This window comes from Mycobacterium sp. AMU20-3851 (assembly GCF_043974665.1).
Lineage (GTDB): Bacteria > Actinomycetota > Actinomycetes > Mycobacteriales > Mycobacteriaceae > Mycobacterium.
This window is the reverse complement of record NZ_CP146371.1, coordinates 5,232,573-6,056,820: the sequence shown is the minus strand read 5'-3', so window position 1 is coordinate 6,056,820 and position 824,248 is coordinate 5,232,573. Positions and strand designations below refer to the sequence as shown.

The 824,248-nt window shown below is 67.7% G+C and carries 794 protein-coding genes, 1 tRNA gene, 12 pseudogenes and 1 riboswitch (1 of these 808 running past the window's edge); of the genes and pseudogenes, 449 read left to right on the top strand and 358 right to left on the bottom strand.

Annotated elements, in window-relative coordinates; all coding sequences use genetic code 11:
* Positions 1 to 590: 590 nt before the first annotated feature.
* The 9 genes from rpmH (at position 591) to V4U86_RS29070 (ending at position 6,871) form a co-directional block, all read left to right on the top strand.
* Positions 591 to 734 (top strand): 50S ribosomal protein L34, encoded by a 144-nt coding sequence (rpmH, locus tag V4U86_RS29110; protein ID WP_087028634.1) that lies wholly within the window; start codon positions 591 to 593, stop codon positions 732 to 734.
* A 22-nt stretch (positions 735 to 756) separates the two neighbouring features.
* The gene (rnpA, locus tag V4U86_RS29105; protein ID WP_395309281.1) at positions 757 to 1,134 is read left to right on the top strand and encodes a ribonuclease P protein component; all 378 of its coding nucleotides are present in this window, start codon (positions 757 to 759) and stop codon (positions 1,132 to 1,134) included.
* A gap of 50 nt (positions 1,135 to 1,184) precedes the next feature.
* Positions 1,185 to 1,415 (top strand): membrane protein insertion efficiency factor YidD, encoded by a 231-nt coding sequence (yidD, locus tag V4U86_RS29100; RefSeq protein WP_395312257.1) that lies wholly within the window; start codon positions 1,185 to 1,187, stop codon positions 1,413 to 1,415.
* A 43-nt stretch (positions 1,416 to 1,458) separates the two neighbouring features.
* On the top strand, positions 1,459 to 2,469 hold the full coding sequence (gene yidC, locus V4U86_RS29095; protein ID WP_395312256.1) for a membrane protein insertase YidC: 1,011 nt from the start codon (positions 1,459 to 1,461) through the stop codon (positions 2,467 to 2,469).
* A gap of 74 nt (positions 2,470 to 2,543) precedes the next feature.
* Positions 2,544 to 3,083 (top strand): protein jag, encoded by a 540-nt coding sequence (locus V4U86_RS29090; protein ID WP_395309280.1) that lies wholly within the window; start codon positions 2,544 to 2,546, stop codon positions 3,081 to 3,083.
* 66 nt (positions 3,084 to 3,149) lie between these two features.
* A complete protein-coding gene (gene rsmG, locus V4U86_RS29085; protein WP_395309279.1) occupies positions 3,150 to 3,833 on the top strand; it encodes a 16S rRNA (guanine(527)-N(7))-methyltransferase RsmG in 684 nt (227 codons plus the stop codon).
* On the top strand, positions 3,830 to 4,858 hold the full coding sequence (locus tag V4U86_RS29080) for a ParA family protein (RefSeq protein WP_395309278.1): 1,029 nt from the start codon (positions 3,830 to 3,832) through the stop codon (positions 4,856 to 4,858). Before rsmG ends, V4U86_RS29080 begins: the two co-directional genes overlap by 4 nt.
* Positions 4,855 to 5,868: a ParB/RepB/Spo0J family partition protein gene (locus tag V4U86_RS29075; protein ID WP_395309277.1), complete on the top strand. Its 1,014-nt coding sequence runs from the start codon at positions 4,855 to 4,857 to the stop codon at positions 5,866 to 5,868. Before V4U86_RS29080 ends, V4U86_RS29075 begins: the two co-directional genes overlap by 4 nt.
* A gap of 256 nt (positions 5,869 to 6,124) precedes the next feature.
* On the top strand, positions 6,125 to 6,871 hold the full coding sequence (locus V4U86_RS29070) for an acetyltransferase (RefSeq protein ID WP_395309276.1): 747 nt from the start codon (positions 6,125 to 6,127) through the stop codon (positions 6,869 to 6,871).
* Positions 6,872 to 6,875: 4 nt separating this feature from the next.
* Here the strand turns inward: V4U86_RS29070 and V4U86_RS29065 are convergent, their stop codons facing one another.
* The 8 genes from V4U86_RS29065 to V4U86_RS29030 form a co-directional block, all read right to left on the bottom strand.
* A complete protein-coding gene (locus tag V4U86_RS29065) occupies positions 6,876 to 8,060 on the bottom strand; it encodes an N-acetylmuramoyl-L-alanine amidase (RefSeq protein ID WP_395309275.1) in 1,185 nt (394 codons plus the stop codon).
* Positions 8,061 to 8,164: 104 nt separating this feature from the next.
* Entirely contained in the window at positions 8,165 to 8,497 is a 333-nt protein-coding gene (gene trxA / locus V4U86_RS29060; RefSeq protein ID WP_395309274.1) for a thioredoxin, read from the bottom strand.
* A 39-nt stretch (positions 8,498 to 8,536) separates the two neighbouring features.
* Positions 8,537 to 9,499, bottom strand: a complete 963-nt coding sequence (gene trxB, locus V4U86_RS29055; RefSeq protein WP_395309273.1) for a thioredoxin-disulfide reductase — start codon at positions 9,497 to 9,499, stop codon at positions 8,537 to 8,539.
* A gap of 108 nt (positions 9,500 to 9,607) precedes the next feature.
* The gene (locus V4U86_RS29050) at positions 9,608 to 10,207 is read right to left on the bottom strand and encodes a hypothetical protein (RefSeq protein ID WP_395309272.1); all 600 of its coding nucleotides are present in this window, start codon (positions 10,205 to 10,207) and stop codon (positions 9,608 to 9,610) included.
* A gap of 4 nt (positions 10,208 to 10,211) precedes the next feature.
* Complete coding sequence (gene sigM / locus V4U86_RS29045) at positions 10,212 to 10,805, bottom strand: RNA polymerase sigma factor SigM (protein WP_395309271.1); 594 nt, start codon at positions 10,803 to 10,805, stop codon at positions 10,212 to 10,214.
* A gap of 96 nt (positions 10,806 to 10,901) precedes the next feature.
* On the bottom strand, positions 10,902 to 14,489 hold the full coding sequence (gene murJ, locus V4U86_RS29040) for a murein biosynthesis integral membrane protein MurJ (protein ID WP_395309270.1): 3,588 nt from the start codon (positions 14,487 to 14,489) through the stop codon (positions 10,902 to 10,904).
* A complete protein-coding gene (locus V4U86_RS29035) occupies positions 14,486 to 16,858 on the bottom strand; it encodes a DUF6049 family protein (RefSeq protein ID WP_395309269.1) in 2,373 nt (790 codons plus the stop codon). The genes murJ and V4U86_RS29035 overlap by 4 nt, the downstream gene beginning before the upstream one ends.
* Positions 16,855 to 17,676 (bottom strand): NUDIX hydrolase, encoded by an 822-nt coding sequence (locus tag V4U86_RS29030; RefSeq protein ID WP_395309268.1) that lies wholly within the window; start codon positions 17,674 to 17,676, stop codon positions 16,855 to 16,857. Before V4U86_RS29030 ends, V4U86_RS29035 begins: the two co-directional genes overlap by 4 nt.
* Before the next feature lie 99 nt (positions 17,677 to 17,775).
* On the opposite strand from V4U86_RS29030, the gene V4U86_RS29025 reads away from it, so the two are divergent.
* Complete coding sequence (locus tag V4U86_RS29025) at positions 17,776 to 19,224, top strand: CCA tRNA nucleotidyltransferase (protein WP_395309267.1); 1,449 nt, start codon at positions 17,776 to 17,778, stop codon at positions 19,222 to 19,224.
* A gap of 15 nt (positions 19,225 to 19,239) precedes the next feature.
* Complete coding sequence (locus V4U86_RS29020; protein ID WP_395309266.1) at positions 19,240 to 19,752, top strand: pullulanase; 513 nt, start codon at positions 19,240 to 19,242, stop codon at positions 19,750 to 19,752.
* Here V4U86_RS29020 and V4U86_RS29015 read toward each other — a convergent pair.
* The 3 genes from V4U86_RS29015 to V4U86_RS29005 all read right to left on the bottom strand — a co-directional run bounded on the left by V4U86_RS29015 (position 19,749) and on the right by V4U86_RS29005 (position 25,212).
* Complete coding sequence (locus tag V4U86_RS29015; protein ID WP_395309265.1) at positions 19,749 to 23,054, bottom strand: AAA family ATPase; 3,306 nt, start codon at positions 23,052 to 23,054, stop codon at positions 19,749 to 19,751. The genes V4U86_RS29020 and V4U86_RS29015 overlap by 4 nt on opposite strands.
* 85 nt (positions 23,055 to 23,139) lie before the next feature.
* Positions 23,140 to 23,916: a TIGR03084 family metal-binding protein gene (locus V4U86_RS29010; RefSeq protein ID WP_395309264.1), complete on the bottom strand. Its 777-nt coding sequence runs from the start codon at positions 23,914 to 23,916 to the stop codon at positions 23,140 to 23,142.
* A gap of 9 nt (positions 23,917 to 23,925) precedes the next feature.
* Positions 23,926 to 25,212, bottom strand: coding sequence for an MFS transporter (locus V4U86_RS29005; RefSeq protein ID WP_395309263.1), 1,287 nt, complete (start codon positions 25,210 to 25,212; stop codon positions 23,926 to 23,928).
* Positions 25,213 to 25,330: 118 nt separating this feature from the next.
* On the opposite strand from V4U86_RS29005, the gene V4U86_RS29000 reads away from it, so the two are divergent.
* On the top strand, positions 25,331 to 25,936 hold the full coding sequence (locus V4U86_RS29000) for a YqgE/AlgH family protein (RefSeq protein ID WP_395309262.1): 606 nt from the start codon (positions 25,331 to 25,333) through the stop codon (positions 25,934 to 25,936).
* A 1-nt stretch (position 25,937) separates the two neighbouring features.
* Here the strand turns inward: V4U86_RS29000 and V4U86_RS28995 are convergent, their stop codons facing one another.
* Together V4U86_RS28995 and V4U86_RS28990 are read right to left on the bottom strand one after the other, a co-directional pair.
* Positions 25,938 to 26,327: a hypothetical protein gene (locus V4U86_RS28995; protein WP_395309261.1), complete on the bottom strand. Its 390-nt coding sequence runs from the start codon at positions 26,325 to 26,327 to the stop codon at positions 25,938 to 25,940.
* A 34-nt stretch (positions 26,328 to 26,361) separates the two neighbouring features.
* Positions 26,362 to 27,354, bottom strand: coding sequence for an LpqN/LpqT family lipoprotein (locus V4U86_RS28990; protein WP_395309260.1), 993 nt, complete (start codon positions 27,352 to 27,354; stop codon positions 26,362 to 26,364).
* Positions 27,355 to 27,530: 176 nt separating this feature from the next.
* Here V4U86_RS28990 and V4U86_RS28985 point away from each other — a divergent pair, with 176 nt between their 5' ends.
* The gene (locus tag V4U86_RS28985) at positions 27,531 to 30,458 is read left to right on the top strand and encodes a leucine--tRNA ligase (RefSeq protein ID WP_395309259.1); all 2,928 of its coding nucleotides are present in this window, start codon (positions 27,531 to 27,533) and stop codon (positions 30,456 to 30,458) included.
* On the opposite strand, the gene V4U86_RS28980 is transcribed toward V4U86_RS28985, so the two are convergent.
* Entirely contained in the window at positions 30,455 to 31,123 is a 669-nt protein-coding gene (locus tag V4U86_RS28980; RefSeq protein WP_395309258.1) for an SDR family oxidoreductase, read from the bottom strand. The genes V4U86_RS28985 and V4U86_RS28980 overlap by 4 nt on opposite strands.
* A 54-nt stretch (positions 31,124 to 31,177) precedes the next feature.
* Here V4U86_RS28980 and ggh point away from each other — a divergent pair, with 54 nt between their 5' ends.
* Entirely contained in the window at positions 31,178 to 32,518 is a 1,341-nt protein-coding gene (gene ggh, locus V4U86_RS28975) for a glucosylglycerate hydrolase (protein ID WP_395309257.1), read from the top strand.
* A 1-nt stretch (position 32,519) separates the two neighbouring features.
* Here ggh and V4U86_RS28970 read toward each other — a convergent pair whose 3' ends face one another.
* From V4U86_RS28970 to V4U86_RS28920, 11 genes are all read right to left on the bottom strand, one after another.
* Positions 32,520 to 32,987, bottom strand: a complete 468-nt coding sequence (locus V4U86_RS28970; RefSeq protein WP_395309256.1) for a MarR family winged helix-turn-helix transcriptional regulator — start codon at positions 32,985 to 32,987, stop codon at positions 32,520 to 32,522.
* Between the two features lie 51 nt (positions 32,988 to 33,038).
* The gene (locus V4U86_RS28965) at positions 33,039 to 33,782 is read right to left on the bottom strand and encodes an amino acid ABC transporter ATP-binding protein (RefSeq protein ID WP_395309255.1); all 744 of its coding nucleotides are present in this window, start codon (positions 33,780 to 33,782) and stop codon (positions 33,039 to 33,041) included.
* Complete coding sequence (locus V4U86_RS28960; protein ID WP_395309254.1) at positions 33,782 to 35,545, bottom strand: ABC transporter substrate-binding protein/permease; 1,764 nt, start codon at positions 35,543 to 35,545, stop codon at positions 33,782 to 33,784. Before V4U86_RS28960 ends, V4U86_RS28965 begins: the two co-directional genes overlap by 1 nt.
* A 40-nt stretch (positions 35,546 to 35,585) precedes the next feature.
* Complete coding sequence (locus V4U86_RS28955) at positions 35,586 to 36,242, bottom strand: GntR family transcriptional regulator (protein ID WP_395309253.1); 657 nt, start codon at positions 36,240 to 36,242, stop codon at positions 35,586 to 35,588.
* 52 nt (positions 36,243 to 36,294) lie between these two features.
* Positions 36,295 to 37,098, bottom strand: coding sequence for an LLM class F420-dependent oxidoreductase (locus V4U86_RS28950; RefSeq protein WP_395309252.1), 804 nt, complete (start codon positions 37,096 to 37,098; stop codon positions 36,295 to 36,297).
* 20 nt (positions 37,099 to 37,118) lie between these two features.
* Positions 37,119 to 39,119 (bottom strand): PhoX family protein, encoded by a 2,001-nt coding sequence (locus V4U86_RS28945; protein WP_395309251.1) that lies wholly within the window; start codon positions 39,117 to 39,119, stop codon positions 37,119 to 37,121.
* A 91-nt stretch (positions 39,120 to 39,210) separates the two neighbouring features.
* Positions 39,211 to 40,134, bottom strand: coding sequence for an alpha/beta fold hydrolase (locus V4U86_RS28940; protein WP_395309250.1), 924 nt, complete (start codon positions 40,132 to 40,134; stop codon positions 39,211 to 39,213).
* A gap of 87 nt (positions 40,135 to 40,221) precedes the next feature.
* Entirely contained in the window at positions 40,222 to 41,316 is a 1,095-nt protein-coding gene (locus tag V4U86_RS28935; RefSeq protein WP_395309249.1) for an inositol-3-phosphate synthase, read from the bottom strand.
* Between the two features lie 39 nt (positions 41,317 to 41,355).
* Entirely contained in the window at positions 41,356 to 41,904 is a 549-nt protein-coding gene (locus V4U86_RS28930) for a PadR family transcriptional regulator (protein ID WP_395309248.1), read from the bottom strand.
* 94 nt (positions 41,905 to 41,998) lie between these two features.
* Positions 41,999 to 42,865 carry a DUF1707 SHOCT-like domain-containing protein gene (locus V4U86_RS28925; RefSeq protein ID WP_395309247.1) on the bottom strand — a complete coding sequence of 289 codons (867 nt, stop codon included), beginning with the start codon at positions 42,863 to 42,865 and terminating at the stop codon, positions 41,999 to 42,001.
* Positions 42,866 to 42,905: 40 nt separating this feature from the next.
* A complete protein-coding gene (locus V4U86_RS28920) occupies positions 42,906 to 43,787 on the bottom strand; it encodes a DUF1707 SHOCT-like domain-containing protein (protein ID WP_395309246.1) in 882 nt (293 codons plus the stop codon).
* 81 nt (positions 43,788 to 43,868) lie between these two features.
* Between V4U86_RS28920 and V4U86_RS28915 the strand changes: the two genes are divergently transcribed.
* The 3 genes from V4U86_RS28915 (at position 43,869) to V4U86_RS28905 (ending at position 48,431) form a co-directional block, all read left to right on the top strand.
* Positions 43,869 to 44,300: a DUF5318 family protein gene (locus V4U86_RS28915; RefSeq protein WP_395309245.1), complete on the top strand. Its 432-nt coding sequence runs from the start codon at positions 43,869 to 43,871 to the stop codon at positions 44,298 to 44,300.
* Complete coding sequence (locus tag V4U86_RS28910) at positions 44,293 to 46,776, top strand: transglycosylase domain-containing protein (RefSeq protein ID WP_395309244.1); 2,484 nt, start codon at positions 44,293 to 44,295, stop codon at positions 46,774 to 46,776. The genes V4U86_RS28915 and V4U86_RS28910 overlap by 8 nt, the downstream gene beginning before the upstream one ends.
* A 107-nt stretch (positions 46,777 to 46,883) precedes the next feature.
* Complete coding sequence (locus V4U86_RS28905) at positions 46,884 to 48,431, top strand: glycosyltransferase family 87 protein (RefSeq protein ID WP_395312255.1); 1,548 nt, start codon at positions 46,884 to 46,886, stop codon at positions 48,429 to 48,431.
* A 30-nt stretch (positions 48,432 to 48,461) separates the two neighbouring features.
* On the opposite strand, the gene V4U86_RS28900 is transcribed toward V4U86_RS28905, so the two are convergent.
* On the bottom strand, positions 48,462 to 49,508 hold the full coding sequence (locus tag V4U86_RS28900; protein WP_395309243.1) for a LacI family DNA-binding transcriptional regulator: 1,047 nt from the start codon (positions 49,506 to 49,508) through the stop codon (positions 48,462 to 48,464).
* A gap of 100 nt (positions 49,509 to 49,608) precedes the next feature.
* The gene (locus V4U86_RS28895) at positions 49,609 to 50,958 is read right to left on the bottom strand and encodes an MFS transporter (protein ID WP_395309242.1); all 1,350 of its coding nucleotides are present in this window, start codon (positions 50,956 to 50,958) and stop codon (positions 49,609 to 49,611) included.
* A 295-nt stretch (positions 50,959 to 51,253) separates the two neighbouring features.
* Here V4U86_RS28895 and V4U86_RS28890 point away from each other — a divergent pair, with 295 nt between their 5' ends.
* The 15 genes from V4U86_RS28890 to dnaB all read left to right on the top strand — a co-directional run bounded on the left by V4U86_RS28890 (position 51,254) and on the right by dnaB (position 66,569).
* The gene (locus tag V4U86_RS28890; protein WP_395309241.1) at positions 51,254 to 52,471 is read left to right on the top strand and encodes a CaiB/BaiF CoA transferase family protein; all 1,218 of its coding nucleotides are present in this window, start codon (positions 51,254 to 51,256) and stop codon (positions 52,469 to 52,471) included.
* A gap of 49 nt (positions 52,472 to 52,520) precedes the next feature.
* Entirely contained in the window at positions 52,521 to 53,876 is a 1,356-nt protein-coding gene (locus V4U86_RS28885) for an MFS transporter (RefSeq protein ID WP_395309240.1), read from the top strand.
* A 78-nt stretch (positions 53,877 to 53,954) separates the two neighbouring features.
* The gene (locus V4U86_RS28880; protein WP_395309239.1) at positions 53,955 to 55,172 is read left to right on the top strand and encodes a CaiB/BaiF CoA transferase family protein; all 1,218 of its coding nucleotides are present in this window, start codon (positions 53,955 to 53,957) and stop codon (positions 55,170 to 55,172) included.
* Positions 55,169 to 55,627: a MaoC family dehydratase gene (locus tag V4U86_RS28875; RefSeq protein WP_395309238.1), complete on the top strand. Its 459-nt coding sequence runs from the start codon at positions 55,169 to 55,171 to the stop codon at positions 55,625 to 55,627. The genes V4U86_RS28880 and V4U86_RS28875 overlap by 4 nt, the downstream gene beginning before the upstream one ends.
* 4 nt (positions 55,628 to 55,631) lie before the next feature.
* A complete protein-coding gene (locus tag V4U86_RS28870) occupies positions 55,632 to 57,011 on the top strand; it encodes an aldehyde dehydrogenase (NADP(+)) (RefSeq protein WP_395309237.1) in 1,380 nt (459 codons plus the stop codon).
* Positions 57,008 to 58,141 carry a hypothetical protein gene (locus tag V4U86_RS28865; RefSeq protein WP_395309236.1) on the top strand — a complete coding sequence of 378 codons (1,134 nt, stop codon included), beginning with the start codon at positions 57,008 to 57,010 and terminating at the stop codon, positions 58,139 to 58,141. Before V4U86_RS28870 ends, V4U86_RS28865 begins: the two co-directional genes overlap by 4 nt.
* Entirely contained in the window at positions 58,138 to 58,923 is a 786-nt protein-coding gene (locus V4U86_RS28860; RefSeq protein WP_395309235.1) for an enoyl-CoA hydratase/isomerase family protein, read from the top strand. The genes V4U86_RS28865 and V4U86_RS28860 overlap by 4 nt, the downstream gene beginning before the upstream one ends.
* A gap of 22 nt (positions 58,924 to 58,945) precedes the next feature.
* Positions 58,946 to 60,139, top strand: coding sequence for a fumarylacetoacetate hydrolase family protein (locus tag V4U86_RS28855; RefSeq protein ID WP_395309234.1), 1,194 nt, complete (start codon positions 58,946 to 58,948; stop codon positions 60,137 to 60,139).
* Positions 60,136 to 60,900: a glucose 1-dehydrogenase gene (locus V4U86_RS28850; protein ID WP_395309233.1), complete on the top strand. Its 765-nt coding sequence runs from the start codon at positions 60,136 to 60,138 to the stop codon at positions 60,898 to 60,900. The genes V4U86_RS28855 and V4U86_RS28850 overlap by 4 nt, the downstream gene beginning before the upstream one ends.
* Positions 60,900 to 61,886: a zinc-dependent alcohol dehydrogenase gene (locus V4U86_RS28845; protein ID WP_395309232.1), complete on the top strand. Its 987-nt coding sequence runs from the start codon at positions 60,900 to 60,902 to the stop codon at positions 61,884 to 61,886. The genes V4U86_RS28850 and V4U86_RS28845 overlap by 1 nt, the downstream gene beginning before the upstream one ends.
* 133 nt (positions 61,887 to 62,019) lie before the next feature.
* Positions 62,020 to 62,310, top strand: coding sequence for a 30S ribosomal protein S6 (rpsF, locus tag V4U86_RS28840; protein ID WP_073858449.1), 291 nt, complete (start codon positions 62,020 to 62,022; stop codon positions 62,308 to 62,310).
* A 110-nt stretch (positions 62,311 to 62,420) separates the two neighbouring features.
* Positions 62,421 to 62,933 (top strand): single-stranded DNA-binding protein, encoded by a 513-nt coding sequence (locus V4U86_RS28835; protein ID WP_087028715.1) that lies wholly within the window; start codon positions 62,421 to 62,423, stop codon positions 62,931 to 62,933.
* A gap of 35 nt (positions 62,934 to 62,968) precedes the next feature.
* Entirely contained in the window at positions 62,969 to 63,229 is a 261-nt protein-coding gene (gene rpsR / locus V4U86_RS28830) for a 30S ribosomal protein S18 (RefSeq protein ID WP_395309231.1), read from the top strand.
* A gap of 14 nt (positions 63,230 to 63,243) precedes the next feature.
* Positions 63,244 to 63,699: a 50S ribosomal protein L9 gene (rplI, locus tag V4U86_RS28825; protein WP_395309230.1), complete on the top strand. Its 456-nt coding sequence runs from the start codon at positions 63,244 to 63,246 to the stop codon at positions 63,697 to 63,699.
* Positions 63,700 to 64,172: 473 nt separating this feature from the next.
* Positions 64,173 to 66,569, top strand: coding sequence for a replicative DNA helicase (gene dnaB / locus V4U86_RS28820; RefSeq protein WP_395309229.1), 2,397 nt, complete (start codon positions 64,173 to 64,175; stop codon positions 66,567 to 66,569).
* A gap of 226 nt (positions 66,570 to 66,795) precedes the next feature.
* On the opposite strand, the gene V4U86_RS28815 is transcribed toward dnaB, so the two are convergent.
* On the bottom strand, positions 66,796 to 67,167 hold the full coding sequence (locus V4U86_RS28815) for a hypothetical protein (RefSeq protein WP_395309228.1): 372 nt from the start codon (positions 67,165 to 67,167) through the stop codon (positions 66,796 to 66,798).
* 141 nt (positions 67,168 to 67,308) lie between these two features.
* Here V4U86_RS28815 and V4U86_RS28810 point away from each other — a divergent pair, with 141 nt between their 5' ends.
* Complete coding sequence (locus V4U86_RS28810) at positions 67,309 to 67,749, top strand: pyridoxamine 5'-phosphate oxidase family protein (protein ID WP_395309227.1); 441 nt, start codon at positions 67,309 to 67,311, stop codon at positions 67,747 to 67,749.
* Between the two features lie 255 nt (positions 67,750 to 68,004).
* Here V4U86_RS28810 and V4U86_RS28805 read toward each other — a convergent pair whose 3' ends face one another.
* Together V4U86_RS28805 and V4U86_RS28800 are read right to left on the bottom strand one after the other, a co-directional pair.
* Complete coding sequence (locus V4U86_RS28805; protein ID WP_395309226.1) at positions 68,005 to 68,136, bottom strand: hypothetical protein; 132 nt, start codon at positions 68,134 to 68,136, stop codon at positions 68,005 to 68,007.
* A gap of 228 nt (positions 68,137 to 68,364) precedes the next feature.
* Entirely contained in the window at positions 68,365 to 69,189 is an 825-nt protein-coding gene (locus tag V4U86_RS28800; protein WP_395309225.1) for an SAM-dependent methyltransferase, read from the bottom strand.
* A gap of 323 nt (positions 69,190 to 69,512) precedes the next feature.
* On the opposite strand from V4U86_RS28800, the gene V4U86_RS28795 reads away from it, so the two are divergent.
* The 11 genes from V4U86_RS28795 (at position 69,513) to V4U86_RS28745 (ending at position 78,894) form a co-directional block, all read left to right on the top strand.
* Complete coding sequence (locus V4U86_RS28795; RefSeq protein WP_395309224.1) at positions 69,513 to 70,262, top strand: FadR/GntR family transcriptional regulator; 750 nt, start codon at positions 69,513 to 69,515, stop codon at positions 70,260 to 70,262.
* Between the two features lie 57 nt (positions 70,263 to 70,319).
* Positions 70,320 to 71,015 (top strand): isochorismatase family protein, encoded by a 696-nt coding sequence (locus tag V4U86_RS28790; RefSeq protein WP_395309223.1) that lies wholly within the window; start codon positions 70,320 to 70,322, stop codon positions 71,013 to 71,015.
* Entirely contained in the window at positions 71,012 to 71,806 is a 795-nt protein-coding gene (locus tag V4U86_RS28785; protein ID WP_395309222.1) for a maleate cis-trans isomerase family protein, read from the top strand. The genes V4U86_RS28790 and V4U86_RS28785 overlap by 4 nt, the downstream gene beginning before the upstream one ends.
* An 86-nt stretch (positions 71,807 to 71,892) precedes the next feature.
* Complete coding sequence (locus V4U86_RS28780; protein ID WP_395309221.1) at positions 71,893 to 72,672, top strand: alpha/beta fold hydrolase; 780 nt, start codon at positions 71,893 to 71,895, stop codon at positions 72,670 to 72,672.
* Positions 72,665 to 73,693, top strand: coding sequence for a hypothetical protein (locus tag V4U86_RS28775; RefSeq protein WP_395309220.1), 1,029 nt, complete (start codon positions 72,665 to 72,667; stop codon positions 73,691 to 73,693). The genes V4U86_RS28780 and V4U86_RS28775 overlap by 8 nt, the downstream gene beginning before the upstream one ends.
* Before the next feature lie 42 nt (positions 73,694 to 73,735).
* A complete protein-coding gene (locus V4U86_RS28770) occupies positions 73,736 to 74,977 on the top strand; it encodes an FAD-dependent monooxygenase (protein WP_395309219.1) in 1,242 nt (413 codons plus the stop codon).
* 35 nt (positions 74,978 to 75,012) lie between these two features.
* A complete protein-coding gene (locus tag V4U86_RS28765; protein WP_395309218.1) occupies positions 75,013 to 76,035 on the top strand; it encodes an ABC transporter substrate-binding protein in 1,023 nt (340 codons plus the stop codon).
* 37 nt (positions 76,036 to 76,072) lie between these two features.
* Positions 76,073 to 76,864, top strand: a complete 792-nt coding sequence (locus V4U86_RS28760; RefSeq protein WP_395309217.1) for an ABC transporter permease — start codon at positions 76,073 to 76,075, stop codon at positions 76,862 to 76,864.
* Positions 76,861 to 77,682: an ABC transporter ATP-binding protein gene (locus tag V4U86_RS28755; protein WP_395312254.1), complete on the top strand. Its 822-nt coding sequence runs from the start codon at positions 76,861 to 76,863 to the stop codon at positions 77,680 to 77,682. Before V4U86_RS28760 ends, V4U86_RS28755 begins: the two co-directional genes overlap by 4 nt.
* Positions 77,679 to 78,491, top strand: coding sequence for an ABC transporter permease (locus tag V4U86_RS28750; protein WP_395309216.1), 813 nt, complete (start codon positions 77,679 to 77,681; stop codon positions 78,489 to 78,491). Before V4U86_RS28755 ends, V4U86_RS28750 begins: the two co-directional genes overlap by 4 nt.
* A gap of 154 nt (positions 78,492 to 78,645) precedes the next feature.
* Positions 78,646 to 78,894, top strand: coding sequence for a cold shock domain-containing protein (locus V4U86_RS28745; protein ID WP_395309215.1), 249 nt, complete (start codon positions 78,646 to 78,648; stop codon positions 78,892 to 78,894).
* Positions 78,895 to 79,017: 123 nt separating this feature from the next.
* Here the strand turns inward: V4U86_RS28745 and V4U86_RS28740 are convergent, their stop codons facing one another.
* The 3 genes from V4U86_RS28740 to V4U86_RS28730 all read right to left on the bottom strand — a co-directional run bounded on the left by V4U86_RS28740 (position 79,018) and on the right by V4U86_RS28730 (position 80,931).
* Positions 79,018 to 79,476: an NUDIX domain-containing protein gene (locus V4U86_RS28740; protein WP_395309214.1), complete on the bottom strand. Its 459-nt coding sequence runs from the start codon at positions 79,474 to 79,476 to the stop codon at positions 79,018 to 79,020.
* Positions 79,477 to 79,537: 61 nt separating this feature from the next.
* Positions 79,538 to 80,164: an HAD family hydrolase gene (locus V4U86_RS28735; RefSeq protein ID WP_395309213.1), complete on the bottom strand. Its 627-nt coding sequence runs from the start codon at positions 80,162 to 80,164 to the stop codon at positions 79,538 to 79,540.
* 5 nt (positions 80,165 to 80,169) lie between these two features.
* Positions 80,170 to 80,931 carry a class I SAM-dependent methyltransferase gene (locus V4U86_RS28730; RefSeq protein ID WP_395309212.1) on the bottom strand — a complete coding sequence of 254 codons (762 nt, stop codon included), beginning with the start codon at positions 80,929 to 80,931 and terminating at the stop codon, positions 80,170 to 80,172.
* 174 nt (positions 80,932 to 81,105) lie between these two features.
* Positions 81,106 to 81,185, top strand: a riboswitch (ZMP/ZTP riboswitch).
* A 22-nt stretch (positions 81,186 to 81,207) separates the two neighbouring features.
* On the opposite strand from V4U86_RS28730, the gene V4U86_RS28725 reads away from it, so the two are divergent.
* The 3 genes from V4U86_RS28725 to V4U86_RS28715 all read left to right on the top strand — a co-directional run bounded on the left by V4U86_RS28725 (position 81,208) and on the right by V4U86_RS28715 (position 82,391).
* Positions 81,208 to 81,528 carry a tetrahydrofolate dehydrogenase/cyclohydrolase catalytic domain-containing protein gene (locus V4U86_RS28725; protein ID WP_395309211.1) on the top strand — a complete coding sequence of 107 codons (321 nt, stop codon included), beginning with the start codon at positions 81,208 to 81,210 and terminating at the stop codon, positions 81,526 to 81,528.
* Positions 81,509 to 82,045, top strand: a complete 537-nt coding sequence (locus tag V4U86_RS28720) for a bifunctional 5,10-methylenetetrahydrofolate dehydrogenase/5,10-methenyltetrahydrofolate cyclohydrolase (protein WP_395309210.1) — start codon at positions 81,509 to 81,511, stop codon at positions 82,043 to 82,045. Before V4U86_RS28725 ends, V4U86_RS28720 begins: the two co-directional genes overlap by 20 nt.
* Positions 82,046 to 82,148: 103 nt before the next feature.
* Positions 82,149 to 82,391 carry a LysR substrate-binding domain-containing protein gene (locus V4U86_RS28715; protein WP_395309209.1) on the top strand — a complete coding sequence of 81 codons (243 nt, stop codon included), beginning with the start codon at positions 82,149 to 82,151 and terminating at the stop codon, positions 82,389 to 82,391.
* A gap of 195 nt (positions 82,392 to 82,586) precedes the next feature.
* Here the strand turns inward: V4U86_RS28715 and V4U86_RS28710 are convergent, their stop codons facing one another.
* Positions 82,587 to 83,426 (bottom strand): SDR family NAD(P)-dependent oxidoreductase, encoded by an 840-nt coding sequence (locus V4U86_RS28710; RefSeq protein WP_395309208.1) that lies wholly within the window; start codon positions 83,424 to 83,426, stop codon positions 82,587 to 82,589.
* A complete protein-coding gene (locus tag V4U86_RS28705; protein ID WP_395309207.1) occupies positions 83,423 to 83,716 on the bottom strand; it encodes a nuclear transport factor 2 family protein in 294 nt (97 codons plus the stop codon). The genes V4U86_RS28710 and V4U86_RS28705 overlap by 4 nt, the downstream gene beginning before the upstream one ends.
* A 189-nt stretch (positions 83,717 to 83,905) precedes the next feature.
* Here V4U86_RS28705 and V4U86_RS28700 point away from each other — a divergent pair, with 189 nt between their 5' ends.
* A complete protein-coding gene (locus V4U86_RS28700) occupies positions 83,906 to 84,733 on the top strand; it encodes a MerR family transcriptional regulator (RefSeq protein WP_395309206.1) in 828 nt (275 codons plus the stop codon).
* Positions 84,734 to 84,985: 252 nt separating this feature from the next.
* Here V4U86_RS28700 and V4U86_RS28695 read toward each other — a convergent pair whose 3' ends face one another.
* Positions 84,986 to 85,669 (bottom strand): GAP family protein, encoded by a 684-nt coding sequence (locus V4U86_RS28695; protein WP_395309205.1) that lies wholly within the window; start codon positions 85,667 to 85,669, stop codon positions 84,986 to 84,988.
* A gap of 118 nt (positions 85,670 to 85,787) precedes the next feature.
* On the opposite strand from V4U86_RS28695, the gene V4U86_RS28690 reads away from it, so the two are divergent.
* Positions 85,788 to 86,819 carry a maleylpyruvate isomerase family mycothiol-dependent enzyme gene (locus tag V4U86_RS28690; protein ID WP_395309204.1) on the top strand — a complete coding sequence of 344 codons (1,032 nt, stop codon included), beginning with the start codon at positions 85,788 to 85,790 and terminating at the stop codon, positions 86,817 to 86,819.
* Between the two features lie 33 nt (positions 86,820 to 86,852).
* Here V4U86_RS28690 and V4U86_RS28685 read toward each other — a convergent pair whose 3' ends face one another.
* The 3 genes from V4U86_RS28685 to V4U86_RS28675 are packed head-to-tail and all read right to left on the bottom strand — an operon-like array spanning position 86,853 to position 90,534.
* Positions 86,853 to 88,550, bottom strand: a complete 1,698-nt coding sequence (locus tag V4U86_RS28685; protein ID WP_395309203.1) for a nitric oxide reductase activation protein NorD — start codon at positions 88,548 to 88,550, stop codon at positions 86,853 to 86,855.
* Complete coding sequence (locus V4U86_RS28680; RefSeq protein ID WP_395309202.1) at positions 88,547 to 89,368, bottom strand: CbbQ/NirQ/NorQ/GpvN family protein; 822 nt, start codon at positions 89,366 to 89,368, stop codon at positions 88,547 to 88,549. The genes V4U86_RS28685 and V4U86_RS28680 overlap by 4 nt, the downstream gene beginning before the upstream one ends.
* Entirely contained in the window at positions 89,365 to 90,534 is a 1,170-nt protein-coding gene (locus V4U86_RS28675; RefSeq protein ID WP_395309201.1) for a spirocyclase AveC family protein, read from the bottom strand. The genes V4U86_RS28680 and V4U86_RS28675 overlap by 4 nt, the downstream gene beginning before the upstream one ends.
* 119 nt (positions 90,535 to 90,653) lie before the next feature.
* On the opposite strand from V4U86_RS28675, the gene V4U86_RS28670 reads away from it, so the two are divergent.
* Both V4U86_RS28670 and V4U86_RS28665 read left to right on the top strand, forming a co-directional pair.
* Positions 90,654 to 91,259: a TetR/AcrR family transcriptional regulator gene (locus V4U86_RS28670; protein WP_395309200.1), complete on the top strand. Its 606-nt coding sequence runs from the start codon at positions 90,654 to 90,656 to the stop codon at positions 91,257 to 91,259.
* A gap of 40 nt (positions 91,260 to 91,299) precedes the next feature.
* Positions 91,300 to 91,644: a YybH family protein gene (locus tag V4U86_RS28665; protein ID WP_395309199.1), complete on the top strand. Its 345-nt coding sequence runs from the start codon at positions 91,300 to 91,302 to the stop codon at positions 91,642 to 91,644.
* Here V4U86_RS28665 and V4U86_RS28660 read toward each other — a convergent pair.
* Positions 91,635 to 92,306 carry a nitroreductase gene (locus V4U86_RS28660; RefSeq protein ID WP_395309198.1) on the bottom strand — a complete coding sequence of 224 codons (672 nt, stop codon included), beginning with the start codon at positions 92,304 to 92,306 and terminating at the stop codon, positions 91,635 to 91,637. The genes V4U86_RS28665 and V4U86_RS28660 overlap by 10 nt on opposite strands.
* Positions 92,307 to 92,418: 112 nt before the next feature.
* Here V4U86_RS28660 and V4U86_RS28655 point away from each other — a divergent pair, with 112 nt between their 5' ends.
* Positions 92,419 to 92,985, top strand: a complete 567-nt coding sequence (locus V4U86_RS28655; RefSeq protein ID WP_395309197.1) for a TetR family transcriptional regulator — start codon at positions 92,419 to 92,421, stop codon at positions 92,983 to 92,985.
* Positions 92,986 to 93,011: 26 nt separating this feature from the next.
* Here the strand turns inward: V4U86_RS28655 and V4U86_RS28650 are convergent, their stop codons facing one another.
* A complete protein-coding gene (locus V4U86_RS28650) occupies positions 93,012 to 93,380 on the bottom strand; it encodes a GNAT family N-acetyltransferase (RefSeq protein WP_395312253.1) in 369 nt (122 codons plus the stop codon).
* 27 nt (positions 93,381 to 93,407) lie between these two features.
* Here V4U86_RS28650 and V4U86_RS28645 point away from each other — a divergent pair.
* Positions 93,408 to 93,620: pseudogene (locus V4U86_RS28645) on the top strand (histidine phosphatase family protein); the annotation flags it as partial.
* 63 nt (positions 93,621 to 93,683) lie between these two features.
* Here the strand turns inward: V4U86_RS28645 and V4U86_RS28640 are convergent.
* Together V4U86_RS28640 and V4U86_RS28635 are read right to left on the bottom strand one after the other, a co-directional pair.
* Complete coding sequence (locus V4U86_RS28640; RefSeq protein ID WP_395309196.1) at positions 93,684 to 94,361, bottom strand: maleylpyruvate isomerase N-terminal domain-containing protein; 678 nt, start codon at positions 94,359 to 94,361, stop codon at positions 93,684 to 93,686.
* Positions 94,354 to 95,742: an NAD(P)/FAD-dependent oxidoreductase gene (locus V4U86_RS28635; protein ID WP_395309195.1), complete on the bottom strand. Its 1,389-nt coding sequence runs from the start codon at positions 95,740 to 95,742 to the stop codon at positions 94,354 to 94,356. Before V4U86_RS28635 ends, V4U86_RS28640 begins: the two co-directional genes overlap by 8 nt.
* A gap of 115 nt (positions 95,743 to 95,857) precedes the next feature.
* Here V4U86_RS28635 and V4U86_RS28630 point away from each other — a divergent pair, with 115 nt between their 5' ends.
* The 6 genes from V4U86_RS28630 to V4U86_RS28605 all read left to right on the top strand — a co-directional run bounded on the left by V4U86_RS28630 (position 95,858) and on the right by V4U86_RS28605 (position 99,870).
* Positions 95,858 to 96,622: an SDR family oxidoreductase gene (locus tag V4U86_RS28630; RefSeq protein WP_395309194.1), complete on the top strand. Its 765-nt coding sequence runs from the start codon at positions 95,858 to 95,860 to the stop codon at positions 96,620 to 96,622.
* A gap of 102 nt (positions 96,623 to 96,724) precedes the next feature.
* Positions 96,725 to 97,354, top strand: a complete 630-nt coding sequence (locus V4U86_RS28625) for a TetR/AcrR family transcriptional regulator (RefSeq protein WP_395309193.1) — start codon at positions 96,725 to 96,727, stop codon at positions 97,352 to 97,354.
* Positions 97,351 to 98,625, top strand: a complete 1,275-nt coding sequence (locus V4U86_RS28620; RefSeq protein WP_395309192.1) for a glycosyltransferase — start codon at positions 97,351 to 97,353, stop codon at positions 98,623 to 98,625. The genes V4U86_RS28625 and V4U86_RS28620 overlap by 4 nt, the downstream gene beginning before the upstream one ends.
* Positions 98,626 to 98,642: 17 nt before the next feature.
* The gene (locus tag V4U86_RS28615; RefSeq protein WP_395312252.1) at positions 98,643 to 98,873 is read left to right on the top strand and encodes a F0F1 ATP synthase subunit C; all 231 of its coding nucleotides are present in this window, start codon (positions 98,643 to 98,645) and stop codon (positions 98,871 to 98,873) included.
* Between the two features lie 222 nt (positions 98,874 to 99,095).
* A complete protein-coding gene (locus tag V4U86_RS28610) occupies positions 99,096 to 99,308 on the top strand; it encodes a helix-turn-helix domain-containing protein (protein ID WP_193489532.1) in 213 nt (70 codons plus the stop codon).
* Positions 99,309 to 99,312: 4 nt separating this feature from the next.
* Positions 99,313 to 99,870 carry a Clp protease N-terminal domain-containing protein gene (locus V4U86_RS28605; RefSeq protein WP_395309191.1) on the top strand — a complete coding sequence of 186 codons (558 nt, stop codon included), beginning with the start codon at positions 99,313 to 99,315 and terminating at the stop codon, positions 99,868 to 99,870.
* Positions 99,871 to 99,927: 57 nt separating this feature from the next.
* Here the strand turns inward: V4U86_RS28605 and V4U86_RS28600 are convergent, their stop codons facing one another.
* The 4 genes from V4U86_RS28600 to V4U86_RS28585 all read right to left on the bottom strand — a co-directional run bounded on the left by V4U86_RS28600 (position 99,928) and on the right by V4U86_RS28585 (position 102,996).
* A complete protein-coding gene (locus tag V4U86_RS28600; protein WP_395309190.1) occupies positions 99,928 to 100,731 on the bottom strand; it encodes an ATP-binding protein in 804 nt (267 codons plus the stop codon).
* Entirely contained in the window at positions 100,728 to 101,357 is a 630-nt protein-coding gene (locus V4U86_RS28595) for a TetR/AcrR family transcriptional regulator (protein ID WP_395309189.1), read from the bottom strand. Before V4U86_RS28595 ends, V4U86_RS28600 begins: the two co-directional genes overlap by 4 nt.
* Positions 101,358 to 101,539: 182 nt before the next feature.
* On the bottom strand, positions 101,540 to 102,286 hold the full coding sequence (locus tag V4U86_RS28590; protein ID WP_395309188.1) for an SDR family NAD(P)-dependent oxidoreductase: 747 nt from the start codon (positions 102,284 to 102,286) through the stop codon (positions 101,540 to 101,542).
* A 128-nt stretch (positions 102,287 to 102,414) separates the two neighbouring features.
* Positions 102,415 to 102,996 (bottom strand): TetR/AcrR family transcriptional regulator, encoded by a 582-nt coding sequence (locus V4U86_RS28585; protein WP_395309187.1) that lies wholly within the window; start codon positions 102,994 to 102,996, stop codon positions 102,415 to 102,417.
* Positions 102,997 to 103,067: 71 nt separating this feature from the next.
* Here V4U86_RS28585 and V4U86_RS28580 point away from each other — a divergent pair, with 71 nt between their 5' ends.
* Together V4U86_RS28580 and V4U86_RS28575 are read left to right on the top strand one after the other, a co-directional pair.
* Complete coding sequence (locus V4U86_RS28580; protein WP_395312251.1) at positions 103,068 to 103,280, top strand: SDR family oxidoreductase; 213 nt, start codon at positions 103,068 to 103,070, stop codon at positions 103,278 to 103,280.
* A 37-nt stretch (positions 103,281 to 103,317) separates the two neighbouring features.
* Entirely contained in the window at positions 103,318 to 104,208 is an 891-nt protein-coding gene (locus tag V4U86_RS28575) for an SDR family NAD(P)-dependent oxidoreductase (RefSeq protein ID WP_395309186.1), read from the top strand.
* Between the two features lie 37 nt (positions 104,209 to 104,245).
* Here the strand turns inward: V4U86_RS28575 and V4U86_RS28570 are convergent, their stop codons facing one another.
* The gene (locus tag V4U86_RS28570; RefSeq protein WP_395309185.1) at positions 104,246 to 105,376 is read right to left on the bottom strand and encodes a TIGR03364 family FAD-dependent oxidoreductase; all 1,131 of its coding nucleotides are present in this window, start codon (positions 105,374 to 105,376) and stop codon (positions 104,246 to 104,248) included.
* A 56-nt stretch (positions 105,377 to 105,432) separates the two neighbouring features.
* Entirely contained in the window at positions 105,433 to 106,179 is a 747-nt protein-coding gene (locus V4U86_RS28565) for a GntR family transcriptional regulator (protein ID WP_395309184.1), read from the bottom strand.
* Between the two features lie 301 nt (positions 106,180 to 106,480).
* On the opposite strand from V4U86_RS28565, the gene V4U86_RS28560 reads away from it, so the two are divergent.
* Entirely contained in the window at positions 106,481 to 106,732 is a 252-nt protein-coding gene (locus V4U86_RS28560; protein WP_395309183.1) for a hypothetical protein, read from the top strand.
* Positions 106,733 to 106,806: 74 nt separating this feature from the next.
* On the opposite strand, the gene V4U86_RS28555 is transcribed toward V4U86_RS28560, so the two are convergent.
* Positions 106,807 to 107,706 (bottom strand): serine hydrolase, encoded by a 900-nt coding sequence (locus tag V4U86_RS28555; protein WP_395309182.1) that lies wholly within the window; start codon positions 107,704 to 107,706, stop codon positions 106,807 to 106,809.
* Positions 107,707 to 107,944: 238 nt separating this feature from the next.
* On the opposite strand from V4U86_RS28555, the gene V4U86_RS28550 reads away from it, so the two are divergent.
* Positions 107,945 to 109,051 carry a coiled-coil domain-containing protein gene (locus tag V4U86_RS28550; protein WP_395312250.1) on the top strand — a complete coding sequence of 369 codons (1,107 nt, stop codon included), beginning with the start codon at positions 107,945 to 107,947 and terminating at the stop codon, positions 109,049 to 109,051.
* A 123-nt stretch (positions 109,052 to 109,174) separates the two neighbouring features.
* Here V4U86_RS28550 and V4U86_RS28545 read toward each other — a convergent pair whose 3' ends face one another.
* From V4U86_RS28545 to V4U86_RS28520, 6 genes are all read right to left on the bottom strand, one after another.
* On the bottom strand, positions 109,175 to 109,966 hold the full coding sequence (locus V4U86_RS28545) for a DUF1906 domain-containing protein (RefSeq protein WP_395309181.1): 792 nt from the start codon (positions 109,964 to 109,966) through the stop codon (positions 109,175 to 109,177).
* A gap of 75 nt (positions 109,967 to 110,041) precedes the next feature.
* Complete coding sequence (locus V4U86_RS28540) at positions 110,042 to 110,866, bottom strand: formate/nitrite transporter family protein (RefSeq protein ID WP_395309180.1); 825 nt, start codon at positions 110,864 to 110,866, stop codon at positions 110,042 to 110,044.
* A 131-nt stretch (positions 110,867 to 110,997) separates the two neighbouring features.
* Positions 110,998 to 111,810: a DUF5995 family protein gene (locus tag V4U86_RS28535; protein WP_395309179.1), complete on the bottom strand. Its 813-nt coding sequence runs from the start codon at positions 111,808 to 111,810 to the stop codon at positions 110,998 to 111,000.
* A gap of 102 nt (positions 111,811 to 111,912) precedes the next feature.
* The gene (locus V4U86_RS28530) at positions 111,913 to 114,051 is read right to left on the bottom strand and encodes a DNA gyrase subunit A (protein WP_395309178.1); all 2,139 of its coding nucleotides are present in this window, start codon (positions 114,049 to 114,051) and stop codon (positions 111,913 to 111,915) included.
* Between the two features lie 20 nt (positions 114,052 to 114,071).
* A complete protein-coding gene (locus V4U86_RS28525) occupies positions 114,072 to 116,105 on the bottom strand; it encodes a toprim domain-containing protein (RefSeq protein ID WP_395309177.1) in 2,034 nt (677 codons plus the stop codon).
* Positions 116,106 to 116,212: 107 nt separating this feature from the next.
* Positions 116,213 to 117,283, bottom strand: coding sequence for a YihY/virulence factor BrkB family protein (locus tag V4U86_RS28520; protein WP_395312249.1), 1,071 nt, complete (start codon positions 117,281 to 117,283; stop codon positions 116,213 to 116,215).
* A 305-nt stretch (positions 117,284 to 117,588) separates the two neighbouring features.
* Between V4U86_RS28520 and V4U86_RS28515 the strand changes: the two genes are divergently transcribed.
* Both V4U86_RS28515 and V4U86_RS28510 read left to right on the top strand, forming a co-directional pair.
* A complete protein-coding gene (locus tag V4U86_RS28515; protein WP_395309176.1) occupies positions 117,589 to 119,436 on the top strand; it encodes an Ig-like domain-containing protein in 1,848 nt (615 codons plus the stop codon).
* Positions 119,437 to 119,475: 39 nt separating this feature from the next.
* On the top strand, positions 119,476 to 120,306 hold the full coding sequence (locus V4U86_RS28510) for an LLM class F420-dependent oxidoreductase (RefSeq protein WP_395309175.1): 831 nt from the start codon (positions 119,476 to 119,478) through the stop codon (positions 120,304 to 120,306).
* Here the strand turns inward: V4U86_RS28510 and V4U86_RS28505 are convergent, their stop codons facing one another.
* From V4U86_RS28505 to V4U86_RS28490, 4 genes are all read right to left on the bottom strand, one after another.
* On the bottom strand, positions 120,307 to 120,948 hold the full coding sequence (locus tag V4U86_RS28505) for a trimeric intracellular cation channel family protein (protein ID WP_395309174.1): 642 nt from the start codon (positions 120,946 to 120,948) through the stop codon (positions 120,307 to 120,309).
* Between the two features lie 12 nt (positions 120,949 to 120,960).
* Positions 120,961 to 121,512 (bottom strand): hypothetical protein, encoded by a 552-nt coding sequence (locus V4U86_RS28500; RefSeq protein WP_395309173.1) that lies wholly within the window; start codon positions 121,510 to 121,512, stop codon positions 120,961 to 120,963.
* Between the two features lie 258 nt (positions 121,513 to 121,770).
* The gene (locus V4U86_RS28495) at positions 121,771 to 121,905 is read right to left on the bottom strand and encodes a hypothetical protein (RefSeq protein WP_395309172.1); all 135 of its coding nucleotides are present in this window, start codon (positions 121,903 to 121,905) and stop codon (positions 121,771 to 121,773) included.
* Between the two features lie 86 nt (positions 121,906 to 121,991).
* Positions 121,992 to 123,446: a serine hydrolase domain-containing protein gene (locus tag V4U86_RS28490; RefSeq protein WP_395309171.1), complete on the bottom strand. Its 1,455-nt coding sequence runs from the start codon at positions 123,444 to 123,446 to the stop codon at positions 121,992 to 121,994.
* 88 nt (positions 123,447 to 123,534) lie between these two features.
* On the opposite strand from V4U86_RS28490, the gene V4U86_RS28485 reads away from it, so the two are divergent.
* Positions 123,535 to 126,957 (top strand): protein kinase domain-containing protein, encoded by a 3,423-nt coding sequence (locus V4U86_RS28485; protein WP_395309170.1) that lies wholly within the window; start codon positions 123,535 to 123,537, stop codon positions 126,955 to 126,957.
* Here the strand turns inward: V4U86_RS28485 and surE are convergent.
* On the bottom strand, positions 126,954 to 127,745 hold the full coding sequence (gene surE / locus V4U86_RS28480) for a 5'/3'-nucleotidase SurE (RefSeq protein ID WP_395309169.1): 792 nt from the start codon (positions 127,743 to 127,745) through the stop codon (positions 126,954 to 126,956). The two genes, V4U86_RS28485 and surE, sit on opposite strands and share 4 nt — an antisense overlap.
* 13 nt (positions 127,746 to 127,758) lie before the next feature.
* Complete coding sequence (locus V4U86_RS28475; RefSeq protein WP_395309168.1) at positions 127,759 to 128,748, bottom strand: 1-phosphofructokinase family hexose kinase; 990 nt, start codon at positions 128,746 to 128,748, stop codon at positions 127,759 to 127,761.
* 66 nt (positions 128,749 to 128,814) lie between these two features.
* Here V4U86_RS28475 and V4U86_RS28470 point away from each other — a divergent pair, with 66 nt between their 5' ends.
* Complete coding sequence (locus V4U86_RS28470) at positions 128,815 to 130,251, top strand: short-chain fatty acid transporter (RefSeq protein WP_395309167.1); 1,437 nt, start codon at positions 128,815 to 128,817, stop codon at positions 130,249 to 130,251.
* 90 nt (positions 130,252 to 130,341) lie between these two features.
* Here the strand turns inward: V4U86_RS28470 and V4U86_RS28465 are convergent.
* Together V4U86_RS28465 and V4U86_RS28460 are read right to left on the bottom strand one after the other, a co-directional pair.
* Positions 130,342 to 130,492, bottom strand: a pseudogene (locus V4U86_RS28465) (integrase catalytic domain-containing protein); the annotation flags it as partial.
* A gap of 115 nt (positions 130,493 to 130,607) precedes the next feature.
* Complete coding sequence (locus tag V4U86_RS28460; protein WP_425590831.1) at positions 130,608 to 131,891, bottom strand: integrase core domain-containing protein; 1,284 nt, start codon at positions 131,889 to 131,891, stop codon at positions 130,608 to 130,610.
* A gap of 135 nt (positions 131,892 to 132,026) precedes the next feature.
* On the opposite strand from V4U86_RS28460, the gene V4U86_RS28455 reads away from it, so the two are divergent.
* The 3 genes from V4U86_RS28455 (at position 132,027) to V4U86_RS28445 (ending at position 134,745) form a co-directional block, all read left to right on the top strand.
* Positions 132,027 to 133,244, top strand: coding sequence for a DUF222 domain-containing protein (locus V4U86_RS28455; protein ID WP_395309166.1), 1,218 nt, complete (start codon positions 132,027 to 132,029; stop codon positions 133,242 to 133,244).
* A 36-nt stretch (positions 133,245 to 133,280) separates the two neighbouring features.
* On the top strand, positions 133,281 to 134,363 hold the full coding sequence (locus V4U86_RS28450) for an IS110 family transposase (protein ID WP_395309165.1): 1,083 nt from the start codon (positions 133,281 to 133,283) through the stop codon (positions 134,361 to 134,363).
* Positions 134,364 to 134,439: 76 nt separating this feature from the next.
* Complete coding sequence (locus V4U86_RS28445) at positions 134,440 to 134,745, top strand: hypothetical protein (protein ID WP_395309164.1); 306 nt, start codon at positions 134,440 to 134,442, stop codon at positions 134,743 to 134,745.
* Here the strand turns inward: V4U86_RS28445 and V4U86_RS28440 are convergent, their stop codons facing one another.
* Genes V4U86_RS28440 through V4U86_RS28430 form a run of 3 tightly spaced genes read right to left on the bottom strand, consistent with a single transcriptional unit; the run spans position 134,746 to position 137,297 of the window.
* The gene (locus V4U86_RS28440; protein ID WP_395309163.1) at positions 134,746 to 135,438 is read right to left on the bottom strand and encodes a DNA alkylation repair protein; all 693 of its coding nucleotides are present in this window, start codon (positions 135,436 to 135,438) and stop codon (positions 134,746 to 134,748) included.
* Between the two features lie 10 nt (positions 135,439 to 135,448).
* Complete coding sequence (locus V4U86_RS28435; protein WP_395309162.1) at positions 135,449 to 136,066, bottom strand: IMPACT family protein; 618 nt, start codon at positions 136,064 to 136,066, stop codon at positions 135,449 to 135,451.
* Positions 136,067 to 136,121: 55 nt separating this feature from the next.
* Positions 136,122 to 137,297 (bottom strand): ATP-grasp fold amidoligase family protein, encoded by a 1,176-nt coding sequence (locus V4U86_RS28430; RefSeq protein WP_395309161.1) that lies wholly within the window; start codon positions 137,295 to 137,297, stop codon positions 136,122 to 136,124.
* A 98-nt stretch (positions 137,298 to 137,395) separates the two neighbouring features.
* On the opposite strand from V4U86_RS28430, the gene V4U86_RS28425 reads away from it, so the two are divergent.
* The 3 genes from V4U86_RS28425 to V4U86_RS28415 all read left to right on the top strand — a co-directional run bounded on the left by V4U86_RS28425 (position 137,396) and on the right by V4U86_RS28415 (position 139,238).
* A complete protein-coding gene (locus V4U86_RS28425; protein WP_395309160.1) occupies positions 137,396 to 138,523 on the top strand; it encodes a glutamate--cysteine ligase 2 in 1,128 nt (375 codons plus the stop codon).
* Positions 138,520 to 138,954: a thiol-disulfide oxidoreductase DCC family protein gene (locus V4U86_RS28420; RefSeq protein WP_395309159.1), complete on the top strand. Its 435-nt coding sequence runs from the start codon at positions 138,520 to 138,522 to the stop codon at positions 138,952 to 138,954. Before V4U86_RS28425 ends, V4U86_RS28420 begins: the two co-directional genes overlap by 4 nt.
* 68 nt (positions 138,955 to 139,022) lie before the next feature.
* Positions 139,023 to 139,238 (top strand): hypothetical protein, encoded by a 216-nt coding sequence (locus tag V4U86_RS28415; RefSeq protein WP_395309158.1) that lies wholly within the window; start codon positions 139,023 to 139,025, stop codon positions 139,236 to 139,238.
* Positions 139,239 to 139,320: 82 nt separating this feature from the next.
* Here V4U86_RS28415 and V4U86_RS28410 read toward each other — a convergent pair whose 3' ends face one another.
* Together V4U86_RS28410 and V4U86_RS28405 are read right to left on the bottom strand one after the other, a co-directional pair.
* On the bottom strand, positions 139,321 to 139,581 hold the full coding sequence (locus V4U86_RS28410) for a hypothetical protein (protein ID WP_395309157.1): 261 nt from the start codon (positions 139,579 to 139,581) through the stop codon (positions 139,321 to 139,323).
* Between the two features lie 53 nt (positions 139,582 to 139,634).
* Entirely contained in the window at positions 139,635 to 140,012 is a 378-nt protein-coding gene (locus V4U86_RS28405; protein WP_395309156.1) for a heme-binding protein, read from the bottom strand.
* A 534-nt stretch (positions 140,013 to 140,546) separates the two neighbouring features.
* On the opposite strand from V4U86_RS28405, the gene V4U86_RS28400 reads away from it, so the two are divergent.
* Positions 140,547 to 143,324, top strand: coding sequence for a hypothetical protein (locus tag V4U86_RS28400; protein WP_395309155.1), 2,778 nt, complete (start codon positions 140,547 to 140,549; stop codon positions 143,322 to 143,324).
* Between the two features lie 9 nt (positions 143,325 to 143,333).
* On the opposite strand, the gene V4U86_RS28395 is transcribed toward V4U86_RS28400, so the two are convergent.
* Positions 143,334 to 144,362 (bottom strand): fused (3R)-hydroxyacyl-ACP dehydratase subunits HadA/HadB, encoded by a 1,029-nt coding sequence (locus V4U86_RS28395; RefSeq protein ID WP_395309154.1) that lies wholly within the window; start codon positions 144,360 to 144,362, stop codon positions 143,334 to 143,336.
* A gap of 116 nt (positions 144,363 to 144,478) precedes the next feature.
* Complete coding sequence (locus V4U86_RS28390) at positions 144,479 to 145,303, bottom strand: alpha/beta fold hydrolase (RefSeq protein ID WP_395309153.1); 825 nt, start codon at positions 145,301 to 145,303, stop codon at positions 144,479 to 144,481.
* 75 nt (positions 145,304 to 145,378) lie between these two features.
* Between V4U86_RS28390 and V4U86_RS28385 the strand changes: the two genes are divergently transcribed.
* The 3 genes from V4U86_RS28385 (at position 145,379) to V4U86_RS28375 (ending at position 147,935) form a co-directional block, all read left to right on the top strand.
* Entirely contained in the window at positions 145,379 to 145,954 is a 576-nt protein-coding gene (locus V4U86_RS28385; protein WP_395309152.1) for a TetR/AcrR family transcriptional regulator, read from the top strand.
* A gap of 71 nt (positions 145,955 to 146,025) precedes the next feature.
* On the top strand, positions 146,026 to 147,294 hold the full coding sequence (locus tag V4U86_RS28380; RefSeq protein WP_395309151.1) for a sensor histidine kinase: 1,269 nt from the start codon (positions 146,026 to 146,028) through the stop codon (positions 147,292 to 147,294).
* Positions 147,291 to 147,935 (top strand): response regulator, encoded by a 645-nt coding sequence (locus tag V4U86_RS28375; RefSeq protein ID WP_395309150.1) that lies wholly within the window; start codon positions 147,291 to 147,293, stop codon positions 147,933 to 147,935. Before V4U86_RS28380 ends, V4U86_RS28375 begins: the two co-directional genes overlap by 4 nt.
* Positions 147,936 to 147,943: 8 nt before the next feature.
* Here V4U86_RS28375 and V4U86_RS28370 read toward each other — a convergent pair whose 3' ends face one another.
* Positions 147,944 to 148,540 (bottom strand): TetR/AcrR family transcriptional regulator, encoded by a 597-nt coding sequence (locus V4U86_RS28370; protein ID WP_395309149.1) that lies wholly within the window; start codon positions 148,538 to 148,540, stop codon positions 147,944 to 147,946.
* A gap of 116 nt (positions 148,541 to 148,656) precedes the next feature.
* Here V4U86_RS28370 and V4U86_RS28365 point away from each other — a divergent pair, with 116 nt between their 5' ends.
* Together V4U86_RS28365 and V4U86_RS28360 are read left to right on the top strand one after the other, a co-directional pair.
* Positions 148,657 to 150,096, top strand: a complete 1,440-nt coding sequence (locus V4U86_RS28365) for an MFS transporter (RefSeq protein ID WP_395309148.1) — start codon at positions 148,657 to 148,659, stop codon at positions 150,094 to 150,096.
* 34 nt (positions 150,097 to 150,130) lie between these two features.
* Positions 150,131 to 150,334 (top strand): zinc-ribbon domain-containing protein, encoded by a 204-nt coding sequence (locus tag V4U86_RS28360; protein WP_395309147.1) that lies wholly within the window; start codon positions 150,131 to 150,133, stop codon positions 150,332 to 150,334.
* Between the two features lie 20 nt (positions 150,335 to 150,354).
* Here V4U86_RS28360 and V4U86_RS28355 read toward each other — a convergent pair whose 3' ends face one another.
* Positions 150,355 to 152,562: a molybdopterin-containing oxidoreductase family protein gene (locus tag V4U86_RS28355; RefSeq protein ID WP_395309146.1), complete on the bottom strand. Its 2,208-nt coding sequence runs from the start codon at positions 152,560 to 152,562 to the stop codon at positions 150,355 to 150,357.
* A gap of 66 nt (positions 152,563 to 152,628) precedes the next feature.
* On the opposite strand from V4U86_RS28355, the gene V4U86_RS28350 reads away from it, so the two are divergent.
* The 5 genes from V4U86_RS28350 to V4U86_RS28330 are packed head-to-tail and all read left to right on the top strand — an operon-like array spanning position 152,629 to position 157,624.
* The gene (locus tag V4U86_RS28350; protein WP_395309145.1) at positions 152,629 to 153,303 is read left to right on the top strand and encodes a TetR/AcrR family transcriptional regulator C-terminal domain-containing protein; all 675 of its coding nucleotides are present in this window, start codon (positions 152,629 to 152,631) and stop codon (positions 153,301 to 153,303) included.
* Entirely contained in the window at positions 153,300 to 154,427 is a 1,128-nt protein-coding gene (locus V4U86_RS28345) for an LLM class flavin-dependent oxidoreductase (protein ID WP_395309144.1), read from the top strand. Before V4U86_RS28350 ends, V4U86_RS28345 begins: the two co-directional genes overlap by 4 nt.
* Positions 154,420 to 155,586, top strand: a complete 1,167-nt coding sequence (locus V4U86_RS28340) for a sulfotransferase family protein (RefSeq protein ID WP_395309143.1) — start codon at positions 154,420 to 154,422, stop codon at positions 155,584 to 155,586. The genes V4U86_RS28345 and V4U86_RS28340 overlap by 8 nt, the downstream gene beginning before the upstream one ends.
* Before the next feature lie 15 nt (positions 155,587 to 155,601).
* Positions 155,602 to 156,387 carry a sugar phosphate isomerase/epimerase family protein gene (locus V4U86_RS28335; protein WP_395309142.1) on the top strand — a complete coding sequence of 262 codons (786 nt, stop codon included), beginning with the start codon at positions 155,602 to 155,604 and terminating at the stop codon, positions 156,385 to 156,387.
* Position 156,388: 1 nt separating this feature from the next.
* Positions 156,389 to 157,624, top strand: a complete 1,236-nt coding sequence (locus V4U86_RS28330) for a DUF1214 domain-containing protein (RefSeq protein ID WP_395309141.1) — start codon at positions 156,389 to 156,391, stop codon at positions 157,622 to 157,624.
* Between the two features lie 19 nt (positions 157,625 to 157,643).
* On the opposite strand, the gene V4U86_RS28325 is transcribed toward V4U86_RS28330, so the two are convergent.
* The gene (locus tag V4U86_RS28325; RefSeq protein WP_395309140.1) at positions 157,644 to 158,678 is read right to left on the bottom strand and encodes an NAD(P)H-dependent amine dehydrogenase family protein; all 1,035 of its coding nucleotides are present in this window, start codon (positions 158,676 to 158,678) and stop codon (positions 157,644 to 157,646) included.
* Between the two features lie 96 nt (positions 158,679 to 158,774).
* On the opposite strand from V4U86_RS28325, the gene V4U86_RS28320 reads away from it, so the two are divergent.
* Positions 158,775 to 159,446 (top strand): TetR/AcrR family transcriptional regulator, encoded by a 672-nt coding sequence (locus V4U86_RS28320; RefSeq protein ID WP_395309139.1) that lies wholly within the window; start codon positions 158,775 to 158,777, stop codon positions 159,444 to 159,446.
* Positions 159,447 to 159,672: 226 nt separating this feature from the next.
* Positions 159,673 to 160,635, top strand: coding sequence for a glycoside hydrolase family 6 protein (locus V4U86_RS28315; RefSeq protein WP_395312248.1), 963 nt, complete (start codon positions 159,673 to 159,675; stop codon positions 160,633 to 160,635).
* A gap of 21 nt (positions 160,636 to 160,656) precedes the next feature.
* On the opposite strand, the gene V4U86_RS28310 is transcribed toward V4U86_RS28315, so the two are convergent.
* Positions 160,657 to 161,283, bottom strand: coding sequence for a TetR/AcrR family transcriptional regulator (locus V4U86_RS28310; RefSeq protein WP_395309138.1), 627 nt, complete (start codon positions 161,281 to 161,283; stop codon positions 160,657 to 160,659).
* 92 nt (positions 161,284 to 161,375) lie between these two features.
* Here V4U86_RS28310 and V4U86_RS28305 point away from each other — a divergent pair, with 92 nt between their 5' ends.
* Positions 161,376 to 162,824 (top strand): phospholipase D-like domain-containing protein, encoded by a 1,449-nt coding sequence (locus V4U86_RS28305; protein WP_395309137.1) that lies wholly within the window; start codon positions 161,376 to 161,378, stop codon positions 162,822 to 162,824.
* A 30-nt stretch (positions 162,825 to 162,854) separates the two neighbouring features.
* Entirely contained in the window at positions 162,855 to 164,492 is a 1,638-nt protein-coding gene (abc-f, locus tag V4U86_RS28300; protein WP_395309136.1) for a ribosomal protection-like ABC-F family protein, read from the top strand.
* Here the strand turns inward: abc-f and V4U86_RS28295 are convergent.
* The gene (locus V4U86_RS28295) at positions 164,477 to 164,920 is read right to left on the bottom strand and encodes a pyridoxamine 5'-phosphate oxidase family protein (protein WP_395309135.1); all 444 of its coding nucleotides are present in this window, start codon (positions 164,918 to 164,920) and stop codon (positions 164,477 to 164,479) included. The genes abc-f and V4U86_RS28295 overlap by 16 nt on opposite strands.
* An 81-nt stretch (positions 164,921 to 165,001) precedes the next feature.
* On the opposite strand from V4U86_RS28295, the gene V4U86_RS28290 reads away from it, so the two are divergent.
* From V4U86_RS28290 to V4U86_RS28275, 4 genes are all read left to right on the top strand, one after another.
* Positions 165,002 to 165,934 carry an AraC family transcriptional regulator gene (locus V4U86_RS28290; protein ID WP_395309134.1) on the top strand — a complete coding sequence of 311 codons (933 nt, stop codon included), beginning with the start codon at positions 165,002 to 165,004 and terminating at the stop codon, positions 165,932 to 165,934.
* A 132-nt stretch (positions 165,935 to 166,066) separates the two neighbouring features.
* Entirely contained in the window at positions 166,067 to 166,867 is an 801-nt protein-coding gene (locus V4U86_RS28285; RefSeq protein ID WP_395309133.1) for a cutinase family protein, read from the top strand.
* Positions 166,868 to 166,898: 31 nt separating this feature from the next.
* Positions 166,899 to 168,122 carry a DUF7373 family lipoprotein gene (locus V4U86_RS28280; protein ID WP_395309132.1) on the top strand — a complete coding sequence of 408 codons (1,224 nt, stop codon included), beginning with the start codon at positions 166,899 to 166,901 and terminating at the stop codon, positions 168,120 to 168,122.
* Positions 168,123 to 168,234: 112 nt separating this feature from the next.
* Positions 168,235 to 168,453 (top strand): hypothetical protein, encoded by a 219-nt coding sequence (locus tag V4U86_RS28275; RefSeq protein ID WP_395309131.1) that lies wholly within the window; start codon positions 168,235 to 168,237, stop codon positions 168,451 to 168,453.
* Here the strand turns inward: V4U86_RS28275 and V4U86_RS28270 are convergent.
* Genes V4U86_RS28270 through V4U86_RS28260 form a run of 3 tightly spaced genes read right to left on the bottom strand, consistent with a single transcriptional unit; the run spans position 168,438 to position 171,378 of the window.
* Entirely contained in the window at positions 168,438 to 169,892 is a 1,455-nt protein-coding gene (locus V4U86_RS28270) for a cytochrome P450 (protein ID WP_395309130.1), read from the bottom strand. The genes V4U86_RS28275 and V4U86_RS28270 overlap by 16 nt on opposite strands.
* Entirely contained in the window at positions 169,889 to 170,698 is an 810-nt protein-coding gene (locus tag V4U86_RS28265; protein WP_395309129.1) for an SDR family oxidoreductase, read from the bottom strand. Before V4U86_RS28265 ends, V4U86_RS28270 begins: the two co-directional genes overlap by 4 nt.
* A complete protein-coding gene (locus V4U86_RS28260) occupies positions 170,695 to 171,378 on the bottom strand; it encodes a hypothetical protein (RefSeq protein ID WP_395309128.1) in 684 nt (227 codons plus the stop codon). The genes V4U86_RS28265 and V4U86_RS28260 overlap by 4 nt, the downstream gene beginning before the upstream one ends.
* A gap of 127 nt (positions 171,379 to 171,505) precedes the next feature.
* Here V4U86_RS28260 and V4U86_RS28255 point away from each other — a divergent pair, with 127 nt between their 5' ends.
* Positions 171,506 to 172,168, top strand: coding sequence for a TetR/AcrR family transcriptional regulator (locus V4U86_RS28255; RefSeq protein WP_395309127.1), 663 nt, complete (start codon positions 171,506 to 171,508; stop codon positions 172,166 to 172,168).
* A gap of 347 nt (positions 172,169 to 172,515) precedes the next feature.
* Positions 172,516 to 172,716: a hypothetical protein gene (locus V4U86_RS28250; protein ID WP_395309126.1), complete on the top strand. Its 201-nt coding sequence runs from the start codon at positions 172,516 to 172,518 to the stop codon at positions 172,714 to 172,716.
* 6 nt (positions 172,717 to 172,722) lie between these two features.
* Here V4U86_RS28250 and V4U86_RS28245 read toward each other — a convergent pair whose 3' ends face one another.
* From V4U86_RS28245 to V4U86_RS28235, 3 genes are all read right to left on the bottom strand, one after another.
* Positions 172,723 to 173,064: an STAS domain-containing protein gene (locus V4U86_RS28245; protein ID WP_395309125.1), complete on the bottom strand. Its 342-nt coding sequence runs from the start codon at positions 173,062 to 173,064 to the stop codon at positions 172,723 to 172,725.
* Between the two features lie 173 nt (positions 173,065 to 173,237).
* Positions 173,238 to 174,209 (bottom strand): helix-turn-helix transcriptional regulator, encoded by a 972-nt coding sequence (locus tag V4U86_RS28240; RefSeq protein ID WP_395309124.1) that lies wholly within the window; start codon positions 174,207 to 174,209, stop codon positions 173,238 to 173,240.
* Positions 174,210 to 174,307: 98 nt separating this feature from the next.
* Complete coding sequence (locus tag V4U86_RS28235; protein WP_395309123.1) at positions 174,308 to 175,006, bottom strand: GAF and ANTAR domain-containing protein; 699 nt, start codon at positions 175,004 to 175,006, stop codon at positions 174,308 to 174,310.
* A gap of 97 nt (positions 175,007 to 175,103) precedes the next feature.
* Here V4U86_RS28235 and V4U86_RS28230 point away from each other — a divergent pair, with 97 nt between their 5' ends.
* Positions 175,104 to 175,586 carry an SRPBCC family protein gene (locus tag V4U86_RS28230; protein ID WP_395309122.1) on the top strand — a complete coding sequence of 161 codons (483 nt, stop codon included), beginning with the start codon at positions 175,104 to 175,106 and terminating at the stop codon, positions 175,584 to 175,586.
* On the opposite strand, the gene V4U86_RS28225 is transcribed toward V4U86_RS28230, so the two are convergent.
* Positions 175,580 to 176,935, bottom strand: a complete 1,356-nt coding sequence (locus V4U86_RS28225; protein WP_395309121.1) for an APC family permease — start codon at positions 176,933 to 176,935, stop codon at positions 175,580 to 175,582. The genes V4U86_RS28230 and V4U86_RS28225 overlap by 7 nt on opposite strands.
* Positions 176,936 to 177,141: 206 nt before the next feature.
* Between V4U86_RS28225 and V4U86_RS28220 the strand changes: the two genes are divergently transcribed.
* Complete coding sequence (locus V4U86_RS28220; protein WP_395309120.1) at positions 177,142 to 177,699, top strand: CsbD family protein; 558 nt, start codon at positions 177,142 to 177,144, stop codon at positions 177,697 to 177,699.
* Between the two features lie 25 nt (positions 177,700 to 177,724).
* A complete protein-coding gene (locus tag V4U86_RS28215) occupies positions 177,725 to 178,402 on the top strand; it encodes an IF2 family translation initiation factor (RefSeq protein ID WP_395309119.1) in 678 nt (225 codons plus the stop codon).
* 4 nt (positions 178,403 to 178,406) lie between these two features.
* Here the strand turns inward: V4U86_RS28215 and V4U86_RS28210 are convergent, their stop codons facing one another.
* The 3 genes from V4U86_RS28210 to V4U86_RS28200 form a co-directional block, all read right to left on the bottom strand.
* Positions 178,407 to 178,871, bottom strand: a complete 465-nt coding sequence (locus V4U86_RS28210) for a hypothetical protein (RefSeq protein ID WP_395309118.1) — start codon at positions 178,869 to 178,871, stop codon at positions 178,407 to 178,409.
* 133 nt (positions 178,872 to 179,004) lie between these two features.
* Positions 179,005 to 180,255 (bottom strand): MFS transporter, encoded by a 1,251-nt coding sequence (locus V4U86_RS28205; RefSeq protein WP_395309117.1) that lies wholly within the window; start codon positions 180,253 to 180,255, stop codon positions 179,005 to 179,007.
* Positions 180,252 to 180,665, bottom strand: coding sequence for a MarR family winged helix-turn-helix transcriptional regulator (locus V4U86_RS28200; protein ID WP_395312247.1), 414 nt, complete (start codon positions 180,663 to 180,665; stop codon positions 180,252 to 180,254). Before V4U86_RS28200 ends, V4U86_RS28205 begins: the two co-directional genes overlap by 4 nt.
* A 177-nt stretch (positions 180,666 to 180,842) precedes the next feature.
* Here V4U86_RS28200 and V4U86_RS28195 point away from each other — a divergent pair, with 177 nt between their 5' ends.
* The 10 genes from V4U86_RS28195 (at position 180,843) to V4U86_RS28150 (ending at position 189,082) form a co-directional block, all read left to right on the top strand.
* The gene (locus V4U86_RS28195; protein ID WP_395309116.1) at positions 180,843 to 181,844 is read left to right on the top strand and encodes an AAA family ATPase; all 1,002 of its coding nucleotides are present in this window, start codon (positions 180,843 to 180,845) and stop codon (positions 181,842 to 181,844) included.
* 7 nt (positions 181,845 to 181,851) lie between these two features.
* Entirely contained in the window at positions 181,852 to 182,721 is an 870-nt protein-coding gene (locus V4U86_RS28190) for a DUF58 domain-containing protein (protein ID WP_395309115.1), read from the top strand.
* Positions 182,711 to 183,193 (top strand): hypothetical protein, encoded by a 483-nt coding sequence (locus tag V4U86_RS28185; RefSeq protein WP_395309114.1) that lies wholly within the window; start codon positions 182,711 to 182,713, stop codon positions 183,191 to 183,193. The genes V4U86_RS28190 and V4U86_RS28185 overlap by 11 nt, the downstream gene beginning before the upstream one ends.
* Entirely contained in the window at positions 183,184 to 184,890 is a 1,707-nt protein-coding gene (locus V4U86_RS28180) for a hypothetical protein (protein WP_395309113.1), read from the top strand. Before V4U86_RS28185 ends, V4U86_RS28180 begins: the two co-directional genes overlap by 10 nt.
* Entirely contained in the window at positions 184,887 to 185,546 is a 660-nt protein-coding gene (locus V4U86_RS28175; RefSeq protein ID WP_395309112.1) for a hypothetical protein, read from the top strand. The genes V4U86_RS28180 and V4U86_RS28175 overlap by 4 nt, the downstream gene beginning before the upstream one ends.
* A 57-nt stretch (positions 185,547 to 185,603) precedes the next feature.
* On the top strand, positions 185,604 to 186,449 hold the full coding sequence (locus V4U86_RS28170; RefSeq protein WP_395309111.1) for an SDR family oxidoreductase: 846 nt from the start codon (positions 185,604 to 185,606) through the stop codon (positions 186,447 to 186,449).
* Positions 186,450 to 186,499: 50 nt separating this feature from the next.
* Positions 186,500 to 186,997, top strand: coding sequence for a flavin reductase family protein (locus V4U86_RS28165; protein ID WP_395309110.1), 498 nt, complete (start codon positions 186,500 to 186,502; stop codon positions 186,995 to 186,997).
* 4 nt (positions 186,998 to 187,001) lie between these two features.
* The gene (locus tag V4U86_RS28160; RefSeq protein ID WP_395309109.1) at positions 187,002 to 187,715 is read left to right on the top strand and encodes a pyrimidine reductase family protein; all 714 of its coding nucleotides are present in this window, start codon (positions 187,002 to 187,004) and stop codon (positions 187,713 to 187,715) included.
* A 16-nt stretch (positions 187,716 to 187,731) separates the two neighbouring features.
* Positions 187,732 to 188,748 carry a DNA topoisomerase IB gene (locus V4U86_RS28155; protein WP_395309108.1) on the top strand — a complete coding sequence of 339 codons (1,017 nt, stop codon included), beginning with the start codon at positions 187,732 to 187,734 and terminating at the stop codon, positions 188,746 to 188,748.
* Between the two features lie 76 nt (positions 188,749 to 188,824).
* The gene (locus V4U86_RS28150; protein WP_073859154.1) at positions 188,825 to 189,082 is read left to right on the top strand and encodes a DUF7218 family protein; all 258 of its coding nucleotides are present in this window, start codon (positions 188,825 to 188,827) and stop codon (positions 189,080 to 189,082) included.
* Between the two features lie 58 nt (positions 189,083 to 189,140).
* Here the strand turns inward: V4U86_RS28150 and V4U86_RS28145 are convergent, their stop codons facing one another.
* Positions 189,141 to 189,686: a hypothetical protein gene (locus V4U86_RS28145; RefSeq protein ID WP_395309107.1), complete on the bottom strand. Its 546-nt coding sequence runs from the start codon at positions 189,684 to 189,686 to the stop codon at positions 189,141 to 189,143.
* 22 nt (positions 189,687 to 189,708) lie between these two features.
* Between V4U86_RS28145 and V4U86_RS28140 the strand changes: the two genes are divergently transcribed.
* Positions 189,709 to 190,473, top strand: a complete 765-nt coding sequence (locus tag V4U86_RS28140; RefSeq protein ID WP_395309106.1) for an endonuclease/exonuclease/phosphatase family protein — start codon at positions 189,709 to 189,711, stop codon at positions 190,471 to 190,473.
* Here the strand turns inward: V4U86_RS28140 and V4U86_RS28135 are convergent.
* Both V4U86_RS28135 and V4U86_RS28130 read right to left on the bottom strand, forming a co-directional pair.
* Complete coding sequence (locus V4U86_RS28135; protein WP_395309105.1) at positions 190,437 to 192,656, bottom strand: MMPL family transporter; 2,220 nt, start codon at positions 192,654 to 192,656, stop codon at positions 190,437 to 190,439. The genes V4U86_RS28140 and V4U86_RS28135 overlap by 37 nt on opposite strands.
* Before the next feature lie 81 nt (positions 192,657 to 192,737).
* On the bottom strand, positions 192,738 to 193,703 hold the full coding sequence (locus V4U86_RS28130; RefSeq protein WP_395309104.1) for a GGDEF domain-containing protein: 966 nt from the start codon (positions 193,701 to 193,703) through the stop codon (positions 192,738 to 192,740).
* A 125-nt stretch (positions 193,704 to 193,828) separates the two neighbouring features.
* Between V4U86_RS28130 and V4U86_RS28125 the strand changes: the two genes are divergently transcribed.
* A complete protein-coding gene (locus V4U86_RS28125) occupies positions 193,829 to 194,503 on the top strand; it encodes an SIMPL domain-containing protein (RefSeq protein ID WP_395309103.1) in 675 nt (224 codons plus the stop codon).
* Here the strand turns inward: V4U86_RS28125 and V4U86_RS28120 are convergent.
* The gene (locus tag V4U86_RS28120; protein ID WP_395309102.1) at positions 194,500 to 195,684 is read right to left on the bottom strand and encodes an alpha/beta hydrolase family protein; all 1,185 of its coding nucleotides are present in this window, start codon (positions 195,682 to 195,684) and stop codon (positions 194,500 to 194,502) included. The genes V4U86_RS28125 and V4U86_RS28120 overlap by 4 nt on opposite strands.
* A 173-nt stretch (positions 195,685 to 195,857) precedes the next feature.
* Between V4U86_RS28120 and V4U86_RS28115 the strand changes: the two genes are divergently transcribed.
* Together V4U86_RS28115 and katG are read left to right on the top strand one after the other, a co-directional pair.
* Positions 195,858 to 196,283, top strand: a complete 426-nt coding sequence (locus V4U86_RS28115) for a Fur family transcriptional regulator (RefSeq protein ID WP_395312246.1) — start codon at positions 195,858 to 195,860, stop codon at positions 196,281 to 196,283.
* A gap of 37 nt (positions 196,284 to 196,320) precedes the next feature.
* Positions 196,321 to 198,537 (top strand): catalase/peroxidase HPI, encoded by a 2,217-nt coding sequence (gene katG, locus V4U86_RS28110; protein ID WP_395309101.1) that lies wholly within the window; start codon positions 196,321 to 196,323, stop codon positions 198,535 to 198,537.
* Between the two features lie 63 nt (positions 198,538 to 198,600).
* Here katG and V4U86_RS28105 read toward each other — a convergent pair whose 3' ends face one another.
* The gene (locus V4U86_RS28105) at positions 198,601 to 199,533 is read right to left on the bottom strand and encodes a DUF808 domain-containing protein (protein WP_395309100.1); all 933 of its coding nucleotides are present in this window, start codon (positions 199,531 to 199,533) and stop codon (positions 198,601 to 198,603) included.
* An 80-nt stretch (positions 199,534 to 199,613) separates the two neighbouring features.
* On the opposite strand from V4U86_RS28105, the gene V4U86_RS28100 reads away from it, so the two are divergent.
* From V4U86_RS28100 to V4U86_RS28090, 3 genes are all read left to right on the top strand, one after another.
* On the top strand, positions 199,614 to 200,222 hold the full coding sequence (locus V4U86_RS28100; RefSeq protein ID WP_395309099.1) for a TetR/AcrR family transcriptional regulator: 609 nt from the start codon (positions 199,614 to 199,616) through the stop codon (positions 200,220 to 200,222).
* Positions 200,219 to 200,887, top strand: coding sequence for an enoyl-CoA hydratase-related protein (locus V4U86_RS28095; RefSeq protein ID WP_395309098.1), 669 nt, complete (start codon positions 200,219 to 200,221; stop codon positions 200,885 to 200,887). Before V4U86_RS28100 ends, V4U86_RS28095 begins: the two co-directional genes overlap by 4 nt.
* Before the next feature lie 119 nt (positions 200,888 to 201,006).
* Positions 201,007 to 201,510 carry a pyridoxamine 5'-phosphate oxidase family protein gene (locus V4U86_RS28090; protein WP_395309097.1) on the top strand — a complete coding sequence of 168 codons (504 nt, stop codon included), beginning with the start codon at positions 201,007 to 201,009 and terminating at the stop codon, positions 201,508 to 201,510.
* On the opposite strand, the gene V4U86_RS28085 is transcribed toward V4U86_RS28090, so the two are convergent.
* From V4U86_RS28085 to V4U86_RS28075, 3 genes are read right to left on the bottom strand one after another with little or no spacing between them, the layout of a single operon-like run.
* The gene (locus V4U86_RS28085) at positions 201,504 to 202,298 is read right to left on the bottom strand and encodes a thioesterase family protein (RefSeq protein ID WP_395309096.1); all 795 of its coding nucleotides are present in this window, start codon (positions 202,296 to 202,298) and stop codon (positions 201,504 to 201,506) included. The two genes, V4U86_RS28090 and V4U86_RS28085, sit on opposite strands and share 7 nt — an antisense overlap.
* Positions 202,295 to 202,588: a GNAT family N-acetyltransferase gene (locus V4U86_RS28080; protein ID WP_395309095.1), complete on the bottom strand. Its 294-nt coding sequence runs from the start codon at positions 202,586 to 202,588 to the stop codon at positions 202,295 to 202,297. The genes V4U86_RS28085 and V4U86_RS28080 overlap by 4 nt, the downstream gene beginning before the upstream one ends.
* Positions 202,578 to 203,534, bottom strand: coding sequence for a pirin family protein (locus V4U86_RS28075; RefSeq protein ID WP_395309094.1), 957 nt, complete (start codon positions 203,532 to 203,534; stop codon positions 202,578 to 202,580). The genes V4U86_RS28080 and V4U86_RS28075 overlap by 11 nt, the downstream gene beginning before the upstream one ends.
* A 245-nt stretch (positions 203,535 to 203,779) precedes the next feature.
* Here V4U86_RS28075 and V4U86_RS28070 point away from each other — a divergent pair, with 245 nt between their 5' ends.
* Positions 203,780 to 204,262 carry a hypothetical protein gene (locus V4U86_RS28070; protein WP_395309093.1) on the top strand — a complete coding sequence of 161 codons (483 nt, stop codon included), beginning with the start codon at positions 203,780 to 203,782 and terminating at the stop codon, positions 204,260 to 204,262.
* Positions 204,263 to 204,341: 79 nt separating this feature from the next.
* On the opposite strand, the gene V4U86_RS28065 is transcribed toward V4U86_RS28070, so the two are convergent.
* A complete protein-coding gene (locus V4U86_RS28065; RefSeq protein WP_395309092.1) occupies positions 204,342 to 204,632 on the bottom strand; it encodes a WhiB family transcriptional regulator in 291 nt (96 codons plus the stop codon).
* A 337-nt stretch (positions 204,633 to 204,969) separates the two neighbouring features.
* Between V4U86_RS28065 and V4U86_RS28060 the strand changes: the two genes are divergently transcribed.
* Positions 204,970 to 205,659, top strand: a complete 690-nt coding sequence (locus V4U86_RS28060; RefSeq protein WP_395312245.1) for a transcriptional regulator — start codon at positions 204,970 to 204,972, stop codon at positions 205,657 to 205,659.
* 7 nt (positions 205,660 to 205,666) lie between these two features.
* Here V4U86_RS28060 and V4U86_RS28055 read toward each other — a convergent pair whose 3' ends face one another.
* Positions 205,667 to 206,851: a MinD/ParA family ATP-binding protein gene (locus V4U86_RS28055; RefSeq protein ID WP_395309091.1), complete on the bottom strand. Its 1,185-nt coding sequence runs from the start codon at positions 206,849 to 206,851 to the stop codon at positions 205,667 to 205,669.
* A gap of 310 nt (positions 206,852 to 207,161) precedes the next feature.
* Here V4U86_RS28055 and V4U86_RS28050 point away from each other — a divergent pair, with 310 nt between their 5' ends.
* The 12 genes from V4U86_RS28050 (at position 207,162) to eccD (V4U86_RS27995) (ending at position 221,416) form a co-directional block, all read left to right on the top strand.
* A complete protein-coding gene (locus tag V4U86_RS28050) occupies positions 207,162 to 208,016 on the top strand; it encodes an ESX secretion-associated protein EspG (RefSeq protein WP_395309090.1) in 855 nt (284 codons plus the stop codon).
* A gap of 8 nt (positions 208,017 to 208,024) precedes the next feature.
* Complete coding sequence (locus V4U86_RS28045; RefSeq protein ID WP_395309089.1) at positions 208,025 to 208,513, top strand: hypothetical protein; 489 nt, start codon at positions 208,025 to 208,027, stop codon at positions 208,511 to 208,513.
* Complete coding sequence (gene eccA / locus V4U86_RS28040; protein ID WP_395309088.1) at positions 208,506 to 210,227, top strand: type VII secretion AAA-ATPase EccA; 1,722 nt, start codon at positions 208,506 to 208,508, stop codon at positions 210,225 to 210,227. Before V4U86_RS28045 ends, eccA (V4U86_RS28040) begins: the two co-directional genes overlap by 8 nt.
* A 2-nt stretch (positions 210,228 to 210,229) precedes the next feature.
* Positions 210,230 to 211,780, top strand: coding sequence for a type VII secretion protein EccB (gene eccB / locus V4U86_RS28035; protein ID WP_395309087.1), 1,551 nt, complete (start codon positions 210,230 to 210,232; stop codon positions 211,778 to 211,780).
* Positions 211,777 to 214,014, top strand: coding sequence for a type VII secretion protein EccCa (eccCa, locus tag V4U86_RS28030; protein WP_395309086.1), 2,238 nt, complete (start codon positions 211,777 to 211,779; stop codon positions 214,012 to 214,014). The genes eccB (V4U86_RS28035) and eccCa (V4U86_RS28030) overlap by 4 nt, the downstream gene beginning before the upstream one ends.
* Positions 214,011 to 215,789, top strand: coding sequence for a type VII secretion protein EccCb (eccCb, locus tag V4U86_RS28025; RefSeq protein ID WP_395309085.1), 1,779 nt, complete (start codon positions 214,011 to 214,013; stop codon positions 215,787 to 215,789). The genes eccCa (V4U86_RS28030) and eccCb overlap by 4 nt, the downstream gene beginning before the upstream one ends.
* Positions 215,790 to 215,937: 148 nt before the next feature.
* Positions 215,938 to 216,234 carry a PE domain-containing protein gene (locus V4U86_RS28020; RefSeq protein ID WP_395309084.1) on the top strand — a complete coding sequence of 99 codons (297 nt, stop codon included), beginning with the start codon at positions 215,938 to 215,940 and terminating at the stop codon, positions 216,232 to 216,234.
* Between the two features lie 55 nt (positions 216,235 to 216,289).
* Positions 216,290 to 217,630: a PPE family protein gene (locus V4U86_RS28015; protein WP_395309083.1), complete on the top strand. Its 1,341-nt coding sequence runs from the start codon at positions 216,290 to 216,292 to the stop codon at positions 217,628 to 217,630.
* Positions 217,631 to 217,721: 91 nt separating this feature from the next.
* Positions 217,722 to 218,024, top strand: coding sequence for a WXG100 family type VII secretion target (locus tag V4U86_RS28010; protein ID WP_395309082.1), 303 nt, complete (start codon positions 217,722 to 217,724; stop codon positions 218,022 to 218,024).
* 29 nt (positions 218,025 to 218,053) lie between these two features.
* Positions 218,054 to 218,341, top strand: coding sequence for a WXG100 family type VII secretion target (locus V4U86_RS28005; protein WP_395309081.1), 288 nt, complete (start codon positions 218,054 to 218,056; stop codon positions 218,339 to 218,341).
* Positions 218,342 to 218,429: 88 nt separating this feature from the next.
* Positions 218,430 to 219,881, top strand: a complete 1,452-nt coding sequence (locus V4U86_RS28000; RefSeq protein WP_395309080.1) for a MinD/ParA family ATP-binding protein — start codon at positions 218,430 to 218,432, stop codon at positions 219,879 to 219,881.
* Positions 219,878 to 221,416 (top strand): type VII secretion integral membrane protein EccD, encoded by a 1,539-nt coding sequence (gene eccD, locus V4U86_RS27995; protein WP_395309079.1) that lies wholly within the window; start codon positions 219,878 to 219,880, stop codon positions 221,414 to 221,416. Before V4U86_RS28000 ends, eccD (V4U86_RS27995) begins: the two co-directional genes overlap by 4 nt.
* On the opposite strand, the gene V4U86_RS27990 is transcribed toward eccD (V4U86_RS27995), so the two are convergent.
* From V4U86_RS27990 to mycP (V4U86_RS27975), 4 genes are read right to left on the bottom strand one after another with little or no spacing between them, the layout of a single operon-like run.
* Entirely contained in the window at positions 221,413 to 221,727 is a 315-nt protein-coding gene (locus V4U86_RS27990; protein WP_395312244.1) for a YbaB/EbfC family nucleoid-associated protein, read from the bottom strand. The two genes, eccD (V4U86_RS27995) and V4U86_RS27990, sit on opposite strands and share 4 nt — an antisense overlap.
* A gap of 26 nt (positions 221,728 to 221,753) precedes the next feature.
* Entirely contained in the window at positions 221,754 to 223,325 is a 1,572-nt protein-coding gene (locus V4U86_RS27985; protein ID WP_395309078.1) for a PPE domain-containing protein, read from the bottom strand.
* Positions 223,322 to 224,725 carry a type VII secretion protein EccE gene (gene eccE, locus V4U86_RS27980; protein ID WP_395309077.1) on the bottom strand — a complete coding sequence of 468 codons (1,404 nt, stop codon included), beginning with the start codon at positions 224,723 to 224,725 and terminating at the stop codon, positions 223,322 to 223,324. The genes V4U86_RS27985 and eccE (V4U86_RS27980) overlap by 4 nt, the downstream gene beginning before the upstream one ends.
* Complete coding sequence (gene mycP, locus V4U86_RS27975; protein WP_395309076.1) at positions 224,722 to 226,068, bottom strand: type VII secretion-associated serine protease mycosin; 1,347 nt, start codon at positions 226,066 to 226,068, stop codon at positions 224,722 to 224,724. Before mycP (V4U86_RS27975) ends, eccE (V4U86_RS27980) begins: the two co-directional genes overlap by 4 nt.
* Positions 226,069 to 226,426: 358 nt before the next feature.
* Between mycP (V4U86_RS27975) and V4U86_RS27970 the strand changes: the two genes are divergently transcribed.
* On the top strand, positions 226,427 to 227,926 hold the full coding sequence (locus V4U86_RS27970) for a hypothetical protein (RefSeq protein ID WP_395309075.1): 1,500 nt from the start codon (positions 226,427 to 226,429) through the stop codon (positions 227,924 to 227,926).
* A 70-nt stretch (positions 227,927 to 227,996) separates the two neighbouring features.
* Here the strand turns inward: V4U86_RS27970 and V4U86_RS27965 are convergent, their stop codons facing one another.
* Genes V4U86_RS27965 through V4U86_RS27950 form a run of 4 tightly spaced genes read right to left on the bottom strand, consistent with a single transcriptional unit; the run spans position 227,997 to position 232,049 of the window.
* Entirely contained in the window at positions 227,997 to 228,254 is a 258-nt protein-coding gene (locus tag V4U86_RS27965; protein ID WP_073859410.1) for an HPr family phosphocarrier protein, read from the bottom strand.
* 32 nt (positions 228,255 to 228,286) lie between these two features.
* Positions 228,287 to 230,281: a PTS fructose transporter subunit IIABC gene (locus tag V4U86_RS27960; protein ID WP_395309074.1), complete on the bottom strand. Its 1,995-nt coding sequence runs from the start codon at positions 230,279 to 230,281 to the stop codon at positions 228,287 to 228,289.
* 14 nt (positions 230,282 to 230,295) lie between these two features.
* Positions 230,296 to 231,273 (bottom strand): 1-phosphofructokinase, encoded by a 978-nt coding sequence (gene pfkB / locus V4U86_RS27955; protein WP_395309073.1) that lies wholly within the window; start codon positions 231,271 to 231,273, stop codon positions 230,296 to 230,298.
* The gene (locus V4U86_RS27950) at positions 231,270 to 232,049 is read right to left on the bottom strand and encodes a DeoR/GlpR family DNA-binding transcription regulator (RefSeq protein ID WP_395312243.1); all 780 of its coding nucleotides are present in this window, start codon (positions 232,047 to 232,049) and stop codon (positions 231,270 to 231,272) included. Before V4U86_RS27950 ends, pfkB begins: the two co-directional genes overlap by 4 nt.
* A gap of 100 nt (positions 232,050 to 232,149) precedes the next feature.
* Here V4U86_RS27950 and V4U86_RS27945 point away from each other — a divergent pair, with 100 nt between their 5' ends.
* The gene (locus V4U86_RS27945) at positions 232,150 to 233,829 is read left to right on the top strand and encodes a phosphoenolpyruvate--protein phosphotransferase (protein ID WP_395309072.1); all 1,680 of its coding nucleotides are present in this window, start codon (positions 232,150 to 232,152) and stop codon (positions 233,827 to 233,829) included.
* A 12-nt stretch (positions 233,830 to 233,841) separates the two neighbouring features.
* Here the strand turns inward: V4U86_RS27945 and V4U86_RS27940 are convergent, their stop codons facing one another.
* Positions 233,842 to 233,997, bottom strand: a complete 156-nt coding sequence (locus V4U86_RS27940) for a hypothetical protein (protein WP_097933685.1) — start codon at positions 233,995 to 233,997, stop codon at positions 233,842 to 233,844.
* A gap of 143 nt (positions 233,998 to 234,140) precedes the next feature.
* On the opposite strand from V4U86_RS27940, the gene V4U86_RS27935 reads away from it, so the two are divergent.
* The 11 genes and pseudogenes from V4U86_RS27935 to V4U86_RS27885 all read left to right on the top strand — a co-directional run.
* Entirely contained in the window at positions 234,141 to 235,112 is a 972-nt protein-coding gene (locus tag V4U86_RS27935; protein ID WP_395309071.1) for a pirin family protein, read from the top strand.
* Positions 235,113 to 235,207: 95 nt separating this feature from the next.
* Entirely contained in the window at positions 235,208 to 235,843 is a 636-nt protein-coding gene (locus V4U86_RS27930; protein ID WP_395309070.1) for a TetR/AcrR family transcriptional regulator, read from the top strand.
* Positions 235,844 to 235,905: 62 nt separating this feature from the next.
* On the top strand, positions 235,906 to 236,847 hold the full coding sequence (locus tag V4U86_RS27925) for a class I SAM-dependent methyltransferase (RefSeq protein WP_395309069.1): 942 nt from the start codon (positions 235,906 to 235,908) through the stop codon (positions 236,845 to 236,847).
* Positions 236,848 to 236,934: 87 nt separating this feature from the next.
* Positions 236,935 to 238,338: an aldehyde dehydrogenase family protein gene (locus V4U86_RS27920; RefSeq protein ID WP_395309068.1), complete on the top strand. Its 1,404-nt coding sequence runs from the start codon at positions 236,935 to 236,937 to the stop codon at positions 238,336 to 238,338.
* 30 nt (positions 238,339 to 238,368) lie between these two features.
* Positions 238,369 to 239,232 carry an SDR family oxidoreductase gene (locus tag V4U86_RS27915; RefSeq protein WP_395309067.1) on the top strand — a complete coding sequence of 288 codons (864 nt, stop codon included), beginning with the start codon at positions 238,369 to 238,371 and terminating at the stop codon, positions 239,230 to 239,232.
* 6 nt (positions 239,233 to 239,238) lie between these two features.
* Positions 239,239 to 240,204: an NADPH:quinone oxidoreductase family protein gene (locus tag V4U86_RS27910; RefSeq protein WP_395309066.1), complete on the top strand. Its 966-nt coding sequence runs from the start codon at positions 239,239 to 239,241 to the stop codon at positions 240,202 to 240,204.
* Positions 240,205 to 240,231: 27 nt separating this feature from the next.
* Positions 240,232 to 240,942, top strand: a complete 711-nt coding sequence (locus tag V4U86_RS27905) for a methyltransferase domain-containing protein (protein ID WP_395309065.1) — start codon at positions 240,232 to 240,234, stop codon at positions 240,940 to 240,942.
* Positions 240,939 to 241,424: a DUF456 domain-containing protein gene (locus tag V4U86_RS27900; protein WP_395309064.1), complete on the top strand. Its 486-nt coding sequence runs from the start codon at positions 240,939 to 240,941 to the stop codon at positions 241,422 to 241,424. Before V4U86_RS27905 ends, V4U86_RS27900 begins: the two co-directional genes overlap by 4 nt.
* A complete protein-coding gene (locus tag V4U86_RS27895) occupies positions 241,421 to 241,549 on the top strand; it encodes a hypothetical protein (RefSeq protein WP_395309063.1) in 129 nt (42 codons plus the stop codon). Before V4U86_RS27900 ends, V4U86_RS27895 begins: the two co-directional genes overlap by 4 nt.
* 141 nt (positions 241,550 to 241,690) lie before the next feature.
* Positions 241,691 to 242,167, top strand: a complete 477-nt coding sequence (locus V4U86_RS27890; protein WP_395309062.1) for a hypothetical protein — start codon at positions 241,691 to 241,693, stop codon at positions 242,165 to 242,167.
* Positions 242,164 to 246,351 (top strand): annotated as a pseudogene (locus tag V4U86_RS27885) (HAD-IC family P-type ATPase); the annotation flags it as partial. The gene V4U86_RS27890 and the pseudogene V4U86_RS27885, both read left to right, overlap by 4 nt.
* Positions 246,352 to 246,383: 32 nt before the next feature.
* Here V4U86_RS27885 and V4U86_RS27880 read toward each other — a convergent pair.
* Complete coding sequence (locus tag V4U86_RS27880) at positions 246,384 to 246,689, bottom strand: Rv1535 domain-containing protein (protein ID WP_425590839.1); 306 nt, start codon at positions 246,687 to 246,689, stop codon at positions 246,384 to 246,386.
* Here V4U86_RS27880 and V4U86_RS27875 point away from each other — a divergent pair.
* On the top strand, positions 246,576 to 246,848 hold the full coding sequence (locus V4U86_RS27875) for a hypothetical protein (RefSeq protein WP_395309061.1): 273 nt from the start codon (positions 246,576 to 246,578) through the stop codon (positions 246,846 to 246,848). The two genes, V4U86_RS27880 and V4U86_RS27875, sit on opposite strands and share 114 nt — an antisense overlap.
* Positions 246,849 to 246,866: 18 nt before the next feature.
* On the opposite strand, the gene V4U86_RS27870 is transcribed toward V4U86_RS27875, so the two are convergent.
* From V4U86_RS27870 to V4U86_RS27855, 4 genes are read right to left on the bottom strand one after another with little or no spacing between them, the layout of a single operon-like run.
* On the bottom strand, positions 246,867 to 247,649 hold the full coding sequence (locus V4U86_RS27870) for a tyrosine-protein phosphatase (protein WP_395312242.1): 783 nt from the start codon (positions 247,647 to 247,649) through the stop codon (positions 246,867 to 246,869).
* A gap of 5 nt (positions 247,650 to 247,654) precedes the next feature.
* A complete protein-coding gene (locus tag V4U86_RS27865) occupies positions 247,655 to 248,872 on the bottom strand; it encodes an acyl-CoA dehydrogenase family protein (RefSeq protein WP_395312241.1) in 1,218 nt (405 codons plus the stop codon).
* Positions 248,853 to 250,124 carry an MFS transporter gene (locus V4U86_RS27860; RefSeq protein WP_395309060.1) on the bottom strand — a complete coding sequence of 424 codons (1,272 nt, stop codon included), beginning with the start codon at positions 250,122 to 250,124 and terminating at the stop codon, positions 248,853 to 248,855. Before V4U86_RS27860 ends, V4U86_RS27865 begins: the two co-directional genes overlap by 20 nt.
* A 46-nt stretch (positions 250,125 to 250,170) precedes the next feature.
* Positions 250,171 to 251,052 (bottom strand): LysR family transcriptional regulator, encoded by an 882-nt coding sequence (locus V4U86_RS27855; protein WP_395309059.1) that lies wholly within the window; start codon positions 251,050 to 251,052, stop codon positions 250,171 to 250,173.
* Between the two features lie 71 nt (positions 251,053 to 251,123).
* On the opposite strand from V4U86_RS27855, the gene V4U86_RS27850 reads away from it, so the two are divergent.
* From V4U86_RS27850 to V4U86_RS27840, 3 genes are read left to right on the top strand one after another with little or no spacing between them, the layout of a single operon-like run.
* Positions 251,124 to 251,771: a response regulator gene (locus V4U86_RS27850; RefSeq protein ID WP_395309058.1), complete on the top strand. Its 648-nt coding sequence runs from the start codon at positions 251,124 to 251,126 to the stop codon at positions 251,769 to 251,771.
* Between the two features lies 1 nt (position 251,772).
* The gene (locus V4U86_RS27845) at positions 251,773 to 252,981 is read left to right on the top strand and encodes a sensor histidine kinase (RefSeq protein WP_395309057.1); all 1,209 of its coding nucleotides are present in this window, start codon (positions 251,773 to 251,775) and stop codon (positions 252,979 to 252,981) included.
* A gap of 10 nt (positions 252,982 to 252,991) precedes the next feature.
* Complete coding sequence (locus tag V4U86_RS27840) at positions 252,992 to 253,897, top strand: alpha/beta fold hydrolase (RefSeq protein WP_395309056.1); 906 nt, start codon at positions 252,992 to 252,994, stop codon at positions 253,895 to 253,897.
* On the opposite strand, the gene V4U86_RS27835 is transcribed toward V4U86_RS27840, so the two are convergent.
* The gene (locus tag V4U86_RS27835; protein ID WP_395309055.1) at positions 253,887 to 255,026 is read right to left on the bottom strand and encodes an acyl-CoA dehydrogenase family protein; all 1,140 of its coding nucleotides are present in this window, start codon (positions 255,024 to 255,026) and stop codon (positions 253,887 to 253,889) included. The genes V4U86_RS27840 and V4U86_RS27835 overlap by 11 nt on opposite strands.
* A gap of 83 nt (positions 255,027 to 255,109) precedes the next feature.
* On the opposite strand from V4U86_RS27835, the gene V4U86_RS27830 reads away from it, so the two are divergent.
* Complete coding sequence (locus V4U86_RS27830; RefSeq protein WP_395309054.1) at positions 255,110 to 255,694, top strand: TetR/AcrR family transcriptional regulator; 585 nt, start codon at positions 255,110 to 255,112, stop codon at positions 255,692 to 255,694.
* Positions 255,695 to 255,700: 6 nt separating this feature from the next.
* Here the strand turns inward: V4U86_RS27830 and pntB are convergent, their stop codons facing one another.
* The 3 genes from pntB to V4U86_RS27815 form a co-directional block, all read right to left on the bottom strand.
* On the bottom strand, positions 255,701 to 257,122 hold the full coding sequence (pntB, locus tag V4U86_RS27825; RefSeq protein WP_395309053.1) for a Re/Si-specific NAD(P)(+) transhydrogenase subunit beta: 1,422 nt from the start codon (positions 257,120 to 257,122) through the stop codon (positions 255,701 to 255,703).
* A 57-nt stretch (positions 257,123 to 257,179) separates the two neighbouring features.
* Positions 257,180 to 258,721, bottom strand: coding sequence for a Re/Si-specific NAD(P)(+) transhydrogenase subunit alpha (locus tag V4U86_RS27820; RefSeq protein ID WP_395309052.1), 1,542 nt, complete (start codon positions 258,719 to 258,721; stop codon positions 257,180 to 257,182).
* Between the two features lie 124 nt (positions 258,722 to 258,845).
* A complete protein-coding gene (locus V4U86_RS27815) occupies positions 258,846 to 259,865 on the bottom strand; it encodes a magnesium transporter CorA family protein (RefSeq protein WP_395309051.1) in 1,020 nt (339 codons plus the stop codon).
* A gap of 110 nt (positions 259,866 to 259,975) precedes the next feature.
* Between V4U86_RS27815 and V4U86_RS27810 the strand changes: the two genes are divergently transcribed.
* The 5 genes from V4U86_RS27810 (at position 259,976) to V4U86_RS27790 (ending at position 263,677) form a co-directional block, all read left to right on the top strand.
* Positions 259,976 to 260,410, top strand: a complete 435-nt coding sequence (locus V4U86_RS27810) for a hypothetical protein (protein ID WP_395309050.1) — start codon at positions 259,976 to 259,978, stop codon at positions 260,408 to 260,410.
* A gap of 91 nt (positions 260,411 to 260,501) precedes the next feature.
* Entirely contained in the window at positions 260,502 to 260,855 is a 354-nt protein-coding gene (locus V4U86_RS27805) for a hypothetical protein (RefSeq protein WP_395309049.1), read from the top strand.
* 151 nt (positions 260,856 to 261,006) lie between these two features.
* Positions 261,007 to 261,870 (top strand): ABC transporter permease, encoded by an 864-nt coding sequence (locus tag V4U86_RS27800; protein ID WP_395309048.1) that lies wholly within the window; start codon positions 261,007 to 261,009, stop codon positions 261,868 to 261,870.
* Positions 261,871 to 262,908 carry a glycine betaine ABC transporter substrate-binding protein gene (locus V4U86_RS27795; protein WP_395309047.1) on the top strand — a complete coding sequence of 346 codons (1,038 nt, stop codon included), beginning with the start codon at positions 261,871 to 261,873 and terminating at the stop codon, positions 262,906 to 262,908.
* Positions 262,889 to 263,677: an ABC transporter ATP-binding protein gene (locus V4U86_RS27790; RefSeq protein WP_395309046.1), complete on the top strand. Its 789-nt coding sequence runs from the start codon at positions 262,889 to 262,891 to the stop codon at positions 263,675 to 263,677. The genes V4U86_RS27795 and V4U86_RS27790 overlap by 20 nt, the downstream gene beginning before the upstream one ends.
* A 141-nt stretch (positions 263,678 to 263,818) precedes the next feature.
* On the opposite strand, the gene V4U86_RS27785 is transcribed toward V4U86_RS27790, so the two are convergent.
* A complete protein-coding gene (locus V4U86_RS27785) occupies positions 263,819 to 263,929 on the bottom strand; it encodes a hypothetical protein (protein ID WP_019514171.1) in 111 nt (36 codons plus the stop codon).
* 143 nt (positions 263,930 to 264,072) lie between these two features.
* Here V4U86_RS27785 and V4U86_RS27780 point away from each other — a divergent pair, with 143 nt between their 5' ends.
* From V4U86_RS27780 to V4U86_RS27765, 4 genes and pseudogenes are all read left to right on the top strand, one after another.
* On the top strand, positions 264,073 to 264,738 hold the full coding sequence (locus V4U86_RS27780; protein WP_395309045.1) for a TetR/AcrR family transcriptional regulator: 666 nt from the start codon (positions 264,073 to 264,075) through the stop codon (positions 264,736 to 264,738).
* Positions 264,735 to 265,511, top strand: a complete 777-nt coding sequence (locus V4U86_RS27775; protein ID WP_395309044.1) for an SDR family oxidoreductase — start codon at positions 264,735 to 264,737, stop codon at positions 265,509 to 265,511. The genes V4U86_RS27780 and V4U86_RS27775 overlap by 4 nt, the downstream gene beginning before the upstream one ends.
* 49 nt (positions 265,512 to 265,560) lie before the next feature.
* Positions 265,561 to 266,700 carry a ferredoxin reductase gene (locus V4U86_RS27770; RefSeq protein WP_395309043.1) on the top strand — a complete coding sequence of 380 codons (1,140 nt, stop codon included), beginning with the start codon at positions 265,561 to 265,563 and terminating at the stop codon, positions 266,698 to 266,700.
* Between the two features lie 11 nt (positions 266,701 to 266,711).
* Positions 266,712 to 267,948: pseudogene (locus tag V4U86_RS27765) on the top strand (fatty acid desaturase family protein).
* Positions 267,949 to 267,956: 8 nt separating this feature from the next.
* On the opposite strand, the gene V4U86_RS27760 reads toward V4U86_RS27765, so the two are convergent.
* The gene (locus V4U86_RS27760; protein ID WP_395309042.1) at positions 267,957 to 268,337 is read right to left on the bottom strand and encodes a DoxX family protein; all 381 of its coding nucleotides are present in this window, start codon (positions 268,335 to 268,337) and stop codon (positions 267,957 to 267,959) included.
* A gap of 83 nt (positions 268,338 to 268,420) precedes the next feature.
* On the opposite strand from V4U86_RS27760, the gene V4U86_RS27755 reads away from it, so the two are divergent.
* Both V4U86_RS27755 and V4U86_RS27750 read left to right on the top strand, forming a co-directional pair.
* Positions 268,421 to 269,290 carry a sigma-70 family RNA polymerase sigma factor gene (locus V4U86_RS27755; RefSeq protein ID WP_395309041.1) on the top strand — a complete coding sequence of 290 codons (870 nt, stop codon included), beginning with the start codon at positions 268,421 to 268,423 and terminating at the stop codon, positions 269,288 to 269,290.
* Positions 269,291 to 269,300: 10 nt separating this feature from the next.
* Positions 269,301 to 271,013, top strand: coding sequence for an acyl-CoA dehydrogenase (locus V4U86_RS27750; RefSeq protein WP_395309040.1), 1,713 nt, complete (start codon positions 269,301 to 269,303; stop codon positions 271,011 to 271,013).
* A gap of 67 nt (positions 271,014 to 271,080) precedes the next feature.
* Here V4U86_RS27750 and V4U86_RS27745 read toward each other — a convergent pair whose 3' ends face one another.
* Positions 271,081 to 272,163, bottom strand: coding sequence for an alcohol dehydrogenase catalytic domain-containing protein (locus V4U86_RS27745; RefSeq protein WP_395309039.1), 1,083 nt, complete (start codon positions 272,161 to 272,163; stop codon positions 271,081 to 271,083).
* Between the two features lie 26 nt (positions 272,164 to 272,189).
* On the opposite strand from V4U86_RS27745, the gene V4U86_RS27740 reads away from it, so the two are divergent.
* The 5 genes from V4U86_RS27740 to V4U86_RS27720 all read left to right on the top strand — a co-directional run bounded on the left by V4U86_RS27740 (position 272,190) and on the right by V4U86_RS27720 (position 275,730).
* Positions 272,190 to 272,621, top strand: a complete 432-nt coding sequence (locus V4U86_RS27740) for an acyl-CoA thioesterase (RefSeq protein WP_395309038.1) — start codon at positions 272,190 to 272,192, stop codon at positions 272,619 to 272,621.
* A gap of 64 nt (positions 272,622 to 272,685) precedes the next feature.
* The gene (locus V4U86_RS27735; protein ID WP_395309037.1) at positions 272,686 to 273,834 is read left to right on the top strand and encodes a zinc-dependent alcohol dehydrogenase; all 1,149 of its coding nucleotides are present in this window, start codon (positions 272,686 to 272,688) and stop codon (positions 273,832 to 273,834) included.
* Positions 273,835 to 273,847: 13 nt separating this feature from the next.
* Entirely contained in the window at positions 273,848 to 274,414 is a 567-nt protein-coding gene (locus V4U86_RS27730) for a hypothetical protein (protein WP_395309036.1), read from the top strand.
* Complete coding sequence (locus V4U86_RS27725; RefSeq protein WP_395309035.1) at positions 274,405 to 275,211, top strand: MBL fold metallo-hydrolase; 807 nt, start codon at positions 274,405 to 274,407, stop codon at positions 275,209 to 275,211. Before V4U86_RS27730 ends, V4U86_RS27725 begins: the two co-directional genes overlap by 10 nt.
* An 81-nt stretch (positions 275,212 to 275,292) precedes the next feature.
* Positions 275,293 to 275,730: an SRPBCC family protein gene (locus V4U86_RS27720; protein WP_395309034.1), complete on the top strand. Its 438-nt coding sequence runs from the start codon at positions 275,293 to 275,295 to the stop codon at positions 275,728 to 275,730.
* A gap of 24 nt (positions 275,731 to 275,754) precedes the next feature.
* Here the strand turns inward: V4U86_RS27720 and V4U86_RS27715 are convergent, their stop codons facing one another.
* Positions 275,755 to 276,423: a GntR family transcriptional regulator gene (locus V4U86_RS27715; RefSeq protein WP_395309033.1), complete on the bottom strand. Its 669-nt coding sequence runs from the start codon at positions 276,421 to 276,423 to the stop codon at positions 275,755 to 275,757.
* Between the two features lie 126 nt (positions 276,424 to 276,549).
* Here V4U86_RS27715 and fadD5 point away from each other — a divergent pair, with 126 nt between their 5' ends.
* The 14 genes from fadD5 to V4U86_RS27645 all read left to right on the top strand — a co-directional run bounded on the left by fadD5 (position 276,550) and on the right by V4U86_RS27645 (position 291,779).
* Positions 276,550 to 278,142, top strand: a complete 1,593-nt coding sequence (fadD5, locus tag V4U86_RS27710) for a fatty-acid--CoA ligase FadD5 (protein ID WP_395309032.1) — start codon at positions 276,550 to 276,552, stop codon at positions 278,140 to 278,142.
* Positions 278,143 to 278,489: 347 nt separating this feature from the next.
* Complete coding sequence (locus V4U86_RS27705) at positions 278,490 to 279,227, top strand: MlaE family ABC transporter permease (RefSeq protein ID WP_395312240.1); 738 nt, start codon at positions 278,490 to 278,492, stop codon at positions 279,225 to 279,227.
* 43 nt (positions 279,228 to 279,270) lie between these two features.
* Positions 279,271 to 280,140, top strand: a complete 870-nt coding sequence (locus V4U86_RS27700; protein ID WP_395309031.1) for an MlaE family ABC transporter permease — start codon at positions 279,271 to 279,273, stop codon at positions 280,138 to 280,140.
* A 4-nt stretch (positions 280,141 to 280,144) separates the two neighbouring features.
* Positions 280,145 to 281,365: an MCE family protein gene (locus V4U86_RS27695; RefSeq protein ID WP_395309030.1), complete on the top strand. Its 1,221-nt coding sequence runs from the start codon at positions 280,145 to 280,147 to the stop codon at positions 281,363 to 281,365.
* Positions 281,366 to 281,372: 7 nt separating this feature from the next.
* Positions 281,373 to 282,404, top strand: a complete 1,032-nt coding sequence (locus tag V4U86_RS27690; RefSeq protein WP_395309029.1) for an MCE family protein — start codon at positions 281,373 to 281,375, stop codon at positions 282,402 to 282,404.
* Positions 282,401 to 283,990, top strand: a complete 1,590-nt coding sequence (locus V4U86_RS27685) for a virulence factor Mce family protein (RefSeq protein WP_395309028.1) — start codon at positions 282,401 to 282,403, stop codon at positions 283,988 to 283,990. Before V4U86_RS27690 ends, V4U86_RS27685 begins: the two co-directional genes overlap by 4 nt.
* Positions 283,991 to 284,000: 10 nt before the next feature.
* Positions 284,001 to 285,656, top strand: a complete 1,656-nt coding sequence (locus V4U86_RS27680; protein ID WP_395309027.1) for a virulence factor Mce family protein — start codon at positions 284,001 to 284,003, stop codon at positions 285,654 to 285,656.
* The gene (locus V4U86_RS27675) at positions 285,656 to 286,804 is read left to right on the top strand and encodes a virulence factor Mce family protein (protein WP_395309026.1); all 1,149 of its coding nucleotides are present in this window, start codon (positions 285,656 to 285,658) and stop codon (positions 286,802 to 286,804) included. The genes V4U86_RS27680 and V4U86_RS27675 overlap by 1 nt, the downstream gene beginning before the upstream one ends.
* Positions 286,805 to 286,810: 6 nt before the next feature.
* A complete protein-coding gene (locus V4U86_RS27670) occupies positions 286,811 to 288,361 on the top strand; it encodes an MCE family protein (protein WP_395312239.1) in 1,551 nt (516 codons plus the stop codon).
* Positions 288,331 to 288,942 carry a hypothetical protein gene (locus tag V4U86_RS27665; protein ID WP_395309025.1) on the top strand — a complete coding sequence of 204 codons (612 nt, stop codon included), beginning with the start codon at positions 288,331 to 288,333 and terminating at the stop codon, positions 288,940 to 288,942. Before V4U86_RS27670 ends, V4U86_RS27665 begins: the two co-directional genes overlap by 31 nt.
* The gene (locus V4U86_RS27660) at positions 288,939 to 289,934 is read left to right on the top strand and encodes an RDD family protein (RefSeq protein WP_395309024.1); all 996 of its coding nucleotides are present in this window, start codon (positions 288,939 to 288,941) and stop codon (positions 289,932 to 289,934) included. Before V4U86_RS27665 ends, V4U86_RS27660 begins: the two co-directional genes overlap by 4 nt.
* Positions 289,931 to 290,482 carry a mammalian cell entry protein gene (locus V4U86_RS27655; protein ID WP_395309023.1) on the top strand — a complete coding sequence of 184 codons (552 nt, stop codon included), beginning with the start codon at positions 289,931 to 289,933 and terminating at the stop codon, positions 290,480 to 290,482. The genes V4U86_RS27660 and V4U86_RS27655 overlap by 4 nt, the downstream gene beginning before the upstream one ends.
* Positions 290,416 to 291,081: a mammalian cell entry protein gene (locus tag V4U86_RS27650; protein WP_425590830.1), complete on the top strand. Its 666-nt coding sequence runs from the start codon at positions 290,416 to 290,418 to the stop codon at positions 291,079 to 291,081. Before V4U86_RS27655 ends, V4U86_RS27650 begins: the two co-directional genes overlap by 67 nt.
* 17 nt (positions 291,082 to 291,098) lie before the next feature.
* On the top strand, positions 291,099 to 291,779 hold the full coding sequence (locus tag V4U86_RS27645) for a YoaK family protein (protein WP_395309021.1): 681 nt from the start codon (positions 291,099 to 291,101) through the stop codon (positions 291,777 to 291,779).
* Positions 291,780 to 291,811: 32 nt separating this feature from the next.
* On the opposite strand, the gene V4U86_RS27640 is transcribed toward V4U86_RS27645, so the two are convergent.
* The gene (locus V4U86_RS27640; protein WP_395309020.1) at positions 291,812 to 292,345 is read right to left on the bottom strand and encodes a GNAT family N-acetyltransferase; all 534 of its coding nucleotides are present in this window, start codon (positions 292,343 to 292,345) and stop codon (positions 291,812 to 291,814) included.
* Positions 292,346 to 292,739: 394 nt separating this feature from the next.
* Between V4U86_RS27640 and V4U86_RS27635 the strand changes: the two genes are divergently transcribed.
* Positions 292,740 to 295,115, top strand: coding sequence for a hypothetical protein (locus V4U86_RS27635; protein WP_395309019.1), 2,376 nt, complete (start codon positions 292,740 to 292,742; stop codon positions 295,113 to 295,115).
* A 141-nt stretch (positions 295,116 to 295,256) separates the two neighbouring features.
* Positions 295,257 to 296,573: pseudogene (locus V4U86_RS27630) on the top strand (DUF222 domain-containing protein).
* Here V4U86_RS27630 and V4U86_RS27625 read toward each other — a convergent pair.
* Positions 296,566 to 297,648, bottom strand: coding sequence for a phosphodiester glycosidase family protein (locus tag V4U86_RS27625; RefSeq protein ID WP_395309018.1), 1,083 nt, complete (start codon positions 297,646 to 297,648; stop codon positions 296,566 to 296,568). The pseudogene V4U86_RS27630 and the gene V4U86_RS27625 overlap by 8 nt on opposite strands.
* A 176-nt stretch (positions 297,649 to 297,824) precedes the next feature.
* On the opposite strand from V4U86_RS27625, the gene V4U86_RS27620 reads away from it, so the two are divergent.
* Entirely contained in the window at positions 297,825 to 298,106 is a 282-nt protein-coding gene (locus V4U86_RS27620; protein WP_395309017.1) for a GlsB/YeaQ/YmgE family stress response membrane protein, read from the top strand.
* A gap of 5 nt (positions 298,107 to 298,111) precedes the next feature.
* Here the strand turns inward: V4U86_RS27620 and V4U86_RS27615 are convergent, their stop codons facing one another.
* Together V4U86_RS27615 and V4U86_RS27610 are read right to left on the bottom strand one after the other, a co-directional pair.
* Positions 298,112 to 299,398 (bottom strand): PQQ-dependent sugar dehydrogenase, encoded by a 1,287-nt coding sequence (locus V4U86_RS27615; protein ID WP_395309016.1) that lies wholly within the window; start codon positions 299,396 to 299,398, stop codon positions 298,112 to 298,114.
* On the bottom strand, positions 299,379 to 300,140 hold the full coding sequence (locus V4U86_RS27610; protein ID WP_395309015.1) for a pirin family protein: 762 nt from the start codon (positions 300,138 to 300,140) through the stop codon (positions 299,379 to 299,381). Before V4U86_RS27610 ends, V4U86_RS27615 begins: the two co-directional genes overlap by 20 nt.
* A 67-nt stretch (positions 300,141 to 300,207) precedes the next feature.
* Between V4U86_RS27610 and V4U86_RS27605 the strand changes: the two genes are divergently transcribed.
* The gene (locus V4U86_RS27605; protein WP_395309014.1) at positions 300,208 to 300,654 is read left to right on the top strand and encodes a MarR family winged helix-turn-helix transcriptional regulator; all 447 of its coding nucleotides are present in this window, start codon (positions 300,208 to 300,210) and stop codon (positions 300,652 to 300,654) included.
* A 4-nt stretch (positions 300,655 to 300,658) separates the two neighbouring features.
* Here the strand turns inward: V4U86_RS27605 and V4U86_RS27600 are convergent, their stop codons facing one another.
* Entirely contained in the window at positions 300,659 to 301,312 is a 654-nt protein-coding gene (locus V4U86_RS27600) for a TetR/AcrR family transcriptional regulator (protein ID WP_395309013.1), read from the bottom strand.
* 134 nt (positions 301,313 to 301,446) lie between these two features.
* Between V4U86_RS27600 and V4U86_RS27595 the strand changes: the two genes are divergently transcribed.
* The 7 genes from V4U86_RS27595 to V4U86_RS27565 all read left to right on the top strand — a co-directional run bounded on the left by V4U86_RS27595 (position 301,447) and on the right by V4U86_RS27565 (position 309,722).
* On the top strand, positions 301,447 to 301,872 hold the full coding sequence (locus tag V4U86_RS27595) for an MmpS family transport accessory protein (RefSeq protein ID WP_395309012.1): 426 nt from the start codon (positions 301,447 to 301,449) through the stop codon (positions 301,870 to 301,872).
* Entirely contained in the window at positions 301,869 to 304,766 is a 2,898-nt protein-coding gene (locus tag V4U86_RS27590) for an RND family transporter (RefSeq protein WP_395309011.1), read from the top strand. The genes V4U86_RS27595 and V4U86_RS27590 overlap by 4 nt, the downstream gene beginning before the upstream one ends.
* A complete protein-coding gene (locus V4U86_RS27585; RefSeq protein ID WP_395309010.1) occupies positions 304,763 to 305,104 on the top strand; it encodes a DUF732 domain-containing protein in 342 nt (113 codons plus the stop codon). Before V4U86_RS27590 ends, V4U86_RS27585 begins: the two co-directional genes overlap by 4 nt.
* Complete coding sequence (locus V4U86_RS27580; protein ID WP_395309009.1) at positions 305,101 to 305,577, top strand: DUF5078 domain-containing protein; 477 nt, start codon at positions 305,101 to 305,103, stop codon at positions 305,575 to 305,577. The genes V4U86_RS27585 and V4U86_RS27580 overlap by 4 nt, the downstream gene beginning before the upstream one ends.
* A gap of 19 nt (positions 305,578 to 305,596) precedes the next feature.
* Positions 305,597 to 305,878 (top strand): hypothetical protein, encoded by a 282-nt coding sequence (locus V4U86_RS27575; protein ID WP_395309008.1) that lies wholly within the window; start codon positions 305,597 to 305,599, stop codon positions 305,876 to 305,878.
* Positions 305,879 to 305,932: 54 nt separating this feature from the next.
* Positions 305,933 to 306,709, top strand: a complete 777-nt coding sequence (locus tag V4U86_RS27570) for an SDR family NAD(P)-dependent oxidoreductase (protein WP_395309007.1) — start codon at positions 305,933 to 305,935, stop codon at positions 306,707 to 306,709.
* Between the two features lie 367 nt (positions 306,710 to 307,076).
* Entirely contained in the window at positions 307,077 to 309,722 is a 2,646-nt protein-coding gene (locus tag V4U86_RS27565) for a hypothetical protein (RefSeq protein WP_395309006.1), read from the top strand.
* 59 nt (positions 309,723 to 309,781) lie between these two features.
* On the opposite strand, the gene V4U86_RS27560 is transcribed toward V4U86_RS27565, so the two are convergent.
* Complete coding sequence (locus tag V4U86_RS27560; protein ID WP_395309005.1) at positions 309,782 to 310,906, bottom strand: NDMA-dependent alcohol dehydrogenase; 1,125 nt, start codon at positions 310,904 to 310,906, stop codon at positions 309,782 to 309,784.
* A gap of 162 nt (positions 310,907 to 311,068) precedes the next feature.
* Here V4U86_RS27560 and V4U86_RS27555 point away from each other — a divergent pair, with 162 nt between their 5' ends.
* Positions 311,069 to 311,572: a VOC family protein gene (locus V4U86_RS27555; protein ID WP_395309004.1), complete on the top strand. Its 504-nt coding sequence runs from the start codon at positions 311,069 to 311,071 to the stop codon at positions 311,570 to 311,572.
* On the opposite strand, the gene V4U86_RS27550 is transcribed toward V4U86_RS27555, so the two are convergent.
* Positions 311,555 to 312,547 (bottom strand): sigma-70 family RNA polymerase sigma factor, encoded by a 993-nt coding sequence (locus V4U86_RS27550; RefSeq protein ID WP_395309003.1) that lies wholly within the window; start codon positions 312,545 to 312,547, stop codon positions 311,555 to 311,557. The two genes, V4U86_RS27555 and V4U86_RS27550, sit on opposite strands and share 18 nt — an antisense overlap.
* 66 nt (positions 312,548 to 312,613) lie before the next feature.
* Here V4U86_RS27550 and V4U86_RS27545 point away from each other — a divergent pair, with 66 nt between their 5' ends.
* From V4U86_RS27545 to V4U86_RS27505, 9 genes are all read left to right on the top strand, one after another.
* Entirely contained in the window at positions 312,614 to 313,489 is an 876-nt protein-coding gene (locus tag V4U86_RS27545; protein ID WP_395309002.1) for an alpha/beta hydrolase, read from the top strand.
* Entirely contained in the window at positions 313,486 to 314,535 is a 1,050-nt protein-coding gene (locus tag V4U86_RS27540; RefSeq protein ID WP_395309001.1) for a hypothetical protein, read from the top strand. The genes V4U86_RS27545 and V4U86_RS27540 overlap by 4 nt, the downstream gene beginning before the upstream one ends.
* 99 nt (positions 314,536 to 314,634) lie before the next feature.
* Positions 314,635 to 315,384: a DUF2786 domain-containing protein gene (locus V4U86_RS27535; protein ID WP_395309000.1), complete on the top strand. Its 750-nt coding sequence runs from the start codon at positions 314,635 to 314,637 to the stop codon at positions 315,382 to 315,384.
* Positions 315,384 to 315,872, top strand: coding sequence for a TIGR04338 family metallohydrolase (locus tag V4U86_RS27530; protein WP_395308999.1), 489 nt, complete (start codon positions 315,384 to 315,386; stop codon positions 315,870 to 315,872). The genes V4U86_RS27535 and V4U86_RS27530 overlap by 1 nt, the downstream gene beginning before the upstream one ends.
* Positions 315,869 to 316,516 carry an O-methyltransferase gene (locus tag V4U86_RS27525; protein WP_395308998.1) on the top strand — a complete coding sequence of 216 codons (648 nt, stop codon included), beginning with the start codon at positions 315,869 to 315,871 and terminating at the stop codon, positions 316,514 to 316,516. The genes V4U86_RS27530 and V4U86_RS27525 overlap by 4 nt, the downstream gene beginning before the upstream one ends.
* A 41-nt stretch (positions 316,517 to 316,557) precedes the next feature.
* Positions 316,558 to 316,953: an SRPBCC family protein gene (locus V4U86_RS27520; RefSeq protein WP_395308997.1), complete on the top strand. Its 396-nt coding sequence runs from the start codon at positions 316,558 to 316,560 to the stop codon at positions 316,951 to 316,953.
* Positions 316,919 to 318,487: a glycosyltransferase family 39 protein gene (locus V4U86_RS27515; protein ID WP_395308996.1), complete on the top strand. Its 1,569-nt coding sequence runs from the start codon at positions 316,919 to 316,921 to the stop codon at positions 318,485 to 318,487. Before V4U86_RS27520 ends, V4U86_RS27515 begins: the two co-directional genes overlap by 35 nt.
* Positions 318,487 to 320,652, top strand: coding sequence for an MMPL family transporter (locus V4U86_RS27510; RefSeq protein ID WP_395312238.1), 2,166 nt, complete (start codon positions 318,487 to 318,489; stop codon positions 320,650 to 320,652). Before V4U86_RS27515 ends, V4U86_RS27510 begins: the two co-directional genes overlap by 1 nt.
* A gap of 65 nt (positions 320,653 to 320,717) precedes the next feature.
* Positions 320,718 to 321,986, top strand: a complete 1,269-nt coding sequence (locus tag V4U86_RS27505) for a glycosyltransferase (RefSeq protein ID WP_395308995.1) — start codon at positions 320,718 to 320,720, stop codon at positions 321,984 to 321,986.
* 9 nt (positions 321,987 to 321,995) lie between these two features.
* Here the strand turns inward: V4U86_RS27505 and V4U86_RS27500 are convergent, their stop codons facing one another.
* The 3 genes from V4U86_RS27500 to ilvD are packed head-to-tail and all read right to left on the bottom strand — an operon-like array spanning position 321,996 to position 325,160.
* The gene (locus tag V4U86_RS27500; protein ID WP_395308994.1) at positions 321,996 to 322,817 is read right to left on the bottom strand and encodes a nitroreductase family protein; all 822 of its coding nucleotides are present in this window, start codon (positions 322,815 to 322,817) and stop codon (positions 321,996 to 321,998) included.
* 41 nt (positions 322,818 to 322,858) lie between these two features.
* A complete protein-coding gene (locus V4U86_RS27495) occupies positions 322,859 to 323,434 on the bottom strand; it encodes a TIGR00645 family protein (protein ID WP_395308993.1) in 576 nt (191 codons plus the stop codon).
* Between the two features lie 10 nt (positions 323,435 to 323,444).
* Complete coding sequence (gene ilvD, locus V4U86_RS27490; RefSeq protein WP_395308992.1) at positions 323,445 to 325,160, bottom strand: dihydroxy-acid dehydratase; 1,716 nt, start codon at positions 325,158 to 325,160, stop codon at positions 323,445 to 323,447.
* A gap of 79 nt (positions 325,161 to 325,239) precedes the next feature.
* Between ilvD and V4U86_RS27485 the strand changes: the two genes are divergently transcribed.
* From V4U86_RS27485 to V4U86_RS27475, 3 genes are all read left to right on the top strand, one after another.
* Positions 325,240 to 325,836: a DUF305 domain-containing protein gene (locus tag V4U86_RS27485; RefSeq protein WP_395308991.1), complete on the top strand. Its 597-nt coding sequence runs from the start codon at positions 325,240 to 325,242 to the stop codon at positions 325,834 to 325,836.
* Positions 325,833 to 326,138 carry a metal-sensitive transcriptional regulator gene (locus tag V4U86_RS27480; protein WP_395308990.1) on the top strand — a complete coding sequence of 102 codons (306 nt, stop codon included), beginning with the start codon at positions 325,833 to 325,835 and terminating at the stop codon, positions 326,136 to 326,138. The genes V4U86_RS27485 and V4U86_RS27480 overlap by 4 nt, the downstream gene beginning before the upstream one ends.
* 162 nt (positions 326,139 to 326,300) lie before the next feature.
* The gene (locus tag V4U86_RS27475; protein ID WP_395308989.1) at positions 326,301 to 327,260 is read left to right on the top strand and encodes a L,D-transpeptidase; all 960 of its coding nucleotides are present in this window, start codon (positions 326,301 to 326,303) and stop codon (positions 327,258 to 327,260) included.
* A 66-nt stretch (positions 327,261 to 327,326) separates the two neighbouring features.
* On the opposite strand, the gene V4U86_RS27470 is transcribed toward V4U86_RS27475, so the two are convergent.
* Positions 327,327 to 329,324, bottom strand: a complete 1,998-nt coding sequence (locus V4U86_RS27470; RefSeq protein ID WP_395312237.1) for a M13 family metallopeptidase — start codon at positions 329,322 to 329,324, stop codon at positions 327,327 to 327,329.
* A gap of 68 nt (positions 329,325 to 329,392) precedes the next feature.
* Between V4U86_RS27470 and V4U86_RS27465 the strand changes: the two genes are divergently transcribed.
* Together V4U86_RS27465 and V4U86_RS27460 are read left to right on the top strand one after the other, a co-directional pair.
* Positions 329,393 to 329,959, top strand: coding sequence for a hypothetical protein (locus tag V4U86_RS27465; protein WP_395308988.1), 567 nt, complete (start codon positions 329,393 to 329,395; stop codon positions 329,957 to 329,959).
* The gene (locus V4U86_RS27460) at positions 329,956 to 330,645 is read left to right on the top strand and encodes a hypothetical protein (protein WP_395308987.1); all 690 of its coding nucleotides are present in this window, start codon (positions 329,956 to 329,958) and stop codon (positions 330,643 to 330,645) included. The genes V4U86_RS27465 and V4U86_RS27460 overlap by 4 nt, the downstream gene beginning before the upstream one ends.
* A 19-nt stretch (positions 330,646 to 330,664) precedes the next feature.
* On the opposite strand, the gene V4U86_RS27455 is transcribed toward V4U86_RS27460, so the two are convergent.
* Both V4U86_RS27455 and V4U86_RS27450 read right to left on the bottom strand, forming a co-directional pair.
* Positions 330,665 to 331,141, bottom strand: a complete 477-nt coding sequence (locus tag V4U86_RS27455) for an XRE family transcriptional regulator (protein ID WP_395308986.1) — start codon at positions 331,139 to 331,141, stop codon at positions 330,665 to 330,667.
* On the bottom strand, positions 331,138 to 333,984 hold the full coding sequence (locus tag V4U86_RS27450; RefSeq protein ID WP_395308985.1) for an MMPL family transporter: 2,847 nt from the start codon (positions 333,982 to 333,984) through the stop codon (positions 331,138 to 331,140). The genes V4U86_RS27455 and V4U86_RS27450 overlap by 4 nt, the downstream gene beginning before the upstream one ends.
* A gap of 298 nt (positions 333,985 to 334,282) precedes the next feature.
* Here V4U86_RS27450 and V4U86_RS27445 point away from each other — a divergent pair, with 298 nt between their 5' ends.
* The 3 genes from V4U86_RS27445 (at position 334,283) to V4U86_RS27435 (ending at position 337,051) form a co-directional block, all read left to right on the top strand.
* A complete protein-coding gene (locus V4U86_RS27445; protein WP_395308984.1) occupies positions 334,283 to 334,828 on the top strand; it encodes a hemophore in 546 nt (181 codons plus the stop codon).
* Positions 334,829 to 334,945: 117 nt separating this feature from the next.
* Entirely contained in the window at positions 334,946 to 335,614 is a 669-nt protein-coding gene (locus V4U86_RS27440) for a response regulator transcription factor (RefSeq protein WP_395312236.1), read from the top strand.
* Positions 335,615 to 335,623: 9 nt separating this feature from the next.
* On the top strand, positions 335,624 to 337,051 hold the full coding sequence (locus tag V4U86_RS27435) for a sensor histidine kinase (RefSeq protein WP_395312235.1): 1,428 nt from the start codon (positions 335,624 to 335,626) through the stop codon (positions 337,049 to 337,051).
* Here the strand turns inward: V4U86_RS27435 and V4U86_RS27430 are convergent.
* The 3 genes from V4U86_RS27430 to V4U86_RS27420 are packed head-to-tail and all read right to left on the bottom strand — an operon-like array spanning position 336,990 to position 339,668.
* Complete coding sequence (locus V4U86_RS27430) at positions 336,990 to 337,361, bottom strand: DUF3054 domain-containing protein (protein WP_395308983.1); 372 nt, start codon at positions 337,359 to 337,361, stop codon at positions 336,990 to 336,992. The two genes, V4U86_RS27435 and V4U86_RS27430, sit on opposite strands and share 62 nt — an antisense overlap.
* The gene (locus V4U86_RS27425; protein ID WP_395308982.1) at positions 337,348 to 338,595 is read right to left on the bottom strand and encodes a M23 family metallopeptidase; all 1,248 of its coding nucleotides are present in this window, start codon (positions 338,593 to 338,595) and stop codon (positions 337,348 to 337,350) included. Before V4U86_RS27425 ends, V4U86_RS27430 begins: the two co-directional genes overlap by 14 nt.
* Positions 338,592 to 339,668 (bottom strand): lysylphosphatidylglycerol synthase transmembrane domain-containing protein, encoded by a 1,077-nt coding sequence (locus V4U86_RS27420; RefSeq protein ID WP_395308981.1) that lies wholly within the window; start codon positions 339,666 to 339,668, stop codon positions 338,592 to 338,594. The genes V4U86_RS27425 and V4U86_RS27420 overlap by 4 nt, the downstream gene beginning before the upstream one ends.
* Positions 339,669 to 339,746: 78 nt before the next feature.
* Here V4U86_RS27420 and V4U86_RS27415 point away from each other — a divergent pair, with 78 nt between their 5' ends.
* Positions 339,747 to 340,892, top strand: a complete 1,146-nt coding sequence (locus tag V4U86_RS27415; protein ID WP_395308980.1) for an AI-2E family transporter — start codon at positions 339,747 to 339,749, stop codon at positions 340,890 to 340,892.
* Here the strand turns inward: V4U86_RS27415 and V4U86_RS27410 are convergent.
* The 3 genes from V4U86_RS27410 to trmB form a co-directional block, all read right to left on the bottom strand.
* Positions 340,852 to 343,734 (bottom strand): MMPL family transporter, encoded by a 2,883-nt coding sequence (locus V4U86_RS27410; RefSeq protein ID WP_395308979.1) that lies wholly within the window; start codon positions 343,732 to 343,734, stop codon positions 340,852 to 340,854. The genes V4U86_RS27415 and V4U86_RS27410 overlap by 41 nt on opposite strands.
* A 63-nt stretch (positions 343,735 to 343,797) precedes the next feature.
* Entirely contained in the window at positions 343,798 to 344,496 is a 699-nt protein-coding gene (locus V4U86_RS27405; protein ID WP_395308978.1) for an NYN domain-containing protein, read from the bottom strand.
* Entirely contained in the window at positions 344,493 to 345,275 is a 783-nt protein-coding gene (trmB, locus tag V4U86_RS27400) for a tRNA (guanosine(46)-N7)-methyltransferase TrmB (RefSeq protein ID WP_395308977.1), read from the bottom strand. Before trmB ends, V4U86_RS27405 begins: the two co-directional genes overlap by 4 nt.
* Before the next feature lie 155 nt (positions 345,276 to 345,430).
* Here trmB and V4U86_RS27395 point away from each other — a divergent pair, with 155 nt between their 5' ends.
* From V4U86_RS27395 to V4U86_RS27385, 3 genes are all read left to right on the top strand, one after another.
* Positions 345,431 to 346,384, top strand: a complete 954-nt coding sequence (locus V4U86_RS27395; RefSeq protein ID WP_395308976.1) for a hypothetical protein — start codon at positions 345,431 to 345,433, stop codon at positions 346,382 to 346,384.
* Entirely contained in the window at positions 346,381 to 347,865 is a 1,485-nt protein-coding gene (locus tag V4U86_RS27390) for a hypothetical protein (protein WP_395308975.1), read from the top strand. Before V4U86_RS27395 ends, V4U86_RS27390 begins: the two co-directional genes overlap by 4 nt.
* 153 nt (positions 347,866 to 348,018) lie before the next feature.
* Positions 348,019 to 349,845, top strand: a complete 1,827-nt coding sequence (locus tag V4U86_RS27385; protein WP_395308974.1) for a phosphoenolpyruvate carboxykinase (GTP) — start codon at positions 348,019 to 348,021, stop codon at positions 349,843 to 349,845.
* A gap of 138 nt (positions 349,846 to 349,983) precedes the next feature.
* Here V4U86_RS27385 and V4U86_RS27380 read toward each other — a convergent pair whose 3' ends face one another.
* From V4U86_RS27380 to V4U86_RS27370, 3 genes are all read right to left on the bottom strand, one after another.
* Complete coding sequence (locus tag V4U86_RS27380; RefSeq protein WP_395308973.1) at positions 349,984 to 350,415, bottom strand: SRPBCC family protein; 432 nt, start codon at positions 350,413 to 350,415, stop codon at positions 349,984 to 349,986.
* Complete coding sequence (locus tag V4U86_RS27375; protein WP_395308972.1) at positions 350,412 to 351,734, bottom strand: mechanosensitive ion channel family protein; 1,323 nt, start codon at positions 351,732 to 351,734, stop codon at positions 350,412 to 350,414. Before V4U86_RS27375 ends, V4U86_RS27380 begins: the two co-directional genes overlap by 4 nt.
* A gap of 114 nt (positions 351,735 to 351,848) precedes the next feature.
* Positions 351,849 to 352,610 (bottom strand): hypothetical protein, encoded by a 762-nt coding sequence (locus tag V4U86_RS27370; protein WP_395308971.1) that lies wholly within the window; start codon positions 352,608 to 352,610, stop codon positions 351,849 to 351,851.
* 284 nt (positions 352,611 to 352,894) lie between these two features.
* Here V4U86_RS27370 and fadD4 point away from each other — a divergent pair, with 284 nt between their 5' ends.
* Together fadD4 and V4U86_RS27360 are read left to right on the top strand one after the other, a co-directional pair.
* Entirely contained in the window at positions 352,895 to 354,448 is a 1,554-nt protein-coding gene (gene fadD4, locus V4U86_RS27365; protein WP_395308970.1) for a fatty-acid--CoA ligase FadD4, read from the top strand.
* Positions 354,445 to 355,347: an enoyl-CoA hydratase/isomerase family protein gene (locus tag V4U86_RS27360; protein WP_395308969.1), complete on the top strand. Its 903-nt coding sequence runs from the start codon at positions 354,445 to 354,447 to the stop codon at positions 355,345 to 355,347. Before fadD4 ends, V4U86_RS27360 begins: the two co-directional genes overlap by 4 nt.
* Here V4U86_RS27360 and V4U86_RS27355 read toward each other — a convergent pair.
* On the bottom strand, positions 355,325 to 356,035 hold the full coding sequence (locus tag V4U86_RS27355) for an SDR family oxidoreductase (protein WP_395308968.1): 711 nt from the start codon (positions 356,033 to 356,035) through the stop codon (positions 355,325 to 355,327). The two genes, V4U86_RS27360 and V4U86_RS27355, sit on opposite strands and share 23 nt — an antisense overlap.
* Positions 356,036 to 356,120: 85 nt before the next feature.
* Here V4U86_RS27355 and V4U86_RS27350 point away from each other — a divergent pair, with 85 nt between their 5' ends.
* From V4U86_RS27350 to V4U86_RS27320, 7 genes are all read left to right on the top strand, one after another.
* The gene (locus V4U86_RS27350; protein ID WP_395308967.1) at positions 356,121 to 356,942 is read left to right on the top strand and encodes a helix-turn-helix transcriptional regulator; all 822 of its coding nucleotides are present in this window, start codon (positions 356,121 to 356,123) and stop codon (positions 356,940 to 356,942) included.
* Between the two features lie 92 nt (positions 356,943 to 357,034).
* A complete protein-coding gene (locus tag V4U86_RS27345) occupies positions 357,035 to 358,636 on the top strand; it encodes an FMN-binding glutamate synthase family protein (protein ID WP_395308966.1) in 1,602 nt (533 codons plus the stop codon).
* A gap of 64 nt (positions 358,637 to 358,700) precedes the next feature.
* Entirely contained in the window at positions 358,701 to 359,933 is a 1,233-nt protein-coding gene (locus V4U86_RS27340; RefSeq protein WP_395308965.1) for an MFS transporter, read from the top strand.
* Positions 359,896 to 360,231 (top strand): ArsR/SmtB family transcription factor, encoded by a 336-nt coding sequence (locus V4U86_RS27335; protein WP_395308964.1) that lies wholly within the window; start codon positions 359,896 to 359,898, stop codon positions 360,229 to 360,231. Before V4U86_RS27340 ends, V4U86_RS27335 begins: the two co-directional genes overlap by 38 nt.
* A gap of 86 nt (positions 360,232 to 360,317) precedes the next feature.
* Entirely contained in the window at positions 360,318 to 361,238 is a 921-nt protein-coding gene (locus V4U86_RS27330; RefSeq protein WP_395312234.1) for an acyl dehydratase, read from the top strand.
* 19 nt (positions 361,239 to 361,257) lie between these two features.
* Positions 361,258 to 362,376 (top strand): CoA transferase, encoded by a 1,119-nt coding sequence (locus tag V4U86_RS27325; RefSeq protein ID WP_395308963.1) that lies wholly within the window; start codon positions 361,258 to 361,260, stop codon positions 362,374 to 362,376.
* The gene (locus tag V4U86_RS27320; RefSeq protein ID WP_395308962.1) at positions 362,370 to 363,677 is read left to right on the top strand and encodes an amidohydrolase family protein; all 1,308 of its coding nucleotides are present in this window, start codon (positions 362,370 to 362,372) and stop codon (positions 363,675 to 363,677) included. The genes V4U86_RS27325 and V4U86_RS27320 overlap by 7 nt, the downstream gene beginning before the upstream one ends.
* Here V4U86_RS27320 and V4U86_RS27315 read toward each other — a convergent pair.
* Positions 363,674 to 363,811, bottom strand: coding sequence for a hypothetical protein (locus tag V4U86_RS27315; RefSeq protein ID WP_395308961.1), 138 nt, complete (start codon positions 363,809 to 363,811; stop codon positions 363,674 to 363,676). The two genes, V4U86_RS27320 and V4U86_RS27315, sit on opposite strands and share 4 nt — an antisense overlap.
* An 89-nt stretch (positions 363,812 to 363,900) precedes the next feature.
* Here V4U86_RS27315 and V4U86_RS27310 point away from each other — a divergent pair.
* Positions 363,901 to 364,599 (top strand): annotated as a pseudogene (locus V4U86_RS27310) (aminotransferase class I/II-fold pyridoxal phosphate-dependent enzyme); the annotation flags it as partial.
* 136 nt (positions 364,600 to 364,735) lie between these two features.
* On the opposite strand, the gene V4U86_RS27305 reads toward V4U86_RS27310, so the two are convergent.
* From V4U86_RS27305 to V4U86_RS27275, 7 genes are all read right to left on the bottom strand, one after another.
* Positions 364,736 to 365,281 carry a hypothetical protein gene (locus V4U86_RS27305; protein WP_395308960.1) on the bottom strand — a complete coding sequence of 182 codons (546 nt, stop codon included), beginning with the start codon at positions 365,279 to 365,281 and terminating at the stop codon, positions 364,736 to 364,738.
* A 56-nt stretch (positions 365,282 to 365,337) separates the two neighbouring features.
* Entirely contained in the window at positions 365,338 to 365,973 is a 636-nt protein-coding gene (locus V4U86_RS27300) for a class I SAM-dependent methyltransferase (RefSeq protein ID WP_395308959.1), read from the bottom strand.
* Between the two features lie 20 nt (positions 365,974 to 365,993).
* Positions 365,994 to 366,605, bottom strand: coding sequence for a methyltransferase family protein (locus V4U86_RS27295; RefSeq protein WP_395308958.1), 612 nt, complete (start codon positions 366,603 to 366,605; stop codon positions 365,994 to 365,996).
* Between the two features lie 83 nt (positions 366,606 to 366,688).
* A complete protein-coding gene (locus V4U86_RS27290) occupies positions 366,689 to 367,351 on the bottom strand; it encodes a DsbA family protein (RefSeq protein WP_395308957.1) in 663 nt (220 codons plus the stop codon).
* Complete coding sequence (locus V4U86_RS27285) at positions 367,352 to 367,996, bottom strand: class I SAM-dependent methyltransferase (RefSeq protein ID WP_395308956.1); 645 nt, start codon at positions 367,994 to 367,996, stop codon at positions 367,352 to 367,354.
* Positions 367,993 to 368,697 carry an adenylate/guanylate cyclase domain-containing protein gene (locus tag V4U86_RS27280; RefSeq protein ID WP_395308955.1) on the bottom strand — a complete coding sequence of 235 codons (705 nt, stop codon included), beginning with the start codon at positions 368,695 to 368,697 and terminating at the stop codon, positions 367,993 to 367,995. Before V4U86_RS27280 ends, V4U86_RS27285 begins: the two co-directional genes overlap by 4 nt.
* Positions 368,672 to 369,310, bottom strand: a complete 639-nt coding sequence (locus V4U86_RS27275; protein ID WP_395308954.1) for a methyltransferase family protein — start codon at positions 369,308 to 369,310, stop codon at positions 368,672 to 368,674. Before V4U86_RS27275 ends, V4U86_RS27280 begins: the two co-directional genes overlap by 26 nt.
* Positions 369,311 to 369,414: 104 nt before the next feature.
* Here V4U86_RS27275 and V4U86_RS27270 point away from each other — a divergent pair, with 104 nt between their 5' ends.
* Together V4U86_RS27270 and V4U86_RS27265 are read left to right on the top strand one after the other, a co-directional pair.
* Positions 369,415 to 369,786 carry an ArsR/SmtB family transcription factor gene (locus tag V4U86_RS27270; protein ID WP_425590838.1) on the top strand — a complete coding sequence of 124 codons (372 nt, stop codon included), beginning with the start codon at positions 369,415 to 369,417 and terminating at the stop codon, positions 369,784 to 369,786.
* Positions 369,783 to 371,759 carry a heavy metal translocating P-type ATPase gene (locus V4U86_RS27265; protein ID WP_395308952.1) on the top strand — a complete coding sequence of 659 codons (1,977 nt, stop codon included), beginning with the start codon at positions 369,783 to 369,785 and terminating at the stop codon, positions 371,757 to 371,759. Before V4U86_RS27270 ends, V4U86_RS27265 begins: the two co-directional genes overlap by 4 nt.
* A 71-nt stretch (positions 371,760 to 371,830) precedes the next feature.
* Here V4U86_RS27265 and V4U86_RS27260 read toward each other — a convergent pair whose 3' ends face one another.
* The 7 genes and pseudogenes from V4U86_RS27260 to V4U86_RS27230 form a co-directional block, all read right to left on the bottom strand.
* Positions 371,831 to 372,094, bottom strand: coding sequence for an alkylmercury lyase (locus V4U86_RS27260; RefSeq protein ID WP_395308951.1), 264 nt, complete (start codon positions 372,092 to 372,094; stop codon positions 371,831 to 371,833).
* Between the two features lie 4 nt (positions 372,095 to 372,098).
* A complete protein-coding gene (locus V4U86_RS27255; protein ID WP_395308950.1) occupies positions 372,099 to 372,566 on the bottom strand; it encodes a low molecular weight phosphatase family protein in 468 nt (155 codons plus the stop codon).
* 30 nt (positions 372,567 to 372,596) lie between these two features.
* Positions 372,597 to 373,265, bottom strand: a complete 669-nt coding sequence (locus tag V4U86_RS27250) for an arsenate reductase ArsC (RefSeq protein WP_395308949.1) — start codon at positions 373,263 to 373,265, stop codon at positions 372,597 to 372,599.
* Positions 373,266 to 373,305: 40 nt separating this feature from the next.
* Positions 373,306 to 374,382 (bottom strand): annotated as a pseudogene (gene arsB, locus V4U86_RS27245) (ACR3 family arsenite efflux transporter); the annotation flags it as partial.
* Positions 374,379 to 374,753, bottom strand: coding sequence for an ArsR/SmtB family transcription factor (locus V4U86_RS27240; RefSeq protein ID WP_395308948.1), 375 nt, complete (start codon positions 374,751 to 374,753; stop codon positions 374,379 to 374,381). The gene V4U86_RS27240 and the pseudogene arsB, both read right to left, overlap by 4 nt.
* 42 nt (positions 374,754 to 374,795) lie before the next feature.
* Positions 374,796 to 375,308: a DinB family protein gene (locus V4U86_RS27235; RefSeq protein ID WP_395308947.1), complete on the bottom strand. Its 513-nt coding sequence runs from the start codon at positions 375,306 to 375,308 to the stop codon at positions 374,796 to 374,798.
* 58 nt (positions 375,309 to 375,366) lie between these two features.
* Positions 375,367 to 375,843, bottom strand: coding sequence for an ArsI/CadI family heavy metal resistance metalloenzyme (locus tag V4U86_RS27230; RefSeq protein WP_395308946.1), 477 nt, complete (start codon positions 375,841 to 375,843; stop codon positions 375,367 to 375,369).
* 100 nt (positions 375,844 to 375,943) lie between these two features.
* On the opposite strand from V4U86_RS27230, the gene V4U86_RS27225 reads away from it, so the two are divergent.
* A complete protein-coding gene (locus V4U86_RS27225) occupies positions 375,944 to 376,303 on the top strand; it encodes an Rv2640c family ArsR-like transcriptional regulator (RefSeq protein ID WP_395308945.1) in 360 nt (119 codons plus the stop codon).
* A 79-nt stretch (positions 376,304 to 376,382) separates the two neighbouring features.
* On the opposite strand, the gene V4U86_RS27220 is transcribed toward V4U86_RS27225, so the two are convergent.
* The 5 genes from V4U86_RS27220 to V4U86_RS27200 all read right to left on the bottom strand — a co-directional run bounded on the left by V4U86_RS27220 (position 376,383) and on the right by V4U86_RS27200 (position 382,258).
* Positions 376,383 to 376,796 (bottom strand): DUF6262 family protein, encoded by a 414-nt coding sequence (locus V4U86_RS27220; protein ID WP_395308944.1) that lies wholly within the window; start codon positions 376,794 to 376,796, stop codon positions 376,383 to 376,385.
* Complete coding sequence (locus V4U86_RS27215; RefSeq protein WP_395308943.1) at positions 376,793 to 379,033, bottom strand: tyrosine-type recombinase/integrase; 2,241 nt, start codon at positions 379,031 to 379,033, stop codon at positions 376,793 to 376,795. The genes V4U86_RS27220 and V4U86_RS27215 overlap by 4 nt, the downstream gene beginning before the upstream one ends.
* Positions 379,020 to 380,225, bottom strand: a complete 1,206-nt coding sequence (locus V4U86_RS27210) for a tyrosine-type recombinase/integrase (protein ID WP_395312233.1) — start codon at positions 380,223 to 380,225, stop codon at positions 379,020 to 379,022. The genes V4U86_RS27215 and V4U86_RS27210 overlap by 14 nt, the downstream gene beginning before the upstream one ends.
* A gap of 22 nt (positions 380,226 to 380,247) precedes the next feature.
* Positions 380,248 to 381,246, bottom strand: coding sequence for an ImmA/IrrE family metallo-endopeptidase (locus V4U86_RS27205; RefSeq protein ID WP_395308942.1), 999 nt, complete (start codon positions 381,244 to 381,246; stop codon positions 380,248 to 380,250).
* A gap of 322 nt (positions 381,247 to 381,568) precedes the next feature.
* The gene (locus V4U86_RS27200) at positions 381,569 to 382,258 is read right to left on the bottom strand and encodes a hypothetical protein (protein ID WP_395308941.1); all 690 of its coding nucleotides are present in this window, start codon (positions 382,256 to 382,258) and stop codon (positions 381,569 to 381,571) included.
* A gap of 166 nt (positions 382,259 to 382,424) precedes the next feature.
* On the opposite strand from V4U86_RS27200, the pseudogene V4U86_RS27195 reads away from it, so the two are divergent.
* Together V4U86_RS27195 and V4U86_RS27190 are read left to right on the top strand one after the other, a co-directional pair.
* Positions 382,425 to 383,192: pseudogene (locus V4U86_RS27195) on the top strand (ornithine decarboxylase); the annotation flags it as partial.
* Positions 383,193 to 383,472: 280 nt separating this feature from the next.
* Positions 383,473 to 383,859 (top strand): heme-binding protein, encoded by a 387-nt coding sequence (locus V4U86_RS27190; protein ID WP_395308940.1) that lies wholly within the window; start codon positions 383,473 to 383,475, stop codon positions 383,857 to 383,859.
* Between the two features lie 11 nt (positions 383,860 to 383,870).
* Here the strand turns inward: V4U86_RS27190 and V4U86_RS27185 are convergent, their stop codons facing one another.
* Both V4U86_RS27185 and V4U86_RS27180 read right to left on the bottom strand, forming a co-directional pair.
* Positions 383,871 to 384,812: an alpha/beta hydrolase gene (locus V4U86_RS27185; protein WP_395308939.1), complete on the bottom strand. Its 942-nt coding sequence runs from the start codon at positions 384,810 to 384,812 to the stop codon at positions 383,871 to 383,873.
* Positions 384,813 to 384,849: 37 nt separating this feature from the next.
* On the bottom strand, positions 384,850 to 387,018 hold the full coding sequence (locus tag V4U86_RS27180; protein WP_395308938.1) for an acyl-CoA dehydrogenase: 2,169 nt from the start codon (positions 387,016 to 387,018) through the stop codon (positions 384,850 to 384,852).
* A 125-nt stretch (positions 387,019 to 387,143) separates the two neighbouring features.
* Between V4U86_RS27180 and V4U86_RS27175 the strand changes: the two genes are divergently transcribed.
* From V4U86_RS27175 to V4U86_RS27165, 3 genes are all read left to right on the top strand, one after another.
* Positions 387,144 to 388,367, top strand: coding sequence for an alpha/beta hydrolase fold domain-containing protein (locus tag V4U86_RS27175; RefSeq protein WP_395308937.1), 1,224 nt, complete (start codon positions 387,144 to 387,146; stop codon positions 388,365 to 388,367).
* A gap of 88 nt (positions 388,368 to 388,455) precedes the next feature.
* Positions 388,456 to 389,811, top strand: a complete 1,356-nt coding sequence (locus tag V4U86_RS27170; RefSeq protein WP_395312232.1) for a WS/DGAT/MGAT family O-acyltransferase — start codon at positions 388,456 to 388,458, stop codon at positions 389,809 to 389,811.
* 43 nt (positions 389,812 to 389,854) lie between these two features.
* Positions 389,855 to 390,625: a hypothetical protein gene (locus V4U86_RS27165; RefSeq protein ID WP_395308936.1), complete on the top strand. Its 771-nt coding sequence runs from the start codon at positions 389,855 to 389,857 to the stop codon at positions 390,623 to 390,625.
* Positions 390,626 to 390,628: 3 nt separating this feature from the next.
* Here V4U86_RS27165 and V4U86_RS27160 read toward each other — a convergent pair whose 3' ends face one another.
* From V4U86_RS27160 to V4U86_RS27150, 3 genes are read right to left on the bottom strand one after another with little or no spacing between them, the layout of a single operon-like run.
* Positions 390,629 to 391,825: an alpha/beta hydrolase gene (locus tag V4U86_RS27160; protein ID WP_395308935.1), complete on the bottom strand. Its 1,197-nt coding sequence runs from the start codon at positions 391,823 to 391,825 to the stop codon at positions 390,629 to 390,631.
* A 13-nt stretch (positions 391,826 to 391,838) separates the two neighbouring features.
* Complete coding sequence (gene fadD12, locus V4U86_RS27155; RefSeq protein ID WP_395308934.1) at positions 391,839 to 393,482, bottom strand: acyl-CoA ligase FadD12; 1,644 nt, start codon at positions 393,480 to 393,482, stop codon at positions 391,839 to 391,841.
* On the bottom strand, positions 393,482 to 394,291 hold the full coding sequence (locus V4U86_RS27150; RefSeq protein WP_395308933.1) for a 1-acyl-sn-glycerol-3-phosphate acyltransferase: 810 nt from the start codon (positions 394,289 to 394,291) through the stop codon (positions 393,482 to 393,484). Before V4U86_RS27150 ends, fadD12 begins: the two co-directional genes overlap by 1 nt.
* Before the next feature lie 135 nt (positions 394,292 to 394,426).
* On the opposite strand from V4U86_RS27150, the gene V4U86_RS27145 reads away from it, so the two are divergent.
* The gene (locus V4U86_RS27145; protein ID WP_395308932.1) at positions 394,427 to 395,299 is read left to right on the top strand and encodes an arylamine N-acetyltransferase family protein; all 873 of its coding nucleotides are present in this window, start codon (positions 394,427 to 394,429) and stop codon (positions 395,297 to 395,299) included.
* On the opposite strand, the gene V4U86_RS27140 is transcribed toward V4U86_RS27145, so the two are convergent.
* Both V4U86_RS27140 and V4U86_RS27135 read right to left on the bottom strand, forming a co-directional pair.
* Positions 395,286 to 396,266, bottom strand: coding sequence for an acyl-CoA dehydrogenase family protein (locus V4U86_RS27140; protein ID WP_395308931.1), 981 nt, complete (start codon positions 396,264 to 396,266; stop codon positions 395,286 to 395,288). The two genes, V4U86_RS27145 and V4U86_RS27140, sit on opposite strands and share 14 nt — an antisense overlap.
* Positions 396,267 to 396,297: 31 nt before the next feature.
* The gene (locus V4U86_RS27135; RefSeq protein ID WP_395308930.1) at positions 396,298 to 397,452 is read right to left on the bottom strand and encodes an acyl-CoA dehydrogenase family protein; all 1,155 of its coding nucleotides are present in this window, start codon (positions 397,450 to 397,452) and stop codon (positions 396,298 to 396,300) included.
* Between the two features lie 69 nt (positions 397,453 to 397,521).
* On the opposite strand from V4U86_RS27135, the gene V4U86_RS27130 reads away from it, so the two are divergent.
* From V4U86_RS27130 to V4U86_RS27105, 6 genes are all read left to right on the top strand, one after another.
* Complete coding sequence (locus V4U86_RS27130) at positions 397,522 to 398,436, top strand: helix-turn-helix domain-containing protein (RefSeq protein ID WP_395308929.1); 915 nt, start codon at positions 397,522 to 397,524, stop codon at positions 398,434 to 398,436.
* 1 nt (position 398,437) lies between these two features.
* Positions 398,438 to 398,965, top strand: a complete 528-nt coding sequence (locus tag V4U86_RS27125; protein ID WP_395308928.1) for a dihydrofolate reductase family protein — start codon at positions 398,438 to 398,440, stop codon at positions 398,963 to 398,965.
* Positions 398,966 to 399,211: 246 nt separating this feature from the next.
* Positions 399,212 to 401,044 (top strand): acyl-CoA dehydrogenase, encoded by a 1,833-nt coding sequence (locus V4U86_RS27120; protein WP_395308927.1) that lies wholly within the window; start codon positions 399,212 to 399,214, stop codon positions 401,042 to 401,044.
* Positions 401,045 to 401,135: 91 nt separating this feature from the next.
* Positions 401,136 to 401,450 (top strand): hypothetical protein, encoded by a 315-nt coding sequence (locus V4U86_RS27115; protein WP_395308926.1) that lies wholly within the window; start codon positions 401,136 to 401,138, stop codon positions 401,448 to 401,450.
* Positions 401,451 to 401,485: 35 nt separating this feature from the next.
* A complete protein-coding gene (locus V4U86_RS27110) occupies positions 401,486 to 402,970 on the top strand; it encodes a sensor histidine kinase (protein WP_395308925.1) in 1,485 nt (494 codons plus the stop codon).
* Complete coding sequence (locus V4U86_RS27105; RefSeq protein ID WP_395308924.1) at positions 402,955 to 403,620, top strand: response regulator transcription factor; 666 nt, start codon at positions 402,955 to 402,957, stop codon at positions 403,618 to 403,620. The genes V4U86_RS27110 and V4U86_RS27105 overlap by 16 nt, the downstream gene beginning before the upstream one ends.
* A gap of 72 nt (positions 403,621 to 403,692) precedes the next feature.
* Here V4U86_RS27105 and V4U86_RS27100 read toward each other — a convergent pair whose 3' ends face one another.
* The 6 genes from V4U86_RS27100 to V4U86_RS27075 all read right to left on the bottom strand — a co-directional run bounded on the left by V4U86_RS27100 (position 403,693) and on the right by V4U86_RS27075 (position 408,701).
* Entirely contained in the window at positions 403,693 to 403,884 is a 192-nt protein-coding gene (locus V4U86_RS27100; RefSeq protein ID WP_395308923.1) for a hypothetical protein, read from the bottom strand.
* 191 nt (positions 403,885 to 404,075) lie between these two features.
* Positions 404,076 to 405,548, bottom strand: coding sequence for an aldehyde dehydrogenase (locus V4U86_RS27095; RefSeq protein WP_395308922.1), 1,473 nt, complete (start codon positions 405,546 to 405,548; stop codon positions 404,076 to 404,078).
* A 55-nt stretch (positions 405,549 to 405,603) separates the two neighbouring features.
* Positions 405,604 to 406,368, bottom strand: a complete 765-nt coding sequence (locus tag V4U86_RS27090; RefSeq protein WP_395308921.1) for a class I SAM-dependent methyltransferase — start codon at positions 406,366 to 406,368, stop codon at positions 405,604 to 405,606.
* A gap of 23 nt (positions 406,369 to 406,391) precedes the next feature.
* Positions 406,392 to 407,150, bottom strand: coding sequence for a nuclear transport factor 2 family protein (locus tag V4U86_RS27085; protein ID WP_395308920.1), 759 nt, complete (start codon positions 407,148 to 407,150; stop codon positions 406,392 to 406,394).
* A complete protein-coding gene (locus V4U86_RS27080) occupies positions 407,140 to 407,721 on the bottom strand; it encodes a GXWXG domain-containing protein (RefSeq protein WP_395308919.1) in 582 nt (193 codons plus the stop codon). Before V4U86_RS27080 ends, V4U86_RS27085 begins: the two co-directional genes overlap by 11 nt.
* Positions 407,718 to 408,701, bottom strand: a complete 984-nt coding sequence (locus V4U86_RS27075; protein WP_395308918.1) for an oxygenase MpaB family protein — start codon at positions 408,699 to 408,701, stop codon at positions 407,718 to 407,720. Before V4U86_RS27075 ends, V4U86_RS27080 begins: the two co-directional genes overlap by 4 nt.
* 124 nt (positions 408,702 to 408,825) lie before the next feature.
* On the opposite strand from V4U86_RS27075, the gene V4U86_RS27070 reads away from it, so the two are divergent.
* On the top strand, positions 408,826 to 409,440 hold the full coding sequence (locus V4U86_RS27070; protein WP_395308917.1) for a TetR/AcrR family transcriptional regulator: 615 nt from the start codon (positions 408,826 to 408,828) through the stop codon (positions 409,438 to 409,440).
* A 12-nt stretch (positions 409,441 to 409,452) separates the two neighbouring features.
* A complete protein-coding gene (locus V4U86_RS27065; protein ID WP_395308916.1) occupies positions 409,453 to 410,625 on the top strand; it encodes a glycosyltransferase family 4 protein in 1,173 nt (390 codons plus the stop codon).
* Here V4U86_RS27065 and V4U86_RS27060 read toward each other — a convergent pair.
* Positions 410,609 to 412,186 (bottom strand): hypothetical protein, encoded by a 1,578-nt coding sequence (locus tag V4U86_RS27060; RefSeq protein ID WP_395312231.1) that lies wholly within the window; start codon positions 412,184 to 412,186, stop codon positions 410,609 to 410,611. The genes V4U86_RS27065 and V4U86_RS27060 overlap by 17 nt on opposite strands.
* Positions 412,187 to 412,209: 23 nt before the next feature.
* Positions 412,210 to 413,424 carry a DUF3068 domain-containing protein gene (locus V4U86_RS27055; protein WP_395308915.1) on the bottom strand — a complete coding sequence of 405 codons (1,215 nt, stop codon included), beginning with the start codon at positions 413,422 to 413,424 and terminating at the stop codon, positions 412,210 to 412,212.
* A gap of 88 nt (positions 413,425 to 413,512) precedes the next feature.
* On the opposite strand from V4U86_RS27055, the gene V4U86_RS27050 reads away from it, so the two are divergent.
* Positions 413,513 to 414,679 (top strand): acyltransferase family protein, encoded by a 1,167-nt coding sequence (locus V4U86_RS27050; RefSeq protein WP_395308914.1) that lies wholly within the window; start codon positions 413,513 to 413,515, stop codon positions 414,677 to 414,679.
* Here the strand turns inward: V4U86_RS27050 and V4U86_RS27045 are convergent.
* On the bottom strand, positions 414,673 to 415,650 hold the full coding sequence (locus V4U86_RS27045; protein ID WP_395308913.1) for a phosphotriesterase-related protein: 978 nt from the start codon (positions 415,648 to 415,650) through the stop codon (positions 414,673 to 414,675). The genes V4U86_RS27050 and V4U86_RS27045 overlap by 7 nt on opposite strands.
* Before the next feature lie 87 nt (positions 415,651 to 415,737).
* Here V4U86_RS27045 and V4U86_RS27040 point away from each other — a divergent pair, with 87 nt between their 5' ends.
* Positions 415,738 to 416,634 carry a metal-dependent hydrolase gene (locus V4U86_RS27040; protein WP_395308912.1) on the top strand — a complete coding sequence of 299 codons (897 nt, stop codon included), beginning with the start codon at positions 415,738 to 415,740 and terminating at the stop codon, positions 416,632 to 416,634.
* 59 nt (positions 416,635 to 416,693) lie between these two features.
* Entirely contained in the window at positions 416,694 to 417,698 is a 1,005-nt protein-coding gene (locus V4U86_RS27035; protein ID WP_425590837.1) for a PDR/VanB family oxidoreductase, read from the top strand.
* A 1-nt stretch (position 417,699) separates the two neighbouring features.
* Here V4U86_RS27035 and V4U86_RS27030 read toward each other — a convergent pair whose 3' ends face one another.
* Together V4U86_RS27030 and V4U86_RS27025 are read right to left on the bottom strand one after the other, a co-directional pair.
* The gene (locus tag V4U86_RS27030) at positions 417,700 to 418,095 is read right to left on the bottom strand and encodes a PPOX class F420-dependent oxidoreductase (RefSeq protein ID WP_395308910.1); all 396 of its coding nucleotides are present in this window, start codon (positions 418,093 to 418,095) and stop codon (positions 417,700 to 417,702) included.
* Complete coding sequence (locus V4U86_RS27025) at positions 418,092 to 418,556, bottom strand: MarR family winged helix-turn-helix transcriptional regulator (RefSeq protein WP_395308909.1); 465 nt, start codon at positions 418,554 to 418,556, stop codon at positions 418,092 to 418,094. Before V4U86_RS27025 ends, V4U86_RS27030 begins: the two co-directional genes overlap by 4 nt.
* 175 nt (positions 418,557 to 418,731) lie before the next feature.
* On the opposite strand from V4U86_RS27025, the gene V4U86_RS27020 reads away from it, so the two are divergent.
* On the top strand, positions 418,732 to 419,352 hold the full coding sequence (locus V4U86_RS27020) for a class I SAM-dependent methyltransferase (RefSeq protein ID WP_395308908.1): 621 nt from the start codon (positions 418,732 to 418,734) through the stop codon (positions 419,350 to 419,352).
* Positions 419,353 to 419,360: 8 nt separating this feature from the next.
* On the opposite strand, the gene V4U86_RS27015 is transcribed toward V4U86_RS27020, so the two are convergent.
* On the bottom strand, positions 419,361 to 423,515 hold the full coding sequence (locus V4U86_RS27015) for an alpha-(1->3)-arabinofuranosyltransferase domain-containing protein (RefSeq protein WP_395312230.1): 4,155 nt from the start codon (positions 423,513 to 423,515) through the stop codon (positions 419,361 to 419,363).
* Positions 423,516 to 423,540: 25 nt separating this feature from the next.
* Positions 423,541 to 423,714 (bottom strand): DUF2613 domain-containing protein, encoded by a 174-nt coding sequence (locus V4U86_RS27010; RefSeq protein ID WP_067990124.1) that lies wholly within the window; start codon positions 423,712 to 423,714, stop codon positions 423,541 to 423,543.
* Between the two features lie 172 nt (positions 423,715 to 423,886).
* Here V4U86_RS27010 and V4U86_RS27005 point away from each other — a divergent pair, with 172 nt between their 5' ends.
* Positions 423,887 to 425,047 (top strand): glycoside hydrolase family 3 N-terminal domain-containing protein, encoded by a 1,161-nt coding sequence (locus V4U86_RS27005; RefSeq protein WP_395308907.1) that lies wholly within the window; start codon positions 423,887 to 423,889, stop codon positions 425,045 to 425,047.
* Between the two features lie 18 nt (positions 425,048 to 425,065).
* The gene (locus V4U86_RS27000) at positions 425,066 to 425,668 is read left to right on the top strand and encodes a TetR/AcrR family transcriptional regulator (protein ID WP_395308906.1); all 603 of its coding nucleotides are present in this window, start codon (positions 425,066 to 425,068) and stop codon (positions 425,666 to 425,668) included.
* A gap of 1 nt (position 425,669) precedes the next feature.
* Here the strand turns inward: V4U86_RS27000 and V4U86_RS26995 are convergent, their stop codons facing one another.
* Genes V4U86_RS26995 through V4U86_RS26985 form a run of 3 tightly spaced genes read right to left on the bottom strand, consistent with a single transcriptional unit; the run spans position 425,670 to position 428,962 of the window.
* Positions 425,670 to 426,758, bottom strand: a complete 1,089-nt coding sequence (locus tag V4U86_RS26995) for a methyltransferase (RefSeq protein WP_395308905.1) — start codon at positions 426,756 to 426,758, stop codon at positions 425,670 to 425,672.
* A 9-nt stretch (positions 426,759 to 426,767) separates the two neighbouring features.
* Positions 426,768 to 427,610: a MaoC/PaaZ C-terminal domain-containing protein gene (locus V4U86_RS26990; protein ID WP_395308904.1), complete on the bottom strand. Its 843-nt coding sequence runs from the start codon at positions 427,608 to 427,610 to the stop codon at positions 426,768 to 426,770.
* Positions 427,610 to 428,962, bottom strand: a complete 1,353-nt coding sequence (locus V4U86_RS26985; RefSeq protein WP_395308903.1) for a 3-oxoacyl-ACP reductase — start codon at positions 428,960 to 428,962, stop codon at positions 427,610 to 427,612. The genes V4U86_RS26990 and V4U86_RS26985 overlap by 1 nt, the downstream gene beginning before the upstream one ends.
* A 46-nt stretch (positions 428,963 to 429,008) precedes the next feature.
* Between V4U86_RS26985 and V4U86_RS26980 the strand changes: the two genes are divergently transcribed.
* Positions 429,009 to 430,304: an acetyl-CoA C-acetyltransferase gene (locus V4U86_RS26980; RefSeq protein ID WP_395308902.1), complete on the top strand. Its 1,296-nt coding sequence runs from the start codon at positions 429,009 to 429,011 to the stop codon at positions 430,302 to 430,304.
* A 201-nt stretch (positions 430,305 to 430,505) separates the two neighbouring features.
* Here V4U86_RS26980 and V4U86_RS26975 read toward each other — a convergent pair whose 3' ends face one another.
* Positions 430,506 to 431,627, bottom strand: coding sequence for a TDT family transporter (locus V4U86_RS26975; RefSeq protein ID WP_395308901.1), 1,122 nt, complete (start codon positions 431,625 to 431,627; stop codon positions 430,506 to 430,508).
* Positions 431,628 to 431,642: 15 nt separating this feature from the next.
* Here V4U86_RS26975 and V4U86_RS26970 point away from each other — a divergent pair, with 15 nt between their 5' ends.
* Positions 431,643 to 432,593, top strand: coding sequence for a TIGR03564 family F420-dependent LLM class oxidoreductase (locus V4U86_RS26970; RefSeq protein ID WP_395308900.1), 951 nt, complete (start codon positions 431,643 to 431,645; stop codon positions 432,591 to 432,593).
* A 205-nt stretch (positions 432,594 to 432,798) separates the two neighbouring features.
* Complete coding sequence (locus V4U86_RS26965) at positions 432,799 to 433,173, top strand: helix-turn-helix domain-containing protein (RefSeq protein ID WP_395308899.1); 375 nt, start codon at positions 432,799 to 432,801, stop codon at positions 433,171 to 433,173.
* Here the strand turns inward: V4U86_RS26965 and V4U86_RS26960 are convergent.
* The 3 genes from V4U86_RS26960 to V4U86_RS26950 form a co-directional block, all read right to left on the bottom strand.
* Positions 433,170 to 433,760, bottom strand: a complete 591-nt coding sequence (locus V4U86_RS26960) for a ClpP family protease (protein ID WP_395308898.1) — start codon at positions 433,758 to 433,760, stop codon at positions 433,170 to 433,172. The genes V4U86_RS26965 and V4U86_RS26960 overlap by 4 nt on opposite strands.
* 3 nt (positions 433,761 to 433,763) lie before the next feature.
* Complete coding sequence (locus tag V4U86_RS26955) at positions 433,764 to 434,369, bottom strand: ClpP family protease (RefSeq protein ID WP_395308897.1); 606 nt, start codon at positions 434,367 to 434,369, stop codon at positions 433,764 to 433,766.
* Positions 434,370 to 434,559: 190 nt separating this feature from the next.
* A complete protein-coding gene (locus V4U86_RS26950; protein ID WP_395308896.1) occupies positions 434,560 to 436,395 on the bottom strand; it encodes an acyl-CoA dehydrogenase in 1,836 nt (611 codons plus the stop codon).
* Positions 436,396 to 436,647: 252 nt separating this feature from the next.
* Between V4U86_RS26950 and V4U86_RS26945 the strand changes: the two genes are divergently transcribed.
* Positions 436,648 to 437,745 (top strand): NAD(P)H-dependent amine dehydrogenase family protein, encoded by a 1,098-nt coding sequence (locus tag V4U86_RS26945; RefSeq protein ID WP_395308895.1) that lies wholly within the window; start codon positions 436,648 to 436,650, stop codon positions 437,743 to 437,745.
* 7 nt (positions 437,746 to 437,752) lie between these two features.
* Here the strand turns inward: V4U86_RS26945 and V4U86_RS26940 are convergent, their stop codons facing one another.
* Positions 437,753 to 448,726: an SDR family NAD(P)-dependent oxidoreductase gene (locus V4U86_RS26940; RefSeq protein ID WP_395308894.1), complete on the bottom strand. Its 10,974-nt coding sequence runs from the start codon at positions 448,724 to 448,726 to the stop codon at positions 437,753 to 437,755.
* 376 nt (positions 448,727 to 449,102) lie between these two features.
* On the opposite strand from V4U86_RS26940, the gene V4U86_RS26935 reads away from it, so the two are divergent.
* Genes V4U86_RS26935 through pe form a run of 3 tightly spaced genes read left to right on the top strand, consistent with a single transcriptional unit; the run spans position 449,103 to position 454,649 of the window.
* Positions 449,103 to 450,509 carry a condensation domain-containing protein gene (locus tag V4U86_RS26935; RefSeq protein WP_395312229.1) on the top strand — a complete coding sequence of 469 codons (1,407 nt, stop codon included), beginning with the start codon at positions 449,103 to 449,105 and terminating at the stop codon, positions 450,507 to 450,509.
* A gap of 40 nt (positions 450,510 to 450,549) precedes the next feature.
* Complete coding sequence (locus V4U86_RS26930; protein ID WP_395308893.1) at positions 450,550 to 453,525, top strand: RND family transporter; 2,976 nt, start codon at positions 450,550 to 450,552, stop codon at positions 453,523 to 453,525.
* On the top strand, positions 453,522 to 454,649 hold the full coding sequence (gene pe / locus V4U86_RS26925; protein WP_395308892.1) for an acyltransferase PE: 1,128 nt from the start codon (positions 453,522 to 453,524) through the stop codon (positions 454,647 to 454,649). Before V4U86_RS26930 ends, pe begins: the two co-directional genes overlap by 4 nt.
* Positions 454,650 to 454,653: 4 nt before the next feature.
* On the opposite strand, the gene V4U86_RS26920 is transcribed toward pe, so the two are convergent.
* Together V4U86_RS26920 and V4U86_RS26915 are read right to left on the bottom strand one after the other, a co-directional pair.
* On the bottom strand, positions 454,654 to 455,289 hold the full coding sequence (locus tag V4U86_RS26920) for a GAP family protein (protein ID WP_395308891.1): 636 nt from the start codon (positions 455,287 to 455,289) through the stop codon (positions 454,654 to 454,656).
* Between the two features lie 11 nt (positions 455,290 to 455,300).
* Complete coding sequence (locus V4U86_RS26915; protein WP_395308890.1) at positions 455,301 to 457,013, bottom strand: AMP-binding protein; 1,713 nt, start codon at positions 457,011 to 457,013, stop codon at positions 455,301 to 455,303.
* A 40-nt stretch (positions 457,014 to 457,053) separates the two neighbouring features.
* Here V4U86_RS26915 and V4U86_RS26910 point away from each other — a divergent pair, with 40 nt between their 5' ends.
* The gene (locus V4U86_RS26910; protein ID WP_395312228.1) at positions 457,054 to 458,070 is read left to right on the top strand and encodes an isopenicillin N synthase family dioxygenase; all 1,017 of its coding nucleotides are present in this window, start codon (positions 457,054 to 457,056) and stop codon (positions 458,068 to 458,070) included.
* Between the two features lie 35 nt (positions 458,071 to 458,105).
* Positions 458,106 to 458,588 (top strand): flavin reductase family protein, encoded by a 483-nt coding sequence (locus V4U86_RS26905; protein WP_395308889.1) that lies wholly within the window; start codon positions 458,106 to 458,108, stop codon positions 458,586 to 458,588.
* A 12-nt stretch (positions 458,589 to 458,600) separates the two neighbouring features.
* Here V4U86_RS26905 and V4U86_RS26900 read toward each other — a convergent pair whose 3' ends face one another.
* The 5 genes from V4U86_RS26900 to V4U86_RS26880 form a co-directional block, all read right to left on the bottom strand.
* Positions 458,601 to 458,762, bottom strand: a complete 162-nt coding sequence (locus V4U86_RS26900) for a hypothetical protein (RefSeq protein WP_395308888.1) — start codon at positions 458,760 to 458,762, stop codon at positions 458,601 to 458,603.
* Between the two features lie 197 nt (positions 458,763 to 458,959).
* A complete protein-coding gene (locus tag V4U86_RS26895; RefSeq protein ID WP_395308887.1) occupies positions 458,960 to 459,709 on the bottom strand; it encodes a succinate dehydrogenase/fumarate reductase iron-sulfur subunit in 750 nt (249 codons plus the stop codon).
* Between the two features lie 3 nt (positions 459,710 to 459,712).
* Positions 459,713 to 461,629, bottom strand: a complete 1,917-nt coding sequence (locus V4U86_RS26890; RefSeq protein ID WP_395308886.1) for a fumarate reductase/succinate dehydrogenase flavoprotein subunit — start codon at positions 461,627 to 461,629, stop codon at positions 459,713 to 459,715.
* A gap of 44 nt (positions 461,630 to 461,673) precedes the next feature.
* Positions 461,674 to 462,495: a hypothetical protein gene (locus tag V4U86_RS26885; protein WP_395308885.1), complete on the bottom strand. Its 822-nt coding sequence runs from the start codon at positions 462,493 to 462,495 to the stop codon at positions 461,674 to 461,676.
* A gap of 79 nt (positions 462,496 to 462,574) precedes the next feature.
* A complete protein-coding gene (locus tag V4U86_RS26880) occupies positions 462,575 to 462,868 on the bottom strand; it encodes a hypothetical protein (protein WP_395308884.1) in 294 nt (97 codons plus the stop codon).
* 116 nt (positions 462,869 to 462,984) lie between these two features.
* On the opposite strand from V4U86_RS26880, the gene V4U86_RS26875 reads away from it, so the two are divergent.
* From V4U86_RS26875 to nirD, 3 genes are all read left to right on the top strand, one after another.
* Positions 462,985 to 463,743, top strand: coding sequence for an isocitrate lyase/PEP mutase family protein (locus V4U86_RS26875; RefSeq protein WP_395308883.1), 759 nt, complete (start codon positions 462,985 to 462,987; stop codon positions 463,741 to 463,743).
* Between the two features lie 176 nt (positions 463,744 to 463,919).
* On the top strand, positions 463,920 to 466,484 hold the full coding sequence (gene nirB / locus V4U86_RS26870) for a nitrite reductase large subunit NirB (protein ID WP_395308882.1): 2,565 nt from the start codon (positions 463,920 to 463,922) through the stop codon (positions 466,482 to 466,484).
* Positions 466,481 to 466,852 carry a nitrite reductase small subunit NirD gene (gene nirD / locus V4U86_RS26865; RefSeq protein WP_395308881.1) on the top strand — a complete coding sequence of 124 codons (372 nt, stop codon included), beginning with the start codon at positions 466,481 to 466,483 and terminating at the stop codon, positions 466,850 to 466,852. Before nirB ends, nirD begins: the two co-directional genes overlap by 4 nt.
* Here the strand turns inward: nirD and V4U86_RS26860 are convergent.
* The 14 genes from V4U86_RS26860 to V4U86_RS26795 all read right to left on the bottom strand — a co-directional run bounded on the left by V4U86_RS26860 (position 466,818) and on the right by V4U86_RS26795 (position 479,212).
* Complete coding sequence (locus V4U86_RS26860; RefSeq protein ID WP_395308880.1) at positions 466,818 to 467,081, bottom strand: Fur family transcriptional regulator; 264 nt, start codon at positions 467,079 to 467,081, stop codon at positions 466,818 to 466,820. The two genes, nirD and V4U86_RS26860, sit on opposite strands and share 35 nt — an antisense overlap.
* A 60-nt stretch (positions 467,082 to 467,141) precedes the next feature.
* Positions 467,142 to 467,852 carry a sirohydrochlorin chelatase gene (locus tag V4U86_RS26855; RefSeq protein ID WP_395308879.1) on the bottom strand — a complete coding sequence of 237 codons (711 nt, stop codon included), beginning with the start codon at positions 467,850 to 467,852 and terminating at the stop codon, positions 467,142 to 467,144.
* A complete protein-coding gene (locus V4U86_RS26850; RefSeq protein WP_395308878.1) occupies positions 467,849 to 468,997 on the bottom strand; it encodes a uroporphyrinogen-III synthase in 1,149 nt (382 codons plus the stop codon). The genes V4U86_RS26855 and V4U86_RS26850 overlap by 4 nt, the downstream gene beginning before the upstream one ends.
* Before the next feature lie 201 nt (positions 468,998 to 469,198).
* Positions 469,199 to 469,780 (bottom strand): GNAT family N-acetyltransferase, encoded by a 582-nt coding sequence (locus tag V4U86_RS26845; protein ID WP_395308877.1) that lies wholly within the window; start codon positions 469,778 to 469,780, stop codon positions 469,199 to 469,201.
* 34 nt (positions 469,781 to 469,814) lie between these two features.
* Positions 469,815 to 470,693, bottom strand: a complete 879-nt coding sequence (locus V4U86_RS26840) for a 5-oxoprolinase/urea amidolyase family protein (RefSeq protein WP_395308876.1) — start codon at positions 470,691 to 470,693, stop codon at positions 469,815 to 469,817.
* A 61-nt stretch (positions 470,694 to 470,754) separates the two neighbouring features.
* Positions 470,755 to 471,414, bottom strand: a complete 660-nt coding sequence (locus V4U86_RS26835) for a 5-oxoprolinase subunit B family protein (RefSeq protein WP_395308875.1) — start codon at positions 471,412 to 471,414, stop codon at positions 470,755 to 470,757.
* A 74-nt stretch (positions 471,415 to 471,488) separates the two neighbouring features.
* Positions 471,489 to 472,211, bottom strand: a complete 723-nt coding sequence (locus V4U86_RS26830) for a queuosine precursor transporter (protein WP_395308874.1) — start codon at positions 472,209 to 472,211, stop codon at positions 471,489 to 471,491.
* Between the two features lie 23 nt (positions 472,212 to 472,234).
* Entirely contained in the window at positions 472,235 to 473,179 is a 945-nt protein-coding gene (locus tag V4U86_RS26825) for an ABC transporter substrate-binding protein (RefSeq protein WP_395308873.1), read from the bottom strand.
* A 16-nt stretch (positions 473,180 to 473,195) separates the two neighbouring features.
* The gene (locus V4U86_RS26820) at positions 473,196 to 474,314 is read right to left on the bottom strand and encodes a YeiH family protein (RefSeq protein ID WP_395308872.1); all 1,119 of its coding nucleotides are present in this window, start codon (positions 474,312 to 474,314) and stop codon (positions 473,196 to 473,198) included.
* Between the two features lie 166 nt (positions 474,315 to 474,480).
* Positions 474,481 to 475,236 (bottom strand): ABC transporter ATP-binding protein, encoded by a 756-nt coding sequence (locus V4U86_RS26815; protein ID WP_395308871.1) that lies wholly within the window; start codon positions 475,234 to 475,236, stop codon positions 474,481 to 474,483.
* The gene (locus V4U86_RS26810; RefSeq protein WP_395308870.1) at positions 475,212 to 476,087 is read right to left on the bottom strand and encodes an ABC transporter permease; all 876 of its coding nucleotides are present in this window, start codon (positions 476,085 to 476,087) and stop codon (positions 475,212 to 475,214) included. The genes V4U86_RS26815 and V4U86_RS26810 overlap by 25 nt, the downstream gene beginning before the upstream one ends.
* A 20-nt stretch (positions 476,088 to 476,107) precedes the next feature.
* A complete protein-coding gene (locus V4U86_RS26805; protein WP_395308869.1) occupies positions 476,108 to 477,163 on the bottom strand; it encodes an ABC transporter substrate-binding protein in 1,056 nt (351 codons plus the stop codon).
* 11 nt (positions 477,164 to 477,174) lie between these two features.
* Positions 477,175 to 478,524, bottom strand: coding sequence for an LLM class flavin-dependent oxidoreductase (locus V4U86_RS26800; RefSeq protein WP_395308868.1), 1,350 nt, complete (start codon positions 478,522 to 478,524; stop codon positions 477,175 to 477,177).
* A gap of 91 nt (positions 478,525 to 478,615) precedes the next feature.
* Positions 478,616 to 479,212 (bottom strand): TetR/AcrR family transcriptional regulator C-terminal domain-containing protein, encoded by a 597-nt coding sequence (locus V4U86_RS26795; protein WP_395308867.1) that lies wholly within the window; start codon positions 479,210 to 479,212, stop codon positions 478,616 to 478,618.
* Positions 479,213 to 479,292: 80 nt separating this feature from the next.
* On the opposite strand from V4U86_RS26795, the gene V4U86_RS26790 reads away from it, so the two are divergent.
* Together V4U86_RS26790 and V4U86_RS26785 are read left to right on the top strand one after the other, a co-directional pair.
* A complete protein-coding gene (locus V4U86_RS26790; RefSeq protein WP_395308866.1) occupies positions 479,293 to 480,273 on the top strand; it encodes a nitrilase-related carbon-nitrogen hydrolase in 981 nt (326 codons plus the stop codon).
* A complete protein-coding gene (locus V4U86_RS26785; protein WP_395308865.1) occupies positions 480,270 to 481,271 on the top strand; it encodes an agmatine deiminase family protein in 1,002 nt (333 codons plus the stop codon). The genes V4U86_RS26790 and V4U86_RS26785 overlap by 4 nt, the downstream gene beginning before the upstream one ends.
* 65 nt (positions 481,272 to 481,336) lie before the next feature.
* Here V4U86_RS26785 and V4U86_RS26780 read toward each other — a convergent pair whose 3' ends face one another.
* Positions 481,337 to 481,741, bottom strand: coding sequence for an organic hydroperoxide resistance protein (locus V4U86_RS26780; protein ID WP_395308864.1), 405 nt, complete (start codon positions 481,739 to 481,741; stop codon positions 481,337 to 481,339).
* A gap of 111 nt (positions 481,742 to 481,852) precedes the next feature.
* Here V4U86_RS26780 and V4U86_RS26775 point away from each other — a divergent pair, with 111 nt between their 5' ends.
* Both V4U86_RS26775 and V4U86_RS26770 read left to right on the top strand, forming a co-directional pair.
* A complete protein-coding gene (locus V4U86_RS26775) occupies positions 481,853 to 482,305 on the top strand; it encodes a MarR family winged helix-turn-helix transcriptional regulator (protein WP_395308863.1) in 453 nt (150 codons plus the stop codon).
* 21 nt (positions 482,306 to 482,326) lie between these two features.
* Complete coding sequence (locus V4U86_RS26770; RefSeq protein ID WP_395308862.1) at positions 482,327 to 483,904, top strand: FAD-dependent monooxygenase; 1,578 nt, start codon at positions 482,327 to 482,329, stop codon at positions 483,902 to 483,904.
* On the opposite strand, the gene V4U86_RS26765 is transcribed toward V4U86_RS26770, so the two are convergent.
* Positions 483,901 to 484,926: an alcohol dehydrogenase catalytic domain-containing protein gene (locus V4U86_RS26765; RefSeq protein ID WP_395308861.1), complete on the bottom strand. Its 1,026-nt coding sequence runs from the start codon at positions 484,924 to 484,926 to the stop codon at positions 483,901 to 483,903. The two genes, V4U86_RS26770 and V4U86_RS26765, sit on opposite strands and share 4 nt — an antisense overlap.
* A 2-nt stretch (positions 484,927 to 484,928) precedes the next feature.
* On the bottom strand, positions 484,929 to 486,833 hold the full coding sequence (locus V4U86_RS26760; protein ID WP_395308860.1) for a flavin-containing monooxygenase: 1,905 nt from the start codon (positions 486,831 to 486,833) through the stop codon (positions 484,929 to 484,931).
* Between the two features lie 662 nt (positions 486,834 to 487,495).
* Between V4U86_RS26760 and V4U86_RS26755 the strand changes: the two genes are divergently transcribed.
* Positions 487,496 to 487,984: a MarR family winged helix-turn-helix transcriptional regulator gene (locus V4U86_RS26755; protein WP_395308859.1), complete on the top strand. Its 489-nt coding sequence runs from the start codon at positions 487,496 to 487,498 to the stop codon at positions 487,982 to 487,984.
* An 8-nt stretch (positions 487,985 to 487,992) separates the two neighbouring features.
* Here the strand turns inward: V4U86_RS26755 and V4U86_RS26750 are convergent, their stop codons facing one another.
* Both V4U86_RS26750 and V4U86_RS26745 read right to left on the bottom strand, forming a co-directional pair.
* Positions 487,993 to 488,739: an SDR family oxidoreductase gene (locus tag V4U86_RS26750; RefSeq protein WP_395308858.1), complete on the bottom strand. Its 747-nt coding sequence runs from the start codon at positions 488,737 to 488,739 to the stop codon at positions 487,993 to 487,995.
* 498 nt (positions 488,740 to 489,237) lie between these two features.
* Positions 489,238 to 489,825, bottom strand: a complete 588-nt coding sequence (locus V4U86_RS26745) for a TetR/AcrR family transcriptional regulator (RefSeq protein WP_395308857.1) — start codon at positions 489,823 to 489,825, stop codon at positions 489,238 to 489,240.
* A gap of 84 nt (positions 489,826 to 489,909) precedes the next feature.
* Here V4U86_RS26745 and V4U86_RS26740 point away from each other — a divergent pair, with 84 nt between their 5' ends.
* Positions 489,910 to 490,530 (top strand): NAD(P)H-dependent oxidoreductase, encoded by a 621-nt coding sequence (locus tag V4U86_RS26740; RefSeq protein ID WP_395308856.1) that lies wholly within the window; start codon positions 489,910 to 489,912, stop codon positions 490,528 to 490,530.
* Between the two features lie 23 nt (positions 490,531 to 490,553).
* Here the strand turns inward: V4U86_RS26740 and V4U86_RS26735 are convergent.
* Positions 490,554 to 490,762: pseudogene (locus V4U86_RS26735) on the bottom strand (alpha/beta fold hydrolase); the annotation flags it as partial.
* A gap of 258 nt (positions 490,763 to 491,020) precedes the next feature.
* Here V4U86_RS26735 and V4U86_RS26730 point away from each other — a divergent pair.
* The 3 genes from V4U86_RS26730 to V4U86_RS26720 all read left to right on the top strand — a co-directional run bounded on the left by V4U86_RS26730 (position 491,021) and on the right by V4U86_RS26720 (position 494,081).
* Positions 491,021 to 491,263 (top strand): F0F1 ATP synthase subunit C, encoded by a 243-nt coding sequence (locus V4U86_RS26730; protein ID WP_395308855.1) that lies wholly within the window; start codon positions 491,021 to 491,023, stop codon positions 491,261 to 491,263.
* 181 nt (positions 491,264 to 491,444) lie between these two features.
* A complete protein-coding gene (locus V4U86_RS26725) occupies positions 491,445 to 492,692 on the top strand; it encodes a zinc-dependent alcohol dehydrogenase (RefSeq protein WP_395308854.1) in 1,248 nt (415 codons plus the stop codon).
* A gap of 705 nt (positions 492,693 to 493,397) precedes the next feature.
* On the top strand, positions 493,398 to 494,081 hold the full coding sequence (locus V4U86_RS26720) for a DUF305 domain-containing protein (protein ID WP_395308853.1): 684 nt from the start codon (positions 493,398 to 493,400) through the stop codon (positions 494,079 to 494,081).
* 18 nt (positions 494,082 to 494,099) lie between these two features.
* Here the strand turns inward: V4U86_RS26720 and V4U86_RS26715 are convergent, their stop codons facing one another.
* Together V4U86_RS26715 and V4U86_RS26710 are read right to left on the bottom strand one after the other, a co-directional pair.
* Positions 494,100 to 495,263, bottom strand: a complete 1,164-nt coding sequence (locus V4U86_RS26715; RefSeq protein ID WP_395308852.1) for a sensor histidine kinase — start codon at positions 495,261 to 495,263, stop codon at positions 494,100 to 494,102.
* Positions 495,260 to 496,012 (bottom strand): response regulator, encoded by a 753-nt coding sequence (locus tag V4U86_RS26710; RefSeq protein WP_395308851.1) that lies wholly within the window; start codon positions 496,010 to 496,012, stop codon positions 495,260 to 495,262. Before V4U86_RS26710 ends, V4U86_RS26715 begins: the two co-directional genes overlap by 4 nt.
* 484 nt (positions 496,013 to 496,496) lie before the next feature.
* Between V4U86_RS26710 and V4U86_RS26705 the strand changes: the two genes are divergently transcribed.
* From V4U86_RS26705 to V4U86_RS26690, 4 genes are all read left to right on the top strand, one after another.
* On the top strand, positions 496,497 to 496,871 hold the full coding sequence (locus tag V4U86_RS26705; protein ID WP_395308850.1) for a hypothetical protein: 375 nt from the start codon (positions 496,497 to 496,499) through the stop codon (positions 496,869 to 496,871).
* A 135-nt stretch (positions 496,872 to 497,006) separates the two neighbouring features.
* Positions 497,007 to 498,221: an IS110 family transposase gene (locus V4U86_RS26700; protein ID WP_395307615.1), complete on the top strand. Its 1,215-nt coding sequence runs from the start codon at positions 497,007 to 497,009 to the stop codon at positions 498,219 to 498,221.
* A 449-nt stretch (positions 498,222 to 498,670) separates the two neighbouring features.
* The gene (locus V4U86_RS26695; RefSeq protein ID WP_395308849.1) at positions 498,671 to 499,783 is read left to right on the top strand and encodes a PLP-dependent cysteine synthase family protein; all 1,113 of its coding nucleotides are present in this window, start codon (positions 498,671 to 498,673) and stop codon (positions 499,781 to 499,783) included.
* Positions 499,783 to 501,042, top strand: coding sequence for an MFS transporter (locus V4U86_RS26690; protein ID WP_395308848.1), 1,260 nt, complete (start codon positions 499,783 to 499,785; stop codon positions 501,040 to 501,042). The genes V4U86_RS26695 and V4U86_RS26690 overlap by 1 nt, the downstream gene beginning before the upstream one ends.
* Before the next feature lie 19 nt (positions 501,043 to 501,061).
* Here the strand turns inward: V4U86_RS26690 and ripB are convergent, their stop codons facing one another.
* From ripB to V4U86_RS26675, 3 genes are all read right to left on the bottom strand, one after another.
* Entirely contained in the window at positions 501,062 to 501,751 is a 690-nt protein-coding gene (gene ripB, locus V4U86_RS26685; protein WP_395312227.1) for an NlpC/P60 family peptidoglycan endopeptidase RipB, read from the bottom strand.
* A 416-nt stretch (positions 501,752 to 502,167) separates the two neighbouring features.
* Positions 502,168 to 503,355, bottom strand: coding sequence for a L,D-transpeptidase (locus V4U86_RS26680; RefSeq protein WP_395308847.1), 1,188 nt, complete (start codon positions 503,353 to 503,355; stop codon positions 502,168 to 502,170).
* A 459-nt stretch (positions 503,356 to 503,814) separates the two neighbouring features.
* Complete coding sequence (locus tag V4U86_RS26675; RefSeq protein WP_395308846.1) at positions 503,815 to 504,630, bottom strand: alpha/beta fold hydrolase; 816 nt, start codon at positions 504,628 to 504,630, stop codon at positions 503,815 to 503,817.
* A 231-nt stretch (positions 504,631 to 504,861) separates the two neighbouring features.
* Here V4U86_RS26675 and V4U86_RS26670 point away from each other — a divergent pair, with 231 nt between their 5' ends.
* Genes V4U86_RS26670 through V4U86_RS26660 form a run of 3 tightly spaced genes read left to right on the top strand, consistent with a single transcriptional unit; the run spans position 504,862 to position 508,369 of the window.
* Positions 504,862 to 505,074, top strand: coding sequence for a heavy-metal-associated domain-containing protein (locus tag V4U86_RS26670; RefSeq protein WP_395308845.1), 213 nt, complete (start codon positions 504,862 to 504,864; stop codon positions 505,072 to 505,074).
* Positions 505,071 to 506,042, top strand: a complete 972-nt coding sequence (locus V4U86_RS26665) for a heavy-metal-associated domain-containing protein (RefSeq protein ID WP_395308844.1) — start codon at positions 505,071 to 505,073, stop codon at positions 506,040 to 506,042. Before V4U86_RS26670 ends, V4U86_RS26665 begins: the two co-directional genes overlap by 4 nt.
* A gap of 32 nt (positions 506,043 to 506,074) precedes the next feature.
* The gene (locus V4U86_RS26660) at positions 506,075 to 508,369 is read left to right on the top strand and encodes a heavy metal translocating P-type ATPase (protein ID WP_395308843.1); all 2,295 of its coding nucleotides are present in this window, start codon (positions 506,075 to 506,077) and stop codon (positions 508,367 to 508,369) included.
* A 6-nt stretch (positions 508,370 to 508,375) separates the two neighbouring features.
* On the opposite strand, the gene V4U86_RS26655 is transcribed toward V4U86_RS26660, so the two are convergent.
* Complete coding sequence (locus V4U86_RS26655) at positions 508,376 to 508,510, bottom strand: hypothetical protein (RefSeq protein ID WP_395308842.1); 135 nt, start codon at positions 508,508 to 508,510, stop codon at positions 508,376 to 508,378.
* Between the two features lie 3 nt (positions 508,511 to 508,513).
* Here V4U86_RS26655 and V4U86_RS26650 point away from each other — a divergent pair, with 3 nt between their 5' ends.
* Positions 508,514 to 508,843, top strand: a complete 330-nt coding sequence (locus tag V4U86_RS26650; protein WP_395308841.1) for a metal-sensitive transcriptional regulator — start codon at positions 508,514 to 508,516, stop codon at positions 508,841 to 508,843.
* Positions 508,844 to 508,895: 52 nt separating this feature from the next.
* Positions 508,896 to 511,013, top strand: a complete 2,118-nt coding sequence (locus tag V4U86_RS26645) for a heavy metal translocating P-type ATPase (protein ID WP_395308840.1) — start codon at positions 508,896 to 508,898, stop codon at positions 511,011 to 511,013.
* 73 nt (positions 511,014 to 511,086) lie between these two features.
* Here V4U86_RS26645 and V4U86_RS26640 read toward each other — a convergent pair whose 3' ends face one another.
* From V4U86_RS26640 to V4U86_RS26625, 4 genes are all read right to left on the bottom strand, one after another.
* A complete protein-coding gene (locus tag V4U86_RS26640) occupies positions 511,087 to 511,845 on the bottom strand; it encodes a hypothetical protein (protein WP_395308839.1) in 759 nt (252 codons plus the stop codon).
* A 311-nt stretch (positions 511,846 to 512,156) separates the two neighbouring features.
* Positions 512,157 to 512,990: a hypothetical protein gene (locus V4U86_RS26635; protein ID WP_395308838.1), complete on the bottom strand. Its 834-nt coding sequence runs from the start codon at positions 512,988 to 512,990 to the stop codon at positions 512,157 to 512,159.
* Between the two features lie 161 nt (positions 512,991 to 513,151).
* Positions 513,152 to 516,022, bottom strand: coding sequence for an RND family transporter (locus tag V4U86_RS26630; protein WP_395308837.1), 2,871 nt, complete (start codon positions 516,020 to 516,022; stop codon positions 513,152 to 513,154).
* Positions 516,023 to 516,030: 8 nt separating this feature from the next.
* On the bottom strand, positions 516,031 to 516,456 hold the full coding sequence (locus V4U86_RS26625) for an MmpS family transport accessory protein (protein ID WP_395312226.1): 426 nt from the start codon (positions 516,454 to 516,456) through the stop codon (positions 516,031 to 516,033).
* Between the two features lie 584 nt (positions 516,457 to 517,040).
* Here V4U86_RS26625 and V4U86_RS26620 point away from each other — a divergent pair.
* From V4U86_RS26620 to V4U86_RS26595, 6 genes and pseudogenes are all read left to right on the top strand, one after another.
* Entirely contained in the window at positions 517,041 to 517,973 is a 933-nt protein-coding gene (locus tag V4U86_RS26620) for a DMT family transporter (protein WP_395308836.1), read from the top strand.
* A gap of 502 nt (positions 517,974 to 518,475) precedes the next feature.
* A complete protein-coding gene (locus tag V4U86_RS26615) occupies positions 518,476 to 519,918 on the top strand; it encodes an MFS transporter (RefSeq protein ID WP_395308835.1) in 1,443 nt (480 codons plus the stop codon).
* Positions 519,919 to 519,960: 42 nt separating this feature from the next.
* Positions 519,961 to 520,467 (top strand): universal stress protein, encoded by a 507-nt coding sequence (locus V4U86_RS26610; protein ID WP_395308834.1) that lies wholly within the window; start codon positions 519,961 to 519,963, stop codon positions 520,465 to 520,467.
* Between the two features lie 96 nt (positions 520,468 to 520,563).
* A pseudogene (locus V4U86_RS26605) lies at positions 520,564 to 520,641 on the top strand (hypothetical protein); the annotation flags it as partial.
* 92 nt (positions 520,642 to 520,733) lie between these two features.
* The gene (locus V4U86_RS26600; RefSeq protein ID WP_395308833.1) at positions 520,734 to 521,057 is read left to right on the top strand and encodes a DUF732 domain-containing protein; all 324 of its coding nucleotides are present in this window, start codon (positions 520,734 to 520,736) and stop codon (positions 521,055 to 521,057) included.
* Between the two features lie 11 nt (positions 521,058 to 521,068).
* Entirely contained in the window at positions 521,069 to 521,503 is a 435-nt protein-coding gene (locus V4U86_RS26595; RefSeq protein WP_395308832.1) for a DUF5078 domain-containing protein, read from the top strand.
* A 171-nt stretch (positions 521,504 to 521,674) separates the two neighbouring features.
* Here V4U86_RS26595 and V4U86_RS26590 read toward each other — a convergent pair whose 3' ends face one another.
* Positions 521,675 to 521,965 carry a metal-sensitive transcriptional regulator gene (locus V4U86_RS26590; RefSeq protein WP_395308831.1) on the bottom strand — a complete coding sequence of 97 codons (291 nt, stop codon included), beginning with the start codon at positions 521,963 to 521,965 and terminating at the stop codon, positions 521,675 to 521,677.
* 859 nt (positions 521,966 to 522,824) lie between these two features.
* A pseudogene (locus V4U86_RS26585) lies at positions 522,825 to 523,276 on the bottom strand (heavy metal translocating P-type ATPase); the annotation flags it as partial.
* Here V4U86_RS26585 and V4U86_RS26580 point away from each other — a divergent pair.
* Entirely contained in the window at positions 523,193 to 523,540 is a 348-nt protein-coding gene (locus tag V4U86_RS26580) for a hypothetical protein (RefSeq protein ID WP_395312282.1), read from the top strand. The pseudogene V4U86_RS26585 and the gene V4U86_RS26580 sit on opposite strands and share 84 nt — an antisense overlap.
* A gap of 531 nt (positions 523,541 to 524,071) precedes the next feature.
* On the opposite strand, the gene V4U86_RS26575 is transcribed toward V4U86_RS26580, so the two are convergent.
* Genes V4U86_RS26575 through V4U86_RS26565 form a run of 3 tightly spaced genes read right to left on the bottom strand, consistent with a single transcriptional unit; the run spans position 524,072 to position 526,417 of the window.
* Positions 524,072 to 524,953, bottom strand: coding sequence for a TIGR03854 family LLM class F420-dependent oxidoreductase (locus V4U86_RS26575; RefSeq protein WP_395308830.1), 882 nt, complete (start codon positions 524,951 to 524,953; stop codon positions 524,072 to 524,074).
* Complete coding sequence (locus tag V4U86_RS26570; protein WP_395308829.1) at positions 524,950 to 525,354, bottom strand: hypothetical protein; 405 nt, start codon at positions 525,352 to 525,354, stop codon at positions 524,950 to 524,952. The genes V4U86_RS26575 and V4U86_RS26570 overlap by 4 nt, the downstream gene beginning before the upstream one ends.
* Positions 525,344 to 526,417, bottom strand: a complete 1,074-nt coding sequence (locus V4U86_RS26565; RefSeq protein WP_395308828.1) for a GGDEF domain-containing protein — start codon at positions 526,415 to 526,417, stop codon at positions 525,344 to 525,346. Before V4U86_RS26565 ends, V4U86_RS26570 begins: the two co-directional genes overlap by 11 nt.
* Positions 526,418 to 526,965: 548 nt before the next feature.
* Between V4U86_RS26565 and V4U86_RS26560 the strand changes: the two genes are divergently transcribed.
* From V4U86_RS26560 to V4U86_RS26505, 12 genes are all read left to right on the top strand, one after another.
* Complete coding sequence (locus tag V4U86_RS26560; protein WP_395312225.1) at positions 526,966 to 527,919, top strand: sugar kinase; 954 nt, start codon at positions 526,966 to 526,968, stop codon at positions 527,917 to 527,919.
* Positions 527,916 to 528,524: a bifunctional 4-hydroxy-2-oxoglutarate aldolase/2-dehydro-3-deoxy-phosphogluconate aldolase gene (locus V4U86_RS26555; RefSeq protein ID WP_395308827.1), complete on the top strand. Its 609-nt coding sequence runs from the start codon at positions 527,916 to 527,918 to the stop codon at positions 528,522 to 528,524. The genes V4U86_RS26560 and V4U86_RS26555 overlap by 4 nt, the downstream gene beginning before the upstream one ends.
* Positions 528,521 to 529,477, top strand: a complete 957-nt coding sequence (locus tag V4U86_RS26550; RefSeq protein ID WP_395308826.1) for a C-terminal binding protein — start codon at positions 528,521 to 528,523, stop codon at positions 529,475 to 529,477. Before V4U86_RS26555 ends, V4U86_RS26550 begins: the two co-directional genes overlap by 4 nt.
* Positions 529,477 to 529,854 (top strand): cupin domain-containing protein, encoded by a 378-nt coding sequence (locus tag V4U86_RS26545; protein ID WP_395308825.1) that lies wholly within the window; start codon positions 529,477 to 529,479, stop codon positions 529,852 to 529,854. The genes V4U86_RS26550 and V4U86_RS26545 overlap by 1 nt, the downstream gene beginning before the upstream one ends.
* Before the next feature lie 74 nt (positions 529,855 to 529,928).
* Positions 529,929 to 531,659 (top strand): ABC transporter permease subunit, encoded by a 1,731-nt coding sequence (locus tag V4U86_RS26540; protein ID WP_395308824.1) that lies wholly within the window; start codon positions 529,929 to 529,931, stop codon positions 531,657 to 531,659.
* Entirely contained in the window at positions 531,660 to 532,778 is a 1,119-nt protein-coding gene (locus V4U86_RS26535) for an ABC transporter ATP-binding protein (protein WP_395308823.1), read from the top strand.
* Positions 532,778 to 533,860 carry an extracellular solute-binding protein gene (locus V4U86_RS26530; protein WP_395308822.1) on the top strand — a complete coding sequence of 361 codons (1,083 nt, stop codon included), beginning with the start codon at positions 532,778 to 532,780 and terminating at the stop codon, positions 533,858 to 533,860. Before V4U86_RS26535 ends, V4U86_RS26530 begins: the two co-directional genes overlap by 1 nt.
* A 36-nt stretch (positions 533,861 to 533,896) precedes the next feature.
* Entirely contained in the window at positions 533,897 to 534,856 is a 960-nt protein-coding gene (locus V4U86_RS26525; RefSeq protein WP_395308821.1) for a 2-hydroxyacid dehydrogenase, read from the top strand.
* A 17-nt stretch (positions 534,857 to 534,873) separates the two neighbouring features.
* The gene (gene kduI / locus V4U86_RS26520) at positions 534,874 to 535,701 is read left to right on the top strand and encodes a 5-dehydro-4-deoxy-D-glucuronate isomerase (protein WP_395308820.1); all 828 of its coding nucleotides are present in this window, start codon (positions 534,874 to 534,876) and stop codon (positions 535,699 to 535,701) included.
* 67 nt (positions 535,702 to 535,768) lie between these two features.
* Positions 535,769 to 536,575, top strand: coding sequence for an IclR family transcriptional regulator (locus V4U86_RS26515; protein ID WP_395308819.1), 807 nt, complete (start codon positions 535,769 to 535,771; stop codon positions 536,573 to 536,575).
* Positions 536,568 to 537,323 (top strand): SDR family NAD(P)-dependent oxidoreductase, encoded by a 756-nt coding sequence (locus V4U86_RS26510; protein ID WP_395308818.1) that lies wholly within the window; start codon positions 536,568 to 536,570, stop codon positions 537,321 to 537,323. Before V4U86_RS26515 ends, V4U86_RS26510 begins: the two co-directional genes overlap by 8 nt.
* A gap of 236 nt (positions 537,324 to 537,559) precedes the next feature.
* Positions 537,560 to 538,453: a phosphatase PAP2 family protein gene (locus V4U86_RS26505; protein ID WP_395308817.1), complete on the top strand. Its 894-nt coding sequence runs from the start codon at positions 537,560 to 537,562 to the stop codon at positions 538,451 to 538,453.
* A gap of 139 nt (positions 538,454 to 538,592) precedes the next feature.
* On the opposite strand, the gene V4U86_RS26500 is transcribed toward V4U86_RS26505, so the two are convergent.
* The 4 genes from V4U86_RS26500 to V4U86_RS26485 are packed head-to-tail and all read right to left on the bottom strand — an operon-like array spanning position 538,593 to position 541,429.
* Positions 538,593 to 539,096 (bottom strand): nitroreductase family deazaflavin-dependent oxidoreductase, encoded by a 504-nt coding sequence (locus V4U86_RS26500; protein ID WP_395308816.1) that lies wholly within the window; start codon positions 539,094 to 539,096, stop codon positions 538,593 to 538,595.
* Positions 539,093 to 539,992: a class I SAM-dependent methyltransferase gene (locus V4U86_RS26495; protein WP_395308815.1), complete on the bottom strand. Its 900-nt coding sequence runs from the start codon at positions 539,990 to 539,992 to the stop codon at positions 539,093 to 539,095. The genes V4U86_RS26500 and V4U86_RS26495 overlap by 4 nt, the downstream gene beginning before the upstream one ends.
* Positions 539,989 to 540,831, bottom strand: a complete 843-nt coding sequence (locus V4U86_RS26490) for a phytanoyl-CoA dioxygenase family protein (protein WP_395308814.1) — start codon at positions 540,829 to 540,831, stop codon at positions 539,989 to 539,991. The genes V4U86_RS26495 and V4U86_RS26490 overlap by 4 nt, the downstream gene beginning before the upstream one ends.
* 4 nt (positions 540,832 to 540,835) lie before the next feature.
* Complete coding sequence (locus tag V4U86_RS26485; protein ID WP_395308813.1) at positions 540,836 to 541,429, bottom strand: TetR/AcrR family transcriptional regulator; 594 nt, start codon at positions 541,427 to 541,429, stop codon at positions 540,836 to 540,838.
* Positions 541,430 to 541,772: 343 nt separating this feature from the next.
* Between V4U86_RS26485 and V4U86_RS26480 the strand changes: the two genes are divergently transcribed.
* The 4 genes from V4U86_RS26480 to V4U86_RS26465 all read left to right on the top strand — a co-directional run bounded on the left by V4U86_RS26480 (position 541,773) and on the right by V4U86_RS26465 (position 543,625).
* Positions 541,773 to 542,174 carry a hypothetical protein gene (locus V4U86_RS26480; protein ID WP_395308812.1) on the top strand — a complete coding sequence of 134 codons (402 nt, stop codon included), beginning with the start codon at positions 541,773 to 541,775 and terminating at the stop codon, positions 542,172 to 542,174.
* A gap of 85 nt (positions 542,175 to 542,259) precedes the next feature.
* A complete protein-coding gene (locus tag V4U86_RS26475) occupies positions 542,260 to 542,430 on the top strand; it encodes a hypothetical protein (RefSeq protein ID WP_395308811.1) in 171 nt (56 codons plus the stop codon).
* Positions 542,430 to 542,936, top strand: a complete 507-nt coding sequence (locus V4U86_RS26470; RefSeq protein ID WP_395308810.1) for a MarR family transcriptional regulator — start codon at positions 542,430 to 542,432, stop codon at positions 542,934 to 542,936. Before V4U86_RS26475 ends, V4U86_RS26470 begins: the two co-directional genes overlap by 1 nt.
* Positions 542,933 to 543,625 carry an NAD(P)-dependent oxidoreductase gene (locus V4U86_RS26465; protein ID WP_395308809.1) on the top strand — a complete coding sequence of 231 codons (693 nt, stop codon included), beginning with the start codon at positions 542,933 to 542,935 and terminating at the stop codon, positions 543,623 to 543,625. Before V4U86_RS26470 ends, V4U86_RS26465 begins: the two co-directional genes overlap by 4 nt.
* Before the next feature lie 49 nt (positions 543,626 to 543,674).
* Here V4U86_RS26465 and V4U86_RS26460 read toward each other — a convergent pair whose 3' ends face one another.
* From V4U86_RS26460 to V4U86_RS26450, 3 genes are all read right to left on the bottom strand, one after another.
* A complete protein-coding gene (locus V4U86_RS26460) occupies positions 543,675 to 544,247 on the bottom strand; it encodes a class I SAM-dependent methyltransferase (RefSeq protein WP_395308808.1) in 573 nt (190 codons plus the stop codon).
* Positions 544,248 to 544,270: 23 nt separating this feature from the next.
* Positions 544,271 to 545,038, bottom strand: a complete 768-nt coding sequence (locus V4U86_RS26455; RefSeq protein ID WP_395308807.1) for an AraC family transcriptional regulator — start codon at positions 545,036 to 545,038, stop codon at positions 544,271 to 544,273.
* A 161-nt stretch (positions 545,039 to 545,199) separates the two neighbouring features.
* Positions 545,200 to 545,751, bottom strand: coding sequence for a YaeQ family protein (locus V4U86_RS26450; RefSeq protein ID WP_395308806.1), 552 nt, complete (start codon positions 545,749 to 545,751; stop codon positions 545,200 to 545,202).
* Positions 545,752 to 546,164: 413 nt separating this feature from the next.
* Between V4U86_RS26450 and V4U86_RS26445 the strand changes: the two genes are divergently transcribed.
* The 6 genes from V4U86_RS26445 to V4U86_RS26420 all read left to right on the top strand — a co-directional run bounded on the left by V4U86_RS26445 (position 546,165) and on the right by V4U86_RS26420 (position 551,760).
* A complete protein-coding gene (locus V4U86_RS26445) occupies positions 546,165 to 546,920 on the top strand; it encodes an SDR family NAD(P)-dependent oxidoreductase (RefSeq protein ID WP_395308805.1) in 756 nt (251 codons plus the stop codon).
* Positions 546,921 to 547,107: 187 nt separating this feature from the next.
* Positions 547,108 to 548,319 (top strand): amino acid ABC transporter substrate-binding protein, encoded by a 1,212-nt coding sequence (locus V4U86_RS26440; RefSeq protein WP_395308804.1) that lies wholly within the window; start codon positions 547,108 to 547,110, stop codon positions 548,317 to 548,319.
* Between the two features lie 2 nt (positions 548,320 to 548,321).
* On the top strand, positions 548,322 to 549,206 hold the full coding sequence (locus V4U86_RS26435; protein WP_395308803.1) for a branched-chain amino acid ABC transporter permease: 885 nt from the start codon (positions 548,322 to 548,324) through the stop codon (positions 549,204 to 549,206).
* Positions 549,207 to 549,210: 4 nt separating this feature from the next.
* The gene (locus V4U86_RS26430) at positions 549,211 to 550,278 is read left to right on the top strand and encodes a branched-chain amino acid ABC transporter permease (RefSeq protein WP_395308802.1); all 1,068 of its coding nucleotides are present in this window, start codon (positions 549,211 to 549,213) and stop codon (positions 550,276 to 550,278) included.
* A complete protein-coding gene (locus tag V4U86_RS26425; RefSeq protein WP_395308801.1) occupies positions 550,275 to 551,033 on the top strand; it encodes an ABC transporter ATP-binding protein in 759 nt (252 codons plus the stop codon). Before V4U86_RS26430 ends, V4U86_RS26425 begins: the two co-directional genes overlap by 4 nt.
* A complete protein-coding gene (locus tag V4U86_RS26420; RefSeq protein ID WP_395308800.1) occupies positions 551,023 to 551,760 on the top strand; it encodes an ABC transporter ATP-binding protein in 738 nt (245 codons plus the stop codon). The genes V4U86_RS26425 and V4U86_RS26420 overlap by 11 nt, the downstream gene beginning before the upstream one ends.
* Here V4U86_RS26420 and V4U86_RS26415 read toward each other — a convergent pair.
* Positions 551,730 to 552,926: an MFS transporter gene (locus V4U86_RS26415; RefSeq protein WP_395308799.1), complete on the bottom strand. Its 1,197-nt coding sequence runs from the start codon at positions 552,924 to 552,926 to the stop codon at positions 551,730 to 551,732. The genes V4U86_RS26420 and V4U86_RS26415 overlap by 31 nt on opposite strands.
* 152 nt (positions 552,927 to 553,078) lie before the next feature.
* Between V4U86_RS26415 and V4U86_RS26410 the strand changes: the two genes are divergently transcribed.
* Entirely contained in the window at positions 553,079 to 553,864 is a 786-nt protein-coding gene (locus tag V4U86_RS26410; RefSeq protein WP_395308798.1) for an SDR family oxidoreductase, read from the top strand.
* Here V4U86_RS26410 and V4U86_RS26405 read toward each other — a convergent pair.
* Positions 553,851 to 554,918, bottom strand: a complete 1,068-nt coding sequence (locus V4U86_RS26405) for a LacI family DNA-binding transcriptional regulator (RefSeq protein WP_395308797.1) — start codon at positions 554,916 to 554,918, stop codon at positions 553,851 to 553,853. The two genes, V4U86_RS26410 and V4U86_RS26405, sit on opposite strands and share 14 nt — an antisense overlap.
* A 111-nt stretch (positions 554,919 to 555,029) precedes the next feature.
* On the opposite strand from V4U86_RS26405, the gene V4U86_RS26400 reads away from it, so the two are divergent.
* The 6 genes from V4U86_RS26400 to V4U86_RS26375 are packed head-to-tail and all read left to right on the top strand — an operon-like array spanning position 555,030 to position 560,411.
* Positions 555,030 to 555,917 (top strand): dihydrodipicolinate synthase family protein, encoded by an 888-nt coding sequence (locus tag V4U86_RS26400; RefSeq protein ID WP_395308796.1) that lies wholly within the window; start codon positions 555,030 to 555,032, stop codon positions 555,915 to 555,917.
* Entirely contained in the window at positions 555,914 to 556,843 is a 930-nt protein-coding gene (locus V4U86_RS26395) for a dipicolinate synthase subunit DpsA (protein WP_395308795.1), read from the top strand. Before V4U86_RS26400 ends, V4U86_RS26395 begins: the two co-directional genes overlap by 4 nt.
* Positions 556,844 to 556,867: 24 nt before the next feature.
* Positions 556,868 to 557,671, top strand: coding sequence for a hypothetical protein (locus tag V4U86_RS26390; RefSeq protein WP_395308794.1), 804 nt, complete (start codon positions 556,868 to 556,870; stop codon positions 557,669 to 557,671).
* 27 nt (positions 557,672 to 557,698) lie between these two features.
* Complete coding sequence (locus tag V4U86_RS26385; RefSeq protein WP_395308793.1) at positions 557,699 to 557,998, top strand: hypothetical protein; 300 nt, start codon at positions 557,699 to 557,701, stop codon at positions 557,996 to 557,998.
* A complete protein-coding gene (locus V4U86_RS26380) occupies positions 557,995 to 559,632 on the top strand; it encodes an N-acyl-D-amino-acid deacylase family protein (RefSeq protein WP_395308792.1) in 1,638 nt (545 codons plus the stop codon). The genes V4U86_RS26385 and V4U86_RS26380 overlap by 4 nt, the downstream gene beginning before the upstream one ends.
* Positions 559,623 to 560,411, top strand: a complete 789-nt coding sequence (locus V4U86_RS26375; RefSeq protein ID WP_395308791.1) for an SDR family oxidoreductase — start codon at positions 559,623 to 559,625, stop codon at positions 560,409 to 560,411. The genes V4U86_RS26380 and V4U86_RS26375 overlap by 10 nt, the downstream gene beginning before the upstream one ends.
* A gap of 142 nt (positions 560,412 to 560,553) precedes the next feature.
* On the opposite strand, the gene V4U86_RS26370 is transcribed toward V4U86_RS26375, so the two are convergent.
* Together V4U86_RS26370 and arr are read right to left on the bottom strand one after the other, a co-directional pair.
* On the bottom strand, positions 560,554 to 561,261 hold the full coding sequence (locus V4U86_RS26370) for a 3-keto-5-aminohexanoate cleavage protein (protein ID WP_395308790.1): 708 nt from the start codon (positions 561,259 to 561,261) through the stop codon (positions 560,554 to 560,556).
* A 14-nt stretch (positions 561,262 to 561,275) separates the two neighbouring features.
* Entirely contained in the window at positions 561,276 to 561,713 is a 438-nt protein-coding gene (arr, locus tag V4U86_RS26365) for an NAD(+)--rifampin ADP-ribosyltransferase (protein ID WP_395308789.1), read from the bottom strand.
* A gap of 273 nt (positions 561,714 to 561,986) precedes the next feature.
* Between arr and V4U86_RS26360 the strand changes: the two genes are divergently transcribed.
* Together V4U86_RS26360 and treS are read left to right on the top strand one after the other, a co-directional pair.
* A complete protein-coding gene (locus tag V4U86_RS26360; protein ID WP_395308788.1) occupies positions 561,987 to 563,444 on the top strand; it encodes a DHA2 family efflux MFS transporter permease subunit in 1,458 nt (485 codons plus the stop codon).
* A 143-nt stretch (positions 563,445 to 563,587) separates the two neighbouring features.
* Positions 563,588 to 565,849 carry a maltose alpha-D-glucosyltransferase gene (treS, locus tag V4U86_RS26355; protein WP_395308787.1) on the top strand — a complete coding sequence of 754 codons (2,262 nt, stop codon included), beginning with the start codon at positions 563,588 to 563,590 and terminating at the stop codon, positions 565,847 to 565,849.
* Here the strand turns inward: treS and V4U86_RS26350 are convergent.
* Positions 565,834 to 566,310, bottom strand: coding sequence for a hypothetical protein (locus tag V4U86_RS26350; RefSeq protein ID WP_395308786.1), 477 nt, complete (start codon positions 566,308 to 566,310; stop codon positions 565,834 to 565,836). The two genes, treS and V4U86_RS26350, sit on opposite strands and share 16 nt — an antisense overlap.
* A gap of 74 nt (positions 566,311 to 566,384) precedes the next feature.
* Between V4U86_RS26350 and V4U86_RS26345 the strand changes: the two genes are divergently transcribed.
* The gene (locus V4U86_RS26345; protein WP_395308785.1) at positions 566,385 to 567,338 is read left to right on the top strand and encodes a TIGR03557 family F420-dependent LLM class oxidoreductase; all 954 of its coding nucleotides are present in this window, start codon (positions 566,385 to 566,387) and stop codon (positions 567,336 to 567,338) included.
* Positions 567,339 to 567,368: 30 nt separating this feature from the next.
* Positions 567,369 to 567,791: a PPOX class F420-dependent oxidoreductase gene (locus V4U86_RS26340; protein WP_395308784.1), complete on the top strand. Its 423-nt coding sequence runs from the start codon at positions 567,369 to 567,371 to the stop codon at positions 567,789 to 567,791.
* 7 nt (positions 567,792 to 567,798) lie between these two features.
* Here the strand turns inward: V4U86_RS26340 and V4U86_RS26335 are convergent, their stop codons facing one another.
* The 9 genes from V4U86_RS26335 to gabT form a co-directional block, all read right to left on the bottom strand.
* Positions 567,799 to 568,809 (bottom strand): GGDEF domain-containing protein, encoded by a 1,011-nt coding sequence (locus tag V4U86_RS26335; protein WP_395308783.1) that lies wholly within the window; start codon positions 568,807 to 568,809, stop codon positions 567,799 to 567,801.
* Positions 568,810 to 569,018: 209 nt separating this feature from the next.
* Positions 569,019 to 569,693, bottom strand: coding sequence for an esterase (locus V4U86_RS26330; protein ID WP_395308782.1), 675 nt, complete (start codon positions 569,691 to 569,693; stop codon positions 569,019 to 569,021).
* 7 nt (positions 569,694 to 569,700) lie between these two features.
* On the bottom strand, positions 569,701 to 569,946 hold the full coding sequence (locus V4U86_RS26325) for a hypothetical protein (RefSeq protein WP_395308781.1): 246 nt from the start codon (positions 569,944 to 569,946) through the stop codon (positions 569,701 to 569,703).
* Between the two features lie 46 nt (positions 569,947 to 569,992).
* Complete coding sequence (locus V4U86_RS26320; RefSeq protein ID WP_395308780.1) at positions 569,993 to 571,153, bottom strand: SpoIIE family protein phosphatase; 1,161 nt, start codon at positions 571,151 to 571,153, stop codon at positions 569,993 to 569,995.
* Complete coding sequence (locus V4U86_RS26315) at positions 571,150 to 571,950, bottom strand: alpha/beta fold hydrolase (RefSeq protein ID WP_395308779.1); 801 nt, start codon at positions 571,948 to 571,950, stop codon at positions 571,150 to 571,152. The genes V4U86_RS26320 and V4U86_RS26315 overlap by 4 nt, the downstream gene beginning before the upstream one ends.
* A 36-nt stretch (positions 571,951 to 571,986) precedes the next feature.
* Positions 571,987 to 574,149, bottom strand: coding sequence for a glycogen debranching protein GlgX (gene glgX, locus V4U86_RS26310; protein ID WP_395308778.1), 2,163 nt, complete (start codon positions 574,147 to 574,149; stop codon positions 571,987 to 571,989).
* Positions 574,150 to 574,215: 66 nt separating this feature from the next.
* Positions 574,216 to 575,133 carry an alpha/beta fold hydrolase gene (locus tag V4U86_RS26305; protein ID WP_395312224.1) on the bottom strand — a complete coding sequence of 306 codons (918 nt, stop codon included), beginning with the start codon at positions 575,131 to 575,133 and terminating at the stop codon, positions 574,216 to 574,218.
* A gap of 156 nt (positions 575,134 to 575,289) precedes the next feature.
* Positions 575,290 to 576,741 (bottom strand): NAD-dependent succinate-semialdehyde dehydrogenase, encoded by a 1,452-nt coding sequence (locus V4U86_RS26300; RefSeq protein ID WP_395308777.1) that lies wholly within the window; start codon positions 576,739 to 576,741, stop codon positions 575,290 to 575,292.
* A 28-nt stretch (positions 576,742 to 576,769) separates the two neighbouring features.
* Positions 576,770 to 578,113 (bottom strand): 4-aminobutyrate--2-oxoglutarate transaminase, encoded by a 1,344-nt coding sequence (gabT, locus tag V4U86_RS26295; protein WP_395308776.1) that lies wholly within the window; start codon positions 578,111 to 578,113, stop codon positions 576,770 to 576,772.
* Positions 578,114 to 578,223: 110 nt separating this feature from the next.
* Between gabT and V4U86_RS26290 the strand changes: the two genes are divergently transcribed.
* Entirely contained in the window at positions 578,224 to 579,690 is a 1,467-nt protein-coding gene (locus V4U86_RS26290) for a PucR family transcriptional regulator (protein ID WP_395308775.1), read from the top strand.
* A gap of 5 nt (positions 579,691 to 579,695) precedes the next feature.
* Here the strand turns inward: V4U86_RS26290 and V4U86_RS26285 are convergent, their stop codons facing one another.
* Both V4U86_RS26285 and V4U86_RS26280 read right to left on the bottom strand, forming a co-directional pair.
* Entirely contained in the window at positions 579,696 to 581,915 is a 2,220-nt protein-coding gene (locus V4U86_RS26285) for a molybdopterin-dependent oxidoreductase (RefSeq protein WP_395308774.1), read from the bottom strand.
* Positions 581,916 to 582,004: 89 nt separating this feature from the next.
* A complete protein-coding gene (locus tag V4U86_RS26280; protein ID WP_395308773.1) occupies positions 582,005 to 582,889 on the bottom strand; it encodes a helix-turn-helix domain-containing protein in 885 nt (294 codons plus the stop codon).
* A 57-nt stretch (positions 582,890 to 582,946) separates the two neighbouring features.
* Between V4U86_RS26280 and V4U86_RS26275 the strand changes: the two genes are divergently transcribed.
* Positions 582,947 to 583,306: a VOC family protein gene (locus V4U86_RS26275; protein ID WP_395308772.1), complete on the top strand. Its 360-nt coding sequence runs from the start codon at positions 582,947 to 582,949 to the stop codon at positions 583,304 to 583,306.
* Here V4U86_RS26275 and V4U86_RS26270 read toward each other — a convergent pair.
* The 4 genes from V4U86_RS26270 to V4U86_RS26255 all read right to left on the bottom strand — a co-directional run bounded on the left by V4U86_RS26270 (position 583,290) and on the right by V4U86_RS26255 (position 586,692).
* Positions 583,290 to 584,033 carry an alpha/beta hydrolase gene (locus V4U86_RS26270; RefSeq protein ID WP_395308771.1) on the bottom strand — a complete coding sequence of 248 codons (744 nt, stop codon included), beginning with the start codon at positions 584,031 to 584,033 and terminating at the stop codon, positions 583,290 to 583,292. The genes V4U86_RS26275 and V4U86_RS26270 overlap by 17 nt on opposite strands.
* Before the next feature lie 54 nt (positions 584,034 to 584,087).
* Positions 584,088 to 584,687 (bottom strand): L-lysine exporter, encoded by a 600-nt coding sequence (gene lysE / locus V4U86_RS26265; protein ID WP_395308770.1) that lies wholly within the window; start codon positions 584,685 to 584,687, stop codon positions 584,088 to 584,090.
* Positions 584,688 to 584,757: 70 nt separating this feature from the next.
* Positions 584,758 to 585,873, bottom strand: a complete 1,116-nt coding sequence (locus V4U86_RS26260) for a diguanylate cyclase domain-containing protein (RefSeq protein ID WP_395308769.1) — start codon at positions 585,871 to 585,873, stop codon at positions 584,758 to 584,760.
* Between the two features lie 186 nt (positions 585,874 to 586,059).
* Positions 586,060 to 586,692, bottom strand: coding sequence for a TetR family transcriptional regulator (locus tag V4U86_RS26255; RefSeq protein ID WP_395308768.1), 633 nt, complete (start codon positions 586,690 to 586,692; stop codon positions 586,060 to 586,062).
* Positions 586,693 to 586,771: 79 nt separating this feature from the next.
* Between V4U86_RS26255 and V4U86_RS26250 the strand changes: the two genes are divergently transcribed.
* From V4U86_RS26250 to V4U86_RS26230, 5 genes are all read left to right on the top strand, one after another.
* Positions 586,772 to 587,602, top strand: a complete 831-nt coding sequence (locus V4U86_RS26250; protein WP_395308767.1) for a mycofactocin-coupled SDR family oxidoreductase — start codon at positions 586,772 to 586,774, stop codon at positions 587,600 to 587,602.
* The gene (locus tag V4U86_RS26245) at positions 587,599 to 588,402 is read left to right on the top strand and encodes a mycofactocin-coupled SDR family oxidoreductase (protein WP_395308766.1); all 804 of its coding nucleotides are present in this window, start codon (positions 587,599 to 587,601) and stop codon (positions 588,400 to 588,402) included. Before V4U86_RS26250 ends, V4U86_RS26245 begins: the two co-directional genes overlap by 4 nt.
* Before the next feature lie 79 nt (positions 588,403 to 588,481).
* On the top strand, positions 588,482 to 589,237 hold the full coding sequence (locus V4U86_RS26240; RefSeq protein ID WP_395312223.1) for a carboxymuconolactone decarboxylase family protein: 756 nt from the start codon (positions 588,482 to 588,484) through the stop codon (positions 589,235 to 589,237).
* Entirely contained in the window at positions 589,234 to 590,697 is a 1,464-nt protein-coding gene (locus V4U86_RS26235) for an aldehyde dehydrogenase family protein (protein ID WP_395308765.1), read from the top strand. Before V4U86_RS26240 ends, V4U86_RS26235 begins: the two co-directional genes overlap by 4 nt.
* Before the next feature lie 269 nt (positions 590,698 to 590,966).
* Entirely contained in the window at positions 590,967 to 591,644 is a 678-nt protein-coding gene (locus tag V4U86_RS26230; protein WP_395308764.1) for an alpha/beta hydrolase, read from the top strand.
* Here the strand turns inward: V4U86_RS26230 and V4U86_RS26225 are convergent.
* The 3 genes from V4U86_RS26225 to V4U86_RS26215 all read right to left on the bottom strand — a co-directional run bounded on the left by V4U86_RS26225 (position 591,629) and on the right by V4U86_RS26215 (position 594,628).
* Complete coding sequence (locus V4U86_RS26225) at positions 591,629 to 593,083, bottom strand: aldehyde dehydrogenase family protein (RefSeq protein ID WP_395308763.1); 1,455 nt, start codon at positions 593,081 to 593,083, stop codon at positions 591,629 to 591,631. The two genes, V4U86_RS26230 and V4U86_RS26225, sit on opposite strands and share 16 nt — an antisense overlap.
* A gap of 43 nt (positions 593,084 to 593,126) precedes the next feature.
* Positions 593,127 to 593,966 carry a mycofactocin-coupled SDR family oxidoreductase gene (locus V4U86_RS26220; protein WP_395312222.1) on the bottom strand — a complete coding sequence of 280 codons (840 nt, stop codon included), beginning with the start codon at positions 593,964 to 593,966 and terminating at the stop codon, positions 593,127 to 593,129.
* Between the two features lie 83 nt (positions 593,967 to 594,049).
* Positions 594,050 to 594,628 carry a TetR/AcrR family transcriptional regulator gene (locus tag V4U86_RS26215; RefSeq protein WP_395308762.1) on the bottom strand — a complete coding sequence of 193 codons (579 nt, stop codon included), beginning with the start codon at positions 594,626 to 594,628 and terminating at the stop codon, positions 594,050 to 594,052.
* 139 nt (positions 594,629 to 594,767) lie between these two features.
* Between V4U86_RS26215 and V4U86_RS26210 the strand changes: the two genes are divergently transcribed.
* The 3 genes from V4U86_RS26210 to V4U86_RS26200 are packed head-to-tail and all read left to right on the top strand — an operon-like array spanning position 594,768 to position 596,751.
* Complete coding sequence (locus tag V4U86_RS26210; protein ID WP_395312221.1) at positions 594,768 to 594,977, top strand: ferredoxin; 210 nt, start codon at positions 594,768 to 594,770, stop codon at positions 594,975 to 594,977.
* Entirely contained in the window at positions 594,974 to 596,257 is a 1,284-nt protein-coding gene (locus V4U86_RS26205; protein WP_395308761.1) for a cytochrome P450, read from the top strand. The genes V4U86_RS26210 and V4U86_RS26205 overlap by 4 nt, the downstream gene beginning before the upstream one ends.
* Positions 596,254 to 596,751, top strand: coding sequence for a hypothetical protein (locus V4U86_RS26200; RefSeq protein WP_395308760.1), 498 nt, complete (start codon positions 596,254 to 596,256; stop codon positions 596,749 to 596,751). Before V4U86_RS26205 ends, V4U86_RS26200 begins: the two co-directional genes overlap by 4 nt.
* Positions 596,752 to 596,854: 103 nt before the next feature.
* On the opposite strand, the gene V4U86_RS26195 is transcribed toward V4U86_RS26200, so the two are convergent.
* From V4U86_RS26195 to V4U86_RS26175, 5 genes are read right to left on the bottom strand one after another with little or no spacing between them, the layout of a single operon-like run.
* Positions 596,855 to 597,439: a TetR family transcriptional regulator gene (locus V4U86_RS26195; RefSeq protein WP_395308759.1), complete on the bottom strand. Its 585-nt coding sequence runs from the start codon at positions 597,437 to 597,439 to the stop codon at positions 596,855 to 596,857.
* Positions 597,440 to 597,481: 42 nt separating this feature from the next.
* Entirely contained in the window at positions 597,482 to 598,141 is a 660-nt protein-coding gene (locus V4U86_RS26190) for a GntR family transcriptional regulator (RefSeq protein ID WP_395308758.1), read from the bottom strand.
* 39 nt (positions 598,142 to 598,180) lie between these two features.
* Positions 598,181 to 599,131 carry a transketolase family protein gene (locus V4U86_RS26185; protein ID WP_395312220.1) on the bottom strand — a complete coding sequence of 317 codons (951 nt, stop codon included), beginning with the start codon at positions 599,129 to 599,131 and terminating at the stop codon, positions 598,181 to 598,183.
* A 29-nt stretch (positions 599,132 to 599,160) separates the two neighbouring features.
* A complete protein-coding gene (locus tag V4U86_RS26180; protein WP_395308757.1) occupies positions 599,161 to 599,997 on the bottom strand; it encodes a transketolase in 837 nt (278 codons plus the stop codon).
* Complete coding sequence (locus V4U86_RS26175) at positions 599,997 to 601,331, bottom strand: MFS transporter (protein WP_395308756.1); 1,335 nt, start codon at positions 601,329 to 601,331, stop codon at positions 599,997 to 599,999. The genes V4U86_RS26180 and V4U86_RS26175 overlap by 1 nt, the downstream gene beginning before the upstream one ends.
* A gap of 202 nt (positions 601,332 to 601,533) precedes the next feature.
* On the opposite strand from V4U86_RS26175, the gene V4U86_RS26170 reads away from it, so the two are divergent.
* The 6 genes from V4U86_RS26170 to V4U86_RS26145 all read left to right on the top strand — a co-directional run bounded on the left by V4U86_RS26170 (position 601,534) and on the right by V4U86_RS26145 (position 606,612).
* Entirely contained in the window at positions 601,534 to 602,379 is an 846-nt protein-coding gene (locus V4U86_RS26170; RefSeq protein ID WP_395308755.1) for a sugar phosphate isomerase/epimerase family protein, read from the top strand.
* Between the two features lie 11 nt (positions 602,380 to 602,390).
* The gene (locus V4U86_RS26165; RefSeq protein WP_395308754.1) at positions 602,391 to 603,161 is read left to right on the top strand and encodes an SDR family NAD(P)-dependent oxidoreductase; all 771 of its coding nucleotides are present in this window, start codon (positions 602,391 to 602,393) and stop codon (positions 603,159 to 603,161) included.
* 13 nt (positions 603,162 to 603,174) lie between these two features.
* Positions 603,175 to 604,893 (top strand): dihydroxyacetone kinase family protein, encoded by a 1,719-nt coding sequence (locus V4U86_RS26160; protein ID WP_395308753.1) that lies wholly within the window; start codon positions 603,175 to 603,177, stop codon positions 604,891 to 604,893.
* Positions 604,890 to 605,351, top strand: a complete 462-nt coding sequence (locus V4U86_RS26155; RefSeq protein ID WP_395308752.1) for a ribose-5-phosphate isomerase — start codon at positions 604,890 to 604,892, stop codon at positions 605,349 to 605,351. Before V4U86_RS26160 ends, V4U86_RS26155 begins: the two co-directional genes overlap by 4 nt.
* 65 nt (positions 605,352 to 605,416) lie before the next feature.
* Positions 605,417 to 605,995, top strand: a complete 579-nt coding sequence (locus V4U86_RS26150; protein ID WP_395308751.1) for a TenA family transcriptional regulator — start codon at positions 605,417 to 605,419, stop codon at positions 605,993 to 605,995.
* Positions 605,992 to 606,612: a TenA family protein gene (locus tag V4U86_RS26145; protein WP_395308750.1), complete on the top strand. Its 621-nt coding sequence runs from the start codon at positions 605,992 to 605,994 to the stop codon at positions 606,610 to 606,612. Before V4U86_RS26150 ends, V4U86_RS26145 begins: the two co-directional genes overlap by 4 nt.
* Here the strand turns inward: V4U86_RS26145 and V4U86_RS26140 are convergent.
* The 5 genes from V4U86_RS26140 to V4U86_RS26120 are packed head-to-tail and all read right to left on the bottom strand — an operon-like array spanning position 606,609 to position 609,679.
* Positions 606,609 to 607,169 (bottom strand): DJ-1/PfpI/YhbO family deglycase/protease, encoded by a 561-nt coding sequence (locus tag V4U86_RS26140; protein WP_395308749.1) that lies wholly within the window; start codon positions 607,167 to 607,169, stop codon positions 606,609 to 606,611. The genes V4U86_RS26145 and V4U86_RS26140 overlap by 4 nt on opposite strands.
* Positions 607,170 to 607,213: 44 nt before the next feature.
* Positions 607,214 to 607,507: a cytochrome C oxidase subunit IV family protein gene (locus V4U86_RS26135; protein ID WP_395308748.1), complete on the bottom strand. Its 294-nt coding sequence runs from the start codon at positions 607,505 to 607,507 to the stop codon at positions 607,214 to 607,216.
* A 1-nt stretch (position 607,508) separates the two neighbouring features.
* Positions 607,509 to 608,129 carry a cytochrome c oxidase subunit 3 family protein gene (locus V4U86_RS26130; protein WP_395308747.1) on the bottom strand — a complete coding sequence of 207 codons (621 nt, stop codon included), beginning with the start codon at positions 608,127 to 608,129 and terminating at the stop codon, positions 607,509 to 607,511.
* A gap of 6 nt (positions 608,130 to 608,135) precedes the next feature.
* Entirely contained in the window at positions 608,136 to 608,891 is a 756-nt protein-coding gene (locus V4U86_RS26125; protein ID WP_395308746.1) for a hypothetical protein, read from the bottom strand.
* Positions 608,888 to 609,679, bottom strand: a complete 792-nt coding sequence (locus V4U86_RS26120; RefSeq protein ID WP_395308745.1) for a hypothetical protein — start codon at positions 609,677 to 609,679, stop codon at positions 608,888 to 608,890. Before V4U86_RS26120 ends, V4U86_RS26125 begins: the two co-directional genes overlap by 4 nt.
* A 235-nt stretch (positions 609,680 to 609,914) precedes the next feature.
* On the opposite strand from V4U86_RS26120, the gene V4U86_RS26115 reads away from it, so the two are divergent.
* The 12 genes from V4U86_RS26115 to V4U86_RS26060 all read left to right on the top strand — a co-directional run bounded on the left by V4U86_RS26115 (position 609,915) and on the right by V4U86_RS26060 (position 619,817).
* Positions 609,915 to 610,550, top strand: coding sequence for a TetR/AcrR family transcriptional regulator (locus V4U86_RS26115; RefSeq protein WP_395308744.1), 636 nt, complete (start codon positions 609,915 to 609,917; stop codon positions 610,548 to 610,550).
* 87 nt (positions 610,551 to 610,637) lie between these two features.
* Positions 610,638 to 611,240: a TetR family transcriptional regulator gene (locus tag V4U86_RS26110; protein WP_395308743.1), complete on the top strand. Its 603-nt coding sequence runs from the start codon at positions 610,638 to 610,640 to the stop codon at positions 611,238 to 611,240.
* A 41-nt stretch (positions 611,241 to 611,281) separates the two neighbouring features.
* Positions 611,282 to 611,983, top strand: coding sequence for a hypothetical protein (locus tag V4U86_RS26105; RefSeq protein WP_395308742.1), 702 nt, complete (start codon positions 611,282 to 611,284; stop codon positions 611,981 to 611,983).
* 174 nt (positions 611,984 to 612,157) lie between these two features.
* Positions 612,158 to 612,760 carry a TetR/AcrR family transcriptional regulator gene (locus V4U86_RS26100; RefSeq protein WP_395308741.1) on the top strand — a complete coding sequence of 201 codons (603 nt, stop codon included), beginning with the start codon at positions 612,158 to 612,160 and terminating at the stop codon, positions 612,758 to 612,760.
* 142 nt (positions 612,761 to 612,902) lie between these two features.
* On the top strand, positions 612,903 to 614,435 hold the full coding sequence (locus V4U86_RS26095; protein ID WP_395308740.1) for a nitric oxide reductase activation protein NorD: 1,533 nt from the start codon (positions 612,903 to 612,905) through the stop codon (positions 614,433 to 614,435).
* Positions 614,436 to 614,459: 24 nt separating this feature from the next.
* Complete coding sequence (locus V4U86_RS26090) at positions 614,460 to 615,251, top strand: CbbQ/NirQ/NorQ/GpvN family protein (RefSeq protein WP_395308739.1); 792 nt, start codon at positions 614,460 to 614,462, stop codon at positions 615,249 to 615,251.
* Between the two features lie 14 nt (positions 615,252 to 615,265).
* Positions 615,266 to 615,397: a hypothetical protein gene (locus V4U86_RS26085; protein WP_318268802.1), complete on the top strand. Its 132-nt coding sequence runs from the start codon at positions 615,266 to 615,268 to the stop codon at positions 615,395 to 615,397.
* Positions 615,394 to 616,110: a hypothetical protein gene (locus V4U86_RS26080; protein WP_395308738.1), complete on the top strand. Its 717-nt coding sequence runs from the start codon at positions 615,394 to 615,396 to the stop codon at positions 616,108 to 616,110. The genes V4U86_RS26085 and V4U86_RS26080 overlap by 4 nt, the downstream gene beginning before the upstream one ends.
* A gap of 87 nt (positions 616,111 to 616,197) precedes the next feature.
* On the top strand, positions 616,198 to 616,539 hold the full coding sequence (locus V4U86_RS26075) for a hypothetical protein (RefSeq protein WP_395312219.1): 342 nt from the start codon (positions 616,198 to 616,200) through the stop codon (positions 616,537 to 616,539).
* A gap of 1 nt (position 616,540) precedes the next feature.
* Positions 616,541 to 617,614: an NAD(P)H-dependent amine dehydrogenase family protein gene (locus V4U86_RS26070; RefSeq protein WP_395308737.1), complete on the top strand. Its 1,074-nt coding sequence runs from the start codon at positions 616,541 to 616,543 to the stop codon at positions 617,612 to 617,614.
* A gap of 8 nt (positions 617,615 to 617,622) precedes the next feature.
* Positions 617,623 to 618,660, top strand: coding sequence for an NAD(P)H-dependent amine dehydrogenase family protein (locus V4U86_RS26065; RefSeq protein WP_395312218.1), 1,038 nt, complete (start codon positions 617,623 to 617,625; stop codon positions 618,658 to 618,660).
* Between the two features lie 44 nt (positions 618,661 to 618,704).
* Positions 618,705 to 619,817 carry a cytochrome P450 gene (locus V4U86_RS26060; RefSeq protein ID WP_395312217.1) on the top strand — a complete coding sequence of 371 codons (1,113 nt, stop codon included), beginning with the start codon at positions 618,705 to 618,707 and terminating at the stop codon, positions 619,815 to 619,817.
* 63 nt (positions 619,818 to 619,880) lie between these two features.
* Here the strand turns inward: V4U86_RS26060 and V4U86_RS26055 are convergent, their stop codons facing one another.
* From V4U86_RS26055 to V4U86_RS26015, 9 genes are all read right to left on the bottom strand, one after another.
* Entirely contained in the window at positions 619,881 to 620,633 is a 753-nt protein-coding gene (locus V4U86_RS26055; RefSeq protein ID WP_395308736.1) for an SDR family NAD(P)-dependent oxidoreductase, read from the bottom strand.
* Between the two features lie 8 nt (positions 620,634 to 620,641).
* The gene (locus tag V4U86_RS26050) at positions 620,642 to 621,655 is read right to left on the bottom strand and encodes an acetamidase/formamidase family protein (RefSeq protein WP_395308735.1); all 1,014 of its coding nucleotides are present in this window, start codon (positions 621,653 to 621,655) and stop codon (positions 620,642 to 620,644) included.
* Between the two features lie 4 nt (positions 621,656 to 621,659).
* The gene (locus V4U86_RS26045; protein WP_395308734.1) at positions 621,660 to 622,928 is read right to left on the bottom strand and encodes an alpha-hydroxy acid oxidase; all 1,269 of its coding nucleotides are present in this window, start codon (positions 622,926 to 622,928) and stop codon (positions 621,660 to 621,662) included.
* Positions 622,925 to 624,349, bottom strand: coding sequence for a rhamnulokinase (locus V4U86_RS26040; protein ID WP_395312216.1), 1,425 nt, complete (start codon positions 624,347 to 624,349; stop codon positions 622,925 to 622,927). Before V4U86_RS26040 ends, V4U86_RS26045 begins: the two co-directional genes overlap by 4 nt.
* A gap of 53 nt (positions 624,350 to 624,402) precedes the next feature.
* Positions 624,403 to 626,442, bottom strand: coding sequence for a bifunctional aldolase/short-chain dehydrogenase (locus tag V4U86_RS26035; RefSeq protein ID WP_395308733.1), 2,040 nt, complete (start codon positions 626,440 to 626,442; stop codon positions 624,403 to 624,405).
* 5 nt (positions 626,443 to 626,447) lie between these two features.
* Positions 626,448 to 627,596: an L-rhamnose isomerase gene (rhaI, locus tag V4U86_RS26030; RefSeq protein ID WP_395308732.1), complete on the bottom strand. Its 1,149-nt coding sequence runs from the start codon at positions 627,594 to 627,596 to the stop codon at positions 626,448 to 626,450.
* Positions 627,597 to 627,603: 7 nt separating this feature from the next.
* Complete coding sequence (locus V4U86_RS26025; protein WP_395308731.1) at positions 627,604 to 628,920, bottom strand: MFS transporter; 1,317 nt, start codon at positions 628,918 to 628,920, stop codon at positions 627,604 to 627,606.
* Positions 628,921 to 628,945: 25 nt separating this feature from the next.
* Entirely contained in the window at positions 628,946 to 629,242 is a 297-nt protein-coding gene (locus V4U86_RS26020) for an L-rhamnose mutarotase (RefSeq protein WP_395308730.1), read from the bottom strand.
* A gap of 132 nt (positions 629,243 to 629,374) precedes the next feature.
* Positions 629,375 to 630,376 carry a LacI family DNA-binding transcriptional regulator gene (locus V4U86_RS26015; protein WP_395308729.1) on the bottom strand — a complete coding sequence of 334 codons (1,002 nt, stop codon included), beginning with the start codon at positions 630,374 to 630,376 and terminating at the stop codon, positions 629,375 to 629,377.
* A 205-nt stretch (positions 630,377 to 630,581) separates the two neighbouring features.
* Here V4U86_RS26015 and V4U86_RS26010 point away from each other — a divergent pair, with 205 nt between their 5' ends.
* Positions 630,582 to 630,821, top strand: a complete 240-nt coding sequence (locus V4U86_RS26010) for a CDGP domain-containing protein (RefSeq protein ID WP_395308728.1) — start codon at positions 630,582 to 630,584, stop codon at positions 630,819 to 630,821.
* On the opposite strand, the gene V4U86_RS26005 is transcribed toward V4U86_RS26010, so the two are convergent.
* The gene (locus V4U86_RS26005; protein WP_395308727.1) at positions 630,796 to 631,428 is read right to left on the bottom strand and encodes a TetR/AcrR family transcriptional regulator; all 633 of its coding nucleotides are present in this window, start codon (positions 631,426 to 631,428) and stop codon (positions 630,796 to 630,798) included. The genes V4U86_RS26010 and V4U86_RS26005 overlap by 26 nt on opposite strands.
* Before the next feature lie 69 nt (positions 631,429 to 631,497).
* On the opposite strand from V4U86_RS26005, the gene V4U86_RS26000 reads away from it, so the two are divergent.
* Positions 631,498 to 632,676, top strand: coding sequence for an aromatic ring-hydroxylating oxygenase subunit alpha (locus V4U86_RS26000; RefSeq protein ID WP_395308726.1), 1,179 nt, complete (start codon positions 631,498 to 631,500; stop codon positions 632,674 to 632,676).
* Here the strand turns inward: V4U86_RS26000 and V4U86_RS25995 are convergent.
* On the bottom strand, positions 632,636 to 633,556 hold the full coding sequence (locus tag V4U86_RS25995) for a LysR substrate-binding domain-containing protein (RefSeq protein ID WP_395308725.1): 921 nt from the start codon (positions 633,554 to 633,556) through the stop codon (positions 632,636 to 632,638). The two genes, V4U86_RS26000 and V4U86_RS25995, sit on opposite strands and share 41 nt — an antisense overlap.
* 76 nt (positions 633,557 to 633,632) lie before the next feature.
* Between V4U86_RS25995 and V4U86_RS25990 the strand changes: the two genes are divergently transcribed.
* Positions 633,633 to 634,658, top strand: coding sequence for an alpha/beta hydrolase (locus tag V4U86_RS25990; RefSeq protein WP_395308724.1), 1,026 nt, complete (start codon positions 633,633 to 633,635; stop codon positions 634,656 to 634,658).
* A gap of 3 nt (positions 634,659 to 634,661) precedes the next feature.
* On the opposite strand, the gene V4U86_RS25985 is transcribed toward V4U86_RS25990, so the two are convergent.
* On the bottom strand, positions 634,662 to 635,084 hold the full coding sequence (locus tag V4U86_RS25985) for a nitroreductase family deazaflavin-dependent oxidoreductase (protein WP_395308723.1): 423 nt from the start codon (positions 635,082 to 635,084) through the stop codon (positions 634,662 to 634,664).
* Positions 635,085 to 635,137: 53 nt separating this feature from the next.
* On the opposite strand from V4U86_RS25985, the gene V4U86_RS25980 reads away from it, so the two are divergent.
* Positions 635,138 to 635,980 carry a sulfurtransferase gene (locus tag V4U86_RS25980; protein WP_395308722.1) on the top strand — a complete coding sequence of 281 codons (843 nt, stop codon included), beginning with the start codon at positions 635,138 to 635,140 and terminating at the stop codon, positions 635,978 to 635,980.
* Between the two features lie 31 nt (positions 635,981 to 636,011).
* Here the strand turns inward: V4U86_RS25980 and V4U86_RS25975 are convergent, their stop codons facing one another.
* Positions 636,012 to 636,923: an alpha/beta hydrolase fold domain-containing protein gene (locus V4U86_RS25975; protein WP_395308721.1), complete on the bottom strand. Its 912-nt coding sequence runs from the start codon at positions 636,921 to 636,923 to the stop codon at positions 636,012 to 636,014.
* 183 nt (positions 636,924 to 637,106) lie between these two features.
* Between V4U86_RS25975 and V4U86_RS25970 the strand changes: the two genes are divergently transcribed.
* The gene (locus V4U86_RS25970) at positions 637,107 to 638,645 is read left to right on the top strand and encodes an APC family permease (protein WP_395308720.1); all 1,539 of its coding nucleotides are present in this window, start codon (positions 637,107 to 637,109) and stop codon (positions 638,643 to 638,645) included.
* The gene (locus V4U86_RS25965; protein ID WP_395308719.1) at positions 638,642 to 638,989 is read left to right on the top strand and encodes an SDR family oxidoreductase; all 348 of its coding nucleotides are present in this window, start codon (positions 638,642 to 638,644) and stop codon (positions 638,987 to 638,989) included. Before V4U86_RS25970 ends, V4U86_RS25965 begins: the two co-directional genes overlap by 4 nt.
* A gap of 13 nt (positions 638,990 to 639,002) precedes the next feature.
* Here the strand turns inward: V4U86_RS25965 and V4U86_RS25960 are convergent, their stop codons facing one another.
* Complete coding sequence (locus V4U86_RS25960) at positions 639,003 to 639,740, bottom strand: FadR/GntR family transcriptional regulator (protein WP_395308718.1); 738 nt, start codon at positions 639,738 to 639,740, stop codon at positions 639,003 to 639,005.
* Positions 639,741 to 639,938: 198 nt separating this feature from the next.
* Between V4U86_RS25960 and V4U86_RS25955 the strand changes: the two genes are divergently transcribed.
* The 11 genes from V4U86_RS25955 (at position 639,939) to V4U86_RS25905 (ending at position 650,783) form a co-directional block, all read left to right on the top strand.
* Positions 639,939 to 640,670, top strand: coding sequence for an SDR family NAD(P)-dependent oxidoreductase (locus V4U86_RS25955; RefSeq protein WP_395308717.1), 732 nt, complete (start codon positions 639,939 to 639,941; stop codon positions 640,668 to 640,670).
* Positions 640,667 to 641,944 carry a DUF1116 domain-containing protein gene (locus V4U86_RS25950; protein WP_395308716.1) on the top strand — a complete coding sequence of 426 codons (1,278 nt, stop codon included), beginning with the start codon at positions 640,667 to 640,669 and terminating at the stop codon, positions 641,942 to 641,944. Before V4U86_RS25955 ends, V4U86_RS25950 begins: the two co-directional genes overlap by 4 nt.
* The gene (locus V4U86_RS25945) at positions 641,941 to 642,717 is read left to right on the top strand and encodes an SDR family NAD(P)-dependent oxidoreductase (protein ID WP_395308715.1); all 777 of its coding nucleotides are present in this window, start codon (positions 641,941 to 641,943) and stop codon (positions 642,715 to 642,717) included. The genes V4U86_RS25950 and V4U86_RS25945 overlap by 4 nt, the downstream gene beginning before the upstream one ends.
* Positions 642,714 to 643,781, top strand: coding sequence for a hypothetical protein (locus V4U86_RS25940; protein WP_395308714.1), 1,068 nt, complete (start codon positions 642,714 to 642,716; stop codon positions 643,779 to 643,781). The genes V4U86_RS25945 and V4U86_RS25940 overlap by 4 nt, the downstream gene beginning before the upstream one ends.
* On the top strand, positions 643,774 to 645,042 hold the full coding sequence (locus V4U86_RS25935; protein ID WP_395308713.1) for a glutamine synthetase family protein: 1,269 nt from the start codon (positions 643,774 to 643,776) through the stop codon (positions 645,040 to 645,042). Before V4U86_RS25940 ends, V4U86_RS25935 begins: the two co-directional genes overlap by 8 nt.
* On the top strand, positions 645,039 to 646,430 hold the full coding sequence (locus V4U86_RS25930) for a glutamine synthetase family protein (RefSeq protein ID WP_395308712.1): 1,392 nt from the start codon (positions 645,039 to 645,041) through the stop codon (positions 646,428 to 646,430). The genes V4U86_RS25935 and V4U86_RS25930 overlap by 4 nt, the downstream gene beginning before the upstream one ends.
* Positions 646,431 to 646,475: 45 nt before the next feature.
* Positions 646,476 to 647,432: an alpha/beta hydrolase gene (locus V4U86_RS25925; protein ID WP_395308711.1), complete on the top strand. Its 957-nt coding sequence runs from the start codon at positions 646,476 to 646,478 to the stop codon at positions 647,430 to 647,432.
* The gene (locus tag V4U86_RS25920) at positions 647,429 to 648,157 is read left to right on the top strand and encodes an SDR family NAD(P)-dependent oxidoreductase (RefSeq protein ID WP_395308710.1); all 729 of its coding nucleotides are present in this window, start codon (positions 647,429 to 647,431) and stop codon (positions 648,155 to 648,157) included. The genes V4U86_RS25925 and V4U86_RS25920 overlap by 4 nt, the downstream gene beginning before the upstream one ends.
* A 125-nt stretch (positions 648,158 to 648,282) precedes the next feature.
* Complete coding sequence (locus V4U86_RS25915) at positions 648,283 to 649,752, top strand: flavin-containing monooxygenase (protein ID WP_395308709.1); 1,470 nt, start codon at positions 648,283 to 648,285, stop codon at positions 649,750 to 649,752.
* Between the two features lie 7 nt (positions 649,753 to 649,759).
* Positions 649,760 to 650,041: a WhiB family transcriptional regulator gene (locus tag V4U86_RS25910; RefSeq protein WP_395308708.1), complete on the top strand. Its 282-nt coding sequence runs from the start codon at positions 649,760 to 649,762 to the stop codon at positions 650,039 to 650,041.
* Between the two features lie 13 nt (positions 650,042 to 650,054).
* Positions 650,055 to 650,783, top strand: a complete 729-nt coding sequence (locus V4U86_RS25905; RefSeq protein WP_395308707.1) for a gamma-glutamyl-gamma-aminobutyrate hydrolase family protein — start codon at positions 650,055 to 650,057, stop codon at positions 650,781 to 650,783.
* Here V4U86_RS25905 and V4U86_RS25900 read toward each other — a convergent pair.
* Positions 650,777 to 651,550, bottom strand: a complete 774-nt coding sequence (locus V4U86_RS25900; RefSeq protein WP_395308706.1) for a thioesterase family protein — start codon at positions 651,548 to 651,550, stop codon at positions 650,777 to 650,779. The genes V4U86_RS25905 and V4U86_RS25900 overlap by 7 nt on opposite strands.
* 206 nt (positions 651,551 to 651,756) lie before the next feature.
* Here V4U86_RS25900 and V4U86_RS25895 point away from each other — a divergent pair, with 206 nt between their 5' ends.
* Genes V4U86_RS25895 through V4U86_RS25870 form a run of 6 tightly spaced genes read left to right on the top strand, consistent with a single transcriptional unit; the run spans position 651,757 to position 659,437 of the window.
* Complete coding sequence (locus V4U86_RS25895) at positions 651,757 to 653,421, top strand: ABC transporter substrate-binding protein (RefSeq protein WP_395308705.1); 1,665 nt, start codon at positions 651,757 to 651,759, stop codon at positions 653,419 to 653,421.
* Positions 653,418 to 654,386, top strand: coding sequence for an ABC transporter permease (locus V4U86_RS25890; protein WP_395308704.1), 969 nt, complete (start codon positions 653,418 to 653,420; stop codon positions 654,384 to 654,386). Before V4U86_RS25895 ends, V4U86_RS25890 begins: the two co-directional genes overlap by 4 nt.
* Positions 654,383 to 655,222, top strand: coding sequence for an ABC transporter permease (locus V4U86_RS25885; RefSeq protein WP_395308703.1), 840 nt, complete (start codon positions 654,383 to 654,385; stop codon positions 655,220 to 655,222). Before V4U86_RS25890 ends, V4U86_RS25885 begins: the two co-directional genes overlap by 4 nt.
* Positions 655,219 to 656,856 (top strand): dipeptide ABC transporter ATP-binding protein, encoded by a 1,638-nt coding sequence (locus V4U86_RS25880; protein ID WP_395308702.1) that lies wholly within the window; start codon positions 655,219 to 655,221, stop codon positions 656,854 to 656,856. Before V4U86_RS25885 ends, V4U86_RS25880 begins: the two co-directional genes overlap by 4 nt.
* Complete coding sequence (locus tag V4U86_RS25875; protein ID WP_395308701.1) at positions 656,853 to 658,223, top strand: LLM class flavin-dependent oxidoreductase; 1,371 nt, start codon at positions 656,853 to 656,855, stop codon at positions 658,221 to 658,223. Before V4U86_RS25880 ends, V4U86_RS25875 begins: the two co-directional genes overlap by 4 nt.
* Entirely contained in the window at positions 658,220 to 659,437 is a 1,218-nt protein-coding gene (locus V4U86_RS25870; RefSeq protein ID WP_395308700.1) for an acyl-CoA dehydrogenase family protein, read from the top strand. Before V4U86_RS25875 ends, V4U86_RS25870 begins: the two co-directional genes overlap by 4 nt.
* Before the next feature lie 52 nt (positions 659,438 to 659,489).
* Here the strand turns inward: V4U86_RS25870 and V4U86_RS25865 are convergent, their stop codons facing one another.
* Complete coding sequence (locus V4U86_RS25865) at positions 659,490 to 660,851, bottom strand: LLM class flavin-dependent oxidoreductase (protein WP_395308699.1); 1,362 nt, start codon at positions 660,849 to 660,851, stop codon at positions 659,490 to 659,492.
* Positions 660,852 to 660,979: 128 nt separating this feature from the next.
* Here V4U86_RS25865 and V4U86_RS25860 point away from each other — a divergent pair, with 128 nt between their 5' ends.
* Genes V4U86_RS25860 through V4U86_RS25845 form a run of 4 tightly spaced genes read left to right on the top strand, consistent with a single transcriptional unit; the run spans position 660,980 to position 665,457 of the window.
* Positions 660,980 to 662,332: a sugar ABC transporter substrate-binding protein gene (locus tag V4U86_RS25860; protein ID WP_395308698.1), complete on the top strand. Its 1,353-nt coding sequence runs from the start codon at positions 660,980 to 660,982 to the stop codon at positions 662,330 to 662,332.
* Between the two features lies 1 nt (position 662,333).
* Positions 662,334 to 663,917 carry a sugar ABC transporter ATP-binding protein gene (locus V4U86_RS25855; RefSeq protein WP_395308697.1) on the top strand — a complete coding sequence of 528 codons (1,584 nt, stop codon included), beginning with the start codon at positions 662,334 to 662,336 and terminating at the stop codon, positions 663,915 to 663,917.
* Between the two features lie 4 nt (positions 663,918 to 663,921).
* Positions 663,922 to 664,944 (top strand): ABC transporter permease, encoded by a 1,023-nt coding sequence (locus V4U86_RS25850; RefSeq protein WP_395308696.1) that lies wholly within the window; start codon positions 663,922 to 663,924, stop codon positions 664,942 to 664,944.
* Positions 664,945 to 664,998: 54 nt separating this feature from the next.
* Positions 664,999 to 665,457: a PPOX class F420-dependent oxidoreductase gene (locus V4U86_RS25845; RefSeq protein ID WP_395308695.1), complete on the top strand. Its 459-nt coding sequence runs from the start codon at positions 664,999 to 665,001 to the stop codon at positions 665,455 to 665,457.
* Here the strand turns inward: V4U86_RS25845 and V4U86_RS25840 are convergent.
* Complete coding sequence (locus V4U86_RS25840; RefSeq protein WP_395308694.1) at positions 665,454 to 666,287, bottom strand: acyl-CoA thioesterase domain-containing protein; 834 nt, start codon at positions 666,285 to 666,287, stop codon at positions 665,454 to 665,456. The two genes, V4U86_RS25845 and V4U86_RS25840, sit on opposite strands and share 4 nt — an antisense overlap.
* 80 nt (positions 666,288 to 666,367) lie before the next feature.
* Here V4U86_RS25840 and V4U86_RS25835 point away from each other — a divergent pair, with 80 nt between their 5' ends.
* Both V4U86_RS25835 and V4U86_RS25830 read left to right on the top strand, forming a co-directional pair.
* Positions 666,368 to 667,228, top strand: coding sequence for a LysR family transcriptional regulator ArgP (locus V4U86_RS25835; protein ID WP_395308693.1), 861 nt, complete (start codon positions 666,368 to 666,370; stop codon positions 667,226 to 667,228).
* A gap of 96 nt (positions 667,229 to 667,324) precedes the next feature.
* A complete protein-coding gene (locus V4U86_RS25830) occupies positions 667,325 to 668,407 on the top strand; it encodes an IS110 family transposase (protein WP_395308692.1) in 1,083 nt (360 codons plus the stop codon).
* A 299-nt stretch (positions 668,408 to 668,706) separates the two neighbouring features.
* On the opposite strand, the gene V4U86_RS25825 is transcribed toward V4U86_RS25830, so the two are convergent.
* Positions 668,707 to 669,627 carry an acyl-ACP desaturase gene (locus V4U86_RS25825; protein WP_395308691.1) on the bottom strand — a complete coding sequence of 307 codons (921 nt, stop codon included), beginning with the start codon at positions 669,625 to 669,627 and terminating at the stop codon, positions 668,707 to 668,709.
* Between the two features lie 82 nt (positions 669,628 to 669,709).
* Positions 669,710 to 670,666 (bottom strand): ferritin-like domain-containing protein, encoded by a 957-nt coding sequence (locus V4U86_RS25820; protein WP_395308690.1) that lies wholly within the window; start codon positions 670,664 to 670,666, stop codon positions 669,710 to 669,712.
* A 214-nt stretch (positions 670,667 to 670,880) separates the two neighbouring features.
* On the opposite strand from V4U86_RS25820, the gene V4U86_RS25815 reads away from it, so the two are divergent.
* On the top strand, positions 670,881 to 671,468 hold the full coding sequence (locus V4U86_RS25815; protein ID WP_395308689.1) for a TetR/AcrR family transcriptional regulator: 588 nt from the start codon (positions 670,881 to 670,883) through the stop codon (positions 671,466 to 671,468).
* Here the strand turns inward: V4U86_RS25815 and V4U86_RS25810 are convergent.
* Together V4U86_RS25810 and V4U86_RS25805 are read right to left on the bottom strand one after the other, a co-directional pair.
* On the bottom strand, positions 671,458 to 672,441 hold the full coding sequence (locus V4U86_RS25810) for an Acg family FMN-binding oxidoreductase (RefSeq protein WP_395308688.1): 984 nt from the start codon (positions 672,439 to 672,441) through the stop codon (positions 671,458 to 671,460). The genes V4U86_RS25815 and V4U86_RS25810 overlap by 11 nt on opposite strands.
* 48 nt (positions 672,442 to 672,489) lie before the next feature.
* On the bottom strand, positions 672,490 to 673,068 hold the full coding sequence (locus V4U86_RS25805; RefSeq protein WP_395312215.1) for a TetR/AcrR family transcriptional regulator: 579 nt from the start codon (positions 673,066 to 673,068) through the stop codon (positions 672,490 to 672,492).
* 129 nt (positions 673,069 to 673,197) lie between these two features.
* Between V4U86_RS25805 and V4U86_RS25800 the strand changes: the two genes are divergently transcribed.
* From V4U86_RS25800 to V4U86_RS25780, 5 genes are all read left to right on the top strand, one after another.
* A complete protein-coding gene (locus V4U86_RS25800; RefSeq protein ID WP_395308687.1) occupies positions 673,198 to 674,226 on the top strand; it encodes a Rieske 2Fe-2S domain-containing protein in 1,029 nt (342 codons plus the stop codon).
* Positions 674,223 to 675,302: an NAD(P)H-dependent amine dehydrogenase family protein gene (locus V4U86_RS25795; RefSeq protein WP_395308686.1), complete on the top strand. Its 1,080-nt coding sequence runs from the start codon at positions 674,223 to 674,225 to the stop codon at positions 675,300 to 675,302. The genes V4U86_RS25800 and V4U86_RS25795 overlap by 4 nt, the downstream gene beginning before the upstream one ends.
* A 53-nt stretch (positions 675,303 to 675,355) precedes the next feature.
* Positions 675,356 to 675,616, top strand: coding sequence for a TetR/AcrR family transcriptional regulator (locus V4U86_RS25790; protein ID WP_395308685.1), 261 nt, complete (start codon positions 675,356 to 675,358; stop codon positions 675,614 to 675,616).
* Between the two features lie 66 nt (positions 675,617 to 675,682).
* Positions 675,683 to 675,970, top strand: a complete 288-nt coding sequence (locus tag V4U86_RS25785) for a hypothetical protein (protein WP_395312214.1) — start codon at positions 675,683 to 675,685, stop codon at positions 675,968 to 675,970.
* A 10-nt stretch (positions 675,971 to 675,980) separates the two neighbouring features.
* Entirely contained in the window at positions 675,981 to 676,775 is a 795-nt protein-coding gene (locus V4U86_RS25780) for an acyl-CoA thioesterase (RefSeq protein WP_395308684.1), read from the top strand.
* On the opposite strand, the gene V4U86_RS25775 is transcribed toward V4U86_RS25780, so the two are convergent.
* A complete protein-coding gene (locus V4U86_RS25775; RefSeq protein WP_395308683.1) occupies positions 676,760 to 677,524 on the bottom strand; it encodes an SDR family oxidoreductase in 765 nt (254 codons plus the stop codon). The genes V4U86_RS25780 and V4U86_RS25775 overlap by 16 nt on opposite strands.
* 150 nt (positions 677,525 to 677,674) lie before the next feature.
* Here V4U86_RS25775 and V4U86_RS25770 point away from each other — a divergent pair, with 150 nt between their 5' ends.
* The 3 genes from V4U86_RS25770 to V4U86_RS25760 are packed head-to-tail and all read left to right on the top strand — an operon-like array spanning position 677,675 to position 679,430.
* The gene (locus V4U86_RS25770; protein WP_395308682.1) at positions 677,675 to 678,277 is read left to right on the top strand and encodes a sigma-70 family RNA polymerase sigma factor; all 603 of its coding nucleotides are present in this window, start codon (positions 677,675 to 677,677) and stop codon (positions 678,275 to 678,277) included.
* 14 nt (positions 678,278 to 678,291) lie between these two features.
* The gene (locus V4U86_RS25765; protein ID WP_395308681.1) at positions 678,292 to 679,020 is read left to right on the top strand and encodes an SDR family NAD(P)-dependent oxidoreductase; all 729 of its coding nucleotides are present in this window, start codon (positions 678,292 to 678,294) and stop codon (positions 679,018 to 679,020) included.
* Between the two features lie 14 nt (positions 679,021 to 679,034).
* Positions 679,035 to 679,430 carry a cupin domain-containing protein gene (locus tag V4U86_RS25760; protein ID WP_395308680.1) on the top strand — a complete coding sequence of 132 codons (396 nt, stop codon included), beginning with the start codon at positions 679,035 to 679,037 and terminating at the stop codon, positions 679,428 to 679,430.
* 145 nt (positions 679,431 to 679,575) lie between these two features.
* Here the strand turns inward: V4U86_RS25760 and V4U86_RS25755 are convergent, their stop codons facing one another.
* Both V4U86_RS25755 and V4U86_RS25750 read right to left on the bottom strand, forming a co-directional pair.
* Entirely contained in the window at positions 679,576 to 679,998 is a 423-nt protein-coding gene (locus V4U86_RS25755; protein WP_395308679.1) for an STAS domain-containing protein, read from the bottom strand.
* A 234-nt stretch (positions 679,999 to 680,232) separates the two neighbouring features.
* Positions 680,233 to 681,486, bottom strand: a complete 1,254-nt coding sequence (locus V4U86_RS25750) for a DNA polymerase domain-containing protein (RefSeq protein ID WP_395308678.1) — start codon at positions 681,484 to 681,486, stop codon at positions 680,233 to 680,235.
* A 55-nt stretch (positions 681,487 to 681,541) separates the two neighbouring features.
* Between V4U86_RS25750 and fadD2 the strand changes: the two genes are divergently transcribed.
* Both fadD2 and V4U86_RS25740 read left to right on the top strand, forming a co-directional pair.
* Entirely contained in the window at positions 681,542 to 683,221 is a 1,680-nt protein-coding gene (gene fadD2, locus V4U86_RS25745) for a long-chain-fatty-acid--CoA ligase FadD2 (RefSeq protein WP_395308677.1), read from the top strand.
* Positions 683,222 to 683,267: 46 nt separating this feature from the next.
* Positions 683,268 to 684,047, top strand: a complete 780-nt coding sequence (locus tag V4U86_RS25740; RefSeq protein ID WP_395308676.1) for an SDR family NAD(P)-dependent oxidoreductase — start codon at positions 683,268 to 683,270, stop codon at positions 684,045 to 684,047.
* On the opposite strand, the gene V4U86_RS25735 is transcribed toward V4U86_RS25740, so the two are convergent.
* Both V4U86_RS25735 and V4U86_RS25730 read right to left on the bottom strand, forming a co-directional pair.
* The gene (locus V4U86_RS25735) at positions 684,023 to 685,216 is read right to left on the bottom strand and encodes an MFS transporter (protein WP_395308675.1); all 1,194 of its coding nucleotides are present in this window, start codon (positions 685,214 to 685,216) and stop codon (positions 684,023 to 684,025) included. The genes V4U86_RS25740 and V4U86_RS25735 overlap by 25 nt on opposite strands.
* The gene (locus tag V4U86_RS25730; RefSeq protein ID WP_395308674.1) at positions 685,213 to 685,923 is read right to left on the bottom strand and encodes an SDR family oxidoreductase; all 711 of its coding nucleotides are present in this window, start codon (positions 685,921 to 685,923) and stop codon (positions 685,213 to 685,215) included. Before V4U86_RS25730 ends, V4U86_RS25735 begins: the two co-directional genes overlap by 4 nt.
* Before the next feature lie 137 nt (positions 685,924 to 686,060).
* On the opposite strand from V4U86_RS25730, the gene V4U86_RS25725 reads away from it, so the two are divergent.
* The gene (locus V4U86_RS25725) at positions 686,061 to 686,684 is read left to right on the top strand and encodes a TetR/AcrR family transcriptional regulator (protein WP_395308673.1); all 624 of its coding nucleotides are present in this window, start codon (positions 686,061 to 686,063) and stop codon (positions 686,682 to 686,684) included.
* 72 nt (positions 686,685 to 686,756) lie between these two features.
* Here the strand turns inward: V4U86_RS25725 and V4U86_RS25720 are convergent, their stop codons facing one another.
* The gene (locus tag V4U86_RS25720; RefSeq protein ID WP_395308672.1) at positions 686,757 to 688,955 is read right to left on the bottom strand and encodes an acyl-CoA dehydrogenase; all 2,199 of its coding nucleotides are present in this window, start codon (positions 688,953 to 688,955) and stop codon (positions 686,757 to 686,759) included.
* A gap of 207 nt (positions 688,956 to 689,162) precedes the next feature.
* Here V4U86_RS25720 and V4U86_RS25715 point away from each other — a divergent pair, with 207 nt between their 5' ends.
* Positions 689,163 to 689,285: a hypothetical protein gene (locus tag V4U86_RS25715; RefSeq protein WP_395308671.1), complete on the top strand. Its 123-nt coding sequence runs from the start codon at positions 689,163 to 689,165 to the stop codon at positions 689,283 to 689,285.
* A 157-nt stretch (positions 689,286 to 689,442) separates the two neighbouring features.
* Here the strand turns inward: V4U86_RS25715 and V4U86_RS25710 are convergent, their stop codons facing one another.
* From V4U86_RS25710 to V4U86_RS25700, 3 genes are read right to left on the bottom strand one after another with little or no spacing between them, the layout of a single operon-like run.
* Positions 689,443 to 690,387 (bottom strand): 2-hydroxyacid dehydrogenase, encoded by a 945-nt coding sequence (locus V4U86_RS25710; RefSeq protein ID WP_395312213.1) that lies wholly within the window; start codon positions 690,385 to 690,387, stop codon positions 689,443 to 689,445.
* An 8-nt stretch (positions 690,388 to 690,395) separates the two neighbouring features.
* A complete protein-coding gene (locus tag V4U86_RS25705; protein WP_395308670.1) occupies positions 690,396 to 691,529 on the bottom strand; it encodes an alpha/beta hydrolase in 1,134 nt (377 codons plus the stop codon).
* On the bottom strand, positions 691,526 to 692,170 hold the full coding sequence (locus V4U86_RS25700) for a TetR/AcrR family transcriptional regulator (RefSeq protein ID WP_395308669.1): 645 nt from the start codon (positions 692,168 to 692,170) through the stop codon (positions 691,526 to 691,528). The genes V4U86_RS25705 and V4U86_RS25700 overlap by 4 nt, the downstream gene beginning before the upstream one ends.
* 63 nt (positions 692,171 to 692,233) lie before the next feature.
* Here V4U86_RS25700 and V4U86_RS25695 point away from each other — a divergent pair, with 63 nt between their 5' ends.
* Positions 692,234 to 692,809: a VOC family protein gene (locus V4U86_RS25695; protein ID WP_395308668.1), complete on the top strand. Its 576-nt coding sequence runs from the start codon at positions 692,234 to 692,236 to the stop codon at positions 692,807 to 692,809.
* A gap of 190 nt (positions 692,810 to 692,999) precedes the next feature.
* Positions 693,000 to 693,971, top strand: coding sequence for an IS481 family transposase (locus V4U86_RS25690; protein WP_395308667.1), 972 nt, complete (start codon positions 693,000 to 693,002; stop codon positions 693,969 to 693,971).
* Between the two features lie 24 nt (positions 693,972 to 693,995).
* Here the strand turns inward: V4U86_RS25690 and V4U86_RS25685 are convergent, their stop codons facing one another.
* Complete coding sequence (locus V4U86_RS25685) at positions 693,996 to 694,604, bottom strand: TetR/AcrR family transcriptional regulator (protein WP_395308666.1); 609 nt, start codon at positions 694,602 to 694,604, stop codon at positions 693,996 to 693,998.
* An 81-nt stretch (positions 694,605 to 694,685) separates the two neighbouring features.
* Here V4U86_RS25685 and V4U86_RS25680 point away from each other — a divergent pair, with 81 nt between their 5' ends.
* From V4U86_RS25680 to eccE (V4U86_RS25625), 12 genes and pseudogenes are all read left to right on the top strand, one after another.
* Entirely contained in the window at positions 694,686 to 695,564 is an 879-nt protein-coding gene (locus tag V4U86_RS25680; RefSeq protein WP_395308665.1) for an oxygenase MpaB family protein, read from the top strand.
* Positions 695,565 to 695,861: 297 nt separating this feature from the next.
* Positions 695,862 to 697,712, top strand: coding sequence for a type VII secretion AAA-ATPase EccA (eccA, locus tag V4U86_RS25675; protein ID WP_395308664.1), 1,851 nt, complete (start codon positions 695,862 to 695,864; stop codon positions 697,710 to 697,712).
* Positions 697,709 to 699,256: a type VII secretion protein EccB gene (gene eccB / locus V4U86_RS25670; protein WP_395308663.1), complete on the top strand. Its 1,548-nt coding sequence runs from the start codon at positions 697,709 to 697,711 to the stop codon at positions 699,254 to 699,256. The genes eccA (V4U86_RS25675) and eccB (V4U86_RS25670) overlap by 4 nt, the downstream gene beginning before the upstream one ends.
* A pseudogene (eccCa, locus tag V4U86_RS25665) lies at positions 699,256 to 703,211 on the top strand (type VII secretion protein EccCa); the annotation flags it as partial. The gene eccB (V4U86_RS25670) and the pseudogene eccCa (V4U86_RS25665), both read left to right, overlap by 1 nt.
* Entirely contained in the window at positions 703,212 to 703,523 is a 312-nt protein-coding gene (locus tag V4U86_RS25660) for a PE family protein (protein ID WP_395312212.1), read from the top strand. It begins immediately after the preceding pseudogene.
* A gap of 1 nt (position 703,524) precedes the next feature.
* On the top strand, positions 703,525 to 705,099 hold the full coding sequence (locus V4U86_RS25655; RefSeq protein ID WP_395308662.1) for a PPE family protein: 1,575 nt from the start codon (positions 703,525 to 703,527) through the stop codon (positions 705,097 to 705,099).
* 61 nt (positions 705,100 to 705,160) lie between these two features.
* Positions 705,161 to 705,454 (top strand): type VII secretion protein EsxS, encoded by a 294-nt coding sequence (locus tag V4U86_RS25650; RefSeq protein WP_395308661.1) that lies wholly within the window; start codon positions 705,161 to 705,163, stop codon positions 705,452 to 705,454.
* A gap of 29 nt (positions 705,455 to 705,483) precedes the next feature.
* Entirely contained in the window at positions 705,484 to 705,771 is a 288-nt protein-coding gene (locus tag V4U86_RS25645) for a WXG100 family type VII secretion target (protein WP_057170423.1), read from the top strand.
* The gene (locus tag V4U86_RS25640) at positions 705,772 to 706,629 is read left to right on the top strand and encodes an ESX secretion-associated protein EspG (protein ID WP_395308660.1); all 858 of its coding nucleotides are present in this window, start codon (positions 705,772 to 705,774) and stop codon (positions 706,627 to 706,629) included.
* A complete protein-coding gene (gene eccD, locus V4U86_RS25635; protein ID WP_395308659.1) occupies positions 706,611 to 708,020 on the top strand; it encodes a type VII secretion integral membrane protein EccD in 1,410 nt (469 codons plus the stop codon). The genes V4U86_RS25640 and eccD (V4U86_RS25635) overlap by 19 nt, the downstream gene beginning before the upstream one ends.
* Complete coding sequence (gene mycP, locus V4U86_RS25630; RefSeq protein WP_395308658.1) at positions 708,017 to 709,411, top strand: type VII secretion-associated serine protease mycosin; 1,395 nt, start codon at positions 708,017 to 708,019, stop codon at positions 709,409 to 709,411. The genes eccD (V4U86_RS25635) and mycP (V4U86_RS25630) overlap by 4 nt, the downstream gene beginning before the upstream one ends.
* Positions 709,408 to 710,307 carry a type VII secretion protein EccE gene (gene eccE, locus V4U86_RS25625; protein WP_395308657.1) on the top strand — a complete coding sequence of 300 codons (900 nt, stop codon included), beginning with the start codon at positions 709,408 to 709,410 and terminating at the stop codon, positions 710,305 to 710,307. The genes mycP (V4U86_RS25630) and eccE (V4U86_RS25625) overlap by 4 nt, the downstream gene beginning before the upstream one ends.
* Here the strand turns inward: eccE (V4U86_RS25625) and V4U86_RS25620 are convergent.
* Both V4U86_RS25620 and V4U86_RS25615 read right to left on the bottom strand, forming a co-directional pair.
* A complete protein-coding gene (locus tag V4U86_RS25620; protein ID WP_395308656.1) occupies positions 710,297 to 711,490 on the bottom strand; it encodes an alpha/beta hydrolase family protein in 1,194 nt (397 codons plus the stop codon). The two genes, eccE (V4U86_RS25625) and V4U86_RS25620, sit on opposite strands and share 11 nt — an antisense overlap.
* A gap of 14 nt (positions 711,491 to 711,504) precedes the next feature.
* A complete protein-coding gene (locus V4U86_RS25615) occupies positions 711,505 to 712,413 on the bottom strand; it encodes an amidohydrolase family protein (protein WP_395312211.1) in 909 nt (302 codons plus the stop codon).
* Between the two features lie 33 nt (positions 712,414 to 712,446).
* Here V4U86_RS25615 and V4U86_RS25610 point away from each other — a divergent pair, with 33 nt between their 5' ends.
* A complete protein-coding gene (locus V4U86_RS25610) occupies positions 712,447 to 713,211 on the top strand; it encodes a trans-aconitate 2-methyltransferase (protein ID WP_395308655.1) in 765 nt (254 codons plus the stop codon).
* Positions 713,212 to 713,257: 46 nt separating this feature from the next.
* Here V4U86_RS25610 and cysC read toward each other — a convergent pair whose 3' ends face one another.
* From cysC to V4U86_RS25580, 6 genes are all read right to left on the bottom strand, one after another.
* Positions 713,258 to 715,126, bottom strand: a complete 1,869-nt coding sequence (gene cysC, locus V4U86_RS25605) for an adenylyl-sulfate kinase (protein ID WP_395308654.1) — start codon at positions 715,124 to 715,126, stop codon at positions 713,258 to 713,260.
* A gap of 75 nt (positions 715,127 to 715,201) precedes the next feature.
* The gene (gene cysD, locus V4U86_RS25600) at positions 715,202 to 716,143 is read right to left on the bottom strand and encodes a sulfate adenylyltransferase subunit CysD (protein WP_395308653.1); all 942 of its coding nucleotides are present in this window, start codon (positions 716,141 to 716,143) and stop codon (positions 715,202 to 715,204) included.
* Positions 716,140 to 716,940 (bottom strand): trehalose 2-sulfotransferase, encoded by an 801-nt coding sequence (gene stf0 / locus V4U86_RS25595; protein WP_395308652.1) that lies wholly within the window; start codon positions 716,938 to 716,940, stop codon positions 716,140 to 716,142. Before stf0 ends, cysD begins: the two co-directional genes overlap by 4 nt.
* A gap of 66 nt (positions 716,941 to 717,006) precedes the next feature.
* A complete protein-coding gene (locus V4U86_RS25590) occupies positions 717,007 to 718,386 on the bottom strand; it encodes a sulfatase family protein (protein ID WP_395308651.1) in 1,380 nt (459 codons plus the stop codon).
* 87 nt (positions 718,387 to 718,473) lie between these two features.
* A complete protein-coding gene (locus tag V4U86_RS25585) occupies positions 718,474 to 719,190 on the bottom strand; it encodes an NUDIX hydrolase (RefSeq protein WP_395308650.1) in 717 nt (238 codons plus the stop codon).
* Complete coding sequence (locus V4U86_RS25580) at positions 719,187 to 719,669, bottom strand: hypothetical protein (RefSeq protein ID WP_395308649.1); 483 nt, start codon at positions 719,667 to 719,669, stop codon at positions 719,187 to 719,189. The genes V4U86_RS25585 and V4U86_RS25580 overlap by 4 nt, the downstream gene beginning before the upstream one ends.
* 90 nt (positions 719,670 to 719,759) lie before the next feature.
* On the opposite strand from V4U86_RS25580, the gene V4U86_RS25575 reads away from it, so the two are divergent.
* Positions 719,760 to 720,440 carry a phosphatase PAP2 family protein gene (locus V4U86_RS25575; protein WP_395308648.1) on the top strand — a complete coding sequence of 227 codons (681 nt, stop codon included), beginning with the start codon at positions 719,760 to 719,762 and terminating at the stop codon, positions 720,438 to 720,440.
* Here the strand turns inward: V4U86_RS25575 and V4U86_RS25570 are convergent.
* Complete coding sequence (locus tag V4U86_RS25570; RefSeq protein WP_395308647.1) at positions 720,394 to 721,836, bottom strand: bifunctional phosphatase PAP2/diacylglycerol kinase family protein; 1,443 nt, start codon at positions 721,834 to 721,836, stop codon at positions 720,394 to 720,396. The genes V4U86_RS25575 and V4U86_RS25570 overlap by 47 nt on opposite strands.
* 78 nt (positions 721,837 to 721,914) lie before the next feature.
* Here V4U86_RS25570 and V4U86_RS25565 point away from each other — a divergent pair, with 78 nt between their 5' ends.
* Positions 721,915 to 722,568, top strand: a complete 654-nt coding sequence (locus V4U86_RS25565; RefSeq protein ID WP_395308646.1) for a L,D-transpeptidase family protein — start codon at positions 721,915 to 721,917, stop codon at positions 722,566 to 722,568.
* On the opposite strand, the gene V4U86_RS25560 is transcribed toward V4U86_RS25565, so the two are convergent.
* On the bottom strand, positions 722,569 to 723,054 hold the full coding sequence (locus V4U86_RS25560) for a nuclear transport factor 2 family protein (RefSeq protein WP_395308645.1): 486 nt from the start codon (positions 723,052 to 723,054) through the stop codon (positions 722,569 to 722,571).
* A 92-nt stretch (positions 723,055 to 723,146) separates the two neighbouring features.
* Here V4U86_RS25560 and V4U86_RS25555 point away from each other — a divergent pair, with 92 nt between their 5' ends.
* Positions 723,147 to 725,018: an Hsp70 family protein gene (locus V4U86_RS25555; protein WP_395308644.1), complete on the top strand. Its 1,872-nt coding sequence runs from the start codon at positions 723,147 to 723,149 to the stop codon at positions 725,016 to 725,018.
* Positions 725,019 to 725,186: 168 nt separating this feature from the next.
* Positions 725,187 to 725,879 (top strand): hypothetical protein, encoded by a 693-nt coding sequence (locus V4U86_RS25550; protein ID WP_395308643.1) that lies wholly within the window; start codon positions 725,187 to 725,189, stop codon positions 725,877 to 725,879.
* A gap of 3 nt (positions 725,880 to 725,882) precedes the next feature.
* On the opposite strand, the gene V4U86_RS25545 is transcribed toward V4U86_RS25550, so the two are convergent.
* A complete protein-coding gene (locus V4U86_RS25545) occupies positions 725,883 to 727,043 on the bottom strand; it encodes a hypothetical protein (protein WP_395308642.1) in 1,161 nt (386 codons plus the stop codon).
* Between the two features lie 199 nt (positions 727,044 to 727,242).
* On the opposite strand from V4U86_RS25545, the gene V4U86_RS25540 reads away from it, so the two are divergent.
* Positions 727,243 to 728,091, top strand: coding sequence for a glycoside hydrolase family 16 protein (locus tag V4U86_RS25540; RefSeq protein ID WP_395308641.1), 849 nt, complete (start codon positions 727,243 to 727,245; stop codon positions 728,089 to 728,091).
* Here V4U86_RS25540 and V4U86_RS25535 read toward each other — a convergent pair.
* Both V4U86_RS25535 and V4U86_RS25530 read right to left on the bottom strand, forming a co-directional pair.
* Entirely contained in the window at positions 728,049 to 730,001 is a 1,953-nt protein-coding gene (locus tag V4U86_RS25535) for a cellulase family glycosylhydrolase (protein ID WP_395308640.1), read from the bottom strand. The genes V4U86_RS25540 and V4U86_RS25535 overlap by 43 nt on opposite strands.
* A gap of 292 nt (positions 730,002 to 730,293) precedes the next feature.
* Positions 730,294 to 732,111, bottom strand: coding sequence for a cellulase family glycosylhydrolase (locus V4U86_RS25530; RefSeq protein ID WP_395308639.1), 1,818 nt, complete (start codon positions 732,109 to 732,111; stop codon positions 730,294 to 730,296).
* Positions 732,112 to 732,794: 683 nt separating this feature from the next.
* Between V4U86_RS25530 and V4U86_RS25525 the strand changes: the two genes are divergently transcribed.
* Both V4U86_RS25525 and V4U86_RS25520 read left to right on the top strand, forming a co-directional pair.
* A complete protein-coding gene (locus V4U86_RS25525) occupies positions 732,795 to 733,493 on the top strand; it encodes a HemK2/MTQ2 family protein methyltransferase (RefSeq protein WP_395308638.1) in 699 nt (232 codons plus the stop codon).
* Positions 733,490 to 733,723, top strand: a complete 234-nt coding sequence (locus V4U86_RS25520; RefSeq protein ID WP_395308637.1) for a CDGSH iron-sulfur domain-containing protein — start codon at positions 733,490 to 733,492, stop codon at positions 733,721 to 733,723. Before V4U86_RS25525 ends, V4U86_RS25520 begins: the two co-directional genes overlap by 4 nt.
* 3 nt (positions 733,724 to 733,726) lie before the next feature.
* Here V4U86_RS25520 and V4U86_RS25515 read toward each other — a convergent pair whose 3' ends face one another.
* From V4U86_RS25515 to V4U86_RS25485, 7 genes are all read right to left on the bottom strand, one after another.
* Complete coding sequence (locus V4U86_RS25515) at positions 733,727 to 734,410, bottom strand: ANTAR domain-containing protein (RefSeq protein WP_395308636.1); 684 nt, start codon at positions 734,408 to 734,410, stop codon at positions 733,727 to 733,729.
* A 61-nt stretch (positions 734,411 to 734,471) separates the two neighbouring features.
* Positions 734,472 to 734,858: an STAS domain-containing protein gene (locus V4U86_RS25510; protein ID WP_395312210.1), complete on the bottom strand. Its 387-nt coding sequence runs from the start codon at positions 734,856 to 734,858 to the stop codon at positions 734,472 to 734,474.
* Positions 734,859 to 735,003: 145 nt separating this feature from the next.
* Positions 735,004 to 736,023, bottom strand: a complete 1,020-nt coding sequence (locus V4U86_RS25505; RefSeq protein ID WP_395308635.1) for an iron-containing redox enzyme family protein — start codon at positions 736,021 to 736,023, stop codon at positions 735,004 to 735,006.
* A gap of 30 nt (positions 736,024 to 736,053) precedes the next feature.
* Positions 736,054 to 737,145, bottom strand: coding sequence for a M42 family metallopeptidase (locus V4U86_RS25500; protein WP_395308634.1), 1,092 nt, complete (start codon positions 737,143 to 737,145; stop codon positions 736,054 to 736,056).
* Entirely contained in the window at positions 737,130 to 737,423 is a 294-nt protein-coding gene (locus V4U86_RS25495) for a DUF4235 domain-containing protein (RefSeq protein WP_395308633.1), read from the bottom strand. Before V4U86_RS25495 ends, V4U86_RS25500 begins: the two co-directional genes overlap by 16 nt.
* A 10-nt stretch (positions 737,424 to 737,433) precedes the next feature.
* Positions 737,434 to 737,724 (bottom strand): DUF3618 domain-containing protein, encoded by a 291-nt coding sequence (locus V4U86_RS25490; RefSeq protein ID WP_395308632.1) that lies wholly within the window; start codon positions 737,722 to 737,724, stop codon positions 737,434 to 737,436.
* Entirely contained in the window at positions 737,711 to 738,124 is a 414-nt protein-coding gene (locus V4U86_RS25485; RefSeq protein ID WP_395308631.1) for a phage holin family protein, read from the bottom strand. Before V4U86_RS25485 ends, V4U86_RS25490 begins: the two co-directional genes overlap by 14 nt.
* A gap of 225 nt (positions 738,125 to 738,349) precedes the next feature.
* Here V4U86_RS25485 and V4U86_RS25480 point away from each other — a divergent pair, with 225 nt between their 5' ends.
* The 5 genes from V4U86_RS25480 to V4U86_RS25460 are packed head-to-tail and all read left to right on the top strand — an operon-like array spanning position 738,350 to position 743,030.
* Complete coding sequence (locus V4U86_RS25480; RefSeq protein WP_395308630.1) at positions 738,350 to 739,414, top strand: glycosyltransferase family 1 protein; 1,065 nt, start codon at positions 738,350 to 738,352, stop codon at positions 739,412 to 739,414.
* The gene (locus tag V4U86_RS25475) at positions 739,411 to 740,649 is read left to right on the top strand and encodes a glycosyltransferase (protein WP_395308629.1); all 1,239 of its coding nucleotides are present in this window, start codon (positions 739,411 to 739,413) and stop codon (positions 740,647 to 740,649) included. Before V4U86_RS25480 ends, V4U86_RS25475 begins: the two co-directional genes overlap by 4 nt.
* Complete coding sequence (locus V4U86_RS25470; RefSeq protein WP_395308628.1) at positions 740,549 to 741,502, top strand: glycosyltransferase; 954 nt, start codon at positions 740,549 to 740,551, stop codon at positions 741,500 to 741,502. The genes V4U86_RS25475 and V4U86_RS25470 overlap by 101 nt, the downstream gene beginning before the upstream one ends.
* On the top strand, positions 741,499 to 742,368 hold the full coding sequence (locus V4U86_RS25465) for a glycosyltransferase family 2 protein (protein ID WP_395308627.1): 870 nt from the start codon (positions 741,499 to 741,501) through the stop codon (positions 742,366 to 742,368). The genes V4U86_RS25470 and V4U86_RS25465 overlap by 4 nt, the downstream gene beginning before the upstream one ends.
* Positions 742,365 to 743,030 carry a phosphodiesterase gene (locus V4U86_RS25460; protein ID WP_395308626.1) on the top strand — a complete coding sequence of 222 codons (666 nt, stop codon included), beginning with the start codon at positions 742,365 to 742,367 and terminating at the stop codon, positions 743,028 to 743,030. Before V4U86_RS25465 ends, V4U86_RS25460 begins: the two co-directional genes overlap by 4 nt.
* 3 nt (positions 743,031 to 743,033) lie before the next feature.
* Here the strand turns inward: V4U86_RS25460 and V4U86_RS25455 are convergent, their stop codons facing one another.
* On the bottom strand, positions 743,034 to 743,588 hold the full coding sequence (locus V4U86_RS25455) for a TetR/AcrR family transcriptional regulator (RefSeq protein WP_395308625.1): 555 nt from the start codon (positions 743,586 to 743,588) through the stop codon (positions 743,034 to 743,036).
* A 95-nt stretch (positions 743,589 to 743,683) separates the two neighbouring features.
* Here V4U86_RS25455 and V4U86_RS25450 point away from each other — a divergent pair, with 95 nt between their 5' ends.
* Positions 743,684 to 745,213 carry a carotenoid oxygenase family protein gene (locus V4U86_RS25450; protein ID WP_395308624.1) on the top strand — a complete coding sequence of 510 codons (1,530 nt, stop codon included), beginning with the start codon at positions 743,684 to 743,686 and terminating at the stop codon, positions 745,211 to 745,213.
* A gap of 13 nt (positions 745,214 to 745,226) precedes the next feature.
* Here V4U86_RS25450 and V4U86_RS25445 read toward each other — a convergent pair whose 3' ends face one another.
* A complete protein-coding gene (locus V4U86_RS25445) occupies positions 745,227 to 745,838 on the bottom strand; it encodes a TetR/AcrR family transcriptional regulator (RefSeq protein ID WP_395308623.1) in 612 nt (203 codons plus the stop codon).
* Between the two features lie 123 nt (positions 745,839 to 745,961).
* On the opposite strand from V4U86_RS25445, the gene V4U86_RS25440 reads away from it, so the two are divergent.
* The 5 genes from V4U86_RS25440 (at position 745,962) to V4U86_RS25420 (ending at position 752,420) form a co-directional block, all read left to right on the top strand.
* Complete coding sequence (locus tag V4U86_RS25440; protein ID WP_395308622.1) at positions 745,962 to 747,017, top strand: P1 family peptidase; 1,056 nt, start codon at positions 745,962 to 745,964, stop codon at positions 747,015 to 747,017.
* Positions 747,014 to 748,426 carry an APC family permease gene (locus V4U86_RS25435; protein ID WP_395308621.1) on the top strand — a complete coding sequence of 471 codons (1,413 nt, stop codon included), beginning with the start codon at positions 747,014 to 747,016 and terminating at the stop codon, positions 748,424 to 748,426. Before V4U86_RS25440 ends, V4U86_RS25435 begins: the two co-directional genes overlap by 4 nt.
* 81 nt (positions 748,427 to 748,507) lie before the next feature.
* Entirely contained in the window at positions 748,508 to 749,899 is a 1,392-nt protein-coding gene (gene zwf / locus V4U86_RS25430) for a glucose-6-phosphate dehydrogenase (RefSeq protein ID WP_395308620.1), read from the top strand.
* Entirely contained in the window at positions 749,892 to 751,712 is a 1,821-nt protein-coding gene (locus tag V4U86_RS25425; RefSeq protein WP_395308619.1) for a glycoside hydrolase family 15 protein, read from the top strand. The genes zwf and V4U86_RS25425 overlap by 8 nt, the downstream gene beginning before the upstream one ends.
* 33 nt (positions 751,713 to 751,745) lie before the next feature.
* Positions 751,746 to 752,420: a hypothetical protein gene (locus V4U86_RS25420; protein ID WP_395308618.1), complete on the top strand. Its 675-nt coding sequence runs from the start codon at positions 751,746 to 751,748 to the stop codon at positions 752,418 to 752,420.
* A gap of 5 nt (positions 752,421 to 752,425) precedes the next feature.
* On the opposite strand, the gene V4U86_RS25415 is transcribed toward V4U86_RS25420, so the two are convergent.
* Positions 752,426 to 753,523: a ferritin-like domain-containing protein gene (locus V4U86_RS25415; protein ID WP_395308617.1), complete on the bottom strand. Its 1,098-nt coding sequence runs from the start codon at positions 753,521 to 753,523 to the stop codon at positions 752,426 to 752,428.
* A 137-nt stretch (positions 753,524 to 753,660) separates the two neighbouring features.
* Here V4U86_RS25415 and V4U86_RS25410 point away from each other — a divergent pair, with 137 nt between their 5' ends.
* Genes V4U86_RS25410 through V4U86_RS25395 form a run of 4 tightly spaced genes read left to right on the top strand, consistent with a single transcriptional unit; the run spans position 753,661 to position 756,182 of the window.
* Positions 753,661 to 753,990 carry an ArsR/SmtB family transcription factor gene (locus V4U86_RS25410; RefSeq protein WP_395308616.1) on the top strand — a complete coding sequence of 110 codons (330 nt, stop codon included), beginning with the start codon at positions 753,661 to 753,663 and terminating at the stop codon, positions 753,988 to 753,990.
* Positions 753,990 to 754,625 (top strand): cation transporter, encoded by a 636-nt coding sequence (locus V4U86_RS25405; RefSeq protein ID WP_395308615.1) that lies wholly within the window; start codon positions 753,990 to 753,992, stop codon positions 754,623 to 754,625. The genes V4U86_RS25410 and V4U86_RS25405 overlap by 1 nt, the downstream gene beginning before the upstream one ends.
* Before the next feature lies 1 nt (position 754,626).
* Positions 754,627 to 754,953, top strand: a complete 327-nt coding sequence (locus V4U86_RS25400) for a DUF3703 domain-containing protein (RefSeq protein WP_395308614.1) — start codon at positions 754,627 to 754,629, stop codon at positions 754,951 to 754,953.
* Positions 754,954 to 755,009: 56 nt separating this feature from the next.
* On the top strand, positions 755,010 to 756,182 hold the full coding sequence (locus tag V4U86_RS25395) for a Fic family protein (RefSeq protein ID WP_395308613.1): 1,173 nt from the start codon (positions 755,010 to 755,012) through the stop codon (positions 756,180 to 756,182).
* Positions 756,183 to 756,221: 39 nt separating this feature from the next.
* Here V4U86_RS25395 and V4U86_RS25390 read toward each other — a convergent pair.
* Positions 756,222 to 756,295 (bottom strand) — tRNA-Gly (locus tag V4U86_RS25390).
* A 63-nt stretch (positions 756,296 to 756,358) separates the two neighbouring features.
* Between V4U86_RS25390 and V4U86_RS25385 the strand changes: the two genes are divergently transcribed.
* From V4U86_RS25385 to rfbA, 7 genes are all read left to right on the top strand, one after another.
* Complete coding sequence (locus V4U86_RS25385) at positions 756,359 to 756,796, top strand: cupin domain-containing protein (RefSeq protein ID WP_395308612.1); 438 nt, start codon at positions 756,359 to 756,361, stop codon at positions 756,794 to 756,796.
* Positions 756,797 to 756,823: 27 nt separating this feature from the next.
* A complete protein-coding gene (gene dcd, locus V4U86_RS25380) occupies positions 756,824 to 757,393 on the top strand; it encodes a dCTP deaminase (protein ID WP_395308611.1) in 570 nt (189 codons plus the stop codon).
* 149 nt (positions 757,394 to 757,542) lie between these two features.
* Positions 757,543 to 759,192 (top strand): DUF7159 family protein, encoded by a 1,650-nt coding sequence (locus V4U86_RS25375; RefSeq protein ID WP_395308610.1) that lies wholly within the window; start codon positions 757,543 to 757,545, stop codon positions 759,190 to 759,192.
* Positions 759,193 to 759,244: 52 nt separating this feature from the next.
* A complete protein-coding gene (locus tag V4U86_RS25370; protein ID WP_395308609.1) occupies positions 759,245 to 760,570 on the top strand; it encodes a cytochrome P450 in 1,326 nt (441 codons plus the stop codon).
* 2 nt (positions 760,571 to 760,572) lie between these two features.
* Positions 760,573 to 761,310: a maleylpyruvate isomerase family mycothiol-dependent enzyme gene (locus V4U86_RS25365; protein WP_395308608.1), complete on the top strand. Its 738-nt coding sequence runs from the start codon at positions 760,573 to 760,575 to the stop codon at positions 761,308 to 761,310.
* Between the two features lie 18 nt (positions 761,311 to 761,328).
* The gene (locus V4U86_RS25360; RefSeq protein WP_395308607.1) at positions 761,329 to 761,700 is read left to right on the top strand and encodes a nuclear transport factor 2 family protein; all 372 of its coding nucleotides are present in this window, start codon (positions 761,329 to 761,331) and stop codon (positions 761,698 to 761,700) included.
* Positions 761,701 to 762,564 (top strand): glucose-1-phosphate thymidylyltransferase RfbA, encoded by an 864-nt coding sequence (gene rfbA, locus V4U86_RS25355; protein ID WP_395308606.1) that lies wholly within the window; start codon positions 761,701 to 761,703, stop codon positions 762,562 to 762,564. It begins immediately after the preceding gene.
* A 3-nt stretch (positions 762,565 to 762,567) separates the two neighbouring features.
* On the opposite strand, the gene V4U86_RS25350 is transcribed toward rfbA, so the two are convergent.
* From V4U86_RS25350 to V4U86_RS25330, 5 genes are read right to left on the bottom strand one after another with little or no spacing between them, the layout of a single operon-like run.
* Positions 762,568 to 764,670 carry a xanthine dehydrogenase family protein molybdopterin-binding subunit gene (locus V4U86_RS25350; protein ID WP_395308605.1) on the bottom strand — a complete coding sequence of 701 codons (2,103 nt, stop codon included), beginning with the start codon at positions 764,668 to 764,670 and terminating at the stop codon, positions 762,568 to 762,570.
* Positions 764,670 to 765,659, bottom strand: coding sequence for an FAD binding domain-containing protein (locus V4U86_RS25345; RefSeq protein WP_395308604.1), 990 nt, complete (start codon positions 765,657 to 765,659; stop codon positions 764,670 to 764,672). The genes V4U86_RS25350 and V4U86_RS25345 overlap by 1 nt, the downstream gene beginning before the upstream one ends.
* Positions 765,656 to 766,177 (bottom strand): 2Fe-2S iron-sulfur cluster-binding protein, encoded by a 522-nt coding sequence (locus V4U86_RS25340; RefSeq protein ID WP_395308603.1) that lies wholly within the window; start codon positions 766,175 to 766,177, stop codon positions 765,656 to 765,658. Before V4U86_RS25340 ends, V4U86_RS25345 begins: the two co-directional genes overlap by 4 nt.
* Before the next feature lie 39 nt (positions 766,178 to 766,216).
* Complete coding sequence (locus V4U86_RS25335; protein ID WP_395308602.1) at positions 766,217 to 767,443, bottom strand: YibE/F family protein; 1,227 nt, start codon at positions 767,441 to 767,443, stop codon at positions 766,217 to 766,219.
* Positions 767,444 to 767,464: 21 nt separating this feature from the next.
* Positions 767,465 to 768,763: a pyridoxal phosphate-dependent aminotransferase gene (locus tag V4U86_RS25330; RefSeq protein WP_395308601.1), complete on the bottom strand. Its 1,299-nt coding sequence runs from the start codon at positions 768,761 to 768,763 to the stop codon at positions 767,465 to 767,467.
* Between the two features lie 122 nt (positions 768,764 to 768,885).
* Between V4U86_RS25330 and V4U86_RS25325 the strand changes: the two genes are divergently transcribed.
* On the top strand, positions 768,886 to 769,284 hold the full coding sequence (locus tag V4U86_RS25325) for a hypothetical protein (RefSeq protein ID WP_395308600.1): 399 nt from the start codon (positions 768,886 to 768,888) through the stop codon (positions 769,282 to 769,284).
* A 64-nt stretch (positions 769,285 to 769,348) separates the two neighbouring features.
* On the opposite strand, the gene V4U86_RS25320 is transcribed toward V4U86_RS25325, so the two are convergent.
* The 3 genes from V4U86_RS25320 to V4U86_RS25310 all read right to left on the bottom strand — a co-directional run bounded on the left by V4U86_RS25320 (position 769,349) and on the right by V4U86_RS25310 (position 776,833).
* Complete coding sequence (locus V4U86_RS25320) at positions 769,349 to 772,360, bottom strand: (Fe-S)-binding protein (protein WP_395312209.1); 3,012 nt, start codon at positions 772,358 to 772,360, stop codon at positions 769,349 to 769,351.
* Between the two features lie 194 nt (positions 772,361 to 772,554).
* Positions 772,555 to 775,026, bottom strand: a complete 2,472-nt coding sequence (iniR, locus tag V4U86_RS25315) for an isoniazid response ATPase/transcriptional regulator IniR (RefSeq protein WP_395308599.1) — start codon at positions 775,024 to 775,026, stop codon at positions 772,555 to 772,557.
* Positions 775,027 to 775,033: 7 nt separating this feature from the next.
* Positions 775,034 to 776,833 (bottom strand): Hsp70 family protein, encoded by a 1,800-nt coding sequence (locus V4U86_RS25310; protein WP_395308598.1) that lies wholly within the window; start codon positions 776,831 to 776,833, stop codon positions 775,034 to 775,036.
* A 270-nt stretch (positions 776,834 to 777,103) separates the two neighbouring features.
* Here V4U86_RS25310 and V4U86_RS25305 point away from each other — a divergent pair, with 270 nt between their 5' ends.
* From V4U86_RS25305 to V4U86_RS25290, 4 genes are all read left to right on the top strand, one after another.
* Positions 777,104 to 777,610, top strand: a complete 507-nt coding sequence (locus V4U86_RS25305) for an Rv0340 family IniB-related protein (RefSeq protein WP_395308597.1) — start codon at positions 777,104 to 777,106, stop codon at positions 777,608 to 777,610.
* 244 nt (positions 777,611 to 777,854) lie between these two features.
* Positions 777,855 to 778,772, top strand: a complete 918-nt coding sequence (locus V4U86_RS25300; RefSeq protein WP_395308596.1) for an IniB N-terminal domain-containing protein — start codon at positions 777,855 to 777,857, stop codon at positions 778,770 to 778,772.
* A 78-nt stretch (positions 778,773 to 778,850) separates the two neighbouring features.
* Positions 778,851 to 780,695: an isoniazid-induced dynamin-like GTPase IniA gene (gene iniA / locus V4U86_RS25295; protein WP_395308595.1), complete on the top strand. Its 1,845-nt coding sequence runs from the start codon at positions 778,851 to 778,853 to the stop codon at positions 780,693 to 780,695.
* Between the two features lie 32 nt (positions 780,696 to 780,727).
* Positions 780,728 to 782,233: a dynamin family protein gene (locus V4U86_RS25290; protein WP_395308594.1), complete on the top strand. Its 1,506-nt coding sequence runs from the start codon at positions 780,728 to 780,730 to the stop codon at positions 782,231 to 782,233.
* A gap of 3 nt (positions 782,234 to 782,236) precedes the next feature.
* Here V4U86_RS25290 and V4U86_RS25285 read toward each other — a convergent pair whose 3' ends face one another.
* The 7 genes from V4U86_RS25285 to V4U86_RS25255 all read right to left on the bottom strand — a co-directional run bounded on the left by V4U86_RS25285 (position 782,237) and on the right by V4U86_RS25255 (position 789,149).
* Positions 782,237 to 782,647: a hypothetical protein gene (locus V4U86_RS25285; RefSeq protein ID WP_395308593.1), complete on the bottom strand. Its 411-nt coding sequence runs from the start codon at positions 782,645 to 782,647 to the stop codon at positions 782,237 to 782,239.
* Complete coding sequence (locus V4U86_RS25280; protein ID WP_395308592.1) at positions 782,622 to 783,611, bottom strand: LLM class F420-dependent oxidoreductase; 990 nt, start codon at positions 783,609 to 783,611, stop codon at positions 782,622 to 782,624. The genes V4U86_RS25285 and V4U86_RS25280 overlap by 26 nt, the downstream gene beginning before the upstream one ends.
* A gap of 46 nt (positions 783,612 to 783,657) precedes the next feature.
* Positions 783,658 to 784,281, bottom strand: coding sequence for a TIGR03085 family metal-binding protein (locus V4U86_RS25275; RefSeq protein WP_395308591.1), 624 nt, complete (start codon positions 784,279 to 784,281; stop codon positions 783,658 to 783,660).
* The gene (locus V4U86_RS25270) at positions 784,281 to 784,835 is read right to left on the bottom strand and encodes a hypothetical protein (RefSeq protein ID WP_395308590.1); all 555 of its coding nucleotides are present in this window, start codon (positions 784,833 to 784,835) and stop codon (positions 784,281 to 784,283) included. The genes V4U86_RS25275 and V4U86_RS25270 overlap by 1 nt, the downstream gene beginning before the upstream one ends.
* A 57-nt stretch (positions 784,836 to 784,892) precedes the next feature.
* Positions 784,893 to 786,209 carry a DUF445 domain-containing protein gene (locus tag V4U86_RS25265; protein ID WP_395308589.1) on the bottom strand — a complete coding sequence of 439 codons (1,317 nt, stop codon included), beginning with the start codon at positions 786,207 to 786,209 and terminating at the stop codon, positions 784,893 to 784,895.
* A 31-nt stretch (positions 786,210 to 786,240) separates the two neighbouring features.
* Positions 786,241 to 787,194 carry an Abi-alpha family protein gene (locus tag V4U86_RS25260; protein ID WP_395308588.1) on the bottom strand — a complete coding sequence of 318 codons (954 nt, stop codon included), beginning with the start codon at positions 787,192 to 787,194 and terminating at the stop codon, positions 786,241 to 786,243.
* 251 nt (positions 787,195 to 787,445) lie between these two features.
* Positions 787,446 to 789,149, bottom strand: coding sequence for a hypothetical protein (locus V4U86_RS25255; protein ID WP_395308587.1), 1,704 nt, complete (start codon positions 789,147 to 789,149; stop codon positions 787,446 to 787,448).
* Positions 789,150 to 789,355: 206 nt separating this feature from the next.
* Here V4U86_RS25255 and dnaK point away from each other — a divergent pair, with 206 nt between their 5' ends.
* The 4 genes from dnaK to V4U86_RS25235 all read left to right on the top strand — a co-directional run bounded on the left by dnaK (position 789,356) and on the right by V4U86_RS25235 (position 793,407).
* On the top strand, positions 789,356 to 791,215 hold the full coding sequence (gene dnaK / locus V4U86_RS25250; RefSeq protein ID WP_395308586.1) for a molecular chaperone DnaK: 1,860 nt from the start codon (positions 789,356 to 789,358) through the stop codon (positions 791,213 to 791,215).
* Positions 791,212 to 791,820 (top strand): nucleotide exchange factor GrpE, encoded by a 609-nt coding sequence (gene grpE, locus V4U86_RS25245; RefSeq protein ID WP_395308585.1) that lies wholly within the window; start codon positions 791,212 to 791,214, stop codon positions 791,818 to 791,820. The genes dnaK and grpE overlap by 4 nt, the downstream gene beginning before the upstream one ends.
* 23 nt (positions 791,821 to 791,843) lie before the next feature.
* Entirely contained in the window at positions 791,844 to 793,022 is a 1,179-nt protein-coding gene (gene dnaJ, locus V4U86_RS25240) for a molecular chaperone DnaJ (protein WP_395308584.1), read from the top strand.
* A gap of 91 nt (positions 793,023 to 793,113) precedes the next feature.
* Entirely contained in the window at positions 793,114 to 793,407 is a 294-nt protein-coding gene (locus tag V4U86_RS25235; protein WP_395312208.1) for a heat shock protein transcriptional repressor HspR, read from the top strand.
* Positions 793,408 to 793,476: 69 nt separating this feature from the next.
* On the opposite strand, the gene V4U86_RS25230 is transcribed toward V4U86_RS25235, so the two are convergent.
* From V4U86_RS25230 to V4U86_RS25215, 4 genes are all read right to left on the bottom strand, one after another.
* On the bottom strand, positions 793,477 to 793,635 hold the full coding sequence (locus V4U86_RS25230) for a hypothetical protein (protein WP_395308583.1): 159 nt from the start codon (positions 793,633 to 793,635) through the stop codon (positions 793,477 to 793,479).
* Between the two features lie 95 nt (positions 793,636 to 793,730).
* Complete coding sequence (locus V4U86_RS25225) at positions 793,731 to 794,621, bottom strand: aldose 1-epimerase (RefSeq protein WP_395308582.1); 891 nt, start codon at positions 794,619 to 794,621, stop codon at positions 793,731 to 793,733.
* Positions 794,622 to 794,633: 12 nt separating this feature from the next.
* Positions 794,634 to 795,785 (bottom strand): FAD-binding oxidoreductase, encoded by a 1,152-nt coding sequence (locus V4U86_RS25220; RefSeq protein WP_395308581.1) that lies wholly within the window; start codon positions 795,783 to 795,785, stop codon positions 794,634 to 794,636.
* Between the two features lie 11 nt (positions 795,786 to 795,796).
* Complete coding sequence (locus V4U86_RS25215; protein ID WP_395308580.1) at positions 795,797 to 796,783, bottom strand: ABC transporter permease; 987 nt, start codon at positions 796,781 to 796,783, stop codon at positions 795,797 to 795,799.
* 148 nt (positions 796,784 to 796,931) lie between these two features.
* Here V4U86_RS25215 and V4U86_RS25210 point away from each other — a divergent pair, with 148 nt between their 5' ends.
* The gene (locus V4U86_RS25210; protein WP_395308579.1) at positions 796,932 to 797,510 is read left to right on the top strand and encodes a TetR family transcriptional regulator; all 579 of its coding nucleotides are present in this window, start codon (positions 796,932 to 796,934) and stop codon (positions 797,508 to 797,510) included.
* Here the strand turns inward: V4U86_RS25210 and V4U86_RS25205 are convergent.
* Genes V4U86_RS25205 through V4U86_RS25195 form a run of 3 tightly spaced genes read right to left on the bottom strand, consistent with a single transcriptional unit; the run spans position 797,470 to position 799,886 of the window.
* Positions 797,470 to 798,591, bottom strand: a complete 1,122-nt coding sequence (locus V4U86_RS25205) for a GGDEF domain-containing protein (protein WP_395308578.1) — start codon at positions 798,589 to 798,591, stop codon at positions 797,470 to 797,472. The genes V4U86_RS25210 and V4U86_RS25205 overlap by 41 nt on opposite strands.
* A gap of 57 nt (positions 798,592 to 798,648) precedes the next feature.
* Complete coding sequence (locus V4U86_RS25200) at positions 798,649 to 799,320, bottom strand: GAP family protein (RefSeq protein ID WP_395308577.1); 672 nt, start codon at positions 799,318 to 799,320, stop codon at positions 798,649 to 798,651.
* Positions 799,317 to 799,886, bottom strand: coding sequence for a hypothetical protein (locus tag V4U86_RS25195; protein ID WP_395308576.1), 570 nt, complete (start codon positions 799,884 to 799,886; stop codon positions 799,317 to 799,319). Before V4U86_RS25195 ends, V4U86_RS25200 begins: the two co-directional genes overlap by 4 nt.
* Before the next feature lie 267 nt (positions 799,887 to 800,153).
* Between V4U86_RS25195 and V4U86_RS25190 the strand changes: the two genes are divergently transcribed.
* The gene (locus V4U86_RS25190; RefSeq protein ID WP_395308575.1) at positions 800,154 to 801,065 is read left to right on the top strand and encodes a glycosyltransferase family 2 protein; all 912 of its coding nucleotides are present in this window, start codon (positions 800,154 to 800,156) and stop codon (positions 801,063 to 801,065) included.
* A gap of 4 nt (positions 801,066 to 801,069) precedes the next feature.
* Here V4U86_RS25190 and V4U86_RS25185 read toward each other — a convergent pair whose 3' ends face one another.
* Entirely contained in the window at positions 801,070 to 801,711 is a 642-nt protein-coding gene (locus V4U86_RS25185) for a hypothetical protein (RefSeq protein WP_395308574.1), read from the bottom strand.
* 172 nt (positions 801,712 to 801,883) lie between these two features.
* On the opposite strand from V4U86_RS25185, the gene clpB reads away from it, so the two are divergent.
* From clpB to nhaA, 7 genes are all read left to right on the top strand, one after another.
* Positions 801,884 to 804,430 carry an ATP-dependent chaperone ClpB gene (clpB, locus tag V4U86_RS25180; protein WP_395308573.1) on the top strand — a complete coding sequence of 849 codons (2,547 nt, stop codon included), beginning with the start codon at positions 801,884 to 801,886 and terminating at the stop codon, positions 804,428 to 804,430.
* 124 nt (positions 804,431 to 804,554) lie between these two features.
* Positions 804,555 to 805,370: a trehalose monomycolate transport factor TtfA gene (gene ttfA, locus V4U86_RS25175; protein WP_395308572.1), complete on the top strand. Its 816-nt coding sequence runs from the start codon at positions 804,555 to 804,557 to the stop codon at positions 805,368 to 805,370.
* On the top strand, positions 805,367 to 806,149 hold the full coding sequence (locus V4U86_RS25170; protein WP_395308571.1) for an SDR family NAD(P)-dependent oxidoreductase: 783 nt from the start codon (positions 805,367 to 805,369) through the stop codon (positions 806,147 to 806,149). The genes ttfA and V4U86_RS25170 overlap by 4 nt, the downstream gene beginning before the upstream one ends.
* Positions 806,150 to 807,052, top strand: a complete 903-nt coding sequence (locus V4U86_RS25165) for a hypothetical protein (RefSeq protein WP_395308570.1) — start codon at positions 806,150 to 806,152, stop codon at positions 807,050 to 807,052.
* Positions 807,045 to 807,695: a TrmH family RNA methyltransferase gene (locus V4U86_RS25160; protein WP_395308569.1), complete on the top strand. Its 651-nt coding sequence runs from the start codon at positions 807,045 to 807,047 to the stop codon at positions 807,693 to 807,695. The genes V4U86_RS25165 and V4U86_RS25160 overlap by 8 nt, the downstream gene beginning before the upstream one ends.
* A gap of 26 nt (positions 807,696 to 807,721) precedes the next feature.
* Complete coding sequence (locus tag V4U86_RS25155; protein ID WP_395308568.1) at positions 807,722 to 808,855, top strand: glycoside hydrolase family 76 protein; 1,134 nt, start codon at positions 807,722 to 807,724, stop codon at positions 808,853 to 808,855.
* Positions 808,852 to 810,639 (top strand): Na+/H+ antiporter NhaA, encoded by a 1,788-nt coding sequence (nhaA, locus tag V4U86_RS25150; protein ID WP_395308567.1) that lies wholly within the window; start codon positions 808,852 to 808,854, stop codon positions 810,637 to 810,639. The genes V4U86_RS25155 and nhaA overlap by 4 nt, the downstream gene beginning before the upstream one ends.
* Here nhaA and V4U86_RS25145 read toward each other — a convergent pair.
* Complete coding sequence (locus V4U86_RS25145) at positions 810,636 to 811,331, bottom strand: DedA family protein (RefSeq protein ID WP_395308566.1); 696 nt, start codon at positions 811,329 to 811,331, stop codon at positions 810,636 to 810,638. The genes nhaA and V4U86_RS25145 overlap by 4 nt on opposite strands.
* 25 nt (positions 811,332 to 811,356) lie before the next feature.
* A complete protein-coding gene (locus V4U86_RS25140; RefSeq protein WP_395308565.1) occupies positions 811,357 to 811,857 on the bottom strand; it encodes a lipoprotein LpqH in 501 nt (166 codons plus the stop codon).
* Positions 811,858 to 811,957: 100 nt separating this feature from the next.
* On the opposite strand from V4U86_RS25140, the gene fbaA reads away from it, so the two are divergent.
* On the top strand, positions 811,958 to 812,998 hold the full coding sequence (gene fbaA / locus V4U86_RS25135) for a class II fructose-bisphosphate aldolase (RefSeq protein ID WP_395308564.1): 1,041 nt from the start codon (positions 811,958 to 811,960) through the stop codon (positions 812,996 to 812,998).
* Here fbaA and V4U86_RS25130 read toward each other — a convergent pair whose 3' ends face one another.
* Together V4U86_RS25130 and V4U86_RS25125 are read right to left on the bottom strand one after the other, a co-directional pair.
* Entirely contained in the window at positions 812,999 to 814,477 is a 1,479-nt protein-coding gene (locus V4U86_RS25130; RefSeq protein WP_395312207.1) for a PPE domain-containing protein, read from the bottom strand.
* A 111-nt stretch (positions 814,478 to 814,588) separates the two neighbouring features.
* The gene (locus V4U86_RS25125) at positions 814,589 to 815,278 is read right to left on the bottom strand and encodes a DUF4878 domain-containing protein (protein ID WP_395308563.1); all 690 of its coding nucleotides are present in this window, start codon (positions 815,276 to 815,278) and stop codon (positions 814,589 to 814,591) included.
* Between the two features lie 81 nt (positions 815,279 to 815,359).
* Here V4U86_RS25125 and V4U86_RS25120 point away from each other — a divergent pair, with 81 nt between their 5' ends.
* Positions 815,360 to 815,776 (top strand): DUF3151 domain-containing protein, encoded by a 417-nt coding sequence (locus V4U86_RS25120; protein WP_395308562.1) that lies wholly within the window; start codon positions 815,360 to 815,362, stop codon positions 815,774 to 815,776.
* Here the strand turns inward: V4U86_RS25120 and V4U86_RS25115 are convergent.
* The 3 genes from V4U86_RS25115 to V4U86_RS25105 form a co-directional block, all read right to left on the bottom strand.
* On the bottom strand, positions 815,773 to 816,681 hold the full coding sequence (locus V4U86_RS25115; protein ID WP_395308561.1) for a cation diffusion facilitator family transporter: 909 nt from the start codon (positions 816,679 to 816,681) through the stop codon (positions 815,773 to 815,775). The two genes, V4U86_RS25120 and V4U86_RS25115, sit on opposite strands and share 4 nt — an antisense overlap.
* Before the next feature lie 40 nt (positions 816,682 to 816,721).
* On the bottom strand, positions 816,722 to 817,501 hold the full coding sequence (locus V4U86_RS25110) for a site-2 protease family protein (RefSeq protein ID WP_395308560.1): 780 nt from the start codon (positions 817,499 to 817,501) through the stop codon (positions 816,722 to 816,724).
* A gap of 115 nt (positions 817,502 to 817,616) precedes the next feature.
* Positions 817,617 to 818,171, bottom strand: a complete 555-nt coding sequence (locus V4U86_RS25105; protein WP_395312206.1) for a peptidase M50 — start codon at positions 818,169 to 818,171, stop codon at positions 817,617 to 817,619.
* 192 nt (positions 818,172 to 818,363) lie between these two features.
* Between V4U86_RS25105 and V4U86_RS25100 the strand changes: the two genes are divergently transcribed.
* The 3 genes from V4U86_RS25100 to V4U86_RS25090 are packed head-to-tail and all read left to right on the top strand — an operon-like array spanning position 818,364 to position 820,962.
* Positions 818,364 to 819,653 (top strand): adenylosuccinate synthase, encoded by a 1,290-nt coding sequence (locus V4U86_RS25100; protein ID WP_395308559.1) that lies wholly within the window; start codon positions 818,364 to 818,366, stop codon positions 819,651 to 819,653.
* The gene (locus V4U86_RS25095) at positions 819,650 to 820,294 is read left to right on the top strand and encodes a PaaI family thioesterase (RefSeq protein ID WP_395308558.1); all 645 of its coding nucleotides are present in this window, start codon (positions 819,650 to 819,652) and stop codon (positions 820,292 to 820,294) included. The genes V4U86_RS25100 and V4U86_RS25095 overlap by 4 nt, the downstream gene beginning before the upstream one ends.
* Positions 820,295 to 820,296: 2 nt before the next feature.
* Entirely contained in the window at positions 820,297 to 820,962 is a 666-nt protein-coding gene (locus V4U86_RS25090; protein WP_395308557.1) for a hypothetical protein, read from the top strand.
* On the opposite strand, the gene V4U86_RS25085 is transcribed toward V4U86_RS25090, so the two are convergent.
* Complete coding sequence (locus V4U86_RS25085; RefSeq protein WP_395308556.1) at positions 820,959 to 822,704, bottom strand: HNH endonuclease signature motif containing protein; 1,746 nt, start codon at positions 822,702 to 822,704, stop codon at positions 820,959 to 820,961. The two genes, V4U86_RS25090 and V4U86_RS25085, sit on opposite strands and share 4 nt — an antisense overlap.
* Positions 822,705 to 822,792: 88 nt before the next feature.
* Positions 822,793 to 824,248, bottom strand: partial view of a phospholipase D family protein gene (locus tag V4U86_RS25080; protein ID WP_395308555.1) — the 3' portion only. It continues 113 nt past the right edge of the window; the window shows 1,456 of its 1,569 coding nt (coding positions 114–1,569); the start codon falls outside the window, past its right edge; its stop codon occupies positions 822,793 to 822,795.

Below are 824,248 nucleotides of genomic sequence, written 5' to 3'. Positions count from 1 at the left end.
CGACGCCTACCCCCTTGCTGTTCCTCGGGAAATTTCCCGGGGGCGACGATAACAAACCATCCACATAGTTATCCACAGACTGTGGACAGTGCTGGGTACTACTCGTCGCGTTGTCTATCGGCGTGGATGCCGTGTCCGAGCTCTACGCAGTCCGGGACGGTCTGCGGGCTCGCGGCCGGTGTGGTCCTCGCTGAAGTTCCGGCGCCGCTCCGCGTGGAACGGCATTGCCAGAAGCTAACAGTTTTCTCTCGGAGTGCCAACCGTTCTGCAACATTGCCGACAGCTTCTTCACAGCAAGGGCAGAGTTCGTAACTGGTGTGGTTTTTGTTGCCGGATGAGACTGGGCTGAGCTGCAGGATGAGCAGTCCGGGCCAGGTTTGACCCAGGCAAATCTCGTCAGTACCCTCGAGCAGTCGCCCGCACGTGGCGATACGGCTGCGGCTCGGGGTCTTGGGGATCAATCCTCCGGAACTCACAGACGCTGCGCCGGCAAGATGGATGAGCTTACCAACGGTGGCAGCGTCCTCGGCCGCCATGACTGTCATGGCGACTGAGGTTGTCAACACCAGATCGAACGAGGAGAGACAGCCGTGGCCAAGGGCAAGCGGACTTTTCAGCCGAACAACCGCCGCCGGGCCCGTGTGCACGGTTTCCGGTTGCGGATGCGTACGCGCGCAGGTCGCGCCATCGTGTCGGCCCGCCGCAGCAAGGGCCGCCGCTCACTCACTGCGTGATCTGACGCAGGGTTCTCCGGCAGTGCTTCCGGCCCGGTACCGGATGACACGCTCCAGTGATTTCGGTGTCACGGTTCGCCAAGGCATACGGGCTTCCCAGCCCGACATCGTCGTGCACGCGTTGCACGACGATTTTGTCGATGATTGCGCAGACGGCCCCAAGATAGGGCTGGTGGTGTCCAAGTCGGTGGGTAATGCGGTGCAACGGCATCGGGTGTCCCGCCGGCTTCGGCATGTCGCGTATCAGCTCGTCACCGACGGCGTTCCGGTGCTCGGCCCGCAGGACCGGGTGGTCATCCGCGCATTGCCCGGAAGCCGGGACGCCGCGTCGAGCCGGCTGGAATCCGAGTTACGTTCCGCGCTGAAGAAGGCGCGTCATCAACGGCAGGCCCGACCGTGACGAGGTGGGCAGCCAACAGCGTGATCTTCGTGATTCAGCTGTACCGGACCATGATTTCACCGTTGCGGCTGCCGTCGTGCCGGTTCACCCCCACCTGCAGTCAGTACGCCGTCGACGCGTTGACCGAGTTCGGTCTGATCCGGGGCGGCTGGTTGGCCGTGGTCCGGTTGGCCAAATGTGCTCCGTGGCACCGTGGCGGGTGGGACCCCATTCCCGAGCGCGGTGACAAGGCCGGCGAGAAGACTTCGGTAGAAGTCGTCAGGAGCGATTCTGTTGTTTAACTGGTTCAGCCTCGACATCATCTATTACCCGGTGTCGGCGATCATGTGGGTCTGGTACAAGGCGTTCGCCTTCCTCCTCGGCCCGACGAACTTCTTCGCCTGGGCACTGTCGGTGGTGTTCCTGGTGTTCACCCTGCGCGCGATCCTCTACAAGCCGTTCGTCAAGCAGATCCGGACGACGCGGCAGATGCAGGAACTGCAGCCCCAGATCAAGGCCCTGCAGAAGAAGTACGGCAAGGACCGCCAGCGGATGGCGCTGGAGATGCAGAAGCTGCAGAAGGAACACGGCTTCAATCCGATCCTGGGCTGTCTGCCGATGCTCGCGCAGGTGCCGGTGTTCCTCGGGTTGTTCCACGTGTTGCGGTCCTTCAACCGCACCGGCCACAACTTCGGTGAGCTCGGGCTGGACATCGAGCTGAACAAGCAGCTGTCCAACTACGTGTTCAGCGCCACCGATGTGCAGAACTTCCTGCAGGCGAACCTGTTCGGCGCTCCCCTGGGCGCCACCATGATCCAGTCCGAGAGCAGCTGGGCGGCGTTCATCGGATTCGACGTCAGCCGCGTTGCGATCATCGGTGTCGGTGTGCCGCTGATGATCCTGGCCGGTGTCGCGACCTACTTCAACAGCCGCGCCTCGATTGCCCGCCAGAGCCCGGAGGCGGCGTCGAACCCGCAGACCGCGATGATGAACAAGCTCGCGCTGTACGTCTTCCCGCTCGGCGTCGTCGTCGGTGGGCCGTTCCTGCCGCTGGCCATCATCCTGTACTGGGTGTCGAACAACGTCTGGACGTTCGGACAGCAACACTACGTGTTCGGCAAGATCGAGCAGGAAGAAGAAGCCAAGAAGGCCGAGGCGCTGGAGCGCCGGTCGGCCAATGCTCCCGCTCCCGGCCAGAAGCCGAACAAGGCCCGCAAGGTCGTCAAGGATTCCTCGGCCACCGAGATCGTGGAGTCGAGTGCCGAGGAGTCGGCCAAGAAGCCGGGCCCGCAGAACGCTGCGCCCAAGTCGAAGAACACCAACGCAGGCGCCCGGCCCAAGAAGCCCAAGCGCTAGAAGCCAAAGCCGAGAGCCGATCGACCCCGGAAACGACCGGGAGGCGGACGTGGCGAAGTAAGGAGAAGACGGATATGACCGACGCCGAAACCACCGAGCGGACCGACGCCGCGGCCGAGGACGCCGAGACCACCGCCGGAGTGGACGACCTGGAGGAGCGACTGGTAGCCGAAGGCGAGATCGCCGGCGACTACCTCGAGGAGCTGCTGGACCTGTTGGACTTCGACGGCGACATCGACCTCGACGTCGAGGGCGACCGCGCCGTGGTGAGCATCGACGGGGGCAGCGACCTGAACAAGCTCGTGGGCCGAAAGGGTGAGGTGCTCGACGCCCTGCAGGAGCTGACCCGCCTCGCGGTGCACCAGAAGACCGGTGAGCGCAGCCGGCTGATGCTGGACATCGCCCGGTGGCGTCGTCGTCGTCGCGAGGAGCTCGCGGCCCTGGGCGACAAGATCGCCCGTCGGGTGGTGGAGTCCGGGCAGCGCGAGGAACTGTCACCGATGACCCCGTTCGAGCGCAAGATCGTGCATGACGCGGTCGCCGCGGTGGACGGGGTCCGCAGCGAGAGCGAGGGCGCCGAGCCGTCGCGTCGCGTCGTCGTCCTGCCCGCGTGAGCGCGTTAGTTACACGCATGTAGTTCAAGCAACAAGACAGGGCCGTCGGCCTGGTGCAACCGGAGGATGTTTCACGTGAAACATGGCGAACTGAGTCCGGCGCCCCAGCCGGCGGCCCTTTGCTTTGGCGATCGTTTGGACGTGGCGCAGCGCTACGGCGAGATCCTGGCGGGCGCCGGCATCGAACGCGGCCTGCTCGGACCGTCCGAGGTCGACCGGCTGTGGGACCGGCACCTGCTCAATAGCGCGGCGATGGCCGAGCTCTTCGAGCCGGGGGAGCGGGTGGCCGACATCGGCAGCGGGGCCGGACTGCCCGGCATACCGCTGGCGATCGCGCGCCCCGATCTTCACGTCACCCTCATCGAGCCGCTGCTGCGGCGCAGCGACTTTCTCAAGGAAGCGATCGGCGAACTGGGTCTGGACGTCACGGTGATCCGGGGCCGCGCCGAGGACAAGGCAGTGCGGGACGAGGCCGGCGCGATGGACGCAGTGGTCTCGCGAGCGGTTGCGTCATTGGACAAGCTGGCCCGGTGGAGTCTCCCGCTGCTGCGGGTCGGTGGCCGAATGCTGGCGTTGAAGGGGGAGCGGGCAGTGGAGGAAGTGCAGGAGCACCAGCGGACGCTGGCTTCGCTTGGTGCCACGGACGTGAGAGTGGTGAGATGTGGCGTGGAGTTTTTGAACCCGCCCGGCACCGTGGTGGTTGCGCGACGCGGAGCGACAGCAGTGCGGCCGGGTAGGAGGAAGCGATGAGGTTCGGACGGGAGCGGAACGCAGTGGGGAACGGCGGCAAGCCGGCGCCCGCGAAGGCGGCCGCGGTCGCCGCGCCCGAGAATGTTTCACGTGAAACCAACGGGCAACGGGAAACGTGGACGACGGCCGCGGGCACCTGGCAGGGTGATCCGGTGGCCGACACGCCTATCGCCGCTGAAGCCGAACGAGCGACCCGGCTGCTGCACAACCGTCAGGGCGGTCTGCCGCGCCCGGATCGTCAGCGCGTATTCACCATCGCCAATCAGAAGGGTGGGGTCGGTAAGACGACCACCGCGGTGAACGTCGCGGCGGCCCTCGCGCGTCAGGGACTGCAGGTTCTCGTCATCGATCTCGACCCGCAGGGCAATGCCAGCACCGCGCTCGGGATCGAACACCGGCAGGGGACGCCATCGTCCTACGAAGTACTCATCGGTGAAATCCCGCTCGAGGCGGCGCTGCAGCGCAGCCCGCACAACGAGCGGCTGTTCTGTGTGCCGGCCACCATCGACCTCGCCGGTGCCGAGATCGAACTCGTCAGCATGGTCGCCCGCGAGGGTCGACTGCGGGGAGCGCTGGCCGGGCTGAAGCAGCACAGCTTCGACTACGTCTTCATCGACTGCCCGCCCTCCCTCGGTCTGCTCACCATCAACGCTCTGGTGGCCGCCCCGGAGGTGCTGATCCCGATCCAGTGCGAGTACTACGCACTGGAGGGCGTCGGTCAGCTGCTGCGCAACATCGAGATGGTTAAGGCGCATCTGAATCCGGAACTGGACGTCACCACCGTCGTGCTCACCATGTACGACGGCCGGACCCGGCTGGCCGATCAGGTGGCCGAGGACGTGCGTGCCCACTTCGGTGACAAGGTGCTGCGGACGGTGATCCCGCGCAGCGTCAAGGTGTCCGAGGCTCCGGGGTACGGGATGACGATCCTGGATTACGACCCGGGTTCACGTGGAGCAATGAGCTATCTCGACGCGAGTCGGGAGATCGCACAGCGTGGTACGACGAAGGGGGCAGCACGATGAACCAGGCAAAGAAGCGCAGCGGTCTGGGACGCGGCCTGGCATCACTAATCCCCACCGGTCCGGCCGACGGGGAGGCGCTCGGCGGGCCGCGGATCGGCGACGCGGCGGCCGACATCCTGATGGGCGGCGCACCGTCACCGGCGCCGGCTCCCGCGCAGAACGCCGCCGCGGAGAGCGCCGCGGTATCGGAGTTCGGCGCGGTCTACCGGGAGATCGACCCCAAGCAGATCGATCCCAACCCGCGCCAGCCGCGGCAGGTCTTCGACGAGGAAGCGCTGTCGGAACTGGTGCACTCGATCAAGGAGTTCGGCGTCATGCAGCCGATCGTGGTGCGTGCGCTTCCCGCGGAGGACGGACCGACGCGCTACCAGTTGGTGATGGGGGAGCGGCGCTGGCGGGCCTCGCAGGAGGCCGGGCTCAGCGCGATCCCGGCCATCGTCCGGCAGACCACCGACGACAGCATGCTGCGCGACGCGCTGCTGGAGAACATCCATCGGGCCCAGCTAAACCCGTTGGAAGAGGCGTCGGCGTACCAGCAGCTGCTCGAGGAGTTCGGCGTCACCCACGACGAACTGGCCTCGCGGATCGGCCGGTCCCGCCCGCTCATCTCCAACATGATCCGTCTGCTCAAGTTGCCGATCCCGGTACAGCGGCGGGTGGCGGCCGGGGTGCTGTCCGCCGGTCATGCCCGTGCGTTGCTGTCCCTGGAAGGGGGACCGGAGAAGCAGGAGGAGCTGGCGGCCCGGATCGTCGCGGAGGGACTGTCGGTGCGGGCCACCGAGGAGGCCGTGACCCTGGCCAACCGCGCCGGGCCGTCCGAGCCGCCCGCGCCGCGCCGCAAGCCCATCCAGATGCCGGGCCTGCAGGACGTCGCCGAACAGTTGTCGACGGCCTTCGACACCCGGGTGACGGTGAGCCTGGGCAAGCGCAAGGGCAAGATCGTGGTGGAGTTCGGCTCGGTCGACGATCTGCAGCGGATCGTCGAACTGATGAACTCGACGAAGCAGTAACCGAGGAAAAGTGGCCGAATACGCGCGGGACTTCCGGGACCGGAGACACCGGCGAATTACGTCACTGTGACACTGAAATCGGCCAGCGTCGCTCAGGCACCGGTCCGGAAAGGAGAAGCTATGCGTGACAACATCTTTGGCTTCCGACGCCGGGTCGGCTGTCTTTGCCGGGCTCGGTGGGCTGAGCAGACGGGCTTCTCCTATTCTGGAGTGGCATCCGTGCGCGCCGGAACCATGTGAAGGTTGGGGTATCGAAGTGTCAGCACGTATCAGCCCGCTGCGGCTCGAGTCGTTCGAGCAGCTGCCCAAGCATGCGAGGCGGTGCGTGTTCTGGGAGGTCGACCCGTCCACCTTGCGCGGCGATGATCATCTAGCCGACCCGGAGTTCGAGAAGGAAGCGTGGCTCTCGATGGTCATGCTGGAGTGGGGCTCGTGTGGTCAGGTCGCCGTGGACTGTGCGGCCGAACCGGGGGAGCAGGATCCCGATCGGGCGGAGGTGTTCAGCGATGCCCCGTGCCTGGGTTACGTGTTCTACGCACCGCCGGGCGCCGTCCCCCGGGCGAAGAAGTTTCCGACCGGTCCGGTCAGCGCGGACGCCGTGCTGCTCACCTCGCTCGGACTCGATTCCGCCGACGACGGTGACCATCTGTCCCGCGGGCTGATCACCGCGGTGGTCGGCGATCTGGTGCGCCGCGGTGTGCGTGCGCTCGAGGCGTTCGGCCGCACCCCGCAGGTGGAGGAACTCGGCGAGTCCGGTGTGCCGTCCGATCTGCAGGCCGTGATCGAGGTGCTCGGGGACTGCTCGGCCGGCCAGTGCATCGTGGCGGCCGATCTGCTCATCGACATGGGCTTCGAAGTCGTTGCGCCACACCCGTATTTCCCGCGGCTGCGGCTCGAGCTCGAGCAGGGCCTGGGCTGGAAGGCCGATGTGGAAGCCGCACTGGAGCGGCTGCTGGAGAGCGCCCGACTGCAGGCGCCGGTCGGCGCCGTGCCGTGCGGGTGAGTGGTTAGCGGCCGGCCTGTTCGACCGATAGTTCGTGCGCCAGGAGTTCGGCGAAGGTGAAGGTGCCGGTGGGGCGGTCGTTCTTACCGAGCAGGTAGAGCCGCTTCACCGCGGCCAGCATGCCCTCGGCGATCACATCCCGGGCCTGACTGGAGGCCAGCAGCGCGCGGTCCTGCGAGTTGGTGACGTATCCCAGATCCACCTGGACCGTGGGCATCCGGGTCAGACGCAACAGATCCCATGTCCGGCCGTGCACCCGGCAATCGCTCATGCCGGTGCGCGCCACCAACTCTCGCTGAATGAAGTCGGCGAGGTTGCGCCCGATCGTGGACACCGAGCCGTGGGAGTTACCGAAGTGGAACGAGGCGACACCGTTCGCGGACGGGCTGCTGTGGCTGGTACACCGCAAACTGATCATCAGGTCGGCCCCGACGGTGTTTGCGGTTGCCGCGCGCTCGGCGTCCGACGGGCTACGCCCGACCGAACGGGACAGGAAGGTATCCATACCGATCGCCGTCATGCGGCCTTCGAGACGACTTGCCAAGTCCCACAGGATGTCTGCCTCGCTGAGCGGGCCCTCGGGGCCACTGATGATGGCACCTCGGTCATCGCCGCCCCGGCCCGGATCGATGATGACCCGCTTCCCGGACAGCCGCGGGCCGGAGCGCCGCACCAGCTCTTCCTCGCGGATGGCATGCGGTGAGCCCCCGGTGACCCGGGAACCCAGGAAATACAGGGAGCGCAGCGTTTCCGGACCGCAGATGCCATCCGGGAACAGGCCGTACTCGCGCTGGAAGAACATCAGCCCGTTGTGGGTCTGCAAGCCGAAGTGCCCGTCCACCAGGCCGGTGTAGAACCCGAGGTCCTGGAGGCGGGCCTGCAATGTGGCGACGTCGTCGCCGTACATCGGGGCACCGAACTGATGAGAGAGCGTGCGGGCGCCGAGTTGATAGGAGGCCTCCCGCAGTGCGCGGGAGGTTGCCTCACCCACCATGCCGTCCACCAGCAGGCCGCGCTGCTGCTGGAACGCGCGGACCGCATGGTCGAGCTCGGCATCGAACACGTCTACGGCGACATGCTTGCCGGTGGACAGGTCGGCGTCCGGGCTGTTGACCAGCCCGAGGGCCGCCAGAGCCGCCCTGATCTCGACGACCGCACTTCCCCGGTCGCCGCGACGCAGTATCGACATACCTGGCCTTTCAGACGCGCTGCACTGTCGGCAGGAGCCAACGTTCGCAGTTTGGACTGCAGGTATTGTCTCAGACACCCGGGAAAATCAGGCAAACCTGGGGGTCAGGCGTGGTCGCCGATCTCCCTGAGCAGTGCCGCCTTGCCCTTGGCGCCGACGATGCGCTTCACCGGCTGGCCGTCCTTGAACAAGATCAAGGTCGGGATCGATACGACCTGAAAGTCACGCGCGGTGGCCGGGTTGGCGTCCACGTCGAGTTTGACGACCTTCAACTCGCCGGCCTTCTCGGCGGCGATCTCCTCCAGCACCGGGGCGATCATCTTGCAGGGGCCGCACCAGGTGGCCCAGAAGTCGACCAGCACCGGGGTGGAACTGGTCAGCACGTCCTGGGAAAACGAATCGTCGGTGACGACGGTGGTCGCGGAATTCTCGCTCATCAATTCTCCTGGTCTAGTGGTCAATTGGGGGAGGGGTGTCTAATCCTCTGTGGGAGCAGGGAATTCGGTGAGCCAACGCTCGGTGTCGATGGCCGCCGAACAGCCCGACCCGGCGGCCGTGATGGCCTGCCGGTAGGTGTGGTCCACCAGATCGCCTGCGGCGAAGACACCTTCGACGGAAGTGGCGGTACTGCGACCGATCACCTTCACGTATCCGTCATCATCGACGTCGACCTGACCGCGCACAAGATCCGACCGCGGGATGTGGCCGATCGCCACGAACACGCCCGTCACCGCGAGCTTGGACTCTTCGCCGGTCACGGTGTCGCGCAAGCGAATTCCGGTCACCTTCGGGTCACCCTCGATCTCGGTGATCGCGCTGTTGGTGAGGAAGGTGATCTTCTCGTTGGCCTGCGCGCGATCCAGCATGATCTTGGACGCGCGGAACTCTTCGCGCCGGTGGATCAGCGTGACGGACCGGGCGAACTTGGTCAGGAAGATGGCCTCCTCCATCGCCGAGTCGCCGCCACCGACCACCGCGATGTCCTGGTCGCGGAAGAAGAAGCCGTCACAGGTGGCACAGGTGCTCACGCCGAGCCCGATGCGTTCCATCTCGCCGGGAACCCCGAGCTGGCGGGCGGCGGCACCCATCGCGAGGATGACCGACCGGGCGCGGTGCGTTTCGTCACCGACGGTGACGGTCTTGATCGGGCCGGTCAGGTCGACGGCGTCGACATCTTCCATCCGCAGGTCGGCGCCGAAGCGCAGCGCCTGCTCGCGCATCTCCTCCATCAGATTGGGTCCCATGATGCCTTCGCGGAACCCGGGATAGTTCTCCACCTCGGTGGTGGTCATCAACGCACCACCGAACTGGATGCCCTCGAACACCAGCGGCTTCAACTGGGCGCGGGCCGTGTACACCGCGGCGGTGTACCCGGCGGGGCCGGAGCCGATGATGATCACGTCGTGAACGGGGGACGTGGCCTCCGAAGTGGTGGACATCCTGGATATCCCAGCCTTTCTGCCGCATACGCGGCCAGTTGTTCAAACATCAGGGTAGGCGGGGGTGTTCCCGCCCGTCCCAGTCGGGGCAGTCGGCCGGGGCGGGAGTCACGGACGGGCGACCCGGGTGCGGGCCAGCTCCCCGGCGCCGGCGGCCGGACACTGCGGTGCGACCACCAATGCGATAACGGATGAGGGTTCCGGGGCGGGCAGCACCAGCAGCACACCCGTGGACACCGGCCGGGCACCCAGGATCGGGGTGTCGGCGGGGAGTCCGACGGCCTGCAGGCAACCCTGCGGATCGGCCAGCCCGCCCAGGGAAGCCGGCTGGTCCAGCAATTCCAGGACCCCGACGTCGCCCAGCGGCACGGTGGCCGGGGCGCGCTGGACGGTGATGTGCCGGGCGGTGGGCCCCGGATCCCGGCTGACCGGCCGGTCGGCATCCGCACCGATCATGGCGAACAGGCCGAGCCCGACGGCGAGCACCGCCGCGATGATCCCGGCCACCAGCACCGGCCGGGACTGGGATACCCGGTGCGCCGGCGGCGGCGCTCTGCGTAGCGCGGACCGGATGGCGGCCGTCACATCGGCAGGTGCAGGCTCGGCAGAGGCATCGTCGGCGCCGAGCGCGGCCAGATCGCGGCGCACCCGGTCGTGGGCGGCGCGCAGGTCGGCTGCGGCGGGATCCCCCGATTCGGGCTGCACCATCTCATCATCGCGCGGCGGATCCCGTTTCGGCGGTAACCGCGGGGGTGCCCAGATATCCGAGCGTGCCCGCCAGCTTCGTCCGGGCCCGCGCGCAGCGGCTCTTCACGGTGCCTTCCGGCACGCCCAGCAGTCGCGCCGTCTCTGCGATCGAGAAGCCCTGCATGTCGACGGCGACCACGGCCGCGCGTTGGTCGACGGGCAGCCGCATCAGCGCGCGTTCCACCACGATGGCGGTCACCACCCGGGAGGCCGGATCGGCGATGCAGCCGGCCACGGTGCCGTCCAGCGGTGTGGTCGGGTGTGCCTTGTGACGGCGCAGCCGGTCCAGACAGGCGTTCACCACGATCCGGTGCAGCCAGCTGCGCACCGAGCAGTCGTGCCGGAACCGCGCGGCATTGCAGTGCGCGGACAGCATGGCGTCCTGCAGGGCATCGCGGGCGTCGTCGGGGCAGCGGCTGGTGATCCGGGCCAGCCGGTAGAGCTGCGGCTGGTGCCGGTTGAACAGCTCCTCGAAGGCCAGCCGGTCACCCGCCACATGGGCGGCCAGCAACTGTGCGTCGGTGCGATCGTGCCCAGAGCATCCCCCGAAACTCCCCACAGCCGAACACTAAGGGTGCGCGCAGCCCTCATTGGGCACCAACTTGGCGATGCCCGCTGACCTGTGGTTACCCGTCGTCAGGGCTGGGGATAACCCTCAGGACGCCGCGTTGAGGGTGATCTCACCGATGTCGGTGCGGCTCTTCCCGTCCACCGTGCCGAGCGTGGAGATCCACACCAGCACATACGGCGTGGCCTTCGGATCCTCGATCTCGATGGTGTTGGAACCCTTCTTCACCGGTGTCGGCTCGGTCAGCGCGGTGGTGTCCTCCAGCGAGGCCGGGCTGGCCGAATCCGAGCCGCGGATCTGTACGGCGGTGCCCACGCTGGACACGTCCAGCGTGACCGACCCGATCGCGGTGGACCGGGGTAGCTGCAGCATCAGACCGACACCGTTCTTGAACCCGGGGAACGGGGAGGGATCGGAGTAGGTGTCGCTGGGCCACACGGTGGACGGGTTGCCGTCGATGGCCAGTCCCGCCTCGGCGGGCGCATCGGCCTCTCCTTCGGGGGAGAACACCGTGGCGCGCACCGGCTTGACGACGGTCCCGCCCTCCGCCTGCTCGGAGGTGCTGGTCGGACTGTTCAGCCCGAGCTCGTCGCGGCCCAGCCCGTCACCGACATTGCCGAAGATGCGGCTGAGGATGGTGGCCAGCAGCACCAGGGCCAGGACCACGACGACGCCGCCGGCCGCCAGGCCGATGATGATGCCCTTGCGGCGCCGCGCCGCGGCCTCCGCATCCAGGTCGCCGGTACCGAAGCGGGCAGCGGGTTCCGCGGTCTCGTCGACCGGCGCGATGTACTCGGTGCGGTCCGCCACGGCGGTGGCCTGCTGTAGCAGGTTGAGCAGGGTCGGTGCGGTCCGGATACCGCCCTCTTCCTGCACCGCCCGGGCGGCCGCCGCGGAGATCTGGAACGGGATGTCCCCGTCCACGGACTGTGGCTCCACCGGTTGGCCCGCGGCGTCGAGGTCGGCGGGGGCCAGACCGCTGTGCAGGCCGGACTCGGGCAGCGGCCACCGGTTGATCAGCAGGGCGTACAGCGAGGCGCCGATACCGCGGATGTCGTCCTCGGGGGTGGCGTCGGGCAGGGTGGCCGGGAAGGCGAGCACGACGTCGCCCTCGATGCTCACCCGCACCCGGCTCGGATCGTCGATCGACAGCGCGACACCGGCGCGGTGCGCGGCCTCGGCGGCCGCCGCCAGCGACTGGATCGCGCGGGCCCCACCGATCGGCGACGGCGAGGTCTCGGCGACCTCGGCCAGCGAGCCGCCACGGATCCACTCGGAGACCACCAGCCCACCGGAACCGGTGCGGGCAACATCGAGCACCCGGGCGATGCCCGGGGTCTCCACCTTGGACAGCCGCATGGTGCGGGTCAGGATTTCCTGCAGTTCCTTGTCCGGCAGGACTGCGTCGGGGTCGACGAAGGTCAGGGCCACCTGGCGGTCCAGGGCGGTGTCCAGGGCGTGCCAGAACTGCAGGTGCGGGGGCCCGCCGTGGAACACCAGCAGCCGGTAGCGGCCACCGGCGATGGTGGCGCCCGGGATGAGATGCACATCCTCGTCGGCGGTGGCGGTCTCGAGCGCGGGTTCCCGAGGGGGGTCGAAGGCCAGGGGTGCCCGGGTCGGGTCGTCGCCGTAGTCGGCCGGAGGCCGCTGTCCGGGTCCGTCGGCCGGAGGCCGGTCGGCCGGCGGCGGTGCGCTGAAACCTCCGGTGTCGGGCTGGAAGTCGCCAGCGGCCGGTCCCTGGTCGGAGCGCCCGCCTGCCCGGGGTGCCGATCCGGTCACGGGGTCATCGCTCACCGCTGGTGGTCCTTTCGGCATCTGCTGCTGTGCAATTCCCGCGTGCGGTCCGTACCGGCGCGCAGCCGGGGGGCGTGCAGGCCGCATGGGATGCGAATTGCTGTGATCAGAGTACGTGACCGGGGATTGCGCTCGTGGCCGGTCAGGCGCGGAAACGGCCGGGGTCCGGCCGGGCAGCCGGCGCTGCACGGCGGCCACCGCGGCGACCGCATCGGGTACCTTGGCCGCCCACAGCACCGCGCCGAGGATCGGCAGCATGATGACGCCGAGTACGAACAGCCGCAGCAGCGATCCGAGGCCGCCACCGTGCTCGGTCAGCGCCTCCAGCCCGAGCAGCTGATCGACCACGTGCGCGGCCAGCCCGGCGATCATCGACGCCGCGATGGTGACCAGGATGGTGCGCAGCACGTCCAGGTTGAGCATCTTGCCGCCGGGCGGGTTGAGGTTGGCGCGCAGCACCAGGTACCCGACGGTGGCGCCGGCCAGGAACCCGAGCCCGTTGGCCAGGCCCAGGTACCCGGCGACCATGCCGGGGTCGGAGACCAGATGCGGCACCGCCACCGAGGCCGAGATCTTCACCGCGGTGATCACCAGGATCAGCACGATCGGGGTCCACGGCTGCTGCCGCGCGTAGAACACCCGCAGCTGCAGCAGCACCAGCGCATACGGGATCAGGGTGAAGGCGGACAGGGTGATCGCCATGCCGAGATATCCGGCGTCGGTCTGGCCGAAGTTGCCGTAGGCGAACAGCGCGCTGCCGATGGCGGGGCCGCCCACCGTCATCATCGCCACGATCGGGATGAGCGTGATCATGGTCAGTCGGGTGGCGAGGTTCAGGTCGGCCAGCACGGCCGGGCCGTCGTCGGCGGCGGCGTTGCGGGACAGCCGTGGCATCACCACGGTCAGCACCGTCACCCCGATGATGCCGAACGGCAGCTGCAGGATCAGCCAGGTGTAGTTGTAGATGGCCGGGCCCGAAGCCGCTGCGCCGCTGGCGATCTGGTTGCCGACGATCAGGCCGATCTGGCTGATGAGTACGTAGAGCACCATCGCCAGCGCCATCATGCCGAATTGTTTGAGCCGGTCGTCGATACCCCACAGCGGGCGCAGGCTGATGCGTTCGGCGCGCAGCGCCAGGATGAGCACCGCGGCCTGGGCGACCACGCCGAGGGTGGTGCCGATGCCCAGCACCAGCAGTTTGGCGTTGCCCATCTCGACCGGGTCGACGGACAGTTCGCCGGGTACCAGCAGGTACACCGCCAAGGTCAGGATCGCCACGACGTTGTTCAGCACCGGCGCCCAGGCCGGCGGCCCGAATACGTTGCGGGTGTTCAGGATCGCCATGTACACCGAGGTGAGCCCGTAGAAGATCACCTGCGGGAGCAGCAGATAGGCGAACGCGGTGGTCAGTGGGCGGTTGACCAGCGGGTCGCTGCCGAGCATCAGATCCACCAGCAGGGGAGCGGCGGCCACCGACAGGATCGTGGCCACGATCAGCAGTGCGGTGGCGAGCGTGACCAGGCGCCGCATGAACGCGGTGCCGCCGTCGGGGTCGTCACGTTCGGCGCGGGCCAGCACCGGCACGAAGATCGCGGTGAAGGTCGCCTCCAGCACCAGCGCGGCGATCAGGTTGGGCAGCTGGTTGGCCACGGTGAACGAGCTGAGCAGCGGGCCGCCCAGGATCAGCGCGAGCAGCACCATGCGGGCGAACCCGGTGAGCCGGCTGACCAGGGTGGCCACCGCCATGCCCCATGACCGCGACACGACCGCCGAATCGGACAGTTCCTGGCGCGGCTGACCGGGCCGGGGGGCGGTCGGTGCGGCGCCACCTGCCCGGCGGCGGGTGGTGTGCCCGCGGGGCACCCGTTGCGGGTTGGTCATCGAGGCTCGTCTGTTCGTGGTGGTCGGTCGTTGCCGTGGGCCAGCGCGGTGTCCAGTGGATCGGGGCGCCGGGGGGTCGGCGGGATCAGGTCGGCCCGGTCGGGTTGACCGCGGAAACGGTGCCACAGCCGTCGTCCGACCAGTAGCGCCAGGATCACACCACCGGTCAGTGTGATGAAGAACAGCACCTTGCCGTAGGCGTTGGAATGCACCGACAGGCGGACCGGATCGCCCAGCGGCAATCCCTCGGCGGTGCTCAGGTTCACGTCGATGGCGAACCGCTGGGTGAAGTGCACCTCGATCGGTACCCGCAGCGGCAGGAAACCCGGCGGCAGTTCGATCTCGCCCGGGTCGGTCACCGCCACGCCGGGCGGTGCGGTGATCTGCAGCCGGACCCGGATCGGCACGGGCAGATCGTTGCGCAGCGCCAGCGGCAGCGGGCTGCGTTCGGTGGCCAGCGTGTAGGAGTCGCCCGGGTTGACCACGGTGACTGCCGCGAACAGATCGGCAACGGTGCGGCTGACGGTCGAAAGTCGTTGCTGGGCAGCCTGGTTACGGCTGTTCGCGGCGATCGACTGGCTGAGCGCGCGCAGCATGTCCTCGCGCAGCGGGGCGGTGTACTGGGTACCGGTCAGGCCGGTCCGCTGATCGGCGGTCAGCGCCGAGGTCAGCCCCCAGAGTCGGCCGGTGACCGCCGAGATTCCCGAGGTGACCCCGTTGTCGATGAAGGCGTCCGGGTCCAGGGTGGGCTCGGGGACCGGATTGGGCTCCGGTGGTGCGGCCCGCGGCGTCTCGAGGATCACGGCCGGCAGCGGCCGGGGCTCGGCCAGACCCGCGCGGATGGCGCTCGCCACCGAGGTCAGCAGGCTCTGCGCCTCGCCGGGGTTCAGATCCCAGGTCAGCGGTGGCAGCACGATCTGGGTGCGGGGTTCGGAGTCGGGGGACAAGCCGCGCCACAGCAGCGCGCCGAGCGCGTTCTGCAGCCGGGCTGTCCGGGAGTCGTGCTGCAGCGGGATGCGCAGATCCTCGTCGAGGTGGGTCGGGGTGATCGGCGCGCCCCCGGCCCCGGCCAGCGCGGCACCCAGAGCGGGGTCGAACGGGGCGGTGACGACGTCGGAGGAGTTGCGCTGCGGGGTGAGGTCCGCCCCGCCGGGGTCCTGTGCCGAGAGCGCGGCGGCGGCGACGGCCACCGTGGGCCCCCGGGCGCCGAGTAGCGACACCGCCGGCGCGGTCAGCGGTGCGTCCCCGATCAGGGTGGCGCCGCGTACCGAACGGGTCCCGAGGATCTGGTCCACGATGTCGGCGGCGCCGGTGGTGGCCACCGCGCTCAGGGCGGTGTCGCCGACCCGCTTGAGCGCGTCCAGGTCGGCCTGGGAGTACACCGTGGACGTCACGCACAGCCGCTGCGCGAGTCCCCGGAGCCGGTTCAGCCAGGTGACCGCCGCCTCCTGACCGATGCCGGGGTGAGTGGGTGCGGCCAGCCCGCCGTCGGGGTCGTCGGTGACGACATAGCCGCCGGTCATGGCGTTGACGGTGATGAGCAGGTCCGGGTCGACCGCCAGGCACAGTGCGCCGCCGACGGCGCCGTCGGCGTCCACCTCGGCGCTGGTGGCGAAGTCCGCGGCCGACAACAGGGTGTCCAGCCGTCCGCCGGGCGCCAGCGAGGTGGCCAGTTCGTCGTCGAGCAGCCGGACCGGGGTGGTCCCGCCCGGGATGCCGGCGGCCAGCCGCGGGCGGTCGGCCAGCGGCCACAACACCGTCATCGCCACCGGCCGGGAGGTGTCCGGGGCGACCACTGCGGACAGGCCCTCGGAGTCACCGGTGGCCGGGTCGGGGGGGACACCGAGCACGGGGAGCAGCAGCCGGGCGTCGTCGAGGCGGGCCGGGTCACCGTAATCAGGGGTGCCGTTGACGTTCACCAGCAGCGGATAGACGCCGGGCTGGTCGATCCGCAGGGACGGTTCTCCGGTGCCGCGCACCGGGTAGGCCAGGGTGAACGGCACCTCCTGGCCGCGCTGTAGCTCGGCGGACAGCGTGATGAACGGCGCGACCGCGGTGTACTGGTCGAGGTTGCCGGACAGGTTGGTCCGCAGCCCCGCCGATCCGGTGACGGCGGGCGCGGACTCCAGCCGGACCACCACGTCGCGGACCGGACGGTCACCGACATTGCGCACGGTGCCCGCGACGGTGACCACCGCGCCGCTGGTCGTCGTGACGATGTCGGGGGTGACGCGGTCGATCCGCAGGGTCAGGAACGCGGCGGAATCCGGTTCGGCGGCCGCGGCGCCGGGCAGTACGGCGGGGGTCGCGAGGAGGAGCAGCAGTACAGCGGCGGTGAGGACGCGAACCAGCACCCGGGCCCGGTTCACGGGCCCTGTCCGCAACCGTTCGCCCGCCGGGGTGGCGAATCCTCGGGGCGGCGGTTGCGGGTGTGCGAATGGGTCTGGGGACGCCGGCGCGGCGCGCTGTGCGGCAGCGGCGGCAGCGCACCGGGGCCGTCGGTGTGCAGTTTGTCGATGAGCTCGCCGGCCACCACGGCCAGCCGGCGTTCGTCGGCGTAGGCCAGCCGGGCGGGTAGATCGCGCAGCGGCACCCAGGCCACCTCGGTGACCTCCATGTCCTCATCGGAGAGATCACCGCCCAGGAAGCGCATCAGGTAATGGTGCACGGTCTTGTGCACCCGGCGGCCCTCGGTGACGAACCAGTAGTCGATGCTGCCGAGTGCGGCGAGCACACTGCCCTGCACACCGGTCTCCTCGGCGACCTCGCGGACGGCGGTCTGTTCGGCGGTCTCGCCGACCTCGATATGCCCCTTCGGCAGCGACCACAGCATCCGTCCGCGCCGGTCGATCCGACCGATCAGCGCCGCCACCTGGGTGTCCTTCGGGCCGTCGAGGCCGTCGATGACCAGGCCGCCGGCCGAGGTCTCGTGCACGGTGCGCAGCCGGTCCGGGGCGCGCCGCGTGACCGGGCGCGGCTTGCGGTTCTGCCCGGGCTTGGCCGGCTGGGCGGTGTTGCTCGGGGACGGGCCGGAGTTCGTTGCCTTGCCGGGCTGGCCGACGGGTTGGGTGCCCGACTCGGCGGTGCTGCCGGTGCGTTCGGTGTCGGCCTCGGGCGGACCGGCAGCCCGGCGACCGCGGCGACGCCCCCGGCGCCGTCGAGGCTTGGCGTGCTCACCGTCCGACACCCAAGCGATAGTAGTTGCCGCGGCTTTACCTGCTCGCCACACGCGCCGGTCGTAGCCGGGCTGTCGCCGGGTCGTTATCGACCATTAGGCTCACCGAACGTGCCGAACGACCCGACTCCAGATGCCGCCGAGGCCGAACTGCTGGCGGGAGCCTGGGTTGCGCTGAACAGCTACGGCGAGGTCCTCCGTGACATCGGGGCGGTGTTCGCCGCGGCCGGTCACGAGTTGTACCTGGTCGGCGGCAGCGTCCGCGATGCGCTGTTGGGCCGGCTGTACTCGGACCTCGACTTCACCACCGACGCGCGCCCCGAGCAGATGCAGAAACTGCTGCGCGGCTGGGCCGACGCGCTGTGGGACACCGGCATCGACTTCGGGACCATCGGTGTCGGCAAGGCCGGGCACCGGTTCGAGATCACCACCTTCCGTGCCGACAGCTACGACCAGGTGTCGCGCAATCCCCAGGTGCAGTTCGGCGACCGGCTCTCCGACGATCTGGTGCGCCGCGACTTCACCGTCAACGCCATGGCGGTCCGCATCACCGAGGCGGGCCCGGCCGAGTTCCTGGATCCGCTGGGCGGGCTGACCGCACTGCGGGAGCGGGTGCTCGACACTCCGTCCGCGCCGCAGGTCTCCTTCGGTGACGACCCGTTGCGGATGCTGCGGGCCGCGCGCTTCGTGTCCCAGCTGGGGTTCTCGGTGGCGCCGCGGGTGCTGGAGGCGCTGCTGGAGATGGCCCCGCAGTTGGAGCGGATCACCGCCGAGCGGGTGTCCGCGGAGCTGGACAAGCTGCTGCTCGGTGCCGACCCGGTGGCCGGGATCGACCTGATGGTGCAGACCGGTCTGGGTGCGGTGGTGCTCCCCGAGATCGGGGAGATGCGGATGGCCATCGACGAGCACCACCAGCACAAGGACGTGTACTGGCATTCGCTGACGGTGCTCAAACAGGCGATCGATCTGGAGGACGGCCCGGATCTGGTGCTGCGGTGGGCGGCGTTGCTGCACGACATCGGCAAGCCGGGCACCCGCCGCCACGAGCCGGACGGCGGGGTGAGTTTCCACCACCACGAGGTGGTCGGCGCGAAGATGGTCCGCAAGCGGATGCGGGCGCTCAAGTACTCCAAGCAGATGGTCGACGACGTGTCCCAGCTGGTGTACCTGCATCTGCGGTTCCACGGCTACGGCGACGGCCGGTGGACCGACTCGGCGGTGCGCCGCTACGTCACCGACGCCGGGCCGCTGCTCGAGCGGCTGCACAAGCTGGTGCGCGCCGACTGCACCACCCGCAACAAGCGCCGCGCGGCCCGGCTGCAGGCCAACTACGACGAGCTCGAGGCGCGGATCGCCGAACTGGCCGCCAAGGAGGATCTGCAGCGGGTGCGTCCGGACCTGGACGGCAACGCCATCATGGAGATCCTCGGGATCCCGCCGGGCCCGCTGGTGGGCAAGGCCTGGAACCACCTCAAGGAGCTGCGGCTGGACCGCGGCCCGCTCGAGCACGACGAAGCCATCGCCGAACTGCACAAGTGGTGGAACGCGCAGCAGTCCTGATGCGTCTGAACAGGCATGGACTATTGCCTGGGGGACGGGGCCGGGGATGCGGCGATCTGGTCGGCCGAGCCGACGCTGGATATCGACGGCGACGGGGTGCTCGACGCTTTTCCGCTGGACCTCGATGGCGACGGGCGTGCCGATGACGCGCTGGCCGATCTGGACGGGCCGCCGTCGGACGGGATGGCCGATCACGCCCTGCACGACCGGGACGGCCCGGCGCCGGCCTACTTCACCGATGACGGGTCGGGCACCTGGGCGGTGGCCGTCGACCGGACCGGGCAGTTGCGCTGGTTCGGGCTGGACGGGGTGGAGGTCGGTTCGGCGTTCGGCGCCATGGTCGACTTCGACGGCGACGGCCACGCCGACGACCACCTGCTCGACGCGGACGGCGACGGGCTCGCCGATCGGGTACTGGCCGGGGACGGGGACACCGCCTACGCCGACCGCGACGGCGACGGCCACTGGGATGTGAAGCTGACCGACACCGACGGGGACGGGCGCGCGGACTCGGCGGGTGAGCTCTAGGCGAGCGCGTCGATCAGGGTGCGGGCGTCACGCAGATCGGCGGTGCCGAAACCCTCGGTGAACTGTTCGTACACCGGCAGCAGCACGGTCCGGGCCTGGACATCACGGCCGGCCCGGCAGAACATCCGGGCCAGACTCGTCGCCGCCCGCAATTCCCACGACCTGGCGTGGGCGTCCCGCGCGATGTCCAGGGCCTGTTCGAAACAGCGTTGCGCGGCAACGCAATCGGATCCGAGTAGGAGTTCACCCCGGATCCGGCGCACCTCGGCCGCGTACAGCTTTTCGTCGGTGCTCTGCTCCCAGCGTTGCGCCTCGTCGAGGGCTCGCAAACCGTCCCCGACCTGCCCGGCGACACCGTAGGCCTGGGCCAGCAGGGCCAGAAACCACGGCCACACCGCTCCGATGCCCGCCGCCTCCCGGCGCGCGATGGACTCACGGATGTCCGCGATCCCGGCGGCGACGTCGCCCTGCTGCACCCGCGCCCACCCCCGCGGCAGCAGGCACCACAACCCGACCGCGTGCAACCCGTTGGCCTCCGATATCGCGATGGCACCCTCGGCCCGTTCCCGGGCCAGGGCGGGCTCCCGGCGCAGTTGGGACAGTTGCGCCGCGAACAGCAGGGCGATCCCCACCGCGTACGGATGGTCCTGGTCGGCGGTCTGCGCCAGCGTGCGCAGCATGGCCGCCTCGGCCTGGTCCGGGTAGCCGAGTACCCAGTCGCTGAGCGCGTCGAGGTACCCGCACACCGTGCCCGGATCCTGCCCGTAATCGGTGATGAAGGCGGCGCGCCGGTCCGGACGGTAGTAGCCCAGCCCGGCCCGGCTGTGCGTGCGCACATCGGTGAAATCGCCTTGCCACCAAGCGGTGTAGGCCAGTATCCAGTGCCCCACCGCCAGCAGCGTCGGATCCCGCAGCGGGCGGGCCAACTCGAGGAACTCCTCGGACAGCCGCCGGGCATGATGCATGTTGCCGCGCACGATCTGTGCGTAGGCGAAGCCGGCCAGCGCCGGGAACAATTCCGGCGTGCTGCCGACCTGGCGGGCGAGTTCACGCGCCCGGGCGTAGATGTGCTCGGGGGAGTGCGGCCCGTCGATGAACCCGATGGCATGTCCCAGCATCAGTTGCAGGGCGAGTTCCTGCCTGCATCGTTCGGTGCTCGGCGCCAGGGTGCGCAGCAGTTCCAGGCCGCGGTTGGCGTGGTTGGCCGCCTCCACATGGGCGTAGCGCTGCAGCGCACGTCGGCCGGCAGCCTCCCAGTACGGGATCGCCTGCGCCGTCAGCCCGGCCTCGGTGTAGTGGTGGGCCAGCAATTCCGGTTGGGCGCAGGCGGTTTCGGGGAAAGCCTGTTCGATGCACTGTGCGATCCGCTGATGGTGCTGTTGGCGGGTGCTCTTGAGCAGGGACTGATAGGCGGCGTCCTGGATCAGTGCGTGCTTGAAGCGGTAGGAGGACTGCGGCGGATTGCCCTGCTGGGTCAGGAATTCCGCGTCCACCAGTTGGGCGAGTCCGTCGCGCAACCGGGCATCGCTCCAGGGCGCGACGGCCCGCAGCACGGCGTAGGAGAAATCGCGGCCCAGCACGGCGCCGAGCTGAGCGAGGCCCTTGACCGTGGACAGCCGGTCCAGCCGGGCCATCAACGAGTCGTGCAGGGTGTTCGGGATCGCCAGTGGCGGTAGGGGACCGGCCAGTTCGTAGTGGTCGGTGCGCTCGGTGAGCAGCCCGGAGTCGAGCACGGTCTTGGTGATCTCCTCGATGAACAGTGGTATCCCGTCGGTCTTGGCGACCACCTGCTCGAGCACCTCCTCGGGCAGCCGCTTGCTGCCGGCGATGTTCAGGGTCAGTTCGGTGGCTTCGGTGGGGATCAGCCGGGTCGGCGTCAGCAGAGGAACCACGTCATCGGGCCAGGGGGAGTCGAATTCCGGCCGGCCCGTCAACAGGATGAGCATCCGGGTGCCGGACAGCTTGCCGATGAGTTGGGTGAGTAGTTCCAGGGTGCTGGCGTCGGCCCAGTGCAAATCCTCGACCACCAGCAGAACCGGTTGGTGCGCGGCGCGGTTGACGAGGATGGCGGTGAGCGCATCGATGGCGCCCTGCCGCAACTGTTCGGGACTGTGGTCGGTGACGGTGCCGGTCGGCAGGGCAGCCATCGCGCACATGGCCGGCATCGCCTGCTCGAGCACCAACCCGTTCTGGACCAGGAAACCCTCCAGATTGCGCAGGGATTCGGCAGTGCTGGCGGTGCCGTCCGGCCGCAGGACGAGCCGGTCGAGCAGGTCGGCGAACGGGTACAGCGCGGTGTCGCGGTGATAGGGCGAGGCCTGGCAGGGCACCAACCAGCCGAGGTCGGCGCCGGCACGCTCGGTCAGCGCGTAGACCAGCCGGGTCTTGCCGATACCGGCCTCCCCGTTCACCAGAACCACGCGTCCCTGCCCGTCCACCGCGTCGCCCCACAGTCCTTCCAGCGCGTGCAGTTCCGCGGTGCGGCCCACCAGCGGTCCGGTCCCGGTGGTACCGATCGCCTCCAGCCGGGTCCGGGTGGTGTCCTCGGCGAGCACCCGGTGCACCTGCACAGGTTCGGCCACCCCTTTCAGGGGAGGTGCCCCGAGCGGCACGGTGTGGAAGAAGCCGTGCAGCAGTTGATGGGTCAGCTCCCCGATGACCAGCGTGTTGGGTGCGGCGACGGTCTGCAGCCGGGCCGCGATGTTGGGAGTGTCGCCGAGGGCCATCTGCTCGTGCCGGTTCTCCCCGACGACCTCGCCGACTACCACCATGCCGGTGTGGCAACCCAGCCGGACGGACAGCATCAACCCGTACTGCTGCTGCAGCGCCACGTTGAGACCGCCGATCGCCTCGATGATGCCCAGCCCGGCGCGCACCGCCCGGGCTGCGTCATCCTCGTGCGCCTGCGGGTAGCCGAAGAAGACCAGCAGCCCGTCGCCGAGGTACTGGGCGGTGTATCCGCCGAACCGGCCGATCACCTTGTCGCAGGCCAGGAAGTACGCGCGCATCACCTCCCGCAGGTCTTCGGGATCGACCGCGCCGAACAGCGGAGTGGAGTCCACCAGGTCGCAGAACAGCACCGTGAGCTGTCGCCGTTCGGCGTCCGGTCCGGGGGCCCCGGTCCAGGTGAGGCCCGCGCCGTCGATGGTGATGGTGTCGGGGTGGGCGTAGCGCAGTTCGGCGCGCAGGGCGTCGAGCTTCTCGCCGTCGAGCCCGAACTGTTCCTGTAGTGCCGGGAACGAGACCCGGCTCCGGGTCCGAACTAGGTCGATGACCGCATCGACGACGGCATAGAAGTCCATGACAGGTGGCTCGATCGGTGGGGCTCGTTTTCATGGTGCGCCCGATCGGTGCCGCACGGAAGGGTTCGGGTGAATCTGGTCGCGATCAGCCGCGACCGGCGCCTGGCGGCCCCGCAAAGGCCTGCGCGATGGTCAGCCATTTCTCGGCGTCGGGGCCGACGGCCACCACGTCGAGCTCCTGGGGCGCGCGCCGCTGGGTGACCAGCATGCAGAAGTCCTCGGCCGGGCCGGTCACCGTCTGAGCGGCGTCCTCGGGTCCCCATGTCCACCAATCACCTTCTGGCCCTTGCAGTTTCACGTGAAACGGCGTAGTAGGCGGGGTCAGGCCGTGGGTGTGGAAGGCGAAATCGCGGGTGCGCACCCCGATGTGGGCGACCGAGCGCAACCGTGCCGAGGGTGGGCGATGGACCCCGAGCGCATCGGCGACGTCCAGGCCGTGTGCCCAGGTTTCCATCAGCCGCGCGGTGGCCATCGACGGCGCGCTCATCGGCGGTCCGAACCAGGTCAGCTTGCGACCGTCGGGGACTTCCAGCAGGGCGGCGTGCAATGCTGCCCGGTCGGCGCGCCACCCGTCGAGCAGTTCGGCCGGCGGGGTGGCGGCCAGCCGCTCGGCGGCGGCGTCGACGAAACCGAGCGGATTCTCGGCGGCCTGGCCGAGCACCTCGGCGAAGGCCTGTTCGTCGGTGATCGTCTGCAGCGACACCCGGTCGGTCCACCACAGGTGCGCGATCTGATGGGCGATGGTCCAGCCCGGCGCGGGAGTCGGGGTCTGCCAGCCGGCCGCGGGCAGATCGGTCACGAGCGCGTCCAGCACGTCACTCTCGGCGCGCAGGTCGGCCACCATCGGTTCGGCAGCGGGCATGGCGCAACCCTAATCCGCCGGGATCCGCCGGCCCAGCCCGGCATGCACCGCCAGCCCCAGCAGGTAGATCACGGAACCGGACAGCACCAGCGGCACGGAGAGCCCGTCGCCCGGGATCACCGCCGCCGCCGCGGCGATCGCGGCGACGAACGTCACCCAGAACAACGAGTCCTGAACGGTGAACACATGCCCGCGCAGCGCGTCGTCCACGTCGATCTGCATGGCGCTGTCCGCGCACAGTTTCACCACCTGGCCGGCCGCGCCGAGGAGGAAACCGCAGCCGATCATCACCGGCAGGTGCAGTCCCGCGGCGAACAGCTGCACCACCACCGCCAGCGCCAGCGCACCGTTGGCGGACCGGTACCGGCCCCAACGCCGGACCGCGGCCGGGGTGAACACGGTGGCCAGGAACGACCCGGTGCCGGTGGCGGTGACGAACAGGGCGGCAGTGCCCAGCCCCAGTCCGGCGACGTCGTGATCACCGCTGTGCCGGACGATCACCAGCACCAGGAGGGTGTTGATCCCGAACACCATGCGGTGGGCGGCCAGCCCGCCGAGAGTGGCGGCCACCTTCGGGACCGCGACCACGGTCCGGATGCCGTGCACCCAGCCGGTGGACACCGCGTAGAGCACCGAACCGTGCACCGCGCGGGCGCTGTCGTCCGGACCGAGCACGTGCGGCGAGAACCGCACCGAGAGCACCAGCGCCAGCAGGACCGGCAGGACGCTGAGGAAGATCACCACCGCCCCGCCGGCATCGTCGGCGCCGAACAGCGCCCGCGCCACCAACATGCAGACGGCTCCGAGGGACACCGCAATCGATCCGGTGGCGGTGGCCACCGAGTTCATGGTCAGCACCGTCTCGCGCGGCACCACGTGCGGCAGCGCCGCAGACAGGCCAGAGGACACGAACCGGGTGAAGCCGTTGACGATCAGGGCGCCCAGCAGGACCACCAGATCGTCGGCGCCGACCACCAGGGCGGCGCCGACCGCGAGCATCAGCAGCAGCCGGCCGGTGTTGGCACCGATCAGCACCAGGCGCCGGTCCCAGCGGTCCAACAGCGCCCCGGCGAACGGAGCGAGCACCGAATAGGGCACGAACAACACGGCGAACGCCAGCGCTATGGCCCACGGATCGGCCTCGCGTTCGGGGTTGAACAGCAGGGCGCCGGCCAGTCCGGCCTGGAACAGTCCGTCACCGAACTGGCTGACCGCCCGTAGTTCCAGCAGCCGCCGGAACTCGGGTAGATCACGCACGCTCTGCCAGGTTCCCGGCGGATTGCGGGCGTCTGTCATCAGTTCAGATCCTGTCCGGGCCGGGACTGCGGTCGGCACCCGAATCCACAGTACAAATATCTCGTCGGACCGCTTGTTGTTCGCTGCTGCGAGGGGGTGCTGGTGACATGATGGACCAGTGGGACAGCACGAGGAACCGGAGGATCACCTCACTCCGACGGCACCGCATGTGCGCGCCGGATCCCTGCTGCTGGCCGATACCGATCTGTACGAACCGACCTTCCGCCGCACCGTCATCTACATCATCGAGCACAACGAGGGCGGCACCCTCGGGGTGGTGCTGAACCGGCCCAGTGAAACCGCGGTGTACAACGTTTTGCCGCAGTGGGCCAAGCTTGCGATGAAGCCGAAGACGATGTTCGTCGGCGGGCCGGTGAAGCGGGACTCCGCGCTGTGCCTGGCCACCGTCCGGGTGGGTGTGGACATCACCGGCGTGCCCGGGATCCGGCATGTGCAGGGCCGGGTGGTCATGGTGGACCTGGATTCCGATCCCGATGTGCTGGCCCCCGCGCTGGACGGGGTGCGGATCTTCGCCGGGTACTCGGGGTGGACCACCGGTCAGCTCGACGGCGAGATCGAGCGTGACGACTGGATCGTGCTGTCGGCGTTGCCCTCGGATGTCCTCGTCGAACCGAGGGTGGATCTGTGGGCGCGGGTGCTGCGACGTCAGCCGCTACCGCTGTCGATGCTGGCAACCCACCCGATCGACCTCAGCCGCAACTGACTCAACCGCAGATCGAGCGGCCCGACGAGTCGGCAGAGGCCAGCGTGCACGAACCGCACGAGCCGGCGCAGCCGCCGCCCGCTTCCCGGTTCGCCTCCTGCTCGGCTTCCTTCATCGCCACCAGCTTCGCGCTCTGCCAGCAGCCGGCCCCGACGGTTCCGATCGCGCCGAGCACGCAGACCACCAGCACCAGCAGACCCATCTCGGCCGGCGCGGCCAGGCCCACGACACCGCCGGCGGCCAGCATGGCGGCCGCGGCGAACTGGGTGGGGGCCACGGCCCGCAGCACCTGCCGGACCGGGTCGGCGGCGTAGGGACGATTCAGCGACCAGGCGGCGGCACCGGCAGTGGCCGCTGCCACGCAGAGGCAGAGCACCGCGGCGATGAGCATGGACCCAGGATAAGGGGCGGCCCTGGCGGCGCGCTCAGGGGAGGCCGCTCACCGGTGAGAAGATCGGGCCCGCCCCGGAGCTTCCACCGAGACCGACCGGGACCGCGGTCGCATTCAGCGGGGCGGCGGGCGGGATCCGGCCGGCCGGCGCGGGGGCGGCGGCCGGGGCCGGAGCAGGGGCGGACACCCGGAAACCGTTGACGATCGCGTCGACGGCGTCCGCCGCGGCCACCGACTGCGACTCGGCCGTCGTCACCGAAAGCGACACCAGGTAGCGGTCGGTACCGGAAGTGGCGATGATGTGCCGCCGCGATGTGTTCAACGTCATGTTGTTCTCACGGAAGGTGCCCTCGATGAGCGAGGTGGGCACCCCGTTGACCTCGGCGATCGACCCGCCGGTCGCCCGCCACGCGGTCAGCTGCTGACTGTCGGTGAATCCGTGCCGGATGGCCTCGCGGGGATCGAAGTCACCGACGAGCTTGTAGACCACCACCTGCGCGTTGGAGGTGTACAGCCCGTCACCGCCGACCCGGTCGGCGATCACCGCGAAGGCGTCGGTCACGTTCGGGTCCGGCACCTGGGTCCATCCGGTCGGCCGGGGCAGCACGATGTTCAGTGCGGAGAAGTTGGTGGGTACCTGCGGCTCCATCGCCACCTTGCGGCTCTCCAGGTAATCCCGGATGGTGCCCGCCGGGTTCGGTGACAACGGCACCGATACCGGGCGGGGCGCGGCCGCGGGGGCCGTCGCGGTGCTGGTGGTGGTCCCGAGTCCGGTGGCCGCCCCGGGTGTGACGGCGGCCGGCACCGCGGCCGGGCCGACCGGCTGGGACGGACCGGGCACCGCGGGTGCGAGTGCGGGAGCGGCCTGCGGGGCGACGGTGACGGTCTGGGTGACGGTGACAGGAGTGGGCACGGACGGCTGCGGAGCAAGCGGTTCGGCGGCGGCGGTGCCGGACATGGCCACCACGCCGGCGAATCCGGCGGCGGTCCCCGCGATCGCGATCCGCCAGCTGTGCCTGTGATTCATCTGACGCCGGTCCTTCCGAGTTGCACGTGCCTGGGTCAGGGGCCGACTGTATCCACGCGCCGGGCCTGCTCACCAGGGCTGGAATAGAGCTGCAACCGGGTGGTGAGCGCCCCGCAACGCAACCGATACCAACCCGTGGCCGAAGGGCGCGCGAGCGGCGCTTATACCCTGTTCGGGTGACAGACTCCCCGGCTGACCCAGCCGCCACCGACGCCGACGCCCCCAGCCACCGCTACAACGCGCAGTTGGCCGGTGAGATCGAGCAGACCTGGCAGCAACGCTGGCATGGGCTCGGGACGTTCCACGTGCCCAACCCGGTCGGGTCGCTGGCGCCCGCCGACGGCGCCCCGGTACCGGCGGACAAGATGTTCGTCCAGGACATGTTCCCGTACCCGTCCGGGGACGGCCTGCACGTCGGTCACCCACTCGGCTACATCGCCACCGACGTGTACGCCCGCTACTTCCGGATGACCGGCCGCAACGTGCTGCACGCGCTCGGTTTCGACGCGTTCGGGCTGCCCGCCGAGCAGTATGCGGTGCAGACCGGGACCCACCCGCGCACCCGCACCGAAGCCAACATCGTCAACTTCCGCCGTCAGCTCGGCCGGCTGGGCCTGGGCCACGATTCGCGGCGCAGCTTCTCCACCACCGACGTCGACTTCTACAAGTGGACGCAGTGGATCTTCCTGCAGATCTACAACGCCTGGTTCGACCCCGAGCTCAACCGCGCACGGCCGGTCGCCGAGCTGGTCGCCGAGTTCGAGTCCGGTGCGCGGGCGCTGCCCGACGGTCGCAGCTGGGCCGAACTCGACGCCGCCGGCCGGGCTGATGTCGTGGACTCCCACCGCCTGGTCTACCGCGCCGACTCGGTGGTCAACTGGTGTCCCGGCCTGGGCACCGTGCTGGCCAACGAGGAGGTCACCTCCGACGGCCGCAGTGACCGCGGCAACTATCCGGTCTTCCGGAAACGCTTGCGGCAGTGGATGATGCGCATCACCGCGTACTCCGACCGGTTGCTCGACGACCTGGACGTGCTGGACTGGCCGGACAAGGTCAAGGCCATGCAGCGCAACTGGATCGGCCGTTCGACCGGTGCCGAAGTCCGTTTCGCCACCGAGGCAGGCGACATCGAGGTGTTCACCACCCGGCCCGACACCCTGTTCGGTGCCACCTACATGGTGCTCGCACCCGAGCACGAGCTGGTCGACGCGCTGGTCACCGTTGGGGGCGAGCGAAGCGACGGGGGAACGATCGGGTGGCCCGAGGGCACCGATGACCGCTGGACCTACGGCGGCGCCACCCCGGCCGAAGCGGTGGCGACCTACCGGTCCGACATCGCGGCGAAGTCGGATCTGGAACGCCAGGAGAACAAGTCCAAGACCGGCGTCTTCACCGGCGCGTACGCCGTCAATCCGGTGAACGGGCAACGGATTCCGGTGTTCATCGCCGACTACGTGCTGGCCGGCTACGGCACCGGCGCCATCATGGCGGTGCCCAGCGGGGATCAGCGGGACTGGGAGTTCGCCACCGCGTTCGGGTTGCCCATTGTGCAGGTTGTCGTTCCTGGGGCAGGAGCGCAGCGATCCGGGGATCAGCCGGGCGGTGACATCACCGAGGGCGCCTACAGCGGTGACGGCACCCTGGTGAACTCCGATTACCTCGACGGCCTGGACGTGGCTGCGGCCAAGGAGGCGATCATCGCCCGGCTGGAGGCCGAGGGCACCGGCAAGGCGCGCGTCGAGTTCAAGTTGCGGGACTGGCTGTTCGCCCGGCAGCGGTACTGGGGTGAGCCGTTCCCGATCGTCTACGACGCCGAGGGCCGTGCCCATCCGCTGCCGGAATCGGCTCTGCCGGTGGAACTTCCGGACATCCCGGACTACGCGCCGGTGATGTTCGACCCGGACGACGCGGACAGCGAGCCGTCCCCGCCGCTGGGCAAGGCCACCGACTGGGTGCACGTCGAACTCGATCTCGGCGACGGCCTGCAGAGCTACAGCCGCGACACCAACGTGATGCCGCAGTGGGCGGGAAGCTCGTGGTACGAACTGCGTTACGCCGACCCGCACAACCAGGACGCGTTCTGCGACAAGGAGAACGAGGCGTACTGGATGGGTCCGCGGCCCGACATCCACGGCCCGCAGGACCCGGGCGGGGTGGACCTGTACGTCGGCGGTGTCGAGCATGCCGTGCTGCACCTGCTGTACTCGCGGTTCTGGCACAAGGTGCTCTTCGACCTGGGCCACGTCAGCTCGTCGGAGCCCTACCGGCGGCTGGTCAACCAGGGCTACATCCAGGCCTTCGCCTACACCGACGCGCGGGGCTCCTATGTGCCCGCCGCCGAGGTCATCGAACGGGACGGGAAGTTCTTCTACCCAGCGCCCGAGGGTGAGATCGAGGTCAACCAGGAGTTCGGCAAGATCGGCAAGAGCCTGAAGAACTCCGTCTCACCCGACGAGATCTGCGACGAGTACGGCGCGGACACCCTGCGCGTGTACGAGATGTCGATGGGCCCGCTGGAGGCATCGCGGCCCTGGGCCACCAAGGACGTGGTCGGCGCGCACCGGTTCCTGCAGCGGGTCTGGCGGGCGGTCATCGACGAGACCACCGGCGAGCAGCGGGTCAGTGACGATGCGGCGGTCTCCGACGAGACCCTGCGCGCGCTGAACAAGACCATCGCCGGCGTCGCCGAAGACTATGCGGCACTGCGCAACAACACCGCGGCCGCCAAGCTCATCGAGTACACCAACCACCTCACCAAGGAGGGCGTGACGGCGCGGACGGCGATCGAGCCGCTGGTGTTGATGGTCGCCCCGCTCGCACCGCACCTGGCCGAGGAGCTGTGGCGCCGGCTGGGGCACGAGACCTCGCTGGCGCACGGACCGTTCCCGGTGGCCGACGAGCGCTACCTCGTCGACGACACCGTGGAGCTGCCGGTACAGGTCAACGGCAAGGTGCGCGGCAAGATCACCGTCGCCGCGGATGCTGACAAGGCGGCGTTGGAGGCCGCGGCGCTGGCCGACGACAAGGTACAGGCGTTCCTGGACGGAGCCACCCCGAAGAAAGTCATCGTGGTGCCCGGCCGGCTGGTGAACCTCGTCGTCTAGACCCGCGGGCGGATGACCACCTCGTGCACGTGGCCGTCGGGCGGGGTGAGCACCGCCTGCGCGACGGCCGTGCCCACGGTCTCGGGCCGCAGGAACTTCGCCGGGTCGTAGTCCTTTTCCTCGTACGCCACCAGATCGCGTTGCATCTCGGTGTCCACCCGGCCCGGGAAGACCGTCGTCACCCGCAGCGACGGTTCGTCGGTGCGCAGCGAGTCGGCGAACGCCCGCAGCGCGAACTTGCTCGCCGAATATGACGCCATGCCGGCTGAGACCTTCTGGCCGGCACCGGAATTGATGAACACCACCTGCCCGCGTGCGGCGCGCAGTGCGGGCAGCAGGGCCAGCGTCAACGCGACGGCGCCGGTGACATTGATCTCGAAGCTCGCCCGCCACTGCTCGGCGCTGGATTCGCCGACCGTCCCGGGGTAGAGCACCCCGGCGTTGTGCACCAGCACGTCGAGTTCGGCGAGCGGCTCGGCGGCCGCTTCGATGGACTCCTGGTCGGCCAGATCCAGTGGCCAGGTCGGCGCCCCGAGGCGCGCGGCGAGCGCGTCCAGATGCGCCGACGGGCGGCCCGCCAGGAGCAGCGTGTGGGTGGGCGCGAGAGCGGCGGCGACGGCCGATCCGATCCCGCCGCCGGCACCGGTTATCAGGGCTGTGGGCACGCCAAAACCCTACCGACCCTGCACGCCGGGCCCCGGCATCGCATTATTGATGCGATGCCACCGGACCCAAGCTTCGCTCCCACCCAGCTCGCAGCGCGCGCGGCGTACCTGCTGCGCGGTAACGACCTGGGCGTGATGACCACCGCCGCGCCCCTGTTGTACCCGCACATGTGGAGCTGGGACGCGGCGTTCGTGGCCATCGGCCTGGCCCCGCTCAGCGTGGAACGCGCCGTCGTCGAACTCGACACCCTGTTGTCGGCCCAGTGGGGCAACGGGATGATTCCGCACATCGTGTTCGCCAACGGGGTGGACGGATACTTCCCGGGCCCGGCGCGCTGGGCCACCTCGGCGCTGGCCGAGCATGCGCCGCGGACCCGGCACACCTCGGGCATCACCCAGCCGCCGGTGCACGCCATCGCCGTGCAGCGCATCCTGGACCGGGCGAAGACCCGCGGCCGCTCCACCCGCGCGGTCGCCGAGGCCTTCCTGGACCGCCGCTGGGACGATCTGGTGCGGTGGCACCGCTGGCTGGCCGAGTGCCGCGACCTGCGCGGGCGCGGCCGTGTCACGCTGTACCACGGCTGGGAGTCCGGGATGGACAACTCGCCGCGCTGGGACAGCGCCTACGCGAACGTGGTCCCCGGCAACGTCCCGGAGTATCAGCGCGAGGACAACAAGATCAACACCGATGCCACTCAGCGGCCCTCGGATCTGGAGTACGACCGTTACCTGTGGCTGCTGGAGGAGATGAAGACCGCCCGCTACGACGACGAACTGCTCGCCAAGAGCATGAGTTTCGCGGTGGAGGACGTGTTCGTCTCGGCGATCTTCTCGGTGGCCTGCACCGTGCTGGCCGAGATCGGCGAGGACTACAAGCGCTCACCGGCCGATGTCCGCGACCTGTACGGGTGGGCCGATCGGTTCCGGGCCGGTGTCATCGACGCCACCGATGAACGGACCGGAGCAGCAAGGGATTTCGATGTCCGCGCGGACCGCTGGGTGCCGACCGAGACGGTTGCGCAGTTCGCCCCGCTGTTGTGCGGCGGCCTGTCCCACGACAAGGAACGGGCGCTGCTCAAGCTGCTGGAGGGCCCGCGCTTCTGCAGTCACCCCGATCTGCGCTACGCGTTGATCCCGACCACGTCGCCGGTGTCGCGCGACTTCCGCCCCCGCGAGTACTGGCGCGGGCCGGTCTGGCCGGTGACGACGTGGCTGTTCTCCTGGTGCTTCGCCCGGCGCGGCTGGTCCGAGCGGTCGCTGGCGTTGCGTCAGGAGGGATTGCGCCAGGCCAGCGACGGCACCTTCGCCGAGTACTACGAGCCGTTCACCGGGGAACCGCTGGGCAGCATGCAGCAGTCGTGGACCGCCGCGGCGGTGCTGGACTGGTTGGGCTGAATCAGGACTGGGCTTGATCGGCCAGGCGATCCAGGGAACCCAGGGCCGACGCCAGGGTGGCCTGGTCCTCGGCGCTGAGACCGGCCAGCATGTTGGCCAGGAAGGCACGCCGGGTCTCCAGCGCCTCGCGGTGCTGCACCAGACCGCGCGGGGTCACCTCGACCAGCACGGCACGCAGGTCCGACGGGTCGCGGGAGCGCTTGACCAGACCGAGTTTCTCCAGGCGCCGGATGGCCACGGTGGTGGTGGGTGTGCGGACCCGCTCGTGGGCGGCCAGGTCGGTCATCCGGATCGGACCACATTCCAGCAGGGTCAGCAGGATCGAGAGCTGAGCCAGCGTGAGGTCCCCGGCGCCGGTGTTGCTGGCGCCGCGGTTGGTGTCACCACGTCGAAGTACCGAAAACAGTTTGGAGAGCACACGTTGCAGCTCTCCCGCCAGTTCGCCGGCCTGCGGATCGGTCTCGACCATAATTCGCCAGTCTAACCTGTCGGGTCCGGTCAGGCAGGAACCCGCGCAAGATCAGATCACCTGGTCCAGGAACCGCTGCAGCCGCTCGGTCTCGGCACTGGAGAAGATCTGCTCCGGCGGGCCGGACTCGACGACCTTGCCGTGGTCCATGAAGACGACGGCGTCGGCGGCGGACTGGGCGAACCCCATCTCGTGGGTCACCACCACCATCGTCATCCCGGTCGACCCGAGGTCGGCGATCAGTTCCAGGATGCCCTTGACCAGCTCGGGATCCAGCGCCGAGGTGGCCTCGTCGAAGAACATCACCTGCGGCGCCATGGCCAGTGCCCGGGCGATCGCCACCCGCTGCTGCTGCCCGCCGGACAACGTGGCCGGCCGGACATCGGCCTTGTGCCGCAGCCCGACCCGGTCCAGTTGCGCGAGGCCGAGTTCGCGTGCGGCCTCGGCGGACATCCCCTTGAGCTTGCGGGGTGCGAGTGTCACGTTGTCCAGCACAGTGCGGTGCGGGAACAGGTTGAACTGCTGGAACACCATCCCGATGCGTTGCCGGAGCTGATCGGGGTTGTCCCCGAGTACCGATCGGCCGTCCAGCAGGATGTCGCCCTTGTCGGGTTCGTAGAGCCGGTTCAGGGTGCGCAGCAGGGTGGACTTGCCCGATCCGGACGGGCCGATGACCGCGGTGGTGGTGCCGGCGGGAACGTCGAGGTCGACGCCGCGCAACACCGCGTTGCCGCCGAAGGAGAGATGAATGTCCTTGGCACCCAGCGAAACTGCCGCCAACTCCGGGGTCGCCATCAGATCATCTCCTCTTGGATGGGGGCGGGCTGTTTACCGGTGCGCAGCCGGGCGTCGATGACGTTGACCAGGTGGGTGAGCGGAATGGTCAGGATCAGGTAGAACAGCCCGGCGGCGACCAGCGGGGACAGGTTTCCGGTCTGGGCGTTCAGGTCGCGCCCGACCTGGAAGAGTTCACGCTGGTTGGCGACCAGGCCGAGGAAATAGACCAGCGAGGACGCTTTCAGCAGCGAGATGAACTGGTTGACCAGCGCGGGCAGCACCCGGCGGATGCCCTGCGGGATGATCACCAGCTGCATCGAGGACGAGTAGCTGAAGCCCAGCGCGCGGGAGGCCTCCATCTGCCCGGTCTCCACACTCTGGATGCCGGACCGGAAGATCTCCCCGACGTAGGCCGCCGACATCAGGCCCAGGGCGGCGATGCCGAGCGGGTACGGATTGTTGCCGGTGATGCCGCCCACGATCGGACCGATACCCAACCCGATCAGCAGGATGATCACCACCTCCGGCAGACCGCGGAACACGTCGGTGTAGACCCGCGCGGGCCAGCGCAGCAGCCGGGACCGGGAGATCCCGGCGACCGCCAGTACCAGGCCCAGCACCACGCCGATGACCGCGGCACCGGCGGTGAGGATCAGCGTGTTGGGCAGGCCGGTCTTGAACAGGTCCGGAATGGCCTGGCGGTACAGGTCCCAGTCCAGGAAGGAATCGGCGAGTTGGCCGAGTACCGATTTCGGTGCGGCCGGCGCGCCCGGTGCGGTGGCCTGCGGCCGCTCCGCGGCGATCGCCGCGAAATCCGGAAGTTCCGGTGTGGGTGCGGCTTTGGAACCGGGCTTCCAGCCCGGGGGCAGCGCGCGGGGCACCCAGTCGGTGTAGAGCTTGGACCAGGTGCCGTCGGCGATCACCGCGTCCAGCCCGGAGTTGAGCGCGTCGATCAGCGGCTGGTTCTCCTTGGCGACGGCGTACGCCACGAAATTGTCCAAGCTGAACGTGTTTTCGATGATCTCGGCCGGGTCACCCGGCTGCACCGTGCCGACGGCCTGTTGTGAGGGGGCCACCCAGGCGTCGATCTGGCGGGTCTTGAGGCTGCCGTACACGGTGTTGTAATCCGGGAATTTCACCGGATCCAGGCCGAGGGTGTCGACGACATAGGCCTCCTGGACGGTGCCCTGGACGACACCGATCCGCTGGCCCGCAGCCAGTTCGGAGAAGCTGGTGATCGGCGAGCCGGTCGGCACCACCAGCGAGAAGTAGCCGAAGTCGTAGCCGTTGGTGAAGCCGACGGTCTGGCGCCGGGCATCGGTGGTGGTGATCGAGGACGATCCGACGTCGAAACGGCCGGAGGCGACCTGGGCCAGCAGCCCGGAGAAGTCCGTGCCGACGAAGTTGATCCGCAGGCCCAGTTTGTCGGCGATGGCCCGCAGCACCTCGTTGTCGAAGCCGGTGAACTGGCTCGCGGCGTTGATGCAGATGCTCGGCGGGGCGTCGGACAGCGTGCCGACGGTGAGCACGCCCGGGGTGGCCAGCCGCAACGCGGCGGTGTCGATGCTGTCCAGGGGTCTCACGTCGGGGGTGGTGTATTTGTCGGCTCCGGGGCCCTGAGCGGCGGCGGCCAGGTTGGTGGGCAGCGCGCTGGCACTGTCGATACCGGGCGGGGCGCACTGATCCGCGGCGGCCGGTGCGGCCAGCCCGATCGAGCAGGCCAGGAGGGCGAGCAGTACCGCCAGCAGCGGGTGCACGGTCCGGCGAAGCAACGGGGTCATGACAGAAAAGCTAGTCGCTGTGGTGGTGCGGTCGGAGCCTTCAACTCATTTCGAGTACTCCACGGCGCACCAGTTCGGTCAGCATGACGGTGCCCAGCACCTCCGAGGCGGCGACGCAGGCCGCGCGCGCCGCACCGGGGTCCCGGTCGGTGATGGCCGCGGTCTGTGCCCGGTAATGGTCGAGCAGCTCGTCCGGTGCGTCCAGGTGGGCGGCCCAGAAGGCGGGCGGGATGAACGTGTGCGCCGCGGCGATGGCGGCCTGCAGCCGCGGGCCGGTGTGTGCTGCGGTGACGGTCTGCCGATACTGCTGCGCGGTTTCGTGGAAGGCCCGGGGATCACGGCTGTTATGCAGGTTGGTGGTCAATGCCCGCAGTGTGGTGTGCAGCTCGGGCCGGCCATCGGTCGCGGCGCGGGCCGCGGCGATGCCGTTGAGAACGCCGTAGAGCTCGTGGTGTTCGCGCAGCACCTCGGCGTCGAAGCGCTGGACGAAGGCACCGCGGTGATACCGGGTCGCGACGATACCGTCGTGTTCCAGTTGCACCACGGCTTCCTGGATGGGAACCCTGCTGATTCCCAGATCCGTGGCGATCTCGTTGCGGTCCAATCGATCCCCCGAGCGCAGCTTCCCGCTCAGGATGGCGTTCACCACATAGCTGACTACCAGGTCCTTTTCTTTGACCCCGTACTTCTTGGGCATAGCGGGTGCAGTGTCTCACGCAGAAACGCTGCGTGGGCCGCTCCCTTCACGCTCAGCCGGCGGCCCGGTCGTCGCGCCATTTCACCAGCGCCTCGGCGATACTCAGGTCGTAGTCGGGACCGTTGACGCCGACCGTAAGCAGCGTCACACCGAGGTCGACGAGTGTCTGCGCGCCGGCCAGCGCGGCCTCGACGCTCTTCTCCGGGACACCCGAGGAGCGTTCGATGGCCGCGGGATCGCGGCCGACGTCGGCGCAGTGCCGGTCGAGCACCGCGGCCTTGTCCGGGTAGGTCTCGCCGTCGGTGAAACCGTGCCAGATGTGGGCGTGCTCGGCGACCAGCCGCAGCGTCTTACGCTCGCCCTGCCCGCCGATGAGGATCGGGATCTCGCGTAACGGAGCGGGATTGAGCTTTCCCAGCCGCGCGCTGATGCGTGGCAGTGCCGCCGCGAGGTCGTCGAGCCGGCTGCCGGCCGTGCCGAAGTCGTAGCCGTACTCGTCGTAATCCTTTTGCTTCCAACCGGATCCGATACCCAGGATGAGCCGTCCGTCGGAGATGTTGTCCACGGTTCGGGCCATGTCGGCGAGCAGTTCGGGGTTGCGGTAGGAGTTGCAGCTGACCAGGGCGCCGATCTCCAGCCGTGAGGTCTGCTCGGCCCAGGCGGCCAGCATCGTCCAGCACTCGTAGTGCGCGCCGTCCGGGTCGCCGTACAGCGGGAAGAAGTGGTCCCAGTTGAAGGCGACGTCGACGCCGACGTCCTCGGCCCGGCGCACCGCATCGCGGATGTGACCGTAGGTGGGGGAGTGCTGGGGCTGCAGTTGGACGGCGATGCGGATGGGGCGCGCGGAGGTTGTCATGGTTCCACTACTACCCCGATTCACACGCCGATGTTGCCGCTGTCGCGCCAGACCGCCACCACCGCGGGCCGGGCCGGGGCGCTGCCCCCGTCCGGCCAGTGGGAAAGCGGGTCGTCCAGGCTGTTCTCGTCGCCCTCGCCCGGGTGCTGAACGCTGACGGTGATCAGGTCGTCGGTGATCACCGGCCCGCAGGTCTCGGCGCCGATCGGCACGGTGAGGAACTGTTTGGTCTCACCGCGGTTGGGCCCGTCCAGGGCCACCGCGAACAGTCCGTCGTTGCCCTCCAACGCGTTTCCGTCGGTGGAGATCCACAGATTGCCGTGGCTGTCGAAGGCCAGGTTGTCCGGGCACGAGATCGGGCTGACCTTGGACTTGTCGAAGCCGCCGTAGTAGGTGTCGGCCGCGGCCGGGTCCCCGCACACCAGCAACAGGTCCCAGGTGAACGCGGTGCCCGCGTGGTCATCGGTGATCTCCAGGACCTGTCCGTTCTTGTTCTCGCTGCGCGGGTTGGCCCCGTCAGGTCCGGGCTTGCCCTCGGTACCGCGCTTGTCGTTGTTGGTCAGCGCGACGTAGACCTTGCCGGTCTTCGGGTTCGCCTCGAAATCCTCGGGTCGGTCCATCTTGGTGGCACCGGCCCGGTCGGCGGCCAGCCGGGTGAACACGGCGACGTCCTGCGCGCTCATGCCCTCGACCCGCGACTCGGCCGCGCCGCCGGGCCCGGAGTGCAGCAGTGGGATCCAGGTTCCGCTGCCGTCGTCGGAGAGTCGCGCCACGTACAGCGTGCCCTCGGACAGCAGCGTCATGTTGTGCGCCGTGTCGCCCGGTTGGATCTTCTTGTCCGAGACGAACTTGTACATGTAGTCGAAGCGCTCGTCGTCGCCGGTGTAGACCACGACGGTGCCGTCGTCGGTGACGTGGACGTTGGCGCCCTCGTGCTTGAACCGGCCCAGGGCGGAGTGCTTCACCGGTACCGAGGCCGGATTCCACGGGTCGAGCTCGATGACATAGCCGAACCGGTTCACCTCATTGGGGGTGGCACCGAGGTCGAAGCGCGGGTCGAAGGACTCCCATTTGTGCTCGGAGGCTTCGGCCACCAGGCCGTAGCGTTTGGCCGCGTCCGGGTGGGACAGCTCGATGCCCTCTGCCGCGCCGAAGTAGGAGTGGAAGTTCTCCTCACCGGAAAGAACGGTGCCCCAGGGTGTTACACCGCCTGCGCAGTTGGCGAAGGTGCCCAGCACGGCCCGCCCGGTGGGGTCGGCGGCGGTCTTGACGGTGTCCGCACCGGCGGCCGGGCCGTCCAGGACGAACGGGGTGTCGGCGGTGATGCGACGGTTGTAGCGCCCGGGCACGGGCCGCAGGCCGCCCTGTGGGCTGCGTTCCACCTCGACGACCGACAGCCCCAGTGCGGCGATCTCCACGTCGAACTGCTCCCGGGTGGGGGCGTCGGGGTCGTAGCCGGGAAACATGAACTGCGGGCTGTTGTATTCGTGGTTGACCACGAGCAGGAAGCGGCCCGGCGCGCCGGTGACGGGCAGCAGCGCGGCGAAATCGTTGTTGAACCCGAACTGCTGCCGCTGGGCGGCGCCGGTCTGTCTGGCGACGTCGAACACCGGTGCGCCGGGGAGTACCGGGTCACCCCAGCCGATCACCACGCGCTGCTGGTAGCCGTCCGGGATGACCACCGCGTCCTCGGTGTTGACGGCGACGCTGTCGAAGCGCATCCCGGCCGGGGTTTCGGCAGCGGCGGCGGGCGAGACGGAAGTCTCGGTGGGGGAGGGCTTTTCGTCGGTTCCGCAGGCGGCCAACGCCGAACCCGCACCGACTGCGAGCACGGCGACCCCGCCCATGCGCAACGCCGACCGACGGGACATCGACGCGACGATGTCACCGAAGTACTCGTTGTCGCTGGAGTTCGGCGCCGGCTTGGCGCAGGCGTCGCCACAGCGGTTGCGGCAGGTGATGTGTTGCCGCGATGACCGGCCCCGATGGGCGACAAACAGATTCAACGGTGCGAGCGTCATGCGGCGAAAGCTACGGGGGCTGGACGAGCAGCAGGCAAGCAGCAGGTGAACGGCAGTCGACGACCGAGATTTCCCCTGACTGTCGGGGTGCTCAGCGCGAGACGATGCCGGCCAGGATCTCGACGAGCTTGCCGGGTTGATCGCCCTGCACCGAATGCCCTGCGCCCTCGACGATGTGGGTGGTGCGGAACCCGGGGGCCCCTTCGGCGAAGGCCGCGGCGTCCTCGTCGTTGACGAAGTAGGAGTTCGCACCGCGGACCAGGGTGGTCGGCATCGTTATCTGGGCGACGTCGTCCCAGAGGCCCAGGAAGGACTCCGGCATGCCGGCGCTCTTATCGGTGACGCCCTTGCGCATCGAGTCGTAGCGCCAGGTCCAGGTGCCGTCCTCCAGCCTCTTGGCATTGTGGAACACCCCGCGCCGCAACGAGTTACGGTCCCGGTGCGGGGCGGCGGCCACCGTCACCTCGAGCATGGCCGCAAACGTCGGGAAGGTGCGCTCACCCTGCACCAGGGCGACCGCACCCAGCTGCGCCTTCGACATCTGCTCGTGCCGTTCCGGCGCCGACGGGGTGACGTCGACCAGTACGAGTTCGGGGACCAGTGCCGGTTCGGTTGCGGCCACCCGCAGCGCGGTGAGGCCGCCGAGTGACATGCCGACCACCAGCCGGGCGTTGGGGGCGAGCTCGCGCAGTACCGGTTTGACGGTTTCGGCGTGGAGCTTCGGGCCGTAGTCGCCGTCCTCGCGCCACGCCGAGCGGCCGTGCCCGGGCAGGTCGATGGCCAGCGCCGGCAGGCCCAGCCCGAGGATGACGGTGTCCCAGGTGTGCGCGTTCTGCCCGCCGCCGTGCAGGAACACCACCTCGGGATCGGCATCGCCCCACTTGATGGCGCTGATCGGGCCGAGGTCCAGGCGCCGCGCGGTCGGCAACGGCCCGGTCAGCCCGAGCTGTTCGGCGTTCTCCTGGAGCAACGCGAATTCGTCGAGGTCGAGCAGTTCATCGTCTGAAAAGGCCACGGTGTGGACCCTACAACGCAGCTGACTCTGCGCTCAGGGTCCGAAAGTGCGAGATACGCACGCCCTGAGCGCAGAGTCAGCGGAAATCTAGCCCTGGATGAACGCTTCCAGCTGGGTGCGCGCGACGTCGTCGGCGAGCTGCTCCGGCGGGCTCTTCATCAGGTAGGCCGAGGCCGGCAGGATCGGGCCGCCCAGGCCGCGGTCCTTGGCGATCTTGGCGGCGCGCACGGCGTCGATGATGATGCCTGCCGAGTTGGGGGAGTCCCACACCTCGAGCTTGTACTCCAGGTTCAGCGGCACGTCACCGAAGGCGCGGCCCTCCAGGCGGACGTAGGCCCACTTGCGGTCGTCCAGCCAGGCCACGTAGTCCGACGGGCCGATGTGCACGTTCTTGTCGTAGACCTTGTCGGCCAGCGAGCCGGTCAGGTTGCTGGTGACGGCCTGGGTCTTGGAGACCTTCTTGGACTCCAGGCGCTCGCGCTCCAGCATGTTCTTGAAGTCCATGTTGCCGCCGACGTTGAGCTGGTAGGTGCGGTCCAGCGTGACACCGCGGTCCTCGAACAGCTTGGCCATCACGCGGTGGGTGATGGTGGCGCCCACCTGGCTCTTGATGTCGTCGCCGACGATCGGCACACCGGCGTCGGTGAACTTCTTGGCCCACACCGGGTCCGAGGCGATGAACACCGGCAGCGCGTTGACGAACGCGACCTTGGCGTCGATGGCGCACTGGGCGTAGAACTTGTCGGCCTCGTCCGAACCGACGGGCAGGTAGGACACCAGCACGTCGACCTCGGCGTCCTTGAGGGCCTTGACCACGTCCACCGGGTCGGCGTCGGAGACCTCGATGGTCTCCGAGTAGTACTTGCCGATGCCGTCCAGGGTCGGGCCGCGCTGCACGATGACGTCCGTCGGCGGCACGTCGGCAATCTTGATGGTGTTGTTCTCGGAGGCGCCGATCGCCTCGGACAGGTCGAAGCCGACCTTCTTGGCGTCCACGTCGAACGCGGCGACGAACTTGACGTCGCGGACGTGGTACGGGCCGAACTTCACGTGCATCAGGCCGGGGACGCTGGCGTTCTCGTCCGCGTCGCGGTAGTACTGCACACCCTGGACCAAGGAGGATGCGCAGTTGCCGACTCCGACAATCGCGACCCTGACCTCGGTGGACTCAGGCTTGGACATGGTCATTCTCCTTCGGATCCTCGATGGTCGGTGTGGTGTTCACGGCTGTGCTTCCGGGTTGCCCTGCGCGACGCGTTCGGCCGCGATCAGTTCGTTGAGCCATTTGACTTCGCGCTCGCTGGACTCCAAGCCGAGCTGATGGAGCTGCTTGGTGTAGCGGTCCAGAGACGTGCTGGCCCGCGCGATCGCTTCCCGCAGGCCCTCGCGGCGTTCCTCCACCTGGCGGCGACGGCCTTCCAGGATGCGCATCCTGGCCTCGGCGGGTGTGCGGTTGAAGAACGCCAGATGCACGCCGAAGCCGTCGTCGGTGTAGTTCTGCGGTCCGGTGTCGGCCACCAGTTCGGCGAACCGGGCCTTGCCCGCATCGCTGAGTTGGTAGACGCGCCGGGCGCGGCGCATCTTGGGGGTTCCGTCCGGCGCGGCGTCCTCCACGATGAGGCCGTCGGCTTGCATGCGGCGCAGCGCCGGATAGAGGGAGCCGTAGGAGAAGGCGCGAAAAGCACCCAGCAGGCCGGTCAGCCGCTTACGAAGTTCGTAGCCGTGCATCGGCGACTCCAGCAGAAGTCCCAGAATGGCAAGTTCCAGCATCGAGTCACCTCCCCCACCCCGTTGTCGGCCGCTACGACGGGCCGACACCTCGCGCAACTGTATCGCGCCGATATATATCCCGCTACATCGGGCGTCAGCTCGGGTAGTTGATCCGCTTCACCGACGCATCGCCGTTGAACTCGATGTACCCGCTGTTGCCGAACTCGGGCGTGACGTAGACGCTGATCTCGATGCTCTCCGGCGGCGCCGTGACGTCGGAGTTCGGTCCCACACTCACGTGGATCTGCTTCACCTCGGCCGGGTCGATGCCGAGCGTCTCGGGCGCCCCGCGGATGAGGCCGACGAAGGTGGGCACATCGAAGGCGGCCAGGTCGACGACCCGGGCGTCACTGCCGACACTGGTCTCCGACGGGTCGTCCCAGCCACCGCGGTAGCTGTACCGCAACACCCGGCGGGGCTCGCTCGGGTCGGGGCGTTCCAGGGACGCGTAGTCGTCGAAGATCGTCAGGTCGTAGCCCGAGGTGTCACCGAACTTCTCCTTCATCTGCTGGAACAGCCCGGTCAGCCCGCCGAGCGACTGCAGCTGCCGCGGCGGCGTCAGCACCGTCGCCGGGATGCCGTCCGCCTTGGCGCCCGGATCGGTCTGGAAGCTCAGCGGCGAGGAGGTGTTGCCGTACAGGCCCCAGCCGATGGCGATGCCGAGCAGGACCAGGACCACCGCCGTGGCGATGCGCAGCCCCCAGCCCGCGCCGGGGCCGAGCTGTATCGGGCCGCGCTCGGGTGCCAGGTTCGGCAGCTTGACCGGCGCACTGGCGGTCTGCAGATCCGACACCAGCGCCTGTAGGTCACCGAGGGTCGCCGCACTGGTCGCCGCGGCCACCCGCTGCCGGTGTTCCTCCATGGACAGCTGACCCTCGCTCAGCGCGCTGTCCAGGACCTTGCACGTGTCATCGCGGTCGGCATCCCGTGCCCGGGTGCCCGCTGTCTGCCGTGTCGCCACGCCGCTGATCGTAAAACCAACCGTTCGCAGGCGCGGGGCGTCAGCTCGGCTGCTCGACCCGCAATATCTGACCGGCCGGGTCCAGATGGATGTAACCGTCGGTGCCCGACCGCGTGGAAACCCGCAGCAGGATCTCCAGACCGCCGGGTCCGGGTGGGCCGGCGATGTGGTCGACGTCGAAGTAGGTGTCCTCGACATCCCCGGGGGCGATCTGCAGGGTGGCCGGCGCCGCGGCCCAGGCGGCCACCGCGGCCGGCACGTCGAAGGCGGCGAGGTCGGCGAGCTCATCGGAATCCGAGCGCGGCCGGCTCGACGGGTTTCCCCAGCCGCCGCGGTAGGTGTAGACCAGCTTGGCGCCGTCGTCCGCCGGGTCGGGCAGCGCCAGGAACGCCTGTTCGGGGGTGAGCGCCAGCTCGTAGCCCATGGTGCTGCCGAAGCGTTTGCGGATCTCGTCGATGATGGCCGTCATTCCGGCCACGGTGTTCAACTCGCGGGGCAGCTTGAGCACCGCGGGCGGCACATCGTCGACGGGCACCACGGGCCCCTTGGTGATGGCCGGCGGGGCCACCGGGGCGGCGGGGACCGCGGCCGCCGGGGACTCGGGGTCACCGTCGGCACCGTCGGACAGCGCCCAGCCGATCAGGGCCAGCACCACGACGGCACCGCCTGCGGCCGCGAGGATTGGCCCCCGACGGGACCGCGCTGCCGGCGGTTCCTGCGGCGGCAGCGGGTCGGGTATCTGCAGGTCGTCGAGGAGTTCGCGCAGCTGGTCGAGCGTGGTGGCCGTGATCGCGGCGTCGATCCGGCGCTGATGCTCGGCCATCGTCAGCTGGCCTTCGCTGTGCGCGGTGTCCAGCGCCTTGCAGGCGGCATCGCGGTCGGAGTCTCGTGCCCGTGTTCGCGCTGTCTGCCGTGCTGCCACGACGAATGATGGTAGAAGTTCTGCGGTCAACGCGCTGCCGTCGCGCCTCGGTAGCTGGGGCACCGACGTACTCTGGTGATCGTGCGATTGCAGCGACAGGTGGTGGACTACGCCTTGCGGCGTCGGTCCCTGCTGGCCGAGGTGTACTCCGGCAGGACCGGGGTCTCCGAGGTGTGCGATGCGAACCCCTATCTGTTGCGCGCCGCGAAGTACCACGGGAAGACCAGTTCGGTGATGTGCCCGATCTGCCGTAAGGAACAGCTGACACTGGTGTCCTGGGTCTTCGGGGAGCACCTCGGTCCGGTGTCGGGTTCGGCACGCACAGCCGAGGAGCTGGTGCTGCTCGCGACCCGATACGACGAATTCGCCGTCCATGTGGTGGAGGTATGCCGCACTTGCAGTTGGAATCATCTGGTCAAGTCGTACGTGCTCGGCACGCCGCGCCCGAAGGGGACGCAGCGCGCGAAGGGCACTCGATCGGCGCGCTCCGACGCGCGTACGGCCAGTGAATAGCGAAGGGCGCCAAAGCAGGTCAGCGGGCAATGCCGGTAACGAGCGGGCCGCTGGTGCTGCGCCGTCCCGGCGGCCGGGTCCGGGCGGAGTGCCCGACGACCGCAAGACCGCACTGATCCCGCCGGTGCGCGGTGATGTGGCGCCGCATCTGCGTGACCCGATCGACGTGGTCAAGGCCGCCCTCGACGGCGGGCCGCCGCGCAAGCCACCGCCACCGCCGCCGCCTCCGGGGCGTCCGGGTGGTCCGGGTGGTGCGCCGCCGCCGAGCGGTCGGCCGCCGGCGGCGAAGAAGTTCGAGTGGAAGTGGGTGCGCCGCGCCCTGTACGCCGCGCTGGTGCTGTTCGTCGCACTGCCGATGATCACCTTCGGCATGGCGTACATGATCGTCGACGTCCCCAAACCCGGCGACATCCGCACCGCGCAGGTGTCGACCATCCTGGCCAGCGACGGCAGCGAACTCGCGAAAATCATTCCGCCCGAGGGCAACCGGGTCGACGTGAAGATCGACCAGATCCCGGTGCACGTGCGCGACGCGGTGATGGCCGCCGAGGACCGGGACTTCTACGACAATCCGGGCTTCTCGTTCACCGGGTTCGCGCGGGCGTTCCTGAACAACCTGTTCGGTGGCGGCAGCGGACTGCAGGGCGGGTCGACCATCACCCAGCAGTACGTCAAGAACGCCCTGGTCGGCGACGAACGCTCCGGTGTCGGCGGGTTGGTGCGAAAAGCCAAGGAACTCGTCATCTCCACCAAGATGTCGGGGGAGTGGTCCAAGGACCAGGTGCTGGAGTCCTACCTCAACATCATCTACTTCGGCCGCGGGGCCTACGGCATCTCGGCGGCCTCCCGCGCCTACTTCGACAAGCCCGTCGAACAACTCAACGTCGCCGAGGGGGCGCTGCTCGCAGCACTCATCCAGCGGCCGTCCACCCTGGACCCGGCCGTGGACCCGGAGGGCGCGGCCGACCGGTGGAACTGGGTGCTCGACGGGATGGTCGAGATCGGCGCGCTGCCGCCGGCCGACCGGGCCGCACAGGTGTTCCCGCCGACGGTGGCGCCGGACTTCGCCAGCACCGCGAACCAGACGACCGGGCCCAACGGCCTGATCGAACGTCAGGTCACCCGGGAACTGCTGGAGCTCTTCGACATCACCGAGCAGACGCTCAACACCGAGGGCCTGCAGATCACCACGACGATCGACCCGCAGGCACAGCAGGCCGCCGAGGAGGCGGTCGCCGAGACGCTGGACGGCCAGGACCCCGACATGCGCTCGGCGGTGGTGTCGATCGACCCGAAGACCGGCGGGGTGAAGGCCTACTACGGGGGCTCGGATGCCAACGGGTTCGACTTCGCGCAGGCCGGCCTGCCGACCGGCTCCTCCTTCAAGGTGTTCGCGTTGGTCGCGGCCCTGCAGCAGGGCATCGGGTTGGGCTACAACATCGACAGCTCCCCGCTGGAACTCAACGGCATCAAGATCGGCAACGTCGAGGGAAACAGCTGCGGCACCTGCAACATCGCCGAGGCACTCAAGCGGTCGCTGAACACCAGCTACTACCGGCTGATGCTCAAGCTGGAGAACGGTCCGCAGGACGTCGCCGACGCCGCCCACCAGGCCGGTATCGCCGAGAGCTTCCCCGGCGTCGAGCACACCCTGAGCGAGGACGGTGAGGGCGGCCCGCCCAACAACGGCATCGTGCTCGGGCAGTACCAGAGCCGGGTGCTGGACATGGCGTCCGCGTACGCGACGCTGGCCAACTCGGGTGTCTATCACCGGCCGCACTTCGTGCAGAAGGTCGTCGACTCGGAGGGCAACGTGCTCTTCGACGCCGCCGACGGGGGCGACGAGGGTGAGCAACGCATCGAGGCCGACGTCGCCGACAACGTGACCGCCGCGATGCAGCCGATCGCCGGTTACTCCAACGGTCACGCGCTGGCCGGCGGGCGCCCGTCCGCGGCCAAGACCGGTACCAACCAGCTCGGTGACACCGGCGCCAACCGGGACGCCTGGATGGTGGGCTACACCCCGTCGCTGTCGACCGCGGTCTGGGTGGGCACCACCGGCGGCGACAAGCCGCTGGTCAACCAGTGGGGCGGTCCGGTGTACGGGTCGGGGCTCCCGTCGGACATCTGGAAGGCCACCATGGACGGTGCCCTCGACGGCACCGACAACGAGACGTTCCCCAAGCCCAAGGAGATCGGCGGCTACGCGGGTCCCCCGGCGGCCCCGGCCCCGCGGCCGGCGGCCCCGGAGACCCAGGTCCCGCCGCCACCGTCGGAGACGGTCATCCAGCCGACCCTGGAGATCGCGCCCGGCATCACGATCCCGTGGGGCCCGCCGACGACGGTCCCGGTCGGCCCGCCGCCGGGTGACCCGAATGTGCCGCCGCCCGCACCGGGTGCGCCGCTTCCGCCACCGCCGCCGGGTGCGCCGCCTGTGGGTGTGCCGCCCCCGGGTGTGCCGATCCCGGCGCCGTGACAGCGGGGGGCCAGGAGGGGGCCGCGGTCGTCTCGCCGGTACCGCTCGCGGGGACTGTATCGCCGGCACCGCCGGCCGAGGACCGGCGCAGCGATGACGGCCGCGACATGCCCAGCCGCAACGACGCCCTCGGCGCCGCGCTCGCGCAGACCGTCGGCGGTCCGGTCGGTCGGCATGCGCTGATCGGGCGGTCCCGGTTCTGGACCCCGCTGCGGGTGATGTTGTTGATCGGCGTCGTCTTCCTGGCGCTGGGCTACTCCACCAAGGCGGCCTGCCTGCAATCCACCGATACCGGCACCGCGGCGCAGCGCGTCGCCAACTGGGAGAATCAGCGGGCCTACTACTCGCTGTGCTACTCCGACACCGTCCCGCTCTACACCGCGGAACTGCTGAACCAGGGCAAGTTCCCGTACAAGTCGAGCTGGATCGAGAAGGACGGCGAGGGCAAGCCGCATGTGGTGTGGGACGGCAGCGAACCCGTCCGCTACATGGAGTATCCGGTGCTCACCGGCATCTACCAGTACCTGTCGATGTCGCTGGCCAAGACGTATTCGGCGCTGACGACGGTGGCCTCGGTGCCGCTGGTGGCCGAGGTGGTGATGTTCTTCAACATCTCGGCGTTCGGGTTGGCGCTGGCCTGGCTGGTCACGGTGTGGGCCACCGCGCTGCTGGCCGGCCGACGGATCTGGGACGCCGCGCTGGTGGCCGCCTCGCCCCTGTTGATCTTCCAGATCTTCACCAACTTCGACGCGCTGGCCGTCGCCTGCGCGACCGGCGCCATGTTGGCCTGGGCACGACGCAAACCGGTGCTCACCGGTGTGCTGATCGGCGTCGGGGTGGCGTTGAAGCTCTATCCGTTGCTGCTGCTGGGCCCGCTGCTGGTGCTGGCGCTGCGCACCGGCCGGATGCGTGAGTTCGCCCGTACCGCGGTGGCCGCGGTAGCGGCCTGGCTGGTGGTGAATCTGCCGATCCTGGTGCTGTTTCCGCGCGGCTGGTCGGAGTTCTTCCGGCTCAACGCCCGGCGCGGGGACGATATGGACTCCATCTACAACGTGGTGAAGTCCTTCACCGGATGGCGGGGCTTCGATCCCGGGCTGGGGTTCTGGGAGCCGCCGACGGTCACCAACGCGGTGACCGCGGTGCTGTTCGCGCTGTGCTGTGCCGGGATCGGCTATCTGGCGCTCACCGCGGCGCAACGCCCGCGGCTCGCGCAGCTGGCGTTCCTGGTGGTGGCGGCGTTCCTGCTGACCAACAAGGTGTGGAGCCCCCAGTTCTCGCTGTGGTTGATACCGCTGGCCGTGCTGGCGCTGCCGCACCGGCGAATCCTGTTGGCGTGGATGACGACCGACGCGCTGGTCTGGGTGCCGCGGATGCTCTATCTGTACGGCGAACAGAACCGCGGCCTGCCCGAGCAGTGGTTCACCGCCACCGTGCTGCTGCGCGATATCGCGGTGGTGGCGCTGATCGTGCTGGTGATCCGGCAGATCCGGCGACCCGAGCTGGACCTGGTCCGGCACCGCGGCGCGGTTGACGATCCGGCCGGCGGCGTGTTCGACCGGGCGCCCGACAATCCGCCGGGCTGGCTGCCGGCGTGGCTACGCCCGGCCGTTGACACCGCGCCCGTGATGCGGCCCGCTCGCACCTTCGCCCCCTGAGCGCAGCGTCGACGGTGCCGAACCGTTTTGCTAGGCGGTTCCGCGGGAGACGATTCGGTAACCGACATCGACGGCGGGTGTGGGCACGTCGTCGCCGTGGATACGGGCCAGCAGGAGGTCGGCCGCCCGCGCGCCGATATCGTCGACGTCCACGCTCACCGTGGTCAGTGCCGGAATCAAATGGCGAGCCATCTCGAAATCACCGAAACCGGTGATGGCCAATCGATCTGGGACAGACACCCCGCGGCGCTGGGCCTCCAGTACGGCCGATGCCGCGAAGACGTCGGAGGGAAAGACGAGTGCCGTCGTTTCCGGGTGGCGTTCCAGCACGGTGTCCAGCAATTCCACCCCGGTGTCCATGGAGACATCGCGGCCGGGCAGGTCGACGATGCGCAACGGTTCGTCGGGGAGCAGGGCGCGCATCCCGGCGCTGAAACCTTCCAACCGCCTGATCGCCCGGGAGTCGCCGCGACGGATCACGCCGGCGAACGTCAATGTGCGGTGGCCCTTGTCGACCAGGTACCGGACCATGTCGATCATGGCGTCGCGGTTGGAGAACCCGACCAGGGTGTCGAGTGGTTCGGTGTTCCAGTCCCAGGTCTCGACCACTGGTGCGCCGTAGGCACGCAGCAATCGGGTGGTCTGCTCGGTGTGCAGGGTGCCGACGATGAAGAAACCGTCCGGACGCCGGGAGATGGCGCCGCGGATCAGCTCTTCTTCCCGGTCCTCTTGATAGTCGGTGTAGCCGACCGTCAGCTGGTAGCCGGCCGGTCCGAGCCTGGCGGCCGCCGCACGCAGGGTGTCGGAGAAGATCGACGAGGAGATGACCGGGACGATTGCGGCGATGGAGCGGCTCCGGTTGGACGCGAGGTGGCTGGCCGCGAGATTGGGGACGTAGCCGGTTTCCTCGATCGCCCGCTGGACCCGTTGCCGGGTTTCCTGCGATACCCGGTCCGGATTGCTCAGCGCCCGCGACACCGTCTGGGCCGATACGCCGGCCGCCTGCCCGACATCCAACATCGTGACCGAACGGGTCGACGAGGCGCCGCGCGTCCGACGTTGGGTCGGTTCAGCCACTCGGCCCCCTTCGATCGAACGGTCGGCATTCCGATGACGCCGGACCGATCGTATCGGCGGGGGCCGCGGCCGAGGTCATCGACCGGTAGCGGCTACCGCGTCATTGGGCCCGGGCTCCCGCGTCCTCGACGACGACGGATCCGTCGGCCGCCGGCACCGGATCTGCTTCGTAGCCACTGATGTCGAAGTTCGTCTCGGGCGCCCGCCACATCGAGAAGGCCGACACCCCGGCCAGAATGGCGACCAGGCCGGCCACCAACCACGGGCTGCCCCCGCTCGCGGCCACCAGTGCGGTGGCGATCAGCGGCAGCGGCCCACCGACGAGCGCGGAGGTCGACTCGCGGGCGGCGGCGATGCCCGAGAACCGTACGGCGGCGGGGAAGTACTCGGCATAGAAGGAAGCCTGGACTCCGAAGATCGCCCGGTCGGCAATATGGGCGACGATCACCGCCAGGTACAGCAGTCCGATGTTTCCGACGTGGATGATCATGAAGAACGGGACGACGAACGCGATGAGGAACGACGCCCCGCCGATCACCACCGGCCGGCGCCCGACGCGGTCGGAGAGACGGCCCCACAACACGGTGGCGATGGATCCGATGAGGCCACTGAGCATGATGCCCACCAGTGATGCGACCGTCGGGTAGCCGAGGGTGTTGATCGCATAGGACAACGCGAACGTCTGGAAGATGTAGGTCAGCGAACCACCGAAGTTGACGCCGGCGGCGATCAGCACCATCTTCGGGTGTTTGGTGAGCAACAGCCGCATCGGTGATTCGTCGCGGTTGCGTACCTTCTTCTCGATGCGCTTGTAGTCTTCGGTCTCGTCCATCCGCACCCGGATGAAGAGTGCGATGAACAGCCCGACCGCACTGAACAGGAACGGGATCCGCCAACCCCATGATTGGAAGTCGGCTTCCGGCAGGAGTGCGAACAACGCGAACATCCCGGTGGCCAGCATCATGGCGACGTCGACGCCGGCGGCCGGGATCGAGGTGAAGAAGCCTCTGCGGGTGCGTCCGCTCTCGCCCGCGACGACGACCGCACCACCGTATTCGGCGCCGGCGCCGAATCCCTGCACCATGCGCAGCAGTATCAGCAGGGCGGGAGCCCAGTATCCGATGGCGTCGAAATTCGGCAGCAGTCCGATCAGGATTGTGCTGACGCCCATGATCGTGACCGTAAGCAGCAGAACGGGTTTGCGGCCTATCCGGTCGCCGAGATTGCCCAGGACCAGACCGCCGAGTGGCCGCACGACGAAGCCGATCGCGTATGTCGCAAAGGCGATCATGGTGCCGACGGTCGGGCTGACGTCTCCGAAGAACTGCTTGTTGAAGATCAGCACGGCGGCCGACGAGTACAGGAAGAAGTCGTACCACTCGATCACGGTTCCGGCGGCACTCGCCGACACCGGGACCCACCGCTTTCTCGCGGTCTGGCGTTGATTCATGGCCCTACTTTCTCAAGCGACAGGAAGTTAGCGCTAACGCACGGCGCGACGGTTCGGGACGATAGTGGGCTGGCTCACATCGGTCAAGGCCTCCTGCCCGCACGTCGGATCTGCGCAGTTCACCGGGAGTAACCCTTGCGGCGCAGGCGCCCTGGCGCGGCGGTGCCCGTGCCGGCCGGGCGCCGGCATCGGCAGGACGGTTGCGTTGCGGCTGATGTTAGCGCTACCGTCTCGGGCATCCACGTAACCGCGGTCACATACGGCAGGCTGCGACGCGCCCGAGGAAGGTAGGTCCGTGAAAGTCCTGAAAGGCGTCCGCGTGATCGACATGTCCATCGCGATGGCAGGCCCGTTCGCGGCGCAGAAGCTCGGGGACCTCGGAGCCGAGGTGATCAAGGTCGAACCGGTGGCCGGGGAGTGGCATCGGCACAAGGCCGGCGGCGGAGCGCGCGGCAACGTCGTCAACGCCTCGTTCCTGTCCTTGAACCGCAACAAGCGATCGCTGTCGGTCGACCTCAAGAGCGACGAGGGCCGATCCGTGGTTCATCGACTGGTCGCCACCGCCGACATCTTCCTGCAGAACTACCGACCGGGGGTGGCCGACCGTCTCGGTATGGACTACGAGACGCTGCGCGCGATCAAACCCGACCTGATCTATGTCTCCATGTCCGGGTACGGCGAAACCGGACCGTACGCGACCAGGCCGGGCCAGGATCTGTTGTTGCAGGCGATGAGCGGCGCGCTTGCCAGCGGCCAACGTGCCGGCGAGTCGCCGCGGCCGGCGCCGTTCTACCTGGCCGACGCGTTCAGCGCGTACTCCGCGGTCGAAGGAACCCTGGCGGCCTATCTGCTGCGACTGCGCACCGGCGACGGACAGCACGTGCAGGTCAACATGCTGGATGCCCTCATCGCGGCCCAGATGCAGGAGCTGACGATCGCCACCGTCGGCAATGTGCCGCAGACACCCAGTGACCAGATCCACGCACACGCCTACATCCGGGCGCCATACGGTGTGTTCCCCACTTCCGACGGCCACATCGCTGTGTCGTACTCGGAGATGCCGGTTCTCGCCGAGGTGTTCGGCGACGAGCGCTTCCTGGCCTTCGACGCCGAGCGCGACGGCTTCACCTGCCGCGATGACATCTCGGCACTGGTGGCTGAACATCTGCTGACCGATACCGCGGCACACTGGCTTGCGGTGCTGTCCGCCGCCGGAGTATGGGTTGGGCCGGTGTACGACTACCCGCAGATGCGCGCCGACCCGCAGGTCCGCCATAACCGGTCCTTCGTCGAATACACCCACCCGACCGAGGGCGACGTCGCAACACCCGGGTTCGCCTTTCGGCTGTCCGGGCAGCCGCAGCAGGTCTATCGCCCGGCGCCCCTCAACGGGCAGCACACCGACGAGATCCTGCGCGAACTCGGACTGTCGGCCGAGGAGATCGAGCACCTCGAATCGGCCGGGCTGGTCCATCGCGATCAGACTCTGACAACTGAAACATCCAGTCGCTGAACAGTTCACCTCTCGGCGTACCGCACCAATCCGAACCGAAAGAGCCAGCATGACCACAGCGCCAACCCCCAACCGGCGGCAGGCCCGCCGGGCCTCCGCCGCGGCAGCCGTCGGCAGCCTCGTCGAGTGGTACGACTTCGCGCTGTACGGCGCCGCGGCCGCCCTCGTGTTCAAGACGTACTTCTTCGTCGGTACCGATCCCACCACTGCGCTGCTGGCCTCGTTCGCCACCTTCGCCGTCGGCTACTTCGCGCGACCGTTCGGGGGTGTGGTCTTCGGGCATCTCGGCGACAAGATCGGCCGCAAGCCGGTCATGGTCGTCACGCTCGGCATCATGGGCGTGTCGACGGCGCTGATCGGCCTGCTGCCGGGCTACGACAGCATCGGCATCGCCGCGCCGATCCTGTTGGTGGTGCTGCGGATCGCCCAGGGCCTGGGCGCGGGCGCCGAGTACGCGGGAGCGATCATCCTGTCCGCGGAGTCCGCTCCCCGGGGCCACCGCGGTTTCTACGCGTCCTGGTCGGGGGCCGGCGTGTGGATCGGATCGGCGTTGGGCCTCGGATCCTTCCAGGTGGCGCTCTGGCTCAGTGGCGACAAGTTCCTCGAGTGGGGATGGCGCATCCCGTTCCTGCTCAGTCTGGTCATGCTGGCGATCAGCATGTACATCCGGCGACGGGTCAGCGAGACGCAGAGTTTCGAGCAGGTCAAGAACGAGGACGAGACGGCCAAGATCCCGCTGCTTGAGCTCTTCAGGTCTGACAAGGGCCGGCTGGCCGTCGCGCTGGGCTCGAATTTCATGCTGTCCGGCTTCTCCTATATCCCCCAGGTGTGGGCGCTCAGCTACCTCACCAACGACATCGGTATCGCGGCCATGGCGGCGCTGGGAATCAACGTCGTGGTGCTGACGATGGGAGCGGTGTTCATGCCGTTCTTCGGGCGACTGGGTGACCGGATCGGCCGCCGCAAGCTCTTCATGTTCGGTGCCGGATTCGGCGTCGTGTGGGCGTTCCCGATGTTCATGCTGATCGACACCGGTGTCACCGGGATCACGGTGGCGGCGCTGGTCATCTGCTTCGTGGGTGCGGTCGCCACCTGCTACGCCGCGCAGGCCGCGTTCCTGGCCGAGCTGTTCCCGCCGGCAATGCGCTACTCGGGCGTGGCCTTCGCCCGCGAGGTCAGCGGCGCGCTGCTGGGCGGCACGGCACCGTTGATCGCGACGGCCATGTTCTCGGCCACCAGGCACTGGTGGCCGGTGGCCACCTGGATGGTGGTGATGGCCGTGGTGGCCTTCGTTTCGGTGTACCTGTCCAAGCGCTATCGCAGTGATGGCGATCAGGACAGCGACGACAGGTTCAACCACGTGGCGGCCGGCGATGCCGAGCGGAGGCACGCGCAGGCGCTCTGAACATATGATGGTCCGAAGTGTTAGCGCTAATATGCGCCGGCGGCCGGTGACGGCTGCCGCCACGAGCAAGGAGCTGTAATGAAGGCCCTCGAAGGAATTCGGGTCATCGACGTGTCGATCGCGATGGCGGGTCCGTTCGCCACGCAGAAACTCGCTGATCTGGGTGCCGACGTCATCAAGATCGAACCGATCGACGGCGAGTGGCAGCGCCACGTGTCCGCCGGTGGAGCCAGGGGCAACCAGATCAACGCGTCGTTCCTGTCGCTCAACCGCAACAAGCGATCCGTTTCGTTGAACCTCAAACACGCGGCGGGCCGGGAAGCCTTGCGGCGCTTGGTCGCAACCGCCGATGTCTTCCTGCAGAACTACCGGCCCGGGGTGGCGGTGCGGCTCGGCGTGGATTACGACTCGCTCCGGGCCATCAAGCCGGACCTGGTCTATGTCAGCATGTCCGGCTACGGCGAGAGCGGACCGTATGTCAACCGGCCCGGACAGGACATCCTGCTGCAGGCCATGAGCGGCGGCCTGGCCAGCGCCGGGCGCAAGGGTGAGCCGCCGCGGCCGGCCCCCTTCTTCATGGTCGACGCGTTCACCGCCAGCTCGGCGTTCGAAGGTGCGCTCGCCGCATTGTTCCACCGCCAGCGCACCGGCGAGGGGCAACTGGTCGAAGTCAACATGCTCGACACCATCGTCGCCGCGCAGATGCAGGAATTGAGCGTATCGACGGTCGGTCAGGTCGCCCAGACCCCGACCGAAGAGATCCACGCACACACCTACATCCGGGCTCCGTACGGCATCTACCCCACCTCGGATGACTACATCGCGCTGTCCTTCGCCGAAATGCCGGCCCTTGCCGAGGCTTTCGCCGACCCGCGATTCACTGCCTTCGATGCGGAACGCGACGGCTTCACCCACCGCGACGAGATCTCGGCCCTGGTCACCGAGAACCTCGCGCGCCACACGACCGCACACTGGCTGGCGGTGCTCGGCGAGAAGGGAATCTGGGTGGGACCGGTCCACGACTACGCCACCCTGCCCGCGGACCCGCAGGTCGTGCACAACGGCTCGTTCGTCACCTACGAACATCCCACCGAGGGCGCCGTCACCACTCCCGGTTTTCCCTTCAGGCTCAGCGGAAGCCGGCAGGACGTCTACCGGCCCACCCCGGTCAACGGCCAGCACACTGCCGAGGTGCTTGCCGAGATCGGCCTGACCGACGCCGAACTCGATGAGCTGGAACGCGACGGCGCCATCCACCGGGACACCTCGCTGCTGACCACCGATCACGCCGAATGAGCGCCAGGCCGCTGATCGACCGCTGGTTCGATGAATACCGGGTGGGCCAGATCGAGGACGGCGGCACGGCGACCATCACCGCGCAGGATATCGCCGACTTCGCCAGGATCTCGCTCGACGACCACCCGGCGCATGTCGACCCGGCGTTCGCCACGGAGCGATTCGGCGGTGTGCTCGCCCACGGTGTCCTCACGTTTGCTGTGGTGGTGGGACTGACCGTCGAACACAACCGGCGGGCCGTCGCCTACGGCTATGACCGGATCCGTTTTCCCGCACCCGTTCTGGCCGGGGACGTCATCCGGGCGACCGCGGAAGTGGTCGACGTCGCCGCCCACCCCCGCAACACCGCAATCGGGCTGGTGACCAAGGCCTACACCGGGGTCAACCAGCACGGCAACACGGTACTGGTCTGTCGGCACATCCTTGCCGTCGACCGACGACCCGAACAGGAGTGATCACATGACCGGTCTCGACACCATCCTGACCGCCGCCGATGCCGCGCGCAGGCCCGCGGCCAACGCCACGTCGGCCGCGCGCGCGCAATGGCTGCGCGCCATCGCCGACGGTCTGGAGGCCGACGGTGACCGCCTGATCGGCATCGCGGGCCGCGAGACGAACCTTCCGGAGACCCGGCTGCGCGGTGAGCTGACCCGCACGGTGTTTCAGGCGCGGCTGTTCGCCGATCGCGTTGCGGCCGGTGATCTGCTCGACAGCCGTATCGACCCGGCCGACCCCGACTGGCCGATGGGCCCGCGCCCGGACATCCGACGCAGCCACGTGCCGATCGGACCGGTGCTGGTGTATGCGGCGAGCAACTTTCCGTTTGCGTTCAGTGTCGCCGGCGGCGACACCGTCAGTGCGCTGGCCGTGGGATGCCCGGTCGTGGTCAAGACCCATGAGGGCCACGCCGAGTTATCGCTTGCCACAGCAGAAGTCGTGCAAAACGCACTGTCGTCGGTGGGCGCCCCGCACGGACTGTTCGCCGTCATCAGCAGCCGCCAGGACGGGGTGGCCGCCATTCAGGATCCCCGGATCAAGGCGGCCGGGTTCACCGGCAGCCTCGCCGGCGGCCGCGCCCTGTTCGATCTGGCCACCTCGCGGCCCGATCCCATCCCGTTCTACGGCGAGCTGGGCAGCACCAACCCGGTGATGGTGACCACGGCGGGTTGGCAGCAACGCGGCGCCGAGATCGCGGCCGGCTTCACCAACTCGTTCACCCTCGGCGCGGGTCAGTTCTGCACGCAACCGGGCGTCGTCCTGGTACCGGATCTCGACGGTTTCGTCGACAGCTGCGAGCTGCCGACGGTGCACCCGATGCTCAACGGGCGAATCCGTGAGGGATTCGAGGATGCGGTCGCCGGACTGTCCGGGCATCCCGATGTGCGGGTCCTCGCGCGTGTCCCCGGCTCCGATGCCGCGCCGGGCCCGACGCTGCTCGGCACCACCGCGGACGCGGTGCTGGCCGACCCGGCGATCGTCACGACCGAAATGTTCGGCCCGGCTTCGGTCCTGGTGTCCTACACCGATATCGGACAGGCACTCGCCGTCGTGGCGTCCGTCGGCGGAGCGCTGACCGCGACCATCCAGGGCACCACCGAGCTGGATCCCGACGCTCAGCCTCTGCTCGAGGTGATGGCGGGTATCGCCGGGCGCGTCATCTACAACGAGTGGCCGACCGGGGTCACGGTCAGCGACGCGCAGCAGCACGGCGGACCCTGGCCGGCGACCACCGCATCGATCTCGACGTCGGTCGGTACGGCCGCCGCGCAGCGCTTCGCCAGGCCGGTCGCCTACCAGAACGTCCCTGCCGCAGGGCTTCCCGAGGAGCTGCGGGAATGAGCCGTCGATACCGCGGACTGACGTGGGACCATCCGCGCGGTGCCGATGCCCTGCGTGCCGCGGTCACCGAGCCGACCGCGCCGGCCTGCTCCATCGCCTGGGATGTCCAACCGTTGGAGGGGTTCGAGTCGGCACCCATCGCCGAGAATGCCGCCGTTTACGACCTGCTGGTGCTGGATCACCCGCACAAGGGGGAGGCGCTGCGCCACGGGTCGCTCCGGGCGCTCGAGGAGGTGTTCGACGCCGCCGAACTGGACGGGTGGCGGCGGGCGACCGTCGGCAGATCCTTCGAATCTTATGAGGCCGAGGGGAAGTCGTGGGCGTTGCCGTTGGACGCCGCCACCCAGGTGTCGGCGCTGGCCGAGCCGGGGCTGCCGGTCCCTGACACCTGGGAAGAGGCGGTCGCGCTGGCGCGCGAGGTGCCCGCGGTCCTGCCCACCACCGGTCCGCACCTGTTCCTGACACTGTGCTCCATCGCTGTCGGGCAGGGCGAGGAACCGGGCGGCGGTGCGCAGCACTTCATCTCGCCCGACACGATTGCCGAGGCACTGGCCACCATCGCCGTCTTCGTCGACGTGCAGGCCGACCACCCCGCCATCCACAACCCGATCACCGTGCTGGATCAGATGTCGCGCCCCGGCGGTCCGGTGTACTGCCCGCACGTCTACGGCTACGTCAACTACAGCCAGGATGCGGTGGCCCGGCCGGTGCGCTTCCACGATGCTCCGCGCGGACGGTCCGGCCGGCGAGGGTCCGTACTGGGCGGCACCGGCATTGCGATCAGCTCCCGGTGTGAACCCGATGATGCGCTGCGTGAACACATTCGGTGGCTGATGTCGGAATCCGTCCAGCGGTCCTTCATACCGCGTCACGCCGGTCAGCCGTCTGCCGCGGCGGCATGGGAGGACCCGGACGTCAACGCCGGCGCTGGTCGGTTCTATGTCGGCACGCGTGCCACGATGGACGACGCCTGGATCCGCCCGTGCCACGACGGTGCGGTGGCCTTCCAGCAGCAGGCCGCACAACGGGTCCGAGCGGCGGTCTTCGGAGGTACGAACCCGGCGACCCTCGCCGACGAGCTGACCGATTTACACCACCGCAGCCGGCAGATCGAGGAGCAGAACGCATGACCAACGTCCCGTCCTCGGCGCAGATCGAGACCGGTCTGCACGGGCACGTCCTGACCGTCACCATCAACCGCCCGGACAAGCTGAACGCGATGACTCCCGCGATGGCGGCGACCCTGGGCGAGGTGATCGAGTGGGTGAACCGGTCCGACGAGGTGCGTGCGCTGGTTCTCACCGGGGCGGGCGACCGAGCCTTCAGTGCCGGCTCCGACATCACGGCGTTGGATGCCTATGCCAGCCCGTGGGACTTCCGGAACCGGACCGACTACTGCGATGCGCTGCGCCGCTGTCTGAAACCCACCATCGCAGCCATCAACGGCTACGCCCTCGGGGGCGGCTTGGAGACGGCGCTCAGCTGTGACATCCGGTTCGCGTCCAACACCGCCAAACTCGGTGCTCCGGAGGTGAAACTCGGCTGGATCGGTGGCGGCGGCATGTCCGCGTTGCTGTCCAAGGCGGCGGGTGCCAGCAATGCCGCGCTGATGCTGATGACCGGAGATCCGATCGATGCCCGGCGGGCACAGGACTGGCATCTGGTGACCGAGGTACTGGAACCGGACCTCCTGGTGGCCCACGCACAACAGGTCGCCGAAACCATCGCCAGCCGGGCACCCATCGCCGTCGAGACCGCCAAGATCAACCTGCGGGCCGCACCGGGGATGGCCGAAGACCAGGCGCTGGCCTACGAGCGTGACCTCCAAACCATCTGTTTCGCAACCGAAGACGCCCGCGAAGGCCGACTGGCCTTCACCGAGCGGCGCACCCCGGTCTTTCATCGGCGTTGACGCGTCCAGAGCAAGGAGAACAGTGAGCACCGCACTTCCCAGCCCCGTGACGGTATGGCCGCCCACCGCGCAGACCACCCTTCCGAAATCGGCTGATGCCACCCTGGTCGGTCGCGTGTACGGCCCGCAGGGGCCCTCGGTGGTCACGGTCCGCGGTGGCGAACTGATCGACATCTCAACGGTTTTCCCCACCATGCGTGATCTGGGGGAGCACCCGGAACCGGCGGCAGCGGTGCGGGCCGCGGATGGCCCCGTGCTGGCGACCGTGGATGAGACGCTGGCCGGCACACCGGTGGAACGCCGCACCGAGGGGGCACCCCGGCTGCTCAGTCCGATCGACCTGCAGGCCGTCAAGGCCGCCGGCGTGACGTTCACGGTGTCCATGGTCGAGCGGGTCATCGAGGAGCGCTGCGGTGGTGATCCCGGCCGGGCCGACCAGATGCGTGCTGAGCTGGCCGATCTGGTCGGCACCGATTTCGCCGACCTGCGGCCCGGATCGCCCGCCACCGCCCGGCTCAAGGACGCTCTGATGGCCGAGGGGGCGTGGAGCCAGTATCTGGAGGTGGGCCTCGGTCCGGATGCCGAGATCTTCACCAAGACCTCGCCGATGGCCACCGTTGGGACCGCCGTGGACGTAGGTCTTCATCCGCGATCGAGTTGGAACAATCCCGAACCCGAAGTGGTGCTGCTCGTTTCGTCCGCCGGTCGGATCATCGGTGCCACGCTCGGCAACGATGTCAACCTGCGGGACTTCGAGGGGCGGTCGGCGCTGCTGCTGACCAAGGCCAAGGACAACAATGCGTCGGCGGCGCTCGGTCCGTTCATCCGGCTGTTCGACGATGGCTTCGGGCTGGCCGACGTCCGCAGCACCGAGGTGCAGCTGCGGGTCGAGGGCACCGACGGTTTCGTTCTGGACGGCAGTTCCTCCATGCGGTTCATCAGCCGTGATCCCGAAGACCTTGTGGCCCAACTGATGGGCGCCCATCACCAGTACCCGGACGGCAGTGTGCTGTTTCTCGGCACCATGTTCGCCCCGGTTCAGGACCGGGGCGAACCGGGACTGGGGTTCACACACCACATCGACGATCTGGTGGCGATCAGCGCCCCCGAGCTCGGTGCCCTGGTCAATCGGGTGCGCACCAGCGACAACTGCGAACCATGGACGTTCGGTACCGCCGATCTGATGCGCAATCTGGCGGGCCGGGGCCTGCTGTGAACCTGTTCGACCTGACCGGTCGGACCGCGCTGATCACCGGTGCCGGTAGCGGCATCGGTTTCGCCATCGCTGAGGCATTGGCCGGTGCGGGGGCCCGCGTCGTCGTCAACGGTCGCGACGGCGCGAAGGTGGATGCCGCGGTGGCCGAGTTGCACGCCGCTGGGAGGCAGGCACGTCCTGCCGTATTCGATGTCACTGTCGCACAACAGGTCCGGGACGCGCTCGATGTGCTGGACGAGGCCGGCTGGAACATCGATGTCCTGGTCAACAATGCCGGCGTGCAACGGCGGGGCCCGCTGGTGGACCTCGCGGAGCAGGATTGGGACGAGGTCATCCGCACTGACCTGACGTCGGTGTTCATCGTGTCCCGCGAGGTGGTTCGCCGCCTGCTGGCCCGCGGGGCCGGTGGCAAGATCATCAACGTCGCGTCGCTGGCCGCGCAGATCACCCGCCCCGATGTCGGTCCGTACAGCGCGGCCAAGGGCGGGGTGCGGATGCTCACCCGGGCGATGACCGCCGAATGGGCGCCGCACGGGATCTGCGTCAACGCTCTGGCGCCGGGGCACGTCAAGACCGAGCTCACCACCGCACTGGCCGCCGATCCCGAGTTCGATGCCTGGGTGCAACGTCGGACACCGATGCGACGCTGGAGCACTCCGCGTGATCTGCACGGACCTGTGGTGTTTCTGGCCTCGGCGGCATCTGACTACGTGACGGGGCAGATCTTGTTCGTCGACGGCGGTACCACGGCGGTGATGTGATGCGCGCGGTCATCTACGCCGGACCCGGCTCCGTTGCGGTCGTGGACCGCGCGGTGCCCGAGATCGGGTCGGGCGAGGTCCTGGTCCGCAATGAGCGCGTCGGCCTGTGCGGGTCGGACCTGACGATCATCGCCGGCCGGCACCCGCGCGCGTCGGTGGGACAGATCATCGGCCATGAGTCGGTGGCGACGGTGGTGGCCACCGGTGGCGGTGTCACCGGCCTCGCGGTGGGCGACCGGGTGATCCCGGAGCCGCTGTTACCGTGCGGCGGTTGTGTGACCTGCCTGCGTGGAGCCGCCCACGTCTGCGAGGACCTGCGACTCTACGGTGTCGAGGAGCCGGGCGCGCTGGCCGAATTCACCGCGTACAAAGCCGAGAAGCTGCACCCGGTGCGCGGCGACGTCGAGCTCGACGTCGCCGCACTGGTCGAACCGTTGGCCGTCGCCGTGCACGCGATGGGCCGCGTCACCGTCACCGCGGCGGACTCCGTCGCGGTCGTCGGCGGAGGCCCCATCGGCGCGTTGTGCGCGATGCTCGCGAGATCGGTGGCCGGCGAGGTGGTGGTGGCCGAACCCAACGGACACCGTCGCACCATGCTGGACCGGCTGGGCCTGACCACGGTTGCCGCGTTGGCCGACGTCGAGGGCGCGGTCTTCGACGTCGTGTTCGAATGCGCGGGTGTGGCACCGGCCGCCCAGGCAGCGCTGGCGCACACGCGGGTGCGGGGCACCGTGGTGCTGGTCGCACTGCACAAGCGCGAACCGGTCGGGCTGGATCTGCAAGATCTGTCCCGGTCGGAGAAGACGGTGACCGGCACCCGGGTCTACTCCACACTCGATGTCGCACACGCGATCCGGATCGTCGAGAGCCAGACGGTGGATCTGTCGCGGTTCCCGGTCGCCGTGCACCGGCTCGACCGCATCGAGGAGGCGCTGCGGGAGGCGGCGGACGGTCGCCGAGCGTTGAAGACACTCGTGCTGCCCTGAACTGCGGCGGGTGGGGTCCCGATTTCGTTTCACCAGGGGATTTCCTGTACCTTGGAGCGGTTGCCGACGCAGGCGACCCTCCTGCCACGGACACGCCGTGGCCGCAACGACCATAGGAGGTGATGGGTTCCTTATGCGTCCATACGAAGTCATGGTCATCCTTGACCCCACACTCGACGAGCGCACCGTAGCTCCCTCGCTGGAGACGTTCCTCAACGTCATCCGCAAGGACGGTGGCACTGTCGACAAAGTTGATATCTGGGGCCGCCGCCGGCTGGCCTACGAGATTGCCAAGCACGCCGAGGGCATCTACGCCGTCGTCGACGTGAAGGCTGAGCCCGCGACGGTCTCCGAACTGGACCGCCAGCTCAACCTGAACGAGTCCGTGCTGCGCACCAAGGTGATGCGGACCGACAAGCACTAGTCCGTTCAAGTCGCGCGACAACACGTGTACGTCGGTGCAGTTCCGTAGGCTCGCCTGCGACTGCCCTTGTACGCATACGCCGCTGAAGACCAGATGCCCAGGAGGACCTCGTGGCTGGTGACACCGTCATCACTGTTATCGGAAACCTGACTGCTGACCCCGAACTGCGGTTCACGCCGTCGGGTGCAGCCGTTGCGAACTTCACCGTGGCTTCCACGCCGCGGACGTTCGACCGTCAGACCAATGAGTGGAAGGACGGCGAAGCGCTGTTCCTCCGCTGCAACATCTGGCGGGAGGCAGCCGAGAACGTGGCCGAGAGCCTCACCCGCGGTTCGCGGGTGATCGTGTCCGGTCGGCTCAAGCAGCGGTCCTTCGAAACCCGTGAGGGTGAGAAGCGCACCGTTGTCGAACTCGAGGTCGATGAGATCGGCCCCTCGCTGCGCTACGCCACGGCCAAGGTCAACAAGGCCAGCCGTGGCGGCGGTGGCGGCGGCGGGTTCGGCGGCGGAAACAGCGGTGGTGCCCCGCGCGGCGGCGGATCCGAGCAGCCCAAGGACGACCCGTGGGGCAGCGCCCCGGCGGCCGGTTCCTACAGCGGCAGCGACGACGAACCGCCCTTCTGACAGAAATCAGCGTTTTTCAAGAAAGAGATTGACCCATGGCCAAGACCAACAAGCGGCGGCCTGCACCGGAAAAGCCGGTCAAGACCCGCAAGTGCGTGTTCTGCTCGAAGAAGGGCAAGAACCAGATCATCGATTACAAGGACACCGCGCTGCTGCGCACCTACATCAGCGAGCGCGGCAAGATCCGTGCCCGTCGGGTGACCGGCAACTGTGTCCAGCACCAGCGCGACGTCGCCGTCGCCGTCAAGAACGCCCGTGAGGTGGCTCTGCTGCCCTTCGGCTCGTCGACGCGGTAGGGGAGAGACACACCATGAAGCTGATTCTCACCGCTGAGGTGGAACACCTGGGTATCGCCGGGGACTCGGTCGAGGTCAAGGACGGCTACGGCCGTAACTACCTGCTGCCCCGCGGTCTGGCCATCGTGGCCAGCCGCGGCGCCGAGCGCCAGGCCTCCGAGATCCGTCGCGCCCGCGAGATCAAGGAAGTTCGCGGCGTCGAGCACGCCAACGAGCTCAAGACCGCGCTGGAGGGTCTCGGCGCGGTGACCGTGGCGGTCAAGGCCGCCGCCGACAGCGGCAAGCTGTTCGGTTCGGTCACCCCGTCCGCGGTGGTCGCGGCCATCAAGAAGGCCGGCGGACCGAACCTGGACAAGCGCACCGTCGAGCTGCCCAAGGCCCACATCAAGGCCACCGGCACCTACCAGATCAGCGTGAAGCTGCACCCCGGCGTCTCCGCCGCCGTGTCGCTGAACGTCACCGCGGAGTAAGAACCCCGCCGGTCTCAGAACGCCCGGATGGTAAGCGCACCGCTTACCATCCGGGCGTTTTCTGTGCAGCGAACATTTTGGCGTATTCTGCCCACAGCAACGTCAACCGGTTGTTAACCTGTCCGGCTTCCAGACGCAACTCAACACGCCCGGACTGTCAACCCGGCCCGACACGCCGTAGGACTTGATGTCCACAGGTCTTCCCCATCACAAATGCCGGCTGACCTGGACACCATCGTTGAAATCCGAAGTTTGTCCACAAGTTCTCCCCAACCCGTCAACACCGCTGACCGAAGCTGTCCACACGCCATCCACAGGTCTATCAACAGGGCCCGGTTGCAAGCCGTGTAGCAAAGCCTTACGTTAACCGTCGCAGTCGCCGCCGCGCCCGCTTGTCAGAGGTGCGGCGTAGCTTGACGACGGCTATTCTCGAATATGTGTTCGACTGAGTTTTGGGGGAGGTGGGACGCTTCGTGGCTGTCGTAGACGACTTCAGTCATGCCGGTGACCCGGGGCTGCAGGAACCGCCACGTGAGGACATCGGCAGGCAGCCTCCCCAGGACATGGCGGCCGAACAGGCCGTGCTCGGCGGCATGCTGCTGTCCAAGGACGCCATCGCCGACGTGCTGGAGAAGATGAAGCCCAGCGACTTCTACCGCCCCGCGCACCAGGACGTCGCCGAGGTCATCCTCGATCTCTACGACCGCGGCGAGCCCGCCGATGCGGTCACCGTCGCCTCCGATCTCGACCGGCGCGGGCTGCTGCGTCGGGTCGGTGGGGCGCCGTATCTGCACACCCTGATCTCCACCGTGCCCACCGCCGCCAATGCCGGCTACTACGCCACCATCGTGGCGGAGAAGGCACTGCTGCGCCGCCTGGTGGAGGCCGGCACCCGGGTGGTCCAGTACGGCTATGCCGGCGCCGACGGCGCCGATGTCGCCGAGATCGTGGACCGCGCGCAGGCCGAAATTTACGACGTGACCGAAAGCCGCAACCAGTCCGAGGACTTCGTCGCGCTCGAGGACCTGCTGCAGCCCACGATGGACGAGATCGACGCCATCGCGTCCTCGGGTGGCATCTCCCAGGGCGTGCCGACCGGGTTCGTCGACCTCGACGAGATCACCAACGGTCTGCACGGCGGGCAGATGATCATCATCGCGGCGCGGCCGGGTGTGGGTAAGGCCCTGGCCCTGGATACGCCGCTGCCGACGCCGACCGGTTGGACCACCATGGGTGATGTCGCGGTCGGTGACGAACTAATCGGTGATGACGGCCTGCCGACGCGGGTGGTGGCCGCGACCGAGGTGATGTCGGACCGCCCGTGTTACGAGGTCGAGTTCTCCGACGGCACCGTGATCGTCGCCGACGAGCAGCACCAGTGGCTCACCGAGACCCGGGCCTCCCGCACATCGGCACAGGCGGCGGCCGCCGGATACAACGGCTACAAGAACCAGCGGACGTTCGCAGAGATCCGGACGACCGGCGAAATCGCCGGGTCGCTTCGCTGCCAAACCGCGGATCGGCGACTGAACCATTCGGTGGTCAACGCCGAACCATTGGCGGGGACGGAAGCCGACCTGCTGGTGCCGCCCTACACGTTGGGCGCCTGGCTCGGTGACGGCACCAGTGCCGCGGCGCAGATCACCTCCGCTGACCCGGAAATCATCATGCGCATCGAGGCGGAGGGCATCGTCGCGCATCGCACGCTGCAAGCCCGGCTGCGCACGATTGGGGTATTGGGCAACAAGCACATTCCGGTCCAGTACCTGCGCGCCTCGGAGCCGCAGCGACGTGCTTTGCTCGCCGGTCTGCTCGACACCGACGGCACCGTGACCAACGGTGGCTCGGTGCAGTTCAGCGTCACCGACCGCCGGCTGGTCACCGACGTCGAAGAACTGATCGTGAGCCTGGGCTACTGCTGCCAAATGTCCACCAAGCGGGTCTCGGGCCGTACGGAGGCTTCCTCGACCGCCTACACGCTGACGTTCTCCACCGACGACATCGTCTTCGGACTGGAGCGGAAGGCGTTGCTGCACAAGGAGCGCCGTGCCAACAGGGGTTCGGCTCGCCGTGGCTCGCGGTTCATCGTCGATGTCCGGCCGGTGGCCTCCGTGCCTGTTCGGTGCGTCGAGGTGGACAACGACAGCCACATGTATCTGGCGAGCCGCGCCATGGTGCCGACGCACAACTCCACGCTGGGACTGGATTTCATGCGGTCCTGCTCCATAAAACACCGTCTGGCCAGCGTCATCTTCTCGCTGGAAATGAGCAAGTCCGAGATCGTCATGCGTCTGCTCTCGGCCGAGGCCAACATCAAACTCGGCGACATGCGCGCCGGCCGGATGAACGACGACGACTGGACGCGGTTGGCGCGGCGGATGAGCGAGATCAGCGAGGCACCGCTGTACATCGACGACTCCCCGAACCTGACGATGATGGAGATCCGGGCCAAGGCGCGGCGGTTGAAGAAGAAGGCCGATCTGCAACTGATCGTCGTTGACTACCTACAGCTGATGAGCTCGGGTAAGAAATACGATTCACGCCAGCAGGAAGTCTCGGACTTCTCCCGAAGCCTCAAGCTGATGGCCAAGGAACTGCACGTGCCGGTGATCGCGATCAGTCAGCTCAACCGTGGTCCCGAGCAGCGCACTGACAAACGCCCGCAGGTCTCCGATCTTCGTGAGTCGGGCTCGCTCGAGCAGGACGCCGATATGGTCATGCTCCTGCACCGGCCGGACGCGTTCGACCGGGAGGACCCGCGCGGCGGCGAGGCCGACATCATCCTGGGTAAGCACCGCAACGGCCCGACGGCGAATATCACTGTGGCACACCAGCTGCACTTGTCGCGGTTCACGAATATGGCGCGTTAGCGACTCGGGGCGTCCACGCAACACACATGTGTCATCACCACCCACCACCACACTGGCGGGCTGCAGCAGCGGCGGGCAGCAGGTGCTTGCCGATTTAGGCGTACGGGCACGCCGATGCAAGGCCCGGAACACCCATTCGGCTCCGAATGCAAACCCCTCAGTGGAGACTGCGAGGCGTCTCAACGGCTCGACCTCGTGCGCGCGATCCTTCCGTAGCGGAACTCAACTACGAGTGGCCCAAACTCGGCCGGTAGTCAGCTACCTCGGACTCAGCAGCAAGAAGCGCACCCAATTCGCCTTCCTGCTGGGCAACAAACACACCGATCACTTGGCGGCATACCTCGGGCACGCCGACCCCACGCATATCGGCAATACGTTTCAACCCGATCAGCATTGACGTAGACACGTGAAACTGCACGGCGAATTGACCGCACGAACCATCCTCGGGTGCCAACCCCGGACCTACCACGACGGGATCATTCGCCCCGAATTCGTCCACCTCGGTACGGCGCGGCCTCTCAACGATCCCACCACCGCGATCGCCGCCAACAGCGCGGTCGGCGGAGTCCCGGAACTCTTCATGGCTGAACAAACCCATTCGGCCAACGTTAGACCTCGAAGAACTCCGAAGCCGCAAGTGAGCGGCGCCGCTTGCTGTGGCTGGCCGACAATGAGGGGTTTGCCGTGGAGCTTTTCGCCACATTGCGGGCGAGAGCAGCCTCACGAGTAACCTCGCCACATGCCGCGCAAACTGACTGACGACGAAATCACGGCGCTCCTTGACAGCCGTCCGGGCTGGGCGATCCTGACCACCATCGACAAGGACGGGTTCCCACACACCGTGCCGCTGGGATACTTCCGGCTGGGCGGTGACGTCGTCATGGGTGTGCGAGATGGCACGCGCAAAGTGGCCAACATAGAGCGCAACCCGGCCGTGAGCGTCATGCTCGAAGACGGCTCCACCATGGCGGATATCCGCGGCGTGATGTTCCAAGGTCATGCGCGCATCGTTCGGGAAGCCGCTGAAACGCTGGAGCTCGCACGGCACGGTGCCCGGTCGCGCGGCGTGCGGGAGTCCGAGTGGCCCACCGAGCCGAGACCGGGTGCCACCTACATCTATGTGACCCCCGTGCGGACCCTGTCTTGGGACTACGGCGACTCGGCATCGGACGGCGAATAGCCTCGGGAGAACTCGACGTCCGCGGGCATCATTCACCTCAGGGCAGTCCCGCCGCATCAGCTGTCCCGCACTCACCATGACCTGCGCCGAGAGCCGTCGGTAGTGACGATCGACAGCACCGTGGCGAACGTGGCGTTGGCGCAGATCGGTGCCGACCTGGGTGCCGGCTTCGGCGAGCTTTGGCACCCGAAAACGCGAGCGCGACAATGACTTGTGCGTCCAACGGGCCGGTCGGTCTTCGAGGGCCGGCCGGTCTCACGCCATCAGTTCGGCGGCAGCGCCGCAGGTGAACCAGAGGAAGTCGATCACCGCAGCGTCCCGGTCTTTCGCCCGGCGTGCGAACTCGTACGGCAGCAAATACTGTCTCAGCCCGGCGTCGTCGTGCACACCTGCGGAAGTCCCTGCGGCATCGGCGAACCCGGCAGGTTCCTGGCTTCCCGAGTTTCATGTCGACATCCCGTTGTAGGTGTCTACACGTTGTCCGCTTGGATATGAAAGTGGGACTTTGTGACGCGGGTTCTTCCCGCGCAGGACCCTCGCACCCATCGATGAAGACATTGGGTGAGAGTTGTGGGACAGATGAGCGTTTGTCGGGCGGATTTGTAGAAGCTTTGGTCAGCGAACGGCAATCACGTTGACAGAGCCAGCACCTCCCGCGTGTGGTCGACCATAGCGGGTCGCGATGTCTGCGACATCGTGAAACTCCACGGTCCAGCCTGTCCTCTGCAGATCTGCGATGCCAGGTGCACCGAGGCCGCTTTGCTGCTGGCGTAGCGTGTCGCCGCGGTAGAGCCGCTCAGCCCCTGCCACAGTGCCGATCAGCTCTTTCATCGCGTCAGTCGTCACGGCGGGAACGCTATACCGACTGCCGGTAGCAGAAAGTTCGGTGACCCGGCTCGCGATGCGAAGCGCGTCGTTGCGCGGAAGGCTCACGCCGACGTGATCGATCCAGCAGGTCGGCAAATTTGCATCAAAACCGGCGTCTCGCAGTTGTGGCGCCCAGATTGATCTCAGATCGGTTGCAACGATGCGACGTTGGCACTGTGGCTGAACATCCTCGCCGGACATCACGCGCTCCTTGAAGTCGAAGAGCGCGGGCAGATCAACTTCAAAGACAGTGACAGCTCGCGGCCAAGACAGGCGGAACGCGTGCGTATCCAGACCAGCTCCGAGCAGCACCACCTGGACGCATCCGGCGGCGACGGCGTCGAGCAGGACATCGTCGACTAATCGGACACCGATCGTGCGGCTTTCATACATCCGGTCGGCCAGAGTGCTCACCTGCGTCCAATCGGTCGGCGACACGAATGCGCGAGCATCGTCAACGAATCGCTGTGCCCACGGATCGCGGTAAAGCGCGTCCGGGCGGCAACTTTCGGTCGATCGGATCATCGCCACGCCTATGGCGGTCAGGGCCGGGCCGGGCAGAACGCTGTCCATAGAAGCCATATTCCCCCTATTCCATTACTTGACGGCCGGTAAGTAATCGTTCGGTTCAGACGGTATGGGACCGCGTCGGCAATGAGTTGGCTGCGGGACGCTGAGTGCTTAGAAGAATCGGCTTGGCCGCTGGCGGCGGAGACGCCGGCGTCGCGGGCAGGATTACTCAGGTGATGAAGCGTGCGTCTTCGGAGGCCAGGAAGGTCACTGCCGCTAGCGTCCAACACTCCCCCTTGCGGTCCGGTGGTAGGACCTTTATTGTTGCGTCGTAGATCACAACGAACGCGGTAAGTTCCCGCGGTCACACTCCTTAGCGAACAAAGATGATCGAGGAATCCTTGATGGCCAAAGCGTCCGATCCGACCCGTCCCGAGTTCACAGCGGTGAAGCTGGGGCGGGTATCGCGTCAGGTGGTCGAGCAGTTCCAGGCGCAGATGCGGTCACGCAAGCTCCAACCCGGCGACAGGCTGCCACCCGAGCGTGAACTGGCCGAGCAGTTCGGAGTCGGGCGCAACTCGATCCGGGAGGCTCTTCGGGAGCTCGACTTGCTGGGGGTTGTCGAAAGTCGCCACGGGGAAGGGACGTTCGTCGCAGACCCGTCGGCGGAGACGCTGCTGGCGCCGTTTCGCGCCGTGATCGAACTGTCGAGCACCGCGGCTGAATCGGTCATGGAGTTCCGTCGCGTGTTCGAACCGGGGGTGGCAGCGCTGGCGGCGCAGAACGCCACCGACGAGGGTCGTGATCTGTTGCATGCAGCACTGGTCGCGTTCGAAGGCCGGGTGGACCGGCAAGTGCCCGACGTCGAAATCGAGTCGGCTGACACCGATTTTCATTTGACGCTCGGGCACGCCACACGCAATCCGACGGTGATCGGGGTACACACCGCTCTGTACACACTCCTGCGCGATTTTCGGAGCAAGTTGGATCGGTCGAGTTACGCACCGTCTGACCGCGCGGTCGCCGGCCATCGCTTGATCTACGAAGCAATCACCGCCAGAGATCCGGAGGCCGCATCTACCGCGATGCGTGATCACCTCGATGACGTGTCCAGCGCCCTGGGAAAGTGCTGCTGAACGGAGATTCATCCGCCAGCCGATAGCAACCTCCATTTGACCAAGGAAGGACTCATGATGCCAATAAAGGTAGAACCACCGGACCAATCCGTGCGCGATCTGGCCCTCGACCCGGTATCCACCCGTTACCAGCAGGCGGGCTTCGGCGGCTCCTTCGAGCGTGGCACGGCGCCGGCCGTGGTGGTGGTCGATTTCAGCATCGGATTCACCGACCCGACGACCGCAACGGGTGCCGACCTGACCGAACAGATCCGTGCCACCAACAGTGTCATCGCGGCCGCCCGCGCGATCCAGGCGCCGGTTTTGTTCACCACCATCGCCTACGACTCACCGCGTCAGGCCGCGACATGGCTACAGAAGTCCCGCGGGATGGCCGCGTTGAGGACCGGATCCCCACTCGTGGAAATCGATCCACGCTGTGACCGCAGCAGCGACGACACCGTGATCGTCAAGCACCACGCGTCCGCATTTTTCGGTACCGGTCTGGTGTCGCACCTGATCGCGGCGAAGGTCGACACCGTCGTCGTGTGCGGGGCGACCACGAGCGGGTGTGTCCGCGCGACCGCCGTCGACGCGGTCTCGTACGGCTTTCCGGTACTCGTCCCGCGTGACTGCGTCGGTGATCGGGCGCCCGGGCCGCACGACGCCGCGCTGTTCGATCTGCAGTCGAAGTACGCCGACGTGATCACCTCCACCGACGTGACCGGCTTCTTCGACCACCTTTCCGCTACCAGCCAGAGGAGTAATGCATGACTGCCGAATCCCACCTCGCCACACCGGTTTTCGCGACAACCGCACCGCGTCGAATCGGTCTGGTGGTGCCCAGTTCGAACACCACCATGGAGACCGAAATCCCCCAACTGCTGGCAGGAATCAGCGAGCCACACACCTATCACTCGAGCCGGGCTCGCCTGCACACGGTCGATGCCGAGTCACTTGCGGCGATGGTCGCCGACGGCGATCGCTGCGCGGCCGAACTGGCCGACGCACGGGTGGACGTCATCGCGTACGCCTGTCTGGTTGCGGTGATGGCCGCAGGCCCGGGCGCTCATGAGCGCATCGAAGAACAGCTGACCGCGGTGGTGCGGGCCCAAGGATGCGCGGCACCGGTCGTCAGCAGCGCAGGCGCCCTCATCCGCACCCTGGCCGATCTGCAGCTGAAGAAGGTCGCCGTGGTCGCGCCGTACATGCCCGCACTGACCGAGACCGTGATCGCGTATCTGCGCGGATACGGCGTCGATGTCGTCGATTGGGTGACGCTCGGTGTCGCTGACAACTGTGACGTCGGTCGGCTCGATCCCGACTCGCTGCTCGAGCACGCACAACGCCTCGACCTGTCGGAAGCCGAAGGAGTCGTGTTGTCCGCGTGTGTGCAGATGCCGTCGCTGCCCGCTGTCGAGCTGGTCGAGAATCGCCTCGGTATGCCGGTCCTCACCGCGGCAACCGCGACCACCCGGGAAATCCTGCGCGCGCTCGACCTGCCCGCCGTGGCCGCCGGAGGCGGACGTGCCCTCCGAAGCGAGCCGGTTGGGCCGGTGCGATGACAGCGCGCAACGGGTCGGTTCGCGAGGAGGTGCTCGCACAGTGCGTGAGCAGGATGATCGACGCGAATGGCTTACGGCATAGGGTCTTGACCTTCGGTACCGCCGAAGGATCGGATCTCTTCTTCGTGCCCGGGATCACCAGTCCCGCTGAGACGGTGCAGTTCATCGCGGCCGCATTGCCCGAGTACCGAGTCCACGTACCCGACCTGCGTGGACGGGGGCAGACGGACCGGGCGGCGTCGGGCCACTACCGCCTCGGCGACTACCGCGACGACCTCGCGGCGCTCATCGACGCCCTGGACCTGCAGAGCGCGACTGTCGTCGGCCACTCTCTCGGAGCGCGGATCGCCGCGGCGTGGGCCGCGGAGCAGGAGCCCGTCGAGTCCCGAGTGGTGTTGGTCGACCCGCCGACATCCGGCCCGGGTCGCGCGCCGTACCCGATGAGCGCCGAGTCTTTCGCACGACAGATCGAGCAGGCGCGAGCCGGGACCACGCCGGATCAGGTGCGCGCCTTCTTCCCGGCCTGGCCCGAGCGTGAGTTGCGTCTGCGCGTCGAGGTGCTCGCCGACTGCGATCCACTCGCTGTCGCCGAAACGCACTACGGCTTCGAGCACGACGACTTCTTCGCGATCTGGCAGCGCCTGCGCGGGAACGTGGCCTTGATCTACGGCCGACAGAGTCCCGTCGTGCCCGAAAGCGCAGTCGCCGAGTTGGGCGACACCAACCCCGAGATCCCGATGTACGCGGTTGCCGGCGCCGGCCACATGGTGCCGTGGGACAGCCTCGCCGGATTCATCGACACGCTGCGGGATGCGCTGCAAACCATGTCCTTGACTCGACCAACACAGGAGAGCCGTCATGTTTGACCTACAGTCCGTCGATCTTCTTCATGCTTTCAAGAAGCAGTTCGAACTGAGCAAGGTCCGCCAGGACGAACACGTGGTCGTGCTTGCCGAGCCGGGCAGCCGTCCCGACTATGTCGCAGCAGCATTCGGCGCCGCGCGCGAGTGCGGTGCCCATGTCATCGTCGCGACAGTCCCCTCTGGCAGCCCTTCCCCCACGCCGTCGACACATACCGGCGCTGGACCCGGATTGCTGTCCGTCCTTCGTGACACCACCGCACAACAGCTGCTCAAGGATGCCGACTTCGTGGTCGATCTGACCCGCGAGGGGTTCATCCATGCCCCGCTGCAGCAGTCGATTCTCGACAACGGCACCCGGATCCTGTTCGTGTGTGACCCACCGGAAGTGCTCACCCGCAACATGCCGAGCCCCGACGACAAGGCCGACGTGGTTGCGGCGGCAGAACTGGTGCGCTCGGCGTCGACGATGACGGTCACCTCGGCCCGGGGTACGAACCTGACAGTGGGATTGGACAACTGTCATCCGGGTTTCCAGACCGGATTCTCCGACGACCCGGGGCGCTGGGATCACTGGCCGTCAAAGATGTGCCTGTTCTGGCCGCAGTCGTCGGACGGTGTGATCGTGCTGGCTCCCGGCGACATCCTGCTTCCGTTCAAGGAATTCGTGCGATCGGAGGTCGTACTCGAGGTGTCCGACGGACACATCGAAAAGATCAGCGGCGGTGCGGACGCCGAACTGTTGGAGATGTACATGTCCGACTCGGATGACAAGTGGGCCCGCTACACCTCGCACATGGGCTGGGGGCTGATGCGCACCGGAGACTGGTTCGCCACCGAAATGTACGGCAAACACGAGCTGATGGGCATGGACGCAAGGGCTTTCGCTGGGAACTTCCTGTGGTCTACAGGACCGCACCCGTTTCTCGGTCGAGACTCCTACGCCCACCTCGACATCGCGATGCGCGGCTGCAGTATTTCGCTCGACCGCACACCGGTCGTCGTCGACGGCGTGCTCGTCGACTGACCTGTGCCTGCCACCAACCAAAGGATTGAGGAGACAACGGATATGAAGGTCGTCATCGTCGGCGCCGGAATCGGTGGACTGACTGCCGCTGCGACCCTTCGAGCACGCGGTATCGACGTCACTGTGCTCGAACAGGCCGATCATCTGGGCGAAATCGGTGCGGGACTGCAAATCGGCCCCAACGCATCGCGCATCCTGTACCGGCTTGGCCTCGAAAGCCGGCTGTCGACTGCGGCCTTGTTCGTCGAAGAGTCGGTGCGGCGCCGGTGGAGCACCGGGGAGATCTTGACGAAAACGACGCTCGGCTCGAGTGCCAAGGCGCGTTTCGGCACCCCTTATCTGCATCTGCATCGAGCCGACCTGCACCGCATCCTGCTGGAAGCGGCAACCGACACCGAACGCTTCGGCAGGCCGGCGCGGATCGAGGCCGCCAGCCGCGTCGCCTCGGTCGAGAACCTCGACGGGCCGAACCCGGTTGTCGTCACCGAGGATGGTCGACGCTTCGACGCGGACGTGGTCCTGGGCGCCGACGGAATCAACTCGCAGGTCCGCAAGGTAATCGGGGGACCGACCGAGATCGAGTTCAGCGGCGACATGGCGTACCGCACCCTGATCCCTGCCGAGTCGGTGCGCCGCGACAACGCAACGCGGTGGCTGTTCGACTGGCCGGCGGCCAACTTCTGGCTCGGTGAAGACCGTCACGTCGTGGCGTACCCGGTGCGTGACATGCAATTCGTGAATATCGTTGCGGTCGTCCCGATTACGGACATCGTGCGCGAACGTTTGCGTGCGGAAGTGCCTGCCGAGGAGATGCGGACCCAGTACCGCGGCTGGGACGAGCGGCTCACCCACCTGCTGTCCTACTCCGACGAGCGGGTGATGGCATGGGCACTGAATTACCAGCGGCCGTTCCAGCAGTGGAACAGGGCCCACGTCGCACTGTTGGGCGACGCCTGCCATTCGATGCTGCCGTACTTCTCGCAGGGCGCCTCGCAGGCAATCGAGGACGGGGCTGTGCTCGCCGAACAACTCGCCAAGGCCGACGGCGGGACTCTCACGGTGTCCGAGGCCTTAACCGGATATACCGACCGTCGCGCAGAGCACGCAGCGGTCGTACAGAACGGTGCGTTGGGCAACCGCGCGCTGTTCCACCTGCCCGACGGGCCGCTACAGCGCGAGCGCGACGCGAAATTCCGTGAACACCATCAGGAGTCAGATGTGTCGTTCGACTGGATCTATGCGGGCACCCCCCTCGAGGACGACCCCTCCATGGCGACGGCGTAGCCGCCGTCACCACACGACAAATCGAAGGAACTCCAATGACACGGATCAACAGAACGCTGACGGCATCGCTGGCCGCGGGGGCTGTGCTGGCCTTGACACTCTCGGGCTGTTCGTCGGGCCCCAGCCCGGTGGCGGGAGACAGTGGCCTGCCGGTGGTCCGCTTCTCCGCTCTCCCTGACCCCGCGCCGCTTCCGGTGCTGGTGATGCAGGAGCACGGGATCGACGAGAAGCATGGATTCGACGCCGAGTTCCTCGAGGTCGATCCCGATGTGGCGACGACGACGTTCCTGATGGGTGAGAGCGAGATCGCGGTCGACCAGGACGCGGTCGGATCGACGATCGCCAACAATGAAGGGCACGACGTCGTGTCGTTCTACCCGGCGCTGGCCAACACGGCAGCCATCGTGGCCAGCCCGGGCAGCGGTATCAACACACCGGCCGATCTCGTCGGCAAGCGGGTGGGACACTTCGGGATGGACTCTGGTACCACCCAGGCGATCAGTGTGTCGCTCCGCGAAGGGTTCGGAATCGACATCAACGACTTCGAGTTGGTGCAGTCCTCTCCTTCCTCGCTTCCGCAGCTGTTGGCGGCCGGCGAGGTCGATGCGATCTTCGACTACGAGCCGTACGGCGCGAAGGCCATCCAACTCACCGGCGGCAAATACGTCTTTCAGGTGACCCCCTACTGGAAGCAGTCCAGTGGCTGGTCACCCGCGCTGGCGATGCTCACCGCGCATCGTGAATGGATCACAGAAAACCCCGATCTCGCCAAGAACGTGCTCGCGGCGTGGCAGGAGGCCGAGCAGCTGGTGGCCGACTCTGGGTACCAGATGTTCCTGGAGGAACCCTATGCAGGCTTCCTCGACCGGGAAAGTACCGAGGAATTGCAGGCACTCGCCGATTACTGCGCGCAGTTGCCGTGCTACACCGGTGAATGGAACCAGGGCGATGTCGACCAACAGATGCGCTACCTCGATCTGCTGGTCCAGCAGGGGATGCTCGACCGGTTGCCGGAGAACCCGCCGGTCGCGACGCTCGACAGCGTGATCGAGGGCTGACGATGTCGACGGCCCGGACACATCCGAGGAGGCACACATGACAACGTCGATGGTCTCGATGCCCCCGGCGCGCAACGGGAGTCGGAACCGAGCACAGGCTGCCCTGTCGATCGCCGGGCTGGCGTCGTTGGTTGCGGTGTGGTGGGTGGCCGGCGACTCGTCGCGATTCCTACCCGGAATCGGCGACGTCGTCCGTCCCTTGCCGCAGTTCCTTGCCGATCCGCTGGTGTGGCAGGAAGTGGCCATCACCTTCGGTCGGGTGGTGGGGTCGCTCGCCATCGGGTTCGCACTGGGCGCCGTGTGCGCAGTGGCGATGGTGCGAATGCCGTTCTGGGGCAAGGTTGCTGGAGCCTACGTCGCAATCGCGACAGCTGTGCCCAGCACCATTCTGGCGTTGCTCGCGCTGTTCATCTTCCGTAAGTCCGACGCCGGTGTCGTGTTCGTCGTCGCCGCAACGACGTTCCCGTTCGTCGCAGTGTTGCTGCGGGAGGGGCTGCAGGCCACCAGCGCTTCACTCGACGAAATGCGCGCCGTGTATCACATCAGGGGGTTCGACGCTTTCCGCCACGTCTTTGTGCCGCAGATGGCGCCCTTCGCGTTGACGGCGTTGCGCAACGAGTACTCCCATGCCTGGAAGGTGGTTGTTCTTGCCGAGTTGTTCATCATCAACAGCGGGATGGGATGGCAGTTTTCCCAGGCGTTCGACCGTTTCCAACTGATCACCGTCGTGCACTGGTTGCTGTTGTTCGTGTCCATCCTGCTGGCCACCGAGTATCTGATCATCCGCCCGATCGAGAAGCGGGCATTCCGTTGGAAGGAACAGTCGTGACCGCACAACTCGATACAACTGTGTACAGCGCAGATCCGTTGATCAACGTGGAAGGGGTTTCGATCGGCTATCCGGGTCGGGTGGCTGTCGAGCGAATTGACCTCGCTGTGCGTCCGAACGAATTCGTCTCCATCATCGGCCCCAGCGGCTGCGGCAAGTCCACACTGCTGCACGTGCTGTCCGGTATTAATGAACCGATCGCTGGGTCGATCGCCATCCGCGGCTTCGACGCGACCGGTTCGGTCGGGTCGAAACTCAAGGTGGGATACGTGTTCCAGGACCACCGGTTGCTCCCCTGGCGTTCGGTGGCGGAGAACCTCAACATCGCGATGAAGAACGCCGGCGTCCCGAAAGCCGACTGGGCCGAGTCCCGGCGCCGTTATCTGTCGCTGCTCCACGTTGCCGACTATGAATCCTCGATGCCGATGAACCTGTCTGGTGGTCAGCGCCAGCGCGTGTCGATCGCCCGCGCGCTGTGTGTGCAACCCGACGTGGTGCTGATGGACGAACCGTTCAGCGGTCTCGACGAAGTGACAGCCCGCACGATCCGACGTCAGCTCGACTGCACGCGGACAGCGGAGCACCCGGCGACGGTGTTCGTGACGCACTCGATTCGTGAGGCGCTATACCTGTCGGACCGGATGCTCATCCTCAGTCGAGGTCCCGCGCGGGTGATCAAGGAGGTCACCGTCGACCTGCCGCGGCCGCGGTTGTACGACGATCCGCGGATTCTCGAGATGGAACAGCGCGTGGTCTCCGAGGTTCTCGAGCAGTGGGAGATCGATCCGGTGGCACCGAACGGGGCCCAACGGTCATGACCACGACACTCGCGCGCACTCAGGTCGGGATCGATACCGCGTCGTCATCGTCGGACAGCCGCCGCTCGGGCCTGGGCCGAATCTGGCGCAATGCTGCCGCGTGGTTCGTCGCGGCAGCGGTCGGGTTGGCGGCCTGGGAGCTGATCAGCCTCTATTCCGGCCAGTGGGTGCCGTCGCTGGCCGAGGTCGGCGAGAGTCTGATCACCGTTGTCACCAGTGGTTCGACGATCACCGACGGGTTGATCACGCTGCGGCGGGTCGCGATCGTCACCGTGGCATCGGCGTTGGCAGGCGTCCTCATCGGGTTGGCCGCGGGGTTCTGGTGGCCGGTACGGGCGTTCCTTCGTCCGGTGTTGGTGATCGGGCTCGCCGTGCCGGACCTGGTGTACATCATCATGGCGATCCTGATCCTCGGCGCCACCGAGATGTCGGGTCTGGTCGCGGTGACCATCGCGATCGTGCCGTTGGTCGCGAACGTGGTAATTGCGGCCGTGCTCGACCGGGACAGCGGTCTCGACGAGATGGCTCGCACCTACCGGTTCACCAAGATGGACTACGCCCACCATGTGCTCTTCGAACAGCTCAAGCCCGCACTCGCGGCGGCGCTGAAGACGGGGTTCGCGTTCTCCTGGAAGCTGGTGGTACTGATGGAGACTCTCACCATGCCGAACGGGATCGGCGCTCGCATCTACGAAGGATTCCGGTTCCTGCGCCCGGAAGACATGATCGCCTACGCCATCGTGTTCATCGTCGTGATGAAGCTGATCGAGCCGGTGATCGTCAAACCGTTCGCTTCCCGCTCGGGCTAGGGGCAGTATGAAAGTCGAGCACGCCGACAGGCCAACCGGCACAACAGCGCTGAGCCTCTCGCACGAACGGGATGTCCAGGCTGTCATCGACGCACCGGTAGCTACACCCTGGGCTAGCGGGACGATAACGCGCCCAATGACCTACAGTCGGGTCATGGCGACCACCGGCACTGTGCGCTTTTGGCACGCCGATCTTGGTTGGGGTGTTCTCGATGCGACTGAGACACCCGGCGGTTGTTTCGCTCACTACACCCAAATTCAGGCCGATGCTGATATGGCTGCTCGCGGATTCCGCACTCTCAGCGACGGCCAGCCAGTGGAGTTCACATGGGAGCAGTACCCGCAGGACGGATATGAGTTCCGTGTCATCGCAGTGTGGCCTGCCACTGCCGTTCAGGGTTAATTGCTGCGTATCGTCCCGATCGTTGCGTTACCCAGATATGTGTGTCGTTGTCGATGGCGGCAGCGGCATGTACTCGACGAGTCCACCAGGAGCTCACTCCCGTACGGGGCGCCAACGGTGTGATCACCGCCGCGACGTCGTGGTGAAGGTCGGGTGGACGAGACCAAGCCCGGCGTCCTGGTTATCGGCGAGGGGATGCTGCAACGGGAGCGACTCGAACCGGCAGTGGAAGATCATTTCCGAGTCAAAACCGTCACCGTGGACTCGGTGCGTCCACGCATCTGGAGTGTCAGGCGGGGCATCCACCACGAAATACCTGGTGGTGCGGAGACCGCCGCTAATGGGGTGGGGTGCGTTCTCGGTATGGAGCTGGCCACGGATGGTCAGGCCGACCAAACCGGTTTCCTCGCCGACTTCTCGCAGGACCGCATCTGGGAGGCATTCGTCCGGTCGGACGCCACCAGCGGGAATTTGGAGTCCGGCATCGGGGTGGGCTGACTGCTCGAAGACCAGAAGTTGCCACGAGCCTCGTTCCCGGAGGACGTAGGCGGCGACCCGTATCCGGCTCACACCAGCCAACATCCACCCCCACGGGCATTGCACGTCAGTACCTTCCAGCGCACAGCCGGGGTGGATCCGGAGTTCATCGGGTGCCGGGCAGTGCTGCGGCGAGTTCGATCAACGAATTCAGCTGTAGATCAGCATGTGTCGCTTCAGGTAGAGCCGAGTGGAGGTAACCCCATGGTCCGCGACGGATCAATGCGGTCCGCAGACCGGAATGGTGGGCGGGCAGTATGTCGTTGTCGACGCGATCGCCGACGTAGAGGATCTGGTGGGCAGCGACGTCGGCGGCGCTGATGACTCGTTCGAAGAACTCGGGGGAGGGCTTGACGACGTTCCAGTCGGCCGAGGACGCAATGAAGTCCGCCGAAACGCCAAGAGCTCTAAGCTGGGAGGCGGTGCCCCGCGGCTGGTTACCGGCAATGCCGACCTTCAATCCCGCATGTTTGACTCGGCGCAGGCAATCCAGCGCATCAGGATAGAAGTCTTCGGGACAGATGGGCGAAGAGGTTGTCGGGGGATCGAGGCCGAGGATGGTCCACGCGGCGCGGTGATCGTGTCCGCGTTCGATGAGCGCGCCGATCAGACCCATCAGCGTGAACGGGGTGACACCGGCACTGCGCGCATGTGCTGTCCACATACGTGTTTCGTCGACAAGTGTCTCGCCCACATCGAAGACGACCGCCCGCACTCCGTCGAGACTTTCCACTTTGCTCACAATGTGCCGACGTTTGGTCGTTGGCCCAGGGCCGCGGTCACGGGTGGCTTCCCGCGAGGATCGGGCACTGCTCGGATGGCGAGGAAGCCGGTGGGTTCTCGGCACAGGCGGTCGTACTTTTGCTGATCGATCACGGCCGCCGGTGGTGTGGGCCGTGGCTCCACAAGCCTTTCGATGAGGAAACCAGCACGGTGAAGGTCCTCGCATGTCTTCTCAAGTGGCTCCAGCCAGTACCTCAATCGCCATCCGCGGCTCCACGTCTCTTCGATCACTCGCGGAGTGAAATAGTTCCCGCCGTGTCGCAGCCAGTCGCCGGTGGGGTGCAGCCGCGACAAGACGAGTGCACCACCGGGGCGAAGGACGCGGTGAAACTCGCTCAGTGCCGCGATCTTGTTGTCGACGTACTCCAATGCCAAAGCGAACAAGACAATGTCGACGGAGTGATCAGCGAGCCAATCCAGCTGGTGGCTGAGATCGTGGGTGCGGAAGGTGGCTGAGGGCGCACGCTGTTGAGCCAACTCGATCATGCGGGGGCTTTGGTCAAACCCGGTGACTCGCGCGCCCCGTGCGATCAGTTCCGCGGCGTAGAGGCCCGGTCCGCACGCGGCATCGAGGACGCTGGCGCCGGCAACGTCACCGAGAAGGTCAAGGCACGCGGGACGGTCGTAGTGCGCGTTGAACAGGCCCTCCTGGGCATGCTCTAGAAACTCATCGGCGAAGACGTCGTACTGAGGGTGTTCTCCCACCGCATCGGTCATCACACCATTATCGACCGCATCAGGATTGACTGGAGCATCGATAGTGAGGGCCTCAACACCGGTCCGGATCGGGAGAAACGGTCATCGGGTCTACGAGCAGATCCAGCTGCTGCGCCTGCAGCAGATCTTGCTGCTCCGTGACCTGGACGTGGACCTCACGACATCGACGGTAGAGTAAGCGGCAGCGACTGGCGTAGGTGGGACACCACCGGGAAGCAACAGTTGTGGAAGCATCGACCGCCTGGGTGCTCCTCTCGACTCGTGAGGAGCATCGCTATGCCCGCAGTCATCATCGACGGCACCCGCGTCGCCAATGATCTTCTTGCCCAGACACGGCAGCCTGCAGTGCAGGTCGAGTCGGCGATCGGTCGCAGGCCCTGTTTGGCCACCGTCCTTGTCGGCGAGGACCCGGCCTCCCACACCTACGTTCGGATGAAGGCCAATCGCTGCCGAGCCACGGGCCTGGACTCACGCAGCCATCGCCTGCCCGCGACGACAACAACTAGCGAGGCTGTCGCGCTGGTGCACGGCCTTTCCCAGGACCCCGGTGTGGACGGCGTTCTCGTGCAGCATCCAAATGCCCGCCCACATCGATGAACGCGCGGTGTTCGAGGCAATAAGTCCGGACAAGGACGTCGACGGCGTGACCTGTGCCTCGTTTGCCTCGATGGCGCTGGGCAGCAATGGATTCGGATCATGCACCCCGGCGGCCATCATGCTGCTGTTGGATGCCTACGACATCGACATCGCTGGTCGGCACGCCGTCGTGGTGGGACGCAGCCCCATCCTGGGCAGACCAGTGGGCATGCTGCTGCTCGCCCGCGACGCGACCCTCACCTACTGCCATTCCCGCACCACCGACCTCGCGTCCAGGGTCGCCGACGCGGACATCGTCGTCGCCGCGGTCGGGAAACCCGAACTGATCAAAGGCGACTGGATCAAGCCCGGTGCGACTGTCATCGACGCCGGCTACAACCCCGGCGACGTGGGCGACGTCAACTACGCGGCGGCCTCGCAGCGCGCCGGGTTCATCACACCGGTCCCGGGAGGGGTCGGTCCGACGACGATCGCGGTGTTGCTTCATCAGACAGTCAGGGCCACCGAAACGCACTGACCGGCGCTGAACTGGGAGGGTCCGCCTTCAGCCACTGACACCGATTTCGAAGTTCGAAGCTCAGCGCTCCATTTCGGGTGTCAATCCTCGAATAGTTCAACGCGTGAACGACTTTCGAGTCGTCGAGGAGCTTGTTATGGCCGGGGTGGGAATTGCCTTGTTGCCTCGCTACGTCCTTACCGCTCGGGAACTAGTGCGCAAGCCTCTCGATGGCGTTCGCATCGCGCGCCGGATCGAAGCGGTCACCCGCGCCGGCGCCAAAGCGCGGCCGGCGGTCAACACAGTGATCGACATCCTGGCGGCATTGGCACGCGAAGCCGTCGAACAGAACACACGACCAGCATGACCGTGCTTATCTATCACTCGATCGGCTGAAGCCAGGGTTTTGTCACGGACTAAGCATGCGACACCTCTATCGATGCGCTGATCGCGGCTGAGTGATCATGTGTTGATCCAGTGGGGGCCCAGCCGAGAGCCACTGGCGTCTGCACCAGCGGTGGACCGCCACGTGGCGCGGGGTATGTCCCGCTCGGGCCGCCGGTCAGGTGGGGAAATCGGCGTTGCGAGAGAGTGTTTCGTTGGCCCGGATGTCGGCCAGATTCTTCTCCAGCGTATCGATCACGGCGTCGTATCTGCTGTTGCCCAGGACCAGCCGACGGGGCGGTGGGTCCTGAGCCATCGCTGCGATTACCGCAAGGGCACCGCGGCGCGGATCGCCGGGTTGCATACCGTCCATCCCGACGAAGATGGCACGGACCTCTTCGAGCATGTCGTGGTAGTCCGGAATTCGCTCCTCGACGGCTTCGTTGGCGAATCCGGCATAGGCGTTGGTGCGAAACGCTCCCGGTTCGACGGCCAACACCGAGATGCCATGAGCTGCAACCTCGTCGCGCAGCGCGTCGGTAATGGCTTCGATGGCGAACTTCGTCGCGCTGTAGTACCCGAAGCCGGGCGCTGCTACGAGCCCGGCCACCGAGGACACGTTGACGATCCAGCCGCTTCCGCGGGCGCGCATCCCCGGCAGCACCGCACGCGTCACGGACAGCACTGCGAAGAAGTTCAGCTCGAACATCGCCCGCAATGCGGATTCGTCCATCGCCTCGATCGATCCGTACCAGCCGCGGCCGGCGTTGTTGACCAGCACGTCGATACCGCCGAAGTGCTGCTCGGCGGCACGCACCGCACGCTGCACCTGCGCCGCATCGGTGAGTTCCAGTGGCACGACGAGAACGCGGTCGCCGTACTGCTCGGCCCACGCCGCCAGCTCCTGCGGGCGCCGGGACGTGAGTACCACGCGGTCGCCGGTCGCAAGTGCAGCCTCGGCGAACGCCATTCCGAAGTTGCCGGGGGTGCCTCCGGTGATGAACCAACGCCGCGTCATGGCTCGATCACCACCCGGTTGATCACAGCACCGTCGAGGGTGAAGCGGTAGTGCAGGTTGGCGACCCCGCCCGGGAAGTTGCCCTTCAGGTGCTGGCCGACGTCGACGCCTGCGTCGGTCGTCGTCGCGCCGGTGAACTCGGTGGTGTAGGTGTACTCGGCGGCCGCGGTGGCCACCCAGGCACCGATCTCGTCATGGCCCTGGTAGTCGTGGCCTTCGTCGGTCACCACGGCGTCGGTGCTGAGTGTGGCCAGCGCTCGATCCACCTCACGGGCATCGAGCGCAGTCATGAACGTTCTTACGGTCTCTGGGAGTGCATCCCAGCCTGTGGAGTTGGTCATGACCCCACGATGAAAGTTGCCGTAAGGGGAAGGTCAACCCCAACCGACGCGCGTCGTGATGTTGACCCTGCCCCAGGGGGAGGCTTGAGGATGGACGCGACCCATCACGTGGGCGGTGCGAACGCAGAGGAGGACGCCATGGGCGCACAGGTCTCGATCGGAGACTTCGCAGTGATGACCAGTCTGAGTAGGAAGGCGCTACGCCACTACCACGACATCGGCATTCTCGAACCCGCCCACATCGACCCCTACACCGGCTACCGCTTCTACGACACCGGCCAGGTCGATCACGCCCACATCATCCGCCGGTTCCGATCGCTCGGCATGTCCATTCCCGACATCAAGGCGCTACTGAGCACCGAAGACGCCGGGGCCCGCACCGACATCATCACCACTCACCTCGAACAGATGGAGGCTCAGCTGCAGCAGACCCGTGACACCGTGGGTGCCCTACGCGAACTGCTCTCCCCGGTACGCACTCCCACCGAGGTCACCTCGCGCCACGAACCGGCCCTCGCCGTGTGGTCCGTCAGCGACACCATCGACACGTCTGGGATCGACGACTGGTTCACGGCGTCGCTGCGGACACTGCACCGGGCCGTTGCCATGGCAGCAGGTGAGCCGACCGCGGTGGTGCCGGGCGGCCTCTACGACCGCGCGCTGTTTCTCGAACAGCGAGGCCATGCAACCATGTTCGTCGAGGCACCACCATCCGCAGATCCACCCGAGGGTATTCACGCCGAGGTCTTACCCAGGGCTGAATTCGCGGTGCTCACCCACCCGGGCGGTCACAACGGCATCGACCGCAGTTACGCCGCCCTGGGTATCTACGTCAACGAGCATCTGATCAGTAGTCCGGGGCCCATCCGCGAGCACTATCTCGGCGGCACTCCCACAGATCCGTTCGTATTCACCGCTACCGAGATCTGCTGGCCGATCTTCAGCACCACCGTGCCGACGCGATGAACGACACGCCCGAGCGCTCCGGCACATCCGGTAGTGACTTTTTCGAGGGCCACGGTGCTCTGTTGAGGGAAGTTCGAGTCACCAGCCGATGATGGTGCCGTCTCGTCCGAAGGCTTCGGTACCCAGGAGCCGTCTGTGTGTGCGCCCGCTTAGGACTCACCGATGGATACTCCCAGGCCGGCACGGCGCGGGGGTTCGAGATAGCCGTCGCGGTTGACGTGAGCGACCATCCACCCGTCTGCGCACGAGTCGTCACAGCCATGTTGTCCGGTGAAAGAGCGCGTGAGCGATGAGTGCCACGCCGGCGATGAGGAAGAGTGTGCGCACACCAATGGGCCCGTATCGGGTGAGAGTTCGCACCAGCCATCGCTGTGCTCGGTCCGCCCGTCTGCTGCGGCTGGTTGATAGGGCGAGGACCAGTGCGCAGGGCAGCAGGGCGATCGCGCAGTAGGCGAGGACGATGACGGGCCACGCTGTGGGTAGGGGTTGGTGTGCGGCGATCATCGCGAGGCCGGCCAAGTAGGGAATGGCGGTTGGCGCTTGACCTAAACCGACTGCGATTCCGACGAATCCGAGTAGCCATGGGCGTTGGCGCAGGGTGGCCATCGCCCAGCCGGGGGCCGGAGTCTGTGCGGTAAGTGGGAAGAACGCCAGCAGGATCAGGGTGAGGCCTACGGCTAGCTGGCCCCAGTATCTGACTCCCGGGGTGAGCTCGAAGTTGGTGAGACCGGTGAGGAAGTTGATGCCGAGTACCGCGCACAGACCGAAGATGGACGTCACGAGGAGTACACCGCCGATGAAGCTCAGTCCCGCGGGCAGGGCGGACTGACGATTGAGGCGGCTGCCGTAGACCACGGCCGAGACAACGCCGATATTGAGCACGCTCAGGGAGTCAAGGAACGCAAGACCTGTCAGCGCCAGCAGGAGGCCCGCCATCAAGGCTGTCCAGGCCTACCGCCACTTCGCGGGCATGGATGCGCCGGGGAGGGGTCGAAAGCGGCCATGGCTTCGACCATACGCAGACAAAACAAAATCTTAAATAAATGCTAAGAGCGTGTCGTGGCTCGTCCTCCGAGTGCCGGACCACCGTACTGCTGCTCCGGGGAGGGGGACCTCTGGTGTTCGCTCCGTGGTGGCCGTTGCCTGCCCGGGTTCTAGCCCCACTTTCTGTTCTCGGGGCGGTGTACGCGGCATTCGTGTACGCCATCGGCTACAGGTCGTTGCTTCCAGACTGGTAGTGCAGGACTGGCGGCGACTAGGCCTGGCCCGCGACTCGGTCACCAGACGACCCGGCCAAGGGGGATACCCTGCCCGAGTGGGGACACGTCGACCAGACCGCGAGCGTGTGTTCGTCGCCGTTGCGGACGGGCGACGAGCGATCGCCGCATTGATCGAAGGTTTGGACGCCGATCAGCTGGCCACGCCTAGCTTGTGCTCCGGCTGGGACGTCAAAACCGTCGCGGCGCATCTGGTCAGCGACTTCGAAGATGGCTTCTGGGGCTTCGTCGCGAGTGGGATCCGTCATCGCAGCATGGACCGAGGGATCGACGCATTGGCGAGTCATCGTGCTGACGCGCCTGCTACCGAAATCGCTGACGCTCTTCGCCAGGGGGCGGATCATCGCCTCAGTCCACCGGTCACCGGACCGTTGGCCGGACTCACCGATGTGTTGGTGCATGCGGCTGACATACGAATTCCGTTGGGTATTCCGCACACGGCGGACCCGGAGCACGTGGCTTGGGTGCTTGATTTCCTCACCAGCCGAAGGCAACTGGATTTCTTCCCACGCGCGCGCCTGCGCGGGATTTCTCTGATCGATGAGGTGACCGGCCGAACATGGGGGGAAGGTGCACCTCTGGTGGGTCCGGGGGAATCGCTGATGCTGGCGGCATGTGGTCGCGCCGTAGCGTTCGAGCAACTGTCCGGGCGGCCGTGTCGGTGCTTCGAGGACGGCTCCAGTGATTTGGGTTCCCTGTACCGATCAGTGACCCGTCAGGACGATCACACAATCGCAGTGTGCGGAGTACGAGGAAGAAGGCCGACGGGGATACCCCGGCGCCCGGGGGTTGGGACCCCGGCCGTGTAACAGCCGGTGCCAGCTTGCTGCAGTGAAACTCCATCAACGATGCGATGCTCGTTGCCGGGGTGCCGCGAGTTCACGCAGCGACGACAAGAACAGTTCGTCCATGCGGGGGCTCAGTTCGGCCAGGGTGGCAGCGCTGGCATGGCTCGCCGATCCGAACACCCGCTCGAGTGCGTCCGCTTCGGTGGCGGCGCCGATCGACAGGCACAGACACCCGACGCCGTCTGCACGCAACTCGTCGAGCGCCTTGCGGGAATCCGCTTCGGCGTACCGGGCTTCGTAGCCGTCGTCGTAGGGAAAGCCGTCGGACAGCACGAGCAACAACCGGTGCGGGGTGCCGGCCTGCATCTTGAGGATCTCACCTGCGCCGCGGATGCCGGCTCCCAGCCGGGTATAGCCTGACGGCTGCAACTGGTCGAGGCGCGCCGCAGCGCCTGCGCCGAATCGCTGCCCGAAGGTCTTGATCACCGGTAGGTGCACCGCGCGTCTACCGTGCGAGCGGAATCCGTATACCGCGACGCGGTCGCCCAGTTCGTCAAGTGTCATGGCCAGCGTCGCTGCGGCACGGCGTTGGTGTTCGTGGACGGCCAACCCGTGGCTGTCGGCGTCGGTGGCCGATCCGGAGGCGTCGACGAGGATGAGCACACCGAGGTTACGGTCGAGCTTGCGGCGTGCGGTGTACACATGCTCTGGGGGTGAGTGCCCGGAGCGCAGGTCGACGAACAGGTTGATCAGCGCGTCGCTGTCCACATCGTCGCCGTCGGCTCGGGCGCGCAACACTTTCGGCCCCAGCCCGACTCGGGCCAACCTGCGCCGCAGCACCGCGTCATGCGGGGCACGGGAGATGCCCGTCCCCGCCGTGGCCGTGACCGGAAAGTCGATGACGCGGCACCAGTCCTGCCGGTACCGTTGTCCGAACACATCCCACTCGGGATAGAGGGCACCACCGACTCCCACTGCGGCACCGGGGGTTTCGGCGCTGGTGAACCGGATCGGGGTCGGTGTGGGGCGGGCGTTCAATGTGGCTCGCGTGGTTCGCTGGATCGAACCGACCTGCAACTCGCCGCCGGCCCCGTCGCTTTCAGCGGAGCGAGACCTGCCGAACAATGTGCGCAGGAAGTTCGCGGGTGATTGTGAGCCGATCGGAACCTCGAACAGCTTCAGGATCCAGCTCTTCTCGGCCGGTCCTTCATCGTCGTCCTCGCCGTCCATCTCGGACAGGTCGGTGTCCGCGACGTTAATGCGGAGATCGGCATCTGTCGCTCTCGATCCGGTTTCTCGCTGGGCGCGAACCAGTTTCGATGGTTTGATCGTTCCGTACCAGGCCGGCGGGGGCGGGAGCTGCGTTCTGCCCGCAGCGAGCGTCAGCGATTCCTCGGAGCTTTCGGTCCGTGCTGAGTGAGCGGGTGTGACGGCCGCCGCCAACGCAATGCGTGGCGCGAGCTCGGCCAGGACACGGTTACCTTCCAGTGCCAAGTAGCGGCGCGCGAGCGCAGGTCGCGCCCGCAACCGCGTGAGGTAACGACCGTCGAGGCTGCCGGCGCCGAGAAGCGCGCTCTGGATCAGCACTTCGCGACGCTGCCCCGCCGGATCGGCATCTGCCGAGATGTAGACGACCTGCCCGTCGGTGTAGGCGGACTCACCCTCGGGAGCCACCGCGACGTCGACAGGTCGCCCGGCGAGGAACTGCGCCAGGAACCGGAAACGCTGCGGGGCAGCGGGTTCGGTGCTCACTGCCGGGGCAGGACGGCATCGACGAGTTCGCCGAGTCCTCGGACCACGTCGGGATCGTCGGAGAGCACCTCCACGACGGCCGACTGCACCGCGGCGCGCAGGCTGAGTCCCTCGGCGACGAGACCGCCGGCGAGAATGAGCATGCGGGTCGAGGCGACCTCAGTGAGCGCCGAGCCGTCCAGATTCCGGATGGCATTTCCGAGCACGACCAACGCCCCTGCAGTGGCTTCGTCGATGCCTGCCTCGCGGGCCACCACCTCGGACTCGATATCGGCAGTCGGAAAATCCAGGCTGATCGCCACGAAGCGTTGACGGGTGGAATCCTTCAGGCTCTTCAGGATGCTCTGGTAACCGGGGTTGTAGGAGATCACGAGTTGAAACCCAGGCGCTGCCGACAAGGTCGTACCCAGCCGGTCGATAGGCAGTTCGCGCCGGTGATCGGCGAGCGGATGGATGACGACCGTGGTGTCCTGGCGCGCCTCCACGATCTCGTCGAGGTAGCAGATCGCGCCCTCGCGCACGGCCCTGGTCAACGGGCCGTCCACCCACACCGTCTCCCCACCCTTGAGTAGGAAACGCCCGACCAGATCGGCCGAGGTCATGTCCTCGTGACCGGCCACGGTGATGAGCTCACGACCGAGTTCGTGCGCCATCGCCTCGATGAAACGCGTCTTCCCGCATCCGGTAGGTCCCTTCAACAGGACCGGCGATCCCCGGCGGGCCGCTGCCCGGAAGACCTCGACCTCCCCTCCGACGGCACGGTAGAACGGTGGCGCTGAACCCGGTTCGGGGACCGGGCGAAACTCGCTGACCGTCATCCTTGCTGCCCCTGCTGGATCGGGACCACCGTCGGAATCGTCACCCCTTCGGGCAGGACGAGTTCACCGTCGTGGTTGATGTATCCCGAGTGCTTGGTCGGCAGCGGCAGATCCGGATTCGGGCACGGCCGGTCGGTTCCCTCACCACAGATCCCCGGGTTGAAGTACGAGCGCTTCTGCACGTCCTCCGGCCACGGATCGCCGTGCATACCGAGCCAGGTCGCGGGCACGTTGTAGAAGAGGAAGAAGCATGCGCTGACGCCACCGAAGATGGCCAGGAAGCGGATGAACTGCTGTTTGACGAATCCGCCACGGATGCTGTCGATTCCGCGTTCCACCACGGTGCGGCCCCGGTCATCGGTGAAGAAGCGCAGGCAGCACAGTGCGGCCTGCACGCCGCCCCACATGAAGCCCTCGTAGATCGGCCACTGGTAGTAGGTGCCGGCGTTGAACGACAGCGACTGGATGGCGCCGGGGTAGGAGTAGAAGCCGATCGGCAGCATGATCAGCGCTTCCATCACGAAGTCGAAGACGATGGCGATCGCGTAGGTGACCAGGATCAGACGCAGATTGCTGATCCCGGGCCACCGGTTCTTGATCTTGCGCATGATCCAGCATCCGACGATGGTCAGCAGCAGCACGCCGTACATGTAGCCGGGGATGTTGGTCAGTATCGGCTCGGGCACCGTGTGCCCGGGTTCCTCATGGGCGACCCAGCCGGGAATGTGCGGGGCCCACGAGCCCAGGTTGAACAGCCATGCGTTGTACGTGCACCACGTGCTGTAGTAGTTGAGCATCGGGTCCTGGAACATCATCAGGCCCATCGACACCAAGAGCATGCCGTCCAGCGTGATGCGCCTCTCCCGCACCCAGGGCCGAATCAGGAAGAACCACAGGGCGAATGGGAGGCCGATCCACAGCACGATGGCATTGATCATCAGCGGGATCTGCATGTACATCGGCGGCTCGCTGGGACCGCCGGAAACCGGCTCGATGTAGGGGCCGGTGACCCACATGACGAATACGTAGATCGTGTAGGCCAGGAAGATGGCGCCGACGGTCGCCCAGACTTTGAAGGCGACCGAGGACGACGGTTGCTGCCTCCCCAGCTCGGCAGTCATACCGATCGACTCGGTGACGGCGGGCTTCTTGGACAGATCACTCATCGGTAACCCCTTGGCGATCGCAGTATTTGACAGCTCGTTGGTTCGGCATCGGGAGCGAATATACTCCTCAGTATCTGAGAGTCCAATAGGACATCTAGATTCTATGGCAGAATGTTGCCATGGTGGAGCGGTGGACGCGAGAACGCAGGCTGGAGCACACGCGCTCGGTCCTGCTGGACGCCGCCGAGGAGGTGTTCGCTGAAAAAGGCTTCACATCAGCGACTCTCGACGATATCGCCGGGGCAGCCGGGTATACGAAAGGCGCGATCTACAAGCACTTCGCGGCCAAGGAGGATCTCTTCTTCGCGGTCAGTAACCGCTACTGGCGTCGGTACTTCGACAACTTCGCTGAAGTGATGTCGGCGTCGACCGTCGTCGGCGAGCGTGAACTCGACGAAATCGCCCAACGCTGGCGCCAGCTCAGTCGCGACCGCGGCGCCGAACATGCAGCCCTGGGGATAGAGTTCTCGCTCTACTTGCTGCGGAATCCGGATGCGCGAGAACGGATCGCAGCCAAGAGATCCGAAGTCGTGGAAGAACTCGCGAACTTCATCGTCGACGGGATCGAACGTCTGGGCGCGACACTGCTCATCCCGCCGTTGACGTTCGCCCAGACGCTGGTCGCCACCAGCGATTCCGTCGTGTTGGGCAGCGAGCTCGACAACGTCGACCTGTACCGTCCGATCATCGAGATGTACACGTCGGTCATCAAGCTGCCGGGCTGACCAGGATCGCCCGCGACTCGTTGCCCAACGCGGACAGCGTATGGGCGTCGAAGAAATCGTGCGCGCGGAGATCGCCGGATGGGGTCGCAATGACGCCGACGAGGTAATGCGTCATTTCGGCGAGGACGCCACGTTCGATATCGGACCCGACTACCCCAGTGTGGTGGGGCACGAAGCGATTCGCGAAATGATGACCGCGTTCTCCGAGCGCGGCACGTGTGTCGCTCTGGAGATCGACCACCTCGCGGTGGACGGCCACGTTGTATTGACGGGCTCGGTTTGGGTGCGCACATGCGAGTGGACCCGAAATTTCCTCGGTCCGTCTCGAAGCGCGCAAGGCCAGAGCCCAGGTCTTCGTGGAGGCGCCGGGCTCCGTCAGCGGTGAAACCGTGTCGTCTCGGCCAACTCGGCCCGGGGCGTCCGCACGGTATTGACCGGAGCATCCTCGTCGGCGTACCCGAACGAGATGCCCATCAGCAGCTTGCGGTCAGTCACACCAAGGACCTCGCGCACGGTGTCGGCGTAGAAGGAAAGCAGTGCCTGCGGGCAAGACGCGATGCCGTACGCGGTGAGCGCGAGTAACAGGGTCTGTGCGTAGATGCCCATGTCCGCCGCGACCCGCGCCTCCGTGTTGGCCGGTGCGAACAGCATCGCGACGTGCGGGGCACCGTAGAAGCGCAAGCTCTCGACGTTGTAGCCCTCCAGCAGATCCGTCTCGCCACGCGGAATGCCCAGCGCCCGATAGAGTCGGGCGCCGAACTCGGACCGTCGGGTCTGCTGGACTCCCTGGAACAACCCCTCCCGGTACGGGAAGTCCACCGACTGGTGACCGGCATGGTGCGCTTCCACCAGCGCGTCCGCCAATCGGTCGCGGGTCGCGCCGCTGACCACCTCGACGTGCCACGGCTGGGTGTTCGAGTTCGAAGGCGCAGCGCCTGCCAGCGAGAAAACTGCGCGCAGAGTAGCTTCGGGCACCTCATCGGAACGGAAGGCGCGGGTGGCGCGCCTGGAGCGGATGAGTCGTTCACCCGGTTCGATCAAGTCCACCGCCCGAACGCAGCTGGTCATACGTGAGCCTCCTCCAAGTACACGGTTCCGTTTACCGTCTGTAGAGTAGCGGCTGCGCCGGCCGATGTAAACGGCAACGTATACTGCGTTCATGGGGAACACCGCCGGCCGGGGAGCCCGCGAACGCATCGTCGCCGCAGCTGCAGAGCTGTTCGACAGGCAGGGCATCACCGCGACCACGATGGAGCAGATCGCGGCGACGGCGCCGGTCTCCAAGCGCACGCTGTACGTGTACTTTCCAGCCAAGGGCGATCTGGTCGTCACCTATCTTCAGTACGTCTACGAGTCGGGAACGACCGTGGAAAGTGCGCTCTACAACTCCGAGGTCCCCGCGCGTGAACGCATCTTGGCGATGTTCACCGTGCCCGCACCGGCCGACCGTCCGGTCCGAGGCTGCCCCTTCACCGCCGCAGCCACCGAGTTCCCCGACCCGGACAGCCCGGCGCATGCCTACACCCGAGAACGCAAGCACGCCTTCACACTTCGTATCGCCGATCTGTTGGAAGAGATGGGCGCCGACGATCCAGCCGGCCTGGCCGAACAGCTCGCGATCCTCACCGACGGCGTCGCCAGCCGAGCGATGGTGTTCAACGACACCGGCCGCGCCGCCGTCGGCCGTGCGGCGGCAGAAGCACTGCTCGCCGCCGCAGGTGTCTAACCCGGTGTCACCCGCAGGGCGGGGTTTCAGTCACCGTGGTCGTCGCTGATGGCGGCGAAGAGCAGGGAGTCTCGCCATGCCCCTTTCGTGAATAGGTGGCTGCGCATGCGGCCTTCGAAGAGGAGACCAGCTTTCCGCAGCACCTTGGACGAAGCGTGGTTGTCCGGGTGGCAGGTTGCGGCGATTCTGCGTAGCTGTAGCCGACTGAATCCGAACCCGAGCAGTAAGCGAGCAGCTTCGGTGGCGTACCCCTGCGACCAAAAGTCTTGGTGGATCACGTAACCGATCTCGCCCCGGCGGTGTTCGAGGCTAGTCACCGACAAGGATGCAGCACCGATTAACAGCTGCGACCCCGTATCGACGACCGCAAGGTCGAAGCTCTTGCGGGAAGGCATCCGCGCGCGCCCGATCGCCTCACGAAGGAAGGCGCAGCCGAACACCAGGTGATCGTGACGCACGGGTTTGCACTGACCTTCGTTGTCACCGCTTGGATACGCATGCCTCCGGAGTCCGTGGGCTACGCGAACTTCCGATCAATCCCCGGCAGCATCACGACCCTGCAGCAAGACGACTACTTCCACAATCGCCAGGTGACCGCACTCGCTGACACTCGACACCTCGAACCCACCGTATGAGCGCTCCGGTGGATCCTGGCATCGACGCCTCGCGGCTGTCCTCGTTGCTGAAATGACCGCAGATCATCGGGAGCGTGGCGGCTGATCGTCGTCGCGGGGGCCGAAGATTCCGAAGCTGTCGATGACCGGTGGAGGTGGCGCGGCACTCCATTGCCAGGCGGCTATTTGTCTGCGGGAGCGGCGGCTGAACATTGCGCGCAGCATCTCGTAGCCGTCGGCGTGGAGCGTCATGGCCGGGCTGTCTGACCCGCAGTGCCATTCGTCGCCGTGTTCGTCGCGGATCTTGATCGAAGCGATCGGCGTAAGTCGGCGAATCAGTAGTCGCATCATGGTGTCCAGGAACGGATCCTGCCAGTGAGTTCGATCGACGATGGGCAGTCCGAGTGCTTCGTGGAGGTCGGCTTCATGGCAGATCAGGTCAGCTGCGAGGTTCGGACCGGTGAATTGCACACCGCTGAGTTGCGATTCGACGATCGGTCCGACCTGGTGCCACTCAACCAGGAGGTCGCATATGGGGGTGTGGCGCCGTTCGGCGACATGGCGTGCGGTCCAGTGGTCGCTGCCGGCGTCGTCGGTGCGTCCGGCCGCAGCGTCGGCGGCACCTCCGACGAGGTGAGCAACCAACTGGTGCACAGTCCAGCCGGGTGTCGCCGGGACCGTGCTACGCAGCTGGTCAGTACCGAGTGTGCTTGCGAGGGTCGCGACACGGTGGCGAGCGTGGCGGTAGGAGGTATCAAGCATCGGCTGTGGTCCTGTGGGTCGGCTGGCGGTCGCTGAGAGGCAGGGTGCGGCGGGCGTGGTGGGCAGCGACACGGGCCATGACGCGGGGTTGCAGTAGTCGTTGTGGCGGGTCGATCATGTTGACGATCCGCACGAGGCATTCGGTGACCACGATGTCGTCAGCGGCAGCTTCCAACACCTTGTGCTGGGTCCAGGTGAGCAACCGGTGTCGAGCACGGTCGGCGACGCTGCGGTGCCGGTGTGGATCCGGCGGCCGGTTGGTGGCCCACACAGGGGCGATGATGTCGGCCAACGTTTGGTAGAAGAGTTTCGGGTCAGCGGATCCGTGCCGGCGGAGGTGTTCGCGCAGCGCGAGGGCGTGCCGGGCGGCCATGGTGATTCCCTGCCCGTGGATGGGGTCCAGACAGCACAATGCGTCCCCCACGACGAGCAGGCCAACAGGAAGCCGGTCGGATTGGTCGTAGCGGTGCCAGGTTCCACCGGGGTAGCGGTATACCGCGACGTCGGTCAGGGCTCGGGCTCGGCGCAGCGCCGGGATGATGTGTGCTGGAACAAAGGTCTCGGCGCGGGTCAGCATGTCCGACAAACATTCCGGTGGTCGCTGGTGGTCGTCGGCGCGGGTGGCGATGGTGAGGGTCCAGGTGTCTTGCTCGCCGGCGATGAGCCCGCCGCGCCCGGCGCCGCCGGGCGGAATGACCAGGACCAACCGTTCTGGGAAACTGTCCTGCTCGCCGATCGTGATGTGTTGGCTGTAGTACACGCCGCAGGCGGCGAAGGCGCGTTGCGGTGGCCGCGGGAAGCCGAGCTGTTCGAGCAGCAGGGGTGTCCGGGTGGCGCGCCCGGTGGCATCGACAACCAGTCCGGCATCGAGAGTTCGTGTGGCGCCCGTTTGCCGGTCGGTGACGGTGACCCCGGTGATGCGGTCAGGGCTTCCGGCTACCAAGGCGATGACATCTTGCCCGTCGGCAATGGCCACATTCGGTAAGTCTTCGACGCGGCGACGCAGTGCGTATTCCAACTGGGGGCGCGTGACCAGGTAATTGGCCAGTGCGGCGGGATCAGCGACCGGGTCGGTGCGATTGAACCCATACGGACCGTTCTGGATGTGCATCCGCGCACCGAGGCGTGCGTCGTCGAGGACGTGGGCGCCGGCGTTGACCATATCGCCGATCAGGCCGGGCACCAGTCCTTCGATCGTCTGCCAGCCCTTGGAGAGCACGCTGTGTAGGTGTCGACCCTGCGGGATGCCGCGACGCTGAGAGGGAGTGTCGGGCAGTCTGTCTCGTTCCACGATCGTGACCCGGTCGCCCGCGTCGGCGAGCACGGCCGCAGCGAGCAGGCCGGCAATCCCGGCCCCGAGAACAACAGCATGTTCGGTCATGTCGTGCACGCCCCCTTGCGTTGTTGAGCAGTGCACCGACGCTAACACCAAATTAAGAAAACTAAGAGTAGATTAAGCTAACTCTAAGATTGCGCTCCGGCGAAAGGGGGCGGGCATGGCGGATTGCCCAACGGAAGTTGATACGGAGCGTCGGTGCAGAACGCCGGTTGCGTTGGTTACGGGGGCCTCTCGGGGGATCGGGGCCGAAGTGGCACGACAGCTTGGCGCGCAGGGCCTGCATGTGGTCGTCAACTACCGCGAGAAGTCCAAGCGGGCCCTCGCCGTGGTCGATCAGATCCGGGCGGCCGGGGGGCAAGCGTCAGTTGCCTGTGCCGACGTCTGCGACGAAGGAAAAGTGAAGGCCCTGTTGGCGGACGTGGCAGGGCGGTTCGGTGGGCTGGATGTGCTGGTTCTCAACGCCTCGGGAGGCTTGGAGCGTGACGCTGACCCTGGGTATGCGATGCGCTTGAACCGTGACGCGCAGCTGCGCCTGGCGACACAGGCTGCGCCGTTGATGCCGCCAGGGTCACGGATCGTGTTCGTCACCAGCCACCAAGCGCACTTCTACCCCGCCAAGGCGGTGCCCGACGGATACGAGCCCATCGCTGCGAGCAAGCGGGCCGGCGAGGATGGCCTGCTGACCGCCAAACCCGTTCTGGCAGAGCGGGGGATCGAACTCAGGGTGGTATCCGGAGACATGATCGACGGCACCATCATCGTGCGGCTGCTACACCGGAAGGATCCCGACGCCGTCGATGCCCGCCGCGACCGTGCCCCGCTGCCGACTGTCGAGGAGTTCGCCACAGCCATCGCGACGGCGGCACTCCGGCCCGATGTTCACGAGACGACGTATGTCGGCGGAGCGGACTATCTCGCATGATGGCTGCGGAGCGTAGAGCGGTCGCACGGCTCGACTGAGGCGATCGGATTCACGGGCCGAGGCCGGTTGCGCAAATCTGACCGATCGGTCTATGGTTAGACCATGCGGTCTAACGGCGGACTCACCTTCACCGAGCGTGCGCGTCGCGAACAGTTCATCGAAGCCGCGCTCGCGATCATTGCGGCTGACGGATACCCGCAAGCCTCTGTGGCCAAAATCGCCGAACACGTCGGTGTCGCCAAAAGCGTTGTGCTGTATCACTTCAAGACCAAGAACGACATCATCGTGGCCGCAGTGGCCGCGGTGTTGGGCCGAGCCGGCACCCTGATCGGCCCGGCTGTTGTCGCAGAAAGCACCGCCAGGGGCAAGCTGGCCGCGTACATACGTGCAAACGCCCGGTTCATCGCAGACAGTCGGATCGCAGCGGTCGCCATGCTCGAAATCACGACGAGCTTTCGCAGCGACACCGGCCTGCGTTTCGAGCAGGCCGTCGCTGGAGCGGTAGGCAGTGCTGCGCCCACCGGCGAGCTCGAACTGCTGGATCCGTCGGGGTTCATCACGGCCGGTATCGAAAGCGGTGAATTCCGTTCTATATCTGCTGTATTCGCCAAGAATGCGCTGCGCGCCGCATTGGACGGGGCTGTGTGGGAAATCGCCCGCGACTCCGAATACGATGTCGTCGGCTATGGCGAGGAACTCGTCGTCATGTTCGACAGGGCCCTGCGCTCATGACCAGAATCGTGGTCCAGGCGTTCGGCACCCATGGAGATGTAGCCCCGTTCACAGGACTGGGAACCCGGTTGCGCGAACGTCTCGGAGTGGACGTCGCGATTGCCGCTCAACTGCCGTACCGTGAGCTGATCACCCGCGCCGGCTTGGAATTTCGTCCGCTCCCCAAAGACACGGAGCGAGATACTCGCGACTCGGGCTACGGGCAGGCACTGATCGACGGGGATCGAATGATCCCGTCCAAAGCGATGATGTCGGCGATGCGTGAGGATCTGGCCGGCGTGGGTGAAGCCATGGCACAAACATCAGGAGATGCCGATCTTCTCGTTCTCGGCGGACCTGTCGGCTCGTTGCTCGGCTACCACGTGGCAGAAGGACTGGGCATCCCGAGCGTGGGGGCGCTGCTGCAACCGGCCAGTCCGACAGCTGACTTTGCGCCGCCGCCGCTGACCACGAGGTCCTTCGGTCGACTAGGGAACCGGCTGGTGTGGCGAGCGGCCGACATTGGCGAGCGGGTGTACGCCCCGCTGATAGACAACCTTCGCTCCAACCTTGGACTGCCCTCGTGTTCGCGCCGCGACTACCAAGCCGCGAGGGCTGCGCGCTGGCCAATTCTGTATGGCTTCAGCCCGCATGTCGTACCTCGGCCCAAGGATTGGCGCCCCGGCCTTGATGTCACCGGATACTGGTGGCCTGCAACTGATCCGGATTGGCGGCCACCATCACACCTCACGCAGTTCCTCGACGCCGGCCCGCCGCCCGTCTTCGTCGGCTTCGGGAGTACCGCCACCGCTCACAGTGGCGAACTGTCCGAGATTGTCGCGCGGGCGTTGCGTATCGCGGGAGTCCGGGGCGTCATCCAGTCAGGGTGGGCAGGCCTGCACGCCGACGGAGATGATATTTGCACCGTCGACGCCGTGCCGCATGCCTGGCTGTTCCCACGGATGGCTGCTGTCGTGCACCACGGTGGCGCTGGTACCAGCGCCGCCGCACTGCGCACCGGTAGGCCCTCGGTCCCGGTCGCCGGCATCATGGATCAGCCGTTCTGGTCGAGCCGGTTGCATATGCTCGGCGCTGCCACTGCACCATTGCGTCGTATCGGACTTACAGCAGAAGGGCTGGCCGAGTCCATTTCCGCGGCTTCCGCAGGTACTTCGTATCGCACAGCGGCTCAGCATTATTCAACGCTCATCGCAGAGGAAGACGGAGCCGACCAGGCAGTCCGCATCATCGCAGAACAACTGGATACGCCGCTGATCACAGGAGGAGCCTGATGGCCGCTGACGAACTCATGGGCAACGCACTCCTGGCCGGCGCGATCGTGCTGGCCGGAGGAGCCATCGGAGCCGGCGTCGGTGACGGCATGGCGGGCGCCCAACTCATCGCCGGCGTCGCCCGCCAACCCGAAGCGCTGCCCCGGCTCTACACCCCGTTCTTCATCACCGTCAGCCTCGTCGAAGCCACATTCTTCATCAACGTCGCCTTCATGGCACTGTTCGTCTTCGCCACACCAGGCTTGTAACGCGGCCGTCGGTCAGGACGGAGCTGGGCCCTTCTCCGGCCGGTGCGATCCTTGTCTTGATTGCGACGGATGTAGCGCTGCTTCGATGGCGGTGACCGCGGTGTCAACGATTTCTCAAAATTGACCCCCATCGGGTCTCGTGAAATTGACCCACCTTCGGGATGAACATTGCCTCTGTCAATCTTGATTGACAAACGGATTCCGTCAATCTACCTTGACAGTGTGACTGATCTCGATGCGTTCGATGACGCGGCGTCCAGTGAGGACCCGGAGGTGGGTTTGCGTACGGTGCTTGCGCTGCAACGGCTGCAGGAGCGGCTGGAAGCGATCCACGTTCGCAGTGCGCGTGCGCAGGGTTGGAGTTGGCAGGCGATCGCCGACGCTCTCGGGGTTAGTCGCCAGGCAGTCCATCAGAAGTACAACCGGAGGAGATGACACGATGTTTGAACGTTTTGGCCGGCATGCCCGTGTGGCTGTGGTTTTGGCCCAGGAAGAAGCAAAAGACCTCAGTGCCAAACTGATTGGGCCTGAACACTTGGTGGCCGGGATTGTGCAGAGCGCCAGCAGAGAGCTTTTGGATGAGCTTGCTGGGGTGGGGATGACCGTCGATTCGGTGCGCGAGCAACTGGGCGCCAACGCAAGCGGAGCATCATTCGAGTCAGACGCCGACGCATTGAAGTCGATCGGAATCGATTTGCACCGTGTGCGAGAGCGCATCAATCATGCGTTCGGTGAGGGAACGTTCGACGACGCGGTGAGCGACTCAGGTAGCAGATCTCGGCGCGGGAATCTTGCTTTCAGCAAGCCCGCCAAAGAAGCGCTCAAACTCGCACTCCGGGAAGCGGTCGCCCATCATGACTCCACCATTGATTCCGAACACCTGTTGTTAGGGGTTCTGCGGGGTGGCGATCCGTTGGCGTCTGCACTGATCACCTCCCATGTCAGTGAAGATGTGTTGCGCAGCAACATCATTTCCTTGCTCGACCGTGCCGCCTAGGCAGGCCGACCCGGTAGGCCAATCTGGCCAGGCCGTCAGCCAACCACGAGCAAGGTTCTAGCTGTTGTTCGTTCGGTTCTTGCCGAGGAGTTCGCGGCGGGTGCGGGTCCGGTAAGAGTCCCCGGTGAGGGTCAAGACTTCGGCGTGGTGGACCAGGCGGTCGATCATGGCTGCGGCCACGACGTCATCGGAGAAGGTCTCGCCCCAGCGCCCGAACGGCAAGTTTGAGGTCACCATGATCGAGCCAATCTCATACCTGGAGGCGATCAGCTGGAAGAACAGGTTCGCTGCGTCCTGGTCGAATGGGATGTAACCGACCTCATCGATGATGATCAGTTTATAGCGGCGGATCTTTTTGAGCTCGGCCTCCAGCCGGTTGCCGTGATGGGCGGCCCCGAGGCGGGCGATCCAGTTGCTTGCGGTGTCGAACAACACCGAGTAGCCGGCATGTGCGGCTTTGACTCCGAGCCCAATCGCCAAGTGTGTTTTGCCGATACCAGGAGCACCGCGATCATCCCTCCAAGACAGGCCGGCCAGTTCGGCCAGCGGGGGCAACAGCAGGATGTCGGCGCGCACGTCACCGAGGGCGTCGAGCAGCAGTTGCCCGGTGTCACGTTGCCCGCGCGAGGTGAACATCGCGGCGACAGTGTCCGTCGAGGAGGCGTCCGCGTGGTCGACGCCCGGAGTGAAATCAGCAGGCAGCTCCCGGAACTCGCAGCCGGCATCGGCAATTAGTTCGGCGAACGGGGTGTAGGCCGCTATGACGACTCGATGTCCGTTCTTTCTCAGTGCGCCGCCCAGGCCGGCCAGCGGAGCGACGTCGCCACGGCTGCCGACAGCTGCGATCGCCACGATGCTCATCGCGGCGTGCTCACGATGCGGCCGAAGATATCGATCAAGTCCTCGGCGTACCCGCCGGCGTCGTAGCCCGGTACGTGCAACACCATTTCCACGACGCCGTTGACTGCGCCGCGCAGCGCCACTGCGGTGGACCGCAGCGGAAACTCCGTGAACTCGCCGTCACGGCGGCCGGCGGCAAGGATGGGAACGGGGTCGAGCGCGGTGAGTTGTTCGGCGATGTCGGGTCCCAGGCCGAGCTCTTCGAAACGTCGTCCGTCGGCAGGCACGTAGAACGTGCTCAGTGAGGCCAGCGCCTTCAACGCCACCCGGTTGTTCCCGAAATACGCGATGCTCGAACGGATGTAGGCATCCAGCTTGCCCGCTGCGGTGTCTTCGGCTGCGATTGCCGGCGCCACCTGGGCGATCATCGACCGGTACATGTGCTCGACGATCGCCTCGACGAGGTTGTCCTTGGTGCCGAAGTGGTAGAGCACCGCGCTCATCGCGATGCCCACCCGCTCAGCGATTCGGCGGATGGAGGCCTGGGCGAAGCCGACCTCGGCGATCACATCTATTGCAGCGGCCACGATCTGGGCTTTGCGTGCTGACCGGGTGAAGGAATCCGGACGCACCTGGGTTGGTGGCATGACCCGACGGTAAGCCGATCTCGCGACGTTTAGAAGAGGTGATCTGAGAATAGATCAGGTGATCTAGAGCTGGGGCGCGCCGTTGTCGTCACCGTCATAGGTTTCAGCTATGGCATGGATGAGCGAAACACTGCAGGTGTACCGAAGCACGAGTCCTGCGGTGGGACGCGGCGTGATCTGCTTCAGATGGCGGTACGGCCGCCGTCAGCCGGCAGAATGGCGCCGTGGATGAAGGCGGCCTGATCGCTGGCGAGAAACGCGATGGTTTCGGCGATCTCATCCGGTGTGGCGATGCGTCGCGCAGGTGCCTGCCGCCCCAATTTGTGGAGCCCGTCCTCACCGAAGACCGCGACGGTGTTTTCGGTCAGCGTCGGGCCCGGAGCGACGGCGTTGACCCGTACCCCGCGGGGGCCGTACTCGGCGGCCCAGCACTTGGTCAAGTGGTTGAGCGCGGCCTTGCTCGATGCGTACACCGCTGAACCTGCGGTACCGAACGATGCCACCATGGTGGTGATGTTCACGATGACGCCCCGCCCCTGCGAAACCATGGACGGGGCGAGCGCACCGACAAGGTAGAACGGTGCTTTGACGTTCAGCGCGTAACAGGCATCGAAGTCCGTCTCTGCCACGGCCGGAGTGGCTCCGAAGGGCGCGATGGCAGCATTGTTGATCAAGACGTCTACGCGCCCGGTGACGTCGAGCGCTGCGGCTGCCAAGGCTTGGCAATGCTCGGCATCGGTCAACTCGGCAGGGAGAAAGTCGGCGGTGCCTCCGGCGCTACGGATCTCGTCGACGACGCGATTTCCCCGTTCCTTGTCGCGTCCGCTGACGAGCACATGAGCTCCGCGTTGGGCCAACAGCTTTGCCGTGGCCGCACCGATTCCTCTGGTAGCTCCGGTAACCAACGCGACATCACCTGTGAAAGACATGCGTAGAGCATAGGAGAGCCACAGCAGGCGCGGGCGCCTTGTCGAGCCCGGGTAGCCAACGCAGGACGCGGCCGGCCGGACACGTAGTCCGCGCCACGTGTTCTCCCGTTGTGAAACACGGCGGTGCGTCAGCTCAGCGGCGTCTCCACGATCGTGTCCAGCACCGCCTCCAGTAGTTTCGCGAGTTGGTCGGGGGCGTTCTTGAGGTTCATCGCGCGGGCACCGACGACGCGGCGCATGAGCAGCACTCCGCTGATGAGCGAGAGCGCCACGTCGCTGCGAAGCCGGGCACCCGGTTCGGGCAACTGAGAGGTGAGTCGCTTGCCGACGTGGCGCTCGATCGCATCCCGGACGAGTTCGGTGGCACGCGGGTTGGATGCCGACCGAATCAGGATGAGGAAGGGCATCAGTTCGTCGGCATCGGGCGCCGACCGCGACACCAGGCTCGACGCCGCGTCACGAGTGAGCGACTGCGGACTCTCGCTGATGAACACCGCTGGAGCGAACGACGTTTCGACCGCCTCGGCGAACAGTTGTTCCTTCGAGCCGAAGTAGCGGTTCACCAGCATGGCGGTGACGCCGGCGTCCCCGGCGATCTCCCGCACACCCACCCCGTCGTAACCCGCACGCGCGAAGTTGCGGATCGCAGAGGCGAGGATCGCCTCGCGGGTCGCTGCGGCATTACGCGGTCGTGACGTACCAGTAGACACGGGACTCCAAGCTAGGGAATAGATCGCTCCAAGTCTACGTATGTATAACCGTTAGTAGTCTACAGCCGTAGATAAGGGGTAGTGGATGGACATGCTCCTGGGGCACGGACTGGCCGGACATCGAACACGCGGCGTCCGCTGCGTGGTTTCCCAACGACATCGGCCGATTCGGACGACCCGACGAGATCGCGGCCGCTGTCACGTTTCTCTGCAGCCGTCACGCCGACTACATCAGCGGCGCCGACCTCCGCGTCGACGGCGGCGTCGTACGCACCGTCTCCTGACCCGCGATCCAAGAACCCATCAGTGAAAGGTAGTGCCATGAACACACATTCACGCGTGATCCTGATATCCGGGGCTTCACGGGGCCTCGGGCGCGCCATCACAGAAGCGGCCCTCGACGCCGGGCACCGCGTCGTCGCGGGCGTGCGGACGACCTCTGCGCTCGACGATCTGCTGGCAGGGCATCCCGGCCGCCTCGCCGTCGTGCCACTCGACGTCACCGACGACAGTCAGGTGCGCGCCGCGATCGGCACCGCCGTCGACCGGTTCGGCGGGCTTGACGTCCTGGTCAACAATGCGGGCTACGCCAATATGAGTGCTATCGAAGACGTCGACTTCGACGATTTCCGCGCCCAAGTCGACACCAACTTCTTCGGCGTCGTGCGCCTCACCCGCGCTGCGTTGCCGATCATGCGTAAACAGCGTTACGGCAACATCATTCAGGTCTCCTCGGTTGGCGGACGCATCGTACGGCCGGGCCTGGCCGCATACCAATCGTCGAAGTGGGCCGTCACTGGATTCTCCGAGGTGTTGGCTCGTGAAGTCTCTCCCTTGGGGATCAAGGTCACCGTGCTGGAGCCCGGCGGAATGCGTACGGACTGGGCCGGTTCCTCCATGCGGATCGATCCCGTCAGGGATGACTACGCCGCCACCGTCGGCGCAGCCGCCTCCTTGAGCAGCCCCGACACCCTCGCCGCCAGCGATCCGGTCAAGGTTGCCGCGCTGCTACTGCAGATCATCGACATGGAGGAACCACCCCTGCGGCTGCTCGTCGGTCCCGACGCCTACCGCTACGCCACCGCCGCCGGACGCCAACTGCTGGCCGCCGACCAGAAATGGGAAGCGCTGAGCGTCTCCACCGCAGCCGACGACGCGACCCACGATCAACTGGACCCGCTGGCGGCACTGAGCCCAACCGAGCAGGGGTGACCCGATCGCGGTCGCGCTATCCGCCGACACCGGCGAATCAGGGCGATGCCGGCGCCAAGGCACGCTCGAGGACGGACGCGGCGAGGCCCATGCTGGTGGTCATCCCGATCCCGGTCGTGACGGTGACGATCTGAACACCGGGATATGGCTGGTGGATCAGGAATTCGTGGTCCGGCGCCGAACTGTAGACACCCTGCCAGCGCTCGAGCACACGCAGGTGCGGCACGCCGAACAGTTTCTCCGCTTCATCGATCAGCAGCTCGAAACCGAACTCGCTCTGGAACGGTGAGGCGGTACGGCTGCGCACGTGTGTGTCGCCGACCAACAGTGTCCCGTCGGGCATCGGTGTGTACATCTGGTGCAGGTCCACGCCGACGTGCGTGGGGAATTCGGTCGCGAGCCGCTCCCGGAGCGCGGCCGATGTCGGGCACTCGAGAAACCCTGTATACCGCACCAGGGACCATCCGGTGAACAGCGGCGCGGTCAGTGGTTTCCCGAACTGGGGATCGACGCGCAGCATGTGAAGACGGCAGCGCCGCAACCGGTACTCATCGGCGAGTTCGGGGAAGAGCAGATCTATGTCGTGATTGAGCGCGAAGATGACGAGCGGAGCTTCGAAGACTCCGCGGGACGTTCGCAGCGTTCCGGTGCTGGCGCCGACAGCAGCGGTGTCCCAATAGAAATCGACGCCCTGCGAGGTCAAGAACCGGACGATCGCGGGCGCGGCAGCGCGGGGGTCCAGCTGGATGTCCAGTGGAAACCACGCGCCGCCGAGCACCGACGAGTCGGCGACCGGCGTGCGCTCATGAACGTCGTCGCGATCGAGCAACCGCACGGACTCCTCGCCCCGCAATTCGGCGAATTCGCGGAGCACCTGCATCTCGTCCTCGGCCCGCGCCACCGCCACGGTGCCCGACTCACGCGACCAGAACTGTGCCGCCCGGGACAGGTCGAGCCAGTGCGCCCGGCCGGCTCGCGCGTACTCGTGTGCGATGCCGGACTGTGCGGTGATGCAGCAGTGCCCGAAGTTCTGGACCGAGGCGCCGAAGACCCCTTCTGCCTTGTCGACGACGGCGACGGACAGTCCGCGCCGGCAGGCGTGATAGGCGTGTGCCAGGCCGACGATGCCGGCTCCCGCGATGACCAGATCGTAAGCGTGTTTCCGCACCCGGCCACAATGGCCGCAACCGGACCTACTTGTCAATACAAGCGGTCAACATATAACTATATGGTCGGCGGGGCGTTGAATACCCGTGGGTCGTCGGTCATGGAGTTCATGATGCTGAAGGTCACGACGTCGGGGCGGTAGCGGTCATCGGAGTACTCGAACGGACTCCCGGAAGCGTCGTAACTGGTGCGTCGCTCCCGCAGTAACGGTGACCCGCCGGGTATCGCAAGGGCGTCGGCATCGACCGCGTCGGCGGCAACCGCGTCGAGAACGTGTTTCATGGCGGCGAACTCCGTACCCCTGGCCGTCAGAAAGTCGGTGATCGAACCGGAATCCGGGTCGAAGTCGAACAGGTGCTTGCCGACATCGTTGTTGAATCTGCTGCGCTCCAACATAGTTGCCTGCCCATCCAGATAGCGGACGCGCACGACCTCCACGACGAACGACTGATCGGACAGTTCCAACGCCGCCGCAATTTCGGGGGAGGCTCGTCGGCGGGAAACCTCGAGGGTCTTGCTCCCGGCGGACCGGCCGGACTGCCGTGCCCACTGCGAGAACGGTGTGAAGGACGCCAAGGTCTGGGTGGTATCGGGCTGCCGAACCACCGCCGGTTTGCCCTGCGACCCGGTGATCAGCCCTTCCGCCCGAAGTTTGGCCAGGGCCTGCCGGACCGGACCGCGGCTCACACTCCACTGCTGACACAGTTGCGCCTCGGACGGCAGCGCCTCACCGGGCTTGCGCTTGCCGGCGAGAATCTCCTCGCGCAGCTGCGCGGCAACCACCTGGTGTCGCGGCGGCAGCATGTGTGTTCTCCTGTGTATACAACGACGGTAACTTGTATCGATTATGCGGCACCCGCGCGACAGTTCGGCGTTGCCCTAGCTGAACCTTGGAAAAGGGGCTGCCGTCCGCGCCGCTCGACTCGAACAATCCGCGTCGAGCAGACGCGCAGGTCAGCCCGGCCAACGCCAGTGATAAAGCAGATGCGGCACTCCAGTAGCTGCGCTAGGCTCACTTGGCGAGGCCGCCGTTCCAACGTGACTGCTGCACAAGCCTTCCGTAGACCCCGCGCGCCGACATTGGGTAACGAGCAAAGGACCGGACATGGCATCACACAGCTTGGTTCGTAAGCGGATTCCGGCCGCAATCGGCGGCGCAGCGATCATCGCGATGATCGGCTTCACCGCGGCGTGCGCGAGTGACAGCGACGAGCCGGAAGAGTCGCCAACCACCACCACGACGACGACGGAGCCCACGTTGACTCCGACCGAGAAGTCGATCAACCCCACCGGCGGGAACGTTTTCACCCCGCCGGTCACCGCACCGCAGCAGACCGTCCAGGGTCCGAACGACTGATCGTCTCAAGGACCGGGTGTATCGCGGTCCGCGAAACTCCCTGCCGCGCTGGGTAACCGGGCGGTGGCCGCCGTTCAGATCCTGCCGTCCGGGAACATCGTCTTGACGGCCTGGGTGATGTTCGCGCGGGCGGCCGCGGCGCTGGTGGGGTCGAGAGAAGTGATCGCCATCGCGTAGCGACGGTCGGACCCGATCACGCCGGTGGACACGTGCAACTGGTTGGGGCCACTCCAGCAGCAGAACCAACCCTGCTTGACGGCAACCGTCTCGCCGTAGAGACCCTCGGGGATTCCGAACCGCTGCGGGTAACCGTCGGTTCCCGTCGGTGTGGACCGCGCCAGGTTGCCGAGGATGAAATCAGCCTGCTCGCGAGGCAGTCCGCCGCTGCCGTCCAGCAGCATGCCGTAGTACCGAACCAGATCGTCGGCGGTGCTCTGGGTGACGTCCCAGTGCTGGTTGTAGGGCGCCGTCGTACCGGTCAGACCGTAGCGAGCCTTGATGCGCGCGATGACGGCGTTCTGGCCGCTGCGATCCCAGAACATCTGGGCCGCGCTGTCGTCGGACGACCGCAGCATGAGGTCCAGCGCCTGCCGGTCGGCGACCGACAACTCCGTCCTGCCCTCCGACTCCTGCAGCAACACGTCATCGGCAATGAACAGCTTCACCACAGACGCGATTGGGAACGGTGTGTTGACACCGTTCGACACGGTCTGGCCGGTGCGGCGGTCCAGCACGGCCACCTCGATCTCGGCCCCGGTCTCGGCGGCGTCGGCGGTGGCTTGGCGAATCCGCGCGTCCAGCCCCGCCAGCGGCGCAGCCGACCCGGCGGGCGAGCCGGCCTCCGTGGGTCGCGGGGTGTTCTCGACGGTCGGCGGGGCACCCGAGACCTGTGCCATACAGCCCGTCGCGAGCAACGCTGCCCAGACCAACGCGGTACCCGTCATCACCCGGGTCGGTCGTCGCCGCCGATGCATACGTCTCCTTCGCGCCGTCCGGACCGAGTCGGCGGGACCCTCGCGGCCCGCACCGGTGACTCTGAGCCTAGTTGCGCGGCCGAAACGCTTCTAGCTGCACATTTACCTGAGAATCCAGCAAACTTTGGCGCTCTTTCCGGACCGGGTGGACATCGCCGGTATCTGTTCGTAGCCTGTCCGAGACACAGAAATTGCGGGCCAGGATCGGTCCTTGAAGTGAAGGATCGTGACAATCCGTATGACCCGGGTGCGCCACTCCTTGCGGCGAACGGTGTCCGGTTCGGCAGCCGCGCTCCTGGTCCTGGCCACCTCGATGGGTGCCGTGAACGCCGACCCGGCCGCCGACGCGCTGGCCAAACTCAACGAGTTGTCCCGGCAGGCGGTCGAGAGCCGCGAGGCCGTCACCGTAGCCCAGCGTGACGCCGATGCCCGGCTGGCCGAACAGACCGCCGCCCTGGACCGGCACCGCGCCGACCTGGACGCCCTCGCCGTGGCGAACTCCGAACTCAAGCCCTACCAGGACGGGGTCGACCGGGTGGCCTCGATGACCTACATGAGCGGGCGCACCGGTCAGCTCGCGGCGGTGCTGACCGCGGACTCCCCGCAACAGCTGATCGACGGACTGGCGCTCCAGCGAACGGTCACCGAACGCGCGGCCAGCCACTTGGCCGGCCTGCGCACGGCCCGGGAGCGTGCCGCCACCGCCGCCGCCGCCTCGGACAGATCGGCTGCCGAGGCCCGCACCAAGGCCGAGCAGGCGGCCGCGGTACGCGCCGAGCTGCAGGCCAAGTGGAAGGACCTGCTGCGCCAGATCGCTGCCGCGGAGGCGCAGTATGCCGCGTTGACGCCGCAGCAGCAGGCGGTGGTCGACGCCGCGCCCCCGCCACCGCCGAACGCCCCCGCCCCGCAGGACCCGGCGATCGTCGCGATGCCCGGCCAGCAGCCCCCGGTCGCCCCGGCCCCGTCGCTCGCCGCCGCGGTCATGGACATTCCCGAGGCGCTGCCCGTCGGTGTTGCCAACGAGGCCGGGCTGCAGCCCAAAGCGGTGTTGGCCGCCCGGGCCGTCAGCCAGCGGTTCCCGCAGATCGGTGAGATCGGCGGGGTACGTCCGGACTCCAAGCCCTGGCATCCGAGCGGCCTGGCGATCGACATCATGATCCCGAACCACGGCAGCCCTGAGGGCATCGCCCTCGGCGACCAGATCCGGGACTTCGCGCTGGCCAACGCGGGCCGTTTCGGGTTGCAGGACGTGATCTGGCGGGGCACCTACTACACGCCGGCCGGTCCGCAGGCCTCCGGTTACGGGCACTACGATCACGTGCACATCACCGTCACGCGCGGCTGACCTATTCCGGCGCGAGTACGCCGGTGTGGCCGGCAAGATCTTCGACGGTGCCCGGGAGTGCTGGCCGATCTCGGCTTTCAGCCTGTGGCGCAACCGGTTCCGGTGGCGCCCTGGTCGAGCTGGTTACGGATGCAGGTTCCACTGGCCCACATCCTGGGCCAGCACGTCGTTGACATCGACGCGGATGCCGCCGACCACCGGTCCAGGATTCGACGCGGTGTCGATGATGCGTTGGTAGAGCGTCGCGCCGGGGAAGATCTGCCCGCCCGACCAGGACCGGGTCTGCCAGGCCCACACCTTGCCGGGCGTGCCCGACCGGCCGATGACACCGGCGGCGGTCGCCCACTGGCAGGCTTTGATACCCCCGTAGATTCCGGTGCGCTGGACGCCGATCACCGAGTTGATGCCGCGAAACCACGGCAGCACCACGTTGTCCCACTGGTTTCGATCGATGTCGTCGTCGACGCTGAAGTAAATGGGTGCGCTCTGGCCGCCCCCGGCGGCGGTGTGTAGCTGCCATCCGGTGCGTGCGTCGCTGACACCGCCCGGATAGCCGCGGGTGAAGTCCGACGGTGCCGTCCCGCCCGGCTTGCCGTACTGGTAGTTGCTGACGATCACCAGACCGGCGGCGGCCAGCGACTGCGCATATGGCAGCGTGATCGGCTTGGCTCCGAACGAGGAGCCGGGCCGTGAGGTGGACACGTAGTTGATCACCCCGGCGTGCCCAGCCGCCCGGATGTCCTGGGCCGGGATCTGTTTCATGGCGTAGTCGATCAGGGTGGAGGATGCAGCCGACGCCGGCGGAGCAGCTACGGCCGCACCGAGTCCGGCCAACGCCGACGCTGCGGCGGCGTAGCGCAGCGCGTCACGCCTGGAAATCCGACGTGCTGAGAGCAGGTCAGGGATGCTGGGCATATCGCGCACCGCGCGATGTTAACAAAGTGACGGTTGTTATTGATGGTGCCGTGCGGGAGCCTGGCCGACTCGTTTCTAGGGCTCGTCGGCGTCGGCCTTGGTGCGTTCTTCCTCGATACGGTCCTTGCTGCGCAACAGTCGCAGCAGTGTCACCAAGCCCAGTCCGCCGACGACGTTGCCGACGACGACGTAGCCGAACCAGCCGAGCCAGTCGAGGTACCCGAATGGGGCGTCACCGGTGGCGATCGCGCCGAAGATCAACAGCGAGTCCAGGATTGAGTGGAACATCTGCAGGCCGGCGAGCAGGAACGCGCCGGCGACGGCGGCCGCGATCTTGCCGACCATCGAATCGGTGCCGTGCTGCATACGGGTCATCAATGTGATGGCCATCCCGCCGAGCAGGGATAAGGCCACCGTCTCAATGGATATCGGGGCCGTGACGTAATGGCCGGCCGACTCCACCGCCTGCTCATGCAGTTTGGGGAATGCCAGCGTGATCAACCACATCAAGACCCACCCGCCGGCGAGGTTGGCGGCCAACGTGCCACTCCAGAGTTTGAGCAGCTGCCGAACACTCGCCCGCTTGGCGGCCACGGTGGTGATGGGGACGAGGAAACCCTCGGTGAACAGCTCACTGCGGCCGAGCAAGAGAGCTAGGAAACCGATCGAAAACGCCAGACCGGCCAGCAGCGGATCACCGGTGGCGTGCAGCACCGCCAGGTAAGCCAGCACCCCCATCGCCACCTCGGTGCCTCCGAAGAAGCCGGTCACCAGCACCTCGCGCCAACTGCGGTGCAGACGCTGAGTGCCCTCGTCGATCATCCTGTTGAAGGCGTCTTCCAGCTCGTCCTCGATCGGGCTGTCGGAACTGCCCAGATCGCGTTGCCTCGTCTGACTCATGGGAGTTCCTTTGCCTCGCCCGCCGAATAGGGCGACGGGATACCCGGCATACGGGTGTTCGAAGCGCGCTGCCCGGGCCGGGCCGTTTCCCCGTCGTGAGGGCGGGTACCCGACTGAGGTTGTCGCCGACCTCACAACGCCGTCTTGATCGGCGCTGCGGTGGAGGCGATCTCGTCGAGGACACGTAGATTCCGGACGATGTCGCGGCTCTCGCGGTCCCCGACACGATCGAGCAGGGTGCCGATCAGCAACGGCGGTCGGTAGACGGCGTCGGACTGCCCGGCGATCTGATGGTCGCGGACCCAGATCGTGGCTGGGCGGACGAATCCGGGCTCGGCGGCCAACACCGTGCCGAACCGCCACGCGCTGTCGCGCAGTTGTCGGATGGTTTCGTTGATGACCAGAATCTGGTTCTGCTTGAGGACGGCATAGACGTCGGCAAGTGCCGGTGAGAGCTCGTTGATGTCTTCGACGATCGCCTCGACCTGGCTGGCAAGCACCGCGTTGATGGTGTTGAAATCCGCACGGATGTCGCCCAGCCGGGGAGCCATGTCGCGGGCGATGATGCCCAGGTCGAGCAGGATATGCGCCATGATGCCGCCGAGCATGTGCTGCAGGATGACCGGTCCACCGTTGTTCGCGGCATCGAAGGTGACCTGCCAGGACCGCGTCGGGCGCTTGAAGCGTCCGGGGTGGAGATGACCGTTCACCGCGTCGAAGTAGCGCTGAGCGAAGGCGACGTCGAACCGCTCCATCGTCGGTCCATCGTGAAACGCGCCGTCGTCGATCGCGGTGGCAACCGCAATGGTGATCCGCTTGTACAGCGCGGCGAAGTAGCCGAACCTGCTGGACTCGACGACCGACCAGTCGATGATCGACGAGATCGCGTCGATGACTTCGTCGATCGTCGTCAGCCGCGGGATCGGCGGGGGAACTGTGGCCATGGCTGCTCCTGAGGTGAACCGGCGTCCGCTCGAATATCGCTGAGGCCGGCGGCAGTCACCTGCGTAGTGCACCACTCGAATATCGGCGGTGCACCGCCCCGCCTACTCGGCCGGCGTCACATCCACGCCGGACCCCTTGATCGAGGCCTTCGCCCGGTTCTCGGCGCGCACCGCCTTCTTGCCGCGCACGTATCCCGTCGCCGAGATCGTCGCCGCCAGCAGGACATCCTCGCCCTTGACGAACGGGTGGAACCCGACACCGGCACCGCCGCGGCCCTTGACCGGGATGTCGGCGACGTCGGTGACCTTCCAGCTCTTCTCCGACAGCGACAGGATCGCCTCGCCGTTGGCGCATGAAACCGGCAGTGCGGCAATCACTTCGTCCCCGTCGCCGCTGAGCTTCACCCCGGCCACCCCGTTGCCCGCCACGCCCTGCGGGTTCACCGCGGCCGGATCGATCCGCAGGATCTTCCCGCGCCGGGTGACCAGCGCCAGGTGATAACCGTCGGGCAGCATCCCCGAACGCAGCAGCCCGGTGATGTCCGGGGCCACCGGAATGTCGCGGATCTTGTAGGGCAGGCCACCGCCGGTGGTGAACTTGATCCGGCCGTCGGTCCACACCGCCCAGCCCAGACCCGAGCTGAGCAGCTCGCCGTGGCTGTCGGAGAACACGCCCCGGTCGTCGAGGCGCCAGGCCGCGTTGACCTTCCGCTCGCGTGGCCCGTCCTCGCCGGCGCCGGCGGTCACCGGGGTCGCCTCGAAATCCAGCACGGTGCGGCGGTCGTACTCGGCTCCCTTGAACAACTTCGCGGTCTCGACGAGCTCCTTGTCGATCACCACCCGGCGCGCGTCCGGATTGGTCACCAGCTCGGTCAGCTCGGCGTACTCGGCGTCCAACTTCTCGGCCTCGGCCTGCAACTCGATCACGTCGAGACGGGTCAACCGGCGCAGCTGAAGGCTCAACACGTAGTCGGCCTGCTCGGCGTCGATCTTGAACCGCTCCTGCAGGCCCTGGCGGGCGTCGTCGACGGTGTCGGACGCTCGAATGATCGCGACAGCAGTATCAATGTCGAGGTGGATCAGCATCAGGCCCGACACCAGGTGTCGGCGGGCGGCAACCTTCTCCAGCCGGTACTCGCTGCGGCGCAACACCACCGAGTCCCGCAGATGCAGGAACGCGGCGATCAGTTCGCGGACCGACCACCAGCGCGGCACCCGGTTCTCATCGAGGGCGACCAGGCTGGCGGCGAAGGTCGACTCCAGCGGGGTCAACGCCAGCAACTGGTCGCGGATCTGCTCGGCGCTGTGACCACGCTTGGCGGTCACCACGATCCGCAGCCCGTTACGGCGGTCGGTCAGGTCGGACATATCGGCCACACCGGACATCTCACCGGACTCCACCAGGGCCCGGATCCGTTCCTGCACAGTGTTACTCGCCACCCCCGGCGGCAGCTCGGTGATAACACAGTTCTTGCCGTCCACCGAGATCGTGCCGCGCACGGTGAACTGGCCGCGGCCCGTGGTGATGTACTCGCGCAGGCCGTTCTCGCCGATGACCCGGGCGCCGCAGCCCCAGTCCGGACCCGGGATGAGCTTGACCAGCCGGTCGTCGGTCATGTTCGGCGTTTTCAGCAGTGCCCGGCAGGCAGCCATGATCTCGCGCGGATTATGGGCCGGCACCTTGGTGGCCCAGCCCTCGGCGATACCGACCGCACCGTTGCACAGCAGCACCGGCCACTGGGCCGGCAGCCAGGTCGGCTCGATCCACTCGCCGTCGAACGTCGGCACCATCGGCACCGCGTGACTGTCGAGCTCGGCGGTCAGCGCCGCGCCAGGGGGAGACAACCGCATCTCGGTGTACCGGTCGGCGGCCGGGATGTCGCCCTGAATGCGCGGGAAAGCGCCCTGTCCGTCGATGACTTTCACGCGCTGGAACTCGGCGGCCATCAGTGCTGCCGCGCCGTACATCGACGCGCCGCCGTGCGGGTGCAGGTTGCCGGTGACTGCCGAGCACACCTTCGAGGACTTCTGCGGTTTGTTGCCGGGCAACAGTTTCGAGTCGTGCATCTGGTAGAGCAGCCGGCGCTGACCAGGCTTGAGCCCGTCATAGGCCGACGGGATGGCGCGGTCGCTGACGCTGTACAGCGCGAAGGTCAGCTGGTACTGGTTCCAGTAGTCGTCGGCGCTCTGGTCGAGCACCAGATCCGGGTTCTGCTCGGGAACGTCCAGGGTGGCGGTCACAGTCTTCTACCTACGATCTCTCAGGTCAGATCCAGTGCGGAGGTGTCGATGCGGGAGGCCACGTCGGCCATCCACGTGCGTCGTCCCTCGGGCGGCCCACCGAACAGCGTGTGATGCAGCTTCTTCTCGCCGTCGTCCGGATGAACCCGAATCACGGTGCGCCGCTCCGGATCCAGCACGGTGGTCCAGAAGTCGTCGGCATCCATCTCGCCGAGGCCCTTGTTGCGCTGCACCTCCACCCGCTTCTTGGAGCTCTCCTTCAGTCGGGCCACCGCAGCGTCACGCTCGGACTCGTCCTGGCAGTAGATCCGCTCGTCGCCGTTCTTGACCACGAACAACGGAGGCAACGTCACGTACACCATCCCGGCCTCGACCAGCGGGCGGTAGAAGTCCAGGAACATCGAGATCAGGCTGGAGTTGATGTTGCCGCCGTCCGGGTCGGCGTCGGAGGCGAACAGGATCCGGTCGTAGCGACACAGTTCCGGGTCGCAGTTGTCGCGCACCCCACAGCCCAGGATGCGTTCGATGGAGTCGAACTCGTCCTTGCCCCGCGCCTTGCTCAGCGCGTAGCCGTAGACGTTGGGCGGCTTCCCCTTCAGCGGGAAGGCGGCCTGGAAGGTCGCGTCGCGGGCGGCCTTGATGGTGCCCAGCGCCGAGTCGCCCTCGCACAGGAACAGTTCGGCGCCCGAGCCGCGTCCGGACTCCCGGCTCGGCAGCAGCTTGGGCGGCAGCGAAAGGTTGGTGCCCAGGCCCTTGGCCTTGGACGCGGCCCGGGACCGGGCCTTGGCGCCCTCGGCGCTGCGCCGGGCCCGGGCGGACTCCAGCGCCAGCTTCGTCCACAGCGTGACGGTGTCGTTGTTGGCCGGGTTGGCCGCCCAGATGGTGACGCTGCGTGCCACGTCCGGGGCCATCGCCACATTCAGCGATCGGGACGACACCGCGGTCTTGGCCTGGGAGTCCCACGCCACATCGGGGGCGCGGGTGTCCACCGCCAGCGCGGTCACCGCGACGAAGTCCTGCGGCTCGGGCCCGTCCTCACCCTTGGCCAGGCCCAGGTCCCGGATCCGGGACGCCCGGTCGGCCAGCGCCTCGGACAGGCCTTTCATGGCGGCGGTCAGATGCGACCCGCCGCCGGGGGTGCGCACCGTGTTGCAGAACGCCGCGACCGTCGCCGGTTCGGCCGGCCCTGCCGTCAGGGACCAGCGGAAAGGTGTCGGTCCGCGGCCGGTGGTGTACTCGCCGCGGCCCTCGACCACGGCGCGGACCCCGGGGGCCGGGGTGCCGGCGGCGGTGCACATGAGATCGAGCAGGGTGTCGCTGCCCCACGGGCCGCTGAACGGCTCGAGCAGGGCCGGCGGGATCTCCTCGCCAGGCCAACCCTCGTCGACCACGACCAGGTGCACACCGGGGGACATCCGGGCCGCGGCGTGCGCACGCAGCAGCACCTCGCCGACGTCCACGCTGGAATCGGGCACCACGCTCGGATCGAACAGGATCCGCACGGTGGTGCCGTGCACGTTGGGCTTGCGGTTGCCGACACCACGGAGTGTCTGGGTGTCGGCCCGGGTGAACGGGGCGTCCGGGTCGAACTCGTCACCTTCGAACACACCGGGATAGCCGGCGCCGAAGCTCTGCAGGTAGGTCTTGCCGGCCCGTTTCACCGTGACGTCGGTGCGTGCGGAAATGAACACCGCTGCCGCAGCACCGATTCCGTTCAGGCCGGCGCCGGTACTGGCCGCATCGGTGTGTGCGGAGAACTTGCCGCCGGCCCGCGCGGTGCCCAGCGTCTTGACGATGCCGTTCTTGCCGGTGGTCGGGTCGGTGTCGACGGGCAGCCCGCGCCCGTCGTCGGCCACGCTCACCGACCCGTCGGTGTGCAGGGTGATCGTCACGCATGACCCGCCGTGGCTGGGGACGGCGACCTCTTCGATGGCGTTGTCGACGATCTCCCGCAGGGCGGTGTTGAGCACATCGAGCCCGAGGTTCACCGCCGGCCGCAGGCGGGTGTGCTGGACATCGTCGAGCTCGGTGATGTCGGCGGCGGTGTAGCTCACTGCTGGTTTCTCTCCGTCGGGGCCAAGGGGGTGCCGGAGGAATGGTAGTCGGCCCGGACGACATCCCTGTGCATCCATGCGGGGGGATTCAGGGGAAACGTCTCAGGTCAGCCGGTGCTGTGCTGGTCATCACTGTGGCGTCCCAGGGACTCACGCAGCGCTCGCCCCTGCCGGACGTCGGCTTCCTCCTTGGCCCGGTTCTTCTCCGAGACGCGGTCGTCCCGGGCCGGCAACTGGAGGTCGCGCTCGGCGGCGATACCCGCCTGAAGCTGGCGGCCACGCTCCAGTTCGGCGTCCAGCTCGGCGCCGAAGAGCAGAGCCAGGTTGGTGATCCACAACCACAGCAAGAACACGATCACCCCGGCCAGCGCGCCGTAGGTCTTGTTGTAGCTGCCGAAGTTGGCGACGTAGAAACCGAACCCGACGGATGCGGCGACCCACAGCAGGATGGCCACCGCCGCCCCGACGCTGATCCAGCGGAACTTGGGCTGCTCGACGTTCGGCGCTGCGTAGTACAGCACGGCGACGGCGCCGGTGACGAGGATGAGGATCACCGGGAAGCGCGCGATGTTCCAGACCGTCTGCGCCGCGGGCCCGAGCCCGATGACGTCACCGATCGCCGCCGCTATCGGGCCGCTGACTGCCAGCATGAATGCGACCGCCGCTGCGGAGACCAACCCGACGAAGGTCAGCAGTAGCTGGATGGGTCGCAGCTTCCAGACCGGCCGGCCTTCGTCGACCTCGTAGACCCGGTTCATCGCACGCCCGAACGCGCCGATGTATCCCGATGCCGACCACAGCGCGCCGGCGATGCCGATGATCAACGCGAACCCTGCCGACGGTGCCTCCACGAGTTGCTGGATCGGCGCCCGTAGCGTGTCGACGGCGGAGGACGGGCCGAGATCGTCGACGATCTGCAGGACCGCGTCGGTGGTTCGTTCGCCCTGACCGAAGACGCCGAGCAGCGACACCATCACGACCAACGCCGGGAACAGGGACAGCACGGCGTAGTAGGTCAGGGCGGCGGCGAGGTCGGTGCACTGATCGGAAGTGAACTCGCGAGCCGTCTTGCGCAGGACGTAGAACACCGACGGCTTGGTCAGGTCGGCGGGCGAATCCGGCTTGGACGGATCGTCGGGATCGGGCGCGTCCGTGGGGTCCGGCGCCGCGATCGCGATCTGCTCGTCGCCGCGGTCCGGACTGCGCTCCTCGACATGCGGTGCCGGCACCCGCCTGCCGATCAGGACACCGGCCACAAGTCCGCCGGTCGCGGCCATCACCGTTTTCATCCCGAGGACATGCCCACGGGCGCGGATGGTGAAACTGCGCGCGCGTCGGCATGTTTTTCGGAAACTGGCTCAACGCCGGGTCCACTGCGTTGTACATTTCCGTTCAAATTTCAAAAATTGACGAAGAGGACAATATGGCCCGTCGTAGTCGCGCTCGCCGTTCCGAGGACTTTGCCGTACGACGTTGGCTGCAGATGGGCGCCGCCTCCGCGGGCATGGGCGCCGCGCTGTGGGGCATGTCGCTGGTGGGTCCGCAGGCGGCGGTTGCCGCCGCCGATGACGGCAGCTCGTCCTCCTCGGCGAGTGCATCCTCGGACAGCGGATCATCGAAGAGCGAAGCGGGACAGGATAAATCGTCCGACGCCCAGGGCGAGGACTCCGACTCCAAGGACACGCTCGGCGACTCGGACACCGATTCCGGCGACGACACTGACTCAGACGGCACGGACTCAGACGACACGTTCGGTGACACGGACTCCGGTTCCGATGACGCCGATCTGGACGACACCGATCTGGACGACACCGACGCCGTAGATCTCGATCTGGACGACACCGAGGCCGGCGCCACCGATCTCGACGACACCGGGACCCGCGACACCACGATCGAGAACACCACGACCGACGACGAGGTGACTCCGGCGCCCCGGCCATCGGCCGCACCCAGGTCGCATCTCGTTCCCGGCACGACCGGCGGCCAAACGCAGCCATCCATCTCTGCCGCCGCAGTACCGGCCGTGGGTGACCCATGGGCCATCAAGCAGGTCGCGAAGGCGGGAAATCCCTGGCAGGCCAACACCTCCGCGATCATCGCGGCGACGACGTCGAACATCCGGCTCGTGATTCTGTCCTTGCCGTTGCCGCAGCCACTGGAGGACGCATTCATCGGCACGATGTGGACGATGCGGCGGACGTTCTTCAACCTGGCGCCCACGATGAACGAGACCTACTCGGTGAGCAGTGGCCTGGGCACCATCGTCGGTCAAGCCAGGGCAACGGATCCCGAAGGGGACAAGATCGTCTACCGGGTGGTGAAGGGGCCGCGGTTCGGCACGCTGGAACTCAATGTCGACGGAACCTACACCTACACGCCCGCAGCGGAATTCGATGGCGTGGACACCTTCGTCATCGGGGCCGTCGACCGGGGCCTGCACGTCAACCTCATCCAGCCGTTCCGCGCTTCCGGCGCTGCGGCGAGCATGTTGGTCAACCAGAACGCGATCGACTTCGAGTTCACCTACAACGATCCCGACGGCTACTTCACCGATGAGGCCAGGGAACAGCTGTACCAGTCGGCCAGGCGGCTGGCGGTCTACTTCCTTGTGAATCAGAAGACCGTCCTGACCTACACCGTCAACAGCGAGTTCACGCCGGACGGCTACCTGGCCGCCGCCGGCAGCGATCTGGCCGGTGAGGACGCGGGGTTCTGGCAGACCGTGGTCCAACAGAAGCTGATCGACGGCGTAGACGCCAACGGTGACGAGACAGACGGTGAGATCGACTGGAACTGGGCCTGGGACTGGGGCTTCTACCCCTCGGTCGGAAGCGACGACTACGACTTCACCTCGACGGTCATGCACGAACTCCTGCACTCCTTCGGGTGGACCTCGGGTTTCCGAAACCCAGGTAACACCGAGCAGACGGCCTGGTCCATCTACGCCAGTTTCGTCACCACCAGGCAGGAAGACTCACCGATCGACGACGAGACCTACCATTGGGACCCCACCTACGACCGATACCTGACCGGGTTCGACGGCGGCATGTTCTTCAGCGGCGCCAACGCCATGGCCGCCTATGGTGGTCGGCCGGTCCCGCTGTACACACCGGCAGTCTGGGAGGGCGGCAGCTCGATCTCACACCTGGACGACAATGTGTTCTCCGGGCCGAATCACGTGATGATGGATCATGCGGCCGCCGGCATGGGGCCCGACAACATCGCCCTGAGCCCGGTGGAGCTCGGGATCCTGATGGATCTGGGATACACCGTGGTTCCTGCGCCGTGGTTCGCCTACCCGCCGGTGGGAGCGCGCACGTCGGTGTTGTGACCGTATCTCCCGCGCTCGGTCGGCGTTACGGTTGACGGTATGAAGTTCGGAATATCCACCTTCGTGACCGACGACAGTATCGACCCGGTATCGCTGGGCCGCGCGATCGAGGAACGCGGCTTCCATTCCCTGGTGGTGGCCGAACACTCGCACATCCCGGTCAGCCGGGAGTCGGCCTTCCCCTCGGGTGGTGACCTTCCTGCGAAGTACTACAAGACCCTCGACCCGTTCGTGACGCTCGCCGCCGCGGCCGCAGTCACGTCGACGATCGAATTGTTCACCGGTGTCGCATTGTTGATCCAACGCGATCCGATCCACACCGCCAAGGAAACCGCGAGTATCGACCTGATCTCCGGGGGCCGATTCGTCTTCGGGGTGGGCGCCGGCTGGAACCTGGAGGAGATGCGGGCCCACGGCACCGACCCGAAGACCCGTGGCGCACGACTGGACGAGAGCATCGAGGCCGTCAAGGCGCTGTGGACCTCTGAACCTGCCGAATACCACGGTCGTCATGTCGATTTCGAGCTGACGTACAGCCGACCCAAGCCGGTGCAGAAACCCCACCCACCGATTTTCATCGGCGGCAACTCGGATGCCACCGTGAGGCGGGTCATCCGGCACGAGGCGGGATGGATCTCCAATCCGCTCTCCCCGAAGGACCTGTCCGCGCGCATCACACAGATGCGCGAGGGCGCCGGCCGGGATATCCCGCTGGCGATGTTCGGCACCCCCATCGACCGGGAATACTGGAGCGCCGCCGAGGAATTGGGATTCGGCCAACTGGGACTGTTGCTGCCGTCTGTCCCGCGAGACGAAGCACTGAAACTACTCGACGAGTACGCCTCCCTTGTCGAGCAGTACCGGGCATAGTCACCCCGGCATATCCCCGGAGTGCCCGGGTGGGCGCGGGGCGTTGATGTTGTAGCGGACCCCGAGCATCCGGATGACGAAGCACGCCGCAACGGCCCCCAGCGCGGCGGGCAACCCGTAGGTGCCGGTACCGATGGTTGCCACCGTGATGGCGGCGGCCACCAGCGCCGGGATGGCGTAGAGCTCGCTGCGCAACACGGTCGGAACCTGCCCGACCAGCGCATCGCGGATGGTGCCGCCGCCCACCGCGGTGATGACCCCGAGCACCACGGCCGGACCGGCCCCGAGCCCGGCCGCCACCGCCTTACTGGCCCCGATGACCGCGAACACGCTCAACCCGATCGCATCGAGTGTCGTCAGGGACATCTCGAATCGGGCCAGCGGGCGGTTGAGCACGAACGCGATGAGCGCACCGACCATCGCCAGGGTGAAGTAGGGCCAGTACAGAAAGGTCGCCGGCGGCAGCGCGCCGATGAGGATGTCGCGGATCACCCCGCCGCCGAGCGCCGTCATCATGCCGAGTGTGACCACGCCGACCACGTCGAGATGGGTGGCACGCAGCGCCGTCAGGGCGCCGTTGAGCCCGAACACGAACGTGCCGGTCAGATCCAGCGCGAACAACAGCGGGGGTTGGGTGTCCACCTGTTCTGCCTATCACGGACCACAGGGCGACACCCGTACCTGTGGCGCAGATCCGTCTGCCGGGTGCCCGCGGTGCCAATCGACGGCGCGTTCCGCCGTGCAGGCCACCTCGTCGGCATGGTCGATCAGGGCGTAACGGGTGACCAGGTTCTGCAGACCGTTGATCGCGCATTCGTAGCCGACGCGGTGCAGCAACTGCCGGATCCAGCTGATCACTCGGATCCGCTGGCCGAAGGACAGGTGTCGGGCATCGCACACGACGAGCAGCCGCCGCGGACCCGTCCTGAGCGCGACGGCGACCGCCGACTCGCAGACAGCGTTCTGGTACAACCGCGTTCGCCGCTTGGATGTAGCCAGACGATGGCCGGAGAACAGAGAATCGCCACGGGTCTCGTCGAGGATCAGGATGATCGAGTCGGCGGCATCGTCGGCCTGTTCGACCGCGGTGTCCCCGTGCAGGGCCATCACACCGTGGCGTTCGAATGCGGTGACGAAGGCGTCGACCAGTTCGGTATGCCGGCCAAGGATGATCACCGGTGGATGGTCGGGCGCTCGCATGCTCACGAGAACCTCCTGCTCTGGGTTGCCGCAGACCGTGGCCGACGTACGAGAATTCCGACGCCGAAAAAGCGAATACGTCGAACGGTCCGAAAAGAAATCGGGATCAATTGCGGTCGATTATTTCGACGCGCCATCAATGCGACTACCGCGAAAAACAGAAATTGTGGTGCGGGAGTGGCGAGCAGAGCGGGCGGCGACCGCACGCCGACGTGCGTCAGCGCGGTCGCCCCTCGACCCCTCGAAAAGGTCCTTACCAGGACATCAGGCGCGCTCGGGCCGCTTGCGCCGGGTCTGGGTGAGTGCCACTTCGGCGGCTTTCGCGCGCTTGAGGGCGCGCCGTTCCTTGATGTCCATCGAGGGTTTCTTGGCGACGCGATTCGGGGATTTATCAGCCATTTCCTGCGCCTTTCTTGAGTGCTTCGTCCCCGACCATACCCAAGAAAAAATAAAAAGCCAGTCCGCCGAAATTTGCCGCGTAGCAGCTAGTTTCGGTAGAGCCCGAGCGCCCGGGTGGCCTCGGTGGCCACCGTGCCGCTGAGTCCGATGATCGGTGGGCCGCCGCGCTGGTGGATCACGTTCGCGAGCACCACCACGTACGTGTCCGATCCGGGATCGATCCACAGCGTCACCCCGGTGAAGCCGGTGTGGCCGAAACTGCCGATCGGGAACAGCATTCCGCGGGGCCGGGAATGCGGTGTGTCGATATCCCAGCCGAAACCGCGCAGATCCTGACCGGCGACGGCCGGATAGGCCGGCGCCGAACCAGCCTGACGGGCAGCGTCGTTCGCCGCGGCCAGCTGATGAGGGGTGTGCCCGGGTTGTTGCGGAGACGTCATCAACGCCAGGGTGGATTGCTCCAGCGGAAAGGCACTCGAACGGCCGGCCAGCCGGTCCAGCAACGCCTGGGCGAACCGGCCGACGTCATCGACCGTCGAGAACACCCCGGCGCTGCCGCTCACCCCGCCCATCCGCCGCGCGGTCGGGTCATGCACGGTGCCCCGCAACGGAAATCCGTGATCGGGATTGAGGCCCGGGGTGTCCTCGTCGAGCGCGGTGGGCGCCACCCGCGCCAACAAGCCGGTGTTCCAGGTGCCCGGCGGGCACCGTCCCGCCCAGGGGGGATAACCGTCGAGCGCGACGGCGGTGCCCCGAACCCGGTGCGGGCCACACGCCTTGCCGACCGGCAGGTAGTGCGTGTCGGCCATGCCGAGCGGCCCGAAGACGTGCTCCTGTACATAGCTGTCCAGCGGTTGACCGGTGATCTTCTCGATGATCGCGCCGACCAGGATGAAGTTGATGTCGGAGTAGTGGAACATCGTCCCGGGTTCGAATACCACCCAGGCCGCGAGGGCGCGGCGGACACCTTCATCCTTGGCGGGCCGATCCAGTCCCCACGGCCCGTCGAGGCTCAGATCGCCTGCGATACCCGAAAAGTGGGTGAGCAGCATGCGCAGCGTCACCCGCTCGCGTCGTGGATCGTGCGCGGGGTTGAACTCGGGCAGATAGTCCTGCACCGGTTCGTCAATGCGGACGAGACCGCGTTCGTACAGCTGGAACAGGGCGGTCGAGGTCGCGATGCTCTTGGTCAACGACGCCAGGTCGAACAGGGTGTCTTCGGTCATCGGTTCGGCGGGTGCGGGCGACCCGTTCAACCCGGGTTCGCCGTCGAGCTTGCGCGACCCGAAGGCCTGCCGGTAGACGATGTTGCCGTCGTGGCCGATCTGGACCACGGCGCCGGGCAGTCGGTGCGCCGTGATCGCGTCGCGCACCGATCGGGACACCGCCGCGAAATCCGTCCCCGGCGTGACCGCCGAGGTGCTGGGGTTCTGCGGTATGGCGGCCGGCGGTGTAACCGCCGCCGGATGACCGCAGGACGAGAGCGCCGCGACCGAGAGCAATCCCGCGGCACAGGCCCGGATGACTTGGCGCCTCGACACCTCCTCGACGGTAGTGCCGGGAGTACCGTGAAGATAGCGGCGACGTGCGCTTCCGATGCGGTGGTGGGGTTGGCGATGGGTGATATCGATGGGTGATATCGAAGTCACGCAGCAGCGGTCCTCGACCGGAATCGTGGCCGAACTGGAGGCCGAGGGCTTCGAGGTTGCCGAACCGGTGGGCCGCGGCGGATTCGGTGTGGTCTACCGCTGCCGGCAGCCGTCGATGGACCGCGTGGTCGCGATCAAGGTGCTCAACTCCGATCCCGACGACATGGACATCGAGCAGTTCAATCGGGAGCAGCGCGCGATGGGACGGGTGTCCGGGCACCCCAATATCGTGCCGGTGCTGCACGGAGGGCTCACCTTCGCCGGCCGGCCCTACATCGTGATGCCCTACTACCGCCGCGACAACCTGGGCGCCTGGGTCAAGGGCCACGGTCCGATGGCGCTGGAGGAGGTCCTGCCCATCGGGGTGCGGCTGGCGGGGGCGTTGGAGACCGCGCACCGCGCCGGTGTGCTGCACAGGGACGTGAAGCCGCCCAACGTGTTGCTCACCGACTACGGAGAACCCCAGCTCAGCGACTTCGGGATCGCCCGGATCGCCGGCGCTCGCGATCTCGCGAAGGACGTGGTCGCCGGGTCGCCGTCCTACACCGCGCCGGAGTTGTACGACGGCGGCGCGCCGTCGGTCGCCGCCGATGTCTACGGTCTGGCGGCGACCCTGTTCGCCCTGCTCCACGGCCGCCCGCCGTTCGTCTTCGAACCGACCGAGAACGTCGTGGCGTTCGTCCGCCGCGTGCAGCAGGGGCCGATCCCGGACCTGCGCCCCGCCGGTGTCCCCGAGGCGGTGGCCTCGGCGCTGGAGGCCGGACTGCAGATCGATCCCGCCCGCCGGCCGGCCTCGGCCGTTGATTTCGGGGAATCATTGCGCGCCGCGGGCGCCGAGATCGGACTCGTCATCGCCGAGGTCCCGCTCGAGCTGCCGCCCGTCGCCGACGCCGCGGGGCTACCGGTGGGTGTCGAACCGCCGATGCGGGTAACCGGCGGGTCCTCGGGCGGCCGCCGCCGGTATCCACCCAGCGCCCCGACGCGGTTCCGGCCGCCGCCCTGCAACCGGCCGACCGTCGCGCGTACCCGCATCCTGGACCGGCTGCGCTCGACCGACCGGTCCAAACTGGTCCTCATCCACGCCCCGGCCGGGTACGGCAAGAGCACCCTGGCCGCGCAGTGGGCCGACCAACTGATCCGCGAGGGGCTCAGCGGCGCCTGGCTGGCCATCGATGCCGACGACAACAACGTGGGTTGGTTTCTGGCCCACCTGATCGAGGCGATCCGCACGACGATGCCCGACCTGGCCGACATCCTGCAACAGGAACTCGACGGGCACCTGGACAACGCGCCGACCTATGTGCTGAACACGCTGATCACCCGGCTGCACGAGGACAAGCGCACTCTGGTGCTGATTCTGGATGACTGGCACCGCGCGGAAAGCCAGGAGACCACCGATGCGCTCTGCTATCTGGTCGAAAACAGTTGCCACCACCTGCATTTGATCGTCGCCAGCCGGACCCGTCCGGTGCTGCCGCTCGGCACCCTGCGCGTCCAGGGTGAACTGGTCGAGATCGACGCATCGCAATTGCGTTTCGACACAGCCGAATCCGCGTCGATGCTGGTCGATCAGTGCGGTATCACGCTCAGTGCCGACCACATCGCCGCGATCGAGGAGCATACCGACGGGTGGGCGGCCGCCCTGCAATTGGCTTCCCTGAGCCTGCGTGAACAAGCGGAGCCGGCCGCGGTCATCGGGCAACTGACCGGACGGGATACCGCGCTCGGGGAGTACCTGGCCTCCAACGTCCTGGACAACCTGGCACCTGACGTGCTCGACTTCCTGCTGGCCACCAGCATTCCCAAGCAGATCTGCAGTGGGCTGGCCACCGCGCTGACCGGCCACCGGCGCAGCCGCGCCATGCTCGAAGAGATCGAGCGACGGGATCTGTTCCTACGCAGGACCGATGCTCAGGGGTCGTGGTTCGAGTACCACCACCTGTTCGCCGAGTACCTGCTGCACCGACTGGAACGCGACGCCGAGGACCGGATCCCGCAGCTGCACCGCACTGCGGCGCGGTGGTTCACCGACAACCAGATGCTCAGTCAGGCCGTCGATCATCTGCTGCTGGCCGGTGACCCGGCCGTGGCCGTCGACACCGTGGAGCAGGTGGCCACCGACCTGATGGAGCAGTCCCGGATGCGGACGCTGATCGGGCTCGCCGACAAGCTACCCGCCGCCGAACGGGATGCGCGGCCCAGGCTGCAGGTCGACCTGGCCTGGGCGAACGTGGTGTTGCACCGTCTGCCCGCGGCGCTGGATGCGCTGCGCCTCGCCGAACTCGGCTTGGACGGTCTCGCGACGGACGAGGCGGCCGACCTGCGCGCCGAGATCGACCTGATTCGTTCGGTGATGGCCGCGTTTCAGGACCGGATCGATCCCGAGACGATCGATGCCGCAGTCCGGGCCTGCGTGGCCAGGTCCGACCGGCTGAGCCCGTTCATCCTGTGCCGTACCGCGGATCTGGCATCGCACCGGGCGGTGCGCACCTTCGCGTTCGATGAAGCGTTGCGCTGGCAGCGCTGGGGACGAGACTTCCACTCCCGGGTATCGGGGGCCTTGAGCGCCAGCTACGGGTACTGTTTCGCCGCCATCGCGGCCAACGAGCAACTCGACATCGCGGGAGCCGAAGCGCACCTTCGACATGCGCGGCGGATAGCTCTGTCGGAGTCCGGCGGGCCCAGCTATGTCGCCAAGCTGGCGGGTTCATTGCTCGGTGAGTTGCTCTATGAGCACGGAGAATTCGAGGAGGCACAGACGCTGCTCGACCAGGCCTGCGAGTTGGGTGCCGAGGGCGGACTCGTCGACTTCATGCTGGCCTGCCATGGCACCGGCGCCCGGCTGGCGGCCGCCCGCGGTGACCTTCCCGGTGCTCAGCGCCGGCTGACCGATGGCCTCGAGGTGGCCCGGATGCTGAACCTGTCGCGGCTGCAGGCGGGATTGTTGTACGAGAGCGCGCGGATCGCCACCCTGTCCGGTGAGCCGGTAACCGATGCCGTCGCCTGCCGGATCGCGGCCGGTGCAACAGATGACATGAGTAGCGACACTGCTGAATTCATGGAGGACGCCCAGATCCGTCTGCTGCGGGCAGGCGGCTCGGCGACGGCGTTGACCGAGGCGTGTGAGCGGGCGCGGGCGCGTCGGCGCCGGGTGGATCGGGCCAACCGACCGCGGGCGTATCTGCGTGCGACCGTACAGCTCGCGGGCTGCCTCGCCGGCGCCGGGCGAGGTGACGACGCCGCCGATGTGCTGCAGCCTGCGTTGAAAACCTGTGCCGCCCTGGGGCTCAGCCGCCTGCTGCTCGATGAGGACCCGCTACTGGTGCAGATTGCGCACCGGGCGATCCCACCGGATTCCACGGCAGCGGTGCATGTCCGGGACTTCGTGTCGAGCCTGTCCTAGGGGCGCGAGCCCGCACGGTCACCATCGTCCAACCACTGACGCACCAGATCGCCTTCGTCCGCGTCCACCGACCGCAGCGCCGTGAGTGTCGGATGCCCGGCGGCCAGCAGGGTGCTGTCGGTGCCTTCCTCCGGCTCGTTGGACATCTCGACCTCGGCCAGCCGCAGACCACCGTCACGGATCTCCTCGACCCGGGTCTGTACCGCCCCGCCGCGAGCGAGCCGCGCGTGGCGGATCGGGCCCAGCTCGTCGGCCGGCCGGTCCGGCACGTTCAGGGACAGCGCCGTGTCCTGCGGTGCCGCGAAGACCAGTTCCAGCACCGGGCGCAGCAGCCCGGCGGCGGTGGCCCAGTGCCGCTCGCCGGTGGGGTGCAGCGCCACATCCAGCGATACCGCCACCGCCCGGGTGCCGTTGATCTTCGCGGTGAGGGCAGCCCCCACGGTGCCCGAATGCAGCACGGCGCGACCGATGTTCGCGCCGTGGTTGATCCCGGACAGCACCAGCTCCGGTACCGGATCGAACCAGCCGTTGAGCGCGGCGGCGACGATGTGTCCGGGCTGGGCGTGCACCGCCCAAGCCTGCACCCCGTCGAGTTGCGGCAGGGCCCGGCGTTCGACCACCGTGTGGCCGTCCCGGCGTATCGCACTCAAGGCGGCGCTGGCGCCACTGGACTGTTCGGCGGGGGCGGCCACGATCACGTCCAATCCGGCCGCCACCGCCGCCGCGGCCAGCGCGTGCAGGCCCGGCGAATCGATGCCGTCGTCGTTGGTCACCAGAGCGCGTCGCACGTCGTGCCTCCCGTCATTTCCACGGCCGAAGCTCTACTCGTTCGGCGAGTGTGTCGACGGCCCGCGCACCGCCGGTTCCCAATCCGTGCCGCACCACGTTGAGCGCCCCGCAGGCGGCACCGACCTGCAAGGCCTCGCGAATCGGGCGGCCGCCGGCCAGCGCGGCGACCATGCCCGCGGTCATCGAGTCACCCGCACCCGCAGAGTCGGCCGGCTCCAACTTCGGCATCACGATCTCGACGACGTCCTCGCCCCGCTTGGTGTCCTCGAGCAGCGCCAGGGCCGGTGCGGATCCTGAACGTGACACCACCACGGTGCCTGCGCCCTCTTTGCGCAGTATCCGCATGGCATCCACGAGATCTTCGGCGTCCTCGGACTTCGCCCGGCCGTCATCGAGAAGTTCCTCGTGGCTGACCTTGATCAGCGCGGGGTTGCCGGCGAGCACCGCCTCGAGTCGCTCGCCCGACAGATCGGCCGCCACCTGGCAGCCATTGGCGCCGAGGTCGGTGGCCAGCCGTCGGTACAGGTCGGGGGGCAGCACGTCGTCCTCCTGCGGCCCGGACAGCAGCACCCAGCCGTGGTTCAGGCCTTCGGTCAGGGTGAGTTCGTAGAGGGAGTCGATCTCATGCCGGTCCAACGGGCTGCCCGGGCTCTCGGCGATGATCTCCCGGCTCCCGCCCCGGCGGTCGTGCACGTAGGCGCCGTTGCGTGAGCTGACCGGCACGAGCCGCGCGGTGACGTCCGGAATGGGCAGCAGGTGGCTCAGGACTTCACCGGTCTCACCACCGGTGGCGGCGCACAGCACCACCGGCACACCGAGTGAGGACACCATGCGTGACTGCCACACGCCCTGGCCGCCGGCGTGCACGTGGATGTCGGCGGAACCGGAACGGTTTTCCACCGTCACGGTCAGGATGGGCAGCGGGGCGAAGATGACGACGGCGTCCGGCTGTTCGTTGTCCGTCTGGTCGCGGGCGGTTTCCTGGTCTGGCGTCTGCGTCATGGGGGAGGGGGTACCCACTCTCACCCGGTTGATCAGTCCGATGTCCACGGAGAAGGGGTAGCCACAATGACCACTGCCACCAGAGGTGCCGACTCGGAGAAGGGGCTGGCGCGGGTAGCCCAGTCGCTGGCCGGGTGGACGGAGAAGTGGTTCCCGGACGCCTACGTGGTGGCGTTGGCGGGCGTTGTGCTGGTCTCTGTCGCCGCGTTCGTCAACGGGTCCTCTCCGCAGACCGTCGTGGATGCCTTCGGCGGCGGTTTCTGGGATCTGACCGCGTTCACCCTGCAGATGGCGATGGTGGTGCTGACCGGATACGTGGTGGCCACCTCCCCGCCGGTGGCCAAGCTGATCGACCGGCTCGCAACGATGCCCGGTTCGGCGCGCACCGCGGTGAGTCTGGTGGCGTTTCTGTCCATGTCGGTCTCCTTCCTCAACTGGGGACTGAGTCTGGTCTTCAGCGGCCTGCTGGCCCGGGCGATCGCGCGCCGCACCGATCTGCGGGTGGACTACCGCGCCCTCGGTGCCGCGGCCTTCATGGGGGTGGGTGCGGTGTGGGCGCTGGGGCTGTCCTCCTCGGCGGCCCAGCTGCAGGCCACGCCCGCGTCGCTGCCCGAGGAACTGCTGCAGATCACCGGCGTGCTCGATTTCGGGACCACGATCTTCACCTGGCAGTCGCTGCTCATGTGCGCCATCCTCATCGTGCTGACAGTGGTGATCGCGCACTTCTCCGCACCGAGAGGTGCCGCGATCAGGACCGCGGAGGATATGGACGTCGACCTCGACGACCGGACCGAGCCGGCGCCTCCGCGGTCACGACCGGGGGAGTGGCTCGAATACAGCCGGGTGCTACCGGTGTTGGCAGGCGTGCTGACCCTGGGATGGCTGATCTCCCAGTTGCTCACCAAACCGGTCCTGACGGTGGTGAGCAGTCTGAACGGCTACCTGCTGGTGTTCCTCATCCTCGGCCTGGTGCTGCACGGGACACCGCGGCAGTTTCTACAGGCCGTCGCCAACGCGGTGCCCGCGGTTGGGGGCATCCTGGTGCAGTTTCCGCTGTACGCCGCCATGGCCGCGATCATCACCCGGGCCGAAGGCAGAGGTGGACTGACGGTTTCGGATCGGCTGGCCGAATTGTTCACCGATGTCGGCGCCGGATGGTTCGCGGTGGTGATCGGCCTGTACACGGTCGTGCTCGGCATCTTCATCCCGTCGGGCGGTGGAAAGTGGTTGGTGGAGGCGCCCTACGTGATGCAGGCGGCCACCGACGTGCAGATGAATCTGGGCTGGACGGTGCAGATCTACAACGTGGCCGAGGCGGTGCCCAATCTGGTCAACCCGTTCTTCATGCTGCCGCTGTTGGCGGTGCTGGGTCTGCGGGCACGCGATCTGGTCGGATTCACCTTCTTGCAGTTCATCTTCCACCTGCCGGTGGTGCTGCTGTTGGTGTGGCTGCTCGGTACGACCTTCGATTTCGTGCCGCCCGTGATGCCTGCCGCCCCGTAGGGGGCGGACGCGCGAAGTGTCTTGACCCGGACAAAAGCTTGAGTCGGCCTGTTGCCTCATGTCAAGATGCGCGCGTAGGGGTCTTCGTTATTTCAGCGCCTTGCGGGCATGGTTGCGATGCCACCCCGTCGTGGCGCACAGCTCGTCCAGAATCCGGCCCTTCTCACCCTTGCGCGCCAGGATGTACCGGACTGCGGAGCGTCTCCGCCACGGCTTTGCGCCCGGTCAACGTCAACCCCATCAATCGGGCTTACGCGCGCATTTTCAATGAGGCAACGAATCACCCGTTCGCGCGCATTTCTGATGAGTCAACGCGGTCAGTGTGATGTATCAGGACATCGGTGACAGTTGATGTATCAGGACATCGGTGACGGTTGTCGGGTTTTGGGGCGTGGGCCGCGTGGTTGTCCGTTGCCGACATACTTCACACCCGGTGCGGGTTTGGTGTGTTCGATAAGGATTTCGCCGTCCAGATCGGCCACGATGATCTTGTCGTCGACGCTGACAACCAGGACTTGCTGGAAGGCGCGTTGTGCGTCGACTCGGTATGTGACTGAGTCCAATCCGATGCTGCCCACCGAGCTCACCGTGCGGATGACTGTGTCCGAGGGTAGATCCACGGGCGACTTCGCTCGGGGGAATTGGTATCGACTCGGGACAGGCCGTGCATAGGTCGGCCGGTCGATTGCGGGGCGGGGTGGATCTGCCGTGGGGGTCGCTTCCCATGCCGTCAGTGGTGTGACGCGCCCAGGTAGACCTTGGTGAGGGCGCTCGGTGTTGTAGATGTGGTCGAACGCATCGACCTGGGCTTGGAGCTCGGCCAGTGTCTCGGCCAGTGGCTGTTTGTCGAGATAGCGGAACAGGGTCTGGTGGAAGCGTTCGTTTTTGCCCTGCGTGGTCGGCTTGTAGGGCTTTCCGGTGATCGCCTCGACCCCGAGTGCACTCACGTGACCGACAAGTTGGCCCACATATCCGCGCCGTGAGGGGTTGAGGGCGAGTCCATTGTCCGAGAGCAGTCGTTGGGGTACGCCGTGGGCGGCTACGGCCTTGTCGAAGACCGTGATCGCCGCCTCGGCTGTCTCGCTCCAGGCCACGTGGGAAGCGACCGCGTAGCGGGAGTGGTCGTCGATGAGTTGGAAGATCACACATGTGCGTCCACCGGCCAGGACGTACCCGGTGGCGTCAAGTTGCCAGCACGCGTTCGGGGCTGGGTAGACAAACCGCCGCCACGCCGAGCGGGGCTTCTTCTTCGGCTCCATACGAGCCACACCGGCCTCCCGGAATATGCGTGCCAGCGCCGCCGTGGACGGAACCTCATCGAGGCCCATCGCGCGCATCTTCTCGTGCACGCTGATCGGCCCGTGATCCAGACCGGAAACCTCCAGCGCGGACCGCACAGCCACGGCCTGTGCTTTGATCTCATCGCTCAGCGTCGAAGGGCTCGACTTCGGTCGGCGTGTCCGGGGTTCGAGCACCGCAGCCGGACCGTCTTCCTTGGTTCGTTTACGTAACTCGTAGAACGACTTTCGTGATATGCCATGCTCGACACAGAACGTCGAGACCGCGCCGCGAGGCGCGTCGTCGGGCCACTGGGAGATCGCCAAGCGGACACGAGGATCGATGGGTTCATTGACAGCCACCGCCTAAGCCTCGAGGAAGAAGTGTCACCACCAAGAACCCTCAAAGTGTCACCGATGTCCTGATGCAGAACTGTCACCGATGTCCTGAGACATAACAAGTCAACGCGGTCAGTGTAGAGGCGTATACTAGAACACATGTTCGAAAGTCGAGGTGCGCTCACCCACCTCGATGCCGCGCGTGCGGAGCTGACTGCCGAGCGTAAAGCGCTGGCGCACAAGCTGGTGGCCGCGGGGAAGTTCGCGCTGGCCCGGATGGCGGAGATGGGCCACAGCTATGAGGACTGCATCGTCGATGACTGGGAACTGGCGGCCGCCGAACTCGGCGTCGAACTGGGGATCAGTCGCGGTCGCGCGTGCACGCAGATCACCCACGGCCGGGACCTGATCCAGCGGCTACCCGAGTTCGCGAAGGTCTTCCTCACCGGCGCGGTGGACTTCCGGGTGTTCTTGAGTATCTTCCACCGCACCGCGTTGGTCACCGATCCCGACATCATGGCCGTCATCGACGCCCAGGTGGCCGCTGCGGCGCCATCATGGAACGCGCTCTCGGACAACCGGATCACCGAGTTGGTGGACTGGATGATCCTGGACGTCGATCCCGACGCGGTGCGCCGGGCCAGGGACGCGCGACGCAACCGCTACATCTCGGTCGAGCCCGTCGGGGAGGGGATGGTCGAGATCCACGGTCGTGTCGATGCCGCCGTGGGCGCGGTATTCGATCAGCGTCTGGATGCGTTGGCGCGCACCGTGTGCCCGGATGATCCGCGGACCTTCGGTGAGCGGCGTGCCGATGCCGCTGAACCGCTGTCGGCGGGGGCGACGCGGATGGCGTGTCTGTGTGGCAAGGACACCTGTACGGCCGCGGGTGCCGAGGTTCCGTCGGGATCGTTGGTCATCCACGTGCTGGCCGGACAGTCCACCGTCACCGGGGCGTCGGACCGCCCGGCGCTGCTCCCCGGCTACGGCGCCATCCCGGCCGAGCAGATCCGGGAAAGGCTTGCGTACGCGCACGTGCGGCCGTTGCCCGAATTGGCCGGCCTGGGTACGGAGAACGGCTATCAGCCGTCGAGGAAGTTGGCGGATTTCGTGCGCTGCCGCGACCTGACCTGCCGGTGGCCGGGCTGCCAGGTGCCCGCTGAGCGTTGCGATGTCGACAGAGAGGATAAAGGTGTCACTCGCGGTGACGGTCTGGCTCGGATATCGATTGACGCCGACAGGCTGTCCTTGTGTGGATCTGTCGGCCGGCGCCGCGGGTGGCGTCGTAAGCGTCACCGACGCGACGGCGGTGACCTAATAGGAGCTTGCGGCAACAAGCCACCCATCTCTGTCCTGTCCAACCGTCAACGCCGGTGACGTCACCATCCACCTGCAGAGGACGGTTGAACCAGCATGACAACTCAACAGCGATTCCGCCACGTCGTCATCGGAGTCGATACTCACAAGGCCACCCATCACGTGGCCGTCGTCGACGCCGGCACCGCCAAACTGCTTGGCGATCATGAGTTTCCTGCTACCGCAGCTGGCTACCGCAAGCTCCTAGCCTGGGTCCTCACCCTGGGCCAGTTGGTCAAAGCCGGTATCGAAGGAACCGGTTCCTACGGTGCGGGATTGAACCGATACCTCACGGCCCACGGTGTTGTCACAGTCGAAGTATCCCGCCCGAACCGTCAGGACCGTCGAGCGCGAGGTAAGTCAGATCCAATCGATGCCATCAACGCAGCCCGAGCCGTGGTCGCTGAAACTGCGACTGGCACACCAAAAGATCGTGACGGTTTCGTCGAAACCGTGCGAATGATCCGCGCCACCCGACGCAGTGCCGTCAAAGCACGCAAGGCAGCCCTACACCAGATCCACGGACTGCTGTGGTGCGCTCCTGAGGACCTGCGTAGCAAGCTGTCCCAGTACGACCGGGCAGCGCTCGTCGCCCGCTGCGCACGACTACGGCTCTCCTCGGCAGCGCCCGCCGATGACGCCGCCGCCGCAGCGCGCCGCATGCTGCGTCGCCTGGCCCGCCGAGTCCAATTCCTCGACGAGGAGATCGCTGAAGCCAATGTCGAACTGCAGGCGATCCTCCAGCAAATGACACCACACCTGTTGGCCGTGACTGGCGTCGGGACCGAGGCGGCGGGCCAGATCCTCACCACGGCCGGCGAGAACATCGACCGGCTCAAATCTGAGGCGTCCCTGGCGCGGATCTGCGGGGTCGCCCCAATCCCGGCCAGCAGCGGCGCCACGACACGGCACCGATTACATCGCGGTGGTGACCGTGATGCCAACAGTGCGATCCATCTGATCGTGATCAATCGCCTGCGCTGGCACGAGCCCACCAAAGCCTATGTTGCCCGCCGCACAGCCGAAGGAAAGACCAAAAAAGACATCATCCGCTGCCTTAAGCGTGCCGTTGTTCGCGAACTCTACCGTGCACTTCAGGCCGATTTATACCGTCCAAAACTGGTACTTGACGCTGCATAGGAGCATCCACACGACCCCGTGGCCGTACGGGCCCACCCACCCGAGCAACACCAAGTTGTATTGCCGAATCCACCATGTGATCAAGACTTTTCACTGCGGGCCAGGCGGCTGGACCGACCGGCAGTATCCCGACGGCACGATCACCATCACTGCCCCCAACGGGCGCACCTACACCACCGCACCCGGCGGAAAACTGTTCTTCCCCCAGTTGTCCACACCGACTGCGACTTTGGTGCTTCCACCGGATCCGCCGCCGAGCCAGCACCGTGACCTGGCCGCCCCCAGACGCGCCCGCACCCGTGCGCGGCAGCGGGCCTACCGGATCGCGCACGAACGCGCCCGCAACCGCGCGCACTACGAGGCCAACCCGCCACCCTTCTGATCACAGGTGCTTGCACGCCTCCCGCTTCGACAGCCCGCTCAGCCGGTCCTCGCGGGCGGCCACGAACGCGCGCACCCAATCCGGTTCGGTCCTGGCGTACTGTCGCAACGCCCAGCCGATGGCCTTGCGGATGAAGAAGTCGGGGTCGTCCGCGTTCGCATCGATCACCGCGGTGAGAAGGTCCAGATCGGTGTTCTGCCGGGCCGCAAGCTGGGCGATGATCGCGGTGCGGCGCAGCCACAGATCCGGGTCGGTCGCCCACCCGACGATCGTCGGGCGAACCCGGTCGGGATCCGAGCACAGGATCGGTCCGATCAAGTTCGCGGCGATCTCGTCGACAATGTCCCACCAGGCGCCGGCCACGATCAGGGCGCGGTACAGCGGCACCCGGTCCGGGGTCTGGTAGGACCGGTAGCGTCGGTGTCGGGCGAGTTCCAGTGCGGCATAGCGCTCTTCGCGCCGGTCCGCGGTAGTGAACATCTGCTCGACGGTGGCCTCGACGGCGCGCTCGGAGTGCAGCGGGTGCTCGTCGAAGATGATGCGGCAGATGCTGCGCACCTCGGGGCGGCGGACACCGTGGAAGCGCATCTCCGACTTCATGTACCGCTGCATGGCGACCGCCCGGTCCGGGTCCCCAGCGGCGGACAGTTCGCGGCGGACCCGGGCGATCAGTTCCTCGTCGGCTGTGTGCACGGTCCCACCGTCAACGCCAGAAGTAGCCCACGGAGACCAGTTCGGCCCCGCCCGAGGTGATCTCGGCGACCGCGGTCTGGAGACCATCCGGGTCGGTGGATGCCACGGTGATCACCGCGTGCTCGCCGTAGCCGACCTCGACCACCTCGACGCCCCGACGACGCAGTTCGGCCTCCACCCAGCCGGCCGTGGCGCGCTCCACCTGGAGTCGGAAGAGCTGCGCGCGCACCCGGGGCCGCAGGTCGGCGGTCTCCACAGCCGCGATGACGGTGCCCGAATAGGCGCGGACCAGACCGCCTGCCCCGAGGTTGACCCCGCCGTAGTAGCGCGACACCACCGCCGCCACGTTCACCAGGCCGCGCCCGTGCAGTGCTGCCAGCATCGGCGATCCGGCGGTGCCGCCCGGTTCGCCGTCGTCGGAGAACCGCTCGATTCGGCTCTCCTCGTCGTCGCCGACGATGTAGGCATAGCAGTGGTGCCCGGCGCCACGCTCGACCTCACGAACCTCGGCGAGGAAAGCAGCGAACGCCTCGTCGGACTCCACCCGACGCAGGCGACCGATGAAGCGGGACTTCTTGATGATCTCCTCAGCGTAGGGCCGTGCGTCGGCGTCCAGTGAGAAGAGCACCCGCAGAACTATAGGCTGCGTGACGCGTTGTCGCCCTGGCCGTTCGAGCCGTCCGCTAGGTCTCGTCCGCGAGCTGGTGGCGGTCCTGGTGCGCGCCTGGTGCCTCAGGATCGTCGTCCTGGTGGTCGAGTTGCTCCTGCTCGCGGCGTTGCTCGTCGGTGGCCTCGGTGGCGTCCTCAGGTATGGGCGTTTCACGGCGGTGTTTCTCCACCACGTCCGGGGCGACCTCCCGGGTGGCCATCCCGCCCGTTCGGCCCTGGTCGGTGGGTCCGGGTGGGTTTGTCTTGTCAGTCATGAACACGGGATGCCCCGGCAACGGGCGTTCCAAGCCTGGTTCCCGGTATCGGCGCGGAACGGTCCAGTGACTGCCGAACTCGTCATTGAAGTACTCGGGATCGAACGGGCTGTCCCCGCCGGCGGGAAAACTGGTCAGCTCGCCGAACACGATGCGACCGTCCACGCAGTACAAATCGACGCGGACGAAGTCGGTGCCGGCGCCCAGCTGTTCCGCCACCGCGATCATCTCGTCCAATCGCGAGGGAGGCTCGGGTTGCGGGTCGGCCCATGGCGGCCCCCCGGACAGCGGCAGATGTTCCCAGTCCGGCCGGAAGAAGTCCTGGGTGCGCCGGCCGAACCGGCCGATATCGACCTGCACATAGGCGCATTTGCCATGGAAGACGAAGAACTTGTAGTCATCGGGAATCTCACCCGCGGCGTCGGTGAGTAGTTCTTCGACCAGCACCCGGGGCGGTATCTGCCCGTATGCCCACTCCCGGTTGGGGCCCTGACCGTAGAGTTGCGCCACCCAACCCTTGGCGATCCGCACGATGTCCCCGCGGCCCGCGTGCTCGGGGCGGACGAACCGGTAGGACCAGTCACCCCGGTCGCCGGGCAGCCGCGCCTCGGCGGGCGCGTGGTCGGAGACCACGATGACCGCGCCGCTGCCGTGGGTCGGTTTCACAACGAACGTATCGGGCAGGACTGCGTGGTAGAGGTCGGCGGGCTCGTCGACGATGGCGTAGACGGCCGGAAGATACTGCCGGCCAACGACTGTCGCCACATGGTCACGCACCGCGGCCTTGTCGGCGAATGTCACGATGAGCTCGCGGCGGTCGCGCAGCATCTTGTAGCGCACCTTGTCGCGGAACGTGTGGGGATTGCGGGTGCGCCACAGGCGTACCGCACGCACCAGCCGACTCCGTTCGCGCCAGCTGACCTGCGCGGATCCCATCTGGTCAGGCTACGGTGTGGGATGGCGCTCACGTTTCCTTACCGCGATAACCGGGCACATCAGGTGTCCGACCCGTTGACGCACAGTGCGAGGAGAGCATGGCCGGCCATCCCACCTTCGGTGTCGAGGAGGAGTTCCTCCTCGTCGACCCGGACTGCGGCGAACCCGTACCGCTCAACACCCGGGTGGCCGTGCTGGCCGAGGACGACGGGGTCGATCTGCAGCTGGAACTGACCAGTTGCCAGGTCGAGACCGCCACCGAAGTGTCGGACAACACCGCGGATCTGCGTGCCCAGCTCACCCGCCTGCGCAGGATCGCCGGCGACGCCGCTAACAAGGCCGGTGCCCGCCTGCTCGCCGCCGGCCTGCCGCCGACGGTGCCGCACGAGTTCCCGATCACCGAATCCGAGCGCTACGGCCGGATCGCGGACAGATTCGGGATGGTCGCCCACGAACAGGGGATCTGCGGTTGCCACGTCCACGTGGCGGTACCGGACCGGGACGCCGCGATCCAGGTCAGCAACCGGCTCCGGCCATGGCTGCCGCTGCTGCTGGGGATGACGGCCAATTCGGCGATCTACCGCAACGACGACAGCGGCTACGCGAGTTTTCGGCAGGTGCTGTGGTCGCGCTGGCCCAGCGCAGGTCCACCCCCGCACTTCGATTCCGCCGAGGACTATGACGCTGCGGTGCAGAGGATGCAGGACATCGGCGCGATGCTCGACGACGGCATGGTCTACTGGGATATCCGGCCGTCGGCGAACTTCCCGACGGTCGAGGTGCGGGTGGCGGACGTCCCTGCCACCGTCGCGGACACCGTGTTGCACGCCACGCTGACTCGCGCCGCGGTCATGACGGCCCTCGACGAGGAGCGGCGCGGCGTCCCGCTCCCCGATGTGCGAGCACACGAACTGGCGGGTGCGTACTGGAGTTCGGCCCGGTACGGACTCGACGGACCGGCGGTCGATCCGTTCTCCGACGGCGGCAAGGGCACTGGACCGGCAGCCGATCTGCTGCGGGCCCTTGTCGACCGGATCGCTCCGGCGCTGCGAACGGTCGGGGATTTCGAGTTCGTCGAGGACGAGCTGGCCCGCTTGTTCGAACGAGGTAACGGAGCCCAGCGTCAGCGCGCCGCCTGGCTGCGTCGTGGCGAGGCGGCCGATGTCATCGACGCGGTAGCCGAGGCGACCGTGGAAGACTGTGATCAACGACGGGAGGGAATGTGAACGGGACTCCGGCCGAGCCGATTCTGCTGTACGACGGGGTGTGCGGGGTCTGCAACGGCGCCGTGCGCAGCATTCTGCGCTTCGACCGTCGCGGGACGCTGCGATTCGCCGCCTTGGACAGTGCTGTCGCGCGGGACATCATCGGGCGCCATCCGCATCTGGAAGGGTTGGATTCGGTTGTGTTCGTTCGCAATCCGGATCAGCAGAACGAAACCGTGAGCACCAAATCGGCCGCGCTGCTGGAGGTGGCAGACTATCTGGGCGGGTACTGGAGACTCGCCCGGGCCGCACGCGTCATACCCGCCATCGTCCGGGACCGGCTCTACGCCGCATTCGCCGCGGTCCGCTACCGGGTCGGCGGCAAGTACGACACCTGCCCGATCCCCGCGCCGGAGGTGCGCAGCCGCTTCCTGGACGCGACCTACGGCTGAGCCGGAAACAAACGCGCGGTCGCCTCTGTTACTCCCGGCAGGACTACGAACGGGAAGAGGCGAGATCGATGAAGAAGATCGGTTTGGTGGGCGGGATCGTCGGAGCACTGTCGGCAGCCGTGATCGGCTTCGCGGGTCCGGCACAGGCCGCGGTGGGCACGCACGACGTCATCGCGCTGAGCCCCGGATCCGGTGTCTACGACAACGACAGCAACTACCCGTGGCGGGATCAGCTGTTCCCCAGGGTGAAGGTGCCGCAGGTGGACACCTCGGTACGCAACTGAGCGCGACGCCCGGACACACGACAGCGGTCGCAGCGGAACCTCTCGGTTCTGCTGCGACCGCTGTCGTGTGAGGTGCTACCGGCTACAGGACGCCGATGCCGTAACCGCCTCCGTAGCCCCAGGGCCACATGCCCCACTGGGTCTCACCGAGCTGACCCGGGGAGCTGGTGATCTGGGCATTGCCCGGGCTCTGGCACACGGTGCTGGTGCCGGAGACGATGTTGCCGGCGTTCGTGCACTCGGTCTGGACAGGATTGGCCGAAGCCAGCGGTGCGGCGACGATCGCCCCGGCGGCACCCGCGGCGGCGAGCAGTGCGGCGGCGGTCCAACGTGACTTGATCACAGGGATCCCTTTCATCGAATGGGTGAAGCGTGTTTGTTGATTACCGCTGGGTCTCAGAGGATGTCGACGTCGCCGTCGCTGTCGACGTCGCCGCAGCGAATCCGGATGTCCTGCAGCGGCTTCCGGATATTCTTCAGTTCGGCGCCGATCTGCGGGTTCGCGGTGAAGTACTCGTCGACCTTGGCCTCGATCTCGTTGTGCGGCAGACCGTGCAGGCTGGTGAAGAAGTTGTTGGCCTCGGGGTGGGTGAACAGGTAGGCCGAGGTGGCGGCGGAAACACCGGAGGCCACTCCGGCCAGGTCGGCGGCGGTGCAGTTCGGCGGCGGGACGGGCTCGGCGAACGCGCTGGGGATGGCGGCGAACAGCGTCGCGCCGGTGAATGCGCCGGCTCCAAGGATTCCGGCGACCGTGCGGCGGACATTGAGCGACATTGATCGGCTCCTTCGTATCAGTCATCGGGATGGTTGCCCGAATTCCAGGTCACCGGGAGTGGTGTTCCTGACCTGCTGAGCTAACCAGATTTGACGTGCAGTTTCTCGGCTTGGGTCCAGACTGCTGAGAACCTCCTTCGGAAAGGCTGGATGCGCTCCGGCCGGCCGGCCCGGCCCGTGGTGGATGTGCCCCATGAGGATCGTGTGGTTTCGGCACACCCGGCGACATCGTCACATTGACGCATGTGTATATTTGCCGCGAGCCTGCCAGGGCCCTTTTACGAGGAGATCAGCCCAGAATGCAGTTAGCTTGATGCTTTCGCAGTTAAGTAAATCTGCAATTCCGCTACGGCCGGAGCGTAATTACCTCTACAGTCTCGGCGTGGCCGAGCAGCGGAATACCACTGAGGACGGCGGGGAGACCGTCCGCGGCCGGATGAACCATCCCGGGGGCACCGACAGATTCATGGAGTCATCACTATGTGTGCAGCCCCCGCCCGGCACCGTGCCCACGGCCCCAGCGAGCAATTCTGGATGGCCACCGAACTTCTGACAGCGGGTGCGACCGGCGGAGCGGCGCGCCATGCCCGTGCATCGTCATCGACTATCGCCCAGCACATCGGCCGGGTAGGAGCGCTGGCGGTCTCGCTGGGTGTCGGCTTCGCGATCGCCGATTCCGCACAGCCGGCCTACGCCGACACCGGTGCGAGCTCCAGCAACGAGTCGGCGTCCGCGTCGGACGCGGGCTCGTCATCTGCCGGCTCCGGCCCGGCCGATCGCAAGCGGGGGCCGAGGACCGCGACCAAGCCGACCGCCGACGCCGACGCGACCGGCGACGACTCCGACAGCGCCGCCGGCCTGACTCCACCGGACGAGCCCACGACCGAACCGGACGAGACACAGCCGGACGCGACCGAACCGGACGAGACGGAGCCGGCCGGGACCGAGCCCGACGAAACCGCGTCGGAGACCGGGGATACGCCGACCGAGGCCGTCACCGACGACGTCGCCACCGACGCCGTCAAGGGCAGCAGGAAAGGGCGTACGTACGCCCCGACCGTCGAACCGATGCAGGTGCACAAGAGTGTCACCGCCGTCGTGCAGGCGGTACCGGACCCCGAGGTCGAATCCGCCCCACAGGTGGAGACCGACACGCAGGACGCCTCCGCCGCGGCGCCGGTGACCACCGAAGTTGCTCCCGCACCGGCAATTCAGGACACCCAGGCCACCGTCGAGGCCGTCACGCCCAAGATGACCGCGGCCAGCTCCACGCTCGGTACCCGAACCGCGACGACGAACCCGCTGGACCTACTGGTCAACACCATGATGGCGTGGGTCGCCCGCCAGATCAGCCACACGTTCGTCAACAGGACGCCGATCGCGGGTCCGATCGTCTACGAGCAGAATCTGCTCGGCCAGGTGTATATCGACCTGAACGCCACCGACCCCAACGGCGACGTGCTGGCCTACGACATCATCCAGCCCGAACACGGTTGGGTGTACCGGGATCTGATCAGCGGAAAGTTCGTCTACACGCCATGGGCACTGGTCAGCGGTCAGCCTCTGGTGGACAGCTTCAAGGTCGTCATCCGCGACGACTCCGAACATCTGCCCGGCGTGCTCGGCCAGATCCAGGCCGTGGTGGAAAAGGTCACCCGCTTCCTCGGCATCGCCCAGGCGGACAACCTCACCGTCACCATCCCGGTCACCGTCGACCCGGTCGTCCAGGCGCCGCCGCTGGTGACGCCCATCGTGGGCGGCGGCTATCAACTGGGTAAGGATCCCGCTCCCATCGTTTCCACCGTCGACATCGTCGACGGCGACACCCTGGGACTCAAGCGGGTGGTCATCAAGATCGCGACGCTGGCCCAGGCCGGAGATACGTTGTCCTACAACGCTCCCTCTGACAGCCCCATCATCGGCTCGTGGGATGCGGAAACGCTGACGCTGACGTTGACGGGCAACGGAACCCTGGCCGAGTACGAGCAGGCGATCAAGGCGGTGAACTTCGCTGCCACCCAGGGGGCCGGTCTGGTGCGCGGCATCACCATCTCGGCCACCGACCAGGACGATGTGGACAACATCGCGCCGGGCTTCGTCACCGTCGCGGTGTGGCCGGCCACGAAGCTGCCACCCCTGGTCACCCCGATCGCCGGGGGCGGGTTCACGCTCGGCGGCAACCCGGCGCGGATCGTGTCGGCGATCGACATCGTCGACGGGGACTCGGGCCGACTGTCGAAGGTGACGCTGCGCATCGAGACGCTGGCGCAGTCCGGGGACGCCCTGAATTATTCTGCACCGCAGGGAAATCCGGTGATCGGCAGCTGGGATGCGACCACCCGCACGCTCACCTTGTCCGGGGACGCGACACTGGCGCAGTACGAAGAGGCCATCAAGGCGGTGACCTTCTCGGCCACCCAGAGCGCCGGGGTGGTGCGGGGCATCGCCATCTCGGCCACCGACGAGGACGGCGTGGGCAACGTCGCCCCCGGGTTCGTGACGGTCGGTGTCTGGGCCGCTCCCACCCTGCCGCCGCTGGTGACCCCGATCGCCGGGGGCGGGTTCACGCTGGGTGGCAACCCGGCCAAGATCGTCTCGGCGATCGACATCGTCGATGTGGATTCGGGCCGGCTGTCCAAGGTGACGGTGAAGATCTCCACGATGGCACAGGCCGGAGACGTGCTGAATTACGTTGCTCCGGAAGGTAATCCGGTCATCGGCGTGTGGAACGCGGCCGAACGGACGCTGACCCTGTCGGGTCCGGGCACCCTGGCACAGTACGAGGAGGCCCTCAGGGCGGTGACCTTCTCGGCGACCCAGGGTGCGGCACTGGTGCGCGGACTGTCCATCTCGGCCATCGACGAGCACGGGGTCTCGAACATCGCGCCCGGGTTCGTCACCGTGGCGGTGTCCTCGCCCACGCGCTACCTGCCGCTCGTGACGCCCATCGGTGGGCGGTCGTACACGATCGGGGAGTCGCCGACGAAGCCGGTGGCCGGGGTCGACATCGTCGACGCCGACTCCAGCCATCTGCAACAGGTCACCATGCGCGTGACGACCTTCGGCAAGTCCGGGGACACCCTGACCTTCGCCGGCCTGACCGACAATCCGATCACCGCGACCTACGACGCCGAGACCCGGACCCTGACGCTGTCCGGGATCGCGACCAAGCAGCAGTACGAGGAGGCGTTGAAGGCCGTCACGTTCACCGCCACCCAGGGCGGCTGGACCACTCGGACGATCACGATCGTCGCCACCGACACCGACGGGGTGAACAGCTCGACAGCGTCGTTGACCCTCTCGGTGTGGTGAGCGGCGTGCTCAGCTGAACCGGACGTTCAGGGTCGCCAGCCCGAAGATCTTGCGGCCCCCGGACTTCGCACCGACAAGCACGACGCCGCTGCGGCCGTCCGGGTCGAGGGACTTGATCTTGCCGGAGTACTCGATCTCGGTGCCGGTGACCGGCACGATCGCGGGCTGCGACAGCCGCACCGCGTAGCGGGTCACCGAGCCCGGGTCACCGGTCCAGGAGGAGCCGTAGCTGGCGCCCAGACCCATGGTGAGCATGCCGTGGGCCAGCACATCCTCCTGGCCCGCGAGCTTGGCGACGTTCTCGTCCCAGTGCAGCGGGTTGGCGTCACCGGCCACCCCGGCGTAGTTGACCAGGTCGCCGCGGGACAGCCGGGCCTGATGGACGGGCAGGGTGTCCCCCGCCTTGAGGTCGTCGAACGACGGGGAGGCCGGCGTCCGGGTCAGGCCGGCCTGGGCGATGCGCTGCTCGCCTGCCGGGCGCACGGCCTTCTCATAGGCAATCCCGGAGAAGTCGGCGCCGAGCATGTTGATGCCGTGCATCATCACGTTCGCCACGGCCGGCCGGATGGCGGCGTCGACCTCCTCGGCACCGACCCCCACGACGGTGGTGTGCAGGGTGTGCACGACCTCGCCGGCGGTGTCGGTGAAGGTGTTCGTCACGGTGATCAGGTCGCGGCCGGCGATCCGACGCACCGAGGTCAACTCGACGTCGATGGTCAGCTCATCGCCCTCCACGATGGGGCGGTGCTGTTCGAAGACCTCCTCGGTCTGCAGATACATGTCGTAGCCGACCACGACCTGTTCGAACATCTTCTGGTTGCAGGCCATGGCCGGAGCCGAGGTGAAGGTCAGCGGGGCCACCAGGCCGGAGTATCCGAGTTTCTGCGCCGCGGCGACATCCCAGTGTGCGGGGTGGTAGTCCTGCACGGCACGAGCGAACTCGCGCACCTTCTCGCGCCCGACCAGGTAGGTGTCGTCCATCTGGTAGTAGTGGCCGACGCGGTCTTCGAGTGGCGTCGTTTCTGCTGCTGCGGTCATGGCTGTGCCCAACTCTTCTGTCTGCTTGTTCGCTGAGGCGGATACAGCAGGTTAACGCGCAGGGCCTGGCAGCAAAAAACCGCTGTGCCCGGGGAGGTCGGACAGCCGGCGCGGAACTACCCCACGAAGTTGCGCAACGCCACCGCCATCGCCGCGGGTTGATCCTCGGGAATCAGGGTCCAGGAATCCTCGACGATCACCTTCGTCGCGTTGGGATACAGCTGCGCCAATCGGTCGGCATGCGCCAGCGGCATCATCCGATCTTCGCGGGCCCAGAGGATCAGGACCGGGCGGGTGAATGTCCGCATCTGCTCGGACAATTCGAGCAGCCGCTGCCGCGGCGGGGCGCCGGTGGCGAATTTGACCAGATCTCGGCGTACCGCCGGGTTCTCGACGGCGGGCGCGAACCAGTCGTCGAACAGCGCATCCGGTATCCCGTACTTGGTGAGTGCACCGTATGCCCGGTCGCTGTGCCGAAAGAACCTGGTGCCCAGAAACTTCGAGAGCACCCAGCCACCGCCGGGCAGCCGGCACAGCAGGGCGGCCGGGCGGGCGGGCGCCGGCGGATAGTTGTCGAATGCCGTGCATGACGCCAGCACCAGGCGGCCGAGGCGCTTGTCTCGGCCGTCAGAGATCAGGAATTGTCCGCCGCCCCAGTCGTTGAGCACCAGGGTGACATCCTCCAGCTCCAGCGCATCCAGGAAGTCGGCCAGGACGGCGGCCACGCCCTGCTCGGTGAGATCCGCGTCCGGGTGCATCGGCTCCCGGTGGGCGCCCATCGGCAGTGTCGGTGTGATGCAGCGGTATTCGGGCAGGTGCGGGATCACCTTGCGCCATTGCCGGCCGTCCATGAGCAGGCCGTGACCGAACACCAGGACGGGACCGTCACCCCCGGTGTCCGCGTAGGCGATGGGACCGGACGAAAGATCGACGGTGGGCATCCACGCTCCTAGATAGATCATTCTATTCGGGCCCACGGTATGCTGCGGGCACCCACTGCGCAAGGAGGAGTTCTCATGGCCGAGCCCGGTACCCGCGACCGGATCCTGGAGGCGACGGCCGAGCTGTACCGGCGCCAGGGCATGTCAGCCACCGGCCTCAAGCAGATCTCCGGCGCGGCCAAAGCGCCGTTCGGGTCCATCTACCACCACTTTCCCGGAGGAAAGGAGGCGATCACCGCCGAGGTCATCCGCTGCGAGGGCGTTCGCTACGGGGCGTTCGTCGGGGCGCAACTGGCGCACACCGATCCGGCCACCGGGATCCCCGCCCTGTTCGTGAGCGCCGGGGAACTGATGGCCTCTCAGGACTACGGCGAGGCCTGTTCCATCGAGACCATCGCGCTGGAGGTGGCCAGTACCAACGAGGTGCTCCGGCAGGAGTCGGCGACGGTGTTCGAAGGCTGGTTGTCCGGGCTGGCCGCATGGTTCGCCCAACTCGACGTCACCGAGGAACAGAGCCGCCGGATGGCCCTGATCACCCTGACCGCCCTGGAGGGCGCCTTCGTGCTGTGCCGGACGCTCCGGTCGGTCGAACCGGTCGTCGCCGCGGGGCATGGTGTGCAGGCGGCCGTGTCGGCGATACTCGCGGAGTAGGGCCAGCCCTACCCTGAAGACGCGGGCGTACGGGATGGGGGTGGAGGGCAGCGGTGCCTAGCGTCGAACGCGTGACCACGATCCAACGCCCGGGAGTCATCCGCCAGCTCGGTGTGGACACCGGGTATGTGCTGCTCGGATTCCCGCTCGCCCTGCTGAGTTTCACCGCCATCGTCACCGGGGTGGCGGTGGGGCTGGGCGCGCTCGTCATCCTCGTGGGGTTGCCGATCCTGGTCGCAACGGTCCTCGTCGCGCGGGTTTTCGCCGATATCGAACGACTGCGGTTCCCGGCGGTGCTGCACCGGCCGCGCACCCGGCCGGCATACCGCACGGCGGCCCCGGGAGCGTCGGCGTTCAAGCGGATGGTCATGCCGCTGGCCGACGGGCAGTCCTGGCTGGACCTGGTTCACGGCGTGCTGCGGTTTCCGATCTCGGTGGCCACCTTCTGCGTATTGATCACCTGGTGGACCACGGCTGTGGCCGGCACGCTGACCGTCGCCTGGGACTGGGCCATCCCGCGCGGTCCGGACAACACCTCGCTGGCCCAGCTGATCGGGCTCGGAGACAGCGCGCTGGCCCGCATCGGATTTCAGACCGCTGTCGGCCTGGGCTGTCTGTGCACGTTGCCCTTGGTGGTGCGGGGATGCGCGTTGTTGGAGGCGGCCTTCGCGCGGGTGCTGCTGACCGGCGTGGCCGAGATGCGCCAGACCATCACCGTGCTGTCGGAGCAGAAAACGGCCGCGGCCTCCGCGGAGGCCCACGCCCTGCGCCGCCTCGAACGCGATATCCACGACGGCCCGCAGCAGCGTCTGATCCGGCTGGCCATGGATCTGGGCCGCGCCCGGCAGAGCAGTGCGCCCGGTCCGGTGCGCGACACACTCGACGAGGCGATCGCCCAGACCCAGGAGACCCTGGACGAGTTGCGCGCGCTCTCCCGCGGCATCGCGCCGCCGGTGCTCACCGACCGAGGCCTGCCGAGTGCGCTTGCCGCACTGGCGATTCGGTGCACGGTGCCGGTCGAACTCGTGGTGGATCCGGAGTTGGGCACACCGGTGGGCCGACTGGATCCCACCGTGGAGACCACGGTGTACTTCGTGGTTGCCGAGGCATTGACCAACGTCGCGAAGCACAGCGGTGCGACGAATTGCTGGGTGACGGTCGCGTCGGGGCCGATGCGCGTCGCCGCGGACATCGTGGACGACGGCGACGGCGGCGCCCACGTGGCCAAGGGACACGGACTGTCCGGTCTCGTCGACCGGGTGCGCGGCGGTGGCGGCACCCTGTCGGTAACCAGTCCGAACGGTGGACCGACGACGATAAGGGTGGAACTGCCGGCATGAAAATGATCGTGGCCGACGACTCGGTCCTGCTGCGAGAGGGCCTGATTCGGCTGCTCACCGAGAACGGCCATGAGGTGCTCGCCGCTGTCGGTGACGGCCCGTCGCTGGTGGCGGCGGTCGAGGCACACCGGCCGGATGTGTCGGTGGTCGACGTGCGGATGCCGCCCTCGCACACCGACGAGGGGTTGCGTGCGGCGGTCCAGGCCCGCCATCTGGTACCGGGTTCGCCGATTCTGGTGCTGTCGCAGTATGTCGAGGTCTCCTACGCCGACGACCTGCTGGCCGACGGCGCCGGCGCGATCGGCTACCTGCTCAAAGACCGCGTCGCCGCCGTCGCCGATTTCCTCGACGGGGTGCACCGGGTCGCATCCGGAGGCACCGTGCTCGACCCGGATGTGGTCGCCCAGTTGCTGGTGCGCCGGCGACGGGACGATCCTCTGCGCCAACTCACGCTGCGGGAACAGGAAGTGCTGGCATTGATGGCCGAGGGCCGGTCCAACACCAATATCGCCCGTGCCCTGGTCATCACCGATGGTGCGGTGGAAAAGCACATCGGCAGCATCTTCACCAAGCTCGGGCTGCCACCCGACAGTGAACAGCACCGCCGGGTGCTGGCGGTGCTGGCCTATCTGCGTGCCTGACGTATCGGTCAATCCCGTTGTGGAATAGCGGAATTGGCCGCCACGAGGTGCGCGAAGACATGGTCCAGTGAGCCGGCGATGGTCGGTTCGGCACCGTCGGCCCAGCGCCGCCAGGCGAGATCGAGGGCGGCCAGCGCGGCCACGGTGATCGTGCGGGCCGCGTCTGGGTCCGCGATCCGCTGCGCCAGAACCGGAGTCAGCGCATCCTCGTGGGCGAAACGCCGCTGGGCCATCCGGGTGCGCAGTGAGACGTTGGCATTGATCATCCGGACGCGGGAGCGCTCCCGTTCTGAGTGTTCGTTGAGGTGGGTCAGAGCGCTCTGGAAGGCGCGGAGCAGTAGTTGCCAGGCATTCTCATCCTCGACCGGGGGCAGTCTCTGCAGGTGCGCCGCGTAGTCGATGGACGAGGCCTCGATGGCGGCGAGCACGGCGTCTTCCTTGGAGCCGAAGTAGCGGAAGAACGTCGCCCGGGAGATGCCGACCTCGCCGGCGGCCTCCTCGACCGTCACCGCGTCGAAGCCCCGTTCGGCGAACAGGATGCTCATCGCCTGGGCGATCTCGGTGCGCAGTGCCAGTCGCGCGCGCTCACGTACGCCTGCGGTCATCGGCCCAGGATAGCCGATTCTGATGCTCGATGTCAGAATCGATACGGCGAATGCAAGTTGATACTCAGTCTCAATCGCCGGTACGGTGGCGAGGTACGCAGGCGAAAGGTGGACGGATGACGGTGGAGACTCGGACGGTCGAGCCGCTGCCCGGTACCCCGACATCTCCGGTACGGGCTGCCCGGGTGGTCGCGCCGCTGGCGTTCGCCGGGATGACCGCGGCCTTCACCCAGACCATCCTCATCCCGATTCAGGGTGAGCTCCCGCAGCTGCTCAACGCCTCCAACGGCGACACCGCCTGGGTCATCACCATCACCCTGCTGGTCGCGGCGATCTGCACACCGATCTCCGGCAAGTTGGGCGATATGTACGGCAAGCGCCGGATCGCCCTCACCCTGCTCGGCGTGCTGATCCTCGGGTCGGTGGTCGCGGCACTGTCGCCGACGGTGGTTCCGCTGATCGTCGGACGCGGACTTCAGGGCATGGGGATGGGCGTCATCCCGCTGGGTATCGCGATCCTGCGGGACGCGTTGCCCGCCGACAAGCTCGGGTCGGCCATCGCACTGGTCAGCGCCACCCTGGGCGTCGGGGGCGCGCTGGGGCTTCCGATAAGCGCCTTCGTCACAGAGCATTTCGACTGGCACGTGCTGTTCTGGTTCGCGGCCGCGCTCGCCGCCACCGCGTTCGTCCTGATCGTGACATTGGTGCCGGAGAGCACTTTGCGCGTCGGCGGGCGGGTGGACGGCATCGGCATCGTCGGCCTCGCGATCGGTCTGACCGGGGTGCTGCTGGCGATCTCGCGCGGCAACGACTGGGGCTGGACTTCGCCGCGCACGGTGGGGTCGTTGGTGGGCGGGCTGGCAGTCCTGCTGGTGTGGGGCTGGCTGGAACTGCGCATCCGGGAGCCGCTGGTGGACCTGCGGGTCAGCGCCCGGCGGCCGGTGCTGCTGACCAACCTCGCGTCGATCGCCATGGGCTTCGCCCTGTTCTCCTCCCAGATCGCCTTCCCGCAACTGCTCGAACTGCCCACGGAGGCGGGAGGATTGGGGATGCCGCTGCTGCAGGCGAGCATGCATCTCATGCCCGCGGGACTGGCGATGCTGGCCATGTCGCCGGTGGCGGGCCGGCTCTCGCGGCGGTGGGGACCGAAACCGCTGCTGGTGGCCGGCGCGATGATCATGGCGGCCGGCTACGCCATCGCTGTGCTGATGGATCTGCACGCCGGGCACATCCTGGTCATCAACCTGCTGATCGGCATCGGGATCGGGCTGGGCTACGCCGCCATGCCGACCCTGATCATGCGCGCGGTGCCGGCCTCGGAGACCGGGGCCGCCAATGGGCTCAATACGTTGATGCGGTCGCTGGGGACGGCCACCGCGGCCGCGGTCATCGCCGCGGTGCTCGCCAGGTACTCGACCGATCTGGGCGGCGCCGCCGTGCCGAGTGCCGATGGTTTCCAGGCGGCGTTCCTGTTCGGGCTCGCAGCCGCGGCGCTGTGCACCGCCATCGCGATCTTCATTCCGCGTTCGGCGCCGGCATCGGAGCACCAGGACTGAGTGGTCGCCCGGCCACCGCATCTACCCTGGTGTGATGTTCTTCCTGTTCGGCTTCGGTACCAAGCAGAAACCGCTCGGCGCCGGCCAGGTGCGGACCTGTCCGCGCTGCCACAACACCACCCAGTGGATGCGGTTGCGGCAGTTCAATCAGCTCAGCGTGTTCTTCATCCCGGTCGCGCGCTGGAAACGCCGGCAGTTCGAGGCGTGCGGTATCTGCGGCGCGTCGATCGCCGCCTGAACCTTTCCGGAACAATCCCGCTAATCCGGGGGCCCGGCGGTCACCCGTACCGGGATGTTGCCCTGCCGCGGTAGCCCCGTGATCGGTTCGTAGTCGGTATCGGTCGGCACGAGGCGTCCGACGTTACTTCCCCGCGCCAGGACTTCGCCGTCCTCGCTCGGCAGCCCGCCGAACGCATGGTGCATCGCGATCACGTCGGGGCGCAGCGTCTCGTCGGCCTCGGCCACGCTCGGGATGCTGTCGTGCGGTGAGGTGACAGTGACCAGGTCTCCGGAGCGCAGGCCGAGCGCGTCCATGGCGTCGGGATGCATGTATGCCGGGTTGTAGGGCTTGCCCCGGTTCAGCGCGGCGAGATTGGTGCCCGAGGAGTTCATGAAATTGCCGTGCCGCCGCGGAATCAGTCGAAACGGAAACGCTGCGTCGGTCTGCCCGGCGGTGACACCCTGGGTCAGCACCTCGGCCAACTCACCGAGCAGGACCGCGTTGCCGACATCGAGACGTGCATCGCAGTCGGCGTCGCGTTCGGCGACCACGTCGCCGACGTCGAAGATCTGCCCGTGGGGGTGGGCGGCGACTTGGTCGAGGGGGATACGCGACGTCGAGCACATCTGCGCGAACAGCTCTTCGGTGGTCAGTGAAGTGTCGCCGTTCATGTTGATCACCACCGGCGGAGATTCCATGAAGCGGCCGCCGCCGAAGAAGTTCACGAACCAGAGGTCGAGTTCCATGCGTTTGGCGAGCCCGAGGAAGAACTGCCATTCCTCGGTCAGATCCGAGCCCGCCGGCGGCTCGCTGATCCGTGGCACGTACTGCCCGTACGCCGCCGGAATGCCGGTACCGCTCGTGTAGTACTTGATGAGCTCGCTGCCCATCGTCATCGCGGGGGTCTCCATCTGCATTCTCGGCGCAATCACGTAATCGGCCAGCCGCGAGGTCAGCGACATCTCGGTGTCGAGAGTGACCAGTAGGTCGAGATTCTCCAGGGCGCGCAGCGTCTTTCGTTGGTCCGGCCAGGCCGCCATCGGGTTTCCGCCGATGCAGATCAACGCCTTCACCTGTCCCGGACCCTCCAGCAGGATCTCGTCGGCCAGAGCCGCGGTCGGCATCCCGGCCACGGTGTCGGTGAGCCCGCGCACCCGCAGCCGCTCGCCGTAGCCCCACCCCTCGTAGGGCGGATGGGCCTGTGCTTTCGCGGTGAACGCCGGCATCAGCGTGTTCGGCCGCACCACCCGCTGCCCGGCCCGTTGCCAACGGCCGCAGATGGTGGTCAGACACAGGCACAGGTATTCCAGCAGGCTGCCGTGACCCGCGAAATTCGCGCCGGTGCCGGCGTTGACCATCCCGCGTCGGGTCCCATGTGTCGCGAACAGCCGTGCGGCGGCGATCAACTCAGCGACCGGCACGTCGGCGCGGGCGGCCACGTACTCCGGAGTGAAATCCTGCACCGCTGCGGCCAACTCGTCGAATCCGGTGACGTTGCGAGCCATGAACTCGGAATCGCAGAGCCCCTCGGAGATGACGAAGTTGATGATGCCGGCGAGGATGGCCACATCCTCACCGGGACGCGGTTGCAGGTGAATCGCGGCCCGGGCAGCGGTTTGGGAGCGGCGCGGATCGATGACGATCAGCTTCATACCCCGCCCCAGCGCGTTGCGTAACCCCTGGCCCGGGTTCTGCCCCGGGATGCCAATGGCCTTGGACACCAGCGGATTCGTGCCGATCAGCATCCAGCTGTCGGCCTCGTGGAAGTCGACGTCTCCGCCCAGCCAGTGGCCATGCGCGGCAAGCGCGATCTGCTTGCCGGGTTGGTCGATGGTGTTGGCGGTGAAGAACATGGGGGATCCGATGCCCCGGATGAAAGCACTGGCCATCAACGCCGACGCCGGATAGGGCAGTCCGTTGGTGCCAAGGTACACCGCCACCGAGCGGGGCCCGTGTGCGGCGATCAGCTGCTGCAGGCGCCCGGCGATCTCGTCCATTGCGACCTCGGCCCCGATCGGGGTGTAGCTGCCGCCGGGTTGTCGTTTCTGGCTGTGTAGCAGCCGGTCAGGACTGTTGTGGATGTCGGGCAGCGCGCGGCCCTTGGCGCAGGTATAGCCCTTGAACATGGGGTTGTCGGGGTCCCCGGTCACCTTGGTCAGCTTCCCGTCGGTGACGGTGGCCAGCACCCCACAATGCGCTGAGCAGATCCGGCAGATACCCGGACGCGTCGTCGTCTGCGTTGACACGGAAATATTCATACTCCCGACCGGGAAAAAATACTAGACTCGCCGTATGCGGACGGAGTCGGACAGATGAGCGGGCCGCCGGGCGACGCGGTTAGCACTCGCCGGCGCGGACGGCCGCGGCAGATCAGCCGAGAGCGGATCGTCTCTGCGGCACGCGATCTCCCGCCCGATGCGCTGACCATGCAGGCGGTGGCCGGGGCCCTCGGGGTGGATCCGAAGGCGTTGAACTATCACGTCGGTGGGCGTGAGGGACTGCGTGAACTCGTCGCGCTGGACGTCTTCGAGTCCGAACTCCGACGGGTCGAACTGCCCGCCGACGGTGACTGGCGGGTGGTCGCCCGTTCCTACGCGGCGGCGATCCGGGACGCCTACCTGAAGGTCGGGGTACTGGCCACGTCGTTCCATCTGCCCGCAGCCAGTGGACTCGGCGCACTGGCCCCGGTGGAGTGCCTGCTGCAGGCATTGGTCGATGCCGGATTCGACGCCGTGCAGGCCGGCCGGGCGCTCACCCAGATCAGTGAGACGGCATACGCGGCCGGCCGGACCGCCGTGTTGGCGGCCCAGAACCGCGTTCATCCGAACGTCCCCGAGGTCGCCGATGCACTGGAGCATGCTGCGGCGCAGGACTTCTCGATCCTGCGTCAAGTCGTCGCCGCGACCGGCACCGATCAGGACGGCACCGATCAGTTCGAATTCAGCCTGGCCGTCGTCATCGCCGGATTGGAGCGGATGCTCGCGTGAACGTCGCACCCGCCGCCTTCCTACGAACCACGCTGCCACTCGGTCTGGACATACTGAAGCAGTACGACTCGGGTCGCTACCACTCCATCTGGTTGCCCGACCACATGGTCAGCTTCTGGCCCGACTCGATCTGGACACCGGAGTTCACCGATCTCGCGACCGTCTCCCCGTCACCGCACCGCCACCTCGACGGGATGGCGGTCGCGGCCGCAGCCGCCGTACTGACCCGCACCACCCCGATCGCCACGACGGTGGTCGACACCGTGCGCCGGCACCCGGCGATGCTGGCGCAATCGGCACTCACCCTTGATCACCTGTCCCAGGGGCGGTTCGTGCTGGGGTTGGGTTCGGGGGAGCTGGAGAACACGGTGCCCTACGGATTCGACTTCGAGGCGCCGGTGGCCCGGTTCGAGGAGGCACTGCGGGTCATCCGGATGCTGTGGGAGAGCGACGGACCCGTCGACTTCGAGGGCCGGTTCCACAAGCTTGCCCATGCCAGGCTGGATACCGAGCCCTACGACGGGCGGTACCCGCCGATCTGGATCGGCGCGGCCGGGCCTCGGATGCTGCGTATCACCGGCCGCCACGCCGACGGGTGGTGGCCCAACGGCGCCTACACCCCGGAGGATTACCACCAGAAGCTCAGCGTCGTGCGTGAGGCCGCCGAGCGCGCGGACCGTGACCCCGACGCCATCACCCCCGCAGTCACCCAGATATGCCTGATCGGCGACGACGACGAGATCGCCGAGATGCTGCAGGCACCGTTGGTGAAGGCGATCATCCTGCTCGTCACCGCGGAGGACCTGCGCCAATTCGGGTATGAGCATCCGATGGGACCGCGGTGGCGCGGCGTGCAGGACTTCGACCCGGTCCGGCTGTCCCGGGAGAAGATCATCGAGTTCTGCGAACAGGTCGACACCCGGTCGATCACCGACGTCTTCCCGTGCGGGACACCGAAACAGGTGGCGGAGAGAGTGAAAGGGTTCTGCGATGCCGGCATGCGGGTGTTCAAACTGATGGAGTACGGCAGCATGGCCGGCCTGCGATTCAGTGCCGGTTCCGCGGACAAGGTGCGCGAGACCGAGGACGAGATCCTGCGGCTGGTCGGCGCAAGCCATGGCTGAACTGGACGCTGCGACCCTGCTGGCCGACGCGCAAGCCCGCACCGGGCTCTCCGACTGGGGTGACGATACGCTGCCCGCGCGATTCGCCACCGCGGTCGAGCATCTCGACGCCGCAGGTATGGACGCCGACGGCCGCCGCGCTGCCGCCGAGGTGTGTACCGGCCTGCTCACCGCGCGGCTGGAGTTCTTCGAGGATCGCCGTCGTTACCCGGTGGCCGATGAGGCCGTGGTGGCACCGCTGTTCGTGACCGGCGAACCACGCACCGGCACCACGCTGATGCACGCGCTGATGGCCGTCGACCCGGACGCGCGGGCGCTCCGGTTCTGGGAGGTCATGTACCCGTCGGGACCGCCGGGACTTGCCGGCTCAGACGACCCGCGTCCCCCGCGCGCAGACGCGGACTGGCGCGAGATCAACGAGAAGCTGCCCAAATGGCTGCACTCGCATCCCTACAACGACATGCTCGGTGACGGCCTGCCCGAGGACGAGCGCACGTGGGCCTTCGACTTCCGGGTGATGACACCGACGGCGTGGTGGCGGGTCCCGGTGCCCAGCGTGGTGCAGGGCCTGCCCACCGATGCGGCCGCGCAGTACCGGATCCACCGGATGATGTTGCAGCAGTGCCAGTTTGCCCGGCCGCAGAAGTACTGGGTACTCAAGGGATTCCACGGCTTCCGGTTGCGCGAGTTCTTCGACGTCTATCCCGACGCGACACTGGTCTGGTTGCACCGCGACCCGGTACAGGTGGCGGCATCGCGGACGATGATGATGGCCGACATCACCGAGGGTATCACCGGCCCGGTCGACCTGGCGGCCACCGCCCGGCTACACCTGGACCTGACGCGGGCGAGCATCGCCAACACGATGTGCAATCCGCTCACCGACGATCCGCGCATTCTGCACATCCGCTACCTCGATTTCGTCGCCGACCCGATCGGCACCATCCGGCGGTACTACCGCTTCAGCGGCCGGGCATTGACCCCCGCGGCCGAGCAGGCGATGCGGAACTACCTGGCGCACAACAAGGGTGACCGGCACGGGAAGTTCCGCTACTCGACCACCCTGCTAACCGACATCGGGGAGGACCTCGACGCGCTGCACGAGGAGTTCCGGCCGTTCCGTGAACGTTTCGGTGTCGAGATCGAGAACCGGGGCTGAGCGTTGCATCCCCGGGTGAGCCTGCACCAGGTGGCCTTCCTGAACCAGCGCACGGCCGCATTTCTGGCGCACTGCCGCGAGATCGGGGTGCAGCAGGCGACACTGGTCAGCCCCGCTCTGACGGGAGCCGGCGGCATCGACGAGGCGAGGAGCGCCGGCGTGCGCATCGCCAGCATCAACCATCCCTTCGCCGTGCACCCGGACCTCGAACGCGACGGCGCGCGGGCCACCGAGGCCCTCTGCGAGGTCATCGATATGGCCGCGTCCCTCGGATGCCCGCAGATCTATCTCCTGACGGGCGCGCGGGGTGCGTTGACCTGGGAGCGGGCGGCAGCTCGATTCAGCGAACTCCTGGCACCGTGCCGAGTCCGGGCCGAGGCCGCGGGCGTGCGCCTCCTCGTCGAGAACGCATCGAGTTTCAATGCCGACATCCACATCGCGCACACTCTCCCGGACACCATCACCCTGGCCACCGCGGCCGGCATCGGGGTGTGTGTCGACGTGCACGCCTGCTGGGCCGAGGCGGGACTGAGCGACTTGATCCGCCGGGCCCTGCCGATGACCGGTCTGATGCAGGTCAGCGACTATGTCCTCGGTGATCGTTGCGCACCGTGCCGGGCTGTACCGGGTGACGGTGTGATCCCGCTGCAACGCATCATCGGTGACGCCCTGGAGGCGGGCTACGCCGGAGTCTTCGACATCGAACTCGTCGGACCACGGATCGACGAGGAGGGTCCGCGCGCGGCCACCGCTCGTGCGGCCCAACGCATATCGGACATGCTGACCGAGTGGGGAGTCTGAGGTGGCTTTCGGCGATGCACCCGAAGATGCGGCGCTGCGCGACGCATGGCGGCAGTTCTGTGACAGGCTCAAAGACGCCGGGGAACTGGTGTTCAAGGACGCCAACCCCAGCACGCCCGTACAGCGTGCCGACGCGATGCGCTTCCTGACCCAGAATCTCGGGCAGGCATTCGATCTCGGCTTGGAGACCCGGGATGCTGCCTACCCGCAGATTCACCCGTTGTGCACGCCCACCAGGAAACTCGGCGGCGACGTCGCCGACTTCACCTACCGGCAGGCATGGATCGACGGCAGACACGAGTACAAGATCACCGGTAGACGCGGGACAGCGCGGTGGCTCAATGTGACGGTCCAAGGGCCCCGCCCGGAGACCATCCCGGGAACGGACTGGCCGTCGCTGCACGAACCGTTCGGTGATATTCCGGAGACGAACATCTTCGGTCATGAGTTGGCCACCGATGCGGCAGGCAATTTCGAGCTGTACATCGGTGGCCCCGAACGTGCGCAGAACTGGCTACCCACCACACCCGGCAGCCGGAAGCTGTTCATCCGCGAAGCATTCGACGCGTGGTTCGAGTCGCCGACCGAGCTGACCATCGAACGCATCGGGATGCGGACGCCGCGACCACAACCCGACCCGGAGACGATGATCGAGGCGATGGGGTGGGCCGGTGATTTCCTGACCGGCGCGATGCGGGACTGGCCGGAGCACTCGTGGAAGTACTCCGCGGGAGTGTGTGATCCGCGATACCCGAATCAGTTCCCCCCGGACAAGATCGCCGACACCGACGACGATGTGAAACGGGGCCGGTTGGCCGCCCACATGGTGTGGCGGTTGGCGCCCGACGAGGCACTGATCGTGGAGATGGACCACCATGACGGCTTCTGGATCTTCGGTATGGGCGGCGCGTTCGTGGGGAGTATGGACTTTCTCTACCGGGCGGTGAGCTACACCCCGGCCCGCACCGTCGTCGACGAGGACGGTGTCGTGCGATTCGTCATCGCCCACCAGGACCCGGGTATCCACAACTGGCTGGACACCCAGGGTTTCTCGGCGGGCAACCTCACCTACCGCAACCTGTTGAGTAGGAACGCCACAACGTTGCGCACCCGCCTGGTGCGGCACTCGGAGATCCTCGATGTCCTACCGCCGACGACCGTGCGGGTGGACCCTGCCGAACGCGCGCGTCAGCTGCTCGACCGTTACCGAAGCGTCAAGCTGCGCTACGGAATCTGAGCCGCAGAGGTGGCATGCGTCAGCTGTCGCGCCAGGCCCGCGCCGGGGCGCAGGTCAGTCCGACGTCCTTGAGCGTGAGGATGCCCGCGGGTGCGGCCACGATGTCGTGCACGGCGTTCACCGCGGGCATCGCGGTCATGGTGTCCCATTCGTGATTGCCCCAGGATTCCGGCGGTACGAAGCGGATTCGGGTGCGCACCTCGGGTTCGCCGTGAATGGTGATGTTGTAGTGGTCCTCATCGAGGTCCCAGTCCGCGTTGAGCTTCTTGGTCAGGTGCCAGACGACGGCGGTACGCAGGATGGTGTCCTCGCCGATCTTGGCGCTCCAGCCGCCGCGCAGCGCAGCGATGGTGTCCTTCTCGATGCACATCCAGCCGAGGTCGACGGTCTCGGATGCGGTGGCGAACTCGATGTCGAAATCGATGCTGTCGAATGCCTCGAAACCCAGTGCGACGCCCATTCGTTCGACCGAATCCCGAAAGCTGATCATGCCCAGCTTGGCGATCTCGATGACGTCCGGGGATGCCTCCCGTTTGGAAATGCCGAGCATCTCCCAGGTTTCGACGGATTCGTACACGGAGACGTCGGCCGCCTCGACGATCGAGATGGACCGCACGTCCCGGCAGACCGCGGTCAGCGCGGTGGTGATGGAGTTGGCCCAGCCGGGATGGATACCGGTGATGTAGAGCGAGCTGTTTCCGCGGGCGCAGGCCTGCTCCAAGGCGTCGCGGGTCTGCCCCTGGACGCCACCGACGTTGAGAAAGAGGTTGGTGCTCAAGACGTTGAGCCCGCTTTCCAGCAGCCTCACCACGTGATCCACATCTGCCATGAACGGCGTGTAGATCACCGCGTCGGCGCCCAGCGCGAGCAGCTTGTCGATGTCGGTGCTCGCCGTCACTCCGGTGTCCGGCCGTCCGCACAGTTGCCCGGCGTCGAGACCGGCCTTCTCCGCGGAGTACGCGTAGACCCCGGCCAGTTCGAGGCGGGGATCGTCGAGAATGCCGCGCAGGCTTAGCTTTCCGACCTTGCCGGTTGTCCACTGAATGACACGCATTGCCCAGGGCTCCTTCTGCCGCCTATTTATCCACGCCCGTGGAAAAATAGCAGAATGTGACGTGCGTCGCAATGGCCGAGCCGCTATCTTCATGAGGTGGCGACGGGGAACGAGGGCGAGCGGCCCCGACGCGGTCGTCCACCCCGGATCGATCGCGCCCGGATCGTCGCCGCGGCCCGGGCCATCGCGCCGGGGGACCTGACCATGCAGGCCGTGGCCGATGCGCTCGGAGTGGACCGCACCTCGCTGAACTATTACGTCGGAGATCGCGAAGGCCTGCTGGAGTTGGTGGTCGCCGACCTCTTCGATGCCGAACTGCGGGACTTCGCGTTGCCGGAGGACGCGCACTGGGCCGACATACTGCGCGCCTACGGCAAGGCGCTGCACCGGGGCGTTGTGCACCTGCGGGCCACCACCGCGGTCGTGCAGCTGCGCGGGACCAACAGCCTCGCACTGGCCGAGCGGGTCCTGGCCGCACTGGCGGCCGCGGGCTTCAGCGCCGAGGACGGCGGCCACGTCCTGTCGATGGTGTCGGGGGTGGCCTATACCGCCGCCCGCGACCTGCTCGGCGATGACCACTCCCGCAGCCATCACACCTCCGAGGTGACGCGGGTACTGGGCCAGGTGCCGGTCGGGCAGTTCCCCCTCCTCGGCGAGGTGATCGCCCGTCGGGCCGTCGCCGGGACGGCCGATGACTTCGAGTTCAGCCTCGACGTCGTCATCGACGGGCTGCAATTGCGGCTGCGCAGACAGCTCGGGACCGTCTGAAGCAGGGCAACGTCTCCATCGTTGCTGAGCCGATCGCTTCCCGCACACCCGCCCAAGAAGCCCGGCGGACGGGCGCGTGGCTCCGATTTGCCGAGCATATTTTCCGGCGGTGACCTGGGAATCCGCGATTGGCGCCGATCGCGAAGCCGCACTAACTTTCTCTGGTGTGAAGTCCTCAGCTGCTGGCACCGCCGTCCGGTGGCTGGCCCCCCTTGTCGCGGCCACCATGACCGCCACCGCCGTCGCCGCCACCGCCGGATTCGCCGCGACCGCGCCGGCGGCGCCGCAGGTCCGCCTCGTCAGCGAGGCCAACCCGCTGGCGGGCAAGCCGTTCTACGTCGACCCCATCTCGAAGGCGATGCGGGCCGCGCAGAGCGCCAACCCACCGAGCCCGCAACTGGACTACGTCGCGAACACGCCGCAGGCCTACTGGCTCGACCAGGCCTTCCCGGCGGGCACGGTCAACGGCACCGTGAGCAAGCTCGTCGGCGCCGCACAGGGCGCGGGCGCCACGCCCGTCCTGGTCATCTACGCGCTGCCGCACCGCGACTGCTACAGCTACGCCGCCGGCGGCTTCGGATCGGGCGACGCCTACCGGCAGTGGATCGACTCCATCGCCGCCGGCCTGGGTGGCGCCCCGGCCGCGATCATCCTCGAACCCGACGCCCTGGCGATGGCCGACTGCCTGAGCGCCGACCAGCGCCAGGAACGCTTCGATCTGATCCGCTACGCGGTGGACACCCTGACCCGCGACCCGGCCGCCGCGGTCTACATCGATGCCGGGCATTCCCGCTGGGTCCCCGCCGACAAGATGGCCGCCATGCTCAACGACGTCGGCGTCGCCAAGGCGCGTGGCTTCAGCCTCAACACCACGAACTACTACACCACCGAAGAGCAGGCCGGCTACGGCGAAGCCATCTCGGGCATGACCGGCGGCGCGCACTACGTCATCGACACCTCGCGCAACGGTCTCGGCCCGGAACACGACGGCGAACTCAACTGGTGCAACCCCAAGGGCCGCGCGCTGGGCATCCCGCCCACCACCGCCACCGCCAGCCCGCACGCAGATGCCTACCTGTGGGTGAAGCGGGTGGGCGAGTCCGACGGCTCGTGCGGCCGGGGGGAGCCGGGCGCCGGCACCTTCGTCAATCAGTACGCCATCGACCTGGCCCGCAACGCCGGGAAGTAGGCCGGGAAGTAGGCAGAGCCTTCAGCGCGCGACGGGCCCGCCGAACCGCCCGTTGGTCGCATCCCGGACCGCTCGGTCGATCAGCCCGAGCGCTTCCTGCTGGCTCACGGCCTCCTTCTCCAGGATGACCCGGCGGCCCACATCCTCGTCGACGACGCGGAACGCGCCGGTGACCGCGGCGGCGCAGAGCCGGACGGTGAGATCGTCCTCGGGCAGACCCAACCGCTTCGCGACCACGGGTATCAACCCGCGTTCCATCTCGTCGTGCACCATCAGGTACGCCGCCCGCAGCGCGGGCTCGTCGGCCGACATCGTCGCGATCCGCAGCGCGCTGACCTCGTCGGCGATCTCCTGCTCGTCGAGGGGGTGCGCGGCCATGTCCGCAGCCAGGTGATCGGCCAGTGACAACTCGGCCGGCCAGCGGTCGGTCACCGCGAGGAACCGCTGCACCGACAGCGACAGCACCGGTTCCACACAGCTTTCCTTGCTGCGGAAGTAGCGCCAGATCGTGCGGGTGGAAAGGCCTGCGGCAGCCGCGATGTCGTCGCCGCTGGTGGCGGAGACCCCGTGCGCACAGAACAGCGCGCAGGCATGCCGGGAGACGGCGAGGCGGGCCTGCTCCTGCTTCGGTCTGTGCGTGCCGCGCATATCCTGGGTGACGATGATGAAGATCTCCTGACACTTAGTGACACCACAGTGTGTCGCCGAGTGGCAGTCGGCGCAAGCTTCGGGGGGAGCGCATGGCGGCATCCGAGGATCCGATCCTCGTCCCAGGTCAGACCTGTCGGGAGCTGGCCCACGCCGACCGGTTCGCCTGCATCGTCGACGGGGCGGATTACCTACGGCACGTCAAGGCCGCGATGCTGCGGGCCCGGCGCCGCATCATCCTGGTCGGCTGGGACTTCGACGCCGGCACCACCTTCGAGCCCGGAGAGCCCACCATGCCCGGCCCGAATCAGTTGGGGGCCTTCCTGTACTGGCTGCTGTGGAAGCGGTCCGGCCTGCAGATCCACGTCCTGAAATCCAACCTGCGACTGCTGTCGATGTTCGACGACGTGTGGTACGGCATCACACCGGTCTCCGTCCTGAATCGCTTCAGCGGCCGCCGGATTCGCTTCGCGGTGGACGGTGCGCACCCCACCGGTGCGGTGCACCACCAGAAGATCGTCAGCATCGATGACGCCGTCGCATTCTGTGGCGGTATCGATCTGACCCTCGGCCGGTGGGACACCTCCGAGCATCGCGACGATCATCCGCTGCGACCGAACGTGACGCCCCGCCACGAAGTCGCCGCCGCGGTGGACGGTGCCGCCGCCCGCGCCCTGGGCAGGGTGGCGCGGGAGAGGTGGGAGGGCGCCACCGGGCAGTCGCTGCCCGAAGTCGATGTGGCGCATGTGGCCTGGCCGCGGGGCCTGGAACCCGGCCTGCGCGATGTCGAGGTGGGTATCGTCCGCACCATCCCGGCCCTGCCGGACAACGAGGAAGCCCGCGAGGTCGAGGCGCTCGACCTGGCCGCGATCGCTGCCGCCAGACAGGTCACCTATCTGGAGAACCAATATCTGGCCTCGCGCACGCTGGCCGAGGCCTTGATCGACCGGCTGCGCGAACCCGACGGACCGCAGATCGTCATCATCCTGCCCCGCCGCTCGGAAAGCCGTCTGGAACAGCAATCCATGGACAGCGCGCGCAGCCTGCTCATCGCCGAACTCTGGGCCGCCGACGAACACCGGCATCTCGGCATCTACTGGCCGGTGACCGCGAACGGGACGCCGATCTATGTGCACTCGAAAGTCATCGTCGTCGACGACCGGCTACTGCGGATCGGCTCCTCCAACCTGAACAACCGGTCCCTGGGATTCGACAGCGAATGTGACATCGCGCTCGAAACCACCGAAACAGGGGGAACTGTAGGGAGATTCATTGCCGATTTCCGACAGCTTCTGGTCAGCGAACATCTCGGAGTGCCCACCGAGGCGTTCCGGGCCGCCGTCGCGGACCACGGATCATTCCTGCGCGCACTGGAGGCATTGCGCGGGCATGGCCGCACGGTCGAACCGATGACCGCCGAGGTGGTCGCCGACGAAGCCGGACCGCTGGCCGAGAACGAACTCATGGACCCCGACCATGTGCCGAGCTCGCTGAGCGGCAGCGTGCGCAGGCTGCTCAACGAGTTGGCGGGCTGGCAATAGGCGCCGCCGCGGTGATGCGACGATAGGCCCATGACCGCAACGCTCGTCGCCAAGGATGTGGCCGGCGGATACGCCCACCGCATCCTGTTCGAGAACGTCGACCTGACCGTGGCGCCGGGTGATGTGATCGGCGTCGTCGGCGTCAATGGCGCCGGCAAGAGCACCCTGCTGCGGATCCTGGCCGGTGAGCTCGCGCCCCTCGGCGGCACGATCAGCATCGCGCCGCCCGACGCGTTCGTCGGATGGCTGCCCCAGGAACACGAGCGGGTGCCGGGCGAGACCATCTCGGGCTACATCGCCCGCCGCACCGGCTGCGCGGCCGCGACCCGGGAGATGGAAGCGACGGCCGCCGCGCTGGACGACTCGGGGGCGAGCGCGGATGCCTACTCTGCCGCGCTGGAGCACTGGTTGGCCACCGGCGCAGCGGATCTCGACGAACGGTTACCCGCCGTGCTCGCCGACGTCGGGCTGAACGGCATCGCGACCGACCAGACGCCGATGACCGCACTCTCGGGTGGGCAGGCCGCCAAGGTGGGGCTGGCGGCCCTGCTGTTGTCCCGATTCGACATAGTCCTGCTCGACGAGCCGACCAACGACCTCGATCTGGAGGGCCTGGACCGGTTGGAACGATTCGTCGGTGACCTGCGCGGCGGCGTGGTGTTGGTGAGCCACGACCGGGAGTTCCTCGCGCGCAGCGTGACTCGGGTGCTCGAACTCGACCTCGCACAGAACACCACGACCGTCTTCGGGGGCGGCTACGAAAGCTATCTCCAGGAGCGCGAGGTCCATCGGCGTCACCGCCGCGAGCAGTACGAGGAGTTCGCGGAGAAGAAGGCCGACCTGGTCGCCCGTGCCCGGACCCAACGGGAATGGTCCAGTCAGGGTGTGCGCAACGCCATGCGAAAGTCGCCCGACAACGACAAGGTCCGCCGCCGCGCGCAGAGCGAGTCCAGTGAGAAACAGGCCCAGAAGGTCCGGCAGATGGAGAGCCGGATAGCCCGCCTCGACGAGGTCGAGGAACCGCGCAAGGAGTGGACGCTGCAGTTCAGCATCGGCGCCGCGCCGCGGTCGAGTTCGGTGGTCGCCACCCTCGACAATATCGTTGTACGACAAGGGGATTTCGTGCTCGGACCGCTGTCTCTGCAGGTAGCTGCCGGCGAGCGGATCGGTATCACCGGGCCGAACGGGGCGGGGAAGTCCACCCTGCTGGCCACGCTGCTGGGACGCCGTGTTCCCGATTCGGGCCGGGCCGGTCTGGGAGCCAGCGTCGCCATCGGTGAAATCGACCAGGCCCGAGCGGAATTCGCCGGACCGGGGCGCCTGGTCGATCGGTTCGAGCGGTTCGTGCCGGACTGGCCGACCGCCGAGGTGCGGACGTTGCTGGCGAAGTTCGGGCTGACCGCCGATCACGTGGAACGCGCGGTCGAGGAACTGTCGCCGGGGGAACGGACCCGCGCCGGGCTGGCCCTGCTGCAGGCCCGCGGCGTCAACGTGCTCGTCCTCGACGAGCCGACCAACCACCTGGATCTGCCCGCCATCGAACAGCTCGAGCAGGCTCTGGAGAGTTACGACGGCGCGCTGCTGCTCGTCACGCACGACCGCCGGATGCTGCAGAACGTGCGGTTGGACCGGACCTGGCGGGTCGAGAAGGGTCAGGTCATCGAGTAGCGCGCCACCTTCTCCGGGTGGATGACCACCCGCAGCAGATCCGCGCCCAGCATGGCCTCCAACTCGGCGGCCCGGGTCGCATCGCGCAGATCCCAGTAGCGCGCCGCCAACCGGGCCGTGAGGTCATGTGCTCCGGCGGATTCGATGGTGGTCCGGCCCGCCACCGACAGCCAGCGCTCACGCTCGCCCACCGGGGTGGTGACCACCAGCGAGGCCCGGGGATCGGTGTGCAGGCGCCGGACCTTCGCCGCGCCGGGTTCGGTGATCAACTCGACAGCCTGCTCGGCGCTCACCTCGAACCACACCGGACGGGGCTGCGGTGGAACCGCACCCGCGGCGACGGTGAAGAAGCCGTGCAGCGGCCGGCCGAGGAACTCGACGTCCTCGGGTGTCAGAATGCCGGGAACGAGGGTGGTGTCGTGGCTCATGGACTCCAGTGAACCGGGCGGCGGCGGACGATTCCATGGGCAGAAAGCCGGTATGCCTGTGAATTCGTCTAATCTCGTGGGATGGATGTGTTCGGTGACCTGTGCCGCGGTGTCCGCGCCCACGGCTCGCTGTTCGGCAGCACGCAGTTGAAAGCGCCGTGGGCGCTGCGTTTCGTCGACGGCGCCCCGCTGACGCTGTGCGCGGTGATCGGCGGTCAGGGCTGGCTGGTGCCGCAGCACGCAGAACCCATCCGGATGCGCGACCGCGACACCGTCGTGGTGAAGGGGCCGGCACCGTTCACCTTCGTCGACGATGTCGACACGGCCGCGCAGCCGGTGGACTGCGGGGAGTTCTGCGCGGTGCCCGAACTCGGCGGCACCCGGCACCGGCTCGGGTGGAGTGACCGCGCCGACCCGGTCTCCGGGGGCGCGACGCTGGTCGTGGGCGCCTATCCGGTGCGCGGTGAGATCAGCCGCCGACTGCTGGATGCGCTGCCGACCGTGCTGCATCTGCCCGGGGCGGATGCCGGCGACCCGGTGCTCGACCAACTGGCCGCCGAGGCGGCGCTGGACGTCCCGGGGCAACAGGTCGTCCTCGATCGGCTTCTGGACTGGATGTTGGTGTGCACGTTGCGTACCTGGTTCGACCGGCCCGACGGGCAGCCACCGGCGTGGTGGACCGCGCAACGGGACCCGGTGGTGGGCGACGCGCTGCGGCTGGTGCACGCCGATCCGGCGGCGCCGTGGACGGTGTCCTCGCTGGCCGCCGCGACCGGCGTATCCCGCTCCACGTTGGCGAAGCGGTTCAGCGAACTGGTGGGGGAGCCACCGCTGACCTATCTCACGGGATGGCGGATGACGCTGGCGATGGATCTGCTGATCGAACAGCAGGAAGCCACGGTCCGGGAGGTCGCGCGGGCGGTGGGCTACGCCGATCCGTTCACCTTCAGTGCGGCGTTCAAACGGCACCGGGGCGTCAATCCCAGCGAGTTCCGGCGTATCAACACGGCGTAGAGAATGTGCCCGCCGCGATCCTGCGCGATATCCGGCTCGCGTGACGGTTCTCACCCGGCCGTAACGGCGGCCCGCCCCGGCAACGATGTGCAACGTAGCGATGTACCGCGTGGTGCCGTGGGAGGGGCTCAGATGATCATTCGCCTGGGAATGGCGGTCGCGGTGGCCGCCACGACGCTGGCCGGACTGTCCGCCGGCACCGCCGCCGCCGCGCCGGCCTGCGCGGACTTCCACTGGATCGGCGCCGCCGGTTCGGGGCAGCGTGACGGTGCCGCGCTGGCCGCCAACGGTGGCATGGGCGACGTCGTCTACCAGTCCTATCAGCAGTTGGCCACCGAACTGGCGGCCGGCGGACAGACGATGACGGCCGAGGCCGTGCAGTACCCGGCTGCACCCGTCCCGCTCGGCGGCGGTCTCGGCGGCTGGATGGACTTCATGGACAGCGTCGAGGACGGTACCGACGCCACCGCCGAACAACTCGAGGCCTTCACCGAGCGCTGCCCGCAGACCAAGGTGGTGCTCGCCGGGTACTCCCAGGGCGCGATGGTGATCCACCGCAATCTGCACGACCTGGCCGACGCCCCGCAGGTGGTGGCCGCGCTGCTGGTCGCCGACGGGGACCGGCTGCCCACCGACACCACCGTCAACATGGGATCGACTGCGGTGGTGCCCGGTGTGGGGAAGGGAGTGGCGCAGGAGCACTCCTTCCTGGCCTCGACCGACACCTCACCGCTGCCACCGCAGATCGGCGCCCGCACGGTCAGCGTCTGTGATGTCGGCGACCCGGTCTGCGACTACGACGGCGAAGCCGAGGAGATCCCGGCCTCGGCCATCGCCATCCACACGGCCTACGCGCCGGCCACCAGCGGCGCGCACGCCTGGGGTGCCCCGCTGTATGACCTGGTGATCAATTCGGCCCATACCCCGCTCTGATCTGCGGCGACCCAGATAGGGTCTATGCAGCATGGACACCTCGGAAGCGTTGCGCCGCTTCAGCAAATTCGGTATCGCCGGAGTGGTTGCCGCAGTCCTCGTGGCATGTGGCGGGACCGATGATTCGGCAACCACCGCAACAAACCCGGCGATGGCCACCACCACCGAACCGCCCATCGTGAGTCCCGCTGCACTCGATGCCGGCAAGTATCCGACCGCGCCGCGGCCGCCCCTGGGCAACGCCGGTGACCCGCACATCGGCGCGATCGCCGACGCCCAGCGCATGGCCGACCATGTGGCGGGCCCCTGGGAAGCCGATGCCGACCTGATCAGCCCGTACCTGTCCACCTACTACCTGCTCGACACGGCCGTCGCGCTGACCCAGTTCGCACCGGACGGCGTGGCCCAGCAAGCGGGCGGGCACGGATTCGTCAACGGATTCGCCTCGGCCCGGCAGAACACCGACAAGGCGGTGATGATCAACGCGGTGTTCCGGTTCCCCGATCCTGCCGCAGCGACCGCCGCGGCCACGGACATGAACACCGCTGCGGCGGCACAGGCCATCCGCGGCGCGACGCCCGCACCCGCCACGATTCCGGGCCACCCCGAAGCGGCCGCGTCGACATACCCGTTCACCCCAGCGGAATCCGACCGGGAATGGGCGGTGGTCCGATCGTTCACCCCGCACGGCCCGTTCGTGTTCATGCAACTCGTCCAGTCCGTCGACGGTGTCGACGCGGCGACCGCGCTGATCCAGAAGGTGATCGACGTGCAGGGTCCGCGCATCGACGACTTCGGCCCGGCCCCGGCCGACGCCCTCGCCGACGTGCCGCTGGATCCGACCGGTCTGCTGGCCAAGACCCTGCCCGCGGCCAACAGCACCGCCAAGACCAAGAACGCCGTCTACACCAGGCGCGGTGCCATGCATTTCCAGAGCAACCCGATCGGGTCCAAGACGTTGTTCACCGATACCGGGGTGTCGGCGGTGGCGATGGGGCTGACGAATGTGTACGAGGCGAAAAGCCCCGGGCTGGCATCGATGGTGGTCGGGTCGTTCGATAAGGAGGTCGCCGGCCAAGGCGCCACGGCGGCCGAGTCGGTACCGGGGCTGCCCGACAGTCGGTGCACGGCGCGCGGCAAGGGCTTCTATTGTGTCGCTGCGGCCGGCCGCTACGCCGTCGAGGTGAACGCCGAGACACTGCCCGACGCCCACCAGCAGATGGCGGCGCAGTACATCCTGCTGACCGCGAACTGATCCTCCGATCGGGGGAAGCCGGTTCCCCCGGTAGCCGGGCCGAATGCCCGACAGACGCCGGGCGGCGGGCGGGAGATCCTTGAATCACTCTTCCGAACAAAGGATTTCACCCATGAACATCATCACGCGCCGCGTCGCCACCGGAATCATCGCCTTGGCTGCCCCGGCCATCATCGCCGTCGGTGCCGCCACCACGTCCCAGGCCTCCACGGCCGCAGTCAATCCCGGGCCGTCGACCAGCCAGGTCGTCGACGCCAAGTACAACCAGGCTGCAAAGGCCGGGGCCACCACGGTGCGCCACCGCCACCACGGCTACTACCACCGCCGCTGAGCGCCCAGCCGGTGCATGGCCACCGGCAGCCCGTCGGTCGGGGTTGGGCCGGTGCCCCATCCCATCCGCGGACGGTAACCCTTGGGTACCGTCCATTCGAAGGTCCGAAGTAGTTGGTGCATGACGGCTTTGACGTTCATATCGGCGAACTGCTGGCCGAGGCATTTGTGCACGCCCCCGCCGAACGGCGCGAACGCGTACCGGCTGACCGCGCCGAAATCAGCGCCTGCGGTGAACCGGTCGGGGTTGAACCGGTCGGGTTCGGGCCACCAGTTCGCCAGCCGCATGGAGGCGTACACGTTGATCGCCACCTGCGCCTTGCGGGGAATGTAGCGTCCGGCGACCTGGGTGTCCTTGATCGCCTGCCGGAACAACGTGCCGGCCGGGGCGTACATGCGCAGGGTTTCCTTGAACGCGCAGTCCAGCAGGGGGTAGTCCCGGTCGATGTCGTCCAGTCCCAGTTCGTCATTGGGTTTGGCGTGGGCTTCGTCCCGGAGCGCCTGCTGCCAATCGCGGTTGCGGCCGAGTTCGTAGGTCAGCATGGAGATCGCGATGGCGCTGGTGTCGTGCGCAGCCATCAGCAGGAAGATCATGTGGTTGACGATGTCCTCGTCGGAGAACCGGTCCCCGTCGCTGCTTCTGCTGCGGCACAACATCGAGAACAGATCGGTGCCCGCACCCGAGCGGCGCGCCGGGATCTGCGTGGCGAAATAGCGTTCCAGGCGTTCGCGTGCACGCAGTCCGCGGGCCCAGGCACCGCCGGGGACGTCGGCCCGGATGACGGCCTGCCCGCCGTACACCGTGTGGTGGAAGTCCTCGGACAATCGGTCGGACTCGGCGCCCAGCCGTGTGCCGACGAACACTTCGGCGGCCTGATCGAGCAACAGCTTCTTGACGCCGTCATAGAACGGGAAGCGACGCGTGGCGGGCCAGCCGCCCACGGTCCGGGCGATTCCCGGACGCATCAGATCCAGATAGCCTTCCAGCGCCGGCCGGGTGAACGCCTGCTGCATGATGCGCCGGTGATCCCGGTGTTCCTCGAAGTCCAGCAGCATGATCCCGCGGTGGAAGAACGGTCCGATCACCGGCGCCCAACCCCGGGTGCTGGAGAACGCCTTGTCCTTGTTGATCCACACCGTTTCCAGCGCCTCGGGCCCCATCAACTGCACGACGCGGAACCCGATTCCACCGGCCCAGGACACCGGGCCGTAACGGTCATAACGCCGCCGGGCGAAGTCCAACGGGTCGACGATGGTGTCCAGGATGTGCCCGAGGACCGGGAATCCGTAGTTACCCATCACGGGTTCGAGTCCGGATCCCGTCGGCGGCGCCGCCAGCGGTTCGTCCGGGCTGGGGTAGCGCGATGCCGCGGCGGCCGCGACGGCCTGCAGTTGCAGCTTCGCCGAGGCGATCGTCTCTGCCGGGAGCGCGACGGTCATTGCCCGATCCGGTCCAGATAGCGTCTCCGGGCGTCCTCGTCGTAATGTCCTGGTGGCCGGCGGAACGTCGCGATCCGTTTCAGCACCTGCAGAACAGGTTCCGGTGCCGCTTCTTCGATCGTGCCCATCGGTGCCAGCCAGCGGGGCACGGTGATCTCACGACGGGGACTGCGCGCGCTGTCGGCGATCGCCTCGGCGATATCGGCCGGTTGGCGGGTGGGCAGCAGTTCCAGCCCGACTCCGGCGGTCAGCTCGGTGTGTACGGCCGTGGGCATCACGGTGCTCAGTGTGACTGACGTGGAGGCGATTTCGGCGCGAATCGAACGAGACAGGGCGGCCACCGCGTATTTCGTGGCGCAGTAGACCGAGATGCCCGGGGTGGTCACCTTGGCGGCCATGGAGGCGACGTTCACGATGTGGCCGTGGTCGCGCTCCAACATGCCGGGCAGAAAGACGTGCAGGCCGTTGATCACGCCGATGAGGTTGACGGCGACCTCGCGGTGGTAGAGCTCCAGACGTTGCTCGGCGAACGGTCCCATGTACTGGATCCCGGCGTTGTTGACCAGCATGGCCGGCGGACCGTCCGCGGACGCGGCGTCGTGGAAGGCGGTCATGCCGGCCGGGTCGGTCACGTCGAGGTACGTTGCGCGCGCGCCGATCTCGGCAGCGGTCCGCTCGGCTTCGTCGGCGTCGAGATCACCGATCCACACGGTGGCACCGCGGCGCACCAGTTCGGCGGCGGTGGCCCTGCCGATTCCGCGGGCGCCGCCGGTGATGCAACACACCGCACCGTCGAGGCCGATCACGGCCGGCCGGTCTTCTCGTCGCTGAACTCCCGCAGCCCGAAGTAGGCGATCAACCGGATCTCGCCGCTGGGCATCGTCAACAGAGCCCGGCCCAGGTACAGGCCGGGCAGCAGCTCGACGATTTCGTCGCGGGTCCGCTTGATGGGGAAGGTTCGCACGCTGGGGTTGCGGTACTCCGGGACCGCGTAGTCCAACGCTCGCACCTTGATGAAGGGCGCGACCGCCGCGGTGTCGATGCAGTGCCGGAAGTCGAACCCGCAGACCTCCGCTCCGCTGCGCCGAAGGCCGGTGTAAAGCGGGGCAACGGCGCGCAACGAGACGATCGCCAGCCGGCTCAGCCGGTTGAAGCCGGTGCCAGATGCCTGGTCGAAGGTCTTCCCGCGCCAGGTGGGGTCGATCTTCATCAGCGGATTGGCCAGCGTGGCCTCCGGGATGCCGAACAGCTTGCCGATGATCAGGCCCTCCATGGCGCCGTCCGGTCCGTCGGGTGCGCTTCCGGCGGCGAACAGTTCGGCCAGCTGCTCGAGCCGGCCCGCATCGCCGAGTTCGCGCAGGTAGTCCCAGCCCAACCGGCGGGCCAGTCCGGGGCTGGTGCTCGACAGACCGCGCAACTCATCGAGCACCGAAGCTCCGGCGGTGACGTCGGCGGGCGGTGCCGCCGAAACGGGGGATGTGGTCATCTGCGGCCTCCTCCAATGTGGCACGATTTCGTACCACTAGCTATCTGGTACGGAACCGTGCCAGAGTTTGGTGGTGGTGTCAACGGGTCCGTCGTGGCGGAATGCGCGGGAGTGCGACGATCGTGTCGTGCCCGAGACTCCGCAGCGCAGCTACGGCGGCCAGAGTGCCGACGCGCGACGCCTGCAACGACGCGCCCGCCTGCTCGACGCCGCGCTGGATGCGATGGATGACAACCGGTGGCGCACCATCACCGTCGACAAGCTCTGTGCCGCAGCGGGTCTGAACAAACGGTACTTCTACGAGAGCTTCTCCGGCCTGGACGAGGTGGCCACCTCGGCCGTCGACGAGATCGCCGACGAGGTGCGCGCGAGCACCTTGGCCGCGGTGGCCGCCACGCTCGCCGAACCTCTGGACAAACAAGCCTTCGCGGCGGTCGATGCGCTGGTGCGCACCCTGACCCGGGATCCGAGGCGGGCCCGGGTGCTTCTCGGGTCGGTCGCGAGTTCAGCCGCCGTGCAACAACATCGGGACAGTGTGCTGCGCGGCCTGACGGGCGTCCTGGTCGGGCACGCGCGCACCGTGCACGATGTGGAGCTGGAGAAGGACCCGCTGGCCCTGGTGGCGCCGGCCTTCATCATCGGCGGCACCGCAGACGCGATCCTCGCGTTCGTCAACGGAGCAACCGACGTGAGCGTCGGGGACCTGGTCGCCAGCCTGGCCACGCTGTGGCTGGTCACCGGAAATGGCGCGGCCGAGATCGCCCGGGCGCGGATAGGCGGGAGCGGCTGATTACGTCTGTGCCGGCCCGGGTACAGGTGTCCCGAACCGATGTCGTCAACCGTGAGGAGATAAACGATGACAAATCCGGAACCGAAGCCGAGCGAGGTCCAGGCCGACGAGGAAGAGGCGCTGGCGCCGGCGACTCCGGGGGCCGAGGCGCTGCCCACCGATGAGTCCGAGGACCCCGATTCCTAGGGTGGGCACCACACCGGATTCCTCCGATCGGGGGACAGTCGATTCCCCCCGGCTGGGGTCCGGTCAGCCGACAGACCGCGACTCCTGACTGCGGCATTGTTGAGTCATCGCCGGAACACCGGCACCGAACTCAAAGGCCCAGCAGCACAGGAGATCACGACATGAAGAGCATCGCCCACCAGTTCGTTGCCGGATTCGCCATGCTCGCTGCCGCGGCGGTCCTCGCCATCGGGGCGATGACCACCAACCAGGCAATGGCGGCCACCGCGATCACCCCGGACTCCAACACCGTCCAGACCATCCCCGCCTACCACCACGCGTCCCCGGCGGGGGCCGGTGTCCTCGCGGCCGGGATCCGGTGATCGACCTCAGAGCGCGTGCTGGTCGGCCCGTTCGCAGACCTGCAACGCCCGCCCGGCCTGGGTCCCGGGCAGGAGGGTGAACTCGGTATCGGCCAGGACACAGCGAGATTCGAGGGTTTTGAGCGCCCAGTAGCCGTCCGTGGCGAAAAAGCTGACCGCGGTCAGGTCGAGAATCATCCGCCGGCAGAGCAACAGCTTGCCCAGCGTGTAGTCCAGCAGCACCCGGGTATTCGCAGCGTCGATATCGCCGGCCACCGTGATGACGGCCAGATCGATATCGCGCCACTCTGTGGCCATCTCCAATGGCGTCGGCCGCGAGTGTGTGCCGCTGGCAATTGTGTCCGTCATGGCAGCTTCTCCGCTCCACTTTGACTTCTGTGGTGTAGATGATGTCGCGAATGTGCGACTTATAGGGCTGCTGCTGAACCTGCCGCAATGATACCCGCGGTTCGTAACGAATGGGGTGTCATGAATCCACAAAGCGAAGACCTGGTATCCGCTGGACGCGATGGCGGGGTTGCTCAGCGCCGCAGCGTCTCGTGCGGACTTTCCCCGAACGCGCGCCGGTAGATGACCGCGAACCGGCCGGTGTGGGCGAAACCCCACCGCGCGGCGGTCGCGGCCACCGTGGTGACGCTGCGGTCGCTGGCGATGAGCTCCTCACGGGCCCGCGCGAGCCGGATATCGCGCAGGTAGGCGGTCGGCGTGGTGTCCAGGTGCCGCCGGAACATGTACTGCACGGTGCGCGGCGACAGGTAGAGCGCGGCCGCCACATCGCTGACTCCGATGTCGTGGGCGGCGTTGTCCTGGATGAACTCGATGGCCTGGCGCAACAGCACCGGAAATGCGTCGGCGTCAGCGGGGACGTCCTCCGGTGGCAGATCGTTCGGGAAGGCGGTGAGCAGCGCACTCGCCAGGAGCCGCCCGGCCGACGCCAGCAGGATCCGGTTGTCGGTGTCCTCCTGGTCGGTGAGCAGCCGGCTCAGGAAGCGTTCGGTGGTGGCGAGAGTGCGCGCTGCACCGGCACTCACCGGGACCAGGCCGGTGAACCGCGGCACCGCGGCCGCGGCCGTGTCGATCGCTGCCACCTCGGTCAACAGCGGACGGGCGACGACCACGGAGCGCAGTTGGGCATCCCGCAGGCGGACCCGAACCCCGCCCACACCGCTGGACGCCAGCAGCCACTGCCCGGGCCCCGCGGACCCGGTCAATCTCCCGTGCTCGGCCTCGACGTGTCCGTTGAGTACGAACAGTGCCACCACGGAGGGAACCCGGTCGGCCCGCAGCAGTGCCTCACCGGTGTGCCGGATGTCTTCGATGGCGTAGCCGCCGACATCGATTCGCGAGTGCGCGAGCGAACACCCCCCGGTACCGGGGCGGGAAATCGCGAAACGCGCGGAATAGGTCTGATCGAGGTGCTTCTGAATCAGGTCGGGGTCGCTGGACTCAATGCCAAAGCGGTCCGGGAAAACGTCCAAACGGTCGGATTTCATCTGGGCTCCACAAAACAGCGCCGGATGGGCATCGACCTGAACCCACGTTCCCCTGATACTAACCTGGGTTGCTTCCAGTGTGCGCTGCGGACACGTGGTCAGCGATCCCCGGCGCTCGCGACGACCTTGTCTGCCAGGGCAGCCAGCGGGGTGTTGGATTCCTGAGAGAGCTTCTTGAGCAGATCGAATGCGGCGGCGGCGTCGATGCCGAACCGCTCCATCAAGATGCCCTTGGCCTGGCCGATGACATCGCGGGAAGCGAGCGCGCTGCGGAATTGATCGTCGCGCAACAACAGGTTCCAGGCGATGGCGATGTGCGCTGCCAGGGTGAGGCCGAGTTCGAGGGATTCGTCATCGAAGGTGCCGGGGAGACCGCCGTAGAAGTTCAAGGCGCCCATGGACTCTCGGTGTCTGAACAACTGGAAGGACTGGGCAGATCGCACCGGGGTGCTCTGGAGCGTCTCCCGACAGAACAGCGGCCACCGGACCTCGGCGGCTACGTCGTTCACCCGGACGGTGTGCTGTTCCCAGGCCGACGTCAGGCACGGTCCCTCCTTGGTCCGGTCCTGGATGTCGTCGACCGTTTCGGCGACCGGATCCGAGGACGCCACCGAACGCACCTTGCCGTCGCGATCGACGAGGGTGATTCCGGCGGCAATGGTTCCCGGCACCGCCCCGGCCGCCATCACCGTGAGCTCGCGCAACGCGCTTTCGGTGTCCGCAGGCTGGGACCGCTCCAGATCGCGGAGCAACTCCGCGAATCGCAGAGTGATGTCGTTGTGCGGGTTCCCTGTCATTGCCGATGGTCACCTCGCCTGAGTTGAATGCTGTCCCGGTGCTCGTGCACGAGGTTGATGCTGATTGGCCGCCGCCGGTGGTGGGTATCACTGGCGCATGGCGCACCCCGACGAGGCCGACAGTGCTTTAACCGTAACCCGGGAGACGTCCGCATCGTGCAAGCAAGTGTGGGCCGTGATCGCCGACGGTTGGACCTACTCGCAATGGGTGGTCGGTAACAGCCGGATGCGGGCGGTGGACCCGAACTGGCCGGCGCCCGGGAGCACCATCCACCACTCGATCGGTGTCTGGCCCCTGCTGCTCGACGATCACACGGTCGTCGAGGACTGCCAGCCCGAACGGCAGTTGGTCCTGCTGGCCAAGGGAAGACCGTTCGGCAAGGCGCGGATCACCCTGCGGCTCGAGGACACCGCCGACGGTGGCTGTCGCATCGATATGGCGGAGGTGCCGGTCGGCTTCCCGATGGGCTGGATTCCGGAACGATTGGCACTGGCTGCGGCGGTACCGCGGAACCGGGAGTGTACGAAACGGCTCGCGGCGATCGCCGAACGGCGCCCGCCGTCCGCGGTCGATCAGTAGCGCCCCTCAGTGGTCGCGCGGGCGGACCGTCTGCTCGCCGCCCGCGCCCCCGCGAACAGCGCGGCCCCCACGGCCAGCAGGATCGCGGCGAACAACCACACCTTGGCCGTCTGCTGGGTGAGCAGCAGTAGACACGACCCGACTCCCAGCACGGGCACCGCCGTCCACACCCGGAAGTGCGGGTGCGCGACGGTATCGCGGCGAAGCGCGAGCACCGCGACATTCGTCGAGATGAACACCACCAGTAGCAACAGCACCACAGTTTCGGCCAGGGTGGCCAGATCCCCGATCAAGGTCAGCAGCATGGCCGCGACGGTGGTCGCCGCGATGGCGACCCACGGCGTCCGGCGGCGCGGCAGCACCCGGGAGAACACCCCGGGCAGCAGCCCCTGCTCGGCCATCCCGAAGGTCAGCCGGCTCGACATGATCATCGTCAGCAGCGCGCCGTTGGCGACCGCGATGAGCGCGATCGCACTGAAAACCCACTCGGGCACACCGATTCCGGCGGCGGACACGACGTCCAGCAACGGGCCGCTGGACCCCGCGAGATCACCCGGCGCCAGCACTGCGGCACTGGCGATCCCGACCAGCACGTAGACCAGCCCGGCACAGATGAGCGCGCCGAACAGTGCCTTGGGGTACACCTTGCTGGGATCGCGGATCTCCTCGACGACGTTCGCCGAGGTCTCGAAGCCCACGAACGAGTAATAGGCGATGATCGCGCCGCCGAGGATGGCCAGCGCCGGAGCCGAATCCGCCGGGAATTCCACGATCCGCCCGACGTCGCCTCGACCTGCCCCCACCGCGACCGCCCCGGCGATGATCACCAGCAGCAGGCCGCTCAGCTCGATGACCGTCATCACCACGTTCGACTTCATCGATTCGCTGATTCCACGCGCGTTGAGCAGGGCGATCAACCCGAGGAAGACGATGGCCGCCGGCACTGCCGGCACGTCGACGAAGGTGGCCAGATAGTCACCGGAGAACGCCAGCGACAGGCCTGCAGCGCTGGTGATACCGGCGGCGAGCATGCAGAATCCGACCAGGAACGACAGCAGCGGGCGCCCGAAGGCCCGTTCGGCAAAAACGGCGGCCCCACCGGCCCGGGGGTACTTGGTCACCAGTTCGGCGTAGGACCCGGCCGTGAGCAGCGCCAGCAGCAACGCCGCCAGCAGTGGGGCCCACAGCGCGCCCCCCACCTGGTCGGCCAGTACGCCCATCAGCGCGTAGATCCCCGCGCCCAGAACGTCGCCGAGGATGAACAGGAACAACAACGGGCCGGTGATCCGGCGTTTGAGCTTGTCCCGGCCGGCGGCATCCTGCGGTTCGGCCCGCACCTCAGAGGTCATCGCCTGGTAGTACCCCGCGGCCACCGATTGCACGCCAGGTTTGAGATCGGAGGAATCGGAGCATCCTGCGGGAGCGGTAATCAGTGACCGACGCGCAATGCACTGTGCGCACACGTATGTAGCGGGCCGAGACCAGTGCCCCCTGCACCAGATATCTGCAGATAGCCCGATCGGGTGACGTGGAGTCATGCGCCGAGAGGAGAACCATGAGTGAGCACCATCAGGCCGACGAGGCCCGCAAGGGCCTGATCGATTCGGTCAAGGGCAAGGCGAAGGAGATTGCCGGTGCGGTGACCGGCAATGATTCGCTGGCCGCCGAAGGCCAGCTGGAACAGACCCAGGCCAAACACCGCAGGGAGGCCAACGCCGTGGATGCGGTGGCCGATGCAGAAGCGGCCGCGGCCCACGACGAGGCGGCAGACGTCCGCTCTCATGCTGCCGCACAACGGAATTCGGTGCGTGAGACCACTGCGGCCGTCGAGCAGTCGGTACAGACCCAGCAGGTCGCGCAGGAACAGTCAGCCGCGCGGCATGCCCGTAACGAGGCCGTGCAGGAGCAGGTGCAGGCCGATCTCGACGCGCAACGCCGCGTGGAGGAGGCCAGACGTGACGAACGCTCGGCGGTCCGCGCTGCAGACGCCGAGGTCGTCGAAGCCCTCGACGAACACCATGAGCAGGTCGGCCAGGCTGCCGAAGAACAGTCCGAGGCCGAGCGCCTCAGGCAACGAGCCGACCGGCTGACCGACCGATCCGACCTGCCCTGACACAGTCCGACTTAGGAGTCGCCAGATGAACATCATCGAAATCCCGCGCACCGTGCTGCGTGCCCAATATCGGATCGCCCGGCTTCCGCTCGATCTTTTCGAGCAGCGGGTGATGTCGCGGATGGATACCGAGGCCCCGGCCCGGCTGCTCTTCGAGCGGTCCCTGGGAGCACTCGACGCTGCCGCCGGCAACATGCTGGGGGATCCGCAGCTGCGCCGCAACGGCGTAGCGCTCGCCCAGCGCAGCGCCGACCGCGGCCGCGCCGCGCAACTCGACGCCCAGGCAGCGGCCCAGCAGGAGCAGGCCGACGCCCAGCTGCGAGCGGTGAGCCAGGAGGCCGCAGTTGACCGCAGCGCGGCCCGCGCGGAGAAAGACGGCGCGGTCGAGGACGCCCGGGAACAGGCACAACAGCGGCGCGTCGACGCGGCACAGACCGCGCAGAAACGCACGGCGGCCGCGAAACGGAACGCCGAGGAGACGGCGGCGAAACTGAAGGACTCCCGGCAGGCCACCGAGGCGGCCGAACTCGAGCGGATCAACACCGCCGAGAAGAACCGGGAGGCCGCCGCGCAGTCCAAGCTCGCCGCCTCTCGGGACAAGCAGAAGACAGCCCGAGAACAGCGGGTGCAGGCCGACCGTATCGAGGATCTGCAGCACGCCGAGAAGCACAAGCGGCAGAGCGAACGCGCTCGCGACAGCTAGCTCATCAGGAGACGGGGTGGGGTACCACCACCGTCGGTGCCGCTGCCGTGGCGGCCGGGACGGCGGGGCGACGGCCCTGGCGTTCGGCGCGCAGCACCCGCCGGTTCAGGCGCCGGTCGTCGCGGGCGGTGACGGTGCGGCTGAGCCGGGCGAGCTGGTCGAGTTGCTGCCAGCTGAGTCCGTCGAGGTCGCCGTCGAAGTCATGGGTGGCGATGACCACGCCGCCGCGCAGCAGGGGCACCGTCTTGGCATCGAAAGTCGTTGTCGCCAACAGTAGATCGGTGGCGTTTCGGTTGACGCGGCGCTGGCACCGACGGGTACTGGGGCTGAACCAGAAGTCGAACTGCCGGTCGGCGCTGGTGAGCGATTGCAGACCCTGATCGCGTACCAACCGGGTGATGTCGGCGGTGCTATAGGCGCGGGTCTCGTATGCGGCGCCGTCGGCGCTGAGGTAAAGGACGGTGTTCATGAAGATGATCCATTCGGCTCTCTTGTCGTTTTTGCGGTGAGCACGGAACGCGTCCGTGCTGTGACCAGAGTTACCCGAGTGACAATCGAGGCAAACCTCGATAACGATTCGATCTCCGGATTGCGTCCGCGCCTCAGCGCGCGGGCAGGTCACCGGTGAGCTTGGAAGGCCGGCACAGCACCGCCACCCCGAGGGTGAGGGCCGCCGCCAGCGCGAACGCCACCTGCACATTCACCAGGTCGGCGGTCCCGCCGAGCAGTGCTGCGGCTATCGGGCGAGATCCGAGAAACCCGACCAGCCACAACGCCATGATCCGGCCCCGCAGCTCCTGCGGGGCACGCTCCTGTACGACCGTGCTCAGTCCGGTCAGCGCCCACCCGAAACCCAACCCGGCCAGCGCGAAGCCCGCGATCGCCACGGCGGGAACCACGCTGCCGGCCAGCACCGCACAGCCCAGCCCCAGCCCGGTCAGGCCGATCGAGGACACCAACGCGGAGGCCACCCGGCCGCCCAGTAGCGCCAACGCGGCCATGCCGATCCCGGCGCCGATGCCGAAGATCGCCGACAGGGTCCCGACCATCCGGGTACCGCCGCCCAGCGCGTCGGCCAGCGACGGCGCCAGGGTGATCGACGGATCGGCCGCCACACCCACCGTCGTCACCGCCACCAGAGCCAACAGCAGCGGTCGGTCCCGCCATACGTAACGCAGTGCGGTACGGACCCGGAAGTCGGTGCCGGAGGCCCGTGCCGGCGGTGCAGGCAGGCGCACGATCACCAACAGCACGGCGAACACCACGTGCATCGCGGCGCTGAATGCGAAACCGGTGGCCGCACCGAAATGTGCGGCCAGATAGGCGCCGGCGGCCGGGCCCAGCACCCGGCCGATGGTCATCGGAATGCTGTTGAGCGCCATGGCGGTGGACAATTCGCCGTCACGGATGAGATCGGGCACGATCGACTGCATCGCCGGTCCGCCGACCACAAAGCCGAAGCCCACCAGGGTGGAGCCGATCAGGACCGGCGCAGCGGCCGAGAAACCTTGCAGCCCAGGCTCGATGAGCATCCATACCGCGACCGACCCGGAACCGGCGATGCACAACACCCGGCCCAGCAGAATCTGGCGGGCCGGGTTCCCGGTGTCGGCCCACTTGCCGCTGATCGGACTCAGGATGAGCTGCGGCCCGAACTGCACGACGCCGACCAACCCGACCATCAACGCTGACCCGGTCGCCTCGTACATCACCACCGCGGCGATGATGCTGTGCGTCCACACCGCCACGACCGAGAACATCTTGCCCCAGAACAGGGCGCCGAAGACGGGGTCGAACATCAACCCCAGGGCGCCCCGGGGCCGGGTGAGGGCAGCGGTGGTCTGTGCACTCACCGGCCGGCCGCCACTTCGAACCGATCGGTCAGCCGCTCCAGCAGGCCGACCAGGACGTCGACATCGGCGGTCGGCCAGTCGGCGATGGTCTCGGCCACCAGTTCGCGGCGGCGTTCGGTCACCGTCGCCAGCGCGTGGACCCCGAGTTCGGTCAGCATCAGCACGCTGCGGCGCTGATCGTCGGCGGCAGCAGATTTCACCAGCAGTCCCGCGGCGACCAGTCCGGACACCGTGCGGCTGGCGGTGGAGTGCTCGACCGCCAGATGGTCGGCGACGTCGCGGATCGAGGCCCCGTCACCGACCTGCTGACGGCGTTCGACCGCGCGCAGGGCCCGCAGGGTGGCCACCGAGGTGACCGGGTCCGCGCCGTCGAGCAGCCGCCGCCGCCAGGTCGGACGCTGACGGGCCATGTGCAGCCGGGTCAGCAGGTCGTCCAGATGGTCGTAACGCGTTTGCGCGGCATCGGGGTCGGCGGGCGGGAACACTAAATATGTTTAGCACATACATATTTCTGCGGTCCTCGGCAGGTTACGCCTCAGCAAATCTGGGTACCCGGGGTCGGCAGTGACCCAGAGCCGGAAGGACCCATGACCACACCTCGTCTACAGCCCGATCCGGCCGCCGGCCCGGAGGCCGGAGATGTCGTCTCGGCGGTGGCCAGAGCCTTCTCGGCGAAGGTCGTGGGACAGGCCGATCTACGCGAATCGATGCTGCTCGTGCTGCTCTCCGGGGGGCACCTGCTGATCGAGAGCGTCCCCGGCCTGGCGAAGACCACCGCCGCCCGGGTGGTCGCCGAGGCGATCGACGGATCGTTCCGGCGCATCCAGTGCACCCCTGACCTGCTGCCCAGCGATATCATCGGCACCCAGATCTACGAGGCTGCCAGCAACACTTTCGTGACGCAGCTGGGACCTGTGCATGCCAACATCGTGCTGCTCGACGAGATCAACCGGTCGAGCGCCAAGACCCAGAGTGCGATGTTGGAGGCGATGGAGGAACGCCAGACCACCATCGCCGGCGTCGAACATCCGATCCCCGAGCCGTTCCTGGTCATCGCCACCCAGAACCCCGTGGATCAGGAGGGCACCTACCCACTCTCCGAAGCCCAGACCGACAGATTCATGCTCAAGGAATTGGTGCAGTACCCGTCGGTGGACGAGGAGGTCGAGATCATCGGCCGGATGGATGCCGGCCTGTACGACCGCGGGCATCACGGCGCCCCGGTCGTCAGCCTCGCCGATGTCCGCCGGGCGCAGGCGGCGGCGCAGTCGGTACACCTGGACCGGGCATTGGTGCAGTACGCCAGCCGCCTGGTCGGGGTGACCCGCGACCCGGAGCGGTACCTGTCCCCGAATCTCGCCCGGTTGATCGAATACGGCGCCAGCCCGCGGGCGACCATTGCGTTGTGCCGGACCGCCCGGGCGATGGCCGTGCTGCGCGGCCGCAGCCACGTCCTGCCCGACGACATCGCCCGGCTCGCGCACCGGGTCCTCCGTCACCGCCTGATCCTCGGCTTCGAGGCCGCCAGCGCACGTGTCACCCCTGACGTGGTGATCGACGCTGTGCTGCAGGCAGTTCCGGTGCCGTGAGCACATCATGGGTAAGTACCTCGATGCCGCCAAGGCATATTTCGTCCGCGATGGCGGAGGACTGTTGGCCGGCGGCCGGTATGCGCTGGTGCACACCCGCAGCCTGGAATTCGACGAGCTCCGGCCATACGTCCCCGGCGACGATGTCCGCGACATCGACTGGAAGGCCACCGCCCGCACCGGCCACACCCTGATCAAACAGTTCGTCTCCGAGAAACACCACAAGATCCTGATCGTGGCCGACACCGGTCGCAACGCATCGGCTCTGGCACCCTCGGGAGAACGAAAATGCGAAGTGGCATCGCACATCATCGGGGCGATCGGGCTGATCTCGCTACCCCGCTCCGACGAGATCGGCATGGTCGCCGGGGACCGGCGCGGCTGTGTCGACATCCGGCTGCGCCGCGGCGAGACCCATATCGAGCGGATACTGCATCGCCATCTCCAGATGGTCGATGCCGGACCCGGCGCCAGCGACATCGTCACCCAGCTGGAGTGGGTGGCACGCCACCACCGGCATCCGCTGTTGATCGTGGTCGTCTCCGATGAACCGGACGTCGACGACCGGCTGCGGGACGTGCTGCGTCCGTTGACCGCGCGCCACGACCTGCTCTGGGCGATGGTCGCCGATATGCCCGCGGTGAGCGCCGAGGACACCGCCCGGGGCTACGACGTCGCCGACGGCCGGCCGATACTCGCGGCGGGCGTGTTGGGTGAACGGGTGATCGCCGCGTACCGGGATTCGGAACAGCGCCGTCGCGAGCAACTCTCGGAACTCCTCACCAATCAACGGATTCCGCACACCTATATCGCGTCCAGCCACGGCATCATGCCAGCGCTGGTCGCCATGACGGGGGTGTACACGCGTGCCGGATGATCTCGTCGGCGAACTCGTCGGACCGACGCCGTACTCGAGTTCCTGGTTGTGGGTGGCGGGGCTGCTCATCGGGTTGACGGTGCTGTGGTATCTGGCCGTCTTGCGCTGGACCGCGCCCGGCCGGGAACGGGATCAACCGTCGATGATCGAGGCTGCGCGGCTGGCCCTGCTGCGGCGGCGCACCATGCGGACCCTCGACGGAATCGAAAGCCGTTTGGGCACCGGCGATCTGACCCCGGCGGCCGCGGGTGCGGCGGTGAGTTCGGAGCTGCGTCGGTTCTTGCGGGATGCCACCGGGCTGCGTGCCGAATACGTCCAGGTCCCCGATCTCACCTCGGTGTCCGGTGGCAGGCTGGCGCCGGCGGCAGCGATCCTGGCTGACCTGGAAGACGTCCAGTTCAATGCGGAGACGGCGGTCGACCTCGGGGCCGTGGGCACCGCGGCGCGGGAACTGGTGCGGCAGTGGACCTGACCTGGTGGGCCGTGGCGATCGTCGGTTGCCTCGCACTGGCGGGCTGCATCGCCGCGGCGATGCTGCAGCCCCGGCGAGACCGGCCGGAAACATTGCGTCCGTTGGCAAACACCGGCCGGCTCACCCGGCTGCCCGAGTACGCCCGCGCTGCGCGCCGGCACATGCGGTCCGCGGTCCTGGTGGTCGCCCTGCTGACCGCGGCCTTCGGTGCGGCGACCATGGCGGCGGCGCGCCCGACGGGTCTGCTCGCGCCCGGGCGGGATACCGCGGCCAACCAGCCCGAGGACATCATGATCTGCCTGGGCGGTCCGGCCACCGACCCGGCGGTCGGCGAGACGCTGCGTTACTTCGCCGCCGCGGTCGGCGAATTCGGGACCGAACGGATCGGACTCACCTCGGCGAACCGCCGACTGGTCCCGCTCACCCGCGACTATCAGTACGCGGCAGCACGCTTCGCCGGTGCGGCCGCGCCCCTGGTGTCTCCGGTGTCGTATACCGACTACGCGGCCAACATCGAGGATCTGCTGACCCTGTGCCTGACCGGGTTTCCTGAAGCCGACCCCGACTCCGACAGCGTGCCGCGCCGGTCGCTGATCTATGTCGGCCCCCCGACGCTGGGCGGAGAGGCAGGTCCGACGCTGTTCACCGCGCAGCAGGTGCGCGACAGGGCCACCGATTCCGGCGTCCAGATCAATGTCGTCACCGACGACGCCGGCACCGATAGCGAAGGTCTGCCGGCCGAACTCGCCCGGACCACGGGCGGCCGGATCCATTCCGGGGGTGGCGATGTCGCCGCCCAACTCGGCGATATCCGCAGCCACCCGCCCGCCGCCGACCCGGACCGGAACGCCCGGGTCGGATCGACCGAGACGCCGGAGGTGTTGCTGGTGGCGGCCGCACTGCTGACGGTCCTGGCGGCATTCCTGTCGCGGGAGTCCGGGCGCAGGTACCTGCCGTGGGTCGCTGCTGCGCTGTTGCTGGTGGCCGTGCTCCGCCCGACGATCGGTGACACCGGCCCCGGGCCGACCGTCATCGCCGGGGAGCGGGACCCGAGCGTCTTCCTGCTCGTGGACAGATCGGTTGCGGCCACCGCACAGGCCGATATCGCGGCTGTCATCGACCGTTACCCGGGCGCCCGGTTCGCCCTGATCGCCTTCGACGAGCGCGCATCGTTGGACTGGCCGCTGTCCGCCGACGCGTGGACCCTGCAACCGATCGTCGCGGCGCTGGCACCGCCGGCCGATGAGACGACTGCCAATGCAGGCGCGGCGAACACCGTGCTGCGGTATCAGTTGATCGGCGCCGTCCAACAGTTCCCGAAGGCACAGAACCTGGTGTACTACTTCGGTTCCGGTGCGCCGAATTCCACGGTGCCGCAACGGGAGTTCCAGGTTCCCGATGCTGCGGTCGACGGCGGGGCCGTGGTGGGATACGGCGACGCCGGCTCGGCACGGTTGCGTTCGGTGGCAGAACAGATCGGCGTCGACTACCTGCAACGGGAGGGGACTCCGTCGCCGGGGGAGGAGACCCCGGCCGACGCCGCGCAACCGTCCACCGAAATCGTGTCGGCCCCCGGCGGACTCGACCTGTACTGGGTGCTGTCCGGGTTGGCGGCGGTGCTCATCCTGGTGGAGTTGTATCGCGCGCTGAACCGGTTACGGCGCACCCACCTCGACCGGATCGAGGTGGGCCGATGACGCAGACTCGGCGCCGGCTGCTGGGGTATTCCGCGCCGGTGGTGGTGATCGTCCTGCTGTTCGCGGTCAAACTGATATCCGCGGTGCTCGCAGGCAACGCGGCGGTGTCCCACTTCGCCGAGGCCGACGGCGCGGCACTCGACCGCGATGCCGGAGTCATGGGACTGGTCAACGTCATCGAACCGGCCAAGGCGCATTTTGTGGCCGGCGCGGCCGCAGCACTGCAGGGCAGGTTGACCGACGCCGACCGGGAATTCTCCCTGGCGCTGGATCGCACCGAGCAGGATGCGTCCTGCCCGGTACGCGTGAATCTGGCACTGGTGCGGGAGTCGCTGGGCGACAAGGCCGCCGCGACGTTCGAAGCGCAGACCGCCGTCGATCACTACCTGGCCGCCAAACGGGCGCTCGAACAGGCCCCGGCCGACTGCCTGGCCGCCCACCCCGACGTGCCGGCGCGGCTGGACGCCAAGATCGCGGCGGTGGCGACACCCCCGCCACCGCCGGCACCGCAGGCCCCGCCACCGCCGCCGACGGTGGTACCGGCAGCGCCGGGCCCGGGCGGCGCACCGCAGACCGACCGGCTCGACCGACTGGATCCGGGGCAGGGCGATCCGATGGAGCGACTGCGACAGATCCTGCAGGACGCGGCGCGCTGACGCGCCGAGCGCATCCCGCACCGGGATTGCTAGCTGGTCTTAGTATATCGTCGAGGGATGAGTGCAGTGACGGTGATCACAGGCGGCGCCGGTGGTATGGGGGTCGCGACAGCCAAGATCGTCGGACAGGGCAACCCGGTGCTGCTGTGCGACGTCCGCCAGGACCGGCTGGACGCGGCGGCTGCCGCCCTGGGCGCTCTCGGGATCGAGGCCACGGCGGTCAACTGTGATGTCACCGACCGGCAGGCGGTCGACGAGATGTTCGCGACCGCAGCCGGTCTGGGTCCGGTCGCGGCGGTCGTGCACGCCGCCGGGGTCAGTCCCGCCATGGGTGACGCCGAGTACGTCCTGCGCACCAACGCCATCGGCACGCTCAACGTCAACGAGGCCTTCTTCGCGGGGGCCGCCGAGGGCGCGGCCATCGTCAACGTCGCCTCGATGGCGGCGCACCTGATGCCCGAAGAGCTGATCCCGGTCGCGGCGTTCCCGTCGGCGCTGACCGATCAGCAGGCCTTTCTTGCCGGTCTGCTCGCCGCGTGCGACATCGCCGGCGCCGATGCGCGTTCCGGCATCGCCTACGCGGTGAGCAAGAACTTCGTGAAGTGGTACAGCAGTGCACAGGCCGAGCGGTTCAACGGTCGTGGGCTGCGCATCGTCTCGGTGTCGCCGGGGTCGGTGGACACCGAGATGGGCCGGCTCGAAGAGGCCGCCGGAGCGGGTGCGCTCGTGGTCGATGCCGCCGTACCCCGCTGGGGCAAGCCCGAAGAGATGGCCGAGCTGTTCGCCTACTGCGTCAGCGACAGGGCCGGCTACCTCACCGGCACCGACATCCTCAACGACGGCGGCGTGGTGGCCTCATTGCGGGAGCGGGCCAGGGCAGCGGCAGCGGCCGAAACCTCCTGAGCGCTGCGGCCCGGCGGTTGGGAACCGGGGGCAGTGGGCATATAGACCGCATGTCCGCACCGGGAACCGAAGCGTTCGAGAATCTCGTTGCCACACTCGACTATCCGATGTTCGTGGTCACCGCAGGGTCTGCGGAGCAGCCCGCGGGCTGTCTGGTCGGGTTCGCCAGCCAGACGAGCATCAACCCGCCGCGTTTCCTCGTCGGAATGTCCAAACGCAACCACACCTTCCAGATAGCCATGGAGGCCACCCACCTGGCCGTGCACCTGATCGATCGCGAGAACCTGGACCTGGCCGAACTGTTCGGCAGCAAGACCGGCGACACCTACGACAAATTCGCCGACTGCGCGTGGCATGCCGGGCCGCACGGTCTACCGATCCTCGACGATGCCGCGGCGTGGTTCGTCGGGCGGGTACTGGACCGGGTGGAGTTGGGGGACCACGTCGGGCACTTCCTGGAACCGGTCGACGGCAAGGCACCCGAGCGTGACCGGCCCTGGGTGTCCTTCAACGACGTCCGTGACATCGAGCCCGGCAAGCAGGCGTGACCTGATGCCTCCGGCCCTCGCGACCGTGGACACCGTGACCGATCTGGCGGCCTTCTATGCGGAACCGCCGGAAGGTGTCCGGGCGAACATGATCTTCAGCGCCGACGGTGCGGCGGCATTCGCCGGCCGCGCCGGTCCGCTGTCGAACGCGGTCGACCAACAGCTACTCCGAATCCTTCGCGGGTTCGCCGACGTCGTGCTGGTCGGCGCGGGCACCGCCCGCGCCGAGAACTACGGGCCGGTACGGCTTTCCGAGGAGCGGCGGGCGCAACGGTGTGCCGAGGGACGGTCGGACACACCCCCGATCGCGGTGGTGACCCGGTCCGGCAACCTTCCGTCCAGATTGGCCGACAATCCCGACCAGCCGCCGATCCTGGTGACGTGCGGGCACCCCCGATCGGTCGAGGACCACCGTGCCGATCCGGACCGCCGCGTGTTCCACGCCGGTGCGGACAGCGTCGATGTCGGCGCCGCGGTACGGATGCTCTCCGCGGCCGGGATGCCGCGCATCCTGTGCGAGGGTGGACCCACGCTCCTCGATGAGCTGGTGGAAAAGGATGTCCTCGATGAGCTCTGCGTCACGTTGGCCCCGAAACTTGCTGCCAGCCAACCTGTTCGTGACTCGGTCCTGGCCTCGGCGATGCCGGCGCCGCGCGATATGCGCCTGCAACACGCCGTAACGCACGGGGACTATCTGTTTCTGAAATACCGTCGCTGACGGACAGGAGGCCGATATGCGCTTGCGGCGAAGCGATCTCAGCAAACCTGGTATCACGCGTAGACGTGCCGGCAAGGGCTTCAGCTACATCGGTGTGGACGGGCAACGCCTCGACGACGCCGACGATCTCGCCCGGATAAAGGATCTCGTCATACCGCCGGCCTGGCGCAAGGTGTGGATCAGCCCTCATCCCAACGGGCACATCCAGGCTGTCGGTACCGACGACGCGGGACGGCGGCAGTATCTGTACCACCAGGCGTGGCAGGACGAGCGAGCCGAGGAGAAGTTCGACCGGGTCCTCGAACTGTCCACCCGGCTGCCCGCCTGGCGGGAACAGATAGCGAGCGACCTTGCCGGACGGGGGCTGACCCGGGACCGGGTGCTGGCCCTGGCCTTGCAGCTACTGGACCGCGGGTACTTCCGCGCCGGTGGCGAACAGTACGCCGAGGAGCACGAATCGTATGGGCTGGCCACCTTGCAGTGTGAGCACGTCACGCTGCGGGCCGGCATCGTCGCGTTCGACTACCCGGCCAAGAGCGGAGTTCGTCGCACCCTGGAGATCGAGGACCCCGAGGTGGTGCGCGCGGTCCGCGCGCTGCTGCGGCGCTCCGATCGCACCGAACGACTGCTGGTCTGCCGCAACGGGTCCGGATGGTCCGACGTTCACGCGAACGACCTGAACATCCGTTTCAAGGAACTCGTCGGCGACGAGTACAGCGTGAAGGATCTGCGCACCTGGCACGGCACCGTGCTGGCGGCCACGGCGCTGGCCGAAGCGGATCCGCCGGACTCCGAACGGGTTGCCAAACGCGCGGTGTCGGCGGTCATGAAACAGGTATCGGAGGACCTGGGCAATACCCCGGCGGTGGCGCGCAGTGCCTACGTGGACCCGCGCGTGGTCACCGGATACCGGCGGGGTATGACGATAGCCGCGGCCGCGCAGCGGGCCGCCCGGCAGAAGGACGCCGCCGACGCCGCCTGCACGCTGGAGAAGGCCACCCGCAGCCTGGTCCGCAGGGTCGCCAGGAGTTGAGCCCGGGCGAACGTAGTTTCGGGTCTCCTCGGGAGGGGAATCCCTGCCCAATCCCGAGTACACAGAGGTGGTGACGATGCCGAACTCGTCGATCAAGAACGAAAAGATGTACGAAGACCTGCGTGAACAGGGCAACTCCAAGGAGAAGGCCGCCCGCATCTCCAATGCCGCCGCAGCCCGCGGCAAGTCCGCGGTGGGGCGCAAGGGCGGGAAGTCGGGTTCCTACGAGGACTGGACGGTCGCGGATCTCAAGAAGCGCGCCAAGGAACTCGGCATGGAAGGCTACTCCGGACTGACCAAGGACAAGCTCGTCGACAAATTGCGTAACCACTGACCGCGACCGTGAGTGGGTGGCGCCGGTCGCCGATCCGCACCGGTTGACCAGTGCCTGATCACGCGGTGATCCCCAACCGGTCGGCGAGCGTCAGGAAGGCCGCCGCGAAGTCGCTGTCGGCGGTGTCCCGGCGCACCGCGTCCCAATCGACGCGCTCGCGGACCGCGCGGACCCCGGGCAGCAGCGCCGCGAAATCGCAGTAGTGCTCGTTGAGTGCCCGCAGCTTCTGGGTGATCACGAAGGTCACCGGCAGTACCGGCATGCGGATGGCGATGACATCGTGTTCCTCGGCGCAGTCGAGCGTCTCGGTCGTCACCGGCACGCCGTTGATCCGGTGCAGGATGTCGACCAACACGTCGCCGCTGTGCGCCTTGAACAACCAGTCTTCCGGTGGCCTCTCGATCCGGAATCCGGCCTTGGCGAGTGTCCTCGCCGCCTCCTCCGTATCCGTCTCGGCGACCACGAAGTCCACGTCATGGACCGGCTCGGGGCCACCGGACACCCAGAGCGCGTAGCTGCCCGCCAACGCGAACCTGGGCCCGTGCTCCTTGAGTGCCGACGCGGCGGTGCGCAACGCCTCGCGTAATTCCTCATGTGTCGACATCCAACCTGGGTACCCACCCGGCATGCGGATTGCGACCTTCAACATCCTGCACGGCCGGACCATTGGTGACGGGGTCCACCCGGCGCGCCTGATCGAATGCGTACGCCGGCTGGACCCGGACATTCTGGCCCTGCAGGAAGTCGACCTCGAACAGCAGCGATCGGGGCGCACTGACCTCACCGCGGTGGCCGCCGAGGCGATGGGTGCGGTGAGCCACCGCTTCGTCGCGGCGATCGCGGGCACGCCCGGCGCGACGTGGATGGCCGCCACGGGGGAGGAACAACCGGGCACCGCCGGCTACGGCATCGCCCTGTTGTCCCGGTATCCGGCGACCAGTTGGCAGGTGGTCCGGCTACCGCGGATCCCGATGCGTTTCCCGATGTACCTGCCCGGTCCGAACCGGGTCAAGATCGTCGACGAGGAACCCCGGGCCGCGGTGATCGCCCAACTGGACACCCCTCTGGGCCCGATGTCCGTTGCCAACACCCATCTCTCGTTCGTCCCGGGCTGGAACCGCCGACAGTTGAGCCGACTCGTCCGTGATCTCAAGGGCCTACCCGGACCGCACATCCTGGCCGGCGATCTCAACCTCACCCCGGACGCGGCGACCCGATGGTCGGGACTGCGGCCGCTGGCGAACGCGCTCACCTTCCCCGCCGACGCACCGACCCGTCAGTTGGACCACATCCTCACCGACGACCCCGCGCTGTGCACCCGTAACTGCACCGCACCGGTCGTCGGGATCTCCGATCACCGGCCGTTGGCCGTGGACGTCGAACTGGGCTGACCCGGGTGCCCCGCGGTGGCCGGTTCCAGCGCGGTGCCCTCGATATCCAGGTCGGGTACGTAGCGGTCGAACCACCTCGAGCGAACCCACATCTTGTCGCCGAGGATGCTCATCACCGCGGGGATCAGGGTCAGCCGGACCACGAAAGCGTCCAGGAAAACACCGACGGCGAGGCTCAGGCCGATGGCCTTGATGATCGGATCGGCTCCGGCCAGGAAGGCGATGAACACGGAGAACATGATCGCCGCGGCCGCCGTCACCACCCGGGCCGACAGGCCCACGCCGTTGCGCACGGCGTCGCGCGCATCGGTGGTCTCGCCGAGTTGTTCCTTGATCCGCGACACCACGAACACCTCGTAGTCGCTGGACAGCCCGAAGATGATGGCCAGCACGATGATCGGCAGGAAGCTGATGGTCTCACCGGGAGTGATGCCCAGAAGTCCTGCGCCCCAGCCCCACTGGAACACCGCGACCTGCACGCCGAGGGCGGCGAATACCGAGAGCAGGAATCCGACGATCGAGGTCAGCGGCACCAGTGCCGCCCGGAAGGCAATGGTCAGCAGGATGAAGGCCAACCCCACGACGACCACCACGAACACCGGCAGGGCGGCGGCGAGTTTGTCGGAGGTGTCGATGTTCGAGGCGGTGGTACCGCCGACGAGGATCTTTGCCCCCGTGTCACTTTCGATGTTCTCGCGGTCTGCGCGAATTTGACGGACCAGATCGGCGGTAGCCAGGTCGTTGGGCCCGCTCTCCGGGATGACCTGGATGACCGCGGTGCGGTCGTCGCCGCCGGCGGGCGCGGCCAGCACCACACCCGGTTGTCGGTCGAGAGCGGCGGCGATCACCCCGGCGGCATTCGGGTCCACCGCCTCGGAGGTATCGGCGACCACCAGCAGCGGGCCGTTGAATCCGGGTCCGAGATGTTCGGCGGTCAGATCGTAGGCCTGGCGTGAGGTATTGGAGGTCGGCTGCGACGCCCCGCTGGGCAGACCGAGATGCATTCCGGTGGCGGGCAATCCGATCAGCACCAGCGCACCGATCCCGCCGAGTAACAGCGGGGTGCGGAAGCGGACCACGAAGCGGGCCCACGCCGCACCCATGGTGCGTTGCGGCGTGTACGCGGCGACCTGGGCGACCTGTTTGGCCCGCCCGGGCTGCAGCGGTGTCTCGATGAATGCGGCGACCTTGCCGCCGGCGAACCCGCACAGTGCGGGCAGCAGGGTCAGGGAGATGAGCATCGCGATGAACACCGCTACCGCGGCCGCCACACCCATATAGGTGAGGAAGGGGATGCCGACGACAGCCAGCCCGCAGAGCGCGATGATCACCGTGAGCGCCGCGAACACCACCGACCCTCCGGCGGTGCCGACGGCCAGCGCGGCGGCTTCGTCGCGGGGGATCAGCAACAGCAGGTTGTTTCGGTAGCGGTGCAGGATGAACAGGGCGTAGTCGATACCGCAGGACAGGCCCAGCATGAGGGCCAGGGACTGGGTGGCCGACGGGATCTCGACGAAGGCCGCGACGACGAAGATGCCGAAAAGGCCGATGCCGACCCCGATTCCCGCCGTGACGATCGGCAGTCCGGCCGCGACGACGGCGCCGAAGGTGATCAGCAGAATGGCGAAGGCGGCCACCACGCCGATGATTTCGGCCACCATCGGCGGCTTCACCTGGTAGCCGGGGTAGACGCTGCCGGAGTACTCGACCTGCAGCCCCGCGTCCCGGGCCGGCGCCATCGCGGCCTCCAACTCATGTAACGCGGCATCGCTCACCTCGCCGAGGGGGGCCTTCCACTGCACGGTGCCCAACCCGACCCGTCCATCGGGGGAGATCTGGCGGGTCTGGCCGGGTCCGGCGGCCGCGGCGATGTCTCCGATGGCGGACAGGTTCGCGACGGCGCGGTCGATGGCGGGCGCGAACGCGGGATCGGTGACCCGCAGGTTGTCCGGTGCGGCGATGGTCAGCTGGGTCTGCGCGCCGGCGAACGCGGGCAGGTTCTGCCGCAACTGCTCGACGGCACGCTGCGACTCGGTGCCGGGAATCGTGAAGTTGTCGCTGGGTTCGCCGCGGAACCCGATGAAGGCGGCCGCCATCGCCAGCAGCAGGGCCAGCCAGACTCCCAGCACCACCCATCGGCGGTGAAAACTGAATCGGCCGAGCGCGTCCAGGTAGCGGGACACCACAACCCCCGGGTTCGAAGACGGGACGACAAGACAGGGCAACGGGCCTATGTATGCCCGCTGCGGGCCGGGGTCACACGCTCAGCGCGAGGGGGCCTGCGGATCGCCCCCGGGCGAGGTGATGTTCTTACGCAGATTCTTCTGCCGGTACAGGTCGCGGTCCGCTTCGGTGAGCAGCCGGGGGAACGAGCCGGCAGCGGTTCCGGACCCCACCGCGACGCCGGTGCTGACCTGCACGGGCCCGCTCCCGCTGAGGGTATCGGCCACCGCCCGGGCCGCGCTCTCGGTGCGCCCGGTCAAGACGGCCACGAACTCGTCACCGCCGAGCCGGCCGATGACCGCCGACGGTGGCAGTTGGCGGGTCCAGCGGCGGGTCAGCTGGATCAGGACGCTGTCTCCCGCCGCGTGTCCGTCGCGGTCGTTCACGGACTTGAAATCGTCGACGTCCAGCACGATCACCGCGAGCGACTCGCCACGCCGCCGAGCGCGCGGCAGCAACTCGTCGAGTTCGCGGTTCAGCCCGGCACGGTTCCACACCGTCGTCAGCGGATCACGCAGGGCGGCCTCGATCAGGGCGGAGAGCAACAGCCCCATCACTTCCGCGCTGCCCAGGACGCAGACCGGGAACAGGACGTACCAGAGCGCCGGCGCGGGCGCCGGCGCGACCCACAGGCACAGGGCGAGGGCCCCGGCCAGCAACACGGCGAGCAGGCGCGCGGTGGCGGGCCGGTGCCAGCCCCTGATGAACACCGCCATCATGATGACCGGGATCAAGGCCCACACCTGCGCGGCGAGTTCCCGGTGACCCAGTACGGGGGCCAGCGGAACCAGGCATGCGCAGGCCAACGCCACCGTGTAGCGCCAGCCGCACAACGGGCGGGGCAGAGCTGCCAGAAGTCCGACCGCGCTCAGGGCCACGGCCACCCATTCGCCCCACACATCGGATCGCCCGGACGCGGCGGCGATCGCCACGGCGTACAGCACCAGCACGGTGATCAGATAGATGACCAGCATGCGCCGGCGCAGCAGCGTGTTCAGAACCGGCACGCCCACCTCACCCTCGCCGCCCACTGGCAAACTGATCTCTATTCCTACCGAAACCGCTCGGCGATGGCCAGCTGGTTTCTCGGCCGAAACCCAGCAACATCTCGGCGCGCGGTTAGGCTGATTTGATGCCGACCGAGATCACGGTGCGGGGCGCGTTCTCCGCCTTTCATCCGCCCGAGCGCGGGACCGTGCGCGCCGGCATCGCCTACGAGGGACCGGACATGGGCTCGGTCTACGACCGGGTGGCCCATGATTTCGGCGCGGTGAAGGCCTCGGTCACCCGCCTGCAGAGCGGTGATCCGGCACCGGTGACGTGGTGGTCGGCCGAGCAGTTGCGCACCTGGTCGCGACGGCCCTGGCACAAGGACGGTAAGCAGCTACCGCTGGTGCACCACGCGAGCGTGAATGTCGAGGTGAAGTTCCGTGATTTCGGTGTGCTGTCGCAGTGGGTCGGCGAGCACATCGCCAACACCGGGGGATTCCATGTGGCAGCGGTCAACTGGACGCTCACCGCGGTCCGGCGGGAGACCCTGACCGCGGATGCGCGGACCCGCGCGGTGCGTGACGCGGTGGCCCGTGCGCAGCAGTACGCCGACGCGCTGGACCTCGGCACGGTGCGGCCGGTGGCCATCGCCGACGCCGGGATGCTCGGCGCGGCACTGCAACCCGAAGGCGGTGGCGGCGCCACGTTCCTGCGTGCGGCGGCCGCCGCGGGTGGGGGCGGTGACGTCGAGCTGCTCCCGGAGGACATCGAGGTCACGGCGACCGTCGACGCTCGCTTCCTGGTCGGCGAACCTTAGCCGAAGGCGTTGCGCAGGAACGGCGTCGAATCGACCAGCGAGGCCAGCACCGTACCGCTGTGGTCCTCCTCGGGGTAGATCCGTAGCTCGACGTTCTGGTTGTTGGCGACCAGTTGCTCGTAGAACGTCAGCGTCGATGCCGGCGGCACGTCCCGGTCCAGCAGACCCACGCCGAGGAAGATCGGCCGGTCGTATCCGGACACCGGGGTCCCCATGAACTCGTCGAGCGCCTCGGCGATCCCCGGAATGGAGTTCAGCGGCGCATCGAACATGGCGGCCGGGCTCAGGTGGGCCAGCTCGTCGGTGAGCGGGTGCACGCACACTGTTTCGGCGCGGGCCGCGGCGTTCAGGCCGGCGGGGGAGAGCACCCGGTCGATGTCGAGATCGGGCCGGGCCTCCCGCAGCGCCGCCAGGATGTAGGCGGTGTAGGCGTTGGCGACCGGACCCAACTCGGGGAGCTGCAGGTTCGGGCCGGCCTGCGCGACGAACTTCTGAATGTTCGCCGGGGTGCCGGTGGCGACCACACCGCGGTAGTCCAGTCCGCTGCCCTGGCTGAATTCGGTTGCCCAGCGCGCACTGGCCACTGCCGCGCCACCGCCCTGGGACTGTCCGACGATCCCCCACTTCGGAGACAGCGCGAGGTCCATCTGATGCGCGGCGATCACCGAGTCGATGACGCCGTGCGCGGTGCTGACGCTGTTGAGATAGCTCATCAGGCCGGGGGTGCCGAGTCCGGCGTAGTCACTGGCGACGATCAGGTAACCCTGGTCCAGCCAGTGCGTGAGGTATTCGTTGTCGCGGGGGGTGCGCGGCAACGCCGACGGCGTGCAGTCGTCACCCAGACCGACGGTGCCGTGGGCCCAGGCGAGCACCGGGTAGCCGCCGGCCGGTGCGGGAGCGTGCGGGACGAACACCGCCGCGGTGCTCACCGCGGGCGCGTCGTGCTGGTCGGTGGTCGAATACAGGATGCGGTAGGCCGCACCGGCACCGGCGACGGACAGTTCCGGTGCCAGCGGCACGGTGTCGATCAACGTGCCGGCCGCGGGGATCGGTCCGCTGTAGAACCGGGCGTCCAGACCGGACCAGTTCGGCGCGGCGGCGTGCGCGATGGCGGGGACGGTGAGTGCCATCGCCAGGACGACCAACAGGGTGGCGCGCAGCGCGCGTCGGAGACCGAACATGCCCGCAACCTTAAGCCCGCCGGGTACCGGCGGCACCGCTCGCCTTCGAGATCCGTTCCGGGGAGGCCGGTTACGATTCGTTCCACGCTCCGGACACGCCCCGCTGCTTATCTTGACTAATTCCAGAAAGCGGGCATACTGGCTGCGTGACCACGACAGCGGACTTTCAGCAGATGCTGCGGGAAGCCTCGCTACGCGTGACGCGACCCCGGCTGGCGGTGCTCGGCGCGGTCGCCGCGCACCCGCATGCCGATACCGATGCGGTGATCCGCGCGGTGCGCACCGAACTGCCCGACGTGTCGCATCAGACCGTCTACGACTCGCTCAATGCGTTGACGGCGGCCGGCCTGGTGCGTCGCATCCAACCGTCCGGTTCGGTGGCCCGCTACGAGTCGCGGGTCGGGGACAACCACCACCACGTCGTGTGCCGGGCGTGTGGGGTGATCGCCGATGTCGATTGCGCGGTCGGGGCGGCGCCCTGCCTGACCGCCTCCGACGATCTCGGCTTCACGATCGACGAAGCCGAGGTCATCTACTGGGGCCTGTGCCCCGATTGTGCTACCGCACAAGAATTTCAGCCGCAAACCGGTTCGAAGTAAGAAAACCAGTCCGTCAGCCCCGGAGAGGATCCATAAATTGACTGACGATCGTCCCATCGAAGAGACCCCGCCGATCGGTGAAGCACAGACCGATCAGACCGAGGGTGGTTGCCCGGCCGGTTTCGGCAAGGTCAAGCCTCCCGTCGCCGGTGGTGGCAACCGCGATTGGTGGCCCGACCAGCTGAACCTGAAGATCCTGCAGAAGAACCCCGAGGTCATCAACCCAAACCCGGGCTTCGACTACCGCGAGGCCGTGAAGTCGCTCGATGTCGCCGCGCTGCGCGCCGACATCGTCGAGGTCATGCGGACCTCGCAGGACTGGTGGCCGGCGGACTTCGGGCACTACGGCCCGTTCTTCATCCGGATGAGCTGGCACGCCGCGGGCACCTACCGCGTGCAGGACGGCCGTGGTGGCGCGGGCACCGGCATGCAGCGCTTCGCCCCGTTGAACAGCTGGCCCGACAACGTCAACCTGGACAAGGCCCGCCGCCTGCTGTGGCCGGTCAAGCAGAAGTACGGCCAGAACCTGTCCTGGGCCGACCTGCTGGTCTACGCCGGCAACGTTGCCCTGGAGGATATGGGATTCCGCACCGCCGGTTTCGCGTTCGGCCGCGAGGATCGCTGGGAGCCGGAGGAGGACGTCTACTGGGGCCCCGAGCAGGAATGGCTCGACGACAAGCGCTACACCGGTGAGCGCGATCTGGAGAACCCGCTGGCCGCGGTCCAGATGGGCCTGATCTACGTCAACCCCGAAGGCCCCAACGGCAATCCGGATCCGCTGGCCTCGGCCGCCGACATCCGCGACACCTTCGGCCGGATGGCGATGAACGACATCGAGACCGCGGCCCTGATCGTCGGTGGCCACACCTTCGGTAAGACCCACGGCAACGGCGACGCCGAACTCGTCGGCCCCGAGCCCGAGGCGGCGGACCTGACGCTGCAGGGTCTGGGCTGGCACAACCCGCAGGGCACCGGCCACGGCAACGACACGGTGTCCTCGGGCCTGGAGGTCACCTGGACGCACACGCCCACCAAGTGGGACAACAGCTTCCTGGAGATCCTGTACGGCAACGACTGGGAGCTGTTCAAGAGCCCGGCCGGCGCCAACCAGTGGCGGCCCAAGGACAACGGCTGGGCCAACTCGGTGCCCGAGGCGCACGGCGCCGGCAAGACCCACCCGTCGATGCTGACCTCCGACCTGGCGCTGCGTTTCGACCCGATCTACGGCGAGATCACCAAGCGCTGGCTGGATCACCCCGAGGAGCTGGCCGAGGAGTTCGCCAAGGCCTGGTTCAAGCTGCTGCACCGCGACATGGGCCCGGTCGAGCGATACCTCGGGCCCGAGGTGCCCAGCCAGACCTGGCTGTGGCAGGACATCGTCCCGGCGGGCAAGACCCTGTCCGACGACGAGGTCGCCAAGCTCAAGGCAGCCATCGCCGACTCGGGTCTGACTGTCTCGCAGCTGGTTTCGACCGCATGGAAGGCCATCTCGACCTTCCGCGACAGCGACAAGCGCGGCGGCGCCAACGGCGGGCACCTGCGCCTGCAGCCGCAGCTGGGCTGGGAGGTCAACGAACCCGACGAGCTGGCTCAGGTCATCGCCAAGCTGGAGGAGATCCAGGCGGCGTCGGGCACCGGCGTGTCCTTCGCCGACCTGGTGGTGCTGGCCGGCAACGTCGGCATCGAGACCGCCGCCAAGGCCGCGGGCCACGATGTCACCGTGCCGTTCACCTCGGGTCGTGGCGACGCCACCCAGGAGCAGACCGACGTGGAGTCGTTCTCCTACCTGGAGCCCAAGATCGACGGGTTCCGCAACTTCCTGGGCAAGGGCCTGCGCCTGCCCGCGGAGTTCTACCTGGTCGACCGCGCCAACCTGCTGAACATCTCCGGCCCGGAGCTCACCGCTCTGGTCGGCGGTCTGCGGGTGCTCGACACCAACTACGGCGGCACCAAGCACGGTGTGTTCACCGACCGTCCCGGCGCGTTGACGAACGACTTCTTCGTCAACCTGCTGGACATGGCCACCGAGTGGAAGCCGGCACCGGCCGACGACGGCACCTACGTCGGCGTCGACCGGGCCTCCGGTGCGCAGAAGTACACCGGTACCCGTAACGATCTGGCGTTCGGCTCCAACTCGCAGCTGCGGGCCTGGGCCGAGGTCTATGCCGAGAACGGTGCGGAGGCGAAGTTCGTCAACGACTTCGTCGCCGCCTGGGCCAAGCTCGCCAACGCCGACCGGTTCGATCTGGACTAATCTGCAGCCCTCATTCCAGGCCGGTCCCCTCGGGGGCCGGCCTGGATGTGGTTCGGGGGTCGGTCAGTGCTTCTTGCCGAACGGCAGCAGGTGCACGATCACCGCGACCACGGCACCGACGGCCAGTCCGAGAACCGCCGAGATGCCGGTGTTGACGACCCAGCCGATACCGCCCTCGGCGAAGCCCACGGCGTGCGCCACCCAGTGCTCGGCGTCGTGCACCAGGTCATACGGCGGCCGCAGGCCGGCCTCGTAGCTCTGCGCGAGCAGGATGTGCCCACCCACCCAGAGCATCGCCACGGTGCCGATGATCGACAGTGCGGAGAGCACCTTGGGCATCGCGGACACCAGTCCGCGGCCGAATTTCTGCGCGAAGGCCGACGACCGCTGCGCCAGTGCCAGGCCGGCGTCGTCCATCTTCACGATCAGCGCCACCACGCCGTACACCGCAGCGGTGATGACGATGGCGACGACGATCAGGCTGGCCAGTCGCATCCAGAAGGTCTGGTCGGCGACCTCGTTGAGCGCGATCACCATGATCTCGGCGGACAGGATGAAGTCGGTGCGGATGGCGCTGGAGGTCATGGTCTTTTCGACGTCCCCGCCCGCGACCGCGGCCGGCGCGGCGTGCCCGTCTTCGCCGGAGATCCAGCCCCATACCTTCTCTGCGCCCTCGAAGCAGAGGAACGTCGCGCCCGCCATCAGCAGGTAGGGCAGTGCCCACGGCGCGAAGATGCTCAGCAGCAGCGCCGCGGGCAGGATGAACACCAGCTTGTTGCGCAGCGAACCGATCGCGATGCGTTTGATCATCGGCAGCTCGCGCGAGGCACTGATGCCCTGCACGTACTGCGGCGTCACCGCGGTGTCGTCGATGACGACGCCCGCGGCCTTCACGGTGGCCTTGCCCGCCGCGGCGCCGACGTCGTCGATCGAGGCCGCCGCCAGGCGGGCCAGCATGGCGACGTCGTCGAGGAGTCCGAACAGCCCTGCGCTCATGTACCGCAGGTTAGCCGGTGCCGCACGGCGATGCGTACCAGCTCTTTGTAACAGAGCGATTGCTCTGTTACGGTCGTGCGGTGCCCCGCCCTCGTGTGTACGACCTGGACGCCGTGCTTGACGCGGTGGAAGGCCTGGTGGCTGCCCAGGGCCACGCGGCAGTGACCGTGCGGGCCGTTGCCTCGGCCGCCGGACTGTCCAACGGCGCGCTCTACCACAACTTCTCGTCACGCTCGGAGCTGATGGGCCGCGCCTGGATGCGAGCCGGCACCCGATTCCTGGCCCTGCAGCGCGAGGCTGTCGGCTCCGCGTCCGGTGTCGAGAAGGTGGTGGCCGCGGCTGAGGCCCCGGCCGAGTTCGCCGCGCGACACCCGGGATCGGCACGGCTGGTTCTCACGGTGCGGCGCGAGGAGATCCTCGGACACGAGCTGTCGGAGCAGCTCACCGCTGAGCTGTTCGGTCTCGACGCCCTACTGGTGCAGGTGATGATCGAGCTCGCCGAGCAGCTGTGGGGGCGCCGCGACGCCGCCGCGGTGGACACCATCACCATCTGCATCGTCGATCTGCCCACCGCGATCCTGCTCAGCCGCAACCGGCTGCACGACCCGTCCGCCCGTGCCCAGCTGCGCGCCGCCGTGCGCGCGGTGCTCGACCACGGACCTCCCCCGCGAAAGGAAAAGCACCGATGACCCCGACCCTGGACCAGGTGGACGGCATTGCCGGTCTCACCCTCGGCGATGATGAGAACCGCTTCACCCCCGACTTCCTGGAGACCGTGCACGCACTGCTCGACCAGGTTCTGGCCGACGGGGCAACAGGTCTGGTCACCACCGCGACCGGCAAGTTCTACACCAACGGCCTGGACCTGGACTGGCTGGCCGCCAACGGTGAGCGGACCCAGTGGTACGTCGGGCAGGTGCAGACGCTACTGGCACGCGTGCTCACCCTGCCGATCCTGACCGTTGCCGCCATCGTCGGGCACGCCTTCGGGGCCGGGGCGATGCTCGCCACCGCCCACGACTTCCGGGTCATGCGCACCGACCGCGGATACTTCTGTTTCCCCGAAGCCGACATCCGGATCCCGTTCACGCCCGGCATGGCTGCGCTGATCCAAGCCAAGCTGACACCGCAGGCGGCCGTCGCGTCGATGACCACTGCGCGCCGGTTCGGCGGGCCGGAGGCCCAGACGTACGGGATCGTGGACGCCGTCGCTGAAGACGGAGGGGTCACCACCGCCGCGCTGGGCTTGTTGCGGCCCTTGGCCGGAAAGGACCCGGGCACCCTCGGGGCGATCAAGACGACGATGTTCGGTCCGGCCGCCGAGACACTCGCGGCCGCCGCAGCACCCCGTTGAGCACCAGCTCGGACACCGACATCCTGTCCCTGCCCACCTTGCTGGACGGAGCCGTCGGGCGACGGCTCAACGGCATCCCGGTGACGGTCACTGCGGCGACAGCCTGATAAAGATTGATGATGGGAACCAACCAGCGCGCCAAGATCGTGATGTCCGATGACGAGATCGCCGAGTTCATCGAGCGCAGCCGCACCGCCACCATGGCGACGGTGCTGCCCGACGGCCGGCCCCATCTGGTGGCCATGTGGTACGCGCTGATCGACGGTGAGATCTGGTTCGAGACCAAGGCGAAATCGCAGAAGGCGGTCAACCTGCGCCGCGATCCCACCATCACCGTGATGATCGAGGACGGCCTCACCTACGACACGCTGCGCGGGGTGTCCATCGACGGCACCGCGGAGATCATCGACGACCCGGAGACCAACCTGCGGGTCGGCATCAGCGTCTGGGAGCGCTACACCGGCCCCTACACCGACGAGATGAAGCCGTTCGTCGAGCAGATGATGAACAATCGGGTGTGTGTCCGGGTGATCCCGGGCCGCACCCGCAGCTGGGACCACCGCAAGCTGGGCATGCCCGAGATGCCGGTCGGCGGCAACACCGCGCAGTACCTCGGTCAGTGATCCCGGGGCGCGAATCCCGGGCTCAGTAGCGCGGTGGCCATCCCGCTGCCGATCGGGCCGGACCGGTCGAACAGTGTCGCGCTTCCGGTGGCCACCCCGGCGTCGCTGTAATGGGTGAGCGCGGACAGGCCGATGTCGGTGCTCACCGGTAGCCGGCTCAGCGTCAGCGTGTAGTCGGCATTGATGTAGGCCAGGCCCTCGGGTCCGAAATTGGTCAGTGAGCTCACCACGTCGCCGGCCATGGCGGCCCGGGTGAACGGCGTCATCGGTTCGCCGCCGACCAGCGGGGTGACGTTGTGCACCCAGATGTGCTTGGGCCCGGTGTACCGCCAGGCGCTCAGATCGATGCTGCTGCCCGCGCCGTGGGCGACCAACTCCATCGGCGTACCGCCGCCGACGTGGTCTTCCCCGGGCGGGTCCGGGATGGGCATCGGTGAGGTCCAGATGTCGGTGGGTCCGGCCGGGCCGCGGCGCAGCAGCACCACGCTGGCGCGGGCGACCAGCGCCCCGTCCTGGATGGCATGGGCGTCAACGACTTTGATGCGACGTCCGGCGCGCACCGTTTCGGTACGCACGGCCAGCGGAGCCAGTGCCGCCGGGCGGAACAGGTCGACCGTCAGCCTGGCGGGCTGGAATGCGGGGTCACCGTGCTCGCGGTCGAGGACGAATCCCAGCAATCCGCCCAGCACGTTTCCGCTGATGGTCGCGCCCCACGGACCCTGGGCGATATCGGTGGGGACGAAGGTGTCACCGTCGGCGAAGAAGTAGGCCGTCGGTGTCGTGCTCACCCTTGGTACTCGGGGTGTTTGGCGATGTACTGGGTGACCATCGAGCAGTGCGAGGCGATCCGCAGGCCCGATTCGCGGGCCGCCGCGAGCGCGTCGGCCACCAGGATGGTGGCCAGGCCACGCCCGCCGAACGCGGGGTCGACCTCGGTGTGGGTGAAGGTGCGCACGCCGTCTTGGTCATAGAAGTCGATCAGGCCCACCTGCCTGCCTTCGACCGAGATGGTGAACTGGTCCTCGCCGGCACGCACGATCGCCTGCGCGCCGGTCTTGTCGGTGTGCTTATCGGCCACGAGGTTTGAGCCTAGCGTTGGGTAACGCCGGTGCGGGCAGTCGGGGGACCGCGCCCCGATACCCGGTGACGGCGCCGAATCTGTCGTCCCCGGCCTGCCACAGACCGCGGTATTCGGCGATCTCGTCGTGGGTGCGGCCGACGAAGTTCCACCACATCAGCAGCGCCTCGGCGAACGGCGGCCCGCCCAGCAGGATCATCCGGGCCGGCGCGGCACCGCGGTTGACGATCTCGAGGCGGTCGAAGCCGGGGGACTGATACGCCAGATCGCCGCGGTTCAGAGCGGTGCCACCGAACTCGACGTTGCCGTCGTCGAGAAGTAGCCCGTGTTCGAAGGTGGGGTCCACATCCAGGGAGACGACGGCGTGCGGCGCCACATCGAGCTGGGCACCCAGCAGCGGGGTGAAAGTGTGCACCGGGGACCGGCTGCCGGCCAGCTCGCCGAGGAACACCCGCAGGGTGGCGCCGCCGACGTCGGCGATCCCCGGCGCGTAGTGCGCGAAATCGCGGGCGGTGTGACGGTCGGTGTCCGGCAGGGCGACCCAGAGTTGCACACCGTGCAGCGTGGCCGCGGCCGGCGTGGACACCTCGGAGTGGCAGATGCCGGCGCCGGCGGTCATCAGGTTGAGCTCGCCGGGGCGCACCATCGCGTGCACGCCGTTGCTGTCGCGGTGTTCGATCTCGCCCTCGAAAAGCCAACTGACGGTTTGCAATCCGGTGTGCGGGTGCGGCGGCACATCCATCCCGCCGCCGGCGCGGACGTCCCGGGGTCCGTAGTGGTCGGCGAAGCACCACGCGCCGATCATCGACCGTTGTTTGGCGGGCAGGGTCCGGCGTACCGGCATCGCCCTCGGGCCGCCGAGCGGAACTTCGCGGGCGGGCAGTACACCGGTGAAACGCGATGCCCGACAATCGACTTCGTCGGGGGCGGGATCGACGTTGCTCACCCTGACGATAGTAGACCGGGGGACGGTGCCGGCATGACGCCTCTGGCGCAAGTGGTCGCTCGCAGCGACGGTTCTCTGAGTGGTCCCCGGGGCATGACCGGCACCGTCGGACTTCTCAACGGACAACCGGCCGGAACTATTCCGAGGGGTGCGTAGTGAGCAGCACCACCCTCGGCGACCGTCAAAATTGACGTTACGGGAAGGTACGATTCGATGGACTAACAGCTTCTGGAGGGTTGACGACGATGGCGCGTCGGGGCGCGAGTGTGCTGGTTGCGGGGCTGATCGCCGCATCGGCCGGGCTGACGGTGGCCGGCGCCGGGACTGCCGCCGCGGCTCCCGAGGGGGCCGCGGTCATGCCCATGACCAGCATCGTGCGGGCCTGTGATTACAGCGTCTCCGAGCGCACCTGGCGGACCGGTTACGCCCGCGCGGTGGCCTACGTGCATCCGGCCACGGCGGATTCGGTCACCATCGACGTGCAACTGCTGACCGCGGTGCCGAACACCGATTACTACGTGAAGGTGTTCACCATGCCGCGCGGATCCGCGGACTGCGGCGTCGCTCCGATCGGTGTGCGTACCGACGCCGCGGGCGCGATGTCGGTGACGGTGACGACCCCGATCGATTCGTCCACCACCGGAGTGTGGGTCTCGGTCGAACGTCCCGACCCGTACTCGCAGCTGCCCGCCGAGGTCTACACCTCGGATTTCATCGCGAAGGTCTGAGCTGGTCCGGTCTGTCTGACGGTGGGGTGCCGCCCTCGCTGCCGGCCCCTCGAAAAACGGCAGCGAGGGCGACCCGTACTTAGGCGGACTCCAAGAAGAGCCGCCGCATGCGCACCGGATAGCCGTTGCGTTCGGCCAGCGAGCGCAGCTGCCGAAGCGCGAAGGTGCGTCCCCGGCCGGACTCCGGCACCGATATCCCGGCCCAGACTCCTTCCGCGCGGGGCAGCTCGCAGGCCTCCCGTGCGCAGGGCCAGCGCCGCGGGCATGCCCGGCAGATCGCCTTGGCCTGCTCGTCGGCGGTGTTGGTCCACAGATCCGGATCGCGGGTGCATTCGCCGATCGGCAGGCCATCCATCCCCAGTGCGTTCATGGTGTGTCTCCCCGTGTGCGGCGGCGGGACTGCCGCGTTGCAGACGAATGTAGAACACAAACCGTAGCGATGCAACAGTTTGATCGGCGACCTTCCGTAGCGCACCATCGCGAGACTCGCCGTGGCTTACCCGCATAATCATGATCGACGAGGTCGTCTGTGTGTCGGAGCCCGCGAGTGCGCAGCTTTTACGGCATCGCATTGATACGGTTTTGGACGGTGATCCACGGGGTGTACGTCTGCCCCAAGCCATAGCAGTGCTCCAGGTTTGGCTAGGATCTTCAGCGTCTGAGTCTCGGTTCAGGAGGTGCCGCGCGTGGTCGAAGCCGACGCCGGCATGGTGCGGGCCGGGGCCGCCGCGGCGGCCCGTCGCCGCGAACTCAACATCAGCCAGCGCAGCCTGGCCTCCGACGGGGTGATCAATGCCGGTGCGCTGATCGCCTTCGAGAAGGGCCGCAGCTGGCCGCGCCAGGCCACCCGGGCCAAATTGGAGGAAGTCCTCCAGTGGCCGGCGGGCACCATCGAGCGGGTCCGGCGCGGGGAAACGGTCCGGGGCGCCCCGGCGGCGGGTGCCCCCGCGGTCCAGCCCGCCGCCGACGTCGGGCTCATCGCCCAGGCGGTGACCACCGCCGCCAACACGATCGGCGCCACGGTCGAGGCCCTGCCCGCGCCGGTCGACCCCGGTTTCACCGGGCGGGCAACCGCGATCCTGGCCGATCTGCGCCAGCTCGAGGCGGTCGCCTCCCGGGCCGCACGCATCCAGGTGACCCCGGAGCTGATCCGGGCCCTGAGCACGGTGCGCCGCCGGATCGACGAGCTGACCATGCGCGCGGCGACCGCACCCACCGCCACCCTGGGGCAGCGGCTCTACGCCGCGCGCCGGCGCGCGAACCTGACGGTGGGTGAAACCGCCCAGGCCGCGGGTCTCGTCGAGGACGTCATCGTCGCCGCGGAGTCCGAACACCCACTGTCGGATGCCGACGTGGCCGATGTCGAACAGGTCATCGATCAGATCGACTGGCGCTGAACCAGATTCAGAACCGTTCCCGGTGCCGGTCGGCATTGGTCGGGAAGTGGGCGGCCAGCGCGGCGGCAATCTCCAGGAACTTGCGCCGGGTCTGCGTGGACATCACGGTGGTCCCGGCAATCACCCCGCCGGGGCGCAGCTGACCGTCGAACGGCACCTCGACGACCGTCTGTCCCTGACCGGCGAACTGTTGGGCCAGGATGCCGCGGGTGCGCTTGTCGGCGTGTCCGTCGGAGTCGTTGAGTACCACCACGGTGCGTCGCAGCAGGCCGGTGAGCCCGCGGTTGGCCAGCCAGTCCATCGTCTGCCCGGCCGCGGCGGCGCCATCCACCCACGGCGAGGAGACCACGATCAGAGCGTCGAGGTCCCGGAGTACTTCCTGGGTCACCGGGCTGTCCATGGTGGAACTGCAGTCGACGATGGAGATGCTGAAGTAGCGGTCCAGCCTCGAGGTGGCCTCCCGGTAGATGGCCGGGTCGAGTACCCGGCGCCGTGCCGGGGTGCCCTCGCCGGCCAGCACGAAGAGCCCGGCAGCGTTGTTGCCGACCCGGCCGCGGATATCGGCGAACGTCTCCAGGTGCTGATCGGTGGCCAATTCCCAGTACGAGCCGACGGCCCGCGGGTCCACTCGGCTGCCGAGCTTGCCGAAGGCAGTGTCCGCGTCGATGGCCACCACCCGATCCTCCTGTCGCAACTCCGCGAAAACCGAACCGACACAGGCGGATACCGTTGTCTTGCCGACGCCCCCCTTGCCGAGGACGCCGATCTTGTAGTGGCCGCGCAGCACCCCGCGTATCCGCGCCTGCAACTCGGCCTGGCGTAGCTCATCGGGCGAAGGCCCTGGATTGATCAGACCGAACGACGCCCGGAACAGCAGCCGCCGCCAGCCGCGGGCGGGCGGCACCGGTCGCTCGGGCAGCAGATCGCGCACCGGTATCCGATCGGCGTAGGACCCCGGCGGCATCGGGTGGTGCCCGCCGCCGGGATGGGGTGGCGGGCCCGGGGGCCGGGCGCCCTGGGGCGGAGGCCCCGGAACGTGCGGACGTGCCGCGGGTGGACCCGGTGGCGGCCAGCCCGGTGGCTGCGAGGCGATGGGCCCGGTATCGGCGCCCCCTTCGGGGTGCTCGTGGTCGGTCCCGGCCGGCCCGGTCCAGCCCATTTCCCGGCGCAATGCGTCGTCGCGATCGCTCACCGCGGGCCTCCTGCTGTGCTGTCGGGTCGGCGTACTACGGCCTGCACCAGTATCAACCACGGCTATCCGGTGCCGGGCGCTACCGCGCCGCAACCGCGGCGGCAAAGCCGGAAGCCGGCCCGACCCGGGCGCAAATTCGTGCATCCGGGGGTGCCGTGGCGCTGCTAATGTCGTCGGCAGGGGTAAGAAACCGGAGCCGGCAGCCGACTCGCCATGGCGAGCCGGCAACGTGGTGTTAGGGGGCGAAGTGGTTGTACTCGGAGTTTCGGCCCGGTCGGCCATGTCCGGCGGCACGTGGGCGGCATAGCCGATGACCAGTTCGTTCGCCGGGCACGGTGAGCCCACGCATTTCGACGACGTCGTCGCGGTCGAGGTGACCATCGACGGCATGTTGGTGATCGCCGACCGGTTGCAGCTCGAGGAGTTCCCGCCCGCGCTCGGCATCCGGCCGAACATTCCGCAGCCGGAATTGCGGGACAAGGTCTGGGACATGGTGGCCCGCGATCTCACCGAACAGGGTGTGCTGGATGCTTTCGGCAAACCGCATCCCGAGGTCGCCGCGATGTCCGATACGCTCTCGCGCTCGGACCGGATGCTCGAGGGCCGGTGGTGGCGCCGCGACGCCGGCGGCAAGATGGTCCGCTTCGTGGTGTGCCGCAAGGGTGACCGGCACGTCATCGCCGCGCGCGACGGTGACCTGTTGGTGTTGCAGCGGGTGGCGCCGCAGGTCGGCCTGGCCGGCATGGTGACCGCGGTGCTCGGGGTGGCCGAACCGGCCGACGTGGAGCCGATGACCGGGGTGTCGGCCCGCCTCGCCGAGTCGAGGACGCCGAATCAGTTGGCGCAGTTCGGGATCGCGCCGGCGTCGGCGCGGATCTACGCCGAGGCGACCGCCAACCCGAGCAGCTGGGTCGAGATCACGGCCACCGAACGGCATTCCGGGGGTACCTTCACCCAGGCCGACGTCGCGGCCGGGGTGCTGGACTCGCAACAGGGCCGCATCGTGTCCATTCCGCGGAAGGTGAACGGCGAGTTGTTCGGCAGCTTCCTGGCCGGCACCCAGGACAACCTGCAGCGGGCCCTGGACGAGCTGATGACCTTCCTGCCCTCGGGGGCGTGGTTCGAGGCCAAGACCGATACCGACTTCTACTACGACGGCGATTGAGGGATTGGATGGGCAACCCGCCGTACGACGACCAGGACACCGGGCTGGGCGCACTGGACCTGCCGGTGCCCGAGGCCGGCGACCACGGGTTGGCGGCCTTCGACGACTATCTGCCGAGCCTTCCCGAGGACGACGGCGCAGCCGGTACGGCGGCCGAAGCCGGCGATGCTCTGTTCTCCGTCACCAATCCGCCTGGAACGGTGACGGTTTCGGCGTACTTCGACGGGCGGGTGCAGCGCATCGAGCTGTCGCCGGAAGCGGCGGCCACACCGGAAGACGAGTTGGCCGCCGAGATCGTGGTGATCGCCGGTCTGGCAACGCAGCGCGCCAAGGCCGCCCAGTTCTCGTACATGCTCGAAGGGATGCAGGGGAACGGGCACGACACCGTCGATACCCGGGACTTCCTGCACCGCACCGTCGGGCTGCCTTCCCCGGAGGAGGCCGACGCCGCGCAGGCGGCGGTCTTCGCGACTCGATATGCGGGTGAACATGACTGAACATCTCTCCAGCCTCTTCGGCACCGCGGTGGGCATGTTGCCGACCGCTCCGGCCCGGTCCCTGGAGCTCTTCACCGAGATCACCTCGGCCGACGAGACCGCCTGTGACGCCTGGGTCGGCAGGCTGCGCTGCGGGGACACCGACCGTGCCACCCTGTTCCGGGCCTGGTACTCGCGCAACAACTTCGGTCAGTTGGCCGGCAGCGCCGAGATCTCGATGAACAGCGTCAACGCCCGGATTCCGATCGGCGGCATGTACGGCGACATCACCTACCCGGTGAATTCGCCGTTGGCGATCACCATGGCGTTCGCGGTGCGGGAGGCCGCCGAAGGCAACTTCGCCGACGCGATGGAGGCCCTCGATGACGCGCCGGCGATGGGGGCCGAGTACCTGGTGTCCTGGATCCGGGCGGTGATCTACGGTGCGGCAGAACGCTGGACCGATGTGATCGACGAGGTCCGCACGGCGTCCGGGTGGCCGGATAAGTTCCTCGGCGCCGCTGCCGGTGTCGCACACGGTGTCGCGGTGACCAACCTCGGCCTGTTCACCGAGGCCGAACGCCGGCTCACCGAGTCCAATGCCGCACCGGCCGGGGAGGCCTGCGCCCCGGCCATCGCCTGGTACCTGGCGATGGCGCGCCGCAGCCAGGGCAACGAGGAGGCCGCCGTCGCGCTGCTGGAGTGGCTGCAGGCCACCCACCCGTCACCGAAAGTGTCCGCCGCGCTGAAGGATCCGTCCTACCGGTTGATCACCACCACGGCCGAGAAGATCGCCGCCCGGACCGACCCCTGGGACCCGGGCAGTGTGCAGGCCGACAACTCCGGCCGGGAGAAGCTGCTCGCCGATGCGCAGGCCGAACTGGACCGCCAGATCGGGTTGAGCCGGGTCAAGGAACAGATCGAGAAGTACCGTGCCGCAACGCAGATGGCCAAGGTACGTGCCGCCCGCGGTATGAAGGTCGGCCAGCAGTCCAAGCACATGATCTTCACCGGCCCGCCCGGGACCGGTAAGACCACCATCGCCCGGGTGGTGGCCAACATCCTGGCCGGGCTGGGCGTGATCGCCGAACCGAAACTGGTGGAGACCTCCCGCAAGGACTTCGTGGCCGAGTACGAGGGCCAGTCGGCGGTCAAGACCTCGCGCACCATCGACCGCGCGGTCGGCGGGGTGCTGTTCATCGACGAGGCCTACACCCTGGTCCAGGAGCGCGACGGGCGGGCGGACCCGTTCGGCACCGAGGCGCTGGACACGCTGCTGGCCCGGATGGAGAACGACCGTGACCGCCTGGTGGTCATCATCGCCGGCTACAGCGCCGACATCGACCGGCTGCTGGAAACCAATGACGGTCTGCGGTCCCGTTTCTCGACCCGGGTCGAGTTCGATTCGTACTCCGCCGAGGACATCGTCGACATCTCGAAGGTCATCGCCGAGGCCAACGACTCGCAGCTGAGCGAGGAAGCCGCGAAGCGGGTGCTCGACGCCGCGACCCTGCTGCAGGATCGGACGCTGAACGGCAAGCCGGCGTTGGACATCGCCGGTAACGGCCGGTACGCCCGGCAACTCGTCGAAGCCGGAGAGCAGAGCCGGGACATGCGGTTGGCCCGCTCGCTGGACATCGAGAGCCTCGATGTGGCACAACTCAGCGAGATCAGTGCCGAGGACATGACCTCCGCCATCGCTGCGGTGCACGCCCGGCTGAACATCGGCGACTGAGGATGGCAGGTTTCCGGCTCACCACCAAGGTTCAGGTCAGCGGCTGGCGATTCCTGCTCCGCCGTGTCGAGCACGCGATCGTGCGGCGCGACACCCGGATGTTCGACGACCCGCTGCAGTTCTACAGCCGGGCAGTGATGGCCGGTGTCGTCATCGCCGTGGTGGTCTGCATCGGTGCGGTGTTGCTCGCCTACTTCAAGCCCCTGGGCAAGCGGGGTTCGGACACCCTGCTGGTGGACCGCTCGACCAACCAGCTGTACGTGCTGGTGCCCGGATCCGACGATCTGCGACCGGTGTACAACCTGACCTCGGCGCGGCTGGTGCTGGGTAATCCCGCCAACCCGTCGGCGGTGAAATCTGAAGAGCTGAACCGGATGCCGAAGGGCCAGCCGATCGGTATCCCGGGTGCGCCGTACGCCACCCCACTCGGCGCCCCGACCTCGAGCTGGTCGCTGTGCGACACCGTCGTCAAACCGGACAGCGTGACCCCCGAGGTGCAGACCTCGGCCCTGGTGATGCCGCTGGCGATGGACGCCTCGGTCGGACCGATCAAACCGAACCAGGGCGTGCTGGTCACCTATCAGGACCGGACCTGGCTGGTGACCCAGGACGGCCGGCATTCCATCGACCTGGCCAACCGGGCCGTCACCTCCGCGGTGGGAATCCCGGTCAAGGCCAAGGCGACCCCGATTTCGACCGCGCTGTTCAACGCGCTGCCGAATGTCGGGCCCTGGCAACTGCCCGCGGTGCCGTCCGCTGGTGCGCCGAACACCGTCGGACTGCCGCCGAATCTGGTGATCGGGTCGGTCTTCAAGACCATCACCGACAACACCGAGCAGCGCTACGTGGTGCTGCCCGACGGGGTGGCCAAGGTCAACGGCACCACCGCGGCCGCACTGCGGGCCACCAACTCGTTCGGTCTGATCACCTCACCCTCGGTGGAGGCCAGTGACGTGGCGGCCATCCCGGAGCAGGTGTTCGTGTCCCCGCTGCCCGATGAAGCGATGGACATCCGGCTGCCGCAGGACGCTCCCACGCTGTGCTGGTCCTGGCAGCGCGAACCGGGCGACCAGGCGCCCCGGCAGACCGTCATCAGCGGCAGGCATCTTCCGGTACCGGCTTCCCGGATGAACGGCGGCATCGATCAGATCGCCGGTGATGCAACGGTGTTCATCGACGGTGGCCAGTTCGTCCGGCTGCAGTCACCGGATCCCCGATACGGGGAGAGCCTCTACTACATCGACCCGCAGGGCGTACGGTACGGACTGCCCAACGAGGACACCGCCGCCGCGCTGGGTCTGAGCGGGCCGTCGACCGCACCCTGGCAGGTGGTGAGCCTGTTGATCGACGGACCGGTGCTGACCAAGCAGGCCGCGCTGCTCGAGCACGACACACTGCCGCCGGACCCCAACCCCCGCAAGGTCGATGGCGACCCGAACCAGGCGACGCCTGTGGGGGCGGTCAATCCGCCCCCCGCGCCAGGTGCGCCGGCAGCCGGATTGCCCGCGCCGGCACCGGGCTCCCCCCTCCCTCCCGAAGGAGCAGGCGGATGACGACCAAGAAGTTCACCCCGATCATCAAGCGCGGGCCCCGGCTCACGCCGGGCGAAATCAACATCACCCCGCCGGATGACCTGGGCATCGACATCCCCCCGTCCGGTATCCAGAAGGCGTTGCCCTGGGTGATGGGCGGCGGCATGCTCGGGATGATCGCGATCATGATCTTCACCGGGATCCGGCAGTTGTCGCCCTACATGCTGATGATGCCGCTGATGATGATCATGGCGACCGTCGGTTTCATGGCGGGCGGAGGTCCGGGCGGCAAGAAGGTGCCCGAGATCAATGCCGACCGCAAGGAATACCTGCGTTACCTGGCCGGTCTGCGCACCCGGGTGACGACCTCGGCCGCCGCCCAGGTGACCTTCTTCAACTACCACGCGCCCCATCCCGAAGATCTGCTGTCCATCGTCGGCACCCACCGGCAGTGGTCGCGGCAGGCCAACGCGGACTTCTACGCGGCCACTCGAATCGGGGTCGGCGCCGAGCCCGCGGTGGACCGGTTGCTCAAACCGTCGGTCGGCGGTGAGCTCGCCGGCCCGCAGGGCGCGCCGCAGCCGCACCTGGAGCCGGTCAGTCACATGTGGCTGATCAAATTCCTGCGCACCCACGGACTGATCCATGACTGTCCGAAACTGGTGCAGCTGAGGACTTTTCCCACCATCGCCGTCGGTGGTGACCGGGAACGGGCGGCCCGGCTGCTGACCGCGATGATCTGTCATCTGGCGGTGTTCCATCCGCCGGACCTGATGCAGATCCGGGTGCTGACCGACAATCCGGAAGATCCGGAGTGGACCTGGCTGAAGTGGCTGCCGCATGTGCAGCATCAGACCGACACCGATGCGGCCGGCCCGACCCGGTTGGTCTTCACCCGCCCCGACGCCCTGGCCGACCTCACCGCACGCGGACCGCACACCGCCGACGCGGCACCCAGCGGGCCCTATGTCGTCGTCATCGATCTGACCGGAGGCAAGGCCGGCTTCCCGGTCGACGGCCGGGCCGGGGTCACCGTCATCACCCTGGGTAACCACCGCGGTTCGGCCTACCGGATCCGGCTGGACGCCGACGGTTCCGCCGATGACCGGTTGCCCAACCAGACCTTCCGGTTGGTGGCCAACTCCGCCGACCAGATGACATCCGCCCAGGCCGGCCGATTGGCGCGCAAGCTGGCCGGCTGGTCGATCACCGGCACGATCATCGACCGCAACACCCGGGTGCAGAAGAAGGTCGCCACCGAATGGCATCAGCTGGTGGGTGCCCAGTCCGTCGAGGAGGTGACGCCCGCGCGCTGGCGGATGTTCACCGACACCGACCGGGACCGGTTGAAGATCCCGTTCGGCCACGAGCTCAAGACCGGCGACATCATGTACCTCGACATCAAGGAGGGCGCGGAGTTCGGTGCCGGTCCGCACGGCATGCTGATCGGGACCACCGGCTCGGGAAAGTCCGAATTCCTTCGCACGCTGATCCTCTCGTTGGCGGCGACCCACCATCCCGATCAGGTGAACCTGTTGCTGACCGACTTCAAGGGCGGGTCGACCTTCCTGGGCATGGAGAAGCTGCCGCACACCGCGGCGGTGGTGACCAACATGGAGGAAGAGGCCGAGCTGGTCAGCCGCATGGGCGAGGTGCTCTCCGGTGAACTCGACCGCCGCCAGTCCATCCTGCGCCAGGCCGGTATCCAGGTCGGTGCGGCCGGTGCGCTCTCCGGCGTGGCCGAGTACGAGAAGCACCGCGAGCGGGGCGCCGACCTGGCGCCGCTGCCGACGTTGTTCGTCGTCGTCGACGAGTTCGCCGAACTTCTGCAGAACCACCCGGATTTCATCGCGCTGTTCGACCGGATCTGCCGGGTCGGCCGCTCATTGCGGGTGCATCTGCTGCTGGCGACGCAGTCGCTGAACACCGGCGGCGTCCGCATCGACAAGCTCGAGCCGAACCTCACCTACCGGATCGCGTTGCGCACCACGAGTTCTGCCGAGTCCAAGGCGGTGATCGGCACCCCGGAAGCGCAGTACATCACCAACAAGGAAAGTGGTGTCGGCTTCCTGCGGGTCGGTATGGAGGATCCGGTGAAGTTCCGCAGTGTCTACACCGGTACCAACTACGTACCGGCGTCGGCGATCACCGCCGACGGCGAGGTGGCACCCCGCCAGCATCCCCCCAGCGAGGTGCGGATCCAGCCGTTCACCGCCGCGCCGATGATGGATGCGAGGGGGGTGACGTCGCGATGACCACCGCAGAGGAACCGCGGGTGCTGCGCGAGGTGGTGCTCGGTCAGCTGGCCACCGGGGAGGCCCGCGCCTACAAGATGTGGTTACCGCCGTTGACCGACCCCACCCCGGTCAACGAACTCGTGGAACGCGATCAGCGCCAACCGCTGCGCTTCGGTCTCGGCATCATGGACGAACCGCGCCGCCATCGCCAAGAGGTGTGGGGCATCGATGTTTCCGGCGCCGCGGGCAACATCGCGGTCGGCGGTGCGCCGCAGACCGGAAAGTCGACCTTCCTGCAGACGCTGGTGCTCTCGGCAGCCGCCACCCACACCCCGCGCCAGGTGCAGTTCTATTGCATCGATCTCGGTGGCGGCGGCCTGATGTATCTGGAGGACCTGCCGCACGTCGGTGGGGTGGCCACCCGCTCCGAGCCGGACCGGGTGAACCGCGCCGTCGCGGAGATGAAAGCCGTACTGCGGCAGCGGGAAGCGATGTTCAAGCAGTACCGGGTGGGGTCGATCGCCACGTACCGGCAGATGCGGGAGGACCCGCAGCATCCGGCCTCGGGCGACCCGTTCGGGGATGTCTTCCTGGTGATCGACGGTTGGCCGGCGTTCGTGGCGGAATTCCCCGATCTGGAACCGGTGGTGCAGGATCTGGCCGGGCAGGGGCTGGCGTTCGGCGTGCACACCATCATCTCCACACCGCGCTGGACCGAGCTGAAGTCCCGGGTCCGTGACTATCTCGGCACCAAGGTCGAATTCCGCCTCGGCGATGTCAACGAGACCCAGGTCGACCGGATGACCCGGGATATCCCGGCCAATCGGCCCGGCCGCGCCATCTCGATGGAGAAGCACCACCTGATGATGGGCGTCCCGCGCCTGGACGGGGTGCACAGCGCCGCCGACATCGTCCCCGCGATCACCGCGGCCGTCGACCACATCTCCGCACTGCACACCGACGAGGCGCCGCGGGTCCGGGTCTTGCCGGAGCGGATCCATCTACGCGAGTTGGACCCGGCCCCGCCCGGGCCGGACTCGGATTACCGCACCAGATGGACCATTCCGCTGGGCATCCGCGAATCCGACCTGTCGGTCGCGTTCAACAACATGGCGATCACCCCGCATCTGCTGATCTTCGGTGCGCCCAAGTCGGGTAAGACGACGATCGCGCATGCCGTCGCACAGGCGATCTGCGCCCGCAACAGCCCGCAGCAGGTGCGGTTCATGTTGGCCGACTACCGGTCGGGACTGCTGGATGCGGTGCCGCAGAGTCACCTCCTCGATGCCGGCGCCGTCAACCGCAACAGCACCACGCTGGAGGAATCCATCAAGGCGCTGGCGGTCAACCTCAAGAAACGTCTGCCGCCGCCCGATCTGACCACCGCGCAACTGCGTTCACGGTCCTGGTGGACGGGCCCGGACGTGGTGCTGCTGGTGGACGATTGGCACATGATCGTCGCGGCCGGCGGCATGATGCCGCCGATGGCCCCGCTGGCCCCGTTGTTACCGGCGTCGGCCGATATCGGGCTGCACATCGTGGTGACCTGTCAGATGAGTCAGGCGCATCGGGCCACCATGGACAAGTTCGTCGGCGCCGCGTACGGCGCCGGATCCCCCACCCTGTTCCTGTCGGGGGAGAAGACGGAGTTCCCGACGAGCGAGTTCAAACTCAAGCGCAGGCCCCCTGGCCAGGCACTTCTGGTGTCACCGGACGGCAAGGAGGTCGTGCAGGCGGCCTATATCGATCCCCCCGCAGAAGAAGTGCTCGTAGCACACCCAAACCGCGGTTAGTATGGATTCGAGGCGCTTCAGCAAAATTTACGGTTGGGCGCCAGCAACGGGTCGGGGGGAACGATTCTGATGCGACGCAGCAACGGCTACGTCCCCCCTTGTAGGAGCAATTTCCAGCGGTTTTGGAATCTGTGAGGAGGAACGGCACATGCAACCCATGCAGCACAACCCCGCGGTGCTAGGCATCGGCGGCCAGGTGGTCGCAAACGGTTCACGCGGACTGGCGACCGGGACGGCCGCCACCACCGAGGCGGCAGCACTGCTTCCGGCCGGGGCGGAAGAGGTATCCGCGCAGGCTGTGCTGGCTTTCGCCAGTGAGAGCGTGCAGATGGCCGCACTCAACGCGTACGCGCAGCAGGAACTGGCGCGCGCCGGCGCGGCCTATCTGGAGGCGACCGGCATCTACACCACGGTGGACGGCGAAGCCGCCGCGACTCTGTCCTAGCCGATCCGGCTCCGAACTCCCGACGAGGCCGAGCGCAGATCATGGTCAGCAAACTATGACAACGGTACCCGCAATTGTGCCGATGCTGTATGCATCGTTGCCGCCGGAGGTCAACACCGGCCGCCTGATGGCGGGTGCCGGTGCTGCGCCGATGTATCAGGCCGCGGCTGCGTGGGAGATGTTGGCCATCGCGATGGAAACCCAGGCCGAGGAGTTGTCGGCCAGTCTGGCGTCGTTGGCCGGAGCCTGGCAGGGCGGCGCGAGCGAGCGCGCCGTGCAAGCCACCATGCCGATGGTCGTGTGGCTGCGGACCAGCGCGCTGCAGGCGCAGAAGCGGGCCATGCAGGCCATTGCGCAGGCAAACTCGTATCTGCTGGCGATGGCAGTCACGCCGCCGCTGGTCGAGATCGAACTGAACCACGTCACGCACGCGGTGCTGGAGGCGACGAACTTCCTCGGCGTGAACGCGATCCCGATCGGCATCAACGAGTTCGACTACTTCGTGCGGATGTGGACGCAGGCCGCCGTCGCGATGCACGGCTATCAGGCGGAGACGGCGGCGAACACGGTGTTCGAGCCGATCTCGCCGCTGAAGCCCATCGTGATGCCCGGCGTCGGCGAGGCCGCACTGGGATCGGCCTCCGGCCGGCTCGCCGCAACGCTGCCGGGATCGGTCATGCGGGAGACGGCGTTCGCGCATGTGTCCGCGCAGGCCACCGTCGAGTCGGCGGCCCTGCATGCCGGACGCGCTGCCGCGCAGGCGAATCAGGCAGCTGTTGCTGCCCAGAGCCAGACCCGCAAAGCGGAGAACACCGCGCAGCAGGCCCAAGGGGAGCCCGAGCAGTTGATGAGCTCCGTGCAACAGGGCGCGCAGATGGGTATGCAGCTCGGATCCCAGTTGGGTTCCATGGCGATGCAGGCGCCGCAGCAGATGATGCAGACCGTCGCCCAGCCGATGCAACAGCTGGTAGCACCCCTGCAGCAGGTCAGCTCGATGTTCGGGCAGATGGGCTCCGGTGGATTGAACAACGGCGCTCAGTTCGGGTTGATGGGTGCGAGCCCGTTCTCGAATCACCCGCTGGCCGGCGGAGCGGGTCCGGCCGCCGGAGCCGGTCTGGTTCGCGCGGCCTCACTGCCCGGCGCCGGTGGCACCATGGCGAGTACGCCGTTGATGAACAGCCTTGTCGCACAACCGTCGACCACGGCCGCCGCACCGGTCGGCGCTGCCGCGGGCGGCGGTGGCGGCGGGCTGGCCCCAGTGGGCGGAGCCGGCGGCGGACCCATGGGCGCGATGGGGAACGCGGGCAAGAGCGGGGGAAAGAGACAGAGCCTCGCGGCGCCGTCCCAGCTGGCCCACGATCTGGGCGAGGATGAAGACGACGATGACGGCTGGTGAACCGTCAACTCACACAAGACTTCCCGGCCGAGGGGGCTGGAAGACTCGCCATCCGTGGTGAGGACACAGGAAAACAGAAAGAGTACCGAGCATGGCACAGATGAATACAGATGCCGCTGTCCTCGCCAAGGAGGCAGCGAACTTCGAGAGTATCTCCGGGGAATTGAAGACGGTCATCGCCCAGGTCGAGGCGACCGGTGGCGCACTGTCGGCGCAGATGGTGGGCCAGGCCGGCACCGCCGCGCAGGCCGCGCTCATGCGCTTTCACGAGGCCGCCGCGCGACAGGTCCAGGAGCTTAACGACATCTCCTCGAACATCCAGACTTCCGGCATGCAGTACACGACCGCCGACGACGACCAGGCTGCGAACCTGTCCTCGGCGATGAACCTCTGACCTCGACAACTTCCAGAAGGAGCTGACATATGACCAATCAGGTTTGGGAATTCGGTGGAATCGAAGGCGCCTCGGGCGAGATCAACGGCGCCGTGGGAGTGACCCAGGGGTTGCTCGACGAGGGCAAGGCATCGCTGGCCTCACTGGCCTCGGTGTGGGGAGGCTCCGGCTCGGAGGCCTACCAGGCGGTTCAGATGCGCTGGGACAGCACCTCGGCCGAACTCAACGCTGCGCTGCAGAACCTCGCGCAGACCATCAGCGAAGCGGGTTCGTCCATGTTGCAGACCGAACAGGGCGTCACCGGGATGTTCGCTTAGTACCACGCGACGTTGGGTGGGCGGACTAGCCTTTGGCATGTCCGCCCACCCGTGCGTTTCAGGTTCCGTACCACTGTGAGAGGTTGCCATGTCGGCCGACTATGACCGGCTCTTCCATTCCTCCGGCGCTGCCGACGCGGCCGACGAGGATGCCGCCGCGCACCGCGACGGCGGATCGTCGCCCACCGGGGCCGGCCCGATGCCGATCAGCGCATCCGGTGCGGGCGCACCGGGTTACGCCGGTGAGCACGCTGCCCCGCCCATGCCGATCGCGCCCGCTCAGACCTCCGCGGCCCCGCCTCCGACGCAGACGTCCGCGGCCCCGCCGGAACGCGCCACCGAGGTGACCACGCAGATTCCGGCGACGCCGGCGGCCACCGGGCCGCAGCGTGTGCAGAACGGGATGCTGCGTACACCACAGGGAAGCCCCGCGGCCGGTGCGCGTTTCGAACAGCAGTACGCCGCGCCGCCGCCGCAGCCGCGCTCGGCCCCTGCCCCGGCGCCGAGCCAGCACTTCAGCGCTGAGGCACCGGAATCCAGCTGGTCCCCGGCACAGCCGCCGTCCGCGACCGGGCAGCCGGCACCGACGTCGGCGGCCACCATGGGCAACCACCGCGCGATCGATGCGTTGTCGCATGTCGGCGTGCGCACCGCGGTGAAGATGCCCTCGCAACGAGGTTGGCGGCACTGGCTCTACCTGCTGACCCGGATCAACATGGGTCCCTCGCCCGACGAGCTGTACGAGATGGACCTGCAGGCACGCGTCCGCCGAAATGCCAGGGACTCCTACCAGATCGGCGTGTTCGGCCTGAAGGGCGGAGTCGGCAAGACCGCCGTCACGGTGGCGTTGGGGTCGGCGCTGAGCCGGGTCCGGGGTGACCGCATCCTGGCCATCGACGCGGACCCCGACGGCGGCAACCTCGCCGATCGGGCGGGTAGGCAGTCGGCCGCCACCATCTCGGATCTGTTGTCGGACAACGAATTGTCCCGATACAACGATATCCGCGCGTACACCAGCATGAACGCGGCGAACCTGGAGGTGCTGTCCTCCGAGGAGTACAGCGCGGCCCGCCGGGAGTTCAACGACGAGGACTGGAAGGCCGCGATCGGGGTGGTGTCCCGGTACTACAACCTGGTGCTCGCCGACTGCGGTGCGGGGTTGTTCACCACCTCCTCGCGCGGGGTGCTGTCCACCGTTTCGGGGATGGTCATCGTGGCCAGCGCCTCTATCGACGGGGCCCGTCAGGCGGCCGTGACCATGGACTGGTTGCGCCAGAACGGATACCAGGACCTGCTCGGCAGGTCGTGTGTGGTGATCAACCACGTCACCCCCGGAAAGACGAACATCGACGTCGAGGACCTGGTCCAGCAGTTCGAACGGCACGTGGCCCCCGGCCGGGTCGTGGTGTTGCCCTGGGACAAGCACATCGCCGCCGGCACCGAGATCCAGTTGGAACTGCTCGGCCAGACGTTCCAACGCCGCATCCTGGAGCTGGCCGCGGCACTGTCCGACGACTTCGACAGGCTCGAACGGCGTTGACCGCCACCGCAGCCCCGTCCGGGGCCTCCGCGCCGTCGGCCGTCACTCCGGGCCGGCCCGCGACTACCAGGGTCACCATCCTGACCGGCCGGCGGATGACGGACCTGGTGTTGCCGGCGTCGGCACCGATCGAGGCCTATATCGACGAGACGGTGTCGGTGTTGTCCGAATTGCTCGACGACGCCCCGGCCGATGTGTTGGCGGGCTTCGACTTCAAGGCACAGGGTGTCTGGGCGTTCGCCCGGCCCGGTGCGCCGCCGCTGAAGGCGAGCGAATCGCTGGACGATTCCGGGGTGGTCGACGGCTCCCTGTTGACGCTGGTCTCGGTGAGCCGGACCGAACGGTACCGACCGCTCGTCGAGGACGTCATCGACGCCATCGCGGTGCTGGACGAGTCCCCGGAATTCGACCGAGGCTCGCTGAACCGGTTCGTGGGCTTGGCGATTCCGACGGTGTCGACCATCGGCACGCTGACCGCGCTGGCGGCCTGGGCGCAATCCGGCCAGTCCTGGTGGTGGGCGGTCGCGCTGGCGGTGCTGGGTCTCGGTCTGCTGGCCGGCGGCATGGTGTCGCAGAACCGGTATCAGAACATCGACCTGGCCGAGAGTCTGATGCTGGCCGCGCTGCCACCGCTGGCTGCGGCGGCGGCGCTGGCGGTGCCGCTGCCCCGGGAGGCGGACGGACTGGGCGCCCCGCAGCTGGCCGCCGCGGCCGGGTTGACACTGCTCTTCACGCTGGCCACCCGCGGTGGGCCGCGCAGACGGGCCGATGTCGCCTCCTTCGTCGCGGTCTTGACGGTGGCGATCACCGCTGCTGCCGTCACCTTCGGTTACGGCGGCCAGGAGTGGGTGCCCGCCGGCGCCATCGCGTTCGGACTGATCGTCGTCACCAACGCCGCGAAGCTGACGGTCGCGGTGGCCCGTATCGCACTGCCGCCGATCCCGGCGCCGGGGGAAGCGGTCACCAACGACGAACTGCTGGAACCGGTTTCGCGGCCCGACATCGCCGATGAGGAATCGCCGACCTGGCAGGCCATCATCGCCTCGGTACCGGACTCGGCGGCGCGGCTCACCGAACGCAGCCAGCTGTCCAAGCAACTGCTGATCGGGTTCCTGTCGGCCGGGTCGGTGGTCCTGGCCACCGGTGCGATCTCGGTTGTGGTGCAGGGGCACTTCTTCGTGCACAGCATGATCGTGGCCGGGCTGGTCACCCTGATCTGCGGATTCCGGTCCCGGCTGTACGCCGAGCGGTGGTGCGCGTGGGCGCTGATGGCCGTGACCGTGGCCGTCCCGACCGGGGTGGCGATCCGGCTGTGCCAGTGGTACCCGGACCGCGCTTGGCTCGTGCTGGCGATCTATCTGCTCGTGGCGGTGGTCGCGTTGATCACCGTCGCTGCCACCGATGACGTCAACCGGCTGTCACCCGTCACCAAGCGGATCTTCGAGTTGTTGGACGGGGCCTCGATCGCCGCCGTCATCCCGCTGTTGCTGTGGATCGCCGGCGTCTACGACCTGTTGCGCAATCTGCGTTTCTAGGGTGTCCCGGTGATCTCGGCGACCGCCTCGTTGAGGCGGTCCTGGTCGGCAGCGATGGATTCCGCCGCTTCGGAGGTGGCGTTGAGCAGCGCCTCGTTCAGGCGGCGCTCGACGGTGTCCGCGCCCAGGCGTAGCAGACCGTCGGTGATGAACACGTCGACAAGATGGTGATGGCCGTTGAGGGTGACCTCGACGGTCTCGGATTCGTCTGTCGCGGTGAAGGACTCACTGGCCATCTTGTGTAGCTGCTGATCCATCAGTTCCTGCAGGCGGCCCGCCTGGCGCAGCACCGCTGCCACCTCGGGGTGCATCCCGGCATCGTCGGCGGGATCGGTGCTCACTTGGCGTCCTTGTCCTGCACGTCCCTGCGCCGTCGGTTCCCGATCACGGGCTCAGTGTAGGGCCGGTCCTCCACGTACAGTTCCTCATCGGGCGCGAATCGCGGGTCGCGGCGCTTCTCCTTGCCCTGCTGACCGCCGCCGTGGCCCATGCCGCCCATCCCGCCGCCCATACCGCCCATGCCGGCGCCCATAGCCGAGGACGGAATGGCGCCGGACCCGCCACCGCGCGCAGCCGCCGGTCCCGGTGCCACGGTCTCGGGTCCGACGTTGGGCTGCAACGGCATCGACGGGACGCCGCCACCGCCGGAGCCACCGCCGGAGCCACCACCGGCACCCGCCGGGGAGACACCCGGATCGTCGAGGCCCAGATCCGGCAGGTCGGACCCGGGTCCGCCGCGACCGGGTAAGCCGCCCCCGGGTAGGCCTCCAGCGGGCAGGCCGCCGCCGGCGGGTGCGCCCGCCGAGGGTGCCCCGCCGCCGGCCGGGGAACCGCCACCCGACGGTGACCCGCCGCCGGGGGGTGTGCCGCTGCCGGGCGGGGTGCCCGGGGGCTGTCCGGGGGCGGTCGAGGTCATCGGCTGCGTCGAGGGTTGTTGTGCGGCCGGGGTTCCCGACCCGCCGCCCGATCCACCGCCGGTTCCACCGGTGCCGGTGTCGCCACCGGTCGGTTTCTCCTGCATCTTCTTGAACCTGCCACTGCGGTCGAGCTTCTTGCCGGGCGAACTCAACGCCGTGCGGATCGGAGGTGTGGGCGGCTTCACCGGTGTGATCGCGGATCCGGCGGCGTACTCGCTGAGTACCTGTTCGGAGCGGGCCTGCAGTTGCTGATACTGGGCCATCAGCACCGACATCTGCGCGGCGTCGGTGGTGTGGCGCAATGGCACCGTGACGGCCTGGACCTCGGCCTCGGTGGGGTGCGCGGCGACGGCGCTGCGGTGCACGCCGGCCAGATGCCTGGCATGTTCGGCCAGCGTCCGCGCGGCGTCCGCCATCTCCTGCAGCCACGCTTTGTGACGGCCCAGTGCAGTACCGGCAACCTCGGCGGCGGTACCCTCCCAGTCCGTGGCATCGAGGTCGAAAACCTCCGCGCGCGCGTCCAATTGGGCAGCGTAGGCGGTCCACTCCGCGGCGAAGCCGTCCAGGGTGGTGGCTTGGTCGGGCTGGGCGATCTGCTTGGCGGCGACCTCGACGTCCAGGTATCCCGGCGGTGCCGGGCAGCCCGCAATGGGCATCTGCGGCATGGGAATCGCTGCTTCGGGCTGCGGAATCTCGGCCTGCGCGATCTCGGCCACGGTGCCGTCCAGTGCCGCCGCCCCGGCCGCGTCGGTGGCCTCGTAGGTGGCGGCGGCACCCTGCAGCGCCAGGGACAGCAGCTTGGCTTCTTCCTGTCCGGCCTGGATGAAGGACTTCATACCGTCCCCCTCGGCGATGACCTGCCGGACGGCGACCCCGGCAAGGTCCAGGCCGCAGGGCGGATTCGGTTGCGCCGGTGCGGCGGGCAACGGTATGTCGAGCTGGGCGGCCTTCCTGCGCAGGTCCGCGGGTTCGACCTCCAACGGCGCCGTCATGACACCCCCTCCAAAACCATCTGGTAGCGGCTCTCCTCGCGCGGATTGATCAACCGGATCGGTAGCTGACTGTGCCGCGGTGTCTCGATGCAGTTGCTGCGCAACACAACCCGGCCGATACCGGGATGCGGGCCGAGATAGGTCGTCGCATTGGGCCAGGACACCTTGGACACCTGCCCGATCCGGCCGTTGACGAAACCGGCGAACTCGGCGAACTGCGGGCCGAGGGTGACGATGCCGCCTGCCGCAGCGGATCGGATGACGAACTGGGTGAACAGCCGGGCGTCGCCCAGATTGATGCTGACGTCGACATCATCGAATGGCATGTACACCGGGTACCGGTCGGCGGTCTCCCCGATGAGCACACCGGCCGAGCCGATCGGCAACTCGTAATGCCGGTCGGTGACCGGACTCTCACCCAGTAGGGCTGCCCGCTGGCCACCGAACAGGCACGAAAAGCCGCGTGGTGTCGAGGGATTGGCGAGTGTTGTGAGCAGCACCGTGGTGGTGGGCGGCTGGCCGGGCCGGATCCGCACCCGGGTGATGGTGTGATCGGCGCGCGCCGACCACCACATGTCGGGACCGCCGGGCGCCACGTAGGCGGCGGTGAAGGTGCTGCGGCCCTTGATCGAGGACCAGGATTCACGTTCGAAACTGATCTCGGTGGCGCGGTCGAAATCGTCGAAGCTGCGGCTGCAGCGGGCGTCGATCCCGTTGCTGGCCAGCTGATCCGCGATGCGGGTGGCCGAGGACACCAGATACCGGGCCAGGCCGGAGACCCCGGCGTCGCGGCGCTGCGCGGGCCTGCGGGTCGCCTCGGGGTCGGCGCGCAGCACGATCCAGGTGCGGCGGTTGGCCGGTGCCGGGTAGGGCCCGACCACCTGTTCGTAGAGTGCGACCAGCCCGGCCGGCGCCGTCTTCCCGACGCGGTATCCGGCCGACACCACATCGGCCTCGAGTTCCGGGCAGTGCGCGCAGAGCAGCTGTTCCACCACGCGGGTGTCGACCACGTCATCGGTGAACGCCTCGCCGTCGACCAGCACGGTCGGGGTGAACGGACGGGGGATCAGCTCGATGATCGCGACCAGATGGTCGCCCTGCCAGCGCACCGCGACGTGATCGCCGGGCAGCACGGTCGACCCCACGGCGGGCTCGGAGGGTGCGGGTGGCGGCGTGGTGTGCCGTCGGCGCCAGGAGAACAGGGCCGCGATCCATCCGGTCGCCCGGCGGCCACGGACGGTGAGCGTGGTGGCGGTGGCGATCAGTACGGCCAGGGTGATTCCGAGCCAGAGCAGGTCGAGTGCGGAGAAGATCGCGACGGAGGCCGGGATGAGGATCGCCGCCCACAACAGGTGGCCGGTGCTGAAGCGGAAACCGAACTGGCCGAGGAACTCTCTCATCGGCGTCTCATGGCTCGTCGGGCCAGCGCGCCGATCCCGAGGATCAGTGCCAGGCCGGCGCCGGTCAACACGACCAGGGTGATCGGGCCGCGGTCGGGAGGTTCGATCACCACCGGGGGTGGCAGTTGCTTGACCCGGTAGGGCGCCACCTTCGGGCCGGCCGGGACATCCCAGGTCAGCGCGGCCACCGGGTCGATGACGCCGGCGCCGACGTAGTTGTCCACCCCGCCACCCGGGTGGCGGGCGGTGGAGGTGATCCGGTTGCTGATCTGGGCGGCGGTCAGGTCCGGAAAGCGTTGGATGAGCAACGCGGCCAGGCCCGAGACATAGGCCGCGGCAAAGGAAGTCCCGGCGATCGGGATGGGACCGTCGGCACCGTTGAGGGCATTCACCGGATTGCCGTCGTAGCCGAGCGCGGTGATGTTCTCCGCGGGCGCGGCGGCATCGACCCAGGGCCCGGACATCGAGAACGGGCTGGGCTGGCCGGTCTGCCCGATACCCCCGACGGTCAGCACCAGCGGTGAGTACCAGGCGGGCGACACGATGGTCTGCACCTGCTTCCAACCGCGTGGATCGTTGGGCGAATCGGCTTCCGGAGGCGGATTCTGGGCGCAGTCCTGGCCGGTATTGCCTGCGGCCACAACAACAATCGCGCCCTTGATGTTGACCGCGAAGTTGATCGCCGCCCCGACCGTGGCCTCGTCGATGGGCCGGGTCGACTTGTAGCAGGCGGCCTCACTGATGTTGATGACCTGGGCACCCAGATTGGCCGCGTGCACGATGGAACGCGCCAGGCTGCGTAGCGATCCGGCGGTCTGGGTGGTGTTCGGATCGTTGGGGTCGCTGCGTGAACCCACCGGCTGGAAGTTGTCCGAGGTCTGCCGCAGCGACAGTATCCGGGCCTGCGGGGCAACCCCGACGAACCCGTCGGTGGGTGCGGGCCGGCCCGCGATGATGGCCGCGGTCAACGTGCCGTGCGAGTCGCAGTCCGACATCCCGTTGCCGGCCTTGTCCACGAAATCGCCCCCGGGTTCCGCGGGCACCCGGGGCGAACCGTTCACCCCGGTGTCGATGACCGCGACGGTCACCCCGGCCCCGGTAGCGAACTTCTGGGCGTCGGCGATGCGCAGGTAATCGTTCGCCCACGGCCGGTCGGTGAAGTTCGAGTCCGGGAAGGTGATGGGGGACGAGCACTGGCGCCGTTGCTCGGTGGGCTGGTCGGGCCCGGTCTCGTCGGGGGGAACGGCGGCCGCGTCGATGACGGGTGGCTCGATAGCGACCGCCGGCGGCGCCGTCAGCAGGACCAGCGTCATGGCGGCGAGCAGCGCACCGATGCGTCGCACAGTTGTTCTCCCCCTTGCAATCTCCGGTCGCGGGTCGTGCCGACACGACCCACGGCAGAGAGAAAGCCACCGGCCGGCGGCGTATCCAACGCCGTCGGCCGAGCTGTCACCTTTGCCAGAGCAAGTTTACGGGTGTACCGACCCGCCACGTTCCGCTTTCTCGTCCGGCCAGGTTCGGGGCCGCGCCGGGCGAACCCGCTGGTGACCGGGCCTCCGGGACTGTTGCCGAACGCAAAATTAAGGGCTCCTAATTTAGGTAAGGCAGTCCTATTGCTAATTAACTAAGGCTAAGTTAATGTTCTCGCGCCCCCGGCAAATTTTAACTGCCGCGTCAGTAAGTCATCATCCAGGAGAGAACGTGTACGTAACAGCCCCCGCCGGCGCGCCCTGCGCCGCAGCCTCGGCGGCCTCCCGCCCCAATCGATTCATGATTGCCGGGGTGGCGGCGGCCGGTGCCGCGGCCATGGCGATCAACCCGGTCGCGCCGATGGTCCCGGCCCTGCCGGACGTGAAGCAGCATGCCGTCCAGCTCGCCGCGAACCCGATCGCCGACCTGGGCGGCTTGGTCAAGAACTCCCTGACCAACTCCTTCACCCTCGGTAACCAGGTGCTGACCAGCACCATCCCCGCCGTGGCGCAGGCGATCACCAACCCCGAGCTGTACGCCGACTTCATCAAGTTCCTGGGCTCCAACGTGCTGAACCCGCTGCCCGCGTTGCAGCAGATCATCGGCCTGAACTCGCTGTACGGCAGCACCATCGGTGCGGGGTTGAAGAACGGCGCCGAGGCACTCCAGCTGCGCCTGGAGCAGCTGCCGACCATCCTGACCAACACCTTCCAGTTCCTGCAGAAGGGTCAGTTCGTCGAGGCGTTCAGCGAGATGAACGTCTGGTTCCTGGTGAGCATCGAGCGCGCCCTGGTGCCGCTGCTGCCGGCGCTCGGCATCCCCGGTGACATCCTGGCGGCGCTGCCCGGCGGGGAGCGCCTCTCGGCGGTGTTCGACACCATCCTCAAGCGCGGCATCTTCACCGAGTTCACCCGGTCGATCATGGGCCCCCCGATCACCGCGATGCTGCAGTTCTCGCTGATCCTGGACACCGTGCGGCACGCCGTCGTCACCGGCGACGCCCAGACCGCCATCAGCGAACTGGTCGCCCTGCCGATCAAGGTCGTCAACGCCTTCGTCAACGGGTTCACCCCGCCGTTCACCACCCGCAGCCCGTGGACCGGCATCCTGGGCCCGAAGGGCACGCTGACCTACTTCCTGCATGACCTGCCCAAGGCGCTCTTCGACGCCATCAACAACCCGGTCTACCCGACGCCGCCGGTCACCACCCCGGCACTGGCGCAGGTGACGTCCATCTCCACGGGGGGTGCCACCGTGGCCGTCGAGATCGCCGACGAGGCACCGGCCGAGGCGGCTCCGGTTGCCGAGGAAGCGCCGGTTGCCGAGGCGCCGGTCGAGGCCCCGGAGGAGACCCCGGCGGCCGTCACCGACGAGGTTGACGAGACCGAGGTTGACGAGACCGAGGTCGCCGACGAGGACGAAGTCGCCGACGAGACCGAGGTCGACGAAACCGAGGTCGCCGACGAGGACGAGGCGGACCTGTCCGAGGACGCCACCGAGGACGTGGCGAGCGACACCGACACCGACCGTGATTCGCTGACCGACAACGACTCCGCGGACAACGACTCGTCGGATGACGATTCCGCCGCCGGTGCGGGCAGCGGCTCGTCGGGCAGCGGCTCGTCGGGCAGCGGTTCGTCGTCGGGTAGCGGCTCGACCGGCGGCGACTCGTCGACCGGTGGGTCCTCCGACAGCGGCTCCTCCGACAGCGGCTCGGGCAGCGACGCCTAGTCACACCCCGTGATCCTGAGATGGCCCCCTCGGAAACGAGGGGGCCATCTTCGGTCTGCGGCCGATGGGTTCAGGCGTCGAGATCCTGGGTGACCAGGTCGGCGATGGTGGCCAGCGCCGCCTCGTCCTCGGAGGCCACCGTGACCTGCGCGCCGTGCCCGGCGCCCAGCGTCATGATCATCAGGGCGGAGCCGGCGTCCACGGGTTCACCGCCGTCGACGGACAGGGTCACCTCCGCGCCGGCGTTGACGACGGCCTCGGCGATGATCGCGGCCGGCCGGGCGTGCAGGCCGATGGACGATCCGACGGTGACGGTCTTCTCGGGCATTGGGTAACTCCTTCTCGGTTGGGTGGTGCGGTTCAGGCGGAAACAGCTTGGCGGGGCGAGACGAACTGCTTGGCGGCGACGACGGCGAGGGCCGAGACGACCGTCCCCGCCACCAGGGCGACCAGGAACCACAGCAGGTTGCCGATCGCGAAGAACACGAAGATGCCACCGTGCGGGGCCCGCAGCGTCACACCGAAGGCCATGCACAGCGCGCCGGTGATGGCGCCGCCGAACATCATCGACGGGATGACCCGCAGCGGGTCGGCCGCCGCGAACGGGATGGCGCCCTCGGTGATGAAGGAGGCGCCGAGAAGCCATGCGGCGCGCCCGTTCTCCTTCTCCGGCTCGCTGAACAGTCCCGGCCGGATGGTCGTCGCGAGTGCCATCGCCAGCGGCGGGACCATACCCGCCGCCATCACCGCGGCCATGATCTGGAACGACCCGGTGGTGGCCGCGGCCAGGCCGGCGGTGGCGAAGGCGTAGGCCGCCTTGTTCACCGGGCCGCCCAGGTCGAAGCACATCATCAGGCCGAGGATCACCCCGAGCAGCACCGCCGAGGTGCCGGTCAATCCGTTGAGCCAGTTGGTCAGGCCGGTGTTGATCAGGGCCAGCGGGCGCCCGATCAGCAGGAACATGATCAGCCCGACGACCAGTGAGGCGACCAGCGGGATGATCACGACCGGCATCAGGCCACGCAACCATTGCGGCACTTTGAGGTTGCTGATCCACAGCGCGGTGAAGCCGGCGATCACACCGCCGACGATGCCGCCGATGAACCCGCCGCCGACGAACACGGCCAGCGCTCCGGCGGTGAAACCGGGTGCGATGCCCGGCCGGTCGGCGATCGCGAACGAGATGAAGCCGGCCAAGGCGGGCACCAGGAAGTTGAAGGCCAGATTACCGAGGGTGAACAGGATGGCGCCCAGGTAGATCCGCAATCCGCCGTCGGGCAGATTGCTCAGGGAGTTGTTCAGGGCGATGTCGTTGGCGTTGTCGGAGATGTCGTACCCACCGAACAGGAAGCCCAGCGCGATGAGCAGGCCGCCGGCGGCCACGAACGGGATCATGTAGCTCACGCCGGTGAGCAGGATCTGCCGGGTGCGGGTACCCCAGCCGACGTTCGAGGAGCCTTCGCTCTCCTCCGCCGCACCGGCGCTGCCCTCGACCCGGGGGGCCTTCGGATTGTCCGCGGCGGCAACCGCTTCGGCGATCATGGCGTCTGGTTCATTGATCGCGCGCTTCACGCCGGAGGCGATCACCGGCTTACCTGCGAAGCGGCCGCGGTCCTTGACGCCCACGTCGGTGGCGAAGATGACGGCGTCGGCCCCGGCGATGGTGGAGGCGGGCAGCGGGGTACTGCCCGAGGATCCCTGGGTTTCCACCACCAGATCGACGTCGGCGCGTTCGGCGGCCAGCTTCAACGCGTCGGCGGCCATATAGGTGTGCGCGATCCCGGTGGGGCAGGCGGTGATCGCCGCGATCCTCCGGCGTGCGGGCGGCTGCGCGGGTTGAGCGGCCGGTGCCACACCGGCCGGTGCGGCACCGGCCGGGGCCGCACTGACCGGGGCCGGATTGACCACGCCCTCGACCAGCGCCACCAGTTCGCCGGCCGTGGTGGTGGTCCTCAGCGACTCGACGAAGTCCTTGCGCACCAGGGCGCGGGCCAGGCTGGACAGCAGCTTCATGTGTTCCTGACCACCGGAGTCCGGTGCAGCGATCAGGAATACGAGGTCGGCAGGTCCGTCCGGAGCGCCGAAGTCGACCTTCGGGGACAGCCGGGCGAACCCGATCGTCGGGGTGTCCACGTAGGGCGAGCGGCAGTGCGGGATCGCGATGCCGCCCGGAAGTCCGGTGGCGGACTGGGCTTCGCGGGCCATCGCCGCGCCGATCAGTCCGTCGGCGTCGGTGGTGCGACCGGCGCCGGCCAGCAGACCGGCGATGCGCGAGATGACGGCCTGCTTGTCGGCACCGGCATCGGCGTCGAGCAGGACCAGGTCGGTGCTGATCACCGAGGGTGTACTGGGCATGGTGGCCTCTTCGTTCAGGAGTCGGTCCGGGCCGGCGAAATGGCTTTCACCGGTACCGCATTGAGGTCAATCAGGTCGGGGGAGGGCAGGGCGGATCCGGGCAGCGCGGCCGCCGCACTGCCGTAGGCGACGGCCATCCGCAATCGATCCGGGGCGTCCGCACCGGACAGGGCGGCCCGGACATATCCGGCCAGCGCGGAATCGCCTGCGCCGACGGTGCTGCGCGGGGTGATCGGGGGGGAGCCGGCCAGCCAGCAGCCGGACGGGTCGACAAGTACCGCTCCGGCCGCCCCGAGGGTGACCAGAATGGTGCGGGCGCCACGGTCCACCAGCCGGCGTGCCGCGTCGATCACCGGGCTCGGATCTCCCGCGGCAGCGGCGTCTTCGAGTTCCTGAGCGGACGCCCCGGTCAGGCCGGCCAGTTCCTCGGCATTGGGTTTGATGAGGTCTGGGGCGGCCCGGCCGAAGTCGGCGGCCAGCGCGGCCAGCGGGGCATCCGAGGTGTCCACCGCGACCAGGCAGTTCTGGTCCGCGAGCTGGGCGACCACCTGGGCGTACCAGTCCGCCGGGACACCGGGCGGCAGCGAACCCGACATCACGATCCAGTCGGCCCGATGCGCGGCTTCCACGACACTACGGGTCAGAGCGGACAGTGATTCTGCGGTCAATGCCGTGCCGGGCTCGTTGAGTTTCGTTGTGGTGCCGTCACTTTCGGTGATCGCGATGTTGGTGCGGACCGCGCCGTGCACGGGCACCGCGGCGAACGGGACGCCGGTGGCACGCAGTGCGGCGAGCATCGGATCGTCGTCGGCGGCGGGCAGCACCGCGAGTGCGTCCAGGCCGGCGAGGCCGAGGGCCCGCGCGACGTTCACCCCCTTGCCGCCGGGCTCGTCGGTCACCGAGCTGACCCGGTGCACCGCACCGCGGGTGAGGGTTCCGGGCAGCGTGACGGTGCGGTCGATGCTGGGATTGGGGGTGACCGTGACGATCATGCGGTTGCTCCTGCACAGGTGACTTCGACGCCCAGCCCGATGAGCTCGTCGCGGGCCGAATCGTCGATCTCGGTATCGGTGATGAGCGCGTCGACGCTGGAGATCGGCGCAAAGCTGTGCAGGTCCTCGCGGCCGACCTTCGATGAGTCCGCCACCACGACAACGTAATTCGCGCACCGCACCATGGACCGTTTGATGGCCGCCTCCTCGCCGTCCGGAGTCGAGAGGCCGTGCCGGCCGGTGATGCCGTTGGTGCCGATGAACGCGATGTCGACCCGCAGCCGGCCCAGGGTCGCCAGAGCCTGCTCGCCGACGGCGGCCTGGGTGAGGCCGCGGACCCGTCCGCCCAGCAGTTGCAGCGTGACCGAGGGTACCGCCGAGAGCCGGGCCGCGATGGGCACCGAATTCGTCACCACCACGAGGTCGCGATCGGTCGGCAGCAGCGCCGCCACCCGGCTGGTGGTGGTGCCGGCGTCCAGCAACACGCTGGCCCCGCCCGCAGGGAACAGATCGGTGGCGGCCGCGGCGATGGCGTCCTTGTGCGCCGCCCGGGTGATGTCGCGCTCGTCCACATCCTGCTCGACAAGGTGCAACGCGCGGGCCGGTACCGCGCCCCCGTGGACCCGGCGCACCAGCCCGGCCTTGTGCAGCACGGCGAGATCCCGGCGCACCGTCTCGGTGGTGACGTCGTAGGCCTGCGCCAGTTCGGCGACCGAGGCGCGGCCCTGCTGCATCACCAGGGCGGCGATGGCGTGCTGACGTTCCTCGGCGTACATCGGGCTCCGTTCGGGCGAATCCACCAGTTCAAATGTTGATATGTGTGGTTTTACGCTTGTTTCTGTTGACTTGTCAATGCTTTTCTGTAATCTGGGTCACATGAGCACTTCGTCGACGACGACACAGGTTCTGAGCGGGGTCCCGGTGGTGGCCGGTGTCGCCTACGCCCCGGTGATCCGGCCCGGAGCCCGGCCCCCGGCGCCGGCGGCCGACGGGCAGGAGATCGCCGAGGGCGATCGTCCCGCCGAGGTCGCCCGGATGAAGGGTGCCGCCGCCGCGGTGGCCGACCGGTTGCGCGAGCGCGCGGCGCACGCCACCGGCGTGGCGTCCGAGGTGCTGGCCACCACCGCGGCCCTGGCGCAGGACCGCGCCTGGCTCGGTGATGCCGAAAAGCGGATCACTGCAGGCAATTCCGCCGAGCAGGCGGTCGGCGGGGCGATAGCCAAGATCGCCGACGCGCTGGCCCGGGCGGGAGACCTGATGGCTGAGCGCGTCACCGATCTGCGCGATGTGCGCGACCGGGTGCTCGCACAGCTGGCCGGACTGCCCGAACCGGGGGTGCCGGTGCCCGATGCGCCGTCGGTGTTGTGCGCCGAGGATCTGGCACCCGCCGACACCGCCGGTCTGGATCCCGCGCTGGTGGTGGCGCTGGCCACCACGCTGGGCGGCCCCACCAGCCACACCGCGATCATCGCCCGCCAGCTCGGCATCCCGTGTGTGGTGGCGGTGGACGGCTTGGATGCGGTGCCCGCCGGGGTGCCGGTGATGGTCGACGGGGTGCGCGGCACCGTGACGGTGGCGCCGGACGCCACCGCGGCGGCGCGGGCGGTGGAGGAGTCGCGCCGCGAAGCCGAACGGGTCGCGCAGTGGACCGGACCCGGCCGCACCGCCGACGGGCATCCGGTGGCGGTGCTGGCCAACGTCCAGGACGGCGCCGCGGCGCGGGCCGCGCGGCAGACCCCGGCCGAGGGCGTCGGTCTGTTCCGCACCGAACTGTGCTTCCTGAACCGCGATACCGAGCCGTCGGTCGACGAGCAGGCCCGGATCTACGGTGAGGTGCTGACGGCGTTCCAGGGCAGCAAGGTCGTGATCCGCACGCTGGACGCGGGTTCGGACAAACCGCTCAAGTTCGCCGGCCACCCGGACGAGGCCAACCCCGCGCTGGGTGTACGCGGGGTGCGCATCTCCTTCGGCAACCCGGGGCTGCTGACCCGCCAACTGGAATCGATCGCCGCGGCCGCACAGGCAACCGGTGCCGATCCGTGGGTGATGGCGCCGATGATCGCGACCGCCGATGAGGCGAAGACCTTTGCCGCGCAGGCGCGTTCCTACGGCCTGACGCCGGGCGTGATGATCGAGGTGCCCGCTGCGGCACTGCTGGCCCGGCACATCCTGGAGCATGTCGACTTCCTGTCGATCGGAACCAACGACCTGGCCCAGTACACGATGGCGGCGGACCGGATGTCCTCGGAACTGGCCACGCTCACCGACCCGTGGCAGCCCGGGGTGCTCACTTTGGTCGAGATGACGGCCCGGGCCGGGGCGGCCGCCGGAAAACCGGTGGGCGTCTGCGGGGAAGCGGCTGCCGATCCGCTGTTGGCCTGCGTGCTCGTCGGGATGGGGGTGACCTCGTTGTCCGCGGCCGCGACTGCCGTCCCCGGTGTCGGTGCCGCGCTGGCCGCGGTCACCTTGGAACGCTGCCGTGCCGCGGCGCAGGCGGCGGTCCAGACGGCGAGTGCCGCGGACGCACGGTCCGCGGCACTCGCAGCGTTGGGGTAGGCGTTCCTCCCGCTAGAACCAGACTTTTCGACCACCCACCGGGCGGCCGACGGCACCGAGGATCCACAGCACGACGCCGACCACGATGAGGATCGCGCCGATCGTGTAGAGGATCGACAAGCTCGTGAAATATCCGATCAACAGGAGAATGATGCCGAGCACGATCATGGCTGTCCGTCCTTTGTTCAGGGCTGAAAAAACGTTGACCTGGGGAGAATTGCCAGTGCGGTCTGTTCTCAAACAAGATCAGGAATAACTGGACCGTAGTCCGGTTATATGGGTATCAGTTCCATCGTCCTGAGGAGGTACCGATGCCCGCCATCACCGCCGACACCCTGACCCTGCCCCGGATCACCGCCGCCACAACGGCCGAGACCGCGCGCCCGGTCCGATCCATCACCACCGGCCCCAGCGGTTATGAAGGGGAAGGTTTCCCGGTCGTGCGCGCCTTCGCCGGTGTCGCGGCCGCCGATCTCGATCCGTTCGTGCACATGGACCAGATGGGTGAGATCGAATACCAGCCGGGGGAGCCGCGCGGTACCGACTGGCATCCGCACCGCGGTTTCGAAACCGTCACCTACATGATCGACGGGCGCTTCGCACACCAGGATTCGCACGGAGGCGGCGGCCTGATCACCGACGGCGCCACCCAGTGGATGACCGCGGGATCGGGCATCCTGCACATCGAGACGCCCCCCGCCGAGCTGGTGGAGAGCGGAGGCTTGTTCCACGGTGTCCAGCTGTGGGTCAACCTGCCCCGCAAGGACAAATTCGCCTCCCCGCGTTACCAATCCATCGACGGGCCCGCGGTGACCCTGCTGTCGTCGGAGGACGGTGGTGCGCTGGTGCGTGTCATCGCCGGTGACATCGACGGGCATGACGGCCCCGGCCGGACCCACACCCCGATCACGCTCGCGCACGCCACCGTGGCGCCGGGCGCGCGGTTGGACCTGCCGTGGGACCGGACCTACAACGCCTTGGTGTACGTGCTGTCCGGGCGTGGCACCGTCGGACCTGTCGGACATCCGATCCAGCAGGGGCAGCTGGCGGTGCTGGGCCCCGGTGACCGCATCGCGCTGGCCGCCACGTCCAAGCAGGACGGCAACCGACCCGATCTGGAAGTGTTGCTGCTGGGTGGGCGCCCGATCCGGGAGCCGGTGGTCCAGTACGGGCCGTTCGTGATGAACTCCAAAGCCGAGGTTCTGCAGGCATTGGAGGACTTCAACGCTGGGCGATTCGGCTCGCTGCCACCCGACGCGCTGACACCGTACCGGGTGCGCTGAACCCACCCGGCGGTGTTTGCTGAAATGCGATTTCGATGCGCCTTCGCAACTTTGGCGCACTAGTCGGGTGGGTGATCTGTGGCACAATTTTTGTTGTGCCGCATATAGCCAGCAGAGGGCCGGGACGCCCGCCAGCCGCCAAGGCAGCGGAGACCCGCGAGCGGATTCTGCGGGCTGCGCGAGAGGTGTTCAGCGAACTGGGTTATGACGCAGCGACTTTCCAGGCGATCGCGGTGCGCTCCGATCTGACCAGGCCGGCGATCAATCATTACTTCCAGAGCAAGCGCCTGCTCTACCGCGAAGTTGTCGAACACACCAACGGGGTGTTGGTCCGCGCCGGCGAGGAAGAGGCCAGGGCGGAGCCGACGCTGTTGAAGCGGTTGTCGGCGTTCTTCTCCATTGCCGTGCAGGTCGACACCAAGGATCGATCGGTGGCCGCCTTTCTGGTGACCTCGGTTCTGGAGGCCCAACGTCATCCCGAACTCAAGGAGGACGAGTACGACCCGCTGGCGAACTCCCGCGCGTTCGTGCACTGGGCGGTCACCGATGCGATCGAGCGCGGCGAGCTGACCGTCGACACGGACGTGTCGATGGTGGTGGAGATGCTGGTGGCGGTCATGTGGGGGATGGGCTTCTACGCCGGCTACGTGGGCAGCCACGACGAGTTGGTGTCGGTGGTGGCTCAGCTGGAATTGCTGATGTCCAACAAGCTCTGGGAGCTCAGCGGATAGCCGGGCGGGCATAGCGCTGTGACGCCGGATAGCTGACCTAACTGATCGGTAGCATCGCCGGTATGAGTTCACTGCGCACCCACGACGACAGCTGGGACATCGCCTCCAGCGTCGGAACCACCGCCGTGATGGTCGCCGCCGCGCGCGCTGCGGAGACGGCGAGCGACGATCCGCTGATCAACGATCCCTACGCACGCATCCTGGTCGAGGGTGCGGGCGGCGGGCCGTGGGGCCTGATGATGGACGAGGACTGGGTGGCCCGCGCGGCCGACATCGATCCCGACGGTGCCGCGATGTTCGCCCACATGGGCAACTACCAAGCCGTCCGGAGCCGCTTCTTCGACGACTTCTTCATCGCGGCCGGCGCGGCGGGAATCCGCCAGGTGGTCATCCTGGCCTCCGGGCTGGACTCACGGGCCTACCGGCTGGACTGGCCGGCGGGTACCACCGTCTTCGAGATCGACCAGCCCAAGGTGCTGGAGTACAAGACGTCGGTGCTGTCCGGTCACGGCGTGCAACCCACCACGAGCCGCCACGAAGTGGCCGTCGACCTCCGCCACGATTGGCCCCGGGCGCTGCGCTCGGCCGGATTCGACGCCGCTGCCCCCACCGCCTGGCTGGCCGAGGGCCTGCTGATGTACCTCCCCGCCGACGCGCAGGACCGGTTGTTCGCCCAGATCACCGAGCTGTCGGCCACCGGCAGCCGGATCGCGGTGGAGACCGCCCCGATGCAGGCGGAGGAACGGCGCCGGCAGATGAAGGAGCGCTTCGAACTCATCAAGGCGAAGTTCGGCATCGAGGACAGCCTGGACGTCGGCGAGCTCATGTACAACGACCCGGACCGGGCCGATGTCGCGGTCTGGCTCGCGGAGAACGGGTGGGACAGCTCGGCGGTCGCCGCGGCGGCGGAGATGCGCAGGCTGGACCGCTGGGCGCTGCCGGACGGTCCGGACACCCCCGATGACAATGCGTTTTCCCAGTTTGTGACCGCAGTACGGAACTGACGGTTCCCGTCGCGCCGAATTCAGGTCTTCTGGACCGACCGACCGGATGGTTAGGATCAGGTTTCCTCGGTCTGGAAGGACGCGACGATGACCACGCATGCAGATGCACCCACGTCACCAGCCGTGACGGATATCCCGGCGGTGGTCGCCGGACTCCGCGCGGCCTACGCCACCGGTCGCACCCGTGACCTGGAATGGCGCAGGCAGCAGCTCCGCGGTCTGGAGAAGCTGGTGGTCGACAACGAGACCGCCATCGCCGAAGCGCTGGCCACCGATCTGGGTCGCCAGCCGTTCGAAGCGTGGCTGGCCGATGTCGCCAGCACCGCCGCCGAGGCCGCCGACGCCGCCAAGAACGTCGGGAAGTGGGCCAAGCGCCGGTATCGGCGCCTCGAGCTTTCCCAGCTGCCGGCCCGCGGGTGGGTCGAGTACGAGCCCTTCGGCACGGTGCTGGTCATCGGTGCCTGGAACTTCCCGTTCGCGCTGACCCTGGGCCCCGCCGTCGGGGCACTCGCGGCCGGCAACACCGTCGCACTCAAACCGTCGGAACTCGCGCCCGCCTGCTCGGCGCTGATGGCCGAACTGGTGCCCAGGTACCTGGACCCCGAGGCCGTGGTCGTCATCGAGGGTGACGGTTCGGTCAGCCAGGAACTCATCGAGCAGGGCTTCGACAAGATCTGCTTCACCGGAGGTACCGAGATCGGGCGCAAGGTGTACCAGAGCGCCGCCGCCCACCTCACCCCGGTCACCCTGGAACTCGGTGGCAAGAGTCCGGTCATCGTGGCCGCCGACGCCGACCTGGGTGTCGCCGCCGAACGCATCGCATGGACCAAGCTGATCAACTCCGGCCAGATCTGCATCGCGCCGGACTATGTGCTCGTCGACGCCTCGGTGCGCGACGAACTGGTCGCCTTGGTCAAGGCCGCGATCCGGCGCTTCGAGGCGCAGGCCACCGGCGGCAAGCGGATCGTCAACCGGCGGCACTTCGACCGGCTCACCGCAGCCATCGCGGCCACCGAGGGCGACGTCACCATCGGGGGTGGCTCGGAAGCGGCGAAGCTGGAGATCGAGCCGACCGTCGTGGTGGATCCCTCGGTGCGTGAACCACTGATGACCGACGAGATCTTCGGCCCGGTGCTGCCCATTGTCACTGTCCAAAACCTGGATGAGGCAATCGCTTTCGTCAACGCCCGGGCCAAGCCGCTGGCGGCCTACCTGTTCACCCGGAGCAAGGAGACCCGGGAACGGGTGATCCGCGACGTGTCCGCCGGGGGCATGGTGGTCAACCATCTGATCTTCCATTTCGCCACCACCAAGCTGCCGTTCGGCGGCGTCGGCCCGTCCGGGATCGGCGCGTACCACGGCCGGTACGGGTTCGAGGAGTTCAGCCACCGTAAGTCCGTGCTGAGCAAGACGACCCGACCCGACTTGGGCAAGCTGATCTACCCGCCGTATACAGAGAAGGCGTGGAAACTGGCCCGTCGGCTCTTCTAGCCGCGGATTGACCAACAGGAGAGGAACGCAATGCCCGGAGTGCAGGATCGCGTCGTCGTCGTCACCGGAGCCGGTGGTGGATTGGGGCGTGAATACGCCCTGACCTTGGCCCGTGAGGGTGCCAGCGTCGTCGTCAACGACCTCGGTGGTGCGCGGGACGGGTCCGGCGCCGGACACAACATGGCCGATCAGGTGGTCGAGGAGATCAAGGCCGCCGGTGGCCGGGCGGTCGCCAACTACGACAGCGTTGCCGAGCCCGAGGGCGCCGAGAACATCATCAAGACCGCGATCGACGAGTTCGGCAAGGTCGACGGTGTGGTGAGCAACGCCGGCATCCTGCGTGACGGCACCTTCCACAAGATGACCTACGAGGCGTGGGATGCGGTGCTCAAGGTGCACCTCTACGGCGGCTACAACGTCATCCGGGCCGCGTGGCCGCACTTCCGTGAGCAGAGCTTCGGCCGGGTCGTCGTCGCCACCTCCACCAGCGGTCTGTTCGGCAACTTCGGCCAGGCCAACTACGGCGCGGCCAAGCTCGGTCTGGTCGGCCTGATCAACACGCTGGCCCAGGAAGGCGCGAAGTACAACATCAAGACCAATGCGGTTGCGCCGATCGCCGCCACCCGCATGACGCAGGACATCCTGCCGCCCGAGGTCTTCGAGAAGCTGACCCCGGAATACGTTGCGCCCGTGGTCGCCTACCTGATGACCGAAGAACTCCCCGACACGGACTCGGTGTTCATCGTCGGCGGCGGCAAGGTGCAGCGCACCGCGCTGTTCCAGAACGATGGCATCACCTTCACCGAGGTGCCCTCGGTGGACGAGATCGCGGCCAAGTGGGGCGAGATCACCGATCTGTCGGCGGCCAAGCAGGCCAGCTTCAAGCTCGGTTAGGAATCTGTGAAAGCCCTTGTAGCGCAGGAACTCACCGGTCCTGCCGGGCTGGTCTACACCGACGTCGACGATGTGGTCTCCGCTGATGCGGTCGTCGTCGACGTCGGTGCGGCCGGCGTCTGCTTCCCTGACCTGCTGCTGACCCGCGGCGAATACCAGCTGCGGCTGGAGCCGCCCTTCATCCCGGGTATGGAGGTCGCCGGAACGGTGCGCTCTGCACCGGCCGGATCCGGTTTCACCGTCGGCCAACGGGTTTCGGGGCTCTCCATGATCGGTGGCTACGCCGAGCAGGCGGCGGTGGTGCCGGCCAACGTGGTGCCCACCCCGGACGGGGTCGACGACGCTTCGGCAGTCGCCCTGCTGGGCAACTACTACACCATGTACTTCGCGCTGCAGCGCCGTGCGGCACTGCGGTCCGGAGAGACCGTACTGGTGCTCGGCTCCGCCGGCGGTATCGGCGTCGCGAGCATCCAGATCGCCAAGGCACTCGGTGCCCGGGTGGTGGCGTTGGTGCACCGCGCCGATGCGCAGGATTTCGTGGCCGGCGTCGGCGCGGATGTGGTGCTGCCGCTCGCGGAAGGCTGGAAGCAGGCCGTGCTGGACGCCACCGGCGGCCGCGGTGTGGACGTGGTGGTGGACCCGATCGGCGGTGACGCCTTCGACGACGCCATCCGGGTGCTGGCACCGGAAGGCCGGCTACTGGTGATCGGATTCGCTGCCGGCCAAGGCATCCCGACAGTCAAGGTGAACCGGCTGCTGCTGCGCAACGTCAGCGTGGTCGGTGTCGGCTGGGGGGAGTTCGTCCGGCACACGCCCGCCGCGCAGGCCGAGGTCGGCGCCGGGCTCGGCGCACTGGTCGCGGCCGGGTTGCGCCCGCCCGCCCCGGTGACCTACCGACTGGCCGACGGTGCCGAAGGTCTGCAGGCGCTCGCCGACGGGAAGGTGCGCGGCAAGCTGGTCCTGGTGCCCTAACGGCGGTTCGGTGGGTAGCGTGGATGCGTGGACGACGCACTGCGCAAGGCGATGGACCTGCTGGTCGATCCGCCTGCCCACCCCGACGTCAGCCGGGGCTACCTCGATCTGCTGCCGACCGGCACCGAGGCGCCCAGGAACTTGGGCGCCATCCAGAAGGCGTGGGCGTCCCCGGTCGGCTCGATGCTCTACGACCGCGCCCAACTGCTCAACCGCCGCCTGCTGGCCGCGGCACGGCCGCCCATCGACTGGCTGGCCATCCCGCCCGGCGGCACCGCGCTGGACATCGGCAGCGGCCCCGGCAACATCACCGCGGAACTGGCCCGCGCCGCGGGTCAGGACGGGTTGGCGTTGGGTGTCGACATCTCCGAACCGATGCTGGAACGGGCGGTCAAGGCCGAGGCCGGTCCGCACGTGGGTTTCGTCCGGGCCGATGCCCAGCGGTTGCCGTTCCGGGACGACAGTTTCGACGCGGTGATCTCGTCGGCCGTCGTGCAGTTGATCCCCGATCACGTCGCGGCGTTGTCGGAGATGGTGCGGGTGCTGCGGCCCGGGCGCCGGATCGCGATCATGGTGCCCACCGTCGGGTCTGCCGCCCCGATGCGCGTGCTGGCCCGCGGAGGTGCCCGGTTCTTCACCGAGGACGAGCTCGGCGATGCCTTCGAGGCGCTGGGGCTGGTGCGGGTGCGCACCAGGACCCTGGGCTTCATCCAGTGGGTGCGTGGGCAGAAAGCGTGAGCACCCTCGGCGTCGTCTGTGTCGCGTTGGCGATCGCCGTCGGGTTGGCCGGCATCATCGTGCCCGTCCTGCCCGGCGGCCTGCTGGTCATCGGCGCCATCACGGTGTGGGCGGTGGTCGAGGGCGGTACCGCCGCCTGGGTGACGCTCGGTATCGCGTGGGCGTTCTTCCTGAGCGCCGAAGTGATCAAGTACCTCTGGCCGGTGCGCCGGATGCGCGCCGCCGACGTGAGCACCTGGAGCCTGGTCGCCGGCGGCGTGCTCGGCGTCATCGGGTTCTTCGTGGTGCCGGTGCTCGGCTTGTTGCTCGGCTTCGTGCTCGGGGTGTACCTGGCTGAACTCGGCAAGCGTCGGGATCAGCGTCGGGCGTGGGCGTCCACCGTGCACGCGCTCAAAGGCGTTGCGCTCTCGGTCGGGGTGGAACTGACCGGGGCGCTGCTGGCGACCCTCACCTGGGTGACCGCGCTGGTGATCACCTGGTGACCGAGTCGGGATCGCTGGGACGCCGGATGCGCGGCGAAGCGGGGGTGACCCCGCAGTCGGGCCGGGAGAAGACGCCGGCAGCCGCCAAGGTGATGAAATCATCTCGGGTGCAGCGGTTTCCGTAGGCACGGTTGGTATCCACCGTGCGCGGAGGGCGGTCCGCCGTCAAGGGTATTCGCACAGGTTCCTGTCAGTTTGTGCATACCGGTGTGCGGCGCGGCCGGAGGGAGTAGTGATGGGAGAGGTGAGCGTGAGGAGTGCGAATCATGAACATCGTCTCAGGCACTGTAGGGGCCATCGGCCGCACCGCTGACGCCGCAGCGGCCACGGCAGGAGCCATCGGGGGTGCCGCCGTCAACGGCGTGATCGGTGGGATCAAGGGCACCGGTTCCGGAATTCGTTCGGGGATGAGCCAGGGCAGCAGATCCTCGGCCGCTGCCGCCCTCACCTTCGCGGCCGTGGGCGCGGCGGGGCTCATCGAGTGGCCGGTGCTCCTGACCGTCGGCGGGGCAACACTGTTGGTGCACGAGATAAATCAGCGCACCCGGGATGGTCAGACTGCGGAATCGGACGACCACGCCCCGGTGCGCACCGCGGCGCCGGTCAAGCGCACCACCGCGAGATCCGCGCCCAAGACGCCGGCCGCGAGAACCGCCCGCAAGGCATCCACCTCGAGAGCCGCGCCCAAGGCAGCCACCCGCCGGAGCGCGCCCCGACGTACAGGATCGTCCGCCGGTAAGTGATCGGCGTCATCGGGCGGGCGATCCGCGGTGCAGTGGACCTGGCCGCGGCGCCGCTGGGTGAGCTGGTCGGTGCGACACCGGCACGGCGGTGCTGGCAGGGGGGAGACCGTAGCTGGATCGAGGTCCGCGGTCTGGACACCGAGCAGCATCAGTTCATCGCCGCCGCCCTGAGACGCGATATCGGCGGTCGGGCCGGCGTCCGCTCGGTGCAGGTCAACTATCCGCTGTCCCGCGTCATCGTGGAGGTCGGCGACGATCTGCAATCCCCTCGGTTGGCGGCGCTGTGTGAGCAGGTGGCGCAGATCGAAGACCGGTATCGGAACACCCGGTCGGCCGCCCGGCCGGTGGATCTGCCCGGCGACGGAATCGTCCTGGCCGAGAAGGCCATTGCCGCCGCGGCGAGCGGGATCGGCGCCTGTGCGGCGGTCGCCGGTCGGGCGCTGCGCTGGCCACGGATGCCCGCCGGACTGACGGCCGTCGTGGCCGTCGTCGACTACCAGCCCCGAGTCCGCGCCATGCTGGAAGCGGGCCTGGGGCAGCAGGCCGCGGACACCGTGGCAGCCGTCGGCGCCGCCACCGTGTACACCCTGACCCAGTCACCCGCGGCACTGGCGGTCGAGTTCGTCCGGCACCTGGCGCAGATGGGCGAGGCCATGGCCGCATCGACAGCGTGGCAGGCGCAGGAACCCACCCTCGCCCGTCACGCCGAATGCGTGGAGGCGATACCGGCGACACCCCGCCCGAGACCGGTGCCCGACGGCGCGCTGGAACGGTATGCCCGCCGCTGCGGAGAGGCGCAGGGCGCGGCGGCCGCCGTGGCGGGCCTGCTGACCCGTGATCCCGGCGCCGCCACCACCGCCCTCGGCGTCGCCGTTCCCAAGGCGGGGCGATGCGCCCGCGAGGCGTTCGTGAGTACCTTCGGCCGTGGACTGGCCGATCGCTGCGGGGCGTTGCCGTTGCGATCCGGTGCACTGCGCCTGCTCGACCGGATCGACACCGTCGTGGTCGACCCGCGGGTGTTGGCCACCGACGAACTGCGGATCGGCCGGTTCCGGCACGTCGCCGACCGGGACCGCGCGGCGGTATGGCAGTGGGCGCAGGCGCGACTCCAGACGGGCGAACTGACAGCCGGATGGCATCGCGTCGCAAAGGATTTCGCGCGAGACGAGACCAATGGCCGGGTCGGCGGGCAGGTATTGGTGTGCTCGCGCCACGACCCGTTGGCATCGGGCGTGCTCGGTGAGATCCGGCGGTCCGGTGCCTCGGTGGTGTCGGTCGATCTCGACGAACTCGACGACCTGCGGTCTTCCTTCGACGATCTGCACAGTGCCGACGGCGGTCTCGACGCGGCGCTGGCCCGGGCGGTCGACGATCTGCAGCGCGACGGCCACACGGTGGCGGTCGTGTCCGCCGACTCTGCGCGCGCCCTTCTGGCCGCCGATCTCGCACTCGGAGTGTGCCATCCGGACAGTCGACCCCCGTGGTACGCCGATGTTTTGGTGAACGACCTGCTTGCCGTGTGGCGGATCATGCACGCGCTGCCCGCGGCGCGGCGGGCGACCGAGCGCGGAGTCGAACTGTCATTGGGGGGATCGGCGCTCGGGATGCTGCTGATGGTCCCGGGCGTCCGGGGCCAGGGTCCGGGCCCCGTCACCGCCGGCGCGGCGGCCGGACTCGTCACCGGCTTCTGGCTGGCCCGCAGGGTTCTCCTGGACCGGCCACCCCGACCGGCGACGGTCGAGGACTGGCATGCGATGACACCCGAACAGGTCCGCCGTCTGCTACCTGAATCTACTGTCCCGCACGCTGATTCAGCGGAACCGGAGAAATCCGCGGGTCGGTTGGGTGCCTCGATGCGCAGCCGGACGGCCGAGATGGTCTCCGCGCTGGCCGGTGAGCTGTCCGACCCGCTGACGCCGGTGCTCGCCGTGGGATCGGTGGCCAGTGCCATGCTGGGATCACCGGTGGACGCCATCCTGGTCGGCTCGGTGCTGGCCGGCAACGCGGTACTCGCGGCCACCCAGCAGGTGCGGGCCGAGCGGCTGCTGCGCCGGTTACTGGCGGTACAGGACCCGCCCGCCCGCCGGCTCGACGGCGGCCGGGCGGCGACCGTCGCGGCGGCAGCGCTGCGGCCCGGTGACCTGATCGAGGTGCGGGCGGGGGAGGTGGTACCCGCCGACGCGCGGATCGTCGAGGCAACCGACGTGGAGGCCGACGAGGCCGTCCTCACCGGGGAACCGCTGCCGGTGGCCAAACAGGTGGGCGCCACACCCGGCGCCGTGCTCGCCGACCGGCTCTGCATGCTCTACGCCACCACGACGGTGGTCACCGGCAGCGCGGTCGCGGTGGTCACCGAGGTGGGTTCGGCGACCCAGGCCCGCCGGGCGGTGGATCTCGGACACGGAGCCGGGCCGACGGTCGGTCTGCAGACCCAGCTGCGGGATCTGACCGATCGGGTGCTGCCCTACAGCCTCGCCGGGGGTGCCCTGGTCAGCGGACTGGGACTGGTGCACGGACTGCCGATGCGCAGTGCGGTCGCCAGCGGGGTCGCGGTGGCGGTGGCCGCGGTACCGGAGGGTCTGCCATTGGTGGCCACGCTGGCCCAACAGGCGTCGGCGCGCCGTCTCACCCGCACCGGTGTGCTGGTGCGCAGCCCACGGTCGGTCGAGGTGCTGGGCCGCGTCGGGGTGGTGTGTTTCGACAAGACCGGCACGCTCAGCGAGAACCGGTTGCGGGTGACGCAGGTACGCCCGGCCGGCAGCGCGGTGTCGCGTCAACACGTCCTGGACTCGGCCGCCGGCGCCACCCAACCCCGAAACGGTGCCCACCATGAACACGCCACCGACTCCGCCATCGCCGAGGCGGGCAACCCGGCGAGCCGGCCGTCCTCGGGCAGCGCGTACCTGCCGTTCCGCAGCGGCCGGAAGTTCTCGGCCGCGGTATCGGAGGACGGTCTGCTGGTCAAGGGAGCGCCGGAGGTCGTGCTGGCCGCGTGCAGCGGTCTCGATGCGACCACCGGCCGGGAGGTCGAAACGATGGCGCGTGGTGGGCTGCGGGTGATCGCGGTGGCCCGGCGGGACCTCTCCACCGCACGGGTCGCACGGGCCCGCGCCGATTCCGGCGCGTTCGCCGAAATGTGTGGGAGCCGACTGAAACTGATCGGCCTGCTGGGTCTGTCCGACACGCCCCGGCCGGAGGCGTCACAGGTCCTGAAATCCCTGCAGCACAACGCTATCGGCGTGCGGATCATCACCGGTGACCACCCCGTGACCGCGATGGCGACCGCAGCCGAACTGGGCATGCCGGTGACGGCCGGCCAGGTCATCAGCGGTGAGCAGTGGGAGGCGATGCCACGCCGGGCACAGGAGCGCGCCGTCCAGGATCGGCTGGTGTTCGCCCGGATGTCGCCGGAGCAGAAGGTGCAGATCGTCCAGACTCTGCGGCGCACCGGGCAGGTGTGTGCCATGGTCGGCGACGGTGCCAACGATGCGGCGGCGATCCGCGCAGCCGACATCGGTATCGGGGTCGCGGCCCGCGGCAGCGATCCAGCGCGCAGCTCGGCCGATGTGCTGTTGCTCGACGGGCGGATCGGATCGCTGAACGACGCCTTCGACGAGGGACGTCAGTTGTGGCGGCGGGTGCACGCCGCGGTGTCGGTGCTGCTCGGCGGCAACGCCGGGGAGGTGGTGTTCTCGGTCATCGGCAGTGCGCTGACCGGACGGTCGCCGCTGAACACCCGCCAGCTGCTGCTGGTGAACATGATGACCGACGCACTACCGGCGGCGGCGCTGGCGGTCAGCCCCGCCCGCTCGACCGACGGCACGACCTCCGGCCCAAGCCGTGGGGAACTGTGGCGCACCGTGGCCATCCGGGGCACCGCAACCGCGGGCGCGGCGACCGGCGCATGGCTGTCGGCGGGATTCGTGTTGGCCCCGCGGCGCGCCTCCACGGTGGCACTCGTCGCGCTGGTGTCGACCCAACTTGCCCAGACCCTGATCGATTCGCGCAGCCCGCTGGTGGTGGCCACTGCGCTGGGCTCGCTGGTGTCGTTGGGCGCACTGATCAGCACGCCCGGGGTCAGCCAGCTGTTGGGGTGCACACCGCTGGACCCGATCGGGTGGGCGACGGCCCTGGCGGCGGCGGGGGTGGCCACGGGTGCTGCCGCGGTCGCACCGAAGCTGCTCACCGCGCTCGCCCCGGGGCAACCGCCGTCGGCTCAGTCGTCGATGTCGATGACCCCGCAACGCCACAACACCGCGTACACCTCGCGTAACGGAACGGTCAGGACGCGGGTCAGGGCATCTGCCAACGGTAGGGCCGGCACGCCCGAGCCGGAATCACTCACGCCCGCCACCGTCGGCAATCGAGGCGTCCAGAAGCCGAAACCGACATGACGGAGAGGTGACGAATGGCCGAAGTTTCGCAGCGGACCAAGGGGCACCGCGACGCGGTGCACACGGTGAGCCGCGCACGGGGTTTCACCATGACGCTGCCGTGCGTGGGCCGGGTCAGGGTGCCGCATCCCGAGCAGCTGGCGTTCTACGGCGCGCTCGGTGTGCTGGCCGTGGTGGAGATCATCGACTGGCCGGTCGCGCTGCTGGTCGGTGTAGGGCACATGCTGGTCCAGGACGACCACAACCGGATCGTCCAGGAGATCGGCGAGGCGCTCGAAGAGGCCTGAGCGGCGGGTCGGCCCGCGCTACCCGACCAGGGTGGCGCGCAGCCTCCCGATCTGCTCTCCGGTGACGCCGGCGGCCTCCAGGAATCCGTTCACCGAGCCGTAGGTCTGGCTCAGCTTGTGGTGCGCGGCTTCGAGGTATTCCGAACGGACACCGAGCACGGCGTCGGTGAGCCGGGCCTCGGCGAAGGTGAGCACCTCGGGGGCCTCGCCGGCCCGCGCCTTCACCGACTCCATGATGGAGTCCCGCAGCGGGTCGATCGCGTCATTGCTGCGCAGGAAGTCGGTCAGGATCGCCTCGCGCGGGACGCCGACGGCCTCCAGCACGGTGGCCACCGTGAACCCGGTGCGGTCCTTACCGGCGAAGCAGTGCGCGATCACCGGCCTGCCCTCGGCCAGCAGGGAGATCACCTGGCGCACCGCCACCTGCGCACCGGTCAGCGTCGGGAACTCCTCGTACACCTCGGTCATGTACCGCTTGGCCGACTCGGCAACATCCTCGCCGTCCGGCGACTCCGACATCACCCGATGGAAGGTCGCCTCGTGCGGGGCGTCCTGCGCGGAGTCGTCCTCGAAATGGAATGGCAAGTGGTGCAACGCAACCCCCGCGGGCACCTGTCCGGGACCGCGGCGCTCGAGTTCGCGCCGCGACCGCAGGTCCGCCACATCGTTGATGCCGAGCGACAGCAGCGCCGCCCGGCCGTCATCGGTGAGCCGGCTCAGCTCGCTGGACCGGAACAGCAGCCCCGGCCGGATGCCGGCGGACTCGGCAACATCTCTAAAGTTCCACGCTCCCGCCAGCATCTCGGTCACAGTCCGGTGACCGCCGCGGCGAGGGGGCTCTTCTCTTTGCCGAGTTCGGCGCGGGCGATGGTGCGCATGTGCACCTCGTCGGGCCCGTCGAACAGGCGCATGGCGCGGTGCCAGGCGTAGAGCCGGGCCAGTGGGAAGTCATCGCTGACCCCGGCGCCGCCGTGCACCTGGATGGCGCGGTCGAGCACGTTGCACGCGATCTGCGGGGCCACCGACTTGATCTGGCTGACGAGCACGTGGGCGGCCTTGTTGCCCTGCTGATCGATGGTCCAGGCCGCCTTCTCGCACAGCAGCCGGGCCTGATCGATCTCATTGCGAGACTTGGCGATCGACTCACGCACCACACCCTGTTCGGCGAGCGGCTTGCCGAACGCGATGCGGGTCTGCACCCGGTCGATCATCAGCGCCAGGGCACGCTCAGCGGCGCCGAGGGCACGCATGCAGTGGTGGATGCGGCCCGGGCCGAGCCGGGCCTGGGCGATGGCGAAACCGCTGCCCTCCTCGTGCAGCAGGTTCTCCACCGGCACCCGGACATTGTCGAAGTTGATCTCGCAGTGCCCGTGCTGGTCCTGCCAGCCGAACACCGGCAGCGAGCGCTGGATGTCGACACCGGGGGTGTCGGCCGGGACCAGGATCATGGACTGCTGCTGATGGCTGGCCGCGTCCGGGTTGGTGCGCCCCATCACGATCAGGATCTTGCAGCGCGGGTCGGCCGCCCCGGTGATCCACCACTTGCGACCGTTGATCACGTAGTCCGAGCCGTCGCGCAGCATGGTGGTCTCGATGTTGCGGGCGTCGCTGGAGGCCACCGCGGGCTCGGTCATGGCGAACGCCGAGCGGATCTCACCGGCCAGCAGGGGCTCCAGCCACTGCTTGCGCTGGGCCTCGTCGGCGAACAGGTGCAGGGTCTCCATGTTCCCGGTGTCGGGGGCCGCGCAGTTGAACACTTCGGGGGCGATCTCCATGCTCCAGCCGGTCACCTCCGCCAGCGGCGAGTAGTCCAGGTTGGTCAGACCCGACTCCGAGGGCAGGAACAGGTTCCACAGCCCGGCGGCCTTGGCCTTGACCTTGAGCTCCTCGACCACCGGCGGCACGGTGTGGTCCTTCGGGCCCTTCTCCTCGCGGTAGGCGTGGTAGGAGGCCTCGGCCGGGAACACGTTCTCGACCATGAAGTCGGTGAGCCGCTTGTGGTAGTCAGCCGCCTTGGCGGACATCGCGAAGTCCATGACCGTCACGATAGGCCACCTGGTTAGACAACTGGCAGCTGGGCGCGTGTCGCAGGACCAGCAGGGCCAGCACGCCCGCCAACAGGGCCAGCCCGATGACGATCCCGGCGACGCCGGTCCAGCCCGCGGCGTCGAACGCCAGCCCACCCAGCCAGCCCACGACGCTCGATCCGGCGTAGTAGGACAGGTTGTACAGCGAGGAAGCCTGGGTCTTGCCGGCCCCGGATGCGTAGGCGACCCATCCGGAGGCGATGGCGTGCGCGCCGAAGAATCCGGCGGTCGCGATCACCAGCCCGGCCAGGATCGCGACGATGTGGGTGCTCAGGGTCAGCGCGGTGCCCGCGACCATGGTGACGATGGACCCGATCAGCACCGTGCGGCGGCCGAACCGCCCGGCCTCGGCCCCGGCCCGCGCGGAGGCCCAGGTGCCCGCGAGATAGGCCAGGAACACCAGGCTGACCAGCGTGTGCGGCAGCCCGAACGGTTCGGCGGTGAGCCGGAATCCCAGGAAGTTGTAGATGGCGACGAAGCCACCCATCAGCAGGAAGCCCTGCGCGTACAGGACGAGCTGGCGCGGTGAGCGCAGGTTAGCGCGCAGTCGCCGGATCAGGTCACCCCCGCTGCTCGGCCGGAAACGGCGGGCCGGGGGCGCCAACCGCACGAAGGCCACCGCGGACAGCGCGCACAACCCGGCCACGGTCAGCACGCCGACCCGCCATCCGGTGTGCTCCGCGAGCGGGCCGGTGATCAGCCGGCCGGCCAGCCCACCGATGGTGGTGCCCGCCACGTAGCTGCCCGCGGCTCGTGCGGCGTGCCCGGATTCGATCTCCTCGGTGAGATAGGCAATGGCGATGGCCGGCACGCCGCCGAGCATCAGGCCTTCGACGAAACGCCCGGACAGCAGCATCCCCGCGGTCGGCGCCAACGGCACCAGCAATCCCAGAATCGTTGCCGCCGTGATGGACAACGTCATCGCCTGGACCCGGCCGATACGGTCGGCCAGTGCCGCCCAGGGGATCACGCCGACGGCCAGGCCCACGGTGGCGGCCGACACCGTCAGCGCCGCGTCGGCGGCGCCGGTACCCAGATCGCGGGCGATCAGCGGCAGCACCGCCTGGGGTGAGTACAACTGGGCGAAGGTCGCGACCCCACCGAAGAACAGGGCGGCGAGCAGGCGGCGGTACTCCGAGGATCCGCGTGAATGGCCTTGCCAGTCAACGGGGCTCAGAGTGGTCGTCACGAAGACGACGGTAGGTGCCCAAGTTCGATGTGTCTAATGCATGAAGTTAGGTGGATTCATGACGATCACGCATGATGAATTCCGCCAGCCGACGGGTCGCCGGCGACAGTTCGCGGTCGGCGTTCCAGGTCAGCCCGATCTGCCGCTTGGCGGTCGTCTCGGTGAGCGGGATGTAGGCGACACCGGGATCGGCGTGATCGGGCCGGGGCACCGGGACAACCGCCACCCCGAGGCCGGCGCCGACCAGACCCTCGACGGTGGGAAGTTCCATCGCCTCGAACACCACTTGCGGCGCGATGCCGGCCTGCTGGCACAACTCGTCGGTGAGCCTGCGCAGACCGAAGCCGGGCGCCAGCTCCACGAAGGGCTCGTCGGCGGCGTCGGCCAGGCGTAACCGGGTCCGGGTCGCGAACCGGTGATCGCGCGGGACCGCCAAACACAGTCGTTCGACATCGAGGACCCGCCACGGGTAGCCGGGCGGGCGGGGCGAGGTGATGGCCAGATCGGACTGGCCCCCGGCCAGCCGCGCCACGATCTCGTGCGCCGCACCTTGGAACAGGTCGAACTGCACCCGGGGCGCCTCGGCGCGGAACCGGCGCAGCACGTCGGGCACCAGACCGCTGCCCTGGGAGTGCAGGAAAGCCAGCCGCACCGTCCCGGTCTCCGGATCGTGCAGGGCGGCGATGCGCTCGGTGGCCGACTGCATTTCGTCGATGCTGCGCCGCGCATGCTCGAGCAGGATCCGGCCGTAGTCGTTGAGTGCCAGCCTGCGGTTGAGCCGGTCGAACAGCGGAGCCCCGACCGCTGCCTCCAGTCGGGCCAATGACCGCGACAGCGTGGGCTGGCTGATGCCCAGTTCGGCAGCCGCGTCCGTGACGTGCTCGGTTTCGGCGAGCGTCACGAACCACTGCAGTTCTTCGATGTTCATCGGTGCGAATTTTCCCGCAGCGCCGCCCCAAATCGGCTTTCGGACCCGCGTGTCGTGACAAGCTGCACGGCATGCAGGATTCGGCGCAGAAGGTGAGTGTGGTGGTCGGCGACGACCACCCGATGTTCCGCGACGGTGTGGTGCGCGCGCTGGCGGCCAGCGGCTCCATCGAGGTGGTCGGCGAGGCCGAGGACGGCGTGGCCGCACTGGAACTGATCCGTACCCACCAGCCGGCGGTGGCGCTCCTGGATTACCGGATGCCGGGGATGGACGGCTCCGAGGTGGCCGCCGCCGTCGCACGCGGCGACCTGCCCACCCGGGTGCTGCTCATCTCCGCCCACGACGAGTCCGCGATCGTCTACAAGGCGCTGCAGGACGGTGCCGCCGGGTTCCTGTCCAAGGAGTCGACCCGCGGGGAGCTGGTCAACGCGGTGCTGGACTGCGCCCGTGGCCGGGATGTGATCACCCCGGCACTGGCCGCGTCGCTGGCCGGAGAGATCCGTCGCCGCAACGAGCCGGACACCCCGGCGCTGTCCGGCCGGGAACGCGAGGTGCTGGCCATGATCGCGCGGGGTCTGACCATCCCGGCGATGGCCAAGGAGCTCTACCTCGCCCCGTCGACGGTCAAGACGCACGTGCAGCGGCTCTACGAGAAGCTCGGTGTCGGCGACCGCGGGGCCGCGGTCGCCGAGGCGATGCGCCGCAAGCTGCTCGACTGACGTGACGCGCCTCGTCGAGTTCTTCGCCGCCCAACCGGTACGGGTGTCGGCGGTGTTGCGGTTGCCGCTGATCGCGTTGATCGCCGTGCTGGTGTGGATCTGGGATGTCGACCACTGGCTGCCCGGCCTGTACGCGGCGGTGTTGGGTGGATACGCCGTCATCGCGGTGGCATGGCTGTTGGCGGCGCTGCGGGGCCCGCTACCGCAGTGGGCGGACTGGGCCTCCACCGGCGTCGACGTACTGCTGATCGTCGTGCTCTGTCTGGTGTCCGGGGGTGCCACCGCGGCACTGCTGCCGGTGTTCTTCCTGCTGCCCATCTCGGTGGCGTTCCAGGACAAGCCCTGGCTGACGGCGATCATCGGAACCGTCACCGCGGGTGCGTATCTGACGGTGTGGATCGTGTACTCCAAGCGCGACGACCGGATCGGCCTGCCCGATATGGTCTACACCCACTTCGGGTTCCTGCTGTGGCTGGCGGTCGCCACCACGGCCCTGTGCCTGGTGCTGTCGATGCGCGCGGCGCGGGTGAAGGCGCTGCTGGGAATACGCAATCAGCTGGTCTCCGAGGCCATGCATGCCGACGAGCAACACAGCCGTGAGGTCGCGGAGAATCTGCACGACGGCCCGCTGCAGAACCTGCTGGCGGCCCGGATGGAACTCGACGAGATCCGGGAGCGGATCTCCGATCCGGGTCTGGACGCGGTGCGTGCGGCATTGCAGGACACCGCCAAGCAACTACGGACGACCGTCACCGAACTGCACCCGCAGGTACTCGCGCAACTCGGCCTGACCGAGGGAGTGCGGGAGCTGTTGCGCCAGTTCGAGTCCCGCACCCGGTGCCAGGTCGATGCCGAGCTGGACGAGGTGGGCAAACCGCAGTCCCAAGCGCTGCTCTACCGGGCCGCCCGCGAGTTGCTGGCCAACATCGGCAAGCACGCCGGGGCGCACGCGGTGACGGTGCGGCTGTACCGGGCCGGGGACCGGGTGGTGCTCACCGTCGCCGACGACGGTGCCGGTTTCGACCCGGATCTGGTGGCGGAACGGCTCGCCGCCGGGCACATCGGGCTGGGCTCTCTCCAGGTTCGGGTCGACTCGATGGGCGGATCGATGGCCGTCGACTCGGCGCCGGGGCGGGGGACGACGGTGACGGTGACCTCGCCACCCGAGCCGCCGATAAATGCGTCGCCCGCACCGCTTTCCGGCGGGTAACCTCACGCCGGTGAAGTCCCGTGTCGCCCTCGTGCTGCTCGTTGCGGTCGTGTGCGCGGTCTTGGTGAACGCCTGGGTCGTCACCGGTACGGCGCGCGCCGCGCAGCCGTTCGGCGGGGGCCGCGTCCTCGAGCTGGACGGGCCGGACCTCAACGTCCGGGAGTACGGTCCGCCGGGAGAGCGCGCCGTCGTTCTGCTGCACGGGTATTCGTCATCGATCGAGTGGTGGGAAAAGGTGGCGCCGCTGCTGGCCGACGGGCAGCGGGTGATCACCGTCGACCTCGTCGGCCACGGCGGATCCGAGGCGCCGCGGGAGACCGAACCCTACCGGGCCGAGGGGCAGGCCGAGGCGGTGCGCAGGGCGCTGGACGCGCTCGGGGTACGTCGCGCCGTGCTGGTGGGTCATTCGATGGGCGGTGCGGTCGCCGCGGCTCTCGCCGACCAGTACCCGGACGTGGTGGAGCGCGTGGTGGTCTCCGATACCCCGGGGGCCGCCGACCTGGTCGCCATGCCGTTGCTGGGAAAAATGGTGTGCTGGCCCGTGATCGGGCCCGCGCTGGATCGGTTCCGCCCCGTCGATGCGATCACCGGGAGTTCCCTGCAGACCGGGTTCGACGCCGGGTACCCGGTGCCCGACTTCGCGCACCGTTCACTGGAGCGGCTCACCTACGCCGGCGTATGCGACTCCAAGGAGTCCTCGCGGCCCGCGGTCGCCGACACCCTCGCCGCGCTGGGCAAGCCGGTGCTGGTGGTCTGGGGTGAGACCGATGTGCTGACCCCGACCGCGCCCAACGTCACCCGCTACACCGCGGCCGGGATGTCGCCGCGCATCATCGCCGGGGCGGGGCACAGCCCGATGGTCGAGAAGCCGGCCGAATTCGTCTCGGCCATCGCCGATTTCGTGGCTAGGCGCTGAGGCTGCGCGCCATCACCATGCGCTGGATCTGGTTGGTGCCCTCGAAGATCTGGGTGATCTTGGCTTCCCGCATGTACCGCTCGGCGCGGAAGTCGCGGGTGTAGCCGACCCCGCCGAGCACCTGGACGGCGTCGGTGGTGACCTTCATCGCGGCGTCGGTGGCGACCAGCTTGGCGATGCTGGCCTGCGAGCCGTACGGCAGGCCCAGATCGCGGCGCCGTGCGGCATCCAGATAGGTGGCCCGTGCGCTGGCCACCGCGGCCGACATGTCGGCCAGCATGAAACCGAGCCCCTGGTGATCGATGATCTTGCGGCCGAACGTGGTTCGTTCGTTGGCGTAGCGCACCGCGTCGTCGAGAGCGGCCTGGGCGATACCGACGGCCACCGCGGCGATGCCGAGGCGTCCGGAATCCAGGGCGGAGAAGGCAATCGGTAGGCCCTGGCCCTCGATGCCGATCAGCCGGTCGGCGTCGAGGCGGGCGTCGTCGTAGAACGCCGCGGTGGTGGGCACCGCGTGCAGGCCCATCTTCTCCTCGGGCGCACCGAAGGTCAGCCCGTCCAGATCGCCGGGCACCAGGAAGCAGCTGATGCCCTTGCTGCCCGACCCGGTCCGCGCGAACAGCGTGTAGAAGTCCGCGATCCCGCCGTGGGTGATCCAGGACTTCGACCCGTTGATCACGTACTGATCGCCGTCGCGTACCGCAGCGCAGCGCAGCGCAGCCGCGTCCGAACCGGCCTGCGGTTCGCTCAGGCTATAGGCGCCGATCTGGTCGCCGGAGAGCATTCCGGGCAGCCAACGCTGCTTCTGCTCCTCGGTGCCGAAGGCCAGCAGCGGATGGGAGGACAGGCTGTGCACGCTGACCGCGACCGCGACCGCCGCCCAGCGCGCCGCGATCTCCTCGAGTACCTGCAGGTACACCTCGTAGGGTTGGCCGCCCCCGCCCCACTCCTCGGACTGCGGAAGGCTCAGCAGCCCGGCCGCGCCCAGTTGGGCGAAGACACCCTCGGGATAGGTCTCGGCCTTCTCGTGCTTGTCCACGATCGGGTCGAGCACCTTGTCGGCGATATCGCGGGTCAGCTCGATGAGCTCGTGGGCTTCCGGGGTGGGGAGCAGGCGGTCGACGGGCACGGGCACCTCGCAAAAACAGTACTGGGGACAGGACTAGAGTATCACTTGCAGTACTGAAAGGGGTAAGCCAGTACTATCGAGCGATGTCCGACCTGGCCGAAACCGGATTCGCGACGCGCCGCCGCACAGCGCTGTTCGACTCGCTGCTGGCGCTTTTCCTGGCCGAAGGCTTCAGCCACCTCACCCTCGACGAGATCGCGGCCCGGCTGCGCTGCTCGAAATCCACCCTGTACACGCTGGCCACCAGCAAGGACGAGCTGGTCCGGCGGGTGACGGTGTACTTCTTCAAACGGGCCACCACCGGGGTGGAGGCGAGCCTGGCGCAGGCGGGCGGCGCCCGCGAGCGCGTCGCGGCCTACCTGACCGGGGTCGGCGAGGAACTGGCCGTCGCCTCGGACGCGTTCATGGCCGATATGAACGCCTTCGCGCCGGCGCGGGAGGTGTACGAGGCCAACACCCGGGCGGCCGCGCAGCGGGTCCGGGAGTTGATCGAGGACGGCGTCGGCGTGGGGGAGTACCGCGCGGTGCACACCTCGTTCGCGGCCGATCTGATCGCCACGATGATGGTGCGCATCCAGCAGCGCAGCGTGCGGGAGGCCACCGGGCTGAGCGACGCCGAGGCCTACGCGGAGTTGGCCACGCTGCTCACCGAGGGGCTGCGGGCCTGAGCCCTACTACAGCGCGGCGTTGATGGCGTCGACGCGGTCTTTGGCGTCGCCGAAGAGCATCTGGGTGTTGTCTCGGAAGAACAGTGGGTTTTGCACGCCGGCGTAGCCGGAGGCCATGGAGCGTTTGAAGACGATGACGTTTTCGGCGTTCCACACGGTGAGCACGGGCATGCCGGCGATGGGTGATCCGGGGTCTTCGGAGGCGGCCGGGTTGACGGTGTCGTTGGCGCCGATGACCAGGACCACCGAGGTGTCGGGGAAGTCGTCGTTGATCTCGTCCATTTCCAGCACGATGTCGTAGGGGACCTTGGCCTCGGCCAGCAGCACGTTCATGTGCCCGGGCAGCCGGCCGGCGACGGGGTGGATGCCGAAGCGCACGGTGACGCCGCGGTCGCGCAGCTTGCGGGTCAGGTCGGCCACCCCGTACTGGGCCTGGGCCACGGCCATGCCATAGCCGGGGGTGATGATCACCGAGCTGGCGCCGGCCAGCATTTCGGCGGCGGCTTCGGCGGTGATCTCGCGGTGCTCGCCGTAGTCCTTGTCCTGCGCGGGGCCGGCCTCGATCCCGAAACCGCCGGCGATCACCGAGATGAAGGAGCGGTTCATCGCCTTGCACATGATGTAGGACAGGTAGGCACCCGAGGAGCCGACCAGCGCACCGGTGATGATCAGCAGATCGTTGCCCAGCAGGAAGCCCGACGCGGCGGCGGCCCAACCGGAGTAGCTATTGAGCATGGACACCACCACCGGCATGTCGCCGCCGCCGATGGAGGCGACCAGGTGCCAGCCCAGCAGCAGGGCCAGCGCGGTGACCACGATGAGCAGCCACAGCGCCGGTGAGATGACGAACCACACGGTGAGCGCGAAGAACACCACCAGGGCGCCGATGTTGAGGATGTTCTTGCCCGGCAGCATCAGCGGGGCGGACTTCATCCGGGCCGAGAGTTTGAGGTTGGCCACGATGGACCCGGTGAAGGTGACCGCGCCGATGAACACGCCGATGAACACCTCGGCCGAATGGATACCGAGCATGCCCGCCGCGGCCATCGCGGTGGTGTCCGGGCCGTCGGGATGGGCCTCGATGTGCAGGTAGCCGTTCCAGCCGACGAGCACGGCGGCCAGACCGACGAAGCTGTGCAGCAGCGCGATCAGTTCGGGCATCCCGGTCATCTCGACGACCTTGGCCCGCCACAGGCCGATCGCCGCGCCGACGATCATGGCGCCGATCAGCAGGCCCAGCCCGAGCGGTTCGATGCCGCGCCCGAGAGCGAGCACGATGGTGGCGATCAGGGCGATGGCCATGCCGGCGATGCCGAAGGTGTTGCCGGCCCTCGATGTCTCGTGCTTGGACAGCCCGGCCAGCGCCAGGATGAACAGCAGTGCCGCGACCACATACGCCGCGGTGGCAGCGGTTTCTAGAGAAAGCATGCAGGAATCCGTTTCCAGGAAAAGGGAGTGTGGGGCAGCCTCAGCTGCGGGAGAACATCAGCTTCTGGAGAACATGGCGAGCATGCGGCGGGTCACCGCGAAGCCACCGAAGACGTTGATGCTGGCCAGCAGGATCGCCACGCAGGCCAGGGCGGTGATCGCCGGGTCACCGGTGCCGATTTGCAGCAGTGCGCCGACGACGATGATCCCGGAGATCGCGTTGGTCACCGACATCAGCGGGGTGTGCAACGCGTGGTGGACGTTGCCGATCACGTAGTAGCCGATCACGATCGCCAGCGCGAACACCACCAGGTGCACCTGCAGGGCGGCCGGGGACAGCGCGATCAGAGCGAACAGCGCGGCCGCCGCGGCGAACGTGATCCCGAGGCGACGCTGCGTCGTCATCGGCTTCTTGGGTTCCTTGACCACCGGGGCGGGTGCGGCGGCCCCGGCGGCCGCCGCGGCGGCCGCCGGGGCGGCCGAGACCTGCACCGGCGGCGGGGGCCAGGTGCTCTGCCCGTCGCGGACCACGGTGATCGAGCGCTGCACCACGTCGTCCCAGTCCAGGGTGAGCACGCCGTCCTTGTTCGGGGTGAGCAGCTTGAGCAGGTTGACCAGGTTGGTGCCGTAGAGCTGGGAGGCCTGGGCGGGCAGCCGGCCGGCCAGATCGGTGTAGCCGATGATCCTCACCCCGTTGTCGGTGACGATGGCCTGATCCTTGACGGTGCCCTCGACGTTGCCGCCGTTGGCCGCGGCCATATCCACGATCACCGACCCGGGTTTCATCGAGGCCACCATCTCGGCGGTGATGATGCGCGGCGCGGGCCGGCCCGGGATCAGCGCGGTGGTGATGATGATGTCGACCTCGGAGGCCAACTCGGCATACAGCGCGGCCTCGCGGGCCTTGTAGTCCTCGCCCATCTCCTTGGCGTACCCGGTGGCCGAGACCTCCCCGGCGTCGGGATCGACGGAGACGTACTCCCCGCCCAGGGAGGCGACCTGATCGGCCACCTCCGGGCGCGGATCGGTGGCCCGCACGATGGCACCCAGGCTGCCCGCGGCACCGATGGCGGCGAGCCCGGCCACCCCGGCACCCACGACGAGCACCTTGGCCGGGGGTACCTTGCCCGCCGCGGTGACCTGACCGGTGAAGAACCGTCCGAAGGCATGCGCGGCCTCCACCACGGCACGGTAGCCGGCGATGTTGGCCATCGAGGACAACACGTCCAGGGACTGGGCCCGTGAGATCCGCGGCACCGCATCCATGGCCAGCACCGTGATCGGCCTGCTCGAGAGCTTCTCGACCAACTCCGGCTTCAGCGCGGGCGAGATCAGTCCCACCACCGTCGCGCCGTCGCGGACCGCGGCGATCTCGGTATCGTCGGGCGCGTTGACCTTCAACACCACATCCGCATTCCACGGCGAACCGATGGTCGCACCGGCCTCCACGTAGGCGGCATCAGAGAAGCTGGATGCCGCGCCCGCTGCACTCTCGACGACTACTGTGTAGCCGAGCTTGATAATCTGCCCGACGGTCTGCGGTGTCGCCGCGACGCGAGTCTCCCCAGCCAGGGACTCGCGCGGTATCCCGATGATCACGTTGTTCCGATCCGATCTGTGTGGCCCAGGACGGGGTCAAAAGAGTCAGTGTAGGAAACAGTGCGGGGCGGTAGGCGACCCCGTCCACCTTCGCTGATCTTGACCGGTGCAGTTCTCCCCGCGATCACAACCAGTCGCGCCGTTTGAACATCACGTACAGCACCACGACCAGCACGACGATCACTGCCGAACTGGTCAGGAAACCTGCGACGGTATCGATTCCGGGGTAGAGCACATTCTGGCCGTAGAAGCCGGTGATGGCGGTGGGGACCGCGATGATGGCCGCCCAGCCGGTGAGCTTCTTCATCACGGTGTTCAGCCGGGCGTCCTGCAGCGAGAGGTTGGTCTCGAAGACCGTGGTGACCATGTCGCGCAACGATTCGGTCCACTCCGAGGCGCGCAGCACGTGGTCGTACAGATCGGCGTAGAGCGGGTCGAGTTCGGGGGAGGTCCTGGCGTCGAGTCTGCGGTGCTGGATGGTGCTCACCACCTCGCGCACCGGCAGCACCACGCGGCGCAGGTCCACCAGATCCTTGCGGACCCGGAAGGTACGCCGCTGCAGGCCATGTGGCGGCCCGGCCCGGGTGCCGGAGTCGGAGAACAGTTCGTCCTCCAGTTCTTCGATGGCATCGTCGAGCACCTGGACGGCGTCGAAGTGACCGTCCACCACCACATCGAGCAGTCCGTGCACCAACGCGCCCACCCCGTGCGACTGTCCGCCGAGTTCGTCGAACCGGCGGGAGACCTCGCCGATGTCGAACTCGCCTGGGCCGCTGTTGAGGCCGGGCAGCCGCACGGTGATCAGTGCGTGCGGCAGCACGAAGGCGGAGATGCGGTGTTTGACCAACATCGACTCGCTGTCCCGGGTCGGCTCGTGAGTGCCCAGCGCGTACACCGTGAAGAACGTATGCGATTGGTAGACGGCAGCTTTGGTGCGTTCCTTCGGGGCGACGGCGTCCTCGACCGCCCAGACGTTCAGGCCGATCTCGGCCGCCAACAGGCTCAGGGCGTCATGGTCGGGGTCGTAGATGTCCGCCCAAACCAACTGGTCCTCGGATGCCAGGCAATCCGAGATGGCATCGAGGCTGAACTCGTCGTCGTGGGGCTCGCCGCTGCGCCACAGCCGGCCCGTCACCTTCGTCACCCCGGTCATCTTTCCCTGCGGCGGCGACGTTTCGTGGGACCGGCGGGCGGGAATGCCCCAATTTGCATGCGCGTCGATTACGGGGCGCCGCAGCTGTCGAAGGAGCCAACATGTCCGACATCGAAACAGTGGTGGTCATCGGCGCGGCCATCCTGGCCATCGTGGTGGTCATCAGTCTGTTCATCGCGGCCAGCCGCAAGCGCACCCAGGGCAAGCGCGAGCAGGCCCGGAAAATGCGCGGCGAACTCAAGGCCGAGCAGGAACAGGTCGCCAAGCGCCAGGCGCTGGCCGAGGAGACCGACGCCCGCGCCCGCGCGGCCGCGGCCGAGGCCGAGGCGAAGGCCGCCGAGGCGCGTCGGCTGAGTGAGCGGGCCGCCGCACATCAGGAAACCCTGGAGTCCCACCGCGACGAACTCGACGAACGGCGCAAGCACATCGACCACATCGATCCCGACGTGAGGTCCGATCGGGGCCGGGCCGGTGAGGACGAACCCGACCGACAGGTGATCGACACGCCGCCCCGGCGCGTCGAGCACCCGCGCTGACCGGTCCCGAGGATCTCGTTTGCGCAGCGAACGTGCATCGACATGGGGCGAGGAGATCGCATCGCCGGCCGGGGACCCCACGATGTACTCCATGGAATTGGTGGTCGAACGCGGGCAGGCCCGGTGCCCCCGCTGTGTCGCGGTGGCGGACTACGCCTTCGTCGAGCTGGGGCCGGAACTGCTTCGCTACGAGGTGAGTTGCCACGGCTGCGGAGAACAGTACCGAGAGAAACTCGGGCCGGTGCCGCAACCGGCGGGTGTGCTCGCCACCGTCGACGTATGGCCCCCGGTCCCGCCGCCACCGCCCGTGCCGGTGCGTGAGCGTCTGCAGATCTGGGTGGAATCCGCTCGGGGCGCGACGATTACGGCGTGGGAACGCAGGAGCGCGTGGGCGTCGGCCCTGCTCGAACGCATCCCCCGCGACGCCGGATCGAAAGTCGGATAAAAATCAGAGCGATTCCAGCCCTTCGCAGCCACCTCCCGCCCGGGTAGTAATACGCGGGTGAACACCGCGTTGTCCGTCGACTCTTGCTGTTGCTGAGGCCATAAGCCTCAGTCCCTCAGTAGTTCTCACAGCAAGAGAAAGTCGGTCCGCAGTGTCTGTCTTCGTCGATATCGTGCCGGACGAGCCCACGGCCGTCGCGGCCCCGGCGAGCCGATCCGTTGCCCGCTGGCGTGGGCTGCTCACCAAGGCGGGCCTGCCGCTGCTCTCGGTGCTGGTGTTCTTCGCGGTCTGGCAACTCGTTGCCACCCTGGGCATCTGGAACCAGACCTTCGTGCCGTATCCCAGCACCGTGTGGCGCGCCTTCATCGATGTCTCCACCACTCATGACGGTGTCCGCGGCTACGCCGGATTCGTGCTCTACGAACACCTCTACATGACGTTGCGGCGGGTGCTGGCCGGCGTCGTCATCGGTGTCGTCGCGGGCGTGCTGCTCGGGCTGTTGATGGGGTCGGTGGGCTGGCTGCGCAGTGTGCTGGAACCGTGGCTGACCTTTCTGCGGGCGCTGCCGCCGCTGGCCTATTTCTTCCTGCTGGTGATCTGGCTCGGCATCGACGAGGCACCCAAGATCACCCTGCTGGCGCTGGCCGCCCTGCCGCCCGCGGCGGTCGCCACCACCGCCGCGGTCGTCGCCGCGCCGGTCGGCCTCCAGGAAGCGGCCCGCGCGCTGGGGGCCACCCGGACCCAGGTGATCCGCGATGTCGTGGTGCCCTCGGCGCTGCCGGAGACGTTCACCGGTATCCGGCTCGCCGTCGGCATGGCGTACTCGTCGGTGGTGGCCGCCGAGCTGTTCAACGGTATCCCCGGCATCGGCGGATTGGTCAAGGACGCAAGCAATTACAACAACACCCCGGTGGTGCTGGTCGGGATCTTCGCCATCGGGATCTCGGGTCTGGTCATCGACGGATTCCTGCGGGCGCTGGAACGGCGCGCCGTCCCCTGGAGAGGAAAGATCTAGATGAAGTTCAAATCCCTTGTGGCCGTGGCTGCCGGCGTTCTCGCGCTGGCCGGCTGCGCGGTGGGCGGCGATGGCGGCGCCGGAAACGACCCGGAGAAGCCCACCCTGCGGATCGGTTATCAGACCTTTCCGAGCGGCGATCTGATCGTCAAGAACAACAAGTGGCTCGAAGAGGCGCTGCCCGAATTCAACATCAAGTGGATCAAGTTCGACTCGGGCGCCGACGTCAACACCGCCTTCATCGCCAAGGAACTCGACTTCGGCGCACTGGGTTCGAGCCCGGTGGCCCGCGGGCTGTCCGCCCCGCTCAACATCCCGTACAAGGTGGCGTTCGTGCTCGACGTGGCCGGCGACAACGAGGCCCTGGTCGTGCGGAACGAGGCCGGCGTCAACACCATCGCCGATCTGCGCGGCAAGCGGATCGCCACCCCGTTCGCCTCCACCGCGCACTACAGCCTGCTGGCCGCGCTGGCCCAGAACGGTCTCTCGCCCAGCGACGTCCAGTTGATCGACCTGCAGCCGCAGGCCATCCTGGCGGCCTGGGATCGTGGCGACATCGACGCCGCCTACAGCTGGCTGCCCACCCTGGATCAGCTGCGCAAGACCGGCAAGGACCTCATCACCAGCCGCCAACTGGCCTCCGACGGCAAGCCCACGCTCGACCTCGCGGTGGTCGCCGACGGGTTCGCCGAGGCGAACCCCGAGGTGATCGACACCTGGCGCGAGCAGCAGGCCCGCGCGCTGGACACCATCGCCGACGATCCGGCCGCCGCGGCCAAGGCGATCGCCGCCGAGATCGGGCTGCCCGAATCCGATGTCGCCGGCCAACTCAAGCAGGGCGTGTATCTGACCCCGGCCCAGGTGGCTTCGCCCGAGTGGCTGGGATCCGAAGGCGCCCCGGGCAATATCGCGGCGAACCTGCAGAGCGCCTCGCAGTTCCTGGCCGACCAGAAGCAGATCCCGGCCGCCGCGGATCTCAAGACCTTCCAGGATGCGATCTACACGTCGGGACTGCCCGGTGCCATCACCGGAAGCTGACCGCCGGGGTGGCCTGCGGATCGCCAACGTGGCGCACCGCTACGGCAGCGGCGCCGACGCGGTGACCGCGCTGGGGCCGGTCGACCTCGACGTGGAGCCGGGCGCGTTCCTGGTCCTCGTCGGGGCGTCCGGCTGCGGGAAATCCACGCTGCTGCGGCTGATCGCCGGGTTCGAATCACCCAGCGAGGGTCAGGTGCACGTCGGCGGTGCGGCACCGACACCCGGCGTCACCTCCGGGGTGGTGTTCCAGCAGCCGCGGCTGTTCCCATGGCGCAGCGTCGGCGGCAACATCGACCTGGCGCTCAAGTACGCCAAGGTGCCGCGCGACCGGCGTGCGGAACGGCGGGATCAGCTGCTGGAGCGGGTCGGGTTGGAAGGCACCGCGAGCCGCAAGATCTGGGAGATCAGCGGCGGGCAGCAGCAGCGCGTCGCGATCGCCCGCGCGCTGGCCGCCGAGACCCCGCTGTTCCTGCTCGACGAACCCTTCGCCGCACTGGACGCGTTGACCCGGGAACGGCTGCAGGACGACGTCCGCCAGGTGAGTGCGGAGTCGGGGCGCACCACGGTGTTCGTCACGCACAGCGCGGAGGAGGCAGCGTTCCTCGGCTCGCGGATCGTGGTGCTGACCCGACGGCCGGGCCAGGTGGCGCTGGATCTGCCGTCGGAGCTGCCGCGCACCGGGGTGGACGCCGACGAGTTGCGGCGCTCGCCGGAGTTCCTGAAGCTGCGCAACGAGGTCGGTGAGGCGGTCAAGGCGGCTGCCGCCTGAGTTTCGGCACGCCGGTTTCTACGTCAGGGTGGTCCTCAGCGCGAGAGCGCAGCCCACACGTAGAAATCGGCGCGCACCCCGAAAGACGCAAAAAAGCACCCGCCACGCTCAGGCGTGCGGGTGCTTTCGTGTCGGCCGGATCTAGACCGGCGGGTAAGCCGGCGGCGGGTAGACGCCGCGCAGGCCCCAGGCCAACCAGCTGAAGAAGAACTCGCCCTCATCACTGATGTCGTAATCGGGATTCGGATCCATGAGTACCTCCCAGGCACGGCCACTTTGTGGGGAGTTTAGCCCGACCGGCACACACCGGGACACCGGATCTGCCTTATTGCTTAAACTGGCCAACCAGTTGATTGGTTTCCCGGGCTCGCCCGGTCAGTAGATAGTGAGTAGCGATGTCCACCGAGTCCGCACCCAACGGATCGACCCGGCGCGACGAACTGCTGGCGGTCGCCGCCAAGTTGTTCGCCGCCCGCGGTTACCACGGCACCCGGATGGATGACGTGGCCGACGCGGTGGGCCTCAACAAGGCCACCGTCTACCACTACTACGCCAGTAAATCGTTGATCCTCTGGGATATCTACAAGCGCACCGCCGACTTCACCGTCGACGCCCTGCACGATGATCCCACCGCCACCGCGCGGGAAACGATCTACCACTTCACCCGCCGCCTGCTCACCGGCATCGCGACCGACCTGGAGGCCGCGGCCGTCTACTTCCAGGAGGGCCCCTACATCTCGGAATGGTTCACCGAGGAGCAGGTCGCCTACATCCGCAAGGCCGAGTCCACCGTCTACGAGCACGTCCGCGACGTCATCGACCGCGGCATCGCCAGCGGCGAGTTCTACGACTGCGATTCCCACGTCCTGGCGCTGGGCTACATCGGCATGACGCTGGGTGCCTACCGGTGGCTGCGTCCGCACGGCCGCCGCACCGCCCAGGAGATCGCGGTGGAATTCAGTACCGCGTTGCTGCGCGGGCTGATCCGCGATGAGACGGTCCGCAACGAGCAGCCGCTGGGCGCGGCCCAGAACAGCGGAGAGGGCGCCGCGCCGAAATGACCGATCTCTTCCGGCTCGATGGCAAGGTCGCGGTGGTCACCGGAGGTGGCCGCGGGATCGGGGTGATGATCGCCCGCGGGCTGCTGCAGGCCGGTGCGGCCAAGGTGTACCTGTCCGCGCGCAAGGAGGCCGAACTGGCGGCCGCGGTCGAGGAGCTGTCCCCGTTCGGTGCGGTCGACGCCATCCCCGCCGATCTGGGCACCGAGGCGGGCGTGCAGACGCTCACCGAGGAGCTGACCGCCCGCGAGGACAAGATCCACGCCCTGTTCAACAACGCCGGCGCGAACTGGGGCGAACCGTACGAGACGTTCCCCGCCGCCGCGTTCGACCGGGTCTTCGACGTCAACGTCAAGGGCGTCTTCCTGCTGACCCGGGCGTTGACGCCGCTGCTGACCGCCGGCGCCACCGAGGACGACCCGGCCCGGGTGATCAACACCGGCAGCGTGGACGGATTCCACATCCCCGAGGTCGGCCGCAACAACTTCTCCTACACCGCCAGCAAGGCCGCCGTGCACGTGCTCACCCAGCAGCTGGCCGGTGAGCTGGCGCCCCGGATCCTGGTGAATGCCATTGCACCCGGCCTGTTCCCGTCGAAGATGACCAAGGTGCTGCTGACCGCCGGCGAGGAGGCGGTGGGTGCCGCCCTGCCGCTCAAGCGGGTCGGCAAACCCGACGACATGGCCGGCATCGCGGTCTTTCTGGCCAGCCGCGCCGGCAGCTACGTGACCGGGGCCGTCATCCCCGTGGACGGCGGGGTCAGCGTCATCCGCTGATTCGAGATTCGGATGTGTGAACGCCGCGACACCCGGGTAGCCGGTGTACATGTGTTCACTCAGCCTTCGCGGTCTTGCCCGGTGGAGTGCGGCACCCGCCCATGACGTCCCCACCGCCAGCACACCGAAGATCAACCTGATCCGCGGTCTCGCCGCCCGCGCGACGACCCCGCTGCTGCCCGATGACTACCTCAAGATGGTCCACCCACTGTGGACGGCCCGGGAACTGCGCGGCGAGGTCGTCGACGTGCGACGTGAGACCGAGGACTCGGCCACCGTCACGATCAAACCCGGCTGGGGATTCCGGGCGGATTACCGACCGGGCCAGTACGTGGGGATCGGGCTGCGCGTCGACGGCCGCTGGCACTGGCGGTCATACTCGCTGACCTCGGTGCCCGTCCGGGACAACAAGCTCATCTCCATCACCGTCAAGGCCACCCCGGAGGGCTTCCTGTCGACACACCTGGTCGACGGGGTGGCACCCGGGACGATCGTCCGATTGGCCGCCCCCAAGGGGGATTTCGCGCTGCCCGATCCGCCGCCGGACAAGATGCTGTTCATCACCGCGGGCAGCGGCATCACGCCCGTGATGGCGATGCTGCGGTCACTGGCGGTGCGCGGCCAGACCGGCCGCGACATCGTGCACGTGCACTCCGCGCCATCCGATGAGGACGTCATCTTCCGCGCCGAACTTCAGCAACTTCACGATCGCGCCGAGGGGTACCGGCTGCACCTGCAGCTGACCGACCGGATGGGGCACTTCGACGTCGGCCGGCTCGACGAGATCGTCGGGGACTGGCAGCAGCGCCCCACCTGGGCGTGCGGACCCCCGCCGATGCTCGACGCGATCGAACGGGCCTGGTCCGAAGCGGGGGTCCCCGCCGATCAACTGCACATGGAGCGTTTCGTCATCGCCCGCACGGACAAGGGCGGGCAGGGCGGCACCGTCACCTTCGCCATCTCGGACAAGACCGTCGAGGTGGACGGTGCGACCTCGCTCCTGGAGGCCGGCGAGCAGGTAGGTATCCAGATGCCGTTCGGATGCCGGATGGGCATCTGCCAAACCTGTGTGCTGCCACTGGAAGACGGCCACGTCCGGGACTTCCGCTCCGGAACCGAGCACGGCGCGGGCGACAGGATCCAGACCTGTATCTCGGCGGCAGCCGGAAACTGCACCATCAACGTCTAGGAGAATTCCGCATGGCGATCACCGATTAAGGCGTACGCACACCTGACGGACGCCGACGTCACGGAACTGGAACGTGAGTTGGACGCCATCCGGGCCGATATCGAGGAGTCCCGGGGTGAACGCGACGCCCGCTACATCCGCCGGGCCATCCGACTACAACGGGCGCTCGCCGTGGGCGGGCGCATCGCGCTGTTCGCGAGCCGCAACAGATACGCCTGGGTGGCCGGCACCGGCATGCTCGCCACCGCCAAGATCATCGAGAACATGGAATTGGGGCACAACATCACCCACGGCCAGTGGGACTGGATGAACGACCCCGAGATCCACTCCACCGAGTGGGAGTGGGACACCACCTCGCCGACCGTGCACTGGAAAAAGTCCCACAACTACATCCACCACAAGTACACCAACGTCGTCGGCCTCGACGACGACATCGGCTACGGCATCATGCGGCTGACCCGTGATCAGCGCTGGGAACGCTGGATGATCGGCAACCCGCTGTACAACATCCTGCTGGGCACGCTGTTCGAGTGGGGTGTCGCGCTGCACGGAGTCGAGACGACCAAGTGGCGCAAGGGTGAGAAGTCGATGGCCGAGGTGCGTAAGGACCTCAAGATCATCGGCCGGAAGGTGGGCAAGCAGGTAGGCAAGGATTACGTGGTCTTCCCCGCGCTGACCGGGCGGAACTGGAAGCACACGCTGGCCGCCAACGCGGTGGCGAACCTGATCCGCAACTACTGGGCCTACATGGTCATCTTCTGCGGCCACTTTCCGGACGGCGCAGAGAAATTCACCAAGGAGGAGTTCGAGCAGGAATCCCACGCCGAGTGGTATCTACGCCAGATGCTGGGCTCGGCCAACTTCCACGCCGGTCCGGTGATGGCGTTCATGAGCGGCAACCTCTGCTACCAGATCGAGCACCACCTGTTCCCGGATCTACCCAGCAACCGCTACGCCGAGATCGCGCAGCGGGTGCGCGCGCTCTGCGACAAGTACGACCTGCCGTACACCACGGGTTCGCTTGTGCGCCAATACAGTCAGTCGTTCTGGACGATCGCCAAGCTGGCCCTGCCGAACAGGTTTCTGAAGGCGACCGCCGACGATGCTCCCGAGACGAATTCCGAACTGAAGTTCCGGATCCGCGGTGGCGTCCGGGACACCTTCGGCATCGATCCGCGCACCGGGAGGCGACGCGGGCTGCGCACCGCGCTGCGCGAATTGGAAAGCGACACGGTCGCCGTCGGGTGACTCGGCCGCTAACCGATCAGCAGGGCGAACCAGCCCCAGGCCAGGAACGCGAACACCGCCAGGAACACGGTATCGCCGAACATCGGCAGCCACTCGCTGCGCCGGAACCGGGTGGTGGCCGCCCCCGCCATGAACAACGCGAGCCCGCAGGCTGCCAGCGGGGTGAGGACCGGTGCGACGCCGACGGCCACCGGCAACACCAGCCCGGCCGCCCCGGCCAGTTTGAGCACACCGATCGTCCTGAGGTGCCCGTCGCCGAAGTCGTCGACCCACTGCTGGTTGGTCGCCAACGCCCGGTAGCGCTGCCGCGACATCAGCAGCAGGGCGGCCCCGCCGGCGGTGTAGGCCACCGCGACGACGATGGTGATGGTCCACAACGTGGCAGACATGATCGATTTCCCTCCGTGGTCGTTACCCGAGCCCGGTCCGGCTCGTCATCCTTATGACGGATGAGGGCGACGAGAGGTAACACATGACGGACGCAGCGCTGGCACAGCTCTTCGAGGAGCAGCGGCACCGGTTGCTCGCGGTGGCGCACCGCGTCCTGGGCTCCCGGACCGACGCCGAGGACGCGGTCCAGGAGGCGTGGCTGCGGCTGTCCCGTCAGGATCCGGACACCATCGACAATCTGGCCGGCTGGCTGACCACCGTGATCGGGCGCATCTGCATCGACATGCTGCGGGCGCGGACCGGTCGTTCCGAGGTGCCGGTCGCGGAACTGGTCGTCACCGAGGACGTCGACACCCCGGAGGACGCCGCGATGCTCGCCGACAGCGTCGGGCTGGCGATGCTGGTGGTGCTCGGGTCGCTGCGCCCGGACGAGCGCCTCGCGTTCGTGCTGCACGACATGTTCGCGGTCCCGTTCGCCGACATCGGGTCGATCCTCGGGAAATCGGTGGACGCGACCAAGATGCTGGCCAGCCGAGCACGCCACAAGGTGCAGGACGTCCCGACCCCGGTCGCCGACCGGCGGCACCGCAACGAGCGGCGCGCCGTGGTGGACGCGTTCCTGGCCGCGGCCCGGGACGGCGACTTCGACGCGCTGCTGCGGGTGCTCGATCCCGAGGTGCACTGGCAGCGGCACACCGCCACCGGGGTCACCGTCGGCACCGGCGCCGAGGGTGTGGTGGACGCGGTGCGGCGCGGGCTGGGCGGGCGGGTGACGGCCCGGCGGGTCTCGGTCAACGGGGAGCCCGGGGTGCTGGCCTGGGGCCCGACCGGGCGGCCGCTGGGTGTGATGGCCTGCACCGTCGAGGGCGGGCGCCTGGTCGGGATCGTGTCGATCATCGACCCGGCCCGGCTGGCCCGGATGAGCCTGCCGGCGCCCGATCCGGAGGGCTAGCCTGGCGGGCATGAAGTCGACCATCCTCTCCCGCCGCGACCTGGACTTCCTGCTCTACGAATGGCTGCGGGTGGAGGAACTCACCGAACGGGAGCGGTTCGCCGAGCACTCCCGGGAGACCTTCGACGGGGTGCTCGACCTGTGCGAACAGGTGGCGGAACGCTATTTCGCCCCGCACAACAAACTCAGCGATGCCAACGAGCCGCAGTTCGACGGCAAGACCGTCACCGTCATACCCGAGGTGAAAGAGGCCATCGACGCGTTCGCCAAGGCCGATCTGCTGGGCATGAGCTTCGACGCCGAACTCGGCGGCGCGCAGCTGCCGGTCACCGTCGCGCAGGCCGGCTTCGCGTGGATCTCGGCGGCGAACACCAGCAGCTCCGGGTATCTGATGCTGACCATAGCCAATGCCAACCTGATCGCCAGGTTCGGCACCGCCGAGCAGATCGAGCGCTTCGTCAAGCCGATGCTGGCCGGCCGGTTCACCGGCACGATGGCGCTGTCGGAGACCCAGGCGGGCTCCTCGCTGGCCGACATCACCACCCGCGCCGAACCCCAGGACGACGGCAGTTACCGGCTGTTCGGCTCCAAGATGTGGATTTCCGGTGCCGAGCACGAACTCTCGGAGAACATCGTCAACCTGGTGCTGGCCAAGATCCCGGGCGGGCCGGCCGGCACCAAGGGCATCTCGCTGTTCATCGTGCCGAAATACCTTGTCGAACCGGATGGTTCGGTCGGCAGCCGCAATGACGTGGCCATCTCGGGGCTCAACCACAAGATGGGTCAACGCGGGATCACCAACACCGTGCTCAACTTCGACGGGGCGGTCGGCTATCTGGTCGGCGAAGCGCACCGCGGCCTGGCCTATATGTTCCACATGATGAACGAGGCCCGCCTCGGGGTGGGGATGGGCGCGGTGGCACTCGGCTACACCGGCTACCTGAAATCCCTCCAGTACGCCCGGGAGCGTCCGCAGGGCCGGTTGGTGAAGGATCCGAGCGCCCCGCAGGTCCCGATCATCGAGCACGCCGACGTGAAACGAATGCTGTTGGCGCAGAAGTCCTATGTCGAGGGAGCCCTCGGGCTGGCGCTGTACTGCGCGAAGCTGGCCGACGAGGAGAACACCGCGCTGCTGGACATCCTCACCCCGATCGCCAAGAGTTGGCCCTCGCAGTGGTGCCTGGAGGCCAACAGTCTGGCCATCCAGGTGCACGGCGGGTACGGCTACACCCGCGAGTACGACGTCGAGCAGCACTACCGGGACAACCGGCTCAACCCGATCCACGAGGGAACCCACGGCATCCAGAGCCTGGACCTGTTGGGCCGCAAGGTGACCCAGAACGGCGGCGCCAGCCTGGCCGCTTTATCGGAGCGGATTTCCGCGACGGTGGCCGCCGCCGGGGACGACCCGCTGGGCGCGCAACTGGACGCGTCCTCGCAGCGGCTGGTGGCCGTCACCGCCGGCATGTTCGCCTCCGGTGACCTCGAGGCCGCGATGGCCAACAGCGCGATCTATCTGGAGGCGTTCGGGCACATCGTGATCGCCTGGATATGGCTGGAGCAGTACCTGGCCTGCGCCGGCAAGGACGGCGACTTCTATGCCGGTAAGCGCCAGGCTGCAAAGTTCTTCTACCGCTACGAACTGCCCAGGACCGCACCGCAATTGGACCTGCTGGAGAGTCTGGACCGCACCACGCTGGAGATGCGCGACGCCTGGTTCTGATCCCCGCCCACACGGACAAACGGGCGCCGAAGTGCGAGAGGCTCACACCTTTTCGTCGATCTCGGCGCTAAAAGTTGATGATCTGGCGCACCGCATGCCCGTCGGCGAGTTCGTCCATACCGGCGTTGATCTCGTCGAGCGCGATGGTGGAGGACACCAGCTTCTCCACCGGCAACCGTCCGGCCCGCCACAGCTCGACGAAGCGCGGGATGTCCCGGGCCGGCACCGCGGAGCCCAGATAGCTGCCGATCAGCGTGCGGCCCTCGGCTACCAAACTCAACGGAGACAACGATATCCGCGCATCAGGGGCCGGCAGGCCGACGGTGATCGTCCGCCCACCCGGCGCGGTCAGCCCGATCGCCGTCTCCAGTGCGCCGGCATGCCCGACGGCCTCGATCACCACCTGCGCCTTGAAGTCGGCCTGCTCCGGTGTGAACGTCTCGTGTGCGCCGAGTTCTGCCGCCAGCGCCAGTTTGTCGGGCAGACGGTCCACGGCGATCACCCGGACGTCGTCGTGGGCGAGCGCGGTCAGCATGGCGGCCATCCCGACACCACCCATCCCGACGATCGCCACGGTCTGCCCGGGCACCGGCCGACCGGCATTGAGCACCGCCCCGCCGCCGGTCAGCACCGCACACCCCAGCAGCGACGCCACCACAGCGGGGACGTCCGAATCCACCGGCACCACCGACCGCCGGTCCACCACCGCGTGGGTGGCGAACCCGGACACCCCCAGGTGGTGCAGCACCCCGCCACCCAGCCGGATCGCGCCGGTGAGCAGCGTGCCGGCACCGTTGGCGGCGCTACCCGGAATGCAGGGTGCGAGGCCGTCGGTGGCGCAGGCCGAGCATTCCCCGCAGCGCGGCAGGAACGTCATCACCACCCGTTGCCCGGGTTTCAGATCCGAGCTGCCGCCGACCTTCTCGACCACCCCGGCGGCCTCGTGCCCGAGCAGCATCGGGATCGGTCGCACCCGGTTGCCGTCGACCACGGACAGGTCCGAGTGGCACAACCCGGCCGCCTCGATGCGCACCAGCAGTTCACCCTCGCCCGGATCGTCGAGTTCCAGCTCCGTCACCGACAGCGGCCGCGACGCGGCATAGGGGCGGGACGCGCCGATCGTCTCCAGCACCGCACCACGAATCCTCATGGTTCCAGCCTGACATGCTGACCGGCATGGAGTATTCGAACGCGGACTTCGAGGTGCACTGGCCGGTGCAGACGCGGTGGACCGACAACGACATGTTCGGCCACCTCAACAACGCGATTTACTACCAGCTGTTCGACACCGCCATCAACGCCTGGATCGGCTCCGGGGCGGGCGTGGATCCGATGTCCGCGCCCTGGTTGGGCGTGGTGGCCGAGTCGAGTTGCCGCTACTTCGCCGAGCTGAAGTTCCCGTCGGATCTGGTGGTGGGCCTCGCTGTCACCCGGCTGGGCACCAGCAGCGTCACCTACCGCACCGGGCTGTGGGCCGACGGTGGTCCGGTCGCCGCGGTCGGGTCCTGGGTGCACGTCTACGTCGACCGCCGGACCCGCCGGCCGGTCCCCATCCCCGACGCGATCCGAACGCTGCTGGGGGCGGCTGTCCGCGCCGCGAAGCCCTGACCGGCGGGTGTTTCCCGTCCCGCCCAGTGGGTAGCCGCCGAGGTACATCCACGGAGGAGGCGCCATGCGCGCAATGGTCTACCGAGGCCCGTACAAGGTGCGGGTCGAAGAGAAGGACATGCCCACGATCGAGCATCCCAACGATGCGATCGTGCGGGTCGCGATGGCCGCGATCTGCGGCTCCGATCTGCACCTGTACCACGGGATGATGCCCGACACCCGGGTCGGCATGACGTTCGGTCACGAGTTCATCGGCGTCGTCGAGCAGGTCGGGCCGTCGGTGCAGAACCTCAAACCCGGCGACCGGGTGATGGTGCCGTTCAACGTCTATTGCGGGTCGTGCTACTTCTGCGCCCGCGGCCTGTACTCCAACTGCCACAATGTGAATCCCAATGCCACCGCCGTCGGCGGCATCTACGGCTACTCGCACACCTGTGGCGGGTACGACGGCGGGCAGGCCGAGTTCGTCCGGGTCCCGTTCGCCGACGTCGGCCCGGCCCTGATCCCGGACTGGATGGACGACGAGGACGCGCTGCTGTGCACCGACGCGCTGGCCACCGGATACTTCGGCGCGCAGCTCGCCGACATCGCCGAAGGTGACACCGTCGCGGTGTTCGGTGCCGGGCCTGTCGGCCTCTACGCGGCGAAGTCGGCCTGGTTGATGGGTGCGGGACGCGTCATCGTGATCGACCATCTGGAGAACAGACTGGAGAAGGCCCGCATCTTCGCGCACGCCGAGACCCGCAACTTCGCCGAGTACGACGACATCGTGGTGGAGATGAAGAAAGCCACCGGCTGGCTGGGCGCGGACTCGGTGATCGACTGCGTCGGTGCCGAAGCCGACGGCAACTTCCTGCAGCACGTCACCGCCACCAAGTTCAAACTGCAGGGCGGATCCCCGGTGGCGCTGAACTGGGCGATCGATTCGGTGCGCAAGGGCGGAACGGTGTCGGTGATGGGTGCCTACGGGCCGATGTTCAGCGCGGTGAAGTTCGGCGACGCCATGAACAAGGGGCTGACGTTGCGGATGAACCAATGCCCGGTGAAACGGCAGTGGCCGCGGTTGTTCTCACACATCCAGAACGGCTATCTCAAACCCAATGAGATTGTCACGCACCGGATTCCCCTGGAACACATTGCGGAGGGCTACCACATCTTCTCGGCCAAACTCGACGACTGCATCAAGCCGGTCATTCTCCCGCAAGCCAGCTGACAGGAGCACTGCGATGGTCTACACAGCCGAACACCCACCGGTACCGGACAGCGAGGACCTGCGGGCCCGGATCCCGGGGTGGGGTGTCGACCTCGACCCCGCCGACCGGCCCGCGGTACCGCGGATGCGATTCGACCCGTCCGCCTCCGGGGCGCACTGGGACCTGCCCGAGCAGCAGCCCGAGCGGGTGCCCCGCGAACGTTCCATCGAACATGCGCGCCTGACCCCGGTTTTCGGAACGTCCGCGCCGCTGCGTGGGGCTTCTGGCCTGGTGCGCAGATTCGCCTACCGATACAGCGAAGGCCGCGCCGCGCACTGGTTGCTGCTGATCGGGGCCGACCGCATCGACGCCGCGGAAAGCCATCTGGCATCGCTGTTCACGCTGCGCCCGGACAACCCGATCAGCGAGACCGGGATCAAGAGCGAGTTCACCCACAACGGCTGGAAGGCCCGGGCCGGCACCACCCGGGTCGACAACGCCCACACCTGGATCGATCCGCTGCTGATCGCCGGGCCATGGGTGCTCGCCGGTGTGCTCGGGGTGCGGACCGTGCGCCGAGTGGCATCCCGGTGGACCTGACCGTCACGTTCATCGGCAATGCCACCACGCTGATCGCGTGCGGTGACATCACCGTCCTGACCGACCCCAATTTCCTGCACCGGGGACAGCACGCCTACCTGGGATACGGGCTGGTGTCCAAACGGCGCCGTCCACCCGCGCTGCGGATCGACGAACTACCACCGCTGGACGGCATCGTGCTCTCGCACATGCACGGCGACCACTGGGATCGGGTCGCGCAACGCGGTCTCGACCACGCCCTGCCCGTGGTGACCACCCCGCACGCCGCCAAGCGTCTGGTCCGGCGCGGTTTCGACGCCGCCCTCGGACTCTCGACGTGGGACTTCCGGGAGGTCACCAAGGGGTCCACCCGGTTGCGGGTCACCGCGCTGCCCGGGCGGCACGCGCCCACCTGGACGCAGCGCCTGCTGCCGCCGGTGATGGGATCCATGCTGGAGTTCGGCCCGGTGGGTGAGGAGTTTGATCGTCGGCTGTACATCTCCGGGGACACCTTGTTCATCGAGGACCTCAAGGAGATCCCGGTCCGATTCACAGCCATCGAGGCGGGCATCGTCCACCTCGGCGGCACCCGGCTGCCCGCCGGCGACCGCCTGCCGTTCGGGCTCACCGTCACCATGGACGGCGTCCAGGGCACGGCCGCCGTCGAGGCGCTCGGCCTTCCCAAGGTGATTCCCGTGCACTTCGACGACTACGGCGTGTTCGCGTCCCCGCTGCGCGAGTTCCGCGAGGAGATGGGGCGTCGCCGGTTGGGCGACCGCATCATCGAGGTCGAGCGCGGCGGGTCCGTGCAGATCTGAGCGCAGCCGGGTGTGAAAGTGCGAAGTCGCGTGCCCTCACCGCGGAATCGGCCTCGGTACGCGCGGCGATATGCTCGCCCGATGCCGATCGTGAGCAAGACCGTCGAGGTCGCCGCACCTGCCGCCGCCATCATGGCCATCGTCGCCGACTTCGAGGCGTACCCGCAATGGAACGAAGAGGTCACCGGCGCCTGGGTGCTGGCCCGCTACGACGACGGCCGGCCCAGTCAGCTGCGCCTCGACACGAAGGTGCAGGGCATGGAGGGCACCTACATCCAGGCCGTCTACTACCCCGGGGAAAATCAGATCCAGACCGTGATGCAGCAGGGCAACCTGTTCTCCAAGCAGGAGCAGCTGTTCGCCGTGGTCGACATGGGGCCGGTGAGTCTGCTCACGGTGGACATGGATGTCGAGGTGTCGATGGCCGGGGTGCCGTCGATGATGGTGAAGAAGGTCGCGGGTGACGCCCTGGAGCACCTGGCGGGCAACTTGAAGAAGCGGGCCGAAGAACTGGCCTGACGCCGAGATCGACGTTGGGCGGAGTCAGGTCCACAGCCCGAGCTCGTCGAGCAGGCTGGTCAGCCGGCGCGCGCCGTCGTCGAACTGGCTGCGGGTCAGCCGCACCACCTCGGTGACGTCGCGGCGGCGCATGGCGGCCACCAGTTGTCGGTGGTTGGCCACCGCCTCGACACCCCACTGCGGGTCGGAGGCGTAGATGTGCGGGGGCAGATAGCGGGCCGCGTTGAGCAGGAACCAGGCCAGCTTCATCCGATTCGTCGAGCGGTTGAACGCACGGTGGAAGTTGAACTCCGCCAATGCGATGGTTTCGACGTCCCCGCCCTGCACGGCCGTGTCCAGCGCATCGGTCAGCCGGTCCAGTTCGTCGATGTCGGCCGCGTCGGCGCGCACCGCCGCGGTCGAGGCGAGTTCGGCGGCGATCGCCCCCTGCAGCCAGAAGATGTCGGCGATGTCGTCGCGGGTGAACGGCGCCACCACGTGCCCGCGGTTCGGCTCCAACTGCACCAGGCCCTCACCGCGCAGGGTGCGCAGCGCCTCGCGCACGGGGGTGATGCTCACGCCCAGCCGGGCCGCGGTCTCGTCGAGGCGCACGAAGGTGCCCGGACGTAGCGTCCCGGACATGATCGCGACCCGCAGATGGCCGGCGACCTCGTCGGAGAGCTGTTCGCGGCGGCGCTTCACTGGTGCTTCCACGTCTGTCGGCGCCGTCCTTTCGAGCGGGGTGCGGGGGTCGGACGGCTTGTTCTTCCGGCCGGTGTCGTCATAGTGTGACCGGGCCGACACAATGTTTGATCAAATATCAACATTGCGCAAGCCTCGTTGCGCACCCTCGACGAAAGAGCCTCCGCGTTGACCGCTCAGAGCACCGAACAGCCCTACCTGGCCCGGCAACAGAACTGGTCCAATCAACTTTCCCGGCACGCGCTGATGCAGCCCGAGAAGACCGCGCTGCGGTTCCTCGGTCAGACCACCACCTGGGCCGAACTCGATCAGCGGGTCACCAAGTTGGCCGGCGCGCTGCAGCGCCGCGGGGTGGGCCCCGGTGACCGGGTGCTGATCCTGATGCTCAACCGCACCGAGTTCATCGAATCGTTCCTGGCCGCCAACCGGCTCGGCGCGATCGCGGTGCCGGTGAACTTCCGGATGACCCCGCCCGAGATCGCCTTCCTGGTCAGTGACTGCGAGGCCGCGGTCGTCGTCACCGAAGCGGTGCTGGCACCGGTGGCGACCGCGGTGCGGGAGCTGGACGCCACCCTGTCGACGGTGATCGTCGCGGGCGGTTCGACCGAGGAGGGCGTGCTCGGCTACGACGATCTGCTGGCCGAGGACGGCCCGACGCCCGCCCCGGTCGACATCCCCAACGACTCACCGGCGCTGATCATGTACACCTCGGGGACCACCGGACGACCCAAGGGCGCGGTGCTCACCCACACCAACATCAGCGGGCAGGCGACCACGTTCCTGTTCACCAACGGCGCCGACCTCAACCACGACGTCGGTTTCATCGGTGTCCCGCTGTTCCACATCGCCGGCATCGGCAACATGATCCCGGGTCTGCTGCTGGGCCGCCCGACGGTGCTCTACCCGCTCGGTGCCTTCGATCCGGGGGCACTGCTCGACGTGCTGGAGGCCGAGCAGGTGACCGGGATCTTCCTGGTGCCCGCGCAGTGGCAGGCGGTCTGCGCCGCCCAGCGCGCCCAACCGCGCAACCTCCGGCTGCGGGTGCTGTCCTGGGGTGCGGCGCCGGCCTCGGACACGTTGCTGAAGGAGATGGCCGACACCTTCCCGGGAGCCAACATCCTGGCCGCGTTCGGGCAGACAGAGATGTCGCCGGTCACGTGTATGTTGTTGGGGGAAGACGCAATTCGCAAGCTCGGCTCGGTCGGGAAGGTGATCCCGACGGTCTCGGCCCGGATCGTCGACGAGGACATGAACGACGTCGGAATCGGTGAGGTGGGTGAGATCGTCTACCGCGCACCGACGCTCATGGCCGGCTACTGGAACAACCCGAAGGCCACCGCGGAATCCTTCGCCGGCGGCTGGTTCCACTCTGGCGATCTGGTGCGCCAGGACGAAGAGGGCTACATCTGGGTCGTCGACCGCAAGAAGGACATGATCATCTCCGGCGGGGAGAACATCTACTGCGCCGAGGTGGAGAACGTCCTGGCCGCTCACCCGGCCATCGCGGAGGTCGCGGTCATCGGGCGCCCGCACGAGAAGTGGGGCGAGGTACCGGTCGCGGTCGTCGCACTCTCCGAACCGGGCCTCACCCTGGAGGCGCTCGACGAGTTCCTCACCGAGCGGTTGGCCCGGTACAAGCACCCCAAGGCCTTGGAGGTCGTGGACGCGCTGCCGCGCAATCCCGCCGGTAAGGTGCTCAAGACCGACCTGCGGGCCACCTACGGGTCGTGACGCACCGGCTGATTGACGCTGGCGAAAGTTCTACTGCGGCAATGGTTTCTGAAGGTGGCCTCGGAGTGGTAACCGGACGGGATTTCTTTGCTAACAGTTGCGGGGTCAATAAAGCAGTTGCGCGACACCGCCGGTACCGGATCGGGTACAGTCCTGTGGTCCGCCTTACTACCGGCCAGTAGGTAGGTGGGCATCACACCGACGGATACGGGGCTCGGAATAAGTGGAGGAGGGGGCGTGCGACAGGTGATGCCGCCACGCGACGAGCTCAGTTCGGCGGTGCGCCGGTGACGGCGGGCAACGGCCTGGTCGACTACCTCAAAGACCAGCTGGACAAACCGCTGACCATGGTCGGCGGTTTCTTCAAAATGTCTGTGCTGACCGGAAAGGCGCTGCTCACCAGGCCCTTCCAGTGGAAGGAATTCGTCCTTCAGAGCTGGTTCCTGATCCGGGTGGCGTTCCTGCCCACGCTCGCGGTGTCGATCCCGCTGACGGTGCTCATCATCTTCACCCTCAACATCCTGCTGGCCGAGTTCGGTGCGGCCGACGTCTCGGGCGCGGGTGCCGCGCTGGGCGCGGTCACCCAGTTGGGCCCGCTGGTCACCGTGCTCGTGGTGGCCGGCGCCGGGTCGACCGCCATCTGCGCCGACCTCGGTGCCCGCACCGTGCGCGAGGAGATCGACGCGATGGAGGTGCTCGGCATCGATCCCATCGAACGGCTGGTCGCGCCCCGGGTCGTCGCCGCCACCTTCGTGGCCTTCCTGCTCAACGGCGCGGTGATCACCATCGGTCTGGTGGGCGGGTACTTCTTCGGTGTCTACATCCAGAACGTCAACGCCGGCGCCTACGTGTCCACGCTGACGCTGCTCACCGGATTCCCCGAGGTGATGATCTCGGTCATCAAGGCGACCCTGTTCGGGCTCATCGCCGGGCTGGTCGGCTGCTATCGCGGCCTGACCGTGGCGGGCGGGTCGAAGGGCGTGGGCACCGCGGTGAACGAGACGCTGGTGCTCTGCGTGGTCGCGCTTTTCGCGGTCAACGTGGTGCTGACCACCATCGGCGTGCGGTTCGGGACGGGGGGCTAGGCCGTATGAGCACCCCGAGCAAGAAGCCGAAGGCGGATTGCGCATGAGCACAGCTGCCGTCCTGCGGACCCGCTTCCCGCGCGCGTTCGACCGCACCCGCGGTTTTGCCGGTGCGCCCGGGCGATTCCTGGACAGCATCGGGCATGTCGCATGGTTCGTCGTGCAGGCCGTCGGCCACCTGCCGCACGCGTTCAAGAATTACCGCCGCGAGGCGCTTCGCCTGGTCGCCGAGATCGGGATGGGCACCGGCGCAATGGCGGTCATCGGCGGCACCGTCGCGATCATCGGCTTCGTCACGCTGTCCGCGGGCTCGCTGATCGCCATCCAGGGTTTCGCCTCACTGGGCAACATCGGCGTCGAGGCCTTCACCGGCTTCTTCGCCGCGCTGGCCAACATCCGGGTGGTCGCCCCGGTCGTCACCGGCCAGGCCATGGCCGCGACCGTCGGCGCCGGCGCTACCGCCGAACTCGGTGCGATGCGGATCAGCGAGGAGATCGACGCCCTGGAAGTGATGGGCATCAAGTCGATTTCGTACCTGGTGTCGACCCGGTTGATGGCCGGCGCCATCGTCATCGTGCCGCTCTACGCGATGGCGATCCTGCTGTCCTTCCTGTCCGCCCAGCTGGTCACCACGGTGTTCTACGCGCAGTCGGTGGGCACCTACGAGCACTACTTCCACACCTTCCTCCGCGTCGACGACGTCATGTGGTCGTTCTTGGAGGTGATCATCATGTCGATCATCGTGATGCTGAACCACTGCTACTTCGGCTACTTCGCCAGCGGCGGCGCGGTGGGCGTGGGTGAGGCGGTCGGGCGTTCGATGCGCACCTCGCTGATCGCCATCGTGGTGGTCGTCCTGCTGGCTTCGTTGGCGCTCTACGGCACCGACCCGAACTTCAACCTGACGGTGTGATGTCATGACGAACACCGCTGCGCCGCTGAACAAGCCGAAGACCCCGCCGTACAAGGTGGCCGGCCTGGTGCTGCTACTGATCAGCGCACTGGTGCTGACGCTGACCTGGCTGCAGTTCCGCGGGATCTTCGAGGACCGGGTGCAGCTGACCGTGCTCGCCGAGCGGGCCGGCCTGGCCATGGATCCGGGTTCCAAGGTCACCTTCAACGGGGTGCCGATCGGGCGTCTGGCCGAGGCCGGGGTGGTCACCGTCGGCGACGTGCCCAAGGCCAAGCTGACCCTGGACGTGGACCCCAAATACCTTGACCTGATTCCGTCCAACGTGGAAGCCGAACTGCGCGCCACCACGGTGTTCGGCAACAAGTACATCTCGTTCCTGTCGCCGGAGAACCCGGCGCCCACCCGGCTCGAAAGCGGTGCCACGATCCAGGCATCGGGGACGACCACCGAGTTCAACACCCTGTTCGAGACCATCATGGGCATCGCCGAACAGGTCGACCCGGTCAAGCTCAACCAGACCCTCACCGCCGCCGCTCAGGCGCTCGACGGCCTGGGCGACAAGTTCGGCCAGTCGCTGGTGGACGGCAACGACATTCTCGGCGAACTGAATCCGCGGATGCCGCAGATCCGTCGCGATGTCACCGGTCTGGCCGACCTGGCCGATGTCTACTCCGACGCCTCCCCGGACCTGTGGGACGGGCTGGCCAACGCGGTCACCACCGCCCAGGCACTCAACGACGAGCGGGGCAACATCGATGCCGCGCTGATGTCGGCCGTCGGCTTCGGCAACACCGGCGCCGACATCTTCGAGCGCGGCGGCCCGTACCTGGTCCGCGGCGCCCAGGACCTGCTGCCCACCAGCAAGTTGCTGGACTACTACAGCCCGGAGTTGCTGTGCACCATCCGTAATTACCACGACGCCGCACCGAAACTCGCCGGTGCCCTGGGCGGTAACGGGTACTCGCTGGTGACCCGTTCCTCGGTGCTCGGCGCCGGCAATGCGTACGTGTTCCCGGACAACCTGCCCCGCGTCAACGCCAAGGGCGGCCCGGGCGGGCGGCCCGGCTGCTGGCAGCCGATCACCCGCGACCTGTGGCCGATGCCCTACCTGGTGATGGACACCGGTGCCAGCCTGGCCCCGTACAACCACTTCGAGCTCGGACAGCCGATCATGAACGAGTACGTCTGGGGACGCCAGGTGGGGGAGCACACGATCAACCCATGAGTACAAAATGAGCATCAGAGGAACACTTTTCAAGCTGGCCGCGATCTCCGCGGTGCTGCTCACCTTCACCGCGGTCATCTTCGTGGTGTTCGCGCAGCTACGGTTCGACCGGACCACCGGGTACTCGGCCATCTTCGAGAACGCCAGCGGTCTGCGGGCCGGTCAGTTCGTGCGGGCCTACGGCGTGGAGGTCGGCAAGGTCGAGGACGTCGTGCTCATCGACGGTGGCGAGCAGGTGCGCGTCGACTTCGCGGTGGAACGCAACCTGCAACTGTTCAGCGAAACCACCGCCGCCATCCGGTATCTGGACCTGATCGGCAACCGCTACGTGGAGTTGCGCCGCGGCGACAGCGACACCGTGCTGCCCGGCGGCAGCACCATCCCGGTGGAACGCACCGAACCGGCCCTGGACCTCGACGCGCTCGTCGGTGGGTTCCGGCCGCTGTTCAAATCCCTTGACGCGGACAAGGTCAACAACATCGCCACCTCGATCATCACCATCTTCCAGGGGCAGGGCGGCACCATCAGCGACATCCTGGACCAGACGGCCGAACTCACCAACGCGCTGGCCGACCGCGACCAGGCCATCGGCGAGGTCATCACCAACCTCAATACCGTGCTGGACACCACCGTCAAACATCAGAAGCAGCTCGACGACACCCTGAAGAACTTCGAGACCCTGATCACCGGTCTGAAGAACCGCGCCGACCCGATCGGATCCTCGGTCGCCGACATCAGCAACGCCGCGGGATCGTTGTCGGACCTGCTGGCCGACAATCGGCCGCTGCTGCGGGACACCGTCGGCTACCTGGAGACCATCCAGGAGCCGCTGATCGATCAGCTCGACGAGGTGAGCAAGATCGTCACCCAGATCCCGGCCGCGCTGAAGGTGATCGGGCGCGCCGGCGGTATCTACGGTGACTTCTTCAACTTCTATGCCTGCGATCTTTCGCTGCGGCTCAACGGGGCTCAGCCGGGTGGCCCGGTCCGCACCGTCAAGGTGACCACCCAGCCGACGGGCAGGTGCACGCCGCAATGAGGACAATCCAGGGATCGGACCGTATCCGCAAGGGCGTGATGGGCGTCGTCACGGTGCTGCTCGTCATCGGGGTGGGCTCGTCCATCACCAGCGTGCCGATGCTGTTCGCGGTACCCACCTACTACGCCCAGTTCAACGACACCGGCGGCCTGAACGTCGGCGACAAGGTGCGAATAGCGGGCGTGGACGTCGGCACCGTGCAGAGCATGGAGATCACCGGCGACAAGGTGGAGATCGGTTACACCCTCGGTGGTATGCAGATCGGCACCGAGAGCCGGGCAGCGATCCGCACCGATACCGTGTTGGGCCGCAAGAACATCGAGGTCGAGCCCCGCGGTGACCGGGTCCTGGAACCGCGTGGGTACCTGCCGGTCGAGCAGACCCAGACGCCGTACCAGATCTACGACGCGTTCCTCGACGTGACCCGGGCCTCGTCGGGCTGGGACACGCAGGCGGTCAAACAGTCGCTGAACGTGCTGTCCGAGACCGTCGATCAGACCGCGCCGCACCTGAAGTCGGCACTGGAAGGCGTGCAGAAGTTCTCCGATACCCTGGGCAAGCGCGATGACGACCTCAAGCAGCTGCTCGCCAATGCCAACAAGATCGCCTCCGTCCTGGGCGACCGCAGCGGTCAGGTGAACGCCTTGCTGGTGAATGCGCAGACGCTGCTGGCCGCGGTCAACGAGCGCAGCCGTGCCGTCAGCCTGCTGCTGGAACGGGTCTCGGCTGTCTCGACGCAGGTGTCGGGCCTCATCGATGACAACCCGAACCTCAACCACGTGCTGACCCAGCTCAACACCGTCAGCGACACGCTGGTGGAGCGCAAACAGGATCTGGCCGACACCCTCAGCGTCGCAGGGAAATTCATCACCTCACTGGCCGAGGCACTGGCCTCCGGCCCGTACTTCAAGGTCATGCTGGTCAACCTGCTGCCTCCGACGCTGCTGCAGCCGTTCGTGGATGCGGCGTTCAAGAAGCGCGGTATCGATCCAGAACAGTTCTGGCGCAACGCCGGTCTGCCCGCCTTCCAGTTCCCGGACCCGAACGGCACCCGGTTCGAGAACGGCGCGCCGCCGCCGGCTCCGCGCGTGCTGGAAGGCACCCCGGAGTTCCCCGGCCCCGCGGTGCCGCCCGGATCGCCGTGCTCCTACACCCCGCCGGCCGACGGCCTGCCCCGGCCCGGCAACCCGTTGCCGTGTGCGGGCCTGAGCGTCGGCCCGTTCGGCGACAACCCGTACGGCCCGAACTATCACGGCCCGGTCGGAGTGCAGACCTCCGATCCGAACGCGCACGGGCTCGGGCCCACCCCCGGTATCCCCAGCGCGGCCGTCCCCGGCCAGCTGCCCCCCAGCGTGCCCGGCACCCCGGTGCCGATCGCGCCCGGCCCGCCCGGTGCGCGCACGGTCCCGGTCGGGCCGCCCGGGGTGCCCGCTCCGCCGGGTCCGATCCCCGGAGTCGCGCCGCCCGCGCCGATCCTGCCCGGACCGCCGCCTCCGCCCGGACCCGGTCAGCAGCTGTCCCCGGCCGGGACCCCGCCGCTGCCCGGTAACCCGCCGTTCCTGACGCCCGGATCGCAAGAGGGGTAGGGGCGAACACATGTCGACGATCTTCAACATCCGCAACATCAAGTTGCCGCACCTGTCCAAGACGGCGGTCATCCTCGGTGCCATCGTGCTGGTGGTCGCGGTGGGAGCCGCGGCGGTCGGCTGGAATGTCTACCGCAAGCTGACCACCACCTCGGTCACCGCGTACTTCCCCGAGACCCTGGCGCTGTACCCCGGCGACAAGGTGCTCATCATGGGCGTCAAGGTCGGTTCGATCGATTCGATCGAACCCGAGGGCGACCGGATGCGTGTGGTGATGCATTGGGACAGCAAGTACAAGGTGCCCGAGAACGCCAGCGCCTCGATCCTGAACCCGTCGCTGGTGGCCTCCCGCGTCATCCAGCTGTCCCCGCCCTACACCGGTGGCCCGGCCATGCAGGACGGCGCCGTGATCGGGATGGACCGCACCCAGGTGCCGGTCGAGTACGACCAACTGCGCGATCAGGTGACCCGCCTGCTGGCCGACCTGGGCCCGACCCCGGAACAGCCCAAGGGCCCGTTCGGCGACATCGTGGAATCCTTCGCCGACGGCTTCGAGGGCAAGGGTGAGCAGTTCAACAAGACGCTGCAAGGACTTTCGGATGCGGTGACCGCGCTCAACGAGGGCCGCGGAGATCTCGTCGGGACCGTCAAGAGCCTGGCCGTCTTCGTCAACGCGCTGCACAAGAGCGATCAACAGTTCGTGGCGCTGAACAACGATCTGGCGCAGTTCACCAACTCGTTCACCAACACCGACAGGGAGGTCGCGACCGCGCTCGACGACCTGAACAAGGTGCTGGCCACCACCCGGAAGTTCCTGGACGAGAACGGGACCCCGCTCACCAACGACGTCAACAATCTGGCCGAGGTGACCAACGCGATCCTGCAGCCCGAACCCCGCAACGGGTTGGAGACCGCGCTGCACTCCTACCCGAACCTGGTGTCCAACGTGGTCAACGTGGTGGCTCCCAACCAGGGCGGCATCGTCGGCCTGCCGGTGCTGCCCGGCGTCACGAACTTCTCCAACCCGCTGAACTTCATCTGCAGCTCCATCCAGGCCGGCAGCCGGCTGGGCTACCAGGAATCCGCCGAACTGTGCGCGCAGTACCTGGCGCCGATCTTCGACGCGATGAAGTTCAACTTCATCCCGTTCGGCATGAACCTGGCCGCCGGTGCGATGACGCTGCCCAAGCAGATCGCCTACTCCGAGGATCGGTTGCGTCCGCCCCCGGGCTACAAGGACACCACCGTCCCGGGCATCTTCTCCCGCGACACCCTGTTCTCGCACGGCAACCACGAGCCGGGCTGGATCGTCGCGCCGGGCATGCAGGGTGTCGAGGTGCAGCCGTTCACCGCGAACATGCTGACCCCCGATTCGTTGGCGGCCTTGCTCGGTGGACCCGACATCGTGCCGCCCCCGGCGCCGCCGGCGTTCGGTGTGCCCCCGGGTGGGAACCTGCCCGGACCGCCCAACGCCTACAACGAGAGCAGTCCGCTGCCGCCGCCGTGGTACCCGCAGCCCGGCCCGCCGCCGGGACCGGCGCCCGGTGTGATCCCCGGGAACCCGCCACCGGCGGCTCCGGTCAGCGGTCCCGCAGCGCCCGCGGCACCCGCAGCACCCGCGGCACCCGCGGGGCCCCCGCTGCCCGCCGAGGCAGGGGGTGCCTGATGGCTCGCAATTGGAAACGACTGGGTCTGCGCACCGTCGCTCTCGGTGCAGCAGCGTTGATGCTCAGCTCCTGCGGGCAGTGGCGCGGCATCGCCAACGTGCCGCTGCCCGGCGGCCCCGGCACCCAGGACGGGCATTCGACGATCTACATCCAGATGCCGGAAACGTTGGCCCTCAACGCCAACAGCCGGGTGCGGGTCGCCGACGTGTTCGTCGGCCGGGTGCGCAAGATCGAACTGAAGAACTGGGTGCCACTGCTGACGGTGGACCTGGAACCGGGCGTGGAACTGCCGAAGAACGCGCTCGCGCGGATCGGGCAGACCTCGCTGCTCGGCTCCCAGCACGTCGAACTCGATGAGCCCGAGGATCCCTCACCGGAGCCACTGCGCAACGGGGACACCATCCCGTTGCAGAACTCGTCGGCGTTCCCGACCATCGAACGGACGCTGGCCAGCATCTCGGGCATCCTCACCGGCGGCGGCATCCCGAACATCGAGGTGATCCAGAACGAGGTCAACGCGATCCTGACCGGGCGGTCCGGTGAGATCCGGGAGTTCCTCAACCGGCTGGACACCTTCACCGATGAGATGAACAAGCAGCGTGAGGACCTCACCCGCGCCATCGACTCGACCAATCGGCTGCTGACCATCGTCGGTCAGCGCACCGAGACGCTGGACCGGGTGCTGACCGAGTTCCCGCCGCTGATCCAGCATTTCGCGGAGACCCGGGACCTGTTCGCCGATGCGGTGACCTCGCTGGGCCGACTCAGCGCGACGGCCGACGAGACCCTGAGCAACACCAACGCCAACCTGCACACCAACCTGGCCAACCTGCAGCGTCCGCTGCGGGAGCTGGCCAAGGCCTCGCCGTATCTGGTGGGCGCGCTGAAGCTGCTACTGACGGTGCCGTTCAACATCGAGAACATCCCGAAGGCGATCCGCGGTGATTACATCAACGTGTCCGTCACCATCGACCTCACGCTGAGTGCCATCGACAACGGGTTCCTCTCGGGGACCGGGCTTTCCGGTATGCTGCGCGCCCTCGAGCAGGCCTGGGGCCGCGATCCGGCGACGATGATCCCGGATGTGCGGTTCACCCCCAACCCGAACAACGTGCCCGGCGGCCCGTTGATCGAAAGGTCGGAGTGACACATGCTGCTGACCCGGATGATCAAGACCCAGTTGCTGATCTTCGTTGTGCTGACCGTGGTCGCACTGGTCGTGCTGTCCATCGGATATCTGCGGTTGCCGACCTACGCCGGCATCGGCATGTACCGGCTCTACGCCGAACTGCCCAACTCGGCCGGGCTGTACAAGACCGCCAACGTCACCTTCCGCGGCACCACCGTGGGCAAGGTCATCGAGGTGGAGCCCACCGAGACCGGCGCCCGGGTGACGATGGACATCGACGACGACACCAAGGTGCCCGTCGACACCATCGCCAACGTGCACTCGGTGTCCGCGGTCGGCGAGCAGTTCCTCGACCTGGTATCGCCCGACGACGTCCAGCAGTTCTTCACCGATGGTGACACCATCACCGAGGGCCGGGTGCCCGCCGAGGTGGGGCCCGCGCTGGATTCGGCGCAACGCGGTCTGGCCGCGCTGCCGAAGGAGAAGATCGGCGTGCTGCTCGACGAGACGGCCAAGGCCGTCGGCGGGCTGGGCCCCTCCCTGCAGCGCCTCGTCGATGCCACCCAGAACCTGGCCGGCGACTTCCGGCAGAACCTTCCCAGCGTGACCGACCTCGTCGAGAACTCGGCACCGATCATCGAATCGCAGGTGCAGTCCGGGGATGCGATCGGGCGGTGGGCGGCCAACCTGAACACCATCACCGCGCAGACCGCGGAGAAGGACGCGGCGCTGCGCAGCGGGCTGCAGCAGGCGGCGCCGACGGCCGACCAACTCAACGCGGTGTTCGGCGATGTGCGGGAATCGTTGCCCCAGACCCTGGCCAACCTCGAAGTCGTCATCGACATGCTCAAGCGCTACAACAAGAACGTCGAGCAGGTGCTGGTGGTACTGCCGCAGGGTGCGGCCATCGCGCAGACGGCGACGATCTTCGCGCCGGACGGTCTGCTGCACTTCGGCCTCGGCATCAACAGTCCGCCGCCGTGCCTGACGGGCTTCCTGCCGGCCTCGCAGTGGCGGTCGCCGGCGGACACCAAGACCGAACCGCTGCCCGAGGGGCTGTACTGCAAGATCCCCAAGGATGCGCCGAACGCGGTGCGCGGCGCGCGCAACTATCCGTGCGTGGATGTGCCGGGTAAGCGGGCGGCCAGCCCGCGGGAGTGCCGCAGCGATGAGCCCTACATCCCGCTGGGCACCAACCCCTGGTACGGCGACCCCAACCAGATCGTCGACTGCCCGGCCGCCGGCGCGCGCTGCACCCAACCGGTGAACCCCGGCCAGGTGATCCCGGCACCGTCGATCAACAATGGGATCAACCCGTTGCCGGCCAGCCAGCTGCCGCCCCCGCAGGCGACGCTGCCGACCAGCGATCCGCTCACCCCGCCCGGCCAGGGCACGGTCACCTGCAGTGGACAGCAACCCAACCCCTGCATCTACACTCCGGCAACAGGTCCGTCGGCGGTCTACAGCCCGTCCAGCGGAGAGGTGGTCGGACCCGACGGGGTCAAGTACTCGGTCAACAACTCGAATAACCCAGGAGAGAACGGATGGAAGGAGATGCTGGCACCAGCCGGCTGAACCCCACCGACCCAGACGACGACGCCAGCGACACCCCGGCCGCCGAGGAGGCGGTTCCCGCTGCACCCGAGGAAACCAACCACGGCCGGCTCGGCCGCGGCTGGCTGACCGGCATCTGCGCCGCACTTTTCGCACTCGCGGCGGGCCTCACCGTGACCGGCTACCTGCTGGTGCAGTCCAATGACCGCAGTGCGCAGATCGCCCGCGACGACGCCGTCGCGTTGCAGGCGGCCAAGGACTGTGTGACGGCCACCCAGGCCCCCGACACCGCCTCGATGGGGGCGGCGCAGGCCAAGATCGTGGACTGCGCGACCGGTGATTTCGGCGCGCAGGCGGTGTTCTACGGCTCGATGATGGTCGAGGCCTACCAGGCGGCCAAGGCCACCGTCGAGGTCGCCGATCTGCGGGCCGCCGTTGAACGCCACCACGACGACGGTTCGGTCGACGTGCTGGTGGCGGTGCGCACCAAGGTGACCAATTCCGAGACGGCCAACCAGGAGCAGGGCTACCGGCTGCGGGTCACCATGCAGCGCGCCGACGGCACCTACAAGATCGCCAACCTGGTCCAGGTCACCACGTGACGGACGTCCTCGCCGAGAGCAGCACCGACGCCGAGCAGACCCAACCGCACGACGAGGCGGCTCTGGCCTCCTGGGGTGCGCGGGCCGGCGCGCTGGGCATCGACGTGCTGTTCGGTCTCGCGCTGATCGGGACCCTGGCGTTGCTGGGGTGGTCCGCACCGCTGTTCGGCTGGCTGTGGTGGGTTTACATCGGCCTGGCGGTCCTGACCGGTCTGGCGGTGATGGCCAACCGCTGGGTCCTGCCGGCCCGGACGGGGTGGACGGTGGGCCGCGCGGTGACCGGAATCCGGGTGCTGCGCGCCGACGGCACACCCGCCGGCGCCGGTCGGTTGCTGGCCCGTGACCTCGCCCACCTGCTCGACACCGCCGCGGTTTTCCTCGGCTGGCTGTGGCCGTTGTGGGACCGGCGACATCGCACCTTCGCAGACCTGTTGTTGCGCACCGAAGTTCGCCGGGTCGGTGAACCCGAACGGGACCTGCGTCGTCCGGTGGCGATCGGGTTGGCGACCGCCGCGCTGGTCTGCGCCGCAGCGACCGCGGCCGGGTATCTGGTGGTGTACCGCCACGAACAGGCTCTGGACGCGGCGCGCACCGAGATCAGCGCACAGGGCGCGCGCATCGTCGAACAGATCCTGAGCTATGCGCCGCAGACCGCCGAGCAGGACTTTGCCCGGGCGCAGTCGCTGGCCGCCGACGATTACCGGCCGCAACTCGTCGAACAGCAGGAGGCGTTGCGGAAGGCGCCGCTGGTGGCCAACGAGTACTGGACGGTCAACAGCGCGGTGCTGGAGCAGCCGGAGTTGACGCCGGACACCGCATCGATGCTGCTGGCGATGCAGGGCCAGCGCGGTAACGACCCGAACACCATGCGGTTCATCACCGCTACCGTCCGGGTGGACTTCGTCAAGACCGGTGACCGCTGGCAGGTACGGAATCTGAGCGTGCTGACCCGGCCGTACACCAGCACGGCGCAAGCCGGAGGTGGCCGATGAGCCCGCGCCGCATCGTCGATCCCGATGCCCCGGACTTCTTCGTCGCCCCGGTCGACCGGCCGGCCAGGTGGGGGCTGCCGGTGGTCGCCGGGCTGGCCGCGCTGCTGGTCGCGGTGGCGCTGGGGTGGGCGTCGTTCATGACGGTGGCGCACGAGTCGAACCGGCAGACACAGATCCGGGATGCCGATGCGCTGGGCTATGTCCGCGCGTTCATGACCGCCTACACCACACTGGACCCGTTCAACGCCAACGACTACGCCGACCGGATCCGGGCCCAGGGCACCGGAGAGTTCGTGCAGACGTTCACCGAGAAGCAGAATGAGATCGTGCTGCAGGTGGCCCGCGCCGAGCCCACCACCGGGGAGGTTCTGGAGGCGGGCGTGCAGCGGTGGAACGACAACGGCAGTGCCGATGTCCTGGTCGCCACCAAGATGACCAGTACCACCCCGGACGGCAAGCAGACCATCGAGACCGGAAGTCGTTGGCTGGCAACAGCGATCAAGGAGGGACAGCAGTGGAAGATCAGCCGGCTGATTCAGGTGATCTGACCTCCCAGGCCGACACCGACACCGACACCGGGGCCGCGACCGAAACCGAGGCCGCCACGTCCGAGGTCCTGGTGCCGCACCGCCCTCCGGGTCGGGGGGTGAAGGTGGCTGCCGCCGCCGGGGCCGCGGCGTTCGTCGCCGCCGCCGCGTTCGCCGGGGCCAGTGCAGCGCCCTATCTGACTGATCGGGCGCTGGTGCAGGTCAAGCTCGACATCGCCGGCACCGCCGCCGACGCCATCAGCACACTGTGGACGTACACACCCGAGGACATGGAGACCCTGCCGGACCGGGCCGCCAGGTTCCTCGGCGGCGATTTCGAGGTCGAGTACCGCAAGTACATCGATGCCATCGCCGCACCCAACAAGCAGGCCCAGGTGTCCAACAACACGCAGGTGCTCGGAACCGCGGTGGAATCCCTCGATGACGGCAATGCCTCGGCGATCGTGTACACCAACTCGGTTGCGACCAGCCCGGTGACCAAGAACATCCCGTCGCTGCGCTACCTGTCCTACCGTCTGATCATGGAGAAGCACGGAACCGACTGGCTCATCACGAAGATGAACGCCATCACCTCGCTGGATCTGACACCCCGGCTCTAGTGCCGCGGATTGCCGGTATGGAATCACCTGTCTCGCACCGGCTCACCGTCACGGCGCTGCTGCTGCTCACGTTCGCCACCGGCCTCGTGGACGCGGTCAGCGTGCTGGTGCTGGGACATGTGTTCGTGGCGAACATGACCGGCAACGTCATCTTCCTGGGTTTCTGGTTCGTACCCCATTCCGGCGTCGACCTGTGGGCCGCGGTGGTGGCCTTCCTGAGCTTCGTCACCGGCGCCGTCATCGGGGGCCGTCTGGTCCGGCACCGGGGCCCGTCGGTACGGCGTTGGTTGCCGACCGCACTGGCGGTGGAAGTGGTGTTGCTGGTGACGCTCGCCATCTTGGCCGGCGCCGGTGTGCTGCATTATGACGACGACACCAAACTCATCCTGATCGCCGGGCTGGCAGTTGCTTTCGGCATCCAGAACGCGAGTGCCCGCCAGTTCGGCATCCAGGAACTCAGCACCACGGTGCTCACCCAGACCATCGTGGGCATCGGGTTCGACAGCCGGTTGGCCGGTGGCACCGGCCGGCGCGAGAAGCTGCGCTACACAGTGGTGCTCACCATGTGCGCGGGTGCGGTCCTCGGCGCGACCCTCACCCTGAAGGTGGTGGCACCGGTGATCGGGTTGGCCGCCGTGATCGTCACCGCGGCGGCGCTGATCTTCGTGTTCGGCCCGGAGGCGCCGGACGATCGGTAATGCGGCCGATGTGCCCTAGCCGTCCCGAGCCTTCAGAATCGGTCGAAGGGCGCCGCGTACCGAAAGCTGCCGCTCTGACCGGTGTACCGGGTCAGGGTCCGGATCTGGAAGTAATCGCCCCAGGAGGCGTCCGAACCTGCGATGCCGACAGTCCGTGCCGGTACAAAACCGAAGCGACCGTAGTAGGAGGGCTCACCGAGCAGTCCCACCAGGGACTCCCCGAGCGCATCTGCCGCACCCAGGGCGGCATGCATCAGGGCCGCGCCGACTCCTGACTTCTGCCGCTCGGGCGACACGCTGAGCGGGCCCAGGCCGATTGCCGGCTGGTCGTCGACAAAGGCGCGGCTGGCGACGACGTGACCGACGACGGTCCGGTCCTCGACCGCGACGAGGGACAACTCCGGTATCCAGCCGGCATCTTCACGCAGCCAGGACACCAGGGTCACCTCGCCCGGTGCTCCGCCCGGCTCGACCGGAGGTGCGCTGCGCTCGGCGCCGCGGAAGGCTGCGCCGACAACTGAACTGATGGATTCGATATCGGCGGGTGTTTCACGGCGAATGAGCACCGTCGAACCATCCTGCACCGCGCGGAGACGGTCAAATGGTTTTCCGCGCGGCGGTTGGAACGAAGCAGCGGGCGAGGCGCAGTAGTCCGGCTGTGCGCGACCGTGCCGATTTCGCAAAGGCCCGCCATGTCGCGGGGGACGGCATCGGTCGTGGTCGGGCGTGGTGCCGCCGGCCCAACAGTGCATCCGCCGCTACATTCGGGCCGCGACGGTGTGACGCTGTGGCGAATGTGTGGCCCATGGCGTCACGAAAAGCCTTGCGGCAAAGCAGATCGACGCCGGAGGTAATTACCGGTACAAACGCCCCGGTCCGGACGATCTTGATGTTAAGTTTTCGCTGAGAGTTCACTGGCAATCGGGGAGGCGCGGGGATATGGCCGGGAAACACCGGAACGTGGCGGAGCGGACCAGGCGGGTTGCGGTGGTCACGGCGGCGACCGCGACGGCGACGGCGCTGACCGTGGGCGCCGCAGCACCGACCCCGACGCCCCGCCCGGAAGAGCACTACCTGAGGCTGGTGGAGCAGCCGGTCGATCTGAGCGCCTCGGTCAGCCCGTTCGGTCCGCCCGGAACCTACTCCGACATCACCGGCGGCGCGGGTAAGACCGCGTACAACTCGGTGCAGGACTTCATCGAGTCCTACGAGCGTGCGTTGGTGCGCAACTTCAACATCGCCGGCGGGCTGGGTCTGAACCTGCAGGATCTGCTGACCGCGATTCCGGCCGGCCTGCTCGACGAGGTGCTGGGCGCCATCCCGATCGACCTCAGCCCGCTGCTGCAGGAGGTGCTGCCGAACCTTCTGGTCGGGCCGTTGGTCGACCTGTTATCGCTGCTCGGCATCACCGACGGGGCCGGCAACGTGACGCTGTCGGGCCTGCTCGGCATCGTCGGCCTGGATCTGTCCGATCCGCTGAACCTGTCCGGGTTGGACATCCCCGGGATCAAATTCGTCACTGCCGGTGAACCTTTCGCACTGCTGAAGATGATCGCGGGCCTGGATTTGGGGTGGACTCCGGGCACGGCGAATGCGGTGGCCGAGGCCATCAACAGCACCCCGTATCTGTCGGTCGGTGTGGAAGGACTGCTCGACGGGATCCTGGACCTCGCCGACGCTGCGGTCGACGACATCCCCGCGGTCGGGCCGCTGCTCGCCGTGGTCACCAATTTGATCGACGTCCTCACCCCGGATCTGGGGCTCGACGTGATAGATGTGCGGGTCCCGATCACCATCGGCTTCGGTTTCGGTGCGATGGCGACCGGCTCGGCCTACCACCAGGTGCTCGCCGACCTTGCCAACCAGCCGAGGGTGGGCGCCGGTGGTGGACCACTGGGTAGCCTGACGATCCTGCCGCTGATCCTGGCCAACAATGTCGGCCGCGCGAACGGTGGCATGCTGGCCCGCTTCTACCCGCTGTTCGAGCGCCTCGGCATCGACATCATCAGCCCCGACGTCGTCACCTCCAACCGTGGTGTCGGAATCCCGGTGCTGGGCACCGGAATCGAGCTCGGCGCGGGCAACCTGGTGCCGATCAAGGTGGACGCCACCGTCCAGTATCAGCCGTACTCCGATTTCGCGGCGTGGCCGAACCCCTTCACGTTGTTCAACAATCTGCTGGCCGGGACCATCGGTGCGTCCTACATTTTGCGCGGGGTGGAACTGGACAGCGCACTGGACCAGATCCTCGGCGAGGTCGGCGAGACGGTGGCCGACGCGCTGAACCTCGGCAATCCGTTGGCGCTCAACGTCTATCTCACGCTGGCCACCAAGACGTTGCCCCTGCTCGAGCCGCTGTACCTGGCCGGTGACGTGCTGAACATGGTGAGCTTCGGGACGCTGGGCACCATCCCGATCCGGCTGGCCAACGCATTGGCACCGGCGCTGACCAGTCTGGTGAACCTGGGTTACACGGACGTGGTGCGTAATCCGGACGGCACCTATACCCGCACGCTGGACGACGCCGACACCGCCACCCCGTTCCTGTCGTTCCCGAAGGTCAACTGGGGCCGCGCGATGAACGACGTGATGACCTCTCTGGTCAACGGTTTCCACAAGGAGTTCTTCAGCGGCAATCCCACCGCCGCCCCGCCGAATGTTCTGGAGAACCTCGGCAAGCTGCTCAAGACCCTCACCCGCGGACTGAACCTGGGCGGCCTGACGGCGGGGCTGCAGGACGGGATCGACGATCTGGTCGGTGGACTCACCGGCCAGGCGAGCAGGCAGGCCGCCAATACGTCGCGCACGCTGGCTGCGGCGGCCGGGGAACTGCCGGACTCCGAACCCAAACTGGTCACCCTTTCGGTGCAGCCCGACGGTGACGTATCGGCCGGCAAGCACGCCGCTGCGCCGGACGCGGAGATTCCGGCCGATTCGGGCACTGCGCCCAAACATGCTGCCCCGGAGTCGGACTCCGCGGAGTCCGAGCAGCCGGCGGTGGAGTCCGAGGCGACTCCTGATGACGAGACGGCGGCCGAGGAAATCGCTGCCGAACCTGGTGCCGACACCGATCAGGTGACCGGGAAGCCGACCGCAAAGAAGAATCCGCTGCGCAACCTCGTGCGGGATATCACCAAGGCATTCGCGCCGAAGAAGAAGCAGCAGTCCGCCGATGGCAGCGTGGATGACACGGACACGTCCGACACCGACAAGTCCGAGACCAAGTCGGACACCAAGAAGCCCGTGACCAAGAAGTCGGAGACCAAAAAGTCGGACACCGAGAAGTCCGAGACCAAGAAGGCCGACGCCGACCAGCCCGATAAGGCAGCCGCATAAGTCCGCGGCCTGTCCGATCTGGGTGCGATCCGGCACGGGGAGCTGTGGATGAATCGGCGATTGTGGATAACTCTGTCCTGACGTAATCGAGACCCGCACGGTGTGCCCTCACGTGTCGGACCCGGTTGCAAGACTTCTGGTATGCCGCCGCCGACAACACCTTTCGCCGAGCACTACGTGACACCGCGGCTGGATGTGTTGTTCGACGAGATCGCCGAGCTGACCGGGCAGCGCAACGCCATCGATGGCCGGCTGGTGGAGATCATCGCCGAGATCGACGGCAGGAACACCGCGGACGGCACTTCGTTGTGGGGTGCCACCGGGTGCCGGTCGATCGAGTCATTGGTGGCCTGGAAAACCGGCGTCACCCCACGGCGAGCCGAAACCATGGTCGCCGTCGCACACCGCATGGACGAACTACCACGCTGCACACGAGGACTACGCGAAGGTCGGGTCTCCCTTGATCAGATCGGGGTGATCGCCGAGCGCGGCGGCCAGGGCTGCGATGAGCACTACGCGAATCTGGTGCAGTAAGCCACGGTGACTCAACTGCGGACCGCGGTCAAACAGGAACCCCGGCCCCAACCCGAGCACCAGCCCGAACAACGGCGCGAGATCACCTCCTACACCAGGGGTGAGTTCACCACCTACAAGATCCGGCTGTCCAAGCTGGAGGCCGCGAAATTCGATGCCGCGGTCGCCTCGCACCGGGACGCGTTGGTCGCGGACTGGAGACGCGATCACGACGCCGACCATGTCACGCGCGACGGTGTCGACGATGACGACGGCCCGGACACCCCGCCCGAGCAGGCGCCGCCATTCCCCAACACTGTCGATGCGTTCATGAGTTTGGTCGAGGCCGGCTGGGACACCGACGTGGCCGCGCGCCCGCACGGGGCACACACCACCGTGGTGGCCCATCTCGACCTGGACCGCCACGCCCACACACCCATCGCCGCCCTGCATCTGGGGCCCGCCCTCACCGACGCCGAGCGCCGGTTCCTGCTCTGCGATGCCACCTGCGAGGTGTGGTTCGAACGCCACGGCACCCCGATCGGGTCCGGGCGCACCACCCGCACCATCAGCCGCCGCCTGCGGCGCGCTCTGGAGCACCGCGACACGACCTGTGTGGTGCCCGGTTGCGGGGCCACCCGCGGCCTGCATGCCCATCATCTGGTGCACTGGGAGGACGGCGGGCGCACCGACCTGTCGAACCTGGTGTTGCTCTGCCCGTTCCATCATCGACTGCACCACCAGGGTGGGATCACCCTCACCGGGCCGGCCGACCGACTCACAATCACCGACGAAGAAGGCCGACCGCTGACCGGAGCGGCACTGGCCCGCCCGCCGACCACAGCCCCACCGGACGTACCACCGTGCAAAGGACCGACCGGGGAACGCGCCCAATGGTGGTGGTACACCCCGTACGAACCGAAGGCGCCACCCGCGGTCAATTGAAGGCAAGCCAGCTGGGTAGCGCCCGTTCGCGGGAATCGCACAGCACTTGGTAGGTGTCGCACGATCCTTTGGGCACGCCCGCTCCCGCCCACATGCCGCCGGTGTCGCGCCGCAGCACGATCGCCGAGGAGCCGCCGCCGTCGAGCAGGATGGCGGTATCACTGCCCAAGCCACGGAACAGATCCTGGATCTGGTCGGGGGTGTAACTGCCGCCCTGGAACACGTACATCTCGTCGCGATCGCGGGCGTAGGCCAGCGCGGTCCGGGCGGCCGACGGGCCGGGGTCGTTCATCTGACCTGTCTTGCCGGGGGCGAGCAGCCCCAAGCCGCTGACCGCGACGAACCGGGTGCCCTTGTTGATGAGGTCGCTGATCACCGGCCCGGCAGCGTCGAAGTCGTCGCCGGAACGGGGCATCACCATGAACGGAGCACCGGCGACCGGGAGGATCATCGTCGCCAGCGGCGTCCACACCTCGTCGCCACCGGACAGGCCCTGCTTGCCGGCGTAGGCGACGGTGCCGGTGAGCGGCACGTTCGCCCGTCCCAGCCCGCGCGTGTTGTCCACGTAGGCGCCCAGCGGTGAGCTGCAACCGGTGGTCTTCCAGGACCCGCGTTGCTGTCCGCGGATGTCGAAGAAGTTGGCATTGACCGCGATGGTGGGCTGCCCGAGCGCCTGCCAGGCCGCGATCGGAGTGTAGATCTCCGATGCCTGCACCAGGCCGTCGCCGGTGCGGGCGCCCGGCGTGCGCTCGCACCGGGCCTGATAGCCGTTGTGGGTGTCTACCAGGAGTCGGGGGGCCAACCGCGACGAGGCGGCCTTGATGATCATCAGGTGACCGCCGCCGCCGCTCTCGTACCAGTTGCCCGCGGCATTGAGCAAAGGGGCGGGGTGGCCGCCGCCGAAGTTGTACACCAGGTAGGAACCGCGGGTGTTGGCGATGGCGGTGGCCAGCAGGGTGCGGCCGTCGGCAGCGCCCGCGATCGGTGTGCCGGTGGTCGTGGCCAGCGCCGCGGTCACCGCGAGCGTCACGAGACCGGCGGCCAGGCGCCGGAAACGGGCGGCAACGATCGGCACGGTTTTCCCTCCAGGATCGGCGGGCCACAGGCGTGACCGAACGCTCAGATTAATCACAGCAGCAACACTGTCAACTTGCGTCACAACTGAATCACGGTTGTGCGTCGAGTTATGTGCTTGAACCTCACCGGAATTGGGTATGCAGGCGAAACCTGTCACTTAGTTGAGGAGCAGCAATGATCGGGACAATTATCAGCGCGCTTGTCGTGGGCCTCATCGTCGGCGCGTTGGCGCGGTTGATCATGCCTGGCAAACAGAACATCGGTGTTCTGATGACCATCGCGCTCGGTGCGGTCGGTTCGTTGGTGGGCAGCTGGGTGACGTACGAACTCGGCTACTCCAACAGCAACGGCGGTTTTGCCATCATCCCGTTCCTCGTCGGCGTGGTGGTGGCCATCGTGCTCATCGCCCTCTACCTGGCGATGTCGGGCCGTCGAGGCACACCCGTCCACCACTGAGCGGGTCAGTCCGGCGGCGCGAGCCGGTACACCGCATCGGCGTAATCGTCGGTGATGTACACCGCGCCGTCGGGACCGCTGACTGCGGCCACCGGCCTGCCCCAGCGGTTTCCGTCCGGGGTCTGAAAACCCCCGACCAGGGTCTGCTGGTCCCCGAGAGTGCCGTCGCGCCAGTCGAAGAACGACACCTCGGGGGCCTGCGGATTCTGTCGGTTCCAGGACCCGTGCACTCCCATCAGTGCGCCGCTGTCATACGGTGCGGGCAGTTGCCCGACGGTGAAGCTCATGCCCAGCGGTGCGGAGTGCGCCGCGAGGCTCTGTTCTATGCGCGGTAGCGCCGCGCAGTCCATCGCCTGCCCGTCGGGGTTGGTCTGCACGTCGCGGATCAGCTCCAGATCTGCCGGTCCGCCATCGGGATTGCAGTAGGGCCACCCCAGTTCGCGCCCCTCGGTCAGCCGGGCCACCGACTCGGGCGGGTGGTCGTCGACATAGTCGGGACGCACCTGCCCGGTGTCCGGGTCGGCGACGTTGTCGCGATTGTTCACCGCCGTCCACACCGAACCGTCCGGCGCGACGGCCAGCCCGGTTCCGTTGCGTACCCCCGTCGCGAAGGCTTTCATGGCACCCCCGGCCGCGGGGACCCGCATGACGGTGGCCCGCGGCGGGTCGGCGTCGCGGTCCTCGGCCGAGATGTTGCCGGTCGATCCGATGGAGAAGTAGACCGCGCCGTCCGGGCCGACCGTCACACTCTTCAGCGCGTGGGAGTACGCGCCGCGCAGGTCGGGACTGCGGGCGTCGGGTAACCCGTCAGCGATGGTGCGGCGGTCGCCGACGGCGCCGTCGCGGTAGGTGTACGCGTCGACCCGATCACTCTCGGCCACGAAGAGCTCATCGCCGGAGAAGCTCAACCCGTGCGGCTGGGTGAGTCCGTCCAGCAGCACAGATGAGCGGCCGCCCTGCATCGACAGGACGTGTCCGGTACTGGGAATCGATACGAGCAGCTGCCCGTCCGGGGCCCACACCGCCAGCCGCGGTTTCGAAGTCCTGGCCCACACCGCCAACGTCCAACCGCGCGGTATGAGTGCGCGCCGGGGCCGGTCGAACGGGGCCTGGTCCATACCGTCGGGCACCCCGACCACGACCTCGGCCAGGGCCGTCGACGCCGGGACAGGCGTGCTGGACTCCCGGGTCGGGGCAGGACCGGGCGCCGGAGGCTCGGTCGAACAGGCCGCCAACAAGGCGGCACCGGCCAGGCCGCCGATCACCCGGAGGCTATCCGCCCAGGCCGGCATGCATCTCCCACAACAGGATCTCCGCCGGTTCGGTGGCGGTGACCCGCTGCCCGCCGGTGGCCGTCAGCCGGGCAGCATCGCCCTGTCGCAGTTCGCCGGCGCCCTCGAGGTTCACCGCACCGCGGGGCACGAACAGATGGAGGTAGGGCGCCTGCGGCAGCTGCACCGACTCGCCCGGCTGTAGACGGGCACCGTGCAATGCGGCGTACCGATTGCCGATGGCGATCGCCGAGGTGTCGCGGTGCTCGGGCATCCCGGAAGCGATGGTGACCAGCCCACCGCGGAGCAACTCGTCGTCGATCTCGAGCTGCTGGTAGCCCGGGTCGCGCCCGGACTCGTCGGGGACCACCCACATCTGGACGAAATGCACGGGCTCGCTGTGGCTTTCGGAGCCGGTCAGAGTCCAGGAGTCATTCTTCTCCGAATGCAGGATGCCGCGCCCGGCCGACATGCGTTGGGCCAGGCCGGGATAGATGACGCCGTTGTTCCCGGTGGAGTCCTGGTGCACCAGCGACCCCTGCAGAACCCAGGTCACGATCTCCATGTCGCGGTGCGGGTGGGTGTCGAATCCGGTGCCGGGGGCGACCCGGTCGTCGTTGTTCACCAGCAGCAGGCCGTGGTGGGTGTTGGCCGGATCGTAATGGTCGCCGAACGAGAACGAGTGCTTGGAGTCGAGCCAGGAGATCCTGGTTGCCGCGCGGTCGGCCGCGGGCCGGATGTCCACGGATGCTGTTCGGGTCATCGTGCTCCTCGATTTCAGGGCCCAGCCTAGGTGGGGCCGATGGACAGCACAACTTAAATGATGTGTCATGTATTCCGTGTGGCTGAATGCGCAGGAGCAGGCGGTGTGGCGCGGGTACCTGACGATGACGGGACGGCTGCAGACGGCCATGAATCGGCAGCTGCAGCGGGACCATGGACTGTCGCTGGCCGACTACGACGTGCTGGTGGCGCTCGATGAGTCGCCGGGCTGCCGGGTGAACGATCTCGGCCGGCATCTCGGCTGGGAGCAGAGTCGGGTCTCGCACCAGTTGCGCCGCATGCGCGACCGGGAGCTGGTGGAGCGTCGCGATGCCGACGACGACCGGCGGGCGGCCATCGTCGAGTTGACCGCGTCCGGGCGTAGTGCACTGGCGGCCGCCGCTCCCGCGCACGCCGAACTGGTGCGGACGGTGGTGTTCGACGGAATGACCCCGGCGGAATCCCGCGCGATAGGGCAGTGGGTGACCCGGGTGGCGGCCCGGCTCGCGCAGTAGTTCCTCAGCCGGCCGGATCCCAGCCGTGCATGGCGGCCTGCATCCCGTCGGGCTTCAGCGCATCGACGCCCAACGGCTGCTGGTCCGGACGTCTACGCATGCCCTCCAGGAGGAGCGCGACGTAGCGGCGCCACAACTGCGGGTCGACGTGCCCGGCCCATTCGCTGACCGTGCCGGCCAGTAGGCCGATGATCGGGGTGTCGGTCTGCTCGATGTCCTCCCGGAGATAGCCGTCCCGGCGGGCCCGGTCGACCAGCTTCGTCAACAGCGGGACCAGTTGTTCGCGTGCCCGCTCGACCCGTTTGCCGCCGTAGGCCTTGCTGTAGACCATCTCGCGCAGTCCCCGGTCGGTGGCCGTCAGTTCGCATTGACGTTCGATGAACCAGACGAATCCGTCCCATGAATTCTCTTGTTGCAGAGCGGTTTCGGCCAGGCAGACCACCTCGTCGATTCCTTCTTCGAAGATGGCCTCGACCAGTTCGTCCTTGCTGGCGAAGCGTCGGTAGACCGTCCCGACGCCGACACCCGCGTGGTGGGCCACATCGTTGAGGGTGGCCTCCATGCCCTTGACGGCGAACAACTCGCGTGCGGCGGTGAGCACGCGCTGCCGGTTGCGCGCAGCGTCCTTGCGCAGGCCGCGGCAGGGTTTGTCAATCACGGAAGCCAGTTTAGTGATGTGCCTTACCTATCCGGACTAACCGGATTGACTCTATCCACTTGTAGGTTTAAATTCCTGTACAGATCGCCTGCCGAGAGGTGGCTCGCGGTGTTCCCCTACCGAAAGGCCCCCCGGTGCTCGCTGTCGTCAAACGGGTCTGGCTGCCCGTCCTGATCGTCGCTGCGATCGCGATCGGCGTGCTGACCGTGTCCCAGCTGCGTGCGGTCTTCGGATCGGACGGAGCCATCGTGACGCCGGTGGACGCGGATACCGCGGACAACTTCAACCCCAAGGTCGTCACCTATGAGGTTTTCGGTACCGGCTCGTCGGCGACCATCAACTACGCCGACCTCGACGGTAAGCCGCAGCGCACCGGCGAAGTGAGTCTGCCCTGGTCGCTGACCCTGGAGACGACGCTGCCGTCGGTGATGCCGAACATCATGGCCCAGGGCGACGGTCAATCCATCAGCTGCCGCGTCACCGTCGATGGCGAGGTCAAAGACGAAAGGACGGCCGAGGGTATGAACGCCGCCACCTACTGCCTGGTGAAGGCAGCATGAGCGTCTCCGTGGAAGACGCGCCCACCGGCCCTCTGCAGCCCGCCCGACACACCAAACGGCCGGCGTTGCCGCGCTTCATCCGGGCCTTCGCGGTGCCGATCGTGCTCATCTGGATCGCCATCGTCGCGATCCTGAACACCGTCGTGCCGCAGCTCGAAGAGGTCGGCAAGATGCGGGCCGTCTCGATGAGTCCGAACGACGCGCCCGCGTTGATCGCGACCAAGCACGTCGGCGAGAAGTTTCAGGAGTACGACACCAGCAGTTCGGTGATGATCGTGCTCGAAGGCGATGAGCAGCTCGGCGCCGACGCGCACACCTTCTACGACGAGATCGTGCGAAAGCTCAACGCCGACACCGCACATGTGCAGCACGTGCAGGACTTCTGGGGTGACACCCTGACCGCCGCCGGCGCCCAGAGCATCGACGGCAAGGCCGCCTATGTGCAGGTGTACATCGCCGGCGATCAGGGCGAGGCACTGGCCAACGAATCGGTGCAGACGGTGCGCGACATCGTCGAAAGCACGCAGGCGCCCCCCGGCGTCGCGGCCTACGTCACCGGTCCCGCGGCACTGACCACCGATCAGAACATCGTCGGCGACGCCAGCATGAAAACCATTGAGGGCGTGACGATCGGCATCATCATCGTGATGCTGCTGATCATCTACCGGTCGTTCGTCACGACAGTGGTGATCATGGCGATGGTCTTCGTCGGCCTGCTGTCGGCCCGGGGAATCGTGTCGTTCCTCGGCTTCTACGAGGTGTTCGGACTGACGACCTTCGCGACCAGCATGGTGGTGACGCTGGCCATCGCGGCCGCCACCGACTACGCGATATTCCTGATCGGCCGATATCAGGAGGCGCGACGGACCGGTCTGGACCGGGAAGACGCCTACTACGACATGTTCCACGGCACCGCGCATGTGGTGCTCGCCTCGGGTATGACGATCGCCGGAGCGACGTTGTGCCTGCACTTCACCCGGCTGCCGTATTTCCAGAGCATGGGCTTCCCGCTCGCGGTCGGCATGACGATCGTGGTGGCCGCCGCCCTGACGATGGGTCCGGCGCTGATCTCGATCGTGACCCGGTTCGGAAAGACGTTGGAGCCCAAGGGCAGCGGACGGGCCCGCGGCTGGCGCCGGCTCGGTGCGGCGACCGTTCGCTGGCCCGGCGCGATCCTGGTCGGAGCGATGGTGCTGTGCCTGGTGGGCCTGCTGACCCTGCCCGGCTATCACACCAACTACAACGACCGCATCTATCTGCCCAGCGAGGTGCCCGCCAACGTCGGTTACGCCGCGGCGGACCGGCACTTCTCGGACGCCAAGATGAACCCCGACCTGGTGATGGTCGAGGCCGATCACGATCTGCGCAACCCGGCGGACTTCCTGGTGATCGACAAGATCGCCAAGGCGCTGGTCAAGGTGAACGGGATCGCCTCGGTCACCACGATCACGCGCCCCGACGGAAAGCCGATCAAGCACTCCACACTGGCCTACACGGTGGGCCAGAGCGGTTCCGGCCAGATCATGAACAACGACTTCCAGCAGACGGTGTTGGACAACACGCTGCAGCAGGCCAACGACCTGCAGGTGAGCATCGACTCGATGGAAACCATGCACAGCGTCACGTTGCAACTCGCCGAGGTGACCCGGCGGATGGCGGACAAGATGTCCGACACCTCGGACAATCTCAACGACGTGCGTGATCACCTGGCGGACTTCGACGATCAGTTCCGGCCGCTGCGCAACTACTTCTACTGGGAACCGCACTGCTTCAACATCCCGATGTGCTGGTCGATGCGCTCGGTGTTCGACAGCCTCGACGGCATCAGCACCATGAGTGACGATTTCACCGAGCTGGTCCCCGATCTGCAGCAGATGGCTGTGCTCACACCGCAGATGGCTGCGGTGTTGCCGGCGCAGATCCAGACGCTGAAGAACCAGAAGCAGATGTTGCTGAACCAGTATCAGGCGCAGAAGATGCAGCAGGACCAGAACATGGCGAACCTGGAGGACAACACCGCGATGGGGGAGGCCTTCGACGCCGCCCGCAACGACGACACGTTCTACCTGCCGCCGGAGGCCTTCGAGACCGCCGACTTCCAGCGCGGTATGAAGCTGATGATGTCGCCGGACGGAAAAGCGGTGCGGTTCACGGTCTTCCACCAGGGCGACCCGCTGACTGAGGACGGTACCAAGCGCATCGATCCGATGCGCGTCGCCGTGGCCGACGCGATCAAGGGGACCCCGCTGGAGGGCTCGACGATCTTCGTCGGTGGTAGTGCCGCGATGTACAAGGACATGCAGCAGGGCGCGGACTACGACCTCCTGATCGCCGCGGTCGCTTCGCTGATCCTGATCTTCCTGATCATGGTGATCCTGACCCGGGCCATCGCGGCGGCCGCCGTCATCGTCGGCACCGTCGTGCTCAGTCTGGGATCCGCATTCGGTCTCTCGGTGCTGGTGTGGCAGCACATCATCGGCATCCCGCTGGGCTGGATGGTGCTGCCGATGTCGGTGATCGTGTTGCTCGCCGTCGGCGCGGATTACAACCTGCTGTTGGTGTCGCGGATGAAGGAAGAGGTGCACGCCGGCATCAACACCGGGATCATCCGGTCCATGGCCGGAACCGGATCGGTGGTCACCGCAGCAGGATTCGTGTTCGCGTTCACCATGATCGGCATGCTCGTCAGCGACATGATCGTGATCGGCCAGGTGGGCTCCACCATCGGCTTGGGTCTGCTGTTCGACACCCTGATCGTGCGCTCGCTGATGACGCCGTCGATCGCAGCCATGATGGGCCGCTGGTTCTGGTGGCCGCTCCATGTGCGTCCGCGACCGGTGCCCAGGCCGTGGCCGAAACCGCTGCAGCGCAGTCCGGAAGAGGTGCTGTCATGAGACGACTCGTGATCGCCGCAGCAGCGGCGACGGCGATGCTGCTGCCGATCGGGACCGCCACCGCGGTCGCCGACCGGGACACCGACTTCGCGCGTGAACTGCACGGGTTCGGGATCTACGGGCAGCGGGATTTCAACGCCTGGCTGGTCAAGATCACCTGTAAGCGGCTGACCACCGGAGTCGATGCGGACGCGGCGGCCTCCGCGGTGTTCCTGTCGCGCAACCTGGCCCGCACGACGAGCACCGAGCAGGTCTGGCAGTTCCTGGGCGCCGGCATTCCCCGCTACTGTCCCGAACACATCGGGGCGCTCACCGCCATGTCGGGAGATGTGAAATGAACGGGTACACCTTCCGGTGGATGATGCGTGCCCTGCTGCTGGTCACCTCCGCGGCCGCTGCCGCGGGCCTGCTCGCATCGCCGCAGGCCTTTGCCGACGCCACCGACGAGTACCCGATCCCCAGCAAGCAGATCCAAACCCAGTGCGACGCCGAGCAATACCTCGCCGCCGTCCGCGACACCAGCCCGATCTACTTCGAGCGCTACATGCTCGACAAGAGCAACCGCCCGCTCGACGTGCAGCGGGCCGCGCAGGACCGCATCCACTGGTTCTACTCGCTGGATGCGGCGGGCCGGCGCCAGTACTCCGAGGACACCGCCACCAACATCTACTACGAGCAGATGGCCACCCGGTGGGGCAACTGGGCGAAGATCTTCTTCAACAACAAGGGTGTGGTGGCCAAGGCGACCGCCGTCTGCATGGGATACCCGCGCGGTGACCTGTCGGTGTGGGACTGGCCCGTCGCCCGCTGAACTACCTAGGCTGGCAGCTATGGGCCAGCCCTACCCCGACGATGTCCCCGAGGAGTACGACGAGCACTGGGACTACGGCGAGTACGAGGATCCGGACGATGAGATCGTGCCGCGTCCGAGCAATCGGGGCGCCGTGGGGATCTTCCTGCTGGGCTGGCTGTTCCTGCCGTCCGCGGCGGTCGTGCTGAGCCGGCTGCAGAGCCCGTGGTTCGAGGTCGCCAGCGTGGTGACGTTGACGTTCATCGCGATCTTCGTGGTGGCCGTGGTGCGCGTGGTCAGGAACTTCTGGTCCACCCGGTGACGAGGCGCCAACCCACCGGTCGGGTGGCGGCCGGAAAGGGCTTAGTCTGTCGACGTGGATATCAATGGAGCTAGCGCAATCGTCACCGGTGGCGCGTCGGGAATCGGCGCCGCCTCCGCACGTCTTCTGGCGGACCGGGGTGCCCGGGTCGTCGTCGCCGACCTCAACGCCGAACGCGGTGAGGCCCTCGCCAAGGAGATCGGCGGCGTCTTCGTCACCGTCGACGTCACCAACACCGACCAGATCCTGGACGCCGTCAACACCGCCGCCGATCTGGGCCCACTGCGGGCGCTGGTCAACTCGGCCGGTATCGGCTGGGCCCAGCGGACCATCGGCAAGGACGGCGAGTTCGACTCGGCGCACAACCTGGACGCCTACAAGAAGGTGCTCGCCATCAACCTGGTCGGCACCTTCGACTGCATCCGGCTGGCGGCGACCGCGATGAGCCGCAACGAGTTCACCGAGACCGGTGAACGCGGTGCGATCGTCAACCTGACCAGCGTCGCGGCCTTCGACGGCCAGATCGGCCAGGCCGCCTACTCGTCGTCCAAGGGCGGCGTCGTGGGCCTGACCCTGCCGGTCGCCCGCGATCTGTCGGCCGCGGGCATCCGCGTCAACACCGTGGCGCCCGGCCTGATCGACACCCCGATCTACGGGGAAGGCGAGGCCTCCGAGGCCTTCAAGGCCAAGCTGGGCGAGTCGGTGCTGTTTCCGCACCGTCTGGGCAAGCCGGAGGAACTGGCCTCGATGGTCATCGAGCTGCTCACCAACTCCTACATGAACGCCGAGGTCGTCCGCGTCGACGGTGGCATCCGGATGCCACCCAAGTAGCCCGTACGCACCAACCCGCGAAGCCCCCTCCGCCCGCTCCCGGGCGAGGGGGCTTCGTGCTGTCCGCCACCCGTCAGGTCCGAACTGGCGAGCTCCGTGAGGTTGTGACGAGTTAGCGATCGAATTTGCCCTATGTGCAAATTGCGGATCCGCGTCGGTGGGCTCAGGTCGCCGAGGTGCGGTATGTCCGCTCAGCGAAGCCATCGGCTTCTGGGCACGTTTCTCCTGTTGATTTGCTCGAAGAACGCTGCAAGTCGGCTGTATAGTCACCGCCACTGCCAATAGTTCGGACGATGAGGTCGGAGATCACGTGGTGAGCAAGCATCGCAGGAAAGATAGCCAGACGGTACGCAAATCGTTGCTGGGCTTGACGACGGCAACGATCACCACCGCGGCGCTGACGATATCGGCGCCGGTCCCGACGCCACCGGCGTTGCTCGCCCAGGAGCAGCAGCTCAGCCAGCGCGCCGTCGACCTCACCGCCGCGAGCACGCCGTATCGGCAGGCGCAGAACGTGGTCAACACCTTGCTGCCCGCGCTGGTCAACACATTCGGTGCACAGCCGACCGTCACCCTGGACACGCTGCTGGCCAAGGTGCCGGCCAGCATGCTGACCGATCTGCTCAACGCCAACGGCAACACCATCAACGTGGCCACCCTGCTGGGCACCCTCGGGTTGAACACTGCCGGTTCGGATCTGAACACCGCGGTCACCGAGGCGATCAGCGCCGCGTTGACCGACTTCCTGGCGTCCGCGACCACGGGTGAGAATGCCGTCGCCCTGGAGGCGGAGTTGCGGGCGGCGATCGCCGGGGCGGTCGACGCCCAACTCCGCGCGGTGAGTGTCTCGGTGAAGCCGGTCAGCTTCCTGCCCGCTGTCACCATCCGACTGGTCGACGTCGTCGGCTCGGCCGGGGTCACCAACATCGCCAACGGGGTCGCCGGCTCCGTGGCGGGCAGCATCGTGAACAACCTGACCGACATCCTGCCGACCGCCGACGAGCTGACCGCCGAGATCACCGGGGTGCTGCCCGATCTGCTGACCACGTTGTTCAGCGCCGCCGACCTGGCCGATGCCCAGGGCAACTTCCAGCTCGGCAACCTGTTGGAGCTGGTGGGCCTGAATCTGAGCACCCTGGCCGACAGCGGTGCGCTGACCATGACGACGGCCGGTCCGCTGTTCACCATGGCGCGGCTGCTCGCCGGGGTCGACCTGGGCTGGGTCCCGGGCACCCAGTCCGCGATCGCCGAGTCGGTCAACAGCACGGGTTATCTGGATCTGGGCACCTCAACGTTGAAGGCCAATCTCGCTGCGGCGCTGGCCGATGCGTTGGCCGACGGATCGCTGGCCGCCGATCTGGGTACCGTCCTGACGCCTGCCCTGAACAACGTCGTCGCGCAGATCGTCGCCAACGCGACCGATACGGTCGAGGCCGACCTGACCGACAGCATCCGCAGCGCGCTCAGCGGCTTGAACTTCCGGGTGCTGGGTGTGAACGTCCCGGCCGGGAATCTGCTCTTCGGCGTGGTGCAACCGCTCCTCGCCGATCTCGCCGACGACCTGAGCGGTCAGTTGCAGGGCAACGTCTCCGAGCTGGTGGACGGTCTGGTGGAAAGCGGCACCGGCAGCATCGGCGATGCCCTCAACGAGGCCGTCAACGGTGCCATCGACGCCATCCCGGACCAGGAGATCGCCTCGGTGCGCATCCCGATCGTCATCGGCACCGGCATGGGTGCGTTCTCGGCGGGCGCGGCGTACCGGGATGTGCTGGCGCAGCTGTCATCTCAGCCCGGCGGCGTGGACTACGTCGGGGGTAACCCGTTGCTGGGCAGCCTGACGATCCTGCCCGCGATCCTGCTCAACAATGCGGGACGCGCCAACGGCGGCATCATGGCCCGGTTCGCCAGCCTGTTCGCGATGCTGGGAATCGACGCCGTGACACCGGATGTCGCCATCACCAGCAGTGGTGGCACGCCGATCGGCGATACCGGGCTGTCCCTGGGTGGGGCGAATCTGGTGCCGGTCAAGATCGATGCCACTGTCGAATATCAGCTGATGTCCGACTTCGCCGCTTGGGCGAACCCGGCCACGTTGGTGAACAACCTGGTGGCCGGTCTGCTCCCGACCTACATGCTGCGGGGCCTGGATGTCACCGGTGCGGCCGGGCAGCTGACCTCCGAGCTGGAAGAACTGATCGGCAGCCTCGCCGACCAGAATGCGGCGGACACCAACATCTACCTGACCGTCCGGGCCAATTCCCTGCCGATGCTCGAGCCGCTGTACCTGGTGGGCGACGTCCTACGGCTGGCCGGCCTGGCGCCGGTGGCGAATGTGGTGAACGGACTGGCCAATGCGCTGTCCCCGGCCCTGACCAGCCTGGTGAATCTCGGCTACTCCGATGCGTTCTTCAATCCCGAAACCGGCGCATACGAGCGCACGCTCGATTCCGCGGCGACCCGGGTGCAGTTCGGAACCATGCCGAATGTGGACTGGGGCCAGGTGTTGCCGAATGTGCTGCGCCAGTTGGCCGGTGGATTCCAGAAGGCGATGACGACCGACAACAACACCGCGCCGAATGCGCTTTCGTCGGTGGGCGACCTGCTCAACGGCAATATCGGCGACGTGCTGTCCGGGTTGACCGGTGCCGCCGACGAGGTCCTGGCCGACGTGCAGGTCACCGCGGACGAAACGGCAAACGCGGCCGGTGATACGGGAGCTGCCGACCCGTCGGCGAACCGTGTCGTGGCCGAGGAGCCCATCGAGCAGCCCGCGGAAGCGGTGGTCGAGGAACCGGTCGAGGCTGTCGAGCCCGAGGTCAAGCGGTTGCCGAAGACGCCGAAACGAGTCCGGGAGGCCGCGAAGTCGGCCGCCGAACTCCGGGCCGCCAAGGCGCCCGCCGACAAGGCGCCGAAGACGGCCGCCAATGATTCGGGGGACAGCGGCTCGGGCACCCAGTCCGATGCGGGCGGCAGCGCCGGCAGCGCCGGCAGCGCCGGCCAGAACGCGGCCTGACTCCGAAGCAGAATCGCCCAATTCCATGCGGAATTGGGCGATTCTTCTGTGTGGAGTTCCTACCAGTCGGCCTCGTCGTACCGGATGACGCCACGGATGTTGTTGCCGTCCAGCATGTCCTGGTAACCGGAGTTGATGTCCTCCAGGCGGTAGCTGCGGGTGATCATGTCGTCGATGTTCAGCAGGCCGGACTTGTAGAGCGCGGCCAGTCGCGGCGTCTCCACATGCGAGCTGCCGCCGCCGAAGATGTTGCCCTTCAACGTCTTCTGCAGCATGGTGAACAGGAACAGATTCAGCTTGACGTCGGCGTCCATCATCGAGCCCATACCGGTCACCACGCAGGTGCCGGTCTTGGCGGTGAGGATCATCGCCTCTTCGATGTACTCGCCCTTCATCTCGCCGACGGCGATGATCACCTTGTCCGCCATCAGTCCGTGCGTCACATCGATGACCGGCGCGATGGCCTCGGCCATGGACGGGTAGACGTGCGTGGCACCGAACTTGATCGCCTGATCGCGCTTCCACTCGTTCGGGTCGATCGCGATGACCTGTTTGGCCCCGGAAATGACCGCACCCTGCAGCGCGCTCATCCCGATCCCGCCGACGCCCACGATGATGACCGTCTCGCCGGGCTTGACCTCGGCCACGTTGGTGGCCGAACCGAAACCGGTGGGAACCGCGCAACCCATGATGGCCGCGGTCTCGAACGGGATGTCCTCGTCGATCTTGACGACCGAGTCCTTGTGCACCGTCATGTAGGGGGCGAAGGTGCCGAGCAGGTTCATCGGCGACACCTCGTGGCTGCCGGCATGGATGCGGCTGGTGCCGTCGGCGATGGCCTTACCACCGAGCAGGACCGCGCCACGGTCGCACAGCGAGCGGAAACCCTTCAGGCATGGCGGACACTCACCGCAGGCCGGGATGAAGGCCAGGATGACGTGATCGCCCTCGGCCAGGCCGGTGACGTTCTTGCCGACCTTCGTGATGACCCCGGCGCCCTCGTGGCCGCCCAGGGCGGGCAGTCCGATCGGGGTCGCGCCGGTGGTGATGTGGTAGTCGGAGTGGCACATACCGGCGGCGTGCATCCGGATCTGCACCTCGTCGGCCACCGGGTCGCCCAGGTCGATCTCGTCGACCTTGAACGGTGAGTTGAGTTCCCAGAGCAGGGCACCTTTGGTCTTCATGGAAGCCGATAATAGAACACGTTTCAAATCGTTGGATATCCAGCGTGTGAACTGCATGTTTATCGGCTTCATTTCGTCGTCCGGAGGTTCTTCGCGATGAGTCCGGGCCGTGGCGCGGGTCTATTTCTCAGCACGCCGAAGAACCGACCCGAAAGGTGGCCCATGATGGCCCAGATCAACGCCCGCATCGTGCCCAACCTGTGGTTCGACCGAGAAGCGGAGCAAGCCGCCGAGCACTACATCGCCGCTTTCGGGGGCAATGGCAGGATCCTCGGCACCACCCCCGCGTACCCCGGTTCGCCGTCCCCGCAGGACGTACCGGTGGTCGTCGAGTTCGAGCTCGACGGGCAGCCGTTCGTCGGTATCAACGGTGGCCCGCATTTCCACTTCACCGAGGCGGTCTCCCTGGAGGTCCGGGTCGATGGCCAGGAACAGCTGGATCAACTGTGGGCCGCACTCGTCGAGGGTGGGGAGGAACAACCCTGCGGATGGCTCAAGGACAAGTACGGACTGTCCTGGCAGCTCACCCCGACGGCGTACTACGACCTACTGGCCGACGGCGACGAAGAGGCCAACGCCCGGCTGATGAGCGCGGTGATGGCCACCTTCGGCAAGTTCGACATCGCCGCGCTGGAGCGCGCCCATCGGTCAGAGCCGGTCGGGTAACCCGAACTTCTCGAACAACCGGGGATCCATGAACGCCACCACATGGGTGATGCCGGCCCCGGTCACGTCCATGACGTGCAACTGGAACGCTTCATGCACCCCGTTCTCCGGGTTGCGGAGGTACATCGCCGCCGCGGACTGCCCGTTCGCGCTGGTCGACAGCAATCGCATATCGCCGGGCCGTTCGGCCGGGCATTTGTCGCGGGACAAGGCGCCGATGGCTGCCGGCCCGACATACCAACTGTCGAAAGGGGGCATCTCCCAGATGGCGTCGTCGGTGAACAGTTTCTCCAACGCGTCGATGTCGTAGGCCTCGAACGCCGAGATGTAGCGGGCCAGCAGCTCCTGCGCCTCCGGGGACTCCGGGGTGGTCAGCGGCTGATCCGCGCTGGGGCCGACCGCGTCGAGTTGTGCCCGGGCGCGCTGCAGCAGGCTGTTGACCGCCGCCGTCGACGAGCCGACCGCGGCGGCCACCTCCGCGGCCCGCCACTGCAGCACGTCCCGCAACACCAGCACCGCGCGTTGCCGTGGCGAGAGATATTGCAGCGCCGCGACGAACGCCAGCCGCACCGACTCGCGGGTCCCCACCACGGCCTGTGGATCCGAGGGGTCCTCGGCGTCTGGCAGCGGCTCCAGCCACGGGATCTCGTGACGCTCGTGAATCTCGGTGTAGGGGTCCGAACTCTGGGTGCCGAGCCCCGACGGTAGCGGGCGCCGCTGCTTGCCTTCCAGCGCGGTCAGGCAGGTGTTGGTGGCGATCCGGTACAGCCAGGTGCGTACCGAGGATTTGCCCTCGAACCGGTCGTAGGACTTCCAGGCGCGTAGGAACGTTTCCTGGACCAGGTCCTCGGCGTCGTGCACCGAACCCGTCATCCGGTAGCAGTGCGCCTGTAACTCCCGCCGGTACCGCTGGGCATCGGCGAGGAAGGCGTCTTTGGAGTCGAACCGGCCATCTGTTTCTGTGAGGACGCTCACGTTGGGCAGCTTACTCACCGCCCCCGACAAGTGGGGTCCGTCAGACGCAGCCGATAGGCTCTCCCGGTGGCGATTACCCGCAGTGAGCGCAGTTTCGACGGTGTCGGCGGTGTCCCGATCTTCTATGACGTGTGGACGCCCTCGGCGGGCGGGGGCGAAGCGACTGGGGGGTCGGCACCGGCGGAGATCGCCGGTGTCGTGCTGATCTGCCACGGCTATGCCGAACATGCCCGCCGCTACGATCACGTCGCCCAGCGGTTCGGCGAGGCCGGTCTCATCACCTATGCGCTGGATCTGCGCGGCCACGGACGCTCCGGGGGTAAGCGGGTCTATCTGCGCGACATCTCCGAATACACCCAGGATTTCCATCACCTGGTCGGATTGGCCACCGCCGCGCACCCGGAACTGAAGCGGGTCGTGCTCGGCCACAGCATGGGCGGCGGGGTGGTGTTCGCCTACGGCGTCGAGCATCCCGACGACTATGCGGCCATGGTGCTGTCCGGCCCCGCGGTGTACGCCCAGGACGCGGTGTCGCCGGTGCTGACCGTGGTGGCCAAGGTGGTCGGCAGCCTGGCGCCCGGCCTGCCGGTGCAGGACCTGCCCGCCTCCGCCGTCTCCCGGGACCCGCAGGTGGTGGCCGCCTACGAGGCCGACCCGCTGGTGCACCACGGCAAGCTGCCCGCCGGGGTGGCCAAGGCGCTGATCGGGATCGGCGAGACCATGCCGCAGCGGGCCTCGGCGCTGACCGCGCCGCTGCTGGTCGTGCACGGTGAACAGGACAAACTGATCCCGGTCGCGGGCAGCCGGCGGCTGGTCGAGTGCGCGGGGTCCGCCGATGTCGCGCTCAAGGTGTACCCGCAGCTCTATCACGAGGTGTTCAACGAACCCGAACGCGCCGTGGTGCTCGACGATGTGACCTCATGGATCGAGACGCACCTGTGAAACGCATTGTCCGCCAACTGGGTTCATTGATGATGGTCACCATGCTGGTGGTCGGGTGCTCGTCCGGGGAAGACCGGGCCGGGCAACAGCAGGGCTGGGTCGAGGAGGAGGTCTCCTTCACCGACTCAGCCGGTCTCACCCTGCACGGCACCTACCGCCATCAAGGCGATGACGCCGGGCCTGCGGCCCTGCTGATCTCGGAGAGCGGGCAGACCGACCGCAACGGTGACAATGCGGTCGCCGGACCGGTCGGCAACATGCGCCAACTCGCGGAGTACCTGTCCGACAAGGGGATCGCCTCGCTGCGCTACGACAAGGTGGGCACCGGCAAGACCGGGCTCGGGCCGCACGCCCAGAATCCGGCCGCCGTGGGCAGTGCCGCCTACACCGCCGGGGCCCGCGCCGCGGTGCGTTACCTGGCCGGCCGGCCGGGGACCGACGACTCGCGGATCTCCGTCTACGCGCTCGGCGAGGGCACCATCCACGCCATGACGCTGGCCGACGACATCGAGCCAGACGCCCCGAGAATCCATTCGCTCGGTCTGTTCCAGCCGCTGCCCGGCCGCTACCTGGACATCATCACCGTGCGGGTGCGGGTGGACGTGGAGGCGGCCGTCGAGGCCGGGGCCAAGACCCCGGAGCAGGGCAAGACCGTCCAGGACGCCTGGGCGGCCGCGGTCGAGGAGGCCCGCACCCGCGGCACCGCCCCGCGGGAGCTGCCCGACGGTCTCGGCGCGATCCTGAACGCGGGCAATGTGAAAGCGGTCGTCGAAGCCGACGCCATCGACCCGATCGCGCTCGCGGCGAAGGTGCCCACCGGCACTCCGGTCCTGGTGACCTGCTCGGACTCCGACGGCCAGGCCAACTGCGCGGCGGTGCGTCCGCTGACCGCCGCGCTCAAGCACACCGCGCTGACGGTGCTGGACCTCAAGGGCGTCAATCACGTTCTGCGTGACGACCCCACCGACAACGTGGCCAACTACGCGAAACCCGGTCCGTTGTCCGCCCAGCTGACCGCCGCCCTGGACACGTTCGTCACCAAGTGAAGTCGTCGGTCTGGGGATGAAACCGGATATGTGCACAACCGCCGTCACCGGGGAGTCGCTGCGCGGGATCCTGTCGGCGCGACTTCTTAGCGTGGGGTCATGAGCAACGACAAGATGCTGGGCCGGATCGCGGCGCTGCTGCGCCAGGCCGAAGGCACCGACAACACGCACGAGGCCGAGGCGTTCATGGCCGCGGCGCAACGACTGGCCACCGCGACGTCGATCGATCTGGCGGTGGCCCGCGCGCACTCCGCGCAGCGCACCGCCGCGCAGGTCCCGGTGCAGCGCACCATCACCATCGGTGAGCCCGGCACCCGGGGGTTGCGTACCTATGTGCAGTTGTTCGTGGTGATCGCCATGGCCAACGACGTGAAATGCGATGTGGCGTCCAACTCGACCTTCGTCTACGCCTACGGATTCGCCGAGGACATCGACGCCAGCCACGCGCTTTACGCTGGTCTGCTGGTGCAGATGGTGCGGGCGTCGGATGCCTACATCGGCTCGGGCGCACATCGCCCCACCCCGACGATCACCGCCCGGCTGAACTTCCACCTGGCTTTCGGCGCCCGGGTCGGCCAGCGCCTCACCGAAGCCCGGGACGAGGCACGCCGGACGGCCACCGAGGACACCGAGCGGGCCCCGGGCACCGCACTTGCGTTGCGTAACAAGGACCTGGAGCTGAAGTCGTTCTACCGGCAGGCCTCCGCGGCGCGCGGTACCTGGCGTGCGACCAGTGCGTCGGCGGGCTATTCCTCGGCGGCGCGGCGAGCGGGGGACCGGGCGGGCCGCAGTGCCCGGCTGGGCCCGAGCCAGGAGCTGTCCGGGCCCCGGGCACGATTGGAACGCTAGTGCGCGATACCCAGCGCGCAAAGGTGTACGCCGCAGAGGAATTCGTGCGCACCCTGTTCGACCGGGCCGCCCAGCACGGCACCGGGGCCATGGACTTCTTCGGTACCGCCCTGACCCTGCCGCCGGAGGCCCGGTTCGGTTCGGTGGAGTCGGTCCGCCGTTACGTCGAGGATGTCCTGGCGATGCCGGCGGTCCGCGACCGGTGGCCCGGGGCGCGGGTTCCCGCGGTGCGGCCCCGGCGCGGGTTGACCGCGGCGCATTACGAACCCGGTGACCCGGCCACCATCGCGGTGCCGGACCGGCACACCACCTGGGCACTGCGGGAACTCGTCGTCCTGCACGAGATCGCCCACCACCTCAGCGCCGGCGGCGCACCGCACGGTCCGCAGTTCGTCGCGACCATGACCGAACTGGCAGGCTGGGTGATGGGACCCGAGGTCGGGCACGTCCTACGGGTGATCTATTCGAAAGAAGGGGTGGCCGGATGACCGAGCCTGCAGCGGTGGACAGACTGTTCGACGAGTTGCTGCACACCGAGGATGACGCGCTGCGTGCGGCGCGCGAATCGACCGGACCGGCCGGGATGCCTCCCATCGAGGTGTCCGCGCAGCACGGTCATCTGCTCGGCCTGCTCGCCCGCATCTCCGGTTCCCGGCGGGTGCTCGAAATCGGCACGCTGGCAGGCTATTCCACCATCTGCCTGGCCCGTGCCGTCGGCCCGGACGGGCAGGTGGTCACATTAGAGTACGAGCCCCGTCATGCCGAGGTGGCCCGGGCGAATCTGGCGCGGGCCGGTGTCGGGGACCGGGTCGAGGTGATCGTGGGTGCCGCGCTGGACACCCTGGCGGCGCTGGACGGCCCGTTCGACATGTTCTTCATCGACGCCGACAAAGAGAACAACCCGTCCTACGTCGAGGCCGCGGTCGGGCTGGCCGCCCCGGGGGCCCTCATCGTCGTCGACAACATCACCCGCAACGGCCGGGTGCTCGATCCCGCCCCCGACGATCTGCAGGCCGCGGCGGTGCGCGACACCCTGGCGATGATGGGTGAGCATCCCCGCCTGGACACCGCGGCCATCCAGACCGTCGGCGCCAAGGGCTGGGACGGTTTCGCGGTCGCGGTGGTGACCTGACGGCGGGGTTCGGATGATCCCGGCGCGGGTACCCGGCGCCGATGTGGAAGGTGCACCGCGACGTCGGCGCCGCCCCGGACGTGGTGTGGCAGATCCTGGCTGATCTGGACGCTTGGCCGCGGTGGGGCCCGACCGTGTCGCGAGCCGAACTGGACGGCAGCGCGCTGCTGCTGGGGGCGACCGGCCGGGTGTTGACGCCGGTCGGGATCCCGCTGCCGTTCGTGATCACCGAGTTCGAGCCCGGCCGGAGCTGGGGCTGGGATGTCGCCGGGGTACCCGCCACCCGGCACGGGGTGCAGCCGCACGGGAACGGCAGTCGGGTGTGGATGAGCGCCCCACTGTGGGCTCCGGCGTATCTGCCGGTTCTCGCGGTGGCGTTGCGGCGCATCGAATCGATGGCCCGTGCCGCCGCGAATGCCGGACCTGGCCGCCGCTGACCGACCCCCGGCGCGCCCGGGGGCGGCGCAGGTGGGCGGCCGCGCCGACGCATTGCTGCTCGGCCTGTTCGCCTTCCTCGTCAGCGGCGCCGGCGCCGGTCGCCCGTCGCTCTGGATGGACGAGGCCGCCACGGTCTCGGCAACCGATCGTCCGCTCCCGGAGTTGTGGGCGCTGTTGCACAGCGTCGATGCCGTGCACGGCCTGTATTACCTGCTGTTGCACGGCTGGTCGGCGCTGACGCCGCCCGGCGAGCTGTGGCTGCGGCTGCCCAGCGCGCTGCTGGTGGGAGTGGCGGCGGCCGGCGTGGTGGTGTTGGGTCGGCAGTTGTCGACGCGGTCGGTGAGTCTTGCTTCGGCGGCGGTGTTCGCGTTGTTGCCGCGCACCACCTGGGCCGGTATCGAGGCGCGGCCGTACGCGCTGACCATGGCATGTGCGGTGTGGTTGACCGTGCTGCTGGTCATCGCCATCCGGCGCGGGTCCGTCGGGCTCTGGGCCGCATACGGGTCGGCGCTCGCCATCGCGGTGGCCGTGAACGTGATGGTGCTGCTGATCGTGCTGCCGCACGCGGTCCTGGTGATCCTCGCAACCCCGGGGCGCCGGGCCCGCGTCGCGTGGACCGCCGCCGTCGCGCTGGCGGCGCCGGCCATGGTGGCGGTGGTGTTGATCCTCGCCGGCCAGCAGGGGCAGGTCAGCTGGATCTGGCCGGTGGGCCCGGCGACCGCCGGGCAGATCTTCGCCGAGCAGTACTTCCCGTCGGTGTACTCGGACAGCCTGCGGGTCGTCGGACCCGGCCAACGGCAGTTCACCGCCGAGCAGCTGGCGGTGGCCGTCCGGGCCTGGCTGCGCGTCGTGCCGCTGATCAGCCTGGTCGTCGTCCTGGCAGTGGTAGCCGGGCGGAAGTGGCGCCGCGGGACCGCGGTGATCCCTTCCGGCGCAAGGTCGTTGGTTGCCGTGTCGGTGACCTGGATCGTCGCGCCGACCGCGCTGTTGGTCGGGTTCTCGGCCCTCGTCCGGCCGCTCTACCAACCGCACTATCTTGCCTTCAGCACGCCCGCGGTAGCACTGCTGATCGGTCTCGGCGTCGTCGTGGTCGGGCAGAACGGCCGCCGGATCGGCGTCATCCTGGCACTGCTGGCCGTGGCGGCGGCACCCAACTATCTCGCCCAGCGGGGCCCGTACGCCAAGTACGGCTCCGATTACAGCCAGATCGCCGGCGTGCTGGCCGCGCACTCTGCCCCGGGCGAGTGCCTGTCCGTTGTCGGCGGGGACAGCGGGTCGCCGGCCGACGGCGTCGAGGGCGCCCGGTTGATCCACCGTGACGGGCTGGTCGATATCGGAACGGATGAATCTGCCCGGCAACGGAATTCGCTGTTCGGTTCGCGGCTTCCGGTGGACCGGCGGCCGCTCGCGGACTGTGCGGTCGTGTGGGTCGTCACCGCCGCCGAGGCCCGCCCGGGGACGCCCGGATTTCGGGTGCAGCAGCAGTGGCACTTCAACCAGACCGTGGTGAGCAAGCAGGTCCGCACCCGATGATGCTGGACAGGATCGCGACGTGGGCGCTGCGGGCACCCAGGCGAGTCGCCGCCCTCGTGGCGTTCGCGGCGGTCACCTCGGCGATCCTCGGCGTCCCCGTGGCCTCGCATCTGACCGCCGGGGGGTTCCAGGATCCGGCAGCCGAATCGGCGCGGGCCAACCGGACCCTGACCGAGGTGTTCGGCAAGAGCGAGGTCCAGCTGGTGCTGGTGGTCGGCCGCGCCGACGGCCGGCCAGCCGAGGCCGTGGAGGCCGCCGGACGCCAGATGGTGGGCCTGCTCGAACGCAGCCCCAACGTCATCGGCGTGCTCTCGCCGTGGACCTCACCACCGCAGATCGCCCGTGCACTGGACGGGGCGGACGGCTCCGGTCTGGTCATCGCCGACCTGCGTGGCGGGGAGAGCCGAGCGCCCGGATACGGCGCGGACCTCGTCGCGGCCATCGGCGCCGAGATTCTCCCGCAGTTCCCCGGGGTGCAAGTGCAGGCGGGCGGATCGGCGATGGTGTTCGCCCAGATCACCGACCAGACGTTGCGGGACGTGCTGATCATGGAGTCGATCGCCGTGCCGCTGAGCCTGCTGGTCCTGGTGTGGGTGTTCGGTGGGCTGCTCGCCGCCACCCTGCCGTTGATCGTCGCGGCGGCCGCGATCGCCGGGACACTGGCGGTACTGCGGGGCATCACGTTGTGGACCGACGTGTCGATATTCGCGTTGAGTCTCGCGACGGCACTGGGTTTCGCGCTCGCCGTCGACTACACCCTGCTGATCCTGAGCCGGTACCGCGATGAACGCGCCGACGGTGCCGACCGCGATCGGGCCGTCCGCGCCACGATGCGCACGGCCGGTCGCACCATCGTGTTCTCGGCATTCATCGTCACCCTGTCGATGGCCACCCTGGTGCTGTTTCCGATCCCGTTCCTGCGGTCCTTCGCCTATGCCGGGGTGGCGACGGTGTCCTTGTGCGCGCTTGCCGCGCTGGTCCTCACGCCGACCGGCATCGTGGTGTTCGGCGAGCGCCTGACCATCCGGCCCGGTCGGCATCAACCCGGAGTGCGACAGGGATTCTGGTATCGCAGTACCGCGTTCGTCATCCGCCACGCGCTGGTCCTCGGGGTGGGCGGATTCCTGCTACTGGCGCTGGTGGGCGCACCGTTCCTGGACGCCCGGTGGGGCAACCCCGACGACCGGGCGCTGCCCCGCTCCGCGTCGGCCCACCAGGTCGGTGACGTGCTGCGCGCGCAATTCCCGGGCCGCTCCGGGACCGAGAGCATCGTCGTGGTGCCCGACGCGCAGGGCCTGAGCCCGGCAGACTGGGACGGGTACTCCGCGGCGGCATCTCGGATCGAAAGTGTGCTGGCGGTATCCGGTCCGACCGGGACATTCGTCGCGGGTCGCATGACCGGACCCCCGGCCGGTGGCACCGAGATGCGTTCCGGCAGCGCCTACCTGACGGTCACCGGTGCGGCCGCCCTGTTCACCGAGGCGTCCGAGACGCAGCTGCACAGTCTGCGGGCACTGCCCGGTCCGGGCGGGCGCGCTGTGGAGATCACCGGCGCCGCCGCGGTGAACAGCGACGGTGTGCAGGCGATCGCCGCGCGGTTGCCGGTGGTGCTCGGGCTCATGGCGGCGGTGATCTTCGTGGTGCTCTTCGCCCTGACCGCCAGCGTCGTGCTGCCGCTGAAGGCGCTGGTGCTCAACACGTTGTCGCTGTCCGCCGCGTTCGGTGCACTGGTGTGGATCTTCCAGGACGGCCACCTCGGGGCGTTCGGGACCACACCGACCGGCACCCTGGTGGCCACCATCCCGGTGTTGTTGTTCTGCATCGCCTTCGGGCTGTCGATGGACTACGAGGTGTTCCTGTTGGCCCGTATCCGGGAGTTCTGGCTGGAGCAACCCGACCAGGACCGCAGCATCACCCTGGGGCTCGCGCACACCGGGCGGGTGGTCACCGCCGCGGCACTGATCATGTCCATCTCGTTCGCCGGACTGATCGCCGCGCAGGTGTCCTTCATGCGGATGTTCGGCGTCGGGCTCGTCCTGGCGGTGCTGGTCGACGCCACCCTGGTGCGGATGGTGATGCTGCCGGCATTCATGCACCTGCTGGGGCGATGGAACTGGTGGGCGCCGCAGTTCCTGCGGCGCCCGAGGAAACCTGTGCGTTCCTGAACCCATCCGGCGCGCCACGGGGTCCGAATCCCTGACAGATCGACGACACAGGAGGAGGCTCTGCCGTGGCGCTCATCCTGGCCTACACATCGCCCGCGCTGGGGCACCTGTACCCCTTCTGCGCGCTGCTGCAGGAACTGGCCGCCCGCGGACATCAGATCCGTGTCCGCACCCTGGCCGACGGGGTGCAACTGTGCCGGGACCTCGGGTTCGAGGCAGGTGCCGTGGACGCCCGCATCGAGTCGCTGCACAACGAGAACAGCGCCGGCGGCGTGCTCCGGGCGGCCGGTGGCACCGTCCGGGCCCTGACCGCATGCGCGGCGGTCGAGGTCGGCGATATCGAGCAGGCGGTACGCGAGGTTGCCCCCGACCTGGTCATCGTGGATTCCAACTGTTGGGGGGCGATCTCCTTCGCCGAGGCGAACGACCTTGCCTTCGTGGTGTTCTCGGCCTTCACCCCGTACCTGCGGTCACCGGGATCACCGCCGTTCGGGCCCGGTGCCCGGCCGTGGCCCGGGCCGCTGGGACGCATCCGGGACTGGGGCGTCGGGCTGGTCACCAGCGCGGTCTTCGACCGCCCGTTCCGGCGCGGTATGCACCCGGTGCGGGCCGGCCTGGGACTGCCCGATGTACGGTCGGCCAACGAGCTGCTGCGGCGGGCACCGGCCGTGCTGGTCGCCACCGGCAAACCGTTCGAATACCCGCACACCGACTGGGGTCCGTCGGTCGCGATGATCGGCCCGGCCTCGTTCGACCCGCCGCCGGCCCGGACTCCGGGGTGGTTGCACGACGTCGAGGACCCGATCGTGCTGGTCACCACCTCCTCGGTGCCGCAGGCCGATGACCGGCTGATCCGTACCGCGGTCGAAGCGCTGGAGGGCCAGGCACTGCACCTGGTGGCGACCTCGCCGGCCCGGACCATGACGACCGCCGACGACCGCCCCGGGGTGACGCTGTCGGAGTTCGTACCGCATTCGCTGGTGCTGGAACGCGCGGTGTGCGTCATCACCCATGGCGGGATGGGGGTCACCCAGAAGGCCCTGGACCGCGGCATCCCGGTCTGCGCCGTGCCGTTCGGCCGCGATCAGTTCGAGGTGGCGCGGCGGGTGGAGGTGGCCCGCTGCGGGGTCCGGCTACCCGCCAAACGGCTCACCCCGGCGACCTTGCGGGCCGCGGTCGCCGATGCCATGTCGATGGCCGACGGAGCCGCCGCCGTCGCCCGCGGGTTCGCCGCGACCGGCGGTGTGCGGCGCGGCGCGAATATCGTGGAAAGCTTTCTACCGGAAGGCGATTCCGTGACAGGTGCGGCTGTCGAGCGGATCAGCCGAGATTGAACGTCCTCGCTATGCGAGATTGAATGTGGTCGTCTCCGCGACCGACCGGCGCTGCGCAGGCGGCAGCGGGGCGCCGACCGCGGACGGACCGATCCGCACCAGCACCTGCGGATAGGCCTCCCCGTCGAACACCTCACACGCCAGCGCCAACCGGTTGCGGGCGTCGCGCAGCGGTGCGGTCAGCGGGCAGGTGGCGAGTCCCAGTGCGGCCGCCGACAGGGTCAGCCCACTGAGCGCCTCGCCGGCCCGGAGCCTGGACAACTCGGTGTCGGTATCGGTGGCCAGCACGAGCATGACTGCGTCGTCCCCCGGATGCCCGGCCGAGTCGGCCCCGTAACCGAGCCCGAACTCGGTGTCCCCGGCCCGCTCCCACCGGCCGGCCGGCACCACCGCGAGTTGCACGCCGAGACGCTGTGCCCGGATCACGAACAGTTCGATGGTGCCCGCCGGCAGCGCGCCCCGGTACGGCCGCCGGTCGGCCCGGCGTCGGGTGATCGCGCCGGCCAATTCCATACTGCCCGCTCCGGGCGGGTGCTGCTCCAGCTCGAACGCCGCCAGCACACCGTCATCCGGGAAGCGGACGATGCGGCTGCCCCACCCCGCGGCGGCGAATGCGACTGCGCAGTGGTGCAATACCGCCCCGCAGCTGAGCAGCACGTCGCGCCGGTCGGCGTCGGTGTCGCCGAGGCTGCGGGTCCAGTCGGCGGACAGTTGCACACCGCTGTCGTCGACCACCCACCGCCACGGCTGGGCGTTGCCCGCCGACGGCGCACGCGCCGCGAGGTCCAGCACGCTCTCCAGCTCCGCGGCGTCGGGGAACGTGGTGGGCATATCTCGCACCTCCTGTGCTGCCGGTGACCGTCTCTGCGGATCTAGTGTGCGTCAGCGCGATTGATCGCGGCCACCTTCGCCGAGATCCAGTCCACATAGGCCAGACCGATGGCCGATGCGATGAACGCCATGTGGATGATGGTCTGCCACTTCAGCGTTTCGGGCTCGAGATTGTCGGCATTGATGAACGATTTGAGCAGGTGGATCGACGAGATGCCGATGATCGACATCGCCAGCTTGACCTTCAGGACGTTCGGGTTGACGTGGCTGAGCCATTCCGGTTTGTCCGGGTGGCTGTCCATCCGGATCCGCGACACGAAGGTCTCATAACCGCCGATGATCACCATGATCAGCAGGTTCGCGATCATCACCACGTCGACGAGGCCCAGCACGATGAGCATCACCGCGGCCTCGTTCAGATGGTTGAAATCCTTGGCGAGATGGATCAGTTCCTTCCAGAACACGATCACGTACACCACCTGGGCCACGATGAGCCCGAGGTACAGCGGTGCCTGCAGCCAGCGGCTGACGAAGATCGCCGAGCCGATGACGCTGGTGAAGGACTGGAACGGCGGCCGCGCGGCCGGGGCTGCGGCGGTGTTTTCGGTTGTGGTCATCCGCTGCGTCTCAGCTGCACACCGCGCCGACGGCAGCCGAGCCCACGAGCTTGGTGTACTTGGCCAGCACGCCGGTCTTGTAGACCGGGGGCAGCGGTTCGAAACCGGCTTTGCGGGACTCGAATTCGGCCTCGTCCACCAACAGGTCCAGTGTTCCGTTGGCGACATCGAGGCGGATCCGGTCACCGTCGCGGACGAACGCGATCGGGCCGCCGTCCACCGCCTCGGGGGCGATGTGCCCGACACACAGACCGGTGGTGCCGCCGGAGAACCGGCCGTCGGTCATCAGCAGTACGTCCTTGCCCAGGCCGGCGCCCTTGATGGCGCCGGTGATCGCCAGCATCTCCCGCATGCCCGGGCCGCCCTTGGGGCCCTCGTAGCGGATGACGACGACGTCGCCGTGGGTGATGGTGCCGTCCTCCAGGGCATCCAGCGCCGCCCGTTCGCGCTCGAAAACCCTTGCGGTGCCCTCGAACACATCCGAATCGAAGCCGGCAGACTTGACCACCGCGCCCTCCGGGGCGAGCGATCCGTGCAGAATGGTGATCCCGCCGGTCGGGTGGATCGGGTTGTTCATCGCTCGCAGCACCTTGCCGTCCGGGTCCGGCGGCTCGATGTGGGCCAGGTTCTCGGCCATCGTCTTGCCGGTGACGGTCAGGCAATCGCCGTGCAGCAGACCGGCATCCAGCAGCGCACGCATCACCACCGGGACGCCGCCGATCTCATCGACATGCTTCATCACGTAGGCGCCGAACGGCTTCACATCGGCGAGGTGGGGCACCTTGTTGCCGACCCGGGTGAAGTCGGCCAGCGTCAGCTCCACACCGGCTTCCCAGGCGATGGCCAGCAGGTGCAGCACCGCGTTGGTGGAGCCACCGAACGCCATCACCACCGCGATGGCGTTCTCGAAGGCCTCCTTGGTCAGGATGTCGCGCGCGGTGATCCCGCGGCGCAGCATCTCCACCACGGCCTCACCGGAGCGGCGGGCGTACTCGTCGCGGCGCTTGTCGATCGCCACCGGGGATGCGCTGCCCGGCAACGACATGCCCAGGGCCTCGGCGGCCGAGGCCATGGTGTTGGCGGTGTACATGCCGCCGCAGGCACCCTCGCCCGGGCAGATGGCGCGTTCGATGATGTCGACGTCCTCGCGCGACATCAGCCCGCGGGCGCATGCGCCGACCGCCTCGAAGGCGTCGATGATGGTGACTTCCTTCTCGGACCCGTCGGTCAGCTTGGCCACACCCGGCATGATCGAGCCGTTGTAGAGAAAGACGCTCGCCAGGTTGAGCCGGGCGGCGGCCATCAGCATGCCTGGGATCGACTTGTCGCAGCCGGCGAGCAGCACCGACCCGTCGAGGCGTTCGGCCTGCATCACAGTCTCGACGCTGTCGGCGATCACCTCGCGCGACACCAGCGAGAAGTGCATGCCCTCGTGGCCCATCGAGATGCCGTCGGACACCGAGATGGTGCCGAACTCCAGTGGGTAGCCCCCGGCCTCGTGCACACCGCTCTTGACGGCCTGGGCGAGGCGCTGCAGCGACATGTTGCACGGCGTGATCTCGTTCCACGACGAGCCGACCCCGATCTGCGGTTTCGCCCAGTCGTCGTCGCCCATGCCGACCGCGCGCAACATGCCGCGCGCTGCGGTCTTCTCCAGGCCGTCGGTGACGTCGCGGCTGCGGGGTTTGATGTCCACCCCGGGGCGAGTTTCAGATGGTGAGGGCATGGAAGAAGTATGCCTGTGGCCCGGTGGCCGACCCAAACCTTTCCTGGATACCCCCTTGGGGTACCGGTAGCCTGGGGGCATGACCCGGACCCGATTGATGGCCCTGCTGGCCGTTGTGGCGGTCGCCGCCCTGATCTCGGGTTGCGTCGGGCAGGACGCGCCCCCCTCGGCGGCCGGGGAATCCGGCGCATCCGCCGAGGCCGGTCTGACACCGGGAGTCAACGCCACCGACCGTGCCTTCGCCTACGGCTTGCTGGCCCAGCGTCCGCAGGTCGACCACCTGGTGGAACTGGCCCGCACCAATTCCGGTAACCCGGCGGTGATCGCGGCGGCCGAGGCGCTGGCCCGCAGCGAGCGCCAGCAGAGCGACACCGTGAACGCGCTGCTGGTGCAGTGGAGCGACGGGGAGGAGGGCGGTCAGGGGCCGCCCCCGGAGGGCCCCAACCTGTTCGACCGCGGCGCCGTCGAACGCCTCGGGTCGCTGACCGGCCCGGAGTTCGACACACTGTGGCTGCAGGCCATGCTCAACCACCACCAGGCGGTCATGATCATGGCGTCCTCCGAGATCAAGGACGGCGAGGACATCAACGCCAAAACCCTGGCCCAGGCGGTCCTGTCGACCCGTCAGGCCGAGGTCGAACAGATGCAGCACTTGTTGGGAGGCGGACAGCGATGAGTGACGAGACGGTTGCGGCCGAACACGGCTATTCGCCGCAGAAAGAGAATTACGCCAAACGCCTGCGCCGCATCGAGGGGCAGGTCCGCGGGATCGCCAAGATGATCGACGACGACAAGTACTGCATCGACATCCTCACCCAGATCAGCGCGGTGAACAGTGCCCTGCAGTCCGTCGCGCTCGGCCTGCTCGACGAGCATCTGGGGCACTGCGTCACCCAGGCGGTCGCCGAGGGTGGCAGCCAGGCGGACGCCAAACTCGCCGAGGCGTCGGCCGCCATCGCCCGGCTGGTGCGGTCCTGAGAGCCGTCACAGGTGTAACGATCACCACCGTCGCCACGATCAAACACCCAGGTCAGTGACACAGGTCGGGTGGTGATGAGGGGTCCGTCCGACCTCGTCGCGGGTTAGCTGGTGACAGCCCTGTGACACACTGGTCAGCAGATATGCCAGTGGAGGTGACATATGTCGCAGCGGACGAGGAACAGACTCGCCAGCGCGATCTTGGCGGCCGGATTGGTCGTTGGATTCGGATTCGGCAGCCCGGCTGCCCAGGCAGAACCGCCGGCGCCGCAGCCGGCACCGGCGAACCCGCTCGGGTCGTCCTCGGAGACCGAACGTGATCCGTTCGCCCCGGTCGGTGGTCCGGGAGCACAGCCGCTGCCGATCCCCGCAGGCACCCCGGCCGGGCAGAACCCGAACCCGTTCCGTGGATTGCCGCCGTTCGTTCCGCCCACGTTCAACCCGGTGAACGGCTCGATCGCGGGCGCCGCCAAACCGATCTACATCAACTTCGCCCGTCCCATCGCCAACCGGCAGATGGCGCAGGACGCGGTGCACATCACCTCGAACCCGCCGGTGCCCGGCCGGTTCTACTGGGTGACCGACACCCAGCTGCGCTGGCGGCCCCAGGACTTCTGGCCGGCCGGCACCGTGGTGAGCATCGATGCCGCCGGTACCAAGTCGAGCTTCACCGTCCCCGAACAGTTGGTCGCGACGATCGACGACGCCACCAAGACCATGACTGTGGTGCGGGACGGCGAGGTCGAGAAGGAATTCCCGGTGTCGATGGGCAAGGCCGGCAACGACACCAAGAACGGCACCTACTACGTGCTGGAGAAGTTCGCCGACATGGTGATGGACTCCTCGACCTACGGGGTCCCGGTGGACTCCGAGGACGGGTACAAGACGCCGGTCAAGGATGCCGTGCGCATCGACAACAGCGGCATCTTCGTGCACGGTGCGCCCTGGTCGGTCGGCGCGCAGGGCAATTCGAACGTCAGCCACGGTTGCATCAACCTCGCACCCGAAGACGCCAAGTGGTTCTACGACAACTTCGGCAGCGGCGACGCGGTCGTCATCAAGAACACCGACGGCGGCTGGTACGACCAGCCCGACGGTGCGTCGGACTGGCAGATGTTCTGACCTGACCGACTGGAACGCGAAAATCCCCCGAAGCCATCAGGTTTCGGGGGATTTTCGGTTCAGCGATCAGTTCCAGATGCGGACCCGGTGCTCGGGCTTCAGATACAGTTCATCGTCGGCGTCGACCTCGAACGCCTCGTAGAACGCGTCCAGGTTGCGGATGACGCCGTTGCAGCGGAACTCCGGCGGTGAGTGCGGGTCGGTGGCGAGCCGCCGGATCGCCTCGGCGTCACGGGATTTGGTGCGCCACACCTGAGCCCACCCGTACAACACCCGCTGCACCCCGGTCAGCCCGTCGATGACCGGCGCTTCTTCGCCGTCGAGGGACAGTTCGTAGGCCAGCAGGGCGATGGACAGCCCGCCGAGGTCGCCGATGTTCTCCCCGACGGTGAACGCGCCGTTCACGTGGTGGGAGGGGTCCAGATTGCGCGGCGTGAAGGACTCGTACTGCTCGATCAACGCGGCGGTGCGATGGCCGAACTCGGTGCGGTCGGCGTCGGTCCACCAGTTCACCAGGTTTCCGTCGCCGTCGTACTTGGCGCCCTGATCGTCGAAGCCGTGCCCGATCTCGTGCCCGATCACCGCGCCGATGCCCCCGTAGTTGGCGGCGTCGTCGGCGCCGGCGTCGAAGAACGGCGGCTGCAGAATCGCTGCCGGGAAGACGATCTCGTTCATGCCCGGGTTGTAGTAGGCGTTGACCGTCTGCGGGGTCATGAACCACTCGTCGTGATCCACCGGACCGCCCAGCTTGGCCAGATCGCGGTCGTACTCCAGCGCGTACCCGCGCTGGTAGTTGCCGTACAGGTCGGCGCGGTCGATGGTCAGCGCCGAGTAGTCGCGCCAGCGGGCCGGATATCCGATCTTCGGGGTGAACTTGTCCAGCTTCTCCAGCGCGCGCTCACGGGTCTGCGGGGTCATCCACGGCAGGTTGGTGATGCTGACGCGGTAGGCCTCGCGCAGATTGGCCACCAGTTCGTCCATCCGGGACTTGGCTTCCGGCGGGAAATGCCGCTCCACATAGAGCTTTCCGACCGCATCGCCCATCAGGCTCTCGACCAGTCCGACGCCGCGCTTCCAGCGGTCGCGGATCGCCTCGGTGCCACTGAGCGTCTTTCCGTAGAACGCGAAGTTCTCGGCGACCAGGTCATCGGTGAGCAGCGAGGCGCGGGAACTGATGACGCGCCAGCTCAGCCACTGCTTCCAGTCCTCCAACGACTCGGACGCCCACAGGGCGGCGAACGCGGTCAGATAGTCGGGCTGGCGCACCACGACCTCGGCCGGTGCGGCCCCGAGTGCGCCCACCCAACCGGACCAGTCGAATCCCGGTGCCTCGGAGGCCAATTCTGTGAAGGCGCGCAGGTTATAGGTGAGGTCGGCGTCGCGGCGCTTGACCACATCCCAGTGCGCGGCCGCCAGCTTGGTCTCCAACGCCACGATGCGCTCGGCGGTCTGGGCATGCGGGCCCTCGCCGTGAATGCCCCCGTCGCTTCGCTCGCCCCCGTACACGAGCGTCAGCATCCGGGTGATGTGGCCCGGGTAGGCGGCCAGGATCTCGGCGTGGGAATCCTCGCGGTAGTAGGACTCATCGGGCAGGCCGAGCCCGGACTGCGACATGTGCAGCAGGTAGCGGGTGGAGTCCTTGGAGTCGGTGTCGACGTACACGCCGGTGCCACCGCCGATCCCGGTGCGCTGCAGCCGGCCCAGGACGACGGCCAGCGCCTCGCGGTCGGGGGCGTCGGCGATGGTGGCCAATTCGGCCAGCAGCGGCGCCACTCCCACACGGGCGACGGTGTCGGTGTCCATGAAGCTGGCGTACAGGTCGCCTATGCGGCGCTGATCGGTGCCGACCGGCGCCTCGGCCGCGGCGGCCTCGGTGATGATGTCGCGGACCTGCTCCTCGGCGCGGTCGGCCAGGGTGCGGAACGCGCCGTCGGTGGCCCGGTCGGCCGGGATCTGGTATTCGTCCAGCCAGCGGCCGTTCACGTGTCCGAACAAATCGTCCTGGGGACGCACCGCGGAGTCGACGTAGCTCAGATCGATGCCGGATCGGATGTCTTCGGTCAAAGAGATATCTGACGTCACTCTCACATCCTGCCAGAGGATCGGGGTGCGGCACCGGTAGCCTCACGGCCATGCCTGATGAGCAAACCCGGGGGCTGTCGGTCTACGGCGTCGCCGCGATGGTGTTCGGCGTGATCGGGGTGGCCGCCGCGGTACTGGCGACGCTGGTCTGGTCCGGGCACCGCAGTGAGGTGGCGGAGCGGACACACCAGACCGAGGTGCTGCAGGCAGCGGCGGACTGGACGGGTCTGCTGATCAATCTGACCTCCGACACCGCGGCGCAGAACCTGCAGCAACTGCGCGACGGCACCGTCGGTCAGCTCAACGTGGAGTTCGACAACACGGTCGAGCCGTTCACCGATCTGGTGGCCAAACTGGATTCCAAGACCGTCGGCCAGGTCGAATCGGTATCCATCGAGACGCTGCAGCACCGGCCAGGTGACCCGCCGGGAAGCCCGGAGCCCGAGCAGCCCGAGCTGTCGACGGTCGCCTCCCGGACCGACACCGTGCTGGTGGTCGCCACCTCGGTGAGCCAGAACGCCGGCGCCGAGCCGACCACGGTGCGCTGGAACCTGCGCCTGGACGTCTCGGATGTGGACGGCAAACTGCTGATCTCGCAGCTGGAGGCGATCCGATGAGGAATCGGTTGCGCGTTCTCGGGGTGGACATCCTGGCGCCGCTGGCGGCGATCGCGGGTCTGCTGCTGATCGGCGCGGTGCTGGACTGGCCGCGCTGGTGGGTGGCGGTGTGCACGGCGCTGTGCCTGCTGATCGTGCAGGGCGTGGTGGTCAACGCGGCGCTGTTCCGCCGTGACGGGGTGACCGTCGGGACCGACGACGACGGCCCGCTGCTGCGCTTCGGGGTGGTGGCGGTGGCGGCGGTGGCACTGGTGGGTGCGGTGTTCGTCGGCTACACCCGGTGGACCATCCCGGACCGGGATCTGAACACCGACAGCGCCGAGGTGGTCGGGATCGCCAGCAGTGTTTCCGAGGCGTCGGCGACGTTCTCGCCGAGCAGCCCCGACGCGGCGATCGACCGGGCCACAGCCTTGATGTCCCCGCGCCGCGCCGAGGCCTACCGTAATGAATTCGCCGCGGTGGCAAAGGATTTGACCAGCAGAAAGATCTCCGGTCAGGCGCAGACGCTGTCGGCCGGGGTGGAGGCCATCGGTCCGTCGGTGGCCAGCGTCGCGGTGGTGATGCGCGGCACCCAGCACGCGCCGGGCAAGCCGGCCGATGTGGCGGTGCTGGCGTTGCGGGTGACGCTGGAGAAAGAGGACGGCCGGTGGCTGGTGACCGACGTGACACCGATCAACGCGCGCTGACGGTGCTCGGCGAGAGCGGCTAACCCGAGTTGGCGGCGCGCTGGGCGCGGATGCGAGCGAACCGGTCCGACAGCCGCCGCATCCGGATCATCATCGAGGCCGACGGGGTCGCGACTCCATCGGTGAACTCCACGAAGTCGTCCAGGTTCACCCCGATCCGCGACGCGAACTCCGGGGCGCCGAGCCCCGAGCGTTCCAGCAGCTGCCGCACGTGGCGGGCCACCTCGGCTCGCTCATTGGCCTCCAGATGCTGTCGGGCCTTCTCCAGGACCTCGGTCAACGCCGCCGACACCCCGTAGGGCTGCTCGGTGGCGAGCACCTCCTCGACCTGGCGGGCGGTCCGGCCGAACGGATCGCGCTTGATCGCGGCGACGATGCGCTGCCACACCTCGAGATCGTCGTTGTCCAGCGCGGCGCGGATCGCCGACGTGGGCCAGAACTCGACCGGACGGTCATCGGCGCCACCCTGGACTCCCGGCTTGGCCGACAACGTCACCTCGTCTCCTCCAGCATCGCTACGGCAACCGACAGGCACCGCTGACGGACGGTGGCCCAGTCGGCGTCGGTCTGATCCGGCTCGTCCGGTTCATCCGACGGACGGGGGTCGGCCAGTCGCCGAACCAGTTGGGTGGCCACCCAGTGCGCCCGCGGGCCATGTCCACAGTAGTACCGGTCCATTTTGGTCAGGACTTCAGCGGCGGTGTGGGTTTCCATGGAATCCACCAGCCGGGCGAACTCGGTGTAGTCGCGCGTGCTGTTGCGGCACATCAGCAGATAGCTCTTCAGCCGCAGCGTTTCGGCACCGGTCGGGACGAGCAGTCGGTCCCCGGTCGGCAACTGGACGGTGGTGGCTTCCATGGGGCCGCGGCGTTGCACCGGCAGGCGTTCGGAATCGGAGGCGGTGGCCAGGGCATCGAGCGCGACGTCGAGCCGGCCGCGCCACATGGTGATCGGGTGCACCGGCCTGGCCATGGTCGGGATCCGCCCGCTGAACCGGCGCCCGCCCACCACCTCGGGGTCGGGGGCGCATCCGCTGAACGCCAGCGGATCGGGTACCACCACGGTTTGCGGGGCAAGGCTTTTCAGCTTCGCAGCGCTCTTGACCACCGTCCGCAGGTCCCCGCTGGGTGCGGCGGCCGCCGTCTCGGGGACCATCACCAGGTCGGTGATGTCGACCTTGGGCAGCGGCTTCTCGAAGTCCACCGACGGCAGGATCCGGTCCAGCCACCGCGGCAGCCACCAGTTCCACTCGTCGAACATCGCCATCAGCGCGGGCACCAGGATCAGCCGCACGATGGTCGCGTCGACGGCGATGGCCGTCGCGCAGGCCACCCCGATCTGGGCGACCAGCGGCATGCCCGCGAACGCGAACCCGATGAACACCGCGATCATGATCAGTGCCGCGCTGGTGATGGTGCGGGCGCTGGTGGACACCCCGTAGGTGACGGCGTCCCGGGTGTTGTTGGTGATCAGATACCGTTCCCGGATCCTGGTCAGCAGGAAGATCTCGTAGTCCATCGACAGGCCGAACGTCATCGCCAGCACCAGCGGGGGCACCGTGCTGTCCAGCGACTCCAGCGGCGCGAAGCCCAGATCCTCCAGCCAGCCCCACTGGAACACCACCACCAGGCTGCCGTAGGCGGCCGCCACCGACAGCACCGTCATCAGCACACCCTTGAGGGCGAGGAACACCGAGCGGATGGCGATCAGCAGCATCACGAACGCGATGACCGAGACGAAGACGAACACCAGCGGCTGGACCTGGGAGACCTGATCGTCGAAATCCTTGATCAGCGCGGTCGGGCCGCCGACGTCGATGCGGACGTCGCTGTCCACCCCGGGTAGCTCGGCGCGCAGCCAGTCGACGGTCTCGCGGGCCCGGAAATCCTCGGGGTCCACCGAGAGGACCGCCGACATCAGCGCGCTGTCGTCGTCCTTGCCGAGGGCCGGCGGGGACACCGTCGCGACATTGGGCGCCTGCGACATCCGCATCGAGATGCTGTCCAGCGTGGCGCGAGACGCCGGTCCGTCGGCGTCGCCGTCGGGGAAGGTCACCAGCACCCGGACCGGCCCGAGCACGCCCGGCCCGAGCGCCTCGGCGGCCGCGTTGACCCCGCCCCGGATCTCGTGGGTGGGATCGAACTGGCGCAGCATGCTGTTGCCGAGCGTCATCGCGAACGCCGGCGCGGCCATGGTGAGCAGGAAGACCGCGGCCAGTGACGCCGACAGCCACGGTCGCCGCATGACGCTGCCGATCCACCGGGTCCAGAACCGGGACTGGGTGGTGTCGGGCCGGCGCGACCAGTGCAGCAACCGGGAACGCTTGGCCGCCGACCGGCCGAAGGTGGCCAGCACCGCCGGGGTCAGCGTGGTCGAGGTCAGCACCGCGACGGCCACTGCCAGGATGGCGCCGGTGGCCATGGACTGCAGCACCGGGGTGTTGATGAGGTAGATGCCGGTCACCGAGGCGATCACGGTCAGACCGGACAGCACCACCGCCAGGCCGGAGGTCGCCATCGCCGCGTCGACCGCCTGCGCGGTGTCGCGGCCGGCCCGCAGTTCTTCGCGGTATCGCATCAGGATGAACAGGGAGTAGTCGACGGCCAGCGCGATCCCGAACATCGACACCGTGGAGGTGGCGAACACGCTCATCGTGGTGACCGAGGACAACAGGAAGACCACGCCCATGGTCACCGCCACGGTGCACACCCCGAGCAGCAGGGGCATCGCCGCCGCGGCCAGCGAACCGAACACCGCGAGCAGGATGATCAGCACAACCGGCAGGTTCCACTTCTCGGCCTGCGCGACGTCGTGTTTGGTGGCGTACTGCGCGGCGGCGCCGAGCGCGCCCTGACCGATGACGTGCAGGCGGACCTTGCCGTCCTCGGTGGCGCCGGCGGTGTCCCCCTCGATGCCGACCTTCTCGCGAAGCTGATTGGCGATGTCGACGGCCCCGCTGTTGTTGAAGTCCATCTGCAGCTGGACCACATAGGGGCGGTCCGGCGCGGGCGGCGGCTGCTGCGGATTGGGGATCTCTTTGATGCTGGGCACCTCGGAGGCGATGCGCTGCAACTGCGCCACGGCGGCGTTCATGTCCTCGAACGACGCGTCCGCGCGGGGCACCGCCACCAGAGCCAGCGGCGAGGCGCCCTGTTCGGGGAACTGTTCCTCGAGCTGCTGCTGAACGTGCAGCGATTGCGACCCTTCGACCTCGAACCCACCACCGGTGAGCTGGTCGGAGTGGTTCATCGCCAGGTAAACGGAGGGCACCAGCAGCAGAACCCAGACCACAAACACCGCCCAGCGATATCTGCGCAGGCTGCTGCTCAAGCGCATCATGAACTGCTGGATGGCGCCCCTCGCATTTCTCCCCGCTTGGCCGGTAAGCGAGAGCGTACCGCAGCAGCCTGTGAGCTGTCGGGGCGTCGATTTCACTTGTGACCAGCCCGAAATGTTCGGCCGGGCCGAGGTCCCCCCGGCCCACACCCGGGACCACCTGCAAGTTTGCTGTGAAGGTGGCCGTGCGGTGCGGCAGATGGCATGATGGCGCAGGTTCAGTACTGGGTCGGGGATTCGAGCACTGACGATCGCGACTGTTCGCGAGCCGGTTGAACGTGCATTGCCCGAAGGAGCGCCCATGACCGTCATCACTGCCAGCGTGCGTCGCGGACTACTCGCCGCGTTCGCTGGAACCGCCGTCGGCGGGACCGCGCTGTTCGGTGTCGCCGCAGCACATGCCCCTGCCGCCGACGCCGCGCCGGACCCCTGCGCCGCCAGCCAGATCGCCAAGACGGTCGGCGCGGTGTCCACCTCGATCGGCACCTACCTGGACGCGCACCCGGAGACCAACCAGGCGCTGACCGCGATCGCCGCCCAGCCGGCCGGACCGCAGTCCTTGGTCGCGACGAAGACCTACCTGGACGCCAACCCTGAGGCGGCCGGCGACCTGCAGCGGCTGCAGGCACCGCTGGTCCGGTTGTCCACCCAGTGCAAGCTGCCGGTGAGCCTGCCGCAGCTGCTCGGCGTCATGCAGGGTGTCCAGTCGCCGGGCGGGCTGGACGCGCTGGTGACCGCGGGCGCGGAGGGCGCCGCCGAGGCGGTGTCCTCGGCCGGGACGCCGAAGCCCGCCGCCACCGCCGGCACCGGACCGCTGCCGGGCCCCGCCGCCACCACCACCGGATGACGGTGCGGGGCGTCACCGAGGGCATAACTGAGCGGATGGTCCCGAAACGGCCATAATCCAGGGGTGCGCACCACAATCGAGCATTCCTCGTCGGAGAGCACCGGCCGGACGGTCCTGATGGTCGACGACGACCCGGACGTGCGGACCTCTGTGGCGCGCGGGTTGCGGCATTCCGGCTTCGACGTCCGGGTGGCCTCCAACGGCAAGGAGGCGCTGCGGCTGCTCTCCAACGAGGCGCACGACGCCCTGGTGCTCGACGTACAGATGCCCGAACTCGACGGGGTCGCCGTGGTGACCGCGCTGCGGGCACTCGGCAACGACATCCCGATCTGCGTGCTCTCGGCCCGCGACACCGTCAACGACCGGATCGCCGGCCTGGAGGCCGGCGCCGACGACTACCTGACCAAACCGTTCGACCTCGGTGAGCTCGTCGCCCGGCTGCACGCCCTGTTACGCCGGTCCAGCCACTCCGAACAGGCCTCCGACGTCATGATCGTGGGCCCGCTGACCATCGACACCGCGCGTCGGCTGGTCTACGTCGACGGTGAACGCGCCGAGCTGACCAAGCGGGAGTTCGACCTGCTGGCGGTGCTGGCCGAGAACGCCGGTGTGGTGCTGACCCGGCAGCGTCTGCTCGAGCTCGTGTGGGGCTACGACTTCGACGTGGACACCAACGTCGCCGACGTCTTCATCTCCTACCTGCGGCGCAAGCTGGAGCGCCAGGACCGGCCGCGGGTCATCCACACCGTCCGCGGTATCGGGTACGTGCTGCGGGAGGAGGCGTAACCCGTGCGGTTGTCCCTTCCGCTGCTCGGCAGGTCCGCATCCCTGCGGACCCGGGTGGCCGTCGCCTCGGCGATCGCCGCATCCGCGGTGGTCGCCGCGTTCACCGTGCTGACCACGGTGGTGCTGGTGAACAACGATGCGGCCCAACTCGATCGGCGCCTGGACGCGATCGTCGAAGCGAGCATGTTTCCCGAGCAGCTCTCCGATCCCCGCCGCGGTGTGCTGACCACCGGACGGTCCCGGTCCACCGGCCAGGTGATGTTCCAGCGCGGCTTCCAGCTGCCCGCGCTGCCGCCGGGTACCGAGACCGTCGAGGTCAACGGTGTGGAGTACCGGGTCCGCACCATCCCGATGGATCAGCAGGGCGGCGGGGTGCTGCTGTCGATCGGTATCCGGGCGGACAGCATCCTGTTGAGCCAGGCCAGGATTCCGATCTATCTGGCGGTCGGGGTGCTGACGGTGCTGGTGGCCGGCGGGCTGGGCTGGCTGCTGGCCGGCCCGGCGGTGCGCCCGCTGCGCCGGCTGACCGAGCAGACCAAACTGCTGGGCAAGGGCGCCAGAACCGGGGCGCAGGTGCCCGCGGTGACCGGCGCCCGGGAAGCCGAGGAACTGTCCGACGCGATGGCCGGGATGCTCAGCCGGCTGGTCACCGCGCAGCAGGCGACCACCCGGTCCCTGCAGGCCGCACAGGATTTCGCCGCCAACGCCGCGCACGAACTGCGCACGCCGCTGACCGCCATGCGCGCCGACCTGGACACCCTGCGCATCCACGATCTGCCGACCGAGGAACGCGATGAGGTGGTGGCCGACCTGCTGCGCGCCCAGCGCCGGGTGGAGGCCATCATCACCGCGCTGGGCCAACTGGCCTCCGGTCAGCTCGCCCAGGCCGAGGACCGCGAACTGATCGACATCACCGATCTACTGGATCGGGTGGCCCGGGAGAACGCACGCACCGACCCGCCGGTCGATATCGCCGTGGAGGTAGATGACGACCTCGGCATGGTGTGGGGGTGGCCCGGCGGGCTGCGGCTGGCGGTGGACAACCTGGTGCGCAACGCCGTCGCGCACGGCGGGGCCGGGCGGATCGTGCTCTCGGGCACCCGAAACCCGGACGGCCGCCTGCTCATCGTGGTCGACGACGACGGGTGCGGGCTACCCGCCGAGGAGCGCACGGTGGTGCTCGGCCGGTTCGCCCGTGGCAGCACGGCCGCACCGGGCGGTTCCGGCCTGGGGCTGGCGCTGGTCACCCAGCAGGCGGCTCTGCACGGCGGACGGCTGCAACTGTCGGACAGTCCGCTGGGCGGGCTGCGCGCCACCCTGACCATCTCCGATCGTGCCCCGGATCAGGCCGAGCCGGGCCGGGAACCGGACGACGTCAGCGTCGCGCCAGAACCTTCGCGATGGCGCGCCAGCCGAGCAGCAAGACGGCGGTCGTGATCGAGGCCACCACGATGAAGCTTCCGGCAGTGCCCGCAGAAGTGGCCTTGCGCAACAACATTCCGACGACCACGGTGACCACCCAGATGATCACGCCGGTCGGGTAGAGGCTGGCGGGTCGCTGCCAGGCGCGCGCCGCCAGCCAGCCGGCCAGCGTCCCGGTCAGGAACGGCCAGGCGGTTTCGGCGATACCGGCCACGGTGAGACCCTCGGCGTGACTGCGCCGGCCGATGGTGCAGAACACGATCACGCAGACCAGGTCGGTGGCCAGGGCGGTCACCGTGCTGCGCGTCGGGTTAGTTTGCGGCATTACTCATCACATCCATCACCAGGGGGCTCAGATCGGTCTCGGTACGCGGGTTGCTCCCCGGTGCCATCTGCACCGTACCGCCGGTCAGCAGTGCGGTCAGATCCGCCGACGAGGACAGTCGTCCGTCGACCGTGAACGAGTCGAACAGGAACGGCAGACCGTCGGCGGCCAGCGGGTCGGGCGTGTTCATCACGTGGAAGTGCAGGTGCGGCGCATCGGTGTTCCCGGTATTGCCGAGGTGTCCGAGCACCTGGCCGGTGCTCAGGTGATCGCCCGGCTTCACCTGCACCGAACCGGTTTTCAGGTGGGCGTAGAACGCGTAGTTGCCGTCACCGATGTCCTGCACGACGTGATTGCCGCCGTACTCCGGCAGGGTCAGGCCGGTGACGTCGGCGGTCGGGATCTGTTCGGGCAGGCCGTCCAGCACCGACACCACCGGCCCGTCGGCCACCGCCAGGATGTCCGCACCGTAGAACGGGTAACTCGCCAGCTCGGTGGCCGGACCCTTGTAGAGCGCGCCGTCGGCGTCGAGTTGCAGGTAGTCGATGGCGAAGCGTTCCGCGGCCCACAGGTCGCCGCTGATCGGGTTGAGTGCCATCCGGTGCGAGGTCATCTCGTCGCAGCAACTGTTGGCGGCCAACCAGTTCGGTCCGCGCAGTGGGGGAGAGATGACGACCGGCGCGCGTGTGGACACGACCACCGGGGCGACCTCCTCGGCCATCTCGGCGGGCAGCAGCGGAGGCATCGGCCGGCTCAGCTTGACCGCGATGGTGTGCGAAAGTTGCTGCGGCACATCCTGCTCGTCCAGTGCGACGTCGATCCAGACGACCCCGCTCTGGGCCGGCCCGAATACGTCGGCCGGTTCGCTCGTGGCCCCCAGCAGCCGGGTGCGGTTACGCAGTTCTTCGCCGTTCAGCGTCAACAACTTTCGCTCGCCGGCGTTGACCGTGAGCGAATCCAGATCGATGTCCTGGCCAGTGGCGTTGGTCAGGTACAGCTCGTAGGCCAGGTGGGTTCTGCCGTCGGTGGCCGGCACCGGGACCGGCTGGGAAAGTGCCTTCGCCAGAATCGGTGTGGGCTCGATGGGCAGGGCGTCGGGCGTCGGTGCGGGTGCCGCCGTTGCCGACGGGCTGGAATCTGTTGCCGGCGAAGCCGGCTCGGTACCGTTCGAACATCCGGTCAGCACAGCCCACGCGCCGAGCAGGGTGGCGGCACGACGAATCGTGGATCTCACTGCGGCTCCTCGGGCTCGGGTTCGGTGGCGTCGGGGTCGACGTCCATCTCGGTGCGGAACATGAAGAAGAACACCACCCAGCCGATCGCCGAGATGAAGATCCAGCTGACCATCCGGTAGATGAGCATGGCCGAGATCGCCGAGGCGAGCGTCATCCCGCTGGAGACCAGGCCGGGTACCAGCACCGCCTCGACCACCAGCAGACCGCCCGGCATCAGCGGGATGGACCCGACCGCGCGGGCGGCGGCGTAGGCCACCGTCAGCGCGGCCAGCGACGGGTGACCGCCCGCGGCGTACGCGGCGAACGCCAGGCAGGCGACGTCGGCGATCCAGTTGAACAACGACCAGCTGAATGCGTTGCCCAGTGCCCGGCGGCTCAGTTTCACCGATTCCAGCTGGCGCAGCATCTCCCGCCACTTGTCCAGCCAGGTGTCGGCGGGTTTGTTGCGCAGCGAGTTGAACCAGGACAGCAGCCGGACGCCGATACCGTCGATCTGCTGGGGGTTGGAGGCCACCGACTGGGCCAGCACCAGCAGCAGGAAGAACCCCCCGAGGGTGAAGATCAGAGACAGCGGATTCTTACTGGCGCCCAGCAGGAATGCTCCGCCCAACCCCAGCAGCGCCAGCCCGACGACCTGCAGCACGCCCGACATCACCAGCTGCCAGGACGCCACCACCGGGGAGGCGCCCCAGATGCGCTGTTGGCGGTAGACGAACGTGGCCGATAGCACCGGGCCGCCCGGCAGGGTGGTGGACAGCGCGTTGCCGGCATAGAACGCGGCCTCAGACCGCCATTGCCGCACGGTGACCCCGGCCGAGCGCAGCAGGGTGCGCTGGATCTGGGCGAAGCTGTGCATCGAGGCCATCGCCGCTGCCACGGCGGCCAGCACCCACCACCAGTTCGCCGACAGCAGGCTCTTCCACGCCTTGGCCAGTTGGTCCCAGACCAGCGCGAGTTCGACGGTCAGCACCACCACCGCGACCGCGATGACCGCCCACCGGACCCACCAGTACTTGCCACGAGGGCGTGCATCCTGGCCAGGGGCGTCGCTCATCGGCGCGTCGTGCGACACGCTGTAAGAGTAACGGCGTGCACTTCGGGTATCGGTCGGTTCCCACGGCGCGCCGCATCCCGGTCGTACGGTAGGCCCATGTCGATAGATTCTGCCGCCGACCAGTCGGTGCATCCGCTCGTCCGCAAGGGCGCGGCCTGGGCTTGGCGGCTGCTGATCCTGGGCATCGCGGTGGTGTTCCTGCTGTGGGTGATCAGCCACATCCTGCTGATCGTGGTCCCGGTGGCGCTGGCGGCCATGTTCTCGGCGCTGTTGCTGCCCGCCGTGGACGCGCTGGCCGCCCGCCGGGTGCCGCGCGGCGGCGCGGTGGCGATCGTGTTGCTCGGCGCCATCGCCGGGGTGGGCGGCATCCTGAGCTTCGTCGTCAGCCAATTCATCACGGGTGCACCAGCTCTCGTGGAACAGGTCACCGCGAGCGTGGACGGCGTGCGGAACTGGTTGATCTCCGGCCCGCTACACCTCAGCAAGGAGCAGATCGACCACGCCGGTGACGCCCTGATCCAGACGCTGCAGGAGAACCAGGCCAAGGTCACCAGCGGCGCGCTGTCCACCGCCGCCACCGTCACCGAGATCCTCACCGGCGCACTGCTGGTGCTGTTCACCCTGATCTTCCTGCTGCAGGGCGGGCGGGCCATCTTCGCCTACGTCACGAGGATCTTCCCGTCCTCGGTGCGTGAACGGGTGCGCGACGCCGGGCGGGCCGGTTTCAATTCGCTGACCGGTTACGTGCGGGCCACCTGCCTGGTGGCCCTGGTCGACGCGGTCGGTATCGGCACCGGCCTGGCCATCATGGGTGTGCCGCTGGCGCTGCCGTTGGCCTCCCTGGTGTTCCTGGGCGCCTTCGTCCCGCTGATCGGTGCCGTGCTCACCGGCGGGGTGGCCGTCATCGTGGCGCTGATCGCCAAGGGCTGGGTCTACGCGCTGATCACCCTCGGCCTGATCCTGGCCGTGCAGCAGTTGGAATCCCATGTGCTGCAACCGGTCGTGATGGGCCGGGCAGTGGCCGTGCACCCGTTGGCGGTGGTGCTGGCCATCGCCGGTGGCGGTGTGCTCGCGGGCATCGTCGGCGCACTGCTCGCGGTGCCCGTCCTCGCCGTGCTCAACAGCGCGGTGCGGGTCCTGCTGGCACCCGACCCGCAAGCGGAGCAGGAACAGGTGGCCGCAGAACTGGAACCCGAAGGCCTTACAGACGACCCTCCCGGCGCAGCAGATCCGCCGCGCTGACACCGCCGCCGCGTCGGGTCGGCGCATCGCCGGTGTCGCGGGTATCGATCTTCTCGGTCGACTCCGGGTCACCCGAAGCCCGCTGCGCCGGAATGGCGGTCGTGGGTTCGCTGCCCGGATCCCCGATGGCCCGGGTGGGTTCGGCCGACGGCCGCACCGGCGGAGCCGGATTGCCGGTCGGGATCGCGGTGGTCGGGGTGTTTCCGCGCAGCTCACCCAGCCACGACTCGATCTCGCGGCGTTCCCGGCCGGGGGCCGGGTCGACCCGCGGGGTGCGCTCGGTCGGTGCGGCGTTTACCGCGTTGATGGCCGTCGTCTTCGCCGAATCCGGTTGGGCGGCAAAGCGTGTGGTGGGTTCCTCCGGCGCCGGTCCGGGCGGCGGCGTGGGGATGCGGGTGGTCCCGGCGGCCGACGGACCCGACGGGCGGACCGGCGGCAGCGGGCCGCGCGCACCCGGGACCGGGTGGCCCGGATCATGCTGGGCGGGCGGGTGGGCGGGGCCACCGGCGCCGACCAGGGCAGCCTGATCGGCCACCTCGTGCTCGGGCTCACGCTGCACCGGCCGCTTGCGCTCGTCGGGCAGCTCGGTCTCACCGAGACCGATTTTCTCCTGGACCCGCTTCATCCACTGCGGTGCCCACCAACAATCGTCGCCGAGCAGCTTCATGATGGCCGGCACCAGGAACATCCGGATCACGGTCGCATCCAGCAGCAGCGCGATCAGCAGGCCGAAGGCCAGGTACTTCATCATCACCAGATCCGAGAACGCGAACGCGCCGACCACCACGGCCAGCACCAGGGCGGCACCGGTGATCAGGCGACCGGTGGTCGCGGTACCGATGCGGATCGCCTCCGCGGTGGACATGCCGCGCTCCCTGGCCTCGACCATGCGCGACACCAGGAACACCTCGTAGTCGGTGGACAGCCCCCAGATCACCGCGATGATCAGGCCGATCATCGGTGCCATCAGCGGCTGCGGCGTGTAGTTCAGCAGCCCGGAGCCGTGGCCGTCCTCGACGAACATCCAGGTCAGGATGCCCATCGTGGATCCCAGCGTCAGCGCGCTCATCAGTGCGGCCTTGATGGGCAACACGATCGAGCCGAACGCCAGGAACATCAGGATCGTCGTGGTGATCACCAGGAGCACCACCAGCATCGGCAGATTGTCGAACAGGCTCTGGATGCTGTCCTGGGCCAGCGCCTGTGTGCCGCCGACGTACACCGTGGTGCCATGCGGTGGTGACAGGGCCCGTAGCTCCTCGATCCGGGCCGGTGCGTCAGCGCTGTTGACCAGGCCGTTCTGCAGCACCCGGACAGACGGATCCTTGGATCCGCCCTCTTGCACCGCGCGTTCCTGCCACATGGTCGAGGGATCGTCGGTACCGATGAAGCCGGGCACCGTCTGGGCCTTGGAGCGCAGTTCGGCCAGTTGCTGATCGGTGATCGGCTCGTCGTTGTCGCTGCGGATCACCAGGGTGAGCGGTTCGGTACGGAAGCTGGGGAACTGCTTGTCGAACTGCTCCTGGGCCATCCGCACGGGATTGTCCGGCGGCAGATACTTCTCGCTGTATCCGCCCAGCGCGAGCTGGCCCAACGGGATGACCAGCAGGACCATGATGATCAGGATCGGGGCGGCGAATGCGATCGGCCGCTTCATCACGACGTTGACGAGCTTGCCCCAGAAACCCTTCTCGACTTCTTCGCGCGTCTTGGTCTTCTGGGTCTTCTCGGCGAACCAGTCGATGATCCTGCGGGAGAACGGCCAGTTGGCCAGGAACGGGATCTTGAGCAGGGTGCGGACACCGAGCGCGTCCACTCTGGGCCCGAGAATGCCGAGCGTGGCCGGAAGCACGGTGATCGACAGGAATGCGGCCAACAGCACCGACGCGATGATCGCGTAGGTGATCGACTTGAGGAAGCCCAGCGGGATGAGCAGCAGCGGGAGGGAGGACGCCACGATGATGACCGCGGAGAACGCCACCGTCCGGCCCGAGGTCATCACCGATCGCCGCACGGACGCCTCGACGTCGTAGCCCTCGGCCAGCTCCTCGCGGAACCGGCTCACGATGAACAGGCCGTAGTCGATTGCGATGCCGAAACCCATCATCGTCACCACGGGTTGGGCGAAGAAATGCACATCCATGAACTCGGCGGTGAACCGCAGGATGCCCAGCGCCCCGGCGATCGTGAGACCACCGATGATGGCGGGCAGGGCTGCGGCTACGGCGCCGCCGAACACGAAGAACAGCACGACCGCGACCAGCGGCACGATCGCCAGCTCGGCACGTTTCTGGTCGGTGGCAATTGTTCCGGTGAGTTCGCTGGCGATCGGGTTGAGGCCGGCGAGCTGGATGTTGCCGTCGTTGATGGCGCGCATGGCCGGTTCGACGGTCTGGTAGTTCTTCAAGATGGAGTCGTCATCCTCGCCCTTGAGCGGGATGCTGACGAAGGTGGTCCGCAGATCGTCGGTCTTCATCGCGGCGACCGCAGGTGCATCGGGGGCCTTGAGCCAGCCGACCCAGCCGACCACCTGATCCGGATGGTCCTCGACCAGAGCGTCGAGTTCGCCGCTGACCTTCTTCTGCCAGGCCTTGTCGGTGATCTTCTCGTCATCCGGTGGCGTCAGGATCGCCACCACATGGCTGCCGCGGTCGCGCCCGTACACTTCGTCGCCGAGCAACGAGGCTTGGACGGACTGGCTGCCCTCATCGAAAAAACCGCTCTGGGTGACGTGGGAACCCAAACTGGCCCCGTATACGCCGCCACCAAGGCACAGTGCGACCATGACCCCGATCACTATGTATCGGAATTGGTACACCGTTCGACCCCACCAGGCGAACACGTCAGCTCCTTATTTGCTCTTGATGATCTGATCCACGCTGCGCGGGCATGGTCACTTCAGTTGTCAGACGCGCGAGGTCAGCAGCGCGGACAACGGCCGGAACGGCTGCAGCCAAGCGCCCTGCTCGGGCAGCGAATCAAGGCCGATTCGCGGTAGCGGCTCCCGGAAGACACCAGGGATGTCCTCCAGGTCGACGAACTCCAAGCTATCCGACGCTAACGCCCAACTGGCATGTTCGCGAAATCCGAGCACCTGCACCGGAACGCCCTCGTGGGCGATCTCTTCCAGCGGTGCCCGGAATGCCTGACCGTCCGCGGACGCCACCACCACACCGGCCAGGCCCTCACTGCGGCGCAGCGCGATGTGCTCCAGCATGTCGCTGTCGACGTCGCTGTCCTCGTCCACCTTCGGCTTGGCGAAGACCGCGAAACCCACGTTACGCAACGCCTCCACCCAGGGGCGGACGACATCGGCGCTACCTGGGGCGATGTTGGTGAAGACGGTGGCCTCGGGCTCCAGCGAGATCACCGCCGACGGCGATGAGTCCCGCCGCCTGGACAGTTCGGCGGTCCGGTTCAGCAGCCAGCGGCCCAGCGCGTCGAACCGGGGCCGGTGCGCGGCGGTGGGCCGGCCGCCCAGGATCGATCCCAACCCCATGTCGAGGTTGGGTGCGTCCCAGACCAGCAGTACGCGTTGGGTGCTCGGCGGTACGGGCGCCGGATCCTCGACGTCCAACGCGTCGGGTTCGGTGTCGACACTCATATGCGCTCCCAGAGGAGTTCGGTGACGATGGGACCGGCCAGCGCCTTGCGTTCGTACTTGGTCTCGGGCCGGGCCACCGATATCGGGAGGTGTCGGCCGGCGTCGACGCGGCGCAACCGCGGTTCGGCGTCGCCGACCTCGGCGATGTGCTCGGCGTACCCCATGTGGTCGGTCGCCGCGTGCAGGATGCCGCCGGGCTTGAGCCGATCGGCTATCAGGGCCATCGTCTCGGTCTGGAACAGCCGCCGCTTGTGGTGGCGCGCCTTGGGCCACGGGTCCGGGAAGAACACCCGCACCCCGGTCAGCGATGCGTCGGGCAGCGAATGTTCCAGGACGTCGACACCGTCGCCGCGGACCAGTCGGATGTTCGGGATGCCGTCGCGGTCGATGACGCCGAGCAACTGGCTCAGCCCCTTCTTGTAGACCTCGACGGCGATCACATCGAGATCGGGCTCGGACTGCGCCATCGCCGAGGTGGAGACCCCGGTGCCGCAGCCGATCTCCAGGATCAGCGGGGCCTGGCGGCCGAACCACTGTGCGGTGTCCAGCACGACCGGCCGGCCCTCGGCGTCGCGGGCCTCGGTGCCGATCTGCGGCCAGAGTCGCTCCCAGGTCTGCTGTTGGCCGCCGGACAGGGTGGACCGTCGAGACCGGAAGCTGGTGATTCGTCGCGCATGGTGGGTCGGCGGCGCCTCCGCGTCGGTTGCCGCGCCCTGATCCGGGGCGCCGGCCTCCCCGGCCTCCTCGCGCTGGGCATACATCGGTCCATCGTCGCTCATCTAGTCAGATGTACCCGCATCCCAGCCCAGATTGATACCCAACAGTTGTACAGCGCGGCGCTATGTCCCAAAACACTGTGCGGGCGGGGGTCCCGGCGATGTCACGATTTGAGGTGAGCATGCGGGAACGGTGCAACGGGTGTGAAGGGGGCGGTATGGGTGTGGACGACTTCGTCACCGCGTTGTCCGAGTACGCCGAGCGTGCCCCGCAGCCCGCGCTGATCCCGATCATCGAGGGGCTCCGGCGCCCGGTCACCGTCGGGGTCGTGGGCCGCCCGGGCGTGGGCCGGCGCACCGTGACGGCCGCGCTGCGGGCCGCCGGTGTGCCGGTGGTCGCGGCCCGGCCCGACGTGGATGCGCTCGTCATCGCCGAAACCGCCAAGCCCGAGGACTGCCGAACGGCCGCCCGGACATCGCGGCCGTTGCTGACCGTCCTGAACAAGGCCGATCTGCTCGGTGCGGCGGCGGCCGACCGGGTGACCCGGATACGCCGGCTGACCGGGGCACCGACCGTGCCGATGTCGGCGCTGCACGCCGTGGCCACCCTGGACGCGGCGCAGGTCGCCGCGCTGCGGGTGCTGGCCGCCGACCCGGCCGACCTGAGCAGCACCGATGCCTTCTGTGCCGGACCGCATGGGCTCGACGCGGGCACCCGGGCCGGGCTGCTGGCCGCGCTGGACCTGTCCGGGATCGCGGTGCTCACCTCGGCGATCCGGTCGGGTGCCGACGGCCCGTCCCTGACCACCCGGCTGCGCCGGCTCAGCAATGTCGAGGAGGTGTGCGCCGGCCTGCACATGGTGGCGGCCGGCCACCGCTACCGGCGGCTGCGGCTCGCGTTGGCCCGGGCGGGTGCGCTGGCCGCCCGGACCGGGGATCAGCGACTGGCCGCGCTGCTGGCCGCTGATACCGCGGTGTTCGCCGCGATGGGCGCGGCCACCGAGGTGCTGGAGGCGGACGGTTTGATGGTGCGGTCGGGGGATCCGCTGCAGCAGGCCGTGCAGTGGCACCGCTACAGCCGCGGGCCGGTCGGCGCGCTGCACCGCCGGTGCGGGGCGGACGTCGCGCGGGGCGCGCTGCGGTCCCTCTCCGGCGGCGGGGACCGACCGTGAACGCCGACCTGGTGCCGCCGCTGCTCGACCTCGCGGACACCGAGGCGCTGGATGCGCAGCTGTCCTCGATGGCGGCCGGCCTGGCGCCCCCGCCTCCCGGGCCGGGGGAAGCCGTGCTGGTCGTCGGGCCCTGGCTGGCGGGGGTGTCCACCCTGGCCGCGGCGCTGCGGGAGCGGATGCCGGAACGACGGTTTGTGGAGGTCGGCGAACTCGCCCCCGGGACCGCGCCGACAGGCGTGATCTTCGCGGTGTCGGCGGTGGCCCCGCTGGCCGAATCGGATTGTGCCCTGCTGGATGACGCGGTGCGGGGCACCGATCTGGTGATCGGGGCGCTCACCAAGATCGACGTGCATCGCGACTGGCGGGCGGTGCTGGCCGCCGACGCCGAACTGGTCGGGATGCGCACCGCGCGGTTGCGGGATATGCCGTGGGTGGGGGTGGCCGCCGGCCCGGCCGGAGCCGAGGCGCAGCTCGACGATCTGGTGGAAGTGCTGCGACGACGGTTGGATGCGGACCCGCTGGAGCGCCGGAATCGGTTGCGGGCCTGGGAAACCCATCTGTGTGAGGAGATCGGCGCGGCCGAGGCGACGGCAGATCACGCCTCGACGGCACTGCATCGTCGGCGCGATGACCTGCTCCGTGCGGCGCGGTTGTCGCGTTCCGGGCGCAGCATGGCACTGCGCAGCCGGATCCAGCAGGCACGGGTGCAGCTCGGGCACTTCGCCCGCAACCGGTGCGCCTCGGTGCGCACCGAATTATCCGAGGACGTCGCCGAATGGGGTGGCCTGTTGCCGTGGGACCGCGGCCGGCGGCGGGCCGAGGCGTTCCGGGCCTATGCGCACGACCGCGCTGCCGAGATCGTCGGGGAGATCGACTCGGGGATCAGCGAGCAGCTCCGAGATATCGCCACCGAGTCGGGATTGGCCGCACCAGCGGTGCCGCCGGCCGCGCTGCCGCCGGAACTGGGCGCACCGGTGTTGACCGCGCGGCGCCTCGAGACGCAGCTGATGCTGCTGCTGGGTGCGGGCTTCGGGCTCGGGGTCGCGCTGGCCGCCGGCCGACTGTTGGCGGGACTGGCACCGGGGTCCGCGGCGGTCGGAGCGATCGGCGGCGCGCTTCTCGGGGCGTTGCTCACCGTGTGGGTGGTGGGGATCCGGGATCTGCTGCAGGACCGGGTGCTGCTGGACCGCTGGGTCGGCCGCGTCACCGCCACGCTGCGCGAGCACGCCGAGGCGCTGGTCGCGACCCGGGTGCTGGCCGCCGAGGTGGATCTCACCGGTCAGGCCGCCGTCGTCGATGAGCGGCTGGCGGAGCGGACGGCGCGTCAGGTGGATGCGATCGACGCGGAACTGCGCGACCGTGCGCTCGCGGCGGCACGGACACAGAGATCCGTCGAGGCGCGACTGGCGGAGCTGCGGACGGCGTTGGATGCCGTCCGCACCACGCTCAATAATCAGACGAATCCGGTTACCACTCAGTAGGACTTTTCTGAACGGGTTTCTGAATCGTTCCTGTGAGTGATCGGACATTATCCCGATTCCCCAACCCAATGTGACCCGCGTTAACCTCTTATTAGGGACGATCGTGACCTGTCGGTTATCGGCATGTTCACGGAAACTACGCAGGAGACTTTGATGACCTCAGCGACCATTCCCGGTCTGGACACCGCACCGACGACGCATCAGGGGCTGCTGGCCTGGGTCCGCGAGGTCGCGGAGCTGACCCAACCCGATCGCGTCGCGTGGGCCGACGGCTCACAGGAGGAGTACGAGCGCCTCGCCGCCCAGCTGGTCGAGGCCGGCACCTTCCAGAAGCTCAACGACGAGAAGCAGCCGAATTCCTACCTGGCGCTCTCCGACCCGTCCGATGTGGCACGCGTGGAATCCCGCACCTACATCTGCTCCGAGCGTGAGGTCGACGCCGGACCGACCAACAACTGGATGGACCCGGCCGAGATGCGGCCGCTGATGACCGATCTGTACCGCGGCTCGATGCGCGGCCGCACCCTCTGGGTGGTGCCGTTCTGCATGGGTCCGCTGGACGCCGAGGATCCGAAGCTGGGCGTGGAGCTCACCGATTCGGAGTACGTGGTCGTCTCGATGCGCACCATGACCCGGATGGGCCAGGCGGCACTCGACAAGATCGGCGAGGACGGCTTCTTCGTCAAGGCGCTGCACTCGCTGGGGGCCCCGCTGGCGGACGGCCAGGCGGACGTGCCGTGGCCGTGCAACGACACCAAGTACATCACCCACTTCCCCGAGACCCGTGAGATCTGGAGCTACGGCTCCGGTTACGGCGGCAACGCCCTGTTGGGCAAGAAGTGCTACTCGCTGCGCATCGCCTCGGCGATGGCCCACGACGAGGGCTGGCTGGCCGAGCACATGCTGATCGTCAAGCTGATCTCCCCGGAGAACAAGGCCTACTTCATCGCCGCGGCGTTCCCGTCGGCCTGCGGTAAGACCAACCTCGCGATGCTGCAGCCCACCATCCCCGGCTGGCGCGCCGAGACCGTCGGCGACGACATCGCGTGGATGCGGTTCGGCAAGGACGGCCAGCTCTACGCGGTGAACCCGGAATTCGGTTTCTTCGGCGTCGCGCCGGGCACCAACTGGGACTCCAACCCCAACGCTATGAAGACCATCGCCGGTGGCAACACCGTGTTCACCAATGTCGCCAAGACCGACGACGGTGACGTGTGGTGGGAAGGCCTGGAGGGCGATCCGCAGCACCTGCTGGACTGGAAGGGCCGTGACTGGACCCCGGAGTCGAGCGAGAAGGCCGCACACCCGAATTCGCGTTACTGCACCCCGATCTCGCAGTGCCCGACGCTGGCGCCGGAGTGGGACGACCCGCAGGGTGTGCCGATCTCGGCGATCCTGTTCGGCGGTCGCCGCAAGACCACCGTCCCGCTGATCACCGAGGCCCGTGACTGGCAGCACGGCGTGTTCATCGGCGCCACCCTGGGCTCCGAGCAGACCGCCGCCGCCGAGGGGAAGGTCGGCACCGTGCGCCGCGACCCGATGGCCATGCTGCCCTTCCTCGGCTACAACGTCGGCGACTACTTCCAGCACTGGATCAACATCGGCAAGCAGGCCGACGAGTCCAAGCTGCCGAAGGTGTTCTTCGTGAACTGGTTCCGCCGCGGCGACGACGGCCGGTTCCTGTGGCCCGGATTCGGCGAGAACAGCCGCGTGCTGAAGTGGGCCATCGAGCGCATCGAGCACAAGGCCGACGGCCGCAGCACCCCGATCGGTATCGTCCCGACCGCCGCCGATCTGGACCTGCAGGGCCTGGAGGTGGATCCGGCCGACGTCGACGAGGCGCTGGCCGTGAACGCCGATGAGTGGCGTGCCGAGCTCCCGCTGATCGAGGAGTGGTTCGAGTTCGTCGGCGAGAAGCTGCCGACCGGCATCAAGGACGAGTTCGATGCCCTGAAGACGCGCCTGGCCGAAGAGTCCTGACCTTCCGCGAACAGACGCCAATGGCCGCTATTTCCTTCGAAGTAGCGGCCATTCGCGACTGCCCGGCATCCGGTATACCGACGCCGAATTGCAGACGGTGCGGCGGCACTGCCTGGGTGGGGTCGGGTTGGCGTGAACTCAGATCTTGGCGAGCTCGCGCTCCAGGCCTTCCACACCCTTGTCCATCAGGTTGGTGACCGGGATGCGCAGCAGCGGTTCGCCCAGTCGCAGCCAACCCTGGAACGCGAACTCGATGCGGTAGGTGACCCGTGAACCACCGTCGTGCGGGCGGACCGTGATGGTGTCGTGCGCGATCAGCGAATCATTCTGTCCGCGAAGCTGAATGGATCGTCCGGGCGTCACGCCGATCACCTCGTACTCCAGGTCGCTGGTGCGCCCGGCGAATCGTGAGGTGTTCGCGTAACGGGTGCCGACGCCGCCGTCCCCGGCGATGCGCGTGGTGCGGACCGTGCCGGGCTCCCACTGTTCGGTGGTGGTGAAGTCGGCGAGATAGGCGAATACGTCGGCCGGCGTCGCCGACGTGACGACCTCGCGCTCCATCTCGATCATCTGCTCTCCTCCTTGATGAGCTGACGGGTCTCCTCGCCGGGACCGTCGAAGGCCTTGGCCCGTTGTTCGCCCGCTTCGGTGCCGGAGAACAGGCCGGGTTCGTCGGCTGCCGGACGGGCGTGGGATGAATCGTGTGCGGCGGGCGGCCCGCTCGGGGCGGGGCCGGGTTCGAATCGCCACCGGGGCAGTGCGCCGCTCTGGCTTCGCTGCAGCCAGACGACCATCCCCTCCCGGACGGCGCACTGCAGATCCCACAGCGCTCCGGCGTTGGGTGCGCTCACGGTGATCCGGACGCGGACGGTGCCGTTGGTGGCCTCGACCACCTGTAGGACGCCAGATCGCCCGTCCCAGAGGTCATTGTGCGTGAGCAGGCGGTCGAGTTCGGTGCGCATGGCATCCAGGGGCACCGAAAAGTCGACGTCGAGCAGCACGGTGCCCAGCAGCTCGGTCGCGCTGCGGGTCCAGTTCTGGAACGGCGTGGTGGTGAAGTACGTGCACGGTAGGACCAGTCGGCGTTCGTCCCAGACCTGCACCACCACGTAGGTCAGGGTGATTTCCTCGATGCGGCCCCATTCTTCCTCCAGGACAACGACATCCCCGACCCGGATCGCATCGGTGAACGCGATCTGCAGACCGGCGAACACCGAGCCCAGGGACGTCTGGGCGGCGAGGCCGGCGACCACGGAAAGCACGCCCGCCGAGGCGAACATCGTCTTACCCACATCGGCGAAGGAGGGGAAGGTCATCAGCGCCGCAGCCAGTCCCATCAGCACCACCACCGCCAACGCCAGTCGGCGCAGCACCGTCAGCTGGGTGAGAACCTTGCGGCGTTGCAGGTCGGCGTCGGTGAGGCCGGTGTTACCGCCGCCGAAGCGGGCGACCATCCGTCGTTCGACGACGATCACCAGTCTGGCGATCAACCAGGTGGCGGCGACGATGGCGAGGATGCGGAGGCTGTGGTCCACCCACGGGCGCCAGGATGCCTGCGGGCTGGAGTTTCGTTGCAGCGCGACGGACGCGGCGATGACCATCAGGCCGGCACGCACCGGGCGCCGGGTCAGCAGCGCGATGTCGCAGATCCAGTCGCTTCGTCGGCCGGCGCGTTGCAGGGCCCAGGAGACGGCGAGGCCGACGAGGTAGGCGATGGTGACGGCACCGGCCACCCAGGCGAGCGTGACGGCGAGATCGGTCAGGAGCGGAGCGACCGGGGGGTCGGAGTCGGCGGGCAGGAGCGGAGCGACCGGGGGGTCGGAGTCGGCGGGCAGGAGCGAAGCGACCAGGGGTCCAGTCGCGAGCTCGAGTTCGAGCTCCACAGGCATAAGTGCTTCCGGGTCGGGATCAGATTGGGTGCTTCATCGCACGCCGGTTTGGCTACCCCGCGAATCTGCCCATCAATCCCGTCTCGGGGAAAAGTTCGTCACACCCCCGGCTCGCTACCTGCCGGGCAGCGCCCTGATTGCCTTGGCCAACTGCAGAAACCGGCTGCCCGCGTGTACGTCCTTGTAATGCAAAACCACGGTGACGCGCCTGGTCCCCGGGGCGCACGGCAAAGTGGCGTGATAGGAGCGGTACCCCCAGAACAGGTAGGCGTTTCCGGGCGTCATCGCCACCACCTCGGTGTCCACGCCCCAGCGTGCTCGCCGCTGGAACCGGCGGCGGTAGGTGTCGCTCTGCCGGATGAACTTCTCCACCACGTTGGTCAGCACCGACGAGCGGTAGGGCCGGTGATTCGGAAAGAGCACCAGTTCCCCGGACTCCCCGGCAGCGGCCTCAGGCACCTCGACCGGTAGCACGATGGTCAGCACGCTGGCGTCATAGTGCAGCCACAGCGGGCGCCGGTGCGGATCGGGGCCGTTGACGACGCGAAGCGCGCACTCGAACTGTCGGTCGGCCGGATCGGCATGCGGATACGCCAGCCGGGCGATCGATTCGGCCAGGTTCGCAACGGCAGGGTCGGTGGTGAGCTCCCGCACGAAGCCCAGCCGGGCGGCATCGGCGCCTTCGATCATGGTGTCGTGCCGGTCGGTCGGCAGGGCGGCGGCGTAGCTACGTACCCGGTCGATCCACGCCCCGGGCACCGCATCGGGAAGGCACGCCGACCCCGCGACGTCGATCTCGGCGACCAGACCGCGCGCCGATCCGCCGAACCCCACGGTCGGGCGAGCGCTGGTGCGGAGTGCCGCGTCGATGTCCATGCATATTCCTGGTCGCGGTGATGGTCGGTGGGTTGCATGCCAGTTAACACCATGATTCGCCACAAATGCTAGAGCTATCGATCACTGAGTGATGAAAGCGACACTGAACAGCAAATTCAACATCCAGTATCGAATACAGCTATTGAAATAACGATTGCTAAATTTGCGCTGACACGGGAAGCTCCCAGCTGGGTCGGGGGTGTTGGCGCGCGATCAGTTGACGGATGTCAAGTTTTTCGTGGCTTGGCTGCCGGGGCGACAGGTCGGCATCGTAAAGTCGCTTCATGCAGATCCGTGAAACGGCCATTGCCACTCCTGACAAGCCCGCCGTCGTCGTCCACCCCAGCGGCGCGGTGGTGACCTTCGGTGAGATGGAGGCGCGGGCCAACCAGCTGGCGCACTACTTCCGCAACAACGGCTTGGTCGAGGGCGACGTGGTCGCGATCCTGATCGAGAACAACGAGCACTTCCACACCGTGTCCTACGCGGCGCGGCGGTCCGGCCTGTACTACGTGCCGATCAACACCCACCTCACCGCGGCCGAGGCCGCCTACATCATCGACAACAGCGAGGCCAAGGCCATCGTCGGCACCGAGGCGCTCAAGGACATCTGCGCCGGGCTGGCCGAGCACCTGCCCAACGGCCTGCCGCAGATTCTGCTGAACATCACCGGCGGGCAGGAGCGCAGCGACTCGGGGGGTGACGCTGACCTCGACGGGTGGGCCAAGTACCCGGAGGCCGTCGCCGACCTGCCGACCACCCCGATCGCCGATGAACTCGACGGCGATCTGCTGCAGTACTCCTCGGGCACCACCGGTCGTCCCAAGGGCATCAAGCGCGAACTGCCGCACCTGCCGCCCTCGGAGGTGCCCGGCATGATGGCCATGCTCGTCGAGTACTGGATGGGCCCGGACGCCGTCTACCTCAGCCCCGCTCCGCTGTACCACACCGCGCCCTCGGTGTGGTCGATGCAGGCGTTGGCCGGCGGGCTCACCGTCGTGGTGCTGGAGAAGTTCGATCCCGAGATCGCCCTGGAAGCCATCCAGAAGTACCGGGTCACCCACGGTCAGTTCGTCCCGGTGATGTTCACCCGGATGCTGAAACTCCCCGAGGCCGCACGTACCTCGTACGACGTATCCAGCCTCAAGCGGGTCATGCACGCGGCCGCCCCGTGCCCGGTCGAGGTCAAGAAGCAGATGATCGACTGGTGGGGCCCGATCGTCGACGAGTACTACGCATCCTCGGAGGCCATCGGCGCAACGTTGATCAGCGCCGAGGAGTGGCTGACCCACCCGGGCTCGGTGGGCAAGGCGATGACCGGTGTGGTGCACATCCTGGACGAGGACGGCAACGAGCTGCCGCCCAACCAGGCCGGTGAGGTGTACTTCGAGGGCGGCCAGGACTTCGAGTACCTCAACGACGACGAGAAGACCGCGAAGTCCCGAAATACCAAGGGCTGGAAGACCGTCGGTGACATCGGCTATCTGGATGAGGAAGGCTACCTGTACCTGACCGACCGTCGGCACCACATGATCATCTCCGGCGGGGTCAACATCTATCCGCAGGAGGCCGAGAACATTCTGGTCACCCATCCGAAGGTGATGGACGCCGCGGTATTCGGCATCCCCGACGAGGAGATGGGGCAGAAGGTCAAGGGCGTGGTGCAGACGGTGGATCCGGCCGACGGCACCCCGGAATTCGCCGAGGAACTGCTGGCCTGGTTGCGCGACAAGCTGTCGCACTACAAGTGCCCGCGCTCGATCTCCTTCGAGGCGCAGCTGCCCCGCACCGACACCGGCAAGCTCTTCAAGCAGGAGCTGATCAAGAAGTACTCGTGACACTCCTCGACCTGCCCGGCGGGATCGTCGTCGGCATTGGAACCCCGGTCGAGCGTGCGACATTCACGCTGACCGAATCCGCATGCGATGACCGCCGGGCGGTCACCGTCACCTCGGTCGAGGACACCCTGGCACAGCTGGAACAACGCTGCGCGACATGGCCGCAGTCCGCCGCGGTGTGCGATGACGTGCTGCGCGCATTCGAACCTGCCGCACCGACATTCAGCGGGGTGATCACCGAATCGCTGGCCTATTCGACGCTGCAGGCCGGCCCCGAGTTCGCCCGGTGGCTGGCCGACCGCGGTGCGGCGACCGTGCCCCAGCTGCCGGATCCGGTGCGGGTACACCGCGACGGGAACACCCTGCACGTGCGCTTCAACCGGACACAGCGGCACAATGCGTTCTCCACGGATGCCCGGGCGGCACTGCTGGAGGCCCTCGAGATCGCCAGGCTGGACCCGTCGGTGGACGAGGTGGTACTCGGCGGCAACGGCCGATCCTTCTGCAGCGGAGGGGATCTCGCCGAATTCGGCTCGTTCGCCGACCCGTCCAGTGCGCACCTGGCGCGTACCCGGCACAGCCCGGCCCTGGTACTCGACGAGTTGTCCGCCCGGCTGGGCCGGCGTTGCCGGGCTCACGTGCACGGTCAGGTGCTGGGCAGCGGCCTGGAGATGGCCGCCTACTGCGGCTGGGTGAGTTGTGATCCGGCGGCGGTATTGGGGCTGCCCGAACTCACGCTCGGGCTGATTCCCGGCGCCGGGGGCACGGTGAGCATCACCCGACGGATCGGCCGTTGGCGCACCGCGTATCTCGTGCTGTCCGGCCAGGCCATCGACGCGGAGACGGCGCTGTCCTGGGGGCTGGTGGACGAGATCGTCAGCGCTGGCGTGCCGGCCTGACGATCACCTCGTTGACATCGACCTCGGGTGATTCGTCCAGGGCGTAGCCGATTGCCCGGGCGATGGCGTCCGGCGGAATCGAGTCGGCGCGGTAGGTGCGCATCGCCTCGGCGGCGCCCGGGTCGGTGATCGATTCGGCCAGTTCGGATTCCACGACTCCGGGCGAGATGGTGGTCACCCGGATCCCGGGGTCCAGCTCCTGGCGCAGGCCCTCGGTGACCGCCCAGGCGGCGTACTTGGTGGCGCAGTACACCGCCCCGGTCGGTACCACCTGGTGGGCGCCGATCGAGGCGACGGTGACGAAATGTCCGGTGCCCTGGCGCTGGAAATGCGGCAGGGCCGCCGCGATACCGTGCAACAACCCGCGGACATTGACGTCGATCATGGCGTCCCATTCGTCGACCAGCAGCGCATCCAATCGGGACAGTGGCATGACCCCGGCGTTGTTGACGAGGGCATCGATGCGGCCGTGCGTGGATACCGCCCAGTCCACGAACGAGGCGAAGTCGGCACGGTCGGTCACGTCCAGTCTGCGCACGTCGATGTCGTCAGCGGCCAGTGCGGCGAGCCGGTCTTCGCGCCGGGCGCCGGCGACCACCCGGTGGCCGTGCGCGGCCAGTCGGGTGGCGACGGCCGCGCCGATCCCACTGGTGGCGCCGGTGACGAGGACGATCTTCTGTTCGGTCATGGCATCAGCGTGCGGGCCGTCCGGACCGGCTGCCAGGGTGCGCTACACCCAGGCAGCCGGCCACCGCTGCACCTACTGTGGGCCTATGGCCGGGGAGCTGGGGGAGTATCTGCGCAGCAGGCGTGCCCTGGTCAGCCCCGGGGATGCCGGTCTGACCAGCATCGGGCAGCGCCGGGTGCCCGGGCTGCGGCGGGAGGAAGTGGCGCAGCTGGCAGGGGTCAGCGTGGATTACTACATCCGGCTGGAACAGGGCCGGGAGCGCTCCCCGTCGGCGCAGGTGTGCGATGCGCTCGCGGCCGCCCTCGGTCTCGATGACGAGGGTCGTGAGCACCTGTTCCGGATGGCGGGGCTGGCGTCGCGCCCCCGCCGGGCCGCGGTCGCCGACCGGGTGGATCCCGCACTGCTGCAGCTCTTGGCCGCCTGGCCGGACAACCCGGCGCTGGTCTACAACCGGGCCTACGACGTGCTGGCCGCCAACCCCATCGCCGAGGCGATGTTCGGTGACTTCGGCGCCCGCGGAAACCTGTTGGCGCTGGTGTTCACCGAGCCGCGGGCCCGGCAGTTCTATGTCGGCTGGCCGGCCGTCGCGGCCAACGCGGTGGCCGGCTTGCGCCGCAACCACGGCGAAGCGCCCCGTGATCCGCGGGTCACCGCGATCCTCACCGAACTGCTGAACACCAGCGAGGAGTTCGCCGAGCTGTGGGCGCGCCACGATGTCCGAGGAAAGGCTCTGGCGGTCAAGAGCTTCCGGCACCCTGATGTCGGCGATCTGACGCTGAGCATGCAGACCTTCGCGGTGCGGTCCGCGCCCGGCCAGGAGCTCGTGGTGTACCAGGCGCAGCCGGGATCACCGAGCGCGGATGCGGTGCGGCTGCTGGGCAGCCTGGCCGCCACCGCCCAGCGCTGATCCGCGAAAACCATTGGTATGCCTAGCCTCACAGTGGATATGGCACGGAGAATCCCCGATTCCGGCGTGCCCATTGTGGCAGGCTGGGTTGCATGAAGAAGCGGATGCTCGCCGCACTGGCTCCCGCAGCTGCTGTCGCCGGGGTCGCGGTATCGGACCTGCTGCAGAAGGAACACGCCCTGCGCCGCAACTTCCCGGTCATCGCGCGCATGCGGTACCTGCTGGAGTCGATCGGTCCGGAGTTGCGCCAGTACATCATCACGAGCAATGACGCCGAGCGGCCGTTCAGCCGTGATCAGCGGCGCTGGGTGTACACCTCGGCGAAGAAGGAGAACAACTACTTCGCGTTCGGCACGGACAACGACACGGAGAACGCGACGTACCCGATCATCAAGCAGGCGACGTTCTCCGACGTCGTGCCGGCCTCACCGATCCACCTCCGTGACATCGAGGTTCCGGGCGCGAAGGTGCTCGGCGGCCCCCGCGGGCGCCGCCACGCGTTCCGGCCGGCCTCGGTGGTCAACGTCTCGGCGATGTCGTTCGGTTCGCTGAGCCCCCAGGCTGTGGAGGCGATGAACAAAGGGGCCAAGATCGCCGGCTTCTGGCACAACACCGGCGAGGGCGGCCTGTCCGATCATCACCGTCAGGGCGGTGATCTGGTGTTCCAGATCGGCACCGGCTACTTCGGCTGCCGCGATGAGCACGGCAACTTCGATCTCGACCGGCTGGTCGACGTCGTCGGCTCCGCGCCGGTCCGGGCCATCGAGATCAAGCTGAGCCAGGGCGCGAAACCCGGCCTGGGCGGGCATCTTCCGGGCGCCAAGGTGAATGCGGAGATCGCCCGGATCCGGGGCGTCGAGCAGGGTAAGGACGTCGCGAGCCCGTCGCGGCACACCGCCTTCCGCAATGTCGACGAGATGCTCGACGTCGTGGAGCGTATCGCCGATGCGACCGGGCTGCCGGTCGGGATCAAATCGGCGGTGGGGGAGATGGGGTTCTGGGAGACGCTGGCGACCGGGATGGCCGACGGGCAGCGGGGGGTGGACTTCGTGACGATCGATGGCGGTGAGGGCGGCACGGGCGCGGCGCCGTTGGTGTTCGCCGACCACGTGTCCTTCCCGTTCCGGACCGGGTTCGCCAGGGTGTACGGGTTGTTCGCGCAGCAGGGCCTGTGTGACCGGATCACCTGGATCGGGTCGGGCAAGCTCGGGTTGCCCGCCAACGCGATCGTGGCTTTCGCGCTGGGCGTCGACCTCATCAACGTCGCCCGGGAACCGATGCTGGCCATCGGCTGCATCCAGGCGCAGAAGTGCCACACCGACCGTTGCCCGACCGGGGTGGCCACCCAGAATCCCTGGCTGGCGCGTGGCCTGGATCCGGAGCAGAAGTCCCATCGGCTGGCCAATTACGTCCTCACCTTGCGGCGCGATCTGTTGAAGGTGTCGGAGGCGGCCGGTGTGCGTCACCCGGCGATGCTGGGACCGGACCACGTGGAGATCCTCGACGGGGACCGTGGGCACCAACCACTGGGCGACGTGTACGGCTATCGGGCCGGCTGGGGCATCCCCGGTCCGGACATCGTCGCCGAGATCGACGAGTACATGCGTCGCTACGACGACCTGCCCGGCACTCACGAGGTCGTCGAACACCAACCGCTGGAGAACACGGCGGAACCGAACGAGGCGACGGAGTAGTCGGCGCCCGTACCGGTAACCCTGTGATAGGTGCGCACTTGCGCACATATGACACACTTAGCGGGTGGCTGTATTCCTCCGGTTGTTCGCCGCGCAGGTCGTGGCGCTGGTCGGCACGGGTCTGCTGACGGTTGCGCTCGGCCTGCTCGCCTATGACCTGGCCGGGGACTCCGCCGGCGCCGTGCTGGGGACCGTGCTGGCGATCAAGATGCTGGCCTACGTCTTCGTCGCCCCGCTGATGAGCGCTGCCACGGATCGCCTGCCGCGCAAGACCGTTCTGATCGGGGCCGACCTGACGCGCGCCGGGGTGGCGGTCCTGCTGCCGTTCGTCGGTGAGATCTGGCAGGTGCTGGTGCTGGTGTTCGTCCTGCAGGCGGCGTCGGCAACCTTCACCCCGGCCTTCCAGTCGGTGATCCCGGCCGTGTTGCGCGATGAACAGGCCTACACCCGCGGGCTGGCGCTGTCCCGGCTTGCCTACGACCTCGAAGCGATGGTCAGCCCGGTGCTGGCGGCCGCGCTGCTGACGGTCGTGTCCTACAACAGCCTGTTCGTCGGGACCGTCGCCGGATTCGTGGCCTCGGCGCTGTTGGTTCGCGGGGCACAGATACCCGGCATCGGCGCGGATCGCTCGCCCTGGCGCCGACGGTTGTGGTCGGGAATGCGGGTGATGTTGACCGACAACGACTTACGAGCCCTGCTCGCGATGAACCTGGCGGTCGCCGCGGCCACCGCGCTGGTGATGGTGAACACCGTCGTCTACGTCCGGGGCATGCTGGGCGGTGGCGACGCCGCGGTCGCGGTGGCGCTGTCCTGCTACGGCGCCGGGTCGATGGCGGCGGCCCTGATGGTGCCGGGTCTGCTCGGGCGCCTCGCCGACCGTGTCGTCATGCTGGCCGGGACGTGCGCCGCGGCCGCCGGTCTCCTCGTCGTCACCGCCGTCTTCCCGCTGAGCTGGACCACGTTGGTGGGGACCTGGGTCCTGCTGGGCGCAGCCACCTCGATGGTCAACACCCCGGCCGGGCGGCTGCTGCGTCGCGCCAGTACCGACACCAACCGGACCGCGGTGTTCACCGCCCAGTTCTCGCTCTCGCACGCCGGGTTCCTGCTGACCTATCCGATCGCCGGTTGGGTCGGCGCGACCGTCAACCAGGGCCTTGCCGCAGCGATTCTCGCTATCCTCTCCTCATCCGCGGCGATCGCTGCGGCATGGATCATGGTGCGGGGGACCGGTGGCAAGGCAAGACAACCAACCCCCACCGGTGCCGAGCCTCGTCCACGACAGCTCACCCGACCGTGACCGGCTCGATGCCGCCAGCGAAACCTTCCGGATGCTGGCCGACCCGATCCGGCTGCACCTGCTCTGGCTCCTGACCCAGGGCGAGGCCGACGTCAGCACGCTCGCCGAAGCGACCGGCGGCTCCCGAACCTCGGTCAGCCAGCACCTCGCGAAACTGCGGTTCGCACGGCTGGTGGACACCCGCAAGGACGGACGCCGTGTCGTCTACCGGCTGCGTGACGGCCATCTGGGCCGACTGGTGCAGGAGGGGCTCAACCACGCCGATCACCGGGTGACCGGCGAGCCGCCGCACGCCTGAAACTAAAGTCGGGCGATGTGACCAGACCCGGCGGCCCGTTCTTCGACGACCTGCAGGTGGGCGACGTGTTCGACACCGCTCCCGCGATGACCCTGACCTCCGGCGCCGCCGCGGTGCACCAGGGCATCATCGGCGACCGGCTGCGGCTGTCGCTGGACACCGGCCTGTCGCGGGCCGTCACCGGCACCGACGGTCCACTCGCGCACCCCGCCCTGGTGTGCGATGTGGCGATCGGCCAGTCCACTCTGGTCACCCAGCGGGTCAAGGCCAATCTGTTCTATCGGGGACTGAGCTTTCACCGCTTCCCGGTCATCGGGGACACCCTGTCCACCCGTACCGAGGTGGTCGGACTGCGACAGAACTCGGCCAAACCCGGCCGGGCCGGCACCGGGCTGGCGGCCCTGCGGATGACCACCGTCGATCAGGCCGGCCGGGCGGTGCTGGACTTCTACCGGTGCGCGATGCTGCCGCTGTCCGGTGAGCAGGTGCAGACCGGGCACGCCGACGATCTGGCCGCGATCGGCGCCGACCAGCAGACCCCCGCGGACCCCACCGCCGGCTGGGACGCGGCGGCGTACACCGGTGCGCGATTCGACCCGGCGCTGGTCGGGACCGTGCTGCCCAGCACCGCCGACGTGGTGTCCGGTGCCCCCGAGTTGGCCCGGCTGTCGCTGAACATCGCCGCCACCCACCACGACCGGCGGGTGGGCGGGCAACGGCTGGTCTACGGCGGGCACACCATCGGCTTGGCACTGGCGCAGGCCAGCCGGCTGCTGCCGAATCTGGCCACGGTGCTGGGCTGGGAATCCTGCGATCACACCGGGCCGGTGTACGAGGGCGACACGCTGTACAGCGAACTGCACATCGAGGCCGCCGACCCTACCGCCGCCGGTACCCGGCTACGCATGCGGTCGCTGGTGTACGCCGCGCAGCGACCGGGGGATCAGGCCCACGCGGATCCGGACCGCCCGGTGCTGGATTGGCGCTTCACCGCACTGCATTTCTGATCCCGGGCAAGATGGCCCTGTGAGCAGCTCGGCGAGCGCGGTCGGTGTCCCCGACGCGGTGAGCGTGCGCGCCCAGGCGGTGGCCGATGGGTTCACCGCGCGCACTGGGGTGCCGGTGGACGCGCCCACCCTGCTCACCGGGCGGTCTGCGCTGCTGGGCCTGCGCCCCCGCGGCCGCATCTCCGCCGGCGGAGCGACCCGGTTGATGCGGGCCGCCGACACCTGGTGCGCGGTCACCCTCTCGCGGCCCGACGACATCGCCGCGGTGCCGGCGCTGATCGAGGCCGACGCGATCACCGACGACCCGTGGCCGCACCTGCAGCGCTGGGTCGGTACGCGCCCGGCTGCCGCGGTGGTGGAAAGAGCCGGCCTGCTGGGCATCCCGGCCGCAACCCTGGCCGAGGCTGCCGCCGGCCCGCCGGTGAGCCGGGCGCTGGGACCGCGCGCGCAGCGCACCGACCGGTTGCTGGTGGCCGATATGTCCTCCATGTGGGCCGGTCCGCTGTGCGGGCAACTGCTGTGCCGGGCGGGCGCTACGGTGATCAAGGTGGAGAGCAGTCGGCGCCCGGACGGCACCCGCGCCGGGTCGCCGGCCTTCTACGACTGGATGAATCGCGGAAAACTGTCGTATACCGTGGAATTCGATGATCACCAGGCGATGCTGCGATTGCTGTCGGCGGCCGACGTGGTGATCGAGGGTTCCCGACCGGCCGCGTTGACCCGCCGCGGTCTCGGCCCCTCCGATGTTCCGCCGCGCGCGGGCCGGGTCTGGGTGCGCATCACCGGCCACGGAGCGCACGGTGACGCGGGGACCCGGGTGGCCTTCGGCGATGATGCCGCGGTGGCCGGCGGCCTGGTCGAATATCACTGCGACGGACCGGTTTTCGTCGGCGACGCGATCGCCGACCCGCTGACCGGGTTGCACGCCGCGGCGGCGGTGTCCGATGCGCTGGCACGCGGCGGTGGCGAGCTCATCGAGCTGTCGATGGCGTCCACCGCCGCCGGCTACGCGGGGTTTGTCGGTGGCGCGGTACGGGAACCCACCGTGCCGGAACAGGGCCCGCCGGCATCGCCACTGGGCGCCGACGCCCACACGGTAGAGGCATTGCTCGACGAAAGGCACACGGTTTCATGTTGATCCGACGAGCGACGCTGCTCGACGGCCGGTCGGTGGATATCCGGACCGGCGCCCAGATCACCGAGGTGGCTCCGGGGCTGGTACCGCTGCCCGAGGAGCCGGTGCTGGATGCTGCGGGCGGCACCGTCATCCCGGGTCTGCACGACCACCATGTGCACGTGCATTCCGCCGCGGCGGCCGCGGACTCGCTGCGGGTCGGTGTCGCGGAGGTCAGCGACCGGGAAGATCTCGCGCGGGCGCTGGCCGCGGCCGAGGTGGGCGCCGACGGCTGGATCCGCGCGGTGGGCTATCACGAGGCGGTGGCCGGGCCGCTGGACCGGCACCGGCTGGACACGCTGGCCCCGCCGGTGCCGGTGCGGATCCAGCATCGCAGCGGGATCCTGTGGACCCTGAACTCGGCGGGCCTGGCCGCGGTCGGGCTGGCCGACCACCCGGACGGCCGGCTGCGCAGTGCCGACCGGACCTGGTCGGATGCGCTGCAGCGCCGTGATACCGCGCTGGACGAGCTCAGCAACCGGCTGTCCGCGCACGGTGTCACCGGATTGACCGATGCCACACCGGATCTCGATATCGCCGACATGGTGAAGCTGGAAGAGGCGCACCGGCACGGCGGTCTGCAGCAGCGCCTGCACCACCTGGCGCCCGGCAAGCGCATCCTGCACGACGAGCACCTCGATCTCGACGAACTCATCGACTGGACGGTTCGGCGCCACCGCGACAACGCCCCGGTGGCGGTGCACTGCGTGACCGCGGCTCAGCTAGTGATCACCATCGCCGCACTGCGCGCCGCGGGCACCCACCCCGCCGATCGGATCGAGCACGCGGCAGTGGTGCCCGAGGACTGCATCGCCGAAATCGCGGCCCTCGGCGTCACGGTCGTCACCCAGCCGAACTTCGTCGCCGAGCGGGGCGACCAGTACCTGACCGACGTCCCGGCCGACGAACACCCCCAGTTGTGGCGATTGGCAACGCTGCTCGACGCCGGCATACCGGTGGCGCTATCGACGGACATGCCGTTCGGCGAAGGCGATCCGTGGGCAGCGATGCGCGCGGCGGTCCATCGCCGCACCCCCAGCGGAGCCGTACTGGGGGCGGACGAGCGGGTGGATGCGCGCACCGCACTCGAGCTGTTCCTGGGCACGCCGGACGCGCCCACGGTGCCGCGCACCGTGGCCGAAGGTCAGCCCGGTGACCTGTGCGTGCTCGACGTGACGCCGGAAGAGTTGCTGCGCGACCTGGACGGCAGAGCCGTCGTGGCCACCGTCATCGACGGACAGTTGGTGTACAGCCGGAGCGCTTAATCCGGAGGTTCGCTCCCGGGCTCCGGCTTGTGCACGTCCGGTGTCTTCTCGTCGATATCTTCATCGGCGACCTTGCGATGGGAGTCATCGCCCGAATCGTCGTCGTCGACATACACGCCCTTACCGCGGGGCATCGGCTCCCCTTTCTGAAGTTGTGACCGACTATCGCGGCGTCTACCCGCGGGGCGGTTCTGCGAAACAGAACGCGGGTACCCGCGAGTGCATGGATCAGCACGCCACACCCTTGCTCGACGCGCTCACCGACTACCACGAATCCGATCGGTACGGGTTTTCTCCGCCTGGTCACCGGCAGGGCCGGGGCGCCGACGAGCGGACGGTACGGGTGCTCGGCCGCGAGTGCTTCCGCAGCGATGTCCTGGCCTCGGGAGGATTGGACGACCGGCGGACCCGCAACCACTATCTGCAGCACGCCGAGGAGCTGATGGCCGACGCCGTCGGTGCGGACTCGGTGTGGTTCTCCACCTGCGGCAGTTCGTTGTCGGTCAAGGCGGCCATGATGGCAGTCGCAGGTGGCCGGGACAGCCTGATCGTCGGGCGGGACAGCCACAAGTCGATCGTTGCCGGTCTGATCTTCGCCGGGGTGCAGCCCCGGTGGGTCACTCCGCGCTGGGACACCGAGCGCCACCTGTCGCATCCGCCGTCCCCGCAGCAGATCAGCGACGCCTGGGATCGCCACCCCGACGCGGCCGGGGCCTTGATCGTCAGCCCCAGCCCGTACGGGACCTGCGCGGATCTGGAGGGCATCGCCGAGGTCTGCCATGCCCGCGGTAAACCGCTGATCGTCGACGAGGCCTGGGGCGCGCATCTGCCGTTCCACGAGGATCTGCCCACCTGGGCGATGGATGCCGGGGCGGACATCTGCGTGGTCAGCGTGCACAAGATGGGCGCCGGATTCGAGCAGTTATCTGGGGTCGGATTCTGATGTTTACTGTTGTTTCCGCTGAGCAGAGCTGACCTGGCTTGGCCTGATCGGTAACAGGTTGAGCTGGCGGTGTTTCCGATTAGGGGTTGATTGGCGTCTGCATGGTCGATGCGGTTTAGGAGGCCATCATTCCGCCGCCGCCCATCATGGGGCCCATCATGGCGGGCATGCCGTCGGTGACGAAGCCGGTGACTTCGCGCGCGTGGGCGCGGATGGCGTTGGTGAGGTTGGGATCGGAGGAGGTCTCCGTGGCAACAACACCGTTGGGGGTCAATGTGATTCGGCGCTGGTAGTCGGGTGCTCGGCGGAACAGGGTGGGCAGGCTTTGGCTCATGCAGGTCACTTCGGCGCGTTGGTCGAGGTGTTGATACATCGAGGACACGTGGGCGTGCAGTTGCGCGACGAGGTCGGCGGCGTCGGATTCAGTGGTGGTGCGGACGCCTCCGGGGATGTTTTCGACGGTGCGCCGCAGTTCGACGTGACGGGCGAACATAGTCATGTATCGGCTCATATCGGTATCCGAGACGCCCATCATGCCGGGTCCGTTGGCTTTCCCGGTGGGCATGCGAATGCTGTTGGTGCGAAACAGGTATCCCAGTGCGGCGATAGCCCCGGCCCCGCCGAGGAGGGCGAGTGCGGTGCGTCTGGTGAGTTCGGTCATGGGTGGCTGCTTTTCGTGATGGTGTCCTGCTCGGACCTCTCTTGGCTGCCGGGCAGTCAGGTGGTGGCGGTTTTGTGGGCGACGACGCGTTCGACGAGGCCGAGTGTGAACCGCTCACGATGATCGATGGCGAGGTCGGTCGCGGCCCGCAGGTGCTCTAGGGGGCGGCGTAGGAAGTGTTCGCCGCCAAGGGGAACGGTGAACAGTTCCAGGAAGCGCTGCACGGCCCGCACTGGGGCCGTGCTGCTGCGGATGTGGTCGACGAGGATGAGTTTTCCGCCGGCGCGCAGGACTCGGGTCATTTCGGCGAGGGCTTGGGTGTAGTCGGGGATGGCGCAGAGCCCGAAGGTGCAGACCACGCTGTCGAAGCTGGCGTCGTCGAACGGCAGGTGGTGTGCGTCGGCTTGTTGCAGGGTGGCGGGGTGGCCGAGATCGGCGGCGCGTGCGCGGGCGAGGTCGAGCATCTGCTGGCTCCAATCGATCCCGGTCAGCGTGACGTCCTTGGAGTAGAAGGCAAGGTTGAGTCCTGTGCCGATCGCGACCTCCAGCACGTCGCCGGTAGCTTGGCTGCAGACCCATTGGCGGGAATCTCCGAACAGGTGACGATCGAAGAACCCGATCTCACGGTCATAGGTGGCCGATTTCTTGTCCCAGTATCGGTTCCAGCGGGCGGTGCGATCATCGGGGGCCATGGTTCACCTCGCGTCGGCTGTCAGACGGTCAGGCTGCGTCCGATGTGGGGAACAAACCGGCCGACAGCCCCACAGTAGTCCCGGTAGGCCCGGCCGTGAACAGCATTGAGGTAGGGCTCCTCGACCACGCGGACCTGCAGTTCGATCGTCACCAGCAGCACAAGGAACGCGGCCAGGGCGAGCGGGTTGGGGGTCATCAGGGTGATGCCGGCGGCGAAGATCAGCATGGCGGTGAAGATGGGGTTGCGCACCAGCGCGAACACGCCGCGGCGGACCAATGTGGTGGTCTCACTGGGGTCGACGCCGATGCGCCAGGACTCGCCCATGTCTCGTTGGGCATAGAGGGTCGCCGCGATCCCCGCCACCGCCAGCACGGTTCCGATCGCCTGAATCCACGGCACCTGCAGCAGCGCGATGGGGGTGAGGATGCCGAGCAGTTGCAGCAGCGGCGCGGCCGCTCCGGCGAGGATGGCGGCGACGAATCCGGCGCCGGCCAACCATTCCAGCGAGCCGGGCCGGCCGTGGATGCCGCGGAATCCGGTCGAGCCAGTGTGGCGATACTGGGTCCAGCTGCGCCAGCCGAACCCCAAGATCGCAAAGACCAGGTAGAGGATGAGTGCGGTGACGGGCATCGGGGTGAACCTCCTGGCCGGGACTGAAAGTGGGTGCCAATGTCGAGATGGGCGGTAGAGCCGTTTGACGTGGCCGGCCGCGCCTAGTTCTCGGCGAGCGCTTGATCAAAGGCTCGGGCGAGGTCTTCGTAGCTGTGTGGCTGGATGCGGGTGTCGTTGAGGAAGAACGTCGGGGTGCCCTGCACACCCAAGGCGCGGCCGTCGGCCATGTCGAGTTGGACGCGTTCGAGGGTGGCGGGATCGGCGTAAGCGGCGTCGAACGCGGCCATGTCCAGGCCGAGTTCTGTTGCGAATCCGCGGAATACGTCATCGGCTGGGGTTTGTTTTTCACCCCACTGGGCTTGGGTGTCATACATTTTGCGATACATCCCCTCCAATTGACCTTGCTGGGCGGCAGCTTCCACCGCCCGGGCAGCCCGCTCGGCGTTGACGTGGGCTTGCAGTGGGAAGTAGCGGATCACGAAATTCACCCGGTCTCCGTATTCGGCCCGCGCCTTTTCGATCTCCGGGTAAACCGCGCGGCAACCCTCGCATTCGAAGTCGAGAAACTCCACGAACGTCACCGTGCTGTCAGGCACCGAATTCAGCCGGTGACTGTTCTCCCGCACTACCTGCCCGATCTCGCTGGTATCGGACTGCGCTGGAGTGGTCGAGTCGCGGTCGCGCACCGATAGGTAGACCAGGACACCGATCGCCATGGCGGCGATGACGAAGGCGGTGAGCAGGATGCGGCTGGTGCGCGCCATTCAGGAACCTCTTTCGTGGGCGTGGACGATTTGGAACGGGGCGGCCCAGCTACGGGCGGGCAGATGGGTGGTGACGGTGAGGCCGTGCGCGGTGAACGCGTCGCCCAGCCCGGTGCCCAGGACGTCGCGGGCGTGGGGTCGTTCAGTGAGCCGCATGTAGATGTCGAAGATGGTGCGGGCGGTGGGTGGTGGGTCGAGGTCGATGGCGATGACCTGGCCGCCGGGACGTAGGACGCGGATGGTTTCGTCGATGGCGCGGTGGCGGATGTCGGTGGGCAGTTCGTGCCAGCCGAACACGCTCATCACCACGTCGAAGGTGTCGTCGTCGAACGGCAATGTCGCGACGTCACCTTCATGCAGCGCCACGTTACCGATCCCGGCGCGGTGTAGTCGAAAACGGCCGACGGCCAACATCTCCGGGGAGATGTCGAGCGAATCCACCCGTGTGCTCGGCGATTTATGGGCGAGCAGTCGGGCGGCGTAGCCGGTGCCGCCACACAGTTCGAGCACCCTGTGCGGATTCTGGTCGGCAACCAGCTGGGCCAGCCGGTCATGCGGCCGGCCGGGGATGAACCGGTTACCGGCTTCGAACAGCGGTCCGGCCAGGGCGAACTTGAGCCGGTTGCGCCTGGATGAGCCGGTCATGACCCGGGCTCCCCGCTCGCGGCCAGAGCCGATGGCGGTGTGTAACGGGTTGGGGAAGTAGTGAATAGGTGAGCGCAGTCGGTCGAGCAGAACCACCAGTCCCGGTCCTGATAGCGGCTCCGGGCCCGGGCGCTGGCCGGGTTGATCCGCATCCCACAGACCGGATCACGGGGGTAGCGGGCCGCCGCCAGCGCGACTCTGTGCAGTGGGATCGGGGTGGTGATGTTGCGAAGCACTGGTGCGCCCATGGGCGTGGTGGGCAGACCTTGCCGGGCGGCGGCGGCCACGACCGGGTCGGTGAGCACGGCGTGGCCGGCGCGCGCGAGCGCGGTGATACGGGCGGCGATGTTGACGGTATGGCCGAACACGTCCCCACCGCGGGCGATGACGGGGCCGTGATGGACCCCGGCGCGCAGCGCCAGAAACCCGTCCTCGCTGGCGATCCGCTCTGCCAGCTCGCTGAGGGTGGCCAGCATCTGGGTTGGGGTGTCGGCGGTCAGCATGACCGCATCTCCGATCGTCTTCACCAGCGTCACGCCCGGCTGTAGGGCAGCGTGGGCGAGGTCGGCCAGCCGTGCCGCGAGCAGGGCGGCCTCGTGGTCGCCGCAGATTTCGGTGAGCACGCTGTAGCCGGCCAGGTCGACAAACGCGACCGTCGCCTCGACGGTATCGAAGTCAGTTGTGGTGTTGGGCAGCATCATTGGTCTCATCTCGGGTGCGGCCCAGCCCAGGGCAGAAGCGCCCCACTCGGGCGGTGTAGTCGCGGTAGGCGTGGCCGTGGACGCGGCGCAGGTAGGGCTCCTCCACTCTGCGCACCTGCACCTGAATGCCGGCGATCGCGATCAGCAGGCCGGAGATCGCCACCGGGTTGGGCACCATCAGCACCAGGCCGGTCAGGGTGAGCAGCAGCGTGGTGAAGATCGGGTTGCGCACGATCGCGAACGGGCCGGTGGTGACCAGCTCGGTGCGTTCGGTCTCATCGACCCCGATCCGCCACGAGGCCCCCAGCCCCAGCTGGGCCTGCAGGGTCAGCCCGATGCCCACCACCGCGACCGTGATCCCAGCAGCATGAACCAGCAGATGGTCGGCGAAACGCAATGGGGCGAGCCCGGCCAGGGCCGCCGCCGGGGCGCCGACGCCGACTAGCAGATAGCCCACATCCGCGATGGCCAGGGCCCACCATTCCAGGCTCCCGTCGGGGCGCCAGCGGCGCCGGTTGCCGCTGTCACCGGTGCGGGCGAGTTGCAGGCGGCGCCGCCACGCCCCGATCACCAGCATCAACACCGCGAATAGGCCGAGTGCCGCGTAGGTCATCACCGCACGCCCCCTTTCGACGGGATTAGCAACTCATCGATTGTTGTCGATGTCGCCCGAGTTGACCGATCAATAGTGTTGGACGCTATCATCGTCTTGTGGCGATGAAAAGTGGTTCGGTCGATCCCGTGGTGTGCGGGAATGTGGATGCGGCGACGGCGTTGTTTCACAGCCTGTCGGATGCGACGCGGTTGGCGATCCTGCGCCGGTTGGCTGGTGGTGAGGCCCGGGTAGTGGATCTGACCGGCGAGTTGGGGTTGGCGCAGTCGACGGTGTCGGCGCATTTGGCCTGCCTGCGGGATTGCGGGCTGGTGGATTTCCGGCCGCAGGGCCGCGCCTCGGTGTATCGGCTGGCCCGCCCGGAGCTGTTGGAGATGTTGCGGGCTGCCGAGGCGGTGCTGGAGGCCACCGGCAACGCGGTGGCGTTGTGCCCCAACTACGGCCACCCCGATGAGCGGAAGAAGGTTGCGCGATGAGTGAGGCGTGCGGCTGCGGCAGCGACGAGCGCGGCGACGACGAGCACGAGCCCGAACGGCTCTGGGAGGTCACCGAGTTGCGCGCGGCTGCGGTGGCGGGGGTGGTGCTCTTGGCCGGGTATGTGGTCGGCTGGGCCGGCGGGCCCCGGCCGGTCGAAATCGGCCTGTATGCACTGGCGTTGGCGATCGGGGCCTACACGTTTGTGCCCTCGACGTTGCGCCGGCTGGCCCAAGGCAAGATCGGGGTCGGCACGCTGATGACGATCGCCGCGGTCGGCGCGGTGATCCTCGGCGAGGTCGGCGAGGCCGCCATGCTGGCGTTCCTGTTCTCCATCAGCGAGGGCCTCGAAGAATACTCCCTGGCCCGGACGCGTCGCGGTCTGCGGGCGTTGTTGTCGCTGGTGCCCGATGAGGCCACCGTGCTCCGCGACGGGAGTGAAATCACCATCGCCCCAGCGGAGTTGCGGGTGGGTGACCGGATGCTGGTCAAGCCCGGTGAACGCGTCGCGACCGACGGCACCATCACCTCGGGGCGCACCGCGCTGGATGTTTCGGCGATCACCGGTGAATCCGTGCCGGTAGAGGCCGGGCCTGGTGATGAGGTGTTCGCCGGGTCGATCAACGGCACCGGGGTGCTCGAGGTCGAGGTTACGTCGACTGCTGCGGATAACTCGCTGGCCCGCATTGTGGCGATCGTGGAGGCCGAGCAGTCCCGCAAGGGCGAAGCCCAGCGCCTGGCCGACCGTATCGCCAAACCCCTGGTCCCGGGGATCATGATCGCCGCGGTCCTCATCGCGGCCATCGGCAGCGTGTTGGGTGATCCGTTGGTGTGGATCGAACGGGCCCTGGTGGTGTTGGTGGCGGCCTCCCCGTGTGCGCTGGCGATTTCGGTGCCGGTCACGGTGGTCGCCGCGATCGGCGCCGCCTCCAAGCTCGGCGTCCTGGTCAAGGGCGGGGCCGCGCTGGAAGCCCTGGGCGCGGTCCGCACGATCGCCCTGGATAAGACCGGCACCTTGACCGCCAACAACCCCTCCGTGATCGACGTCGCTACCACCAACGGCAACAGCCGCGACCACGTGTTAGATGTTGCGGCGGCGTTGGAGGCCCGCAGCGAACACCCGCTGGCGGCAGCGATTCTCGCCGCCGCTGGGAACCCAGTGCGCCCGGCTGAGGACGTGGAGGCGGTCACCGGGGCCGGGCTGACCGGCCACCGCGACGGCCGCGGATTCCGGTTGGGGCGGCCGGGCTGGCTGGATCCCGGACCGTTGGCCGACCAGGTCGCGGCGATGCAGGCCGCCGGTGCCACCGCGGTGCTGGTCGAAGACAACGGTCAGGTCATTGGGGCGGTCGCGGTGCGTGACGAACTTCGGCCGGAAGCCGCCCAGGTCGTCGAGGCGTTACGCCGTGGGGGTTATCAGGTGGCGATGCTGACCGGTGACAACCAAGCGACCGCGACCGCCCTGGCCAAGCAGGTCGGGATCGATACGGTGCATGCTGATCTGCGGCCCGAAGACAAGGCCGCGCTGATTGGTCAACTGCGCCAACACTCCTCGACGGCCATGGTCGGTGACGGGGTCAACGACGCCCCCGCCCTGGCGACGGCCGATCTCGGTATCGCGATGGGCGCGATGGGCACTGACGTGGCCATCGAAACTGCCGACGTTGCCCTGATGGGGGAAGACCTGCGCCACCTCACCCAAGCCTTCGCCCACGCGCGGCGCGCCCGGCGCATCATGCTGCAAAACGTCGGCCTCTCACTGGGATTGATCACGGCACTCATTCCGCTCGCCCTCACCGGGGTGCTGGGGTTGGCCGCCGTGGTGGCCGTGCACGAACTCGCCGAAATCGTCGTCATCGCCAACGGGGTCCGCGCCGGACGCACCAAACCCCTCGGTGGCGCCATCATCGAAACCGGAACCGACTCCGGCCGGCTGGCCCACACCGGCAACCAGAAATCCACGGCAGCCAGTTGAACTCGGGCGCAACAGGATTACGTCACAGGCAGGAGGCGTCGGCCGAGCAACAGGGTAAGAACTCGGGTCGATCAGGTCAACGGTGTCGCACTTATAAGCGCCGCGAGCACGCGATCCCTGGTCGGAAGGTCCAGTCGGCACGCATCAGCTGCCAGCTCGGTGTCCGGCTTCATGACATCCACACCATCAACGAGCACGGTCGGCGATGGATATCCACCGACCCTTTCCACCACCACATCATCAGCGATACCCACCTCAGACAGACACTCGGCGAGCAAGCGCCGAGCCGCCGCCGCAGTCGGACACTCCGGGCTCGTGAGCAGTTCCACACGCATACAGCTAGCTTCGCTCAATACCCCGCGCGTTGGATCGGGATGACTGGTCGGTGGGTGTTGCGATCGCGGTGGAAAGGTCGGCGGCCAGAACCTGGACACGCGACGTGATGTCGTCGCGGATGATTCGCATGCGGTCGATGCCGTCGATGCCGCGCAGGGACGGTTCGTGGGTGTCCCACCGCTGGATGGTGGTGCCGGGGTGGTCCTGGAGGTGGGCTTGGGTGCCGACGATGACGACCAGGTCGGCCTCGTCGAGCATCTGCGCGGTGAGTTGGGTGGGCTGATGGTCGCTGATGTCGACGCCGACTTCTGCCAGGGCTTGCACGGAGAGGTCGTTGACGGCGGTCTTGGCGTGGGTGCCGGCGGAGCTGACGTGGACATTCGGGCCGGCCAGTTGGCGCATCAGCCCGGCGGCCATCACCGATTTTCCGGCATTGCTCACGCAGACGAACAACACTGATGTGTCGGCCATATTCGGGTGTGTTCCCTTGAGGTTTCGCGGCTACCGGGTGATGGGCACGTTCAGGTCGGCCAACAAACGGCGGACGCGTTCTTCGATGTCGTCGCGGATCGGTCGGACGGCGTCGAGGCCCTGGCCGGCCGGGTCAGGCAGTTCCCAGTTCTCGTAGCGTTTTCCGGGGAAGATCGGACAGGCGTCGCCGCAGCCCATGGTGATGACGACGTCGGCGGCAGCCACGATTTCGTCGGTCCAGGGTTTGGGGTATTCGCCGGTGATGTCGATGCCGACTTCGTGCATGGCTTCGATGGCGGCGGGGTTGATCTCGTTGCCGGGTTCAGAGCCCCCGGACCAGGCGATCGCGTTGTCGCCGGCCAGGTGGGTGAAGAAGCCGAGGGCCATTTGGGAGCGGCCGGCGTTGTGGGTGCAGAGGAACAGCACGGTGGGTTTGCCGTCGCTGATCTTGCCTTCCACCCTCGCCAGGGCGTGGAGGCGTTGACGGGCGAAGCGTTCGGCCAACAGGGGCAGGAAGTTGGGAACGGTGGCGCGGCCGGCGAATTGGTCGTAGGAGGAGTGCAGGAACCGTTCGATGGTTTCGGTGCCGAACGTGCCGTCGAACTCGCCGTGCAGCCGGGTCGCCGCGGTTTTCAGGGCGAGCTGTTGGTCGATGGACAGGTCGTGGCGCAAGGGGTGGGTGACGGGGCTGTCAGTCATGGGAGTGTTCCGTTCTCGTCGTCGAGCCGTCGGTGGGTAGGTGTTGGGAGGTGTGGTGGTGAAACCGCTTGCGTAGCGCCAGGGAGACATAGACCAGCCCGACCAGGACCGGGACTTCGATCAATGGGCCGACGACGCCGGCCAGGGCTTGGCCGGAGGTGGCGCCGTAGGTGGCGATCGCCACGGCGATGGCGAGTTCGAAGTTGTTGCCTGCTGCGGTGAACGCCAGGGTGGTGGTGCGTTCGTAGCCGAGATCCAGCAGTGTGCCGAGGAGGTAGCCTCCGCCCCACATGATGGCGAAGTAGGCCAGCAACGGCAGTGCGATCCGGGCCACGTCGAACGGGTTGCCGGTGATCTGTTCTCCTTGCAGCGCAAAGAGAATCACGATGGTGAACAGCAGACCGTAGAGTGCCCACGGCCCGATCCGGGGCAGGAATTTCGACTCATACCAGTCGCGGCCTTTGGTCTTCTCGCCGAGGCGGCGCGACAGGTATCCGGCCAGCAGTGGGATGCCGAGGAAGATGAGTACGGATTTGGCGATCTGCCAGGGCGAGGTGTCGATGGTGGTTTGTTCGAGGCCGAGCCAGCCGGGCAACACGGAGAGGTAGAACCAGCCCAGCACGGCGAACATGATCACCTGGAAGATCGAGTTCAGCGCCACCAGTACCGCGGCGGCCTCACGGTCCCCGCAGGCCAGGTCGTTCCAGATGATCACCATGGCGATGCAGCGCGCCAGGCCGACGATGATCAGCCCGGTGCGGTATTCGGGCAGGTCGGGCAGCAGCAGCCAGGCCAGGGCGAACATCAGTGCCGGGCCGAGTACCCAGTTCAGGACCAGTGAGGAGAGGAGGAGTTTGCGGTCGCCGGTGACGGTGTCGAGGCGGTCGTAGCGGACCTTGGCCAGCACCGGGTACATCATGATCAACAAACCGAGGGCGATAGGCAGTGAAATGCCGTCGATCTGAACGCTTTCCAGCGCGGTGTTCAGGCCTGGGATCCAGCGGCCCAGCAGCAACCCGGCGACCATGGCCGCGCCGATCCACAAGGGCAGGAACCGGTCGAGGGTGGAAAGCTTGCCGACAACCGCCGGGGCCGCGGGGGTGGTGGTGTCGGTCATGCCGATACCCCGGCGGCTGCGTCAGCGCCGAACAGGACGGTGAGGCTGGCCAGCGCGTCGGGCACCACGGCGTAATACACCCACGAGGCCCGCCGCTGCGAGGTCAGTAGCCCGGCGTCGCGCAGCACCTTGAGGTGGTGGCTGATGGTCGGCTGGGACACCTCGATGTCGGCGGAGATGTCGCAGACGCAGGCCTCACCGCCCGCGTGGCTGGCGATCGCCGAAAACAACTGCAACCGCACCGGATCGGCCAGGGCTTTGAGCTTGACCGCCATGTCCGCGGCGGCGACCGCCGACAGTGGTTCGTGTAGCAGTGCCCCGGGCGGGCAACACGCATCCTGGTCGGTCAACATCTCCGATGGCTTCGACATACGTCGATATTGACAGGTATCTAATTAGTTGGCAAATGAACGTCAGGTGAAGGTGAGTTGGGCGGCGTGGAAGTCGAAGTGGCGCCCGGGGTAGCGGTAGACGTCTTCCAGCGTCATGTAGTCGGAGAAGAACGGATCCCACCCCGGCGGGAAATGCATGCCGCGCCGCGGATCCTCCTCGGTTTCTCGGGCGAGCCGGAGTTGCAGCGAGTCGATGACCCGGTCGAGTTTGGCGCCCATCCTGCGCCGGTTGTAGACCAAGGCGGCGGCGCACGATCCGTAGTAGTTGATGTGATGAAACGGCGTGGTCGCCGCGTTGAGCAACCGGGCGTGTGCCGCGCTGACGCGGTCAGGTAGTCGGCCCATCACCCGCACCAGGGGCAGCAGCCGCTGTACGACCATGTAGCCGAACACCATGTGGAACAGCAATTGTTCGTTGGTCCACCGGGTTCCGCGTGTCGGCGCGGCCCAGTCGTCGGGGCCGGCGGCCGCCAGCAGCTGGTGGAAGGTGACGCGCGCACGCTCCAGATCGGCAGCGATGGCGTCGCGGTCCATGCCCCGATCATGCGCCTACCGCGGCCATGTGACCACGGCCGCGGCAGGTTGCGATCGGCTAGCAGCAGGACGCTGCGGCTTTGTCCGCCTCCGTGGGGGCTCCGCCGCAGCACACCCCACTCTCGGCGTCGGCGGAATCGTTGAGATGCTGCGGGCTGGTGCCGAAGGTGTCGGAGTCGGCCAGCACCGTGTAGACCTCCCACTTCTCCCCGGCCGGGCCGGTCACCCAGACTTTGTCCTGGGTCGCGAAGCAACATGTGGTGCCGATCTCCTCATCGGTGAACAGCCCCTCGCCGGTCAGGCGAGCGATCTCGGCGTGCACCTTGTCGCTGGATTCGACCTCGACGCCGAGGTGGTTGATGGTGCCGCCCTTACCGGGGTTTTCCAGCAGCACCAGCTTCAGCGGCGGCTCGGCGACGGCGAAGTTGGCGTAGCCGGGCTTGACCTTGGCGGGGTCAACGCCGAACAGTTTGGTGTAGAACGTGATCGCCTCGTCGAGATCGTCGACGTTGAGGGCGAGTTGAACACGGGACATGATGGGCCTCCATCTGGGATGAGACATATATCGAACTGACGCGTCGACCTCAGGATGCCACCTTTTCGATATATGTCAAGAGTTGTGGCAGGATGGGGTCATGCCCAAAGCGCTGCCCGTGATCGACATGTCCGCGCCGGTGTGCTGCGCCCCGGTCGCCGCCGGGCCGATCAGCGATGCCGATGCCCTGCAGGTGGCGATGCGACTCAAAGCGCTCGCCGATCCGATGCGGGTCAAGATCATGTCGCTGCTGTTCAGCTCACGCCCCGGCGAGGAGACCAGCGGGGACCTCGCAGCGGTGCTCGACCTGGCCGAGTCCACCGTCAGCCATCACCTCGGCCAACTGCGCAAGGCCGGGCTGGTGATCTCCGAGCGGCGCGGGATGAACGTCTTCCACCGCGTCAAACCCGAGGCCCTGCAAGCACTTTGTGTCGTCCTCGACCCCGACTGCTGCACCTAGCCCACAGGTGAGCTGGACACCGTCGCCGTGGGTGCGGGTCAGCTGGATGCTCCGGAATGACCGTCCCACGGTGAGATGATCAGGTGATCTGTTCGTGGAGGGTGTCGAGTTGGCCGTAGAGCAGCTCGATCGTTGATTGTTGTTCTGCCACGGTGGCTTTGAGGGCGGCGATCTCTTTGTCTTTGGCGGCGAGTCGGTGGCGCAACGCAGCGTCGATGCTGGTTTCGCGGCCGGTCGATGCGGGTTCTCGGTCGGTAGGGCGGTCGCGGTACTGCTCGATGACGGTCACCAGGTCGTCGTGTTTGTAGATGGTCTTGCGGGACACCTTGGCGCGGCGGGACACGGTGGAGAAGTTGATGTCGGCGTGGGTCTTGCGCAGGTAGGCGATCGCCTTTTCGATGTCGCGGCGTTTTTCATCGCTGCGACCCTGGCGGTATTTGTCCAGCGCATCGAGCGCCTTCTGGGTGGGGGGTGGCGGCTTCGGGCGGCTCATCGCGGTGTGTCCGGGTCGGCTTTACGTAGCACGGATTCGTGGCTTCCGCGGGCGGCGGTCTGCATCGTTGGTGCCCGGTGGGCGGTGCCGGCACCCGCGACGCTGTTTGCGCCGTCCTCGGTCACGTCGTCTCGGTGGAGCCGGTCAAGGATGGCGTCCAGGGAGGCGATTTCGCAGCGACGCTGGTGGATCCACACGTTGTCATCGGTGAGCTCGCGCCCGGTGCGTGCCCGGTACTGCTCGCGGCGGACGTCGATCAGCTTCAGGGTCTTGGCGCGTTGGTCGACCAGTTCGTCGAGGTAGGTGGCGTCGGTGGCGAAATGCCCACATGACAAGCAGGCGTTGCCCTTGTCGCAGGTGGCCACCGGTGGCAGCAGGCATACCCCGTTGGGCAGCACCCGGTCGGTGCGCGCCGAGAGCTGGGTCATGTCGTAGATGTCGGACGGGCTGATGGTGATGTCGGTGCCGTGAGCGCCGATCTTCTTGTGCCGCAGAAACTCTGCTTCTGCTGTTGCTTGCAGAGTGGCGGCATAGCGCAGGGTCATCGCCGGCGAGGCGTGTCCGAGGTAGCGCTGCACCACATGGATGGGCACGCCGTCGTTGAGCAGCTCGGTGGCCCGGGTGTGGCGCAGCCGGTGGGTCTGGGAGAACCGCAGCGGGTGGCCGGTGGTGTCGGTGAGGCCGTGGATGGTGTCGAGCCGATTGAGGATCCGGCTGTAGGAGTCATAGCTGCGTGGTCGCTGGCCCTGGTGCTGGTAGCGCACCCCGAGGAACAGGTATTTCGGATCCAGCTGCGGGTAGCGCCGCCGGATCCAGTCTTGCTGTTCGCTGATCACGTTGACCACCGCCTGCTCGACCAGGATGGTGGGCACCACCCCGTCGACTTTGGTCTGCTGGTAGCGCAGTTTGGCCACGAACCCGTCGGGATCGTCGGCGGCTCCAGCTGGGCGGTCCTGGCCCGGGATCGGGTGCAGCGGGTCGAAATCGAGCATCAGGATCTCCGAGGCCCGGCGCCCGGTCAACGCTTGCAGCAGCCAGATGCGGGCGGCTTGCGGATCGCCGAGACCGGACACCACCGAGATCGTGGAATCGGGGTGAGTGATGACCACCGGTTTGCCCGCATCGGCGGCCAGCACGTCGAGATAGCACAGCATCCGCTGCAGCTCGGCGGTCGACAACCAGGTCAGCTCCCGGCCGCCGCTGGGGCGTCGGCTGCGAAACGCCGCACCCCACAGCCGGGTATGAGTGTCGGTCAACCGGATCCAGCGGGGATCTCCGGTCGCCGCCGCGGCTTCCTCGGCGTGATCGACCATGAACGTGTAGAACATCTGAATCTTGGACTGGACGACCGCGATCGTCGCCGCCGACAGCGGACGCTCCGGTTTGGCCCGCGCGGCAGGTGATTTGAGGTATTCGGTGAACCCGGTGAACAACAGCCGCAGCGCTGCCCGGTCGGTGCTGATCACCGGATCATCGATCCCACGTTCGGCCAAAAACGGACCCAAGTGGCGGGTGATGCTGCGGGTGCGCGCGATCACCGACGACCAGCGCAGCAGTTCAGCCGTCAAACAGGTGCGCAGCCAGAACCGCACCCCTTCACGCAGCCAGGCCGGTTCGATCCCGCCGAGGCGGGCAACCTGGTCGTGGCAGGGTTCGTGCTCACGCTGCGGGATGCGGGGATCAGCGTCCAGATCCCAGATGTCATGAGCCCACCATGGCCTATCGGTGCAGCGGACCGACACGTACAGGTGCAGGTGCTCGATGAAACTGGCCACGTTGCGCCGAAACCCGGCCGAGGGCAGCCGGCCGGTGCGCCGCTCGAACTCCCGTACCCCGTGCCGCATGATCGTTTCGGCGCTCAGATCAGCGATACTGACCGGGTGACGCCGGTGCTGGCGGTGGTAGTCGGCGGCGGCGATGCTCAGTGCACCGCTGGTCCATTTCAGCAGCGACGGTTCGATCTTGCGACGTTCTTCGTGTCCGCACAGCCACACCCACCACGCGAGCTTGTCGCAGAGCCGTTGCGGCACACCCCGCGGGGTGAAGTCGTGACCGTCCGGGATGGGTCGGTAGCGCGGGTTGTGCTGAAAGACCGTGGCGGCCGGGCCGGTATCCAGGTGATAGACCAGGGTGCGCCACTGCGCCGGCACCTGCCGCCACTGCTGTGCCCACCGATCCTCGCCGCCACCGCGCTCGGGTGCCCTCTGTGCCGAGGCACGATTGTCATTGCCCGTCACGGTTCACCTTCCACCCGGCGACGTAGTTTTTCCATTCGGCCAGCGTGCGCATCTCGGCGTCGGCGGTCACCCAGCCGTAGGTCGACAACGTGGTCTGTACGTCGGCGTGCCCGAGTCGGCGCATCACCACATGCACGTCCACCCCGGCCAGTAGCAACGCGGTGGCGTGGGTGTGGCGCAGCCAGTGCGGCGTCCACTGCTCGGGCAGCACATCGGCGCGGCGGGTGGTGATCAGATCGACCTTGTCGTAGATGGTTTCCGGTCGCAGCGGGGCGTAGCGGACGCCGCGCACCAGGTTGACGAACACGAAACACGACGCCAGGTCGCCGACCGCGATATCCGCGCCGGCGGCCACCAACTGCCACACGTACTCGGTGTAGAGGGCGACCAGATCGTCGCCGATGTAGATCCGGCGCGGGCCCGATTTCGCGCGCACCCCGTGCGGATGATCGTCACGACCCGCCACCAGTATCGATGGGGTGCCGCCACCGGCGATATCAAAGTCGTGGTGGCGCAACGACAACGCCTCACCGAGCCGCATCCCGGTTTCGGCTAACACGGCGAAGAACAACCGGTCCCGCAGCCCGGCGCCGCCGCCCGACCACTCACCCGAGACGGTTTGGACACTGCAGGCATCCAAGATGGCGTTGACCTGCGCGGGCAGCAGCACCGGTGTTTCGGCGCGCTGCAGGCCGCGGATCCGGTGAATCGGCCCGTCCTGCTCGCGTTTCGGGCCGACCCCGGCCAGAAACGGTGCATAGCGGCCCCGCCGAGATGTACGAGCATGGCTGGCGTACAACCGGCGGTAGGGCCGCACCAGGTCATGGGCATTGGCGAAATACCGGTACATCGACAACACCGCCGCACTGCGCGGCAACAGCGACGACTCAGCCAGCTTCTGCTCCGAGTCACCGATACGGGCCACCCCGGGCAGATCCCCGGTGCGCAGATAAGCCAGGAACTGACCGAACAGACTGGTGGGGAAGTCATCCCACGCGGTACCGGTACCTTCCAGCACCGTCCACCACGCCGCCAGCCCATAGGCATAGGCGCGCAGCGTGTTCGGTGAGCCCCCTTGGTTGCGCAGAAACGTCAGGTACTCGCGCGCCGGCGCCACGGGCAACTTGTCCGCACCGACCACCGTGTAGGTGGGTGGTCGGTCCTCGAAGCGCACCCGCTGCACCTGTGCCACCGTCAGCCGCACCCCACCACATTCACGATGGCCTGCCCTTGCGGAAATCGTCCAACCGGATCACCCGGGAGTCACCATCGGCCGGTGGGGCCGCGGTGCGGCCATGGCCGACACTGGCCGCGACCGGCTTATGCTCGGCCGCCGGGGACGGTCGCTGGGTGGCCAAAAACCAATCCAGTACATCAGCGGGATAGATCATCGAATCCCGGGCGCTCAGCATCCGCACCGACGCGCCGCCGTAGCAGCGCTCCACCCACTTGCGCAGCAGCCGGGGCCGCTCCGGGGCGCGGTCGGCCCACCCCGGTTCCGTCATGCCCCACGTGTGCCCGGTGGCAGGGTTGATCCGCGAATGCAGCTGGGTGGTCAGCATTTTCGCCCGATCGGCTGCGATCAGCCCCGAATCCCGCAGATGCATGATCAGCGACCCCAACGACAGGCCCCACTTATCTTTGAGCGGACGCAGGTTCAACAGCGACAGCACCCGCGGCAACTCACCCGCGATGACCGCTGCCGGGGCCAACAACTCGGTAGCGAACCGGTTGGCCTCCTGCTCATCGGCGGCGCTGACCGAGCAATAGGCGTGACTGTGCAGCACCAAATGGCCGAGCTCGTGGGCGACCGTGAACCGGGTCCGCTCCCACGAGTCGCTATCCCGCAGTACCAGCAGCGGCCGGTCCCGCAACCGGCCCACCCAACTCGAATACCCCAAATGCCGCTCATCGCGCGAGCGCCCACCGGTAGCGGCGAACTCGCTTTCCCAGTCACCGGCGACCCGGCGCCGGACAATCACCGGGGCGCCCAGCCGCTCGGCCTCATACATCAAATCATCAAGCGGCTCATCGGGTTCCAGTCCCATCGCCTCACGCAGACGTGCCGCGACCACCGTTATCGAGCTGTGTGCCAGCTCGTCGGGGCTGACCGTCGGAACCTTCACCGGCGGCAGCTTCGATCGTTGATCCAGATCGCCGAGGAAATCGCCAGCCAACGACGCGAACGTCGCCAAGAACTCCTGCTCACCCACCGTCATCGACTTCGGCGCCCGAAACAGGAGCTCATTCGCGGTGATCCGTGTCTGCGGCTCCGAGCTGAAAAACGCTGCAGGAAACCGGAACAACCCCGCTAGCAACGCAACATCGTCGTCGTCGAGCCGCACCGTCGGCGACTTCTCAATCTGGGACTGTCGTGACGTACTCCAGCCTGTGGCTTCCACCACCGACCGTGCCGTCATCCGCCTCAACAACCGGGCCTGCCGGACCCGTGCACCAAAAACCTCAATCATCGTGCGCTCAATTCAACGTCACCGGGTTGGGAAACCCACATGCACCCAACACTGTGCACGATGGCTACGACGATTTCGGCGGACCGTCCTCCTCGTCCTGCTCGCCCGCAGCGTCCTCGTCGACCTCGGCGAAGTCGTCGTCGCGTCGCCGCGCCCCCGGCCCTCCAGGGCCGCCACCCGGGTCGGCCGTCGTGACGCGCGCCTCCATGATCGGCGGCGGCAACGGTGTCCGGCCGTACAGAATCTTCACACTCTTGGTGAGGATGCCTGCCGCAAATGCGGCCCCGCCGAAGCCCACGCTGCCCGGCCACCACAACACATAGAGCCGGTATCCCTGCGGCTCGGCGATCCCGTCCTCGCCGCCGATCGGGTGACCAAGCTCGTCCTCGATGCTGAACTGCTCGCCGCCGGGCACATACGGCACGGTCCCCAGCAGGCTGCCATCCCACTTGCGGGGATGCTTGCGCACACCGATCTGAGTGCCGTTCCCGTCGAGAAGACGAATTCCGAATCCGTTGCCCGACACAGCCTTCAACGTCGAGTTCGGCGTCTGCCGACGCAACCTCGAGAACAGCACCGTCTCCAACACCGCGCATGACGTGGTGATCGGCCGCACGTTGGCACCCTGATCGACGAAACGGTCCGGCACCTCCCCATAGCGAGCGATGAGATCGCCATGCACCTCGCCAAACACCCGAGCGTGCTGACTGACGTAGTCCTCCACCAACTGCTGAGGATCGTCGTGTAGTTCCATGGGGTAAACATTTACCCCGGTATCCCACAGTCAACGTCGCGCCACGCCGCTCACAGTCGGCAAAATTTTGGCTGCTCATACCTAAGAGGTTACATGTATACGAAGATAAAACTGCACTTCAACACACCTTTATGGCGCGCTTTGAGAATTTAACTCCTGATAAGGGCAGGGATCGGTCTTTCACCTGCAGGGCGATCTCGTCGACCGTGATCGCCTGTCGCAGTGTGCAGACCTGCTCATGACGACCAGCCCGAACACCATGGTCTACGCCGCGATCGACGGTTGGCGCGCCAACATGGTTGCCCACGGGCACGAGTTGCTCGGCGCCGCACTGTCATTGGCCGACAGGCTGCGCGCCGACATCGAGCAGATCCCGGACGTGCACGTGATGCGGGACGAATTGACCGGGGAATCGGCGTCACACGACCTCGATACCCTGCAGGTGCTCATCGACGTCTCCGGTACCGGCACCTCCGGATATCAGGCCGCCGACTGGCTGCGTCAGCACACACATACCGACGTCGGCCTCACCGATCACCGCCGGATCCTGGCCACCCTCTCGTTCGCCGACGGCCCGGACACTGCGGACCGCTTGCTCGATGCGTTGACGCGCTGGCGCCGTGCCGCCGAACGTTTCGAATCTCCGCCCGAGATCCGGCTGCCCGGACCGTCGGACATCGAACTGGAATCGGTGATGACGCCGCGGGACGCCTTCTGCGGGCCGGTGGAGGCCGTGCCGGTGGAACAGGCCGCCGGACGGATCGCCGCGGAGCAGGTCACGCCCTACCCGCCGGGCATACCGGCGGTGGTCCCCGGGGAACGGCTCACCGAGGAGGTGCTGGCCTATCTGCGCGACGGTGTACGGGCGGGTATGCAGCTACCCGACCCCGCCCAACCCGAGCTCAAGGACATCCGGGTGGTCCGGGACGCATAACAATCCGGTCACAGTGCAGATCACGATCACTTAAGGATTTGCCGGGCGGCTTAAGAAACCGGCCGTAATCTTCTGAAAGATCGGCGCGCAGGCCGCCGAATGCGACCCAACTCACGCGCGCAGCGTGTAACGCCGCCGAACGTGCCGCGATGTTTGGTGGTCGGCGGTCCGGGGCACGAACGAGGCACGCGTACCGTGAATTTCGGGTCTGGGAAGCAATCCGGTGATGTCTAGGACAAGGCTCACAGAAAGTACGAAATCGAAGGACACCACTCTCATCATGAAAACCAGCATCAAGAACATGCGTCGGGCTTCGGCAGGTGTGCTGCTCGGTGCGGCTTCGGCCGCGCTGATCGCGGCGCCGAGTGCGTCGGCGACCCCGAACTGCAATCCTGACGCCGTCGCCGGCACCGTCAGCTCGGTGACCGGCGCGGCCAGCGCCTACCTCAACGCCCACCCGGGCGCGAACCAGGTGGTGCAGGCCGCCCGCACCCAGCCGCGTGCCGAGGCGGCGGCCAACATCCGGACGTACTTCACCGCGAACTCGCAGGAGTACTACGAGCTGCGCGGCATCCTGGCGCCGATCGGGGAAACCCAGCAGCAGTGCAACGTGTCGCTGCTGTCACCCGAACTGGCTTCGGCCTACTCGGAGTTCATGGCCGGCTAGCAGCATCGGCGTTACCCGTCGTCCGCGAGCGTATCGCCCGCGGACGACGGGACCGGGACCGCGTCGAAGACGCGCCGCAACATTTCGCACTGACTCTCGAAAAACGACCGCGCCACAGCAGATTTGGGCAGCACGCCGTCGAAGCCGTGGAACGCGCCGTCGACCACTTCCACATCGCAGGGCACTCCGGCCGCGCGCAGCCGCTCGGCGTAGGCGATGTCCTCGTCGTGGAAGAGGTCCAGGGTGCCCACTCCGATCCAGGTGGCGGGCAGCCCGGACAGATCCCGCTGCCGGGCCGGTACCGCCACGTCGGGGTCCGCATCACCCAGGTACGCCGACCAGCCGAAGGCGTTGCTGTCCTGCGTCCACAATCGGTGCCCGGGCTCATCGAAATGCGGGCCGACGGTGCGGTCGTCGAGCATCGGATAGACCAGCAGCTGCGCGGTGACCGGAATCTCGGCGCGGTCGCGGGCCAACAACGCGAGCGCGGCCGCGAGCCCACCACCGGCGCTGGCACCGCCGATCGCCAACCGGGCCGGATCGACCGCCGGCAGGCCGGCCAGCCAGCTCAGCGCCGCGTAGCAATCCTCGAGTCCGGCCGGGTACGGGTGCTGGGGCGCGAGCCGATAATCCACCGAAGCGACCGTCACCCCCAGCCGCGACGCGAACCGGCGGCACAACGCATCGTCCTGGGCGGCGCTGCCGATGACGTATCCGCCGCCGTGGATCCACAGCAGCCCCGGTGCGGGCATGGCCGCACCGATGGGCCGGTACAGGCGTACGCGTGGGCCCGAGGTCAGGGTGAGGACCTCGACGCCGGGCGGGGTGCGTCGGTCCATCAGAGCGGTCATCCGCTGCAACCAAACAAGATTCATCGGGGTGACGATCTTGCGGGGGAGGAGGCGGGCGACGCGGGATAGTTCACGATGGAACACGGTGGCGTTGTTCGGCACGACTGCAGTATCACTTACCCGGCGTCGCCGCAGGACGCTATTTGAGCAGCGGATCGCGCGGCAGCCCCAGGATTCGCTCGGCGATGGTGTTGCGGGTGATCTCCGAGGTGCCCCCGGCGATCGTCATGGCGCGGTTGCCCAGATAGGCCCGGGCCAGCCCGTCGTTGCGGCCGGTGACCGCCGCCGCGCCGGCCAGGGCCATCCCGAGCTCGGTGAGCCGCTGGGACTGTTCGGCCAGCAGCAGCTTGGTCACGTTTCCCTCCGGCCCCGGTTCGGCGCCGGCGATGGCGCGGCTGACCCGGCGCAGGTTGAGCATCGGCAGGGTGAGGCTCTCGGCGATCACCCGGCCCGCCTGGCGTACATATCCGGCGGCCGTCGCCGGCGGAGCCTGATCCAGCAGGACAACCAGATCGTCGGTGGTGAACCCGGTGGGTGCCGAGGACCCGCCGCCGATCGAGATGCGTTCATTGCCGAGGGTGGCCCGCGCCACCAGCCAGCCCTTGTTCACCTCACCGACCACGTCGGTGTCGGGGACGAACACATCGTCGAAGAACACCTCGTTGAAGTGCGCGTCTCCGGTGATGCCGCGCAGGGGATTGACCTGCACGCCTTCGGCATTCATATCGATGGCCATCATCGTGACACCGGCGTGTTTGGGCGCGTCGGGATCGGTGCGCACGGTGGCCAACCCCCATTGGCAGTGCTGGGCCAGGCTGGTCCACACCTTCTGGCCCGTCACCCGCCAGCCACCCTCGACCCGCTTGGCCGAGGTCCGCACCGCGGCGGCATCGGAGCCCGCCTCGGGTTCGGAGAACAGTTGGCACCACATCGAACGACCGCGCAGCACCGGCTCCACCCAACGTTCACGCTGCTCATCGGTGCCGGCCTGGGCGATGGTCAGGGTCACCCACCCGGTGATCCCCATGTCCGGGATCGCCACATCCTCGAACTCCTCCTCGATGACCAACTGCTCGAGCACCCCGGCGGCGCGGCCCCAGGGTCGGGGCCAATGCGCCACCATGTACCCCGAGTCGACCAGGAAGTCGCGGCGTTGATCTTCGGGCAGCGAGCGCACTTTCGCGGCGGCCTCGGCGGCGGACGCACGGAACTGCTCGGCCTCCGGGGGCACACTGAACGCCACGCTCTGGGTGTGACCGCCGCGCTGCGCGTCGACCAGTTCGGTCAGCGGGTCCTGACCGTCGGCCAGCAGCGCGGACAGGCTGCGGGCCCGGCGCAGATACAGGTGGGCGTCATGCTCCCAGGTGAATCCGATGCCGCCGTGCAACTGGATGTTGTTCTCGGCGTTGACGTTCTGTGCATGGATCGCGTGTGCGGCGGCCACCGTTGCGGGCAGCCAGGCGGCGTCCAGATCATCGGCGGCCGCGGCCGTCCAGGTCGCGGCGGTGGCCTGCTCCGCGGCGACGAGCATATTGGCGGCGTGGTGCTTGACGGCCTGGAAGGTACCGATGGTGCGCCCGAACTGCCGGCGCACCTTGGCGTAGTCGACCGCCATGTCCAGGCAGGCCCAGGAGACGCCGACGGCCTCTGCGGCGGCCAGGATGCGGAACACGGTGCGGGCGCGTTTGGCGGCACCGCGTAGCACCCGGTCGGCGGGGATCGCCGCACCGCGCATGGCTACCGCCCCGACGGTCCGGGTGGTGTCCAGCGACGGTAGGGCGGTGACGGTGACGCCGTCGGCCTCCGCGTCGACGACGATGAGATCCTCCCCGGCGGCGAGTACCAGCACATCGGCGTCGGGAGCGCCGAGCACGGCCGGCCACTGCGCGGTGGCGGTCAGGTCGGACTCCATGTTGACCAGCACGTTGAGGCCCAGTGCCGCGGTGGTGGTGCCGTCTGCCAGGCCCGGGAGTAATTGGGCCCGAACCGAATCCGGCGCACACCGGTCGATCGCCGCTGTGGCGGCCACCGTCGGCAGGAACGGTCCGGGGGTGAGCTCACGCCCGGTGGACTCGATGATGATCGCCAGCTCGGCCAGCCCGAAGCCCGATCCGCCGAACTCCTCCGGGACGGCCAAACCGTGCCAGCCGAGTTCGGCTCCGGCAGCCCAGATTTCGCGGGAGTGGCTACCGGGTTGCTCGAGCGTGGCGCGCGCCGCGCCCCGACTGTCCGACCGTTGTAGCCGGCCGAGGGCCGAGGCGGCGAGATCCTGGTGTTCTTCGGTGATGGCCAGCGCTGATGTGCTCATGGTTTGTCTGAAATTACCGGTCCCGCGCTGGCTGCCATGAGTGATGCAGGTCACAATTGGGCGACGGTAGACAGTTCCTTGGGAATGTCTGCTTAGGAATGGTGCTGCGCGGGTACGCTCGCGCCATGACGGCACGACCGGACACCCGGTACCCCGGACCGACGCTGATGAGTCGCGCACGCTGGTTGCTGGAGGCAAATCACGCCGACCGGATGCTGGCACTCTCGGTCGCCTCGGCCTCCCTGCCGGTCATCGGCAAGCAACTCGAACCTCTCGGTGGGCTGGCCGCGATGGGAGTCTGGGGTTTTCGGCAGTTTCCCGAACTGTTCGCATCGACCGCGAAGTCCTGGTTCGCGCCCGGCAACGGTGCCCTCCGCAAGGCAGAACGGGCACAGACCACGGATGTAGCAAAGGACGGGCTGCGTGGCGTGGTGCCGGCGGCCGATCTCGCCGGGGACTGGCCGGCACCGGAACAGATGCCCCCGTTGTGGAACACCATGGAGTACCGCCGCAACGTGCACCGGACGTCGGTGCGCTACGGCGACCACCCGATGCAGTTGCTGGACGTGTGGCGGCCCGCCGAACTGCCCCGGGAACCCGCCCCGGTACTGCTGTTCGTGCCCGGCGGTGCATGGGTGCACGGCAGCCGGATCCTGCAGGGCTACGCAATGCTGTCGCATCTGGCCGAGCAGGGCTGGGTATGTCTGTCGATCGATTACCGTGTCGCGCCGCATCACCGGTGGCCGCGACACATGACGGATGTGAAGGCGGCGATCGCCTGGGCGCGGGCCAATGTGGACAAATTCGGTGGCGACCGCAATTTCGTGGCCATCGCCGGCTGCTCGGCGGGTGGGCACCTGGCGGCGCTGGCCGGGCTGACCCCGAACGACCCCGAGCTGCAGGGCGATCTGCCCGAGGACGCGGACACCTCGGTGGACGCGGTGGTCGGCATCTACGGCCGCTATGACTGGGAAGACCGTTCCACCGTGGAGCGGGACCGGTTCGTCGATTTCCTGGAGCGCGTGGTCGTGGGCCGCAAGATCGACCGGCACCCGGAGGTCTTCCGGGCCGCCTCCCCGATCGCCCGGGTACACCGCGACGCGCCGCCGTTCCTGGTCATCCACGGCAGCGGCGACACCGTCATCCCGGTCGCACAGGCCCGCAGTTTCGTCGAGCGCCTGGAATCCGGCTCGGCCGGCCCGGTCGGCTACATCGAGTTCCCCGGCGCGGGGCACGGCTTCGACATGACCGACGGTGCGCGCACCGGTGCGATGGCGAAGGCAATAGGATTGTTCCTCAACCAGATCCATCGAAACTCCTCGATGGGCAAAGCCAAAGCGGTTATATAGACTCCTCCAACCACGGGAGGATTGGCCGGTGAAGAGGCTCAGCGGTTGGGATGCGTTTCTGCTGTACACGGAAGCGCCCAACGTGCACATGCACACCTTGAAGATTGCGGTCATCGATCTGCACGGTCTCGGTGACCGCACCTTCGGCATCGAGGATTTCCGAAAAGTCCTGCACGGCAGGCTCTACAAACTCGATCCGTTCCGCTACCAACTTGTGGACATCCCGTTCAAGTTCCACCACCCGATGTGGCGGGAGAACTGCGATGTCGACCTGGAGTACCACATCCGGCCCTGGCGGGTCGCCGCGCCGGGCGGTCGTCGGGAACTCGACGAGGCCGTCGGCGAGATAGCCGGCACCCCGCTGGACCGCAGTCGCCCACTGTGGGAGATGTACCTCGTCGAGGGTCTGGCCGACGACAAGATCGCCGTTGTCGGCAAGATCCACCACGCCCTGGCCGACGGGGTCGCCTCGGCGAATCTGCTGGCGCGCGGAATGGACCTGCAGGACGGCCCGCAGCGCGACCGGGATTCCTATGCCACCGATCCCGCGCCTTCGCCCCCGGAGTTGGTGCGCACGGCGTTCTGGGACCACCTGCGCCAGATCGGCCGGTTTCCCGGACTGGTGAAGTACACCGCCGACGGCATGGGCCGGGTGCGCCGCAGCAGCCGCAAGTTCGGTCCCGAACTGACCCGGCCGTTCACCCCGCCGCCGAGCTTCATGAACCACGTGCTCACCCCGGAACGCCGGTTTGCGACCGCCTCACTCGCGCTGGCCGATGTGAAGGCAACCGGGAAACAGTTGGGCGCCACCATCAATGACATGGTGCTGGCCATGTCCTCGGGTGCGCTGCGCAAGCTGCAGCTGAACTACGAGGGGAAGGCCGATCATCCGCTGTTGGCCTCGGTGCCGATGAGCTTCGACTTCTCCCCGGACCGAATCTCGGGTAACCGGTTCACCGGTGTGCTGATGGCGCTGCCGGTCGACGTGGACGATCCGCTGGAACGGGTGAAGCGGGCCAGCGCCGCGGCCTCGCTGGCCAAGGAGAGCAATCAGCTGATCGGCCCGGAACTCGTGGCCCGGTGGGCGTCCTACGTACCGCCGGCGGCCGTCGAAGCGTTGTTCCGCCGGCTGTCGGACAAGGACGGCCAGAACAAGGTGCTCAACCTGAACATCTCGAATGTGCCCGGCCCGCGGGAACAGGGCAGAGTCGGCGGCGCCACGGTCACCGAGATCTATTCGGTCGGGCCGCTGACGGCGGCGAGCGGGCTGAACATCACGGTCTGGAGCTACGTGGACCAGCTCAACATCTCGGTGCTCTCGGATACCGCGACGGTTGAGGACCCGCATGAGGTCACCGACGCGATGGTCGAGGAGCTGCGTGAGATCCGCCGCGCAGCAGGCATTTCGGAGGACCTCACGGTTCTGGAAACCGCGCGGGCGTGACGGGGTCCCTCCTGGTGGGCCGGTATGCGTCAGAATGTCGTCCATGAGACTTCTGGGCGTGGTGGCGGCGGCCGTCGTGGTGGCCGGCTGCTCGTACGGCCCGGCTCCGCACAAACCGTCCTCCTCGGGTGCGGCGGCGACGGCCACCAGCGTGGCCGAGCAGAGCCCAGATTCCGATTCGGCGGTGTCCATTTTTCCGAGCACCGGGCTGCTGGGGGCGCCGTTGACCGCCAAGGGGGCCACCATCACGCCGCGCGCCGAGAACATGGCCGTGATGAGGCAGAGCAACGGTGACGGTCTGGAACTGGGCATCGAGGTGTCCTTCACCGGTGTGACGACGATGATCGACGCAACCGGCCCGACAGGCGGCTTCCGGCTGCTCATCAGCGGTGGGGAGCAGATTCCCACATCGCGGCCCACCGTGATCAAGTCGCCGCCGCTGACCCCGCGGGTGCGTACCGATACGAGCGGCTGGGTGTTCTTCAATATCCAGCCGGGCATGCTGCCGACGCAGTTGCAGCTCACCGCCGCTCCCGCGGGATACGGTCTGGAACCGGCCCCGATCGCGATCTGGATCATGCCGGCCAAGCTGCCCGCGGCCTCCACACCGGCACCGCCGCCACCACCGCCACCGCCGCCGGGAGCCGCACCGGCTCCGGCCGCTCCGGCCGCCCCCGGCAACAGCGGCGGGGACAGCGCTCCGCGCGGACCTCGGCTGCCGAAACTCCCGCCGCCGCCCAAGCTGCCGCCGCCCCCGAAGCTGCCGCAGCCCAAGCTGCCGCCGGTCGTCTGTCAGCACACCTCGTTCTGCTGACGGTCAGGAGCCGTTCGACGGGCCCCCGTCACGCGCCCAGTTGAGGAACCGCTCGACCGCGGCCGCGGTGTTGTGCCCGTGCGCGGACCCGAAGAAATCGAATGCATGCTGGGCGTGTGGGATCTCGGCGTAGATGACCGGCGCCTTGGACACCTCGGCCAGGGCTTTCACGAACTCGCGGCCCTCACGCACCGGGATCACCGAATCGTCGGCACCGTGCAGGATGAAGAACGGTGGCGCGTCGGCGTGCACCAGGGTGAGCGGGGATGCGTCCAGGTACACCTGGCGGTGGGTGGCGAAGGGCAGTTTGACGATGAAACGCTCCAACACCTTGATGAACTCCGACCGGCCGTCGCCGGTATCGGTGTACCAGTCGTAGCGGCCGTAGATCGGGACCGCCGCGGCCACCGAGGTGTCGGCGTCCTCGAACCCGGGCTGCCACTTCGGGTCGTTGGGGGTCAGCGCGGCAAGCGCCGTCAGATGCCCACCGGCCGAACCCCCGGTGATGTAGACGGATCCGGGATCCCCGCCGTAGTCGGCGATGTTGGCCTTCACCCAGGCGATCGCCTGCTTGACGTCGATGATGTGGTCGGGCCAGGTGTACTTGGGGCTGATGCGGTACCCGATCGACACGCAGATCCAGCCGCGCTCGGCGAGCCTGGACAGCAGCGGATAGGCCTGCGGACGGCGCATCCCGATCATCCACGCTCCGCCGGGAATCTGCAGCAGCACCGGGGCTTTCCCGTCGCGGGGCAGGTCCGGGCGCATCCAGATGTCGGCCTCGTTGGGTCCGTGTGGCCCGTACCGCACGGACTCGTGCACGTAGCGCCGCCGGGTCCACGACGTGCCGAACACCCCGCGGGGGCGACGCTCGGGTTCCTTGGCGTCCAGATAGTCCGCACCCAGCGCTTCCCGCAGCGGATCCTCGAAGTAGCGCTTCGATTCCGCTTCACGGCGCTGCAGCAGTCCCAGCAGGCCCCAGGTGAACACCTTGAGCACCAGCGAGATTCGTCCGCCGCGGGTGCGGTAGTGCCCGAGCATCGCCCGGCGTGCCACATCGAGCACCGACCCGGTGAACAGCAGCGGAGCGTTCTCCGATGTGGGCCAGCCGAATGCGAACGTCGGCAGCGTGCTGTAACCCTTACGGCCCAGTGGGCGCACCGCGTTGGCGGCGTTGACCAGTTCGGCCGTCGCCCCCAACAGTGGCCGGGGTTTAGCTCTGAGTGCGGTCCTGAAGGTCACGGCGCAGGATCTTTCCGGTGCTGTTGCGCGGCAACTCATCCAGGATGGTGATCTCGCGCGGCACCTTGTAGTTGGCCAGATTGTCTCGGACATGTTGCTTGAGATCGTCTACGGTGACCGGATTTCCCCCGTCGCGGAGTACCACGAAGGCCGCCAGGCGCTGACCGTACTGCTCGTCGTCCACCCCGATCACCGCGGCCTCGGCGACCTCGTCGTGGTTCACCAACGTCTTCTCCACCTCGATCGGGTAGACGTTCTCGCCCCCGGAGACGATCATCTCGTCGTCACGGCCGACCACGAACAACCGGCCGTCCGCGTCGAGGTAACCGACGTCCCCGGAGTTCATGAACCCGTCATGGAAATCCTTGGTCTTACCCGAGGTGTATCCGTCGAACTGGGTGGAGTTGCGCACATAGATGGTGCCTGTCTCGCCGGTGGGCAGCTCGACCAGATCGGCGTCCAGGATCCGGATCTCGGTACCCTCGGCCGGTTTCCCGGCCGTCTCGGGCGCGGCGCGAAGGTCGGCGGGCGTCGCGGTCGCGATCATGCCGGCCTCGGTGGCGTTGTAGTTGTTGTAGATGACGTCCCCGAACTGGTCCATGAACTTGATGACCACGTCGGGCCGCATCCGCGAACCGGATGCCGCGGCGAACCGCAGGGTGCGTGCGCTGTAGCGGTTGCGGACCTCGTCGGGCAGTTCGACGATACGGTCGAACATCACCGGTACCACACACAATCCGGTGGCCCGGTGGGTGTCGATCAGCGCCAGCGTGGCCTCTGGATCGAACTTGCGGCGGGTGATGATGGTGCACGCCATCGAGGCGGCGAAGGCCAACTGGGAGAACCCCCAGGCGTGGAACATCGGTGCGGCGATCACCACCGGTTCCTCGGCATGCCACGGCGTACGGTCCAGGATCGATTTGAGGATCTGCGGACCACCGCCAGAGTGCCGGGCGCCCTTGGGGGTTCCGGTGGTGCCCGAGGTCAGCAGGATGACCTTGGACTTTTCCTTGGCCCGGATCGGTTGCTGCCCCGCGTACTCCGAGATCAGCTGCGCCACAGTGTGTCCGGCCGGTGGCGTATCTGTCCAGGCGACGATGCGCGTGGCATTGGGTGCGTCGGCCAGCGCGCGGTCCACGGTGTCGGTGAACTCCTCGTCGTAGACCAGGGCGCCGGGACGCCCGGCGGATTCGCGTTCCCACACCTCGGCCAGCGCCGGGCCGGCGAAGGCGGTGTTGAGCAGCAGCACGTCGGCACCGATCCGGTTGGCCGCGATCAGCGTCTCGACGAACCCACGGTGGTTGCGGGCCATGATGCCGATCACCGGCGGCGTCGTCCCGGCCCCGCCGGTCAGGTTCTGCAGGCCGGCCGCCAAAGCGTCTGCGCGCTGGTCGATCTCGCGCCAGGTGAGCGCCCCGAGCTCGTCGACCAGTCCGACCCGGTCCCCGCAGCGCTGTGCGGCGCTGGCGAAACCGGACGTGATGCCCATGTTCTCGCGCGCCATGGCGGCACCGATGCGAAGGTACTTGTCCGGCCGCAGCGGTGCGATCACGCCGGCCCGGGCCATCGTGGTGACCAGGCCCACCGTGTCGGTGAGCCTGTCGAACGCGCCCATCAGCCGATCACCGGCAGCCGGCGCTCAGCGGCCAGCCCGTCCAGCGCCCGCTGCATCACGTGGCGGACGTGCGCGTCGACCTCGTCGATATCGGGGTCGGCGCCGAACTGGGCCTCGATGTCCACCGGGGGCAGCACCTGCATCACGATCTTGGCCGGCAACGGCACGTTCAGCGGCACCACCGCGGACAGGCCGAACGGGAAGCCGAATGACAGCGGAACGATCTTGGCCCGGGCCAGCCGGGTGAGCGGGCCGAGTCGCTTGGCCAGCCAGGTGCCGCGGGACAGGAACAGCTGGGTTTCCTGGCCGCCGATGCCGACCATCGGCACGATCGGCACGCCGGCGTTGATGGCGGCCCGGACATAGCCCTGCCGGCCGTCGAAGTCGATCTTGTTGGCCTCGCTGGTCGGCCGGTAGACGTCGTAGTCGCCGCCGGGGAACACGACCACCACACCGCCGGAGCGCAGCGCCTCGTCGGCATTCTCGTGGCTGGCCAGGATGAACCCGGTCTTCTTGAAGAAGTCCCCGGTGGGCCCGACCATCAGCATGGCGTGGCTGAGCGTGTACACCGGGCGCCCGTAGCCGAACCGTTCGTAGAAGTCGGCGGCGAAGATCGGCACGTCCATCGGGAACAGCCCGCCGGAGTGGTTGCACACCACCAGCGCGCCGCCGTGCGGGAAGTTCTCCAGGCCGCGCACCTCGGAACGGTGGTAGGTCTTGAGGAACGGCCGCAGCCAGCCCATCACCTTCTCGGTCAATCCGGGGTCGAACTTGGTGATCTCGGTGGGATCGATATCCGTCGAGCTCATGGGACCCTCCGCGGGAAGCCGGATCTGAAAGTGGACAGAAAAACTAGAACGTGTTCTAGTTTTGCACGGAACCCGGCTGCGGTCAAAGAGCGGCGGCCGACGAAACTTGACCTGAACTGCGGTTGAGGCTCTTGGATGGGGTCTGTGAAGCCCGACACCGCCGCGTACCTCGCCCGGACCGGTTATCCAAAGTCCCAGCCGGTGAAACCGACCCTGGCCACGTTGCACGCCCTGCATGCCGCGCACAACAGATCCATCCCGTTCGAGAACCTTGACCCGGTGCTGGGTACGCCGGTGGCCGACCTCGGTGTGCGGGCCCTGACGGACAAGCTGGTCACCCGCGGCCGCGGCGGGTACTGCTACGAGCACAACGGACTCTTCGGCTACCTGCTGGAGGACCTGGGGTACCGGGTGGACCGGCTCGCCGGGCGGGTGATCTGGATGAGCGGACTCGCGGGGCGACTGCCCTCGCAATGGGATGCGCCGATCCCGGCCAAGACGCACAACGTCCTGGCCGTCACCGTTCCCGGGGAGCAGGACCGGTTCCTCGTCGACGTCGGCTTCGGCGGCCAGACGCTGTCCTCGCCGATCCGGCTGCAGGCGGGGCCGGTGCAGCAGACCCGCCACGAGCCCTACCGACTCGTCGACGCCGGCCCCGGCGCGCTGCGGCTGGAGGCCGAGATCCGGGGGGCCTGGCAGCCGTTGTATGTCTTCGGCACCGAACCGCAGCGGCGCACCGATCTGGAGGTGGGCAGCTGGTACGTCTCGACCCACCCGCGGTCGATCTTCGTGGTCGGTCTGTCGGCCGCGCTGGTCACCGATGACGCCCGCTGGAACCTGCGTGGTCGCGACCTCGCCGTGCACACCCGCGACGGCACCGAGCGGATCCGGTTGGCGTCGGCGGCCGAGGTGCTCGAACAGCTCACCGACCGGTTCGGGATCGACCTGACCGGGCTGGGCGACGTGGAGGCCGCCGTCAGCCGGGTGCTCGACATCACGGGTAGCTGATCAGCACGTCCCACGGATCGGACGCGGCCAGTGCGAGCCGGCCCAACCGGCGGGCGTAGGACGCGGTGCTGCCGAACTCGTCGGCCCAGCTGCGCGCCCGCATGGTCGCCGACCACAGCTGATGCTCGATGGTGACCCCGATGGCCCCGTGCAGCTGGTGGGCGATGGTGGTCACCGGTGTCACGGCACGTCCGACGGCCACCTTCGCGATCGTCACCGCGTAATCGGCCCGGGGGTCGGCAAACCCATGATCGGCCACCGCTGCGGTAGCCAGATCTGTTGCTGCTCTTGCCTGTTCGATCTCGCCGGCCATGGCGGCCAGGGAATGCTGGACGGCCTGGAACTTGCTCAACGGCCGGCCGAACTGCACCCGCTCCGAGGTGTGGGCGACGGTCAGCTCCAGCGCGGAGTCGAAGGCGCCGACGATCTGCACACACCGCGCCCACGCGCCGCGGCGGGTCAGCTCGTCACCGATCGCGCCGTCCAGGCGGGTCAGCCCGGGGGTGTCATAGGCCAGCGTGCCGCGTGGTTCACCGGCGAGGTTGTGCCCCGGGGTCACCTCGGGGTCGTCGAGAAAACCGACGTGGAGCCCGTCGGCGTCGCGGGCGGCCAGCAGCACCGCGGCGTCGGCGGGCCACGGCACGTCCCGGGCGACGCCGTCGGCGCCGAGCGCGACCGTCAGCGGGCCGGCCGGGACGTCGAGCCCGGCGTGGCCGGCGAGCCAGCCGGCCAGCAGATCCGTCTCGGCGATGGGCACCGCGCCGGCGTGGCGGGCCAGCCCGGCCAGCACCACCGCGGCCTCGGCCGGCCCCGCCTCCTGCTCGGTGGTGAGCCGGGTCAGCCCGGACTCGTCGAGATTGCGCCACAGGTCGGCGTCGAACACCTCCGGCAGCCGGCGCTTACCGAACTGCGCGTCGTAGGACCGGCGGCCGATGTCGTCGACCAGTTGCTTGAGCTCGTCCAACATCAGTGCCCTCTGTTCTTCGCGCAGGCGCTCATCACCGCACTCCCAGCCCGCGGGCGATCACGCCGCGCAGCACCTCGTTGGTCCCGCCGCGCAGGGTGAACATCGGCGAATGCTGGCGGGCGGTGGCCAGCACCGCACGCAGCCGGGACGCGTCCTGCTCGGAGTGCACGTAGTCCAACAGTTCGGCGCACAACTCCACCGACTGCTGCTCGAAGCGGGTGCCCAGATCCTTCACCAGCGCTGCCCGCGTCGCCGCGTCCTGCCCGTCGGACAAGGCGCGTGCCACCGACACCGACAGCTGCCGCAGCGCCATCGCACGACCCATCAGGTCGCCGACCTCCGCGGCGGTACGGTCGTCGACGTCGTGGCCGCCGAGTGCCTTGATCACCCCGACGATCAGCGTCGCGGTGGACAGGATGCGTTCGGGACCGCTGCGTTCGAAACCCAGCTCGGCGGTCACCTGATGCCAGCCGTCGCCGACCTCGCCGAGCACGTCGGCGTCACCGACCGCGACGTCGTCGAAGGTCACCTCGTTGAAGTGGTGATGGCCGTCCAGCGTGACGATGGGACTGATCGTGACGCCGGCAGAGTCCAGCGCGACGATGAACTGGCTGAACCCGGCGTGCCGATGCTCGGGGTCCAGCGCGCTGGTACGGGCCAGCACGATCGCGAAGTGCGCCCGATGGCCGCCGCTGGTCCACACCTTGGTGCCGGTGATCCGCCAGCCGTCATCGGTGCGGGTGGCGCGGGTGGCGGTGGCGGCCAGATCGGATCCGGCGCCGTGCTCGCTCATGCCGATCGCGGAGTAGAGCCGACCCGCGGCGATACCGGGCAGCAACCTGGCGCGCTGCTCCTCGCTGCCGTAGCTGAGCAGGGACGGGGCGACCTGCCGGTCGGCGAACCAGTGTGCGGCGACCGGGGCGCCCGCCCCGAGCAGTTCCTCGGTGACCACGTAGCGGTGCAGGAAACCCAGCCCGTGCCCGCCGTACTCGGTCGGGATCGTCAGCCCGACGAACCCGGCGTCGGCGAGCCGCTCACTGAAGGCGGCGTCCCAGCTGGTCAGCCACGAGTCGATGGCCGGCTGCCAGCCGAACCGGTCCCGGTCGTCGGCCACGAACTGCCGGACCCGGATCCGTAGATCGGCCAGCTCACCGTCATTGGCGCAGAGCGCATCGAATTCACTCACCGAGTGCGGAGTCTATGGCAGCAGGAAAAGTCATGTCCCCGGCCCGGGCCCACCGCGATACTCGACACCGTGAGTGCCCAACCGAATGCGCCGCGCCGGGACCGGCTGCGTGAGCTGCTCGACGCGGTCGTCGACGATGCGAACACCGATGTGCCCGGCATGGCGCGCAGCAGTTTCGCGTCGGCGTTTCACTTCTCCCGGGAGGTCAGCCGGCTCACCGGCGAACCACCGGCCGCGCTGCGGCGCCGCGTCATGCTGGAACGCGCGGCGTGGCGGCTGCAGCGCGGCGAGGGGGTTGCCGCGGTGGCGCTGGAGGAGGGCTGGTCCGCGCCCGAGGTGTTCTCCCGGGCCTTCCGCCGGGCGTTCGGGGTGCCGCCCTCGCAGGCCGGTGATGTCGGGTTCCGGCTGCCGGCACCCAACGGGGTGCATTTCCATCCGCCGGAGTCGCTGTGGCTGGACAGCCCCGGCGATACGAACCGCCCCGATGTCTGTCTGTTGATGACCGCCCACGATGTCGCCGATACCGCCTACCTCATCGGCGTGGCCTCGGGGTTGTCGGAAACCCAATGGGCCGAATCGATTTCACCTGGACAGGTGGTCCTGGACTGGGACGGTGAGGAGACCAGTGTCGGTGCGGTGCTCGGCGCGCTGGTGTGGACCAAACAGGTGTGGCTGGCCAGCATCGAGGGCGCCGACCAGCCGGTGCGGCCCGAACGGCGATCGGCCCGGCAGCTGGCCGCCGACCACGAGGACGTGTCGGCGCGGTGGACGGCGATGGTGGCCGACTACGGGGAGCAGGGCCGGCTGGCCGACACCGTCATCGACGCGCTGTGTGATCCGCCGGAGTCCTTCCAGCTCTACGGGATCATCGCGCACGTGCTCACCTATTCGGCGCACCGACGGGAATTGGTGCGCGCCATGCTTTCCCGGCACGGAGTCGAGGTCCGCCGGGGCGACCCACTGGAATGGATGCGAGGTAACTGAGATGGCAACCGTCTATTTCACGGCCTCCAGCCTGGACGGATTCGTCGTCGACGAGGCCGACAGTCTGGACTGGCTGCTCACCCGTGACTTCGACCCGAACGGGCCGTTCGGGTACGAGGCCTTCAACGGTGCGGTCGGTGCGCTGGTGATGGGTTCGACCACCTACGAGTGGATCGTGAAAAACCAACCGGGTGAATGGATGTACACCCAACCGTGCTGGGTACTGACCAGCAGGGCGGGCCTGGTGCGCGACGGTCACCCGGTGCACACCTTCAACGGTGCGGTCACGACGCTGCACACCGAACTGCTGGCCGCCGCCGGGGACAAGGACGTCTGGGTCGTCGGCGGCGGTCAGACCGCCGCCCAGTTTGTGATGGCAGGACTGGTCGACGAGATGGTGGTCAGCTATGCCCCGTGCACGCTCGGCGCCGGCGCTCGTCTGTTGCCGGTCCGGTCGGAGTGGGAGTTGATCGAGATGGACCGAAACGGCGAATTCGTGTGCGCGCGCTGGCGCAAGGGTGCTGCTTAGGCCGCCCGGGAAGGCCACCACTGCCGGCCGAGGAGGTCGCGCCGCAGGGCGGGGCGCCGGCGATCACCCAGCTGCCGGGTGAAGCGCCGGCCAGCGATATTGAGCTCGATGAGCACCATCGGGGCGCCTCCTGATCTGTGCGTTCCAGTTCACGGACAGCAACGCAGAGTGACCGACGCAATATTCCCGGTCACAACCAACCGGTTCGTCGGGACCGGGGCCACCCGCACCGTTATTCTCACCGGCATGGGTCACTACATTTCCAACGTTCGTGACGTCGAGTTCAACCTCTTCGAGGCACTGCACCTGGACAAGGTGCTGGCGACCGGGGAGTTCGGCGATCTGGACGGCGAATCGGTCCGCGACATGCTCGCCGAGGCTGCCCGGCTGGCCGAGGGTCCGATGGCCGAGGCGTTCGCCGAATCGGACCGCAACCCACCGACTTTCGACCCTGCGACGCACACCGTCAGCTACCCGGAACCGTTCAAGGCCGCACTGCAGGCCTGGCAGGACGGTGAATGGTTCCGGATCGGTCTGGACGAAGCGGTCGGCGGTGTCCCCGCCCCGGCCATGCTCACCTGGGCTGTCAGCGAGTTCGCGCTGGGCGCCCAGCCGGCCGCCTACATCTGCCACTCCGGGCCGATGCTGTCCAACATCATCTACGACATCGGCAACGAACAGCAGAAGCACTGGGCGTCGCTGATGGCGGAGCGGAACTGGGGCGGCACCATGGTGCTGACCGAACCCGACGCCGGATCGGACGTGGGCGCAGGCCGTACCAAGGCGGTTCAGCAGCCCGACGGCACCTGGCATCTGGATGGCGTCAAACGCTTCATCACCAACGGTGACACCGGGGACGTCTACGAGAACATCGTGCACGCGGTGCTGGCCCGTCCGGAGGGCGCCGGTCCCGGTACCAAAGGGCTGTCGCTGTTCTTCGTGCCGAAGTTCCACTTCGATCCCGAGACCGGTGAGATCGGGGAGCGCAACGGCGTGTTCGTCACCAACCTGGAACACAAGATGGGCCTCAAGGCGTCGGCGACCTGTGAGCTGACCTTCGGCCAGCACGGGACGCCGGCGGTCGGCTGGCTCGTCGGCGACGAGCACAACGGCATCGCGCAGATGTTCAAGGTCATCGAGTACGCACGAATGATGGTGGGCACCAAGGCGATCGCCACCCTGTCCACCGGTTACCTGAACGCCCTCGAATACGCCAAGACCCGGATTCAGGGCGCGGACCTGACCCAGATGACCGACAAGACCGCGCCGCGGGTGACGATCCTGCACCATCCGGACGTGCGCCGGTCCCTGCTCGCGCAGAAGGCCTACAGCGAGGGGCTGCGGGCGCTGTACCTCTACACGGCGGCCCATCAGGACCCCGGCGTGGCCGCCGTCGTGTCGGGCGCGGATGCGTCGATGGCCGAGCGGGTCAACGACCTGCTGCTGCCGATCGTGAAGGGCTTCGGTTCCGAGCGCGCCTACCAGTACCTCACGGACTCGCTGCAGACCTTCGGGGGATCGGGTTACCTGCAGGACTACCCGATCGAGCAGTACATCCGCGACGCCAAGATCGACTCACTGTACGAGGGCACCACCGCCATCCAGGCGCAGGACTTCTTCTTCCGCAAGATCGCCCGCGACCAGGGGGCGGCCCTGACCCATCTGCTCGGGCAGGTACAGGCGTTCCTGGACCGTGACTCCGCCCGCCCCGAGATCGCCGACGGCAGAACAGCTTTGGCCGCCGCGGTCGCCGATGCGCAGGGCATGGTCGGGGCGATGACCGGTTACCTGATCGGTTCGCAACAGGAACCCCGCGAGCTGTACCGGGTGGGCCTGGGCTCGGTGCGGTTCCTGCTGGCCATCGGTGACCTGCTGATCGGCTGGCTGCTGCTGGAACACGCCGAGATCGCACTGGACGCTCTGGACGGGGCTTCGGGCAAGGACCGCGCGTTCTATCAGGGCAAGGTGGGGGCCGCGGATTTCTTCGCCCGGCACATTCTGCCGCGGCTGTCCTCCGACCGCGCGGTCATCGAGTCGCTTCAACTGGGGTCGATGGAGCTGCCCGAAGAGGCGTTCTAGCCCTCCCTTCCCGCCCCGGCGCAGTGGTAGATGAGAGCGTTCTCATCTACGTCTCACCTTCAGGACACCGCCGACGGCCAGGGTGGACGTCATGAAGGCGACGATTCTCATTCCGATGGCGGTGCTTGCCGCCGCGGGCGCCGCCACCGCCGTGGGTGTGTCGATGACGTCGAGCGCCGACGACGCACCGGCGTCCCCGATCGTCGTGCACGCACCGCAGCGGGTACCAGGCCCGGCCGGATCCGACCTGCCCGCAGCGCCGCATCCCGCCACGCCGCCGCCACCCCTGGTCAGCGCCGAACCGAAGCTGCCACCTCCACCGATCGACGTACCCGCGCCGCCACCGGCCATCACCAGCGATGACGACGACTGGGATGACGATGACGACGGGGGTTGGGACGACTGAACGAATCGGATCGGCCACCGGGCACGATGGTCACCATGCCCTTGCACGCGCCGACCCGCTCGACGCGGCGACGACTGCTGCCTTCGACCGCACGGACCCGGATCATCGGTTGGGTGCTGCTGCTGGTCCTGGCGGCGCTGGGCATCGTGACGTTCGTGACCTGGCGGCTGCTGGTCTCCGGGATCAACAACCGCATGGATGAGGCACTGCGGTTCGAGGTGCAGGAATTCGCCGAGCTCAGCGCGCCCGGCATCAATCCGCGCACCGGTGAACCCTTCGCGGGCGTCGACGATGTGATCCGCGAGGCCATCGCCTACAACATCGCCCGCCCCAACGAGAAGTTCCTCGGCTACGTCGACGGCGAGTACCGCACCCAGAGCCGGCAGGAGCCCGGTACACCAGAGATCCTGGCCGGGGACGCCGCCTTCACCGCGCTGGTCGCCGACCTGACGGTGTCCACCGAGGGCCGCTACGAGCATGCCGAGGCCGGCGAGGTGCGTTACCTGGCCATCCCGGTCACCCTCGACGGCAACCCGGGCCGCGGCGTCATCGTGGCCGCCTATCTCGGCGACGCCGAACGTGCCAGTGCCGACGACGCGGCCCGGCTGATGCTGGTGGTCGGCGCGATCACCGTGCTGGGCGCGGCTGGAGCCGCCTGGCTGGTGGCGGGGCGCATCCTGGCGCCGCTGCGCGATATCGTCGACACCGCCCGAAACATCACCGAAACCGATCTGTCCCAACGCATCCCGTCCACCGGCGAAGGTGACGAACTCGACGCGCTGGTCGGCACCGTCAACGGCATGCTCGACCGGGTGGAGACCGGGGTGTCGGCTCAGCGCCGGTTCATCGATGATATCGGCCACGAACTGCGCACCCCCATCACCATCGTCCGCGGGCACCTCGAAGTCGTCGATGCCACCGACCGCGAGGACGTGGTGTCCACCGTCGCCCTGGTGGACGACGAACTGGACCGGATGAACCGCATGGTGTCGGATCTGATGCTGCTGGCCCGCGCCGAGCAACCGGCCTTCCTGCACCCCACTGCTGTCGATATCGGGGCGCTGACCGCCGATGTCTTCGGCAAGATCGGCCGGCTCGGCCCACGCGACTTCGTCCTGGACGCCTCCGCGCAGGTGGTCGCCGTGGTGGACCCGCAGCGCATCACCCAGGCGCTTGTCGCGTTGGCGGACAACGCCTGTCGGTATACGCGGCCCGGTGACCGGATCAGCGTCGGATCTCAGCTGTCCGGTGGGTGGTTGCGCTTCTGGGTGGCCGATACCGGTCCCGGGGTGAGCGACGCCGACCGGGCGCGAATCTTCGAACGTTTCGGCCGCGGCAGCGCCGGCGGAAAGCGTTCCGACGGTGCGGGTCTCGGCCTGTCCATCGTGCGCGCCATCGCCCACGCGCACGGCGGTGAGGTGCTGTTGGAGAGCACGCCGGGTCGTGGTGCCACCTTCACCGTCATCGTTCCCGCACATGCCGTATCACCGGAAGGAGAGGGTCCATGGCCCGCGTCCTGATCGCCGAGGACGAGCCGCGTATCTCGTCGTTCGTGGAAAAGGGCCTGTCGGCCAACGGTTTCACGGTCACGGTGGTGGCTGACGGACTGTCCGCCTACGACTACGCCGTCACCGGGAGCTTCGATCTGATGGTCCTGGACATCGGCCTGCCGGAAATGGACGGTTTCGCGGTGTTGCGCAAGCTGCGCCAACAGCGCTGCACTCTCCCGGTGATCGTGCTGACCGCACGGGACAGTGTGCAGGACACCGTGGCCGGATTGGAGGGTGGCGCCGACGATTACATGCCCAAACCGTTCCGGTTCGAGGAACTGCTGGCCCGGGTCCGGTTGCGGCTGAGCTCGAGCAGGGCCACCGAACTGACGGTGCTGACCTACGGCGGCCTGCAACTGGACCTGCGGACACGCCGTGCGAACGTGGGTGGGCGGACGGTCGATCTGTCCGCGCGCGAATTCGCCCTGGCCGAGACCTTTTTGCGCCACCCGGGTCAGGTGCTCTCCCGTGAGCAGTTGCTCAGCCATGTGTGGGGCTATGACTTCGACCCCAACTCCAACGTGGTCGATGTCTACGTGCGCTATCTGCGGCGCAAACTCGGCGCCGAACGGTTCGTCACCCTGCGCGGGATGGGATACCGGCTGGAGAACCTCCCCTGATGCCGAAACGAACAGACGGGCGGGGAATCCCCAGGAGCCACCCGCCCGTTCGTCATTCTCGGCGCACAGGGACTAGTCGTCCCAGCGGTCGTCCCAGTCGTCGTCGTACCAGTCATCCCAGTCGTCATCGGCCAGGATGGTCGTCCCGGTCGCCGGGGTCGGGGCGACGGGTGCCTGGCGATCGTCGGCGAAGGCGGTGCCGGCGCCCAGGAAGCCCAGCCCGGTCAGGGCCAGGGCGACGGCGAGGATCTTGGCGTTCTGCATCGGGTTGCTCCTTGCTAGGTGTTTCTCTGACACCACAAGGTTCGCCACTGAGCATGAGGACAAAAGGAGCCCCGGATGAGCGGACTCTCATCTCCCTTTCCCCGGCGAGAAATCCCCGCAGCGGGAGACGCCCCCAGCGAATGGCCCTCAGATCCCGAGATCTGAGGGCCATTCACATCTGCTGCGCAGGACTACTCCGGGGTGTAGCCGAACGGCAGCAGCACGCTCTTGGACTCGCAGTACCCGGCGATCCCCTCCGGTCCGCACTCGCGGCCGATGCCGGAGTTCTTGTAGCCACCGAACGGGGCGCCGGCATCGAAGGCGTACATGTTGATGCCGTAGGTGCCGGTGCGGATCTGCTTGGCGATCTCCAGCGCCTTGGCGTTGTCGGTGGTGTACACCGAACCGGCCAGGCCGTAGACCGAGTCGTTGGCGATGCGCACCGCGTCGGCCTCGTCCTCGTAGGGGATCACCACCAGGACGGGTCCGAAGATCTCCTCCTGGGCGATGGTCATCGAGTTGTCCACGTCGGCGAACACGGTGGGCTGCACGAACCAGCCGCCGTCCAGGCCCTCGGGCCGTCCGCCGCCGGTGACCAGCCGCGCCCCCTCGTCGAGGCCCTTCTTGATATAGCCCTCGACGCGCTCGCGCTGCTTCTCGCTGATCAGCGGGCCGATCATGGCGGCCGCGTCATCGGGCAGTCCCGGGGCCATGCCCGAGGCGGCGGCCGCAATCTTCTCCACGACCTCGTCGTAACGCGACCGCGGGGCCAGGATGCGGGTCTGGCCGACACAGGCCTGACCGGAGTTCATCAGGCCGGAGAAGATCAGCATCGGCAGGGTGGCGTCCAGGTCGGCGTCCTCCAGGATGATCGCCGCGGACTTACCGCCCAGCTCCAGCGTGCACGGCTTGAGCTTCTCGGCGGCGATCTTGCCGATCTCCTTGCCCACGGCGCTGGACCCGGTGAAGGTGAACTTGTCGATCTCCGGGTTGTCGGTCAACGCACGCCCGGTCTCGGGGCCGCCGGGCACCACCGAGAGCACGCCCTCGGGCAGCCCGGCCTCGGCGAACACCTCGGCCATCAGGTTGGTGGTCAACGGGGTCTCGGCGGCGGGCTTGAGCACCAGGGTGCAGCCGGCCAGCAGGGCCGGGCCCAGCTTGTTGGCGGCCAGGAAGAACGGCACGTTCCAGGCGACGACGGCGCCGACGACGCCGATCGGCTCCTTGAGCACCAGGGTCTGGCCGTACGCGCCGTCGCGGATGTCCTGCCAAGCGAACTTGTCGGCCGCCGAGGCGTAGAACTGCAGCGTCGACATGGCCGCGCCGTACTGCATCATGTCGACGATGGTCTGCGGCTGGCCGGTCTCCAGCTTCAGCAGCGCCTTGAACTCGTCGGCACGCGCCTCGATCAGCTCGATCGCCTTGGCGATGACGGCCTCGCGCTCCTTGGGCGTCAGCCGCGGCCAGGGGCCCTCGTCGAAGGCCTTGCGGGCGGCGGCGAAGGCGGCGTCGACGTCGGCCTTGGTGGCCAGCGGAACCTGGCCGACCTTCTCGCCGGTGGCGGGGGAGTACACGTCGATGGTCTCGGAGGTCGCGGGCTCGACCCAGCGGCCGCCGATGAACAGCTTGTCCCACGTGGTCTGCAATGCCGTGCTCTGTGTCATAGCGGTCACACTACCGAGTTCTGGGTCAAACGAGAACACGTTGCAATTGACCGTCTCAAGTTGGTTGCAGCACCAGCACCAGATTGCTCACGCCGAACTCCCGCAACCCTGCCACCTCGGTCATCCACCATGCCCAACGCGGGTGGTAGCGGGGAAATGCGGCGACCAGCGAGCCGGTGCTGTTCGCCCAGCGCAGACCGTCGGCGGCCGACACCGCGAACAACGACGAACCGTAGTCGTTCTTGGGCCGGTGACCGTGTTTGCGGGCATACCGGTCCGCGGCCCGGGCGCCGCCCAGATAGTGCGTCAGCCCCATCTCGTGCCCGCCGAACGGGCCCAGCCACACGGTGTAGGACAGCACCACCAGCCCGCCGGGCCGGGTGACCCGCAGCATCTCGTTGCCGAGGCGCCAGGGGTGGCGCACGTGCTCGGCGACGTTGGAGGACAGGCAGATGTCCACGCTGTCGTCGGCGAAGGGCAGGGCGGTGCCCGAGGCGCGGACGAAGGTGCCCGCGCCGGGGTCGGCTGCGGGCCCCGCGTGCATCTCGGTGGGATCGGGCTCGACCCCGATGTAGGACATCCCGGCCGCGCTGAACGCCGCCGCGAAATAGCCCGGTCCGCCCCCGACATCGAGCACGACGCGGCCGGCGGGCGTGCCGGCGTTCAGGCCCGTCCACAGGTCGGCAACCATGTCCACGGTGTCGGTGGCCAGCGCGCCGTAGAACCGGGCCGGGTCGCTCTGTTCGAACCGGAAGGCGCTGAGCAGGCGTAACGACCGTCGCAGGGTGGCCCGGCGGGCGAACTGACTGGTGGGCCGCACCGGGCCAGCCTACGAGCCGCCGGTCAGCGCAGGCTGAGCAGGGAGGTCACCCGGCGCTGTACATCGGCGGCCATGGCGGGGATCTTGGTGGCGCCGAACATGCCCCGTAGCGCCCAGCTGTCGCCCCTGGGCAGGATGCCGGTGCGCTGCAGTCCGTCGAGGAGGTCATAGAGGGTCTCGCCTTCCTGCATCAGACCCTCGGCGTTGAAGTGGTACCGGTCGACGGCCGGGCACTGCAGGAAGGCGCCGTTGCCGTAGACGACCGGCGCAGAGTCGTCGTAGGGGTGCAGCCGCAACGGCCCGGTCCAGTGCCCACTGCCGATGTAGCGGATGACGGTGCGCACGGTGCCCTCCGGGGTGACGTCGATGTACACCTGATCGGGCAGCGGATCGTAGCGCCAGTCCGGGATGGCGTCGAAGAAGGAGAAGTTGTATTTGACGAACTCCTCGATGCCGACGATGGTGTGCCCGAAGGTCGTGACATCGGTGTAGCGCACATCGGGGGCGTAGAGCTCGTCGTTGATGCTCATATCGCGGACCAGGAAGCTCCACCAGTACTTCTTGGCCCAGGTCATGATCCAGGACAGATCCATGTCGAAGGCCTTGCTGTAATGGTCGAGCTTGCGGTCGAAGTCGACGAACCACTGCTTGGTCGTCGCCTGCAGTTCGTGCTCCTGGTAGACCCGGATCGGCTCGGCCCGATTGGATTTCAGGTAGGTGGGCACGTGTCCCTGCAGGCGCGGACGGTCCAGCGCAGTCTGGAACTCTTGCTCATCGAACATTGTTGTCTCCTCGGTTGTCTCGTTGCAGGACGAAAAAACAGGGCCGCGGCATGCCGGGGTACTCCATCGAGCCGAGGACGATGTCCTGGCCGACGAGCCGGAAGTGGTCGACGACCGGGCGGTCGTTGTACGACATCGCGGCGGTGGTGACCCCGCGGTGGGTGCGCATCTGGAGATGGGCGCCGTGTCCGCGGGCCGTCACCGCCGGGCGCAGCAGCGACATCACCCCGGGCATGAGCGATTTCACGAAGCCCGGGGTGGGGATGGGGTGCGAGATCAGCACCATCGGCACCCGCGCGGGGTTCAACGGGAACGGGTTGCCGGCTGCGTCGGCGACCACCAGCGGGTGCACCCGGTCGGGGCCGTCGAACTGCTTGCCGTACCAGGCGACGTTGGCCAGGGCGCCGTCGAGCGGATGGCCGGTGTAGACCTCGCGGCCCACCCAGCGGCCGCGCAGGACGGCCTGTCGGCACGGCGGCAGTTCGTCGAACAGGTCCTGGGCTTCGGCCGGGCTCAATCGCAGCGGCTCCCGGCTCGGGGCGTCGACGGTGATGAGATCGATTGTGCTCAAGATGGATTCCCCTGCGCCGACATGTGTCGGCGGGCTTTCGACAACACCGCGGCATCGGCGGCGCCGAGGTATCCGGTGACCGCGGCCCGTTGCACCGCACCGATCCGCAGCAGCGCGAACAGCGGCAGTGCGGCGAGGTAGACGCCGTCCAGCAGCGGGTCGGCGATCGACGGCAGGCCGTGTAACCGCCGGGACGGCTTGGGTAGCGCGGCATAGGCGACGGCGGCCGAGCCGACCAGCACCGTGTCGGTGATGGTGGCGCGGATGTCGTCCAGACCGTCCGGGCGCAGCAGGGCCAGCGCGGTCCGCAGCTGTGCACGGCTGAAGCCCGGCCGCCAGGTGAACTTCGCCGATACCGACTTGTAGTACGTCGCAACCGCTTCCGCGGACCTGGGGATCTTCTCGGCGGGCACCCCCATAAACACCGCCAGCTGGGCCATCTCGGCGAAGTAGCGGTCCCGGTCGGTGTCGGGCAGCCGGGAGGGCAGCGCACCGTCGACGAAGTCGAACCGCTCGTAGGCGATCAGCGCGGCATGACTGATGGTCACCGCGGCGAACAGCATGGTGTCGGCGTCCACGGCGGCGTACGGGGTGACGCCGTCGGCTCCCGTCCCGGACAACGGGCGGTGGTAGTTGAACAGCCGCCGCGCACAGGAGTCGGCATCCTCCCTGCTGCCGAACACGATCGGCAGCGGCACCGCCAGGGTGCGGCGCAGCCGGTCGTGGAAGGAGCCGCCCTTACGGGCCTGCGGGTCGCGCCCGCGCTGGCGTTTCCGGTTCGTCGGGAACAGCGGGTCGTGGTCGTAGAGCACGTTCTGGAAATCGATGTGCGGTGCCTCCAGGAGGTTGGTGATCTGGGCGATCATCAGCGCCGCGGCCGGTGAGGTGAGCACCCGCCAGGTCACCGAGTCGGGTCCGTAGTAGCCGGACCCGTCCGGATCGTCGGCGTCCGCAGTGTGCGTCGCTGCCTGCTGCTTCATGGATAACGGCCGCTTCCTGTCGAGGGGTAAAGGGCTCTTCAAGGGCTCAAGCAACTGGAATCATATGATTCCAGTTGGTGCGCGGCAAGGGTATCCCGCAGATCCTCGTGAGAGGATCGGCGCCGTGGCACCGACGAAGGTCTGGCGCGGCCAGACGCTGCGGGACCGCACCGCAGACCGGCGGACGACCCTGCTCGACGTCGGGCGCAAACTGCTCGGATCCGGGGGATCGGCGGCGGTCACCATGCGCGCGGTATGCCGCGACGCCCAGCTCAGCCCCCGCTACTTCTACGAGAGCTTCGACAGTCGTGAGGACCTGCTCGTCGCGGTGTACAACCAGGTCGAGGAACGGCTGCTGGCGCACCTCGTGAGCCGGCGCACCGATCACCCGGTCACCCTGCGCGAGGTGCTGGAGAGCTGTGCGGACTTCTTCGAGGAGGATCCGCAGCGGGCCCGGATCCTGCTGCGCGAACCGCTGGCCGACGACACCCTGCGCAAGCACAGCGCCAGCCGCACCCCCGCGTTCGTGACCGCACTGATCCCGGTGCTGGGCCCCCAGCTGGGCGACCTGCTCTCCGGGGATGTGGCCCGGATCCAGATTCTGTCCACCGCGCTGGGCGGTGCCCTGGTGGCGCTCTACCTCGACTGGGCCGACGGCCGGTTGAACGTGAGCCGGGACACCCTCGCCGATGCGGCGGTCGACATCGTGATGGCGATGACCGGTTTCCGCGCGAGTTAGGCTGGCCGGGTTATGTCTCAAGCTCCCGGTGCCCGGCCCGTCCGGCGCGTGCTGCTGCTGGGCTGGCGCGACACCGGGCACCCCCAGGGCGGGGGCAGTGAGGCCTACCTGCAGCGCATCGGTGCCCAACTGGCGGCATCCGGAGTCGCGGTCACGCTGCGCACCGCCCGCTACCCGGGCGCCGGGCGCCACGACACCCTCGACGGCGTGACGGTCAGCCGCGGCGGCGGTCCCTATTCGGTCTACGTGCGGGCCGGTCTGGCCATGGTGGCCGCACGAATGGGCCTGGGCCCGCTGCGGCACGCCCGGCCCGACGTGATCATCGACACCCAGAACGGCATACCGTTCCTGGCCCGGCTGGCCTACGGGCGGCGCTCGGTACTGCTGGTGCACCACTGCCACCGCGAGCAGTGGCCGGTGGCCGGTCGGCGTACCGGCCGCTTCGGCTGGTTCGTCGAGTCTCGGCTCTCCCCGGCACTGCACCGCCGCAACCAGTACGTGACGGTGTCACTGCCGTCGGCGCGCGAGCTCACCGACCTCGGCGTCGACAGTGCGCGAATCGCGGTGGTGCGCAACGGATTGGACGAGGCCCCGTCGGCGACGTTGACCGCCGGGCGGTCCGCCACCCCACGGGTGTCGGTGCTCTCACGTCTGGTGCCGCACAAGCAGATCGAGGATGCGCTCGACGCCGTCGCGGCCCTGCGGCCGCAGATCCCGGGCCTGCACCTGGACATCGTGGGCGGCGGGTGGTGGGAGCAGCCGCTGGTGCAGCATGCCGCGGCGCTGGGCATCACCGATGCCGTCACCTTCCACGGCCATATCGACGACGAAGCCAAACATCATGTCGTGCAGCAGAGTTGGGTTCACGTGCTGCCCTCGCGCAAGGAGGGTTGGGGGCTGGCCGTCATCGAGGCGGCGCAACACGGGGTGCCGACCATCGGCTACCGTAGCTCCGGTGGTCTGACGGACTCCATCGTGGACGGCGTCACCGGACTGCTGGTCGACGGCCCTGACAGCCTCGTGGACGGGCTGCGCCGACTGCTCACCGACCCGGTGCTGCGCGAGGAACTGGGCGCCAAGGCGCGGATCCGCAGCGCGGAGTTCTCCTGGACGCTGTCCGCCGACGCGATGCGCACCGTGCTCGAATCGGTGCACGCGGGACAGTTCGTCAGCGGCGTCGTCTGAACCGGCCGACCGCCGTGGCGATCCCGGCTCCGGCCATCGTCAGCAGCCACACCAGATGCGCGCCGATCAGCAGCGGTCGTTTCGCGGCCGGCGGGGCCGATCCGCCGACGTCGTACAGCGCGATATCCTCATCCCGGTAGGTCAGTGGCAGATCCATTGCGGCCGAGCCGGATTGAACTACCACCCAGCCGATGCCGGCCCCGGCCAGCTCGTCGCGGGACGCACCGTCGAGCAGCAGCCGGGTTGCCGCACGGCCCCGCGCACCCTCCCCGGGCACCGTCTGCCCGCCGATCACCAGGTCGCCGCTGCCCAGCACCTCGGCCGACACCCAGCGCGGCAGCGGATCCAGCACCGGGGCCGGCCCGGCCCAGGAGAACTGCCGCATGCTGTCCGGCGGTAGCACCGCCACCGGTCGCGGGTCGGCGTTGATGATCGCCGCAACGGTCGCCCAGCCCGCGGGGTACTGCACCGCGCGCACCTTTCCGGCGACCCCGAAGGCCAGATCGGGCAGCACGGCGATCAGCGCCACGCAGCACACCACCGTCACCGAGCGCCCGAACCTCGCCACCCCGGCGGCGGCCAGCACATAGCCGGGCAGGGCCAGCGCCACCCACTTCTGCCCGTCCCGCAGCAGCCCCAGACCCGGCACCGTGCGGGTCAACCACTCGAGTGCGGCCAGACCCGGTCCGGTGGCCAGCGCCGCGGGCACCAGCACCGCGACCGCCGCGAGCACCAGCAGCGGACGTGCCTCGCGCCGGCGCAGCACCACCGGCAGCCCGGCGGCGACCACCGCCAACAGCACCCCGGTGGCGACCAGGGCGACCAACGTGGTGCGGGAATCGGGCACCGCCTGGGCGTTCCAGATGCCGCCCAGCCCGGCGAGGCTGCCCAGGGTGCCCAACCCGGGCTCGGCCCGGGCCGCGAACGCCGTCACCCCGGCACCGGCGGTCGAAGACAGGGAGTCGGCCACCGCCGCAGCCACCAGCCAGGGCAGCGCCGATGCGACGGCCGCCCCCGCCGTGACCCCGGCGTCGCGCCACGTCCGGCAGCAGACCAGCGCGACGATCGCGGCCAGCACCAGCCCGGTGGGCGTCAGACCGGCCAGCGCCACCCAGAACACCAGTTGCCAGTGCCGGTGGGCCAGCATCGCGGTGGCCACCCAGGGCAGGCAGCCGTAACCGACCAGCAGACTCCAATGTCCCTGCAGCAGACGCTCGGCCACATATGGATTCCAGATGGCCAGGGTGACGGCGACAAACTGGCCGCCCAGACCGGTGCCGGGCAGCACCTGGGCGACCAGCCGGGCGGCACCCCAGCCGGCCAGCCACAGCCCCAGGATCAGCAGCAGCTTCACCAGCACGCCGCCGTCGAGCACCTGGGAGGCCACCGCGATGGCGAAATCCTGGGGCAGCGCGCGCGGCGCCGCCTGGGTCAGGCCCAGCGCCGCATCGGAGAGATAGGACCGCGGTGTGGACACCGCGTCACGCAGCAGCAGATAGCCCGGCGCCAGCAGCGGCGCCGTCACCACCAGCGCCAGCACCAGCGCGTACAGCGCGGGCAGGTGCCGGCGGGTCGGTCGAGCGATCAGACCGGTCGGTCCGGCGGCAGGTCGGTGGGCCGCCGGGTCGGGATCTTCTCGGTCTGGGCTTCGGCGGCCGGCATCGGCCCGGAATCGGCGTCATCGCGGCGGCCGAAGAAGCCACGGTCGGACCCGTCCAGCCCGGGATCGATCAGCGCCGACTCGGCCCGCATGGCGAACGAGCCCAGCAGCACACCACCCACCAGCGTCACCAGGCCGAGCGCGGCGAACGTGATCGGCAGGATCCGGCTCCACAGCGCCAGATGGTCGGCCTCGTCACGCGCGGCGGCAACCTGCGACTCGACGGTCTTCTCGGTGGAGGTCACCGTGAAATCGGCGAAGGTCACCTCGGGCTTGAGCTCGTCGCGCGAGTAGTAGTGGAAACCATGCTCCTTGGCCTGCACGATGGTGCCGGTCACCGGATCCACCCAGAAGGTGCGCTGCGCCGCGTAGTAGCGCGTCATCGTGATCGGCTCGTACGGGTCTTCGGCTTCCACGCCCCACAGCGACGCCCGCGCGGTGACCTGGCTGTCCTCGTCGTTGTCGTAGAGCGACGCGTACCGCACCGGCTCGACCAGCTTGCCGTCGGCGTCGTAGCCGATGTTCTGGGTGAAGCGGTAGGTGGTCAGGCCGTTGACGTCTTCCTCACCGTCGTAGTTGGCGTCGAACGCCTTCTGCGCGATCGGATCGAAGTACGGGTAGGTCTTCTTCTCGGTGTCGAACGGGAACCGGTAGGACAGCCCCTCGTGGGGGAGCGCCACGTTGGTGGGCGGTGCGTCGTCCTCGATGGTGCGCGGCTTCTGCACGGCGCCGCCGGGATTGGTGTCGCTGGACACCGCCATGGCGGTGGCGCGGTCGAGCGTCACGGTGTCGACCATCGCCAGCAGCAGACCCTCGTCCTGCTGCTTGTCGGTGCGTCGCAACGAGCTGCCGACCTGCAGGGTGACGACGTCGGCGTTGGAGGGAGCCTCCACGCTGAGCTGTTGCTGCAGTGCCACCGGGACGTTCTCGTCGATGACGAAGCGCTCGGGGGACGACAGCGACGCAGGGTCGAGCGCGGTGCCGGTGCCCTCGCTCATCAGGTCGGCATCCATGTCGAGCGGAATCTTGGCGATCTTGCCGTGCGTGTAGGTGGACAGCAGCAATGCTGCGATCAGCAGGGCAGCGCCCAGCCCGAGAAGTCCACATGCGGCAATTCGCAGGGCCACTGCGCGGTTCAACCCGGCTCCCTTCGGTCGGAGTCGACCCTAACAGTCCACGATAAGGCCGACGACCATGGCGACGACAGTTACCGGCAGACTGGTCGCCATGACGGCACCCGAGGACCGGAGGAACTCCGGCGCATCCCGGGACTTCCTGCCCGCGGTCGAGGGCATGCGCGCCTGCGCCGCGATCGGGGTGGTGATCACCCACGTGGCGTTCCAGACCGGCAACACCGGTGGGGTTTCGGGCCGGTTGCTGGGCCGATTCGACCTGGCCGTGGCGTTGTTCTTCGCGTTGTCGGGATTCCTGCTCTGGCGCGGGCACGCCGCCGCCGAGCGCGGTATGCGCCACCGCCCCCGGACCGGGCACTACCTGCGGTCACGGCTGGTCCGCATCATGCCGGGCTATCTGGTGGCGGTCGTCGTGATTCTCACGTTGATGCCGGATACCGGCGCGAATCTCACGGTCTGGCTGGCCAACCTGACGCTCACCCAGATCTACGTCCCGTTGACGCTGACCTCCGGGCTCACCCAGATGTGGAGCCTGTCGGTGGAGGTCTGCTTCTATCTGGCACTGCCCTTGCTGGCCCTGCTGGCCCGGCGGTTGCCGGTGCGGGCACGCATCCCGGCCATCGCGGGGCTGGCGGCCGCGAGCCTGGCCTGGGGGCTGATCCCGTTCGACCCGCCCTACGGGGTGAACCCGCTGAACTGGCCGCCGGCCTTCTTCTCCTGGTTCGCGGCCGGCATGGTGCTGGCCGAGTTGTCGGTCAGCCCGGTGGGCTGGGCGCACCGACTGGCCCGCCGGCGGGTGTTGATGGCCGTCATCGCGTTGGCGGCCTTCCTGGTGGCGGCCTCACCGCTGGCCGGTCCCGAGGGCCTGACCCCGGGCACCGTCGGACAGTTCGTGCTGAAGACCTCGATGGGCGCGGTCGTCGCCGGTGCCCTGCTCGCGCCGCTGGTGCTCGACGCACCGGACACCGCGCACCGGCTGCTGGGCAGCCCGGTGATGGTGACGTTGGGCCGGTGGTCCTACGGACTGTTCATCTGGCACCTCGCCGCGCTGGCGATGGTGTTCCCGCTGATCGGGGAGTTCCCGTTCAGCGGGCACATGCCGCTGGTGCTGGCGCTCACCCTGGTGTTCGGCTTCGCCATTGCCGCGGTGAGCTATGCGCTGGTCGAGTCGCCCTGCCGGGAGGCGCTGCGGCGCTGGGAGACCCGCCACCACCGGGCCACCGCGCGGGACAGCGCGGTGCGCGACGCGGTCGCTCAGTGACCGCCGACGTCGGAGAAGATCCGGCGCGGGTTGTCCACCAGCATGGTCCGCAGCTGCTCGTCGGTGACCCCGCGCTGTCTGAGCGCCGGGATGACGTCGTTGTGGATGTGCAGGTAGTGCCAGTTCGGCAGGGCCGTAGCCACCACTTCCTCGGGTAGCGCGTCGAAGTAGCAGGACGCGTCGTGGGAGAGCACCATCTTCTCGGCGTGCCCGCGCTCGCACATCCGCGCGACGGTGTCCACGCGTTGTTCGAACGGCAGGATCGAATCCAGCCCGAACCGGTCCATGCCCAGGTAGGAGCCGGCGGCGATGAGTTCCTCCAGATAGTCCAGATCGGTGCTGTCCCCGGAGTGCCCGATCACCACGCGCTGCAGATCGACGCCCTCCTCGGCGAAGATGCGCTGCTGTTCCAGGCCGCGCCGGGTACCCGCGTGGGTGTGGGTGGAGATGGGGACACCGGTCTCGCGGTGCGCGCCGGCGACCGCGCGCAGCACCCGTTCGACGCCGGGGGTGACGCCGGGTTCGTCGGTGGCGCACTTGAGGATTGCCGCCTTGATCCCGGTCCCGGCGATGCCCTCGGTGATGTCGCGGACGAACATCTCGGTCATGATCTCGGGCCCGTCGAGCAGGGTGCCCGGCCCCTGGAAGTGAAACCGCATCGGCACGTCGTTGTAGGTGTACAGCCCGGTGGCCACCACGATGTTGATCTCGGTGGCGGCCGCGATCGCCGCGATCCGCGGGATGTACCGGCCCAGACCGATGACGGTCAGGTCGACGACGGTGTCGACCCCGCGGGATTTCAGCTCGTCGAGCCGGGTGATCGCGTCGGCGATCCGCCGGTCCTCGTCGCCCCAGGCGTCCGGATAGTTCTCGGCGATCTCGGTGCTCATGATGAACACGTGCTCGTGCATGAGCGTGACACCGAGATCCGCGGTGGATACCGGGCCGCGGGCGGTTTCGACGTCCGACATCCCGCCGATGCTAGGAGCCCGGCGCCGGTGTGCGGGCCGGTTCCGGTGTATCGACTTTTACCCGGTACCAGGGGTACCGTTTCGCGGATGGAGCTGTTGGACACGGATACCCCGGACGGGACGGCGATCGCGCTGCACGCGCGCGCCGTGCAGTTCGACCTGACCGATGTGCCTGCGCACTACGTGTACGGCCACCCGGTCGCCACCCACCTCTACAACGCGCTGTCGCTGCTGCTGCCTGCCGGTGAGGAATGGTTCATCACCGTGTTGAAGGAGGCGCTGCCCCACATCGACGACGGCAAGCTGCGCGAAGACGTCATCGGCTTCATGGGGCAGGAGGCCCAGCACGCCAACGCGCACACCGGCCTCAACGAATATCTGACCCGGCATGGGATCGACCCGGCGCCGATGATCGCCCGCGCCGACTACGTCTTCGGCAACCTGCTCGGCCCGCGCCCGGTCAGCGGCGAACGGGCGCACAACTACCTCGTCGAGCGGCTCGCGGTGATCGCGGCGCTGGAGCACATCTTCGCGTTCCTGGGCGACTGGGTGCTCAACGCCAAGGGGCTCAACGAGACCACCGCGCATACCACCGTCGTCGACCTGCTGCGCTGGCACGGCGCCGAAGAGGTGGAGCACCGGATGGTGTCGCATGACCTGCTGCACCACTTCGACGGCAGCTACCTGCGCCGGGCCCGGGCGCAGGTGGTGGTGGGGCCGGTGCTGCTGTATCTGATCTGGCAGGGGATCCGGTTCCTGCTCCGTGTCGACCCGAACGTGAACTGGTCGCCGCGCAGGCGTAAACGCGTGTGGCGCAGCCTGTTCCGTTCGGCACACGCGGGTCTGACGCCGTCCTTCACGCTGATCGTGTGGCGGGTGCTGCAGTATTTCCGCCCCCGCTACACACCGGGGGATGTGGGTGACACCGCGCAGGCGGTGGCCTACCTGGCCTCCTCGCCGGCGACCAGGCCGACCCGGCCGTGAAGCGGGTCCCGCCGGTCGGCGCACCGATCGACGACCGTGCCATCAATCTGGTGGCCACCATGCTGGACCGGTTCTGGCTGCGCCCGGTCAGCCGGTCCGGGTACGACGGGCGGCGTGCCGTCCGGGCCGCCGACGACGCGATGACCCTCGTACTGGCCGAGCGCCGCGTGGTCGCCCGCGACAATGACGTGGTGGCACTGACGTTCCGCGCCGCCGATGGTGTGGAACTGCCGCCCTGGCAGCCCGGCGGTCACCTCGATCTGCACCTGCCCTCCGGGCGGCGGCGACAGTACTCGCTGTGCGGCGACCCGCAGGACCGCTCGCGGTACCGGATCGCGGTCCGCCGCATCCCCACCGGCGGCGGGGGCTCGGTGGAGATGCACGCGCTGTCGGAGGGCGATACCGTCACCGTCCGCGGGCCGCGCAACGGATTCCCGTTCATTCCCTACCCGCGGGCTCTCTACATCGCCGGCGGTATCGGCATCACCCCGATCCTGCCGATGGTGCTCGCCGCTCAACGGCTGGGCACCGATTGGCATTTCGTGTACTGCGGCCGCAGCGCCGACACCATCCCGTTCCTCGACGAGATCACGTCCTGGGACCCGTCCCGGGTGACGATCCGCCTCGACGACGAGCAGGGGGTGCCCGGCGTCGAGGACCTGCTGGGGCACGCACCCGCACAGGGGGCGGTCTACGTGTGCGGACCGCCGCCGATGATCGAGACGGTGCGACGGAACTTCGCCCGATCCGGAGCTTCGGCACTGCATTTCGAACGCTTCAGCGCACCACCGGTGCGGGACGGGAAGCCGTTCGAGATCGAACTGGCCCGCAGCGGCGAGGTCCTCGACGTCGCCGCCGACGAAACGGTGCTCGACGCCCTGGTGCGGCACCGGCCCGACACCGCATACTCCTGCCGGCAGGGATTCTGTGGCACCTGCCGGGTCCGGGTGCTCGCGGGCACGCCCGAGCACCGCGACAACCGGCTCACCGACACCGAACGTGGCACGTCCATGCTGACGTGCGTATCCCGTTCGCTCACTGCGCGTCTCGTGCTCGACGTCTAGGTCAGTCGACGGACCGCGCAGTTGTTTCCGCCGCATCCAATCCCCATGACACGATGCGCCGGGGTGTGATGCGGATGACGTCTCCGCTCAATCCACCGTCGGTGGTGCCTGCGCCAGGATGAACGGTTGCCGTGCCGCGGATCTCGACTCCGCGGGCCCGGGGCGGCCGGATCGAAGCGACCTCATCGACGATGAAGGCGACCTTCGGGTTCTCGAGTACGTTGCGCCATTTCTGGGTGCCGGCGAGTGCGTGACCCACGATCTCTATGCCGGTGCGGTCGGCGGTGAGGTGTACTCCCACCGGGCGGATCTGTGGTTGCCCGTGGCGGTCGATGGTACCGAGCCTGCCGATCTGTTGTTGGCGAAGGAAGGACAACTCGGCGTCGGTGAAGGTCACGAGGTTGCCCCCGTCGTTCGGAGGTGTTGGTCGAGCCTGGAGAAAACCCGTTCTATATAAGGCATTTCGTCATCGTGAATACAGCTGAAGAACAGGTCGCGCACCGGCTCGGCGTGGATCGGTGCGGCACTTCTGAGAATGTCGGCTCCGGTCGCGGTGAGCACTGCCCGGTATCCGCGGCCGTCCTCCGGGACTGGCTCGCGCAGCACCAGGCCACGCTTGGACATGGAAGTGATCTGGTAGCTGATACGGCTGCGCGAGAACACCAACCGGTCGGCGAGGTCGCTCATCCTCAGCCGTTGCTGTGGGGCGTGTGACAGCAGCATCAGTACGTGATAGTCGATCAGCGACAGGCCGGTCCTGTCCCTGAGGTTCTCGTCCAATCGAGTCTCCAGGAGCAGGCTGGCTTCGATGTAGGGTCGCCACACCTGTTCCTGGGCGGCACTCAGCCTGGCCTTCATCACCTCTCCAGTCTCTGGTCAGGATGTTGATCATTCTCGGAGTTGCCGAGAAAAACCGATGTTTCGCTAAGAGATTCATATAGTTCAAATTTGTACTATAGCGTAGTGGCGCGAGGTATGGGCGTCGACGATCGCGCCACCGGCCGGCGCCTCGCCGGGGAAAGGAAATGAGTTCATGACACAGCGAATCAACTGGGACGAGGCCTATCGCGCCGACGCACCTCCGGCCTGGAGCATCGGGGAACCGCAACCGGAATACGCGGCACTGCTGCGGGTGGAAGGCGCCGTGCATGGCGAGGTTCTCGACGCAGGTTGCGGACATGCAGAGTTGGCGATGGCCGTCGCGGCGCTCGGTCACCCGGTCGTCGGAATCGACCTGAGTCCCGCCGCGATCGAGACGGCGACCCGTACCGCCGCGGAGCGCGGCCTGGTGAACGCGACCTTCGTGGCCGCCGACATCTCCTCGTTCGCCGGGTACGACGGACGATTCGGCACCGTCTTCGACAGCGGCCTACTGCACGCTCTACCCGATGAGCTGTGCGACGGCTACCTGCGCTCGGTACGGCGTGCCGCAGCCCCGGGCGCGACCTTCTACATCCTCGCGTTCGGGGCGGGTGCCTTCGAGGACCATGAAGGCCCGGCGCCCACCCAGTTCACCGCGGAACAGCTGCGCGCCGAGATCTGCCGGCACTGGACGGTCGACGAGATCCGTCCGGCGCAGTTGCACGCCGAGATACCGGGAGTCGGGCGCGTCCAGATGCCCGGTCACCTGGCCATCGCGCGCAAACCGGCCTGACCAGTCGGCTATTCGGCAGATCTGGGCGGGCGTCGCAGCCCCACCGTCGAGGCCGCCAGCATGGCGACCGAGAGCAGGGCGAGCAACTGCACTCCGGCCGAATGGCCGACGTACCCGTCCACCGAACGCCACGGCCCGCGGGACAACACCGCACCGGCCGCGATCAGGCCGCCCGCCGTCACCACGACCGTCATCCGCTCCGCGCGGTCGCCCAGCAGATACCGGACCCCGATCGCCGCGGCCACCGCCGCCGCCCCGACCGGGCCGCTGATCAGCGCACCCGCGATCAGCGCGGCTGCCGCAGTCAACCACGGCGGGGGCGCCCAGGTCGGTACCGGTATGCCCTCGGCCCTGCGCCGGATCGGCAGCAGCGCCAGCATCGCCAGCAACGGCAACAGGGCAAGGCCACCGAACAGGCCGATCCGGTAGGTGCTGTTCGACGGGAATGTGAGGGTGAGGGGGCCGCCGGTGCCCGCCGGCACCACCCAGCCCTGCTGCCAGCCGTTGACGGTGATCGCCTGCAGCGCAGTGCCGTCCGCGGTGTGCGCCACCCAGCCCGGGTTCACGCTCTCCGGGACCACCAGAACCCGGTCGAGGTCGGCGGCGGTCACGTCGACCTCGCGGTGATCTGCTGCCCACCGTCCGGTGTTCGCGGGCACCATCGGCGCCGGGTGCAGCTCGTCCGCGCGCGGGCCGGCCAGCTGGACGCCGTCGACGACGAACGCCTCACCCGGACTGACCAGCAGTTCCTGCTGGCCCTGCGGAAGTGTGAGCGGTTCGCCGCCACAGGGTTTCGCGGCGATGGGTTCGTTGTTCAGTAGCGCGCCGACGGTGGTGGACACCGACGTCTGGATGAACCGGCCGGCGACACCGATGATCGGGCCGCGGCCGCACGGCAGCGTGATCGAGCGGTCCCGGTCGGCCGGGTCGGCGGGCGCGATCGCCGTCCCCGCCGCGTCGAGGGCGGTCACCTCCGCCAGGCCGGTGGGCTTGAGCTGATCGAATCCCAGTGCGGTGCGGTCGATCACATCGGTCCAGTCCAGGATCGACAGCTCGATGCTGTCGGTCACGGTGGGCATCAACTCGAGGGTGTGCGGCCCGTCGCCGTCGAGCCGGAACACCTGCGGCCCAGCGCCGAGGTTGACCGCGACCATCTCGGGATGGGCGGGCAGTGGCGAAGCGCTCGGCGTCAGTCGAAGCGCCGCCACCTCGGTGGCCTCCGGCAGCCGCACGGTCAGCGTCGGCGGCTTCTTCAACTGCACATTGTTCTGCGGCGCCGTCCACGAGGTGCGGACATCGCCGTCGGTGGCGGCGTACGCCGAGCCGAGCACGTCGATCAGATCCGAATCGCCCACGGCGCGAGTGGTTCCGGGGGTGGCGATCAGATCCGCCAGCCGCGGGCCCTGGCGGGCCCGGACCCACACCGTCGGCGTCACCTCCATGGCCTCGGGCACCGTCAGGGTGCGGCTCATGTTGACCTGCTCCTCCGGGGACAGGGCCAGCGTGGCCGCGCACCGGACCCCGTCGGGCGCCTCGGCACAGCCCGGCCTGCCCAGCAGGTCGGATCCCAGATCCCACTGCGCCACCGCCGAACCGGCGGCCGGGCCGGGCACGTCGACGGTGCGGCGCAGCGCCACCGGGTGGGCGAAGCCCGACGCGTCGTACTGGGTCACGCTCAGATCCGTGATACCGAACTGCACGCCCGGGGAACCGTCGTCGGTGCCGACCGCGGTGATCCGCATCCATGGTGTCTCACCGAACGGCAGCGCCGCGGTCAACGGTTTACCGGGCTCCTCGAAACGCAGGGTGGTGGTGCCGTTCACGGTCGAGACCTCGATGCGGCGCACCTGGGCTCCGACGGCGGTGGCGCTCGGGGTGATGGTGACCGCGGCATTGGTCACCGGGTGGTCGAAGTCGACCTGCATCCATTGGCCCACCGCGGTCTGCAGGGAGTTGGATACCCAGCTGGTCGAGGAGTCGGCGTCGATCGCGGCGGCCGGTCCCGATGACGGCGAGACATTGGGCAACGCAGTCGAATCCGCGGCCGAACTGGACACGCTGATGCGTCCGCCGGTCCACCGCGCGTACAGCGGGTCGGTGCCGGCCGGGTAGTCCATCACCCGGTTGAAGGTGTGCCGCAGTTCGTCTGGGGTGCGGATCGCCGAGGAGTGGTTGTCGACGCGCCCGTAGTCGGTTTCCCGGGCCAGCGGAGTGTCGGTGACGGTGACCAGCGGTGCCGGCACGCCCGCACGCTGGGCGTCGGCGGTCAGCAGCATCGGTCCGAGCGGCTGCCGGTCGTCGAGTCGCCGGCGTTCATCGAGGCGCAGCAGGGCTTCCGGTCCGCCGTCCACCCTGGCCATGGCGTCCAGTTCGGTCAGATACGGTGCCGGACGCGCATTCTCGACCCGGTAGATCTCGACGGCCGGGTAGCGGGGCCGCAGGCCGCTGTCGGTGACGAACCCCTCCAGCGTTCCCGGGCCGACCGGGTCACCGAACTGGGCGACCTTGGTCAGCCCGGGTGACCCGTCGACCACCCGGTGCACCAGGATCGGGCGGGCCGACCGGGAGGTGTCGGGGTCCAGGTCGTTGCGCACCACCACGTACGAAATACCTTGCTGGGCAAGGGTGTCGGCCAGGCCCGCGGAGGGCTGGCCGGCGGCGAACAAGCGCTGCACGGCATCGAGCGCGCGGATTGTCTCCGGTGGGGTCAGCGGGATCGAGTCGCGTACCCCCCACGGGCTGCCGCCCAGCACCTGCAGGGGTTCGTCGTGACTGTTGCCCCACACCTGCGTCGCGAACGGCGCACCCGGCGCGACCAGCACCCGGCCCCGCTCGGTGTTGTGCTCGTCGAGCCACGCCGCGGCGTCGTGCCAGTGTCCGGGGATCGCCTCGAAGCTGCCCGGCGGGGTCAGCCGGCCCGTCCAGGCCAGTGAGGTCGCGGCGGCCAGGGCGGTGAGCACCACGACCCCGACGGCCACCCGTTTGTCGCGTTCGGGGTTGGCGAAGGCGCGCACCCAGGTCGGCCGCGGCACGGCGCCGGGCAGCGGGATGCGGCCCAGCAGATGGGCCAGACCGAGTGCCAACGGGAGCCGCAACAGCGGCTCCAGCTTGTGCACGTTGCGCAGCGGGGTGCCGTCTGCGTCCAGGAACAGCTGCACCTGCGCGGCGATGGGGGAGCCCAGCCCGCCGGAGTACCCGACCGCCAGCGCGGTGATGCCGACGAACAGGATCAGGATGAGCCGGCCCCGCGCGGGCATGGTCCGCATCGCCAGACCCGCCAGCCCGGCGGCCGCGACCAGGGTGGTGGCCAGTACTGCCACCGAACTGGTGACCAACGACGATCCCGCGGTGGCGGTGGGCGCGACGTACGGCGTCCAACTGCCGCCGCCACGCAGCACCTCGGTCAGCGACAGCCAGCGGGTGGTGACGCCGGAGGATTCGATGAAGTCCAGAAACGGCGGGCTGATCCGGCCCAGCATGACCAGCGCCACCGACCACCAGGTGACCGCGAGGGCGGTGCACAGCGCCCACCACCCGGTGAACCGCCACCACTGCCGGTTCGGGCGGTGCGCGGCCCACCAGATGATGGCGGCCAGACACCCGGTCAGGGTCGCCACCGCGTTGACCGCGCCCATCAGGGCGACGGCGACGGCCGAGCGGGCGGCCAGCAGCCGGATCCGGTCGTCCCCGCGCATCGCGCAGATGACCGGCAACAACACCCAGGGCGCCAGCATCATCGGCAGGGTCTCCGACGAGATGGCGCCCAGCGTGGTCAGCACCCGTGGGGACAGCGCGAAGGCGGCCGCCGCGATGACCCGCGAGGTGGTGCTGCCGATGCCGAGCGCCTCGGCGACCCGCAGTAATCCCCAGAACCCGACGGTGAGCAGCAGCGCCCACCACAGCCGCTGGGTTACCCAGTCCGGGAGCCCGAGTACGTCCCCGGCCAGGAAGAACGCACCGTGCGGGAACAGGTAGCCGTACGCCTGGTTCTGTGCCTGCCCGAAGGGCAGATCGCTGTTCCACAGGTCGGCGGCGCGCGCCAGGAAGCGCAGCGGGTTGGCGGTGAGATCGAGTTTGGTGTCAGGGGCGATCCGGCCGGGATCCTGGCAGAACGCCAGGATCAGGAAAGCGGAACCGACCAGCCACAGCCAACGCCGTGACAGAACTTCGGCGAACGGCGCGCCCGGGTCAGGCCCGGTCGCCGTATTCAACGCGGTTGAGCACCGAGGACGCGGGGTCTCCCGACTGCACCGGTGGCTTGGTGTCTTGCTGGACCATCAGCGTCACGCCGAAGATCGCCGCCGCACCCAACAGCAGGCCGACCACGATGCTTGCCGCAGCGGGCACGACGAACCGTTCCATGCCCGCCAACCTAGCACGACAGAATGTGGCCATGACGTCGCAGGACCGTCGGTTCGGGCCGGTACAGCGGTGCTCGCGGGAGACCGGAGCCAGGTGACCGAGCCCGCGTGACTGCGGCCGAGGACGACTATTGGCGGCCCCGGATCGGGCCACCCGGTTAGGGTGGGGACCCATGTCGATGTCACGCGCACTCGGTGCCCTGACCGCGCTGTCCGGTCTGCTGCTGGCCTGCTCGCCGGCCCAGACCGAGGAGGCGGCCGCCCCGCCGGCCCCGGCGAGCAGCCAGGCACCCGTCCCGAGCAACGCAGCGCTGGACCTTCCGCTGCCCGCCGCCCCGGCGCCCGGCGGCTGTGACATCGCCTCGATGTCGACCCGGGACAAGCTCGCCCAGTTGCTGATGGTCGGTGTGACCGGCGCGGCCGACGCCCGCGCGGCGGTGACCGAGCACAAGGTCGGCGGGATCATGATCGGCAGCTGGACCGATTTGTCGATGCTCGGTGCACCGCTGGCCGGAATCGCCGCCGACGCGGGCCCGCTGTCACTGGCGGTCAGCGTCGACGAGGAGGGCGGCAGGGTGTCCCGGCTGGCCGGTGTGATCGGCAGCCAGCCCTCGGCGCGCCAGCTGGCCGAGACCAAGACCGCCGACGAGGTCTACGGGATAGCACTGGAGCGCGGCCGGGCCATGCGTGGCCTGGGCATCACCGTGGACTTCGCCCCGGTGGTCGACCTGACGCAGCAGAGCGCCGCGATCGGGGACCGTTCCTTCGGTGACGACCCGGCGACGGTGACCGAGTACGCCGGCGCCTACGCCCGCGGTCTGCGGGACGCCGGGGTGCTGCCGGTGCTCAAGCACTTCCCCGGCCACGGCCGCGCCGCCGGTGATTCGCACACCGGTGCGGTGTCGACGCCGCCGCTGGCCGAGCTGCAGAACGACGATCTGGTCCCGTACCGCACGCTGACCACCCAGCAGCCGGTGGCGGTGATGGTGGGCCACATGCAGGTCCCGGGATTGACCGGCGGTGAGCAGGCCAGCCTGAGCCCCGCCGCATACAACCTGCTGCGCGGTGAGTTCGGCTTCGGTGGCCTGGTGTTCACCGACGACCTGTCCAGCATGGCGGCGATCAACCAGCAGTACGGGGTGGCCGCGGCGGTGCTGAAGTCGTTGCAGGCGGGCGCCGACGTCGCATTGTGGATCACCACCGCCGAGGTTCCTGCGGTGCTGGACCGCCTGGAGCAGGCGGTGGCCGCCGGCGAACTGCCCCTGGCCAAGGTGGACGACTCGGTGCGTCGGGTGGCGGCGTCCAAGGGGCCTAACCCCAGCTGCGGCGGCTGATCGCCGTACGCTGGTCCGATGGCCGGAGGAACGAAGCGGTTGCCGCGCGCGGTGCGCGAGCAGCAGATGCTCGACGCCGCCGTGCAGATGTTCTCCATCAACGGCTACCACGAGACCTCGATGGATGCGATCGCCGCGGAAGCGCAGATCTCCAAGCCGATGCTCTATCTGTACTACGGCTCCAAGGAGGAGCTGTTCGGGGCGTGCCTGGACCGCGAGCTGAATCGCTTCGTCGAAGAGGTGCGCGGCGAGATCGACTTCACGCTGAGCCCAAAAGAGATGCTGACCAACGCCGTTGGGGCGTTCCTGGGCTACATCGACAGTCACCGGGCGTCGTGGATCGTGCTGTACTCCCAGGCCACCAGTTCGCAGGCGTTCGCGCACACCGTCCGTGAGGGCCGGGAACGGATCATCGATCTGGTGGGCCGGTTGCTGCAGTCGGGTACGCGGCACCCGGAGCCGGACGCCGATTTCAACATGATGGCGGTCGCCCTGGTGGGTGCCGGCGAGGCCATCGCGGACCGGGTGAGCACCGGGGACGCCGACGTGCAGGACGCCACCGACCTGATGATCAACCTGTTCTGGCGCGGCCTGAAGGGCAAACCCAGCGACAAGGGTTGACTCAGACCGCCTGTCCTTCGATGACGCACAGTGGGCCCGCCGTCTGCACCACCCGGGTGAAGCGGAACCCGCTCTGGCCGAACAGCGCCCGGAACTCACGTTCGGTGCGTTCCTGCCCGCCCGCAGAGACCAGCATCTCCAGATCGATCACCTTGGATACCGCTTCCCGGTGGTGGTCGGGGATGACCGTCTCCAGCAGCAGCACAGTGGCGCCCGGGCGGGCCGCCGCGCGGACCGTGCGCAGGATGCGCACCGCGTCCTCGTCGGCCCAGTCGTGGATGACGTTCTTCAACACGTAGGCGTCACCCTCGGGTGGGACCGCTTCGAAGAAGGAGCCGCCGCGCACCTGCACGCGGTCGGCAACACCGAAGCGGCTCAACAAGTCTGGGGCATCCTGTACCACTTCGGGCAAGTCGTACAGGATGCCTTGCGCGGCCGGGGCGGCGGCCAGGATCGCCGACAGCAGCCGGCCGTGCCCGCCCCCGACGTCGACGATGGTGGAGAACCGGGTGAAGTCGTAGGCGGCGAGCACCGGGCCGAGGGCGAGTTCGGACATACTGGTCATCGCGTCGTTGAAGATCGCGGCCAATTCCGGTTCGGTGCCCAGGTATTCGAATGCCGGCATCCCGCGCAGCTGCGCCAGCATGGGCCGGCCGGTCCGCACCGCCTCGGCCAAATGGCTCCAGTGTTCGCGGTGCTGCGGCGCTCCGACGAACCGGGCCATCCCGGCGATCGACACCGGGGCGTCCGAGCGCAACGGTTCGGACACCGCGTTCAGCGCGTAGCGGGAGCCCCGCTTGGCCGTGAACACCCCCTGGCTGACCAGCGCCCGCATCAACCGGTCCAGAGCGTCGGGGTGGGCGTCGACGCGGCGGGCCAGCTCGAGGATCGGCAGCGGGCCGCCGGACAGCGCGTCGGCGATCTTCAACTCCGCGGCCACCGCGATGCCCTGGGACACCCACGCACCGAGGATCAGTTCGAGCAGCACGGCCGGGCCCGGGGCGCTGCGCCGTCGCAAACGCAGCAGCCCGTCACGGATGCGTTCGACGGCGCGGACGACCCGGGGCGGAGGTGGGCGGCTGGGAGCCACCGGCACAGTCTAGAGCCGGTTCACCGTCGCCGAAAGGTGCGGATATCCCTTGGTCAGATGTCGCAGCGCCAGTTCCCAACCGTTGTCGACCGCGTCCACGTACAGGCCCGCGCGGGCCGGCAGCAGCACCGGCTTACCGAAGCGCACCGAATACTTGACCGCATCCGGCAGCTGGCCCTCGATGTTGGCCAGCACGGCTGCGGCGCTGAACATTCCGTGTGCGATGACGGTGGGGAAGCCGAACAGCTTGGCGCCCAGGGTGTTCGTGTGGATCGGGTTGTGGTCCCCACCGATGGAGGCGTAGGACCGGATCTGGCCGGCCGAGATGCTCAGCACCGCGTTGGGCGGTGGAAGCTTGGGCTGCTTGGGCGGTTCCGGCCGCGGCTCGTCGGACAGGCTGGTGCGCTGCTGATGCAGGAACGTGGTGACCTGATGCCAGGCCAGGTCGTAACCGATCTTGATGTCGGTGACCAGATCCACCAGCAGACCCTTGCGGTGCTCACGCAGGTTCTCCGCGTGCACCGACACGTCGAGCACATCGCTGACAGTGATCGGCCGGTACTGGGTGATGTGATTCTCGGTGTGCACCGAACCCATTGCCGCGAAGGGGAAGTCGAACGAGGTGGCCAGCGACATCATGGTCGGGAAGGTCAACGCGAACGGGTAGGTCAGCGGCACGGTGTCGTCGAACCGCAGCCCGGTCACACCCGCGTAGGCCGCCACGTTGGCCGGGTCGATGCGGAGTTCGGGCACGTGCACCGTGCGGTCGGGTAGACCGCCCGCACGCGGGATGAACGGCAAGGCACCGGCGACCGCCCGCGCCATGTTCAGCAGGCCGTTGGGCTGAGACATCAGGCCCCCAGCAGGGCCTGGCCGCAGACCCGGATCGTGTTGCCCGTCACGGCATTCGAGGCCGGGCTGGCGAAGTAGGCGATGGTCTCGGCGACGTCGACCGGTTGCCCGCCCTGGAACAGCGAGTTGAGCCGACGGCCCACCTCGCGGGTGGCCAGCGGGATCGCCTCGGTCATCTTGGTCTCGATGAAACCGGGGGCGACGGCGTTGATGGTGATGTTCTTCTCGGCCAGCGACGGCGACAGCGCCTCGACGATGCCGATCATGCCGGCCTTGGTGGCCGCGTAGTTGGTCTGGCCGCGGTTGCCGGCGATGCCGGCCATCGAGGACAAACCGATCACCCGGCCGCCCTCGCCGAGCGCCCCCGCCGCCACCAGACCCTCGGTAAGAGTCAGTGGCGCAACGAGATTGACGGCCACCACGGCGTCCCAGCGGGACTCGTCCATGTTGGCCAGCAACTTGTCGCGGGTGATGCCGGCGTTGTTGACCAGGACGTCGAGCCGGCCCCCGTGGTGTTCGGTCAGGTGCGCCACGATCGTCTCCACCGCGTCGGCGGCCGTGACGTCCAGTGCCAGGGCCGTGCCACCGACCTTGTCGGCGGTCTGGATGAGTGCCTCTTCGGCGGCGGGCACGTCGACGGCCACCACGGCCGCACCGTCGCGGGCGAAGACCTCCGCGATGGTGGCGCCGATGCCGCGGGCCGCGCCGGTCACCACGGCGACCTTGCCGGCCAGGGGCTTGTCCCAGTCGGCGGGCGCCTGCGCGTCGGCAGCACCCACCCGATACACCTGACCGTCGACGAACGCCGACTTGCCGGACAGGATGAAGCGCAGCGTCGACTCCAGCCCGGACACCCCGGCGGCGGCGTCGGGGGACAGGTACACCAGCGACACCGTGGCACCCCGGCGCAGTTCCTTGCCGAGCGAACGGGTGAAGCCCTCCAGCGCGCGCTGCACGATGTGCTCGTGCGCGCTGCCGGTGTCGGACGGGGTGGTGCCGATCACCACGACCCGGCCCGAGGGCGCGAGGTTGCGCAGCACCGGGGTGAAGAACTCGTAGAGCCCCTTGAGCCCGGCCGGTTCGGTGATGTCGGTGGCGTCGAACACCAATCCGCCAAAGGAGTCGGCCCACCGTCCGCCGATGTTGGCCGAGACGACGTCGTAGTCGTCGGCCAGGGCGGCGCGCAGCGGTTCGACGACCCGTCCGGTGCCGCCGACCAGCAAGGACCCGGCCAAGGCCGGCCCGCCGGGCCGGTAGCGGCGGAGTTCTTCGGGTTGCGGGATGCCGAGTTGTTTGGCCAGGAATGATCCGGGCCCGGAATTGACCACTTGGGAGAACAGGTCGGAAGCCATGGGTACTAACTTACTCCAGAGTAAGGTCTGCGGGTAACCTAGGGGCATGGCCAATACGAATGCTCGCGTCGCCGTGCTCGGCGGAAACCGGATCCCGTTCGTTCGCTCCGACGGCGCCTACGCGAATGCCTCCAACCAAGACATGTTCACCGCGGTCCTCGACGGGCTCGCCGACCGCTTCGGGCTGCGCGGCGAGAAACTCGACGCCGTCATCGGCGGTGCGGTGCTCAAGCACAGCCGCGATTTCAACCTGATGCGGGAAAGCGTGCTGGGCAGCTCGCTGTCTCCCTACACCCCGGCCTTCGACCTGCAGCAGGCCTGCGGCACCGGCCTGCAGGCAGCCATCGCCGCCGCCGACGGCATCGCCCGCGGCCGCTACCGGGTGGCCGCCGCCGGCGGGGTGGACACCACCTCCGACGCGCCCATCGCGTTCGGTGACGACCTGCGCGGCGTGCTGCTGAGCCTGCGCCGCTCCAAGTCCAACCTGGACCGGCTCAAGCTGGTCGGCAAGCTGCCCGCCGCCCTCGGCGTCGAGATCCCGACCAACGGCGAACCCCGCACCGGGCTGTCCATGGGCGAGCACGCCGCCATCACCGCCAAGCAGATGGGCATCAAGCGTGTCGACCAGGACGAACTGGCCGCCGCCAGCCACCGCAACATGGCTGCCGCCTACGACCGCGGTTTCTTCGACGATCTGGTCACCCCGTTCCTCGGCGTCTACCGGGACAACAACCTGCGGCCCGATTCCTCCGCCGAGAAGCTCGCCAAGCTCAAGCCGGTGTTCGGGGTGCGCAACGGGGACGCGACGATGACCGCGGGCAACTCCACGCCGTTGACCGACGGCGCCTCGGTGGCGCTGCTGGCATCCGAGGAGTGGGCCGCCGAGCACGACATCCCGGTGCTGGCCTACTTCGTGGACGGTGAGACCGCCGCCGTCGATTACGTCAACGGTCCCGACGGGCTGCTGATGGCCCCGACGTACGCGGTGCCCCGACTGCTCGCCCGCAACGGCCTGACCCTGCAGGGCTTCGACTTCTACGAGATCCACGAGGCCTTCGCCTCGGTGGTGCTCGCGACGCTGGCGGCCTGGGAATCCGAGGACTACTGCAAGGAGCGCCTCGGGCTGGACCAGCCGCTGGGCGCCATCGACCGCAGCAAGCTCAACGTCAACGGTTCCTCGCTGGCGGCCGGGCACCCGTTCGCCGCCACCGGCGGGCGGATCGTGGCGCAGCTGGCGAAGCAACTCGCCGAGAAGAAGAAGCAGACCGGGCAACCGGTGCGCGGGCTGATCTCCGTCTGCGCCGCCGGCGGGCAGGGCGTCACGGCCATCCTCGAGGCCTGATCCTGCCCAACCGAACAATGCGGCGGTAAAAGACGAGATGACCTGGCCATTTCGTCAATCTCGGCGCGGCGTACGGCTCGGTGAAAAACTTTCCGAAGAAAATTTTCGGATCCGTGTAACGCCCCGCAGAGCACCGCCGATACATGGGATAGCTCCGTGTTGCCGTCTGACCCCCCGACCCGACGGCAACACGGGGCTCTTTCAGTTCCGGGGCCGGTGCTGGTCCTTGGACGCCGTGATCGGCGATGAACCGGCCGGGGCGAACAGACTGCCCGCCACACTGCCGCGGGCGGTGCGCACCGCGACCAGCGCCCAGGTGCACAGCAGTCCGCAGTAGGCGGCGATCGCGGCGACCTCGAACGCCGGCAGCCCGGTGTGCAGCGCCAGCTGGGTGGTGCCGGTGACGAAGGTGCCGACCGGGAAGGTCAGGCTCCACCAGGTCAACGCGAACGGCATGCCGCGGCGCAGGGTGCGGATGGTCAGGGCTGAGGCCAGCATGATCCACAGCACGCTGAACCCCCAGACCGGTACCCCGAACAGCACCGCGAAGATGTCCATCCCGGCGGCCAGTTCCGCGGGAACGGCCAGGTGCGCCTCGTTGGCCAGCAGCCCGGCCACCGTCACCGACTGGCCCAGCGGACCGAGCACGATCCACAGCGTGGGGACCCGCGCCGTCCCGGAGGTGCCGTACAGCGCCAGCCGGCTCCAGATCATCGTGATGATGATCAAGGCGGCGATCAGCGACAGCCCGAACATGGCCAGACAGAGGTAGAACATCGTGGCCCGGCCGGTGCCCGGTGCCATGTGCGGAATGAGCATCGCGCCGGATGCGGCGGACACCATGGGCGGGACGACGGGCATCAACCAGCCACCGAACGCCGCATCGGGTCCCACGTTGAGTTGGGTGAACATCAGGTACGGGATGGACACCGCGGTGTAGAGCCCGCCGATGGTGCCCGCGGACCACAACACCCAGTTGATGTCCACGGCCAGGCTCTCGCCGATCAGGTCCTTGCCGACGAGCATGGTGCCCGATCCGACGGTGATCAGCGCCATCGGCGCGGCCCCGTAGAAGTGCGCCATCTGCGGGTTGCGGACGTGCCCGCGGGCCACCGTCGGATGCCGGAACCACTGCGCGCTGACCGCCACGATCAGCGCCACCAACAGCGCCGCGGCGACCACCCAGACGATCTCGGTGAACACCCGCAGACCGGGCGGCTGCAGCGGCAGGGTGGCCCCGGCGACCGCGATGATCCCGGTGCCCATCACCGAGGAGAACCAGTTCGGGCCGAAGTTTCCCAGTCGTGTTCCGGTTTCGGTCATGCTCGTCCGGGCATCATGATTGGCATGCAGATCAGCATCCTGGGTTCGGTGGCCGCTTCGGCGACGGACCCCCTCATCGACCGTGTCGTGTCGGACTTCGCGCAGTACCGCGACGAAGGCTTCCGGCGAATCTGGATGACCCAGATGCCCTATGAGCCGGATCTGCTGACCGTGTTGGCGGTGGCGATGCGGGAGGTCGACACCATCGAGGTGGGCACCGGCGTGGTGCCGATCCAGAATCAGCATCCGATGCAGTTGGCGCAGCGTGCGTTGACGCTGAACCTCATCGCCGACGGCCGGTTCACCCTCGGGGTGGGGATGACGCATGCCGCGGTCACCGAGGGCATGTGGGGCATCCCCTGGGATCGCCCGGTGCGCCGGCTCAACGAGTACCTGGACGGGCTGCTGCCGCTGCTGGCCGGGCAGCCGGCCGACGCGCCGGGCGAGATCTACACCACGCGGGGCGCCCTGCAGATCCCGGGCGCCGCGGCACCCGATGTCTACATCGCTGCCCTCGGCCCGCAACTGCTGAAGATCGCCGGCCGGCGCACCGCGGGCACCGTCACCTGGATGACCGGGCCCAAGACGCTCGCCGAGCACGTCGCGCCGACCCTGCGGGCGGCAGCGGGCGGGCGGTCCGTGCGGGTGGTGGCGGCGCTGCCGGTCAGCGTGACCGACGACGTCGACGGGGCGCGTGCCCAGGCCGCCGAACAGTTCGCGATGTACGGGCAGCTGCCGTCCTACCGGGCGATGCTCGACCGGGAGGGCTACGCCGGTCCCGCCGAGGCCGCGCTGATCGGCGACGAGCAGACCGTGATCGCCCGTCTGGACGAGCTGCGTGCCGCCGGGGTGCACGAGTACGTGGGCGTCGTGTTCGACCGATCGCCCGAGGTCAGAGCCCGAACCAGGGCGCTGCTGCGGGCCCAGGACCGGGACTTGGAAAGTGTGGAAAAACCTCTGGTGTGATCATGATCACAGGCGTACAGTCGACCGCACGACGGGTTCGGGAGTGACAGATCCAAAGAGCCGGAACGAGGTGAAAATCCGGCCGCGCGAGATACCGAAAGGTATATGAGGACGCCCTCGAGGTTGAAAAACCGCAGTCCTCCCGAACCCGCCCACATGTCTGTCTCCCGGGTCACTTCGCCTCGACCCCCCGAAACTTCTGCCGATGGTGAACATCGCTGTGCCGCCCGGCCGCGCGGGACATGATGCCCAGATGGGCGACATCATCCGCATCCACCCGGAACGTCAGCCGCCGCATGAGCCGCTGGAACCGCTGTGGCGTGAGGCGCTGGGGCGACGGCTACGCGAGACCCGGCGGCGCCGCGGCGCCCGACTGGTCGACGTCGCGGCGCGGGCCGGGCTGTCACCGCAGTACCTCTCCGAGATCGAGCGGGGCCGCAAGGAACCGTCCAGCGAGATGATCGCGGCGGTGTGCGGTGCGTTGAACATCGAGCTCGGACGACTGCTCGGCGGCATCTCGGCCGACCTGACCCGCCCGGCTGCGCCGAACACCGGCGGCACAGTCCTGATGGCGGCTTAGCCCCGCTGATCCAGCACCCGATCGGCCAGCCCATAAGCGACCGCGCCGGCCGCGTCGAACACCCGGTCCCGATCGGTGTCGTGGCGTAACTGCGCGACGTCGCGCCCGGTGTGCCGGGCCAGGATGGCCTCCAGCTGCCCACGCGTCCGGACGACCTCGTCGGCCTGCAGGATCAGATCGGGGATGGTGCCGCGGCCCTGCGCGGCGGGCTGGTGCAGCACCACCCGCGAATGCGGCAGCACCGCACGCCGGCCCGGCTCACCGGCCGCCAGCAGCACCGCCCCGGTCGCCACGGCCTGCCCGATACAGGTGGTGGCCACCGGGGCCTTGATGAAGCGCATGGTGTCGTAGACCGCGAGCATCGCCGACAGGTCCCCGCCCTCGGAGTTGATGTACAGCGCGATCTCCTGCTCGGGGTTGTCGGCCTCCAGGTGCAACAGCTGCGCGATCAGCGCATTGGCCACACCGGGATCGATCGCGGTGCCCAGGTAGACGATGCGTTCGGTGAGCAGGTGCGAGTAGACGTCCATGATCCGTTCGCCCGTCGAGGTGCGGGCGATGACATTGGGGATGGTGTAGGTGCTCATGTGCTAGACACCAATCCCGAAGCGCTGCTTGCGGTTCGGCGCGATCTGGCCGAAGTCATCGACGATGTGGTCGATGAAGCCGTATTCGTGGGCCTGCGCCGCGGTGAACCAGCGGTCGTGCAGCGAGTCGGCGAAGATGCGCTCGACGTCCTGGCCGGTGTCGGCGGCGATGATCCCCAGCACGGTGTCGCGGGTGTGCCGCAGATCCTCGGCCTGCACCTCGACCTCGACCGCCGAACCGGCGATGCCCGCAGATCCCTGGTGCATCAGGATGCGCGCGTGCGGCAGCGCGAAACGCTTCCCCGGGGTCCCCGAGGAGAGCAGGAACTGTCCTGCGCTGCAAGCCAATCCGAGCGCCAGGGTGCAGACGTCGGCCGGGATCAGGCGCATCACGTCGCGGATGGCCAGCATCGCGGGTACCGATCCGCCGGGGGAGTGGATCCACAACGCGATGTCGTCGTGCGCGTCGGCGGCCAGCGTGAGCAGCTGGGTCATCAGGACGGCCCCGTTGTCGTCGTCGAGGGCGCCGTCGAGCACGAGCACCCGGTTGTGGAACAGGTCCTCGCGCAATCGGCGGTCGAACAGTGGTGGTTTCTCGGTGGTGGTCACGTCTCGACTCTGCGTGCCGAGATCGGGGCACGCCAGCCGGTGCTGCTGTCAGCAGAACGCGAAACACGCGTACCCGCGCCGGTTCGGGCCTCGAAAGCAACACAACCGCGGGTCTCGCCGAGAGAACCCGCAACGCAAGGAACCCCCGGGATCGCCGGGGGTTCCTTGGTCTAGCGGGACTGCGCGCCGATCAGAAGGCGGCTTCGTCGAGCTCCATCACTTCGTTGTCGATGTTGTCGAGCACCACGCGGGTGCTGGTCAGCAGCGGCAGGAAGTTCTTGGCGAAGAACGACGCGGCGCCGATCTTGCCCTCGTAGAACGACTTGTCCGCACCGGTGGCGCCGGCGTCGAGCTTCTCGATCGCCACGGCGGCCTGCTGGGCCAGCAGCCAGCCGATGACCAGGTCGCCGACGCTCATCAGGAAGCGCACCGAGCCGAGGCCGACCTTGTAGATGTCGGACGGCTCCTCCTGCGAGGCCATCAGGTAGCCGGTCAGGGTGGCGGCCATGGCCTGCACATCCTCCAGCGCGGTCGCCAGCAGCGCACGCTCGGCCTTGAGCCGGCCGTTGCCGGTCTCGTTCTTCACGAAGCTGTCGATCTGCGCGGTCACGTAGGCCAGTGCCTGGCCCTTGTCGCGAATGATCTTGCGGAAGAAGAAGTCCTGTGCCTGGATGGCGGTGGTGCCCTCGTACAGCGAGTCGATCTTGGCGTCGCGGATGTACTGCTCGACCGGGTAGTCCTGCAGGAAGCCGGAGCCGCCGAAGGTCTGCAGGCTCTCGGTCAGCTTGGCGTAGGCGGTCTCCGAGCCGAAGCCCTTGACCACCGGCAGCAGCAGATCGTTGACCCGTACGGCCAGTTCGGCGTCCACGTCGTGCAGCGCCTTGGCGACCTCGGCGTCCTGGAAGGTGGCGGTGTACATGTACAGCGCGCGCATGCCCTCGGCGTAGGACTTCTGGGTCATCAGCGAACGACGCACGTCGGGGTGATGGGTGATGGTCACCCGCGGCGCGGTCTTGTCGGTCATCTGGGTCAGGTCGGCGCCCTGCACCCGGTCCTTGGCGTACTCCAGGGCGTTCAGGTAGCCGGTGGACAGGGTGGCGATGGCCTTGGTGCCCACCATCATCCGAGCCTGCTCGATGACGTCGAACATCTGCGCGATGCCGTTGTGCACCTCGCCGACGAGCCAGCCCTTGGCCGGGACGCCGTGCTGACCGAAGGACAGCTCACAGGTCGCGGAGACCTTGAGGCCCATCTTGTGCTCGACGTTGGTGACGAACACGCCGTTGCGCTCGCCGAGCTCACCGGTCTCGAAGTCGAACAGGAACTTCGGCACGAAGAACAGCGACAGACCCTTGGTGCCCGGGCCGGCGCCCTCGGGGCGGGCCAGCACCAGGTGCGCGATGTTCGGGAACAGATCGTCGGCCTCGGCGGAGGTGATGAACCGCTTCACACCGTCGATGTGCCAGGAGCCGTCCTCCTGCTTGATGGCCTTGGTACGGCCGGCGCCTACGTCCGAACCCGCGTCGGGCTCGGTGAGCACCATGGTGGCGCCCCAGTTGTTCTCCGAGGCGATGGCCGCCCACTTGCGCTGCTCCGGGGTGCCGTTGTCGGCGAAGATCTGCGCGAAACCGGCACCGCCGCTGTACATCCAGACCGCCGGGTTGGCGCCGAGGATGTGCTCGTTGAGCGCCCACAGCAGGGCCTTGGGGGCGGGCATGCCGCCGAGATCCTCGTCCAGGGTGACCTTGTTCCAGCCGCCCTCGATGCAGGCACGCACCGAGGCCTTGAACGACTCGGGCAGCGAGATGGTGTGCGTGGCCGGGTCGAAGACCGGCGGGTTGCGGTCACCGTCGGCGAACGACGCGGCGAGCGGGCCCTCGGCCAACCGCGCCATCTCGTTGATCATCTCGCGGGCGGTGTCGGCATCCAGGTCGGCGAACGTCCCGGCGCCGAGCGCCTTGTCGAGACCGAGCACATCGAACAAGGCGAATACCTGGTCACGGACGTTGCTCTTGTAGTGACTCACAGTGTCTCCTCAATGAGAATTGGGTCTGCGCGGTTGGGTACCTGTGACTGGACTGCACTAAGTTACCCACCAGTAACTGCACTCAACTATACCGGCGAGTAACCTCCGCGCAAAGCGTCCTGGCGCAAATTCTGCACACTCACCCAACCCGGTGGTTGATTGGGCAGTCCTGGGGGCAGGGAAATCCAGCCTGAACTGGCATTTCTTCGAAAATGTGATGCTGGCCACGCCCGCGATGGCACCCTCGGCAGGATGAACCGGATCAAGCGTGTGGCGGTATGGGGAACAGGCAACATGGGCGCGACCGCGATCCGCTCCGCGGTCGCGTTTCCGGGCCTGAGCCTGGGCGGGGTGATCACCTCGTCGGCCGAGAAGGCCGGCCGCGACGCCGCCACCTTCGCCGGTCTGGCCGCCGACACCGGCGTACGGGCCGTCACCGATCCGGCCGAGGTGGATGCCGTCCTCAAGGACAGCGACGCGGTGGCCTACATGGCCTCCGGCGACATCCGGCCCGAGGAGGCCATCGCCGACATCGAACGCGCCCTGCGGGCCGGCGCGCACGTGGTCACCCCGTCGCTGTACTCGCTCTACGACCCGCGTTCGGCACCCCCGGACTGGGTCGACCGGCTCACCGCGGCCTGCGTGGCCGGTGACGCCTCACTCCTGGTCAGCGGCGTCGACCCGGGCTGGGGCAACGATGCGCTGGCGGTCACCGCGGCCAGCCTGTGCACCCGCATCAACACCATCACCTGCCAGGAGATCTTCGACTACTCCACCTACAACCAACCGTTCGCGGTCAAGGTGTCCTGCGGGTTCGGGGCCGCCATGGAAGAGACCCCGATGATGCTGCTGCCGGGCATCCCGACGATGGTCTGGGGCGGCAACGTCCGGCTCATCGGCCGCGGCCTGGGCATCGAGATCGACGAGATCACCGAAGAGGTCGAGCGGCTCGCGCTCGAACAGACCGTCGACACCGTGATGGGGCCCTTCCAGAAGGGCACCCAGGGGGCGTTCTATCTGAAGGTCATCGGCTGGTCGGGCGGTCGGCAACGGGTCATCATCGAACACATCACCCGCATCCACCCCAGCTGCGCGCCGGACTGGCCCCAACCCGACCAGGGCGTCGGCGACCACCGGGTGATCGTCGACGGCGACCCTCAACTGACCATCACCACCCGCGCCGACGTGCCCGGCGGTACCCGCGCGGACGGCGGCAACACCACGGCCGCCAACCGTCTGCTCGGCGCCGTCGAATGGCTGGCCGCCCAGCCCGCCGGGATCTACGACGGGCTGGACGTACCGCTGCGCTCGACGCTGGCACCCGAGGCGCAGGCAGCGCGCTGGGCCTGACCGGCCGCTAGCTCGTCGCGGTCTCCGTCTCGGACGCCGGTTCGGCCTCGGCCGGCGCGGCCTCCGCGTCGGGCAGCTGCGACACCAGATGCTCGGCGAGCTCGCCGATCGTCGGATAGTCGAACACCGCCGTCGGGCTGATGTCGAACTTGCCGCCGAACTGGCCGAAGAGTCGGTTGCGCAACTCGACGGCCATCAGGGAGTCGGTACCCAGGTCCAGGAACCTGCTCGACGCCGCCGGCGGCTGCGCGAGCCGCAGGAAGCCCTGCACCTCGCGCTGCAGGAACTCGGTGATGAATCCCGCGCGGGCCGCCACCGGCAGCTCCTGAAGCTGGCGCAGCAACTCGCTGTCGCCGGTGACCGCACCGTCGGCGCTGGGCAGCACCTGATCCAGCAGCGGCGGACGGATCCCGCCCAGCATCTTCGCGGTCCGCTGCCAGTTCGCCTTGAGCACCGTCGCCTGCGCCGTCCCGTGCCGCATCGCCTCACCCAGCGCGGCCAGCGCCGCCGAAGGCTCCAGCGGCATCATGCCCTGCGCGCTGAGGTTGGCCAGCGCGGCCTGCGAGGTCGCCATACCGCCGCTGCCCCAGGGGCCGAAGTTGACCGCGGTCGCCGGCAACCCCTGTGCCCGGCGCTGTGCGACCAGGCCGTCGAGCAGCGCATTGGCGGTGGCGTAGTTCGCCTGCGCCGGTGAACCCAGCACCGCCGACGCCGACGAGTACACGATGAAGAACTCCAGATCATCGCCCTTGGTCAGCTCGTGCAGATGGTGCGCACCATAGGCCTTGGGGCCCAACGTCCCCCGGAAACGCTCCAGGCTCTGTTGCGGCACCAGGGCGTCATCGAGCACACCGGCCAGGTGCGCGACGCCGGCCAGCGGGGGCAGCTCCGACCGGATCTTGTCCAGCAGCGCGGCCACCTCGGACTCGACGCCGATGTCGGCGGACAGGACGTGGATCCGGCAGTGGTACCGCTCGGTGATCGCGTCGATGGCCTGCTGGGCCTCGGCGTCGGGGGCGCGACGGCTGGTCAGCACGATGTCCCCAGCACCGAGTTGGGCCAGGTATGCCGCCGTGTGCAGGCCGAGTGCGCCCAGTCCACCGGTCACCAGGTAACTCCGGTCGCCATGCGGCTGAAGCGGTTTCGGCATCTGCACCACGATCTTGCCGATGTGGCGGGCCTGCTGCATGCGGCGGAACGCCGTCCTGGCCTCGGTCAGCGGGTAGACCTCCGCGGGCACCGGAGTCCACACGCCCGTGGCCAGACCCTCGGACACCTCGGCCATCAGACGCTGGATGTGGTCGGGATCGCTCATCATCGTGACGTCCAGCGCGACGATCTCGTAGGCGATGTCGGGACGCACCGCCGACATCTGCGCGGGCGTCCAGATATCGCGCTTGGCGATCTCGGCGAACCGGCCGCCCTGGGCGGTGGCCCGCACCGTTGCTTCGATGAAGCCCTCGTTGGTCAGGCTGTTGAGCACCACATCGACACCCTCGCCGTCCGTGTCGGCGAGAATCTGGTCCGCGAAATCCGTTGTGCGCGAGTCATACACGTGCTCCACACCCATCGCGCGCAGGGTCGCGCGCTTGTAGGTGCTGGCGGTGGCGAAGACCGTCGCCCCGTGCTGGCGCGCCATCTGCACCGCCGCCAGCCCCACGCCGCCGCTGGCCGCGTGGATGAGCACCCGGTCGCCCGGACGCAACTGCGCCCAGTCGAACGCCAACCGCACGGTCAGCGCGGCAGCGGGAATCGTGGCGGCATCGACCGCGCTGATCCCCTCCGGCACCGTCGCCAACAACTGCGCGGGCACGTTCAGCCGGCTCGCGAAGGCGCCCTGCATGGAACCGAACACCCGCTGGCCGACCTCGAATCCGGTGACGTCGGAACCCACCTCGGTGACCACACCGCACAGGTCGCCGCCGATCGGGCCCGGATCGCCGGGGTAGAGGCCGAGCACGTTGAGCACGTCCCGGAAGTTGAGGCCGGCGGCCTCGATCCGGACCTGCACCTCATGCGGTTTCGGTGCGCTGACCTCGATCTCGGACAGCCGCAGATTGTCGATCGCACCCCGCTCGGTCGGTGCCAGCGCGAAATCATCCGAGCGCGGCATCGGCAGATGCCCGCTGCGCGCCCAATGCAGCAGCCGCGATACCAGGAACCGGCCCTGGCGCACCGCCATCTCGGGTTCGGTGACCGGCGAGCCGAGTGCCTCGGCCAGCCAGCCCAGCGACTCGTCGGTCCCGTCCCCGTCGACCAGGCGGACCCGCAGGGTCGGCTGCTCGGCGATCAGGGTGCGGCCGAAGCCCCACAGCGCGGCCTGCACCGGATCGACCGGTTCGCCGGGTTCGGTGGCCACCGCGTTCTCGGTGACGATCCACAATCCACCGGCCAGCGTGCTCTTCTGCTCGGCCAGCGCGGTCTGGGTGGCGGCCAGCAGCGCGGCGACCTCGGTCTCCAGGCGCTGGGCGAGGTCCGTGGTCGGCACGTCCAGACCGGTCCGTCCGCTACTGCGCCAGACGATCCCGGCCACCGGCGCGCCGCGCTCGGCGGCCGCGGCGAACGTCTGCTGCCAGGCGGTCGGGTCGGTCGCCTGCTCGACGACGACGGCTCCGGGCTTCGATGACGCCAACGCGTCGTGCCCGGCGATCAGCCAGGTGCCGTTGGCGAGCGCCTCGTCCTGGGCCTCGTCGCCGGTTCCCGGCGCCGCGCACTCCTGCCAGCCCACCGTGTACAGCAGGCGGGTCGAATCGCCTCCGAGGCCACGCAGCAGCGCCTCACGCGGTGCGCGCTTGACGGTGAACTCGCGGATGCCACCCAGCCGATGCCCGTCGCGGTCCACGAAATCGATGTCGAAGACCAGGGTTTCGCTGTTGAGCGGGCCCTCGTGCCAGCGCGCCCGGCAGTAGAACCGGCGCGGCATGTTCGCCTGCACCTGGACCTGCCCGTAGCGCAGCGGCAGGAACAGGTCGGTCAGGCCCTGCTCGGCCGCCAGCACCGCCGGGAACGCCGGGAAGGCGACACCCGTGCAGAGGTCGAGCAGCACCGGATGGATCGGCTCGCTGCCCAGGTGCTCGGCGAGGTCCTCACCGACCGAGACATCGCCGATGGCCTCACCCTCACCGACCCACAACGACTTCAGCGAGGTGGACCAGGTGGGGCCCCACGCCAGTTCCATGTCGTTGAAGATCTCGAACAGTTCCTGGGGCCGGGTCCGGTTCATGGCCTCGACGGCCTCATCGGGCGCGACCTCGGACAGCGCCTCGACCCCGTCCGCGCCCGCACCCAGGCTGCCGTCCGCGTTCAGCGACCACTCGGCGTCACGCACCCCGTAGGGCCGGCTGTGCACCTGGAACTTCCACCCGTCGTCGGTCGGGTGCAGGGTGAGCTGAACCTCACGGGAAGCCTTGTCGGGCAGGACGATCGGCTCGTAGAAGTAGACGTCCTTGACGTGCGCCGGAGCGCCCGCGGCAGCCAGTGCCATCGCCGCGTAGGTCGCACCGGGCACCACGACGGTGCCGTAGATGACGTGATGTGCCAGCCACGGCTGCGTCTTGACCGAGAACACATTGCTGTACACGGTGTCCCCGGAGGCCAGATCCTTGGCGCTGCCCAGGATCCCGGACGTCGACACCGTCCCGGAGCCCATTCCCACCACGGCGGCCTTGGGCCAGTAGCGGCGGCGCTGGAACGGGTAGGTGGGCAGCTCAAGCCGGTTCGCCGCCTGGTGTGTCGCGGCGAAGTCGGGCCGGTGCCCGCTGATGTAGGCGGTGGCCAGCGCCTCGGTGATCTGGCGCTGGGCATTGGCGCCCTTGCGCAGGGACACGATCGTCCGGGGCGCCGCCGCGGAGTCGGGCCAGCTCTGCAGTGCCGCGGCGGTGAGGATCGGCTGCGGACCGATCTCCATCAGCACCGAGCAGCCCAGGGCCGCGACCGTGCGCACGCTCTCGGTGAACTGCACCGGCTGGCGGGAATGCCGCCGCCAGTACTGGGCGTCGATCGGGGTCTCGGCCGTCAGCACCGTGCCGGTCCGGTTGCAGACCAGCGGCAGGGTGGGCGTGGCGTACTCGAATTGCCCAGCGAACGACTCGAATTCGTCGAGCACCGGATCCAGCAGCTCGGAGTGGAAGGCGTGGCTGGTCTCCAGCCAGGTGCAACGCGCACCCTCACCGGTGCAGGCGGCGACGATCTGCTCGAGGTCCTCACCCGGCCCGGACAGCACCGTGTTGCGGCCGTTGTAGGCGCCGACCGAGACCCGTCCGAACGCCTCCGCGGCATGCTCCACGTACTCGGGATCGGCGAACACGGCGACCATCCGGCCGCCGGCGGGCAGGCTGCCGAACAGCCGCCCACGTTCGGCGATCAACCGGGCCCCATCCTCCAGGCTGAGGACACCGGCCACGCAGGCCGCGGCGTACTGGCCGACGCTGTGGCCGAGCACGACGTCGGGTTCGATGCCCCACGACTGCCACAACCGCGCCAGTCCCATTTCCACGGCGAAGATGGCCGGCTGGGCAAACGAGGTGTGCTTCAACGTTTCCGCGGCCTCCCGGCCGGTGTCGAAGATCGCATCCAGCAGCGGCCGGGACAGCATGCCGTCCACCGCCTGCGCGCACTTGCGGACCGTCTCGGCGAACACCGGTTCCGACTCGTACAGTTCGCGCGCCATACCGGGGTACTGGCTGCCCTGCCCGGGGAAGAACCACGCGGTGGTGGGCGGGTCGGTGCACTCACCGCGCACCACGCCCGGCCGCAGCCGGTTGGCCACCAGATCATCGAGCAGCATCTTGGCTTCGGGGACCGTATTGGCGACCACCGCGGCCCGGTGCTCGAAGTGCGACCGTCCGGCGCCCGCCGTGTAGGCCACATCGGCGATCGAGGCGTCGGGATGGGTTTCCAGCCAGGTCGCGTACCGCTGCGCCAACGCCAGCAGACCCTGCGACGAGCGTGCCGACAGCGGCAGCACGCTCAGCGGTTCCTTGGCGGCCGCCGTACCGTCGGCGTCGTCGGCCACATCGTCTGGCGTCGCCGAAAGGGGTTGCGGCGCTTCCTCGATCAGGACATGGGCATTGGTGCCGGTGAACCCGAACGCGCTGATGCCGGCGCGGCGCGGCTTGCCGTTGGTGAGCCACGGCGTCGGTTTGTCCACCACCTGCACGGGCAGGTCGGCCCACGGGATATGCGGGGAGGGATTCTGGAAGTGCAGGGTCTGCGGCAGCAACTCGTTCTGCAGCGACAGCACCACCTTGACCAGACCGGCGACACCGGCCGCCGATTCCAGGTGCCCGACATTGGTCTTGGCGGTACCGATCAGCAGGGGCCGGCCCGGGTCCCGGCCGGCGCCGTACACCGCCGCGGCGGCCTGCACTTCGATTGGGTCACCGAGCGGGGTACCGGTGCCGTGTGCTTCCAGGTAGTCGACGTCCCCACCGGAGAGCCCGGCACGATTCAACGCCGAACTGATGAGACGTTGCTGGGCACCACCATTGGGCACGGTCAGACCACTGGACGCACCGTCCTGGTTGACCGCGCTGGCGCGGATGACCGCGGAGATCCGGTCACCGTCACGCTGCGCGTCGGACAGCCGCTTGAGCACCAGCACGCCGCAGCCCTCGCTGCGCACGTAACCGTCGGCGGCCGCGTCGAAGGTCTTGCATCGGCCGTCCGGGGACAGCATCCGGGCCCGCGACGCCGCGACGACGGATGCGGGACTCAGCAGGACGTTCACCCCACCGGCCAGCGCCATGTCGCAGTCACCGGAGTGCAGCGCCTGCACCGCCTGATGGACGGCCACCAGCGAGGAACTGCAGGCCGTGTCCACCGCCATCGCCGGGCCCTCCAGGCCGAGCGTGAACGACACCCGGCCGGCGATGGCATTGAGCGCGTTGCCGGTGATGAAATGCGCTTCCAGGTTCTCCACCGAGTCGCCGGACAGCAGATGCGAGTACTCGTTGGCGCCCACACCGACGAACACGCCGGTGCGGCTGCCGCGCAGGGTTGCCGGCCCGTACCCGGCGCGCTCCAGGCCCTCCCAGGCCAGCTCGAGCATCAGCCGCTGCTGCGGATCGATCCAGACCGCCTCGCGGGGCGAGATGCCGAAGAACTCCGGATCGAAACTGTCGACGCTGTCCAGGTAGCCACCGCTGCGGGTGTAGATCTTGCCCGGCGTCTGCTGATCGGGGTCGTAGTACTCGTCGACGTCGAAGCGGTCCTCGGGGATCTCGCGGATGGCGTCCACCCCGCCGGCCAGCAGGTCCCAGTAGGAGTCCGGATCGGGTGCCCCCGGGAAACGGCACGCGACGGAGATGATGGCGATCGGTTCGTCGACTGCCGAGGTGGCCAGCGACACCGGTTGCGGGGCAGCCTTGGCCGCACGTTCGTTGAGCTTCAGTACGTCACCGAGCAGGTAATCGGCCATGTCGGTGAGCCGGGGATGATCCATGGCCAGGGTGGCCGGCAGCTCGGCGCCGACCGAGCCTTCCAGCCTGCGCCGGAGCTCCACGGCCATCAGCGAATCCAGTCCGAGGTCGAAAAGCCCGGTTTCCTCCCGGATTTCGGCGGCGTCGATCTGGGTCACCTCGGCGACCGCGTCGCGCAGTTCCTCCAGCACCAGCTTCTTGCGCTGCTGGACCGGAGCTGCGGTGAGCCGCTCGACGAGCGGGGTGGCTCCGGCGGCCGCCGCCACCGTGGACGACGATTCGGGAACCTCGCCGGCGACTTCGGTCAGCAGTGCGCGTTTCCCGGTCTGCAGGTAGATCGGCAGGAAGCGCGCCCAATCCATGCGTGCGACCACGCCGTGCGAACCGGCGCCGACCATCAGGTCGGCCATGCCGGCCAGGGCGTCGGCCGGCGAGAGGGTGTGCACGCCACGCCGATCCAGCTGGGCGCGGGCCTGTTCGTCGGCCATGCCCGCCGCCCACGGCCCGAAGTTGACGCTGACAGCCGGCACATCCTGCTCCCGCAGCCGCCAGGTCAGTCCGTCCAGGAAGGCGTTGGCGGCACTGTAGGCGCTCTGGCCGTAGCTGCCCCACACCGCCGAGATCGAGGATGTGCAAACGAAGAAGTCCAGCTTGATATCCGCCACGGCCTCGCTCAGATACCAGGCGCCCCAGACCTTTCCGGAGAACACCCGGTCCAGTTCGGCGGGGTCCAGATCGCTCAGCGGTGCGGTGCTGTTCTCGCCGGCCGCGTGCACGATGCCCGCCAGCGGCGGGAGTTCGGCCGCGATGGTGTCGATAAGGTGGGCCACGTCGTGCGGATTGGCGACGTCGGCAGTGATCACCCGGACCGCGCAACCGTGTTGTGCGGTCAACGCGTCGATGCGTTCCTGGGCGGCCGCCCCGGGGGCACGCCTACTGGTCAGCACCAGGTTGCGCGCCCCGTGCCCGGCCAGGTATCCGGCGATCTCCAGGCCCAGCGACCCGAGGCCGCCGGTCACCAGATAGCTGGCGTCGGCACGTAATTGGAGCGCGGTCGGGTTGGGCTGGCCGGTGCGCCGGACCAGCCGCGGCACGTGGACGGACTGTCCGCGCAGGGCGAGCTGGTCATCGCCGGCCGGCGCGGTGCCGATGTAGGAGACCAGACGTGCCCAATCGACCTCGGCGCCACTGACATCGGCGAGCCCACCCCACACCTGCGGGTACTCCAGCGCGACGGCGCGGCAGAACCCCCACAGGCTGGTCTGCTCGGGTGACACCGAGTCGGTGTCGAGGATCCGCTGTGCATCGTGGGTGAGCACCCAGATCGGGGCGCGCAGGTCGGCGGCCGCCGCCGCGCGGAACAGCCGCTGGGTGCCGCCCAGCACGCGATGCTGCATCCGCAGCAGGGACCGCATCGACGGCGCCGCGGTGCTCTCCAGAGCCGCGGCATGCAGGATGCGCAACGTGGGTTCACCGTCGACCGCGGCCCGCAGCTCGGCGACCAGCAGTGCCTCGTCGGCATCGGAGGACGGCACGCCGAGCACCCGGTAGCGGTGTCCGTGGGTGCTCAGCGCGTCCAGCAGCGGTCCGACGATCGCGGTGTCATCGCCGATGACCAGCCACGCCGAGCCTTCCCCGGCCGGCGGCGGGGAGGCGGGAGCCGAGACCGGCCACCGGATTTCGTACCGGGAATCCGCGATGGACAGCGCGTCGCGCTGGCGGTTGTGTTGCGCGGCAAGCTTGCTCAGCACATCTGCGGCGGTCTGGGTGCCGCCCGAATCGTCGAGCAGGGCGGCCAGTTCCTCGATGCGGCCGTCTTCGAGCAGACGGACCGCCTCGGTGCGGACGGCCGAACCGGACGCGGTGGACGCGGTCTGGGCGGTCTTGTCCCGGAACCAGTACTGCCGGTGCTCGAACGGGTAGGTGGGCAGGTCGACCTTGCCGGCCGCTCCCGGCACGAGCGCGTCGAAGTCGGGCAGATGACCGGCCACGTAGGTGTGCGCCACGGCCTCGGCGATCTGCCGGTGGTCGGCGCCGTTGCGGCGCATCGACGCGACCGCCCGGGGCGGGTTCGCCGGGTCGGGCCAGGCCCGCATCGCGGCGGCGGTCAGCACCGGTTGCGGCCCGACCTCCACCAGCACCGCGCAGCCGAGTTCGGCCAGCGTCGCGACACTCTTGGCGAACTCGACGGGCTGGCGGGCATGGCGGCGCCAGTACGCTCCGTCCAGCTTGGCCGTGCGGCCGAGTGCCGACCCCGTCCGGTTGCACACCAGGATCCGTTGCGGTGCAGCGAATTCGAACTGGTTCGCGTATGCCTCGAAGGCGTCCAGGGCCGGGTCGAGCAGCGCCGAGTGGAAGGCGTGGCTGGTGTCCAGCCAGTCGCAGCGCACCCCGTCGGCGGTCAGTCCGGCCACCGCGCGCTCCAGATCGGTGCCGGGGCCGGACAGCACGGTGTTGGCGCCGTTGTAGGCGGCCACCGACAGGCTCGGGTACTCGTCGGTGAGCCGTTCGACGCGGTCGGCGTCGGCGAAGACGGCCGCCATCCGGCCGCCGGCGGGCAGTTCGCCGAACAGTCGGCCGCGCTCGGCGAGCAACCGCACACCGTCTTCGAGGCTGAACACACCCGCCACGCAGGCCGCGGAGAACTGGCCGACACTGTGCCCGAGCACCACGTCGGGCTCATAGCCCCAGGACTCCCACAGCCGGGCCAGGCCCATCTCGACGGCGAAGATCGCCGGCTGGGCGTTCTGGGTCAGCCGCAACCGATCGTTGCCGTCGGCGTCGAAGATGATCTCCAGCAACGACTTTCCGTCGCCTCCGAGCGCCGCGGCGCACCGGTCCAGGGTCTCGGCGAACACCGGCTCGGTCTCGTAGAGCTCACCGGCCATACCGGCGTACTGGCTGCCCTGGCCGGGGAACAGCCAGGCGGTCTTCGGGGCGTCGGCACAGTGACCGCGGACCAGCCCGGGCGCGGGGCGGTCATCGGCCAGCGCGCCGAGCAGTTCGCGTGCGGAGTCCAGCGAGTTCACCACCAGTGCGGCACGGTGCTCATGATGGGCCCGGCCGGCGCCGGCGGTCCGGCCCACTGCGGCCAGATCGGCATCGGGATGCTCGGTGAGCCAGGTGCGGTAGAGCTCCGCGGTCTGCACCAGCGCGGCCGGGGTGCGCGCCGACAGCGGGAGCACGGTGAACCGACGGGAGTCGGGGGACTCGGCGGGCACCGCCGGGGTGGGCACCGGCGGTTCTTCGAGGATGACGTGGGCGTTGGTGCCGGAGAACCCGAACGAGCTCACCCCGGCGATCCGGGGGCGGCCGTTGCGCTGCCAGGCGGTCGCCTCGTCCACCACCCGCACCGGGATGCGCTCCCAGGGGATGTGCGGTGAGGGGTTGCGGAAGTTCAGGTGTTTGGGCAGTTCCTGGTTCTCCAGGGCCAGCACGACCTTGAGCACACCGGCGACGCCCGCGGCGGCCTCCAGGTGACCGATGTTGGTCTTGGCCGAGCCGATCAGCAGCGGTCGGTCGGCGTCGCGTCCCTTACCCAGTGCGGCGGCCGCGGCCTGGACCTCGATCGGATCGCCCAGCGAGGTTCCGGTGCCGTGCGCCTCCAGGTAGTCGACCTCGTTCGGGGCCAGACCGGCGCGCTCCAGCGCCTCGGCGATGACCCGCTGCTGAGCGACGCCGTTGGGCACCGTCAGGCCGCCGGAAGCACCGTCCTGGTTGACCGCGCTGCCGCGGATGACCGCGCGGATCCGGTCGCCGTCGCGCAGCGCATCCTCGAGGCGTTTGATGACGATGACACCGCAGCCCTCACCGCGCACATAGCCGTCGGCGGCAGCGTCGAAGGTCTTGCACTTGCCGTCGGGCGCGAGCATCCGGGACTGCGAGAAGGTGATCATGGTGGCCGGGCTGAGCAGCGCATTCGCGCCGCCGGCCAGAGCGAGGTCGCACTCGTCGAGCTGCAGCGCCTGGCAGGCCTGGTGGATGGCCACCAGCGAGGAGCTGCAGGCGGTGTCGACGGTGACGGCCGGGCCGTGTAAGCCCAGCCGGTAGCTGATCCGGCCCGCGCCCGCGGCGCCGGATGTGCCGATGGCCAGGTAGGCCTCGATCTCCGGGTAGGTCAGTTCCGAGGACGCCATGCCCAGGTAGTCGTGGGTGGACAGGCCGACGAACACGCCGGTGCGGGAGTTCGCCAAAGCTGTTGGGGCGGTACCGGAATGCTCCACGGCTCGCCACGAGGTCTCCAGCAACAGCCGGTGCTGGGGATCCATCAGCCTGGCCTCGCGCGCGGACACCCCGAAGAAGGGTGCGTCGAACCCGGTGACGTCGTCGACGAAGCCGGCCCGGCGGGTGACGACCTTGCCGGCCGCGGCGGCGTCGGAGTCGAAGAACTCGGCGGCGTCCCACCGGTCGGCCGGAATCTCGCTGACGGCGTCGCGCCCGTCACGCAGCACATCCCAGTACTGGTCGGCATCGGCGGCGCCGGGAAGGCGTGCGGCGTAGCCGATGATCGCGAAGCGAGGTGTCTGCTCCGCGGACGGGACAGCATTGTCGGTAATTGCCATGGTTGTGCTCTCCGCGTCGTGAGTGTCTGTGCCCGGCGAGAGACCGCGTCAGGCCAGGGGGTATGCAAGCGGCTTGTCTTGCGAACGGCTCGAACTTCGACCCGACAGCGGCGCGCTGGATCTCCCGACAGCCACGGCCGGCTCGTTTTCCCGCTCGTCAGTATTGCATGTGGGTTGCTGACCTAGGCGGTTTCGGGTGAGCCCGCAGACGGCCGCGGAATCGGGCGTCCCGGCGGTCCGCGGTGCTGCGGAGCGCCTGCTCGGGCGGTGCCCACCGGGGTGTGGCAGCGATCACGGTGCTCAGCCGCTATCGTGAAGTCGCCGTCGGGGCATGCCGCACCGCCGCCGCCGTCGCTTTCGACCCCGGAGGGAAATTTTGCACATCGGGAAGATCACCATCGGCACAATCGAGGATTGGTCGCCGAAACCGGGTGTGGTCACCTCCTGGCACCCGACAAAAACCGCGCGGGAGAAAGCACTGGAAGCGCCGGTGAGTACGGTCCCGGTCAGCTATATGCAGTCCCAGCACATCCGTGGCGTCTACAACCAGGCCGCCGCCGGGCTCGACTACTCCCGGCAGATCATCGCCACCTGCGAAGTTCCTGGTGTATGCGATATCGACGCGATGAACCAGGCGCTCAACGCCTACCTGCGCAGGCACGACACCTACCGGAGTTGGTTCGAATACGAGGGCTCCGGCGATATCGTCCGGCGCGCCATTGTCGACCCCGACGATATCGAATTCGAGGCGGTCAATCACGGGCAGATGGCGCCCGAAGATGCGCGTAAACACATTGTCGACATTCCCTCCCCATTGGAATGGGGTTGCTTTTCTTTCGGAATTGTCCAGAGCGAAGAGTATTTCGAATTCTATGCCAGCATCGACCACGTCCACGGGGATGCGGCGCTGATCGGGATCACGATGCTCGAGGCCCAGGGCATGTACACGTCGCTGTCCGAAACGGGGCAACCGATGGCACTTCCGGAGGCCGGACGTTTCGATGATTTCTGCATCCAGGAACGCGCGGCCACCTCGGATCTCACCGTGGATTCGCCCGATGTCCAAGCCTGGATCGAGTTTGCTGAAAACAACAACGGGAGTCTTCCGGAATTCCCGTTGCCGCTCGGGGATCCGAATATCCCGACCGTTGCCGACATGGTCGGGGACCTGCTGCTGGATGCCGAGCAGACCGAGCGGTTCGAGGCGGCCTGCGTGGCGGCCGGTGCCCGCTTCGTCGGCGGACTGTTTGCCTGCACGGCCATGGTCGAACACGAGCTGACCGGCGCCCCAACGTATTACGGACTCACCCCGCGCGACACTCGCAGGACGTCGGACAACTTCATGACGCAGGGCTGGTTCACTGGCCTGGTGCCGATCACCGTTCCGATCGCCGCGACCACGTTCGCCGAGGCGGCCTGGTCGGCGCAGAGTTCGTTCGACTCCGGGCTCGCGATGGCCCGCGTTCCGTATCACCGTGTCCTGGAATTGGCGCCATGGCTGGACACACCGCGCCCGAACTTTCCGGTGTCGAACTTCTTTCACGGGGGCGCGGCGCCGCTCAATGCGGTCCTTGCGGCCGCCGATATGGGCTATACGAACAGCATCGGTATCTACTCCGATGGCCGTTTCTCGTATCAGCTCACCATCTACATATTCCGGTACGAGGCCGGCACCACAATGTCGGTCGTATACCCGGACAACCCGGTGGCGCAAAAGTCGGTCGCCCGGTACATCGAGGCGATGAAGTCCGTATGCGAGCGGGTCGCCGGCGGCACTTGGTGACGCCCACAAATGCGCGTGGGGCGTCGCAGTTGGAGGAATTGTGCAGCGACTAGCTGACTTTGTCGTGCGGTGGCCGTTGGCCGTCATCGGGATCTGGCTGGCGCTGGCGGTGGCGCTGCCGCTGACCGCGCCCAGCCTGAACGACATGGCCCAGAAGAACCCGTTGGCCATGCTACCCGGGGAGGCTCCGTCCAGCGTGGCGGCCCGGCAGATGGAGGAGGCCTTCCAGGAACCCGGCACCGACGACCTGCTGCTGGTCGTGCTGACCGACGAGGACGGCCTGGGCCCCGAACACGAGGCCACCTACGCCAAATTGGTGGACGCCCTGCGCGACGACCAGCAGAACGTCGTGATGATCCAGGAGTTCATCGGCACCCCGGCGCTGCGCTCGACGCTGACCAGCAAGGACGAGAAATCCTGGGTGCTGCCGGTCGGTCTGGCGGGCGCGCTCGGTACGCCACAGTCGTATTCGTCCTTCAAGGCGGTCTCGGAGACCATCGCGCAGACCACCGCGGGCGGCCCACTGGAGGTCCAGCTGGCCGGGCCGGCCGCCACCGTCGCCGACCTCACCGTCGCCGGTGAGAACGACCGGCTGCCCATCGAGATCGCCATCGCGGTGATGGTGCTGTTGGTGCTGCTCATCGTCTACCGCAACCCGGTCACGATGATGGTGCCGCTGGTGGGCATCGGGATGTCGCTGGTGATCGCCCAGGCGGTGGTGGCCGGACTGTCGGACCTGACCGGCATGGGGGTCTCCAACCAGGCGATGATCCTGCTGAGCGCCATCATCTTCGGCGCCGGGACCGACTACGCGGTGTTCCTGATCAGCCGCTACCACGATTTCGTCCGCAAGGGCTCGGACTCCGACCAGGCCGTCCGTCAGGCGCTGGCCTCCGTCGGCAAGGTGATCACCGCCTCGGCGGCCACGGTCGGTGTGACCTTCCTGGCCATCAGCTTCGCCAAGATGGGCGTCTTCTCCACGGTCGGCACCTCCGCCGCGGTCGGTGTCGGCGTGGCGTTCCTGGCTGCGATCACGTTGCTGCCCGCCATCCTCACCCTCATCGGGCCGCGCGGGTGGATCAAACCCCGCAAGGAACGCACCTCACGGATGTGGCGCAAATCGGGTGCCCGCATCGTGCGCCGCCCGTGGACCCATCTGGTCGCCAGCCTCATCGTGCTGCTGTTGCTCGCCGGTCTGTCCGGGTTCGCGACGTTCAACTACGACGACCGCAAGGCGGTCGACGCCGCGGCGCCCAGCTCACTGGGGTACGCGGCGATGGAACGACATTTCGACGTCAACCAGCTCATCCCGAGCTACGTCCTGATCCGGTCCCCGAAGGATCTGCGCAATCCGGAGGCGCTCGCCGACCTGGAGAAGCTGGCCGAACGGATCACCCAGCTCCCCGATATCGAGATGGTCAGCGGGATCACCCGCCCGTTGGGCGTGGTGCCGCCGGAGTTCCGGGCCACCTATCAGGCCGGCATCGTCGGGTCCCGGCTCGCCGACGGGGCGGCCATGATCAGTGACGGCACCGCCGACCTGAACCGGCTGGCCGAGGGCGCGGACACGCTGGCCGCCAGCCTGGGCGACGTCCGCGGGCAGGTCGGCACGATCGCCGGCAGTCTGCAGCAGATGGTCGATGCGTTCGCCGCGCTGCGCGGCCAGTACGGCGGCGACAAGCTGGTCCGCAATGTCGAGATCGCGGCCAAATTGGTCGCCAGCGTCAACAAGCTCGGCAACGAGATGGGCGTGAACCTGATGGCGACCCGGGACCAGTTCGCCTGGGTCGGGCCGATCCTGGCCGCCCTGCACGGCAACGTGGTCTGCGACCTCGACCCGTCGTGCAGCCAGACCCGCATCCACCTGTCCCGGCTGGCGGCCGCCCGCAACGACGGCACGCTCGCCGAGATCGAGGATCTGTCGGGGCAGTTGGAGTCGTTGCAGGACCGGCAGTCGCTCAATGCCGCGCTCAACCAGGTCGGCACCGCCTTCACCCGGCTGACCGAGGCGATGCAGTCCATGGGACTGGACAGCCCCGATGGCGCGCAGGCGACCCTGGCGCAGCTGCGGCAGGGCTCCGACCGGTCGGCCAAGGGCAGTCGGCAGGTGGCCGACGGGGTGGACCAGATCGTCGAGCAGGTCAAGGTGATGCGCACCGGCCTGGACCAGGCGGCCGCCTTCCTGCTGTCGATGAAGGAGAACGCCGCGGCTCCGGCCATGGCGGGCTTCAACATTCCGCCCGAGATCCTGCTGATGGAGGACTTCAAGGCGGCGACCAAGGCCTACGTCTCACCCGACGGGCACTCGGCGCGCTACCTGGTCTTCACCAAACTCGATCCGTTCAGCCCGGAGGCGATGGATCAGGTCACCGCCATCGAGGATGCCGCGCGCAGCGCCTTGCCGAACACCGCGCTCGCGGACGCCTCGGTGTCGATGGGCGGCTATCCGGTGGCGCTCGCCGACACCCGCGACTACTACGAGAACGACATCCGGTTCATCGTCATCGTGACCGTGATCGTGGTGTTGCTGATCCTGATGGCGCTGCTGCGGGCGGTCATCGCGCCGTTGTATCTGGTTGGCTCCGTGGTGGTTTCCTACTTCGCCGCGCTCGGCATCGGGGTGCTGGTGTTCCAGGTCCTCCTGGATCAACAGCTGCACTGGTCGGTGCCGCCGCTGGCCTTCGTGGTGCTGGTCGCCGTCGGCGCGGACTACAACCTGCTGCTGGTCTCGCGGATGCGCGACGAGGCTCCGCTGGGCCGGATCGGCATCATCCGCACCCTGAGTTCGACCGGCGGCGTGATCACCGCGGCCGGCCTGATCTTCGCCGCGTCGATGTGGGGTCTGCTGTTCGCCAGCATCGGTACTGTGGTGCAGGGCGGGTTCGTCATCGGCATCGGAATCCTGCTGGACACCTTCCTGGTCCGGACCGTCACCGTGCCCGCCATGGCCACGTTGGTCGGCAAGGCGAACTGGTGGCCATCACGACTGACACGGCGGGAGAGCAGCAGGGCATGAAGAAGCTACTCGCGGCGACCACCGCCTTCCTGAGCATCGGTGTCGTCGGCCCGCTGGGCGTGGGCATCGCCACCGCCGACGAGCCGCCGCCGACCCCGGCGGACTTCGACCGGCCGGGACCCGCCCGCGCCATCGAGGGCCGGGGCTACGCACTCGGCGGCGCGCACGTGATGGGCATCCCGTACGACGAATACATCATGCGCACCGGGGCCGAGTGGTTCCCGGACCTGAATCGGCAGATCGTCGACTACCCCGCGGGCCAGGTCCAGGGCCACACCCTGGAGCGGCTCTTCCCGGGTATCGGCCGTCTCGACGACAACTTCCCGGGTCTGGGCATCGACGGTCCCAGCTACGGCGAGTCGATCGACGTCGGCGGGCCGAACCTGTTGGCCGCGATCCGCGAGGGTGGCCCGGGCATGGCGATCGGCCTGTCCGAGGGCGCGTCGGTGCTCGACGATGTGCGGGCCCGGCTGGCCAACGACCCGACCGCCCCGCCGCCCGATCAGCTGGCCTTCGCCACCTACGGAAACCCGGTGGGCAAGCACGCATTCGGCGAGAGCTTCCTGAGCCAGAACTTCCCCGTCGGCAGCGTCGTACCCTCACTGGATTACCGGATGCCGGCCCCGGTGGAGAGTCAGTACGACTCGCATCTGTTCGTCTCGGCCTACGACAGCATCGCCGACTGGCCGCAGCGCCCGGACAACTGGATCTCGGTCGCCAACGCCATCGTCGGGTTGGCCACCGGGCACACCGCGGTCGCGTTCACCAACCCGAAAATGGTGCCGCCGCAGAACATCCGGACGACGGTCAACTCCCGGGGCGCCCGGACGACGACCTACATGATTCCCGAGGAGCACCTGCCGCTGGTGCTGCCGTTCAAGTACCTCGGGGTCGACAAGGGCACGCTGATGCAGCTGGATGCGATCCTCAAGCCCTATGTGGACGCGGGTTACACCCGCAACGACGATCCCGCGACGGCGCCCATCACGGTGGACCCGGTCAACGGGTACGACCCCGCCGAGGTCACCGCACCGGCCACCCAGGCCGCGTTCGGCGGCGGCGCGGATCCGGTGTCGCAGTTGATGGCAGGTCTGCAGTACGTGCTCAACAACCCGCCGAAGTAGCTCCTCACCAGCCGGCCAGGCCCACCCCGAGCAGGACGACGCCCACCACCGCGACCATGGTCGCCACCCCGCGCCGGCCCTGTGCCTGCAGCCAGTCGTTGAGTGCGGCGAGCCGGGCGCGGGTGCGCTCCGGTGCAACAAGGTAAGCCAGCAGCGGGATCTCGACGAGGGCGAAGGCCACCACGTTGAAGGTCAGCAGGGCGGCCAGGCGGGTCGTGGAGCTGACGTCGGCGGTGCCGATGACGGCCAGTGCCGCCAGGTAGTCCACCGAGGGCAGTGCGATACCCAGTCCGGCCGCCGATGCGACCCACAGCGACTGGCCCGCCAGCAGACGGGTCAGCCACGGCGGCCGGGCGCGCGGGCGCGCGGTGGTGAGTGCCAGCACGGCCGCGGCCAGCAAGGCCAGCACGCCGATGGCGACCTGCACCCGGGGCAGGGTGAAGTGCGCCGACTCCGGCAGCCGCGACTCCAGCAGGAACAACACCACCATGCCGACCGTCAGGCCCATCAGGAAGCCGCCGCACAGGAAGGCGGTGAGCTGCAGCAGCGGGCGGGGCCGGTTGAGCATCAGCACCGACATCCCGATGCGGAACGGCTCCAGGCTGACCGCGACGGCCATGACCAGCAGGGTGATCCACATGGCGGCGCCGGTCAGGCGTCCAGCCGCACGAACTGTCCTTGCCGGTGTTGCTCGACGCACGCCGAGCGACGGATCTTGCCGCTGGTGGTGGTCGGGATGGTCCCGGGAGCCACCAGCACGATATCGGCGACCTGTAGGCCGTGTGCACGTGAAACGGCGGCGGTCACATCGCTTTTCACGCTCGACAACTCATGGTCGTCATCGCGTTTCTTGAATTCGATGATGGTGACCAACTTTTCGCTGTTCTCGTCTTCCACCGCGATGGCCGCCACCCGTCCGCGGGTGATCTCGCGGACGGTCGCTTCGATGTCCTCGGAATAGTGGTTGCGCCCCCGCACGATCAGCATGTCCTTGATGCGCCCGACGATGAACATCTCTCCGTCGGAGATGAATCCGCGGTCCCCGGTGCGCAGCCAGCCGTCCTTCGGGAGGTCCGCGGGTCCATCGAGAAGTGTTGCCCCGAAACCGGTCCCGGTCTGATCTGGTTTACGCCAGTACCCGGCGGACACGTTCTCACCGTGCGTCCAGATCTCGCCGACGGTGCCCTCCGGGCAGGGCCGGCGGGTGTCGGCGTCGACGATGAGCACCAAGGGTGAGGGTGCCACGCCGTAGCGCAGCAGCGGTGTCCCGCCGGGTCTGCGGATCGCCCGGCCCTCGGCGAGTTCGTCGCCTCCGAAGTCGACGGCCTCGGGGACCCGTCCCCGGCTGCCGCTGGCCACGAAGACCGTCGCCTCGGCCAGGCCGTAGGACGGCATCAGGGCTTCGGGCCGGAAACCGAACGCACCGAAGCGTTCGTTGAAGCGCTCCACGGTGGCCGGGTCGACACGTTCCGCCCCGCAGATCAGACTGATGACCCCACTCAGGTCGAGGTCCGCGATCTCGGTGTCGTCGGTGCGCCGGGCGGCGAGGTCCAACGCGAAGTTGGGTCCTCCGGTCACCACGGTGCGGTGCCGGGCCATCGCCTGCAGCCACCGCGCCGGGCGGGTGAGGAAGGCGATGGGGCTCATCAGGTCGCCGGGCACCCCGCCCAGGATGGGCGCCGCAACCCCGAGCATCAGACCCATGTCGTGATAGAAGGGCAGCCAGGAGACCAACGCGCTGCCCGGTGGGAACGTGCCGCCGAACTGGGGCAGATAGTCCGGCATCAATTGCTCGAAGTTGGCGTACAGGTTGCGGTGGCTGATCATCACCCCGGCCGGTGCCCGGGTCGACCCCGAGGTGTACTGCAGGTAAGCGATGTCGGGGCCGTCGGGCACATCGGCGTGCTCGGGTTCGGGGGAGTCCAGATCGAGGGTGTCCACGGCGATCACAGCGATGACGGCCGCGCCGTCGTCCACGTACTGCGCGGCCACGTCGAACAGCGCGGCGGTGGTCAGGACCACCGCGGGCTCGGTGTCGGTGACAACCGCGCTGGTGCGTTCGTCGTGCGCGCCGGGTACCGGCGCCGACAGCGGGACCGCGATGTACCCGGCCTGCATCGCGCCCAGGAACGCCACGATGTAGGGCAGGCCCTGCGGCGCGATGATCAGCGCCCGGTCCCCGGGGGACCCGTGCTGGCTGAGTTCCTCGGCCAGGTTGAGGGTGCGCCGGTAGAGCTGCGCGTAGGTGAGCGTCTCCGCGACACCGTCGGGGTCGCGGTCGTAATCGGTGAACGTGAAGGCTGTGTCGTCGGGCGAAACACCAGCGCGTTCCCGCAGCACGGTCAGGATGGACGCGTTGGGCATGGGGGTCAGGCTACTCATTGCGTTCAGCTTGAGCGTGACCATGGCCACCGCGACGGTTCGGGGGCAGGATCGGGGCGTGGTTTCTGTGCAAACGGCGTTGCCCGTCGTCGATCTCCGTGATGAGCCGGCCGCGTTGCGGCAGCGGCTCGGCAGGGTCGCGCACGAGGTGGGGTTCTTCTATCTGACCGGCCACGATGTGCCCGAGGAGCTGGTCTCCCGGGTGCTGGCGGCATCGCGCCGCTTCTTCGCGTTGCCGCAGGCCGACAAGGATGCGATCGCGATGGTCAACAGTCCGCATTTCCGGGGCTATACCCGGTTGGGTGGGGAACTGACCGGGGGAGCGGTGGACTGGCGCGAGCAGATCGACATCGGGCCCGAACGGGTCCCGCTGGCCGACCCGGCCGAGGAGTATCTGCGCCTGCAGGGCCCCAATCAATGGCCGGTCGGGCTGCCGGAGTTCCCGGAGGTCCTGGCCGAATGGGACCGCGAACTGGCACGGGTCGGGCGGACGTTGTTGGCCCACTGGGCCGCGGCCCTGGGCAACCCGCCCGAGGTGTTCGACGCCTCGTTCGCGGACACCCCGGCCACCCTGATCAAGGTGATCCGCTACCCGGGCGGGGTGGCGTCGGAACAGGGGGTGGGGGCCCACCGCGATGCCGGGGTGTTGACTCTGCTGCTGGCCGAACCGGGCAGCAGGGGGCTGCAGGTGCGGGGCCCGGATTCGACGTACATCGATGTCGACCCGCTGCCCGGGGCGCTGATCGTGAACATCGGCGAGATGCTGGAGATCGCCAGCGGCGGGTATCTGCGGGCCACCGAACACCGGGTGCAGATCCAGGACCGGGAGCGGCTGTCGGTGGCGTGCTTCTTCAACCCGCGGCTGGACGTGCAGGTGCCGGTGCTGCAACTGCCCGCCGACCTGCAGGCCCGGGCCCGCGGGGTCACCGATGACCCGTCCAACGACCGGATCTATGCGGTGTACGGCCGCAATGCCTGGAAGAGCCGCGTGCGTGCACACCCCGACGTGGCCACCGCGCACCTCTACGGGCGGGCGTAGCTGGGCGGGCATGAGTGTGTGAAGATGGAGATGTTATGAGCGACACAGATCTGAGCCCAGCCTCGCTGCGCGAGGCGTTCGGCCATTTCCCGACCGGAGTCATCGCCATCGCCGCCGAGGTCGACGGTGTGCGGGTCGGCCTGGCGGCCAGCACCTTCGTGCCGGTGTCGCTGGACCCGCCGCTGGTGTCGTTCTGCGTGCAGAACTCATCGGAGACGTGGCCCAAGCTCAAGGGCCTGCCGTCGCTGGGCATCAGTGTGCTCGGCGAGTCACATGATGCGGCCGCCAAGACCTTGGCAGCCAAGACCGGCGATCGGTTCGCCGGGCTGGAGACCCAGTCGCGCGACAGCGGCGCGGTGTTCGTTGACGGCACCAGCGTCTGGCTCGAGACCACCATCGCCCAGGAGGTCCTGGCCGGCGATCACACCATCGTGGTGCTGGAGATCAGCGACGTCGTCGTGCACGATGTGCCGCCGATCGTGTTCCACCGCAGCACGTTCCGCAAGCTCGGCAACTGAGCCTGCGTAACGTCAGGGCCGCGACGCCAGCTGCTCGCGATATCCGCTGATCCGCTGTTCCAGCTCGGCGGCGTCCTCAGGTCTGCCTTCCTTGCGGGCCAGCTCCGCGCGGGCCGTGAGCTCGCGGATCGCCGTGCGAATATCGTTGACGCTGATCGTTTCTCGCTGTGACATAGCAGTGCCCCTCCAATGTCGATTGGCCACTGAGTCCGAGCGTACGCGCGAAAAAACAAAAGGCCACCCGCCAATGTGAAACGGCTGCGGAGATATCCAGGATTCTCCGCAGCCGTTTCACATTCGAGGTGGATTAGCTGCGCTGTCTGCTCTTCGCGCGGGCGCTCATCGCAGCTGTCTGCTCTTCGCGCAGGCGCTCATCGCCGGAAAAGCTTGTTACCCAACCAAACAATCGGGTCGTACTTGCGGTCCGCGACCCGCTCCTTCATCGGGATCAGCGCATTGTCGGTGATCTTGATGTGTTCGGGGCAGACCTCGGTGCAGCACTTGGTGATGTTGCACAGGCCCAGCCCGTGCTCCTCCTGGGCGAGATCCTTGCGGTCCACGGTGTCCAGCGGATGCATGTCCAGTTCGGCGATGCGCATGTGGAACCGCGGGCCGGCGAAGTTCTGCTTGTTCTCCTCGTGGTCACGCACCACGTGGCAGACGTTCTGGCACAGGAAGCACTCGATGCACTTGCGGAACTCCTGGCTGCGGTTCACGTCCTCCTGCTGCATCCGGTACTCACCGGGCTGCAGATCCTTCGGCGGGGTGAACGACGGGATTTGGCGAGCCTTCTCGTAGTTGAAGGACACATCGGTCACCAGGTCCCGCATCACCGGGAAGGTGCGCAGCGGAGTGATGGTCACGGTCTCGTTCTCGTCGAACGTCGACATCCGGGTCATGCACATCAGCCGCGGCCGACCGTTGATCTCCGCCGAACAGGATCCGCACTTGCCGGCCTTGCAGTTCCACCGCACCGCCAGGTCGCCGGCCTGGGTGGCCTGCAGCCGGTGCACGATGTCGAGCACCACCTCACCGTCGTTGACCTCGACGGTGTAGTCCTGCAGGTCGCCGCCGCTCTCATCGCCGCGCCAGACCCGCAGCTTCGCGTTATAGGCAGCCATGTCTCAGCCCTTCCGCTCGGGGTGCTCGGTCAGTTGGTCGTCGGTGTAGTACTTCTCCAGTTCGGAGAGCTCGAAGGTGGCCAGCAGGTCGGGCCGCATCACCGGCTGCTGCTCGGCCTCGACGGTGATGTCCGGAACGACGGCATCACCCGCCGTGCCTTCTGCGGCGCGGCAGACCAACAGCTTGTTGCGCCACTGGTTGTCCATCTGCGGGAAGTCGTCGCGGGTGTGCCCGCCGCGGCTCTCGGTGCGCTGCAGCGCCGCCTTGGCGACGCACTCGCTGACCAGCAGCATGTTGCGCATGTCGATCGCCAGGTGCCATCCCGGGTTGAATATGCGGCCGCCCTCGACGAACACGTTGGCGTAGCGCCTCTTGAGCTCGTCGATCTTGACCAGAACCTCTTGCAGCTCAGCCTCTTTGCGGATGATGCCGGCCAGGTCGTTCATCGACTGCTGCAGCTCGGCGTGCAGCGTGTACGGGTTCTCCGGGTTGGCCTTCGGGGCGAACGGATCCAGCGCCAACTCAGTGGCCGCCTGCAGCGCCTGCTCGCTGACGGCGGGCCGGGCCGGCAGGGCCCGCACGTAATCGGCCGCGCCCAGTCCGGCCCGGCGGCCGAACACCAGTAGGTCGCTCAGCGAGTTACCGCCGAGGCGGTTGGAGCCGTGCATCCCGCCGGAGCACTCGCCGGCGGCGAACAGGCCGGGGGTGGCCGCGCCGCCGGTGTCCGGGTCGACCTCGATCCCGCCCATCACGTAATGGCAGGTCGGTCCGACCTCCATCTCGTCCTTGGTGATATCCACCTCGGCCAGCTCGATGAACTGGTGATACATCGAGGGCAGCCGGCGTTTGATCTCCTCGGCGGGCATCCGGGAGGCGATGTCGAGGTAGACACCGCCGTGCGGCGAACCGCGGCCGGCCTTGACCTCCTCGTTGATGGCGCGCGCCACCTCGTCGCGGGGCAGCAGGTCCGGGGTGCGCCGCGCGGAGTCGTTGTCCTTGAGCCACTGGTCGGCTTCTTCTTCGGTTTCGGCGTACTGCCCCTTGAACACGTCGGGGATGTAGTCGAACATGAACCGCTTGCCCTCGGAGTTCTTCAGCACCCCGCCGTCACCGCGTACGCCCTCGGTGACCAGGATGCCCTTCACCGACAGCGGCCAGACCATGCCGGTCGGGTGGAACTGGATGAACTCCATGTTGATCAGACCCGAACCCGCGCGCAGCGCCAGCGCGTGCCCGTCGCCGGTGTACTCCCACGAGTTCGACGACACCTTGAACGACTTGCCGATGCCGCCGGTGGCCAGCACCACCGCGGGCGCCTCGAACAGGATGAACTCGCCGGTCTCGCGCCAGTACCCGAAGGCGCCGGCGACCTTACCGTTGTCCAGGATCAGTTCCGTGATCGAGCATTCGTGGAAGACCTTGATGCGGGCCTCGTAGTCCCCGAGTTCGCGCTTGTCCTCCTGCTGCAGCGAGACGATCTTCTGCTGCAGGGTGCGGATGATCTCCAGGCCGGTGCGGTCACCGACGTGCGCCAGCCGCGGATAGGTGTGCCCACCGAAGTTGCGCTGACTGATCCGGCCGTCCTTGGTGCGGTCGAACAGCGCCCCATAGGTTTCCAGCTCCCAGACCCGGTCCGGGGCCTCCTGGGCGTGCAGTTCGGCCATCCGCCAGTTGTTGAGGAACTTGCCGCCGCGCATGGTGTCACCGAAGTGCACCTGCCAGGAGTCCTTGGTGTTGACGTTGCGCATCGCCGCGGCGCAGCCGCCCTCGGCCATCACGGTGTGGGCCTTGCCGAACAGCGATTTGGTCACCACCGCAACCCGGAGGCCGCGTTCCCGGGCCTCGATCACGGCGCGTAGCCCCGCCCCGCCCGCGCCGATCACGACGACGTCGTAGGTGTGCCGTTCCAGGTCACCCATTCCAGAATCCTCACTAGTGTTGTATTTCGGTACGAATTGCCTTGTCAGCCAATGAATCGCAGGTCACTGATGGTTCCGCTGGCGACCAGCATGATGTAGAAATCGGTAAACATCAGGGTGCCCAGGGTGATCCACGCGTACAGCTTGTGCCGGGTGTTCAGCTTGCTGATCTGGGTCCACATCCAGTACCGGATCGGGTGCTTGGAGAAGTGCTTGAGGCGTCCGCCGGCGACGTGCCTGCAGGAGTGGCACGAGACCGTGTAGGTCCACAGCAGGATGACGTTGATGACCAGGATGATGTTGCCCAGACCCAGACCGAATCCGCCGCCGGGTTTGGCGAAGGCGATGACCGCGTCGTAGGTGTTGATCACCGAGATGATGACCGCGATGTAGAAGAAGTACCGGTGGGTGTTCTGGACGATCAGCGGGAACCGGGTCTCGCCGGTGTATCTGGCGTGCGGTTCGGCGACTGCGCAGGCCGTCGGGGACTGCCACACCGAGCGGTAGTAGGCGCCCCGGTAGTAGTAGCAGGTCAGCCGGAACAACAGCAGGAACGGCAGTGACACCGCCGCATAGGGCAGCCACCAGACATCGGGCAGGAACTGGCCGAAGTGGCTGGCTTCGGGCACGCACCCGGTACTGATGCAGGGTGAGTAGAACGGCGTGAGGTAGCCGTACTCCGCGACGTAGTAGTTGTTCTGCAGGAACGCCCGCACCGTCGCGTAGATGACGAACGCGGCGAAGCCGAGATCGGTGATCAGCGGCGATTTCCACCACGCGTCGGTGCGTAGTGTGCGCTGCTTGATTCGCGCTCTGGTGGGTGAGAAGACGCCGGTGCCTTGAGGATTCGAGGTCGGTGCGCTCACTGAGTTCCCTCTTCTTCTGTTGTAGGTGACGATGCGCCGCAGAGTTGTTGCTTCCTCGCGCGAGCGCTCGTCAGAGGTCTTACCGGCTGCCGCCGAGGCCCTCGTCGTCGACGCCCTGCCAGAAGTCACTGGCGTAATCGGTGTCGGGGATGGTGACCTTCTCAGCGGCTCGGGGGTGTGCGGGCGTCCCGCGCATCTCCAGTTCCGCGGCATCGATGTCCAGCCGGTCTATATCGTTGAGCATGCGTTCGGCGTCGTTGACGATGCGGCGCATCGCGGGGGCGTCGCCATAACGGGCGCGCAGCGATGTGACGCAACGGCGAAGGTTGCCGATCAGTTCGTGCAGTTCGGCAAGCTCGGTCGTGGTGGACATCGGGCGACCTCCTTGGGCTGAAGGGTGTCAGGAATCACAGTACGCATTCGATGTTAGCCACAACACGTTGTTGAGAGTGAGACAGATCACGTCTTCGTTTCCGGAAAGGTACATAGATGTCCCAGCAAGATCTCCAGCCCAAGGCCGCCGCCCTGTTGGCATTGCATCAGCCCGGCAACCCCGCCATCCTGCCCACGGTGTGGGACGCCTGGTCGGCGAAAACCGCGGTGGAGGCGGGATTCACGGCGCTGACCGTGGGTAGTCACCCGGTCGCGGACTCGGTGGGCAAGCCCGACGGCGAGGGGATGAGCTTCGACGATCTGGTCACCCGGGTCGCCCAGATCACCTCCGCTGTCGACGCGCCGGTCTCGGTCGACATCGAGTCCGGCTACGGCGAGTCGGCCTCCCGGCTGATCGAGGGTCTGCTGTCGGCCGGAGCGGTCGGACTCAACATCGAGGACACCGTGCACTCCGAGGGCGGGCGTATCCGCACCGACGAAGAGCACGCCGCGCTGGTGGGTGAGCTCCGTAAGGCCGCCGATGCGGCCGGCGTGCACGTGGTGATCAATGCGCGCACCGACCTGTTCCTGCGCCAGGTCGGCGAGGAGTCCGATCGTTTCGAGCGGGCGGTGGCGCGCCTGAAGCTGGCCGCCGAGGCCGGCGCGGACAGCCTGTACCCGGTGGGACGCCACGACGACGACACCTACCGCCGGCTGGCCCAGGAGCTGCCGCTGCCGATCAACGCGATCGCGCTGCCCGGCCAGGACGACCCGGCGCGGTTCGGTCCGCTCGGTGTCGGCCGGATCAGCTTCGGCCCGTTGCTGCAGGGCGCGCTGACCGAGCGGATCAACGAGCTCCTGGCCCGCTGGACCTGACCTCTTTCCGCCCAAAGGAACAAACGGGCGGAAAAGTCCCAGGAAGCACCCGCCAAAACGGCGATCTCGGCGCAGGCCCGGCTCTCACAAAGCTCCCGGCGCACATGTGAGGACACCGTGACGGCCGATTCACACGAGGGCACATTGCGGCAATATCGGCTCCCTACCGTCGCGGTATGCAATCAGCCAAGCATGTGGTCGTGGTCGGACACGGCATGGTCGGACACCGGTTCGTGGAGGCCCTGCGGGCCCGCGACACCGAGGGCAGCTGGCGGGTCACGGTGCTCTCCGAGGAGGCCGACGCCGCCTATGACCGGGTCGGGCTGACCGGCTACACCGAGCACTGGGACCGCGCCCAGCTGGCGCTGCCGGGCAACGACTACGCCGACGACGACGGGGTCGTCCTGCATCTCGGGTCGGCGGCGTCCACCATCGACCGGGAGGCCAGGACGGTCACGCTGGCCGACGGACGGTCACTGGACTACGACGCGCTGGTGCTGGCCACCGGTTCGTACGCGTTCGTCCCACCGGTCCCCGGCCGCGACCTCCCGCAGTGTCACGTCTACCGCACCCTCGACGACCTGGACGCCATCCGGGCCGGCGCCTTGGCCGCGCTCACCACCAAGACCCCGGTCGGCGTGGTGATCGGCGGCGGTCTGCTCGGGCTGGAAGCGGCAAACGCGTTGCGGGGCTTCGGTTTGAACACCCACGTCCTGGAGATGTCCCCGCACCTGATGGCGGCCCAGCTCGACGAGGCCGGCGGCGCCGTGCTGACCCGGATGATCCGGGGCCTGGGTATCGAGGTGCACACCGGGGTCAGCACCGAGAGCATCCACCCCGCCCAGAAGAACCAGCCGCTGCGCAAATCGCAGTCCTCCGACGCGGTGCGGGTGTCGCTCAACGACGGCAGCAGCATCGAGGCGGGTGTCGTCATCTTCGCCGCCGGTGTGCGCCCGCGCGACGAACTGGCCCGCCAGGCCGGCCTGGAACTTGCCCAGCGCGGTGGCGTCATGACCGACCTGTCCTGTGTGACAAGCGATCCCCACATCTACGCGGTCGGCGAGGTGGCCGCCATCGAGGGCCGCTGCTACGGCCTGGTGGGCCCGGGCTACACCAGTGCCGAGGTGGTGGCTGACCGGTTGCTCGGCGGGGAGGCCGAGTTCGGTGAGGCCGACATGTCGACCAAGCTGAAGCTGATGGGTGTCGACGTCGCCAGTTTCGGTGACGCCAAGGGCCATACGCCCAACAGCCTGGACGTCGTCGTCAACGATCCGGTCAAGCAGACCTACGCCAAGCTGGTCCTCTCCGACGACGCCAAGACGCTGCTCGGCGGCATCCTGGTCGGCGATGCCTCGGCGTACGGGGTGCTGCGCCCGATGGTGGCCAGCGAGCTGCCCGGTGACCCGCTGTCGCTGATCGCCCCGGCGGGCAGCGGTGACGGCGCAAGCGCCCTGGGCATCGGTGCGCTACCGGACATCGCGCAGATCTGCTCGTGCAACAACGTCACCAAGGGCGATCTGAAGGAAGCGATCTGCGGCGGCTGCACCGATGTGGCGGGCCTGAAGAAGTGCACGCTGGCCGGCACCTCGTGCGGATCCTGCGTGCCGCTGCTCAAACAACTGCTCGAAGCCGAGGGGGTCGAGCAGTCCAAGTCGCTGTGCGAGCACTTCAGCCAGTCCCGCGCCGAACTGTTCGAGATCATCAGTGCCACCGAGATCCGTACCTTTTCCGGCTTGGCCGAGAAGTTCGGCACCGGAAAGGGTTGCGACATCTGCAAACCCACCGTCGCCTCGATCCTGGCCTCGACCAGCTCGGACCATGTGCTGGGCGGCGAGCAGGCCTCGCTGCAGGACTCCAACGACCACTTCCTGGCCAACATCCAGAAGAACGGCAGCTACTCGGTGGTGCCGCGGGTGCCCGGAGGCGACATCACCCCCGAGCAGCTCATCCTGATCGGGGAGATCGCCCGCGACTTCGATCTCTACACCAAGATCACCGGTGGCCAGCGCATCGACATGTTCGGTGCCCGGGTGGATCAGCTGCCCGAGATCTGGCGTCGGCTGGTCGAGGGAGGTATGGAATCAGGTCAGGCCTACGGTAAGTCGCTGCGCACGGTGAAGAGTTGTGTCGGCAGCGACTGGTGCCGTTACGGGCAACAGGATTCCGTGCAGATGGCCATCAGGCTGGAGTTGCGCTACCGCGGCCTGCGGGCGCCGCACAAGATCAAGATGGGGGTGTCGGGGTGCGCCCGTGAATGTGCCGAGGCCCGCGGCAAGGACGTCGGTGTGATCGCCACCGAGACCGGCTGGAATCTGTACGTGTGCGGCAACGGTGGCATGACGCCCAAACACGCGCAGCTGCTGGCCGGCGATCTCGACGACGAGACGTTGATCCGGTACATCGACCGGTTCCTGATGTTCTACATCCGCACCGCCGACCGGCTGCAGCGCACCGCCCCGTGGCTGGACGCCCTCGATGGTGGCCTGGATCATCTGCGCGATGTCGTGTGTGGTGACTCACTCGGCCTGGCAAGCGAATTCGAGGCCGCCGTGGAGCGGCACGTGGATGGCTACGCCTGCGAATGGAAGGGTGTGCTCGACGATCCGGAGAAGCTGTCACGCTTCGTCTCCTTCGTCAACGCGCCCGAGGTCGCGGACCCGACCATCGAGTTCACCGAGTCGTTCGGCCGCAAGGTGCCGATCGGCATGCCGAAGATGCGTCCCGTACAGGAGGCCTCATGACCCTGCTCGATGACCGCAAAGAGATGGATGCGCAAGGTGATTCGGAGTGGACTCCGGCCTGCGCCTACGAGCAACTGCTGCCCTGCCGCGGTGTCGCGGTGCTGATGCCCGGCGGCGATCAGGTCGCGTTGTTCCGGCTCGACGACGGTGCGCTGCACGCGGTCGGCAACATCGATCCGTTCTCCGGGGCGGCGGTGATGTCCCGCGGCATCGTCGGGGATCGGGCCGGTAGGGCCTGCGTTCAGTCGCCGATCAAGAAGCAGGCCTTCGCGCTGGATGACGGTGTGTGCCTGGACGATCCGTCCGTCACGGTGCCGGTGTACCGCACCCGGATCACGCCGGACGGTTACGTGCAGATCGCTGGGTAGCCTCGGTCGGTCCCCAGTAGGCGCCCCGGCCGCTACCCGGCCGGCGTTCCACGTCGCCGCGCCGCTGCAGCACCGTGAGGTTGCGGTAGACGGCCTCGATGACGGCCGGCGAGGCATGCTGTGTGTGCAGGTGATCGCGCAGCTCGGATGTCGTCATCGGCTGATCGGCGTCCTGCAGTGCGGCGAGTAACTGCGCGCGCAGCTGCTCACTCCCCCCCAACGAAGACATTTGCCCGATCCTAGTCCAGGGCAACGGCCTCTGAAGAATCGCCAGCTCACGCCGCTCGGGTCAAGCGGCGCTGGGCATCTGCACGGCAGCCGCCCGCCGGAACCGGCCGGCGATCAGCCGGATCATGCCAGGGTGGATGCCCAGCGGCGCACTGACGACGTCCGCCCCGGAGGCCCGCAGCCGGTCCTGGAAGAGTCCGTCGGCGAGCAGATAGGATGCCACCGCGACCCCCTTCTCGCCCCGACGCTCACGGGCCGCCTCGACGGCATCGGCGACCGTCGGCGCACCGGTGGCCGCATAGCCGAGTTCGACACGGTCGCCGGTCAGCGCGGACAGCATGGCCGCGGTCTGCCGCAGATCGGACTGGGCCCCGGCATCCGAGGTGCCCGCAGCCGCGAGAATCACCGAATCACCTGGACGCCAACCGGATTCGAAAAGTCGGTCGGCGAGTACGCGGACCGTGCCGGGGCACGGGCCCAGCGGCCGGGTGACGGTGACCGCCGGATGGGTGCTGGCCGCGACATGGGCCGGCACGTCGACACGGACGTGGTAACCGGCGGCCAGGAAGGCCGGCACCAGCACGGCCGGTCGGTGCTGGGGGAGGCCGTCGAGCACCTCGGTGGGGGTCGGGCCGAGCACGTCGACGAACGCGACGTGCACCTCGCGCCCGAGCGTCTGCCCGACCCGGCGGGCCAGATCCTGCACCATGGACACGCCGCCGGGTTTCCGCGTGCCGTGGGCCACCAGCACCGCGGAGGTATGCCTGTTCATGCGGCTCCGATCGGATACTCGTCGACGGCCAGGCGGTATCCGCGCTTCACCACCGTCGACACGATGTTCTTGTCGCCCAACGCTGTTCGTAACCGCAGCACCGCGGTCTCCACCGCGTGGGTGTCGGTGCCGCTGCCCGGCAGCGCGCTGAGCAGATCGAACCGGGACACCACCGCACCCGGGCGGTGGGCCAGCGCCCGGATGGTGGCCATCCCGGCCGGCGGCAGTTCCTTGACCACGTCGTCGACAAGCACACAGGTGCCGCGGATCTCCAGCAGGTGCCCGGCCACCCGCATGCGGCGGGACTGCAGCAGCGGCAGCTCGTCGGTGATGTGCCGGGCCAGCGCACCGAGGCGCATCCGTTCGGGAGCCGATGTCGGCACCCCGAGCCGCACCAGCGGGCGGGCGGTCACCGGGCCGACGCACATGGCGTGCACGTTGGTGCGAAGCGCGTTGAGCACCGCGGCCTCCACCCCGAGATCGCCGGCCCGCATCAACAGGGCGGCCACCGCCGGGGCGGAGGTGAAGCTGACCGCGTCGAACCGCTGCTCGGCGATGCCGAGGACCAGCTGGTCGAACGGGCCGTTGCGGGGAGCAGGGTTCCACCGATACACCCGGATCGGCACCACGTCGGCCCCCGCGGCCCGAAGCTCGTCCAGGAACTCGGGGAACGGGTCCCAGTCGTCGTTGCTGCCGTGCAACTGGACGGCGATCCGGGACCCGACGATGCCGCCCTCCAACAGGTAGTGCAACAGTTCGCGGGAGGACTCGGATTCGGGTGACCATTCCTCGGGCAGGCCGGCGGCGCGCAGCGCGCCGGTGGCCTTCGGGCCACGCGACACGATGCGGGCGTTGCCCAGCGCGGTGGTCAGTTCGTGGGCCAGTCCCCAGCCGTCGGCGGCGGCGATCCAGCCGCGCAGCCCGATGCCGGTGGTGGCGATGACGATGTCGGGCGGGGTGGCGATCAGCGCCTCGGTGTTGTGTCGCAGCTCGGCGTCGTCCGGCAGCGGCACCATGCTGATGGCGGCCGCGCTGGTCACATCGGCGCCGCGGCGGGTCAACAGGGCGCTCAGCTCTTCGGCGCGCCGGGCCGAGGTCACGGCGACCCGGAACCCAGTGAGCGGAGCCCAGTCAGGTCCAGTCATGACACCTGTGTATTCAGTCCGTGTTTCTCCGGTGTTACCCGGCGGTTGCGCAGGAGTGTCGCCCCGGGTCGGGGCACGAAGAGCGCTGCGGGCATGGGTCCAGAGATTAGGAGCGTTTTGTTGCGCCATCGCTGCTCGCGATAACCCGGCAGTGAACTTCCGCTCACCGCCGCCGGCGGCGGGTTGTGAGGCCGGCCGGCTCTACCAGACGTCACCGTCGCGCCAGTCGCAGATGAGATCGGCCGACGTGTCCAGCTCGACGCTGACCGGTAGGACGTACACCCCGCCGTCGTCCTCCGGGGTGCGGGTGACACCCGACGGCGCCAGCACCGAGGTCGGTCCCGTCCACTGCTGCCAGCCGCGCGGCAGGTACAGCGCCAGCCCGGCCTCCGAGGCTCCCAGCGCGCCCAGCTGATAGGCGCCGCGCAGTACCTGTTCCAAAGCGTCCATGACGGCGGTGGCCAAGCCCTGACCACGCCAGTCCTCGCGCACCGCGACCGCTTCGATGTAGCCGCAGCGCAGGGCGGTCCCGCGGTAGAGCAGCCGGCGCTGTACCACCGCGCCGTGCGCGATGATGGCGCCGCGGTGCCCGATCAGTGCGTGCATGCCGCCCAGCGCGTGCTCCCAGTCGGCGTCGGTGAATGCGTCGTCGGCGGTGCCGAACGCCTCGACCACCATCCGGTGCGCATCGGCGCGGGTCTCGGCATCCAGGTCGGCGGTGTGGATCAGGCGAGCGGTGTGAACCTCGCGCACCGCGCCGTGCCCCTGCAAGTGACTGCGCACAAGTGCGTTTCTACCACCAATCCGCGCTGCTGGATCAGAACGGACGGCGCGGCCGCGACCAGTGCAGCCGCACCGTCTGGCCGGGCCGGGTCTGGCCCAGCTTGTCGATGTCCTCGTCGGCCACGACGCCGATCACCGGATAGCCACCGGTCACCGGGTGATCGGGGCCCAGGATCACCGGAAACCCGTTGGGCGGGATCTGGATCGCCCCGCGGGTGGCGCCCTCGCTGGGCAGCTGGCGGTCTGGCCAGCGGTAGTCCAGCGGCATGCCGACCAGCCGCATCCCGACCCGGTCGCTGCGGTTGGTCACCAGCCAGTTGGTGCGCACCAGGATGTCGGGGTCGACGAACCAGTCGTCCCGGGGGCCGGGCACCACCTTCAGTTCGAGGATGTCGGGTTCGATGGTGCCCACCGGGGCCTGATCGAGTTCGGGGAACTCCGCGGTGTGCTCACCCACCGGCAGCACGTCGCCGGCCTGCAGCGGTGCCGGCCCGATGCTCGACATCACGTCGTAGCTGCGCGATCCCAGCACCGGCTCCACGTCGATGCCGCCGCGCACCGCGAGGTAACTGCGCAAGCCGGAGTGCGGTGCCCCCAGCGAGATCACCTCACCGTCGTGGGCGTAGTGAATGCTGTTGGTGCCGAAAGGAATCCCGTTGACGGCCGGGTCGGTGTCGGCGCCGGTCACCGCGATGGTGATGTCCCCGCCGCGGACCCGCGCGGAGAACCCGCCGAAGGTGACCTCGACGGTGGCATGCTCGCCCGGGTTGGCGACCAGCCGGTTGGCCAGGGTGTGCGCCCGGCGGTCGGCCGCGCCGGACCGGCTCACCCCCATGTGGGCCAAGCCGGGCCGGCCCAGGTCTTCGACGAGGGCCAGCGGCCCGGTCCGCAGGACTTCCAGCGTGACGCTCATGCGATTACCTCGCAGGCTCGGGTCTCGCATGCCGATTGTCGATTTGCTCCGCAAGCGTTGCTCATGAGACCTCCCGGAATGCGACGGTCATGCCCGGCATCAGCAGGGCGGGGTGCTCACGTGTCACGTCGAACAGCAAGGCGTCGGTGCGGCCGATCAGCTGCCAGCCGCCGGGGGACACCCGCGGATAGATGCCGCTGAACTCACCGGCCAGACCCACCGAACCGGCCGGCACTCGGGTGCGGGGTTCATCCCGGCGGGGCACCTGCAGGCGCGGGTCGCCGCCCACCAGGTAGGCGAATCCCGGCGCGAATCCACCGAATCCGACGCGCCACAAACTGCCGGTGTGGGCGGCCACGACCTCGGCGGGGCTGAGCCCGGTCAGATCGGCCACCGCCTGCAGATCCTCACCGTCGTAGGTGACATCGATGACCACATCGGGGTGCTCGGCGGTGACGGTTTCCCGAGCGGTGTACTCGGGACGCAGTTTTCCGAGCCGTTGCCGGGTCGGGGCCTGATAGCGCGGGCCGGCCAGCTTGATCAACACGGTGCGCGATGCCGGCACGATGTCCAGGACGCCCGGGAGCCCGGCCTGTTTCAGCGTCTCGGTCCACGCCAATACGTCCGCGGTGCTGTCGAACTCGACCAGCAACGCCTGATCGCCATAGTCACGAACGGTGCCCAGTGCGCCGGGCGCCTTGATTTCCGTTGTCACGCTCATCTACCGAAGCTACCGCCGGGTAGCTTGTTTTTCGAGGGCTCTGCGGACTTTGCCAGACAGCCCTTAACAGGGCCTCATGCGCGATCCGCCTTCGGCTCCTCGCTGACCGCTGAAAGTGCGGGCTGATAGGTCGGTTCGCGCCGCTTGATCACCGCGATCACCCGGTAGGTCACCGGCAGCATGACGACCTCGATGACCGTCTTGTAGAGCCAGCCCAGCGCGGCGTAGACGACGAAATCCCGGAAGCTGGTGATGCCGATGGCGTTGGCGGCGATGGCGCAGAACACCAGGGTGTCGCCGAGTTGGCCGCCGAAGGTGGAGCCGATCAGCCGGGCCCACAGGTGCTTCTCCTTGGTGCGCTCCTTGATCTTCACCACCAGCCAGGCGTTGATCGTCTGACCGACCAGGAATCCGGCCAGGCCCGCCACGATCAGCTGCGTGTAGGCGTGCACGACGTTCTCGAAGTGGGGTTGGTTGACGTAGAAGTCGGCGGCCGGCAGATAGATGGTCACCCAGAACGCCAGGGCGGCCAGGGCATTCATCGCGAAGCCGACCAGGATGGCCCGGCGCGCCGCCTTGAATCCGTACACCTCGGAAAGCACGTCGCCGATCACGTAGGTCAGCGGGAACACGATGAAACCACCGTCGGTGATGATCGGGCCGAAGGCCACGCCCTTGGTGGCGGTGACGTTGGAGATGATCACCAGGGCGGTGAAGACCGCGACCAGCACCGGATAGTAGGCCGAACCGGCCTTGGCGTAGGTGGGGCGCTGCTGCTGCTCGACCGTGCTGTTCACCCGGACATTCTCGCAGGCCGCGATCAGCCCAGTGCGGTGCGCAGCATCGGCGGCAGCGCATCGGCCACCGCCGGCAGCGACAGCGGCGAGCTGAAGATGATCGCCGCGCCGAGGTCACGGCCGGTAAACACGTTGCGCGGGCCCAGCTCGGCAACGATCGGGTCGGCGGACAGTGTCGCGATCTCGGCGTCGTCGGCGGTCCAGATCAGCACGTCGGCCGCGCCGAGCACCTCGGCCATCCGGTCGCGTGGCACGGTGGGGTCGACGTCCGGCACCTCGAAGCCCAGTTGGGTGAGGAACTCGGTGCGCCAGCCCGGCGGCGTGACGAGCGCGTCCCCACCGTCCAGGCTGCCCTGCAAGAGCAGTGCGCGTTTGCCCTTGAACACGGCGTTCTCGGTGCCCAGGGCGGTGAACCGGTTGTCGATGTCGGTGATGAGCTGCTGCATCTGGTCCTGCTTGAACACCGCCGCCCCGATGGCCTCGGCCTGGTCCTTCCACGGTTCGAAGAACGCGTCCGGGCCGGACTGCGCGACGGTCGGGGCGACGTTCGCCAACCGGGTGTAGGTGTCGCGGTCCAGCCCGGCGTTGGTGGCGATGATCAGGTCCGGGTTCAGCGCGGTGATGGCCTCGAAGTTCAGGCCGTTGTCCAGATTGAGGACGGCCGGTTGCGCACCGCCCAGGGCTGGGGCCGCCCACGGCCACACGCCGAACGGCTGGCCGCCGAACCATTCGGTCACCCCGATCGGGATCACCCCGACCGCCAGCAGACAGTCCTGGCCGGTCAGGCCGGCGCTGACCACCCGGGTGGGCGGGGCGGGCACCTTGGTCTCACCGAAGGCGTGTTCGACGGTCACCGAGCCGTCCTCGGCGACGGCTCCCGGTGGCGTGGAGCGGCAGCCCGCCGCGGCCGCCGCCGAACCGGCGGCGAGCGCCAGCAGGAAACCTCGCCGGGACCAGGTTGACGGCACGCCGTGAGCGTAGCTGCTAACCGACGGTGAAGTTCCCGAAGAGCAAGGTCGCCAGGCCGAGGGCGGCCACGATGTTCACCACGGTCGCCGAGGCGAACAGCGCGATCGGGCGCCACCCCGCCTCCCGCAGACCACGCAGCGAGAACTCCAGTCCGATGGCGACGAAGGCGAAGATCAGGAACCAGGTGCGCAGATCGTTGACGGTCGAGATGTCGGCCTTGTCCCCGCCCCACAACAGGTACAGCGTGCCGATGACGGACGCTGCGATGAAGCCGAGCACGAACTTGGGGAACCGGTCCCAGAACTCGCGCAGCGACGGCCGTGCTTGCGACCCCGACTTTCGTTCGACCTTCAGCGCGAAGTACGCGGTCAGTGCGATCGCGACGATGCCGATCAGCGCGTTCTGGGTGGTCTTGACGATGGTCGCGATCTGCAGCGCGTCCTCGCCGGCGATCGCCCCGGCCGCCGCCACCGCCGCGGTGGTGTCGATGTTGCCGCCGATCCAGGCCCCGGCGACCGCATCGGAAAGCCCGAAAACCGATGCCAGCCAAGGTAACAGGAAGATCGACGGGAGTGCGAAGATGATCACCAGGGATGCCGCGTAGGCCAGCTGTTCGCGTTTGGCCTGAACCGCACCCGCGGCCGCGATCGCCGCGCTGACCCCGCATATCGACACCGCCGAGGCCAGCAGTGCCCGCAGCTTGTCGTCCAGGCCGAGCCGGCCGCCCAGCCACCAGGTGAACCCGAACACGATGGTGATCAGCAGCAGGGCCTGGATGATGGCCGGTCCGGCGGCGGTGACCAGGAGTTTGAGGTTGATCGACGCGCCGAGCAGCACCAGTCCGGTCTTGATGAAGAACTCGGTGCGGAAGCCGCTGGCGAGCGCGTCGCGCAGGGCGAGTTTGGACAGCACCACATTGCCGAGCAGCCCCAATGCGATCGCGTAGACCGGGAACTCGATCGACTTGGCCACTTTGGCCAGCGGGGTCCCGGCCGCCCAGCCGGGCACCTGCTGTTCAAGGAAGCGGGTGGCCGCACCGAGGGCGATCACCACGAGCACCCCGGCGACGGCGTAACCGAGGCCCCGACGTTCCGCGGTGTCCTTCCCGGCGGTGACGTCCTCGGTCTCGGTCACGGGATCACGCTGCCGGGGATGGCGCCGAGCAGGACCAGGGCGAGCAGCGTCAGTCCGACGATGACGGCCAGCCAGTCCTCGTTCAGTTTCGCGGGTTGGGACATGGCCCGGACTTTAGGGCGCCGGGTGTCGGTGCTCACCGGTTGTACTCAGCGGGAATCGAACATCAGCCGAGCACGCCCAGCGCGGCGAGCAGCGCCTCGCGGTGCGCGATGAACTGCGGGTTGCGGTAGGTGCGCTCGGCACCGTCGGTGAATTCGAGTTGCCGGTCGGCCACGAATCGGCCGTTGTCGAGCACCAGTACCCGGTCGGCCAGCGCCACCGCCTCGTCGACGTCGTGGGTGACCAGCAGGACCCCGGGCCGGTACTTGGTGCACAGATCCTGCAGCAGACCGTGCATGCGGATCCGGGTCAGCGCGTCGAGCGCGCCGAACGGTTCGTCGGCCAGCAGCAGGGACGGGTTGCGGACCAGCGAGCGGGCCAGGGCGACGCGCTGCTGCTCGCCGCCGGACAGTTCGTAGGGCCAGGCCTGCTCCCGCCCGGGCAGCCCGACGTCGGCGAGCACAGCCGAACCGCGTTGTGCGCTACCACCTCCGGTCAAACCGAGGGTGACGTTGTCGAGAACCCGGGACCAGGGCAGCAGCCGGGAATCCTGGAACACCACCGAGACGTCACGGGTGACGAACAGATCCCCGGCGCCGTCGACTCCGTGATCGAGCCCGGCCAGCGCGCGCAGCAGGGTGCTCTTACCGGATCCGCTGCGGCCCAGCAGTGCGACGAACTCACCCTGGTGGATGGTCAGGTTGACCGCGTCGAGGATCACCTTGTCGCCGAAGGAGCGGGTGACATCGCGCACCACGGCGACGGGATCGCCGTAACGCGAGACGGTTTCGGCGCTCAGTTGCCCAGTGCGCGTCGCCACGACAGCGCCCTCCTCTCGACGGCGCGGACGATGTAGTCACCGGTCAGGCCGAACACCGCGTACACCACCAGGCCGACCACCACGATCTCCAACTGCCCGTACAACCGGGCCTGGGTCATCAGGAAGCCGATGCCCTGGGTCGCGTTGACCTGTTCGACGACCACCAGCGCGGTCCAGGAGATGGTGACGGCCAACCGCAGACCGGTGAAAAAGCCCGGCAGCGCACCGGGAATCGCGACCTTGCGGATGAACTGGGCGCGGGACAGCCCCACGGTCTCGGCCAGTTCGACGTGGCGCAGATCGACGCCCTTGAGCTGTGCGGTGGTGTTGATGTACACCGGGATCAGCACGCTGGTGGCAATGATGATGATCTTCATGGTGTCGCCGATGCCGAACCAGATGATCGCCAGCGGGATGATCGCCAGCGTCGGGACCGCCCGCTTGACCTGGATGGGGCCGTCGACGATCGCCTCCCCGATCCGGCTCAGCCCCGAGATCAGCGCCAGCGCCAGGCCGAGCGCCACCCCGATCACCAGCGAGATCGAGGCGAGCTTGAGGGAGGCAAGAATATTGGTGGGCAACCGGCCGTCGGCCCACAGTTCCCCGGCGGTGCGGGCGATCTCGAAGGGGTGCGGCAGCGTACCCGGGTCGAGAATGCCCAACTCCGAGGTGATGAACCAGATGGCCAGCAGCAGCAGCGGTCCGATGGCCAGCGCGGCCGGGATGGCCCGGCCCGGCCCGAGGCGCCGGCGGCGGGCAGATCCCGAGCGGTGCTCCAGGTTCGGGTAGCTCTCGGCGGACGGGCGCCCGGTCGGCGCGAGATCGGCGGGTGCGGTCTGAATGTCGGTCACTGGTATCCCCCCGGACCCGGTTACTGCTCGGCCGGGGCGGGTAGTTGGGCGCCCGCGGTCAGATCCGCGAACCGGAAGTCGTATTCGTCGCGGGCCTTCAGCGGTGCGCCGGGAAAGGCGCCGGCGCTCTGCAGCAGGTCGATGGTCTCCTGCTGGATGTCGATCACCTCATCGCTGAATCCCGGAGCCTTGCTGAACCCGTCGGCCTCGGCGATCACCGCGGCGTCCTCCGGGGACACGTTCTGATCCTTGATCAGGTACTCCGAGATCCAGACGTCCTTGTTCTCGTTGAGCCACTGCTCGGCGCGGTACCAGCGGATGACGAACTCGCGGATCGCGGCGGCCTGCGCCGGATCCTGCAGCGCCACGTTGCTGGCGTACACGTAGTACAGGCCCGGGTAGGTGCCGGGCGCATTGGGGATCTCCTTGCTGCCCTTGCCTTCCGTCGAGGTCAGGTAGCGGAACCGGTCGGGCTGTTTGAGCACCGCGGCGTCGATCTGGTTGGCGCGCAGGCCGTCGGCGAATTCCGCCAGGCCCAGGTTCACCGGCTCGACGTCCTTGATGGTCAGCCCGGCCGCCTTGAGATTGCGCAGTACCAGCGCCTGCTGCGCGGTGCCCTCGTTGATGGCGATCTTCTTGCCGGCCAGGTCTTGCAGGGTCTCGATTCCCGATCCGGGGGCGGTGGCCAGTGTCATCGCGGCTCCGTCGTGCTGGACGACGCCGACGATCGGCACCCCGGCCTCGGAGTACTGGGCCAGGATGGGTGGCACGTCCCCGACCCGGCCGAGTTGGGCGTTGCCGGAGCGGATCGCCTCCAGCCGCAGCGGGCCGCTGCTGAAGTTCGCGTAGGTCACGTCGGCGCTGAGCAGGTCCTGCTCCCCGGACAGTTCGAACAGGGTCTTGAGCCGGTTCGCGTCGTCGGCGACGACGAGTTTGGTGCCCGCGGGCACCTCGACAGGCAGTGCGGCGTCCGCGGCGAGGGTGGCGCCGGGGACCGTGGGTTCGGTTGAACTGCAGGCGGTCAGCGAGGCGGCGGTGAGTGCGACGGCCGCCGCGAGGCGGAACAGGTTGGGCATGGGGTCTCCTATCAGCTTGCGGCCGCCGACGGGGCGGTGGTGAATCGGCTGGCCGGGCGGGTCAGGCCCAGGTGGTGGCGCAGGGTGGATCCGGTGTAGTCGGCGCGGAACAGGCCGCGCCGTTGCAACTCGGGTACGACGTGGTCGACGAACGCCGACAGGGAGGACGGCAGCGCCGGGGGGATGAGGTTGAAGCCGTCGGCCGCGCCGGTGCTGAACCATTCCTCGATGGTGTCGGCGACCTGCTCCGGGGTTCCGGCGAAGACCCGGTGCCCGCGGCCACCGCTGAGCCGCAGCAGCAGCTCGCGGACGGTCAGTCTGTCGTTCTGCACCATGCGTCTCACCAGCGCATACCGGCTCTTGATGAAATGTGTTCCGGTGTCCTGACTGTCGGTGAATTCCAGTTGCCGGTCGAGATCGTCGCGGGTGACCGGGAAGCCGACGATGCTGCTGAGTTGCTCGAGCCCGTAGTCGGGGACGGTGAGGTCTTCGAGCCGGCGTTTGAGGGCGTGCGACTCGGCTTCGGTGCCGCCGATGATCGTCGACAGCCCGGGCAGGATGTGTACCTCGTCGGGGTTTCGGCCGTGCCGGCGGATCCGGGCCTTCACGTCGGTGTAGAAGTCGCGGCCCTCCTCCAGGGTGGGCTGGGCGGTGAAGATGGCCTCGGCGTACCGGGTGGCGAAGTCCTTCCCGGGTTCCGAGGACCCGGCCTGGAAGAGCACCGGGCGGCCCTGCGGGGAGCGCGGCACCTCCAGTGGCCCGGCCACCGAGAAGTGCTCACCGGCGTGGTCGATGCGGTGGATCTTGTCCGGATCCACGAACCGTGGGGCGTCCTTGTCTCCGACGATGGCGTCGTCTTCCCAGCTGTCCCAGAGTTTCTGGGTGACCTGGAGGAATTCGTCGGCGCGGCGGTACCGGTGGTCGGGGTCGGGGTGGTTGGGGTAGCCGAAGTTGGCGGCCGCGTCCGCGTTGGCGGTGGTGACGATGTTCCAGCCGGCCCGGCCCTTGCTGACGTGGTCGAGGGTGGCGAAGCGGCGGGCCAGGCTGTACGGGTCGTTGTAGGTCGTCGACGCGGTCGCCACCAGGCCGATCTGGCTGGTCGCCCCGGACAGTGCGGTCACCAGGGTGAACGGGTCCAGTGCATCGAACGGCCGGAACTCGGTCTTGCCCTTCAGCACGGGGTGGTCGGCGAAGAAGATCGCGTCCAGCTTGCCGCGTTCGGCGATGCGGGCGAGTTCGACGTAGTGGTCGATGTCGGTGATTCCGGCGATCCGGGTCTCGGGGAGTCGCCAGGCGGCTTCGTGCTGGCCGATGTTGCGTAGGAATGCGTTCAGATGCAGTTGTCGTGGCGACGTTGCCATGGTGATGCGTCCTAGCCTCGGGTGCGCGTGCAGTCGTCTTCCATTCGACGTGGCTCGCTGCGCTGCGAGAACAGTTAGGATCAGCGAAATTTCAGAGGGCGCTCAGGCCGCGCAGGAGGACGGCGAGGCCGAACTCGAACGCGTCCTCGGCGCGGTCGGGCTTCGTGGCGCCGGTGGCCAGGGCGGCCGCCAGTTCCGGGCCGACCTCGGGGCTGGTGCCCCACGGTGCCGCCGGCGCGGCCGCATCGAGCGCCGAGCCGAGCACGAAGCTGTCGATCAAGGTGATGATGCGCAGGGTGTCGTCGGCGTGGAAGCCGGCCCCGGTCAGGGTCAGCGCGAGCGTGTTGTACATGGTGATGGCCTGCTCGCTGGCGACGGGGTAGGCGGTCAGCAGCGGGATCAGCCGCGGGTAGCGGGCGTAGCTTCGGCGGTAGGAACGCATGATGGCGGCGACGACGTCGATCCAGGGTCCGGTGGGTTCGGGGAGTTCGACCCCGCTCATCGCCCTCTCGCGCAGCAGTTCGATGATCTGCTCCCGGCCGGACACATGGTTGTACAGCGAGGACGGGCTGACCTTCAGCTTGCGGGCCAGCTCCGGGATGGTGAATCCGCCGCCTGCGTCGACCAGATCCATTGCAGCCGAGGCGATCCGATCGCTGGACAGGATCGCGACTTTTGGACGCCCCATGTTGGTCACTCCTGCCCTCTTTACAACGGCCTGTACGCACCCCACAATAAACGAATCTAATTCGTTTTAGGAGTTCCGACATGCAGACGCTGACCGCCCCGGCTGCCGAACCGCTGTCGCGCACCCACCCGTCGCAGCGGCCGCCGTTGCGGGTGGGCCTGGTGCAGCACCGGTGGCGTCCCGACACCGCCGAACTGACCCGGGTGCTGCGTGAGGGCATCGACCGCGCGGCCGGGGAGGGCGCCACCGCGGTGTTCCTGCCGGAGATCACGCTGCTGCGCTACCCGGCGGATGTACCCGCCGGGGTCAACCCGGGTGCGCACGCCGAAGACCTCACCGGCGGACCGACCTTCACGCTGGCGGCCGAGGCCGCCCGGGCCAACGGCATCTTCGTACACGCCTCGCTGTACGAGAAGGCCCCGGCCTCAGACGGTTTGGGCTACAACACCGCGATCCTGGTGTCACCGGCGGGGGAGTTGGTGGGGCGCACCCGCAAGACTCACATCCCTATTTCGGCGGGTTACTACGAGGACACCTACTTTCGTCCGGGCCCGGCGGAGAACGCCTACCCGGTGTACGCCCCGGACGGGCTGGGTGCCCGGATCGGGCTGCCGACGTGCTGGGACGAATGGTTTCCGGAGGTGGCCCGCAACTACTCGCTGGGCGGCGCCGAGATCGTCGTCTACCCGACGGCGATCGGCTCGGAACCGGTGTTCCCGGCCTTCGACACCCGGCCGCTCTGGCAGCACGTGATCGTCGCCAATGGCATCAGCAGCGGCCTGTTCATGGTGGTACCGAACCGCACCGGGGACGAGGGGGCACTGTCGTTCTACGGTTCCTCGTTCATCTCCGACCCATACGGGCGGGTGCTGGTGCAGGCACCCCGCGATGAGGAGGCGGTGCTGGTCGCCGATCTGGATCTGGATCAACGCCGAGACTGGTTGGAGCTCTTCCCGTTTCTGTTGACTCGCCGGCCGGACAGCTACGGGGCCCTGACCGATCCGGTCGATAGCTCGCGCCCGTACGGTGTCGGCCATGCATCGACCGCGGTCGTGAAATGACCTACCTGATGCCCGCCGAGGGAGCCCCGCAGGACCGGGTGTGGATGGCGTTCCCGTCCGCGGGCTATTCACTCGGCGACACCGCGGCCGAGCATCACGAGGCGCGTTCCGCCTGGGCTGCGGTGGCACACGCGATCGCGGAGTTCGAACCGGTCACCCTGCTGGTCGATCCGGGGGAGGTCGGTGCGGCCAAACGGTATGTCTCCCAGGACATCGAGCTGGTCGAGGTGCCGCTCAACGACGCCTGGATGCGCGATATCGGCCCCACCTTCGTGCACGCCGACGACGGATCGGTGGCGGCGGTGGACTGGGTGTTCAACGGCTGGGGTGCCCAGGACTGGGCGCGCTGGGACCACGATGCGAAGGTCGGCGCGCTGGTCGCCGAGATGGCCGGGGTGCCGGTGGTGTCCTCGGTACTGGTCAACGAGGGTGGCGGAATTCAGGTCGACGGGCGCGGCACCGTGCTGGTGACCGAGACGGTACAGCTGGACCCGGGCCGCAATCCCGGGCTCGGCAAGGCCGAGGTGGAGGCGGAGTTGCACCGCACCATCGGAGCGACCGACGTGGTGTGGCTGCCGCGCGGGCTCACCCGCGACTCGCAGCGCTTCGGCACCCGTGGGCACGTCGACATCGTCGCCGCCTTCACCGCCCCGGGTCGGTTGCTGCTGCACACTCAGACGGCTGAGGATCACTCGGATGCACTGGTATGCAAGGAAATCCGGGAGTGTCTCGCTGACCGGTTCGAGATCGTGGAGATGCCGGCACCGGATACCCTCACCGACGACGAGGGCTACGTCGACTACAGCTACATCAACCACCTGGTGGTCGACGGCGGCGTCATCGCCTGCAGCTTCGACGACCCGCGGGACGCCGACGCCGCGGCGATCCTGGCCGAACAGTACCCGGGCCGCACCGTGGTGTCGGTGGACGCCCGGGCACTGTTCGCCCGTGGCGGGGGCATTCACTGCATCACGCAGCAGCAGCCCGCCGCGCGGTGAGCGCCGAATGGCCAGTTATCGCACGTGTTCTCGCGTGGAGGGTGCGATAACTGGCCACTGGACCGCTACACCAGATTGATGGTCACCGGGATGTTGCCGCGGGTGGCCTTCGAGTAGGGGCAGACCTCATGCGCCCCGTCGACGATCGCCCGTGCGGTCTCGCGGTCGACACCCGGGATGCTCACGTTCAGCCGGGCCTCCAGGGAGAAACCGCCGTCGGCGTTGACCAGGTCGACCTCGGCGTCGACGGCGGTCTCGGCGGGCAGCTTGACCTTGTGCTGGCCCGCGACCAGACCCATCGCGCTCAGGTAGCAGGCCGACCAGCCGGCGGCGAACAGCTGCTCGGGGTTGGTGCCGTCGCCGGCGACTCCGGGCGGGGTCAGCTGGATGTCCAGCTTGCCGTCCGAGCTGTAGGACTCGCCCTGCCGGCCGCCGGTGGTGTGGGTCTGGGCGGTGTACTGAACGGTCATCGTCTGCTCCTTTGAGGTCGGATCGGCCCGGTCATCGGGCGCGACTGGCTGGTAGAACTCCGCCCGCGCAAGAACCATTCCCGATTTAATCGCGCGCGCTACAATTTCTTCATGAAGCCCAGCCCGCCCCCGCTGTCCGACTTCCTGTGCTTCGCGGTGTACTCGGCCAACCTCGCCTACGGCAAGGCCTACAAGACGATCCTGGACAAGCTCGGCATCACCTACACCCAGTACCTGGTGATCGTGGCGCTCTGGGAGGAGGACGACCAGACAGTCAGCGGGCTCGGCGAGAAACTCTTCCTGGAATCGAACACGCTGACGCCCATCCTCAAACGCCTGGAGGCGATGGGCTACCTGACCCGCCGGCGGTCCACCGAGGACGAGCGTCAGGTCGTGGTCAGCCTGACAGAGGCCGGTCGGACCCTGCGCGAACAGGGTGTGGAGATGGACCTGGTGGCCGCTACCGGGCTGTCGGCCGAGGAGTTCGCGGTCTTGCAGCGCGGCCTGGTGAAGCTGCGCGGCAACCTGCGCGCCCACGTGCAGGAAAGCGCACAACAGGGCTGAGGCGTCACCCATAATCGCGAGGTGACCGACATTGACGTACTGATCGCGGGCGCCGGCCCCATCGGCCTGACCGCCGCCATCGAACTCGTGCGCCGCGGCATTGCGGTCCGGATCGTCGACCCACTGCGCGAGCCACCTCAGTACGCCAAAGCCGTTGGTGTGCAACCCCGCACGCTCGAAGTCTTCGAGCGGATGGGCATCCTGCGGCAGATCCTCGATGCGTCGGTGCCGTTTCGGGGCCAACTCGTCTACGTCAACGGGGAGCTCACGAACCAGCTGGAGCTGTCGTTGCCCGACGATGTGCCCTTCGGCTTCATCGGACTGCCGCAGTACGCCACCGAACGGATCCTGCGCGAGAAGTTGGCCGCCCACAATGTGCCGATTGAGCGCGGGCTGGGGCTCGACAGCTTCGACCAGGACGCCGACGGTGTGACCGCGACGCTGACGGACGAGCAGGGCGCCGAGCAGACGGTACGTGCCCAGTACCTGCTCGGTGCCGACGGTGCGCACTCGATCGTCCGCAAGACGCTCGGGCTGACCTTCGAGGGTGCGGCGTTCGCCGAACAGTACATGCTCGGCGATGTCGAGGTGGACTGGTCGCTGCCGCCCGACTACAACGTCCGGGTGATGCACCAGACCGACGGCACGATCGACGACCTGCTGGTGTGCATTCCGCTGCCGGGGCGGGGGCGCTACCGGATGTCGATGCTGGTGCCCGACGAGCTGAGTGCGGACTCCGATAGCGCTGTGCAACACGGGTTTTCTGAGGGCCGGAAGCCCGAGTTGCGCCACATCCAGGCGGTCCTGGACCGGCTGTCCCCGGAACCGACTGTCGCGCGCAACCTGCGCTGGTCCTCGGTGTTCCGGATCAGCCACCGCATCGTCGACGCCTACGGCCGGGGCCGGGTGTTCGTGGCCGGCGATGCGGCGCACATCCATCCGCCGACCGGCGCGCAAGGCATGAACACCGGAATCCAGGATGCCTACAACCTGGCCTGGAAGCTGGCGCTGGCGGTGACCGGAGACGGTGCCGACGGACTGCTGGACAGCTACGACGCGGAGCGCCGTCCGGTCGGCGAGGAGGTGGTCGGCCGGACCGTGCGCAGCGCCCGCCACGGCATCGGCGCCGACTCCGACGATCCGGCCTTCGTGATCCGTCGCGAGGCGCAACTGTTGATCGACTATGCGGGCAGCCCGATTGTCGCCGAGGGCGCCGGCGGCCGCGCCCCGGATGCCCGCGGGTTGGTGCGGCCTGCGGTCGCCGATCCGGTGCGGCTGTACACCTTGCTGGCCGGAACCCGGCACACCCTGCTGTTGTATGCCGATGCCGCAACGGGTTTCGAATCGCTAGAAGCCGTGGCGGAGGCCGCGGTGGATGCCGCCCACGGCCTGCTGGATGTCTACGTCGTCGCCCATCCCGACGCCGAGGTGGATACCACCGTGCTGCCCCTGGTCCGCGACACCGGCGGGGACTTCGTCAAGGCCTACCGCGTCGACGGCACAGCGGCATTCGTGGTCCGGCCCGACGGGCAACTCGGCTATGCGGGGCCTGCGGAGTCGGCGGCACTGGTGGAGCACCTGAAGCGGACGTTTCGCTAGGGTGTCAGCATCACCTTCAGGTGATCTCCCGCCCGTGACATCGCAGCGTCATATCCTGCGGCGGCGTCGTCCAATGGCAGTGTGGTGGTGAAGATTCCGTCCGCGTCGAGCCGCCCGGACTGCAGCAGCGGTACCAGTTCCGGCCAGGTCTGCTGCACCGGGGCGGTGGTCATTCGGATGGTCAGGCTGCGGATCAGGCAGGCCAGCGCGGGCAACGGGTAGGGCTGTAGGTCGTGGACCCCCACGATGGAGACCGTCCCGCCGGTACGCACGGCGTCCAGGGCGTCGTTGATCGAGGTGTCGGTGCCGACTGCGTCGATGACCGCATCGACACCGAGGCCTCCGGTGGCCTCGCGGATCGCCGATCCGCCCGGTGGCACCACCGGGTGGGCGCCGTCGTGGCGCGCGCGCTCCCGTCGTGAGGCAACGGGATCGATCGCGTAAACCGTTGCCGCACCGAGGGTCAATGCACTGCGCAGGGCGCACATGCCGACCGCGCCGAGGCCGATCACCGCGACCGATCCGCCGAGCGGGATGTCGGCGCGTTTGGCCGCGGCCCACCCGGTGGCCAGATTGTCGGTCAGCAGCAGTGCCTGCTCGGTATTGATGCCGTCGGGCATCCGTAACAACTGGAAGTCCGCGGCGGGCACCGCCAGCAGTTCCGACTGCGCCCCGCCCAGCGCACCGGAGCCGAAGATCTGCGGGCCGTGCACGCAGCGGATGGGATCGTGCGTGGCGCATCCTGCGCAGTGACCGCAGCCCGCGACCGAGGAAACCAGAATCCGGTCACCCACCGCGAAACCGCGTACTTCCGAACCGGTTTCGACCACGGTACCCACTGCCTCGTGGCCCAGGGCGACCGGTTCGAAGATCGGGTAGTGGCCTTCGAGGAAGTGCAGGTCGGATCCGCAGATGGCGGTGGCCTCGACCCTGATGATGGCGCCGTCGGCGCCGGGTAGCTGCGGGTCCGGGCACACCTGCACGTCGACGGCCCCGGTGGCGTCGACCACCACTGAACGCATGCTCATTCCTCTCGGAAGTCCGACCAGACGGGTTCGCGGACGGCGGCGTGGTAGGCGCTCAACCGCCACGGGCTGACGGTGTGGATCTCCCCGTCGGCGTTCTTGAAGTACGAGTGTTTGATCGACGGGTGGGCCCAGACGGTCTTGCGGATCCCTTCCTGGGATCGACGGTGCCATTCGGCGGTCGGTTCCGGCAGCGGTTCGATGCTGCGCAGTTTCCCGGTGATCAACCGTTCCAGGCACTGGTCGATGTAGCGCATCTGCAGTTCGGAGTTCAGGATCAGGCTGCCGCCGTGGGCGAGGTGCGCGCCCGGGCCGTAGGTCATGAACAGGTTGGGGAAGCCCGGGACGGTGATGCTGCGGTAGGCATAGGGCCGGCTGCCCCACACCTGGTGCAGGTCGAGTCCGTCGCGGCCGGTGATGCGCATGGGGAACAGCACCTCGGTGGCCCGGAACCCGGTGGCATACACGATGATATCGACGTCGTGGGCGGTGCCGTCGGTGGTGACGACGCCGGTCGGGGTGATCTGGTCTATGGGGGTGCGCACCAGGTCGACGTTGTCGCGTTTGAGGGTGCCCAGCCAGCTGCCGTTGTCTTGCAGGGTGCGTTTGCCGGTGGCCGGATAGTCGGGGAGCACCTTGGCCAGCAGCTCGGGGTCGTCGCCGACCTGGGTGGTGATCCAGTCGGTGAACATGATGCGCGCGATCGCGTTGATCTCGGACACCGCGTTGGCCTGGTCGGCGTAATCGGGGTCGACCAGTGCTGCGTCCAGGCCCTTGTCGGCGCCGGGCCACATCAGCAGGAAGCGGTACCAACGCCCGTAGTAGGGGAGATGCTCCATGGCCCAGCGGACGCCGTCGGCGACCGGCTCGTGGTACATGGGATTGGGGAACATCCACTGTGCGGTGCGCTGGAACACCGTGAGGCTGTGCACCTTGTCGGCGATGGCCGGTGCGATCTGAAAGCCGCTTGCGCCGGCACCGATCAGGGCGAGCCGCTGGCCGGTGAGGTCGACGTCGTGGTCCCAGGCCGCGGAGTGAAAGGCCGGGCCGGTGAAGGTGTCCGCGCCGGGAAACTCGGGGAGGTGGGGGCGGTTGAGCTGGCCGACGGCGGTGATGACGGCGTGCGCGGTCAGGATGTCGGTTCCGGTGTCGACCCGCCAGACCGACTCGTCTTGATCCCAGGCCAGCGAGCGGACCTCGGTGCCGAACCGGATGTGCGGGCCGAGATCGTGGCGGTCGACCACATCGGCGAAGTACCTGCGCAGTTCGGGCTGCTCGGCGAAGAAGTGATCCCAGTGGTTGCTGGGTTCGAAGCTGTAGCAGTAGAAGTGGTTGGCGATGTCCACCCGGGCCCCGGGATAGCTGTTCTCCCACCAGGTTCCGCCGGGTCCGGCATTCTTCTCCAGGATGGTGAAACCGATGCCGGCCTGTTTGAGCCGGATGCCGGCCAGCACCCCGGATTCACCGCAGCCGATCACGATGACGTGGAAGTCCCCGGCGTCGGGGATGGCGCGGGGCCGGCGCGGGTCGATGCCGCCCAGGTCGAGTTCCTCCAGTACCAGCGGCAGGTTGTCGTCACCGACGTGTTCGCAGGCCGCCCAGTCGAGCATTTCCCGGACCAGGTCGTGGGACAGCGGTTCGGGAACGGGGCACCCGGCGTCGCGGTAGGCGGTGATCACCGGCAGCGCCTCGGCGCGGGCCCGGGCCTTGTCCTCCTCGGACATGAAGCCCTGGACCTCGTTGAGGAACATCCCGGCCTGCTTGAAGTCCCGGATGAAGCGCGGATCGCCAGTGATGTGGACCAGCGACAGCAGCAGGGTGGGGATGCTGACCTGCTCCAGGGCGGCAGCGATGTCGGCATCGGCGGTGTCGAACGGCCGTCCGGCGTGGAAGCTCCGCGTCACGGATAGTTACGCTACTGGGCGTAGCGTTAAGGGGCAAGGGGGTGTTTCGTCTGCTGTCGATGGCCATCCTGCGTGCCGGATGGCCATTTGAAATGGCCGAATGTGGCGGAGCCGCCAGTCGGATGACCGACCTGCTAGCCAGTCTGTGTATGTGCGCGGGATGGACCGCCCTCAAACACCCGACACAGAATCTGCAGGATCCGCATAGCAGCGGCGGCGACGCGGCGTTGTGTCCAACCTGTCAACCTGTCACCCCAGCGGGCCAAACTGGATCTCGTGCTAGCCATCTACCTGGACCAGAACAAGTGGAGTGGTCGGCTCGAGAGTCGCTTCAGCGCGTGCACGTGACTGACGTCGCCGCGACGTGAGAGTGTTCATGCGGCCACTCGAATCCCGGTAATTCGGAGCGAATTTCAAACAAACTCGTCTTGGGCGGGCGCACCGGGTCGCCAATCCGGCACGTTGTCGATCGTGGTTTGACTGGCCGGTGTGGGCATGGATGCGTCGAATTCGATCGGGGTCAACCGCTCGCACCTACGACGGACTCACCGGGCTGGCCGGCTTCGAGCCCGTCCGGTGGTCGTCGACACGGATAGTCACTGAAACCGCATATCGGGATTGAGTTTTGCTTAGATAGGCGACATGCATGTCCACGATGCGCGATGACCGATTCCGGCGAGTACCCGCTCACGCCGAGGCAGCAGCGGGCCTGGCTGAATTTCATGCGGGTCTATCACCGGCTCGAATATGAGGTGAACCGTCAGCTGCGCACCGAGTGCGGTCTTTCACTCTACGACTACACGGTGCTCAGTACGCTCTCCCGCGCACCGGATCGCCGCCTGCAGCTGACCGCGCTGGCGACGGTGATCGGGTGGGAACGCAGCCGGGTTTCTCACCACCTGATGCGGATGGCACGCCGCGGCCTGGTCGAGCGCACAACCTGCGACACCGACGGCCGTGGCACCGTCGTCGTCCTGACCGACGAGGGCTGGGACCGGCTCGCCGGCGCCGCCCCGGTGCATGCAGAGTGGGTGCACCGGGCGTTCTTCGCCGATCTGGATCCCGAGCATGAGGATGCCCTCGCTGACATCCTCGCCGTTGTACACGAGAGTCTGTTGCGCGAGGGCACCTTGCCGCGTCCCGACCTCTGATAGACCAGCTAAACCTGGTTCATGCCCCCGTCGACGAAGATCTCCGCACCTGTCATGAAGCTGCTCGCTTCGGAGCCGAGGAACACCACCACGGCGGCCAGTTCGGCTGGATCACCGAGCCGCTTCATCGGGTTCGTCGCCAGGCCGTCGAAGAACACCTGCCGCTGGTCTTTGTCAGGCACCAGTTCGGTGAGTCCCTCGGTCAGGATGGGACCGGGTATGACCGTGTTGACCCGGAAGCCACGGTCGCCCAACTCGGTGGCCCAGGTACGGCCGAAGGACCGGATAGCAGCCTTCGCTGCGGCGTAGGCACCGAATGCCGGGGTACCCCTGGTGGCCGCGGTGGACCCGGACAGAACGATCGAGGCACCGGGATTGAGTAGCGGCAGCGTCTTCTGCACGGTGAACACCGTGCCGCCCACGTTGCGGTTGAACGTGTCGATGAGGTGTTCGGGTGTCTCGTCCTGCAGCGTGGCGAACTCGCCGCTGCCGGCGTTGGTGAAAACGATGTCAAGGCCGGCACCGGCGTCGCGGATCACCCCGACAAGTCGGTCCAGATCCTCGGTGCTGGTGACATCGCTGGCAACACCGATGACACCGGAGCCCAGCGACGCTGCGGCGGCGTCGACGCGCTGTTGGGTACGCCCGGTTATGAACACCTTGGCGCCCTCGTCGGCGAAGGCGCGCGCCGTCGCATAGCCGATGCCGGATGTGCCGCCGGTGATCAGTGCTGTTTTTCCTTCGAGCTGAGCCATCTCGTCCTCCTGTTGTCGAAAACGCTTGTTGCGTTTCACCTCCGACAACTAGGTGACATGACACGTTATTCCGTGACATGTCACCTACTGTGGTCGTCAACTCCCACCCTGTACCCATTGCCGCACCCCTACGGCTACCAGCGTGCGCTTGTCCGCTGGTGCCGTGGGACTAGCCGACCTATGGAAAACCGATCACCTTGTCGCCGGTGGCGACTAACCAAAAGCAGCCGGGGTTCCGCTGGTTACCGGCGCCGGCTTCTCCCCGACGCCGACGATATCCAGATCGCCTGGGTGGTGCCTGAGAGCCATCCCGGGGGTCTGGCGTCCTGCAGCCATCCGGATCACGCACCGAACCGTGGCCCCATACGAGGGCACCCAGTCCGGCAGAGGACGTGCTTCGATGGGCGAGCCGGGGCGCCGAGGCAGCTGCGCCGGAGCACAGGCCTGCAACGCGGTTCCGCGATGAGGTACCCAGCCGGGCGCGTGCCGACCGGGGGGTCAGGCGGCCTGCTCGACGAGCGCGGCGATGACGGTTGCCAGCGCCGCGTTTGCCGAGTCGGCGGAGACCTCACCGGCGATGACGGCACGCGCCAGTGCATCGGCAGCCCCCAACATCGCGTGAATTGCCGCGTCGGGAATCTCGCCGCTTCGAGCGAATGGCAGCAGCGCCGAGCGACACTTTCCACCGAACGACTGGTCAGCCTCGCGGCGTATGCGGTCCAGTTCGGGCGAACCCGCAAGGGCGGCAACGAGTCCGGGCAGTTCGGTGCCCTCACTTCGCGCACACCCGATATAGGCGTCGGCAATGGTCTGAGCGACCGCGACAAGATCACCGGGTGCGGCGGACAGCGCCGCATCCAGTGCCGCGTGCTGGCGATCATCGAACGCACGGTAGAGCTCGGCCAGTACCGCGGCACGCGTGCCGAAGTGGTTGTAGACCAGCGGCTTGGCCACCCCGGCGCGTTCTGCGATCCGCGCCAGCGTCAGCGCGTCGCTGCCATCCGCCCGGATGAGCTCCTGGGCGACATCGAGGAGCTGGGCATGCCGCCGGTCTTTCGACATGCGCTTTTTGACCGCATCCGCCATGGGTGGCCCGCACTCCTCTCCCGTGCTAAGTTACGAATAGTAAGTTACTGATCGTAAGTTCTACAGACATTACCGGGAGACATCATGCATTCGCTCGTTCTCTTCGCGCATCCACAACCCGAGTCGCTGACCGCTGCTGCGGCACGCGCACTGGCCGCCGAGCTCAGCACGGGTGATGGTGACACCGCTGAGGTGGCCGATATTGCCGGCGAGGGTTTCGATCCGCGCTTCACCGCCACCGATCTGGCGGCGATGAGGGGGCAGAACCCGGTTGCCGCCGACGTGCGCCGCGAACAGGAGCGGGTGGAGCGCGCAGACGCGGTTGTGCTTGTCTACCCGGTTTATTGGTGGGGCATGCCTGGATTGCTCAAGGGCTGGATCGACCGGGTGGTCAGTTACGGATGGGCCTACGGCGATGACGAGGTGCACGCGGATGCGCTCGCGCGACGGGACATCCACCTGCTGGCACTGGCCGGTGTCGACTCCGGGACCTATGACCGTCACGGTTATACCGAGTCGATGCGCACCGGCATCGAACACGGGATCTTCGAATACTGCGGCACCACGGTCGCATCGTCACACGTCATCTACAACACCGAGGGCAGTGCACCGATCTCGTTGGCGGACAACATTGCCGCGGTCGCCAAGGATGTGATGACGGCGCATGAACAGCGTTTGTGCAAGACTGGAGTGGGTTCGTCCTGACGCCGGCAGGCGCTCAGTGCGCCTCAGACGTGCCCGCGGTGAGGAACGTCCGGCGCTGTCGTCGAGACGAAGCCGTCGATAAGGTCGACGACCTCGGTGGGCGCTTCGACCTGAGCGAAATGCCCGACACCGGGCAGGATTTCGAGGCGGCAGTCCGGCCGGACTTCCAGTGCGGAGTAGGCGTGGTCGACCGGGATGATGTTGTCGTCCTCCCCCAGATCGCCAGTACCGGCTGCGGACTTGACCGCCGCGACCACGTAGTTCGGCACCGAATACCGAGGCGCCTGCGGCGCAGTCAAGAAACTCGTACTGGGTAACCGTGCTGTCGTCGAGGGCGAACATGTGGCGGTAGTCATCGAGACCGCGAGCAGTAACCGCGATGCCGGGTGGCTGTTGATCCTCGAATCTGCTCATTAGTAAGACCCTTTACTACGGACGGACGTAGTACTACAGTCGATAGTAGTTAGGCAACTCAATGTGGAGGTGCGAAATGACTGACGAACTCATGGGGAGCGCTCTTCTAGCGGGCGCAATCACTTTGGCTGGCGGCGCCATCGGCGCTGGGGTCGGAGACGGCCTTGCCGGATCGAAATTCATCGAGGGAGTAGCTCGACAGCCGGAGGCCCAGAGCCGCCTGTTCACCCCATTCTTGATCACAGTCGGACTTGTCGAAGCAACGTTCTTCATCAACGTCGCCTTCATGGCACTGTTTGTTTTCGCCACACCCCAGTAGTAGCGCATGGGCGGCGCTGCGTGGTTGCCTGACTCAGGGCGACATTCCTGTAATCACGCACGTCCGCGCGACTCGCGCGTCCGGGTAGACCCGCATCTGTCGGCGGTGAGGCCGAACCGACCCTCTGGCTCGACAAAGGCTGCCGGTTTACCGACGAAACGCCGACGAATGAGGAGAGTCCATGATCGACGAACCATCGACGGTGGATGGTCAGCGCGGCGGCAGAGTTCGAGCGCGTAGCGCCATCGGACACTATGCGCGCTTGCTGACGCCCGATGCCGTGGCTGCTGCGCGGCTACCGCTGGAGCGTGATCTACCGCTACGCGTGGCGAATGCGGCGCAACGTGCAGCGCGGAGGCACCGTTCGGAGCGTATGCGCAGTCTCCTCGCCTCACCGGGCGGGGGTTTGAGCTGGCGGTCGGCGCCAAAACCAGGATCGCCCGGCCCGTGGGGCGCTGTGGCGCGGCCGCTGGCCGTGGCCACCTGCGACGTCGATCGCGCCATGATGTTGGGCCGCACCGTCTTTCCTCTACCGCTGCATCTGGGACACGAATGCGCGGCCGAAGTGGTGGAGGTTGGGACGGAGGTGGCCACCGTGCGTCCGGGGGACCGGGTCGTGGTCCCGTTCCAGATCAACTGCGGGCACTGCCTGCCATGTCGGCGAGGCCACACCGGAAGCTGTCTGTCGGTGCCTCCGACGTCGATGTACGGGTTTGGTCTTGCGGGTGGTTGTTGGGGCGGGGCGATCGCCGACTTCATGGCGGTTCCGTTCGCCGACGCGATGCTGGTGAAAATCCCCGACGCAGTGACGCCGGCCGCGGCTGCGGGTGCCGCCGACAACATCAGCGACTGCTACCGGCAGGTGGCGCCGCACCTGCCCGCCCTGCTCGCCGACGACCCCGATGCCGAGGTGCTCATCGTCGGGCGGATCGAGCGTCGGCACCCATTCACCTCAAGTGCGGTGCTGTTCACGGCGTTGATTGCCCGGGCTTTGGGGGCGCGGCGGGTCAGCGTGGTCGACACGTGGCCTGCGCTTCGCGAGCGGGCCGAGACACTGGGATTCCAGTTCTGGGACCCCCGACAGCCGAAGCTGTGGCCGGTTGCTGCTCTCACTGTGGATGCGACCGGAAGCAGAGATGGGCTGCGGAACGTGTTGCAGCACACCGCGCCTGATGGGATCTGCTCAAGTGTGTGGTCGCTGCACCGCCGGGTCGCGGTGCCGTTGGCAGCCTGCTATGTCCGAAACGTCACGCTGCACATAGGCCGTGCCCACGTTCGCGCCGTCCTCCCAGAGGTCCTTGACCTGATGACTTGCGGGCAGTTCGTACCCGAGCAAGTGACGACCAACGTGGCTTCCATCGATGACGCTCCCGAGGCGCTTCGCGACCATTGTTTCGGCGACGCTCTCAAAACCGTCCTGATCGCGTAACAGTGCGATGCGTGACGGTTGTGATCGCCGTGCCGAACCTGCGTCACTCGTCTCGGCTCGGCCGAACTCAACGTCCTCGCCGAGCCCGCGATCGAACAGTCAAAGGGTGCTACGCGTCATCTACCGCATCGATGACGCCGTAGCTTGGCGCGAGATCCTGCCCCTACGGAGCGTCTTCGACGAACTCCTCATGACAGTGAACACACCCGAGTCTCCGAACCCGAAGACGCCTGACAACGCCTCCGGTGAAGTCCGGCCAGCCGACGATAGCGGCCACGCGGGACACGTTGCGCAATCCTGCACCCCACCGCACCGTTCCAACTTCCGCCACTTGATGCGAAACCGCTCAGCCATCTCCGGAACAATCTTGAAAAAACGCGGTTTAGGAGCTGCGCCGTTCTCCATCCAGTTTGACGATCGACACCGCCGCCGCTGTCTAGTAGTAGTCGCCACTGCCAATGCACCGAGACGGTCAGTGGGAGAAGTCGATTGCGAAAGTCAATGGCGGTGTCTCAAGCCGCATTGCAAAGCAATGTGTTGAGGAGGCTGTGTGGGGCCGCCCTTAGCCTCTGGGTGTCTTCATGAAATCTTCACGAAAACCGGAGGAGACGCATACTCGCGGGTCTGACGCTGGAGTAGTGGGCGCCCACCAGTGGCGTCCTGGTGTTGTGTGTAGTCGAATTAGTCTAGGAAGGGTGTGCGCTGATGCAGCACAATCGATTTGGATACGGGTTGGTGGCGTTGGCGACGTCCACCCTGGTGCTAAGTGCTTGTTCGGGTGGATCAACGACCAGCGAATCGAGCACCGCTGCCGCCTCGTCGTCGGCATCCAGTTCGGTAACCACCTCAGCCGACGCCGGTACGCACAACGACGCGGACGTGGCCTTTGCGCAGGGAATGATTCCCCACCACGAGCAGGCAGTGGAGATGAGCGACATGCTTTTGAGCAAGCAAGGCGTGGATCCCGCGGTGGTGTCGCTGGCCAATGAGATCAAGGCTGCACAGGCACCTGAGATCGAGAAGATGCAGGGCTGGTTGCAGCAGTGGGGCGCGTCGTCTACGCCGAGCACGAGTAACTCCGATATGCCGGGGCACAACATGCCCGGCCACGATATGTCCGGTGGGGGGATGGGTGACATGCCGGATATGGGCGGCAGTGGTCACGGCATGATGTCGGAAGAAGATATGGCTGCGCTGCAGAATGCTCAGGGTGCCGAAGCCGGCAGTTTGTTCCTGGAGCAGATGATCGAGCACCATGAGGGCGCGGTCACGATGGCCCAGCAGGAGATCGATAACGGGCAGTTCCCGGCGGCGGTCGACATGGCCCGCAGCATTGTGACGTCTCAGCAGGCCGAAATCGACGAGATGCGTGCTCTGTTGGACAAGTAGACGGTCCAGTCCGTTTCACTAGCGGTCGGCGTCCTGCCCGACAGGCACATCGCTACGCGATGCGACGGGTAGTTCGACGGTAAAGGTCGCGCCATGTCCTGGCCCGGCGCTGGACACCGCGATCGTGCCTGAGTGTGCTTCGACGAGGGCCTTGGCGATGGCCAGGCCGAGGCCGGCGCCGCCATGTCCGCGGTCGCGGGCGGCGTCGGCACGATAGAACCGGTCAAAGATTCGCGGCAGATGTTCTTCGGCGATCCCTTCGCCGTCGTCGGCCACGGTGAGAATGACATGCTCACCGTGATGGGCGCACGTGAGTTCGACGGTCCCTCCGGCGGGGGTGTGCAGCAGGGCGTTGTCGATGAGATTTCCGAGGACTTGGGCCAGGCGTTGCTCATCACCCCACAGTGCCGGCAACGCGTGGGGTTGGTTGAGCCGGATGGCGACACCTTTGTTGTCGTAGCGTTCCTGGGCTGCGGCGATGCAGCGACGTGCGACATTTCCGACATCGATCATGTTAGGCGACAGCGTGAATGAGCTCTCCTCGGCTTTGGCCAGCGCGGCGACGTCTTCGGAGAAGCGCACGAGCCGCCGGGTTTGATCGCGCAGCATGGCCGCGGTGGCCGGGGTCAGGGTGCGCACGCCGTCTTCGAGGGCTTCGATGTAGGCCTCCAGGACGGCTACGGGGGTGCGGATTTCGTGGGCGAGGTCGCCGAAGAGGCGCTGACGCGTCGAGTCGACTGTCTGCAGTCGCGATGCCATTTGGTTGAAGGCCACGGCGAGCGCGTCGAAGTCCTCGCCAAGATTTGGTGGTGACACTCTGGTGTCGTAGTGCCCTTTGGCGACGGCTTTGGCGGCCAGGGCGACCTCGGTGACCGATCGTTGTAGGCGCCGGCTGACGTAGAAGCTGACGGCGAGGGCAACGAGCGCCGAGACCGCTACCGCGACCCCGATCGATATGACGGTCGCGTACCCGTAAGCCTCTTCGGCGTGGACTTCCTCCATGGAATTCGGTGGCACGCCGGCTTGGTGAAGGTGTTCGCGAAACAGGGGTGGTCCGACGATGGTGGCGACGGCGGTGGTGGTCAGCGCTCCGGTGATGACCACGATTGCCTGGGCTGCCAGCAGCCGCAGGCCGATGCCCGGGCGGCGGGATCGCGCCGGCACCGGTGAGGGTGTGCTCATTGCCCGGTGCCCATGCGGTAACCCACGCCGCGCACGGTGGCGATGTAGCGCGGTTGGGCCGCGTCGTCGCCGAGTTTGCGTCGCAGGTGTCCGATGTGGACGTCGACAAGGTGTTCGTTGCCGACCCACGGGCCGTCGCGCACTATTTCGAGGAGTTGGCGGCGGCTGAGCACCACACCGGGCCGACCGGATAGGGCCTCCAGGATGTCGAACTCGGTGCGGGTGAGCAGTATCGGGTCGTCGTCGAGGCGCACTTCGCGGGCGTCGACATTGATGCTCAGGGCCCCGAACTGTCTGGGCGGTGTGGGCTGATGCCCGGTGCCGGTCGCGGCAGGTGCGGTGTGCAGGATGCGGGGGCGGCGCAGCATGGCCCGGATCCGGGCGACGAGCTCGCGTGGGCTGAACGGTTTGGTGATGTAGTCGTCGGCGCCGACGGTAAGACCGAGGACGGTGTCGATTTCGGCGTCGCGGGCGGTCAGCATTACGACGTAGGCATCCGAGAAGGTCCGCAGCTGTCGGCAGACCTCCAGGCCGTCGATGCCTGGTAAGCCGAGGTCAAGGATGACGACGTCGGGATCGAGCTCGCGCGCGACGGTGATGGCGTCGATACCGTTGTCGGCGACGATGGCTTCGAACTGTTCACGTTCCAGGTAGCTGGCGACGACTTCGGCCAGCGGCACCTCGTCGTCGACGACGAGTGCCCGATAGCCCTTGGCCGGCGCCGAAGACGGTGCTGCGGGGTGCTCCATGCGTTTTATGGTGCCTGCTCGCGAACGGTTCGCGCTGATCCGAAGCGCCCATGAGGCCGATCTTGAGCGGATCTTCACACAACACTTACCGAACCCCGAGGGTGTTCTCGCCAAGCTGGTACGGGCGGCGTGTCAGGTTGCGATGCGCAGCGCGGCATTTTCAGCAAACGATCCGCCAGGGCGGGCCGCCTAGAGGTCCCAGGGTTATCTCCGGACTGAAACCGTAAATAACCCGACATTTCATGGCGCGAAGCCTGTCTGGGGCATGGCCCGGCCGACGGCGAGAGTGTCTGGTTGTGTGGTGATTTCAATGACGGGAGGGGTACCCGGAGTGGGCGGTGTTGGCGACTCGGCGCAACATCGCGGGCAGGTTACAACCCAGTGTCGACTACGGAGCCGCGTCACCTTTGATGGCTGCGCTGTTACGGTTGGCAACATCGTGGATATTTCCAGCGCGACTTCGGCGCGGCGACGACGAGCAGTCGTGGCCGCAGCGATCGCGTTCTGGATCGCAATCGTCGGGGCCGAATCCGCGCTGGTGGGCATGCAGTCTGCGCCGGACCCACACGGACCGCACGCGCTGATCGCCCACGGTGCTGATGCATCGGTGCTGGTCGCCGTTGAGCATCCGCATGTGTCCCGCGGCGGGGCCCCACTCGCTCCGGACACCTTCGCCGAAGCAGTGCTGCCGCGCGCAACGATGACGCTGCTGGTGCTCGCCCTGGTGGCGTTTCTCGTCGGTGTCCCGTTGTTGTGGCGGCACCGGGTGACAGCGGCGCCTCGGGGCCCTCCGCGGGCGAGATCGCACACCTTGTCGGGGCGAGACGTCCTCGCTCAGTTCTGCATCGCGCGCCGCTGATCGGTTGATATGAATTGAGTTAGTCCTTCACAAACGCCTCCGGAGGTGCCAGGAAGGGATTGTCAAAGATTCCTTTCGAGGGGCCTGAGCGTTGGCGCGCTCTGGTTCCTCCTGACACGCCCCGGAGGTGTTGTTGTGTCTGTCCAAAGTGCTCCAGCCACGATGTCCACAATCGTTGTTGCTATCGATGTCGGCAAGACCTCGTTGATGGTTTCGGCCACCGACGAGGGCCGTCATCAGTTGATGGGTCCGGTTGAATTCGCGATGACTCGCTCAGGTCTGGTGGCAGTGACCGACCGCGTGCTGGCGCTGGCGCCGTCGCGCCCACAGGTCACGGTAGGTGTGGAGGCTGCGGGCCACTACCACCGGCCGGTGGCTGATTATCGGTGGCCACCGGCGTGGAAAGTTATGGAGCTCAACCCCGCCCATGTGGCCGAGCAGCGCCGTGTGATGGGCCGGCGTCGACTCAAGACCGACAAGATCGACGTGGAGGCGATCACCGAGTTGGTGCTGGCCGGTCGCGGCCAGGTGATCGGCGAGCGCGAGATGCTCATCGGCGAGATGGCGGCGTGGGCGCAGCACCGGTCACGGCGGGTCGCTACCCGCTCGGCCACCAAAAATCAGCTACTCAGTCAGCTTGATCGGGCGTTTCCTGGGCTGACGTTGGCATTGCCGGATGTGCTGGGCACCAAGATCGGACGACTGGTCGTCGCTGAGTTCACCGATCCAGCCCGGTTGACGGCGTTGGGTGTGAATCGGTTAATCCGCTTCGCTGCGGTCCGCGATGTCCAGTTACGCCGTCCTGTCGCCGAGCGTCTGGTCACTGCAGCCAAGGATGCGTTGCCCACTCGCGACGCAGCGGTGGCTCGGCGCGTGCTGGCCACTGACGTGGCTTTGTTGGCCGACTTGGATGCCCGGATCAACGATGCCGAGACTGAACTGGCACGGCTTTTGCCGCTGAGCCCATTCAGCACGCTGACCTCAGTGCCGGGCTGGGGAGTGGTCCGCGCCTCCAATTACGCAGCAGCCCTCGGTAATCCGGCCCGATGGCCGGGGTCCAAGCAGGTCTATCGCGCGTCGGGACTATCTCCGATGCAGTACGAGTCCGCGAACAAGCGACGAGACGGTTCAATCAGCCGCGAAGGCAGCGTGGCGCTGCGTCGAGCATTGATCGATCTCGGCATGGGATTGTGGCTCACCGAACCCGCGGCCAAGTCCTACGCCGACGGGCTTAAGAACCGCGGCAAGCGCGGTGGCGTCATCGCCTGCGCGCTGGCACATCGCGCCAACCGCATCGCTCACGCCCTGGTCCGCGACCACGCTGTCTACGACCCCACCCGCTGGATCTGACAATCCACGCTCCTGCTGAGAAAGGAACGTTGTCCTGCACCCTTCACAATCCTCGTCGGTAGTGCCACGCTGAACAGGCGGGACGAAGGGCCGGATCAGATGCCGCATCGGTTATGGCGGGCCCCCTTAAGGGTTACGCCGCCGCTAACTTGGCACCCGGCCCTTCGCCTCCACGGAGAGCCCGAACGACGCCAGATGACCCGCTCAGAGGTCGTATAAGTCAACGTGGGCGCCAGGACCCGACCTACTCCAGACACCGTCGACATCACAGCAGCCACTTCAACGCATCCCGAACTGGATGCCGCTCCATCATGCCCATCCAAAGCCTTGACACGACCTACAGCCAGTTAGCGCCAGGTGTTGTCCTCGTGTTTTGGGGGCCACCGGTGTCTGCTGTCCGTCATCAGCTGCCGCGCTCGGTCGCGGCGTCACAGAAGCGACATTCCTCGATGAACCATGTTCTGTCCATCCACTCTGCCCGCACGGCCCCGTTACCCGAGAAGCCCGACCTGGGCCGATATGAGCGGCCCGCCACCATGGTCGGCCAGACTCCTGTTCTGCGCATCACCGAACCCTTCACGACTGCCGAGCAGGGTTTCTGGGCGAAACTCGAAGGCTTTAACCCGGGTGGGATGAAAGACCGTCCCGCGTTGCACATGGTCGCGCGCGCCCGCTCCGACGGCTCTTTGGCCCCCGGCGCCCGGATCGTCGAATCCACCAGCGGCACCCTCGGGTTGGGTCTGGCGCTGGCCGGCACGGTTTACGGTCACGCGGTCACGCTGGTCACCGACCCCGGGCTGGAGCCGATCATCCAGAACATGCTCACCGCGTACGGCGCCCAGGTCGAGTTGGTCACCGAGCCCCACCCCGAGGGCGGATGGCAACAGGCCCGCAAGGATCGCGTGGCGCAGATTGTGGCCTCTGATCCTGGCGCCTGGCATCCCGACCAGTACAACAATCCGCACAACGTCGAGGCCTACCGCGGGTTGGCGCTCGAGCTGCACCAGCAGCTGGGACCGGTGGACGTGCTGGTGTGCTCGGTGGGAACCGGCGGGCATTCGGCGGGCGTGGCACGCGTGCTGCGCGAGTTCAATCCGCGGATGGTGTTGATCGGCGTCGACACCGTGGGCTCGACCATTTTCGGCCAAACGGCCAGCACCCGGCTGATGCGCGGCCTGGGATCGAGCATCTATCCCGGCAACGTCGATTACGCCGCCTTCAACGAAGTGCACTGGGTCGCCCCGCAGGAAGCCGTATGGGCGTGCCGCACGCTGGCCGCCACACACTACGCCAGCGGCGGCTGGAGTGTGGGCGCGGTCGCGCTGGTCGCCGGCTGGGCCGCCCGTACCGGAGCCGCCGGCGCGACAGTCGCCGCGGTCTTCCCCGACGGCCCCCAGCGATACTTCGACACCGTGTACAACGACCAGTACTGCCAAGCACACGGTCTGCTCGGTGCCGTTCCGCCGCCGCAGCCGGCTACCATCGACGATCCGCTGTCGCAGGTGGTGACGTCGTGGACCCGGTGTGCGCATGTCATCGATCCCATGAAGGTGAGTCACTGATGGGCTTGGTCGCGCAGTTCCGTAGTTTCGGCTGGCCGAGCCGACTGCTCATGGTCAACCAATTCGGGATCAACCTGGGCTTCTACATGCTGATGCCCTATCTGGCCGGGTACCTGGCGGGCCCATTGGGTCTGGCAGCGTGGGCGGTCGGATTGGTGCTGGGGGTGCGCAACTTCTCCCAGCAGGGCATGTTCCTCATCGGCGGCACACTGGCTGATCGACTGGGATATAAGCCGCTCATCGTCGGTGGCTGCGTGTTGCGCACAGTGGGTTTTGGAATGCTCGTCGTCGCCGAATCACTGCCGATGATGTTGATCGCTTCGGCGGCAACAGGTTTCGCCGGCGCACTGTTCAATCCCGCAGTGCGCGCTTATGTGGCCGCTGATGCCGGAGAGCGGCGGGTCGAGGCGTTCGCACTGTTCAACGTCTTCTACCAGGGCGGAATTCTGGCGGGCCCGTTATTTGGTCTGGCGCTGATGTTCGTGGACTTCCGGATGACCGCCGCCGCGGCAGCGATCGTGTTCGCGGGCCTGACCGTGGCCCAGCTGTTCGCGTTGCCGCAACGGATCGCCCCCGCGCCACTCGAAAAGACCTCGGTGTTTCAGGACTGGCGTGTGGTGGCGTCCAACCGGTCCTTCCTGCTGTTCGCCGTGGCCATGATCGGCTCCTATGTGCTGTCGTTCCAGGTCTATCTCGCTCTGCCGCTGCACGCCCGAGATCTCGTGCCCGGCCACGATTCGGTGGTCACCGCCATGATCTTCGTGGTGTCCGCAGTTGTTGCGATCGGCGGGCAGATGCGCATCACCCGCTGGTTTTCCCGTCGGTGGGGTTCGGGGCGGTCCCTGACAATCGGCATGCTGATCGTGGCGGCCGCGTTTTTGCCGTTGGTGGTGCTGCCCGAGGCCGGGCGGGCCGGCCCGGTGGCGGCGGTGGCGGCGCTGCTGGTGGCGACCGGTGTGCTGGCGGTGGGGTCGGCTGCGGTGTTTCCATTCGAAATGGACACGGTGGTGTCGCTGGCCGACGGGCGCCTCGTCGGGACGCATTACGGTTTCTACAACACGATCGTCGGGGTGGGCATCCTGGCCGGCAATCTCACCACCGGATGGCTGCTACAGACAATGAATGCTTTGGGTCGACCCGAACTGGTGTGGCTGCTGCTCAGTGTGATCGGCGCGCTTTGCGCGTACGGACTGTTCCGGCTGGATCGCCGTGGCTGCCTCGATCCCGCGCCGGCTGTCGGCAGGGCGGGTACTCAATGAGGTCGGCGTCGAGCGCAGGTCAGCTCTCGATGACGCGTACGACGTAGGGGGTCATGCCGGAGGTTCGGACCGGGGAGACCTTGATGGGCACATCGGTCTGCTGCGCTTCGAGCATCCGGCCCCCGCCGAGGTAGATCGCTTCGTGTTGGCTGCCCCCGGGTCCCCAGAACAGCAGGTCGCCCCGTTTGGCTTCCGACGGGGCGACTTTGCGTCCCGCGTCGTACTGATCACCGGAGTAGCGGGGCAGTACGATCCCCACGCCGGCGAACGCGTAGCGGATCAGCCCGGAGCAGTCAAAGCCCACCGTTCCTGCGCCCTGGTTGATGCCGCGGCTGGGGCCCTCCAGCGTGCCGCCGCCCCAGGAGTACGGCACGCCGAGTTGGGTGCCGGCCCGGCGGATGACGTGCTCGATGGCCTGGGCGCCGTAGAGCCTGTTGCCGCGGATGCTGGTGGCTGGACTTGCTGTCGGGGCGAGGATGCCCAAGCTGCTGAGGAAGCGACGCCCCATGGTCAATGCGGTCTGGGTGGCGGCTGCGCTGGCCTGCAGCGTCGCATTGGCGATGGCAATCGGGTCGCCGGGGGCGCCCGCGCTGGCGACCTGTGGCAGGCTCGGATCCCAGTGTCCGCCAGCATGTTCGGCGGTTGCGGTGGGTGCGGATAGAAGGAGCAGGGACGCCGCAGCCGCGCAGATGGCCACGGCGTAACGCAGGCTGGCACGGGGCGCGCGAAACCGCTGGCGCTGCTGGGCGGTGCCCACCCCGTTCACGCCTGCACATCGATCCTCGTGGGTCACATCGTCTCCTTCGCGCCGCTGCGGATGATGTGCCCTCAGATCATGTCCGACTGCTCGGGATAATCAGTGTGACAACAACATACGTACTTGATACGTAGATACGGTAACTCACATTCGTCACATGAGAAACATCTGTCACTGAATTACCAGGATGGAATTTGTTGTGGCAGGGCCGATGTCAGAATGTGGACACGCATCGTGTCAGCCCTGCGGCAATCGCATATCACGACGTGCGCGTGCGGTGACCGCCCCACACGCAGTGTTGGTGTGCGAGGCCCGATGCGCGATGTTGCGGTCAGGCGGTTAGCGATGGGGGGAGTGGTGATGATCTCTCAGACGTCGGCGTTACCTTTTTCCCATGTGTCCCAGTCGATGTTCCAGTCGCCGAGTCCATCGGTGCCCGACAATATCGGTCCGCTGGTGTTGATGACTTCAACGATGTCGCCTCGACGGGTGTTGTCGTAGAACCAGCGGGCGTTGGCCGGATTGACATTCAGGCATCCGTGGCTGACGTTGGTGTTGCCCTGGCTACCCACCGACCACGGCGCGGAGTGCACATAGATACCGCTGTAGGACATTTGCGTCGCCCATTCGACTTCGGTGCGGTAGCCATCGGGGGAGTTGACCGGGACGCCGTAGGTGGACGAGTCCATGACCAGGAATGAGTAGCGGTCACCGATGATGTAGGTGCCGTTGTCGGTGGGTGTGGACGCCTTGCCCATCGACATCGGCATGGTTTTGATGATCTCGCCGTTGCGGCGCACGGTCAGGGTCTTGGTCGCATCGTCGGCGGTGGCGATGACTTCATCACCAATCCTGAATCGCGTGCTCGCATCGTCCTGGCCGAACAGTCCGTCACCGAAGTCGACGCCATAGGTGTTCACGTTCACTTCGACCGTCGTGCCCGGACGCCAGTATTGTGCTGGGCGCCAACGGACTTCGCGGTTGTTGAGCCAGTAGAACGCGCCCTCGACCGGTGGGGTAGCGGTGACGGTGATGGCGCTCTGGGCTGCCGCGCGGTTGACGATGTCTTCGTCGAAGCGGATGGCGACGGGCTGGCCCACGCCCACGGTGTCGCCGTTGTTGGGCAGCACATAGGGCATGGTGAGGTTGTCGGGCGAATGCGTATGGAACGTGGCGGTGGTCGTCGTCGCGCCGGTCAGGCCCAGCGCCTCGGCGCGCAGCGTGTACTGCTTGTTGTAGCCCAGCGCCTCGGCGGTGGACCAGGTCACGCCATCGCGGCTGAGTCGTCCATCGACACGTTGACCCGCCTCGTTGGTGAGCGCCACCTCGCCGAGCACACCGTTGCCGGCCTCGACCGTGACCGGTGATCCGACGCTCACGCCGGTCGCGCCGTCAGTCACTGACGCCCGAAGGTCCGGGACGAGCAGATCGGCGTAGGGGCTGGCTTTCGCGATCGCCGCCGCGGGGCGCGGTGCGGGTTGCGGCGCGGATGTGCATGCGGTGAATGCCAGCGCCGACACGGCAGCCACAGCGACCGCGCGCCACCACGTCGTCACGGTGTGCTGGGGAGGAATCGGTCGGGCAGTGACGGCATGTGCGCTCTTTCGATGATGTTCTCGTGCAACGCCAATAGGTGTGCAGTGTGCGTAGCTCAGCCCTGAACGTGTCTGCCAGTGTGAGCGCTGGGCATAAGCCTTTGCTAGCCCTTCTATGAAGATTTCATGAAGCGCCCGACGTCATTGCCTCCCAGGGATAGCCGGGCACGTGTCGGGTGGTGTGCTGGCGGGGTAGGGGCTATACCCTGCGGGGGTAACTGATGGGAGGACCCACCGATGAAAGCGACGACCCGACACCGCGCGCGCCGCATTGCTGTCAGTCCAGTCCTGCGCTCGATCCTGACATGCGTAGCCGTGTGCGCGGCACGCTCACTTACAGGCAGCGCGCCGCCGGCGAAGGCACGAAACGCGAAGTCCTGCTGCGGATAACCGAAGCATCACCCTGCGGCACGCGGGTGGTTAGCGGCCCGCACGGCCGTGCCGATCGGCGCCGGGCAACGCCGTCAAAAACTGTTCAATCGCCGGCGCGAACGCTTCGGCCAGGTCCTGCGCGGTGAGCAGCGACTCTGACATGGTGACCTCAGCGAGGACGCCGTAGGGGAGCGCGTCGGCAACGGCGCGGGCCGTATCGAGCGGGTGGCGGGCATCATCACCGGCGATGATCAGTGTCGGAGTCGAGATGTCGGCCAGTTCGCAGGCGTCGCGGAAGGCACGATCGTGACCGATCGCCGCGGCCGCAGCTGCGCTCTGCGGATCGGCACGCGGTATGGCTTCGGTGACGAGATGGGCGATCAAGGGTTGCAGGTGCGGAATGAACAGGTCCCACCCGGCCTGCAATCCGTGTGTCCGAACGCATGCGGCGAAACGGTCCATCAGTGCGGTCTCTGCTGCTTTGGCGCCGTCGTCCTCGATGGCTTCGGCGCTGATGATCACCGCCGAGCGGACCTTGGCCGGATGGGCCAGGCTGGTGCGCAATGCGATCGTGCCGCCCAGGCCCGCGCCGATCAGGTGCGCCGACGTCGCATCCAGGGCGGCCATGACGGCGATGACGTCGGCCACATAGCGGTCCCAGCGGTGCAATGCAGGATCGCGGCAGATCGATGCGCCGTAGCCACGAATGTCGGGTAACGCCACGAGATAGCGACCGGCGAGCCGTTGCGCCAGCGGGCGCATGCTGTGGTGATCGGGACCGCCGCCGTGCAGCAGGATGACCAGCTCGCCCTCACCACCCACAGCGACCCGGAGGGGCCACGCGTCAACGGTGACCTCGATCATCGTCGTCACCATCGGGTGCCCCACCGCGCAGTGCGGACGGAATCGGACCGGCGCCCCGCGGGGCGGAATGTGCCGCGTCGGCGATCAGCGGCTCGCGTTTCGCCCCGCGGCGGCTGAGGATCAGGCTGACCGCCGCTGAACTGCATGCTTGCAGGATACCCCCTCGGGGTATACATTCGATATGTGCATACCCGGTAGGGGTATTGACCACCGAGGAGGAGTGGAGCGCGTATGAGCACGACGACCTACACCGTAACGGGCATGTCCTGCGGGCATTGCGAAGCATCTGTACGTGAGGAGGTCGGCGGCCTGGCCGGTGTGTCCGATGTCGAGGTCAGCGCCAAGACCGGCGCCCTGACCGTGACCTCGGACGGATCTGTCGACGATGCGCAGGTGCAGGCCGCCGTCGCCGAGGCCGGTTATACGGCGGTGCGGGTCCGGTGAACGCCGCGGGCCGACTGGCCGCCTTCGGGGTGGGACTGGCCGTAGCGTTCGGTGCTGCCTACACCACCGCGGCGGCACTCGCTCCCGCTCCCGCTCCCCAACAGGACACCGACGCACCGCCAAACCCCCTCGGGTCCAACGACATCACGCAATACGCACCGGCAGCACCGATGGCAGGTGCTCCCGCAGGCCTGTCACTGGCCGACGACGGATACGAGTTGTCCCCGGTACGCGCGCCCGCGCGCACCGACGCCACCGGCCTTCTCAGCTTCTCCATCCTGAACCCGGCGGGACAGCCGCTACGGGACTACGACACCGTGCACGACAAACAGTTACACCTCATCGTCGTGCGAACCGATGGAAACCATTTCGCCCACGTGCACCCGAGCCTTGACCCGCGCAGCGGCGTGTGGTCGATCCCGTGGACCTGGAACGCCGCCGGCACCTACCGGGTCTTCACCGACTTCACCCCCGCAGGCGGCAAGCAAACCACGCTCACCCGCGCTGTCGAGGTGGCCGGCACGTTCACCCCGTCACCCGCGCGTGCCCCCCGCACCGTTGATCAGGTAGACGGATACACCGTGCAGCTGCAGGGAACCCTGGCCGCTGGGACGTCAACACAGCTCACCGCACGCATCACCCGCGACGGCCAACCCGTGACCACGCTGGAGCCCTACCTGGGGGCCTTCGGGCACCTCGTCGCGTTGCGCGACGGCGACCTGGCCTACCTACACGTGCACCCCGAAGGTGCCGAGCCGACACCGGGGGATAGCGGCGGGCCGACGGTGCCGTTCGCCGCCACAGCACCGACCGCCGGGCGCTACCTGCTCTACCTCGACTTCCAGGTGCGAGACACCGTGCACACGGCGACGTTCGTCGTCGACGCCGCCCGCAGCGGGCCCGTCAACAGCACCACTGCACCCTCACCGGCACCGGGTCCGGGCCACGCCGGCCACACCGGGCACTGACCGCGCCGCCGACCACCGAAAAAGGAGCACCCATGACGACGTCGACACCGGTGTCCTCGGCACACGTCGAGTTGCAGATCGGCGGGATGACGTGCGCCTCCTGCGCCAACCGAATCGAGCGCAAGCTCAACAAGATCGACGGTGTCAGCGCCTCGGTCAACTACGCGACCGAGAAGGCCACGGTCGCCGTCCCCGAGGGCTATGACCCGGCCGAGCTGATCACCGCCGTGGAGGCGACCGGTTATTCGGCCACCCTGGCCGCCGGCGCAGCCCCCGCCGGGGACACCTCGGCTGACACCGACGCCGAGGACCCCGAACTGGTCGCGCTGCGTCAGCGTCTCATTGCCTCCGGCGCACTGTCGGTCCCGGTGATTGCGATAGCCATGATCCCGGCACTGCAGTTCACCTACTGGCAGTGGGCGTCGCTGACGCTGGCCGCCCCCGTCGTCATCTGGGCGGCCTGGCCCTTTCACCGGGCCGCCTGGGCCAACCTGCGCCACGGCAGCGCCACGATGGACACCCTCATCTCGATGGGCACTCTCGCGGCGTTCTTGTGGTCGTTGTATGCGCTCTTCCTGGGCACCGCCGGCGAAGCCGGAATGACGCATCCGTTCACGCTGACATTGGCCCCCTCGCACGGCGCAGCCAACATCTACCTCGAAGTAGCCGCCGGCGTCACGACGTTCATCCTGGCCGGCCGCTACTTCGAGAAACGGTCCAAACGCCAGGCCGGCGCCGCGCTGCGGGCCCTGCTGGAGTTGGGCGCCAAAGACGTCTCGGTGCTGCGCGAGGGCACCGAATCCAAGATCCCCGTCGAAGCGCTCACCGTCGGCGACGAGTTCGTCGTGCGCCCCGGGGAGAAAATCGCCACCGACGGCGTGGTGGTGTCAGGAACCTCGGCCGTCGATGCGTCCATGCTGACCGGCGAATCCGTTCCGGTGGAAGTCAGCCCCGGGGACAACGTCGTGGGCGCCACCGTCAACGCCGGCGGCCGCCTTGTCGTGCGCGCCAGCAGAATCGGCACCGACACCCAACTCGCCCAGATGGCCACACTGGTCGAAAACGCCCAAACCGGCAAAGCCGAGGTGCAGCGCCTGGCCGACCGCATCTCCGGGGTGTTCGTCCCGATCGTCATCGCCGTCGCCGTCATCACCCTCGGAGCGTGGCTGGGCGCCGGATACCCCGTCGCCTCAGCGTTCACCGCAGCGGTCGCCGTCCTGGTCATCGCCTGCCCTTGCGCCCTCGGACTGGCCACGCCCACCGCACTGCTGGTCGGGACCGGCCGCGGCGCGCAGATGGGCATCCTGATCAAAGGACCCGAGGTGCTCGAATCCACCCGCACCGTGGACACCGTGGTGCTGGACAAAACCGGCACCGTCACCACCGGCACCATGGCCCTCGTGGATGCGGTCCCGGCACCGGGAACATCGCGCACCGACCTGCTCCGGTTAGCCGGCGCCCTCGAAGACGCCTCCGAACACCCCATCGCCCGCGCGATCGCCACCGCCGCCCGAGACGAGACCGGCGCGCTGCCCACCGTCGAGGATTTCGTCAACGTGCAAGGCAAAGGGGTGCAAGGCATTGTCGAGGGGCATGCGGTCGTCGTTGGACGCGAGAGCTTGCTGGCCGACTGGGCACAACACCTCGACGAGGAACTGGCGCAGGGCAAACGCCGCGCCGAAGCCGACGGCAAGACCGTGGTCACGGTCGGCTGGGACGGACACGCCCGCGGCATCCTGATCGTCGCTGACACCGTCAAATCCAGCAGCGCACAAGCGATTACACAACTCAAACAACTCGGGTTGACCCCGGTGCTGCTGACCGGGGACAACGAGGCCGTCGCCCGCCGCATCGCCGCCGAGGTCGGTATCGACACCGTGATGGCCGAGGTCATGCCCGAAGGCAAGGTGGAGGTCATCACCGCTCTGCAGGCCGAAGGCAAGACCGTCGCGATGGTCGGTGACGGCGTCAACGACGCCGCAGCACTGGCTCACGCCGACCTGGGCCTGGCGATGGGCACCGGCACCGACGTGGCGATCGAAGCGTCCGATATCACATTGGTCCGCGGCGATCTGCGCAGCGCCGTCGACGCGATCCGACTGTCCCGCAAGACATTGTCAACCATCAAGACCAACCTGTTCTGGGCGTTCGCCTACAACGTGGCCGCCATCCCCGTCGCCGCCCTGGGCATGCTCAACCCCATGCTCGCCGGCGCAGCAATGGCGTTTTCCAGCGTGTTCGTCGTCGGCAACAGCCTGCGGCTGCGCGGCTTCACCAGCACCAGCACCAGCACCGACAGCACCAGGGAGGACGCCCGCCATGGCTGATCAAAATCAACCGGGCAGCTGCTGCTGCACCGCCAGTAGGTCGCAGCCGATACCGACGCCCCGCATCCCGGCGGCACCCAACCTGCTCGACATCAACTGGCGCAACCCGACTCCACCCACCGCGAACGTGGAAGCGAGCAACTGGTGACCACGACAGACGAGACCGGCCACTGCACGACGGCAGATGCCGGCCGCCACGGCTACATCACCGACAAAGACCGATACCTGGCACGGCTGAAACGCATCGAAGGCCAAGCCCGCGGAATAAGCCGCATGATCGAGCAGGACCGCTACTGCATCGACATCCTGACCCAGGTCGACGCCCTGACCAAAGCCCTGCAAGGGGTGGCGCTCGGACTGCTCGACGACCACCTACGCCACTGCGTCGCCAACGCGGCCGCCGCCGGGGGCCCGGGCGCCGACGCCAAACTTACCGAAGCATCCCAAGCGATCGCCCGACTGGTGCGCTCCTAAGCGCTGCCGGCCGCCGCCGGCGCCCGGGTGATCGACGAGCTCAAGGACAGAGATGACACACCACCCCGACCCCGCAGAAACGGTCCCCACACACGCCAACCATGTAGGCCATCACTACCGCGAGACGCATCCCGGCACCGCGACCGAACACCAGCACGACGGGCACGAAAGCCACAGCGGGCACGGCGGACATGGCGATCACGTCGCCGCGTTCCGGAAACAGTTCTGGATCAACCTGGTCATCGCTGTCCCGGTCGTGGCGTTCTCATCGATGTTCGCGATGCTCGTCGGTTACGACATCCCCTCCTTTGCCGGCGCCCAGTGGGTGGCCCCTGTGCTCGGCACGCTCATGTACTTCGTCGGCGGACGCCCCTTCCTCACCGGCGCGGTCAGCGAAATCCGTTCCCGCCAACCGGGAATGATGCTGCTGATCGGGCTCGCCATCACCGTCGCGTTCCTCGCCTCGTGGGGTGCCACCCTGGGCGTGCTGCACCACGAACTCGAATTTTGGTGGGAACTGGCCCTGCTCATCGTCATCATGCTGCTGGGGCACTGGGTGGAGATGCGCTCACTGGCCCAAACCACATCGGCATTGGACTCGCTGGCCGCCCTGCTGCCCGACGAAGCAGAAAAAGTCGACGGCGAGCACACCGTGACCGTGTCACCGGCCGACCTCCGCGTCGGCGACGTGGTGGTAATCCGCCCCGGCGGAAGCGTTCCCGCCGACGGAACCATCGTCGATGGGCGTGCAGACATGGACGAGTCGATGGTCACCGGGGAATCCCGCCCGGTCACCCGCGGCGCCGGAGACACTGTCACCGCCGGGACGGTCGCCACCGACTCCGGCCTGCGAGTGCAGATCACCGCGACCGGCGACGACACCGCCCTGGCCGGCATCCAACGCCTGGTCACCGAGGCGCAGAACTCCTCGTCACGAGCCCAACGCCTGGCAGACCGTGCCGCGGGATGGTTGTTCTGGTTCGCGGTCTCCACCGCCGTGATCACCGCGTCGATCTGGGCGCTCGCCGGAGATCCCGATGCCGCGGTGGTCCGCGCGATCACCGTGCTGGTCATCGCGTGCCCGCACGCGTTGGGCCTTGCGATTCCGCTGGTGGTGTCCATCGCCACCGAGCGGGCGGCCCGCGGGGGAGTGCTGATCAAGGACCGCCTCGCGTTGGAAGGTATGCGCACCGTGGACGCGGTGCTGTTCGACAAGACCGGCACCCTCACCAAAGGTGAACCCACCCTCACCGCGGTGCAGACCGTCGGCGGCGACGAGAGCACCGTCCTGGCGCTGGCGGCCGCAGCCGAGGCAGACAGCGAGCACCCCTTGGCGAGAGCCATCGTCACCGCCGCCACCGAGCGCGGCCTCGATATCCCCCAAGCCAGTGGTTTCACATCGTCGCCAGCAGTCGGGGTGACCGCGACCGTCGACGGTCACCAGATAAGGGTGGGCGGTCCTCGACTCCTTGCGGAACTTGGTGAACCCGAGATCGAGGTCGCCGCACAGTGGCGCGAGAACGGCGCCATCATCTTGCACGTGGCCCGTGATGGCACCGTCATCGGCGGTCTGAGCCTGGCCGACGAGGTACGCCGCGAATCCCGCGATGCCGTCGACGCGCTGCACAAGCTCGGCGTCGAGGTCGTCATGATCACCGGTGATGCCGAAGCTGTGGCCCATACCGTCGGGCAGGAACTCGGCATCGACCGCGTCTTCGCCGGCGTACGACCAGAAGACAAAGCATCGAAAGCCGCTGCGCTGCAACATGAAGGCAAGAAAGTCGCCATGGTCGGCGACGGCGTCAACGACGCGCCCGCCCTCGCACAAGCCGACGTCGGCATCGCCATCGGTGCCGGCACCGATGTCGCAATCGCGTCAGCGGGAGTCATCCTGGCCAGCTCAGACCCGCGTTCGGTGCTGTCGGTGATCGAGTTGTCCCGTGCCAGCTACCGCAAGATGCAACAGAACCTGTGGTGGGGCGCCGGGTACAACCTTATCTCGGTGCCGTTGGCTGCCGGGATCCTGGCCCCGGTCGGCTTCGTGCTGCCGATGTCGATCGGCGCCGTCCTGATGTCGCTGTCGACCATTGTCGTCGCACTCAACGCACAACTGTTGCGACGCCTGGATCTTCGACCCGAAGCCAGCACCGACGCAGTCCTGCACAGCTGACCGCAACGGACTGCATCCATTGCGACAGAAGTTGTTCCCCGCAGGTCCAAAGCGGTGGCTGCTACTGGGGTTCTTAGTGTTCGTGGCTGCTGTGATCGTGCAGCGACTGCGCCGGGGCAACGGGGGCCTGCGCCGGCGGAGCGGGGTCGGCGGACGGGGCTTGCGGCGGCGCGACAGGTGTGACGTTCAGCGGAACAGCCGGGGCCGGTGCCTGCCCGTGGTGGTTGTCACCGTGGTGATCCCCTGCGTGTTCGACCTCGCTTCCGTGATGACCGGTGTCCGCCTGAACCGGACCGTGATGGTCGGTGCCTGCGTCGGCCGGGCCATGATGGTGGCCATGGCGCTGACCGGAAACGACGCCCACCGTCGATGCCAGCGTGACGACACCGACTGCACCGAATAACACTGCAGCACTGGCCAGCGCCGAAACCGGTTCGCCCTGCAATCCGCGATACCAGATCCAGCCAGCACCCATCACTACGTAGATCTGAAGCATTAACGCCGCAAGGTCAGCGCCCTGCACCACCTCCGGTTGGCCGGCATGCGGACCGAACGGGGCGCCCGCAGTCCGAGACAGTACCCATAACGCAATGGCACCCCCGTTGAGCAGGATGCCCGCGGCCAGAATCGGTGTCGTCGTCCTGACGAGCACCGCCCGCACCCACATCAGCTGCAGCAGCGCAAGAACGGCGAAGAACACCCCGGACAGCGGCCACTCGCGCCAGTGCGCCGGTACTACGGCAAAATGGACGACCGCAGCTCCCAATGACGCCAGCGCCGCACAACGAGCAGCCAATCTGCTGTCGGTCCTGGGCGCCGCCTTGATAGCCACTGAGCGATGATGACAGCACCAACACGGCAACTCGACCACCCGACATCACATCTCAACCCGACCGAGATTCTTCTGTCACGAAGCACATGTTGGACAAGCTCGTTGCGGATCATCGCAACTGCCTTGCTTATGAACAGACTGCCGTATCGGCATTTCGGCAATCATGTTTCGCTTCGAGCCGCACGAGCATGGCAAACCGGTACAGGCACAGGTCATCTCGCTAATGTCGAGCTCGATGCTGGGTGTACCTGAACGTCTGCGGCTGAGCGGGCGATGAGGGCATGTGATCAACCCTTCCATCGTGTTGTCGGTCAATGTCCGGCGCCGGGGTGTACGGTCTCGGGCGCGCCGGCGGGGGCACTGCCGGCAGCCGCGCCCGGTGCCGCGGTGACTGTGAACTCCGCGGTGTGGACCTGTCCATCCACCTTGAAGTCCAGGTAGAGCAGGTACGTGCCGTCCGTGGGCGCGGCTGCCATGAACTCGATGTCGGGACCGGGCTCGGTGATTCCGTCGCCCGGCTCACCCATCGGGTGCACATGCAGGTACCCGAGGTCACCCGCCCGTAGCGCCACCAGGTGCCCGTAGGCCCCGAGATAGGGCTCCAGCCTCTGCACCGACCGCCCCGCGCGGCTGACGGTGAACGTCAGAGTCGAACTTGTGCCGACGCCAAGTGATCCGTGCAGGGCTACGGTGAAATCGGCGACCGTGGCGACGGCGGAAACCGGCGGCAACGGCCGCGGTGCGAAGTCGCCAGCGACCGACGTGGTCGAGGTCAGTGTCACGTTGCTCCCGAGTTCGCTCGGAACGATGTCGGCGTAAAGCCGGTAGGAGCCTGCCGCATTCCATCGCCACGGCAATGACCATGAGCCGTCACCGTCGTAGGTGGGGTGCACGTGCCGGAACTCGGCACCGTCGCTACGTACGACGATCAGGTGCAAGTCCTTCTCGTGCGCGGTGTCGTACTCGGTGAGCGCAGCTCCGCCCGGGCCGGTCAAACGAAACGACAGCTTGCCCTCCTGTCCGGTGGCGCCGGGTGCTGTGACGTCGCGGATCTGATAGCCGCTGCGTTCGATCGACAGGCCGGGCATCACGACCGAGGACGGCGATCCGGCGTTGTCGGTGTGGTGTTGTGCTCGCTGATTCATCTACGCTGCCTCCGTTTGCTTCGTCCACGACGCGGACGGGTCCGTGGGGATTACCCGGTGTCTTGGCGCACCGGTTGATGTCCGCGCCCCGGTCGTGCACCACGACCGGGGCGCCCAAGACATGCCTTGGCCGTCAAGGCCTGCCGGTTACTGGACCGCGCTCAGCGGGCCGGAACCGGGATCTCGCTGGTGTCCTCGCCGGCGGAATCGTCGGGTGTGGCGGCGCGCCGATTGACCACCGAGGTGGGGAGCACCTTGATCGGCCACCAGAACCAGCGACCCAGCAGCGCTGCAACCGTCGGGGTCATGAACGCGCGGATCACGAAGGTGTCGAACAACAGGCCCAGACAGATCGCGGATCCGACCTGACCGATGGCGATCAGGTCATTGGTGACCATCGAGCCCATGGTTATTGCGAACACAAGGCCCGCCTGGGTGGCCACGCTCCCGGAACCAGCGACGCCCCGGATGATCGACGTATTCAGACCGGCATGCAGCTCTTCCTTGAACCGGGACACCAGCAGCAGGTTGTAGTCCGATCCGACCGCCAACAAGATGATGACCGTGATCGGCAACACGAACCAGTGCAGTTGCTGGCCGAGAATGTGCTGCCATAAGAGCACCGAAAGCCCGAACGACGAACCCAACGAGATCGCGATCGTTCCGACGATCACCGTGGCCGCGACGATGCTTCTCGTCATGACCAGCATGATGATCAAGATGAGACTGAGCGCCGCGATCACGACGATCATCAGATCGTATTTCGTAAATTCCTCGATGTCGTGATACGTCGCGGCGGTACCGCCGAGATACAGTTCGGATCCTTCCAGCGGCGTGCTCTTGATGGCTTCCTTCGCCGCAGTCAGCTCCGCCGACGTGGTGGCGATCGCCTCAGGTCCCGCCGGATCACCCTCGTGCGTGATGATCATCTGCGCGGATCTGCCGTCCGGTGATACCAGCAGCTTGAGGCCCTTCTGGAAGTCCGCGTTGTCGAAGGCCTCCGGCGGCAGGTAGAAGTAGTCGTCGTTTTTCGCCGCGTCGAAGGCCTGACCCATTGCAGTCGCAGTGTCGGTCATGCGACTGATCTGCTCAATCAGCCCGTTGAAGCTGCTGTGCATGGTCAGCATGGTGGCTTGGATGTTCTTGGAAATTGCGATCATTGGCGGTAACTGCGCAACGAGCTGCGGCGTCAGTTCATCCATTTTCTCCAGATTGACCAGCATCGAATCCATGTTTTCGCTGAGCTTGTCGATTCCGTCAAGGCCGTCGAACAATGACCGCGTGGAGAAACAGATGGGGATGTTGGCGCAGTGCGGTTCCCAGTACAGGTAATTCCGCATGGGCCGCCAAAAATCGTCGAAATTAGCGATGTGGTCGCGCATCTCGTCGGAGGTCGCCTTCAAGTCCTTCGCGTCGCCGACCATGTCGTGGGTGATGTCGGCCTGTTGCTGCATGAGGCTTTGCATGCGTTCCATAATGGCGATCATTGCACCGAGTTCGTCGGTCATCCCGAGCATGTCGCTCATGCGGTCCTTCATATACTGCAGGTTCTCGGTCATCGACACCGACTGCATACTCACCTGGAACGGGATCGAACTGTGATCGATCGGCGCCCCCAAGGGCCGGGTGATGCTCTGTACCTTGTTGATTCCCTCGACGCGGAGGACATTGCGGGCAATCCTGTCCAGGATCAGCATGTTGGCGGGAGTGCGCAGATCCTGATCGGCGACGATCAGCAGGATGTCCGGGTCCATTTTGGCCTTCGAGAAATGCCTATCCGAGGCCTGATATCCCTGAATGGAAGGCATCCTGTCTGGGACGTAGTACCGGTCGTTGTAGTTCACCGTGTACGACGGCAGCACCGCTAGACCGATCAGCGAGACGATCATCGTCACGACCAGAATCGGTCCAGGCCAGCGCACGAGGGCGGTGCCTATCCGGCGCCATCCTCGGGTCGTGATCTTGCGCTTTGATTCGAGCAACCCGAAGCGGGTGCCCACCAGCAGGACTGCCGGAGTGAGCGTAAGCGCCGCGGCGACAATGACAAGCATGGCCACGGCGTTGGGAATGCCCACCGCTGCGAAGTAGGGCAGCCGGGTGAACGTCAGGCACAGCGTCGCACCCGCAATCGCCAATCCTGACCCGAGCACGACATGTGAAACGCTGTGATAGGTCGTGTAATACGCTGCTATACGATCCTGGCCGGCTGCCCGCGCCTCGTGGTATCGGCCGAGGAAGAATATTGCGTAGTCGGTAGCTGCCGCAATTCCCAGCATCGTGAGCAGGTTCACGGCCAGGTTCGACAATTCCATGACCTGGTAATGCCCGAGGATGGCAACCACTCCGCGCGCGGCACTGAGCTCGACAAACACCGTGATCGTGACGATCAACATTGTCGCCAAGGACCGATAGATGACCAACAGGATGAGAGCGATGATCGCGAAGGTGATCAACGTCATCATCAGCTGGCTATCGTCAGCGGCGGCATTCAAGTCCATCGTGAGCGCGGCCGGACCGGTGACGTAGACCTTCAGCCCGGGCGGCGGGTTGCTTTGATCGACGATATCGCGCACCGACTCTACCGACTTCTTCGCCGGTGTAGTGCCTTGGTCTCCAACGATATTCAGCAACACGTAGGCGGCCTTGCCATCCACGCTCTGCGACCCGCCCGCGGTGACGCGGTCGCCCCAGAAGTCCTGAACGTGGTCGACATGCTCATGGTCATCCTTGAACTGGGCAACCAGGCCGCGGTAGTAGTCGCGCGCCTCGTCCCCGAGCTCGGTATCGCTTTCCAGCAGAACCATGACCATGCCGTCGTAGCCGAACTGATCGAACTCTTCGCCCAGCTTCTTGAGCGCCTTGAAGGACGGCGCATCCTCGGACGCCAGCGAGACCAAGTTCGCTTGCCCCACCTTTTCAAGCGACGGCACAACGACACTCACCGCCACCATCACCACCAACCAAGCCACAATCATCAGACCCGGTGCCCGGCGGATGGCCGACGCGAAACGGGACGGCTTGGCAGCGGTCATAAGTGTTCTCATGCGGACTTCACCAAGCAGAACACCTGGGCGTTATGAGCCGTCACCGACTGTTCGTCGCGCACCTCACCGTTGACGGTGATCCGGCAACCAAGCGTGCCACTGTCTGCCTGTGCGACCACATTGGCGAAGACCGACATCAATCTCGTCGAGATCGTGTACGACCACGGCAATGTCGTGAAGTTCGCGTACTGGGGCTGAGCATGTTCGTCGAGGAAGTTCGCCTGGCCCGTCGTTCCCGCGGGGCCAAACACCTCATAAATCACGTCTTTGGGAATGACGGGTTCGGATCCATCCCTGATGGCGTTAGGAATGTCCGTCGAGGAACCGGCCACCCCGTGCAGCCGAATCACCGCAAACACTGCGACCGCGACCACCATCACCACCACTATCGGTATCCACATCCGCTGCACGACCCTGAACATCTCTCGTCCTTTCAAAGCGTCAGCCATACCGGCGTGAACATTTGCAGAATCGGCGCTGTCCGCCTCCGTCGAGCTGTCGAACACCTGCCGGGAGCGTACACCATATACCCCTAGGGAGTATGTGGGATGGAGTGAATGGCTGCGGTGTGACGCATGTGGGACGTCATCTCTTCGTGGTTGTTACGGCGGCCTCGTTTTGATGACGTTGCTAACTGTCAACTGAAATAGGTTGTGCAACAGGGTATATAAGCCAACGCCGTTGGCGAATCGTGGCGCCTCGGGCCCGGTCAGGCACATCCTGGACTGTTATCGATAGACGGTGTGTCCCGACGGAGAGAGATCGGGTACCCTACCCGGGTATGGTGACGACGTCGGGCCGCCTCGGTATCGTTGGGGGCACAGCGGAACAGATGCAAAAGCTTCACTACCACCACCACGCGCCGCACGGCCACGTCCACTGCAAAGCCGACGACTTGCTGGGCGCGCACCGACGGCCAAACCCGTGGTCTGCATCGGACGGTCGAGGAAGAGCTGACATGTCGACAACACGCCAGGACACTTCGTTTCGCGGCCCAGGAGGCCGCGTGATCGCCGGCAAGCCCCATCCGGGAGTGTTGCTCAGCGCCCTGCTGTTGCTTGGCGCCTTGTGGGGCAGCGCGTTTCCACTGATCAAGCTCGCGGCACCAGCGTTCGGCCCCGTCGGAACCACCCACATCCGGCTAGCGGTGGCCGCGGTTGTGCTCGCGCTGCTCACCGTAGCCCGCCGAGACCTCTGGCGCGGGGTGCACCAGCGCTTCGGGGCGTATGTTCTGCTCGCGGCGCTCAACGTCGCCGTCCCATTGACCCTGGTGGCTACTGCCATCGTTGGGCTCAGCGCCTCGATGGCAGCGATCCTGAACGCCACCACTCCAATGTTCACCATTCTGATCGCGGCGGGGTGGCTCGGTCAGCGCATCACCTGGCGGCGGATACTCGGTGTCGCCGCCGGTGTCTTCGGCGTGGTCATCCTGCTCGGCGGTGTCCCGCTGACGGCAGACATCGGCACCGCCATGGCCGCCGGGGCATCCCTAATCGCAGCACTGTCCTACGCGCTGGGCGGCACCTACGCCCGGCGGACCTTCCCAAGCACTGCACCGACGACCCTGGCGCTGGGCCAGCAAGTGGCCGCCACGCTCCTGCTGATTCCGGTGACCGTCGCCGCCACTATGGCGGTACCCCCGTCAGGGCCGGTGACCGCCGCTGCGATCACAGCGGTCGCGGTGCTCGGGCTGGGCGCCACCGCAGGCGGCTACCTCCTCTACTTCTGGATCATCCGTCACGCGGGTCCCGTCGCCGCGTCCACGGTGACATTCCTTGTCCCGATCGCCGGCGTCGGGCTCGCTGTGGGCTGGCTCGGCGAACCGCTCACTGCAGCGGTGGTGTTGGGGCTACTGGTGATCAGCACCGGCGTCGGCCTCCTCACCTTCGGCAAGTCACGCGCCTCCCGGACGCCCGTGATCCGCCGGCGGCGCCGGTGACCGGGATGGCCAAGCGTCCTACCACCTCTAAGAATCGGAATAGCGTTCGTAAATAACCTGATTGATGACCATTTCGGTGGTATACGCGCGAGATCTTCACCGTCACAGATCCGCGACCCCCAAGTGGTCGCGGGGCCTGCCCCGTGCGGTACAAACCAACCGTGCCGGCAGCCTGTCACTGACCGGGTGGATGCTCCCTCGCCAGCATGCTGGTGCTGGGCAGGATCGCGAGAAGCATCTTCAGATTAGGCGAAACAATAACGCACAGAGCATCGCTCGGTCCTCAGTGCGCAGATCGACCATGCCATCGGGCACCCGCCGGCTGCAGTCGCTTGACTTGCAGAAGTAGGGCTGCGGGGCAGTGATACTTGCTGAAGTACCATACCCTGGTAGGGTATGGCTCGTCGCGTTGCGGAAGATGGTCGACGCGAACACACCCTGTTCAAACTTGCGGTATGTGGCCATCCGGTTGCCACACCCTTAACTGGTACGAGGTAACGAAATGTCTGTCGAATCACCTCCCTCCTCCCGGCGTTGGTGGGCGCTCGCTTTGATCGCCACAGCTCAGTTCATAGTCATCATGGACACCTCAATCATCGGTGTCGCGTTGCCTCGTATGCAGGAAGATCTCGGCTTCTCACAGGAGAATCTGTCCTGGGTGTTCAACGCCTACGTGGTTGCTTTCGGCGGGCTGCTCTTGCTCGGCGGTCGCCTGTCCGATCTCTTCGGGGCTCGCCGGATGTTCAGCGTCGGATGGGGCATCCTGCTGGTCGGGTCTGCCGTGGCCGGCCTCGCTGGCACTGTGGGCATCGAACTCGCGGGCCGCGCCGTGCAGGGCGCCGGCGCGGCTCTCATCGCGCCGTCGGCCCTGACTCTGTTGATGATGTTCTTCGGTTCTGATCCGCGTGAGCTGACCAAGGCCCTGGCTCTTTATGGTGCTGCGGCCCCGGCCGGCGGGACGGCCGGTGTGTTTCTCGGCGGCGTGATCACCGAGTACGTGTCGTGGCCCTGGGTCTTCTACATCAATATTCCGGTCGCGGTACTCGCGCTGGTCGCCGCGCCAGTCCTGATGCCGACTGGCGGCGCCAGGGTGAGGGGCGCCGTCGACGTAGCAGGCGCGCTTACGGTGACCGGAGGTCTCGGCGCGGCGGTGTACGCCATCGTCCGGGCTCCGGAGGCCGGATGGGGCTCTGCTGAGACGTGGGGCGTGCTCGTGGTCTCGGTCGTCCTGCTTGGAATCTTCCTCAGAGTGCAGGCTTCCCGTCGTGAACCGTTGATGCGCTTGAGCATCTTCCGCACGCCGAATCTGGGTGCGGCCAACATCGCACAGTTGCTGCTTGGCGGTGCGTGGATCCCGATGTGGTTCTTCCTCAATCTGTACCTGCAGCAGGTTCTCGGTTACAGCGCCTTCCCCTCGGGCGCAGCCCTGCTGCCGATGACGCTCCTCATCATGGTCGGAATGATCGTCCTCGCGCCGCGAGCGATCAACCGCTTCGGACCAAAGGCCATGATCGTCACCGGTCTGGTGATACTCGCCATCGGTATGGGTTGGCTGTCCCTCATTCGGCCCGATGGCAACTTCTGGGTTGACGTCCTGCCCGCATCGCTCGTGGCGGCACTCGGTATGTCACTCGCCTTCATCCCCTCGCTCGGAACCGCCATCTCATTCGCCCGACCCGAAGAAGGTGGCCTCGCGTCGGGGATCGTCAACACGAGCTACCAGGTCGGTTCCGCACTCGGCCTGGCGGCAATGACTGCCGTTGCCGCTTCCTACGGCACGGCCCAACTCGGTGACCCGTCTGCGCTCACCGACGGCTTCTCGGCAGCCTTCCTCGGGTCCGCTCTGATCGCCCTGGCGGGTGCAGTGATAGCTGCGCTGACCCTCCGCATGCCGCACACCGACGGTCCCGTTCAAAGCAGCAGCTCCGCTGCAGAGCGCGCCTGAACGCAGGCTAGATCAACCCACACCTAGAAAGAGAGGATCACCATGACCACAACGTCTGTTCTCATCGCCTACGACGGCTCTCCCGACGCTTGCACAGCAATTGAGGAAGTCGCCAAACTTCTCCCGGGCGCCCAGGCCGTCGTCCTGTACGCCCGTCAGCCGATGGAAGGCCTCGCAGCTCACCTCGAGGGGCATCCCGCCTTGGACGACCTTCGTGGCATCGAAGAAGCCAGCCTCGATTCCTCCGAACGGATCGCGTTCGAAGGCGCCAAGCGTGCACGCGCCGCCGGTTTGAACGCCGAGCCGCGGGTGCTGTCGAGGATGACGACCGCATCGGAGTCGATCGTGCAGGTCGCCGATGAGATCGACGCGGCCCTCATTGTGCTCGGCTCCCGAGGCCGCCGTGGGCTGTGGTCGGCCGTGCTCGGCAGCACGTCTGTCAACGTGCTCCACCATGCCCGCCGACCAACCCTTGTCGTACCGTCCGAGGCAGTCATCTCTGCCCGTCAGCGGCCAAGCACGCCGGAACCCGACGCCCACCACGCGTGAGCGTCCGACAGAAGCTTCGGTGGTCATCACGGTGTCCGCCAAGTTCGGTAAACTCCTGGACGAAAAGCGAAGTCCTACAGCGTCAGCAGACCGCGCTCGATTGGTCTGGGGCCGCTCTTCGATACGTTGGTGATCCGGGCGCTGATGACGCCGTCGATAGCGTTCTGGTGGCCACAGCGAGGGTGTGCCAACACCTGGGCCCAATCCCGAGGCCGAAGCACGAGCCGGACGCGACCGGAAACTCTTCGCGGGAAACGAGTTGAAACATGTTCAAGCCACTGTTGGCGATCTTGACCGCCGGCGTCACGTCCGCACTCGTGCTGGCGGCGCCGGCGCAGGCCGACCCGGACACCGCGTTCGCCAAGGAACTGCAGAGCTACGGCATCTACGGGCAGAAGGACTACAACGCCTGGATCGGCAAGATCGCCTGCAAACGCCTGCACCGCGGCGTGGACGCCACCGCCCGCGACTCGGCCAAATTCGTCGCCGACCAACTGCAACGCGGCAGCAGCACCGAACAAGCCTGGCAATTCCTGGCCGCCGCGATGAACTACTACTGCCCCGACAAGCGCGTCCTGCTCACCCAGTAAGGGAGACACCGATGTTCACCAAGCTCTCACTGGCCACCCTGGCCGCCGCCGCCCTGACCCTGGCCCCCACCGCAGCCGCCGACGCCACCGACAACTACCCCATCCCCAACAAGATCCTGCACACCCCGTGCACCGCCGAGCAGATCCTGGCCGCCACCCGCGACACCAACCCGGTCTACTACGAGCGCTACATGATCGACTACAACAACAAATCCCCGGAAGTACACCGCGCCGTGCAGGACCGCATCCACTGGTTCTTCTCCATGGACTACGCCGGACGCCGCCAATACTCCGAGGACACCGCCACCAACGCCTTCTACGAACAACTGTCCTGGAACTGGCCCAACTGGGCCAAGATCTTCTTCAACAACAAAGGCGTGGTCGCCGCCTCCACCGACGTCTGCATGAACTACCCACCCGACGACATGTCGGTCTGGGTCTGGTGACGCTCTAGATTGACGCGGTGCGTAGGAAATCGGCGCGCAGCTATCGCCGTTCTGACACTCATCGACGCCCTCTTATCGATCCAATGATCAACGTGGTCCCATGATCTTCCGGCTAGACGACGCCGAAATGGCCTGTGGCGCAACTACTGTGATGGTGCAGTCTCCGTACGATCAGGAACGTACGAGTCGTGCGATGGCAGCGGAGGCCTCAGCCAGCTTCGCGTTGGCCTCGTCGCCGCCATCGGCGACCGCCCGGGTCACGCAGTGGTCGAGGTGCTCATCGAGCAAACCCAGCGCCACGGTGCGCAAGGCACTGTTGACCGCGCTGATCTGGGTTAAGACATCGATGCAGTACTTGTCGTCGTCGATCATCTTGGCGATGCCGCGAACCTGGCCTTCGATACGGCGCAGTCGCTTAGCGTAGTTGTCTTTCTGCGACGCATATCCGTGTGTGGTCGTCATCTAGCCTCCTGGCGGGTTCTGCACCGGCCAGACTTGATCGTATTAGCCATCCCCATCACGCCCCAGTGGAGGTCGGTCATCGACTGAACTCCACCGATGCCTGACAAGGAAGACCGCGGGGGAACTCTTAAGACGGGCAGGTGTTATGAAGCGATGGTACCCCACAGGGGTATGACACTGGACCCGGGGACCTCCTGAGTATTCGCCGAGTGCGAGCTAAGTCGTGCGCTCGGCGGTTCCGTTGGGTCCGTTGTTCACTACGCCGGTATCGGCCCATCCGACAGCGCACCGGAATGCTGGAAGCCGACCACAATGATCACCGGTCGCCGTGGCAGCCGGCGGCCGTGCCAACCTACCGTGTCGTGACCGATAAGCTCAGTGTGACAACAAAATATCTCACGCGAGACACATTTGCTCAGCAGTCGGCGTCGACGTAGATGGTGTTGGTAAGTGCGCGATCGAACGGGCGATCACGGTCGTTGAGGCGGAGCCCCGTCATCTTGGTACCCGGACGAACTGCGCGGACAGAGCACTGGGCCGAGGGTGCGGCACCCGTCTTGCCTAAGATGACCTGAAACCCTTGTGCCTTCAACCTTATGATGGCCGTATCAACCGACTTTGGTTGACCAAGCCGGACTCCTTTTACTGGCGTGGCCTGGTCAAGGTTGGTTGCACCTCCCTGCTCGGTTGACGGGGGAGCCGGATCGGCCGCGCTCGCCACAGCTGGACTGGCCAAGTTCAGCGCGCCGGCTATGGCTAATCCGGATACGATTGCCGAGGCAGTTCTTTTCAATGGGGTCTCCATTCGCGTTGGGGTTGTCAGGGCGGGGTCCCGCTTCCATCCGGTCCCCACCGCCTTCTATGTGATGTCCGACTCGGGCGGTAGGACGGAGTCGGTGCTGACTTCGGGTCGAAGATCCAGGCGCCGCAACAGTTGTGCGTTGAGTGCGACGACAATGGTCGACAGCGACATCGGGACGGCGTTGATCGACATCGGCAGCACGAAGCCGACCGAGGCCAGGATCCCGGCCGCCAGAGGTACCGACTCGAGGTGGTACCCGGCGCCCACCACAGGTTCTATTGCATCTTGCGGTAGCCGGCACGGGACAAGTCGATCACCGATAGCACAGAACGCGGGTCTGAGCTGGCCAAGACGCCGTCGCCGACCATGGCGACCTTCTTGCTGGCATGTTGCAGCGCAGTGACTTTCGATGCTTGGTCTCCTGCATGGACGCCAGCGAAGAAGCGGTCGATGCCGCCGACGGTGCGGGAGACGGCATCGGCGTCTCAGGTGATCATGACGACCTCGATGGCGCCATCGGCGCGCCATTGCGCGGCGGCATCGATCTCGGTGTCGGTCGTCGTGCCCATCTGCGCTCCACTCCTCCTCGATCAATACCCCCTGGGGGTATAAGAGAATGTATACCCCATGGGGGTATCATGCAAGCATGTGGTTCACCGGCGATGCTGGGCAGCAACGGTGCGATCACCGCGTTCGATGACCATCGAGTGTCCGAGGACTTGGTCGCTGGCATCCTGCGCAAACTGCCCTCTGTCACAGAGTTTGAGCTGTGACAGGCACTTGGGAGCGTCGTCGGCCCGGTATTACCTTCCCCTCGTTGACGACCTCGGTAAGTGGTGGTGTGCTGATCAATCCAACTTGATCAGCGCTGCTGATCGGTGAGTATGCTTCGTGCCGAGATGATTCGAATAAACTGGTGGCCCAAAATCAGCGGTGAGTTGTTCACCATCCGGCAGGTCGCCAACTCTGCCGCGGCGCTGGGGTGGAGAATAGTTGCGTCGCAGACCACAACATGACAGCTAAGCAATAACTCTGGGGCGACCGGCGCTGTCCAAGTTCTGAACGAGCCCTCGCTCAAAGTTCTTATACAACTTTACCGTTCCAATTTTTGACACCGAGATGACAAAACCTGCTGTGCAATCTCCGTGGCGGATGCTGCAAACGGCCAGCTGGTGAGCGTCGCGTGTGCCATCGAGTTTGGCAATCGACACTTGTAGTCACCACACCACCCGTGGGCTCGATACCCGTCGAGAACTCGACCCCGGACAGCGGGGAGCTCGACCGCAACGCGTGCCGCGCATGGGTCAGTTCTCGCGGGGCAGCAGTTCGGTGACGAAGCTGTCGAGGAAGTCGTCGATCGAGATGTCACCAGCAGGCCGGATGACGAACTTCGACAATCCGGCAGCGACGTATTCGTCGATTTGGCGGTGCAGCTGAGTCCAACTCGACGCCACGAGCTCGTGGGGGTCCAGATCGGGTCGGCGTTTGCGGATCGCGGCGACGACCGCTTGGGGGAGCTCGCCGTCACCCACTGCGAGGCTGATGCCGTAGTGGTCGTCGGGTACCTCGCGGCCGGCAGCGTCCGCCGCCTCCGCGATGGTAAGCCGTGCGGCGCGCGCCTCATCTGGAGTGACGAAACTGCCCAGCCAGCCGTCCGCGTACGTGCCGATCCGACGGAACCCGGCCGGTGACTGGCCGCCGAGCCAGATGTCGACGCGGGCGGCAGATTTTGGCAAGACGTCGATGTCGCGGGCGTGGAAGTAGTCGCCGTCGAACGTTTCACCGGTGTTGTCGAGCGCGGTTCTCAACAGCCGCAACGACTCGTCGAACACGGCCCCGCGTTCCCCCTTGGGCACCACGAAGGCATCCCGCTCCGCGGGAATTGCCGGCTGGAGTCCGAACACGGGTAGCACCCTCTTGGGTGCCAGGGCGGCCAGCGATGCGAGTTGCTTGGCGACCAACACGGGATGCCTGCCCGGCAGCACTGCGACCGACGTGCCGACCTTCAAACGGGCGGTGCGCGCCAGCGCGTACGTCATACCGACGAACGGATCGATCGCCTGCGAGTACACCAACTCGGACAGCCACAGCGAATCGACCCCGCTGGTCTCCAGTCGGTCGACGATGTCGGCGAATTGTGCGGGCGCCACCTCGGCGCCGAGGCCGACTCCGAACCGGATCTTCACGCGGACTCCTTCGAGGCAACAGCGGGTGTGTGCACGGAAAACAACTCGACCATGGTTCCAACACCTTTCCCGCCGCAGATCGTCCCTTCATGATGTACGTCTGCCGAGCGTCCGGAGTCGGCGACTTCCGCTCCGATGAGCGCGCGTCCGCTGACACTCATGAGCGACGGGTCGGTGAAGAGACTCCAGATCACGTGACCGGTCAATTCTGGGGTCTCGGCAGTATCGAAACCGTGGCAATGCCACACTCGTTGAAGTCGGCGGCCATGTTGTCGACAGCGGCTTTGGGGGATGCCGTAGGCGTCGTGCACTCCGCCCGAAGACGAGGTGAAGACGACGACCACGCCGCTGCGGCACGCGGCGGCCATGCCGGCGATCGAACAGGATTGCTCACGCCTCATCAGCATGCGATTGTCGGTCGTGGCAAGTCGTATTGCCGCCGGCACGTTTGGCGCGGAACATCGCCCGATCGGCATGGGTGATCGCCTCGTCGAGGACCCGCGTGGGATCGTCGGCCGGGTCAGCGAGACGAGCGCGCTCGCGGGTGTGTACGCCCAGACTGGCGGTGACTGTTGGCACGTCATCGGCTTCGCTGAGTGCACGTCTGATCGCTTCTGCGATTTGGCTGTCTTGGCCTGGGGTGGTGATGTCGACGACAACGAATTCCTCGCCACCCATGCGGGCCACCAGTGCGTTACTGCTGACAGCAGTTCTGATCCGTTGAGCGCTGCGAATGAGGATGCTGTCTCCTTCGGCGTGGCCGAATGTGTCGTTGATGGCTTTGAACTGGTCGAGGTCGGCGACGATGACGGTTACAAGGTGACCGGACGTTTCGTTGCGGTGCAGTAGCCCTCGGAAGTGCAGATACAGCCCTCGGCGGTTCAGTAGACCCGTCATGGGATCGGTGGTCGACTTGTTGGCGTCGTTGCGGAGCAATTGGATGCCGACCAGTAGCACCACTGTCACCGCCGCAACGGGAATCGCCGCCCCGATGATGATGCCCGCGGAGGTCCGGTCGGCGATCCTGCCCTCATCGATGTTGAGAACGATGAAGACGATGAGGGCGATCAGGACGACTGCGTTGTGTGCGGCAAGGGCCTTTGGTCCGTCAAGGAACACCAGGTACGCCGATACCAAGGCAAAGCAGTGGTAGGCGAACAGGCCGACGAGCCAATTTGAACTCATCAGCGCGATCGCGGCGATCCCGAGGTCGGCCGACACGATGAAGGCACGTGATTGCCAATGCGTCGGCCATGGACGGGCCCACCACATCACTGCCCAGAACAGACCGACCCCGGCGAACAGGAACACGATCGTCATCGAGGTGGGAGAAGCCGAGGCCGCGGGCAGCAGCACGATCATGGCGAAGACGGAGACGCATCCGAGGATGCCGCTGATGGTGAGTTGTATGGCCCTGGCGAGACCGCGGTCGGCAAAGTAGCGAACGTATCCGGCATAGTCCACCGGTTCACGCCACCACTGGCCGACAACCTGCGTGCAGGCGCGGTTCCCACGCGTCTGTGCTCGGACTCGCACCCGACAACCTCCCCGTGGCACCCGTTGCGCAGCTATCTCGTCGATCCTGCGCGCAGTGACAACACGAGCCGATGGTTCCTGCTGTTGGAGGCGCAGCATCACCTTTTCCAGCAAAAACTATCTCATGCGTCAGTAGATCCGCAGCCATCGACCCAGCTGGAGGTGAGGCGCGCGAGTACGGCAGGACGCGTTCAGTGTGACGATCGTGCCGTCAGCCGGTATCCCTCGATCGGTTGCAGTTCGTGGCCGGCGGGAAGGCCGCCTTGCAGTAGGCGAAGAACGACTCGGCGGCGTCATCGCAGACGATAGTTCAATTGCAGTGCAGTCGATTTCGAGTCTATGGCTGAAGCCTCCGCTGTGGGTGGCTGGTGGGGCTCGTAGTGGTCATCGACCGATAGAAGGGCCTGCGGGCAGTCCCTACCGTTGACGACATTCGACAATTATGGAACGGTGTACCAAATTATGAAAGGCTGGTGATGGTCCCAACACCCAACCCCTTGGTCGCCACCTTCGGCGAACCGCTGTTGCGACTCGGCGTGGGCGCAGGCAACCGACTCGACCGAGCCGGCCACCTCGACCTGGCGGTCGGTGGCGCAGAACTCAACGTGGCGATCGCGCTGGCTGCACTGGGCCGACGGTCGCGGTACATCAGCGCGGTCCCCGACACCACCCTCGGCGAGCGGGTGGTCACCGAACTGCGTTCGCGCGGCGTTCTGGTCGACCATGTAGGGCGGGTGCCGGATGCCCGTCTCGGGCTGTACTTCGTCGAACATGCGGGACCGCCGCGGGCACATCAGGTGACCTATGACCGCGCCGGCAGCGCATTCACCGAATCAACCTTCACCGCAGCGGTATTGGATGATGTCGACACTTTGGTCATCAGTGGCATCACGGCGGCCCTGGGACAGGGGCCGGCCGACGAACTGCGGCGTCTGGTGAACGGCGGGCTGGAGCGCGGAATACGGATCGTCCTGGACGTGAACCACCGGGAACTGCTGTGGCCGCCCGAGGTCGCCGCACCGGCGCTGGCGCCACTCCTGCGATCCGCCGATGTCGTCATCTGTGCACGCCGCGACGCCGCCCGCCTGTTCGACGCGCACAGCGCCGAGGCGTTGCGCGATGACCACGCACCGCAGGCCGAGCTGGTCGTGATGACCGACGGTTCCAACGGCGCGTCCGCCGCGAGCGCCGATACCCAGTGTTCGGTCGAGGCTCCGGCGACCATCGTCATCGACCGCTTCGGCGCCGGCGACGCCTTCACCGCGGGACTGGTCTGGAGTCTGACCGCCGGACATGCGGCGCCGGATGCGCTCGCCGCCGGAACTGCGCTGGCGGCCATGGCGTGCACGGTCACCGGCGACATCGCCGCCTTCTCCGAACGTGAATTGCGTTCGGTGCTGGCCGATCCCGCCGCGGCGATGGTCCGATGACCCCGGCTGTGCTCGACCGTCTCCGCGCCGAGCGTGCCCTGGTGCTGGTGCGGTCCGAGGGTATCGCCGACGCAGTGTTGGACGCTTTCGCCGACGGCGGCCTGCGGGTGATCGAGGTCAGCCTGGTCGCCAGGGATGCCGCCGTCACGATCGCCCGGTTCCGGGATCGTCATCCGCACCTGCTGGTCGGCGCGGGCACCGTCCGGACCGCTGCGCAGGCCACGGCCGCCGTCGACGCCGGCGCCGAATACCTCATCTCGCCGTCCGCCGCGCCCGAGGTCGCCGAGTGGTCCCGTGCCCACGGCGTCCTGCACATCCCTGCGGTGCTGACGCCCACCGAGGTCGATGAGGCGTTGCAGCGCGGCGCGCCACTGCTGAAGCTGTTTCCGGCGGCCCGATTCGGTCCCGGGTATGTGCGCGACCTGTTGGCGCCGTTTCCGGAGGCCGAATTCCTCGCCACCGGCGGCATTTCGATCGACACCGTGCCCGAATACCTGAAGGCCGGGGTGCGCATTGTCGGCATGGGCGGCGCGATCGCGGCATCGACCGATCCCGACGAAGTCCGTGTACTGACCGAATCTCTTGTGAAGGCGGCCTATTCATGACCATCTCGCTGGCGGTGCTCGACACCGCCTACGGCGACATCGACGTCGAAGCCGGCGCAGCCGCGGGGGCGGGCGTCGACGTGTTCGACGCCCGCGTCGACGTTGACCGGGCCCGCGACGCCGACGGCGTGCTCGTCCAGTTCGCCGCCATCGGCGCCGACGAGATGGACGCTCACCCGAACTGGCGGGTCATCGGACGTTACGGGGTGGGTTACGACACCATCGACATAGATGCGGCCACCGCGCGTGGCATCCCCGTGGTCAACGTCCCGGACTACTGCGACGAGGAGGTGTCCACGCACGCGGCTGCACTGGCGCTGGCGTCTGTGCGCCGCATACATCCGGCGAATCAGCTTGTGCAATCGGATGGTTGGAGCCGATGGCGCGAGTTGACGCCCATTCCCGCGCTGTCCGAGTGCACCCTCGGTGTGCTCGGCCTGGGTCAGATCGGGCGGGCGACGGCGCATCGGCTGGCGCCGTTCTTCGGCCGGATCATCGCCTATGACCCCTACGTCGAGGACTTCGGTTCGATCACCGGCCTTCCGCTGGCCGATGTGCTCGCGGAGTCCGACGTGGTCAGCCTGCACCTGCCGCTCAGCGCGGCCACCCACCACCTGATCGACGCCGAAGCGCTGGCCCTGATGAAGCCCACCGCTCACCTGGTGAACGTCTCGCGCGGCGGGCTGGTGGACACCCACGCCCTGGCCGACGCCCTGATGACCGGGCGGCTCGCCGGTGCCGCACTCGATGTCCTGGAGACCGAACCGCCGGCGGTCGACGACCCGGCCCTGATCGCCCCGAACCTGTTGGTCACCAACCACATCGCGTGGTACTCGGAACGCTCCGAGCCGCGTTTGCGCGGCATGTTGGCTGCTCGCTGCGCGGCGGTCCTCACCGGAGCAGGGGCGCCGTCCATCGTCAATCGCACCGCTCTCACCCGAAAGGCCCCATGATGGAACCCGGTTCGCTCCTGTTCTCCGCCCTCGACCCGGAATCGGTGCCGTTGGGTCCTTCCGACCCCCCGGCGCGGGTGCTCGAAGGCGATCCACGCTGCGCGGAACACGTCATCGCCGTCACCCCCGGAGTCGAGGTCGGGGTGTGGGAGGTGACCCCGGGAAGGTTCCTGTCGACCAAGACCGGCATCGGCGAGGTGATGCATTTCCTGACCGGCTCGGGCATCCTGACGCACTCCGACGGCAGCACCACCGAGATCGCCCCGGGCGTCACGGTGTCGCTGCGGCCGGGCTGGAGCGGGGAGTGGAACGTGACCGCGACGGTGCGCAAGATCTACACGATCTACACCGAATCATCAACGCAGGCAATGAATTAACCGGAGTCATCGAAACGACACATATCGGAAACACAATCTTGGTACGTTGTTCCAAAATCTGAGGAGGTGAGGAAATGGCTGTCAACGCCATCATGCCGGACACACGCCGATCGGCGCTCGGTACCCGCGGTCTGCGGATCGGCCTGCTCGCGCCGGTGGTCGTCATCTACGCGATCTTCTTCCTCTGGCCGATCCTGACTGTGTTCCTGCGCAGCATCAGCGAAAATGGTCGCTTCGACGCCTCCGCGCCCAGATGGAGCTTCGGGGCCTACCTTCAACTCTTCCAGGACGACTTCCTGCTGCTCGTGGAGTGGCGCACCGTGCTGCTCGCGGTCAACTCGACGCTGATCACGATCCTGCTGGCCTTTCCGACGGCCTACTTCATCTCCCGGCTGAAGCGCCGCACCGCGATGCTGGTGCTGCTACTCGTCCTCGTGCCGTTCTGGATCTCGATCGTGGTGCGACTGTTCTCGGTCACCGCCATCCTGAGCCCGAACGGCCCGCTGAACCAGCTGTCCATCGCGCTCGGATTCGGCCCGCTGACCCTGCTGTACACGCCGGTCGGCACCTTGATCGGCACGGTGATGTACCTGCTGCCCTACATGATCCTGGTGCTCTACGCGGGAATGGTGGCGGTCGACAACAACCTGTTGCTGGCCGCCCGCACCATGGGCGCATCGGCGTCCCGCAGCTTCTTCACCGTGTACCTCCCGCTCATCCGTTCCTCGCTGATCAGCGGTGGACTGCTGATCTTCATCCTGGCGCTGGGCTTCTTCCTGGTGCCGGCCATCCTCGGCGGACCGACCGAGCAGACCATCTCGGTCTACATCCAGCAGCAGATCGATGTGTTCCGGTGGGCGATCGCCAGCGCGATGGGCATCCTGCTGCTGATCGCCACGGTCATCTGCTACATCGCGGTCGTCCGGCTCACCGGCGAGTTCAAGGTGGGCGTCGGATCGGTTCAGGTCAAGGGCGTCAGCGCCGAACAACCGTTCCGCTGGTCGGTCCCGATGGCCATCTCGGCGGCGCTGTCGGCACTCACCATTGCGGTGCTGGTCATCCCCGTGCTGTTCGTTTTCCCGCTGTCGGTCGGCGAGACCGGGACCGTCGTCTTCCCGCCGCGCGGCTTCACCCTGCAGTGGTACGCGCAGGTCTTCACCTCCCAGACCTGGCTCGGGCCGATCGGGCAGAGCCTGATCGTCGGTGCCGGCGCCGGAATCATCTCGGTGGCAATCGGGCTGGTCCTCGCCCACGTGATGCGCTCGATGACGTCAACTGTCGGCAAGGCTGTGATCTCCGGGTTGGCCTTCGCACCCATCATCACGCCGGCCATCCTGCTCGCGATCGGGATGTACGACGTGCAACTGCAACTGGGGATCACCGGCACCGTGTGGGGGCTGATCCTGGCGCACACCGTCATCGCCGCACCGCTGTCGTTCGCGCTGATCGCCGCCGCCATGAACGGATCCGACTCTGGCCTCGAACAGGCGGCCTGGACCCTCGGCGCATCGCGGACCCGAGCGTTCTGGACCATCGTCGTGCAGGGGATTCTGCCCAGTGTCGCAGGCGCATTCGTCATCGCGTTCGTGACCTCGTGGGATGAGGTGGTGCTCGCGCTGTTCCTGCAGACCGGCCCCACCAAGACCCTGCCGGTCACGATCTACAAATACCTGGAGAGCGGCATCGTCCCCACCGTGCCCGCGGTCGCATCACTGTTGGTCGTCGCCGTCGTCATCATCCTCGCCATCCGCGGGGTCATCACCGTGGCACGGAACCGACGTGCCCCGAGGATTCAGGAGTCATAGATGGGTACAACTGAGTCCGCCGGTGTGTCCCGCGGCGAAGTCACCGCCACCGCGGTGGGATTGGACTACCACGGCAAGCCCGCGCTCGATGATACCGACCTGCATGTGCGCGCCGGCGAGTTCTTCACGCTGTTGGGGCCCAGCGGATCTGGAAAGACCACCCTGCTGCGCATCATCGCCGGACTGCTCGACGCCACCCGCGGACGGGTCGACATCGACGGCACCGATGTGACCCGGGTGCCCACCCAGCGTCGCGATATCGGGTTCGTGTTCCAGAACTACGCGCTGTTCCCGCATCTGACCGTCGCGCAGAACATCGAATACGGACTGAAGGTGCGGCGCATGGACGCCGCGGCGCGCAGCCGCCGAGTCAAGGAGATGCTGGAACTCGTCGCGCTGGAGCGCCTCGGTGACCGGCCACCCAGCCAGCTCAGCGGTGGTCAGCAGCAGCGGGTCGCGCTCGCCCGGGCGCTCGCGCAGGGTCCCCGGGTGCTGCTGCTCGACGAGCCGCTCGGGGCGCTCGACCGGGCCCTTCGCCAAGATCTGGGCGCCGAAGTCCGCCGCATTCAGCAGCAGTCGAACACCACCGCCATCTACGTCACGCACGACCAGGACGAAGCCTTCATCCTCTCCGACCGGATGGGCGTTATGCGCGACGGCCGGATCTGCCAGATCGGGCGACCGGAAGACATCTACCGGGCGCCGCAGGACCTCTTCGTGGCACGGTTCCTCGGCCAGGCCAACCTGCTCGACGTGGACATCCTCCAACGGTCCGCGGACACCTTCCACGTGGCCCGGGGCGAGCACCGGATACATGCCAAGGCAACGGATCTGGTCACCGGTGCGGCCGCCACCTGCGTGGTGCGGCCCGAACAGATCTCGCTGTGTGACACCGCTCCGGCCGAGGGTTATGACCTCATCGGCCGCGGGGAGGTCACGGTATCCCGATTCCTCGGGCAACGTCACAGCGTGCACATCAGCATCGACGGCATGGAGATCACCGCCGATCTCGATCCGTACGGCCCCGTACCCCGCACCGGTGAGACCGTCGGCGCCTGCGTCCGGACCGGCCATGCAGCACTCATCCCCCGCACACACACCACGGAAGCAGGAAAGTGATGACAACCAAAGGAAATCGGGCTCGCAAGATCGGGGCGGCGCTGGCCGTCACCGCGCTGGCTGTGACGGCATGCGGATCCGGCGGCTCGGAGGACTCGGCAGCCGGCGGCGGGGACATCCTGTTCTATGACACCAGTGGCGGTGACGTCTGGACCCAGCTGGACGCGACGCTGTTCGCCGACTACACCGCCGCCAGCGGAGTCACTGTCACCGACGACTACAACGAGGCGGCGACCAAGTTCTTCGGCGCCGCCGAGGTTGGCCAGGTGCCGTGGAGCCTGGTGTTCTTCCCGACCGTCAACGACGCCCGAAATGCCGCCGAGGCAGGTTATCTCGCCGAGATCGATACCGCGACCGTGCCGGTGGACAAGCTCACCGAGGGCAGTTACGACGCCCATGGCATCCAGGTCGGCACCTTCGGCATGGTGCTGGCCTGGGACGGTGACGCCTACCCAGCGGCGCCCACCTCGATGAGCGACCTCTGGGACACGGCCAAGTTCCCGGGCAAGCGTTGTTTCTTCAACAACCCGCAGTACGGGTGGACACTGGAGGCCGCGCTCCTGGCTGACGGTGTGGCACCGACTGAGCTGTACCCCCTCGATGTCGATCGTGCCCTGACCAAACTCGACGAGATCAAGTCGGACATCGCTTGGTGGACAAGCGGTGCGCAGTCCATCGAATCCTTCGAGAACGGGTCGTGCGATATCGGCATCCTGTGGGCCAACCGTGCCACCGTCGCCAAGATGGACAACGGATTCCCGATGGAGATCAGCTGGAACGGCGCCGGGTTCTCCAACAGTGTCTGGGCCATCCCCGCCGACGCGCCCAACAAGGCTGCCGCCCAGGAGCTATTGGCCAACGTCATCGACAACACCGCCGGCCAGGTTGCGTTCGCATCCAAGATCCCGACCCCGATTCCCGCTTCGGTGAAGGATGTCAAACCCGAGGACTTCCCCGCCGAGGTTCGGCCATTCCTGCCCATCGGTGACAACGTCGTCGATGCCATTCCGCAGAACACCGACTACTACGCGACCAACCTCGACGCGGTGGTGGACCAGTTCAACCGCTGGGTCGGCCAGTAGATAACGCTTCGATCCTCGAACACGTTGGGAACAAACATGAAAATCGTCTGCATCGACGGTGAATCGCAGTACCGTGATCTCGTCGAGCGTGATGTCGTGACTCCGCTGCGCGCGGCGGGACACCAGTTCGACTGGTTCGAAGAGTCGTTCGCCGACACCGATGCGACGATCGCCCGGGCCGCCGGATACGACGGGCTGTACGTGATCGGCGACCAGGGGCCGGTCCCGGCGGGCCTGCTGCGGGCCAACCCCTCGCTCAAACTGGTCAGTTTCGTCGGGACCGGCGCCCGCCGGTTCGTCGCGATGGACGAGGCCGCCGAGTGCGGTGTCACCGTGACCAATGTCCCGGACTTCGCCAGCCAGAGCGTCGCCGAGCATGCGTTGGGATTGGTGTTTGCCGCCGCCCGCCGGATCGTAGAGGGGGACAAGATCGTCCGTGACGGTCGGTGGGAGAAGAACCAAGGACTCAAGCTGGCGGGCCGCCGGCTCGGCGTCGTCGGCGCCGGTGCGATCGGCAGCCGGATGATCGCGCTGGGGAACGGGATCGGGATGGAGGTCGTGTACTGGTCACGCACGGCCGACACCGCCCGCGATGAACGTCTGGGCGCCCGGCGTGTCGAACTCGACGAACTGTTCGCGACCTCGGATGTGGTGTCGCTGCACCTGACGCACAGCGCCGATACCGACGGGCTGATCTCCCGCCCGCTCTTGGAGCGACTGCGGCCGAATGCAATCCTGGTGAACACCGCCCGTGCGGAGATCGTCGACAATGTCGCACTGAACGAACTCCTTTCCCGGCAGGCCATTTTCGGGGCAGGTATCGATGTATTCACCGAGGAACCACCCCTGCCGGAGTCACTGCCGCCGGCCGGGGCCAACGCCGTGCTATCAGCACACGTCGGCTTCCACACCGATGAGGCCGACGATGTGTTCCGCCTTGCCGGCGAGAACATCCTGGCCTTCGCGGCCGGCACCCCCACCAACGTCATCGTCTGACAGACAGAGAGAATTTCGTGAAGATCCAGTACGCCACCCACCCCGACGACGTCGCCGCACTCAGCGGTCAGCAGCTGCGCGACCGGTTCCTCAACAACGACCTGTTCGCGGCCGGGGAGGTCCGGCTGACCTACACCCATCACGACCGGATGGTGTTGGGCGGCGTGGTGCCCCCCGTGGGCGAATGGCTGGCGTTACCGACGCCCGCCGCGCTGCGCGCCGAACAGTTCTGTGACCGAAGGGAACTCGCAGTCGTCGCCGTTGCCGGCAAGTCCCGGGTGCGCGCCGACGGCCGGGAGTGGGACCTGGACAAGGGGGACGTTCTGTATCTGGGTCGGGGCGCAGCCGACATCGCGTTCTCCGGAACGGAGGCCGACAGTGCGCTCTTCCTGGCTTCGGCGCTGGCACATGTGCGGCACCCGCATGCACTGGTCACCCTCGCCGATGCCGACGCGACGTCGGCCGGGGAGTTGGAGACCGCTAACCGGCGCACCATCTACAAGCACCTGCAGCCGGGCGGGGTGCCGACCGCCCAACTGGTGCTGGGCATCACCGCGCTGGAACCGGGCAGCGTCTGGAACACCATGCCGCCGCATCTGCATGACCGGCGCACCGAGGCCTACCTGTACTTCGATCTTCCTGAGGCAGACCGTATCCAGCACTTCATGGGTAAGCCCGACGAACTGCGGCCACTCACCGCAAGCAACCTGGACCTGGTCGTCTCACCCAGCTGGTCCGTGCATTTCGGCGCAGGCACCTCGAACTACACGTTCGTCTGGGTTATGGCCGGCGAGAATCAGCCTTTCACCGATATGGACCATGTCTCGATATGCGATCTGTGCTGATCGCATCGATACTGATGCACCGGCACGGCCGGCCAGGTGAACCGTCTGAGGTGAGGGGAGCGGTCAGATGACAAGCAGGGACGCGGAACCCATCGCGGGGACGCAGAGCCTCGACCGGGCGCTGCAGGTGCTCCTGCAGGTCGCCGAGGCGCCGCCGCCCGGGCTGACGTTGGCGGCCTGCAGCAGCATCCTCGGCTACGCCAAGCCGACCACCCAACGGATGCTACGCACGTTGGTCGCGCGGAACTTCCTGGCATACAACGACGAACTGGGCGTGTATACCCTCGGTGTCGCGAACGTCGTACTCGGTTCGGAGTATCTGAGCCGGTTGGACCTTCGTCGGGTGGCTCTGCCCCAGATGCGGGCGCTGGTCGCTGAGACCGGCGAGACGGCGCACTTGGGGGTCGTCACCGGTCACGACGTGGTGTACATCGAGGTTGTCGACTCACCACAACCGGTGCGCATCTTCAGTCGGGTCGGCACGGCGGTGCCCGCCTACGCCACGGCGATCGGCAAGGCGATTCTGGCCTGGATGGAGCCCGACGTGCTGGCCGATCATCTGCCCGACGTTTTCGTGCCCCGCACCGCGAACACCGTGATCGACCGTGCTGCGGTGGACATCGAGATATCACGGTCGAGAGACCGCGGCTATGCAGTCGACGATGAGGAAAATCGGATCGGGATCCGTGGGTTTGCGGCGCCGATCTTCGACCACACCGGTGCGGTCACCGCGGCGGTCAGCATCGCTGGTCCGGCTGACCGGGTGGACACCGACACCGACGACCGATTGGGCAGCGCAGTTGTCGTCGCGGCTGCAGCCATCTCGCATCAGCTCGGTCACCGCAGCTCGGCCCGGACCGACGGCGATGGCTGACACTGAACCGTTCTCCGGCCGCACCGCGGTGGTCACCGGTGCCAGCCGGGGCATCGGCCTGGCCATCGCGGTCCGGCTCGCCCGCGGCGGTGCGGACATCATCGGAATCGCGCGCACGGCATCCTCGTTGGCCGACTGCGCGGCTGCGGTGCGGGCTGCCGGTCAGGCGTTCACACCCGTTGCCGCCGAGTTGGGCTCGCGCCCCGAGGTCTATGCAGCCATCGAGTCGGTCCGGAATCACCGGATCAACATCCTCGTACACGCCGCCGGCATCAATCGGCGCGCCCCGGCCGAACTGCACGGTGACGACCTGTGGGACGAAGTCCTCGCGGTGAACCTCACTGCGCCGTTCATCCTGACCCGGGAGCTCGGCCGTGACATGGTGGCGCGGGGTTCGGGCAATGTCGTCTTCATCGCCTCACTGTTGAGTTTCCAGGGCGGGGTGACCGTGCCCGGGTACGCCGCCAGCAAGGGCGGTGTCGCGCAGCTGACCAAGGCCTTCGCCAACGAGTGGGCCGGCCGCGGCGTGAACGTCAACGCGATCGCGCCCGGATACGTCCGCACCGACATGAACGAGGCGCTGGTGGCCGATGCGACACGCAACGCGCAGATATCGGAGCGGATTCCGGCCGGCCGGTGGGCCGAACCGGACGACATCGCAGGTGCGGTCGCATTCCTGGCCACAGCGGACGCCCGGTACCTGCACGGCGCCGTGGTTCCGGTCGATGGCGGCTGGCTGGCGCGCTAGCTTGATGCGTCGGGGCACAACGCAACTCGTCGGCAGAGCGATCGCTGATGCCAACGGTAATCGCACCGGAAAGGTAGCCGGCCGTCCAGCGGCGGGCGACGCGGCTGTCGCGCAGGGTGACCCACAGGCAGTCTGTTGCGGCGCCGGACCGGGCTTGCCACAGTGATTGTATGGACAATACGAACGCGCCTCCGACGGTGTTCGTGAGCCGAGCCAGGTCGGCAGACCGTGCGTGCGTGCGGCGGTGGTGGCTGCTGGTCGGCGTGGGGTTCTTGGTGCTGGTTGCGTCCTACGTGGGCCTGGTGCTGACGCCGGGAGGCCAGGCGTTGGAGAACGCCGCGCTCCGCGGTGCCGACCAGGTGGGTATGCAGCGGCGTGCGGAGTCCGATGCGGCACTGGCGGTGATCACGGTGACCACACTGACCATCGCGTGCGCACTCATCGCAGTTGTCGGGCTGCTGCGCCGCTCGGTCCCGCTTGCCGCCGCGGCGCTCGGCACCGTGGTCATCGGGCTGCTGGTCGTCGAGACGCTCAAGCGTGTGGTGCTGCCGCGCCCGGCCCTCGTTGAGACCGTCGGCGGGTACACCGAGAACAGTTTTCCCAGTGGGCACACGGCGATTGCCCTCGGCGTGCTCGCGGCCGCGCTGATGCTTGCCACCTGGCGGACCCGTGGCGTGGTGATGTTTGTCGTCGCGAGCTGGGCCGTGGCAATTGCGGGGTACACGATCACCTCGAAGTGGCACCGCCTGAGCGATACTCTCGGGTCAGCGGGCATTGTGCTCGTCGTGGCATCCCTGGCCGCGTTGTGGCTGCATCGGCAGGGGCTCATCCGCCACGTCGGTGCGGGTGGCCACCGTGCGCGCCTCATCTTGGTCGTTGCCCCGCTCGTTGTCCTACTGGTGCTGGCCATGGGTCTTGGCGGTTCCCTGCTGGTGCTCACCCGGGATCTGTTCGACCGCGACCCCATCACGGACGACAACGTCTTCCTCGCCTTCCAGCTGCTGGCCGCGGCCGGGTCGGTCGCGACCGCGCTGGCGCTGTGGTGGAGCTGGCACCGGCTCGAGGTCGTGACCCCTGGGCGGGGACGGCTTGCCCGTGTGACGGACCGCGGCACAGGAGCAGCCGCTTGAACCTGGGCGTCGCCAGTCAACTCGGGCGCGAGCCGATCACCGATGCCGCCGGCGCGTGGACTCGGCGACGGCGCCGGTGAAAGTCGTGGCTGCCGGGGGAGCCCTCGGAGCCTATGGCGTCGAGGAATGTGCGAGGGGGTCAGCTCTGTTCATGTCGCGGCTGCTCGACGGACGCGGGGGTCAACAGGAAGAGCCGAAACTGTCTATTGGCGGCGAGACGTTGGGCGATAGCGTAGTTCGGCCAATGCGCCAGGATGGTGTTCCATGCCGCGTCGCGGCGGTTACCGGTGAGCTGCTGCACATCGACCGTGAACTGTTCACGGCGGCGCCGCACCGTGGCCCGTTGTGCAGACTGTAAATTCGCCGTCCACGAGGGGTGGGCGGGGCGCCCCCAATTCGAGCCGACTAACAGCATGCTGTCCCCATCCGGGACGTATTGCACTGAGGCCGTGCGAGAGAGACCGCTCTTTCGGCCTGGGACGGTGATCTGCGCGCAGGGCAGTCCGGCCAGATCGAGCACACCGAACTGGCCCCGAGTGATCCACCGCAGCATGGGTTCGAGTCGCTCGATGAGCGGTCGTTGCGCGAGGATGAGCCATCGGTAAGCCCAGGGACGGCGAGCAATTCGCTGCAGTGGATTCACTGTTGTCCGCCGTCCTTCTTGATGGTGGCACTGCCCGCCGGCAGCTGGGCGGGACTCGTCTCGTGCTGCGTTGCTCGACCGTCCGCAGTCACTGCAGCGCTGCCTGGAACCCTCGGTGATAGGTCGGCGATCACCAACCGGTAGCCCAGATCGAGTTCAGCCAGGTGCTGGATGTCTTGGTGGCGTCGTGACCAGGCGCCACTGTCGATGTCCAGACGCAACCGGTCAAGGCCGGCCTCGACTTCCTCGTGGGGTGTCAGTGCGAGCATGGACATGCCGGCCCGCACGGTCGGGTCAAGGTAAGCGTGGGGCCTGCGCCAGTACGCGCCGCCGAATCCGTCGACGCAATCGTGGGGCACCGCGACGGGCTCGACCCTATGCCGAGGCAGGAGTGCCCTCAGCTCGTCAATGGGCACACTGAGCCTCCTGTCGGTCTCGGCGGCGGCCGGTAGATATTCCTGAAGTAGCCAGAACTGGCGGAACAGGTTGTGGTCCCAGGTCAGAACGACAATGCGGCGGCGTGCAATGCGCGCCAGCTCGCTGAGACCGCGGGGCCAGTCGGTCCAGTGGTGCACGGTGAGGACGGCTAGGGCTGCATCGACGGATTTGGTCGCGACCGGTAGTTGTTCGGCACGCGCCTGTATCGCTGGCGCGACGGGGGCGGGCCCGGGTCCGCCGCAGGGGATGTCGGGTGCGCGTCGTTGAGCAATCATTACCCTGCTGGGTTCGACCGCCAAGACGGTTTGGGTAGGTTCATAGGAACCGGTGCCGGCGCCCACGTTGACCACCGACGCCATGCCTGCCAGGGCGATATTGATCCGATCGGCGATGCGCGGATCAGGTTGTCGGGTCTGCAGATAGGTGAGCCCGGTGTGGTCGTAACGCTGGGCATTCACAGCACGGGGAGAACGCGTTTGGGATGCATGCCATCGACCATGCCGAGGAAGGGAGGGTGGATGCTGTAGCCCAGCATCCGGCGGATGTTCTCCGACAGGGTGGCCGCCGTTGTTGGTGGGGTCGACAGGGCGAATGCCTCCTGCGGGCGAAGCCACGGCTGGCAATACTGTGCCGTGAGTGCGAGCCGAGCGCGGTCTGTGCTGTTGGCCCCTCCACCGTGCCACAAGGTGCCGAGAAAGACCACCACTGATCCGGCCGGCATCTCGATGGACACCAGTTCATCTGCCGCTGTTGGTCTTCGGTCATCATTCCAGTGGTGGCTTCCCGGTATGAGAACGGTGGCTCCGTTGTCGTTGGTGAATTCCGAGATCGCCCATATGGCTGCGACGCTGAGCGCAGGCCGTGGTCGACGCAGCGGGTACATGCCGTCGTCGAAATGCAGGAGTTGAGAGGTCTGGCCCGGACCGATACTGATCGCCTGTAGTTGAGATAGCAGATAATTGGGCATCAGCAACTGGTCCAGCAGTGCCAGGACGCGCGGATGCTCCACGACCTCGTCGCAGATCCGGGTCTTGGTCAACAGACTGTAGATCCGGCGAGTCCGGGTCCCTTCGAACGTATTACGCCCAGTGGGCCCCAGCAACGCCGTCAGCTCTGCGGCAATAGCCGCACAAGCCTTTTGCGCGAGCACATCCTCCATGACCAGGTAGCCGTCGCGATCCAGCTGCTGGATCGCGATGCGAATCCAGTCCTGCACTGCAGTGACGCTCGCGGCTGCGGAGGTGAAGGTTCCGGTGCGGTCTACATGCAGGTCTTCGAGACGGTTCACCGCACCCATGCCGTCAGCTTTCGTCGAGGCCGACCGCGCCGGCAACGAAGGCCCAGATCTGATCGATCACCTCGGTTGCGGGCGGGCGTGGGTCACGGGTCAGGCACACCGCGATGACGGCATTGGTGCCGCCGATCGTTGCCGCAGCGAGGTATTCGGGATCGCGGCGTGCATCGATCTCGCCTTTACGCTGAGCTTGGGCCATGTTCTTCGCCCCGATTGCACTCATTTCCTGCAACCACCGCCCTCGTGCGGTGGCGAGCTCACCCTCGCCGAGGCCGGCGAGCATGACCGGCGCCACGGGGTCGGCGTAAAGGAACTCCACCCAGTCGGCGATGCGCCGGTGTTCGCGTTCAGCCCAGGTCGCTCCGGGGTAGGAACGCAGCGCGATCGTACGGCAGAAGCGCTGGTAGAACGCATCGACAACTGCTACCAGCAGGCCAGTCCGATTGCCGAAGTAGCGGTAGGGCAGGCCATCGCTGACCCCCGCACGCCGTGCCACCGCTGCTACCTCGAATGATCCGGTACCAGCCAACTCCTCGGTGGCCGCGGCGACGAGCTGTTCGCGGGAGCGTTGCCCGCGCGTCGACTTCACCACGGCAGTCATGCCCTCATGCTAAGTTGAGTTCAACTCAAAAATCAAGGTCTTGGACCCTCGCAATTGGGCGGCAGTGGTGTCCAGGCGTAGTGGTGCGACCGACGATGTGCTTGGCTTCGCCGACGCCTTTGGGCGCACATCGTTTACTGGCTTCTATTGAGCCGCTTGAACTTCCCACACCTCCTATGCCCGTTGGGTTCAGGGCCGATCGGCCATGCGATGGTCGAGGTTCGGGGTAATCGCTGTTGCCACGTGCGCGCGTCTGCCCTACTCTCCAGATAGAACGTTCTTTCTAGCGCGGCCGGCTATGGCCGCTGTCGTTTCAAGTCTGCGTAGCTACCAGGGGGGGCAAGTGAAAATCGGGGAGGCGCAGAGACTTCTGAGGTTCTCGGCAGCGGCATTCTTGCTCGGTTGGGGGCTGCATGTGGTGGATCACCTGCGGCGGGGGATGTCCGCATCGCCGGCATTCGTGATGGTGGGTGGATTCGTGCAGGGAGTCGTCGTGATTGTCGCGGTCACCATGGCATTTCGCGGACATCCACGCTCGGATATGGCCGCTGTGTTCACCGGCGTCGGCAGCGCTGTGCTCTTCAGCTACGCACACCTGTTGCCGAGTTTCTGGCCGGCATTTCAAGACAGCTTTGTCTCCGGCCCTCGCATCAACGTGAGTTGGTTCTCGTGGGTGACGGCGCTATCTGAGATCGGTACAGGGCTTCTGTTCGCGTACGCCGGGTTGCGGGCGAGGCGGAGCTGACAACCTGGCTGGACGCATCTGATGCCGGTGAGCGTGCATCGGGCGGCGCAGATCGCGGGCCGTCAACAACGGGACGGGGGACGGCGTGAGTGTGGTGTCGGTGGCCGGATGGGCCGGATTTGGTATCACCCTGGTGGCGGCGCGGCAGCTGCTTCGGCCCAGCTTCTATCGGTACGTGCGGCGGTTGTTGGACGGACATCGGCTCACCTCCTTGCCCATCTTTGTCCGCCCGGTCGAGATCATCGGGGTGCGCTGATGGTCAAGCGACGGAATTCAGGCCCGGAGGGCGCCGATGGCGCCCGGTTGCGTACCGCCGTGCAGGACCTGCGAATCGCATTGGCGCTCGGCACGCGGCGAGTGGCCGCAATGGCCGGACTGAAAGATTCCGATTTGGAAGTGCTTGACCTGCTCACCCGGAACGGACCTCAATCACCGTCCACGTTGGCCCGCCGCCTGTCGATGCAGCCGGCAACCATCACCGGTGTTCTGCGCCGCCTGGAAGATGCAGGCTGGGTTATTCGCCGTCACCACGATCACGATCGCCGCAGCGTCGAAATCGAATCGGTCGGCTTTGATCGGCTCGACGCGCTCTACCGCGACGCCAGCGACAGGCCGGACGCACTACAGGCATCGATGCGGCCCTCGCAGGTCGAAACCGTACTGACCTATTTGAACGAAGCAACCGCTGCTATCACAATGGCCACCGGGGAACTGCAGGATCCCGGTGCGACACAGGCAGCATCGGATCAACCGCAATCATGATCATCGCGGTACTCGGCGCGAGCGGCCCCACCGGCCGGTTGCTCATCGACCGCCTCCTCGCCGACGGGCACGATGCCACCGCACTGGTACGCCGACCGGATCGCTTTCCGACGGCCGGGCAACGGCTGCGTGTGGTCAGTGGTGACGCAACCTCACTGCCGGACGTATCGGCGGCTATCGCCGGCGCTGACGCTGTGGTGTCGGTGCTGGGAACCACTTTCAGCCGCAAACCGATTGACCTGTATTCCGCATCGGCACAGGCGATCTGCGCAGCAATGACCGAAAAGTGCATGAGCTGGTTGATCGTCACCAGTTCGGCAGCACTCAGCGACTGGACTGATCCCGGGTGGAGTTGGGCGGAGAGAACACTCGCTCGGCCAATCCTGGACCGGATAGGCCGCACCCTCTACGCCGACATGGCGCGGATGGAATCCATCGTCAGGGCTACCACACTGGACTGGACGATCATGCGTCCCCTTGGCCTGGCCAACCTCACGCCGCCGACCACCTACCAGATCGCCGAAGATCACGTCGCCGGACGTCAAACCGCACGAGGCGATCTCGCGTCCGCCATCGTTGACCAGCTGGCCAGCAACGAATTCAGCCGAAAGACCGCCGCGGTGGCTACCGTCGATAAGCACCAAGGTCTTGTGCGCACGATCTGGCGCGAAGGTATCGTGCGCGGGTGATCACGATGGTGTCGACGGGGAGATCGTTTCCTCGTAGGGGCAGCACTCTTCAGCGCGTCACGACGAAACGCATTATGTGCCCGCGGTAGAGCGCGCCTGCCTCGGCGGTCAGATCCGCTGTTCGACACGTGGTTACGAGTTCGTCCGGAGTCAGCAGCCGAAATGGTGATCGGTCCAAGTGGTGCAACCACGTCGCCAATCGTGTGCGCGCCAAGTCGTAGCCGACGAACACCCCGCCGGGCCGCAGCACGCGGGCGACCTCCCCGATCGCAATCTCCCAATCGACGATGTGATGCAGCATCAGGCAACACACCACGGAGTCGAAGGTCTCGTCAGCGAAGGGCAGCGCCGTGGCGTCGGCCGGGACCGCTCGCGCGGAAGGGTGCGGTGCCAGGCGGCGCGCGGATGCGGCCACCATCACCGGGTCGAGGTCACTGGCCGTCACCGCCGCGTTCGGCAGGCACCGTTGCAGAGCGGCGGCCACCCCGCCGGCACCGGATCCGATCTCAAGGACATCGCAACCCAACCGGTCGGGCTGCAGGAGCTTCACGGTGGCATCGGTGCTACGGCGCCACAGCGCTGCGCAACAGAACGCTCGCTCGATACGCGACATTGCCGGCATGAGCCCAGTGTCTCCTTATTGAGTCACTCGGGATTGAACAGATCCGTCCGGCCCGCAGCCAAAGCGCGTGCCACCTGGCCGGGTGCCAGCCCCGCGAGTTCCATGCACACACGGTGTGCATGGGCACCGTCAGCGAAGCCGGCAAGGTGAGCTGAATCGGTGACCGACGCACCACGGTCGAGGTAGTAGAGGGCGGTCAGCAATCTCAACCAACGGCTGGTCGCTGCGAATGACGCGCCTGTGTGTCGACGGAACAGACGGCCGAGATAGTCGGGCGACACTGCCACCGCGCGGGCGACGGCGGCGAGGCCCGCCCTGCCCGGAATGCTCGCCGACAACACGTGCAGGGCGTTCTGCACGGCAGGGTGGACCGGCCCACCCACGGTTGCATTGTCACCGCCGGCGCGCAGCACCTCACATACCGCGGCATCCCCTGCGCTCCGCACGTCATCCACCAGGCGTACCCGGGACGTGATGCTCTCCGCGACAGCGCGTTCTGCCGCCCACACGCCGGAGCCACGGCTCACAGAGTTGAGTGCCGCCCCGGCGCGGGCCAACGGGCTCAGGTACACCGACAGCACCGTTCGGGCCCCGCCCGATCGCAGAGTGTGGCGGGTGCCGCTTGCAATCACCACGACCTGACTCGTCACTGCGCGGCCGTCGCCAGTTACCACCGTCAGTTCGCCATCGAGTCCGACGGTCACCTGCACCACTGGGTGCTGATGAAACTTGAAGCCGGTCATCGGCGCGTCATCGAAAGTGCCGATCAGTGCGAGCCGTCCCGGTCCCACGACCAACCTGCTTTGCACGCTTCACGGTATCTCCGCAAGGTCGAACAAAGCTAGCCCCATTGCGGAGATTTAAATGCCTATGGAGAACCCCGAAGGGAGCCGTCAATCTGCATCAGTTGCCAAGTGCGACAGCAATGTGCAGCCATATCGAGCTCAGACGATCACTTCAAAGGCTCGGGCGTGAAGGTGACGTCGACCGGACCCACTGTCATCGTCACCTGACCTTCCATCACCATCACCTGCGCCGACACCCGCCGGTCGACGGACTGGGCCAGCTGCTGCACCGGTGCATGCGGTATCTGCAGCACCGACAGGTTCGACAGTCCCGCCACCTTGGGGCCGACGGTGCGCCACCAGGTGGCCACGCCGGCCGCGAACGGGAACAGCAGCACCTGCTCGGCCTGGCCGGCAGCCTTGCCCAGCACGCGTTCATCGGGCTGACCGACGTTGATCCACTCCAGGATCCGTCCCGTGTAGTCAGCGAGCCGCAGGTCCGGTACACCAGGGGTGGACAGGCCCGCTCCGAACGACAACTCACCGTCGACGTCGCTGAGCCGGTGTGCGCGCAGCCCAAAAGCCAACAATCGCACCACCATCCGCTCATCGGTCTCACTGGGATGACGGGCGACGGTCAGCGAGTGGTCGGCGTAGTAACCGTGATCGACGTTGGAGACGCCAAGCTCGACTTTGAACACTGTTGCAGAAAGGGCCACGTCCTAGTGTCCACCCTGGAGGCGTTCCCCGAGCAGGCGGGCCGCTTCAAGTGAGCCGGGCGCCGTGCTCGTCGCAGGATCGAGTAGCCATCGATAGACGACCACAGCGACGACCGCAGCATGTCGGCGGTGCTAAACGGGCTGTTGCGAAGTCCATCTCGATGCTGTTGCTGAGATCCTTGTCCTCGGGCGTTGGGAGCTACGTTCCAGTGTCGAGATCGCCGGCGCGGCGAATCAGCGTCCCTGGCCGCACCAGAGCCCGCATCGATTCATGTTCCCACGTCGCCAGCGGCCGGGCACCCGAACCGTTGCGAGTTTGTGTTGGCCCCCGGAAAAGAGGCAGAAGAGCCCACGGACGGCCGCCCTGTCGCTACCGGGCCGGCGCGGCGTTGCCGTGGCTAGGCTGCTCGGGCATGGACGAACTCAACTCAGCACCCTCTCATCGGCTGGCCGGACGCGTCGCCGTCGTCACCGGATCCGCGGGGGGACTCGGTGAGGCCATCGCGGCCCGGCTGGCCGCCGACGGCGCCGCCGTCGCGGGTCTGGACATCGCGGCGCCGCGGGGGCCGGAGACCGAGGGGGTCACGTTCGTCCAATGCGATGTGTCCGAACCGAAGTCGGTGGCGGCGGCGATCGACGACGTCGTCGCGCGGTTCGGCGGGATCGACGTGGTCGTCAACAATGCCGGACTGCTGTCGGGCCGGGCGAGTCTGCTCGAGATGACTCCCGAAGACATGCACCGCTACTACAGCGTCAACGCGGTGGGTGCACTGCTCGTCGTGCAGTCGAGCTTTCCGTTCCTGCGTGACAGTCCGCATCGCGGCCGCGTCATCAACGTCGCCTCGCGGACGTTCTTCACCGGCGGCGCGGGTCAGATCGGATACGTCGCGAGCAAGGGCGCACTGATCGGAATGACACGTGTCATGGCCCGCGAGTTCGGCGAACATCGGATCTGTGTGAACGCGGTGATGCCCGCCCAGGTCGCGACCCCGGGCACGCTTGCCCACTCTGGGGATGACGTTTTCCGAAAAACCATGTCGGCACAGGTGATTCAGGAGTTCGTCACCCCGGAGGATTTCTCTGGGCTGGTCAGCTTCCTGGCCTCACCCGACGCGCGGATGATCACCGGCCAGTGCCTCGTCTGCGACGGTGGAGGACTCTTCCACTAGCGCACGACAGGGCGCGCCGTGCCTTGGCGACGGCTGCGCGGAAGCGTGTTCGGAACAGATACTAAAGCGCTTTTATCAACCTTGGGTTAAATCGGCTGATTCTCTTGCGAACCGCCGTTGTTCAGTGCAGGGTGTGTTGATGAAGCGCTTTAGTAGAGCGTTCAGGGCAGCTGTGAGGAGTGCGCATATGTGGGTACGGAGAAGCCTGGCGGTGGCGGCGACGGCGGCGCTGGCGTTGGGAGTGGCCGGATGTAGCGGAGGCGCCGGCGGCGACGGCGATGACGACACGATCCTGATCGGCATCTCGATTCCACTGACCGGTGACTTCGCCGAGCCCGGTAAGGGTGTGGAGCGTGGCTACCAACTCTGGGCCGAGACGATCAACGCCAACGGCGGTCTGCTGGGTCGTCAGGTCAAACTGAAGATCCTGGACGACAAGTCGCAGGCCGAGGCCGTGGTCTCCGACTACGAAGCGCTGATCGCCCAGGACGGTGCGGACCTCATCTTCGGTCCGTATTCCAGCCGGCTGGTGGTCCCCGCGGCGCGGGTGGCCCAGGAGTACGGCATGTTGTTCGTCGAACCGGCCGGCAATGCCGCCGAGGTCTTCGAGCAGGGCTTCGACCATCTTTTCTACTCGGGACCGTCGGTCGCCGACCACAGCTTGGACCACCTGGTGGACCACGTCCTGCAGATGCCCGAAGACCAGCGCCCCGCGACGGTGGCCATCGTCGCCATGGACGACCCGTTCCCGAAGGCCACTGCGCACGGCGTCCGGGATCGGTTGTCGGAGGGGGGAATCAGGGTCGTCGTCGACGAGCTCTACCCACCGAACCAGACGGACTTCTCGACGCTGGCCGCAAAGATCGCACCCACCAATGCCGACATGGTGATCGGAGGGGCGGCCTACCAGGACGCGGTGAACCTCATCATCGCGATGCAGCAGCTCAACTATCAGCCCAAGATCGCCGGTTTCACCACCGCACCGACCCACCCCGAGTTCGCCAGTGCACTGGGGCCGCGCACGGCAGGCATCCTCGCCCCCACGTCGTATTCGCCGCGATCGGTCACCCCGACCAACCCCGAGTTCGTCGCCGCCTATGAGGCGAAGTACAACCATGCACCCAACGAGGACGAGGCCGCAGCCTACGCGACGGGTCAGGTCGTCGCCGCCGCCGTGGAGAACGTCGGCTGCGCGGAGCAGGGCGAGTGCCAGCAACAGCTGATCGACTACCTGCGCACCGCCGAGGTGCCCACCGTCGTGGGGCCGCTGTCCTGGGACGAGGACGGCCGGCCGAAGGGCGCCAGCATGGTGCTGCAGTGGCAGGACGGCGAGTCCAAGATCGTCCTGCCCGAGGACGTCGCCGAGGCTGAGATCATCGTTCCCAAGCCGAGCTGGTGATCGTGGAATTCGCAGTCGTCTTCCAGACCCTCATCCTCGGGGTGCTCCTGGGCGGGCAGTACGCACTGCTCGCCTCGGGGCTCACCCTGTACTTCGGCGTGATGCGCGTGGTGATGCTCGCGCACGCAGCGTTCCTGGTGCTCGCCGCGTACCTCGCCTGGTTCTTCGCCACCGCCACGGGGCTCGACCCGATGCTGTCGCTGGCGCTGACGGTGCCGCTGTTCTTCGGGCTCGGCGTCGTCATCCAGCGCACCTTGCTGACCCGGCTGCGCCCGGCCACCCTGACCATGATGTCCTGCCTGCTGACGCTCGCCTTCGCACTGATCATCGAGGGCCTGCTGGGCTTCGTCTTCACGGGTGTGCAGCGCCGCATCAACCTCGGCTACGGCTCGGCGCAGATCGGCTTCTTCGGAGCGTCCATCCCGGTGGTCAAGCTGGTGTCGTTCGGGTTGGCCGCGGCCGGCCTCGCCGCGCTGTACTTCGTGCTGATGAAGAGCGATTTCGGTCGCTCACTGCGGGCCACCATCCAACATCCCGATGCGGCCCGCCTGGTCGGTATCAACACCGACCGGGTGGCCAGTTATGGATTCGGGCTCGGCCTGGCCACCGCCGCGGTCGGCGGCACCGCATTGTCGTTGGACGCCACCATCTTTCCGTCACTGCACTGGTACTGGATCGGCCCGCTGATGGCGATCATCGTCGTCGGTGGTCTGGGATCGGTGCCCGGCGCGGCAATCGCCGCCATGGTGCTGGGCATTGCCACCAGCGTCCTGCAGATCCCGATGGGCGCCACCTGGGCCCAGACCGTCTTCTACGTCGCGCTATTCGCCACCTTGCTGTTCCGGCCGCAGGGCTTCTTTGGAGGTCGTCTTGCACAACGCTTCTGACAACATGCAGCGGGCAACGAAGCTCGCTCCGGCGATCAAGATCCTCGGCGTCTTCGCGCTGATCGCCGTGGGACTGAGCATTCCGTCCACCCTGGGCAACCCGTACCTGCTGGCGGCGGCGGTGGTGATCCTCAACTACGCCGTCTGCGCCACCGGGTGGAACTTCATGGGCGGATTCACCGGATACATATCCTTCGGTCACGCAGCGTACTTCGGCCTCGGCGCGTACAGCACGGGGTTGTTGATCAACCGGTTCGGGCTGCCCAGTTTCCTGGCGGTTGCGGCGGCTGTGGTGATCGTCTGCCTGATTGCGGTGCCGGTGGGTTTCGCCGCACTCCGGTTGCGTGGTGCCTCCTTCGTGATCGCCACCATCGCGTTCGTGCTGATCGTGTTGCTGGTGGCGCAGAGCTGGAGCTCGCTGACCGGTGGCTCGTCCGGCATGGAGGTACCCCGCCCCTTCCCGGGACTGCTGCGCCCCGAGCATCATCTGCGCTTCTACTACCTCTACCTGGGATTGCTTGCCGTGGCGCTGCTGTTGTGGTGGTTGATCGACCGTTCCCAGTTCGGGATGCGGCTCAAGGCCATTCGTGAGGACGAGGACAAGGCGCGGGCACTCGGTGTGCCCACCACCGAATACAAGCTGGTGGCCTTCGTCCTGTCGGCGGCGTTGACCGCCGCGGCCGGCGGGTTCTACGCCCTCTGGTTCGGCGATCTGGATCCGGTGTTCCAGTTCTCCATCCTGCTCGGCGCCTACATGGTGCTGATGGCACTGGTCGGCGGTATCCGCAGTCTGTTCGGTCCGCTGTTGGGTGCAGTCCTGGTCGGTTTCGCGCTGGAGTACTTCAAGCTGAACTACGGCGACACCCAGATCCACCTCACCGCGACGGGTGTGTTGCTCGTACTCGTGGTGTTGTTCATGCCCGACGGCATCATTCCCGGCGTACGGGAGCTGGTGAACCGCTACCTGCGCCGGGGGGAGACCTCCATCCGCGAACAGACGGCCGAGGAGTTGGCCGAACAGCGGCAGCGCGCACGCGAACTCACGCCGACGGGGAACGGGGGCGGGCAGTGACGAAACCCGAGACGATCACGACCGAACTCACGAACCTCGCCACCACGGAGCTGACCAAGCGATTCGGTGGTGTGACTGCGGTCGACGGCGCCACTGTGGAGTTCCGGCATGGTCTTGTCAACGCGTTGATCGGACCGAACGGTTCGGGCAAGACGACGTTCTTCAACTGTGTCACGGGCATGATCGCCCCGGACAGCGGGACGGTGACCTACCGCGGCAAGGACATCACCGGCCGCTCGGCCAACAAGATCGCCGGAGCCGGCATCGGCCGCAGCTTCCAGCTGTGCCGGACCTTCCCGCAGATGACGGTGCTGGAGAACATGCTCGTCGGCGTCAGCGGTCCGCTGCCGTCGATGATCCGCAGCTGGCGAAGCAAGGATGCGGTGGAGCGGGCCCGCGCCCTGCTGCACAGAGTCGGCATCGATCATCTGGAACATGCGGAGGCACGCAACATCTCGTACGGGCAGCAGAAGCTGCTGGAGTTGGCCGGTGTGCTGATGAGTGACCCGGAGACCATCATGCTCGACGAGCCGGCCGGCGGTGTGAACCCCGCGCTGATCGAGCGGATCATGACGCTGATCGTCGAGCTCAACAACGAGGGCAAGACCTTCCTGATCGTCGAGCACAACATGGATCTGGTGATGAGCCTCAGCCACCACGTGGTCGTTTTCGACCGCGGGCGGCCGATAGCCACCGGTTCCCCCAAAGTGGTCCAATCCGACCCCCGAGTCCTGGAGGCCTACCTTGGCATCTGAACACCTGCTCGAACTCGATGACATCCAGGCCGGATACGGACGCGCCGCGATGGTGCTGCGTGGGCTGACCGTGAAGGTGCCGCCGGGAAAGATCGTCTGTCTGGTCGGGCCCAACGGCGCCGGCAAGTCGACGGTGCTCAAGGTCGCCAGCGGTCTGCTCAAGCCACGCTCGGGTGCCATCCGGGTCGACGGGCACGACGTCACCGGCCAGGGGCCGCAGGCCATGCTGCGTTCGGGGTTGTCCCATGTCCTGCAGGGGCACAGCGTGTTCCGGGAGATGACGGTCGAGGAGAACGTCAGGCTCGGCGCGTTCACCGTGAAGGATCCCGCAGTAATCGCCGAACGCATCAAGCATGTCCAGAACCTGTTCCCGATAGTGGGGGAGCGCTGGACCCAGCTGGCGGGTCTGCTCTCCGGCGGCCAGCAGAAGCAGGTCGAGTTCGCCCGCTCACTCATGGTCACCCCCAAGGTGGTGCTGCTGGACGAACCCTCGATGGGACTGGACCCGAAGACCACGACGACCGTCTTCGAGCAGGTCGTCCGCATGCGGGACGCCGGCACCGCGGTACTGCTGGTCGAGCAGAACGCGCGCCGCGCCCTGCAGACCGCGGATCTCGGCTGTGTACTCGATCTGGGCCGCGTCCACATCAGCGGTCCGGCAGCCGAATTGCTGGCCGACCCCAAGCTTGCCGATCTCTATCTCGGCGGGGCTGCGGCACGGACCTGATCCCGATGGGCACTTCCACGAGCTCCGGGACGACCCTGCTCGGGCAGTCGCAGGCTGATCAGCAACGCCAGTACCGGCAGTGCGGCGAGCGTGAGCAACGCGTACCGGGGTCCGTGTCCTTCGGCGATGAGTCCGAGCAGCGGGGCGAAGGCGCCGCCGGCCGAGACCGACAGGCCGATGGTGACCCCGGACGCGGTTCCGATGTGGTGCGGCAGATACTCGTGCCCGAGCGTGGTCTGCACCGAGAACGGCAGGAACACACCGAAACCCGCGATCACCACGCCGACCGTCGCGATCGCGACGGTCGGTGCCAGCGCCAGGATCACCAGGCCGGGCAGGGTGAGTGCAAATCCGATGCGGATGCAGGTCACCCGGCGCCACCGGTCGGCGATCACACCGCCGGCCAGCGTGGCGACCACACCGACGGTGAGGAAGACTCCGAGCAGCGTCGCGCCGAGACCCTGGCTGTGCCCCAGTTCCCGGACGACCAGCAGGACGACGAATGTCGAGATGCCGAAGTATGCGCCGGAGCGCAGGATCGCGATCACCGCCAGCCAGCTGAAACTGGGCCAGTCATTGCGCCGTTCGGTGGACTGACGGGCAGCGCCGCGTCCGGTCGCCGGGGTGCCGGCCAGCCACCGGCGCGCCGCGAACACGGCGATCCCGCCGAGAACGCCGGGCACGGCCAGCAGCGGTGTAGCGTGCGGCCCGAACGCCAGCAGGATCGGTGCGGCGATCGCCGGCGCCACCGCCAGACCGATGTTCCCGCCCGCGATGAACCAGCTCATCGACCGGGCCGTGCCTCCGCCGATGTCGCGGGCCAGACTGGCTGCCACCGGATGGTAGGCCGCCACCCCGAGCCCGGATGCTCCCGCGGCTCCCAGTGCCGCCCCGAACGAATCGGTCAGTCCGAGGACCCCGATCCCGGCGCCCGCGAGCAGCATGCTGGCCGGCAGCAGCCAGAACGTCCGGTACCGGTCGGCGAGCAGACCGAACAGCGGCTGCGCGACGGCCGAGCCCATCGTGGCGGCCAGCACCACCAGGGTTGCCTGCATGGCGCTGAAGCCGGCCTGGAATACCAACACGGGAACCAGGACGGCGACGCTGCCCTGATAGAAGTCCGTGGCCCCGTGCGTGGCCGCGAGGGTGAGCAGCCGGCCGTTCACGGGCGGGCCGGATCAGGTGGTGCTGTCAGGTCGGCCGACATGGCGCCCTCCCGTACTCGTGTTGACGATCCGTGGTCGGACCTGACTATACTAAAGCGCTTAAGTTACTGGCGCGCTACGAGTTTTCGATCACACATGGAGGCGGACGCACTATGGATCTAGGTATCTCGGGACGGACCGCACTGGTCTTCGGTGCCGGTGGCGGGCTCGGCGGGGCCATCGCCACGGCGCTCGCGGGCGAAGGAGTGCGGGTCGGTCTGGCCGATATCAACGGCGACGCGTTGGCCGGTATCGACGGCCGACTGCGCGGTGCCGGTGCCCAGACGGTGGCGGTCGAATGGGATCTGGCGGATACCGACGGCGCCGCCGACAGGTTGGCGGCGGTGGAAGCTGCGCTCGGTCCGGTCGACATCCTGGTCAACAACACCGGCGGTCCGCCGCCGTCGTCGGTGGCGGGTCAGTCGGCGGACGTGTGGCAGTCCTACTTCCGCTCCATGGTGCTGGCCGTCATCGGCGTCACCGACCTTGTGCTGCCCGGGATGGTCGAACGCGGGTGGGGGAGGGTGATCACCTCGACATCGTCGGGAGTCATCGCGCCGATCCCGAATCTCGGATTGTCCAATACCCTGCGGTCGGCGTTGGTGGGATGGTCGAAGACGCTCGCCGGGGAGGTCGGGCGTTCCGGAGTGACCAGCAATATCGTGCTGCCGGGCCGCATCGCGACGGATCGCATCCGCTTTCTCGACGAGAAGCGTTCCGAGCGTGAGGGTTTGCCGTACGAAGAGGTCGTCCGCCAGAGCACCGACTCGATACCTGTCGGGCGCTACGGTGAGCCGCGCGAGTATGGCGAAGTGGTCGCCTTCCTGGCGTCCGGTTGCGCGTCCTACCTGACTGGATCGGTGATTCGAGTGGACGGTGGCTATATCAACGCCGTATAGCGCGGCCGGGGGCCGCGGGCTGGCTGGTCCGTTCGCGGGCCGGCCCGCTGGAACCACGCACGACGAGCTCCACCGGAACCTGGATCTTGCGGGGCCGGCTGGTGGCCTGTTTCAGGGCCAATGTGACTGCCGACGTGCCCATCTGGTGCAGAGGGAGTCGTACCGTGGTCAGGCCGGGCCCGAGGTCGGCCGCCACCCGGACATCATCGAACCCGGTCACAGTGACGTCGCCGGGAACGTCCAGACCGCGCTTGCGAGCGCTGGCCAGGACCCCGGCCGCCATCGAGTCGTTCAGTGCGACAAGGGCAGTGATCTCGGGGTGGGCGGTCAGCAGCCGGTCGGCGCCGGCCTCGCCACCGGCATGGCTGAACGGGGTGTGCTCGATGTGCAGTTCGACCCCTTCGGAGCCGAGTGCCTCGGTGACCCCGCGCAGCCGGTCCGCCGCAGACGCCAGATCATCGGGGCCGGCCACGATCCCGATGCGGGTATGTCCCAGTTCGCGAAGGTGATTACCGATGAGTGTGCCGCCCGTGGCGTTGTCCGGAAGCACTGCGTCCAAGGGGGTGCGGTGCCGCCCGATCATGGCGACGCGGCCGCCGGTGGACTGGAAGCGCTCGAGTTCGTCGTAGGTGGCACGCGCCTCCGGTGTGCCGGTGTGTCCGGAGCCGGCCATGATCAGTCCGCGCACCCGGCTGGCAACCAGGGACCGTACCTGTGTGATCTCCTGCTGGGTATCCCGGGAACTCTGGCAGATCTGCACGATCAGACCGAGATCGGCCGCGGAACTGACGACAGCCGAGGCCAGTTCGGCGAAGTACGGGTCAGCGATGTCGTGCACCACGAGGCCCAGCGTCGAGCTGGCGCCGCTGGCCAGCGACCGCGCCTGCATATTGGGCACATAGCCGATCTCGGCCGCGATCGCGCGTACCCGCTCGGCGACCGCCTCACTGACTCCCGGGCGACCGGACATCGCGAAGGAAGCCGTGGTCAGCGATACTCCGGCCTTCCCCGCGACATCGATCAACCGTGCCGGTGTCTGACGGCGCTGCGGCATGTGTACTCTCCCCCACCTTCTCGAAGGACTTGTCAGTCCGACCCGACAGACCTTATGCTGCTAAAGCGCTTTAGCAAAAGCGCTAAAGTTCGGAATACTGAGAGGTAGTCGATGCGGCTCACGAACTTCTATGCGATCGCCCCCACAGTTTTCGACGATCAGGGCGCCGTGGACACCGACGCGGTAGTTCGTAACGTGGCCAAGATCGCCGCTCACGGCATCGACGGCGTGCTGCTGACCGGCTCCTATGGTGAATTTCAGGTGCTCAACGCCGACGAGCGTGTTCGGCTGGCTCACGAGGTGGTGCGGGCCGACAGCGGCACGGTGGTGATGGCCGGCGCGGCCGCGCTCAACGGTGATGACGCGATCATGCTGGGGGAGCGCCTCTTCGATGCGGGCGCCCGCCAGGTCATGGTGTCGGCTCCGTTCGCCGCCGAGCTGACCGATGGCGACCTGCTGGCGCACTTCCAACGGGTGGGTGCCGCTCTGCAACACGACCTGGTGGTCTATAACAACCCGGTCTTCGGTGTCGATCTGGCCCCGCCGCTGCTGCAGGAGGTGACGGCACTGCCGGCCTATACCGCGATCAAGCAGGGCACCAAATCGCTGGCCGCGATGGTCGACACCGTGGTGCGGGTGCAGGCCGGCGGGCAGGCGCAGGTGCTGGCCGCCGCGGATCTGGCCTGCGCGGCGTCTGTCGGCGCGGGTGTCGCGGGAATCACCTCGACCAATGTCTGGGTGTTTCCGGAGGCGTTCCGTGCGCTGGCGGACCCCGCTGTGGCGCCGTCGGCGAAGACCCGGATCATGGCCGCGCTGCAGCCCTATGTCGCCCTGGTGCGCACGCTGGGCCAGCCTCGGGTGGTCAAGGCGGCCATGGTGCTGCGCGGATACGCGGGCAGCGCGGCCGTGCGGGCCCCCTATGTGCCCCTCGACCGAACCGAGGTCAAGGCGCTGGCATCGGCACTGGCCGAATCCGACGAACTGCTTTCTGCGGCATGAGCACGCAAGTGGCGGTTGCCGTACTGGGCGGTGACGAACGTGAGCATCACATCGCGACTACCCTCGCCGAAACCGGGCTCGACGTACGGACATTCGGCGGAGCAGTGCTCGACCCGCATGCCGGCTACCGGCGCGCCCGCACGGCACGTGATGCGGTCAACGGCGCCGACTGGGTGTTGTGCCCGTACCCGGGGCTCACCATCAGCGATGAAGTGTATTCTCCGGCAAGCGATATCCCGATCCGGCTCGATCGCGATCTGCTGGCGGCATCGGCGGCACAACGAGGCGGACTGGTGCTGGGCCGGGCCAGTGAGCAGGTGCGCGCACTGTGCGGAGATCTCGGAATCGCCATTCATGAGACCAAGGCGGATTCGGGACTGGTCGTCAAGACCGCCACGGCGGTCTCCGAGGCGTTGGTCGCGGTCCTGGTGGAGAGCACCCACCGCTTGCTGCGCGAGCATCTGTTCGTCGTCCTGGGATTCGGCTCCACCGGTCTGGCGATCACCCAACTACTGTTGGCCATGCGGTGTGAGGTCGTGGTCGCCGCGCGGTCCCGGCGGGATCGGGAGCGTGCCCGCCAGCTTGGCGCGCGGCCGGTCGCCTATATCGACCGCGTCGAGGTGATGGAGACCGCCGACATCGTCGTCAACACCGTGCCGGCCCCGGACGCGGTGCCGGTGTCGGTGGGGGCCAGTCGTATCACCGCGCGGATCTTCGATATCGCCTCGCCCCCAGGTGGGATGGATCACCAGGCCCTCGTCGGTGCGGGTCTCGACGTGAACTGGGTCCGGGGGCTGGGTGGCCTGCGGGCCCCCGTGTCCATGGCGGAGGCGCAGCTGGAGTTCTTCCAAGAGCTCATCGCCGACGGAGTCGAGAGCAGACCGCAAGTGCCAGAACGGCAACCAAACGCGACGTCGATGTCGTGACCCCGTCACCGAGAGGAGTAGTTGATGTCAACCAGTGAAGAACCGGGTGTCGAAATCGCTTTCGTCAGTTCGCATGCCCCGCAGATCTTCCTCGAGCGCCAGGATTCGCCCGAGGTGCTTGCCGAGACGCAGGCCGGTATGCGCCGGATGGGACAGCGGATCCAGGAAGCTCAACTCGATGTGTTGGTGGTGATCGCGCTCGACCACATCCACAATCACTTCTTCAACCTGGTCCCGGCGATGACGATCTACACCGGCTCTCCGGTGGTCGCGGCACTCAACCAGGAGACCGTGGAACTGCCGGGCCGGCCCGATCTGGCCAACTCGCTGCTCGACCACCTGTTGACCAACGATTTCGACCCGGCCTGGAGTCAGAAAGAGGTGCTGGACCATTCCTTCATGGTGCCGCTGCACTTCGCGATGCAGGGCGGACTGGACGTACCTATTCTGCCGATCATCCTGAACACCTATGTGCCGCCGCAGCCCGAGATTTCGCGGTGCTTCAAACTCGGCCGAGAGATCGCACGGTGGGCCGACAACGCCGGACTGCGGGTCGGCACCCTGGGCACTGGCGGAATGTCGCACTATCCCGGCACCTCTCGCTACCACGACCCGGACCTGGCGTACGACCAGGAAATCCTCGGCTGGCTGCGCAACGGTGAGATCGACAAGCTGGCGTCGATGAGCGCCAAGGCGCTGGACACCCATGGCATGACGGAGTTGCGCAACTGGGCCGCTGCGATCGGAGCCCGCGGTACGGCCCCGAAGGCACAGCACATCACCTACGTCCCCAACGATCACTGCGGCTACGCGGTTATCGAGTTCTGAAAACTACTGCAGAGGAAGGGAAAACCTATGTCAGACGGTCTGTACTATCCTCGGCCGCGGCACCAGGACTACGAGCTGGCGCGGTTGATTCACGATATTCAGGAAAGCGATGAGCTCTTCAACGAGTTCATGTCCGCCCCTGAGGATTTCGTGGAAGGCTATCAGCTCGATGACGAAGCCAAGAAGCTGATGACGACCTTCGACTACGACGGCCTGGTCGACCGCGGCATTCACCCGATGCTATCGGTGCAGTTCATGCGCAACGTCCAGTGGAACCTGAAGATGACCGTCGCGAAGAACGAGCCGGCCGAGAAAGAGTCGGTGTGACCCGTCCGTTCGACGGTGTTCTGACCGGTGGTGTGGTGATCGACGGCACCGGAGGCCCGGCAGTGGCCGCCGATATCCGGTTGGACGGCGGCCGCATCACCCAAGTCGCTCCGTCCGGATCGTTGGGCGGTGGTGGCGAGTCCATCGATGTGTCGGGCCGGGCGGTCCTACCGGGGTTCGTCGACATCCACACGCATGCAGACTTCTCATTGCCGACCCACCCGTCGGCATCGTCGATGGTCCGTCAAGGGGTCACCACCCTGGTCGTCGGCAACTGCGGGTTCTCTCCGTTTCCGGTGGGGCCCGGGGAGCATGCCGACCAGCTACGGCAAGCCACCGCCATCTTTGGCCGGGACCTGAACTGGCAGTGGAACGATCTGCCCGGCTACGCCGAACATCTGGCCGAGATCGGAATCGCGGTCAATGTGGCGCCGCTGGTCGGGCACGGTGCACTGCGCATCGCCGTGATGGGGTACGAGCGTCGCGACGCAACCCATCGTGAGCTCGCCGACATGTGTTCGCTGACTGAAGAGTCCATGGCGGCAGGGGCTTTCGGCATGTCCTCCGGCCTGATCTATCCGCCCGGAACCTTCGCCGGCCGCGATGAACTGGTCGCACTGTGCCGGGTGGTCGCCGCCCACGGCGGGATCTACAGCACCCACATGCGCAACGAGGGCGAACAGCTGCTGGTCGCGCTGGACGAGGCGCTGGACATCGCCCAGAGATCCGGTGCGCGACTACAGCTGAGCCACCACAAGGTGCTCGGCAGGCGCAACTGGGGACTCACCGCCATATCGCTGCAGCGGATCGACGAGGCCATCGCCGCGGGTGCCGACATTGCCTTGGACCAGTACCCATACCCGGCCTCATCGACGACGATGCTGGCGCTGGTGCCGGGCTGGGCGGCCGAGGGAGGGGCCGGTGCCTTGGCGGCTCGCTTACGAGATCCGGTCACCAGGGCTGAGATCCGCACCGAGGTTCTTGACGGCCCGACCGACGGACGGCCGAAACGTGACTTCGAACCGGACACCGTGATGATCTCGTCGGTGGGCCTGGAGGAGCACGCGCCGTTCGTCGGCCGTCGCCTCGACGAGATCGCAGCCGCCGTGGGCGGTGAGCCCGTCGACGTCATGCTCGATCTACTGGGGCGTGACGGCGCGGTCGAGGTCGTCATCTTCGCGATCGGAGACGAAGATATCGAACGGGTGATGGCACACCCGCGGGTCGCGGTGGCAAGCGACGGGTGGACGATGCACCCCGACGAGGGTGGGACGCCGCATCCCCGCAGCTACGGCACATTCGCCCGGGTGCTGCAGCGCTATGTCCGGGAGCAGCACCTGCTGTCGCTTCCCGAAGCGGTCCGGCGCATGACATCGCTGCCTGCCGACCGGCTCGGATTGCCCGACCGCGGCCGGATCGCTCCCGGCATGGTCGCCGATCTGGTGGTGCTGGACCCGCAACGGGTTCGCGAGCAGGCGACCTTTGTCGACCCACATCAGTTCGCCACCGGCATCGACGACGTCTTCGTCGCCGGCGTGCCGGTCGTGCGCGCCGGAACCGAGACCGAGGCCCGGCCGGGCAAGGTGCTGCGGCACACCCGCACCGAACGAGAGAGGCTCACACCATGGACCTAGGACTCGCCGGCCGCACCGTGCTGGTACTGGGCACCGGTGGCGGCATCGGCCGCGGAATCGCGGAGGCCTTCGTCGCCGAGGGTGCGCAGGTCGCCTGTGCGGACCGCGATCTCGATGCCGCGCAGGCCACCGTGGCAGCACTGGGGGACACCACCGGGTCGGTGCGGGCCTTCGGCGCCGAACTGGGCAACCGGGATGCCGAACGGGACCTGGTCGACCAGGTGCGAGAACACCTCGGGCCGGTCGATGTGCTGGTCAACAACACCGGTGGACCGCCGAGCACGGCCGCCACGGGTGTGTCGATGGACGTCTGGCGCAGCTACTTCGAGTCGATGGTGGCCTCGGTCATCCATCTGGCCGATCTGGTGCTGCCGGGGATGCGTGAACGGGGTTGGGGGCGGGTGGTGACCAGTACCTCCTCAGGCGTGGTGGTGCCCATCCCGATGCTCGGCATCTCCAACACGCTGCGCTCGGCGCTGCTGGGGTGGTCGAAGACCGTCGCGCGTGAGGTGGGTCCCGACGGTGTCACCGCGAACGTGGTCGTGCCCGGCCGCATCGCGAGTCCGGCCGCGATCGGGCGGGATGTGTTGCGCGCCGAGCAGCAGAACCGGACTCTCGAGGAAGTGCAGCACGAGTACCTGGTCCGGATTCCGGTCCGCCGCTACGGCACCCCTCGCGAGTACGGCGACGCCATCGCGTTCCTGGCCAGCGATCGTGCCGGCTACATCACCGGATCCGTGCTTCGGATCGATGGTGGCATGATCGAGAGCATTCACTGACCGACCCCGACCTCTTGGGGCCGGCCGACTATCCACGATGTGCAGAGCGGGTTGTTCGTCATCGCGAAAAGCGTTGGTGCCCTGCACTTGTAGCCCGGACGAGAATGGGCTGAGCCATCGCCATCCAGATCGAGAACGAACGTCAGCCCCTGCCCATCAACTCCACCGCGGCCCGCACCAGCTCCGCGTTCGAATGAGCCGCCCGCCCGTCGGGCAACGCGAACGTGTCCTCCAACCCGATCCGGGAATCGAACCCCGCCTCCACGGCCAGTCGGAACAGCGTCCACGCATTCGCACCCTCCCCGTGGCAGAGCACGGGCAGCGGCAGCGCCGACACAATCGCGGCGATCGCCTTCGCCTCGGCCACGGCCTCCCGGAGCTCCGGGCGGGTGCCCTCGATCAGGATCCGGGTGCACTCACCCGCGCGCGGATACCGGCGAAAGGCCTCGGCTGCCTCGACAAACCACAGTCCGGCTTCCACCCCGACCTCCATGTCGAGCAGCAGATCCGCGAGTTCCTCGGCGCCCTCCTCATGCCAGTTCACCGAGGCGTAGTCGGGACGGCTCGCCCATCCGCGCACCTGCTGCAGGCGATCCGCAGGGTTGCGCACCGCCCAGGCTCCGGTGGTGACCCCGACGGGCAGGCCGGGGTGCCTGCCGTGCAACGCCCGCACCACCGGGTCCACGTGCTCGGGCCGCAGACTGTCCGTTCCGTCGGGTGCCTTGGGGTGGACATGCACCTCGTGCGCGCCGGCTGCCACCGCGGCCGTCACGCTGTCCACGATGTCCTCGACGGTGATCGGCACGCGCGCGGGCCCGTGCGGTCCGTTGGGGCAGACCTGAAGCATCATGGCGTCTCCCTCAGTCAGTCGTAGATGACGTCGAGCCCCTTGCGGCGCAGTTCCGCCAGGCCGGCCCGGAATTGCTCCAGATACTCGGGGGAGTGGCCCGTCCAGTCGGTGATCTCCCCGATGATGCGGATGGGCTCGGCACTGCGGTACGAGTGCGTCGGATTCCCCGGAAACTTCTTGTCGGTCACGTTCGGGTCGTCTTCGACCGCGCCCTGCGGATCCACGATGTACACCCGACCGCGGCCCTGGCCCAGGGCCAGCTCGGCGGCGAGCACCGCGACGTCCAACACCTTGGTCACGTAGACGTAGTTGGACATGTGCTCCGGGTCATAATTCGACGGCCGGCCCGGCACCAGCACATCGCCCACCGCCAGGTCGGCCTTCGTCCCGTGCAGGTACGCCCCCGACTCGTGTACGAAAAAACGTTCCGGCGTATCGACCATGTCTGCCATCAGCACCCCCATGCGTAGTCCGTGATCCGGCGACGGTACATGCCTGCCGGGGGCTTGCGGCAAGCCCACACCCAGGCCATATAGTGAGAGTGGGAGCCGAACGTGGCCCCGGCCACATCGCCACCCACCCCGTCGCGAGCCCACTGAAACCGCCTGCACCACCGGCGAATTGAGACTTCCGGCACGCGCGCGCGAAATTGATTCGCCGACCCGCCGCGCCGCGTCTACTCTGGAACGCCGCACCGATCCGGTGCCGCAATTCAGGGAGTGTGCATGAGTACCGGGCCGGTAACCCGATCAACAGAGGCGGAACCACTGGACGGAAAGACGCCCAAGGCGGCACCGACCGCCGGCGTCATCATCGCGCTGCTGGTCTTCTCCGCGTTCGTCATGATCCTCAACGAGACGATCATGAGCGTCGCGCTGCCGGTGCTGATCACCGACCTGGACATCACCGCGCGGACCGCGCAGTGGCTCACCAGTGGCTTCCTGCTGACCATGGCCGTGGTGATCCCGATGTCCGGCTCGCTGCTGCAGCGGTTCTCGGTGCGTGCCGTGTTCATGGGGTCGATGTCGATGTTCTGCGCGGGCACGCTGGTCTCGGCGCTCGCCCCGGGGTTCGCCGTCCTGCTCACGGGACGGATCGTGCAGGCGTGCGGCACCGCCGTCATGGTGCCGCTGTTGATGACGACGGTGATGAAACTGATCCCCGCCGAACGGCGCGGCCAGACGATGGGCACGATCTCGATCGTCATCGCCGTGGCACCCGCCGTCGGGCCGACCCTGTCCGGATTCATCCTCGGTTCGCTGAACTGGCGGTGGATGTTCTGGATCGTGCTACCCATCGCGCTGCTCGGACTGGCCGCCGGATGGGTGTGGCTGCGCGTCGCCGAGGAGCGGGAGCGACCGGCACCGATCGACCCCGTCTCGGTGCCGCTGTCGGCGATCGCGTTCGCAGGACTGGTGTTCGGGCTCTCGGAGTTGGCCGGGCACAGCGGCCAGGGCGTCCCGGCATGGATTCCGCTGGCCGCCGGCACGGTCGCGTTGATCCTGTTCGGTGCGCGGCAGCTGCAGTTGCAGCGGGTCGAGCGGGCCTTCCTCGATCTGCGTCCGTTCACCTACCGACGGTTCTCGGTGTCGGTGGCGTTGGTGGTCATCGGCTTCATGGGACTGTTCGGCGCGATCATCATGGTGCCGCTCTACGTGCAGGACGTACTGGGCCGCAGTGCCCTGGTCGCCGGTCTGACCAGCCTGCCGGGTGGCCTGCTGATGGGTCTGGCCGGTCCTCCGGTCGGGCGGGTGTACGACCGGCACGGTGCCCGGGTCCTGGTTGTACCGGGGTCGATCATGCTGTTCGCGGCGCTGTGCGGGTTCGCGCTGCTCTCGGCGAGCACACAGGTCTGGCAGCTCATCGCGGTGCAGACGGTCATGATGCTCGGCCTGGCAATGATGTTCACGCCCTTGATGACCGACGCGCTCGGTGCGCTGCCGGACCGGCTGTACTCGCACGGCAGCGCCATCATGACCACCCTGCAGCAGGTGGCCGGCGCAGCTGGCACCGCCCTGTTCATAACCGTCATGACCAAGGCGTCGACGTCGGGCGGCACCCCGGACATGGCCGGGGTGCACGCTGCCTTCGTGGTGGCCGCGGCGATCGGGGCGGTCGCCGTGATCACGGCGTTCTTCACCGCGTCGCAGCCCAGCCCGGCAGGCGGCACACCGGTGCACTAGCGGTGACTCCCGTAGGCTGAATTCACCGTGCCAATCGAGAGAACGGGCGCCGATCGCTGAGGGCCCCGACGTTTCCGAGGCGGCGATAGCGGCAATACCACCGGCGGCGGGGCGTCGGCTGCGCGAGGTCAGGGAGGAGTCAGATGTCGTCACACGCGGCTGAGTCGCCAGAACCCGGCGCCGAAGACCAGGTCAACGAGCCTGCCGAGATCACCTTCGATGAGCATCTGCACCCCGCCCGCCCGAAGTCTCTGCGGTTCCGGCCCCGGGTGCGAACACCGTTCGTGCGGCGATCGCTGGCCCAGGACGGACCGCCCACCGGCGCCAACCCCGCGTATGTGTCCTGGCTGCTGTCGCAGTCGATGCTGGCGGATGCCAACGAGATCGCCCAACAATTCTCCGGTCAGGGCTCGATGTGGCAGAACCCGTTCGCCCGGCCCAACGCCCGCGCCGCCGTGGACACCGCTTCGGTGTGGTTCACCGCCTACCCGCTGTCGTTGATCACCCGCCCCGAGGAGTCCTTCCTCAGGGCGATGGCCGACGAAGACCTGTGGAAAGCGTTCTCGGAGATCGGTATTCAGGCGGTGCACACCGGCCCGGTGAAACGAGCGGGCGGCATCTCGGGCTGGCAGCTGACCCCCAGCGTCGACGGGCACTTCGACCGGATCAGCACCCAGATCGACCCGGCCTTCGGGTCCGAGGACGAGTTCCGCCAGATGTGCGGCACCGCCAACTGGTACGGCGGCACCATCATCGACGACATCGTGCCCGGCCACACCGGCAAGGGCGCCGATTTCCGGCTGGCCGAGATGAAGTACGCGGACTACCCCGGCATCTACCACATGGTGGAGATCGATCCGCGTGACTGGGAGCACCTGCCGGCCGTCCCGGACGGCGCGGATTCGGTGAACATCGATGCGGCGACCGAGGATTGGTTGGCCAAGGCCGGCTACATCATCGGCCGCCTACAGCGCGTCATCTTCTACGCCGAGGGCATCAAGGAGACCAACTGGAGCGTCACCCGCCCCATCGTCGGGGTGGACGGCGTCGAACGGCGCTGGGTGTACCTGCACTACTTCAAGGACGGGCAACCGTCGATCAACTGGCTCGACCCCAGCTTCGCCGGCATGCGCCTGGTCATCGGCGACGCCCTGCACTCCCTGTCGGATCTGGGCACCGGCGGTCTGCGGTTGGACGCCAACGGTTTCCTCGGCGCCGAGAAGTCCACCGAGGACGAGGTCGGCTGGTCCGAGGGGCACCCGTTGTCCGAGGCGGCCAACCAGTTCATCGGCAGCATGGTGCGCAAACTGGGTGGCTTCACCTTCCAGGAACTGAATCTGACCATCGACGACATCCGGGACAACAGCGTCGCGGGCCCCGACCTGTCCTACGACTTCATCAACCGGCCCGCCTACCACCATGCGCTGGCCACCGAGGACACCGAGTTCCTGCGGCTCACCCTGCGTACCACGCTGGAGACCGATGTCGACCCGGCCTCGCTGGTGCACGCCCTGCAGAACCACGACGAGCTGACCTATGAACTGGTGCACTGGTCGGCCGGGCACCGCGACGACCTCTACACCTACAAGGGCCACGAGGTCACCGGCGAGGAACTCGGGCACAGCGTGCGCACCGACCTGATCGAAGCGCTGACCGGTCCCGACGCGCCCTACAACCGGGTGTTCACCACTAACGGGATTGCCTGCACCAGTGCGACGGTGATAGCGGCGACGCTCGGCATCACCGACCTGGACCAGATCGGTGACCCGGTGTCGCTGGACCAGATCCGCCGCGCGCACCTGCTGATGGCCATGTTCAACGCATTGCAGCCCGGGGTGTTCGCGCTGTCGGGCTGGGACCTGTGCGGCATGCTCACCCTGCCTGCGGAGGACGTCCGCGAACTACTCCGCGGCGGGGACACCCGGTGGATCCACCGCGCCGCCCATGACCTGATGGGCGTGAACCCCACCGCCACCCATTCGAGTGCCGGAATGCCGCGGGGCAGAAGCCTTTACGGGTCGATACCGGAGCAGATGGCCGACGAGACCAGCTTCCTGCGCCAACTCCAGGCCATTCTCGCGGTGCGCACCCACTTCGGCATCGCGACCAGCACCCAGGTGGACATTCCGGAGGTGTCGCACCGGGCCATGCTGGTCATGGTCCATCAACTGGCCGATCCGCACCAGCTGCAGCTGACGGTGCTCAACTTCGCCAATACCGAGATCGCCGGCACCGTGCGTTCGGAGTTCCTGCCGCCCGATGCCGTCGTGTCGGACATGTTCAGCGGCAAGGTCATCGCCCATGTGGATGATCTGCACAGCTTCCCCGCTGAGTTGCCCGCCCACCACGGGATGTCACTGCTGGTGCAGCGGCCCTCCGCAGATCCGGATCAGGGCAGCGCGTAATCCATCGGGGGACCGTTGAGTGCGGCCACATCGCGATGCGCGATGGTCATGGCGACATGCTGTCCGCCGCGCAGCACGGCGATGATGTCCACCTCGTCGTTCACCGCGAAAGTCTCTGCAGTAGAGCCGATCCGGCTGCCCGCGGCGGTGATTCCGTGAGTCTGTGCATCCACGGCATAGGTGTGCAGTGCGCCGTCGGGTGTCTGCGCGGTCAGCGAATCCGGCGACACCGCGACCAGGCGACCCTGCTGGGGCAGCGGTTGCACGGCCACCGGCGAGGGTTCCGTCGGCGGCGCGCCGGCGGGCTCATCGGCCAGGTGGACGATGAACGCCGAAACGATGGCGGCGAATGCCACGGCGAAGGAAATGGTGAGGCTGATCGCGGTGCTGTGCGCGGTCCTGCGTGCGTGCCTTCCGGATCCGGTGCCCATGTCGGTGACCTCTCGTTCGTTGCCGGTCAATTACCCGACCCCCGGATCGAAGAAACCAGCGCCGATGCATGTCTGAATCCGCGAGTTCTGGGTAGACCCCCGCCATGGCAAAGATCGGATACTTCCTGTCCTCGGAGCAGTTCACCCCTAAAGAGCTCATCGACCAGGCGAAACGCGCCGAGGATGCGGGTTTCGACGCGCTGTGGATCTCGGATCACTTTCATCCGTGGAACGACGCGCAGGGCCAGAGTTCGTTCGTTTGGGGGGTGATCGGAGCGCTGTCGGAGGCCACCTCGCTACCGGTGTCGACCGCCGTGACCTGTCCGACCATGCGGATCCACCCGGCGATCATCGCCCAGGCCGCTGCGACGGCCGCGGTACAACTCGACGGCAGGTTCGTCCTCGGCGTGGGCAGCGGGGAGGCTCTCAACGAGCACATCCTGGGCGACCCGTGGCCTTCGGTCGGAGTTCGACTGGAAATGCTCGAAGAGGCCATCGATGTCATCAGGCTGCTGCTGCGCGGCGACGAGGTCAGTCACCACGGTGAGCACTACGAGGTGCAGGAGGCGCGTATCTACACCCTCCCCGACCAGCCACTGCCGATCTACGTGTCCGGTTTCGGGCCGCAGGCAGCCGAACTGGCCGGCCGCATCGGCGACGGCTACGTGCTGGTCACACCGGAAACCGAGCTGGTGCAGAAGTTCCGGTCCAACGGAGGAGGGGATAAGCCGGTGCAGGCCGGGACCAAGGTGTGCTGGGATGCCGACGCCGACACAGCCGTCGACACCGCACACCGCATTTGGGGGAACCAGGGGCTGCCCGGTCAGTCCGCCCAGATCCTGCCGCGGCCCAAGGATTTCGAGGCGCTGCAGGCGCTGGTCCCCAAGCAGGACATCGCCGACTCGGTGGCGTGCGGATCTGATCCGGACCGGCACGCGGCCCAGGTCCGCCAGTACCTCGATGCCGGTGTCGACGAGGTGTATGTCAGCCAGATCGGCCCGGATATGGACGGCTTCTTCGCCGGGTGGCGCCGCGATGTGTTGCCGCAATTGCGTTAGCGCACAACGACTGCGTCCTACGCTGGCACCATGAGCGAACTCACCGAAGAGGTCATCGCATTCCTGTCCGAGGGCACCCGCACCGGAAAGCTGGCGGTGGTCGCCTCCGATGGGCGGCCGCTGGTCACCCCGGTGTGGTTCATCGTGGACGGCCAGGATCTGGTGTTCAACACCGATAAGCGGTCCGCGAAAGGACGCGCCCTGACCCGGGATCCACGCGTGGCGATCTGCGTGGACGACCAGCGTCCGCCCTACTCGTTCGTCCAGGTGCAGGGCACCGTGACCACGAGCGAGGACCCCGGCGAACTGCTACGCACGGCGACCCTGATCGGGGGACGGTACATGGGCGCCGACCGCGCCGAGGAGTTCGGCCGGCGCAACGGGGTGCCCGGGGAACTGGTCGTGCGGGTCCGGCCCACCAAGGTCATCGCGGCCTTCGAGGTGGCGGACTGATCCGTCGCTACGCCTGCCGCACAGTGTTCCCGCCGCTGCGTTTGGCCGAGTACATCGCGGTATCGGCGGCGGCGAACAAGTGCGCCACCATGACGTCGCCGTCCAGCCTGTCCGATGACGCGAGCTCGACGTGGGAAACCCCGATGCTGGCCGTCACACCGTCGGGCATGTCCGCGATTGCCCGGCACAGGGTCTGCGCCAGGGGCAGTGCGGGATCCGGTGTGGTCAGCGCGACGAGGAACTCCTCGCCGCCGGCACGGCAGAGCGCCGCCGGGGCCGGGCAGTGCTCACGCAGCAGGTCGGCGACGGCCCGGATGACGCGGTCGCCCTCGGCATGACCGTAGGTGTCGTTGATGCGCTTGAAGTCGTCGATGTCCGCCAGGATCACCGTCAGCTGGGCCGCGCTGCGGCTCGGTTCGGTCAGCATCCGCTGCAGAGCGTGGGAGAAGCTGCGGCGGTTCAACAATCCGGTCAGACCGTCCCGCTCGGCGCGGGTCGCGTACATGCCCATGGCCTGTGACATGCCGCGTATCGCGACCGGCACGGACAGATTCAGGAACCAGATGATCCAGAAGCCGGCGAATGCGGTTGCCACGTCGGTTTCGTCGGCCAGACCGGCGGTGGCGAAGCCGGCGGTCGTCACCGCCAGAACGAGATTGAACAGGAGAACCCGCGGGTTGTGGAAGAAGGCGAAGTACCCGCCGGTGACGGACAGGGCGGCGCAGGCGAGTGCCGCGACGCCAGCCGACGGCTGGACCATCCCCCATCCGGCGACGAACGCGGCGCCGGTCAGTCCCATGCACTGCGACTGCCAACGGGTGGGCCAGCGGGTCAGCCAGAACACGGTCATCCACAGCGTGAATACGGCCGCCGTCACGCTGACCACGATCGCCTCGGAGGACAGATTTCGCTGCGTCGCCAAATAGGACAGCGGGACCAGACCCGAGGAGGAGGAGACCAGTGCCATGATCTGCTGCGCGGGCCGCAGCAAGCTTCGCTGCTGCAGGAAGGTGGTCATCGATTCGAATTGGTCGGGGGCGTTCAGCCAGGTAGTGGCCTTTTTAAGTCCTTTGATCGGAGCCCCCCGGCAAACATCGAATCAGTTCAGCAATCTAGTGGCCCTTACCTTACAAGTGTATTGCGGGGTGCGACAGCGCGATTTCGCGTCCGGACCCCCTCGGGCCCGCCCACCAGGGGATAAGACGGTGCCGAGAAGCTGCCCCAGCGCTACACGTTCCGAGCCACCGCGGCGATGTGGGTCGCGACAGCCCGGGCAACGACAGCTGTCGCCGGATCGTCGTCCGGAAGGTAACGGTCGGCGGCCGGGTCGTACCGGGCGCCGGCAATAGATCCGTGGTCGGCGGCCAGTTCGACGATGTCGACCGGCCACCCCTCGGCCCGTAGGGCCGCGGCGAACTCGGTGGCGGCTGAGGCGGGCACCACCTCGTCGGCATCGCCGATCAACAGGGTGAACGGCGTGCGCGGCGCCGAGTAGGACACGCCGTCGACGACCGGGCCGCCCGATATCGGGTCGGTCGCCATGAATGCCCCGCCCAGACAGATGGCGTGCGCCACAGGCACATCCAGCTCCTGCGCCCGCAACGTCAGGCCCGCGGCGGCCACCCCGCCAAGTGACCACCCGACGACCACGAGATCGGCACCCGCGGTTTTGTCCTGCGCGAACCGTACCGAGCTCAGCAGGTCGGAACGGCCTCCGTCGGGGGCGTGCGAATCCCAGTCGGCGGCGATGACGCCGATCCCGTGCTCGGCGATCGCCTCGGCGAGCACCCGCACCGCGGCCCGGGAGTCCGTCTGCGTGCCGTGCCACAGCAGCACGCTCGGCCGGGACGGCTCACCGAACAGATCGGCGTGCCGCCCCGGCGCGTACTCGACGGTGTGCACCGGTCGCTCAGGGCTCAGCGTGCGGAGTCGGGCTCTGCACGGACTCCCACTTGGATTCCAGGGCCCGCTGCACCTGCTGGCCCACTGCCATGTCGAGCTGGAAGGTTTCTCCGTCCTCGCCCTCGAAGGTCACCAGGAAACCGTCGTCGGACGCTTCCTTGTGGACCACCTTGTAACCGAGGTCGCCGGTACCACGGTCGAGGGCGACGATGTCGCCGGGCGTCACTGCGTCGATGGGACTGGTGTTAGACATCTGCAGTCGGTAGCCAGATCCGCCGGCCGGTAAACCTGGGAGCCGGTTACCGGTTCGCCGGCACGCCGAATGCGAGCACCGCGGCGTCGTCCTCCACCCCGGTCCCCAATTCCTCCAGCAGGTCGCGGATGGCCGCCACGATCTCGGGGGCCGACGCGGTGGCGTGCCGGCGGGCGAACCGCAGCAGCGCGCCGGCATCGTCGTACCGGTCGGGGCCCGCGCCGACCCGGGCCTCGGTCAGGCCGTCGGTGTAGAGCACCAGGGTGTCGCCGGGAGCGAGGTGGATGGTGCTGCTGAAGAAGTGCGGCCGCTCGATCATGCCGACGGCCTGCCCACCCATGGTGTCGGCGAAGTACCCGTTCCCGTCGGCGGCGAGCAGAATCGGGGGTAGATGGCCGGCGCTGGCGAAGTTGACGTCGAACCCGGTTCCGCGGCGGGTCAGGTTCCCGTAGATGACGGTGCACAGCCGGTGCGGCCCCATGTTGAGCTGTTGGTGCAGCACGGTATTGAGGTTGTGCAACACCTGCACCGGGTCGTCGTCGGACACCGCCGCCGAGCGCAGGACATAGCGGGTCAGACCCGTCACCACCGCGGCGTCCACACCCTTGCCGGCGACGTCGCCGAGGAAAAAGCCCCAGGTGGTCGCCGACAGCGGGAACAGATCGTAGAAGTCTCCGCCGACATCGTCGGCAGATGCGGCGTGATAGTGATCCGCGGCGTCCAGGCCCGGTGGCGGCGACAACAGCGGTGGTCGTAGCGACTGACGCAGCGTATCGGCGAGCGCACGGGCCCGCTCGCGTTCCTGCTCAGCGCGCCGCCGCTCTCCGAGTAGTTCCCGTTCGTAGGCGCGCCGGTGGGCGGCATCCACCACGGTGACCCGCCAGAGTTCTCCGCAGTCCTCCGATTCCGGTCGGATGTTGGCGGTCAGGAACATCGGAAGCAGCGAACCATCGGCGGCACGCATATCGACGGTGACACCGCCCAGTGACCCCGTCATCCGCAGCAACGGTGCGAAGTGGGTTTCGTAATGGATGCTGCCTCCCACCGACAGCAACTCCGGGAGTAACTTGCCATGCAATGCTCCCGGCGGGTAACCCAGCCATCGGACCATCGTGGAGTTGGCGCGCAGGATCCGGCCTTCGCCGGAGAGAAGCAGATGACCGGACGGCGAATTGTTCCAGAAATCCTGGTAATCCGGCTCGTTCATGGCGACAGTGCGAACTCCGCGATCGCCGCGGCGGTGGCATCGGGAGCACTCACCTGCGGGCAGTGACCGATCGCGTCCAGGGTGATCAACCGGCTGTCGGGGATGTGGCGCTGAACGTAGGAGCCGACGGTCCGCGGTGCGATCACGTCGACGGCGCAATCGAGAACAAGGGTAGGCACCCGGACCTTGTCGAGGTCAGAGCGGTTGTCGGACAGGAACGTCGCCCGGGCGAACACCTTGGCGCAGGCCGGGTCCGTGCGGCAGAACGTCGCTTCCAGTTCGGCATGCAGGTCGGGGCGGTCCGGATTGCCCATGATGACCGGCGCCATCACATGGGACCAACCGAGATAGTTCGAATCGATCGATTCCAGCAGTTCTTCGATATCGGTCGCGGAGAAGCCGCCGCGGTACCCGTCGTCGTCGATGTAGCGGGGTGAGGGCGCCACCATGACGAGTTTGGCGAATCTGTGGGGTTCGGATATCGCGGCCAGCGCGCCGATCATGGCCGCGACCGAATGGCCGACATAGACCACCTCACGGAGGTCGAGTTCGCGCACGATCTCCAGGACATCGGTGGTGTATCCGGACAGCGTCGAGTACTTTTCGGCGTCCCACGCAGCAGGATCCGACGCGCCGGACCCGACATGGTCCATCAGCACGATGCGGAACCGCGCTTCCAGTCGCTCGACGACGGGTCGCCACAGATTCTGGTCACAACCGAAGCCGTGGACCAGCAGCAACACCGGAGCTCCCGGCGTGCCCACCACGTGAATGTTGTTCCTGGACCTGACCCCCATGCTTGCAGCATAGAACCCGACGATCAGACCTCGCGGTCAGTCCCGCGCCTGCTGAAACACCGCGACCGAGCGTGCAGCGACAGGGCGTTCGGTGCCGGCCGCGACGACATCGCCGTCGCCGTCCGGCTCGGCGGCGGTGTCGACGACGGTCCGCCACCGCGCCCCGAATTCCTCGGGGGGCAGCGTGAATTCGATGGGCTCGTGGTGGGCGTTGAAGCACACCACGAACGAGTCGTCGGTGACCCGCTGTCCCCGCGGGTCCAGGTCCGGGATGCCGTGGCCGTTCAGGTAGACCGCCACGGACTTGCCGAAACCGGTGTCCCAGTCCTCGTCGTTCATCTCCGAACCGTCCGGGCGGAACCAGGAGATGTCGGGCACCCCGGCGGACCCGCGCTGGCGCACCGGCCTGCCGTTGAAGAATCGTCGACGCCGGAACACCGGATGCTCGGCTCGTAGTGCGGACAGCCGGGAGGTGAAGTCCAGCAGCTCCCTGTCGGCGTTCGACCAGTTCACCCAGGTGATCTCGTTGTCCTGGCAGTAGCCATTGTTGTTGCCGCCCTGGGTGCGTCCCAGTTCGTCGCCGTGGCAGATCATCGGCACACCCTGGGACAGCAACAGCGTGGTCAGGAAGTTGCGTTCCTGCCTGGCCCGCAACTCCTGGATCTCCGGGTCGTCGGTGGGCCCTTCGACCCCGCAGTTCCAGGACCGGTTGTGGCTTTCCCCGTCGTTGTTGTCCTCGCCGTTGGCCTCATTGTGTTTCTCGTTGTAGGACACCAGATCCCGCAGGGTGAAGCCGTCGTGGGCGATGACGAAGTTGATGGATGCCACCGGTCGGCGGGCGGTGTGCTCGTACAGGTCGGCCGAGCCGGTGAGCCGGGACGCGAACTCGCCGAGGCTGGCGTCCTCACCGCGCCAGAAGTCGCGGACCGTGTCGCGGTACTTGCCGTTCCACTCCGTCCACTGCGGTGGAAAGTTGCCGACCTGGTACCCGCCGGGACCGACGTCCCACGGCTCGGCGATCAGCTTGACCTGGCTGACGGTCGGATCCTGTTGGACCAGTTCGAAGAAGGTCGACAGCTTGTCGACGTCATAGAATTCGCGCGCCAGGGTGGACGCCAGATCGAAGCGGAAGCCGTCCACGTGCATCTCGGTGACCCAGTACCGCAGCGAGTCCATGATCAGCTGCAGCGAATGCGGGTGCCCGACATTGAGGCTGTTGCCGGTTCCGGTGTAGTCCATGTAGTACCGCTTGTCGTCCTCGACCAGGCGGTAGTAGGCGGCGTTGTCGATCCCGCGCATCGACACAGTGGGGCCCAGGTGGTTCCCCTCGGCCGTGTGGTTGTAGACGACGTCGAGGATCACCTCGATGCCGGCCTCGTGCAGCGTGCGCACCATGGCCTTGAACTCCTGCACCTGCCCGCCCGGTGTGGCACTGCTGGAGTACTTGGAGTCGGGGGCGAAGAAGCCAATGGTGTTGTACCCCCAGTAGTTCGACAGACCCTTGTCGATCAGGGTGGAATCGTTGGCGAAATGGTGCACCGGCATCAGTTCGATGGCGGTGACCCCCAGTGCCTTGAGGTGATCGATGATCGCCGGGTGCGCGATGGCCGCGTAGGTGCCGCGGATCGCGTCCGGGATGTCGGGGTGCGTCTGGGTCAGGCCCTTGACGTGGGCCTCGTAGATGAAGCTGTCGGCGTATTCGCGCTGCGGCGGGCGGTCCACGCCCCAGTCGAAGTAGGGGTTGACGACCACCGACTTGGGCATGCTCGCCGCGGAATCGTCGTCATTGCGGCTGTCCGGGTCGCCGAAGTCGTAGCCGAACAGCGACTGGTCCCACTGGAAGGTGCCGTCGATGGCCTTCGCATACGGGTCCAGCAGCAGTTTGTTCGGATTGCACCGGTGACCTGCGTCGGGTTCGTAGGGCCCGTGTACGCGGTAGCCGTAGCGCTGGCCGGGCTCGATGGAGGGCAGGAACCCGTGCCAGATGAATCCGTCGACCTCGGGAAGCCGGTATCGCGTCTCGTTGCCGTCGTCGTCGAACAGGCACAGTTCGACGCGTTCGGCGACCTCGCTGAACAGGGCGAAATTGGTGCCGGATCCGTCGTAGGTGGCGCCCAACGGATAGGCCTTCCCGGGCCACACCTCCTGCTCGGGGACAGCGGACACCACAGTGGTCGGCGAGTTCGCAGAGTCAGGCATGGCGCCGGGATACCCCGCACCGGCGATCCTTAGTCTGCGAGATCGGTCACGTCCCGCCGAGCGTGGTCAGGTGATCGACCAGAACTCCAGCAGGGTGCGGATCGTGGCGACCAACGGCAACGGCTGGTCCAGCATGGGGTGATGCCCGGCCTCGGCGAGTTCGACGAACGGACCGCGCAGCTGCAGGATCGAACGGATCTGCTCGGCCATCTCCGGGGGCAGCACACCGTGCTCGCAGTGCAGAAAGCCGACCCGGCAGGGGATCCGCTCGAAGGTGTTCTCCAGCAGTTCCAACTCGGCCGGGGTCTGTTCGAGAAGTTCGCCGCCGAAGATCTCGGGGTCGAACTTCCACACCCAGCCCTTGTCGGAGTGCCGCACCGATTCGCGGGCGATGTGTCGGTCGATGAACGGCAGCGTGACGTCCTGCTTGGGGACCGCGCGGAAACGGGCCAGGATCTCGTCCTCGGTCCGGTACCCGGGGCTGTCGTGTCGGCGGCTGCGCAACCGCCCCTCTTCCGGGGCGCGTTCGCGCAGCGGCGAGTCGATCACCAGGATGCTGTCGATCTGCTCGCCGTACCGCATCGCGGCGGCGGACGTCACCCAGCCGCCCATGCTGTGCCCGACGATGGTCGGCCGGGCCGGCGACCCGCCGGCCTCGGATGCGGCGAGCACCTCACGCGCCCAGGTGTCGAGGGTGTAACTCGCCCGGGTGCCGCTGTCGCCGTGCCCGCTGAGGTCCGGTGCGACCACCCGGTGGGTGCCGCTGAAGAACGGGGCGATGTGGTCCCACCAGCCGGAATGGGCGCCGCCGCCGTGCACCAGGACCAATGGCGGATTCGCCGGGTCGCCCCACAGCCGGATGTGGACCGGGCAGTCCTCCACGTCGATGGTGGCGTGCTCGGGTGGCTGACTCAGCGCATCGGTGAACCAGGTGGGCACCTCGACCGAAGGGGGCGTATCCGGGGTGTGCGGACGTCGGAACATGGGGGCCACCCGGTTAGTTTCGCAGCTCGGGCGAAGCCGGGCGTCGATCGCGTGGTGCAACCGCCGGTACCGCCCACGGTGATCTCTGGCCTCGGGGGGCGGGAACTGTCTGGTCGGTCCGCCGCAGCGGACCGGCCGGCACCTGAACTGACAGGGTCAGTCGCCGACGCTGAAGTACTGCGTCTCCTGGAACTCGTGCAGACCCACCCGGGCACCTTCGCGGCCCAGACCGCTCTGTTTGGTCCCGCCGAACGGTGCCGACGGATCCGACACGATGCCCCGATTGATGCCGACCATCCCGGCGTCGGTGCGTCCGGCGATGCGCAGGGCGTCCTGCAGCCGGCCGGCGTAAACGTAGGCAGCCAAGCCGTATTCGGTGCCGTTGATCCACTCGATGAGCTGATCCTCGTGCTCCCAGACGACCACCGGTGCGACGGGGCCGAAAATCTCGGTGCGCAGGATCTCGGCGTCGGCCGGTACCCCGGTCAGCAGCGTGGGCTCGACGAAGTACCCGGTCGAGGGGGCCTGTGCCTGCGCCGCGATGCCGGCGCCGCCGGCCACGGTGCTCTCGATCAGGGTGCGCAGGGTATCGGCCGCGCGGGCACTGATCACCGGGCCGACCTGGGAGCGCGGGTCGGCGGCTGGGCCGACCCGCAATTCGGCGACGGCGGCGGCGAACCGGTCGACGAACCGCTCGGCGACGTCGGCGTGCACATAGAACCGGTTGGCCGCGGTGCAGGCCTGACCGCCGTTGCGGATCTTCGCCACCATCGCGCCGTCGACCGCTGCGTCGACGTCGGCGTCGGCGGTCACCACGAACGGCGCATTGCCACCGAGTTCCATGCTGGCGTTGACGATGCGGGCCGATGCCTGTTCCAGCAGGGTGCGCCCGACGCGGGTGGACCCGGTAAAGGACACCTTCCTGACCCGGTCATCGGCGAGCCAGGCCGAGGCGACCTCGGCAGCTTTGGTGCTGGTAACCAGGTTGACCACCCCATCCGGCACGCCGGACTGCGCGAGGATCTCGACGACGGCGAGCGCGGTCAGCGGGGTCAGCTCGGCCGGTTTGAGCACCACGGCGCAGCCCGCGGCGAGCGCCGGTGCGATCTTGCGGGTGGCCATGGCGGCCGGGAAGTTCCACGGGGTGATCAGCGCGGCGACCCCGACCGGCCGATGCGTGACGATGGTGTGCGCCAGCCCCGACGGGCTGAGCCCGTACTCCCCGTCGGTGCGGACCGCTTCCTCGCCGAACCAGCGGAAGAACTCGGCGGCGTAGAGCACCTCCGCACGGGCGTCGGCCTGGGACTTGCCGTTCTCGGCGCAGATCAACGCGGTGAGCCGGTCGGCGTCGGCGACCATCAGTTCGTATGCGCGCCGGAGGATGTCGGCACGATACCGCGGTGTCGCGCCCGCCCACGCGGGGAACGCACCCGCGGCGGCATCCACGGCGGCGACCGCTTCGGCGGCGCCGCCGTCGGCCAGCTCGGCCAGCGGTTGCCCGGTGGCGGGATCGTCGACGGTGAAGGTGGACGGTGCGGCCTTGGCCCGGCCGCCGATGACGATGCTCTCGGTGGTGCGCAGACCGGCGATGACGTCGTGAACGCTCATGGTGCTCCTGGGGTCGGATGTGACGGGTTCAGTTGTCCCGCAGCGCTTGTTCGAGAATGTCCAGTCCTTCGTGCAGCAGGTGGTCGGGCATGGACAGCGGCGGTAGGAAACGCAGCACGTTCCCGTAGGTTCCACAGGTCAGCACGATCAGCCCCTGGGCGTGGGCGTCGGCGGCGATGCGTTGGGTAAGTGCGGAATCCGGTGTGGTGGAGCCGGGTTCGACCAGCTCGACGGCGATCATCGCGCCGCGTCCACGCACCTCGCCGATCCGGGGGTCGGTCGTGCTGAGGGCGCGCAGCCGGTCCAGCATGACCTCGCCGATCTGGCGGGCCCGCTCGACCAGGTTCTCCGACTCGATGGTGTCGAGGACGGCCAGCGCGGCCGCGCAGGCGAGCGGGTTCCCGCCATACGTGCCCCCGAGTCCGCCGGCCCGCGGAGCATCCATGATGGCCGCGCGCCCGGTCACCGCCGACAACGGCAGACCCCCGGCGATGCCCTTGGCCGTGAGGATCAGGTCCGGCACCACACCCTCGTGGTCGCAGGCGAACATGTCGCCGGTACGGGCGAAACCCGACTGGATCTCGTCGGCGATGAACACCACGCCGTTGGCGCGGCACCAATCTGCCAGGGCGGGAAGGAAACCCGGCGCCGGCACGATGAACCCGCCCTCGCCCTGGATCGGCTCGATCACCACCGCGGCGAGGTTCTCCGCGCCGACCTGCTTCTCGATCACACTGATGGCATGCCGGGCGGCGGTGGGCCCGTCGAGGTCGCCGTCGCGGAACGGGTAGGACATCGGCGCCCGGTATACCTCGGAGGCGAACGGACCGAAACCGGACTTGTAGGGCACGGACTTGGCGGTGAGCGCCATGGTCAGGTTCGTCCGCCCGTGGTAGGCGTGGTCGAAGGCCACCACGGCCTGGCGGCCGGTGTGGGCCCTGGCGATCTTGACGGCGTTCTCCACGGCTTCGGCGCCGGAGTTGAACAGGGCGCTGCGTTTCTCGTGATCGCCGGGGGTGATCCGGTTCAGTGCCGATGCCACCCGCACGTAGTTTTCGTAGGGGGTCACCATGAAACAGGTGTGGGTGAACGCCCGCACCTGCTCGGTCACCGCATCCACGACCGCCGGCGCGCTGTTGCCGACCGTGGTGACGGCGATACCCGAACCGAAGTCGATCAACGAATTGCCGTCGATGTCGACGACCACACCACCGCCGGCGGCCACCACATAGACCGGCAACGTGGTGCCGACACCACTGGCGACTGCGGCGAGCTTCTCCGCATGCAGCGCAGCAGATTTCGGCCCGGGAATGGCGGTAGCCAGCACCCGGTGCTGAGCGATCTGCGGTGCGGCATGGTCGATCGTGGTCACAACTACTCCTGTCCGGGTGGTTCGTTTGCGCAACCGTAGGTCGCGCGGGTGCCGACCGGACCGGACAGACTGCCCACCATGAAGTCGGCAGGGTGTGCAAACATGTCAGCGTGGTCGACGTCGGGACATTGCTGGAAGCGCGTGAACTCGCGCTTCGGCCGATCGTGCTGGCCCGGCCGGACCAGGACATCCGCTGGGTGGCGACCAGCGAGTTGCCCGATCCGACGCCGTTCTTCCAGGGTGGCGAGCTGCTGCTCACCACCGGCATGCAGACCGCGTCCGAAACCGGTTGGCAGGACTATGTGCGGGCCCTGGTCCGGTCCGGCACCGTCGGTGTGGGATTCGGTACCGGAATCAACCATGCCCAGGTGCCGCGACGACTCATCTCCGCGTGTCGCAGAGCCGGATTGAACCTGATTGAGGTGCCACGTGCCACGCCGTTCGTCGCGATCAGCCACCGGGTTTCCCGGCTGCTGATGGAGGAGGAGCAGGCGGCGGCCGGAGAGGCTCTGGAGTTCCAGCGCCGGCTCACCGCCGCCGCGGCCAAACCCGATGGCGTACGGGCGGTACTGACGGCGCTGGCACACGCGCTGCGCGGAGCCGCCGCACTGTTCACCGGCGACGGACAGCTCCTGGCCGGCCCGGCCGGCACCCGCCGCGGCGAGCTGAATCTCGACCGTATCGCCGGTGAGATCTCGCTGCTGCGGCGGCAGAAGACCCCGGCCTCGGCGGTATTCGCCGACCCGGCCGGGCTCACCGTGGTGCAGGCGGTGGGCACCGCGAACAGTAGGGGGCCCTTCCTCGCGGTCCTCGGCGCGCCCCGGCTGACGCTGAGCCAGCGCAGCGCGGTGACCACCGGCGTCGCACTGCTGGGCCTGATCGTCGAGCAGGAACATCGGGCCGAGCAGACCCGGCGCACCGTGCGGGGCCGGGCGGTCGAGCTGCTGGTGGCCGGCGATCTCGTCACCGCCGAGATCGTGCTCAGCATCGATGGGACCGCGCCGGCGATCCCGGTCCGGCTACGGATGGTCCACGCCTCGGGCACCCCGGAGGCACTGTTGGACGCCGTCACCGCAGCGGAGAGCCGATCCGGGATATGCGCCGTGCGTGAGGACTTCCTGTGGGTGGTGATCGGCGACAGCCGGGCCGGCGGGCTGGCTGGGGCGCTTGCAGATCTCGGGCTGCGGGTGGGCGTGGGGAGCGCAGTGGCCGCCTCCAATGCCGCCGAGAGTCACCGCACCGCGGAGATCGCACTCGCCCAGACGAGTGCGGCGGCGGCACTGGTTGGCTGGGACGATCTGGTGCGACGCGGTCCGTTGGGGCTCATCGATCCGCGGGGTGCGGCGCAGTTCGCGACGGCCCTGCTCGGCGATCTGACCCCGGAGCAGCTCACCACACTGCGCAGCTTCCTGGCCCACCACGGTTCGCAGCTGAAGGTGAGTGAAGCGCTGGGGATCCACCGCAATACGGTGCGCAAGCGGTTGACGGCCATCGAGGCGAAACTGGATGGCTCCCTGGATGATCCGCAGGTGCGCGTGAACACGTGGATCGCGCTGCAGACGTTGCCCGCGACCTGAGATGGTCAGGTCGTCGCGAGGTCGGCCGCAGCCGCGTCCGCGGTGTGGACGGGAACGACCGCCTCCAGCCGGACCGCCACCCCGTTGAGAACCGACATCCCGGCGAGCGCCTCGAGGTCCTCGGGTCGGCTGGAGGTCAGCTCGTTGACGTTGACGCCGGGGTTGGCGTTGGCCAGCCGCCAGCCACCCCCGCGGTGACCCCAGCCCTGCGGGATGGCGATGGTGCCGGGGCCGACCTCGTCGGTGACGGTCACCTCCAACTCGATCGCTCCGGTCGCCGACACCACCCGCGCGACGGAACCGTCGGTGACACCGGCGGCCTCGGCGTCGGCAGGATTGATACGGGCCCGTTGCCGGCGGTTGCCCTTCATCAGGGTGGGGCTGTTGTGCATCCAACTGTTCTGCGACCGCAGTTCTCGAATGCCGATGGCCGACAACGGGAACTGTGCACTCGTGCCCGGTGCGGACCCGAGCCGGCCGACCTCGGCGCGGATCTCGGCCGGGTCCAGACACACCTTTCCGTTCCGGTGCGCCACCACGTCGGCGAGCACGCCGTGCGGCGCGTGCTCGGCCAGCACGATGCCGTGCGGATGTGCACGGAGTTTGCGCGGATTCAACCCGCCCCGGCGCAGCCCAAAGCGGTCCCCGTAGGGGCCGACCCGCAGCAGCATGGTCATCATCTTCTGCGGCGTCATCCGCAGGCCGAGGCGCTCCAGTCCGCGCAACACCGGATTGAGCCACTGCATGGGCCCGGTGGCCAGCAGCGACAGTCCCATGCGAGTGGCCAACTCCTGGAAGACCTCCCATTCCGGGCGGGCCTGCCCGTAGGGTGCGACCACCGGCTCGGCGGCCTGTAGGAACACCGTCGGACAGCAGGCCGCGTAGGCCATCGGCATGTCGTCGCGTTCCAGGAAGGTGGTGCCCGGGAGGATGTAGTCCGCGTGCCGGTTGGTCTCGTTGACGTAGAGGTCCAGGGACACCAGCAGATCCAGTTGTGGCAACGCTGCCTCCAAGGCGGCGCTGTTGGGTACCGACAGCACCGGGTTGCCGGCGAAGACGAACAGGGCCCGCAACTGGCCCTCGCCGGCCGTGGTGATCTCGTCGGCGATCAGCGCGGCCGGGAACGTTCCGAAAACATCCGGGAAGCCGCCGATTCGGGACTTCTTGTCGTTGTAGCTGAACGCGCCCGAGCGCTCACCGAAGTCCTCGACCGGGATCACCTGATGAGACATCAGGGCCCCGCCGGGCCGGTCCAGGTTGCCGGTCACCAGGTTCAACGCGTCGATGAGGAAGCTGACCAACGTGCCGTGGTGACCCAGGCAGGCGCCGGTACGCCCGTACGCCACCGCCGTCGGTGCCGTGGCGAACGCGTGTGCCAGTGTGCGCAGGGTCTGTGCGGCGACGCCGGTGCGTTCCGCGGTGTCCTCGGGCGGGAACGCCGAGCACAGATCGCGCAGGGTGTCGATGCCGGTGGCCTGGGCAGTGATCGTCGCGCGGTCCTCGAGTCCGTCGGCGAAGACGACGTGCAGCAGCGAAAGCAGCAGCCAGGCATCCGAATCCGGGCGCACCGGCAGGTGTTCGTAGGCGGCGGCCGTTTCGGTGCGGCGCGGGTCGACCACCACGATCCGCCCACCTCGTTTGACGATGCCGGCCAGATCGTCGCGTACCCGCGGTACCCGCAGGGCGCTGCCATGGGAGACCAGCGGATTCGCGCCGAGCATGAACAGGAAGTCGGTGCGCGGAAGGTCGGGGAACGGGATCTGGGTGGCCGCGCCATAGAGCAGTCTGCTGGCCACGTACCGGCTGTTGATGTCCTGCGACCCGGCCGAGTAGAGGTGCCCGGCACCGATCCGCTTCATGAACAGTCCGGACCACAGGCTGGCGGCGTACCCGAAAGCCGACGGGTTGCCGTAGTACTCGCCGACGGCTCCGCCGCCGTGGGTGTGCAGTACGGCCTGCAGCCGACGCGCGATGTCCTCGAGGGCCTCGTCCCAGCCCACCTCGGTGAAGCTGCCGTCGGGCTGTCGGCGCAACGGCGTGAGCACCCGGTCGGGGTCGTTCTGCACATCGGTGAACGCGATGCCCTTGGGGCAGGCGCGGCCCTGCGACAGCGGATGGTCCTTGTCGGGGCGCAGCGACTGCAACCGGCCGTCTTCGACGGTGGCGATCAACCCGCACAGCGGTTCGCAGATCCGGCAGTACGTGACCTTCTGCTCGGCGCTCACGGGGCCTCCTCGTTGACGGTGATGTGGGTCACCGTAAGTCGGCCCACGAGTCATGGGCAAGCGTTTGCACAGTGCAAAACGCGCAGGTGTCAGCGGCTGCGGAGGCGTTCGGCGATGGCGTCGGCGGCAGCACCGACCCGTGCCCCGAGCACGCCGAGATCGTGGCCGCTCATGGGCTGCGCCATCGTGAGCACCGACAGCGCGGCGCCCGGGGTGCCGCTCGGGTCGAAGCACACCCCGCTGATCGACAAGGGCGCGTATACCGCCGTCGGGTCGATCTCGCCCAGCATCAGCTCCGGTGTCATCACCGGGCGCTGCCCACCGATCATCCGTTCGGCCCGCCGCGACCCGTGCACCTCGCCGATCGCGAAATCGGTCATCGCCCGCATCTCCGATTGCGACGCCGGCGACAACTCCACCGAGAAGCGGCGCTCCCGGATCAGCCGCAGGATCTCCCAGGTGCGCACCGCGTCGGCGGGGCCGGCATCGACGCGGCGCAGCCAGGTGTCCACGAGGTATGGACCGGCCCACGCCGCCAGCACCGCGCCGAGAGGCGGGCCGAACTCGATGTGGTCACCGGGTTGCAGCGGAAGGTGCCCGTGGTCGTTGCCGTCCGGGTAAGCGATGTCGGCGATCACCAGATCCTCCGACGACGGCAGGAACAGGCAGACCGGCGCCCCGGTATCGGTACTGAGCCGGGCCATCTCGGGGCGTGCGTATCCGGCGATCTGCAGGGAGGCCTGCGCAGAGGTGCCGACGGCGATCAGTCGCGGCCCGAGTCGGTAGGTCCTGCGGGCGCGATCCTTGACCAACCAGCCGACCTTCGTCAGTTCGGTCAGCATCGGGTAGCAGGTCGCGGCGTCCAGATTGACGAGGCGGGCCAACTCGGTGAGCTGGTACTCCCGCTGCGGGTCCGCGGCCAGGTACTCGATCATCTCGACGAGACGTTCGGTTTGCGGGGATCTGCGGGCCATGGCGCCCTGATCTTCGCAGCAGGCCCTACCGTTGTCGATGAGCCGACGGGGGGGAGTGTGACAATCCGGTTTGGTGCGGTGGCGGTGGACTGCCCGGACCCGGGATCGCTCGGTGATTTCTATCGGGATGTGCTCGGTGCGGACGTGGTGTCGTCGAGGCCGGATCTGGTGGTCCTCAGCGGCCCCGGTGTCTTGTTGACGTTCGAACGGGTCGAGGATTACCGCCCGCCGACCTGGCCGGGCGGGCCGATCCCGAAACACCTGCACCTGGATTTCTCGGTCGATGATCTCGATGCCGAGGAGGCCAGGATCGTGGCGTTGGGTGCGACCAGGGCGGCTGTGCAACCCGATCCGGACAGATGGCGGGTGCTCATCGACCCAGTCGGGCACCCGTTCTGCATCACGGTGATGTTCTGACCCGGTCCAGCCAGGCCACCGTCGGCGGACCGACCTGCGGCAGTGCGGATTCGGCGACGATCCAGTGCGGCAGCCCGGGGTAGACGTGGTGTTCGGCCGGGTTGCGGGCCGCGAGCCGCCGGGACATCCAGGGTGCGACGTTACGGTCGGCACCCGCGCTCGCGCACAGCACCGGGCAGGTCACTGCCGAGGGATCGATGTGCATGATCGGCAGCCCCAGGGACATGGTCCTGAACACCCGACCCGAATCGCGGACCAGGCGGGGAATCAACGACTCTCGTTCCTCTCGCGGCAATGTGTTGAGCGGCACCGCGCGCATGGTGGCGGCCGACGGGCGGAAGGGCCGTCCGGCCAGGATCGCCGGCAGCACCGGGAACAGGTGGGGCACGGCGCGCAGCTGCGGCCACAGCACTCCCGGTGGAACAGATGCGAGCAGCACCAGGGCGACGCATTCGCGTGCTGCTGCCACCTTCTGAGCGATGAAACCGCCGAAACTGTGCCCGATCGCGATGGCCGGTTCGCCGATCCGGTCGTACGCGTGCAGGGCGACGTCGACGCAGTCGGCGACGCTCAGCCGGGCCAGCACCTGATCATCGGACGGATCCCGCCCGGGCAAGGCGGGAACGTGGCACACGTATCCGGCGTCGGTCAGGAAATCGACCCACGGACCGAGCAGGTCCGGACTGCCGAAAACGCCGTGCAACAGCAGGATTGGTGGCTTGCGCATGGGTTCATCGTCACGTGCGGCCGGAACCGCTTCAATTACCTCCGAGGTAGGCGATCAAGAGGTCGCCATCCACACGCCCAGTGCGATCATGATCACCGCGATGGCGCCGTCGAGCACCCGCCAGGTGGAGGGACTGGCGAACAGGCCTGCCAACTTCCGGGCGCCCAGGCCCAGGCCGGTGAACCACAGTGCACTCGCCGCCACCGCGCCGGCGCCGAAAAGCCAACGCTGGTCTTGATGTTCGTTGGCCAACGAGCCGAGCAGGACGACGGTGTCGAGGTAGACGTGCGGGTTCAGCCAGGTCATCGCCGCCGCGGTGAGCAGCACCTCGATCAAGCGCGCGGGCGTCTCCTCCGAGGGATTCAGCGTGCCCGGGTTCAGCGCGCGACGCGCGGCCAGCAGCCCGTAGCCGAACAGGAATGCGGCGCCCCCGATCTTGGCGACCGTCAGTGCGCTGGGGTGCGCGGTGATCAACGCCCCGACTCCGGCGATGCCCGCCGCGATCAGGATCAGGTCCGACACCGTGCACAGCGCGATCACCGGCACTACATGCTCCCCGCGGATGCCCTGTCGCAGTACGAACGCGTTCTGGGCGCCGATCGCGGCGATCAGGGCCATGGTGGTGAGAAATCCGAGGAATACCGGCGATGCCATGCCGCCCACGCTAGGGAACGTCGCCGGTCAAGTACAGCTAACGATTCTTAACTATCGTTAGCGATTCTTATCATGGGGTATCGCGCAGGGAATCGTGCTCGGGCACCTCGGGCAGGTAGACGATGCGGTACTGGTTGCCCCCGTTTCCGCGGGCTTCGGTCATCGCCTTTTCGGCGAGCTGGAGCAGAGTGGCGGTCAGGTCGGCGGGCGACATCGACGACAGCGGCGAGAGCGGGGTCACGACGACGCCGATGCTGGCGGTGAGTTCACGGGCCACCGACCGCACCCCGGAACTGATCCGCTCGCACAGCGGATCGGGGTCCGGGGTGTTGAACACGTCGGCCAACAGGAACCGGCAGTCCGGCACGTGAGCGATCACGTTGTCGCGGCGCGCTCTCTCGCGCAGCATCTGACCGACCAGGACCCGGAGTTGGCGGGCCCGGCCCGCGCCGGCCAGGTCGACGACGGCGCCGAAACTGTCCAGATCGATGAGCGCGATCACCAGGAAGCGGTCATCGGTGCGCCCGCGGGCGGCGATGGTGACGCCCACCCCGTCCTCGAAACCGTCCCGGTTGAGCAACCCGGTGATGGGTTCGATCGCTCCGGTGAACATGTCGGCGTCGATCAGGCCGATCAGGGCGCGCGCCACGAAGGTGGTGAACACGATGCTCAGCGCGATCGTGATGCCGAGACCGGCCGCCACCGCAGGGTCGGTTGCAGCGAGCCGGAATCCGGTGATGAGGATGACGGCGGCCGCGACCGCCAGGACGAACGCGACGTGACGCCCGGTGTGGAAGACCGTGGCGTAGGTGGCCACCGCGACGTAGAGCGCCGTACCGATCATGCCGAGCAGGGGCTGCGGTACCAGCAGGCAGGTGGCCGCCGCGAGCGTCGTCGCAAGAACCACGAAGCCGGTCGACTGGCGCCTGGACGGCCAGAGTCCGCGCAGCCAGAACATCCCCATCAGACCGCTGACGATGGTGACGCCGACGCCGGCCACCCGCAGCGGCCACTGATCGGCATCGGTGGCACCGAACATGAGCAGTGCGGGCGCGAATCCGCCGAGGATCATCCAGGCGGCGATGAAGCGTGAGGTCGCGACGCGGGCACCGCGGGAGTCCAGTCTGGAGGTCATCCAGTGGTAGTGGTCGGGATGACGGGGGTCCTGCCAGCTAGGTGCCGTCATGACGACCGGCGTGGACTCGGCATGGCAACGCCCACCCCCATCTGTTCCGGACTCGGCACAGCCTAGTCCGGCACCCGTTGTTTCTTGCCGAGGAACTGGGTTGCGAGGCGGCGGTCAGGGTAATCGACGCCTTTGGAGGCACTCGCGGACCAGCTGTTGGGTCCGGGCGAAAGGCCGGTTGGTCGGTCATCGAACTGATTTGGGCACTGTCGCCGAGGTATTAGCCACCTCGGCGGCACTGTCGCCACCGGTTTCGTATCCGCGGATCACCCAGTAGACGGTCTGATCCAGGATCGGGATGATGTCGGTGACGGCAATCTCGCCTGCCGAGTGCCTACTGAGAAGGCCGTAGATGACAGTGGTGACAATGGCGTCGAGGCTTGCCGCGAACTCGTCGTCCACGTCTGCCAGTAATTCCAATCCGGCAGGTGCCACTAGTTCAAGGCCGAAGCGAAACAACTTCTGTCCCTGAGTTGAAGATCGCGCTCGGAAGTAGGCGGTAAGCATCCGTGGATGGCGTTCCCAGGGCTCGAAGATCGGCCGCAGCAGTTGCATCAGCGACTCGTGCAACGATCTGCCAGGGCCGGTCGAATGAGTGCCGACGTCTGCGTACCGGTTCCGCTGCATCCAGTGCTGTAAGGCAGCCATGATCAGCTCGTCGCGGGTGCCGTACCGCTTGTAGATGGTGGACAAGGACACTTGTGCGGTGCGCGCCACCGCCCGCAGTTGCACGGCGTCATACCCGTCCACCTCAAGCATCTCGGCGACCACGTCGAGCAAACGGTCGTGGCCATCGGTGGGCGCAACGCACGACTCCATGACCCTTGCCCTTCTGCGAGTAACCACGTTACTGTACCCGGAGTAACGCGGTTACTCGACGTATGCGAAGCGAGGAGCAATGGGTTCACTGGACGGTAGGGTCGCCTTCATCACGGGCGTGGCGCGTGGTCAGGGGCGCAGTCATGCACTCCGTCTGGCGTCCGAGGGTGCTGACATCATCGGCGTGGACATCTGCGCCGACATCGACGCGAACGGTTATCCGATGGCGTCCCCCGAAGAGTTGGACGAAACCGTCGCGCTCGTCGAAGCAGCGGGTGGAAGGATGGTGGGGTCGGTAGCGGACGTGCGTGATTTCGGCGCGCTCAAGTCGGCACTCGATTCCGGCGTGGAACACTTCGGCCGGCTGGATATTGTGCTCGCCAATGCCGGTATAGCGCCCACCGCGTTTCGCGAAGTCAGTATCGAAGAAGACCTTGAGATGTGGAGTGCGGTCATCGATGTAAACCTGGTCGGTTCCTTTCACACCGCCAAGGCGGCAATCCCGCACCTGATCGCCGGAGGGCGGGGTGGTGCCATCGTATTCACCAGTTCGACTGCGGGTTTGAAGGGCTTCGGCGGCGCGCAGGGCGGCGGTCTGGGTTACGCGGCGTCCAAGCACGGCATCGTCGGGTTGATGCGGACCCTATCCAATGCTCTTGCACCACACAGTATTCGGGTAAACACCGTGCATCCCACCGCGGTCAACACCATGATGGCGACCAACCCTGCCATGACAGCGTTCTTGGAGGCGTATCCAGACGGCGGGCCGCACCTGCAAAATCCGATGCCGGTCTCGCTGCTCGAGCCCGAGGACATCAGCTTTGCGGTCTCATATCTGGTCTCCGATCAGGCCAAGTACGTCACCGGGGTCACGTTCCCGGTCGATGCCGGATTCTGCAACAAGCTATGAGCGGACGTGTCGAGGATAAACGGGTTCTGATCACCGGAGCTGCCCGCGGCATGGGACGCAGTCATGCCTTGCGATTGGCCGAAGAGGGCGCCGATCTCATTCTGGTCGATATCTGTGAGTCGCTGCCGGAGATCGAGTATCCGCTTGCCACGGTTGAAGATTTGAATGAAACGGCGTCGCTGGTGGAGAAGACTGGTCGTCGGGCGGTGACCCGTGTGGTCGACGTGCGCGACGAGCTGGCACTGTCCGCAGCCGTCGACGACGGTGTCGAGCAGCTGGGCGGACTCGACGCGGCCGTCGCGAATGCGGGCGTACTGACGGGCGGAACATGGGACACCACTAGTGCGGGGCAGTGGCGCACCGTCTTGGACGTCAACCTCATCGGAACGTGGAACACGTGCCGGGCTGCCATCCCGCACCTCCTCGACCGAGGCGGAAGCCTGATCAACGTCAGCTCAGCGGCCGGCATCAAGGGCTCACCGCTGCACACGCCCTACACAGCGTCGAAAGCCGGTGTCGTGGGCCTGAGTAAGGCGCTGGCAAACGAACTCGCGGCAGCGAACATACGAGTCAATACGGTACATCCGACCGGGGTACCCACCGGAATGCAACCGGCCTCACTGCACCAACTGCTTCACGACACGCGCAGCGATCTGGGACCGATATTTCAGAACGCCCTACCGATCGTCATGGCCGAGGCGGTCGACATCAGCAACGCCGTTCTGTTCTTGATCTCCGACGAGGCTCGCTACGTCACCGGTTTGGAGTTCAAGGTCGATGCCGGCGTCACCATCCGATGACCCACCCGAAAAAGGACCTGATGTGAGTGCACTGGCCACAGATCGACTGGAACGCGGCCGACAGGCTTACGCCGAGATCATGACGGTGCCGGCCCCCGTGGATTCTTCTCCTGCGACGCAGCACCTGCTCGACTTCGTCTTTGCCGAGGTCTGGCAGCGGACCGGGCTGACCCGTCGGGAACGCAGGTTCGTCACGCTGCCTTGTGTCGCAGCGGCGGACTCCGAGGGGCCGATGCGTGACCATGTCTACGCTGCGCTCAACAGCGGGGATCTCAGCATCGTCGAGATGCGAGAAACCGTACTGCATTTTGCGGTTTATGCGGGCTGGCCCAAGGCCTCGCGCTTCAACACGGTCGTCGACGAACAGTGGGAGCGCATCCACCAGGAAAGGGACCTTCCGGTGCCGCCTTCCAAACCCTTATTGCCACTTAGCACGCCGAGTGATCCGGAAGCCCGTCTCACGGTCGGCGAGCAGTCGTTCAAGGACATCAACTGCCTACCCTTCGCGCCGCGGCGGGATAACCCGTTCCAGGGTGCGGGAATCCTGAACTTTGTTTTCGGCGAAATGTGGTTGCGGCCCGATCTCGGCATGAAGGAGCGTCGCCTGATCACGGTGGCCTGCGTCGCTTTTCAGGATTCTCCTTACCCTATCCTCAGTCATGTCTATGCAGCCCTGAAGAGTCGGGACATCTCGTTTGACGAAATGGACGAGGTCGCATTACATTTCGCCGCGCATTACGGGTGGCCGAAAGGATCTCATCTCAACCAGGTGATTGCCGAGCAGAAGGAGCGGGTGACCAAGGAATGGGCCGAGGACGGAGTGTCGGGCCCGTGACGGCGGCTGAGGGCGACCTCGATCTCATCGGGTTGCTCATCGGATCGGATCGGCCTACCCAGACGTCGGCGGGTCTACATCCGCACATCTTCCCAGCCAGCGGCGAACCGAATGCGACAGTCGCCCTGGCTGGTGCCGCGGAGATAGACCTGTCCGTATCGGTGGCGGCGGAAGCACACCGGGAATGGATCGCGCTGACCGTTGATCAGCGCCGTGACAAGTTGATCGATCTCGCCGACGTCGTGCGAGAGCATCTGGGTGAACTTGCCGAACTCAACACACGCGACTATGGCGTGCCCATTTCATACGCAGGCAATGCGGTAATGCTCGACCAGTTTCTTCGGCATTTCGCCGGTTACGTCGACAAGCCGCATGGGTCGAGCACCCCGGTCAGTGGCAGCAGTGATCTCAACTTCATCGAGCGTGAGCCCTACGGAGTCGTCGGCGTCATTGCCCCGTGGAACGGATCGCTCGTCGTCGCCGCGGCCTGCGTTGCACCCGCCCTGGCCGCCGGAAATGCGGTGCTCTTCAAGCCATCTGAGCTTGCACCGTTGGCTGCCCTGCGGTTTGGTGAATTGTGTCTGGATGCCGGCCTACCGCCCGGTCTGGTCAATGTCCTCCCGGCCACCGGGGGCGGCGGTGACGCGCTGGTACGGCATCCGGGGATCGGCAAGATCCACTTCACCGGTGGCGGGGACACCGCACGTCACATCCTGCGGGCCGCAGCGGACAATCTGACACCTGTCGTCACCGAATTGGGCGGCAAATCGGCCAACATCATCTTCGACGATGCCGACCTCGACACCGCCGCCGCACGGTCGGCCCATCAGGGACCGCTCATGCAGGCCGGTCAGAGTTGCGCGTGCGCGAGCAGGATTCTCGTGCACGAGGCTGTGTACGAGGCGTTTGTCGAACGATTTCTGGGCGTTATCTCGTCCGCGCGCATCGGCGACCCACTGGACCCGTCCACAAGCTTCGGTCCGGTTATCTCGGATTCTGCAGCATCACGCATTCTCGGAGTTGTCGGTGACGCTGTCGACCAGGGCAGCGGTCAATTGCTCACGGGCGGAAATCGGATCACCGACGGCCTACTGGGGCAGGGCTACTTCATCGAACCGACGGTGCTCGGGGATGTGGACAACAACTCGACACTGGCACAGACCGAGACCTTCGGTCCGGTGGTGTCGCTCATCCGCTTCACCGAGGATCGCGAGGCGGTGCGGATCGCCAACGATACGCCGTACGGCCTGAACGCCTTCGTGCATACTCAGGATCTGGCGCGTGCCCACACGGTGGCGCGGCAGTTGCAGTCCGGATCGGTGTGGATCAACCAGGGCAGTCGGATATCGCCGCAGGGTCCGTACGGGGGCTACAAGCACAGTGGAGCTGGACGCACCGGAGGCCTCGAGGGTCTGCGGGAGTTCCAGCAGGTCAAGAATATTCGCATCGGCCTGAGCTGAGCCCCGCGGTGAAGGTGGCTGGGATTCTGCGGCGGCTCACAGCCCGCGAGTTTCATCCAGAGTTGCGCTGGCATGCCCGGTTTCTCCCACGTACGCTCGTCAGCCCGACCACGGTGAAGCTGTTTAGCAGGATTGTGGCAAGGGCACCGAGCCATCCGCAGACTTCGGTCCGCACACTGCCGTCTGGCATAGCTGTTCGCATTCACCGCCCGCCCGCGGTGCCAGAACGTGCCGGTGCGGCGTTGTTGTGGATACATGGTGGCGGATTCGTGCTCGGCTCCGCGGCGATGGATGATCGGCTGTGCCGTCGCTATGCGAACGAACTCGAAGTAGTGGTCGTAGCGGTGGACTACCGGCTGGCTCCGGAACACCCTTATCCTGCTGCTCTGACGGATTGTTACGAGGCGTTGGCATGGATGGCTGTGCAGCCCGAGATCGACTCGGCCCGGCTGGCTGTGGTGGGCGCGAGTGCGGGTGGTGGCTTGGCGGCTGCGCTGGCCCAGCAGGTCCATGACCGCGCAGAGATCACCCTGGCGGGGCAGGTGCTGCTCTATCCGATGCTCGATGACCGTCCATCGCGGTATCACGACCCCGGGTTCGCGGTGCGCCGGTTGTGGAACGCCGGCAGCAGTCGGCTTGGCTGGTCTGCTTACCTCTCCTGTGCCGACCCGGCAATGGCGGTGCCGGCACGCAGGCACGACCTCGGCGGGTTGGCCCCGGCCTGGATAGGTGTCGGAGATCGGGACATCCTGTGTGCCGAGGCGCGTGAGTACGCCCGCCGTTTGTCCGAGGCCGCCGTCTCGTGCGACCTCGTCGTTGTGGCGGGCGCGTTCCACGGCTTCGATGCAGTGGCCCCGACAGCGTCGGTGTCTGAGGCATTCTTTCGAGGTCAGTGTGCAATGCTGCGGAACTGCCTGGGGCTCGCCGCACCTCAGAGCTGCGCGTAGACGCTCTTGGTCTTGAGAAACGACTCCACGCCATCCCGGCCCCATTCATAACCCCAACCCGACTGCTTCCAGCCACCGAAGGGCATCGAGTGGTCGAAGACCATCTGGCAGTTGACGGTGACGGTCCCGGAATCCAGGCGCTTGGCCAGTCGATGGGCTCTACCGATGTCCCTGGTCCAGACTGTCGCGGCCAGGCCGTAGTCGGAGTTGTTGGCCAGCGCCAGGACCTCGTCGTCCTCGTCGAACGGAAGGATCGGCACGACAGGTCCGAAGATCTCCTGCTGGTACAGCCGCATTGACGGATCGACGTCGGTCAGCACCGTCGGATGTACGAAGTATCCACGCCGGTCGAGTCGATGCCCGCCGGCGACCACCTCCACCCCGGCGTCCTTGCCCTCGTCGATGAATCCCATCACGCGGTTCAGCTGCTTCTGGCTGATCAGCGGTCCGATCAAGGCGTCAGCCTCGTCGGGGCCGCCCAGCTTGAGCGTGTTGGCCAGTCCTGCAATGCCTTCCAGGACCCGGTCATAGACCTTGCGCTGGGCGAATATCCGGGACCCGCTGATACAGCCCTGTCCGGAGTGAATGAAGATGCCCATCGCAGCCATCAGGATTGCGGTATCGAGGTCGGCGTCGTCGTAGATCAGCACCGGCGACTTGCCGCCGAGTTCGAGCGCCACTCGCTTGAGGTTTCCGGTCGCTGCCTGCACGATCTTTTTGCCCACCTCGGTGGAACCGGTGAAAGCCACTTTCTCGATGTCAGGGTGCTCGCACATCGCCGCCCCGGCGGTATGTCCGTAACCGGTGACCAGGTTCACCACCCCGTCAGGGACACCCGCCTGCGTCAGCAGCTTGTCGATGACCAGTGCCGACAGCGGCGTTTCCTCTGCCGGCTTGACGACACTGCTGCAGCCAGCAGCCAGCGCCGGCGCCAGTTTGGTGCAGGCGTTGAAGACCGGTCCGTTCCACGGGAAGATCAGACCGACCACACCGTAGGGTTGCTTGAGAGTGTATCCGTGCATATTGGAGAAGGCGCCGGTGATCCCACCGGTTTGTTGCACGTCGTGTGCAATGCCGTTGACTTTGGTGCACCAACCACCGTAGTAGCGAAAGATCTCCGCGCTGGTCCCCATGATCGCGCGGGACTGCATGAGCGGCATGCCGGTGTTGCGAGAATCGATCTCGGCGAGCAGATCTGCGTTCTCATCGATGAGATCGGCTGCACGCCAGAGGATTTTGGCTCGCTCGGACCCCGGCTTGCCGTGCCAGACGGCGCTTTCGTAGCTAAACCGGGCCCGTTCCACGGCCTCGTCCACGGCGGCAGGGCCTCCGTCGCTGAACTCGCCGATAGTTTCCTCGGTCACCGGGTCGACGATCGTGATCGTCTCACCGGTGCCGGGCCGCCGGCAGATCTCGTCGAGCACTGCCTGGAATGTCATGCAGTCGTACCTATATCCGTTGTGTTGGGGGATGGGGGAGCGGCTATTTCAGCATGCTTCCCGCGTCGACCGTGACGGGGAGGCCTGTCACGTAGCGGGATTCATCCGAGGCCAGGAACAGCACGGCATTGCTGATGTCGACAGGCTCGACCCAGCCGATCGGCAGCACGTGCATCAACTGTGCGACCACGGCCATATCGTCGGGACCCGGGTTCTCCAGGTCTGGCCTGAACAGCCGCATCGTGCCCTCGTTCATGAACATGGGTGTGTTGACGTTGGTCGGACATACCGCGTTGACGCGAATGAAGTGCTGCCCCAGCTCGACAGCGAAGGTCCGCATCAGTCCGATCACGCCGTGCTTGGCTGCGATGTAGTGACCGGTGTTCGGGTACGCCTTCAATCCGCCTACCGAGCTGGTGAGCACGATCGAGCCGCCCTGACCGCCAGAGATCAAATGTGGCACAGCGGCCTTCACGGTTTTCCAGACTCCGGAAAGGTTGATACCGATCATGTCGTCCCAGTCATGCTGGGCGGTCTTGTCCAGCGTCTCGCCGCCGTTGCCAATACCGGCGTTGGCGACGATGATGTCCAGCCGGCCCAGTTGCTCGACACCGTTGTCCACGGCTTCCTTGAGGGCGTCGAAGTCACGGACGTCGACCTCGGCGGTGACGATCCGGCGATTGAGGCCTTTGACCAGATCCGCAGTCTCTGCCAGGTCGTCCGGGGTGGACGGTGCAATCTGCGCGTCCGGGGTGATCGGGCCGCAGATGTCGACCGCGATGATGTCGGCCCCCTCTTCGGCGAGTCGCACTGCGTGGCTGCGACCTTGTCCGCGTGCTGCGCCGGTGACGAAGGCGACCTTGCCCGCTACTCGTCCTGTCACGATCCACCTCATTCTGGTTGACGATTCCTGATCGATCGATCAGGAAGCTAGGCCCGAAGAGGCCCGGCTGTCAACCCCTTGGGTTAGGAGCTCAAGGCATCGAGTTGCGCTTCGACGAGTTGGCGCAGCTCGGCGTGCCCCAGCGTCACCCCGACGGCCTCCTCGTTGCAGAGGCTGCGTGCGATCTGTGCGATCAGCATCGAGACCGCAACCGGCGGGTATCTCTCCATGTCTATGCCCCGGGCGCGCAGGGCCACCGCAACAGCCGCGGCTTCGATATCGCGAACTCGTTCCGCGTAGGCGCGGAGCTCGGTTCGGATCACCTTGCGATGGTTGGCCAGTGCCATGAACTCCGTGCTGAGTATGCTCATGCTGTTATCGCTGTTCATCAGCCATAAAGCCCGTATGGGGTCATGATCTGTGAGCGCCGCCCGCATGCTGTTCAGTGATGCATCCGCGCCGGTGCGCAGAACCTGGACGAACAAATCGTCCATCGTCGGAAAGTAGTAGTAGACGAGGGCCTGCTTGACGCCTGCGGTGGCCGCCACGCGCCGCGATGTGGCCGCGGCGTATCCCTCGTCGCGCATGATTTTCGCGGTGGCTTCGATCAGTCGTTCCCGCGCACCCGGATCTGTTGACCGTGTTCTGCTGGAGGTGGCCATTCAGTGGTCTCCGGACCGCTGAATGGTTGACCGTCGCCGACGGGCCGTGATAGGCATGCGGCATTCTAACAGTCTGGTCGATCGATCAGGTTTATGTCACAATCTGCTCGGATGGAGGTGCGGGATGGCTGTGCAACGGATGGTCACCGTCGACCCGAAGCTGTGTGAAGGGCATGCGTTATGTCTTGACACTGCACCGGAGGTTTTCGATGTCGGTGATGACGACGTCGCCTCATGCTTGCAGCAACCGAGCCCAGCCCTGTGGCCCGCGGTTCGTGCCGCGATTGATGCGTGCCCACGCGGAGCGATCAGCATCCGCGAAGAGCAACCCGAAAGGACCCAGCCATGACCGATCTTGCCGAGGCGGACTTCTTCTCGGACCCAGCAATCAGCCAATCGCCCTATGAGTACTGGGATCGAATGCGCGAGTTGGGCCCTGTGACCCGTGAGCCGCACTACGGGGTTGTAGCTGTCACCGGTTATCAGGAAGTCATGGCGGCCTTCAAGGATCATGAGTCGTTCTCGGCGGTCAATGCGATCGGCGGCCCGTTCCCGCCATTGCCGTTCACGCCCGAAGGGGACGACATCAGCGCGCAGATCGAGGCGCACCGCCACCTCTTCCCGATCCATGAGCACATGGTGGTGATGGATCCTCCAGCACACGAGAAGGCTCGCTCGCTGCTGAGCAAATTGCTCACGCCTCGTCGTCTCAAGGAGAACGAGGACTACATGTGGCGACTGGTCGACAGTCAGATCGACCAGTTCATCGACAACGGTCGATGCGAGTTCCTGTCCGAGTATGCAAAGCCGTTCGCGACATCGGCGATCATCGACCTGCTCGGCGTACCGGAGGAGGACCGGCCGGAATTCCTCGCCGCGCTCGGTGCCGAACGGCCTGATGGCAACCGGGTGGGCGCGCTCGACGGTGAACCCGTGGGGCTGGATCCGTTGAAATACCTCGACGACAAGTTTCTCGGATACCTCACCGAACGTCGCCGCGCACCGCGCGAGGATGTTCTCAGCGGAATGGCTGCCGCGAAATATCCCGACGGTTCAACCCCGGAACTCATCGAACTGGTCAAGCCGGCGACGTTTCTGTTCGCCGCGGGTCAGGAAACCGTGACCAAGCTGCTGTCCGCGGCGGTGCAGACGCTGGGAGATCGCCCCGAGTTCCAGCAGTTGCTCCGCGACGAACCCGACCGCATCCCGGCGTTCATCGAGGAGGCCGTGCGGATGCACTCTCCCACAAAGGTCGATTTCCGGCTCGTCCGCAAGAGCACCACCCTCGGCGGGGTGTCGCTGCCTGCCGGGACGATCGTGATGCTGTGTCTGGGTGCGGCCAACCGAGATCCGCGCAAGTTCGAGGATCCACATGTATTCCGACCGGATCGTAAAAACGTCCGCGAGCACATCGCCTTCGGGCGCGGAATCCACACCTGCGCGGGTGCACCGCTGGCACGGGTCGAAGCGCAGATCACCGTCAGAAGGCTGCTGGACCGGATGTCCGACATCAGAATTGATACTTCTGTGCACGGTGCCATCGGGGCTCGCAACTATTTCTACGAGCCGACCTTCTTGTTGCGCGGCCTCACGGAGCTGCATATCGAGTTCACCCCCGCCGCCGGTTGATCGCGCGCATCGCTGCGACCGGACTACTCGCCTATGCCACGCTTGGCACGTCGATGGCACATGCCGACGAGTTCGGTGCCGTCAACGGGGTGTTCAATGCTGTGTCGAACGGCGATCGGGCTCGCACCAACAATGTGTACATGGACGAACAGACGGTGGTCAGTACCTGGACCATCAGCACCACCTGCACGATGTACCAGATCTGTGAAGGCATCGTCAGCAGCGACCAAGGCTGGACGGCAACTATTTCCACCACAAATGGCATGTGGTACGTCCGCCGGGAGATTCCCGACTGGCAGCACTGCGCTGGTGGGGGCACCGCGACCGGGCGGCAGCTGTTCCGGTTCTATCCGGTCAACGTGGCGAACGGTCAGATGGAGCTAGGTTCGGACGTCTTCGCCGGAATCGACCGGACCGCGACGGATGGCGGGTCCTGCGGTGCCAACGCCCCAACGGTGATCGAGATGCCGTTCCGGCTGAGCCGCGCGTCCTGATCGGCTGCCGGCCCGAAGGAGGTCGCGAACGTCGGCAAGCCGGCGCGGGAATCATGGCTCACGGCAGGGTACGAGGCAACGAAACGGACTGCCGCAGAGTGAGTCAGCGGCCCGAGAGCTTGGCTTCCAGGATGGACAGGGAAGCGTCCAGGGAGTCTTCCGGCAGCGGCGTCTCATGCGATGCCGAGATCAGGACCCCGACGATCGCCCCGGCGATGACGCGGCGTTCGAGCGGATCCGACGGCGCGTCGGGGCGGTGGGCCAGCGCATCGGCGATCATGCCGATCAATCGGACGTACTCGGTGTACACCAGACCGCGTGCTTCGGGTACCTCGTACATCAGCCGTTCCCCGGCCACGGTCTCCTCGCGTTCGGCCGGCGTCAGGCCGCCGAACACCTGCGCGACGGCGTGTCGGTATGCGGCGATGACCGACAGTTCGGACGGCGCCTTGGCGAACGCGTCCACGATCGGGCCGATGTGGCCGTCCGAGATCAGCACCGCTTCCTTGACTCCGAAGTAGCGGTAGAAGGTTCGCGGCGAAACGTCGGCCGCCGCGGCGATCTGATCGATCGTGGTTTCGGCGTAGCCCTGCTCGGAGAACAAGTCGAAGGCCGCACGGCGGATTGCCGACCGGGTCTGGATCTTCTTGCGTTCCCGCAGACTGGTTGAGCTATCAGGTGCCGACACCTTTTTATTGTCCCCCACCTGTTTGCTTAGCTGTGTGCGGACTCAACCAACCAGTGTGCTCACGGCGCCCGACATGTGCTCGGCCACAGTTGCCGCTGCGAGGGTGTCATCCCCCGATTCGATGGCGTCCACGATGTCGTGGTGCCGCTTGGCGTTCATGTTCTTGATGGCGCGGTCCACCCCGGCGAACATGATCGACATCCGGATGCTGCCTTCCAGCGAGGTCCACTGGTGCACCAGCGTCTCGTTGCCGGTGAGCTGGCACATCGTCCGGTGGAAGCGCAGGTCCGCTTCGATCCGGTCCTCCAGGTTGGCCTCCGCCCACCGGTCCATCTCGTGCACCGCGGCGCGCAGCGTGGCGACGGTCTCCGTGCGGTCCGGTCGCGAGGCGAGTTCGCGGGCGGCCAGCGATTCGAGCGCGGCCCGGACGTTGAAGATGTCCCGGATCTCCTTGGCGTCCAGGTGTCGCACCGATAGCCGGCCGCGGGCGCCGGCCGAGATCAGGCCCTCCTGCTGTAACTGGCGCATGGCCTCGCGCAGGGTGCCGCGGCTGATCTGGAGCGCATCCGACAGTTCGGTCTCCACGAGGTGTGTACCGGGTGTCAGCTGACCGGTGGTGATTGCCCGGCGCAGCGCGGTGAGTGCCTGCTCGCGCAGGCTGGTCTTCTCCAGGCGTAGCAGCGAGGTGGAGTCCACGGACATCCGGTGCTCCTTGACTGTCAACATTCAGATGTCAACACTCTATAGCCGTTCCAGGACGGTCGCGACCAGACGTGCCGTAGCCAGGCCGTAGCGGTCGTGCAGGGTCGGCAGCGCGCCGGCGGCCAGGAACTCATCCGGCAGGGCCACCGGCGTTATCTGTTTGGCAACGCCGCGCTGCACAGCGGCCGAGGCCACCGTCTCGAACAACCCACCCACGACGGTGTGGTTCTCGCAGGTGACCACCAACCGGTCCGTATCCACCTGCGCCAGAACCGTTTCGGTGTCGAACGGTTTGATGGTGGGGGTGTGCACGACGGCCGCATCAACGCGGTGCGCGGCAAGCTGTTCGGCTGCCTGCAGTGCCCGCATGGTCATCAGCCCGCTGGAGATGAGCACGACGTCGGCACCGTCGCGTAGCACCTTGGCCTTGCCGAGCTCGAAACGGTAGTCGTACTCGTCCAGGACACAGGGCACGTTCCCTCGGAGCAGGCGCAGATAGGTCGGCCCGGCGTGCGCGGCGAGCTGCGGGACGGCCTGCTCGATGTCCACCGAGTCGCACGGATCCACGATGGTCAGGTTGGGGACGCCCCGGAAGATGGCGATATCCTCGGTGGCCTGATGCGACGGGCCGTAGCCGGTGGTCAGGCCGGGCAGGCCGCCGATGATGTTCACGTTCAGATTCGGTTCGGCGATATCCAGGCAGATGAAGTCGTACGCCCGCCGGGCCGCGAACACCGAGTAGGTCGACGCGAACGGCACCAGTCCGGTCTCGGCCATGCCGGCCGCCGCGCCGAAGAGCAGTTGCTCGGCCATACCCATCTGGAAGAACCGGTCCGGGAATTCGTTGGCGAAGATATGCATATCGGTGTACTTGCCGAGATCGGCGGTCAGGCCGACGATCCGCTCATCGGCCTGCGCGGCCTTGACCAGTGCGTGCCCGAACGGCGCGGGACTGGTCTTCTGGCCCGGGTCGGCGAACGAGGCGATCATCGCCGAGGTTTTGAGCTTGGTAGGCGCGCTCACGCTGGTACTCCCTCTTGGTTCTCGGTCAGCTGATCGCGGCAGATCTGCCATTCGTCGGCATCGATGCGCATGAAATGCGCCTTCTCTCGGTTCTCCAGCAACGGAACCCCACGGCCGATCCTGGTGTCGCACAGGATGACCGAGGGTCGGCCGGTGCTCTGTGTGTCGATGGCGTCGAAGGCCCCGAGCAGCGCGTCGACGTCATTGCCGTCGACCCGGGCGACATGCCACCCGCAAGCCGCCCACTTGTCGGCCACCGGTTCGGTGCGCAGCACACCGGCGGTCGGTCCGTCCGCCTGCAACGCGTTGATGTCCACCATCGCGATGAGGTTGCCCAGGTTATGGTGCGAGGCGCCCATGGCGGCCTCCCAGGTGGATCCCTCGTCGAGCTCACCGTCGGACAGGAAGTTGATCACCCGCGAGCCCGAACCCTGATGCCGTAGGCCCAGCGCCATCCCCACCGCCACCGTCAGTCCGTGGCCCAGCGATCCGCCGGAAATCTCCATTCCCGGTGTGTAGCTGGCCATTCCGGACATCGGCAGTCGGGAGTCGTCGGAACCGTAGGTATCGAGTTCGGCGACGGAGATGATGCCTGCCTCGGCCAGTGCCGCGTACAGGCCGATGGCGTAGTGGCCCGTGGAAAGCAGGAACCGGTCACGGCCGGCCCAGTGCGGATCGTCGGCCCGGTAACGCAGCTGGTCGATGTAGACGCAGGCCAGCATGTCGGCGGCGCCCAGGGCCTGACCGACGTAGCCCTGGCCCTGGGCCTCACCCATGTTCAGGGCATGGTGCCGTATCCGGTACGCCGCCTGGCGTACCCGTTCCGCCCGCATCAGGCGACCAGCTCGTGGTGCTTGGCAGCAGCGGCGTCGGCGGCCTTGCGTTCGGCCGGTCCCCAGGTCTCGCGGGTGGCCAGCGCGGCCCACAGGCCGATGGCGGCATAGCCGGAGAACAGCAGTGCGGGGCCGACCCAGCCGAACCCCTCGAACAGCAGGGTGGTGATGAACGGCGTGAACCCGGAGACCATCGCCGAGATCTGGTAGGCCAGCGATGCTCCCGAGGCCCGGGTGTTGGCGGTGAACAGTTCGGGGAACCAGGCACCCTGAGCTCCTGCGAGCGCGTTCTGGCACACCCCGTAGGCGATGACGAAGGTGGCGACGATGAGCAGCATCAAGCCGGTGTTCACCATGGCGAACATCAGCACACCGAACGGGATCCCGAGGGCGCAGACGCCCAGATACACCGGCCGGCGGCCGACCTTGTCGGTCAGCGAGGCCCACCCGAAGGTGGCGAAGATCCCGAGGAACGAGGCGATGCACAGCGCGGTCAGGGTCTGGCTGGCGGTGGCCAGGCCGGAGTTCTTGAGGTAGCTGATCATGTAAGTGATCGACACCGCGTAGCCTGCCGTCTCCGCAATGCGAAGTCCGATGCCGCGCAGGATGTTTCGCCAGTCCTTCTTGACCACCTCGACGACCGGCGACTTGACCACCCGGCCTTCGCTCTTGACGTCCTCGAATACCGGTGACTCCGGAACCTTGGCCCGGATGATCAGGCCGACGATGACCAGGATCAGGCTGGCCAGGAACGGCACCCGCCACGCCCAGTCGCCGGGCAGGTGGACGCTGACCAGGAAGGTCAGGTTGGCCAGCAACAGCCCGACGGGGAATCCGGCCTGCACGATGCCGGTATAGCGGCCCTTCTGCTTCCACGGCGCGTGCTCGTAGCTCATCAGGATGGCCCCGCCCCACTCGGCACCGAAGGCCAGACCCTGGATGATGCGGACGGTGACCAGCAGGATGGGCGCCAGCACGCCGACCGCTGCATAGGTCGGCAGCAGGCCGATGGCGAAGGTGGCCAGGCCCATGACGATCAGTGAGGCGACCAGGACCGGTTTGCGGCCCACCTTGTCGCCCAGGTGGCCACCGATGATGCCGCCCAGGGGTCGGGCGGCGAAGCCGACGCCGAGCGTCGCGAAGGCGGCAAGCGTGCCGGCGACCGGACTGGAGTTGGGAAAGAACGCGGTGCCGAAGTACAGCGCGGCGGCAGTTCCGAATCCGATGAAGTCGTAGGTCTCGATCACGGCGCCGACACCGGAGCCGACGGCAACGCGCTTGGCGTCCGGTGTGCCGTTCACCGGGCCCCGCATCTTCAGAGCGTCATCGCTCATGGTGGACATCCTTTCAAATCCAGTTCTACCTGGAGTTCCAACTTCCGGCCCCGATCACTGTCGACGGTTGACAGTGCGGTAACGCATCCCAGTGTGAGCACGCCCACACCCTGATGTCAACAGTCGACAGGCAGTAAAAGTTGCCAGTTGACTGTTAACAGTCAACTCAGTTACTGTGTTGCCAATCACAAGTGGAGGTGAGATGACCAGCGCAAACCCAGAGGGTCCCTACAGCAGCCGACTCGGCTGTTCGACGATCAGTTTTCGGCACCAGAGGCTGGCACAGGCCCTGACCTCGATTGCCGACCTGGGTTTCACCGAGATCGACCTCGGCGCCCTCCCCGGCGTCTGCGACCACGTGCCGTACGTGCTGGACGCAACCGCGGTCACCGACGTCGCCCGCACCGTCGCGGCATCCGGTCTCGAGGTGCGTTCGATCAATGGGGATATCGGCGATCTGAACCTGTCCCTGGACACCGATCAGCGCGCCGCGCGGACCCGACACCTGGACATGCTGGTGGCGCTCGCGGCCGCCACCGGTGCGCAGGCGCTCGTCCTGCCCTGCGGGGCGCTGGACCACGACCCTGTCGAATCGCTGGACAGTGACCTGGACCGCGTCGCCGCGGAATTGAGCTGGGCGGCGGGTGTTGCGGCGGCCCGCGGCGTCGAACTCTGGACCGAATCCCTGCACTTCCACCGGTTGTGTTTCAACCTCGATCGCGCACGCGCGCTGCACAGCCGGCTCGACGACCGGGTCGGCATCGTGATGGATTTCAGCCACATCGTGGCCTCCGGAGGAGACCCGGTGGACTACGTCGGCCACGTCGGTGGGCGCATCACGCACGTGCACATCCGTGATGCGGTACCCGGCAATATCAACCTGTCCGTCGGTAACGGAGCGGTCGACTTCGCCCGCGGGATCAAGGAATTGGCCGCCGCCGGATATTCCGGGCACTTCGCCCTGGAGTTGGAAACCCGCGACATCACCGACCATGAACGGCCTGCGGCGACCGCCGCCGCCGCCCGCCTGATTTCCGACCTGATCTAGAAGGAGCAACCGTGACCATCGAGAAGACCGCCGTCATCACCGGCGCCACCTCCGACAAGGGCATCGGCGTGACCGTCGCCCAGCGCTACGCGCGGGAGGGTTGGGCCGTCGTCATCCTCGATCTGGACGGCGAGAAGAGCGCCAAGGTCGCCGCCGAGATCGGAAACCAGTACGCGGTACCGGCATTCGGCCACGCTGTCGATGTCACGTCCGAGGAGTCGGTGACCGCCGCCCAGGCGGCGGTGGCCGCCGAGGTCGCCTCGGGCAACCTCCCGCCGGTCGGTGCCCTGGCGAACATCGCAGGCATCACCTCGCCGGTCCCGTTCCTGGAAACCACCCTCGAACTGTGGAACAAGGTCTTCGCGGTCAACGCCACCGGGACCTATCTGGTCACCCGCGCCTTCCTGCCGGAGATGATCGAGCAGGGTTGGGGGCGCATCGTGAACATGTCCTCGGTATCGGCGCAGCGCGGCGGCGGCGTGTTCGGCAAGGTGCCCTACTCGTCGGCCAAGGCCGCCGTCCTCGGCTTCACCAAGGCGCTGGCCCGCGAGGTCGCAGACAAGGGTGTGACCGTCAATGCCGTCACCCCGGGGGCGGTCGACACCAATATCCGCGTCGGTTCCACCGATGATCAGGAAGCTGCGTTGGCCGCCGCCATCCCGGTCGGTCGCACCGCGACGACCGAGGAAGTCGCCGCCGTGATCACCTTCCTGTCCAGCGCCGATGCGGGCTACTTGACCGGGACGACCGTTGACATCAACGGCGGCAGCCACATTCACTAGATGAGGTAGTTCGATGACACGTCTGTTCAACGACCCGGCAACGTTCACCGAGGACATGCTCGCCGGCTTCCTGGACGCCAACTCGCAGTATGTGGTCGGTGTCCCGGGTGGCGTGGTGCGGGCCGTCGAGACACCGCCGGGCAAGGTGGCTGTGGTCGTCGGCGGAGGATCGGGCCATTACCCCGCGTTCTGCGGGGTGGTGGGTCACGGTTTCGCCGACGGGGCCGTGGTGGGAAACATCTTCACCTCACCGTCGGCGCAGGAGGCCGCCTCGGTGGCCCGTGCCGCCCACGGTGACGCAGGCGTCTTGTTGATCACCGGGAATTACGCCGGCGATGTGATGAACTTCGGACTGGCTGTTGCGCAGCTTCGCGCCGAGGGCATCGACGCGCGCTATCTGGCGGTCACCGACGACATCGCCAGTGCGCCGCCGGAGGACATTGCCAAAAGACGGGGCATAGCCGGCGACTTCACGGTATTCCGGTGCGCCGGTGCGATGGCCGAAGAGGGCGCCGATATCGACGGCGTGGAGCGGGTGGCCGCCAGGGCCAACGCGGCGACCCGCACCCTGGGTGTGGCGTTCGAGGGGTGCACCATGCCCGGCGCGGACCGTCCGTTGTTCGTCGTCGAAGACGGCCAGATGGACCTCGGTCTGGGGATCCACGGTGAGCCCGGGGTGTCCAGCCACCAGATGCCGACCGCCGCCGAATTGGCAGAACTGCTGGTCCAGGGCGTACTGGCCGAAAGGCCCCCGGGGTCCACCGGACGAATTGCCGTCATCCTCAACGGTCTTGGACGCACCAAGTACGAAGAGCTGTTCGTCGTGTGGAAGACGGTCTCGGCCCGGCTGGCCGACGCCGGCCACACCCTGGTGGCACCCGAGGTGGGGGAGTTGGTCACCAGCTTGGACATGGCCGGATGTTCGCTGACCGTGATGTGGCTCGACGACGAGTTGGAGCGGCTGTGGACGGCCCCCGCCGACACCCCCGCCTACCGGAAGGGTTCTGTCTCGGCGGCCTCCGGATCGCGGCGTGCCGACACCCTCGGCGACAGCGCGGCCCGCACGGTCGTGCGCGGCGACGCGCCGTCCTGTCGCGCGGGGAAGGCAGTGGCGCAGGGGATTTCGACGGTCGCCGCGGTGATGGCCGCTGCCGAGGACGAACTCGGGCGCATCGACGCGGTCGCCGGTGACGGCGACCACGGGCGCGGCATGGTCAAGGGCACCGCCGCGGCGGCCGGGGCGGCCGCTGCCACCGTCGATTCCGGAGGTGGCGCCGCAGCGGTGCTGACCGCCGCCGGCGAAGCCTGGGCCGCCAAGGCCGGCGGGACGTCGGGTGTGCTGTGGGGCGCCGCATTGTCCTCGGCCGCCCGGCAACTGGGCGACATCGGGGAGCCCGGTGACAGGGAAGTCGCCGCGGCGCTGCGCGCCGGGCATGACGCGCTGGTGGCGCTGGGTGGTGCCCAGCGCGGCGACAAAACCATGCTGGACGCGCTCGGACCGTTCGTCGACTCGTTCGAGCAGACCGTTGACGGTGGAAGTGATTGGCGCGCAGCCTGGGTCGCCTCGGTCGAGGTTGCCCAGAAGGCAGCGGCCCAGACCGCCGAACTACGACCCAAGGTCGGCAGGGCCCGCCCGCTGGCCGAGCGCAGCGTCGGGACCCCCGACGCGGGCGCCATATCGCTGGCCATGTGCATCCACACGGTGGCCGAACTGATCGAGGAGACAAGATGAGCCTGCGCCTGGTCATCGGATGTGACGACGCCGGCCTGCAGTACCGGGACATCCTGCGCGCCGATCTGGAGGCGGACCCGCGGGTGGCCTCGGTGGTCGACGTGGGCGTCGGACCAGACGAGCACACCGCGTATCCGCACGTCGCGGTCACCGCGGCCCGGATGGTGGCCGACGGTGACGCCGACCGGGCGTTGCTGATCTGTGGCACCGGACTCGGCGTGGCCATCGCCGCCAATAAGGTGCCGGGGGTACGGGCGGTCACCGCCCACGACAGCTTCTCGGTGGAGCGCGCCGTCCTCAGCAACAACGCGCAGGTGCTGTGTTTCGGTCAGCGCGTGGTCGGCATCGAACTGGCCCGCCGGCTCGCTGCCGAATGGCTGGGCTATCGGTTCGACCCGGCCTCGGCGTCCGCGGACAAGGTTGCCGCGATCTGCGGGTACGAACCGCAGCACGCCTGACCGGTCGGGGGGCTGTTCCGCGGTCCCCAGCTCGTTTCGTTCCAGCCCGCCGATAGGGTCATAGCGTGCCTGATGACCTCTGGAGCGCCGCGACCCGGCATCCGTTTCTCGACGCGGTGCGTGACGGCACCATCACCGACGTGGCCTTCGATCGCTGGTTGTGCCAGGACGCATTGTTCGTCGCGGACCTACTGACCTTCCAGGCCAGGCTGCTCGCGCGTGCCCCGCGCGCCGCGCAGGGCACCCTTGTCGGCGGATGCGCAGCGCTGGTCGCCGAGCTCGACTGGTTCGCCGAGCAGGCCGCGCGGCGTGGGCTCACGCTCGAAGTGCCGGCACTTCCCGCCACCCTGCGGTACCGGAATCTGCTGCAGCGTCTCGATGATGCGCCCTATCCGGCTGCCGTCACCGCGCTGTGGGTGATCGAACGGGTGTATCTGCTGGGCTGGACCTCGGCGAAATCGCCGACATCGCCCCTCGGCGAGTTCATCGACCACTGGACCGTCCCCGACTTCGCCGACTATGTGCAGGCGCTCGGCGCACTCGCAGCGGTCGATGATCACCAGGACCTGATCGCCGAGGTGCTGCGATTGGAAGTGGACTTCTGGAACATGGCCTTCTCCGATGGATCGGAGGGTGAGCGATGAGCCTCTCATCCCAGTTGTGGTCGGAGAACGCCGATATCGTCGCCGACGTCCTGGCCAATCCGTTCGTCCGCGGGATCGGGGATGGTTCCCTGGACCGCGGACTGTTCGCCGGATACGTCGCCCAGGACGCATTCTTTCTCGAATCCTTCGCGCGTGCTTACGCATTGGCGCTGGCCCGCAGCACCGATACCGAGACGTTGCTGACCTTCGCCGATCTGCTCGCCGGGGTGCGTGCGGAGTTGGGGCTGCACGCCTCCTACGCGGCCGAATGGGGTATCGACATGGCCGGTGTCACGCCGGCCACGGCGACGCTGGCCTACACGGAGTTCCTGCTGGCCACCGCGGCGACCGGAGGTCTGGGTGTGGTGTGCGCGGCGATGACCCCGTGCATGCGCCTGTACGCGCACATCGGTCGATCGTTGGATGCGGGCGCGGCGGGCCCCTACGCGGCGTGGGTGCAGACCTATGCGGATCCCGGATTCGAGGAGGTCGCCGCGCTGTTGGAACGGCTGCTCGATCGACTCGGCGACGACGGCCCGGCCATCCGGGCGGCCTACCGTCGCGCCATGCGTCTGGAACTGCTATTTTTTACCGCCGCGCTGAGCCCGCAGGACTAGCCTTGCGCCGCTTCGGCTTTGGTGAGGGCCGCGTAGATCGCCGCGTTGAACGCCGGTATATCGTCGGGGGAGCGGCTGGTGATGAGATTGCCGTCCACCACCACCTCCTCATCGACCACCGTGGCACCGGCATTGCGTAGGTCGGTGCGCAAGCTGGGGTAGGAGGTCAGTGTCCGTCCGTCGGCGACGCCGGCCTCGACCAGGGTCCACGGCCCGTGGCAGATGACGGCGACCGGCCGACCGGAGTTGACGAAATCCCGGACGAACGCCACCGCGGCCTCATCGGAGCGCAGTTTGTCGGCATTGACCGTTCCGCCGGGCACGACCAACGCATCGAACTCGTCGATCGCGGCCTTGCCCACCAGCCGGTCCACCGGGAAATCCCCGGCCGGTTCCAGGTCGTGGTCGCGCGCGGAGATCGTGCCTTCGGACAGGGACAGCAGTTCGGTACTGCCGCCGGCGTCCTCGATCGCACGGCGCGGTTCCTCGAGCTCTCGGCGCTCGACGCCGTCGGTGGCCAGGATGGCGACCTTCTTATCGTGCAGTGTTTCGCTCATGACCATGGGCATGCCCGCTGCGGGCGCACCCAAACATGGGTGGGCTACCACAGGTAGATGGCGAACACCGTGGCCACCAGAACGGCCAGCCAGCTGTCCATCGCGATCTTGAGCCACCGTGGGGCGTGGTTGACCTCCATGAAGGAGCGGACGACGATCCGGCACTTGACGTACATCATCGCCAGCACCAGCGCGGTGACACCCGTGCTGGGCTGCATGGTCTCGGTGAAGTGGGCCGGGGCCAGCCACCAGGATCCGACCGTGATGAGGACCAGAACAGCCCACGCCCACAGCAGCTTGCGTTCGGTGGTGGTTCGGCCGCTTGTCGTTGTCGTCATGTCACCTCATCACGTACAGCAGCGCGAAAATGATGACCCACAGCAGGTCGACCATGTGCCAGTAGGTCGCTCCGGCCTCGACCATGGAGATCCGCCGGCGCGCGGGGTTGCGCAGGTCCCGCACCACGACGCCGAGCACGATCAGTCCGATGAACACGTGTAGGAAGTGCACCCCGGTGATCACGTAGTAGAACGAGAAGAACTCGTCGGAGTTGGTGTAACCGGCCCCGATCTTGGCGGCCCACTCGTAGCCCTTCAGTGCCATGAACACCACGCCGCATGCGCCGGCGCTGTAGACGAACCGGATCGCCCGGCCGTGGTCTCCCGAGCGGGCAGACAACACGCTGCGCGCAATGAACCACGAACTCGTCAGCAGCACAACCGTATTGATTACGCCGATGTTGACATCGAGATGCTGCTGGGAACGCAGGTACTCCTCGGGCGACATGCTCCGGTAGATCATGTAGATGACGAAGTAGCTGGAGAAGATGATGATGTCTCCCAGCACCATCACCCACATGTGGATGTCACCGGGTAGATGGCCGGAGCGGGTCGCCGGGGAGTGCCCGGTCCGGTCTGTATCGGGTGCCGCCGCTGTCAGCGACGAGTCGGATTGCGTCATCCGGTGTCAGTCCTTGAGGTCCACGGCGGGATCCGCGGGCTCGCGGGCCGCGGCGTTGCGGAGGATGAAGATCAGTGAGCCGAGCCAGATCGAGAAGATGACGACGGCCACCCAGAAGGCGATCGATCCGTTCCAGGCGAACGGGCCGGCGGGGAAGACGAACATCTGGGTGGCGATGACCTCGGTGACGATCTGCCAGATCGACAGGTAGGCGAACCACTTCGGGAAGATCTCGTTCTTGTCGTACAACACGGCGATGGCCACTGCCAGGTATGCCGCGCTGAAGCAGCCCAGCGAACCGTTGTAGGACAGCATCCCGAGGTCGTAGAGCAGGCTGACGAGTTCGGGATCGCGGTCGGGTCGGAAGGTCGCGGTGAGGAAGCAGACGGACACCAGCAGGAAGCCGGGCAACGCACCCACCCCCATGCCGCCGATATAGGCGTAGGCCAGCACCGGACCCGTCGACATCCGCGACATCTGGTAGGCCACCAGCGCATTGGTCATCGCCGCCCCGCCGAGCAGGACCAGCAGGATGACGAACCCGATCTGAATGGTCAACGCGTGGGAGGTCACGAAGGCCACCTTGTCGGCGGCGCTGACGTCGGGGCGCGGCGGCGGTGTCACCCGCGCGAGCAGACAGATGATGACGCCGAAAGCCGCGTACCACACCGGGAAGAACCAGGTGACCAGTCGGACGTCGGGCTTACCGGCCGGTGACTTGTCCGGCTTGGTGACGTAACGGTCCGGGGACAGAATGCTCATCGCGCCGCCGACGCTCCGACTCCAGCCTGTCGGCCGGTTTCCGGATCGGCGATCACGCCGTCCTCCACCGCCTGCCGCAGCACCGCGGTCCGCAGGACGAAGAACATCACGACCATGAAGGCCGCGAATGCGCCGTTGCGCAGCCAGAACGATATGAGCCCGTCCCAGGCCAGCGGGCCGGTCTGGAAGACCGCCGCGCAGGCCGACGGCATCATGGCCAGCCCGGTGAGCAGTGAATAGGTGCCGACCCAGCGCGGGAACACCGGGCGTGGACCGGTATCGAACTTCACCGCCACCGCGAGCAGCATGAACTGGCAGAACACCATGCCGATCGGGGCGATGAAGACGATCCAGGCCAGATCGTTGAGCAGCATCGTCAGCTCGGGATCGCGCTCCGGGCGGAAAGCCGCGACCAGGAAGAAGATGTTCGACAGTGCGAAAAACGTTGCGCCACTGACTAGTGCGGTCAGATAGCAATACGCGAAGACGTGGCTCTGGCCGTGCATCCGTTTCATCTGCGCGACGATCACCATGAAGAACGGCACCACCATGATCCCGCACAGGTTGAACGTCACCTGACTGAAGCGGATCCAAGCGGTGTTCTCCGCGTAGAACCGGGCCACCTCTTCGGCGGGCAGCGTCGGCGAGATCGGGGGCCAGAAGCCCGGGAACGCAACCAGTGCGACCAGCAGCACCACGCCCACCGCGGGGCCGCTCCAGAGGCAGACCCACTGGGCCCTGATGTTGCCGGCTTTCGGCAGGTCTTGAACCTGCTCAAGGATCTGCACCCATCCTCCAATATGACTCAAGTCAGGAGAGTTTCTCCCCGTGTGGGCTCTCGATCGAGGGCGACGAAAGGCCCGTTAATCCCATCCCGGCACTGTGATCCGGGATATTGCCGACTCGAGAACCGTAACAGCCGGCGCGGGCGATGGAAAGAAAAATACTGATTCCAGTCAGTTTTACATTCATCCCGGTAGTGTTGCGGCTCAGATGAGGCCACGAAAACGAGGTGCCGGGCCAGTGTCGAAGATCGATGTCGCCAAGCGGCCGACCAAGGGGCTCCAGACGCGGGAGCGCCTGCTCGGGGCCGCCATCGTCGAGTTCACCCGCGCGGGTGTTGCGGGCGCCGACGTCGCGACCATCGTGGCGGCGGCCGGCGTAGCCCATGGCACGTTCTTCTTCCACTTTCCGACCAAGGAGCACGTGCTGCTGGAGTTGGAGAAGCGGGAGGAGGAGCGGATGGCCGCCGAACTCGAGCGGGTCTTCGCCGAACCGCACGACGTCCGCACCACCCTGATCGCTGCCGTGTCAGTGCTGGAGAAGCTGAAGGCCCGACTCGGTCCGCTGCTCTTCAAAGACTTTTTGGCGCTGCACTTCTCGTCCAATCCGCCCCCGGCCAACGAGTGGGCCAACCATCCGATCATCGTCGCCGTGGTGGCCGACCTGCAGCGCGCGCAGGACGTCGGGGACATCCCGACCGACGTCGACACGGTCCACAACGGCATCTCCTACCTGGTCGGGCTGTACGCGCTGCTGATCACCATTCCCGAGCCGATGTCCCAGCCGTTCATCGACCAACTGGTCTCCACCTACCTGCATGGGCTCCGCGCGGTACCCCTGGACGATGCGCAGGACTGTTCTCGACGGTCAGGCTGAGCGGGCCCGCAACGCCGGCGCGATATTGTTCTTCTGGCACCGGACAGATCTGGCGGTGTGCCCAAGCGAACGACGGACGGAGCGGCCATGGCGGTGGTGAACGGGCCGTCTGCGCGTGAGACGAAGCGCCTGCAGACCCGGGAACGGTTGATGGGTGCCGCCGTCGCCGAGTTCAAACGCGCCGGTATGGCCGAGGCCGACGTCGCCGCCATCGTGGCCGCTGCCGGTGTTGCGCACGGCACGTTCTTCTTCCATTTCCCGACCAAGGAGCACGTGCTGCTGGAACTGGAGAAGCGTGAAGAGGACCGGATGGCCAAGCAGTTCAGCCGCTTCCTGGCCAAGAAGCACGATCTGGAAGCGGCGCTGTCCGAGGCTGTGCGACTGGTGCTCAGCCTGGAGCGCCGTCTCGGCGCGCTGCTGTTCAAAGACTTTCTGGCCCTGCACTTCTCTCAGACGCGTCCCTCTTCCGAGGATGGTGGTGACCACTCGCTGGTGGTGCTGTTGGCCAACCGGATCGAACAGGCCCGCACACTCGGTGAGTTGGATCCCGAGGTCAACCCGATGAACAGCGCGGTCTTCTTCCTGCTGTGCCTCTACGCGCTGGCCATCACGACCAACGACCCGATGCGCACCGACCTTCTCAGGGATCTGGTCAGGCGTACGTTGCGCAGCGTCGGTCTCCCCGATTGAGGCTTGTCCCGCCCGGATCTGCATGACTACAGTCAGTCGACATGCGCAGGTCTGCCGTTGCGGCGACTCCCGATGGACTTCCTTTCGATGACCACATGGAGGCATCTCGGCTGGCTCAGCGCCAGGCGGACAAGTGGCTGATCAGCGGAAGCATCCTCATCGGCACTGCGGCGCTGGGCATTTTCGGGCTGCCGCTGTTCCTTCGCGGTATCTGGCTGCTGCGGCGTGCCCACCGGAGTGGGCTCTCGGTTCGTCCCATGATGGTCACCCTGCTGGGCTATCTGGTCATCATCGACGCGGCCATCAACACCGTCGGCTGGGCGCTCGACCTGGTGGGCAGTCACACCCTGTTGGCCCGGGTGCTCCTCAACGGCTGGGGACACATGTTCGATGCCGGCTACTTCTGGCATTTCAACGAATTGTGGGTGGGTGGAGCGGCCGGTCCGGGTGAGAAGGCCATGGAAGTGGGCATGATCGTCACGGTGTTCACCATGCGGATCGCGGCCGGCATCGGATTCCTGCAGATGAAACGCTGGGGCCACCAGTGGATGATCGTCACCTGCTGGATGGGTGTGGTCATCTGGGTGCTCTACGTGTTCAACATGACGATGTATGCCGACGTCCGTTATGCGGGCACCATCTTCCCGGTCGTCGGTTGGTGGCTCTACGACATCTTCTACATCACCCCCTTCCTGGCGATCCCGTACCTGCACACGGTCAATCGCGAGATCTTCACGGACTGACTGCGGTCGACGTAATCGTGACATGAGTCAGTGACTGAACTCATCGACTCTTCTGCCCGTCAGGGCTTCTGAGGAATATGGAATGCTTCTAACTGCACATATGAGCGACCCGGACGTTATCGAGCTCGTAGTTCTATTGACTGAAGTCAATCAATGAACTAGAAACAGTGCATCATGACCCAGCACCTGAAGCCGACCACGCGGGACACCCGCCGGCTTCAGACGCGGGAACGCATCCTCGGCGCCGCCATCGCCGAGTTCAGGACCGCGGGCATGTCCGGTGCCGAGGTGAATGCCATCGTCGCCGCTGCCGGCGTTGCGCACGGCACCTTCTACTTTCACTTCCCGACCAAGGAACATGTGCTGCTGGAGCTCGAACGGCGTGAGGAGGCCCGCGTCGCAGCCGATTTCTCCCGGTACCTGGACGGCCCGCACGACCTGGCCGGCGCGCTCACCGAGGTGGCCGCACTGGTCGCCGGGATCGAACGCAGATTCGGCCGGGTGCTCTTCAAAGAGTTGCTGGCCCTGCACTTTTCGCCGTCGCGGCCGGAATCCGAGGACTGGACCGATCACGCCGTCATCGTGCTCCTGGTCCGCGAGATCGAACAGGCGAGCCGAGCCGGCACCGTCCATCCCGAAGCGGATGCCTTCTACAGCGCCGTGTTCTTCCTACTCGGTGTGTACGGCGTGCTCAGTACCAACGACGACGCGGCGGGCCGCGCGGCGATGCTCGACAAACTGGTCGCCTCCGCACTCCGCGGTCTGCAGACCCGATGAACCCGTCAGCAAGGAGGTCCAACCGTGGACTACGTGTGGGAAATACTGCGATACGTCGCGGCCTGGGGAGGTACCGGCCTGATCATCTGGTTCTGGTACTGGATGTTCTCCAATATCGGCACGTTCTGAACGCGTCACGGCGATGACCGAACTCGACGATGCGTCGGCGATGACGCTGGAGCGCAGCTGCTCGCTCACGGCGGTCGCGCTGAGCGACGAGGGCCGGGCCGGTGTACGTCTGGTGACCGGTGAACACCGCGGATTCGGGCTCAACCATGCACGCACCCACATCCACGTTCCCTACCCGCCGCTGCGTGCGGACTGGAGCAGGCGCACGTTGACCTGCGGTGTCGCGCTGCAATGCTCGGCGTCCAAGGACCGCGTCGGTGAGTACCGGATCAACGAACTGTCGACCCGCGAGCTCAGGGCGCTGACCCTGGTCGAGGCCGGTGTGGCGCTCGGGTGGATCGCGGTGCGCTGGCCCGGTCTGATGCCCGAATTCCGCCGGGTGCTGCCCGGTCTGGAACCGGCGGACCCGGACACCGGCTCGCGCGAGATGATCAGCCGCGCCGTCGAACTGGCCCGCACCGGCGACGAGTTGTCGGTGGACCCGCTGCTGGGCCGGCTGCCCGCGGTGTTCACCGCTCCCGACGGTCTGGCGGACAAGCTGCGTCGCCAATTCGGGCGGATGCCCTGGACCACCACGCAGAAACGCATGCCGCAGCCGTATTCGGTACCGGTCGGCGGTGACGGCGGTGTCCGTAACCCGAACCTGCCACCGCCGAGCCGTCCCCAGGACAACGATATGGACATCGCACCGGATCACCGGCCCGGCATCCCGTACCCGGAGTGGAACTCCTGGACGAAGAGCTTCATGCCGAACCATGTCGCCGTGCTCGAACTGGCCCGCGACACCCGGGTGGGCGCGGCGAGGACGGGGTCGGCGGACTTGCGGAAGTGGTTCCAGGAGAACACCCACCGGGCCATGACCAACCGCCTGGAGGACGGTTCGGATCTCGACATCGACTCCTACGTCCGGCACTACGTCGATCTGCAGACCGGGGAGGCCGGTGAGCCCAGGCTGTTCCGTGAACTGCTGCCCAGCAGCCGGGACGTCAGCACCGCGTTGCTGCTCGACGGCAGTTCCTCGCTGGGAGTGCACGGCGGGCGGGTCTTCCGCCTGGAACTGGCCTGCGCCGACGCACTGTCCCGGGCGATGACGCACGCCCGGGAACGCCACGGGATATTCGTGTTCACCGGGAACACCCGGCACCGGGTGGAAGTGCGCTGCCTCAAGGACTTTCCGGAGGCGCGCTTCGTACCGCCCAGCGGACTGGGCCTGTCCACCGGTGGTTACACCCGGCTGGGCGCCCCCATCCGGCACCTCACCAACCGCCTGCTGGGGCAGCCGTCGGAGCGGCGGCTGCTCATCATCATCGGCGACGGGATGATCTCCGATGAAGGCTACGAGGGCCGCTACGCCTGGGCCGACGCGGCGCACGCCGTGGAAGAGGCCAACGAGGCCGGGGTTTCCGTCTACTACGTCGGAGTGGGTCCCGCCAGGGTGGACCCGCTGCCCGAGGTATTCGGATCCCGCCGCTCGCAGCGGATCCGGCGCGTCGAGGAACTACCGCGCGTGCTCGCCCACGTCCACCGCGAACTGGTCAGCGCCTGACCGTGTCCCCATCGGAGGAGTCCCATGAGTAGCGAAACCTATTACGCCAGCGGCAACGAGGTGCAACTCTTCGAGCAGGCCTACACCCGCAAGATCCCGGTCATGCTCACCGGACCCACCGGGTGCGGCAAGACCCGCTTCGTCGAGCACATGGGATCGCTGCTGGGCCGGCCCGTTGTCACCATCAGCTGCCACGACGACCTGACCAGCTCGGACCTCGTCGGGCGCTTCCTGGTCACCGGTGGCGACGTCGTCTGGACCGACGGACCGCTCACCCGGGCGGTGAAGAGCGGCGCGATCTGTTACCTCGACGAGGTCGTCGAGGCACGGCACGACTCGCTGGCCATCCTGCATTCGTTGACCGACCACCGGCGCACCCTCTATCTGGACCGAGCCGACGAAATCGTCGCGGCGCCGGACGAATTCATGCTGGTCTGTTCCTACAACCCGGCGTACCGCAGTTCGCTCAAGGAACTCAAACCGTCCTTCCGGCAACGGTTCGTCACCCTGCCGATGGGTTACCTGCCGCCGGAGCGGGAGGCCGCGGCCGTGGTCGCAGAAACCGGCATCGATCTCGCAGCCGCGCAGCGCCTCGTGCAGTGCGCCATCGCCATCCGCACCGCCGACGAGGCCTTCCACTTCGAGCCACCGTCCACCCGCGTGCTCGTCACCGCGGCGCAGCTGATCGCCGCGGGCGCCGGCGAGCTGGAAGCCGCCGAAGCCTGCATCCTCGCGCCGCTGAGCACCGACGGCGCGATCAGCGAAGGCCTGCGCGAGGTGGCGGCAGCGGGCCTGCTCACCTCCGACTCACTCTAGGAAGGGATTTCGACATGGTCGACCAGAAGGAAAAGAAGCGTAAGCGGGCACTCATCGTGTTCCAGATCGTCATCTACGGCTACCTGCTGGTGATGTTCCTCATCCAGCTCTGGATGTCCTTCGATCGCGGCTGGTGGTACCTGTGAACCTGCCACTGCTCGGTCGCAAAGCCGACGGTGAGTCGACCGGGTCGGTCAGCCTGGAAGATCACCACGACGCCTCCCGGCTAGCCCAGCGCCGGGCCGACAAATGGATGATCGTCGGCGCTGCCCTGATGGGCATGTGGGCGCCCGGTCTGATCGGGTTCCCGATCTTCATGCGTGGCGTGTGGCTGCAGCGCCAAGCTCAACTCGCCGGGCTGTCGGTCCGCCCGATGATCGTCACGCTGATCGGCTACCTGGTCCTGATCGACGGCATGCTCAACAGCCTGGGCTGGTCCCTGGACCTGGTCGCCAACCACACCCTGATCAACCGGGTGCTGATGATCGGGTGGGGCCACATGTTCGATGCCGGCTACTTCTGGCACTACAACGAGCTCTGGGTCGGTGGCGCCGCCGGTCCGGGTGAGAAGTCCATGGTGCTCGGCATGATCATCACGGTCTTCGCGATGCGGTGCGCCGCGGCCATCGGGTTCCTGCAGATGAAACGCTGGGGCCACCAGTGGATGATCGTCACCTGCTGGATGGGCGTGGTCATCTGGGCGATCTACGTGTTCAACATGACGATGTTCGCCGACGTCCGTTTCGCCGGCGTCGTCTTCCCGGTCATCGGTTGGTGGCTCTACGACATCTTCTACATCACCCCCTTCCTCGCGATTCCGTACCTGCACACGGTCAACCGCGAGATATTCACGGACTGAAGGAGCGATACCGTGACCCAACCTGCCGAGAAGACCGACGAGGCCACCGAGGATCTGCCCCCGGGCACCACGCCCTACTACGCACGCATGCACAAGTACATCAAGCGTGCCGTGCTGGTCTGCCTGGTCGCCCTGGTCATCGAGGGCGCGTTCACGTTGCCCTTCATGGCCGTCTACTACGGATTCCCGACATTGAGCCTGACCCAGATCTGCAGCGAACTGCTCAAGGTGCGCTACTCCGATGACACCTTGGAGTGCAAGTTCCCGTACCCGCCGCTGGGCCCGCCCGAGGGCGCCGAGGGCAAGGACACCGCCCGCGACATCTGGGGAATCCAGCCCGTCCCGCAGTATGACCGGCTCGGATTCCGGGAACTGGTCGACCGTTACGAGGCCCGCCAAGCCCGGCTGGCCGAACAGCAGGGTGGCTGAGGTGTCCGATCCCTTGCGGGTGATCCAGTGGGCCACCGGCAATGTCGGCAGCCATGCTGTCGCCGCCGTGCACGAGCATCCCGACCTCGAGCTGGTCGGTGCCCGGGTGTACGACGATGCCAAGGCCGGGCGTGACGTCGGCGAGATCTGCGGAATCGGCCCGACCGGGGTGATCGCCACCGCCGACACCGAGGACATCCTCGCCCTCGACGCCGACTGCGTGCTCTACATGGCGGAGGGCGAGTGGAATCCGCCGGCCGCGCTCGACGACATCTGCCGGCTGCTGGCTTCCGGTAAGAACGTGGTGTCGACCGCCGTCACCGCCTGGATCTATCCGGCCAGCGCCGGCCAGGAGGTGGTGGATCGTCTCGAGGCGGCGTGCCGGGAAGGGCGGAGTTCCTTCCACGCCACCGGTATTCAGCCGGGCTGGGCGGCCGAGGTGCTGCCGCTGACGATGTCGGGTCTGTTCCGGCGGATCGACTCGCTGCTGGTGCAGGAGTTGATGGATTACACCACCTACAACGTTCCGTTCGTGCTGTTCGACGTGATGGGCTTCGGGAAGCCACCTGAGGAGCGGGTGCCGATGGACGAGGCCGCCATCGGCGGACTGTCGTTCAAGGCTCCGCTGATGCTGCTGGCCGACGGACTGGACGCCACCATCGAGGACTACATCTGGGAACGCGAGGTGGCGGTCACCGACACGCCCATCGAGATCGCGGCCGGCCGGATCGAGGCCGGAACCGTTTCGGCACAACGGTTCTCCTACACCGCGGTGATCGACGGCCGTCGGGCGCTGACCGTGGAACACATCACTCGAATCGGCGCGGACCAGGCCCCGCACTGGCCCAACGGACGCGGCTGGAAGGTCACCGTCGAAGGATTGCCGTCGATGGTGCTGGAGTCCCGGATCGCCACCCACGGTGAGGACGACACCGACCAGGGTTGCCTGGGCACCGCGATGCACGCGGTGCACGCCATTGCCCCGGTCTGTGCGGCCGAGCCGGGCATCCGCACCTTCCTGGATCTGCCCACGATCGTCGGGCGTGGGGTGCTGTCGAAAGGAGTACGACAGTGACGTACCGGATGATCCAGTGGATGACCGGGGACGTGGGCCAGGTGGGTTTGCGGCACTTCGCCGACAACCCGGTCTTCGATCTGGTCGGGGTCCTGGTGCACAGTCCGGAGAAGGTGGGCAGGGACGCCGGGGACATCGTCGGTATCGCACCCACCGGGGTGACGACCACCGACGATGTCGACGCAATGGTCGCGCTCGACGCCGACTGCGTCTTCTACACGCCGGTGATCATGGACGTCGACACCGTGTGCCGGCTGCTGCGCTCCGGCAAGAACGTGGTCACCACCAGTGGGTTCTTCCATCCCTCAACCGATTTCGCGGCACCGGCCGAGCAGATCCGGGGCGCCTGTGCCGACGGCGGCACCAGTTTCCACGGCGCCGGCATCCACCCGGGCTACGCGGGCGATCTGTTGCCGTTGACCCTGGCCCGGGTGATGAGCAGGATCGACACCATCCACGTCTACGAAGTCGTCGACGTGCTCAAGGACGCCCCCCTCGATCACATCGACTGGATGGGCTTCGGCAAGGACCGGGACAAATTCCTGACCGAACCGACGATCCTCGGTATGGGTCTGCCGTTCTTCGCCCAGTCGATGTACATGATCGCCGACGGTCTCGGGGTGAGCATCGACGAGGTGACCGCGGCGGAGGTCGACGCGGCCACCGCGCGGGTGCCGATACCGCACCGGTTGGGGGCGATCGAACCGGGCACCATTGCCGGGCAGCGCCACGAGTGGACCGCCTGGGTGGACGGTCGGCCGCTCGTGGTCTTCCACGCCATCTACCTCGCGGGCAGCCCGGACCAGCGGGAGCCGGCCTGGGACTGGGGCGAGACCCGGTACGAGATCGTCATCGACGGGGATCCGCCGACCGAACTGACCCTCAAGGGCGCCCGCAGGCCCGACGGGGACATGGCGCATCCGGGCTATGACTGGACGGCGATGGCCGCCATCAATGCGATTCCCGCTGTGTGCGATGGGCCGCCCGGTTGGCGCACCCACCTGGACCTGGGTTTGATCCGGCCGCGCGGACTGGTCCGGTCGTGACCGGCACACCGGTGTTACCCCACGTTCGCTACGAAGACCTGCCGATGGCGCGGGACCGCGGTATCGGCTGGGCGGCGCTGCGTGATCTCGGGCCGGTGGTGTGTGGCGACGGGTGGTATTACCTGACCCGCCGCGAGGACGTGCTGGCCGCACTGCGGGATCCGGCGGTGTTCTCCTCGGGTATCGCGTACGACGACATGATCAGTCCGGTGCCGCTGGTGCCGCTCGGCTTCGACCCGCCCGAGCACACCCGCTACCGGCGCATCCTGCATCAGTTCTTCAGCCCGCAGACCCTCAACGCGATGCTGCCGTCGCTGCAGGCCCAGGCGATCGACATCATCGACGAGATCGCCGGACGGGACAGATGCGAGGTGATGGCAGATCTGGCGACGCCGTACCCATCACAGGTGTTCCTCACCCTGTTCGGCCTCCCGCTGCGGGACCGGGAACGCCTGATCGGATGGAAGGACGCGATCATCGCGTTCAGCCTCACCACCGACCCGTCCAGCGTCGACCTCACCCCGGCGGTCGAGCTGTACACCTACCTGACCGAAGCCGTTGCCCAACAACGCAGGCAGCCGTGCGACGGCATTCTGTCGGACCTGTTGCACGCCGAGGAGCCGCTCACCGACGACGAAGCCGTCGGGTTGTCCATGGTCTTCGTGCTCGCCGGCCTGGACACCGTCACCTCCACGATCGGCGCGACAATGGTGGAGCTTGCCCGCCGGCCCGAGCTGCGCGCAGCGCTGCGAGACGACCCCGACGGCGTCGCGGTCTTCGTCGAGGAGATGATCCGGCTGGAACCCGCGGCGCCGGTGGTCGGGCGGGTCACCACGCGCCCCGTCACCGTCGCGGGTGTGACACTGCCGGCCGGCGCCGACGTCCGGCTGTGCCTCGGTGCCATCAACCGCGATGCCAGTGACGGCCTCTCGGTCGACGACTTGGTGCTGGACGGAAAACTGCACAAACACTGGGGGTTCGGCGGCGGACCACACCGCTGCCTCGGATCGCACCTGGCCCGGATGGAACTGCGACTGGTGGTCAGTGAATGGCTGGCCCGGATCCCGGAGTTCCGGCTCGTGCCCGGGTACATCCCGGAGATCACCTGGCCGTCCCCGACCTGCACGCTACCGACGTTGCCACTGCTGCTGGGCTGACCGACTTTTCGATCCTGCCGATTTGACCTCTTCCGGACCCGCGGCCCGCACGGCTGCGCCCGCTCAGAACTGCACGCCGCGGGTCAACGCACCGTCCACCAAAAGGTTCGTCCCGGTGATGAAACTAGCCGCCGCACTGGACAGGAACACCACCGCATTGGCCACCTCCTGCGGAGTAGCCATCCGGCCGGCCGGGTTCAGCGCCAGGGCGGTCGCGAACAGTTCCGGGTCGTTCTCTTCGATGGAGGGCCAGACCCCACCGGGGAAGTAGGTGTTTCCGGGGCTGACGGTGTTGGCCCGCACACCCTTTCCGGCCAGTTGATAGGCCAGGCCCTGGGTGTAGTGGATGATCGCGGCCTTCATGGTGCCGTATGGGCCTGCCGCGAAATCGATCTCGCGGCCCGAGACGCTGGAGATCGTGACGATCGACCCGGCCCCAGACGCCTCCAGCATGGGCAGGGCGGCCTCGATCAGGCCGACGGTGCCCATCATGTCGACCTCGAAGCTGGTGCGCCAGTTGTCCGGGGACTCCGGGATGGCCAGCGCACTGACGTTGGCGACCACACCGTCCAGCCCACCGAAGTTCTCGGCGGTGGTGTCGACCCATGACGCCAGCGCGGCCTGATCGTGCACGTCGACGGCGGAACCTACCGCGCGGTCCCCGAGTTCGGCCTGGACACCGACCACCGAGTCGGGGGTGCGTGCGCAGTAGGCGACGCGGGCACCCTCGGCCAGCAGGCCCTCCACCACCGCGCGCCCGATGCCGCGCGTGCCGCCGGTCACCGCGAACCGCTTGCCGGCGAGTCCGAGATCCATGGGTTCTCCTAATAGGTGATGGTGCCGAATGAGTTTGCCGTCGAGCGCAGTTCGGCGTGCACGCCGCCGTACGCGGCGGCTGCCGGAAGCAGCCGTTTGTCGATCTTTGTCACGGCGCTGTAGTTGGTGTCCACCACGTTGGCGATCGGCGCCAGTGAGATCTGGGTGAGCAACTGGTAGGCGTCGAGCCGGTCGAGCCCGTACAACTCGCCCAACCAGGTGATCATCTCGACCTGCCCGGCCCGCCACGCCTCCTCCAGGGGACGTCCCGATCCGATGCACACCAGGTGAGTGTCGGTCTCCAGCCGCGGCCAGGCCGGCCCGCCGCCCTTGATCAACTCGACGATGACGGTGACGTTCATGGCACCCTCGACCGCCGTGCCGCAGGACTCACCCTCGCCCTGGCGGTAGTGCCCGTCGCCCAGGGAGAACAACGCGCCCGGCACGTTCACCCGCAGGTAGCAGGTCGCGCCGGCGGCCATCTCCGGGGTGTCCATGTTGCCGCCGAACACGTCTGGCACCAGGGAGGTGCGCACCTCCCGGCGGGCGGGTGCGACACCCACGGTGCCGAGCATCGGGTTGCTCGGCAGCGCCAGTTCGAAGTCGCTGCCGTGTGCGCTGAACCCGAGAGTCTTGGCTGCGGAGTCGTATTCGTAGATGTAGGTGCGTTCCGGGAGCGGGTCCTGCAGAGTCGGGCTGACCGGCACGCTGGTCAGCCCGCCGAAGAACGGAATCAGTGTGGACGCGCCCCAGGTGCGGGCCGGGGTGAGATCCACCAGATGCACCGCCAGGGTGTCCCCGGGTTCGGCGCCCTCGATCCAGAACGGGCCGGTCTGCGGGTTGAGGTCCTCGGTGTCCAGGGCCCGGGTGGCGACGTCGTCGGTGCTGGTGATCCGGCCGCCGAAGGCGTCCTCGGTCCACAGCGTGAGCACCGTGCCGGGTTTGACCCGCAGCACCGGGTCGGCGCCGCCGAAGGTGAAGGCGAACTGCTCGGGGGAGGGGACGAACGTGATGTGGTCCATCGGGTCATCCTCGTCGCAGGACGCCGTCACCGCCATCCGACGGCAGAGATCGCGGCGCCAGGCGCTGCAACTGGGTGACGTGAGACGGTTCCAGTTCGTCCAGGGAAGCCACCCCCAACAACCGCATGGTGCGGGTGATCTGCCCGGACAGGATCTCGATCATCCGGTCCACGCCGGCCTCACCGCCGGCCATCAGGCCGTACAGGTAGGCGCGGCCCACCAGGGTGAACCGGGCGCCTAGCGCGATGGACGCTACGATATCGGCTCCGGACATGATGCCGGTGTCCAGGATGATCTCGGTCCGATCGCCCACCGCAGGGGCCACCTGCGGCAGCAGGTGGAACGGGATCGGCGCCCGATCCAATTGACGCCCACCGTGATTGGACAACACGATACCGTCCACGCCCAGGTCAGCGACCGCTTGCGCGTCGGCCAGCGTCTGGATGCCCTTGACCACCAACTTGCCCGGCCACTGCGACTTGATCCAGGCCAGGTCCTCGAAGGTGACCGTCGGATCGAACATGCTGTCCAACAGTTCGGCCACGGTGCCCGACCACCGGTCCAGCGAGGCGAAGGCCAGCGGTTCGGTGGTGAGGAAGTCGATCCACCACTGCGGGCGCGGGATCGCGTTGAGCACGGTCTTGGCCGTCAGCGCCGGCGGGATGGACATGCCGTTTCGGGTGTCCCGCAGCCGAGCCCCGGCCACCGGCACGTCGACGGTGACCAGCAGGGTGTCGTAGCCGGCCGCGGCAGCGCGCTCGACCAGCGCCATCGACCGGTCCCGGTCCTTCCACATGTACAGCTGGAACCAGTTGCGCCCGTGCGGATTGGCGGCCTTGACGTCCTCGATGGACGCGGTGCCCATGGTGGACAGCGAGAACGGGATCCCGGCCCGGGCGGCGGCGCGGGCGCCGGCGTACTCGCCCTCGGTCTGCATCATCCGGGTGAAGCCGGTCGGCGCGATGCCGAACGGCAGCTCCGAGCGTCCGCCGAGGATGGTGCAGCTGGTGTCCACCTTCGAGACGTCGCGCAGGATCGCCGGGTGGAACTCGATGTCCTGGAAGGCCTGCCGGGCCCGGGCCAGGGACAGCTCGGCCTCGGCCGATCCGTCGGTGTAGTCGAACGCGGCGCGCGGGGTGCGGCGCCTGGCGATGGTGCGCAGATCCTCCACCGTCAGGGCGGCGGCCAGCCGGCGTTTGCGTGCGTTCAGCGCGGGCTTCTTGAACTGCATCAGCGGCGCCAGGTCGGCGACCCTGGGAATGCGGCGTTTCATGTCGGTACCTTTCCTGCCGCGACGCTACGCGGAATCCGGGTGCGTCGGGTGCGTGGCGTGTACTGCTGGGGTGGGAACCTGTTGGCAACGATAAGGCGCAGGGCTTCGAGATCGCCGTCGACCAGGCGGTGGGCGCGCGCGCTGATCAGTACGTTGCCCAGCGCGGTGGCCTCGACGGGCCCGGCCAGCACCGGCAGTCCGGTGCGGTCAGCGGTGAGCTGGCACAGCAGCCGATTCTGGGAGCCGCCGCCGACGATGTGCACGGTGCGCACCGGCGTACCCGACAGCGCGGCGGCCTGCTCGACCCCGTCGGCGAAGGCGGCCGCGAGGCTTTCCACGATGGCCCGCACGATCTCCGGCCGGGTCATCGGCACCGGCAGTCCGCGTTCGTCGTACCAGGTCCGGATCCGGCCGGGCATGTCACCGGGGGCCAGAAAGCGCGGGTCGGCGGTATCGAAGACGTCGAACGTGGTCCGTACCTCGCCGGCCTGGGACAGCAGTTCGGCGAGATCGGCGCGGAACCCGTCGCGCTGGAACTGCCGGAGGGTCTCGCTGAGCAGCCACAGACCCATCACGTTGTGCAGATACCGGATGCGGCCGTCGGCGCCGACCTCGTTGGTGAAGTTCGCCTGCCGGCCCGCCTCGGTGAGCACCGGAGCGCTCAGTTCGACGCCGACCAGACCCCAGGTGCCACACGAGATGTAGGCCGCGGCCGACGAATCCATCGGGACGGCCACCACCGCGGAGGCGGTGTCGTGGGAGGCGACGGTGGTGACGGTGGTCTTTGGGGTCAGGCTCAGCGGTTCGGCGACCCCGGTCAGCAGCGGGCCCAATTCGGTGCCCGGTTCGGCGAGCGCCGGGAACAGGCCGGGTGGCACGCCGAGCAGCTCACCGAGATCGGCGTCCCACCGGCCACCGGTGTGCAGCAGGCCGGTGGTGGAGGCGTTGGTGCGTTCACTGACCTGCCGGCCGGTCAGCCAGTAGCCGATCAGATCGGGGATCAACAACGCGCGGTCGGCGAGATCCAGTCGCCCGTCGGCCTTTTCGGCCGCCAGCTGATAGATGGTGTTGAACGGCAGGAACTGCAGGCCGTTGCGGGCGTACAGCGCGGCCGGGTCGACCTCGCGGTGCACCGCGGTAACCCCGTCACCGGACCGGTTGTCGCGGTAGTGGTAGGGCAGACCGAGCAGCGCGCCGCCGCGCAATAGCCCGTAGTCCACGGCCCACGAGTCGACACCGACGGTGACCAGGTTGTCCGAGTGCCGACCGGCCTCGGCCAGCCCGGTGCAGGCCTCCCGGAACAGGCCCGGCAGATCCCAGTGCAGTGCGGTGCGCTGCCCGTTCCACAGCTGCACCGGGTCATTGGAGAAGCGGGCGACCTGCTCGAGTTCCAGCCGGCCCGGCCCGATATCGGCGAGCATCACCCGCCCGCTGGTCGCCCCCAGATCGATCGCGGCAACCTGCCCGGAGCGCGTCACCTCAGGAAAGCTGCGGCCACGCCGGCGTCGACCGGCACGTGCAGTCCCGTGGTGTGGGAGAAATCGCTGGTGCACAACGCGAAGGCGGCGTTGGCGATGTTCTCCGGCAGCACCTCGCGTTTGAGCAGGGTGCGCTGGGCGTAGTAGGCGCCCAGCTCTTCCTCGGGAACCCCGTACACCGCGGCCCGCTTGGCGCCCCAGCCGCCGGCGAAGATGCCGGACCCGCGGACCACGCCGTCGGGATTGATGCCGTTGACCTTCACACCGTGCTCGCCGAGTTCGGCCGCCAGCAGCCGAACCTGATGTGCCTGATCGGCTTTGGTTGCCGAGTAGGCGATGTTGTTGGGCCCGGCGAACACCGAGTTCTTCGACGAGATGTAGATGATGTCCCCGCCCAGCTTCTGGTCGATCAGCGCGCGGGCGGCGGCCTTGGACACCAGGAACGACCCGCGGGCCATCACGTTGTGCTGCAGATCCCAGTCGGCGGCGGTGGTCTCCAGCAGCGACTTCGACAGCGACAGCCCGGCGTTGTTGACCACGATGTCGATACCGCCGAACGCCAGCGAGCAGGCGTCCACGGCGGCCTGCACGGCCGCCTCGTCGGTGACGTCGGCGGCGACGCCGACGGCGACATCGGGTCCACCGATCTCGGCCGCGGCCGCTGCCGCCTTCTCGGCGTCCAGATCGGCGATCACCACGCAGGCACCCTCGGCGGCCAGTCGGGTGGCGATGGCCTTGCCGATACCCGAGGCGGCGCCGGTCACCAGCGCGATCCGGGTGGCCAGCGGCTTGGGCTTGGGCATCCGGGCCAGCTTGGCCTCCTCCAGTGCCCAGTACTCGATGCGGAACTTCTCCGACTCGTCGATGGGCGCGTAACTGGAGATCGCCTCGGCGCCTCGCATCACGTTGATGGCGTTGAGGTAGAACTCGCCGGCCACCCGGGCGGTCTGCTTGTCCTTGCCGTAGCTGAACATGCCGACGCCGGGAATCAGCACGATGGCCGGGTCGGCGCCGCGCATCGCGGGACTGTCGGGGGTGGCATAGCGCTCGTAGTAGGCGCGGTAATCGGCGCGGTACTTCTCGTGCAGTTCGGCCAGGCGGGCCTTGCAGTCCTCTACCGAGGCATCGGCGGGCAGGTCGAGCACCAGCGGCTTGACCTTGGTGCGCAGGAAGTGATCCGGGCAGCTGGTACCGAGTTCGGCCAGCCGCGCATGCTCGGCAGCACCCAGGAAGTCGAGTACCGGTGCGACGTCGGTGAAGTGCCCGACCTGCGGCCGGTCGGCGGAGGCCAGGCCGCGGATGAACGGGGCCAGGGCGGCGGCTTTGGCGCGGCGTTCGGCTTCGGGCAGCGCGCCGTACCCGGGCAGCGCAGCGCCGAAGGGTCGATCCTTGCCGTTGGCGGCGATGTAGGCCTCGGCGGTCCTGATGATCTCCAGCGAATTGGCCTGCGCCTCATCGGAGGTGTCGCCCCATGCGGTGATGCCGTGCCCGCCCAGGATGCAGCCGATGGCTTGCGGGTTGGCCTTCTTGATTGCCGAGATGTCGAGGCCCAGTTGGAATCCGGGGCGACGCCACGGCACCCAGACGACCCGGTCGCCGAAGATCTTGCCGGTCAGCACCTCCCCGTCGACCGCGGTCGCGATGGCGATGCCGGAGTCTGGGTGCAGGTGGTCGACGTGCGCGGCATCGACCAGGCCGTGCATGGCGGTGTCGATCGAGGGTGCGGCGCCGCCCTTGCCGTGCAGGCAGTAGTCGAACGCGGCGACCATCTCGTCCTCGCGGTCCACACCCGGGTAGACGTCGACCAGGGCGCGCATCCGGTCCAGGCGCAGCACGGCCAGCCCGGACTCGGTGAGGGTGCCGAGGTCGCCGCCGGATCCCTTGACCCACAACAGGTCGACGTCCGCACCGGTCACCGGGTCGGTGTCGGTGCCCTTGGCCGAGGTGTTGCCACCGGCATAGTTGGTGTTCTTCGGATCCGAGCCGAGGGCGTTCGAACGCGCGATGAGTTCGGCGACGGTGGTGTTGCTGGACATGTTGCTTATGCTCCCCATGAGGATTGTGTGCCGCCGACTCGTTCGGCGTTGATGGTGTCCTGGTAGCCGCTGTCGCGGAACGCGGCCATCGGATCGGTCGGCAGGCCGAGCGCGCTACGCCGCTCCGCAAGCATCGGCCGGACATCGGTGTAGAAGGCGTCCATGAAGATCGCGTTGGCTCCCAACACATCTCCGGCTTCCTGGGCTGCGGTCAGGGCGTCGGTGTCCACCAGCGCGGCCCGTGCCGTCATCTCCTGGACGTTGAGCACCGAGCGGATCTGGCCGGGAATCTTCTCCTCGACGTTGTGGCACTGGTCGAGCATCAGCGCGACGGTCGAATCGTCATCCAGTGCGCCACCGCGGATCACCTCGAACATGATGCGGAACAGCTGGAAGGGGTCGGCTGCGCCGACGATCAGGTCGTCGTCGGCGTAGAAGCGGGAATTGAAATCGAACGAGCCGAGCTTGCCCAGCCGCAGCAGCTGGGCGACGATGAACTCGATGTTGGTACCCGGTGCGTGGTGCCCGGTGTCCAGGCAGACCTTGGCGCGGTCCCCGAGCGCGGTGACGTGCGCATACGAGGTGCCCCAGTCCGGGACGTCGGTGGCGTACATGGCCGGTTCGAAGAACTTGTATTCCAACACCAGTCGTTGACCGGATCCGATGTGCTGGTAGATGGCGGCCAGCGATTCGGCGAGCCGGTCCTGCCGTCCCCGGATGTCGCCCTGGCCGGGGTAGTTGGTGCCGTCGGCCAGCCAGATCTTCAGGTCCCGGGACCCGGTCTGGTCCATCACCTCGATGCAGGCCAGGTGGTGGTCGATTGCCTTCTGCCGCACCGCCTTGTCGGTGTGGGTGAGGCTGCCGAATTTGTAGTCGTCGTCCTGGAAGGTGTTGGAGTTGATGGTGCCCAGCCGCACTCCGAGGTCGCCGGCGTAGCGGGCCAGCGCCGCGTAGTCGGCGACGGTGTCCCACGGGATGTGCAGGGCCACCGTCGGTGCCAGCCCGGTGAGACGGTGCACGGTGGCGGCGTCGGCGATCTTTTCCTCGACGGTGCGCGGGGTGCCGGGGGTACCGAACACCTTGAATCGGGTGCCGGAGTTGCCGAAGGCCCAGGAGGGCAGCTCGATGGCGAGATTGTCTAGCGGGGAGTTCATCTGTTCCTCAGATAGCGGTGGTGGGAACGGGGGCGGGTGCCGAGACCGGCGCGCCGTACCGTTCGGATTCGATCTGCTGTAGTGACTTGCCCTGGGTTTTCGGTGCCCACACCGCGCCGATGATCAGCGCGACGGTGAGCAATCCGACCAGCAGGATGCCGACGGTGGTGAGTCCGGTGGCTGCCAGCATGGTCGGGAAGAAGTAGCTGAGCAGGCCGGTGGCGGTGCGGACCACGAAGAACATCACGCCCTGGGCGCTGGCCCGGTAGGGGGTGGCGAACAGTTCGCTGGCCCACAGGCTGTAGAAGGCCTGGCAGCCGACACCGGCCGAAATACCCCACAGCACAGCGAAGATGAGCATGGTGGTGACGCCGCCGTCGGTGAACGCGACCAGGACGATCCAGCCGACGATGCCGAGTGCGGCGCCGAAGACGTAGAGGCCACGCTGGGAGACGCGGTCGGCGTAGCGCATGAAGCCGAAATAGGTGGCCGCGACCGTGCAGCCCCACACCAGCACCTGCAGCAGGTTCTGCTGGACCGGGCTGTGCAGACCCGCGGTGTCATAGACGCGGGGCATGAAGATGCCGGCCTGGCCGGCAACGGTATTCCAGAACAGGTAGATGCCGCCGAGGAACAGCAGGGCGGTGATGTTCACCTTGCGGGAGAACAGGCCACGCACGCCACGGGATCCGACCGAGGACTGCAGCTCGCGGCTCTCATGCACCGCCTCGTCCGTCCAGATCTGGGATTCGGCCAGGCCCTGGCGGATCCACCACACGATGGCGGCCACCACGAACAGGTGCACGAAGATGATGCGCGAGCCGAGCAGCTCCAGCGGTGCCAGTGCGGCCGCGAGTGCGAAGCCGATGAACGGGCCGACCGACCAGGCCAGCTGGGCGGTGCCGACGTGCTTGGCGCGTTCGTTCGACGGTGCCTGCTCGGCGATGTAGGTCCAGGAGGCGGGTACCCCGGCACCCACGGCGATGCCGGTGATGATGAACGCCGCCAGCAGCATGGTGAAGTTCATCGCGAAGGCGGCCAGCAGCACGCCGGCCATGTACACCAGCAGGTCGTAGGTGTAGATCGCCTTGCGGCCGAAACGGTCACAGAGCGGGCCGCCGAGCGCGGCGCCGATGGCCGCGCCGAAAGCGTTGGCGCTCAGCGCCGCCAGCAGGCCGACGGCGAAGTTGCTGATGCCGAACTCGGCCTGCCAGAAGCCGAGGCTGGTCGCGATTGCGATGATCGATCCGGCCTCGATGTAGTTCGACATGGCGACCGCGATGGTCGCTCGCCAACCGGTGGTGGAACGCGCGCCGATTTTCATTCCGGTGTCTTTCGGTGAAGGGGAGTCAGGCGAGGTGGAAGTACTCGGTGAGCAGCTTGAGGCTGCGGTCGGGGTGGTCTTCGGCGCGGAAGTACTGCGCCATCTGTTCCTGCCATTTGTCGTTGATGGCGGTCCGGTTCATCTCGGCGGTGGCGCGGGCGAAGTCGTCGGTCTCCAGGTATCCGACCACCGTGGCCTCGTCTCGGTGCAGGAACAGCGAGTAGTTGTGCCATCCCGCGGTGCGCAGTGCGTCGAGCATCTCCGGCCAGACCTCGGTGTGGGCGGCCAGGTAGTCGTCGACGCGGTCGGGCTTCAGGTGCATGACGAAGCACACACGTTGGATGTCGTCCACTTGCCACTCCCGTATTGAAACGTTTCAATTTGTGATGGCGCCAACACTAGGACGCCGAATGCGGTCGCGTCAAGCGCCCTCGTGAGGCCGGTCGGTCGGTGCTCAGCCCTGGGTGCTCAGGCGGATCACCAATTCGGGCTGAAACTGCACGTGCTTCGGTTTCCGGGGTCCGGGTTCGGCCGACTTGATCAACAAATCTATTGCGGTACTGCCGATCTGGATGCTGGGCTGGCGCACCGAGGTCAGCGGGACCACAGCGGACCGGGCGAACTCGATGTCGTCGTAGCCCACCAGGGCGATGTGGCCGGGCACGGTGAGGTCGCCCATCAGAGCCAACGCCTGCAGGACGCCGATGGCCACCAGGTCGTTGGCGCAGAAGATGCCGTCGGGGCGCTGGGCCGGCGGACGGCCGCGGATCTGCTCGCCCACCGCGCGACCGGCCAGCACGGTCAGCGCGGGTGTGGGGATGACCTCCAGTTCGGCGCCGGGCACCTGCGCCAAGGCATTGCGTGCGCCCTTCAGGCGGTCGCGGACCTGCCGGAGTTCGGGTGGTCCGCCCACGAACGCGATACGGCGACGACCGATGCCGGCCAGGTGCTCGACGGCCAGCGTCGCACCGGCGACATCGTCGACGGCCACCGAGTCGAATTCGGTGCCGGTACCGTCCCGGTCCACCAGTACGACCGGGGTGCCGCGCCGGCGCAGCGTCTCCAGTCGGTCGAAGTCATCGCCGACCGGGGAGACGAGCAGGCCGAACACCCGCTGCTCGTCGAAGGCGTCGATGTGGGACCGTTCGCGGTGCGGGTCGTCGTCGGAGGTGGCCAGCAGCAGGGTGAGGTTGTGGTCGGCGGCGCGGGCCCCGGCGCCGCGGGCGATATCGGTGAAGAACGGGTTGCCGACGTCGAGCACGACAAGCCCGACACTGCGTGACCGCCCGGCGCGCAGCTGACGGGCCGCGTCGTTGCGGACGAATCCGAGCTTGTCGATGGCGGCCTGCACCCGTGCGACGGTGGTCGGAGAGACCTTGTCGGGCGAGTTGAGCACGTTGGACACCGTGCCGACCGATACCGCGGCGGCGGCGGCGACTTCCCGGATGCTCACCACACGTCCATTTCACCAGACGTGCGACCGCGGGCGGTCTGACAGGCTTCCGGCGTCTTGTGCCGAGGTTCGCCGGGTTGGACACTGTTGTCATGGACACCGCGCCGGCGGAGGCGTGACGTGCGCAACGGTTCCTTGCCGGGGTGGACCTACCAGCGGAGAATGCTAGTAGGGCTAATTAACCATCACGAGTGGGCTGGCATGGATCATGAGAGCGAAAATCGCCGCCGCGTTGGGTGCGGTGGCCGCGACAATGGCATTCGCGGGATGGGTCGGCACGCCGGCGGCAAGCGCTGACCCCTGCGGCAACTTTCAAGTCTGGGGGAACGGTGGAGGCCAGTGCGACGGACCGTTCTACGACGACGGCAGCTTCCAGCGCTGCACCACGGTCTTCGTGCTCGGGATCGGCGGCACGCAGTGTTTCATCGTGCCGCCCCCGCCGCGGTAGCGGCGACCCGCTCGGTGTGAGCGCGAACCGCGGGCGCGATCCAGGCGTTGAGGTAAGCGCGCAACTCGGCGCCCTGCCGGGCCGGCCGGCCGGGGTCCAGGATGAACGACTGCAGCGTGCGAAGCATGAACTCGACCAGCTCATCGAGTAGTGAGCTGGTGAAACCCGCTGCCTGCCAATCGATGTTGAACCGTTCGAGGATCGATCGGCCGAATCCGATCGCCAGGTCGGAGGTCACCCCGGCGGTGAAGGCGCTGGCCTTTCCAGGCTGCAGCACCAGGCCGAGATACTTGTCGTGGGGCAGCTGTTCGAAGGTGTACGCGATGCCCTCCACCACCGCTGCGGTCGGATCGGTGATGGATCCCAGTTGCGCCGCGAGGCGGTCCAGGAAGTCGGCCACCGATGAGACGGCGGTGGCCGCAAGCAGGGCCTCCTGGGTGGGGAAGTAGCGGTAGACGGTCTGGCGGGTGACGCCGAGCGTCTGGGCGACCTCCGACACGCTCACCGTGCCGCGGCTGTCGATCGCGCCGCGGGCCGTGTCGATGATGCGGGCCACCGCCTCCTCGTCATCGGCGGGGATGTCCCCGGACCAGCCGTGCCTGCGCATTCCTCGATCGTCGCACGAATGAGAACGAAACCCTGACGGTACAGTAGGCATTGATTGTATGGTCTGAGCATGGCGACCAGACCCGTGAAGTGCACCGACGAATCACTGACGTACCGCGCGTTGCGCCACGCGACGGACGGCACGACCGATATGGCCGATCGCGAACTGAAAGTGCCGCTGCACTATTACCGCGACCCGAAGATCACCGAGCTCGAAGAATCCCAGATCCTGCGCCGCGTGCCGTTGGCCATCGTGCCCTCGGCACAGATCCCGGACGCCAATGACTACGTGGTGCGCTCGGTACTCGGGGACTCGCTGTTGGTGACGCGGGACCGCACCGGAAAGAGCCACGTACTGCTCAACTACTGTCGGCACCGAGGGGCGATGCCGGCGTGCGGCTCCGGCAACGCGGCGAGATTCGTCTGCCCGTACCACGCGTGGACGTACAAGAACACCGGCGAACTGTTCATGGTCCCCGGAAAATCGGGGTTCGATTCGATGGACGTCAAGGACTACGGCATGGTCGAACTGCCGTCCCAGGAACGCTACGGTTTCATCTGGGCGGTGCTCACCGCGGACGCGGCGATCGATGTGGACGCGCATCTCGGCCCGTTGAAAGACGAACTGGCGCTGTGGGATTACAGCGCGTACGGCCACCACACCGAGCGGGAATTCTCGTCGGAGGTGTCCTGGAAGGGCGCGCTGGAGGCCTTCGCGGAGGGCTACCACTTCCCGTTTGTGCACGGCGAGAGCCTGATCGGACAGAACACGCTGCCCAACACCGGTGTCTACGACGAGTTCGGCCGGCACCATCGGATCGGCTTCCCGTTCACCTGGGTCAAGAACCTGGCCGAGAACGACGGCAGTGAGGGCCCGCCGCCGTCGCTCGACCCGTCGGCGAACATGGGCGTGATCTACTGGGTGTATCCCAACCTTATCCTCGCGAACAGCCCTGTCGGCGTGGAGATCATCGACATCCTCCCCGAGGGTGATCCCACCCGCTGCACGGTCCGGCACAGCTGGATGGGGCGGATCCCGGCAGCCGACGACGATATGCGCGCGTTCTACGACACCGTGTACGAGGGCGTGCACGCGGCGGTCCGCGACGAGGATTTCGCCATGCTGCCCCAGTGCGGACAGGGCGTCCGGCACGGCCAGCACGATCACATGATCATCGGCCGCAACGAGATCGGCGTGCAGCACATGATCACGGTGTTCGCCGAGGAACTCGGGGTTGCTCTCGCCTGACGGTGGCCGCCGCTTCCTGCAGAGTTTCGGCCAATCGCACCGCGGCCGGCGTCATCCGGGCTGCAGGACGGGAGGCAAGGTACACCTTCCAGATCACGTTCTGCACCAGAGGGACGGCGCGTAGGTCGGTGAGACGGTCCGCTTCCGATGCCGGCATGAAGGCGGTGCCCAGTCCGTTGCGTACCAGTTCGGCGATGGCGGCGTACCCCGCCGGGACCTCATACCGAGTGCGTGACTGCACGCCCACGGCATGGAAGGCGTCGTCCATCAGCCGTCGAAGCCCGAAACCGCCCGGCAGGCCGACCAGTTCGGCGTCCGCGAGATCGGCGAGATCCACCCGCTGTTGCGGCTCGCCAACCTTGGGGCACACGTAGACCATCGGCTCCTCGAACAGCAGACGCATGTCCAGCCCCGGTGGAAAGCGTTCCGGCACCGACACCAGGGCCACGTCGAGCGATCCCTCGGTGAGGGCGGTCAGGTACGCCGAGGCACCGCTCTGACTCAGATGCAGCCGGAGTCGTACGTGCGGGTGATCGTGATGAAACCGGCCCAGCGCCGCCGCGACATCCAGTGGTCCGAAGGCGATCAACGATCCGAACTCGACCGTGCCGGTCAGTGCTCCGCGGAATTCCTGGACCGACTCGGCCGCAGCCCTGGCGGTCTGCAGCACCTCCAGTGCGTGGCCGCGGAAGCGTTCACCCGCCGCGGTCAGACTGATCTGCTGGCGGGACCGGTCGAACAGTTGCACATCGAGTTCACGCTCCAGTTTCGCGATCGAGGCCGACATCGCGGACTGCACCACATGGGCGCGGCGCGCAGCGCGCGAGAAGTTCATCTCGGCGGCCACCGCGACGAAGTGCTCGAGTTGCCTCAGTTCCATGCCGACAGGCTATCGACAGAAGTGATGGTTGTTATCTGAAGCAATCGTTGGACGTGATGGCTGCGGGCGGAGTGAAATGAGTTCCGTGGACATCAGCAGACGAACGTTCGCCCGCCTCACCACCGCGGCAGCGGGGGCGCTGTCGGTCGCGGCGTGCTCAACCGCCCCGCAGGCTTCCGGAACGCCCACGGTGCCGACGGCACCGGCGCACACCCTCGGCCCGGTCAAGCAGATCAGGGCCGGTCTCCTCGACGTCGGGTACGTCGAGACGGGACCGGTCGACGGACGGGCCGTCATTCTTCTGCACGGCTGGCCATATGACGTCCACAGCTATGCAGATGTCACCGCTGCCCTTGCGGCACAAGGTTTCCGGGTGATCGTGCCGTTCACCCGCGGGTTCGGGTCGACGCGGTTTCTGTCCGCTGACACGATGCGTAACGGCCAGCAGGCGGCCATCGCGCACGATGTGATCGACTTGATGGACGCGCTGCACATCCCCGACGCGATCCTCGGCGGGTACGACTGGGGCGGCCGGACCGCGAATGTGGTTGCCGCATTGTGGCCACAACGGGTGACCGGCCTGGTGGCGGTCAGTGGATATATCGTCGTCAACCTCGCGGCCAACCTCGAGCCGCTGGTGCCGCAGGCCGAATACGGCTGGTGGTACCAGTACTACTTCGCCACCCCGCGCGGTGAGCTCGGTTACCGGCGCCACACCAGGGATTTCAATCGGCTGATCTGGCGGAACGCGTCGCCGCTGTGGCAATTCACGGACTCCACCTACGACCTGAGCGCCGCGGCCTTCGACAACCCCGACCACGTCGAGATCGTCGTGCACAACTACCGGTGGCGGCAGAGTCTGGCGCCGGGTGAGGCCCGCTACGACGCCGACGAGGCGAAGCTCGCCGAACGTCCGACGATCCGGATTCCGACGATCACGCTGGCCAGTGATTTCGACGGTCCGGCCAAGGACGGTGCAGGATATCGGCAGCACTACACGGGCAACTACGAGCACCGGGTGCTCGACGGTATCGGGCACAACGTGCCGCAGGAAGCTCCGTCTGCGTTCGCCGCCGCGGTCGCCGACGTCAGCCGGATGTGAGGATCACTCCAGCACGAACACCGGGATCAACCGGTCGGTCTTGGTCTGGTACTCCGCATACGGCGGGTAGGCCTCGACAGCGAGCTCCCACCAATGCTCACGCTCGGCGCCCTCGACCTCGCGGGCGGTCAGCTCCACGACGCGGTCGCCGTCCTGGACGGTGATCTGCGGGTTCGCCTTCACGTTGTGATACCACGACGGGTGCTTCGGATCGCCGCCCTTGGAGGCGACCATCGCGTACTTGCCGTCCTCCTCGACCCGCATCAGCGGTACATAGCGCTTCTTGCCGCTCTTCGCGCCGGTGGTGGTGAACAGCACGATCGGCCGATCCAGGACCTCGACGCCGTCGGTGGTGCCGTTCTCGATGATGCGTTGGGTCTGCTCGCGCACCCAGTCGGTGGGGCTCAGTTCGGGATGATTCGACATGGGTGCGGTAACACCGCGACCCGCCCGGCTATTCCCTGTGAGACCCTCGGGTGATGACGACTCACGCGGATGTCTTCATCTCTGCCGCCGAGCTCGCCCGGCGTCTGGACGGCGGGGAGCCCACCACCGTCCTGGACGTCCGGTGGCAACTCGGGTCCCCCGACGGACGTGCGGCCTATACCGAGGCGCATCTGCCCGGCGCGGTGTACGTGGCGTTGGAGGACGAACTCAGCGACCACACCGTCGCCGGCCGGGGCCGCCATCCGCTGCCGTCCGGGGCGCAGCTGCAGGACGCGGCGCGGCGCTGGGGGGTGCGGCGTGGTGTCCCGGTGGTGGTCTACGACGACTGGAACCGCGCCGGCTCGGCCCGCGCCTGGTGGGTGCTGCGGGCCGCCGGGGTGACCGATGTGCACATCCTCGACGGCGGCCTGGCGGCGTGGCGCGCCGCAGGCGGAGCGGTCGAGACCGGGGAGGTGACCGCGCCGCCCGGAGACATCGTGGTCGAACATGACGATCTTTACGCGGGGGCGATGCCCACTCTGACCGCCGACGAGGCGGCGGGGCATCCGAACCTGCTCGATGCCCGCGCCCCGGAACGGTTCCGTGGCGAGGTCGAACCGGTCGATCCGGTGGCCGGCCACATTCCCGGCGCGCACAACCTGCCCAGCACGTCGGTGCTGACCGCCGACGGCACCGTGCTCTCCGAGGAGGAACTGGCCGCCCTGGGCTGGTCGTTCGGCGGATCGGATCAGGTCGGGGTGTATTGCGGATCCGGAGTCACCGCAGCGGTGCTGGTGGCGGCGCTGGCGGCCGCCGGTGTGGACGCGGCGCTGTTCCCGGGTTCCTGGTCACAGTGGGGCTCTGAACCGGAACGCCCTGTGGCGACAGGCGACTAGGTCGACGCGCGCTCGGCCTCGGGTGCGCTCCTCATGCCAGCCTGGCCAACAGGAAGGCGCCGATCTCCCGGATCGAGGTGTCCATGATGGCGCGGTCTCCCTGGGTGTTGAATGCGTGATCGGTCGGGTAGCCGGTGTGGATGACGTCGACCCCTGCCGCGCGCAGGCGGTCGGCGATCTCGACCATCTCCGGACCCAGCGTGTCCAGGTCGCCGGTCTGGATCAGGGTGGGCGGCATCTTCTTCGGCAGGTCGGGGTCGTGATACGGCGAGGCGAACGGATCGTCATGGCTGGCCGGGTCCACGAAATAGAGTTTCGCCGAGAGTTTCTGGAGTCGCGGGGAGATCGCGGCGTTCGCCTTGGGTGAGGTGCGGTCGGCACGGATACAGTCCGCAACGGCGTAGGAGAGCACAGCGGCACGCAGTGCGATGCCGGTGTCGTGGGAGTACTGCGCCAGATTCATGCTGAGCTTGGCGCCGGCGCTGGCCCCGCCGACGCTGACGCGGTCGGCGTCCCAGCCCTGCTGGTCGGCGTTGTCCAGGGCCCACTGCAGGATGTCGATGCATTCGTGTTCTGCCACAGGGAAAGTCACCTGCGGAGCGGCGTGATAGTCGATCGCCAGAACCACGCAGCCGATGTCGGAGGCCAGGAACCGGCAGATGTGCGCATCCTCGTGGGTATTGCGCAGCACGAATCCGCCGCCGTGGATGTCGATGTGCAGCGGCGGTCGTCGATCCGAGGTTCCGCTCAGCGGGGAAGACGGATGCGGGCGGTACACGAAGCACCGGACCGGCCCGTGCCTGGTCGGCACCCGGACCACGCCGGGCGGGTCGATTGTGTAGGTCGGCTTCGGGACGGCGGGTGGCCGGAACACCAGCGGAGCGACCTGCTGCGCGGCATAGGCCAGCGCGTACTCCAGCGGCGCGATACGGGGGTTGGCCATGCCCACACGTTAGACGACAGCGGCCATCGCCCCAGGTGGATCGCTTTAAATGCCTGATGAATCAACCATTAGACCACTTTCGTTAACAGCATGTCACAGATCACAAATATTGGTCTATAGGTCTTGTTTTTAGTCCTTCAGGTGCCATACGCTCCGTCCACCCGTAGGAAAGGTGGAACATCCATGGCGGTTGACACAAGTGCCGTGACCGGGGCCGAGAACGGTGCCGGCCAAGGCCATTCGACGCTCAAGCGCGGAGCCATCGGGCTCGCCGGCGTCGTCTTCATGGTCGTCGCATTCTCCGCACCGATCACCGCGATGACCGGTAACCTGCCGGTGGCGGTGGGGTACGGCAACGGGCTGGGCGCCCCGGCCGGCTTCCTGATCGCCACGATCGTGCTGACCATCTTCAGCGTCGGATTCATCGCGCTGGCCAAACACATCACCGCCGCAGGTGCGTTCTACACCTTTGTCTCCCGCGGTTGGTCGAAGATCCCAGGGCTGGCCGCCGGTGTCATGTCCATGGTCACCTACATGACGATGGAGGCGGCGCTGATCGGCATCTTCTCGGCCTTCACCGATCAGGCGATGAACTCCCAGTTCGGCATCGATCTGCCCTGGGAACTCTATGCCGTCGCCTGCCTGCTGGTCATCGCCCTGCTGTCGCATTTCGACATCTCGGTCGCGGCCAAGGTGCTGGGCGTGGTGCTGGTCGCCGAGATCCTGATGCTGGGCCTGAGCGCGGTCGCGTCGCTGATCAAGGCTCCCGACGGCATGCACTTCGAGGCCCTCAACCCGGTGACCGCGTTGTCCACCAATGGCGTCGCGGGCGGAGTGGTGGGACTGGGGCTGCTGATGGCGTTCTGGTCCTGGGTCGGTTTCGAGTCGACCGCCATCTACGGCGAGGAGTCCAAGGACCCCAAGCGGATCGTGCCCAAGGCAACCCTCATCGCAGTCATCGGCATCGGCGTCTTCTACACCTTCATCTCCTGGGGTGTCATCGTCGGCAACGGACCGGATGCTGCCGTGGCACTGGCGTCCGGCGACGAGCCGTTCCAGCTGATCTACACCCCGGCCCGGGAGTACCTCGGACCCTGGGCGGTCACCGTCTTCGAGTGGCTGGTGCTCGGTGGCTCCTTCGCCTGCGCGCTGGCCATCCACAACTCGGCAGCCCGCTACCTGTTCGCGTTCGGCCGCGACCGGCTGCTCTGGCACCGGCTCGGCGGCGCGCACCCTCGGCACGCCTCGCCGTGGGTGGCCTCGCTGACCCAGAGTGCCTTTGCCGCAGTACTTCTCCTGATCTGCTCACTGACCGAGAGCGACCCCTACGCGGACCTTTTCGTGCTGGTGGCGATCATGGCGACGGTGTTGCTGCTGATCGTGCAGATCATGTCCTCGATCTCCACCATCGTGTACTTCCACGTCAAGAAGCAGCATCCGGAGACCGCCAACTGGTGGCGGACCCTGTTGGCGCCGATCATCGGTGGGCTGGGCATGCTCTACGTCATCTACCTGATGGCCTCCAACATCGAGGCGGCGGCCGGGACGGCCTCGGACAGCCTGTTCTTCAAGATGATCCCGTGGATCATCGGGGTCCTGTGGTTCGGCTCGATGGGCGTGGCGCTGCTGCTGCGCAAGGTGGACCCGCAGCGCTATGCGCGCATCGGCAGCACGGTGTTCGACGACCGCCCGGAAGACCTGCTGCCGGCAGACCGGGCATGACCGACTGGGCAGACGTCAAGGTGCTGGCCGCGGCTGCCGCGAAGCTCGCCGGCCCCGGCCGGCGCGTGGAGACGATCGTCGCCGACGTCGCGGACCCGACATCGTGCGAGCGGATGGCCGCCGAGGCGCAACAGCGCCTCGGCGGGCTGGATGTGTTGTGCGGTCCCGGTCCGGACGCGATGGCGAAGATGCTCGTCTGTATCCCGCAGCGCCGCTTGGGTTCACCGGCGGACATCGCCGCCGCGGCACAGTTCTTCGCCGGCGAGGAGGCGGCTTTCATCACCGGCCGGCACCTGGTGGTGGACGGCGGCCAGACCCTTCCCGAACTGCCCGACGTGTCGTGAGATGGCGGCCCGCTCAGCGCTTCAGCCACGCCTCGACGGTGTGCCTGGTGTCGTTGATGTGGGCCTCCATCCGCGCGGCCGCCAGTTCCGGCTCGCGGTTCTCGATGGCCTCCAGGATCGACTCGTGGTAGTCGTTGGCGTTGGGCTCCAGCCGTCCGAAGATGGCGCCGACCGGCAGCCACATCCGGCGCCGGGCGTCGGCCACGGCATCGAGCAGCCGATCGTTCTGGGCGGCCTGGGCGATGCCCATGTGGAAGGCCGTGTCCAGCGTCTGGAAATCCGTCGTGTGCTGCGCGGACTGCTCCTTCAGCGCGGTGTGCAACGCCTCGTCCATACCCGACAGCAGCTTGTGCAGACCGGCGATGTCGGTGGTCCGGCGCCGCTCGGCGGCCAGCCGGGTGGCGCCGGTCTCCACGATGGTCCGGTAGTCGAAGGCGTCGCGGATGGCCCGCTTGTTCTGACGCATCTCGCGGCGCATCGCGACGGCGTCGTAAACCGGTGCCTGGACCGTGAATCCGCCGCCGCGGCCGCGCCGGACGGCGATCAGGCCTTCGCGCTCCAACACCGCGACCGCGGTACGCACGGTGGTCCGGGAGACATCGAGCATCTCGGAGAGCTCGCGTTCGGTGGGCAGCCGGTCTCCGGGGCGGAACTGGCCCAGCTCCAACGCGCGCCGCATCTGGTCGACCACCAGCTCGTGCGCGGGGATTTGCCGGACCGGGCTCAGCCCACCGGAATTGGCAGCCGCCATCGCGCTCTCCCTTCCTTTGCCCGAAGGGTAGCGCACCTGGCCGGAAAATCGGGTATGTCCGGACCATTGAACCATATGGGTCCGACCGGCCAGCGGGCTCACCATCTCTTTAAAGAACTAAAGACTTGACCAATAGTTGTTTATGAAAGAGACTTGAGCCACAACACGACAGACCGTGCCTATGAAAGGGGTATTGCGGTGGGAGACAAGGTCATTGTCACTGGAGGAGCCGGCGTCATCGGTCAGGCGATCTGCCGTCGGCTGCTGCAGAGTGGCTACGTCCCGATCGCCGCGGACCTCAAGGACGCGGTCGACGCACTGGACCTCACCGCGGCCGGGTTGGAAGGCGCGCTCGCGGTCGAGATGGACGTCACCGACGGTGAGAACGTGCGCTCGGTGGTGTCCTCGCTGGTTGCCGAGGGCGAAGCGCTGTTCGGCGTGGTGAACTGTGCAGGCATCCTGCGGGACTCATTTCTCGGTGAGCTCGACGAATCGAAGCTGGAGCTGATGTTCCAGGTCAACATCGCGGGCATGGCCCGGGTCACCGACGCCGCCGCGCCGTTGCTGACCGAGGGCAGCGCCATCGTCAACGTCGGCAGCCTGACCGGGCACTTCGGGCGGTTCCGCGGCGCCTCGGTCTACGGCGCCACCAAGGCCGGCATCGGCGCCTACACCCGCTACGTCGCCGAGGAACTCGCCCCGCGCGGTATCCGGGTGAACAACGTGGCCCCCGGCGTCATCCGGGCACCGATGAGCCCGTCCATGGCGCGAGTGTCCGGGGGCGAGGAGATCAGCGCGAGCTACGCGATGCTCAAGCGCATCGGTGAGCCCGAAGAGGTCGCCGAGGCCGTCGAGTTCCTGCTGTCGCCGCGTGCCTCCTTCATCACCGCGCAGACCCTGCTCGTCGACGGCGGCGTGGTGGCCTGGTGAGCATCGAAGTGGGGCTGCCGTACAGCCCGGAACTGACCGTCGACGAGGCCAACGCGGAAGCGTTTGCCCGACTGGACGGGGCGGACCCGTGGGTCATCGACGTGCGACCGGCCCGCGAGGTGTTGCCCGGTTACCGGGACAACCTGGTCCTGACCTCCGGTGCCCCCATGGCGTGGGCCGATTACACCGGTGGGCAGCGGGAGGCGCTGATCGGCGGTGCGCTGTTCGAGGGTCTGGCCCGCGACCGCGCGGACGCCATCGACGGCTTCGCCACCGGCCGCATCGAGATCGGCGCCTGCCACGATTACTCCGCGGTCGGCTCGCTGGCCGGCATCTACACCGCGTCGATGCCGGTGTTCGTGGTGGAGAACCGGGCGCACGGCAACGTCGGCTTCTGCAACTTCTACGAGGGCAAGGAGCCGCGTCGGCTCAACTACGGCTGCTACGACGAGGGTGTCCACGAGCGTTTGCTGCACGTGAACTCGGTGCTGGCCCCGGTGGTCGGCGAAGCGTTGCGGCGCCGCGGCGGCGTCGCGCTGAAGCCGTTGATCGCGCGTGCACTGCGGATGGGCGACGAGGTGCACAGCCGCAACGCGGCGGCATCGATCCTGTTCAACCGGGAGATCCTGCCCGCCGTGCTCGACATGGTGGACGATAAGGTGCCCGGGGTACGCGAGACGATGTTGCACCTTGCCGAGAACGACTACTTCTTCCTCCGCCTGTCGATGGCGGCGGCCAAAGCGTCGGCTGATGCGATGGTGCTGCCCGGCTCCACCCTGGTCTCGGCGATGGCTTTCTCCTGCCGCGGCTTCGCGATCAAACTGGCCGGCCTCGGCGACACCTGGTTCGAAGGCCCGCCCCCGATCCATGAGGGCAAGCTGTTCGCCGGGCACACCGAGGATGAGATCACCTGGATGGGTGGCGAGTCGCCGATCACCGAGACCATCGGGCTGGGCGGGTTCGCGCAGGCGTGCGCACTCTCCCTGCAGGAGTACCAGGGCGGCTCACCCGAAGTGATGATCGAGCGCAACCGCGAGATGTATGCCGTCACCCACGGCGAGAACAGCACCTATCGGATCCCGCTGTTCGGCTTTCGTGGCACGCCCACCGGCATCGACGCCCGCAAGGTGTTGGAGACCGGGGTGCTGCCGGTGATGGACGTCGGCCTGGCCGGGCGGGACGGGGGCCAGATCGGCGCCGGGGTCATCCGCGCGCCCCGCGAGTGCTTCGCCGACGCGCTCGCCGAATTCGACCGCAGGTTCCCGGGCCGATGACCGCCGCCCACCCGCCGTCGCTGCCGCTGACATTCAGCGGTGGCCAGGCCGTGGTCACCGGGGCCGCCGCGGGCATCGGTGCCGCCATCGCGCAAGCCCTGATGGCGGCGGGTGTGCCGACGGCGCGTCTCGACATCCGGCTGCCGGAGCCCGATCCGCGCTACGGCCCCGACGTGCAGCGTTGCGTGGCCGCCGACGTCACCGACGCCGACCTGGCCGGTGCCCTGGCGGCCCAGGGCGTCGATCTGGACGCGGTGGCTTACCTGGTGAACTGCGCCGGCATCATCGAGGACACCGGATTCGGCAACGTCGCCCAGCAGGCCTGGTTGCGCTGCCTTCAGGTCAACCTGGTGGGCGCCTACAACGTGCTCGACGCGCTCACCCCGGCCCTGCGCCGGTCGTCCCCGGCCGCGGTCGTGAACATCACCTCGATCGAGGCGCACCGCGTGATCGCACTCTCGCACCCCGACCCGACCCCGCAGTATGCGGCGTCCAAGGCGGGCCTGCACATGCTCACCCAGAGCGCGGCGCGTGCCCTGGCCGCCGACGGGATCCGGGTCAACAGCGTGTCCCCGGGCTTCGTCGCAACCGCCATGGCCGCCGCCCACGGCGACACCGGTCAGCTGCCGCCCGCCCTGGCGCCGCGGGTGCCGGCGGGCCGGTTCGCCGACCCCGCCGACATCGCACACGCAGTCGCGTTCCTGCTCAGCGACCAGGCGGCCTACATCACCGGAGCCGACCTGCGCGTGGACGGAGGGTTCCAGCTCACATGACACCCGTCGTCATCGCCCACGAACCCTCATTGGGCCGGCCGGCCCGGGTCGGGTCCTGGCAGGAACTGGCCAAGGGCACCTTCGCCACCGCCGCCGAGCAACTGGGTCGGGGTGAGCGGGAAGCCGCGGCACAACTGGTGGAGATCGCCGTCGCCGAAGCCGACGAACTGCGCGACATCTACCAGCGCTGGCCGGAAGCCACCGCGGACTGGATCCGCGGGCACGGCGTCGACGCCGACGAGATCGCCCGCGCCATCGATCGGCTGACCGGCCTGATCGGGGAGCGTGCCATGGCCGGGATCCAGGCCGAGTGGCCACAGTTCACCGCCGCGGTCGAGGACGCCGCCGTGGCGTGCCGGGCGGGCCGCGATGATGCGGTCGCGGCCATCGAGTCGGCACGGGTGATCTGGCAGGGCATCCACGACCGCGCCGTCGACCGGGTCTCGGGCCTCGTCGACGTCGCGGTGCGGCTGGTCGGTGAGCACGCGCTCGGCCAACTGTGGGATTTCCTGATGGGCGACTGGTACGACATCCACGCCCGCCGTTATGCACTGGACAACCAGCCGTGGGCGGACTCGGCGAACCAGCTGATGATCGCGATCGTCGACGGGTTCCACGCGCATCTCACCGGTACCGGGCGTCAAGGGGACATCGAGCTCATCGAGGAACCCGAACGGATCGGATTCCGTTTCGCCCCATGTGGATCCGGTGGCCGATCGCTGGACGCGCGGATCGCCGACGGCGCCCCGCGGGCGGCCGGCCCGTTCAACTTCGCGGTCACCACCGAACCGCACGACTGGGCCTGGAACACCGTCGGAATCTGCTCGTACTGCGTGCACTGCTGCCAACTCAACGAGGTCATGCCGATCGACCGGCTGGGATACCCCACCCGGGTGATCGACGCCCCGGTCTGGAATCCGGAGCGCCCGGTGAGCACCTGCACGTGGTGGGTGTACCGCGATCCCGCCGACGTTCCCGACGAGGTCTACGCCCGGGTGGGACGCCGACGTCTTCCAGTGAATGGCCCCGCCCTGAATCCGGACAGGAGTGCGCACGATGGCTGAACCGATCGCGATGACCCAGGTCGAAGTCGCCGACTACGACCTCGGCCTGCGGGGCAAACTCATGCGGGCCGGCAAGTCGCATAAACCCGGGCTGGCGTTCTGCACCATCGTCTACGGGCTGTCCCTGGTCGACGAGGTCACCGACACCCCGTTCAGCAACACCGGCAACGGATATCCCGACGCAGCCCTGGTGGTCGACGAGTCCACCCGCGTCGCGCTGCCCTGGCGGCCGGGGGTGGACGCGGTGATCGCCGAACTCACCGGGCCGGACGGCACACCGTTGGACCTGTCGCCGCGGGTTGCCGTGCAATTACTGGCCGCCCGGTACGCCGAGCTGAATCTGGAGCCGGTGCTGGGGTTCGAGTACGAGCTGTGGCTGTTCCGCGACGGTCCGCAGGGACGGACCCCGCTGGGGCGTACCGAGAACGCCTACAGTCTCACCCGCAGCGCCGAAATCCACGATCTCACCATGGATTTCGTCTCCCGTATGGATCAGGTCGGCATCGAGGTCGAGATGGTGCACGGTGAACTCGGTCCCGGCTTCTTCGAGTTCACCCTGGCGCCGAGGCCGGCGGTGGTGGCCGCCGACAGCGCGGTCCGGGCCCGTCAGTACCTGCGCGACCTGTGCGCCGAGCGCGGTCTGCACGCCAGCTTCATGGCCAAGCCTTACGCCGACAAGTCCGGGGCCGGCGGTCATGTGCACTCCAGTCTCACCCGGGACGGGGTGAACATCTTCGCCGACCGGGACCGTGGGCTCAGCGAGACCGGCGAGCACTACCTGGCCGGCCTGATCGCCGGCATGGCCGACGTCACCCTGTTGTTCAACCCATATGTCAACTCCTACAAGCGCATCGACCCGGAGATGTTCACCCCGTGCACCGCGACCTGGGGGGATGACGACCGCTCCACGGCGTGCCGGCTGATCCTGGGCGACCCCCGGTCCTCCCGGGTGGAGCACCGCAGGCCGGGGGCCGACGCCAATCCGTACCTGGTGGCGGCCGGACTGCTGGCCGGCGGACTGCGCGGACTGCAGGAGCGCGCCACATTGCCGGCTCCGGACACCGAACCCGCGGCGCTGCCCGGCGATCTCAAGGGTGCGCTGGCGCACTTCGAGAGCGCGCTGTGGCTGACCGATGTGTTGGGCAAGAACTTCTGTGCGTCCTTCGCCGCCACCCGGCGGGCCGAACTGCAGCGCTATGAGACCTGGTTGAAGACGACCATCACGGAGTGGGAAACCGCACGGCACCTGGAGCACCAATGAGCGAATTCCAATCGACCACCAACACCGCTCACCTCGAGCTCGCCGAATTCGACGAGCTCGCCCGCCGCGGCGAGATCGATACCGTCATCTGCGCGGCCCCCGACCCCTACGGCCGGCTGGTCGGCAAGCGGCTCACCGTCCAGGCGTTCCGGTCACTGGGCCTCGAGGGTGAGGGCATCAACGCCAGCAGCTTCGTGTTCGCGGTCGACCTGGAGATGAACCCGCTGGACCTACCGGTGTCCAGCGCCGCCAACGGCTGGGCCGACATCCGATTGGTGCCCGATCTGCCGACCATGCGCCGGGTGCCGTGGGAACCCAATGTGGCCCTGGTGATCTGCGATGCGTACCAGGCAGACCGCGACGAACTGCTGCCGGTGGCACCGCGCACCATCCTGCGCCGCCAGATCGAACGCGCCCGACAGCACGGACTGCGGTTCCAGTTCGCCTCGGAGCTGGAGTTCTTCCTCGCCGCCACCCCGCCGCGCGAGGCGTGGGAGCGCGGCTACCGGGACCTGAAGATGATGTCGGACTACCGGTCGGACTACCAGATGATCCAGTCCGGCCGCGACGACTGGTTCATCTCCCGGATCCGCAACCAGATGCCGGACTTCGGGGTGCCTGTCGAATCCTCCAAACCGGAGTGGGGCCTCGGCCAGCAGGAGGTCACCCTGGACTACTGCGACACCATGGAGATGGCCGACCGGCACGTGCTGTTCAAATACGGCATCAAGCAACTCGCCACGCAGGCCGACCTGACGGTCACCTTCATGGCCAAACCCAAGATCGACGAGGTCGGATCGTCCTGTCACCTGCACGTCAGCCTGTGGGCCGACGGCAACAGTGTGTGCTGGACCGACGGACCGGACGGGCCGATGTCCACACAATTCGGGTCGTTCGTCGCCGGTCAGTTGCGTCATGCCGCCGACATGACCCTGATGTTCGCTCCGACGGTCAACTCCTACAAGCGGTTCCAGCCGGACCAGTTCGCCGGTACGGCCATCGCGCTCGGCAACGACAACCGGTCGTGTGCCTTCCGGTTGGTCGGCCACGGTCCGTCCTACCGGGTGGAGAACCGGATCCCGGGCGCCGACGTGAACCCGTACTACGCCTACTCCGCCACCATCGCGGCCGGTCTGGACGGCATCGAACAACAGTTGCCGCGGCCGGAGATCCTGGACGGCAACGCCTGGACCCGCGAGGGTGTCGAGCTGGTGCCCACCTCGCTGCACCGCGCTCTGGATCTGTTCGCCGAGAACAAGATGGTGCGCAACGCCTTCGGTGACGAGGTGTTCGAGCACCTGCTGGCCTCCAGTCAGGCCGAACTGGTGTCCTACGACTCGCACACCGTCACCGACTGGGAGACCCGCCGCTACTACGAGCGCGTCTGATCGCCGATACCGCCCCACCGCTCATCACGAACAAGAAAGTGCCACATGCCCATTGATCCGATCGCCCAGAAGATGCTCGACGATGCCAAGGCCTCGGGACGGCCGAACGCGCACCTGCTGCCGGTGCCGGTGGCCCGGGAGAACTTCGAGAACACCTTCGGCGCACTGGCCAAGCCGGATATCTATCGGGTCGTCGACGTCGAGATCCCCACCCGCGACGGGGTCGGTGTGCCCGGCCGGCTGTACCTGCCTGCCGAGTCGACTGCGGAGCTGCCGCTGGTGGTCTACTACCACGGCGGGGGATGGTTGCTGGGCAGCATCGACTCGCACGACGTCGCAACCCGGTTGCTGGCCAACGCCTCCGGCGCCGCAGTGCTGTCGGTGGGCTACCGGCGCGGACCGGAGTCACGGTTCCCCACCGCGGTGAACGATGCGGTGGACGCGGTCAACTGGGCGGTGTCGGCGGACTCGGGCCTGGGCGTGGACACCGGCCGGGTCGCGGTCGCCGGGGACAGCGCGGGCGGCAACCTCGCCGCGGCGGTGGCGCTGCACGTGCGTGACTCGATTCGTCGAGGGGATGGCGGCCCGCGGCTGCGCCACCAGCTGCTCGTCTACCCGGTGACCACCACCGACCTCGACCGCGGTATGGATGCCGCCTACGACGGGGTGATGCTGGAGCGTGACGAGCTGCGGTGGCACCAGGACAACTACCTGGCCGACCCGTCGGCCGCGACCGATCCGCTGGTCAACGTGTTGGATGCCGACCTGACCGGGCTACCCGAGGCCACGGTGATCCTCGCCGAATGCGATCCCATCCGTCCCCAGGGTGAGTTGTATGCGAAAGCCCTTGCCGCAGCAGGTGTTGCCGTCGAGTCGCACGAAACGTCCGGCATGGTGCACGGGTTCTTCGGTCTGGACGAGGTGTTCCCGACCGCCGGCGCCGCGATGACCTTCGCCGGTGAGCGGCTGGCCGCCGCGCTGGCGTCGGACGCAGATCGATGAACCCGACCGCACTGGTCACCGGGGCCGGCGGCGGCATCGGGCTGGCCACCGTCATCCGGCTGGCCACCGACGGGGTCGACGTCATCGCCACCGACGTGAAGCCGCAGTCCCCCGAGTTGCCGGACGGTGTTCGTTATGTGCCGTTCGACCTGCTCAAGGGTGACCCGGCGAGGCTGCTGGACAACCTCGACGGGAGGCCGCTGGACTACCTGGTCAACGCCGCGGGTCTGGCCCTGTTCGACCGGGACGGCTCGGTACTCGACACCGACGAAGCGGTCTGGACGGCCACCCTCGGGGTGAACCTGCATGCGCTGCGCCATCTCACGGTTGCCGCCGTGCCACTGCTGCGCCAAGGCCGCGGACGCAGCATCGTCAACGTGGCCAGCACCGCCGGGCTGCGCGGCATGGACTCTCCGCTGGACGCCTATCAGATCAGCAAGGCCGCGGTGGTGTCGCTGTCGCGGAGCCTCGCCCTGCAGTTGGGGCCGGAAGGGATCCGCTGCAACACGGTGTGTCCGGGCGCCATTCTCACCCCGATGATCGAGCCGCTGTATCAGGAGAACCCGGACCGGCGCACCGATATGGAACAGCGCACACCGCTGCGCAGGCTGGGGCTGCCGGAGGACATTGCCAACGCCATCGCCTTCCTGCTGTCGGATCGCGCATCGTTCATCACGGCAACGGATCTGGTGGTCGACGGCGGCTGGACCGCGCAGATCAAGTAACCGCTGGTGCGCCGAACCGGCGCCTATTGACAACCCAATTTAAGGTCTAAATAATGAGCCTATAGACATTAATTGTCAGGCTCAGACTCCCGGCACCGGCCGATTCACTCACGAGGAGAACACCGATGAACGCTTCCGTCCGTATGGCGCCCCGGGTGGCGATCATCGGTGCCGGCTTCAGCGGCATCGCGGCCGCGGTCGCACTGCAACGCAAGGGCATCGATGACTTCGTCATCTTCGAGCAGGCGCCGGGCTTGGGCGGAACCTGGTGGCACAACCGGTATCCCGGCGCCGAGGTCGACCTGGAGTCACACATCTACTCGTTCTCCTTCGAGCGGCACGACTGGACCCGCACCCACGCCGACTGGCGTGAACTGCAGGGTTACCTCGAAGGCGTCGCACAGAAATGGGACCTGCCCCGGCGTATCCGGTTCGACGAGACGGTGCAGGACGTCTCCTGGTCGGACACCAACCACATCTACCGGGTGACCACCTCCTCGGGTGAGGACCACGGCACCTTCACCGCCGTGATCAGTGCGGTCGGCTTCCTGAACATCCCGGTGGTGCCGCCGTTCGCGCGGGGCGACCACGACTTCGAGGGCGCGATGTGCCACACCTCGCGGTGGATCGACGGCCTGGACATGACCGGCAAGAAGGTCGGCGTGGTGGGCACCGGGTCCTCGGCGGTCCAGATCGTCACCGAGGCCGAGAAGGTCGCATCGGAGGTCAAGATCTTCCAGTTGGAGCCGAACTGGATCCTGCCCAAGGAAAGTCGTGCCTTCACCCCGGGTGAGCGGCGTCTGAACCGTAACCCGCTGGTGTATGCGTGGCGGCGGTTCAAGCTCTACTACGAGTACGACGTGCGTCAGCTGACCTCGGGGCATGCCCGTGCCGACGGCAAGGCCAACCGTTCGCGGCGGGAGAAGTCACTGGCCTTCCTGCGTCGTGAACTCGGGTCGCGACCGGACCTGATGGAATTGGCCACCCCCGACTTCGCATTCGAGGCCCGGCGTACGGTGCTCAGCGACACCTACTACGCCGCCCTGCGCAACCCGAAGGTCACCCTGGTGCCGCACGGCGTGAAGGGGCTCACCAAGACCGGGGCGATCGACGCCAACGGCGATGAGCACGAGCTCGACATCATCGTGATGGCAACCGGTTTCGACGCCGCCAACTACCTGGGCAACTACGAGGTGCACGGACAGCGGGGCACCGAGTTGCACAGCGCCTGGCAGGGTGAGCCGCAAGCGTTCCTCGGCATGATGGTGCCCGGTTTCCCGAACTTCTTCATCATGTACGGACCCAACACCAACTCGGTGCCGCTGGTTTCCTTCTACGAGGCGCAGGGCGGGTTCGCGGCCGGTCTCATCGCCCGCGCCGCCAAGAAGGGCAAGACCGTCATCGACGTCCGGCGCTCGGCGTTCGTCATCTACAACGATCTCATCCAGGCGCAGCTGGCCAAGACGGTCTGGGCCACCACGAGCAACTACTTCCAGTCCGGCACCGGAAAGATCGTGTCGCAATGGCCTTTCGGGGCCACCCCGTACATCCTGGGCACGAAGCTGCTGCGCCGGATCGCCGTCCGCCTGTCCTGAGGCCGCCATGACGACCGGCGACTGGGCGGCAGCGGCGCGGTGTCGCACCGCCGATCCGGACCTGTTCTTCCACCCGGACGGCGAACGGGCTCGTGCCCGCGCCGAACGGCTGCGGCGGGCCCGGCTGATCTGCGCAGCATGCCCGGTCGCCCGCCAGTGCGCCGAGCACGCCATCAGCAGCCGCGAGGGATTCGGGATCTGGGGCGGGCTGTCCGAGGACGAGCGCATCGGACGATTGCTCGCCGACGGAGCCCGGCCGCGCGGCCGATCTGTTCATCTCACACGGTAGTTAGGAGCACGAGTTGGGGCCCAAACCTGTCATCGCCGTCACCCTGGCCGGCCGGGAGCTTCCGGCAATGGTGCACTGGCGCTTGATGTTCGACGGGCTGTCGCAGTGCGGTGCGATCCCGGTGGCGATCGACTGCGGCCAGACGCCGCTCGATGTCGCCGCGCTGCTGGGCCAGGCGGACGGACTGCTGATCAGCGGCGGAGCGGATGTCGACCCCAGGAGATACGGGGGTGACCCCGAGGACCCCACGCTGCGCGGGGTGAATCCGGTACGGGACGCCAACGAGATCGCCGCGTTCGAGGCTGCCTGGGCACGCCGGTTGCCCACCCTGGCGATCTGCCGGGGTCTGCAGCTGGTCAACGTGGTACGCGGCGGGACCCTGTATGCCGACCTGCCCAGGGACTTCGGGACCGAACTGAATCACCGCCTCGGCGAAGAGGCGCTGCTGAACAGTGCCCACCAGGTCGACGTCGATGCGGACAGCCGGCTGGCGCAGTGGATGCAGACCTCGGGCGTCGTACCGGTCAACAGCCAGCATCACCAGGGCATCCGGACCCTCGCGGCGGGATTCACCGTCGCCGCGCGGGCCACCGACGGGCTGGTCGAGGCCTACGAGTCGCTCACCCACCCCGTCACCGCGATCCAGTGGCACCCCGAGATCACCTGGTGCAACGACGATCTGGCGCGGCGGCTGCTGAGCGGTTTCGTGACCTCCTGCGCGGCACCGGTACCCGCCTACTGAACGGGCCGGACCGTCAGCATCTGCGAGGAGGAACCGATCGGTCCCGTCTCGTCGTGGATGACGCTCTCGGTCAACCCCAGCCCGTCCGGGCCGAAGGACACCGTGGTGTCGAAGCCCACCCAGCCGCCGCGCGGCTCGGCGAACAGGTGCGCGGCCAGGTCGATATTGGGGAACAGCACCTCGCCCGGATTGGCTCGCACGGCCAGCCCGTTGGCGATGTCGAGCAGCCCGATGGTGGCGGCGGCCGGGCTCACCGTCTCACCGGCGACCAGGCCGACCTCGGTCCGGACCCAGGCCGTCGCCCGTCCCGGTCCGTGTTCCACCCGCCGGACGTCGGCAGAGGCGATGAATCCGCCTCGCCACAGCCCGGACATGTTCCACCTCGGTGTGTCGGCGGGTTCCGGGATCGGGGCGAAACCGGAGCCGGCGAGTTGCGTGGTGTGGAAGCGCTGCATGAGCCAGGCACGCAGCACGAGTACGTCGCGCCCGGCGTGGCGCAGGGATGCCTCGACGAGTTCGATGCTGCGCCCGGGCCGGATCACCCGTACGTCGACGTCGACATCGGCGATGGGCACCGTGCCGAGAATGTCGTAGGACAGCCGGGCCAGCGGTAACCGATCGTCGCGGCGCTGGTCGCGATGTCGTTCCACGGCGTGGGCGAGCAGGCCCATCGACGGCGCGATGTGCTGCTCGGCGGTGTTCCACGCCCCCTGGGTGTGCTCGGTCGCCCGAAAGCTCGACGCACCGAGCCTTTCGAAGTAATGCACCCGACGATGATGCCCGGCCGCACCCGACACACTCGAATCGCGGCCCGGTGCCTGTGGGGGAGGCCACAACACATCGGTGTCTGTGGGGCGTATGTGACGGCAGGTTACAGCGAAAAATCTGCCCGATTCGATAGCTGGCCGAAGCGTCGCGGTTTCGGCACCGTGTGCCGGTACTCGTCAGCACCAACCGAAGGACTCCGACCGCGATGCCATCCCTGCCTCCTGTTCGCCGTCACGCCGCACTGGGCTCGACGGCACTCGCCGTGGCGCTCGTCCTCGCCGGCTGCGGCGGCAGCAGCACTGATGCATCCTCGGAGGAGGCCGGCACCCCGGTCAGCGGCGGCTCCATCGTCTACGCCACCGACCGTGAACCCACCTGCCTGGACCCGCACAACTTCGGCGACATGCCGCAGACCTACATCGCCCGCCAGTTCCTGGACAGCCTGGTCTCCGAGCGCCCCGACGGTTCCGTGGTGCCCTGGCTGGCCGACTCCTGGGAGGTCTCACCCGATGGGCTGACCTACACCTTCAAGATCAAGCAGGGCGTCAAGTTCCACGACGGCACCCCACTGGATGCCGAGGCTGTACACGCCAACTTCGTGCAGATCCTCGACCCGGCCACCGAGTCGCTGACCGATGCCGGTTACCTGCGGCCCTACTACGAGTCCTCCCGTGCCATCGACCCGGCGACCTTCGAACTCAAGCTCAAGACCCCGTACTCGGCGCTGCTGCCGGTGCTGTCGCAGGCTTTCTTCGGCATCGAGTCGCCCAAGGCGATGGCCCGCGGCCTGGAGCAGAACTGCCAGTCGCCGGTGGGAACCGGACCGTTCGTCGTCACGGCCTGGCACCGCGGGCAGAGCGTCGAGTTGGAGCGCAACCCGGACTACAACTCCGCGCCGGCCGACGCCAAGCACCAGGGCCCGGCCTACCTGGACAAGGTGACCTGGAAGTTCATCGAGGACGGATCGGTGCGCGCCGCCGCGGTGCAGGGCCGCGACGCCGACATCATCTTCAACCCGCCGCCCCAGCAGGTCGCCGCGCTCAAGGCCGACCCCACTCTGCAGACCCAGGAGTTCACCCACACCGGGCTGCCCAACGGCATCGCGCTGAACACCAGCCGGGCCCCGTTCGACGACACCCTGGTGCGCCAGGCCTTCATCCACGGCGCCAACGCCGAGGCCGCGGTCAAGAGCGCGTACCTCGGTGTCTACGAGTGGGAGCACGGCCCGATCTCGTCGACCACGCCGTACTTCAAGGATCTGCGCGACTTCTACACCTACGACAAGGACAAGGCGGACAAGCTGCTCGACGAGGCCGGCTGGACACAGCGTGACGCCGACGGCTACCGCACCAAGGACGGCAAGCGGCTGACCGCCGAACTGGTCTACTCCGCCGACACCGGCGACACCCCGCCGGCGGATGTGACGCTGTTCCAGAACATCCAGTCCGCGGAGAAGGAGATCGGTTTCGACGTCGTGCTCAAACCGCTGGCCCAGGACCAGTACTTCGCCGCGTTCAGCGACAAGAACGCCTACGACGGCCTGACCGGTGCCTACTGGAACAGCCCCACCCCGGCGGTGCTGTCCATCGTGTTCTCCTCCGACTCCCTCAAGGCCGCCCCCGGCAACAACATGAGCTGGGTGCAGAACCCGAAGATCGACGAACTGGTCCGCGCCGCGGCCGGCACCACGGATACCGCCGAGCAGCAGCGGTTGTACGGCGAGACCCAGGACATCGTCGCCGAACAGGCCTACCAGCTGGGCCTGTACCCGGTGCTCACCCGGCTGGTGGCCAAGAAGAACCTCAAGGACGTCTGGATCGAGCCGTCCGAGGGTGAGCCGGTGCTGCACGACGCCTGGCTGGCCCCGTGAGTCTGGCAGTACCCCGAACCCGCCGCACCCCGATGGGGGTGCGGCGGTTCCTCGTCCGGCTGGCCGGCGTCCTCGGCGTGCTGTGGGGCGCGGCCACCCTCACCTTCGTCGCGGCTCAGCTGATGCCGGGAGATCCGGCGCAGACCATTCTCGGCGGGGCGGGCTCGCGGCCGTCCCCCGAGCAGCTCGAGGCGGTGCGCCAACAGTACGGGTTCAACGACCCGGTGCTCGTGCAGTACCTGAACTACCTGGGCGGACTGCTGCGCGGAGACCTCGGCACCTCCTACATACTCAAGCAACCCGTCACCGGCGTGATCACCGAACAGCTCGCTCCGACAGTGGTTCTCACCCTGACCGCGTTGGTGCTGTCCTGGGTGATCGCGGTGACGGTCACCCTGCTCACCGCGCACCGCAGCCGCTGGCTGTCTTCGATCGGTTCCGGACTGGAGATCTTCCTGGCGGCGCTGCCCCAGTACTGGCTGGGCATCGTGCTGTTGGTGATGTTCGCCTTCCAGCTCCGGCTGCTGCCGGTGGTCGGGGACAGCGGCCCCGAGGCACTGGTGCTACCCGCGCTGACCCTGGCCCTGCCGCTGGCCGGCTACCTGGGGCAGGTGACCCGCGACGAATTCTCCTCGGCCATGGAACAACCGTTCGCCGTGTCGGCGCGGGCGCGCGGCATGAGCGACTGGGGTGTGCGCTGGCGGCACGCCCTGCGCCATGCCCTGCTGCCGGGTCTCACCCTGTCCGGGTGGGCGCTGGGTTCGCTGTTCTCCACCGCCGTCATCGTCGAATCGGTATTCGTACGACCCGGTTTGGGGCGGTTGCTCGTCGACGCCGTGACATCCAAGGACATGCCGGTGGTGATCGGGGTGACGTTGTTCGTCGCGGCGGTCTACGTGCTGGCCAACCTGTTGGTCGACATCGCCTTCGTGCGCGTCGACCCGCGACTGCGGAGGGTCCGATGACCATCGCGAACCCGGCGACCGGAACCCGGCGCACCTTCCGGCCGGCGGTGCTTCTGGCCGCGGCCTACCTGGTGTTGATGCTCGCCTGGGCGGCGGCGCCCGGGCTGTTCACCAGCGGGACGCCGTATGACACCGATATCGAAACACCCTTGAAGCCGCCGTCGTTGGAGCACTGGTTCGGCACCGACGCCTCCGGCCGGGACATCTACACCCGGGTGGTCTTCGGCGCCCAGGGCTCGCTGGCCATCGGGGTGGGTGCCACCGCGCTCGCCCTGGTCGTGGCGATCGTCCTCGGTTTCGCCGCCGGACTGGGCGGGCGGTTCACCGACGGGATCATCAGCCGTTTCCTCGAAGTGGTGCTGTCCATCCCCGGACTGCTCATCGCGCTGCTGTTCATCGCGGTACTCGGCCCCGGCGTGGCCACCCAGATCCTGGCCGTGGCGATCGGCTCGGCGGTCGGCTACGCGCGCATGGTGCGCGGCCAGGTGGTCGCCGTGAAGGATTCCGGATATGTCCATGCCGCAACGGCACTCGGTCATTCCCGGCGCCGCATCATCACCGCGCATGTGTTTCCCAACGCGATGCGCCCGCTGGTGGTGCTGGGCACCATGGGCATCGGCCAGTCGATCATCTGGGCGTCCTCGCTGAGCTTCCTGGGCCTCGGCGTCGCGCCGCCCGCCCCGGAGTGGGGGGCCATGCTCAACGCCGGCCGCGACTTCGTCTCCACCGCATGGTGGCTGGAGCTGTTCCCGGGACTGGCCATCATCGGCTGCACCCTGGCCGTCACCGTGGTGGGCCGGTATCTGCAGCAGCGCATGGAAGGACGGCTCGAATGAGTGCACTCGTCCGCGTCGAGGACTTGGCGGTGTCCTTCGGCAAGCACCGTCGCGAGGTTGTGCGCGGTGTCTCCTTCGAGGTGGCGCCCGGCGAATGCTTCGCCGTCGTAGGCGAATCCGGCTCCGGGAAGAGCGTCACCGCCCGCACCCTGCTCGGCCTGACCGGCCCCACCTCGCACACCGCGGCAGGTCGCCTGGAGCTGCACGGGAAATCCCTGCTGGGCCACAAGGACCGAGACTGGCGGCGCATCCGGGGCCGCGAGGTCGGGTTCGTGCTGCAGGACGCGCTGGTCTCATTGGACCCGCTGCGTACCGTGGGCGCCGAGATCGCCGAAACCCTACGGCTGCACAAGTACGGCACCAAGGCCGCCCGGCAGCAGCGGGTCCTGGAACTGCTGGACGCCGTCGGAGTTCCGGAACCACAGTTGCGGGCACGCCAACTGCCGCAGGAATTGTCCGGCGGACAGCGCCAGCGTGCCCTGATCGCCTCGGCCATCGCCCTGGAGCCGCCGCTGCTGATCGCCGACGAGCCCACCACCGCGCTGGACGTCACCGTCCAGGCGCAGATCCTGGATCTGCTGCAGACCATGAAGGACAACGGCACCGGGCTGATCCTGATCAGCCACGACCTGTCGGTGGTCAGCCGGCTCGCCGACCGGGTCGCGGTGATGCGCGACGGGCAGTTCGTCGAACAGGGCGCGGTCACCGAGGTGCTCGCGAATCCCGAACACCCGTACACGCAGGCGCTCATCGATGCGGTCCCCGCCTTTCACCGCAAGGGAACCCGACTGTCGGCCCAACCGCCGCGCCCGATCCACGAAGGCCGGCGCAGATCGTCCCTGGACGGCGTGGTGCTCCGCGCCGACGGCCTGACCAAACGCTTCCTCGGCCCGGACGGGGCGGAACGCACCGCCGTGCAGGATGTCTCGTTCAGCATCGCGGCCGGCGAGACGCTCGGCATCGTCGGCGAGTCCGGCTCGGGCAAGACCACCACCGCTCGGATGGCGCTGGCGTTGACCGAACCCGACGCCGGCACCGTGCTGCTGGGTGGCCAGCCCTGGAGCGCGCCGCCCGAATCGCAGCGCCGGCCCCGGCGCCGGGAGATCTCGGTGGTCTACCAGGACCCGTTGGGATCCTTCGACCCGCGCTGGACGGTGCGCCGGATCATCTCCGACGCCCTGCCCCCCGACACCTACCCCGACGCCGCAGCGCGCCGCACCCGTACCGAGGAGCTGATGGCCGACGTCGGTCTGAGCACCGAGCACCTGGACCGCCGTCCGCTGCTGCTCTCCGGCGGACAGCGGCAGAGGGTGGCGATCGCCCGCGCCCTGGCGCCGGAACCCGCGCTGATCGTCCTCGACGAACCGGTGTCCGCGCTCGATGTCACCATCCAGGCGCAGGTGCTCGACCTGCTGACCGACCTGCAGGACCGGCTCGGGCTGTCCTACCTGTTCATCTCCCACGACCTGGGCGTCATAAACCACGTCGCCGACCGGGTACTGGTGATGCGGCACGGCAAGGTCGTCGAATCCGGCAGCGCGGCAGACATCTTCGAGTCGCCGAAGGACCCCTATACCCGTCAGTTACTGGCGAGCCTGCTCGTCGCCGAACCCGCCGCCGGAGGTACCGCATGAGCCGTCACATCGTCCTGAACGCCTTCGACATGAATTGCGTGACGCACATCGTCGCCGGCACCTGGCGGCACCCGCAGTCGCAGGCCGGGCGGTACAAGGACATCGAATACTGGACCGATCTGGCCAAGGTGCTCGAGCGCGGCCTGTTCGACGGCCTGTTCATCGCTGACGTGCTCGGTATCTACGACGTGTACGCCCAGGGCCCCGGGGCCGCGCTGCGCGCCGGAGCCCAAGTACCGGTGAACGATCCGATGATGGTGGTGTCGGCGATGGCCGCGGTCACCAAGCACCTCGGCTTCGGCGTCACCGCGGCGACCTCCTTCGAGCACCCGTATTCCTTCGCGCGCCGGATGTCGACCCTGGACCACCTGACCAAGGGCCGGGTCGGCTGGAACATCGTGACCGGCTACCTGGAGAGCGCGGCCCGCAACCACGGCCTGGACACCATCACCCCGCACGCCGACCGCTACGACATCGCCGACGAGTACACCGAGGTGCTGTACAAGCTGTGGGAGGGCTCCTGGGAGGACGACGCAGTCGGCACCGACCCGACCCGCGCCGACTACGCCGACCCGGCCAAGGTGCACCCGATCGGGCACGAGGGCAGGCACTTCCGGGTCCCCGGTATCCACCTGTGCGAGCCCTCGCCACAGCGCACCCCGGTGCTCTACCAGGCCGGGGCGTCGACCCGGGGCCGGCAGTTCGGCGCCGAGAACGCCGAGGTGATCTTCATCGGTGCGCCCACCAAAGAGATCCTGCGCGAGGCCGTGACCGACATCCGGGCGCGCGCCGCGGCGGCCGGCCGGGATCCGTACGACGTGAAGATCGTCAACAGCCACGTCATCGTCACCGGTGCGACCGAGACCGCCGCGCAGGCGCGCTACGACGAGTACCGCAGTTACACCGATCCGCAAGGGGCACTGGCCCTGTGGTCGGGCTGGCTGGGCACCGACCTGTCCCGGTTCGAACTCGACGCCCCGGTCCAGGTCACCGACAACGAGTTCCTGAAGTCCTCGGTGGAGATGTTCGGGCAGGGCCAGTGGACGCTGCGCGACTTCATCGACGCGCACGCCATCAACGTCGACGGGGCGATGTCGGTGGGCGGACCCGAACAGGTCGCCGACGAGCTGCAGGAGTGGGTGGCCGAGACCGATGTGGACGGGTTCAACCTGACCAACGTCATCACCCCGGGCACCTTCGTCGACATCGCCGACCATGTCATCCCCGAACTGCAGCGCCGCGGCGTCTACAAGACCGAGTACACCGAAGGGACGTTGCGGCACAAGCTGTTCGGCCTCGGCGCCCGACTTCCCGAATCCCACCGCGGCGCCAACTACCGCCATGTCACCCAGGAGGTTTCCCGATGACCACCCTCAGCACCGAACCGTTGGCCTACGGGTCGCCGCGGCTGGCCGGGTTGATCGAGAAGATCGGCGACGGCGCGCTGGAGCGTGAGCGCACAGGGGAGCGGCCCTACGCCGTCATCGACCTGATCAAGAAGTCCGGTCTGGGCGCGCTGCGGGTGCCGCGCGAAGAGGGCGGCGGAGGCGCCACGTTGCGCGAACTGTTCGCCACCGTGATCGCGATCGCGGAGGTCGACGTCAACGTCGCCCACATCCTGCGTGGGCATTTCGCCCACATCGAGGAGCGGCTGCGGGTGGACGGCGACGTCCGCCGGCACGGCATCGATCTGGCGCTGAGCGGCAAGCTGATCGGCAACGCGTCCACCGAGATCGGCTCCACCCCGGCCGGCGGGTTCACCTGGCAGACCCGGCTGACCCCCGACGGTGACGACTATCTGCTCAACGGCAGGAAGTTCTTCACCACCGGCACGCTGTACTCCGATTACGCCGAGGTGCTGGCCAGTGATCCCACCGGCGCTTCGGTCGTGGTGCTGGTACCCACCGACCATCCCGGCGTCACGGTGCTCGACGACTGGGACGGGATGGGACAACGGGCCACCGGCACCGGCACCGCGATCTTCGAGAACGTCCCGGTCACGGCCGCCGAGGTGATGGAGTTCGCGCCGCCGGGCGCCGATGACGAGGAGCAGTCGCTGTACCTTTCGGGTGCGTTCTTCCAGCTGTACGTGACCGCGCTGGAGGTCGGGGTGGTCCACGCGCTGCGCAGAGACGCGGTGGCCCATGTGCATTCCCGGGCCCGCAGCTTCGCCTGGGCGCCGCACCCGGTGCCGGCCGACGACCCGCTGCTGCAGCGCGAGATCGGGGAGATCGCCGCGTCGGCCTACGCCGGTAAGGCCACGGTGCTGGCCGCCGCCGATGCGCTGGCCGTCGCGTTCGAGGCCGATGTGCACAAGACCGACCCGCATCTGGAGCTCGCGCATGAGGCCTCGCTGCAGGCCGCGTCGGCGAAGATCGTGGTGGACGCGCTGGCTCAGAAGGCCGCGTCGCAGATCTTCGATGTGGGCGGGGCATCGATCGTGCGTCAGGCGCACCTGCTGGACCGGCACTGGCGCAACATCCGCACGCTGGCCTCACACAACCCGGCGTCGTACAAGGCGCAGGCCGTCGGCGCCTTGTACGCCCGCGGGACCAGACTGCCCGGCAGCGGCTACTTCTGACCGGCGCACTGTGGCGTCTCAGCCGTCAAGGTGGCGGCTGAGACGCCACAGATCACGAGAACGCGCCCCGGTACCGGGCCGCCGGGTGCCGCTCGTTGATCAGGTCGGCGCCGAACAGCTTGGCCCGGACCGATCCGGCGGTGTACTCCCGCTGGGCCAGACCGCGATCCTGCAGCACCGGGATGACGTGGTCGACGAACTCCACATAGCTGCCCGGGATGGTCGCGTTGACGACGTTGATACCGTCCACGCCGGCGTCGCGCCACCGCTGCAACTGATCGGCGATACTCTCCGGAGTGCCGACCACCCGGGAGTTACGGCCTTGCAGCAGACCGAGATCGCGCACCGTGGCCGCTCGTCCCCCGACAGACTCCTGCACCCACTCCACGATGCTGCGGGTGCCATCGGTGTTGGCGATGTCGCCGAGCGGGGTGTCCAGATCGCGACCGCCGAAATCGACGCCGATCGCCCCGGACAGGTGTGCCACCATACCGTCCAGGTCGATGGCCTCGTCCAGCTCGACCTCCTTGCGGCGGGCCTCTTCCTCGGTACTGCCGATGACGAAGTGCAGGCCCTGGAAGAACTTCAGGTCGCCGCGTTTGCGTCCGGCGGCCACCACCCGGCGGCGGGTGTCCTCGATCAGGTCCCGCGCCTGCTCCGGCCCGGGACTGATGATGAACTGGGCCTCCGCGTGGTGTGCCGCGAAATCCCTTCCCGCGGGCGAGGATCCGGCCTGGAACAGAACAGGTGTGCGTTGCGGGGACGGGGCCACCAGATGCGGGCCCTCGACCCGGTACCGCTTGCCGACGTGGTTGATCTTGTGGATCTTGGCGAAGTCGCCGTGTAGTCCGCGTTCGCGGTCCTGCAGCAACGCCCCGTCATCCCAGGAGCCCTCCCACAGTTTGTAGGTGACGTCGACGTACTCGTCGGCCCAGCGGTAGCGCTCGTCGTGTTCCTCCAACCCGTCGTAACCGAAGTTGCGGGCCGCGTTCTCCAGTGCGCTGGTCACGATGTTCCACGCGATGCGGCCGTTGGAGGCATGGTCGAGGGTGGAGATCTTACGGGCGAAGTTGAACGGATGGTCCTGGATCACCGAGCTGGTGACGGCGATACCGAGGTCGGTGGTGTTGTACGCAATGGCCGAGGCGATGACGCTCGGATCATTGCTGGGGATCTGCAGACCGGCCTGCACGTACTTCTCATAGGAGCCGCCGTAGTCGCCGTACAGGCCCACCACATCGGCGAAGAAGATGAAGTCGAACCGGCCCCGCTCAAGGACCTTCGCCAGCGCAACCCAGTGTTCCAGGGAATTGAAGTCGGTCTGGCCGGCGTCGGGGCGACGCCACAATCCCTGCAGGATGTGTGAGGTCGTGTTCATCACGAACGCGGAGAAATGCAGGTGCGAGGTGGACATCTGGGCGAATCTCGCAACCAAACACTGACCGCGACAACAGTTTTACTCACCGTGCGTTGCAGTCACGGTAATTATTACCCTGCGCCAGACGCTCGGCAGATCGGTTCGCTCCGACTACCTTCTGCCCGATGACTTCCGACAACAGCGGCCCTTCGCGGCGCGCCGTCGACTCCGTGATGGAGCGTCTGGACACCTATGGCATCGGACGCCGGCAGTTCGTGAAACTGCTGGCCGGTAGCACCGCCGCGCTGGCAGGTGTCGGGGCGCTGTCCGCGGTCGGCCGCCGTGACGCCGCCCGCGGCGGCGCAGTCGCCTACACCGACGGCCAGTTCGCACTGCTCAACTGGTCGTCCACCGGCGACTACCAAGTCCAGTGGGGCCGGGCCTTCCAGGACGCGGCCAGCCAGCTCGGCTATCAGAGCGTGGTGCTGGACGGCAAGAACGACGCCGCCGTACAGTCCAACCAGTTCAACCAGTTGCTCACCCAGAAGACCACCGCGATCTTCGTCGGCCTCAATGACGCCGGCGCGCTGCCGACGCTGGCCCACGATGCCAACGAGAACGGCGTGCTCTTCCAGGCGGCCTGGAACTCGCCGGCCTGGTACACCCCCTGGCACAGCGATGTCGACGGTGACAAGTACACGACCTTCCTGATGCCCGACGAGTACGTGTCGGTGGGCAAGGCCGTGGATGTGCTGGCCCGCAAGATCGGCGAAGAGGGCACCATCGTCCGGGTCGGCGGGTACTACCCGTCCATCGACGGCTGCGAGGTGCAGCGCCGGCTCGCCGTGCACGACACCCTCAAGAAGTACCCGAAGATCAAGTTCGCCGGGGAGCTGCACGCCAAGTACGACGCCGACCTGTCCCAGCGGGCGGCCGCCTCGCTGCTGGCCCGCTACCCGGATACCCGCGGCATCGTGGCCGTCAACGATGACGCGGCCACCGGTGTGGTGGCCGGTATCGAGGCGGCCGGCAAGGTGCCCGGTAAGGACGTCTTCGTGGTGGGTGCCAACGGTTCCACCGCCGGAATCGACCGGATCGTCGCGGGCACCCAGCTGGCCACCACCGGTAATGTGCCGGCCTACCCGTCCTTCTTCACCCTGGCCCAGTTCCACGACCGCCTGCAGGGCTGGAAACCCGAAGCAGCAGAACGGTTCTACGGCTGGCACGCCGAGATCATCACCGCCGACAACGTGCACAAGTTCAAGAGCCGGTTCGTCGACGGGCCGATCGCCGAATCCTTCGATGTCCGGCTGTTGTCGCGCACCCTGCACCCGGACGACTTCGACCTGCAGTTCGACGGCTACCCGGTCGAGGATCTGGAGACGATCTGGCCCGGGGTACCGAAACCGGCCGGCTTCGAATACCCCGAGTCCTATCTGAATGCCCAACGCAACGGCGATTTCGACCGGATCCGCACGCTCTACAAGGACCACTACCGCACACCGGTTCTCGGTCCGTCCCCGTACAGGAAGGTGTGATGTGACTGCCCTGCAAGACCAACCGCGGTTGGCCGCCCACGACATCGTCAAGACCTTCGGTGCCAACCGGGCCCTCAAGGGCGTGCACCTCACCGTCGGTGACGGTGAGGTGGTCGGGTTGATCGGGGAGAACGGTGCCGGCAAGAGCACCATTCTCAACATCGTCTCCGGGGTGCTGCCGTTCGACTCGGGCACCCTGCAGCTCGACGGACGCGACATCGCGCCGAAGTCCTATCAGGACGCCAACAGACTCGGCATCTTCCGGGTGTTCCAGGAGGCGAACCTGGTGGACACCCTGCCGGTCTACCAGAACGTGTTCTTCGGCTGGGAGCACCTGTTCCGCACCCGGCTCGGGGGGCTGGACCTCCGTGCGCTGCGCCGGGCGGCGGCCAGAGCGCTGGAATCTGCCGGGGTCGACGGTGCCGACGTATCGGCCGCCACGGGCCAGCTGGCTCCCGGGCAGAAGCAGAGCCTGGACATCGCCAGGGTCACCGCGCTGGCCGAGCTGCTCGAGGTCGAGCGCCCGGTGGTGCTGTTCGACGAACCGACCACCGCACTGGACTCCGAGCACGAGGACAACTTCCTGCTGCTGCTCAAACGGCTGCGCGGCACCGCGGCCGTCGTGTTCGTCTCGCATCGGCTGCCCGAGATCATCGAAACCACGGACCGGATCACGGTTTTCAAGGACGGCGAATCGGTCGCCGACCGCCCCACCCAAGGCACCGACGAGAGTGAACTGCACCGGCTGATGGTCGGCCGGCTACGCACCGAGAACTACTACCGCGAGCACACCCAGATCGACATTGCCCCGCAGACCCCGGCCCGGCTGGTCGTCGAATCCGTCGCCGGCGCGGGCGTGCTGCGGGAGGCCACCCTGACGGTGGCGCCCGGGGAGATCCTCGGCCTGGCCGGCACCGAGGGATCCGGTAAGCGGGTACTCGGCGAGATCATTGCCGGCGCCGTGCGGCCGACCGCGGGACGGGTGCTGCTCGACGGGCGGGAGATCACCGGGGATATCGGCGAGCATGTGCGGGCCGGCATCGCCTACGTACCCCCGGACCGGTCGGAAAAGGGCCTGGTCACCTCGTCCTCCATCGTCGAGAACATCCAATTGTCGTCACTGCACGATCTTTTCGCCACCCGCAGGGTCGGGCTGTGGGCGGTCGGGCGGGCCCGTAAGGTCGCCGAACAGTACGTCGACGAACTCGGCATCGTCGCGCAGGGCATCGACGCACCGGTGTCCTCGCTGTCGGGCGGGAACGCGCAGAAGGTGCTGATCGCCAAATGGCTGCTGCGCAAACCGGATGTGCTGGTGCTCGACGAACCCACCCAGGGCGTGGACACCGGTGCCCGCGAGGGCATCTACGACCTGCTGCGTCAGGTCGCCGCCGACGGCACCGCAATCGTCCTGGTCAGCGACGACCTGCCCGAGCTGATCGGGCTGTCCAACCGGATCGCCGTCGTCACCGAGGGACGCCTGGTGGCCACCGTCGACGCACCGGCCGGTGCCAAACCCGATGAACACGATCTCGTCGCGCTGATGATCCCCGGCGCCCTGACCCCCGTACCCACCACCACCGGATGAGGCCATGACCGCTGAATTGACACTTCCCGCACCCACTCCCGACGCGCCCACCGAGCGGCCCGCGGCACGCGGGTCCCTGTTCGGCCGACTCAACGTCGTGCGCGACCTGCTTCCGCTGGCAGCGCTGCTGGCCCTGTTCGTGTTCTTCTCGGTGCGTGCCGAGGCGTTCCTGTCCGCGGCCAACCTCACCCTGATCAGCGGGCAGGCCGGCATCCTGTTGCTGGCCTCCCTCGGAGCGACGCTGGTGATCATCGCCGGGAGCGTCGACCTGTCGGTCGGGTCCATCGCCCTGCTCACCGGGGCGGTGGTCGCTCTGTCGATCAACACGGGCTTCGGCAACCCGATCGTGGTGCTGCTCATCGCGATTGCGGTGGGTGCGCTGATCGGGCTGATCAACGGGGTGGTGTTCGCCTACGGCCGGGTGCCGTCGTTCATCGCCACCCTGGGCACCCTGTCGCTGTTCGCCGGCATCGGGCTGTCCATCCTGCAGGGCAGCACCATCAACTTCACCAACCAGGCGGTCCGCGACCTCGCGATCGGACAGTTCATCCCGAATGTGCAGAACGCCGCGCTGATCGCGCTGGCCGCCTTCCTGGTGGTGTGGTTCTTCGCCCGGCGTACCCGGCTGGGCCTGTATGTCTATGCCGTCGGTGGCAACGAGCGGGTCGTCGAACTGGCCGGTGTGCGCACCCGCCGGGTCAAGGTGTTGATCCTGATCCTGTCCGGCATCACCGCCGGGCTGGCCGGACTGCTGCTGACCGCCCAGTTGGGCGCTGCCGGGCCCTCATTGGGCTCGACCATCCTGCTGGATTCCATCGCGGCGATCGTGATCGGCGGCACCGCGCTGTCCGGCGGTGTCGGCGGAGTCGGGCGCACCGTGCTGGGCGTGCTGATCCTGACCGTGCTGTCCAACGGGCTCAACCAGATCGGCGCCGCCGACTACACCCAGACCATCATCAAGGGTCTGGTGATCATCGTCGCCGCGGTCTTCACGATGGCCTCACAGCGCAAGCTCATCGTGAAGTAGCGCGGGTGGTCCTGCCCCGGGTCAAAGGTCGCGTGCGCGCCTAAGATCGAGTACATGTCCCCCCGGTACGCGACCGCCGACAAGGTATCCCTCGATGAGCTGCTGGAGTTCGTTCGTCCGCGGCACCGGATGGTGCTCACCACCTTCCGCGCCGACGGGTCGCTGCAGAGTTCCCCGGTCACCGGCGGGGTCGATGACCAGGGCCGGCTGGTCATCGCCAGCTACCCGCAGCGCGCCAAATCGGTGAACATCAGCCGCAATGCGCGGGCCAGCGTGACGGTACTGTCCGACGAGTTCCACGGCCCCTATGTCCAGGTCGACGGTGACGCCGAACGCATCGACCTGCCCGATGCGGTGGAACCGCTGGTGGACTATTTCCGCTCGGTCGCCGGGGAGCACCCGGACTGGGACGAGTACCGCCAGGCCATGGTCGACCAGCGGAAGTGCCTGTTGCGCATCACTCCCCGCAGCTGGGGTCCCGTGGCCACCGGTGGCTTCCCACCACCGGCCTAGGACGGACGCTGGTATTTGCCCTTCGGGTCGAAATTGGCGTTGGTGATCGCGGTGGACAGCCCGGAACCGATCGGACCGAGGTGATCGAACAGTCCGGCGGATCCGGTGGCCACACCGTCGGCGCTGGTGTGGGTCAACGCCGCGAGGCCGATGTACGGCCCGTCCGGTAGCCGGCTCAGCGCCAGCGTGTAGTCGGCGTTGATGAACGCCAGGCCGGAGGTGCTGAAGTTGGTCATCGAACTGGTGACGTCGACGGCCATCGCCGCCCGGATGAACGGTGTCAGCTCCTCGCCGTCCACCAGGTCCCGGAACTCGCGGATCCAGGCGTACCGCGGACCCGCCTGCTGCCAAGGGAATTCGAGACCGTTGGAGTCGCCGGCGGCGCCGTAGGCACGGATGAACATCGGTATCGTGTCGTCGATCTGTTCGGGTTCCTCCGGGATCGGTGGAAGCTCGACCGGGGTGCTCCAGAACTCGCCGTCGGGTTGGGTGCTGCGGCGCAGGTAGAGCGCCGAGGCGCGCGCAACGAGGACGCCGTCCTGGGTCATGGCGGCATCCACCGACCGCATCCGGCCGCCGGCGCGCACCACCGTGGCATCGACCCGCAGGGGTTCGGTCGCCACCCGGCGCAGGATCTCCACCGTCAGCCGGGCCGGGTGCAGGGTGGCGCCCTCGGCCTCCGCGTCGACCTGGGTCTCGATGGCGCGGGCGAGCAGTCCGCCGACCACCTGGCCGCCGAGGGTGGGTCCCCAGCCGCCGTGCGCGATCGGGTTGGGGACCAACTCGTCGCCACGCCGGGTGAGAAAGGGCGTCGCTGCGGTGCGCGTCATGGATTTCCTTCTCTGCTGAAATGGCTACCGTTGATGCAACGGTAGCCTGTGCGACCCGTCGTCTGGTTTAGCCTGGGCGCATGAAGCTGGACGGGCAGCAACTGGCTGCCTTCGCCGCGGTCATCGAGCTGGGCAGCTTCGATGCCGCGGCCGAGCGTCTGCATGTCACTCCGTCGGCGATCAGTCAACGGATCAAGGCCCTGGAACAACGGGTCGGCCAGGTGCTGGTGGTCCGTGAAAAGCCGTGCCGGGCAACCGCGGCCGGAGTTCCGCTGCTGCGGTTGGCGGCCCAGACGGAGATGCTGGAGGCCGAGGCGCTGGCCGAGACGGCGGGCGGTTCGACCGACCGGACCCGCATCGCGATCGCGGTCAACGCCGATTCGATGGCCACCTGGTTCCACACCGTCCTCGCGCGACTTCCAGCGGTGCTGCTCGACATCCGCATCGAGGATCAGGATCATTCGGCTCGGCTGCTGCGCGAGGGCGCGGTGATGGGCGCGGTGACCACCGAACGGACCGCGGTGCCGGGTTGCCGGGTGCAGCCGCTCGGGGTGATGCGCTACGTCCCGGTGGCCACCGCACAGTATGTGCGTGCGCACCTGCCCGACGGGTTCACCGCTCCGGCGGTGGCCGCCGCTCCGTCACTGGCGTGGAACCTCGATGATGCGTTGCAGGACAATCTGGTTCGCAAGGTCTTCCGGCGCCCGATCGACCGACCGGTGCATTATGTGCCCACCGCGGAAGGCTTCGGCGCCGCGGTGCGCGCCGGGCTGGGCTGGGGTATGTACCCCGAACAGTTGGTCACCGCGGACTTCGTGCGGGTCGCCGACGCCCATCTCGATGTGCCGCTGTTTTGGCAGAGCTGGAAGCTGGACAGCGCCCTGGTGAGCGGGGTGGGTGCGGCCGTCCGGCACGCGGCGGCCGGCTTGCGTGCCCGCTAGACGGTATGGGGAGGCTGGGGCCTCACTGCATGTGAACGTGGGTTGCCGACAGGAATTGGGTCCTGGCCGGTAGAGCCACAGATGTAGGAGGCCCCAGTGGTAGCTCAGCGTACGAGTGTTGGTTTGGATGTGCACGCACGTTCGGTGGTTGCGTGCGGGTTGGACCGCGAAACCGGTGAAATCACGGAACGGCGGTTGACGCCGGATCACCGCGAGATCCTGGGTTGGATTGCGGACTTGCCGGGCCCGGTGGCGGTGACCTATGAGGCCGGCCCGACGGGGTTTGGTCTGGCCCGAGCGTTGGAGATGGCCAACATTGAGTGTCAGGTTGCTGCGCCGTCGAAGTTGATCCGTCCGGCTGGGGACCGGGTCAAGACCGATGCTCGCGATGCCGCGCATCTGGCGCGGTTGCTGCATCTGGGTCAAATCACCGCTGTCACGGTCCCCACAGCCAGCCAGGAAGCGGCCCGCGATCTGGTGCGGGCTCGGGAGGACTGCCGCGGCGATCTGATGACCGCGCGACATCGGATCTCCAAACTGCTTCTGCGCCAGGGAATCGTCTACTACGACGGGAAGGCCTGGACCATGCGGCACGAGTTGTGGCTGCGCCGGCAGCGCTTCGGCAGTCCGGCATTGCAGTTGACCTACGACGCATCCTTCGACGCCATGGCCGCCTGCGTAGACCGTCGTGAACGTCTCGAGGCGGCGATCGAGGCGATGGCAGCTGACAGTGAGTTCACCCCGGTGGTGCGACGGCTGGGCTGCCTACGGGGGATCGCCACGCTGACCGCGTTCGGACTGGCCACCGAGATCGGGGATTGGCACCGGTTGACCGGGCGAACGATCGGCGCCTACCTGGGCCTGGTTCCCTCGGAACACTCCTCTGGCGCGAGCCGGGCCCAGGGCGCGGTGACCAAGACTGGCAATGGACACGCCCGGCGCCTGCTGGTCGAGGCGGCCTGGCACCACCGGGCCCCTTATCGGCCTGGAACGGTGTTGCGGCGCCGCTGGGAGCTGGCCTCGCCGGCCGCCAAGGCGCGTGGCCAGGCTGCCAACCGGCGGCTGCATCAGCGGTGGGCCCATTTCGATCAACGAAAGAAACGTTCCGTGGTCGCCAACATGGCCGTGGCCCGCGAACTGGCCGGCTGGTGCTGGTCACTGGCGGTACTCGACGAGTAGTCACCCATGAACGTCCAGGTCGGAATGCTTGGTGGAGACGGCAGCGTCTTGGAGTGACCCACGAGCGGTCTATGAGCAATCGCGTTTTCCGACAACGTGATCACGCTCGATGCTAGATGGCGGTCAACTCCGACTCGAAAGTCCCGTCCTGCGGTAACCAACCCGCGCATATCAGACTGACAACGCGTCGACATGACACGCTCGACACCACCAAGCACTTACCTGGCCAACGAAGCGGCGGCCGTAGCGACGGTTACGGCCGCCGCTTCACCCTGCCCCTTGACAATCAGCTCCCCATATCAGACCGGTGCGCTGACCGCGCGCTGGGCCGCCTTGTCTTCGTAGAACCGGGCGCGCTCGTCGACGGCGTCGAGGAACTGGGCGAGCTCGGTGCGGGCCCGTTCGCCGTCCGGGCCGAAATCGGTGCGTTCGAAGATCCGCCAGAAGCGCAGCACCGGTTGCAGCACGTCGTCGTGGTGGATGCGCAGGTCGTAGATGCCGGCCTTGGCGATCAGGATCGAGTTCTCCCGGAAGTCGGCCATCCCGGCGCCCGGCATGGCGAAACCGACGACCTCGTCGCGGATTGCCGCCATCGCGGCGTCGGGCGCGATGTCCAGCGCGGCCGCCATCAGGTTGCGGTAGAAGACCATGTGCAGGTTCTCGTCCGCGGCGATCCGGGCGAGCAGTTGATCGGCGATGGGGCAGCCGGAGGCGCGCCCGGTGTTGCGGTGCGACACCCGGGTGGCGAGCTCCTGGAACGATACATAGGCCAGTGCGGCCAGCGGTGTCTTGTCCCCGGAGTCGTATCCGGCGATGGTGTGCGCCATCCGCAGCGCCTCCAGCTTGGACGGGTCCACCCCGCGGGTGACCACCAGGTAGTCGCGCAGTGCGATGCTGTGCCGGCCCTCCTCGGCCGTCCACTGGCCGACCCAGGTGCCCCACGCGCCATCGCGCCCGAATCGGGTGGCGATCTCACGGTGATAGGAGGGCAGGTTGTCCTCCGTGAGCAGGTTGACCGTGAGTGCGGCCTTGGCGACCGGGTCGAGCGGGGAGTCCTCCGGTTGCCAGTCTTCCCCGCCCAGGAAAGCGAAGTCCCTTCCGCGGCTCCACGGGACGTAGTCGTGTGGCTCCCAGGGTTTGGCCATTCCGAGATGGCGCTCGAGGTTCTGCTCGACGATGGGTTCCAACTCGTGTAGCAGGCCGGTCTGGACATCCGTCATGATGCGACTCCCTTCACAGCAAGTAACCTACGGTTCCGTAGGTTACGGTACCGTAGGTTACTCGCCGAGTCGACGGTTCGGGCTAGCTGATCCCGACGATCTCCTGGGCGATGGCGCTCAGCCGCGACTGTGCCGCGGACACCACGCGCTGGCGGTTCTTGTGGAACTCTTCGTAGGCGATGATCACCCGGATGTCGGCCGGCTCGGTCAATTCCTTCACGGCGGCCACCGCATCGTTGACGTTGAGGTCGTCGTAGCCGGTGATCGGCAGTTCGTCGGACTCCAGGACCCCGGCGTTCCCGCGCAGGGTGTGCAGCGCGTCGGCGACGTCGTCGGCGCCCTCGCGGCGGCTCACCTTCTCCGCGGCCGACAGCGCGGCGTCGCGGGAGGCGGACAGCGTCTTGGCGGCGATCTCGCCGGCGTGCCCGCCGCGGGCCAGCGCGTCGTCGACGGCCGGACGGGTCGCGCGAACCGTGGTCAACAGTCGATCGACGGCGCGGGTCGCCAGGATGCCGGGCAGATTGGCGATCTTGACGGCGGCGCCGGCGGCGGCCTGAATCGGGGTGCGGCGCAGGGCCGCCGGACCACCGAGTGCCTCTTCAGCCAGGATGGTGGTCAGCCACAGCACGGTCGCGCTGTGTGCCTCGATCAGCGAATCGGCAAGATCGGCGACCTCCCGGTACCCGCCCGCGACGGCCAGTGACTTCAGGTAGCGGGCGCGGTCGACGAGCTGGTGCTCCAGCGCCAGGTCGCCCAGCAGGGCTTCGGCGAACGGCTCGGCCTGCTCGGTGAGTGCCTTGACGGTGGCGGCGGCGCGGCCCAGGAACGGTCCGATGATGTCGGGGGAGCCCCCGAGGTCGCGGATGGTCGCCTCGATCAACGCGGCGCGCGTGCGGGCGTTCTCCGCATTCTGCGCGAGTTCCTCGCGGACCGCCTCCGTACGGGCCTGTCCGGTCCGCACCTCGGCAATCTGGATCTCCGTGCTGGTGAGTTCCAGGACGGTACGCAAATTGGTGATCAGTGTGGTGGTGTCGGTCATGACGATGTCCCCTTGTATTTCGTGCTGTCTGGTGTGTGCTGTCGTTCCCAGCGCCAGAAGCGCTCCCCGTCCGACTACCCGTCGTGGCCGGGCCTGACACGAAATGTCGCAAGTATGTGGTCCAGGTCTCGTTCATTTCCGCCACGCCGCTTATAACGATCGTAATAACCGCAGCTGGTCGCCTATTATGACGACTGTCATAGGAGGTGGGCGGGTGCAGCCGAACGACAATGCCCGGCAGCGGATGGTGGCGGGCGCGGCAGACATGCTGGGCACCCGCGGGTTGAACGCGACCGGTGTGCGCGACGTGGCCAAGCACGCCGGTGCGCCGCTGGGCTCGGTGTACCACTACTTCCCCGGCGGGAAAACGCAGCTGGCGGCCGAGGCGGTGCGCTGGGCCGATGAGCAGACCGCCGAGGTGCTCGCCCGGTCAGCGGCCGAGGGGCCGGCCACCGTCGTCCGCGACCTTCTCGACATGTGGCGGAACATCCTGCTGGACGGCGACTTTCGGCGCGGATGTCCGGTGCTGGCCGTTGCGGTGGAGGATCTGCCGGGCGATGACACGGCGCCGCGGGATGCCGCCGTGTTCGCGTTCAGTGCCTGGTCGACACAGATCGCCCGAGCGTTGCGCGCCACCGGCGTGGAGCACGGCACGGCGACCGGCACCGCGACGCTGGTCATCGCCGCGGTGGAGGGCGCGGTGGCGATGAGCCGGGCCGAGCGCAGCACCGAGCCGCTGGACCGGGTTGGTGCCCAGTTGCAGCAGCTGATCGCCGGTCTGGGAGCTCCGCTCAGACCTTGACCCGCAGTACGTCAGGCAGCGAGCGGCGCGGTGTGGGGGGCGGCACCTCGTCGAGTTCCGGGACGCGGCCGATGCGGACCACGACCTGCGGGTAGGGCCGGTCGACCAGGGCGCCGACGATGTCGCGGCTGGCCTGCACCTCGGTGAGGTGGCTCAGGGTGCACGACGCGAGACCGGCCATGGTGGCGTCCAGCAGCAGGGCCGAGAGCGCTTCACCGCACCGCAGCAGATCGGCCCGGGTGTCCCCCAATGCGGAGATCACCACGAGCTGGGCGGTGTCCTCGGCGACGGTCCGCCGGCGTTCCCGGTTCTGGGTGACCGGGAACGACCGCCCCACATCCACTCGATCGGCCTCGGCAGCCGAAACCAGCGAGCTGTGCGGGATCCCGTCGGTGACCTCGAACGGCGATGTCCACCAGTCGATCTCGTGATGGTAGGCGGCATCGTAGAGACGCAGGGCATCGGTGAGCTGGGAGGCGTCGGCGACGGTCGGCCGGTCGGTGGGGGAGATGACGTCAACCGCGGCATCGGGGCCGAGGGTCTGTCGGAGCAACAACTCGAACGAGTCCCAGTTCTCCGGTGCCGACATCGGCAGCCGGTCGGTGCGCCGCGACAGGATGGCATCGGCGCGGCGCTTGTGCCCCTCGGCGACGGCGACCGGTGCCCCGAAGGTGATGGTGGCCAGGTGATGGTGATCGTTCGGATTGGGATAGCGCTGCACCCGGGCATCCAGGCCCGCCGCAGCCGCAGCGACCCGGAAGTGGTCGAGCGCTGCGCCACAACTGATCACGGCTTGCCGGCCACTGCTGTCGGTGGCCACCAGCCGGTCGGCGTCGATCCACAGCTGCACGCCCTCGCGGGAGATGATCCACCGCCACGGCTGGCTGTTGTGATACGACGGGGCGCGGCAGGCGAGCTCGATCGCGTCCTCGATGATCTTCAGCGGTGCCAAGGTGGGCGAAGTTGTTGCCATGACCCAATTCTGTGCCTGCCCGGCACCGGTGAGTAGGGCCGGAAGTCCCTAACTCGCGCGATGCGCCGGCCCGGAATTCTGCAGGTACGCGACGATCGCGTTGGACAGCGCGCGCCGTGCCTCGTCGAGGTCGATATAGGACCCGAGTTGACGTTCGGAGGTGATGCCGCGCATCGCTCCCGGGATGAACAGGGCCACTTCCCGAACCCGTGCCGGATCCACGTCGAGGTCGGCAAAGGCGTTCTGGCAATCGGTGATCCACGTCTTCTGCCAGGACGCCAGCTCGGCGGCGGTCTGCGGGAAGTGTTGTTCGAGTTCGGCGCGGTCGCGGGGGAGCGCGGCACGCAGGTTCTCGATGGCCCGCGAGTCGGTGGTGTCGAGGCCGTCGTACATGACGTCGAGGATCGCGGCCACTCGCCGGCTCAGTGCGCCGTGCGGTGCGGCGTGCGACGGCATCGCGCCCCGGCGCTGGGCGGTGTGGCGCAGCACCGCGGCCCACAGCCCGTCGATATCGCCGAACTGGTACTTGACCGTGCCCCAGGTGGCGCCGGCGTCCTTGGCGATGCGGTTGCCCGAGACCGACCCCGGGGCTCCGGATGCCAACGCCCGCAACGCGGCATCGAGCATGCTCTCGCGGGTGGCCTGCCCCCGGCGATTGGCGCGGCGACCGCTGGGGACGGGCACCACGGCTTCGCTCACGCGGGCGATGCTACGCGACTATTGACTTTGATAGAACCCTCTGTGATTCTGAGCGCCATGGCAAAGCCACCGCTGTCGATGAAGCCGACGGGCTGGTTCCAGGTGGCCTGGTCGGACGAGATCGGCGCCGGCGACGTTCATCGGATGACGTACTTCGGCGAGGAGATGGTCGCCTGGCGCGCGCAGTCCGGCCGATTGACGGTGATGAACGCCTACTGCGAGCACCTCGGCGCGCACCTCGGCTATGGCGGACACGTCGAAGGCGAGGTGCTGCAGTGCCCGTTCCACGGATGGCAGTGGAGCCATGAGGGCCGCAACGTCTGCATCCCGTACCAGGAGCGACCCAACCGCGGGCGCCGGATGCGCACCTACCCCGTAGTGGAGCGCAATTCCTCGGTCTACATCTGGCACGACGTGCTGGGCCGCGAACCGTTCTTCGACGCCCCCGACATCTTCGCGGACTTCGGTGAGCGCACCGCCAACGACTACTACCCGCAGCAGCGCCTCTTCCGTCGGGGACTGGAGTTGCACCCGCAGTACGTGCTCGAAAACGGGGTGGACTTCGCCCATTTCAAGTTCGTGCACCAGACCCCGATCGTTCCGGTGTTCACCCGGCACGACTTCGCGCAACCGGTGTCCTATGTCGACTTCACCATCACCTTCGAGGGTGACGACGGCCAGTCCATCGACGACGTGAACAGCGGGGTCGAGGCGATCAATGGTGGACTCGGCATCGCCGTCACCAAGAGTTGGGGCATGGTCGACAACCGAACCATCTCGGCGGTCACCCCGGTCGACGAGTCCACCTCCGATGTCCGGTTCATGGTCTACATCGGCCGCACCCCGGGCCGCGACGACCAGCGCACCGAGGACCGGGCCCGCGAGTTCGGCGAGGAGGTCATCCGGCAGTTCACCCAGGACATCCACATCTGGTCACACCAGCGCTATTCGGATCCACCCGCGCTGGCCACCGCCGAGTACGAGGGGTTCACCGCGATTCGCAAGTGGGCCATGCAGTTCTATCCCGATGGTCTCGGTGGCAGTGCCGCAGACCTGGCACGCGTGAGGAAGGCCGACACCCTATGACCAGCAACCCGACCCGCATCTTCCAGGTTGCCACCGGCAACGTGGGCACCGAGATGATCAAACGGATCGCCGCACATCCCGATCTGGAACTGATCGGACTGCACTGCTACAGCCCCGAGAAAGTGGGCCGCGACGCCGGCGAGATCGCCGGACTGGCACCCAACGGCGTCATCGCGACCGGTTCGGTCGACGAGATCATCGCGGCCAGGCCCGATGTGCTGACATTCCACGGGGTCTTCCCCGATGAGGATCTCTACGTCAAGGTGCTCGAAGCCGGTATCAACATCGTGACAACTGCCGACTGGATCACCGGCTGGCACCGCGACACCAATCACCCGCATCCCTCCGGGCGTCCGGTCAGCGAGGTGCTTGCCGAGGCCGCCGCCAAGGGCGGCGCGACGTTCTACGGCACCGGAATGAATCCCGGCCTGAATCAGATTCTGGGCGTGGTGTGTTCGGCGGATGTGGCCGAGATCGAGAACGTCACCACGATCGAATCGGTGGATGTGTCCTGCCACCACTCCGCAGACACCTGGAAGGAGGTCGGCTACGGACTTCCGGTGGACAACCCGCGGCTACCGGACATGCTGGAGCGCTACACCCGGGTGTTCGCCGACAGCGTGCTCCTGATGGCCGACTGTTTCGACGTGCAGCTCGACGAGGTGAAGTTCAGCTATGAACTCGGGGCCACCACCAAGGACGTCGACCTGGGCTGGTACCAGCTGCCCAAGGGCTCGCTCGGGGGCAGCTACATCAAGTATCAGGGCATGGTCGCCGGTGTGCCCAAGATCGAGACCCATCTGGAATGGCAGATGACCCCGCACACCGACCCGAGCTGGGATATCAAGGGCTGCTACATAACTCAGATCCAGGGTGATCCGTGCGTCTACAACAAGCACATGATCTTTCCCAAGCCCGGCGTGGATCTGTCGGACCCGGCCAGTTTCGCCTCGATCGGGATGACGGTGACCGGGCTGCCCGCGCTGAATGCCATCCGGTCGGTGGTCGCCGCACCCCCGGGGCTGCTCACCAGTGCCGACCTGCCGTTGCGGGCCTTCGTTGGCAGGTTCAAGTAGCCGGGGTGGCATTGACTTTACGGCTGTTTATTTACGTATGTTAAGTTCCACCGGTGGGCAGTCCGGTGCGGAAACGCAATGCGCGGGGATCGGGTGCGCTGCTGCGCGCCGAGATCCTGACCGCCGCCTGTGAGCTGCTGGACGCCGCAGACCGCGAATCCGATCTCACCTTGCGGGGAATAGCCTGTGCGGCAGGGATCTCCGCGCCCGCGATCTACGCCCATTTCGAGCACCGGGACGCCATTCTGTCGGCCATCGCCGAACAGAGCTGGCAGCAGGTGGTCGCCGACATCCGTGCCGAGGCGCCTGCGTAGGATTCGGCCCGCGACCGGTTGCACCGCGGCTGCCAGGTCTACGTGGCGTTCGCGCAGCGCCACCCGATGCGCTACGCGTTGATGACTCAGACCGCCGGGCCGTCCCCGTCCGCGCGCGAGGCACTCGGGGTGCTCACCGCCGCCTTGGCGCACTGTCGGCAACGCCCGGGAACGCATCCGGGTGCGGGACGTATCGCCGCGGCGTTGTCCACCGCCCTGCACGGGGTCGCGATGCTCAACCGCACCGATGTCCCTGCCATGTGGCTCAGCGATGCGAGCTCCGACGATGTGCTGCGCACCCTGGTCGACGGCGCCATCGCCCAACTGAACGAAGAACTGGATGACGAAGCGTAAAGGAACGCCGATGACTGTGCTCGACAACGGAATCGCATTGGAGCGCACCGGGGACGGGGTGCTGCGCGGGCGCACCGTGCCGGAGTGGGCCAACATGGTCGGGCCGTTCGGCGGCATCACCGCGGCAGCCCTGGTGCGGGCCATCGAACTGCAGCCCGACGTACACGGCCTGCCGGTCGCGTTGACCGCGAACTACCTGGCCCCCATCGTCGACGGCCCCTTCGACATCACGGCGCGGGCGGTCCGCACCAACCGCACCAACCAGCACTGGTATGTCGAACTCAGCCAGGACGGTGAGGTCAAGACCACCGCGACGGCGGTCTTCGGTATCCGGCGCGACACCTGGGGTGACACCGAACTGGTCCGGCCCTCCGCACCGGCACCCGAGGACGTGCCCGCCGGTGGCCCCGGGCCCACCTGGATGAACAACTACGACATGCGCTACGTCGCGGGCGGCATCCCAACCGAGGCCGACGGCGAGTCCGCTTCCTCGGAAACCCTGTTGTGGTTGCGCGACAATCCGGCCCGGCCTTGGGATTTCGCTGCGCTGGCCGCCGCCTGCGACGTGTTCTACCCGCGGGTGTTCCGGCGACTCGGGCGGTGGATGCCCGCCGGCACCATCTCGTTCACTGTGTACTTCCACGCCGACACCGACACCCTGGCCGCCCAGGGATCGGACCACGTGCTGGCGCGGGCACAGGCCCAGCAGTTCTCGGCCGGCCACTTCGACCAGTCCGCCCAACTCTGGGCGACCGACGGCGCGTTGCTGGCCACCAGTCACCAGATCGTCTACTTCAAGGGATGAGCGCTCGCGGCGAGTAGCCACTCCTCGAACTGCGTGCCGAACAGCGTCGCTCCGGGACCGGGCACCAGGGTGTCGTCCTGCAGGTGCGCCCCCCAGTACCGCGATTGCGGATCGGCCACCACGGTCCGCTGGTCGCCGCGCGCGGTGAGCGCGGTCCGGATCAGTTCGTCGAGCCGATAGCGTTGCGGCCCTGCGACATCGGCCATACCGTTCACCGGGTTGCCGAGGGCCGCGATGGCCACCGCCTCGGCGACGTCGGCCGAGGCGATCGGCTGGAACTGCACCGGTGCCAACCGGACCAGGTCGCCCTCGGTCGCGGCATCGGCGATGCCCCGGACGAACTCGAAGAACTGCGTCGCCCGCACGATCGTGTACGGCAGCCCGCTCGCCCGGATCAGGGTTTCCTGTGCCAGCTTGGCGCGGAAGTACCCACTGTCGGCGGCCAGCCGGTCGGTCCCCACCACCGACAGCGCCACATGATGGCCGACGCCCGCGGCCACCCCGGCGGCCAGCAGATTGGTCGTGGCGGTGCGGAAGAACTCCATCGCCGCGTCATCGGTGAAGGACGGTGAATTCGACACATCGACGACCGCCCCGGCACCGGCCAGCGCGTCGTCGAGTCCTTCGCCGGTGAGGGTGTTCACCCCGGTGGCGGGCGCGGCGGCGACGGCCTCATGGCCGTGCTCGGCCAGCACCTGCACCACCTGGGATCCGATCAGGCCGGTACCCCCGATCACAACGATTTTCATGGTGAAACCTCCTGTCGGTGGGGCGGGATCGACGCCCATCCACCAGAACGGCTGCATGTCGCCGGAGTCATCCGTGGCCGGACCACGGGCCCGAGACCACGAACAGTCAAGGGCGCGCCCCGGTGCCGCGTGGGAGAACTCTGGACTGCGATGAACGCCGAGAGCCCCACCCCCGAGACCGATGCCGAACTGGCTGCCCGGTTCGCGCGGGACACCGCGCCGCTGCGGACCGCCCTGATGCGTGGCGCGCGCAGGCTGACGCGCTCCGAGGCCGATGCCGAGGACCTGCTGCAGGACGCGCTGATGCACGCGTTCATGGGTTTTCGGGGATTCGAGCCCGGCACCAACCTCAACGCCTGGTTGTTCCGCATCATGCACAACCGGTGGATCAGCGGCCACCGGATGAAGCAACGGCGCCCGGCGGAGTACGCGACAGACGCGATCGCCGAGCTGGAACAGGCCATCGGACCGGGGCGCAGCGTGCGCTCCGCGGAGGCCGCGGCCCTGGACATCCTTCCCGACGCCCGGCTGCGGGCCGCCCTGGCCGAGCTGCCGGAAGGGTTCCGGATCGCGCTCTACTACGCGGACGTCCAGGGCCTGACCTACGCCGAGACCGCGGCGGTGATGGGAACGCCGGTGGGCACCGTCATGTCCCGGGTGTTCCGCGCGCGGGCCCAGCTGCGCCGGAAACTGGCCGGGACCGCCGCCGACCGCGGCATCCGCCGAATCGAGCTCGACCAACAGAGCGCATGAGAGAAAGGTTTTCCATGGCAACACAATTGGCCGGCCAGACCGCACTGGTCACCGGTGGTACGGCAGGAATCGGGCTGGCCTGCGCGCGGCTGCTCGCCGAGGCCGGCGCCACGGTACTGATCACCGGGCGTGACCGCGCGCGGGGTGAGGCTGCCGCGCAGTCACTGGGCTCCGGTGTCCGTTTCATCCGCGCCGATATCGCCGATCTCGACTCGGTGGCGGCGCTGGTGGCGCAGAGTTCCCCGGTCGACATCCTGGTCAACAACGCGGCCAGTTTCCCCGGCGCGCTGACCGTCGAGCAGGACGTGGCGTCCTTCGAGTCCACCTTCGACACCAATGTGCGGGGGACGTACTTCCTGGTTGCCGGGCTGGTCCCGGGCATGCTGGCACGCGGATCCGGAAGCATCATCAATGTCACCTCCATGGTGGCGTCCAAGGGAGTGGCCGGCGCGTCGGTGTACAGCGCGTCCAAGGCCGCCGTGGAATCGCTGACCAGGACGTGGGCCACGGAGTTCGGACCCGGCGGGGTGCGGGTCAATGCGGTGGCGCCGGGCCCGACCAACACCGAGGGTGTGGTCGCCGAGTGGGGCGACACCAACGACGAACTGGGCCGGGCACTTCCGCTCGGGCGCACGGCCGAACCGACCGAGATCGCCGAGGCGGTGCTGTTCCTCGCCTCGTCCGCATCGAGTTTCATCACCGGAGCAACGCTGCCCGCCGACGGCGGCGGCGTCGCGGCCTGAGAAGGAGAACGAGGATGTCTGATACCTGGCGCACCGCATTGACAGTGCTGCAGGAGGCCCAACCGGAGATCCCGGCCGGCGCCCACGTGATGACCGTCGTCATCGAGTTCCCGCCCGGCGACGCCGGCACCCCACCGCACCGGCACGCCGGGCCGGCGTTCGGGTACGTCATCGAGGGCGAGATGTTGTTCGAACTGGAGGGTCAGCCGCCGCGGGTGATCAAGGCCGGGGAGGCGTTCTGGGAGCCCGGCGGCGACCTCATCCATTACAGCGACGGCAACAACCGCACCGATATCCCGAGCCGGTTCACGGTGACCATGATGTGTGTGCCCGGCCGTCCGATGCTGGAACTGGTGGACGAGGGTGAATTGGAACAGCGCAAGGACCGGCGCTGGCGACCACCGGCCTGAAAACGTCCTGACAGCGATGAGCCCTCCCGCCGGTCGGCGGGAGGGCTCATCGGAGGAGTAGGGACCCTAGCGGGCGTGCTTGCGGTGACGGCCCATCAGGGCGGTCAGCCAGCGAACGTCGAGCAACATCTTCGGTTCCGCCTTTCTATGCGGTCTTGTGCAGGAGCGGCAGCAGCCGGCGCCGGGCGAGCGTGCCCTCGGCGAAGTGGTGCAGCGCCTCCGGGACGGAGGCCGTGATGGGGAATGCGTCGTCGAGCAGTCGCAGGACGGCGAGCACGGCCGGGCTTGCGACCAGGGCCCACTCGACTCCTGCGAGGTCGCACTCATCATCGAGGGCGTAGAGGAGTGACACACCACGCGCGGACAGGGACGTCACGTCACTCAGGTCGAGTGCGAACGGCTTTTCCGCGAGGACCAGTCGGCGGACCTTCTGGGTGAGTCGATCGAAGTTGTCGTCATCGATGACACCGGAGACGGTCACCACCATGGCGAGGTGGCGGCACTGTGCTCGTAACTCGGCGCCGTCGCACTGGACCGCCGGGTTCCCGTAGCGGAATGCGATCGTCATGTTCGCCTCCCTTCTGGCTCTGACCTGTCGTTGTTGGACTGATACCGAAGTTATCGGCGTAATTTAAGGTACTTGGGAGTAGTGATTGAGACTTTGCTAAGAAGATAGTCTGAGAGCCGGGTAAGGGTTCGCTGAGCGAAATGTAAGTGGTTGCGCCGCAACGTATTTCGATTTCATGTTTGATTCCGCAAATTGGCGGGTACACCTTACCGCCGAGTAGCCTAGATCCCGGGTTCAGTGCTTGAACTGATTACCCGAATAGTTCTGCCAAGGCGAATAATCGGCGATCAACGCCTCCTGGGGCGGTCGCAGGTGCTCCGGCACATGCTGCAGATTGATCCTGACGCGGTACCAGATCGAGCTCGGCCCGCGCATACCGTCGATCAGCACATCGACGGGCTCGAGCAGTTCAGCGGCCTCGCGGTGACTGCCGCGCCACACCTCGAGCGCGGCCATCGCCTCGTCCCTGGTTTTGGTCCGGGCGACCTCGATCAGCGGCATCTGCGACGCCCTGCGACCGTCGACACTCTTCCGGCTGGGTGGCTTCTCCGCAGGTCCGAGCATCTCGGCGAGGTCGAGCAGACCGGTCAGCTCACCGGGATGGGCATCCATGTCGGCCCACGGGTCGCCGATGGCGCGGAACCGTGCGGGCACGGTCGCCACGGTGAACGTCTCGGGCCGGCAGTCGGGCACCTCGTCCCAGAACAACGGGGTGGACACCCGGGCGTCCGGCCTGGCCCGCACCGAGTAGGCGGAGGCGACGGTGCGGTCCTTGGCGTTCTGGTTGAAATCCACGAACACCCGGGCACCGCGCTCCTCCTTCCACCAGCGGGCGGTCGCGAGATCGGGCGCCCGCTGCTCGACGACCCGCGCCACGGTCTCCGCGGCCAGCCGGACCTGCTTGAACGGCCAGTTCGGGTGGATACGCGCATAGATGTGGAAGCCGCGGGAACCCGACGTCTTCGGCCAGGAGGTCAGTCCGTACTCCTCCAGCACCTCTCGGGCGAGGGCCGCGACCGCCAGGATCTGCTCCCACTCCACGCCGGGCATCGGGTCCAGATCCACCCGCAACTCGTCGGGATGCTCCAGATCGTGCGCCCGCACCGGATGCGGGTTGAGATCGACACACCCCAGCCCGACCGCCCATACCAGGCCGGCCGGTTCGGTGATCACGGCCTCCTTCGCCGAGGTCCCGGACGCGTACTTGAGCTCGGCGACGTCGACGAAATCCGGCCGCTTCTCCGGTGCGCGCTTCTGGAAGATCGCTTCCTCGTCGATGCCCTTGACGAAACGTTTCAGGATCATCGGCCGGTTGTGTACCCCGCGCAGGGCGCCGTCGGCAACGGAGAGGTAGTACTCGACCAGATCGAGTTTGGTGACATCTGCCCGCCCGTCTGCACCCGGGAAGATCACCTTGCCGGGGTTGCTGACCGAGACCTCCCGCCCGCCCACCTCCAGCGTCCTGCGATTGCCTGCGGCAGCCCCCATGCGGCCATGCTAGTTATCTGTCCCCACTCGACACGAGTCACATATTGTGGCGTTCATGCCCAGCCTCACAGATCTGCCCGCTCAGGCGGCGGCGAAAGCCCAGCTGTTACTCGGCCGTGGGGCCGCGGAACTGCATTACGCACGCAAGATGTTCGAAGCCGGAGCCCTGCGCATCGAGTCGCCGCAGGCCATCGCGGCACTGCTCGCCGACATCCGGCGCTGGGGCGAGATCGGGATGATCCCGGCGCTCAACGCCCGTCGGCACCCGGATCGTCTCGCCTGTATCGACGACGACGGCGAGTTCACCTTCGGTGAGCTGGACCGGGCGGCCAATGCGGTCGCCAATGGCTTGCGCGCCAAGGGAGTCAAGGACGGCGACGGTGTCGCACTGCTGATCCGCAACCACCGGTGGTTCCTGGTGGCGCTGTACGGCGCGGCCCGCGTCGGAGCCCGCATCATCTTCCTCAACAGTGAGTTCTCCGGCCCGCAGATCAAGGAGGTGTCCGAACGCGAGGGCACCGCGATCATCATCTACGACGATGAGTACACCGCCGCGGTCGCCCAAGCCGAACCGGAGCTGGGCAAGCTGCGCGCACTGCCCACCAACCCCGACAAGCCCGAACCGTCGGGCAGCACCGACGAAACCCTGGCCGACCTGATCTCCCGTAGCAGCAAACAGCAGGCCCCCAAGGTCGGCAAGCACGCGTCGATCGTCATCCTGACCAGCGGCACCACCGGCACTCCCAAGGGCGCCAACCGGCAGTCGCCGCCGTCGCTGGCTCCGATCGGGGGAGTGCTCTCTCATGTGCCGTTCAAGTCCGGTGAGGTCACCGCGCTGCCGGCGCCGATGTTCCACGCGCTGGGGTTCCTGCACGCCACCATCGCCATGATGCTGGGCACCACGTTGGTACTGCGCCGCCGGTTCAAGCCGGCCACCCTGCTCTCCGACGTCGAGAAGCACAAGGTGACCGCCATGGTGCTGGTGCCGGTGATGCTGTCGCGCCTGCTCGACGAACTCGACAAGACCGAACCCAAGCCGGATCTGTCCAGCCTGCGGATCGTCTTCGTGTCCGGTTCGCAGCTGGGCGCCGAGCTGGCCACCCGTGCGATGCGGGAACTCGGTCCGGTCGTCTACAACCTGTACGGCTCCACCGAGATCGCGTTCGCGACCATCGCCCGGCCCCGGGATCTGTCCATCAATCCTGCGACGGTGGGCCCGGTGGTCAAGGGCAATGTGGTGAAGTTGTTGGACGACAACGGGGTTGAGGTTCCCCAAGGTGAGGTCGGGCGGATCTTCGTGCGCAACACCATCCCGTTCGAGGGGTACACCGGCGGCGGTGGCAAGCAGATCATCGACGGCATGATGTCCTCCGGCGACGTCGGCTACTTCGATGAGCACGGACTGCTCTACGTCTCCGGCCGCGATGACGAGATGATCGTGTCCGGCGGCGAGAACGTCTTCCCCGCCGAGGTCGAGGATCTGATCAGCGGGCACGCGGAGGTGGTCGAGGCGACCGCGATCGGTGTCGAGGACAAGGAGTGGGGCCACCGGCTGCGCGCCTTCGTCGTCAAGGCCGAGGGCGCCTCCGTCGACGAGGACGCGATCAAGGCCTACGTGCGCGACAACCTGGCCCGCTACAAGGTGCCGCGCGAGGTGATCTTCCTCGATGAGTTGCCGCGTAATCCCACCGGCAAGATCCTCAAGCGGGAGTTGCGCGAGATCGAGGTCGATTAGCCCGCCGCACGGAATATCGCGGCGAGCGCCGGGGTAGTACCTCAGCGTGAACATCGATCTGACCGGTAAGACCGCACTCGTCACCGGCTCGACCCAGGGCATCGGGTTGGCCATCGCTCAACAGCTGGCCGCCGCCGGTGCCCGGGTCATCGTCAATGGCCGTACCCAGGCGCGCGTCGAGGAGGCGGTGGCTGCTGTCGGCGGCGATGCCGTCGGGGTCGCCGCCGATGTGGCCGAGGAGGCCGGTGCCGCGGCGGTCGTCGAGCAGTTCCCCGACGTCGATGTGCTGGTGAACAACCTGGGCATCTTCGAGGCGGTACCGGCCCGCGAGATCACCGATGAGCAGTGGCGGCGCTTCTTCGAGGTCAACGTGCTCGCGGCGGTCCGGCTGATCCGTGCCTATCTGCCCCACATGACCGAAAAAGGCTGGGGCAGAGTCATTCAGATCGCCAGCGACTCGGCGGTCGTGACACCGGCGGAGATGATCCACTACGGGGTGTCCAAGACGGCGCTGCTGGCGGTGACCCGCGGTTTCGCCAAGGACGCGGCCGGCACCGGGGTGACGGTGAACTCGGTGATCGCCGGCCCGACGCATACCGCGGGGGTGGAGGACTTCGTCTACCAGCTGGTCGACAAGAACCTGCCCTGGGACGCGGCGCAGCGCGAGTTCATGCGGTTGCACCGGCCGCAGTCGTTGATCCAGCGGCTCATCGAGCCCGCCGAGATCGCGAACATGGTGACCTATCTGGCCTCGCCGCTGGCCTCGGCGACCACCGGCGGGGCGCTGCGGGTCGACGGCGGCTACGTCGACGCCATCCTGCCCTGAGTGCGGGCCACCCGTAGCGGGAGGACGAGTAGGAGCGCCAGCACGGTCAGGGCAGCGGGCATCGAGCCCAGCCCGACCATCCCGAAGCGGTCGACCGCCCAGCCGCCGGTGAGTGCTCCGACGGCGATGCCGAGGTTGGCCGCCGAGATGTTCATCGTCATCGCGAATGCCGGCGCTTTGGCTCCCGCCAACGTCACCCGCACCTGACTGAGCGTGACACCCGCGGTGTGCATGAGGCTCCAGAGGGCGAACGGGATCGCGGCCGCCAGGATCGAACCCCCGGTCCATGCTGCCGCGTTGACCGCCACGGCGAGCACCACCGCCGCAAATGCGGATGCGGCGAGCGGGAACCGGTCGGCGACGCGTTCGGCGGCGACGTTGCCCGCGACACCGACGGCGCCGAACAGCAGCATCGCGAGCGCGAGACCACCGGCGTCGAGACCGATGGCGTCCTCCAGCCACGCCCCGAGATAGGTGTAGGCGGAGAACATGGCGGCGAAGATCACCACCGACAGTGCGAGGTGACCGAGGAACCGAGGCCCGCGGAGCACGGCGAGGTTACCTGAGACAGGTGGTGGCGGGGCGGACATCTGGTTGCGCGGGAACAGGATTGCCACCGCGGCCGCGACGGGTAGGGACACGACAGCCAGCACGACGAACGACAGTCGCCACTGGCCGCCCTGGGCCAGTGCGATACCGGCCGGCAGCGCGATCAGCACGCCCAGCACGAAGCCGAGATTGGCCCGGGCCAGCGCACGGCCACGCGTCCCGGCAGGTGTGTGCCGCAGGACCTCGGCGGTGCCGACTCCGATGAGAGCCGGTAGAAACGCACCCTGTATTGCCCGCATCACCAGCACAAGAGTGAAGTCCGCGGCGACGGCGATGACGCCGTTGCCCATACCGAACAGCACCAGCACCGCCGTGAGCAAGGTGGGTGCCGGGACACGGCTCACCGCCAGTGTGACGAACGGTCCGGCGACCGCCGCGGCGATCGCGAACACCGCGGTCAGCTGCCCGGCGGCCGAGAGCGGCAGGGTGAAGTCGGCCGCGATCGGTGGCAGCAGGCCGACGACGATGAACTCGGTCGCGACCACCAGCATGATCGCGGGTGCCAGCAGCAGGAGCACCCGACGCAGATCCCGGTCGGCGTCCGCGCCGACGCGCGTCACGCGTTGGCGCCGCCGTCGATGGTCACTCCGGCTCCATTGATCGATCCCGCCTCCGGCCCGGCCACGAATGCAACCAGCGCGGCCACGTCCTCGGGTGTGCCGTAGCGCGGAATCGCCATGAGCGCCTTCTGATCCGCGGCTTGCGGACCATCGGCGGGGTTCATATCGGTGTCGGTGGAGCCAGGATGCACGACGTTCACCGTGATTCCGCGGGCGCCCAGATCGCGCGCCAGACCCTGCGTCCAGCCGATCAACGCGGCCTTGCTCGCCGAGTACAGCGCCATCCCCGGCCCGGGCACGCGGGACGCCAGGTTGCTGCCCGTGGAGATGATGCGGCCGCCCTCGGGCAGGTGTGCCAGCGCAGCCTGCGATGCGAGCATCACCGCACGCACGTTCACATTCAGGGTCGCGTCGATGTCCTCCAGCGTCATCTCCTCGACCGAACCGCCGCGGTATATACCGGCGTTGTTCACCAGGATATCCAGTCCGCCAAGGGCTTCGGCAGCGTCGTCTACTGCCCGACGGACCGACGCGGGGTCGTCCGCCGACATCTGGACCGCGACGGCTCGACCGCCGCGGCCGGTGACGGCGTCGACGACCGCCTGTGCCGCGTCGGCCGAACGTTCGTAGCCGACTGCCACGGCGGCGCCCTCGGCGGACAGCCGGCGGGCGATGGCCGCCCCTATTCCGCGGCTCCCGCCGGTCACAAAGGCTCTCTTCCCGTCTAGCTTCGGCATCGCATGCTCCATTTCTGTAGTGATCGATGCAAATATATGGATACCGCGCTGCCGGCGTCAAGGGTTTCTGTATCATTCGATGCAGAATGCGGTGAAGGATGGTTCCGATGGCGGCTCGCGGACGGCCGAGGGAGTTCGACAGGACGGCTGCGCTCGAGCGCGCGATGGAGTTGTTCTGGGAGAAGGGCTTTGAGGGCACATCCATTGCCGACCTGACCTCGGCGATGGGTATCGGGCCCACCAGTCTGTATGCGGCGTTCGGCTCCAAGGACGACCTGTTCCGCGAGGCGGTGGAGCACTACGGGCACAGCGCCGGCGCGGAGATCTGGGCGGCGGTGACGGCGGCCGACACGGCCTACGGTGCGGTCGAGGCCTATCTGACTACCACGGCACGCGCCTTCACCCGGGGTGACTGCCCGACGGGTTGCCTGGTGGTGCTGTCGGCACTGCACGTCAATAGTGCGACGGAGGCGCTCCGGGCGGACCTCGTGGACAAGCGCGAGGCCAACACCGCCGACTTGGCCGAGATGCTGGCGCAGGGTGTCGAGAACGGCGAGATCCCGCCGACTGCAGATACTTCCGCGATCGCGCGGTTCTATGTGACGGTCCAGCAGGGCATGTCGATCCAGGCGCGGGACGGAGCCGACCGGGCCACGCTGGAGACGATCGCCCGATCGGCGCTCGCGGCGTGGCAGCCGCTGGTCGCGTCAACGCGGGAGATCCTGCCCTGACGCGCCGGGACTACGGTTCATGGTGCGCTTCTCGCGAAAACGCACCACAAACCGTAGTCCCGGAGGACGGGTTTACGGGTCGCGGGGCAGGCCGAGCAGACGTTCGGCGATGATGTTGAGCTGCACTTCGGTGGTGCCACCGTAGATGGTGGTGGCGCGGCTGAACAGCAGTCGCTCCGACCACTTGCCGGGCGCCTGCTCCTTATCGCCGATGATCGCGTCGGTGCCGAAGGAGGACACCCCGAACTCGGCGTAGCCCTGACCGGTCTTCATGGACAGCAGCTTGGAGATCGCCGCGGCCGGCATCGGGTCGCCACCGGCCAGGGTGAGCAGCGTTGAGCGCAGGTTGAGCACCTTGGCGGCGTAGCCCTCGGCGATCAGCTTGCCGGCGTGGTTCTGCTCGATCTGGTCGAAGTGCCCGTCGCGGATGAACTCCACGAATTGCTCAAGGCTGGCCAGGAACGGCGGCTCGGCGCTGCCGATCGAAACCCGCTCGTTGGTCAGGGTGTTGCGGCTGACCTCCCAGCCGCGGTCCACCTCGCCGAGCACCATCGAGTCCGGCACGAACACGTCATCGATGAAGACCGTATTGAACATGGCGTCGCCGGTGAGCTCGCGCAGCGGCTTCACCTCGACTCCCGGCGACTTCATGTCGATCAGGAAGTAGGTGATGCCATTATGTTTCGGCGCGTCCGGGTTGGTGCGGGCCAGCAGTGCGCCCCACTGGGAGAACTGCGCGCCGGTGGTCCAGATCTTCTGCCCGGTGATCCGCCAGCCACCGTCGACCTTGATGGCCTTGGTGGTCAGGCTGGCCAGGTCGGAGCCCGCACCGGGCTCGGAGAACAGCTGGCACCAGATCATCTCGCCGCGGAATGTCGGCGGCAGGAACTGCTGCTGTTGCTCGTCGGTGCCGTAGGCGACGATCGACGGGATGATCCAGGCGGCGATGCCCATCTGCGGGCGTGCCACCCGGCCGGCCGAGAACTCCTGGGCGATGATGATCTGCTCGATCGGTGCGGCGTTGCGGCCCCACGGCTTGGGCAGATGCGGCTGCACCCAGCCACCCTCCGCGATCGCCGCGTTGCGTTCTTCGCGCGCAATGGCTTTCAGTGCCGCGACCTCGGCGCGGATCTCGTCACGGACCTTCTCGGTCTCGGGATCCAGGTCGATGTCGAGCTTGCGCAGACCCGTGCCGGTGGCGGTGTCGACAACCTGCTGCGGATAGTCGGCGGCCCGGCCGAAACCGGCCACCAGGGCCAGCGCGCGGCGGTAGTAGATGTTGGTGTCGTGCTCCCAGGTGAACCCGATGCCGCCGTGCACCTGGATGCACTCCTGGGCGCAGTGCTGTGCCGCGACCGGAGCCAACGTGCCCGCGACGGCGGCCGCGAACTCGTACTTGGAATCGCTTTCACCGTCGCGGAATTCGTCGAGGGCGCGGCTGGCATCCCACACCGCGGCGGTGGCCCGCTCGGTCTCGGCGATCATCCCGGCGCACTTGTGTTTGATGGCCTGGAACTGGCCGATCGGCCGACCGAACTGTTCACGGATCTTGGCGTATTCGGTGGCGGTGTCGGTGGCCCAGCGGGCCACGCCGACGCATTCGGCGGACAGCAACGTGGAGATGAGCGCCCGGGCATGGTCGCGGCTGAGGTTGGACAGCACCCGGGTCCGGTCGTCGGCGGCGACCTCGACCCCGTTGACCCGTACGTGCGCCACCGGGCGCAGCGGGTCGATGCTCTTGACCGGCTCGATCTCCAGCGCGCCGGCGTCGAGCACGATCCATTCCTCGCTGCTCTCGATCGACACCGGCAGCACCAGCAGCGAAGCCTGCGCCGCACCCGGCACGGCGCGAACCTCCCCGCGAATGACGAGCTTGTCGCCCTGGCGGGTGGCGGTCAGACCGGAGTCGATCGCGTAGACCGCGATGGTTTCACCGGACGCGAGGCCACCGAGCAGCGGGGATTCGGCGTCGTGCGCGGAGATCAGTGCGCTCGCGATCGCCGACGGGACGAACGGGCCCGGGACCGCGCCGTAACCGAACTCGGCCAGGGTGACGGCGAGCTCGAGGATGCCGAAACCCTGTCCACCGACGTTCTCGGCCAGGTGGACGCCCTGCAGGCCCTGCTCGGCGGCGGCGTTCCAGTACGGCGGGGGATTGGTGATCGGTGTCTCGAGGGCCTCGTGCAGAACATCTGCCGGGGCGACCTTGGCCACCAGTGACCGGACCGAATCGGCCAGGTCATTGTGTTCAGAGTTGATCGCGATGGGCACGCTTAACCTCCATGGGCAACATCCCTAATAACCGGTCGGTTGGGACCGAGGGTACCTCGGGGTGACGTGTGCCACCTCAGGGTGTCCGTCAAGTGCGACGTCCAGGGTCCGGGCGCTGTCTCACAGCGAGACTGTCGGGGCCGCATCGCGTCCCTGGTGTGGAGGACACAAGCACCGATCGGTGTTCGCGCGGAGGGAGATCACCGGATGGCCATCGAATCGATGGCGGGGCTCGGTCTCACGGTCCATTCGCTGATCCGGTTCGCCCGCGTCCACGATCACGGGTGGACGCCCGAGCCGGTGCGGCCCTCTCCTCGAAACAAGCTGTGAGACCGTCGGTTCCGCACCCGTACCGGCGGTGCGGCCAGGGGAACACCGATAGGTTCTGCCGGAACACAGCGGGGTCGACCGGCGTTGCGCTCGTGTCGTTCATGCCGATCAGTCTGCGCCGGTTGATGTTCCGACAACGTGCCACTTTGGGACACTGTCACCGCGGCGCGTTGACGACGTGGGCCAGCGGTTCGCCGTCCCGCATCCGGCGGCAGTTGTCCACCGCGATCCCCAGATAGCGGCGCATCGTATCGGCGGTATACCAGGTGACGTGCGGGGTGAGCACGACGTTGTCCAGCCCGAGCAGCGGATTGTCCGCGGCGACCGGTTCGACGTCGAACACGTCCAGTCCGGCGGCGGCCAGCCGACCCGTCCGGAGCGCGTCGGCCAGGGCACCCTCGTCGACGATCGGGCCGCGTGCGGTGTTGACCAGCACCGCGCCCGGCTTCATCGAGTCGAGCGCCGCCCGGTCGAGAAGGTGATGGGTGGCCTCGGTGAGCGGCAGGTGTAGCGAGACGATGTCGCTCTCGGCGAGCAGGCCGGCCAGCGGCCGCCAGTCCGGCAGGCCGTCATCGCGGGTGCTGGTGTGCAGAACCTGCGCGCCCAGTGTCCGCAGCACGGTCTCGACCTGCTTGGCGATGTTGCCGTAGCCGACCAATCCGACCGTGCAGCCGCCGATGTCACGCACGGTCTCACCCAGGCTGGGGTCGGACGGCCAGCCGCGTCCCTCGCGGGTGGCGCGGTCCAGTTGCGGTAGCCGGCGCAGCGCCGCCAGCATCAGCAGCAGTGTGCCCTCGGTGACCGACGGCGCGTTGGCGCCGGGCATGTTCGCGACCGCGATGTCGCGCCCGGTGGCGGCGGCGACGTCGATGGTGTTCACCCCGGCGCCGAGCTTGTGCACCAACCGGCAGCGGGCCGCCCGTTGCAGGTCGGCGGCCGACAGCGGGCGCAGCACGTGCCAGACCACGTCGACCTCGGGCAGCTCGCGGTACAGGGTGGCGTCGTCGTCCTCCGCGCACCACCGGATGTCGAGCCAGTCTGATTCCGGGGCAACGAAATCCAGGACTTTCCGGCCGGGAGTGAAGTGGGCCAGAACCTTGATCTGGCGCCCTAGCGCCACCTCTTCGCGATCCACTTGGCGATGGTATCGGCCTGCTCGCTGCGAGCGCCCGGGGTGGTGAAGTAGTGGTCGGTGTCGATCGACAACTGTGTCTTGTCGGAACCGGCCAGCGCGTCATGGATCCGTTGCGCGTCGGAGGGATAGACCCCGGTGTCCTGGTCGGCGTTGATGACCAGCGCCGGGCAGTCGATGAGCGCCAGGTGCGGTTCGGCGCGGGTCTGGGCGTGCCGCAGGCTCCACATCCCGATCCAGTTGCGCAGCGTGCAGGCCGCCGCGATGCCGTGGGCAGACCGGTTGGCCTTGACCGGCGGGCCGGCGTAACACAGGTTGGGCTGGCGCCGGGTCGGTTCCAGGGTGGGATCGACCATCCGCGGGTCCGCCCAGGTGCGCATCACGGTGAAGGGCCGGTCCGAGTAGCCGGCTGCCTGCACCCGTTTGAGTTCGGTCTCCGCCCAGTCGGTGATGGCCTCGTTGCGGGCGATCTGTGCCGCGCGGTAGCGGGCGACGAAATCGGCGGAGTAGGGCGGGCCGTTGCGCTCGTCGAACAGATCCAGGCTCGGGTCGGTGGACAGCGCTTCACTCTCGTCGGTGACCGAGGCATCCATCCACGCGGTGAGCACGTCCGGCCGGCCCGGGTGCGCCGCGCTGGCCACATAGCCGTCCGCCGGCACGAGATCGGTGAGCCCGGCGGCCGGGCGCATGCCCTCCAGCGGCGTCACGTGGTGGTGCACGGCCTGAGCCTGATAGGCCGCCATCAGTGACCCGCCGCCGGAGTTGCCGAGCAGCACCACGGTCTCGATGCCCTGCACCTCGCGCAACCAGCGCACCCCGACACCGATGTCGACCAGCGCGTGGTCGAGCAGGAAGGAACTCTCGAAGCCACGGAACCGGGTGTTCCAGCCGAGGAACCCGATGCCTCGGGTGGCCAGGTAGTCGGCGAGATAGTGCTCGGAGAAATCGATCTGGTAGTGCGTGGCGATCACCGCGACCTTCGGTTTCCGGCCGACCCCACGGTGGTAGAGGCCCTGGCACGGATGCCCACCGGCACCGGCCCGGCGTGCGGTGGGGGAATCCATCCCGACGAATTCCCGGGTGACTCCCGGCGTCGGGCCCTTCGTCGTCATGGCTGTCCGGTCTCCTTGTGGTAGATCGTGCGGTAGAAGATCGCGGCCAGAGTGGCCACACAGGCGTCGTCGTCGGCGGTCTGTGCCCCGGCCCCGGCGAGTTGGGCGTAACAGAACTGGTTCAGCATGGACACCAGTGCGACCGCTATCAGGTGGGCGTCATCGCCCGCGCAGTAGCCGTCGCGCTGGGCCTGCTGGACCATCTTGGTGATCAAGGTGATGGGCAGCGCGCAGATCTCGGACCAGTATTGCGCGAAATCATCACTGACCATTGCCAATTGAGAAACTGCGATGATCTCGGCCAGACGATGCCGGTAGGTGTTCCAGTGTGCGGCCGCCGCAGCGTGCGCACGCTCGGCGTTCGTCAGGCCCGGTTCGCCGGCAGCCAGCACGCGATCTCGGGCCTCATCGCGGAACCGGACGGCCCAGTCCCGGACCATGGCCTCCTTGGAGTCGTAATAGTTGTAGTACGACGCGGTGGACCGGCCCGCCTCGGCCGCGATGTCGGCGACGGTGGTGGCCAATATGCCCTTGCGGGCGACGACGGTTCGGGCCGCGGCATCGATCGCGGCCTGGGTCTGTCGCCCGCGGGCGGTGGGCAGCTCTACCCGAGCGGTCACGGAAACCCTCCGGTCTTTCATTGTCCGAACCTGAATCTGATGTTAGATTCAGTTTTACTTCTGCGCCAGATCTCGGGAGCCGACATGATCAAGCCATCGAACCCCAATTCCGAATTCCAGCTGGGCGGCATCAACCATGTCGCGCTGGTGTGCTCGGACATGCAGCGCACGGTGGACTTCTACTCCGGCGTGCTCGGGATGCCGCTGGTCAAGTCGCTGGACCTGCCCAACGGTATGGGGCAGCACTTCTTCTTCGATGCCGGCAACGGCGACTGCGTGGCGTTCTTCTGGTTCACCGACGGACCCGACGGGGCGCCGGTGGTGTCCTCCCCGGCGGCGTTGCCCGGGATCGGCGAATTCACCAGCGCGGTGTCCACCATGAACCACCTGGCCTTCCACGTCCCGGCCGAGCAGTTCGACGAGTACCGGGAGAAACTCAAGGCCAAGGGGGTCCGCGTCGGCCCGGTGCTCAACCACGACGACAGTGAATGGCAGGCCTCGCCGACACTGCATCCCGGCGTGTACGTCCGGTCCTTCTACTTCCAGGACCCCGACGGCATCACGCTGGAATTTGCTTGCTGGATCAAGGAATTCACCGAGGACGATGTCGCCACCGTCCCGAAGACCGCGGCCGACCGCCGGCCCCGGGCATCTGTCTAGGGGGCCTTGGCCGCGAGATTGCAACTACCGAGAACTTTTGCGAGTGGGTGCCGCGATAACTGCAATCTCGCGGGACTTCGGAGGGGCTAGCTGTTGTGACCTTGGAGGTTGTTGACGGCGTGGCGGCTTGAAATGGGGAGGACCTCCTGACGGAGTGGATGTGTCTGGCATCTATCCGTAGGAGGTCCTCGTGTCTCACGTTAACGCCCGCACCAACCTGTTCGCACGTCGCTTGATCGTGGAGCGTGTCGCCGCGGGCTGGCCGCCAGCTCATGTCGCTGAACAACTGGGCATTTCGCGGGCCACGGTCTATAAGTGGCTGCGCCGCCATCGAGAGGGCGGTGAGGAGGCGTTGGCCGACCGGTCCTCGCGTCCGCACCGGATGCCGACGCGCACCAGTGCACACGTCGAGCGCAAAGTGCTCAGAGCTCGGCAACGCCGCAAGCGCGGCGCGGTCGTGCTGGCCGCCGAGCTCGGGATGCACGCCTCGACGGTAGGCCGGATCTTGGCGCGCCATCAGGTGCCGCACTTGAGTGCGATCGACCCGATCACGGGGCAGCCGGTGCGCTCGTCGCGGCGCAGCCCCAACCGCTATGAGTACCGCACCCCAGGAGCAATGGTCCACGTCGATGTCAAAAAGTTGGGACGCATCCCCAAAGGTGGAGGGTGGCGCCTGCACGGCCGCGACGCGAAGGTGTCAGTTGCCAACCGGCACAAGAAGACCAAGATCGGCTATGACTATGTGCACACCGCGATCGATGACCGCACCAGGCTGGCATACAGCGAAGTACTGCCCGACGAGAAAGACCTCACGTGCGCAGGATTCTTGCACCGAGCGATGGTGTGGTTCGCCGGCCACGGTGTGCGGGTGCGGCGGCTGCTGACGGACAACGCTTTGGTCTACCGGCGCGGCACCAATTGGGGCTGGGTGTGCACGGCCTGGGGAGTGCGACGCAGGTTCATCAAGCCCGGCTGCCCCTGGACCAACGGGAAAGCCGAGCGTTTCAACCGGACCCTGCTCAATGAATGGGCGTACGCCCGGCCCTGGACCTCCAGCAGCGTCCGCAAACGAGCACTTGACCGATTCCTGCGCCGATACAACACTCAACGAGGCCACTCCGCCCTCGGCGGGAAACCACCCATCACCAGACTCGCCGCCTGACAACAACCTGTCAGGTCACAACAGCTAGCCGCGCCGGGGGTCGGGGAAGGTATCCAGCACCGAGGTCAGCAGATCGATGAGTTCCTCGGCGCTCAGTCCGATCGCACCGGTCAGCCAGCCGTTGATGGTCTGACTCACCCCGCCCACCACGAAGTGGGCGATGGCCTTGATCTGGTCGCTGTCGTCCTGCCGGAGCACCGTCTGCGCGTGTTGGCCGGCCAGCACCGCGAAGAATCCGCCGAGTTCGGCGCGTTTGCGCACCAGCACGGCGTTGGACAACTTGGTGTCGAACAGCAGGCGCCCGATGCGGGCGTCCTCGCCGATGGTGCGGACCAGGTTGGTGATGCCCGCCCGGTTCTGTTCGGCCGGGCCGACCGAGGCCACGGCCTCCTGAGTGGTCGCGGCGATGCGGGCCACCACCGAATCGAACACCGCGGACACGAACTCGTCCTTGTCGGCAAAGGCCTCGTAGAAGTGCCGGGTGGCGATCCCGGACTCACGGCAGATGGCGCGCACCGTGAGCTCGGCGTCCGGGCCGGTCAGCAGATCGAGGCCGGCCGCGAGCAGACGGTCGTGCCGGTCGGCGACGCGCTGTGCGGCCGCCACCCCGCGGTAGGGCCGGACCTGGGACACCCGACCATCTTGACACCTGTTCTGCACCCGGGGCAATATCAGGAAACCTACGTTTCCGCTTTACGGCTCCCAGGGGTGTCAATGACGATCATCGAGCGTCCGATCAACGAGACTGTCCGGGTTCCGGCCCGCCGGAAGCGTTGGGGTGCAAGCTTCGATGACGGGCTGATGGGGGTTGCGCTGCTGGCCGGCCCGGCAAACGTGATCATGCAGCTCGCCCGGCCCGGCGTCGGCTACGGCGTGCAGGAGAGCAAGGTGCACAGCGGCCGGGTCGACCTGCACCCGATCAAGCGGGCCCGCACCACCTTCACCTACCTGGCCGTGGCGGGCCGGGGCTCCGAGGAGCAGAAGGCCGCATTCCGCCGTGCGGTCAACAAGGCCCACGCGCAGGTGCGCTCCACCCCGGAGAGCCCGGTGGAGTACAACGCGTTCGACAAGAATCTGCAGCTCTGGGTGGCCGCCTGCCTGTACAAGGGCTCCGTCGACGTGTACCGGCTGTTCATCGGCGAGATGGACGAGCAGACCGCGGACCGCCACTACCGCGACGGCATCACCCTGGGCACCACGTTGCAGGTGCCCGCCGAGATGTGGCCGGCCGACCGGGCCGCCTTCGACAAGTACTGGCAGGAATCGCTGGACCAGGTGCACATCGACGACACCATCCGCGAATATCTGTATCCGATCGCGGTGGGCCGGTTGCGTGGTCTGGCCCTGCCCGGCCCGTTGCAGCGATTCAACGAGAACCTGGCCTGCCTGATCACCACCGGTTTTCTCCCGCAGCGGTTCCGCGACGAGATGCAGCTGCCCTGGGATCCGAAACGTCAGCGCCGCTTCGAGCGACTGATGAAGGGGCTGCGGGTGCTCAACAACATCGTGCCGGGCTTCGTGCGGCAATTCCCGTTCAACGTGTTGCTCAAAGACCTGGACTGGCGCATCCGCACCGGCCGTCCGCTGGTCTGAGGGGACCGCCGTACCCTTTGCTGAGGCCGCCGCTTCGGGGTCTGCCCAGCCGCGTCATCCGTGGCTGCTGCCTGCGCCGCTACCGCCGGCGCGGGCAATCGGCGGCTGACCACCCAACGGCCTGACCGTTCGCCACGGCCGCCTGCACCCCCGTCGTGCCCGGGTGACAGTGATCACTGACGTGGACGTAACCGAACGTCTCGACAGGGCGGTTGGTGCGGTGCTAACTTCTGCGGAGTTAGCATAGGCATACTTAAGGAGACGGCAGGGGGGCGTGCGCTTCTTTGCGACTGAAATATGGAAACGGTCAGTGAGACGCTCACGTCGGGCGTAGCGGGAACACGCGTCGACCGCGACGTGGTGAACAGGTTCGCGACCTGCTGTCGATCTCTGGGCCTGTCGGTCAACGACCGGCAGCGTCCGGCCGATCTGGCCGCGGCCCGCTCGGGTTTCACCGAACTGACCCGAATCGCCCGTGAGCAGTGCGATGCGTGGATCGGCCTGGCGGCCGCCGGGTCGGGCGTCGGCGAGAACGCCGGCCGCGTCATCGCCACCATCTGGCGCACGCTGAACACCTTCGGCGTGCTCAGCCGCGAGATCGACCTGGGTGCCGAGGATCTCGGCTTCACCTATGACACCGGCCTGTATCTGCAGTTCCGTGCCACCGACCGGGACGGCATCGCGCTGGCCTATGCCGCTACCCTCGCCGATGCCGGCGAGTTCGCCGAGGCCGACGCCATCGTCGAGGAACTACTGTCCCGCCGTCCGGCCTGGCTGCAGGCCCGCTGGGTCCGGGTGGCGCTCTACCACCGCAGCCGACGCTGGTCGGACGTGGTGCGCACGCTGACCCCGGTGGTCAACGACACCCGGCTCGACGAGCATTACGCGCACGCCGCCCGGGTGGCTCTGGCCATCGCCCTGGCAAACCTGGGCATGTTCGCTCCCGCGCTGTCGTATCTGGAGAACCCGGCGGGCCCCGTCGCGGTGGCCGCCGTCGACGGCGGACTGGTCAAGGGTCTGTGCCTGCGGGCTCAGGGTGAGGACGACGAGGCGGCCGACGTACTGGCCGAGCTCTACGCCGCCAACCCCGAGCACGCCGGTGTCGAAGAAGCATTGTCCGACAAGTCGTTCGGCCTGGAGACCACCACCGCAGCGCGGATCGAGGCGCGCAGCAACCCCTGGGACCCGTCGACCGAACCGGGGGAGGCCGACTTCGTCGACCCGGGTGCCAAGGAACGCAAGGCGCACCTGCTGATCGAGGCCGAAGCCGAACTCGCCGAGTTCATCGGCCTCGAAGAGGTCAAGTACCAGGTAGCCCGGCTGAAAAGCTCGGTGGCCATGTCCATCCGGCGCCAGGAGCGCGGTCTGGCCGTCGCGCAGCGCACCAACCACCTGGTGTTCGCCGGCCCGCCCGGAACCGGTAAGACCACCATCGCCCGCGTGGTCGCCAAGATCTACTGTGGGCTCGGCCTTTTGAAGAAGGAAACGGTGCGCGAGGTGCATCGTGCCGACCTGATCGGCCAGCACATCGGTGAGACCGAGGCCAAGACCAACGCCATCATCGACAGCGCGCTCGACGGTGTGCTGTTCCTCGACGAGGCCTACGCACTGGTGTCCACCGGGGCCAAGAACGACTTCGGTCTGGTCGCCATCGACACCCTGCTGGCCCGGATGGAGAACGACCGCGACCGTCTGGTCGTCATTGTCGCCGGCTATCGCGCCGACCTCGACCGCTTCCTGGACACCAACGAGGGTCTGCGCTCGCGCTTCACCCGCAGCATCGACTTCCCCTCCTACAGCGCACCGGAACTCGTGGAAATGGCCACCCGGATGGCCGAGAAGCGGGACAGCCTCTTCGAACCCGCCGCGCATGACGAGATGGAGAAGCTGTTCGGCCACCTGGCCGCCAGCACCACCCCGGACGCCACCGGCACGGCGCGACGCAGTCTCGACATCGCCGGTAACGGCCGATTCGTCCGAAACCTTGTCGAGCGTTCCGAAGAGGAACGCGAATACCGATTGGACCACTCCGATTCCGACGACTTCACCGACGACGAACTGATGACGATCACCGCTGACGACGTCAACCGCTCGGCAGCGCCGCTGCTGCGCGGGCTGGGCCTGTCGGCACCTGAGGCCGGCGCATGAGCGAGACAGGCGAGGAACGGCGCGAATTCACCTCGCGCACACCGGTGAACGACAATCCCGAACGCGTGGTGCACCGTCGCGGATTCGTCACCCGGCACCAGGTGTCGGGTTGGCGATTTGTCATGCGGCGCATCGCATCCGGCGTGGCACTGCACGACACCCGGATGCTCGTCGATCCGCTGCGCACCCAGAACCGCGCGGTGCTGGTCGGCGCACTGGTCTCGGCGACGGTCGTCGCGGGTTGTTTCGTGTTCTCGCTCATCCGGCCCGGCGGCGACGCCGGCAGTTCCACCATCCTGGCCGACCGCGACACCTCGGCGCTCTACGTGCGCATCGGTGACGTGGTGCACCCGGCGCTCAACCTCACGTCGGCCCGGCTGATCGCGGGCCAGTCCGACAACCCGACGACGGTCAAGAGCAGCGAGATCGACAAGTTCGCCCGCGGCAACCTGATCGGCATCCCGGGCGCTCCGGAACGTATGGTGCAGAACAGCTCTCGTGATGCCAACTGGACGGTGTGCGATGCCGTGACGGGCAGCACCACCGGGGTCACCCTGATCGCGGGGGCACCCGATCAGCAGGGTGAGCGGGCGGCGGCACTGCCCGCCGACCGTGCCGTGCTGGTGCAGAACGTCGGCGGTGTGCACTCCGGCACCTGGCTGTTGTGGGACGGCAAGCGTAGCCCGATCGACCTGGGCAATCGCGCCGTCACCGCCGCGCTGGGGTTGGGCAACGACATCCCCGCGCCGCGGGTGATCGACCCCGGTCTGTTCAACGCCATCCCGGAGTCCGGGGCACTGGTCGCGCCGGCGTTGCCGGGCGCAGGTGAACCGCCGCGCTTCGACCTGCCGGTGCCCGCACCGGTCGGAGCGGTCGTCGCGTCCTTCGAGGCAGACAACACCATCCGTTACTTCGCGGTGCACGCGGACGGTCTGCAGCCGATCTCGCCGGTGCTGGCCGCCATCCTGCGCAACTCCAATTCCTATGGGCTGCAACAGCCGCCGCGTCTCGGTGCCGACGAGGTGGCCAAGCTCCCGGTGGTCGGTGGAATCGACACCGGTGCTTACCCGGCCGAAGAGGTCACCCTGGCCGAAACCGGTCCCGCACCGGTCACCTGCGCCTACTGGTCCAAGCCCGCCGACGCCACCGAGAGCCGGCTGACCCTGCTGTCCGGTGCTGCGCTGCCACTGCCGGACGGGCAACGCACCGTGCACCTGGTCGGCGCGGGCGGCGGTTCCACCGCCGATCAGGTCGCGCTGCCGCCGGGCAGCGGCTACTTCGTGCAGTCCGTCGGCTCGGATGCCGGCGCACCGCCCGCCGGTTCGGCCTTCTGGGTCAGCGACACCGGCGTCCGGTACGGGGTGGATACCACCGATGACGCCAAATCTGTTGCCGCACTCGGGTTGAACCCGCCGCCGCTGGCTGTTCCGTGGTCGGTGCTGGCACAGTTCGCCCCCGGTCCCACCCTTTCCAAGGCCGATGCGCTGGTGGCGCATGACGCCGTCGCACCCGTGGCCGCAGCCGGCCCCGAGGGAGAGAACTGATGAGTCGCTTGATCTTCGAGGCCCGCCGCCGGCTTCCGGCGCCGGAAACCCGCAAGGGCACCATCACCATCGAGGCGCCGCCGTCGCTGCCCCGCCTGGTCCCGCCCTCGCTGCTGCGTCGGGTGCTGCCCTACCTGATCGCCATCCTGATCGTCGGCATGATCGTCGCGCTGTTCGCGACCGGGATGCGGATGATCTCGCCGACGATGCTGTTCTTCCCGTTCGTCCTGCTACTGGCCGCGACCGCGCTCTACCGCGGGTCGGACAACAAACTGCGCACCGAGGAGGTCGACGCCGAACGCGCCGATTACCTCCGCTACCTCTCGGTGGTCCGGGACAACGTCCGTGCCCAGGCCGCCGATCAGCGTGCCGCGCTGGAGTGGTCACATCCCGAACCGGATCAGCTGGCCGCCGTGCCGGGCACCCGCAGGCAATGGGAACGCGACCCGGGAGACCCCGACTTCCTGGTGGTGCGCACCGGTCTGCACGACGTGCCGCTGAACACCGCGCTGCGGGTCAAGGACGCCGCGGACGAGATCGACCTGGAACCGGTGGCGCACACCACCCTGCGCGGACTGCTCGACGTGCACCGCACCGTCCGCAATGCCCCGACCGGCATCGATCTGGGCAAGGTTTCCCGGATCACCGTGCTCGGCGAGCCCGACGAAGTCCGTGATGCTCTGCGCGCCTGGGTTTCCCAGGCCGTGACCTGGCACGATCCCGCGGTGCTCGGCGTCGCCCTGGCCACCCCGGACCTGGAGGCACCGGACTGGTCGTGGTTGAAGTGGCTGCCGCACAACGACATCCCCGGCAAGACCGACGGGGTGGGCCCGGCCCGGTACCTGTCGACCACCACCGACGGACTGCGCGGTCTGCTGGCGCCGGCGCTGGACGAGCGCGACGCCTTCACCGGTACGGCGCCGACCGCGAACAAGCATCTGCTGGTGCTGCTGGACGATCCGGACGCCGATCCCGATGCGATCGCCGGACGGCACGGTCTGGCCGGCGTCACCGTCGTGCACCGGTCCACGAAAGAGCCGCACCGCGAGCAGTATTCCGACCCCGAACGGCCGATCCTGAAGATCGCCGACGGCCGTATCGAGCGCTGGCAGAGTGGGGGCTGGCAGCTCTACGTGGCCTCGGCGGACACGTCGTCCGGTGCCCAGGCCGCGCACCTGGCGCGCCGGCTGGCGCGCTGGGACACCAACCCGGAGCAGGCCCGCACGGCGGCCACCGGAGCCAGCACGTTCACCACCCTGTTCGGCATCCAGGACGCCTCGGCGCTCGACGTCGCCGCGTTGTGGGCGCCGCGGCATCGCGACGAGGAACTGCGGGTGCCCATCGGTGTCACCGCCACCGGAGACCCGCTGATCTTCGACCTCAAGGACGAGGCCGAGGGCGGTATGGGCCCGCACGGGCTGATGATCGGTATGACCGGCTCGGGCAAGTCCCAGACCCTGATGTCCATCCTGTTGTCGCTGCTGACGACGCATTCGGCCGATCGGCTGATCGTCATCTACGCCGACTTCAAGGGCGAGGCGGGCGCCGATATCTTCCGGCATTTCCCCCAGGTCGTCGCGGTCATCTCCAACATGGCCGAAAAGCGTTCGCTGGCGGATCGTTTCGCCGACACGCTGCGCGGTGAGGTGGCCCGGCGTGAACAACTGCTCAAAGAGACCGGCCGCACCGTGCAGGGCAGCGCTTTCAACTCGGTGACCGAGTACGAAGCAGCGATCGCGGCGGGCCACGACCTGCCGCCGATCCCGACGCTGTTCGTGGTGGCCGACGAATTCACCCTGATGCTGGCCGAGCATCCCGAATACGCGGAGCTGTTCGACTACGTCGCCCGCAAGGGGCGCTCCTTCCGCATCCACATCCTGTTCGCGTCGCAGACCCTGGACGTCGGCCGGATCAAGGACATCGACAAGAACACCTCCTACCGCATCGGTCTGAAGGTGGCCAGCCCGTCGATCAGCCGCCAGATCATCGGCACCGAGGACGCCTTCCAGATCGAATCCGGCCGTGAGCACAAGGGTGAGGGCTTCCTGGTGCCCGCACCGGGTGCGGACCCGATCAAGTTCCGCAGCACCTACGTCGACGGCATCTACGACCCGCCGCGCGCGGCGCAGTCGGTGGTGGTGCACTCGGTGCCCGAACCGCAGGTCTTCACCGCGGGCTGGGTGGAGCCGGCGCCGGACACCGTCATCGTCACCGGCGAGGTCGAGGACGTCCCGGTGCCGCGCAAGCTGATCGCCACCATCGGCGACCAGTTGGCCAACTACGGCCCGCGGGCGCCGCAGCTGTGGCTGCCCCCGCTGGACGAGGCCATCCCGCTGGCCGATCTGCTGGCGCGCACCGATATCGGTGAACGGCAATGGCGCTGGCCGCTCGGCGAGATCGACAAGCCATTCGAGATGCGCCGCGACGCACTGGTGTTCGACGCCGGCACCGCCGCGGGCAACCTGCTCATCCACGGCGGTCCCAAGTCCGGCAAGTCCACCGCGCTGCAGACCTTCGTACTGTCGGCTGCGGCGCTGCACGCACCCGGCGACGTGAGCTTCTATTGCCTGGACTATGGCGGCGGACAGCTGCGTGCGCTGGAGGATCTGGCCCACGTCGGCGCCGTCGCGACTCCGCTGGAGCCCGAACTGATCCGGCGTACCTTCGCCGAACTCGAACAGCTGCTGCGCGCGCGTCAGGAACGCGGGGCACGCACCGGTACGGGCAGCTATGAGGACGGATACGGCGAAGTCTTCCTGGTGATCGACAACCTGTACGCGTTCAGCCGGGACAACATCGACACCTTCAACACCCGCAATCCGTTGCTGGCCAGGGTCACCGAACTGGTCAACGCCGGGCTGTCGTACGGCATCCACGTCGTCATCACCGCGCCGAACTGGCTGGAGGTGCCGCTGGCCATGCGGGACGGTCTCGGACTACGACTTGAGCTCAAGCTCAACGACTCCCATGACAGCAATGTCCGGGTCGTGGGTGCGCTGACCCGTCCGGCCGATGCGGTGCCCACCGATCAGCCGGGCCGCGGCCTGACGATGGCCGCCGAGCACTTCCTGTTCGCCGCGCCGGACCTGCGCGATATCGCGGTGCTGAACTCCCGGCACGCCGGCCGGCACGCCCCGGCGGTTCGGTTGCTGCCCACCCAGCTCTCGCCCGCCGCCGTCGGCAAGGTCTACGTGGGACCGGAGCAGGTGGTCATCGGCCAGCGCGAGGAAGACCTGCGTCCGGTGGCGATCGACTTCGCCCGCAACCCGCTGATGATGGTGTTCGGCGACAACAGGTCTGGCAAGACCACCCTGCTGCGTCACCTGATCCGAAGCATCCGGGACAACTCCACCCCCGAGCAGGTCGCGTTCACGGTCATCGACCGGCGTCTGCACCTGGTCGAGGAGCCGTTGTTCCCGGACAACGAGTACACCCCGAACGTCGACCGGGTCACCCCGGCGATGCTGGGACTGTCCGCGCTCATCGAGAAACGCCGCCCGCCGGCCGGCCTGTCGGCCGAAGACCTGCGGCGCTGGACCTTTGAGGGTCAGACGCACTACCTCATCATCGACGACGTCGACCAGATCCCGGACGGCCCCGCGATCAGCGGACCGTATGCCGGGCAACGGCCGTGGACCCCGCTGCTCGGCCTGCTGGCCGAGGCCGGAGACCTCGGTCTGCGGGTCATCGTCACCGCCCGGGCCAGTGGATCGGCGCACGCGGTGATGACCGCGCCGCTGCTACGCCGCCTCAATGACCTCCAGGCGACTACCGTGATGTTGTCGGGCAGTCCCGCCGACGGGGGCAAGCTGCGGGGCGTGCGATTCAGCAGGCTGCCGGCCGGCCGGGCGATGCTGCTCGGCGACAGCGAAGAAGCGACCTACGTCCAGTTGGTGAATCCGCTCGTTCCCGAGGGTGTTTCACCGGTCAGTACGAACGGAAAGGAATACAGCTGATGACTCTGCGTGTCGTTCCCGAAGGATTGGCCGCCGCCGGCTCGGCGGTCGAGGCGCTGACCGCGCGACTCGCCGCGGCGCATGCCGCTGCCGCGCCGGTGGTCAACATGGTGGTGCCACCGGCCGCCGACCCGGTGTCGCTGCAGACCGCCGCCGGGTTCAGTGCCCATGGCGTCGCGCACTCGGCGATTGCCGCGCAGGGGGTCGAGGAACTCGGTCGCTCGGGCATGGGTGTCGCGCAGACCGGCGCCAGTTATGCCGCCGGTGACGCGTCGGCGGCCTCCTCGTACATGATCATCCAGGGCGGCTGAGGTGACCGCCCCGGTCTGGATGGCGCTCCCACCCGAGGTCCATTCGGCGCTGCTCTCCAGCGGTCCGGGTCCCGGGTCGCTGCTCGCCGCCGCCGGGGCCTGGCAGTCGTTGAGCGTCGAATACTCGGCTGCGGCTGCCGAACTCACCAGTGTCCTCGGTGCCGTGCAGGCCGGCTCCTGGGAAGGCCCCAGCTCGCTGCAGTACACCGCCGCGCACGTGCCGTACCTGGCCTGGCTGGCGCAGCAGAGCGCGAACAGCGCAGCCGTCGCGGCCCAGCACGAAACTGCGGCCGCCGCATACAGCACCGCGCTGGCGATGATGCCGACGCTGGCCGAGCTGGCCGCCAACCACACCCTGCACGGGGTGCTGCTGGCCACCAACTTCTTCGGTATCAACACGATTCCGATCGCGGTCAACGAGGCCGACTACGTCCGGATGTGGATTCAGGCCGCGACCACCATGACCACCTACCAGGCGGTGTCGGGCGCCGCGGTCGCCGCCACGCCGGCCAGCGTGCCCGCGCCGATGCTGTTGGCGCCGGGGGCAGGGGAGGCCGGAGCGGCGACGGCGAGCCTGATGCAACTGTCGGCGCAGGCTCAAGGCGCAATCTCGGCGCAGGCGTTGAGCACCCCGGACTGGTGGTCGCAGAACCCGATCATCCGCGCGATCGCAAGCTATTTCGACAATCCCAGCATGATCGGCGGGGAGTACGTGGCCCGCTTCATCCTGGACCCGTTCGGCACGCTGCGGCAGATGATGGTCGACCTGCTGACCAACCCGGCGGGATTCCTCACCACCTGGGGCCCGTTCCTGTTCGGCGTGGCCTATCAGGCCTTCTTCCAGCCGGTCGGCTGGGGCACCTGGATCGGTGTGGCGCTCTCGCCGTTCCTGGTGCCGCTGCTCGGCATCGGCCTGGCCGCGCTCGGTTTCCTCGCCCTGCTGCCGAAGTTCGACGACCTCCCGCCCATCGACCTCGGTGAGGCTCCGGCCGCCGCGCAGCGCGCCGAACCGAACCTCCCGGTGGCGAGCATCGCCCCGGCCGGCACACCCACCGCCGCGGCTCCCGCAGCCGGCACACCCGCTTCGGCCCCGGCCACCGCTCCCGCCGCCGCGCCGGCGGCCGCGGCCCCGGCCATGGCGTACGCCGTCTACGGGGGACACCCGGGTGGCGGTTTCAGCCCGACCGTGCGGGACGGCACGTCGGCCAAGGCGCCCGCATCGGGTTCCTCGGCGGCCGTCGCCTCGGCGGCGGCACTGTCGGCGGCCGAGCGCCGTAAGCGCCGCCGCAAGAAGGGCGGCGAGATCAAGGACCGCGCCTACGCCGACGAATACATGGACTACGACGAGGATCCCGAACCGCCCACCGCGCCGCGCCCGGAACCGACGGTCAAGGCGAGCGAACGAGGCGCGGGGCCGATGGGCTTCACCGGCACCGTCGGCAAGGACACGGTGGAGGCGGCCGGCATCACCGAGCTGGCCGGGGACTCGTTCGGCAACGGGCCCACCAACCCGATGCTGCCGGGTTCCTGGCAGCCCGACGATCCGTCGGCACCGGAGGGGGGAAAGCACCGCTGAGCGCACCCCGGAAATTCCAGACCACCTCGAACAACCACAGATTGATCCGAAAGGAAACGCCATGAGCATGCTCGACGCGCACATCCCCCAGCTGATCGCCTCGGAGTCGGCATTCGCCGCCAAGACCGCGCTGATGCGCAGCACCCTCGCCCAGGCCGAGTCGGCCGCCCAGGCTTCGCAGGCCTTCCACATGGGCGAGTCCTCGGCCGCCTTCCAGGCCGCCCACGCCCGCTTCATCGAGGTGTCGGCCCGCGTCAACGCGCTGCTCGACATCGCCCAGGTCAACCTCGGCGATGCCGCGGGCACCTATGTCGCGCAGGACGCGGCAGCCGCCAGCAACTACACCGCGATCTGATAACGCCACACCGGACCAGGAGAACTCACATGTCGCAGATCATGTACAACTACCCGGCCATGCTGGCGCTGTCAGCCGAGATGAACGGGTTCGCAGGAGCTTTGAACGCCGTCGGCGCCGATATCGCTGCCGAGCAGGCCGCGCTGTCCGGGGCCTGGCAGGGCGATACCGGGATGACCTACCAGGCATGGCAGGCGCAGTGGAACGCCAGCATGACCGAACTGGTGCGCGCCTATCAGGCGATGGCCAGCACGCACGAGACCAACACCATGTCGATGAACGCCCGGGACCGGGCAGAAGGCGCCAAATGGGGATAGATGGCTGCTAATGCGGTCGAGCTGACCGTCGAGCAGGCCTGGTTCATCGCAGAGGAGGCCGGCTGCGGCTCGTTCCCGTGGGTGCTGGCGATCACGCCGCCCTACAGCGAGCCCGCAGCCGCCGGACAGTTCGCGGCCGAGCGCGCCGCCGAACTGACCGAGCTGGGAGTGATGTCGAGCGGCGGGGTCATCAACTCCGCTGTCACCCAGTGGATTCAGCAGACCTGCCGCGCGCTGCAGTGGCTCGAACTCCGAATCGTGGGCGGGCACGGCGACATGCTCCGCGGCCTCGTCGCGCGCTCCGATGACACCTCGGTGGTGGCCCTGCGCAGTGGCGGACTGGTGACGTTCACCGCGATGGAGCTGCTGCACCCGAACGACCTGGCGCCGGTGCTCGTGGCCGGCCTGGACGGCCGGAGGCCGGCGACCTTCGATGAATTCAGCGTACCGGTACGAGCCGGTGCGCGCGCCGACGAGAAGCTGCGGAATGGTGCCGACATGACCGAAGTGCTTGAGTACCTCGGTATTCCGGCGTCCGCGCGGCCCGTCGTGGAGGCGGTGTTCACCGGACGGCGCAGCTACGTGGAGATCGTTGCGGGCGAGCACCGGGACGGCCACCGGATCAGCACCGAGGTCGGCGTCAGCGTCGTGGACTGCGACGCCGGCCGCATCCTGGTGAGCCCGTCGAAAGCCTTCGACGGCGAATGGGTGTCCACGTTCGCACCCGGCACCGCGGCGGCCATCGCCGCAGCCACCGACAGACTCATCGCAACACTGCCGCACGGATCGTGGTTTCCGTCGGCGCAGAACCGAGATTTCGACCAGAGAACGGAAGACCGATGCCCGACAACACTGTGATGCCGATCGTGCGGGTGGCCGTACTCGCCGGCGGGGACGGCCCCGGCGGGCGACTCACCGAGATGGCGCTGCCGGCCGAACTGCCGCTGCGCGAGATCATCCCGGCGGTGCAGCGCACCGTGCTGCCGACCGCCGACACCGCCGACGGCACCTCCGTGCCGTCCCGGCTCAGCCTCGCACCCATCGGTGGTGCACCGTTCAGCCTGGACGCGACGCTGGACACAGTCGGCGTGGTGGACGGGGATCTTCTGGCGCTGCAGGCCATCCCGACCGGTCCGCCTGCGCCGCGCATCATCGAGGACATCGCCGACGCCGCGGTCATCTTCTCCGAGGCCCGGGAAAATCCATGGGGCCCGGCCCAGATCCAGCGCGCCGCCGCCGTCGCGGTCATCGCGTTGATCCTGCTCGGCACCGCACTGGCCACCGCCGTGCGCTTCGCCACCGGTCACGCCGCGGGACTGTTCACCGTCGCCGGGCTCGCCGCGGCCACCGTGGTCGCGGCCTTCGCCACCCGGGCCCGGTTCCCCGGGTTCGGCACCGCACTGGCACTCACCGCGCTGGCGCCGGTCACCGCGGCCTTCGCGCTCGCCGTACCCGGCGAGTTCGGTGCCGCGCAGATTCTGCTCGCCGCCGCGGGTGTCGCAGCCTGGTCGGTGATCAGCATCATCGTCTTCGAACGCGCCATCTCCACCTTCACCGCGACGACGGTGATCGGGCTCGGCGTACTGCTGTTCGCGGTGCTGGCCACCATCTGGGACATGACCGACGTCCGCACCGGCACCGGTCTCATGGTGTTCGCTCTGCTGGTGACCGTGCAGGCCGCGCGGCTCTCCGCGCTGTGGGCGCGGCTACCCGTCCCGGTGATCCCCGCCCCGGGCGACCCGACGCCGTCCGCGCAGCCGCTGCGCGTGCTGGAGGACCTGCCCCGGCGCATCCGTGTCACCGACGCGCACCAGACCGGGTTCCTGGCCGCGGGCGTGCTGTTGTCGGTCGCCGGTTCGGTCATCCTCGTCGGCGGTTCGGGTGCCTCGCCGTGGGCCTGGGTGCTCGTCGTCGCCGCGGCGCTTGGCGCCACGTTGCGTGCGCGCGTGTGGGATTCCACCCCGTGCAAGACGTGGCTGCTGAGCCAGTCCTTCCTGCTGCCCGCCGCGCTGCTGGTGGTCTTCGCCCTCGCCGACCGCTACACCGCGGCATGGTGGGCGCTGGCCGCTCTGGTGGTCGTGGCCGCCGTCTGGATCGTGGTGGCACTCAACCCGCGCATCGCCTCGCCGGAGACCTACTCGCTGCCGGCCCGGCGCCTGTTCGGTTTCGCCAGCTCCGCTGTCGACGCCTCGATCATCCCGATCGCGGTGTACCTGGTCGGCCTGTTCGAGTGGGTGCTCAACCGATGATTCGTTCCCGCCGCGGAACCGCCGCTGCGGCAGCGATTGCCGCGGCGGCGCTGATCGCCAGTCCGGCCGCCGGCGCCATCCCGCCACCGGAGGTGGACGCCGGTACCGCGCCGCCGTCGGGCGCCGCCGGACCGGTACAGCCCATGGTGCAGCGCGGCGCCTGCACGGTGACCGGCGTCATCCCGGGCACCGATCCCGGTGCGGTCGGCCCGAATCAGCTGACGCTGGACCTGGCGGAGGCCTGGCGGCACAGCCGCGGGGACGGTCAGACCGTCGCGGTGATCGACACCGGTGTGCAGCCCGGGCCGCGACTGCCCAACGTCGACGCCGGCGGAGATTTCGTCGCCGGTTCCGACGGGCTCACCGACTGCGACGGACACGGCACCATGGTCGCCGGTGTCATCGCCGGCCAGCCCGGTGCTGACGGCTTCTCCGGTGTCGCACCGGGGGCGCGGCTGCTGTCCATCCGGCAGACCTCGGCTCGATATTCCCCGGCGGGCTCGCCGAATCAGCCGGGCCAGGATCCGGTGATCGTCGAGGCCAGCAACGACATCGCCACCCTGGCCCGTGCCGTGGTCCGCGCCGCCGATCTGGGCGCCCGGATCATCAACATCTCCTCGGTGGCCTGCGTTCCGGCGAATGCGACGATCGACCAGAGCGCACTCGGCGCGGCACTGCGCTATGCGGCCGTCGAGAAGGACGTCGTCATCGTGGCCGCCGCCGGGAACACCGGGGGCGGGATCGCCGGCGGAACCGCCTGCGCCGCCAACCCGTTGACCGACCCGGCGCGTCCCGACGACCCGCGAAACTGGGCGGGTGTGACCTCGGTGTCGACACCGTCGTGGTGGCAGCCCTACGTGCTGTCGGTGGGCGCACTGGACCCGGCCGGCCGGCCCGCATCGTTCAGCATGTCCGGGCCATGGCTGGGCCTGGCAGCGCCCGGCGAGAACATCACCTCGGTGAGCAATGGTCCCGACGGGGGACTGGCCAACGGTCAGCCCAACGAGAAGGGCGAGTTGGCGCCGGTGAGCGGGACCAGTTACGCGGCCGCCTACGTATCCGGTGTCGCCGCGCTGGTGCGCAGCCGTTTCCCCGAACTGAGCGCCGAGCAGGTGGTGCGCCGCCTCACCAGCACCGCACGCGGTGCGGACCGTTCGCCGTCCTCTCTGGTCGGTGCCGGGACCATCGACCCGGTGGCCGCGCTGACCTGGGACGTACCCGGCCCGGGTAAACCCGCAGAAACCTCCAAACCCGTTGCGGCACCATCAGAACCACCGCACGAGGATCTCACTGCGCGGCTTGTCGCATACATCGGCGCCGGCATGCTTGCGCTGGCCGCCATCGTGACCGCTGCGATCGCCGCACATCGACGGAAGGACAAAGCCGCATGACGGCCCGACTCGCCCTGGCGCTGCTGTTCATCGTTCCCGCCGCCATGGCCTACCCGTACGAGACGACGACCCAGCGCTGGGTTCTCGGTGTCGCGGTCGCCGTGGTGATCGTGTTGTTCGCCTGGTGGGGTGGGGATTTCGCCACCACCAAGCTGGCCCGCCGGTGGTCGATCTGGCGCGGTAACCGCGCCGGCGCCGAACCTGCGCCGGAGCCGGCCGACACCGCCACGGTGGTGTTGCGCATCGAGGAGTCGGCCGCCGACGAGTTGCCGGTGGCGCTGATCGCCGGCTACGCCGCGCGGTACGGACTGCGCTGCGACAAGGTCCGCATCACCAGTCGTGATCGGGCCGGCGAACGCCGGACCTGGGTGTCGCTGACCCTGGATGCCGCGCAGAATCTGCAAGCGCTGCAAGCCCGTTCGTCCCGGATCCCGCTGCGTGAAACCGCTGACGTCATGGGCCGCCGGCTGGCCGACCATCTGCGCGAGAGCGGGTGGACGGTCTCGGTGCTCGAGGTCGTTCCGCGTCCGGTCTCCAGCCAGGCCAAGGAGACTTGGCGTGCGCTCGGCGATGAGTCGGGATTCCTCACGGCGTATCGGATACCGGCGGGATCCCTGCCGGCGGCCCTGGACGCGGTGTGGGCGCTCCCCTCCGATGAGATTTGGACGGCGGTCGAATTCGGTCCTGAAACGGTGACCGGGGCCGCCGCGGTGCGCTCGGCGGAGCAACCCGGCGCGGGTTCCCCGGTTGCCGGCCTGCTCACTCTCGGTGGGCGCCAGCGCCAGGTGCTGGACAGCCTGGATCCGCGGTCTTCGCAGCGGCTACCCGGCCACGAGCCCGCGGGGAGCGTCGTCGAGCAGTTGCGCTGGCCGGCCGGTTCCGCCGTCAGAACATGAACGGCTGCAGGAAGCGGGTCATCCTGCGCAGGTAGTCCGGCTGGCTGACGTGCAGCACGTGGTTGCCCGGGAACCAGTGGAACGCGCAGCGATCCCAGTGGCGCCACAGGATCTCGGCCTGCTGCGGCGGTGCCAGCTTGTCTCCCAGCCCGGCGATGATCAGTCGGCGGTCCCTGGGTACCAGCGGCGCGTAGTTCAGCGGTGAATGGAACATGGTGGCAGCGTCCGATTTCGACTTGTCCACCTGGGTCAGCCGGTTACCCAGTCGGACCAGCATATTGGCCGGGAACCAATCGTCGAACGCCGCTTCGGGCGTCACCACCGGGACGTTGGGGATGACGGCCTGGATCCGGTCGTCCACCGAGGCGATCAGCGCGGAAGTGTATCCACCCAGCGACATCCCGGTGAGCGCGATCCGGTCGACGCCGGTGGACTCCAGATAGTCGATCACCGAACGGAAGTCGTGCACCGCCTGGGCCATCGCCTCGGCGAACCCGGCCATCCCGTCGGCGAAGTAGCCGTACCCGCTGTACGGGGAGTTCGCCTCCGCACGCCGACCGTGGAACGGCAGCGTGTAGAGCATGATGTCGTACCCGGAGCGGAAGAACCACGGCAGTGCGAAGAACAGACCGTTGAACAGGTACGCCGACCCCATGAAGCCGTGGATCAGGCACAGCGTGGGCCGCGGTCCGTCGCTGTGCACCCAGTGCTGTGCGTGCACCACGTTGTTGCGCGCGTAGGCGCTGCGCTGCTCGCGCAGCGCGGGATTGACCGCCTGGAAGCTGCTGGCGAAGCGGATGTTGTGTACCGCTCCGTGCGCGATCCAGGACGCCACCGGGTTGGCGGGGCGGGTGGACACCCGCGGCGGTGCGGTGGGCGCGGGAAACGAGAGCTGCGGATCATGCTGCGCGGCAAGGTCGATGTAGAAATCCAGTGCCGCGTCCTCATCGTGGGCGAGGTCGGGTCGCAGGGCGGCCATGGCAAGTCGCGGCAGCATGGCGGCGCCGACGATGCCGGCGATGGTGGTGCGCAATCCGAGATCGGCGACGGCCGACGCGTCGACCACCAGGCGCTGCTGCCTGGTCAGGTCCATGCGGCGCGGCAACCCGCGGGCGGTGGCGTCCGCACCGGGAACGTTCGGGACAGGGATCGGCGGGTCGACGGGTTCGGACGGTTCGGTCACGTCGAGGGCCTTTCTCACCGGGGCGGCTCGGGAGATGGTAGCCCGAACAGCCGTACCCCGTTGGCATAAAACACATTCCGCAGCCAGTCGTCGTCGACACCGGGAAGGTCGGTGAGCACCGACATGGCGTGCGTATAGCCGTACGGGATGTTGGGGAAGTCGCTGCCGAACAGGATGCGTTCACCCATGTCCGGCAACCGGCCGTAGTCGTCGGCCGGGAACGGCATCTTCTCCTCCATGAAGGCGGTGAACGCCATCGTGGTGTCCAGATGACACTGCTCGAAATCCTCGCAGAGATCCAGGAACTCGCCGTACTCGGGGCCGCCCATATGGGCGATCACCAGACGCAGCCGCGGGTGCTCGGTCAGCACCCGGCGGATCGGCTCCGGGCCGGTGTACGTGCCGGGGGCGGGTCCGGAACCACAGTGGATGATGATGGGCGTGCCGGCGTCCGCCAGCACGCCCCAGACGTCATCGAGCAACGGATCGGCCGGGTGGTAGCCGCCCACCTGGACATGCGCCTTGAACACCCGCGCGCCGGACTCCAGCGCGGCGGTGACGTACTGCGCGGCGCCCGGCTCGGGAAAGAACGTCGCGGTGTGCAGACAGTCCGGGGTGTCGGCGGCGAATCCGGCGGCCCACTGGTTCAGCCAGGCCGCCATATCGGGTTTGTGCGGGTAGATCAGCGAGGTGAACGCCAGCACCCCGAAGGAACGCAGGGTGCGCAACCGGTCCTGCTCATCGCTGCGGTAGGTGATCGGCCAGGGGCGTCCGATCAGCGGGCCCGCCTCGTCGAAGTAGCGCCAGACCTTGTCCATCACGTTCTTCGGCATGAAGTGGGTGTGCACGTCGACGATGCCGGGCAGGTCCAGGGCCCGCCAGAGCTGGCGGACCGACTCGGGTTCGTCCATCGACTCGATGATGGCACCCGGGCCGGGGGAGCAGAATCTCAGGGTATGTGGAATCCGGACGTCTACCTCGCCTTCGCTGATCACCGTGGCCGACCGTTCTTCGATCTGGTGAACCGGATCGCCGCGGAAGCACCGCGGCGGGTGGCAGATCTGGGGTGTGGGCCGGGCAACCTCACCGAGACGCTGAACGTCCGCTGGCCCGACGCGCGGGTGCAGGGCTGGGACTCCTCGGCGGAGATGGTCGCGGCGGCCACCGGGCGCGGCGTGGACGCCCGCCTCGGCGGGATCGCCGACTGGGTTCCCGAACCGGATACCGATGTGGTGATCTCCAACGCCGCGCTGCAGTGGGTGCCCGAGCACCGCGAACTGCTGGTGCGCTGGGCCGGGCAGCTGGGGTCCGGCGCGTGGATCGCCTTCCAGGTGCCCGGCAACTTCGACGCGCCCTCGCACGCGGCGATCCGAGAGGTGGCCCGGCGTGCACCGTTCTCCGATGCGCTACGCGATATGCCGTGGCGCGACGCCGACGTGGTCGGCACACCCGTCGAGTACGCCGGACTGCTCACCGACGCCGGTTGTGTGGTGGACGCCTGGGAAACCACCTACGTGCACGAACTGTCGGGTGAGACACCGGTCCTGGACTGGATCACCGGGACCGCGCTGACCCAGGTGCAGGAGCGCCTGACCGAACCCGCCTGGCAGCAGTACCGCGAAGCGATCGTCCCGCTGCTGGCGCAGGCTTACCCGCGGCGCCCCGACGGACACACCCTGTTCCCGTTCCGCCGGGTGTTCGTGGTGGCGCGGGTCCGGTGATTTGTGGCGTCTCAGCCGCCACGATGACGGGTTGAGACGCCCCAGATCACCTGGTTTCGAGGAGGGCGATGACCTGCGCGACCAACGCATCGATATCGGCCCCGGTGGTGTCCACCACCAGATCCGGGTTCTCCGGTGCCTCGTACGGCGCATCGATCCCGGTCAGACCCTTCAGTTCACCCGCGCGGGCCCGGGCATAGAGGCCCTTGGGATCGCGGCGCTCGCATTCGGCGACCGGGGTGGCGACGTGCACCTCCAGGAACGGCAGCTTGGCGGCGTCGTTGAGGGCGCGGGCCAGCTCCCGGTCCGAGCGCAGCGGGGACACCAGCGAGGCCAGCGCGATCACGCCCGAATCGGCGAGCAACCGGGTCAGATGCCCGACCCGGCGGATGTTCTCCGCCCGGTCGCCGGCGGAGAACCCCAGATCGTCGGACAGGCCGTGCCGCAGGTTGTCGCCGTCGAGCAGATAGGCCACCTTCCCGGATTCCACCAGAGCGCGCTCCACCGCGACGGCCAACGTCGACTTGCCCGATGCCGGCAGACCGGTGAACCAGATGGTCGCCCCGCGCTGACCGGTTTTGGACCAACGGTATTCGCGGTCCAACGAGGACGGGTGCCACTTGATGTCGGAGCGGTTGTGCCCGCTGGGCTTGACCTCCCGCGGTTCCAGGATGATCCCGGCGCCGACCGTGTCATTGGACACCTCGTCGATCAGAATGAACGCGCCGCTGTCCCGGTTGTCGGCGTACGGGTCGGCGACCAACACCGAACTCGTCCGCAGGGTGATCGACCCGATGTCGTTGAGCGTCAGCTCAACCGGGCCGTCCACCTCGTCCAGGGTCTCGGGATCCAGTTTGGTGTGCAGTTCCTGTACGGTCGCCCGCACGGTGCTGGTGCCCTGCTTGAGTGCCAGTCGGTCGCCGGCACGCAGCGGGTCGTCGATGAACCAGCACACCGCGGCATCGAGTTCGCGGGCGAGCACCGGCAACACGGCCTGGTCGGCGGCGCTGACGAACACATCGCCACGGCCCACGTCGATGTCGTCGGCCAGCTCGATCGACACCGACAGCGGCGCCACCGCGGTGCTGCGCCCGTCGTCGAGAGTGTCCAGCACGGTGACCACCGACCGGGTTCCGGCGGGAAGGCTGATCACCGGGTCGCCGACCATCAACGTGCCCGCCGACAGCCGGCCGGTGTAGCGGCGGCGCTGCTCGGCGGTCGGCCGGGACACCCACTGCACCGGCAGACGCAGATTGGCCGGATCCGGATGCGGCGCCGAAAGCTCCACTGCTTCCAGGTATTCCAGCAGGGTCGGCCCGGAATACCATGGGGTTTCGGATGAGCGGTGCACCACGTTGTCGCCGAGCTTGGCGGCAATCGGGATGACGGTCAGCTCCGCCTGCGATGCGGCGAAACCGAGCCGGTCGGCCACCTGTTGCAGCTCGGCCTGCACCTCGGCGAAGCGTCCCTCGTCGAAGTCCACCAGGTCGATCTTGTTGACCGCCGCCACGAAGTGCTTGATACCCAACAACTTCGCGATCCGTGCGTGCCGGCGGGTCTGGCGCAGCACACCGGCGCGGGCGTCGACGAGCAGGATCGCCACATGGGCGTTGGAGGCACCGGTGAACATGTTGCGGGTGTAGCGCTCGTGTCCCGGGGTGTCGGCCAGGATGTAGCTGCGGGTCTCGGTGGAGAAGAACCGGTAGGCCACATCGATGGTGATGCCCTGTTCGCGTTCGGCGCGCAGACCGTCGGACAGCGCGGCCAGATCGGCCACCCCGTCGGCGTCGGTGACGGCTTCGAGGTGATCCAACGGCAGGCTGTCGGTGTCGTGCAGCAGACGGCCGATCAGGGTGCTCTTACCGTCGTCGACGGAACCCGCGGTGGTGATGCGCAATAGCTGGCGCGTAGACATCAGCTCAGGCCCTTTTGTTCTTCTTCGCTGGCGCTCATCAGCTCAGGCCCCTTTTTTCTTCTTCGCTGGCGCTCATCAGAAGTACCCCTCCCGCTTGCGGTCTTCCATGGCGGCAACGGATGTCCGGTCGTCGGCGCGGGTCTCCCCGCGCTCGGACACCGTGGCCGCCGAGATCTCGCCGATCACCTGCTCGACGGTGGTGGCGGTGGACCGGACCGCGCCGGTGATGGTGAGGTCCCCGACGGTGCGGTAACGCACCCACTCCACCGCCGAGGTCTCGGCGCCGGTGGGTCGGGCGTACTGCGACACCGCTAGCAAGATTCCGTCGCGTTCGAATACCTCGCGTTCGTGCGCGAAGTAGATCGACGGCAGCTCAAGGTTTTCCAGCTCGATGTAGCGCCAGATGTCGATTTCGGTCCAGTTGGACAGCGGGAAGACACGCACCTGTTCGCCCTTGCGGATCCGGCCGTTGTACAGCGACCACGGTTCGGGGCGCTGCGCGCGTGGATCCCACTGGCCGAACTCGTCGCGGAAGCTCAGGATGCGTTCCTTGGCCCGGGCCCGTTCCTCGTCGCGGCGGGCACCACCGAACGCGGCGTCGAAGCCACCGGCCTCCAGCGCGTCGAGGAGGGTGCGGGTCTGTTGCCGGTTACGGGACGCACCGGGACCCGGATCGGCGACCCGGCCGCTGTCGATGGTCTCCTGCACCGAGCCGACGATCAGCTTGTGCCCGACCCCGGTGGTGCGCCGGTCACGGAACTCGATGACTTCGTCGAAGTTGTGGCCGGTGTCCACATGCAGCACCGGAAACGGCAACGGCAATGGCCGGAAAGCCTTCTCCGCCAAACGGAGCAGCACGATCGAATCCTTGCCGGCGGAGAACAGCAACACCGGGCGCTGCAACTCGGCGGCGACCTCGCGGATGATGTGGACGGCCTCGGCTTCCAGCAGGCGCAGCTCGTCGACGTGCAACTCGTCGGTGCTCGTCGGCTCCTCACGCAAGCTCTCGTCGGTCATGTCGGCAGCCCCTCCCGGTGTGCATCGGCCCGGTACCGGTCCACCCAGGCATCGGACCGCTGATCGGCTTGGCGTTCCAGCACCGGTGCCGGCGCCAGCCGCGGATCCAGTCCCAGCCGTTGCAGTACCTCGGCGACGACGGTGGTGAGGTTGCGCCACAGGTACGGGTAGGAGATGTCGAGCGGTTCGACGCCTTCCTCCTCGAACCAGGTCCGCCAGCCCTCCTCCTGGGCCCGCAGCATGGTGATGACGTATGCGATGGCCCCGGCGTGGTACTCCGCGCGGGCGTCGCGCCCCGGGTCGGGGCGTCCCCGCCAGACCCGGGTCTGAGCGGCGCGCCAGAAGGACACCGCCTGGGACACCACGTCGGGCCGGTAGACGTGCACCAGCACCGGATCGCTGCCGACGACGTCGCGGATGGCCGAGAGCAGGCCGGTACCGGACCGGTCCGGCAGATCCTTGGCACGGTCGGTCAACAGTGGGGTCTGGTTCCACATCAGCTTGCCGCCCCACACCCCGTTCGGTGTGCGCCCGACGGTCTGGATGTAGTCCCGCCAGATGGTGGCCGGCGCCAGGTCGGGCTTGCCCTCCACCAACGGGTCGAGCAGGCGCAGGATCGATTCGTCCTGCACGCCGGCGAACCACTCGCGTGGTTGCGGCGACATACTGGTGTTCGGCAGGTACTGGAAGAACTCCTGCGGTTCGCCGGCGACGCCGGTGGCGCGCAGCGATTCGACGAGCAGCGTGCTCCCGCTGCGCTGCGACGCGAGCACGAGATACGCCTTCGGGTGGGCCATGGGCGAGAACTCTAACCGCAATTGTTTCCGGCCGCAGACGCGATATTCGGGTCAGCCTGAATTTAACTATTGCGAGGACTGGGGCGCATCTTCGATGCCGCGATCCTCGGCTATCGCGGAGCGGCTCAACCCCGGCCATTCCTTGATCGTCAAATACGTTTGCGTGTACCGCTCCGAGATTCTGGTCCCGGCGAATTCGGAAGGGATGACATCGTTTGTCTGCACCCGCCAGTCGTTCAGTCGCAGCGCGAGCTCGCGGGCGATTTCTGCGGTTTCTGCAGTAAGTGGTGTGCCGAACAGATTGTGTGACTCGCCCGGGTCGGTCCTGAGGTCATACAACTCCCGCGCTGGGCGCGGGCTCAGCGCATTCGGGCCGACGACCGCGCCGGGCGCGCTGTCGGCGATATCCCACGGCAGATCCAACAATGGTCGTGATGCGTAATTCTCGATGTAGGAGAATTCCTTTGTCCGAATGGCTCGAATGGGGTCGAAAGAATCGTGATAAGTCTTTGTCGAATACACCTCGGTGCGCACCGGAGAAGGTGTTTCCGCGGGTCCGGTGAAATTGTCCGCATGCGACAAACCCTCGATCTCGGCGGGTGCGGCCACCCCCAGCAGGTCCAGCAGCGTGGGCACCAGATCCACCCCGCTGAACAGTTCGTCATACACCTGCGGCGGGACGCCCGCCCCGGTCGGTGGGCGCACGATCATCGCGATCCCGGTGCCCGCGTCGTACAGGGTGGACTTGGCCCGTGGCAGGGCCGGTCCGTGATCGGTCATGAAGACCACCCAGGTGCTGCGGTCCAGTCCGGTTTCGGTCAGCGTGTCCAGCAGTCGACCCACCGCGGCGTCGGCCACCGTGATCGAGCCGTAGAAGTCGGCGAGGTCCTGGCGGATCTCCGGGGTGTCCGGCAGGTAGCCGGGCAGCGCCACCGAGGCCGGGTCGGCGGGTTCGTACCGGTCATGCGGGTAGGGCCGGTGCGTCTCGAAGAAGCCCGCGGTGAGCAGGAACGGCCTGGACAGCTCCGCAGAGGCCCGGCGCAACCAGTCGTCGGCCTGTTCGACGACATACTCACAGTACGAATTCGAGACGTCGAACTCGTCGAATCCCAGGCGCGAGGGGAAGGAGGTCTCGTGCTGCATACCGAACAGCGCGGTGTGCCAGCCGGACTCGGACAGCACCGCCGGCAGGGTGCGGACCCCCGCCCGGTACTCCCACCCGTGATGGGCCAGACCGACCAGGCCATTGCTCTGCGGGTAGCGCCCGGTGAACAGCGATCCGCGCGAGGGTGAGCACAGCGGAGCGGTGGCATGCGCCCGGGTCAGCAGGATGCCTTCGGCGGCGAGCTGGTCCAGCCGCGGGCTCTGCACATCGGTGTGCCCGTACGCGCCGAGATGCCGCCCCAGATCGTGCCAGTGCACGATCAGTACATTGCTCTTCTGCATCTGGCCACCATCCCACAACGGAACCGCGCGCTGCAGTTGGGTTTTGCGCAGCGTGACCGTTGCGCTTCACCCGGCGGCCGCGATGTGCTATCGCCAGGCGAACACCGGCTGCTCGAGCTGATCCACCGGGTCGCCGCGGCCTTCCAGACCCAGCCAGCGCAGCTGCAACAGCACCGCGCCGGTCGGCGCGTGAATCAGGTCGTTGCCCAACGGGATCTGCACCACCGGCCGGGGACTCTCGGGGATGGAGATGAACCGCGGCGAATCCTCCCGCTGCAGCTGATGCAGTCCGACCCGGTAGACGGCGACGACCTCGTCCGGGGACGGCACCAACTCCAGCCGTCCGCCGCCCCACAGCACCACCGGTGTGATCACGTAACCCGACCGGGTCGGGTAGTCGTCGAGCAGGCCCAGCACCGAACTCCCGGGCAGATCGACACCGACCTCCTCGTGCAGTTCGCGCAGGGCGGCATCGGTGGACGTCTCACCCGGGTCGAGACGCCCGCCCGGCAGCGCCCACTGCGCCGAATGGGAGTTCAGCCGCGATGCCCTGCGGCACAACAGGAACGATGCGCCGCCGGACACGTCGACCATCCGGCCGTCCAGCGAGTCGGGCATCGGCCGCCCGGCGATCCAGTCTTCGACCGGGGCGGGATCCACCCGGTCCTCCCCGAGATGGGAGTCCACCAGGGTGATCGCCACCGCGGCACGCCGCTTGGCCGGATCGGTGAAGGTGCGGCGGTCGTGAGCGGCCAGGTTGGCTCGGATGCGCTCCCGCAGAGTGGCGTCGTAGCTGATCGTCATGGGTGGTACGGCACCCCGACGGCGCGGAAGACGAACTCCGGTGGGACGTCGTAGGACAGCAACCGCCGCGGTAGGCGGGCCAGTACGTCCTCGGGCAGCGACTCCTTGTAGTGCAGCGACAGTCGGCCCTCGCAGCGCGGGTCGACCTCGGCGACATCGACGTCGATGACCAGACCGTCGGCGGAGATTTCGGCGGTGACCGGGCCCGAAAGTGTTGCGTCCCAGCGCAGGTCGATGGCCCGCCCGGCGAGTTTGGGGACGGTGGCCAGGGTGCCGAGCACCCGCTGGGTGGTGAACACGAGTGACCCGGAGAAACTGGTCACGCTGCCCGCCGACCGTTGGCCCGGCACCTTGCCGGAGAAGCGCCTGGTGATCGGTACGTATTCGGCGAAGTAGATGATGCCCTCGGCCTCCACGGCCTCGCGCAACTCACTGGGAAGTTTGCCGATGCGCAGGAGTTTGCGCAGGAACACCGCCATGGATCGCACGATACGCCAACCGCAGCGGCGCCTATGATCGGCCATGAGCCGGCGCCGGACCGGTTCACCGTCGGGAACAGGGGAGTGTCCTTGCTGTACAGACTTTCCCCGCGTCATCCCGCGGTGCTGGCCGGCGCGGTCGCGGCGGCCGCGGTGTTCCTGCTGGCGTTGGCCGGGGTGCTCGCGGGCTGGACCTGGATGGTCGACGCGGACTGGGCGGTGCTGGACCCGCTGTATCGGTACGGGGCCGCGCATCCGGGCTGGGTGACCGCCTGGAACGTGCTGTGCACGGTGTTCCACCCGGCGGTGTTCCGGCTGCTGGCGCTGATCTGGATCGTGTACGCGTTGGTGCGCCGTGACTACCGGGTCGCGCTGTTCCTGGGGCTCACAGCGGAGTTCTCCGCGCTGATCGTCGTGTTCGCGAAAGCGGTTGTGTCGCGGCCCCGCCCGGCCACCGCGCTGGTCTCCGAACTGTCCTCGTCGTTTCCGTCCGGTCATGCGCTGGGCGCGTCGGCAGCTGTCACGGCCGCGCTGGTCGTGGCATGGCCTGCGCTGCGCCATCATTGGCGTGTCGCGGCGGTCATCGCAGGTCTGCTGATCGTGGCGGCGGTCGGTATCGGGCGGGTGGTGCTCAACGTGCACCACCCCTCGGATGTGCTGGCGGGATGGGCGCTCGGCTATCTGTGGGTGATCGCCTGCCTCCCGGTGCTGACCAGCAGCCGGTTCACGGCAGTGGACGAAACACCGGCAGCGACCGGTACCGACTCTTGAAAGTGGCCTCCTGGCAGACGATTTCCACCTCACCGTCATGCGCGATCGGGGTCGGTCCGTCGACGGCGGTGAAGCTGAATTCGGGTACCCGCAGCTCGTGGTACAGCGGGCTGTTCGCCAGTCGGCCCAGTGCCAGCGCGGTCAGGATCCGTATCGTCGCGAACTTGGGGCCGGTCTCCAGGATGCGCACGTCGATGAGCCCGTCATCCATCCGGACGCGCCGAGCCGGAGCGAAACCCGAGGGCGAGTACAGCGAATTGCCGAGGAAGAACAGCGAGGTCTGCACCGTCTTGTCGTCGTAGCGGATCCGGACGGTGGCGTCGCTGCGCAAGGTGCGGTACAGCGCCCACGCACCGGCGAGCGGCTTACCCATCCGGCGTTCCAGCTTCTCGCGGATCCGGACGAACTTCGGGTAGGCGCCGATACTGGCGGTGTTGACGACGGTGTCCGAGTCGTTGAACGCGATGGTGTCGACGAATGCCGCCGACCCGGTGCGGATCGCCTCGATGGTCGACGCCACGGTCTCGCAGCCGATGTCCTTGGCGAAATGGTTGAAGGTGCCGCCGGGGAACACCGCGAGCGGAACCTCGGCATCCAGCGCGATCCCGGCCGCGCACGACACGGTGCCGTCACCACCGCCGACCGCGAGCACCTCGGCGCGGGCCGCCGCCGCGCGCAACTTCTCCTCGATGTCCTCATCGTCGCCGACCTCGACGACCTCGATCTTGGGGAGCGCCTCGCGGACCTCGTCGACGATGCGTGCCCCGGTGCCGCTCCCCGAGTTCGGGTTGACCACCAGCACCACCCCGTCCCCTTCGGGACGAGCAGGGGTGTCGAAGCGGCGCGGCTCGGAGGCGGTGACCGGTGGCTCGACCATGGTCGGCACGATCGCCGCGCCGGTCAGCGCCACCGCGGTGCCGATGCCGAATCCGGCCAGCACATCGCCGGGGTAATGCGCACCGGTGGCCACCCGGGACAGGCCGACCAGCCCGGCGAGTACCCCGAGCCCGACGCCGAGGGAGCGGTTCTCCAGGCCCACGCCGACGGCGAACGCGGCCGCACTCGCCGAATGCCCGGACGGCAGCGAGTTCGACGTCGGCATCCGCCGGGAGCGCCGCAACACCGGGACGGAGGCGAAGTCCGGTCGCGGGCGCTTCCATAGCCGTTTGGCGCCCTGATTGGTCAGCAGGCTCGTCACGGCCAGGGTGACCAGGGCCCGGGCCGCGCCGCGCCGCATGGACGGGGTGCCGGTGGCCATCAGCCCCGCCCCGATCGCGATCCACAGTTTCGAGTGGTCGGCGGCCGCGGTGAGCTTGGGCATCACGGTGTCGAGCGCTGTGCTGTCGGATTCCGCAACGGCTTCGAAGATGCGCCGGTCGACCGTTCCCAATCCCATGGCTACCAAAGTACGCAGAAACCAACGTGTCTAAACCTTTACTTGACCCGGGCGGGGGTGGGTGCCGACGATGGACGGATGCGCCGACTGGTCCTGCTGTTGAGCGCACTCTGGCTGGCGTGCGCGGCGCCGGTGCCCGTCGTCCACGCTGCGGAGACACCGTGGTTCGTGAACTCCGTCGGCGGTGCGACCCAGGTGGTTTCCGTTGTGGGCGTAGGGGCCACAACCGCGAAGATCGACGTGTGGGAGCGCACCGCGGCCGGCTGGAACCCGATCGGGGTGGGCATTCCGGCCCACATCGGTTCCAACGGGATGGCCCAGCAGATCCGCGAGGGTTCGAAGACCACACCGATGGGCGTGTTCACCCTGGACTTCGCGTTCGGCACGCAGGGCAATCCCGGCGGTGGGCTGCCGTACGTGCAGGTGGGTCCGAATCACTGGTGGGACGGTGACGTCGCCAGCCCCACCTACAACACCATGCAGGTGTGTGAGAAGGAGCGGTGCCCGTTCCGGACCGACGGCGGCGGCACCGAGAACCTGCAGATCCCGCAGTACGCGCACGCCGTGGTGATGGGGGTCAACAAGGCCCGCACACCCGGCGCCGGCAGCGCCTTCTTCCTGCACTCCACCGGCGGCGGCCCCACGGCGGGGTGCGTGGCCATCGACGACGCCACTCTGGTCGAGATCATCCGGTGGCTGCGCCCCGGCGCGGTGATGGCCGTCTCCAAGTAGTCAGATATTCAGGGCGCTGCCGGGTTTCAGATGGAACCCGAGATTCTCCGTGGACATGGTGGCTTCGTAGGTGCGGTCGTATCCGGTGGCGCAGATCTTCCAGCCGTCGGCGGTGCGGCGGTAGCGGTCCCGGTAGAACGCTGCCCCGATCAGCATGAAGTTGAAGTCCGCCACGATCACCCGGTCCTGCAGGTACCAGCGGCCCGACGCCTCGTCGGGGCCGTCCAGCGTGATCTCCGGGTGGTCGACGCGATGCTCGGTGATGATGGCCGGGCCCAGCGACTGGCGCATGAACCCGACCAGCGCGTCCCGGTCGGTGAAATGCAGCACCTCGTCGCCGACCGAGGAACCGTAATCACCGACGACGTCCTCGGTCAGGGTGGCGGCGAAATCGTCCCAGTGCTTGGTGTCCAGCGCGCGCAGGTAGCGGTACTTGACCTGTTTGATCTCTTCGATTTCACCGTGGGTGTCTGCCATGCCCGCCATCACAGCACAGCGTTTCGCCGATGTCCCGAACTCCGGCCATCCGCGTTGTGTCCGTTCGGTCGATCTGCCCGGCGGCGGTTAGGGTGGGCCCAATGACCGACCCGCTGGGGTTGTCCATCGGGACGACCAACCTGGTCGCGGCACGTGTCGGCGACCGTCCTGTCACCCGGCGCGCAGTACTGACACTTCCCGTGCAGGGCGCGCCGGAAATCGGCCTGCCATCCGGGCAACCCGGACAGGTGCTGACCGGATTCGTTGACCGCGTTGGCGATCCGGTGCCGTTGGTGGCCTCCGACGGGTCCTCGTACGCCGCCGAGGATCTGCTGGTCGAAGCGCTGGAGGCGATGGTCGGTGTCGTCGGGGCCACTCCGTCGGCGCAGACCTCCATCGCGGTGCCTGCGCACTGGACCGCGGCGACCCTGCGGACGCTGCGGGCGACCCTGCGCGCCAACCCGGTGCTCGCACCCGGCGGCGCGACACCGCGCCTGGTCTCCGATGCTGTCGCCGCGCTGACCTCGTTGAACACCGATCCGGGGCTCAAGGCCGGCGGACCGGTGCTGCTGGTGGACCTGGGTGGTGGCGGTACCAGCCTCACCCTCGCCGATTCCGGGGCGGCTTTCGAGCCCCTGGACGAGACCACCCGGGTCGCCGAGTTCTCCGGCGACCTGATCGACCAGGCCCTGCTGACCCACGTGCTGGCCGGTATCGAGGACACCGATCCGGGGGCGACCGCCGCGGTGGGCCTGCTCGGCAAGCTGCGCGAGGAGTGCCGGCAGGCCAAGGAGAGACTGTCGGCTGTCACGGCCACCGAGGTTCCGGTGGAGTTGCCGGGCTACCGGTCGGTGGTCCGGGTGACCCGCGCCGAGCTGGAGGCGCTGCTGGCCGAGCCGCTGGCCCGGGTGCTCGCCGAACTGGACGCCCTGCTGGAGCGCAACCGGCTGGGCTGGGCGGACGTCTCGGTCATCGCCACCGCGGGTGGCGGGGCCAGCATTCCACTGGTCACCCAGCGACTGTCCGAGCATTCGCAGCGTCCGGTGGTGAGCACCCCGCAGCCCGCGCTGGATGCGGCCGTCGGCGCGGTGCTGTTTGCGGCCTACGCGGCCGAGGCCGGGGCGCAGACCGGGATGGCCCCGGCGGCCGGTGCCGACGCGCCGACCAGCATGGCGCCGCCGGTGGTGGTTCCCGACCCGTCCGGATCCTCGACCTTTCGGGCCCTGGCCTGGTCCCAGGACGAGGACGCCGGCGCCGAGCCGGTGCCCTACGCCGGTCCTGACGAGTACCCGAGTCCCTACACGGGCGTCAACCCGTATGTTTCCGAGGACTCGACTCGCGTTGTCTCCCAAAATGTTCCGGAGCAGTACGACGACGAACGCCGGGGTATGCCCCGGCTGCCGATGGCGGTGTTCGCCGCGGCCGGCATCCTGTCCGTCGTCGCCCTCGGCGGTGTGGCCATCGCTTTGACCGGAGTCTCGGAGACCGACACCCCCACCCCGTCGACCGCCCCGGTCACCGGGGTGCTGACCCCGGAACCCGCGCAGCCGCCGCCGGCGGTCGAGACCCCGCCGCCGGGCATCGTCACCGTGACCGAGGCACCGCCCCCGCCGCCGGAGCCGGCGGCTCCGCGGCCGGTGGCCCCGACCTACACGACGACGACCACCCAGCCGACCACCACCACGACCACGACGACGACCACCACGACGACCACAACCACCACCACGACGACCACGACGACGCCGTCCACCACCACGACCACCACCACGACCACGGCGCCCACCACGACGGGCCCGACGACGACGGTGCCCACCACCACCGAACCCGACACCCTGCCCACGACAACGGCCGAGGTCACCACGGTCGTGCCGACCACGCAGGCGCCGGCGATGCGGACCACCTACATCAACGTTCCTTTGCTGCCGCCGATACCTGTGCAGGTCCCGAATCCGGGCGTGCCCGCCGCGCCGTAGCTGCGCCCCCGGCGCTCACCTGCGCATACCAATCTTTCGAAGAGTTGAGCCGCTGCGACACGCCGGGTTATAGTCACCCGGGTTAAGTCACGGATGTGTAACGACAAGCAAACGGCCGGGTCTCGGACGTTGCTGAACGAGAAGTTCGCGAGCTCGAAGGTGTGGTGAATGCGACGACAACGAATGGCCGGTGAGCGGCTCCGGTCGTCGGCGGCACTGGCCGCGATCGTCGCCCCAGCCGCGGTCCTCTTCTCGATCAGCCCGGACCTGGCGCCCCCCGTCACCCCCGATAACGTCGTCCAGGTCACCGCTGCCGAGGTCGCTCCCGCTGTCGAGGCGGTGCCGCTGGGGATGGAGATTGTCGCCGCGCCCGCAGCCTTCGCCTGGAATTCGGCCCCCGTCGCAGCAGCCGCTCCCGAGGTGGCCTCCGCCCAGCTCGTATCGGCGTCCCGATGGCGCGCGGACACCAGGTCGCTGTTGCTGCCCAAGGGCGTCGCCTCCGAGCACGGCCTTCAGGTTAAGACGATTCTGGCCGCCCGCGCCATCAGCGCGACGTTCCCCGAGATCCGCAGCATTGGCGGCGTCCGCCCCGACGCGCTGCGGTGGCATCCCAACGGCCTCGCTCTCGACGTCATGATCCCCAACCCCGGCAGTTCCGAGGGGGTCGCACTCGGGAACCAGATCGTCGCGTATGTGCTGAAGAATGCGGCCCGGTTCAGCGTGCAGGACGCCATCTGGCGCGGCACCTACTACACACCGAGCGGGGCGCAGGGGTCCGGTGGATACGGCCACTACGACCACGTGCACGTCACCACCACCGGTGGCGGCTACCCGACCGGCGGGGAGCAGTACTTCCGCTAGGCGTTACGCCGGATCGCTGCCGCCCGACGGCTGGGCATCGGACTTCGCATCGCGGGCCGACGGGGCGTCGTCGCGGGCAGCTTTCGTGCCGCCGGTCAGCTTCTTGACGGTGTTCCGGACGTTCGTCCGGAAGTCCTTGATGTGCTGCCGGACTCGGGCGCCCGGATCCTTCCGGACAGCCGGCGCCGACGGAGTCGTCTCGTCGGTGTCCACCGATTCGGTGGCCGCGGGCTCATCGGGGACGGCGTCGGTTCCGCCCGACGGTGTCGACGCCTCGGAGTCCGCCTCGTTGCCCAGCGGTTCGGCGGCGGGCACCTTCGGCGAGGTTTCCGGTGCGTCGGCAGCGGCACCGGTTTCCGCCGCGGAGTCCTTCGTCGAAGCGCTCTCACCGACATCGACGGACAAGGTGTGCACCGACGCGCGGACGTCGGGGATCGCGGTGACGATATCGTTGGGGGTCTTGATGTTTCGGACCCTGGGCTGCTGACCCCACGGTGTCAACAGACCCGGGGCCGGCAGGTAGGCACCCTCCCGGCCCGGCAGGATCGGGCCGAGGTCCCCGTAACCACCGAACAGCAGTCCGTCGATCACATGGAACGGTGCCCGGACGATGGCCTTGATGAATGGTTCGATGCGGTAGGTGGTGGTCGAGTAGTAGATCTCCGTGTGCGCGTACCCGGCGGCGCCGATGGCGCTGAGCAGCGGCCCGACCAGGCGGACGAACGCGTACTCCAGGAACTTCGGGACCTGACGGATCTGATCGCCGAGCACCGGGAAATTTCGGGCAACCGCCTCGGCCACCGCGTCATTGAGCGGGCCGATGACCAGGGGAGTGATCGGTGCCAGCAGGATGTCCGAGACCAGGGCGTAGTTCCAGTGCGTGAGCTCCGGGTCCGGCCAGTGCTCGTGCACGGTCCACCACAGGTCAGGGGCTTTTCGGGTGACGGCGTCGACGCTCTGGCCGACCGCGGCGCGTGCGCCGTCGGCGATCGATCGCAGATCGTGGAACAGGCCTGCCGGCGCCACGTCCATGGTCACGACGCGTGGCGTGTCGACGACCGCGTGAATATCCGGGGTGATCGTCACCGGTGACAGTGCGATGGCACCGGCACCGGCCAGCGCGACTCCGGTGCTGAACGCCTGTCGAAAAACCTTGTTGGCCATGGCTTTTGTGATCCCCGCGTCGAAATGGACAGTTTGCCGACGCAAACGCTAGCCGAGGGCGCCGCGAAATTGGGGGTTCCCTTCCGGCGGCCGCGGTGGTCAACGATTGCGTGGTTACGCGCGAAACGCCAGTCACCTCGTTTATGGTTCGGCTGTGCCTGAATTCGATCGCCCTGCATTTGACCGACGAAGCGCCTTGATGATCCTGGGCCTGGGAGCGGCGGCTGCCGCGCTACCCGCCCCCGCCGCGCACGCGGAGCCGCTGCCGGGCGATCTGCCCCCCGGCCCGGCCCCGGGACCCGGCGCCCCGGCACCGGAGGTCGCCGCGCCGGCCATGCTGTTCCAGGACGAATTCAACGGTCCGGCCGGTTCACCGCCGAACCCGGCAGCCTGGTTCATCGTCCCGCAGCGCGAGACCATCCGGAACCCGCACGAGTGGGACAAACCGTTCAACATGGGCCGCTACGTCACCGATCAGGAGCACGTCTTCCAGGACGGCAACGGCAACCTCGTCATCCGCGCGACCCGCGGCGAGGGTGCGAACATCCAGGAGAAGTACGCCAGCGCGAAGATCATCGGCAACTGGCGCGGCGGGGTCGGCACGACCTGGGAGGCGCGCGTCAAACTGAACTGCCTGACCGACGGCGCCTGGCCGGCGTTCTGGCTGATCAACGACAACCCGGTCCGCGGCGGCGAGGTCGACCTCGTCGAGTGGTACGGCAACCGGGACTGGCCGTCCGGCACCACCGTGCACGCCCGGCTGGACGGAACGCAGTTCCAGACCCATAAGCACCCGGTCGACGGCGACTGGCACACCTGGCGGATGACCTGGAAGCCGGAAGGCATGTACTTCTGGAAGGACTATGCGCCGGGGATGGAGCCGTACTTCACCGTGCTGGCCAACTCCTTGCCGGAATGGCCGTTCAACGATCCCGGATACACCATGGCCCCGGTGTTCAACATCGCAGTCGGGGGTTCGGGTGGTCGCGAACCCGCGGGCGGAACCTACCCGGCAGAGATGCTGGTGGACTGGATCCGGGTGTTCTGACCCGCGTCGTCTGCCGCTGACTCGTCAGTGCCCCGGTCGGTTGACGTCGTGTTGCCGGCCGGGTCCGGCGAGTCGGTCTCGGCGTCCGGTGTGGACGCGTTCTCCAACGTGTCCCGGTCCTCGTCGACCTCATCGGTGGTGGTGAGATCGGGTTCCTCGCCGGATTCCGGATCGGTGATCTCGAGTTCGTCGTTCTCGGAGACCTCCTGGTCCAATTCGGCGTCGACGGTCTCGTCGGGCGCCGTCTCGTCCACCGGGGTCTCGTCCACCGGGGTCTCGTCGACCTCCACCGCGGGTTCGACGACTTCGGGCTCGGCGACGGCGGGCTCGGCCTGCTCGGAAGCATCGGCGCGGCCGTCGGAGGTATCGGTCTCGGTGGGCTCGGGTGCACCGTCGTCGACGGCGGCAAGCTCGTCGAGCGTCGATACCGTCGCGGTGGCGGCCATCCGGTTCTGCGCGGGTGCCGACTCCTCGTTGCCGAAGCAATCCTGGATCTTGTCGACCACCCAATTCACCGAGGTGACAATGGCATCGGCGATCCCGTGCACGACCCACGAGGTCAGATCGACGAGTCCCTGCACCACGTTCACCGTCACCTCGGCGATGGTCTTGACCACCCACACCGTGGCGTCGATGACCGCATCCACCACGTCGACCACGAGGTCGACGACCCCGTTGATCACGGCCACGGTGGCCTGGGCGAGACCACGGACGAGGTTCTTGATCGCGTCGAGGATGGGGTGGCCGGGCTCCACGGGTCCCAGGCCCGCGATGAAGTCGCGGATGACCTGGACGGCCGGCTTCGCGTCCCAGTCGGTCTCCCAGATGCCGAAATTGTCCTGCTGTTCGGATGTTCCGGTATCGAGGTCGCGCGCCGAGTAGATGAAGATCGGGCCGGTGCGGTCCTCCTTCTGCCAGTTCGCCAGGAAGTCCGCGATGAAATCGGCCTGCTTCTGATACATGGCGGCATCGGACGGCACGGTGGGAAGGCCGTATTCGGTGGCCCAGATCTTGAGGGCGGCGTCGCCGTAACTGTCCATCATGGCGCGCATCTCGCGAAGCTGCAGCATCGGAGATTCGCGCTGGTTCTCCTGGTCGGAGAACTTCATGTCGTTCTTGTACGGGTGGAACGAGATCGCGTCGAAGAATCCGTGCGCGCCCGCGGCATACATGCCTGCCAGATAGTCGGTCGGATTCATCAACAGAGTGCCACCATTGAGGTTGACGCCCGAGCCGAGCACGCCGGCGATTACGGTGATGTCGTCGTCGGGGTCGTCGGGATCGTCATATGCCTTGATCTCGTCGTAGGCGGCCTTGAGCATGTTGGTGTAACCGGTCGGATCGACGGGATTGAGGAACGGTCTGCCGTTGGGCTCGTTCCAGATCTCGATGGCCGAGATCTTGCCCTCGTACTTCTCCGCGACGGCCCCTGCGAACGCTCCGAACTTCGTCGGGTCCGGCATCCCCGACATCGGTGGGGTGTTGTCCGGATCCAGCCGGGCCCAGCCCGGCGTTTCGTGCAGGACGGCGAGAATGCCCATGCCTCGTTCGTGTGCCTCATTGATGACGTAGTCGATCTTGTGGTTGTCCCAGACGAAGTCGCCGTTCGCCAATTGCGTTGAGAGCCAGGAGATTCCCACCCGCACGTTCTGGACGCCGATGGACTGCATCATGTCCAGCTGTTTGTTGATCAGGTCGATGTCGTCGAGCCGCATGAGATTGGAATCCGCCAGTCCGACGGTCGTCGGCGAATCGTCGATGGCAGCCACCAACTCGACAGCCTGGGATGAGGAACGAAGCTCGATCGGTACGCGTAACTCGGTGGTGGTGCACACCGTGGCCAGGGCGATCAGAGAGGTGGCGGCGATCATGCTCTGCCGGTGAACGGTCCTGCGATCTTGCCTGCCCATGCCGACTCCCGCTCCGCAGAAATAGCTGTGAAAAGCCAATGTGGACCCCGACGATAGCAAAGCAATGTCCTGATCAGACGGGATTTACTTGGGTAGATGGCGGGTAAGTCGGCGCGCGGGGTAGCGACGCCCCAATCAAGATCATTGTTTGCTGGATGAACAACTTTGCCACAACCGGTGGTGAGATCCGAAGGCTCGGCTCGCTGGCGGTCAAGGTGGCCGGAGAAAAGTTAGCTCCCGGACAAGCGGGAGCCGAGACGGTATCTACCGCCTCGGCCCCTGGGTGATCGGGTCAGTCGTCCGAGGACGAACCGTCCGAACCGGAGGAATCCGACTCGGATCCGCTACCGCCCGACTCGCTGGATGCCCGGGATCCGCCCGCGCTGTCCGCACCCTCGGACTCGGTGGAGTCACTGGTCGACTCTGCCTCGGCCGCCGCGCGTTCCGTGCGCGGCGTCGCGGTGGATTCGGCAGTAGCAGAATCCTGCTCGGTTGATTCGGCGGCTGTGCCGTCCTCATTCGCGACCGATTCCGTCCGAGGCGTCTGACGCGCATCGACCTCGTCCGTCTCCGCTTCGGCATCCTCCGGGGTGGCCGAACGGCGGTCGGCAGCCGAGGTCACCGCCTGCGTGGACTCGTCCAGAGCGGAATCTGTTGCAGTGGAGGGCTCTTCACCCTCCGGCGTTCGGTCGGCCTCGGCCTCGGCGACGGCAGTACGTGCAGCCACGGTCGCCTCCGTCGCGGCACCGGACGATTCGGCTTCGGTCAACGCTTCGGTTTCGGCGGCGGTAGCCGTCTCTGCTTCGGCCGCGGTCAGCGCCGAGACCGTCGTGGTCGCCGGTGTCGGGTTGAGGGCCTGGCCCCACGCCGCCGCCCAATTCGCTGCCGCATCGTCGAGCGCTTTCTGCCAGTTCGCGATCGCCTGCGCGACCGGGTCAACCGGCGTTTCCGGAGTGGGCTCCTCCGCCTCGGGTTCGGTGGGCAGGGCCGGATCCTCGACGGCCGGGACCTCACCGGCGTCCAGCGGGCCGTTCTCCTCGATCCAGGCCTGCACTGCGAGGGCGGCCTGCTTGGGAGTCCAATCGTCGCGGAACAGCCCGTAGGTGTCCTCGGGATTGGTCGACCCGGTGTTCAGATCCACCAAGTTGTAGAGGAACATCGGTCCCGCTCCGTCGAGTTCGGACCAGGTGTCCATGAAGTCGTCGATGAACTCCGCCTGTTGCGCCTCCGAGACAGTGGCGGTGGGGAGTCCGTACTCGCTGGTCCACACCGTCTTGTCGCCGTCACCGTTCTGCTCCATCAACGCCTGGATGTCCTCGAGGATGCCGATTCCCGAAATCGGGCTGCCCGCACCGTCACTGAACCGCCAATCGTTGTTGTACGGGTGATATGACAGGGCGTCGAAATATCCTGCAGCTCCTGCGTCGTACATGCCCTCGATGAACTCGACCGCCCCGATGTTGTATCCGTCACCCCAGCTCTGTCCGGCGTACACGACACCGCCGACCACCGTCCCGCTCGGATCCACGGCCTTCACCGCCTCATAGCCGGCCTTCAACACCTCGGTGTACGCGGCAGGGTCCGGCCCTGGCTGCCAGAAGGGGGTGGCGTGGGGTTCATTCCAGATTTCGTAGGCGGAGATGCGAGCGGACTCGGGGTCACCCTCGCCCGCGCCGTAACGTTCCGCGAGCGCGCCCATGAAGCTCCCGAAGTCCTCGGGGTTGCGTGGGGCGCCATAGGGGGACCAGGAGTCGGTGGCCCAGGTCGGTGTGCTGGTCACCGCACCGAGGACGGCGATGCCGCGTTCCTCGGCGGCATTGACCACCTTGTCGACATTGGTCCAGTCGTAGACGCCGGGAGCGGGTTCCACGAAGTACCACGGAACGAACATCCGGACCTGCGTGACCCCCATCGACTCCATGGTGTCCATCGCGACATCGACCTCTTCCGGGGTCATGTAGAACAGTTCGGATTCCGCCACGCCGACGGCGTTGGCGGACGTATCGATGGCAGCGGCCAGCGAGACCGCCGCGGTGACCTGTCGGATTGCCTCGTCCTGCGGTGACAGGTTCACCGGCGCTGCCGCACCCACGTGCACCGATGCGCCCACCAGGGTGAACGCAAACAACGGCGCCGCGACTGAGCAAACCGATTTTGCTGATCTTGGCCAAGGCCTCCACATGATGTCATCTCCAAACTTCCGAAAATGCCGGAATCTTCGTTGTGATGCGGCCTACGCCGCGGACAACTCGAGCTGTACCCGGGCGGAAAAATGACCAATCAGAAATTTCCGATTTCGGATCTGTCGCAAACGGTGAGGGTGCGGGGAACGAAGGCATATAGCCAGTTCATGACGGACTTTATAATTGATCTCGGCGTTGATTAGTAACTTCAATTTCGCTGGCCGGAGTTCGTGTCAGCGCGGGGGCAGTCGGGTCAACGCGGGTTTGCTGATTCTCATATTCAATTGGCACAGGTGAAAATTTATAAGCTGCTAGGCAAACTTGATAACAATTCCTTTGGTCAAGATCGAATTTGCTGTAGATCAATATCAACGTAAAAACAGCTCGTAACCGGCAAAGGTTCATTCGGCTTGATGCTTCGCGAAATGTGGCACCGCAGGTGGCGTTGGGCCCGAGCCGCAGCTGCCCGCCTGGCCCGATGGCGCAAGGAGGTCCACCCGGCGAGCGTTCCGCGAACAGGTGTTTGATCTGCGGCGATACCGGGCATGCCTGAACGGCAAAGCTGGCCCGTTGATCCCCTCTGGCCCGTTGATCTTTTGAGAGGCAGATTGTGACCACCGCATACTCGTTCGAATCCAACGCCCAACTGGTCGGCATGGTCGCCGAGGGCGTCTATGCGCCCCAGGAAGATTCTCAGCTTCTGATCAATGTGATGGACAAGACGGCGCTGGCTCTCGGTAGCCGCGTGGCCGACCTGTGTACCGGCAGCGGCGTCGTCGCGGTCAATGCTGCCGCACAGGGTGCCTCGAGCGTGTCGGCATTCGACATCTGCCCCAAGGCTGTTCGGTGCGCCCGGGCAAATGCTCAGGTGCATGATGCCGCAGTGGAGGTGCACCTCGGGTCGTGGGCGCGAGCCGCGGAATTCGGCCCGTACGATCTGGTGGTCTGCAACCCCCCGTACGTTCCTCATGACCCGTCCATCGAACCCGCCCCCACCGCGGTCGGCCCTGCCCGCGCCTGGGACGCCGGACTCGACGGGCGGATGGTGCTCGACCCGCTGTGTGCAGCCGCGCCCGGTCTGCTCGCTGACGGCGGCAGCCTGCTGCTGGTGCAGTCTGAGTTCGCCGACCCGCGTCGCACCTTGGAGCTGTTGTCCGAAGCCGGACTGGACGCCGATATCGTTGCCTGGGAATGGATTCCGTTCGGTCCGGTGATGCATTCACGCGCCGAGTGGCTCGAGGAGACGGGCCGTCTGGAGCCCGGCCGGCGCGAGGAAGAACTGCTGGTGATCCGGGCAGACAAACCATGACCACCGAAGAACCGCGTACGGTACGCGTGGTGCGTCGCGGCCCTGTGATGGTGCAGGGCCCGGTCCGCATCGAACTGCCGGACGGTAGCTGCGTGGAGTCCGACCGATTCATGGTCGCCATCTGCGCCTGCGGGCGCAGCAAGAACTACCCGCTCTGTGATACCAGCCACCGCCGCCAGCGGCGGGTGACGAACTCCAAGGCGGACCGCGCGCAACAGCCCGCCGTCTAGTACTCAGTCTCGGGTGTCGATGACCTGCTGGGCGACCTGCACCAGCTTGGTATTGGTCTCCTGGGAAACCTGGCGGAGCATTTCGAAGGCCTGGACGTCGTTGACCTTGTAGCGCTCCATGATGATGCCCTTGGCCTGGCCGATGCGGTCGCGCGTGGACAGCGCGGCCTCCAGTTGCTCACCCTCCTGGCTGGCCAGGATGGCCGCGGCGGCGTGAGCTGCGAGTACCACGCCGGTGGTTTCGGCCTCTCCGCGCCAGACGTTCGGCTCGAATCCGAACAGATTCAGTGCCCCGGCGGTGCGATCCGATGTGTAGAGCTTGAACGACAGACCGCTGAGGACCCCGATCTCCACACAGGCCGGCGCGTACTGCGGCCAGCGATCCTCTTTGCGGAAGTCGTCGGTGCGCACGATCAGATCGTCGAGTGCGGCTTGCACACAGGGACCTTCGTCGTACTGCATCTGCAGCCGGTGCAGTTCAGAGGTGAGTCGCGCGTCCTTGGGCACCGTCTCGAAGGTGCGCTCCTTGCCGATCAGCAGGACCCCGGCGGCATCCACTCCGGGGATCAGTTCCAGGGCCGCGGCAGCAACGCCGGACAACACTTCGTCGAGACTGCGTGGGCCGGCGAGAGAGCGAGCTAACTCGGCCATTCGCGAAGCCAAGTCCTGCTTCTCCAAGTACGTCATACCCGGCATTGTGCTCTACGGGTGAACTTCCGGACAAAAAACCCGCAAGCTGCCTGCAGCACTAGGGGGCGAGCGCCGTCAATGCCTCATCCAGAGTGGGGTAGACGTCGATAATGTCGGCGACCCCAATCAGTTTGAGCGGCCTGCTGGTGATCGGCCCGTCGGCGACGATCGCGAAGGGGACAGCGGGTGTCAGGTCCGAGTGCGCCGTTACGAGTGCGCCCATTCCGGAGGATCCGAGGAAATCGACGGCGGTGAGGTCGACCACCAGACCCGCGGGCGCCTTTGCGGCGGCAGCCGAGATCTCGGCCTCCAAGTCCGGCGTGGTGAGCACGTCGAGAGTGCCGTGAACCGACAGTACGGTCACGCTCCCGGACTGCTGCTCCCGCACGGTGCAACCGGCCACCGCACTACGACCTCCGACGATCGGCTCTGGCTCGCTCACCATCGTCACCTCCGAATCTTCATCCCCGCCAGGGCGGCGGCATTGCACGAATTCTATCTGTGACGACATCAGGGAACGGTGGCGGAGGTCGCGACGACCTTTCGAGGGCCATGCCGCGCAGAACTATCCGCACGACGAAGAGGTTGGCTCACTCCAGCGGCCGCCGCAATGAGCTCCGCCCGTCAGCCCATGCGCTCATCATGTGTCCTGCCAACCGGTCCTCGACGACCGCGTGGGCTCGGATACCGAACACCACATCGCGGTCGAGGTGCGGTTCACGGGCCACCAGGTCGCCCACCACATCGGTGCGCACCACCTGTTCGTGCACGGCATCCGCCTCGACGTGCTCGGCGTAGAAATCGATACACGGTCGCGGCGCACCCATCCGTTCGAGTGCCGCCACCAGCCGTTGTGACCCAGGAGGCGACGTGATCTCGGTCGATGCGAAGTGGCCCACCGCGGCGCCGCGCAGTCCGCGATGAAGTCCGAACAGGGACATCAGGTTAACGGCCGCCAGCGCCTCGGCAGGCACATGGTCGATGTAGCCGAGATAGCTGGAATCCAGGTCTGCGGCGTCCAGGAGGTCGGCGAACAGTTGCTGGTGCAGTCTGGTGCCGCGGCCCGCGCCGAACTCGTCGTATTCGACGGCGACGAAGGCCGCCTTGGCCTGCCCGACCAGTCTGGGGATCGCCCAGGCGTGCGGGTCGCCTTCCTTGAGGTGGTACAGCGACCGGTGCACGAAGTACTCGCGCATCTGCTCCCAGGTGCCCTCGTCGCGCAGCTGGTAGGACAGGCCTTCGCCGTCCGCCGGTTCGATCGCCAGTTCCCGCATCTCCTCCAAAGCCGTTGCATCCGGCTCGATTTCACCGACCAGCCGGCGGATCTCGGTCAGGAAAGTGTTCTCCATCCGCCCGCGCAGATGTAGCAGCCCGGCGTTCCATTCCCAGCCGGTGTCGACACCGGCGAAACCGCGGTAGTGCAGTTCGTAGCAGATGTAGAGCGCCAGGTGCAGGTCCAGGCCGTACGGGTCGGCATCGCCCAGTGAAGCCTCGACCTGAAGGAGATGGTTGGCCGGCGCGCGTTCTGCGAGAAGTTCGGTCACGGCGAGCGACAGTGGACCGCGCGGGTCGGGAAGCCGGGGTTCGACGTAGATGGGGGCAGCAGTCACGAGTCGCGGGGTACCCGGCTTTCACCGGGTTCAATCACCGGATGTCGACCGTCGATCGCGCAGGAAGGCGACCAGGACGTCTGCTGCAGCCGCCACCGCGTCCTGCGCGATGACCTCGTAGCCGTGCGTACTGAGGGTCGGAATGCAGAGCAGGCCGGCACGCGGGCTGGTGCCGAGAGCCTTGGCATGCGAGGCGTCGGATTCGAAAGCCCCGAGCACCGCGGGCTGCGCGGTCAGGCCCTGCTGCTCGACGATATCCATCAGTCGGTCTGCAATGGTCTTGTCATAGATGGTCATGGCGTCGCTGTAGGCCACGATGGGCCCACCGTGCACCGACGTCCCGTATTCGGCTTCGGTGGGCCCCACCTCGACCGCCAGGGTGATGCCGGCCGGCAGCGTGCGGGAGGCATACGTGCCGCCGTTCGCGCCGACCTCCTCGGCCGTCGTGAATACCAGGTAGACGTCGGCGGCTCCCCGCGCGCCGGACTCGTGCAGTTGGCGGGCGGCCTCCAACAGAACGGTGATCGCGGCGCGGTCATCGAGGAAGTATCCGCCGACGTAGCGGCCGAACCGCACCAGGTCGCGCTTGCTGCGATGCACGCACACGCGGGTGCCGGGACCCACGCCCGCGTCCCGGAGCTCGTCGCAGCTACGCCCGGTGAACCCGTAGACATGCAGCCAGTCCAGCGCTTTGTCGCCCTGATCGGGTTTCGTCTCCCAAATGCGTTGGCTTTCCTTGGTGGAATGCTCCGACCCCAAGGTCAGCACGCCCGCCAATGCTTGCCTGCGGCCCAGGATGGCGATCGGGCCCAGGCCGAAATTCCCGGGATACATTGTGCCGAGCGGGGACAGGTGCAGGGTCCCGTCCGGCTCGACCCGCTTGACGATCATGGACAGCTCGTCCATGTGCGCCATCACCCGAACGGGCGGGTTCGCCTCGCCGCCCGGACTGCCCCGCAGCAGTCCGACCACATTGCCTGCATCATCGACCCACATGTCGTCCACCAGCGGCTCGAGTTCGCGCAAGCAGATCTCCCGGACGGCATCCTCGAAACCGCACGGCCCGTAGGCCCCAACCAATTCCTGCAGAAGGCCGTCCGTCAACCTCAACTCCCCGGCCATTCACCGGTCCAGCGCTCGAAGACGCGCGCGCCCTGGCGATCGATGACGGTCTTGACCACGGAAAAGACCACCCCCTGAAGCGCCGCCGCCAACACCACCTCCTTGAACGAATACTCATGCTCCAAGGCGGTCGGCGGATCGGAGTGGTCTCCGGGCGCGGTCCGCTTCCAGATCTGCTTGAAGATCGCGCCGGCGACGAGGCCGCCGATGAGTGAACTTGCCAGCCCCACAGGGCGATACATGAGTTTGGCGGTCAGGGTCGGCTTATGGGTCGACATGTCGGTCTCCTTATCGGCGGCGTCGCCAGATGATGATGCCCAGCAGGATCGTTGCGGTGCCCAGCACCGCGGCGACGACCGGCAGCGCAGGCTTTATCGCCCCTCGGTCATCGGTCACGGCATCGACCACCATCTCCTTCGTCTCGCCGACCTTCTGCTGCGCGCGTCCCTTGACATCGAGCTTGTCGGCCAACGCCGCGACCGTTTCGCCCACCTCCTGGCGGGTGCGCTCGATGTCGTCGGTGATCTCCTCCACGTTCGCGTCGTCTCCGGGTTCCGGCCGGTGATCAGGTCCGGGCATGTCGCGCTTCCTTCACCACGTGGACGTCCTCGGAAAGATTCGCGACGACGTCCTGCGCCGCCGCCGGAGCCTGCTCCACCTGCTTCTTGCCGACCAGCCCGGCGATTCCGGCGGCCACAAAGAGCACCGCTCCGACGATCACCGCCGCGGCCCAGACCGGGAGCACCAGGGCCAGTGCCGCGATGGCCGCAGCGACCATCGCCAGCAGCCCGACGAAGGCGAGCAAACCGGCGGTACTGAACAGGCCGGCACCGATACCGGTGCGTTTCGCGGCCATCTGAAATTCTTTTTGCGCCAACCGGATTTCATCGCGCACCAGGCGCGAGGTCTGGGTGGTCAATTGGTTCACCAGTTCGGGTATCGACGCCTGGTCGACACGCTGGCCTTCTAGGTTGGTCATGCGCAGATCCAATCGCTGGTACTCGGCGGCCGCACCGCCCTACCGAGCACTGCATTACCTGTGCCCTGTGGGACTAAACCTCACCTGCCGGCGGGTTTGGGGACCGGCATCGGGGGTATTCCGTCACCCACAGCGCTCCTCCAGAACAGGTGGGATCGAGGCTCGTGACGGTCCCGGGTCATCGAAGCGGGCCTGAACCCACGTTCTCAGCCAAAGGAGTTCGTCTTGCGTGTCGCGTCCGTTCCGGCTTCGCACGTGTACGTGCGCCATCTCTCGCACCCCGGCGGGCTCGATCCCGTCGTGCGACTGAAGGATCCGGTGCCGGCGGACGGACGAAAGGTGCCCGGCGGCTGGTGGCCGCCGCTGATGTTGGAGCGTGGCTGGGTCAGCGAGCATCGCGACGAGTTCGAGGTGTTCCACTTGCACTTCGGGTTCGACGCGGTGAGTACCGACGATCTGGTCGATGTCGTCGAGCAGCTCAAAAAGTACGACAAGCCGCTGATCTACACCGTGCACGATCTACGCAACCCCCATCACCCCGATCCGTCGGCACACCGACGGCAGCAGGACATCCTCGTGGCGGGTGCCCACACGCTGATCACCCTGACCGCCGGGGCTGCCCGGGCGGTGCAGCGACGGTGGGGTCGCGAGGCGCACGTGCTGCCGCACCCGCATGTGCTCGACAGCCCGTGGATCGCGCGGGACCGCGTCTCCAGTCCGGAGTTCGTGGTCGGGGTGCACGTGAAAAGCCTGCGCGCCAACATGGATCCGCTCGCCATCCTGGACACGCTGACCCACACAGTGAGTGAACTGCCGGGAGCGATTCTGCAGATCGACGTGCACGACGAGATCTTCGACCCGGACAACCATTGGTTCGCCCCCGATGCCGGTCGGGCTTTGCTCGCCTACGGCCGGCACGACCGGGTCCGGGTGAAGGTGCACCCCTACTTCACCGATACGCAGTTGTGGGATTATCTGGCTTCCCTGACGGTGTCCGTGCTGCCGTACCGGTTCGGCTCCCACTCGGGCTGGCTGGAGGCATGCCACGACCTCGGTACCGGTGTCATCGCCCCCAGCTGCGGCTTCTACGGGGAACAACGTCCGTGCGAACTGTTCGACCTCGATGAGGAACGGTTCGACCCCGAATCGCTGCGCCGGGCCGTGACCGCCATGCATCGACGGTGGAGCGCAGGAGAACCCGCGCCCCGGGCAAGTTGGGCCGAGCGCCGGCGCGAGCGCGTCGATGTGTCGCTGCGTCACGCCCAGCTGTACCGGGAGGCCGCGGCATGACCGACCGGTTACGCATCGCGGTCATCGCATCGAACCGCTTTCCGATCCGCCAGCCCTTCGCCGGCGGTCTGGAGTCGCATGTCTGGCACCTGGCCCGCTCCCTGGCAGATCGTGGTCACGACGTTTCGTTGTTCGCCGGCAACGGATCCGAAGTCGCGCCGGGATGCCGCACGCTGGCGGTCCGGCAGTTGCTGCTCTCCGAAGCCGCAACGCGAGACATCTCGATGCCCGGCGAAGCGTTCATGCATGACCACCATGCGTACCTCAGCGTGATGCTCGAACTCGCGCGGTCCGGGTCCGCGGACTTCGACGTCGTGCACAACCACAGCCTGCACCACCTGCCGGTCGCAATGGCCCCGATGCTGGCGGTACCGATGCTCACCACGGTGCACACACCGCCGACGCCCTGGCTGGAATCGGCGTTGACGGCCACGGCGGGGGAGGGCACCCGGTTGGCCGCGGTCAGCCGGCACACCGCCCGCTCCTGGGCGCACATCACGCCGGACATCGAGGTGGTCCCGAACGGAATAGACACGGCGCATTGGGCTTTGGGACACGGTGGCGAGAACCTGATCTGGTTCGGCCGGATCACTCCGGAGAAGGGGACACACCTGGCGATCGCGGCTGCGCGCGCTGCCGGGGTGCCGCTGGTGCTGGCCGGGCCGGTATCGGATCCGGCGTACTTCGCCGAGTCCGTCGAGCCGCACCTTGGCGGGCAGGTGCGTTACGCCGGGCATCTCACCCACGACGAACTGCTGAATCTGGTCGGTGCGTCATCGGCGGCATTGGTCACCCCGATGTGGGACGAGCCGTACGGGCTGGTGGTCGCCGAGGCGATGTCGTGCGGGACACCGGTGGTCGCGTTCGACCGCGGCGGAATCAGGGAACTGCTGGCCCCGCAGGCGGGTCGGCTGGTGGCGCCGGGAGATGCCGACGCGATGGCCACGGCGATCCCGGAGGTACTGGGCCTCGACCGTCGTGCGGTCCGTCAGCACGCGAAGGACCGGTGTTCGGCGGACGCGATGTTGAACACCTATCTGGCGCTGTACCAGCAGATGATCACCGGAACCGGGGGTAGCGACGATGATCGGTTACTACGTGCACCATCACGGATTCGGCCATCTGGCGCGGGCGATGAGCATCTCCGAACAGCTCAACCGCCCGGTCACGGTGCTGACCAGTCGGCCGGTACCGGAACCGAATCCGTTCACCGCCGTTGTCCGGCTTCCGCGTGACGACGGGGACCCGACGGTCCGGCACCCGACCGCACACGGATCCCTGCACTGGGCACCGCATTTCGACCAGGGTTACGGCGACCGGATGGATGCCATCATGCGGTGGGTGCGAGACGCGCAGCCCGAGGTCTTCGTCGTCGACGTGTCCGTCGAGGTGGCAGTGTTCGTGCGTCTGCTCGGGATCCCGGTGGTGGTGACGGCCCTGCCGGGCAACCGGATCGATGCGCCGCATCGGCTGGTGCACCGGATGGCGGACCAGATCATCGCGGCGTGGCCGAAAGATCTGCGCGTGCCGTCCTGGTTGCGGCCCTATGAGAACAAGACCGCCTTCGTCGGCGGGATCAGCCGATTCGATGGACGGCCAAGGGCTTTCGCGGAGGAATCCGGGACCAGGGTGGTCGTCCTCTCCGGCGCCGAAGGCATGCGTATCCGGGAAGGGGAGATGTGTCCGGGTGCCGACGCGTCCTCGATCACCTGGTCGTCGCTCGGCGGGACCGCCGGTGACTGGACGGCGGACCCGTGGCCGCAACTGAGTGCGGCCGATCTGGTCGTCACCCATGCCGGGCAGAACTCCATTGCCGACGTCGCCGCGGCGTCCCGGCCGACGATCGTCATCCCCCAGACCCGCCCATTCGACGAGCAACGTGCGACCGCCGAGGTGCTGCACCGCCACCAACTCGCGGTGGTGGTACCCCGCTGGCCGGGACCGCGGGCCTGGCCGGCCTTGATGGAGCGGGCGAAATCCCTTGACACTGCGCGGTGGAAGCTCTGGGAGGTCGAAGGGGCTGCGCGCCGTGCAGCGGCGGCGATCGAGGACACGGCGCATCGGTGCCGGGGACGGTCGGCAACATGAAAACCGCCGTGATCACCACCGTGCACGGCAGGTCGGCCCACCTGCGTAACCAACGTGTGGGTCTGGACCGCGGCACCAGCCCCATCGACCTGCACGTCGTGGTGGCCATGGACGATCCGTGCGCGGCGGATGTCGTCCGCGACGGTGCCCCGCCGACCGTGCTGGTGGACTGCGACACCGGGGGCGGCGCGCTGCCGTTGGCGCGCGCACGTAACACCGGAGCCCGCGTGGCCGTCGACGATGGTGCTGAACTGCTCATCTTCCTGGATGTGGACTGCATTCCCGGCCCGGATCTGGCGAGCCGGTACCGGCAGACGACCGCGGACCTCGACCATGCGGACGCCCTGTTGTGCGGGCCGGTGAGTTATCTGCCCCCGCCGGGCACACAGGGCTACCCGCTGGGCCGGCTGGCACAGCTGAGCCGCCCGCATCCGGCGCGCCCGTGCCCGCCCGGCCATCAGGTCGTGGCCGGCAGCGACTACCGGCTGTTCTGGTCGCTGTCCTTCGCGGTGACGACCCCGACCTGGGTACAGACCGGCGGATTCTGCGAGGAGTACCGCGGTTACGGGGGCGAGGACACCGACTTCGCGCAGACCGCCGCGGCGCGCGGAATCGGACTGCGGTGGGTCGGCGGGGCCGATGCGTTTCACCAGTACCACCCCGTGTCGGACCCGCCGATCGAGCATCTCGACGACATCCTGCGCAACGCCGCGGTGTTCCACCGCAGGTGGGGCTGGTGGCCGATGGAGGGCTGGCTGCGGTCCTTTCAGCAACTCGGCCTGATCGAGCGGGCTTCCGACGGCACGCCGTTCCGGTCACCGGCGGAGGGTTTGGCCCCCGCGGGGCAGGGCATCCCCTGCTCATGAAGGTTTCCGAGGTTGCTGCGCTACCCATTCGTGCCGGCGCGGCGATCCGCCACGCGCGGCTGTTCCATCCCGTCGGTGTGTTGTGCTCCGGTACGGTCCGCCGCACCGCAGCTACCGGCCGGGGGTTGCCGCTGCCCGACGGTGAGGTCGTGGGACGGTTCTCCAAGGGCGCCGGAACCCCGGCCTCGCTGCCGGACTTCGCAGGCCTGGCGTGGCGCACACACGCCGAGGGTGACAGCTGCCCGTGGGACGTCCTGATGGTATCGGCCGCCACGCGAGTGGTTTTGGCTCCGACCACCTCGTGGTCCTCGGCGGTCTTCTCGACCCTGATGCCGCTGGGATACCGCGGACACGTCTACTGGTTGCGGGCGCGGCTGAGTTCACCGACCGAGTTCCACGGGCTTTCGGTCGACGGTATGCGTGACCGGCTGCAGGCCGGGCCCGTGGTCCTCGACGTCGAACAGGCCCAGGGCACCGGCGGTTTCGATCCGTTGGCGGTCATCGAGTTCGACCGGGTGGCCGAAACGACCTGGCCCCCAAACGATATTGCCTTCGATCCGACGCTGAACCTGGCCGACGGGGTGAGCCTGCTGCCGCGATGGCTGACCTCGGTTCGCCGACGCGCCTATCGCAGCAGCCGGGAGGGGCGCGACGCCGACTGATCCTCAAGCCTTGGTGATGGCGCGGGTGACAGCCTCGGCAACCTGCTGGTCGTCGAGGCTGCTGTCCTCGATCAGGGTGTGCGAAAGTACCGTCCGGACAACCACTTCGGCGGCCGGTAGCGGAGCGAGCGCCAGCGCGGGGTGTGGGTGGATGGCCGGGGCGACCAGGCCGGCGACCGTCTGCACGAGATTCAGCCGGTCGTTGCCCACGGTGAGCCCGGCTCGCAGCAGCCAGTGTGGTTCGTGGTCGCGGACGTAGGTGAACGCCGCGTGGTCGCGCAGGTAGCGCAACGCCGCGGTGACCACCGAAGGCACGACGTTGCAGGGTTCTCCGCGCAGGTCCACGGCGGCCAGGACGGCGGAGCTCATCGCCGCGATCTCCCGCTGGGCGACCGCGGACAGCAAGCCGTCCTTGTCCCCGAACTCCCGGTAGGCGGTGGCGCGGGACACCTGGGCGCGTTCGGCAACCTGACTGAGCGTGAGGGAATCCAGGCCCGACTCGGCGATCAGATGCAGGGCGGCCTCCACCAGCTGGGTCGAGGATCGGGTGCCGGCCACCGGACATTTCTACCGCAGCCGCGCCGCGGCTGCTATTGACCGGCCCGTGAACTGAGACTAGCTTCATGATCAGTCTCAGTTTGTGAGGAGTGCGCATGGCTGTCCGGTCCGCCGACACGATGAACGACACGATGAAAGTGCCGGACCTGCAGCGCCTTCCGGGCCTGCGGCAGTACCTCGGATCCCTGACCGGCCGGGAGCAAGCACGGGCGCAGCGCCGCCTGAGCGGCCTGAGCGAGGCCGACCTGGCCGGCCTCGGGGTGAGCGAGCCGCAACTCGCCGAACACGACTACCGCGTCGATGAGATCTCCGGGGTGGTCCCGCGGGATCTGCGGGGCACGCTGTACCGCAACGGACCCGGCCGCTGGCAGGACCACACGGGCCGCCCGTTGCACCACCTGTTCGACGGTGACGGCATGCTCTCGGGGTTCACCATCGCCGATGGCGCCGTGCACTACAAGAACCGCTACGTGCGCACCGGTCATTACACCGGAAGGTCCGGCACCCGGCACCTCGGTACCCCCGCAGCTGGGGGGTGGTTGGCCAATATCGGCCGGTTCATGCCGAATCTGGCGAACACCAACGTCGTCGAGCACGCCGGACGTCTGTACGCGCTGTGGGAGGGCGGCCCGCCGCACGAAATCGACCCGGACACCCTGGACACCATCGCGGTCCGGCGTTTCGGTGGCGAATTGCGCTGGATGGGTTCCTACTCCGCGCACCCGAGCATCTGTCCGCGCACCGGCGAAATGTTCAACTTCGGTGTCGAGTTCATACCCCGGCCGCACCTGCGCATCTACCGGACCAACGCGCGCGGCAGGCTGGGCCACTTCCGCTCGGTGTCGCTGCCGTATGTGGCCATGGTGCACGATTTCGCCATCACCGAGCGGTATCTCGTGTTCGTGGTCTCGCCGATCGTCCCGGATGCGGTGCCGGTGGCACTCGGGCTGAAGTCACTGGGCGACGCGCTGCAGTACCAACCGCGCCGCGGGAGTGTGTTCATCCTGGTCCCGCGTGCCGGGGGCAAGGTGCGTCGCATCGAATCCGACGCGGTGATGGTCTTCCACCTCAGTAACGCCTACGACGATGGCGAAGACACCGTTGTCGACGCGATCCGATACGAGGACGGCCGACTGCTCAAACGCATCGCACGCTTCCAGAGCAGCAGCCTCGACGACGCGCCCTCGGTCTTCGCCCGCTGCCGGATCACCAAGACCGGGCGCGTCCTCGACGAGGCGCTGTGCGACCAGCCGTGCGAATTCCCGCGTCACCACGGTGGTTTCGAGGGCAGGCCGCACCGCTATTCGTACTTCAACACCCGCCGGCACCTCGGGTCGTTCTACGACTCGATCACCAAGCTCGACCTGGTCGAGCGCACCGAAACGACCTACACCACATCGGGAGCCGGAAACAGCTTCTGTGAACCGGTTTTCACGCCCAAGGCCGGTGCCACCGACGAGGACGACGGTTGGCTGCTCAGCGTGGAGTACCTCCCCGACAGTCATACCTCGCAGCTGGTGATCCTGGATGCCGGCGACCTGGAAAGCGGCCCCGTCGCCACGGCCAGGCTCACCCACCACGTTCCCCAGGGCTTTCACGGCAACTACGTGCCTCGATCCGGCTGAGGGCGAGCGGGTGTCACGCGGTGTCGGGGAGGGTGGCGCCGGTGGCGAGCCGGGCGTACTCGCGCATCAGGTGTAGCGCGGTCGCACGATCGAGCGCCGGATCGCGGGCCACGATGCGGTAACCCAGGTAGTCCTCCATCGCCATCAACGTCATCGCGATGTCGCGGGCGGGGGAGTTGAGTCGGAAGGCGCCGGCGTCGGCGCCCGCCGTCAGGAGATCGGCGTACAGGTCGACCTGGCGGTGATAGATCGCCTGAACGTCCAGGCGCTGATCGAGTTCGAATCCCGCCGCCAGCACCGCACGCCAGATCGCCCGCCATTCGGCATCCTCGGGCCCCGACGGCAGCCCGGCCGCGATGGTCAGCGCCAGCCGGGCCGCCGGGGTATCTGTCCCGTTGCCGATCTGCAGGCGCTCGTCGTAGAACCGGACGTCGGAACGCATGGCGAGTTCGGAGAGCAGATCCGTCATGTCCTTGAAGTAGTACCGCAGCGCGTTGGTGGTCAGGCCCAGTTCGGCGGCCACGTCGGTGAGCTTGAGGGAGGCCAGGTCGTGACGCTCGATCACCGCGATCGCGGCGTCGAGGATCTCGGTACGCCGTTCCTGCTGCCGGTTGGGTCGGGCCATCGCCGCGCTGCTCCTCGATGAAAGTCGGTCGGACCTATTTTGCCGTTCCTATTGCGCGTCGGCGCAACCGGGCGCATAGTTCTTTTCCAATTAGGAAAAAAACCCTCGACCGAGAAGAAACCAATGCGTGCCAGAGACCTAGGCGTGGTCATCGGGGAACACCCCACCGGGCCACACAACGCCATCACCGACGTGCCGGGAGTGCGCGTCGGACACACCACACTGCAGGGCGACGGCATCAACACCGGCGTGACCGTCGTCGTCCCGCACGAGGACATCTGGACCGAACCGGTCTTCGCCGGCTCGCACGTTCTCAACGGCAGCGGTGAACTCACCGGTCTGGAGTGGATTCGCGAATCCGGCGAGCTGACCACGGCCATCGGCCTGACCAACACCCACAGCGTGGGGGTGGTGCGCGACGGCCTGGTTGCCGAACAGGTTCGGGTCCGAGGTGACGGGGCGTACTGGTCGTTGCCGGTGGTCGGCGAAACCTACGACGGGTTCCTCAACGACATCAATGGATTTCACGTCCGGCCCGAACACGTGCGGGCCGCCCTGGCGGACGCCGGTGACGGACCGGTCGCCGAGGGCAACGTCGGTGGCGGCACCGGGATGATCTGTCACCAGTTCAAAGGCGGTATCGGGACGGCATCGCGGGTGAACGGTCATACCGTCGGCGTGCTGGTGCAGGCCAACCACGGCCGCCGCGATCGGCTCCGGATCAACGGCGTACCCGTCACTCAACCGGAGGTCCCGCTGCCGGATCACCCGCCCGGGTACCTGCCCGGCTCGGGATCGATCATCGTCATCATCGCCACCGACGCGCCGCTGCTTCCACATCAGTGCCGGCGACTGGCGCAGCGTTCGGCACTGGGCGTCGGCCGCCTCGGCGGCTCCGGCGAGCAGTACAGCGGCGACCTGATGTTCGCCTTCTCCACCGGTAACCGCGGAATCCCGCCGTACGGTGGCGCCGACACCGACCGGGCCGCGGCGGAAATCCCGCTGCGCATGGTGGGTCCGCAGCAGATGGACCTGCTGTTCGACCTGACCATCGAGGCCACCGAAGAAGCCATCGTCAACGCCATGGTGAGCGCGGAGACCGTGACCGGCTACCGGGGCTTCACCGCGCACGCCATCGACCACGACCTACTCGCCTCGGCCCTAGGAGAGCGCCCATGACCACCACCAACACCGAAAGCCCGCGGCTCAAGGGCCGGCTGGGACCCGTCGGCATCGTCTTCATGGTCGTCGCGGCCGCCGCCCCGCTGACCGTCATCGGCGGCAACATGCCGCTGGCGATGGGGCTCGGCAACGGCGCCGGCGCACCGGTCGGATTCCTGACGGCATCACTGGTCCTGCTGGTTTTCAGCATCGGGTTCGTGACCATGACCCCACACGTACCCGAAGCCGGCGCCTTCTTCTCCTATGTCACCGCAGGGCTCGGCGAGCGGATGGGCAAGGGAATCGCCGTGGTGGCGCTGATCGCCTATACCGCAATCCAAGTCGGTATCTACGGGTACATCGGCTGGGCGATCGGTGACACGGTCGCCTTCTATGACGGACCCCAGATCCCCTGGCCGCTATATTCCTTCGCCGTTCTCGCGATCGTCGCCGTTCTGGGCTACCGCCATATCGAACTGAGCGCCAAGGTGCTCGGTGTCGCGCTCGCCCTGGAGATCGGCATCGTGGTGGTTCTCGACCTGGCCATCGTCACCGACCCCGGCCCCGCGGGAATCACGTTCGCCTCCTTCACCCCGGAAGTGTTCAGCCAGGGGGCCCTCGGCATCGCGATCCTGTTCGCGCTCACCGGATTCATCGGATTCGAAGCCACCGCCGTGTTCCGGGACGAGGCACGAGATCCGAAGCGGACCATCCCGCGGGCCACCTATGCCGCGGTGATACTGATCGGCGCGTTCTACACCGTGACCGTGTGGGCCTTCGTGGTCGCCATCGGGCCCGACCAGGTGGCGGCCACCGCGCAACAGACCCTTGCCGGCGAGGGCAACATGCTGCTGGACACCACCGGCGCAGCGCTGGGCCGGGTGGGCCGTGACATCGTCAACATCCTGTTGCTGACAAGCCTTTTCGCGTGCGTCCTGTCCTTCCACAACGTGATCGCCCGCTACCAGTTCGTGCTGTCCCGCAAGGGCCTGCTGCCGGCCCGCCTGGGCACCGTCCACGACCGCCACGAGTCACCGGCCTTCTCCTCGGTGGTGCAGACGGTCACGGCGGCTGTGATCGTCGGGGTGCTGGCGGTCCTCGGGATCGATCCGTTGGTCGGCGTCTTCGGTTCCATGGCCGGTGTCGCCACGGTCGGCATGGTGCTGCTGATGCTGACCACATCGATCGCCGTGCTGGTCTTCTTCCTTCGCAAGCCTGACCTGCGCGGCGGCCGGACCTGGCAGACCCGGATTGCGCCCGCGCTGGCGGTGTTGGGGTTGCTCGGCAGCCTGTGGCTGGTGTTGTCCAACTTCACCCTGGTCACCGGCGGCAGCGCCACGCTCAGCACGATTCTGGCGGCGGTGCCCTTCGTGGGACTCCTCATCGGGGCGCTGCTGTGGAAGCCGACCGCCACGGCATCGACCTGATTGGTTTCCGGGTGCTCCACAGATAGGTCCTGCAAAATTTCCGGTGTTTAGCGGACACCATGCACCGGGCAATAACCCACGATGCACGATCGACCGCCCCCGCCCCAGGTCTTCGTGGTGTTCGGGGCGACCGGCGACCTGGCCGAGCGCATGCTGTTTCCCGGGCTGTACCGCCTCGCCGCGGCCGGCGGGCTGCCGGACCGCTACGCCGTCATCGGATCGGGACGGCACTCCCCGGGCAGCGACGACGACTTCCGTGACAGCGTCGGCCGGGCGCTGCGCGACAACCTGGACGACGTGGACGAACAGGTCCTGTCGAAACTGTTGTCGTCCATGACCTTTCAGACTTCGGATGCCGAGGACGGCGGCGACCTGGCCGGAGCCGTCCGCGGTGCGCGCGATGCCCTCGGTGCGGACGCACAGCTGGTCATCTACCTCTCGGTGCCGCCGCAGGCGATGCAACCCATGATCGGCATGCTCGGTCGGGAAGGGCTCGCCCGGGACGCCCGCATCGTGGTCGAGAAGCCATTCGGGACCGATCTGGAGTCCTCCCGCGCCCTGGACGCGGCTCTGAAGGCCATCGTCGGCGAGGACCGGATCTACCGCATCGACCATTTCCTGGGGAAGGAAGCGGTGCAGAACGTGCTGGCGCTGCGGTTCGCAAACGGGCTGATCGAACCGGCGTGGCATCGTGACCACCTGGCATCGGTGCAGATCGACGTGCCCGAGCAGCTCACCGTCGAGGGACGCGGCAGCTTCTACGAGTCGACCGGGTGCTTCCGCGACATGATCAGCACGCACCTGTGTCAGGTGCTGGGCTTCATCGCCATGGAACCGCCGGCGTCCTTCGATACCGCGGCATTGCGCGATGCGAAAGCAGCGGTATTCGACGCGATGCGCCCCTTCGACCCGGCACAGACAGTCTTCGGTCAGTACGAGGGCTACCGCGACGAGGACGACGTCGCCGAGGACTCCGCGGTGGAGACGTTCGTCGCGCTGGCGGCCTTCGTCGACACCGAACGCTGGCGCGGCGTGCCGTTCTACCTGCGGACCGGCAAGGCGATGGCGGCCACCCGGGCCACCGTCGCGCTCACCTTCCGCAGCCCGGCGATCGAGCGGTTCGGTGCAGATCCGGCCGGCTCCAACGTTCTGGTGCTGGAACTGACCAACCCACCGGTCATCGGGTTACGGCTGCGGGCCAAACGCCCGGGACCCGACCTGGACCTGCAACCGGTCGATCTGACGGCCGAGCTGGGGGAGAGGGCCGACTCGATGGCCGCATACGAACGCTTGCTGCTCGACGTCATCCGCGGAGATCAGACCCTGTTCACCCGGTCCGACGAGGTGGACCGGCTCTGGCAGGTGTGCCAGCCCGTGCTCGACGACCCGCCGACGGCGCAGCGCTACGCCAGGGGTTCGTGGGGCCCCGATGCCGCGCTGGCGCTGACCGACTGGTGGCTGCCCGATGAGTGAGCAGCCGCTCGCGATCGCCCAGCACGGGCTGATCGGGGATCTGCGCACCTGCGCGCTGGTCGCCACCGACGGCACCATCGACTGGTTCTGCGCTCCCCGGTTCGATTCCCCGAGCGTGTTCGGCGCGATCCTGGACAGTGACCGCGGCGGCAGTTGGCGGCTGTCACCCACCACCGAGGTCACCCGGACCCAGCAGTTCTACTACCCCGACACCGCGGTGCTGATCACCCGGTTCCTGACCCCCGACGGGGTGGTCGAGGTGCACGACTTCATGCCGGTGGCCATCAAGGACGAGCCGGGTCACCGCCAACGCGTGGTACGCCGGGTCAGTGGGGTGCGTGGCACCCTTCGCCTGCGGATGAGCCTGGATGCGCGGCCCGACTATGCCCGGCAGTCCTGCACGGCCGAGCGGTCCGGGGACGGGGTGCTCGTCACCGGCGACGGGGTCCGGCTCGGACTGATCGCATCGACGGATCTGCACATCGACGATGGCGCCGAGAACGACCTGGTGACAGCAGAATTCGAACTGAGTACCGGGGACACCGCGCTGTTCATCCTGGAGATGCTCGGTGAGGAGGACGACGTCACCGCCTGCGCGGTCGACCGCACCGACGCACTGCTCGATGCCACCACCGCGTTCTGGCGGGGCTGGGTGGCGACCTCGACCTACACCGGACGGTGGCGCGAGACGGTGCACCGCTCGGCCATCACGCTCAAACTACTCACCCACGAACCCACCGGCGCGATCGTCGCCGCGCCCACCACCAGCCTGCCCGCCCCGGTCGGCGGACACCGGAACTGGGACTACCGCTATGTCTGGATCCGTGACGCGGGGTTCAGCTTGTACGCGCTGCTACGGCTCGGATTCGTCGACGAGGCACGGGACTTCACCCGCTGGCTGTCGGAGCGGATGGGGCAGCGCGACGGCGACGACGACCGCCATCTCGGGCCGCTACGGGTGCTCTACGACATCGACGGCAACCCGCCCGAGGAGCACGAACTCGACCATCTCGCCGGTTATGACGGCTCCCGGCCGGTGCGCATCGGCAATGCGGCGGCCAGACAACTGCAACTCGACATCTACGGGGAGATCATCGACTCGGTCTACCTGTTCAACAAGCACGGTCCCGGCATCAGCCACGACGCGTGGTGCGACGTCACCGGCATCGTGGACTGGGTGGCCGAGAACTGGGACCGGCCCGACGCCGGCATGTGGGAGGTCCGCAACGGTGAAATGCCTTACACCACATCGCGGTTGATGTGCTGGGTGGCGATCGAACGGGCGATCCGGATCGCCCGCGCCCGTGGGCTCCCGGCGGATCTGGTGGCCTGGTCGGCGGCACGTGACGACATCTACGAACGCATCATGACCAAGTCGTGGAATCCGGATCTGGGATCCTTCACCCGCGCGGAGGGCGGCACCGATCTGGATGCCGGACTGCTGTTGATGCCGATGATGAAGTTCCTGTCCCCGGCGGATCCGCGCTTCCTGTCCACCCTCGACGCCATCGAAAAGCATTTGGTCACCGACAGTCTCGTGTTCCGGTACGAACCGGGCACCGACGGGCTCGACGGCACCGAGGGCACCTTCTCGATCTGCTCGTTCTGGTATGTCGAGGCGTTGACGCGGGCCGGCCGGCTCAAGGACGCCCAACTGGCGCTGGAGAAGATGTTCACCTACGCCAACCACGTCGGGCTCTACGCGGAGCAGGTCAGCGCCACCGGTGACCAGGTCGGGAACTTCCCGCAGGCGTTCACGCACCTGGCGTTGATCAGCGCGGCCATCAATCTGGATCGGGCGCTCAACGGGTGAACATATCCGCCCGGGCTGCGCCATGATGGGGTGATGGGGAGACCATTGCTAGCCGCCGCGTCGGTGGCCATGCTGGCGGCGGGCCTGATCACCGCGCCGCCGGCGCCGGCAGCGTTCGAGTATCAACCGTTGTGGCCGTTCGCCTCCCAGGACGAGGCGGATCGCTGGGCGCGCGAGGACGGCGAGTCATGGCATGCCGATGCGGGGACGACCGCGCTGCGCTTCACGCGGGAGTATCTCCGCTTCGGTGAGATCACCCGGGTCACGGACACCCAGACCCAGGGTGCGCAGGCCTGGATCGGGGTCGGATACTCCCTCGGTGAGGACGAACCCTCCACTGTCGCAACGATTCACCTGGTCCGCTTCGGGGATGGTCGGGCCGCGCCGTGGGAGGTCGTGGGAACCCGCGACGAGGTACTCACCCTCGGCACGCCCTCCTACGGCGCCGCGGTGGGACCGTCGTTCGACGCGGGTGGCACCATCAGCGGCGTCGACGAGAGTCTGCGGCTGCAGGTGCGCCAGAGCTTCCAGGACGGCGAGGTCGGTGGTTACTGCTGCCTGCCGGCCGGCGGACAGGACACCCCATGGTCGGCCGAGGTCACCGTTGACGGTGCAGAACCCGGCGTCGCCACCCTGGTGGTGTCGACCGGCGGGCATGTCGCCGAGGTCGAACGATTCGCGGTCACCGGCCTGCGATTCGGTGGATAAGCGGCTCAGCCGGCCGCGGCGATGACGTCGTCCACCTCCCGGGCCCGGTCGGCCATCTCGGCATGCGCCTTGTCCAGCGCGTCGGCCTGATCCTCATCGGATTTCATCAACGCGTCGATGTCGGAGGCGGCCAGGTCGAGAACACCCATGTCCGAGAAGGCCTTCTGCACCTTGGTGCCCCACAGCCCGATGTCCTTCACGATCGGCACGATGCGGCTGAACAGGTGGGATCGGAACTGGATCATCAGCGGTGACGTGTCGACCCAGTCGGCACACGCCTGCACGTCGAGGCCGAGGGTCTCGAAGACCTCCTCGCCGCGGAACCGGTCGCGCATCAGGTAGCAGGCCTGCACCACGAATTCTTCGCGCTCGTCGCGTTCGGCGTCGGTCAGCGCGGCGTAGTAGTCCTTCAGCGAGATCCGGCCGAAGGCGACGTGGCGGGCTTCGTCCTGCATGACGTAGGCCAGCACCTGCTTGGCCAGCGAATCGGGTGCCGCCATGTCGCGCAGCACGCCGAACGCGGCCAGCGCGAGTCCCTCGATGAGCACCTGCATGCCGAGATAGGGCATGTCCCAACGGGAATCGCGCAGGGTGTCATCCAGCAGCGAGGTCAGGTTCGAGTTGATCGGGTAGACCATGCCGACCTTTTCGTGCAGGAACCGGGAGAAGGCCTCGACGTGGCGGGCCTCGTCCATGGTCTGGGTGGCCGCATAGAACTTGGCGTCCATGTCCGGGACGACCTCGACGATCTTGGCCGCGCACACCATCGCGCCCTGCTCACCGTGCAGGAACTGGGAGAACTGCCAGGACTGGAAGTGCTGGCGCATCTCGGCGTGGCGGGCCGCGTCGGCGGCCTCCCACATCGGGCTGCCGAACAGCGGGTGGAACTCGTCGGGCAACCCGATGGGATTCATCGGGTCGACGTCCTGTGCCCAGTCGATCCGGGACTGGGCGTCCCACTGTTTGTCCTTGCCCTTCTGGTACAGCGAGAGCAACCGGGCCCGGCCCTCGTCGTACTCCCAGGTGAAGCGGGCATCGCCGGCGCTGGGGAACTCCCGCAGGTACGGGTCCGGCACCGCGGTGTACTTGGTCCTTGTTGACATGATGTCCCGCCTATCCCGCGCAACCCGCGTGGTCATGTGACTCATGTCACAGTCTGGCACCGTCGGGCGCGGACGCCAACGGTAACCCCGATCGATTCAGCCATTTCTTAATACAGAAATCGATGTACTGTTGTCGCATGGAGACTGTTGTGCGGCGGGACGCGCTGGCCCGCTTCGGTTACGCACTGTCGGACGCGACGCGGGCATCGATTCTGTTGAGCCTGCGTGCGGGCGGTCGCTACCCCTCCGACCTGGCTGAGGAGATGCAGGTGTCCCGTCAGATCGTGTCCAATCACCTGGCCTGTCTACGGGGCTGCGGGCTGGTCGTGGCGGTGCCCGAGGGCCGGCGCAGCCGCTACGAACTGGCCGACGCCCGCATCGGTCACGCCCTGGATGATCTCGTGGGGTTGGTGCTCGCGGTCGACCCGAACTGCTGCCCGGTCAGCGGCGACGAGGGCTGCTGCTGATGGCCCTCGAGGTGCCCACGCTTTCGGCCGAGCGACGTCGCCTGCTGTCGAACCGGATTCGGCTGTTCGTGGCGATCACCATCGGCTACAACGTGATCGAGGCCGTCGTCGCCCTGACCGAAGGGGCGCGTGTCTCATCGACGGCACTGATCGGCTTCGGATTGGACTCCGTCATCGAGGTGTCCTCGGCGGCGGCGGTGGCCTGGCAGTTCGCCGGCCGCGATCCCGAGGCGCGCGAGAAGATCGCCCTGCGGGTCATCGCCTTCTCGTTCTTCGGCCTGGCCGCCTTCGTCACCGTGGACGCGGTGCGGACGCTGCTGGGGTACGGCGAGGCTCGGCATTCGGCCATCGGCATCGTGCTCGCCGCGGTGAGCCTGGCGGTCATGCCGGTGCTGTCGTGGGCGCAGCGCCGCGCGGGACGCGAACTCGGCTCGTCCTCGGCGGTCGCGGATTCCAAGCAGACCTTGCTCTGCACCTACCTGTCCGGGGTTCTGCTGATCGGGCTGGTCCTCAACTCGTTGTTCGGATGGTCCTGGGCCGATCCGATCGCGGCGCTGGTCATCGCCGTCGTAGCGGTGCGCGAGGGCGTCGAAGCCTGGCGCGGGGATGTGTGCTGCGCCCAAGGGGTGAACTGAGGTGGCTCGACTCGACGATCAGGCCCGGCGTCGCTACCGGCAGGAGATGGCGGCCGCCCGTGCCGCGGGCACGGCGCAGCGACGATGGCATCACCTGGAGCGCGCGCACATCGTGTCGCAACCCGATCCCTGGCTGCACACCTGCAACCACGCGGCAATGCTGAAACTGGCTGTGACACAGCGCGATCGGCGCGAAGCGGTGGGCCAGGTGCTGCGGTTGATACTGGCCGCGCCGGGATCGCTGACCGGACGCTACCCGGAGGGGAACACCGGCCGCAGGTCGGCGGGTTTGATGACCCCGATGCCGATACCCCCGGAGCTCAAGTGAAGTAGCTCCTGCATTTTAGCTTCACTTAATGACGTAACTGAAGTTAAAATGTCGTGGTGACGTCACTTCGTCCGGTCACCTACGAGGACGTTCGTTGGGAGCCGCAGGGAAGGCGGTACGCGGGCGCGGCGCTGCCCAAGTACGGCACTTATCACCCTGCTCTGCCGGCGAGCATTGCCGATCTGGTCCTCGACTTGCCGCCGTCGGTGTCCGCCGACGCTGAGTACGCAAGTCGTGAGATCACACGTTTCGACGCCGAACTCGGAGGGGAGATCGCCCCGTTTGCCGCAGTCCTACTTCGGTCGGAGTCCGCCGCCAGTTCGCAGATTGAAAACTTGACCGCATCAGCCCGCGCAATCGCCGAGGCCGAGCTACCCGGTGGGAAGCCCAAGCGCAACGCTGAGATGGTCGTTGCCAACACCGCGGCGATGCAAGCGGCGGTCGCCCTGTCCGATTCCGTTGATCCCGACGCGATCCGCGCAATGCACCGCGCCTTGATGGTCAACGAACCGCGTCACACCCCAGGTGAATTCCGTACCGAGCCAGTGTGGATCGGCGGCGGCGCCACCCCGATCGGCGCGACGTTCGTCGGCCCACGTTATGAGGTTATCCCCGACGCGATTGGCGACCTCATCGCATTCGCACACCGCATCGACGTGCCCACGCTGCCGCAGATCGCGGTGGGTCACGCACAGTTCGAAACCATTCATCCCTTCACCGATGGAAACGGCCGAACGGGCCGCGCACTCGTGCAGGCAATGTTGCGCAATAAGGGTCTGACCCGCCAGGTCACAGTTCCGGTCTCGGCCGGGCTGCTGGCCGACACGGACGCATACTTCGCTGCGTTGACCAGCTATCGCGACGGCGACGCCGCACCGATTGTCGAGCGCTTCTCGCAGGCCACCATCTTGGCTATCGCAAACGGGCGCCGGCTGGTTGCCGACCTCCGCGATATCCGGGAGACCTGGAACGACATGGTCACCGCGCGGTCAGACTCGGCGGTCTGGAAGGTTGCCGACTTGTTGATCCGTCGTCCGGTGGTGAACGCCGCACTCTTGGCACGGGAACTGGACATCGAGTCCGGCAACGCTCACCGCTACCTCAAACCGCTCGCCGAGGCGGGAATCCTCATCGAGACGACCAGTGGACCCCGCACCCGGGTATGGCGTTCGCCTGACGTGCTGGCTGCGCTCGATTCTTTCGCCGCACGCGCTGGGCGACGAGGCTGACCATAGCTATGCCCGGAATGGGATGTGCGCTGGCCAGCGTGGAGCCGATGACGGGAATCGAACCCGCGTATTCAGCTTGGGAAGCTGATGTTCTGCCATTGAACTACATCGGCATGTTCGATCAGGAAGGCTAGCATCCGCAGTCGTCGATCGGGCAGGAGCCCACAGGGGGAGTCATGAAACGTCTCGCAGCAGCCACATTCGCCGCCCTGGCCACCGTCGCCGCACCCCCCGCGGCCGCCACCCCCGCCGAGGGGGACGTGGAGCGCACCGACCTGGCCACCGGTACCACCTCCGCGCCGATTGTGATCGACACGCAGGGCCGCCCGACCACCCTCTACGTGCAGGAACTGCTGCTGCACCCGCCGTCGTCGAGCGGGTGGCACACCCATCCGGGCCTGGAACACACCGTCATCACCGGCGGCAGCGTGACCGTCCAGACCGCGCAGCAGTGCGCGCCGACGCCCTATCTGGCCGGCAGCGCTGTCGTCATCCCGGCCGGGGTGCCGCACATCGTGCGCAACGACAGCCCGCACGACGCCAACGCCGTCGTCACCTACACGTTGCCCGCCGACCTCCCGGTCCGCCAGGACGCGCCCGCAGCCTGCCCCTGACCGGCACCCGGCCGCTAGGCTCGTCGCGTGCTGCTCTCCGATCGCGATATCCGCGCCGAGATCGCCGCGGGCCGGCTGGCGCTGGACCCGCACGATGACTCCCTGATTCAGCCGTCGAGTATCGACGTCCGCCTGGACAGCCTGTTCCGGGTGTTCAACAACACCCGCTACACCCACATCGACCCGGCGCAGCGCCAGGACGATCTGACCAGCCTGGTCGAACCCAAGGAGGGCGAGCCCTTCGTGCTGCACCCCGGCGAGTTCGTGCTGGGCTCGACGCTGGAGCGGTGCTCGCTGCCCGACGATCTGGCCGGCCGGCTGGAAGGCAAGTCCTCGCTCGGGCGGCTCGGACTGCTGACCCACTCCACGGCGGGGTTCATCGATCCCGGCTTTTCCGGGCACATCACCCTGGAGCTGTCCAACGTCGCCAACCTGCCCATCACTCTGTGGCCCGGTATGAAGATCGGCCAGCTCTGCCTGCTGCGACTGACCAGCCCCGCCGAGCATCCGTACGGCTCCTCGGTGGCCGGCTCCAAGTACCAGGGGCAGCGCGGGCCGACCCCGTCGCGCTCATATCTGAACTTCGTCAAACCCTGAACCCGCGTAGGGTTTGTTACGTGCCTTAGCTGAGCCCGCCGGCTGTAACGGGGGCGGCACGCGAAGCGATGAAGTATCTAGTCGCCGGTTTGTGTCGCGAGGTCGGCAACGGCGAAAAGGGCGACATAGCAAACACTTTGGAGGGGCAAGTGGACATCGTACTAGGTGTGTCGCTGACACCTACGACGGTCCGCATGGTGCTGGTCGAAGGCGAGAAGGGCGACGGAGCCACCGTCGACCACGACGTCTTCGAGGTGACGGAGACCGGCGACGCAGCAACCTCGGCGGCAGCCGAACAGGTGGTGCAGGCAGTACTCGGCACCCGGGAGAGCGCCGAAGCGGGCGGACACCATCTCAAATCGATCGGCGTGACCTGGACCGATCACACCGAGGCCGCCGCGCTGCGCGACGCGCTGGCCGCCCACGACATCAACGACGTGATGCTGGTGTCTGAGCTGCACGCCGCCGGGGCGCTCGCGCAGGCCGCGGGCCGCGCGGTCGGCTACAGCTCCACCGGCCTGCTGTTCCTCGACCGCGACACCGCCACCCTGTCGGTGGTGGACGGCGCCGACGGCTCGGTGGTCAAGGTGCTCAGCCGCAGCCTGCACAGCGCCGATGCCATGGCGGTCCTCGCCGAGATGGCGCACGCGGTCGCCGGGCAGGACACGCCCCCGGACGGATTGTTCGTCGTCGGTTCCGGCGTCGACGTCGCCTCGGTGAAGGCGCACCTGGCCGATCTGGTCGCCATGCCGGTGAGCGCACCCGAGGAATCCGGGATGGCGCTGGCACGCGGCGCCGCGCTGGCCTCGGCGAGCGCCCCGATGTTCGAGGCATCCACGGTCGGCCTGGCCTACTCGCTGGATCCGGACGGTCCGACCGCCGGCGCCCTGCTGGCATCCGCGGACACCCAGCTCGCGCCGGGCGCAGTGCCGACCTACGGCCCCGACTACGGCGACGTGCCCGAGAACCTCGCAGGCCTGGTCGACACCCCGCCCGCCGACGAAACCCGCAAGCCGTTCCTGCTGGTGGGCAGCGCGATGGCGTCGATCTTCGTGGTCGGCGTGGTGGCGCTGGCCGTCTCACTCGCGGTCAGCATCCGGCCGACGGCCGATGAGCGTCCCGCCCCGGCTCGTGCGGCGGTGGCGCCCAGCGTCCAGGCGCCCGCCCCGGCGCGGGTACCCGAACCCGAGGCGTTGCCGGTGCAGCCCGCCCCGCCACCCGCGGCCGCCGAGACCATCAAGGCGCCGATCCCGGTCGTGCAGCAGGCGCCACAAGCCCCGCCCCGCCAGGTGTATGTCGAGGCGCCCGCCCCGCGGGCCCCGGCTCCGGCCCCCGCCCCGGCGGCTCCCGCGCCGGCGCCCGTCCCCGTCGCCCCGGCCCCGGTGCCAAACCCGGTCCCGGCGTGGACCCCGCCGGTGGTGCTGCCGCCGCCGGTGATCGTGCTGCCCCGACCGCAGTGGCCGGTGTGGCGTCCGCCGTGGGAGCAGAAGCCGCCCAAGACCCAGACCCCGGACTATCCCGACTATCCGAATCAGCCGGGCTACCCGAGTTACCCGACGCCGCAACAGCCGCGACCCACCCAGCAGCCCAAGCCGCAGCAGCCGCAGCAGCCGCAGTGGCCGCAGTGGCCGGGCAGCGGAAACGGCGGAAACGGCTCCGGTGGAAGCGGTTACGACGGATCACGCGGCGACTCCGGGTCCCGGGGCGACTCCGGTGGCCGCGGTGAGTCCGGCGGTCGCGGGGGAGGCCAGGGCAGCGGCGGCCCGGGCGGCAACTGCTTCCTGATCTTCTGCAACTGACACCTGGTCCGCGGATTCGGCTACCTTGGCCTGAAGTGAGGCAGGGAGCGCGATGAAACAGGGCCCGGTTCAGCACCGCATCCATTGGTTGGCCATGCACGGATTCGTCCGGGGCATCTCCACCCTGTTCGCCCGCCGTGGTGATCCGCAGGGCCGGCTCATCACCGACCGGGCGATCCGCGCCGATCCCGTCCCGTTCACCGAGGAGCTGCGCGCCCGCGGTCCCATCGTCAAGGCGCGCGTCGTCTTCATGACCGTCGACCACAAGATCTGCAGTGATGTGCTGCGCTCCGAGGACTTCCGGGTGATCGCCCTGGGCTCCAACCTGCCCAAACCCCTGCAATGGGTGATCGACCGCACCAAACCCGATGTGCTGCACCCGCTGCAGCCCCCGTCGATGCTCTCGGTCGAGGCGCCGGACCACACCCGCTACCGCAAGCTGGTGTCCTCGGTGTTCACCACCCGCGCCGTCGCCGCGTTGCGGGACCGGGTGCAGGACACCGCAAATCGGCTGCTCGACGACCTGGCCGACGCGCCCGGCACCGTTGATATCGTCGAACGCTACTGCGGGCAGCTGCCCGTCACCGTCATCGCCGACATCCTCGGTGTTCCCGAAGCCGACCGGCACCGGGTCCTGCAGTTCGGTGAGCACGGGGCCGCCAGCCTGGACATCGGCCTGCCCTGGGCCGAGTACCAGAAGGTCAGCGCCGCGGTCCAGGGCTTCAACGACTGGTTGTCGACGCATCTACAGGAACTGCGGCGCAACCCGGGCGAGGACCTGATGAGCCAGATCATCCGGTCCTCGGAGGCCTCCGAGGAGCCGCTGACCGACCGCGAGTTGGTGGCCACCGCGGGGCTGGTGCTCGCGGCCGGCTTCGAGACGACCGTCAACCTGCTGGGCAGCGGGATCCGGCTGCTGCTCGAACATCCCGAGCATCTGCAGACCCTCGCCGAGCGGCCCGAACTGTGGCCGACCGCGGTCGAGGAGATCCTGCGGCTGGAATCCCCGGTGCAGCTCAGCGCCCGCATCGCGGCCAAGGACGCCGAACTCGGCGGCAGGCACATCCCGGCGGGGTCCGGCGTGCTCGTCTACATCGCCGGTGCCAACCGCGACCCGAACGTCTTCACCGACCCGCACCGGTTCGACATCGAACGCGACAACGCCGGGCGGCATCTGTCCTTCTCCGGGGGGCGGCACTTCTGCCTCGGTGCCGCGCTGGCCCGCGCCGAGGGCGAGGTCGGTTTGCGGACCTTCTTCGAGCGTTACCCCGACGCCCGGCTCGCCGGCCCCGGCATCCGGCGCGATACCCGGGTACTGCGTGGGTGGTCCAGCCTGCCAATCGCCCTCGGCGACAGCCAGACCGCGCTACGGTCGTAGGCGTGGACTTCCGAGCCGCCCTGCTCGAGCAGACCAGAAGCTTCGGCGAACTGATCCGCGGCGCCGACCCGGCGACGCCGGTACCGACCTGCCCGGAGTGGACCTTCAAACATCTGCTCCGTCACGTCGGCCGCGGAAATCGCTGGTGCACACAGATAATCGCGGATCGGCGCAACGAACCGCTGGACCCGCGCGAGGTGCCCGGCGGGAAACCACCCGAAGACCTCGACGCCGCCATCGACTGGCTCAACGAGGGCGCGCAGACGCTCATCGACACCGTGGAGCGGATCGGTCCGCACACCAAGGTGTGGACCTTCGTCGGGCCGCACATCCCCGGATGGTGGATCCGCCGCCGGGTCCACGAGCAGACCGTGCACCGCGCCGACGCGGAACTGGCGCTGGCCAACGAATTCACGCTGCCCCCCGACCTGGCAGCGGACGGTGTCAGCGAATGGATCGACCTGGCCACCGCGCGGCAGACCCCGTTGGAACGCGGCCAGACACTGCATCTGCACGCCACCGACGAGGGACTCGGGCCCACCGGCGAGTGGACCATCGTGCACGACGAGGACGGCATGTCCTGGTCGCACGCGCACGGGAAGGGGGACGCCGCGGTGCGTGGCCGGGCCGTGGACCTGCTGCTGGGCATCACCCGCCGCCGTACCGCCGCCGAAGCCGGGCTGGAGATCTTCGGGGACACCGCCGTCTGGGACGGCTGGTTGACCCGCACACCGTTCTAGATCTCTAAGGTTGCAGTCATGAGCACCTCCGAAATCGCGACCGTCCTGGCTTGGCACGATGCGCTCAACGCGGCCGACTACGACACGCTGCTGAAGCTGTCGAGCGACGATGTCGAGATCGCGACACCCGACCGGGCCGCCCAGGGACATCAGGCGCTGCTGGACTGGGCCCAGCAGCCGGGCCGGGGCAGCGCCGAACCCGGCAGGCTCTACGTGCACGAGGGCGTCGTGGTCGCCGAACAGACGCTCACCGGCGACGACGGGCAGACCGCCACCGCCGCGTCGGCGTTCCGGGTGGTGCACGACCACATCACCTCGGTGTTCCTGCACAGCAGCCTGGACGAGGCGCTCGCGGCGACCGGACTCACCGAACGGGACCTCGACGCTTAGATGCGCGGCATCATCCTGGCCGGGGGATCTGGCACCCGGCTGCACCCGATCACCCGGGGGATCAGCAAGCAACTGTTGCCGGTGTACGACAAACCGCTGATCTACTACCCGCTCTGCACGCTGATGATGGCCGGTGTCCGCGACATCCAGATCATCACCACCGGCCACGATGCGCCCGCCTTCCATCGGTTGCTCGGTGACGGTTCGGAGTTCGGTATCGATCTGACCTACGCCGTGCAGGATCAGCCCGACGGCCTGGCCCAGGCCTTCGTCATCGGCGCCGACCACATCGGCACCGATTCGGTGGCACTGGTACTGGGCGACAACATCTTCTACGGCCCGGGTCTGGGCACCGGCCTGCGCCGGTTCGAGAACGTCAGCGGCGGCGCCATTTTCGCGTACTGGGTGGCCAACCCCAGTGCCTACGGCGTGGTCGAGTTCGACGCGGACGGGCAGGCGGTGTCCCTGCAGGAGAAGCCGCCCGCACCGAAGTCGCACTATGCCGTGCCGGGCCTGTACTTCTACGACAACGACGTGGTGGAGATCGCGCGGTCGCTCCGGAAATCGGCGCGCGGCGAGTACGAGATCACCGAGATCAACCAGACCTACCTGGAGCAGGGCCGGTTGTCGGTGGAGGTGCTGGCCCGCGGCACCGCCTGGCTGGACACCGGCACCTTCGACTCCCTGCTGGATGCAAGCGATTTCGTGCGCACCATCGAGCAACGGCAGGGCCTGAAGATCAGTGCCCCCGAGGAAGTGGCGTGGCGGCTCGGTTACATCGACGACGACCAGCTGGCCGCGCGGGCACAGACACTGGTCAAGTCGGGCTACGGGTCCTACCTTCTGGAGCTGCTGCAGCGCTGAGGATCAGGGCAGCCCGGCCAGCACCTTGTCCAAGGTGACCGGCAGGTCCCGCACCCGCACGCCGGTGGCATGATGCACCGCGTTGACCACCGCGGCCGCCGCCCCGACGATGCCGATCTCACCCGCACCGCGTGACCCCACCGGGTTCAGGTGCTCCTCCACCTCGTCGAGCCACATCGCCTCGATATCAGCGACATCCGCGTGCGCACTGAAGTGGTAGGTGGCGAGATCCTGGGTGACGACGTGCCCGAACCGCGGGTCGCGCACGCTCTCCTCGTGCAGCGCCATCGACAGACCCATCGTCATGCCGCCGATCAGTTGGGAGCGCAGCGTCCGGGCGTTGATGGCCCGCCCAACCGAGAACACCCCCAGCATCCGGGGCACCCGGATCTCCCCGGTGTCCCGGTGCACCCGTGCCTCGACGAACTGCGCGCCGAACGACTGCACGGTCACCTTGTCGGCATCCGGATTCTCCGGCGCCTCCGCGGTGGTCGTGACACCGACGGCGGGGGAGTCACCGTGATCGTGGCGGAACTGGTTGACCGCTGCGACGATCGCCGACCCCCACGACGTCATACCCGAGGAACCGCCGGCAACCGAGGCCGGGGGGAGATCGGTGTCCCCGATCTGCAGATCGACCGCGGACGGGTCGCAGCCCAGTGCGTCCGCGGCGATCTGGGTGAGCGTGGTCCAGGTGCCGGTGCCGATGTCGGCCGCGCCGATGTGCACCGCGTACCGGCCCGGCCCGGTGCAGGTGACCCGGGCCGCGTTGCCCGGCATGGCCATTCCCGGATAGGTGGACGACGCCACCCCGAACCCCACATACCAGTCGCCAACCAGCCGGGTGGCGGGCCGAGGATCGCGCTCGTGCCAGCCGAACCGCTGCGCCCCGGTGCGCAGGCATTCCACCAGATGCCTTGCCGACCAGGGTTTCCCGGTCTCCGGGTCGACCTCGGGTTCGTTGCGGATCCGCAGCTCGATCGGGTCGATGCCACAGCGTTGCGCCAGTTCGTCCATGGCCACCTCGGCAGCGTAGGTCCCCGGACATTCACCCGGTGCGCGCATCCAGAACGGCACCGCGACGTCGAGGGTGGCCAGCCGGTGCGAGGTGCGCCGGTTGGGTGCGGCGTACATCTTGCGGGACGTCACCGCGGTCTGCTCGGCGAATTCCTTCACCGCGGAGGTCTGTTCGATGACATCGTGGGCGAGCGCCGTGAGCCGCCCGTCCCGGTCGGCACCGAGCCGGATGCGCTGGATGGTCGGGGTGCGGTAGCCGACCAGTGCGAACATCTGTTGGCGGGTCAGCGCCAGTTTGACCGGCCGCCCGCCCGCCCGTGTGGCGGCCATCAGGGCCAGCACGTCGTGGGCGTGCGGGGCACCCTTGGAACCGAACCCGCCACCGACATGCGGGGCCACCACCCGGAACTGCTCGGGCTCCATCCCGAACAGTGGGGCGAGCGTCTTGCGCACGACGTGCACGCCCTGGGTGGAGTCGAACATCGTCACCCGGTCGCCGTCGCCGACGGTGCTCCACCGCGCGATGCAGGCGTGCGGTTCCATCGGATTGTTGTGTTCGATGGGGGTCGTGTAGGTCTCGTCGACGGTGACCTCGGCGGCCGCGAGCGCGGCATCGACGTCGCCCTCGTCGGTGTCGCTGTCGTAGTCCGGGTTGACCGATTCAGGCGTGTAGAGCGTGGGGTGGTCGGCGGTCAGTTCGGCATGGTGCGGTGACTCCTCATACCCGACGGCGACCAGAGAGGCGGCCTCCCTGGCTATTTCGGCGGTGTCGGCGACCACCGCGCCGATGATCTGGCCGCGGAAGTGCACCTGGGCGTCCTGCAGGATGGCCAGTTCGCCGTCGGAGTCGTCGGCCAGCTTCGGGGCGTCGAACACCGTCAGCACATCATGTACGCCGCGGGTGGTGGCGGCCACCGCGACATCCATCCACGCGACGCGGCCCCGGGCGATGGTGGACTGGATCGGATGCACATAGGCGGGGTGCTCGACCTGCTGTTCGAAGGCATACGGCGCGGTGCCGGTGACCTTGGCCGGCCCGTCGCGGCGGGCCAGGGGGGTGCCGATCGCGTGCGGTTCCAGCAGCGTCATCACAGCCCCCGTTCGGTCAGCATGCGCAGCTGGGACACCAGGGTCCGTCGGGTGAGTTCGACCTTGAACTCGTTGCCCGGCAATGGTTGCGCGTCGGCGAGTTCGGCCTCGGCGGCCGCGGCGAATGCCTGCTGGTCGGCGACCGCGCCGACGAGCACCTGCTCGGCGCGGCGGGCGCGCCACGGTTTGTGGGCGACACCGCCCAGCGCGATTCGTGCGGTGGCGATCCTGCCCGCCGCGAAGGTCAGTTCCGCGGCGACGGACACCAGCGCGAACGCGTAGGAGGCGCGGTCGCGTACCTTGCGGTAGTCCGAAACCGCCCCGGCCGGCGGCGGCGGCAACTCCACCCCGGTGATCAGCTCGCCACGTTCCAGCACGGTGTCGTGGTGCGGTGTGTGGCCGGGCAGGCGGTGCAGGTCGGCGGCGGGGACGCGGCGTTCGCCCTCCCCGTTGTGCACCAGGACGTCCGCGTCCAGGGCGGTGAGGGCGACCGCCATGTCGGACGGGTGGGTCGCCACGCAGCTCTTGGACGCCCCCAGGATCGCGTGGTAGCGCACGTACCCGCCGATCGCCGAGCAGCCGCTGCCGGGCTGGCGTTTGTTGCACGGCGTGGTGACATCCTGGAAATAGACACACCTGGTGCGCTGCAACAGATTTCCGGCCGTGGTGGCGGCATTGCGCAACTGCCCGGACGCGCCGGACAGCAACGCGCGGGACAGCATCGGATAGTGCGAACGGATCAGCGGGTGGGCCGCCAGATCGCTGTTGCGCACATTGGCGCCCACCCGAACCCGACCGTCGTCGGTCAGCGTGATGTCCGACAGATCGAGACGGCTGACGTCGACGAGCAGATCGGGTTGTGTGACACCAAGTTTCATGTGGTCGACCAGGTTCGTGCCACCGGCCAGATAGACCGCGTCGGGGTGGCCGGTCAACGTGGTGACCGCATCGGCGGGGCTGGTGGCCAGGTGGTATTCGAAGGCCTTCACGACAGTGCCACTCGCCGGATCGCGCTGACGATGTTGGGGTAGGCCGCGCAGCGGCACAGGTTGCCGCTCATCCGCTCCCGGATCTCGTCATCGTCGAGTTCGGGGCTGGCTTCCAGATCGTCGGTGACGTAGCTGGGGGAGCCGGCCTTGGCCTCGTCCAACATGCCAACCGCAGAACAGATCTGACCGGGGGTGCAGTAGCCGCACTGGAATGCGTCCTCGTCCTGGAAGGCCTGGGCCATGTCGTGCAGATGTTCACCGTCACCGAGCCCGGCGGCCGTGGTGATGTGCGCGCCGTCGGCGGCCACCGCGAACGTCAGGCAACTGGTCATCCGGCGGCCGTCGACCAGGACGGTGCAGGACCCGCACTGACCGTGATCGCAGCCCTTCTTCGGCGCGGTCACCCCGAGATGTTCGCGCAGCGCGTCGAGCAGGGTGACGCGGTTGTCCACGGTCAGCGAACATCGTCGGCCGTCGACGTCCAGGGTCAGGTCAGAGGCGTGATTGGGCTGGGTCACGCTGGGCGGATACCCGAGGGCAGTCGCCGCGAAACGGTGTCAGCGTGGCGCGCCCCGGGTGGTGGAGAGCACGGCGGCGATCGCGGTCGTCAGCGGGACCGACAGGGCCAGGGCGATACCGCCGACCGCGGACCGGGCGATCTCGATCGCGACGCTCTCGCTGACCAGCACATCGCCCAGGGAACGGTTGGCCACACTGAACAGCAGCAGCAGCGGCAACGCGCTACCGGCATAGGCCAGCACCAGGGTATAGACGGTGCTGGCGATGTGGTCGCGGCCGACGCGCATGGCGCCGAAGAACACCGCGCGCCGCGAATCGCTGTGTTCGGCGAGTTCGAACGCGGTCGACGCCTGCGTGACGGTGACGTCGTTGAGCACGCCGAGCGAGCCGATGATGAATCCGGCCAGCAACAGCCCGGTGATGGACACGCCCCCGAGATAGGTGGCGACCGCGTTGTTCTCCTCCTCGGACAGCCCGGTCAGGTGGGTCAGTTCGATCGCCGCCCAGGACAGGACGGTGGCGAGGATCAGCGAGGTGAGGGTGCCCAGCAGGGCGGCGCTCGTCCGCAGGCTGACGCCGTGCGCCAGGTACAGCACGGCGAACAGGATCAGTGAGGAGGCCACCAGCGACACCGGGATGGCCGCGGCCCCGTCGCGCAGGGCGGGCAACATGAACACCACCAGCACCCCGAATGCCACCACGATGCCGATCAGTGCGCGGAGCCCGCGCCAACCCGCGATGGCGACCACCACCACCGCGAATGCCGCGGCCAGCGCGGTCAGTGGCCAGGCGCGCTCGTAGTCATAGAACGAATAGGCCGTCGTCCCGGTGGGATCGACCGCACGGGTGACCCGGATGTCGTCACCGACCATGAGCTGCGGCTGGCCGGGGCCACCGCTGAACTCCAGCACGGTGTAGGCGCCGGCATTCGGGCCGGACTCGATGCCGATCAGCGACTGGGTGCAGTGCGCGTCGGCACCGGCGGTGGACGCCGGCGGGGCTGTCAGCACGACGCCGACCGAGGCGCCGCCACACTGGGCGGCACTGCTGGACAGCACATGGCCGGCCTCGGTGCTGACGCTGCCGCCCGCGGAGTTCTGGAACGGCAGGGGGATGTCGACCTTCTGCTGACTCGGCCACAACCAGGCCGCTCCGGCCAGCGTCGCCACCCCCAGCGCGATCAGCAGGCCGACCACGATGCGGGCCGCCAGCGGACCCAGCGGGTTCGGTCCCGAGCTGAGCGAGTGCGAATGTGAGTGCGCCACCGGCACAGCCTAGATCGGCCGCTACTGCCGGTAGCTCACCAGGAAGTTGCCGAGCCGCTCGATGGCCGCCGCCAGGTCGCGCGCCCACGGCAACGTCACGATGCGCAGGTGATCCGGTGTGGGCCAATTGAACCCGGTGCCCTGGGTGACCAGGATCTTCTCCTGCAGCAGCAGGTCGAGCACCAGTTGCTCATCGTCGTGGATGTCGTAGACCTCGGGGTCCAGGCGCGGGAACGCGTACAGCGCGCCCTCCGGTTTCACGCAGGACACCCCGGGGATCTCGTTGAGCTTGGTCCAGGCGGTATCCCGCTGCTCGAGCAGCCGTCCGCCCGGCAGCACCAGATCGTCGATGCTCTGATGGCCGCCGAGCGCGACCTGAATCGCATGCTGGGCAGGCACATTCGGGCACAGGCGCATGTTCGACAGCAGGCTGATGCCCTCGATGAAGCTGGTGGCGTGTTCCTTGGGCCCGGTGATGACCAGCCATCCGGAGCGGTAGCCCGCCACCCGGTAGGCCTTGGACAACCCGTTGAACGTCAGGCACAGCAGGTCCGGCGCCAACGTGGCCAGGCTGATGTGCTTGGCGTCGTCGTAGAGAATCTTGTCGTAGATCTCGTCGGCCAGCAGCAGCAGCTGGTGCTTACGGGCGAGCTCGACCATCTGCTCAAGGATCTCGCGGCTGTACACCGCCCCCGTCGGATTGTTCGGGTTGATCACCACCAACGCCTTGGTGCGCTCGGTGATCTTGGATTCCAGATCGGCGATATCGGGGTTCCAGCCCTGCGTCTCGTCGCACAGGTAGTGCACCGGGGTGCCGCCGGCCAACGCCGTCGACGCCGTCCACAGCGGGTAGTCCGGCGCCGGGATCAGCACCTGATCGCCGTTGTCCAGCAGTGCCTGCAACGTCATGGTGATCAGCTCGGAGACGCCGTTGCCCAGGTAGACGTCGTCGACGTCGAACTTGGGGAAGCCCTCGACGAGCTCATAGCGGGTGAATACGGCGCGCCGCGCCGGGATGATGCCCTTGGAGTCGGAGTACCCCTGCGCATACGGGAGGGCCTGGATGATGTCCCGCATGATCACATCGGGGGCCTCGAAGCCGAACGGGGCGGGGTTGCCGATGTTCAGCTTCAGGATGCGGTGTCCCTCGGCTTCCAGCCGCGAGGCCTGCTCGTGTACCGGGCCGCGGATTTCGTAGAGAACGTCCTGCAGCTTGGTCGACTGCGCGAAGGTCCGAAGCTTCGGCTGGCTGCCGGTATGCCAGGCCTTATCGGGCAGCTGATGGGTACTCACGGGCTCCAGTGTCCCACGATGTGGCAAACCGATTTATCGCGGCGAGAACACGATTCTGCCGAGACTGGAGAAAAACGGCTGCGCATCCGCCTTTTCGGCGTGATCCGGTGCTACCTTCCCCAATCACTATGACGCTTATTACACGTGCGGTGGGTGCGGGGTCCGGGATGCTGGCCGCGGCCGGGTTGGCGCTCTCGGTGGGGGCGGGGGCGGCGCACGCCGACCCGCCGCTGCTCAACGGCAATTTCCTCGGCGGTGATGCCGAGAACCTCTGGACCATCGCGTCGACCTGCGCACCGGCCGGCTGCACCGGAACGGTGAGCAGCAACCAGGGTTGGAGCAGCCCGATGACGTTGCAGGACGGCCGCTGGTATTTCCTCGTCACCAAGCCGGACGGATTCATCTGCAGCGACGGCAGTTTCGCCCCCGTGGTCGTGCACATGTCGGTCGACCCGGTGACGCTGCGCGGTGTGCTGTCTGCGGACTCGAACGGCACCTGTCCCGGCGGTGTCACCAGCGCCACACCGTTCCAGCTGAAGCCGGTCTAGCGCAAAAAATTTGCGCACATTCCGCAACGGTGAGCGTTACGGAATGTGCGCAAATCGAGGTCTGTCAGCGCTTCCCCGGCCGGCGGGCGCCCTTGGCGATTCCCAGCCCCTTCACCGGGGGCTCGTCGCCGACGACGCGGTCACCGTTGGACGACGGGGCGGGCTCTGCGGCCGGTTCCGGCTCGGCAGCAGCTGACGGCGGCTCGGTGGCCGTCGACTCGGGCTCGGCCGGGGCCGCCGGAGCAGCGGCCTTGGGGGCGGCCTTCTTCGCACCCGGGCGACGCGCGCCCGCGGCGATACCCAGACCCACCACCGGCGGTTCGGGCTTGGCCGGTTCGGCCGGAGCCTCGGCGGCGGCCGGTGCCTCGGCGGGAGCCTCGGCAGCAGGCGCGGCCGGGGCGGCAGCGGCCGGGGCCGCCTTCTTCGCGCCGGGACGCTTGGCGCCGGCGGCCAGGCCCAGACCCTTCACCGGGGCCGCCGGAGCGGCGGGTGCGGCCGGGGCAGCCTCGGCGGCCGGTGCGGCAGGCGCCGCCGCGGCCTTCTTGGCGCCGGGACGCTTGGCGCCGGGACGCTTGGCGCCGCCGGCGATCCCGAGACCCTTGACCGGCGCGGGAGCAGCGGCCTCGGCGGCCGGAGCCTCCGCGGCAGCAGCCGGGGCGGCCTTCTTGGCACCGGGGCGCTTGGCGCCACCGGCCATGCCGAGTCCCTTGACCGGTGCGGCGGCGGCCGGTGCGGCGGTCGCGGCGGGCGCCGCAGGAGCCTCCTCGACCTCCTCCACGACCGGAGCGGCCGCGGCGACCTTGACTTCGGCGGCCTCGCGGGCCTCCGCCCGCTTGGCGGATTCGGCTGCCGCAGTGCCCTTTTCGGGCAGCGTGTACAGGCTGGTGTCCAGCGAGTTCAGCAGCAGCTGGGCGACGTCGAGCACCTCGACCTTCTCGATGTCGCGGGTGGCGGCGACATCGTCGACACCGTCGGTGATCATCACGCGGCAGAACGGGCAGCCGGTGGCGATCGCCGAGGCGCCGGTATCGATGGCCTCCTCGGTGCGCTCGGTGTTGACGCGCTTACCGATGTGCTCTTCCATCCACATCCGGGCACCACCGGCGCCGCAGCACAGACCGCGCTCGGCGTGCCGGGGCATCTCGGTGAGCTTGGCGCCGGCCGCGCCGACGAGCTCACGCGGGGCCTCGTACTCCTTGTTGTGCCGGCCGAGGAAGCACGGGTCGTGGTAGGTGACCTCCTGGTCGACCGACGACACCGGGATCAGCCGCTTGTCCCGGACCAGGCGGTTCAGCAGCTGGGTGTGGTGCACCACGGTGTAGTTGCTGCCCAGCTGCGGGTATTCACGGTTGATCGTGTTGTAGCAGTGCGGGCAGGTGACGACGACCTTGCGGTCGACGGCCTCCACGCCCTCGAACAGCTCGTTGATGGTCTCGACGTTCTGCGCGGCCAGCTGCTGGAACAGGAACTCGTTACCGGCGCGGCGTGCCGAGTCGCCGGTGCAGGTCTCCCCGGTGCCCAGCACCAGGAACTTCACCCCCGCGGTGGCCAGCAGTTCGGCGACCGCCTTGGTGGTCTTCTTGGCGCGGTCCTCGTAGGCGCCGGCGCAGCCGACCCAGAACAGGTACTCGAAGCCGTCGAAGGAGTCCACGTCCTCGCCGTAGACGGGGACGTCGAAGTCGACCTCGTCGATCCAGTTGGTGCGGTCCTTGGCGTTCTGGCCCCAGGGGTTGCCCTTGGCCTCCAGGTTCTTGAACAGCACACCGAGCTCGCCGGGGAACTCGGATTCGACCATCACCTGGTAGCGACGCATGTCGACGATGTGGTCGATGTGCTCGATGTCCACCGGGCACTGCTCGACGCAGGCACCGCAGTTGGTGCAGGACCACAGCACGTCGGGATCGATGACGCCGCCCTGCTCGGCGGTGCCGACCAGCGGGCGCAGCGCCTGCTCGGGGCCCGAGCCCAGGATGCGTTCGAAGCCTGATTCCGGGACGTGGTCGTGCGCGTGCTTCTGGTCGTGCTTCTCACCCAGGACGTTCTCGCCGAGACCACCCTCGGGCGTGTTCTCCAGCGGGGATTCCTTCTCGCCCAGGATGTAGGGCGCCTTCGCGAACATGTGGTCGCGCAGGTTCATGATGACGAGCTTGGGGGACAGCGGCTTGCCGGTGTTCCAGGCCGGGCACTGCGACTGGCAGCGACCACACTCGGTGCAGGTGGTGAAGTCGAGGTAGCCCTTCCAGGTGAAGTCCTCGATCTTCCCGCGACCGAACACCGCGTCCTCGGCGGGATCCTCGAAGTCGATCGGCTCGCCCTTGTACTCCATCGGGAGCAGCGGGCCGAGGCCGTCGGGCAGCCGCTTGAAGGTGACGTTGATCGGGGCCAGGCCGATGTGCAGGTGCTTGGAGTGCAGCACGATCAGCAGGAAGACCAGCATTACGCCGATGTGCCCCAGCAGGGCGATGGTCTCGATCCACATGTTGGCCGTGGCGCCGAGCGGGGCCAGCAGAGCGGCCATGCCATCGGACAGGAACGCGCCGGATTGGTAGGGGAACTCCTCACCGAGCACGTTGACCGCGGCACCGCGGAACAGCGCGTAGGTCAAGATGACCAGGAAGATCATGAACAGGATCTCCCACGCGCCACCGGTGTGCGAGCCATAGAAGCGCGAGTCGCGGCCGATCTTCTTGGGTGCGCGGACGACGCGGATGATCGCGAAGACGACGATGCCGATCAGCACCGCGAGTGCGAAGAAGTCCTGCAGGAAGCCCAACACCGGCCAGCGGCCGACCAGCGGGATGTGGAACTCGGGGTCGAAGAGCACACCGAAGGCCTCGACGTACACCGAGCCCAGCACGAAGAAGCCCCACATGGTGAAGAAGTGCGCGATACCGGGGATCGACCATTTCAGGAGCTTCGACTGCGCGAAGACTTCCTTGTTCTGGTTCAGGAAACGCGTGACGATGTCGTCCTTGCGGCCGCGTTCGTCACCGAGCTTCTGTCCTGAGCTGATCAGTTTGGTCAGCCACATGACGCGCTTTGCGGCGAAGAACAAGACCACGGCGGTCGCCAGCATGGCGATGACCAACCTGGCCACTTCGAGTGTGTGTTGCACCGCGTGCCTCCCCGAGGGTTAGTTACCAGCCAGTAACTTGAGTATGGTTACTCACGAGTAACTTAGGCTAGTTGCCTGCTCATAGTTACATCACCGTTTGAGGCATTGCTAGCAAGGCTGACCTAACTAGCCGGTTGGTTGTCAGTTGAACCGATTCAGGCGGGCGTTCCGAGCAAGGCGCGCAACATCGACAACATCTCCGATCGCGACTCCGCGCCGAGGCGACGACGGATGCGGGCGACGTGATGTTCGACGGTTTTGGCGGAGATGAACAATTGGCTGCCGATGTCGCGATAGGGCAGGCCGAGCAGGAGCAGTTCGGCCACCTCGCGCTCGCGATCGGACAGTTTCGACGATGCCACCGGCCGTGCCGACGGTGGCGCCGGCGAACCGGCCATGGCACCCGTCGAGACAGCCGGACCTGGCATGTGTGGAAGATCACCGTCGGGCGCGTCCGGGTCGGCACCGGTGATTTTGAGGTCGCGGGCCAGTTGCAGCATCACCCCCGAGATCCGGGGGTCCGGTGCCTGCAGTGCTGCCTGGCTGGCCAGCCGGGTCGCATCCCAGGTCAGCCCGAACCGGGTCAGCTCGCGGGCCGCCGGCGTCACCTCCTCGACGTCGACCTGATTGGCCAGCACCCGCAGCCACGCCCGGCCGGCCCGGGCCAGGGCCTGCGCGTACGCGCTGTCACCGGCTGCCGCGGTGAGCGCCTGACCGTGCGGGGCGACCGCATCCGGCGAGTTGGCCAGGATCCCGGCGTGCACTCCCGCCCAGTGCAGCGGCACCGACCACAGCGGTGGTCGGCCGAGACGCTCGAGCAAGCTCAGCGCCTCATCGAGGTGGTGTTGCAGCCGGTCGACCAATCGCAACCGCGCGGCCGCGACCCACAACTCGCCCAGCGGCAGCAGGGAGTAGAGGTCGAGCGAGTACTCGGCCAGGACGTCCATCGCGGCATACCAGTGCCGCTGCATGGCGCCGCTGTCGCCGGCCCGCCGGGCGATCGCGGTATGCAGCGCGGCCGACCACAGTGCGTCGCGGCGGTGTAATCCCGGCGCCCCGACCGCCGCGGCATCGGCACCGGCCCGGTTGAGCCGGCCGTCGAGCATGTGGGTCCAGCCCAGCAGCAGCCGGTGCCGAGGAGCGCTGAACGGCGACGACTGCGCGGCAGCCCGGCCGATGATGCTGCGCGCCCGCACCGGGTCACCGCCATGGATCGCGACCAGCGTCACCAGCGCCGCGGGGCTGTCCGGGGACACCGAGTCCAACGACCACTCCGAGGTGATGGACCGGCTCAAGTGGGCGATGGCCGCCGGGAACGGCCGGTCCAGGGTGTCCAGCAGTCCGTCGGCCAGACTGCGTGCCGCCCGGGCCGTCGACGTGGGAGGTCCCGGATCCTCGACATCCAGGGCGTCCCGGGCTGCCGCGACATCACCGGTGGCCACCGCCACCACCGCCGCCGCGGACGCGATGAACGCATCCGGGTAGGGGCCGAGCCAGCGGAACAGGTCCGCGGCCGCCGCGGCGCCACCGTCGTGCATCGCCACACTGGCGGCGATTCGCACCGCGGCGGCTCGCTGCGCCGGGTCGGCGGAGCCGAGCAGGTCATCGGCCAGCCGCGCCGCGGTCGCGCAGTCGCCGGTCAGCGCCAGCGCGTCACCCAGTTCGGTGCTCAACTGCGTCGATCCGGCAGCCGACGCCGCGCGGTACAGCGCAGCGGCCCGGGCCGGATCGCCGCGGTGCCGCGCGGCCAACGCGGTCAGGGCCTCGGCGAGCCGCTCGTCCCGTAACCCGTGATCGGCCATCCGTAAGGCGAGATCCGCTGTCAGCGTGGTCATTTCGAGCTGGGTGTGCAGTAGGGAGATCTCGATGTCGTGGTGGCGGGCGGCCCCGACGATCTCGGTGACAGCCTGGTGCAGTGTGTGTTGGAACGCCGGATGCTGACCCGGCTCCAGCAGGCCGCTGGCCCGGGCCTGGTCCACCAGACGCTGGGCCTCCTCCGCGTCCACCCGCAGGGCAGCGGCGATGTCGTCGGGCCCGAGCCGGCGGTCCAGGGAGCACACCAGCAGCGTGTCGAGGACCGGCTGGTCGAGCCGGCGCAACCGCTCGACGAGGGCAACCCGCGCAGCGTCGGCCGGGAGCTCGGCGTCCAACGCCGCCGTCACCAGGAACGGCACTCCGGCAGTTGCGGCCAGCACCGCCTCCGTGCGTTCGAGCCGGTCGGGACGCAACCGGGCCACCTGGGCCGCGGCCCACGGGCCCAGCGCCACCGCGGGATTCTCCCGGGTCAGCGCCAGAATCAGGTCACGCAGTGCGCCGCGGTGTGCCAACGGTTCGGCGGCGACCACCACCGTGCGGCCCGCCTCGGCGGCGGCCTCGGTCAGGCGCACCAGATCGTCGTCGGACAGTAGATGCGCGTCATCGACGACCAGCGCCGCGCCCGCCTCGTCGTCGGGCCGGCTGCGCACCGGCACCGACGCGTCCCGCAGCGCGTTGCGCACCGCACTCAGCACGGTGGTCTTCCCGGCACCGATCCCGCCGGACACCAGGACCTTGGCCGGCTCGCGGGGAGCCGCGATCAGCGCCGCGATGGCACCGGAGTCCGAGTCCACGACCACCGGGGAGAACATCGCCGGGCTATCCCTCTTCGACGGGCGGTTCCACGGGCTCGGGTGCCGGGGCAGCCTCGGGTTCCGGCTCGGGTTCCGGCTCCGGGGCGGGGGCCACCGTGGTCGTGGTGACCGGTGGCTGCGTCGTCGTCGTCACGGGTTTTGTGGTGGTCGTCGTCGGCGGAGTTGTCGTGGTGGTCGTCGTGGTTGTGGTGGTGGTCGTCGTCGTGGTGGTCGTGGTTGTGGTGGTCGACGGCGTGGTCGTCGTGGTGGTCGTGCTCGCCGGCGGTGGTGGCGGGATCTCCGAGGTGGTCACCACACCGTCGTCGCCGGTCACCGTGACCGTCTGCGGTTCGGTGACCGCGGGCTCACCCGGCTCGCCGGGCTCGGTGGAGAAGCTGGTCGCGGTCTCGGTGACCGGGCCGCTGGGGCTGCTGGTGCCGGTGAGTGTGACCGCCAGTCCGCCAACCGCCAGCAGGGCGGCCGCGGCGGCGGCACCGAACAGCAGCGGGGGCCGCTTGTACCAGGGCAGCGGTTCGGGTTCGAGCGGGTAGTCGTCTTCGCCCGGCGCGAAGGCGATCGGCGGCCGGGCATCGGTCGGGGTTGCCGCATAACCGGTTTCGTAATCCGGGCCCTGGTAGGGCACCGGTTCGCCGGTCGGGGCGTCGTCATCCTCCGACCAGGCCAGCCCGCCGGGGGCGCCCGATTCCGCAGCGGCTGCGCCGCCGGCCCAGCCCATGGTCGGGGCCATGCCGGTCGGTGCGGAGTCCGGGCTGGCGGCCGGGGCGAGGCCGGTCGGGGCGCCGGCCTCGAAGGCGACGTCGGCGACCAGGGCGGCGCCGGTCGCCGCGGCGGTGGCGGCTTGCCCGGTGGTGACCACCGGGACCTGCAGCCGCTCGGAAAGCCGCTGCGTGACAAGGGGAATGGCTGCGCCCCCGCCGACCGTTGCCACAGCGGACAACCGGTTGCTCGCAATACCGTTGTGCTGCAACAACTCCTCGATCGCGGTCAGTAGACCGTCGAGGGGCTGGTCGATCAGCTGGTCGAGCTCGGCGCGGGTCACCCGGACATCGGAGCGGAAACCGGGCAGTTCGGCGGGCACCACGGTGGCCGTCTCGGCCGACAGCCGCTCCTTGGCCCGACGGCATTCGTCGCGCAACCGCCCCAGCGAGCCCACCGCGGCGGTCCCCGCGGGATCGGCGTCGCCCGCGTCGGCAATACCGGCGATGACGTGGTTGAGCAGCGCCTGGTCGATCGCTTCCCCGGAGAAGTCGGGGTAGCGCAGCGTCGCGCCCACCGGGGCGAACTGCGCGTCGGCATCGGCGAGCGTCACGCTGGTGCCGCTGCCACCGAAATCGCACAGCGCCACCACACCCTGGGGCGGCAGGCTGCCCGCGGCACGCAGGCCGGCCAGGGCGGCCACCGAATCCGGTACCACGGCGGCCGAGGCGAGACCGGGCTTGTTGCGCAGGGCGGTCTGCAGGCTGGCCACCACCGACGGCGCCCAGTGCGCGGGCACCGCGATGGTGATCGGCTCACCTCCGCCGACGGTGTGCGTCATCGCGTCGAGTGCCTCGGCGAGCACCTGGTCGCCGCGGTGCGAGGATCCGTCGGAGGCCACCAGCGGCACCGGGTCACCGACGCGGTCGACGAAGCCGCCGAGCACCAGGCCGGGCTGGTTCAGGTTGGGATTCTCGCTGGGCACACCGACCTCGGGAGCCCGGTCGTTGAACAGGGTCAGCACCGATCGGCGGGTGACCGGCGGCCGACCGTCGCGGGCCGCCACCAGATTGGTCATCCCGACGGACAATCCGAGCGAGTCGCTCATGCGATTTCCTCGCAGACTCGGGTCTCGCATGTCCGTCCGATGGTTCGCTCGCAAGCGTCGCTCATGCAACCTCCTAGACAGTCCCCAACCTTAATGGGAGAGGACCCGGTACAGCCGGAATCCCCCTAACGTGTCGAAGCCCCTAAAGGGCAATCCCCTAACGGGTGCCTGCGACGGTTGGGCTGAACACCGATCTCAACGGCGCCGTTCGTGAATAGCATCGGTTCACGAGCTTCAGACGTAACGGAAAAACGGGGGCGAGACCGAACCATGGCCAACTCACTGCTCGACTTCGTGATGGGGTTGGTGCGCGACCCCGACGCCGCGGCGCGGTATGCCGCCGATCCGGCCGCCGTCCTGGCGGCCGCCGATCTGCCGGACGTGACGACCGCGGACGTCGACCAGCTCATCCCGGTGGTCGCCGATTCGGTGTCCGGGCCTGCCTCGGCCGCGGGACTACCCGCGGCGGATGACAATGTCTGGGCCAGCGGTGCGGCCACCGCGGCTTTCGACGCGTTCGGCATCGACGATGCATTTCCCGACGGTGTCCCGGTCGTGGCCCACGACCTGGACGAGTTCTCGGTGCGCGAGGTGGTGCACACCGTCGCCGAACCCGTCGCGACAGCGCTGCCGACCGACGAGCTACCCGTCATCGAGGTGCCGGTGCTCGACGATTTCCCGGTGCCCGAATCCATTCCGGGGGCCGGCACCCTTGACGCTGCGCCGGACCAGGACTGGACTGCCCCGGACCCGTCCGGCTTCGACCTCTTCGACTGACGCCTGCGAACCGGCCCGTTCACCGCGATTCACCGCGGTGAACGGGCTTTTTCGTGTCCGTAGAGAAACCCCCACCGAAACCCCCTATGCCCCTAATGGGGGCACCCCCTAGCGCCCCGTATGGGGTTCCCGGAGGAGGGGATTGAGCCCCGTTTCCGCGGGGTCGGCGCGCTCATAACGTGGTGTTCAGTTCGCCGGACCACCCAGCGACAGGTTCTACCCACAACCTGAGAAAGGCCTCGAAATGACCACCATCATCGACTACATCCTCGATCTGTTCCGCAGTCCGGACCTGGCCGGTGCCTTCGTGGCCAACCCGGAACAGGCCATGCGCGACGCCGGCCTGCCCAACGTCACCGCCGCCCAGCTGCAGGCCGTCGCCGCCACCGCGGCCCCGGCCGGCGTCGCCCTCGGCGGCGGGGACCCGGTGCTCGGCCTGCAGCGCGCGGTCGCCGACCACCACAGCATCGCCACCTCGTTCGCGCCGATGTACGCCCCGCAGCGGACCTTCGCTCCGGAAACCGACGTCGCCAGCCACAACCGGACCAACGCCGAGTTCCTGAGCCCCGATCAGAGCTCCGGGGCCAACTCCCAGGTCGGCGGCTTCAACCTCGGCTTCGGAGACATCACCTTCGGCAACAAGACCACCACCACCGCCACCGACGGCGGCGTGATCGTCGACGGCCCGAACACCGGCACCGTCACCACCGGCGACGACAACGTGGTCGGCGACGAGAACATCACCGGTGACGACAACGTCGTCGGCGACGACAACACCAAGCTCGACGTCGAGACCGGCAACCACTCGCCGGTCATCGTCGGGCACGGCAACGACATCGAGGACAACTCGCAGATCGCCGGCGACGACATCATCTCCGACAACAAGGGCCCGGTGCTCAACGACGTCGACACCAGCGGGGGCAACGGCGGCGGCGCGGTGGCCGGCGGGGGCCTGCTCGGTGGCGGTCACGCCGATGCCGGCAGCGGCGGAAACGGTGGCGGCATCACCATCATCGACAACTCCGGCGTGCTGGACAACAGTGACGACGACAGCTCGGTCGTCACCGTCGTCGACACCGACATCGACAACTCGGTCGACAACTCCAACACCCTGGACGTCGACAACACCATCGAGACCAACGTCGACGCCGGATTGTTCTGACGTTCTCTGACTGGCGGGGACCGCTTCCTGGTCCCCGCCAGTCGGCGCGCCTACGGTTGACGCTCAGGAGAGGACCCCATGACCCAACCCGCGAGACCGGTCGCCGCCGGTGCCCCGGCGAGACCGATCAAGGTGATCGTCGAACTCATCGACCACACCACCAAGATCGCCGGTCTGTACGACCGCGCCGACCTGGTGGAACGGTTGCGTGTCGCCAGGGAACGCATCTCCGATCCGCAGATCCGGGTGGTCATCGCCGGCCAGCTCAAGCAGGGGAAGAGTCAGCTGCTCAACTCCTTGCTGAACGTGCCGGTCGCCCGCGTCGGTGACGACGAGAGCACCGTGCTGGCCACCGTGGTCTACCACGCCGAGACGCCGGCGGCCCGGCTCGTGGTGGTCAGCGCCGACGGCACCGAGGGCGAACTCGTCGACATCGAGATGGCCGACCTCAAGGAGGACCTGCGCCGCGCGCCGGCCGCCGGCGGGCGGGAGGTGCTGCGCGTCGAGGTCGGCGTGCCCAGCCCCATGCTCAAGAACGGGTTGGCGTTCATCGACACCCCCGGCGTCGGCGGGCACGGGCAGCCGCACCTGTCGGCGACGCTGGGTCTGCTGCCCGATGCGGACGCCATCCTGATGGTCAGCGACACCAGCCAGGAATTCACCGAACCGGAGCTGACCTTCATCCGGCAGGCCGTCGAGATCTGCCCGCTGGCATCGATCATCGCCACCAAGACCGACCTGTACCCGCGCTGGCGTGACGTCGTCGCCGCCAACACCGCGCACCTGCAGCGCGCCGGCATCGACACCCCGGTGATCCCGGCCAGCTCGGTGCTGCGCAGCCACGCCATCACCCTCAATGACAAGGAACTCAACGAGGAGTCCAACTTCCCGGCCATCGTGAAGTTCCTGTCCGAGAAGGTGATGTCACGGGAGAACGACCGGATCCGCGACCAGGTGCTGGGTGAGATCCGCGCCGCCGCAGAACATCTCGCGCTCGCGGTGAGCAGTGAACTGTCGGTGCTCGACGATCCGGGCACGCGGGAGCGGCTCACCGCCGAGCTGGAGCGGCGCAAATCCGAAGCCCAGGACGCCTTGGCGCACACGGCGTTGTGGCAGCAGACCCTCAACGACGGGATCGCAGACCTCACCGCCGATGTCGACCACGATCTGCGCAACCGCTTCCGGCACATCACCGCGCACACCGAGATGGTGATCGACGGCTGCGATCCCACCCTGCACTGGGCCGAGATCGGCACCGAACTGGAGAGCGCGGTGGCCACCGCCGTGGGGGACAACTTCGTGTGGGCCTATCAGCGCGCCGAGGCGTTGGCCACCGAGGTCGCCCGGTTGTTCACCGAAGCCGGACTCGACGCGGTCGATCTGCCGCAGGTGAGTGCCCGCGACATGGGCGCCGGGCTCGGCGAGTTCAAGTCGGTGGCCCGGTTGGACGCCAAGCCCATCAAGGCCGGCCACAAGGTGGTCACCGGCATGCGCGGTTCCTACGGCGGGATCCTGATGTTCGGCATGCTCACCTCCTTCGCCGGGCTGGGCATGTTCAACCCGCTCTCGCTCGGCGCCGGATTCCTGTTGGGCCGCAAGGCTTATAAGGAGGACATGGAAAACCGGATGCTACGGGTGCGCAACGAAGCGAAAACCAACGTGCGCCGGTTCGTCGACGACGTCTCCTTCGTGGTGAACAAGGAGTCCCGGGACCGGCTCCGGGTGGTGCAGCGTCAGCTACGAGATCACTACCGTGCCATCGCCAACCAGACCAGCCGCTCCCTCAACGAGTCGCTGCAGGCCACCCTGGCGGCGGCCAAACTGGAGGAGGACCAGCGCAATACCCGGATCCGGGAGCTGCAACGCCAGCTCGACATCCTCAAGCAGGTCGTCGACAACGTCGACAAGCTGGTGTCGTCCTGAACACTGCCCGTCGCCCTTAAGCTGGGGCCGTCATGAGTACCAGCGATCACGTACGCGCGATCCTCGGTGGCACCATCGCGGCCTACCGGGCCGATCCCGCGTACCGGCAGCGGCCCGCCGTGCATGCCGAGCTCGAGCAGATCGGGCGCCGGCTCAACGAGCCGATGCGGATCGCGTTGGCCGGCACCCTCAAGGCCGGTAAATCCACCCTGGTCAACGCCTTGGTCGGGGAGGACATCGCGCCGACCGACGCCACCGAGGCGACCCGCATCGTCACCCGGTTCCGGCACGGCCCGTCGCCGAAGGTGACGGCCAATCACCGCAACGGCTCCCGATCGAACGTCCCGATCGCCCGGGCCGCGGGGGAGCAGCGCAGCCTGACCTTCAGCTTCACCGGCCTCGATCCCGACGATATCGAGGACCTCGATGTCGAATGGCCCGCCGCAGAACTGATCGACACCACCATCATCGACACCCCGGGCACCTCATCGCTGTCCCGCGACGTCTCCCAGCGCACCCTGCGGCTGCTCGTCCCCGAGGACGGGGTGCCGCGGGTGGACGCGGTGGTCTTCCTGCTGCGCACCCTCAACGCCGCCGATATCGCGTTGCTCAAGCAGATCGGTGAACTCGTCGGCGGCGCGGCGGGATCGGCGGGTGCGCTCGGGGTGATCGGGGTGGCCTCCCGCGCCGACGAGATCGGCGCCGGCCGAATCGACGCGATGCTCTCGGCCCGCGATGTGGCCACCCGGTTCACCGCAGAGATGGACAAAACCGGCATCTGCCAGGCGGTGGTCCCGGTGTCCGGGCTGCTCGCGCTGACCGCGCGGACCCTGCGCCAGAGCGAGTTCGTGGCGCTGGAGAAGCTGGCCGGTGTGCCGCCCGCCGAACTGGCCAAGGCGATGCTGAGCGCGGACCGGTTCGTCCGCGAGGACAGTTCACTGCCGGTGGACGCCGCGACCCGGGCGGCCCTGCTGGAACGGTTCGGGATGTTCGGGATCCGGATCTCGATCGCCGTGCTCAGCGCCGGCATCAGCGATTCGGTGGCGCTGGCCGACGAGCTGTTGGAGCGCAGTGGGCTGATCGCCCTGCGCGATGTCATCGACCAGCAGTTCGCGCAGCGTTCGGATCTGCTCAAGGCACACACCGCGCTGCTGTCCCTGCGTCGTTTCGTGCAGGTCAACCCCGTCTACGCGAGCCGCCAGATCCTGGCCGACATCGATCCGCTGCTCGCGGATGCGCACGCCTTCGAGGAACTCCGTCTGCTGAGCCAATTACGTTCCCGGGAAACCACTTTGACCGAGGACGAGATGGCGTCGCTGCGGCGGCTGATCGGCGGTTCCGGCACGGATGCGGCCAGCCGGCTCGGCCTCGGAACGGAAGCTCCCGATGACGGGCCGCGCGCCGCGTTCGCCGCCACCCAGCGCTGGCGCCGCCGGGCCGAACACCCGCTCAACGACCCGTTCACCAGCAGGGCCTGCCGGGCGGCGGTGCGCAGCGCGGAGGCTCTGGTGGCCGAATTCCGCGCCATGGGGCGGTAGCCGCTACGGCGCCGGGTACAGCGTCCGCGTCTCGTTCTGCCGGGCCCGCCGCTTGCTGGTCGTGGTGGTCTCGTCCTCGTCCTCGGCGCGGGTGGTCGAGGTCCGCGTGCGAGTCCTCGTCGTGGTCGACGAGGTGGTCGAGGACGCCGACGGGTCGGTCACCTCGGTGATGTCGGTGGTCTCCACCGGTTTCGTGGTGGTGGCCGCCGACGTGGTGCCGGTCGTGGACGTCACGCTGCTGGTGGAGCTGTCGTCGAACGGCGTGACGTATTCCAGCGGGGCCGGCTCGGTGCTGTTCACCTGCCGCACCACGACCATCGTCAACCACACGATGAGGCCGATGGCCGCGAGCGCTGCGACGCTGGCCGCCAGCAGGGTGGGCGTTCGCTCATGCCACTTCGGATCGCCCGTCACGGCCACCGATAGTAGCGGTGGGTCGATCCAGCTGCCGGATGACCTCGGAGGCGAAGAACGCCAGATGGTCCAGATCGGACATGTCCAGGACCTGCAGATAGACCCGCTGCACTCCGGCGCGGACGAAGGCGCCCAGTTTCTCCACGATTTCATCGGCAGTGCCGGCAACCGGAGAGTTGCCGCGCATCTCCTCGAGCTCCCGGCCGATCGCGGCGGCGCGGCGGGTGAGTTCGGATTCGTCGCGGCCCGCGCACAGCACGAACGCCGCCGAGTACACCAGCGAATCCGGGGTACGCCCGGCCGCGGCGACCGCGGCGGCCACCCGGTCGTATTGCGCCGTCAGGTCTTCCAGCGAGGCGAACGGGATGTTGAACTCATCGGCGAATTGCGCGGTGAGGGCCGGGGTGCGTTTGGGACCGGCCCCGCCGATGATGATCGGGGGGCGCGGCGACTGTGCGGGTTTGGGCAGCGCGGGGGAGTCCTTGACGGTGTAGTGCGTCCCGCTGAAGTCGAAGGTCTGTCCGCTCGGTGTCTGCCACAGCCCGGTCAGGATGTGCAGTTGCTCGGTGAGCCGGTCGAAGCGCTCACCCAGCGGCGGGAACGGGATCGCGTACGCCTGATGTTCGGCCTCGAACCAACCGGCGCCGATCCCGAGTTCGACTCGGCCACTGCTCATCTCGTCGACCTGGGCCACCGCGATCGCGAGCGGACCAGGGTGCCGGAACGTCGCCGAGGTGACCATGGTGCCCAACCGGATGGTGTCGGTCTCGCGCGCGATGCCGGCCAGCGTCACCCACGAGTCGGTGGGGCCGGGCAGCCCGTCGCCGCTCATCGCCAGGTAGTGGTCGGATCGGAAGAAGGCGGAGTAGCCGAGTTGTTCGGCGGCCGTTGCGACGGCCAGCTGGTCGTCGTAGCTCGCGCCCTGTTGTGGTTCGACGAAGACCCGGAAGTCCAGAGATGCCATGTGCTCCAGCCTACGGCGGGGGAGAGCGGAGCGACCCGGGGACCAGTTACAGCCCGCGGCGGGAAGCCCGCACCGCCGCGATGGCCTCGGCGTCCCCGTCGAACGTCACCCGGGCCGGTTCGCGACCCGCCGCGAACAGCAGCAGCTCGCCGGGATCGCCGGTGACGGTCACGGGGGCGCCCTTGCCCGCGGTGGCCAGCACCTTGCCCTCGTGGGTGGTCAGCGCCACTTCGGCCGGCGCCTTGGACAGCGTCATGCGGGCGAACGAGCTCACCTGCCGTGCCAGGGACGCGGTCGTCTGCTCATCGAGAACCCTTGGCTCCCATGAGGGTCCGGCGCGGCGGACGTCCTCGTGGTGGATGAACATCTCGGCGACGTTCACCAGTGGGTCGAGCAGCTTGAACGGTGAGTACAGCGGAGGGCCGGCCGCCACCTGGCCGAGCAATTCGGCCCAGTCGGTGGACGCGGTCACCTGCTGCTGCACCCGGGCGGTGTAGCCGGCCAACTTGGGCACCAGGATGCCCGGCGCGGCGTCGAGGCGGCGTTCCCGCACCACCAGATGCGCGGCCAGATCTCGGGTGTCCCAACCCTCACACAGCGTCGGTGCGTCGGGGCCGGCGGCTCGCATGGTGTCCACCAGTGCGGCGCGTTCTCTGCGGGCGACACTCATCAGTACGTCTCCACCCCTTCGATCCGGACGAGCATGCCGTGGCCTGACCCGTCATTGGTGAACCGGGTGCCGTCGGCGGAGGCTTCGATGGTCCAGCCCAGCGCCGTGTAGGTCCGGTAGTCCAGCGGCACCGTCGGGATGTCGCCGAGGTTGCCCGCGACCCAGGTCACCGCGCCGTCGGCGGTGAGGTTGACACCGTTGGCCGGGAAACCGTCGATCGACGGTGCGTTCTGGAATTCCGCCTCGCAGCCCACCGCGTCGGCGGTGAGTTGGCAGCGCGTCAACCCGGACTTGGTCTCGATGTAGACGTAGCCGTCCTGCGGGGTCAGCGCCTGGGCGCCCGGTGGAACCGGGGTGGCAGACGGCGGGGGTGCGCTCGGCGTCGGCGAGGTGGTCCGGCTCGGCCGGGTGGTGGGGAAGTCCGGTTCGGTGCCCGAGGGCGCCGAACCGACCGGGGTGCCCTCGGTGCTGTCACCGCAGCCGCTCAGTATCACGGCGAGCGCGACGGCGCCGGTCCCGATGCATGTCGCTGCCCGTATTGCCTTGCCTGCCACGGAACCGAGGCTACCGGGCCGGACACCGATTACCCGGGAGCGCACCGCGACGGGGATCTACTGGTGCAGCAGAATGCGCACCGTCTCGGGGAGCGCGTTCACCGCCGCGGGTTCGTTGCCGAAGTGCTCGATGAGCACCACCTGGAGTTCACCGACCACACCGCCGAGGACGGCGCCGACCGCGATCATCGTCGGTTCGTCGTCCTTGAACACCGGACGCAGGATCGACTCGTACTCCTCGTTGGTGAGCTGACTCATCTTGTCGATGATGGTGTGCTCCAGGTCGAGCGCCTGCATGGCATAGTCCTGGGCCTCCAGCAGGGTGGTGGGCAGCCGCTCCACGACCAGTCGCACCAGACCGTCCTTGAGGGCGTTGTAGCGCTGGGTGCCGACGGCGAGTTTGACCAGTGGGGTCGCGATTCCGGTTTGCGCGTCGATCGCGGCGCTGACCTCCTTGCCCACCAATGCGAACAACTTGTCCGCGCCGGGGCCGCGCAGGATGCCGTCGAACAGGATTTCCGGGGAGAACAGGTCGTCGGCCAGGATCTTGGCGTAGTCGCGGGTGATCTTGTCGCGCTGCGCGTGCAGCAGCCCCTGGAACGGGATGAAACCGAGGTACTTCTTCGGCTCGATCGGCCGGAACAGCATGTTGAGCGCGATGTAGTCACTGATGAAGCCGACGCCGAAGCCGAATGCCGGCATGATCCACGGATTCTGGAACAGCGCCCAGGCGAACATCTGCACGACACCGATGACCAGGCCGAAGTAGATGCCGCTGCGCCGGACGAACGCCATGGCGTCATCGCCCATGCTGCGCATCAGCTTGTTGAGCTTGTCCTTGTTGCGGACCAGCGTTGTCACCGCGAGGAACTGGATGTCGACGAAGCGCGGCAGATCCGCCCGCATCTCGTTGAGCAGCGACTCCACCACCCGCGGGGTCTCCTGCTCGATCCGCTTCTGGATGGCGCGCCGGCCCGCTTCGGGCAACGAATCCCACAGGCCGGGCCGGATCTGTTCGGCGACCTCGCGGGATATCTCGTCGATGGCCTCGGTGAGCGGACCGCGCAGCGCCTCGACCGCCTCCTTGGCGTCCACCCGGTCGAGCAGTTCCTCGGGTTTGAGCAGATTCTGGGTGAGCAGCTCGATGGTCTTGGACCCCACCTTGCCGGCTCGCCGCGGCACGATGCCCTGCCAGCCGAACGGGCCGATGCCCTTGAATTCCATTGGCCGGTACAGCATTTCCACCGCGACGATCTTGGTGCTCCACCCGACGAACGCCGCGATGAACGGCATGGACAGGTAGATGAACCAGTTGACCTCGAAGTCGGCCAGGATCTCCGGCCAGGACTGCATGGCCAGGACGCTGTATGTCATGCGCGATCCGCCGCGGGCTTCTCGCTGTGCGTCACAGACCGTCCTGCTTGATCGCGGCCGTCCACAATCCCGTGCCGAGCCCGGACAGTCGCAGCGAGAGCTTCTCCGTGCGCGCGATCAACGGGCCGCGGGATGCGCTCTTGATCGCCCTCAACACCATCGGCTCCGCCATCAACACCTCGTAGTCCGCTTTCTGCGACGGGTCCTCCGGACCGATCTCGACCAGACCAAGGGATAGCAGATGATCGACGTACTGCGGGACCATATTGGGAAGTGCGACGTTGGCGGTGCGCCCGATGAGGCAGGCGTTCTGCAGGACCACCTGCCCGCGGGACCGGCTGTGCACGTTGACCAGTGGCGAGGACGCGCCATCGGAGAGGGCACCGACGATCCGGGCCTCATCGGCCACCAGCTGGTCGAGCAGGCGGTGGTAGAGCTCCTGTTGGCTGCTGCTGGTGCTCTGGTCGAGAGCCCGGTCGAGCAGCCGGCCCAACTTGGTGTGCAGCGAATCGTTCGACGAGGGATCGGGCTCGGCGGGCTGGACGGGCCGCGGCGCGGTCTCCAGGGCCTCCAATCGCGCCTTCACCATGGTGGCCAGCTGTTCCTCGCCCCAGGTGGCGAGTTTGAAGCCCATCTTGGCGGCGTCGAAGGCACGGTCGGTGAGCCCGAGCGGGTCGAAACGCTTGGGCACGACCGGCCGTTGCTTGGGGGTGCGGATCGCGATGGCGATGTCACCCAGCGGGGTGGCGAACCGGAACCCGCGGCGGTTGAAGCCGTTGCGTTTGACCGGCGCCTTCTCGGTGACGGTGCCCTCGACGTGCTCGGGGGCCTCCCCGGGTTCGGGTGTCCCGATGGGCTCGGCGGGTTCGGGTGTCCCGATGGGCTCGGCGGCTTCGTCCTCGATGACCTCTGCGGCGAAGACCTCTGTCGCCGGGATGTCCGCGGGGACCTCCGCAGGGCCATGATGAGGAAATTGCTCTGACACCAGTGATCGACCCCCATGCACGAGACGGTGAGTGGCTGCGGTCACCTGCGACCGGTTAAGGCACGGTACCGGCTGGGCGGGGGCCGGTGGCTACTGCGGGGGTGGCAGTGGTCGACGGCACACGGTGCAGATCGGGTCCTCGATCCGCCCTGGCCGAGGCCGAGATGGTGTCCAGGGGTGCGTAGATCCTGCTCAGTTCCGGCTGAACCGGCACGACGACCTCGCGGTGTGGCCACGGCGGATCTGACCCCTCAGGCCTGGTCGATCGCCGCCTGAGGATCGGCGGCCCGCGTCTCTGCGCAGAGCAGGGTGCTCAACGGCACCGCGAACAACAGCAGCGCCAGCGTCGGATCGTCGGCGGAGATGTCCGGATAGACCGTGACGATGGCGGCGGTCGCGGCGACCAGCAGCAGCTGGGCCGACACGGTCAGGACTATTCCGGCGTGCGCGTCGCCGGAATCCGAGGGCATGGCCCACAGCAGCGCGAACAGCGCGGCCGTCACGGCGATGATCGGGGTGAGCGGGGCGGCGATGACGCTGGGCAGCCAGGACGTGCCGACGACGATGAGCAACGGGATCAACAGCAGCCGGTTGGCCAGCTCCGCCGGGATCGGCCCGGGCCGACCCGCCAGGCCGAACAGCGTTGCGGCGCAGACGATGACGACGAGGCAGATGACCACCTGGGACGGCTTGGCCCAGAACGAGACCGGCACCTCGATGCCGAACTGGTGCAGCGTCACGTTGACGTAGACGGGCACCAGGAACAGCAACCCCACCCGGGCGACCAGGCGCCCCACCGTGTCGCGCCAGCGGGTGTGCACCGCGACCGGCACCAGCGTCAGCAGCGCCACCCACATGATCACCAGTTCCAGACCGGGCGGCGGGGTGACGCCGGTCGCGGACGGACCGGCGATGGCATTGGCCACCAGGTTGGCCGTCACCACCACCGCGATCAGGATCTGATTGGCCAGCGCGCTGATGCCGACCGCCAGGGTGGCCGCCACGTCGCCGCGCCGGCTGACCGGCGACCGGAAGGTGCGCTGCGTCCCGTACGCGATGGCCGCGGCGACCAGGATCGCGTGCGGCCAGGTCCCCGGGCCGCCGGGTGTCCAGTAGCCGCTCTTGAACCCCGAGGCGATGCCGCCGACACCGGTGATCTCCAGCACGATCACGACGACGGCGACGATGCACAGCAGGGCGGTGAATCCCCACGTCGTGCGGTGCCGCGAGACGGTGTGGGCGATCGCGGACCGGGAATGCGCCGCCATCGCCACACCGCCGGTCGCCATCGCGGCGACGAAGGCCAGCGAGATGGCCGGCACGTAGGTCTGGGTCCCGAGGTCGTCGAGCAGCAGGAGCAGCAGTGCGTGCTGATCCTGCTGCGCCACCGGTGTTTTCACCGCCAGCCCGAGCCGGATGTTGGCGTAGATGGCCGGAATCCACGGCGCCGCGACCAGGCCTGCGAGCACGACGCCGGGCCAGGGGCCGATCGGCCGCCGGCGCACATGCAGGGAACGGAACATCAGCACGGCGGCGGCCAGCCACGCCGCGACCGCCGGCAGCGCCGGCCAGGCGCGGTCGATCGCCAGCACCAGGATCGGGATCAGCGGGGTGCCCACACCCGCACACCAGGCCACCACCGCGTGGTGGCGCGGGGCGTCCGGGCCGGTGGCCGAGCACAGGTAGCCCACCGCGGCCACCCCCGAGCCCAGCGCGATGCCGCACAACAGCGGCCAGATGGGGGAGTAGTCGAAGACCAGTTCGCCTGCGTAGAGCGCATGCTTTTCGGGAGTGAACAGGCCGGGGATGAAACCGAAGGCCAGCATGACGGCCGCGCCGACCCAACTGAGGATGGCCAGTGCACGGAGGGGCCGCGGCAACGCGCCCGGACGAAGACGGGCCGGGCGGTGTTTGGCCTCTTCCCACGCGTTTGCCGCGGCCTCCCATGTGTACACGGGCAGCATCGTCGGGGGCCGCACTTGCAGTCCACTTGCAGTGCCGTCGCGGTGGCGGGAACAAATCCCGGATACGGCCCGTTGACCATTTCGACAACTTGAGTGATACAGACTCAACTCTGGTCTTGACAGCCCACCGGCGGTGAGGGCAGTCTTGAGCGAGGTTCACTCAGATCCGAGAAAAGCTACACCAGGAGGAAACCACTATGGCTCGTGCGGTCGGTATCGACCTCGGGACCACCAACTCCGTCGTCGCAGTGCTGGAAGGTGGCGACCCCGTCGTCGTCGCCAACTCAGAGGGCTCCCGGACCACCCCGTCGGTCGTCGCGTTCGCGCGCAACGGCGAGGTGCTGGTCGGTCAGCCCGCCAAGAACCAGGCGGTGACCAACGTCGACCGCACCATCCGTTCGGTCAAGCGTCACATGGGCAAGGACTGGTCCATCGAGATCGATGGCAAGAACTACACGCCCCAGGAGATCAGCGCCCGCATTCTGCAGAAGCTGAAGCGCGACGCCGAGGCGTACCTCGGTGAGGACATCACCGACGCCGTGATCACGGTGCCCGCGTACTTCAACGACGCGGAGCGTCAGGCCACCAAGGAAGCCGGCCAGATCGCCGGCCTCAACGTCCTGCGCATCGTCAACGAGCCCACCGCGGCCGCGCTGGCGTACGGCCTGGACAAGGGCAGCAAGGAACAGACCATCCTGGTCTTCGACCTCGGCGGCGGCACCTTCGACGTGTCCCTGCTGGAGATCGGTGACGGTGTCGTCGAGGTGCGCGCCACCTCCGGTGACAACCACCTCGGTGGCGACGACTGGGACGACCGGATCGTCGAATGGCTGGTCGACAAGTTCAAGAGCACCAGCGGCATCGACCTCACCAAGGACAAGATGGCCATGCAGCGGCTGCGTGAAGCCGCCGAGAAGGCCAAGATCGAGCTGAGCTCCGGACAGAGCACCTCGATCAACCTGCCCTACATCACCGTGGACGCGGACAAGAACCCGCTGTTCCTCGACGAGCAGCTGACCCGCGCCGAATTCCAGCGCATCACCCAGGATCTGCTGGACCGCACCCGTGCGCCGTTCCAGCAGGTGATCAAGGATGCCGGCATCTCCGTCGGCGAGATCGACCACGTGGTGCTCGTCGGTGGTTCGACGCGGATGCCCGCGGTCACCGACCTGGTCAAGGAACTGACCGGCGGCAAGGAGCCCAATAAGGGCGTCAACCCCGATGAGGTTGTCGCCGCGGGTGCCGCGCTGCAGGCCGGTGTCCTCAAGGGTGAGGTGAAAGACGTTCTGCTGCTTGACGTCACCCCGCTGTCCCTCGGTATCGAGACCAAGGGCGGCGTGATGACCAAGCTCATCGAACGCAACACCACCATCCCGACCAAGCGCAGCGAGACCTTCACCACGGCCGATGACAATCAGCCCTCGGTGCAGATCCAGGTGTTCCAGGGTGAGCGCGAGATCGCCTCGCACAACAAGCTGCTCGGCTCCTTCGAGCTGACCGGCATCCCGCCGGCCCCGCGCGGTGTCCCGCAGATCGAGGTCACCTTCGACATCGACGCCAACGGCATCGTGCACGTCACCGCCAAGGACAAGGGCACCGGCAAGGAAAACACGATCAAGATCCAGGAGGGCTCCGGCCTGTCCAAGGAGGAGATCGACCGGATGATCAAGGACGCCGAGGCGCACGCCGACGAGGATCGTCAGCGTCGCGAGGAGGCCGACGTCCGCAACCAGGCCGAGTCGCTGGTCTACCAGACGGAGAAGTTCGTCAAGGAGCAGCGCGAAGCCGAGGGCGGATCCAAGGTTCCCGAGGACACCCTGGCCAAGGTCGACGGCGCCATCGCCGAGGCGAAGACCGCGCTGGCCGGCACCGACATCTCGGCCATCAAGGCCGCAATGGAGAAGTTGGGCACCGAGAGCCAGGCCCTGGGCCAGGCGATCTACGAGGCCACCCAGGCCGAGCAGGCCGCCGGCGGTGCCGGTGATTCGACCAGCGCCGATGACAACGTGGTGGACGCCGAAGTCGTCGAGGACGAGGACAACCGGGAGAACAAGTGACACAGGGCGATTCGCACGAGGAGCCGGTGGTCATCACCGACAAGCGGCGCATCGACCCGGAGACCGGCGAGATCCGTGACCCGAGCACCGGGCCGGCCCCCAGTGGGTCGGCACCGGAGCCGGGCGCGGAGCCCGTCGCCTCCGAGGAGGGCGACAAGGTTGCCGAGCTGACCGCCGACCTGCAACGGGTCCAGGCCGAGTTCGCCAACTACCGCAAGCGGGCGCTGCGCGACCAGCAGGTCAGTGCGGACCGGGTGAAGGCCGCGGTCATCACCCAGCTGCTGGGCGTGCTCGATGATCTCGACCGGGCCCGCAGCCACGGAGATCTGGAGTCCGGCCCGCTCAAGTCGGTCGCCGACAAGCTGGTCAGCACCCTGGAAGGGCTGGGACTGACCGCCTTCGGTGCCGAGGGTGACGAGTTCGACCCGGCACTGCACGAGGCCGTCCAGCACGAGGGTGACGGATCGGCGCCGGTCGTCGGCACGGTCATGCGCCGCGGCTACAAGGTCGGCGACGTCGTGGTGCGCCACGCGATGGTCGGTGTGGTCGACACGGTCGAGAATGCCGACGAAAACAGTGATCAACCAGCAGAATCAGCAGAGTAGAACAGGCGAGGAGGTGACGCACGATGGCTCAGCGTGAGTGGGTCGAGAAGGATTTCTACAAGGAACTGGGCGTCACCTCCAGCGCCACCAAGGACGAGATCAAGCGCGCCGCGCGCAAGATCCTCGCCGAGAACCATCCCGATCGGAACCCGGGCAACACCGCGGCCGAGGAGCGGTACAAGGCCGCCTCCGAGGCCAAGGAGGTGCTCACCGATGACGCCAAGCGCAAGGAGTACGACGAAACCCGGCGGCTGTTCGCCAACGGCGGCTTCGGCCGGCGTAGCGGCGGCGGTGCCGGGGGCTTCGGCGGATTCTCCAGCGAGGGAGCCGAATTCAACCTCGGTGACCTGTTCGATCAGGCCGGCCAGGCAGGCGGCGCCAACATCGGCGACCTGTTCGGCGGACTGTTCGGCCGCGGTGCCCAGCAGCCTCGGCCCAGCCGGCCGCGGCGGGGCAACGACCTGGAGACCGACACCGAGTTGTCGTTCCTGGAGGCGACCAAGGGCGTGGCGATGCCGCTGCGGCTGACCAGTCCGGCTCCGTGCACCAACTGCCATGGCAGCGGTGCCCGGCCGGGCACCAGCCCGAAGGTGTGCCCGAGCTGTAACGGTGCCGGTGTGGTCAACCGTAACCAGGGTGCGTTCGGTTTCTCCGAACCCTGCACCGAATGCCGGGGCAGCGGTTCGATCATCGAGCATCCCTGCGATGAGTGCCGTGGCACCGGCGTCACCACCCGGACCCGCACCATCAACGTGCGGATCCCTCCGGGCGTCGAGGACGGTCAGCGGATCAGGCTGGCCGGACAGGGTGAGGCCGGGCTGCGGGGAGCCCCGTCGGGCGACCTGTACGTCACCGTGCACGTGCGTCCGGACAAGGTGTTCGGGCGTGACAGCGACGACCTGACCGTCACCGTGCCGGTGAGCTTCCACGAGCTGGCTTTGGGCACAACCCTTTCCGTGCCGACTCTGGAAGGCAAGGTCGGGGTCCGGGTGCCCAAGGGCACGTCGGACGGACGGATCCTACGGGTCCGGGGCCGGGGTGTGCCGAAACGTTCGGGTGGTCACGGTGACCTGCTGGTCACGGTGAAGGTGGCGGTGCCGCCGAACCTGGACGGTGAAGTCGCCGAGGCGCTGGAGGCGTACGCGAAAGCGGAGCGGGCCAGTGGATTCGACCCGCGTGCCGGATGGGCGGGGAACCTGTGATGAGCGCTTGCGCGAAGAACCGGAGGCCCAGGTGAGCAAGCGCAACGAAGCTCGGACCTTTCTCATCTCGGTGGCCGCCGAGCTGGCCGGGATGCACGCGCAGACCCTGCGCACCTATGACCGGCTCGGACTGGTCAGCCCGCAACGCAGCTCCGGAGGAGGTCGGCGCTACTCGCAGCACGACGTCGACCTGCTCCGCGAGGTGCAGCGGCTGTCCCAGGACGAGGGCGTGAACCTCGCCGGTATCAAACGCATCATCGAACTCACCAATCAGGTTGAGGCGCTACAGAACCGGGTGTCCGAGTTGACCGCCGAGCTCGAGCGGGTGCGTAAGCCCAGCACCGCACTGGTGTTGTGGCAGCCGCGCAACAAGCGTCAGGCGTAGACAAGCCAGCGACTGGCCGGGCCAGCCCGTCCGGTCGTCACCACCACAGCACGATCGCGGTACACACGATCAGGATGCCGGCTTCTCCAGGAACTGGTTGTCGAGGAATTGGGTGTAATCGGGCAGTTCCGTGGTCGGCTCGATGGACTTCTGGGTTTTCGCCCACTCGCCGAGTTCGGTCAACTTGGTGGCCAGGCCGCGCAGCAACCCGTCGACGAGATGGCGCATCTCGCACTCGGTCGGTTGTTGGACGGCTCACTGGCCGAGTCGGATCCGCTGACCGCCACGCTCAAGATCGGGACCACCTGTGGTTGCTCAGGGGATCAGGACACGGTGACGCTGAACTCGAACGTCACCGGCTCACCGTCGGCGACCCGGTAGCCACCACGTCGCAGCGCGTCGGTGGGTGCGGCCATCGGTTCGATGGCGATCAGGTCATCCCCTTCGGGAGCGAACAGCTGTGCAGCCGGGTAACCCTGAGCGAAAAGCACGTCGATGCGGTGCGTCCCACCGGTGACGGTGAACACCGCACGCTCGGGCACCCGGTCGAATCCGTCGTCGAGTGCCCGGTCGGCCAGCGGCTCCGATTCGGCAGCCCAGGGTTCTCGTGCCCCGGTCGGCAGACCCCGATCGTCGACCGGCAGGTGACGCATCGCGGGAGTGGTCAATACCCACTCGGCGCGCGGCACCCCGGGAATCGTGAGGTACGGGTGATACCCGAAGCACAGTGGCACCGCCACCCCGGTGGCGGGAGCGACGGTGGTCGCGATGGTCAGCGTGCGGTCGGCAAGCGTGATCCGCTGGGTCAGCTCATGCGGAAACGGGAAGGCCGCCAACAGTTCCGGGGTGTCGTAAGCGAGCACGGCGGTCAGCTCATGCGCGGAATGCTCCACCCGCCAACCCGGGTGTGCGGCGAGCACGCCGTGCATGGGTGCACCGTTCGGGTCGGTGCGCACCCCGGCCACGCCGCCCAGGTCTACCGTCGCGGACCCGGCGGCATAGTCGTTGCCGCTCAGCCGGTTCGCCCACGGGTACAGGATCGGGATGCCCATTGTCTTGGCGTCGGTGAGGTAAGCCTGCAGGCCGCGGCGCTGGCCGAGGAACTCGACCCCGTCCTCGGCCAGTGAGGTGCCGATCATTCCGGCCTCGGGGACGAAGGTGGCCGTCAGCGCGGAGGATCGATCCTGCAGGGTGATGCGCTCCAGCTCGGGCATGGGAGGATTCTTTCACGCCAGCGGATCGTGTTGGATACGTTCGGGGGGAGCGCCTTTGGCGATCAGCGCGGCCCTCGTCGCGGTCACCATGTCGGGGCTGCCGCAGATCAGGATCTGGCGGTCACCCCAACTGCCGTAACCGGTCACCACATCGGGCAGCCGCCCGGTCTGGCGGACGTGCAGGCCCCGCGGTGGCCGGTGGTCGGGGTACTCGACGGCCCACGGCGGATCGGTGGCGTACTCCGAGACGGGGGTGACCGACAGCCACGGGTTCATCGACGCGATCTCCCACAGCGTGGGCAGGTCATAGAGGTCGCAGGGATAGCGGCCCCCGAAGAACAGGTGAACCCGCGGATTGTCGGCGTACAGGCACAGATCGGAGATCAACGCTCGCAGCGGGGCCAGTCCGGTGCCACCCGCCACCAGCAGCACGTCACCGTCACTGCGGTCGATGTGCAGTCCGCCATGTGGATTGGACAGCCGCCAACGGTCTCCGGGGCGCGTCTCGCCGACGATCGCCGGACTGACCATGCCCCCGGGCACCGACCGGATGTGGAACTCGATGGCCCCGCCGGGGTCGGAGGGAATGGACGGGCTCAGGTAGCGCCACCGGCGCGGCCACTGCGGCACCTGCACCGTCACGTACTGGCCCGGGTGATACGGCAGCGGACGATCCAACTGCAGCCGGATGACCGACACGTCCCGGGTCGCCCGGATGTGTTCGATCACCGTGCCGTCGACGAACGGGGGTCCCTGCTCGGCGTTGGCCGCCCCCCGCATCACCCCGACCAGCAATTGAACGAAATCCGATGTGGCTTCGGCGATCCGGCTGTCCCACGCATCCGCCAGCTGATCGCGCAGCGTGCTCAGCAGTGCCTGGTGCAACGTGTCATAGTGCTCGGACGTGACGCCGTACTTGCGGTGATCCCTGCCGAGCTGGGCCATGAAGGCCACGGGCTCCTCGGCGCGCTGGGCGATCATCTCGGCCAGCAGCCAGTCCAGCGCCTCGGCGAAGGCCGCGCGCTGGCGGGTCAGGTCCGGGGGGAACAGGTCGCGCACCGACATGTCGGTGGCGAACCACCGGGTGTAGAACCGGCCGATCACCCCGTCGGCGCCGACCGCGACGCGCAGCGTCTGCAGTGCATCGCGGTCGTCGAGTCCCACGGAGAGCGAGTTTAAGCCCGGCGCATGCCGGCGATCGCGATGAGCACCACTCCGGCAACGGCCCAGCAGGCCAGCACCACGAGCGCGAGACCGGCACCGGACCCACCGAAGTAGGCGCATGAGCGCAGCAGTGTCGCGTTGGCGCCCTGCGGCAGCAGTTGGCCGAGCATGCCCCAGCCCGCCGGCAGCATCTCCGGGGCGCTGGTCAATCCCGACAGCGGATTGCCGACCAGCACCGCGAGCAGCGCGCCGATGCCCAGTCCGACCTTTCCGAACACCGAGCCCAACCCGAGCATGAACAGCAGCGCCGCGCCGACCCCGAGCGTCAGACCCCCGGCCACACCCCAGAAGTTCTGGTCGATCGACCCCAGCGGGTAGCGCAGCAGCGCGGCGATGGTGACTCCCATCAGGGCCGAGAAGACGATTGCCGCGGCGAACCGTGTCCACACCTGACCCTTGAGCGCGAGCACCAGTGCGAAGGCGGGCAGGATGCCGGCCAGGGTGATCGGCAACGCGGCCGCGGCGAGTCCGGCGCCCTGCGCGGCGCTGAGCGGGACGAGGTCCTCGGTGGCCAGCGGTGTTCCGCTCTGCTGGGCGATGCCCGTACCGACCTGAGTGAGCAACTGTGCCACGGCCGGACTCGCCCCGCCGGCGGTCAGCAGCAGGGGCCCGTCGGCGCCGAACGCGAGACCGCCGTACACCTGACGATCCAGGATGGCGTCGCGCAGGGACTCGGTGCCCGGGTAATAGGTGACCGCGAATGCGCCCGGTGCCTTCTGTTCCAACACCGCCGCGACCTGACCGGTGGCGGCTTGCGGTCCGGCGATGCCGATCGGCACATCGTTGGGTTTCGACTTGGTGGCCGGCAGTGCGAAAGCGATGGCCAGGATCGCCAGGACGGCGGTGAGCCCGACGACGATGGCGGTCGCGATCGCGGCCGGCGGCGGGTGATGTCCGGCGGTCTGGGACTGCATGGCCGGTGACTGCAGCGTCATCATGCCCTCTTTTCACCGAGTGTTGAAATACTGTCCAGCTGAGGGTAGACCCGGCCGGGCATTATTTCAACACTCGGTGAAATGGTAGCTTTCCGATGTGGTGCCACCAGCGGCGAAAGGTCCCCGTCGGGGGAGGAGGCAGGGCGAGCCGGTGTCCCGGGACGCGGTGCTCGCCGCTGCCAAACAACACTTCGCCGCCTCCGGCTATGAGAAGACGACGCTGCGGGCCGTCGCCCGGGACGCCCAGGTCGATCCATCGATGGTGCTGTACCTGTTCGGCTCGAAGGAGGGCCTGTTCCGGGCGGCGATGCAGTTGATCGTCGATCCGCAACGCCTGGTCGAGGCGATCACCGACGGCGACGAGGCCGGCCTCGGCACCCGACTGGTGCGGGCCTATCTGGACATCTGGGACAACCCGGACACCGGCGCCAGCATGGTCGCCATGGTGTCATCGGCGACCTCGAACGCCCACGCCAACCAGGCGTTCCGGGAGTTCATGCGGGAGTACGTGCTGACCGCGGTGTCCGGAGCGCTGGGCGGGGGGGCGGACACCCAGTTGCGCGCCGTGTTGGCGGCCAGCAATCTGATCGGTGCCGTGTTCCTGCGCTACATCATGCGGGTCGGGCCGCTCGCGGAGGTGAGCACCGACGAGGTGGTGCGGATGATCGCACCGACCGTGCAGCGTTACCTCACGGCCGATGCCGAGGAGCTCGGTCTGCCGCCGGTCTGACCCGCGGGTGTCCCTGACCGGAATGGTGGACCCGGTTACCGCCGGCACGCTTGGCGCCGTACATCGCCACGTCAGCCTGGTGGATCAGGCCGTCGATCAAATCGAAATGGCCGCTGGTCGTGGCGTGACTCAGCGGCGCGTACGCGGTGCCGATGCTGGCGGTGACCTGCGTCGGGGTCAGCGCGATGGCTCGACACAACCGGTCGGACAGGACATCCGGATCGGCGACGTCCGCGGTGACGGCGACGACGAACTCCTCCCCGCCGACGCGGCCGATCACCGCGGTCTCCGGGCAGGCGCCGCGCAATACCGCCCCGACCTCGATGAGGGCTCGGTCGCCGGCCTGATGACTCATTGTGTCGTTGAGCCGCTTGAAATCGTCGAGGTCGATGAGGATGACGATCAGGTAGGTGCCCTGACCCCGCATCAGCAGCGCATAAGCCGACTGGTAGAACGCGCGCCGGGTCAGCACCCCGGTCAGCGAGTCGTGTCCTGAACTGCGCAGGTCGCTGCGCAGCGTGTGGGCCAGCGAGTGGATGCCGAAGGGCACACCGATGTTGAGGCCCAGCACGATCAGGAATGCGGAGAGAGCGAGTGGGATGTCGCCGGTGGAGACGATGAGCCGCACAGCGGACGTCACCGCACACGCCATCGCGACGGCGAGGCTGAGGCATACCAGGGCGAGGTTGTGGAAGAAGGCGACGAACCCGCCGATGACGGCGAAGGCGGTGCATCCCATCAGGGCCCCGTAGGCACTGGACTGCGACAGGCAGGTTGCGCCGATGCATCCGATGGCCGCCAGGCAGAAGAGCGTCGATTGTTGCCGAGTCGGCCAGTTGGTCAACCACGCGAGTGCACTGACCGCCGCGACGAGCGATGCCACACACGAAACCACCATCGTTGTCCGATGATCCGGGCCGGTGGGGCTGCCCAGCATCATGATGGGTATCGCCGCGAGGGTCAGCGTGAAGGCGACGGTCAGGAGGCGCCACCGCGTCTGCAGTCCGCGCTCGTCCAGATACGCGCTGAACCAATCGAAATGGTCGGGCTGTCGAAACAGGTGGCGTAACCGCCGAGCCATGGGGAACTCCGTCGTCGAATCGGTGTCGGTCCCCCGGAGGAACGCTACACCGGCGGTCTAGAGGCCGTGAATTCCCTTGTACAGCACCATCACGCCGATCACGAGCAGGATCGCGGCGACCAGCACGCCGTGCTGACGTTCCATCCACTCCTTGAGTCGGGTCAGCGGCGCGGCCAACCGCTCACCGGTGACGGCGTAGGCCAGGATCGGCAGAATCACCGTGCTGGCGGCGATTCCGACGAAATACAGCATCGCGAGCCAGGCGTGGACCAGACCGATGCCGGAGGACCCGATCGCCAAACCGGCTGCGATACAGATGAACAACACCTTCGGGTTCACCACGGCCAGCACAGCGGCGGTCGCCAGTGCCCGGCCCGGGGTGAGGCCGCTGAGCTTGCGCATCCACGCCGGGGAGTGTTCGGACCGCTGCCGGGTCACCCACTTGTAGCCGCCGAACACGATCAGCGCCAGACCCACCACGATGCGCAGCCAGGACGCCCAGCCGGGCGGCTTGTCCAGGGAGCCCACCAGCCCGGAGGCGGCCACGAAGATGGACGTCAGGGCGGCCAGGCCGATCAGCCAGCCGGCCAGGAATGCGAACCCGGTCGGGCGCGGTCGATCGGTGTGCAGGGCCAGCACCGCGGGGATGATCGACAACGGTGACAGGGCGATCACCATCCCCAGCGGGATGAGTTCGGCGAGAACGGAACCCCAGCTGCTTGTTGTCAAGACTCGCACCACTTCCATCCGCCGTTCTCATACGAGAACGCAATATCGTCCGGGTCTGCACCGTTGTGCTCGATGACTGTATCGGCGGTTGTACCGGTGACCTCGACCGAGGTGACGGTCAGGTTCAACGTGCCCGCCTCGTCGCGCATCTCGGCGAAGCCGGCCCGGGAGAACTGCTCCTCGGCCCGCATCTCGGCACACATGAGAGTGCGCAGGTTGTCGTACTCGTAGCCATTCCAGGCCTGCTGGAACTGCTCGACGACGGTGATGATCTGGTCCTCATCGGAAGGGGCCGGCGCGGCCGTCGTGGACGGCGGGCGCGCCGCCGGACCGGGCGCGGACCCGTCGCGTGTCAGCGCAACGGTGACGGCGGCACCGGCGGCGAGGAACAGCACGGCGGTCGCCGCGCCGACGATCAGCGCGGTGCGTCGACCGGACGCGCGGCCGGGAATCCACAGCGGCCAGCCGGGCGGCGGTGCCGGCCAGGACGGATCCGGGCGCCAGCCGGGAGGCGGCGTCCAGCCCGGCGGCACCGGTGGCCAGTTCGGCGGCGGATTGAAGCGCACCGAAACAGTGTCGCCGAAACTATGCGACGCGGCTCAGCGGCGCGCGCAGCTACCATCCGGTCCCGGTGCGCCGTCCGGTGGATCGGTCGAAGGCCTTGCCGGGCATCGGTCTTCGGCGTGACGGGTGCCGATGGCGACTCCTGACCGGAATTCCGTTCGCTTGGTTCCGCTTTCAACGATCACATTCCGGTCGCGGCACTCCGTGACCTCTTGTAGTGTCCGATTCGATACGCCGACTCGGGGGTCGGCGAGGGACGGGGGTTCCGCATGCTGGCGTTCATCACGTCGCTACGTCATCCGGACAATGCGCGTGACTATGCAAGAAACGAGCGGCTTCTCAAGGACACGCTGAACTCGATTGCACTGCAGACGTCGAACGACTACGTCGTCGTGGTTGTCAGCAACGTTCCGCTGTCCTTTTCGGTGCCGGATCGGGTCGTCTCCGTCGTCGTCGATTTCCCGCCGCCGGCGCCGGCCGGAACGCACGCGTCATACCAGGCTGTGGTGTGGGACAAGGGTACGAAGCTCGGGATCGGCCTGATAGCCGCCCGTGAGTACGCCCCCGACTACGTGATGATCACCGACGCCGACGATTTCGTGCACCGCGATCTCGTGGCGTTCACCCGCGAGCACGCGGGTGAGCCCGGCTGGTACATCGCGCGCGGATGGCGCTATTCCGGCAAACGAAACGTCTACCGCAGCCTGCGTGCGTTCCATCTCCAGTGCGGCACGTCCTACATCCTGCCGTTCGCCGCCTACGGCGTCCCCGACGACGTATCGGTCGGGATCGGGCAGGGAGCGGTCTTCGACATCTTCGGCGACCTGCTGGCCACGATTCTCGGGTCTCACATGAGGGTCCGGCAGTGGGCGAATCGGCATGGCTATCGGCTTGCCCCGCTGCCCTTCCGCGGGGCGGTGCACCACGTGGACACCGGAGAGAATCACTCGGGAGGCACGCTGGGCGGCATCGCGCGGACCGCGACGCGGGAAATGCGAGAGACGTACGGCATGCCGCCCCGGCCCGTCGCCGCGTCCATCCGCCCGCAGTGGGTGCTGGGGACTCCACTCGCGCTCGTCGGGAGTGGCTACGACTACCTGCAGCGCAAGGTGGACGCGTTGGTGGCCGACGATTCCCCGCGGTTCGACCTGACTGCCTACCGGGCCCACGTCGGCCAATGAGGGCTCAGTTGTGACGCGGGGGAGTGGTTCCCTCGAAGTCGTTGCGCCCCAGCGTATTAACGAAATTCGATCCGAGTAGCTCCAGTTCTCGGCCGTATGCGCCGGCCCAGTCGCCGAACGGGTTGTGCGCCAGATACTCGTTGCGGAACCGGTCGTCCTCGGACACTTCGGTGGCGCAGAACCCGGGGATGGTCAGATCGACGACCGGGCTGCCGCGCTCGACCTCGGCGAGCACCAGCGGGGCGTTGCCGCCCAGGAACCGATCGAGGACCCAGCCGTCCTCACCCAGCCAGGCGGAGTACCGGACCTTGGCGACGACGTGTTCGGCCCGCCCGACGATCTGGCCGGCGACCATCGGATCGAGGTCACGCTCGGCTTCGTAGCGGGTGCCGCCGGCCGCCGGGCCCTTGGCGGTCATGGTGCCGATCGTGTCCTCCCCGAGGCGCTGCACCAGATCGGCGGGACTGCCGTCGAGGCCGTCGGGAGCGGGTCCCTGCAGCCGGATGCGGACCGCATAGCCGTCGGCCGCGAACAGATAGGCCTGCACGATCAGCGCGGGGCTGGGATCGGATGCTGCGACGGCGGGCAGTTCGCGGACGAAGAACTTGCGTTCGAACTCGAAGTCACCGAAGCCGGAGTCGGACATGTTCAGACGTTAACCCCGCCCGGCCGAACGTGCGCTGACCTCGACGGGTGCGGCGGGTCGGCGGAATTGTGGAAAAATTTTCAGAGTTGAGCGGAACAGACTCAACCTTGACTGCGTTGGACAACACGAGAAGCATTTTCACCAGCTGCAACAGCCTAGAAAGGTAGGTGTCGTGGACTCGTTCAACCCGACCACAAAGACTCAGGCGGCACTGACCTCTGCCCTGCAGGCGGCCACCTCCGCCGGCAATCCGCAGATCACGCCCGCCCATTTATTGATGGCGCTGCTCACGCAGAACGACGGCATTGCCGCGCCCCTGTTGGAGGCGGTCGGAGTCGAGCCCGCAACCATCCGTGCCGAGGCTGAACGCCTCATCAGTCGGCTGCCCAGCGCATCCGGCTCCAGCTCGCAGCCCCAGCTCAGCCCCGACGCGATCACCGCGATCACCACGGCGCAGCACCTGGCCACCGAGATGGACGACGAATACGTCTCCACCGAGCATCTGATGGTCGGCCTGGCCAGCGGCAGTCACGACACCGCCAAGCTGCTGACCGGTGCCGGTGCCTCCCCGGAGGCGCTGCGGGACGCGTTCACCAAGGTCCGCGGCAGTGCTAGGGTCACCAGCGCCGATCCGGAGGGCACCTACCAGGCGCTGGAGAAGTACTCCACCGACCTGACCGCGCGCGCCCGCGAGGGCAAGCTCGACCCGGTCATCGGGCGCGACAACGAGATCCGTCGCGTCGTGCAGGTGCTGAGCCGCCGCACCAAGAACAACCCGGTGCTCATCGGTGAGCCCGGCGTCGGTAAGACGGCGATCGTGGAGGGCCTGGCCCAGCGCATCGTGGCCGGCGATGTGCCCGAAAGCCTGCGGGACAAGACCGTCATCAGCCTGGACCTCGGGTCGATGGTGGCCGGTGCCAAGTATCGCGGTGAGTTCGAGGAGCGGCTGAAGGCCGTGCTCGACGACATCAAGAACTCGGCCGGGCAGGTCATCACCTTCATCGACGAGTTGCACACCATCGTGGGCGCCGGTGCCACCGGCGAATCGGCGATGGACGCCGGCAACATGATCAAGCCGATGCTGGCCCGCGGCGAACTGCGTCTGGTCGGCGCGACCACGCTCGACGAATACCGCAAGTACATCGAGAAGGACGCCGCCCTGGAGCGCCGCTTCCAGCAGGTGCTGGTCGGGGAACCCACGGTGGAGGACACCGTCGGCATCCTGCGCGGTCTCAAGGACCGCTACGAGGTGCACCACGGTGTGCGCATCACCGACTCCGCGCTGGTCGCCGCGGCCACCCTCTCGGATCGGTACATCACGGCGCGGTTCCTGCCGGACAAGGCCATCGACCTGGTCGATGAGGCCGCGTCCCGGCTGCGCATGGAGATCGACTCGCGCCCCGTCGAGATCGACGAGGTCGAGCGGCTGGTCCGGCGCCTCGAGATCGAGGAGATGGCGCTGGAAAAGGAGGAGGACGACGCCTCCAAGGACCGGCTGGAGAAGCTGCGCGCCGAACTCGCCGACAAGAAGGAGCAGTTGTCCGAGCTGACCACCAGGTGGCAGAACGAGAAGGGCGCCATCGACATCGTCCGCGAGCTGAAGGAACAGCTCGACACCCTGCGGGGTGAGGCGGACCGGGCCGAGCGCGACGGCGACCTGGCCAAGGCCGCCGAGCTGCGCTACGGCCGTATCCCGGAGGTCGAGAAGAAGCTCGACGCCGCCCTGCCGGTTGCCGAGGCTCGCGAGAACGTGATGCTCAAGGAGGAGGTCGGCCCCGACGACATCGCCGAGGTGGTGGAGGCGTGGACCGGGATCCCGTCCGGCCGCATGCTGGAAGGGGAGACCGCCAAGCTGCTGCGCATGGAGGACGAGCTGGGCAAGCGCGTCGTCGGGCAGCGTAAGCCCATCGCCGCGGTGTCCGACGCGGTGCGCCGCGCGCGGGCCGGTGTCGCCGACCCGAACCGCCCGACCGGGTCGTTCATGTTCCTCGGCCCGACCGGCGTCGGTAAGACCGAGCTGGCCAAGGCGCTGGCGGAGTTCCTGTTCGACGACGATCGCGCCATGGTCCGGATCGACATGAGCGAGTACGGCGAGAAGCACTCGGTGGCCCGCCTGGTCGGTGCGCCTCCGGGCTACATCGGGTACGACCAGGGTGGTCAGCTCACCGAGGCGGTGCGTCGCCGCCCGTACACGGTGGTGCTGTTCGACGAGATCGAGAAGGCCCACCCGGACGTGTTCGACGTGCTGCTGCAGGTGCTCGACGAGGGCAGGCTGACCGACGGCCAGGGCCGCACGGTGGACTTCCGCAACACGATCCTGATCCTGACCTCCAACCTGGGTGCCGGTGGCACCGAGGAGCAGGTGATGGCCGCGGTGCGATCGGCGTTCAAGCCGGAGTTCATCAACCGGCTCGACGACGTGCTGATCTTCGAGGGCCTCAACCCCGAGGAGCTGGTGCACATCGTCGACATCCAGCTGAATCAGCTGCAGAAGCGGCTGGCCCAGCGCAGGCTCACCCTCGAGGTGTCGCTGCCCGCCAAGAAGTGGCTTGCCGAGCGTGGATTCGATCCGCTCTACGGCGCCCGTCCGCTGCGCCGGCTGGTGCAGCAGGCCATCGGCGATCAGCTGGCCAAGATGCTGTTGGCAGGTCAGGTGCACGACGGTGACACAGTGCCGGTCAACGTCAGCCCGGACGGAGACAGCCTGATTCTGGGCTGATTGTGTGACTTCGGCGCGCTCACGTACGTTCTGCGCACGTGAGCGCGCCGAAATCGCGTTCCGGCGGGGATTGTGACCTTCTCGAGTTCGGGCGAAACCACCCCGAGCAAGTACGCTGAGGGCAATGGTTCCCCTCTGGTTCACGCTGTCCGCCCTCTGCTTCGTGGGGGCGGCCGTCTTGTTGTACGTGGATATCGACCGTCGGCGCGGTTTGGGCCGGCGGCGTAAGTCGTGGGCGAAGTCGCACGGTTTCGACTACGAACACGAATCTGCCGACATCCTCAACCGCTGGAAACGCGGTGTGATGTCGACCGTCGGTGAGAGCGTCTCCGCGCGCAACGTGGTGCTCGGGCAGATTCGCGGCGAGGCCGTCTTCATCTTCGACCTCGATGATGTGGCCACCGTGATCGCCCTGCACCGCAAGGTCGGCACCAATGTGGTGGTGGATCTGCGCCTGAAGGACATCAAGGAGCCGCGCGAGAGCGACATCTGGCTGCTCGGCGCGATCGGCCCGCGGATGGTCTACTCCACCAACCTGGATGCGGCCCGCCGGGCCTGTGACCGCCGGATGGTGACGTTCGCCCACACCGCACCGGACTGCGCCGAGATCATGTGGAACGAGCAGAACTGGACGCTGGTGGCCATGCCGATCACCAGCACCCGCGCCCAGTGGGACGAGGGTCTGCGCACCGTGCGCCAGTTCAACGATCTGCTTCGCGTGCTGCCTCCGGTGCCGCAGCCGGGACACAGCGCCCGCACCGGGCAGCCCGCGCTGGCCCGTCGCAGCGGGTCCCCGAGCCGGCCTTTGCTGCCGCGCCCCGCTGAACTTCCCGCCGGACGCGGCGACCAGCCGCCCGGACGTGCGGATGTGGGCCGCTACATGCAGCAGCGCCCGCCGGTGCACAACGGCACCCGGCAGGCGCCGCACTACCAGCGGTGACCCGGGAAACACGGTCGGCGCTGATCACCGGGCCCACCGCCGGTCTGGGTGAGGGATTCGCCCGGCGCTTCGCCGCTGACGGATACAACCTGGTCCTGGTGGCCCGTGACGAGACGCGGCTGAACCAACTCGCCGCCGAACTGCGCGACGTGGCCGGCGTGACCGTCGAGGTGCTGCCCGCCGATCTGGCCGTGGCTGCCGACCGTGAGAAGGTGGCCGAGCGACTGCGGTCCGGGGTGCACACCCTGGTGAACAACGCCGGTTTCGGTACCTCGGGGGAGTTCTGGACCGCCGACTACGCGCTGCTGCAATCCCAGCTGGACGTCAACGTCACCGCAGTCATGGAACTCACCCACGCCGCGCTGCCGTCGATGCTGGCGGCCGGCTCGGGCACCGTCATCAACGTCGCCAGCGTCGCCGGTCTGATGCCGGGGCGCGGATCCACTTACTCGGCGTCCAAGGCTTGGGTGATCGCCTTTTCGGAGGGGCTGTCCAATGGCCTGACCGGCACCGGTGTCGGGGTGCACGCGCTGTGCCCGGGTTTCGTGCGCACCGAGTTCCATCAGCGTGCGGGCATCGACATGGCCGGCACCCCGTCCTGGTTCTGGCTACAGGTCGACGACGTGGTGCGCGACTGCCTGGCCGACGCGGCCAAGGGCGAGGTCGTCATCGTGCCCGGGCTGCAGTACAAGGCACTGACCGCCGGCAGCCGCCTGGTGCCACGGAAACTTTTGCGCGTCTTGACCAAACGAGTGGGTCGCGGCAGAGGGCGAACCTGAATGCGGTTGGCGCGCAAGGTGGCGTCCGTACTTGCGGTCGTGACGCTGCTGGCCGGCTGCTCGGCCGGTGACGACCACCGCGGCCCGTGGGGCACCCAGCAGGCGGCGATCGGTGATTCCCTGTCGATCCTGGGCTGGAACGTCTCGGTGTCTAATCTGCGTTTCGAAGGTGACCGGGTGCTCATCGACGTCGACGCCGCGGTGGCCGACGAGGGCGGCGAGCACGCCGCCCCGGAGAGTCTGCGTTTCGGTCTCTACGGCGCGCTGGCCCACCCGATCGAGGCGAACGCCGTCGGCGGATGTGCCTCGGCCACCGACCTGAACCTGCAACCGATCACCGCCTCCGATCCGCAACGCCTCAGCGGGACAGCATGTTTGGGACCGCTGCGGGACCAGAGCCAGGTGCGCGGGGTGTACCTGTATTCGCCGCAGGACCGGATCCCACAGACGACCGTCGCTTACGCGGCCGCCTTCCCGGTGGGCCTGGCGCCCACCAATCCCGCCGATACCGGCCTGGCGCTGCGCTCGACGAGTGTGGACGCCTTCCGGGCCGACGGTTCGCAGATCGCGCCGACCGCGCTGGGGGACCCGCAGGCGTTCACCGGCAACGGGTACATGCTGCTGGGGTTGTCGATCGACGGGCTGGCGCAACGGTACGAGGACGACGCGGTGGCCCGGGGCGGACCGCTCATGGTGCTGACCGCACCCACCCTGCCCGGGGCCGGCCTCTCCTACGCCTGCTCGGTGTACGGGTCCTCCTTGCTGGTGCTGCCGGACGCGGCCCGGGACGCGGTGTCCGTCAGGGCGTCGATGTGCACCCAGGGTGAGATCAACGCCGCCCTGCTCTACCCGTCGGTGTCGGTGGTCGGCACCCGTGCGGCGCTGTGGACCACCGGTGACTGACGACGCCAAACCGGGTCCGACCGAGTGGGGCGAGACTCCCGGAGTCGGGCCCTGGCCGGGGACTCCGCCGGACGACCAACGCTACGACCCGGACCTGCTGCGCGACGGGGACGCCCGCAATGTCGTTGACGCCTACCGTTATTGGACGCGCGAGGCGATCATCGCCGACATCGACAAGCGTCGCCACCCGTTGCACATCGCGATCGAGAACTTCGGCAGCGACGCCAACATCGGCACCGTGGTGCGCACCGCGAACGCCTTCGCCGTGGACACCGTGCACATTGTCGGCCGTCGCCGGTGGAATCGCCGCGGCGCCATGGTGACCGACCGCTACCAGCGGCTGCGCCACCACGACAGCACCGCCGAACTGCTGCAGTTCGCCGCCGACGAGGGCCTGACCGTCGTCGCCGTCGACAATGTGCCCGGGTCGCTGCCGCTGGAAACCGCGGTGCTCCCGCAGCGCTGCCTGTTCATCTTCGGGCAGGAAGGTCCCGGGATCACCCCGGACGCATCCGCGGGTGCGCAGCTGACGGTGTCCATCGCACAGTTCGGATCGACCCGCAGCATCAACGCGGGCGTGGCCGCCGGCATCGCGATGCACGCCTGGATCCGCGCGCACGCAGACATATCCCAGGCATGGTAGGGCCCGACTAGGGCAGTATCTAAGCCATGGTGCAGGTGTGGGCAAATCGTGCGGCCAGTTCCGAAGCGGCCATCGTCAAGCGCCACCTCCGGCGATTATGGGGGCTGCCCGGCACCCAGCTCGGCGTGGTCGCCTGGCCGGCGGCCCGCAAGCAGACCCTGTTCGGCACCTGGCATTACTGGTGGCAGGCGCATCTGCTGGACTGCCTGGTCGATGCGCAGCGGCGCGACCCGCAGCCGGAGCGGCTGACCCGCATCAACCGTCAGATCCGGGGGCACCGGATCCGCAACAACGGGCGCTGGACCAACGACTACTACGACGACATGGCCTGGCTGGCGCTGGCGCTGGAGCGTTCCGGCCGGCTGTGCGGGGTGGGGCGGCCCAAGGCGCTGGACAAGCTGGCCGACCAGTTCCTGAACTCCTGGGTGCCCGAGGACGGCGGCGGCATTCCGTGGCGTAAACAGGATCAGTTCTTCAACGCCCCCGCCAACGGGCCGGCCGCCATCTTCCTGGCCCGCCATGACCGGCTGCGCCGCGCCCAGCAGATGGCCGACTGGATCGACGAGACGCTGATCGACCCCGAAACCCGGCTGGTGTTCGACGGCATCAAGGCCGGTTCGCTGGTCCGCGCCCAGTACACCTACTGCCAGGGTGTGGTGCTGGGGCTGGAGGTCGAACTCGCCCGGCGCACCGAGGACTCCGACCATGCCGCCCGGGTGCACCGCCTGGTCGCCGCGGTGCGCGAGCACATGACCACCTCCGGGGTGATCCGCGGCGCCGGCGGCGGTGACGGCGGCCTCTTCAACGCGATCCTGGCCCGCTACCTGGCCTTCGTGGCCACCGACCTGCCGGGCGACACCGCCGAGGACGATGCGGCCCGCGCCGCCGCGCGCGAGATGGTTCTTGCCTCGGCGCAGTCGGCTTGGGACCACCGCCAGACGGTGGACGGGTTGCCGTTGTTCGGGGCGTTCTGGGACCGCAATGCCGAAGTGCCGCAATCGGTCACCGGTGACGCGCAGTTCGTGGAGGGTGCGGTCAACGCGTCCACGGTGGCCGAGCGTGACCTGTCGGTACAGCTGTCGGGCTGGATGCTGATGGAGGCCGCACACAGCTTGGACTCCGATTCCGACACCGACGCCACCGAGCCCGCAGCCGAGTGATCCGCCGCATCCCGACCGCCGCGCGCAGCGGCGAGAACATCGCCGCCGCGCTGCTGCTCGGCTTCACCGTGCTGGCTATTCTCTGGGCCAATTCGCCTTGGGCGCAGAGTTATACGGACTTCTGGAACACCGAGATCGGCATCTTGTTCGGCAGTGCCCACGCCGAGATGACCGTCAAACATCTGGTCAACGACGCGTTGATGACGTTCTTTTTCTTCGTGGTCGGGCTGGAGGTCAAGAGCCAATTCACCATCGGTGAGCTCACCGACCGCTCCCGTGCGGCGGTGCCGGTGCTGGCCGCGCTGGCCGGGCTGATCGTGCCCGCCTGTGTGTTCCTGCTGTTCAACCCCAGCGGCGACGACGCCCGGGCCTGGGGCGTGGTGATCTCCACCGACACCGCCTTCCTGATCGGCGCCCTGGCCATCATCGGTCCCAAACACCCGGCGCGGCTGCGCACTTTCCTGCTGACGTTGGCCGTCGTCGACGATGTCGGCGCGCTGCTGGCCATCGCCTTGTTCTACTCCGAGCAGGTCCGTATCTGGCCGCTGGTGATCTCGGCGGGCCTGATCGCGGCGATCGCGGCGGTGCGACTACTGCCCGCTGGCCGCGGACCGGCCTACTTCGTCCTCGGCTTCGGCCTGTGGTTGGCGTTGCTCACCGGCGGCGTGCATCCCACCCTCGCCGGAGTTGCGGTGGCCCTGCTGATTCCGGTGTTCACCCCGGAGCGTGATCGGGTGGAGGAAGCCGCGGAGGTGGTGAGCGCCTTCCGCCAGTCACCGAACTCCGAGTACGCCCGCGCGGCCGCGCGCAGCCTGCGCGATTCGATCTCGATCAACGAGCGCCTGCAGACCGGGTTCGGGCCCTACGTCTCGTTCCTGGTGCTGCCGCTGTTCGCGCTCGCCAACGCCGGTGTCCGGTTCGACATGGAGACCATCGAGATGGCGGTGTCGTCCCCGCTGACCTGGGGTGTGATCGCGGGTCTGGTGGTGGGCAAATTCGTCGGCATCACCGCCGCCACCGCGATCGTGCGGGGGACCGGTCTGGGCGCGTTGGCCCCAGGCCTGACCCTGCGCCGCGTCGCCGGTGGCGCCGCGCTGTCCGGCATCGGTTTCACCATCTCGCTGTTCATCGTCGACATCGCCATCACCGACCCGGTCAAGCAGGAGCTGGCCCGCGTCGGCGTACTGGTGGCCTCGGTGGTGGCCTTCGCGCTGGGCTGGCTGCTGTTCACCGTGACCGACCGGTTGAGCCCACCGGTTGCCGTGGGGGCCAGACTCATCCGCGACGTCGACCCCGAGCGCGACCACATCGCCGGCAACCCGGACGCCCCGCTGACGCTGGTCGAATACGCCGACTTCGAGTGCCCGTTCTGCAGCCGGGCCACCGGCTCCATCGACGAGGTGCGGGCGTACTTCGGGGACCGGCTGCGATACGTCTGGCGGCACCTGCCGCTGGAACGGGTGCACCCGCATTCGGCGGACGCCGCCCGGGCCAGCGAGGCGGCCGCCCTGCAGGGCCGGTTCTTCGAGATGGGCTCGCGGATGTTCGAGATGCAGGACCACCTGGAGTGGGAGCACATCTACCGGTACGCCGACGGAGTCGGTTGCGACATCCGCAAGTTCGACGAGGACCTGGAGTCGGCGAAGGTGCTGCACCGGGTGCAGGACGACGTCGACGACGCCGAACTGATGGACCTGAACTCCACGCCGACGTTCTTCGTCAACGGCAAACGGCACATCGGGCCGTACGACTCGGCCAGCCTGATCCGCGCGCTGGAGAGTTAGGACTGCTCGGCGAGCGGACCTTCGCCCGCCTTCTTGGCTTCCTTGCGCCGCTTGTACCACTCGATGGCGATCGGCAGCACCGAGACGATCACGATGCCGATCACGATCGGCTCCAGCAGTTTCTGGATGATCTCGAACCGGCCCAGCCAGAAGCCCAGCAGGGTCAGACCGCAACCCCAGACGATGGCGCCGACGGCGTTGTACAGCGTGAACACCGCGTAGTTCATCTTGGCCGCGCCTGCGGTGATCGGTGCCAGGGTGCGCACGATCGGCACGAACCGGGCGATGACGATCGCGAACGGGCCGCGCTGCTCGAAGAACAGATGGGCCTCGTCGAGGTACTTCTGCTTGAGGAACCGGGCGTTGGGCTTGAACATCGCGGTGCCGACATTGCGCCCGATCCAATACCCGACCTGTGCTCCCAGGACGGCGGCGATCGGGATGAACAGCAGCAGCTGCCAGAGCTGGAAGTTGACGTTGGCGACATTGCCTTCCGCCGAGGCGGTCGAGATGCCGGCGGCCAGCATGCCGGCCACGAACAACAGCGAATCACCGGGCAGGATCGGGAACAGCACGCCCGATTCGACGAACACCACCACCAGCAGTCCGATCAGTGCCCAGGTGCCGAAGTAGCTCAGCAGGTTGATCGGATCCATGAAATCCGGCATCAGTGCCAGATGGGTGGTTGTCATGAGGCCCCAAGATACCGGCTTCGGCTCAGGGGCAGGCCACGGCGATCTGATAGCTGGAATCGACCACGCGCGCCGGGTTCGCCGAATCGGTGCCGGCGCCCGAGCCGGACACGATGACGGTGTCGCCGTTGCGCCGGGCGGTCGGCGTCTGGCTGCCGGCACCCATCGCGAAGCCCAGGGCGACGCCGCCGACGTCACCGATGCTGACCGACCGGACCGCCGGGACGTCGTCGTCGGTCACCACCACGCTGACCCCCAGCGAGCTCTCCCCGATGCTGATGGTGATCAGTCCGTCGTCGGTGGAGCAGTCGACCGGACCGGTGGGCCCGGTGTCCCCGTTGACGATGATCTGCGCCCGGCCGGGCGGAACGGTGCTGGCAGGCGCCGGTGCCGGCGGCTTGGTGGGGGCCACGACCGGGGTCGAGGCCGGGCTGGGAGTGGAGGTCGGCGCGCAGCCGACGAGGGTCGCCGACACGACCGTCGACATTGCGATCGCAAGCACTGACAGGACCGACGGGACGCGCATTTCTGTCAGGCTAAACGGTCCACCTGACAGCCGCCCTGCCGCGGCGGTTCCTTTATTGAGATACTGCCGGGGATAGCGCACGCGAACCAGGAGGAATTCCATGCCCATCGCCACGCCCGAGGTCTACGCCGAGATGCTCGGCCGTGCCAAGGAGCACTCGTTCGCCTTCCCGGCGATCAACTGCACCTCCTCGGAGACCATCAACGCCGCAATCAAGGGATTCGCCGACGCGGGCAGTGATGGCATCATCCAGTTCTCCACCGGTGGCGCCGAGTTCGGCTCCGGTCTCGGTGTGAAGGACATGGTCACCGGCGCGGTGGCGCTGGCCGAGTTCGCCCACGTGGTCGCCGCCAAGTACGACGTCACCGTCGCGCTGCACACCGACCACTGCCCCAAGGACAAGCTGGACGGTTTCGTCCGTCCGCTGCTGGCCATCTCGGCCGAGCGTGTCGCCAAGGGGCAGAACCCGCTGTTCCAGTCGCACATGTGGGACGGCTCCGCGGTGCCGATCGACGAGAACCTGCAGATCGCGCAGGAGCTGCTGAAGCTGTCGACCGAGGCCAAGATCATCCTGGAGATCGAGATCGGCGTCGTCGGCGGTGAAGAGGACGGCGTCGAGGCCGAGATCAACGAGAAGCTGTACACCAGCCCAGAGGATTTCGAGAAGACCATCGACGCGCTCGGCGCCGGCGAGAACGGCAAGTACCTGCTGGCCGCCACCTTCGGCAACGTGCACGGTGTGTACAAGCCGGGCAACGTGAAGCTCAAGCCGGAGATCCTGGCGCAGGGCCAGAAGGTTGCCGCCGCCAAGCTGAACCTGGCCGACAGTGCCCAGCCGTTCGACTTCGTCTTCCACGGTGGTTCGGGCTCGCTGAAGTCCGAGATCGAGGACTCGCTGCGCTACGGCGTGGTGAAGATGAACGTCGACACCGACACCCAGTACGCGTTCAGCCGTCCGATCGCCGGCCACTTCTTCACCAACTACGACGGTGTGTTGAAGGTCGACGGCGAGGTCGGCAACAAGAAGGTCTACGACCCGCGTAGCTACCTGAAGAAGGCCGAGGCCGGTATGACCGAGCGCGTCATCGAGGCGTGCAACGACCTGCACAGCGCGGGTCGCTCGGTGTCCGCCAACAGCTAGTCAGTTCTTCTCGTCCGGGTGCCAGCCGCCCGGCAGCATTGGGCTGACCGCCTGCCCGCCGAATTGATCGGTGGCCACGGTGGTCAGCCCTTTTGCGTGCACCGCCGCACCGCGGGCCGAAGCGCCGATGAACGGTTCGGTGCTGCGTCCGGGTTCGGTTTCGGGGTCCGGTTCGGGCTCGTAGTCGGCGTAGGCGTCCGCATAGGCGCGGTCCTCGATGACCGCCGCCTTCTTGCGGCGGCGTCTGCGCTGTGCGACCGAGCCCGCGGCGACACCCGCGGCGGCGGCCGGGATCCCGGCCGCCGGTGCCTGCGCACTGCTCTGATCGCGCAGGGTCGGGGTGAAACCCTCGCCCGGGTCGCGGTTGGCCACCGCATACGGGATCAGTGGTGCGGCCGCAGTCGCGGCGGGCGCTGCCGGCGCGGCTGCGGTCGCCCCGCCGGCGGGAGCCCCGGCGGCCGTCGCGGCGGGGGCGCCGCCGGTCGGGAGCGCGGCCGGTGCGAACGACTGCTGCTCACCCTGCACGGGCTCGGGGCTCTCACCGAGGTCCAGGGGCGGCAGATCGCCGAATTTGAGGAACTCGACCAGCAGGAAGGCGACGACGCCGATCACGATGCCCACCGCGGCGGCCGCCATCATGGGGGCGAGCAGGATCGACGGGTAGGTGGTCAACGCGCCCACCCAGGAGATCGCCTGGTAGGCCACCGCGGCCAGGAGCGGGCCCCAGGTGTTGAGGGCCTGCGTCGGGTTGGTCAGGAAATCGGTGATCAACCGGAGGCTGTTGCCCAGCGGGTCCTGCAGGAATTCCCACATGAGATCGCCGCCGGGCAACGAATCGAAGTATCCGCGCAGGGAGTCGGCGAGGGCGTTCGACGAATTCAGCGCGGCCGCCGAGTCGACCGCCTGCGGTTGGGAGGTGAGCGCGCTCGCCATCGCGGCGCCCAGTTCGCCGACACCTGGCAGCAGCACCGGCGGCGCAGGCGCAGTGGCCGGGCTGGCCGTCACCGCGGCGGCCGATATCGCCTCATAGGTGCTCATGGTGGTGGCGGCCTGCACCCACATCCGGACGTAGTCGGCTTCGTTGAGCGCGATCGGGATGGCGTTGATGCCGAAGAAGTTCGTCGCCACCAGCACGCTGCGGGTGGAGTGGTTCAGCGCGAGTTCGGCCAGCGTCGGCATGGTGGCCAGTGCCGTCGAATACGCGGCCGCCGCCGTTTCGTGCTGGGCCGCGGTCGCCACGCTGTTCGCGCTCGCCTGGGCCAACCAGCCGAGGAAGGGGGAGTGCGCGACGACGTACTGCTGAGCGCTGGGACCCTCCCAGGCGCCGGCCTGCACTGCGCCGAGCGTGGTGGTCAATTCGGCTGCCGCCGAGGCGTATTCGATGCTCAACTTCTGCCACGCGGTGGCGGCGGCCAGCAGCGGACCGGCACCCGGTCCGGTGCTCAGAAGTGCCGAATGAACCTCGGGTGGTAACGCCATCCACAACATGGCCGGGACTATCGCACAGCCGAAAGGCCTATCAGTTCCCCACCTTTTGCTTTGGGAAGTACTGAGTGCGATTTGCCGGGCGACCGAACTTTGAGTCCGGGATCAGCCGTCCTGGCAGATCTTCCACTGATCGTCGCGGAACTGCAGATCGAAGCTGCGGGTCGAGCGGGTCTGCGGAGCGTTGGCCATGAACGTCGTGACGTTGGCCTCGGCGTGACCGTCGACCACGACGACCTCGTCGATGCTGGCCACCACCGGGTACTGCTTGGCTGCCGCCACCCGTTCGTGCGTGTCGGCCCACGAGTCGTCGTCGTAGTTGACGTAGGACTCCCGGGTCGCCCCGCAGGTGATGTCCCGCAGTGCGGTCAGATCACCCTTCTGGATGGCGGCGTCGAAGCTCTCGATGGTCGAGCGGACCTGGTCCTCCTGCGAGGCCGCGTTCGCGTTGCCGCGGGTCAGCAGCACCGTGCCCAGCACGGCCAGGGCGACCAGCGCCGCGATGACCAGCACCACCGCGATGACCCAGCCCCAGCTGCGCTGCGTGCGGGGCGGCTTGGGCGCATCGTCGCGTGCCGGAATCACCTGCGGCCCAGCAACTTTGGTGGTGTCGATCATCTCGGTGGGCTCGCTGGCGGAAAAGATCTCGGTGGGGGGTTCGGGCACCGAATGGATGATCTGGGTGGATCCGTCGAAACCCGACGGTGCGGTGAACCGCCGTTCGGCGGAATCGTCGGTCTCCGGTGCATCCGGGGTGGGCTCCTGCGGCTTGCCGGGCTCTGTTGGGTTCGACATTCCTACTGCAGTCCTCCCTCGCGAACGCTTCTGCACAAGCCTAATCACTGGCGGCATACGCCCGCACGGCACAATAGGCCTATGACGCGAATGGGTGACCTGCTGGGGCCAGATCCGGTGCTGCTACCGGGGGATACCGAGGCGGAAGGCGAGTTGGCAGCCGGTGAGAAACCGGCCATCGTCGCCGCCGCGCACCCGAGCGCGTCGGTGGCTTGGGCGGTGCTCGCCGAGCAGGCGCTGGCCGAGGACCAGCCGGTGGCCGCCTACGCGTACGCCCGGACCGGGTATCACCGCGGGCTCGACCAGTTGCGCCGCAACGGTTGGAAGGGCTTCGGCCCGGTGCCCTATTCGCATGAGCCGAATCGCGGGTTCCTGCGCTGTGTGGCCGCGCTGGCGCGCGCCGCCCAGGAGATCGGTGAAACCCCGGAATACGCCCGCTGCCTCGATCTGCTCGACGACTGCGACCCGGCCGCACGTACCGCGCTCGGGGTGAACTAACAGTTCTTCACGCCGCACTCGCCGACCCCGCCGGGCGGTTCGACCTGCACGGTGGCGTGTTCGAGCCCGCGTGCGGCCAACACCGCCCGGGCGTCGACGAGCACCCGCGCGGTATCGGCGTCGCTGGTCAGATGCGCGGTCGCCATGTCCTTGCCGGGCACCAGCGTCCACACGTGCAGGTCGTGCACCTCGGTGACGCCGGGGACGGCCTGCAGGGCCGAGCGCAGTTCAGCGACGTCGATGTGGGCGGGGGAGGACTCGCTGAGGATGCGCAGCGCCGCCCGCGCGAGGGCGAAGGCGCGGGGTAGCACCCACAGGGCGACCAGGACGGCGACGACGACGTCGGCGTACGGCCAGCCGGTGGTGACGGTGACGATGCCGGCGATCAGCACGCCGATGCTGCCGACGGTGTCGGCGACCACCTCCATGTAGGCGCCCTTGACGGCCAGGCTGTGTTCGGAGTCCGACCGCAGCAGCAGCACCACGACGGCGTTGGCCGCCAGTCCGGCCAGGGCGACCACGATCAGCGGTACGCCGGGTACTTCGGGTGCATGCCCAAACCGTTCGAAGGCCTCGTACAGGATGAATCCGGCGACACCGAGCAACAGGGCCGCGTTGGCGACGGCGGTGAACACCTCGGCGCGGTGCCAACCGTAGGTCCGGGCCGCGGAGGTGGACCCACGCCGGGCCAGCAGCACCGCGGTCAGGCCCATGAACATCGCGACCAGGTCGGTGAGCATGTGGCCCGCATCGGCGAGCAGCGCGATGGAGTTGATCATCAGCGCGGTGACGAGTTCCAGCACGAAGAACGCGCCCAGGATCGCCGCGCCGAGGATCATCCGGCCGACGCGGGTGTCGCCCCCACCGTGACTATGGCCGTGGCTGTGATCGTGTCCGGCACCCATGCAGGCGAATATATGCGTAGTTCCGCATATGTTGCAAGGCTCAGAGCCAGGCGGACCAGAACCTGGTCAGTCCGCCGCCGATGGACACCAGCGGGCTGGGCACACCCGCCAGGTCGACGAACCAGAACACCGCGCCGAAGAACAGCTGGCTGAGCTGCGGCACGATCAGCACGATCAGCAGGATCAAGAAACCCCAGCCCTTGACCGGTTCCAGCGCGCGCTGGGTCTCCGGCTTGAGGTGGGGTTCGAGCGCACCGTATCCGTCCAGGCCGGGAACCGGCAGCAGGTTCAGCAACACGGCGGTGACCTGAAGGAATCCCAGGAACGCCAGCCCGGACCAGAACACCCCGTGCGCCCGGTCGTAGAACAGGCTCACCGCCGCCAGCAGCAGCACGGCCAGCACCGCATTAGCCAGCGGACCCGCCAGACTGACCTGGGTGCGCTGCCGCGGCGTCATCCACGAGGTCCGCACATAGACCGCACCGCCGGGCAGGCCGATACCGCCCAGGGCGATGAACAGCAGCGGCAAACCCAGCGACAGCATCGGGTGGGTGTACTTCAGCGGGTTCAGGGTGAGGTAGCCGCGTACCGCGATGTCGTGGTCGCCGAACTTCCACGCGGTGTAGGCGTGCCCGAACTCGTGCAGGCACAACGACACCAGCCAGCCCGCGACCACCAGCACGAACACCGCCGCATAGGACAGCGGCCCGATCTCGTCGCCGCAGAACCACGCCAGCGCCCCACCGGCGAGGGTGAGGGCGACGATCCCCAGGAAGACCGGGCTGGGGCGTACCGACTGGCGCAGCGGACGGATGTTCACGTGTCGACGCTACCGGCTCGCTGCGCTCGTCACCGGACGGTGCTGGATGCGCCGGCCTCCTCGCTGCGCTCGTCACCGGACGGTGCTGGATGCGCCGGCCTCCTCGCTGCGCTCGTCACCGGACGGCCAGCCAGCCTTTTGTGTGCCGGTAGAACGTCGACCGGCGCAGTGCCCGGGTACTCAGGTCGCCGTCGCGCACCACGAGTGCCCCGGGGGTCCCGAGCTGCGCGGCCCGGCCGGTCACCCAGCGCCGGGGCCGCATGCGCGACGACAGCACCGATGCCCGCAGGCCCGGCTGGGTGCCGATCGGTTCGATGCGCACGGCCGTCACCTCGCCGTCGAACAACACCTCGTCGTCGACGACGGCCTCACCGTGCAGCGGGGCCGGCGGGGTGCCCTTCTCCAGGCCGGTTTGGCCGACCCACAGCCCCGCGCCCGCCAGTGCCCGCCCGGAATCGTCGCGAATCAGCGGAACCCGGGTCGCCGGCCGGGAGCGCGCGGCGCGTGCGGCTCGCCGGCCCGTCGGCAGCCCGTAAGCGCGGGTCGCGGCGGTACGCCGGCGGGGGACGTAGGCCACCTCGACGGCCAGCCGATCGGACTTCATCAGCTTGGTCAGCACCGCCGCGAGGTCCGCGTCGGTACCGATTACGACGACTCGCCGGGCCTGCAGCGCAGAGTCGAAATCGTCCCCTTCACCGACCGTAAGCGCAGGTGACGAGCGCAAAGTGCGGGGGATACGGCGTCCGCGGAAGCACAACACGATCAGATCGGGTTCGCCGTGTGTGGTGGTCAAGGCCTCTCCTATGACTGCGCTCGGATAGGGTGGGTCACCGGCTGCATCACTTTAAGCGGGAGAAATGCCATGCCGGCAATCGTGCTCATCGGCGCTCAGTGGGGCGACGAGGGCAAAGGAAAGGCCACCGACCTACTCGGTGGACGTGTCCAATGGGTCGTTCGCTACCAGGGCGGCAACAACGCGGGTCACACCGTGGTGCTGCCGACCGGTGAGAACTTCGCCCTGCACCTCATCCCCTCGGGCATCCTCACCCCGGGCGTCACCAACGTCATCGGCAACGGTGTCGTGGTCGACCCGGGCGTGCTGCTGTCCGAGCTGTCGGGGCTGGAGGACCGAGACGTGGATACTTCGCGCCTGTTGATCTCCGCCGACGCCCACCTGCTCATGCCGTACCACGTCGCCATCGACAAGGTGACCGAGCGCTACATGGGCAGCAAGAAGATCGGCACCACCGGCCGCGGGATCGGTCCCTGCTACCAGGACAAGATCGCCCGGATCGGTATCCGGGTCGCCGACGTCCTCGACGAGGAGCAGCTGGCCGCCAAGATCGAGGCCGCCCTGGAGTTCAAGAACCAGGTGCTGGTGAAGATCTACAACCGCAAGGCGCTCGACCCCGCCGAGGTGCTCGACAGCCTGCTCACGCAGGCCGAAGGGTTCAAGCACCGCATCGCCGACGCCCGCCTGCTGCTCAACCAGGCGCTGGAGAAGGGCGAGACGGTGCTGCTGGAGGGCTCGCAGGGCACGCTGCTCGATGTCGACCACGGCACCTATCCGTTCGTGACGTCGTCCAACCCGACCGCAGGTGGGGCGGCCGTGGGCTCGGGCATCGGACCGACCCGGATCACCACCGTGCTGGGCATCCTCAAGGCCTACACCACGCGTGTGGGTTCGGGGCCGTTCCCGACGGAGCTGTTCGACGAGCACGGTGCGTATCTGGCCAAGACCGGTGGCGAGGTCGGCGTGACCACCGGCCGGGCGCGGCGTTGCGGCTGGTTCGACGCGGTCATCGCCCGTTACGCCACCCGGGTCAACGGCATCACCGACTACTTCCTGACCAAGCTCGACGTGCTGTCCTCGCTGGAGACGGTGCCGGTGTGCGTCGGGTACACGGTGAACGGCAAGCGCACCGACGAGATGCCGATGACGCAGGCCGACATCCACCGCGCCGAGCCGATCTATGAAGAGCTGCCGGGTTGGTGGGAGGACATCTCCGGAGCCCGTGAGTTCGACGATCTGCCGAAGAATGCGCGCGACTACGTGCTGCGCTTGGAAGAGCTTGCCGGAGCTCAAGTTTCGTGCATCGGCGTGGGCCCGGGTCGTGATCAGACCATCGTGCGCCGGGACACCCTGGCGTGACCGACTACGGCCTTGATCCGCGGCGGGTAGATCCCGAGTACGACCGCCATGGTGGTTTCCCGGTCTTCGAGGCGGCCGATCCGGGCCCGGGCTTCGAGCGCTTTCTGACCGCGACGCGGCGGCTGCAGGATCTGGCGGTCTCGGTGAACCCGGACACCGCGACCTGGGAACAGGCCGCCGACGACGTCGAGAAGCTGGTCGCCCTGCTGGAACCACACCAGGCCGCCGAAGGGGTCGGGCCGGCCAACCGGGTGCCGGACCTGCCCGGTGCGGGCAGCCTGCTGATGCCGCCGTGGCACGTCACCAAGTTCGAGCCCGAGGGCATCGAACTGTCGGTGCAATTCAGCCGGTATCACGTCGGCGGTAACAGGGCCGTGCACGGCGGGGTGCTGCCGCTGTTGTTCGACTCGATGTTCGGCATGGTGATCCACGCGACCGGACGGCCCATCAGCCGCACGGCGTTCCTGCACGTGGACTACCGCGCCATCACACCGATCGACACTCCGCTGATTGCTACCGGATGGCTGCGAGAAGCCGAGGACCGCAAGGCTTTTGTGAATGCGGAGTTGCGCGACGCGGACGGCAAGCTGCTTGCCGAGGCCAACGGCCTGATGATCAGATTGCTCCCAGGGCAGCCCTAGTCGTGGCGCCCGATCGGCAGCTTCGCAGGCTCACCACACCCCGTGCGGCCGCGGTGGCCGGTGTGCTGTTCGCATTGCTCCTCGGGACCGCACTGGTCCTGATTCGGCTTGCGCTGCCCGAGGGCGCCGAGCCGGGGTCCCAGTGGTTGACGCCCGGCGATACGCATCTGGGGGTGGCTGCACGGATCATGCCGTTCGCGGGCATCGCGTTCCTGTGGTTCATGGGGGTGGTCCGCGACGGGTTCGGCCGCTTCGAGGACAAGTTCTTCTCCACCGTGTTCATCGGCAGTGGGCTGCTGTTCCTGGCCATGATGTTCGTGGCCGCCGGGGTCGGTGCCGGGCTGGAACGTGGCGGCGCCGCTACCCATCCCGATGTGGCGGCGTTCGGGCAGATGGTTCTGCTCACCGTCACGAAGACGTACGCGGTGCGGATGGCCGCGGTGTTCATGATCTCGCTGGCCACCATCTGGTTGAGGACCGGGTTGATGCCGCGCTGGCTGGTGATCGGGACTTACGTTGCCGCCGTAGCACTTCTGATTTCCAGTGACCTCAGTATGTGGTTGACGCTGGCGTTCCCGATATGGGTATTGGTGGTCAGCATCGTGCTACTCATGCGGGCCGGAGTGATCGACCTGCACCACGATTCACAGACGGGGGAACCGCGCTAGAACGGTGGCGGGTCCGGGTCGCTGTTTGAATGGACCCCGCCGCCCAGGATGTCGTGATCGGTGATGCCGCTGTTGTTCAATCGCCGACGGCGCGTGGTGTCGTCGTTTCCTGCTGCCGCGAGGGCGAGTTCGGTTGCGTTGCGGGTGCGTTCGGCGTTGATGCGGTATTCGCGGTCTTGGGCGCGGGTGCGGGCCCGGGTGGGCATCATGGCGTCCCGGTGCTCATCGTGGAGCAGGCTGATGTGTCGTGGTGGTGGGACGTCGGTGTGGATGTTCCAGTGCGGGAACAGGATCGCCGCGCCCGCGGTGGTGACGTAGGTGTGCCCGGTGGGTGCGCGCCATTCGGTGCTGCCATCGAGTCGGGCGGTGGCGGTCCAGCCGTTCGGGCCGGTGCGGAATGTTTTGAGTAGGTGATGTTCGCGGCAGAGCGGCCGTAGGTTGCCGGGGTGGGTGGGCCCGGCCGGCCACGGGGTGAGGTGATCGATGTCGCAGCGGTGCGCGGGTTTCGAGCAGCCGGGGAAGCTGCAGGTTTGCGATTGCATCCGCACGAATGCGGCCAGTGCGGTGGAGGGCCGGTATTGGCGTTCGGTGGGCAGGTTCGCAACCTCGGCCAGGGTGCGGACTTTGGCACCGCCGGCGATGAGTTCGGCGAGCATGGCGGCCGGGATGATGGCGCCGTCGAGAGTGATGCCGGCGCCCGCGCCGGTGTGGGTGGCCGCGGGCCGGGACTCGGGCGCGTCCGGTTCGGGTGTCCGGGCGGCGGGCTGATCCGGTGTGTCCGGTTCGGGGGTCGGCACCGGCGTGGTCTCAGGCTCGGGCTCGGTGGGTGCGGGGCTCAAATCAGGTCGGGGGCCGCCAGTTCCTTGCGGTGCCGGGGTGGGTTGCGGGCCCGGCCCCGTCTCAGGCGCGGGCCGTGCCTGAGCCCCGGGCACCTGGTCGGTGAGCGCGTAGATGACGACCGCCGTGGATCGCGGATCCTTACCGCTTCCTTCGCAGTCGGGGTCCCCGCACTGACATGCCAACCGCTGCAGCGAGGGGCCGATGATGCCGAGGGCACCCATGGCAGCGGCGAGGCGTTCGCGCAGTGGCCGCGGATCATTCGGGCACACGGTGGCGGCCAGATCGTGCAGGCGCTGTTTGACCGCTTCCTTGTCGGTGGCCCGTAGCCGCCCCCAGAACGAGCACACCCCGTTCGGGTCATTGCGGTCGTCGAATTCGACGTAGAGATCTTTGGCGGCGGTCTTGGAGCGGATCACCGCGAGGGGATCGAATTTCTGGACCCACAGATCGATTGCCCGGGTCAGTTTTGTTTCTGACAGGGTGCCGTAGCGGGCGGCCTCGCAGGCGATCGCGGCGTCGATCAACGCCAGGGCTTCCTCGTGGACGACCAGTCGGGTGCGCCAGGCGATCTCGGCGATCACCTTCGCCGATACCGCCCCGGTCGCGAAGATTGCCGCGGTGCGGGGTAGCCGCTCCCGCAGCGCCCTGCCGATATGCATCTGGGTGGAGGCGGCGTGCTCGCCCAGATTGCACGCCGCACTCACCTGGGCTTTGGCGTAGGCCCAGCCATCGATCACCGCATGGGCGCTGCCGTCGTCCTCGTCCTCACACTGGCGGGCGGTGACCTCGGCGATCAACGCGAGTCGGTCTGCGGCCGCGATCGCCTCGGCCCGGGTCGCCGCCGTCACCGCGCAGATGAGCGCCTCATCACTCATCCCCGCCAGTCCCACCCGATCGAACATACTTTCGAGTGTACTCAGCTCCCCGACAAGTGGCAGCGAAGTTCTAGGGCCTGTGGATAACTCGAACGCGAGGTCCGGACCCGTTGCCTCAGAACTCCTTTCGCACCCGCATCCGCAGGGGGCGCCCATCCGGATCGTGCAGGTAGCGGTACCACGGGGCGGCGAACAGCTGACGGGGAATGCTCAGCTTCGGTTCGGGCAATCGCCGCAGCCGGCCCGGCGGCCGTGCACCGGCCCGGCCAGACCGGTGCCACGCATCCAGTGCATCCGCGGAATCGCTGTAACGGCGGAACATCTCGAGGGGATCCACACACGCAGTGGCCGCATCGGAATGCGGCTCCACGTCCAGATGTTCGGCGGCCAGCGTCAACCGCAGCCGCCGCGGCAGACCGTCCTCGTCGCCGGCCTCGTCGATGATGGCCGCGGTGAGTTCCGAATCATTGGTCCAGGACCGCCGGCAGAAGTTATCGGAGCCGATCGAGGCCCAGTGATCGTCCAGCACACAGACCTTCGCGTGCACGTAAACCGGTGTGCCGGCATGGTTTTCCAGGCCGAAGAAGGCCACCCGCTCGGGAGCTGTCAGAATCACCTGCATCACCCCCCGGATCCGCCCCAGGATCTGCGGATCGCGCGCGAACCAGCCGTCCTCGTCCGGGAACTGGGGCAGCACCGCGATCACGTGCAGCTCGGGATTGCGCTCCAGCGCGTCGACGAGCACCGAGCTCATCTCGGCGCCCCACAGGAACTGGTCCTCCAGGTAGATCAGCCGTCGTGCTTTGGCGATTGCCCGGGTGTATCCACGCGCGACGGAGCGTTCCCCATTGCGGGCGAAATCGTATTTCCACCCGGGCCCGAGCCGCGGATAGGTGCGCAGCAGCTGCACGGCATGCGTGCCGCCGGACACCGCCGGAGGGGGCGGCGCCTGCGGGGGCAATGGACGCCGTTCGTCATCGAGCTCGGATGTCGCATCGCGCAGCCTCCGGACCGGGTTGCGGGTGGTCGGGCAGGAGTCGTTCCACCGTTCCCGGAACACCGTCTCCACATCGTGGACCGCGGGCCCCTGGATGGCCACCTGGACGTCGTGCCAGGGCGGCCGGGGACCGTACTCGGCGGCGATCTCATCGGCCTGCGGGTCACCGGCGTGGGTGGCGTTGTCACGCCGGCCGTGGCAGAGGTCGATCCCGCCGAGGTAGGCGATGTCGCGGCTCGGGTGGGCGCCGTAGCGGATCACCACGAACTTCTGGTGGTGCGCACCGTTGCGGCGGACCCGCATGTCCAACAGCACGTCGCCGCCCAGCTTCTGCAGAGCCTCACCGAGATCACGGTGTTCGTCCGCGGAGTAGCCCAGCAGCGGGGAATGCGACCGCCACACCAGGGCGCGTACGTCGGCCCCGCGGTCGATCGCCGCGCCCAGCACGCTCAGCAACTTGCTGTCCGGACTGTCGTCGAGCCGTTGGTCGGCGTTGCTCTGCCAGTCGGTGAACCAGACGAGATCCCCGTCGCCCGCGGCGTTGATGCACTTGCGCAACTCGGCGAAGTAGACG

Excerpts from the sequence above, each read along its gene's own strand:
- yidD (WP_395312257.1), top strand. The coding sequence starts at position 1,185 with ATGATTTCACCGTTGCGGCTGCCGTCGTGCCGGTTCACCCCCACCTGC.
- yidC (WP_395312256.1), top strand. The coding sequence starts at position 1,459 with ATGTGGGTCTGGTACAAGGCGTTCGCCTTCCTCCTCGGCCCGACGAAC.
- V4U86_RS29090 (WP_395309280.1), top strand. The coding sequence starts at position 2,544 with ATGACCGACGCCGAAACCACCGAGCGGACCGACGCCGCGGCCGAGGAC.
- rsmG (WP_395309279.1), top strand. The coding sequence starts at position 3,150 with ATGTTTCACGTGAAACATGGCGAACTGAGTCCGGCGCCCCAGCCGGCG.
- V4U86_RS29080 (WP_395309278.1), top strand. The coding sequence starts at position 3,830 with ATGAGGTTCGGACGGGAGCGGAACGCAGTGGGGAACGGCGGCAAGCCG.
- V4U86_RS29075 (WP_395309277.1), top strand. The coding sequence starts at position 4,855 with ATGAACCAGGCAAAGAAGCGCAGCGGTCTGGGACGCGGCCTGGCATCA.
- V4U86_RS29065 (WP_395309275.1), bottom strand. The coding sequence starts at position 8,060 with ATGTCGATACTGCGTCGCGGCGACCGGGGAAGTGCGGTCGTCGAGATC.
- trxA (WP_395309274.1), bottom strand. The coding sequence starts at position 8,497 with ATGAGCGAGAATTCCGCGACCACCGTCGTCACCGACGATTCGTTTTCC.
- trxB (WP_395309273.1), bottom strand. The coding sequence starts at position 9,499 with ATGTCCACCACTTCGGAGGCCACGTCCCCCGTTCACGACGTGATCATC.
- V4U86_RS29050 (WP_395309272.1), bottom strand. The coding sequence starts at position 10,207 with ATGGTGCAGCCCGAATCGGGGGATCCCGCCGCAGCCGACCTGCGCGCC.
- murJ (WP_395309270.1), bottom strand. The coding sequence starts at position 14,489 with ATGACCAACCCGCAACGGGTGCCCCGCGGGCACACCACCCGCCGCCGG.
- V4U86_RS29020 (WP_395309266.1), top strand. The coding sequence starts at position 19,240 with ATGGACTATTGCCTGGGGGACGGGGCCGGGGATGCGGCGATCTGGTCG.
- V4U86_RS29015 (WP_395309265.1), bottom strand. The coding sequence starts at position 23,054 with ATGGACTTCTATGCCGTCGTCGATGCGGTCATCGACCTAGTTCGGACC.
- V4U86_RS29010 (WP_395309264.1), bottom strand. The coding sequence starts at position 23,916 with ATGCCCGCTGCCGAACCGATGGTGGCCGACCTGCGCGCCGAGAGTGAC.
- V4U86_RS29005 (WP_395309263.1), bottom strand. The coding sequence starts at position 25,212 with ATGACAGACGCCCGCAATCCGCCGGGAACCTGGCAGAGCGTGCGTGAT.
- V4U86_RS28995 (WP_395309261.1), bottom strand. The coding sequence starts at position 26,327 with ATGCTCATCGCCGCGGTGCTCTGCCTCTGCGTGGCAGCGGCCACTGCC.
- V4U86_RS28990 (WP_395309260.1), bottom strand. The coding sequence starts at position 27,354 with ATGAATCACAGGCACAGCTGGCGGATCGCGATCGCGGGGACCGCCGCC.
- ggh (WP_395309257.1), top strand. The coding sequence starts at position 31,178 with ATGCCACCGGACCCAAGCTTCGCTCCCACCCAGCTCGCAGCGCGCGCG.
- V4U86_RS28970 (WP_395309256.1), bottom strand. The coding sequence starts at position 32,987 with ATGGTCGAGACCGATCCGCAGGCCGGCGAACTGGCGGGAGAGCTGCAA.
- V4U86_RS28965 (WP_395309255.1), bottom strand. The coding sequence starts at position 33,782 with ATGGCGACCCCGGAGTTGGCGGCAGTTTCGCTGGGTGCCAAGGACATT.
- V4U86_RS28960 (WP_395309254.1), bottom strand. The coding sequence starts at position 35,545 with ATGACCCCGTTGCTTCGCCGGACCGTGCACCCGCTGCTGGCGGTACTG.
- V4U86_RS28955 (WP_395309253.1), bottom strand. The coding sequence starts at position 36,242 with ATGCCCAAGAAGTACGGGGTCAAAGAAAAGGACCTGGTAGTCAGCTAT.
- V4U86_RS28950 (WP_395309252.1), bottom strand. The coding sequence starts at position 37,098 with ATGACAACCTCCGCGCGCCCCATCCGCATCGCCGTCCAACTGCAGCCC.
- V4U86_RS28945 (WP_395309251.1), bottom strand. The coding sequence starts at position 39,119 with ATGACGCTCGCACCGTTGAATCTGTTTGTCGCCCATCGGGGCCGGTCA.
- V4U86_RS28935 (WP_395309249.1), bottom strand. The coding sequence starts at position 41,316 with ATGTCCAAGCCTGAGTCCACCGAGGTCAGGGTCGCGATTGTCGGAGTC.
- V4U86_RS28930 (WP_395309248.1), bottom strand. The coding sequence starts at position 41,904 with ATGCTGGAACTTGCCATTCTGGGACTTCTGCTGGAGTCGCCGATGCAC.
- V4U86_RS28905 (WP_395312255.1), top strand. The coding sequence starts at position 46,884 with ATGCCCAGCCGCAACGACGCCCTCGGCGCCGCGCTCGCGCAGACCGTC.
- V4U86_RS28895 (WP_395309242.1), bottom strand. The coding sequence starts at position 50,958 with ATGAATCAACGCCAGACCGCGAGAAAGCGGTGGGTCCCGGTGTCGGCG.
- V4U86_RS28885 (WP_395309240.1), top strand. The coding sequence starts at position 52,521 with ATGACCACAGCGCCAACCCCCAACCGGCGGCAGGCCCGCCGGGCCTCC.
- V4U86_RS28880 (WP_395309239.1), top strand. The coding sequence starts at position 53,955 with ATGAAGGCCCTCGAAGGAATTCGGGTCATCGACGTGTCGATCGCGATG.
- V4U86_RS28875 (WP_395309238.1), top strand. The coding sequence starts at position 55,169 with ATGAGCGCCAGGCCGCTGATCGACCGCTGGTTCGATGAATACCGGGTG.
- V4U86_RS28870 (WP_395309237.1), top strand. The coding sequence starts at position 55,632 with ATGACCGGTCTCGACACCATCCTGACCGCCGCCGATGCCGCGCGCAGG.
- V4U86_RS28865 (WP_395309236.1), top strand. The coding sequence starts at position 57,008 with ATGAGCCGTCGATACCGCGGACTGACGTGGGACCATCCGCGCGGTGCC.
- V4U86_RS28860 (WP_395309235.1), top strand. The coding sequence starts at position 58,138 with ATGACCAACGTCCCGTCCTCGGCGCAGATCGAGACCGGTCTGCACGGG.
- V4U86_RS28845 (WP_395309232.1), top strand. The coding sequence starts at position 60,900 with ATGCGCGCGGTCATCTACGCCGGACCCGGCTCCGTTGCGGTCGTGGAC.
- rpsF (WP_073858449.1), top strand. The coding sequence starts at position 62,020 with ATGCGTCCATACGAAGTCATGGTCATCCTTGACCCCACACTCGACGAG.
- rpsR (WP_395309231.1), top strand. The coding sequence starts at position 62,969 with ATGGCCAAGACCAACAAGCGGCGGCCTGCACCGGAAAAGCCGGTCAAG.
- rplI (WP_395309230.1), top strand. The coding sequence starts at position 63,244 with ATGAAGCTGATTCTCACCGCTGAGGTGGAACACCTGGGTATCGCCGGG.
- V4U86_RS28815 (WP_395309228.1), bottom strand. The coding sequence starts at position 67,167 with ATGGGTTTGTTCAGCCATGAAGAGTTCCGGGACTCCGCCGACCGCGCT.
- V4U86_RS28810 (WP_395309227.1), top strand. The coding sequence starts at position 67,309 with ATGCCGCGCAAACTGACTGACGACGAAATCACGGCGCTCCTTGACAGC.
- V4U86_RS28800 (WP_395309225.1), bottom strand. The coding sequence starts at position 69,189 with ATGGACAGCGTTCTGCCCGGCCCGGCCCTGACCGCCATAGGCGTGGCG.
- V4U86_RS28795 (WP_395309224.1), top strand. The coding sequence starts at position 69,513 with ATGATCGAGGAATCCTTGATGGCCAAAGCGTCCGATCCGACCCGTCCC.
- V4U86_RS28790 (WP_395309223.1), top strand. The coding sequence starts at position 70,320 with ATGCCAATAAAGGTAGAACCACCGGACCAATCCGTGCGCGATCTGGCC.
- V4U86_RS28785 (WP_395309222.1), top strand. The coding sequence starts at position 71,012 with ATGACTGCCGAATCCCACCTCGCCACACCGGTTTTCGCGACAACCGCA.
- V4U86_RS28775 (WP_395309220.1), top strand. The coding sequence starts at position 72,665 with ATGTTTGACCTACAGTCCGTCGATCTTCTTCATGCTTTCAAGAAGCAG.
- V4U86_RS28770 (WP_395309219.1), top strand. The coding sequence starts at position 73,736 with ATGAAGGTCGTCATCGTCGGCGCCGGAATCGGTGGACTGACTGCCGCT.
- V4U86_RS28765 (WP_395309218.1), top strand. The coding sequence starts at position 75,013 with ATGACACGGATCAACAGAACGCTGACGGCATCGCTGGCCGCGGGGGCT.
- V4U86_RS28760 (WP_395309217.1), top strand. The coding sequence starts at position 76,073 with ATGACAACGTCGATGGTCTCGATGCCCCCGGCGCGCAACGGGAGTCGG.
- V4U86_RS28750 (WP_395309216.1), top strand. The coding sequence starts at position 77,679 with ATGACCACGACACTCGCGCGCACTCAGGTCGGGATCGATACCGCGTCG.
- V4U86_RS28745 (WP_395309215.1), top strand. The coding sequence starts at position 78,646 with ATGGCGACCACCGGCACTGTGCGCTTTTGGCACGCCGATCTTGGTTGG.
- V4U86_RS28740 (WP_395309214.1), bottom strand. The coding sequence starts at position 79,476 with ATGTTGGCTGGTGTGAGCCGGATACGGGTCGCCGCCTACGTCCTCCGG.
- V4U86_RS28730 (WP_395309212.1), bottom strand. The coding sequence starts at position 80,931 with ATGACCGATGCGGTGGGAGAACACCCTCAGTACGACGTCTTCGCCGAT.
- V4U86_RS28725 (WP_395309211.1), top strand. The coding sequence starts at position 81,208 with ATGCCCGCAGTCATCATCGACGGCACCCGCGTCGCCAATGATCTTCTT.
- V4U86_RS28720 (WP_395309210.1), top strand. The coding sequence starts at position 81,509 with ATGCCCGCCCACATCGATGAACGCGCGGTGTTCGAGGCAATAAGTCCG.
- V4U86_RS28710 (WP_395309208.1), bottom strand. The coding sequence starts at position 83,426 with ATGACGCGGCGTTGGTTCATCACCGGAGGCACCCCCGGCAACTTCGGA.
- V4U86_RS28705 (WP_395309207.1), bottom strand. The coding sequence starts at position 83,716 with ATGACTGCGCTCGATGCCCGTGAGGTGGATCGAGCGCTGGCCACACTC.
- V4U86_RS28700 (WP_395309206.1), top strand. The coding sequence starts at position 83,906 with ATGGGCGCACAGGTCTCGATCGGAGACTTCGCAGTGATGACCAGTCTG.
- V4U86_RS28695 (WP_395309205.1), bottom strand. The coding sequence starts at position 85,669 with ATGGCGGGCCTCCTGCTGGCGCTGACAGGTCTTGCGTTCCTTGACTCC.
- V4U86_RS28680 (WP_395309202.1), bottom strand. The coding sequence starts at position 89,368 with ATGACGGTCAGCGAGTTTCGCCCGGTCCCCGAACCGGGTTCAGCGCCA.
- V4U86_RS28675 (WP_395309201.1), bottom strand. The coding sequence starts at position 90,534 with ATGAGTGATCTGTCCAAGAAGCCCGCCGTCACCGAGTCGATCGGTATG.
- V4U86_RS28670 (WP_395309200.1), top strand. The coding sequence starts at position 90,654 with ATGGTGGAGCGGTGGACGCGAGAACGCAGGCTGGAGCACACGCGCTCG.
- V4U86_RS28665 (WP_395309199.1), top strand. The coding sequence starts at position 91,300 with ATGGGCGTCGAAGAAATCGTGCGCGCGGAGATCGCCGGATGGGGTCGC.
- V4U86_RS28655 (WP_395309197.1), top strand. The coding sequence starts at position 92,419 with ATGGGGAACACCGCCGGCCGGGGAGCCCGCGAACGCATCGTCGCCGCA.
- V4U86_RS28650 (WP_395312253.1), bottom strand. The coding sequence starts at position 93,380 with ATGCCTTCCCGCAAGAGCTTCGACCTTGCGGTCGTCGATACGGGGTCG.
- V4U86_RS28640 (WP_395309196.1), bottom strand. The coding sequence starts at position 94,361 with ATGCTTGATACCTCCTACCGCCACGCTCGCCACCGTGTCGCGACCCTC.
- V4U86_RS28635 (WP_395309195.1), bottom strand. The coding sequence starts at position 95,742 with ATGACCGAACATGCTGTTGTTCTCGGGGCCGGGATTGCCGGCCTGCTC.
- V4U86_RS28630 (WP_395309194.1), top strand. The coding sequence starts at position 95,858 with ATGGCGGATTGCCCAACGGAAGTTGATACGGAGCGTCGGTGCAGAACG.
- V4U86_RS28625 (WP_395309193.1), top strand. The coding sequence starts at position 96,725 with ATGCGGTCTAACGGCGGACTCACCTTCACCGAGCGTGCGCGTCGCGAA.
- V4U86_RS28620 (WP_395309192.1), top strand. The coding sequence starts at position 97,351 with ATGACCAGAATCGTGGTCCAGGCGTTCGGCACCCATGGAGATGTAGCC.
- V4U86_RS28615 (WP_395312252.1), top strand. The coding sequence starts at position 98,643 with ATGGGCAACGCACTCCTGGCCGGCGCGATCGTGCTGGCCGGAGGAGCC.
- V4U86_RS28605 (WP_395309191.1), top strand. The coding sequence starts at position 99,313 with ATGTTTGAACGTTTTGGCCGGCATGCCCGTGTGGCTGTGGTTTTGGCC.
- V4U86_RS28600 (WP_395309190.1), bottom strand. The coding sequence starts at position 100,731 with ATGAGCATCGTGGCGATCGCAGCTGTCGGCAGCCGTGGCGACGTCGCT.
- V4U86_RS28595 (WP_395309189.1), bottom strand. The coding sequence starts at position 101,357 with ATGCCACCAACCCAGGTGCGTCCGGATTCCTTCACCCGGTCAGCACGC.
- V4U86_RS28590 (WP_395309188.1), bottom strand. The coding sequence starts at position 102,286 with ATGTCTTTCACAGGTGATGTCGCGTTGGTTACCGGAGCTACCAGAGGA.
- V4U86_RS28575 (WP_395309186.1), top strand. The coding sequence starts at position 103,318 with ATGAACACACATTCACGCGTGATCCTGATATCCGGGGCTTCACGGGGC.
- V4U86_RS28565 (WP_395309184.1), bottom strand. The coding sequence starts at position 106,179 with ATGCTGCCGCCGCGACACCAGGTGGTTGCCGCGCAGCTGCGCGAGGAG.
- V4U86_RS28560 (WP_395309183.1), top strand. The coding sequence starts at position 106,481 with ATGGCATCACACAGCTTGGTTCGTAAGCGGATTCCGGCCGCAATCGGC.
- V4U86_RS28555 (WP_395309182.1), bottom strand. The coding sequence starts at position 107,706 with ATGCATCGGCGGCGACGACCGACCCGGGTGATGACGGGTACCGCGTTG.
- V4U86_RS28550 (WP_395312250.1), top strand. The coding sequence starts at position 107,945 with ATGACCCGGGTGCGCCACTCCTTGCGGCGAACGGTGTCCGGTTCGGCA.
- V4U86_RS28545 (WP_395309181.1), bottom strand. The coding sequence starts at position 109,966 with ATGCCCAGCATCCCTGACCTGCTCTCAGCACGTCGGATTTCCAGGCGT.
- V4U86_RS28540 (WP_395309180.1), bottom strand. The coding sequence starts at position 110,866 with ATGAGTCAGACGAGGCAACGCGATCTGGGCAGTTCCGACAGCCCGATC.
- V4U86_RS28535 (WP_395309179.1), bottom strand. The coding sequence starts at position 111,810 with ATGGCCACAGTTCCCCCGCCGATCCCGCGGCTGACGACGATCGACGAA.
- V4U86_RS28515 (WP_395309176.1), top strand. The coding sequence starts at position 117,589 with ATGGGCGCCGCCTCCGCGGGCATGGGCGCCGCGCTGTGGGGCATGTCG.
- V4U86_RS28510 (WP_395309175.1), top strand. The coding sequence starts at position 119,476 with ATGAAGTTCGGAATATCCACCTTCGTGACCGACGACAGTATCGACCCG.
- V4U86_RS28495 (WP_395309172.1), bottom strand. The coding sequence starts at position 121,905 with ATGGCTGATAAATCCCCGAATCGCGTCGCCAAGAAACCCTCGATGGAC.
- V4U86_RS28485 (WP_395309170.1), top strand. The coding sequence starts at position 123,535 with ATGGGTGATATCGAAGTCACGCAGCAGCGGTCCTCGACCGGAATCGTG.
- V4U86_RS28475 (WP_395309168.1), bottom strand. The coding sequence starts at position 128,748 with ATGACGCAGACGCCAGACCAGGAAACCGCCCGCGACCAGACGGACAAC.
- V4U86_RS28470 (WP_395309167.1), top strand. The coding sequence starts at position 128,815 with ATGACCACTGCCACCAGAGGTGCCGACTCGGAGAAGGGGCTGGCGCGG.
- V4U86_RS28455 (WP_395309166.1), top strand. The coding sequence starts at position 132,027 with ATGTTCGAAAGTCGAGGTGCGCTCACCCACCTCGATGCCGCGCGTGCG.
- V4U86_RS28450 (WP_395309165.1), top strand. The coding sequence starts at position 133,281 with ATGACAACTCAACAGCGATTCCGCCACGTCGTCATCGGAGTCGATACT.
- V4U86_RS28430 (WP_395309161.1), bottom strand. The coding sequence starts at position 137,297 with ATGGGATCCGCGCAGGTCAGCTGGCGCGAACGGAGTCGGCTGGTGCGT.
- V4U86_RS28425 (WP_395309160.1), top strand. The coding sequence starts at position 137,396 with ATGGCCGGCCATCCCACCTTCGGTGTCGAGGAGGAGTTCCTCCTCGTC.
- V4U86_RS28415 (WP_395309158.1), top strand. The coding sequence starts at position 139,023 with ATGAAGAAGATCGGTTTGGTGGGCGGGATCGTCGGAGCACTGTCGGCA.
- V4U86_RS28405 (WP_395309156.1), bottom strand. The coding sequence starts at position 140,012 with ATGTCGCTCAATGTCCGCCGCACGGTCGCCGGAATCCTTGGAGCCGGC.
- V4U86_RS28400 (WP_395309155.1), top strand. The coding sequence starts at position 140,547 with ATGGCCACCGAACTTCTGACAGCGGGTGCGACCGGCGGAGCGGCGCGC.
- V4U86_RS28395 (WP_395309154.1), bottom strand. The coding sequence starts at position 144,362 with ATGACCGCAGCAGCAGAAACGACGCCACTCGAAGACCGCGTCGGCCAC.
- V4U86_RS28390 (WP_395309153.1), bottom strand. The coding sequence starts at position 145,303 with ATGCCCACCGTCGATCTTTCGTCCGGTCCCATCGCCTACGCGGACACC.
- V4U86_RS28385 (WP_395309152.1), top strand. The coding sequence starts at position 145,379 with ATGGCCGAGCCCGGTACCCGCGACCGGATCCTGGAGGCGACGGCCGAG.
- V4U86_RS28375 (WP_395309150.1), top strand. The coding sequence starts at position 147,291 with ATGAAAATGATCGTGGCCGACGACTCGGTCCTGCTGCGAGAGGGCCTG.
- V4U86_RS28370 (WP_395309149.1), bottom strand. The coding sequence starts at position 148,540 with ATGACCGCAGGCGTACGTGAGCGCGCGCGACTGGCACTGCGCACCGAG.
- V4U86_RS28365 (WP_395309148.1), top strand. The coding sequence starts at position 148,657 with ATGACGGTGGAGACTCGGACGGTCGAGCCGCTGCCCGGTACCCCGACA.
- V4U86_RS28360 (WP_395309147.1), top strand. The coding sequence starts at position 150,131 with ATGTTCTTCCTGTTCGGCTTCGGTACCAAGCAGAAACCGCTCGGCGCC.
- V4U86_RS28350 (WP_395309145.1), top strand. The coding sequence starts at position 152,629 with ATGAGCGGGCCGCCGGGCGACGCGGTTAGCACTCGCCGGCGCGGACGG.
- V4U86_RS28340 (WP_395309143.1), top strand. The coding sequence starts at position 154,420 with ATGGCTGAACTGGACGCTGCGACCCTGCTGGCCGACGCGCAAGCCCGC.
- V4U86_RS28325 (WP_395309140.1), bottom strand. The coding sequence starts at position 158,678 with ATGCGTGTCATTCAGTGGACAACCGGCAAGGTCGGAAAGCTAAGCCTG.
- V4U86_RS28315 (WP_395312248.1), top strand. The coding sequence starts at position 159,673 with ATGACCGCCACCGCCGTCGCCGCCACCGCCGGATTCGCCGCGACCGCG.
- V4U86_RS28310 (WP_395309138.1), bottom strand. The coding sequence starts at position 161,283 with ATGCGCGGCACGCACAGACCGAAGCAGGAGCAGGCCCGCCTCGCCGTC.
- V4U86_RS28305 (WP_395309137.1), top strand. The coding sequence starts at position 161,376 with ATGGCGGCATCCGAGGATCCGATCCTCGTCCCAGGTCAGACCTGTCGG.
- abc-f (WP_395309136.1), top strand. The coding sequence starts at position 162,855 with ATGACCGCAACGCTCGTCGCCAAGGATGTGGCCGGCGGATACGCCCAC.
- V4U86_RS28295 (WP_395309135.1), bottom strand. The coding sequence starts at position 164,920 with ATGAGCCACGACACCACCCTCGTTCCCGGCATTCTGACACCCGAGGAC.
- V4U86_RS28290 (WP_395309134.1), top strand. The coding sequence starts at position 165,002 with ATGGATGTGTTCGGTGACCTGTGCCGCGGTGTCCGCGCCCACGGCTCG.
- V4U86_RS28285 (WP_395309133.1), top strand. The coding sequence starts at position 166,067 with ATGATCATTCGCCTGGGAATGGCGGTCGCGGTGGCCGCCACGACGCTG.
- V4U86_RS28280 (WP_395309132.1), top strand. The coding sequence starts at position 166,899 with ATGGACACCTCGGAAGCGTTGCGCCGCTTCAGCAAATTCGGTATCGCC.
- V4U86_RS28275 (WP_395309131.1), top strand. The coding sequence starts at position 168,235 with ATGAACATCATCACGCGCCGCGTCGCCACCGGAATCATCGCCTTGGCT.
- V4U86_RS28270 (WP_395309130.1), bottom strand. The coding sequence starts at position 169,892 with ATGACCGTCGCGCTCCCGGCAGAGACGATCGCCTCGGCGAAGCTGCAA.
- V4U86_RS28260 (WP_395309128.1), bottom strand. The coding sequence starts at position 171,378 with ATGACCACATCCCCCGTTTCGGCGGCACCGCCCGCCGACGTCACCGCC.
- V4U86_RS28250 (WP_395309126.1), top strand. The coding sequence starts at position 172,516 with ATGAAGAGCATCGCCCACCAGTTCGTTGCCGGATTCGCCATGCTCGCT.
- V4U86_RS28245 (WP_395309125.1), bottom strand. The coding sequence starts at position 173,064 with ATGACGGACACAATTGCCAGCGGCACACACTCGCGGCCGACGCCATTG.
- V4U86_RS28240 (WP_395309124.1), bottom strand. The coding sequence starts at position 174,209 with ATGAAATCCGACCGTTTGGACGTTTTCCCGGACCGCTTTGGCATTGAG.
- V4U86_RS28235 (WP_395309123.1), bottom strand. The coding sequence starts at position 175,006 with ATGACAGGGAACCCGCACAACGACATCACTCTGCGATTCGCGGAGTTG.
- V4U86_RS28230 (WP_395309122.1), top strand. The coding sequence starts at position 175,104 with ATGGCGCACCCCGACGAGGCCGACAGTGCTTTAACCGTAACCCGGGAG.
- V4U86_RS28225 (WP_395309121.1), bottom strand. The coding sequence starts at position 176,935 with ATGACCTCTGAGGTGCGGGCCGAACCGCAGGATGCCGCCGGCCGGGAC.
- V4U86_RS28220 (WP_395309120.1), top strand. The coding sequence starts at position 177,142 with ATGAGTGAGCACCATCAGGCCGACGAGGCCCGCAAGGGCCTGATCGAT.
- V4U86_RS28215 (WP_395309119.1), top strand. The coding sequence starts at position 177,725 with ATGAACATCATCGAAATCCCGCGCACCGTGCTGCGTGCCCAATATCGG.
- V4U86_RS28210 (WP_395309118.1), bottom strand. The coding sequence starts at position 178,871 with ATGAACACCGTCCTTTACCTCAGCGCCGACGGCGCCGCATACGAGACC.
- V4U86_RS28200 (WP_395312247.1), bottom strand. The coding sequence starts at position 180,665 with ATGGCCCGTCAGCGTCCGACCTGGCGGCGGCGGCTGCTCGACGGCGCG.
- V4U86_RS28195 (WP_395309116.1), top strand. The coding sequence starts at position 180,843 with ATGACCACACCTCGTCTACAGCCCGATCCGGCCGCCGGCCCGGAGGCC.
- V4U86_RS28190 (WP_395309115.1), top strand. The coding sequence starts at position 181,852 with ATGGGTAAGTACCTCGATGCCGCCAAGGCATATTTCGTCCGCGATGGC.
- V4U86_RS28175 (WP_395309112.1), top strand. The coding sequence starts at position 184,887 with ATGACGCAGACTCGGCGCCGGCTGCTGGGGTATTCCGCGCCGGTGGTG.
- V4U86_RS28170 (WP_395309111.1), top strand. The coding sequence starts at position 185,604 with ATGAGTGCAGTGACGGTGATCACAGGCGGCGCCGGTGGTATGGGGGTC.
- V4U86_RS28165 (WP_395309110.1), top strand. The coding sequence starts at position 186,500 with ATGTCCGCACCGGGAACCGAAGCGTTCGAGAATCTCGTTGCCACACTC.
- V4U86_RS28160 (WP_395309109.1), top strand. The coding sequence starts at position 187,002 with ATGCCTCCGGCCCTCGCGACCGTGGACACCGTGACCGATCTGGCGGCC.
- V4U86_RS28155 (WP_395309108.1), top strand. The coding sequence starts at position 187,732 with ATGCGCTTGCGGCGAAGCGATCTCAGCAAACCTGGTATCACGCGTAGA.
- V4U86_RS28150 (WP_073859154.1), top strand. The coding sequence starts at position 188,825 with ATGCCGAACTCGTCGATCAAGAACGAAAAGATGTACGAAGACCTGCGT.
- V4U86_RS28145 (WP_395309107.1), bottom strand. The coding sequence starts at position 189,686 with ATGTCGACACATGAGGAATTACGCGAGGCGTTGCGCACCGCCGCGTCG.
- V4U86_RS28140 (WP_395309106.1), top strand. The coding sequence starts at position 189,709 with ATGCGGATTGCGACCTTCAACATCCTGCACGGCCGGACCATTGGTGAC.
- V4U86_RS28125 (WP_395309103.1), top strand. The coding sequence starts at position 193,829 with ATGCCGACCGAGATCACGGTGCGGGGCGCGTTCTCCGCCTTTCATCCG.
- V4U86_RS28120 (WP_395309102.1), bottom strand. The coding sequence starts at position 195,684 with ATGTTCGGTCTCCGACGCGCGCTGCGCGCCACCCTGTTGGTCGTCCTG.
- V4U86_RS28115 (WP_395312246.1), top strand. The coding sequence starts at position 195,858 with ATGCTGCGGGAAGCCTCGCTACGCGTGACGCGACCCCGGCTGGCGGTG.
- V4U86_RS28105 (WP_395309100.1), bottom strand. The coding sequence starts at position 199,533 with ATGAGCGCAGGGCTGTTCGGACTCCTCGACGACGTCGCCATGCTGGCC.
- V4U86_RS28095 (WP_395309098.1), top strand. The coding sequence starts at position 200,219 with ATGACCCCGACCCTGGACCAGGTGGACGGCATTGCCGGTCTCACCCTC.
- V4U86_RS28090 (WP_395309097.1), top strand. The coding sequence starts at position 201,007 with ATGGGAACCAACCAGCGCGCCAAGATCGTGATGTCCGATGACGAGATC.
- V4U86_RS28070 (WP_395309093.1), top strand. The coding sequence starts at position 203,780 with ATGGCGCGTCGGGGCGCGAGTGTGCTGGTTGCGGGGCTGATCGCCGCA.
- V4U86_RS28065 (WP_395309092.1), bottom strand. The coding sequence starts at position 204,632 with ATGAACGCACTGGGGATGGATGGCCTGCCGATCGGCGAATGCACCCGC.
- V4U86_RS28060 (WP_395312245.1), top strand. The coding sequence starts at position 204,970 with ATGGTGCGGGCCGGGGCCGCCGCGGCGGCCCGTCGCCGCGAACTCAAC.
- V4U86_RS28050 (WP_395309090.1), top strand. The coding sequence starts at position 207,162 with ATGACCAGTTCGTTCGCCGGGCACGGTGAGCCCACGCATTTCGACGAC.
- V4U86_RS28045 (WP_395309089.1), top strand. The coding sequence starts at position 208,025 with ATGGGCAACCCGCCGTACGACGACCAGGACACCGGGCTGGGCGCACTG.
- eccA (WP_395309088.1), top strand. The coding sequence starts at position 208,506 with ATGACTGAACATCTCTCCAGCCTCTTCGGCACCGCGGTGGGCATGTTG.
- eccB (WP_395309087.1), top strand. The coding sequence starts at position 210,230 with ATGGCAGGTTTCCGGCTCACCACCAAGGTTCAGGTCAGCGGCTGGCGA.
- eccCa (WP_395309086.1), top strand. The coding sequence starts at position 211,777 with ATGACGACCAAGAAGTTCACCCCGATCATCAAGCGCGGGCCCCGGCTC.
- eccCb (WP_395309085.1), top strand. The coding sequence starts at position 214,011 with ATGACCACCGCAGAGGAACCGCGGGTGCTGCGCGAGGTGGTGCTCGGT.
- V4U86_RS28020 (WP_395309084.1), top strand. The coding sequence starts at position 215,938 with ATGCAACCCATGCAGCACAACCCCGCGGTGCTAGGCATCGGCGGCCAG.
- V4U86_RS28015 (WP_395309083.1), top strand. The coding sequence starts at position 216,290 with ATGACAACGGTACCCGCAATTGTGCCGATGCTGTATGCATCGTTGCCG.
- V4U86_RS28010 (WP_395309082.1), top strand. The coding sequence starts at position 217,722 with ATGGCACAGATGAATACAGATGCCGCTGTCCTCGCCAAGGAGGCAGCG.
- V4U86_RS28005 (WP_395309081.1), top strand. The coding sequence starts at position 218,054 with ATGACCAATCAGGTTTGGGAATTCGGTGGAATCGAAGGCGCCTCGGGC.
- V4U86_RS28000 (WP_395309080.1), top strand. The coding sequence starts at position 218,430 with ATGTCGGCCGACTATGACCGGCTCTTCCATTCCTCCGGCGCTGCCGAC.
- V4U86_RS27990 (WP_395312244.1), bottom strand. The coding sequence starts at position 221,727 with ATGCACCCCGAGGTGGCAGCGGTGCTGCGCCAGGCGGGCCGCCTGCAG.
- V4U86_RS27985 (WP_395309078.1), bottom strand. The coding sequence starts at position 223,325 with ATGACGGCGCCGTTGGAGGTCGAACCCGCGGACCTGCGCAGGAAGGCC.
- eccE (WP_395309077.1), bottom strand. The coding sequence starts at position 224,725 with ATGAGAGAGTTCCTCGGCCAGTTCGGTTTCCGCTTCAGCACCGGCCAC.
- V4U86_RS27965 (WP_073859410.1), bottom strand. The coding sequence starts at position 228,254 with ATGCCCGAGAAGACCGTCACCGTCGGATCGTCCATCGGCCTGCACGCC.
- V4U86_RS27960 (WP_395309074.1), bottom strand. The coding sequence starts at position 230,281 with ATGCCCAGTACACCCTCGGTGATCAGCACCGACCTGGTCCTGCTCGAC.
- pfkB (WP_395309073.1), bottom strand. The coding sequence starts at position 231,273 with ATGATCGTCACGGTCACCCCCAATCCCAGCATCGACCGCACCGTCACG.
- V4U86_RS27950 (WP_395312243.1), bottom strand. The coding sequence starts at position 232,049 with ATGTACGCCGAGGAACGTCAGCACGCCATCGCCGCCCTGGTGATGCAG.
- V4U86_RS27945 (WP_395309072.1), top strand. The coding sequence starts at position 232,150 with ATGAGCACTTCGTCGACGACGACACAGGTTCTGAGCGGGGTCCCGGTG.
- V4U86_RS27940 (WP_097933685.1), bottom strand. The coding sequence starts at position 233,997 with ATGATCGTGCTCGGCATCATTCTCCTGTTGATCGGATATTTCACGAGC.
- V4U86_RS27935 (WP_395309071.1), top strand. The coding sequence starts at position 234,141 with ATGCCCGCCATCACCGCCGACACCCTGACCCTGCCCCGGATCACCGCC.
- V4U86_RS27925 (WP_395309069.1), top strand. The coding sequence starts at position 235,906 with ATGAGTTCACTGCGCACCCACGACGACAGCTGGGACATCGCCTCCAGC.
- V4U86_RS27920 (WP_395309068.1), top strand. The coding sequence starts at position 236,935 with ATGACCACGCATGCAGATGCACCCACGTCACCAGCCGTGACGGATATC.
- V4U86_RS27915 (WP_395309067.1), top strand. The coding sequence starts at position 238,369 with ATGCCCGGAGTGCAGGATCGCGTCGTCGTCGTCACCGGAGCCGGTGGT.
- V4U86_RS27890 (WP_395309062.1), top strand. The coding sequence starts at position 241,691 with ATGAACATCGTCTCAGGCACTGTAGGGGCCATCGGCCGCACCGCTGAC.
- V4U86_RS27875 (WP_395309061.1), top strand. The coding sequence starts at position 246,576 with ATGGCCGAAGTTTCGCAGCGGACCAAGGGGCACCGCGACGCGGTGCAC.
- V4U86_RS27880 (WP_425590839.1), bottom strand. The coding sequence starts at position 246,689 with ATGCGGCACCCTGACCCGGCCCACGCACGGCAGCGTCATGGTGAAACC.
- V4U86_RS27870 (WP_395312242.1), bottom strand. The coding sequence starts at position 247,649 with ATGCTGGCGGGAGCGTGGAACTTTAGAGATGTTGCCGAGTCCGCCGGC.
- V4U86_RS27865 (WP_395312241.1), bottom strand. The coding sequence starts at position 248,872 with ATGTCCGCCAAGGCGGCTGACTACCACAAGCGGCTCACCGACTTCATG.
- V4U86_RS27855 (WP_395309059.1), bottom strand. The coding sequence starts at position 251,052 with ATGAACATCGAAGAACTGCAGTGGTTCGTGACGCTCGCCGAAACCGAG.
- V4U86_RS27850 (WP_395309058.1), top strand. The coding sequence starts at position 251,124 with ATGCAGGATTCGGCGCAGAAGGTGAGTGTGGTGGTCGGCGACGACCAC.
- V4U86_RS27830 (WP_395309054.1), top strand. The coding sequence starts at position 255,110 with ATGTCCGACCTGGCCGAAACCGGATTCGCGACGCGCCGCCGCACAGCG.
- pntB (WP_395309053.1), bottom strand. The coding sequence starts at position 257,122 with ATGCTTTCTCTAGAAACCGCTGCCACCGCGGCGTATGTGGTCGCGGCA.
- V4U86_RS27810 (WP_395309050.1), top strand. The coding sequence starts at position 259,976 with ATGTCCGACATCGAAACAGTGGTGGTCATCGGCGCGGCCATCCTGGCC.
- V4U86_RS27805 (WP_395309049.1), top strand. The coding sequence starts at position 260,502 with ATGGAATTGGTGGTCGAACGCGGGCAGGCCCGGTGCCCCCGCTGTGTC.
- V4U86_RS27795 (WP_395309047.1), top strand. The coding sequence starts at position 261,871 with ATGAAGTTCAAATCCCTTGTGGCCGTGGCTGCCGGCGTTCTCGCGCTG.
- V4U86_RS27785 (WP_019514171.1), bottom strand. The coding sequence starts at position 263,929 with ATGGATCCGAATCCCGATTACGACATCAGTGATGAGGGCGAGTTCTTC.
- V4U86_RS27780 (WP_395309045.1), top strand. The coding sequence starts at position 264,073 with ATGTCCACCGAGTCCGCACCCAACGGATCGACCCGGCGCGACGAACTG.
- V4U86_RS27775 (WP_395309044.1), top strand. The coding sequence starts at position 264,735 with ATGACCGATCTCTTCCGGCTCGATGGCAAGGTCGCGGTGGTCACCGGA.
- V4U86_RS27770 (WP_395309043.1), top strand. The coding sequence starts at position 265,561 with ATGTGTTCACTCAGCCTTCGCGGTCTTGCCCGGTGGAGTGCGGCACCC.
- V4U86_RS27760 (WP_395309042.1), bottom strand. The coding sequence starts at position 268,337 with ATGTCTGCCACGTTGTGGACCATCACCATCGTCGTCGCGGTGGCCTAC.
- V4U86_RS27755 (WP_395309041.1), top strand. The coding sequence starts at position 268,421 with ATGACGGACGCAGCGCTGGCACAGCTCTTCGAGGAGCAGCGGCACCGG.
- V4U86_RS27750 (WP_395309040.1), top strand. The coding sequence starts at position 269,301 with ATGAAGTCGACCATCCTCTCCCGCCGCGACCTGGACTTCCTGCTCTAC.
- V4U86_RS27745 (WP_395309039.1), bottom strand. The coding sequence starts at position 272,163 with ATGAGGATTCGTGGTGCGGTGCTGGAGACGATCGGCGCGTCCCGCCCC.
- V4U86_RS27740 (WP_395309038.1), top strand. The coding sequence starts at position 272,190 with ATGGAGTATTCGAACGCGGACTTCGAGGTGCACTGGCCGGTGCAGACG.
- V4U86_RS27735 (WP_395309037.1), top strand. The coding sequence starts at position 272,686 with ATGCGCGCAATGGTCTACCGAGGCCCGTACAAGGTGCGGGTCGAAGAG.
- V4U86_RS27730 (WP_395309036.1), top strand. The coding sequence starts at position 273,848 with ATGGTCTACACAGCCGAACACCCACCGGTACCGGACAGCGAGGACCTG.
- V4U86_RS27720 (WP_395309034.1), top strand. The coding sequence starts at position 275,293 with ATGCCGATCGTGAGCAAGACCGTCGAGGTCGCCGCACCTGCCGCCGCC.
- V4U86_RS27705 (WP_395312240.1), top strand. The coding sequence starts at position 278,490 with ATGGTCGGCGGTTTCTTCAAAATGTCTGTGCTGACCGGAAAGGCGCTG.
- V4U86_RS27700 (WP_395309031.1), top strand. The coding sequence starts at position 279,271 with ATGAGCACAGCTGCCGTCCTGCGGACCCGCTTCCCGCGCGCGTTCGAC.
- V4U86_RS27695 (WP_395309030.1), top strand. The coding sequence starts at position 280,145 with ATGACGAACACCGCTGCGCCGCTGAACAAGCCGAAGACCCCGCCGTAC.
- V4U86_RS27690 (WP_395309029.1), top strand. The coding sequence starts at position 281,373 with ATGAGCATCAGAGGAACACTTTTCAAGCTGGCCGCGATCTCCGCGGTG.
- V4U86_RS27685 (WP_395309028.1), top strand. The coding sequence starts at position 282,401 with ATGAGGACAATCCAGGGATCGGACCGTATCCGCAAGGGCGTGATGGGC.
- V4U86_RS27680 (WP_395309027.1), top strand. The coding sequence starts at position 284,001 with ATGTCGACGATCTTCAACATCCGCAACATCAAGTTGCCGCACCTGTCC.
- V4U86_RS27675 (WP_395309026.1), top strand. The coding sequence starts at position 285,656 with ATGGCTCGCAATTGGAAACGACTGGGTCTGCGCACCGTCGCTCTCGGT.
- V4U86_RS27665 (WP_395309025.1), top strand. The coding sequence starts at position 288,331 with ATGGAAGGAGATGCTGGCACCAGCCGGCTGAACCCCACCGACCCAGAC.
- V4U86_RS27655 (WP_395309023.1), top strand. The coding sequence starts at position 289,931 with ATGAGCCCGCGCCGCATCGTCGATCCCGATGCCCCGGACTTCTTCGTC.
- V4U86_RS27645 (WP_395309021.1), top strand. The coding sequence starts at position 291,099 with ATGGAATCACCTGTCTCGCACCGGCTCACCGTCACGGCGCTGCTGCTG.
- V4U86_RS27620 (WP_395309017.1), top strand. The coding sequence starts at position 297,825 with ATGATCGGGACAATTATCAGCGCGCTTGTCGTGGGCCTCATCGTCGGC.
- V4U86_RS27615 (WP_395309016.1), bottom strand. The coding sequence starts at position 299,398 with ATGCCGGCCTGGGCGGATAGCCTCCGGGTGATCGGCGGCCTGGCCGGT.
- V4U86_RS27610 (WP_395309015.1), bottom strand. The coding sequence starts at position 300,140 with ATGACCCGAACAGCATCCGTGGACATCCGGCCCGCGGCCGACCGCGCG.
- V4U86_RS27605 (WP_395309014.1), top strand. The coding sequence starts at position 300,208 with ATGTATTCCGTGTGGCTGAATGCGCAGGAGCAGGCGGTGTGGCGCGGG.
- V4U86_RS27590 (WP_395309011.1), top strand. The coding sequence starts at position 301,869 with ATGAGCGTCTCCGTGGAAGACGCGCCCACCGGCCCTCTGCAGCCCGCC.
- V4U86_RS27585 (WP_395309010.1), top strand. The coding sequence starts at position 304,763 with ATGAGACGACTCGTGATCGCCGCAGCAGCGGCGACGGCGATGCTGCTG.
- V4U86_RS27580 (WP_395309009.1), top strand. The coding sequence starts at position 305,101 with ATGAACGGGTACACCTTCCGGTGGATGATGCGTGCCCTGCTGCTGGTC.
- V4U86_RS27575 (WP_395309008.1), top strand. The coding sequence starts at position 305,597 with ATGGGCCAGCCCTACCCCGACGATGTCCCCGAGGAGTACGACGAGCAC.
- V4U86_RS27560 (WP_395309005.1), bottom strand. The coding sequence starts at position 310,906 with ATGAAGACCAAAGGTGCCCTGCTCTGGGAACTCAACTCACCGTTCAAG.
- V4U86_RS27555 (WP_395309004.1), top strand. The coding sequence starts at position 311,069 with ATGATGGCCCAGATCAACGCCCGCATCGTGCCCAACCTGTGGTTCGAC.
- V4U86_RS27535 (WP_395309000.1), top strand. The coding sequence starts at position 314,635 with ATGAGCAACGACAAGATGCTGGGCCGGATCGCGGCGCTGCTGCGCCAG.
- V4U86_RS27525 (WP_395308998.1), top strand. The coding sequence starts at position 315,869 with ATGACCGAGCCTGCAGCGGTGGACAGACTGTTCGACGAGTTGCTGCAC.
- V4U86_RS27520 (WP_395308997.1), top strand. The coding sequence starts at position 316,558 with ATGTGGAAGGTGCACCGCGACGTCGGCGCCGCCCCGGACGTGGTGTGG.
- V4U86_RS27510 (WP_395312238.1), top strand. The coding sequence starts at position 318,487 with ATGCTGGACAGGATCGCGACGTGGGCGCTGCGGGCACCCAGGCGAGTC.
- V4U86_RS27500 (WP_395308994.1), bottom strand. The coding sequence starts at position 322,817 with ATGCCCACCACGTTCCCCGACGCCGCGGAGCTGGAGAGCGTGCTGGAC.
- V4U86_RS27495 (WP_395308993.1), bottom strand. The coding sequence starts at position 323,434 with ATGACCACAACCGAAAACACCGCCGCAGCCCCGGCCGCGCGGCCGCCG.
- ilvD (WP_395308992.1), bottom strand. The coding sequence starts at position 325,160 with ATGCCCTCACCATCTGAAACTCGCCCCGGGGTGGACATCAAACCCCGC.
- V4U86_RS27485 (WP_395308991.1), top strand. The coding sequence starts at position 325,240 with ATGACCCGGACCCGATTGATGGCCCTGCTGGCCGTTGTGGCGGTCGCC.
- V4U86_RS27480 (WP_395308990.1), top strand. The coding sequence starts at position 325,833 with ATGAGTGACGAGACGGTTGCGGCCGAACACGGCTATTCGCCGCAGAAA.
- V4U86_RS27475 (WP_395308989.1), top strand. The coding sequence starts at position 326,301 with ATGTCGCAGCGGACGAGGAACAGACTCGCCAGCGCGATCTTGGCGGCC.
- V4U86_RS27465 (WP_395308988.1), top strand. The coding sequence starts at position 329,393 with ATGCCTGATGAGCAAACCCGGGGGCTGTCGGTCTACGGCGTCGCCGCG.
- V4U86_RS27460 (WP_395308987.1), top strand. The coding sequence starts at position 329,956 with ATGAGGAATCGGTTGCGCGTTCTCGGGGTGGACATCCTGGCGCCGCTG.
- V4U86_RS27450 (WP_395308985.1), bottom strand. The coding sequence starts at position 333,984 with ATGATGCGCTTGAGCAGCAGCCTGCGCAGATATCGCTGGGCGGTGTTT.
- V4U86_RS27445 (WP_395308984.1), top strand. The coding sequence starts at position 334,283 with ATGACCGTCATCACTGCCAGCGTGCGTCGCGGACTACTCGCCGCGTTC.
- V4U86_RS27440 (WP_395312236.1), top strand. The coding sequence starts at position 334,946 with ATGGTCGACGACGACCCGGACGTGCGGACCTCTGTGGCGCGCGGGTTG.
- V4U86_RS27430 (WP_395308983.1), bottom strand. The coding sequence starts at position 337,361 with ATGCCGCAAACTAACCCGACGCGCAGCACGGTGACCGCCCTGGCCACC.
- V4U86_RS27415 (WP_395308980.1), top strand. The coding sequence starts at position 339,747 with ATGTCGATAGATTCTGCCGCCGACCAGTCGGTGCATCCGCTCGTCCGC.
- V4U86_RS27405 (WP_395308978.1), bottom strand. The coding sequence starts at position 344,496 with ATGAGTGTCGACACCGAACCCGACGCGTTGGACGTCGAGGATCCGGCG.
- trmB (WP_395308977.1), bottom strand. The coding sequence starts at position 345,275 with ATGAGCGACGATGGACCGATGTATGCCCAGCGCGAGGAGGCCGGGGAG.
- V4U86_RS27395 (WP_395308976.1), top strand. The coding sequence starts at position 345,431 with ATGGGTGTGGACGACTTCGTCACCGCGTTGTCCGAGTACGCCGAGCGT.
- V4U86_RS27385 (WP_395308974.1), top strand. The coding sequence starts at position 348,019 with ATGACCTCAGCGACCATTCCCGGTCTGGACACCGCACCGACGACGCAT.
- V4U86_RS27380 (WP_395308973.1), bottom strand. The coding sequence starts at position 350,415 with ATGATCGAGATGGAGCGCGAGGTCGTCACGTCGGCGACGCCGGCCGAC.
- V4U86_RS27375 (WP_395308972.1), bottom strand. The coding sequence starts at position 351,734 with ATGCCTGTGGAGCTCGAACTCGAGCTCGCGACTGGACCCCTGGTCGCT.
- V4U86_RS27370 (WP_395308971.1), bottom strand. The coding sequence starts at position 352,610 with ATGGACATCGACGCGGCACTCCGCACCAGCGCTCGCCCGACCGTGGGG.
- fadD4 (WP_395308970.1), top strand. The coding sequence starts at position 352,895 with ATGCAGATCCGTGAAACGGCCATTGCCACTCCTGACAAGCCCGCCGTC.
- V4U86_RS27355 (WP_395308968.1), bottom strand. The coding sequence starts at position 356,035 with ATGACCGAACAGAAGATCGTCCTCGTCACCGGCGCCACCAGTGGGATC.
- V4U86_RS27350 (WP_395308967.1), top strand. The coding sequence starts at position 356,121 with ATGGCCGGGGAGCTGGGGGAGTATCTGCGCAGCAGGCGTGCCCTGGTC.
- V4U86_RS27345 (WP_395308966.1), top strand. The coding sequence starts at position 357,035 with ATGAAGAAGCGGATGCTCGCCGCACTGGCTCCCGCAGCTGCTGTCGCC.
- V4U86_RS27330 (WP_395312234.1), top strand. The coding sequence starts at position 360,318 with ATGACCCTGACCTCCGGCGCCGCCGCGGTGCACCAGGGCATCATCGGC.
- V4U86_RS27320 (WP_395308962.1), top strand. The coding sequence starts at position 362,370 with ATGTTGATCCGACGAGCGACGCTGCTCGACGGCCGGTCGGTGGATATC.
- V4U86_RS27315 (WP_395308961.1), bottom strand. The coding sequence starts at position 363,811 with ATGCCCCGCGGTAAGGGCGTGTATGTCGACGACGACGATTCGGGCGAT.
- V4U86_RS27305 (WP_395308960.1), bottom strand. The coding sequence starts at position 365,281 with ATGACCGAACTCACCAGACGCACCGCACTCGCCCTCCTCGGCGGGGCC.
- V4U86_RS27300 (WP_395308959.1), bottom strand. The coding sequence starts at position 365,973 with ATGGCCCCCGATGATCGCACCGCCCGCTGGAACCGATACTGGGACAAG.
- V4U86_RS27295 (WP_395308958.1), bottom strand. The coding sequence starts at position 366,605 with ATGCCCGTCACCGCACTCATCCTCTACCTGGTCTTTGCGATCTTGGGG.
- V4U86_RS27290 (WP_395308957.1), bottom strand. The coding sequence starts at position 367,351 with ATGGCGCGCACCAGCCGCATCCTGCTCACCGCCTTCGTCATCGCCGCC.
- V4U86_RS27285 (WP_395308956.1), bottom strand. The coding sequence starts at position 367,996 with ATGACCGGCTCATCCAGGCGCAACCGGCTCAAGTTCGCCCTGGCCGGA.
- V4U86_RS27280 (WP_395308955.1), bottom strand. The coding sequence starts at position 368,697 with ATGATGCTGCCCAACACCACAACTGACTTCGATACCGTCGAGGCGACG.
- V4U86_RS27275 (WP_395308954.1), bottom strand. The coding sequence starts at position 369,310 with ATGACCTACGCGGCACTCGGCCTATTCGCGGTGTTGATGCTGGTGATC.
- V4U86_RS27270 (WP_425590838.1), top strand. The coding sequence starts at position 369,415 with ATGAAAAGTGGTTCGGTCGATCCCGTGGTGTGCGGGAATGTGGATGCG.
- V4U86_RS27265 (WP_395308952.1), top strand. The coding sequence starts at position 369,783 with ATGAGTGAGGCGTGCGGCTGCGGCAGCGACGAGCGCGGCGACGACGAG.
- V4U86_RS27260 (WP_395308951.1), bottom strand. The coding sequence starts at position 372,094 with ATGCGTGTGGAACTGCTCACGAGCCCGGAGTGTCCGACTGCGGCGGCG.
- V4U86_RS27255 (WP_395308950.1), bottom strand. The coding sequence starts at position 372,566 with ATGGCCGACACATCAGTGTTGTTCGTCTGCGTGAGCAATGCCGGAAAA.
- V4U86_RS27250 (WP_395308949.1), bottom strand. The coding sequence starts at position 373,265 with ATGACTGACAGCCCCGTCACCCACCCCTTGCGCCACGACCTGTCCATC.
- V4U86_RS27240 (WP_395308948.1), bottom strand. The coding sequence starts at position 374,753 with ATGTCGAAGCCATCGGAGATGTTGACCGACCAGGATGCGTGTTGCCCG.
- V4U86_RS27235 (WP_395308947.1), bottom strand. The coding sequence starts at position 375,308 with ATGGACCGCGACGCCATCGCTGCCGATCTGGAGCGTGCGCGCGTCACC.
- V4U86_RS27230 (WP_395308946.1), bottom strand. The coding sequence starts at position 375,843 with ATGTCCCGTGTTCAACTCGCCCTCAACGTCGACGATCTCGACGAGGCG.
- V4U86_RS27225 (WP_395308945.1), top strand. The coding sequence starts at position 375,944 with ATGCCCAAAGCGCTGCCCGTGATCGACATGTCCGCGCCGGTGTGCTGC.
- V4U86_RS27220 (WP_395308944.1), bottom strand. The coding sequence starts at position 376,796 with ATGAGCCGCCCGAAGCCGCCACCCCCCACCCAGAAGGCGCTCGATGCG.
- V4U86_RS27200 (WP_395308941.1), bottom strand. The coding sequence starts at position 382,258 with ATGGAACTACACGACGATCCTCAGCAGTTGGTGGAGGACTACGTCAGT.
- V4U86_RS27190 (WP_395308940.1), top strand. The coding sequence starts at position 383,473 with ATGAAAACCAGCATCAAGAACATGCGTCGGGCTTCGGCAGGTGTGCTG.
- V4U86_RS27180 (WP_395308938.1), bottom strand. The coding sequence starts at position 387,018 with ATGAGCACATCAGCGCTGGCCATCACCGAAGAACACCAGGATCTCGCC.
- V4U86_RS27175 (WP_395308937.1), top strand. The coding sequence starts at position 387,144 with ATGACGGCACGACCGGACACCCGGTACCCCGGACCGACGCTGATGAGT.
- V4U86_RS27170 (WP_395312232.1), top strand. The coding sequence starts at position 388,456 with ATGCACACCTTGAAGATTGCGGTCATCGATCTGCACGGTCTCGGTGAC.
- V4U86_RS27165 (WP_395308936.1), top strand. The coding sequence starts at position 389,855 with ATGAGACTTCTGGGCGTGGTGGCGGCGGCCGTCGTGGTGGCCGGCTGC.
- fadD12 (WP_395308934.1), bottom strand. The coding sequence starts at position 393,482 with ATGGGCGCGTTCGACAGGCTCACCGACACGGTGGGCCTGGTCACCACG.
- V4U86_RS27150 (WP_395308933.1), bottom strand. The coding sequence starts at position 394,291 with ATGAGCTCGACGGATATCGATCCCACCGAGATCACCAAGTTCGACCCC.
- V4U86_RS27145 (WP_395308932.1), top strand. The coding sequence starts at position 394,427 with ATGGGGTCTGTGAAGCCCGACACCGCCGCGTACCTCGCCCGGACCGGT.
- V4U86_RS27140 (WP_395308931.1), bottom strand. The coding sequence starts at position 396,266 with ATGTTGGACGAGCTCAAGCAACTGGTCGACGACATCGGCCGCCGGTCC.
- V4U86_RS27125 (WP_395308928.1), top strand. The coding sequence starts at position 398,438 with ATGGCAACCGTCTATTTCACGGCCTCCAGCCTGGACGGATTCGTCGTC.
- V4U86_RS27120 (WP_395308927.1), top strand. The coding sequence starts at position 399,212 with ATGGGTCACTACATTTCCAACGTTCGTGACGTCGAGTTCAACCTCTTC.
- V4U86_RS27115 (WP_395308926.1), top strand. The coding sequence starts at position 401,136 with ATGAAGGCGACGATTCTCATTCCGATGGCGGTGCTTGCCGCCGCGGGC.
- V4U86_RS27110 (WP_395308925.1), top strand. The coding sequence starts at position 401,486 with ATGCCCTTGCACGCGCCGACCCGCTCGACGCGGCGACGACTGCTGCCT.
- V4U86_RS27105 (WP_395308924.1), top strand. The coding sequence starts at position 402,955 with ATGGCCCGCGTCCTGATCGCCGAGGACGAGCCGCGTATCTCGTCGTTC.
- V4U86_RS27100 (WP_395308923.1), bottom strand. The coding sequence starts at position 403,884 with ATGCAGAACGCCAAGATCCTCGCCGTCGCCCTGGCCCTGACCGGGCTG.
- V4U86_RS27095 (WP_395308922.1), bottom strand. The coding sequence starts at position 405,548 with ATGACACAGAGCACGGCATTGCAGACCACGTGGGACAAGCTGTTCATC.
- V4U86_RS27085 (WP_395308920.1), bottom strand. The coding sequence starts at position 407,150 with ATGTTCGATGAGCAAGAGTTCCAGACTGCGCTGGACCGTCCGCGCCTG.
- V4U86_RS27075 (WP_395308918.1), bottom strand. The coding sequence starts at position 408,701 with ATGAAGCAGCAGGCAGCGACGCACACTGCGGACGCCGACGATCCGGAC.
- V4U86_RS27065 (WP_395308916.1), top strand. The coding sequence starts at position 409,453 with ATGTCTCAAGCTCCCGGTGCCCGGCCCGTCCGGCGCGTGCTGCTGCTG.
- V4U86_RS27050 (WP_395308914.1), top strand. The coding sequence starts at position 413,513 with ATGACGGCACCCGAGGACCGGAGGAACTCCGGCGCATCCCGGGACTTC.
- V4U86_RS27045 (WP_395308913.1), bottom strand. The coding sequence starts at position 415,650 with ATGTCGGACGTCGAAACCGCCCGCGGCCCGGTATCCACCGCGGATCTC.
- V4U86_RS27040 (WP_395308912.1), top strand. The coding sequence starts at position 415,738 with ATGGAGCTGTTGGACACGGATACCCCGGACGGGACGGCGATCGCGCTG.
- V4U86_RS27035 (WP_425590837.1), top strand. The coding sequence starts at position 416,694 with ATGCTGGACCGGTTCTGGCTGCGCCCGGTCAGCCGGTCCGGGTACGAC.
- V4U86_RS27025 (WP_395308909.1), bottom strand. The coding sequence starts at position 418,556 with ATGAAGGCCAGGCTGAGTGCCGCCCAGGAACAGGTGTGGCGACCCTAC.
- V4U86_RS27020 (WP_395308908.1), top strand. The coding sequence starts at position 418,732 with ATGACACAGCGAATCAACTGGGACGAGGCCTATCGCGCCGACGCACCT.
- V4U86_RS27010 (WP_067990124.1), bottom strand. The coding sequence starts at position 423,714 with ATGGAACGGTTCGTCGTGCCCGCTGCGGCAAGCATCGTGGTCGGCCTG.
- V4U86_RS27005 (WP_395308907.1), top strand. The coding sequence starts at position 423,887 with ATGTCGATGTCACGCGCACTCGGTGCCCTGACCGCGCTGTCCGGTCTG.
- V4U86_RS27000 (WP_395308906.1), top strand. The coding sequence starts at position 425,066 with ATGGCCGGAGGAACGAAGCGGTTGCCGCGCGCGGTGCGCGAGCAGCAG.
- V4U86_RS26990 (WP_395308904.1), bottom strand. The coding sequence starts at position 427,610 with ATGTCTCAGCCCAACGGCCTGCTGAACATGGCGCGGGCGGTCGCCGGT.
- V4U86_RS26985 (WP_395308903.1), bottom strand. The coding sequence starts at position 428,962 with ATGGCTTCCGACCTGTTCTCCCAAGTGGTCAATTCCGGGCCCGGATCA.
- V4U86_RS26980 (WP_395308902.1), top strand. The coding sequence starts at position 429,009 with ATGGCCAATACGAATGCTCGCGTCGCCGTGCTCGGCGGAAACCGGATC.
- V4U86_RS26975 (WP_395308901.1), bottom strand. The coding sequence starts at position 431,627 with ATGACCGAAACCGGAACACGACTGGGAAACTTCGGCCCGAACTGGTTC.
- V4U86_RS26970 (WP_395308900.1), top strand. The coding sequence starts at position 431,643 with ATGATTGGCATGCAGATCAGCATCCTGGGTTCGGTGGCCGCTTCGGCG.
- V4U86_RS26965 (WP_395308899.1), top strand. The coding sequence starts at position 432,799 with ATGGTGAACATCGCTGTGCCGCCCGGCCGCGCGGGACATGATGCCCAG.
- V4U86_RS26960 (WP_395308898.1), bottom strand. The coding sequence starts at position 433,760 with ATGAGCACCTACACCATCCCCAATGTCATCGCCCGCACCTCGACGGGC.
- V4U86_RS26945 (WP_395308895.1), top strand. The coding sequence starts at position 436,648 with ATGAACCGGATCAAGCGTGTGGCGGTATGGGGAACAGGCAACATGGGC.
- V4U86_RS26940 (WP_395308894.1), bottom strand. The coding sequence starts at position 448,726 with ATGGCAATTACCGACAATGCTGTCCCGTCCGCGGAGCAGACACCTCGC.
- pe (WP_395308892.1), top strand. The coding sequence starts at position 453,522 with ATGAAGAAGCTACTCGCGGCGACCACCGCCTTCCTGAGCATCGGTGTC.
- V4U86_RS26920 (WP_395308891.1), bottom strand. The coding sequence starts at position 455,289 with ATGTGGATCACCCTGCTGGTCATGGCCGTCGCGGTCAGCCTGGAGCCG.
- V4U86_RS26915 (WP_395308890.1), bottom strand. The coding sequence starts at position 457,013 with ATGCCCAACGCGTCCATCCTGACCGTGCTGCGGGAACGCGCTGGTGTT.
- V4U86_RS26910 (WP_395312228.1), top strand. The coding sequence starts at position 457,054 with ATGGCCACCGCGACGGTTCGGGGGCAGGATCGGGGCGTGGTTTCTGTG.
- V4U86_RS26905 (WP_395308889.1), top strand. The coding sequence starts at position 458,106 with ATGAGCGACACAGATCTGAGCCCAGCCTCGCTGCGCGAGGCGTTCGGC.
- V4U86_RS26900 (WP_395308888.1), bottom strand. The coding sequence starts at position 458,762 with ATGTCACAGCGAGAAACGATCAGCGTCAACGATATTCGCACGGCGATC.
- V4U86_RS26895 (WP_395308887.1), bottom strand. The coding sequence starts at position 459,709 with ATGGCTGCCTATAACGCGAAGCTGCGGGTCTGGCGCGGCGATGAGAGC.
- V4U86_RS26890 (WP_395308886.1), bottom strand. The coding sequence starts at position 461,629 with ATGGGTGACCTGGAACGGCACACCTACGACGTCGTCGTGATCGGCGCG.
- V4U86_RS26880 (WP_395308884.1), bottom strand. The coding sequence starts at position 462,868 with ATGTCCACCACGACCGAGCTTGCCGAACTGCACGAACTGATCGGCAAC.
- V4U86_RS26875 (WP_395308883.1), top strand. The coding sequence starts at position 462,985 with ATGTCCCAGCAAGATCTCCAGCCCAAGGCCGCCGCCCTGTTGGCATTG.
- nirB (WP_395308882.1), top strand. The coding sequence starts at position 463,920 with ATGCAATCAGCCAAGCATGTGGTCGTGGTCGGACACGGCATGGTCGGA.
- nirD (WP_395308881.1), top strand. The coding sequence starts at position 466,481 with ATGACCCTGCTCGATGACCGCAAAGAGATGGATGCGCAAGGTGATTCG.
- V4U86_RS26860 (WP_395308880.1), bottom strand. The coding sequence starts at position 467,081 with ATGTCTTCGTTGGGGGGGAGTGAGCAGCTGCGCGCGCAGTTACTCGCC.
- V4U86_RS26855 (WP_395308879.1), bottom strand. The coding sequence starts at position 467,852 with ATGAACAGGCATACCTCCGCGGTGCTGGTGGCCCACGGCACGCGGAAA.
- V4U86_RS26850 (WP_395308878.1), bottom strand. The coding sequence starts at position 468,997 with ATGACTGGACCTGACTGGGCTCCGCTCACTGGGTTCCGGGTCGCCGTG.
- V4U86_RS26840 (WP_395308876.1), bottom strand. The coding sequence starts at position 470,693 with ATGAGCGTCACGCTGGAAGTCCTGCGGACCGGGCCGCTGGCCCTCGTC.
- V4U86_RS26835 (WP_395308875.1), bottom strand. The coding sequence starts at position 471,414 with ATGAGCGTGACAACGGAAATCAAGGCGCCCGGCGCACTGGGCACCGTT.
- V4U86_RS26805 (WP_395308869.1), bottom strand. The coding sequence starts at position 477,163 with ATGCCCAACCTGTTCCGCCTCGCGGCGGCCGTCGCACTCACCGCCGCC.
- V4U86_RS26800 (WP_395308868.1), bottom strand. The coding sequence starts at position 478,524 with ATGGCAACGTCGCCACGACAACTGCATCTGAACGCATTCCTACGCAAC.
- V4U86_RS26795 (WP_395308867.1), bottom strand. The coding sequence starts at position 479,212 with ATGGGGCGTCCAAAAGTCGCGATCCTGTCCAGCGATCGGATCGCCTCG.
- V4U86_RS26790 (WP_395308866.1), top strand. The coding sequence starts at position 479,293 with ATGCAGACGCTGACCGCCCCGGCTGCCGAACCGCTGTCGCGCACCCAC.
- V4U86_RS26785 (WP_395308865.1), top strand. The coding sequence starts at position 480,270 with ATGACCTACCTGATGCCCGCCGAGGGAGCCCCGCAGGACCGGGTGTGG.
- V4U86_RS26780 (WP_395308864.1), bottom strand. The coding sequence starts at position 481,741 with ATGACCGTTCAGTACACCGCCCAGACCCACACCACCGGCGGCCGGCAG.
- V4U86_RS26775 (WP_395308863.1), top strand. The coding sequence starts at position 481,853 with ATGAAGCCCAGCCCGCCCCCGCTGTCCGACTTCCTGTGCTTCGCGGTG.
- V4U86_RS26765 (WP_395308861.1), bottom strand. The coding sequence starts at position 484,926 with ATGCGTTCAGTGGTGGTCGACGCCACCGGGGCCGTCGACGTGCAGGTG.
- V4U86_RS26755 (WP_395308859.1), top strand. The coding sequence starts at position 487,496 with ATGACCGATTCCGGCGAGTACCCGCTCACGCCGAGGCAGCAGCGGGCC.
- V4U86_RS26750 (WP_395308858.1), bottom strand. The coding sequence starts at position 488,739 with ATGGCTCAGCTCGAAGGAAAAACAGCACTGATCACCGGCGGCACATCC.
- V4U86_RS26745 (WP_395308857.1), bottom strand. The coding sequence starts at position 489,825 with ATGGCGGATGCGGTCAAAAAGCGCATGTCGAAAGACCGGCGGCATGCC.
- V4U86_RS26740 (WP_395308856.1), top strand. The coding sequence starts at position 489,910 with ATGCATTCGCTCGTTCTCTTCGCGCATCCACAACCCGAGTCGCTGACC.
- V4U86_RS26730 (WP_395308855.1), top strand. The coding sequence starts at position 491,021 with ATGACTGACGAACTCATGGGGAGCGCTCTTCTAGCGGGCGCAATCACT.
- V4U86_RS26725 (WP_395308854.1), top strand. The coding sequence starts at position 491,445 with ATGATCGACGAACCATCGACGGTGGATGGTCAGCGCGGCGGCAGAGTT.
- V4U86_RS26720 (WP_395308853.1), top strand. The coding sequence starts at position 493,398 with ATGCAGCACAATCGATTTGGATACGGGTTGGTGGCGTTGGCGACGTCC.
- V4U86_RS26715 (WP_395308852.1), bottom strand. The coding sequence starts at position 495,263 with ATGAGCACACCCTCACCGGTGCCGGCGCGATCCCGCCGCCCGGGCATC.
- V4U86_RS26710 (WP_395308851.1), bottom strand. The coding sequence starts at position 496,012 with ATGGAGCACCCCGCAGCACCGTCTTCGGCGCCGGCCAAGGGCTATCGG.
- V4U86_RS26695 (WP_395308849.1), top strand. The coding sequence starts at position 498,671 with ATGAACCATGTTCTGTCCATCCACTCTGCCCGCACGGCCCCGTTACCC.
- V4U86_RS26690 (WP_395308848.1), top strand. The coding sequence starts at position 499,783 with ATGGGCTTGGTCGCGCAGTTCCGTAGTTTCGGCTGGCCGAGCCGACTG.
- V4U86_RS26675 (WP_395308846.1), bottom strand. The coding sequence starts at position 504,630 with ATGATCGAGGTCACCGTTGACGCGTGGCCCCTCCGGGTCGCTGTGGGT.
- V4U86_RS26670 (WP_395308845.1), top strand. The coding sequence starts at position 504,862 with ATGAGCACGACGACCTACACCGTAACGGGCATGTCCTGCGGGCATTGC.
- V4U86_RS26660 (WP_395308843.1), top strand. The coding sequence starts at position 506,075 with ATGACGACGTCGACACCGGTGTCCTCGGCACACGTCGAGTTGCAGATC.
- V4U86_RS26645 (WP_395308840.1), top strand. The coding sequence starts at position 508,896 with ATGACACACCACCCCGACCCCGCAGAAACGGTCCCCACACACGCCAAC.
- V4U86_RS26635 (WP_395308838.1), bottom strand. The coding sequence starts at position 512,990 with ATGAATCAGCGAGCACAACACCACACCGACAACGCCGGATCGCCGTCC.
- V4U86_RS26630 (WP_395308837.1), bottom strand. The coding sequence starts at position 516,022 with ATGACCGCTGCCAAGCCGTCCCGTTTCGCGTCGGCCATCCGCCGGGCA.
- V4U86_RS26625 (WP_395312226.1), bottom strand. The coding sequence starts at position 516,456 with ATGTTCAGGGTCGTGCAGCGGATGTGGATACCGATAGTGGTGGTGATG.
- V4U86_RS26615 (WP_395308835.1), top strand. The coding sequence starts at position 518,476 with ATGTCTGTCGAATCACCTCCCTCCTCCCGGCGTTGGTGGGCGCTCGCT.
- V4U86_RS26610 (WP_395308834.1), top strand. The coding sequence starts at position 519,961 with ATGACCACAACGTCTGTTCTCATCGCCTACGACGGCTCTCCCGACGCT.
- V4U86_RS26600 (WP_395308833.1), top strand. The coding sequence starts at position 520,734 with ATGTTCAAGCCACTGTTGGCGATCTTGACCGCCGGCGTCACGTCCGCA.
- V4U86_RS26595 (WP_395308832.1), top strand. The coding sequence starts at position 521,069 with ATGTTCACCAAGCTCTCACTGGCCACCCTGGCCGCCGCCGCCCTGACC.
- V4U86_RS26590 (WP_395308831.1), bottom strand. The coding sequence starts at position 521,965 with ATGACGACCACACACGGATATGCGTCGCAGAAAGACAACTACGCTAAG.
- V4U86_RS26580 (WP_395312282.1), top strand. The coding sequence starts at position 523,193 with ATGGACGCCAGCGAAGAAGCGGTCGATGCCGCCGACGGTGCGGGAGAC.
- V4U86_RS26570 (WP_395308829.1), bottom strand. The coding sequence starts at position 525,354 with ATGAGGCGTGAGCAATCCTGTTCGATCGCCGGCATGGCCGCCGCGTGC.
- V4U86_RS26560 (WP_395312225.1), top strand. The coding sequence starts at position 526,966 with ATGGTCCCAACACCCAACCCCTTGGTCGCCACCTTCGGCGAACCGCTG.
- V4U86_RS26555 (WP_395308827.1), top strand. The coding sequence starts at position 527,916 with ATGACCCCGGCTGTGCTCGACCGTCTCCGCGCCGAGCGTGCCCTGGTG.
- V4U86_RS26550 (WP_395308826.1), top strand. The coding sequence starts at position 528,521 with ATGACCATCTCGCTGGCGGTGCTCGACACCGCCTACGGCGACATCGAC.
- V4U86_RS26545 (WP_395308825.1), top strand. The coding sequence starts at position 529,477 with ATGGAACCCGGTTCGCTCCTGTTCTCCGCCCTCGACCCGGAATCGGTG.
- V4U86_RS26540 (WP_395308824.1), top strand. The coding sequence starts at position 529,929 with ATGGCTGTCAACGCCATCATGCCGGACACACGCCGATCGGCGCTCGGT.
- V4U86_RS26535 (WP_395308823.1), top strand. The coding sequence starts at position 531,660 with ATGGGTACAACTGAGTCCGCCGGTGTGTCCCGCGGCGAAGTCACCGCC.
- V4U86_RS26530 (WP_395308822.1), top strand. The coding sequence starts at position 532,778 with ATGACAACCAAAGGAAATCGGGCTCGCAAGATCGGGGCGGCGCTGGCC.
- V4U86_RS26525 (WP_395308821.1), top strand. The coding sequence starts at position 533,897 with ATGAAAATCGTCTGCATCGACGGTGAATCGCAGTACCGTGATCTCGTC.
- V4U86_RS26515 (WP_395308819.1), top strand. The coding sequence starts at position 535,769 with ATGACAAGCAGGGACGCGGAACCCATCGCGGGGACGCAGAGCCTCGAC.
- V4U86_RS26510 (WP_395308818.1), top strand. The coding sequence starts at position 536,568 with ATGGCTGACACTGAACCGTTCTCCGGCCGCACCGCGGTGGTCACCGGT.
- V4U86_RS26490 (WP_395308814.1), bottom strand. The coding sequence starts at position 540,831 with ATGGGTGCGGTGAACCGTCTCGAAGACCTGCATGTAGACCGCACCGGA.
- V4U86_RS26485 (WP_395308813.1), bottom strand. The coding sequence starts at position 541,429 with ATGACTGCCGTGGTGAAGTCGACGCGCGGGCAACGCTCCCGCGAACAG.
- V4U86_RS26470 (WP_395308810.1), top strand. The coding sequence starts at position 542,430 with ATGGTCAAGCGACGGAATTCAGGCCCGGAGGGCGCCGATGGCGCCCGG.
- V4U86_RS26465 (WP_395308809.1), top strand. The coding sequence starts at position 542,933 with ATGATCATCGCGGTACTCGGCGCGAGCGGCCCCACCGGCCGGTTGCTC.
- V4U86_RS26460 (WP_395308808.1), bottom strand. The coding sequence starts at position 544,247 with ATGCCGGCAATGTCGCGTATCGAGCGAGCGTTCTGTTGCGCAGCGCTG.
- V4U86_RS26445 (WP_395308805.1), top strand. The coding sequence starts at position 546,165 with ATGGACGAACTCAACTCAGCACCCTCTCATCGGCTGGCCGGACGCGTC.
- V4U86_RS26440 (WP_395308804.1), top strand. The coding sequence starts at position 547,108 with ATGTGGGTACGGAGAAGCCTGGCGGTGGCGGCGACGGCGGCGCTGGCG.
- V4U86_RS26430 (WP_395308802.1), top strand. The coding sequence starts at position 549,211 with ATGCAGCGGGCAACGAAGCTCGCTCCGGCGATCAAGATCCTCGGCGTC.
- V4U86_RS26410 (WP_395308798.1), top strand. The coding sequence starts at position 553,079 with ATGGATCTAGGTATCTCGGGACGGACCGCACTGGTCTTCGGTGCCGGT.
- V4U86_RS26405 (WP_395308797.1), bottom strand. The coding sequence starts at position 554,918 with ATGCCGCAGCGCCGTCAGACACCGGCACGGTTGATCGATGTCGCGGGG.
- V4U86_RS26400 (WP_395308796.1), top strand. The coding sequence starts at position 555,030 with ATGCGGCTCACGAACTTCTATGCGATCGCCCCCACAGTTTTCGACGAT.
- V4U86_RS26395 (WP_395308795.1), top strand. The coding sequence starts at position 555,914 with ATGAGCACGCAAGTGGCGGTTGCCGTACTGGGCGGTGACGAACGTGAG.
- V4U86_RS26390 (WP_395308794.1), top strand. The coding sequence starts at position 556,868 with ATGTCAACCAGTGAAGAACCGGGTGTCGAAATCGCTTTCGTCAGTTCG.
- V4U86_RS26385 (WP_395308793.1), top strand. The coding sequence starts at position 557,699 with ATGTCAGACGGTCTGTACTATCCTCGGCCGCGGCACCAGGACTACGAG.
- V4U86_RS26375 (WP_395308791.1), top strand. The coding sequence starts at position 559,623 with ATGGACCTAGGACTCGCCGGCCGCACCGTGCTGGTACTGGGCACCGGT.
- V4U86_RS26370 (WP_395308790.1), bottom strand. The coding sequence starts at position 561,261 with ATGATGCTTCAGGTCTGCCCCAACGGACCGCACGGGCCCGCGCGCGTG.
- arr (WP_395308789.1), bottom strand. The coding sequence starts at position 561,713 with ATGGCAGACATGGTCGATACGCCGGAACGTTTTTTCGTACACGAGTCG.
- V4U86_RS26360 (WP_395308788.1), top strand. The coding sequence starts at position 561,987 with ATGAGTACCGGGCCGGTAACCCGATCAACAGAGGCGGAACCACTGGAC.
- treS (WP_395308787.1), top strand. The coding sequence starts at position 563,588 with ATGTCGTCACACGCGGCTGAGTCGCCAGAACCCGGCGCCGAAGACCAG.
- V4U86_RS26345 (WP_395308785.1), top strand. The coding sequence starts at position 566,385 with ATGGCAAAGATCGGATACTTCCTGTCCTCGGAGCAGTTCACCCCTAAA.
- V4U86_RS26340 (WP_395308784.1), top strand. The coding sequence starts at position 567,369 with ATGAGCGAACTCACCGAAGAGGTCATCGCATTCCTGTCCGAGGGCACC.
- V4U86_RS26335 (WP_395308783.1), bottom strand. The coding sequence starts at position 568,809 with ATGACCACCTTCCTGCAGCAGCGAAGCTTGCTGCGGCCCGCGCAGCAG.
- V4U86_RS26325 (WP_395308781.1), bottom strand. The coding sequence starts at position 569,946 with ATGTCTAACACCAGTCCCATCGACGCAGTGACGCCCGGCGACATCGTC.
- V4U86_RS26320 (WP_395308780.1), bottom strand. The coding sequence starts at position 571,153 with ATGAACGAGCCGGATTACCAGGATTTCTGGAACAATTCGCCGTCCGGT.
- V4U86_RS26315 (WP_395308779.1), bottom strand. The coding sequence starts at position 571,950 with ATGGGGGTCAGGTCCAGGAACAACATTCACGTGGTGGGCACGCCGGGA.
- glgX (WP_395308778.1), bottom strand. The coding sequence starts at position 574,149 with ATGCCTGACTCTGCGAACTCGCCGACCACTGTGGTGTCCGCTGTCCCC.
- V4U86_RS26305 (WP_395312224.1), bottom strand. The coding sequence starts at position 575,133 with ATGTTCCGACGTCCGCACACCCCGGATACGCCCCCTTCGGTCGAGGTG.
- V4U86_RS26300 (WP_395308777.1), bottom strand. The coding sequence starts at position 576,741 with ATGAGCGTTCACGACGTCATCGCCGGTCTGCGCACCACCGAGAGCATC.
- V4U86_RS26280 (WP_395308773.1), bottom strand. The coding sequence starts at position 582,889 with ATGGCCCGCAGATCCCCGCAAACCGAACGTCTCGTCGAGATGATCGAG.
- V4U86_RS26270 (WP_395308771.1), bottom strand. The coding sequence starts at position 584,033 with ATGCGCAAGCCACCAATCCTGCTGTTGCACGGCGTTTTCGGCAGTCCG.
- lysE (WP_395308770.1), bottom strand. The coding sequence starts at position 584,687 with ATGGCATCGCCGGTATTCCTCGGATTTCTCACCACCATGGCCCTGATC.
- V4U86_RS26260 (WP_395308769.1), bottom strand. The coding sequence starts at position 585,873 with ATGACGGCACCTAGCTGGCAGGACCCCCGTCATCCCGACCACTACCAC.
- V4U86_RS26255 (WP_395308768.1), bottom strand. The coding sequence starts at position 586,692 with ATGGAGTCGTGCGTTGCGCCCACCGATGGCCACGACCGTTTGCTCGAC.
- V4U86_RS26250 (WP_395308767.1), top strand. The coding sequence starts at position 586,772 with ATGGGTTCACTGGACGGTAGGGTCGCCTTCATCACGGGCGTGGCGCGT.
- V4U86_RS26245 (WP_395308766.1), top strand. The coding sequence starts at position 587,599 with ATGAGCGGACGTGTCGAGGATAAACGGGTTCTGATCACCGGAGCTGCC.
- V4U86_RS26240 (WP_395312223.1), top strand. The coding sequence starts at position 588,482 with ATGACGGTGCCGGCCCCCGTGGATTCTTCTCCTGCGACGCAGCACCTG.
- V4U86_RS26225 (WP_395308763.1), bottom strand. The coding sequence starts at position 593,083 with ATGACATTCCAGGCAGTGCTCGACGAGATCTGCCGGCGGCCCGGCACC.
- V4U86_RS26215 (WP_395308762.1), bottom strand. The coding sequence starts at position 594,628 with ATGGCCACCTCCAGCAGAACACGGTCAACAGATCCGGGTGCGCGGGAA.
- V4U86_RS26210 (WP_395312221.1), top strand. The coding sequence starts at position 594,768 with ATGGTCACCGTCGACCCGAAGCTGTGTGAAGGGCATGCGTTATGTCTT.
- V4U86_RS26205 (WP_395308761.1), top strand. The coding sequence starts at position 594,974 with ATGACCGATCTTGCCGAGGCGGACTTCTTCTCGGACCCAGCAATCAGC.
- V4U86_RS26190 (WP_395308758.1), bottom strand. The coding sequence starts at position 598,141 with ATGTCCGTGGACTCCACCTCGCTGCTACGCCTGGAGAAGACCAGCCTG.
- V4U86_RS26185 (WP_395312220.1), bottom strand. The coding sequence starts at position 599,131 with ATGATCGCCTCGTTCGCCGACCCGGGCCAGAAGACCAGTCCCGCGCCG.
- V4U86_RS26180 (WP_395308757.1), bottom strand. The coding sequence starts at position 599,997 with ATGCGGGCGGAACGGGTACGCCAGGCGGCGTACCGGATACGGCACCAT.
- V4U86_RS26175 (WP_395308756.1), bottom strand. The coding sequence starts at position 601,331 with ATGAGCGATGACGCTCTGAAGATGCGGGGCCCGGTGAACGGCACACCG.
- V4U86_RS26170 (WP_395308755.1), top strand. The coding sequence starts at position 601,534 with ATGACCAGCGCAAACCCAGAGGGTCCCTACAGCAGCCGACTCGGCTGT.
- V4U86_RS26160 (WP_395308753.1), top strand. The coding sequence starts at position 603,175 with ATGACACGTCTGTTCAACGACCCGGCAACGTTCACCGAGGACATGCTC.
- V4U86_RS26155 (WP_395308752.1), top strand. The coding sequence starts at position 604,890 with ATGAGCCTGCGCCTGGTCATCGGATGTGACGACGCCGGCCTGCAGTAC.
- V4U86_RS26145 (WP_395308750.1), top strand. The coding sequence starts at position 605,992 with ATGAGCCTCTCATCCCAGTTGTGGTCGGAGAACGCCGATATCGTCGCC.
- V4U86_RS26140 (WP_395308749.1), bottom strand. The coding sequence starts at position 607,169 with ATGAGCGAAACACTGCACGATAAGAAGGTCGCCATCCTGGCCACCGAC.
- V4U86_RS26135 (WP_395308748.1), bottom strand. The coding sequence starts at position 607,507 with ATGACGACAACGACAAGCGGCCGAACCACCACCGAACGCAAGCTGCTG.
- V4U86_RS26130 (WP_395308747.1), bottom strand. The coding sequence starts at position 608,129 with ATGACGCAATCCGACTCGTCGCTGACAGCGGCGGCACCCGATACAGAC.
- V4U86_RS26125 (WP_395308746.1), bottom strand. The coding sequence starts at position 608,891 with ATGAGCATTCTGTCCCCGGACCGTTACGTCACCAAGCCGGACAAGTCA.
- V4U86_RS26110 (WP_395308743.1), top strand. The coding sequence starts at position 610,638 with ATGGCGGTGGTGAACGGGCCGTCTGCGCGTGAGACGAAGCGCCTGCAG.
- V4U86_RS26105 (WP_395308742.1), top strand. The coding sequence starts at position 611,282 with ATGCGCAGGTCTGCCGTTGCGGCGACTCCCGATGGACTTCCTTTCGAT.
- V4U86_RS26100 (WP_395308741.1), top strand. The coding sequence starts at position 612,158 with ATGACCCAGCACCTGAAGCCGACCACGCGGGACACCCGCCGGCTTCAG.
- V4U86_RS26095 (WP_395308740.1), top strand. The coding sequence starts at position 612,903 with ATGACCGAACTCGACGATGCGTCGGCGATGACGCTGGAGCGCAGCTGC.
- V4U86_RS26090 (WP_395308739.1), top strand. The coding sequence starts at position 614,460 with ATGAGTAGCGAAACCTATTACGCCAGCGGCAACGAGGTGCAACTCTTC.
- V4U86_RS26085 (WP_318268802.1), top strand. The coding sequence starts at position 615,266 with ATGGTCGACCAGAAGGAAAAGAAGCGTAAGCGGGCACTCATCGTGTTC.
- V4U86_RS26075 (WP_395312219.1), top strand. The coding sequence starts at position 616,198 with ATGCACAAGTACATCAAGCGTGCCGTGCTGGTCTGCCTGGTCGCCCTG.
- V4U86_RS26065 (WP_395312218.1), top strand. The coding sequence starts at position 617,623 with ATGATCCAGTGGATGACCGGGGACGTGGGCCAGGTGGGTTTGCGGCAC.
- V4U86_RS26060 (WP_395312217.1), top strand. The coding sequence starts at position 618,705 with ATGGCGCGGGACCGCGGTATCGGCTGGGCGGCGCTGCGTGATCTCGGG.
- V4U86_RS26055 (WP_395308736.1), bottom strand. The coding sequence starts at position 620,633 with ATGGATCTCGGACTCGCCGGCAAGCGGTTCGCGGTGACCGGCGGCACG.
- V4U86_RS26050 (WP_395308735.1), bottom strand. The coding sequence starts at position 621,655 with ATGGACCACATCACGTTCGTCCCCTCCCCCGAGCAGTTCGCCTTCACC.
- V4U86_RS26045 (WP_395308734.1), bottom strand. The coding sequence starts at position 622,928 with ATGAAACGCCGCATTCCCAGGGTCGCCGACCTGGCGCCGCTGATGCAG.
- V4U86_RS26040 (WP_395312216.1), bottom strand. The coding sequence starts at position 624,349 with ATGCTCGCCGATATCGGGCCGGGCCGGCTGGAACTCGAGCAGGTCGCC.
- V4U86_RS26035 (WP_395308733.1), bottom strand. The coding sequence starts at position 626,442 with ATGTCCAGCAACACCACCGTCGCCGAACTCATCGCGCGTTCGAACGCC.
- rhaI (WP_395308732.1), bottom strand. The coding sequence starts at position 627,596 with ATGAACTCCCCGCTAGACAATCTCGCCATCGAGCTGCCCTCCTGGGCC.
- V4U86_RS26025 (WP_395308731.1), bottom strand. The coding sequence starts at position 628,920 with ATGAAAATCGGCGCGCGTTCCACCACCGGTTGGCGAGCGACCATCGCG.
- V4U86_RS26020 (WP_395308730.1), bottom strand. The coding sequence starts at position 629,242 with ATGCACCTGAAGCCCGACCGCGTCGACGACTACCTGGCCGCCCACACC.
- V4U86_RS26010 (WP_395308728.1), top strand. The coding sequence starts at position 630,582 with ATGAGAGCGAAAATCGCCGCCGCGTTGGGTGCGGTGGCCGCGACAATG.
- V4U86_RS26005 (WP_395308727.1), bottom strand. The coding sequence starts at position 631,428 with ATGCGCAGGCACGGCTGGTCCGGGGACATCCCCGCCGATGACGAGGAG.
- V4U86_RS26000 (WP_395308726.1), top strand. The coding sequence starts at position 631,498 with ATGGCGACCAGACCCGTGAAGTGCACCGACGAATCACTGACGTACCGC.
- V4U86_RS25995 (WP_395308725.1), bottom strand. The coding sequence starts at position 633,556 with ATGGAACTGAGGCAACTCGAGCACTTCGTCGCGGTGGCCGCCGAGATG.
- V4U86_RS25990 (WP_395308724.1), top strand. The coding sequence starts at position 633,633 with ATGAGTTCCGTGGACATCAGCAGACGAACGTTCGCCCGCCTCACCACC.
- V4U86_RS25985 (WP_395308723.1), bottom strand. The coding sequence starts at position 635,084 with ATGTCGAATCATCCCGAACTGAGCCCCACCGACTGGGTGCGCGAGCAG.
- V4U86_RS25980 (WP_395308722.1), top strand. The coding sequence starts at position 635,138 with ATGACGACTCACGCGGATGTCTTCATCTCTGCCGCCGAGCTCGCCCGG.
- V4U86_RS25975 (WP_395308721.1), bottom strand. The coding sequence starts at position 636,923 with ATGGCCAACCCCCGTATCGCGCCGCTGGAGTACGCGCTGGCCTATGCC.
- V4U86_RS25970 (WP_395308720.1), top strand. The coding sequence starts at position 637,107 with ATGGCGGTTGACACAAGTGCCGTGACCGGGGCCGAGAACGGTGCCGGC.
- V4U86_RS25965 (WP_395308719.1), top strand. The coding sequence starts at position 638,642 with ATGACCGACTGGGCAGACGTCAAGGTGCTGGCCGCGGCTGCCGCGAAG.
- V4U86_RS25960 (WP_395308718.1), bottom strand. The coding sequence starts at position 639,740 with ATGGCGGCTGCCAATTCCGGTGGGCTGAGCCCGGTCCGGCAAATCCCC.
- V4U86_RS25945 (WP_395308715.1), top strand. The coding sequence starts at position 641,941 with ATGACCGCCGCCCACCCGCCGTCGCTGCCGCTGACATTCAGCGGTGGC.
- V4U86_RS25940 (WP_395308714.1), top strand. The coding sequence starts at position 642,714 with ATGACACCCGTCGTCATCGCCCACGAACCCTCATTGGGCCGGCCGGCC.
- V4U86_RS25935 (WP_395308713.1), top strand. The coding sequence starts at position 643,774 with ATGGCTGAACCGATCGCGATGACCCAGGTCGAAGTCGCCGACTACGAC.
- V4U86_RS25930 (WP_395308712.1), top strand. The coding sequence starts at position 645,039 with ATGAGCGAATTCCAATCGACCACCAACACCGCTCACCTCGAGCTCGCC.
- V4U86_RS25925 (WP_395308711.1), top strand. The coding sequence starts at position 646,476 with ATGCCCATTGATCCGATCGCCCAGAAGATGCTCGACGATGCCAAGGCC.
- V4U86_RS25920 (WP_395308710.1), top strand. The coding sequence starts at position 647,429 with ATGAACCCGACCGCACTGGTCACCGGGGCCGGCGGCGGCATCGGGCTG.
- V4U86_RS25915 (WP_395308709.1), top strand. The coding sequence starts at position 648,283 with ATGAACGCTTCCGTCCGTATGGCGCCCCGGGTGGCGATCATCGGTGCC.
- V4U86_RS25910 (WP_395308708.1), top strand. The coding sequence starts at position 649,760 with ATGACGACCGGCGACTGGGCGGCAGCGGCGCGGTGTCGCACCGCCGAT.
- V4U86_RS25895 (WP_395308705.1), top strand. The coding sequence starts at position 651,757 with ATGCCATCCCTGCCTCCTGTTCGCCGTCACGCCGCACTGGGCTCGACG.
- V4U86_RS25885 (WP_395308703.1), top strand. The coding sequence starts at position 654,383 with ATGACCATCGCGAACCCGGCGACCGGAACCCGGCGCACCTTCCGGCCG.
- V4U86_RS25880 (WP_395308702.1), top strand. The coding sequence starts at position 655,219 with ATGAGTGCACTCGTCCGCGTCGAGGACTTGGCGGTGTCCTTCGGCAAG.
- V4U86_RS25875 (WP_395308701.1), top strand. The coding sequence starts at position 656,853 with ATGAGCCGTCACATCGTCCTGAACGCCTTCGACATGAATTGCGTGACG.
- V4U86_RS25870 (WP_395308700.1), top strand. The coding sequence starts at position 658,220 with ATGACCACCCTCAGCACCGAACCGTTGGCCTACGGGTCGCCGCGGCTG.
- V4U86_RS25865 (WP_395308699.1), bottom strand. The coding sequence starts at position 660,851 with ATGTCCACCTCGCACCTGCATTTCTCCGCGTTCGTGATGAACACGACC.
- V4U86_RS25860 (WP_395308698.1), top strand. The coding sequence starts at position 660,980 with ATGACTTCCGACAACAGCGGCCCTTCGCGGCGCGCCGTCGACTCCGTG.
- V4U86_RS25850 (WP_395308696.1), top strand. The coding sequence starts at position 663,922 with ATGACCGCTGAATTGACACTTCCCGCACCCACTCCCGACGCGCCCACC.
- V4U86_RS25845 (WP_395308695.1), top strand. The coding sequence starts at position 664,999 with ATGTCCCCCCGGTACGCGACCGCCGACAAGGTATCCCTCGATGAGCTG.
- V4U86_RS25840 (WP_395308694.1), bottom strand. The coding sequence starts at position 666,287 with ATGACGCGCACCGCAGCGACGCCCTTTCTCACCCGGCGTGGCGACGAG.
- V4U86_RS25835 (WP_395308693.1), top strand. The coding sequence starts at position 666,368 with ATGAAGCTGGACGGGCAGCAACTGGCTGCCTTCGCCGCGGTCATCGAG.
- V4U86_RS25825 (WP_395308691.1), bottom strand. The coding sequence starts at position 669,627 with ATGACGGATGTCCAGACCGGCCTGCTACACGAGTTGGAACCCATCGTC.
- V4U86_RS25820 (WP_395308690.1), bottom strand. The coding sequence starts at position 670,666 with ATGACCGACACCACCACACTGATCACCAATTTGCGTACCGTCCTGGAA.
- V4U86_RS25810 (WP_395308688.1), bottom strand. The coding sequence starts at position 672,441 with ATGGCAACAACTTCGCCCACCTTGGCACCGCTGAAGATCATCGAGGAC.
- V4U86_RS25805 (WP_395312215.1), bottom strand. The coding sequence starts at position 673,068 with ATGCTCGATGCCGCGTTGCGGGCGTTGGCATCCGGAGCCCCGGGGTCG.
- V4U86_RS25800 (WP_395308687.1), top strand. The coding sequence starts at position 673,198 with ATGGCAAAGCCACCGCTGTCGATGAAGCCGACGGGCTGGTTCCAGGTG.
- V4U86_RS25795 (WP_395308686.1), top strand. The coding sequence starts at position 674,223 with ATGACCAGCAACCCGACCCGCATCTTCCAGGTTGCCACCGGCAACGTG.
- V4U86_RS25785 (WP_395312214.1), top strand. The coding sequence starts at position 675,683 with ATGCGCTACGCGTTGATGACTCAGACCGCCGGGCCGTCCCCGTCCGCG.
- V4U86_RS25780 (WP_395308684.1), top strand. The coding sequence starts at position 675,981 with ATGACTGTGCTCGACAACGGAATCGCATTGGAGCGCACCGGGGACGGG.
- V4U86_RS25775 (WP_395308683.1), bottom strand. The coding sequence starts at position 677,524 with ATGAAAATCGTTGTGATCGGGGGTACCGGCCTGATCGGATCCCAGGTG.
- V4U86_RS25770 (WP_395308682.1), top strand. The coding sequence starts at position 677,675 with ATGAACGCCGAGAGCCCCACCCCCGAGACCGATGCCGAACTGGCTGCC.
- V4U86_RS25765 (WP_395308681.1), top strand. The coding sequence starts at position 678,292 with ATGGCAACACAATTGGCCGGCCAGACCGCACTGGTCACCGGTGGTACG.
- V4U86_RS25760 (WP_395308680.1), top strand. The coding sequence starts at position 679,035 with ATGTCTGATACCTGGCGCACCGCATTGACAGTGCTGCAGGAGGCCCAA.
- V4U86_RS25755 (WP_395308679.1), bottom strand. The coding sequence starts at position 679,998 with ATGACGATCGCATTCCGCTACGGGAACCCGGCGGTCCAGTGCGACGGC.
- V4U86_RS25750 (WP_395308678.1), bottom strand. The coding sequence starts at position 681,486 with ATGGGGGCTGCCGCAGGCAATCGCAGGACGCTGGAGGTGGGCGGGCGG.
- fadD2 (WP_395308677.1), top strand. The coding sequence starts at position 681,542 with ATGCCCAGCCTCACAGATCTGCCCGCTCAGGCGGCGGCGAAAGCCCAG.
- V4U86_RS25725 (WP_395308673.1), top strand. The coding sequence starts at position 686,061 with ATGGCGGCTCGCGGACGGCCGAGGGAGTTCGACAGGACGGCTGCGCTC.
- V4U86_RS25715 (WP_395308671.1), top strand. The coding sequence starts at position 689,163 with ATGGCCATCGAATCGATGGCGGGGCTCGGTCTCACGGTCCATTCGCTG.
- V4U86_RS25705 (WP_395308670.1), bottom strand. The coding sequence starts at position 691,529 with ATGACGACGAAGGGCCCGACGCCGGGAGTCACCCGGGAATTCGTCGGG.
- V4U86_RS25700 (WP_395308669.1), bottom strand. The coding sequence starts at position 692,170 with ATGAAAGACCGGAGGGTTTCCGTGACCGCTCGGGTAGAGCTGCCCACC.
- V4U86_RS25695 (WP_395308668.1), top strand. The coding sequence starts at position 692,234 with ATGATCAAGCCATCGAACCCCAATTCCGAATTCCAGCTGGGCGGCATC.
- V4U86_RS25680 (WP_395308665.1), top strand. The coding sequence starts at position 694,686 with ATGACGATCATCGAGCGTCCGATCAACGAGACTGTCCGGGTTCCGGCC.
- eccA (WP_395308664.1), top strand. The coding sequence starts at position 695,862 with ATGGAAACGGTCAGTGAGACGCTCACGTCGGGCGTAGCGGGAACACGC.
- eccB (WP_395308663.1), top strand. The coding sequence starts at position 697,709 with ATGAGCGAGACAGGCGAGGAACGGCGCGAATTCACCTCGCGCACACCG.
- V4U86_RS25660 (WP_395312212.1), top strand. The coding sequence starts at position 703,212 with ATGACTCTGCGTGTCGTTCCCGAAGGATTGGCCGCCGCCGGCTCGGCG.
- V4U86_RS25650 (WP_395308661.1), top strand. The coding sequence starts at position 705,161 with ATGAGCATGCTCGACGCGCACATCCCCCAGCTGATCGCCTCGGAGTCG.
- V4U86_RS25645 (WP_057170423.1), top strand. The coding sequence starts at position 705,484 with ATGTCGCAGATCATGTACAACTACCCGGCCATGCTGGCGCTGTCAGCC.
- V4U86_RS25640 (WP_395308660.1), top strand. The coding sequence starts at position 705,772 with ATGGCTGCTAATGCGGTCGAGCTGACCGTCGAGCAGGCCTGGTTCATC.
- eccD (WP_395308659.1), top strand. The coding sequence starts at position 706,611 with ATGCCCGACAACACTGTGATGCCGATCGTGCGGGTGGCCGTACTCGCC.
- mycP (WP_395308658.1), top strand. The coding sequence starts at position 708,017 with ATGATTCGTTCCCGCCGCGGAACCGCCGCTGCGGCAGCGATTGCCGCG.
- eccE (WP_395308657.1), top strand. The coding sequence starts at position 709,408 with ATGACGGCCCGACTCGCCCTGGCGCTGCTGTTCATCGTTCCCGCCGCC.
- V4U86_RS25610 (WP_395308655.1), top strand. The coding sequence starts at position 712,447 with ATGTGGAATCCGGACGTCTACCTCGCCTTCGCTGATCACCGTGGCCGA.
- cysC (WP_395308654.1), bottom strand. The coding sequence starts at position 715,126 with ATGTCTACGCGCCAGCTATTGCGCATCACCACCGCGGGTTCCGTCGAC.
- cysD (WP_395308653.1), bottom strand. The coding sequence starts at position 716,143 with ATGACCGACGAGAGCTTGCGTGAGGAGCCGACGAGCACCGACGAGTTG.
- stf0 (WP_395308652.1), bottom strand. The coding sequence starts at position 716,940 with ATGGCCCACCCGAAGGCGTATCTCGTGCTCGCGTCGCAGCGCAGCGGG.
- V4U86_RS25590 (WP_395308651.1), bottom strand. The coding sequence starts at position 718,386 with ATGCAGAAGAGCAATGTACTGATCGTGCACTGGCACGATCTGGGGCGG.
- V4U86_RS25585 (WP_395308650.1), bottom strand. The coding sequence starts at position 719,190 with ATGACGATCAGCTACGACGCCACTCTGCGGGAGCGCATCCGAGCCAAC.
- V4U86_RS25580 (WP_395308649.1), bottom strand. The coding sequence starts at position 719,669 with ATGGCGGTGTTCCTGCGCAAACTCCTGCGCATCGGCAAACTTCCCAGT.
- V4U86_RS25570 (WP_395308647.1), bottom strand. The coding sequence starts at position 721,836 with ATGGGATTGGGAACGGTCGACCGGCGCATCTTCGAAGCCGTTGCGGAA.
- V4U86_RS25565 (WP_395308646.1), top strand. The coding sequence starts at position 721,915 with ATGCGCCGACTGGTCCTGCTGTTGAGCGCACTCTGGCTGGCGTGCGCG.
- V4U86_RS25560 (WP_395308645.1), bottom strand. The coding sequence starts at position 723,054 with ATGGCGGGCATGGCAGACACCCACGGTGAAATCGAAGAGATCAAACAG.
- V4U86_RS25555 (WP_395308644.1), top strand. The coding sequence starts at position 723,147 with ATGACCGACCCGCTGGGGTTGTCCATCGGGACGACCAACCTGGTCGCG.
- V4U86_RS25550 (WP_395308643.1), top strand. The coding sequence starts at position 725,187 with ATGCGACGACAACGAATGGCCGGTGAGCGGCTCCGGTCGTCGGCGGCA.
- V4U86_RS25545 (WP_395308642.1), bottom strand. The coding sequence starts at position 727,043 with ATGGCCAACAAGGTTTTTCGACAGGCGTTCAGCACCGGAGTCGCGCTG.
- V4U86_RS25540 (WP_395308641.1), top strand. The coding sequence starts at position 727,243 with ATGATCCTGGGCCTGGGAGCGGCGGCTGCCGCGCTACCCGCCCCCGCC.
- V4U86_RS25535 (WP_395308640.1), bottom strand. The coding sequence starts at position 730,001 with ATGGGCAGGCAAGATCGCAGGACCGTTCACCGGCAGAGCATGATCGCC.
- V4U86_RS25520 (WP_395308637.1), top strand. The coding sequence starts at position 733,490 with ATGACCACCGAAGAACCGCGTACGGTACGCGTGGTGCGTCGCGGCCCT.
- V4U86_RS25515 (WP_395308636.1), bottom strand. The coding sequence starts at position 734,410 with ATGACGTACTTGGAGAAGCAGGACTTGGCTTCGCGAATGGCCGAGTTA.
- V4U86_RS25510 (WP_395312210.1), bottom strand. The coding sequence starts at position 734,858 with ATGGTGAGCGAGCCAGAGCCGATCGTCGGAGGTCGTAGTGCGGTGGCC.
- V4U86_RS25500 (WP_395308634.1), bottom strand. The coding sequence starts at position 737,145 with ATGGCCGGGGAGTTGAGGTTGACGGACGGCCTTCTGCAGGAATTGGTT.
- V4U86_RS25495 (WP_395308633.1), bottom strand. The coding sequence starts at position 737,423 with ATGTCGACCCATAAGCCGACCCTGACCGCCAAACTCATGTATCGCCCT.
- V4U86_RS25490 (WP_395308632.1), bottom strand. The coding sequence starts at position 737,724 with ATGCCCGGACCTGATCACCGGCCGGAACCCGGAGACGACGCGAACGTG.
- V4U86_RS25485 (WP_395308631.1), bottom strand. The coding sequence starts at position 738,124 with ATGACCAACCTAGAAGGCCAGCGTGTCGACCAGGCGTCGATACCCGAA.
- V4U86_RS25475 (WP_395308629.1), top strand. The coding sequence starts at position 739,411 with ATGACCGACCGGTTACGCATCGCGGTCATCGCATCGAACCGCTTTCCG.
- V4U86_RS25470 (WP_395308628.1), top strand. The coding sequence starts at position 740,549 with ATGAGCATCTCCGAACAGCTCAACCGCCCGGTCACGGTGCTGACCAGT.
- V4U86_RS25465 (WP_395308627.1), top strand. The coding sequence starts at position 741,499 with ATGAAAACCGCCGTGATCACCACCGTGCACGGCAGGTCGGCCCACCTG.
- V4U86_RS25460 (WP_395308626.1), top strand. The coding sequence starts at position 742,365 with ATGAAGGTTTCCGAGGTTGCTGCGCTACCCATTCGTGCCGGCGCGGCG.
- V4U86_RS25450 (WP_395308624.1), top strand. The coding sequence starts at position 743,684 with ATGGCTGTCCGGTCCGCCGACACGATGAACGACACGATGAAAGTGCCG.
- V4U86_RS25445 (WP_395308623.1), bottom strand. The coding sequence starts at position 745,838 with ATGGCCCGACCCAACCGGCAGCAGGAACGGCGTACCGAGATCCTCGAC.
- V4U86_RS25440 (WP_395308622.1), top strand. The coding sequence starts at position 745,962 with ATGCGTGCCAGAGACCTAGGCGTGGTCATCGGGGAACACCCCACCGGG.
- V4U86_RS25435 (WP_395308621.1), top strand. The coding sequence starts at position 747,014 with ATGACCACCACCAACACCGAAAGCCCGCGGCTCAAGGGCCGGCTGGGA.
- zwf (WP_395308620.1), top strand. The coding sequence starts at position 748,508 with ATGCACGATCGACCGCCCCCGCCCCAGGTCTTCGTGGTGTTCGGGGCG.
- V4U86_RS25425 (WP_395308619.1), top strand. The coding sequence starts at position 749,892 with ATGAGTGAGCAGCCGCTCGCGATCGCCCAGCACGGGCTGATCGGGGAT.
- V4U86_RS25420 (WP_395308618.1), top strand. The coding sequence starts at position 751,746 with ATGGGGAGACCATTGCTAGCCGCCGCGTCGGTGGCCATGCTGGCGGCG.
- V4U86_RS25415 (WP_395308617.1), bottom strand. The coding sequence starts at position 753,523 with ATGTCAACAAGGACCAAGTACACCGCGGTGCCGGACCCGTACCTGCGG.
- V4U86_RS25410 (WP_395308616.1), top strand. The coding sequence starts at position 753,661 with ATGGAGACTGTTGTGCGGCGGGACGCGCTGGCCCGCTTCGGTTACGCA.
- V4U86_RS25405 (WP_395308615.1), top strand. The coding sequence starts at position 753,990 with ATGGCCCTCGAGGTGCCCACGCTTTCGGCCGAGCGACGTCGCCTGCTG.
- V4U86_RS25385 (WP_395308612.1), top strand. The coding sequence starts at position 756,359 with ATGAAACGTCTCGCAGCAGCCACATTCGCCGCCCTGGCCACCGTCGCC.
- V4U86_RS25370 (WP_395308609.1), top strand. The coding sequence starts at position 759,245 with ATGAAACAGGGCCCGGTTCAGCACCGCATCCATTGGTTGGCCATGCAC.
- V4U86_RS25360 (WP_395308607.1), top strand. The coding sequence starts at position 761,329 with ATGAGCACCTCCGAAATCGCGACCGTCCTGGCTTGGCACGATGCGCTC.
- rfbA (WP_395308606.1), top strand. The coding sequence starts at position 761,701 with ATGCGCGGCATCATCCTGGCCGGGGGATCTGGCACCCGGCTGCACCCG.
- V4U86_RS25350 (WP_395308605.1), bottom strand. The coding sequence starts at position 764,670 with ATGACGCTGCTGGAACCGCACGCGATCGGCACCCCCCTGGCCCGCCGC.
- V4U86_RS25320 (WP_395312209.1), bottom strand. The coding sequence starts at position 772,360 with ATGCTGGCGACCGCCGTGGTCTTGTTCTTCGCCGCAAAGCGCGTCATG.
- iniR (WP_395308599.1), bottom strand. The coding sequence starts at position 775,026 with ATGTTCTCCCCGGTGGTCGTGGACTCGGACTCCGGTGCCATCGCGGCG.
- V4U86_RS25310 (WP_395308598.1), bottom strand. The coding sequence starts at position 776,833 with ATGAGCGACTCGCTCGGATTGTCCGTCGGGATGACCAATCTGGTGGCG.
- V4U86_RS25305 (WP_395308597.1), top strand. The coding sequence starts at position 777,104 with ATGGCCAACTCACTGCTCGACTTCGTGATGGGGTTGGTGCGCGACCCC.
- V4U86_RS25300 (WP_395308596.1), top strand. The coding sequence starts at position 777,855 with ATGACCACCATCATCGACTACATCCTCGATCTGTTCCGCAGTCCGGAC.
- iniA (WP_395308595.1), top strand. The coding sequence starts at position 778,851 with ATGACCCAACCCGCGAGACCGGTCGCCGCCGGTGCCCCGGCGAGACCG.
- V4U86_RS25290 (WP_395308594.1), top strand. The coding sequence starts at position 780,728 with ATGAGTACCAGCGATCACGTACGCGCGATCCTCGGTGGCACCATCGCG.
- V4U86_RS25280 (WP_395308592.1), bottom strand. The coding sequence starts at position 783,611 with ATGGCATCTCTGGACTTCCGGGTCTTCGTCGAACCACAACAGGGCGCG.
- V4U86_RS25275 (WP_395308591.1), bottom strand. The coding sequence starts at position 784,281 with ATGAGTGTCGCCCGCAGAGAACGCGCCGCACTGGTGGACACCATGCGA.
- V4U86_RS25265 (WP_395308589.1), bottom strand. The coding sequence starts at position 786,209 with ATGACATACAGCGTCCTGGCCATGCAGTCCTGGCCGGAGATCCTGGCC.
- dnaK (WP_395308586.1), top strand. The coding sequence starts at position 789,356 with ATGGCTCGTGCGGTCGGTATCGACCTCGGGACCACCAACTCCGTCGTC.
- dnaJ (WP_395308584.1), top strand. The coding sequence starts at position 791,844 with ATGGCTCAGCGTGAGTGGGTCGAGAAGGATTTCTACAAGGAACTGGGC.
- V4U86_RS25235 (WP_395312208.1), top strand. The coding sequence starts at position 793,114 with ATGCACGCGCAGACCCTGCGCACCTATGACCGGCTCGGACTGGTCAGC.
- V4U86_RS25230 (WP_395308583.1), bottom strand. The coding sequence starts at position 793,635 with ATGCGCCATCTCGTCGACGGGTTGCTGCGCGGCCTGGCCACCAAGTTG.
- V4U86_RS25225 (WP_395308582.1), bottom strand. The coding sequence starts at position 794,621 with ATGCCCGAGCTGGAGCGCATCACCCTGCAGGATCGATCCTCCGCGCTG.
- V4U86_RS25215 (WP_395308580.1), bottom strand. The coding sequence starts at position 796,783 with ATGATGACGCTGCAGTCACCGGCCATGCAGTCCCAGACCGCCGGACAT.
- V4U86_RS25205 (WP_395308578.1), bottom strand. The coding sequence starts at position 798,591 with ATGGCTCGGCGGTTACGCCACCTGTTTCGACAGCCCGACCATTTCGAT.
- V4U86_RS25190 (WP_395308575.1), top strand. The coding sequence starts at position 800,154 with ATGCTGGCGTTCATCACGTCGCTACGTCATCCGGACAATGCGCGTGAC.
- V4U86_RS25185 (WP_395308574.1), bottom strand. The coding sequence starts at position 801,711 with ATGTCCGACTCCGGCTTCGGTGACTTCGAGTTCGAACGCAAGTTCTTC.
- ttfA (WP_395308572.1), top strand. The coding sequence starts at position 804,555 with ATGGTTCCCCTCTGGTTCACGCTGTCCGCCCTCTGCTTCGTGGGGGCG.
- V4U86_RS25165 (WP_395308570.1), top strand. The coding sequence starts at position 806,150 with ATGCGGTTGGCGCGCAAGGTGGCGTCCGTACTTGCGGTCGTGACGCTG.
- V4U86_RS25155 (WP_395308568.1), top strand. The coding sequence starts at position 807,722 with ATGGTGCAGGTGTGGGCAAATCGTGCGGCCAGTTCCGAAGCGGCCATC.
- V4U86_RS25145 (WP_395308566.1), bottom strand. The coding sequence starts at position 811,331 with ATGACAACCACCCATCTGGCACTGATGCCGGATTTCATGGATCCGATC.
- V4U86_RS25140 (WP_395308565.1), bottom strand. The coding sequence starts at position 811,857 with ATGCGCGTCCCGTCGGTCCTGTCAGTGCTTGCGATCGCAATGTCGACG.
- fbaA (WP_395308564.1), top strand. The coding sequence starts at position 811,958 with ATGCCCATCGCCACGCCCGAGGTCTACGCCGAGATGCTCGGCCGTGCC.
- V4U86_RS25130 (WP_395312207.1), bottom strand. The coding sequence starts at position 814,477 with ATGGCGTTACCACCCGAGGTTCATTCGGCACTTCTGAGCACCGGACCG.
- V4U86_RS25125 (WP_395308563.1), bottom strand. The coding sequence starts at position 815,278 with ATGTCGAACCCAACAGAGCCCGGCAAGCCGCAGGAGCCCACCCCGGAT.
- V4U86_RS25120 (WP_395308562.1), top strand. The coding sequence starts at position 815,360 with ATGACGCGAATGGGTGACCTGCTGGGGCCAGATCCGGTGCTGCTACCG.
- V4U86_RS25115 (WP_395308561.1), bottom strand. The coding sequence starts at position 816,681 with ATGGGTGCCGGACACGATCACAGCCACGGCCATAGTCACGGTGGGGGC.
- V4U86_RS25100 (WP_395308559.1), top strand. The coding sequence starts at position 818,364 with ATGCCGGCAATCGTGCTCATCGGCGCTCAGTGGGGCGACGAGGGCAAA.
- V4U86_RS25085 (WP_395308556.1), bottom strand. The coding sequence starts at position 822,704 with ATGTTCGATCGGGTGGGACTGGCGGGGATGAGTGATGAGGCGCTCATC.